General features: G+C 66.6%; 863 protein-coding genes, 8 tRNA genes, 5 pseudogenes and 3 riboswitches (2 of these 879 cut by a window edge). Of the genes and pseudogenes, 434 read left to right on the top strand and 442 right to left on the bottom strand.

Annotation, left to right across the window (positions count from 1 at the left end; genetic code table 11):
• From addA to KTC28_RS08565, 8 genes are all read right to left on the bottom strand, one after another.
• Positions 1 to 3063, bottom strand: partial view of a double-strand break repair helicase AddA gene (addA, locus tag KTC28_RS08600; protein WP_216708516.1) — the 5' portion only. 315 nt of this gene lie to the left of the window's left edge; the window shows 3063 of its 3378 coding nt (coding positions 1-3063); the start codon lies at positions 3061 to 3063; its stop codon lies beyond the left edge, outside the window.
• Positions 3060 to 5996: a double-strand break repair protein AddB gene (gene addB / locus KTC28_RS08595; RefSeq protein ID WP_216708515.1), complete on the bottom strand. Its 2937-nt coding sequence runs from the start codon at positions 5994 to 5996 to the stop codon at positions 3060 to 3062. Before addB ends, addA begins: the two co-directional genes overlap by 4 nt.
• Complete coding sequence (locus KTC28_RS08590) at positions 5983 to 6741, bottom strand: nucleotidyltransferase family protein (protein ID WP_255602386.1); 759 nt, start codon at positions 6739 to 6741, stop codon at positions 5983 to 5985. The genes addB and KTC28_RS08590 overlap by 14 nt, the downstream gene beginning before the upstream one ends.
• Positions 6738 to 7715 (bottom strand): aminoglycoside phosphotransferase family protein, encoded by a 978-nt coding sequence (locus tag KTC28_RS08585; RefSeq protein WP_216708514.1) that lies wholly within the window; start codon positions 7713 to 7715, stop codon positions 6738 to 6740. The genes KTC28_RS08590 and KTC28_RS08585 overlap by 4 nt, the downstream gene beginning before the upstream one ends.
• Positions 7712 to 8158 (bottom strand): tRNA (adenosine(37)-N6)-threonylcarbamoyltransferase complex ATPase subunit type 1 TsaE, encoded by a 447-nt coding sequence (gene tsaE / locus KTC28_RS08580; protein ID WP_216708878.1) that lies wholly within the window; start codon positions 8156 to 8158, stop codon positions 7712 to 7714. Before tsaE ends, KTC28_RS08585 begins: the two co-directional genes overlap by 4 nt.
• Positions 8158 to 8643: a hypothetical protein gene (locus KTC28_RS08575; RefSeq protein WP_216708513.1), complete on the bottom strand. Its 486-nt coding sequence runs from the start codon at positions 8641 to 8643 to the stop codon at positions 8158 to 8160. Before KTC28_RS08575 ends, tsaE begins: the two co-directional genes overlap by 1 nt.
• Before the next feature lie 39 nt (positions 8644 to 8682).
• Entirely contained in the window at positions 8683 to 10092 is a 1410-nt protein-coding gene (gene ahcY, locus KTC28_RS08570) for an adenosylhomocysteinase (protein ID WP_216708512.1), read from the bottom strand.
• A 106-nt stretch (positions 10093 to 10198) separates the two neighbouring features.
• A complete protein-coding gene (locus tag KTC28_RS08565) occupies positions 10199 to 10597 on the bottom strand; it encodes a metallopeptidase family protein (protein WP_255602385.1) in 399 nt (132 codons plus the stop codon).
• 46 nt (positions 10598 to 10643) lie between these two features.
• Here KTC28_RS08565 and KTC28_RS08560 point away from each other — a divergent pair, with 46 nt between their 5' ends.
• Positions 10644 to 10919 (top strand): 4a-hydroxytetrahydrobiopterin dehydratase, encoded by a 276-nt coding sequence (locus KTC28_RS08560; RefSeq protein WP_216708510.1) that lies wholly within the window; start codon positions 10644 to 10646, stop codon positions 10917 to 10919.
• Between the two features lie 16 nt (positions 10920 to 10935).
• Here KTC28_RS08560 and KTC28_RS08555 read toward each other — a convergent pair whose 3' ends face one another.
• The 6 genes from KTC28_RS08555 to mutM form a co-directional block, all read right to left on the bottom strand.
• On the bottom strand, positions 10936 to 11112 hold the full coding sequence (locus KTC28_RS08555) for a YegP family protein (RefSeq protein ID WP_216708509.1): 177 nt from the start codon (positions 11110 to 11112) through the stop codon (positions 10936 to 10938).
• Between the two features lie 68 nt (positions 11113 to 11180).
• A complete protein-coding gene (locus KTC28_RS08550) occupies positions 11181 to 12059 on the bottom strand; it encodes an SIMPL domain-containing protein (RefSeq protein ID WP_216708508.1) in 879 nt (292 codons plus the stop codon).
• On the bottom strand, positions 12056 to 12835 hold the full coding sequence (locus tag KTC28_RS08545) for an SDR family NAD(P)-dependent oxidoreductase (RefSeq protein WP_216708507.1): 780 nt from the start codon (positions 12833 to 12835) through the stop codon (positions 12056 to 12058). The genes KTC28_RS08550 and KTC28_RS08545 overlap by 4 nt, the downstream gene beginning before the upstream one ends.
• Before the next feature lie 81 nt (positions 12836 to 12916).
• Positions 12917 to 14290: a chromosomal replication initiator protein DnaA gene (gene dnaA, locus KTC28_RS08540; protein WP_216708877.1), complete on the bottom strand. Its 1374-nt coding sequence runs from the start codon at positions 14288 to 14290 to the stop codon at positions 12917 to 12919.
• 465 nt (positions 14291 to 14755) lie between these two features.
• Positions 14756 to 15019, bottom strand: coding sequence for a 30S ribosomal protein S20 (gene rpsT / locus KTC28_RS08535; RefSeq protein WP_216708506.1), 264 nt, complete (start codon positions 15017 to 15019; stop codon positions 14756 to 14758).
• Positions 15020 to 15108: 89 nt separating this feature from the next.
• The gene (gene mutM / locus KTC28_RS08530) at positions 15109 to 15924 is read right to left on the bottom strand and encodes a bifunctional DNA-formamidopyrimidine glycosylase/DNA-(apurinic or apyrimidinic site) lyase (RefSeq protein WP_216708505.1); all 816 of its coding nucleotides are present in this window, start codon (positions 15922 to 15924) and stop codon (positions 15109 to 15111) included.
• A gap of 56 nt (positions 15925 to 15980) precedes the next feature.
• On the opposite strand from mutM, the gene KTC28_RS08525 reads away from it, so the two are divergent.
• A complete protein-coding gene (locus KTC28_RS08525) occupies positions 15981 to 16712 on the top strand; it encodes a class I SAM-dependent methyltransferase (RefSeq protein WP_216708504.1) in 732 nt (243 codons plus the stop codon).
• Positions 16709 to 18274: a 2-polyprenylphenol 6-hydroxylase gene (ubiB, locus tag KTC28_RS08520; protein ID WP_216708503.1), complete on the top strand. Its 1566-nt coding sequence runs from the start codon at positions 16709 to 16711 to the stop codon at positions 18272 to 18274. Before KTC28_RS08525 ends, ubiB begins: the two co-directional genes overlap by 4 nt.
• On the opposite strand, the gene KTC28_RS08515 is transcribed toward ubiB, so the two are convergent.
• Both KTC28_RS08515 and KTC28_RS23275 read right to left on the bottom strand, forming a co-directional pair.
• Positions 18271 to 19290, bottom strand: coding sequence for a sensor histidine kinase (locus tag KTC28_RS08515; protein WP_216708502.1), 1020 nt, complete (start codon positions 19288 to 19290; stop codon positions 18271 to 18273). The genes ubiB and KTC28_RS08515 overlap by 4 nt on opposite strands.
• Positions 19291 to 19335: 45 nt before the next feature.
• Positions 19336 to 19491, bottom strand: a complete 156-nt coding sequence (locus KTC28_RS23275) for a NepR family anti-sigma factor (protein ID WP_219775401.1) — start codon at positions 19489 to 19491, stop codon at positions 19336 to 19338.
• A 162-nt stretch (positions 19492 to 19653) separates the two neighbouring features.
• Here KTC28_RS23275 and KTC28_RS08505 point away from each other — a divergent pair, with 162 nt between their 5' ends.
• From KTC28_RS08505 to KTC28_RS08495, 3 genes are all read left to right on the top strand, one after another.
• The gene (locus KTC28_RS08505) at positions 19654 to 20451 is read left to right on the top strand and encodes a response regulator (protein ID WP_216708500.1); all 798 of its coding nucleotides are present in this window, start codon (positions 19654 to 19656) and stop codon (positions 20449 to 20451) included.
• Between the two features lie 12 nt (positions 20452 to 20463).
• On the top strand, positions 20464 to 20616 hold the full coding sequence (locus KTC28_RS08500) for a hypothetical protein (RefSeq protein WP_216708499.1): 153 nt from the start codon (positions 20464 to 20466) through the stop codon (positions 20614 to 20616).
• Positions 20617 to 20794: 178 nt separating this feature from the next.
• Positions 20795 to 21439: a sigma-70 family RNA polymerase sigma factor gene (locus tag KTC28_RS08495; protein ID WP_216708876.1), complete on the top strand. Its 645-nt coding sequence runs from the start codon at positions 20795 to 20797 to the stop codon at positions 21437 to 21439.
• Positions 21440 to 21792: 353 nt separating this feature from the next.
• Here KTC28_RS08495 and KTC28_RS08490 read toward each other — a convergent pair whose 3' ends face one another.
• Positions 21793 to 22215, bottom strand: coding sequence for a VOC family protein (locus tag KTC28_RS08490; protein WP_216708498.1), 423 nt, complete (start codon positions 22213 to 22215; stop codon positions 21793 to 21795).
• A 113-nt stretch (positions 22216 to 22328) separates the two neighbouring features.
• Between KTC28_RS08490 and KTC28_RS08485 the strand changes: the two genes are divergently transcribed.
• From KTC28_RS08485 to KTC28_RS08475, 3 genes are read left to right on the top strand one after another with little or no spacing between them, the layout of a single operon-like run.
• Complete coding sequence (locus KTC28_RS08485) at positions 22329 to 24998, top strand: bifunctional [glutamine synthetase] adenylyltransferase/[glutamine synthetase]-adenylyl-L-tyrosine phosphorylase (protein ID WP_216708497.1); 2670 nt, start codon at positions 22329 to 22331, stop codon at positions 24996 to 24998.
• 2 nt (positions 24999 to 25000) lie between these two features.
• Positions 25001 to 25462 (top strand): peroxiredoxin, encoded by a 462-nt coding sequence (locus KTC28_RS08480; RefSeq protein ID WP_216708496.1) that lies wholly within the window; start codon positions 25001 to 25003, stop codon positions 25460 to 25462.
• On the top strand, positions 25459 to 25842 hold the full coding sequence (locus KTC28_RS08475) for a hypothetical protein (RefSeq protein WP_216708495.1): 384 nt from the start codon (positions 25459 to 25461) through the stop codon (positions 25840 to 25842). Before KTC28_RS08480 ends, KTC28_RS08475 begins: the two co-directional genes overlap by 4 nt.
• Before the next feature lie 3 nt (positions 25843 to 25845).
• Here KTC28_RS08475 and KTC28_RS08470 read toward each other — a convergent pair whose 3' ends face one another.
• From KTC28_RS08470 to purL, 4 genes are read right to left on the bottom strand one after another with little or no spacing between them, the layout of a single operon-like run.
• Positions 25846 to 26367 carry a DUF1993 domain-containing protein gene (locus tag KTC28_RS08470; protein WP_216708494.1) on the bottom strand — a complete coding sequence of 174 codons (522 nt, stop codon included), beginning with the start codon at positions 26365 to 26367 and terminating at the stop codon, positions 25846 to 25848.
• The gene (locus KTC28_RS08465; protein WP_216708493.1) at positions 26364 to 26759 is read right to left on the bottom strand and encodes a phosphate-starvation-inducible protein PsiE; all 396 of its coding nucleotides are present in this window, start codon (positions 26757 to 26759) and stop codon (positions 26364 to 26366) included. Before KTC28_RS08465 ends, KTC28_RS08470 begins: the two co-directional genes overlap by 4 nt.
• Entirely contained in the window at positions 26756 to 27073 is a 318-nt protein-coding gene (locus KTC28_RS08460; protein ID WP_216708492.1) for a hypothetical protein, read from the bottom strand. The genes KTC28_RS08465 and KTC28_RS08460 overlap by 4 nt, the downstream gene beginning before the upstream one ends.
• Positions 27070 to 29229, bottom strand: a complete 2160-nt coding sequence (purL, locus tag KTC28_RS08455; RefSeq protein ID WP_216708875.1) for a phosphoribosylformylglycinamidine synthase subunit PurL — start codon at positions 29227 to 29229, stop codon at positions 27070 to 27072. The genes KTC28_RS08460 and purL overlap by 4 nt, the downstream gene beginning before the upstream one ends.
• 92 nt (positions 29230 to 29321) lie before the next feature.
• On the opposite strand from purL, the gene KTC28_RS08450 reads away from it, so the two are divergent.
• The gene (locus KTC28_RS08450) at positions 29322 to 29672 is read left to right on the top strand and encodes a nuclear transport factor 2 family protein (protein ID WP_216708491.1); all 351 of its coding nucleotides are present in this window, start codon (positions 29322 to 29324) and stop codon (positions 29670 to 29672) included.
• Here the strand turns inward: KTC28_RS08450 and KTC28_RS08445 are convergent.
• Positions 29669 to 30430 (bottom strand): hypothetical protein, encoded by a 762-nt coding sequence (locus KTC28_RS08445; protein ID WP_216708490.1) that lies wholly within the window; start codon positions 30428 to 30430, stop codon positions 29669 to 29671. The genes KTC28_RS08450 and KTC28_RS08445 overlap by 4 nt on opposite strands.
• Before the next feature lie 160 nt (positions 30431 to 30590).
• On the opposite strand from KTC28_RS08445, the gene KTC28_RS08440 reads away from it, so the two are divergent.
• Positions 30591 to 31925 (top strand): NAD(P)/FAD-dependent oxidoreductase, encoded by a 1335-nt coding sequence (locus KTC28_RS08440; protein WP_304610486.1) that lies wholly within the window; start codon positions 30591 to 30593, stop codon positions 31923 to 31925.
• Between the two features lie 40 nt (positions 31926 to 31965).
• Here the strand turns inward: KTC28_RS08440 and KTC28_RS08435 are convergent, their stop codons facing one another.
• Positions 31966 to 33285 carry an alkaline phosphatase family protein gene (locus KTC28_RS08435; RefSeq protein WP_216708873.1) on the bottom strand — a complete coding sequence of 440 codons (1320 nt, stop codon included), beginning with the start codon at positions 33283 to 33285 and terminating at the stop codon, positions 31966 to 31968.
• 297 nt (positions 33286 to 33582) lie between these two features.
• Between KTC28_RS08435 and KTC28_RS08430 the strand changes: the two genes are divergently transcribed.
• Positions 33583 to 34005, top strand: a complete 423-nt coding sequence (locus KTC28_RS08430) for a hypothetical protein (protein ID WP_216708489.1) — start codon at positions 33583 to 33585, stop codon at positions 34003 to 34005.
• Between the two features lie 29 nt (positions 34006 to 34034).
• Here the strand turns inward: KTC28_RS08430 and KTC28_RS08425 are convergent, their stop codons facing one another.
• Entirely contained in the window at positions 34035 to 35315 is a 1281-nt protein-coding gene (locus tag KTC28_RS08425; RefSeq protein WP_255602381.1) for a mechanosensitive ion channel family protein, read from the bottom strand.
• Positions 35316 to 35364: 49 nt separating this feature from the next.
• Here KTC28_RS08425 and KTC28_RS08420 point away from each other — a divergent pair, with 49 nt between their 5' ends.
• The 3 genes from KTC28_RS08420 (at position 35365) to KTC28_RS08410 (ending at position 38090) form a co-directional block, all read left to right on the top strand.
• The gene (locus KTC28_RS08420) at positions 35365 to 36096 is read left to right on the top strand and encodes a hypothetical protein (protein ID WP_216708488.1); all 732 of its coding nucleotides are present in this window, start codon (positions 35365 to 35367) and stop codon (positions 36094 to 36096) included.
• Positions 36097 to 36235: 139 nt separating this feature from the next.
• On the top strand, positions 36236 to 37825 hold the full coding sequence (locus tag KTC28_RS08415; RefSeq protein WP_255602380.1) for a DUF4331 domain-containing protein: 1590 nt from the start codon (positions 36236 to 36238) through the stop codon (positions 37823 to 37825).
• 16 nt (positions 37826 to 37841) lie between these two features.
• On the top strand, positions 37842 to 38090 hold the full coding sequence (locus KTC28_RS08410) for a hypothetical protein (protein WP_216708487.1): 249 nt from the start codon (positions 37842 to 37844) through the stop codon (positions 38088 to 38090).
• 7 nt (positions 38091 to 38097) lie between these two features.
• Here the strand turns inward: KTC28_RS08410 and KTC28_RS08405 are convergent, their stop codons facing one another.
• Positions 38098 to 38934 (bottom strand): DUF4198 domain-containing protein, encoded by an 837-nt coding sequence (locus KTC28_RS08405; protein ID WP_216708486.1) that lies wholly within the window; start codon positions 38932 to 38934, stop codon positions 38098 to 38100.
• Between KTC28_RS08405 and KTC28_RS08400 the strand changes: the two genes are divergently transcribed.
• Entirely contained in the window at positions 38933 to 39604 is a 672-nt protein-coding gene (locus KTC28_RS08400) for a HupE/UreJ family protein (RefSeq protein ID WP_226896073.1), read from the top strand. The genes KTC28_RS08405 and KTC28_RS08400 overlap by 2 nt on opposite strands.
• The gene (locus KTC28_RS08395; protein ID WP_216708485.1) at positions 39601 to 40083 is read left to right on the top strand and encodes a hypothetical protein; all 483 of its coding nucleotides are present in this window, start codon (positions 39601 to 39603) and stop codon (positions 40081 to 40083) included. Before KTC28_RS08400 ends, KTC28_RS08395 begins: the two co-directional genes overlap by 4 nt.
• A gap of 145 nt (positions 40084 to 40228) precedes the next feature.
• On the opposite strand, the gene KTC28_RS08390 is transcribed toward KTC28_RS08395, so the two are convergent.
• The 3 genes from KTC28_RS08390 to KTC28_RS08380 form a co-directional block, all read right to left on the bottom strand.
• On the bottom strand, positions 40229 to 41350 hold the full coding sequence (locus tag KTC28_RS08390) for a GGDEF domain-containing protein (protein ID WP_216708484.1): 1122 nt from the start codon (positions 41348 to 41350) through the stop codon (positions 40229 to 40231).
• A 214-nt stretch (positions 41351 to 41564) separates the two neighbouring features.
• Positions 41565 to 42443, bottom strand: coding sequence for a DMT family transporter (locus tag KTC28_RS08385; protein WP_216708483.1), 879 nt, complete (start codon positions 42441 to 42443; stop codon positions 41565 to 41567).
• Between the two features lie 82 nt (positions 42444 to 42525).
• Entirely contained in the window at positions 42526 to 45438 is a 2913-nt protein-coding gene (locus KTC28_RS08380) for a TonB-dependent receptor domain-containing protein (protein ID WP_216708482.1), read from the bottom strand.
• 232 nt (positions 45439 to 45670) lie between these two features.
• Between KTC28_RS08380 and KTC28_RS08375 the strand changes: the two genes are divergently transcribed.
• Genes KTC28_RS08375 through KTC28_RS08365 form a run of 3 tightly spaced genes read left to right on the top strand, consistent with a single transcriptional unit; the run spans position 45671 to position 48635 of the window.
• On the top strand, positions 45671 to 46903 hold the full coding sequence (locus KTC28_RS08375; RefSeq protein ID WP_216708481.1) for an extracellular solute-binding protein: 1233 nt from the start codon (positions 45671 to 45673) through the stop codon (positions 46901 to 46903).
• A complete protein-coding gene (locus KTC28_RS08370) occupies positions 46900 to 47793 on the top strand; it encodes a carbohydrate ABC transporter permease (RefSeq protein ID WP_216708480.1) in 894 nt (297 codons plus the stop codon). Before KTC28_RS08375 ends, KTC28_RS08370 begins: the two co-directional genes overlap by 4 nt.
• Positions 47784 to 48635, top strand: a complete 852-nt coding sequence (locus KTC28_RS08365; protein ID WP_216708479.1) for a carbohydrate ABC transporter permease — start codon at positions 47784 to 47786, stop codon at positions 48633 to 48635. The genes KTC28_RS08370 and KTC28_RS08365 overlap by 10 nt, the downstream gene beginning before the upstream one ends.
• On the opposite strand, the gene KTC28_RS08360 is transcribed toward KTC28_RS08365, so the two are convergent.
• The 4 genes from KTC28_RS08360 to KTC28_RS08345 form a co-directional block, all read right to left on the bottom strand.
• Positions 48625 to 49719, bottom strand: a complete 1095-nt coding sequence (locus tag KTC28_RS08360; protein ID WP_216708478.1) for an ABC transporter ATP-binding protein — start codon at positions 49717 to 49719, stop codon at positions 48625 to 48627. The two genes, KTC28_RS08365 and KTC28_RS08360, sit on opposite strands and share 11 nt — an antisense overlap.
• Before the next feature lie 107 nt (positions 49720 to 49826).
• Entirely contained in the window at positions 49827 to 51128 is a 1302-nt protein-coding gene (locus KTC28_RS08355) for a Y-family DNA polymerase (RefSeq protein WP_216708477.1), read from the bottom strand.
• 37 nt (positions 51129 to 51165) lie between these two features.
• Complete coding sequence (locus KTC28_RS08350; protein WP_216708869.1) at positions 51166 to 53316, bottom strand: catalase; 2151 nt, start codon at positions 53314 to 53316, stop codon at positions 51166 to 51168.
• Positions 53317 to 53437: 121 nt separating this feature from the next.
• Entirely contained in the window at positions 53438 to 53761 is a 324-nt protein-coding gene (locus tag KTC28_RS08345; RefSeq protein WP_216708476.1) for a hypothetical protein, read from the bottom strand.
• A 235-nt stretch (positions 53762 to 53996) separates the two neighbouring features.
• Here KTC28_RS08345 and KTC28_RS08340 point away from each other — a divergent pair, with 235 nt between their 5' ends.
• Entirely contained in the window at positions 53997 to 54752 is a 756-nt protein-coding gene (locus KTC28_RS08340; RefSeq protein ID WP_216708475.1) for a queuosine precursor transporter, read from the top strand.
• Between the two features lie 39 nt (positions 54753 to 54791).
• On the opposite strand, the gene purQ is transcribed toward KTC28_RS08340, so the two are convergent.
• Positions 54792 to 55457, bottom strand: a complete 666-nt coding sequence (gene purQ, locus KTC28_RS08335; protein ID WP_216708474.1) for a phosphoribosylformylglycinamidine synthase subunit PurQ — start codon at positions 55455 to 55457, stop codon at positions 54792 to 54794.
• A 25-nt stretch (positions 55458 to 55482) separates the two neighbouring features.
• Positions 55483 to 55713 carry a phosphoribosylformylglycinamidine synthase subunit PurS gene (gene purS, locus KTC28_RS08330; RefSeq protein ID WP_216708473.1) on the bottom strand — a complete coding sequence of 77 codons (231 nt, stop codon included), beginning with the start codon at positions 55711 to 55713 and terminating at the stop codon, positions 55483 to 55485.
• Positions 55714 to 55792: 79 nt separating this feature from the next.
• On the opposite strand from purS, the gene KTC28_RS08325 reads away from it, so the two are divergent.
• Complete coding sequence (locus KTC28_RS08325; protein WP_216708472.1) at positions 55793 to 56554, top strand: COG4705 family protein; 762 nt, start codon at positions 55793 to 55795, stop codon at positions 56552 to 56554.
• A gap of 13 nt (positions 56555 to 56567) precedes the next feature.
• Here KTC28_RS08325 and purC read toward each other — a convergent pair whose 3' ends face one another.
• On the bottom strand, positions 56568 to 57347 hold the full coding sequence (purC, locus tag KTC28_RS08320) for a phosphoribosylaminoimidazolesuccinocarboxamide synthase (RefSeq protein WP_216708471.1): 780 nt from the start codon (positions 57345 to 57347) through the stop codon (positions 56568 to 56570).
• Between the two features lie 153 nt (positions 57348 to 57500).
• Positions 57501 to 58385 (bottom strand): DUF4349 domain-containing protein, encoded by an 885-nt coding sequence (locus KTC28_RS08315; protein ID WP_216708470.1) that lies wholly within the window; start codon positions 58383 to 58385, stop codon positions 57501 to 57503.
• Positions 58386 to 58457: 72 nt separating this feature from the next.
• On the opposite strand from KTC28_RS08315, the gene KTC28_RS08310 reads away from it, so the two are divergent.
• From KTC28_RS08310 to KTC28_RS08295, 4 genes are read left to right on the top strand one after another with little or no spacing between them, the layout of a single operon-like run.
• Entirely contained in the window at positions 58458 to 58781 is a 324-nt protein-coding gene (locus KTC28_RS08310; RefSeq protein ID WP_216708469.1) for a DUF1476 domain-containing protein, read from the top strand.
• On the top strand, positions 58781 to 59029 hold the full coding sequence (locus KTC28_RS08305) for a BolA family protein (protein WP_216708468.1): 249 nt from the start codon (positions 58781 to 58783) through the stop codon (positions 59027 to 59029). The genes KTC28_RS08310 and KTC28_RS08305 overlap by 1 nt, the downstream gene beginning before the upstream one ends.
• A complete protein-coding gene (gene grxD, locus KTC28_RS08300; protein ID WP_216708467.1) occupies positions 59026 to 59355 on the top strand; it encodes a Grx4 family monothiol glutaredoxin in 330 nt (109 codons plus the stop codon). The genes KTC28_RS08305 and grxD overlap by 4 nt, the downstream gene beginning before the upstream one ends.
• A gap of 52 nt (positions 59356 to 59407) precedes the next feature.
• Positions 59408 to 60121: a glycerophosphoryl diester phosphodiesterase membrane domain-containing protein gene (locus KTC28_RS08295; RefSeq protein ID WP_216708466.1), complete on the top strand. Its 714-nt coding sequence runs from the start codon at positions 59408 to 59410 to the stop codon at positions 60119 to 60121.
• Positions 60122 to 60161: 40 nt separating this feature from the next.
• Here the strand turns inward: KTC28_RS08295 and hemF are convergent, their stop codons facing one another.
• From hemF to KTC28_RS08275, 4 genes are all read right to left on the bottom strand, one after another.
• A complete protein-coding gene (hemF, locus tag KTC28_RS08290; protein WP_216708465.1) occupies positions 60162 to 61019 on the bottom strand; it encodes an oxygen-dependent coproporphyrinogen oxidase in 858 nt (285 codons plus the stop codon).
• A 58-nt stretch (positions 61020 to 61077) separates the two neighbouring features.
• The gene (locus KTC28_RS08285; RefSeq protein WP_216708464.1) at positions 61078 to 63207 is read right to left on the bottom strand and encodes a sodium-translocating pyrophosphatase; all 2130 of its coding nucleotides are present in this window, start codon (positions 63205 to 63207) and stop codon (positions 61078 to 61080) included.
• Between the two features lie 132 nt (positions 63208 to 63339).
• A complete protein-coding gene (locus tag KTC28_RS08280) occupies positions 63340 to 64035 on the bottom strand; it encodes an NAD-dependent deacylase (protein WP_255602376.1) in 696 nt (231 codons plus the stop codon).
• A complete protein-coding gene (locus KTC28_RS08275; RefSeq protein WP_255602375.1) occupies positions 64032 to 65075 on the bottom strand; it encodes a sensor domain-containing diguanylate cyclase in 1044 nt (347 codons plus the stop codon). The genes KTC28_RS08280 and KTC28_RS08275 overlap by 4 nt, the downstream gene beginning before the upstream one ends.
• Before the next feature lie 77 nt (positions 65076 to 65152).
• Between KTC28_RS08275 and dapB the strand changes: the two genes are divergently transcribed.
• Positions 65153 to 65926 (top strand): 4-hydroxy-tetrahydrodipicolinate reductase, encoded by a 774-nt coding sequence (dapB, locus tag KTC28_RS08270; protein ID WP_216708462.1) that lies wholly within the window; start codon positions 65153 to 65155, stop codon positions 65924 to 65926.
• On the opposite strand, the gene KTC28_RS08265 is transcribed toward dapB, so the two are convergent.
• Entirely contained in the window at positions 65923 to 66630 is a 708-nt protein-coding gene (locus tag KTC28_RS08265) for an EF-hand domain-containing protein (protein WP_216708461.1), read from the bottom strand. The genes dapB and KTC28_RS08265 overlap by 4 nt on opposite strands.
• A 50-nt stretch (positions 66631 to 66680) precedes the next feature.
• On the bottom strand, positions 66681 to 68699 hold the full coding sequence (locus KTC28_RS08260; protein ID WP_216708460.1) for a M13 family metallopeptidase: 2019 nt from the start codon (positions 68697 to 68699) through the stop codon (positions 66681 to 66683).
• Between the two features lie 86 nt (positions 68700 to 68785).
• Here KTC28_RS08260 and KTC28_RS08255 point away from each other — a divergent pair, with 86 nt between their 5' ends.
• Positions 68786 to 69889 carry a glycosyltransferase gene (locus tag KTC28_RS08255; RefSeq protein WP_216708459.1) on the top strand — a complete coding sequence of 368 codons (1104 nt, stop codon included), beginning with the start codon at positions 68786 to 68788 and terminating at the stop codon, positions 69887 to 69889.
• A 35-nt stretch (positions 69890 to 69924) separates the two neighbouring features.
• Positions 69925 to 70455, top strand: a complete 531-nt coding sequence (locus tag KTC28_RS08250; RefSeq protein ID WP_216708458.1) for a phosphatase PAP2 family protein — start codon at positions 69925 to 69927, stop codon at positions 70453 to 70455.
• 31 nt (positions 70456 to 70486) lie between these two features.
• On the opposite strand, the gene dcd (KTC28_RS08245) is transcribed toward KTC28_RS08250, so the two are convergent.
• The 3 genes from dcd (KTC28_RS08245) to KTC28_RS08235 all read right to left on the bottom strand — a co-directional run bounded on the left by dcd (KTC28_RS08245) (position 70487) and on the right by KTC28_RS08235 (position 72658).
• Entirely contained in the window at positions 70487 to 71041 is a 555-nt protein-coding gene (gene dcd / locus KTC28_RS08245; RefSeq protein WP_216708457.1) for a dCTP deaminase, read from the bottom strand.
• A 106-nt stretch (positions 71042 to 71147) separates the two neighbouring features.
• A complete protein-coding gene (locus tag KTC28_RS08240) occupies positions 71148 to 71630 on the bottom strand; it encodes a UPF0262 family protein (RefSeq protein ID WP_216708456.1) in 483 nt (160 codons plus the stop codon).
• Positions 71627 to 72658: a serine hydrolase domain-containing protein gene (locus KTC28_RS08235; protein WP_216708455.1), complete on the bottom strand. Its 1032-nt coding sequence runs from the start codon at positions 72656 to 72658 to the stop codon at positions 71627 to 71629. The genes KTC28_RS08240 and KTC28_RS08235 overlap by 4 nt, the downstream gene beginning before the upstream one ends.
• Before the next feature lie 78 nt (positions 72659 to 72736).
• Here KTC28_RS08235 and KTC28_RS08230 point away from each other — a divergent pair, with 78 nt between their 5' ends.
• The gene (locus KTC28_RS08230) at positions 72737 to 73057 is read left to right on the top strand and encodes a hypothetical protein (RefSeq protein WP_255602373.1); all 321 of its coding nucleotides are present in this window, start codon (positions 72737 to 72739) and stop codon (positions 73055 to 73057) included.
• Here KTC28_RS08230 and KTC28_RS08225 read toward each other — a convergent pair.
• The gene (locus KTC28_RS08225; RefSeq protein WP_216708454.1) at positions 73054 to 74025 is read right to left on the bottom strand and encodes a magnesium transporter CorA family protein; all 972 of its coding nucleotides are present in this window, start codon (positions 74023 to 74025) and stop codon (positions 73054 to 73056) included. The two genes, KTC28_RS08230 and KTC28_RS08225, sit on opposite strands and share 4 nt — an antisense overlap.
• A 138-nt stretch (positions 74026 to 74163) precedes the next feature.
• On the opposite strand from KTC28_RS08225, the gene KTC28_RS08220 reads away from it, so the two are divergent.
• The 6 genes from KTC28_RS08220 to KTC28_RS08195 all read left to right on the top strand — a co-directional run bounded on the left by KTC28_RS08220 (position 74164) and on the right by KTC28_RS08195 (position 78086).
• Positions 74164 to 74982: an alpha/beta fold hydrolase gene (locus KTC28_RS08220; RefSeq protein WP_216708453.1), complete on the top strand. Its 819-nt coding sequence runs from the start codon at positions 74164 to 74166 to the stop codon at positions 74980 to 74982.
• A gap of 123 nt (positions 74983 to 75105) precedes the next feature.
• Positions 75106 to 75789, top strand: coding sequence for a DUF1223 domain-containing protein (locus KTC28_RS08215; RefSeq protein ID WP_216708452.1), 684 nt, complete (start codon positions 75106 to 75108; stop codon positions 75787 to 75789).
• 59 nt (positions 75790 to 75848) lie between these two features.
• The gene (locus KTC28_RS08210; RefSeq protein ID WP_216708451.1) at positions 75849 to 76109 is read left to right on the top strand and encodes a hypothetical protein; all 261 of its coding nucleotides are present in this window, start codon (positions 75849 to 75851) and stop codon (positions 76107 to 76109) included.
• An 82-nt stretch (positions 76110 to 76191) separates the two neighbouring features.
• A complete protein-coding gene (locus KTC28_RS08205; protein ID WP_216708450.1) occupies positions 76192 to 77097 on the top strand; it encodes a cytochrome b/b6 domain-containing protein in 906 nt (301 codons plus the stop codon).
• Positions 77094 to 77870, top strand: coding sequence for a molybdopterin-dependent oxidoreductase (locus tag KTC28_RS08200; RefSeq protein ID WP_216708449.1), 777 nt, complete (start codon positions 77094 to 77096; stop codon positions 77868 to 77870). Before KTC28_RS08205 ends, KTC28_RS08200 begins: the two co-directional genes overlap by 4 nt.
• Before the next feature lie 54 nt (positions 77871 to 77924).
• Entirely contained in the window at positions 77925 to 78086 is a 162-nt protein-coding gene (locus tag KTC28_RS08195; protein WP_216708448.1) for a hypothetical protein, read from the top strand.
• 2 nt (positions 78087 to 78088) lie between these two features.
• Here the strand turns inward: KTC28_RS08195 and ruvB are convergent, their stop codons facing one another.
• Positions 78089 to 79108 carry a Holliday junction branch migration DNA helicase RuvB gene (gene ruvB, locus KTC28_RS08190; protein WP_216708447.1) on the bottom strand — a complete coding sequence of 340 codons (1020 nt, stop codon included), beginning with the start codon at positions 79106 to 79108 and terminating at the stop codon, positions 78089 to 78091.
• A 94-nt stretch (positions 79109 to 79202) separates the two neighbouring features.
• On the opposite strand from ruvB, the gene KTC28_RS08185 reads away from it, so the two are divergent.
• Positions 79203 to 79793: a YdcF family protein gene (locus tag KTC28_RS08185; RefSeq protein WP_216708446.1), complete on the top strand. Its 591-nt coding sequence runs from the start codon at positions 79203 to 79205 to the stop codon at positions 79791 to 79793.
• On the opposite strand, the gene KTC28_RS08180 is transcribed toward KTC28_RS08185, so the two are convergent.
• From KTC28_RS08180 to KTC28_RS08145, 8 genes are read right to left on the bottom strand one after another with little or no spacing between them, the layout of a single operon-like run.
• The gene (locus tag KTC28_RS08180; RefSeq protein ID WP_216708445.1) at positions 79747 to 80052 is read right to left on the bottom strand and encodes a hypothetical protein; all 306 of its coding nucleotides are present in this window, start codon (positions 80050 to 80052) and stop codon (positions 79747 to 79749) included. The genes KTC28_RS08185 and KTC28_RS08180 overlap by 47 nt on opposite strands.
• The gene (locus KTC28_RS08175; RefSeq protein ID WP_216708444.1) at positions 80052 to 80195 is read right to left on the bottom strand and encodes a hypothetical protein; all 144 of its coding nucleotides are present in this window, start codon (positions 80193 to 80195) and stop codon (positions 80052 to 80054) included. Before KTC28_RS08175 ends, KTC28_RS08180 begins: the two co-directional genes overlap by 1 nt.
• Before the next feature lie 60 nt (positions 80196 to 80255).
• Positions 80256 to 80855: a Holliday junction branch migration protein RuvA gene (ruvA, locus tag KTC28_RS08170; RefSeq protein ID WP_216708443.1), complete on the bottom strand. Its 600-nt coding sequence runs from the start codon at positions 80853 to 80855 to the stop codon at positions 80256 to 80258.
• Between the two features lie 10 nt (positions 80856 to 80865).
• Positions 80866 to 81369, bottom strand: a complete 504-nt coding sequence (gene ruvC, locus KTC28_RS08165) for a crossover junction endodeoxyribonuclease RuvC (protein WP_216708442.1) — start codon at positions 81367 to 81369, stop codon at positions 80866 to 80868.
• Positions 81370 to 81385: 16 nt separating this feature from the next.
• Positions 81386 to 82132, bottom strand: coding sequence for a YebC/PmpR family DNA-binding transcriptional regulator (locus KTC28_RS08160; RefSeq protein ID WP_216708441.1), 747 nt, complete (start codon positions 82130 to 82132; stop codon positions 81386 to 81388).
• 60 nt (positions 82133 to 82192) lie between these two features.
• The gene (locus KTC28_RS08155) at positions 82193 to 82984 is read right to left on the bottom strand and encodes an FAD binding domain-containing protein (protein WP_216708440.1); all 792 of its coding nucleotides are present in this window, start codon (positions 82982 to 82984) and stop codon (positions 82193 to 82195) included.
• The gene (locus tag KTC28_RS08150; RefSeq protein ID WP_216708439.1) at positions 82977 to 83465 is read right to left on the bottom strand and encodes a (2Fe-2S)-binding protein; all 489 of its coding nucleotides are present in this window, start codon (positions 83463 to 83465) and stop codon (positions 82977 to 82979) included. Before KTC28_RS08150 ends, KTC28_RS08155 begins: the two co-directional genes overlap by 8 nt.
• Before the next feature lie 25 nt (positions 83466 to 83490).
• A complete protein-coding gene (locus KTC28_RS08145) occupies positions 83491 to 83736 on the bottom strand; it encodes a DUF2312 domain-containing protein (RefSeq protein ID WP_216708438.1) in 246 nt (81 codons plus the stop codon).
• 66 nt (positions 83737 to 83802) lie between these two features.
• On the opposite strand from KTC28_RS08145, the gene KTC28_RS08140 reads away from it, so the two are divergent.
• Complete coding sequence (locus KTC28_RS08140; RefSeq protein WP_216708437.1) at positions 83803 to 84213, top strand: VOC family protein; 411 nt, start codon at positions 83803 to 83805, stop codon at positions 84211 to 84213.
• A 34-nt stretch (positions 84214 to 84247) separates the two neighbouring features.
• Positions 84248 to 84619, top strand: a complete 372-nt coding sequence (locus tag KTC28_RS08135; protein WP_216708436.1) for a VOC family protein — start codon at positions 84248 to 84250, stop codon at positions 84617 to 84619.
• A gap of 24 nt (positions 84620 to 84643) precedes the next feature.
• Here KTC28_RS08135 and KTC28_RS08130 read toward each other — a convergent pair whose 3' ends face one another.
• Complete coding sequence (locus KTC28_RS08130) at positions 84644 to 85015, bottom strand: DUF1244 domain-containing protein (protein WP_216708435.1); 372 nt, start codon at positions 85013 to 85015, stop codon at positions 84644 to 84646.
• A gap of 99 nt (positions 85016 to 85114) precedes the next feature.
• Here KTC28_RS08130 and pyk point away from each other — a divergent pair, with 99 nt between their 5' ends.
• Complete coding sequence (gene pyk / locus KTC28_RS08125) at positions 85115 to 86557, top strand: pyruvate kinase (RefSeq protein ID WP_216708434.1); 1443 nt, start codon at positions 85115 to 85117, stop codon at positions 86555 to 86557.
• Between the two features lie 106 nt (positions 86558 to 86663).
• Here the strand turns inward: pyk and KTC28_RS08120 are convergent, their stop codons facing one another.
• The 8 genes from KTC28_RS08120 to KTC28_RS08085 form a co-directional block, all read right to left on the bottom strand.
• Entirely contained in the window at positions 86664 to 87770 is a 1107-nt protein-coding gene (locus KTC28_RS08120) for a right-handed parallel beta-helix repeat-containing protein (RefSeq protein ID WP_216708433.1), read from the bottom strand.
• 300 nt (positions 87771 to 88070) lie between these two features.
• Positions 88071 to 88292: a hypothetical protein gene (locus KTC28_RS08115; protein ID WP_216708432.1), complete on the bottom strand. Its 222-nt coding sequence runs from the start codon at positions 88290 to 88292 to the stop codon at positions 88071 to 88073.
• Positions 88293 to 88660: 368 nt separating this feature from the next.
• The gene (locus tag KTC28_RS08110) at positions 88661 to 90082 is read right to left on the bottom strand and encodes an NAD(P)H-dependent flavin oxidoreductase (protein WP_370647496.1); all 1422 of its coding nucleotides are present in this window, start codon (positions 90080 to 90082) and stop codon (positions 88661 to 88663) included.
• Between the two features lie 133 nt (positions 90083 to 90215).
• Positions 90216 to 92543 (bottom strand): polyribonucleotide nucleotidyltransferase, encoded by a 2328-nt coding sequence (gene pnp / locus KTC28_RS08105; protein WP_216708431.1) that lies wholly within the window; start codon positions 92541 to 92543, stop codon positions 90216 to 90218.
• A 113-nt stretch (positions 92544 to 92656) separates the two neighbouring features.
• Entirely contained in the window at positions 92657 to 92926 is a 270-nt protein-coding gene (gene rpsO / locus KTC28_RS08100) for a 30S ribosomal protein S15 (protein ID WP_216708430.1), read from the bottom strand.
• A gap of 12 nt (positions 92927 to 92938) precedes the next feature.
• Positions 92939 to 93856, bottom strand: a complete 918-nt coding sequence (truB, locus tag KTC28_RS08095; protein ID WP_216708865.1) for a tRNA pseudouridine(55) synthase TruB — start codon at positions 93854 to 93856, stop codon at positions 92939 to 92941.
• Positions 93857 to 94087: a DUF2171 domain-containing protein gene (locus KTC28_RS08090; RefSeq protein WP_216708429.1), complete on the bottom strand. Its 231-nt coding sequence runs from the start codon at positions 94085 to 94087 to the stop codon at positions 93857 to 93859.
• Positions 94088 to 94097: 10 nt separating this feature from the next.
• Positions 94098 to 94367: a hypothetical protein gene (locus KTC28_RS08085; protein ID WP_216708428.1), complete on the bottom strand. Its 270-nt coding sequence runs from the start codon at positions 94365 to 94367 to the stop codon at positions 94098 to 94100.
• Between the two features lie 245 nt (positions 94368 to 94612).
• Between KTC28_RS08085 and lnt the strand changes: the two genes are divergently transcribed.
• The 6 genes from lnt (at position 94613) to KTC28_RS08055 (ending at position 101043) form a co-directional block, all read left to right on the top strand.
• Complete coding sequence (gene lnt / locus KTC28_RS08080; protein WP_216708427.1) at positions 94613 to 96112, top strand: apolipoprotein N-acyltransferase; 1500 nt, start codon at positions 94613 to 94615, stop codon at positions 96110 to 96112.
• A 76-nt stretch (positions 96113 to 96188) separates the two neighbouring features.
• Entirely contained in the window at positions 96189 to 97427 is a 1239-nt protein-coding gene (gene metK, locus KTC28_RS08075; RefSeq protein ID WP_216708426.1) for a methionine adenosyltransferase, read from the top strand.
• Positions 97382 to 98149 (top strand): tRNA (guanosine(46)-N7)-methyltransferase TrmB, encoded by a 768-nt coding sequence (gene trmB, locus KTC28_RS08070; RefSeq protein ID WP_439650125.1) that lies wholly within the window; start codon positions 97382 to 97384, stop codon positions 98147 to 98149. Before metK ends, trmB begins: the two co-directional genes overlap by 46 nt.
• Before the next feature lie 511 nt (positions 98150 to 98660).
• Complete coding sequence (locus KTC28_RS08065) at positions 98661 to 99431, top strand: Crp/Fnr family transcriptional regulator (RefSeq protein WP_216708425.1); 771 nt, start codon at positions 98661 to 98663, stop codon at positions 99429 to 99431.
• A gap of 192 nt (positions 99432 to 99623) precedes the next feature.
• Positions 99624 to 100604, top strand: coding sequence for an acetyl-CoA carboxylase carboxyltransferase subunit alpha (locus KTC28_RS08060; protein WP_216708424.1), 981 nt, complete (start codon positions 99624 to 99626; stop codon positions 100602 to 100604).
• A 1-nt stretch (position 100605) separates the two neighbouring features.
• Entirely contained in the window at positions 100606 to 101043 is a 438-nt protein-coding gene (locus tag KTC28_RS08055; RefSeq protein WP_255602369.1) for a (deoxy)nucleoside triphosphate pyrophosphohydrolase, read from the top strand.
• Here KTC28_RS08055 and KTC28_RS08050 read toward each other — a convergent pair.
• On the bottom strand, positions 101040 to 101810 hold the full coding sequence (locus tag KTC28_RS08050) for a class I SAM-dependent methyltransferase (RefSeq protein WP_216708423.1): 771 nt from the start codon (positions 101808 to 101810) through the stop codon (positions 101040 to 101042). The two genes, KTC28_RS08055 and KTC28_RS08050, sit on opposite strands and share 4 nt — an antisense overlap.
• A 116-nt stretch (positions 101811 to 101926) precedes the next feature.
• Between KTC28_RS08050 and KTC28_RS08045 the strand changes: the two genes are divergently transcribed.
• The 5 genes and pseudogenes from KTC28_RS08045 (at position 101927) to KTC28_RS08025 (ending at position 104744) form a co-directional block, all read left to right on the top strand.
• A complete protein-coding gene (locus KTC28_RS08045; RefSeq protein WP_216708422.1) occupies positions 101927 to 102769 on the top strand; it encodes a 2OG-Fe(II) oxygenase in 843 nt (280 codons plus the stop codon).
• Complete coding sequence (locus tag KTC28_RS08040; RefSeq protein ID WP_216708862.1) at positions 102770 to 103513, top strand: ComF family protein; 744 nt, start codon at positions 102770 to 102772, stop codon at positions 103511 to 103513.
• 36 nt (positions 103514 to 103549) lie between these two features.
• Positions 103550 to 103804, top strand: a complete 255-nt coding sequence (gene grxC / locus KTC28_RS08035; protein WP_216708421.1) for a glutaredoxin 3 — start codon at positions 103550 to 103552, stop codon at positions 103802 to 103804.
• Positions 103805 to 103806: 2 nt separating this feature from the next.
• Positions 103807 to 104613 (top strand): annotated as a pseudogene (locus KTC28_RS08030) (carbon-nitrogen hydrolase family protein); the annotation flags it as partial.
• Between the two features lie 54 nt (positions 104614 to 104667).
• Positions 104668 to 104744, top strand: a tRNA-Arg gene (locus KTC28_RS08025).
• Here the strand turns inward: KTC28_RS08025 and KTC28_RS08020 are convergent.
• From KTC28_RS08020 to KTC28_RS08005, 4 genes are all read right to left on the bottom strand, one after another.
• Entirely contained in the window at positions 104745 to 107096 is a 2352-nt protein-coding gene (locus KTC28_RS08020; protein WP_216708420.1) for a thiamine pyrophosphate-binding protein, read from the bottom strand.
• Between the two features lie 65 nt (positions 107097 to 107161).
• Positions 107162 to 108205: a glycosyltransferase family 4 protein gene (locus tag KTC28_RS08015; RefSeq protein ID WP_216708419.1), complete on the bottom strand. Its 1044-nt coding sequence runs from the start codon at positions 108203 to 108205 to the stop codon at positions 107162 to 107164.
• A complete protein-coding gene (locus tag KTC28_RS08010; protein ID WP_216708418.1) occupies positions 108205 to 109080 on the bottom strand; it encodes a glycosyltransferase family 2 protein in 876 nt (291 codons plus the stop codon). The genes KTC28_RS08015 and KTC28_RS08010 overlap by 1 nt, the downstream gene beginning before the upstream one ends.
• Entirely contained in the window at positions 109077 to 110060 is a 984-nt protein-coding gene (locus KTC28_RS08005) for a glycosyltransferase family 2 protein (protein ID WP_216708417.1), read from the bottom strand. Before KTC28_RS08005 ends, KTC28_RS08010 begins: the two co-directional genes overlap by 4 nt.
• A 122-nt stretch (positions 110061 to 110182) precedes the next feature.
• On the opposite strand from KTC28_RS08005, the gene KTC28_RS08000 reads away from it, so the two are divergent.
• Entirely contained in the window at positions 110183 to 111151 is a 969-nt protein-coding gene (locus KTC28_RS08000) for a glycosyltransferase family A protein (protein WP_216708416.1), read from the top strand.
• On the opposite strand, the gene KTC28_RS07995 is transcribed toward KTC28_RS08000, so the two are convergent.
• Both KTC28_RS07995 and KTC28_RS07990 read right to left on the bottom strand, forming a co-directional pair.
• A complete protein-coding gene (locus KTC28_RS07995; protein ID WP_216708415.1) occupies positions 111142 to 111702 on the bottom strand; it encodes a polysaccharide biosynthesis/export family protein in 561 nt (186 codons plus the stop codon). The genes KTC28_RS08000 and KTC28_RS07995 overlap by 10 nt on opposite strands.
• A 121-nt stretch (positions 111703 to 111823) precedes the next feature.
• Positions 111824 to 113350: a lipopolysaccharide biosynthesis protein gene (locus tag KTC28_RS07990; protein WP_216708414.1), complete on the bottom strand. Its 1527-nt coding sequence runs from the start codon at positions 113348 to 113350 to the stop codon at positions 111824 to 111826.
• Positions 113351 to 113476: 126 nt separating this feature from the next.
• On the opposite strand from KTC28_RS07990, the gene KTC28_RS07985 reads away from it, so the two are divergent.
• The 9 genes from KTC28_RS07985 to queG all read left to right on the top strand — a co-directional run bounded on the left by KTC28_RS07985 (position 113477) and on the right by queG (position 124141).
• Positions 113477 to 114739 (top strand): outer membrane beta-barrel protein, encoded by a 1263-nt coding sequence (locus KTC28_RS07985; RefSeq protein ID WP_216708413.1) that lies wholly within the window; start codon positions 113477 to 113479, stop codon positions 114737 to 114739.
• Positions 114739 to 116973 (top strand): GumC family protein, encoded by a 2235-nt coding sequence (locus tag KTC28_RS07980; RefSeq protein ID WP_216708412.1) that lies wholly within the window; start codon positions 114739 to 114741, stop codon positions 116971 to 116973. The genes KTC28_RS07985 and KTC28_RS07980 overlap by 1 nt, the downstream gene beginning before the upstream one ends.
• Positions 116974 to 117051: 78 nt before the next feature.
• The gene (locus KTC28_RS07975; RefSeq protein WP_216708860.1) at positions 117052 to 118092 is read left to right on the top strand and encodes a glycosyltransferase; all 1041 of its coding nucleotides are present in this window, start codon (positions 117052 to 117054) and stop codon (positions 118090 to 118092) included.
• Positions 118093 to 118098: 6 nt separating this feature from the next.
• On the top strand, positions 118099 to 119535 hold the full coding sequence (locus KTC28_RS07970) for a hypothetical protein (RefSeq protein WP_216708411.1): 1437 nt from the start codon (positions 118099 to 118101) through the stop codon (positions 119533 to 119535).
• Positions 119532 to 120614, top strand: a complete 1083-nt coding sequence (locus KTC28_RS07965; RefSeq protein ID WP_216708410.1) for a glycosyltransferase — start codon at positions 119532 to 119534, stop codon at positions 120612 to 120614. The genes KTC28_RS07970 and KTC28_RS07965 overlap by 4 nt, the downstream gene beginning before the upstream one ends.
• Entirely contained in the window at positions 120611 to 121411 is an 801-nt protein-coding gene (locus KTC28_RS07960) for a glycoside hydrolase family 16 protein (protein ID WP_216708409.1), read from the top strand. Before KTC28_RS07965 ends, KTC28_RS07960 begins: the two co-directional genes overlap by 4 nt.
• Entirely contained in the window at positions 121408 to 122181 is a 774-nt protein-coding gene (locus KTC28_RS07955) for an exodeoxyribonuclease III (RefSeq protein WP_216708408.1), read from the top strand. Before KTC28_RS07960 ends, KTC28_RS07955 begins: the two co-directional genes overlap by 4 nt.
• A gap of 33 nt (positions 122182 to 122214) precedes the next feature.
• Positions 122215 to 122880: a glutathione S-transferase family protein gene (locus KTC28_RS07950; RefSeq protein WP_216708407.1), complete on the top strand. Its 666-nt coding sequence runs from the start codon at positions 122215 to 122217 to the stop codon at positions 122878 to 122880.
• A 49-nt stretch (positions 122881 to 122929) separates the two neighbouring features.
• Positions 122930 to 124141 carry a tRNA epoxyqueuosine(34) reductase QueG gene (gene queG / locus KTC28_RS07945; protein ID WP_255602368.1) on the top strand — a complete coding sequence of 404 codons (1212 nt, stop codon included), beginning with the start codon at positions 122930 to 122932 and terminating at the stop codon, positions 124139 to 124141.
• A gap of 162 nt (positions 124142 to 124303) precedes the next feature.
• Here the strand turns inward: queG and KTC28_RS07940 are convergent, their stop codons facing one another.
• The 14 genes from KTC28_RS07940 to argS form a co-directional block, all read right to left on the bottom strand.
• A complete protein-coding gene (locus KTC28_RS07940) occupies positions 124304 to 126358 on the bottom strand; it encodes a transglycosylase domain-containing protein (protein ID WP_439650116.1) in 2055 nt (684 codons plus the stop codon).
• 76 nt (positions 126359 to 126434) lie between these two features.
• Entirely contained in the window at positions 126435 to 126749 is a 315-nt protein-coding gene (locus tag KTC28_RS07935; RefSeq protein ID WP_216708405.1) for a DsrE family protein, read from the bottom strand.
• On the bottom strand, positions 126731 to 127480 hold the full coding sequence (locus KTC28_RS07930; protein ID WP_216708404.1) for a HesA/MoeB/ThiF family protein: 750 nt from the start codon (positions 127478 to 127480) through the stop codon (positions 126731 to 126733). Before KTC28_RS07930 ends, KTC28_RS07935 begins: the two co-directional genes overlap by 19 nt.
• Positions 127477 to 127932, bottom strand: coding sequence for a dUTP diphosphatase (gene dut / locus KTC28_RS07925; protein ID WP_216708403.1), 456 nt, complete (start codon positions 127930 to 127932; stop codon positions 127477 to 127479). The genes KTC28_RS07930 and dut overlap by 4 nt, the downstream gene beginning before the upstream one ends.
• Positions 127929 to 129104 carry a bifunctional phosphopantothenoylcysteine decarboxylase/phosphopantothenate--cysteine ligase CoaBC gene (gene coaBC, locus KTC28_RS07920; RefSeq protein WP_216708402.1) on the bottom strand — a complete coding sequence of 392 codons (1176 nt, stop codon included), beginning with the start codon at positions 129102 to 129104 and terminating at the stop codon, positions 127929 to 127931. The genes dut and coaBC overlap by 4 nt, the downstream gene beginning before the upstream one ends.
• Before the next feature lie 72 nt (positions 129105 to 129176).
• Positions 129177 to 129653: a pyridoxamine 5'-phosphate oxidase family protein gene (locus tag KTC28_RS07915; protein WP_216708401.1), complete on the bottom strand. Its 477-nt coding sequence runs from the start codon at positions 129651 to 129653 to the stop codon at positions 129177 to 129179.
• Between the two features lie 298 nt (positions 129654 to 129951).
• On the bottom strand, positions 129952 to 130740 hold the full coding sequence (gene tatC / locus KTC28_RS07910) for a twin-arginine translocase subunit TatC (RefSeq protein WP_216708400.1): 789 nt from the start codon (positions 130738 to 130740) through the stop codon (positions 129952 to 129954).
• Positions 130737 to 131216, bottom strand: coding sequence for a Sec-independent protein translocase protein TatB (gene tatB / locus KTC28_RS07905; protein ID WP_216708399.1), 480 nt, complete (start codon positions 131214 to 131216; stop codon positions 130737 to 130739). Before tatB ends, tatC begins: the two co-directional genes overlap by 4 nt.
• Positions 131217 to 131237: 21 nt before the next feature.
• Positions 131238 to 131507 carry a twin-arginine translocase TatA/TatE family subunit gene (locus KTC28_RS07900; RefSeq protein WP_216708398.1) on the bottom strand — a complete coding sequence of 90 codons (270 nt, stop codon included), beginning with the start codon at positions 131505 to 131507 and terminating at the stop codon, positions 131238 to 131240.
• Positions 131508 to 131563: 56 nt separating this feature from the next.
• Positions 131564 to 132145 carry an SMC-Scp complex subunit ScpB gene (gene scpB, locus KTC28_RS07895; protein ID WP_216708397.1) on the bottom strand — a complete coding sequence of 194 codons (582 nt, stop codon included), beginning with the start codon at positions 132143 to 132145 and terminating at the stop codon, positions 131564 to 131566.
• Positions 132142 to 132894, bottom strand: coding sequence for a segregation and condensation protein A (locus tag KTC28_RS07890; RefSeq protein WP_216708396.1), 753 nt, complete (start codon positions 132892 to 132894; stop codon positions 132142 to 132144). The genes scpB and KTC28_RS07890 overlap by 4 nt, the downstream gene beginning before the upstream one ends.
• Positions 132887 to 133888: a beta-N-acetylhexosaminidase gene (gene nagZ, locus KTC28_RS07885; protein WP_216708395.1), complete on the bottom strand. Its 1002-nt coding sequence runs from the start codon at positions 133886 to 133888 to the stop codon at positions 132887 to 132889. The genes KTC28_RS07890 and nagZ overlap by 8 nt, the downstream gene beginning before the upstream one ends.
• A 3-nt stretch (positions 133889 to 133891) precedes the next feature.
• Positions 133892 to 134842: an SPOR domain-containing protein gene (locus KTC28_RS07880; RefSeq protein WP_216708394.1), complete on the bottom strand. Its 951-nt coding sequence runs from the start codon at positions 134840 to 134842 to the stop codon at positions 133892 to 133894.
• Positions 134842 to 136566: an arginine--tRNA ligase gene (gene argS / locus KTC28_RS07875; protein WP_216708393.1), complete on the bottom strand. Its 1725-nt coding sequence runs from the start codon at positions 136564 to 136566 to the stop codon at positions 134842 to 134844. Before argS ends, KTC28_RS07880 begins: the two co-directional genes overlap by 1 nt.
• Before the next feature lie 171 nt (positions 136567 to 136737).
• Between argS and KTC28_RS07870 the strand changes: the two genes are divergently transcribed.
• Together KTC28_RS07870 and aqpZ are read left to right on the top strand one after the other, a co-directional pair.
• Positions 136738 to 137559, top strand: coding sequence for a DUF3011 domain-containing protein (locus KTC28_RS07870; protein ID WP_216708392.1), 822 nt, complete (start codon positions 136738 to 136740; stop codon positions 137557 to 137559).
• Between the two features lie 38 nt (positions 137560 to 137597).
• Positions 137598 to 138344, top strand: a complete 747-nt coding sequence (aqpZ, locus tag KTC28_RS07865; protein WP_216708391.1) for an aquaporin Z — start codon at positions 137598 to 137600, stop codon at positions 138342 to 138344.
• Here the strand turns inward: aqpZ and KTC28_RS07860 are convergent.
• From KTC28_RS07860 to KTC28_RS07850, 3 genes are read right to left on the bottom strand one after another with little or no spacing between them, the layout of a single operon-like run.
• On the bottom strand, positions 138338 to 139486 hold the full coding sequence (locus tag KTC28_RS07860; protein ID WP_216708390.1) for a deoxyguanosinetriphosphate triphosphohydrolase: 1149 nt from the start codon (positions 139484 to 139486) through the stop codon (positions 138338 to 138340). The two genes, aqpZ and KTC28_RS07860, sit on opposite strands and share 7 nt — an antisense overlap.
• Positions 139483 to 140349 carry a retropepsin-like aspartic protease gene (locus KTC28_RS07855; protein ID WP_216708389.1) on the bottom strand — a complete coding sequence of 289 codons (867 nt, stop codon included), beginning with the start codon at positions 140347 to 140349 and terminating at the stop codon, positions 139483 to 139485. Before KTC28_RS07855 ends, KTC28_RS07860 begins: the two co-directional genes overlap by 4 nt.
• The gene (locus KTC28_RS07850) at positions 140346 to 141470 is read right to left on the bottom strand and encodes a CaiB/BaiF CoA transferase family protein (RefSeq protein WP_216708388.1); all 1125 of its coding nucleotides are present in this window, start codon (positions 141468 to 141470) and stop codon (positions 140346 to 140348) included. The genes KTC28_RS07855 and KTC28_RS07850 overlap by 4 nt, the downstream gene beginning before the upstream one ends.
• Positions 141471 to 141642: 172 nt before the next feature.
• Here KTC28_RS07850 and KTC28_RS07845 point away from each other — a divergent pair, with 172 nt between their 5' ends.
• Complete coding sequence (locus KTC28_RS07845) at positions 141643 to 142218, top strand: hypothetical protein (RefSeq protein WP_255602367.1); 576 nt, start codon at positions 141643 to 141645, stop codon at positions 142216 to 142218.
• A 179-nt stretch (positions 142219 to 142397) separates the two neighbouring features.
• Here KTC28_RS07845 and ftsZ read toward each other — a convergent pair whose 3' ends face one another.
• From ftsZ to KTC28_RS07760, 17 genes are all read right to left on the bottom strand, one after another.
• Positions 142398 to 143816, bottom strand: coding sequence for a cell division protein FtsZ (gene ftsZ, locus KTC28_RS07840; protein WP_216708387.1), 1419 nt, complete (start codon positions 143814 to 143816; stop codon positions 142398 to 142400).
• A 56-nt stretch (positions 143817 to 143872) separates the two neighbouring features.
• The gene (gene ftsA, locus KTC28_RS07835; protein ID WP_216708386.1) at positions 143873 to 145147 is read right to left on the bottom strand and encodes a cell division protein FtsA; all 1275 of its coding nucleotides are present in this window, start codon (positions 145145 to 145147) and stop codon (positions 143873 to 143875) included.
• Positions 145144 to 146016 (bottom strand): cell division protein FtsQ/DivIB, encoded by an 873-nt coding sequence (locus KTC28_RS07830; protein ID WP_216708385.1) that lies wholly within the window; start codon positions 146014 to 146016, stop codon positions 145144 to 145146. Before KTC28_RS07830 ends, ftsA begins: the two co-directional genes overlap by 4 nt.
• Positions 146013 to 146933 (bottom strand): D-alanine--D-alanine ligase, encoded by a 921-nt coding sequence (locus tag KTC28_RS07825; protein ID WP_216708384.1) that lies wholly within the window; start codon positions 146931 to 146933, stop codon positions 146013 to 146015. Before KTC28_RS07825 ends, KTC28_RS07830 begins: the two co-directional genes overlap by 4 nt.
• Positions 146930 to 147886, bottom strand: coding sequence for a UDP-N-acetylmuramate dehydrogenase (gene murB / locus KTC28_RS07820; protein WP_216708383.1), 957 nt, complete (start codon positions 147884 to 147886; stop codon positions 146930 to 146932). Before murB ends, KTC28_RS07825 begins: the two co-directional genes overlap by 4 nt.
• Entirely contained in the window at positions 147883 to 149349 is a 1467-nt protein-coding gene (gene murC / locus KTC28_RS07815; RefSeq protein ID WP_216708382.1) for a UDP-N-acetylmuramate--L-alanine ligase, read from the bottom strand. The genes murB and murC overlap by 4 nt, the downstream gene beginning before the upstream one ends.
• A 13-nt stretch (positions 149350 to 149362) precedes the next feature.
• Positions 149363 to 150454 (bottom strand): UDP-N-acetylglucosamine--N-acetylmuramyl-(pentapeptide) pyrophosphoryl-undecaprenol N-acetylglucosamine transferase, encoded by a 1092-nt coding sequence (locus KTC28_RS07810; RefSeq protein ID WP_216708381.1) that lies wholly within the window; start codon positions 150452 to 150454, stop codon positions 149363 to 149365.
• Positions 150451 to 151611 carry an FtsW/RodA/SpoVE family cell cycle protein gene (locus KTC28_RS07805; protein ID WP_216708380.1) on the bottom strand — a complete coding sequence of 387 codons (1161 nt, stop codon included), beginning with the start codon at positions 151609 to 151611 and terminating at the stop codon, positions 150451 to 150453. The genes KTC28_RS07810 and KTC28_RS07805 overlap by 4 nt, the downstream gene beginning before the upstream one ends.
• A complete protein-coding gene (murD, locus tag KTC28_RS07800; protein ID WP_216708379.1) occupies positions 151608 to 152930 on the bottom strand; it encodes a UDP-N-acetylmuramoyl-L-alanine--D-glutamate ligase in 1323 nt (440 codons plus the stop codon). The genes KTC28_RS07805 and murD overlap by 4 nt, the downstream gene beginning before the upstream one ends.
• The gene (gene mraY / locus KTC28_RS07795) at positions 152927 to 154000 is read right to left on the bottom strand and encodes a phospho-N-acetylmuramoyl-pentapeptide-transferase (protein ID WP_216708378.1); all 1074 of its coding nucleotides are present in this window, start codon (positions 153998 to 154000) and stop codon (positions 152927 to 152929) included. The genes murD and mraY overlap by 4 nt, the downstream gene beginning before the upstream one ends.
• Positions 153997 to 155379, bottom strand: coding sequence for a UDP-N-acetylmuramoyl-tripeptide--D-alanyl-D-alanine ligase (locus KTC28_RS07790; RefSeq protein WP_216708377.1), 1383 nt, complete (start codon positions 155377 to 155379; stop codon positions 153997 to 153999). Before KTC28_RS07790 ends, mraY begins: the two co-directional genes overlap by 4 nt.
• A complete protein-coding gene (locus KTC28_RS07785) occupies positions 155376 to 156830 on the bottom strand; it encodes a UDP-N-acetylmuramoyl-L-alanyl-D-glutamate--2,6-diaminopimelate ligase (RefSeq protein WP_216708376.1) in 1455 nt (484 codons plus the stop codon). Before KTC28_RS07785 ends, KTC28_RS07790 begins: the two co-directional genes overlap by 4 nt.
• A 1-nt stretch (position 156831) precedes the next feature.
• Complete coding sequence (locus tag KTC28_RS07780; RefSeq protein ID WP_216708857.1) at positions 156832 to 158541, bottom strand: peptidoglycan D,D-transpeptidase FtsI family protein; 1710 nt, start codon at positions 158539 to 158541, stop codon at positions 156832 to 156834.
• Positions 158542 to 158543: 2 nt separating this feature from the next.
• Positions 158544 to 159014 carry a hypothetical protein gene (locus KTC28_RS07775; RefSeq protein WP_216708375.1) on the bottom strand — a complete coding sequence of 157 codons (471 nt, stop codon included), beginning with the start codon at positions 159012 to 159014 and terminating at the stop codon, positions 158544 to 158546.
• Complete coding sequence (rsmH, locus tag KTC28_RS07770) at positions 159011 to 159928, bottom strand: 16S rRNA (cytosine(1402)-N(4))-methyltransferase RsmH (protein WP_216708374.1); 918 nt, start codon at positions 159926 to 159928, stop codon at positions 159011 to 159013. The genes KTC28_RS07775 and rsmH overlap by 4 nt, the downstream gene beginning before the upstream one ends.
• The gene (locus KTC28_RS07765; protein ID WP_216708373.1) at positions 159925 to 160365 is read right to left on the bottom strand and encodes a division/cell wall cluster transcriptional repressor MraZ; all 441 of its coding nucleotides are present in this window, start codon (positions 160363 to 160365) and stop codon (positions 159925 to 159927) included. Before KTC28_RS07765 ends, rsmH begins: the two co-directional genes overlap by 4 nt.
• 745 nt (positions 160366 to 161110) lie before the next feature.
• The gene (locus KTC28_RS07760) at positions 161111 to 162118 is read right to left on the bottom strand and encodes a cysteine synthase A (protein WP_216708372.1); all 1008 of its coding nucleotides are present in this window, start codon (positions 162116 to 162118) and stop codon (positions 161111 to 161113) included.
• 120 nt (positions 162119 to 162238) lie between these two features.
• Here KTC28_RS07760 and KTC28_RS07755 point away from each other — a divergent pair, with 120 nt between their 5' ends.
• Positions 162239 to 163765, top strand: a complete 1527-nt coding sequence (locus KTC28_RS07755) for a peptide ABC transporter substrate-binding protein (RefSeq protein ID WP_216708371.1) — start codon at positions 162239 to 162241, stop codon at positions 163763 to 163765.
• Positions 163766 to 163795: 30 nt separating this feature from the next.
• Here the strand turns inward: KTC28_RS07755 and KTC28_RS07750 are convergent, their stop codons facing one another.
• Together KTC28_RS07750 and KTC28_RS07745 are read right to left on the bottom strand one after the other, a co-directional pair.
• On the bottom strand, positions 163796 to 164629 hold the full coding sequence (locus KTC28_RS07750) for a 2OG-Fe(II) oxygenase (protein WP_216708370.1): 834 nt from the start codon (positions 164627 to 164629) through the stop codon (positions 163796 to 163798).
• Between the two features lie 5 nt (positions 164630 to 164634).
• Entirely contained in the window at positions 164635 to 165813 is a 1179-nt protein-coding gene (locus KTC28_RS07745; protein WP_216708369.1) for a polysaccharide pyruvyl transferase family protein, read from the bottom strand.
• A gap of 107 nt (positions 165814 to 165920) precedes the next feature.
• Here KTC28_RS07745 and KTC28_RS07740 point away from each other — a divergent pair, with 107 nt between their 5' ends.
• From KTC28_RS07740 to KTC28_RS07715, 6 genes are all read left to right on the top strand, one after another.
• Positions 165921 to 166166: an acyl carrier protein gene (locus KTC28_RS07740; RefSeq protein WP_255602365.1), complete on the top strand. Its 246-nt coding sequence runs from the start codon at positions 165921 to 165923 to the stop codon at positions 166164 to 166166.
• A gap of 21 nt (positions 166167 to 166187) precedes the next feature.
• Entirely contained in the window at positions 166188 to 168065 is a 1878-nt protein-coding gene (locus KTC28_RS07735; RefSeq protein ID WP_216708368.1) for an HAD-IIIC family phosphatase, read from the top strand.
• Between the two features lie 6 nt (positions 168066 to 168071).
• Complete coding sequence (locus KTC28_RS07730; RefSeq protein ID WP_216708367.1) at positions 168072 to 169160, top strand: hypothetical protein; 1089 nt, start codon at positions 168072 to 168074, stop codon at positions 169158 to 169160.
• A 254-nt stretch (positions 169161 to 169414) separates the two neighbouring features.
• Entirely contained in the window at positions 169415 to 170731 is a 1317-nt protein-coding gene (locus tag KTC28_RS07725; RefSeq protein WP_216708366.1) for an MBOAT family O-acyltransferase, read from the top strand.
• A gap of 13 nt (positions 170732 to 170744) precedes the next feature.
• On the top strand, positions 170745 to 171776 hold the full coding sequence (locus tag KTC28_RS07720; protein WP_216708365.1) for a hypothetical protein: 1032 nt from the start codon (positions 170745 to 170747) through the stop codon (positions 171774 to 171776).
• 239 nt (positions 171777 to 172015) lie between these two features.
• Positions 172016 to 173644: an O-antigen ligase family protein gene (locus KTC28_RS07715; protein WP_216708364.1), complete on the top strand. Its 1629-nt coding sequence runs from the start codon at positions 172016 to 172018 to the stop codon at positions 173642 to 173644.
• Here the strand turns inward: KTC28_RS07715 and ccmI are convergent.
• Genes ccmI through KTC28_RS07695 form a run of 4 tightly spaced genes read right to left on the bottom strand, consistent with a single transcriptional unit; the run spans position 173587 to position 177772 of the window.
• A complete protein-coding gene (gene ccmI / locus KTC28_RS07710) occupies positions 173587 to 174804 on the bottom strand; it encodes a c-type cytochrome biogenesis protein CcmI (protein ID WP_216708363.1) in 1218 nt (405 codons plus the stop codon). The two genes, KTC28_RS07715 and ccmI, sit on opposite strands and share 58 nt — an antisense overlap.
• Positions 174805 to 175263, bottom strand: a complete 459-nt coding sequence (locus tag KTC28_RS07705) for a cytochrome c-type biogenesis protein (protein WP_216708362.1) — start codon at positions 175261 to 175263, stop codon at positions 174805 to 174807.
• Positions 175260 to 175808, bottom strand: coding sequence for a DsbE family thiol:disulfide interchange protein (locus KTC28_RS07700; protein ID WP_216708361.1), 549 nt, complete (start codon positions 175806 to 175808; stop codon positions 175260 to 175262). Before KTC28_RS07700 ends, KTC28_RS07705 begins: the two co-directional genes overlap by 4 nt.
• A complete protein-coding gene (locus tag KTC28_RS07695; protein WP_216708360.1) occupies positions 175805 to 177772 on the bottom strand; it encodes a heme lyase CcmF/NrfE family subunit in 1968 nt (655 codons plus the stop codon). The genes KTC28_RS07700 and KTC28_RS07695 overlap by 4 nt, the downstream gene beginning before the upstream one ends.
• Before the next feature lie 71 nt (positions 177773 to 177843).
• Between KTC28_RS07695 and KTC28_RS07690 the strand changes: the two genes are divergently transcribed.
• The 10 genes from KTC28_RS07690 (at position 177844) to KTC28_RS07645 (ending at position 193163) form a co-directional block, all read left to right on the top strand.
• Positions 177844 to 178677, top strand: coding sequence for a TrmH family RNA methyltransferase (locus tag KTC28_RS07690; protein ID WP_216708359.1), 834 nt, complete (start codon positions 177844 to 177846; stop codon positions 178675 to 178677).
• A 65-nt stretch (positions 178678 to 178742) separates the two neighbouring features.
• The gene (locus KTC28_RS07685; protein ID WP_216708358.1) at positions 178743 to 178994 is read left to right on the top strand and encodes a DUF2188 domain-containing protein; all 252 of its coding nucleotides are present in this window, start codon (positions 178743 to 178745) and stop codon (positions 178992 to 178994) included.
• Between the two features lie 30 nt (positions 178995 to 179024).
• Positions 179025 to 179927 carry an ion channel gene (locus KTC28_RS07680; protein ID WP_255602364.1) on the top strand — a complete coding sequence of 301 codons (903 nt, stop codon included), beginning with the start codon at positions 179025 to 179027 and terminating at the stop codon, positions 179925 to 179927.
• A 29-nt stretch (positions 179928 to 179956) separates the two neighbouring features.
• Positions 179957 to 180571, top strand: coding sequence for a (2Fe-2S)-binding protein (locus KTC28_RS07675; RefSeq protein ID WP_255602363.1), 615 nt, complete (start codon positions 179957 to 179959; stop codon positions 180569 to 180571).
• 4 nt (positions 180572 to 180575) lie between these two features.
• Entirely contained in the window at positions 180576 to 181592 is a 1017-nt protein-coding gene (locus KTC28_RS07670; protein ID WP_216708357.1) for an FAD binding domain-containing protein, read from the top strand.
• A gap of 2 nt (positions 181593 to 181594) precedes the next feature.
• Positions 181595 to 183802: a xanthine dehydrogenase family protein molybdopterin-binding subunit gene (locus KTC28_RS07665; protein ID WP_216708356.1), complete on the top strand. Its 2208-nt coding sequence runs from the start codon at positions 181595 to 181597 to the stop codon at positions 183800 to 183802.
• 89 nt (positions 183803 to 183891) lie between these two features.
• Positions 183892 to 185229, top strand: a complete 1338-nt coding sequence (locus KTC28_RS07660; protein ID WP_216708355.1) for an MdtA/MuxA family multidrug efflux RND transporter periplasmic adaptor subunit — start codon at positions 183892 to 183894, stop codon at positions 185227 to 185229.
• The gene (locus KTC28_RS07655) at positions 185141 to 188398 is read left to right on the top strand and encodes an efflux RND transporter permease subunit (RefSeq protein ID WP_439650115.1); all 3258 of its coding nucleotides are present in this window, start codon (positions 185141 to 185143) and stop codon (positions 188396 to 188398) included. Before KTC28_RS07660 ends, KTC28_RS07655 begins: the two co-directional genes overlap by 89 nt.
• Complete coding sequence (locus KTC28_RS07650) at positions 188395 to 191649, top strand: efflux RND transporter permease subunit (protein WP_216708354.1); 3255 nt, start codon at positions 188395 to 188397, stop codon at positions 191647 to 191649. The genes KTC28_RS07655 and KTC28_RS07650 overlap by 4 nt, the downstream gene beginning before the upstream one ends.
• A complete protein-coding gene (locus KTC28_RS07645; RefSeq protein WP_216708353.1) occupies positions 191646 to 193163 on the top strand; it encodes an efflux transporter outer membrane subunit in 1518 nt (505 codons plus the stop codon). The genes KTC28_RS07650 and KTC28_RS07645 overlap by 4 nt, the downstream gene beginning before the upstream one ends.
• A gap of 83 nt (positions 193164 to 193246) precedes the next feature.
• On the opposite strand, the gene KTC28_RS07640 is transcribed toward KTC28_RS07645, so the two are convergent.
• Both KTC28_RS07640 and KTC28_RS07635 read right to left on the bottom strand, forming a co-directional pair.
• Entirely contained in the window at positions 193247 to 197959 is a 4713-nt protein-coding gene (locus KTC28_RS07640; protein WP_216708352.1) for an NAD-glutamate dehydrogenase, read from the bottom strand.
• A 74-nt stretch (positions 197960 to 198033) separates the two neighbouring features.
• A complete protein-coding gene (locus tag KTC28_RS07635) occupies positions 198034 to 198591 on the bottom strand; it encodes a hypothetical protein (RefSeq protein WP_216708351.1) in 558 nt (185 codons plus the stop codon).
• Between the two features lie 99 nt (positions 198592 to 198690).
• Between KTC28_RS07635 and KTC28_RS07630 the strand changes: the two genes are divergently transcribed.
• From KTC28_RS07630 to KTC28_RS07620, 3 genes are all read left to right on the top strand, one after another.
• Positions 198691 to 198766, top strand: a tRNA-Thr gene (locus KTC28_RS07630).
• Between the two features lie 212 nt (positions 198767 to 198978).
• Complete coding sequence (locus KTC28_RS07625) at positions 198979 to 200739, top strand: CocE/NonD family hydrolase (RefSeq protein WP_216708350.1); 1761 nt, start codon at positions 198979 to 198981, stop codon at positions 200737 to 200739.
• Between the two features lie 15 nt (positions 200740 to 200754).
• The gene (locus KTC28_RS07620; RefSeq protein ID WP_216708349.1) at positions 200755 to 203454 is read left to right on the top strand and encodes a TonB-dependent receptor domain-containing protein; all 2700 of its coding nucleotides are present in this window, start codon (positions 200755 to 200757) and stop codon (positions 203452 to 203454) included.
• A 77-nt stretch (positions 203455 to 203531) separates the two neighbouring features.
• Here KTC28_RS07620 and KTC28_RS07615 read toward each other — a convergent pair whose 3' ends face one another.
• The gene (locus KTC28_RS07615; protein WP_216708348.1) at positions 203532 to 204011 is read right to left on the bottom strand and encodes a MarR family winged helix-turn-helix transcriptional regulator; all 480 of its coding nucleotides are present in this window, start codon (positions 204009 to 204011) and stop codon (positions 203532 to 203534) included.
• Between the two features lie 124 nt (positions 204012 to 204135).
• Between KTC28_RS07615 and KTC28_RS07610 the strand changes: the two genes are divergently transcribed.
• The 9 genes from KTC28_RS07610 (at position 204136) to KTC28_RS07570 (ending at position 218050) form a co-directional block, all read left to right on the top strand.
• Positions 204136 to 204639, top strand: coding sequence for a TRAP transporter small permease (locus KTC28_RS07610; RefSeq protein ID WP_216708347.1), 504 nt, complete (start codon positions 204136 to 204138; stop codon positions 204637 to 204639).
• Complete coding sequence (locus KTC28_RS07605) at positions 204636 to 205946, top strand: TRAP transporter large permease (protein WP_216708346.1); 1311 nt, start codon at positions 204636 to 204638, stop codon at positions 205944 to 205946. The genes KTC28_RS07610 and KTC28_RS07605 overlap by 4 nt, the downstream gene beginning before the upstream one ends.
• Positions 205943 to 207013 (top strand): TRAP transporter substrate-binding protein DctP, encoded by a 1071-nt coding sequence (gene dctP, locus KTC28_RS07600; protein WP_216708345.1) that lies wholly within the window; start codon positions 205943 to 205945, stop codon positions 207011 to 207013. The genes KTC28_RS07605 and dctP overlap by 4 nt, the downstream gene beginning before the upstream one ends.
• Positions 207010 to 208248 carry a CaiB/BaiF CoA transferase family protein gene (locus KTC28_RS07595; RefSeq protein WP_216708344.1) on the top strand — a complete coding sequence of 413 codons (1239 nt, stop codon included), beginning with the start codon at positions 207010 to 207012 and terminating at the stop codon, positions 208246 to 208248. The genes dctP and KTC28_RS07595 overlap by 4 nt, the downstream gene beginning before the upstream one ends.
• Positions 208248 to 210620 (top strand): 2-hydroxyacyl-CoA dehydratase family protein, encoded by a 2373-nt coding sequence (locus KTC28_RS07590; RefSeq protein WP_216708343.1) that lies wholly within the window; start codon positions 208248 to 208250, stop codon positions 210618 to 210620. The genes KTC28_RS07595 and KTC28_RS07590 overlap by 1 nt, the downstream gene beginning before the upstream one ends.
• Positions 210617 to 211729, top strand: coding sequence for a CapA family protein (locus tag KTC28_RS07585; protein ID WP_216708342.1), 1113 nt, complete (start codon positions 210617 to 210619; stop codon positions 211727 to 211729). The genes KTC28_RS07590 and KTC28_RS07585 overlap by 4 nt, the downstream gene beginning before the upstream one ends.
• A gap of 253 nt (positions 211730 to 211982) precedes the next feature.
• On the top strand, positions 211983 to 213158 hold the full coding sequence (locus KTC28_RS07580; protein ID WP_216708341.1) for an efflux RND transporter periplasmic adaptor subunit: 1176 nt from the start codon (positions 211983 to 211985) through the stop codon (positions 213156 to 213158).
• Entirely contained in the window at positions 213159 to 216476 is a 3318-nt protein-coding gene (locus tag KTC28_RS07575) for an efflux RND transporter permease subunit (protein WP_216708340.1), read from the top strand. It abuts the gene before it with no gap.
• Entirely contained in the window at positions 216473 to 218050 is a 1578-nt protein-coding gene (locus KTC28_RS07570; protein WP_216708339.1) for an efflux transporter outer membrane subunit, read from the top strand. Before KTC28_RS07575 ends, KTC28_RS07570 begins: the two co-directional genes overlap by 4 nt.
• On the opposite strand, the gene ubiG is transcribed toward KTC28_RS07570, so the two are convergent.
• On the bottom strand, positions 218019 to 218768 hold the full coding sequence (gene ubiG, locus KTC28_RS07565) for a bifunctional 2-polyprenyl-6-hydroxyphenol methylase/3-demethylubiquinol 3-O-methyltransferase UbiG (protein ID WP_216708338.1): 750 nt from the start codon (positions 218766 to 218768) through the stop codon (positions 218019 to 218021). The genes KTC28_RS07570 and ubiG overlap by 32 nt on opposite strands.
• 102 nt (positions 218769 to 218870) lie before the next feature.
• Here ubiG and KTC28_RS07560 point away from each other — a divergent pair, with 102 nt between their 5' ends.
• The 3 genes from KTC28_RS07560 (at position 218871) to ptsP (ending at position 223730) form a co-directional block, all read left to right on the top strand.
• On the top strand, positions 218871 to 220088 hold the full coding sequence (locus KTC28_RS07560) for an aspartate kinase (protein ID WP_216708337.1): 1218 nt from the start codon (positions 218871 to 218873) through the stop codon (positions 220086 to 220088).
• Positions 220089 to 220458: 370 nt separating this feature from the next.
• Positions 220459 to 221463 (top strand): NAD(P)H-dependent flavin oxidoreductase, encoded by a 1005-nt coding sequence (locus KTC28_RS07555; RefSeq protein ID WP_216708336.1) that lies wholly within the window; start codon positions 220459 to 220461, stop codon positions 221461 to 221463.
• The gene (gene ptsP / locus KTC28_RS07550; RefSeq protein ID WP_216708335.1) at positions 221463 to 223730 is read left to right on the top strand and encodes a phosphoenolpyruvate--protein phosphotransferase; all 2268 of its coding nucleotides are present in this window, start codon (positions 221463 to 221465) and stop codon (positions 223728 to 223730) included. Before KTC28_RS07555 ends, ptsP begins: the two co-directional genes overlap by 1 nt.
• Positions 223731 to 223812: 82 nt before the next feature.
• Here ptsP and KTC28_RS07545 read toward each other — a convergent pair whose 3' ends face one another.
• Positions 223813 to 224094, bottom strand: a complete 282-nt coding sequence (locus KTC28_RS07545; protein ID WP_216708334.1) for a YciI family protein — start codon at positions 224092 to 224094, stop codon at positions 223813 to 223815.
• Positions 224095 to 224262: 168 nt separating this feature from the next.
• On the opposite strand from KTC28_RS07545, the gene rpmB reads away from it, so the two are divergent.
• The 7 genes from rpmB (at position 224263) to KTC28_RS07510 (ending at position 231209) form a co-directional block, all read left to right on the top strand.
• Positions 224263 to 224580, top strand: a complete 318-nt coding sequence (rpmB, locus tag KTC28_RS07540; RefSeq protein ID WP_216708333.1) for a 50S ribosomal protein L28 — start codon at positions 224263 to 224265, stop codon at positions 224578 to 224580.
• A 4-nt stretch (positions 224581 to 224584) separates the two neighbouring features.
• Complete coding sequence (locus tag KTC28_RS07535) at positions 224585 to 225199, top strand: N-acetyltransferase (protein ID WP_216708332.1); 615 nt, start codon at positions 224585 to 224587, stop codon at positions 225197 to 225199.
• A 33-nt stretch (positions 225200 to 225232) separates the two neighbouring features.
• The gene (gene recQ / locus KTC28_RS07530) at positions 225233 to 227020 is read left to right on the top strand and encodes a DNA helicase RecQ (RefSeq protein WP_216708331.1); all 1788 of its coding nucleotides are present in this window, start codon (positions 225233 to 225235) and stop codon (positions 227018 to 227020) included.
• 131 nt (positions 227021 to 227151) lie between these two features.
• Positions 227152 to 227796 carry a hypothetical protein gene (locus KTC28_RS07525; protein WP_216708330.1) on the top strand — a complete coding sequence of 215 codons (645 nt, stop codon included), beginning with the start codon at positions 227152 to 227154 and terminating at the stop codon, positions 227794 to 227796.
• 176 nt (positions 227797 to 227972) lie between these two features.
• Positions 227973 to 228662 carry a hypothetical protein gene (locus KTC28_RS07520; protein ID WP_255602361.1) on the top strand — a complete coding sequence of 230 codons (690 nt, stop codon included), beginning with the start codon at positions 227973 to 227975 and terminating at the stop codon, positions 228660 to 228662.
• Positions 228655 to 229605 (top strand): hypothetical protein, encoded by a 951-nt coding sequence (locus tag KTC28_RS07515; protein WP_216708329.1) that lies wholly within the window; start codon positions 228655 to 228657, stop codon positions 229603 to 229605. The genes KTC28_RS07520 and KTC28_RS07515 overlap by 8 nt, the downstream gene beginning before the upstream one ends.
• Positions 229602 to 231209: a Dyp-type peroxidase gene (locus KTC28_RS07510; protein ID WP_216708328.1), complete on the top strand. Its 1608-nt coding sequence runs from the start codon at positions 229602 to 229604 to the stop codon at positions 231207 to 231209. The genes KTC28_RS07515 and KTC28_RS07510 overlap by 4 nt, the downstream gene beginning before the upstream one ends.
• A gap of 249 nt (positions 231210 to 231458) precedes the next feature.
• On the opposite strand, the gene KTC28_RS07505 is transcribed toward KTC28_RS07510, so the two are convergent.
• Positions 231459 to 234329, bottom strand: coding sequence for a TonB-dependent receptor plug domain-containing protein (locus KTC28_RS07505; protein WP_216708327.1), 2871 nt, complete (start codon positions 234327 to 234329; stop codon positions 231459 to 231461).
• Positions 234330 to 234514: 185 nt separating this feature from the next.
• Here KTC28_RS07505 and KTC28_RS07500 point away from each other — a divergent pair, with 185 nt between their 5' ends.
• The 5 genes from KTC28_RS07500 to KTC28_RS07480 are packed head-to-tail and all read left to right on the top strand — an operon-like array spanning position 234515 to position 241389.
• The gene (locus tag KTC28_RS07500) at positions 234515 to 238027 is read left to right on the top strand and encodes a hydantoinase B/oxoprolinase family protein (RefSeq protein ID WP_216708326.1); all 3513 of its coding nucleotides are present in this window, start codon (positions 234515 to 234517) and stop codon (positions 238025 to 238027) included.
• Complete coding sequence (locus KTC28_RS07495) at positions 238024 to 238671, top strand: DUF969 domain-containing protein (RefSeq protein ID WP_216708325.1); 648 nt, start codon at positions 238024 to 238026, stop codon at positions 238669 to 238671. Before KTC28_RS07500 ends, KTC28_RS07495 begins: the two co-directional genes overlap by 4 nt.
• Positions 238668 to 239603: a DUF979 domain-containing protein gene (locus KTC28_RS07490; protein WP_216708324.1), complete on the top strand. Its 936-nt coding sequence runs from the start codon at positions 238668 to 238670 to the stop codon at positions 239601 to 239603. Before KTC28_RS07495 ends, KTC28_RS07490 begins: the two co-directional genes overlap by 4 nt.
• Positions 239600 to 240586, top strand: coding sequence for a DUF2891 domain-containing protein (locus KTC28_RS07485; RefSeq protein WP_216708323.1), 987 nt, complete (start codon positions 239600 to 239602; stop codon positions 240584 to 240586). Before KTC28_RS07490 ends, KTC28_RS07485 begins: the two co-directional genes overlap by 4 nt.
• A 17-nt stretch (positions 240587 to 240603) precedes the next feature.
• Entirely contained in the window at positions 240604 to 241389 is a 786-nt protein-coding gene (locus KTC28_RS07480; RefSeq protein WP_216708322.1) for a transglutaminase-like domain-containing protein, read from the top strand.
• A 28-nt stretch (positions 241390 to 241417) separates the two neighbouring features.
• Here the strand turns inward: KTC28_RS07480 and KTC28_RS07475 are convergent, their stop codons facing one another.
• The 8 genes from KTC28_RS07475 to sseA all read right to left on the bottom strand — a co-directional run bounded on the left by KTC28_RS07475 (position 241418) and on the right by sseA (position 252319).
• Positions 241418 to 241993: a hypothetical protein gene (locus KTC28_RS07475; RefSeq protein ID WP_216708321.1), complete on the bottom strand. Its 576-nt coding sequence runs from the start codon at positions 241991 to 241993 to the stop codon at positions 241418 to 241420.
• A 127-nt stretch (positions 241994 to 242120) separates the two neighbouring features.
• Positions 242121 to 242732: a response regulator transcription factor gene (locus tag KTC28_RS07470; protein WP_216708320.1), complete on the bottom strand. Its 612-nt coding sequence runs from the start codon at positions 242730 to 242732 to the stop codon at positions 242121 to 242123.
• Between the two features lie 54 nt (positions 242733 to 242786).
• Positions 242787 to 244349 (bottom strand): efflux transporter outer membrane subunit, encoded by a 1563-nt coding sequence (locus KTC28_RS07465; RefSeq protein ID WP_255602358.1) that lies wholly within the window; start codon positions 244347 to 244349, stop codon positions 242787 to 242789.
• Positions 244346 to 247546: an efflux RND transporter permease subunit gene (locus KTC28_RS07460; RefSeq protein ID WP_216708319.1), complete on the bottom strand. Its 3201-nt coding sequence runs from the start codon at positions 247544 to 247546 to the stop codon at positions 244346 to 244348. Before KTC28_RS07460 ends, KTC28_RS07465 begins: the two co-directional genes overlap by 4 nt.
• Before the next feature lies 1 nt (position 247547).
• The gene (locus KTC28_RS07455) at positions 247548 to 248768 is read right to left on the bottom strand and encodes an efflux RND transporter periplasmic adaptor subunit (protein ID WP_216708318.1); all 1221 of its coding nucleotides are present in this window, start codon (positions 248766 to 248768) and stop codon (positions 247548 to 247550) included.
• Positions 248769 to 248889: 121 nt separating this feature from the next.
• Complete coding sequence (locus tag KTC28_RS07450) at positions 248890 to 250134, bottom strand: hypothetical protein (protein ID WP_216708317.1); 1245 nt, start codon at positions 250132 to 250134, stop codon at positions 248890 to 248892.
• Between the two features lie 149 nt (positions 250135 to 250283).
• Positions 250284 to 251480 (bottom strand): cystathionine beta-lyase, encoded by a 1197-nt coding sequence (gene metC, locus KTC28_RS07445; RefSeq protein ID WP_216708852.1) that lies wholly within the window; start codon positions 251478 to 251480, stop codon positions 250284 to 250286.
• Entirely contained in the window at positions 251477 to 252319 is an 843-nt protein-coding gene (gene sseA, locus KTC28_RS07440) for a 3-mercaptopyruvate sulfurtransferase (RefSeq protein ID WP_216708316.1), read from the bottom strand. Before sseA ends, metC begins: the two co-directional genes overlap by 4 nt.
• Before the next feature lie 87 nt (positions 252320 to 252406).
• Here sseA and queF point away from each other — a divergent pair, with 87 nt between their 5' ends.
• Positions 252407 to 252865, top strand: coding sequence for a preQ(1) synthase (queF, locus tag KTC28_RS07435; RefSeq protein WP_216708315.1), 459 nt, complete (start codon positions 252407 to 252409; stop codon positions 252863 to 252865).
• Here queF and queE read toward each other — a convergent pair.
• The 8 genes from queE to KTC28_RS07395 all read right to left on the bottom strand — a co-directional run bounded on the left by queE (position 252862) and on the right by KTC28_RS07395 (position 260830).
• Positions 252862 to 253494, bottom strand: a complete 633-nt coding sequence (gene queE, locus KTC28_RS07430) for a 7-carboxy-7-deazaguanine synthase (protein ID WP_216708314.1) — start codon at positions 253492 to 253494, stop codon at positions 252862 to 252864. The two genes, queF and queE, sit on opposite strands and share 4 nt — an antisense overlap.
• 160 nt (positions 253495 to 253654) lie before the next feature.
• A complete protein-coding gene (gene queC, locus KTC28_RS07425) occupies positions 253655 to 254335 on the bottom strand; it encodes a 7-cyano-7-deazaguanine synthase QueC (RefSeq protein WP_439650124.1) in 681 nt (226 codons plus the stop codon).
• Positions 254305 to 255204, bottom strand: coding sequence for an Hsp33 family molecular chaperone HslO (locus tag KTC28_RS07420; protein WP_216708312.1), 900 nt, complete (start codon positions 255202 to 255204; stop codon positions 254305 to 254307). The genes queC and KTC28_RS07420 overlap by 31 nt, the downstream gene beginning before the upstream one ends.
• 115 nt (positions 255205 to 255319) lie before the next feature.
• On the bottom strand, positions 255320 to 256252 hold the full coding sequence (gene argF, locus KTC28_RS07415) for an ornithine carbamoyltransferase (protein ID WP_216708851.1): 933 nt from the start codon (positions 256250 to 256252) through the stop codon (positions 255320 to 255322).
• A 31-nt stretch (positions 256253 to 256283) separates the two neighbouring features.
• Entirely contained in the window at positions 256284 to 257495 is a 1212-nt protein-coding gene (locus KTC28_RS07410; protein ID WP_255602356.1) for an aspartate aminotransferase family protein, read from the bottom strand.
• Positions 257496 to 257701: 206 nt separating this feature from the next.
• Positions 257702 to 258610 carry a prephenate/arogenate dehydrogenase family protein gene (locus KTC28_RS07405; RefSeq protein WP_216708311.1) on the bottom strand — a complete coding sequence of 303 codons (909 nt, stop codon included), beginning with the start codon at positions 258608 to 258610 and terminating at the stop codon, positions 257702 to 257704.
• Between the two features lie 103 nt (positions 258611 to 258713).
• Positions 258714 to 259820, bottom strand: coding sequence for a histidinol-phosphate transaminase (gene hisC, locus KTC28_RS07400; protein ID WP_216708310.1), 1107 nt, complete (start codon positions 259818 to 259820; stop codon positions 258714 to 258716).
• 41 nt (positions 259821 to 259861) lie between these two features.
• Complete coding sequence (locus tag KTC28_RS07395) at positions 259862 to 260830, bottom strand: NAD(P)H-binding protein (RefSeq protein ID WP_255602355.1); 969 nt, start codon at positions 260828 to 260830, stop codon at positions 259862 to 259864.
• Positions 260831 to 260925: 95 nt separating this feature from the next.
• Between KTC28_RS07395 and KTC28_RS07390 the strand changes: the two genes are divergently transcribed.
• The 4 genes from KTC28_RS07390 to metW all read left to right on the top strand — a co-directional run bounded on the left by KTC28_RS07390 (position 260926) and on the right by metW (position 265286).
• On the top strand, positions 260926 to 263088 hold the full coding sequence (locus tag KTC28_RS07390; protein WP_216708308.1) for a TonB-dependent receptor: 2163 nt from the start codon (positions 260926 to 260928) through the stop codon (positions 263086 to 263088).
• A 67-nt stretch (positions 263089 to 263155) separates the two neighbouring features.
• Positions 263156 to 264274, top strand: a complete 1119-nt coding sequence (gene metX, locus KTC28_RS07385) for a homoserine O-acetyltransferase MetX (RefSeq protein ID WP_216708307.1) — start codon at positions 263156 to 263158, stop codon at positions 264272 to 264274.
• Positions 264271 to 264702, top strand: a complete 432-nt coding sequence (locus tag KTC28_RS07380) for a GNAT family N-acetyltransferase (RefSeq protein WP_216708306.1) — start codon at positions 264271 to 264273, stop codon at positions 264700 to 264702. Before metX ends, KTC28_RS07380 begins: the two co-directional genes overlap by 4 nt.
• Positions 264699 to 265286 carry a methionine biosynthesis protein MetW gene (metW, locus tag KTC28_RS07375; RefSeq protein ID WP_216708305.1) on the top strand — a complete coding sequence of 196 codons (588 nt, stop codon included), beginning with the start codon at positions 264699 to 264701 and terminating at the stop codon, positions 265284 to 265286. The genes KTC28_RS07380 and metW overlap by 4 nt, the downstream gene beginning before the upstream one ends.
• On the opposite strand, the gene KTC28_RS07370 is transcribed toward metW, so the two are convergent.
• Entirely contained in the window at positions 265272 to 265745 is a 474-nt protein-coding gene (locus tag KTC28_RS07370; RefSeq protein ID WP_216708304.1) for a class I SAM-dependent methyltransferase, read from the bottom strand. The genes metW and KTC28_RS07370 overlap by 15 nt on opposite strands.
• A gap of 95 nt (positions 265746 to 265840) precedes the next feature.
• Positions 265841 to 267016, bottom strand: coding sequence for an acetyl-CoA C-acetyltransferase (locus tag KTC28_RS07365; RefSeq protein ID WP_216708303.1), 1176 nt, complete (start codon positions 267014 to 267016; stop codon positions 265841 to 265843).
• Between the two features lie 126 nt (positions 267017 to 267142).
• On the opposite strand from KTC28_RS07365, the gene phaR reads away from it, so the two are divergent.
• Positions 267143 to 267718: a polyhydroxyalkanoate synthesis repressor PhaR gene (gene phaR, locus KTC28_RS07360; RefSeq protein WP_216708302.1), complete on the top strand. Its 576-nt coding sequence runs from the start codon at positions 267143 to 267145 to the stop codon at positions 267716 to 267718.
• A 45-nt stretch (positions 267719 to 267763) separates the two neighbouring features.
• On the opposite strand, the gene KTC28_RS07355 is transcribed toward phaR, so the two are convergent.
• The 3 genes from KTC28_RS07355 to KTC28_RS07345 all read right to left on the bottom strand — a co-directional run bounded on the left by KTC28_RS07355 (position 267764) and on the right by KTC28_RS07345 (position 271548).
• The gene (locus KTC28_RS07355) at positions 267764 to 268495 is read right to left on the bottom strand and encodes a hypothetical protein (protein WP_216708301.1); all 732 of its coding nucleotides are present in this window, start codon (positions 268493 to 268495) and stop codon (positions 267764 to 267766) included.
• A gap of 72 nt (positions 268496 to 268567) precedes the next feature.
• Positions 268568 to 269356 carry a class I SAM-dependent methyltransferase gene (locus tag KTC28_RS07350; protein WP_216708300.1) on the bottom strand — a complete coding sequence of 263 codons (789 nt, stop codon included), beginning with the start codon at positions 269354 to 269356 and terminating at the stop codon, positions 268568 to 268570.
• Positions 269357 to 269460: 104 nt separating this feature from the next.
• Positions 269461 to 271548 carry a S9 family peptidase gene (locus KTC28_RS07345; RefSeq protein WP_255602352.1) on the bottom strand — a complete coding sequence of 696 codons (2088 nt, stop codon included), beginning with the start codon at positions 271546 to 271548 and terminating at the stop codon, positions 269461 to 269463.
• A 549-nt stretch (positions 271549 to 272097) separates the two neighbouring features.
• Between KTC28_RS07345 and KTC28_RS07340 the strand changes: the two genes are divergently transcribed.
• Together KTC28_RS07340 and KTC28_RS07335 are read left to right on the top strand one after the other, a co-directional pair.
• Complete coding sequence (locus KTC28_RS07340) at positions 272098 to 273903, top strand: aminopeptidase P family protein (RefSeq protein WP_216708299.1); 1806 nt, start codon at positions 272098 to 272100, stop codon at positions 273901 to 273903.
• Entirely contained in the window at positions 273903 to 274499 is a 597-nt protein-coding gene (locus KTC28_RS07335; protein WP_216708298.1) for a glutathione peroxidase, read from the top strand. Before KTC28_RS07340 ends, KTC28_RS07335 begins: the two co-directional genes overlap by 1 nt.
• Here KTC28_RS07335 and KTC28_RS22720 read toward each other — a convergent pair.
• Positions 274496 to 274618: a hypothetical protein gene (locus KTC28_RS22720; RefSeq protein WP_255602351.1), complete on the bottom strand. Its 123-nt coding sequence runs from the start codon at positions 274616 to 274618 to the stop codon at positions 274496 to 274498. The genes KTC28_RS07335 and KTC28_RS22720 overlap by 4 nt on opposite strands.
• 74 nt (positions 274619 to 274692) lie before the next feature.
• Between KTC28_RS22720 and KTC28_RS07330 the strand changes: the two genes are divergently transcribed.
• Positions 274693 to 274767: transfer RNA gene (locus tag KTC28_RS07330), tRNA-Thr, on the top strand.
• 56 nt (positions 274768 to 274823) lie between these two features.
• On the opposite strand, the gene KTC28_RS07325 is transcribed toward KTC28_RS07330, so the two are convergent.
• The gene (locus KTC28_RS07325; protein WP_216708297.1) at positions 274824 to 274973 is read right to left on the bottom strand and encodes a lmo0937 family membrane protein; all 150 of its coding nucleotides are present in this window, start codon (positions 274971 to 274973) and stop codon (positions 274824 to 274826) included.
• 171 nt (positions 274974 to 275144) lie between these two features.
• Between KTC28_RS07325 and KTC28_RS07320 the strand changes: the two genes are divergently transcribed.
• Positions 275145 to 276434 carry a metal-dependent hydrolase family protein gene (locus tag KTC28_RS07320; RefSeq protein WP_216708296.1) on the top strand — a complete coding sequence of 430 codons (1290 nt, stop codon included), beginning with the start codon at positions 275145 to 275147 and terminating at the stop codon, positions 276432 to 276434.
• Between the two features lie 14 nt (positions 276435 to 276448).
• Here the strand turns inward: KTC28_RS07320 and KTC28_RS07315 are convergent.
• Both KTC28_RS07315 and KTC28_RS07310 read right to left on the bottom strand, forming a co-directional pair.
• Positions 276449 to 276521, bottom strand: a tRNA-Thr gene (locus KTC28_RS07315).
• A gap of 59 nt (positions 276522 to 276580) precedes the next feature.
• Positions 276581 to 276856, bottom strand: coding sequence for a BolA family protein (locus KTC28_RS07310; protein WP_216708295.1), 276 nt, complete (start codon positions 276854 to 276856; stop codon positions 276581 to 276583).
• A gap of 62 nt (positions 276857 to 276918) precedes the next feature.
• Here KTC28_RS07310 and KTC28_RS07305 point away from each other — a divergent pair, with 62 nt between their 5' ends.
• From KTC28_RS07305 to cobT (KTC28_RS07295), 3 genes are all read left to right on the top strand, one after another.
• Positions 276919 to 277524 carry a DnaJ domain-containing protein gene (locus KTC28_RS07305; RefSeq protein WP_216708294.1) on the top strand — a complete coding sequence of 202 codons (606 nt, stop codon included), beginning with the start codon at positions 276919 to 276921 and terminating at the stop codon, positions 277522 to 277524.
• Between the two features lie 76 nt (positions 277525 to 277600).
• A complete protein-coding gene (gene cobS / locus KTC28_RS07300) occupies positions 277601 to 278536 on the top strand; it encodes a cobaltochelatase subunit CobS (protein WP_255602428.1) in 936 nt (311 codons plus the stop codon).
• A gap of 382 nt (positions 278537 to 278918) precedes the next feature.
• A complete protein-coding gene (cobT, locus tag KTC28_RS07295; RefSeq protein WP_216708292.1) occupies positions 278919 to 280781 on the top strand; it encodes a cobaltochelatase subunit CobT in 1863 nt (620 codons plus the stop codon).
• Positions 280782 to 280803: 22 nt separating this feature from the next.
• On the opposite strand, the gene KTC28_RS07290 is transcribed toward cobT (KTC28_RS07295), so the two are convergent.
• Entirely contained in the window at positions 280804 to 281094 is a 291-nt protein-coding gene (locus KTC28_RS07290; protein WP_216708291.1) for a hypothetical protein, read from the bottom strand.
• Positions 281095 to 281275: 181 nt separating this feature from the next.
• Here KTC28_RS07290 and KTC28_RS07285 point away from each other — a divergent pair, with 181 nt between their 5' ends.
• A complete protein-coding gene (locus tag KTC28_RS07285; RefSeq protein WP_216708290.1) occupies positions 281276 to 281764 on the top strand; it encodes a glycine zipper 2TM domain-containing protein in 489 nt (162 codons plus the stop codon).
• A 22-nt stretch (positions 281765 to 281786) separates the two neighbouring features.
• On the opposite strand, the gene dnaJ is transcribed toward KTC28_RS07285, so the two are convergent.
• Both dnaJ and dnaK read right to left on the bottom strand, forming a co-directional pair.
• Complete coding sequence (gene dnaJ, locus KTC28_RS07280) at positions 281787 to 282917, bottom strand: molecular chaperone DnaJ (protein WP_216708289.1); 1131 nt, start codon at positions 282915 to 282917, stop codon at positions 281787 to 281789.
• A gap of 51 nt (positions 282918 to 282968) precedes the next feature.
• Positions 282969 to 284858 (bottom strand): molecular chaperone DnaK, encoded by a 1890-nt coding sequence (gene dnaK / locus KTC28_RS07275; RefSeq protein ID WP_216708288.1) that lies wholly within the window; start codon positions 284856 to 284858, stop codon positions 282969 to 282971.
• A 350-nt stretch (positions 284859 to 285208) separates the two neighbouring features.
• Between dnaK and KTC28_RS07270 the strand changes: the two genes are divergently transcribed.
• Positions 285209 to 285574: a copper chaperone PCu(A)C gene (locus KTC28_RS07270; protein WP_216708287.1), complete on the top strand. Its 366-nt coding sequence runs from the start codon at positions 285209 to 285211 to the stop codon at positions 285572 to 285574.
• Positions 285561 to 286094, top strand: a complete 534-nt coding sequence (locus KTC28_RS07265) for a vgr related protein (protein ID WP_255602350.1) — start codon at positions 285561 to 285563, stop codon at positions 286092 to 286094. The genes KTC28_RS07270 and KTC28_RS07265 overlap by 14 nt, the downstream gene beginning before the upstream one ends.
• Here the strand turns inward: KTC28_RS07265 and KTC28_RS07260 are convergent.
• From KTC28_RS07260 to hrcA, 3 genes are read right to left on the bottom strand one after another with little or no spacing between them, the layout of a single operon-like run.
• Positions 286001 to 286360 carry a putative quinol monooxygenase gene (locus KTC28_RS07260; protein WP_216708286.1) on the bottom strand — a complete coding sequence of 120 codons (360 nt, stop codon included), beginning with the start codon at positions 286358 to 286360 and terminating at the stop codon, positions 286001 to 286003. The genes KTC28_RS07265 and KTC28_RS07260 overlap by 94 nt on opposite strands.
• Positions 286361 to 286385: 25 nt before the next feature.
• Positions 286386 to 286937: a nucleotide exchange factor GrpE gene (gene grpE / locus KTC28_RS07255; protein ID WP_216708285.1), complete on the bottom strand. Its 552-nt coding sequence runs from the start codon at positions 286935 to 286937 to the stop codon at positions 286386 to 286388.
• A complete protein-coding gene (gene hrcA / locus KTC28_RS07250) occupies positions 286934 to 287971 on the bottom strand; it encodes a heat-inducible transcriptional repressor HrcA (protein WP_216708848.1) in 1038 nt (345 codons plus the stop codon). Before hrcA ends, grpE begins: the two co-directional genes overlap by 4 nt.
• Before the next feature lie 81 nt (positions 287972 to 288052).
• Between hrcA and rph the strand changes: the two genes are divergently transcribed.
• From rph to hemW, 4 genes are read left to right on the top strand one after another with little or no spacing between them, the layout of a single operon-like run.
• Positions 288053 to 288769: a ribonuclease PH gene (rph, locus tag KTC28_RS07245; RefSeq protein WP_216708284.1), complete on the top strand. Its 717-nt coding sequence runs from the start codon at positions 288053 to 288055 to the stop codon at positions 288767 to 288769.
• A 2-nt stretch (positions 288770 to 288771) separates the two neighbouring features.
• A complete protein-coding gene (gene rdgB / locus KTC28_RS07240; RefSeq protein WP_216708283.1) occupies positions 288772 to 289395 on the top strand; it encodes an RdgB/HAM1 family non-canonical purine NTP pyrophosphatase in 624 nt (207 codons plus the stop codon).
• A gap of 13 nt (positions 289396 to 289408) precedes the next feature.
• Positions 289409 to 289864, top strand: a complete 456-nt coding sequence (locus KTC28_RS07235; protein ID WP_216708282.1) for an SgcJ/EcaC family oxidoreductase — start codon at positions 289409 to 289411, stop codon at positions 289862 to 289864.
• Complete coding sequence (gene hemW / locus KTC28_RS07230; protein ID WP_216708281.1) at positions 289861 to 290997, top strand: radical SAM family heme chaperone HemW; 1137 nt, start codon at positions 289861 to 289863, stop codon at positions 290995 to 290997. Before KTC28_RS07235 ends, hemW begins: the two co-directional genes overlap by 4 nt.
• Here hemW and KTC28_RS07225 read toward each other — a convergent pair.
• Positions 290994 to 292280: a penicillin-binding protein activator gene (locus KTC28_RS07225; protein WP_226896087.1), complete on the bottom strand. Its 1287-nt coding sequence runs from the start codon at positions 292278 to 292280 to the stop codon at positions 290994 to 290996. The two genes, hemW and KTC28_RS07225, sit on opposite strands and share 4 nt — an antisense overlap.
• Between KTC28_RS07225 and rsmI the strand changes: the two genes are divergently transcribed.
• From rsmI to KTC28_RS07205, 4 genes are all read left to right on the top strand, one after another.
• Positions 292281 to 293153: a 16S rRNA (cytidine(1402)-2'-O)-methyltransferase gene (rsmI, locus tag KTC28_RS07220; RefSeq protein WP_255602348.1), complete on the top strand. Its 873-nt coding sequence runs from the start codon at positions 292281 to 292283 to the stop codon at positions 293151 to 293153.
• A gap of 82 nt (positions 293154 to 293235) precedes the next feature.
• Entirely contained in the window at positions 293236 to 294087 is an 852-nt protein-coding gene (locus KTC28_RS07215; protein ID WP_226896088.1) for a SirB1 family protein, read from the top strand.
• A 64-nt stretch (positions 294088 to 294151) separates the two neighbouring features.
• A complete protein-coding gene (gene gshB / locus KTC28_RS07210; protein WP_216708280.1) occupies positions 294152 to 295102 on the top strand; it encodes a glutathione synthase in 951 nt (316 codons plus the stop codon).
• 38 nt (positions 295103 to 295140) lie between these two features.
• Entirely contained in the window at positions 295141 to 295557 is a 417-nt protein-coding gene (locus tag KTC28_RS07205; RefSeq protein WP_223132300.1) for a hypothetical protein, read from the top strand.
• Between the two features lie 153 nt (positions 295558 to 295710).
• On the opposite strand, the gene KTC28_RS22715 is transcribed toward KTC28_RS07205, so the two are convergent.
• Entirely contained in the window at positions 295711 to 295902 is a 192-nt protein-coding gene (locus KTC28_RS22715; protein WP_226896310.1) for an SWIB/MDM2 domain-containing protein, read from the bottom strand.
• Between the two features lie 306 nt (positions 295903 to 296208).
• Positions 296209 to 298692 (bottom strand): TonB-dependent receptor, encoded by a 2484-nt coding sequence (locus KTC28_RS07195; protein ID WP_216708277.1) that lies wholly within the window; start codon positions 298690 to 298692, stop codon positions 296209 to 296211.
• 94 nt (positions 298693 to 298786) lie between these two features.
• Between KTC28_RS07195 and KTC28_RS07190 the strand changes: the two genes are divergently transcribed.
• Positions 298787 to 299107 carry a DUF1330 domain-containing protein gene (locus tag KTC28_RS07190; protein WP_216708276.1) on the top strand — a complete coding sequence of 107 codons (321 nt, stop codon included), beginning with the start codon at positions 298787 to 298789 and terminating at the stop codon, positions 299105 to 299107.
• Between the two features lie 403 nt (positions 299108 to 299510).
• Here the strand turns inward: KTC28_RS07190 and KTC28_RS07185 are convergent, their stop codons facing one another.
• From KTC28_RS07185 to KTC28_RS07175, 3 genes are read right to left on the bottom strand one after another with little or no spacing between them, the layout of a single operon-like run.
• Positions 299511 to 300686, bottom strand: coding sequence for an acetyl-CoA C-acyltransferase (locus KTC28_RS07185; RefSeq protein ID WP_216708275.1), 1176 nt, complete (start codon positions 300684 to 300686; stop codon positions 299511 to 299513).
• Between the two features lie 4 nt (positions 300687 to 300690).
• Positions 300691 to 301245: a carboxymuconolactone decarboxylase family protein gene (locus tag KTC28_RS07180; protein WP_216708274.1), complete on the bottom strand. Its 555-nt coding sequence runs from the start codon at positions 301243 to 301245 to the stop codon at positions 300691 to 300693.
• On the bottom strand, positions 301242 to 301700 hold the full coding sequence (locus tag KTC28_RS07175) for a MaoC family dehydratase (protein WP_216708273.1): 459 nt from the start codon (positions 301698 to 301700) through the stop codon (positions 301242 to 301244). The genes KTC28_RS07180 and KTC28_RS07175 overlap by 4 nt, the downstream gene beginning before the upstream one ends.
• A 91-nt stretch (positions 301701 to 301791) precedes the next feature.
• On the opposite strand from KTC28_RS07175, the gene putA reads away from it, so the two are divergent.
• Together putA and KTC28_RS07165 are read left to right on the top strand one after the other, a co-directional pair.
• The gene (gene putA / locus KTC28_RS07170) at positions 301792 to 304806 is read left to right on the top strand and encodes a bifunctional proline dehydrogenase/L-glutamate gamma-semialdehyde dehydrogenase PutA (protein WP_216708272.1); all 3015 of its coding nucleotides are present in this window, start codon (positions 301792 to 301794) and stop codon (positions 304804 to 304806) included.
• Between the two features lie 53 nt (positions 304807 to 304859).
• On the top strand, positions 304860 to 305618 hold the full coding sequence (locus KTC28_RS07165; RefSeq protein ID WP_255602346.1) for a Coq4 family protein: 759 nt from the start codon (positions 304860 to 304862) through the stop codon (positions 305616 to 305618).
• Here the strand turns inward: KTC28_RS07165 and KTC28_RS07160 are convergent.
• From KTC28_RS07160 to KTC28_RS07140, 5 genes are all read right to left on the bottom strand, one after another.
• Complete coding sequence (locus tag KTC28_RS07160; RefSeq protein WP_255602345.1) at positions 305615 to 306790, bottom strand: mechanosensitive ion channel family protein; 1176 nt, start codon at positions 306788 to 306790, stop codon at positions 305615 to 305617. The two genes, KTC28_RS07165 and KTC28_RS07160, sit on opposite strands and share 4 nt — an antisense overlap.
• Positions 306791 to 306914: 124 nt before the next feature.
• A complete protein-coding gene (gene ygfZ, locus KTC28_RS07155) occupies positions 306915 to 307709 on the bottom strand; it encodes a CAF17-like 4Fe-4S cluster assembly/insertion protein YgfZ (RefSeq protein ID WP_216708271.1) in 795 nt (264 codons plus the stop codon).
• Between the two features lie 406 nt (positions 307710 to 308115).
• Positions 308116 to 309594 carry a S41 family peptidase gene (locus KTC28_RS07150; protein WP_216708270.1) on the bottom strand — a complete coding sequence of 493 codons (1479 nt, stop codon included), beginning with the start codon at positions 309592 to 309594 and terminating at the stop codon, positions 308116 to 308118.
• A gap of 44 nt (positions 309595 to 309638) precedes the next feature.
• Positions 309639 to 310721 carry an AraC family transcriptional regulator gene (locus KTC28_RS07145; RefSeq protein ID WP_216708269.1) on the bottom strand — a complete coding sequence of 361 codons (1083 nt, stop codon included), beginning with the start codon at positions 310719 to 310721 and terminating at the stop codon, positions 309639 to 309641.
• 69 nt (positions 310722 to 310790) lie between these two features.
• Positions 310791 to 311456 carry a DUF1134 domain-containing protein gene (locus tag KTC28_RS07140; RefSeq protein WP_216708268.1) on the bottom strand — a complete coding sequence of 222 codons (666 nt, stop codon included), beginning with the start codon at positions 311454 to 311456 and terminating at the stop codon, positions 310791 to 310793.
• A 147-nt stretch (positions 311457 to 311603) separates the two neighbouring features.
• Between KTC28_RS07140 and KTC28_RS07135 the strand changes: the two genes are divergently transcribed.
• The 3 genes from KTC28_RS07135 (at position 311604) to KTC28_RS07125 (ending at position 313591) form a co-directional block, all read left to right on the top strand.
• On the top strand, positions 311604 to 312905 hold the full coding sequence (locus KTC28_RS07135; protein ID WP_216708267.1) for a UDP-glucose dehydrogenase family protein: 1302 nt from the start codon (positions 311604 to 311606) through the stop codon (positions 312903 to 312905).
• A 50-nt stretch (positions 312906 to 312955) separates the two neighbouring features.
• Positions 312956 to 313047 (top strand) — tRNA-Ser (locus tag KTC28_RS07130).
• Between the two features lie 184 nt (positions 313048 to 313231).
• A complete protein-coding gene (locus tag KTC28_RS07125; protein ID WP_216708266.1) occupies positions 313232 to 313591 on the top strand; it encodes a hypothetical protein in 360 nt (119 codons plus the stop codon).
• Positions 313592 to 313650: 59 nt separating this feature from the next.
• On the opposite strand, the gene KTC28_RS07120 is transcribed toward KTC28_RS07125, so the two are convergent.
• Together KTC28_RS07120 and KTC28_RS07115 are read right to left on the bottom strand one after the other, a co-directional pair.
• The gene (locus tag KTC28_RS07120) at positions 313651 to 317619 is read right to left on the bottom strand and encodes a Pls/PosA family non-ribosomal peptide synthetase (protein WP_216708265.1); all 3969 of its coding nucleotides are present in this window, start codon (positions 317617 to 317619) and stop codon (positions 313651 to 313653) included.
• Between the two features lie 100 nt (positions 317620 to 317719).
• Positions 317720 to 318919 carry a CaiB/BaiF CoA transferase family protein gene (locus KTC28_RS07115; RefSeq protein WP_255602344.1) on the bottom strand — a complete coding sequence of 400 codons (1200 nt, stop codon included), beginning with the start codon at positions 318917 to 318919 and terminating at the stop codon, positions 317720 to 317722.
• A 709-nt stretch (positions 318920 to 319628) separates the two neighbouring features.
• Here KTC28_RS07115 and KTC28_RS07110 point away from each other — a divergent pair.
• The 3 genes from KTC28_RS07110 (at position 319629) to KTC28_RS07100 (ending at position 323572) form a co-directional block, all read left to right on the top strand.
• Positions 319629 to 320633 carry an EAL domain-containing protein gene (locus tag KTC28_RS07110; protein WP_216708264.1) on the top strand — a complete coding sequence of 335 codons (1005 nt, stop codon included), beginning with the start codon at positions 319629 to 319631 and terminating at the stop codon, positions 320631 to 320633.
• A complete protein-coding gene (locus KTC28_RS07105) occupies positions 320611 to 323088 on the top strand; it encodes an ATP-binding protein (protein WP_216708263.1) in 2478 nt (825 codons plus the stop codon). Before KTC28_RS07110 ends, KTC28_RS07105 begins: the two co-directional genes overlap by 23 nt.
• 94 nt (positions 323089 to 323182) lie before the next feature.
• A complete protein-coding gene (locus tag KTC28_RS07100; RefSeq protein ID WP_216708262.1) occupies positions 323183 to 323572 on the top strand; it encodes a response regulator in 390 nt (129 codons plus the stop codon).
• A gap of 36 nt (positions 323573 to 323608) precedes the next feature.
• On the opposite strand, the gene KTC28_RS07095 is transcribed toward KTC28_RS07100, so the two are convergent.
• Positions 323609 to 323824: a sulfurtransferase TusA family protein gene (locus tag KTC28_RS07095; protein WP_216708261.1), complete on the bottom strand. Its 216-nt coding sequence runs from the start codon at positions 323822 to 323824 to the stop codon at positions 323609 to 323611.
• A gap of 93 nt (positions 323825 to 323917) precedes the next feature.
• Between KTC28_RS07095 and KTC28_RS07090 the strand changes: the two genes are divergently transcribed.
• Positions 323918 to 325186, top strand: a complete 1269-nt coding sequence (locus KTC28_RS07090) for a TCR/Tet family MFS transporter (protein ID WP_216708260.1) — start codon at positions 323918 to 323920, stop codon at positions 325184 to 325186.
• Here the strand turns inward: KTC28_RS07090 and KTC28_RS07085 are convergent.
• Positions 325158 to 325316: a DUF3309 family protein gene (locus KTC28_RS07085; RefSeq protein WP_216708259.1), complete on the bottom strand. Its 159-nt coding sequence runs from the start codon at positions 325314 to 325316 to the stop codon at positions 325158 to 325160. The two genes, KTC28_RS07090 and KTC28_RS07085, sit on opposite strands and share 29 nt — an antisense overlap.
• A gap of 88 nt (positions 325317 to 325404) precedes the next feature.
• On the opposite strand from KTC28_RS07085, the gene KTC28_RS07080 reads away from it, so the two are divergent.
• The gene (locus KTC28_RS07080) at positions 325405 to 326751 is read left to right on the top strand and encodes a TldD/PmbA family protein (RefSeq protein WP_216708258.1); all 1347 of its coding nucleotides are present in this window, start codon (positions 325405 to 325407) and stop codon (positions 326749 to 326751) included.
• Positions 326752 to 326766: 15 nt separating this feature from the next.
• Here KTC28_RS07080 and KTC28_RS07075 read toward each other — a convergent pair whose 3' ends face one another.
• Genes KTC28_RS07075 through KTC28_RS07065 form a run of 3 tightly spaced genes read right to left on the bottom strand, consistent with a single transcriptional unit; the run spans position 326767 to position 328528 of the window.
• A complete protein-coding gene (locus tag KTC28_RS07075) occupies positions 326767 to 326973 on the bottom strand; it encodes a hypervirulence associated TUDOR domain-containing protein (protein ID WP_216708257.1) in 207 nt (68 codons plus the stop codon).
• Between the two features lie 3 nt (positions 326974 to 326976).
• Entirely contained in the window at positions 326977 to 327687 is a 711-nt protein-coding gene (locus tag KTC28_RS07070; protein ID WP_216708256.1) for a metallophosphoesterase family protein, read from the bottom strand.
• A 25-nt stretch (positions 327688 to 327712) separates the two neighbouring features.
• A complete protein-coding gene (locus KTC28_RS07065; protein WP_216708255.1) occupies positions 327713 to 328528 on the bottom strand; it encodes a diacylglycerol/lipid kinase family protein in 816 nt (271 codons plus the stop codon).
• Positions 328529 to 328680: 152 nt separating this feature from the next.
• Between KTC28_RS07065 and ku the strand changes: the two genes are divergently transcribed.
• A complete protein-coding gene (gene ku / locus KTC28_RS07060; RefSeq protein WP_216708254.1) occupies positions 328681 to 329565 on the top strand; it encodes a non-homologous end joining protein Ku in 885 nt (294 codons plus the stop codon).
• Positions 329566 to 329660: 95 nt separating this feature from the next.
• Positions 329661 to 332069 (top strand): annotated as a pseudogene (gene ligD / locus KTC28_RS07055) (DNA ligase D); the annotation flags it as partial.
• Positions 332070 to 332264: 195 nt separating this feature from the next.
• Here ligD and KTC28_RS07050 read toward each other — a convergent pair.
• Together KTC28_RS07050 and KTC28_RS07045 are read right to left on the bottom strand one after the other, a co-directional pair.
• Positions 332265 to 333332 (bottom strand): alpha/beta fold hydrolase, encoded by a 1068-nt coding sequence (locus tag KTC28_RS07050; RefSeq protein ID WP_216708253.1) that lies wholly within the window; start codon positions 333330 to 333332, stop codon positions 332265 to 332267.
• Between the two features lie 9 nt (positions 333333 to 333341).
• Positions 333342 to 334712 carry a cytochrome P450 gene (locus tag KTC28_RS07045; RefSeq protein ID WP_216708252.1) on the bottom strand — a complete coding sequence of 457 codons (1371 nt, stop codon included), beginning with the start codon at positions 334710 to 334712 and terminating at the stop codon, positions 333342 to 333344.
• 343 nt (positions 334713 to 335055) lie between these two features.
• On the opposite strand from KTC28_RS07045, the gene rplU reads away from it, so the two are divergent.
• The 9 genes from rplU to KTC28_RS07000 all read left to right on the top strand — a co-directional run bounded on the left by rplU (position 335056) and on the right by KTC28_RS07000 (position 342507).
• Positions 335056 to 335340 (top strand): 50S ribosomal protein L21, encoded by a 285-nt coding sequence (rplU, locus tag KTC28_RS07040; protein WP_216708251.1) that lies wholly within the window; start codon positions 335056 to 335058, stop codon positions 335338 to 335340.
• 6 nt (positions 335341 to 335346) lie between these two features.
• Entirely contained in the window at positions 335347 to 335628 is a 282-nt protein-coding gene (rpmA, locus tag KTC28_RS07035) for a 50S ribosomal protein L27 (protein WP_216708250.1), read from the top strand.
• A gap of 283 nt (positions 335629 to 335911) precedes the next feature.
• Entirely contained in the window at positions 335912 to 336952 is a 1041-nt protein-coding gene (gene obgE, locus KTC28_RS07030) for a GTPase ObgE (protein WP_216708249.1), read from the top strand.
• A gap of 182 nt (positions 336953 to 337134) precedes the next feature.
• Positions 337135 to 338313 carry a glutamate 5-kinase gene (gene proB, locus KTC28_RS07025; RefSeq protein ID WP_216708841.1) on the top strand — a complete coding sequence of 393 codons (1179 nt, stop codon included), beginning with the start codon at positions 337135 to 337137 and terminating at the stop codon, positions 338311 to 338313.
• Positions 338314 to 338339: 26 nt separating this feature from the next.
• Positions 338340 to 339557, top strand: coding sequence for a glutamate-5-semialdehyde dehydrogenase (locus KTC28_RS07020; RefSeq protein ID WP_216708839.1), 1218 nt, complete (start codon positions 338340 to 338342; stop codon positions 339555 to 339557).
• Positions 339554 to 340150, top strand: a complete 597-nt coding sequence (locus KTC28_RS07015) for a nicotinate-nucleotide adenylyltransferase (RefSeq protein WP_216708840.1) — start codon at positions 339554 to 339556, stop codon at positions 340148 to 340150. The genes KTC28_RS07020 and KTC28_RS07015 overlap by 4 nt, the downstream gene beginning before the upstream one ends.
• 100 nt (positions 340151 to 340250) lie before the next feature.
• Entirely contained in the window at positions 340251 to 340706 is a 456-nt protein-coding gene (gene rsfS / locus KTC28_RS07010) for a ribosome silencing factor (protein ID WP_216708838.1), read from the top strand.
• Positions 340707 to 341132, top strand: coding sequence for a 23S rRNA (pseudouridine(1915)-N(3))-methyltransferase RlmH (locus tag KTC28_RS07005; RefSeq protein WP_216708248.1), 426 nt, complete (start codon positions 340707 to 340709; stop codon positions 341130 to 341132).
• A 46-nt stretch (positions 341133 to 341178) separates the two neighbouring features.
• Positions 341179 to 342507, top strand: coding sequence for a S41 family peptidase (locus KTC28_RS07000; RefSeq protein WP_216708247.1), 1329 nt, complete (start codon positions 341179 to 341181; stop codon positions 342505 to 342507).
• On the opposite strand, the gene KTC28_RS06995 is transcribed toward KTC28_RS07000, so the two are convergent.
• The gene (locus KTC28_RS06995) at positions 342504 to 343697 is read right to left on the bottom strand and encodes a DUF2252 family protein (RefSeq protein WP_369426580.1); all 1194 of its coding nucleotides are present in this window, start codon (positions 343695 to 343697) and stop codon (positions 342504 to 342506) included. The genes KTC28_RS07000 and KTC28_RS06995 overlap by 4 nt on opposite strands.
• A 106-nt stretch (positions 343698 to 343803) precedes the next feature.
• On the opposite strand from KTC28_RS06995, the gene KTC28_RS06990 reads away from it, so the two are divergent.
• From KTC28_RS06990 to KTC28_RS06980, 3 genes are read left to right on the top strand one after another with little or no spacing between them, the layout of a single operon-like run.
• On the top strand, positions 343804 to 344373 hold the full coding sequence (locus KTC28_RS06990) for a YqaA family protein (protein WP_216708245.1): 570 nt from the start codon (positions 343804 to 343806) through the stop codon (positions 344371 to 344373).
• Positions 344363 to 344827, top strand: coding sequence for a disulfide bond formation protein B (locus KTC28_RS06985; RefSeq protein ID WP_216708244.1), 465 nt, complete (start codon positions 344363 to 344365; stop codon positions 344825 to 344827). The genes KTC28_RS06990 and KTC28_RS06985 overlap by 11 nt, the downstream gene beginning before the upstream one ends.
• Positions 344824 to 345321 carry a demethoxyubiquinone hydroxylase family protein gene (locus KTC28_RS06980; protein WP_216708837.1) on the top strand — a complete coding sequence of 166 codons (498 nt, stop codon included), beginning with the start codon at positions 344824 to 344826 and terminating at the stop codon, positions 345319 to 345321. The genes KTC28_RS06985 and KTC28_RS06980 overlap by 4 nt, the downstream gene beginning before the upstream one ends.
• 178 nt (positions 345322 to 345499) lie before the next feature.
• Here KTC28_RS06980 and KTC28_RS06975 read toward each other — a convergent pair whose 3' ends face one another.
• Positions 345500 to 345997, bottom strand: coding sequence for an NUDIX hydrolase (locus KTC28_RS06975; RefSeq protein WP_226896094.1), 498 nt, complete (start codon positions 345995 to 345997; stop codon positions 345500 to 345502).
• Between the two features lie 100 nt (positions 345998 to 346097).
• Between KTC28_RS06975 and KTC28_RS06970 the strand changes: the two genes are divergently transcribed.
• Positions 346098 to 346823 carry a hypothetical protein gene (locus KTC28_RS06970; protein ID WP_216708242.1) on the top strand — a complete coding sequence of 242 codons (726 nt, stop codon included), beginning with the start codon at positions 346098 to 346100 and terminating at the stop codon, positions 346821 to 346823.
• 4 nt (positions 346824 to 346827) lie between these two features.
• Here the strand turns inward: KTC28_RS06970 and acs are convergent, their stop codons facing one another.
• A complete protein-coding gene (gene acs / locus KTC28_RS06965) occupies positions 346828 to 348753 on the bottom strand; it encodes an acetate--CoA ligase (protein ID WP_216708241.1) in 1926 nt (641 codons plus the stop codon).
• A 115-nt stretch (positions 348754 to 348868) separates the two neighbouring features.
• Here acs and KTC28_RS06960 point away from each other — a divergent pair, with 115 nt between their 5' ends.
• Both KTC28_RS06960 and KTC28_RS06955 read left to right on the top strand, forming a co-directional pair.
• Complete coding sequence (locus KTC28_RS06960) at positions 348869 to 349102, top strand: hypothetical protein (protein WP_216708240.1); 234 nt, start codon at positions 348869 to 348871, stop codon at positions 349100 to 349102.
• Positions 349099 to 349260 carry a hypothetical protein gene (locus KTC28_RS06955; RefSeq protein WP_216708239.1) on the top strand — a complete coding sequence of 54 codons (162 nt, stop codon included), beginning with the start codon at positions 349099 to 349101 and terminating at the stop codon, positions 349258 to 349260. Before KTC28_RS06960 ends, KTC28_RS06955 begins: the two co-directional genes overlap by 4 nt.
• A 16-nt stretch (positions 349261 to 349276) precedes the next feature.
• Here the strand turns inward: KTC28_RS06955 and KTC28_RS06950 are convergent, their stop codons facing one another.
• The 4 genes from KTC28_RS06950 to KTC28_RS06935 are packed head-to-tail and all read right to left on the bottom strand — an operon-like array spanning position 349277 to position 355314.
• Positions 349277 to 352045, bottom strand: a complete 2769-nt coding sequence (locus tag KTC28_RS06950) for a glycoside hydrolase family 2 protein (protein WP_216708238.1) — start codon at positions 352043 to 352045, stop codon at positions 349277 to 349279.
• A gap of 31 nt (positions 352046 to 352076) precedes the next feature.
• A complete protein-coding gene (locus KTC28_RS06945; protein ID WP_216708237.1) occupies positions 352077 to 352706 on the bottom strand; it encodes a 2-dehydro-3-deoxy-6-phosphogalactonate aldolase in 630 nt (209 codons plus the stop codon).
• Positions 352703 to 353593 carry a 2-dehydro-3-deoxygalactonokinase gene (locus tag KTC28_RS06940; protein WP_216708236.1) on the bottom strand — a complete coding sequence of 297 codons (891 nt, stop codon included), beginning with the start codon at positions 353591 to 353593 and terminating at the stop codon, positions 352703 to 352705. The genes KTC28_RS06945 and KTC28_RS06940 overlap by 4 nt, the downstream gene beginning before the upstream one ends.
• Positions 353593 to 355314: an IlvD/Edd family dehydratase gene (locus KTC28_RS06935; RefSeq protein WP_216708235.1), complete on the bottom strand. Its 1722-nt coding sequence runs from the start codon at positions 355312 to 355314 to the stop codon at positions 353593 to 353595. Before KTC28_RS06935 ends, KTC28_RS06940 begins: the two co-directional genes overlap by 1 nt.
• Positions 355315 to 355388: 74 nt before the next feature.
• Here KTC28_RS06935 and KTC28_RS06930 point away from each other — a divergent pair, with 74 nt between their 5' ends.
• From KTC28_RS06930 to KTC28_RS06910, 5 genes are read left to right on the top strand one after another with little or no spacing between them, the layout of a single operon-like run.
• On the top strand, positions 355389 to 356279 hold the full coding sequence (locus KTC28_RS06930; RefSeq protein ID WP_216708234.1) for an SMP-30/gluconolactonase/LRE family protein: 891 nt from the start codon (positions 355389 to 355391) through the stop codon (positions 356277 to 356279).
• A 10-nt stretch (positions 356280 to 356289) separates the two neighbouring features.
• Positions 356290 to 356688 (top strand): cupin domain-containing protein, encoded by a 399-nt coding sequence (locus KTC28_RS06925; RefSeq protein WP_255602426.1) that lies wholly within the window; start codon positions 356290 to 356292, stop codon positions 356686 to 356688.
• A gap of 10 nt (positions 356689 to 356698) precedes the next feature.
• Positions 356699 to 357724 carry an ATP-dependent DNA ligase gene (locus KTC28_RS06920; protein ID WP_255602341.1) on the top strand — a complete coding sequence of 342 codons (1026 nt, stop codon included), beginning with the start codon at positions 356699 to 356701 and terminating at the stop codon, positions 357722 to 357724.
• Positions 357721 to 358584 carry an aldose 1-epimerase gene (locus KTC28_RS06915; RefSeq protein ID WP_216708232.1) on the top strand — a complete coding sequence of 288 codons (864 nt, stop codon included), beginning with the start codon at positions 357721 to 357723 and terminating at the stop codon, positions 358582 to 358584. The genes KTC28_RS06920 and KTC28_RS06915 overlap by 4 nt, the downstream gene beginning before the upstream one ends.
• A 53-nt stretch (positions 358585 to 358637) precedes the next feature.
• Positions 358638 to 360107: a flavin-containing monooxygenase gene (locus KTC28_RS06910; protein ID WP_216708231.1), complete on the top strand. Its 1470-nt coding sequence runs from the start codon at positions 358638 to 358640 to the stop codon at positions 360105 to 360107.
• Here the strand turns inward: KTC28_RS06910 and KTC28_RS06905 are convergent.
• Both KTC28_RS06905 and folE read right to left on the bottom strand, forming a co-directional pair.
• Entirely contained in the window at positions 360104 to 361408 is a 1305-nt protein-coding gene (locus KTC28_RS06905) for a glycoside hydrolase family 1 protein (protein ID WP_216708230.1), read from the bottom strand. The genes KTC28_RS06910 and KTC28_RS06905 overlap by 4 nt on opposite strands.
• A 105-nt stretch (positions 361409 to 361513) precedes the next feature.
• Positions 361514 to 362131 (bottom strand): GTP cyclohydrolase I FolE, encoded by a 618-nt coding sequence (folE, locus tag KTC28_RS06900; protein ID WP_216708229.1) that lies wholly within the window; start codon positions 362129 to 362131, stop codon positions 361514 to 361516.
• Between the two features lie 335 nt (positions 362132 to 362466).
• Between folE and KTC28_RS06895 the strand changes: the two genes are divergently transcribed.
• Positions 362467 to 363339 carry a DUF535 family protein gene (locus tag KTC28_RS06895; protein WP_216708228.1) on the top strand — a complete coding sequence of 291 codons (873 nt, stop codon included), beginning with the start codon at positions 362467 to 362469 and terminating at the stop codon, positions 363337 to 363339.
• Here the strand turns inward: KTC28_RS06895 and dapE are convergent.
• A complete protein-coding gene (gene dapE / locus KTC28_RS06890; protein ID WP_216708227.1) occupies positions 363336 to 364460 on the bottom strand; it encodes a succinyl-diaminopimelate desuccinylase in 1125 nt (374 codons plus the stop codon). The two genes, KTC28_RS06895 and dapE, sit on opposite strands and share 4 nt — an antisense overlap.
• Positions 364461 to 364522: 62 nt before the next feature.
• On the opposite strand from dapE, the gene KTC28_RS06885 reads away from it, so the two are divergent.
• A complete protein-coding gene (locus tag KTC28_RS06885) occupies positions 364523 to 364972 on the top strand; it encodes a cupin domain-containing protein (RefSeq protein WP_216708226.1) in 450 nt (149 codons plus the stop codon).
• A gap of 18 nt (positions 364973 to 364990) precedes the next feature.
• Here KTC28_RS06885 and KTC28_RS06880 read toward each other — a convergent pair whose 3' ends face one another.
• The 8 genes from KTC28_RS06880 to KTC28_RS06845 all read right to left on the bottom strand — a co-directional run bounded on the left by KTC28_RS06880 (position 364991) and on the right by KTC28_RS06845 (position 369788).
• Positions 364991 to 365707, bottom strand: coding sequence for a glutathione S-transferase family protein (locus KTC28_RS06880; protein ID WP_216708225.1), 717 nt, complete (start codon positions 365705 to 365707; stop codon positions 364991 to 364993).
• 67 nt (positions 365708 to 365774) lie between these two features.
• On the bottom strand, positions 365775 to 366389 hold the full coding sequence (gene yihA, locus KTC28_RS06875) for a ribosome biogenesis GTP-binding protein YihA/YsxC (protein WP_255602425.1): 615 nt from the start codon (positions 366387 to 366389) through the stop codon (positions 365775 to 365777).
• A gap of 62 nt (positions 366390 to 366451) precedes the next feature.
• Positions 366452 to 368164, bottom strand: a complete 1713-nt coding sequence (gene yidC / locus KTC28_RS06870) for a membrane protein insertase YidC (RefSeq protein WP_216708223.1) — start codon at positions 368162 to 368164, stop codon at positions 366452 to 366454.
• 37 nt (positions 368165 to 368201) lie between these two features.
• Entirely contained in the window at positions 368202 to 368390 is a 189-nt protein-coding gene (yidD, locus tag KTC28_RS06865; RefSeq protein ID WP_439650123.1) for a membrane protein insertion efficiency factor YidD, read from the bottom strand.
• 53 nt (positions 368391 to 368443) lie between these two features.
• Positions 368444 to 368692 carry a ribonuclease P protein component gene (rnpA, locus tag KTC28_RS06860; RefSeq protein ID WP_255602424.1) on the bottom strand — a complete coding sequence of 83 codons (249 nt, stop codon included), beginning with the start codon at positions 368690 to 368692 and terminating at the stop codon, positions 368444 to 368446.
• A gap of 107 nt (positions 368693 to 368799) precedes the next feature.
• Entirely contained in the window at positions 368800 to 368934 is a 135-nt protein-coding gene (gene rpmH, locus KTC28_RS06855) for a 50S ribosomal protein L34 (RefSeq protein WP_216708834.1), read from the bottom strand.
• 85 nt (positions 368935 to 369019) lie between these two features.
• Positions 369020 to 369484, bottom strand: a complete 465-nt coding sequence (locus KTC28_RS06850; RefSeq protein WP_216708221.1) for a hypothetical protein — start codon at positions 369482 to 369484, stop codon at positions 369020 to 369022.
• A 10-nt stretch (positions 369485 to 369494) separates the two neighbouring features.
• Positions 369495 to 369788: a hypothetical protein gene (locus KTC28_RS06845; protein ID WP_216708220.1), complete on the bottom strand. Its 294-nt coding sequence runs from the start codon at positions 369786 to 369788 to the stop codon at positions 369495 to 369497.
• A 156-nt stretch (positions 369789 to 369944) separates the two neighbouring features.
• Between KTC28_RS06845 and KTC28_RS06840 the strand changes: the two genes are divergently transcribed.
• On the top strand, positions 369945 to 371453 hold the full coding sequence (locus KTC28_RS06840; protein WP_216708219.1) for a YifB family Mg chelatase-like AAA ATPase: 1509 nt from the start codon (positions 369945 to 369947) through the stop codon (positions 371451 to 371453).
• 87 nt (positions 371454 to 371540) lie between these two features.
• Here the strand turns inward: KTC28_RS06840 and KTC28_RS06835 are convergent, their stop codons facing one another.
• The 5 genes from KTC28_RS06835 to KTC28_RS06815 form a co-directional block, all read right to left on the bottom strand.
• On the bottom strand, positions 371541 to 372809 hold the full coding sequence (locus KTC28_RS06835) for a dicarboxylate/amino acid:cation symporter (protein ID WP_216708218.1): 1269 nt from the start codon (positions 372807 to 372809) through the stop codon (positions 371541 to 371543).
• A 74-nt stretch (positions 372810 to 372883) separates the two neighbouring features.
• Positions 372884 to 373945, bottom strand: coding sequence for an SDR family oxidoreductase (locus KTC28_RS06830; protein ID WP_216708217.1), 1062 nt, complete (start codon positions 373943 to 373945; stop codon positions 372884 to 372886).
• A gap of 79 nt (positions 373946 to 374024) precedes the next feature.
• Positions 374025 to 374246: a hypothetical protein gene (locus tag KTC28_RS06825; RefSeq protein WP_216708216.1), complete on the bottom strand. Its 222-nt coding sequence runs from the start codon at positions 374244 to 374246 to the stop codon at positions 374025 to 374027.
• A gap of 11 nt (positions 374247 to 374257) precedes the next feature.
• A complete protein-coding gene (locus KTC28_RS06820) occupies positions 374258 to 375418 on the bottom strand; it encodes an aromatic ring-hydroxylating oxygenase subunit alpha (RefSeq protein ID WP_255602339.1) in 1161 nt (386 codons plus the stop codon).
• A gap of 70 nt (positions 375419 to 375488) precedes the next feature.
• Entirely contained in the window at positions 375489 to 376202 is a 714-nt protein-coding gene (locus tag KTC28_RS06815; protein WP_369426579.1) for an MgtC/SapB family protein, read from the bottom strand.
• Between the two features lie 496 nt (positions 376203 to 376698).
• On the opposite strand from KTC28_RS06815, the gene KTC28_RS06810 reads away from it, so the two are divergent.
• Positions 376699 to 378051, top strand: a complete 1353-nt coding sequence (locus tag KTC28_RS06810) for an AmpG family muropeptide MFS transporter (RefSeq protein WP_216708215.1) — start codon at positions 376699 to 376701, stop codon at positions 378049 to 378051.
• 61 nt (positions 378052 to 378112) lie between these two features.
• The gene (locus KTC28_RS06805; RefSeq protein WP_216708831.1) at positions 378113 to 378964 is read left to right on the top strand and encodes a GNAT family N-acetyltransferase; all 852 of its coding nucleotides are present in this window, start codon (positions 378113 to 378115) and stop codon (positions 378962 to 378964) included.
• A gap of 140 nt (positions 378965 to 379104) precedes the next feature.
• Here the strand turns inward: KTC28_RS06805 and KTC28_RS06800 are convergent, their stop codons facing one another.
• From KTC28_RS06800 to KTC28_RS06765, 8 genes are read right to left on the bottom strand one after another with little or no spacing between them, the layout of a single operon-like run.
• Positions 379105 to 380427 (bottom strand): bifunctional folylpolyglutamate synthase/dihydrofolate synthase, encoded by a 1323-nt coding sequence (locus KTC28_RS06800; protein ID WP_216708214.1) that lies wholly within the window; start codon positions 380425 to 380427, stop codon positions 379105 to 379107.
• A gap of 16 nt (positions 380428 to 380443) precedes the next feature.
• Positions 380444 to 381316 carry an acetyl-CoA carboxylase, carboxyltransferase subunit beta gene (accD, locus tag KTC28_RS06795; protein WP_216708213.1) on the bottom strand — a complete coding sequence of 291 codons (873 nt, stop codon included), beginning with the start codon at positions 381314 to 381316 and terminating at the stop codon, positions 380444 to 380446.
• On the bottom strand, positions 381313 to 382143 hold the full coding sequence (gene trpA / locus KTC28_RS06790; protein ID WP_216708212.1) for a tryptophan synthase subunit alpha: 831 nt from the start codon (positions 382141 to 382143) through the stop codon (positions 381313 to 381315). Before trpA ends, accD begins: the two co-directional genes overlap by 4 nt.
• Positions 382140 to 383366: a tryptophan synthase subunit beta gene (trpB, locus tag KTC28_RS06785; protein WP_216708211.1), complete on the bottom strand. Its 1227-nt coding sequence runs from the start codon at positions 383364 to 383366 to the stop codon at positions 382140 to 382142. Before trpB ends, trpA begins: the two co-directional genes overlap by 4 nt.
• Complete coding sequence (locus KTC28_RS06780; protein WP_216708210.1) at positions 383366 to 384001, bottom strand: phosphoribosylanthranilate isomerase; 636 nt, start codon at positions 383999 to 384001, stop codon at positions 383366 to 383368. Before KTC28_RS06780 ends, trpB begins: the two co-directional genes overlap by 1 nt.
• On the bottom strand, positions 383998 to 384675 hold the full coding sequence (gene pyrF, locus KTC28_RS06775; protein ID WP_216708209.1) for an orotidine-5'-phosphate decarboxylase: 678 nt from the start codon (positions 384673 to 384675) through the stop codon (positions 383998 to 384000). Before pyrF ends, KTC28_RS06780 begins: the two co-directional genes overlap by 4 nt.
• Entirely contained in the window at positions 384672 to 384998 is a 327-nt protein-coding gene (locus tag KTC28_RS06770; protein ID WP_216708208.1) for a hypothetical protein, read from the bottom strand. The genes pyrF and KTC28_RS06770 overlap by 4 nt, the downstream gene beginning before the upstream one ends.
• 13 nt (positions 384999 to 385011) lie before the next feature.
• Positions 385012 to 385782 (bottom strand): competence/damage-inducible protein A, encoded by a 771-nt coding sequence (locus KTC28_RS06765; protein WP_216708207.1) that lies wholly within the window; start codon positions 385780 to 385782, stop codon positions 385012 to 385014.
• Between the two features lie 84 nt (positions 385783 to 385866).
• On the opposite strand from KTC28_RS06765, the gene map reads away from it, so the two are divergent.
• Both map and radC read left to right on the top strand, forming a co-directional pair.
• Positions 385867 to 386691, top strand: coding sequence for a type I methionyl aminopeptidase (gene map / locus KTC28_RS06760; protein ID WP_216708830.1), 825 nt, complete (start codon positions 385867 to 385869; stop codon positions 386689 to 386691).
• Positions 386672 to 387361 carry a RadC family protein gene (gene radC, locus KTC28_RS06755; protein ID WP_216708829.1) on the top strand — a complete coding sequence of 230 codons (690 nt, stop codon included), beginning with the start codon at positions 386672 to 386674 and terminating at the stop codon, positions 387359 to 387361. Before map ends, radC begins: the two co-directional genes overlap by 20 nt.
• A 31-nt stretch (positions 387362 to 387392) precedes the next feature.
• Here the strand turns inward: radC and KTC28_RS06750 are convergent, their stop codons facing one another.
• On the bottom strand, positions 387393 to 387965 hold the full coding sequence (locus KTC28_RS06750; protein ID WP_216708206.1) for an HNH endonuclease: 573 nt from the start codon (positions 387963 to 387965) through the stop codon (positions 387393 to 387395).
• A gap of 247 nt (positions 387966 to 388212) precedes the next feature.
• Here KTC28_RS06750 and KTC28_RS06745 point away from each other — a divergent pair, with 247 nt between their 5' ends.
• The 7 genes from KTC28_RS06745 (at position 388213) to KTC28_RS06715 (ending at position 394606) form a co-directional block, all read left to right on the top strand.
• The gene (locus KTC28_RS06745; RefSeq protein ID WP_216708205.1) at positions 388213 to 388413 is read left to right on the top strand and encodes a twin transmembrane helix small protein; all 201 of its coding nucleotides are present in this window, start codon (positions 388213 to 388215) and stop codon (positions 388411 to 388413) included.
• A gap of 148 nt (positions 388414 to 388561) precedes the next feature.
• Complete coding sequence (locus tag KTC28_RS06740; protein ID WP_216708204.1) at positions 388562 to 389125, top strand: cob(I)yrinic acid a,c-diamide adenosyltransferase; 564 nt, start codon at positions 388562 to 388564, stop codon at positions 389123 to 389125.
• A 41-nt stretch (positions 389126 to 389166) separates the two neighbouring features.
• Positions 389167 to 390408, top strand: coding sequence for an ergothioneine biosynthesis protein EgtB (egtB, locus tag KTC28_RS06735; protein WP_216708203.1), 1242 nt, complete (start codon positions 389167 to 389169; stop codon positions 390406 to 390408).
• Positions 390408 to 391373 (top strand): L-histidine N(alpha)-methyltransferase, encoded by a 966-nt coding sequence (gene egtD, locus KTC28_RS06730; RefSeq protein ID WP_216708202.1) that lies wholly within the window; start codon positions 390408 to 390410, stop codon positions 391371 to 391373. Before egtB ends, egtD begins: the two co-directional genes overlap by 1 nt.
• A gap of 61 nt (positions 391374 to 391434) precedes the next feature.
• The gene (locus tag KTC28_RS06725) at positions 391435 to 392184 is read left to right on the top strand and encodes an electron transfer flavoprotein subunit beta/FixA family protein (RefSeq protein WP_216708201.1); all 750 of its coding nucleotides are present in this window, start codon (positions 391435 to 391437) and stop codon (positions 392182 to 392184) included.
• Positions 392181 to 393125: an electron transfer flavoprotein subunit alpha/FixB family protein gene (locus KTC28_RS06720; protein ID WP_216708200.1), complete on the top strand. Its 945-nt coding sequence runs from the start codon at positions 392181 to 392183 to the stop codon at positions 393123 to 393125. Before KTC28_RS06725 ends, KTC28_RS06720 begins: the two co-directional genes overlap by 4 nt.
• Positions 393126 to 393208: 83 nt before the next feature.
• Entirely contained in the window at positions 393209 to 394606 is a 1398-nt protein-coding gene (locus tag KTC28_RS06715; RefSeq protein ID WP_216708199.1) for an APC family permease, read from the top strand.
• On the opposite strand, the gene KTC28_RS06710 is transcribed toward KTC28_RS06715, so the two are convergent.
• Positions 394603 to 394926 (bottom strand): four-helix bundle copper-binding protein, encoded by a 324-nt coding sequence (locus KTC28_RS06710; protein ID WP_216708198.1) that lies wholly within the window; start codon positions 394924 to 394926, stop codon positions 394603 to 394605. The two genes, KTC28_RS06715 and KTC28_RS06710, sit on opposite strands and share 4 nt — an antisense overlap.
• 118 nt (positions 394927 to 395044) lie before the next feature.
• Here KTC28_RS06710 and KTC28_RS06705 point away from each other — a divergent pair, with 118 nt between their 5' ends.
• Both KTC28_RS06705 and KTC28_RS06700 read left to right on the top strand, forming a co-directional pair.
• Positions 395045 to 396280, top strand: a complete 1236-nt coding sequence (locus KTC28_RS06705) for an argininosuccinate synthase (protein WP_216708197.1) — start codon at positions 395045 to 395047, stop codon at positions 396278 to 396280.
• On the top strand, positions 396277 to 396678 hold the full coding sequence (locus KTC28_RS06700) for a DUF6841 family protein (RefSeq protein ID WP_216708196.1): 402 nt from the start codon (positions 396277 to 396279) through the stop codon (positions 396676 to 396678). The genes KTC28_RS06705 and KTC28_RS06700 overlap by 4 nt, the downstream gene beginning before the upstream one ends.
• On the opposite strand, the gene KTC28_RS06695 is transcribed toward KTC28_RS06700, so the two are convergent.
• From KTC28_RS06695 to KTC28_RS06660, 8 genes are all read right to left on the bottom strand, one after another.
• Positions 396675 to 397082, bottom strand: a complete 408-nt coding sequence (locus tag KTC28_RS06695; RefSeq protein ID WP_216708195.1) for a GtrA family protein — start codon at positions 397080 to 397082, stop codon at positions 396675 to 396677. The genes KTC28_RS06700 and KTC28_RS06695 overlap by 4 nt on opposite strands.
• Before the next feature lie 2 nt (positions 397083 to 397084).
• Positions 397085 to 398272, bottom strand: coding sequence for a glycosyltransferase family 2 protein (locus KTC28_RS06690; protein ID WP_223132298.1), 1188 nt, complete (start codon positions 398270 to 398272; stop codon positions 397085 to 397087).
• An 80-nt stretch (positions 398273 to 398352) separates the two neighbouring features.
• The gene (locus KTC28_RS06685) at positions 398353 to 398997 is read right to left on the bottom strand and encodes a MarC family protein (RefSeq protein ID WP_226896097.1); all 645 of its coding nucleotides are present in this window, start codon (positions 398995 to 398997) and stop codon (positions 398353 to 398355) included.
• The gene (gene folD, locus KTC28_RS06680; RefSeq protein ID WP_216711475.1) at positions 398994 to 399881 is read right to left on the bottom strand and encodes a bifunctional methylenetetrahydrofolate dehydrogenase/methenyltetrahydrofolate cyclohydrolase FolD; all 888 of its coding nucleotides are present in this window, start codon (positions 399879 to 399881) and stop codon (positions 398994 to 398996) included. The genes KTC28_RS06685 and folD overlap by 4 nt, the downstream gene beginning before the upstream one ends.
• Entirely contained in the window at positions 399878 to 400171 is a 294-nt protein-coding gene (locus KTC28_RS06675; RefSeq protein ID WP_216711476.1) for an ACR/YggU family protein, read from the bottom strand. The genes folD and KTC28_RS06675 overlap by 4 nt, the downstream gene beginning before the upstream one ends.
• Positions 400172 to 400197: 26 nt before the next feature.
• Positions 400198 to 400530 carry a YggT family protein gene (locus KTC28_RS06670; protein ID WP_255602335.1) on the bottom strand — a complete coding sequence of 111 codons (333 nt, stop codon included), beginning with the start codon at positions 400528 to 400530 and terminating at the stop codon, positions 400198 to 400200.
• A 59-nt stretch (positions 400531 to 400589) separates the two neighbouring features.
• Positions 400590 to 401489, bottom strand: coding sequence for an acetylglutamate kinase (gene argB, locus KTC28_RS06665; RefSeq protein ID WP_216711477.1), 900 nt, complete (start codon positions 401487 to 401489; stop codon positions 400590 to 400592).
• Positions 401490 to 401531: 42 nt separating this feature from the next.
• Entirely contained in the window at positions 401532 to 402317 is a 786-nt protein-coding gene (locus tag KTC28_RS06660) for a sulfite exporter TauE/SafE family protein (protein WP_255602334.1), read from the bottom strand.
• A gap of 2 nt (positions 402318 to 402319) precedes the next feature.
• Here KTC28_RS06660 and KTC28_RS06655 point away from each other — a divergent pair, with 2 nt between their 5' ends.
• Positions 402320 to 402640 carry a (2Fe-2S) ferredoxin domain-containing protein gene (locus KTC28_RS06655; protein ID WP_216711478.1) on the top strand — a complete coding sequence of 107 codons (321 nt, stop codon included), beginning with the start codon at positions 402320 to 402322 and terminating at the stop codon, positions 402638 to 402640.
• 144 nt (positions 402641 to 402784) lie between these two features.
• Here the strand turns inward: KTC28_RS06655 and KTC28_RS06650 are convergent, their stop codons facing one another.
• From KTC28_RS06650 to KTC28_RS06630, 5 genes are all read right to left on the bottom strand, one after another.
• Positions 402785 to 404002: an acyl-CoA dehydrogenase gene (locus KTC28_RS06650; RefSeq protein WP_255602423.1), complete on the bottom strand. Its 1218-nt coding sequence runs from the start codon at positions 404000 to 404002 to the stop codon at positions 402785 to 402787.
• Between the two features lie 66 nt (positions 404003 to 404068).
• Positions 404069 to 404320, bottom strand: a complete 252-nt coding sequence (locus KTC28_RS06645; protein WP_216711479.1) for a hypothetical protein — start codon at positions 404318 to 404320, stop codon at positions 404069 to 404071.
• A gap of 29 nt (positions 404321 to 404349) precedes the next feature.
• The gene (locus tag KTC28_RS06640) at positions 404350 to 405162 is read right to left on the bottom strand and encodes an acyl-CoA thioesterase (RefSeq protein WP_255602333.1); all 813 of its coding nucleotides are present in this window, start codon (positions 405160 to 405162) and stop codon (positions 404350 to 404352) included.
• Positions 405163 to 405678: a glycosyltransferase gene (locus KTC28_RS06635; protein ID WP_223132297.1), complete on the bottom strand. Its 516-nt coding sequence runs from the start codon at positions 405676 to 405678 to the stop codon at positions 405163 to 405165.
• 2 nt (positions 405679 to 405680) lie between these two features.
• Positions 405681 to 406139 carry a glucuronosyltransferase gene (locus KTC28_RS06630; RefSeq protein WP_216711481.1) on the bottom strand — a complete coding sequence of 153 codons (459 nt, stop codon included), beginning with the start codon at positions 406137 to 406139 and terminating at the stop codon, positions 405681 to 405683.
• A gap of 125 nt (positions 406140 to 406264) precedes the next feature.
• Here KTC28_RS06630 and KTC28_RS06625 point away from each other — a divergent pair, with 125 nt between their 5' ends.
• Both KTC28_RS06625 and KTC28_RS06620 read left to right on the top strand, forming a co-directional pair.
• Entirely contained in the window at positions 406265 to 407353 is a 1089-nt protein-coding gene (locus KTC28_RS06625) for a Gfo/Idh/MocA family protein (RefSeq protein ID WP_216711482.1), read from the top strand.
• A 1-nt stretch (position 407354) separates the two neighbouring features.
• The gene (locus KTC28_RS06620; protein ID WP_216711483.1) at positions 407355 to 408245 is read left to right on the top strand and encodes a hypothetical protein; all 891 of its coding nucleotides are present in this window, start codon (positions 407355 to 407357) and stop codon (positions 408243 to 408245) included.
• A gap of 38 nt (positions 408246 to 408283) precedes the next feature.
• Here KTC28_RS06620 and KTC28_RS06615 read toward each other — a convergent pair whose 3' ends face one another.
• Positions 408284 to 409291 (bottom strand): LLM class flavin-dependent oxidoreductase, encoded by a 1008-nt coding sequence (locus KTC28_RS06615; RefSeq protein ID WP_216711484.1) that lies wholly within the window; start codon positions 409289 to 409291, stop codon positions 408284 to 408286.
• Positions 409292 to 409403: 112 nt separating this feature from the next.
• Here KTC28_RS06615 and KTC28_RS06610 point away from each other — a divergent pair, with 112 nt between their 5' ends.
• The gene (locus tag KTC28_RS06610) at positions 409404 to 409640 is read left to right on the top strand and encodes a hypothetical protein (RefSeq protein WP_216711485.1); all 237 of its coding nucleotides are present in this window, start codon (positions 409404 to 409406) and stop codon (positions 409638 to 409640) included.
• Here the strand turns inward: KTC28_RS06610 and KTC28_RS06605 are convergent.
• From KTC28_RS06605 to KTC28_RS06595, 3 genes are read right to left on the bottom strand one after another with little or no spacing between them, the layout of a single operon-like run.
• Positions 409612 to 410130 carry a DNA-deoxyinosine glycosylase gene (locus tag KTC28_RS06605; protein ID WP_216711486.1) on the bottom strand — a complete coding sequence of 173 codons (519 nt, stop codon included), beginning with the start codon at positions 410128 to 410130 and terminating at the stop codon, positions 409612 to 409614. The genes KTC28_RS06610 and KTC28_RS06605 overlap by 29 nt on opposite strands.
• A 44-nt stretch (positions 410131 to 410174) precedes the next feature.
• Entirely contained in the window at positions 410175 to 410618 is a 444-nt protein-coding gene (locus KTC28_RS06600) for a Rid family hydrolase (protein ID WP_216711487.1), read from the bottom strand.
• Between the two features lie 2 nt (positions 410619 to 410620).
• Positions 410621 to 411595, bottom strand: coding sequence for a D-alanyl-D-alanine carboxypeptidase family protein (locus KTC28_RS06595; protein ID WP_255602332.1), 975 nt, complete (start codon positions 411593 to 411595; stop codon positions 410621 to 410623).
• A 123-nt stretch (positions 411596 to 411718) separates the two neighbouring features.
• Here KTC28_RS06595 and KTC28_RS06590 point away from each other — a divergent pair, with 123 nt between their 5' ends.
• Positions 411719 to 413296 carry a peptide chain release factor 3 gene (locus tag KTC28_RS06590; protein WP_216711488.1) on the top strand — a complete coding sequence of 526 codons (1578 nt, stop codon included), beginning with the start codon at positions 411719 to 411721 and terminating at the stop codon, positions 413294 to 413296.
• A 157-nt stretch (positions 413297 to 413453) separates the two neighbouring features.
• On the top strand, positions 413454 to 415475 hold the full coding sequence (locus KTC28_RS06585) for a transglycosylase domain-containing protein (RefSeq protein WP_223132296.1): 2022 nt from the start codon (positions 413454 to 413456) through the stop codon (positions 415473 to 415475).
• On the opposite strand, the gene KTC28_RS06580 is transcribed toward KTC28_RS06585, so the two are convergent.
• Together KTC28_RS06580 and KTC28_RS06575 are read right to left on the bottom strand one after the other, a co-directional pair.
• Positions 415472 to 416113 (bottom strand): NUDIX hydrolase, encoded by a 642-nt coding sequence (locus KTC28_RS06580; protein WP_255602330.1) that lies wholly within the window; start codon positions 416111 to 416113, stop codon positions 415472 to 415474. The genes KTC28_RS06585 and KTC28_RS06580 overlap by 4 nt on opposite strands.
• A 71-nt stretch (positions 416114 to 416184) precedes the next feature.
• On the bottom strand, positions 416185 to 416745 hold the full coding sequence (locus KTC28_RS06575) for a cytochrome b (RefSeq protein ID WP_216709377.1): 561 nt from the start codon (positions 416743 to 416745) through the stop codon (positions 416185 to 416187).
• A gap of 81 nt (positions 416746 to 416826) precedes the next feature.
• Between KTC28_RS06575 and KTC28_RS06570 the strand changes: the two genes are divergently transcribed.
• The 3 genes from KTC28_RS06570 (at position 416827) to KTC28_RS06560 (ending at position 420009) form a co-directional block, all read left to right on the top strand.
• Complete coding sequence (locus KTC28_RS06570; protein ID WP_216709378.1) at positions 416827 to 418278, top strand: glycosyltransferase family 2 protein; 1452 nt, start codon at positions 416827 to 416829, stop codon at positions 418276 to 418278.
• Positions 418279 to 418351: 73 nt separating this feature from the next.
• A complete protein-coding gene (locus KTC28_RS06565) occupies positions 418352 to 419263 on the top strand; it encodes a sulfite exporter TauE/SafE family protein (RefSeq protein ID WP_216709379.1) in 912 nt (303 codons plus the stop codon).
• Positions 419260 to 420009, top strand: a complete 750-nt coding sequence (locus tag KTC28_RS06560; RefSeq protein ID WP_216709380.1) for a TIGR02186 family protein — start codon at positions 419260 to 419262, stop codon at positions 420007 to 420009. The genes KTC28_RS06565 and KTC28_RS06560 overlap by 4 nt, the downstream gene beginning before the upstream one ends.
• Here the strand turns inward: KTC28_RS06560 and KTC28_RS06555 are convergent.
• Both KTC28_RS06555 and KTC28_RS06550 read right to left on the bottom strand, forming a co-directional pair.
• Positions 420006 to 421961 carry a potassium transporter Kup gene (locus KTC28_RS06555; protein ID WP_216709381.1) on the bottom strand — a complete coding sequence of 652 codons (1956 nt, stop codon included), beginning with the start codon at positions 421959 to 421961 and terminating at the stop codon, positions 420006 to 420008. The genes KTC28_RS06560 and KTC28_RS06555 overlap by 4 nt on opposite strands.
• Before the next feature lie 148 nt (positions 421962 to 422109).
• Positions 422110 to 422343: a hypothetical protein gene (locus KTC28_RS06550; RefSeq protein ID WP_216709382.1), complete on the bottom strand. Its 234-nt coding sequence runs from the start codon at positions 422341 to 422343 to the stop codon at positions 422110 to 422112.
• 92 nt (positions 422344 to 422435) lie between these two features.
• Here KTC28_RS06550 and ald point away from each other — a divergent pair, with 92 nt between their 5' ends.
• The 3 genes from ald to KTC28_RS06535 are packed head-to-tail and all read left to right on the top strand — an operon-like array spanning position 422436 to position 424367.
• Complete coding sequence (gene ald / locus KTC28_RS06545; RefSeq protein ID WP_216709383.1) at positions 422436 to 423533, top strand: alanine dehydrogenase; 1098 nt, start codon at positions 422436 to 422438, stop codon at positions 423531 to 423533.
• The gene (locus KTC28_RS06540) at positions 423530 to 424006 is read left to right on the top strand and encodes a protein tyrosine phosphatase family protein (protein WP_216709594.1); all 477 of its coding nucleotides are present in this window, start codon (positions 423530 to 423532) and stop codon (positions 424004 to 424006) included. The genes ald and KTC28_RS06540 overlap by 4 nt, the downstream gene beginning before the upstream one ends.
• Positions 424007 to 424040: 34 nt before the next feature.
• Positions 424041 to 424367 (top strand): hypothetical protein, encoded by a 327-nt coding sequence (locus KTC28_RS06535; RefSeq protein WP_216709384.1) that lies wholly within the window; start codon positions 424041 to 424043, stop codon positions 424365 to 424367.
• 511 nt (positions 424368 to 424878) lie between these two features.
• Here KTC28_RS06535 and KTC28_RS06530 read toward each other — a convergent pair.
• The 5 genes from KTC28_RS06530 to KTC28_RS06510 all read right to left on the bottom strand — a co-directional run bounded on the left by KTC28_RS06530 (position 424879) and on the right by KTC28_RS06510 (position 429542).
• A complete protein-coding gene (locus tag KTC28_RS06530; RefSeq protein WP_216709385.1) occupies positions 424879 to 425496 on the bottom strand; it encodes a ParB-like protein in 618 nt (205 codons plus the stop codon).
• A 58-nt stretch (positions 425497 to 425554) separates the two neighbouring features.
• A complete protein-coding gene (locus KTC28_RS06525; protein WP_439650114.1) occupies positions 425555 to 426994 on the bottom strand; it encodes a UdgX family uracil-DNA binding protein in 1440 nt (479 codons plus the stop codon).
• A 333-nt stretch (positions 426995 to 427327) separates the two neighbouring features.
• Positions 427328 to 428566, bottom strand: coding sequence for a putative DNA modification/repair radical SAM protein (locus KTC28_RS06520; protein ID WP_216709386.1), 1239 nt, complete (start codon positions 428564 to 428566; stop codon positions 427328 to 427330).
• A 56-nt stretch (positions 428567 to 428622) separates the two neighbouring features.
• On the bottom strand, positions 428623 to 429042 hold the full coding sequence (locus KTC28_RS06515) for a hypothetical protein (RefSeq protein ID WP_216709387.1): 420 nt from the start codon (positions 429040 to 429042) through the stop codon (positions 428623 to 428625).
• On the bottom strand, positions 429039 to 429542 hold the full coding sequence (locus KTC28_RS06510; RefSeq protein ID WP_216709388.1) for a DUF2306 domain-containing protein: 504 nt from the start codon (positions 429540 to 429542) through the stop codon (positions 429039 to 429041). The genes KTC28_RS06515 and KTC28_RS06510 overlap by 4 nt, the downstream gene beginning before the upstream one ends.
• A gap of 85 nt (positions 429543 to 429627) precedes the next feature.
• Here KTC28_RS06510 and KTC28_RS06505 point away from each other — a divergent pair, with 85 nt between their 5' ends.
• Complete coding sequence (locus tag KTC28_RS06505; protein WP_216709389.1) at positions 429628 to 431379, top strand: DUF885 domain-containing protein; 1752 nt, start codon at positions 429628 to 429630, stop codon at positions 431377 to 431379.
• Between the two features lie 114 nt (positions 431380 to 431493).
• Positions 431494 to 431997: a glycine zipper 2TM domain-containing protein gene (locus tag KTC28_RS06500; RefSeq protein ID WP_216709596.1), complete on the top strand. Its 504-nt coding sequence runs from the start codon at positions 431494 to 431496 to the stop codon at positions 431995 to 431997.
• 453 nt (positions 431998 to 432450) lie between these two features.
• Here the strand turns inward: KTC28_RS06500 and rpsA are convergent, their stop codons facing one another.
• Entirely contained in the window at positions 432451 to 434172 is a 1722-nt protein-coding gene (rpsA, locus tag KTC28_RS06495; protein ID WP_216709390.1) for a 30S ribosomal protein S1, read from the bottom strand.
• 133 nt (positions 434173 to 434305) lie between these two features.
• Positions 434306 to 434953 (bottom strand): (d)CMP kinase, encoded by a 648-nt coding sequence (cmk, locus tag KTC28_RS06490; protein WP_216709391.1) that lies wholly within the window; start codon positions 434951 to 434953, stop codon positions 434306 to 434308.
• A 65-nt stretch (positions 434954 to 435018) separates the two neighbouring features.
• Here cmk and wecB point away from each other — a divergent pair, with 65 nt between their 5' ends.
• Both wecB and KTC28_RS06480 read left to right on the top strand, forming a co-directional pair.
• Positions 435019 to 436161, top strand: coding sequence for a non-hydrolyzing UDP-N-acetylglucosamine 2-epimerase (wecB, locus tag KTC28_RS06485; RefSeq protein WP_216709392.1), 1143 nt, complete (start codon positions 435019 to 435021; stop codon positions 436159 to 436161).
• The gene (locus KTC28_RS06480) at positions 436158 to 437114 is read left to right on the top strand and encodes an NAD-dependent epimerase/dehydratase family protein (protein ID WP_216709393.1); all 957 of its coding nucleotides are present in this window, start codon (positions 436158 to 436160) and stop codon (positions 437112 to 437114) included. The genes wecB and KTC28_RS06480 overlap by 4 nt, the downstream gene beginning before the upstream one ends.
• On the opposite strand, the gene aroA is transcribed toward KTC28_RS06480, so the two are convergent.
• Positions 437099 to 438451, bottom strand: a complete 1353-nt coding sequence (aroA, locus tag KTC28_RS06475; RefSeq protein ID WP_255602328.1) for a 3-phosphoshikimate 1-carboxyvinyltransferase — start codon at positions 438449 to 438451, stop codon at positions 437099 to 437101. The genes KTC28_RS06480 and aroA overlap by 16 nt on opposite strands.
• 121 nt (positions 438452 to 438572) lie before the next feature.
• Here aroA and KTC28_RS06470 point away from each other — a divergent pair, with 121 nt between their 5' ends.
• Both KTC28_RS06470 and KTC28_RS06465 read left to right on the top strand, forming a co-directional pair.
• The gene (locus KTC28_RS06470; RefSeq protein ID WP_216709395.1) at positions 438573 to 438890 is read left to right on the top strand and encodes an FYDLN acid domain-containing protein; all 318 of its coding nucleotides are present in this window, start codon (positions 438573 to 438575) and stop codon (positions 438888 to 438890) included.
• 104 nt (positions 438891 to 438994) lie between these two features.
• Positions 438995 to 439070, top strand: a tRNA-Ala gene (locus tag KTC28_RS06465).
• Here KTC28_RS06465 and KTC28_RS06460 read toward each other — a convergent pair.
• Positions 439058 to 439339 carry a hypothetical protein gene (locus tag KTC28_RS06460; RefSeq protein ID WP_223132295.1) on the bottom strand — a complete coding sequence of 94 codons (282 nt, stop codon included), beginning with the start codon at positions 439337 to 439339 and terminating at the stop codon, positions 439058 to 439060. The two genes, KTC28_RS06465 and KTC28_RS06460, sit on opposite strands and share 13 nt — an antisense overlap.
• Before the next feature lie 133 nt (positions 439340 to 439472).
• Here KTC28_RS06460 and rlmN point away from each other — a divergent pair, with 133 nt between their 5' ends.
• The 4 genes from rlmN to KTC28_RS06440 all read left to right on the top strand — a co-directional run bounded on the left by rlmN (position 439473) and on the right by KTC28_RS06440 (position 443932).
• Positions 439473 to 440747, top strand: coding sequence for a 23S rRNA (adenine(2503)-C(2))-methyltransferase RlmN (rlmN, locus tag KTC28_RS06455; RefSeq protein WP_500797308.1), 1275 nt, complete (start codon positions 439473 to 439475; stop codon positions 440745 to 440747).
• A gap of 277 nt (positions 440748 to 441024) precedes the next feature.
• Positions 441025 to 442272, top strand: a complete 1248-nt coding sequence (locus KTC28_RS06450) for an SAM-dependent methyltransferase (protein ID WP_216709398.1) — start codon at positions 441025 to 441027, stop codon at positions 442270 to 442272.
• On the top strand, positions 442269 to 442961 hold the full coding sequence (locus KTC28_RS06445) for a 6-phosphogluconolactonase (RefSeq protein ID WP_216709399.1): 693 nt from the start codon (positions 442269 to 442271) through the stop codon (positions 442959 to 442961). The genes KTC28_RS06450 and KTC28_RS06445 overlap by 4 nt, the downstream gene beginning before the upstream one ends.
• Positions 442958 to 443932: a cation diffusion facilitator family transporter gene (locus KTC28_RS06440; RefSeq protein WP_216709400.1), complete on the top strand. Its 975-nt coding sequence runs from the start codon at positions 442958 to 442960 to the stop codon at positions 443930 to 443932. The genes KTC28_RS06445 and KTC28_RS06440 overlap by 4 nt, the downstream gene beginning before the upstream one ends.
• A gap of 122 nt (positions 443933 to 444054) precedes the next feature.
• Here the strand turns inward: KTC28_RS06440 and KTC28_RS06435 are convergent, their stop codons facing one another.
• The gene (locus KTC28_RS06435; RefSeq protein WP_255602421.1) at positions 444055 to 446307 is read right to left on the bottom strand and encodes a heavy metal translocating P-type ATPase; all 2253 of its coding nucleotides are present in this window, start codon (positions 446305 to 446307) and stop codon (positions 444055 to 444057) included.
• A 241-nt stretch (positions 446308 to 446548) separates the two neighbouring features.
• On the opposite strand from KTC28_RS06435, the gene KTC28_RS06430 reads away from it, so the two are divergent.
• The gene (locus KTC28_RS06430) at positions 446549 to 447649 is read left to right on the top strand and encodes an NADH:flavin oxidoreductase (RefSeq protein WP_216709402.1); all 1101 of its coding nucleotides are present in this window, start codon (positions 446549 to 446551) and stop codon (positions 447647 to 447649) included.
• Positions 447650 to 447688: 39 nt separating this feature from the next.
• Here the strand turns inward: KTC28_RS06430 and KTC28_RS06425 are convergent, their stop codons facing one another.
• The gene (locus KTC28_RS06425) at positions 447689 to 448684 is read right to left on the bottom strand and encodes a ligase-associated DNA damage response exonuclease (RefSeq protein ID WP_216709403.1); all 996 of its coding nucleotides are present in this window, start codon (positions 448682 to 448684) and stop codon (positions 447689 to 447691) included.
• 123 nt (positions 448685 to 448807) lie between these two features.
• Between KTC28_RS06425 and KTC28_RS06420 the strand changes: the two genes are divergently transcribed.
• The 3 genes from KTC28_RS06420 to KTC28_RS06410 all read left to right on the top strand — a co-directional run bounded on the left by KTC28_RS06420 (position 448808) and on the right by KTC28_RS06410 (position 453177).
• Positions 448808 to 449452: a PEPxxWA-CTERM sorting domain-containing protein gene (locus KTC28_RS06420; RefSeq protein ID WP_216709404.1), complete on the top strand. Its 645-nt coding sequence runs from the start codon at positions 448808 to 448810 to the stop codon at positions 449450 to 449452.
• 60 nt (positions 449453 to 449512) lie between these two features.
• Positions 449513 to 451933 (top strand): ligase-associated DNA damage response DEXH box helicase, encoded by a 2421-nt coding sequence (locus KTC28_RS06415; protein WP_216709405.1) that lies wholly within the window; start codon positions 449513 to 449515, stop codon positions 451931 to 451933.
• 329 nt (positions 451934 to 452262) lie between these two features.
• On the top strand, positions 452263 to 453177 hold the full coding sequence (locus tag KTC28_RS06410; protein ID WP_216709406.1) for an EthD domain-containing protein: 915 nt from the start codon (positions 452263 to 452265) through the stop codon (positions 453175 to 453177).
• A 90-nt stretch (positions 453178 to 453267) separates the two neighbouring features.
• Here KTC28_RS06410 and KTC28_RS06405 read toward each other — a convergent pair whose 3' ends face one another.
• Complete coding sequence (locus KTC28_RS06405) at positions 453268 to 453915, bottom strand: DsbA family oxidoreductase (protein WP_216709407.1); 648 nt, start codon at positions 453913 to 453915, stop codon at positions 453268 to 453270.
• Entirely contained in the window at positions 453912 to 455117 is a 1206-nt protein-coding gene (locus tag KTC28_RS06400; RefSeq protein ID WP_216709408.1) for a bifunctional alpha/beta hydrolase/OsmC family protein, read from the bottom strand. Before KTC28_RS06400 ends, KTC28_RS06405 begins: the two co-directional genes overlap by 4 nt.
• Positions 455118 to 455250: 133 nt before the next feature.
• Here KTC28_RS06400 and KTC28_RS06395 point away from each other — a divergent pair, with 133 nt between their 5' ends.
• The gene (locus tag KTC28_RS06395; RefSeq protein ID WP_216709409.1) at positions 455251 to 456162 is read left to right on the top strand and encodes a S1/P1 nuclease; all 912 of its coding nucleotides are present in this window, start codon (positions 455251 to 455253) and stop codon (positions 456160 to 456162) included.
• Positions 456163 to 456165: 3 nt separating this feature from the next.
• On the opposite strand, the gene KTC28_RS06390 is transcribed toward KTC28_RS06395, so the two are convergent.
• A complete protein-coding gene (locus tag KTC28_RS06390; protein ID WP_439650113.1) occupies positions 456166 to 457434 on the bottom strand; it encodes an MFS transporter in 1269 nt (422 codons plus the stop codon).
• A gap of 177 nt (positions 457435 to 457611) precedes the next feature.
• Here KTC28_RS06390 and KTC28_RS06385 point away from each other — a divergent pair, with 177 nt between their 5' ends.
• Complete coding sequence (locus KTC28_RS06385; protein WP_216709411.1) at positions 457612 to 458334, top strand: hypothetical protein; 723 nt, start codon at positions 457612 to 457614, stop codon at positions 458332 to 458334.
• On the opposite strand, the gene KTC28_RS06380 is transcribed toward KTC28_RS06385, so the two are convergent.
• From KTC28_RS06380 to KTC28_RS06300, 17 genes are all read right to left on the bottom strand, one after another.
• The gene (locus KTC28_RS06380) at positions 458331 to 459095 is read right to left on the bottom strand and encodes a PP2C family protein-serine/threonine phosphatase (RefSeq protein ID WP_216709412.1); all 765 of its coding nucleotides are present in this window, start codon (positions 459093 to 459095) and stop codon (positions 458331 to 458333) included. The genes KTC28_RS06385 and KTC28_RS06380 overlap by 4 nt on opposite strands.
• Complete coding sequence (gene tagF / locus KTC28_RS06375; protein WP_223132294.1) at positions 459092 to 459685, bottom strand: type VI secretion system-associated protein TagF; 594 nt, start codon at positions 459683 to 459685, stop codon at positions 459092 to 459094. Before tagF ends, KTC28_RS06380 begins: the two co-directional genes overlap by 4 nt.
• On the bottom strand, positions 459682 to 463245 hold the full coding sequence (gene tssM, locus KTC28_RS06370) for a type VI secretion system membrane subunit TssM (protein WP_216709414.1): 3564 nt from the start codon (positions 463243 to 463245) through the stop codon (positions 459682 to 459684). Before tssM ends, tagF begins: the two co-directional genes overlap by 4 nt.
• 50 nt (positions 463246 to 463295) lie before the next feature.
• Entirely contained in the window at positions 463296 to 464699 is a 1404-nt protein-coding gene (icmH, locus tag KTC28_RS06365) for a type IVB secretion system protein IcmH/DotU (RefSeq protein ID WP_216709415.1), read from the bottom strand.
• Positions 464696 to 466012, bottom strand: coding sequence for a type VI secretion system baseplate subunit TssK (tssK, locus tag KTC28_RS06360; RefSeq protein WP_216709416.1), 1317 nt, complete (start codon positions 466010 to 466012; stop codon positions 464696 to 464698). The genes icmH and tssK overlap by 4 nt, the downstream gene beginning before the upstream one ends.
• A gap of 35 nt (positions 466013 to 466047) precedes the next feature.
• Positions 466048 to 467697 (bottom strand): type VI secretion system-associated FHA domain protein TagH, encoded by a 1650-nt coding sequence (tagH, locus tag KTC28_RS06355; protein ID WP_216709417.1) that lies wholly within the window; start codon positions 467695 to 467697, stop codon positions 466048 to 466050.
• Positions 467698 to 467757: 60 nt separating this feature from the next.
• Entirely contained in the window at positions 467758 to 469401 is a 1644-nt protein-coding gene (locus tag KTC28_RS06350; RefSeq protein ID WP_216709418.1) for a type VI secretion system Vgr family protein, read from the bottom strand.
• Between the two features lie 78 nt (positions 469402 to 469479).
• Entirely contained in the window at positions 469480 to 469968 is a 489-nt protein-coding gene (locus KTC28_RS06345; protein ID WP_216709419.1) for an Hcp family type VI secretion system effector, read from the bottom strand.
• Between the two features lie 40 nt (positions 469969 to 470008).
• Positions 470009 to 472639: a type VI secretion system ATPase TssH gene (tssH, locus tag KTC28_RS06340; protein ID WP_216709420.1), complete on the bottom strand. Its 2631-nt coding sequence runs from the start codon at positions 472637 to 472639 to the stop codon at positions 470009 to 470011.
• A 131-nt stretch (positions 472640 to 472770) separates the two neighbouring features.
• A complete protein-coding gene (gene tssG, locus KTC28_RS06335; protein WP_216709421.1) occupies positions 472771 to 473805 on the bottom strand; it encodes a type VI secretion system baseplate subunit TssG in 1035 nt (344 codons plus the stop codon).
• Complete coding sequence (gene tssF, locus KTC28_RS06330) at positions 473760 to 475577, bottom strand: type VI secretion system baseplate subunit TssF (protein WP_216709422.1); 1818 nt, start codon at positions 475575 to 475577, stop codon at positions 473760 to 473762. Before tssF ends, tssG begins: the two co-directional genes overlap by 46 nt.
• 12 nt (positions 475578 to 475589) lie before the next feature.
• Positions 475590 to 476021 carry a type VI secretion system baseplate subunit TssE gene (gene tssE / locus KTC28_RS06325; protein ID WP_216709423.1) on the bottom strand — a complete coding sequence of 144 codons (432 nt, stop codon included), beginning with the start codon at positions 476019 to 476021 and terminating at the stop codon, positions 475590 to 475592.
• Positions 476018 to 476779 carry a type VI secretion system accessory protein TagJ gene (locus tag KTC28_RS06320; RefSeq protein WP_216709424.1) on the bottom strand — a complete coding sequence of 254 codons (762 nt, stop codon included), beginning with the start codon at positions 476777 to 476779 and terminating at the stop codon, positions 476018 to 476020. The genes tssE and KTC28_RS06320 overlap by 4 nt, the downstream gene beginning before the upstream one ends.
• A gap of 12 nt (positions 476780 to 476791) precedes the next feature.
• Positions 476792 to 478279, bottom strand: coding sequence for a type VI secretion system contractile sheath large subunit (gene tssC / locus KTC28_RS06315; protein ID WP_216709425.1), 1488 nt, complete (start codon positions 478277 to 478279; stop codon positions 476792 to 476794).
• 26 nt (positions 478280 to 478305) lie between these two features.
• On the bottom strand, positions 478306 to 479793 hold the full coding sequence (gene tssC, locus KTC28_RS06310) for a type VI secretion system contractile sheath large subunit (RefSeq protein WP_216709426.1): 1488 nt from the start codon (positions 479791 to 479793) through the stop codon (positions 478306 to 478308).
• Positions 479794 to 479796: 3 nt separating this feature from the next.
• Complete coding sequence (gene tssB / locus KTC28_RS06305; protein ID WP_216709427.1) at positions 479797 to 480324, bottom strand: type VI secretion system contractile sheath small subunit; 528 nt, start codon at positions 480322 to 480324, stop codon at positions 479797 to 479799.
• Positions 480325 to 480339: 15 nt separating this feature from the next.
• Entirely contained in the window at positions 480340 to 481464 is a 1125-nt protein-coding gene (locus KTC28_RS06300) for a type VI secretion system protein TssA (protein ID WP_216709428.1), read from the bottom strand.
• A 93-nt stretch (positions 481465 to 481557) separates the two neighbouring features.
• Here KTC28_RS06300 and KTC28_RS06295 point away from each other — a divergent pair, with 93 nt between their 5' ends.
• Positions 481558 to 483651, top strand: a complete 2094-nt coding sequence (locus KTC28_RS06295) for a protein kinase domain-containing protein (protein WP_216709429.1) — start codon at positions 481558 to 481560, stop codon at positions 483649 to 483651.
• A 7-nt stretch (positions 483652 to 483658) separates the two neighbouring features.
• Here the strand turns inward: KTC28_RS06295 and KTC28_RS06290 are convergent, their stop codons facing one another.
• Together KTC28_RS06290 and KTC28_RS06285 are read right to left on the bottom strand one after the other, a co-directional pair.
• Positions 483659 to 484429: a LysM peptidoglycan-binding domain-containing protein gene (locus tag KTC28_RS06290; protein WP_216709430.1), complete on the bottom strand. Its 771-nt coding sequence runs from the start codon at positions 484427 to 484429 to the stop codon at positions 483659 to 483661.
• 123 nt (positions 484430 to 484552) lie between these two features.
• Positions 484553 to 485080, bottom strand: coding sequence for a P-loop NTPase family protein (locus tag KTC28_RS06285; protein ID WP_216709431.1), 528 nt, complete (start codon positions 485078 to 485080; stop codon positions 484553 to 484555).
• A 170-nt stretch (positions 485081 to 485250) separates the two neighbouring features.
• Here KTC28_RS06285 and KTC28_RS06280 point away from each other — a divergent pair, with 170 nt between their 5' ends.
• The 8 genes from KTC28_RS06280 (at position 485251) to pdeM (ending at position 490824) form a co-directional block, all read left to right on the top strand.
• Positions 485251 to 485502 carry a GCG_CRPN prefix-to-repeats domain-containing protein gene (locus KTC28_RS06280; protein WP_216709432.1) on the top strand — a complete coding sequence of 84 codons (252 nt, stop codon included), beginning with the start codon at positions 485251 to 485253 and terminating at the stop codon, positions 485500 to 485502.
• An 80-nt stretch (positions 485503 to 485582) separates the two neighbouring features.
• Complete coding sequence (locus tag KTC28_RS06275) at positions 485583 to 486005, top strand: EF-hand domain-containing protein (protein ID WP_216709597.1); 423 nt, start codon at positions 485583 to 485585, stop codon at positions 486003 to 486005.
• A gap of 35 nt (positions 486006 to 486040) precedes the next feature.
• The gene (locus KTC28_RS06270; protein ID WP_216709433.1) at positions 486041 to 486595 is read left to right on the top strand and encodes an RNA polymerase sigma factor; all 555 of its coding nucleotides are present in this window, start codon (positions 486041 to 486043) and stop codon (positions 486593 to 486595) included.
• Positions 486592 to 486990 carry a hypothetical protein gene (locus KTC28_RS06265; protein ID WP_216709434.1) on the top strand — a complete coding sequence of 133 codons (399 nt, stop codon included), beginning with the start codon at positions 486592 to 486594 and terminating at the stop codon, positions 486988 to 486990. Before KTC28_RS06270 ends, KTC28_RS06265 begins: the two co-directional genes overlap by 4 nt.
• 2 nt (positions 486991 to 486992) lie before the next feature.
• Positions 486993 to 487439, top strand: coding sequence for a periplasmic heavy metal sensor (locus KTC28_RS06260; protein ID WP_216709435.1), 447 nt, complete (start codon positions 486993 to 486995; stop codon positions 487437 to 487439).
• Between the two features lie 65 nt (positions 487440 to 487504).
• Entirely contained in the window at positions 487505 to 488923 is a 1419-nt protein-coding gene (locus tag KTC28_RS06255; RefSeq protein WP_255602325.1) for a DUF1800 domain-containing protein, read from the top strand.
• Between the two features lie 4 nt (positions 488924 to 488927).
• Entirely contained in the window at positions 488928 to 490073 is a 1146-nt protein-coding gene (locus KTC28_RS06250) for a DUF1501 domain-containing protein (protein ID WP_216709436.1), read from the top strand.
• An 85-nt stretch (positions 490074 to 490158) separates the two neighbouring features.
• Positions 490159 to 490824, top strand: coding sequence for a ligase-associated DNA damage response endonuclease PdeM (pdeM, locus tag KTC28_RS06245; RefSeq protein ID WP_216709437.1), 666 nt, complete (start codon positions 490159 to 490161; stop codon positions 490822 to 490824).
• A 15-nt stretch (positions 490825 to 490839) separates the two neighbouring features.
• Here pdeM and cysQ read toward each other — a convergent pair whose 3' ends face one another.
• The 4 genes from cysQ to KTC28_RS06225 form a co-directional block, all read right to left on the bottom strand.
• The gene (gene cysQ, locus KTC28_RS06240; RefSeq protein WP_216709438.1) at positions 490840 to 491628 is read right to left on the bottom strand and encodes a 3'(2'),5'-bisphosphate nucleotidase CysQ; all 789 of its coding nucleotides are present in this window, start codon (positions 491626 to 491628) and stop codon (positions 490840 to 490842) included.
• An 18-nt stretch (positions 491629 to 491646) separates the two neighbouring features.
• A complete protein-coding gene (locus KTC28_RS06235; protein WP_216709439.1) occupies positions 491647 to 491994 on the bottom strand; it encodes a GntR family transcriptional regulator in 348 nt (115 codons plus the stop codon).
• Between the two features lie 62 nt (positions 491995 to 492056).
• Positions 492057 to 492629 carry a nitroreductase family protein gene (locus tag KTC28_RS06230; protein ID WP_216709440.1) on the bottom strand — a complete coding sequence of 191 codons (573 nt, stop codon included), beginning with the start codon at positions 492627 to 492629 and terminating at the stop codon, positions 492057 to 492059.
• 124 nt (positions 492630 to 492753) lie between these two features.
• On the bottom strand, positions 492754 to 493209 hold the full coding sequence (locus KTC28_RS06225) for a hypothetical protein (protein WP_216709441.1): 456 nt from the start codon (positions 493207 to 493209) through the stop codon (positions 492754 to 492756).
• Between the two features lie 183 nt (positions 493210 to 493392).
• On the opposite strand from KTC28_RS06225, the gene KTC28_RS06220 reads away from it, so the two are divergent.
• From KTC28_RS06220 to KTC28_RS06200, 5 genes are all read left to right on the top strand, one after another.
• Positions 493393 to 495174 (top strand): peptide MFS transporter, encoded by a 1782-nt coding sequence (locus tag KTC28_RS06220; protein ID WP_216709442.1) that lies wholly within the window; start codon positions 493393 to 493395, stop codon positions 495172 to 495174.
• Positions 495174 to 496595 (top strand): amidohydrolase, encoded by a 1422-nt coding sequence (locus tag KTC28_RS06215; protein WP_216709443.1) that lies wholly within the window; start codon positions 495174 to 495176, stop codon positions 496593 to 496595. Before KTC28_RS06220 ends, KTC28_RS06215 begins: the two co-directional genes overlap by 1 nt.
• 104 nt (positions 496596 to 496699) lie before the next feature.
• Positions 496700 to 497974, top strand: a complete 1275-nt coding sequence (locus tag KTC28_RS06210; protein WP_255602324.1) for an amidohydrolase family protein — start codon at positions 496700 to 496702, stop codon at positions 497972 to 497974.
• 39 nt (positions 497975 to 498013) lie between these two features.
• Positions 498014 to 498670 (top strand): NnrU family protein, encoded by a 657-nt coding sequence (locus KTC28_RS06205; RefSeq protein WP_216709445.1) that lies wholly within the window; start codon positions 498014 to 498016, stop codon positions 498668 to 498670.
• Positions 498667 to 499449 (top strand): SDR family NAD(P)-dependent oxidoreductase, encoded by a 783-nt coding sequence (locus tag KTC28_RS06200; RefSeq protein ID WP_216709446.1) that lies wholly within the window; start codon positions 498667 to 498669, stop codon positions 499447 to 499449. The genes KTC28_RS06205 and KTC28_RS06200 overlap by 4 nt, the downstream gene beginning before the upstream one ends.
• 3 nt (positions 499450 to 499452) lie before the next feature.
• Here the strand turns inward: KTC28_RS06200 and KTC28_RS06195 are convergent, their stop codons facing one another.
• Entirely contained in the window at positions 499453 to 500451 is a 999-nt protein-coding gene (locus tag KTC28_RS06195) for an aldo/keto reductase (RefSeq protein WP_216709447.1), read from the bottom strand.
• A 69-nt stretch (positions 500452 to 500520) separates the two neighbouring features.
• Between KTC28_RS06195 and glmM the strand changes: the two genes are divergently transcribed.
• From glmM to KTC28_RS06170, 5 genes are all read left to right on the top strand, one after another.
• The gene (gene glmM / locus KTC28_RS06190; RefSeq protein ID WP_216709448.1) at positions 500521 to 501858 is read left to right on the top strand and encodes a phosphoglucosamine mutase; all 1338 of its coding nucleotides are present in this window, start codon (positions 500521 to 500523) and stop codon (positions 501856 to 501858) included.
• Entirely contained in the window at positions 501858 to 502082 is a 225-nt protein-coding gene (locus KTC28_RS06185) for a DUF1272 domain-containing protein (protein ID WP_216709449.1), read from the top strand. Before glmM ends, KTC28_RS06185 begins: the two co-directional genes overlap by 1 nt.
• Positions 502079 to 502867, top strand: a complete 789-nt coding sequence (gene thiD, locus KTC28_RS06180) for a bifunctional hydroxymethylpyrimidine kinase/phosphomethylpyrimidine kinase (protein ID WP_216709450.1) — start codon at positions 502079 to 502081, stop codon at positions 502865 to 502867. Before KTC28_RS06185 ends, thiD begins: the two co-directional genes overlap by 4 nt.
• A 118-nt stretch (positions 502868 to 502985) precedes the next feature.
• Positions 502986 to 503603, top strand: a complete 618-nt coding sequence (gene rnhB, locus KTC28_RS06175; RefSeq protein WP_216709451.1) for a ribonuclease HII — start codon at positions 502986 to 502988, stop codon at positions 503601 to 503603.
• 211 nt (positions 503604 to 503814) lie between these two features.
• Positions 503815 to 504828: a site-specific DNA-methyltransferase gene (locus KTC28_RS06170; RefSeq protein WP_216709599.1), complete on the top strand. Its 1014-nt coding sequence runs from the start codon at positions 503815 to 503817 to the stop codon at positions 504826 to 504828.
• A gap of 2 nt (positions 504829 to 504830) precedes the next feature.
• Here the strand turns inward: KTC28_RS06170 and KTC28_RS06165 are convergent, their stop codons facing one another.
• Positions 504831 to 506135, bottom strand: coding sequence for an NRAMP family divalent metal transporter (locus KTC28_RS06165; protein WP_216709452.1), 1305 nt, complete (start codon positions 506133 to 506135; stop codon positions 504831 to 504833).
• Positions 506136 to 506302: 167 nt separating this feature from the next.
• Between KTC28_RS06165 and KTC28_RS06160 the strand changes: the two genes are divergently transcribed.
• Positions 506303 to 507901, top strand: a complete 1599-nt coding sequence (locus KTC28_RS06160; RefSeq protein ID WP_216709453.1) for an OFA family MFS transporter — start codon at positions 506303 to 506305, stop codon at positions 507899 to 507901.
• On the opposite strand, the gene KTC28_RS06155 is transcribed toward KTC28_RS06160, so the two are convergent.
• A complete protein-coding gene (locus tag KTC28_RS06155) occupies positions 507902 to 509317 on the bottom strand; it encodes a M20/M25/M40 family metallo-hydrolase (RefSeq protein ID WP_216709454.1) in 1416 nt (471 codons plus the stop codon). It lies immediately after the preceding gene.
• 162 nt (positions 509318 to 509479) lie between these two features.
• Between KTC28_RS06155 and KTC28_RS06150 the strand changes: the two genes are divergently transcribed.
• The 6 genes from KTC28_RS06150 (at position 509480) to KTC28_RS06125 (ending at position 513661) form a co-directional block, all read left to right on the top strand.
• Positions 509480 to 509989, top strand: coding sequence for a hypothetical protein (locus KTC28_RS06150; RefSeq protein ID WP_216709455.1), 510 nt, complete (start codon positions 509480 to 509482; stop codon positions 509987 to 509989).
• 14 nt (positions 509990 to 510003) lie between these two features.
• The gene (locus KTC28_RS06145; protein ID WP_216709456.1) at positions 510004 to 510336 is read left to right on the top strand and encodes a hypothetical protein; all 333 of its coding nucleotides are present in this window, start codon (positions 510004 to 510006) and stop codon (positions 510334 to 510336) included.
• A gap of 82 nt (positions 510337 to 510418) precedes the next feature.
• The gene (locus tag KTC28_RS06140) at positions 510419 to 512299 is read left to right on the top strand and encodes a CocE/NonD family hydrolase (RefSeq protein WP_216709457.1); all 1881 of its coding nucleotides are present in this window, start codon (positions 510419 to 510421) and stop codon (positions 512297 to 512299) included.
• 76 nt (positions 512300 to 512375) lie between these two features.
• Positions 512376 to 513017 carry an endonuclease III gene (nth, locus tag KTC28_RS06135; RefSeq protein ID WP_216709458.1) on the top strand — a complete coding sequence of 214 codons (642 nt, stop codon included), beginning with the start codon at positions 512376 to 512378 and terminating at the stop codon, positions 513015 to 513017.
• A 105-nt stretch (positions 513018 to 513122) separates the two neighbouring features.
• Entirely contained in the window at positions 513123 to 513527 is a 405-nt protein-coding gene (locus KTC28_RS06130) for a hypothetical protein (RefSeq protein WP_216709459.1), read from the top strand.
• Positions 513528 to 513584: 57 nt separating this feature from the next.
• Positions 513585 to 513661 (top strand) — tRNA-Arg (locus tag KTC28_RS06125).
• A gap of 108 nt (positions 513662 to 513769) precedes the next feature.
• On the opposite strand, the gene KTC28_RS06120 is transcribed toward KTC28_RS06125, so the two are convergent.
• Positions 513770 to 514387 (bottom strand): hypothetical protein, encoded by a 618-nt coding sequence (locus tag KTC28_RS06120; protein ID WP_216709460.1) that lies wholly within the window; start codon positions 514385 to 514387, stop codon positions 513770 to 513772.
• 393 nt (positions 514388 to 514780) lie between these two features.
• Here KTC28_RS06120 and KTC28_RS06115 point away from each other — a divergent pair, with 393 nt between their 5' ends.
• Positions 514781 to 516466: a thiamine pyrophosphate-binding protein gene (locus KTC28_RS06115; protein ID WP_255602323.1), complete on the top strand. Its 1686-nt coding sequence runs from the start codon at positions 514781 to 514783 to the stop codon at positions 516464 to 516466.
• Between the two features lie 31 nt (positions 516467 to 516497).
• Here the strand turns inward: KTC28_RS06115 and cyoD are convergent, their stop codons facing one another.
• The 5 genes from cyoD to KTC28_RS06090 all read right to left on the bottom strand — a co-directional run bounded on the left by cyoD (position 516498) and on the right by KTC28_RS06090 (position 521305).
• Complete coding sequence (gene cyoD / locus KTC28_RS06110) at positions 516498 to 516887, bottom strand: cytochrome o ubiquinol oxidase subunit IV (protein WP_216709461.1); 390 nt, start codon at positions 516885 to 516887, stop codon at positions 516498 to 516500.
• Positions 516884 to 517498 (bottom strand): cytochrome (ubi)quinol oxidase subunit III, encoded by a 615-nt coding sequence (locus tag KTC28_RS06105; protein ID WP_255602320.1) that lies wholly within the window; start codon positions 517496 to 517498, stop codon positions 516884 to 516886. The genes cyoD and KTC28_RS06105 overlap by 4 nt, the downstream gene beginning before the upstream one ends.
• Positions 517495 to 519480, bottom strand: coding sequence for a cytochrome o ubiquinol oxidase subunit I (cyoB, locus tag KTC28_RS06100; RefSeq protein WP_216709462.1), 1986 nt, complete (start codon positions 519478 to 519480; stop codon positions 517495 to 517497). The genes KTC28_RS06105 and cyoB overlap by 4 nt, the downstream gene beginning before the upstream one ends.
• The gene (gene cyoA / locus KTC28_RS06095; protein WP_216709463.1) at positions 519470 to 520396 is read right to left on the bottom strand and encodes a ubiquinol oxidase subunit II; all 927 of its coding nucleotides are present in this window, start codon (positions 520394 to 520396) and stop codon (positions 519470 to 519472) included. Before cyoA ends, cyoB begins: the two co-directional genes overlap by 11 nt.
• Before the next feature lie 132 nt (positions 520397 to 520528).
• Entirely contained in the window at positions 520529 to 521305 is a 777-nt protein-coding gene (locus tag KTC28_RS06090) for a DUF3237 domain-containing protein (RefSeq protein ID WP_255602318.1), read from the bottom strand.
• On the opposite strand from KTC28_RS06090, the gene KTC28_RS06085 reads away from it, so the two are divergent.
• Positions 521213 to 523357 carry a beta-glucosidase gene (locus KTC28_RS06085; protein WP_255602317.1) on the top strand — a complete coding sequence of 715 codons (2145 nt, stop codon included), beginning with the start codon at positions 521213 to 521215 and terminating at the stop codon, positions 523355 to 523357. The two genes, KTC28_RS06090 and KTC28_RS06085, sit on opposite strands and share 93 nt — an antisense overlap.
• Positions 523358 to 523372: 15 nt before the next feature.
• Here KTC28_RS06085 and eda read toward each other — a convergent pair whose 3' ends face one another.
• The 5 genes from eda to zwf are packed head-to-tail and all read right to left on the bottom strand — an operon-like array spanning position 523373 to position 528776.
• Entirely contained in the window at positions 523373 to 523927 is a 555-nt protein-coding gene (gene eda, locus KTC28_RS06080; protein WP_216709466.1) for a bifunctional 4-hydroxy-2-oxoglutarate aldolase/2-dehydro-3-deoxy-phosphogluconate aldolase, read from the bottom strand.
• Positions 523924 to 524895, bottom strand: a complete 972-nt coding sequence (gene glk / locus KTC28_RS06075) for a glucokinase (protein ID WP_216709467.1) — start codon at positions 524893 to 524895, stop codon at positions 523924 to 523926. Before glk (KTC28_RS06075) ends, eda begins: the two co-directional genes overlap by 4 nt.
• Positions 524895 to 526709 (bottom strand): phosphogluconate dehydratase, encoded by a 1815-nt coding sequence (edd, locus tag KTC28_RS06070; protein WP_216709468.1) that lies wholly within the window; start codon positions 526707 to 526709, stop codon positions 524895 to 524897. Before edd ends, glk (KTC28_RS06075) begins: the two co-directional genes overlap by 1 nt.
• The gene (locus tag KTC28_RS06065) at positions 526706 to 527314 is read right to left on the bottom strand and encodes a 6-phosphogluconolactonase (protein WP_216709469.1); all 609 of its coding nucleotides are present in this window, start codon (positions 527312 to 527314) and stop codon (positions 526706 to 526708) included. Before KTC28_RS06065 ends, edd begins: the two co-directional genes overlap by 4 nt.
• Entirely contained in the window at positions 527307 to 528776 is a 1470-nt protein-coding gene (gene zwf / locus KTC28_RS06060; protein WP_216709470.1) for a glucose-6-phosphate dehydrogenase, read from the bottom strand. Before zwf ends, KTC28_RS06065 begins: the two co-directional genes overlap by 8 nt.
• Before the next feature lie 152 nt (positions 528777 to 528928).
• Between zwf and KTC28_RS22710 the strand changes: the two genes are divergently transcribed.
• The 3 genes from KTC28_RS22710 to KTC28_RS06050 are packed head-to-tail and all read left to right on the top strand — an operon-like array spanning position 528929 to position 534340.
• The gene (locus tag KTC28_RS22710; protein ID WP_255602315.1) at positions 528929 to 529663 is read left to right on the top strand and encodes an ImuA family protein; all 735 of its coding nucleotides are present in this window, start codon (positions 528929 to 528931) and stop codon (positions 529661 to 529663) included.
• Positions 529587 to 531086, top strand: coding sequence for a Y-family DNA polymerase (locus KTC28_RS06055; protein WP_255602418.1), 1500 nt, complete (start codon positions 529587 to 529589; stop codon positions 531084 to 531086). The genes KTC28_RS22710 and KTC28_RS06055 overlap by 77 nt, the downstream gene beginning before the upstream one ends.
• Positions 531059 to 534340 (top strand): error-prone DNA polymerase, encoded by a 3282-nt coding sequence (locus KTC28_RS06050; RefSeq protein WP_216709472.1) that lies wholly within the window; start codon positions 531059 to 531061, stop codon positions 534338 to 534340. Before KTC28_RS06055 ends, KTC28_RS06050 begins: the two co-directional genes overlap by 28 nt.
• Positions 534341 to 534660: 320 nt before the next feature.
• Here the strand turns inward: KTC28_RS06050 and KTC28_RS06045 are convergent, their stop codons facing one another.
• The 10 genes from KTC28_RS06045 to galE all read right to left on the bottom strand — a co-directional run bounded on the left by KTC28_RS06045 (position 534661) and on the right by galE (position 541432).
• Positions 534661 to 534918 (bottom strand): hypothetical protein, encoded by a 258-nt coding sequence (locus KTC28_RS06045; protein WP_216709473.1) that lies wholly within the window; start codon positions 534916 to 534918, stop codon positions 534661 to 534663.
• Between the two features lie 70 nt (positions 534919 to 534988).
• Entirely contained in the window at positions 534989 to 535765 is a 777-nt protein-coding gene (locus KTC28_RS06040) for an SDR family NAD(P)-dependent oxidoreductase (RefSeq protein WP_216709474.1), read from the bottom strand.
• 83 nt (positions 535766 to 535848) lie between these two features.
• Positions 535849 to 536766 carry an alpha/beta fold hydrolase gene (locus KTC28_RS06035; RefSeq protein ID WP_216709475.1) on the bottom strand — a complete coding sequence of 306 codons (918 nt, stop codon included), beginning with the start codon at positions 536764 to 536766 and terminating at the stop codon, positions 535849 to 535851.
• Positions 536767 to 536823: 57 nt separating this feature from the next.
• On the bottom strand, positions 536824 to 537273 hold the full coding sequence (locus KTC28_RS06030) for a DUF2948 family protein (RefSeq protein WP_216709476.1): 450 nt from the start codon (positions 537271 to 537273) through the stop codon (positions 536824 to 536826).
• Positions 537266 to 538546 carry a UDP-N-acetylglucosamine 1-carboxyvinyltransferase gene (gene murA, locus KTC28_RS06025; RefSeq protein ID WP_216709477.1) on the bottom strand — a complete coding sequence of 427 codons (1281 nt, stop codon included), beginning with the start codon at positions 538544 to 538546 and terminating at the stop codon, positions 537266 to 537268. The genes KTC28_RS06030 and murA overlap by 8 nt, the downstream gene beginning before the upstream one ends.
• 18 nt (positions 538547 to 538564) lie before the next feature.
• Positions 538565 to 539098, bottom strand: a complete 534-nt coding sequence (locus tag KTC28_RS06020) for an MAPEG family protein (protein ID WP_255602313.1) — start codon at positions 539096 to 539098, stop codon at positions 538565 to 538567.
• Between the two features lie 91 nt (positions 539099 to 539189).
• Positions 539190 to 539585 (bottom strand): NUDIX hydrolase, encoded by a 396-nt coding sequence (locus KTC28_RS06015; protein ID WP_216709479.1) that lies wholly within the window; start codon positions 539583 to 539585, stop codon positions 539190 to 539192.
• Positions 539582 to 540205 carry an HAD family hydrolase gene (locus tag KTC28_RS06010; RefSeq protein WP_216709480.1) on the bottom strand — a complete coding sequence of 208 codons (624 nt, stop codon included), beginning with the start codon at positions 540203 to 540205 and terminating at the stop codon, positions 539582 to 539584. The genes KTC28_RS06015 and KTC28_RS06010 overlap by 4 nt, the downstream gene beginning before the upstream one ends.
• A 35-nt stretch (positions 540206 to 540240) precedes the next feature.
• On the bottom strand, positions 540241 to 540366 hold the full coding sequence (ykgO, locus tag KTC28_RS06005; RefSeq protein ID WP_174276400.1) for a type B 50S ribosomal protein L36: 126 nt from the start codon (positions 540364 to 540366) through the stop codon (positions 540241 to 540243).
• 46 nt (positions 540367 to 540412) lie between these two features.
• On the bottom strand, positions 540413 to 541432 hold the full coding sequence (gene galE / locus KTC28_RS06000; protein WP_216709481.1) for a UDP-glucose 4-epimerase GalE: 1020 nt from the start codon (positions 541430 to 541432) through the stop codon (positions 540413 to 540415).
• Between the two features lie 93 nt (positions 541433 to 541525).
• Between galE and KTC28_RS05995 the strand changes: the two genes are divergently transcribed.
• From KTC28_RS05995 to KTC28_RS05975, 5 genes are read left to right on the top strand one after another with little or no spacing between them, the layout of a single operon-like run.
• Positions 541526 to 542137: a DUF4136 domain-containing protein gene (locus tag KTC28_RS05995; protein ID WP_216709482.1), complete on the top strand. Its 612-nt coding sequence runs from the start codon at positions 541526 to 541528 to the stop codon at positions 542135 to 542137.
• Between the two features lie 9 nt (positions 542138 to 542146).
• Positions 542147 to 543271 (top strand): M14 family metallopeptidase, encoded by a 1125-nt coding sequence (locus tag KTC28_RS05990; protein WP_216709483.1) that lies wholly within the window; start codon positions 542147 to 542149, stop codon positions 543269 to 543271.
• 9 nt (positions 543272 to 543280) lie between these two features.
• Positions 543281 to 543736: a GNAT family N-acetyltransferase gene (locus KTC28_RS05985; protein WP_216709484.1), complete on the top strand. Its 456-nt coding sequence runs from the start codon at positions 543281 to 543283 to the stop codon at positions 543734 to 543736.
• A gap of 2 nt (positions 543737 to 543738) precedes the next feature.
• The gene (gene gpmA, locus KTC28_RS05980; RefSeq protein WP_216709485.1) at positions 543739 to 544425 is read left to right on the top strand and encodes a 2,3-diphosphoglycerate-dependent phosphoglycerate mutase; all 687 of its coding nucleotides are present in this window, start codon (positions 543739 to 543741) and stop codon (positions 544423 to 544425) included.
• A gap of 14 nt (positions 544426 to 544439) precedes the next feature.
• On the top strand, positions 544440 to 545180 hold the full coding sequence (locus KTC28_RS05975; RefSeq protein WP_255602311.1) for an exonuclease domain-containing protein: 741 nt from the start codon (positions 544440 to 544442) through the stop codon (positions 545178 to 545180).
• A gap of 3 nt (positions 545181 to 545183) precedes the next feature.
• Here KTC28_RS05975 and KTC28_RS05970 read toward each other — a convergent pair whose 3' ends face one another.
• Together KTC28_RS05970 and KTC28_RS05965 are read right to left on the bottom strand one after the other, a co-directional pair.
• Positions 545184 to 545960, bottom strand: coding sequence for an SDR family NAD(P)-dependent oxidoreductase (locus KTC28_RS05970; RefSeq protein WP_216709486.1), 777 nt, complete (start codon positions 545958 to 545960; stop codon positions 545184 to 545186).
• 76 nt (positions 545961 to 546036) lie between these two features.
• Positions 546037 to 546669: a PEPxxWA-CTERM sorting domain-containing protein gene (locus KTC28_RS05965; RefSeq protein ID WP_226896118.1), complete on the bottom strand. Its 633-nt coding sequence runs from the start codon at positions 546667 to 546669 to the stop codon at positions 546037 to 546039.
• 205 nt (positions 546670 to 546874) lie between these two features.
• Between KTC28_RS05965 and KTC28_RS05960 the strand changes: the two genes are divergently transcribed.
• On the top strand, positions 546875 to 548062 hold the full coding sequence (locus KTC28_RS05960) for an MFS transporter (RefSeq protein WP_216709487.1): 1188 nt from the start codon (positions 546875 to 546877) through the stop codon (positions 548060 to 548062).
• Here the strand turns inward: KTC28_RS05960 and KTC28_RS05955 are convergent.
• The 7 genes from KTC28_RS05955 to KTC28_RS05925 all read right to left on the bottom strand — a co-directional run bounded on the left by KTC28_RS05955 (position 548059) and on the right by KTC28_RS05925 (position 557685).
• The gene (locus tag KTC28_RS05955; protein ID WP_255602310.1) at positions 548059 to 548886 is read right to left on the bottom strand and encodes a proteasome-type protease; all 828 of its coding nucleotides are present in this window, start codon (positions 548884 to 548886) and stop codon (positions 548059 to 548061) included. The two genes, KTC28_RS05960 and KTC28_RS05955, sit on opposite strands and share 4 nt — an antisense overlap.
• The gene (locus tag KTC28_RS05950) at positions 548883 to 549713 is read right to left on the bottom strand and encodes a transglutaminase family protein (protein WP_216709488.1); all 831 of its coding nucleotides are present in this window, start codon (positions 549711 to 549713) and stop codon (positions 548883 to 548885) included. The genes KTC28_RS05955 and KTC28_RS05950 overlap by 4 nt, the downstream gene beginning before the upstream one ends.
• A 12-nt stretch (positions 549714 to 549725) precedes the next feature.
• A complete protein-coding gene (locus KTC28_RS05945; protein WP_216709489.1) occupies positions 549726 to 550667 on the bottom strand; it encodes an alpha-E domain-containing protein in 942 nt (313 codons plus the stop codon).
• 74 nt (positions 550668 to 550741) lie between these two features.
• Positions 550742 to 552148: a circularly permuted type 2 ATP-grasp protein gene (locus KTC28_RS05940; RefSeq protein WP_216709605.1), complete on the bottom strand. Its 1407-nt coding sequence runs from the start codon at positions 552146 to 552148 to the stop codon at positions 550742 to 550744.
• Between the two features lie 122 nt (positions 552149 to 552270).
• A complete protein-coding gene (locus tag KTC28_RS05935) occupies positions 552271 to 553386 on the bottom strand; it encodes a DUF6600 domain-containing protein (protein WP_216709490.1) in 1116 nt (371 codons plus the stop codon).
• An 88-nt stretch (positions 553387 to 553474) separates the two neighbouring features.
• On the bottom strand, positions 553475 to 556585 hold the full coding sequence (locus tag KTC28_RS05930) for an efflux RND transporter permease subunit (protein WP_216709491.1): 3111 nt from the start codon (positions 556583 to 556585) through the stop codon (positions 553475 to 553477).
• Positions 556582 to 557685 carry an efflux RND transporter periplasmic adaptor subunit gene (locus tag KTC28_RS05925; RefSeq protein ID WP_216709492.1) on the bottom strand — a complete coding sequence of 368 codons (1104 nt, stop codon included), beginning with the start codon at positions 557683 to 557685 and terminating at the stop codon, positions 556582 to 556584. Before KTC28_RS05925 ends, KTC28_RS05930 begins: the two co-directional genes overlap by 4 nt.
• Before the next feature lie 195 nt (positions 557686 to 557880).
• Between KTC28_RS05925 and KTC28_RS05920 the strand changes: the two genes are divergently transcribed.
• Positions 557881 to 558195: a hypothetical protein gene (locus tag KTC28_RS05920; RefSeq protein ID WP_216709493.1), complete on the top strand. Its 315-nt coding sequence runs from the start codon at positions 557881 to 557883 to the stop codon at positions 558193 to 558195.
• Between the two features lie 36 nt (positions 558196 to 558231).
• Here the strand turns inward: KTC28_RS05920 and KTC28_RS05915 are convergent, their stop codons facing one another.
• The gene (locus KTC28_RS05915) at positions 558232 to 558513 is read right to left on the bottom strand and encodes a DUF427 domain-containing protein (RefSeq protein ID WP_216709494.1); all 282 of its coding nucleotides are present in this window, start codon (positions 558511 to 558513) and stop codon (positions 558232 to 558234) included.
• A gap of 84 nt (positions 558514 to 558597) precedes the next feature.
• Here KTC28_RS05915 and KTC28_RS05910 point away from each other — a divergent pair, with 84 nt between their 5' ends.
• The 3 genes from KTC28_RS05910 (at position 558598) to KTC28_RS05900 (ending at position 563307) form a co-directional block, all read left to right on the top strand.
• Positions 558598 to 559626: a quinone-dependent dihydroorotate dehydrogenase gene (locus KTC28_RS05910; protein WP_255602417.1), complete on the top strand. Its 1029-nt coding sequence runs from the start codon at positions 558598 to 558600 to the stop codon at positions 559624 to 559626.
• 49 nt (positions 559627 to 559675) lie between these two features.
• Positions 559676 to 561364 (top strand): gamma-glutamyltransferase, encoded by a 1689-nt coding sequence (ggt, locus tag KTC28_RS05905; RefSeq protein ID WP_255602309.1) that lies wholly within the window; start codon positions 559676 to 559678, stop codon positions 561362 to 561364.
• Between the two features lie 113 nt (positions 561365 to 561477).
• Complete coding sequence (locus tag KTC28_RS05900) at positions 561478 to 563307, top strand: AMP-dependent synthetase/ligase (RefSeq protein WP_216709496.1); 1830 nt, start codon at positions 561478 to 561480, stop codon at positions 563305 to 563307.
• A gap of 4 nt (positions 563308 to 563311) precedes the next feature.
• On the opposite strand, the gene KTC28_RS05895 is transcribed toward KTC28_RS05900, so the two are convergent.
• The 8 genes from KTC28_RS05895 to KTC28_RS05860 all read right to left on the bottom strand — a co-directional run bounded on the left by KTC28_RS05895 (position 563312) and on the right by KTC28_RS05860 (position 568194).
• Positions 563312 to 563620: a 4Fe-4S binding protein gene (locus tag KTC28_RS05895; protein ID WP_216709497.1), complete on the bottom strand. Its 309-nt coding sequence runs from the start codon at positions 563618 to 563620 to the stop codon at positions 563312 to 563314.
• A complete protein-coding gene (locus KTC28_RS05890; RefSeq protein ID WP_216709498.1) occupies positions 563617 to 563898 on the bottom strand; it encodes a DUF2218 domain-containing protein in 282 nt (93 codons plus the stop codon). Before KTC28_RS05890 ends, KTC28_RS05895 begins: the two co-directional genes overlap by 4 nt.
• 3 nt (positions 563899 to 563901) lie before the next feature.
• On the bottom strand, positions 563902 to 564426 hold the full coding sequence (locus KTC28_RS05885) for a PadR family transcriptional regulator (protein WP_216709499.1): 525 nt from the start codon (positions 564424 to 564426) through the stop codon (positions 563902 to 563904).
• Positions 564427 to 565101: 675 nt separating this feature from the next.
• The gene (locus KTC28_RS05880; protein ID WP_216709500.1) at positions 565102 to 565476 is read right to left on the bottom strand and encodes a hypothetical protein; all 375 of its coding nucleotides are present in this window, start codon (positions 565474 to 565476) and stop codon (positions 565102 to 565104) included.
• Between the two features lie 45 nt (positions 565477 to 565521).
• Positions 565522 to 566241 (bottom strand): hydroxyacylglutathione hydrolase, encoded by a 720-nt coding sequence (gene gloB, locus KTC28_RS05875; RefSeq protein ID WP_216709501.1) that lies wholly within the window; start codon positions 566239 to 566241, stop codon positions 565522 to 565524.
• Positions 566238 to 566654, bottom strand: coding sequence for a VOC family protein (locus tag KTC28_RS05870; RefSeq protein ID WP_216709502.1), 417 nt, complete (start codon positions 566652 to 566654; stop codon positions 566238 to 566240). Before KTC28_RS05870 ends, gloB begins: the two co-directional genes overlap by 4 nt.
• Positions 566655 to 566712: 58 nt before the next feature.
• Positions 566713 to 567459, bottom strand: coding sequence for a tetratricopeptide repeat protein (locus KTC28_RS05865; RefSeq protein WP_216709503.1), 747 nt, complete (start codon positions 567457 to 567459; stop codon positions 566713 to 566715).
• Positions 567460 to 568194 carry an alpha/beta fold hydrolase gene (locus KTC28_RS05860; protein ID WP_216709504.1) on the bottom strand — a complete coding sequence of 245 codons (735 nt, stop codon included), beginning with the start codon at positions 568192 to 568194 and terminating at the stop codon, positions 567460 to 567462.
• 1489 nt (positions 568195 to 569683) lie between these two features.
• Here KTC28_RS05860 and KTC28_RS23455 point away from each other — a divergent pair.
• Positions 569684 to 569779: pseudogene (locus KTC28_RS23455) on the top strand (PEPxxWA-CTERM sorting domain-containing protein); the annotation flags it as partial.
• 21 nt (positions 569780 to 569800) lie between these two features.
• On the opposite strand, the gene KTC28_RS05850 reads toward KTC28_RS23455, so the two are convergent.
• Positions 569801 to 570895, bottom strand: a complete 1095-nt coding sequence (locus tag KTC28_RS05850; RefSeq protein ID WP_216709505.1) for an NAD(P)-dependent alcohol dehydrogenase — start codon at positions 570893 to 570895, stop codon at positions 569801 to 569803.
• 112 nt (positions 570896 to 571007) lie between these two features.
• Here KTC28_RS05850 and thrS point away from each other — a divergent pair, with 112 nt between their 5' ends.
• On the top strand, positions 571008 to 573023 hold the full coding sequence (gene thrS, locus KTC28_RS05845; RefSeq protein WP_439650122.1) for a threonine--tRNA ligase: 2016 nt from the start codon (positions 571008 to 571010) through the stop codon (positions 573021 to 573023).
• 62 nt (positions 573024 to 573085) lie between these two features.
• Here thrS and KTC28_RS05840 read toward each other — a convergent pair whose 3' ends face one another.
• Complete coding sequence (locus KTC28_RS05840) at positions 573086 to 573910, bottom strand: L-dopachrome tautomerase-related protein (protein WP_255602305.1); 825 nt, start codon at positions 573908 to 573910, stop codon at positions 573086 to 573088.
• A 678-nt stretch (positions 573911 to 574588) separates the two neighbouring features.
• Here KTC28_RS05840 and KTC28_RS05835 point away from each other — a divergent pair.
• The 3 genes from KTC28_RS05835 to KTC28_RS05825 are packed head-to-tail and all read left to right on the top strand — an operon-like array spanning position 574589 to position 576307.
• Positions 574589 to 574771 (top strand): hypothetical protein, encoded by a 183-nt coding sequence (locus KTC28_RS05835; RefSeq protein WP_216709507.1) that lies wholly within the window; start codon positions 574589 to 574591, stop codon positions 574769 to 574771.
• Positions 574772 to 574795: 24 nt separating this feature from the next.
• Positions 574796 to 575380: a hypothetical protein gene (locus KTC28_RS05830; protein WP_216709508.1), complete on the top strand. Its 585-nt coding sequence runs from the start codon at positions 574796 to 574798 to the stop codon at positions 575378 to 575380.
• A 45-nt stretch (positions 575381 to 575425) separates the two neighbouring features.
• Positions 575426 to 576307 (top strand): IS1 family transposase, encoded by an 882-nt coding sequence (locus KTC28_RS05825; RefSeq protein WP_216709509.1) that lies wholly within the window; start codon positions 575426 to 575428, stop codon positions 576305 to 576307.
• Here KTC28_RS05825 and KTC28_RS05820 read toward each other — a convergent pair.
• Together KTC28_RS05820 and KTC28_RS05815 are read right to left on the bottom strand one after the other, a co-directional pair.
• A complete protein-coding gene (locus tag KTC28_RS05820) occupies positions 576277 to 576489 on the bottom strand; it encodes a hypothetical protein (RefSeq protein ID WP_216709510.1) in 213 nt (70 codons plus the stop codon). The genes KTC28_RS05825 and KTC28_RS05820 overlap by 31 nt on opposite strands.
• Before the next feature lie 337 nt (positions 576490 to 576826).
• Positions 576827 to 577126 carry a hypothetical protein gene (locus KTC28_RS05815; protein ID WP_216709511.1) on the bottom strand — a complete coding sequence of 100 codons (300 nt, stop codon included), beginning with the start codon at positions 577124 to 577126 and terminating at the stop codon, positions 576827 to 576829.
• Between the two features lie 149 nt (positions 577127 to 577275).
• Here KTC28_RS05815 and hisB point away from each other — a divergent pair, with 149 nt between their 5' ends.
• The 10 genes from hisB (at position 577276) to KTC28_RS05765 (ending at position 584589) form a co-directional block, all read left to right on the top strand.
• A complete protein-coding gene (hisB, locus tag KTC28_RS05810) occupies positions 577276 to 577905 on the top strand; it encodes an imidazoleglycerol-phosphate dehydratase HisB (RefSeq protein WP_216709512.1) in 630 nt (209 codons plus the stop codon).
• Positions 577898 to 578542: an imidazole glycerol phosphate synthase subunit HisH gene (hisH, locus tag KTC28_RS05805; protein ID WP_216709513.1), complete on the top strand. Its 645-nt coding sequence runs from the start codon at positions 577898 to 577900 to the stop codon at positions 578540 to 578542. Before hisB ends, hisH begins: the two co-directional genes overlap by 8 nt.
• 8 nt (positions 578543 to 578550) lie before the next feature.
• The gene (gene hisA, locus KTC28_RS05800) at positions 578551 to 579276 is read left to right on the top strand and encodes a 1-(5-phosphoribosyl)-5-[(5-phosphoribosylamino)methylideneamino]imidazole-4-carboxamide isomerase (protein WP_216709514.1); all 726 of its coding nucleotides are present in this window, start codon (positions 578551 to 578553) and stop codon (positions 579274 to 579276) included.
• 100 nt (positions 579277 to 579376) lie between these two features.
• Complete coding sequence (hisF, locus tag KTC28_RS05795) at positions 579377 to 580141, top strand: imidazole glycerol phosphate synthase subunit HisF (protein WP_216709515.1); 765 nt, start codon at positions 579377 to 579379, stop codon at positions 580139 to 580141.
• Positions 580141 to 580479 (top strand): phosphoribosyl-ATP diphosphatase, encoded by a 339-nt coding sequence (locus tag KTC28_RS05790; protein ID WP_216709516.1) that lies wholly within the window; start codon positions 580141 to 580143, stop codon positions 580477 to 580479. The genes hisF and KTC28_RS05790 overlap by 1 nt, the downstream gene beginning before the upstream one ends.
• A gap of 40 nt (positions 580480 to 580519) precedes the next feature.
• Positions 580520 to 580897: an HIT domain-containing protein gene (locus KTC28_RS05785; protein ID WP_216709517.1), complete on the top strand. Its 378-nt coding sequence runs from the start codon at positions 580520 to 580522 to the stop codon at positions 580895 to 580897.
• Positions 580898 to 581017: 120 nt separating this feature from the next.
• Positions 581018 to 581239, top strand: a complete 222-nt coding sequence (locus tag KTC28_RS05780) for a hypothetical protein (protein ID WP_216709518.1) — start codon at positions 581018 to 581020, stop codon at positions 581237 to 581239.
• Complete coding sequence (locus KTC28_RS05775; protein ID WP_216709519.1) at positions 581232 to 582134, top strand: SPFH domain-containing protein; 903 nt, start codon at positions 581232 to 581234, stop codon at positions 582132 to 582134. Before KTC28_RS05780 ends, KTC28_RS05775 begins: the two co-directional genes overlap by 8 nt.
• A 278-nt stretch (positions 582135 to 582412) precedes the next feature.
• A complete protein-coding gene (locus KTC28_RS05770; protein WP_216709520.1) occupies positions 582413 to 582814 on the top strand; it encodes a hypothetical protein in 402 nt (133 codons plus the stop codon).
• Positions 582815 to 583092: 278 nt separating this feature from the next.
• Entirely contained in the window at positions 583093 to 584589 is a 1497-nt protein-coding gene (locus KTC28_RS05765; RefSeq protein WP_216709521.1) for an amino acid permease, read from the top strand.
• Between the two features lie 27 nt (positions 584590 to 584616).
• Here KTC28_RS05765 and KTC28_RS05760 read toward each other — a convergent pair whose 3' ends face one another.
• Both KTC28_RS05760 and KTC28_RS05755 read right to left on the bottom strand, forming a co-directional pair.
• Positions 584617 to 585210 carry a DUF1003 domain-containing protein gene (locus KTC28_RS05760; RefSeq protein ID WP_216709522.1) on the bottom strand — a complete coding sequence of 198 codons (594 nt, stop codon included), beginning with the start codon at positions 585208 to 585210 and terminating at the stop codon, positions 584617 to 584619.
• Positions 585203 to 586195: an adenosine kinase gene (locus KTC28_RS05755; RefSeq protein WP_216709523.1), complete on the bottom strand. Its 993-nt coding sequence runs from the start codon at positions 586193 to 586195 to the stop codon at positions 585203 to 585205. Before KTC28_RS05755 ends, KTC28_RS05760 begins: the two co-directional genes overlap by 8 nt.
• Positions 586196 to 586287: 92 nt before the next feature.
• On the opposite strand from KTC28_RS05755, the gene KTC28_RS05750 reads away from it, so the two are divergent.
• From KTC28_RS05750 to KTC28_RS05735, 4 genes are all read left to right on the top strand, one after another.
• Complete coding sequence (locus KTC28_RS05750) at positions 586288 to 586659, top strand: hypothetical protein (protein WP_216709524.1); 372 nt, start codon at positions 586288 to 586290, stop codon at positions 586657 to 586659.
• A gap of 321 nt (positions 586660 to 586980) precedes the next feature.
• Positions 586981 to 588201 (top strand): acyl-CoA dehydrogenase family protein, encoded by a 1221-nt coding sequence (locus KTC28_RS05745; protein WP_216709525.1) that lies wholly within the window; start codon positions 586981 to 586983, stop codon positions 588199 to 588201.
• 151 nt (positions 588202 to 588352) lie between these two features.
• Positions 588353 to 589480, top strand: a complete 1128-nt coding sequence (locus tag KTC28_RS05740) for an acyl-CoA dehydrogenase family protein (RefSeq protein WP_216709526.1) — start codon at positions 588353 to 588355, stop codon at positions 589478 to 589480.
• Positions 589477 to 589770, top strand: coding sequence for an antibiotic biosynthesis monooxygenase family protein (locus KTC28_RS05735; RefSeq protein WP_216709527.1), 294 nt, complete (start codon positions 589477 to 589479; stop codon positions 589768 to 589770). The genes KTC28_RS05740 and KTC28_RS05735 overlap by 4 nt, the downstream gene beginning before the upstream one ends.
• On the opposite strand, the gene KTC28_RS05730 is transcribed toward KTC28_RS05735, so the two are convergent.
• The 15 genes from KTC28_RS05730 to KTC28_RS05660 form a co-directional block, all read right to left on the bottom strand.
• The gene (locus KTC28_RS05730; protein ID WP_216709528.1) at positions 589762 to 591114 is read right to left on the bottom strand and encodes an MATE family efflux transporter; all 1353 of its coding nucleotides are present in this window, start codon (positions 591112 to 591114) and stop codon (positions 589762 to 589764) included. The genes KTC28_RS05735 and KTC28_RS05730 overlap by 9 nt on opposite strands.
• 34 nt (positions 591115 to 591148) lie before the next feature.
• On the bottom strand, positions 591149 to 592933 hold the full coding sequence (locus KTC28_RS05725) for a carboxypeptidase regulatory-like domain-containing protein (RefSeq protein ID WP_216709529.1): 1785 nt from the start codon (positions 592931 to 592933) through the stop codon (positions 591149 to 591151).
• Between the two features lie 59 nt (positions 592934 to 592992).
• Positions 592993 to 595116, bottom strand: a complete 2124-nt coding sequence (locus KTC28_RS05720; RefSeq protein WP_216709530.1) for a DUF4175 domain-containing protein — start codon at positions 595114 to 595116, stop codon at positions 592993 to 592995.
• Entirely contained in the window at positions 595113 to 596255 is a 1143-nt protein-coding gene (locus KTC28_RS05715) for a BatA domain-containing protein (RefSeq protein ID WP_216709531.1), read from the bottom strand. Before KTC28_RS05715 ends, KTC28_RS05720 begins: the two co-directional genes overlap by 4 nt.
• On the bottom strand, positions 596252 to 597154 hold the full coding sequence (locus KTC28_RS05710) for a DUF58 domain-containing protein (protein ID WP_216709532.1): 903 nt from the start codon (positions 597152 to 597154) through the stop codon (positions 596252 to 596254). The genes KTC28_RS05715 and KTC28_RS05710 overlap by 4 nt, the downstream gene beginning before the upstream one ends.
• Before the next feature lie 10 nt (positions 597155 to 597164).
• On the bottom strand, positions 597165 to 598154 hold the full coding sequence (locus KTC28_RS05705; protein ID WP_216709533.1) for an AAA family ATPase: 990 nt from the start codon (positions 598152 to 598154) through the stop codon (positions 597165 to 597167).
• 22 nt (positions 598155 to 598176) lie between these two features.
• A complete protein-coding gene (locus tag KTC28_RS05700; protein WP_255602301.1) occupies positions 598177 to 598857 on the bottom strand; it encodes a DUF4159 domain-containing protein in 681 nt (226 codons plus the stop codon).
• 38 nt (positions 598858 to 598895) lie between these two features.
• Entirely contained in the window at positions 598896 to 600230 is a 1335-nt protein-coding gene (locus KTC28_RS05695; protein WP_216709535.1) for a TldD/PmbA family protein, read from the bottom strand.
• Positions 600231 to 600255: 25 nt separating this feature from the next.
• The gene (locus KTC28_RS05690; protein WP_216709536.1) at positions 600256 to 601893 is read right to left on the bottom strand and encodes a TldD/PmbA family protein; all 1638 of its coding nucleotides are present in this window, start codon (positions 601891 to 601893) and stop codon (positions 600256 to 600258) included.
• Positions 601894 to 602021: 128 nt separating this feature from the next.
• Positions 602022 to 603029 carry a zinc-dependent alcohol dehydrogenase family protein gene (locus tag KTC28_RS05685; RefSeq protein WP_216709537.1) on the bottom strand — a complete coding sequence of 336 codons (1008 nt, stop codon included), beginning with the start codon at positions 603027 to 603029 and terminating at the stop codon, positions 602022 to 602024.
• Positions 603030 to 603080: 51 nt separating this feature from the next.
• Positions 603081 to 603929 (bottom strand): glycosyltransferase family 2 protein, encoded by an 849-nt coding sequence (locus tag KTC28_RS05680; protein ID WP_216709538.1) that lies wholly within the window; start codon positions 603927 to 603929, stop codon positions 603081 to 603083.
• Between the two features lies 1 nt (position 603930).
• Complete coding sequence (locus tag KTC28_RS05675; protein WP_216709539.1) at positions 603931 to 605844, bottom strand: S9 family peptidase; 1914 nt, start codon at positions 605842 to 605844, stop codon at positions 603931 to 603933.
• Between the two features lie 139 nt (positions 605845 to 605983).
• Positions 605984 to 606523, bottom strand: coding sequence for an FxDxF family PEP-CTERM protein (locus KTC28_RS05670; RefSeq protein ID WP_216709540.1), 540 nt, complete (start codon positions 606521 to 606523; stop codon positions 605984 to 605986).
• 330 nt (positions 606524 to 606853) lie between these two features.
• Positions 606854 to 607042, bottom strand: coding sequence for a hypothetical protein (locus KTC28_RS05665; RefSeq protein ID WP_216709541.1), 189 nt, complete (start codon positions 607040 to 607042; stop codon positions 606854 to 606856).
• A gap of 135 nt (positions 607043 to 607177) precedes the next feature.
• A complete protein-coding gene (locus KTC28_RS05660) occupies positions 607178 to 607723 on the bottom strand; it encodes an FxDxF family PEP-CTERM protein (RefSeq protein WP_216709542.1) in 546 nt (181 codons plus the stop codon).
• A 558-nt stretch (positions 607724 to 608281) separates the two neighbouring features.
• Between KTC28_RS05660 and KTC28_RS05655 the strand changes: the two genes are divergently transcribed.
• Both KTC28_RS05655 and hisN read left to right on the top strand, forming a co-directional pair.
• Positions 608282 to 609460 carry a CaiB/BaiF CoA transferase family protein gene (locus KTC28_RS05655; RefSeq protein WP_216709543.1) on the top strand — a complete coding sequence of 393 codons (1179 nt, stop codon included), beginning with the start codon at positions 608282 to 608284 and terminating at the stop codon, positions 609458 to 609460.
• Entirely contained in the window at positions 609457 to 610215 is a 759-nt protein-coding gene (hisN, locus tag KTC28_RS05650) for a histidinol-phosphatase (protein ID WP_216709544.1), read from the top strand. The genes KTC28_RS05655 and hisN overlap by 4 nt, the downstream gene beginning before the upstream one ends.
• Here hisN and KTC28_RS05645 read toward each other — a convergent pair.
• A complete protein-coding gene (locus KTC28_RS05645; protein ID WP_216709545.1) occupies positions 610212 to 610826 on the bottom strand; it encodes a helix-hairpin-helix domain-containing protein in 615 nt (204 codons plus the stop codon). The genes hisN and KTC28_RS05645 overlap by 4 nt on opposite strands.
• A gap of 114 nt (positions 610827 to 610940) precedes the next feature.
• On the opposite strand from KTC28_RS05645, the gene KTC28_RS05640 reads away from it, so the two are divergent.
• The 3 genes from KTC28_RS05640 to KTC28_RS05630 are packed head-to-tail and all read left to right on the top strand — an operon-like array spanning position 610941 to position 614820.
• Positions 610941 to 612632: an MDR family MFS transporter gene (locus KTC28_RS05640; RefSeq protein ID WP_216709546.1), complete on the top strand. Its 1692-nt coding sequence runs from the start codon at positions 610941 to 610943 to the stop codon at positions 612630 to 612632.
• A complete protein-coding gene (locus KTC28_RS05635) occupies positions 612629 to 613552 on the top strand; it encodes an alpha/beta fold hydrolase (RefSeq protein ID WP_216709547.1) in 924 nt (307 codons plus the stop codon). Before KTC28_RS05640 ends, KTC28_RS05635 begins: the two co-directional genes overlap by 4 nt.
• Positions 613549 to 614820 (top strand): NAD(P)/FAD-dependent oxidoreductase, encoded by a 1272-nt coding sequence (locus KTC28_RS05630; RefSeq protein WP_216709548.1) that lies wholly within the window; start codon positions 613549 to 613551, stop codon positions 614818 to 614820. Before KTC28_RS05635 ends, KTC28_RS05630 begins: the two co-directional genes overlap by 4 nt.
• Before the next feature lie 409 nt (positions 614821 to 615229).
• Here KTC28_RS05630 and KTC28_RS05625 read toward each other — a convergent pair whose 3' ends face one another.
• The 4 genes from KTC28_RS05625 to ispH are packed head-to-tail and all read right to left on the bottom strand — an operon-like array spanning position 615230 to position 618557.
• A complete protein-coding gene (locus KTC28_RS05625) occupies positions 615230 to 616063 on the bottom strand; it encodes a hypothetical protein (protein ID WP_216709549.1) in 834 nt (277 codons plus the stop codon).
• A gap of 50 nt (positions 616064 to 616113) precedes the next feature.
• Positions 616114 to 616599, bottom strand: coding sequence for a ribonuclease HI (gene rnhA, locus KTC28_RS05620; RefSeq protein WP_255602298.1), 486 nt, complete (start codon positions 616597 to 616599; stop codon positions 616114 to 616116).
• A 2-nt stretch (positions 616600 to 616601) separates the two neighbouring features.
• Positions 616602 to 617567 (bottom strand): homoserine kinase, encoded by a 966-nt coding sequence (gene thrB, locus KTC28_RS05615; RefSeq protein ID WP_216709551.1) that lies wholly within the window; start codon positions 617565 to 617567, stop codon positions 616602 to 616604.
• A gap of 27 nt (positions 617568 to 617594) precedes the next feature.
• On the bottom strand, positions 617595 to 618557 hold the full coding sequence (gene ispH / locus KTC28_RS05610; RefSeq protein ID WP_216709552.1) for a 4-hydroxy-3-methylbut-2-enyl diphosphate reductase: 963 nt from the start codon (positions 618555 to 618557) through the stop codon (positions 617595 to 617597).
• Between the two features lie 66 nt (positions 618558 to 618623).
• Between ispH and KTC28_RS05605 the strand changes: the two genes are divergently transcribed.
• The 7 genes from KTC28_RS05605 to KTC28_RS05575 all read left to right on the top strand — a co-directional run bounded on the left by KTC28_RS05605 (position 618624) and on the right by KTC28_RS05575 (position 625803).
• A complete protein-coding gene (locus tag KTC28_RS05605) occupies positions 618624 to 619271 on the top strand; it encodes a hypothetical protein (RefSeq protein WP_216709553.1) in 648 nt (215 codons plus the stop codon).
• 56 nt (positions 619272 to 619327) lie between these two features.
• A riboswitch (glycine riboswitch) is annotated at positions 619328 to 619416 on the top strand.
• Between the two features lies 1 nt (position 619417).
• Positions 619418 to 619524: riboswitch (glycine riboswitch) on the top strand.
• Between the two features lie 43 nt (positions 619525 to 619567).
• The gene (gene gcvT, locus KTC28_RS05600; protein ID WP_216709554.1) at positions 619568 to 620680 is read left to right on the top strand and encodes a glycine cleavage system aminomethyltransferase GcvT; all 1113 of its coding nucleotides are present in this window, start codon (positions 619568 to 619570) and stop codon (positions 620678 to 620680) included.
• Positions 620677 to 621048, top strand: a complete 372-nt coding sequence (gene gcvH, locus KTC28_RS05595; RefSeq protein ID WP_216709555.1) for a glycine cleavage system protein GcvH — start codon at positions 620677 to 620679, stop codon at positions 621046 to 621048. The genes gcvT and gcvH overlap by 4 nt, the downstream gene beginning before the upstream one ends.
• A complete protein-coding gene (locus tag KTC28_RS05590; protein ID WP_255602296.1) occupies positions 621045 to 621815 on the top strand; it encodes a class I SAM-dependent methyltransferase in 771 nt (256 codons plus the stop codon). Before gcvH ends, KTC28_RS05590 begins: the two co-directional genes overlap by 4 nt.
• Positions 621816 to 621824: 9 nt before the next feature.
• Positions 621825 to 623183, top strand: coding sequence for an aminomethyl-transferring glycine dehydrogenase subunit GcvPA (gene gcvPA, locus KTC28_RS05585; RefSeq protein WP_216709556.1), 1359 nt, complete (start codon positions 621825 to 621827; stop codon positions 623181 to 623183).
• Entirely contained in the window at positions 623180 to 624742 is a 1563-nt protein-coding gene (gcvPB, locus tag KTC28_RS05580; RefSeq protein ID WP_216709557.1) for an aminomethyl-transferring glycine dehydrogenase subunit GcvPB, read from the top strand. The genes gcvPA and gcvPB overlap by 4 nt, the downstream gene beginning before the upstream one ends.
• A gap of 296 nt (positions 624743 to 625038) precedes the next feature.
• Positions 625039 to 625803, top strand: coding sequence for a Crp/Fnr family transcriptional regulator (locus KTC28_RS05575; RefSeq protein WP_216709558.1), 765 nt, complete (start codon positions 625039 to 625041; stop codon positions 625801 to 625803).
• An 86-nt stretch (positions 625804 to 625889) separates the two neighbouring features.
• Here KTC28_RS05575 and KTC28_RS05570 read toward each other — a convergent pair whose 3' ends face one another.
• The 10 genes from KTC28_RS05570 to KTC28_RS05525 all read right to left on the bottom strand — a co-directional run bounded on the left by KTC28_RS05570 (position 625890) and on the right by KTC28_RS05525 (position 635380).
• Positions 625890 to 627134: a sensor domain-containing phosphodiesterase gene (locus tag KTC28_RS05570; RefSeq protein WP_216709559.1), complete on the bottom strand. Its 1245-nt coding sequence runs from the start codon at positions 627132 to 627134 to the stop codon at positions 625890 to 625892.
• A 98-nt stretch (positions 627135 to 627232) separates the two neighbouring features.
• Entirely contained in the window at positions 627233 to 627802 is a 570-nt protein-coding gene (locus KTC28_RS05565; protein WP_216709560.1) for a histidine phosphatase family protein, read from the bottom strand.
• The gene (locus KTC28_RS05560) at positions 627799 to 628590 is read right to left on the bottom strand and encodes an adenosylcobinamide-GDP ribazoletransferase (RefSeq protein WP_255602295.1); all 792 of its coding nucleotides are present in this window, start codon (positions 628588 to 628590) and stop codon (positions 627799 to 627801) included. Before KTC28_RS05560 ends, KTC28_RS05565 begins: the two co-directional genes overlap by 4 nt.
• Positions 628580 to 629593, bottom strand: a complete 1014-nt coding sequence (gene cobT, locus KTC28_RS05555; RefSeq protein WP_216709562.1) for a nicotinate-nucleotide--dimethylbenzimidazole phosphoribosyltransferase — start codon at positions 629591 to 629593, stop codon at positions 628580 to 628582. The genes KTC28_RS05560 and cobT (KTC28_RS05555) overlap by 11 nt, the downstream gene beginning before the upstream one ends.
• Positions 629590 to 630222: a 5,6-dimethylbenzimidazole synthase gene (bluB, locus tag KTC28_RS05550; RefSeq protein WP_216709563.1), complete on the bottom strand. Its 633-nt coding sequence runs from the start codon at positions 630220 to 630222 to the stop codon at positions 629590 to 629592. Before bluB ends, cobT (KTC28_RS05555) begins: the two co-directional genes overlap by 4 nt.
• A 16-nt stretch (positions 630223 to 630238) precedes the next feature.
• Positions 630239 to 631015, bottom strand: a complete 777-nt coding sequence (locus KTC28_RS05545) for an ABC transporter ATP-binding protein (RefSeq protein ID WP_216709564.1) — start codon at positions 631013 to 631015, stop codon at positions 630239 to 630241.
• A complete protein-coding gene (locus KTC28_RS05540) occupies positions 631012 to 631980 on the bottom strand; it encodes a FecCD family ABC transporter permease (RefSeq protein ID WP_216709565.1) in 969 nt (322 codons plus the stop codon). Before KTC28_RS05540 ends, KTC28_RS05545 begins: the two co-directional genes overlap by 4 nt.
• The gene (locus tag KTC28_RS05535; protein WP_255602416.1) at positions 631977 to 632765 is read right to left on the bottom strand and encodes an ABC transporter substrate-binding protein; all 789 of its coding nucleotides are present in this window, start codon (positions 632763 to 632765) and stop codon (positions 631977 to 631979) included. The genes KTC28_RS05540 and KTC28_RS05535 overlap by 4 nt, the downstream gene beginning before the upstream one ends.
• A gap of 5 nt (positions 632766 to 632770) precedes the next feature.
• Entirely contained in the window at positions 632771 to 633382 is a 612-nt protein-coding gene (cobO, locus tag KTC28_RS05530; RefSeq protein ID WP_216709566.1) for a cob(I)yrinic acid a,c-diamide adenosyltransferase, read from the bottom strand.
• A 90-nt stretch (positions 633383 to 633472) separates the two neighbouring features.
• The gene (locus KTC28_RS05525; RefSeq protein WP_216709567.1) at positions 633473 to 635380 is read right to left on the bottom strand and encodes a TonB-dependent receptor plug domain-containing protein; all 1908 of its coding nucleotides are present in this window, start codon (positions 635378 to 635380) and stop codon (positions 633473 to 633475) included.
• Between the two features lie 152 nt (positions 635381 to 635532).
• Positions 635533 to 635733: riboswitch (cobalamin riboswitch) on the bottom strand.
• 30 nt (positions 635734 to 635763) lie between these two features.
• On the opposite strand from KTC28_RS05525, the gene cobU reads away from it, so the two are divergent.
• The 3 genes from cobU (at position 635764) to prfB (ending at position 639949) form a co-directional block, all read left to right on the top strand.
• On the top strand, positions 635764 to 636279 hold the full coding sequence (gene cobU / locus KTC28_RS05520; protein ID WP_216709568.1) for a bifunctional adenosylcobinamide kinase/adenosylcobinamide-phosphate guanylyltransferase: 516 nt from the start codon (positions 635764 to 635766) through the stop codon (positions 636277 to 636279).
• A gap of 53 nt (positions 636280 to 636332) precedes the next feature.
• A complete protein-coding gene (locus tag KTC28_RS05515; protein ID WP_255602294.1) occupies positions 636333 to 638747 on the top strand; it encodes a penicillin-binding protein 1A in 2415 nt (804 codons plus the stop codon).
• Between the two features lie 73 nt (positions 638748 to 638820).
• Positions 638821 to 639949 (top strand): peptide chain release factor 2 gene (prfB, locus tag KTC28_RS05510; protein ID WP_216709569.1). Its coding sequence is split into 2 segments (ribosomal slippage): positions 638821 to 638889 and positions 638891 to 639949, totalling 1128 coding nucleotides; the frame shifts between segments, so codons are not numbered across the junction.
• Positions 639950 to 640008: 59 nt separating this feature from the next.
• On the opposite strand, the gene KTC28_RS05505 is transcribed toward prfB, so the two are convergent.
• Complete coding sequence (locus tag KTC28_RS05505; RefSeq protein WP_216709570.1) at positions 640009 to 640302, bottom strand: pilus assembly protein HicB; 294 nt, start codon at positions 640300 to 640302, stop codon at positions 640009 to 640011.
• Positions 640299 to 640712 carry a PIN domain-containing protein gene (locus KTC28_RS05500; protein ID WP_216709571.1) on the bottom strand — a complete coding sequence of 138 codons (414 nt, stop codon included), beginning with the start codon at positions 640710 to 640712 and terminating at the stop codon, positions 640299 to 640301. The genes KTC28_RS05505 and KTC28_RS05500 overlap by 4 nt, the downstream gene beginning before the upstream one ends.
• A gap of 212 nt (positions 640713 to 640924) precedes the next feature.
• On the opposite strand from KTC28_RS05500, the gene KTC28_RS05495 reads away from it, so the two are divergent.
• Complete coding sequence (locus tag KTC28_RS05495; RefSeq protein ID WP_216709572.1) at positions 640925 to 642190, top strand: Xaa-Pro dipeptidase; 1266 nt, start codon at positions 640925 to 640927, stop codon at positions 642188 to 642190.
• Between the two features lie 235 nt (positions 642191 to 642425).
• Entirely contained in the window at positions 642426 to 643190 is a 765-nt protein-coding gene (locus KTC28_RS05490; RefSeq protein WP_226896127.1) for an Npun_F0296 family exosortase-dependent surface protein, read from the top strand.
• Between the two features lie 63 nt (positions 643191 to 643253).
• Here the strand turns inward: KTC28_RS05490 and KTC28_RS05485 are convergent, their stop codons facing one another.
• On the bottom strand, positions 643254 to 644117 hold the full coding sequence (locus tag KTC28_RS05485; protein WP_216709573.1) for a transglutaminase-like domain-containing protein: 864 nt from the start codon (positions 644115 to 644117) through the stop codon (positions 643254 to 643256).
• A gap of 5 nt (positions 644118 to 644122) precedes the next feature.
• Positions 644123 to 645004, bottom strand: coding sequence for a transglutaminase family protein (locus KTC28_RS05480; protein WP_216709574.1), 882 nt, complete (start codon positions 645002 to 645004; stop codon positions 644123 to 644125).
• A 14-nt stretch (positions 645005 to 645018) separates the two neighbouring features.
• Here KTC28_RS05480 and KTC28_RS05475 point away from each other — a divergent pair, with 14 nt between their 5' ends.
• From KTC28_RS05475 to KTC28_RS05425, 11 genes are read left to right on the top strand one after another with little or no spacing between them, the layout of a single operon-like run.
• Positions 645019 to 645786: an N-formylglutamate amidohydrolase gene (locus tag KTC28_RS05475; RefSeq protein ID WP_216709575.1), complete on the top strand. Its 768-nt coding sequence runs from the start codon at positions 645019 to 645021 to the stop codon at positions 645784 to 645786.
• Between the two features lie 42 nt (positions 645787 to 645828).
• A complete protein-coding gene (locus tag KTC28_RS05470) occupies positions 645829 to 646272 on the top strand; it encodes an SUF system Fe-S cluster assembly regulator (RefSeq protein ID WP_216709576.1) in 444 nt (147 codons plus the stop codon).
• The gene (gene sufB, locus KTC28_RS05465; RefSeq protein WP_216709577.1) at positions 646269 to 647756 is read left to right on the top strand and encodes a Fe-S cluster assembly protein SufB; all 1488 of its coding nucleotides are present in this window, start codon (positions 646269 to 646271) and stop codon (positions 647754 to 647756) included. The genes KTC28_RS05470 and sufB overlap by 4 nt, the downstream gene beginning before the upstream one ends.
• Entirely contained in the window at positions 647749 to 648144 is a 396-nt protein-coding gene (locus KTC28_RS05460; protein ID WP_216709578.1) for a hypothetical protein, read from the top strand. The genes sufB and KTC28_RS05460 overlap by 8 nt, the downstream gene beginning before the upstream one ends.
• A complete protein-coding gene (sufC, locus tag KTC28_RS05455) occupies positions 648144 to 648884 on the top strand; it encodes a Fe-S cluster assembly ATPase SufC (RefSeq protein ID WP_216709579.1) in 741 nt (246 codons plus the stop codon). The genes KTC28_RS05460 and sufC overlap by 1 nt, the downstream gene beginning before the upstream one ends.
• The gene (locus KTC28_RS05450; RefSeq protein ID WP_216709580.1) at positions 648881 to 649621 is read left to right on the top strand and encodes a SufD family Fe-S cluster assembly protein; all 741 of its coding nucleotides are present in this window, start codon (positions 648881 to 648883) and stop codon (positions 649619 to 649621) included. Before sufC ends, KTC28_RS05450 begins: the two co-directional genes overlap by 4 nt.
• A complete protein-coding gene (locus KTC28_RS05445; protein ID WP_216709581.1) occupies positions 649618 to 650826 on the top strand; it encodes an aminotransferase class V-fold PLP-dependent enzyme in 1209 nt (402 codons plus the stop codon). Before KTC28_RS05450 ends, KTC28_RS05445 begins: the two co-directional genes overlap by 4 nt.
• Positions 650823 to 651284, top strand: coding sequence for an SUF system Fe-S cluster assembly protein (locus tag KTC28_RS05440; protein ID WP_216709582.1), 462 nt, complete (start codon positions 650823 to 650825; stop codon positions 651282 to 651284). Before KTC28_RS05445 ends, KTC28_RS05440 begins: the two co-directional genes overlap by 4 nt.
• Complete coding sequence (locus tag KTC28_RS05435) at positions 651284 to 651664, top strand: HesB/IscA family protein (RefSeq protein WP_216709583.1); 381 nt, start codon at positions 651284 to 651286, stop codon at positions 651662 to 651664. The genes KTC28_RS05440 and KTC28_RS05435 overlap by 1 nt, the downstream gene beginning before the upstream one ends.
• The gene (locus KTC28_RS05430; protein ID WP_216709584.1) at positions 651661 to 651930 is read left to right on the top strand and encodes a hypothetical protein; all 270 of its coding nucleotides are present in this window, start codon (positions 651661 to 651663) and stop codon (positions 651928 to 651930) included. Before KTC28_RS05435 ends, KTC28_RS05430 begins: the two co-directional genes overlap by 4 nt.
• A gap of 28 nt (positions 651931 to 651958) precedes the next feature.
• Positions 651959 to 652879: an NAD(P)/FAD-dependent oxidoreductase gene (locus tag KTC28_RS05425; RefSeq protein WP_216709585.1), complete on the top strand. Its 921-nt coding sequence runs from the start codon at positions 651959 to 651961 to the stop codon at positions 652877 to 652879.
• Between the two features lie 355 nt (positions 652880 to 653234).
• On the opposite strand, the gene KTC28_RS05420 is transcribed toward KTC28_RS05425, so the two are convergent.
• A complete protein-coding gene (locus KTC28_RS05420; RefSeq protein WP_216709586.1) occupies positions 653235 to 653783 on the bottom strand; it encodes a SixA phosphatase family protein in 549 nt (182 codons plus the stop codon).
• Positions 653784 to 653848: 65 nt separating this feature from the next.
• Complete coding sequence (locus tag KTC28_RS05415) at positions 653849 to 656596, bottom strand: ATP-dependent DNA helicase (protein WP_216709587.1); 2748 nt, start codon at positions 656594 to 656596, stop codon at positions 653849 to 653851.
• Positions 656597 to 656723: 127 nt separating this feature from the next.
• On the opposite strand from KTC28_RS05415, the gene KTC28_RS05410 reads away from it, so the two are divergent.
• From KTC28_RS05410 to KTC28_RS05395, 4 genes are all read left to right on the top strand, one after another.
• The gene (locus KTC28_RS05410) at positions 656724 to 659105 is read left to right on the top strand and encodes a hypothetical protein (protein WP_216709588.1); all 2382 of its coding nucleotides are present in this window, start codon (positions 656724 to 656726) and stop codon (positions 659103 to 659105) included.
• 201 nt (positions 659106 to 659306) lie between these two features.
• Positions 659307 to 659624, top strand: a complete 318-nt coding sequence (locus tag KTC28_RS05405) for a hypothetical protein (RefSeq protein ID WP_223132293.1) — start codon at positions 659307 to 659309, stop codon at positions 659622 to 659624.
• A gap of 160 nt (positions 659625 to 659784) precedes the next feature.
• Positions 659785 to 660906 (top strand): metallophosphoesterase family protein, encoded by a 1122-nt coding sequence (locus KTC28_RS05400; RefSeq protein WP_216709590.1) that lies wholly within the window; start codon positions 659785 to 659787, stop codon positions 660904 to 660906.
• Positions 660903 to 662153: an arsenic transporter gene (locus tag KTC28_RS05395; protein ID WP_216709591.1), complete on the top strand. Its 1251-nt coding sequence runs from the start codon at positions 660903 to 660905 to the stop codon at positions 662151 to 662153. Before KTC28_RS05400 ends, KTC28_RS05395 begins: the two co-directional genes overlap by 4 nt.
• A gap of 44 nt (positions 662154 to 662197) precedes the next feature.
• Here KTC28_RS05395 and KTC28_RS05390 read toward each other — a convergent pair whose 3' ends face one another.
• On the bottom strand, positions 662198 to 662674 hold the full coding sequence (locus tag KTC28_RS05390) for a hypothetical protein (protein WP_216709592.1): 477 nt from the start codon (positions 662672 to 662674) through the stop codon (positions 662198 to 662200).
• Between the two features lie 114 nt (positions 662675 to 662788).
• Positions 662789 to 663622, bottom strand: coding sequence for an IS5 family transposase (locus tag KTC28_RS05385; RefSeq protein WP_216711713.1), 834 nt, complete (start codon positions 663620 to 663622; stop codon positions 662789 to 662791).
• A gap of 199 nt (positions 663623 to 663821) precedes the next feature.
• Between KTC28_RS05385 and KTC28_RS05380 the strand changes: the two genes are divergently transcribed.
• Positions 663822 to 664403, top strand: a complete 582-nt coding sequence (locus KTC28_RS05380; protein WP_216710530.1) for a GlcG/HbpS family heme-binding protein — start codon at positions 663822 to 663824, stop codon at positions 664401 to 664403.
• A 36-nt stretch (positions 664404 to 664439) separates the two neighbouring features.
• Here the strand turns inward: KTC28_RS05380 and KTC28_RS05375 are convergent, their stop codons facing one another.
• Positions 664440 to 665951, bottom strand: coding sequence for a M20/M25/M40 family metallo-hydrolase (locus KTC28_RS05375; protein WP_216710531.1), 1512 nt, complete (start codon positions 665949 to 665951; stop codon positions 664440 to 664442).
• Positions 665952 to 666120: 169 nt separating this feature from the next.
• Here KTC28_RS05375 and KTC28_RS05370 point away from each other — a divergent pair, with 169 nt between their 5' ends.
• Together KTC28_RS05370 and KTC28_RS05365 are read left to right on the top strand one after the other, a co-directional pair.
• Positions 666121 to 667692: a lysine--tRNA ligase gene (locus KTC28_RS05370; RefSeq protein WP_216710532.1), complete on the top strand. Its 1572-nt coding sequence runs from the start codon at positions 666121 to 666123 to the stop codon at positions 667690 to 667692.
• Positions 667692 to 668450: a tetratricopeptide repeat protein gene (locus tag KTC28_RS05365; protein WP_216710533.1), complete on the top strand. Its 759-nt coding sequence runs from the start codon at positions 667692 to 667694 to the stop codon at positions 668448 to 668450. Before KTC28_RS05370 ends, KTC28_RS05365 begins: the two co-directional genes overlap by 1 nt.
• On the opposite strand, the gene KTC28_RS05360 is transcribed toward KTC28_RS05365, so the two are convergent.
• Positions 668447 to 668884: a MarR family winged helix-turn-helix transcriptional regulator gene (locus KTC28_RS05360; protein ID WP_216710534.1), complete on the bottom strand. Its 438-nt coding sequence runs from the start codon at positions 668882 to 668884 to the stop codon at positions 668447 to 668449. The two genes, KTC28_RS05365 and KTC28_RS05360, sit on opposite strands and share 4 nt — an antisense overlap.
• Positions 668885 to 668963: 79 nt before the next feature.
• Here KTC28_RS05360 and KTC28_RS05355 point away from each other — a divergent pair, with 79 nt between their 5' ends.
• The 3 genes from KTC28_RS05355 to KTC28_RS05345 are packed head-to-tail and all read left to right on the top strand — an operon-like array spanning position 668964 to position 673259.
• The gene (locus tag KTC28_RS05355) at positions 668964 to 670205 is read left to right on the top strand and encodes an HlyD family secretion protein (protein WP_216710535.1); all 1242 of its coding nucleotides are present in this window, start codon (positions 668964 to 668966) and stop codon (positions 670203 to 670205) included.
• 1 nt (position 670206) lies between these two features.
• Entirely contained in the window at positions 670207 to 671814 is a 1608-nt protein-coding gene (locus tag KTC28_RS05350) for a DHA2 family efflux MFS transporter permease subunit (RefSeq protein WP_255602293.1), read from the top strand.
• On the top strand, positions 671811 to 673259 hold the full coding sequence (locus tag KTC28_RS05345) for an efflux transporter outer membrane subunit (protein ID WP_216710536.1): 1449 nt from the start codon (positions 671811 to 671813) through the stop codon (positions 673257 to 673259). Before KTC28_RS05350 ends, KTC28_RS05345 begins: the two co-directional genes overlap by 4 nt.
• Before the next feature lie 85 nt (positions 673260 to 673344).
• On the opposite strand, the gene KTC28_RS05340 is transcribed toward KTC28_RS05345, so the two are convergent.
• The 5 genes from KTC28_RS05340 to KTC28_RS05320 all read right to left on the bottom strand — a co-directional run bounded on the left by KTC28_RS05340 (position 673345) and on the right by KTC28_RS05320 (position 676770).
• Entirely contained in the window at positions 673345 to 673590 is a 246-nt protein-coding gene (locus KTC28_RS05340; protein ID WP_216710537.1) for a hypothetical protein, read from the bottom strand.
• 67 nt (positions 673591 to 673657) lie between these two features.
• Positions 673658 to 674254 carry an RcnB family protein gene (locus tag KTC28_RS05335; protein WP_216710538.1) on the bottom strand — a complete coding sequence of 199 codons (597 nt, stop codon included), beginning with the start codon at positions 674252 to 674254 and terminating at the stop codon, positions 673658 to 673660.
• Positions 674255 to 674388: 134 nt separating this feature from the next.
• Entirely contained in the window at positions 674389 to 675183 is a 795-nt protein-coding gene (locus tag KTC28_RS05330; protein WP_216710539.1) for a LytR/AlgR family response regulator transcription factor, read from the bottom strand.
• Positions 675180 to 676388, bottom strand: a complete 1209-nt coding sequence (locus tag KTC28_RS05325) for a sensor histidine kinase (protein ID WP_216710540.1) — start codon at positions 676386 to 676388, stop codon at positions 675180 to 675182. The genes KTC28_RS05330 and KTC28_RS05325 overlap by 4 nt, the downstream gene beginning before the upstream one ends.
• Before the next feature lie 64 nt (positions 676389 to 676452).
• On the bottom strand, positions 676453 to 676770 hold the full coding sequence (locus KTC28_RS05320) for a 2Fe-2S iron-sulfur cluster-binding protein (RefSeq protein ID WP_216710541.1): 318 nt from the start codon (positions 676768 to 676770) through the stop codon (positions 676453 to 676455).
• A gap of 78 nt (positions 676771 to 676848) precedes the next feature.
• Between KTC28_RS05320 and KTC28_RS05315 the strand changes: the two genes are divergently transcribed.
• Positions 676849 to 677493 carry a DNA-3-methyladenine glycosylase family protein gene (locus tag KTC28_RS05315; protein WP_216710542.1) on the top strand — a complete coding sequence of 215 codons (645 nt, stop codon included), beginning with the start codon at positions 676849 to 676851 and terminating at the stop codon, positions 677491 to 677493.
• Here the strand turns inward: KTC28_RS05315 and KTC28_RS05310 are convergent.
• A complete protein-coding gene (locus KTC28_RS05310; RefSeq protein ID WP_216710543.1) occupies positions 677490 to 678665 on the bottom strand; it encodes a hypothetical protein in 1176 nt (391 codons plus the stop codon). The two genes, KTC28_RS05315 and KTC28_RS05310, sit on opposite strands and share 4 nt — an antisense overlap.
• A gap of 155 nt (positions 678666 to 678820) precedes the next feature.
• On the opposite strand from KTC28_RS05310, the gene miaB reads away from it, so the two are divergent.
• From miaB to KTC28_RS05285, 5 genes are all read left to right on the top strand, one after another.
• Positions 678821 to 680092 (top strand): tRNA (N6-isopentenyl adenosine(37)-C2)-methylthiotransferase MiaB, encoded by a 1272-nt coding sequence (gene miaB, locus KTC28_RS05305; RefSeq protein WP_255602414.1) that lies wholly within the window; start codon positions 678821 to 678823, stop codon positions 680090 to 680092.
• Positions 680092 to 681171 (top strand): PhoH family protein, encoded by a 1080-nt coding sequence (locus KTC28_RS05300; RefSeq protein ID WP_216710545.1) that lies wholly within the window; start codon positions 680092 to 680094, stop codon positions 681169 to 681171. Before miaB ends, KTC28_RS05300 begins: the two co-directional genes overlap by 1 nt.
• Before the next feature lie 6 nt (positions 681172 to 681177).
• Positions 681178 to 681684 carry an rRNA maturation RNase YbeY gene (ybeY, locus tag KTC28_RS05295; protein ID WP_216710546.1) on the top strand — a complete coding sequence of 169 codons (507 nt, stop codon included), beginning with the start codon at positions 681178 to 681180 and terminating at the stop codon, positions 681682 to 681684.
• Between the two features lie 5 nt (positions 681685 to 681689).
• The gene (locus KTC28_RS05290) at positions 681690 to 682598 is read left to right on the top strand and encodes a hemolysin family protein (RefSeq protein WP_216710547.1); all 909 of its coding nucleotides are present in this window, start codon (positions 681690 to 681692) and stop codon (positions 682596 to 682598) included.
• 279 nt (positions 682599 to 682877) lie between these two features.
• The gene (locus KTC28_RS05285; RefSeq protein WP_255602292.1) at positions 682878 to 684539 is read left to right on the top strand and encodes a S10 family peptidase; all 1662 of its coding nucleotides are present in this window, start codon (positions 682878 to 682880) and stop codon (positions 684537 to 684539) included.
• A 7-nt stretch (positions 684540 to 684546) separates the two neighbouring features.
• Here KTC28_RS05285 and KTC28_RS05280 read toward each other — a convergent pair whose 3' ends face one another.
• Positions 684547 to 685488 carry a polysaccharide deacetylase family protein gene (locus KTC28_RS05280; RefSeq protein ID WP_216710548.1) on the bottom strand — a complete coding sequence of 314 codons (942 nt, stop codon included), beginning with the start codon at positions 685486 to 685488 and terminating at the stop codon, positions 684547 to 684549.
• 133 nt (positions 685489 to 685621) lie between these two features.
• Here KTC28_RS05280 and KTC28_RS05275 point away from each other — a divergent pair, with 133 nt between their 5' ends.
• The 4 genes from KTC28_RS05275 to KTC28_RS05260 are packed head-to-tail and all read left to right on the top strand — an operon-like array spanning position 685622 to position 688030.
• A complete protein-coding gene (locus KTC28_RS05275; RefSeq protein WP_216710549.1) occupies positions 685622 to 686401 on the top strand; it encodes an enoyl-CoA hydratase in 780 nt (259 codons plus the stop codon).
• Between the two features lie 36 nt (positions 686402 to 686437).
• Positions 686438 to 687112, top strand: coding sequence for a glutathione S-transferase N-terminal domain-containing protein (locus KTC28_RS05270; protein ID WP_216710550.1), 675 nt, complete (start codon positions 686438 to 686440; stop codon positions 687110 to 687112).
• The gene (locus KTC28_RS05265) at positions 687113 to 687544 is read left to right on the top strand and encodes an acyl-CoA thioesterase (RefSeq protein WP_216710551.1); all 432 of its coding nucleotides are present in this window, start codon (positions 687113 to 687115) and stop codon (positions 687542 to 687544) included.
• A gap of 30 nt (positions 687545 to 687574) precedes the next feature.
• Entirely contained in the window at positions 687575 to 688030 is a 456-nt protein-coding gene (locus KTC28_RS05260) for a peptidylprolyl isomerase (protein ID WP_216710552.1), read from the top strand.
• A gap of 64 nt (positions 688031 to 688094) precedes the next feature.
• Here KTC28_RS05260 and KTC28_RS05255 read toward each other — a convergent pair whose 3' ends face one another.
• Positions 688095 to 689471 (bottom strand): DEAD/DEAH box helicase, encoded by a 1377-nt coding sequence (locus tag KTC28_RS05255; protein WP_216710553.1) that lies wholly within the window; start codon positions 689469 to 689471, stop codon positions 688095 to 688097.
• A gap of 503 nt (positions 689472 to 689974) precedes the next feature.
• Here KTC28_RS05255 and KTC28_RS05250 point away from each other — a divergent pair.
• The 6 genes from KTC28_RS05250 to KTC28_RS05225 all read left to right on the top strand — a co-directional run bounded on the left by KTC28_RS05250 (position 689975) and on the right by KTC28_RS05225 (position 695219).
• Positions 689975 to 690919: a DUF5996 family protein gene (locus KTC28_RS05250; RefSeq protein WP_216710554.1), complete on the top strand. Its 945-nt coding sequence runs from the start codon at positions 689975 to 689977 to the stop codon at positions 690917 to 690919.
• Positions 690920 to 690965: 46 nt separating this feature from the next.
• Positions 690966 to 691391, top strand: coding sequence for an RrF2 family transcriptional regulator (locus tag KTC28_RS05245; RefSeq protein ID WP_216710555.1), 426 nt, complete (start codon positions 690966 to 690968; stop codon positions 691389 to 691391).
• Between the two features lie 129 nt (positions 691392 to 691520).
• Positions 691521 to 692525 carry a sulfate ABC transporter substrate-binding protein gene (locus KTC28_RS05240; protein ID WP_216710556.1) on the top strand — a complete coding sequence of 335 codons (1005 nt, stop codon included), beginning with the start codon at positions 691521 to 691523 and terminating at the stop codon, positions 692523 to 692525.
• 2 nt (positions 692526 to 692527) lie between these two features.
• Positions 692528 to 693355, top strand: coding sequence for a sulfate ABC transporter permease subunit CysT (cysT, locus tag KTC28_RS05235; protein WP_216710557.1), 828 nt, complete (start codon positions 692528 to 692530; stop codon positions 693353 to 693355).
• Positions 693352 to 694188, top strand: a complete 837-nt coding sequence (gene cysW, locus KTC28_RS05230) for a sulfate ABC transporter permease subunit CysW (protein WP_216710558.1) — start codon at positions 693352 to 693354, stop codon at positions 694186 to 694188. The genes cysT and cysW overlap by 4 nt, the downstream gene beginning before the upstream one ends.
• Positions 694185 to 695219: a sulfate/molybdate ABC transporter ATP-binding protein gene (locus KTC28_RS05225; protein WP_216710559.1), complete on the top strand. Its 1035-nt coding sequence runs from the start codon at positions 694185 to 694187 to the stop codon at positions 695217 to 695219. The genes cysW and KTC28_RS05225 overlap by 4 nt, the downstream gene beginning before the upstream one ends.
• Positions 695220 to 695282: 63 nt before the next feature.
• On the opposite strand, the gene mscL is transcribed toward KTC28_RS05225, so the two are convergent.
• Positions 695283 to 695726 carry a large conductance mechanosensitive channel protein MscL gene (gene mscL / locus KTC28_RS05220; protein WP_216710560.1) on the bottom strand — a complete coding sequence of 148 codons (444 nt, stop codon included), beginning with the start codon at positions 695724 to 695726 and terminating at the stop codon, positions 695283 to 695285.
• A gap of 105 nt (positions 695727 to 695831) precedes the next feature.
• On the opposite strand from mscL, the gene KTC28_RS05215 reads away from it, so the two are divergent.
• Genes KTC28_RS05215 through KTC28_RS05205 form a run of 3 tightly spaced genes read left to right on the top strand, consistent with a single transcriptional unit; the run spans position 695832 to position 697936 of the window.
• A complete protein-coding gene (locus KTC28_RS05215; protein ID WP_216710561.1) occupies positions 695832 to 696431 on the top strand; it encodes a LemA family protein in 600 nt (199 codons plus the stop codon).
• A gap of 38 nt (positions 696432 to 696469) precedes the next feature.
• Positions 696470 to 697246: a TPM domain-containing protein gene (locus KTC28_RS05210; protein ID WP_216710562.1), complete on the top strand. Its 777-nt coding sequence runs from the start codon at positions 696470 to 696472 to the stop codon at positions 697244 to 697246.
• A gap of 15 nt (positions 697247 to 697261) precedes the next feature.
• A complete protein-coding gene (locus KTC28_RS05205) occupies positions 697262 to 697936 on the top strand; it encodes a TPM domain-containing protein (RefSeq protein ID WP_216710563.1) in 675 nt (224 codons plus the stop codon).
• Here KTC28_RS05205 and wrbA read toward each other — a convergent pair.
• The gene (gene wrbA, locus KTC28_RS05200; protein WP_216710564.1) at positions 697933 to 698547 is read right to left on the bottom strand and encodes an NAD(P)H:quinone oxidoreductase; all 615 of its coding nucleotides are present in this window, start codon (positions 698545 to 698547) and stop codon (positions 697933 to 697935) included. The genes KTC28_RS05205 and wrbA overlap by 4 nt on opposite strands.
• Positions 698548 to 698664: 117 nt before the next feature.
• Here wrbA and KTC28_RS05195 point away from each other — a divergent pair, with 117 nt between their 5' ends.
• The 8 genes from KTC28_RS05195 to KTC28_RS05160 all read left to right on the top strand — a co-directional run bounded on the left by KTC28_RS05195 (position 698665) and on the right by KTC28_RS05160 (position 709062).
• A complete protein-coding gene (locus KTC28_RS05195; RefSeq protein ID WP_216710565.1) occupies positions 698665 to 699603 on the top strand; it encodes a LysR family transcriptional regulator in 939 nt (312 codons plus the stop codon).
• The gene (locus KTC28_RS05190) at positions 699600 to 700910 is read left to right on the top strand and encodes an MFS transporter (RefSeq protein WP_216710566.1); all 1311 of its coding nucleotides are present in this window, start codon (positions 699600 to 699602) and stop codon (positions 700908 to 700910) included. The genes KTC28_RS05195 and KTC28_RS05190 overlap by 4 nt, the downstream gene beginning before the upstream one ends.
• A gap of 69 nt (positions 700911 to 700979) precedes the next feature.
• A complete protein-coding gene (locus KTC28_RS05185; RefSeq protein WP_216710567.1) occupies positions 700980 to 702719 on the top strand; it encodes a class I adenylate-forming enzyme family protein in 1740 nt (579 codons plus the stop codon).
• Between the two features lie 438 nt (positions 702720 to 703157).
• Positions 703158 to 704435, top strand: coding sequence for an RsmB/NOP family class I SAM-dependent RNA methyltransferase (locus KTC28_RS05180; RefSeq protein WP_255602290.1), 1278 nt, complete (start codon positions 703158 to 703160; stop codon positions 704433 to 704435).
• A gap of 59 nt (positions 704436 to 704494) precedes the next feature.
• Positions 704495 to 705157: a ribulose-phosphate 3-epimerase gene (gene rpe / locus KTC28_RS05175; RefSeq protein ID WP_216710568.1), complete on the top strand. Its 663-nt coding sequence runs from the start codon at positions 704495 to 704497 to the stop codon at positions 705155 to 705157.
• Positions 705154 to 706932: a heparinase II/III family protein gene (locus KTC28_RS05170; protein ID WP_216710569.1), complete on the top strand. Its 1779-nt coding sequence runs from the start codon at positions 705154 to 705156 to the stop codon at positions 706930 to 706932. Before rpe ends, KTC28_RS05170 begins: the two co-directional genes overlap by 4 nt.
• 11 nt (positions 706933 to 706943) lie before the next feature.
• Positions 706944 to 708533 (top strand): bifunctional phosphoribosylaminoimidazolecarboxamide formyltransferase/IMP cyclohydrolase, encoded by a 1590-nt coding sequence (gene purH, locus KTC28_RS05165; RefSeq protein WP_216710570.1) that lies wholly within the window; start codon positions 706944 to 706946, stop codon positions 708531 to 708533.
• Between the two features lie 13 nt (positions 708534 to 708546).
• Positions 708547 to 709062, top strand: a complete 516-nt coding sequence (locus KTC28_RS05160; RefSeq protein WP_216710571.1) for a CcdC protein domain-containing protein — start codon at positions 708547 to 708549, stop codon at positions 709060 to 709062.
• A gap of 13 nt (positions 709063 to 709075) precedes the next feature.
• On the opposite strand, the gene KTC28_RS05155 is transcribed toward KTC28_RS05160, so the two are convergent.
• From KTC28_RS05155 to KTC28_RS05145, 3 genes are all read right to left on the bottom strand, one after another.
• On the bottom strand, positions 709076 to 710557 hold the full coding sequence (locus tag KTC28_RS05155) for a lipopolysaccharide biosynthesis protein (protein WP_255602288.1): 1482 nt from the start codon (positions 710555 to 710557) through the stop codon (positions 709076 to 709078).
• Complete coding sequence (locus tag KTC28_RS05150; RefSeq protein WP_255602287.1) at positions 710554 to 711072, bottom strand: flavin reductase family protein; 519 nt, start codon at positions 711070 to 711072, stop codon at positions 710554 to 710556. The genes KTC28_RS05155 and KTC28_RS05150 overlap by 4 nt, the downstream gene beginning before the upstream one ends.
• Before the next feature lie 306 nt (positions 711073 to 711378).
• A complete protein-coding gene (locus KTC28_RS05145; RefSeq protein WP_216710573.1) occupies positions 711379 to 713052 on the bottom strand; it encodes a GH35 family beta-galactosidase in 1674 nt (557 codons plus the stop codon).
• A 45-nt stretch (positions 713053 to 713097) separates the two neighbouring features.
• On the opposite strand from KTC28_RS05145, the gene KTC28_RS05140 reads away from it, so the two are divergent.
• On the top strand, positions 713098 to 713295 hold the full coding sequence (locus KTC28_RS05140) for a hypothetical protein (protein ID WP_223132303.1): 198 nt from the start codon (positions 713098 to 713100) through the stop codon (positions 713293 to 713295).
• Positions 713296 to 713517: 222 nt separating this feature from the next.
• Here the strand turns inward: KTC28_RS05140 and KTC28_RS05135 are convergent, their stop codons facing one another.
• Positions 713518 to 713895: a VOC family protein gene (locus KTC28_RS05135; protein ID WP_216710574.1), complete on the bottom strand. Its 378-nt coding sequence runs from the start codon at positions 713893 to 713895 to the stop codon at positions 713518 to 713520.
• Between the two features lie 164 nt (positions 713896 to 714059).
• Here KTC28_RS05135 and KTC28_RS05130 point away from each other — a divergent pair, with 164 nt between their 5' ends.
• Complete coding sequence (locus KTC28_RS05130) at positions 714060 to 717371, top strand: glycosyl hydrolase (RefSeq protein WP_216710575.1); 3312 nt, start codon at positions 714060 to 714062, stop codon at positions 717369 to 717371.
• 112 nt (positions 717372 to 717483) lie between these two features.
• On the opposite strand, the gene KTC28_RS05125 is transcribed toward KTC28_RS05130, so the two are convergent.
• Entirely contained in the window at positions 717484 to 718953 is a 1470-nt protein-coding gene (locus KTC28_RS05125) for an MFS transporter (protein WP_216710576.1), read from the bottom strand.
• A gap of 85 nt (positions 718954 to 719038) precedes the next feature.
• Here KTC28_RS05125 and KTC28_RS05120 point away from each other — a divergent pair, with 85 nt between their 5' ends.
• Genes KTC28_RS05120 through KTC28_RS05105 form a run of 4 tightly spaced genes read left to right on the top strand, consistent with a single transcriptional unit; the run spans position 719039 to position 723260 of the window.
• Positions 719039 to 720274: an MFS transporter gene (locus KTC28_RS05120; RefSeq protein WP_216710577.1), complete on the top strand. Its 1236-nt coding sequence runs from the start codon at positions 719039 to 719041 to the stop codon at positions 720272 to 720274.
• A gap of 5 nt (positions 720275 to 720279) precedes the next feature.
• The gene (locus KTC28_RS05115) at positions 720280 to 721278 is read left to right on the top strand and encodes a sugar phosphate isomerase/epimerase family protein (protein WP_255602284.1); all 999 of its coding nucleotides are present in this window, start codon (positions 720280 to 720282) and stop codon (positions 721276 to 721278) included.
• Between the two features lie 12 nt (positions 721279 to 721290).
• A complete protein-coding gene (locus KTC28_RS05110; protein ID WP_216710578.1) occupies positions 721291 to 721680 on the top strand; it encodes a C-glycoside deglycosidase beta subunit domain-containing protein in 390 nt (129 codons plus the stop codon).
• Complete coding sequence (locus KTC28_RS05105; protein WP_216710579.1) at positions 721677 to 723260, top strand: family 43 glycosylhydrolase; 1584 nt, start codon at positions 721677 to 721679, stop codon at positions 723258 to 723260. Before KTC28_RS05110 ends, KTC28_RS05105 begins: the two co-directional genes overlap by 4 nt.
• Before the next feature lie 7 nt (positions 723261 to 723267).
• Here KTC28_RS05105 and KTC28_RS05100 read toward each other — a convergent pair whose 3' ends face one another.
• From KTC28_RS05100 to KTC28_RS05075, 6 genes are read right to left on the bottom strand one after another with little or no spacing between them, the layout of a single operon-like run.
• Positions 723268 to 724578 (bottom strand): glycoside hydrolase family 1 protein, encoded by a 1311-nt coding sequence (locus KTC28_RS05100; RefSeq protein WP_216710580.1) that lies wholly within the window; start codon positions 724576 to 724578, stop codon positions 723268 to 723270.
• A gap of 32 nt (positions 724579 to 724610) precedes the next feature.
• Complete coding sequence (locus KTC28_RS05095) at positions 724611 to 726296, bottom strand: GMC oxidoreductase (protein WP_216710581.1); 1686 nt, start codon at positions 726294 to 726296, stop codon at positions 724611 to 724613.
• Positions 726293 to 726916, bottom strand: coding sequence for a gluconate 2-dehydrogenase subunit 3 family protein (locus tag KTC28_RS05090; RefSeq protein ID WP_216710582.1), 624 nt, complete (start codon positions 726914 to 726916; stop codon positions 726293 to 726295). The genes KTC28_RS05095 and KTC28_RS05090 overlap by 4 nt, the downstream gene beginning before the upstream one ends.
• On the bottom strand, positions 726913 to 727971 hold the full coding sequence (locus KTC28_RS05085) for a sugar phosphate isomerase/epimerase family protein (protein ID WP_216710583.1): 1059 nt from the start codon (positions 727969 to 727971) through the stop codon (positions 726913 to 726915). Before KTC28_RS05085 ends, KTC28_RS05090 begins: the two co-directional genes overlap by 4 nt.
• Positions 727972 to 727976: 5 nt before the next feature.
• Positions 727977 to 729092 carry a Gfo/Idh/MocA family protein gene (locus tag KTC28_RS05080; protein WP_216710584.1) on the bottom strand — a complete coding sequence of 372 codons (1116 nt, stop codon included), beginning with the start codon at positions 729090 to 729092 and terminating at the stop codon, positions 727977 to 727979.
• Positions 729093 to 729152: 60 nt separating this feature from the next.
• Entirely contained in the window at positions 729153 to 729809 is a 657-nt protein-coding gene (locus KTC28_RS05075) for a TetR/AcrR family transcriptional regulator (protein WP_223132292.1), read from the bottom strand.
• A gap of 164 nt (positions 729810 to 729973) precedes the next feature.
• Between KTC28_RS05075 and KTC28_RS05070 the strand changes: the two genes are divergently transcribed.
• From KTC28_RS05070 to KTC28_RS05045, 6 genes are all read left to right on the top strand, one after another.
• Entirely contained in the window at positions 729974 to 731047 is a 1074-nt protein-coding gene (locus tag KTC28_RS05070; protein ID WP_255602283.1) for an LLM class flavin-dependent oxidoreductase, read from the top strand.
• Positions 731048 to 731050: 3 nt separating this feature from the next.
• On the top strand, positions 731051 to 731623 hold the full coding sequence (locus KTC28_RS05065) for an NADPH-dependent FMN reductase (protein WP_216710587.1): 573 nt from the start codon (positions 731051 to 731053) through the stop codon (positions 731621 to 731623).
• Entirely contained in the window at positions 731620 to 733992 is a 2373-nt protein-coding gene (locus KTC28_RS05060) for a beta-glucosidase family protein (RefSeq protein ID WP_216710588.1), read from the top strand. The genes KTC28_RS05065 and KTC28_RS05060 overlap by 4 nt, the downstream gene beginning before the upstream one ends.
• Before the next feature lie 108 nt (positions 733993 to 734100).
• Positions 734101 to 735663: a TonB-dependent receptor gene (locus tag KTC28_RS05055; RefSeq protein ID WP_223132291.1), complete on the top strand. Its 1563-nt coding sequence runs from the start codon at positions 734101 to 734103 to the stop codon at positions 735661 to 735663.
• A 60-nt stretch (positions 735664 to 735723) separates the two neighbouring features.
• Positions 735724 to 736803, top strand: coding sequence for an IS630 family transposase (locus KTC28_RS05050; protein WP_216711703.1), 1080 nt, complete (start codon positions 735724 to 735726; stop codon positions 736801 to 736803).
• Between the two features lie 65 nt (positions 736804 to 736868).
• Entirely contained in the window at positions 736869 to 737558 is a 690-nt protein-coding gene (locus KTC28_RS05045; RefSeq protein ID WP_223132290.1) for a TonB-dependent receptor domain-containing protein, read from the top strand.
• 1196 nt (positions 737559 to 738754) lie between these two features.
• Here the strand turns inward: KTC28_RS05045 and KTC28_RS05040 are convergent.
• The 4 genes from KTC28_RS05040 to KTC28_RS05025 all read right to left on the bottom strand — a co-directional run bounded on the left by KTC28_RS05040 (position 738755) and on the right by KTC28_RS05025 (position 744758).
• On the bottom strand, positions 738755 to 740677 hold the full coding sequence (locus tag KTC28_RS05040; RefSeq protein ID WP_216709980.1) for a hypothetical protein: 1923 nt from the start codon (positions 740675 to 740677) through the stop codon (positions 738755 to 738757).
• Positions 740674 to 741672, bottom strand: coding sequence for a TniB family NTP-binding protein (locus KTC28_RS05035; protein ID WP_216709981.1), 999 nt, complete (start codon positions 741670 to 741672; stop codon positions 740674 to 740676). Before KTC28_RS05035 ends, KTC28_RS05040 begins: the two co-directional genes overlap by 4 nt.
• A complete protein-coding gene (locus KTC28_RS05030) occupies positions 741669 to 743861 on the bottom strand; it encodes a TnsB C-terminal domain-containing protein (protein ID WP_216709982.1) in 2193 nt (730 codons plus the stop codon). The genes KTC28_RS05035 and KTC28_RS05030 overlap by 4 nt, the downstream gene beginning before the upstream one ends.
• Before the next feature lie 273 nt (positions 743862 to 744134).
• Positions 744135 to 744758: a hypothetical protein gene (locus KTC28_RS05025; protein WP_216709983.1), complete on the bottom strand. Its 624-nt coding sequence runs from the start codon at positions 744756 to 744758 to the stop codon at positions 744135 to 744137.
• A gap of 610 nt (positions 744759 to 745368) precedes the next feature.
• On the opposite strand from KTC28_RS05025, the gene KTC28_RS05020 reads away from it, so the two are divergent.
• Positions 745369 to 746367 carry a hypothetical protein gene (locus tag KTC28_RS05020; protein ID WP_216709984.1) on the top strand — a complete coding sequence of 333 codons (999 nt, stop codon included), beginning with the start codon at positions 745369 to 745371 and terminating at the stop codon, positions 746365 to 746367.
• Here KTC28_RS05020 and KTC28_RS05015 read toward each other — a convergent pair.
• The 3 genes from KTC28_RS05015 to KTC28_RS05005 form a co-directional block, all read right to left on the bottom strand.
• Positions 746364 to 747335, bottom strand: coding sequence for a hypothetical protein (locus tag KTC28_RS05015; protein ID WP_216709985.1), 972 nt, complete (start codon positions 747333 to 747335; stop codon positions 746364 to 746366). The genes KTC28_RS05020 and KTC28_RS05015 overlap by 4 nt on opposite strands.
• 817 nt (positions 747336 to 748152) lie before the next feature.
• Complete coding sequence (locus KTC28_RS05010; protein ID WP_216709986.1) at positions 748153 to 749148, bottom strand: hypothetical protein; 996 nt, start codon at positions 749146 to 749148, stop codon at positions 748153 to 748155.
• Positions 749149 to 749901: 753 nt separating this feature from the next.
• Positions 749902 to 750513: a hypothetical protein gene (locus tag KTC28_RS05005; RefSeq protein WP_216709987.1), complete on the bottom strand. Its 612-nt coding sequence runs from the start codon at positions 750511 to 750513 to the stop codon at positions 749902 to 749904.
• A gap of 222 nt (positions 750514 to 750735) precedes the next feature.
• Between KTC28_RS05005 and KTC28_RS05000 the strand changes: the two genes are divergently transcribed.
• Both KTC28_RS05000 and KTC28_RS04995 read left to right on the top strand, forming a co-directional pair.
• Positions 750736 to 751251 carry a hypothetical protein gene (locus KTC28_RS05000; RefSeq protein WP_216709988.1) on the top strand — a complete coding sequence of 172 codons (516 nt, stop codon included), beginning with the start codon at positions 750736 to 750738 and terminating at the stop codon, positions 751249 to 751251.
• A 645-nt stretch (positions 751252 to 751896) separates the two neighbouring features.
• Positions 751897 to 757893: a tetratricopeptide repeat protein gene (locus tag KTC28_RS04995; protein WP_216709989.1), complete on the top strand. Its 5997-nt coding sequence runs from the start codon at positions 751897 to 751899 to the stop codon at positions 757891 to 757893.
• Between the two features lie 252 nt (positions 757894 to 758145).
• Here the strand turns inward: KTC28_RS04995 and KTC28_RS04990 are convergent, their stop codons facing one another.
• Both KTC28_RS04990 and KTC28_RS04985 read right to left on the bottom strand, forming a co-directional pair.
• Positions 758146 to 758571: a very short patch repair endonuclease gene (locus KTC28_RS04990; protein WP_216709990.1), complete on the bottom strand. Its 426-nt coding sequence runs from the start codon at positions 758569 to 758571 to the stop codon at positions 758146 to 758148.
• A 69-nt stretch (positions 758572 to 758640) separates the two neighbouring features.
• On the bottom strand, positions 758641 to 760491 hold the full coding sequence (locus KTC28_RS04985; protein WP_216709991.1) for a DNA cytosine methyltransferase: 1851 nt from the start codon (positions 760489 to 760491) through the stop codon (positions 758641 to 758643).
• 285 nt (positions 760492 to 760776) lie between these two features.
• Here KTC28_RS04985 and KTC28_RS04980 point away from each other — a divergent pair, with 285 nt between their 5' ends.
• Genes KTC28_RS04980 through KTC28_RS04970 form a run of 3 tightly spaced genes read left to right on the top strand, consistent with a single transcriptional unit; the run spans position 760777 to position 763592 of the window.
• Complete coding sequence (locus KTC28_RS04980) at positions 760777 to 761262, top strand: hypothetical protein (protein WP_216709992.1); 486 nt, start codon at positions 760777 to 760779, stop codon at positions 761260 to 761262.
• A complete protein-coding gene (locus KTC28_RS04975; RefSeq protein WP_216709993.1) occupies positions 761243 to 761983 on the top strand; it encodes a sigma-70 family RNA polymerase sigma factor in 741 nt (246 codons plus the stop codon). Before KTC28_RS04980 ends, KTC28_RS04975 begins: the two co-directional genes overlap by 20 nt.
• A 1-nt stretch (position 761984) precedes the next feature.
• Complete coding sequence (locus KTC28_RS04970) at positions 761985 to 763592, top strand: nuclease-related domain-containing DEAD/DEAH box helicase (RefSeq protein ID WP_216709994.1); 1608 nt, start codon at positions 761985 to 761987, stop codon at positions 763590 to 763592.
• Here the strand turns inward: KTC28_RS04970 and KTC28_RS04965 are convergent.
• The 4 genes from KTC28_RS04965 to KTC28_RS04950 form a co-directional block, all read right to left on the bottom strand.
• On the bottom strand, positions 763573 to 765291 hold the full coding sequence (locus KTC28_RS04965) for a DUF8724 domain-containing protein (protein ID WP_216709995.1): 1719 nt from the start codon (positions 765289 to 765291) through the stop codon (positions 763573 to 763575). The genes KTC28_RS04970 and KTC28_RS04965 overlap by 20 nt on opposite strands.
• Entirely contained in the window at positions 765288 to 768383 is a 3096-nt protein-coding gene (locus KTC28_RS04960) for a helicase C-terminal domain-containing protein (RefSeq protein ID WP_216709996.1), read from the bottom strand. The genes KTC28_RS04965 and KTC28_RS04960 overlap by 4 nt, the downstream gene beginning before the upstream one ends.
• A gap of 139 nt (positions 768384 to 768522) precedes the next feature.
• A complete protein-coding gene (locus tag KTC28_RS04955) occupies positions 768523 to 769203 on the bottom strand; it encodes a hypothetical protein (RefSeq protein ID WP_216709997.1) in 681 nt (226 codons plus the stop codon).
• A gap of 633 nt (positions 769204 to 769836) precedes the next feature.
• Entirely contained in the window at positions 769837 to 770034 is a 198-nt protein-coding gene (locus KTC28_RS04950; RefSeq protein WP_216709998.1) for a hypothetical protein, read from the bottom strand.
• A gap of 11 nt (positions 770035 to 770045) precedes the next feature.
• Between KTC28_RS04950 and KTC28_RS04945 the strand changes: the two genes are divergently transcribed.
• Both KTC28_RS04945 and KTC28_RS04940 read left to right on the top strand, forming a co-directional pair.
• A complete protein-coding gene (locus KTC28_RS04945) occupies positions 770046 to 770498 on the top strand; it encodes a DUF8453 domain-containing protein (RefSeq protein ID WP_216709999.1) in 453 nt (150 codons plus the stop codon).
• A gap of 690 nt (positions 770499 to 771188) precedes the next feature.
• Positions 771189 to 771389, top strand: coding sequence for a hypothetical protein (locus KTC28_RS04940; protein WP_255602281.1), 201 nt, complete (start codon positions 771189 to 771191; stop codon positions 771387 to 771389).
• Positions 771390 to 771815: 426 nt separating this feature from the next.
• Here KTC28_RS04940 and KTC28_RS04935 read toward each other — a convergent pair whose 3' ends face one another.
• Positions 771816 to 772145: an ArsR/SmtB family transcription factor gene (locus tag KTC28_RS04935; RefSeq protein WP_216710000.1), complete on the bottom strand. Its 330-nt coding sequence runs from the start codon at positions 772143 to 772145 to the stop codon at positions 771816 to 771818.
• Between the two features lie 280 nt (positions 772146 to 772425).
• Here KTC28_RS04935 and KTC28_RS04930 point away from each other — a divergent pair, with 280 nt between their 5' ends.
• The 3 genes from KTC28_RS04930 (at position 772426) to KTC28_RS04920 (ending at position 774866) form a co-directional block, all read left to right on the top strand.
• A complete protein-coding gene (locus tag KTC28_RS04930) occupies positions 772426 to 773043 on the top strand; it encodes a hypothetical protein (protein WP_216710001.1) in 618 nt (205 codons plus the stop codon).
• Positions 773044 to 773124: 81 nt separating this feature from the next.
• Positions 773125 to 774129 (top strand): 3'-5' exonuclease, encoded by a 1005-nt coding sequence (locus tag KTC28_RS04925; protein WP_255602280.1) that lies wholly within the window; start codon positions 773125 to 773127, stop codon positions 774127 to 774129.
• Positions 774130 to 774203: 74 nt separating this feature from the next.
• A complete protein-coding gene (locus KTC28_RS04920; protein ID WP_216710002.1) occupies positions 774204 to 774866 on the top strand; it encodes a hypothetical protein in 663 nt (220 codons plus the stop codon).
• 45 nt (positions 774867 to 774911) lie between these two features.
• On the opposite strand, the gene KTC28_RS04915 is transcribed toward KTC28_RS04920, so the two are convergent.
• Positions 774912 to 775175, bottom strand: a complete 264-nt coding sequence (locus KTC28_RS04915; protein ID WP_216710003.1) for a helix-turn-helix domain-containing protein — start codon at positions 775173 to 775175, stop codon at positions 774912 to 774914.
• Between the two features lie 260 nt (positions 775176 to 775435).
• On the opposite strand from KTC28_RS04915, the gene KTC28_RS04910 reads away from it, so the two are divergent.
• Both KTC28_RS04910 and KTC28_RS04905 read left to right on the top strand, forming a co-directional pair.
• Positions 775436 to 776128: a hypothetical protein gene (locus KTC28_RS04910; protein WP_216710004.1), complete on the top strand. Its 693-nt coding sequence runs from the start codon at positions 775436 to 775438 to the stop codon at positions 776126 to 776128.
• Positions 776129 to 776193: 65 nt separating this feature from the next.
• The gene (locus tag KTC28_RS04905; RefSeq protein ID WP_216710005.1) at positions 776194 to 776595 is read left to right on the top strand and encodes a hypothetical protein; all 402 of its coding nucleotides are present in this window, start codon (positions 776194 to 776196) and stop codon (positions 776593 to 776595) included.
• A 255-nt stretch (positions 776596 to 776850) separates the two neighbouring features.
• Here KTC28_RS04905 and KTC28_RS04900 read toward each other — a convergent pair whose 3' ends face one another.
• From KTC28_RS04900 to KTC28_RS04840, 13 genes are all read right to left on the bottom strand, one after another.
• On the bottom strand, positions 776851 to 777999 hold the full coding sequence (locus tag KTC28_RS04900) for a toll/interleukin-1 receptor domain-containing protein (RefSeq protein ID WP_216710006.1): 1149 nt from the start codon (positions 777997 to 777999) through the stop codon (positions 776851 to 776853).
• 75 nt (positions 778000 to 778074) lie between these two features.
• A complete protein-coding gene (locus KTC28_RS04895) occupies positions 778075 to 778593 on the bottom strand; it encodes a hypothetical protein (RefSeq protein WP_216710007.1) in 519 nt (172 codons plus the stop codon).
• 82 nt (positions 778594 to 778675) lie between these two features.
• Positions 778676 to 778843 (bottom strand): hypothetical protein, encoded by a 168-nt coding sequence (locus tag KTC28_RS04890; protein ID WP_216710008.1) that lies wholly within the window; start codon positions 778841 to 778843, stop codon positions 778676 to 778678.
• Between the two features lie 159 nt (positions 778844 to 779002).
• Positions 779003 to 780022, bottom strand: coding sequence for a hypothetical protein (locus KTC28_RS04885; RefSeq protein WP_216710009.1), 1020 nt, complete (start codon positions 780020 to 780022; stop codon positions 779003 to 779005).
• A 43-nt stretch (positions 780023 to 780065) separates the two neighbouring features.
• Positions 780066 to 781418 (bottom strand): phospholipase effector Tle1 domain-containing protein, encoded by a 1353-nt coding sequence (locus KTC28_RS04880; protein WP_216710010.1) that lies wholly within the window; start codon positions 781416 to 781418, stop codon positions 780066 to 780068.
• 486 nt (positions 781419 to 781904) lie between these two features.
• The gene (locus tag KTC28_RS04875; RefSeq protein WP_216710011.1) at positions 781905 to 783887 is read right to left on the bottom strand and encodes a serine hydrolase domain-containing protein; all 1983 of its coding nucleotides are present in this window, start codon (positions 783885 to 783887) and stop codon (positions 781905 to 781907) included.
• Positions 783888 to 783939: 52 nt separating this feature from the next.
• A complete protein-coding gene (locus KTC28_RS04870; RefSeq protein ID WP_216710012.1) occupies positions 783940 to 785505 on the bottom strand; it encodes a serine hydrolase in 1566 nt (521 codons plus the stop codon).
• Positions 785502 to 786602 (bottom strand): hypothetical protein, encoded by a 1101-nt coding sequence (locus tag KTC28_RS04865; RefSeq protein WP_216710013.1) that lies wholly within the window; start codon positions 786600 to 786602, stop codon positions 785502 to 785504. Before KTC28_RS04865 ends, KTC28_RS04870 begins: the two co-directional genes overlap by 4 nt.
• The gene (locus tag KTC28_RS04860) at positions 786599 to 787657 is read right to left on the bottom strand and encodes an N-acetyltransferase DgcN family protein (protein ID WP_226896216.1); all 1059 of its coding nucleotides are present in this window, start codon (positions 787655 to 787657) and stop codon (positions 786599 to 786601) included. Before KTC28_RS04860 ends, KTC28_RS04865 begins: the two co-directional genes overlap by 4 nt.
• Positions 787657 to 789915, bottom strand: coding sequence for a TonB-dependent receptor (locus tag KTC28_RS04855; RefSeq protein WP_216710014.1), 2259 nt, complete (start codon positions 789913 to 789915; stop codon positions 787657 to 787659). The genes KTC28_RS04860 and KTC28_RS04855 overlap by 1 nt, the downstream gene beginning before the upstream one ends.
• A 91-nt stretch (positions 789916 to 790006) precedes the next feature.
• The gene (locus KTC28_RS04850; protein ID WP_216710015.1) at positions 790007 to 791272 is read right to left on the bottom strand and encodes a peptide MFS transporter; all 1266 of its coding nucleotides are present in this window, start codon (positions 791270 to 791272) and stop codon (positions 790007 to 790009) included.
• On the bottom strand, positions 791269 to 792270 hold the full coding sequence (locus KTC28_RS04845; protein ID WP_216710016.1) for a dipeptide epimerase: 1002 nt from the start codon (positions 792268 to 792270) through the stop codon (positions 791269 to 791271). Before KTC28_RS04845 ends, KTC28_RS04850 begins: the two co-directional genes overlap by 4 nt.
• A complete protein-coding gene (locus KTC28_RS04840) occupies positions 792270 to 794285 on the bottom strand; it encodes a serine hydrolase domain-containing protein (protein ID WP_216710017.1) in 2016 nt (671 codons plus the stop codon). Before KTC28_RS04840 ends, KTC28_RS04845 begins: the two co-directional genes overlap by 1 nt.
• A 129-nt stretch (positions 794286 to 794414) precedes the next feature.
• On the opposite strand from KTC28_RS04840, the gene KTC28_RS04835 reads away from it, so the two are divergent.
• The 4 genes from KTC28_RS04835 to KTC28_RS04820 are packed head-to-tail and all read left to right on the top strand — an operon-like array spanning position 794415 to position 798407.
• On the top strand, positions 794415 to 795104 hold the full coding sequence (locus KTC28_RS04835; RefSeq protein ID WP_216710098.1) for a helix-turn-helix domain-containing protein: 690 nt from the start codon (positions 794415 to 794417) through the stop codon (positions 795102 to 795104).
• Positions 795101 to 795376 (top strand): ACT-like domain-containing protein, encoded by a 276-nt coding sequence (locus tag KTC28_RS04830; protein WP_216710018.1) that lies wholly within the window; start codon positions 795101 to 795103, stop codon positions 795374 to 795376. The genes KTC28_RS04835 and KTC28_RS04830 overlap by 4 nt, the downstream gene beginning before the upstream one ends.
• 1 nt (position 795377) lies before the next feature.
• Positions 795378 to 796649 carry a dipeptidase gene (locus KTC28_RS04825; RefSeq protein WP_216710019.1) on the top strand — a complete coding sequence of 424 codons (1272 nt, stop codon included), beginning with the start codon at positions 795378 to 795380 and terminating at the stop codon, positions 796647 to 796649.
• A gap of 24 nt (positions 796650 to 796673) precedes the next feature.
• Positions 796674 to 798407: an N-acyl-D-amino-acid deacylase family protein gene (locus tag KTC28_RS04820; RefSeq protein WP_216710020.1), complete on the top strand. Its 1734-nt coding sequence runs from the start codon at positions 796674 to 796676 to the stop codon at positions 798405 to 798407.
• A gap of 355 nt (positions 798408 to 798762) precedes the next feature.
• Here the strand turns inward: KTC28_RS04820 and KTC28_RS04815 are convergent, their stop codons facing one another.
• On the bottom strand, positions 798763 to 799107 hold the full coding sequence (locus KTC28_RS04815; RefSeq protein WP_216710021.1) for a hypothetical protein: 345 nt from the start codon (positions 799105 to 799107) through the stop codon (positions 798763 to 798765).
• A gap of 147 nt (positions 799108 to 799254) precedes the next feature.
• On the bottom strand, positions 799255 to 799548 hold the full coding sequence (locus KTC28_RS04810) for a YuaX family protein (RefSeq protein WP_216710022.1): 294 nt from the start codon (positions 799546 to 799548) through the stop codon (positions 799255 to 799257).
• A 410-nt stretch (positions 799549 to 799958) separates the two neighbouring features.
• Here KTC28_RS04810 and KTC28_RS04805 point away from each other — a divergent pair, with 410 nt between their 5' ends.
• Positions 799959 to 801617, top strand: coding sequence for a putative bifunctional diguanylate cyclase/phosphodiesterase (locus KTC28_RS04805; protein WP_216710023.1), 1659 nt, complete (start codon positions 799959 to 799961; stop codon positions 801615 to 801617).
• Between the two features lie 12 nt (positions 801618 to 801629).
• Complete coding sequence (locus KTC28_RS04800) at positions 801630 to 802073, top strand: BLUF domain-containing protein (RefSeq protein WP_216710024.1); 444 nt, start codon at positions 801630 to 801632, stop codon at positions 802071 to 802073.
• Between the two features lie 379 nt (positions 802074 to 802452).
• Here the strand turns inward: KTC28_RS04800 and KTC28_RS04795 are convergent, their stop codons facing one another.
• A complete protein-coding gene (locus tag KTC28_RS04795; RefSeq protein WP_369426578.1) occupies positions 802453 to 802866 on the bottom strand; it encodes a helix-turn-helix domain-containing protein in 414 nt (137 codons plus the stop codon).
• Between the two features lie 177 nt (positions 802867 to 803043).
• Here KTC28_RS04795 and KTC28_RS04790 point away from each other — a divergent pair, with 177 nt between their 5' ends.
• Positions 803044 to 803973 carry an SAM-dependent methyltransferase gene (locus KTC28_RS04790; RefSeq protein WP_216710026.1) on the top strand — a complete coding sequence of 310 codons (930 nt, stop codon included), beginning with the start codon at positions 803044 to 803046 and terminating at the stop codon, positions 803971 to 803973.
• 424 nt (positions 803974 to 804397) lie between these two features.
• On the opposite strand, the gene KTC28_RS04785 is transcribed toward KTC28_RS04790, so the two are convergent.
• The 3 genes from KTC28_RS04785 to KTC28_RS04775 are packed head-to-tail and all read right to left on the bottom strand — an operon-like array spanning position 804398 to position 807380.
• Positions 804398 to 805645: an adenosylmethionine--8-amino-7-oxononanoate transaminase gene (locus tag KTC28_RS04785; protein WP_216710027.1), complete on the bottom strand. Its 1248-nt coding sequence runs from the start codon at positions 805643 to 805645 to the stop codon at positions 804398 to 804400.
• Positions 805642 to 806262 (bottom strand): dethiobiotin synthase, encoded by a 621-nt coding sequence (gene bioD, locus KTC28_RS04780; protein WP_216710028.1) that lies wholly within the window; start codon positions 806260 to 806262, stop codon positions 805642 to 805644. Before bioD ends, KTC28_RS04785 begins: the two co-directional genes overlap by 4 nt.
• Positions 806259 to 807380, bottom strand: a complete 1122-nt coding sequence (locus tag KTC28_RS04775; protein ID WP_216710029.1) for an 8-amino-7-oxononanoate synthase — start codon at positions 807378 to 807380, stop codon at positions 806259 to 806261. Before KTC28_RS04775 ends, bioD begins: the two co-directional genes overlap by 4 nt.
• A 514-nt stretch (positions 807381 to 807894) precedes the next feature.
• On the opposite strand from KTC28_RS04775, the gene KTC28_RS04770 reads away from it, so the two are divergent.
• Together KTC28_RS04770 and KTC28_RS04765 are read left to right on the top strand one after the other, a co-directional pair.
• A complete protein-coding gene (locus KTC28_RS04770) occupies positions 807895 to 808722 on the top strand; it encodes a hypothetical protein (protein ID WP_216710030.1) in 828 nt (275 codons plus the stop codon).
• A 436-nt stretch (positions 808723 to 809158) separates the two neighbouring features.
• Complete coding sequence (locus KTC28_RS04765; RefSeq protein WP_216710031.1) at positions 809159 to 809464, top strand: hypothetical protein; 306 nt, start codon at positions 809159 to 809161, stop codon at positions 809462 to 809464.
• Here KTC28_RS04765 and KTC28_RS23270 read toward each other — a convergent pair.
• Positions 809382 to 809798: a transposase gene (locus tag KTC28_RS23270; RefSeq protein ID WP_369426587.1), complete on the bottom strand. Its 417-nt coding sequence runs from the start codon at positions 809796 to 809798 to the stop codon at positions 809382 to 809384. The genes KTC28_RS04765 and KTC28_RS23270 overlap by 83 nt on opposite strands.
• Before the next feature lie 1008 nt (positions 809799 to 810806).
• Between KTC28_RS23270 and KTC28_RS04755 the strand changes: the two genes are divergently transcribed.
• Positions 810807 to 811400: a PEPxxWA-CTERM sorting domain-containing protein gene (locus tag KTC28_RS04755; RefSeq protein ID WP_216710033.1), complete on the top strand. Its 594-nt coding sequence runs from the start codon at positions 810807 to 810809 to the stop codon at positions 811398 to 811400.
• Between the two features lie 467 nt (positions 811401 to 811867).
• Here the strand turns inward: KTC28_RS04755 and KTC28_RS04750 are convergent, their stop codons facing one another.
• The 3 genes from KTC28_RS04750 to KTC28_RS04740 form a co-directional block, all read right to left on the bottom strand.
• Positions 811868 to 812857 (bottom strand): Gfo/Idh/MocA family protein, encoded by a 990-nt coding sequence (locus KTC28_RS04750; protein WP_216710034.1) that lies wholly within the window; start codon positions 812855 to 812857, stop codon positions 811868 to 811870.
• Between the two features lie 270 nt (positions 812858 to 813127).
• A complete protein-coding gene (locus tag KTC28_RS04745) occupies positions 813128 to 814603 on the bottom strand; it encodes an APC family permease (RefSeq protein ID WP_216710035.1) in 1476 nt (491 codons plus the stop codon).
• Between the two features lie 100 nt (positions 814604 to 814703).
• Positions 814704 to 815258 (bottom strand): VOC family protein, encoded by a 555-nt coding sequence (locus tag KTC28_RS04740; RefSeq protein WP_216710036.1) that lies wholly within the window; start codon positions 815256 to 815258, stop codon positions 814704 to 814706.
• Positions 815259 to 816257: 999 nt separating this feature from the next.
• Here KTC28_RS04740 and KTC28_RS04735 point away from each other — a divergent pair.
• The 6 genes from KTC28_RS04735 to KTC28_RS04710 all read left to right on the top strand — a co-directional run bounded on the left by KTC28_RS04735 (position 816258) and on the right by KTC28_RS04710 (position 819472).
• The gene (locus tag KTC28_RS04735) at positions 816258 to 816785 is read left to right on the top strand and encodes a YkgB family protein (protein ID WP_226896257.1); all 528 of its coding nucleotides are present in this window, start codon (positions 816258 to 816260) and stop codon (positions 816783 to 816785) included.
• A 210-nt stretch (positions 816786 to 816995) separates the two neighbouring features.
• Entirely contained in the window at positions 816996 to 817526 is a 531-nt protein-coding gene (locus KTC28_RS04730; protein ID WP_216710038.1) for a DUF417 family protein, read from the top strand.
• Positions 817519 to 818421 carry a Crp/Fnr family transcriptional regulator gene (locus KTC28_RS04725; protein WP_216710039.1) on the top strand — a complete coding sequence of 301 codons (903 nt, stop codon included), beginning with the start codon at positions 817519 to 817521 and terminating at the stop codon, positions 818419 to 818421. Before KTC28_RS04730 ends, KTC28_RS04725 begins: the two co-directional genes overlap by 8 nt.
• A gap of 97 nt (positions 818422 to 818518) precedes the next feature.
• Entirely contained in the window at positions 818519 to 818977 is a 459-nt protein-coding gene (locus tag KTC28_RS04720; protein WP_216710040.1) for an ester cyclase, read from the top strand.
• A 76-nt stretch (positions 818978 to 819053) separates the two neighbouring features.
• On the top strand, positions 819054 to 819206 hold the full coding sequence (locus tag KTC28_RS04715; protein ID WP_216710041.1) for a hypothetical protein: 153 nt from the start codon (positions 819054 to 819056) through the stop codon (positions 819204 to 819206).
• Entirely contained in the window at positions 819200 to 819472 is a 273-nt protein-coding gene (locus KTC28_RS04710; protein WP_216710042.1) for a hypothetical protein, read from the top strand. Before KTC28_RS04715 ends, KTC28_RS04710 begins: the two co-directional genes overlap by 7 nt.
• Before the next feature lie 192 nt (positions 819473 to 819664).
• Here KTC28_RS04710 and KTC28_RS04705 read toward each other — a convergent pair whose 3' ends face one another.
• Together KTC28_RS04705 and KTC28_RS04700 are read right to left on the bottom strand one after the other, a co-directional pair.
• Positions 819665 to 819937, bottom strand: coding sequence for a hypothetical protein (locus KTC28_RS04705; protein ID WP_216710043.1), 273 nt, complete (start codon positions 819935 to 819937; stop codon positions 819665 to 819667).
• Between the two features lie 335 nt (positions 819938 to 820272).
• Complete coding sequence (locus KTC28_RS04700; RefSeq protein ID WP_216710044.1) at positions 820273 to 821535, bottom strand: bifunctional alpha/beta hydrolase/OsmC family protein; 1263 nt, start codon at positions 821533 to 821535, stop codon at positions 820273 to 820275.
• 576 nt (positions 821536 to 822111) lie between these two features.
• Between KTC28_RS04700 and KTC28_RS04695 the strand changes: the two genes are divergently transcribed.
• Positions 822112 to 822648: a YkgB family protein gene (locus tag KTC28_RS04695; protein WP_216710045.1), complete on the top strand. Its 537-nt coding sequence runs from the start codon at positions 822112 to 822114 to the stop codon at positions 822646 to 822648.
• Between the two features lie 179 nt (positions 822649 to 822827).
• On the opposite strand, the gene KTC28_RS04690 is transcribed toward KTC28_RS04695, so the two are convergent.
• Complete coding sequence (locus KTC28_RS04690) at positions 822828 to 823490, bottom strand: MarC family protein (RefSeq protein WP_216710046.1); 663 nt, start codon at positions 823488 to 823490, stop codon at positions 822828 to 822830.
• A gap of 1060 nt (positions 823491 to 824550) precedes the next feature.
• Between KTC28_RS04690 and KTC28_RS04685 the strand changes: the two genes are divergently transcribed.
• The 18 genes from KTC28_RS04685 (at position 824551) to KTC28_RS04600 (ending at position 841626) form a co-directional block, all read left to right on the top strand.
• On the top strand, positions 824551 to 825009 hold the full coding sequence (locus KTC28_RS04685) for an ester cyclase (RefSeq protein ID WP_216710047.1): 459 nt from the start codon (positions 824551 to 824553) through the stop codon (positions 825007 to 825009).
• A 2-nt stretch (positions 825010 to 825011) separates the two neighbouring features.
• The gene (locus tag KTC28_RS04680) at positions 825012 to 825794 is read left to right on the top strand and encodes an SDR family NAD(P)-dependent oxidoreductase (protein ID WP_216710048.1); all 783 of its coding nucleotides are present in this window, start codon (positions 825012 to 825014) and stop codon (positions 825792 to 825794) included.
• Between the two features lie 186 nt (positions 825795 to 825980).
• Positions 825981 to 826952, top strand: a complete 972-nt coding sequence (locus KTC28_RS04675) for a magnesium and cobalt transport protein CorA (protein ID WP_216710049.1) — start codon at positions 825981 to 825983, stop codon at positions 826950 to 826952.
• A 552-nt stretch (positions 826953 to 827504) separates the two neighbouring features.
• Complete coding sequence (locus KTC28_RS04670; RefSeq protein WP_216710050.1) at positions 827505 to 828857, top strand: amidase family protein; 1353 nt, start codon at positions 827505 to 827507, stop codon at positions 828855 to 828857.
• A 10-nt stretch (positions 828858 to 828867) separates the two neighbouring features.
• On the top strand, positions 828868 to 829746 hold the full coding sequence (locus tag KTC28_RS04665; protein WP_216710051.1) for a polysaccharide deacetylase family protein: 879 nt from the start codon (positions 828868 to 828870) through the stop codon (positions 829744 to 829746).
• Position 829747: 1 nt separating this feature from the next.
• Positions 829748 to 830059, top strand: a complete 312-nt coding sequence (locus tag KTC28_RS04660) for a hypothetical protein (RefSeq protein WP_216710052.1) — start codon at positions 829748 to 829750, stop codon at positions 830057 to 830059.
• 15 nt (positions 830060 to 830074) lie between these two features.
• Positions 830075 to 831025 (top strand): CobW family GTP-binding protein, encoded by a 951-nt coding sequence (locus KTC28_RS04655; protein WP_223132289.1) that lies wholly within the window; start codon positions 830075 to 830077, stop codon positions 831023 to 831025.
• A gap of 53 nt (positions 831026 to 831078) precedes the next feature.
• Positions 831079 to 831390: a DMT family transporter gene (locus tag KTC28_RS04650; protein WP_216710099.1), complete on the top strand. Its 312-nt coding sequence runs from the start codon at positions 831079 to 831081 to the stop codon at positions 831388 to 831390.
• A gap of 31 nt (positions 831391 to 831421) precedes the next feature.
• Complete coding sequence (sdhC, locus tag KTC28_RS04645; RefSeq protein ID WP_216710054.1) at positions 831422 to 831802, top strand: succinate dehydrogenase, cytochrome b556 subunit; 381 nt, start codon at positions 831422 to 831424, stop codon at positions 831800 to 831802.
• A 42-nt stretch (positions 831803 to 831844) separates the two neighbouring features.
• Entirely contained in the window at positions 831845 to 832234 is a 390-nt protein-coding gene (gene sdhD / locus KTC28_RS04640) for a succinate dehydrogenase, hydrophobic membrane anchor protein (protein ID WP_223132288.1), read from the top strand.
• The gene (sdhA, locus tag KTC28_RS04635; RefSeq protein ID WP_216710056.1) at positions 832231 to 834024 is read left to right on the top strand and encodes a succinate dehydrogenase flavoprotein subunit; all 1794 of its coding nucleotides are present in this window, start codon (positions 832231 to 832233) and stop codon (positions 834022 to 834024) included. The genes sdhD and sdhA overlap by 4 nt, the downstream gene beginning before the upstream one ends.
• A 42-nt stretch (positions 834025 to 834066) precedes the next feature.
• Positions 834067 to 834852, top strand: coding sequence for a succinate dehydrogenase iron-sulfur subunit (locus tag KTC28_RS04630; RefSeq protein WP_216710057.1), 786 nt, complete (start codon positions 834067 to 834069; stop codon positions 834850 to 834852).
• A gap of 4 nt (positions 834853 to 834856) precedes the next feature.
• Positions 834857 to 836536 carry an NAD-dependent malic enzyme gene (locus KTC28_RS04625; RefSeq protein WP_219775960.1) on the top strand — a complete coding sequence of 560 codons (1680 nt, stop codon included), beginning with the start codon at positions 834857 to 834859 and terminating at the stop codon, positions 836534 to 836536.
• Positions 836537 to 836556: 20 nt separating this feature from the next.
• On the top strand, positions 836557 to 838263 hold the full coding sequence (poxB, locus tag KTC28_RS04620) for a ubiquinone-dependent pyruvate dehydrogenase (protein WP_439650112.1): 1707 nt from the start codon (positions 836557 to 836559) through the stop codon (positions 838261 to 838263).
• Between the two features lie 43 nt (positions 838264 to 838306).
• Entirely contained in the window at positions 838307 to 839704 is a 1398-nt protein-coding gene (locus tag KTC28_RS04615) for a dihydrolipoyl dehydrogenase family protein (RefSeq protein ID WP_216710059.1), read from the top strand.
• A gap of 13 nt (positions 839705 to 839717) precedes the next feature.
• Positions 839718 to 840650: a YeeE/YedE thiosulfate transporter family protein gene (locus tag KTC28_RS04610; protein WP_216710060.1), complete on the top strand. Its 933-nt coding sequence runs from the start codon at positions 839718 to 839720 to the stop codon at positions 840648 to 840650.
• Between the two features lie 60 nt (positions 840651 to 840710).
• Positions 840711 to 841103, top strand: coding sequence for a RidA family protein (locus tag KTC28_RS04605; protein ID WP_216710061.1), 393 nt, complete (start codon positions 840711 to 840713; stop codon positions 841101 to 841103).
• Between the two features lie 235 nt (positions 841104 to 841338).
• Complete coding sequence (locus KTC28_RS04600; protein WP_216710062.1) at positions 841339 to 841626, top strand: hypothetical protein; 288 nt, start codon at positions 841339 to 841341, stop codon at positions 841624 to 841626.
• A gap of 429 nt (positions 841627 to 842055) precedes the next feature.
• Here KTC28_RS04600 and KTC28_RS04595 read toward each other — a convergent pair whose 3' ends face one another.
• On the bottom strand, positions 842056 to 842448 hold the full coding sequence (locus KTC28_RS04595; RefSeq protein ID WP_216710063.1) for a VOC family protein: 393 nt from the start codon (positions 842446 to 842448) through the stop codon (positions 842056 to 842058).
• A 351-nt stretch (positions 842449 to 842799) separates the two neighbouring features.
• The gene (locus KTC28_RS04590; RefSeq protein WP_216710064.1) at positions 842800 to 843711 is read right to left on the bottom strand and encodes an alpha/beta fold hydrolase; all 912 of its coding nucleotides are present in this window, start codon (positions 843709 to 843711) and stop codon (positions 842800 to 842802) included.
• 916 nt (positions 843712 to 844627) lie between these two features.
• Here KTC28_RS04590 and KTC28_RS04585 point away from each other — a divergent pair.
• The 4 genes from KTC28_RS04585 to KTC28_RS04570 all read left to right on the top strand — a co-directional run bounded on the left by KTC28_RS04585 (position 844628) and on the right by KTC28_RS04570 (position 846867).
• Positions 844628 to 845143, top strand: coding sequence for a DUF1223 domain-containing protein (locus KTC28_RS04585; RefSeq protein ID WP_216710065.1), 516 nt, complete (start codon positions 844628 to 844630; stop codon positions 845141 to 845143).
• The gene (locus KTC28_RS04580) at positions 845133 to 845684 is read left to right on the top strand and encodes a sigma-70 family RNA polymerase sigma factor (RefSeq protein ID WP_369426577.1); all 552 of its coding nucleotides are present in this window, start codon (positions 845133 to 845135) and stop codon (positions 845682 to 845684) included. The genes KTC28_RS04585 and KTC28_RS04580 overlap by 11 nt, the downstream gene beginning before the upstream one ends.
• Positions 845674 to 846309 carry an NrsF family protein gene (locus KTC28_RS04575; protein WP_255602411.1) on the top strand — a complete coding sequence of 212 codons (636 nt, stop codon included), beginning with the start codon at positions 845674 to 845676 and terminating at the stop codon, positions 846307 to 846309. Before KTC28_RS04580 ends, KTC28_RS04575 begins: the two co-directional genes overlap by 11 nt.
• 150 nt (positions 846310 to 846459) lie before the next feature.
• Positions 846460 to 846867: a VOC family protein gene (locus KTC28_RS04570; protein WP_255602271.1), complete on the top strand. Its 408-nt coding sequence runs from the start codon at positions 846460 to 846462 to the stop codon at positions 846865 to 846867.
• A 77-nt stretch (positions 846868 to 846944) separates the two neighbouring features.
• Here the strand turns inward: KTC28_RS04570 and KTC28_RS04565 are convergent.
• The 4 genes and pseudogenes from KTC28_RS04565 to KTC28_RS04550 form a co-directional block, all read right to left on the bottom strand.
• Positions 846945 to 847368 (bottom strand): annotated as a pseudogene (locus KTC28_RS04565) (glutathione S-transferase N-terminal domain-containing protein); the annotation flags it as partial.
• 368 nt (positions 847369 to 847736) lie between these two features.
• The gene (locus KTC28_RS04560; RefSeq protein ID WP_216710067.1) at positions 847737 to 848315 is read right to left on the bottom strand and encodes a hypothetical protein; all 579 of its coding nucleotides are present in this window, start codon (positions 848313 to 848315) and stop codon (positions 847737 to 847739) included.
• Positions 848308 to 848889: a papain-like cysteine protease family protein gene (locus KTC28_RS04555; RefSeq protein WP_216710068.1), complete on the bottom strand. Its 582-nt coding sequence runs from the start codon at positions 848887 to 848889 to the stop codon at positions 848308 to 848310. Before KTC28_RS04555 ends, KTC28_RS04560 begins: the two co-directional genes overlap by 8 nt.
• On the bottom strand, positions 848876 to 849586 hold the full coding sequence (locus KTC28_RS04550) for a hypothetical protein (RefSeq protein ID WP_216710069.1): 711 nt from the start codon (positions 849584 to 849586) through the stop codon (positions 848876 to 848878). Before KTC28_RS04550 ends, KTC28_RS04555 begins: the two co-directional genes overlap by 14 nt.
• Positions 849587 to 850851: 1265 nt before the next feature.
• Between KTC28_RS04550 and KTC28_RS04545 the strand changes: the two genes are divergently transcribed.
• The 4 genes from KTC28_RS04545 (at position 850852) to KTC28_RS04530 (ending at position 855196) form a co-directional block, all read left to right on the top strand.
• Positions 850852 to 851508, top strand: coding sequence for an FMN-dependent NADH-azoreductase (locus KTC28_RS04545; RefSeq protein ID WP_216710070.1), 657 nt, complete (start codon positions 850852 to 850854; stop codon positions 851506 to 851508).
• A gap of 29 nt (positions 851509 to 851537) precedes the next feature.
• Positions 851538 to 853160: a GMC family oxidoreductase gene (locus tag KTC28_RS04540; protein ID WP_216710071.1), complete on the top strand. Its 1623-nt coding sequence runs from the start codon at positions 851538 to 851540 to the stop codon at positions 853158 to 853160.
• 29 nt (positions 853161 to 853189) lie between these two features.
• Positions 853190 to 854083: a helix-turn-helix domain-containing protein gene (locus KTC28_RS04535; protein ID WP_216710072.1), complete on the top strand. Its 894-nt coding sequence runs from the start codon at positions 853190 to 853192 to the stop codon at positions 854081 to 854083.
• Positions 854084 to 854206: 123 nt separating this feature from the next.
• A complete protein-coding gene (locus tag KTC28_RS04530; protein ID WP_216710073.1) occupies positions 854207 to 855196 on the top strand; it encodes a carbon-nitrogen hydrolase family protein in 990 nt (329 codons plus the stop codon).
• 233 nt (positions 855197 to 855429) lie between these two features.
• Here the strand turns inward: KTC28_RS04530 and KTC28_RS04525 are convergent, their stop codons facing one another.
• Positions 855430 to 855741, bottom strand: a complete 312-nt coding sequence (locus KTC28_RS04525; RefSeq protein WP_216710074.1) for a hypothetical protein — start codon at positions 855739 to 855741, stop codon at positions 855430 to 855432.
• A gap of 414 nt (positions 855742 to 856155) precedes the next feature.
• Between KTC28_RS04525 and KTC28_RS04520 the strand changes: the two genes are divergently transcribed.
• The 5 genes from KTC28_RS04520 (at position 856156) to KTC28_RS23265 (ending at position 859909) form a co-directional block, all read left to right on the top strand.
• Positions 856156 to 857193 carry a sensor histidine kinase gene (locus KTC28_RS04520; RefSeq protein ID WP_216710075.1) on the top strand — a complete coding sequence of 346 codons (1038 nt, stop codon included), beginning with the start codon at positions 856156 to 856158 and terminating at the stop codon, positions 857191 to 857193.
• Positions 857194 to 857202: 9 nt separating this feature from the next.
• Complete coding sequence (locus KTC28_RS04515; RefSeq protein WP_216710076.1) at positions 857203 to 858096, top strand: AraC family transcriptional regulator; 894 nt, start codon at positions 857203 to 857205, stop codon at positions 858094 to 858096.
• A gap of 171 nt (positions 858097 to 858267) precedes the next feature.
• Complete coding sequence (locus KTC28_RS04510; protein ID WP_216710077.1) at positions 858268 to 858885, top strand: sulfite oxidase-like oxidoreductase; 618 nt, start codon at positions 858268 to 858270, stop codon at positions 858883 to 858885.
• Complete coding sequence (locus KTC28_RS04505) at positions 858882 to 859634, top strand: ferredoxin reductase (protein ID WP_216710078.1); 753 nt, start codon at positions 858882 to 858884, stop codon at positions 859632 to 859634. The genes KTC28_RS04510 and KTC28_RS04505 overlap by 4 nt, the downstream gene beginning before the upstream one ends.
• Positions 859634 to 859909 (top strand): DUF6510 family protein, encoded by a 276-nt coding sequence (locus tag KTC28_RS23265; protein WP_219775977.1) that lies wholly within the window; start codon positions 859634 to 859636, stop codon positions 859907 to 859909. The genes KTC28_RS04505 and KTC28_RS23265 overlap by 1 nt, the downstream gene beginning before the upstream one ends.
• Positions 859910 to 860515: 606 nt before the next feature.
• Here KTC28_RS23265 and KTC28_RS04495 read toward each other — a convergent pair.
• Positions 860516 to 862696 carry a beta-glucosidase gene (locus tag KTC28_RS04495; protein ID WP_216710079.1) on the bottom strand — a complete coding sequence of 727 codons (2181 nt, stop codon included), beginning with the start codon at positions 862694 to 862696 and terminating at the stop codon, positions 860516 to 860518.
• A gap of 25 nt (positions 862697 to 862721) precedes the next feature.
• Positions 862722 to 865193 carry a TonB-dependent receptor gene (locus KTC28_RS04490; protein ID WP_216710080.1) on the bottom strand — a complete coding sequence of 824 codons (2472 nt, stop codon included), beginning with the start codon at positions 865191 to 865193 and terminating at the stop codon, positions 862722 to 862724.
• A gap of 140 nt (positions 865194 to 865333) precedes the next feature.
• Between KTC28_RS04490 and KTC28_RS04485 the strand changes: the two genes are divergently transcribed.
• From KTC28_RS04485 to glk (KTC28_RS04475), 3 genes are all read left to right on the top strand, one after another.
• On the top strand, positions 865334 to 866560 hold the full coding sequence (locus KTC28_RS04485) for an MFS transporter (RefSeq protein ID WP_216710081.1): 1227 nt from the start codon (positions 865334 to 865336) through the stop codon (positions 866558 to 866560).
• A complete protein-coding gene (locus KTC28_RS04480) occupies positions 866557 to 867606 on the top strand; it encodes a LacI family DNA-binding transcriptional regulator (protein WP_216710082.1) in 1050 nt (349 codons plus the stop codon). Before KTC28_RS04485 ends, KTC28_RS04480 begins: the two co-directional genes overlap by 4 nt.
• A gap of 202 nt (positions 867607 to 867808) precedes the next feature.
• Positions 867809 to 868807 carry a glucokinase gene (gene glk / locus KTC28_RS04475; protein ID WP_216710083.1) on the top strand — a complete coding sequence of 333 codons (999 nt, stop codon included), beginning with the start codon at positions 867809 to 867811 and terminating at the stop codon, positions 868805 to 868807.
• Positions 868808 to 868812: 5 nt separating this feature from the next.
• Here the strand turns inward: glk (KTC28_RS04475) and KTC28_RS04470 are convergent, their stop codons facing one another.
• Complete coding sequence (locus KTC28_RS04470) at positions 868813 to 869001, bottom strand: hypothetical protein (RefSeq protein WP_216710084.1); 189 nt, start codon at positions 868999 to 869001, stop codon at positions 868813 to 868815.
• 374 nt (positions 869002 to 869375) lie between these two features.
• Between KTC28_RS04470 and KTC28_RS04465 the strand changes: the two genes are divergently transcribed.
• From KTC28_RS04465 to msrA, 8 genes are all read left to right on the top strand, one after another.
• Entirely contained in the window at positions 869376 to 869900 is a 525-nt protein-coding gene (locus tag KTC28_RS04465; protein ID WP_216710085.1) for a YkgB family protein, read from the top strand.
• A gap of 89 nt (positions 869901 to 869989) precedes the next feature.
• Positions 869990 to 871696, top strand: a complete 1707-nt coding sequence (locus KTC28_RS04460) for a cation:proton antiporter domain-containing protein (RefSeq protein WP_216710086.1) — start codon at positions 869990 to 869992, stop codon at positions 871694 to 871696.
• A gap of 180 nt (positions 871697 to 871876) precedes the next feature.
• Positions 871877 to 873178, top strand: coding sequence for a family 1 glycosylhydrolase (locus tag KTC28_RS04455; RefSeq protein ID WP_216710087.1), 1302 nt, complete (start codon positions 871877 to 871879; stop codon positions 873176 to 873178).
• Positions 873179 to 873406: 228 nt separating this feature from the next.
• The gene (locus KTC28_RS04450) at positions 873407 to 874384 is read left to right on the top strand and encodes an NADP-dependent phosphogluconate dehydrogenase (protein WP_216710088.1); all 978 of its coding nucleotides are present in this window, start codon (positions 873407 to 873409) and stop codon (positions 874382 to 874384) included.
• 241 nt (positions 874385 to 874625) lie between these two features.
• Positions 874626 to 875294 (top strand): hypothetical protein, encoded by a 669-nt coding sequence (locus KTC28_RS04445; protein WP_216710089.1) that lies wholly within the window; start codon positions 874626 to 874628, stop codon positions 875292 to 875294.
• A 9-nt stretch (positions 875295 to 875303) separates the two neighbouring features.
• Positions 875304 to 875543, top strand: a complete 240-nt coding sequence (locus KTC28_RS04440; protein WP_216710090.1) for a hypothetical protein — start codon at positions 875304 to 875306, stop codon at positions 875541 to 875543.
• Positions 875544 to 875583: 40 nt separating this feature from the next.
• Positions 875584 to 876033 (top strand): peptide-methionine (R)-S-oxide reductase MsrB, encoded by a 450-nt coding sequence (gene msrB, locus KTC28_RS04435; RefSeq protein ID WP_216710091.1) that lies wholly within the window; start codon positions 875584 to 875586, stop codon positions 876031 to 876033.
• Positions 876030 to 876539 (top strand): peptide-methionine (S)-S-oxide reductase MsrA, encoded by a 510-nt coding sequence (msrA, locus tag KTC28_RS04430; RefSeq protein WP_216710092.1) that lies wholly within the window; start codon positions 876030 to 876032, stop codon positions 876537 to 876539. The genes msrB and msrA overlap by 4 nt, the downstream gene beginning before the upstream one ends.
• On the opposite strand, the gene KTC28_RS23260 is transcribed toward msrA, so the two are convergent.
• The 12 genes from KTC28_RS23260 to KTC28_RS04370 form a co-directional block, all read right to left on the bottom strand.
• Positions 876536 to 876868 (bottom strand): transposase, encoded by a 333-nt coding sequence (locus tag KTC28_RS23260; RefSeq protein WP_216710093.1) that lies wholly within the window; start codon positions 876866 to 876868, stop codon positions 876536 to 876538. The two genes, msrA and KTC28_RS23260, sit on opposite strands and share 4 nt — an antisense overlap.
• 124 nt (positions 876869 to 876992) lie before the next feature.
• Positions 876993 to 877934, bottom strand: a complete 942-nt coding sequence (locus tag KTC28_RS04420) for an S-4TM family putative pore-forming effector (RefSeq protein ID WP_216710094.1) — start codon at positions 877932 to 877934, stop codon at positions 876993 to 876995.
• A 9-nt stretch (positions 877935 to 877943) separates the two neighbouring features.
• Complete coding sequence (locus KTC28_RS04415) at positions 877944 to 878897, bottom strand: nucleotide-binding domain-containing protein (protein ID WP_223132286.1); 954 nt, start codon at positions 878895 to 878897, stop codon at positions 877944 to 877946.
• A gap of 7 nt (positions 878898 to 878904) precedes the next feature.
• Positions 878905 to 879738 (bottom strand): IS5 family transposase, encoded by an 834-nt coding sequence (locus KTC28_RS04410; protein WP_216711713.1) that lies wholly within the window; start codon positions 879736 to 879738, stop codon positions 878905 to 878907.
• A 69-nt stretch (positions 879739 to 879807) separates the two neighbouring features.
• Positions 879808 to 880350, bottom strand: a complete 543-nt coding sequence (locus KTC28_RS04405; RefSeq protein WP_223132285.1) for an SMODS domain-containing nucleotidyltransferase — start codon at positions 880348 to 880350, stop codon at positions 879808 to 879810.
• 53 nt (positions 880351 to 880403) lie between these two features.
• The gene (locus tag KTC28_RS04400) at positions 880404 to 880862 is read right to left on the bottom strand and encodes a DUF1440 domain-containing protein (RefSeq protein WP_216710326.1); all 459 of its coding nucleotides are present in this window, start codon (positions 880860 to 880862) and stop codon (positions 880404 to 880406) included.
• Positions 880859 to 881905, bottom strand: coding sequence for an L-dopachrome tautomerase-related protein (locus tag KTC28_RS04395; RefSeq protein WP_216710325.1), 1047 nt, complete (start codon positions 881903 to 881905; stop codon positions 880859 to 880861). The genes KTC28_RS04400 and KTC28_RS04395 overlap by 4 nt, the downstream gene beginning before the upstream one ends.
• The gene (locus KTC28_RS04390; RefSeq protein WP_216710324.1) at positions 881902 to 883044 is read right to left on the bottom strand and encodes an alpha-hydroxy acid oxidase; all 1143 of its coding nucleotides are present in this window, start codon (positions 883042 to 883044) and stop codon (positions 881902 to 881904) included. Before KTC28_RS04390 ends, KTC28_RS04395 begins: the two co-directional genes overlap by 4 nt.
• Positions 883041 to 883703 carry an alpha/beta fold hydrolase gene (locus tag KTC28_RS04385; protein WP_216710323.1) on the bottom strand — a complete coding sequence of 221 codons (663 nt, stop codon included), beginning with the start codon at positions 883701 to 883703 and terminating at the stop codon, positions 883041 to 883043. The genes KTC28_RS04390 and KTC28_RS04385 overlap by 4 nt, the downstream gene beginning before the upstream one ends.
• Positions 883704 to 883768: 65 nt before the next feature.
• Positions 883769 to 885499: a thiamine pyrophosphate-requiring protein gene (locus tag KTC28_RS04380; RefSeq protein WP_255602269.1), complete on the bottom strand. Its 1731-nt coding sequence runs from the start codon at positions 885497 to 885499 to the stop codon at positions 883769 to 883771.
• 174 nt (positions 885500 to 885673) lie between these two features.
• Positions 885674 to 886831, bottom strand: coding sequence for a DUF7482 domain-containing protein (locus tag KTC28_RS04375; protein ID WP_216710321.1), 1158 nt, complete (start codon positions 886829 to 886831; stop codon positions 885674 to 885676).
• A gap of 119 nt (positions 886832 to 886950) precedes the next feature.
• The gene (locus KTC28_RS04370) at positions 886951 to 887841 is read right to left on the bottom strand and encodes an AraC family transcriptional regulator (RefSeq protein WP_216710320.1); all 891 of its coding nucleotides are present in this window, start codon (positions 887839 to 887841) and stop codon (positions 886951 to 886953) included.
• A 238-nt stretch (positions 887842 to 888079) separates the two neighbouring features.
• On the opposite strand from KTC28_RS04370, the gene KTC28_RS04365 reads away from it, so the two are divergent.
• A complete protein-coding gene (locus tag KTC28_RS04365; RefSeq protein ID WP_216710319.1) occupies positions 888080 to 888613 on the top strand; it encodes a gluconate 2-dehydrogenase subunit 3 family protein in 534 nt (177 codons plus the stop codon).
• Positions 888610 to 890151: a GMC family oxidoreductase gene (locus KTC28_RS04360; protein ID WP_226896135.1), complete on the top strand. Its 1542-nt coding sequence runs from the start codon at positions 888610 to 888612 to the stop codon at positions 890149 to 890151. Before KTC28_RS04365 ends, KTC28_RS04360 begins: the two co-directional genes overlap by 4 nt.
• Before the next feature lie 243 nt (positions 890152 to 890394).
• Here KTC28_RS04360 and KTC28_RS04355 read toward each other — a convergent pair whose 3' ends face one another.
• On the bottom strand, positions 890395 to 890793 hold the full coding sequence (locus tag KTC28_RS04355; RefSeq protein ID WP_216710318.1) for a RidA family protein: 399 nt from the start codon (positions 890791 to 890793) through the stop codon (positions 890395 to 890397).
• 168 nt (positions 890794 to 890961) lie between these two features.
• On the opposite strand from KTC28_RS04355, the gene KTC28_RS04350 reads away from it, so the two are divergent.
• From KTC28_RS04350 to KTC28_RS04325, 7 genes and pseudogenes are all read left to right on the top strand, one after another.
• Positions 890962 to 891543: a TetR/AcrR family transcriptional regulator gene (locus tag KTC28_RS04350; protein ID WP_226896136.1), complete on the top strand. Its 582-nt coding sequence runs from the start codon at positions 890962 to 890964 to the stop codon at positions 891541 to 891543.
• Positions 891544 to 892083: 540 nt separating this feature from the next.
• A complete protein-coding gene (locus KTC28_RS04345; RefSeq protein WP_216710317.1) occupies positions 892084 to 892287 on the top strand; it encodes a hypothetical protein in 204 nt (67 codons plus the stop codon).
• Positions 892288 to 892463: 176 nt separating this feature from the next.
• Complete coding sequence (locus KTC28_RS04340; protein ID WP_216710316.1) at positions 892464 to 892745, top strand: DUF427 domain-containing protein; 282 nt, start codon at positions 892464 to 892466, stop codon at positions 892743 to 892745.
• 305 nt (positions 892746 to 893050) lie between these two features.
• Complete coding sequence (locus tag KTC28_RS04335; RefSeq protein ID WP_216710315.1) at positions 893051 to 893911, top strand: alpha/beta fold hydrolase; 861 nt, start codon at positions 893051 to 893053, stop codon at positions 893909 to 893911.
• Positions 893912 to 894400: 489 nt separating this feature from the next.
• Positions 894401 to 894658, top strand: a pseudogene (locus KTC28_RS23450) (Y-family DNA polymerase); the annotation flags it as partial.
• Between the two features lie 51 nt (positions 894659 to 894709).
• Complete coding sequence (locus KTC28_RS23255; RefSeq protein ID WP_439650121.1) at positions 894710 to 897241, top strand: S8 family serine peptidase; 2532 nt, start codon at positions 894710 to 894712, stop codon at positions 897239 to 897241.
• A gap of 71 nt (positions 897242 to 897312) precedes the next feature.
• A complete protein-coding gene (locus KTC28_RS04325; protein ID WP_219775988.1) occupies positions 897313 to 898326 on the top strand; it encodes a ComEC/Rec2 family competence protein in 1014 nt (337 codons plus the stop codon).
• Positions 898327 to 898446: 120 nt separating this feature from the next.
• Here KTC28_RS04325 and dcd (KTC28_RS04320) read toward each other — a convergent pair whose 3' ends face one another.
• The 8 genes from dcd (KTC28_RS04320) to KTC28_RS04285 all read right to left on the bottom strand — a co-directional run bounded on the left by dcd (KTC28_RS04320) (position 898447) and on the right by KTC28_RS04285 (position 904637).
• Positions 898447 to 899127 carry a dCTP deaminase gene (gene dcd / locus KTC28_RS04320; RefSeq protein WP_216710312.1) on the bottom strand — a complete coding sequence of 227 codons (681 nt, stop codon included), beginning with the start codon at positions 899125 to 899127 and terminating at the stop codon, positions 898447 to 898449.
• On the bottom strand, positions 899120 to 900352 hold the full coding sequence (locus tag KTC28_RS04315) for a hypothetical protein (protein WP_216710311.1): 1233 nt from the start codon (positions 900350 to 900352) through the stop codon (positions 899120 to 899122). Before KTC28_RS04315 ends, dcd (KTC28_RS04320) begins: the two co-directional genes overlap by 8 nt.
• Positions 900309 to 900755, bottom strand: a complete 447-nt coding sequence (locus tag KTC28_RS04310) for a hypothetical protein (RefSeq protein WP_216710310.1) — start codon at positions 900753 to 900755, stop codon at positions 900309 to 900311. Before KTC28_RS04310 ends, KTC28_RS04315 begins: the two co-directional genes overlap by 44 nt.
• A 1056-nt stretch (positions 900756 to 901811) precedes the next feature.
• Positions 901812 to 901886, bottom strand: a tRNA-Phe gene (locus tag KTC28_RS04305).
• Positions 901887 to 901909: 23 nt separating this feature from the next.
• The gene (yacG, locus tag KTC28_RS04300) at positions 901910 to 902083 is read right to left on the bottom strand and encodes a DNA gyrase inhibitor YacG (RefSeq protein ID WP_216710309.1); all 174 of its coding nucleotides are present in this window, start codon (positions 902081 to 902083) and stop codon (positions 901910 to 901912) included.
• Positions 902070 to 903047, bottom strand: a complete 978-nt coding sequence (locus KTC28_RS04295) for a ribonuclease E/G (protein WP_216710308.1) — start codon at positions 903045 to 903047, stop codon at positions 902070 to 902072. The genes yacG and KTC28_RS04295 overlap by 14 nt, the downstream gene beginning before the upstream one ends.
• Complete coding sequence (locus KTC28_RS04290) at positions 903040 to 903618, bottom strand: Maf family protein (protein WP_216710307.1); 579 nt, start codon at positions 903616 to 903618, stop codon at positions 903040 to 903042. Before KTC28_RS04290 ends, KTC28_RS04295 begins: the two co-directional genes overlap by 8 nt.
• A complete protein-coding gene (locus KTC28_RS04285; protein WP_223132284.1) occupies positions 903606 to 904637 on the bottom strand; it encodes a DUF2332 domain-containing protein in 1032 nt (343 codons plus the stop codon). The genes KTC28_RS04290 and KTC28_RS04285 overlap by 13 nt, the downstream gene beginning before the upstream one ends.
• A 58-nt stretch (positions 904638 to 904695) precedes the next feature.
• On the opposite strand from KTC28_RS04285, the gene hisG reads away from it, so the two are divergent.
• The gene (hisG, locus tag KTC28_RS04280) at positions 904696 to 905367 is read left to right on the top strand and encodes an ATP phosphoribosyltransferase (protein WP_216710305.1); all 672 of its coding nucleotides are present in this window, start codon (positions 904696 to 904698) and stop codon (positions 905365 to 905367) included.
• On the top strand, positions 905351 to 906640 hold the full coding sequence (hisD, locus tag KTC28_RS04275; RefSeq protein ID WP_216710304.1) for a histidinol dehydrogenase: 1290 nt from the start codon (positions 905351 to 905353) through the stop codon (positions 906638 to 906640). The genes hisG and hisD overlap by 17 nt, the downstream gene beginning before the upstream one ends.
• A gap of 64 nt (positions 906641 to 906704) precedes the next feature.
• On the opposite strand, the gene KTC28_RS04270 is transcribed toward hisD, so the two are convergent.
• On the bottom strand, positions 906705 to 907925 hold the full coding sequence (locus KTC28_RS04270) for an MFS transporter (protein WP_216710303.1): 1221 nt from the start codon (positions 907923 to 907925) through the stop codon (positions 906705 to 906707).
• A gap of 232 nt (positions 907926 to 908157) precedes the next feature.
• Here KTC28_RS04270 and KTC28_RS04265 point away from each other — a divergent pair, with 232 nt between their 5' ends.
• Entirely contained in the window at positions 908158 to 909231 is a 1074-nt protein-coding gene (locus tag KTC28_RS04265; RefSeq protein WP_216710302.1) for an ImmA/IrrE family metallo-endopeptidase, read from the top strand.
• Positions 909231 to 909743, top strand: coding sequence for a DUF4411 family protein (locus KTC28_RS04260; RefSeq protein WP_216710301.1), 513 nt, complete (start codon positions 909231 to 909233; stop codon positions 909741 to 909743). Before KTC28_RS04265 ends, KTC28_RS04260 begins: the two co-directional genes overlap by 1 nt.
• Positions 909744 to 909752: 9 nt before the next feature.
• On the opposite strand, the gene priA is transcribed toward KTC28_RS04260, so the two are convergent.
• Positions 909753 to 912092, bottom strand: a complete 2340-nt coding sequence (gene priA, locus KTC28_RS04255) for a replication restart helicase PriA (RefSeq protein WP_255602266.1) — start codon at positions 912090 to 912092, stop codon at positions 909753 to 909755.
• Between the two features lie 146 nt (positions 912093 to 912238).
• Here priA and KTC28_RS04250 point away from each other — a divergent pair, with 146 nt between their 5' ends.
• The 3 genes from KTC28_RS04250 to KTC28_RS04240 all read left to right on the top strand — a co-directional run.
• Entirely contained in the window at positions 912239 to 912538 is a 300-nt protein-coding gene (locus KTC28_RS04250; protein ID WP_255602265.1) for an EthD family reductase, read from the top strand.
• A 61-nt stretch (positions 912539 to 912599) separates the two neighbouring features.
• Positions 912600 to 913253: a fructose-6-phosphate aldolase gene (gene fsa / locus KTC28_RS04245; RefSeq protein ID WP_216710300.1), complete on the top strand. Its 654-nt coding sequence runs from the start codon at positions 912600 to 912602 to the stop codon at positions 913251 to 913253.
• Between the two features lie 133 nt (positions 913254 to 913386).
• Positions 913387 to 914154, top strand: partial view of a tyrosine recombinase XerC gene (locus tag KTC28_RS04240; protein WP_255602410.1) — the 5' portion only. The gene runs 117 nt beyond the window's last position; 768 of the gene's 885 nt are visible here — the first part of the coding sequence; the start codon lies at positions 913387 to 913389; its stop codon lies beyond the right edge, outside the window.

Here is a 914154-nt window from a genome sequence, read left to right as displayed (position 1 = left end):
TGCAAATCGAGGAGCAGCGATGATATCGAGCGCGCACGCGGCGATGCCGTCGCGTTCGACGGCAGGAAGATCGGGAGCGGCGCGCGCGAGCCATGCCGCCGCGACCCCGGTGCGAGCCTCCGCCGCAACCCCCGGCAGCCGCTCGAACAAGGTGTGGAGCAGCTGCCCGCGTCGCGCCGCCGCCTTCGCCGCCGGTCCGGGCGGCGGCTGGGCGACATCGTCTGCCGCAATCGTCGACGGGCTGAGCGGACGCGGCGGGCGCGCTTCGGGGGCGGCAGTCGTCGTCGCCCATTCGGGCAGCGCGATGTCCGCCGGGACATGCACCGCGCGCTGCTCGGGGGTCACGACGGTCCCTGCGCGGTGAACCCGCGCCGATCCCCAGATCGGGTCGGCGTCCTCGGCGAGGTCCCATTCGTTGGTCATCGCGCGCTCGACCGCCTTGTACCAGCTATCGGCAGGCACCTCGGCGGGCTTGTCGCCGCGCGCCTTGGCGAGCGCACCGCCGATGAACAGGAGGTCTTCGGCGCGGGTCAGCGCGACGTAGAGAAGCCGCCAATGCTCGGCAGCAGCAGCCTCGGCGCGCGCCTCAGCCTCGGCGGCGATGATGCCGACCTTGCCCGCCTTGCCGCCGTGGAACACCGGCACCGGCTCGCCGCCGTCGAGCGCGAGCATGACGTGGCCGTCGCGGTCGCGCGGCAGTTCCTTGGTCGCGTCGGCGAGGACAACGACCGGTGCCTGCAACCCTTTCGCGCCGTGTACCGTCATGATCCGCACCGCGTCGACGGGCGCGTCGGGGTCGCGCTTGAGGTCGATGTCGTCCGACTCGATCCAGCTAAGGAATCCTTGCAGCGACGGCGCGTTCGCCGTCTCGAACGCGAGCGCCTGGCCGAGCAACGCTGCGATCTGGTCGCGCGCCTCCGCCCCCAGCCGCCCGAGCAGCCGCTTGCGCCCCTGCAACGGCCCCGACAGGATCGTTTCGAGGAACTCGTATGGCGGCGCGAAATCGGCGAGGCCGAGCGCCGCCGACAGAAACTCACTCGCCGCGCCGCCCGCATCGCGGACCGCCGACCACAAGGTCCCCCGGCGCGGATGCGCGAGCGTGAACAAATCGTCCTGGCTCATCCCGATGAACGGCGAGGTCAGCAGTGCGGCGCACGTCAGGTCGTCGTCGGGCTGGAGCGCGAAGCGGATCAGCGCGAGCAGGTCCTGAACGGCGAGCGGCGCGGTCAACCGCAGCCGGTCGACTCCCGCCACCGGCACCCCGAAGTCGTGGAGCGCGGCGACGAGCGCGCCGACGAACTCACCGCGGCTGCGAACCAGCACGAGGATGTCCTCGGGGCGGCACGTCCGGCCCCGCGCGGGCAGGTCAAGCGCGGTCGCCGGGTTGAGCCACGCCGCGATCTGCCGCGCGAGCTTATGCGCCATCAGCACCTGCGCCGCAGGGAGCCACGGCGCGTCGTCGTCGGTGACTTCCTCGTCGGCCTCGGGGACCAGCGGCGGCCACAGCGTCACGCTGCCGACCGCGTCGGCACGGTGCGCGGCGTGGGGCAGCACGCCTTCGTTCATCCCGAGCGCCTCGTGGCCAAGGTCGTCGATCACCGCGTTGACGACCTCGAGCACCGCCGGTGTCGAGCGGAACGAAAGCGTCATCGGCAGGTCGCTCCAGCCGAGCCCGGCGTCCTCGGCCTTCGCCTTGAAATGCCCCTGCCGCCCCTCGAAGATCTTCGGGTCCGACCCCTGGAAGCTGAAGATCGCCTGCTTGAAGTCGCCGACGACGAACAAGGTGCGCTGGACGTCACGCGCGCCCTCGCCGTCGAAGAACTCGTCGGTCAGCGCCTCGACGATGTCCCACTGCGCCTCGTTGGTGTCCTGCGCCTCGTCGACGAGCAGGTGGTCGATCCGACGGTCGAGCTTGTAGCGGACCCACGCGCTCGCGCCGTCGCCCTTGAGCAGCGCCGCCGCGCGCGCGATCATGTCGTCGTAGTCGATCACCCCGGCGCGGTGCTTGTGAAGCGCGTACGCCCCGCCGAGCCGCGCGCCGACGCGCAGGTGGCGCGCGGCGTTGGCGACCGCGTCAAGCAAGCGGCGGACGGCGGCGACGGCGGTGATCGCCTCGCACAGCGCGTCGGCGAGGGCGATGTCGGCGGGGTCGGCCTTTTTGCCGCCGGGGACGAGGCTGGCACGGCGCTCGCCGTCCTGCCGATGGAAGACGGTGACGAGCTTGTCGAAATGCTCGGCGCGGACAGCGGGCGAACACGCCAGCCACCAGTGCAGGGTGTCGGCGGAATTGAGCGACGTCGCCCCGGCATGGCGTTCGTAGACCCCCGCAAGATGCGTGAGCGCGCCGGTGTCGATCGCCCCACCCGCCGCCTCGAGCACGTCGTCGGCGTTCCCCTCCCCCGGCAGCCCGAAGGCGCGGCGCAGCTTCGGCTCGAACCCCTGCGGGTTGCCCAGCCCCGCAATCGCATCGTGATGCGCGATCAGCGTCGCCGCGATCGTCGCCAGCCGCGCCTCGCCGCTGGCGATCGCCATCGCCGCGACGTCGGCGAGAAACTCGTCGTCGTCGGCCAGCTCGATCGATTCGGCGAGCACCTGCCCGCGCAGCGCCAGCGCCGAGCGATCGTCGAGCGCGGCAAACCCCGGGGCGATCCCCGCCTCGACCGGAAAGCTCGCCAGCAACGACTGGGCGAATCCGTGGATCGTCTGGACCTGCAACCCACCCTTGGCGTCAAGCACGCGCGCGAACAGCTGACGCGCTCGTGCGCACGTCTCGGGGTCGGTGTCGGCGCGGATCGCGGCGAGGTCGGACTTGAGCTCGTTGTCCCCCGCCGCGACCCAGCCACTTAGCCGGTCGAAAATGCGCGTCTGCATCTCCGCTGCGCCGGCCTTGGTAAAGGTTAGTGCGAGAATGCGTTCGGGCGGTGACCCGGCCAGCAGCAGCCGCAGTACCCGCGCGGTCAGCACCTGCGTCTTGCCGGTCCCCGCCGACGCCGACATCCACGCGCTGCCCGCGGGCGACGCGCCATCGGCCTGGACCGGCAGAAGGTGCTGCAGCCCCCTCACGCGCCGTCCGCCATCTTCGGCCGCCCGAGCCATTCGAGGACGCGCGCGAGCTGGTCGTAGTCGTTGCCCTTGGCGTATTCGGGGTGGAGCTTGGCGGTGAACGCCCCGTCCCCGAGCAGCATGTCGTCGCACAATTTGAGGAAATGCGCCTTGGTCGCGGCGATATGGTCGACCGCCATCGTCACCTCGCTGCGGAATTTGAGCGGGTCGCTCGCCTTGCCGGGGTCAGTCCCGCCGCCGAGCTTCCAGTAGCGCATCGCCCCGACCGGCCCTTTGTCGACCCCCGCGAGCCGCCCCTCCTCGGCGAGCCAGCCGAGCAGGCCCATCTGCAGCGCGAAGCCGCCCGCGACCTGCGCGTGGCTCGGCACGACCCCGGTCTTATAGTCGACGATCGCCAGCGCACCGGTGTCGCTGCGGTCGACCCGGTCGGCGGTTCCGTTCAGCGTGATGCCGCTGGCGAGGTCGAGCACGCCCTTCGCCTCGGCGGCTGCTGGGCTCCAGCCCTCCGCCTCCCACGCCGCCATCGTGCTCGCGACCCAGTCCATCGCCCGCCGGACGCGCGGCGCCCACAGCGCGCGCATCAGCGGATGGCCCGACCATTTAAGCAGCTCGGCCTCGATGAAGCGCGGCAGCGTCGCCGGGTCGGCATCGCCGCGCTTGACCCACTCTTCGAGGATCGAATGAACCGCCGTCCCGCGATCGGCCGCGCTGGCGTCGGCATCGAGCGCATCGAGCGCCCGCAGCCGCAGCATCGTCTGCGCATAATAGCTGTACGGATCAGCCTTCAACCGCTCGGCGGCGGTCACCGAAATGCGGCGCGGACGCAGCGCGGCGGCAGGGGCCGGTGCGGGGCGTGTCGCCGACACCTGCGGGGCAGCGTCGAGTGCGCGGGCGAGACCGAGCAGCGCGTCGTCGGGCCGGATCGCCTCCCCGGCGAGCGCATGGAGCCGTAGCCAGAAACGCGACGGCACCGCGGGCGCGCTCTCGTCGCGCCGAGCACGCGTCAACAGCACCTCGGGACCGCCGAGTGCCGAGACGAAATCGTGCGCGGCGAGCCCGATCCGCCGTTCGAGCGACGGCAGCGCCAGGTGGCTCCGCAGCTTGGGCGCGAGCCACGGGTCGGGCACCGGGCGCGCGGGCCAGACGCCTTCATTCATCCCGCCGAGGATCATCAGGTCGGCGCGCTGGAGCCGTGCCTCGAGCGTGCCGTAGATCGCCAGCCGCGGATGCTTGCCGAACGGCTGGCGGACGGCGGTCTCGAGCAGGAACGCCGCGATCAGCGCCGGGGCGTCGAGCGGCTCGAACGGATTGAGGTGGTGGCCGTGGGTTTCGAGCGCCTCGACCAGCCGGGCGAGCGCGCGACCCTCGGGCCGCGCCCACAGGTCGTCGCCGCACAATGCCTGCGCCGCCTCGCGCAGCGTCGCGACAAGCTCGGCAAACCCGACGAGCGGCGTCGCGAACAGCCGTTCGAGCGGATCGAGCAGCGCCGCGACCTCGGCCCACCACGGCGACAGCCGCGCGTCCTCGGCATCGACCTGCGCCCCGGTCCCGTCGAGCCCCGGCGCCGGTCGGACGCCGCGCAACGCGAGGTCGAGCCGCCGGACCGCGTCGAGCCAGCCGAGCCGGGCGTCGCCGCGCCGGACCAGCGGATGCTTGAGCACCGCGAGCAGCGCCACCGGCGTAAACCCCCGCGCCGCCGCCTCGACCAATGCGAGCAGCAGCGCCCCCGGCGGCGTCACCCGCAACGGCGTCCCCGCCGAATCGTCGACTTCGATCCCCCAGCGCGCGACGTGCGCCGCGACCCGCCGCGCAAGAGCGCGGTCGGGGGTGACGAGCGCCGCAGTCTTGCCCGGCGTGTCGAGCGTCCGGCGCAGCGCGAGCGCGATGACTTGGGCCTCCTCCGCGGGGGTCGCGGCGGTCACCGCATGGACGTGCTCGAACAGCGTCGCGTCGACCGGGGTATGCCGCCAGTCGCCGGTGAATGCTGCCGGGGCCATCGCGCGGGCGACCTCGACCGCGCGCCCGGCAGGCCCGTCGAGCGCGGTGGCGTGGCCCCAGTCGTCGACCTCGCCGCGCGCCACGTCGAGATGGTGGAGCAGCATCTTGAGCGCGAACTGCGGATGCTCCTCGCTATTGCGCGCGGGGTCGGCGTCGTCGTCGGTCACGTGGCAACGGATCGCGCCCCACGCCTCGTCGCTCATCGCCGTGTCGAGTCCCGGCAGCACGACGATCCCCTGCGGCAGCCGTGCGATCACCCGCAGCAGCCGCGCCACCGGCGGCGCGACCCCGGCCATCCCGGCGGCGACGACGAGCCCCGGCGGAGTCGCTTTCCACCGCGCCGCGAGCGCGTCGAGCAGGGCGCGGTTGCGCGTCGCCGGGTCGATCTCATTGTGGCTCGCGAGCAGCGGCGGCCACAGGTCGAGGACAACGCGGAAAAACGCCAGCGTTGCCTCCCAGTGGTGCGCCATGTCGTCGGGGGCGAAGCCGGTCAGCGCGGTGGCGTCGATCTCCTCGAACGCCAGCGCATCGAACGCCGCCGCGAGCTGGTCGGCGAGCCGCAGCGCCTCGATCGCGGTTATCGCACTCGTCCCGTCGCGCCAGCGCCGGACGAGTTGGGCAAGGAGAAGCCGCCGTTTGGTCGGATCGATCGCCAGGGGCAGGTCGGCATCGGCGGCAAGGTCGCCGTCGAAATGCCCAAGCGCTTCGTCGGCGTCGACATCGCCGATCGGCGTCATCCGCGGCAGCAGCAGCCCGCCCCCCGACAGACGCACGAAGGCATCGCCCAGCGCCCGGACCGCGCGTCGGTTGGGCAGCAGCACCTGCGCCCGCGCCAATGCCATCGGGTCGTGCTTCGTCCGTTCGAGCAGCCCCGCCGCGAGCGCATCGACGAACGCGACATGCGGCGGGATCGTGAAGACGTTAACTGTCGGCAAGGATCACTTCGGTTTCGCCGACCGATGCCGGGGTGCCGACGTGGAACCACATCCCGCCGTGGACCGCGCCGAACAGGCGACCGTTCGCCAACGCCTTGTCGTACAACCGGTTGAGCGAAAACGCCTCGATCGGCTCACCCTCGAACAGCCGCTTCGACAGCACCTGGACGCCCGAGAAGACGTATGGCGCCACGCGATGCTCGACGCGCCGCCGCAGCCGTCCCATCGGGTTCATGTAGAAGTCGCCGCGCCCCTCGTAACCGCTCGCGCGCGCCAGCGGCACGAGCAGCAGCAGCGCGTCCATCGTCCCGTCGTCCCAGCGCTGCGCGAGCAGCTTGAGCGTGTCGATCGAGCCGTCGACCCAGAGATTGTCGCTGTTGATGACGTAGAACGGGTCGCAGTCGATCAGCGGCAGCGCCTTGGTCACACCGCCCCCGGTTTCGAGCAGGGCGCCGCGTTCGTCGGAGATGACGACCTCGGGACCGTCGCGGCTGGCGAGATGCGCTTCGACCTGCTCGGCGAAATAATGGACATTGACCACCGCCCGCGCGACGCCGGCAGCAGTGAGGTGATCGAGCGCCCGGTCGAGCAACGATCGCCCCGCGACCTCGACGAGCGGCTTCGGCCGCGTCGCGGTCAACGGCCGCATCCGCTTGCCGAGCCCGGCCGCGAGCACCATCGCCGTCGTCGGCACGACGACATCGACCGCGGGCCGCAACGCAAGGGGGGTGCTGAACCGGCTCACGTCCACGCCTCCGCGCGCGCCGCCACCGGCACGTTGGCGTCGAACCAGTCGCGGACCGGTGTGAGCGCCGGATGGGCAAAATTACGGTCGAGCAGCCCCCACATCCGTGGGTGGCGCTCGACGTATCCAGCGCGGCCGTCGCGGTCGCGGAGCCGGGTGAAGATACCAAGAATCTTCGTATTTCGCTGCGCCCCGAGGATTTCATACGCGGCGCGGAAGGCAGCGACATCGTCGATCCCGCGCGCGTCGACATAGCGGGCAATCATCGCTTCCTCGAGGTCGCGGGGCACATCGCGGCGCGCATCCTGGAGCAACGAGACGAGGTCGTACGCCGGGTGCCCGGCGAGCGCGTCCTGAAAGTCGAGCAGGCCGAGCCCGAGCAGCCCGGGACGGTCGAGCAGCATCAGATTGTCGGCGTGATAATCGCGCAGCGTGAGCACCGGAGCCGCCGCCGTCGCCGCGACGACCCCCGGCCATGTCGCACGCCACGCATCGTCATAGCCGGGGGCCTCGGCAAGACCGACCGCAGGGAGATACCACTCGGGGAACAGCCGCACTTCGCGCAGCATCACCGCCTCGTCGTACGGCGCCAGCGGCGGTGCGGGCTGGACGTGGAGCGCGGCGAGCAGGTCGATTGCCTGCGCGTAGGTTGCCGCTTCGCGCTCGGGCGCGGCGGCGAGCACCGGGGTCAACCGGTCGTCGCCGAAGTCCTCGAGCAGGACGAGCCCGGCGTCGAGATCGACCCCGATCGGCTGCGGCGCCGAAAAGCCCATCGCGGCGAGATGCCCGCCGACATCGAGAAACGGCCGGCTGTCTTCGGTTGCAGGCGGCGCGTCCATCAGCACCGCCGTGCGGTCGCCGTCGATGATGCGGAAGTAGCGGCGGAACGAGGCATCGCCGGCAAGCGGGCGGATTTCAGCGCCCGCCCAGCCGTTCGCCGCAAGGAATGCGGGGGCGGCGAGAGGCGGGATCATCGCTGGCGATTGGGAGGGGGAGGCCATCGCCCCTCCCATGACTTCGGGACGGTCGCTGTCAAGGTCCGCGTCGCGTCACCCGCCCCGTCGAGCCGCAAGTGAAGCGCTTCGGGCAGGCGACTGCCGAGCCGCTCGGGCCATTCGACCAGCACCGCCGCGGTGTCCCAGACGTCGTCGAGCCCGAGCGCCTCCGCCTCGTCCGCCGAGCCGAGCCGGTAGAGATCGACGTGCCAGACCGGCGGGACGGTGTCGTAGGTCTGGACGAGGGTGAACGACGGCGACGGCACCTCCCCGCTCCAGCCGAGCCCGCGCAGCACCCCCCGCGCAAACGTCGTCTTGCCCGCACCGAGGTCGCCGAATAGGGCGACAACATCGCCGGGACGAAGGACGGCGGCGAGGCGTGCGGCGAGGGCTTCGAGCGCGGCCGGATCGAGCAGGCCAATCACTCTTCGGCGGCTTGGGTTGGCGTCTTCGTCGTCTCTTCGCCGAAATTAAACCCGGCATCGACGCGCATCAACTGCCGCGAGACCCGCTCGAACATCGTCGACACCGGGTCGCCTGAAAACAGCACATAGCGCATCAGGTTTTCGACCGCGAGCTGCTGGCGCTTGTAATGGCTGTAAATCCCGTAGGCGAGCGCAGCGACCCCGGTAATCGTCGTCTGCACGATCGCCGATTTAAAGAATTCGCGGCTGTAACCGATGTCGCCGGTGATCACCGCCACCGACGGCCAGATCAACACCGCGAGGCCGAACATCAGGGCGACAACGAACGCGACCTTGTTAAGCAAGCCGTAGCTGCGTGCCTTGATGAACAGGTCGCAGATCATCGCGAGCCGATCGGCGTCAGCGGCCGCATGCCAACGCTTGTGGGCATAGTCGACGAGCATTCGAGCGCTCGTCTTGTTCGGGGAGAAAATGGCCGCCACGCGATTGATCCTAGACCGGACGCGTGGCGGCGACAAAGCTTAGTAGCGGTAGTGATCCGGCTTGAACGGCCCTTCCACCGGAACGCCGATATAGCCCGCCTGCTTCGACGTCAGCTTGGTCAGCTTGACGCCCAGCTTGTCGAGGTGGAGCGCGGCGACCTTTTCGTCGAGGTGCTTGGGCAAGACGTAGACATCGTTCTCATACTGCTCGGGGCGGGTATAGAGTTCGATCTGCGCCAGCGTCTGGTTGGTGAAGCTCGCCGACATGACGAAGCTCGGGTGGCCGGTCGCGTTGCCGAGATTGACCAGGCGACCCTTCGACAGAATGATGATCTGCTTGCCGTCGGGGAACTCGACGAGGTCGACCTGCGGCTTGACCTCGGTCCACTTGTAGTTCGACAGCGCGGCGATCTGGATCTCGCTGTCGAAGTGGCCGATGTTGCAGACGATCGCCATATTCTTCATGCCCGCCATGTGCTCGGCGGTGATGACGTCGGCGTTGCCGGTGGCGGTGACGAAGATGTCGGAGCGGGTGACCGCCTCCTCCATCGTCACGACCTCGAAGCCCTCCATCGCCGCCTGCAACGCGCAGATCGGGTCGACTTCGGTAACGAGGACGCGCGCGCCGCCGTTACGGAGCGACTGGGCCGAACCCTTGCCGACATCGCCGAAGCCGGCGACGGTCGCGACCTTACCCGCGAGCATGACGTCGGTGCCGCGGCGGATGGCGTCGACCAGCGATTCCTTACAGCCATACAGGTTGTCGAACTTCGACTTGGTGACGCTGTCGTTGACGTTGATCGCGGGGAACGGCAGTTCGCCCTTCTTGGCGATCGCGTACAGGCGATGGACTCCGGTGGTGGTTTCCTCCGACACGCCCTTAATATTCTTGACGGTCTCGGTGAGATAGCCGGGACGCGCGGCGATGTACGCCTTGAGCGCGCGCTGCATCTCGATCTCTTCCTCGTTCTCGGGCTCGGGCATCGTCGCGCCCGCTTCGAGCTTCGCTCCCCACAGCGCGAACATCGTGGCGTCGCCGCCGTCGTCGAGGATCATGTTGCAGGTGGCATCGCCCCAGTCGAAGATGCGGCCGACATAGTCCCAATAATCGGCGAGGCTCTCGCCCTTGATCGCGAACACCGGCACGCCGGACGCGGCGATCGCGGCGGCGGCATGGTCCTGCGTCGAATAGATATTGCACGTCGCCCAGCGGACTTCGGCACCAAGCGCGGTCAGCGTCTCGATCAGCACCGCGGTCTGGATCGTCATGTGGAGCGACCCGGTGATGCGCGCGCCGGTCAGCGGCTTGGTCGTGCCGAACTCTTCGCGCAGCGACATCAGGCCGGGCATCTCGGTCTCGGCGATGTCGATCTCGCGGCGGCCGAAGCCGGCGAGGGCGATGTCGGCGATGACATAGTCGTGTAGGGCGTCGATCGGCTGGGTGGCCATGCTGTGTGCTCCGAAAGGGTTGGCGTCGCCCTACCGGGGACCTGACGCCGGAGCAAGTATAAAGATATCCTTATATGCCGAACGGGACCGGCCTGCCGCGCAAACGTCAGTCGAGTTCGGCTTCGATCCGCTCCATGTCGTCGTCGCTCAGCCCGAAGTGATGCCCGACTTCGTGGACCAGCACATGCGTCACCAAGGCATCGAGCGTCTCTCCCGATTCGCACCATTCATCGAGCAGCGGGCGGCGGTAGAGGAAGATGATGTCGGGCAACGCGCCGGTCGGCTCGTCGCCCTTCATGCCGACATGGCGGCCCTGATAAAGGCCGAGGATGTCGAACTCGGTCTCGAGGCCCATCTCGCGGATGACGTCGGCATCGGGGAAGTCCTCGACGCGAAGCAGCACCGGGCCGAGCCAGTCGCGGAACTGGTCGGGGAGCCGTTCGATCGCGGCCTGCGCCAGCGCGTCGATGTCGGCGAGGCTCGGCGGGGTTTGACCTTGGCGCATGGTGGTCGGCATAGGCGAGGCAACGCCGTTCGCCAAGGAACCCGACATGATCCCCAGACTGATCGACGCCGAAATTGCGCTCGCGCTGGTCGGGCTGCCCGGCTGGAACCGCGACGGCGATCATATCGTCCGCGCGTACAAGTTCGCCGACTTCACTCACGCCTTCGCGTTCATGACGCGCGTCGCCCTGCTCGCCGAAAAGGCCGATCACCACCCCGAATGGTCTAACGTCTACAACAAGCTCGAGGTGCGGCTGACGACCCACGACGCGGGCGGACTAACGCAGCGCGACGTCGATCTGGCGACAGCAATCGACGCGTAGGGCGGCGACGCGCCTTCTAGCTGATGTCTTCGGTCGGCGCGGTCGGCCCATTCTTCTTGATCGACTCGATCGCGTTCATCGCCGACGCCTTCGAAGAATAGCCTTCGGTCGAGAACATGACCTCGCTGTTGTATTTGAAGCGGACGCGGAACTCGCCCGCTTTATCCTTGTAGACCTCGAACTTGTGCGCCATCGCCGATTCTCCTGTCGAACGGCCTCAAGGTCACCCGACGCGTTTGTCGGGTCAAGCGCCGTGCAGCGTCAAGGCAGCAGCGCATAGACGACACACGCCGACGCCTGCAGCCGCTCCATCGGCGGTTGCAGAGTTATCTGGACGGTCTCGGCCGCCTGATCGAGCGACGGCGCGGGTGGCGGGGGTGGAGGCGGCGCGGGGGCCGCCATCATCATCCGCCCCGATACTCTGATGTCATTCGGTCGCTCGACATCGGTCGGCTGCGATCCGCCAACGTAGCTCGGCCAGCCGGCGAAGACCTGCGTCTGGCAGACCCCGCCGCTCAGATCGACGATCTTGGGTGCACCGAGCCGCCCGCCGCTCGCCTCGACCGACAGCCGCGCGCGATGGAGCGCGTCCTTCGCCGCTTCGCCCTGGAGCCACGTCTTTGTCGCGTTGTCGGGTTCGAGCGAGAAATACACCTGCGCGATCGAGGTCGGTTTCGCCGCGACGACGGTGCGATAAGCGCGTTCGAGCACCGCCATGTCGCGCACTGCGACCGACAGCACCGCAGTCACCTCGTAGCGGTCGATCTTGTCGGCACGCTCGTTGTCGACGAGCTTCCCGTCTTTCTCGCGGTACTGATCGTAGAGCGGGCGGGTGCGGAAGGTGGTCGTCAACTGAACGCGTTCGGCACCGAGCGCGCGGAGGCTCTGGTCGAGTTCGCGGACGCGCTTCGCCGCGGCGTTGCTCGCCGCCGTGACGTCGTGCTCGACCGCGCTGAACTGCGCGCTGAAGCTGGCGCGATTTGCCGGCACCTCGGTCCGGACTTCTCCGAGCGACGCGACCACCGGTTCGCGCATCCACCACGGCGCGGGAACGAAGCGCTGGCCGAGTTCGGCAGGCGGCACCTGCGCCACCGCCGGGCCGCCGATCAGCAGCGCGGCGGCGACCAGCGCGCGTTTCATCGCGGTGCCATGCGGATCGCGCCGTCGAGGCGGACATCTTCGCCGTTGAAGTAGGAGTTGCGGCACATCTCGAGCGCGAGGCTCGCATATTCGGGGGCGTTACCGAGCCGCTTGGGGAACGGCACCGACGCGGCGAGCGCATCCTTCACCTTGTCCGGCGCACCCTGCATCAGCGGCGTGTTGAAGATGCCGGGCAGGATCGTGTTGACGCGAATTCCTTCGCCCATCAGATCGCGCGCGATCGGCAGCGTCATGCCGACGACGCCGCCCTTCGACGCGCTATACGCCGCCTGCCCCATCTGCCCGTCCTCGGCGGCGACGCTCGCGGTGTTGACGATGCAGCCGCGCTCCCCGTCGGCCATCGGCTCGAGCGTCAGCATTCCTGCCGCCGACTTGGCGATGCAGCGGAAGGTGCCGATCAGGTTGATCTGGATGATCATGTTGAAGGCATCGAGCGGGAAGTGCTTGATCTCGCCGGTCTCGCGGCTCCGACTTGCGGTCTTCGCGGCGTTGCCGGTCCCGGCGCAGTTGATCAGGATTCGCTCCTGCCCGTGCGCCGAGCGGGCGCGGGCGAAGCCGGCGTCGACGTCGGCATCACTCGTCACATCGACCTTGCAGAACACGCCGCCGATCTCGGCCGCAACCGCCTCGCCCTTGCCGGCGTCGCGGTCGAAGATCGCGACCTTGACCCCCGCCGCCGCGAGCGCGCGTGCCGTCGCTTCGCCAAGTCCGCTCGCGCCGCCGGTCACTACCGCAGCACATCCATCGAGTTGCATGACGTCTCTCCCCAGAGGTTCGGCAGTGTCTATGCCCGGCTCGTCTGCCGGGTGCCAGCCCCTGAGCGGTCGCAGAAGCGATCAGCCGTCGAGCATCCGGCTGAGCTGGGTGACATCGGCGTCGAGTTCGCGGTCGGCGGCGCGCAGCTCGTCGATCCGCTTGACTGCATGCATCACCGTCGTGTGGTCGCGGTTGCCGAAGCGCCGCCCGATCTCGGGCAGCGAACGCGGAGTCAGCCGCTTGGCGAGGTACATCGCCACCTGCCGGGGACGCGCGATCTCGCGGGCGCGGCGAGCGGAAAGCAGGTCGGTCATCTTGACGTGGTAATAATCGGCGACCCGGCGCTGGATTTCCTCGATCGTCACCTTCTTCTCGTGCGACCGGAGCAGGTCGGCGAGCGTCTCGCGGGTGAAGTCGATCGTCACCGGCTTACCCACCAGGCGCGCGTAGGCGATCGTCCGGTTGAGCGCGCCTTCGAGCTCGCGGACGTTCGACGTGATTTTGCGCGCGAGGAAGTCTATCACCTCGTCGGGCACCGTCAGCGTCGGGCCGAGCTGGTCCTTTAGCCCGGCGACCTTGGCGTGGAGGATGTTCAGGCGCAGCTCGTAGTCGGCGGCATTGATATCCGCGACAAGGCCCCACGCCATCCGGCTGAGGATGCGGTCCTGGATGCCCTCGAGGTTCTGCGGGCTGCGGTCCGACGTGATCACCAGCCGCTTACCCGCGCTGATGATTTCGTTCATCGTGTGGAAGAATTCTTCCTGCGTCGATTCTTTGCCGGCGATGAACTGAACGTCGTCGATCATCAGCAGATCTACCGAGCGCAGCCGCTGCTTGAAGCTGATCGTGTCCTTCGCGCGGAGCGCGGCGAGGAAGTCGACCATGAACTTCTCGGCCGATAGATATGCGACCTTCGCGTTCGGATCGCGGGCGCGCAGCTCGCCGCCGATCGCGTGCATCAAATGGGTCTTGCCGAGCCCGGTGGTGCCGTGGAGGAACAACGGATTGAAGCTGATCGGGCCGCCGTCGGCCAGCGTTTTCGCGGCGTTGTACGCGAGTTCGTTCGACTTGCCGACGACGAAGCTGTCGAAGCTGTAGCGCGGCTCAAGCGGGAGACCGATGCACGCAGGGGCGGCGAGCGGAGCTGCTGCTTCAGCAACCGCTGCAACCTGCGGCTCGACGAGCTTCATCGACGGCACAACCGTCAAAACGACGTGGCGGATCGCCGGCATCTGCATAGCCCACAGCGTCCGCAGCCGATCGAGGAAGTGGTTGCTGATCCAGTCGGCAAGGAAGTGAGTCGGCACGGCGAGTCGGACTGCGTCGTCGTCGACTCCGGCGAGTGTCAGCGGACTGAGCCAATTGTCGAACGACCGGGCACCGCATTCATGGCGCAAGGCGGCGCGAATCATGTCCCACGCGCGGTCCAGTTCGACACCAGCGGGCTTGGGCATATGGTCGTCCAATGCTGCCGAATAGGTCCAGTTCGTCGCCATGAAGCTCCGCTCATCCTCCCCACCGGCACCATTTGGCGACCGGGTTGCGTGTGTTGCGGACATGCCTTCGCCCCCCGCCGGAAATGTGTTTCAACACATTCTCGGCGACCCGAATCGCAACCCTGATTTTGGGACAGTCCCCGTCCGGCGTCACTGCCGATAGAGGCTACTAACCACCCCCGCCGACCACGATCAAGGGTCGAAAATTCTCGTTTTCGCTAATAAATCCGTTGACACGGAAACACGCCAAAAAGGCTGCAAAGCGGCCAAACGACTGTATTTGAATGACAGGGCGATGACACCCGCATGACAGGCGAGTCGTACGAATACGGACAAGTCACTGTCGGCAAACACAACAAAGCCGCCCGACTCGAGCGGCTGTGTTGTCACATGACAGCGGCGGATTTCCCCACCGCTACGGGATCAGCCAAGCGCCTTGACGCGCTTTGCCAGCCGCGAGATTTTCCGCGCAACGGTGTTCTTGTGCATGACGCCCTTGGCGACGCCGCGCATCAGTTCGGGCTGCGCTGCAAGCAGGGCGGCCTTGGCCGATTCGGCGGTGCCGCCGTCGATCGCCGACTCAACCTTCTTGACGAAGGTACGGATGCGGCTGACGCGCGCCTTGTTGATCTCGGCGCGGCGATCGTTGCGGCGGATGCGCTTTTCGGCCTGGAGGGTATTCGCCATGGTCTTGCCTTCAAAATCCTGGTCGGCAGGCGCATTGTGGCCCCGCCGGGAGAGCGCGCCTGTTATAGGCGTGCGCCGCGAAGGTCAAGCTAACGCTGGCGATGGCGGCAGAAGAAGGTCGATCGCCCGCCCTGGACGATCCGCTCGACGATGCCGCGGCCGTCCGGGCAAGCCTCTCCCTCGCGGCCATAGACGCAGAACGACTTTTGGAAATAGCCGAGCGTGCCGTCGACCTGGACATGGTCGCGCAGGCTCGATCCCCCCGCCGCGATCGCCGCGTTGAGCGTCGTGTGGATCGCGGGAACGAGTGCCTTGAGCTTTGCCGCCGACACGCTGCCGGCGGGCCGCGCCGGGTCGATGCCCGCGATATACAGCGCCTCGCACGCATAGATGTTGCCGAGCCCGGCGATGATCCGCTGGTCGAGGAGGAGCGGCTTGATCGGCGCAATTCGCCCGGCGAACGCGGCTTTGAGATAGGCAGACGTCAGGCCCGGACCGAGCGGCTCAGGGCCGAGCGCGACGAACGCCGGATACGCCGCGACCTCGGCGGTCGGCACGAGGTCGAGCGAGCCGAAGCGCCGGGCATCGTTGAACGCCACCCTATGCCCGTCGCCGGTGGTGAAGACGGCATGGTCGTGCTTGCCGATCTCCGCCGGGTCGAGCCGCATCCGCCCCGACATGCCGAGGTGGAAGATCAGCGTGTCGCCGCGGTCGGTCGCGATCAGCCCGTATTTGGCGCGGCGCTCGATGCCGGTGATGACCGCGCCGGTCAGCCGCTGGACGAGCCCCTCGGGGAATGCGCGACGCAGGCCCTCGCGGTGGAGCTCGACGCGGGCGAGCCGCCGGCCGACGAGGACCGGGCGCAGGCCGCGAACGACGGTTTCGACTTCGGGGAGTTCGGGCATCGACGCGGCATATGGCGCGTTTGCCGCGGTGCCAACCCTCGGCTACGAACGCGGCCATGAACGATATGGTCAGCTACGGCTTCGAGGACGTCACCCCGAGCGAAAAGACGCGGCGCGTCACCAGCGTCTTCGAGCGCGTGGCGAAGCGCTACGACATCATGAACGACCTGATGTCGGGCGGCCTCCATCGCGGCTGGAAGGACGAATTCGTCCGCATGGTGAAGCCGCGCGCGGGTGAGGCAATCCTCGACATGGCGGGGGGCACCGGCGACATCGCCTTCCGGCTGGCGGCCAAGGGCGCGAGCGTCACCGTCGCCGACATCAACCCGGCGATGCTCGACGTCGGGCGCGAGCGCGCCGACAAGCGCGGGATCGAGGGGCTCACGTGGCGTGAGGAAAACGCCGAGACGCTGAGCTTCGCCGACGCGCGCTTCGACGCCTATACGATCGCGTTCGGCATCAGGAACGTCACCGACATCCCCGCCGCGCTGCGGTCGGCGCACCGCGTCCTCAAATACGGCGGGCGCTTCTTCTGCCTCGAATTCTCGACGACCGAATGGCCCGGGTTCGGTGCGGTCTACGATGCCTACTCTCACCGCGTCGTCCCGCAAATCGGCAAGTACGTCGCGAAGGATGAGGAGGCGTACCGCTACCTCGTCGAAAGCATCCGCCGCTTCCCGCCGATGGCCGAGTTCGCCGCGATGATCGCCGCCGCCGGCTTCACGCGTGTCGCGACACGACCGATTCTCGGCGGGCTGGTGGCGATCCACAGCGGCTGGAAGGCGTGACCACCGCCGTCGTCCACGCGGCCCGGTTGCTGCGCTGGGGACGGATTCTGGCGAGCCACGGCGCGTTGCGCGAGATCGAGGCGAGCCCGCTCGCGCCGCCGATGCTGCGGCGGGTCGCGCGGATCGCGCGGATAGGCACCGGCGCCCCCAAGGTGCCCGATTATGCCGGAGCCTTCGCTGCGCTGGGGCCGGCGGCGATCAAGCTTGGTCAGGCGCTCGCGACTCGCCCCGACTTCATCGGTATGGCGGCGGCGGCCGACCTCGCGCGGTTGCAGGACGCCCTGCCCCCGGTCGCCTTCGCGCGGGTCGAGAAGACGCTCGATGCCGAGTTCGGCGCGCCGTGGTCGAGCCTGTTCACCTCGATCGATCCGGTATCGGTCGGCGCGGCCTCGATCGCGCAGGTCCATCGCGCGGTGACGACCGATGGGCGCGACGTCGCGGTCAAGATCCTCCGCCCCGACATCGAGACCGATGTCGCGCGCGCGATAGACACCTATGAGTGGGCGGCGGCGCGGCTCGAGCGCCAGGGCGGCGAGTTCGGCCGGCTGCGCCCGCGCGCAATCATCGCGAGCTTTAAGGCGTGGACCTTGGCAGAGCTCGACCTGCGGCGCGAGGCGGCGTCGGCGTCGGAGCTCAAAGCGGCGATGGCGGCAGAACCCGATTTTGTCGTGCCAGGGATCGATTGGGCGCGAACGACGCGGCGGGTGTTGACGATCGACTGGATCGACGGCGTCAAGCTGTCGGACCGCGCCGCCGTCGACGCGCTCGATGTCGACCGCCGTGCGCTCGCCGGGACGATGGTCCGCAGCTTCCTGCGCCAGGCGATCGCCGACGGCTTCTTCCACGCCGACATGCACCAGGGCAATCTATTCATCCTGCCCGGCGTCGGCGGGCACCCGGCGCGGATCGGGGTGATCGACTTCGGCATCATGGGGCGGCTCGACCGGCGCGCGCGGGTCTATCTCGCTGAAATCCTGTACGGGCTGCTGACCGGCAATTATCACCGCGTCGCCGAGATCCATTTCGAGGCGGGCTATGTCCCGCCGCACCACGACATCGGTGAATTCGCCACCGCGCTGCGCGCCGTCGGCGAGCCGATCCGCGGGTTGGCGGCGCGCGATATCTCGATCGCCAATCTGCTCGACGGGCTGTTCGCGATCACCCGCAGCTTCGACATGGCAGTCCAGCCGCACCTGCTGTTGCTGCAGAAGACGATGGTGATGGTCGAGGGCGTCGCGCTGACGCTCGATCCCGACGTCAATATGTGGGAGGTCGCCGAACCCTTCGTCCGCGAGTGGATGAAGGGCGAACTCGGGCCGCTATCGCGCGGGGCCGATGCGCTCGTCCTCGGGATGCGCGCACTGTCGCAACTGCCGCGAGTGTTCCGTCAGCTCGTTGCACGCGTGCCGATCGAGGGCGCCGCTCCCGCAGGGCCGCAGCTCCCCGAATTGGACGTCCCCGAGCTCGCAGTTCGCGCACGCTTGATGCCGGGCTGGTGGCTGGGGCTGCCGCTGGTGGCAGTTGGTATTGCCATTGGTGTCGCCGCGAAGGCGTTCTTTTAAGCGACGCCCGAGTTAGAGGCCGGCGGCACGGCGAATTCGATATTATAGCTGCAGTCGCCTGGATCGTGGCTCAGCGGCGCACGCATCTGCCGCGCCATGCCAGTTATGATCCGGACCGCAGGGGTTGCGCGGTCGACGAGAGCATCGTCGCAGAAAATCGCAGACTTGATCGAGAGGGTCGCGACGCCGTCTGAAATCGACCGCGCCTGGATCACAGCTTCCGCTGCCTTGGGCAGGCTCAGCCGCGCGGCCAGCGCGATGAGTTCGGTAATCAGGAACGCGACCGGAACCGCAGTGTCCTGCGCGACGACGATGCGGTCGACATCGACCTTGATCCGCGGCGTAATGCCCTCGGTCACGGCGATATTCTGTTCGAGCGCCGCCGACAGGTCGGTCGCCAGCGCGCGCAGGTCAACCCCGTGCGCTGCCTCGCCATCGTACATCCAACGGTGGACGAGCGCGAGCGCGCCGACCCGTGCTTGGATCGCCGAGTAAGCGCGGCCGACCTCGCTGCTCGTCGTTTCGCGCGCCTGCAGCGATAACAGGCTGGCGACGATCTGAAGGTTGTTCTTGACGCGGTGATGGACCTCGCGGGTCAACCGCTTCTGCTCGTCGAGCGCGCTGAGCATCGCGGCGTCGTGACGCGCGCTGTCGTTTGCCAGCCGGTCGAATGCGGCCGCGAGCGCGGTCATCTCGGCACTGAGATAATCGGTCGAGCCGATCCGGATCGTCGTCTCACCGGCGGTATAGCGTTCGACCGCCGCGCGCATCCGCGTCAACGGCTTGACGAGCAGCCGGTCAGCAACGAGCCAGCCGATCAACAGCGCCGCAAGCCACATCGTCAACGGCAAGGCGAGGCCGACCCAACGGCTGGCTGACACCTGTCCTGAATGGAACAGCAAGGCACGATACGCCGAAAGGGTGACGAAGGTCGCGAGCGCCCCCAGCGGCAGCAATGCCGCAGTCAACGCAACGATGACCTTCACCGACAGCGGCCATTCGTGGAGCTGGCGCACCAGCACTCTCGTCGCCGATCCCGTCATGCTCCGATCATCCAAAACCTAGCCAAGTCTGCGCAACAAATCCTCGAACGCCTGTGGCATCGGTTCGGCGGCAGCTTCGTCAAAAATTTGCCGCAGACGTGATCCGATTGCCTCAGCACGCTCTGTTGCCGGATGCGGACGGTCATGTGGGACGAGGGGTTGGGGGTCTGGCACTGCGGACGTCACTGTGAGCAGATCCCTAACGAACTGCGGATCGTGTATCGACTATCGTTACAAACCGGAAACAAAAAAGCGGTCCATCTGTTCGTTAGCCGTGCAAGCGTCTAAGGCACGTTCCAACCGTGCGGAACATACTGTTTTAATAAGGGACCCTCGATGTCGCTAGCTTCGGAAATTGCGCCACACCTGCCGTATCTCCGCCGTTACGCCCGTGCCTTGACCGGAAGCCAGAGCCACGGCGACGCTTTTGTCCGCGCGGCGCTTGAGGCGATTGTCAGCGCACCGGCCGATTTTCCGCGGGACGTCGATGCTCGGCTGGGCCTTTACAAGACGTTCCACGCGATCTGGTCGACGGCGAATGTCGATGTTGCCCCCGAGCCGACCACTGCCGCAGCCTTCGAGCGGGTCGCCCAGGACCGTCTCGCCGCGATCACGCCGCTGTCGCGCCAGGCTCTGCTGCTCACCGCGATGGAAGGCTTCACCAACGACGACGCCGCGTATCTGATCGACGCGACGCCTGCGGATGTCGCGAGCCTCGTCGCAGAGGCGCTTGCCGAAATCGACCGCCAGACCGCAACGCGCGTCCTCATCATCGAAGATGAGCCGATCATCGCGATGGACCTCGAATCGATCGTCCACGATCTTGGCCACGACGTCACCGGCGTCGCCGTCACCCGCGACGAAGCCGTCGCGCTGGCGAAGTCGGTCAAGCCCGGTCTCGTGCTCGCCGACATCCAGCTCGCCGACGCCAGCTCGGGGATCGACGCGGTCAAGGATATTCTCGCCGAATTCAGCGTGCCGGTGATCTTCATCACCGCCTTCCCCGAGCGCCTGCTGACCGGCGAGCGTCCCGAGCCGACCTTTCTGATCACCAAGCCGTTCCAGCGGTCGACGGTGAAGGCGGCGATCGCGCAGGCGCTCTTCTTTAATTCCACTGCCAGCTTCACGTCGTAAGAGAGGCTCGTGATGGAACCCAGCCAGAAGCCCGAAGAGCCGATCGTCCAGACCACGACCGAGTCGCGCGCCGGATCGAAGACGGTTGCCAACCGCAACGTGATGTTCATTTCGCTGGCGGTGGTGGTTATTGCATTTATCGCGCTGTTGCTCATTTATCGCTGACGGCGAGACGAAATCGCGCGCGATCCGGAGACGTTTTATGACCTATGTTGCCGGTAAGGCGCGCAACGCTACGCGCACGAAGGCCGCCGCGCCTGTGGTGCATTCCGATGCGGTACGCGATATCGGATCGTATTTGCGCACAGCCTTCGCCGACGCCGCCGATGCCGAACTTCCGCCGATGTTCGCCGACCTGCTGGCGAAGCTTGGCGAGGGTGAAGAAAAGGCTGTCTACGTTCGTCCCGAGGCGCTGTCGGACGGCGACTTCAAAACACAGCTCGCGCAGGTCATCCCGCATCTGCGCGCTTTCGGCCGATCACTGTCAGGTAGCCGCGATCTCGCCGACGATCTCGTGCAGGAAACTTTGCTTAAGGCGTGGGCGGCGCGCGATCGCTTTCAGGCTGGCACCAACATGCGCGCGTGGACCTTCATCATCCTGCGCAATCTGTTCCTCAGCCAGATGCGGCGTGCCCGCTTCAAGGGGGAGTGGGACGATTTCACTGCCGATCGGCTACTCGCAATGCCGGCCGGTCAGGACCGCCAGATCGACTTGTCCGACCTCCAGCGCGGGCTCCTTCAGCTCCCGCAGGCGCAGCGTGAGGCGTTGATCCTCGTCGGTGCGGGTGGCTTTGCCTATGAGGAAGCGGCGTCGATCTGCAACTGCGCGGTCGGCACGATCAAGAGCCGCGTCGCTCGTGGACGTGCCGCGCTTGAGATCATCCTCAACGAGGGCCTGCTGCCGTCGCGCCGTCTCGACGCGCCGACCGAAGGTGTATCGCCGCTCAACCAGATCATGGGCCAAGTCGACAGCCTTGCGCGGGGGTAGTTAGCGAAGATCGACGATCGATTCGAAGCCGCCGAATATCAGCCGCTTGCCGTCGAACGTCGGCGTCGCGCCCATCTTCCGCGGAGCGCTGCGCATCTTGTCCATTGTTGCGTCCCGCGCGGTCTTGTCGGACCCTCAGATTCGGGCAAGGGCGCCCGTCTCATCGGCGGTAGCTTACACGGCCCTATGAAGGTCGGTCGTCGTCCCGGTGTGAGCGTAGTCGCCCCATTCTCCGAGAATGCGGATAGCGATTTACTCAAGGAAAATTAAGTCGGTTGTTCGCTTATGATCGACGAATGCGTCGCGGTTTGCGCACGGTAAGCCGATGACGAAGCTGTCGATACATGCGGCGGCTAGCCCTTGATCGGTGTCGCGATCGACCAGACATGGCCGAACGGATCGCTTACATGGCCGTAGCGGTCGCCCCAGAACATATCCTGCAGCGGCATCCGAACCGTCGCCCCCGCAGCGACTGCGCGGTCGAACCATGCGTCGGCGTCGTCGACCTGGAGATGGAGGACCGTTCTCGCCGGCGGTCCTTCGGGGGTCGCCCCGGGACCTTTGTATTCGGGAAAATCGTCGCTGAGCATCAGCGACGCGCCGTTGATCTCGAGATGAGCGTGCATCAACCGGACACCATCCTCAGCAAGCATCCGGACACGTTCCTCAGCGCCGAAAGCCGCCTTATAGAAGTCGATCGCCTCAGCGGCGCGGTTATCGAGTATTACGATGTGCGGGGTCAGGCCACTCGTCGGCCCTTGGTTGACAGTCGCCATTTCCTTACCCCCATCGAATGTCTCTGCGACAATCTATCATAGTCTCATGTCGGGACTAAGTGAATTTGGACCGGCTGGGTGACGCGCCGCGCGGAAACCGCCACAATCGCACGATGACGCCGTCCGCGCTCACCGCCGCTGTTACGCTCGCCGAAGCGAATTCGCCGTATCTAAAGGGCTTGCTGCGAAGACGCGCCGCGACGCTGACTGAGATCGAGACTCATGGCTTCGATGCGGCGTTGGCAGCAGCAATGGTGCTAGACGACACGGTGTCGGTCGAAATCGGGTTGCGATCCGCCAAGGCCGACGTCGCGTTGATTACTGCACTTGCCGACCTTTCGGGCGAATGGCCGCTCGAACGCGTCACCGCGGCGTTGTCGAACTTCGCCGATCTCGCGCTCAATGCCGCCATTGCCGCGGCACTCGCCGAGCGCGGGGCACCGAACGCCGGATTTGTCGCCATCGCGCTCGGCAAGCTCGGCAGCCACGAGCTCAATTATTCGTCCGACGTCGACCTGATCCTGCTCTACGACTCGGTCCCGCTCCGCCCGCGCGAGGACCCCGCCGAAGCCGCGGTCCGCATCGCCCGGCGGATCGTCGCGATCATGCACGACCGCACCGCCGACGGCTATGTCTTCCGCGTCGACCTGCGGCTGCGCCCGTCGTCGGAGATCACGCCGATCGCAATGCCCGTCGCTGCCGCCGAGAATTATTACCAGTCCGATGCCGAGACGTGGGAGCGGACAGCGTTCATCCGCGCGCGGGCGTGTGCCGGCGACATCGCGCTCGGCCAGCGCTTCCTCGCCGCGATCCGGCCCTTCGTGTGGCGGCGGAGCCTTGATTATACCGCTATCCGCGACATCAAGGCCGTGTCGCTCCGCATCCGCGACCATTTCGAAAGCGGACAGGCCGTCGGGCCGCGCTTCGACCTCAAGCGCGGGCGCGGCGGCATCCGCGAGGTCGAGTTCTTCACCCAGATCCACCAACTCGTCTGGGGCGGTCGTGACGTAGCGCTACAAGCCCCGGCGACGCTCGATGCGCTGGGTGCGCTCACCGCCGCCGGCCGGATCGATGCCGATGACAACGCGACGCTCGGCGATGCGTATCGCTGGCTGCGGACGCTCGAACACCGGCTCCAGATGATCGGCGACGAGCAGACACACAGCATCCCGGCGACGCTCGGGCAGCGGCAGGCGTGGGCGCGGCTGAGCAGCTTCGCTGGGCCGCAGGAACTGATGCGACAGCTGCGGATGGTGACCGCGCAGGTCGCGCGGCGCTACGACCGGCTGATCGCCGACGCCGACATTGACACCCCGCAAATTCCCGCCGACCCGAGCGGCTGGTGCAAGCGCAACAAGGTCGCCCCGGCCTTCGTGCCCTTGATCGCGAAATGGCGGAGCGGGCGGTATCGCGCGCTGCGATCGGACGACGCAAAGCGCGCGTTCGAGGCACTCCTCCCCGACCTGCTCAAGGCGTTGGCGCTGGCCGTCGACCCGGCGCACGCGGCGTCGCGGCTCGATACCTTCCTCGCCGATCTTCCCGCCGGGGTGCAGTTCTTCGCGCTGATGGCGGCGAACCCGAAGCTTCTCCCCCTGCTCGGACGGGTTCTCGGCATTGCCCCGGTGCTGGCCGATTCCCTCGCCCGCCGTCCCGCGCTGTTCGATTCGTTACTCGCGCGCGACAGTTTCGCCCCGCTATCGGGTATTGCGGCGCTGAGCGCTGAGTTAACCGCCTCTGTGGGCGCGGGCACGTTCGAGCAGCGACTCGACCGGACGCGGCTGTGGACCGCCGACCGCCGTTTCCAGCTCGGCGCGCAATTGATCGAGGGACGCGACCCGCTCTGTATCGGCGCCGACCTCAGCGACGTCGCCGATGCGGCCGTCGCGACGCTTGCTGATGCCGTCGTCGCCGACTTCGCGGAGAGCCACGGCGCCGTTCCCGGCTGCCGCCTCGTTGTTCTCGGACTCGGGCGCTACGGTGGGCGGGCGCTGACGCACGCGTCGGACCTCGACCTCGTCTACCTGTTCACCGGCCACCACGCCGCCGAATCGACCGGCGCGAAGCCGTTGGCGGCGACCGTCTGGTTCCAGCGCGTCGCCGCACGGCTGACGGCGGCGCTGTCGGTTCCGACCGCCGCCGGGGCGTTGTATGAGGTCGATACGCGGCTGCGTCCGTCGGGCGCGAAGGGACTGCTCGCAGTCACCGTCGCCAGCTTCGCGCGCTATCAGTCGACCGAGGCCGAGACGTGGGAACACATGGCGTTGTGCCGCGCGCGGATCGTCGCAGGAGCGGCGGCCGATCGTGCCGACGTCGAAACTGTGATCGCCGCGATCCTCGATCGCCCGCGCGACCCGGCGACGCTCCGCCGCGACGTGCTGTCGATGCGCCGCGACATCAGCGCAGCGAAGCCCGGCGGTGGGACTTGGGACGTCAAGCTCGGCGCGGGCGGGCTCGTCGATCTAGAGTTTATCGTTCACTTCCTCCAGCTTCGGGATCGCATCGCCGTGACCCCCGATCTGCGCGCCGCGCTCGTCGCACTGGTGGCGGCAGGGCGAGTTCCGGACGATCTGATTGCAGCACACGACACGCTGACCCGCGTCCTCGCCCTCCTCCGTCTCGTCGTGACGGGGGCGCTGCCGAAGCGTTTCACGCAGCCGGTCGAGGCGTTGCTCGCCGGAGCGGCAGGTGCGACCGATTTTCCCGCCGCCGAGGCCACGCTCGGACTCGCCAAGGCGGCGGTTCGTGCGGCATGGAGCGACATATTCAACCTTCGGGGAGACTGACGATGGATATTGGCGACACTGCGCCAGCGTTCGACCTAGCGACCGATACCGGCACGAACGCTTCACTCGCGAAGCTCGCGGGCAAAAAGGTCGTCCTGTATTTCTATCCGAAAGACGACACGCCGGGGTGCACCACCGAGGCAATCGCCTTTACGGGCTTGAAGGACGAATTCTCCGCCGCTGATACCGTCGTCGTCGGCGTATCGAAGGACTCGATCACCGCCCACGCCAAGTTCCGGAAGAAACATGACCTCGGCGTCGAACTCGCGGCCGATCCCGATGGATCGGTCGTCGCAGCGTATGGCGCGTGGGTCGAGAAGAGTATGTACGGCAAGAAATATATGGGGATCGACCGCGCGACCTTCCTCATCGACCGCGACGGCAAGCTCGCCGCGGTCTGGCGCAAGGTCAAGGTGCCGGGCCACGCCGCGGCAGTGCTCAAGGCGGCGCAGGACCTCGGATGATGCGAACGGCCCTCGCCGTCGCCGCCGCGATGCTGGCCGGCGACGCGAGCGCCTTGCCCGCCGATCGACTCGCGACCTTGATTGGTGATCGTATCGCGGGGACACCGGTCGACTGCATCGACCGGCTCGACATCGATAAGGTCCACATCGTCGACGGCGGCATCGTCTACGAGATGAAGACCGGTGGCGTATCGTACCTCAACCGCCCGTCGTCGGGGGCCAATTTCATCCACGACGGCGTCAGCCTCAGGCTCGACTTCGCCGAACCCAGGCTGTGCCGCGACGAGCCAGTTGGGGTGGTCAACGAGAATTCTAGGGCAACGATCGCGCGCGCCAGGCTCGGCAACTTCGTGCCGTATCGCCGCCCGGTCGTGCCCTGAGACTCAAACCCTGATGCGCGGGCGTCCGATGTAGTCGCGCTTGCCGAGCGGCACGCCCTTCCAGCGCAGGATGTCGTACGCCGTCGTCGCGTGGAAATAGAAGTTCGGCAGGCTGAACGACAGCAGGAAGTCCTCGGCGAAGTACGGCATCCGGTGTTCACGGAAGACGAACGCCATGTCGCCGCCGACGAAGCCGTCGATTTCCGCCGGGTCGATCGCTGCCAGCGTCGCCGACGTTTCGGCGAGCAACGCGTGCAGCGCCGCGAAATCCGTGGGCGGCGGGGTCATATCGGGAGCAAACTCGCCGGCCCGGACCCCCGCGATCGCGCCGACCGAATGCACCGTGACCGACTTCACCTGATACGCGAAGCCAAGCATGTCGGGGGCGAGTTTCGCGTTCACCAGCGTTGCCGGGTCGATGCCATTTGTCTCCGCAAACGCCTCGCCCTTGGCGACGAAGGCGGCGAGCGAGTCGACGATCTGGCGGAACGCCGGCACTGTCGCGGTGTAGAGCGATAAGGTCATTGGTGCCTTCCCGTGCGCGTGATGATCGCCGCCGCGATGGCGAGAAGCAGGATCGCGCTCGCTTCGAAAACGATATTCTCGGGCGCCATGTTTTTGCCCTGAAGCACGATCAATCGGGCAAGCGCCGTGATGGCGATGAAGATCGGGTAGACGAAGGCGTTGCCCTTGCCGGTGTAGAACACGCCGATCATGCCGATGACCTCGGTGTAGAGGAACATCAGCAGGATGTCGGCCAGCGTGATCTCCTCGACCTGGATGACGCGCCAGACCTCGCCCGCCGCCGCGCCGATCGTCATCAGCGCGATGATCAGGAGCAAGGCATGCTCGACAAGATTGAACCCCCGCCCGACGAGGATCGTGCGCGGCGAAGCGTTGCGTTCGTCTTCACTCATAGGCGCTCCTCGCCGTTGCGGCTGGCGCGGACCCGGCCGAAATGAAGCGACGTATAGATCCCGATTGCGAGGAACCCGACCAGCAGCGCCAGCCGTCCGAGTTGAGGGGCGGCGTCGGCAAGGCGCGGTAGCAGCGAAATGCCGATTAGCAGGTTCGCAGTTCCCCAGATGAAATTGATCACCGGCGGCGACAGCCCCTTACCCGGCGGCGTCGCGAATGGCGTCGGAAACGCCTCCCCGCGCAATCCCGCCGCGAGGTGCGGGATGCAATTGCACAGCAACGCGCCGGCAAAGACGAGGAGCACGTAGGTCATGTCGCGTGCGCCATCATCGCGGGGAACGCGCCTTCATGTGCTGCGCGGAGGGTGGTGAGGGGAATAGAGTCACCGCCGAACGCGAGGGCATCACCGCCCGTAGTGCCGACCCGAATCATCGGCACCGGGACGTCGCCAAAATCGGTCCCGACGTCGATCGTCACGAGATAGCGCCCCTGATCCTCGCCGAACGCGATTGCCGCGGTGAGCGGCGTCGTGATCGTCGCGCCGAGCTTTCCCGCGAGCGCCATCTCGGCGAGCGCAACCGCGAGCCCGCCGTCGGACACGTCGTGGACTGCGGTCGCGGTGCCATGCTCGATCAATATCCTGACGAACTCGCCCGCGGCACGTTCGGCGCCGAGGTCGACCGGCGGCGGCGGGCCGTCCTCGCGTCCGTGCAATTCGCGGAGCCACAGCGACTGTCCGAGGTGCCCCGCCCCTGCCCCGACAAGCCAGATAGCCTCGCCTTCGCGTTTGAAGCCCATCGTCATTGCCCGCGCGTAATCCTCGATCAGCCCGACCCCGCCGATCGCCGGAGTCGGCAGGATGCCCGTTCCGTCGGTCTCATTGTACAGCGACACGTTGCCGCTCACGACCGGATAGTCGAGCGCGCGGCACGCCTCGGCCATGCCCTCGATGCAGCCGACGAACTGCCCCATGATCTCAGGTCGTTGGGGGTTGCCGAAGTTCATGCAGTCGGTGATCGCGAGCGGCTTCGCGCCGACCGCGATCAGGTTGCGCCACGTCTCGGCGACCGCCTGCTTGCCGCCTTCGTAGGGGTCGGCGAAGCAATAGCGCGGGGTGCAATCGGTCGTCATCGCCAGCGCCTTGCGCGTGCCGTGGACGCGGACCACGGCGGCGTCGCCGCCAGGGCGCTGGAGCGTGTCGGCCCCGACCATGTGGTCGTATTGCTCCCAGATCCACCGCTTCGAGGCGATGTCGGGACACGCCATCAGCGTGAGCAGGTCGGCAGCGAGGTCGGTCGACTCAGGCACGTCGGTCAGCGGCGCGCGCTTGGGCGTCGGAACATGCGGCCGGTCGTACAACGGGGCCTTGTCGACGAGCGGGCCGAGCGGGATGTTCGCGACCTCCTGCCCTTCGAAGCGCAACACGAGGTGTTCGGTATCGGTGACGTGGCCGATGACCGCGAAGTCGAGCTCCCACTTGGCGAAGATCGCCTCGGCGAACGCCTCGCGCCCCGGCTTGAGGACCATCAGCATCCGCTCCTGCGATTCGCTGAGCATCATCTCGTACGGCGTCATGTGCGTCTCACGCACCGGCACCGCGTCCATGTCGAGGAGCAGCCCGACCCCGCCCTTCGATGCCATCTCGACCGACGACGACGTCAGCCCGGCCGCGCCCATGTCCTGGATTGCGACGATCGCATCCGACGCCATCAATTCGAGACACGCCTCGATCAGCAATTTCTCGGTGAACGGGTCGCCGACCTGAACCGTCGGACGCTTGTCCTCGTCGCCCTCCGTGAACTGCGCCGACGCCATCGTCGCGCCGTGGATGCCGTCGCGCCCGGTCTTCGAGCCGACATAAACGACCGGATTGCCGATCCCGGCGGCGGCCGAGTAGAAAATCTTGTCCTGCCGCGCGACACCGACGGTCATCGCGTTGACGAGGATGTTGCCGTTGTACGCTGCGTGGAAATTGGTTTCGCCGCCGACGGTCGGTACGCCGACGCAGTTGCCGTAGCCGCCTATGCCCGCGACGACGCCCTTGATGAGGTGCTTCATCCGCGGGGCGTCGACCTCGCCGAAACGCAGCGCGTTGAGGTTGGCGATCGGGCGCGCGCCCATCGTGAAGACGTCGCGCAGGATGCCGCCGACCCCGGTCGCCGCGCCCTGATACGGCTCGATGAAGCTCGGGTGGTTGTGGCTCTCCATCTTGAAGATCGCCGCGTCGCCGTCGCCGATGTCGATGACGCCGGCGTTCTCGCCGGGCCCGCAGATCACCCACGGTGCGGTCGTCGGCAGCTTCTTCAGGTGCATCCGCGACGACTTGTACGAACAATGCTCCGACCACATCACCGAGAAGATGCCGAGCTCGAGCAGGTTCGGCGCGCGACCGAGGCTGGTGACGACCTCGGCATATTCGGCCGGGGTGAGGCCGTGGTCGGCGACGATCGCGGGGGTGATTTCGGTCATGCCGAGGACATAGCGAAGGCCACGCAACCTGTCATTCCCCTGTCTCGAAGTTCCTGCTATGTTCTGGTTGGACTCGCAGGGGAGAGACAGAAATGGACATTCGCGAAATCGCTGCCGACATGGTCGCAATGACTAAAGCCGGGGACTTCCACATCGGCGAGAAATACTGGGCCGACACCGTCGTCTCGATCGAGGCGATGGACGGCCCGATGGCGCGGGTCGAAGGCAAGGACGCCGTGATGGGTAAGAGCGCATGGTGGTACGGCGCGCACGAAGTTCACAGCACCGAGACGTTCGGTCCCTTCGTCAACGGAAATCAGATCGCGATCCGCTGGACGATGGACATCACCGTCAAGGAAAGCGGCGAACGGCGGCACAGCGACGAGGTCGCGCTCTATACGATCGAGGACGGTAAGATCGTCGAGGAACGCTTTTTCTACTAGCCCATCAGCCCTTCGAGCGCGCGTGCGGTGGTCATCCACACCGCGCTGGCGCCGATGACGGGAATCAGGAGTTGCGACGCGACGACGAACGGCACGCCGATCAGATACGCAGGGTGGACGCGGCCGCGGGTGCGCCAGTCGTAGACCATCGCGACGACGAGCAGCAGGTCGACGATAAGTCCCGGCGGGATGGTTACGAACAGCGGCGGCGGCCCGTCACTGGCGTGCGGCGGGGCGAGGACGGTGAGGAAGACGCGGGCCATCGCCGCGTGCATCATCGGAATGACGGCGAGGATCATCAGCCGCTTGTGCCACTCGGTCCGGCGGATGTTGACGATCGCTGCGGTAAATAGGGCGGCGAAAATGATGACCCCAACGAACGATACCGCTTCGAAGCGTCGGGTCGCGTCGCCATAACCGGCGGCGTCCCCGGCGCGCATCGTCGTGATCTCGGCGAGGATGACGGTGAAGCCGATCGCCGTCGCCAGCGCGACGCCAAGGAGTCCCCAGTTGCGGTGATCGTAGGTTCTCCCCGCCGCGACGAGCGCGGTCTGAGCGAAATAATAGAGCGTCCAGCTGAACAGGACGAAGCCGTGGAGGTGGTAGATCTGTGCGCCGTGGAAGGTCCCGGTCGCCACCTTCGCCCAATAGGTCGGGATGAATCCGCCGAACGCGATGACGACGAAGACCGCCGCCATCCCGACGTAGAAGCGTGGCCGCGCGCGCGGTCGCACCATGTCGAAAGTCGTCGTTGCCATCGCTCGATGTCCCCCTCGTAGCGGACGACCCCGTAACAGACTTCCACCGATCGATGAAGTATTCGCTCCTATGCCCGATCGACGATTGCAGCGATCGCGCCGCGATGCCAAACCCGCGGGCGCTGCTACGATGGCGCGCGGGCGGTTTGGGAATATGCGGATGGAGATGACGCCGGGCGGCCTGACCAAGGCGAAGAAGACGCAGATCGTCGTCGTCGGCGGGGGCGCGGGCGGGCTCGAGCTCGTGGCCCGGCTCGGGCGGACGCTCGGCAAGGTCGATTACGACATCATCCTCGTCGACAAGGCGCAGACGCATATCTGGAAGCCGTTGCTCCACGAGGTCGCCGCCGGATCGCTTGATGCCAACCTCGACGAGGTCGGCTATCGCGGTCACGCCCACCGCTGGGGCTATCGCTACTTCGACGGCGCGCTCGAGGCGATCGATCGCGTTGCGCGACAGATCGTCGTCGCGCCGATCGTCGAGGACGGGCGCGAGATTATTGGCCGCCACCGCATCCGCTATGACTATCTCGTCCTTGCGGTCGGGTCGGTGTCGAACGATTTCGGCACGCCCGGGGTGCGCGAGCATTGCATCTTCCTCGACGAACGCACCGAGGCCGACCGTTTCCGGCGCAAGCTGTTGAATCAGTGCCTGCGCGTGTCGCGGTCGATTCAGACCGACCCCGCGTCGGATGCGTGCGTCAGCGTCGCGATCGTCGGCGGCGGCGCAACCGGGGTCGAGCTCGCCGCCGAGCTCCATATGTCGGCCGACAGCCTCGCGATGTACGGGCTCGAGGTGTTCGACTCGAAGCGCCTCAAGACCACTCTCGTCGAAGCCGGCCCGCGCATCCTGCCGGCGCTCCCCGAAAAGCTCGCGGCGGCGGCGCAAGGCGAACTCGAGGCGATCGGCGTTCGTGTCTGTACCGCCGAGCAGGTCGTCGAGGCGACTGCCAAGGGCATCCGGACCAAGACCGGCGAGTTCATCGCCGCCGATCTCATGGTCTGGGCCGCCGGGGTCAAGGGCGCTGAGTTCATGCAGGGAATCGGCGGGCTCGAGACGACCCGCAACAACCAGCTCGTCGTCGGCCCAACGCTTCAGACGAGCGACGACCGCATCTTCGCGATCGGCGATTGCGCCTATTATATGCCGTCGGGCGCGACCCGCCCGGTGCCGCCGCGCGCGCAGACAGCGCACCAGATGGCCGACATCGCCTTCCGCAATATCCGCGCGATGATCGCGGGCAAGCCGCTCAAGTCATTCAATTACCAGGACCATGGCAGCCTCGTCAGTCTCGCGCGCTATGCCACGGTTGGCAGCCTGATGGGCAATCTCGTCGGCGGAAAGATGGCGGTCGAGGGGCGGCTCGCGCGCTTCGTCTACGTCTCGCTCTACCGGATGCACCTGATCGCGATCCACGGCTGGCTCAAGGGCTTGTCGCTGATCGTCGTCGGCCACGTCAACCAGATCATCCGGCCGAAACTCAAGCTTCACTAATTGCCCGCCGCGTTCGGCTATTTGCGGATACGGCGCCGCGCTAACGACCGCTTTTTTCGACCAGGGCAGGTAGATCGGCCCCGGGAAACGGTGCGTGCATCAGCGCCGCGAGCGTCGGTGCGATCTGCCGCATGTCGATCACGCCGAGATCGCCGCGTAGCTTTACGTCGGGCCCCATCAGCAGAAACGTAGAGCGCATCGCCGGCACCATGGGGTCGTAGCCGTGCATCCCCTTCAAGGTCGACGGTGCGACGAGCGCTGCCGCGGGATCACGGCCCATCTCGGTGCCGGGCGCAAATTCGACCATCCAGTCGGCGGCGTCACCGGCTCCGCGTCGGACCAATTCGGCGTGATCGAGCACCGCTGCGATATGTGTCGCCGGGTTGGCGCGCAGGTCCGCCAGCAGTCCAGCCACCTTCGCGCGCAAGACCGGATCGTCGCGTCGGGCCATGACGATCGCCGCACTGCCCCCGGCAAACCATGGCACCGCCTCCCACGACTTGACCTTGGTTCCGTCGAGCGTGATCAGACCGGCGCGGATGAACGCCCCAAACAGGTTGATGTCGGTATCGATCGCGGTGAAGCCATGGTCGGACACAACGGCGACGTCGGCGCCGGGGGCCGCCGCCATCAGTTCCCCGACCAGCCCGTCGATCCGCTCAAGGGCCGCATGCGCCTGCGGCGTATCGGGGCCGAACAGATGCTGGATATGGTCGAGCCCGGTGAGATAGACAGTCATGAAACCGGGATGATGCTCGCCGAGCAGCGCCAGCGCGAACCGCGTCCGGTCGACGTCGCCCTCGACGCTTTCGTCGATGCCCTGCGTATACGGCCCGAGGCGGCGTTCGAGGTCGACGACGAGGCCCGGCGTCGCGACGACGCGCATCAGCTTGCGGTCGTCGGCATGGCCGGTCCGCCAGATTTGCGGCAGGTTATAGTCGATGGCCGCGCCGACGCTGACCGGCCAATGGACATTCGCCGTAACCCGTCCCGCCGCGTGCGCCGCGTCCCACAGGGTCGGCACCCGGATGTCGGACGAATACCAGTACCAGCCGACCTGATTTATGTTGGTCGGATCGAAGGTCAGGTTGTTGACGATACCGTGGCGCAGCGGCGCGACGCCGGTGATCAACGTGGTGTGGCTGGGATATGTCAGCGTCGGCAGGACCCCGACCACGCCGGCCGCATAGGCGCCGTGGTCGACGAAGCGCCGCAGGTTCGGGACGTGCAGCCCCCGCGCGTCGGCTTGCAATACGTCGCCAGGGCGTAGACCGTCGATCGAGATCAACAGGAGTGGCGCAGCGTACGCAGCAGTCGTCGCTGCTACGCCGGCACCGCCAAGGATCGCCCGCGCGGTGATGAGGAGAAGCCCGCACAGCGTGGCCTTCCGCGTCGAATGCCGCAAGCTGGCGGACCGTCTGTCGTTCATTCCATGCTCCCGATCCGGTAATTGTGTCTGGCCGAAAATCATGACAGCTCGGTGAAAGCAGGAGAGAATGACGATAATGCGGCGCCTTGCCCCGCGCCTGTAAACAGGGCGTTTGGCGCGGCTCTGAGATTGGTATCGCCGACATCGGCAGCGGCCTGCCAGAGGAACTTGCCCCAACAGCGACGGTTGTGCCTGCGAAGCGAATATCTCGCTCGAAGGATGTGTTTCGTGAGCCCGACCAGCAACCCGATGAGAATTTTGATCGCAGCCTCGGTCCTGTTCACCCTGACCGGGCCAGCCTTGGCACAGGCGCAGATGGCACCGCAGTCGCCGCCGCAAGACATGGCCCCCGCCCCGATGAGCGGACCGTCGACCGAGCAGCTCAACCGCGGATCGGATGCCTACACCGCCGAGCGGGCCGACATGCATCGGGCGCAGCGCGGTGCGCGATATGCAGCCGATCGTGATGCGTACATGGCCGCGTTGATCGCGCACGATCGCGCGGTCAACCGCTACGACCATCGCTATGTGCGCCAGCAGGAGGCGTACGCCGATGCCATGGCCGCTTGGCGCCGTCAGGTCGCAGCGTGCCACCGTGGCCGTTCAGCGGCATGCCGGGCCCCGGCGCCGCAGGTCGCTGATTTTTACTGAGATTGCCGCAGGGGTTGAGGCTTACCTCTTCACTCCTTTGACGGGGTCGGCAGACTGCGGATGTTGATATCGCGCTGGGCGAACGGAATTTCGATCCCGTTTTCCTGAAACGATACCCACAACCTATTCAGTATGGCTGAGCGGACATTGCCGACTCCGGCTTCGGGATCACTGATCCACGCCAGGATTTCGTGATCAACCGAGCTTTCACCGAACGCCGTCAGCCATACTGTCGGGCGCGGCGTGGCGAGGACGCGCTCGGAAGCGACCGCAGCTTCGATCATCAGCCGTTGGGCGAGGGCGAGGTCGCTCTTGTAGCCGACGCCGACCGGAACATGGATACGAATGTTCGGGCTGGTGTACGACCAATTCTCGACCGGCTCGGTCATCAGTTGCTCATTCGGAATCAGATGTTCCTTGCCATCACGGGTGACGACCGAGACCGCGCGCACGCCGATCTTGTTGACGCTGCCGAAGGTGTTGCCGACGACGATGACGTCGCCCGGCTTGATCGAGCGGTCCATGAGCAGGATGACTCCCGCGATCAGATTGCCGAGCGTCTTTTGCAATCCGAATCCGACTGCGAGCCCGAGCGCACCGGAAAATACCGTCAATGCCGTCAGATCAATGCCGAGCAGGTCGACGCCGAGCAAGACCGCCGAAACGACGACAACGATGCCCGACAGCTTTTGCAACAGCACGCGCTGACCAGAGTCGAACCCGTTCAACCGGCCAATCGAATGACTGACGATCCGGTTAAGGAAACGCGCCAGGACGAACAGGACGATCGCAACCAATGCAAAGTTGACGAGCCCGAGCAGCGACAGCCGGTGGGTTCCGACCTTGAAGGCGAAGCCATCAAGGCTTGCCGTCAGCGAGTGCAGCCCGCCGAGCATCGACGCGGCACCCGCGATCAAGACTACCGCCGACACGCCCGCCGCAGATCCGCTGCGCAACCCGGCGACGCGCGCAACCTGATAGGCAAAGACCGCGAGCGTGAACCCGGTCGCTGCCGCCAGCAGCAAGGCCGCGTAGCCGCCATCGGGCACTGCGGCGCCGCCGATGATCATCACCAGCGCCGCAATACCACTGCGCAACAGGCGGCGGACCCGGTCACCGAAGTCTTCGACCCCTGGGCGGCCGGTCGCCCGTTGCAACAGCCGGGTAAGCGGATGCGCCCCGGTCCGCGCGGCGAGCCAGCCGATACCGACGCCGACCACGATGACCACGACGGCTGCGACGATATCGGTCAGCTGCGGTGCCGCCGGAAGCGGGAGGCCGAGTGCGCGAACGCTGGATAACAGATTCACGATATCTCCCAGTGGTGGAGCAAGTGTCGCGCAGCCGAGCAAAAGATGGATGACGACCGGTTTCGATGATGCCACGAACGGGCAGCACGCCGAAAGGCTGCCCTGCAAGTCGCCGCTGGCCGGGACGCGGGACGAAGGTCGTGCCGACCGCGCTCCCTCGTCGCGCAACCGTCCAGGCGGCTCGCCCGTTTCTATTCAAGATGACAAGCAGCGCTCCGCTCTTAATTTGGCCGGCCGCATGACGGTGCCGCGACACTCGCTTGCGATCGGGGCCGTCGCCGCTTTTCATGCCGGGCTTCTGGCGATATTACTGACGTCGACGATCCACGCAGCGCCCGCCGCCACACCGGCATCCATCGCCATCCGCGCAGTCCCTTCGGCATTGGCGGTGATTCGCGTGGCTCCACCTGCGCCTCTGCTAACGGCGATCACGGCCGATATTCCGATGCCGGTCGTCGACACCGAGACATCAGCCGAAAACTGCACGCTCGCGGGCACCATCGCCGCCGCTTTGGGAGCCGATCGCGAGGTGGGGGCGTCCCTGGCGGCGCAGACCAATGTCACGGCGCTGATGGTCTGGGACGGCGGCTGGTCGAGCGATCCGACACCAGCCATCGCTCCTATCCGCCGCGTCGTCGTCGATCAGATCCGCAGCAGCAGTGCATCGTGCCGAAGCACGGCAATGGTCGGGCCGCGTCTGCTCCTGGTGCCCGAAGGCCCGAGGACTGTCGCGGTGGCGATCGGCTCAGGCACTTGGACTTGGCAGCAGCTACTATCTTAAGGCTACATCCCCGGCCAATAGCGCCGATGTTGGGCGACAAGAGCAGCTTTATTTAGGCCGCACTGCATCTCCCGCAAACTGAACCCGTAATTAACTCGCGCGCGGCGGAGACCGTCGGAGCCTGCAGGGAGAATGACGCGTGAAAATCCGAAACCGCTTGATCGCCGGAACCGCGTTTGCGGCGCTGTTCGCCGCCGGGGCAGTGCCCGCCATGGCCTCGAGCCACCGCGAAGCGCCCAACATTACCAAGATGCCGAAGGTCGACAACACCGACGTCTACGCCTTCACCAGCTATGAGCCAGGTCGGCAGGATTACGTCACGATCATTGCCAATTTCCAGCCCGGCGAGAACCCGGGGGATGGCCCGAACTATTACACGATGGATCCCGACGCGATCTACGAAATCCACATCGACAACGTCGGCGACGCGGTCGAGCATCTGACCTACCAATTCAAGTTCAGCAACGCGCTGACCGCCGACACCGGCATCCAGCTCAACGTCGGCGGCAAGAACCTGTCGATTCCGCTGCGCGAGATCGGGGGGCAGTCGAAGCCGGCCGACGGCAACCTCGGCGAAGTCGAGACGTACACAATCACGCAGGTCAGCGGTGACCGCCGCCTCGGCACCCGCGCTGCGATTACCCCAGTCGGGACTTCGGCATTCTACAAGCCGTTCGACAACGCCGGGAACAAGAGCTTCCCCGGTGGCTATGCCAATTACGCCAACCAGTTCATCTACGGCGCGACGATCCCCGGCTGCGCGACCCCGGCCAAGGTCTTCGTTGGCAGCCGCGCCGAATATTTTGCGGTCAACCTCGGGCCGGTGTTCGACCTCGTCAACTTCGTCCCGGTCGAGGGGGACAATGACCCGGTTTATGGCAACGGCACGCCCTTCCCCGGCGGCATCACCCAGAGCCAGGACAACCAGGAGTTGATCGGCAAGAAGAACGTCACGTCGATCGCGATGGAAATCCCGAAGTCATGCCTCGTCGGCTCGGGCAACGGCGTCATCGGCGTCTGGTCGACGACGAGCCTGCCGCAGGCACGCCTGCTCCGCACCGCGCCGACCTTCAACCAGGCGACGCTCACCGGCGGAGCCTATGTCCAAGTGTCGCGCCTTGGCATGCCGTTGGTCAATGAGCTCGTCATCGGGATCAAGGACAAGGACTTGTTCAACGCCGCCGAGCCGAAGGGCGACGCCGCGCTGGCCGATTACGTCACCAACCCGACCTTCCCCGCGATCCTCGACGCGTTGTTCCGCGCGCCGGTTCGTGGCGTCATCGGTGGCTCGGGGTCGATCGCTCCGACCAACTTCCCGCGCAAGGATCTGGTCGCGACCTTCCTCACTGGCTTCGCCGGGGTCAACCAGCTCAAGACCGTCACCGCGTCTGAAATGCTGCGGTTGAACACCGCGATCGCGCCGACCGCGCAGGCTTCGCAGAGCACCTTCGGTGTCGTCGGCAACGATCTCGCGGGCTTCCCGAACGGGCGCCGCCCAGGCGACGACGTCGTCGACATCGTCCTCCGCGTTGCGATGGGGCGGCTGTGCTATCCGATCCCAGTAGCGGGGAAAGCGACCGACCTCGGACTTTGCGCTCCGGCGGACGCGCCGACCGGCATGGCGGCGTATACCGACGGTGCCCCGAGCAACGCCGCGAACATCCAGAACGCCTTCCCGTACCTCAATGCGCCGCTGCGCGGCTCGCCGCGTCCGCAGACCCAGCCGTAAATCGAGGGACATCGACATGACGCGCTTTGTACGCTCGATCGTCGCCCTTGCCGTCGCCGCCGTGGCCCTATCGGGCTGCGGCAACGGTGGTAGCAACGGCGGTTCGACCACCCCCCCCGTCACCCCGGTGACCAAAACCGAAGATATGCTCGGCACGTGTTTCGGCACACGCTACCGCGCCGACCCCAATACCAAGGCGACCGACCCGGTGCCGTGCAGCGACCTGTCGCCGCTCAGCCTGACGACGAAGCCCGTTCCGATCTAAGCCGGCGCTACCCGCGCCCGGGGGTTGCACCTGGGCGCGGGTAGCCAAAGGTCAGGCTCGAAAACACCGTGTCGAAGTCGGCTTTGGGATTGCCCGTGAGCGGTTTGGTCCAGACGACGTTCATCTGCCACAATCCGCGGAATGGGATCGTGAAAGTTGCCTGACCTTTCGCGTCGGTCTTGTGCGTCTCGACCGGACGGGCATCGAAATCGAGGTTGTTGAGCTTGACGAACGCGCCAGCCAGCGGATGACCTTCGTACAGGATCTGCACCGGCAGCGTCATGTCGCTGCCCAGCGCGTATGGATCGCGGATCGGGACGATTTCGAGCGTCATGCCGACCGGCCGTGTTACCTGCGGCTGCGGCGCGGTCGACGTCCCGACGCGCACCAGCGCTTTCGCCCGGCGGCTGTACAGTTCGCGCCCGGGCGTGTCGGTGGTCTTATTCCGCGCGCGCAGGTCGACCGCCGGGGCAATGCCTTCTGCAGTGATATAGTCGGTGAAGCGGATTCCCGGCAATACGCTCTCGGCGCGGGTCGTCTCGAGGACGATGACGTAGGTGCCCGGAGCGGCGAAGCGCATGTCGGCGTCGCTGGGCCCGCCGTCGGGGCGCTTAAGGTCGGCGCGGCGATCAACCGATCCGGTGGGGCCGATCGCCGCGAACTTGGTGATTCGGTCGAGCGCCGCCGACCAGCGCTGCCGGAACGGGCCGTGGCCGACTTCGATCGTCACCGGGACAATGGCGTTGACTTCGGCGGCGAAGATTTGCGGCTGGACCCAGAAATCGTGCGCGTCGAGGGTGGCTGCCGACCCGAGGGCGGCAAGAAGGAAAGCGAGCTTGCGCATGATATCGGCTGATCCCGGACAGGCTGGCGACCGCGATGCCGCCGCGCGGAGTTACGGTCAATGGCGCGGGCGGACGCATCGGTCCGCGATCCTCCCGCTGCTGATTGCAACCGCGATGCTGTTCGCCGCACCGGCGGCGGCGCACACCGGCACTGGGCTGGCAGGCGGCTTCCAGTCGGGCTTCCTCCATCCGCTGAGCGGCTTCGATCACCTGCTGGCGATGGTTTCGGTCGGGCTGTGGGGCGCATTTCTCGGCCGTCCGCTGATCGTCGTCCTGCCGGTGATCTTCCCGACGGTGATGGCGATCGGCGGGGTCATGGGCATCGCCGGGGTGCCAATGCCGCCGGTCGAGATCGGCATCGCGCTGTCGGTCCTCGTGCTCGGCGCGATGATCGCTGGTGCGGTTCGCGCCCCGGTTTGGCTGGCGTCGCTGATCGTCGCGATCTTCGCGATCTTCCACGGCTATGCCCACGGCAAGGAACTGCCGTCGGCGGCCGATCCGGTCGGGTATAGCGCGGGCTTCGTCCTCGCCACCGGTATGCTCCACGTCGTCGGCATCAGTCTCGGCCTGATCAACGACCGCCCCGGCGGCGCGATCGTCACGCGGAGCATGGGCGGCCTGGTCATGCTCGCCGGCGTCTGGTTCCTGTGGACCGCGCTCGCGAAATGAGGGGCGGCGTCCTGCCTCCGGCGCTGCTGTTCGCAGCACTCGCCTTTGCGCTGGCTTATGCGCCGCGCGGGAGCCGTCTGCCCGCGATCGTCGCCGCGCTGATTGCGGCATTCGCCGTCGCACAAGCTCCGCTCGCGCCGCACTGGGTCGAATATGTCTTCTTCGGCTGCTGGTCGAGCGTCATCGTTACCGCCTCCTCGATTCACCTGCGTCGTCCCATCGGATCGCGCGGCGCGCTGGTGCTCGGCGCGAACGCCGGGATCTGGGCGGGCGCGACGATCGCGCTTCTTGGCACGACGCTCGATCTCGCAAAGGCGACACCTGTGCTTGTCCTCGTCGTTCCCGCCGTGTGGCTCGTCTCGACGCGGCGCGGGATCGCGCTCAAGGTTGCGGGAAGCTGGCTGATCGCGATCGCCGCGCTTGCCATGGTCCTGCCGATCATCCCGACGCCGGGCTACGCCCCTGACCATATGGAATGAGCCGCCTCGGCCTACCGACCTGACGCCTGTTATCAATGGCGACTTTGATCTCTTTCACTTCCCCGGTCAGAACGTGCCGCTGCCAAATTGGGTACGACGCGGGACAACAGCCGACCTGCAGCCAGGGCGGTCGCGAAGTCGGGCTCTACCGGGCTTCGACGGCGGCGAACACGCGGCAGGCGTCCCGTTTTGCGATCAAAAGGGCATCGTCCGCTTCGGATATCAGACCGGCCAACGAGATGTCGGCGACACCCGCGACGGCCGAGCCGATGCTGACGCCGACCGAGATGACGTGACCCTTCGCGCTATATGGTGCCGAGATGGCTCGGTTTAGCGCGTCGGCGAAGACCTCGGCGTCGTTGTGATTTCGAACGCGGTTCTGAACGACAACGAACTCGTCGCCACCCGTTCGAGCCGCCACGTTACCGGGACCGATCGACCGACGGATCCGACCCGCGATCTGCCGCAGCAGCTCATCGCCCGCCGGGTGGCCATAGCGGTCATTGACGGGTTTGAACCGGTTGAGATCTAGGCAATGGACGGCAAGCTTTGTGTCCTCGTCGCTCGCACGCATTAACCGGTCGAACCCCTCCCGTAACCCCAGGCGGTTCGCGAGCCCGGTCAAAGGATCGTGTCGAGCGACGCTCGCCAGGTCGTTACGCTCATCGATCTGGCGCCGCAGACCATTATAGCCACTCCATACACTCTCGAGGCCGCCGAGCATGAAGAGGGTGCAGGTCACAGCGAGCAGGTAATGCCCGAGATCGCCCCGCATCGCCGCCGCCACGACCACCGGAGCAACCGTCAAAACAAGTGAAATCGTGCAGGTCCGTGGCCGCACCAATCCGCGCACGACGATGCCGGAACTGTGTCCGAACAACAAGGCGGTCGCGAGCAGCTGCGGCAGAGGTGAAGGATTGCTAAAGTTCAATGCGGTCAAGCTGCCGACCGCCACGGAGAAGACCCAGCCGCAATAAGCGTGCCTGCGCTCCCACCACCGTGCTTGTGCAACGGTCAGGGCTGGCTGCGATCGCGATTTAAAACGAAGTAAGAGAAGCAATTTATAGATCGCGGCGGCTGCTCCGGAGACCGCGATAGCCATCAGCCAACCCCTGCTCGAGGCGTCCGATTGCGAAAATGAAAACGCCGCCACGGAGACGAACACGAAGGTGATGATGATCGTCGGCCACAACACGAGGTACAACGCCGAGATGAGTTCGATACGAACGTCATCGGGCTCGAACCCGGGGCTGGAACGAGCGACCATGAGCCTTGCTTGCACCCTAGGTCTTTACAAAGCATGAAGTTAAAAGCGCGAGTCGCCGTGGCTAAAGATAAAGACCGGGTTTCGGTCTCAGCGCGATCAAAGTCGGCTAGCGGACGACTGACAATTAGCAGCGTTCTGGCAACGGCGAGCCGATTTTGCCGTCATAAAACTCCAAGACCAAACGGAGATTCAGCCGGCCACGGTCGCGCATCGGTTATGGCGCGAGCGGTGCCGTCTCGGCCACGCGTCGGTCGGCGCGTGCCGCCCATAGGCACGCCCCGAGAATAATCGCGGCACCGGCCCAGACCTGCAGCCGCACCGCTTCGCCGAACAACAGCCAGCCAAGCAGCGCCGCCCATGGCAGCGCGGTGAACTCGAGGATACCGAGGACCTGGACTTCGACCTTGGCATAGGCGCGCGCCAGCAGCTGAATACCGACGTTGCCAAACACGCCCGCTGCAACAAACCACGGCCAGCTCGCGACGACGGGAACGGCGTGACCGACCGCGAACGGGCTGAGCAGGATCATCGGGATGACGGTGCCGCTCAGCGTCAAACGCGTCGACCCGTCAGCGGCGGCGCGGGCACGCATCGCGATCGCAGACAGGGCATAGGTGACGGAAGCGGCGAGGACGGCGGCCAGCGCCGGCAGCCGGTCGCCGGCGAACGAGGGTGCTCCCTGGACCGTGATGGCGACGCCGACAAAGCCGAGCAGCCCCGCGCCGAGGACCGGCCCCTTCATCCGCTCGCCGAGAAGCACATGCGCCATTGGCGGGATCATCAGCGGCGCAGTGAACGAGAGCGTGATCGCCTCCGCCAGCGGCAGAGTGTGGATCGCAAAGAAGAACAGCGTCGCCGTCAACGCGATCAGGATGCCGCGCACGACATGGGCACGCACCATCCCGGTCGTGAAGTGCGGCGCACCCTGACGCCACCAGACCAACGTCGCGATCGCCGCGCCGGTGACATAGCGGCCGAAGGTGACGAAGAATATCGGGTAGTCGAACGTCAGGTGCTTGATCGACGCGTCGAGCGCGCACAGAGCGCCGATGCCCGCGGCTGCCTGGAGATACGGGAGGATAGGCCGGGACATCGGGGTCGGTTATCGCTAGCGCGCGCTCGACGCCAGCCCGGCGCACTGCGCGCCGGTCAACCCCGACCCGGCTGTCGCCCTACTATTTTCCCAGTCGCACCTTGGCACCGACGTAGAGAAACCGGCCGACCGCCGAGACCGGCTGGTTGATCGAATTGCCCGGGTCGGGCTGCTGGTCGGTCAGGTTGAGCGCGCCGAGATAGAACGAGACACCGCTCGGCAGATCATAGCCGACCTGGACGTCGTGCTGCCACGCCTCGCGGTAGCGCAATTGCCCCGGTGCGGCGTAGAGCGGGTCGTTGTCGGTCGTCAGCTTGTCGATGGTTCGCGTGCCGTCGACCCAGCGCAGATTATACGTCAGCGTCACCCCGCCACGCGTCCAGCTCGGCGAGAAGTTGAAGTTCCACTTCGGCGCGCCGGGTTGATCGACACTGTCGGTCGGTGCCGCGCCGGGCGTGCCGATAAAGTCGAGGCGCCGGAGATAGCCGCCGATGAAGCGCAGGTCGAACGTCCCGGCCGACGTCGTGCGGAGGACATAGTCGATGTTGACGTCGGCGCCCGCGGTGCGGAACTGCGCGACGTTCTGCGGCTGGACGGTATAGCCATTGATGATGCCGGTCACCTGCGCGCGGCTGATCGCCCGGCAGAACTGGTTGTCGATCGACGGCTGGTCGACGCACAAAGTCGCGAGCGACGACGGCGACGGGGTGTTGATCGCGTCCTTCAGCGTGATGTCGTAATAGTCGATCGACGCCGTCAGCCCGGGGATGAAGCGCGGGCGCACGACGACGCCGGCGGTCCATGTCGTCGCCGCCTCGGCGCGGAGGGTCGCGTTGCCCGACCGAACGCCGACGATGTTGCTCGGGGTCTGCAGCGCCGGCGACACCGTCGCCCCGACCGCACGCAGCACGGCGGCGCAGTTAGCGGCGCGGAACGACGTGCCGTTGCCGATCTCGGCCGGCGAGCACGGGTCGACGAAGAAGTTCGAGTCACCGGTGACCGGCTGGAACAGCTCGCCGATGTTCGGCGCGCGGACCGCCTTGCCGTACGACCCGCGGAAGCTGATGTCGCGGATCGGCGCATAGACGCCGTTGACCTGCCACGTGTGCGTGTCGCCGATCGTCGAATAGCTCGAGAAGCGATAGGCGGCGCCGACCGACAGCGTGTCGGCGAAGCGGCTGCCCGACAGGATCGGCGCATTCAATTCGCCAAAGGCTTCCTTAACGTCGAACTTGCCTCCCGATGGCACGACGAGGGTCGGCTCGGTAAAGGAGACGAAGCGGTTCGCCTGGAGGTTGTCGCTCGGGCGGAAGCTGCTCGTCTCGCGCCGGTATTCGCCGCCGAACGAGAATTGGACCGGGCCGCCGGGCAGCGCGAAGAATGCGCCGAAATCGCCGCTGACCGAGGCGTTGGCGACCGACTGGGTGATGCGGGCAAAGCTCGTGTCATCGACCTGGAAGAAGCCGAGCGCCTGACGGCTGATCGGCCCGGGGCCGAACAGGCTGACGGGAACGCAGCCGGGATTGCCGCCCGTCAGATTCGAGCGGCAGACCGGTGCACCGTTGCTGCCGGTGACAACGTCGAGCGCCTGCGCGTAGGGGATGGCGAGGTCGTCATTCAACTTGGTGATGGCGACGTCGGTCCGACCGTATTCGACATACGCGTCGTACGTCGCATGCTCGCTCAGTCGGCCCGAGGCGTCGAGGACGCCGCGGTACGTCCGCCGCAGGTCGCTCTCGCCGTGGCGGCCGTAGTCGATATTATCGCGCGTGACGCTGACCTGGTTCTGCCCGGCGGCGAGTGCGGCATCGCGGATCGCCGCCGGCACGAACGGATTGTCGAGGCCGATCGCCGTGCCGTAGGTGCCGATATAATAGTCTGACGTCGTCGCCCGCGTCTGCGCGAACTTACCCTCGACCGACAGCTTGAGCGCATCGGAGACATCGTAATGGCCGAGCAGGTTGACGTCGTTGCGGACGATCCGCGGCGCGAGATCGCCCGAATAGAAGCCTGCGACCGGCGTGTCGTCGCCGCCGGTCGAATAATAAGCGGCGGGGGTGCCGTGGCGGTACGGCTGGCCGAGGCCGTTGAAGTCGGCGATGCCGTCGCCGCTGACGTCGACCGCGCCGATTGGGGATTCGCCCGGATAGCGCAGATCGCCGACGAGGATGTTGTGAAACGCTTTCGGGTCGGTCGCCGCAGCGTCGTTCGGGATCAGATAGACCCGGTTGGCGCCGGTCAGATATTTGCGCTGGTCGTTCTCGAGCCTGTCGTCGGCGTTATATTCATAAGCGAGGGTAAGGTTGCCGCGACCACCGCCGAAATTGTGCCCCACCGCGACCGAGGCGAAGCGGTTGCCCGCGTCACCCTTGTCCGAAATGCCGAACTGGCTGCGCGCCGCGAGTCCGTCGAAGTCGCGCTTGAGGATGAAGTTGACGACGCCCGAAACGCCGTCGGCGCCATAGACTGCCGACGCGCCGCCGGTCAGCACGTCGACGCGCTCGATCAGGTCGGTCGGGATGCTGTTGACGTCGACCGCGGCGCTGTTCTGCTCGCCGGCGACGTGCCGCCGTCCGTTGACGAGGACGAGGGTCCGGCTGACCCCGAGGTTGCGCAGGTTAAGCTCGTTCAGCCCGGCCGCGCCGAACGGATTGCTGTAGACCGCATTGCCGCCCGAGGTCTGGGTGAAGTCGCGCGAGCCGGTCAACGCTGGGATGCGTTCGAGGAAGGTCGTGATGTTGACGTTGCCAGACTGCTCGATCGCGGCGGCGTTGAACGAAGTGATCGGGTTCGGCGCGGCGAACTGCGAACGTGCGATGCGTGAGCCGGTGACGACGATGTCGGCGGCCTGCGGCTCGGCGGGGGCAGCGTCGGCGACCGGGGCGGCTTCGGCGACTGACGTCGCTACAATCACCGGCGCGGTTTGCGCCCTCGTCGTGAACGGCAGGGCGAGGGTTACCCCGGCCAATAGATAGTGACGTACCAAGATTATCATCCCGTTGCTTTATTGGTTTGCTGCAATCGACCTCGTGGTTGCAGTCAACATTCACTAATGTCGCACGCCTGCGCTCAGTGTCTGTTGACGAGTGTTTCCGCGACGACTGATGCGAATAGGACACGCAGCGACCGATCGGCGCGCCGTGCCATGACTGCTTGTCAGCAACAAACGAGAGCCTAGGATTCCCGAAGGACAGGGAAATGTGAAGGGTAAAGCGGCGAGCGACGGCATGATCACACGCAGGCGCGCGCTGACGCTCGCGAGCAGCGCGGCACTGTCTGCTTGCGCGCCGCGGGACAGCAACCGCGTGACGTGGTGGGCGATGGGAACGACCGGCGAGAACGCGCCGATCCTGCTGCCGCCGTTCACCCGCACGACCGGGATCGACGTCGATCTCCAGGCAGTGCCGTGGACGGGCGCGCACGAGAAATTGCTGACCGGTTTCGCGGGCGGCTCGCTGCCCGACGTGATGATGCTCAACACCGGCTGGCTGCCCGAGCTCAATCTGCTCGGCGCGCTTACAGCCCCGCCACCGGCGCTGCTGACCGGCCATCTGCCCGGCGCGAATGCGGCGGTAACGATCGCCGGGCGCGCCTACGCGGTGCCGTGGACTGCCGACAGCTGGGTTCAATTCTATCGGCGCGACCTGATCGCCGAGGTCGACTACCCGGCGCCGCCGCTCGACTGGGCCGAGTGGACGCGGATGGCGCAGGCGATCGTCCGCCGCCATCCCGACCGCTTTGCGACGCTGCATCTGCTCGACTGGCCCGAGCCGCTGTTCGCTTATGCCGCGCAAACCGGCGAGCCGTTTCTCCGCGACCGCGCCGGACGCGGTAATTTCCGCAGCCCCGGCTTCCGCGCCGCGCTCGCCTTCTACAAACAGGTGTTCGACCTCAAGCTGTCACCGCGCGTGACCGGGGCCGAGGCGGGCGACACCTATATCGGGCTGCGGCGCGGCTGGTTTGCGATCCTGCCGTCGGACGCGGTGTTCCTCGGCGATGCCCGCCGCCCCGAACACCGCATCGTGCCGGGCTCGTGGGGCGCGGCGGCGACGCCGGGGCCGCGCGGCGCGGGGGCGGCGATGGCGCGCGGCACCTGCCTCGCGGTCAGTCGGACCGCGCGTGACCCCGCCGCGGCGTGGCGACTCGTCGCCTTCCTTACCGGCGCCGACCTCCAGCGGCAGATATTCGGAATCACCGGCGACCTCCCGACGCGGTCGCGGGCGTGGACAATGCTGCCGCCCGACCCCGTGACCCGGCTGTTCGCAACGCAAATTGCCGACAGTGTGGCGCCGCCGGCGGTACCCGAATGGGAGCGGATCACTAGCGAGGTCCAGCAGGTCGCCGAAGCTATGGTGCGCGGCAGGTTAGGCGTCGACGCCGCCGCCGCCGAGATGGACGCGCGGGTCGACCGCATCCTCGCCAAGCGGCGCTGGCTGCTTGACCGGGGGCGGATTACATGACGCGGCGCAGGTCGAGCGAAGCACGCGCCGGGCTGGCTTTTACCATCCCGGTGCTGTTTGCCACACTGGCGTTTCTCGTCGTGCCGACCGTCGCCGGGCTGCTGCTCAGCCTGACCGACTTCGACATCTACGCGCTCGCAGATCTCGCCAATTTGCGGCTCGTCGGCAGCGGCAACTACCTCGCGCTCGCGCACGACCCGCGGTTCTGGCACGCGGTGTGGAACACGTTGATCTTCACCGGGATTGGCGTTCCAGCCGCGATCGGAGCGTCGCTTGTCACCGCCTTGCTACTCGACTCGGCGACGGTCGGGTGGAAGCCGGTCTGGCGGCTGCTGCTGTTCGCGCCGTACGTGACGACGCTCGTAGCGACCGCATTGGTCTGGCGCTACGTCCTCGACACGCGCTCAGGGCTTCTCAATGCCGCGCTCGGCGTCGTCGGGATTGCACCGGTCGACTGGCTCGGCGACCCGAAGACGAGCATCCCGGCAACGCTGATCTTCATCGTGTGGAAGGCGTTCGGCTACAACATGCTCGTCTTCACCGCGGCGCTGGCAACGGTGTCGACCGACCTGCGCGAGGCGGCGCGGCTCGACGGCGCCGGGCCCGTCGCGCGTTTCCGTCACGTGACGCTCCCCGCGATTGGCCCTGCGCTCGTCCTCGCCAGCGTGCTTAGCGTCGCCAATTTCCTCCAGGTCTTCGCCGAGCCCTACGTCATGACGCACGGCGGCCCGGCACAAAGCACGATGACAATCCTGTATTTCATGTTCGATGAGGGTTTCACCTGGTGGAACCTCGGCACTGCATCGGCGGTCGCGGTGATCCTCTTCGTGGCGATTCTTGGGATAACTGCGGTGCAGGCACGCCTCGCACGGCGGCTCGAATGGCTGTGAGAACCGGAGGCAGAATTCGGACGATCGTGCTGGCCCTGCTGTCGCTCGCGACCGCCGCGCCGCTGATCTGGATGATCGGCGTCTCGCTGATGCCGAAGGGCGCAGCCTCAGCGTTCCCACCCCCGCTGTGGCCGGGCCACCCGACGCTGGCCAACTACCGCGAGCTGCTGTTCCCGCACATCGATGCGTCAGGCGGCGCGACGAGCTACCGGATCGTGCCGGCGATCGTAAACAGCACGTTGCTCGCGACGCTCGCGACGGTCATCGGGCTCGGGCTGACGCTACCCGCCGGTTACGCCTTCGCCAAGCTGCGCTTCACCGGCCGCGCACGACTGCTTCAAGCGATGCTCGCGCTCGCGGTGATCCCGACGCAGGTGACGCTGCTGCCACTCTTCCTGATGCTCAAGGCCGCCGGGCTGATCAACACCTACGCCGGGGTCCTCGTCCCCGGGCTAGCCGGAATCTATGGCGTGCTGTTCGTCCGCCAGGCGGCGCTCGCGATCCCGGACGAGATGCTCGATGCGGCGCGACTCGACGGCGCGAGCGAATGGCACATCCTCACCCGGATCGTCGCGCCGCTGCTGCGCCCGGTGGTGGTGACGCTCGCGCTGTTCACCTTTCTCGCCAGCTGGAGCGACTTCCTGTGGCCGCTCATCGCGATCACCGACCAGCGGCTCTATACGCTCCCCGTCGCGCTCGCCGCGATCAGCCGCGAACATGGGCAGGACGTCGAGCTGATGATGGCGGGCGCGGTGGTGACGACGCTGCCGGTTCTGATCCTGTTCGTCGCGCTCCAGCGGTCGTACTTCAGCGGTGTCCTCGGCGGGGGCATCAAGGGCTGATCCGCGCGAAAGCACGACCGTCCTCGGCAAACAGACGCGCGTCAGCGGGGTCGACGGAAAAGTACAGCCGTTCGCCGAGCGTCACGTGGCGATCGCTCGGCAGCTGCGCAACAAGCGCGGTCCCGTTCGCGAGCGGCGAAGCAAGATGCGCGAACGACAACGGCCCGAGCCGCTCGAACAGCTCGACTGCGCCGCCGAAGCCACCGGCGGGGTCGGCCTGTAAATGCTCGGGGCGAACGCCGAGCGTGACGGACGCTCCAATGGCGTTGGCAGGCACTAGCGCGGCGACGTGGCATGAGACGCCACCATCCAGCACCACTCGCGCGCCGCTGGCGTCGATCGCGGTGATCGTTCCCGGCAGCAGGTTCATCGCCGGCGAGCCGATCGCCGCCGCGACGCCGATCGTCGCCGGCGCATGATAAAGGTCGAGCGGCGCGCCGACCTGCTCGACGCGTCCGTGCGCCATGACGACGATGCGGTTGGCGAGCGTCATCGCCTCGACCTGGTCGTGGGTGACGTAGATCATCGTCGTCCCAAGCCGCTGGTGGAGCCGCGCGAACTCGTGGCGCATCCGCACCCGCAGGCCGGCGTCGAGGTTCGACAGCGGCTCGTCGAGGAGGAGGACACCGGGGTCGCGAACGATCGCCCGGCCGATCGAGACCCGCTGGCGCTGTCCGCCCGACAGCGCGCGCGGCCGCCGCCCGAGCAACGGCCCGAGTTCGAGCACTTCGGCGACGGCGGCGACGCGCGCGGCGATCTCGGCGGCGGGGCGTCGCGCCATCTGCAACGGGAAGGCGATATTCTCCCCCGCGGTCAAATGCGGGTAGAGCGCATACGACTGGAAGACCATCGCGAGCCCGCGCTCGGCAGGCGCGAGGCCGGTGACGTCGCGCCCGGCGATCTCGACGCGGCCGGCATCGGGCCGTTCGAGCCCGGCGATCAGGCGGAGAAGGGTCGACTTACCGCAGCCCGACGGGCCGATGATGACGACGAATTCGCCGTCCGCGATCGCCAGATCGGTCGGCTGGAGGGCGGGCATCGCCTCGAAGAATTTCGCGAGGCCTACGACTTCGACACTGCTCATCGACCCCACGCTAACTGACCGCCTTGATTGGTCAATGCGAGCGTTTGTCCCGGAGCAGTTGTTCGACGGGCCGGCATTGGCCGAGATTTCGCGAAGAGTCGCGCGTCCTACTCGCGGAACTCTGCCAGCTCGGGAATCCGCGTGAAGGCGATTTTTGGCCCCGAGCTTCGCGATGCCCCTGCGCTGTCGTGCCCGACCGTCACCGCATCGCGGCCGAAGCGGGTGTTCATGCGATCGATGGCGGCGCTGAGCGCGAGGCGGCGGGCTTCGGTTTCGGGGGTCACCGCCGGGCCCGCGTCGAACAGCGCAAGCTGGGTCTCGGCGGCAGTAGTCAATTCAAGGAAGGTCACCGACACTTGGCGGTAGCGCTGCTCGGCAAGCTCGGCACGCATCCGCAGCCACAGGCCGTCGAGTACCGCCAGCAGGGTGAAGCTATCGTGCGCTGCGACGAGTTTCTGGCCGTGCGACCAGCGAAGCCCCGGCGTGCGCGATCCGTCGCCGCCGACGGCCTCGCCCTTTTCACCCTTCACGGTCAGCACGACGAAGCCCGTCCGGCATTCCATCCGCCGCAGCCGCGTTGCCGCCTTCATTAACAGCCGCCGCGCAACGAGCCGGGCGCGGTCGGGGTGGCGCTTGTCCGGGCCGAGGACGTGGCTGTGGCCGATCGTCCGGCGCTGGGTCTCGCGCTCGGGAAGATCGACGCCTTTGAGCAGCCAGTGGAGCCGCTCGCCCCAAACGTTGCCCCACACCGACCGCGCCTCGCGCGGGTCGAGGTCGAGGATGCGCGCCATCGTCACGACGCCCGCCGCCGCAAGGCGCTTCTCCATGTTCTTGCCGACGCCCGGAATGTCGTTGGGCCTGAGCGCACGGAGCCGCGCGTCGAGACATTCGGCATCGAGGACGGTTAGCCCATCGGGCTTCTCCATGTCGGCGGCCATCTTCGCCAGCAGGCGGTTTGGCGCGACGCCGATCGACGATTTGAGCTCAGTGCCGACGTTGGCGGCGATCCCTGCCTTGATCCGGCGGGCGAGATCGCCGACCGCCGCGCGGCCGCTCTCGTTATCGCACAGGCGGCAGGCGACCTCGTCGATCGAGCAGACCGCGGTAACGGGGACGTGGCGCTCTACCTCAGCGACGATGCGGTGATGGAAGCGGACATATTCTTCGTGGCGCGCGGGAACGACGACCAAGTCGCGACACTTCGCCTTGGCCTCCCAGATCGGCGTACCGGTATTGATGCCAAACGCCTTTGCCTCGTAGCTCGCGGCGATCGCGCTGGTGGAGTCGGTATGAACGGGGGCGACGGCGATCGGCCGCCCGCGCAACGCCGGGTCGAGCTGTTGCTCGACACTCGCGAAATAGCTGTTGAGGTCGAGGTATAGCCAACGAAGGGGGAGCGACTCGGGCATCGCTCCCCCATAGCAAAATTAGAACATTTCGTGAACGCTAGAACACCGTCCGCACATTCTCGTCGCGCGACCAGATCCGGCCCTTCGACGCAGTCGCGACGAAGCCGTTGGCATCGCCCGCGGTCATCGCAACGATCCCCGCGTCGGGCATAACGCCTGCCATGTCGAGCAGCGGCTGCGCCTCGGCACTGTGGCCGATGACCTTGAGGTGCGAGAACGCAGTGTGGACCCATGCCACAGCCGCTGCTTCGCCGAGCAATGCTGTGACGCCGTCATCCGACACCGCAAGCGCGACTGCGTCGAACAGGACGGACGGGCCACCGGCAAGTTGGTGCTTGGCGGCCAGCTTGGTGCCGTCGCTCAGGGTCGCACCGCCGACCTTGGGGGCCACGATCTCGACCTTCGCCTTCGCCGCCGTCGCCGCATCAACGATCGCGGTTATCAGCTTGGCGTCGGCCCCGTCGGTCACCAGGACGCCGATCTTGCGACCCTCGAAAGTTGCCTTGGCATTGGCAAGGATGCTCAACGCGGGCGACTTCGGAAGGTCGGTCCGTGTCGGCATCGCCTGCGGAATTGCGACGATCGGCTCGTCATGTCCCAGCCCGGCAGCAACGCGCTCGCCAAGTTCCGGGAGGATATTGGCGAGATGGCCGAGCATCGCAGCACGGACAACATCGGCCTCGACCTTGCTGAGTTCGAAGATCAATGCGGCCACGATATGGTCCTGCTCGGGACCCGTTTGGCTGTCGAAGAACTGCCGCGCCTGGCTGTAGTGGTCGTTGAACGTCGCCGAACGGGCGCGAACCTTGGGCGCATCGATCTGTTCGCGGAACGCCTGCGTCCCGGTCGGAACCTCGCGTGGGCCCTTGGGCGCGAGCAAGCTCGGCGTATAGGTCACGCGCTCGGGCTGGAGCGAGGTCTGCATGTGACCGTCGCGCTGCATGTTGGCGAACGGACATTTCGGCGCATTGATCGGCAACTGGGTGAAGTTCGGCGACCCGAGGCGCTTCAACTGCGTGTCGAGATACGAGAAGTTGCGCCCCTGCAGCAGGGGATCGTTCGAGAAGTCGATGCCGGGAACGACGTTCTGGGTGCAGAACGCGACCTGCTCGGTCTCCGAGAAGACGTTGGTCGGGTTGCGATTGAGCACCATCCGCCCGATCACGCGAAGCGGGACAATCTCCTCCGGGATCAGCTTCGACGAATCGAGGTGATCGAAGTCGAAGCCGGCGGCGTCCTCCTCGGTGAACAACTGGACCGCGAGGTCCCACGCCGGGAAGTCGCCAGCCTCGATCGCGTTATACAGGTCGCGGCGATGGAAATCGGCATCGGCGCCGTTGATCTTGACCGCTTCGTCCCACACCACCGACTGTGAGCCGAGCGTCGGCCGCCAGTGCCACTTGACGAAGGTCGACTTGCCCGCAGCGTCGACGAGACGGAAGGTGTGGATGCCGAAGCCTTCCATCATCCGCACTGACCGCGGGATCGTCCGGTCGGACATCTGCCACATCACCATATTCATCGCCTCGGGCGAGCAGGCGATGAAGTCCCAGAAGGTGTCGTGCGCCGATGCCGCCTGTGGGAAGCCGCGATCCGGCTCCTCCTTGACCGCGTGAATCAGGTCGGGGAACTTTATTGCGTCTTGAATGAAGAACACCGGAATATTGTTGCCGACGAGGTCCCAATTGCCCTGCTGGGTATAGAACTTCACCGCAAAGCCACGGACGTCGCGCGCGAGGTCGGCCGAGCCGCGGTTGCCGGCGACAGTCGAGAAGCGGACAAATACGGGGATTTCCACGCCTGTCTCCGAAAGCACTGGAGCGCTGGTAAAGTCACCGAGGCTGTCGCTGAGAGTGAAGACGCCGTGCGCCGCAAGCCCACGGGCGTGGACGACGCGCTCGGGGATACGCTCATGGTCGAAATGGAAGATTTTCTCGCGGAGGACGAAATCCTCGAGCATCGTGCCGCCGCGCGGTCCGGCCTTGAGCGAATTGAAGTCGTCGGAAATCGCGATGCCGTTGTTTGTCGTCATCACTTCGCCATCGGCGGCAGCAGGTTGGTGAAGTTCGCCGCCTTCGCCCGGCACAAGGCCGGCGTCGGCAAATGCGACGCCAGCAGCATGGGCGCCGGCCAGCGGATCCGTGTGTACCTTCGCCGACGAATCTTTCGTCGTCGCGTGCTTGCTCATCGTCGCCATGTCCATGTCTCCCGGGGGTCGGAAGACTTAATAGCCAGCGGCTCGCGGCGTTCCCTCGACGAAAGGCATAGGGGCGAAACGACAGTGCCGCGCTCAGTCGATCGCGAACGGCCTAGTGCCCGTTGATTTCGAACTCGGCGTCGAGTTTGGCGGCGTCGACCATATGGCGGCGGCAGCTGCGCGCCGCCATCTTGGTCTGCAGATCGGTAATCCCAACCCCGGCCCCGTTCCCGCATTTCTGGTCAGCTCGGGCGTTGGCGTGGCGGATTGCCGCAAGCATTCTCGAATCGTTCGCCATATCGACAGGGGCGGCGGGCGGAGTGGCCACTGCTGGCGGAGCAGGGGGCGCGGCAGGCGCGGGTTCGGCCTGAATGGCCAGAGCCGCTACCGGGGAGAGCGCTGCTACCGCAGCCAGGACGAGCGCAAGCTTGGTCATTCAGGTTCCCGATAGTCGCGCAACCGGACGATCCGGGTCGCATTCACTGATTATGCACGAGTTGTGCTGCACCGCAATATCGCCGGACGCGTAACAAACCCCTGTTTTATTCGCCGCAGCTTTGCGTAAGATCGGCGGCGATGACCGCCCCCTACCACCCCGCGCCTGCTGCTTCACCCGCTGGGTCCGCTGCAATTAGTGGCGAATGGTTGTCAAAAATTTCCGAGGATTTGCTATGTCACTGAACGGGCAAGTCGCCGAACCGCCTGGCATCGTCGCAGTCGACGCCGGGGCGATCGCGGGCCGGCAACTCCGTTATTACGACTTCGCGATGGCCGCGTTCGTCGTCATCTTGATCTGCTCTAACCTGATCGGCGCGGGCAAGCCGGCGATGGTCACGCTGCCGGTCTTCGGCGTCGTCCATTTCGGCGCGGGCATCCTGTTCTTTCCGCTCAGCTATGTGCTCGGCGACATCCTCGCCGAGGTCTACGGCTTCGCCCGAGCCCGGCGCTGCGTCTGGGCCGGGTTCGGCGCGTCGTTGTTCGCCGCGGGCATGAGCTGGGTCGTCGTCGCGCTGCCCCCAGCAACTGACTGGAGCGGGCAAGCGGCGCTCGCGACCGTATTCGGGCAGGTGCCCCGGATCTTCCTCGCCTCGATTATCGCCTTCTGGGCGGGCGAGATCGTCAACGCCGCTGTGCTGTCGCGGATGAAGGTGTGGACCGGCGGGCGCTGGCTGTGGACGCGGACGATCGGCTCGACCGTTGCCGGGCAAGGCGTCGACAGCCTCATCTTCTACCCGCTCGCCTTCCTCGGCGTGTGGGAAACGAGCCTCGTGATCGAGGTGCTGATCACCAACTATCTGCTCAAGGTCGGCTGGGAGGTGATCTTGACCCCGGTCACCTACCGCATCGTCGCCGCCTTCAAGGCGGCCGAGGGGATTGACGTGTTCGACCGCGGCACCGACTTCACGCCGTTCACGACGAAGGTCTGACGCGCGCGGGGCGGACGATCGCCACGCCGCGCAACATTCCTAGGCAAGCGCCGCCATCAGTCCCTCGAACAGCCGCCGCCCGTCGGTGCCGCCTTGCGCGGCGTCGATCAGCCGTTCGGGGTGGGGCATCATGCCAAGCACATTGCCGGCATCGTTGACGATCCCGGCGATGTCGCGCGCGCTACCGTTGACCGGTTCGGCGTAGCGGAACACGACGCGGCCCTCACCTTCGAGCCGGTCGAGCGTCGCATCGTCGGCGGCGTAATTGCCGTCGTGGTGCGCGACGGGGATGCGGATTGTCTCGCCCGAGTCGTAGCGCGCGCTGAACGCGGTCTGGCTGTTCGCTACCGACAGCGCGACGTCGCGGCAGACGAAGTCGAGGCCGGCGTTACGCATCAACGCGCCCGGCAGCAGTCCGGTCTCGGTCAGGACCTGGAAGCCGTTGCACACACCGAGGATCGCGCGCCCGTCGTTCGCCGCTGCGACAACCGCCGCCATGATCGGCGACCGCGCCGCCATCGCGCCTGAGCGAAGATAGTCGCCGTAGCTGAACCCGCCGGGCATTGCGATCAAGTCGAGACCGTCGGGGAGTTCAGTGTCGCGGTGCCAGACCATTGCCGGGGCGGTGCCGGTGATCTCGTGGAGCGCGACGGCGAGGTCGCGGTCACAGTTCGATCCGGGAAAGACGATGACGGCGGTCTTCATCGGGCAACCCTCGGCGACGACGCCATCACGCGAGCTCGATCCGATAATTCTCGATCACCGGGTTGGCAAGCAGCGCCTTGCACATTGCCTCGACATCGGCGGACGTCGTGCCGTCGGCGAGGTCGAGTTCGATCAGCTTGCCCTGCCGCACTTCGCCGACCCCGGCAAAACCAAGGCCGCTCAGGGCGTTGCCGATCGCGCGTCCCTGTGGATCGAGGACGCCGGACTTCAGGGTAACGATGACACGAGCTTTCATGGGCTGCGGTCTAGTCGCGGACGCGCTATCGGGCAAGTAAGACCCGATTCGCGGTTTGGGACCGGGACAGGAGGCGAGAATGCACGACCGAACGATGGCCGCTGAACGCAGCAAGGTGCCCGAGGTCACGCTGATCTTCTGGCTGTGCAAGATCATCGCCACGACGCTCGGGGAGACCGGCGGCGATTCGCTCTCGATGTCGGCAAACCTCGGCTATCTCGTCTCGACGGGCATCTTTGCGGCGATCTTCGCGGTCGCGGTCGCGTTGCAGATTCGCGCGACGCGGTTTCATCCGTGGCTGTACTGGGCGACGATCATCGCGACGACGACGGTCGGGACGACGCTCGCCGATTTTGCCGACCGCTCGCTCGGCATTGGTTATTCGGGCGGGTCGAGCCTGCTCCTCGCGCTGCTGCTCGCGTCGCTGTTCATCTGGTACCGGACGACCGGGACGATCGCGGTCGCGAGCGTCGCCACCCCGCGCGCTGAAGTCTTCTACTGGGTGACGATCATGTTCTCGCAGACGCTCGGCACCGCGCTCGGGGATTGGACCGCCGATACCGCCGGGTTCGGCTATACCGGCGCAGCGCTCATCTTCGGCGGAATGCTCGCGGTGATCGCAGCGGCGTACTTCTGGACATCGATCTCGCGCACCGGCTTGTTCTGGGCGGCATTCGTTCTGACCCGTCCGCTCGGCGCGGTCGTCGGCGACTTCCTCGACAAGCCGATCGCGAAGGGCGGGCTCAACCTCGACCGCTACGCGGCGAGCGGGCTGCTGCTCGTCGCACTGATCATCCTTATCGCCGTCGTCCGCCAGCGCCCCGCAACGCGGAGCCACTGACGTGGCGCGGGGTTTACTTGCCCCGCGCCTTGCGGTGTTCGTCGAGATCGAGGACGGTCGACACCGCGCCGTCGGGGAGCAGGCCAAGCCGCCGTGCGACCTCGGTGTACGCCTCGACTTCGCCGCCGAGATCGAGGCGAAAGCGGTCCTTGTCCATCTTGTCGTTGGTCTTCATGTCCCACAGGCGGCAGCCGTCGGGACTGATCTCGTCTGCTAGAATGATGCGGCTGAATTCGTTGTCGAACAGCCGGCCAAATTCGAGCTTGAAGTCGACCAGCCGGATGCCGACGCCGGCGAACAGTCCCGCCATGAAGTCGTTAATGCGGATCGCCATGTCGGCAATGTCGTGCATCTCGTCCTGGCTCGCCCAGCCGAACGCCGAGATATGCTCGTCGGTGATCAGCGGATCGCCGAGCGCATCGTCCTTGTAATAATATTCGAGGATCGTCCGCGGCAATGCTGTGCCTTCCTCGAGCCCAAAGCGCTTGGCGAGGCTCCCAGCGACGACGTTGCGGACGACAACCTCGATCGGCACGATCTCGACCTGGCGGACGAGCTGCTCGCGCATGTTCAACCGGCGGATGAAGTGGGTCGGGATGCCGATCGTCGCGAGCATCGTGAACAGATGTTCGGAAATGCGGTTGTTGAGGACGCCCTTGCCGCTGATCGTGCCCTTCTTCTGGGCATTGAACGCGGTCGCATCGTCCTTGAAATATTGGATGATCGTACCTGGCTCGGGACCCTCATACAGGATCTTGGCCTTGCCTTCGTAGATCTGGCGGCGGCGGGACATGGGCGTCGTCCTCCTCGGTCGTCTTCCGGACACGCGCGCCGCTGCCCGCATCCGTGGAAAGAAAGCGCCCCGGCGCGGGCGGGGTCGCGCGCGGCCGGGGCTGAATAAGCGATATAGCGCGGCGGGGGGGCGCTGACAATGACGCGGGCGCGTTCACGGCGGCGGAATGAGCGATCCTTTTCGCCGCGCATCGCGCCGAGCGCGAAGTTTGCCGGCCAGCCAAAGCAGCAGCCCTGCGGGCACGAGCCACGGCACGACGGCCACCACCACCGTCAACAGCAGGGCGAGACTCGTCGAAATCGTCTGGCCGGCCTCCGCCACCGCAGTCGCTAGCGGACGCGCGGTCGAGCCGAGCGGCTGCGTCGAGCGATAATCGATGCTGAGCTTCGAGAAACTGACGCGCTGCTGGAGCTCGCTCAATTCGGCGGTCGCGGTGTCGAGCTGCTGCTGGGTCTCGCTCAGCGCTTTCTCCACCGCTAGCAGGTCCGACAGCCGTCCCTCGCGGTGTTCGAGCAACGTCTGCAGCCTGTCGCGCAGGGTCCGCTTCGCCTTGAGCGCGGCGTCGGCGTCGATCAGCTCGCGCGTAATATCTTCGCCCGTGACGCTGCTGGTAAGCATCGTCCCGCCGGCATCGCCGGTCGTCGCAGCGAGTCGCGCTTCGAATGATTTCACCTCGTCCGGAACGATGCGCAGGTCGAGATGCGCCTCGGCGGCATCACCTTCGCCGCCGCTGCGCGATGCATTGATCAGCTGGCATCGCGACGGACCCAGTGCCTCGCACGCAGTCCGATGCGCGCGCTGCACTTCGTCGATGCGACGCGCGGGAAGTTCGAAACCCAGGCTGTAGCTGTAAGCGATAAACGCAGCACCGTCGTGATGCGCCGATGGCGGCTGCCCGGGCCCGGATCGTGACGGCGCCGCACTCTTCACGCCAGCTGGGGCGACAGAAATTTGCGGTGTCGGCGCGCCAGTATCGCCCTTGCGGCCGCACGCGGCGACGGTCAGCCCAAGGAGCAACGCTACCCGCAGCTTCGCCATCGCCGTTCCCCCACGATTGAACCTTGGCCTGCGCGACCCTATACACAGGATGACATCGTTCCAAGGATCCCCATGACGACATTCGACGAGCGCGAAGCGGGCTTCGAGGCCAAATTCACCCACGACGCCGACGTCGAGTTCCGCATCACTGCGCGCGCAAACAAGCTGCTCGGGATGTGGACGGCGGGCAAGCTCGGGATGACACCCGAAGCCAGCGAAGATTACGCCCGCGCCGTCGTCCACGCCGAGTTCGAGAAGAGCGGCCACGAAGGTGTGTTCGACAAGATCGTCACCGACCTGAAGGTCCGCGATCTCGGGGTTACTGACGAAGATGTCCGCGCGGCGATGGCGGCAGCGCAGGCCGAAGCCCGCCACCAGATCATGGACGTTGCCTGATGGGTATGGCAGCCGCCGACATCGAGGCTGCGATCGTTGCCGCGCTACCCGACGCGCAGGTAACGATCACCGATCTTGCCGGCGACGGCGACCATTATAGCGCGCGCGTCGTCTCCGGTGCGTTCGCTGGCATGCCTCGCGTCCGCCAGCACCAGCTCGTCTACAATGCCCTCGGCGGCAGGATGGGCGGCGAGTTGCATGCTCTCCAGTTGACCACAGCGCTTCCCGTTCAGGAGACCACACCATGACCGATATCAATGCGAAGATCGGTGCGCTCGTCGGCGGCACCGACGTCGTGCTGTTCATGAAGGGGACGCCGCTGTTCCCGCAGTGCGGCTTCTCGTCGACCGCGATCCAGATCCTCGAGCGCCTCGGCGTCGATTACGAGACCGTCGACGTCCTCGCAGACCCCGAGGTCCGCTCGGGCATCAAGGCGTATAGCGACTGGCCGACGGTGCCGCAGTTGTACGTCAAGGGCGAGTTCGTCGGCGGCTCCGACATCATGATGGAGATGTTCCAGTCAGGCGAACTCGAGACGATGGTGACCGAAAAGGGCGTCGCGCGCGCTGCTTGAGCGTGCCGATGACAGTGTTGGATCTGCGCTTGCGCCGCATTGGCGTCCGCGCATGAATTATCAGATCTCGATTACCGGATTGTGGCGGGAGACCTTCGCCGCAGCCACCACGGGAATGCAACTATACCTGCCGATCGCGGCGGCGTTCGTCCTGCTGCCCGGCGTCGCGATCGAGCTGTTTGGCCCGGCGCTGCCGAAAACTCCCGCCGAGCTGACGCCCAACCTCGTTTTCAGCGCGCTTGTGTTGCCGTCGCTGATCGCGATCGTAGCGCAGGCGGCGATCGTTAGGTTGGCGATCGACAAGGCGAGCGGGATCGACCGGTCGGTCGGTGAGGCGCTGCTCGTCGCCTTGCGGCTATGGCCGCTGCTTGTCGTCGCGCTGCTGCTCGCGGCAGTGCCGATCGGCGCGGGGCTGCTGCTGTTCATCGTCCCCGGCCTTTACATGGCGGGTCGGCTGACGCTGGCGATGCCGCTCGTCATCGACGGCGTCGTGGCCCCGATCGCTGCGGTCCGGCGAAGCTGGGAGCTGACCGAGGGCAACGGCTGGCGGATCATCGCCTTCACAATCATGTGGGCGGCGTGGTTCCTCGCGCTGTCGGCAATCGCCGCGATCATCGGCGGCGGCGTGGCGACGGCGCTGAACGGGCTCGGTGCGGGCGCCGCGGGAGCGGTAATCTCGAGCGTAATCGGCGGAGTCGTCGGCGCGCTGTTCACGGTGTTCAACGCGGTCGGTATAGCGCTGATCTACCTGCGGTTGCGGCGCTAATCTTAGATCCTCCCCGCCTTAGGGGAGGATCAGCAGTCGATTAATCCCATCGCGCCAGCGGCGGCAGGCTCATCAGGATCGCTTCGACGTTGCCGCCGGTCTTCAGCCCGAAGGTCGTGCCGCGGTCGTAGACGAGGTTGAATTCGGCATACAGGCCGCGGTAGCGCAGCTGGACGATGCGCTCGGCGTCGGTGAACGGGTCGTGCATGTGCCGCCGGACGATTTCCGGGTACACACCGAGCAGGGTCCGCCCGACGTCCTGGGTGAAGGCGAAATTCGCGGCAAAAGCACCTTCGAGATGGTCGTAGAAGATGCCCCCGACGCCGCGATGGCGGTTGCGGTGGGGTACGAAGAAATACTCGTCGCACCAGCGGTCGAAACGGCTGTAGTAATCGCTGCCGTGGCGGTCGCACGCTGCCTTGAACGCCGTCTTGAAATCGGCGGTGTCGGCGGCGACCGGGAGTGCAGGATTTAGGTCGGCTCCCCCGCCGAACCAGCGCTTGGTCGTGACGAGGAAGCGCGTGTTCATGTGTACCGCGGGGACGTGCGGGTTCGCCATGTGTGCGACGAGGCTGATCCCGGTGGCGAAAAAGCGCGGGTCGGCATCGGCGCCGTTGATGGACTTGGCAAATTCGGGCGCGAACTCGCCGAACACCGTCGAGGTGTTGACCCCGACCTTCTCGAACACCCGGCCCTTCATCACCGACATGACGCCGCCGCCGCCGGGGGCTCCGGTCGAGTCGGGGCGGTCCCATGCGGTTCGCTCGAAGCGTCCGGCGGGGGCATCGCCGTCGCCTTCGTCCTCGAGGGTTTCGAAGGCGGCGCAGAGCTGGTCGCGGAGGCTTTGGAACCACGTCTGCGCGGCAAGCTGTTCGGCGTCGAGGGTGTATTCGGTCACGGGCGCTCCGTCGCTGGTGCCGACGGGACTATCCTAAGCGCCGTCCTCGCGAAAGCGGTTAGCCGTGGCCCGCCAACGCCGCGAGGAGCAGCAGCGCGACGATATTGGTGATCTTGATCATCGGGTTGACCGCCGGCCCGGCGGTGTCCTTGTACGGGTCGCCGACAGTGTCGCCGGTCACCGCCGCCTGGTGCGCAGGCGAGCCCTTGCCGCCGTATGCGCCCTGCTCGATCACCTTCTTGGCATTATCCCACGCGCCGCCGCCGCTCGTCATCGAGATCGCGACGAACAGCCCGGAGACGATGACCCCCATCAGCAGCGCACCCAGGGCCGCAAAGCCGTTGCCCTGAGTCGATACCGCCGTCACCGCGAAATAGACGACGACCGGGGCGAGCACCGGCAGCAGCGACGGGACGATCATCTCGCGGATCGCGCCCGCGGTGACGAGGCCGACCGTCCGGGCGTAATCGGGGCGGACGCTGCGATCGGCGATGCCGGGATGCTCACGAAACTGCGCGCGAATGTCCTGCGCGACGGCGCTCGCGGTGCGGCCAACCGCGGTCATCGCCATGCCGCCGAACAGATATGGCAGCAGTGCGCCGAGGAGCAGGCCGACGACGACATACGGGTTCGACAGCGTGAAATCGACCGTCGTGGTCGCAAAGAACTGGCGCAGGTCCTCGGTGTAGGTCGCGAACAGGACGAGCGCGGCGAGCCCGGCCGAGCCGATCGCATAGCCCTTGGTCACTGCCTTGGTCGTGTTGCCGACCGCATCGAGTGCGTCGGTCCGCTGGCGGACTTCATGTTCGAGCCCCGCCATCTCGGCGATGCCGCCGGCGTTGTCGGTGACCGGGCCGTACGCATCGAGCGCGACGACCATCCCGGCGAGCGCGAGCATGGCGGTCGCGGCGAAGGCGATCCCGATCAGCCCGGCGAGCTGGAAGCTGGCGATGATGCCGACGACGATCACCAACGTCGGCAATGCCGTCGACTCCATGCTGACCGCGAGGCCCTGGATGACGTTGGTGCCGTGGCCGCTGTCGCTCGCCTTGGCGATCGACTGGACCGGGCGGTAGCCGGTGCCGGTGTAATATTCGGTGATCCAGACGATCAGTCCGGTCACCGCGAGCCCAACGAGCATGCAGAAGAACAAATGCATCGCGGTGAAGTCGGTTGGCGCGGCAACGGCAGCGGCGGCGGCTGCCTGCGCCGGCTTGACCGAGATGACCGCGTTCATGTCAGGGAAGATCGCCTTGGTCGCGAACCACAATGCCGGGATCGACAGCAGAGCGGTGACGATGAAGCCCTTGTACAGCGCGCCCATGATCGAGCCTGACTTGCCGAGCTTGACGAAGAAGGTCCCGATCACCGACGTGATGATGCACACGCCCCCGGCGAGCAGCGGCAGCGTCATCAGCTTCGCGGCGTCGGTCCCGGCGACGAGTAAGGCCACCAGCACCATCGTTGCCCCGAGCGTGACGACATAGGTTTCGAACAGGTCGGCGGCCATGCCGGCGCAGTCGCCGACATTGTCGCCGACGTTGTCGGCGATGACTCCGGGATTGCGGTCGTCGTCCTCGTCGAAGCCGAGTTCGTTCTTGCCGACCATGTCGGCGCCGACATCGGCGGCCTTGGTGAAGATGCCGCCGCCGAGCCGCGCGAAGATCGAGATCAGCGACGCGCCGAAGCTCAACGCGACGAGCGCGTTGATCACCGGGCGGCTGGTCGGGTCCATGTGGCCGAAGTTGACGAGCGAATAGAAATATCCGGCGATCGCGAGCAGCGCCAAGCCCGCGACGAGCATCCCTGTCACCGCGCCCGAGCGGAACGCCATCGTCAACCCGGCCTGGAGCGAGTTGCGCGCGGCCTCCGCGGTGCGGACGTTGGCGCGGACCGAGATGTTCATGCCGATAAACCCGGTCGCCCCGGACAACAGCGCGCCGACGACGAAGGCGACGGCGGGGACCAGCCCGAGGAACACCGCGACGAGAACCGCGACGATCACCCCGACGATCGCGATCGCCTGGTATTGGCGCTTCAGATACGCCCCCGCGCCCTCCTGGATCGCGAGCGCAATCTCCTGCATCCGCGCGTTTCCGGGCGACGCGCCGAGCACCTGCCGCGAGGTGACGACGCCATAGGCAACCGCAGCAAGCCCGCACAGGATCGCAACAAGTACGAAGTCCATTGATATTCCCCCCGAGGACGCGGACGATCAAATGCCGCCCGTCTTGTCTTAGTGTGGCGAGTTGTCGCGCATGCGCGAAGAGATAGCAAGCGTATGTACCGGATTGGCAAACCGCATACCCGTAACGATCGCTCAACCGGTGAGGACCTCGTCGACCCATTCCGGAACGAGCCGTCCGGCTGCGCCGAAGCGCGCCTCGTCGAACAGCGCGGTTCCCGCCGAGGGATCGAGGTTGAGTTCGAGCGTGCGGGCACCGGCGTGCCGCGCCGCGTCGACGAAGCCCGCAGCGGGATAGACCGCGCCGCTGGTGCCGATCGAGACGAACAGGTCGCACGCGGCGATCGCGGCGTCGATCCGGTCCATATGGTACGGCATCTCGCCGAACCAGACGATATCGGGGCGGAGCGTGCCGCCGCAGCCGCACGGCGCCGCGCCGGTCAGCTCGACACCCCACGGCTGCATCGCGCCGCATCGGCCGCAAAGCGCTGACTTCAGCTCGCCGTGCATGTGGATGAGACGCACTGCCCCGGCGCGTTCGTGAAGATCATCGACGTTTTGCGTGACGATGAGCAGGCCGCCGCACCACTCCCGATCGAGCCGGGCAAGCGCGAGATGCGCGGGGTTCGGCTCGACATGCGCGAGCGCCGCGCGGCGGGCATCGTAGAAGCGCTGAACGAGGACCGGATCGCGGCGATACGCCTGCGGTGTCGCGACATCCTCGATGCGGTGCCCTTCCCACAGCCCATCGGGGCCGCGAAAGGTCGGAACGCCGCTTTCGGCCGAGATGCCTGCGCCGGTCAGGACGACGATGTTGCGAACGACAGTCACACGGCTTCGGGGGTTGCCGTCGCCTCTAGGCAGCGGTTGCGGCCGCTGTCCTTTGCGGCGAACAGCGCGATGTCGGCGCCCGCGAGCCATTCGTCGGCGGTAACGATGGCGTGGGTCAGCGACGCCACGCCGAAGCTCGCGGTGACGCGCAGATCGGGATCGAACGCCACCGTCACGTTCGCGATCGCGACACGAAAGCGTTCGGCGATCGCAATTCCTGCGGCAGGCCCGGCGCCGGGCAGCAGGACAGCGAATTCCTCACCGCCGACGCGGCCGAAGACATCGGGCGCGCGCAACAGCGTCTGGCAGCACGCCGAAATCGCCTCGAGGACGACGTCGCCCGCCGCATGACCGTGACGATCGTTGATCGCCTTGAAGTGATCGAGGTCGAACAGCAGCAGCGCGCATTCCTGCCCATCGCGGGCGTGACGCATGATCGCGTGCGCCGCCGTGTCGAGGAACGCCCGGCGGCTGAGCGCGCCGGTCAGGAAGTCGCGCGTCGCGATCTGGCGCAGTTCGAAGGTGTCGACCACCAGCGCGCTGAACTTGGCGAGAAGGCCAACCTCGGCGGCCGAATAATCGCGCGGGACGCGGTCGAGCGCGCACAGCGAACCGATCTGATACCCGTCGCGGCTGACGAGCGGCGCACCGACATAACTGACGACGTTGGGCGGCCCGACGACCAGAGGATTGGCGTTGAACCGCGGGTCGATCCGCGCGTCGGTGACGATCATCGGCCCGCGCGCCGCGATCGTGTGCGTACAGAATGAAATCTCGCGCGTCGTCTCGCTGGCATCGAAGCCGTCGCGTGACTTGAACCATTGGCGATGCTCGTCGACGAGCGAGATCGCCGCCATCGGCACGTCGAGCACCACCCGGACCAGCGAGGTAATCCGGTCGAATGGCGATTCCGGCGCGATGTCGCGGAGATTGTAGCGCCGCAATGTTTCCAGCCGGCCGGGCTCGTCGGCCATGCTGGCATCATCGCCAATATCGACCGTCTCCTCGTGATCGATGGAGTCGACGATGCTTTCGCGCACTCTGTTGATTTCGCTAGGTCGCTCGAATCGGGACACACTTTAGCATAGGGTGGACTTAGGTGGTGGGACAGTCGGATATGATACGGGTTGGCGTTCTTGGTGCAGGCGGGCGGATGGGTCAGGCGATCATCGCCGCGATTGCCGCCGAGCCGAACATGGTTCTCGGCGGCGCAGTCGAACGCGCGGGCCACCGTTCGGTCGGCGCGAAGCTCGGCGGCGGGCTGACGATTTGCAGTAATCCGTCGGCGTTGGCGCATGTTTGCGACGTCATGGTCGATTTCACCAGCCCCGACGCGCTTGAGGCGAATCTCGACGCGGCATGGTCGACGCGCACGGCGATCGTCATCGGCACCACCGGGCTCGAGGCGCGGCATGAGGCCGCAGCCGCTCGGGCGGCGTGCGATATCGCGGTTCTCCAGACCGCGAACACCAGCATCGGGGTCACCGTCCTCTGCGGGCTGGTCGAAGCCGCGGCGGCGCGGCTGGCCGACTGGGACATCGAAATCCTCGACCTGCATCACCGCGACAAGCGCGACGCGCCATCGGGGACAGCGCTCGCGCTCGGCGCGGCAGCGGCACGCGGGCGGGGCACGACCCTCGATGCCGTTCGCACCGCGCTGCGTGACGGCGTCGGAGCGGCGCGAGCCAACGGATCGATCGGCTTTGCGGCGATGCGCGGCGGGTCGGCGGCGGGCGAACACATGGTGCTGTTCGCGGGCGACGGCGAGCGGATCGAGCTGGTCCACCGCGCCGAGAGCCGTGATATCTTCGCGCACGGCGCGGTCGCGGCGGCAGCGTGGCTCGCGGGCAAGCCGCCGGGTCGGTACTCGATGGCGGACGTGGTCGGCTAGCGGCGGGCGAGTTCGCGCCGAGTCAGCTCGCCGTCACCCTCAGTATCGAGCAGGGCGAAGCGTTGGGCAGCGGCGGCGCGGAATTCGCGCTCGGTGATGCTGCGGTTGAAGTCGGCGTCGGCGGACGCGACGGGCTCGGGGAGGTCGAAGAAGCTGTACCGCGCGGCACCCTGGACGCCGAGCGCCTGATGCGGCGTGGCGCTGTCGTCACTGCTGGTTCCGCCTCCGCTATCGCCGCCGTGTCCACCCCGGCCACCGCCACCGCCGCCGCCACCACCGCCACCGCCATGATGTCCGCCGCCACCGCCACCCTGGCGCTTGCCGCTACCACCCGAGCGCCCGCCGCCACCGGCATCGCCGACCCGGATTTCCGGCGCGACCACGGTCTCATAATGGTTGAGCTCAGCCGGATCGATCTCGCCGTCGCCGTCGGTGTCGAGCGTCTTGAAGAAGCGCGCGGCGTCGGCTTGAAATTCGGCGAGGGTGACCTTGCCGTCGTGATCGGTATCGGCCCCGTCGAACCAGCGCCCGATCAGTGCCTCGCGTCCGCCGGGGCCGCGAAACGGCTCGCCCATCGGGCTGATGAAGACCCCGCGCCGCTCCGGACCACCCGGCCCGTGCGGTCCCCCCGGCGGCGGACCGTGCGGACGCGGCTGCGGCGCGCAACCGGCGACGAGGAGCAGGACGAGGCCGATGCGACGCATGTGATACTCCCGGGACGACGCCGGGGTACGCGCTCGCTCCTGACGATCCCTCACCAGACCTTGATGCGATCCTCCGGTGACAGATACAGCGTCTCGCCCGGTTTGGCGCCGAACGCCGCATACCATGCGTCGAGATTTCGCGCGACGTTCGGGCGAAGGAAGCCCGCAGTGTGCGGGTCGGTCGTCGTCTGCTGGAGCAGCGCGGCGTCGCGATACTTCTGCCGCCAGATCTGGGCGAAGCCGAGGAAGAAGCGCTGGTCGCCGGTCATGCCGTCGATCACCGGCGCGGGCTTGCCGTTCAACGACTTGTGGTACGCGTCATAAGCGACGTTGATCCCGGCAAGGTCGGCCATGTTCTCGCCGAGCGTCAGTTCGCCGTTGATGTGCAGCCCCGGGAGCGGCTGATACGCGGCATATTGCGCGACGACCTTGTCGGTCAGCACCTTGAAGCGCGCGATGTCCTGCGCCGTCCACCAGTCGGCGAGCGTCCCGCGCTTGTCGTACTTCCGCCCCTGGTCGTCGAAATGGTGGCTGATCTCGTGGCCGATCACCGCGCCGATGCCGCCATAATTGACCGCCGGATCGGCGTTGGGATCGAAGAACGGCGGCTGGAGGATCGCCGCGGGGAAGACAACCTCGTTCCACGTCGGGTTGGCGTAGGCGTTGACCGTCATCGGGGTCATGCCCCACTCGCTGCGGTCGATCGGCTTGCCCAGCTTGTCGAGGTCGCGCTGATACTCGAAGCGCTCCGCCCGTTCGGCGTTGCCGAGCGCATCGCCGCGGACGATGTCGAGCTTCGCATAGTCGCGCCATTTCGACGGGTAGCCGATCTTCGGGGTGAATACCGCGAGCTTGGCACGCGCCTCGACCTTGGTCGCGGGGTCCATCCACGTCAGCGCGCCGAGCCGCGCATCCATCGCCGCGATGATGTTCTTGACCAGCGCGTCGGCCTTGGCCTTCGCCTCGGGCGCGAAATACTTGGCGACGTACAGCTTGCCGACCGCCTCGCCGAGGGCATCGCTCGTCGCGTCGACGCCGCGCTTCCACCGCTCCTGATTGACCGGTTGGCCCGACAGGACGGTGCCCGAGAAGGCGAACTTGGCATCGACGAACTTCGCCGGCAGCAGCGGCGCCCAGCGGTCGAGCGTGTGGAAGGTCAGATAAGCCTGCCACGCATCGAGCGGTTCGTCGCCAACGAGCTTCGCCGTGCCCGCGATTGCGCTCGGGTTGGTGACGATGATCCGCGGTTGGCTCGCGACCCCGGCAGCGGTTAGGAACGCGGTCCAGTCAAGGCCGGGGTCCTTCGCCGCCAGCTCGGCGGTGGCGACGGGGTTGTACGTCTTGTCGACCTGCCGCCGCTCGACCCGGCTCCACTGGACCGCCGCCAGTTTCGCCTCGAGATCGTAGACCATCTTCGCCTTGGCGGCGGCGTCGGGGACCCCGGCAAGCGACAGCAGTTGCGTGACATACGCCTGATACTTCGTCCGCACCTCGGCGAACTTCGGGTTCTTGGTGTCGAGGTAATAGTCGCGATCGGGCATGCCGAGCCCGCCTTGGCCGATGTAGACGCTGTAGATGTCGGGGTTCTTGAGGTCCTGCCGCAGCCGCAGGTTGACCGGCGCGTCGATCCCCTCGCGGTTGAAGTCGCCCAGCGTCGCCGCCAGCTTCGCCCGGTCGCCGATCGCCGCGATCGCATCCAGACGCGGCTGGAGCGGAGCTAGTCCCTTCTTCTCGATCGTCGCCGCATCCATGAAGCTCGCATAATAATCGCCGATCTTGCGGCCTTCAGTCCCGGCGGGGGCATTCGTCGCGGCGGCAGCCTCGACCAGCCCGCGCGTCCGCTCTTGGCTCAGATCGCGCAGCTTGGTGAACATGCCGTAATTCGAGCGGTCGTCGGGGATGACGAGATCGTCGAGGTACTTGCCGTTGGCGAAGCGCCCCCAGTCGTTCCCCGGAGTCACGCTGCGGTCCATGCCGGCGGCGTCGAAGCCATAGTCGCCGTACGTCGGCTTCGCGGGCGCGGCGGCAACGACCAGCAGGGCGGCACCGAGCAACAGGATCGAACGCATGAAGACTCCCAAGGATGATCGTTTGGCGGTGGTTATAGATTTGTGACCGGGCGCCCGCTAGTCAAGCGACGCGGAGGAATTACCGGTTGACCAGCATCGACGGACGCGCGGCGCATATCGCGCTCGTCCTCCACGATTTCTCCGGCGGCGGCAGCGAACGCATCGCGATCCGTCTCGCACAGCGCTGGGCGGAGGCCGGGCGGCGCATTACGATCGTTGCTGGGACTGAGGCCGGGGTCGCGCGGGCGCTCGCCGACGGGCTGGCGGTGGTCGAGTTTCGCCGCGCGTTGACCCGGGACATCCCCGACCGGCTGCGCTTCGGCCACGCCGCCGCGGGCATGGTCGCAAGCCTCGCCCCCGACGTCGTCGTCTCCCCGGGCAACTGGCACGTCCCCGCCTTCAGCGCGATGCGGCTCGCCGGGATGCGATTGCCGGTCGTCGCCAAGATCAGCAACCCGATCCGCGTCGCCGAGCGCGGCCCCCCCGGGCAGCGCCTGCTCAATGCTTGGTTCGCCCGCGCGACGCGGCATTATGCGGCGCTCGTCGCGATGTCGCCCGCGCTCGCTGCCGAGGCCGAGGCGGTGCTCGGACGCCGCGTCGCGACGGTCGCTGAGCCCAATTTGTCCGACGACTGGACGGGTGCACCGCCGCGAACGCTGGCATCATCAGCGACCCGCACGCTCGTCGCCGCCGGGCGGCTGATGCCGCAGAAGGATTTCGGCCTCGCGTTCGAAACTCTCGCCGCGCTCGGCCCGGAATGGCGGCTCGACCTGCTCGGCGACGGGCGTGAGCGTGGCCGCCTCGAAGCCCGTGCTGCCGCGCTTGGGGTCGCCGATCGCGTCACCTTCGCGGGCCATGTTTCCAGTGTCGCGCCGTACCTCGCGCGCGCCGATGCCCTGCTGTGTACGTCGCGCTACGAAGGCTATCCGGCGGTGCTCATCGAAGCGCTTGCCGCAGGCGTGCCCGTCGTGACGACGCCTTGCTCACCCGCGGTGCCCGAAATCCTGTGCCACCCGAGCTTCGGCCGCGTTGCTGCGCCAACCGCCGCAGCTTTGTCCGCTACAGTACGGGCCGTAGCCGGGACAGTCCCCGATTCCAGCGCGAGCAGTGCGCTGTTGCTGCAACACCGTATCGGTCATTCCGCCGCAGCGTGGCTGACCCTGCTCGACCGCGTTGTTGCGGACGGTTAGGCCAGCAACTTCACCTGCCGGTCCCGGGATCAGATATGTCGCGCTTCGCCATCCTCGCTTTCATTTCCGTACTTGCCGCGACCCCTGCCGCCGCCAGCGACAAGTTCTGGCATGGTCTCGCCAACGTCGGCGAGATCGGCATCCCGCTCGCCGCCGGCGGCATCTCGCTTTATGAGCACGACAATACCGGGCTGATCGAACTGGCCGAGACCGGCGCTTTGACCTTGGGCGCGACCGAAGCACTCAAATATTCGGTCAACGAGCGCCGTCCCAACGGCGGCGAACACTCGTTCCCGTCGGCACATACATCGATCGCCTTCGCCGGAGCGGGCTATCTCCATGCGCGCTACGGCTGGCAGGTCGGGCTACCGTTCGAACTGTTCGCGGCGACGGTCGGCTTCGCCCGCGTCCACACCCGCGACCATCACTGGTACGATGCGGTTGCCGGCGCGGCGATCGGCGAGGGCTCGGCGTATCTGTTCACCCGCCGCCTGAGCGACCACACCCGCCTGACCGCGTACGGCGACAGCGGCGGCGGCGGTCTCCAGTTCGCGACGCGCTTCTGACGCGGAGTGACGGCGACGAACCCCTGGTTCGTTAGAGCTTCGGCAAAGTCACCCCGCGCTGCCCCTGATACTTGCCCGCGCGGTCGGCATAGCTGACTTCGCACGGCTCGTTGCCCATCAGGAACAGGAACTGGCACGCGCCTTCATTGGCATAGACCTTCGCCGGCAGCGGCGTCGTGTTCGAGAATTCGAGCGTGACGTGCCCCTCCCACCCCGGCTCCAATGGCGTCACGTTGACGATAATCCCGCACCGCGCATACGTCGACTTGCCAAGGCAAATCACCAGCACGTCGCGCGGCACCCGGAAATACTCGACCGTCCGCGCCAGCGCGAAGCTGTTCGGCGGGATGATGCAGCAGTCGGTCTTGCGGTCGACAAAGCTCGCCGGGTGAAAGTCCTTCGGGTCGACGGTGACCGAATCGACATTGGTGAAGATCTTGAACTCGTCCGACACCCGCGCGTCATAGCCGTAGCTGCTCAGCCCGTACGAGATCACCCCTTCGCGCTGCTGCCGGTCGACGAACGGCTCGATCATCCCGGTCGAGAGCGCCTGCTCGCGAATCCAGCGGTCGGACATGACGGACATCAGTGAAACCTGTCGTTAGTTCGTCATCCCCGCGAAGGCGGGGACCCATCACCCAGCGGGTTGTGGTGATGGGTCCCCGCCTTCGCGGGGATGACGGAAGGGTGGATCACTGCCTGATATGCAGCACGCAGATCAGTGTGAACAGGCGGCGGGCGGTGTCGAAGTCGACTTCGACACGGGCCGCCAGGCGTTCGATGACCATTTCGGCCGCGTCGTTGTGGATGCCGCGGCGGGCCATGTCGATCGTTTCGATCTGGCTCGGCGTGGCGTTGCGGATTGCCTTGAAGTAACTGTCGCAGATCGCGAAATAGTCGCGGACGGTGCGGCGGAACGGCGATAGCGGGATGACGAACGCCTCCAGTGGCGCGTCGCCGGTGGTCGCGACGGCGACGGTCAGCCGCCCCTCTTCGACCCCCATCACGACCTTGTACGGCCCGGCATAGCCGTCGTCGTACGCCGTCACCGGCTTGAAGAAATTGCCTTCGAGCAGGTCGAAAATCGCGACGCGGCGCTCCTGCTCGATGTCGGCATTGCGCCACAGGATCGTCCGTTCGTCGAGCTTGACGTCTATAATTCTGTGGTCGGTCACTTTGCGTCGGGGAAGCTGTTGACCAGCGCGCCCAGCGCCGGGAGCAGGCCGCTGCGCTCGCCGTCGGGGGTCTTGCCGAGGCGGACGACGACGAGGTGCTTCGACGGCGCGACCATAACGTACTGCCCGAGGTGGCCGATCGCCGAATAGAGGTCGTCGGGGCCCTGGTCGGGGAAGAGTGCCGGGTGGCCCTCGGCGTTCCCCGGGTGGTTGAGCCAGAATTGTCCGCCGTACGCCGGGTTGGTCGGTGATTGCCTGCGGACGAAGGCGACCCACGACGCGGCAACGACCCGCTTACCCCCGACGACGCCATTGTCGAGGTACATCTGGCCAAACTTCGCCCAGTCGCGCGCAGTCGCGTGACAGAACGAGCCGCCGAGCATCGTCCCCGCGGCATCGTATTCGCAGACGAGGCTCGCCATCGCCGACGGCACGATCAGCGCGTCGTGGAGAAACGCCTGCATCGCCGCACGCCGCGCCGCAGGGGTCGTTGCGCCGGGGGCGATCGTCCGGACGATGATGTCATCGAGGATTACCGTCGTCAGCGTCGAATATTCGAAGCGCGTGCCCGGCGCGTACTTGAGCTGCGCAGCCTCGGCGGCGGCAGCGGCGTCGTTGCTCTCGTCGCTGAACAAGGCGCGGTTGGTGTCGGCGCCCTCGACCGGCGGCCCGGTTTCCGAGTGCGCGAGGCCCGACGACATATAGACGAGGTCGATCAGCTTGATCTTGCCGCGCGGGTCGGCGGGGTCGCGGTGCCATGCCGGCACCGGCGCGGGGGCATTGAGGTCGAGCTTGCCGGCCGCGACGAGCGTACCGAGCAGGGTCGACGTCACCGACTTGGCCATCGACCACGAGATGAAACGGTTGTCCGGGCCATAACCGGGGGCATAGCGCTCGATCACCGGCTTGCCGTCCTGGAGGACGACGATCGCGCGGGTCTCGCCGATCGCCTTGCCGGAAAACAGCTGGTCGACCGCAGTTTCCGTCGCCGTCTTGCCGATCGACGGCCCCGCCCACAGGCTAACCATCAGAATCAGACTTGATCGCACGGCCCGCATCGCGTCAGCATTCTCCGGTTGGCCGACGATGGTAGTGGGGGCGTGCCGGTGAAGGCAAGATATTGGTGGCTGATCATGCTGGGTACGATCGCCGTCGTCGGCGGTCTCGGCTGGCTGTGGCTCGAGCAGAGCTCGTGGGGCCGCCGCGCCGATCTCGCCAGCGGTTATGTCGCGCACGTCGTCTGCTCCTGCCGCTATGTCGGCAACCGCGACATGAAATCATGCGCGACCGACTTCGAGCCCGGCATGGAGATCGTCAAGATGAAGGATGATCCGGCGGCGAAGCGGATCACCGCGTGGGTGCCGCTGCTGGCGAAGCACACCGCGACCTACACCCCGGCATACGGCTGTGCGCTCGACCCGCGCTAGAGCCACCCCCGGCTCTTGAAGAACTGGTACGGCAGCACCGCCGAGCAGACCATAATCCCGAGCGCCATCGGGTAGCCGTAGTGGAAATTGAGCTCGGGCATGTTCTTGAAGTTCATGCCGTAGATGCTCGCGACCAGCGTCGGCGGCATGAAGATGACCGCCGCGACCGAGAAGATCTTGATGATCGCGTTCTGCTCGATGTTGATCAGCCCGAGCGCGGCGTCGAGCAGGAAGGTGATGTTGCCGCTCAAGTAGCTCGCATGGTCGGTCAGCGACGATACGTCCTTCGCCAGCCCGTCGAGATGCTCCTTCGTCCCCTTCGGGTCGAGCGTACTGCCGAGGAAACTGATCAGCCGGGCGAGGCTGACGCCGCTGACCCGCGACTTCGAGACGATATCGTGGACATGACCGATCCGCGTCAGCAGAACCTGAAGCGCGGCGTTGGTCATCCGCTGGGTCCGCGACCCGCCACGGCGGAAGGTCGATTTCGAGATATTGTCCATCTCCGCCCCGACGCCCTCGAGCACATCAGCCATCCGGTCGACGATTGCATCGAGCAGATGGATCAAGGTCATCGTCGCGTCGGTGCACAACGTCGGCGAGCGTTCGACATGCGCGCTGAACAGCTCGAACGCCTTCGGCGCGGCATAGCGGATCGTCACGAGGTGCGTCGGTGTCAGGACGAACGACACCGCTGTTGTAATCGGGGTTGCCTCGGCAGCCCCGGCGAGGAGGCTGGCGATAACGACGACCGTATCGCCGTCCTGGTAAAGACGGCTCGACGGCTCGATCTCGACCATCTCGTCGCGGGTCGGGACGGCGATGCCGAGGACGCGCTCGACGAACGCTTCCTCGGCCTTCGACGGATCGTTCAGGTCGAGCCAGACGATTCCCGGCGGCAACAGCGCCGTTGTCAGATCGCCGTCGCACGTCACCCGTTTTTCGCCGGCCGAATAAAGCTGGAGCATCGATCGATCCCGTTTTGCGGTTCTGCCGCTATGGTGTCGGCGGCGCTGGTGCAAGCGCGCAGGTCCATGAAGCTTCGGTGTCACCGCTGAACTTCCCCGGATCGCAGCGGTTGATGGGCCGTAACCGAGGAGCGAGCGATGACGACATTCACAACGAGCGACGGCACCGAAATCTACTTCAATGACTGGGGCAGCGGGCGCGTCATCGTCCTGATCCACGGCTGGCCGCTCGACGCCGACATGTGGTCCGAGCAGGCGACCTTCCTCGCCGAGCACGGTTATCGCGTCTGCGCCTATGACCGTCGCGGCTTCGGCCGGTCGAGCCAACCGTGGAACGGCTACGACTATGACACGATGAGCGACGATCTGGCGCAGCTGATCGACCATCTCGACCTGAGCGATATCACGCTGGTCGGCTTCTCGATGGGTGGCGGCGAGGTCGCGCGCTATCTTGGCCGCCACGGTGGCGCGAAGATTGCCAAGGCAGTTCTGGTCAGCGCAGTGACGCCGTATCTGCTCAAGACCGAAGACAATCCGACCGGGGTCGACCAGTCGGTGTTCGACGACATGCTCAAGGGCATGAAGGAGGATCGCGCCGCGTTCTTCGGCAGCTTCGGCCAGCAATTCTACGGCAACTCGCTGCTGCGCAAGCGCGTCTCGGCCGAGCATCTGCAGTGGACCCAGCAGATCGCGATGATGGGGTCGCAGCGCGCGACGATCGAATGCGCCAAGGCTTTCGCCGGGACCGATTTCCGGCCCGACATGGCGGCGTTCACGATGCCGACGCTGATCATCCACGGCACCGCCGACCAGACGGTGCCGATCGACAGCTCGGGGCGCGTCGCGGCGCGGATGATCGCGGGATCGAAGCTGATCGAATATGACGACGAGCCGCACGGTCTCCACATGACCGCAAAGGACCGTCTCAACGCCGACCTGCTGAGCTTTATCGCCTGACGCGGCACTAAGCCGATCACGCCATAATTTGTCATCCCGGCCTCTGCCGGGATGACAAATTAGCTGTAACCGCCACTCGCGTCCTGCCGAACAAGTCCTCGAACACTCACGAGGACAGTGAAGATGCTCCGTTCCGCCCTGCTCGCCGCCGCCCTGATCTCAGCTCCCCTGGCCGCCCAGCCGATCGACGCGTCGCACCCGACAGTGGTCGAGCTGTATCAGTCGCAGGGATGCTCGTCGTGCCCGCCCGCGATCACCAACCTCAACGCCATCGCCGACCGCCCCGACATCCTCGCGCTGACTTTCGCGGTGACGTACTGGGATCAGCTCGGCTGGAAGGATACGTTTGCCAGCGCGGCGCAGACGTCGCGGCAGTGGGATTATGCCCGCGGCCTGCACCATGACCAGGTGTGGACGCCGCAGGTCATCGTCGACGGCACCACCGACGTAGTCGGTGCGCAGCACGGCCAGATCGAAGGCGCGCTCAAGGGCGTTCGCCGCCACGCCGGCCCCGCGTTGACCCTCACCGCCGACAGCGTCGCGGTTGGCTCGGGGAGCGTTGCCGCCGGCGGTGCCGATGTCTGGCTCGTTCGCTACGATCCGCGGACGATCGCGGTCGCGATCCGTGCCGGCGAGAATACCGGCCGGACGATCGGCCACCGCAACGTCGTCCGCCAGCTTGTCAAGCTCGGCAAATGGGACGGGGCGGCAGCGACGCTCAAGCTTCCCGCCGCCGCGCCCGGTCTGCTGACTGCGGTGCTTGTCCAGACGAGCGGCGGCCCGATCCTCGCCGCGGTCCGCGGCTGACCCTGCTTTACCCACCGCCGGTCGCCTCGGGGCGGGCGGCCCATCTGAGAGAGAAGACGATGACCTTGATCAAGACCCTGATGCTCGCCGCCGCTGTCACGGCGTTCGGCACGACCGCCGTGATGGCGCAGGACGCGATGAAGTCCGATAAGCCCGCCGCGCACGATGCGATGGCGACCGACAAGATGGCCCCCCACGACGCGATGGCGACCGATGCGATGGCCACCGACCACATGGCGGGCAAGAAGATGACCAAGGCCGAAATGAAGAAGCACGACGCGATGATGAAGAAGGACGCGATGGCGTCGAAGCCGCACTGACATCAAGCCGGGGGCGGCGCGCTTTACAACCGGCGCGCCGCCCGCGACACTCCATTACGCCCGCGACCCGAAGGACGCACGCATGGCCTCCGTTGCCGATACGCCGCCCAGCCAGCCGCTCGCCGACACCGTCGTCGCGCCGCCGCCGGGGCGCGTCTATTACCGCCACCGCGTCGTCACGCGCGTCTGCCACTGGATCAACGTCCTGTGCATCGGCTTCCTGATCGCGAGCGGACTTAACATCTTCAACGCCCATCCGGCGCTCTACTGGGGCCAGTATGGCGCCAACAATGACGACTCGCGCCGCTGGTTCGAGATCGGCGCGAGCAGTAAGGCTGACGGCACGCCGATCGGCATGACTCGCGTCGGTCCGGTCACGGTCGAGACAACCGGCGTCCTTGGCCTCGCCAAGGGAGCCGACGGCGAGCCCATCGCACAGGGCTTCCCCGAATGGGCGACCTTCCCGACCAATCGCGACCTCGCCACCGCCCGCCGCTGGCATTTCTTCTTCGCGTGGTTGTTCATCCTCAACGGCCTGACCTACCTGATCTATGGGCTCGTCACGCGGCACCTGCAGGATGACATCTGGCCACGGCTCAAGCAGATCGCGCCGATCAATATCTGGCACGACATCGTCCAGCACGCGAAGCTCAAGTTCCCGCGTGGCGAGGACGACAAGGAATATCACATCCTCCAGCGCGTCGCTTATTCAGCGACAGCGTTCGTCATCCTGCCGGTCATGGTCCTGACGGGCCTGTCGATGTCGCCGGGGTTCGACGCCGCGGCGCACGGCTTCCTGCCGCAGCTGTTCGGCGGGCGATCATCGGCGCGGTCGATCCACTTCATCGTGATGGACCTGACGATCGCCTTCATCGTCGTCCATGTCGCGATGGTCATTCTCGCCGGGCCGATCAACCAGCTGCGCTCGATGATCACAGGCTGGTACGACACTGGCCAAAATCGCAAGAACGGGGCGCGCCGCTCATGACCATCCTCACACGCCGGTCGCTGATCGGGGTCGGCGCCGGCGGCCTGCTGCTGTCGGGCTGCGACAAGCTGTCGAACTCGGTCGGGGCGAACGATTTCGTCGCCAAGGCCGAAAGCGCGACCTACGGCTGGCAGCGGCTGATCGGCCGCCACGCGCTCGCGCAGGAGTTCAGCGTCGCCGACATTTCGCCGGTGTTCAAGCCCAACGGCTCGACCAACCCGAAGGACGACGACTATCGCCGCCACGTCGACGAAGGGTTTGCCAACTGGCGGCTCAAGATCGACGGGCTCGTCCGGCGGCCAATGGCGTTGTCGCTCGCCGATCTGCGCGCGCTGCCGGCACGAACCCAGATCACTCGCCACGACTGCGTGGAGGGATGGAGCACGATCGGTCAGTGGACCGGGCCGCAGCTCGGGCCGCTGCTCAAGGCGGCAGGGCTGCTGCCGACGGCGAAGTATATCGTCTTCCACTGCGCCGACACGTATGGCGGGGAGATCTCCAAGGGCGGCGCGCAGTCGACCGGGCGCTATTACGAGAGCGTCGATCTCGTCGACGCCTTCCACCCGCAGACGATTATCGCTCACACCATGCGGGGGCAGCCCCTCGACGTCGCCCATGGCGCGCCGTGTCGGATGCGGATCGAACGTCAGCTCGGCTACAAGCAGGCGAAGTACGTCATGCGGATCGAAGCGGTCGACAGCTTCGCCAAGATGGAGCTCGGCAAGGGCGGCTATTGGGAAGATCGCGGCTACGAATGGTACGCGGGAATCTGACGGAGCCGGTCGTCGCGGCCAGCGTTGTCGGGTAAGCTTGAAGGAGCGCCCGCCATGCCCGCGACGATCGACCCGAACCTGACGCCGCTCACCGCCGATGAACTCGCGCAGGGTCATGCCGATGCCGTCAACGCGCCGGTGCTGACCGAGGCCGAGGTCGGCGCTCCGCCGGAAAAGCTGCCCGAGACGCCGCTTACCCAGTTGCCGCCGGGCTGAGGCTAGAGGTCGTCGTCGAGCAGCGGCAGTTGCATCGCCGTCACGGGCGGCTTGACCCCGAGATGCTTCCACGCCGCCGGGTTGAGCATCCTCCCCCGCGCCGTTCGCGCCACCAGCCCGGTCTGGATCAGATACGGCTCGACGACCTCCTCGACAGTATCGCGCGGCTCCGACAGCCCCGCGGCGAGCGTCTCGACCCCGACCGGACCGCCGCGATAAATGTCGGCGATCATCATCAGATAGCGCCGGTCCATCGCATCGAGCCCAAGCGTATCGACCTCAAGCCGGTTCAGCGCGCGATCAGCTGCCGCCCGATCGACCGTATTAGCCCCGGCGAAGTCGCGCACCCGCCGCAACAGCCGCCCGGCAATCCGTGGCGTCCCGCGCGACCGCCCCGCGATCTCGCGCGCGCCTTCCGGCGTCAGGTACATCGCCAGCAGCCGACCGGCGCGGGTGACGACGCTTTCGAGTTCGTCGACCGAATAGAACTGCAGCCGCAGCGGGATGCCGAAGCGGTCCCGGAGCGGCGTTGTCACCAGCCCCGCACGCGTCGTCGCCCCGACAAGCGTGAATGGCGGCAGGTCGATCCGCACGCTGCGCGCCGACGGCCCTTCACCGATCATCAGGTCGAGCGCGCGGTCCTCCATCGCCGGATACAGGATCTCCTCGACCGCCGGCGACAGGCGATGGATCTCGTCGATGAACAGCACGTCATTGGCTTCGAGGTTGGTCAGCAGCGCGGCAAGGTCACCCGCCTTGGCGATCACCGGCCCCGACGTCGCCCGAAACCCGACGCCCAACTCGCGCGCAACGATCTGCGCGAGCGTCGTTTTGCCGAGCCCCGGGGGCCCATGAAACAGCACATGGTCGAGCGCCTCCCCCCGCCCCTTCGCCGCGGCGATGAACACCCGGAGGTTCTCGCGCGCCGCCGCCTGCCCGACGAAATCGTCGAGCGTCTGCGGCCGCAGCGCCGCGTCGACGTCTTCGGGGCGGCGGAGAGGGGTAAGGGGAACGGCGGTCACGCGTTCGTCCTACGTCAACGGGCGCGCGCGCGCCACGCCATCGGTGGCAAGTCCGCGCCGCCAGCGCTACGACCGTGGTGATGACCGGTATTCAGTGATCACGCTCACCCGCATCGCGCTGTTCGGACTCGGGATCGGGCTGGCTTATGTCGGCGCGATCGCCATTGTCGGCCTCGCCGCCCGCCCCCGCGCCGCCGACATGATCGTCGTCCTCGGCAACGAGGTCGGTGCCGACGGCCGTCCGTCGCCCCGGCTCGCCGCGCGGCTCGCAGCGGCGCTCGACGTCTGGCGCGCTGGCTTGGCCCCGCGGCTGCTCGTCAGCGGCGGTGTCGGCCGCAGCGGTCGCGACGAGGCGACGGCAATGGCGGCATGGCTGGTCGGCCACGGGGTTCCATCAGAATGCATCATCCGCGACTCACTCGGGCGAACGACATGGGCGACTGCCGAGGATGTCGCCGGTCTGGTCAAGCCCGGTACGCGTGTCGTCGTCGCCAGCCAGTGGTTTCATCTGCCGCGCGCGATGCTGGCGCTGCGCCGGCAGGGGCTCGACCCCGTCGGCGGGGCATGGCCGCGTTTCGCCGAATGGCGCGATGTTTATTCGCTGGCGCGCGAGGCGGTCGCCCTGCCCGCCTATGCCGTCAGGCCGGTCGTCGCCGCGCCGTCCACGCCGCCGCCACAAGACTGACGGCGACCACGCCCCACGCCGTACGCATCAACGCGAGGTAGAGCGGCGCATACGTCAGTTGCGGCTCCTCGCGATCGAGGACGATGTCGGCAGCGAGCGGATACGCCGGACTCTCCGCTCGCTCGACCAAAGGGCCCGGTCGCGTCTTGATCACCAAGGCCGCGATCGGGGCGCCGCTTTCATACACGATACCGGTACCGAGCCGCAGCACCGCCATCACCACGGCCAGCGCGATGAGCCCAAGGGTCAGCCCGCGCATCAGAGTTTCCGATAGGCCGGTGCGGTGAGCTTGAACGCCGCGCGCAGGGCGACGACCTTGGGCAGCAGGTTGCGCCGGCTCGCATCGAAGTCGCCAAGGGAGACGATGCCGATCTTGCCACCAGCGAGTCGTTCGGTCCGCATCGGTGATCGCTCCCGTGTGTCGTCCCGGTGATACGCGCCAGTGGCGTCGCGACTCCCTACCTAGCGCGCGCTTTTCCGCAACGCCACGCGAACCAGTTCGCCTACCGCTGCCGCGTCGCCGACCTCCGCCACCGCTTCCGCAACCGCGCGGCTCGCGTCCATCGGGCGGAAGCCGAGGTTGGCGAGCGCCGATAGCGCATCGGATACCGCGGTGCCCGGCTTGGCGAGCGGAGCAACGATGCCTAGCGACAGCGGGACGCTCCCCGCCTTGTCCTTGAGCTCGAGAACGATCCGCGCAGCGAGCTTCGGGCCGACGCCGTTGGCGCGGGCGATCGATGCCGTGTCTTTCGCCGCGACCGCATGGTGAAGCTCGGGCGGCGCAAGCACCGACAGGATCGCCAGCGCGACGCGCCCGCCGACGCCCTGCACCGACAGCAGCAACCGGAACCAGTCGCGCTCGTCGGCCGAGACGAAGCCGAACAGCTGGATCGCGTCCTCGCGGACCTGCGTCTCGATATGGAGGACCGCCGCCGCCCCCGCCGGGCCGAGCGCGCCGAGGGTTTTGGCACTGGCGAAGACGAGATAGCCGACGCCGTTGACGTCGATCACCGCGCTGTCGGCCGCCGCGCTGTCGAGCAACCCGGTCAGTTTTGCGATCATGTCCGCCCGCTCACGCCATCACGCGCGCGGCAGAGTGCGCGCCTGCCGTGCGGGCCATGTGCGCGTGGGTGATCGCCACGGCGAGCGCGTCCGCCGCGTCGGGCCCGAGCGTGCCGCAGCCGGGCAGCAACCGCGCGATCATCGCCTGAATCTGCCCCTTGTCCGCCGCGCCGGTCCCGACGATCGCCTTCTTGACGAAGCGTGCCGCGTACTCGGCGACCGGCATGCCCGCCTTTGCCGCGACGAGCATCACCACGCCCCGCGCCTGCCCGAGCTTGAGCGTCGACTGCGGGTTGGTGTTGACGAAAGTCTCCTCGACCGCAGCCGTCGCCGGGTGATGTTCGGCGATGACCGCCTCTAGTGCATCGTATAATTGGACCAGCCGGTCGGCGAGCGGGTCGGCGGCGCGGCTGCGGACGGTGCCGTTGGCGACGTGGCGCAAGCGGTTGCCGTCGGCCTCGATGATCCCCCAGCCGGTCGCCTGCAGTCCGGGGTCGAGACCGATGACGATCACCGCCTCGTGCCGGGCATCATGCCTGCAGCTTCGCCATCACGTCGTCGGGCACGTCGTAATTGCCGTACACCGTCTGGACGTCGTCATCGTCGTCTAGTGCATCGATCAGGTGCATCAGCGTCGTCGCGGTGCCCTCGTCGACCGTCACTGCCTCCTTCGCACGCCAATGCAGCTTGGTCGAAGTCGGGGTACCCAGCTTCGCCTCGAGCGCCTTGGCGACTTCGTGGAGCGAATCCATCGCGGTGAAGACCTCATGACCCTCGTCTGACGAGACCACGTCGTCGGCACCGGCGTCGAGCGCAGCTTCGAACACCGCCTCGGCGTCGCCCGCCTTGAGGTCGTAGCCGATCAGCCCGACGCGCTCGAAGCCGTGGCTGACCGACCCGGTCGCGCCCATGTTGCCCCCGTTCTTGGCGAAGATCGTGCGGACGTGGGTCGCGGTGCGGTTGCGGTTGTCAGTCAGCGCCTCGACGATCAGCGCGACGCCGCCGGGGCCAAAGCCCTCGTACCGCAGCTCCTCATAGTCATCGCCGCCGGGCTCGGCGGCCTTCTTGATCGCGCGCTCAATATTGTCCTTTGGCATCGACTCCTGCCGCGCCGCGATCACCGCGCCGCGCAGCCGCGGATTCATGTTGATGTCGGGCAGCCCCGACTTCGCCGCGACGGTGATCTCGCGCGCGAGCTTGGAGAAGATCTTCGACCGCTTCGCGTCTTGCGCGCCCTTGCGGTACATGATGTTCTTGAACTTGCTATGGCCGGCCAAAATGCGCCCCTGTTGCGGTGGGTATTCCCGTCTCTACCCCCGCGTCCGGCACTCGCGCAACTAAGCCGCCGCAGCGACGGCCCGCGCCAGCATCGTTCCCGCAAGGTGGCCGCGATATTCCGCGCTGGCGTGGATGTCGGTGTTGAGGTCGCCCCCCAGCACCAGCCCCTTCGCCGCTTCGGGGGTGAAGCTCGCGGTCAGCGCTTCTTCGGCTTCGGGCCAGCGAACGACGCCGGGCCCGGCTCCGGTCACCGCGACGCGGACGCCGTCGGCGGTCTGCGCGACATACACCCCGACGACCGCGTAGCGCGAGGCGGGGTGGCGGAACTTGGCGTAGGCGCTTGCCTTCGGGATCTTGAACCCGACGCGGGTGATGATCTCGCCGTCGCTGAGCGCGGTGGCGAACATGCCCTGGAAATAACCGTCGACGTCGTGGCTGCCGAGGTTCGTCTCGACGGTGCCGCCGAGCGCGAGCAACGCGGCCGGATAGTCGGCGGAGGGATCGTTGTTCGCCAGCACGCCGCCGATCGTCCCGCGATTGCGGACCTGCGGGTCGCCGATCAACAGCGCGAGCGCGGCGAGTCCGAGGATCGCGGCCGTGACGGTCGGGTCGGCGGCGACAGTGGCGTGGGTGGTCATCGCGCCGATCCACAGCATGTCGCCGTTACGGGTAATCTCGGACAGCCCGGGAACGCCCGCGAGGTCGACGAGCGTATCGGGCTGGCGCAGCCGCGACTTCATCGCCGGGAGTAACGTGTGCCCGCCCGCGATCAATGCCGCCTCGCCGCCACCGGCGAAGGCGGCGACCGCGGCATCGAGGGTCGTCGGGCGTTCGTAGACGAACTCACGCATGGGTCGTCTCCCCGGTAGCGGCCATCGCCTTCGCGCCGGCGGCGATCGCGGTGACGATGTTGCGGTAGCCGGTGCACCGACACAGATTGCCTTCGAGCTCGTGGCTGACCGTCGCCTCGTCGAGATCGTGGCCGTGGCGCCTCACCATCTCGAGCCCCGCCATGACCATCCCAGGGGTGCAGAAACCGCACTGGAGCCCGTGGTGCTCCTTGAATGCGGCTTGCATCGGGTGGAGCGTTTCCCCGGACGCCAGCCCCTCGATCGTCGTCACGCTCGCGCCGTCGAGCTGGATCGCGAGGACGGTGCATGCCTTGGTTGCGCGCCCGTCGACGAGCACGTTGCACGCGCCGCACTGGCTGGTGTCACAGCCGATATGCGTGCCGGTCAGCCCGAGCCCGTCGCGGAGCAGGTCGACGAGCAATGTCGCCGGTGAAACGTCGTGGGCGGCGGTCGCCCCGTTGATCGTCAGCGTCGTCGGCATCGCTTCGCTCCTCCCCGCGTGTCGCTTAGTCGGCCAGACCGAGCGCGACCTTGTACGTTTCGAGCAGCGCTTCCTGCTCCTGCCGCGCCGCCTTTTCCATCGCGCGCAGCCGGATGATCGAGCGCATCGTCTTGGTGTCGAAACCGGTGCCCTTGGCTTCGGCGTAAACATCCTTGATGTCGTCGGCGACACCCTTCTTGTCCTCTTCGAGGCGTTCGATGCGCTCGATGAGCAGCCGTAGCTGCTCGGCGGAAACATTCTCCGTCGACATTATTGCTCCGTGATGACTTGATGGCGCACGCTAGAAGTCCGGCCCGCCCGGCGCAAGGAGGTCGCGATGTTCATCCCTGCAGGTTTCGCCACCGTCGCCCCGTATCTCGTCGTCGACGGTGCCGCCGCGTATATCGATTTCCTCGTCGCTGCCCTCGACGGCGTCCATGTCGGCAGCAGCATCCGCCCCGACGGTGTCGTCGCCAACGGCCAGGTGAGCTTCGGCGGGGGCGAGCACGCCGCGACGATCATGGTCAGCGAGGCTCAACCTGGCTTTCCGGCAGGCGCGGCGCAAATCTATCTGTTCGTCGAGGACGCCGACGCCGCGATGGCCAAGGCGGTCGCTCATGGCGCGACGTCGATCATGGAGGCCGACGATCGGCCTTACGGTGACCGGCAGGGCGGAATCGTCGATCCGTGGCAGACGACGTGGTGGATTTCCCAGCGGCTGACCGCAGACGCATATTCGTTCGAGTGAGTCGCGACCCCTCGATCGGCCCAGGAGCAGCACGATGACCGAAGTCACCCTCCGCCCCCACGCCTATGTCCTTGCCGTCCACGATCTCCCCGCGTCGGCCGCGTACTTGATCGACGTCCTCGGGTTTACGGTGGACTGGGTGAACGGGGCCGACTGGTGCACCGTCGTCCGGGGCGAGGTCCGGCTGATGATGGGCCGGTGCCCCGAAGCGCTCTCGCCAGCCGATCTCGGCGACCACAGCTATTTCGGCTTTTTCGCGACCAATGACGTCGACGCGCTTTATGCCGAGTTTAGCGCGCGCGGGGCGATCATCCGCGCCGCACCTGCGAGCAAGCCATGGGGCTGGCGCGAGATGGTGGTGGCGACGCCCGAGGGCCACCGCATGATGTTCGCCCAGCGCGTCTGACTCACAAGCGGCGTCGCGGCCAGCTTAGGGCTGGCTGCCGCTCGGCGGATCGCTCGCGGGGAAGCTTTCGTCGAGCGCCTCGTCGAGGGCGTCCTCGCGGTAATTGCGCGCAACGCTCGACCGCATCCGGTCGAGTTGTTCGGGGGTCGCGTCGGTCTGGTAGCGCGTCTTGTACGCGGCGTACTGCATCCCGTAGACCATTTCGCGCGCCATATCCTTCGTCAGTACGACGTCGCGTTCGGCCGCCGCCTCGGCGATCCAGTCCGACAGGCAGTTGCGGCAGAACCCGCCGATTCCCATCAGATCGACGTTCTGGACATCGGTCCGATGGCGCAGCAGCGCGGTGAGGCGGCGGAAGGCGGCGGCCTCGATCGCGTCGCGGGTAGCATCGTCCATGTCGCGTCTCCGGTTGAGCCTACGCTCCTATAAGGCTAGGCGCACGGCACAGCGCAAGGCGGGCTTGGCCCGCCCCGTCGTTGCAAGGAGACGGCCACAGTGTTCACCCCCCGCGCCCGTAGGGTAAAAATTCTTGCGACACTCGGCCCGGCGTCGGCGTCGCTCGACATGATCCGCGCGCTGACCGTCGCCGGTGCCGATGCCTTCCGCATCAACATGAGCCACGGCACGCCCGAAGCTCGCGGCGCGCTGATCGCCAACATCCGCGCGCTCGAAAGCGAGATCGGCCGCCCGCTGACGATCCTCGCCGACCTGCAGGGGCCGAAGCTGCGGATCGGCAGCTTTGCCGGTAACAAGGTCACGATCGAGCGCGGCGCGACCTTCGTCCTCGACCTCGACGCCACCCCCGGCGACGTCACCCGTGTCGAACTCCCCCACAAGGAATTGTTCGCCGCACTCAGCCCCGGCGAGCGGCTGCTCGTCGATGACGGCAAGGTCGTGCTCCGCTGCACCGAGGTCGTCCCCGGCCGGATCACCTGTGTCGTCGTCACCGGCGGGACGCTGTCGAACAACAAGGGCGTCAACGTCCCCGACGTCGTCGTGCCCCTGCCCGCACTGACGGTGAAGGACCGTGCCGACCTCGCCTTCGCGCTCGACCACAACGTCGACTGGGTCGCGCTGTCGTTCGTTCAGCGTCCCGAGGACGTCGCCGAGGCGCGCGCCTTGATCGGCGGCAAGGCGGCGCTTCTCGCCAAGATCGAGAAGCCCGCCGCGCTCGACCGCCTCGCCGAGATCCTCGAACTCGCCGACGCGGTGATGGTCGCGCGCGGCGACTTGGGCGTCGAACTGCCCCCCGAGCAGGTCCCCCCGGCGCAGAAGCGGATCGTTGCGATGGCGCGGGCGATGGGCAAGCCGGTCGTCGTCGCGACGCAGATGCTCGAATCGATGATCGTCTCGCCGTCGCCGACCCGCGCCGAAGTCTCCGACGTCGCCACCGCGATCTACGACGGCGCCGACGCGGTGATGCTGTCGGCCGAGAGCGCCGCGGGCGCATGGCCGGTTGAGGCGGTGACGATGATGGACGCGATCGCGCGGACGACCGAGGCCGACCCGCAATATTATGCGCGGGTCCACTTCACCGAGACCGCGACCGCCCACACGACGGCGGACGCGATGAGCGCGGCGGCAGCGGCGATCGTCAAGACGACCGGGGCGAGGGCGATGGCGTGCTTCACCATCTCAGGCTCGACAGCACGCCGCGCCGCGCGCGAACGTGCCGGCGTGCCGATCCTATGCCTGACTCCGGCGCGCGCGACCGCGCGGCGAATGGGGCTGGTCTGGGGCGTCCATGCCGTCGTCACTCGCGACGTCGCCGGCTTCGAAGAGATGGTCGACAAGTCGAAGCGCATGGCGCTGCGGACGCAGCTTGCTGCTGGCGGCGACCTGTTGGTGCTGATTGCGGGGGTACCGTTCTCGACCCCGGGAACGACGAACGTCGTCCATGTCGTTCGGCTGACGGGAAAGGAGCTGGAGGGCCACTGATCGCGAACTGAAATTTAGTCCGACGATTTCATCGGTGAGCAACTTGCTCGAGTGCGCCGCGCTCTCACGTGATGGGGCGGCCAGAAGGCGGCCGCCCCAAGAGCGATCAGGCCAGCACCAGTCGACGGCGGCTCGCGCGCAAGGCCCATCCGACTGCGGCGAAACCAGCGATCAAGCTCGCCCAGACCGATGGTTCGGGCACAAGGCCAATGCCCGCCTCGAGCGCCCCGGCACCCCAAGGGATGACGCCGGCATCGTGCCAGATCGAACCGAGTACCGGGCGGTAAAGGGCGACGCGTCCGATACCTTCGAACACATTACCGCCCACCGTATTATTCGCCCCGCCAATGATATTCAGATTGACGAAGTGGGGCGACGCAGCGAGCGTTACCAATAGATTGTCGCTGATATTGCTGGCGAAGCAATCGTAACACGCGATGCCCTGTGAATATGTCGTCTCGACGAGATTACGGATCATCGAGATATTCGTCCCCGCTCCGCCGGTCACGAACTTGGTAAAGCCCTGCGTCGCGCCGAAAGCGAGATTGTCGCTGAGAGTTATATTGCTGCTCAGCGCGCCGTCGACGATCCCATAGATCTGAATGCAGTCGGGATGCGCACCTGTCTGCGGCGCGCCGTCGATGCAACTGTTATGACTGGCGACGACATTCTGGCTGCCAGCAATGTCGAAACCATCGACCGTCGTGCCGATCGTCAGGTTGTTGTACAAGTTCGCCCCATCAACGTTCTTCAGGCCGATCGAGTGCGACAGGCTGTTGAACTTGCTGTTGGTCACGCTGATGTTCGTCGACGACGAAAAAAGTGCACCGTCGTGACCACCGTCATCGGTAAACAAGGTCCGGTCGACGCTGATGTTGTTGCTGTCGTACACCTCCAGGGCTGCTGCATAGAGCGCATCGACCGGATGAAAATCGAAGGTTCCACCCTGGATCGACAGGTTATTCACATCGCGCAGGGTCCATGTCCGGTGAAAGGTTGCCGCCGATGCGTTGATAATGACCGGGGACGAGAATGAATAATTTTGGGTCCTCATCAATTGGAAGTCACCGACCAAATTGATAGTGTCGCCACCCTGAACGGTACTTATAACCGAGTCGAACGTGTCATATGTCGCGGTAACGGTCTTCGCATCTGCGGGCGCTAACATGGCCACAGAATAGAACAAGATGGTTAGCGGCAGTACCTTGATCATGTCTCACCCCCGATGTGACGTCGCTCATGGGATACTCACGCTTTTTTATGTACGCAAGCGTACAGGGTAGTTAAGACATGTTATTGATAAATATTGTTTTCTTTTTTTTATTTAGCATTGTGATCTAGTTAACACGTTACCCCATCGTCGGCCTTATCTCGTCAGTAATCTCATACTGTAGCGATTGGCCATCGATCGTGCCGACATTTGGAACGGTATTGGCGGGCGAAGCGGTTGGGCCCCCGCCAGCGTATGCTGCGCGGTTCCCGCCGATCCGGCCACCAGATCGGCGGGTACGCGTCAGCCGTTGGTACCGGCGGTGTTGGCGAACTGGTTCGGGTAAAGCTGCACCATCTTCGCGCACATCGCGCTGCGTGCCATCGCGTCGTGCTTCATCGCCTTGCACTTGCCGATCGTCTTCATGTCGGCGGCCGAGATCGCGGTGTTGGTCGCTGCGGTTTGAGCGGTGGCGGTGGACCCGGCCGCGGTGGCAAGCAGCAGAGCGGTAATGAAGAATTTCATTGGAGGTCTCCAGGATCTTTCGTTGCCGCGACGAGCGGGACCGCCAGGCAGACGGTCCTCCTGCGTTCGGGCGCATCCATGGCAACGTTACACCCCGGCAGATTTAACGCTGTCCTACAGGCGACCGGCGAGCGTAGCGTGCCCGCCATGTCGCCAGCGGGCGGCTATCCGCGCTCTTTCTCATCGTCAGATGTCGAAGATTGGCATTGCGCTCGGGCGTCGCCGCGCGTGCAGTCGAGTTCGAGGCACGAGGGCGAGGGTCAAGAACATCGATTTCAGTGTCGAAAAGCGTGAACTTCGTGTGACCTTTGAACGGGCGAACGTCCGCCATCGGCGTTCAATTGCACCGCCGCTCCTCGTCGCGACCCTTAGTCGCCGGTCATGATCCGGTCGACGAGTTGCTTAACCGTTGGAACGAAGCCGTTGGAATAAAACGGGTCCTTGGCGAAACGGAAAGCGCTGTGACCGCCGAACATCAGGTTCTGCTCGGTATCGCCGCCGTGGGCGATGTCCTGCAGCGTCTTCTGGATGCAGAACGACCGCGGATCGGCGAGACGGCCGGTCGAATTATCCTCGGTGTCGGCCCATGCACTGAAGCCACACTGGCTGAGGCAGCCCATGCAGTCGCTCTGGTCCTGGCGGATAATGCCCTTATCCTCGGGCGTGACGAAGACCAGCGTATTGTCGGGGGTCTTGAGCGCCTCCGAATTACCCAGCGCCGCCCATTCGCGCGCGCGGAGCAGGTCGTCGCGGGTTACCCAATATTTCTTACGCCCGACGCCGACGTCGAGGAGGAACTGGTGGTCGCCGGTCGCGGTCGTGCTGAAGGCGATCTGGCGCGCCGACCGTGCCTCGAGCGCACGGAGATACGGGTTGCGAACCGCGCTCGAATAAAAGCCGGTCGGCGAGAATTTGTGGAGGAGGATGTCACCCTCCTTGAGTGTCATCAGCCGGTCCTTCCACCCCTGCGGAATCGGACTTTCCTTGGTCAGTAGCGGCCGCGTGCCGAACTGGAAGACGATCTGCCCGAGTTCGGGGTTGCCGATCCAATCGGTCCACTCGCGCAACGCCCAGACGCCGCCCGCCATGACGATCGGCACGCTGTCCGGAATGCCGCTCTCGCGCATGACCGCGCGCAGGTCGCGAACGCGGGGGAGCGGGTCCTGCGGCTGGCGCGGGTCCTCGGCGTTCGACAGGCCGTTATGGCCGCCGGCAAGCCACGGATCCTCGTAGACCACCGCGCCGAGCCACTCGGCCGCCTTCGAGTAGGCGCGCTTCCACAGTGCCCGGAACGCCCGCGCGCTGCTGATGATCGGGTAATAATGGACGCCGTAGGACGCCGCGATCTCGGACAATTTATACGGCATGCCCGCGCCGCAGGTGACGCCATTGACGAGGCCGCGGGTGCGTTCGAGGACGCCGTGGAGGACGCGCTGCGCCCCGCCCATTTCCCACAAGACGTTGATATTGATCGCGCCAAGCCCGCGCTGAAGCTCGGTCGACGCCATTTCATAGGCGCGCTGGACCTGCTGGACCGCGCCTTCGATCGCGTAACCGACAAGTTCCTCATGGCGGTCGCGGCGGCTGAGCGCAGCATAGACCTGCGGGATGATCCGACCGGTCGCGTCGTAGCTGTCGGCGTTCACCGCGCTGATCGTGCCGACCCCGCCCGCGAGCGCCCAAGCGCCCGACGACAGATGGTTGGTCGCGGCGACACCCTTGCCGCCCTCGACCAATGGCAGGACATGCCGTCCACCCATCATCACCGCATTGAGGCCGTTCAGCAGCATCGATCCACTCTCACGCCTTTGGGCTCCTTACGACTATGTAGGAGCCCCCACCCCAAGACAAAGGGGACCACCCGATTGCGAGCGGTCCCCCATGTACGTAACCGAACTAGCGGGCGACGCCCACCCCCACCGGTTAGTCGCGGTCGCCGGTGATGAAGCTCGGCGCGAACGTCGGCTCGCCCTCGGGCTCGGCTGCACGCTCGGGGCGCGGGCCACGGTCGCTCGAGCCGCCATCGCGACGCGGGCCGCGATCACCACCACCACCGCCGCGGTTGCCGCCGCGATCGCCACCGTCACGGCGCGGGCCGCGGTCGCTGCGCGGGGCACGGTCGGGACCGTCCTCACGCGGCGGACGGGTGTCGGCGATTTCGGCACCGGTCTCCTGGTCGACGAGGCGCATCGACAGGCGGACCTTGCCGCGGTCGTCGATGCCGAGCACCTTGACCTTGACCGGCTGGCCCTCGGTCAGGACTTCGCTGACCTTGGCGACGCGCTCGTTCTTGATTTCGGAGATGTGGACGAGGCCGTCCTTCGACCCCATGAAGTTCACGAACGCGCCGAAGTCGACCATCGAGACGACCTTGCCGGTGTAAATCTTTCCGACTTCGGCTTCCTGGGTGATGCCCATGATCCACGCCTTGGCGGCCTCGATCTGCGCCGGATCGGACGACGCGATCTTGACCGTGCCGTCGTCCTCGATGTTGACCTTGGCACCGGTCGTGGCGACGATCTCACGAATGATCTTGCCGCCGGTGCCGATGACGTCGCGGATCTTCGACTTGTCGATCTGGAAGCTCTCGATGCGCGGCGCGTGCGCCGACATCTCGGTCCGGGTCGTGTCGAGCGCCTTCGCCATCTCGCCGAGGATGTGCTCGCGGCCGGCCTTCGCCTGGCCGAGCGCGACCTTCATGATCTCCTCGGTGATGCCGGCGACCTTGATGTCCATCTGGAGCGCGGTGACGCCCTCGCTGGTACCTGCAACCTTGAAGTCCATGTCGCCGAGATGATCCTCGTCACCGAGGATGTCGCTCAACACGGCGAAATCCTTGCCTTCGAGGATCAGGCCCATCGCAATACCCGCGACCGGACGAACGAGGGGAACGCCCGCGTCCATCAGTGCCAGCGACGCGCCGCAGACGGTCGCCATCGACGACGAGCCGTTCGACTCGGTGATGTCCGACAGGACGCGAATCGTATACGGGAAGTCTTCCTTGGCCGGCAGCAGCGGGTTGATCGCGCGCCACGCCAGCTTGCCGTGACCAATGTCGCGGCGGCTGGGAGCACCGAAGCGCCCGACTTCACCTACCGAGTACGGCGGGAAGTTGTAGTGGAGCATGAAGCGCTCGTAGCGCAGCCCGTCGAGGCCATCGATCATCTGCTCGGCGTCGGAGGTGCCGAGCGTCGTCGACACGATCGCCTGGGTCTCGCCGCGGGTGAACAGCGCCGAGCCGTGGGTGCGCGGCAGGAAGCCGACCATCGCTTCGATCGGACGGACTGTCTTGGTGTCGCGGCCGTCGATGCGGATGCCGTCCTTGAGTATCTGGGTGCGGACGATGCCGGCCTCGATCTTCTTGACAAGCTTCGATGCCTTCAACGCCTCGGCCGGAGCCGAGCCGGCAAACAGGTCCTTAACCTTCGCCTTGGCGACACCGAGCGCCGACTGGCGGTCGGCCTTGGCGATGATCTTGTACGCGTCGGAGATCGCGGCCCCGGCGACACCCTTGATCTGGTCAATCATCGAGCTCTGGTCGCCTGCGCCCTTGAGTTCCCAAGGATCCTTGGCACCGGCTTCGGCAAGCTTGATGATCGCCTCGATCACCGGCTTCGACTCGTTGTGCGCGAACATCACCGCGCCGAGCATGACTTCTTCCGACAGCTCCTTGGCTTCGGATTCGACCATGAGAATGGCGTCGCGGGTGCCCGCGGCGATCAGCTCGAGGCTGCCTTCCTTGATCTGGGTCTTGGTCGGGTTGAGGACATACTGGCCGTCGACATAGGCGACGCGCGCGGCGGCGAGCGGACCCATGAACGGAACGCCCGACAGCGTCAGAGCGGCGGAGGCGGCGACGAGCGCGACGATGTCGGCCTCGTTCTCACCGTCGTACGACAGGACCTGCGCGATGATCAGGACCTCATTGTAGAAGCCCTCGGGAAACAGCGGGCGGATCGGGCGGTCGATCAGGCGCGACGTCAACGTCTCGTGCTCGGTGGCACCGCGCTCGCGCTTGAAGAAGCCGCCGGGAATGCGACCGGCGGCGGAGAACTTCTCCTGGTAGTGGACGGTCAGCGGGAAGAAGTCCTGGCCTTCCTTGACCGACTTCGCCGCAGTGACGGCGCAAAGAACGACGGTGTCGCCGTACGTCGCGAGAACCGCGCCGTCGGCCTGGCGGGCGATGTGCCCGGTCTCGAGGGTCAGCTTGCGGCCGCCCCACATGACTTCCTGCTTGTGGATCGTGAACATAGTCTCAGTCTTTCATATGCGCCCGGCCCTTTGCCGTGCGCGGCCTACGCCGGCGTGCCGCGTCATTGCGGCGGCCGGAAAAAGAACAGGCTCCCGAAGGAGCCTGTCCCGAATTACTTGCGAAGCCCGAGCTTGCCGATCAGATCGGTGTAGCGGGCGGTGTCGCGGCTCTTGAGATAGTCGAGCAGCGAGCGCCGGTTGTTGACCAGCATCAGCAGGCCGCGGCGCGAATGGTTATCCTTGCCGTGGGTCTTGAAATGCTCGGTCAGGTTGGCGATGCGCTCGGTCAGGATCGCGACCTGGACTTCGGGTGAGCCGGTGTCACCGGTGGTGCGGGCGTGTTCGGCGATCAGCGCAGTCTTGCGCTCGATTGTGATCGACATCGTGGGTCTCCTTCAAGTCAGGTTGAACCCGCGCACGACCCGTACCGCGATGGAGGAAACCTCCACCAGGGCGACCGGAACAGGTCCGTCGGTCGCCAGATACAGCCCGTGGGATGCGGGGTGCCCGGGGAGCGTCCGACCTTGTCGAAGGAGGGCTGCGTCTTCGGGCGTAACGGATAGAGCCGGGATGTCGTCCAGCCCCGCCGTCAGCGGCAGTATTGCCTGTTCATCGCCCGCCTGTAGCAAATCGGCCAATTTGTCCAGCGAAATCGCCGCGTCGAGGGTGAACGGTCCGGCGCGGGTCCGGCGGAGCGCCGCGACGTGTCCGACGGTTCCGAGTGAGATCGCTAGGTCGCGGGCGAGGCTGCGGACGTAGGTGCCCTTCGAGCAGGTGACGGCGAAGTCGGCGTCGTCGTCGCGCGCTTCGAACAGGTCGAAGGCGTGGATCGTCAGATTACGCTCGGCGAGGACGACGGTCTCCCCTGCCCGCGCCAGTTTGTAGGCCCGCTCGCCGTCGACCTTGAGCGCGGAATAGGCGGGCGGTGTCTGGACGATCGGCCCACGAAAGGCGTGAAGCGCGGCGGCTATCGCGGGTTTGTCAGGGCGAATTCCTGAGGTCGCAACGACCTCACCTTCCCGGTCGTCGGTCGCGGTGGCTACGCCCCACGCGACGGTGAAGGCGTAGCCCTTGGTCGCGTCGAGCATTCGCCCGGCAAGCTTGGTCGCCTCACCCAGCGCGATCGGCAGGACGCCGGTCGCGAGCGGGTCGAGCGTCCCGCCGTGGCCGATCTTGACCTTGGGATACCCCGCCTGGCGGAGGATCCGCTTGACCGCCGCGACCCCCTGCGCCGAGCTCAGCCCGAGCGGTTTGTCGACGACGATCCAGCCGTGGAGCGGCCCCGGCTCGCGGGGAGTCGGGGCCGGTTCCAGCTACTTTTCCTCTTCGAACGTCACAGCGACATCGCCGTTCGCCGACAGGCGGACGTCGTTGCCCTCGATGTCGGCGACGAGGCCACCCGAAATCCAGTGATGGTGATTGTGAGTTGTGCTGTCCTTGGTCAGCTTGATCCGGTCGCCGTCGACGTGATCGACTGTCCCGACATGGACGCCGTCGGCACCGATGACGTTCATATGCTCCGTGATCTTCGAAAGGTCGGCCATTATATTCTCCTTATTGGGCTGCGGGGACGAACGCAGGCGGCGCGGCTTCGGCTCCACCGGCGGGACGATTTAGCGTGGCCCCGGCAAGCGCGACGAGCAGCGCCTCGATCCGGCCGAGGCGTTCGCCGAGCGCTTCGATATCCGCACGCGTCGCGACATCGACGGGCGCAGGCGTGCCGACGCCGGGGGCCAGCGTCTTTTCGGCGACTGCGGCAGACAGCGTCAGCCACTGGTCGAGCATCGTGCGGACGGAGGTGGCGGGGTCGGGCGAATCGGCCATGGGGCTAGCCTCTCCGGGCTGTAGGATTTGGAAGTTGACGAAGTTGACGCCACGTCGAACCGAAACGCACCCCCCGTGCGGTCGCACGGGTCCCCGCGCCGGCGCGGCGGGCAGGGCGAAAGTCGCCGGGTCGAGAATCAATCGTCATCGGCACCGTAACTATCCCGTTTCGGGTATCGTAGGACAGCGCGAAGTTTCGCTGGCGCGGGTAGCCGCCGCGCCGGGCCTCGGCTAGAGGCGTCGCGATGCCGCGCGCCCTCCGCCTTCTGCTGCCGATCACCGCTGGTGCCGTGTCGGCGCTGGGGTTCGCCCCGCTCGACTGGTGGCCGCTGACGCTGATCGGCGTCGCGCTGCTGTTTTGGACGATCGAACGCGCCCCATCGGTCCGCAGTGCGGCGGGCGCGGGCTGGCTGTTCGGTGTCGGGCACTTCACCATCGGGCTTTACTGGATCGCGACGGCCTTCACCTACCAGGCGGCGATGCCCGCGTTCATGGGTGTCGTCACCGTCGTCCTACTGTCGATGTTCCTCGCGATCTATCCTGCGCTGGCCGGCGGGCTCGCCCGGGCGTGGCCGCGGCCCGGCATCAGCCGGGTGCTGATGTTCGCCGTTGCGTGGATGCTGTGCGAATGGCTGCGCGGACATGTGCTGTCGGGGTTCGCGTGGAACCCGCTGGGCGCGGCGTGGCTGCCGGCAGGGGGTGTAGTGCTCGGGGCGGCATGGATCGGTGCGCTTGGCCTCTCGGGATTGATGATCCTCGCCGCAGCATTTGTTGCCTCGCAAAAACCATTCGGTGCAGTCGCAAGTTTTGCCGCGATCTGCGGTGTCGCGCTGCTGACCCGCTTCACCTTGCCCGCGCCCTTCCCCGCCAACGGTCCGCTCGTCCACCTCATCCAGCCGAACATCGGGCAGGACGAGAAATACGACGATTCCGCCGCGCACGTCGAAAAATACCTCGCGCTCAGCCGGGTGGCGCTTGGCCCCGAGCCGCATCGGCAGTCGATCACGATCTGGTCGGAGTCGGCGGTGTCGGACCTCGTCGACGAAGATCCAGCCGCCCGCGCGCATCTCGCGAGCATCCTCAGCCCCGGCGACCTGCTGCTGTTCGGCGGCATCGCCTTGATCCGCAACGCCGATGGCACCCCCGCCGAAGCGACCAATAGCCTGTACGTCCTCGACGCGAACGCGACGCTCCTAGGGCGCTATGACAAGAGCCACCTCGTGCCGCTCGGTGAATATGTCCCGGCGCGTCCGCTGATGACGCGCCTCGGCCTCGCGCGCCTGACGCCGGGTGACATCGATTTTCTCGCCGGTCCCGGACCGCGCACGCTCGACCTGCCCGGCTTCCCGGCGGCAGGTATCCAGATCTGCTACGAGGTCATCTTCCCCGCCGCGGTCGTCGACGAAGCCCATCGCCCGGCATGGATCGTCAACATCTCGAACGACGCATGGTTCGGCGCGTGGGGCCCGCCGCAACATCTCGCGCAGGCGCGCCTCCGCGCGATCGAGGAGGGGCTGCCGATCGCGCGCGTCACGCCGACCGGGATCAGCGCGATGATCGACGCGTACGGCCGCATTGTCGCCAGTATCGGCCCGCACCAAGCCGCGACCCTGTCGCTCCGCGTCCCGCCGCCGTTGCCGCCGACGCTGTTCGGACGCTTCGCGCATTGGACAAGTTTAGTCTTCGGGTTGGCGCTCGTTGCGGGTGCGATGACGGCGGGTCGACCGGCACGGCGTCGGATATAAGGATAGCTTTATACGCTTGCGCGGGGGCGTCACGCTGATTATCGGTCGCCCGGACTGAATACACAAAGGCTCCCCGATGGCGCGCAGCTCGTTTATCTTTACCAGCGAATCCGTATCCGAAGGTCACCCTGACAAGGTTGCCGACCAGATCAGCGACGCCGTCGTCGACCTGTTCCTGTCGAAGGACCCATATGCCCGCGTCGCCTGCGAGACGCTGACCACCACCAACCGCGTCGTGCTCGCGGGCGAAGTTCGCGGTCTCGGCATGATCGACACCCATGGCAACTGGGCCGACGGCGCGCAGGAGGAAATCCAGGCCGCGGTTCGCGCGACCGTCAAGCGCATCGGCTATGAACAGTCGGGCTTCCACTGGCAGAACCTCGTCTTCGAAAACCACCTCCACCCCCAGTCGGCGCACATCGCGCAGGGCGTCGATGCGAGCGGCAACAAGGACGAGGGTGCCGGCGACCAGGGCATCATGTTCGGCTATGCGACCGACGAGACCCCCGACCTGATGCCGGCGACACTGTATTATTCGCACAAGATCCTCGAGCGGATGGCCGCCGACCGTCATTCGGGCAAAGCCCCGTTCCTCGAGCCCGACGCGAAGAGCCAGGTTACCCTCGCGTACGAAAACGAGGTCCCGGTCCGCGCGACCGCGCTCGTCGTCTCGACCCAGCACGCGGTCGATTACTGCCTGCCGTGGGAGAGCGACGGCGAGACCGGCGGCGACGCCGGGAAGTACGCGACGCTCCGCGACTATGTCGTCGGCGTCTTCCACGACATCCTCCCCGACGGCTTCATCACCGACGAGACCGCGATCTACGTCAATCCGACCGGGCGCTTCGAAATCGGCGGACCCGACGGCGACGCCGGCGTGACCGGGCGCAAGATCATCGTCGACACCTACGGCGGCGCTTCGCCCCACGGCGGTGGCGCGTTCAGCGGCAAGGATCCGACGAAGGTCGATCGCTCGGCGGCGTACATCACCCGCTACATGGCAAAGAACATCGTCGCCGCCGGCCTCGCCCGCCGCGTCACGATCCAGCTCAGCTATGCGATCGGCGTGTCCGAGCCGCTGTCGCTGTATGTCGACACCCACGGCACCGGCACGGTCCCCGAGGCGACGATCGAGGCGGTCCTGCCGACCCTCGTCCGCCTGACCCCGCGCGGCATCCGCGAGCATCTCGGGCTCAACAAGCCGATCTACCAGCGCAGCGCGTCGTACGGCCACTTCGGCCGCACCCCCGACAGCGATGGCGGCTTCAGCTGGGAAAAGCTCGACCTGGTCGACAAGCTCAAGGCCGCGGTCTGAGCGCGGATCCGGCAACGCTGCGCCGCCTGTACGGGCGGCGACAGGGGCATAAGCTTCGTCTCGGCCAGGCCGACCTCGTCGAGACGACGCTTCCGGCGCTGAGCGTTCCCGAGACCGGGGCGCTCGACGCGACCGTCTTGTTCGGCGACGCGCCCGATGCGCAGCGCCCGTTGTGGTTCGAAATCGGCTTCGGTTCGGGCGAACACCTTGCCGCACAGGCGGTGGCCAATCCGGCCGTCGGCCTGATCGGCTGCGAGCCGTTCCTCAATGGGGTTGTCGGCGCGCTCGGGCATATCCGTGAGCACGACCTGACCAACGTTCGCCTTCACATGGGCGACGCGCTCGATGTCCTCGAGCGGCTGCCCGACGCGAGCCTGTCGCGGGTCTTCCTGCTTCACCCCGATCCCTGGCCGAAGGCGCGTCATGCCAAACGGAGGTTCGTCAACCCGGGACCGCTCGACCTGATCGCGGCGAAGCTCGCGAAGGGCGGTGAGCTTCGGATCGGTACCGACCACGCGATATATTGTCGCTGGTCGCTAATGCAGATGGCGCAGCGCGACGATTTCGAGTGGCTGGCCGAAGCTGCGGCGGACTGGCAGGTCCGCCCCGGTAACTGGCCGCAAACCCGTTACGAGGCAAAGGCCCGGCGACTTGGCCATGAGGTGTGGTACTTTCGCTACAGACGGAGTGAGCGTCGAGAAACGACCGGGTCTCTGGACTAGCCTACTCCGGCGTTTGTCTTGTAAGATGGCGACGCGCGTATTGAGAGAGCGATGACGTTCGACGAAGTTAAGTGCCGCGATGGTCGTCTCAAATGGATCGACGCCGGGTGGTGCTCAAATGACAGCCGGCACGGGTCACGCCGCGGCTGCGCAAGTATGGCTTCACGCGAAAGCGTCGGCGCGGTCGGCGACCAACTTGAAACGCGGTTTACCAATAGCGGTTCACCGAGTTTGATCAGCGGCTTTGGCAGTTATCGTCGCGTCAGGCCGACCGTAATCTTCATCGATTTGCTTTGCACCTGCGGGTCTCGCGCGTTTCGACGAGCTGTAGGTACACTTGTGCAATTGTTTTTGGTTAATCGTCTTCCCCGATTTGGTCCGGTTCCGCACCGACGACGGAAAGTCGGCAGTGCTAGGGTTCATCGAGCGGCAAGCGGCCGTTGATGAGCGTTAGATTGCACGGGGCATTTGCGGCGGGTATCCGTCGACCCGGTCAGGGTTCGACATCTCGATGACCAATGTTCACCGTCTCCAGAACAATCTGCTGCGAACGATGGCTGATGATGACTTCGCGGCACTACTGCCGTCGTTGACGCTGATCGATCTCGCCAAGGGCGACGAACTGACGTTACCCGAAAGCCGCGTCAAATTTAGCTGGTTTCCGCTCGGCGGCATCCTGTCGGTCGTCGCCGCCACCGAAAGCGGCACCCAGGCCGAGGTCGGTATCGTCGGTCGCGAGGGCATGTGCTCGGTCGCGACGCTTCACGGCGTCGACTTCGAGATGATGCACATCTTCTGCCAGATGCCTGGCAGGGCGCTGCGCATACCGGCGTCGACGCTGCGCACGATCCTGACGTCACGACCCTCATTATTGTCCCATCTGTTGGGCTACGCGCAGAATTTCATGCTTCAGATCGCGAGTTCGGCGCTGGCGTACGCGACCCAGACGATCGAGGCTCGGCTGGCGCGCTGGTTGTTGATGTCGCTCGACCGGCTCGAGGCAAACGACGTTACGATGACGCACGAAGCGCTTGCGCTGATGCTTGGCGTTCGCCGCGCTGGCGTTACCGTGGCCATCCAAGCCCTTGAGGCGAAGGGCGCGCTGATCGGCCGTCGCGCTGCGCTGACGGTGATCAACCGCACGATCCTCGCCGAGATCGCGGGGGATGCGTATGGCACCGCCGAACGCGTCTATCTCCGTGTCCTGGGCGTCCCGATCAAAAGCTCGTCGCGGCTCGCCGATGGCGACGGATACCTCGACGGCGCTGCTTCAGCCGAATAGCGACGCCGAGCAGTCGCGCTGCATTCGAAGATCTTGGACGTTCGATCTTCAAGGTATTTGACCTTCGCGCACGATGTGCCGCAAAATCGGGCTCCGCAGATTTCGACTTTGCAGCGAATTGAACCAACGATGATCGGTCACGGCACAGCGACCCGCGTTGCACACGGCGGCCATTCCCGTTAACCGCCAGCGATGGTCGCATTCCTCGAATTTGAAAAGCCGGTTGCCGAGCTCGAAGCGCGCGTCGCCGAATTGCGTGCCGAGGGTTCGCCCGAGGCACGCGCCGAAGCCAATCGGCTCGCCGAGCGCGCCGAACGCCAGCTTGCCGATATCTATTCGCGCCTGACGCCGTGGCAGAAGACGATCGTCGCCCGCCACGCCGAACGCCCCCACTTCAAGGATTACGTCGCCGCCCTGATCGAGGACTTCACCCCGCTCAGCGGCGACCGCAAATTCGCCGAAGACGCGGCGATCGTCGGCGGCATCGGGCGGCTCAAGGGACGCTCGGTCATGGTCATCGGCCATGAAAAGGGCTCGGACACCGCCAGCCGGGTCAAGCACAACTTCGGCATGGGACGCCCAGAAGGCTATCGCAAAGCCGTGCGCCTGATGGAGATGGCGGCGCGCTTCGGCCTGCCCGTCGTCACCCTCGTCGATACGCCCGGTGCGTTTCCCGGCATCGACGCCGAGGAACGCGGCCAGGCTGAGGCGATCGCGCGCGCGACCGCGGCGTGTCTCGACCTCGACGTGCCGATGGTCGCGGCGATCGTCGGCGAAGGCGGGTCGGGCGGCGCAGTCGCGCTCGCGACGGCAAATCGCATCGTCATGTTCGAGCACGCGGTCTACGCGGTGATCTCGCCCGAGGGTTGCGCCTCGATCCTTTGGCGCGGCGATAATCGCGCCGCCGACGGTGCCCCCGCTCCCGCTGGCCCGAGCCGTGCCGCCGAAGCCGCCGAAGCGATGAAGGTCACCGCGAGCGACCTCAAGAAGTTGGGCGTCATCGACCGTATCATCTACGAGCCACGCGGCGGCGCACACCGCGACCCGGCGACCGCGATCCAGCGCCTCGGCACCGCAATCTCTGCCGAACTGACCGCGCTCGAAACCCAATCTCCGGCCGCGCTGCGGAGCGGCCGGCGGGCAAAGTTCCTCGCGATGGGCCGCGTGGGCTAGAGTGGAGCTCGACTGCCCCGGCCCGCCGGTCACGCTCGGCCTGCCCATCCTGACCGTCGTCGCCGCTGCACTGGTCGACCCCGACGGCCGGGTCCTCGTCGCGGAACGCCCGGCGGGAAAGCATCTCGCCGGACAATGGGAATTCCCCGGCGGCAAGATCGAACCCGGCGAAACCCCCGAAACCGCGCTCGTGCGTGAACTCGCCGAGGAATTGGGAATCGATACCGCCGCGAGCTGTCTCGCCCCAGCCGGGTTTGCCAGCCACGCGTATGCCGACTTCCACCTCGTCCTACTGCTATTCGTTTGCCGGAAATGGTCTGGCACCGCGCGCGGACGCGACGGCCAGCGGCTGCAGTGGCTACGGCCTAATGACCTGTTCGCGCTCGACATGCCCCCCGCCGACCGGCCGCTCCTGGGACTGCTCGCGGCACTGATCTAGCGTCGCCACCCGGTGAGGTAGATGACCTGTACCGTCACCGCGATGCGCCCAGCTTCAGCGCGCGCGGCAAACCGCCGCGCCGCATCGGCGAGGACATCGCGTCGGAGCGGAGCTCGACCGTGCAGGATATTTCCCTCACCCATTGCCCGCAGATCCCGCAGCACCGCGAATATATCGTCGTAGCGCACCATGATCGTATCGACCTCTGCGACCGGATCGGCGAACCCGGCGCGTTGGAGGAGGCCTGCGGCCATGTCGGTGTCGACCATCGGCAGGATTCGCCCGGCCACGCGGCCGGTCAGCTCGACCTCGGCGGCGAGAAGGTCGGCGCGCAGCTCGCTCAAACTGGTGCCGCCGAAAAATCCGGCGACGAAAAGCCCATCGGGGCGGAGCGCACGGCGCGCCTGGATCAGCGCGCCCGGCAGGTCGTTGACTCCGTGAAGCGCCGCCGCCGACGCGATAAGGTCGAAGCTCGATTCGGCAAATGGCAGGCGATCCTCGTCACCGGCGACCGATATCGGCTCGATCGCCATCTGCGGCGATGGCTCGAGCGCTACGGTAAGGTCGCTGCCGGTGATGCCAGTGCGCCCGATATCAAGGACTTGAGCGAACTTCCGGTCGAGCGCCTGCACCCTGTCGACCAATTCGGCGGCGATCGCTGCGCGAAGGAAGTCGGCCGTTCCATCAGCCCGCCCGCGTTGCTGCCGCCGGGCAGCCCGGTCGAATGGCTCGGCAGCAGCGGGAGCAAGCGTCTGAGATCGGTCCATGATGATCCATGCCCCGCGCGCAGGATGCTGCCAAGCCACAGGGCATGGCGCTGTTGCTTTGCACTTGCTTAAGCAGTGACGTATTATCGTCGAGCAGACCGAGCGAAAGGCCCTTCATGGCGATCCGATCCGTAGCCCACGACGAGGTGATTACCGCGCCGTACCCGCATGTCGCGACCGCCGATACGCTCGTTGACTATGATGCATTGAACGCTGGCTTTCCTGCCGAGGACCGCTTCGGTCCGCAGATCCGGATGCATGGCGACCTTACCCATCCCGACCCCGAGTATATCCGCCTGACGGAGGAGGATCCGTCGTACGCGCGGCTGCACGAGTGGGTCTATTCGACCGGTTTCGTGACGACCTTCCTCGAACTGTTCGATTCGGAAATCGAAAAATACGTCGTTAGTGGCGACCTGCTGATGGACCCCCGGACGCTGCCGATCCGCCCCGAGCCTTACGAAAAGCGCGAAGAGCTAATCGGCTATTCGAATGTCACCAAAGAGGAAGCGTTCCTGTTTCCGCGGCTCGATATCGGCATCGGCAAACTGAACTACGGCCTCGTCAACGGCGGCGGCGGCGTCCACGTCGACAATCTCACGCGGCTGGTGTCGATCCTCGTCTACATCGACGACAACCCCGATATGGTCGGCGGCGAGCATCGCCTCTACCGCGTCGAGGATTACACCCCGGTGATCGACAAGATCTATCCGGCGCGTGGCAACTTCATGGTCGCGTCGCTTCAGTCGAATCGCGCGCTTCATGACGTGAATCCGGTGACCGCAATCAAGGGTGTCCGCAAGGGCATGTACATGGCGGTCAGCTGCTCGGCCGAGATCTGGCGGCCCGACCCCGACGTCCGCCTGCAAAAGCTGACCAAGAGCCGTTATCGTCCGCCCGCTGCAATCCAGGCGCTCCGTGACGTCCGCAAGTTCGCGCGCAAGGCGATCGGACTCTAGCTGACCGACCTCGCAAGGTATGTCCGGCGGCTAGCCGTTGCCGGGCTTGATCTGCTGCTCCCGCCTCGCTGCCCCGCGTGCCGCGAGATCGTCGAATCGGACGGCAATTTCTGCGCCTCGTGTTGGACAGGACTCGAATTCATCACCGCGCCGATGTGCGCGTGTTGCGGGACGCCATTCGAGGTCGATCGCGGCGCGAATGCGCGATGCGGTGCCTGTCTCGACGCCCCGCCACGCTACACCGCAGCGCGCGCGGCGATGGTCTATGGCGGCCCGGCGCGTAAAATCCTGCTCGGTTTCAAGCACGGCGACCGCCAGCACCTCGTCAAGGTCATGGCTCCGCAACTGGTTCGCGCCGGGGGTGACTGGCTTGGGACGGGCGCGCTTCTCGTGCCAGTCCCGCTCCACCGCTGGCGGTTATGGAAGCGCGGTTTCAATCAGGCGGCGTTGCTGGCGCAGTCTGCGGGTCGTCGCTCGGGCACCCAAGTTTCAGTCGATGCGCTGAGCCGGGTCCGTGCGACGACGACGAGCCGTGGCATGGGCCGCCGGAAGCGCGCCGCCAACGTTCGGGCGGCGTTCCGGGTCGCCCATCCCGATCGAATTCGCGGTCGCGATGTCGTCCTCGTCGACGATGTGCTGACGACCGGGGCGACCGCCGAAGCGTGTACCCGGATGCTGTTGCGCGCCGGGGCAAAAAGTGTCCGCGTCCTGACATGGGCGCGGGTTGTACGCGAGGTCGCCTGACCGCATATTGCACCCTCGCCGGTAGGAGCAGCGTACGTGGCCAAGGTCGAAGTCTACACCAAATTCATGTGCCCCTTTTGCTCGCGAGCTATGAAGCTGTTGAAGTCGAAGGGCGTTGCCGTCGACGAGATCGACATCACGATGGGTGGCCCGAAGCGTACCGAGATGCTGGCGCGGTCCGAGGGTAGAACGACGGTCCCGCAGATTTTCATCGACGGCAAAGCTATCGGCGGCAGCGACGACCTCGCCGCGCTCGATAGCCGTGGCCAACTCGATCCGCTGCTGGCGTGACCATGCTCCGGATCGGGGTACTGCAGACGCGGACCGGGATCGACCCGGCCGGGAATGCTCGTGCCTTGACCGATGGCATCGCAGACCTCGCGAAGCAGGGTGCGGAGATCGTTTTTACCCCTGAAATGAGCGGGTTGCTCGATCGCGACCGGGCACGTTCGGCACCTTTGATCCGGCACGAAGTCGACGACACCGTGCTTGCAGCGGTCCGTGCCGCCGCTTGCGATCACCGGGTTTGGGTCGAACTCGGCAGCCTTGCGCTTCGTCCCGACCGAGGCGATGGCCGGCTCGTCAATCGTGGTTTCCTTATCGACCCTACAGGCGAGATCGTCGCGCGCTACGACAAGCTGCACCTGTTCGACGTCGATCTCGCCAATGGCGATAGCTACAGTGAGTCGAATGCTTATGCCCCGGGAGAGCGCGCCGTCGTTGCCCCGACCCCGTGGGGCGCAATGGGACTAAGCGTCTGTTATGACGTTCGCTTTCCGGCACTATACGCCGCGCTGGCCCACGCCGGAGCAGCCATCATCGCGGTTCCCGCTGCATTCACGCGACCCACCGGCGAGGCGCACTGGCACGTCCTCCTCCGGGCGCGCGCAATCGAGACGGGCGCGTTCATCGTCGCCGCAGCGCAGAGCGGGATGCATGCCGATGGCCGCGAGACGTATGGCCATTCGCTCGTCGTCGACCCGTGGGGGACCGTCCTCCTCGACATGGGGACCGAGCCCGGCGGGGCGGTCGTCGACCTCGACCTGTCGCTGGTCGCGGCGACCCGTGGCCGAATTCCATCGCTGCGGAATGGGCGGCCTTTCACCATCGACGCGTTGACGGCGGCGGGCGGCCTACCTAGTCATTCAGGCGATGCGCCCGTAGCTCAGCCGGATAGAGCGACGGTTTCCTAAACCGCAGGTCGGGGGTTCGATTCCCTTCGGGCGCACCATTACCCCAAAAACAGCTCTGCTGCGGCGTCGACGATGGCGTCGGTGTCGAGGCGATACGTTGCATAAAGGTCGGGCAGATCGCCGGTCTGGCCGAAGCGATCGACCCCAAGCGGGCTGACGCACATGCCCCGCACACTGCCGATCCACGACAGCGCCGAAGGAGACCCATCGAGCACCGTCACCACACCTGCATGCGGCGCGAGTGCCGACAGCAAGGTTTCGACGTGTGACTCGACCGGCGGAGTTCCGGTCCAGCGCGCCGCCCGCCGCGCCGACCAGCCGCGGTGAAGCAGGTCGGGCGAGGTCACCGCAAGCACGCCGAGCCCGGGAATATCCTCCGCGAGAATGTCGTACGCCGCGAGCACCTCGGGAGCGACCGCGCCGCAGAAGACGATCGCAGCCGACGCCGGGCCGGTGGGTCGCCGCAGCCAGTAACCGCCCTTGATCGCGTCGGCTTCCCATCCGGCGTCGACACGCGGCTCCTGCGCGATCGACCGCGTGCTGAGGCGGAGATAGACCGCGCCGCCGTCGTCGGCCTGGATATGTTCAAAGGCGTGGCGCATCAGCAGCGCGACCTCGTCGGCGAAGGCGGGCTCGAAATACGTCAGCCCAGGTTGGCCAATTCCGATAAGCGGCGGATTGATCGACTGATGCGCGCCACCCTCCGCGGCGAGGGTCAGCCCCGACGGCGTGCCGACGAGCAGGAACCGCGCATTCTGGTAGCAGGCGTAATTCAGCGCATCGAGGCCGCGCGCGATGAACGGGTCGTAGACGGTCCCCACCGGGATCAGCCGCGTCCCGAAATGCGGCCCCGCCAGCCCGAGCGACGACAGCATCAGGAAAAAGTTGTTCTCCGCGATGCCCAGTTCGATGTGCTGCCCGGCGGCGTGCCCCGACCAGCGTTGCGCCGACGGGATCTTCGCCGCGCGGAAAACATCGCCGAGCTCGCTCCGCCGGAACAGCCCGCGCGCGTTGACGAAACCGCCGAGGTTGGTCGTCTGGGTGACATCGGGAGCGGTCGTCACGACGCGGTCGGCGAGCGCCTGTGCCACCTGCTCACCCGACTTGGCGAGATCGAGCAGGACGCGCCCGAACGCCGTCTGGGTCGACAGCTCGTCGCCGTCGGGAACCGGCAGCCGCGCAGGTACGGGGACCGCCGGAGCACGCGGCTCGCCGGCGCGGCTGGCCAGCGCGCTGCGCCCGATGAACGCCTTGAGGTCGGCAGCGGCGTTGTCGCCCAGCCCGCCGAACGGCTCCCACTCGTCGCCTTCGGCGATCCCAAGGCTGGCGCGCAGCTCGGCGATCTGCGGCGGGTTCATCATCCCCGAATGATTGTCCTTATGCCCCGCGAGCGGCAGGCCGAACCCTTTGATCGTATAGGCGATGAACAGCGTCGGGCGTTCATCGTCGGCGCTGTCGAAGGCGTCGATCAGCGTCTCGATGCAATGGCCGCCGAGGTTGGTCATCAGGTCGGCGAGCGCCGCGTCGTCGAAGCTCGCGAGCAATTTGGCGACGTGCGGCTTCGCGCCGATATCGGCGGTCAGCCGCGACCGCCACGCCGCGCCGCCCTGATACGTCAGGACGGCGAAGTCGACGTTGGGACAATTGTCGATCCATTCGCGCAGGCTGATGCCGCCGGGCCGATCGAACGCCGCGCGCTGGCGCTTGCCGTATTTGAGCGTCAGCACGCGCCACCCGCAGGTTTCGAAGATGTCGTCGAAGCGGCGGAACATGCGATCGGCAGTAGTGTGGTCGAGCGACTGGCGGTTATAGTCGACGACCCACCAGCAGTTGCGCAAGTCGTGCTTATACCCCTCGATCAGGCATTCGTAGATATTGCCCTCATCGAGCTCGGCATCGCCCATCAATGCGATCATTCGCCCGGCATCGGTGGCGTCGAGCGCGCCGTGCGCGATCAGATAATCCTGCGTCAGGCTGGTGAACGCCGTCGCCGCCACACCCAGCCCAACCGAGCCGGTCGAGAAGTCGACGGGGATCTTGTCCTTCGTCCGCGACGGATAGCTTTGCGCCCCGCCCAGCCCGCGGAAACGCTCGAGCTGGTCGCGCGACTGCGAGCCGAGCAGGTAATGGATCGCATGGAGCACCGGCCCAGCGTGCGGCTTGACCGCGACCTTGTCCTGCGGGCGCAGCGCGTGGAAATACAATGCGCTCATGATTGCGGTCATCGACGCGCAACTCGCCTGATGGCCCCCGACCTTGAGACCATCGCGCTTCGGGCGGATGTGATTGGCGTTGTGCACCGTCCACGACGACAGCCAGCGCAGCCGCGTGTCGAGGAGTTCGAGCGCGGCGATCGTGTCGCTGCGGCGGTCGGTCAGGGTATCGGTCATCGGCAATCCTAACCCGCTAGCGCGCATGATTGGAAGGCGGCGCGAGGTCGCCCGTCGCAGAGCGGTTATAGATCGTCGCGAAAGATTTCGGTCATCGCCGTCGCCGCCGTGTCCCACGAGAAGCGGGCGGCGTTTGCGATGCCGCGCGCGCCGAGATCGGCGCGGAGATCGCGGCTCGATGCCAGAGCGAGGATATGCGCTGCCATGCCCTCGACATCGTCGGGATCAACATAGAGCGCCGCGTCGCCGCCGACCTCGCCGAGACTCGTCAGCCGGGTGGTCACGACCGGCGCGCCGCACGCCATCGCCTCGACGACCGGCAGACCGAAGCCCTCGTACCGGCTTGGATACAGCAGCCCGAGGCTACCGCCGAGCAGTGCCGGGAGATCATCGTCGGGGACGAAACCGGCGCGGATCGTCGCCGCGTTCGACACGGTCTCCGACGCGGCAAATATCGTCGACTTGCCCGCGCCGCCGATAACGAGCAGCCGGTAGTCGGCTGGCAATCGACCGTGCGCCGCCGCCCATCCGGCGTGGACCAACGCGAGGTTCTTGCGCGGCTCGACCGTCGCGAGCGTCGCAAAATACTTGCCCGGCTCGACACCGTAGCGGCGGGCGACCGCCTCCGCCTGCGCGGGCGCGACCGGGTGGAAGGCGTCGCCGACCCCGTTATAGACGACACGGATCCGGTCGCGGGGGATGTCGAGAACCTGCGCTAGCCGCTCCTGCGAATATTTCGACACCGTCACCAGCCGCCGGACGCGCCGCGCCAGCGCCGGCCACAGAATGCCGTAGATGCGCCGAAAGGTCGGCGAGAACCATTCGGGATGATCGAGCACCGCCGCGTCGTGGATCGTCACGACCTGCTCCGCCACCGCGACCGGACCGGTATTGCACGGGCTCCACAACGGCGCGCCGTGGAGGCGCCGCGGCAGGACCAGCTGCTCCCACAGATGGTTGCGCGCACCGCCCCAGTCGCGGTCGGGCACGATCTCGGCAAGCGGCGGGACAATCGCGCGGCAGAGTTCGGTGGCGACCCGCTGGACCCCGGTTTGCGGGCCGACGCGAAAGCGCGCGTTGACGACGACGCCAGCCGTGCCGCCGGACATCAGTGCGGCTTCGACTTGGCGTAGCCGCGGATGCCCTCGATCCGGCCGAGCATCGTCTGGAGGTAATAGCCGACCTTCTCGCGGTCGAGGCGCGCGGCGTACACCAGCGCGCCGAGCGCCGATCGTCCGACCCAGCGTGCCTTTTGCGCGAGCCCGAACCGGTGGAGCGCGAGGACATAGCCCATGCCGCGACCGTAAGCGCGCGCCTTGCGGCGCATCTGCCCGGGAGTCGTCCGCTCGGCCCATGTGACGTCGTGGCCGTAGACAGCCGGATCGTACCAACAGGCGAAGCCCGCCGCCATCGCACGCAGCAGGAAGTCCTGCCCTTCGCACGCCTGCCACGGTGTCGCCGCGCCGACGCCGATCGCGGCATCGTAGCCGCCGATCGCTTCGAGCACGTCGCGGCGGACGAAAGTCACCCACTCGATGCTCGTCGTCCACACCGACGCGCGCGAGATCAGCACGGCGTCGTCGTCGAACGCACCAAGGATCGTCTTGCCGTCCTCGTCGGCCGAGCGCCCGGTTAAGATTGCTGCATTCCTCGCTGACATGATCGCGACGCCACGCTCAAGGAAGTCCTTGGGATACCAGCAATTATCGTCGGGAAAGAGGAGGATGCGGCCGTGCGCGGCGCGCCAGCCGACGTTGCGCCCGATCGACAGGCCGCGCATCCCCGGGGTCGGGATGCGGTTGACCGGAAAGCTGCGCGGGATGGCGGCGATTGCGGCGGCGGCGCCGTCGTGCGCGTTCTGGTCGACGATGACGACATCGAAATCGCGGAAAGTCTGCGCGTCGAGGCTATCGAACAGCCGCGCGAGATCGGCCCCATCACCGAGCGTCGAAACGATCAGTGAAACGGCAGGCGCGAAACTCACAGGTCGAGGATCCGGCGCGGGTCCATTCGACCTCGAACGAGGTCGGCAAGCGCGATCAGATTGCCCGAGAATCGGCCGCGATAATCGAACAGCCGGTGTTCGCGGAGGCTTCGCACCGAATTGCCGAGCAGCGCGCGCCCGGCGAAACGCAGCGCACGCAACGGACCAACGCTGCCCTTGCGCCACAGATAGATCGGGTTGGCGACCTGCGAATAGCCGAAGCGGACCCCGCTGGTGCGCCCTGACTTCGACCCGAGATGAACGCCGCGACAGTCGGGCGTGTAGATGATGCGGCCCTGCGCAACGATCCGCCCGGCAAGGTCCATGTCTTCCTGCCACGAATAGAGGGGCAGGTTTTCGTCGAAGCGTTCGGTGCGCAGGGCCCGCGCGCGGACCGCCATGTTACAGCCGTACAGCGCGGCCATCGGGCGCTCACTGGTTCCCGACGCCCAGTGCGCCTCCGGGGGGCGCCGGCCGGCGATCAGGTCGACCGCGTCCTGCTCGCTCAGCGCATCGCTGCATACACCGTCGCCGAGGACGGTCCCCGACAGTCCGACGACATCGGGCGAGCGCGCCATGACGCCGAGCGCGCGTTCGAGCCAGTCGTCGGCGGGGCGGAAATCGTCGTCGAAGAAAACGATCAGGTCGTCATCGGCGGGCGCATCGGCGCGGTCGAACAGCGACGTGAGCGCGACGTTGCGCTGGAGCGAGCAGCCTGCCGCTCCGGCGACGACGATATCGAGCGCAAGGCCGGGGACGCAGCCGGCGAGACCGGCGACGTCCGCTGCCTCGCTGCCGACGATGTGCACTGCGGCGATCGGCACAGTCTGCCGGGCAAGGAACTGGCACAATGTCGCGGTCGGGCCGGGCCGCCCCTTGGTCGCGACGACAATGAAGATCGACGGCGCGGCGGCGACACGAGGGTCGTCGCGGCGGTGCACAGGATCGGCACTTGCCATCGTCGCACTTACGGCTTTCATCGGCATTATCTTAGTCCGGTCGGCCACCAATTCAATCTACAACATCTGGTCGTATCGTATTAACCAATGTTCGGCTCGGTCGAACTTGGTGACACCAGCCACGCTTTGACAGCGTAACCGCAATGATAATACTCGAAACCGAGGCTGAATTTCTTGAGGACGCATCGTCGATGGATTGTTCGGTCATCATCTGCACGCGGAACCGATCGCGCGAGTTGATAAATGTTCTGACGACGATGGCGGCGATGACCATTCCTCCACATCTCGAGTGGGAGCTCCTGGTCGTGGACAACGGCAGCAGCGACGATACCCCCGCGACGATCGCCAGCTTCGCCGACCGGCTGCCGATAACGCGGGTTTGGGAGCCGAACGCCGGTCTGTCGAATGCGCGCAACGCCGGGGTACGCCACGCGCGCGGACGCCTGATCGTCTGGACCGACGACGACACGCGGGTCGTGCCCGGCTGGCTCGCCGCGTTCTATGCCGCATTCACCGCGCACCCCGAGGCGGCGCTGTTCGCCGGCCGGATCACCCCGGCATTGCTGCCACCGACGCCGAACTGGTTTCGCGACGCCGCCGCCGACCTCCATTATCTGCTCGCGACGCGCGACTTCGGACCCGACCCGGTGCCGCTGTCGATCGAAGGCGAACGCTATCCGTTCGGTGCGTCGGCGGCGGTCCGCGCGGTCGAGCAGCGGCAGTTCTTGTACGACCCCGAACTCGGCGTTGCGCCCGGACGGCGGCGTGGTGGCGAGGAAACTGCAGTCTTCGTCTCGATACTCGCCGCAGGGCACACCGGCTGGTGGGTTCCCGACGCCGAGGTCGAGCACCAGGTCGTCAGCGAGCGCCAAACAACCGGATACATCCGCGAATATTACGGGTCGATGGGCGAGGCATGGGCAATCAGCGGCGCGTCGACCGGACCGATGATCGCCCGCGCACCGTTCGCGACCTGGGCCAAGGTGGTGACGGGCAGCGTACGATACGCCGTCGCGCGCGTGACGCGGAGCTCATCGTGGCAGCGCTATTTGGCGAGCGCGTCTTTCCACCGGGGCGCGCTCGCCTATTTTCGTCGCGCCGATCAGAAGTAGCGTTCGCCGATCCGGATCGTGTCGCCGGGCGCGATCGCGACCGTGCCGGCCCGGAGATCGACCATATGCTCCTTGGGATCACCGGCGCGACGCAGGAAGGCGCGCCGATGGTTGGCGCGATAGGTAAACCCGCCCGCCGACGCCACCGCCTGGTCGAGCGTCAGCCCGACTGCAAAGGGGAACGCCCCGGGACGAGTGACCTCGCCGAGAATGTAATACGGCCGGAAGGTGATGACCTCGGCGCTGACCCGCGGGTCGTTTACGTACCCCGCGGCGAGGCGTGCGGTGATCAGCGCCTGCACCTCCTCGACCGATTTGCCGTCGGCCTGGACGAGCCCGATCAACGGGAAGGCGACGTTACCCGCGGGCGTCAGGCTGTATTCGCCCGATAGACGCTCCTCGCCGAAGACCGTGATCCGCAACTTGTCCCCGGGCGCGAGGTGGTATGCGGCAATGCTCGGCACCGGGGCGGCCACCGGCGGCGCGACATTCGCCGCCGCTCCCAGCATCAGCATCGCGACGGCGGCGAACAGTATCGATCGGGTGAACATCGTATCCAGACTATCCTGCCGTTGCGGGCGCGAGGATAGCGGCCCGTGTCAATTGAACCAAGCACCGATGGCCGTTAACGCTTGCTTTACATGGACTTCAGCCGGCTCGCTGCATCCCTGTCTACGTCTGGAAGTGCGGTCCCTTGCGGCGAAGGCGCCGACTCATCCGCCGAAGACGACCGATGATCTGCGCTTCGAGGCAATCGGGACGTCCGGCAAGCTGCCACAGCACAATCCCGCTCCCGGAATAGACCAACGCACCGAGCGCAACGGTTCCTGCGAGCGCCGCACCGAGCAGGACCGGCGACTGGATCGCCGCCAATCGCGGAGTAACCAACGCCAGCGTCAGCGCCATCGCGCCGCCGCTCGCGAACGGTCGCGCGACGCCAGTAAGCTGGCGCGCGACGGTGACCCCGCTGATCCGCCGGACGAGCGCCATTGTCACGAAGGCGAGCATAACACTCGTGACGATCCGGACGGCGATGACGCCCGCGATGCCGAAGGTCATCGCCGCCAGTGCGATTGCGGGTATCTTGAAGGCTGCCTCGATGACTTTCTGCCTGAACAGGATCTCGGTCCGGCCCTCGGCCATCGCGAGACCAGCGAACGGCGCCACCGCGAGCATCGGTACCGACGCCAGCGCCAGCCAGCGCAACAACGGGATCGCCGCCAGCCATTTACCGCCGAGCAGCAGCCTGACCACGGGATCGGCGAGAAGACTGAGCCCGAGGCACAGCGGCAGCCCGAGCAGCACGATCGTGCTCGACGCCTTAAGATACGCGAGGCGCAGCCGGGTATCGTCGTTCCGAATTAGCGCGAACGCCGCCATCAGCGGCCGCCCGACCGGGACGACGAGCGCGGTTTCGGGAAACGCCGCGAGATCGCTCGCCAGCGCGTAGCGGCCGAGACCGGCGGGTGTCGTGAAATGGCCGAGCAGGAGGCGGTCGCATTGCCAGCTGATCGCGCTGAGCACCTGTGCCGCGCTGCTCCAGCCGAGAAACGAGCGAAACGCCGGCCAATGACTGAGCGACAGGCGTGGGCGGTACGGTGCGAAGCCGAACGATGCCGCCGCGGTTATGGTCGGCGTCGCGACGGTCCCGGCGACGATTGCCCAATAGCTGTGGGTGGTGAAGGCGACCGTCGCTGCCGCGATCAACGCCGCGACCTTGCCGACGATTTCGATGACGAAGTCGCGACGGAAATTAATCTGCCGCGCGAAGATCGCCATGCGCGGACTTATGACCCCGCGCATTGCCGGCGCGAACGCGAGGACGCAGATCAGCGGCGCAAGGCGGTGGTCGCCGTAGATCAGCGCGAACGGCCATGCGCACAGCGCCATCACCAGCGCGAGGACGCCGCCGCGAATGACGCCGAGGGTGAAGGCGGTGTCGAAATGGCCGTGTTCAAGAATTTCGATCCGGACCAGCGCCTGGAGGATCGGCAATTCGAAAACCGCCTCGACGATCAGGAGCAGCGTCATCGCAATCGCGACGAGACCGAATGCCGCAGGATCGAGCAGCCGCGCGAGGATCGCCAGCGTCGCGAGGTCGACCCCGCGCGTGGCGAAGCGTGAGCTGATCAGCCATGCGGCACCGCTGCCGGTACGGGCAGAAATCGGCGGCTCGGCCGGTAGGTTTTCGCCAATCACGCGGAGCAGCCTAGACGCTTGCCCGAAGCCGGGGAAGGCGGTCCGCCGCCCGCTAACCAACCGGCGCGGTGGACAGGGTGGCGCCGATCGGCTTTGTCACAAGCGGATACGCGGCACGGGGGCGGAGTGAGGCACACGGTGGCAGGCGGCAGGCGGGTTGGGGCGATAGTCTTTCTGCTGTGCTGCCCGATCGCCGCGGCGGTCTCCTCCGAATTCGTCAGCGTCGATCGCGACAACATCGTCCTTGCGCGCGAGCGGCCTGAACTCGATGCGCTCGGCATCCCGGCTGGCGGCTTCCGCATCTACCCATCGCTGACGGTCGGCACGATCTACGACACCAATGTCTTCGATCGGGCGACGGGGACCGGCGACGGGTTCCTCCAGATCGGTCCGAAAATCACGGTCCAGTCGGGCTGGAGCCAGAATTTCCTCCGCTTTACCGGCGACGCCGAGATCGAGCGATTTGCCCGCATCCACAGCGAAAACAACGAGCGCTACGGCGTCGATGCCCTCGCCCGCGTCGACGTGACCCATAATATGGTGGTCGAACTCGATGCCTTGTTCGGGCGCCGCGCCGAAACTCGCGGCTCGTCGGGCGATGTCGTGGCGGGCAGCCGTCCAATCATCTTCTACGACGCGGGGGGACATATCTCTTTGACGACGACGGCCGGCGCGGTGACGGCCAAGGGCCGACTCGACCTCGACGATTATCGCTACAACGATGCACAGGTTGGTAACCAATTTTTTTCGCAACGCTACCGCGACCACCGCGCTACAACTGCGCTCGTCGAGCTTAACTTTCCGCTAACCCCGGCGATTAGTGCAGTAACGTCGGCGAGCTTTAACGATTCATCGTATACAAATACTTTACCAGGCTTGGCACCACTCGACTCGAATGGTTTTACAACGCTCGCTGGGGTCCGTTTTGGTGTATCCAGCGTTACCACCGGACAGATTACCGCGGGTTATCTTCGGCAATCGTACCGCGCGGCCGTATTTCCTACGATCGAGGGAGTGAACTATGACGCCCGGATCGTGTGGAATCCGACGACACTGCTGGCGGTTACGGCAACGGCCAACCGGTCGATCGAGCCGAGTCCGATCGCCAATGTCGCCGGAATCGTTGCCGACGGGGCGGGGGCGAAGGCTGACTATGAAGTGCTGCGCAATCTCTTGGTCAATCTCCGCGCCGACTATCTTCGCGAAGCGTATCGCGGGTCCGATCGCCGCGACCGGCGGGTCTCGGCTGGTGCGGGTGTCCGCTATATGATCAACCGCACCCTTCAACTCGGCGTCCAGTACGACTTCCGCGATCAGACGAGCCGCGGTGCCGGCGCGCGGCCGTATCGTGGCAGTGACGTGCTGCTCCAATTGACGGTGCAGCGCTAATGACCGCGCTCGAGCCCTATCGTACCCCGGAGCGGCGCGAGGGTGCCGTTGCCGTATCCGACCGTCGCCGGTCAGACCGGCCGAGCGCCGACCGCCTCGACTTCCGTCACTTCATCGCCGCGCTGCGCCGCCGCCTTGGCCTGCTATTCGGCGTCACCATCGCTGTCGTCGCTGCCGCAGCGCTGTTCGTCACCCACCAGCCATACGTCTATTCGGCAACCGCCGAAATCGTGCTCAACACCCGCGACGACCAGATCGCGCCGACCTCGGCACAGGCAGGATCCGAGCTGCCCAACGCCGACCGGGCCGATACCGAGGTCGAGGTGCTTAAATCGCGCGCGCTTGCCGAAAGCGTCGCCGCGGCGCTGCAACTCGACGCCAACCCCGCGTTCAATCCCACGACCAAAGCCTCCCCCGGGATCGCTGCGGGTCTGCGGACGGCGGTCGGGCTGGGCGGCGCTGCACCGCGCGTCAGGTCACCCGCCGAAACCCAGCGCGCGATCGTCGACACGCTCCAGTCCAACCTCAAGGTGACGCGCTCCGACCAGACATTCGCGCTCGATGTGACCTACAACGCGGCATCGGCAACCGACGCCGCCAGCATCGCCAACGAATTTGCGCGGCAGTATATCGCTGGTCAGCTTCGCCGGAAGACCGACCAGAACCGCTCGGCAATCACGCTGCTGTCATCGCGGCTCGATAGTCTTCAGCGTCAGGCACAGAGCGACGCCGAGCGAGTCCAGGGCTACCGGATCGCGCATAACCTGCTCAGCACATCGGGCTCGTCGCTGACCGAGCAGGAAATTTCGTCGTACAATCTCGCGGTGACGACCGCGCGCGCGCAGGCGGTGGAAGACCGCGCCCGGCTCAACACCGCCCGCGCCCAGCTTCGCGGCGGTTCGAACGGCGGCGACGCCGGCGAGGCGCTTGATTCGACCGTAGTCGGGCGGTTGCGCGAGCGCGAGGCCGAAGTCAGCGGGCGGCTCGCGACCCTGACCGATCGCTACGGCGCGCAATATCCCGATGTCGCCAAGACCCGTAGCGAACTCGCCGACGTTCAGGGGCAGATTAAGAACGAGATCGGACGCATCATCTCGAACCTCGAGGCGCGGGTCAGTGTCTCGCAGCAACGTCTCGATTCGTTGACAGGAAGTCTTGCGACGGCACGCGGCGGGCTTGCCGACACCAATCGCTCGCTCGCAGGTCTCAACGACCTCGACCGCCGCGCCAAGGCATCGCAGGCGGTCTACGAGAGTTATCTCAACCGCTACAAGGAATCGGTCGCACAGGACGGGACCGAACACGCCGATGCGCGGCTGCTCTCGAATGCCGAGCCGCCGCTGATGCCGAGCAGCCCGAAGGTCCTTCTCAGCCTGATCGTCGCCGCCGTTCTGGGCGTGGGCCTCGGCATCGCCGTCGCGATCCTGACCGAACTCCAGTTTACCGGGCTGACGACGTCGGAGGACGTCGAGCGGCGGCTTGGGCTGGCGTATCTCGGCGGGATCCCGCTGCCGACAAGCGTCATGCCGCGGTCGACGTCGCCGGTCGACCTCATCTTCGACGACCCCAAGTCCGGCTTCGCCGAGGTGTTCCGCAGCCTACGCGAGACCCTGCGCCAGGCCGCCGGCGAGGTGCCGCACGTCATTGCCGTCACGTCGTCACTTCCGGGCGAGAGCATCGCGATGACCGCGGCATGCTTTGCCCGCGGCCTGGCGTTGTCGGGCGAGACGACGATCCTCGTCGACTGCGACGTTCGCGAACAGGGAGTCGCCACCGCCTTCGGTCTCTCGAGCCGCCGCACCGACATCGTCGACATTCTCGAGGGCAAGGCCTCGCTCGACGAGGCGATCGTCTTCGACGAAGCGACCGGGCTCGGCCTGCTCCTCGCCGACGCCGCGAGCGACCGCGGCGATCAACTTGTCTTCGGCACACGGGTCGAGGACCTGTTCACCCAGCTCCGGATCCGCTTCAGCTATGTCGTTATCGCCACCGCGCCGCTGCTGCCCGTCGCCGAGACCCGCTCGATCGTCGCGCTCGCCGACGCGACCTTGCTCCTGGTGCGCTGGCGGTCGACCGCTGACCATGCGGTGCGCGCCGCGATGCGATTATTGTCGATCAAGGCGCTCAAGACGACCGGCGTTGTCCTGACCAACATCGATATGCGGCGACAGGCGAAATACGGCGCGAGCGACCAAACCGCGTATTTCGAACACTATAAGACATATTACCGGTGATGCTTGGGGCAGTTCGTGGGGCTTAATATTTTGCCGGCCAAGCCGCGCGTCGCGATCGTGCATTATTGGCTTGTCGGGATGCGCGGCGGCGAGCGCGTGATCGAGCGGCTGATCAAGCTGTTCCCCGACGCCGATATCTTCACCCACGTCTATGTCCCGGGCAAGATGTCGGAGATCATTCGCGGACGCCCGGTGAAGACGACGTTCATCAACCGGCTCCCCGGAGCGGCGAAGCATTACCAGAAGTACCTGCCACTGATGCCGCTCGCGCTCGAACAGCTCGACCTGCGCGGCTACGATTTGGTCATCAGCAGCGAATCCGGGCCAGCGAAGGGGGTTATCGCCCCGCCCGATGCGCTGCACCTGTGTTACTGCCACTCGCCGATGCGGTATCTGTGGGACCACTACCACGACTATCTATCGACGACGTCGGGGCTGTCGAAGCTGGCGATCCCGTGGCTGTTCCACGGCGTCCGCAACTGGGACGTCATCTCGGCGGCGCGGGTCGACACCTTCGTCGCCAATTCGACTTTCATCCAGAAGCGGATCAGCCGCGTCTGGCACCGCGAGTCGAGCGTCGTCCACCCGCCGGTCGAGGTCGACCTGTTCCGCCCGCGCGACGATGTCGAGCCGCGCTACCTGTGGGTCGGCCAGATGACCCCGTACAAGCGCGCCGATATCGCGCTCGATGCCTTCAACGAACTCGGGCTCCCCCTGTTGATGGTCGGTGACGGCAACATCCAGAAGGAGCTGCGCCGCCGGGCCAAGCCGAACATCACGATCGTCGACCGGCTCGACTTCACTGCGCTCCGTGCCGCCTACGCCCAATGCCGTGCCTTGGTCTTCACCGCCGAGGAGGATTTCGGGATCGTGCCGGTCGAGGCGATGGCGTCAGGCCGGCCGGTCCTAGCCTACGGACGCGGCGGTATCCGCGACAGCGTCGTCGAGGGACGGTCGGGGCTATTCTTCAAGGAGCAGACGGTCGCGAGCCTGATCGAGGGCGTTCAGGCGATGGAGCGTTTCCTGCCGCACTTCGACCCCGCCGCAGCGGTTGCCGACGCCGCCCGCTTCGCTCCGGAACATTTCGACGCGGGGATCCGCGCCGCTTTGGCCGGATAACTTCCGATGGTGCCGACGATCTTCGGCGTGATCCTGATCGCCGTCGGCATCGCTTTATTCCTGCGTGCCAGTGTCGTTGCGATGTTCGTCGTCGTCATCGTGTCATCGTTGTTCGGCGGATCGGCGGCATTCATCCTGCCCGCACTTGGCGGGTCGTCGGTTCCGCCGGTCAATATCGCTTTGTTATTCCTCATCCTTCGGATCGTCGTGCCAGGCAGCGGCCAGAGCGATCTTGCTGGTGATTCGCTGCGTGAGAATCTGCCGCTCGCGGTCTTCGTGCTTTACGGGTTCGTCATGGCGTTCGTCGGTCCGCGGTTGTTCGCCGGGGTGATCGAAGTTGCGCCGATGCGACAGGGCAACGGCACGTTGTTCGCCACGGTCGAACTCGCCCCGACGTCGCAGAACATCACCACCGCGGTCTACATGGTCGGCACGCTGTTGTGCGCAGTCGGCGGGTATATCGCGTGTCGCGACTCGCGCGGCCTGCGCGCGCTGGTCGACGCCGGAGTCTACACCGCGTGGGCGCATGTCGTGTTCGGCATCATGTCGGTCGTCGGCAAGGGCGGAGCCATCGGCGAAATCCTGACTTTCTTCCGCAACGCGCATTACGCCCAGCTCGACGAAGAGGTCGGCGGCTTCCTGCGCATCAGCGGCATCCAGCCCGAGCCGTCGTCGTTCGCCATCTTCGGGCTGGTTTGGTTCGTCTTCATGTTCGAGTGCTGGTCATTGAGGGTCAGCCCGCGCCGGACCGGGCCGATCGCGCTGGCACTGCTGCTCATCCTGATCGCCTCGACATCGTCGAGCGCCTATGTCGGGCTTGCGGGATACGGCGGCGTCCGGCTGGTGCTGGCGTTGGGTCGCGGCGGCGGCCGCAAGTGGATCGCCGCGGCGGTCGTCGGCCTCGCCGCTGTGGCGGGACTCGTGCTGCTGGCCTCGTTCAACCCCGGCCTGCTCGACAGCTTCGTCCACATCTTCGACGCCGTCGTCACGAAGAAACAGGGATCATCTTCGGGCCTCCAGCGCGCTTTTTGGGCGCGGCAGGGGTGGACAGTGTTCCTCGCGTCCGACGGCCTCGGCATCGGGCCCGGCAGCTTCCGCTCGTCGAGCATCGCCACCGCCATCCTCGGCTCGACCGGCGTCGTCGGGACGGTGGCCTTCGCGGTGTATCTGTGGCGGCTCGTGCGTCCGCGCCGGGACGACGAGCCCGGCCTCGACGACGAGCGGGCGCGCATCGGCACCGCCGCGATGTGGGCGGCAATGTCGTTCCTGCTCGTCGCGTCGCTCGTTGCCGCCGGGCCCGACCCGACCGCGTTGTTCGCTATCTTCGCTGGTGCCGCGCTGGCCTCGCGCGCAGCGGCGGCGTCGCCGATGCGCGCCAATCGACGGGTCCAGCTTCGCGGCGCGGTGCAGTTCGAAGCCGCAGGCGAAAGACGCCAGCGGTGACCGCGCGGCTCAACGTCTTCGTCCATCTGGCGCGCGACAAGGACGTCGACCAGTGGCGCGCGGCGCGGGCGGCGGGATCGCTCGTCGGGATCAACGACGATACCCCATATGGATATGGCCGCGCCGAGCGGATGGGCTGCAATGTCACGTTCTCGCGCTCGGGTCCGGAGACCTACTTCGCGCAGTTCGTCCGACTCGCGCTGCGCGTCATTCTCGGCTTCGACCTCGTCCACGCGTGGCGGCACCGCGCGGCGATGGCGCAGGCCGACGTCGTCTGGACGCACACCGAATCGCAATTCCTCGGGGTCGCGTGGGTGCTGCCACCGGGACCGAAGCTGATCGGCCAAGCGGTCTGGCTGTACGACCGCTGGGCGCGGCTCGACCCGCTCCGCCGCGCGATGTTCCGGCGGTTGATCCAGCGGGTCGATGTATTGACGACGCTGTCGGACGATAACCTCGCAATCGCGCGCGGCCTGTTCCCGGGCAAGCGTGCCGAAATGATCCCCTTTGGTATCCCCGCCGAGCACCCGCTCGAACCCGCCGTCCGCGAGAACCGCCCGATCCGCGTCATCGCGCTCGGCAACGACCGGCATCGCGACTGGGCAACGCTCGTTGCGGCGGCGCGGGGGACCGATGATATTGCAGTCGAAGTGTTCTCAGGCACGATCGACCGGACCCTCGCCTGCGATGCCCCGAACGTCGTCATCGGCAAGCTTCGGACCAACGCCGACCTCGCGGCGGCGATGGCGCGCGCGACGATGATGTGCGTGCCGCTGTCCGCCAACCACCACGCCAGCGGGATCACCGTCGTCGAGGAGGCGGTGCTCGCCGGACTGCCGGTCGTCGCGACCGACGTCGGCGGACTGCGGGGCTACTTCGGCGACGATGCTGTCCGCTACGTTCCGGTCGGCGATGCGGCGGCGTTGCGCGCGGCATTGCGCGAGGTCGCCGCCGATCCAGCCGTTGCGACCGCGATGGCGCAGCGAGCGCAGGCGCATCTTGTCGCCGCCGGGCTCGATGCCGAGGGCTATGTCCGCCGCCATGTCGAGCTGAGCCGCGAACTCATGGCCGCAAGATGATCCGCGCCACCGTCGCCGCGCTCCTGCTGTCGACCTGCGGTGCCCAGGCGACGATGACCCCGCTTGCAATGTGTGCGTTGCGGCCGGTGTTCACGGAGGACTTCAAGACGCTGGCGATCGCGCCGCATACGCTGGCCGACGGCGCGCGCTGGACCGCGCATACCCCGTGGAACGGCGACTTCGGCGATGCTGCATTTGTCGATCCAGGCGTTGGCGGACCATTCGGACGCGATGCCGAGGGTCTGACGATCACCGCGCGCCGCGACGCCGCCGGACACTGGACCTCGGGACTAATCGCAGCAGGTGACGCAACCGGCACCGGCCCCGGGGTTCGCTACGGCTATTTCGAGGCGCGGATGAAGCTGCCGCCGGGGCCGGGCACATGGCCGGCATTCTGGCTCGGCACCCACATCGTCAACGGCGACACGACACCGTCGGTCGAACTCGACGCGATCGAGTATTACGGCCACAACACCGGCGGCTTCCAGAGCGGCTGGCACGTCTGGCCCGGTGATAAGGGCCCCGGCGGCCTCCACTGGAACAAGGTGCCCGCCGACAGCCTGACGACCGCCTTCCATAATTACGGCGTCCGCGTCGCCCCCGACGTCACGACCTTCTATCTCGACCGCCAGCCAGTGTGGGAGATCCCGACGCCGCCGCAGCACACGCGCCCGCTGTACCCGCTGGTCAATCTCGCGCTCGGCTCGGGGTATCCGATTACCGACACGCCGAACCCGTCGGTGCTTCGAGTGGCGTACGTTCACGTCTACGAACTCGTCCCTGGCCCCTGCCGGTGAAGATCGCGACGTACAACGTCAACGGCATCAACGGGCGGCTGGCGAACCTGATCGACTGGCTCGACCGCGCCAAGCCCGACGCGGTCGCGCTGCAGGAGCTGAAGGCCCCCGACGAGCGCTTTCCCGCTGCAGCGCTCGAGGCCGCAGGCTATGGCGCGGTGTGGCACGGGCAGAAAAGCTGGAACGGCGTCGCCATTCTTGCCCGCGGCAGCGCCCCCGTCGTCACCCGGCGCAGCTTCCCCGGCGACCCCGATCCTGCCCAGAGCCGCTACATCGAGGCGGCGGTCGACGGCGTGCTGATCGGCGGACTTTATTTGCCCAACGGCAATCCGTGGCCGGGGCCGAAGTTCGACTACAAGCTGGCGTGGTTCGACGCGTTCGCCACACACGCCGCCGGGCTTCTCGCCAGCGGGCTGCCGGTGGTCCTCGCTGGCGACTACAATGTCGTCCCGACCGACTTCGACATCTACCGCCCCGGTGCTTTGAAGGGCAACGCGCTGATCCAGCCCGAGGCGCGCGCTGCCTACGCCGCGCTCGTCGCGCAGGGCTGGACCGACGCACTGCGAACGCTCAACCCCGACGAGCCGATGTTCACCTTCTGGGACTATTTCCGTAACGCCTTCCCCCGCGATGCCGGGATGCGGCTCGACCATTTGCTGCTCAGCGAGGCGCTCGCCCCCCGCCTCGCCGCCGCCGGGGTCGACCGCGACGCCCGTGCCGGCGACAAGTCGAGCGACCACGCTCCGGCCTGGATCGAACTTAGACCGTGACCCGCGGCCGCGGGCGACGCTAGTAAGACGGTTATGTGGCAACTCCATCAATTCGCGCTGTGTCCGTTCTCGCGCAAGGTCCGCTTCCAGTGCGCCGAGAAGGGCGTCGCGGTCGAACTCGTCGTCGAGCTGCCGTGGGAGCGGCGGGACAGCTTCATGGAGCTCAATCCCACCGGGCAGACCCCGGTGCTGCGCGACGGGGCGCTGGTCCTCGCCGATTCGGGGGCGATCGGCGAGTATCTCGAGGAGACGGTCGACCGCTCGCCCTTGCTCGGATCGGGGGCGGCCGAGCGCGCCGAAACCCGCCGGATGGTCGCGTGGTTCGAGGGCAAGTTCTACGCCGAGGTCGTCGTCCCCCTCCTCGGCGAGCGGATGTTCAAGCGCGTCTTCGAACGCACCGCCCCCGACGCCAAGGTCATCCGCGCCGCGGCAAGGGCAGCCGAAGCGCATCTCGACTATCTCGACTTCATCCTCGACCACCGCCGCTGGCTGTCGGGCCCCGCGTTCGGCCTCGCCGACATCGCCGCGGCGGCGCAGGTCTCGGTCGCCGACTATCTCGGCGGGATCGACTGGGACGGTCACGACGCGGCGCGGCAGTGGTATTCGGCGATCAAGTCGCGCCCGACGTTTCGTCCGTTGCTCGGCGAGCGGATGGAGGGCCTGCCGCCGCCGGGTCATTATGACAAGCTCGACTGGTGACGGGCCAGATCCCGACCTGCTCCCCTCCCCTTTAGGGGAGGGGCCGGGGGTGGGGGAGTCACCACACGCCGCTCGGCTCGTTACGGCCCCACCCCCGGGCCGTCGCAAGCGCGACGGCTCTCGCCCCTCCCCTGAAGGGAAGGGGAAGCAGGGCGACTTTACCGCTAGCCTCGCCGCCGCCGCGCTCACCCACGGCTTCGCCGCAATCGGCGTCGCCCCCGCCACCGCCGCCCCGCTCGCCGGAGCCCGCCTCCGTGACTGGCTCGCCGACGGCCGCCACGGCGACATGATCTGGATGGCCGAGACCGTCGACCGCCGCGTGACGCCCGCCGCCCTCTGGCCTGAAGTCCGCTCGGTTATCATGCTCGGCACGAGCTACGCCCCCGCGCTCGACCCGCTGCGGCTGGCGGACGAACCGGGACACGCCGCGATCTCGGTCTATGCGCTGGGCAGCGACTATCACGACAGCGTCAAGCGGCGGCTGAAGGCCCTCGGCGGCTGGCTCGCGCGGGAGGCCCCTGCCCCGCTCAAGGTCTTCGTCGACACCGCCCCGGTGATGGAGAAGCCGCTCGCCGAGGCCGCCGGGCTCGGCTGGCAGGGCAAGCACACCAACCTCGTATCGCGCGACCACGGGTCGTGGCTGTTCCTCGGCGCGATCTATACGACGCTGGACTTGACCCCGTCGCCGCCCGGCCGCGACCGTTGCGGCAGCTGCGACGCGTGCCAGCGCGCATGCCCGACCGACGCTTTTCCCCAACCTTATCAATTGGATGCACGTCGCTGCATCTCGTACCTGACGATCGAGCACAAGGGGCCGATCCCGGTCGAGTTCCGGGCTGCGATCGGCAACCGTATCTATGGCTGCGACGACTGCCTGAGCGTCTGTCCGTGGAATAAGTTCGCGGTCGCGGCGCACGACATCGCCTTCGCCCCGCGCGCCGAGCTCGTCCGACCGGCGATCGCCGACCTGCTCGCGCTCGACGACGCGGGCTTCCGCGCCGTGTTCGCCGGGTCGCCGGTCAAGCGGATCGGGCGCGACCGCTTCGTCCGCAACGTCGCCATCGCGGCGGGGAATAGCGGCGACGCGGCGTTGCTCGGCCCGCTGGGGATACTGCTCGACGATCCTGCAACGGTCGTTCGCGGCGCGGCGATCTGGGCGTGGCGGCGGCTCGGCGGCGGCGTCAACCCGGCACGGATCGCGGCTGAAACCGACCCGACGGTTGGGGCGGAATGGGCAAATCCGCTGCTAAGTTCAAAATAAGTTCACACAAACGACGGTGCTTTTTGACCTTCGTTGCTGCCCGGTCGCACGTCGGCCCCAGACTGTAACGGGCCGGCCCTCACGATGAGAAAGAACGTTCGACGCCGCCCGGTGGCGACTTGATCCGCGAACGTCGCATGGGCGGGCGGGTGTAGGACAGCGCTAATACGGATCTGGGGTCCGCTGTTGCCGCGGCGCGGGCGCATTGAGCGTGTCGTTGAGCCAACGGTCGTCGAGGCGCGGCTGGTCCTCATCCCCCGGAGCCGGATCGCGGCGGCGCGGCTGGACGTCGACCTCGCCGCTGTTGTCCGACGTCACCCCCGGCGCAGCGGAGTCGGGCACCAGCCCATAGACCTGGTCGTCGGGTTCGAGACCCAAGTCGGGCGCCGCGACGTCGGTGGTCAACGGTGCGGGCGGGGTGCCGCCGACCGCGCGCGCCATGTACGCGGCGAACGCCCGCGCCGGGGCCCGCCCGCCCTGCAGGCTCGCAACTGGCTTGGCATCGTCGCGTCCCATCCAAACGCCGGTGGTGAGTTCGTTGGTGAAGCCAATGAACCAGCCATCCTTATAGCTACTCGTCGTGCCCGTCTTGCCCGCGAGCGGCCGCCCGATCTGCGCGTTGCGCCCGGTCCCGGTCTCGACCGCCGCCTTGAGAAGGTCGGTCATCTTCGCCGCGACGTACGGCGCGACGAGGACGCGCGGGCTCGGCGCCTCGCGGGTGTAGAGCACCTTGCCCGACGCGGTGGCGATCCGCGTGATCGCGTACGGCCGCGTCTCGACCCCCTGGTTGGCGACCCCGGCGTAAGCTGTGGTCAATTCGAGCAGCTCGACGTCCGACGCGCCGAGCGCCATTGCCGGGCGGCGGTCGATCGGCGTGGTGATGCCGAAGCGGCGCGCGACGTCGGCGACGGTGTCGAAGCCGACACGTTGCGCGAGCTTGACCGCGACGGTGTTGATCGACTCGGCGAAAGCATGGCGGACCGTCACCGTCCCGGCGTAACTGTTGCCGAAATTATGCGGCGACCAGCCGTCGATCGTGACAGGACCATCGACGATCGTGTCGTCGGGCTCGACCCCGTCCTCGATCGCCGCGAGATAGTCGAACAGCTTCCATGACGACCCAGGCTGCCGCCGTGCCGCGACCGCGCGGTTGTAGTTCGAGGCGACATAATCGCGCCCGCCGACCATCGCCTTGACCGCGCCGTCGCGCGCCATCGACACGAGCGCACCCTGCGCCCCGGCGGGCGATTCGGCGGCGATCGCGGCCTCGGCATAGCGCTGCCCGGCGGGGTCGAGCGTCGTCGACACCGACAGCGGCTCAACCGCCTCGTCGGTCAGGTTCTCGACCTGCGCGAGGACCCAGTCGGTGAAGTACCGCACCCCCGACTGGCGCTCCTGCGGCGCAAAGCGAAGCGAGGCGAAGTCGGCGGCGGCGGCCTGGGCGGGGGTGATCGCCCCTGAATCTTCCATCGTCTTGATGACGACGCTGGCGCGATCGCGCGCGCGGACCGGGTCGGCCGACGGCGCATAGCGGCTCGGCGCCTTGACCAGCCCGGCGATGATCGCCGCCTCCTCGAGGCTGAGCGTTTCGGCAGGGTGGCCGAAGAACTTGCGGCTTGCGGCGTCGATTCCGTATGCGCCGCCGCCGAAATAGACGCGGTTGAGGTAGAGTTCGAGGATCGCTTCTTTGGTGAACTTGCGCTCGATCGCGAGCGCGATGACCGCCTCGCGGATCTTGCGGCTATACGTCTGGTTCGACGTCAGGAAGACGTTGCGCGCGAGCTGCTGGGTGATCGTCGACGCCCCCTGCCGCGTCCCGCGCGTCGCATTGCTGCGCAGCGACCGCGCCATGCCGATCGGATCGACCCCGGGGTGGTAATAAAAGCGCCGGTCCTCGACCGCGATCATCGCCGCGGTCATCGTCTTGGGAATGCGCGCGAACGGCAGCCACTCACCGTAGCTCGGCCCGAGGCTGACGAGGACGCTGTTGTCGGCGCCGCGAATCTCGACCGACTGGCCGTTCGGCGACCGCTTGAGCTCGTCGAAACCGGGGAGCGACCCCATTGCGATCGCGACCGAAATGCCGAGGCCGATGACCGCGAGGAGGATGATCGCGCCGCCCCATTTGAGCAGCCCGATCATTAACGCCGAAAACCCGCCGCGCGGGGGCTTGGGCGGGGGTCGGCGAACGGCGGTGCGGGGCGAAGCTGTGGCCATCGAGGTGTATTATGCGGGTAGGCTCGGTTTGGGGTGGCGGCAAGCGGATTGCGAAAGGCTTCGCCGGCTTCGAGCGTCAAACCAGCAGCAGTTGCGCGTCGCCCAACGCCGCGAGGAAGCCGATCATCCCTCCGGTCGCCACCCCCGGCGGCAGCCGCGCGGCGTCGATTCCCGCGTCGGCAAGTCCGGTCTGGCACGCTATCATCCGCACACCGAGTTCGAGCGCGGTGCCGAGCAACGGCCCCGGTGGCGCAAGCACGGCGACGCTCGCCCCGTCGAACAGTATCGAGACGTCGCGCCCCAAGGCAGCGGCGGCGGCAGCGAGCGTCAGCGCGGTGGCAAGACGCGGACCGGCCTCGCTGACGACGATCGCTAGTGGCACGCCGGGCATGCCGGGTCCTTCGCCAAATTTAACGTTCGCATCCGCATCGACAGCGCATCGAACAGCAACAGTCGCCCCGCCAATGTCGGGCCGAAGCCGGTGATCTCGCGAATAACTTCGAGCGCCTGCATCGCCCCCATCACGCCGGTCAGCGCGCCGAGGATGCCCTGATCGGCGCAACTCGTGTCTTCACGCCCCGGGGCATTGCCGACATAGCAGCGGTAGCACGGCAGTCCGGCCTCCCATCCCCGGAACGTCGAAAGCTGCCCGTCGAACGGCCCGACCGCAGCCGAGACGAGGGGTATCCGCAAGGTGACGCAGGCATCGGCGACGGTCAGCCGCGTCGCAAAACTGTCCGATCCGTCGGCAACGACATCGTGCCCGCCGAGCAGCGCGGCGGCGTTGTTCGCGTCGAGCCGGACGCGCTGCGGTGTCACCACTGCGTCGGGGTTGATTCGTGCCAGCCCGTCGCGCGCGCTGTCGGTCTTCGCCCGGCCGACGTCGGCGGTGCCGTGGAGGACCTGGCGCTGGAGGTTCGACAGCGCGACCGTATCGTCGTCGATCACCGTCAGCCGCCCGACCCCGGCGGCGGCGAGGTACATCAGGCACGGCGAGCCGAGACCCCCTGCGCCGACCACCGCGACGCTGCTGGCGAGCAGCTTCGCTTGGCCGCTGCCGCCGATTTCCTTGAGGATGATGTGGCGGGCGTAGCGGTCGAGCTGGTCGTCGGTGAGGCTCACGATCCCGTCGAGCCGAACCCGCCGCTCCCGCGTGCCGTGTCCTCGGCGACGGTATCGACGGCGACCCAGCGCCCGCGGACGACCGGCGCGACGACGAGCTGCGCGATCCGCATGCCGCGCGTGATCGTCACCGCCGCATCGCCGAGGTTGGCGAGCAGCACCTTCAATTCGCCACGATAGTCGCTGTCGATCGTCCCCGGCGCGTTCGCCACCGTCAGGCCGTGCTTGAGCGCGAGCCCCGACCGCGGGCGGACCTGGACCTCGTAGCCGTCGGGGATCGCGAGCTTGAGCCCGGTCGGCACCGCCGCACGCGCGCCCGGCGCAAGAACCAGGTCGCGGTCGAGCGCGGCAACGACGTCCATCCCCGCCGCCCCTTCGGTTGCATAAGCGGGCAAATCGAGGCCGTCAGCGTGGCGCATGATCTCGACGTCGATGACGATTTCGGGGGTCATGCGAATTCCTGTGCGATGCGATCGGCGAGCCGCCGGGCGACCTCGGCCTTGGCCAGCGTCGGCCAGTCCTCGACGCCGTCGGCGGTGACGAGGTGGACGGTATTGGCGTCGCCGCCCATCACGTCGCCCGAGACATCGTTGGCGACGATCCAGTCGGCCCCCTTGGCGACGCGCTTGGCGACGGCATTCGCCACCGTCTCGCTGGTCTCGGCGGCGAAACCGACGACGAGGCGCGGACGGTCGGGGCTGTGGCCGAGCGTGGCGAGGATATCGGGATTCTCGACCATGTCGAAGCGCGGCATCCCCTCCGCCTTCTTGAGCTTGTCGGGCGAGGCGATCACCCCCCAGTCGGCGACCGCGGCGACGAGGACTGCGGCATCAGCGGGCAGCGCCGCCTCGACCGCAACCGCCATCTGCCGCGCGGTCTCAACGTCGATCCGCGTGCAGCCGGGGGGCGTGACGAGCGCGATCGGCCCGGCGACGAGCGTCACCCGCGCGCCGAGTGCAGCCAGCGCGCCCGCGATTGCGAAGCCTTGCTTGCCCGACGAGCGGTTGGCGAGATAGCGGACCGGGTCGATCGGCTCATGCGTCGGACCGGCGGTGACGACGACGTGCCTGCCGGTCAGCGGCTTGGGCGCAAAGTGCAGAGCGATCGCCGCGACGATCGCCGGAACCTCGGGCAGTCGCCCCGGGCCGAACTCGCCGCACGCCATCGGACCGTCGTCGGGCTCGATGACCATCACTCCGCGTTCCCGCAACATCGCGACGTTCGCCACCGTCGCGGCGTGCGTCCACATGCGGACGTTCATCGCAGGGACGGCGATGACCGGCGTGTCGGTCGCGAGCAGGAGCGTGGTCGCGAGATCATCGGCGATCCCCGCGGTCATTTTCGCCATCAGGTCGGCGGTCGCCGGGCAGACGACGATGAGGTCGGCGCTGCGGCTGAGTTCGATGTGCCCCATGCCGCCGCCCTCATCGAGGCTCCACAAATCGCTGTGGACCGGGCTGGCGGCGAGCGCAGACAGGCTGAGCGGCGTCACGAAATGCGCTCCGCCCGCGGTCAGGACGGGCGTGACCGTCGCCCCCTCGCGGCGCAGCGCCCGAACGAGTTCGAGCGCCTTGAATGCGGCGATGCCGCCGCCGACGATGAGCAGAATTCGTTTGCCGTGCATCCCGGCGGTGTAGTCGCCGCGATCGGTGCTGTCATCCCGGCGAAGGCCTGCTTCGCCGGGATGAAAGACGCTTTACAGCGTGACGTGCGTGACCTTGTCGTCCTTCGGCGGCGTCTGCGTCAGATTCGCCTTGGCGACCTTGACGAGCATTGCCAGCTTGCCCGGCGAATCCCAGATCGTCGCATGCTCGGGGGTGACGTGGATCAGGCCCGTCGTCGGCGCCTCGGGGCCCTCGGGCAGCCAAGCCTCGGCGAACGGGTTCCACAATTCCTTCTGCTTCGCCGGGTCGCGGACGACGCGTGCGGTGCCGGTAACCGAGACGTACTTGTTCGACGACGAATTGGCGAAAGCGAGGTTGACCTTGGCGTCGTCCTTGATCTCCTCGGTCTTGTTGCTGTCGATCTTGGTGATAAACCAGATGTCGCCGGCATCCTTGTCGACATACGCGCTCATCGGGCGGCTTTCGAGGCCGTTCGCCGTTTCGGTCGTCAGCATCGCGACGCGGAGATCGTCGATCATGTCCCAGAACTTTGTCGTATCGTCGGTCATCGTCCGGCCTTTTCAATGGTTACGTAACCGGAAGACGCGCGGTCGTTTCGGCTGGTTCCATCGCTCCGAAGATCGCGTTTTGATGCACCGCAAAAAAACTTCGCGGGGCGCGGAACCCCGAACGGGCATGTCCGTTTAGAAGACTGGACAGCGGTATATGCCCCCCCGCTCCCGCTGTCCTCCCAAGGGTCCGGCCGCATCATCCCCCCCGAATGCGGTCGGACCCAAATTATTAGAAAGGCCCGCAACCATCCCCCCGGTTGTGGGCCTTTTCTGTACGAATGTCAGGGATGGTGCACTACGGTACGATAGCGGGCAGTGCAGCAGCGTCGCGGGCGCGCTTGCGCTCGCTGAACCAGATTCCGATGATCGACGCCTCGTAGAGCGCGATCAGCGGCACCGCGAGCAGGCATTGCGATACGACATCGGGTGGAGCCAGCACCGCGGCGACGACGAACGCCCCGACGATTGCGTAGCGCCGTCCAGCCTTGAGCTGGGTGCGCGTCACGATCCCGGCGCGCTCGAGCAGCATCAGCAGCACCGGCAGGAGGAACGCGATGCCAAACCCCGCCATGAAATGCATGATCAGCGACAGATAGTCGTTCATCGCCGGCAGCGCGGTCTGAGCAAATCCGGTCGTCGCGCCGTTGTCGTTGAACTTGAGGAAGAATCTAAACGAGATCGGGGCGACGACGTAATATGCGAGCGCTGCCCCGGCGGTGAACAATACCGGAGTCATGATCAGGAACGGCAGGAACGCGCGCTTCTCGTTCTTGTAGAGGCCGGGCGCGACGAATGCCCAGATCTGGTTGGCGATGATCGGGAAGGCAATGACGAGCGCCGCGAACGCAGCGACCTTCACCTGGACGAAGAACGCCTCGTAAAGCTTGGTGAAGATCAACTGCGTGTGCGCTCCGGGCCCTTCGGCACGGACGAGCGGCTGGACGAGAAACGCGAAAATCGTCTTCGACTGGGTGAAGGCGATACCGAACGCGACGACGAGCGCGACGAGGCTGACGAGCAGCCGTTTCCGCAGCTCGACCAGATGCTCCATCAGCGGCGCCTTGCTGTCGTCGAGTTCGCTCATGGCGCTGCCGTCGGGGGTACAGGTTCGCTATGCACGGCGGGAAGCGGCTCGGCGGCGATCGCGGGTTCGGCGACGTCGGCATGGGCAAGGATCGCGGCGGGCGACGGGCGCGGACCGGTCATTGCGATCCCGGTGGCGGGTGCGTGCGTCGCGACCGGCATATCGTAGATGTTCGGCACGGGCGATGCAGCAGGCGACGCGACCACCGGCGCATCGTAAACATGCGGCGCGACCGGGGCGACCGTCGTCGCCGCCATGATATCGGCGTTCTGCTGCGCCCACTGCTTCTGCATTTCCTCGAGCTCGGCCTCACGCATCATCGTGTCGAAGCCGCTGCGGAGGTGACGTGTCATCGCCCGCCCGCGCCCGACCCAGCCGCCGACCATCCGCATCACGCGCGGCAGATCCTTCGGCCCGATCACGACGAGCGCGACGATCGCTATCAGGAGAAATTCGGAGGAGTCGATGCCGAACATCGGACCGGTCCGCTAGACGCCCTAGCTCCGCGGAACCTCGTCGTGCACCGGCGCGGGGGGAACGACAGGCGCAGGGGGCGCAATGTGCGGCGGGGCGTAGGCCGGCGGCGGCGCATAGCCCTGCGGCGGCGGCGGGTAAGCCGGGGGGGTGCCGTCGTCGGCCAGCCCCTTCTTGAAGCTGTTGATGCCCTTGGCCATGTCGCCCATCAAATCCGAAATCCGCCCGCGCCCGAACAACAGGATGACGACGAGGATGACGATGAGCCAATGGACGAGGCTGAACGAACCCATGATCTGAAACTCCGCCTTAGCCCCCGCGGGGCCACGATCCGGGCCGCGACACGACCCTATCGCTCGCTATGTAAGCCAGCGTCGGCGATTTCGCCAGTGGAAGCGCCGGGCGGCACGCGGTCGAGCAGCCCCGCTGCGCGCAGGTCGGCGACCCCGGGGAGATCGCGGCGATCGGCGAGCCCGAAATCGGCGAGGAATCCCGGCGTCGTCGCGAATTGGAGCGGGCGGCCGGGCGACTCGCGGCGGCCGGCGGGGCGGACCCACCCCGCCGCCATGAGCACGTCGACCGTCCCTGGCGACACCGCGACGCCGCGGATATCCTCGATCTCGGCGCGGGTCGCGGGCTCGTGATAGGCGATGATCGCGAGCGTCTCGACCGCCGCCCGCGACAATTTGCGCGGCGCTTCTCGGGTCCGGCGAAGGAGGTGGCCGAGGTCGGGAGCGGTCTGGAACAGCCAGCGCCCGCCGCGCTCGACGAGGACGATCCCGCGCGGCGCATAGCTCGCGGCGAGGTCGGCGAGTGCGGCGGCGATATCGCCGGGCTCGGAGACGTGGCGCGCGATTTCGGCAAGGGTAACGGGGTGCTCGGCGGCGAAGACGATCGCTTCGACTTCGCGGACGAGCTGGGGATCGGTCATCTGGCGCGCACGAGCACCGGCGCGAACGCATCGAACTGCGCCAGATCCGTCCGTCCCTGCCGCGTCAGTTCGAGCGCCGCCAGAAACGTGCTCGCAAGCGCCGAGCGGCGGTACGCCTCGTCGGGAGCGGGGGGCAAATACGTGGCCAAATCGGTCCAGTCGCGCGCCGCCCCGACCAGCCGCGCCAGCCGTTCGAGCGCCTCGTCGAGCGCGAGGACGTCGCGGCGGACGACGCTGTAGCCTGGCCGTTCGCGCCGCCGGACGATGGTGCCGTACGCGCTGAGCAAATCGAACAGCGTACAGTCGACCGCATTGCTCGCGATCAGCCGCAGCCCCTCCGGCGCGATGCGGCGAAAGGTGTCGTGCCCGGCGCGGTCGCGCGCCATCATTCGCGCCCCCGCCTCGCGCATCGCATCGAGCCGCTGCAGCCGGAACTGCAGCCGGAGCGCGAGCTCATGCGGATCGGGATCGGCTTCGGGGTCGGGCGGCAGCAGCAGGCACGATTTCAGATACGCGAGCCATGCCGCCATCACGAGATAGTCGGCGGCGAGCTCGAGCCGGATCGTCCGCGCCTCGGCAATGAACGCGAGATACTGGTCGACCAGCGCGAGGATTGAGATCACCTTGAGGTCGACCTTCTGCGCACGGGCGAGTGCGAGCAAGACGTCGAGCGGACCCTCCCACCCGTCGAGCGCGAGCGTCAGCGTCTCGGGAATGATACGAACTGGAGCGCCGAAATCGTCAGCCATACGCCAGCAACGCATCGCGCTGCCTGGTCAAATCCGCGATCGACAACTCATGCGGCGGAATCGGCCACAGCATCGCCGCGCCGAGCCGGGTCGTCGCCTCGTGACTGATTTCCGGAGCAGCGGCGACGACCTCGACCATCTCGTCGAACACCCCCGAGCAATGCAGCGCGATATCGCATCCCGCCTTGAGGCACCCGATCGTCTTGTCGGCGAAGCTGCCGCCCAATGCCTTCATGCCGAGGTCGTCGGACATCAGCAGCCCGTCGAAGCCGATGTCGCGGCGGATCGTCTCGGCGATGACTTTCGCCGACACCGTTGCGCAATGTTCGGGGTCGAGCGCCGAGTAGACGATGTGCGCGGTCATCGCCATCGGCGCGGCGTTCAGCGTGCGGAACGGCTCGAAATCGACCGCGAGCTCCTCGCGCGTCGCGCTCACCACCGGCAGCCCGAGATGGCTGTCGACCGTCGCGCGGCCGTGTCCCGGGATATGCTTGACGACGCCGATCACGCCCCCGGCGCGCAGACCGTCGAGCGTCGCCTTGCCGAGCGCGGCGACGCGCATCGGCTCACTGCCGTAGCTGCGGTCGCCGATGATGTCGTGGCCGCCCGGCGCGCGAACGTCGAGGAGTGGCAGGCAGTCAACCGTCACCCCGGCATCGCGCAGCGTCAGCGCGAGCACCAGCGCGTTGAGCCGCGCCGCCTCGATCGCGGTGACCGGGGCGATGTCGTAAAATGCGCCGAAGCGCGCGGCTGGCGGAAATTCGGCCCACACCGGCGGCTTCATCCGCGCGACGCGTCCGCCTTCCTGGTCGATCAGGATCGGCAAGTCGCGCTGCGCGAGGTTGCGCAGACTATCGGTCAGCGCGAGCATCTGGTCGGGATCGACGCAGTTGCGCGCGAACAGGATATAGCCCGCGGGGTCGCACTGCCGGAACAGCGTTATCTCGTCGGCGGTCAGCACCGGACCGGACATGCCGAGGAACAACGGGGTCATCGCTTACTCCGCAACGAGGCAGGCATCGCCGCCGGCCTTGACCTTCGCGCACAGATCGGACGCCGCCGCCTTCGACGCGACGCCCCCGGCGCGAAGCCGGTAGAGCGTCTTGCCGTCGCGGTCGATCGGCTCGACGCGCTTACTCAACGCAGCAAGCGCCGGGGCGTGCCCGACCGCGGCCGTCCACGCCGCATCGGCCTTGGCCGCCGACGAGAACGCACCGAGCTGGAGCGACGCGCTTCCGCCCGACGCTTTCGCAGGCTTCGGCGGCGTGGTTTCCGCCAGCAGGTCGACCGGTTTCGACGGGTCGAATGCGGCTGCGGGCTTGACCGGCTTGGGCTTCGGCTTGTCGGCAACCGGGGGGACAACGGGAGCCGCGGCGATCTTCACCGGAGGCACGACGGGGGCCGGGGCGACCTTCGCCGGGGGCACGATCGGGGCCGGGACGACCTTGACCGGCGCTGCAACGACCTTGGCGGGTGGAGCGGCAACGGGGGCAGGCGGTGCGGCCACCGGTGCGGCCGCGGGCGGCAGCAGATCGGTTGGCGGCTCGGGCGCGGTTCCGGGCCGGGCGAGTGGCTCCTCGGGCGTCGCGGTCGTATCGATCGCGCTCCCTGGATCATCGCCGCGCCCCGCCGCCGCGATCGAATCGGTGATGCCGGCAACCGACGCCCCGCCGGGATCGGTCGGGGTGAGCTTGTACGGCCCGGGATCGGCGGCGATCAGCGGGGCATCCTCGGCCCGCTTGAACCCGCTCGACCCGTCCTGCTTACGCGCCGAGATCAGATAAATCCCCAGCCCGATCAAGACGATGAGCGCGATCGCGACGAGCCCGCCGCCGATCACCCGCCCGCGCGGCACCATCGTCGACCCGCGCGTCTCGCGGACCCCTTCGGCGAGCCACGGGGCGTCGTCGTCGAGATCGTCGTCGGGGTCGTGCTGGCCGCGTGCCATCAGTGCATTTCCCGCGCCGGCTCGACGCCCATCACCCCAAGCCCGTTGGCAATGACCTGCGCCGCCGCCTTCGCCAGTGCAAGCCGCGCCGCCGTCAGCGCGACATCGTCCTCGATCAGGAAACGCCGCGACGGGTCGTCGTTGCCGCGATTCCACAGCGAATGGAAAGCTGCCGCCAAGTCGTTGAGATAGAAGGCGATCCGGTGCGGTTCGTTCGATGCCGCCGCCGCTTCGACGATCTTCGGCCATTGCGCAGCGAATTTGACCAGCCCGAGCTCCTCGTCGTCGAGCCGCGTCAGGTCGGCGTCGGGCAAGACCATCCCCGCCTCCGCCGCGCGCCGCTGGAGCGAGCAGATCCGGGCGTGGGCGTACTGGACGTAAAACACCGGGTTCTCGCGCGACTGCTCGACGACCTTGGCGAAGTCGAAATCGAGCTGGGTGTCCGACTTCTTGGTCAACATGATGAACCGGACGACGTCCTTGCCGACCTCGTGGACGACATCGGCGAGCGTGACAAACGAGCCCGACCGCTTCGACATCTTGACCGGCTCACCGGCGCGAAACAGCCGAACCATCTGGACGAGCTTGACGTCGAGCGCGACCGCGCCGTCGGACAGCGCCGCGACCGCCGCCGTCATCCGCTTGACGTAGCCGCCGTGGTCGGCCCCGAACATGTCGACGAGCCCGGTGAAGCCGCGGCGCAATTTGTCGTAGTGATACGCGACGTCACCCGCGAAATATGTCCAGCTGCCGTCGGACTTTTTGAGCGCACGATCACTGTCGTCGCCGAACTGCGAGCTGCGGAACAGCGTCTGCGGGCGCGGCTCCCAGTCGTCGGCTGTTTCCCCCTTCGGCGCTTCGAGGACGCCCTCGTAGATCAGCCCCTTGGCATCGAGATCGGCAAGTGCAGCCCCGACCGCATCTCCGAGGCTGGCTTCGGAGAAGAAGCGGTCGTGGTGGATGCCGAGCAGCGCGAGATCGTCGCGGATCAGGTCCATCATCATCGCAACGGTACGGCTCCGGAAGAGCGCGAGCCACTCGCTTTCGGGGAGCAGCGCATAATGATCGCCGAGCTCGGCGGCGAGCGCCTGCCCGACCGGGATCAGATAGTCGCCGGGGTAATAGCCCTCGGGGATCGTGACGACGCCGCCGAGCGCCTCGAGGTAGCGCAGGTGCGCCGAGCGGGCGAGCGTGTCTACCTGCCCGCCGGCGTCGTTGATGTAATATTCGCGCGTCACCGCGAACCCGGCATAGTCGAGCAGGCTCGCCAGCGCGTCGCCGACGACCGCGCCCCGGCAATGCCCCATGTGCATCGGCCCGGTCGGGTTCGCCGAGACATATTCGACGTTGATCGGCTTGCCGCCGCCCATCGTCGAGCGGCCATAGTCGGCTCCCTCGGCAAGGATCGTGCGGAGTTCGGCCTGCCAAACGCCCGGGTTGAGCGTGATGTTGAGGAAGCCCGGCCCGGCGACTTCGGCGCTCGCGACGTCGGGCAGCCCGATGAGATATTGCGCGATGCCGACCGCGATCTCGCGCGGCTTCATCCCCGCGGGCTTCGCCAGCACCATCGCCGCATTGGTCGCCAAGTCGCCGTGGGTCGGATCGCGCGGGCTTTCGACGGTAACGTGGCGCGTATCGAGCCCCGGCGGCAGGTCGCCCGAGCGGACGAGATCGGCGAGCGCGTCGGCGACATGAGCAGCATAGCGATGATAAACGGTGGTCAAGGCGGTTCCGGCGGGTTCGGTTGGCAAACGCCACGACTAGCGGGGAATCGGCGGCGGGTCACGCTCGATCCGGTCGGGCGGTGCCGGGAAAAGTCCGTTGCCGGAACGATCGGCCTTGGCTAGTATCGCACCATCGGTGGAGGGGGATTCCGCCGCGGGGGGCACTGCGTAATGTTTAGGCTGGTTCTAATGCTCGCGATGATCATCGCCGGGGCAGGTTCCTGGTCGGCCCCCGCGATCGCGCAGGGCGGCAACTGGCAGCAGATCGAGTGCGCGTCGTTCCGCGAACCGGCACGCTGCCCGATCGACATCGGCCGAGCGGGATTCGTCAAGCTGATGCAGGTCACCAACCCGCCATGCGACCAGGGGCGGACATGGGGCTGGGACGCGAACAGCATCTGGGTCAGCGGCAACTGCCGCGCGGTCTTCTCGGTCAATCGCGCTGGCGGCGGGAACGGCGGCGGCGGCTATCCGGGCGGAGGTTACCCGGGTGGTGGCGGTCCCGGTGGCGGCGGTTACCCAGGTGGCGGTTACCCAGGTGGCGGCGGTGCGGGCTACCCGCCCCAAGCGCGCCAGATCACCTGCGAATCGTGGCAATTCCAGCCGAACGAATGTCCGGCGGATACGCGCGGCGGTGTCCGCCTGCTCCAGCAGACCGGCGGTATGTGCACGCAGGGCCAGACGTGGGGCTTCACCCCGCGCGGCATCTGGGTCAACAACGGCTGCCGCGGCATCTTTGCGGTCGTCGGCGGCCGCCCCGGGGGCCCCGGGCCCGGTGGCGGCTTCCCCACCGCGCCAATTCCCGGCAACGGCGGGCGGATGATCGTCTGCGAATCGTGGCAGTTCCAGCCGAGCCGCTGCGCCACCGATGTCTTCCGCCGCCCGCAGATCGACGTCATCGCCGGCAACTGCGTCCAGGGCCAGACATGGGGCTGGGACCGCGGCGGCATCTGGGTCAACGGCGGCTGCCGCGCACGCTTCCGGCTTGGCTAGGATGACGCGGCCGAGAACGCATCAAGGGGGAAACGACCATGATCGCATTGCCTAAACGCCTGTTTGCGGAAGGCTTCGGCACCTTCTGGCTTGTCTTCGGCGGGTGCGGCAGCGCGGTTCTGGCGGCTGCGTTCCCCGGCGTCGGCATCGGGCTCGCCGGTGTCAGCCTCGCGTTCGGGCTGACCGTCCTGACGATGGCGTACTCGATCGGCCACATCTCGGGCTGCCATCTCAACCCGGCCGTTACGATCGGATTATGGGCGGGCAAGCGCTTTCCCGCGAAGGACATCCTGCCGTACATCGTCGCGCAGGTCGCGGGGGCGATCGTCGCCGCGTTCGTCCTGATGACGATCGCGCAGGGCGGTCCCGACTTCGTGATGGGTCCGACGAGCCTCGCGGTCAACGGCTACGGCATCCAGTCGCCGGGGCATTATACGCTGATGTCGGGGCTGATCATCGAGGTCGTACTGACGTTCGGCTTTCTCATCGTCATCCTCGGCGCAACCGACACGCGGTCGCCGTCGGGGTTCGCGCCGATCGCGATTGGCCTCGCGCTGACGCTGATCCATTTGATCTCGATCCCGGTGACCAACACGAGCGTCAATCCGGCGCGGAGCACCGGCCCGGCATTGCTCGTCGGCGGCCTCGCGCTCCAGCAGCTCTGGCTGTTCTGGCTCGCCCCGATCGGCGGCGCGCTCCTCGCCGGGGGTGCCTACCGCTGGCTTGCTGGCGAACCCGCCGCACCCGCGATGGTCGGCGAACCGATGCTCGGCGCGGATCAGTAACCCGGCATCGGGCTCGGCCCGATCACCCGCGCATACTCCCTGAGCGCATAGCGATCGGTCATCCCGGCAATGAAGTCGCCGACGTGACGCGCGCGTTCGGGCTCGGCGGCGGGGAGCGTCGCCTGCCAGCGCGGCGGCAGCTGGTTGGGATCGGCATCGAACGCGGCGAACAACCCGGCGACGATCTCGACCGCTGGGTCGCGGAGGCGGGCGACCTCGGGATGGGTATACATCCGCGTGCGCAGAAAGTGTTTGAGCGCCCCAGCGCTGTCCGCCATGCCGTCCGAAAAGCCGATCAGCGCGTGCTCGGCCGCGCGGACATCGGCGACCGAGCCGGGCGCGACGGCGGCAATGCGGGCGCGGCTCGTCGCGAGAAGGTCGTCGACCATCCGCCCGATCTGCTCGCGGACGAGTTCGGGAACGAGTCGCCGCCGTGCCGCCACTCCGGGGAAGCGCGCGGTCACCGCCGCCCAGCAGTCGGCGACGAACGGCACTGCGACGACGTCGTCGATCGTGAACAATCCGGCGCGCAACCCGTCGTCGAGGTCGTGATTGTCATAGGCGATGTCGTCCGCCGCCGCTGCGACCTGCGCTTCGAGCCCCGGCCATGTCGCGAGATCGAGCGGAAACCCGGTGTCGGCCTCGCTCAGCGCCCACGTCGGCGCGACGACCGGGCCGTTGTGCTTGGCGAGACCCTCGATCGTCTCCCAGCTCAGGTTGAGGCCATCGAAACCAGGATAGCGCTGCTCGAGCCGCGTGACGATCCGCACCGTCTGGGCATTGTGATCGAAGCCGCCGAACGGGGCCATCGCGGCTTCGAGCGCATCCTCGCCCGAATGGCCGAACGGCGGGTGGCCAAGGTCGTGGGCGAGCGCGCAGGCTTCGGTCAGGTCCTCGTTTAGCCCCAGTGCGCGGGCGACGGCGCGGGCGATCTGCGCGACTTCGAGGCTGTGCGTCAGGCGGACGCGGAAATGGTCACCGTCGGGGGCGACGAACACCTGCGTCTTGTCGCGCAGCCGCCGGAACGCCGAGCAATGGACGATGCGGTCGCGGTCGCGCTGGAACGCGTCGCGGGTCGCCGACGGGGCCTCGGCGAAGCGCCGCCCGCGCGACGCGGCGGGGTCGGTGGCGTAGGGTTTCATCCGCGGAAATCGAGCCAGACGCTGCGCGCGGCGAAGTCGGTGACGATGCCGAAGCGCTTGAGAAGCCTCACCCCGATATTGGCATCGGCGGCGGTCGGGCTGGTGTCGATCGCGGCGGGAACGTCGTAAAATCGGCGGCCGCCGAGATCGAGCGTGCGCAGCGACAACGTCGTCTGGAGGGTCGCCCCGCCGATGCCGCCGCCCGGGATCGTCGCGAGCGGTCGGCCGTCGGCGAGCATCTGGTGGCGGTTGGCGAACCCCGCACCGATCAGGACGCTACCGCCGTTGCCGAGGTCGAAATCGGCCCGTGCGGGGGAGCCCTCGATCAAAATCGGGATGGTTTCGACCCCACGCTCGGGCACGAGCGGCAGCCGGACCCCCGCCGGGACGATCGATGCTCCCGCGCGCACACTCCCCGCACGCAGGTCGATCGCCAATCGCGCCGCATCGAATAGATCGCGCCCGACGAGCACGTCGATCCGGTCGAGGTGCACCCGCCGGGCGATGTCGGCGAGATCGATCACCGCGACGGTCGGCGAGCGCAGCCGCAGCCCGGCAACGATGACCTCGACCCCGCGAACGAGGCGCGCCTCGATCGTTGCCGCGCCGGTCCCGCGCACAGTCGCCGCCGATCCGCCGCTGATCCCGAGCCGGGCGGCGAAGGCGCGGTCGAGCACGGTCATCTCGGCGCCCGAATCGAGCAAGGCAGTGGTCGGCCGGCCGTTGACCACGGCGTCGACGAAGACCCGGTCGTCGACGACGCGGAGCCGGGTCGCGGCGCTATCGGCGTTTGCAGGACCGGCGAAGCCCGCGAGCATCGCCGCCGCGCCGCCCGCCAGCAGCGCGCGGCGGTCGAACCTCAACGAACCGTCCCCGCCGCGGTCAGCGCCGCGATCCGGGCGGCGTCGTAGCCGAGTCCCGCCAGCACGTCGCCGCCGCTGAACACGGTCGTCATCGCCGGGGCGGCGGTCGTGCTGATCGAATAGCGCGGCGCCGGAGCGGGCTGGACGACCCCGCCCGCCTCGACGAAGGTGGCTCGCGCCACGTTGTGCGGATGCGCCGGGGCTTCGGCCATGCTCAGCACCGGCGCGAAGCAGACGTCGGTCATCTCCATCATCTCACACCAGTCGTCGCGGGTCCGCGTCAGGAACAACGCGGTAAGCTTGTCCTTGAGCGGCCCCCAGCTCGCGCGGACCATCTGCGCATCGAACTCGGGCGCGGCGTCGAGCCCGGTCAGGCGGCGGAGCTCGGCGTAGAATTGCGGCTCGATCGACCCGATCGCGATCCACTTGCCGTCGGCGGTTTCGTAGCTGTCGTAGAAATGCGCGGCGGTATCGAGCAGGTTCGTGCCGCGATCGTCGGACCACATGCCGTTGGCGCGGAACCCCCAGATCATCGACATCAGTACCGCCGCGCCGTCGGTCATCGCCGCATCGATCACCTGCCCCGCGCCGGTCTTCGCGGCGTGGAGCAACGCACTGACCATGCCGAACGCGAGCATCATCCCGCCGCCGCCGAAGTCGCCGACCATGTTGATCGGCGGCGTCGGCTTCTCGCCTGCGCGACCGAAGGCGTGAAGCGCCCCCGCCAGCGCGATGTAGTTGATATCGTGCCCGGCCGCCGCCGCGTACGGCCCGGTCTGGCCCCAACCGGTCATCCGCCCGTAGACCAGCTTCGGGTTGTCGGCGAGCAGCACGTCGGGGCCGAGCCCGAGGCGTTCGGTGACGCCCGGGCGAAACCCCTCGATCAGCCCGTCGGCGGTGCGGACGAGATCGCGGACGACGGCGATCCCTTCGGGTGACTTGAGGTCGACGCCGATCAGCGTCCGCGACCGCAGCAGCGGATCGCGGCTGTCGATCCGCGCGCCGGGACGGTCGACGCGGATGACCTCCGCGCCGTGATCGGCGAGCATCATCCCGGCAAAGGGCCCCGGACCGATCCCGGCGAGTTCGATGATGCGGAGCCCGGCGAGCGGTCCAGCCATGTCTAGTCTCCCCAAGCGATTGCCTGCGTGATGGCGCAGACCGGTACATCGCGGCAAGCGAAACCCGCGCAGGCCGGGCGGCCGACTTGGCTGGGCGACGTTCGGATCGTCAACGGCAAGCGAAGCCGGTACACTCCCGCCGGGCATTCGCGTCGCAAGCTTCAGGGTGGATATGGCAAGCAGAACCGGGAGCCGTCCCTTTGCCGTGACTGCCCGCAGTCGGACAGGCGGCGGCGTGCTCCGTGCGCTGGCGCGTTTCGCCACCGTTGCGGTGTTCTTCGCCTTCGCAGGATGCCACCAGCCGGTGCGCAATCCTCCGCCATCGGTCTCCTATGACGGTCTGCCGGTCAGCGGCCCGATGATCGACGCGAAGCGCGCGGGCTTCAACGATTGCGTCGATCTCGATGCGGTTCATATCCGCTGCCGCCGGCACGGCGTCATGGTCGGGGATGCCGGTCCGTACGAAGCCGCGGTCGATCTCGCCGGGAGCAGCGGCGAAGGCGGCTTCGACCAGCTGACTTTGTGGCACGACAGCGACAACAACGCGGTGTTCAAGCTGACCCAGGCACTCGAAGCGTCGGGATGGTCGCGGTGCCTGACCGGGAACGGCAGGACGGGAGACCAGGCGATCTACATGCGTAAAGGCGCGCCGGTCCGGGTGTCGATGGACATCAGCTATTGGTCGAAACGCCGGGTCAGGCTGATTCCGCAGTGGAACCAGCAGGAAGCTCACTGCACCCCTGCCTAGTCCGCGATCCGAACGGGTTCGACGACAACAGCGCCGTCATCCCCGCGAAGGCGGGGACCCATCACCCCAACATTAGTGGTGATGGGTCCCCGCCTTCGCGGGGATGACGGCTGTCTTGTAGGTCGTCGCTCTCACGCGAAAGCAGCACGATCGTCGCGCTACCGAACGCCTACCCCGCCCTAGTTGTTCGCCTGCTTCTTAAAGAACGACGGGATCGCAACCTCCGGCTGAGGGTCGGGTTCGCCTTCGGGGTCGGGGGCGAGCGTCGTGACGGCCGGGCGCGCGGCGGGCTTGCGGCTGAGGTTCATCATCTTCTCGAACAAGGTCAGCGGCTTTTCCTCGACCTCGGGCTGCGGGCGCATCGGCGTCAGTGCAGCCGGGGTCGCCGCAACGACCGGGGCGGCGGGCTGCGGCGGCGCCGGGGTGAAGCGGATCATCGGCTCGGCGGGCTCGTCGACGACGTCGTCGAGGCTGAGGTCGAGCGGCTCGGGTTCGGGTTCGGTGACGGCGTGAGCGCTCGCGCTGACGGTCGGCTCGGGGGCCGGTGTGCGCGGCGCGGCGGCAGTCGGGAACGCCGACGCGGTGCCGCCGAACGCGGGCATCGTCCGCGTCGTGCTGACCGCCGGAGTCCGCGCGACGACGTCGATCCCGGTCGCGACGACCGACACCCGCATGACGCCGTTGAGATCGGGGTTGAACGCCGAGCCGACGATGATGTTCGCCTCGGGGTCGACCATCTCGCGGATGTGCGTCGCGGCTTCGTCGACTTCCATCAGGCGGAGGTCGTCGCCGCCGGTGATGTTGATGATGACGCCCTTCGCGCCGCGCATCGAGACTTCGTCGAGCAACGGGTTGGCAATCGCCTTTTCGGCCGCCTCGATCGCGCGGTTCTCGCCCGATGCCTCGCCAGTGCCCATCATCGCCTTGCCCATTTCGGACATGACGGTGCGGATGTCGGCGAAGTCGAGGTTGATCAGGCCGGGCATGATCATCAGGTCGGTGATGCCGCGGACGCCCTGGTGGAGAACCTGGTCGGCCATCGCGAACGCGTCCTTGAAGGTCGTGTTGGCGTTGGCGATGAGGAACAAATTTTGGTTCGGAATGATGATCAGCGTGTCGACGTGCTTCTGCAGCTCGACGATGCCTTCCTCGGCCGAGCGCATCCGCTTGAGGCCCTCGAAGGCGAACGGCTTGGTGACGACGCCGACGGTCAGGATGCCCTTTTCACGCGCGGCGCGGGCGACGACCGGGGCCGCGCCGGTGCCGGTGCCGCCGCCCATGCCGGCAGTGATGAAGCACATGTGGCAGCCGTCGAGCGCGGCTTCGATCTGCTCGATCGTTTCCTCGGCAGCGGCTCGACCGATCTCGGGACGCGACCCGGCGCCGAGGCCCTGGGTGATCTTGAGCCCGAGCTGGATTCGCGTCTCCGCCTCGCTGACCGCAAGGCTCTGCGCGTCGGTATTGGCGACGACGAAGTCGACCCCCTGGAGGCCGCTGACGATCATGTTGGTGACGGCATTGCCGCCGGCTCCACCGACGCCGATGACAGCAATCCGCGGCTTGAGCTCAGTCAGCTCGGGACGCTTGAAATCCACCATATCTCGTCTCCTCTTCCAACTGTCATACTACAGACGGTGAGTCTGGTCCAAGTACTTCACAGGCTAGAACGTAATTTATCGACCATTTGCTGGAGCCGCCCCGACGGCTTCCCGCCCTTCGCGGCGGACGCGGTCGACGGCTTGGCATTCCACATGTCGGGCAGGTCTTCGGCAGCGAACAAAGCGAGGCCCGCAAGCGTCGCGAACGCGCACCCCGACTGCGCATCGGGCAGCCCCGTCAGCCCGCGCGGGCGGCCGAGACGGACGTTCTTACCGAGCACGCCTTGGGCGAAATCGGCGATCGACTTGATCTCCGCGCCTCCGCCAGTGAGCACGACCTGCCGCGCCTGTGGTCCGGTGAAGCCCATCTGCGGCAGCAGCAGCGCGACCTCGCCGAACAGCAGGTCGAGCCGGTGGCGGACGACCGCGACGATCTGCGACTTGGGCACGCGGAGCGGCTCGGCAGTGTCGTCGTCGCTGATCGGCGGCACCTCGATGATGTCGTGATTGTCCTTCTGCGCGGTGATCGCCGCGCCGTGGAGCGTCTTCAACCGCTCGGCATGGCTGCGCCGCGTCGCGAATGCCGAGGCGATGTCGTTGGTGATGTCGCCAGCGCCCATCGCGATCGAAGCGACGCCGACCAGCTGCCCCATCATGTGGACCGCGATGTTGGTCACCCCTGCGCCGATCTCGACAAGCGCGACACCCAGCTCGCGCTCTTCGGCGGCGAGGACCGCGAGGCTCGATGCGGCGGGGGATGCGACCATCGTCCGCACCCCGAGATGCGCGCTGCGGACCGCGAGGTCGAGGTTGCGGATCGGCGGCGTGTCGGCGGTGACGATGTGGATGTCCATGCCGAGCCGGTCGGCGTGGAACCCGACCGGGCTTTGCACTCCGGTCAGCCCGTCGATCGAATACAATGCGGGCTGGGCGTGGAGGACGGTGCGGCTGCCGGGGTCGATCCGTGCGCGCCCGGCGGCAAGCAGCGTCGTCATGTCGGCGGCGGAGATCTTGTGGCCGCCGATATCGATCTCAACGTTCTCGACCTCGCTGCGTAGGCCGCCCGCCGACATGTTGACGTAGACCGCCTCGGCCTGGACCCCGGCGTTGCGTTCGGCCTGGTCGACCGCGGCGCGGATCGCGCTCTCGGTCTTTTCCATGTCCGCGACGAGCCCGCGGCGGACGCCGTGGCAGACACGCTGGCCGACGCCGATGACGCGCGGGTCGGCGCCGTTCGCGCCGATCAGCGCGATCAGCGCCGCGACCTTCGACGTGCCGACGTCGAGGACGGTGACCGTGCGTTCGCCGCGCTGCGGTTTGGCGGTGCTCAAATCGTCACCGGCTTATTCGGCGTCTTCTTTTTGTCGGGCTTGACCGGTGCCGCGACGCGCACCGTCATCTGACCCGGCTGGCGGAGATCGAACCAGACATAGCCCTTGCCGAGCATCCCGGTCTTGCGGTCGAGCGCGTCGAACTTCGCCAGCGCGGCGGGTGCGAGCGCGCCCTCGGGGAGCGCGAGCGTCTCGCCCGACTTGAAGCGCAGGTCCCAGCGCCGTTGGCCGACGAAGGTCGCGGCGTCGACCGTCCCAGCGAGGCGCGGCTGGCCGCCGAGCAGGGCCAGCAGGTCGTCGACGTGCTCGTTCGCCCCCGCGCCGACGATCAGCGGCAGCGTGGCGAAGCGGTCAAGGTGGTCGCCGGTCAGCGCGATGCCGCTGCGGTCGACCGCCGCGAGCTTGTGATGATACTGCCACAAAGCGACCGGGCGGCGCTCGACGATATCGACGATCAACGTATCGGGCAGCCGCCGCGCGACGCTCGCATCGGCGACCCACGACAGCGCCCGGAGACGAGCGCGTGCCGCGGACAGATCGACGAGCAGCATCGAGTTGGTCGGGCCTTCGAGCGCAGCGGTGACGACCGCGAGCCGGGGGGCGTTGGCGACGCCGTGGACCTCGACGTGACGGACCTCGAACCCGGCACGGCTCGCGGCTTGCGCGGTCGACAGCCACGCGCGCTCGGGGACGTGGAGCAGGATCGCGACGACCGCAGCGGCGACCAGCGCGAGCGCGAGGAATCCCGCCGCGACGTGCCGCCACAAACGCGCGGCGGCGACGGGCACGCGGACCATCGGCACCGGCTCGCGCTTCTTCGCCACCGGACGGCGCGCGGGGGCACGGCGCTTGATCACCGCCGTCGTCATGCCGCGCTCGCGAGAATACGCGCGACGAGCGCATCGTAATCGATGCCGCGATACCGCGCCTGTTCGGGGACGAGGCTGAGCGCAGTCATCCCGGGCTGGGTGTTGACCTCGAGCAGGTACAGCCCGCCGACGCCCTGCGACGGGTCCCAGCGGAAGTCCGACCGCGACGTGCCCCGGCAGCCGAGCGCGACATGCGCGCGGACGGCGATATCGAGCGCGGCGGCGGTGATGTCGTCGGGCAGATCGGCGGGGCAATGGTGGACGGTGCGGCCCTCGCTATACTTTGCCTCATAGTCGTAGAAGCCCTGCGCGGTGGTCAACTCGGTCACCGCCAACGCCCATGGGCCGCCGGGCCCGTCAAGCACTGCGGTGGTGAGTTCGCGCCCGGCGATGAACGGCTCGGCGAGGAGTTCGTCGAACTCACCCCACGGCCCCGGCACGTCGCGTGCGATCGGGTTGCCGTAGTTCGAGGCGTCGGTGACGATCGCGACGCCGACACTCGACCCTTCGTTGACCGGCTTGAGGACGTAGGGGCGCGGCAGCGGGTCGCCGTCGTGGAGGCTCGCCGAGGTGACGACGCGCCCGCCCGGCATCGGGATGCCCAGCGGCACGAGTACCGCCTTGGTCAACACCTTGTCGATCGCGATCGCCGACGTCCGCAACCCCGAATGGGTGTATTTGAGCCCCATCAGGTCGAGCATCCCCTGCACGCTGCCATCCTCGCCCGGCGTGCCGTGGAGGGCGTTGAACACGACATCGGGAGCCGCAGCGGCAAGCCGCGCGGCGACGTCGCGGCCCATGTCGATCGTGACGACCTCGTGGCCGAGGTGTTCGAGCGCGGCGGCAATGCCCCCGCCCGAGGTCAGCGACACCTCGCGCTCGGCGGACCAGCCGCCCATCAGGACCGCGACCTTCATGGCCGCTGCTCGACAGGCCGGCCAACCCGGGCGATTTCCCAGTGGAGGTCGACTCCGCTGTGCGCGAGGACGCGCGTGCGAACCTCCTCGCCGAGCGCTTCGATATCGGCGCTCGTCGCGTCGCCGGTGTTGATCAGGAAATTGGTGTGCTTCTCGCTGACCTGCGCGCCACCGTGGCGGAGTCCCCGGCACCCGGCGGCATCAATTAGCCGCCACGCCTTGTCGCCGTCGGGATTGCGGAAGGTCGAGCCGCCGGTACGCGAACGCAGCGGCTGCGACGCCTCGCGTTCGGCGGCGATCCGGTCCATCTCGGCGGCAATCGTCGCGCGGTCGCCGGGGGTGGTACGAAACGTGGCGCTGACGACGATGCTGTCGGCGGGGAGCGCGGAGTGACGATAGTCGAATCCGAGGTCTGTCGCCGCGACTGTCGCGATCGAGCCGTCCCGCGCGACGACGGTCGCCTCGATCAGGCAGTCGGACACGTCGCGGCCATAAGCTCCGGCATTCATCCGTACTGCGCCGCCGACGGTGCCGGGGATGCCCCGGAGAAATTCGAGTCCCGCCAGCCCGGCGTCGCGCGCGGCGCTGGCGACGGTAATTCCCATCGCTGCGGCTCCCGCGCGGACGGTGTCGCCGTCGATGGTCACGGCGGCGAACGACTTCGGCAAGCGGACGACCGCCCCGTGCACGCCGCCGTCGCGGACGATGAGGTTCGATCCGACCCCGACCGCCATCACCGGCACGTCGTCCGGGAGGTCGGCGAGATAGCCGCGCAGATCGTCGAGGTCGGCGGGGCGGACGAGCCGTTCTGCCGGGCCGCCGGTGCGGAACCAGATGAAATCTGCGAGCGAGCCGTGCGGCTCGATCGTGCCGCGAAATCCCTCTCCCCTTGAGGGAGAGGGACAGGCGTGCCCTTGCACGCCAGGGTGAGGGTGAGTGCCGAGCGCGCTCATCCGCCCCCTCTCCCCGGTTGCGCGAAGGACGCAACCTGTCCCTGCCCTTCGAGGGGGGAGGGAAGCAGAGGCGTGATCGCAGCGGCCAATCCAGCCGCCCATTTCGTGATGTCCCCCGCGCCGAGACAAACCACCATATCCCCGGGCTGGATGAGCCCCGCGAGCTGCTCCGCCAGATCGGCCGCCCCCGTCGTCGTCGCGACCGACCGGTGCCCCGCGCGCTTTAACCCGACCGCGAGCGCATCGGCGTCGACCCCCTCGATCGGCGCTTCGCCCGCGGCATAGACCGGCGCAACGATGACCATGTCGGCGTCGTTGAACGCGGTCTGGAACTCGGTCATCAGGGACTGGAGCCGCGTGAAGCGGTGCGGCTGGACGACGGCGATGACCCGGCCCTGCGCGCCTTCGCGTGCCGCCGACAGCACCGCGCGGATTTCGACCGGGTGGTGGCCGTAGTCGTCGATGATCGCGACCCCGCCTACTTCCCCGACCTTGGTGAAGCGCCGCTTGACCCCGCCGAAGCGCGCGAAGCCGGTCGTGATCGCGGCGTCGCTGATCCCGAGTTCGACCGCGACCGCGACTGCGGCAAGGGCATTCTGGACATTGTGGCGGCCCGGCATCGGCAGGTGCAGCGGCTCGATCCGGCGCTCGTTGCCCGCGCGGTCGCGGACGACGGCGGTGAAGCTGTTGCCGCCGGGCACCGGGGTGACATTCTCGCCGCGGACGTCGGCCTGCGCCGAAAAGCCGTAGGTGATGATCCGCCGGTCCTGGACCTTGGGCAGCATCGCCTGGACCTCGGGATGGTCGAGGCACAGGATCCCCGCACCATAAAAGGGGACGTGCTCGATGAACTCGACAAAGGCGTCGCGCACCCGGTCGAAGCTGCCGTAGTGGTCGAGATGTTCGGGGTCGATGTTGGTGACGACGCCGATCGTGCCGTGGAGTCGCAAGAAACTGCCGTCAGATTCGTCGGCCTCGACGACCATCCATTCGCCCGCGCCAAGGCGTGCGTTCGAGCCATAGGTGTTGATGATGCCGCCGTTGATCACCGTCGGGTCCATGCCGCCCGCATCGAGCAACGCCGCGATCATCGACGTCGTCGTCGTCTTGCCGTGGGTGCCGGCAATCGCGACGGTCGACTTCAACCGCATCAGCTCGGCGAGCATTTCGGCGCGGCGGACGATCGGGATGCGCCGCTCGATCGCCGCCTCAACCTCGGGGTTGGCGCGCTTGATCGCGGTCGAGGTGACGACGACCGCAGCATCGCCGAGGTTCGCTGCATCGTGGCCGATCATCACGTGGATGCCGCGGTCGCGCAGCCCCTCGATGACATAGCCCTCGGCGACGTCGGACCCCTGCACGGTGTAGCCGAGATTGTGCATCACCTCGGCGATGCCCGACATGCCGATGCCGCCGATGCCGATGAAGTGGATCGTGCCGATCTCGCGGGCGATTCCGGTCATAGGTGCGGGCCGGTCATGTCTGTGTTCCAAGGCTGGTCGCGAGGTCGGCGAGCTTTGCGCCGGCGTCGGGATGACCGACGCTCTTGGCCGCTTGTGCCGCCTTTGCCAACGCCCCCGGAGTCGTCAGCAGCGAAACAATCGCCGCGGCGACGGCGTTGGGGGTGAAATCGGCCTCGCGCAGCATCGGCCCGGCCCCGGCGGCAACGAAGGTCGCGGCGTTGGCGGCCTGGTGGTCGTCGGTCGCGGCGGCGAAGGGGACGAGGATCGCGGGACGCCCCGCAGCGGCAAGTTCGGCCATCGTCGACGCGCCCGACCGGGTGATGACGAGGTGCGACGCGGCGAGCCGGGCGGCGAAATCGGCGAAGTAGGTTTCGAGCACTGCGGTCGTCCCCTGATCGACGTAAAGCGCGCGGACGGCGGCGATGTCCTCGGGCCGGCACTGCTGCGTTACGCGAAGCCGCGCACGCAAATCGTGCGGCAGCCGCCCGATCGCGGCGGGGACGACGCGTGACAGGATCGTTGCGCCTTGGCTCCCGCCGGTGACGAAGATTTCGATGACGCCGTCGGTGGAGGGATACGGCGCGGCGCCGATCGCGGCGATGTCGGCGCGGACGGGGAGGCCGGTGAAGACGGTCTTCGGTCCGTACCTTGGCGCGAGCCGCTGCGTCGGTTCGAAGCTCAGCGCGATCCGCGTCGCCGGCCCCGCAAGCAGCCGGTTGACCCGGCCGAGGACCGCATTCTGTTCGTGGAGCACCGCCGGGCGCTTGAGCCCGATCGCCGCAAGCAACGGCGGCAGCGACGGATAGCCGCCGAAGCCGACAACCGCGGCGACGTGCTCGGCAAGGAAGAACGCTTTCGCCTCGCCCCGTCCGCGCCAGACCTTCGCCAGCATCCGCACCCAGCCGAGCGGGTTCTTCCCACCGAGCACCGCAGACTCGACGATCCGCGTGGCCACGCCATCGAACAGCCCGGGGAAGCGAAGCCCGCGCGCGTCGGTCATCAGCGTGACCCGGTGGCCGCGCGCAATCAGCTCGCCCGCAAGGACGTGCGCCGGGACCATGTGGCCGCCGGTCCCGCCCGCTGCGACGACGTAGTGGCGGGTCATGCCGCCCGCGCCGCCGCCGCGTACGGCGACGCCTTGAGGTACGGATTACGGCGGGTCAGCGCGAGGAGCAGCCCCATGCCGATCGACAGCGCGAGAAACGACGAGCCGCCGTGGCTGACGAACGGCAACGTCATCCCCTTCGACGGCAGCAGCGCGAGGTTGACCGCCATGTTGATCGCCGCCTGCAGGCCGAACTGGATCGCGAGGCCGGCGGCGGCGAGGAAGACGAACGGCTCCTCCTCGTCGAGCAGCTGGAGGAGGACGCGGACGACGATCGCGAGGTACAGCACCGCGAGCATGAAGCAGGCGATCGCGCCGAACTCCTCGCCGATCACCGAGAAGATATAGTCGGTCTGCGCCTCGGGCAATCGGAATTTCATCTGCCCCTCGCCCGGTCCTGCGCCGAACAGCCCGCCCGCCTTGAAGCAGTCGAGCGCGCGGTCGATCTGGTAGGTGTCGCCGGTGCCTTTGACGAAATGGTCGATCCGTTCGGCGACGTGGGTCGACGTCAGATACGCGACGCCCATCCCGGCAACCGCAAAACACGCGAGCCCGCCGATGACCATCACGCTCATGCCGGCGAGGATCGCCTGCGCCGCCCAGACCGCGGCGAACAACGCCGTCTGGCCGAAGTCGGGCTGCTTGATCAGCAATGCCGAGATGACGACGAGAAGCCCGAACGACAACTGCATCGTCGGCAGCGTCCGGTCGTCGAAGCGCGCCGCAAGCAGCCACGCGGTGGTGACGATGAACAGCGGCTTGAGGAACTCGGACGGCTGAAGCTGGAACCCCGGCAGGTTGATCCACCGGACCGCGCCGTTGACCTCGCTGCCGACAAAGGGAACGGCGAACAGCATGACCAGAAAGCCGATCGTGCCGCCGATCGCGACACGCTTCGCCCACGTCATCGGCAGCATCGAAACGCCAAGCATCAACGGCACGCCCGCGAGGACCCACATGATCTGACGCTTGAGGTAGAACAGGTCGTCGACGTGGAAATTACCCCCCGAATAGCGGCGCGCGGCAACGGGCGAGGCGGCGGCGACGGCGATCACGCCGAGGCCGATCAGCAGCAGCACCAATGTCAGCAGCGGCTTGTCGATCGTCCAGAACCAGCGGCCGAGGGTCGAGCGGTCGTTGCGCGACAGATGCTTCACAGGGCCTCCACGAGTTGGCGGAAGGCGGCACCGCGCGCCGCATAATCGGTAAACTGGTCGTAGCTGGCGCACGCGGGCGACAGCAGGACGGTGTCGCCGGGGCGGGCGGCTGCGGCGGCGAGCGCCACTGCGCGGTCGAGCGTCTCCGCCATCACCACCGGCACCCGCCCGTCGAGGATATCCGCGAACACCGGGGCCGCCTGCCCGATCAGATACGCCGCGCGGACATGGCCGAGGAACGGCAGGCACGCGTCAAGCTCGTCGGTCTTGGCGAGGCCACCCGCGATCCAGTGGACGTGCGCGAAGGCGGCGAGCGCCGGAGCCGTCGAGGTCGGGTTGGTCGCCTTGCTGTCGTTGACGTACGCGACCCCCGCGACTTCGGCGATGCGCTCCATCCGGTGCGGCAGGCCGGGGTAGCTGGCAAGGCCGCGCGCGATCGTCGGGCGATCGATGCCGAGCACGAGCGCGGCGGCGACCGCGGCGGCGGCGTTCTGCGCGTTATGAGGCCCGGCGAGCGCGGGCCAGTCGGCCTGCGCGCCCTCGTCCACCCCGCCGAAAACCAGCCGCCCGCCGGTGACGCTGACGCCCTCGCCGAGCCGCGTCGCCGCCGAAATCGGAATGACCCGCGCGACGGCGTCGTCGCCGATATCGCGCGACAGGCGGTCGTCCTGCCCGATGATCGCGAAGTCGGCCGGAATCTGCATCGCGAACAGCCGCGCCTTCGCCGCCGCATATGCTGCCATCGTCTTGTGGCGATCGAGGTGGTCGGGCGTGATGTTGAGCAGCACCGCGACCTCGCTGACGAGGCTGTAGGTCAGGTCGAGCTGGAAGCTCGACAGTTCGAGGACGTACACGCCGCCCTCTGCCAGCGGCTCCTCCGACAGGATCGGCGCGCCGATGTTACCGCCGAGGCGCGCGGGGATGCCGGCCGTGACGAGCATGTGGTGGATCAGCGCGGCGGTGGTCGACTTGCCGTTGGTCCCGGTGACGGCGACGACCTTGTGGGCCGGCAGTCCGGCGCGCGCCTGCGCGAAGAGCTCGATGTCACCGATGACCGGGATGCGTGCGGCGACGGCGCGACGGAACAGCGGCGCGTCGTGGGGGACGCCGGGGGAGACGATCATCGCGTCGAGTTTGCTCAGATCGGCAGAGTGGAGATCGGTGAGCTCGCCCGCGAAAGTCGCGCGCGCGGCCTCGCCGTCGTCCCACGCGAGCGCGGTCGCGCCGCTCGCGGCAAGCGCGGCGATCACCGACTTGCCGGTGCGCGCGAGCCCGAAGACGCCGAATGTCTTCCCGGCCCAGAGGGTGGAGGTGATCACCGCAGCTTCAACGTCGACAGGCCCGCGAGCGCGAGGATCAGCGACACGATCCAGAAGCGGATCACCACCGTCGACTCGCTCCAGCCGAGCTGTTCATAGTGGTGGTGCAGCGGCGCCATCTTGAAGACGCGCTTGCCGGTCGTCTTGAAGCTGACGACCTGGACGATGACGCTGACGGTCTCGAGCACGAACAGCCCGCCAATCAGCAGCAGGACGATCTCGTGGTTGGTAACGACCGCGATCGTTCCAAGCGCGCCGCCCAATGCGAGGCTTCCGGTGTCGCCCATGAAGACCGCCGCCGGGGGCGCGTTGAACCACAGGAAGCCGAGGCACGCCCCGATCAGCGCCCCGACGAACACCGCGAGTTCGCCCGATCCGGGGACATGGTGGATGCCAAGATAATCGGAAAAGCGAATGTTCCCCGCGACATAGGCGATGACGCCGAGGGTCAGTGCGGCGATGATCACCGGCATCGTCGCCAGCCCGTCGAGCCCGTCGGTCAGATTGACCGCATTGCCGAACCCGGCGACGATGAACGCGCCGAAGATGATATAACCGAAGCCGAGGTACAGCCCGGCGTCCTTGAGGAACGGCAGATACAATGTGTGGCCATCGCGGGTGCCGATGTACCAGACCGCCGCCCCGGCGATGACGAATTCGAGGAGCAGCCGGATCCGCCCCGACACACCCTTGGCCGAGCGTTTCACCACCTTGTCATAGTCGTCCATGAAGCCGATCGCGCCGAAGCCGAGCGTGACGAACAGGCACGCCCAGGTGAAGCCGTCGGTGACGTCCATCCACAATACGGTCGATACCGTCATCGAAATCAGGATCATCAGCCCGCCCATCGTCGGCGTGCCTTTCTTGGTCAGCAGGTGCGACGCGGGACCGTCACTGCGGATCGGCTGGCCCTTGCCCTGCTTGCCCTTGAGCCACAGGATGAAGCGCGGCCCGATCCACAGCGCGATGATCAGCGCGGTCATCACCGCCGCGCCCGAGCGGAAGGTGATGTAGCGGAACAGGTTAAGGACGCCCTCGAACCCAGCCATCTTTGCCAGAATGAAGATCATGCCGCCGCCTTTCGCAAACGCGCGACGAGTGAACCGAGGCCGACGCTGTTCGACCCCTTGATCAGCACCACGTCGTTTGCCGCAAGGGCCTTATCGAGGATCGCGAAGGCATCCGTCGCGTCGGCGGCGCGGGTGGTCGTAATTCGGCGCGGCAGGGCGTCGGCGAGTGCCGCCATCGCGTCGCCGACGAGGATTGCGCGGTCGACTCCCGCCGCCTCGACCGCCGCCGCGAGCCCGGCGTGGAAGCCGTCCGACCCGTCGCCGAGTTCGCGCATCTCGCCGAGCACCGCGATCCGCCGCCCCTGCCCCGCCGGCTTGACCCCGCCGAGGACGCCGAGCGCCGCCGCCATCGACGCTGGGTTGGCGTTGTAGCTTTCGTCGATCACCGTCGCCGTGCCCTCGTCGCGCAGCACCGCAAAGCGCGCGCCGCGCCCCGGCAGCTCGGTCAGTTCGGCGAGCGCGAGACCGGCAAGCGCGAGATCGCCCCCCGCCGCGTCGACCGCAGCAAGGACCGCGAGCGCGTTCGACAGCCAATGCGCCCCGGCCATGCCGATGCGGAACATCAGGCGATGCTCGCCGATCGTCGCGGTCGCGGTCGTGCAATCGGGGTGGTGCGTGAAGGCGGTGGCGCGGACGTCGGCCCCCTCCCCCAACCCGAAGGTGACGATGCGCGCGGCATGGTCGCGGGCATGGCCGATCAGGCGGTCGCGGTGGGGGGAATCGAACGGGACGATGGCGACGCCGCCGGGTTCGAGCCCGGCGAAGATCTCGCCCTTGGCATCGGCGATCGCCTCCTCGCTGGCGAAGAATTCGCGGTGGGCGCTGGCGATCGCGGTGACGACGGCGATGTGCGGGCGGACGAGGCGGGTCAGCGCGGCGAGTTCGCCCGCATGGTTCATCCCCATCTCGAACACCCCGGCGCGGGTGTCGGCGGGCATCCGCGCGAGGCTGAGCGGCACGCCGGTATGGTTGTTGTACGACTTGACCGAGGCGTGGACGCGGTCGGGCATCGCCCGGGTCAGCGCGAGGCGGATCGCCTCCTTGACCCCGGTCTTGCCGACGCTGCCGGTGACGCCGATGATCTTTGCACTGGTCCGCGCGCGGGCGGCGACGGCGAGCGCCGTGAGGCCGGCCATCGTATCGACGACCTGGACGTTGGGGGCGTCGATCGACTCGCTGACGAGGAAGCCGCTCGCACCGCGCTGGACCGCCTGATCGACGAAGCGATGGCCGTCGGTCGCCTCACCCGAAAGCGCGACGAACAAGTCGCGCGGGCCGACTTCACGCGAGTCGAAGGTGACGCCGTCGACGGCGAACGCGCCCGAGGCGAGCCCGCCGGTCGCGGTCGCAATGGCGTCGGAGGTCCATAGCGGGGTCACGCCGCAGCCTCGTGCGCGATCTGCTCGGCGACCTCGCGCGCGACGACGACATCGTCGAACGGCAGGACGCGGTCGCCGACGATCTGACCTTGTTCGTGGCCCTTGCCCGCGATCAGGACGACGTCGCCCGGACCGCTCGCGCGGATCGCGGCGGCGATCGCGGCGCGGCGGTCGCCGATCTCGGTTGCTCCCGGCGCCGCGGCCGTGATTGCCGCGCGGATCGCTGCCGGGTCCTCGGTCCGTGGATTATCGTCGGTGACGATGACGTCATCGGCGAGGTCGACCGCGACCGCGCCCATCAGCGGACGCTTGCCGGTATCGCGGTCGCCGCCCGCGCCGAACACCAGCCGCAGACGGCCATCGGTATGCGGGCGCAGCGCCTCGATCGCGGCACGGAGGCCGTCGGGGGTGTGGGCGTAGTCGACGTAGACCGGCGCGCCCGACTTCGCGATCACCGCGCGTTCGAGGCGTCCGCGCACCGGCTGGACCCGGGCAAGATTGGCGAGCGTGCCCGCGACGTCGCCGCCGGTGGCGATCACCAGCCCCGCCGCGACGAGCGCGTTCGCCGCCTGATACGCGCCGATCAGCGGCAGCTCGACGCGGTAAGTCTTGCCGGCGACGACGAGATCGAGCGTCTGGCCGAGCCTGGAAGGTGTGCGCCCGGCGAGCCGGATGGTATCGCCAGTGGGGCCGACGGTGTGCGGCACTTGTGCGCGCTTGTGCGCGGCGGCGACGACGCGGCGGCTCCACGTCGTGTCGGCGTCGCACCACACGACAGGAACGCCTGCGGGATCAAGGACTTCGCTGAACAGCCGGAGCTTCGCAGCGAAATACGACTCCATGTCACCGTGGTAATCGAGGTGGTCGCGGCTGAGGTTGGTGAAGGCAGCAGCGCCAACATGAAGCCCCTCGGTGCGGTACTGCGCCAGCCCATGACTCGACGCCTCGAAGGCGACATGCGTCAGCCCCTCGCGCGCCAATCCGCCCATGTTGGCGAGAAAGGTGACGACGTCGGGGGTCGTCAGCCCGGTCGAGACCTGATCGTCGGCGGTCGTCACGCCGAGCGTCCCGATGCTCGCGGCGTGTTGACCCGCCAGCCGCCAAAGCTGCCGCGTCAGTTCGACCGTCGAGGTCTTGCCGTTCGTCCCGGTGACCGCGACAGCAACCTGCGGGAAAGGCGCGAAGAACTTGGCCGCCATCGCCGCGAACAGCCGCCGCGGCTCGTCCGCCGACAGATGCGGCACCCCGTCAACCCGCGCTCCGGCCCGGGCGACGACCGCAACCGCGCCGTTGGCGATCGCCGCGGCGATATAGTCCTCACCGTTGACCGTGCTACCGGGGAATGCGCCGAACACCGTCCCCGGCGCGACCTTGCGATGATCGAGCGCGAACCCCGTCACCGGCAGCGCCCGATGCGCCTGATCGACCTCGGCAAGGTCGCCTAAGTTCATGCTATTCCTTGTCCGGCGCGCTGGCAGCCAGCCCGAGCATGCCGTTTACATCGATGTCGTGCGTCATGTCGGGCGCGACCCCCAACATCGGCCCGATCCGCGTCACGATCTTCTCGATGATCGGCGCCGAAACCTGTCCGGCGGTCGAGTAACCCCCCGTCTTCTTCGTTCCGTGCGGCGCGTCCAGCAGCGCGATCACGACATAGCGCGGCGCATCCATCGGAAAGGCGGCTGCGAAGGTCGAGATATTGACGTGCTTTTCGTAGTGCCCGCCCTGTTGCTTTTCGGCGGTTCCAGTCTTGCCGCCGACGCGGTAACCGGCGGCGTTCGCCTTCCGCCCGGTGCCCGAGAGAACCACCATCCGCAGCAGTGCCCGCATCTGGTCGGAGGTGCTTTCCTTGAAGATGCGCTTGCCCGGTACCGCCTGGCCGGGTTCGACCTTCAGCATCGTCGCCGGGCGGAAGATGCCGCCGTTGACGACCGTCGCATATGCCGTCGCCAGATGCAGCGGGGTCACCGCGATGCCGTGACCAAAGCCGACCGTCATCGTCGCGATCTCGCCCCAGTTATTTGATGCCGGGTACAGCGTGTGCCCGCGCTCCATCAACTCACCGCTGACCGGCGACAAAAAGCCGAGCGCGTCGAGATAGGCCCGCTGCCGGGTCGCGCCCAGTTCCGCCGCCATGTGCGCGGTGCCGATGTTCGACGAATGGATGAAGATGTCCGGTACGGATGCCCAACGACGCAGTTCGTGACCGTCGGGGTCGTCGTGAATTGTGAAGCGGCCGATGTGGATAGGTGCGGTCGCATCGTACTTCTGGTCCATCGACTTGATGAAACCATCGTTGAGCGACATCGCGATCGTCATCGTCTTGAAGGTCGAGCCGAGCTCATACACTCCCAGCGTCGCCCGGTTAAAGCGTGCATTGTCGCTGGCGTGCCCGGCTGCGTTGGGGTTGAAATCGGGCAGCGACGCAAGGGCGATGACCTCGCCGGTGTGGACGTCCATGACGATTCCGGCAGCGCCGAGTGCGGTGAACTCGGCCATCGCCGCGCCGAGCTCGTTTTCGAGCGCCTGCTGAACGCGGCTGTCGAGCGCGAGGAAGACCGGCTTGCCGCGTGTCGCCGGCGCGGTCAGGCGGGTGTCGAGCGCGCGCTCCATCCCGTATTTACCATGACCGTCGATATCGGTGTAGCCAATGACATGCGCGGCGAGATCGGCATTGGGATACAGCCGCTCGGGCTCGCGCTCGAGCGTGATCGCGGGTTCGCCGAGGTCGTTGATCCGTTTCGCCTGCTCCGGCAGGACACGACGCGCGATATAGCGGAATGCACCCGGATGGGTGAGCTCGAAGTAGATTTGCCCCGGGGTCTTGTCGGTCAGGATCGCCGCCAGCGACTGCGCGAGCGCGTGCGGGTCACCGATGAGCTTGCGCGGGGCGACCGCGACCGCGACCGCGTCGAACGTCCGCGCGAGCTCGATGCCGTTGCGGTCGAAGATGTCGCCGCGTGGCGGGATCGGTGCCGCGAAGGCTTCACGCCCGCCGGTGTCGCGCTCGTGGAGCAGCGCAAGGTCGGCGAGGCGCAGGCCGAGAATCCCGGCGATCGCAACAAACAGCAGGACGCACGTCATCAGCCGCGTCCGCGCGCGGGCGAGCGCCGCTTGCCGTTGACCGGCTAGCGGGAGCGTTCGCCGCGGCAGCGCCGCCATAATCACCGCAGGGCGATCTTCTGGAAGGTTGCAGTCTGGCTCGCAGCGACCGCAACGAGCCGCGCGTCGACGCTGAGATCGTTGGCGATGCGCGGCGCCGTGAACGCGACGCGGCGGATCGGCGCGACCGGCGCAGGCGCATCGCGGACGACCGCAGCCACCTCGACCGGCGTGTGCGAGGGGAGCGGCGCAGCATAGCTTGCGAGGAGGACCGGACTGCCGAGCAACTGCTCGGCACGTGGCGGGGCAAGCGCGAGGACCTGCTCGTTCCAGCGCTGAAGCTCGGGGAGCCGCGCCCGCGTGCGGAGTTCGGCCTGGAGGAGGCGGATGTCGGCGGTATCGCGCGCGATCCGCTGGCGCGCGGCGTCGATCCCGGCACGCTCGGTCGAGGCGCGGAGCGAGACGGTGTAGCAACCCATCGCCGAGGCGAGCGCGGCGGCGATCATCGCGGCGGATTTGAAGCTGGTTTTCATGCGGCTCTCCATGCTGGGGCGGCGGTGCGGACGGCGGCGCGCAGCGTCGCGGACCGCGCCCGGGGGTTGCGATTATTCTCTTCGTCGGACGGGCGGACCGGCTTGGCCGGTGCCATGAAGGTCGGGGCCGGACCGGCGTCGGCCATTGGGAGATGCCGCGATCCCGCTGGAGCGCTTCCCGAGCGGTTGCGGAGGAACAGCTTGACTGCGCGGTCCTCGAGGCTGTGGAAACTGACCACCGCGAGGCGTCCGCCCGGGCGCAGCAGGCGCTCTGCCGCGCGCAGACCGGCGTCGAGTTCGCCGAGCTCGTCGTTGACGTACATCCGCAGCGCCTGGAACGTCCGCGTCGCGGGGTCCTTGCCGGTCTTTAACGCGCCACAAACGCTGCGAACGAGCCCGGCGAGCTGCGACGTCCGCTCGAACGGGCGGTCGTTGACAATCGCGCGCGCGATTCGGCGCGCCTTGGGCTCGTCGCCGAGCTTGAACAGGACGTCGGCGATTTCGGCCTCGCCTGCAGTGTTGATGAAGTCGGCAGCGGTCGGCCCGTCGCTGCCCATCCGCATATCGAGCGGCCCATCGGCCATGAACGAAAAGCCGCGCTCGGGCTGGTCGAGCATCATCGAAGACACGCCGATGTCCATCGCCACCGCGTCAACGCCGTCGACGCCGCGCGCCGCAAGTTCGCTATCCATCGCCGAAAACCGGCCCTCGATGAGGATGAGGCGCGGATCGTCGAGCGGGTTGGCGGCGATCGCGGTGCGGTCGCGATCGAACCCCCAGATATGCCCGACACCGCAGTCGAGTGCAGCGCGCGAATATCCGCCCGCCCCGAAAGTCGCGTCGACGTAGACATCGCTGTCGGTCAGCGCGAGCGCTGCCATGACTTCTTCGAGCAGGACGGGAACGTGGCTCATGCCTCGCCCCGCGCATCGAGCAAGCGGCGGACCATCCGAACGACGCGCGGGTCGAGACCGGGCCGCGCGATGAAACGCTGCGGGTTCCAGATCTCGAAATAGTCGCCCATGCCCCAGAACAAGGCGAGCCGGTCAATCTCCCCGGCGTCCTTCATCGCTGCCGAGAGGATGATCCGCCCGGTGTCGTCGATCGGGAATTTTTCGGCCGAACCGAAGGTTGCGCGAAAGCGGTCGTCGCGAGCTTCGCTGTAATCGCCGGCGAAACGGGCTTCGAGTTCGGCGCGTGCCTTGGCCGGATAGCCCTGGTCATAGCCGACGAGGCAATCGGCGCGTTCGGCGGGGCCAAGGATGACGGCTCGCGTTTCGGAGCGTGCGGCGATGACGTCACGGAAGCTCGACGGAACCGACACGCGCTGCTTCGCGTCGATTGCGTTCAAAGCATTACCGAGAAACGATTCGTCCACCACTCGTTTGATCCGCCCACAGCCTGCAAGCTTCAGGGCAAGACCTTCCCGGGCCCATCGACCGGGGTCGATACGCTGGCGGTTCGGATAATGCGAAAACCCCTATGCTTGCTGTGGACAAGCGCTACATGGGCTTTCGTGGTCTAGCAATGGGAAATCGTGGGAAACATCCCGAAATCACGTCCAAAATACAGCTTGTTCTTCGTCTCTTCTGTTTTGGACCCGTTTTGTTCGGCGCTGTTAACCGGCGATGAGACCTGTGGATAAGTCTGTGCAATAAGTTATACGATTTCTTAACTACAACGACTTGCGGTTCATCTTGGGCCGCCCGGTTGCCGGGTGGATCGGTCCGCCGTCAGCTCTTTGGCGGCGCCCGCAAAATCGGCGACGTCGGAGCAGCGCTCTTGTGCAAAGTCGCGTCGGTTCCCGAGCTCGGCGCGACTCCAAGAACGGCAAGCGTCTCGGCCTTCGGATCGACCGGCGACGCTGGCCGCGAGGACCGAATGCCCGCAGCCGCGGACACCACGATCAGGAAAATCGCGGCGAGTCCCGTCAGCCCGGCATTGATCCGCTGCGCGGTGCACGATGGCGTCGTCCGGGCAGTACGTGAATGTCTGTCCACTGGCCCTCACTGGCAAAACAATTGCCCGGCCACGCCGGACACGCGAACCTCAGGGCGATCCGCATCGTCGTCTTGTTAAGGACGTGTAGTACCGACTTATGCGTTTGTCGAGCCGACGAGCCACGGCGGCGGCGTCAGGCCTTTCGCCGCACACCATGCCGGGTTGTAGATCGTCGATAGATAGCGCAGCCCCGAATCGCACAAGATGGTGACGATCGTCTTGCCTGGACCGAGATGTTCGGCGAGCCGGATCGCCCCCGCGACATTGATTCCCGACGATAATCCCAGACAAAGGCCTTCGTGCTCGAGCAGCTCGTGGAGCAGTGGAACGGCCTCGCGATCGGGAATGCGAAACTGTGCGTCGACGGTCAGCCCCTCGAGATTCGCGGTGATCCGGCTCTGACCGATGCCCTCCGCAACCGAGCTACCTTCCGAACGCAATTCGCCATGCGCGAACCAATCGTACAGCGCCGCGCCTTCGGGATCGCTCAGCGCGATGGCGATGTTCGGAGCGACTGCGCGCAGGCCGAGCGCGACCCCGGCGAGCGTTCCACCGGTGCCGACCGCGCAGGTGAAGCCGTCGACCGCGCCCCCGGTTTGCGCCCAAATCTCGGGCGCCGTCGTCTTGATATGCGCCAAGCGGTTGGCGATGTTGTCGAATTGGTTTGCCCAAACTGCGCCCAGCGTCTCCTCGGCGATCCGCCGCGACTGGTGGACATAATGGCACGCGCTCGAATACGGCGCGGCGGGCACGAGGACGAGCTCGGCCCCAAGTGCGCGCAACGTCGCCTGCTTTTCGGCGCTCTGCGTCTCGGGCATGACGATGATCGTCCGGTAGCCGAGCGCATTGCCGACGACCGCGAGCCCGATCCCGGTATTGCCGGCGGTCCCCTCAACGATCGTTCCGCCCGGCGCGAGCGTCCCGCGCGCTTCGGCATCGCGGATAATATAGAGCGCGGCGCGATCCTTGACCGACCCGCCGGGGTTCATGAATTCGGCCTTGCCGAGGATCGTGCAACCGGTTCGCGCCGATGGTCCGCGCAGCTTGACCAGCGGGGTATTGCCGATCAGCGCGGTGACATCGGCGGTGGGGGGAATGACCATCTTGTCCGCTTAGCGGCGCGGAGCCGGAGCGTGCAAGCAAGCGATGATTGCCGTGGGCAAAGCCGCCATTGGAGCAAACCCGGCTTTGCGCCGCGCCGGTCGAGCGGCTAACGCAGGCCCATGTCGCCGCGCATCGTTCTCCTCGCACTGCTTCTCGCCGGTTGCGGCGCGAAGGATGGCGATCCCGGCGCGACATTGCGCGCCGATATCGTCGGCCACGAGACAAGTGATACCGGCGCGCCACGTCGTGCAATCGTCGCGGCGACGCAAGTCGGGCTGACGAGCTTCGACGGCGCGGGTCAGGTCGTGCCCGGTCTCGCATCGAGCTGGCGGATCGCCGACAACGGGCTCAGCGTCATTTTCCGACTGCGCCCGCGCGCATGGCCCGACGGCAAGCCAGTGACCGCGACCGACGTCGTCGCCTCGTTTCGCCGCGCCGCCCAGCCCGGAAGCCACAACGCATTGCGCTCGCTTTTGCTCGGTTTCGAGAACGGCGCCGAGGTGTTGTCGGGGGCTAAACCAGTGTCCACGTTGGGTGTCGGTGCGCCTGTGGATAACGTTGTCGAGGTCCGCCTCGCCGGGGCGATGCCGTACCTCCTCGCCTTGCTTGCCGAACCCGAGTTCGCGGTAACGCGGCCGGGCGTTCGGCCACCCCCATTGGGCCCGTTCCGCCTTGCCGATTCGGACAAGGTGCCTGTCACACTGACCCGCAACCCGGCAGCAGTGCCGAACCCGAAGGTGACGCTCGCCGGAATCGCACTGACTCCAGCCGAGAACCCGGGCACGGCGATCGCCCGCTTTGCTCGCGACCGCACCGATCTCGTTATCGGCCATGGCCTCGCCGGGTTCGGTGACGCCCGCCTGCTGGCGGCGTCGAATGCGCTTCACGTCGAGCCGTCGTGGGCGGTCTACGGCTATCTCGCCAATACGACGCACGGGCCGCTCGCCGACGTCCGCGTCCGCCGCGCCTTGTCGATGGCCATCGACCGCGACGACCTCGGCAGCCGCCTGTTCGGCGTGGCGCTTCCCCCCGTCCTCGGCCTCGTCCCGTCGCTGCCGAGCGAGCGCGTGCCCGCGTTGCCCGATTGGGCGATCAGCGCCCCCGCCGCGCGCCTCGACCTCGCACGGCAGTTGCTCGCGGCGGCGGGTTTTTCGACGACCGCCCCGCTGACCGTGACGATCAGCCTGCCCGATGCGCGCGAACACACTATGGTCGCGACCGAAATTGCCGCCGACTGGGCGCGGATCGGCGTCAGGACGCAAACCGTGACCCGGCCCGATGTACTGCACGCGCAGGCGATCGCGCGCGGCGATTATGAACTGGCACTGGTCGAGCGCTCGGGCATCGATTCGCCGCTGGCGTTCCTGCTGCCATACACCTGCGCCGCGAAGACCGCAGGCTATTGCAACCCGGCTGCCGACACGATCGTCGAGAGCGCCGCGGCGACCGCCGACCCCACGGCACAGGCGGCAGCGCTCGGGCTGGTCGAAGTCGCGATGATCGCCGACACACCGTTCATCCCGTTGTTCGCACCCGTCCGCTGGGCGCTAGTCGCGCGCCGGGTGACCGGCTGGACGAACAATGCGGCCGGGCACCATCCGCTCGCGCTGCTCGGGATCGAAGGCGGGCGGTCGGAGAGCCGTTAGCGCGGCGAGGACGTCTTCCGGCGGCGTCCGCTAGTGTCGCTTGAGCGCGCGCAACAGCGCCGGGGGCACCCAGTCGTTGACGAAGTGGCGGCGCGCGACCTCGCGGTCGGGTTTGTCGGCCGTGCCCGGGCGCGGGCGAAACACCGTCGTTCGCTTCGGCACATTGGCCAGCCCGTCGACGGGCGACGTGTAATAATACAGAGCGATCGACCGCCGCGACCGCTCGGGTGGACAGGCAATAACGTCGGGAACGCCGTGAAAGCTATCGAGGTCGGTGTTGAAGATGACTGCGCGGCCAAGCTTGGGCGGCACCGACAGCCGCCGCTCCTTCATGTCGGTCGACCACAGCTCGAGATCGCCATTCCATTCGGGCAGCCAGTCGTCGTTGAGGTAAATCAACAGGTTGACCCGCCGCAGGAGGTCCATTCCCTTGTGGATGTTGAAGTCGGCATGGACACCGAGATGCCCGCCGCGCTTCGTCTCGTGGAGTCCGGCACCGACATAATAGGGGTCGGCGATCAGCTTCTTGATGCCGGTCAGCGACTCGATAAATCGGACCATCGGCTCGGCGTTCATCTCGGCGAGAAACGCACGCAGGCCCGGCGTCTTCACATCGTGCGGTTGCCATTCATACTTCAGCCGTTCCTGCGACCGGTCGTAATAGGTGCGGTCGGGACTGGTCTCGGGCCATTCGGCGGCAAGGCGGCGAAGCACGTCGGCATCGACAAAATCGTCGAGGACAATGTGCGGGAACGGGTCGGCGGCGGCGTAGCGCTCGTGCAGCGCCGCACCTGCCGTGATGCATTGCGCCTTGTCGAGCGCGACGACGTCAGTCGACAGATTGGTCGTTTCGAGGATCGGCATCCACTTCAGCCCTTACCAAGCGAGCGAAACAACGTGCGCAGTACGTCGCGATATGCGTCGAGCCGCGCTTCGACCCGGGTCAATCCGGCCGTTATCTCGGTCGCCAATATCGCACGCTGATCGAGTGCGGCAAGGATGAAAGCGAGCGCGGCATCGGTTCCCATGCCGGTGAAGGGCACCAGCCGGTCGTAGCCGAGCGAGCCGAAAAGCCCTTCGAACTTGCGGCTGTACGACACCGGAACCACCGGTACACCGCTCGAAAATGCGGCGATGCACGCGTGCATCCGCGCCGCCACGAGTGCGTCCAGCCCGGCAATGTGGCTCTTCGCCGCCGATGGCGAGGCGAAGTCGGGGACCCGGATCAAGGAGGGATATTGCGCGGCGAGAGCGTCGGCGACGGCGCCATCGTCCTCGTTCGAACCCGGCTCCCCGTTGACGTGACAGATGAGTTCGACGGTCACGTCACCGCGCGCGACAAGCGTCTCGATCAGCCCCGTCATCAGCGCGCGATAGTCGTAGCCCAGCTTAAACTCACCCTTGCCGGTATGGCCGCCGTGCCACAGCAGCCCCGAGACGTTGATCCCGATTCGCGGCGCCCCCACCGACGGCAGCGGCGCCGTCCACGTCAGGGCGAAGGCGACATCGACGGCGTAGACTGGGTCGACGCCCGGGACGAGCGCGCGAACCGTCTCGGCCGATCGCATGTCGCGCACGACCACCGCGCGCGCACGCCGCATCGACCAGCGCGCCAGCTGGTTAAGAGAACGCTTGGCTGCGGTCTCGCCGAGGAACGGGCCGATCGTCTGTGGCGCAAAGACCAGCGGTACCCGCCGGCCGATCGCAATCAACTTGGACGCGATGATCCAGGCATACCGCTTGAACGGGTAGATATCGGTGAAGCTATCGCCGCCGCCGATGTCGAGGATGCAATCCATGCTCCCGACCTGTCCGGCAAACCTCGCGGCGCTAGACAGGCCGAGCGGCGCGAATCGAATGTCGGCCTCCTCGATGTACGGGCGATTATTGTCGTTGAACCCCATGATCACGAAATTGGGGACGATATCGAGTTCGGCGGCGACCTTGCGGACGATCGCGATGTTGCCGACGGTCAGCGCGCCGACGCCGAGGTTGCCCGAGCGGTCGGAGTGCCAGAGCAGACCGATCGAGATTTGACGCGCCGTCATCGCAACGGCATGCCGGTTGCGTGTCCGGCCCGGCCTTGATATTGCGGTGCAGCGTAGATCATACCTCCCGGTAACCAGCTTGCGTGCCATGAACAAGAGTGTTGTCGATGACCGTCGAGGAAATAGTCGCAAAGATCGCCGATGTGATGGTCGACGTTTTCGACGTCGATGAACTTGATGTTACCGAAGCAACATCGGCTGATGATGTCGACGAGTGGGATAGCCTAAGTCATATTCGCTTCATCATTACACTGGAACGGTTGTTTAAGATTAAGTTCCTCAACGAGGAAATCGCCGACCTCAAGAATGTCGGGGATCTCGCCCGGGTCATCCAGGCAAAACTGCCCGCCTGACGGACCAAGGGAACCACGTAAATGCTCGCCGATCTCGACTGGCTCGAACCCGCGACAGACTTTCGTGTCCGCCTGAAAGCGGTCCGTGCGGCGATCGCCGAGGGCACAGGCGACGAGGAGCAACTCTACGCGCTCGCGCTCGGCCGCCTCGATCTCAACCAGCTCGGCCAGCTCGCAGGCGCTGTCGCGTCATACGTTGCGACTGATGCGGCCCCGGGTCCATTGGCGCGCGTCCGGCTCGGGGTGATCGGCTCAGGAACCCTCGGACTCATCGAACCCGCGATTGCTGCGAGTGCGCTACGGCACCGGGTCATCGCCACGGTGGTCGGCGGCGATTATGGCAGCGCGATGCAGGACGCGATCGATCCGCAAAGCGCGCTGCGGACCGCCGGTCTCGACCTCGCGCTGATCGCGCTCGACTACCGGACGCTTGGGCTCGACCGGGCGCAGCCAAACCCCGGCGCGGCGGTCGATGCGGCGGCGGCGATGGTCGGCGCAATGGTCGACGGCCTTGCCGCATCGGCGGCGGGCGGGGTCATGGTCGCGACGATCGTGCCGCCGGTCGAGCCGCTGTTCGGCAGCTTCGATGCCGTCGAGCCCGGGTCGGTCGCGGCACAGGTTGCCGCGCTCAATGCCCGGCTGGCGGACTGGGCGCGCGACAAGCGAATCGTCCTGGTCGACATCGCCCGCGTGGCGGCGTGGGTCGGGCTCGACCGCTGGCACGACGCTGGGCAGTGGCATTCGGCGAAGCTACCGTTCGACCCCGACCTGATCCCGCTTTACGCCGATGTCGTCGCACGGACGATCGCGGCGGTCCGCGGCACGACGCGCAAGTGCCTCGTCCTCGATCTCGACAATACGCTGTGGGGAGGCATCATCGGCGACGACGGCGTCGACGGCATCGCGCTCGGCCAGGGATCGGCGAAGGGCGAGGCGTTCCTTGCGATCCAGCAGATGGCGCTCGGCCTGCGCCAGCGCGGAATCATCCTCGCCGTATGCTCGAAGAACGACGACGATGTCGCGCGCATCCCGTTTCGCGACCACCCCGACATGCCGCTCAAGGAGGCGCATATTGCCTCGTTCGTCGCCAACTGGGGTGACAAGGCAACCAACCTCCGCGCGATCGCGTCGGCGCTCAACATCGGCCTCGATAGCCTCGTTTTTCTCGACGACAACCCGGTCGAACGCGCACAGGTCCGCCGCGAGCGGCCGCTGGTCGCGGTCCCCGAGGTCCCCGCCGACCCGGCGCTTTACCCGCGGATCCTGCTCGGTGCCGGCTATTTCGAGGCGGTTGCCTTCGCACAGGAGGATCGCGACCGCGCCGACCAGTATCGCGCCAACGCCGAGCGCGCAGCCTTCGCAGGGACCAGCGACATGGTGGGGTATCTGGCGTCGCTCGATATGGTCGCCGACATCCGCCCGTTCGACGCGGTCAACCGCGCCCGGATCGCGCAGCTCATCAACAAGTCGAACCAGTTCAACCTGACGACCCGGCGCTATACCGAGGCGCAGGTCGCCGCGCTCGAAGCCGATCCCGCCAAGCTGACGATGCAGGTCCGCCTGACCGACCGCTTCGGCGACAACGGCATGATCTCGGTCATCGTCGTCGACCGCGCGACGTGGGAGATCGATACCTGGCTGATGAGCTGCCGCGTCCTCGGGCGGCGGATGGAAGAGGCGGTGCTCGCCCACATCGCCGCCGCCGCGCGCGATGGAGGAGCGTCGGCACTCACCGGGCGCTACCTCCCGTCGGTCAAGAACAAGATGGTCGCCGGTCACTTTGGCAAACTCGGCTTCGCCAAGGTGAGCGGCGAAGACGGCAAGGAGACGGTGTGGCGGCTCGACCTCGCCGATTACGCCGCCCCCGAACTGCCGATGCGTATCGTCGATGGGTCGTAGGAAGCCGTGATCCTGATCGACTGGCCCGCGAAACTTCTCGGCATCCTCGCAGCGGCGTTGTTGACCGCCGTCGCGGCGGCCGCACTGCCCGACAACCCGTATCAGCGCTGGCAACAGGTCGAAAACACCCTCTACGCCAACGCTGCGTGGTCATACGAACGCATCCATTTCGACCCGCGCCCGGTCGACGTCGCGATCATCGGTTCGTCACGCTCGCAGATCGGTCTGAGCGCGCCGCAGATTGCCGCGAAACTGGCGTCGCTCGGTCAGCCGGCGACCGTCGCCAACATGTCGGTCATCGAGGATGGACGAAACCTCGAATGGGCGGTCGCCGACGAATTGTTCAAGGTCAAGCACCCGAAATTGCTCATCATTCTCGTCAATGAGACCCCCCATCGCTGGGGTCATCCGGGATTCAAATATATTGCACCTGCCGCTGCGGTCGCGTGGCCGCCGCAGCCCTTCCTGCACAACTCGCTCTATGACATTACCTATCTGCCGTTCCGCCAACTTCGGCTGTTCGCGGCGTCGCTGTTTCCCGAGACTTTCGGACTGCGCACCCGCTTCGACCCGGCACGGTATGCGTCGTTGCCGACCGACTTCACGACCAGTCAGGTGATGGCCGACGGCAAGCTGATCGACATGGACGTCGTCCATTCGGCCGATGATCTGCGTGCCGAGGCGCGTGCGTTCGCCGCGACCCAGAAACCGTCGCGCATCCCGCCCCTGCTGACTCCGATTACCGACGCCGACGATCCGGTTTACCTTGGCGCGATCGCGCGGCTGGCAGCGGCGCATGGGACGCGGGTGATGTTCGTCTTCCTGCCCGAGTTCGGCGGTTCGACCGTGATCGAGGGCCGGGGTTTCTACACGCACTTCGGGCCCGTCGAGGACTATGGCGACCTGTCGCGCGACCCCAGCCTTTTCCAAAGCTTTTCTCACCTCAACCGCAAGGGCGCGCTGATCGCCAGCGACCGGATCGCCGCCGCCGCGGCGCCGCTGCTTGCCGCCGCTCCAGGCGACCGCTACGCACGCAAAATCGGGGACGGTTCCGCGGACCAGCGTAGCCGGCGGCATCCGGCCAGGGTGGGCTGACACGGAATGCTCTTCAATAGCTTCGTTTTCATTTTCGGCTTTTTGCCGTTTGCGCTGATCGCATTCTACGCCTCGGGACGCTGGCTCGGCCGCGGTGCGGCGGCAATCGTGCTATCGCTGGCCAGCCTGATCTTCTACGCATGGTGGCGACCGCAGGACCTGCCCATCCTGCTGTTTGCGATCGTCTTCAACTACATCGTCGGCGGGGTGATCCAGCGAGCGCGAGCGCGCGAACAGGCGCGCGCGGTCAAGGTGTGGCTGACGCTTGGCCTGGTCGTCGACCTCGGCCTGCTCGGCTATTACAAATACGCCAATTTCGTCGTCGAGAACGCTGCAGCGGTGACGGGGTCGGATTTCACCTCCACCACATCATCCTGCCGCTGGCGATTTCGTTCTTCACCTTCCAGAAGATTGCCTACCTCGTCGATTCATCGCGCGGCGTCGTCAAGGGGACCGGCCCGGTCGAATTCGGCCTGTTCGCCTCGTTCTTCCCGCAGCTTCTCGCCGGGCCGATCGTCCATTATTCGGAGATCATTCCGCAGCTGAGGACGTCCCAGTTCACCCGGCTGCTGACGCGCAATCTCGTCATCGGCCTCGTCATCTTCGCAATCGGACTGGCGAAGAAAACTATCATTGCCGACAGCCTCGCCAGTTACGCCAACCCGCTGTTCACCGACGTCCAGTCTCAGCCGTGGGACTTTACCCGCGGCTGGACCGCCGCGATCACCTACATGCTGCAGCTATACACCGATTTTTCGGGCTATTCCGACATGGCGATCGGGCTGGGCCGGATGTTCGGAGTCAAGCTGCCGCTCAATTTCCATTCGCCGCTGCGCGCGGCGAGCATCATCGATTATTGGCGTCGCTGGCACATGACGCTGCAGCGTTTCCTGCTCGCCTACGTCTACCAGCCGATCGCGCTGCCGATGAACCGCTGGGCGCTAGCCCGCGGCCTGACGGGTTGGAGCGCGTTCATCGCCTGCGTCGCTGTGCCGACACTGTTCACCTTCCTGCTGTCGGGATTGTGGCACGGCGCGGGGTGGACGTTCATCATGTTCGGCCTGATGCACGCGATCTACGTTCTCGTGAACGAGATCTGGCGCGAGCGGCGCAAGCAGGCCAACCGCACGCGGCGCAAGGCGAAGCTGCCGCCGGTTGTCGTCGGTCGCTGGGACATGATCTTCTATCATACGCTGACGCTGTTCGCGCTTGGCTTTACCAACGTCATGTTCCGCGCCGCGTCGCTCGGCGACGCCTGGACGATTTCCCGGGCAATGCTCGGGCTTGACGGCTGGGGTACCGGCCTGGCCGAGTCCGCACTGCCGCCGGTACTCGCGGTGATGCTCGTCGCAGCGATCGTCATCGTCGCCGTCTTCCCCAACACCCAGCAGATCATGGCGGCGTACCGCCCGGCGGTGAACTTCGGGCAGTGGCGCGACGTCAATCATCCGCCGCTGATGTGGCGCTGGCGGCCGAACACCGCCGGGATCGTGTTCGCCGGGGTCGTGCTGTTCGCCGGCATCATGTTCATCCAGCGCGGAGCCGCCGTGTTCCTGTATTTCAACTTCTAAGGGAGACGTGGCCGTGCGACGTCTCGACTGGACCCGGACCGGACTCGCAATCCTCGCCACCGTTGTACTCGCCGGAGCCGCCGCCGCGGCGCTCCCCGACAACCCCTACCAGCGCTTTAGCACGCTCGAGAACACGATTCAGAAACGCGCGCGCTGGATCTACGAGCGAATTCACTATGATCCGGCACCGATCGACGTCGTCGTCGTCGGGCACTCACGATCCGGTGCCGCGGTCGACTCGCGCCTGCTCCAGTCCGATCTCGCCACGCTTGGGCGCAAGCTCAACACGGTCAATTTCTCGCTCGCGGAAAATGGCCGCGATCTTCACTGGGTCATCCTCCAGGAAGCTCTCAAGACCAAGGCGCCATCGCTGATCGTGATCGGGGTTATAGAGAAGCCGGGACGTTACGGCCATCCTGCCTATAAATATGTCGCTCCCGCCGCCGATGTCGTCGACCCCGCCTTCCTGGCAAATGTCGATTATCCGGCGAACCTGCTGTACCTGCCGTATCGGCAGCTCAAGCTCTTCGCCGCCCGGGCATTTCCCGGCGTCTTCGACCTACCGGCAAAGTTCGATCCTGCACGCTATGCCGGGACGAACCCGGGGCGGCCGCTGAGTTTCGTTCTCGCGACCGAACCAGATCACGAGGAAGCGCTAACGAAGGCTGCGTTGGTCGATCAAGTGCGGCGGTACGAGGCTGGCGTCCATCCGCCGATCCTTGGCGAGCGGTTCGCCGACGTCGAGTTCGGCAATGAACGAACATATGTCGCGCGCATGGCTGCGCTGGCGAAGCGGCGCGGAATTCGCGTCGCATTCCTGTTCCTGCCTTATTATACGGGTCCGCATGTCATTCAGGAACGCGCCTTCTACGAGCAGTTCGGCCCGATCATCGATGCGTCGTTCCTGTCGGACCACGACGAATATTATTCCGATGTGGCGCACCTCAACCAACGCGGTGCCGCCGTCCTGACGCATTGGCTCGCACCCCGGATCGCGGATCTTATTTCCGAACGGGCAACACCCGTGGCGAAAGCAGCGTCTTGACGTTGGTCGGGTCTGGTCTGCGCCTTGGACTGTGGGATATCGAGCGATGCAGGTCGGTACGCGATTTCTGCTGCAACTTCCGCCGCCCCGCCTATACTCGGGGACTGGCCATCACACATATCGGGTTGATCGCTTGAAGGTCCTTCGCTTGTCACGTCGATATCGGCAGCTGCGGCCGGACGTCCACGCGGTAGGTAGCGCGCACGAACGCCGCATGACGGCGGCGACGGAAAGATCCAGTGGCTAATACAACCCCCACCTTCCTCGCGTCTTATTCGAATCGTTCGGTCGACGCGAGCCGCGGACGTCGCGCGCTGGTCCTGTTGGCCAAAACTCTGCTCGCGGCTGGCTATGCAGTCGCAATCGTCATTCTGCCGCCGCAGATGCTCTTCATACTGGCACTGCCGATCGTGGTGATGCTGCTGGCTACTTTGTGGATGTTGCCCGACCGCAGGACGTTCCCGTTGGCGGCGCTCGAGAGCGTGTTCCCGGTCTACTTCGTGCTCAGCATCATCTGGCCAATTTATATTGCCGTCTCGCTACCCGGGTTGCCGTGGCTGACGCCGACACGAATGGCGCTGTTGGTCCAGACCGCCCTGCTGGCATATAGTTTGGCGACATCGAGTGACCTCCGCCAATATATCAGTCGTGTGGTCCGGTCATCGACGTGGTTCTGGGTAAGCTTCCTGGTTTGGGAGGTGATGCAGATCGTCACGTTACCGATGTCGCGTACTCTCGTGATGTCGGCGAAGATGTTCGTCGATAATCAGTTCGCGCTTGCTGGCATCCTGTTCCTGGGATGCCTGTTGTTCAGCCGCAAGGGCTGGGCCAGCTGGGTGTCGAAGACGCTGGTCATCCTCGCCTTGCTCACTGCGGTCGACGGCTTCATCGAGTTGCACCTCGGCTATCCACCTTGGGCGCATTATATCCCGAGCTTCATGCGCGTTGACGAGGGGATCATGAGCGTTGTGCTCGGTGCCCAGGCGCGAACCGCAGACGGCCTTTATCGTGTGCACGGGCAGTTCCCGCTAAGCCTGGTGATGGCGGAATATCTGGCGCTGGTGATCCCGTTCGTCGTTCATTCGATCGTGACCAGCCCGGGCATCGTGCGCCGGACGCTGCTGGTATTGGCATTGATTTTCATCATGGCCGCTATCCTGATCACCCAGTCACGGCTGGGTCTCGTCGGCGCGATGGTCACCTTCGCCGCTTACCCGCTGATGTGGGCGTACCGGATTTGGCGGGGGGGGAACAGCGGCATGCTTGGGCCCGCGCTGCTCTTCGGCGCACCGGCCGCAGTCGTCCTGCTGCTCGGCATCGTGCTGAGCAGCCACTCGCTGACGACCCGCATTCTCGGGGGCGGTGCCCAATCGGCGAGCAACGAGGGGCGTCGGATCCAGCGCGAGATGGCGGTGCCGCGGGTGCTGCACAACCCGATCGGCTATGGATTGGGCAACGCCGGCAACGTCCTCGGCTTCACCAATCCCGGCGGCTACATGACGATCGACAGCGGCGTGCTTACGATCGTCCTCGATCTCGGCATCACCGGCCTTGTTGCATTTTTCGGGCTGCTGTTCGCTGCGATCAATCAGGGCGTTGGGGTCTTCCTGCGGACGACCGATCGCGAACTCGCCCTTGCCGGCCCCGCAGCAATCTCAATTCTCGTTTTTATCGTTGTTCGGCTCGTGCTGTCGGAAGAAAACAGCTTCTCGCTCGCATTCCTCCTGCTCGGCATGATCCTCGGTCTGGCAGCCCGCGAGCGCGCCGGACGCGGCGAGCCCGCGACCGGGCATCTCGCCGCCGACCCGCCTCAGGACACGCCCATTCCCGTAGCGGCGTCGGTCAGCGTCGCCCGCATCGCGGGCTGATCGACGAGCGCCGCCGATCCGTCACGGAGGGCGGTTTTCGCCGCTGCCTTGTCGCCCATGACGGTATACGCCCGGATCAACCGGATCCAGCCGTCGGCATCCTTGGGGTTGGCCTTGAGCTTCGCCGCAAGGTTGTCGACCATGGCGCGGATGAAAGCTTGTTGCGCGGCAGGCGGAAGAGCGCCGACGGTCGCGACATCGCCCGCGCCCGGACCGCGCGCATTCGCGGCCCCGGCGACGATGGGCGCTGTTCCCTTCAAGCGGCCAGTTAGGTCGATCTTCGCATCGCTCGCCGCGGTTTCGACGAAGCGTCGGAGTTCGGGAGCCCATGGCGCGCCGGGCGGCGCCTCGTTGAGCAGCCGGACCCAGTCGTCGATCGCGCCCTTGTGGTCACCACCCTGATCGCGCGCGAGCGCGAGAAAATAGCGCGCGCGGGCGTCGCTACCATCGAGTGTGCGGGCATCGGTGAACGCCGCCGCCGCCGCCGGGGTGACGACGCCGTTCGCCGCGTTGACCAGAGCCTCGCCGTACGCCGACGCGTATCCGGCGCCGCGCGGCTTGAGCTTGAGCGCCTTCCCGTACGCCGTCGCAGCATCGGCGAAGCGCTGGGTCTGGAAGTACGCCCAGCCGAGCATCCGCCAACCCTCGGGATCGGTTGGGGTCTTCGCCATCCGCGCCTCGAGCTGCGCGATCATCGGAACGATATCGGGTGCCGCCGCGGGCGCTGGAGTGGCTCCAGCCTGGGGCGCGTCGATCTGCGCGATCTCGCCGGCGATGACGCGCGGTGGGGCTGGAGCGGTCAGATCGGGGCGGCCGATCACCGCATAGAGCGCCGTTGCGCCGAGCGCGACGACGACCGCGAGCCCGGCTGCCGCGCGTGCCGCTGCAGGGTTCGCCATGATCCGCACCGGGAGAGCCTGCGCGCGGTGCTCGACGAGCAGGCGGCGCTTGATCTCAATCCGCAGCGCGTCGGCTTCACCCGCCGCGACCTGCCCCGAGGCCGCCTGTGTGCCGACCTCGTCGAGCTGGTCGCGCAGCACCGCGGTGACGGCGTCGGTTTCGCGCGCCTGAGCGTCGTAGCGCCGGACCAGCGGGATCGCGAGGCCGGCAGCGGCAAGCGCGACCATGGCGGAAAAAATCACCCACAGGACGAGCGTCATCTAGATCCGATCTTGGCGTAGAAGGGCGTCGGCGGCCGCAGCATCGGCGGCGCTGAGCGGAGCGACCGTCGCGGCCGGCGAGCGGCGGCGGACGTAATACACGACGCCCGCGCCGCCGATCACGACGAACGCGAGCGGCGCGAACCACAGAGCGATTGTCGCGGGTTCGAGCGGCGGCTTAAGCAGGACATAGCTGCCGTAGCGGTCGACGAGATATTGCACCGCCTGCGCGTCGGTCGCACCCGCCACAAGGCGTTCGCGGACGATGACGCGAAGGTCGTGCGCGAGCGGCGCGTCGCTGTCGTCGATCGACTGGTTCTGGCAAACGACACAACGGATGCCAGCGCTGATCGCCCGCGCCCGCGCCTCGAGAACGGGGTCCTTAAGCTGCTCTGACGGCGTTACGGCGAGGCTTGGTGCGGCGATCAGCAGCGCGACCAGCGCGGCGGCAATCCTCATGCCTCGTTTCGCAGCCGGACAAGCATTGGTTTGAGCGTTTTTTCCCAGTCGTCGACGGTGATCGGTCCGATCTGCTTGTAGCGCACGCGCCCGCGGCCATCGACCACGAAGGTCTCGGGGACGCCAGTCACGCCGAGGTCGATTCCCGTCCGCGCGCCCGGATCGCTGGCGATGCGGGCATAGGGATTGCCGAGCTGGGCGAGCCACGCCTTCGCTGCGTCAGGCTGGTCCTTCCAGTCGAGGCCGAACAGCGGCACCCCCTCCGCAGCGATCCGACCAAGCATCGGATGCTCCTGCGGGCACGCTGCGCACCACGACGCGAAAACGTTGAGCAATTTCGGCTCGCCCCGCGCAACCGGCGATCCGAAAACCGCAGTGCCGAACCCCGGCGAGGTCGCGTCGAGGCCGGGCAGGTCGAACTTGGGCAACGGCTTGTCGATCAAGATCGACGGGATATGCGACGGGTCCTGCGTCAGACCGTAACCGAAGAAGGCGATCAGCCCGACGAACAGCGCAACCGGCAGCGCGAACAACAGCCGCTTCATGCCGCCACCAGCCGTCCAACGTACCCCGCCGACGCGCGTGCCGCACCGAGGCGGAAGCGCCGGTCGGCGAGCGAGGCGCAGCCGCCAAGCGCCATCAACACCGCGCCGCTCCAGATCCAGCCGACGAGCGGGTGATCGTACAGGCGGACGACGATCCCGCCAGTCTTGTCGGGCTCGCCGACCGCGACATAGGTGTTGCCGAGGATACGCCCCTCAATCCCCGCTTCGGTCGTCTGCGATCGGCTGACCGGGTAGAACCGCCGCTCCGACGTAATCGGGCGGGTGACCCCATTGCGGGCGAAATCGAAGCTGGCGATCAGCGTTTCATAGTTCGGCCCGGTCGCCTCGCGGATCGACACGAGCGTCACCGCCTCGCGCCCGATCGTCACCGTCTGACCGGGGTGCATGACGAGGATCTTCGACGACTGCCACGCCGTCATCGCCGAAATCCCAGCAACAAGAATGCCGAGGCCAGCATGCGCGAGGACGAGGCCGTAGGTCGAGGTCGGCGTCGTCCGCACCGACCGGACGAAGCCACCACCTAGCCGCCAGCGGCGCACCAGTACCGCACACGCCCCGATCACCAGCCACACTGCGAGGGCCATGCCGAACGCCGCGAGCACATTGGTGCGCCCGAATATCGCCACCGCGACGACAAATGCGATTACCGTCGCGAGTAGCGGCCCGCGTAGTCGCCGAACGACGTCAGCAAGTGCGTCACGCTTCCATGTCAGCATCGGGCCGAAGACGACGAGGACAAGCAGCGGCGCCATGATGGGCACGAAGGTCAGCGCGTAATACGGCGGGCCGACCGAGATCTTGTCGGTCGACACCGCCTCCATGATGACAGGGTAAAAGGTGCCGAGGAAGACGACCGCGGTCGCTGCCATCAGGAACAGGTTATTGAGCGTCAGTCCGGCCTCGCGACTGACGGTGCTGAACAGCGCGCCTGACTTCATCGCGGGAGCGCGCCACGCGAACAGCGCGAGCGCCGCGCCGGTCGAGCCGACGATGATCGCGAGGATGAAGATGCCGCGGCGCGGGTCGACCGCGAACGAATGGACCGACGTCAGGATTCCCGAGCGGACGAGGAAGGTACCGATCAGCGACAGCGAGAACGTCAGGATGCCGAGCAGGATCGTCCAGCTGACCAGCGCCCCGCGGCGTTCGAGGACGAGCGCCGAATGGAGCAAAGCGGTGCCCATCAGCCACGGCATCAGCGACGCGTTCTCGACCGGATCCCAGAACCACCAGCCGCCCCAGCCGAGCTCATAATATGCCCAGAAGCTGCCGAGCGCGATGCCGCATGTCAGGCAGGTCCACGCCGCGAGGACCCACGGCCTTACCCAGCGCGCCCATGCGGCGTCGACGCGGCCTTCGATCAGCGCGGCGACGGCGAAGGCAAAAGCAACCGAGAAGCCGACATAGCCGAGGTAAAGCAGCGGCGGATGGATAACGAGGCCCGGATCTTGCAGCAGCGGATTGAGCTCGGCCCCGTCGAGCGGCGCAGGCGACAGGCGCGCAAACGGGTTCGACGTGAACAGCAGGAAGACGATGAACGCGGTCCCGATCATCCCCTGGACCGCGAGAACGCGCGCCTGGAAGGTCGTCCGTAGATTGTCGCCGAACAATGCGATCGCTGCGCCGAAGATGCTCAGGATCAGCACCCACAGCAGCATCGACCCCTCGTGATTGCCCCACGTGCCCGCGAAGCGGTAGATCAGCGGCTGGGTCGAATGGGTATGTTCGGCGACGACTTGCAGCGAGAAATCGGTACGGACGAAGGCAAAGGCGAGCGCGGCGAACGACGTCAGCACGAACAACGCCTGCAGCGTGGCGGACGCGCGTCCGACCGCCATCAGCGCCGGGTCGTTCCGCGATGCGCCGATCAGCGGCACGACCGATTGGGTCAGTGCCAGCATCAGCGCAAGGATCAGCGCGAAATGTCCGATCTCGCCTGCCATTCGACGCCTTTCACCACGATTCCAAAGCGCATATTAGCGTTTCCGTCGCGCGATGGTAGGGGTGCGCCATCATGGTCGAGCATCTGACGAGTCCTTCGAACCCGACCCTCAAGCGATTGCGGTCGCTCCACGAGAAGAAATTCCGCCGAGCCGATGGGCGTTTCCTCGCCGAGGGACTGCGGATCGTCGCCGAGGCACTCGAAGCCGGGATCGTTCCCGAAGTCCTTGTTTTCGGGGCGGAATCGGCGCGGCATCCGCTCGTCGAACGCCTTGTCGCGGCGACCGAGGGCGGCGGCGGGTCGGCGATCGAGACCAATGCCGACATGCTCGGCAAGCTGACTGGCAAGGATAATCCGCAGGCGGTGGTCGGGGTATTCCGGCAGAACCCGACCCCGCTCGCCCGTCTCGACCGGTCCACAGCAAAAATCTGGATTGTTTGTCAGTCGCTTAAGGACCCCGGCAACCTCGGCACGATCCTGCGCACCGGCGATGCCGTCGGGGCGGGCGGGGTCATCCTGCTCGACGACTCATGCGATCCCTACAGCACCGAGGCGGTGCGGGCGTCGATGGGGGCGATCTTCACCCAAAGCCTGACGATCACCGATGGCCCGAGCTTTTTCAACTGGATACGCCGTGCATCGGGCGGTTTCGTCGCCGGGGCGGCGCTGACCGGGGCGGTCGATTACCGGAGCGTCGCTTTCCCTGCCCCGACCTTCGTGCTGATGGGCAACGAGCAGGCCGGACTGCCGGCAAGCTATGCCGATCAATGCGATGCGCTGGTCAAATTGCCGATGCTGGGAAAGGCCGACAGCCTCAACGTCGCGGTCGCCACCGCCGTCCTGCTGTATGAAGTCCTCGGCCAGCATGCCGCACAAGCACGCGCACAGTTGCCGAACATCGCCTGAACGCCGATGATACCCCCTACGCGCACACGGCAAACGCCGGAGCGACCCGACGAAGGACCAAGACCATGACACGCATCGCCTATGAGGTCGTCGAGCACGACGGCGGCTGGACCTACAAGGTCGGCGACGTCTTCACCGAAACCTATCGCACCCACGAGGATGCCACCGCGGCAGCCAAGGCAGCGGCCACCGAGCACGGCCTGAGCGGCGAGACCGAAGTCATCAGCTTCGAGGATGCCGACGGCCGCTGGCACGAGGAAACCGCGCAGGGCGACGATCGTCCCGACATCGAGGTCAAGGACACCGGCAAGTCATAGCATCGGCATTGCCGGCCGGCTGATCCGCGCATGCCGCTTCCGCGCCCACCGATCCGGCACCAGCGGGTCAGTCTCGGCGGCTTCATGGCGATCAGGCACGGCGCGCCGTGGGGCACCGGCGACGTCTATTACCAGTTGATGGAACTGTCGTGGCCGGCGTTCGTCGCGGTCGCGGCGAGCTTTTTCCTGCTCGTCAACCTCGGCTTCGGCGCGATCTATGCCAGTTTGCCCGGCGCGATCAGCAATGCCGCCCCGGGCTCGCTCGCCGACGGCTTTTATTTCTCGGTCGAGACGCTGGCGACGGTCGGCTACGGCGAGATGGCCCCGGCGACCCACCTCGGCCATGCCATCGCGGTCGTCGAGATCCTGACCGGCATCTTCCTCACCGCGACGATCACCGGACTGATCTTCGCCCGCTTCGCCCGGCCGCGCGACAGCCTCGTCTTCAGCAATCCGATCGTCATCACGACGATCGGCGACCGCCGCGTGGCGATGCTCCGGCTTGCCGGTATGCGGGCGCGGCCGATCGCGGGGGCAACGGCGCAATTCCAGGTGCTCGAGACCGTCGTCCTGCCGAACGGCAAGATCTACCGCCGCTTCGTCGACCTGCCGCTCGTGAATCAGCGCAACGCGATGATGGCGATCGCATGGACGCTGGTCCATATCATCGACGACACCAGCCCGCTGAAGCCGATCCTCGACGACCCCGATCAAACCCTGCGGCTGATGGTCACTGTCAGCGGGCTCGACACGTTGCTCAGCAGCCAGACCTTCGGCGCGCGCATGTATTCGCGTGATGACCTCCGCTACGAGCATGAATTCGTCGACATTCTGGACAATCCATATCGATCTGACCCGGCTCCACGACACCCACGCGACCGCCGCCGAGACCACGCGCGTGGCTTGAAACCTTCTCGCGGCGCGGTGGTTTGACGGGCTCAACCCGCACGCGAGACCAAAGCATGACGAACGGCACTGGCGACTTCGACCGCCGTACGTTTCTCGCCAGCGGAACGATCTTGGCGGCGGCGGTGCCGCTGGCGGCGAGCGCGAAAACCGAAGGGCGAAAAATGGACCAAGCAGCGGCGGTAAAAGCCGAAACCGGGGTGCCCATCACCTTGCGAATCAATGGCGGCGATCACCGCGTGACGGTCGATCCGCGGATGACATTGCTCGACACGCTGCGCGAGCGGCTCGGGCTGACTGGCGCGAAGAAGGGTTGCGACCAGGGCCAGTGCGGCGCGTGCACCGTCCACCTCGACGGCCGCGCGTCGCTGTCCTGCCTGACGCTCGCGGTCGCCGCGCAGGGTCGTGACATCACGACGATCGAGGGATTGGCGGCCGCCGACGGCACGCTTCATCCGATGCAGGCGGCGTTCGTCGACAATGACGCATTCCAGTGCGGTTATTGCACCCCCGGCCAGATCATGTCGGCGGTCGCAATCGTCCACGACGGTCACGCGAAGGACGCCAACATGATCCGCGAGGCAATGTCGGGCAACCTGTGCCGCTGCGCCGCTTATCCCAATATCGTCGCGGCGATCGAGCAGGCCGCGCCGCAGATGAAGAGGGGCTGAGCCGATGCGTCCGTTCACTTATTCACTGGCGGCCGATGCCCCCGAAGCGGTCCGCCAGGCGACTGTTCCCGCCGATGCGCACGTCCGCGCCCCTGTCCAGTTGATGGGCGGCGGCACGACGCTGCTCGATCTGATGAAGCTCGATGTCATGCGCCCCGACGCGGTCATCGACATCACCCCGCTGGCGACCGCGCGCTATGGCAATATCGAGGCTTCGGCGACCGAGCTCCGCCTCGGGGCGCTGGTGCGGATGAGCGATGCCGCCGAGGATCACGCCGTGGTCACCGACTATCCGGTGATCGCGCAGTCGCTCGGGTTGGCGGCAAGCCAGCAGCTTCGCAACATGGCACGGCTCGGCGGCAACGCACTCCAGCGGACGCGCTGTTCGTACTTTCGCGACCCGAGCTATGAGCAGTGCAACAAGCGCAACCCCGGGTCGGGCTGCGCCGCGATCGACGGGTTCAACCGGCTTCACGCCGTGCTCGGAACCAGCGAGCACTGCATTGCGAGCTACCCGGGCGATTTCGCGCAGGCGCTGATCGCGCTCGATGCGACCGTCGAAGTGCTCGGCGCCGGCGGAGCACGATCGATCCGCTTCGCCGATCTCCACCGCCTGCCGGGGTCGACCCCGCACATCGAGACGAGCCTCGCCCCCGGTGAGATGATTACCGCTTACGTCGTCCCTGCCGGTCCGTGGACGCGGCGGTCGGCGTACATCAAGGTCCGTGACCGCGAGAGCTATGCCTTCGCACTCGCCAGCGTCGCAGTCGCACTCGACATGGACGGAACGATGGTGCGGTCAGCGCGGATCGCGCTCGGCGGTGTCGCGACGGTCCCTTGGCGCGCGGCCGAAGCCGAGGCTTTGCTCGCAGGCAAGCCGCTCGACGAAGCGGCTGCGCACAAGGCTGCCGACGCTGCGTTCGCCGATGCCAAAACCCATGAACACAATGCCTATAAGGTGCCGCTCGGCAAGGCGACGCTCGTCCGCGCGTTGCTGACCACCCAGGCGATGGAGCTCTGACGATGGCCGATTACACCGCTCCCGTGCCGGTCCCCGGCAAGAACATGGGCAAGGCCGATGCGCGCATCGAAGGCCGCGAAAAGGTCACTGGCGCGACACAATATGCATCGGATTTTCCGGTGTCGAACCCGGCCTTCGCCTATCTCGTGACGAGTGCGATCGCGAATGGCAAGATTCGCGGCTTCGACCTCAAGGCGGCCAAGGCAATGCCCGGGGTGGTCGAAATCTTCACCCACGAGAACGCGCCCAAGCGTGAAGACGCAGGTTTCTTCGCCGAGGGCGGCTATGTCACGACGGGCTTCGATCCGCTGGGCTCGGCTGAGGTCAAGTTCGCCGGGCAGATCATCGGTGTCGTCGTCGCCGAAACCTATGAGATCGCCCGCGACGCGGCGCACCGCATCGTCGTCGACTACGCCCCGGGCGACCCGTCGGCGAGCCTCGAAAGCCGCGGCACCGAGACGGTCGATGCGGCGAAGGTCGCCAAGGGCTGGAAGGACAAGACGGCCGGTGATTTCGACAAGGCGTGGGACAGCGCCGAGGTCAAGATCGAGGCGGGCTATACGACGCCGACCCAGCACCACAACCCGATTGAATTGTTCACCACGACCGCGGTCTGGCACGGCGACGAGCTGACGATCTACGAGCCGAGCCAGTTCGTCTGGGGCCTCAAGAACGGCGTCGCGAAGCAGCTCGACGTCGATCCGGCGAAGGTCACCGTGATCGCGCCATTCGTCGGCGGTGCGTTCGGGTCGAAGGGGATGATGACCCCGCGTACCGGGATCATCGCCGCCGTAGCACGGGCGATTCACCGCCCGGTTAAGCTCGTCGCGACAAGGACGCAGGGCTTCACCGTATCGACCTATCGCGCCGAAACCCGCCACGCGATCAAGCTTGGGGCCGACAAGTCGGGCAAGCTCACTGCGCTGAGCCACGATGGATGGGAGCTGACCAGCCGGACCGACGACTATAAGGTCGGCGGGACCGAGGCGACGACGCAGATGTACGCGATCCCGAACGTCACATCGAAGGTGCACATCGTCCGTGCCGATCGCTCGACCCCTGGGTTCATGCGTTCACCGCCGGAGGTGCCGTACATGTTCGCGCTCGAATGCGCGATCGACGAGATGGCGGAGAAATGTGGGATCGACCCCGTCGAGTTCCGCCGGATCAACGACACGATGAAGAGCCCGGTCAGCGGCGACAAATTTACCTCGCGCCACCTGGTCGAGTGCTTCGACGCCGCGAGCGAGGCGTTCGGCTGGTCGAAGCGCAACCCCAAGGTCGGGTCGATGGTCGATGGTGACTGGCTCGTCGGTTATGGCTGTGCGTCGACCTGCTATCCGGCGAACACGATGCCCGCGACCGCGCGCGTCCGTCTGTCACCCGACGGTCACGCCCGAGTCCAGATCGCGGCGCACGACGTCGGTACCGGCGCGACGACGATCATGGGTCAGGTCGTCGCCGAGGCGTTCGACATCCCGCTGTCGCAGGTGACTGTCGAGATGGGCGATTCGCGCCTGCCCCCCGGACCCGTCGCGGGCGGATCGATGACAACCGCGAGCGCCGGGTCGGCGGTAAAGGCGGCGTGCGACAAGGTGATCGCTAAGTTCGGCAACCGCCTGCCGACGGGCGATGCGCTGGCGGCGGCCTTCAAGAAGATGAACACCGGTGTCGTCGAGGAATACGCCGAATGGGCCCCGCCGAAGACGAGCGGCGGCGTCGCCAAATTGTACGAAGGTCACATGGCCGGCGGCAGCGACTCGCCGACACCGATCCTCGCATATGCGTATGGCGCCGAGTTCGTCGAGGTCCACATTCATTCGCGGACGAAGGAAATCCGCGTTCCGCGCATCACCGGCGCGTTTGCCGGCGGGCGCATCATGAACCCGCGGACCGCGCGCTCGCAGTTGATGGGCGGATTGATCTGGGGCGTGTCGTCGGCGCTTCACGAGGCGACCGAGATCGACGAGAAGCGCGCGCGCTACGTCAACGACAATATCGCCGAGTATCTGATCCCGGTGAACGCCGACATCCGCTCGGTCGAGGTCATCCTCGTCCCCGAGGTCGATGACCAAGTGCCGATGGGCGCGAAGGGGCTTGGCGAGCTTGGCAACGTCGGCACGAATGCGGCGGTGGCCAACGCGGTCTATCATGCGACCGGCCAGCGTATTCGCGAACTCCCGATCACGATCGACAAGCTCATCGCATGACCGCGCGGCCGGGCGCGTAAACCATCTCCGGGGGATTGCCATCCGCGCTGCCGTATGGCGTTGCTGCGGCGCGCAATGGATGAGCAGTGATGAGTGACGCCGACCCCGGGCCGTACGAGCCGGAAGTAATCGTCGAACGCCCACGGCGGCGGTGGTTGAGCACGATCGTCGTGCTGATCGCAATCGCCTTCGGTTGCCTTGTCGCCTGGTATCTCGCGAGCAACGCCAAGTCGGGCGGGGCGAGCGGACCGCCGGGCGCGAGTGGCGCACCCGGGTCGGGCGGCGCGAGCGGCGGTCGGCGTGGCGGGCGTGGCGGCGGCGGCGGTATGGTGACTGTCGGGACGGCGACGGCGATCACCACCGACGTGCCGATCACAATCGACGCGCTCGGCACTGTCACCTCGCCGGTGACCGCGACGATGCGAACCCAGATTGCCGGGCGGTTATTCACCGTCAACTTCCGCGAAGGCCAGATGGTCAAGAAAGGCCAGCTCCTCGCACAAGTCGATCCGCGCCCGTACCAGCAGCTGCTCGACCAGGCGAAGGGGACGCTCGCACGTGACCAGGCGCTGCTGTCGGCGGCGAAGGTCGACCTCACGCGCTATCAGACGCTGCTCAAGCAGGATTCGATCGCGAGCCAGACGGTCGACACGCAGGCGGCGCTCGTTCGCCAATATGCCGGCACCGTCACCACCGACAAGGGCGCGGTCGGCGCGGCGCAGCTCAACCTCGGCTACACCAGCGTCAATGCGCCGGTCTCGGGCCGGGCCGGTTTGCGTGGGGTCGACGTCGGCAATTATGTCTCGCCCGGCGACACCGCTGGCATCGTCGTCATCACCCAGATCTCACCGATCGACGTGCTGTTCACGTTGCCGCAGGACCGTGTTCCGGCTGTGCAGGCGCGGATACGTGCCGGTGCCTCGCTGCCCGTCACCGCGCTCGACCGCGACGGCGGCGCGGTCGTCGCGCAGGGGATGTTCTCGACGCTCGACAACCAGATCGACACGACCACCGGCACGGTCAAGGCGAAGGCGCGGTTCACCAATACCGACGGTGCGCTGTTCCCCAACCAGTTCGTCAATGCACGGTTGCTTCTCGACACGGTCAAGGGCGCGGTGACGATCCCGGCGACCGCGGTGCGCAACGGCCCGCAAGGTAACTTCGTCTTTGTCGTTGGTCCCGGATCGAAGGCGAAGCTGACCCCGGTGACGCTCGGCCCGACGTCGGGCGACAATGTCAGCATTACCAGCGGCATCGCCGCCGGGACGGTCGTCGTGACCGAAGGTGCCGACAAGCTCAAGGACGGCGGCGCGGTCATGCTGCCCGGGGCGCACGGCCGTGGCGGACCGGGTGCCGCAGGCGGCGACGCCGCTGGAGCGAGCAGCGGCGGCCATCGCCACCGTCACGCCGCCCAGCCCGATGGCTGACGCAGCTCCGCCGGTCGCGGTCCCGGCCGAAGACATCGGGCGCGCCAGCCCGTCACGGCCATTTATATCGCGCCCGGTCGCGACCGCGCTGCTGATGATCGCGATCGTCTTGGCGGGCGGGGTCGGCTTCAAGCTGCTGCCGCTCGCGGCGCTGCCGCAGGTCGACTTCCCGACGATCCAGGTGACGACCGGCTATCCCGGCGCGTCGCCTGAAGTCATGGCGGCGACCGTCACCGCCCCGCTCGAACGCCAGTTCGGCCAGATGGAGGGGCTTAAGCGCCTGTCGTCGGTCAGTTCGGGCGGGACGTCGGTCGAGACGCTCCAGTTCAACCTCGGCCTGCCGCTCGACGTCGCCGAGCAGGAGGTTCAGGCGGCGATCAACGCGGCGACCTCGCTGCTTCCCGCCGATCTCCCCGCGCCGCCGGTCTATGCCAAGGTCAACCCTGCCGACGCGCCGGTCCTGACGCTCGCGGTGACGTCGAAGACCCGCCCGCTGACCGCGGTGCAGAACATCGTCGACCAGGAGCTTGCGCAGAAAATCTCGCAGGTCGCGGGCGTCGGCCAGGTCAGCCTGTCGGGCGGCGCGCGCCCCGCCGTCCGCATCCAGGCGAACACGCAGCTGCTCGCATCGTTCGGCATCGCCTTCGACACGCTGCGCACCGCGATTGCCGCCGCCAATGCGAATGGGGCGAAGGGCAGCTTCGATGGCAATGCGCAGGCGTTCACGATCGACGCCAACGACCAGTTGTCGACCGCCGACGAGTATCGCAACCTGATCGTCGCCTACCGCAACAGCGCGCCGATCCGGCTGCGCGACGTCGCGACGGTGATCGACGGGGCCGAGAATTCCAAGCTCGGCGCGTTCGTCGGCACCGAACCGGCGATCATCCTCGACGTCCGCCGCCAGCCCGGCGCGAACGTCATCAAGACCGTCGACGCGATCAACGCCATCCTCCCCGAGCTTCGCGTCGGGATGCCGCCCGACATCGAGGTGCGGACGCTAGCCGATCGGACCACCGGCATCCGCTCGTCGGTCCGCGACGTCGAGTTCGAACTGCTGTTCTCGGTCGCGCTCGTCGTGCTGGTGATCTTCGCCTTCCTCGGATCGATCCCGGCGACGATCATCGCCTCGATCGCGATGCCGATCTCGCTGATCGGCACCTGCGGGGTGATGTACCTGCTCGGCTATTCACTCAACAACCTGACGCTGATGTCGCTGACGATCGCGACCGGTTTCGTCGTCGACGATGCGATCGTCGTCATCGAGAACATCAGCCGCCACATCGAGGAGGGGATGAAGCCGTTCGCCGCTGCGGTTCGCGGTGCCGCCGAGATCGGCTTCACCATCATCTCGCTGACCGTCTCGCTCATCGCGGTCCTGATCCCGCTGCTGTTCATGGGCGACGTCGTCGGGCGGCTGTTCCGCGAGTTCGCCGTCGCTCTGGCGGTGACGATCGTCATCTCGGCGATCGTCGCGCTGACCCTCGTGCCAATGATGTCGGCGCGGCTGCTCAAGTCGCATTCGAGCGACAGCGGTTTCGCCCGGCGGACGCAGGCGTTGTTCGACCGTGTCGTCCATCGCTACGACGGCGCGCTGACGTGGGTGCTCAACCGCAGCGGGCTGACATTGCTGATCTTCGTCGGCACGCTGATCCTGACGGCGCTCCTGTATATCCTCATCCCGAAGGGGCTGTTTCCTGTGCAGGATACCGGGCAGGTTCAGGCGGTCGTGCGGATGTCGCAAAGCGTCGCCTACGACCGCGCCGGTGTGCTCCAGAACGACGTCGCGCGGGCACTCGCCGCCGATCCGGCGGTGCTCAGCCTGAGCTCGTACCTCGGTGTCGACGGGACCAACGCGACGCAGAACAGCGGGCGGCTGCTGATCAATCTGCGCGACAAGGGCGACCGCGACGGCAGCCTCGACACGGTCATCGCGCGGCTGCGCGACCGCGCCTCGCACGTCGCGGGGACGACGGTGTGGTTCCAGCCGGTGCAGGACCTGTCGATCGACGCCGAGACCGGGCCGACCGAATATCGCGTCAGCCTGACCGGGGCGACGACCGCCGACGTCGCGACGTGGTCGGAAAAGCTCAGCGCGCAGATGCGGACGAGCCCCAAGCTCGGCGCGGTCGTGTCCGACGTCCAGAGCGAAGGGCTGTCGGCGTATGTCGACATCGACCGCGACACCGCTGCGCGGCTCGGGATTACCGCGAGCGCGGTCGACGACGCCCTGTATAATGCCTTCGGCCAGCGGATCATCTCGACGATCTTCACCCAGTCGAACCAGTATCGCGTCATCCTCGAGGCGATGCCCGGCGAGCTGACCGGGGTCGAGGGGATCGGCCGCCTGCAGCTCCAGTCGTCGACCGGCAAGGCGGTCCCGCTCGCCGCGATCGCGCGGATCGGCGCGCGACAGGTGCCGCTCGCGATTACCCATGTTGCTCAGTTCCCGGCGTCGACGATCGGCTTCGATCCTGCGCCGGGCGTCAGCCTTGGGACCGCGGTCAAGTCGGTACAGACCGCAGCGACCGCGATCAACATGCCGGCATCGGTGTCGCTGACCTTCCTCGGCGCGGCGGACGCATTCCGCTCGTCGTTGTCGAACCAGCTGTGGCTGATCCTCGCGGCGGTGGTGACGGTCTATATCGTCCTCGGCGTGCTGTATGAGAGCTACATCCACCCGCTGACGATCCTTTCGACGCTGCCGTCGGCGGGGATCGGTGCGCTGCTGATGCTGATAGTCACGGGCAACGACCTCGGCGTGATCGGCATCATCGGGATCGTGCTGCTGATCGGCATCGTCAAAAAGAACGCGATCATGATGATCGACTTCGCGCTGTCCGCCGAGCGCGAGGGCGGCATGAGTTCGCGCGATGCGATCCACCAGGCGGCGCTGCTGCGCTTCCGCCCGATTTTGATGACGACGCTCGCCGCGCTGTTCGCCGCGGTCCCGCTGATGGTCGGCTGGGGCGAAGGGTCGGAGCTGCGGCGGCCGCTCGGCCTAGCGATCTTCGGCGGGCTGATCGTCAGCCAGATGCTGACCCTGTTCACGACGCCGGTGATCTACCTCGCGTTCGACCGGCTCGCGACGGGGCGGAAGAAGGGCGGACCGCACGCGCGGATTACGACGAAGCCCGTCAAGGCTCCGACCGCAGTCCACGCCGAATGAGCCTGTCTTCGCCCTTCGTCAGGCGTCCGATCGCGACGATCCTGCTGACGATCGGCATCGCGCTGTCGGGGATCGCGGCGTATTTCGTCCTGCCGGTGTCGCCGCTGCCCCAGGTCGACTTCCCGACGATCTCGATCAACGCCAGCCTGTCGGGCGCGTCGCCGGCAACGATGGCGTCGTCGGTCGCGACCCCGCTCGAACGCCGCCTCGGCACGATCGCCGATGTTTCGGAGATGACGAGCCAGTCGGGGACCGGATCGACGCGGATCACCCTCCAGTTCAACCTCGACCGCGACATCAATGGCGCGGCCCGCGACGTCCAGGCGGCGATCGCGGCGTCGCGGGTCGACTTGCCGGCGACGCTCAGGTCGAACCCGACGTACCGCAAGATCAACGCCGCCGATGCGCCGATCATGATCCTCGCGCTGACGTCGAAAACGCGCAGCGCCTTCCAGATTTACGATGCGGTGTCGAACATCGTCCAGCAGCGGCTGAGCCAGGTCGACGGCGTCGGCGAGGTCCAGATCGGCGGCGGCTCGCTGCCGTCGGTCCGGATTGACGTCAATCCGCTCGCGCTGGCACACCTCGGCCTCAGCCTCGAGGACGTCCGCGCCGCGATCGCCGCGACCAACCCCAACCGGCCGAAGGGGACGGTCGACGCGGGCGGGCAGCGCTTCCAGATCTACACCAGCGCCGCGCGCCGCGCCGCCGCCGATTATCGTCCGCTGATCATCGCCTATCGCAACGGCGCGGCGGTCCGGTTGAGCGATGTCGCCGAGGTTACCGACGGCCCCGAGGACGCGCGGACAATCGGCCTGTTCAACGGCAAGCCAGCGGTCGTCGCGATCATCAGCCGCCAGCCGGGCGCGAACATCATCGCCGCGGTCGAGGCGGTCAAGGCGCAGCTCCCCGGGCTCCGCGCCGGGCTGCCTGCCGACATCGACATGGCGATCGCGTCCGACCGCACGACGACGATCCGCGCAAGCCTGCGCGACGTCGAGGTCACGCTGCTGATCGCGACGTTGCTCGTGGTGCTCGTCGTCAGCGTGTTCCTGCGGTCGTGGCGCGCGACGGTGGTGCCCGCGGTCGCGGTCGTGGTGTCGCTGCTCGGAACGCTTGGCGTGATGTATCTGCTGGGGTTCAGCCTCAACAACCTGTCGCTGATGGCGCTGACCGTCGCCACCGGCTTCGTCGTCGACGATGCGATCGTCGTGCTCGAGAACATCGTCCGCCACATTGAGGACGGGATGCCGCGGATGGAGGCGGCGCTGACGGGCGCGAAGGAGGTCGGCTTCACTGTCCTGTCGATCTCGATCAGCCTCGTCGCGGTGTTCATCCCCTTGCTGTTCATGGGCGGGATCGTCGGACGGCTGTTCCGCGAATTCGCGATCACGCTGTCGGCGTCGGTGATGATCTCGCTCGTCATCTCGCTGACGACGACGCCGATGATCTGCGCGTTGCTGCTCAAGGACAAGTCCGACGAGACGCCGGGACGGTTTGCGCGCGTGATCGAGGGCGGATTCGACCGAACGATCAGGGGATACGCCAAGGCGCTCGACTGGGCGCTCGACAATGCCGCGCTGATCCTGCTGATCCTCGTCGCGACGATCGGAATCAACGTCTATCTGTGGGCGGCGATCCCCAAGGGCTTCTTCCCCGAGCAGGACACCGGGTCGTTGAACGGCGGCGTCCGGCTCGACCAGCGCTCCTCGTTCGCCGTCTCCGCCGCAAAGCTGACCCAGCTGACGACGATCGTCGCGCACGATCCCGATATCGCGACCGTGGTCGGCTTCACCGGCGGCGGCGGCAGCCGTGGCGGCGGCGGCGGTTTCGCCTTCGCCCAATTGAAGCCCAAGGGCGAGCGCAGCAGCGGCAGCAACGCGGTCATCGCCCGGCTGCGCCCGAAGCTCGCGCGCGTCGCCGGCGCGGCGCTGTTCCTCTCGCCGGTCCAGGACGTCCGCGTCGGCGGGCGGCAGGGCAATGCGACCTACCAGTACACGCTGTCGGGCGATGATGCCGACACGCTGCCGGGCTATGCCGACAAGATGGTCGCGATCCTGAAGCGCAGCAACGTCCTGACCGACATCGACGCCGACACCCAGCAGAACGGGGTGGAGACGTTCCTTACGGTCGACCGCGACCGCGCCGCGCGACTGGGAACCACCGCGCGCGACGTCGACAACATCCTGTACGACGCCTTTGGCCAGCGCGGCGTGTCGACGATCTACAGCGACCTCAACCAGTATAAGGTGATCATGGAGGCGGCGGCCCCGTTCCGCCTCAACCCCGATGCGCTGGCGAATATCTACGTCCCCGCAAACGCCCCGCAGGCGGCATCGCGCGGCGGCGGGACGAGCGCGGTCGCGGCAGGCAGCATCATCGGCGCGACCGCAACGACCGCGCAGAACGCCGCCGCTCCCGCCGCCGGGTCGAACGGCGATGTCCAGGCGTCGGGCAGCGCGCTGTCGGCGGTGGCGTCGACGATGATCCCGCTCGCCGCGTTCAGCCACTACGACACCCGCGCGACGGCGTCGTCGATCAATCACCAGGCAGGATCGCCCGCCGCGACGATCTCGTTCAACCTCGCGCCCGGCAAGTCGCTGTCCGATGCGACCCCGGTGATTGCCGACGCGCTCGCACAGGTCCGCGCCCCAGCCGATGTCCACGGCAGCTTCGCCGGGACCGCGAAGGCGTTCCAGGACTCGCTCAAGTCGACCCCGCTGTTGATCCTGTCGGCGATCGTCGTGATCTACATCGTGCTGGGGATGCTCTACGAAAGCCTGATCCACCCGCTGACGGTGCTGTCGACATTGCCGTCGGCGGGGGTCGGAGCGGTCATCGCATTGCTCGCAAGCGGCACCGAATTCTCGATCATCGCGCTGATCGGCGTCGTCCTGCTGATCGGAATCGTCAAGAAGAACGCCATCCTGATCATCGACTTCGCTCTCGCCGCCGAGCGCGAGCAAGGGCTGTCGCCGCGCGAGGCGATCACCCGCGCATCACTGCTGCGCTTCCGCCCGATCGTCATGACGACGCTCGCGGCGGTCCTCGGCGCGGTGCCGCTGGCGATCGGGTGGGGCGAGGGTGCCGAGCTGCGCCACCCGCTCGGCATCGCGATCATCGGCGGCTTGCTCGTCAGCCAGGTGCTGACGCTGCTCACCACCCCGGTCGTCTATCTCGCGCTCGACCGCTTCCGCCACCGTTCGCCTCAAGAGCGCGCGGCGGCGCGGCTGCACCCGGAGTTCGCATGAAGCGTGTCCTGCCCATTGCCCTGACCGCCGCGTTGCTCGCGTCGTGCACCGTCGGGCCGAACTACAAGCGGCCGACCGACCTGACGCCGCCGGCATTCAAGGAGGCCGCCGGCTGGACCACCGCCGTGCCGGGCGACCTGCTCGACAAGGGGCCGTGGTGGACGGCATTCAACGACCCGGTGCTCAACGATCTGTGCGCGCGGATCGAGGTGTCGAATCAGAACGTCGCGGCAGCAGTCGCGGCGGTCGAGCAGTCGCAGGCGCTGGTCCGCGAGGCGCGCGCCGGACTCTTCCCGACGCTCGACATCACGCCGGCGGTGACCAAGTCGGGCGGCGGCGGCAGCAACGGCACGATCATTACCAGCGGCGGCGGCATCGGTACGACGACCGGCGGCAGCACGATCGGAACTGGAACAGGGACGACGACCGGCGGCACCGGCAGCTCGACGGTCGGCTCGACCGGCAGCGGTGAGCGTTACCGGCTGACCGGTGGTGCCAGCTGGGAACCCGACCTGTGGGGCCGCGTCCGCCGAACCGTCGAGCAGGCGAAAGGCAATGCGGCCGCAAGCGCCGCCGACCTCGCCGCCGCACGGCTGTCGGCGCAGTCGACGCTCGCGACCGACTATCTCCAGATGCGTTCACTCGACGCCGAGATCGACCTGACCGTCGCCACCGGCAAGTCGTACGACCGCGCGCTCCAGATCACGCTCAACCGTTATAATGCCGGCGTGTCGGCGAAGACCGACCTCCTTCAGGCGCGGACGCAGGTGGCGAGCACGCGCGGCGACTTGGCCGAACTCGTTCGCCAGCGCGGCGTCCTCGAACATGCGATCGCCGTCCTGACCGGCGAGGCCCCGGCAACCTTCGTCATCCAGCATGCGGCGTGGGCGCCGGTCGTCCCCGCCGTCCCCGCCGAAGTCCCGTCGACCCTGCTTCAGCGTCGCCCCGACATCGCCGCCGCCGAGCGCCGCGTCGCTGCTGCCAACGCCGGCATCGGCATCGCCGTCGCAGCGTTCTACCCGAACCTGACGCTGACCGGGTCGGTCGGCCAGTCGGCGACGTCGATCGGCAGCCTGTTCAACGGCAGCGCCTTCCTGTGGTCGCTCGGCGCGTCGCTGGCGCAGACAGTGTTCGACGGCGGGCTCATCCACGGACAAGTCGCAGCGGCGCGCGCAACGTGGCGTGAGTCGGTTGCGACCTACCGCCAGACCGTCCTGTCGGCGTTGCAGGATACCGAGGACCAATTGATCGGCGCACGCCAGCTGGCGGTGACCACCACACTGCGGCAGGCGGCATCGGCGGCCGCCGACGAGACCGAGAAACTGACGCTCAACCAGTACCTCGCCGGGCAGGTCGACTACACCACCGTCGTGACGGTCCAGGCGACCGCGCTGACCGCACGGCGGACGCTCGTCACCGCCGTGGCCAACCAGCAGGCGACATCGGTCAGCCTGATCCGCGCGCTTGGCGGCAGTTGGGAAACGACGTACCGGACGCCGCCGCCGGCCGGATAAGCGCTGTCCTACACCTCTGGCCCTGCGCTAGCGGCGATCCGGGTCGGTCGCCCACGGGTGGCTTCGTCAGCGCTTTCTCATCGTCAGCCCGCCATTGCCGCCCGCGCCTGGCTCGCAAGGTGTGCCAACATCGCCGTCGTCACTGGCCCGCCGCTCCGGGCCCGGGCGATCGGTCCGGCGATTCGCGCGAGGCGATCGGCGTTGGCGGCTTCCCATGCGGTGACGGCGGCGGTGGGGTCACCGCCCGCAGGTACGATCCGGCGGAGCAGGTCGAGTCGCAGCGCCTCGAAATCGCGGACCAGCCCCGCCTGGAGCAGCCGCTCCCACGGATCGGCAGGCGTCAGCGCGGCGGTCGCGCCCTTGGCCCAGTCGAGCCCGGTCGCTTCGCCGAGCCCGGTATAGGCGCTCGCGATCGCCGCCTCGGGAACGCCGAGATCGGCGGCGAGCAGCCCCGTCCCGATCGCGCCGTCGAGCGAGGTGGTCCGCACCAACTGTGCCGCGACATCGGCGGGTGCCCCCATCGCGGCGAGGCGCGCGGCGAAGCGGTCGATCTGCGCCTTGGGCTCGGGCCGGAGCAACTGGCCGAGCGCATCGCCGAGACGCGCAATGCCGGGCGCGAGGCGCTCGACAAGTGCCGACGGCGCGAGACAGCTGCCGGCGCGCAGCAGGTCGGCCATCTGCATCCGCAGCGCCGCGACCGCGTCGACGTGGAGGTCGAGGTGAACCGGTCCCGCGACCGGCGCGGCGTCGATCGCCGCCCATAGCCCGCGGAAATCGAACAGGTCGCGCGCGGCGACGAAAGCCCCGGCGACTTCCGCGAGGTCGACCCCGAATTCCTCGGCGAGTTCGAACGGCAGGGTAAGCCCGCCCCGATTGACCAGCTCGTTCGCCAGCTTGGTCGCGATCAGCTCGCGCCGCAGCCGGTGGTCGTCGATCGCGGCGGCGAAGCGCTCCTGCATCGCCCGCGGGAAAGCGGCGTGGAGGTCGGGGACGAGCAGCGCGTCGGTGACCAGCGGGCTGACGACGAGCGCGTCGTAGACCGCCATCTTGGCGTAGGCGAGGACGACCGCGAGTTCGGGGCGTTCAAGCCCCTGCCCCGACCGGCCGCGCTGTGCCAGTACCTCGTCGGACGCCAGTCCCTCGACCTGGCGGTCGAGCTCGGCGGCTCCGTCCTCGAGCATCTCGATCAGCCGGATATGCCCCGGCAGCGCCGCAACGCCGCCACGCTCGGCAATGCTCAACGCCTGCGTCTGGAGGATGTTGTCGCGGAGCACGAGCGTCGCGACGTCATCGGTCATCGACGCCAGCAGCTCGTTGCGCGCAGCCTCGGTCAACCGCCCGGCGGCGACCTCGGCGTTGAGCGCGATCTTGATGTTGACCTCGTTGTCCGAGCAGTCGACCCCCGCCGAATTGTCGATGAAGTCGGTATTGAGGCGCCCACCCTTGCTGGCGAACTCGATCCGCCCCGCCTGCGTCAGGCCGAGGTTCGCGCCCTCCCCGACGACCTTCGCGCCGATCATCGCGCCGTCGATCCGGTGGCTGTCATTGGCCCGGTCGCCGACGTCGTTGTTCGATTCGCCTGCCGCCTTGACGTAGGTGCCGATGCCGCCGAACCACAATAGGTCGACCTTGGCGGTCAGGATCGCGACGATCAGCTCCGACGGCGACAGCGTGTCGGCGGCGATGCCGAGCGCGGCCTTGACCTGCGGGCTGATCGGGATCGACTTCTGGCTGCGCGGGAAGACGCCGCCGCCCGCCGACAGCAGCGCCTTGTCATAATCGTCCCACGACGAGCGCGGCAGGACGAACAGTCGCTGGCGCTCGGCGAAGCTCACGGCGGCATCGGGGGTGGGGTCGAGGAAGATGTGGCGGTGGTCGAACGCCGCCAATAGCCGGATCGCGCGCGACAGCAGCATGCCATTACCGAAGACGTCGCCCGACATGTCGCCGACGCCGACGACTGTCGTTGCTTCGGTCTCGACATCGTGGCCGAGCTCGCGGAAGTGGCGCTGGACCGAAATCCACGCCCCCTTGGCGGTGATCGCCATCGCCTTGTGGTCGTAGCCGACCCGCCCTCCGGAAGCGAAGGCGTCGCCGAGCCAGAAGCCGGCATCGAGGGCGATCTGGTTCGCGGTGTCGGAGAAGGTCGCGGTTCCCTTGTCGGCGGCGACGACGAGATACGGGTCGGGTGCGTCGCGGCAGACGACGTGCGCGGGCGGAATGTTGCTGCCATCGACCGCGAGGTTGTCGGTCAGCGACAGCAGCGCGCGGACGAATATCTTGTACGCCTCGGTCCCTTCGGCGAGCCACGCGTCGCGGTTCGACGGGGCTGGCAGCAGCTTGGGGTAGAAGCCGCCCTTCGCCCCGGTGGGCACGATGACGGTGTTCTTGACCTTCTGCGCCTTGACCAGCCCGAGCACCTCGGTGCGGAAGTCGTCGCGCCGGTCGGACCAGCGCAAGCCGCCGCGCGCGATCGGGCCGTAGCGCAGATGGATGCCCTCGACGCGCGGGCTGAACACCCAGATCTCGCGGTACGGGACCGGGCGCGGCAGCCCGGGGACGGCGCTGCTATCGAGCTTGAAGGCGAGTGCCTCGGGGCCGCCGGGGACGAAGGCGTTGGTCCGCAACGTCGCCGCGATAACCGAGCGATAGAGGCGGAGGATGCGGTCGTCGTCGATCGCCGTGACATCGGCAAGCCCAGCGTCGATCGCGTCGGTCGAGGTGTCCTCGGCGCGCTCGAACCGCCCCCGGAAGAAGCCGACGAGGTCGCGCGTGATGCCGGGGTAGCGGCGCAGGGCGTCGACGACGGTCATCAGGCCGTAGCTGACCCCGGTCTGGCGGAGGTAGCGGAAATAAGCGCGCAGCCAGCCCGCCTCCTCGGCGTCGAGCCCGGCGGCGATGACCAGCGCGTTGAACCCGTCATTCTCCTGCGTGCCGAGCAGCACCGCGGTCAGCGCCGGTTCGACCCGCGTTTTGAGCGCGGCGAGGTCGAAATGCGCCGTGGTGTCGGCGGCCTCGAGGAGGAAGTCGTGAACCCAGCCCGCGCCTTCATCGAGGTCGAACGGGAACTCCTCGATCACCCGCAGGCCGAAGTTCTCAAGCACCGGCACCGCGTCCGACAGCGCGATGATCTTGCCCACGCGGTAGATCTTGAGCCGCAGCTGATGGTCGAGGTCGCCGTCGCGGCGGTAGAGCTGGACCGCACGGCCGTGGTCATCATCGAGGCGTGACAGCGCAACCATGTCGGCCGCTGCTTCGACCGCCGAATATTGCGCGCGGTAGCTCGCCGAAAAGCCCTTGCCGCTGGCGAGCGTCAGGCGGGCGGCGCGGGCGGGTCCGACCGCATCGATCAACGCCGTCTCGAGCGCCTCGTCCCAGCCGCGGACGAGCGCATCGAGCTGGGCGTCGAGCGCCGCCTCGTCGATCTCGCCGACGTCGTGCTGGACCGCGATGACATAATGGACGCGGGCGAGTCCCTCGGCGCGCAGCTCGACCTCGTAGCGGGTCAGCGTGCCGTCGAACGCCGACGTCAGCATCGCCCCGACGCTCTCACGGACGCCGCTGGTATAGGCATCGCGCGGGACATAGACGAGCACCGAGACGAAGCGCCCGAAGGCATCGGCGCGCGCGAACAGCTTCGGCCGCGGCCGGTCGAGCAGCGACAGCAGCCCGAGCGCCATCGTCCGCAACCGCGCCGGGGTCGTCTCGAACAGTTCCTCGCGCGGGAAGCCTTCGATGACGTGCGCGAGCGCCTTGCCAGTATGCCCCTTCGGATCGAAGCCGAGCGCGTCGGTGATGCCGGCGACCTTGCGGCGGAGGAGTGGCACGTTGCGTGGGCTCGTCGCCAACGCGGCGCTGGTGAACAGCCCGACGAAGCGCGTCTCGGCGACGGCGCGGCCCTCGCGGTCGAAGGTCTTGACCGCGATCAGGTCGGCGTTGACCCGGCGGTGGACGGTCGACAGCGCGCCCGCCTTGGTGATCAGCAGCGGCTCGGGCGACGTCAGAAAGCGCCGCAGCGACGCCGACGTCGCCGGGCCGTCGTCGTCCCACACCTTATATGCAGGATCGCGCAGCAGGCCGAGCCCGGTCGCATCGGGCAGCTCGTCGCCGTTGGCGTCGAGCGCGTAGCGGCGGGTGCCGAGCAGGGTGAAACGGTCGGCGGCGAGCCATTCGAGAAACGCCATCGCCTCGGCACTCGCATGCGGCGCGATCGGCGGCGGGTTCTCGCCGAGCGCGCGCGTCGACTCGTGGAGCATCGCCAGCATCGCCGGCCAGTCGGCGACGGCGGCGCGGACATCGTCGAGCACCCGGCCGAGCGCATCGAGCAGGTCGGCCCGGCTGCGCGCGCCGGCGCGTTCGAGCTCGATATAGATGATCGATTCGCGCGTCGCGCCTTCGGGGATCGGACCCGCGCCGATGCCGATCAGCTTGACCAACCGCCCGTCCGCATCGCGGCGGACGTCGACGATCGGATGGAGCAGCCGATCGATCCCGAGCCCCGCCGCGGTGATCGCGAGCGACACCGAGTCGACGAGGAACGGCATGTTGTCGTTGACGATCGCCAGCGCCAGCCGCCGCCGCCCGGGATGCGCGCGCTCGGCGGTCGCGGCTTCGAGCGACACCACCGGGGTGCCCGGAAGCCTGACCGCCGCCGCCGCCTCGACGAAGGCAACGATCCGCGCCGCTGCGGCATTATCGATGTTATCGGCCTCGCCGGGCAATGCCGAATCGAACAATGCCGCCGCCAGCGCGCGTTCGCCGGGCGTTACCGCGCCGGTTTGACCAATCGTCGCCATGTCCAACTCCCGCTCCGGCTCGCGGCGCGCTTATGCGTCGCGCTGACGGCGGCGACAAGGCGGGGGCGGCCGGTTCAACGCATCGCGCCATCCGCTCGGCTGGTGAGCGAGAGCCACAGTTCGTGCCGCAGCCGGTCGCTGTCGAACGTCGGCAGTGATTCGGTCCAGGTGATGACCGCACACGCCGTTGCGTCGTCCTCGCCGGGGTCGAGCGGCAGGACGACGCCGCGTGTCAGCAATGTCACCGGGCCGCCGGGAGACCGGGCAAAACCGCCCTCGAGCCGCGCCGGCATCGCGTCGCGCTCGCTTCGGTGGGCGGCGAGTGCCAGCGCGCGGCCGAACGGGCTCTGTACCGGCAAGGGCCCAGGGGTGACGCCGAACGTCGACGCGACGGACGCCCCGGCATTGCGCACGGTGCCCGAGTCGAGCCAGACGAGGTTTGGCAACCACTCTGCGTCGAGCGCCGCCCGAAACTCTCCCGCTGCCGGCAGCCGCCGACGGCCGCAGCCTTCGGTCCATGATGCGATGATCCGTCCGCCGAGCCGGCGGTCGTCCACCCCGGCGAATTGCGGCGGCAGGTCGAAGTCTGGTTCACGGCGGCGGCGTTGTTCGATGATCGACGCATGCTTCACGGGCGGTCCTCGAGTCTGGGGGCGACCATCGATGTAACGGCGATGACAGTCGCTACTTGCTTGTGCCCCGCCGAACCCGCTGCTATGCCGCCGCACCGTGCCGCTTTAGCTCAGCCGGTAGAGCACATCATTCGTAATGATGGGGTCGGAGGTTCGAGTCCTCTAAGCGGCACCACTTTTCCGTTTCCCGCATCCGGGCAGCGTCGAGACATCCAGAACATCCGGCGGTAGACGTCACAACGGTCGCTAGCCCGCGTCGTCTCACGTGCCGCTTAGGCATAGCGCACACAAATAAATGCTGTCTCGCATATTGGTTGATTAATCCAACAGTCTGTTTTATCCCTCAATTTAACAGACGCAAAGATCGTCTGAGAGTGGGGAGGTCACATGGCCGGGCGACCGAATCGAATCCAGCGCACGCTGTGCACGATAACTGCCGTCGCTGCGCTGGTCGGCCCTTTGGCGGCTACCGCGCAAGACGTCGGACCGGACGACCCGCTGGTGGTGCGCCGGTCCTTCTACCTTCCGATGCGTGACAAGGTCCGGCTCGCCGTAAACGTCTATCGCCCGGCGAAAGAGGGTGTCGCGGTCGACAGCAAATACCCGGTCGTGTTCGCATTTACGCCGTATCGCGCGCGTTTTTACGACAAGGGCAAGCTTGTCGATCTCGTCGACCAGCGCACCTTCGGCCTGCGCGCCCTCGTTCACGACGGCTATGTCGTCGCCACCGCCGATATCCGCGGCAAGGGCGCGTCGTTCGGTGCGCGGCGTGGCTTCCTCGACCAGACCGAGGCGAAGGACGGCGCGGAGATCGTCGCATGGCTTGCCCGGCAGCCGTATGCCACCGGCGAGGTCGGACTGATCGGTTGCTCGTATCTCGGCGGCAGCGCGATGCTCGTCGCCAGCGCGAGCCCGCCCGCGCTCAAAGCAGTGTTCTCGGCGGCGACCGATTGGGACAAGTACGAATTCGTCCGCCGCGGCGGTATCACCGGCCAATTCAACACCCGTCCGGACGAGCCGGCTTCGGTCGATCTCGCAAGCGTTCCGGTCGACGGCGACACCGACGGCGTGCTGCTGAAGCAGGCGGTGGCGCAGCATGCGGGAAATACGCCGATGGCCCCCTTGTGGTACGGCATTCCGTACCGGGACAGCATGTCGGCCCTGACCGGAACCCGTTTCTGGGAGGAGGTCGGCCCGTACACCCACAAGGCCGCCCTCGCGAGGCCGGGGGTCGCCTGGTATCTCTGGGGCAACTGGAACGACGAGCCGACCGAGCAGGTCATCCGCTCGGCCGCCAACCTGCCCGCCAAGCTGATCATCGGCCCCGGAAGCCATTGCGAGATGCCGAAGCAGTTCGACATCAACGCAATCCAGAAGGGCTTCTTCGACCGCTATTTAAAGCACGTCCCGAACGGCATAGACACCGAGCGCAAATATGCCTGGTGGCGCGAGAACGGCAGCGGGGGCGAACTGATCCGGTCCGATACCCTGCCCGGCGTCGGCGTCAAGCGGACTGCCATGGCTCTCGGCGTGGGGAGCGATCCGCATGGTGGCACGATGGCACTTCGCGCGTCGCCCAGCCGGACGCTCGATTATGCGATCGACTATGACATCTCGACCGACGCGTATTTCCCGTTCTGGCCGGAGTCGCCCGATACCCATGCGGCGACGTTCACGACCCTCCCGCTGGCGCAGCCAGCAACGATCGAGGGCTATTCGATCGTTTCGGTCGAGGCCGCCGCCGATGCGCCCGAGGCCAACCTGTTCGCCTACCTCGAGGATGTCGATCCGAGCGGCAAGGCGACCGTGCTCGCACAAGGTCGGCTCGCGGCCAGTCACCGCAACCCCGGCACTGCGCCTTATGCCGATCTCGACCTGCCGTATCATTCGGGCCTGCAGCGCGATGCCGAACCGCTGGTCCCGGGCCGCCCGGTCACCCTGGTCTTCGAATTGTCGCCACGGTCGTATGTCGTCCAGCCGCATCATCGCCTGCGCGTCGCGCTCGCCGGGGCCGATCCGCGCCAGCGCAACCTTGCCGAGATAAGGGGCGGACTTGCCAGGCACTGGACGTTGTACGGCGGCGCGGCAGGGTCGAAAATCGAGATACCGTTCGTCACACCGGTCCGCTTCGAGACCGACACACAATAAACAGGGGAGAGCACGATGGGGAGCGATCTGCGTAAAATCTTCAACTATGGCCTGCGGTCGGGGGTGGCATTCGCCGCGCTCGCCGCTGGCGTCGCTCACGCCCAAACGGCCGTGCCCGATGCGAGCGACGGGGCGCGTCCGCAGCTCAGCACGAGCGGGACCGCCGTACCACCGGCGCCTGCCGAAGCCGGGCAGGTCGCGTCCGATATCGTCGTCACCGGCAGCCGCATCCGTGGTGTCGCGCCGATCGGCTCGCCGATCATCGAGCAGACCCGCGCCGACCTCGTCGCCACCGGCTCGACCAGCACGACGCAGCTGGTGCAGAACCTGCCGCAGGTGCTCAACCAGGGGGTGACCGAGAATGGCCGCAACACGTCGGGCGGCGCCGGCAACATCACCTACAGCTCGGGCTTCGACATCCACGGAATCGGGCCGTACGCCACCCTGACCCTGCTCAACGGGCATCGCATGGTCCAGTCGGGCTCGTCGGGCGGCTTGCCCGACCCGAGCGCGGTTCCGACGATCGCGCTCGAGCGCGTCGAGATCGTCGCCGACGGCGCTTCGGCGATCTACGGATCCGACGCGGTCGCGGGTGTCGTCAACCTGATCACGCGGCGCCACTTCGACGGTCTCGAGGCGCGCGCGCAATACGGCCTGACCGACGACAATGCGTACAACCAGTACACCGCCGGCATCATCGCCGGGCACAGCTGGAAGACCGGCAATATAACCGGCTCTTACGAGCATAACGGACACGGCTCGCTCAACGGCAACGACCGTCCGTTTTATGGGGCGAACCTGACATCGCGCGGGGGCGGAGATTATCGCGGGGTCCAGTGCAATCCGGCAAATGTCGTCATCGGTGGCGTCAGCTATGCCCAGCCGGGGCTCGTCGCGGGCACCAGCAACAAATGCGACACGCTTAAGGGGCAGGACCTGATCCCGTCGCAGGTGCGCGACAGCTTCATGGGGTCGGTCACCCAGGAAATCGGCTCGCGGATCACGTTGACGGGCGACGTGCTGTATACGCACCGCAAATTCGTCTTCACGCCGACGGTGACCACCGCCACGCTGACGGTGCCCAGCACCAACCCGTACTTCGTGCTGCCCGCCGGCGTCGCGGCAACGTCTGAGACGGTCCAGACGAACTTCGGCGGCACCGCGCCGCTCAATGCCAGCTCGGGGTTCTCGAAGACACTCGAAGCCACTGCCGGCCTGAACGTTAAGCTGTTCGGCGATTTCCAGCTCGATGCGGCGTACACCTACGGCCATGACGACAGCTACAGCCTGTCGAACCGCGGCGTGAACAACGGGGCCCTCGCGGCTGCGCTGGCCAGTTCCGACAAGGCGACCGCGCTAAATCCGTTCGGCACGAGCCCCGCTTCGGTCATCAATACTGTGTTCAACTCGGTATTCGGGGCCCCGGGTGCGAACACGGAGGAAGAGGGCGAGATCAACCTGTCGGGGTCGCTGCTGACCTTGCCGGGCGGCAATCTGCGGGCAGCGATCGGCGGCGAGATCATCCGCGAGAGCATCTACAACGGCCTCGATTCAGGCATCATCGGCGCGGTGGTCGCCAGTCGGTCGTCGACGTCGCGGACGATCAAGTCATATTATGGCGAGCTGCGCGTGCCGATCTTCGGCGTTGGCAACGCCATTCCCGGCTTCTACGCGCTCGATATCTCGCTGGCCGGGCGGATCAGCGACTATTCCGACGTCGGCACGGCGCGCAATCCAAAGATCGGCGTCAACTGGGAGCCGGTTCACGGCCTGAAGCTGCACGGCAGTTACGGCACATCGTTCCGCGCGCCGATCCTGACGCAGATCCACGGAGCGTCGAACGCGCTCTACGTGCAGAATTATTCGACACCGGCGGGGATCGTGCAGGGCGTGACGCTATCGGGCTTCGCGGCGGGCAATCCGCTGACGCCGGAAAACGCGCGGACCTTCTCGTTCGGCGCCGATCTGACGCCCCAGTCGATGACGAACTTCCGTGCCAGCGTGAACTATTTCAACGTCAACTATAAGGGCCAGATCAACGCGATCCTGTCGGACCTGTCGATCCTGCAAACGCCGGCGATCGCCGCGCAATACGCCGATCGCATCGTTCAAGGGGCAGCGGCGGCGGCGCTGGTCCAGTCGTTCGTCGCGCAGGGGTATCCGGTGCGCGGCGTGCTTCCGGCGACGCCGACGCTGTTCGTCTATGGGCAGAACGTCAACGCCGGAACCGTCCTTGCCGAAGGCCTCGACTTCCAGGTTGCGTACCGGCTCGGCGATTTCAATCTGGCGACGAGCGGGACGTATTTCTTGAAGTACAACTCGGCAGTCTCGAAGACGGCGCCGTTGCTCGACACGCTGAACACCATCTATTACCCGCCGCGCTTCCGTTCACGGAGCTCGGTCGGCTACGACAATGGCGCGAACTCCGCACTGATGTTCTGGAACTTTACCAATTCGTACAGCAACAATCGCGCGACGCCGACGCAGTCGGTCAACAGCTATTCGACCTTCGATCTCCATCTTGCGCATCGCTTCACCGGAGGGCCTATCGCGCGCGGCAAGCTGACGGTAGCGCTCGACGTGGCGAACCTGTTCGACGCCGATCCGCCGTTCGTCAATATTCCGCAAAGCCCGAACGGCGGCGGCGGCTTCGACCCGACGGCGGCAAATCCGATCGGACGCCTGATCTCGCTGTCGGCGACGTTCGCATTATGAGGTCCGGCTTTCCGGCAATTGAATCGCGTCGGCGTGCGAACGGGGGCACCCTGCGCGACCCCGTTCGCACGCCGCGATTATTTGCGGAAGCAGGAGTCGTAGACGCGGTCGAGCAACCCGCTGAGTATCTGAAGATCGTGCGGGCCGAGCACATTGAGGACGTCGCGTTCGACGGTAGCGAGCGTGGCGAACATCTTCTCCAGCGCCGCTTCGCCGCCAGCGGTGGTGTAAAGGGCGTGACGGCGCCGGTCGCCGGGGGAGCGTTGCCGCTCGGCGAAGTGAAGGCGCTCGAGATCGTCGACGACCGCGACGGCGGCGGATTTGTCGAGGCCGACCTCGCGCGCCAGCTTGGCCTGCGACAGACCCGGGTTGGCCGAGATGACCGCGAGCGCAGAAAATTCGCCCGGCCGCAAGCCATGTTCGATGCTCGTGCCCGTGAACGCACTCGACAACTGGTTCTGGATGCGGCGCAGACGGAAGCCGATGAAATTGCCGAGCCGTCCGAGGTCGAGGTGCTCGTCGTTGACAGCTGTATTGGGTCGAGGTTGAGCGAGCATCTTGCGGGTTTAATCAATCGGCGGGTGCAAACAAAGCATGATTATCAGGATTGTGGATCAGCGACGGCGCTGACCTCATCGGTGGTGTATGCCTGACCCGCATCCTCAGCCCGAGAGCCGCGCGATGACACCGACCGACATGGACTTCGACGGAGACCCGATGCGCGTGCGCGTCCCGGGAGGTCGCCTGCGAAGGATCGCGCTCGCGACAGGGTCTGCTGCGCTCCTCATCGCGATGGCAACCGATGCGCTGGCGGTGGCGGGGCGTCATCTCGGCGTCCGGTTTCTCGGCGCGATCGAGATCGTCGAGGCGTGCGTCGCGGTGGCGGCGACGTCGGCGATCGTGATCGCCACGATCGACGGGACGCATGCACGCGTCCGGATCGTCCTCGAACAGGTTGGCGAGCGCGTCGCCACCGCACTGGAGCGGCTTGCCGACGTCTGCAGCGCGGTTATCTTCCTCCTGCTTGCTGCGGGTTCGATCTGGCTGGCCAGCGACCTGTGGCAGGGGCATGAGGTCACCGAAGTGCTCGGCCTGCCGCTACGCTGGTTCAGGCTGTTCTGGATCGCCGGCGTCCTGCTTGCCGCGGTGATCTTCGCGGTCCACGCGCGAAAGCTCCGGCGATGACCGCGCTCGTCCCTGAAGCCGTCGGCATCATCGGACTGGTCTGCTTGCTGGCCAGTCTCGCGCTCGGCCTGCCGATCGGTGTCGCATTGCTGATGGTTGCGCTGATCGGCCTGTCGGTTTTGATCTCGCCCGAGGCGGCGCTGATCAAGCTCGGCGTCGTCAGCTTCGCCACGATCACCCGCTACGAACTGGGTGTGCTGCCGCTTTTCATCCTGATGGCGCATCTGTGCTTTGCCGCAGGGGCCAGCCGGGACTTTTTCGACGTCGCGGCGCGCTTCGTCGGTCATCGCCGCGGCGGCCTCGCGATCGCCTCGATCGGCGGCTGTGCGGGCTTCGGGGCGATCAGCGGATCGAGCCTCGCGACAGTCGCGACCGTCACCGCCGTCGCCTTGCCCGAAATGCGCAAGGCCAATTACGCGCCGTCGTTCGCCACCGGAGCCCTCGCCGCGGGTGGCACCCTCGGATCGCTCGTCCCGCCTTCGGGAGCCTTGATCGTCTTCGGCATCATCGCCGAGCAGTCGATCAGCAAATTGTTCGCAGCGGCGATCGTTCCCGGGATCACGCAGGCACTGTTCTACGTCGTCGCGATCTCGATCATGTGCTGGATCAATCCCACGCTCGGGCCGCCGACCGCGCGTGTGCCGTGGCGCGAGCGCATTGCCGGGCTGGTCAAGATCATCGACGTGCTCGCACTGATCGTCTTCGTCATCGGCGGCCTGTTCATCGGCTGGTTCACGCCGACCGAGGCGGCCTCGGTCGGATCGGTGGCGGCGCTGTTGCTGTGCTGGTGGCGCGGCAAGCTAAGCTGGAGCGCGGTCACCGGTGCGCTCGATGCAACGCTGCGGACGACCGGCATGATCTATCTCGTCATTATTGGCGCGCTGCTTTTTGCTACCTTCATCGGCGTCACTGGGGTCGCGACGTGGCTGGCGCACGGCGTCGCCGGGCTGCACGCGTCACCGACCATCGCGATCATTGCCATGGCCGTCGCGCTGCTCGTGCTCGGATCGTTTCTCGACGGCATCGCGCTGATGCTGCTGACGACGCCAATCTTCCTGCCGATCATTCACGACCTTGGGATGAGCCCAATCTGGTTCGGCATATTCCTCGTGCGGACGATGGAGATCGGTTTCGTCCATCCGCCACTCGGGCTTAACGTCTACGTCATCCAGGGCATTGCCAAGGATATCCCGCTGGCGACGATCTTCCGCGGGATCGTGCCGTTCCTGTTCGTCGATTTCCTCCACCTCGCCCTGTTGATCGCGGTGCCGATGCTGGCGCTGTGGCTGCCAAAGATGCTCGCATGACGCGGTGGCTGCTCACTTTGTTTGCGGCGGCGTGTGCGCTGGCCGGTTGCGCGCGTCCCGACCCGAACGTCGTGACGCTCAGCTACGCCACGCCGTATCCGCCGACCCATCCGTTCAGCCAGGCCGACCGGAAGTGGATCGACTGGGTCGAAGCGGAATCGCACGGACGCATCAAGATCGCGCCATTCTGGGGCGGGGCAATCCTGTCGAGCGACCAGAGCATGGAGGAGGTTCGACACGGCGTCGCCGACATCGGCCTGATCGCCCCGATCTACACGCTCGGCAATGCCCACGCCCAGCGCGCGCAGGTTGGCTTTTACGGACACGTCGGATCGATCGATGAGCAGGTCGGCGTCTATAAATGCCTGATTGAACGCTTTCCGGTCCTCCGCGACGAGCTTCGGGGATTGCGGGTACTTGCGGTCCAAGGCGGCAATCTGCCCGGCATCCTCACGCGCAACCGCCCGGTCCACAGCCTCGCCGACCTCCGCGGGCTGCGCCTGCGCGCGCCAGCCGAGAATACCGGCGTCTTGCGTGTCCTTGGTGCCGACCCGGTCGATATGCCGATGGGCAACGTCTATTCCGCACTCGCTAAGGGCGTAATCGACGGCGTCGTCGCACCCGCCGATACGCTGAAGAGCCTCAACTTCGCCGAGGTCGCCCACCATTTCGTCACGCTTCGCATCAGCCGCGGCGCCTATCCGGCGCGGGCGATGAACGAGGCACGGTGGCGATCGCTCCCGCCCGATCTCCAGGCGCTGCTGGCGCGAAGCCAGGCCGTCTGGGAGCGTGCGCTCGCCGACAAGATCACCGGCGCCGAGAAAAAGGGCCGCATCTTCGGAGCGCAGCAGGGTGTTGTCTTTTCGCCGATTTCGCCGGCGGATCAGGCGCGGTTCGACACGCTCTACAATATCGATTCCGCGAAGACGGCGGCCTCACTGTCGCGCTTCGGCATCGCCGGACTGCCCATCTTCGATGAAGCTCAGCGCCTCATCGGCGAGACCCCGTCCGGCATCGCGCCGGCCTGCGCGCCACAAGGGCCAGCCAACCCACAGGATCCAAAATGACCCAAGCCCATCGACCGCTCGAAGGCCTGCGCGTGATCGACCTGACGCGGGCGCTCGCCGGGCCGTATGCAACTTTGCTGCTGGCGGGTCTCGGGGCCGAGGTGATCAAGGTCGAGGATCCGGATGGAGGCGATCTCGCGCGCGAAAACAGCCCGTATGTGGGCCGCGACGGGGTGACGGTCGAGCGCCTCCACGATGACGATATCTCGATTTCCCATCTTGCCCGCGCCCGCGGCAAGCAGGGCATTTCACTCAACTTCAAGGCAGAAAGCGCGCGCCAGGTTTTTCAGGATCTGTGCAGCCGCGCGGATATCGTCGTCGAGAATTTCGCTGCCGGCACCGCCGACCGGCTCGGCGTCGGCTATACGGCGGCGAAGGCGGCGCGGCCCGACATCATCTATTGCTCGCTATCGGGCTTCGGTGCCGACCGCCCCGACGGCAAGGCGATGGACGTGATCATCCAGGCGCTGTCGGGAGCGATGTACACGAGCGGCGAGCCGGGCGCGCCGCCGGTCCGAATGGGTATTCCCGTTGCCGACATGCTGGCCCCGGTGTTCGGCGTGATCGGCATCCTCGCCGCGCTCGAACAGCGGCATCGGACCGGCGAGGGCCAGCATATCGACGTCTCGATGCTCGGCGCGCTGACGTCGTTCGTCGCGATCGAGAACTGGTCGGCACTCGCTGCCGCCGGGATGCCGTCGCGGACCGGGCTGACGGTCCAGCGCCTGTCACCGTTCGGCGTCTTCGAATGTTCGGACGGCTATGTCGCCGTCGTCGCGGTCCACGAAAAGCTTGCGCGGGGGCTTTTCCGCGCGATGGGCCGTCCCGAACTGAGCGCCGACCCGCGCTATGCCGGGCGCGACGTCCGCGTCGCGAACGCCGTGCCGCTCGAAGCCGAGATCACAGCGTGGTCGAAGCAGCACACGGTCGCGGCTGTCGTCGCGGCGCTGCAGGCCGAGGGCGTTCCGGTTGCGCCGGTCCGGCACCCAGAAGAGGCGTTGGTCGATCCCCGCGTCGTCGAGCGCAACGAGACGATGCCGCTCGCCCATCCCGCCTACCCGTCGACCGTCGATCTTCGCAGCGTCGGGGTGCCGATCACCTTTTCGGCCGCGCGCACCGGCTTCGACGCGGTACTGCCGGTCCATATCGGTGAACATAACCAGCAGGTGCTGGGCGGCCTGCTCGGCTACGACGATGCCAAGATCGCCGCGCTGGCAGTGGAAGGGGCGATCTGATGTCCGCCGCCGACGCGCTCGCCGCGATCGGTGCCGCCTATCGCGACCCGGATGTAATCGCGCAGCGGCTTACGGCTGGCGGGGCCCGGGTGATCCGCACCATCGGCAGCGATGCCCCCGACGCCTTGTTACGCGCGGCGGGCTTTACGCCGGTACGTGTCGTGCCGCCATCGGTCGACGCGACGCCGCGCGCCGATGCGCTGATCGGCAAGCCGACGGGACGGCTGCGGACACACCGCCTGCTCGAATGGCTGCTCGAGCCGAGCCAGGCCGACACGCCGATCCTGATTACCCGCGCCGACAGCCAGCAGCCGCAGCTGTTCGCCGCTTTGCGCGAACTGCGGCGACTGGGCGAGCCGGGGCCGCGGCGCTTCGCGATGCTCGACCTGCTCCACCAGCCGCGCGCGAGTTCACGCCGCTATAATCGCCACCGGCTGGCGCAGCTTGGCGACTGGCTGGTCGAGCAGGGCGGCAATCCCGTTTCCGATGCATCGCTAAGCGCCGGGATCGATGCCGAGACGCGACTGCGGACCCACATTCTCGCACTGCAGGCGCGCCGGTCAGCGGCGAAGCTTTCGCTGTCAGGGACCGACATGCTGCGGATCGCGGGCGCCTGTGCGACCTTGCCGATCGCCGAGATGATCGGGCATCTCGAAGCTATCTTCGCTGATCCGGCCGCACCGCTCAAGGCGTCACGACGGTTGTGGCTGACCGGCACCGCTCCCGAAGACGACCGGGTCTACGCCGAGCTCGAACGCGACGGTGTCATCATCGTCGGCGACAGCCACGATTGGGGCGTGTCGCGGTTCCGCCTCGCACCGTCAGCCACCCTCGACGACCTTGCCGACCCCGAGCGGCTCGCCCCGCTCGCAGCGCGCTCGCTTGCCGACGCAGCGCGCACAACCATCGCCGCTGCCCGAGAAGCGGCCGCCGATACGATCGTCAACCTGATCCTCGACGGTGACGAGGTCGCGCCATGGCTATCGTCGCAACTGCGGGGGCATACTAGTTTTATCGTCGAGGAGCACGTCTGGCCGATGCCTGCCCTGCCCCTTACGCGTCCGAATGCCGTTGCAGCGACGAGGCCGGAACGCAGTCGCAAGCTGTTGCGCGTCGCCGCCGATTTCGGGACGTTCCAGCGCGCATGGTTCGCCGACGTCCGGGCCAAGGTCGCCGACGGCGCGCTGTTCGCGGTGGTCAACGCCAATGCACCGCAGGAAATCCTGCGCGCGTTCGACCTGCCGTTCGTCGTCAACCAGTGGTGGGCGTCGATCGTCGCGGCGAAGCGGCAATCGGGGCGGTACCGCCGCCTCCTCGCCGAACACGGCTTGCCCGCCGACGTCGAGGCGTACAGCACGCAGGCGCTGGCGGCGGCGTTCGACGACGATCCCGAGGCGGCACCGTGGGGCGGCCTGCCGACGCCCGATTTTGTCTACGCCATCGCCGCCTCCGACCCGACGCCGGCGATCTTCGAGGCGATGGCCGAGCACGCTCATGCCGCGCATTTCATCTATGAGCGGACGGTCGACCCCCGGCCTGCGATCGCGACGCGCTGGTGGGAGGTGATGCCCGACGATTGGGATGTCGCGCTCGAAGCCGAGCGGATCGACCTGCTCGTCGATGAGCTTCGCGCGGTGATCTCTCAACTCGAAACGGCGACCGGTCGCGCGTTCGATTTGCCGCGGTTCCGCGAGATCCTCGATCTGGTCAACGAGCAGGAGGATTATTACCGCGCCACCCGCGATCTCATCGCGCGGACGGTGCCCGCTCCGATCAGCATCGTCGACAGCATGCCGGCGACGATGGTGCCGCAATGGCATCGCGGCAGCGCATGGGCGCGCGACGCGGCGCGGGCATTCCACGACGAGGTTGCCGCCCGGGTCGCCACGGGTGAAGGCGTCGTCCGCGACGAGAAGGTGCGGTTGATGTGGGTCGGGCGCGGGTTGTGGAGCGAGACCAGCTTCTACCAGCGCTGGGAAGACAGCCACGGCGCGGTGTTCGTCTGGTCGATGTATCTTGCGCTCGCCGCCGACGGCTATATCCGCCGCTTCGATCGCGGGCGCGACCCATTGCGAGCCTTGGCGGCGCGGTTCCTGACGATGGGCGACGAATTGCGGATGCCGAGCTGGGCCGGACCGTGGCACGTCCATGAGGCCAAGACCCACCAGGTCGACGGCGCGGTCGCACTCGCCGATGCCGACCCCTTCACGGTGCGCGCGTTGGTCGATGCCGGAATTCCCGTACTCGAACTCGGCGTCGACAATTTCTCGTTGCAGGCCGACGATCTCGATCGGCTCAACGCCCGCGTGACGAGCTTCATCGAGGGCGCGGCGGGGGCTCGCGCGGCAGCGCGGCGCGGCATCGTCGCGTGATCGAGATCGTCTTTCTCGGCGACCTGATCCTCGATGTCCCCGAACCCGATCACTGGCTCGCCGGTATCGCGCCCGTCACCCGCGCCGCCGACATCGCGATCGGCCACCTCGAGGTTCCGCACACACTAAACGGCGACGAACTGGTGGGCGATGTCCCGGCACCCGGGGCCGACCCCGCGCATCTGGCGGCGCTCGCCCGCGCCGGCATCGACATCGTCTCGCTCGGCGGTAACCACATCGCCGACTGCGGAGCGCGGGGCATTGCCGACACGGTCGCGGAACTCGACCGCCTCGGCATCGCCCATGCAGGTGCCGGGGCAACGCTGGCCGCGGCGCAGGAACCGGCGATCTGCGTGCGCAACGGACGCCGCGTCGCGCTGCTCAGCTATAATTGCGTCGGCCCGGAAATCGGCTGGGCCGGTGCCGATCGCGCCGGGGCGAACTACGTCATCGTCCGCGCCGACGATGGCGGCCCGACCCGCCCGCAGGCGAACCTGATCGAGGCCGATCCGGCGTCGCTGGCGCTGATGTCGAGCCACATTGCGGCAGCCAAGGTCGAGGCCGACTTCGTCGTCGTCGCATTGCACAAGGGCATTACCCACCGCCCCGCCGAACTTGCGCCGTACGAGCGGCCGATCGCGCATGCGGCGATTGATGCCGGCGCGGACGTCGTCGTCGGGCACCACGCGCATATCGCCCGCGGCATCGAGTTCTATCGCGGCAAGCCGATCTTTCACGGCCTCGGCAACGGCGTCGTCGTCACGCATGCGCTGAGCCCGTCGCAGGATCATCCGGCCCGCGCCGAATGGGCCGCGCGCCGCGAGCGAGTTTTCGGCTTCGTGCCCGACCCGGCCTATCCGCTTGCGCCATTCCATCCCGAAGCCGTCAACGGGATGATCGGCCGCTGCCGGATTGACGTCGACGGCACTGTCGAAACGGCGTTCCTGCCCGTCTGGTTCGCGCCACCCGGCCGCCCCGAGGTTGCCACTGGCGAGCAAGCCGTGACCATCGGCGCCTATATCGACACGATCGGCCAGCGCGCCGGGCTTACCGCGTTGGTTTCGTCGAAGCATGATGGATGGATAATTCTCGGTGATTGCCCAATCTGACAGGCCTTGATCTTGCCCCTGCGGTTTTGTGCAGCGACACGAGGGTTTGATAGCCCGTTGACCGTACCCGCCGCCATGAGACCAGTGCGAAATTGTCAGACGGCAGGCATCTCGAACTCGGTTATCCGCGTAAGATCATGCAACGTCGCGAAGGTCGCGGGTGCGGAAAGAAATGGCAATACTCGCGTTATCGCCGTCATCGGGCTTATTGGCTCGGATCGAGCCGAATCGTAGCCGGAGCCGCAAGCCAGCAATGAAGTCCGTACCACGTTTTGCGACCCGGGCGTTCCTCGGGATCGCTCTCGCCATGCTGGCCGGATGCGGGAAGAAGAAGGAGGACAAGGGTCCCCCTCCTACTCCCGAGGCTGGCTATGTCGTGCTGCGTGCCGAGACGGTGCCGTTGTTCATCGAACTGACCGGCCGGACAGCGGCGTTCGAGACGTCGGATGTTCGCCCGCAGGTTGCCGGGCTGATCCTCGCGCGGACCTTCACCGAAGGCAGCGTCGTCCACGCCGGGCAGACACTCTACAAGATCGACCCGTCGCAATATCGCGCCGCGTTGGCGCAGGCGCAGGCGAACCTGTCGAGCGCGCAGGCGAACGCGGCGGCCACCAAGGCCAAGGCCGATCGCTACAAGCCGCTCGCCGATATGCAGGCGGTCGCCAAGCAGGATTATGTCGATGCGCGCGGTACCGCCGACCAGGCGGCGGCGTCGGTGTCGCAGAATCGCGCGGCGGTCGAGACCGCCAAGATCAACCTCGGTTTCACCAATATCCCCGCCCCGATCACCGGTCGCATCGGCCGGTCGCTCGTCACGACGGGCGGGCTGGTGACGGTCGGCCAGACGACCGCGCTGACGACGATCCAGCGGCTCGACCCGATCTTCGTCGACATTCAGCAATCGAGCGCCGACCTGCTCAGTCTGCGGCGTTCGCTCGCGAGCGGCGGACGCGCGGCGTCATCGGCGGCGGTCCGGCTCGAACTCGCCGACGGCAGCGAATATGCCGCGAGCGGGCGGGTAGAGTTCGCCGAAGCGGTCGTCGACCCGAACACCGGCACCGTCACCCTCCGCGCCCGTTTTCCCAATCACCAGGGCGTCCTGCTCCCGGGGATGTTCGTCCGCGCCCGGCTGAGCCAGCAGACGGCGCAAAACGCGATCCTCGCGCCGCAGACCGGAATCAGCCGCGATCCCAAGGGCAACGCGACCGCGCTCGTCGTCGGCAAGGACAACAAGGCGGTCAGCCGCGACGTCAAGCTCGACCGGACCGTCGGCGACAAATGGCTGGTCGCCAGCGGTCTCGCCGCCGGGGACAAATTGATTGTCGAGGGGATTAATCGGATCAAGCCCGGACAGGCGATCAAGCCGGTGGCGGCGGGATCGAAACCCGCGCCGCGCCCGGCCGCAAACGACGACCGCGCCAAGTCGTAGATGATTTCGAAAATCTTCATCGACCGGCCGATCTTCGCGTGGGTGCTCGCGATCATCGTCATGCTCGCCGGTATCGGCGGGGTTCTGTCGCTGCCGGTCGAGCAATATCCCGACATCGCCCCGCCCGCCGTCAACATCCGCGCGACCTACCCGGGCGCGTCCGCCGAGACGCTCGAATCGAGCGTGACGCAGGTCATCGAACAGCAGCTTACCGGCATCGACGGGCTGATCTATTTCCAGGCGACGTCGAATTCGGCGGGTGCGCTGACGCTCGTGGTGACCTTCGAGAAGGGGACCAACCCCGACATCGCGCAGGTCCAAGTGCAGAACAAGGTCCAGCAGGCGCTGCCCCGGCTGCCGCAGCAGGTCCAGCAGCAAGGCCTGACGGTCACCAAGTCGAATGCCGACTTCCTGATGGTCGTGTCGCTTTACGACTCGTCGGACAAGACGACCTCGTTCGACGTTGCCGACTATCTCGTCTCGAACCTTCAGGACCAGATCGGGCGGATAAAGGGCGTCGGCGATTATAATGTGTTCGGCTCGCAATATGCGATGCGGATCTGGCTCGATCCGTACAAGCTGGCGAGCTTCCAGCTCATTCCCGGCGACGTCGTCAGCGCATTGCAGGCGCAGAATACCCAGATCGCCGCCGGGCAGCTCGGCGCCCAGCCCAGCCCCGACAGCCAGATGCTCAGCGCAATCGTCACCGAGCGGTCGCGGCTGACGACGCCCGACGAATTCAAGAAGATCATCGTCAAGACGCAGACCGATGGATCGAAGGTGCTGCTCAGCGACGTCGCGCGGGTCGAACTCGGCAGCGAAAGCTATACCAACACCGGGCGCCTCAATGGCCACCCGGCGGTCGGCATGGCGATCCAGCTCGCTCCCGGGGCCGACGCGCTCAAGACCGCCGAGCTCGTCCGTGCCGCCGTCGCCAACGCGTCGGGGTCGTTCCCGTCCGGCTATAAATACGCCTTCCCGCTCGACAGCACGGCGTTCATCAAGCTGTCGGTCGAGGAGGTCGTCAAGACGCTCGGCGAGGCGATCGTCCTCGTCGTTATCGTCATGTTCGTCTTTCTGCAAAGCTGGCGCGCGACGCTGATCCCGGCGATCGCGGTGCCGGTGGTTCTGCTCGGCACCTTCGGCATCCTCGCGCTATTCGGCTATTCGATCAACACGCTGACCCTGTTCGGGCTCGTGCTGTCGATCGGCCTGCTCGTCGACGACGCGATCGTCGTCGTCGAGAACGTCGAGCGGGTGATGGACGAAGATCCCGACATCTCGCCGCGCGACGCGACGATCAAGTCGATGGCCGAAATTCAGACGGCGCTGATCGGCATCGCGCTCGTCCTGTCGGCGGTGTTCATGCCGATGGCGTTCTTCGGCGGGTCGGTCGGCGTGATCTACCGCCAGTTTGCGATCACGATCATCGCGTCGATGACGCTGTCGGTGCTTGTCGCGCTGGTCCTGTCGCCCGCGCTAGCGTCGCATCTGCTCAAGCGGCCCGACAAGGAGAAAAAGGAAGGTCGGGTTGCACGCCTGGGCCACCGCTTCAACGACTGGTTCAACCGCACCGCCGATCGCTACCGCGATATCGTCGCGCGGATCATCGCCAAGCCGCTGCTCCTGTTGATCGGCTACGGCGTCATCATTGCCGTCCTGATCCTCGGCTTCCTCCATCTCCCGACGAGCTTCCTGCCGAACGAGGATCAAGGCATCGCGCAGCTCCAGTTTATCATGCCCGCGGGGACGACGCAGGCGCGCGCGGTCGAGGTCGCCAAGTCGATCGAGGCGCACTTCCGCGCGGCCGAGCAAAAGACGATCGACATCGTCTACATCGTCATCGGCCAGAACACCGCCGGGACCGGTCAGAACGTTGCCCGCGGCTTTATCGGCTTCAAGCCGTGGGACGAACGCACTGGAGATGGACAGAACGCCGCCGCGATCGTCGCCCGGTCGAATAAGCAATTGTCGTCGATCCGCGACGCCCAGTTCACCGCACTCAACCCGCCGCCGGTTCGCGGGCTCGGCCAGTCGGCCGGTTTCACCATGGAGCTCGAAAACTCCGGCAACCTCGACCGCGCGACCTTCCGCCAGCGGACCGATGCGCTCGTCGCCGCGGCAAAGGCCGACCCGGGCCTGACCTCGGTTCGTCTCAACGGCCTCGACGACGTCCCCACGCTCGCGGTCGATGTCGATCAGGAGCAGGTCGGCGCGCTCGGCCTGACGCAATCCGATGTCGACCAGACGCTCGCCGCAGCGTGGGGTGGCACGTACGTCAACGACTTCATCGACCGCGGCCGCGTCAAGCGCGTCTATGTCCAGGGCGACGCTCAATTCCGTAGCAAGCCCGAGGACCTCGCGAACTGGTATGTCCGCAATTCGAGCGGGACGATGACGCCGTTCTCGACCTTCGCCCACACCCGCTGGCAGCGGACGCCGACGACGCTCCAGCGCTACAACGCCAAGCCGGCGTTCGAAATCGCCGGAGAGGCCGCGCCGGGGTCGAGTTCGGGGGCGGCGATGCAGAAGATGATGGACCTTGCCGCCAAGCAGCCGGGGACATCGGTCGAATGGAGCGCGCTGTCGTATCAGGAGCGCTTGTCGGGCGGGCAGACGCCGCTGCTGTATTCGCTGTCGCTGCTCGTCATCTTCCTGTGCCTCGCCGCGCTGTACGAAAGCTGGTCGATTCCGCTGTCGGTTCTGCTCGTCATCCCGCTCGGACTGTTCGGCGCGACGCTCGCGGTGACGTTCCGCGGGCTGACCAACGACGTCTATTTTCAGGTCGGGCTGCTGACGACGATGGGGCTGTCGGCGAAGAACGCGATCCTTATCGTCGAATTTGCCGAGCAGGCCGAGCGGGCGGGCAAGAGCGCACTCGACTCGGCGCTCGAGGCGGCGCGATTGCGACTGCGGCCGATCATCATGACCAGCCTCGCCTTCATCTTCGGCGTTATCCCGCTGGCGATCTCGACCGGCGCCGGGGCGCAAAGCCGGATCGCGATCGGGACGGCGGTTATCGGCGGGATGCTGACCGCGACGATCCTCGCAATCTTCTATGTACCCTTGGCGTTCGTGCTCGTGCGGCGACTGTTCCGCGGCCATGCGCCGGAAAAGAAGGACGGTCCCGACGGCGAGCCGGGTCCGGACGGCAAGCCGGGTCCCGACAAGCCTGTGGCGGAGGCTGCGCCCGACGTGCCGCTGCTCCCTGCCCCGACGATCCCCGATCCCGACCAGCCGCTGCTTCCGGCCCCTGCGGTCCCCGATCCCGACCAGCCGCGCTTGCCGCCGCCGGCATCCGCGGGAGCAACCGCATGACCCGGCCCCGTCTGATCAGTCGCTGGCCATTGCTCGCGGTAGCCGCGCTCGCGGCGTGCAGTCTCGATCCGCATTATGTCCGCCCCGACCCAGCCGTGCCGCCGAGCTGGCCGGCCGGTGATGCGTATCTGCGCACCACCGAGGCGTCGCTGCCATCGGTCGACTATCGCCAGATCTTCCTCGACCCGCATATGCAGTCGATCATCACCCGCGCGCTCGAGAATAATCGCGACCTGCGCATTGCCGCGGCGAACATCGATTCGGCGCGGGCGCTGTACCGCGTCCAGCGGGCCGCGCTGCTGCCGCAGATCGACGCGACGGCGCGGACGTCGACATCGAACGGGCTGCTCAGCAGTTCGAGCGGGTCGACCGGAAGCACTGGCACGACCGGGACCGGCACGGGCTCGACTGGTTCGGGTGGCACCGGCACGGGCGGGACCGGGACTGGTACGGGAACGACCAGCACCGGCACGGTAAGCTCAAGTTCGGGTACACGGACAGTCTTCTCGACCGAACTCGGCGTCACCGCGTTCGAGATCGACCTGTTCGGCAAGATTCACAGCCTCGCCCGCGCTGCGCTCCAGCAATATCTCGCGACCGAGGCGGCGGCGCGGGCGACGCGGCTGACCCTCGTCGGCGACGTCGCCAACGCGTATTTGACGCTGGCGACCGACCGGAGCCTGCTCGCAATCGCGATCGACACCGAAAAAAGCGCGCAGAAGTCGGTCGACCTGACCAAAATGCGGCTCGATGGGGGAGTCGCCCCGCGGACCGACCTCCGGCAGGCGCAGAGCGTGTTGTACCAGGCGCAATCCGACAAGACGAACACGATGACGCTCGTCGCGCAGGACCGCAACGCGCTCGAACTGCTCGTCGGCGCGCCAGTCGCCGATGCCGACCTGCCGCCGTCGATCGAGGCGGTCGACGGCAAGATCGCGGCGCTCCCCGCCGGGCTCGACTCACGCGTCCTCCTCCGCCGCCCCGACGTCGTCGAGGCCGAATACACCCTGCGCGCGGCAAACGCGCGGATCGGCGCCGCGCGGGCGAACTTCTTCCCGACGATCAGCCTGACCGCAGCGGCGGGTTTCGCCAGCACCGCGTTGTCGTCGCTGTTCACCGGGGGCGCCTTTTCATGGTCGATCGCCCCGGCGGCATCGCTGCCGATCTTCGACGGCGGCGCGAACAGCGGCAACCTCGCCTATGCCAAGGCGCAGCGCGACGTCGCGGTCGCCACCTATCAGAAGACCGTCCAGACCGCGTTCCGCGAGGTCGCCGATGCGCTCGCGCGGCGCGGGACGATCGACGCGCAGGCGGGGGCGCAACTTGCGGCCGAGCAGGCGGCGGACGATTCGAACACGCTCGAGACCGCGCGCTATAATGGCGGCATCGACCCGTACCTCAACGTGCTCGTGACGCAGCGGACGCTGTATTCGGCGCGGCAGACGCTGGCGTCGGCACGCCTGCTCCGCGCGCAGAGCCTCGTGACGCTGTACCAGACGCTCGGCGGCGACCAGCTGCTCGACCCGCAGCCGCTATCGGGAGCTAGGCCGGAACCGCGGTCAGGTAATAATTGACCGACGTGTCGCTGCCGAGGACGAACCCGCTCCCCGGCCGCCACGTCATGCCGCTGACGCCGCGCACCGCGAACCCGGCAGTCGTTAGTTCGGCGCTCAGTTCGTCGGGGGTAACGAACTTGCTCCAGTCGTGCGCGCCCTTGGGGATCGTCCGCATGATCCGTTCGGCCCCGACGATCAGCGTCGCATAGCTGAGCGGGGTCCGGTTCGGCGTCGACATCACCAGCAGGCCGCCCGGAGCCGTCACCGCGCGCAGGCTGGCGAGGAAGCGCGCCCGATCGGCGACATGCTCGACGACCTCCATGCAGGTGACGAGGTCGAACACCGCCCCCTCGCGCGCAAGCACCTCGACCGGCGCGGTGCGGTAAACGATGTCGAGCTGGCCCGCCGCCGCGTGCGCAGCCGCCGCCGCGACATTCTCCGCTGCCGCATCGATCCCGGTGACGTTCGCGCCCATCCGCGCCAGCGGCTCGGTCAGCAGCCCGGCGCCGCAGCCGACATCGAGCGCGGTCATGCCGTCGAGCAGCCGCCGCGCCCGCGCATCGCGCCCGCGGGCGATCATCGCGTCACGGATATAGCCGAGGCGCAGCGGATTGATCCGGTGGAGCATCGCCGAGCTTCCCGCCGGGTCCCACCAGTCCCCCGCGAGCGCGCCGAAGAACCCCGCCTCGCGCGCATCGACAGTACCCGCGACCGCGCTATTCCCAGTACTATTCATAGCCCAAGCCTCGCTTGCTTGCCTTAATTGCCTCGTCCTCTATCACGCGGGCGAACGCGGCAAGTCATCCCTGACGCCGCACGAAGGATCGTCGCCCCCGTTATGGCCCGCATCGTGATGAAATTCGGCGGGACGTCGATGGCCGGAATCGAACGCATTCGCGGCGCCGCCGACCGCGTCCGCCGCGAGGTTGCCAACGGCAACGAGGTTGCGGTCGTCGTCTCGGCGATGGCGGGCGAGACCGACCGGCTCGTCGGCTTCTGCCGCGAAGCCTCGCCGCTCGCCGACCGCGCCGAATACGACGTCGTCGTCGCCAGCGGCGAGCAGGTCACCGCCGGGCTGCTCGCGATCGCGCTCCAGGCGGCGGGCACGCCCGCGCGGTCGTGGCTCGGCTGGCAACTGCCCGTATCTACGTCGGACGCCCACGCCTCGGCGCGGATCAAGGGCATCGACACCGACGCGATGGCCGCGAGCATGGCGGCGGGAACGGTCGCGGTGATGCCGGGCTTCCAGGGCATCAGCCCCGACGGGCGGGTCACGACGCTCGGACGCGGCGGGTCGGACACGTCGGCGGTGGCGCTCGCGGCGGCGCTCAAGGCCGATCGCTGCGACATCTACACCGACGTCGACGGCGTCTATACCACCGATCCGAGGATCGTGCCGCGCGCGCGCAAGCTGGCGATGATCACCTATGAGGAGATGCTCGAACTCGCGAGCGTCGGCGCAAAAGTTCTCCAGACGCGTTCGGTCGAGCTGGCGATGAAGGAAAAAGTTCGCGTTCGCGTACTATCAAGCTTCAACGATGGTCCGGGAACGCTCGTGGTCGATGAGGACGAAATCGTGGAACAGGAACTGATCGCCGGCGTCGCTTATAATCGCAACGAGGCGAAGATCACCGTCGGCGGCGTCCCCGACCGGCCAGGCGTCGTCGCGGCGATCTTCGGCCCGCTCGCCGAGGCGAACGTCAACGTCGACATGATCGTCCAGAACATCGCCTATGTCGCGGGCACCACCGATGTAACCTTCACCGTGCCGCGGACCGAACTGACGTTGAGCGAGAGCGTTCTCGCAAAGATGAAGGACAGCATCGGCTATGCCAGCGTGACGAGCGACCCCGCCGTCGCGAAAATCTCGGTCGTCGGCGTCGGCATGCGCAGCCACGCCGGGGTCGCGGTGACGATGTTTAAGGCATTGGCCGACCGCGGCATCAACATCCAGGCGATCACGACGAGCGAGATCAAGGTCAGCGTCCTGATCGCCGAGGAATATACCGAGCTCGCGGTACGCGTGCTCCATACTGCGTACGGGCTAGACGCGTGAACGTATTGGATAATGCTAAGCTATCAGCGGCGCGCGAAGCGCTGCTCCGATCGATGGGGTTTGTGTCCGAGGGCAAACCCATGAAGATCGAGAAGTTTGCCTTTCGCTCAGAGCCCGCGATCGTCGTGGAATGGCCGCTTAAGACCATGCAAAGTCTGTGGGTCCGCGCCTCAGACGTCTCCACAGCGATGACTGCGGGCGTAAGACACGAGTTCCGCAATCGGGGCGAAACGAAGTCCGGCGTCGCCGCGAGGCTGGGCCGGCCTGGCCGACACAGCGGTCCGACAACATATCTTAAGTCGACTGAGCTGATTTGCTTCCACCCAGAAAGTGCAGCTGAACTTGAGATCATCCTGCGGGGGTTGATCAGATGACCCGCCTCGACACGCTTTCCGCGCGCGGCCGCGACTTCCTCGGCTCGACTCACGCCATCATGGCGGGTGCGATGACGTGGGTCAGCGAGCGCCATCTCGTCAGCGCGATCTCGAACGCCGGAGGCTTCGGCGTGATCGCGTGCGGGGCGATGCCGCCGCATATCCTCGATGCCGAAATCGCCGCGACGAAGGCGCTCACCGACCGGCCGTTCGGGGTCAATCTGATCACGCTCCACCCGGCGATGGCCGACCTGATCGCGATCTGCGGCAAGCACGATGTCAGCCACGTCGTCCTCGCAGGCGGCCTCCCATCAGGGGCGGCGATCGAGGCGATCAAGGCGACCGGGGCCAAGCTGATGTGCTTCGCACCGACCGCGGCGCTGGCGAAGAAGCTCGTTCGCTCGGGCGTCGACGCGATCGTCATCGAGGGCAGCGAGGCTGGCGGACACATCGGCCCGGTGTCGACGAGCGTCCTCGCGCAGGAAATCCTTCCCGTCATCCGCGACGTTCCGGTGTTCGTCGCGGGCGGCATCGGGCGCGGAGCGGCGATCGCCGCGTATCTCGAAATGGGGGCGAGTGGCGTCCAGCTCGGCACGCGCTTCGCCGCCGCGACCGAGAGCGTCGCGCACGCCAACTTCAAGCGCGCCTTCGTCCGTGCCTCGGCCCGCGATGCGCTGGCGTCGGTCCAGCTCGACCCGCGCCTGCCGGTCATCCCGGTCCGCGCGCTCAAGAATGCGGGTAGCGAGGCGTTCGCCGCGAAGCAGCGCGAGATCGCCAACCTCGTCGACGCGGGCACGATCGGCCTCGCCGAGGGCCAGCTCCAGATCGAGCATTATTGGGCGGGAGCGCTGCGCCGCGCGGTCGTCGACGGCGATATCGAGAGCGGCTCGCTGATGGCGGGCCAGTCGGTCGGCATGGTGACGAGCGTGATGCCGGTCGCGGAGATCATCGACGAGCTGGTCGGCGAGGCCGAAGCGGCATTGAGCAACCGGGCGGCCTGATGCCCCCCGTCTCCCCCGCGCGCGAAATCCTGCGGCGCCTCCACGACGTCATGGCGTCGTCGACGAGCGCGCAGGCGAAGCTCAATGCCGTCGTCGCGGTCGTCGCCGAGCAGCTCGATAGCGAGGTCGCGTCGATCTATCTGCTCCGCGACGGCGTTCTCGAACTCTTCGCGACGCGCGGGCTGAGCCAGGCGGCGGTCCATGTCACGCGGCTGGCGATGGGCGAAGGACTGACCGGCGTCATCGCCGAGACGCGCGAGCCGCTCAACCTCGCCGAGGCGCGCGCCCACCCCGATTTCGCCTACAAGCCCGAGACGGGGGAAGAAATCTTCCACAGCTTCGCCGGGGTGCCGATCGTCCGGCGCGAGGCATCGGTCGGCGTCCTCTGCGTCCAGCACGCCGACCCGCGCGAATACGCCGAGATCGAGATCGAGGTGCTCCAGACGGTCGCCATGGTCCTCGCCGAGCTGATCGCCGGGGCCGGGCTGATCGACGACGTCGCGGCGGCAAAGGCGCGCAGCGCCGCGAGCGGTCCGGCGCGGCTTCCCGGGCTCAAGCTCGTCGACGGTCTCGGGCGCGGGACTGCGGTGTTCCACCAGCCGCGCGTCGTCATCGAGCACACCGTCGCCGACGACGTCGAGGTCGAGCGCGCCCGCGTCTACGGTGCCTTCGTCAAGATGCGCGAGCAGATCGACGGCATGATGGGGCAGGTCGAATTCCTCGGCGGCGGCGATACGTCCGACGTGCTCGAGACGTACAAGATGTTCGCCTATGATGAAGGCTGGTCGCGGCGGATCAACGAGGCGATCGATTCGGGGCTGACGGCGGAGGCGGCGATCGACCGCGTTCAGCAGCGGACCCGCGCGCGGATGCGCTCGATCGCCGACCCGTATCTGCGCGAGCGGCTGACCGACCTCGACGACCTGTCGAACCGGCTGATCCGCATCGTCTCGGGGCAGCTGGGCTCGGCGGCGCAGTCGGGGCTGCGCGGCGACACGATCCTGCTCGCGCGCAACCTCGGCCCGGCCGAGCTGCTCGAATACGACCGGCGGGTACTGAAGGGCGTCGTCCTCGAGGAAGGCTCGCTGACCGCGCATGTCACGATCGTCGCTCGCGCGATGGGGATACCGGTTGTCGGGCGGGTCCGCGACCTACGGACGACGATCACCGACGGCGACGAATTACTCGTCGACGGGTCGGCGGGGACCGTCCTCGTCCGCCCATCGGCTGAGATGCTCAAGTCGTTCGCCACGACAAGCGCGCTCAAGGCGAAGCGCCAGGCCGAGTATGCCAGGCTGCGCGACCTGCCGGCGGTGACCAAGGACGGCACCCGCGTCGCGTTGATGATGAACGCCGGGCTGCGCGACGATGCTGCCGCGCTCGACGCGACGAATGCCGACGGCATCGGGCTGTTCCGCACCGAATTCCAGTTCCTCGTGTCGGCCACCCTCCCCCGCCGCGAGCGCCAGACCGCGCTGTACAAGGCGGTGCTTGACGCTGCGGGCGACCGCCCGGTGGTGTTCCGCACCGTCGACATCGGCGGCGACAAGGCGGTGCCGTACATGCGCGACGACGCGCACGAGGACGAGAACCCGGCGATGGGCTGGCGCGCATTGCGCCTCGCGCTGGGCCGCTCGGGGTTGATGAAGGTCCAGGCGCGCGCCTTGCTCGAGGCCGGGGCCGGGCGGACGCTCAACATCATGTTCCCGATGGTCAGCGAGCCGTGGGAGTTCGACGCGGCCAAGGCGCTCGTCGAGGCACAGCGTGAGTGGCTAACCAAGTCGGGCCGACCGCTGCCGGCGAAGGTCCGCTACGGCGCGATGCTCGAAGTCCCGGCGCTCGCCGAATGCCTCGACGTGCTGCTGCCCAAGGTCGACTTCGTCTCGATCGGGACGAACGACCTGACGCAGTTCCTGTTCGCCGCCGACCGCGCCAATCCCAAGCTCGCCGACCGCTACGACTGGCTGTCACCGGCGATCCTGCGCTTCCTCCGCCGCGTCGCCGCCGCCTGCGCCGCCGCGAACGTCCCCGTCACCGTCTGCGGCGAGATGGGCGGGCGGCCGCTCGAGGCGCTCGCGCTGATGGCGATCGGAATCGAGCGGCTGTCGATCACCCCCGCCGCGATCGGGCCGGTCAAGGCGATGATTCGCTCGGTCGACCTCGCCCCGGTCCGCGCCGCGATGGCGGGCTGGCTCGAGGTTGGGGCACCGACGATCCGCGCCGATTTGACCGCGCTGGCCGACAATTTGGGCGTTGCCCGCGGCTAACATTTGACGGTCGCGCGATTGCTGGGCGCGTCAGTGGATCGGCGATGTGCGCGCTATGTGCGGGGCGGTGTGCGCAAGGTTCTCACGCAGGGTAAACCTTGCGCCACGCGGTCACGGCGACGCTCGCGAACAGCCCGGCGAGCGCATACGGATCGGCGGCAGTAAACTGGATCGCCGATTTGCGGTCGGCGAATTCGATGATCAGGAGCGACCCGATCGGCGCACCGTCGATCCCGAGCAACGGTCCGGCGGCGACGATCTGGTCGGCTACCGTGTTGATATGATTAAGATGTTCGTCGCGGGTCGAGGCGCGAAGAGCGGTGCTGCCGGGCTTGTCGATGCAATGGATCGCGAAATGCGGCATGGCCAGCTCCGGAATATGCGACGCTGGTCGCGCGCGCCGCAGCACGTCTAGAGCCTCGCCGCCACTTGGAACAGCGTGAAAGCGCACCCCGCCAAGGTTGACCAAAGCAGCCCCTTAGCGTAAGCGCCTCGCCTTTGCCGGACCCTCCGGTTGCCAAGGACGTAAACGATGTCGCGCATTTGCGAACTGACCGCCAAGGGTCGCCTGGTCGGGAACAATGTCTCCCACGCCAACAACAAGACCAAGCGGTTGTTTTTGCCCAACCTTCAGAACGTGACGCTGATGTCCGACGTCCTCGGACGGTCGGTTCGTCTGCGCGTGTCGATGAACGGCCTGCGTTCGGTCGAGCATGTCGGCGGCCTCGATAACTGGCTGGTCAAGACCAAGGCCGAGAAGCTGAGCGACCGCTGCGTCAAGCTCAAGCGCGAGATCAAGAAGAAGATTGCCGCGACGACCGCCGCCGAGACCCCGGCCGCCGCAGCCTGACGCCATGGCGGTGCAGCGCGCCGCCATCCCCGTCCGCCCGGCAACATCGGCGGATAGCAGGCTCGTTGCAGCAACGCTCGCCCGCGCTTTCATCGACGATCCGGCGCTGGCGTATCTTTTCCCGGATGTCCTGACCCGGCCGGCCAAGCTGCTGAAATTCTTCAGCACTGCCGTCCGCATCGAGGCCCGTCCGGCTGACACGCTGATCGCTGGCGACGGTGCCGCGATGACGATCTGGCGTCCTCCCGGTGCGTGGCGCACGTCGCCCCTGGCGATGCTCGGCGTTCTCGTGCCACTCGTCACGACCTTCGGCACCGCGCTCCCCCGCGCCTTGCGATTGCAGGCGCTGATCGAGAGCCACCATCCAGCGACGCCCCACTGGTATCTCGCATTCGCCGGGTGCGATCCCACACTGCACGGTCGCGGCTTTGGTGGCGCGGCGATTCGGTCGAAGCTCCGCGACTGCGATCACGCCGGAATACCCACCGCGCTTGAAACTGCGACCGCAGCCAATCTGGCGATCTACGCTGCGCTCGGTTTTGCCGTGAAGGGTGAGTTCGACGCCGCGCCGGGCTTACGTTTCTGGTCGATGTGGCGCGAGCCGGTGCCGACGCGGTAGCGGTCGAACGGTAGAACGCCTATCTGCTCGGCGATGCCCAAGCCGATCCGATCGCCTAGCGAAGTCCTCCACCAGGTCTTCGGCTTCAACGACTTTCGCGGTCATCAGGGCGGGATCGTCGCGGATGTCTGCGCCGGGCGCGACGTCCTCGCGATCATGCCGACCGGAGCAGGCAAGTCGCTGTGCTATCAGGTGCCTGCGCTCGTCCGCCCCGGCTGCGCGATCGTCGTTTCGCCGCTGATCGCCTTGATGGCCGACCAAGTTCGCGCGCTGCGAGCATACGGCGTTCGCGCCGCCGCGCTCAACAGCCAGTCAGACGATTCGAACGCGACGATCGCCGCGCTGAATAACGGCGAGCTCGACCTGCTCTACGTCGCGCCTGAGCGCGCGAGCCAGCCGGGGTTCCAGACGCTCGTCAGCCGGGTCGAAATCGCCCTCGTCGCAATCGACGAGGCGCATTGCGTCAGTCAGTGGGGCCATGATTTCCGCCCCGATTACCGGCAGTTGCGCCGGTTTTGCGACCTTCTGGAGGGCGTGCCGCGGGTCGCTTTGACCGCCACCGCCGACGCGACGACCCGGCTCGATATCCTCGACCAGCTTGGCATCGCGCCCGATCGCATGGTCGTCGCCGGGTTCGACCGGCCGAACATCCGCTACGAAGTCGAGCCCAAGACGAGCGCGATGCGCCAGCTCGACACCTTCCTCGCGACCCAGCGCGGCAAGTCGGGGATCGTCTACACCCCGACCCGGGCGATTACCGACCGCGTCGCCGACTCGCTCGCCAAGAGTGGCGTCCGCGCTTTGCCCTATCACGCCGGGCTCGACGCGCATGTCCGCGCGCGCAATCAGGAGGTCTTCGTCACGGGAGACGACACGGTGATGGTCGCGACCGTCGCGTTCGGCATGGGCATCGACAAGCCCGACGTCCGCTTCGTCGCGCACCTCGGCCTGCCGAAGTCGATCGAGGCTTATTACCAAGAGACCGGACGCGCCGGCCGCGATGGCGACCCTGCCGTCGCCCATCTGCTGTACGGCGCGGAGGATATCGCGCGCGCGCGCCAGTTTATCGTCGCGAACGACAGCACCCCTGAACGCAAGGCTGCCGAGAACGGGCGGTTGAACGCGCTGATCGGGTTCTGCGAGACGACCCAGTGCCGCCGCATCCCGCTGCTGACATATTTCGGTGAACCCGCGCCGGCGCCGTGCATGAATTGCGACATCTGCCTCAACCCGCCGATGCTGGCCGACGCAACCGAGGCGGCGCGCAAATTATTGTCGGCGGTGTACCGGACCGGGCAGCGCTTCGGCGTCGGGCATCTCGTCGACGTGCTGCGCGGCACCGGCGGCGAGAAGGTTCGCCGCTTCGGGCACGACGCGCTGTCGGTGTTCGGCATCGGCAGCGACACCGCCGCGAGCAGCTGGCAGGCGCTCGCCCGCCAGCTCGAAGCGAGCGAGGCACTGATCCGCGACCCCGACCACGGCGGGCTGATGCTGGGGCCGAGGGCGCGGCCAATCCTTAAGGGCGAGGAACCCGTGGTGCTGCGCGAACAGCCCGCGCCGCGCACGCGCCGGGATCGCGACCGGTCCGGCGGCTCGACTCCGGCCGATACACCGCTCTTCGAGGCACTGCGTCAGGTCCGCCGCGAACTGGCGGCAGCGACCGGCGTGCCGCCTTATGTCGTCTTCCACGATGCGACTCTGCGGGCGATGGCTGCCGAACGCCCGCGGTCGCGCGATGAACTCGCACGGATCAGTGGAGTCGGGACTCGCAAGCTTGAAGCGTACGGCGACGCTTTTCTTGACGTGCTTCGCGCTGCGTGAAGTTGGTTAAGTCCCGAATTAACCTAGGAATCTGAAACCATTAGTTCGCCACAACGTATTACGATCTTGTTAATAGACGTGGATCCTTTAATACCACTGTCATAAAGACGGATGTAGTGCGTGAGGTTGCGATGCTGAAAGCCAAGATTGTTGCGCTGTGTGTCTGCCCGGCGGTTGTCGCTCCGCCGGTCATCGTTGCGGTCCACAAGCCCGCACGTCACGCGGTTGCGCATCTGCTTCAGCGCGCGGCGAACCGGCTCGATGGTGCTCCCGCCGCGGCGCCGGTCGCGCCGGCGTTGCAATATGCCAATGTCCCATGCGCCCCGACGCTTGCCGACTCGGGCCCCGGCGGCGGCGGCGGCGATGGCGTTCTACCGGCTATCGGTGGCATCGGCCTGACCAGCCTGGCCGGCCTCGAATCTGGTCCGTTTGGCAATGCGTCGCGCCCCGGCAATGGTTTTGGCTATTCCACGGGCGGCGGCGGCGGCGGGTTCATTCCCGCTGGCGGCACAGGCGGCGGTGGCATTCCTGGCGGGGGCACCCCCGGCAGCGGGATTCCCGGCGGTGGCATTCCCGGCGGTGGCACCCCTGGCAGCGGCATCCCCGGCGGCGGCCCCGGCACTGTTTCGACGCTTCCGCCGCCCGTATCGCCCCCGATTACCGGGCCGGGCATCGGCGCGGGCTCGGTTCCCGATCCCGAGACGTGGGCGTTGCTCGTGGCCGGGTTTACCGTTGTCGGCATCGGCATGCGCTACAAGCGGCTCCTCACGATCTGAGGTCGCGCAAACGCGCTTGGTGGAATCCCGCGCCGCATGCTAGCCTGTGGCATTGCACGGCTTTGGGGCAGGCGTGGGCATGGCGGGTTTGGGGCAACGCGCGTATTTTCGCCGATCGTTTTTTGACCTGACGTGTCGCGTCGGGTCGAAGACCATCGCGTCAACGGCTCTCTGAAATGTCGAATATCGCGGGCAAAGCCTATGCGATGAACGTGCTGACCCCGATGCGGCCGTCGAAGACATGGCTGCAGGTTCTGATCTTCATGGCCGGGCGGGCGATGCCGTCGCAGTTTGCCGGGCTGCTGGGCCTGAAGCTGATCCATTTCGCGCGCTGGGTCATGATCCGCCGCGACCAATGGCCGGATCTTGGCCAAGGCAAGCAGACGCTGGCCAACGATTACATGCTGTTCCTGTCGAACTTCAACGGAACCTGGGACCAGTATATCGATGCCTTTGCCGATGGCATTCCCGGCGGGCTCGACCTGTTCTGGTACGCGAGCACCAAGTATCCGCATTCGATCCCGATCGCAGTCTTCAAGGATTATATCGGCGCGAACCAGATCCAGACCAACTATTACTATAACGCTACGCCGGGCTCGGCACAGCGCGACATCAAGGCGGCGCTGCGGGTCCGCCGCGAAATACTCGCGCTCGCAGCGGTCCACGCGCAAAGCGACCCCGCCGCCTTCGCCGTCGCGTATCGCGCCGCATTCGCGCGGGTGATCAACTCGCTCGCCACGCCGGGCTTCGCCCCGATCGCCTCGGTCGCGACGCGCACTGCCGATACTGCGCGCCGCAGCTTCATCGCGACGATGGCGAAGACCGGCGCGGCACCCGCCGGAGCGGAGGGCAGCGGTCATGCCTAACCTCGACGGCGGCCATTATTTCCTGACCCTGCTCGCCCCGGTGCGGACGGGCAACATGATCGACCCGGTGACCGGCGCGTCGCGGTCGCACCCCCATCTGCTGCGGCAGGCGCTGGCGCTGCTCCCCGCCGGACGCCAGACCGCAGCATCGCCGCCCGATGCGCCACCGTCGCCGTTCGCGCGCAACACGTTGAACCACCTCGCCCGCTTCGTGATGATCGACGGCCCCGCGTATAACGGCCGCGAGTCGGGGGATTCGCTCGTCGGTCTGCTACACAGCACCGACCCGCTCGTGGCGCAGCCGGTCGACGTGCTGACGACGCCGTTCCTGCTGTTCGCCGCCGACGTCGATGCGCAATCGCTCGATGGTCCGACCGCGCTGCGGCGTTACACCGATACCCTGTGGGCGACGATGCGGCCCGAGCTCGACGCGACCTTCGGGCATTGCCTCGGCTTCGAGACCGTCACCGACGCCGCCGCCTTCAACGCCTATGTCGTCCGCTGCCAGATCGAGACGACGATGCCGTTCAACGATTATTGGGCCGATGGCCTCGTCGCCCCGGCAGCCCCGCTCGGCGCGGTGGCCGCCGTCGCCGCGGTCGTCGTCGCGGCAGCACTCTATGTTGCCGTCACACGCGGCTGGCCCGGGATCGCACTCGCGCTCGGGATGATCGCGCTGCTGCTGTACGGAGCGTGGCGCTTCATCATCGGCTGGGGTGCGCGGCCGTTCCCGACCGCACCCGATAGCGACCTGCCATCGGTCCTCAAGGCGCTGTTTCTCCAGCAGGCGTTCACCAGCTTCGCGAGCAAAGCGCAGGGGCTCGACGAGGCGACCCTCCACGCACACTTCGGCACCTTCCTCGCCGCAACCGACCCCGCAGCGGCAAGCCCGGCGCTCTTTCCTGGCGAAGTCGTCGCCCCACAGGTCGAGTGGACCTTATGACGACGCTCGAACTCGCCGATATCCAAGGCAATATCTACCGTCCGTACGGTCGCTTCGGCTTCCCGTTCACCCGGCATCTGTTCTTCCATGTCAGCGATGCTTCCGCCGGTCGGGCCTTCGTCGATGCTGTCCGCGCGCGCGTGACGACGGCCGAGCCGTGGTATGCGAGCGAGGACGCGAGCGGCACGCGGATCGTCGCCAAGCCGCCGGTGACGCTCAACATCGGCTTCAGCTTCATGGGATTGCACGCGCTCGAATTGCCGACGCGGACCTTGCGGCTGATGCCCGATGAGTTCGTCGACGGCATGGGCTGCCGCGCGGCGATCCTCGGCGACGCCGGCGGCAGTGCGCCCGACCACTGGGACCCGATCTGGCGCGAACCCGAGCACCCGGTTCATATCTGGATCTCGCTCAACGTCGGCGCGACTCCCGACGGCGCCCCGCTCCCCGTGCTCGATGAATGGACCGCGTGGCTCGAGGGGCTTGCGGCCGACGCTGTGACCCTGTTCGGTGGCCACGGCGCCGATGGCACCGGCCGCTGGCAGGATTCGGCGGCGATCATGGAGACGGCTCCCGACGGCACCCGCCGCGCCGCCGCCCGCGAGCACTTCGGCTTCACCGACGGCATCAGCGACCCGGTTTTCCGTGGCCAGTTCGACGACCCGGCGGCGGAGAAACTTGCCGCAATCGGGGGCGGCAAACTCGCGACCGGGACGTACGACGCCGCGACGAGCTGGTCGGCGCTTGAAGCGGGCGAGTTCATCCTCGGCCAGCCCGACGAGGGACAGCAACTTCCGGTCGCCACCCAGCCGGCGATGTTCGCGCGCAACGGCACCTTCATGGTCTGGCGCAAGCTAAAGCAGGACATCGCCGCGTGGGACACTGACATGGCGGCCAAGGCGGCGCTGTGGCAGGCGGTCAATCCCGGAACCAGTGCTGAGGAAGCAGGCGAGACGGTCCGCGCCAAGATCGTCGGGCGGTGGCGCAACGGTATCCCGCTGATCGCCGCACCGACCTGGGCCGAGTATCGCGGGCTCGACGACGAATATGCCGCGTGCATCGCCATCGCCCTGCGCAAGCCGCGCGATTCGGCCGAGGCGCAACGGCTGGCGAAGTTCAACCTGCTGATGACCGGCTTCCGCTACGGCGAGGACCGCGACGGGGCCAAATGCCCGATTGGGGCGCATATCCGCCGCGCAAATCCGCGCGACATGCTCGACCCCAAGCTCAGTGCGACGGTCGGGGCGTCGACGCTGACCAACCGCCGCCGCATCCTTCGGCGCGGCCTGCCGTACGAGGACGCCGGCGGCGAGAAGGGGATCGTCTTCATGGCGATCTGCTCGAGCCTGTTCCGCCAGTTCGAGTTCATCCAGCAGCAGTGGATGAACTACGGTCTCGACTTCGACGCGGGCAACGACGCCTGCCCACTGATCGGCAACCGGACGCTGTCGGACAAGCACGTCATCCCCGCCGGGGCCGGCACCGCCCCATTCATCGCCGCGGGACTACCCGAGTTCGTCCAGACCCGCGGCGGCGAATATTTCTTCCTGCCGAGCCTGACCGCGCTGCGGATGATCGCGATGGGAACGGTCGACCCGACCTGACACGCGCGCCAGTCGATGCGGCTGTGCCCGAATTCGCTGTCCTACACCCTGATGCCGCGCCTAGCGTTCGCCCGTCGCCACCGGGCGGCGGCCGCTCTTTCTCATTGTCAGCCATTCGTCGGGGCAGCCGGGAAAAAGTCTCGCCCGGTGCCGACCCGCGCCATTGTTGTGCGGGCCGCATGGCGACACGATTCTATGCCCAATACCGTGAACTTCATGTGACCTTTGAGCCCGCGCGCGGCGGTCGCCCTACATGTGATAGGCGATCCGCAGGTAACCGAACTGGCCGGGAACGTCGTAGGTCGTCGGGTCGTAGTTGGGGCCGGTGCAGCTGTAGCAGGCGGGCGGGTTCTTGTTGAACACGTTGTTCACGCCGACGGTGAAGTCGATCTTGTGCTGAAGCGCGGTCGGGCTGAACGCCAGGCGGACATCACCGTAGAAGGTGTCGCCGAGCCGGTTCCCCGGGACGACCGAGGTCTCGGTGACGTGATCGACATAGCGGCCGGTGAACGCCGCATCGATGTCGCCGATCATCCAGTCGACGACGCCGGTCCCCTTGAAGTGGGGATACGACTGGTCGGGCGAGCCGCGCGTCGTGCCGAGGTAGCTCGTGGTGATGAAGCCGGTCGATGACGGGAACGTCTCGGTATATTTCAGCAGATAGTTTCCAGTCAGCGACAGGCCGAACGCGCCATAATTCGTCTTCGGCGAGCGGTAGGTGAAGGTCAGGTCGACGCCGCGGGTGCGGATGCCGCCGATGTTGCCCAACGTCGCGTTGATCCGCGAGATCAGGCCATTCGGCGTCCGGGTGATGGCGGCGCAGCTCAGCGGGTCGGCGTTGAACGCGCACTGCTGGAGGGTCAGCTGCGGGTCGGTCGGCGCGATCGCGTTGCTCACGCGGATATCGTAATAATTGCCCTCGAGGCTGAGCACGCTGGCGAAGCCGCTGTTGCGCGCCCAGCCTGGCGAATAGACCGCGCCGAACAACAAGGTGCGCGACTTCTCCGGCCGAAGCGCGGCATTACCGCCAGTGAGCACGCCGAGCTGGCCGCCGTTGGGCTCGGCATAGCTGCCGCTCGCGGGCACGCCGTTGGCGGTGCAGTTCGCGCGGACCGTCGCCGACGACTGGTACGGCGAGCCGGCGACGTTGGTGCACGGATCGTTGATCGCCGCGTCGTTGCGTGATGCTGCGCCGTACAACTCGCCGATCGACGGCGCGCGGAAACCGGTGGCGTAGCTGGCACGGAGCAGCAGGTCGGCGACGGGCTTCCACAGCCCGGTACCGGTGTAGGTCGTGCTGTTGAATCCGGTCGAATAATCGGCGTAGCGGACCGAGCCGTCGGCCTCGAGCGAGTAGAGGAACGGTACGTCCTTGACGATCGGGACGCGGATTTCGCCGTAGACCTCGTTGGTGCTGTAATGGCCCGACGCGGGCTGGGCCGGAATGTCGGCACCGAGCCCGGCGACGATGATCGGATCGGGGTTGAAGCTGCCGTACTGATAGCGGTGCTCGTAACCGGCGGCGACGCCGACCGGTCCGGCGGGCAGATCGAACAGGTCGCCCGACACGTTGGCGGTATAGTCGAACAACGCCTGGTTGCTGCGGTCGTGCTCGGTGAAGCCGATATAGTTGAGCATCGCCGGCGTTACCGACCCGGCCCCGCCGAACAGGTCGAAGGGGACGCAATCTGCGGTGCACAGCGCGACCGGGCCGAGCGCGCGCGCCAGCTTCGCGGCGTTGATATTGCCGGTAAAGGTCTGGTGGGCGTCGTTCAGCCCAAAGGTGGCGTTGACGTCCCAGTACCACTTGTGAGCGCCGAGGTGGAACGAGCCATCGAGCGTCGCCGTGCCCGAAAACGTGTCGACGTGCTGGGTGTAGGTCCGCTGGCCGTTCTCGACGAGGCGGCGGTAAATGGTGGAATAATTCGCTGGCGGATTGCCCGCGCCGCCCGCCGACAGCGTGCCGAACGGGTTATACGGGTTGGTGCCGTCGATCGTGATCGTGTCGAGCAGATTCCCGTTACCCGCGTCGGGGCCGACGACCAGCGGCAGGAACGCCGCCTGGTTCTGCGAATTGCGCCGGTTATACTCGGCCTTGACGCGCAGGTTGACGGTATCGCCGAGCTCCTGCTTGACGCTGAGCCAGCCGCCGTAGCGCTCCGACGGCGTCAGGAAATAGTTGAGCGGAGCAAAGTTGAACCGATCGGCCGAAGTGAACGGCCTGAAGTCGGTGAGCAGCGGCTTGCCCGTGATCGGGAGGTGCGTCAGCGTGACGTTGCCGGTGGTGCCCGGAATGCCGACGAAACGGCCGCTTGGGGTCGAGCTGCTGCAGCCGCCGATCGGGTCGGTGCAGCTGGTCTCGAATGGGTTCGGAAACTGCGAGGTCGAGCGGTTGGCAGTGCGAACCGCCTCCTGCTTCACATAGCTGCCGCCGAAGACGATGCTCGTCGTCGGCAGCTTGATGCCGTAGCTTGCATTATAGTCCTGCGTATGGCCGTCGCCTTGGCGGAACGTGCCGAACTGCGCCGATGCCTGCAGCCCTTCCTGTGTCGACTTGGTGATGATGTTGACCACGCCCGCGAGCGCGTCCGACCCGTAAAGCGGCGACTGACCCGACTGCAGCACTTCGATGCGCTCGATCGAGCTCGACGGGATGGTGTTAAGGTCGACCGTCGACGGGATGCCGCTGGCGCTGGCGCCGTTGACGAAGCGTACGCCGTCGACGAGGACCAGTGTCCGCTTTGACCCGAGATAGCGCAGGTCGATTTCGGCCGAGCCGGCCCCGACGCCGCCGCCATCGGCAGGGTTGCCGATGTTGCCGCTGTTGTTGACCTTCGAATTGAGGCCGCCGCTCGCACTCGGCAGGCGCTGGAGGACGTCGGCGATCGACGACAGGCCGGTCTGCTGGATCGACGCGGCGTCGAGGACGACGACCGGCGAATCCTGATTGAGCGGATCACGGCGGATGCGCGAGCCGGTAACGATGATCTCGTCGGCGACCGGTGCGGCCTCGGTCGCAGCAGCTGTCGGGCCGACGACGACCGCCTGCGCAAGCGCAGCACCGCCATCGAACAGCGTCACCAGCATCACGCCGCTCAGCATCACCGACTTAATCGACATCAACAAATCCCCTGTTCGATAAGCCATGGTAAATTGCCGCATGCGTGCGGTGCAACACCTCCCGCCACTGTCATTGCTGCACCGCAATCATTGCACGACACCTGTCACCGAATTGCAACATATGCTTGCACGAATGATAACATCGGGCGGTTCTATGCCGCCTGCGGTTGAGCTAGGGTCGCTCGATGGGCTGGAATTTCTGGATCGATCGCGGCGGCACGTTCACCGACATAGTTGCGCGACGGCCCGATGGCGGCATCGCGACGCTCAAGCTGTTGTCGAGCGCATCCGCTTATGCCGATGCCGCGATCGAAGGCATCGCGCGGCTTCGTGGCGACGAACCTGTCGACATGGTGCGGATGGGGACGACGGTCGCGACCAACGCGCTTCTCGAGCGCGCTGGCGAGCCGGTCGTGCTCGCGATCACCCGCGGCTTCGGCGACGCGCTGCGAATCGGCCATCAGGCGCGTCCACGGCTGTTCGACCGCCAGATTGTCCTGCCCGAGCCGCTGTACGACAGCGTCGTCGAGATCGACGAGCGGGTCGATGCCGAGGGCGAGGTCCTTCGCCCGCTCGACGGAACCGCTACTCTTGCCGCGCTGAGCGCGACATTTGGTGCAGGGTATCGCGCAATCGCAATCGTCCTGATGCACGGCTACCGGTTTACCGCGCACGAGGAGCGGGTCGCGGCGATCGCCCGCGCGGTCGGCTTCACCCAGGTCTCGGTGAGCCACGACATCGCCGCGCTGATCAAGTTCGTGCCGCGCGGCGATACGACGGTGGTCGACGCGTATCTGTCGCCGATCCTCGGCCGCTACGTCGAGCAGGTCGGTGGCGCGCTCGGCGACACCCCGCTGCTGTTCATGCAGTCGAACGGAGGTCTGGTCGCGGCGCGCGACTTCCGCGGCAAGGACGCGATCCTGTCGGGCCCGGCTGGAGGCATCGTCGGCATGGTCGCGACCGCGCGCGCCGCCGGGTTCGACCGCCTGATCGGCTTCGACATGGGCGGCACCTCGACCGACGTCTCGCATTACGCTGGAGCCTACGAACGCAGTACCGAGGCGCTCGTCGCCGGGGTCCGCATCCGCGTGCCGATGCTGGCGATCGACACCGTCGCGGCGGGGGGCGGATCGATCTGCCGCTGGGACGGGACGCGGCTCCGCGTCGGGCCCGAAAGCGCGGGCGCGGTGCCCGGGCCGGCAGCGTATCGCGGCGGCGGCCCGCTGACGGTGACCGACGCCAACGTCCTGCTCGGCAAGCTCCAGCCCGACCATTTCCCGGCGCTGTTCGGCCCCGGAGGTGATCAACCGCTCGATCGCGATGTCGTCGTCGCGAAGTTCGCTGCGCTGGGCGCCGAAACCGGCATCGCGCCAATGACGCTCGCGGCGGGGTTCGTCGACATTGCGGTGGCGACGATGGCGCGCGCGATCCGCAGCGTCTCGATCGAGCGCGGGCACGACGTCGCTGGCTACACATTGGTGTGCATGGGCGGCGCCGCGGGGCAGCACGCGTGCCTCGTCGCCGCCGCACTCGGCATCGGGCGGGTGATGGTTTCGCCGTACGCCGGGGTCCTGTCGGCGCTCGGCATCGGGCTCGCCGACATCAGGGTGCTGCGCGAGGCAACTATCGACTTGCCGCTCGGTGTCGATATCGTGGCCGCCGCCAACGCGCTTGCCACCGCCGCCGAGACTGCGCTTCACGGCCAGCTGGTGACGTTCGACCGGGTCGAGTTGGTCCGCACCGCGCTCGTCAAATACGCTGGGACCGACACCCCGCTCGAAGTCGCGATCGATAATCCCGTCGCGATGGCTAAGGCCTTTGCCGCGCAGCATGTGGCGCGGTTCGGCTTTGCGAGCGAGGCGCCGCTCGTCATCGACGCGTTGCGGGTCGAGGCGGTCGGCTCGACTGCGGCGATCGATATCGCTACGCCTGAGCCCGCCGGCGACCCTACGCCAATCATGGTAACGATGGCCGAGACGCCCGCGCCTCTATTCAACCGGGCGACGTTGCCCGTCGGCTTCGTCGTGACCGGCCCCGCGATCATCGTCGATGCGTCGGCAACCACCGTCGTCGAGCCGGGGTGGCGAGCCGAGGTCGACGGCGGGGGCAATCTGATCTTGACCCGCTCCGGCGAGTTGGTTGTACTGTCCGCGGCATCGAGTGATACCGTCGATCCGATCCGCCTCGAGCTGTTCGCGCATCGCTTCATGGGGATCGCCGAGGCGATGGGCGTCGCGCTGCAATCGACCGCGGCGTCGGTCAACATCAAGGAGCGCCTCGACTTCAGCTGCGCGCTGTTCGACGCCGACGGCAGCCTGATCGCCAACGCGCCGCACATGCCGGTCCATCTCGGGTCGATGGGCGAGAGCGTCGCCGCGGTCCGCCGCCGCCGCGACGGGCTGCGCCCTGGCGACGTCGTCATGCTCAACGCCCCGTACAATGGCGGCACGCACCTGCCCGACATCACCGCCATCATGCCGGTCTTCATCGACGACGAACCCGCCCCCGCGTTCTTCGTCGCCGCGCGCGGCCACCACGCCGACATCGGCGGCATCCCGCCGGGATCGATGCCGGCGAACAGCGTCTCGGTCGAGGAGGAGGGCGTGCTGATCGACGACGTCCTGCTCGTCGACGCGGGAGTCTTCCGCGAGGACGCGGTGCGCGCGCTGCTCGGCTCGGGAGCCTATGCGGCACGCAACCCCGACCAGAATATCGGCGACCTCAAGGCACAGGTCGCGGCCTGTGCGCGCGGCGCGGGCGAACTCCGCACGCTCTGCGCCGAGGTTGGGCGTGACACCGTCGAGGCGTACATGCGCTTTGTCATGGCGAACGCCGAAGAGGCGGTGCGCCGCGCGATCGCCGGGCTGGCCGACGGCGCGTTCGACTACCCAATGGACAACGGCGCGGTCGTCCGCGTCGCGGTGCGGATCGACCGGGAAAGGCGCGCGGCGACGGTCGACTTCACCGGAACCAGCGCGCAACTGCCAAGCAACTTCAACGCCCCGCGCAGTGTCGTCCGCGCGGCGGTGCTGTATGTCTTCCGCTGCCTGATCGACGACGACATCCCGTTGAACGACGGCTGCATGCGCGCGATCGAGGTTGTCGTCCCCCCGGGTTCGATGCTCGATCCGGCGTATCCGGCGGCGGTCGTTGCGGGCAATGTCGAAACCAGCCAAGTCATCACCGACGCGCTGTTCGGCGCGCTTGGCGTGATGGCAGGCGCGCAGGGGACGATGAACAACTTCACCTTCGGCAACGCCCGCCACCAATATTACGAGACGATCGCGGGCGGATCGGGGGCGGGAGCGGGGTTCGTGGGCACGAGCGCGGTGCAGACGCACATGACCAACAGCCGCCTGACCGACCCCGAAGTCCTCGAAAGCCGTTTTCCGGTGCTCGTCGACAGCTTCGCGATCCGGCGCGGATCGGGTGGCGCGGGCGAATGGCGCGGCGGCGACGGCGTTGTCCGGCAAATCCGCTTCCGCGAGGCGGCGACGGCGGGCATCCTGTCGAACCGCCGCCTCGTCCCGCCGTTCGGACTGGCCGGCGGCGGTGCGGGAGCCGCGGGCGAGAACAGCGTCGAGCGCGCCGACGGTTCGGTCGAACGCCTCGGCAGCACCGCGACGGTCGACATGGCCCCCGGCGACGTGTTCATTGTCGCGACGCCGGGCGGCGGGGGTTACGGAGAGGCGGAATGATCCTCATCGGGATCGCGGTGATCGTGATCGGCTTCGCGCTGCGGCTCAACCCGCTCGCGGTGGTCGTCGCGGCGGGGCTGGCGACCGGAGTCGCGGCAGGGCTGTCGCCGCTCGCGGTCGTCGCGGCGCTGGGTAAGGCGTTCAATACCAACCGTTATGTCTCGGTGATCTGGGTCGTCCTGCCGGTAATCGGGCTGCTCGAGCGCCACGGCTTGCAGGAGCGCGCGCGGGGTTTGATCGCTGGGATCGGCGCGGCGACGCCGGGACGGCTGCTGACGGTATATTTCGTCTTTCGCCAGATCACCGCGGCGCTCGGCCTGATCGCGATCGCGGGGCAAGCGCAGACGATCCGGCCGCTCGTCGCGCCGATGGCCGAGGCGGCGGCGGAGCGAAAGTGGCCGCTAACCCATTTGAATCGCCAACGGATTCGCGCGATGGCGGCGGCGACCGACAATGTCAGCGTCTTCTTCGGCGAGGACATCTTCCTCGCGGTCGCATCGATCCTGCTGATCAAGGGGTTTCTCGAGGTCAACGGCATCGTCGTGTCGCCGTTCGGGCTGTCGGTCTGGGCGATACCGACCGCGCTGGCGGCGCTGCTGGTCCACGGCTTCCGCCTGTGGCGTTTCGACCGGTCACTCAAGTGATTGGTCTGCCTGCACTTTATGCCCTGACCGGGGCGATGTTCGCCGCCTTCGCGGTGCTCGGCCTGCGCGACCGCAGCAACCCAAAGCGGATCGGCAATGCCGCCTTCTGGGGGCTGATGGCGCTGAGTTTCCTCGGCGGCGACAGGATCGGCGACCTCGGCAATGGCGTGATCGTCATCACGCTGGCGGTCCTTGCCGGAACGGGGGCACTTGGACGTGGCAGCCAAGCCGTTGATATCGCCGCACAACAATCGTTCGCGGCACGCTACGGCAACTGGCTGTTCGCCGCCGCGCTGATCATTCCAGCGGTCGCCTTGATCGGTACCTTCGCCCTGCCAGGGACCGGACTGGTCGATCCCAAGCAGGTCACGCTCGTCTCACTTGGCCTCGGCGTCGTGATCGCTTTCGCCGTCTGCATCGTCTGGTTGCGGCCCAAGCCGCTGGAATCGCTGGAGGGCGGACGGGCGATGATCGACGCTGTCGGCTGGGCGGCGGCGTTGCCGCAGGCTCTGGCGGCGTTGGGAGCGGTATTCGCGCTGGCGGGGGTCGGGACTGTCGTCGGCGGGTTGATCGCACCGATGCTCCCTCATGGGGCCCGGCTGGCGGCGGTGATCGCCTATACCGTCGGGATGGCGGGGTTCACGATGGTGCTGGGGAACGCCTTCGCGGCCTTTCCCGTGATGACCGCAGCGATCGGATTACCAATACTTGTCAATGGTTTAGGCGGAGACCCGGCACCGGTTTGCGCGCTTGGGATGCTCAGCGGGTTCTGCGGGACGCTGATGACGCCGATGGCGGCGAACTACAACATCGTGCCGGCGACATTGCTCGAGCTCGACGACCGCTACGGGGTCATCAAGGTGCAGATCATGACGGCTTTACCGATACTTGCGGTCAATACCGCGCTGATGGACTGGCTCGCCTTCCGATGATCCTGACCCCCGAACTCGCCGCCAAATTCGCCCGCATTGCGCTGGGCCATGTGGCGCACGCGTACCCGCACAAGGCCGATCACGTATCGAACTCGGCCGCCGACACGGCGTCACATACCGAACTCCACCCGGTGTTTTTCGGCAGTTTCGACTGGCACAGCTGCGTCCACGGCTGGTGGCTGCTGTTCCGCCTCCGCGCGGCATATCCCGACCTCGCGGGATCGATCGACCCGCTTGCCGCGACGACCTTCACCGCCGAGAAGCTCGCGGTCGAACTGGCCTATCTCGACCGCCCGAACAGCGGCGGGTTCGAGCGGCCGTACGGCTGGGCGTGGCTGCTCGCACTCCACGGCGCGGCGGCAGGCACCGAATGGGGGCCCCGCCTCGACCCCCTCGCCCGCGCCTTCGCCGCGCGTTTCGCCGCGTTCCTGCCCAAGGCGACCTACCCGATCCGGACCGGCAGCCACGCCAACACCGCATTCGCCAGCGTCCTCGCGCACGACTGGGCGGCGGTCCACGACCCCGCGCTCGCAGGCCAGATCACGGCGCGCGTCACCGGCTGGTACGGCGGCGACCGCGACGCGCAGGCGTGGGAGCCCGACGGCGACGCGTTCCTGTCGCCGGTCCTGTGCGAGGCGCTGGCGATGTCGCGCGTGCTCCCCGGCACAGAGTTCACCGCGTGGTTCGACGCCTTCCTCCCCCGCGCCCCCGCGCGCGAGCCGGCGGCGCTGTTCACCCCCGCCGTCCCGTCCGACCGCAGCGACGGCAAGATCGCCCACCTCGACGGACTGAACTTCAGCCGCGCGTGGTGCTGGCGCGAAATCGCCGCGAAACTGTCGCCCGCCCACCCGCTTTATACCGTAGCCGAATCGACCGCGGGCGCGCATATCGCCGCGAGCATCGACCATGTCGCCGGTGACTATGCCGGCGAGCATTGGCTTGCGACCTTCGCCTTTCTCGCTCTGACGTCGCCCTCCCTCTAAACGCCTGACAGGTCCCCATGCGGCTCTTCGCGCAATGCAATCTGGCGTACGAACTCGACGTCGCGGTCGAGGCGATTGCCAAGGTCCAGGTGCTCGCGGCATCCGATCAGGTTATCGTCGCCGAGACGCTCGGCCTGAGCGCGGGCGCGCGTCTGGTGTCGGTGACCACTGCCGACGGCACGCGGATGCTGCGCGGCGAAGTCGCGGGGGGTCATATCGAGATCGGCTATACCGCGACGGTCGACGTCGCGCCGCGGCTGCGCATCCCCGACGACGCGCGCCAGCATCGCTGGGATGAGCTCCCGCCCGAAACGCTCGATTACCTGCTGCCGAGCCGCTATTGCCCATCCGACAAGTTCGGGCGCTTCGCCCTCCGCGAATTCGGCCATGTCAGCCAGGGCGGGGCCAAGGTCCACGCGATCCTCGACTGGCTGCACGCGGAAGTCGATTACCTCCACGGAGTCAGCGACGCCGAGACGACCGCCGAACGCACCTTCGTCGACCGCGCCGGAGTCTGCCGCGACTTCACCCACCTTGGCATCACCCTGTGCCGCGCAGCGAACATCCCGGCGCGTGCGGTCGGAGCGTATGCGTGGCGGCTCGAACCCGCCGACTTCCACGCGGTGATGGAGGTCTATCTCGACGGCCAATGGTGGCTCGCCGACCCGACCCGGCTCGCCCCCGCCGACGGGCTGATTCGCATCGCCACCGGGCGCGACGCCGCCGACATCGCCTTCCTGACGACGGGCGGCGCGGTCCGCCAAATCGCGATGACGGTGTCGGTGATCAAACTGGACGGGTAACGGCTGCGGTTCGCCGAACAAACCGGCGTTACGGCTGCGGGAACGCCTTAACCTTCGCCAGCCGATCGACGAAGTGGGTGATGTTGCCCTGAACCGCGCGATTGATCGAATCGCGGATACGAACCGCGCCGAGGAAATTATCGCCCGACGCGACATGGCCGACGGTCTCTATCATCGCCTCGAACACCACGACGTGCGATTGGGCGTCGATCACCTGGTACCGCGCACGTGCCGGCGTGTTGATCGTGCCGCCGTGCCTCGGCGGCTTCATCTTGTAGATCGTCACGTTGACGTCGAAGACGCGCGAGCTGTGGTCGAACAGGCGCGACTGTTCGAGCGCGCTCGCCAGCCCGTGCTGCCATTGCGCCGGAATCGCATCGCTGCCGAAGGTCATGCCGACGCCACCTGCGCTTTTTGCCGCCGGATCGACCGATGCGGAGACGGTCCCGATCGTGCCGGCGAGGCGAACGCGGGCTTCGGGCAGGTTCGGCGTGAACGATGGCGGCGCGCCGACGCAACCGCTCATCGCCAGCGACGTCAGGCACAACAGCGCTGCGGCCGCTCCCCGGAAACGATTGTTCGCTCTGGCTGCGACTGGGCTCATCGACAACTCGCGGGGCTAAAGGTGCAGTTGCGCCGGGACTTCGGCACCGTCGTCGGGCGTGTAGGGTGATTTACCGGGGCAAGGCAAGCTGGCCATTGCCGGTGCGATCGCTTCCCGACGCCGCGCCTTACGCCGCGCGCGCGCGCAACTCCATCGCCAGCTGGGTCCGGCTTTCGAGACCGAGCTTCGCATAGACATTGTGGAGGTGCATCTTGACCGTGCCTTCGGAGATGCCGAGCGCGTCGCCGATCGCGCGGTTGCGCTGGCCGGCGGCGACGAGGGTCGCGACATCCTGCTCGCGCCGCGTCAATGCGGGCGCGGCCGGGCGCGCAACGCGATCGATGATCAGCCGGGTCGCCTCGGGATCGAGCCATTGCTCACCCGCCGCGACGGCGGTCAGGCATGCCGCGACCGCGGTCGCCGGGCTCGTCGTCAACACCACGCCCTCGGCGGCGAGCTCGACTGCGGCGAGCAAGGCGTCGGCGTTCGGCTGGTCGAACACGATGATTGTCGGGACGCCAGCCGCGCGACGCGCCTTCAGGACGTCGATGCCGCCGAGCTGGATTGAGACGACGGCAACGTCGGCCTCGACCAAGGCTTTGTGCCGCGCGCCATTGGTGGCTTCGATCGCCGCCTCGAAGCCGGCACTCGTGGCGATCGCCTTCAGCGCCTCGACGACGAGCGGAAATTGATGAGCAATCGCAACTTTACGCGATAGATTGACCGACCGACCTAACACACGCACTCCCCTTCGATTTCACCGAACTACGGTCGAAGGTGCGGCTGGGATGCGTTACGGATGTGTAACTTTTAACGAAGCGGTTGTCTCTGGCGCGTTTTCCCATCCGCCGCCGAGCGCCTTGAAGACCGCGACCTGGTCGGTCGTGAGCTGCGCCTGCGATGCGGCGAGATTCGCCTCGGCGGTCGCCAGCGTCCGCTGCGCGTCGAGGACGGCGAGGAAATTCTCCGCTCCCGCCCCATAGCGCAGACCGACGATCCGCGACGCCTCGGCACTGTAATCGCGCGCCGCGGTGAGCGCCGCCTGCCGGTCGAGCTCGCCCGAAAGCGCATTCAGCGCCGTCTCGGTCTCCTGCAACGCGTTCAGGACGGTTCCGTCAAAGCTCGCCAGCGCCGCCTCGGTCGTTGCCTCGGCCTGGCGGATGCGCGCCCGTGCGACGGTGATGTTCGGGAAGGTCCAGCTGAGCAGCGGGCCGACGTTGAAGGTGAAGCCCGAGTTGCTGCCGAGCTGGCGCGCGCTGATCCCCGAGGTCCCGACCGATCCGCCGAGCGATATCTGCGGATACAGCGCGGCGGTGGCGACACCGATCCGTGCGGTCGCGGCGGCAAGCGTCCGGTCGGCCTGGCGGATGTCGGGGCGGCGCTTGATCAGCGCGGTGCCGTCGCCGACCGGAAGCGGATGCTTGAGCAGCGGCGGCGTCGTGCACGCGGCGGCGGCGGCCGGCGTTTCTTCGGGCGGATGACCCGTCAGGACACTAAGCCGGAACAGCGCCTCGCGGCGTGACGCCACGAAGGTCGGAAGCGTCGCCCGGACCTGCTCGTACTGGGCACGCGCCCGCGAGGTGTCGAGCGGCGTGTCGCGCCCCGCCTGTGCCAGCCGTTCGGTCAGGTCGTAGGTTTCGAGCTGGAGCTGGAGCGACTTTCGCGCGACGCCGATCTGGAGCGCGGCCGAACAGGCGTCGGCATAGGCGCGCGCGGTTTCGGCGGCGACGCTGGTACGGACAGTGTCGCGCTGCGCCTCCTGCGCGGCGAGGTCGGCGCGCGACGCCTCGATATCGCGGCGGACGCGGCCGTAGAGGTCGAGTTCGTAGCTGACGTCGAGCCCGGCCTGGTAGAATTGGCCCTGATACGACGAGCTGGTGATCGTCCCGGTGCTGCCGCCGGTCGATCCGGTGCCCGTGCCCGTCCCGGTGCCGGTGCCAGTACCGGTGCCCGAGCTGCCCGACCCGGAGCCGAGTGTCGAAGTTCCGCTGGCGCCGCCGCCGCTCGAGCCGTTGCTGCGGAGATACGACGCACCGGCGCTGAGGCTCGTCGACGGCAGCAACTGGCTGCGCGTCTCGCTGAGGATCGCACGCGCCTTGCGGAGGTTCGCGGTCGCGACGCGCAGATCGGTGTTCGCGGTCAGCGCCTCGGTGACGAGGGCGTCGAGCGCGGGGTCGTCGTACAGCCGCCACCACTCGCCGGGCAGCGGTTCGGACGACACCGCGATCGAGTCGGAAGCGGCGTATTTGCCCGCCGCCGCACGCGGGGTTGTCGCAGGGTGGAAGTTCGGTCCGACCGTGCACGCGCCGAGGGCGAGGGCGACGATCGACGGCACGAGGCGTGAGATGCGGATCATTCGGCGGCCCCCGGCGCGGGAAGCGCAGCGGGCGTCTCGGTGCCCTTCTTGCGGATATGGACGGTCGGCAGCTTCGACGTCACCCAGCTGGCGATGACATAGAACACCGGGGTGAACAGCAGCCCGAAGACGGTCACGCCGATCATCCCGAAGAACACCGCAGTGCCGAGCGCCTGCCGCATCTCCTGCCCCGGCCCGACCGCGAAGACGAGCGGCAGCACGCCGAGGATGAAGGCGAACGACGTCATCAGGATCGGGCGGAGCCGGGTCCGCGCGGCGTGCTCGGCTGCCTCCCAGCGGTCCTCGCCGCGCTCCTCGTCTTGCTTGGCGAACTCGACGATCAGAATCGCGTTCTTCGCGGCGAGGCCGACAAGGACGACGAGGCCGATCTGCGTCAGGATGTTGTTGTCGAAGCCGCGTAGATTGACCCCGACGATCGCCGCCAGCAGGCACATCGGCACGATCAGGATGACCGCGAACGGCAGCACGAGCGATTCGTACTGCGCCGCGAGCAGGAGGAAGACGAACACCACCGCGAGCGCGAAGACGATCGCCGCGGTATTGCCCTGCGTCTTCTGCTGGTACGCGAGTTCGGTCCATTCGTAGCCGAAGCCTTCGGGCAGCGTCTTCGCCGCGAGATCCTCCATCGCCTTGAGCGCCTGCCCCGACGAGAAGCCGGGCTTGGTGTCGCCCTGCAGCTCGGCCGCCGGATACAAATTGTGGCGGACGACGCGATACGGCCCCGAATCGTCGCTCAGCGTCGCCACCGAGCCGATCGGCACCATCGCCCCCGACGCCGATCGCGTCTTGAGGTTGACGATATCTGCCGGCGCATGGCGATACTGGGCATCGGCCTGTGCGGTGACCCGGAAGGTCCGGCCGAACAGGTTGAAGTCGTTGACATAGCTCGACCCGAGATAGGTCTGGAGGGTCGAGAAGACGTCCGACGGCGCGACGCCGAGCTGCTGTGCCTTTTCGCGGTCGATGTTGGCGAACAGCCGCGGCGTGCCGGTGTTGTAGAGGGTAAACACCGACGTCAGCCCGGGAATCGAGTTCGCCTTCATCATCATCGCAAAGGTCGCCGCTTCGAGCGCCTTGGGGCCCTTATTGCCGCGGTCCTGGACCATCATCTTGAAGCCGCCGCCGGTGCCGATGCCGCGAACGGGCGGCGGGGCGATGACGAGGACGTTCGCCGCGTCGATGCCGCCGAGATTCTTGCGCAGGTCGGCAAGGATCGAGTCGCCGGTCTGATGATGATCGTGGCGGACGTCGAAGTCATCGAGCGCAAGGAAGATCGTCGCCGCGTTCGGCGCATTCGAGAAGCTCGCGCCGTCGAGACCCGAGATCGCGACGATGTGGTTGACGCCCTTGACCTTGAGCGCCTGCTGGATCGTCGCGCGCATCACTGCGTCGGTCCGCTCGAGCGTCGCGCCCGGCGGCATCTGGATGACGCCGATCAGATAACCCTGGTCCTGCGCCGGAATGAAGCCGGTCGGCGTCGCCGAGAAGCGCCACCCGGCGAGGCCGAGCAGGCAAACATACGCGATCAGCACGATGCCGATCGTCCGCACGGTCCGCGCGGTCAGGCGGCCATACCGGTCCGACAGCCAGTCGAAACCGCGGTTGAAACCGTTCGCCGCGCGCTGCACCGGGGCAAACCAGCCGTGCGGCTCGCTCGCGTGCGGATCATGCGGCTTGAGCAGCAGCGCCGCGAGCGCGGGCGACAGCGTCAGCGAGACGAGGCACGAGATCAGCGTCGCCGCCGAGATCGTCAGCGCAAACTGCTTGTAGAACTGGCCCGAGATGCCGCTGATGAACGCGGTCGGCACGAACACCGCGCACAGGGTCAGCGCGATCGCGACGAGCGCGCCGCCGACCTCGTCCATCGTCGCGAAGGCGGCGTCGTGCGGCGACAGGCCGTTGCGCAGCTCGCGCTCGACATTCTCCACCACGACGATCGCATCGTCGACGACGATGCCGATCGCGAGGACGAGCCCGAACAGCGACAGGTTGTTGAGCGAGTAGCCGAACGCCGCCATCACCGCGAAGGTGCCGATCAGCGACACCGGGATCGCCAGCACCGGGATCAGGGCCGCGCGCCAGCTCTGCAGGAAGACGAGCACGACGAGGACCACGAGGAGCACGGCTTCGAACAGGGTCTGCTGGACGCTGTCGATCGACTGCTGGACGTACGTCGTCGGGTTGTACGGGATCGAATAGGCGACGCCCGGGGGGAAGTCCTTCTTCGCCTCGTCCATCGTCTTGATGATCGCCGCCGCCGTCGCCAGCGCGTTCGATCCGGGCAGCTGGGTGATGCCGAGGCCGATCCCCGGCGTGCCGTTGACATAGGCATTGGTGCCATAGTCCTGCGCGCCGATCTCGACCCGCGCGACGTCGCTGACGCGTGTCAGCGCGCCATTGGCATCGGCCTTGATAACGATGTCGCCGAACTCCTCGGGCGTCGACAGCCGGCCCTGCGTCTGGACCGACAGCTCGAAGCCCGATCCGCCCCTGGCGAACGGCGGCGCACCGACGCTGCCGCCGGCGACCTGGACGTTCTGCGCGCGCAACGCATTGACGATTTCCGACGCGTTGAGGTTACGCGCGGCGGCCTTTTCCGGATTGATCCAGACCCGCATCGCATAGTCGCGCGCGCCGAAGACGTTGATGCCACCGATGCCTTGGAGCCGGAGCAGCTTGTCGCGAACCTGGATGCCGGCATAATTCGACAGATACTGGATGTCGTGGCTGCCGTCGGGCGATGTCAGGAACACCGCCATCAGGATGTCGGGCGTGTTCTTGAGCGTCGTCACGCCGAGTTCCTGCACCGCCTGCGGCAGGCGCGGGAGCGCGGTGGCGACGCGGTTCTGGACGAGAACCTGCGCGGTATCGAGGTTCGTGCCGAGCTTGAACACGACGTTGATCACCACCGATCCGTTCCCGGTCGACGACGACGTGATGTACAGCATGTTCTCGACGCCGTTGACCTGCTGCTCGATCGGCGCAGCGACGGTGTCGCCGAGGACTTCGGCCGACGCACCCGGATAGGTCGCGGTGATCGCGATCGTCGGCGGCGCGATCTCGGGATATTGCGCGACCGGCAGCGACGGATAGGCGAAGATCCCGAGCAGGACGATCAGGATCGAGATCACCCCGGCGAAGATCGGCCGGTCGATGAAGAAATGGGAGAAGCGCACCTTAGCGGACCGAACTCGCCGACGTCGCCGAGGTCGAGGGCGGCTCGATGAAGGTCGGCACTGCCGGTCCCGAGCCGGGATCGGGGGGCACGATCTTGCCTTCCTTGATCTTCACCGGCGTTCCCGGATGCGCGCGCTGGACCCCGGCAATGACGACATTGTCGGTCGCGTTGAGTCCCGAGCGGACGACCCGCAGTCCGTCGATGATCGGACCGAGCACGACGACGCGCTGCGCCGCCTTGCCGTCGGCTCCGACGACGAGCACCGCCTTGCGCGTCTGGTCGGTGACGATCGCGTCTTCGGGGATCAGCATTCCTGAGTAGGCGCCCGAACCGAGCAGTCGCATGTGACCGAACATCCCCGGCGTCAGCAGCCCGTCGGGATTGCTCACCACCGCGCGCCCGCGGATCGTCCCCGACCCGAGGTCGAGCGCATTGTCGACGAAATCCATCCGGCCGTGCCAGCGATATTCGGTCTCGTCGCCGAGCCGGATGTCGACCGGGTTCGCCGCGACGCGTGACGACGGACGGGTGCCGGCGCGGTTCGCCCGCTGATACTTGAGGTAAACCGCCTCCGAGCCGGTGAAGAGAAAATGGATCGGGTTGAGCGACACGATCGTCGTCAGCACTGTCGTTCCGCTGGTGACGTAATTGCCGGCGCTGACCTTGCGGTCCGACAGCCGGCCAGCCGCCGGAGCGGTGACGCGGGTGAATTCGACATCGAGCGCCTTGGCACGGGTGTTTGCCTTCGCCGAACCAAGCTGCGCTACCGCCTGCCGCAGCGCCGCTTGTGAGTTGTCATACTCTTCCTGGCTGACCGCCTTGAGGTCGAGCAGTTCCTTTTCGCGATTGAATGCGGTCTGCGCGACGGCGGCAGCGGCGACGTAGCGCGCCTCGTCGGCCTTCGCCTGCTCGAGGATCGCTTGGAACGGGCGCGGGTCGATGACCATCAGGAGCTGGCCCTTTTTCGCGAACTGGCCATCGCGAAAGTTGATCGACTGGAGATAGCCCGAGACGCGCGGCCGGACGTCGACGCTGTCGACCGCCTCGAAGCGTCCGGTGTAATCGTCCCAGTCGACGATCGGCTTGACCATCGGGTGCGCAACGGTGACCTCGGGAGCGGGTCCGCCAGGGGCTCCCGGCGGGGGGGCACCGGCCCCGTCATCCTTCTTGCCGCAGCTGGCGAGGGCCAGGACGCTGGCAAGAATCAGAATCGATCGCATGGGTTCGCCTTGTCGAGTGTGACTCACATCTACGCGCGAAATCGTACGGCGTCTACTGCAGCGCAGCATTAGGTGCAAAAAGCTGAACTATCGTCCCAGCCGGTTAGCGCTACCACTCCCTCTACCACGTTCCGGGCGTAAGCAGCAGCCGCGCAATTACCCCGGCGCCGGCGGCCAGCGCGATCGCCGCGAAAGCCCCCTGCATGCGCCGTCGCGGCACGCCGGGAGCCACCGATAGCGCGACACCGCCGAGGGTCGTCGCGACCATCGCCCACAGATGATAGCGCAGGTCAGACGCGATGCTGACGACCGCAAAGCTGAGCAGCATCGCCGCCGCCGACAGGGCCAGCGCCAGCGCCATGTCGCGCGGCCCCGATCGCGGCGTGCCCGCAGCGGTCCACCACAGGCCGAGGCTCGCCGCGAGCCACACCGCCGGCCAGCCGAACGGTGTCGCCGCGAGCGCGTCGGCGGCGACGGCGATCCCCTTGAGCAACGGATCGGCACGACGTCCGATGCCGACGTCGTTCGGCTGCGAATCGGGCGGGCCGACGGTCCGCGGCTGGCCGAACGGCACGAGCCAGCGCATCGTCATGTTGAAATGCCCGAGCCGGTGGCGGGCGTAGGCCACCGGATGCGCGGCGATGGTGCGCGCCCAGTCGCCGAACAGCCCGGCCCCCGCATCGCCGTCGAACCCGACCGCGTCGGCGACGAAGCCGCACTCCGCCGGGTCGCTGTACGCGTCCCACATCGTGACGTGATAGCACCCCCGCGCCTCGGCCTCGCGCCAGCGCGCGACCGGCAGCCCGGGCAGCGTTGCGATGCCGCCGAAATGCGCGATCCCGGCGAGGTCGTACAGCGGCAGCACCCGCTCGACATGCGATGGCCGCGCCCCGAGCAGCCGGTGATTGATCGACGGCGACACCGCCAGCACCGCGAGCACGCCCGCCAGCATCAGCCCGGCGCGCGCCGCCGGATGCCGCAGCCCGCCCCACCCCGCCCAGACGCACACCAACGGCACGACGCCGAACACCGCGTTCGCACGGAGCAACACCGCGTACACCAGCAGCACCGCGACGACCGCCGCCGCCGCTGCCGGCACCGCGCGCGACCGCAGCTTATACGCCGCGACGATCCCGGTCGCGGCGGTCAGCGCGGCGATCATCTGCGCGTCCTTGATGACGACGATCAGCCATTCGGCGGGGATCAGCAGCGCATCGAGCGCAAGTGCGGCAATGACTGGGCGAACCCGGGGGAGCGCGGCGGCGAACAGGACAAGCCCGGCAAAGAACAACGCGATCTGGAGCACGAACAGCGGCGCGGTGCCGAGGAGACCGGCAGACTCGAACCCCGACCACAGCCGCGCCATGACCGGCGGATGCCAGTCGTCGTAACTGCCGCTGCGGACTTGGGCGAACTGGCGGAGGGTGTCGAACAGCGCGATGCCCGGCCATGCGACGGCAAGCTCGACGACCGCGAGCGCCCCACCGGCGGCCGCGATGGCGGCGGTGGATCGTCTCAGAATTGTGCCTCGTAGCGGTCGAGCCCCGCGGCGAGGTCGGCGATCAGGTCGGCGGGGTCCTCGAGCCCGATACTCAGGCGGATGATCTGCCCCCCTGAATCAGTCGTCGTCGCGGTCCGGATGCCGTCGAGCTCGACCGGCAAAATCAGGCTCTCATACCCGCCCCATGAGAACCCGATGCCGAAATGCGCAAGGTCGTCGATCAGCGCCGCCGTATGCCGCCGTTCGCCGCGCTTGAGGACGAAGCCGAACAGCCCCGACGCGCCCTTGAAGTCGCGGACGAACAGCGCGTTGCCGGGGTCATCGGGCAGCGCCGGATGCATCACCCGCGCCACCGCCGGGTGGGTTTCGAGCCATTTGGCGACGGTCAGCGCGCTAGCCCCCTGCCGTTCGAGCCGCAGCCCCAATGTCCGCAAGCCGCGCAGCGCGAGAAAGGCGTCGTCGGGCCCGACGCAATAGCCGAGCAGATACGACTGCGTCTTCAATTTGCCGAACCAGCGCTTCGTCGTCGTGACCGACCCCATCATCAGGTCGCTGTGCCCGCCGGTATATTTGGTCAGCGCCTGCACCGTGAAGTCGATGCCGTGGCCGATCGCCGGGAACAGCAACGGCGTCGCCCAGGTATTGTCGAGGATCGTCGCGACCCCGCGTTCCTTAGCGGCGGCGACGATCGCGGGAACGTCCTGGACCTCGAAGCTCAGCGACCCCGGGCTCTCGAGCAGGATCGCCTTGGTGTTCGGCTGGATCAGCGGCGCGACGTCGGCGCCGGGCGCGTAATAGCTCGTCGTGATCCCGAGCGGCTTGAGCAGGCGATCGGCGAAGGCGCGGCTCGGCTCGTACGCGGTGTCGACCATCAGGACATGGTCGCCGGTCCGGACCACCGTCATCAACGCCGCCGCGATCGCCGCGACCCCCGACGGATACAGCTTGGTCCCCGCCGCGCCGGGCTCCTGCGCGGTCAGCGCCTCCTCGAGCGCCCATTGCGTCGGCGTTCCGCGCCGCCCGTAGAACAGTCCCGCATCGGGATGCCGCCGCGCCTCGTCGAGCGCGGCGAGATTGTCGAACACGATCGTCGACGCGTGCCACACCGGCGGATTGACGATCCCCGCCGCCATGCCGGGACCGCGCGTCCATTCGCTCCGCCGCCCGGCGTGGACGAGCCGGGTATTCGGACCGAGCTCGTCGTCGCTCACGCCGCTCCAGTCACCACCGGCGCCGTCGGCGAAGCGCCCCATTCGGACCACGAGCCGTCGTACAGCGCCACGTCCTTCGCCCCGAGCAGCGCCGCGCCGAAGCTCAGCACGGCCGCGGTGATCCCCGACCCGCACGTCGTCACCAGCGGCTTGTCGATGTCGATCCCGGCGTCGGTGAACGCCGCGCGCAGCGCGGTACCTTGCTTCCACGTTCCGTCGGCGTTGAACAGGTCGTTCGACGGCAGGTTGCGCGATCCGGGAATATGCCCGCTGCGCATACCTTCGCGCGGCTCAGGGTCGGTGCCGGCGAAGCGGCCCGCCGGGCGTGCGTCGACGACCTGCTCGGCCTTGGTCCGGAGATTGTCGATCATCGCCTGCATCGTGCGGACGCCCTTGGTGTCGCCCCAGACGGTGAAGTGGCGGTGGCGGACGACGGGCTTGCCCGACTCGGTGGGACGTCCCTCGGCCTGCCACTTGGCGAAACCGCCATCGAGAATCGCGACCTCGTGCGCGCCGAACAGGTTGAGCATCCACCACGCCCGCGCCGACGAATGGAACGGCGAGTTGTCGTAGACGACGATCCGGCTGCCGTCGCCGAGACCGAGCGCCTGCATCCGGCTGGCGAATTTCTCAGGCGATGGCAGCATGTTCGGCACCGGATTTCCGGTGTCGACCAGCTCGTCGAGATCCATGAACACCGCGCCCGGGATGTGCCCGGTCTCGAACTCGGCGCGCGCGGTCCGGCCCGTCTCGGGCAGGAAGATCGTCGCGTCGACGATCCGCAGATCGTTCGCGCCAAGCTCGGCGGCCAGCCATTCGGTCGTCACCAGCGGGGTCATTCGGTTGCTCTCCCAGGAATTATGCGCCGTGCATAGCGACGCCACCGGCCCTTGTCAGTGCGAGATTTGTGGCTCACCCCGTCGCGAATGATCGATCCGACCGAACTTCACGCGCTTGGCCATACCAGCGCCCTGCCCGCCAGCCCGCAAGCCGCCGTGCTCGACTACCCGGCGAACCCGCGCCCGGGGGTCGATTACCTCGTCCGCTTCACCGTGCCCGAATTCACTTCATTGTGCCCGGTCACCGGCCAGCCCGACTTCGCCCACATCGTCATCGACTATGTCCCGGGCGAAACGATCGTCGAATCGAAATCGTTGAAGCTGTTCCTCGGGTCGTTCCGCAACCACGCCGCGTTCCACGAAGACTGCACCGTCGGCATCGCCCAGCGCCTCGTCGCCGAAATGGCCCCGAAGTGGCTCCGCATCGGCGGCTATTGGTACCCCCGCGGCGGCATCCCGATCGATGTTTTCTGGCAGACCGGCGTCGCGCCGGCGGGTGTATGGGTGCCCGACCAGGGCGTCGCGACATATCGCGGGCGGGGTTAAGCCAGCCCCAGAATCTTGTGCGTCTGCAGCCCGAGCCGCCAGCGCGGGTGGTCGAGGCAATAGGCGATCGCGGCGCTGGTGTTCGCCTCGCGGTCGGGGCCGTCCATCGGCTGCAGGAAGAAATGGTCGAACGCCAGCGACTCGAAGCGGCCGGGCTGGGCGAGCGGCTGGGGGTAAACCAGCTTGAGTTCGTCGCCGCGCGTCAGGACCAGCGGCGCATCAGCCTTGGGGCTGACGCAGATCCAGTCGAGTCCCGGCGGCGGCGATTGCGTGCCGTTGGTCTCGACCCCGACCGCGAAGCCGAGGGCATGGAGCGCGTCAACCAGCGCGGTGTCGAGTTGGAGCAGCGGTTCGCCGCCGGTGCAGATGACGAGGCTGTGATCGGGGTCAACTCCCCACGCCGCCGCAACCGCGCCCGCGAGCAGGGCCGCATCGGCAAACTTGCCCCCGCCGGGGCCGTCGATGCCGACGAAATCGGTGTCGCAGAAGGTGCAGACCGCGACCGCGCGATCGACCTCGCGCCCGGTCCACAAATTGCATCCGGCGAAGCGCAGGAACACCGCGCGCCGCCCGGTCTGCGCGCCCTCGCCCTGGAGGGTGACGTAGAGTTCCTTGACCGCGTAGGTCATGCGATCTGCCTCCCCTTCCCTTCAGGGGAGGGGCCGGGGGTGGGGAACGAAGGCGCAGCCGAGTTCTGTTCGGCGAGCGGACCCCCACCCCCGGGCCGCGCCAAGGGGCGCGTCTCTCGCCCCTCCCCTGAAGGGGAGGGGAGGCGGTTTGGTAGCGCCGTCACAACGCCGGGTCGATCGACCCCGCCTCGGCAAAACCCTTCGCGCGCAGGCGGCACGAGTCGCAGACGCCGCATGGGCGGCCCTCCGGCGACGGGTCGTAGCAGCTCCACGTCATGCCGAAGTCGACCCCGAGCCGCGCGCCCTCGCGGACGATATCGGCCTTTGTCATCGCGCTGAGCGGGGTGTGGACGGTGAAGCCGCCGTCGCGGGTCGCGACGTTCGCCATCGCCTCGAACGCCGCGATGAAAGCCGGGCGGCAGTCGGGATAGCCCGAATAGTCAAGCGCGTTGACCCCGATGAACAGGTCCTTCGCCCCCGCCGCCTCGGCCCAGCCGAGCGCGACCGACAGGAAAATCGTGTTCCGCGCAGGCACGTACGTCACCGGAATCCCCGGCTCGACCCCGCCCTTCGGCACGTCGATGTCGGCAGTTAGCGCCGACCCGCCGAAACCGCGCAGGTCGAGCGGCAGGACGATATGCTTCTCGACCCCGATCGCGGCGGCGACTCGCGCGGCATGGTCGAGCTCGATCCGGTGGCGCTGGTTATAGTCGATCGTCAGCGCGAGGATGCGGTAGCCCGCCTCGCGCGCGATCGCTGCAACGGTCGTCGAGTCGAGTCCGCCCGACAGCAGGACAACCGCGAGCTTGCTCACACGTCCACCGCGAAGACCCGCGCGCAGAACGCACAATCGACCTTGATGCGGCCGTCGTCGCCCGCCATCTCGGCGCGCTCCTCGGGCGGAAAGCTGCTCAGCACGTCCTTGATATGCGCGAGGGTGCAGCGGCAGCCGCGGGTCGGGACCGGTCCGGGGACGACGCGGACCTCCTCGTCGTGGAACAGCCGCCAGATCAGCGTTTCCTCGCTGAGCGACAGATCGGTCAGCTCGTCGTCGCTCATCGTCGAGGCGAGCGCGAGGACGTGCTGCCAGTCAGGGTTCATGTCGGCGATCGACAGCCGCTCGCCGCCGATCTCGCTCCGCGCGAGGTGCTGGACCAGCAGCCCGCCGCCGACCCAGCCGGTCGTCGCATCCCAGCGCACCGCGAGGCGGATCAGCGTCGGCAATTGCTCGGAGTTGGCGAAATAGCCCTCGGCGGCCTCGGCGAGCGACGCGCCTTCGAGCGGGACGATTCCCTGATAGCGCTCGGCGGCGGCGGTCGGGTCGAGGGTGATCGCAAGGTGGCCCTCGCCGAACAGCGCGTGCAGATCGAGGCCCGGTTCGACGTTGCTGCCGTCGTGGCGGAGGTAGCCGCGCACCGCGCCCGCGCGATAATCGCAGACGAGCAGGTCGACCGGGCCGCCCTTGCTCTGCGCCTGCAGGGTCAGCTGCCCCTCGTCCTCGCGCAGCGTCGCGCCGAGGAGCGCGGTGAGGACGAGCGCCTCGCCGAGCACGGTCGCCAGCGGCGCGGGATAATCATGCGCGGCGAGAACCGCGTTGAGCGCCGCGTCGAGCCGGACGACGCGACCGCGGACATTGCGCGCGCCGACCGAGAAGCCGAGCACGCGGTCGGCGACGGGAGCGACGCCTTCGGGGATGGGAGCGGGTGTCATCGTGTCGATATAAGGTTTCATCCCCGCGAACGCGGGGACCCAATGTCACAGCCGGTCGTGACCTTGGGTCCCCGCGTGCGCGGGGATGACAGATTGGAGGCGGCGCCGTCCGCCATCATCCGATCTTGCCGAGGCACCACAGCACGATCGCCTTCTGGACGTGGAGCCGGTTCTCCGCCTCGTCCCAGACCGCCGATTGCGGACCGTCGATGACGTCGGCGGTGACTTCCTCGCCGCGGTGGACGGGGAGGCAGTGGAGGAAGACCGCTTGTTTGTCGGCGGCGGCCATCAGCGCCGGCGTGACCTGGAACGGGGCCATCGCCGCCATTTTGTCCTTCTCCGCTGTCTGGCCCATCGACACCCACGTGTCGGTGGCGACGACGCTGACACCCTCGACCGCCTGCAGGGCGTTGTGGAGGATATCGATGTTGCCGCCGCGCGCCTCGGCCATCGCCACCACCGCCGGGTCGGGATCGTAGCCGTGCGGCACGCCGAGGTTGAGGTCGAAGCCCATCACGCTCGCTGCTTCGATCAGCGAATGCGCCATGTTGTTGCCGTCGCCGACCCACGCCCAGCAGGTGTCGTCGACCGGGCGGCCGAGGCGTTCTTCGACGGTCATCATGTCGGCCATCGCCTGGCATGGGTGGGTCAGGTCGGTCAGGCCGTTGATCACCGGGATCGTCGCGACCTCGCCGAGCTCCTCGATCGTCGCGTGGGTCGCGCAGCGCAGGACGATCGCGTCGACCATCCGCGACAGGACGCGCGCGGTATCTGCGACGGTCTCGCCGCGTCCGAGCTGCATGTCGTTGGCCCCGACGACGATCGTCGACCCGCCGAGCTGGCGCATCCCGACGTCGAACGAGAACCGTGTCCGCGTCGACGGCTTCTCGAAGATCGCCGCAAGGACATGCCCGGCGAGCGGCGCATCGGCATCGGGCGCACCCTTGGGCAGCCCGGCGCGCGCGGCCTTGCGGCGGTGCGCCTCGTCGAGGATCGTGCGCAGCCCGTCCTTGCCCGCCGTCGCGAGGTCGATGAAGTGGCGCATCAGGCGAGCGCGCGCGACACGATGTGCAACCGCATCACGCCGCCTTCGCCGGGGCGTAGTCGCGTGCGGCGTCGGACAGGCGCTCGACGAATTCGCGGACGTGGCTCTCGTCGATGATCAGCGGCGGCAGGACGCGCACGACATTGTCGGCGGCGGCGACGGTCAGGACGCCGTAGCTGCGCGCGTGATTGACGAAGGCGCGGCTGTCGGACTTCATCTTGATGCCGAGCATCAACCCGACGCCACGTACGCTCTCGAACAGGTCGTCGTGGTTGGGGATCATCTGCTCGATCGCCTGCCGCAGCCGGTCGCCCATGCGGCGGACATTCTCGAGGAACTCGGGCGTCGCAACGACATCGAGCACCGCGCCGCACGCCGCCATCGCCAGCGGATTGCCGCCATAGGTCGAGCCATGCGTGCCGACGACCATGCCCTGCGCGGCATGTTCGGTGGCGAGGCAAGCGCCGACCGGGAAACCGCCGCCGATGCCCTTGGCGATCGCCATGATGTCGGGGGTGACGCCGAAATGCTGGTAGGCGAACAGCTGCCCGGTCCGCGCGACGCCGCACTGGACCTCGTCGAAGATCAGCAGCGCGCCATGCTCGTCGGCGAGGTCGCGCAGCGTCTGGAGAAACTCGACCGACGCCGGGCGGACGCCGCCTTCGCCCTGGATCGGCTCGACCATGAAGCCGCCGACCTGTTCCGCCAGCGGTCCGGCCATGAACTCGCGGACCGCGGCGATATCGTCGAACGGCAGGACGGTGAACCAGTCGGGGAGCGGTTCGAAACCGCCGCGCATCTTGTCCGAATCGGTCGCCGAGATCCCCGCCATCGTCCGGCCGTGGAACGCCTGGGCGAAGGTGATGATGCGGAACTTCTCGGGGTGGCCGAGGACGAACTGGCAGCGACGTGCGGTCTTGACCGCGCACTCGAATGCTTCTGCACCCGAATTGGTGAAGAACATCGTGTCGGCGAAGGTCAGGTCGACGAGGCGCTGCGCCACCGCCTGCTGCCCCGGAACCTTGTACAGGTTCGACACGTGTATCAGCGTCGCCGCCTGATCCTGGATCGTCTTGGTCAGGTGCGGATGGCCATGGCCGAGCGCGTTGACCGCGATCCCGGCGGCGAAGTCGAGCCAGCGGTTCCCGCCCGCGTCGTACAGGTAGCAGCCTTCGCCGCGAACCGGTTCGACTTCGCAACGGCCGTAGACCGGCATCACGGGGTTCATCGTGCTCGTCATCGACATGGGCAGGTGCCCTCAACGCAAAAAGGCGGTCCCAGCGACCGCCTATCGAGGTCACGATGTAGCGACTCGCTCAGTTAGTCTCAAGTCCTACAGTGATGGATACAGGCCTGCCCACAATGTACCGGTGAGGCGCGAATTACCCCGAAACGACGTCGCTTTCGTGTGGACTTCGTGGACTTCCGAGGGGGCTTGGTTAATCGTGCCGTTCAGTCATGGGGGCGTCCGAAGTCCACATCGTCGGTGTCCTGACCCGCATCGACGATCGTGCGCCGGACGTCGCGGGTGCGGGTGAACAGCGCCTCGAGCGCATCGCCGTCGCCCCAGCGGATCGCGCGCTGGAGCGCGGTCAGATCCTCGGTGAAGCGCTGGAGGACGTCCAAGACAGCGTCCTTGTTCGACAGGAAGACGTCGCGCCACATCACCGGATCGGAGGCGGCGATGCGGGTGAAGTCGCGGAAGCCGCCCGCCGAATATTTGATGACTTCGGAACGGGTAACCGCCTCCATGTCCGACGCGGTGCCGACGATCGAGTAAGCGATCAGGTGCGGCAGGTGGCTGGTGACGGCGAGGACGAGGTCGTGGTGCGCGGCGTCCATCGTCTCGACCGTCGCGCCAAGCCGCGTCCAGAAATCGCGGACCCGCTCGATCGCGACGGGGTCGGTCCCGGCGGCGGGTGTGAGGATGCACCAGCGCCCGGCGAACAGGCTGGCGAAGCCCGCGTCGGGGCCGGACTTCTCCGTGCCCGCGACCGGGTGCGCCGGGACGATCGCGACCCCGGGGAGCGCGGCGGTGAGGTCGGCGAGGACCTGGCCCTTGACCGAGCCGACGTCGGAGACGACGCAGCCGGGGCTGAGATCGGCGGCGATGCTGGCTGCGACCCCCGCCATCGCTCCGACCGGCACGCACAGGATGACGAAGTCGGCATCGATCACCGCTGCCCCGGGCGAGTCGGCAACGTCGTCGGCGAGGTCGAGGTCGATCACCCGCGCGCGAACGGCGGGGTCCGCGTCGGTGACGCTGAGCCGGACGGTCGGCAACCGTGCCCGGACCGCGCGGGCGAGCGACGAGCCGATGAGGCCCATGCCGATAATGCTGACGCGGGCGAAAGGGAGCATTTAACGTCCTGTCATCCCCGCGAAAGCGGGGACCCAAGGTCACTGCAGCCGGTGACTTTGGGTCCCCGCTTTCGCGGGGATGACACATAAGATGAGCGTGGGATCACGCCGCCGTCTCGACGAAGCGGCGCAGGCTCGCCGCCACCGCCCGCGTCTCGGCCTCGGTGCCGATTGTGATGCGGAGCGCATTCGGCAGGCCCTGCCCCGGCAGCCAGCGGACGAGGATGCCGTCGATCATCAGCGCGGCGTTGGCGGCCTCGGCTGTGATTGGGCCCTCGGCCGGGAAGGTAACGAGGATGAAGTTCGCTGCCGACGGGACCGCGCGCAGTCCGGCGTTGCCGAGCGCCGCGATCTCGCCTGCGAGCCAGTGACGCCACTGCTTGTTGTGGACCCGCGAGGCGTCGACCCAGTCGCTGTCACCGATCGCCGCGACGGCTCCCGCGCCCCCGGCGGCGGGGACGTTGAACGGGGCGCGGACCTTGTTGAGCACGTCGATCACCGCCTGCGGCCCGTACGCCCAGCCGATCCGTTCGGCGGCGAGGCCGTAGATCTTCGAGAAGGTTCGTGTCGTCACGACGTTGGGCAGGTCGCGCGCCATCGCGAAGCCGTCCTCGTAATCGGGGTCCTCGACATATTCGGCGTACGCCCCGTCGATGACGAGGAGGATGTCGGGGCGTAGCCCGGCGTGGAGGCGGTGCAGCTCGGCGCGGCCGATCATCGTGCCGGTCGGGTTGTTCGGATTGGCGACGAATACCAGCCGCGTCGCCGGGGTGACGCTTGCGAGGATCTTGTCGACGTCGGTGGTGTAGTCGGTATCGCCCGCCGCGACCGGCTCAGCCCCCGACCGGCGTGCGGCAATCGGGTAGAGCGAGAAGCCGTGGACGTCGTGGACGATCTCGTCGCCCTGCCCGCAGTACGCGGTGGCGAGAAGCTGGAGCAGCTCGTCCGACCCGGTCCCGCAGACGATCCGCCCCGCGTCGAGGCCGTAGCGCGCGGCGATCGCCTCACGCAGCGCAACCGACGCCGGATCGGGATAGCGGTGCGCGTGCCCCGCCGTTGCCGCCATTGCCGCGATCGCCTTGGGCGACGGCCCGAGCGGGTTCTCGTTCGACGACAGCTTGACCGGCTCGGCGAAGCCGCCGAGCTTGGCCTTGCCGGGGACATAGGCGTGGATCGCGTCGATCCACGGTTTGACGATGGGTGCATTCATGCCCGGCGCTTTGGCCGGTTATGCCGCGCTCCACAAGGCGGTCAGAACACCGCGTGGTCGCCGCGATCGTCGACGACCTCGCCCGAGATCAGCCGGGCGTAGTGATCGAACAGCGTCGCGGTGCCGGTCGACGGCGTCGCGGCGGCGTCGTAGCGCCCGGTCAGGGGATCGAGAACGAGCATCGATTCGGTCGCATAGTAACGCCCGATCCGCGCGAGCTCGGCCTTGGCGGCGAGCGCGGGGACGACGCGGCCGGCCACGCCGAGGACCGCGATGATCGTGTCGAGCAGCGCCACCGGCACCCGGCTGTAGCGCGGCGGCCGCCCGAGCAAGGCGAACAGCGCCTCGCCTTGCGCTCTGGGGGTGATCGCCTCCCTCGGCCCGCCGATCGGCAGGATACGGTCCCACCGGGCGGGATCGTCGAGGCACCCGGCAATGAACTGGCCAAGATCGTCGTCGCCGATCGGCTTGCACGCGGTCAGAGTGCCGTCGCCGAACATCAGGTACGGCTTGCCCGCACGCACCCGCTCGACCTGCCCCGACAGCGACTTGAAGAATGCGGTCGGCCGGACGATCGACCAGCGCAACCCCGAGCGGATCAACGCCGTCTCGAACGCGAGCTTGGCGTGCTGGAAGGCGAGGAGCGGCTTCTGCACGCAGATCGCCGATAGCAGGACGAAATGCGCGATCCCCGCCGCCTGCGCCGCAGCGAGCGCATCGAGATTGGCGCGATGGTCGACCGCCCAAGCATCATGCGGCACCCCGGTTCGCGACGCGAGACACGACACGATGGCGTCGAATCGCTCGCCGCAGATGCCGTCACGCGCAACCGACCCCGGCTCGGTCACGCTGCCGATCCGAAGGACTACACCATCGGGCTGCGACGTGGTGTCGCGACGACGGACGAGGGCCACCACTTCGCACCCGCGCGCAACCAGCGCTCGGACCGTCGCACGCCCGATCGTTCCCGTCGCGCCGAGCACGAGAACGCGGTGTGGCGAATTAGCCACGTTCAAATTAACCATTCTCGGGCGAGGGTCATGCCGCTTCCCAATGCAATCGTATCCTCGCATGGTCGAGTCTTGAAACTGTTGCAAAGTGCCCGATGCGCTTACTTTTTTCCGCGGCGGTCGTTGCCTTCGCAGTCCCCGCCGGCGCCCAGATCACCGCCACCGCGCCTTCGAGCGCGGTGCCCCAAGCCACGACATCCGCGGACATCGTCGTCTCCGCCGACCGCGACGCGGCGACGTCGACGATCGACCGCAAGGCGTACGCGGTCCAGCGCGACCTCGGCGCGGCAGCGGGATCGATCGCGGATGTGCTGCGCAACGTGCCGTCGGTCGATGTCGATGCGGCCGGCAACGTCAGCCTGCGCGGCGACACCAATGTCCAGGTCCTGATCGACGGCAAACCGTCGGCGCAGATGTCGCCGTCGACCCGCGCCGACGCGCTGCAATCGCTGCCGGCGAGCGGGATCGAGAGCATCGAGGTCATCACCAACCCATCGGCGCGGTACAAGGCCGACGGGTCGGGCGGGATCATCAACATCATCACGAAGAAGAACCGCAAGCCGGGCAAATCGGGAACCGCGACCGCGAACATCGGCAGCGACGCCCGCTTCGGCCTCGGCGCGACGGCGGCATACCACCGGGACAAGCTCGATCTCAACGGCGCGCTGACGGTGAAGCGCACGGTCCCCGATTACCTGCTGACCGACCAGCGGACCGACATCGACCCGGTGACCGGCGCGGGGACGGGGAGCAGCCAGGAACGGCGGTACCGCGGCCACCGGACCGCGAAGATCGCGACGATCGGGGTGGGTTATGCCGTGTCGCCGGCCGACCAGCTGAGCGGCAATTTCACCTACAACGACCGCGCGGGCACGCTGCGCCGCGACGAACACGACCGGTTGTTCGACCCGGGCGGCGCGCTGGCCAGCGACTTCGACCGCGACAGCATCGGCACCGAACACGATGTCGCGACCGACGCGTCGGCGACGTACAAACACAGCTTCGCCGGCAAGGGCCATAGCCTGAGCATCGACCTGCGCTACAGCGGCGAGGCCGAGAATCAATCGAGCCGCTTCACCAACATCTACCGCCTGCCGCTGCTGCCGACGACGAGCGACCAGCGCCGGCCGCGGTCGAACCAGCGCGAGCGCGAGGTCACCGTCGAATACGACCGGCCGATGGCGGCGGGGGCGAAGCTGGTGCTCGGCTACGACTTCGAGCGCGAGGACGACGCCTTCGACACCCACGGCGACCTCGTCGACGTGGCGACTGGGGCGGTGATGCCCGACCCGACCCAGACGAGCCGCTTCGTCTACGCGCGCGACATTCATTCGTTATACGGGACCTACGAACGCGTCTTCGCCGAGAAGCTGACCGCGCTCGTCGGCGTCAGGGTCGAAGCGACGTCGGCGGTCGGCACCCAGGTAACCAACGCCGAGGTCGACCGGACCAATTACGTCACTGCCTATCCGACGATCCACCTCGACTATGCGCTGTCGGACGTGAAGACGCTGCGGCTTAGCTACAGCCACCGGATCGTCCGGCCCGACCCCGGCGAACTCGACCCGTACCCTTTATTCAACAATCCGCTCGACCAGCACGTCGGCAATCCCGCGCTCAAGCCGCAGGAGACCGACGCGGTCGAGGGGACCTTCGCCTTTGCCCCGCACGGTGTATCGATCGAGCTCACTCCCTATTACCGGCGGACGACCAACCTGTTTACCCAGGTCGTCCGCTTCATCACCCCGACGCAGCTGCAGACGACGCAGGCGAACCTTGGCACGTCGACCAAGGCAGGGGTCGATTTCTCGGCGAACGGCAAGCTCGGCAAGTTACTGTCGTACGGGGTCAGCGGCACGCTGTTCCACGACACGATCGACGCCGCCAATCTCGGCATCGCCGGTACCCGGCAGATCACCAGTGTCACCGCCAAGGCCAACCTCGACTATCAGGCCACGCCAAAGGACATGATCCAGCTCAACGTCACCTTCAAGGGCAAGCGGCTCCTGCCGCAGGGCTACCGCTTGCCGAACACGCGCGTCGACCTTGGTTTCAGGCATCAGTTGAAGCCTGGGCTGTCGGTCGTGGCGACGCTGTCGGACGTCTTCGATTCGGCGAAGGACCCGCAGGTATACGACACCCCCCTGCTCCATGAGGCGATCACCGGGCGCTATTCGGTCCGCGCGGCGACGATCGCTTTGTCTTGGGCATTCGGCGGCGGCCCAAAGAAAGCGGCGAAGATCGACTATCAGGACTGATCGCCCGACCCGGGGCCCGGTCCCCCTCCGCATTGCATCGCGCGACCGCACCCCCTACCCACCCGCGATGCTCGCCACCGACCAGCGTTTCGGCCTCGACCGTCGCATCCGGCTCCCCGGGACGTTCCAGCTCGAATCGGGCGCTACCCTCGACGGCGTCGAGGTCGGCTACGAAACCTACGGGGCGCTCGATGCCGACGGCGGGAATGCGATCCTGATCTGCCATGCGCTGACCGGCAACCAGCACGTCGCCGGGGTCGATCCGAAGACCGGGCGGCCGGGCTGGTGGGAGCGGATGGTCGGCCCGGGGCGGCCGATCGACCCGGCGCGCCATTTCATCGTGGCGACCAACGTGCTGGGCGGCTGCTCGGGATCGAGCGGCCCGGCGAGCATCGATCCTGCGACCGGTGCGCCCTTCGGCATGACGTTCCCCGTCATCACGATCCGCGACATGGTCCGCGCGCAGGCGGCGCTGCTCGACCATCTCGGCGTCGTCACGCTCGCTGCGGTCGTCGGGGGATCGATGGGCGGGATGCAGGCGCTCGACTGGGCGGTCGCCTACCCCGACCGCGTCCGTGCGGTGGTCGCGATCGCCACCGCGGCGCGGCATTCGGCGCAGAACATCGCGTATCACGAGGTCGGACGGCAGGCGATCATGGCCGACCCCAACTGGCGCGGCGGTGCCTACCACGCCGGGCCGCCCCCCGCGGCCGGGCTCGCAGTCGCGCGGATGGCGGCGCACATCACGTATCTGTCGGAGGAGGGGCTGACCGCGAAGTTCGGGCGTGCGCTGCAGGACCGGTCGGAGGTGTCGTTCGGCTTCGACGCCGATTTCCAGGTCGAATCGTACCTGCGCCACCAGGGCCTGAGTTTCGTCGAGCGGTTCGACGCCAACTCGTATCTCTACATCACCCGCGCGACCGATTATTTCGACCTCGCCGCGCCGCACGACGGGCGGCTGGCAGCGGCGTTCGCGGGGACGAAGACGCGCTTCGCGGTCATCTCGTTCACCAGCGACTGGCTCTACCCGACCGCCGAGGCCCGGCGGATCGTCCGCGCGCTTAACGCCGCCAACGCCCGCGTCAGCTTCGTCGAGCTCGACTCGCCCCACGGCCACGACGCCTTCCTCCTCGACACCCCGGCCATGAACCGCGTCGTCGACGGCTTCCTGCGGGCCGGCGAATGATCGAGCTGTCCGACGACAAGGCACGGCTCGACATCGGGCGCATCCACGGCTGGCTCGCGTCGAGCTATTGGTCGCCGGGGATCGCGCGCGGTCTCGTCGAGCGCGCCATCGCCGGATCGCATTGCCTTGGCGCCTATGCCGAAGGGGGGCAGGTCGGCTTCGCCCGCGTCATCACCGACTATGCGACCTTCGCGTGGATCGCCGACGTCTGGGTCGACGACAGCGTTCGCGGGCAGGGATTGGGGCGGAGCTTGACGCGCTGGTTCGTCGAACATCCCGACTTCGCCGGGATCCGACGCTTCGGCCTTGTTACCAAAGACGCGCACGGGGTTTACGCCGAGGTCGGCTTCGCACCGCTCGCGCGGCCTGACCGCTTCATGGAGCGGATGTCGCCCGAATACGCGATGCTGCTGGCAAGCCAGTCGTGACACTCCGCGCCGACCTCGCTGCAATCGCCGACGCCGTCCCTGCCGGAGCGCGCGTGCTCGACGTCGGCTGCGGTGACGGCGCGTTGCTCGCGGCGTTGCAGCGCGACAAGGGGGTCGACGGGCGTGGAATCGAATTGTCGGGGGCGAACGTCGCCGCTGCGGTCGAGCGCGGGCTGTCGGTCGTCCAGGGCGACGCCGACGCCGACCTCGCCGACTACCCGTCGCACGCCTTCGATGTCGCCATCCTGTCGGACACGCTCCAGGCGATGCGTTCGCCCGAGACGGTGCTTGCCGAGCTGCTGCGGATCGCGCGGACAGCGGTGATCTCCTTCCCCAATTTCGGCCATTGGCGGGTGCGGCTGAGCCTGCTCGTCGGCGGGCGGATGCCGATGACGGCGGCGCTGCCGGTGCCGTGGTACGCGACGCCGAATATTCATCTGTGCTCGATCGACGACTTCCGCGCGCTCGCGGCCAAGCTCGACGTCACCGTCGAGGGGGCGACCTTCCTCAGTCGCGGACGACGGCTGACATGGGCCGAGAACCTGCGCGCCGAGCAGGCGGTGTTCGTCCTAAGCCGGGGATAGGCGCGCGAGGGCAGCGGTCCCGCCGCCGCCGATCGCGGCCAACCCGTCGCGCTTGGTCGCGCGGACGACGTGAACCCCGGCGACCTTGGTCCACTCGCCCGGCTCGAACATCGCCGCGTCGAGCAGCTTGGTCAGGCTGCTACGCGAATGATGCGCCCCGGCGAAGCCGGTTTCGCGCGGGATCAGCGCGCGGCGCGGGACAACCGCGACGAGCACCCCCGCCGGTCCGAGTACCCGCCACAGTTCACGCAAGCCCGGCGGATCGAGCGGGGCCATCGCCAGCGCGGCGTCGAAAACCCCCTCGACGAACGGCAGGCGTATCGGATCGGCGGCGACCGTGATCGACAGCCCGGCGGGCCACGCGGCATCCCCGACGAGCGCCGCATACGCCACCATCGCGATGTCGGCCGCATCGAGAACCGCGCTGCCGCCGAGCGCGAGCAGCCGTGTCGTCGGCATCAGCGGTAGTACCGCGCGAACGGCGGCACGGATGTCCGGATCGATCGTCGTGGCCCAACTCCCCGGCGGTTCGCCGCCAGTCTAGCGCGAGACCATCAGTCGCGCTCGATGCACATCGCGATGCCCATGCCGCCGCCAATGCACAAGGTCGCAAGGCCCTTCTTGGCGTCGCGCTTGCCCATTTCGTAGAGCAGGGTTGTCAGCACCCGCGCGCCCGAAGCGCCGATCGGGTGGCCGATCGCGATCGCGCCGCCGTTGACGTTGACCTTCGCCGGATCGAGCCCGAGTTCCTGCCCGACCGCGAGCGCCTGCGCGGCGAACGCCTCGTTGGCCTCGATCAGGTCGAGATCGGCGACGGTCCAGCCGGCCTTTTCGAGCGCCTTCTTCGATGCGGTCACCGGGCCGATTCCCATCACGCTCGGGTCGACCCCGGTCGACGCCCAACTCGCGATGCGCCCGAGGACGGTCGAGCCGCGGCGCTTTGCCTCGTCGGCGGTCATCAGCACGAGCGCGGCGGCGCCGTCGTTGATCCCGCTGGCGTTGGCCGCGGTGACGGTGCCGTCCTTCTTGAACGCGCCTTTGAGCCCCGACACGCTCTCGATCGTCGCGCCGTCGCGGATATATTCGTCGGTGTCGACGACGGTGTCGCCCTTGCGGCCCTTGATCGTCACCGGCGCGATCTCATCCTTGAATCGCCCGGCGGCGCGCGCGGCGCTCGCCTTGTTTTGCGAGGCGACGGCGAAGGCGTCCTGCTTCTCGCGCGTCACCTGATACTGCTCGGCTACGTTTTCCGCAGTGATGCCCATGTGATAGCCGTTGAAGGCGTCCCACAGCCCGTCCTTGATCATCGTGTCGACGAGCTCGACCGCGCCCATCTTGGTGCCGGTCCGCAGCGCCTGGGCGTGGGTCGACTGGCTCATGCTCTCCTGACCGCCAGCGATGACGACGACGGCGTCGCCCGCCATGATCGCCTGTGCGCCCAATGCGACCGCGCGCAGGCCGCTGCCGCAGACCTGGTTGACGCCCCATGCCGGGGTTTCCTTGGCGATGCCGGCGTTGATCGCCGCCTGCCGCGCCGGGTTCTGCCCCTGCGCCGCGGTCAACACCTGCCCCATGATGACCTCGTCGACCTCGTCGGCCGCAACGCCCGACTGCGCGAGCGCCGCCATGATCGCCTGCCGCCCGAGTTCATGCGCGGGGACGGTGCCGAACGCGCCCATGAAGCTGCCGACCGGGGTCCGTTTTGCAGCGGTGATGACGATGTCGGTCATGGCTCAGGCTCCCAAGGAATTGTACTTGGCATCTAGGCGCGTTCACCAAGCGATGCCAGTAGGCCTGCGTTGCGGCGCAGCACAGGTTTGTGCTAGTGCAACATATTAACTTTTCTGGGAATCACGATGGATCAAGTGCGCTCCGCCGACCCGGCCAAACAAATCCCGGTCGTGATCAAGAAATACGCCAACCGCCGCCTCTATAATACCGACACCTCGAGCTACATCACCCTCGAGCATCTCGCCGTAATGACCCGGCAGGGGCGCGATTTCCAGGTGTTCGACGCGAAGACCGGCGAGGATATCACGCATAACGTCCTGACGCAGATCGTCATGGACGGCGAAAACGGCGGCCAGACGATGCTGCCGGTGCCGTTCCTCCGCCAGCTCATCGCGATGTACGGCGATTCGATGCAGTCGATGGTGCCGCACTATCTCGAGGCATCGATGGCGGCGTTCGCCAAGAACCAGGCGCAGTTCCGTGACTCGGTTGCAGGCGCGTTCGGCGGTGCGGCATTCAAGCCGTTCGAGACGCTCGCGAAGCAGAACATGGCGATGTTCCAGGCCGCCGCCGACATGCTCACCGGTCGCGCCGCACTGGTCAAGGCCGAGCCGGCGAAGGCGGAAACGGGCGAGCTCGACGCGCTCAAGGCGCAGATGGTGACGCTGCAGGCGCAGCTGGAGAAGTTGAGCAAGGTCTAGGCCGGGCCGTCGGCGGCCGACCGCGCCGCGGCACCGCCGCCGCAGCTACTGAGCGACCTTGTAGCTCTCAAGCTCCGATGTGCGGCTCTCGCTGCGCAAGCCGCCGGAATCATACGTCTCCTCGACGATCTTGACCGCGCGCTTGACCGCGGGGACGTACCAGAACGCCTTGTAGATTCGGCCCGTCGCGTCGCGCGGCTGTTGCCGGTCGATGCGGTTGGCGACGGCAACGCCCTGCGCGTCGCTCCTCGTCGTCGCGACGCCCGTCACCGCCCGCGCCAGCGTCGCCGTCCAATTCCCCGTGGCCTCGATCTTCACGGCGTCGAACGTTCCCGCCGGAACGGTCACGCGCTCGACGCCGACCACCTTGTAGGTCGTTACCCAATGCTCGGTGGTCAGAAGGCGGTTCGGGTTCGACTCGCTATAGTCGACCGTCCACGTCTTGCCCGCCGTCAACGGGAAGTCGAACGGCCGGTTGACGACCTGTTCGTGGCCATCGACGCTGCGGAAGCGCGACCAGTCGCTGCCGACGAGAAGCTCGGTCGGCTGGAGCGGCGAGTCCGAGGCGTGGACTTTCAAGACGATCGCATCGGCCTGCGTCCGCACGACGCTGCTCTCGTCGTGGGTCTCCGAGAAACGGCCCCGCAGTTCGATGCTGTTCTTGTACCGCCAGATATCATCGGCATGAACGGTCGGCCGCGACGCCGGCAGCCCGAGCGCCGGTCCGGACACCGCGCTCGCCTCCAAAAGGCTCAGGACGATCAAGGCTATCGACATCAGACCCGCTCCACCCCGTTCGACAACTGCATAGCCGAGACGCCAATCAACGATTGTACGAAGGCGGACGGACTACGGCTTGACGAACTTGAGCGTCATCCGGTCGCTCTCGCCGATCGCCGCGTACTTCGCCCGGTCCTTGTCGCCGAGCTGATACGTCGGCGGCAGGGTCCAGACGCCGTCGGGATAGTCGGCGGTGTCCCTGGGGTTGGCGTTGACCTCCGACGCGGCGACGAACTTGAACCCGGCGGCTTCGGCGAGGCGCTTGACTGTCGACACCTTCATATAGCCACTCGTCGCCTCGCGGTTGGCGGGCGCATTTTCGGGGAGGCGGTGCTCGACGATGCCGAGGACCCCGCCGTGCTTGAGCGCGGCGTAGAACGCCTTGAACGTCTCGGGCCCATAGCCGCCGGTGACGTAATTGTGGATCTCGCGGAACGTCAGGACCATGTCGGCGCTGCCCGGCTTGGCGATGTCATAATGGTCCTTGCCGAACGTCGTCACCTCGACCTTGCCGTAGTTCGCGGGATCGGCGTCGAGCTTGGCCTTGAACTTCGCCACGCTCTTGGCGCCGTTCTCGGTCCCGCCGAACGCCCCGGCGCCGATGTAGCGGCCATGATCGCGGAGATAAGGCGCGAGGATCTCGGTGTACCAACCGCCCGACGGAGTGATCTCGACGACGGTCATCGCCGGCTTCAACCCGAAGAAATTGAGCGTCTCGACGGGGTGGCGGAACTGGTCGCGCGCCTTGTTCGCCTCCGACCGCTGCGGCCCGGCAAGGATCGCCGCCATGTCGGCGGGAGCGGCCATCGCGGGGGCGACGATCGCGATGGCGGCGAACACGATCGGCAGAAAGCGCATGGAGAATCCTCGGTTGCAGGCTTTGCGCAGCTTAATCGGGTGTGGCGCGCGGAGCTAAGACTTTCGCGCCGCGAGGAACGCCTGGAGCCGCGCCTTGCGGTCGCTCACGCCTTTGCCTCGAACGCCGCCAGCAGGAAGGCGAACTCCTCCGCCGTCTCGCGCAGCGATTCGAAGCGCCCCGACTTGCCGCCATGGCCCGCGCCCATATTGGTCTTGAGCAGCAGCGGGTTGGCGTCGGTCTTGGTCGCCCGCAGCTTCGCCGCCCACTTCGCCGGCTCCCAGTAGGTCACGCGCGGATCGTTCAACCCGGCGGTGATCAGGATCGGCGGGTAATCCTGCGCCGTCACATTGTCGTACGGCGAGTATGCCGCGATCTGGCGATAGACCTCGGCATCCTCGCCCGGATTGCCCCATTCGGGCCACTCGATCGGCGTCAACGGCAGCGAGCCGTCGAGCATCGTCCCCAGCACATCGACGAACGGCACGTCGGCGACGACCGCGCGCCACAGCCCAGGGTCGGTGTTGGCGACGACCCCCATCAGCGTGCCCCCCGCTGACCCGCCCGAGATCGAGATATTGCCCGCCGAAGCGAAACCAGCGGCGATCAACGCGTGCGCGCTCACGACGAAGTCGGTGAAGGTGTTGGTCCGCGCTTCCAGCTTGCCGTCGAGATACCAGCGATAGCCCATGTCGTCGCCGCCACGGACGTGCGCGATGGCGTAAGCGAAGCCGCGGTCCAGCAGGCTCAATCGCGACGCCGAGAATGACGGCGGGATCGCCAGCCCGTAAGCGCCATAGCCGTACAGATGGAGCCGCCCCGACCCGTCGCGGGGGAAGTCGGCGCGATAGACCACCGACACCGGGACGAGCGTCCCGTCGGCGGCGGGGGCCATCAGTCGTTCGGTGCGATACGCGCTCGCGTCGTAACCGCTGGGGACGTCCTGGACCTTGCGGACGATCAGGCGGTCGGCGGCGACGTCGTAATCGTACACCGTCGACGGCGTCACCATCGAGCTGTAGCCGAGGCGGAGCAGCGGCGCGTCGGGCTCGGGGTTCGACCCGATGCCAACGGTGTAGCTCGCCTCGGGAAAGGCGATCTTCGTCTCGCGACCATCGTCGTACCGGAGGAGCACCCCGTCGAGGCCGTCGACGCGCTCCGAGATCGCGAGATACGAGGCAAAGGCGGTCAGTCCACGCAGATAAACGCGGTCGTCGCCAGGGATCAGGTCGGTCCACACACCCGGCGCGGCGAGGGTCGCGGTGGCGATGCGGAAATTGACGTGAGTGTCGTTCGTCCGGACGAACACCGTCGCGTCGCGGACGTCGAGATCGTATTCGCGGCCCGTCTCGCGCGGGCTGACGAGGACTGGCGGCGCGGCGGGGTCGCTCGTCGGGATCAGCCGGACCTCGCTGGTGACATGGTCGGCGGCGGTGATCAGGAAGTGCGAGCGGTCGGTCGAGCGGTCGAGCCCGACGAAGAAGCTCGCATCGGCTTCCTCGTACAGCACTGCGTCGTCCTCGGAGCCTGCGGCCTCGCCGAGCCGGTGGAGCCGGACACGGTACGGCCGCCACGCGTCATTCACCTCGGTCCACGCGAAGCTCGCCGAGTCGGCGGCCCAGACAGCGACCCCGATTGCGGTCGTCGCGACGAGCGTGTCGGCCCCGGTCGACAGGTCGCGGAGGTACAGCTTGAAGCGCTCCGATCCGTCGTCGTCAGCGGTCCACGCGGCGAGCGCGCCGTCGGGCGACACCGAGATCCCGGCGAGGCGGAAATAGTCCTTGCCCGCGGCCTCGACGGGCTCGCTGAGGATGACCGCATCGTCACCCCCGGCGGCGGGGCGGCGCAGCCAGATGCGGTACTGACCGCCGGCGTCGAAGCGCCACCAATAATCGAACGCGCCATCGCGCACCGGCACCCCGGAATCGTCGTCCTTCACCCGCCCCTTGAGCTCGGCGAACAGCGTGTCGACGGTCGCCGCGTGCGGGGCCATCCACGCGTCGAACCAGGTGTTCTCCTCGGCGAGATAGCCGAGCACCGCCGCGTCCTCGACCTTCGGATAGCCGGGGTCGCGCAGCCAGTCGTACGGGTCGTCGCGGACGATGCCGTGATGGGTGGTGGCGTGGGGGATGCGCGCGGCGACGGGGGGCTGGGTCATCCGGCGCATGTAGTGCGGGCGCGGACGCGGGGCCATGGCGGGACGATATAGCGCTGTCCTACACCCCGGTGTGGCGAGTAATGCTCGCGCGTCGGGCAACTGGCGGATCGAGTCGCCACCGGCCGGCGGTTTTCGATTCTTTTCTCATTGTTGGTCGCGATGTTTTTTTGCATTTCCTGCTCCTCCCTCTCTTTCTGGCTCCCCTCCCCTTCAGGGGAGGGGTCGGGGGTGGGGCAGTCGCCACAGACCCTCTACCCAAGCAAGCCCCACCCCCGGGCCACGCCAAGCGGCGCGTCTCTCGCCCCTCCCCTGAAGGGGAGGGGAGGCAGATCGAAGGTCAAAATCCGATGCGAAGTCGATGTCCATTTCCGTGAACTTCGTGTGACCTTTCAACCCCGCCACTACTCCGCCGCCAGCAACTACTCCCGCGAAATCAATGTCGATAACCGTGAACTTCGTGTGACCTTTCAACCCGCCACCAGCGCACCGCCGACAACCACCGCAGCTAACCCCTGCCTTCCGCCCCGCTTTCCCGCGCCGCGCCTTGGGCCTATCATCGACCCGCCACAATCGGACACCAACCTCATGTCGACCCCCGCCGCCCGCCTTGCCGCCCTCCGTGAGCAGCTTGCCGCCGACCGCCTGACCGGCTTCGTCGTCCCGCTGACCGACGAGCATATGAGCGAATATGTCGGGGCCTATGCCCAGCGGCTGGCGTGGCTGACCGGCTTCGGCGGGTCGGCGGGATCGGCGGTTGTGCTCGCCGACAAAGCGGCGATGTTCACCGACGGGCGCTACACGCTTCAGGTCCGCGCGCAGGTCGACGGCGGGCTGTACGACTATGTGGCGGTCCCGGCGACGAGCGCGACCGACTGGCTCGCCGCGAATGCCCGCCCCGGCGACCGCGTCGGCTATGACGCCTGGCTCCACACGCGTGGCTGGGTCGCGGCGACCGGCAAGGCGCTCGGCGAGCATGGCGCAACGCTCGTCGCGGTCCCGGCGAACCCGATCGACGCGGTGTGGACCGACCGCCCCGTCCCGTCGACCGCGCGGCTCGAGGTCCACCCCGACGAGTTCGCCGGAGAGACGTCCGAGTCGAAGCGCGGCCGCATCGCCGCGTGGCTCGATGCGAAGCACGCCGACGCCGTCGTCGTGTCGGCGCTCGACTCGATCGCGTGGCTGTTCAACGTGCGCGGCAAGGACGTCGAGCACACTCCGGTCCCGCTCGCCTTTGCGCTGGTCCACGCCGACGCCTCCGCCGACCTGTTCGTCGACGCCGCCAAGCTGTCGCCCGATGTCCGCGCCCATCTCGGCGAGCACGTCCGCGTCCACGACCGCGGTGCCTTCGCCACTGCGCTTGAAGGCCTCGGCGGGCGCACCGTCGTCGTCGACCCGACATCGGCGGTCGCCGCGATCTTCGCCCACCTCGACGCCGGCGCGGCGACGATCATCGAAGCGCGCGACCCGTGCGTCGTCCCCAAGGCGGTCAAGAACCCGGTCGAGATCGCCGGCAGCAAGGCAGCGCACCTGCGCGATGGCGCGGCGCTGACACGCTTTCTCCACTGGTTCGCCGGAGAGGCCCCCAAGGGCGAGCTCGACGAGATAAGCTCGGCGGCCAAGCTCCGCCAGTTCCGCGACCAGACCAACCAGCTCGAAGACCTCAGTTTCGACACGATCTCTGCCGCCGGGCCGAACGGGGCATTGCCGCACTACCGCGTGTCGGCGGAGAGCAGCCGCCCAATCGAACTCGATTCGCTCTACCTCGTCGACTCGGGCGGGCAGTACCGTGACGGCACCACCGACGTGACGCGCACCCTTGCGGTCGGCACCCCGACGCCCGAGATGCGCGACCGCTTCACCCGCGTCCTCAAGGGCCATATCGCGCTCGCCAGCGCGGTCTTCCCGCACGGCACGCGCGGCAACCAGATTGACGCGCTCGCCCGCCAGTTCCTGTGGTCGGTCGGGCTCGACTACGCCCACGGCACCGGCCACGGCGTCGGCAGCTATCTTGCGGTCCACGAAGGTCCAGCGCGCATCGCCACCGCCGCCGGCGGCTATGGCGCGATGGGCGACGAGGCGCTGCGCCCCGGCATGATCATGTCGAACGAGCCCGGCTACTACAAAGCCGGTGAGTACGGCATCCGCATCGAAAACCTCGTCCTCGTCGAGGAGCGGGCAATCGAGGGGGCCGAAAAGCCGATGCTCGGATTCGAGACGCTGACGCTCGCGCCGCTCGACCGCGCGCTGATCGACATTGCGCTGCTGACCCCCGCCGAGCGCGGCTGGGTCGATGCGTACCACGCGCGCGTTGCCGCAGCGCTCGGGCCGCTGCTCGACGACACCGCCCGGATATGGTTGGATGAAGGCACCCGCCCGTTGGAGACCGCGTGATGAAGAAGCTCGTCCCCCTGCTGATCGCCGCCGGAGTGGGTGCCGTCGCCATCACCGGCTCGCTGACCGGCGCGTTCGCCGCGACCCCCGATGCGCCCCCGGGAATCAATACCGCGTACGACGTCAACATGACGACGATCGACGGCAAGCCGATGCCGTTCAGCCAGTATCGCGGGAAGGTATTGCTGGTCGTCAACACCGCGAGCTTCTGCGGCTTCACCCCGCAATATGAGGCGCTCGAAAAGGCGCAGACGACCTACAAGGACAAGGGCTTCACCGTCATTGGCGTGCCGTCGGGCGACTTCATGGGCCAGGAGTACAAGACCAACGCCGAGATCAAGCAGTTCTGCGAATCGAAGTTCGGGATCAACTTCCCGCTGTCGGAAAAGAGCGTCGTCACCGGCAAGAACGCGACGCCGTTCTTCGCTTGGGCCGCCGCAACCCTCGGCAAGTCCGAAGCCCCGTCGTGGAATTTCCACAAGTATCTCGTTGACCGCAGCGGCAAGATCGTCGCGTCGTTCGGGTCGAAGACCAAGCCTGATTCGCCCGAGGTGACTGCGGCGATCGAAAAGGCGATATCCGCCCCAGCAGGCTAATCGGCGGGCTGCTCGACCGCCTTCTCCTCCCGCTCGCGCGCCTTGCGCCGCGCCAGATTGGCGCGGAGGGCGGCGGCGAGGCGGGCGGCGCGGGCGTCGGCTTGGGTCTGGTCGGCCATGGATAACGCTAACGCCGACGCGCTTTCCTTGACAACCCCGCCGCGCGCCCCGATACGCGCCGCTCCGCGACAGTGCTGTCGTAGCTCAGTGGTAGAGCGCATCCTTGGTAAGGCTGAGGTCGGGAGTTCAATCCTCCCCGACAGCACCAGTCGCGGCATTCGATAAAAGCGTGAATTCCCTCTGCGGGGGCCGGCTCTGCCCGGACTAGGCCGTCGAGCGTCCGCGGATGAAGTGGATGACGATCGAGATCACCGCGAACAGCAGCAGCAGGTGGATCAGACCGCCAGCGATGTGAAACGCGAGGAAGCTGACCAGCCAGACGACAACCAGAACAAGTCCAATACCGATCCACATCGCGAAAATCCTCCAGGCGGCGAGCGAAGGCTCGCACACACGCGGATCGAACGAGGCCGGGAGCGCGATGTTCCACCACCGAACCGAAGCACGCGGGCCCGGCGGGTCGTCGCGCGCTTGCGCCGCCGTCGCCGCTGGCTAGTGTCGATCCAATCAACCGGGGGACCAACGATGTATCGAGTTATTGCTGCCACGATGTTGCTCGCCGCGCCGGCCGGCGCCGAGACGATCGTCATCCATGCGGGCCGAGTCGTCACCGACGCCGCTTTGCCCGCGCGCGGTCCGTCGAGCATTGTCGTCACCGACGGCAGGATCGTGTCGATCGGCGCCGCCGACATGGCGGTCCCGGCGGGCGCGCGGGTCGTCGACCTGTCGACCAAGACGGTGATGCCCGGGCTGATCGACGCGCACGTCCACCTGACGCAGGATTCGGGGCTGCCGTGGTACGCGACGCTGCGCCCCAAATTCTCCGAGCCCTACGCCGCCGCGACCGGGCTCAAGAACGCGCTGATCACCGCCCGCGCGGGCTTTACCACGGTCCGCGACGCCGGCGGGCCGATCCTCGCCAGCCTCGCGATGCGCGACGCGGTCGCCGAGGGATCGTTTCCCGGGCCGCGCATCCTCGTCGCGGGGACGCCGTTATCGATTTCGGGCGGGCACGCCGATGCCGTCGTCGGGCTTGCCCCTGAACTTGCCGAGGCGATCAACGCCGCCGGGCAGAACCCCGGTGTCTGCGACTCACCCGAGGCATGCGCTGTCGACGTCCGCAAGATCGCCGCGAAGGGGGTCGACGTGATCAAGTTCATGGCGACCGGCGGGGTTCTCGACGACGGCGCGATCGGGCTCGAACAGCATTTCAGCGACGCCGAGATGAAGGCGATCGTCACCACCGCGCACGGCGTCGGATTGAAGGCGATGGCGCATGCCCATGGCGCGCGCGGTATCGAGGCGGCGGTCGAGGCCGGTGTCGATTCGATCGAGCACGGCACCTATCTCGACGAGAAAGACGCGAAGCTGATGAAGGCGCGCGGCACCTACATGGTCGCGACGCTGATGGCGTTCGAAGGGTTGAAGCTCCACATCGGCAAGGGCTTCTACACCCCGAACGTCGAGGCGAAGGCGCTCGAGACGCTCAAGATCGTCGGGCGGGGCCTGAGCATCGCCAACAAGTACGGCGTCAACATCGCGCTCGGCACCGACGCCGCGGTCTTCCCGCACGGCCGCAACGCCGAGGAGCTCAACCTGATGGTCACCGAGGGCGGCATGACCCCCAAGGCGGCGCTGATCGCCGCGACGATGGGCGGCGCGCGCTTGCTCGGGGTCGACAAGGTCACCGGCACGCTCGAGCCCGGCAAGTTCGCCGACCTGATCGCGATCGACGGCGACCCGCAGACCGACCCCAAGGCGGTGCTCAGCGTCAGCTATGTCATGACCGAGGGACGCGCGATCCCGATGAAATGACGTCGTGGCAACGGTGCCGGCTACAGGAATCGAACCCGTGACCCCCTGATTACAAATCAGGTGCTCTACCATCTGAGCTAAGCCGGCCTGTGCCCGCTATGCGGCGGCGGCGGCGCGGGTTCAAGCCTCCCCGCGCCGCAGGCGGATTAGGCTTCGCCCGGCGCGGTCGCCTCGATGACGAGAGCGTGGACCTGATCGGGGGCCATCAGGTCGCCGAGCGCGGCGTAGACGGCGCGCTGGCGTTCGACCCGCGACTTGCCGGCGAAGGTCGCGGCCTCGACGCGGACGGTGAAGTGGCTCTCGCCCGCTCCCGAATGCCCGGCGTGGCCGAGATGGTCGTCGCTGTCGTCGATCACCTCGACTTGGCTCGGCGCGAGCCCAGCCACCAGCCGCCGTTCGATTTCTGCTGCGCGTGGTCCCATGTCGCTCTCCCGTTGTCGTTGCGAACGCCTATATCGGCTGATTGCGAACAGGATAACGCAGTTTGACCGAAAGCGGCCCCGATACCCCCCCCCCTGGAACGTCCCGCCCCCGCAGTCCCCGCTTTCACGGCCGCGTCGAGCGCGCCGAGCCGACCCCGTGTGCGCGCCCCGGCTGCCCCAACCCGGCGGAGTTCCGCGCGCCGCGATCGAACCGCGTCGCGGGCGAGATCGGCGGCTGGCAGTGGCTGTGCCTCGACCATGTCCGCGAATTCAACGCCGGGTACAATTTCTTCGACGGCATGTCGCCCGAGGCGATCACCGCCGCGCAGTCGCCGCTCGCCGGGTGGGAGCGCGCCGCACACGATCCGACGGTCCGGTTCAACGACCCGCTCGGCATGGCGCGCGACCGCTACGGCCCCGACGTCTTCGCCGGGCGGCGCGCCAAGTCGGGGCATGTCCTGTCCGACGTCGACATGAAGGCGTTGAAGTCGCTCGATCTCGGCGTCGATGCCTCACCTGCCGACATCCGCCGCGCGTACAAGTCGCTCGTTCGCCAGTATCACCCCGACGCCAATGGCGGCGACCGGACGCATGAGGGAAAGTTGCAGGCGGTGGTTCAAGCCTATACGCACCTCAAGTCCGCCCCCGCCTTCACGCGCCCCCGTTAGGAGCAGCCTTCCCGTGGCAAGTTTGCATTCGTCCGACGTCGTCCTCAGCAACGAAACCGTTCTCGACGCCCCCGACATGGAGGTCGATGCGCGCGAGATGTTCGGCGTCGACGTCGACATGAAGATCCCCGCCTTCTCGGTCGCCGACGAGCGCGTTCCCGACCTCGACCCCGGTTATGTCTTCGATCCCGACACGACGCTCGCGATCCTCGCCGGCTTTGCCTTCAACCGCCGGGTGATGATCCAGGGCTTCCACGGCACCGGCAAGTCGACCCACATCGAGCAGGTCGCGGCGCGGCTCAACTGGCCGTGCGTCCGGATCAACCTCGACAGCCACATCAGCCGCATCGACCTGATCGGCAAGGACGCGATCGTTCTGCGCGAGGGCAAGCAGGTCACCGAATTTCGCGAGGGCCTGCTGCCATGGGCGCTGCAGACTCCGACCGCGCTGGTCTTCGACGAATATGACGCGGGCCGCCCCGACGTCATGTTCGTCATCCAGCGCGTCCTCGAGGTCGAGGGCAAGCTGACCCTGCTCGACCAGAACCGCGTCATCCGCCCGTCGAAGTGGTTCCGCCTGTTCGCCACCGCGAACACCGTCGGCCTCGGCGACACGACCGGGCTGTACCACGGCACGCAGCAGATCAACCAGGGCCAGATGGACCGCTGGTCGATCGTCACTGCGCTCAATTATCTGCCCGCCGCTGCCGAACTCAAGATCGTCGCGCACAAGGCCCCCGGCTTCAACGACAAGCAGATCGCCAACATGATCAAGGTCGCCGACATGACCCGGCAGGGCTTCATGGCGGGCGATATTTCGACGGTGATGTCGCCGCGGACGGTGATCACTTGGGCGCAGAACGCGACGATCTTCAAGAATTTGGGCTTCGCGTTCCGGTTGAGCTTCCTCAACAAGTGCGACGAGGCCGAGCGGTCGATCGTCGCGGAATATTACCAGCGGGTGTTCGGCGAAGAGCTGCCGGAAAGCGTGGCGGTGAAGACGCGGCGGTAGATCCCGCTTCCCTCTCCCCTCGAGGGAGAGGGACGATCGCCCCTTGGCGATCAGGGTGAGGGTGCGGACCTTCAGTTCTGCCACCCTCACCCTCACCCTGGCGCAAGTGCGCCGTCCCTCTCCCTCAAGGGGAGAGGGAAGACGGACCTTCCGGGCGGAGGGAGGACGAAGCCGCAGGCGGTGATTAAGGCTGTCCTACAGCCGCGTGCACGAGGTAGTTTAGGCGCATGACCGTATCTCCCTTTTTGAATCTCGCCACGAAAGTACCGCTTCGGTGCACAGAGATGAGATTCGAGGCGAGCGTGGCGTCAGGTTCGTCAACTTCCAAATCCAACGCAGTGCCGGCCTGGTTCGCTAACCGGTCTGCGGAGCGCGTCTGACCATGCCCCAACCCGAAAATCCCCTCGAAGATTTCCGCGTCGCGCTCGCCGCGACGCTGCGCGCGCTCGGTCAAGAACCCGACTTCGACCTCGCCTACACCGCCGACAAGCCGTCGTGTTATGGCGACCAGGCACGCGTGCCGCAGCCCGGGCGCGCACTCGCCGCCGAGCAGGTCGCCGAGTCGCGCGGCTGGGCCGACAGCTTTGCGCTGCGCAAGCGCCACCACGACGCCAAGACCCACGCCGCCGACCTGCCCGATGCGGGGGTGGCGCGCGACATCGTCAACGCGGTCGAGCAGGCGCGGATCGAGGCGATCGGCGGGGCCGACATGGCGGGCGTCGCGCTCAACCTCGACCGGATGACCGAGGCGCGGATCAAGACCGACCCGATCGTTCGCGCGCGCACCGCCGACGAGGTGCCGCTCGCGACCGCGCTCGGTCTCGTCGTCCGCCAGCGGCTGACCGGGATCAAGCCGCCGCGGCTCGCTGAAGCCGGGATCGCGCTCGTCAGCGCCGATATCGAGGCGAAGGCAGGGGCGCACCTCGACGATCTCGCGGCAAACATCGACGACCAGTCGAAGTTCTCGCTGGTGATGCGGCGAGTGCTCAACGACCTCGGCCTCGGCGAGGATCCCGACGCGACGCCCGAGGAGAGCGACGACACCAGCGAGGACGACGCCGACGACGATTCGCCCGGCGACGAGGGCGACGAGCAGGAGGGCGAGACCGCGGGCCAAGAGTCCTCGGTCGAAACCCGCGCCGAGGAGTCGTCCGACTCGACCGACGAGACCGAGACCCGCGAAGTCGACATGGATACCGAGACGGTCTCCGAGGCCGAGATGGGCGAGGAAGGGCGCGAGGGGACGACGCCGTGGCGGCCGAACGCGCCGCTGTCCGACCTGCCCGCCGGGTTCGACTATCACGCCTTTTCGACCGCGTACGACGAAACGATCGATGCCGAGGACCTGTGCGACGCCGAGGAATTGACCCGGCTGCGCGGCTATCTCGACCAGCAGCTGCTCCACCTGCAGGGGGCGGTGACCAAGCTCGCCAATCGGCTCCAGCGGCGGCTGATGGCGCAGCAGAATCGCGCGTGGGATTTTGACCAGGAGGACGGGCAACTCGACGCCTCGCGGCTGGTGCGAATCGTCACCTCGCCCGGGCACGCGCTGAGTTACAAGATCGAGCGCGACACCAAGTTTCGCGACACCGTCGTCACGCTGCTCATCGACAATAGCGGGTCGATGCGCGGCCGGCCGATCTCGATCGCGGCGATCTGCGCCGATATTCTCGCGCGCACGCTCGAACGTTGTTCGGTCAAGACCGAGATCCTCGGCTTCACGACCCGCGCGTGGAAAGGCGGCCAGTCGCGCGAGAAATGGCTGGCGGAGGGGCGTCCGGCGAAACCCGGGCGGCTGAACGACCTGCGCCACATTATCTACAAGCCCGCCGATGCGCCGTGGCGGCGCGCGCGCAAGAACCTCGGGCTAATGATGCGCGAGGGGCTGCTCAAGGAGAATATCGACGGCGAGGCGCTGCTGTGGGCGCACAACCGGATGCTCGGGCGCTCCGAGGACCGGCGGATCTTGATGGTGATTTCTGACGGAGCGCCGGTCGACGACTCGACGCTGTCGGTCAACACCGGCAACTACCTCGAGCGGCACCTGCGGCAGGTGATTGAGTGGATCGAGACGAAATCGCCGGTCGAGCTCATCGCGGTCGGGATCGGTCACGACGTGACGCGTTATTATCAGCGCGCAGTGACGATCATGGATGCCGAGCAGCTTGGCGGGACGATTATCGAACAGCTGGCGCAGCTGTTCGAAGAAGACGCCGCCGCGTCCCGGGGGGCACGGCGGCGCTAGATTGTTGAGTTAGATCAACGTTTTAGTGCGCGTGATAACGGTCGGCGCAATGCTCGGTGCCTCGCCCGATCACGCTTCCGGCAGCACCACCGGCAGCTGCGCCGAGCAGCGCGCCGCCGACGCCGCCACCGAGGAGGGCCGTACCGGCACCACCGGCGACTGCGCCGATGGCGATACCCTGGTGGCCGGCGTTACGCTTGTCGGTCCGGCACTGGGTGTGGCTGCGCTGGCCGTTGTAATAATGGCGACGCGCTTCGACCGGAGCGGCGGCAAACGCGGCGACGGCGACGGCAATGGTGATCAGGCTACGCATAATCAGTCCTTCTGTTGGCCCCAAAGTCGTTACGCACAAGGGCTGAACGACGGGATTGTTCCGCGCGAACCCAGTTCAGATATGGTTCACGCCGGATCGATCATATCGATCAGGCGTTGTGAAGTGCATGTGAACGGATGATCTCAAGCACCTACCCGCAGTCTTGTGTAAGGAATTTGCCATGAAGCGGTTGATTATCGGAGCATTGCTCGCGACGACTGTCGCAGCATCGGCGGCGGCCCCGGCTGCTGCCTACTGGCACGGCGGCGGCTATTACGGTCGCGGCTATTATGGTTACGGATATGCGCGCCCTTACTATCGGCCGGCATATTACCGCCCTTATTATTATGGTGGGTATTATGCACCGCCAGTCGTTGTCGCGCCGGCTTACGGATACGGCTACGGTTACGCGCCCTACGCCTACGCCCCGGCATACGCCTATCGCGGCTACCCGGCGGCGTATCCGTATCGCGGCTATGCCTATGGCGGCGGCTACGGTGGCGGCTACGGCTATCGTTGCCATTCATCGGGTGGCGGCGCGGTGCTCGGCGCGATTGCCGGTGGCCTGATTGGAAATTCGGTCAGCCGCCGCTACGACCGCGGCATCGCCACGGTTGCTGGGGCCGGCGTTGGTGCAGCGATCGGCGACAGCGTCGAGCGCAACTGCTAGCCCCTCATGGAGCGAGCTCGACCTAGTCGGTCAGCTCGCTCCATACGTCCTTGAGCTTGGCAAAGAAGCCCGACTGGGCGGGGAAGTTACGTCCATCCTCGCCGGCCTCGAGCGCTTGGAATTCCTCCATTAGCTCGCGCTGGCGCTTCGACATCTTGACCGGCGTCTCCACGTCGAGCTGGACGACGAGGTCGCCAAAACCGTTGTTGCGCCCGTTGCTCGACAGCGCCGGCATGCCACGCCCGCGGACACGAAGCTGCTTGCCGCTCTGCGTACCCGCCGGCACCTTGATCGTCGCAGGCTGCTTGTCGAGCCCCGGCACTTCGATCTCGCCGCCGAGCGCTGCCGTGGTGATCGAGATCGGCACCTGGGCGAACAGCGTCGTCCCCTCGCGCTTGAAGATCGCATGCGGCTTGAGCGCGACGAAGATGTAAAGATCGCCCGGCCCTGCCCCGCGCTGACCCGCCTCACCCTCGCCGGCCACGCGGATCCGCGTGCCGTCGTCGACGCCGGCAGGAACCTTGACCTCGAGGTTCTTCTCGCGCTCAACCCGGCCGGCACCGTGACAAGTATCGCACAGGTCGGGGATGATCTGGCCAGCGCCATGGCATGTCGGACAGGTGCGTTCGACCATGAACATGCCCTGCCGCATCCCGACCTTGCCCTGCCCGCGGCACGTCGCGCACGCCTTGACGCTGGTGCCGGGCTTGGCCCCGCTGCCTTCGCAGGTCGTACAGGCAACCGAGACTTCCATGGTGAGGGTCGCGGTCTTGCCGGTGAACGCCTCCTCGAAGCTCATCTCGAGATCGTAGCGCAAGTCCTGCCCGCGCCCCGACGGCTGGCGACCGCGACCGGTGAATTGGCCGAAGATGTCCTCGAAGATGTCGGAGAAGCCGCCGAAGCCTTGTGCCCCCGCACCTGCGCCCTGCGCGCCAGCCCGGCCGTAGCGGTCGTAGGCAGCGCGCTTCTGCGGATCCTTGAGGACGTCGTACGCCTCGCTGATCGCCTTGAAGTGCTGCTCGGCGGCGTGATCGCCCGGGTTTTTGTCCGGATGCCAGCGCACCGCCAGCCGCCGATAAGCCGTCTTGAGCGTGCCGTCGTCGGCGGTCCGCTCGCATTCGAGCAGCTCGTAATAATCGATTTCGGTGGTCATGGTCGCATCGCCCCCCGGTTGCCGCGCGCCCGGAGGCGCGCGGCCCGGTTCTTACTTGTCGTCGACTTCGGAGAATTCAGCGTCGACGACATCGTCGTCCTTCTTCGCCGCTGCCGCGTCGGGCGCCGGAGCTTCGCTCTCAGCCTTGTAGATCTCTTCGCCAAGCTTCATCGCGACGGTCTGCAGCGCGGTAGTCTTCGCGGTCAATGCTTCCGGATCGCCGCCGTCGAGGACTCCCTTCAAATCGGCGATCGCCGATTCGATGCTCGTCTTGACGTCGGGGGTCACCTTGTCACCGTGCTCGGTCATCTGGCGCTCGGTCGAGTGAATCAGGCTGTCGGCCTGGTTCCGCGCCTCGGCAACCGCGCGACGCTTCTTGTCCTCCTCGGCAAAGCGCTCGGCATCCTTGACCATGCCGTCGATGTCGTCCTTCGACAGGCCGCCCGACGGCTGGATGCGGATCTGCTGCTCCTTGCCGGTGCCCTTGTCCTTGGCATTGACGCTAACGAGGCCGTTGGCGTCGATGTCGAAGGTCACTTCGATCTGCGGCAACCCGCGCGGTGCGGGCGGAATTCCGACGAGGTCGAACTGGCCGAGCAGCTTGTTGTCCGCCGCCATCTCGCGCTCGCCCTGGAAGACGCGGATCGTCACGGCCGACTGGTTGTCGTCGGCGGTCGAGTAGGTCTGCGACTTCTTAGTCGGGATCGTCGTGTTACGGTCGATCATCCGGGTAAACACCCCGCCCAACGTCTCGATGCCGAGCGACAGCGGCGTCACGTCGAGCAGCAGGACATCCTTGACGTCACCCTGGAGCACGCCCGCTTGAATCGCCGCACCCATCGCGACCACTTCATCGGGGTTGACGCTGGTGTTGGGCTCCTTGCCGAACAACTGCTTCACGAACTCGCGGACGCGCGGCATGCGGGTCATGCCGCCAACAAGGACGACTTCGTCGATCTCGCTCGTCTTGACGCCGGCTTCGCTGATCGCGTCGAGGCACGGCTTACGGGTGCGCTCGATCAGGTCGATCACGAGGCGCTCGAGGTCGGTGCGGGTAACGGTCTTGACGAGATGCTTCGGCCCGGTCGCATCGGCGGTGATGAAGGGCAGGTTGACCTCGGTCGACGCCGACGACGACAGCTCGATCTTCGCCTTTTCAGCGGCTTCCTTGAGCCGCTGGAGCGCAAGCTTGTCCTTCTTCAGGTCGATACCTTCGGCCTTCTGGAAGTCGGCGGCGAGGAACTCGACGACCTTGGCGTCGAAGTCTTCGCCACCGAGGAAGGTGTCGCCGCTGGTCGACTTGACCTCGAACACGCCGTCGCCGAGCTCGAGGACCGACACGTCGAAGGTGCCACCGCCGAGGTCGTAGACCGCGATCGTCTTGGCACCCTGCTTGTCGAGACCATACGCCAGCGCCGCAGCGGTCGGCTCGTTGATGATGCGGAGGACTTCGAGGCCGGCGATCTTGCCGGCGTCCTTGGTCGCCTGACGCTGGGCGTCGTTGAAGTAAGCCGGGACGGTGATGACGGCCTGGGTAACGGTCTCGCCGAGATAGGCTTCGGCGGTTTCCTTCATCTTCTGGAGGATGAACGCCGAGATCTGCGACGGCGAATAGTCCTCGCCACCGGCGCCGACCCATGCGTCACCGTTCGGGCCCTTGACGATCTTGTACGGAACCAGCGCGGCGTCCTTCTGCGTCAGCGGATCGCTGAAGGTCCGGCCGATCAGCCGCTTGACCGCGAAGATCGTATTCTCGGGGTTCGTCACCGCCTGGCGCTTGGCCGGCTGGCCGACGAGGCGTTCCTTGTCCTTGGTGAAAGCAACCTGCGACGGCGTCGTGCGGGCACCTTCGGCGTTCTCGATGACCTTGGGGGTGCTGCCTTCCATGACGGCAACGCAGCTATTGGTCGTACCCAGGTCGATCCCGATAACTTTGGCCATGTCAGTCCTTCGTATCATGTGTTTGTCGACAATGCCGTGGACCAGCTGCCCTCCGGGAAGCGGCGCCGATCCACTGCGCCCGGCGGATATAGGGAGCCGCAAAATCGCTGCAAGCCGCGAACACCGCGCGATCAAAAGTCGCCGGGGCGCGCCGCCGCATAGACGAGCCGCTTACCACGCTTTAGAGGCGAAGAGTGACTGTGGGAAATCGTACAATGCGGAGGATCATCGGTTGGTCGGCATGCGTTGGCGCGATAGCGCTTCTGATCGTCGCGATGATTACGGGAACTGTTCCGGCTGAAGCGACGGTTACGCCGCGAGTCACGGCGGCCTGGATAAGGCTCCCGGCTGTGCCCGGTCGTCCTGCGGCGGGCTACTTCACCCTCGAGACGAGAGCCGCGCCGATCGAATTGATCGCGGTCGAGTCGCCGCTCGCACGAATCGAGATGCATGGGATGAGCATGGCGGGCGAGGTGATGCGGATGGACAGGCTGCCATCGGTCCGCGTCGCCGCCAACGAGCGGATGCGCTTTGCCCCAGGCGGTCGCCACCTGATGATCTTCAACCTTCCGTCCACCTTCAAGCCCGGCGAAACGGTGCCGCTGATGTTCCGCTTCAACGGAGGCACGATGATCAAGGTCGAGGCGGTCGCCAGCGCCGCCGGGGCCGATGCGATGCCGATGGTGATGCCGATGTCGGGCCATGGCGCGCATTGAGTTTGCCCGCCCGCTGACAACCGGCGAGCGCGCCATTGCCAACCGGGTATTCGGCCACGCGCTCGACCCCGCTCCAATCACATTGCGTCGCGGGAGATGGTTTCCGTTCCAGCCGCGCGGCGTCGTGATGGCCCCCGACGGTCATGTCTGGTTCCATCCCAAGGGCATCGAGTGGCGTGAAGACTTCTCCGTCGCAGGCCTCGCATCGCGAACGCTGCTGGTCCACGAACTGGTCCATGTCTGGCAGCATCAGTCCGGCATCCGGCTCCCGCTGCGCCGCATGCCGTGGGCACGGTACGACTACCTACCCCTGGTGCCGGGAAAGCCATTTGCCCGGTATGGGATCGAGCAGCAGGCCTGTATCGTCGCCGACGCCTATTTCATCGATGAAGGCGCTCGCGTCGCGAACGCTCCATCGCTCGATACTTACGCTGCGCTGATCCCGTTTCCGCGCGTGACGATGGTCAGCACCGGCGGCGGCTTGGCGTCGGGAAGCGGCCGCTCACCGGTAACATCGTAAATCCGCGCATCGACGGTGATCTGCTCCGGGGTGAACTCGGCCTTCAACGCCATCATCGCCGGAGTCGCAAGGTAGGCGTGAAGCGCCGCTTCGTCCTGCCAGCGTTCGACGAGGCTAATGATGCCATCGCTCTCGCTTTCGACCGCGATCGAATAGCTGAGGCAGCCGCTCTCGTGCCACGTCATCTGGCTGAGACGGTCGAGCAACGGCCTCAGCCGCGGGAGCGATGTCGGATCGACCTCGATTCGGGCGACGACGATGATCATGCGGCTGCCCCAGTCTCCGGCGCGACTAAGCGGAGGCGTCGGTGCGCGCCTTGGCGACGCTGACCATCGCCGGGCGGAGCAGCCGGTCCTTGATCGTATAGCCCGCCTGCAATTCGGCGACGATCGCACCCGGCTCGTGATGCTCGCTGTCGACTTCGAGCATCGCCTGATGGCGGTTCGGGTCAAGCTTGGCGCCGTCGGTGACGACGCGGGTGATGCCGTGGCGCGCAAGCACGCTCGTCATCTCGCGCTCGGTGGCCTCGATGCCGGTCTTGACCGCTTCGAAGCCGGGAGCCTCGGCCGGAAGTGCCGATATCGCGCGGCGGAGGTTGTCGGCAACGCCGAGCAAATCGCGGGCGAACCCGGTCATCGCATAGCTCGACGCGTCGACCTTCTCGCGCTCGAGGCGACGGCGGACGTTTTCGGTCTCGGCAGCAGCGCGGAGCAGCCGGTCCTTGAGGCTGGCGATTTCTTCGTCGCGCTCGCGGATGACGTCCTCATGGCTCGGCGCGCCGGTGTCGGCCTCGCTCGCGCCAGTGACAGCATCGTCGGGGGAGATCATCGTTTCGTCGGTCATGCGATCAACCTGCTCAATGTTTTTGCGGTATAGTCCACCATCGGAACGACCCGGGCGTAATTCAAGCGGGTCGGCCCGATCACGCCGACGACGCCGACGACGCGGCCCGCCGAACGGTACGGTGCCGCTATAACGCTCGACCCGGACAACGAAAACAGCTTGTTCTCGGCCCCGATGAAAATCTTGCACGCCTCGCCGCCCGATGCAGAGTCGAGCAGCCGGACGAGTTCTTCCTTGCCCTCGAGGTCGTCGAGCAGCAGCCGGACGCGGTCGAGGTCGTTCGCATCGCCCGCAACGAGGTGCGCGCTGCCGCGGACGATCAGCACCGGACGCGCTGCCCCGTCGGACGACCAGCTCGCCAGCCCCGCCTGAACCAGCGTTTGCGTCAGGACATCGAGCTGCGCGCGGTCGTCGTCGATCTCGGCTCGCAACCGGACGGCCGCCTCGGCGAGCGTCAGCCCATGGAGCCGCGCGTTGATATAGTTCGCCGCCTCGATCAGGGCGGTCGGCGGCAATCCCGGCGGCAGGTCGATCACCCGGTTCTCGACCGAGCCGTCGCCCCCGACGAGAATCGCCAGCGCACGCACCGGCGACAGTGGGACGAAGCTGACCTGACGGACGTACATCTCGTGACGCGGGACGAGGACGATGCCCGCGCATGCGCTGAGGCCCGAAAGCACGGAAGTGGTGCGCCCGAGGATGTCCTCCATCGACGCCGTCCCCGCGACCTGGCTCTCGATCGCGCCGCGCTCGGCGTCGGTCGGCGCGGTCGTCTGCATCATGCCGTCGACGAACAGCCGCAGACCGAGTTCGGTCGGCAGCCGCCCCGCCGACGAATGCGGCGACGCGAGCAGCCCGAGTTCCTCGAGGTCCTGCATGACGTTGCGGATCGACGCCGGCGACAGGCCGAGCATCGTCAGCTTCGACAGCGTCCGCGACCCGACCGGGCTGCCGTGTTCGATGTACGACTCGACGATTTGGCGGAAGACCTCGCGCGCGCGGTCGTTAAGCTCGGTGATCGGCGGCGACTGCATTGCCGCAATGTAGGGCGGCACGGGGTTCCGCTCAACCGTCCGAGCGGCTAAGCGTCCGCGTTCACAGTGTAAGGACCGACCATGCGCCCTTCAGGCCGCGCCCCCGACGCGATGCGCCGCGTCGAGCTGATTCCCGGCTTCAACGCCCACGCCGAGGGGTCGTGCCTCGTCAAGTTCGGCGACACCCACGTCCTCGTCACCGCCTCGGTCGAGGAGCGCCTGCCGCCGTGGTTGCGCGGCAAGGGCGAGGGCTGGGTCACCGCCGAATACGGCATGCTGCCGCGCGCGACGCACACCCGCGGCCAGCGTGAAGCGGCGAAGGGCAAGCAGTCGGGGCGAACGCAGGAGATCCAGCGGCTGATCGGGCGGTCCTTGCGCGCCGTGACCGACCTGAAGCTGCTCGGCGAGCGCCAGATCACGCTCGACTGCGACGTCCTCCAGGCCGACGGCGGGACGCGCACCGCGTCGATCTCGGGCGCATGGGTCGCGCTCCGGCTGGCGATCGACGGGATCATGAAGAAGAACGCGCTGACGATCGACCCGCTGACGAGCCAGGTCGCGGCGGTCAGCTGCGGCGTCCACGACGGCAACGTCGTCCTCGACCTCGACTATATCGAGGACTCGGGCGCCGGGACCGACGGCAATTTCGTCCTCACCTCGACCGGCGGACTCGTCGAGGTTCAGGCGACCGCGGAGGGCGCGACTTACGACGAGGAAGCACTGCTCCGAATGCTCCGCCTCGCACGCATCGGCTGCAACGAGATCTTCGCCGCGCAGCTGGTCGCGACGGGGCGCTGATCGTGGACGGCCAGCATCACGACGGGCAGCAGGTCATCGGGCGACGGCTCGAGCCGGGGCAGCTGGTGCTGGCAACGCATAACCCGGGGAAGGTCCGCGAGATCGCGGCGCTGCTCGGCCCGTTCGGGATGGACGTCGTCGCGGCGGGCGATCTCGGCCTGCCCGAGCCCGAGGAGACTGGCCTGACCTTCGCTGCCAATGCCGAGTTGAAGGCGCTCGCGGCGGCGACCGCGAGCGGCCTGCCCGCGCTCGCCGACGATTCGGGGCTGTGCGTCGACGTGCTCGACGGCGCGCCGGGGATCTATTCGGCGCGTTGGGCCGGGGAGGCCAAGGACTTCACCGCAGCGATGGCGCGGGTCCACGAAGAGATGGCGGGCGGCCCCGACAGTGCGCACTTCGTCTGTGCGCTGACGCTGGCGTGGCCCGACGGGCATTTCGAGACGTACGAGGGCCGGGTGTACGGCACGCTGGTCTGGCCGCCGCGCGGCGGCCTCGGCTTCGGCTACGACGCGATGTTCGTCGCCGAAGGGATGACCGAGACCTTCGGCGAGATCGATCCGGCAGTAAAGCATGCGATGAGCCACCGCGCCAAGGCGTTCGCGCAACTCGTTGCGGCGTGTTTCTAAGCAAGGAGCGACCATGACCGCATCCGACGGCGACCGCGCCGCAATTCTTGCCATTCTCGCCGCCGAAGATGCTGCATGGGCCGCGGGCGACGCCGTTGCCTTTGCGGCACCCGTCACCGACGAGGTCGTCTTCACCAACGTCGTCGGCATGTTCTCGGTCGGGCGGATGCCCTTCATCGGCCAGCACAAGCACATCTTCGCGACCTTCTATCGTGGCAGCACGCTGCGGCAGACGGTCGCCCACATCGCCATGATCCGCCCCGATGTCGCGGTCGTCGACACGCTGACCGAGGTCACCGGATTTGGCGACCTGCCCCCATTCTTCTCACCCGTCGACGGCGCGCTCCGCACCCGGCTCGAACAGGTCATGGTCAAGACCGATGGCCGCTGGCAGGTCGCGGCGTTCCACAACGTCGAGATCAACGCCGCCGCCATCGCCGCCGCTGCCGGACCGCCGCCCGCACGATGAGCGACCTGCTAGCGGTCTATATCCACTGGCCGTTCTGTGTCTCGAAGTGCCCGTACTGCGACTTCAACAGCCACGTCCGCGCGAGCATCGACGAAGCCGGCTGGACGGACGCGCTGGTCGCCGACCTCGCGTTCGAGTCGGCGCTGACTCCGGGCCGGACGGTCGGCAGCATCTTCTTTGGCGGCGGCACCCCGTCGCTGATGGCCCCGGCAACGGTCGAGCGCATCATCGCTGCCGTCGCCGCGAACTGGCCGATCGATTCCGACTGCGAGGTCACCCTCGAAGCCAATCCATCAAGCGTCGAGGCCGCGCGCTTCGCTGGGTTCGCCGCCGCCGGGGTCAACCGCGTCAGCCTCGGGCTGCAGGCGCTCGACGACGCCGCCCTCGCCGCGCTCGGCCGCCCGCACGATCTCGCGCAGGGGATGGCGGCGCTCGACGTCGCGCAGCGGCATTTCCCGCGCGTCAGCTTCGACCTGATCTACGACCGTCCCGGGCAAACGGTAGCGGCGTGGAGCACCGAGCTGACCCGTGCGCTCGCCTTCGGCACCGAGCATCTGTCGCTCTACGGCCTGACGATCGAGCCGGGCACGCGCTACGCGGTGCTCCACGCCAAGGGCGAACTGGTGCTGCCGCCCGAGGAGATTTCCGCCGACCTGTTCGACCTGACGGCCGAGATGACGGCGGCGGCGGGCATCGCGGCGTATGAAGTGTCGAACCACGCCCGCCCAGGCGCGGCGAGCCGCCACAACCTAGCTTACTGGACCTACGCCGATTACGTTGGAGTCGGCCCGGGGGCACACGGTCGGCGGGCGGGCGAAGCGACCGCGCGGCACCGCAAGCCCGAGAATTGGATCGCCGCGGTCGCCGCGCACGGCCATGGCATCGTCACGACCGAGCCGCTGCCCCCCGCGACGCGCGCCCGCGAGGCGCTGCTGATGGGGCTGCGGCTGGCGGACGGGATCGATGCGAGCACTTTTGAGCGGCGGACAGGGGAGGCGCTCGACGCCTCGATCGACCGCACGCGGCTGGCACGGCTGGTCGAGCTCGGCTTCGTCGAGTCGGATGTAGCGGGACTGCGACTGACCCCAAAGGGCCGGCCGCTGGTGAATGCGGTGCTCGCCGAACTCGCTTAGTTCAGCGCCTTCGGGGCGGCAGCGACGACGGTGAAGCCCTGCGGCCCGACCTGCTCGACCTCGAGCCCGCGTTCGGCGACGCCCGCGCCCGAAAAGCGGAACACGCCGTCGATCCCCGTGAAGCCGCCCGCTGCCGATAGCCCGGCGCGCGGGAATGGCGCGCCGGTCGCCCAGCCGTTGCCGGCGACGCCGTTGACCAGCAGCACCGCGTCGTAGCCGAAGCTCGCCAGCCTTGACGGCGCGCCGCCGAACTTCGCCTTGTAGCGCACCGCGAGCTGGTGGAAGCGGTCGTCGGGGACGGCGGCAAACACCGCGCCGCTGAGCGCCGGAGCCTGGGCGATCGCGGGTTCGCTGTTCCACAATTCGGTTCCCATGATGAGGACCGGGGTCGCGCCGAACTGGACAAGCGCGGGGGCGACAGCGGCCGCGATCGATCCCGAATCGGCGATCAGCAGCGCCTGGAACCCGACCGGCGCGAGATTGTGGCTGACCGAAGCGATCGTCCCGTCGGGACGGAGCGCAGCGGTTTTGGCGGCGGCGGCGTGGCGCGCATCGTAATCGGTGAGCTTGCGCGCGGCGGCAAGCAGCCCCGCCGAAGTCCGGGCATAGCTCGTCACCGCGACCGCCTTGCCGCCCGCGGCCTCGACCGCACGGAGGAAGGCGGTCCCCGCGCGTTGGCCGTAGACCCCCGACGGGACCAGCGCGGCGAAGCGCTCGACGCCGCGCGACCGGGCGTAGGCGACGACGCGCGCGATTGACTGGCCGGGCTGGAAGCCCATGACGAAGGTGCCGCCGCCCGCGAGCGCGGCGTCGTTCGAGAAGGTCAGGACCGGCACGCCGTTGGCGCTCGCGACGCCCTGCACCGCGCGAACATCGCCCGCGAGCAACGGCCCGAGGAAAAGCTTCGCACCGTCGCCGACCGCCTTCGCCGCCGCCGCGCCGGCGCCACCCGCCGCGGTATCGTAGACCTGGAGGTTGATGCGGGTATCGCCGAGATCGAGCAGCGCCATCGTCGCGGCATTGGCGATCGACTGGCCGACAGCGGCGTTCGCGCCGGTCATCGGCACGAGCAGCGCAACACGGTTGCGCGCCGCATCGGGGGCGCGGGTGGGCGCTGCCACCACGACCGGGGCGGGAGCGGCCGGACGCGGCCCGACAGCCATTCCGGTCTGGGTCTTCGGTCCCGCACACGCGGCTGCGACGAATGCGAGACCAACACCCGCGATCCGCAGCCGCTGCGCTAACGGTTGCCGCCGGGGCCCAAGCCCGTCCAGAGTACGCAAATGGAATCTCCCTCGACCACTGAAGACATGGCCTTGTTAACCGGCACGTTGTCGCCCGGCCTCTACATCGTCGCAACCCCGATCGGCAATCTCGGTGACCTGTCCCCGCGTGCCGCGCGGATCCTTGCGGGTGTCGCACTGATCGCCGCCGAGGACACGCGCGTCACTGCCAAGCTGCTGGCTCATATCGATGCCAAGGTCCCGATGCAGCCGTACCACGACCATAATGCCGATGCGGTCCGCCCCGCGCTGATCGAGCGAATGCGCTGCGACGCGGTCGCCCTCGTCTCCGATGCGGGTACCCCGCTGATCTCCGACCCAGGGTACAAGCTCGTCCGCGACGCCCGCGCTGCCGGGATCGAAGTCATCACGATTCCCGGGCCTTGCGCTGCGGTTGCTGCGCTGACGCTCGCTGGATTGCCGACCGACCGCTTCCTGTTCGCCGGCTTTCTTCCCGCGAAGGCCGGCGCGAAGGCGGCGGCGATCGACGAGCTCGGCGCGGTCCGCGCAACTTTGGTATTCTATGAGTCCGGGCCGCGGACGTCGGCGACGCTCGCGCTGCTGGCGGAGCGGCTGGGGGACCGCCCGGCGGCGGTCGCGCGCGAGATCACCAAGAAGTTCGAGGAAACCGTCGACGGCACTTTGCTCGGCCTCAGCGCGCGCTACGCCGAAGCGCCGCCGCGCGGTGAAGTCGTGATCGTGGTGGGGCCGCCGGGCGAGGCGGTCGCGCCGTCCGCCGCCGATCTCGACACCGCGCTTATCGCTGCCATGGTGTCGCACCCGCTCAGTGCTGCGGTCGCCGAGGTCAGCGCGACGCTCGGTGTGGCACGAAAGACAGTTTACGCGCGTGCCCTCGAACTCAAGTCCAGATAGCCGCTCGACAAGCCGCGATTGTCACTCCAATCTGTAACAACTTGGGGAACGACAGGCAGGGTGACGCGAAGGGACCGAGGCGATGGCTAGCGCGAGTGACGTGATGCTGCGAACGAGCGACCTGGCCCGGCTGGGACTTGTCGACGACGCCGCGATCGATCTAGCCGATGCAGCGCTGCTGCTCGCCGCCGCCGACCAGCCCGCCAACGACACACGCGCGACGCTCGACACCGCCCGCGCCCGCCTGACGGGCATGGCGCTCCGCCTTCAGCGGGAATCGGCGGGGCTGACGACACCGCGCAGCCGCGCGCGCGCGCTGACCGAACTCATCGCCCAGTCCGAAGAAATGACCGGCGACGCGCAGGATTACGACAACCCGCGCAACGCCGACCTGCTCGAACTGCTCGACCGCAAGCTTGGCCTACCGGTGACGCTGTCGATCCTGTACGTCGCACTCGCCCGCCGCGTCGGCTGGGCGGCCGATCCGCTCGGACTGCCGGGGCACGTCCTCGTCCGCATCGGCCATGACCCTGTCGCGCAGCTGGTCGATCCGTTCGACGGCGGCCGCCTGCTCGGTCCGACCGGCCTCAACGCAGTGCTGACGCGCGTGCTCGGCGGCTCGGCCACGCTCGACGCCGACCATCTTACCGCGTTGAGCAACCGCGCGACGCTCGTCCGGCTGTTGTCGAACCAAGCGACACGCGCGCGGCGCGGCGGCGATGTCGCCCGCGCGCTGACCCTCCACGAACGGATGACGCTGATTGCGCCGGGCTTCACCGGCCTGTGGTGGGAGCGCGCCCGGCTCGAGCAGCTGACCGGTGCGGTCGGCGCGGCGCGGATGTCGCTCGGCGCGATGCTCGAGACGACGCGTGACACCGCGGTGCGCGGGCGGATTCGCGCCGCGCTCGAAGCGTTGGCGCGCAGCCCGAGCTAGACCCACTGGCGCGAAGCCCGAGCGAGGGTCTACGACGGCGGCTCACGCCACGGGAGCCGCCTGCATGTCACTGACCGTCGCCGTCCAGATGGACCCGATCGAAACCGTCAACATCGGCGGCGATTCGACCTTTGCGCTGATGCTAGAGGCGCAGTCGCGCGGCCATACGCTGTGGCACTATCTGAGCACCGACCTGACCTATGTCGCGGGCCGGGTCCGCGCGCGTGCCCGCCCGCTCACGGTCGAGCGGACCGCGGGCGCGCATTTCCGCTGGACCGGCGAGACGACGACGATCGATTTGGGGCGCGATACCGACGTCGTGCTGATGCGGCAGGACCCGCCGTTCGACATGGCGTACATCACCGCGACGCATCTGCTCGAGCGCGTTGCCGGCGAGACCTTGGTGGTCAACGACCCCGCCGAGGTCCGTAATGCGCCCGAGAAATTATTCGTCCTCGGCTATCCGGACCTGATGCCGCCGACGATGGTGACGCGGCGATTGGACGAGGCGGCGGCGTTTCGCGAGGAACATGGCGCGGTTGTCGTCAAGCCGCTCTACGGCAACGCCGGGACCGCAGTCTTCCACGTCGGCACCGGTGACGCCAACCTCGCCGCGCTCGTCGAACTGTTCAGCCACGTCTGGCCCGAGCCGTTCATGGTCCAGAAGTTCCTGCCCGACGTCTCGGCGGGCGACAAGCGCATCGTCCTCGTCGACGGCATCGCCACCGGGGCGATCAACCGCCTGCCGAAAGCGGGCGAAATCCGCTCGAACCTCGCCGCCGGCGGTGCCGCGCACGCGACCGCGCTGACGCCGCGCGAGGAGGAAATCTGCGCGCGCATCGGGCCGGAGTTGAAGCGGCGCGGACTGGTGTTCGTCGGCATCGACGTCATCGCGGGCTATCTGACCGAGATCAACGTCACCTCGCCGACCGGGATCGTCGCGATCGACCGCTTCAACGGCACCGACACGCCGGGGCTGATCTGGGATGCGATCAAAGCGCGGATCGGCGGCTAGGCCGGGGGCGCGGCAACAACGCGCTGTTCCGCCTGGGCTTGGCAGGGCAGACTTGGGACCATGCCAGCGCCGCGCCTCTCGTTAGCGACCGTCACCACGCGATGACGCGCGGCGCGATCATCCGCTTTGCGCTGGCGCTGACGATACTGGTCGTTGCGGGCTGGCTGGCGTTGCGGTTCGCGCGGGTGCCGCGGATCGACCGGGCGGAGGCGGAGACGCGGGCGACGCGGCTGCTCACCGCTTATGCCGGGCAGACCGGGCAGCCGGCGGGGCATTTCGGCAATCGGCGCGTGCTCGAATATTCCGACGAGTGGCAATTCGTCTGGACCTACCGGCCGTGCGCTGCGGTGGGGGAGTTGCGGATCGCGGTGCGGCGATCGGGGGCGGCACGGTATATCGTACTGCCGGATTGCTCCCCGGTGCGGGGGTTCGCGGTCGGGCCGCGGGTGGCTTGAGGGTGGGTAGTTAGGAAGGGGTCGCGGCAAAGCCGCGCCGTCGGTCGGGCTCGGCGCGAAGGTGCACCGACTCGCCGGCCGGACCTGCCGCGAGTCCCGCGATAGCCGAATAATGCAAGGGCATTACTCGGATATCGCGGGCCGCGTTTGGTCCTACTTCAAATGCTGGGCGAGATACTTGTTCATCTCGAACATCGTGCACTTGTCGCGCCCGAAAACCTTCTTCAGCTTCTCGTCGGCGAGGATTTCGCGCTTGTCGGCGGGGTTCTGCAAATTGTGCTTGCGGATATATTCCCACACCTTGCTCACGACCTGGCCGCGCGGAAGCACGTCCTTGCCGACGATCTCTGCGAGTTCGGGCGAGGGCTGGAGTGGCTTCTGGAGCGCATCGACCTTCTTCGGCGCGTTCGGGTCGACGGGGGCCTTTTCCTTCTTCGCCGCAGGTGCCTTCTTGGCCGCTGGAGCCTTCTTGGCTGCCGGTGCCTTGTCGGCAGCGGGCTTCGCGGTCTTGGGTGTCGTCGCCATCAGTAATGTCTCCCCTGCCCCGGTCGGGCTTGTGCCAACTGGCCATGATCGCCGTTGTTCCGTGTGAGGAACCTTAGTCGTTTTGCTTTTCGGTGCAATTACCCCGCGCGACGATTTTATGACGGCCTAAAACGTCCGTTTGGCATGAAACAGCCATGTCCGCGGCGGCGCGAGATACGCAACCGTACCAAGGCTCGACGCGACATAGTTGCGGTCGAGGCAGTTGTTGCACTCGATGCTGAGCACCCAATTGCCGTCGTCGGTCTTCATCGCCAGCGCGGCGTTGGCGACGACATACGACTTGGCGCGCGATCCGGTGATGAGCGTCCCGCCGAACGGGTTGGCCGGATAGGTGATGCCGCTGCCGCCGGTGACCCCGCCGGTGTACAGCGACGCGTTCGACGCGCCGGTGTCGAAGCTCGACCGGTAGATCACGCTGCCGCCGGGCTGAAGGATGATCCCCGCCGCCGGGATCGCATAGTCGAAGGTGCCGCCGACCGCCGCGCTATAGTCGGGCGTGTAGTCGGGCCGCGCGAGCGAGCCATCGGCCGCAACCAGCCCGCTGCCGCAATCGGGGGCGTTGTCGACGAACGGCGCGCCGGGAACGCGCTTGGCGGCGAGTTCGGTGCGGCAGTCGGCCTGTTGTTGTGCGATCGCCTTCGTGCCGAAGCGATCGGCGCCGGTCGCGCCGTTCACGCGGTAGCGGGCGTGCTGATACCCGAGGTTAGCGAACAGGTTGAGCCCCTTAAACGGCGTCGCGGTCGCTTCGAACTCGGCCCCGTAATTGTGCATGCCCGCGCTTGCGGTCGAATACGACAGCGCGCCCGACGCCGGGTCGACGCCGGTGACGGGGACCGCGACGTTGCTCGCGTCGATGTAGAAGCCGGTGACGCCGACCTTGAGCCGGTGATCGAACAGGTCGCTCTTGACCCCGCCCTCGTACGTCCAGTTGCGCGACGCGGCGTACGGCAGCAGCGCCTGCGGGACGATCGCCTGCGTGTTCCACCCGCCGCCGGTGAAGCCGCGCGTCGCGCTGGCGAAAACGAGGACACCGGGTAGCTGGTAGCTGGCGGCGACGCGTGGGGTCCACAGCTTGGTCGACTGGTTGACCGGCACGGCGATGCCGCCGCTGACGAGGCTCGCGGTGTTGAGGCACGTCAGGCAGCCCGCACGATTGTCGCTGACCCCGAGCGTCTTGCGCTCGTCAGTGTAATGCACCCCGGCGGTCAGCTTGAACGCATCGGTCACGTTGGCGTCGACCTGCGCATAGCCCGCGGTCGACTTGGTCGAGGTGCGGAGCGTTCGGTCGGCGAGGACTCCCGGATTGCCGCGCGGTGCGGGCGCGGCGGCGGTGGTCAGGATGTCGGCGACGTCGGTGGTATCGTCCTCGTCGGAGTAATAGGCCCCGACGACGTAATCGAGGAAGCCGCCGAACGCCTTGCCGTCGAGGCGGACCTCCTGGCTGAACTGGTGGGTCGACCCGTCGCTTAGCGTTGTCGATCCGCCGGCGGTATAGCCCGCCACCGCCGGGAACGGCGTCGCGACGCTGGGGACGAGGCGTCCGTCGGTCAGGTCGGCGGCGTATTTCTGCTTGAGGTCGGCGTAGCCGGTGATGACCGCGACGTTGAAGCCGTCGCCCGCCCACAGGAATTTCGACGTTGCCAACGTCGTGTCGGCATAGTCCTGCGCGCCGAAGCCAGCCTTGCGGCCGGTGACGCCGAGCGCGGTGAACGGCGACGGATGCGCCGTGTCATAGCCCTGGCGCAGCCCGCTCGTCAGGAAGCGCCCCTTGCAGTTCGACGGGTTGCGCGGATCGCAGTCGGAGGTTGCGAAATTATCGGCGTCGTTGCGCAGATATGCGACCGATCCGTTCCAGCTCAGTCGGTCGGTGACGTTGATCCGCAGCGCACCGCGGATGCCCGCGCCGTTGCTGTCGTCATTACGCTGCCCGGTGGTCGAGTTGATGCCGTAGCCGTGGTCGTCGTTGTAGAATCCGCTCAGCTTGATTGCGATGTCGGTGCCGAACGGAATGTTGAGCGAACCGCGGAATTCGCGGCGCTCGTAACTGCCGTAGCCGCCTTCGAAATAGCCCGCGATCCGGTCGCCGGGTTCGGCGAGATTGACGTCGAAGCTCCCGCCGCTGCTGTTCGCCCCGCCCGTCGTCCCCTGCGGTCCGCGCCGGACATCGACGCCTGTGATGTCGAAGAAGCCGAAGTTGTTGGCCGACTGCCGCGGCAGGTAGATGCCATCGATCGAGGTCGTAACCGGGGCGCCGACCGACGGTGCAGCCGACGTCGTGCCGAGCCCGCGGATGTAGTCGATATTGCCCGCGCCGATGCCGGGGAATGACGCGCTAACCGAATTGGGGACGTACTCGAGCACGTCGCGCGTCGTAACGAGGCCGCGCTGGGCGAGGACGTCGGTCGACAGGCTCGTCACCGTCGTTGCATCGATAGGGGCATCTGGGGCGGGGGCGACCTGTGCCGGCGGTGTCGCCGCCGGAGTTGCGGTCGCGGCCGGCGTCGCGGCCTGGGCAAAGGCTATCCCGCCGAAACTGGCGCTGGCGAGGGCGATGACGGCGGTCGTCGTCACCAGGCGATATCGTACCATCAAGTCGCATTCCCTACTGAACCGCCGCGCGCCGTCTTTGACAGATGCCGCCGGCCCGCCGATAGCCCCCGCAGCGACCTAGCGTGGAGCAGCCGTGAACGATACCGAAAATCTGCCGAGGCCCGCCACCCTGCTGCTTACCGCGCGGGTGAGCGATGCGCGGAAAATGGCGGCGTATGCCAAGGCGCTCGCCGAGTCGGGACTCTATGCCGCGCACGGCGGGGTCGTGACGGTCGACGGCCAGCCGGCCAATCGCCTCGAAGGCTGGCCCGACGGCGTCGGCGCGGTGATGATCAATTTCCCGTCGCGGACCGCGGCGGAGAGCTTCTGGTTCTCGGCGAAGTATCAAGAAGAGTTGAAGCCGCTGCGGCGCGGCGCGGCGACGATGCAGGCGGCGATCTTCGAGGCAGTGTAGCGCGCGGGCGGCGGTTCGATCGCCGTTTGATTCCGCTGTCCTACAGCCCCGCGAACACGTTACGGTCCCGGCGAGTCGAGCCGCGCGGGTCCGGCACCGTGTTCTTTCTCATTGTTGGTCGCCGCCTTAGTCGGCTCCCTTCCCTGCTCTTCCTGCTCCCCTCCCCTTCAGGGGAGGGGTCGGGGGTGGGGGAGTCGCCGCGCGCTCTTCGCCCGAGAAAGCCCCCACCCCCGGGCCACGCCAAGAGGCGCGTCTCTCGCCCCTCCCCTGAAGGGGAGGGGAAGATGCCGTCCCGCCCTTAGGCAGGGGGAGGTCAGACACGAAAATGCATGTTCAAAACCGTGAACTTCGTGTGACCTTTCAGCCCCACGAAGCACCGTTGCGGTCGTAAGCAGCCCGCTCCTCAATAGACTTCGAACAGTCCCGCCGCGCCCATGCCGCCGCCGACGCACATCGTCACGACGACATATTTCGCCCCGCGCCGCTTGCCCTCGATCAGCGCATGACCCGTCAGCCGTGCCCCCGACATGCCGTACGGATGCCCGATCGAGATCGCGCCGCCGTTGACGTTGAGCTTCGCCTGGTCGATGCCGAGCACGTCGGCACAGTGGAGCACCTGCACCGCAAACGCCTCGTTCAATTCCCACAGGTCGATGTCGTCGATCGTCAGGCCGTTGCGCTTCAACAGCTTGGGCACGGCATAGATCGGGCCGATGCCCATCTCGTCGGGGTCGAGCCCGGCCGACGCCATGCCGACGTAGCGCCCGAGCGGGGTCAGCCCGCGCCGTGACGCCTCGCCGGCTTCCATCAGCACGCTCGCCGACGCGCCGTCCGACAGCTGTGACGCGTTGCCGGCAGTGATGACCCCGCCTTCGCGGACCGGCTTGAGGCCCTTCAAGCCTTCGAGCGTGGTCTCGGGGCGATTGCCCTCGTCCTTGGTCAGCGTGACGTCGTGGAACGTGACCTCGCCGGTTTCCTTGTTCGCCATGCCCATGCTCGACGGCAGCGGCACGATCTCGGCGTCGAACCGGCCTGCCTGTTGCGCGGCGGCGGTCCGCATCTGCGACTGGTAGCTATACTCGTCCTGCCGGTCGCGGCTGATGCTGTACCGCTTGGCCACGACCTCGGCGGTGTCGATCATCGGCATGTAGACGTTCGAATGCATCGCGAGGAGGCCGGGATCGGGGTCGATGCGCATCTTGTTGGTCTGGACCATCGAGATCGAATCCTGCCCGCCGCCGATCGCAATCTGCATCCCGTCGACGATGATCTGCTTTGCCGCGGTCGCGATCGCCATCATCCCCGACGCGCACTGCCGGTCCATCGACTGGCCGCTTACGCTCGTCGGCAGCCCGGCGCGAAGCAGCGCCAGCCGGGCGATATTGGGGGCCTGTCCGCCCTGCTGGAGCGATGCGCCCCAGACGACGTCGTCGACCTCCGCCCCGTCGATCCCGGCACGCTCGACCGCGTGCTTGATCGCATGGCCGCCGAGCATCGGCGGCGGCGAGGCGTTGAATGCACCGCGAAAGGCGCGCCCGATCGGGGTCCGCGCGGTCGAAACGATGACAGCTTCACGCATGGGTCTAATCCTTGTTGTCAGGGAAGCGGGGCATGCCGGCCTCGGGCTGAAGGTCGAGTGCACCGACGATCAGCGCGATACCGTTATAGAAAGCAACGAGTTGGACGATCTCAAGAACCTGCGCGGTGTCGAACTCGGCCGCCAGCCGCGCAAACTCGGCGTCGCTCAGCCGGTTGCGCGCCAGCAGGGCATCGACCGTCGCGATGAGCGTGGCGTCGTGCGCAGTCCAGTTGCCGTCATCGGCATGACCGTCGAACGTCGAACGGACCTGCTCTTGGGTCAGTTCGGCCTTCTTGGCGAAGACCTTGGTGTGGATGCCCCACTCATACTCGTTGCCGGTCTTCGCGGCGGTCCGGTCGATCACCACCTCGCGGTCGCGCATCGACAGCGGCGACGGGCCCGCCATTGACGCGGCGGCAAAGCGCTCCCAGGCCCGCGGGCTCTGGGCGACCGCGGTAAACAGCGCGAGCGGGTCACGCCCCGGGGCAGTCATCCGCTCCATCGCCGTCGCGAACTCGGGCGGCCACGCGTCGCGCGGCAGGGTGCCGATGCGGCTCACAGGTAGATCAGGGCGATCGACTCGGCGATCAGCGCGGGTTTGGTCTCGCCTTCGATCTCGACGGTTACCGAGGTCGTCGTCTGGATGCTGCCGTCGGGGCGGTCGTCGACCGCGACCATCGTGAAGCGCCCGCGGACGCGCTTGCCCGACTTGACCGGGGCCATGAAGCGCAATTTGTTGAGGCCGTAATTGACCCCCATCTTCGCGCCCTCGACGCCGGGCACCGAGCTATAAGTCATCATCGGGATCAGGCTGAGGGTCAGGAACCCATGGGCGATCGTCGTGCCGAACGGGGTCTTCGCCGCAGCGACGGGGTCGACATGGATGAACTGATGGTCGCCGGTGGCTTCGGCAAACGCGTCGATCCGCGCCTGGTCGACGAGCACCCAGTCGGACACGCCGACTTCGGTCCCGACCTTCGAACGGTATTCTGCCAGCGGCAGGCTGTCGCGCATTCGATCACTCCCCGGTGTTTTGCGGCACCCTAACCGCGGTTGCCGCTAACGTCACCCTTCATTTCTCGGCGCGACGGCGTAGGAGGCGGGGATGACCAGCCTCACCTCCGCCCGCGCCGAGATGCGCGACCTTCGCCGCGCTCCCGAGCCCGCTGTCCTCGCCCGCCTGCTGCCCGCCGCAACGCTGGCGCCCGCAACCCGCGCCGCCGTCGAGAACCGCGCGCTCGGCCTCCTCGCCGACTTGCGCGCGGCGCAGGGGAGCGGGTGGGTCAACCGGTTCCTCCAGCAATACCGGCTCAATACCGCCGAGGGCGTCGCGCTGCTCAGCCTCGCCGAGGCGTTCCTCCGCGTCCCCGACGCCGCGACCGCCGACCTGCTGATCCGCGACAAGATCGGCGGGGCCGACTGGGGCGCGCATACCGGCAAGTCTGATTCGCTCCTCGTCAATTCAGCGACCTGGGGTCTCGTGCTGACGCGTGCGGTGGTCGGTGCGGGCGAGCGTGCATCGGTGTTGCAGCGGCTGATCGCACGGTCGGGCGAGCCCTTCGTCCGCACTGCGGTCGGCGCGGCGATGCGGATGATGGGCCAGATCTTTGTCATGGGACGGACGATCGATGAAGCGCTCGACCGCGCATCGGACAGCGATAACAAGGGCTTCACTGCCAGCTTCGACATGCTCGGCGAGGCGGCGCGGACACGCGACGATGCCGTGCGCTATTACGACAGCTATGTCGCCGCGATCCAGCGCATCGGCGCGTCGAACCAGGCCGCGGGCCATTCGATTTCGGTCAAGCTGTCGGCGTTGCACCCGCGCTACGAAACCGCACACGCCGCGACATGCGTCCCCGAACTCACTGATATGCTTGGCTCACTGGCAAGTGCCGCCGCAGCCGCTGGCATCGGCCTGACGGTTGACGCCGAGGAAACCGAGCGACTCGACATGTCGCTCGATATCATCGCCGCGGTCGCGCAGCACCGGCAACTGCGCGGCTGGGACGGCCTCGGCATGGCGGCACAGGCCTACGGCAAGCGGGCAGCCGCGGTGATCGACTGGGCGCAGGCGCTGGGTGCCGAGACATCGCGCCAGCTCGGCGTCCGGTTGGTCAAGGGCGCGTATTGGGATAGCGAGATCAAGCGCACCCAAGTCGAGGGCTTGGCGGACTACCCCCTGTTCACCCGCAAGGCCGCGACCGACGTATCGTACCTCGCCTGCGCCGCGAAGATGCTCGCCGCGCCGAACATCTTCCCCGCGTTCGCGACGCATAATGCACTGACCGTGGCGACGATCCTCGAATGGGCGGGCGGCCCCGAGGGCTTCGAATTCCAGCGACTCCACGGCATGGGCGAGGGGCTGTACGAGCGGCTGGTCCGTGAAGATGGCTACGCCTGCCGCAGCTATGCGCCGGTCGGCGGGCACCGCGACCTGCTCGCCTATCTGGTCCGGCGGTTGCTCGAGAACGGCGCGAACTCGAGCTTCGTCCACCAGCTCGCCGACGCCGGGGTTAGCGATATCGACCTTCTCGCCGACCCGGCGGTACGGATCGCGGCGGTCGGGGGCACGCCGCATCCGAGCATCCCGCTGCCGCGCGACCTTTTCCCGGGCCGGGTCAATTCGAGCGGACTCGACCTTGCCGATGCCGAGGTCTTGGCGCGGGTCGAACGCGACGTCCTGCACCTCGACGAGGCCGATCGGTTGTTCGGCAAGCGCTCTAAGATCAATGATGTAGACCCTTCGACCGGGCAAGTGGCGTGCGCCGTCGCCGCCGCGCATGCCGCCTTCCCGGCGTGGGACGCGACCCCAGTTGGCAAGCGCGCCGACATCCTCGAGCGCCTCGGCGACCTGCTCGAGCGCGACCGCGCCAAGCTGATGGCCTTGTGCGTCGACGAGGCGAAAAAGACGATCGGCGATGCGCTCGGCGAGGTCCGCGAGGCGGTCGACTTCTGTCGCTATTATGCCGCGCAGGCCCGCGAGCATTTCGTGCCCATGCTCCTTCCCGGCCCGACCGGCGAGCGCAACGAACTTAGGCTGGCGGGGCGCGGCGTCTTTGCCTGCATCGCCCCATGGAACTTCCCGCTGGCGATCTTTCTCGGCCAGGTCACCGCCGCGCTCGCCGCGGGCAACACCGTCGTCGCCAAGCCAGCGCCGCAGACCCCGCGCATCGCCGCGGCTTCAGTCGCGCTCGCCCATGAGGCCGGCGTGCCCGCCGATGTCCTTCGTCTTGTCATCGGCGGCGGCGATGTCGGCAGTGCGCTGGTCGGTGATCCGCGCATAATGGGGGTCGCGTTCACCGGCTCGACGCGGACCGCGCGCGCGATCGCCCGGACGCTGCTCGACGACGACCGCCGTCCGCTCGTGCCGCTGATCGCCGAGACCGGGGGGCTCAATGCGATGATCGTCGATTCGACCGCACTGCCCGAGCAGGTCGTCGTCGACGTCGTCACCAGCGCCTTCCGGTCGGCGGGGCAGCGCTGCTCGGCGCTGCGGCTGCTCCTGCTGCAGGAGGATATCGCCGCGCGGACACTCGACATGCTCAAGGGGGCGATGGACACGCTGATCGTCGGCGCGCCCGGTGATCCGCGAACCGACGTCGGGCCGGTCATCGACGAGGCGGCATTCGACCGTCTCGAAACCTATCGCCAATCGAAGCAGGATCGCTGGGTTCATACGATCGCGGCTCCGGCAGAGGGCAACTTCGTCGCCCCGACGATCATCCGGCTGCCGGGCGTCGAGGCGCTGCGTGAGGAATGGTTCGGGCCTATCCTCCACGTCGCGACATGGCGGTCGGGCGAGCTCGACGCGACCGTCGCGGCGGTCAATGCCAGCGGCTACGGCCTGACGATGGGACTCCACAGCCGCATCGCCTCCTCCGCCGAGCGCGTCGCTGCCACCGCGCGGGTCGGGAACCTGTACGTCAACCGCGCGATGATCGGTGCGGTTGTCGGCTCGCAACCCTTTGGCGGCGAAGGGCTTTCGGGGACCGGGCCGAAGGCGGGCGGTCCGCATTACCTGCCGCGCTTCGCCGTCGAGCGAGTGGTGTCGACCGATACGACGAGTGCTGGCGGCAATGCGAGCCTGCTTAGCATCGAGGATGCAGCCGGTATTTAGTCGGAAATAGCTTCCGGTTGCGCCCATCGCTTTTTTGCGTATAGATACTCCGCATGAACGCAATGACGCCTCCCAGCGACTTCGTCATCACCGCGCCGAAGCGTGATTGGCTGAAAGCCTTGCGCGCAGTGCGGCGGCTGCTCGCCGACAAGGACGACACCGTCCAGGTGTTCGAGATCATGCGGTCGCTCAACGGGCGGGCAACCCGCGATGGGTACCTCCAGCTGCTTCGGACGGCGCAGGGCGGCCGGATCGCCTACCAGCGGCGCGAGCTGCCCGAGGTGCTGATGGACCGTGCGACGCTTGCCACCTATCCCGCCGGCAGCGTCGCGGCGCACTACCTTGCCTTTACCGAGGCCGGCCAGATCAGCGCCGATGGCCTTGCCGACGTCAGCCGCCAGGCAGCGCGCCCGGAGGGCATCGACCTTGTCCACCCGGTCGCGTGGTATGGGCGGCGCATCCGCGATACGCACGACCTTTGGCACATCCTGACCGGCTACGATCTCACCGGGCTCGGCGAGGCGTGCCTCGTCGCGTTCTCCTACGCACAGACCAAGGCGCTCGGCTGGGCGTTGATCGGGACCGGTGCCGCGCTGCGGGGTGCGCGCCAGCCGGGACACAAGTTCGCCCGCGCGATCTGGGAGGGCTATCGCCGCGGACGATCGGCAGCATGGCTGCCCGGACAGGATTACGAGGCGTTGCTTGCCGAGCCGCTCGAGGCCGCTCGAGCCCGGCTTGGGTTGCGGCCTCCCGCGCTTTTCGATGCCATCCCCGTCGCAGCCCGCAATCACGCGCTGCCCAAGACCGCCTAGCCCGTCGCGCCCTGCGGCGGGATGGCGAACGCGACGGGCGGGTCGATCACCCGCCCATCGGCGCGCCCGGTCAGCGCCACCTGCGTCGGGTAGGCGAAGTCGATCCCAAGTTCGTTGAACCGCCGCAGGATCGCCAGTCCGATCGCGTGGCGCGCATCCATCATCGTCTTGAACGACTGCCCGGCGCTGAAGAAGGCGATCTCGAAATCGAGCGACGAGTCGGCGAAGCGCACGAAATGACAGCGGTCGAAGCGGCACTCGGGCCGAGCGTTCACGATCGCCTCGATTTCTGCAGGGATCGACTCGAGCAGCTCGCTGCTCGTCTGGTAGGTGACGCCGATCACCATGATGACCTGCCGCTCCTCGATCCGGGCGAGGTTCGAGATCTGGTCGCCGAGCAGCTTGGTATTGCCGACGACGACCTGTTCGCCCGACTGCGAGCGGATGCGAACGGTTTTGAGCCCGATCGCCTCGACCTTGCCGGTGACGCTGCCCCAGCGGATCGTGTCGCCGACCCGGAACGGACGGTCGAACAGGATCGCCAGTGCCGCGAACAGGTCGGCGAAGATGCCCTGCGCGGCGAGACCGATGGCGATGCCGCCGACGCCGAGACCGGCAACCAGCGCGGTGACGTTGACCCCGAGATTGTCGAGCACGAGGATGAACGCGAGCGACCAGACGACGACGTTGACCAGCACGCGGATGATGCCGCCCGCGCTCGCCAGCGCGGCTTTGTCCTCGGCGAAGGCGGCACGGCGGTCGACGAGGCCGAGGATGAACTCCCGAACCCAGATCGCGCCTTGGATCGCGGCGGAAACAGTGAAGACCAGCTTGATGAAGCTCAGCAGCGCTCCCGGCGGTGCGGCGGTCCGAACCGCGATCTCGGCGGCAAGCGCGCCGATGAAGAAGGTGCGCGTCTTGCGGACCATCCGCCCGATGAAGCCCTGCCACGTCGTGACGTCGTGACCGGTCCCGAGCAGGCGGCAGATGCCGAAGCGGATACCGAGTAACACCAGCGCGATGACGACCGCGCTGCCGATTCCGATCAGCGCGGCGACGCTGTCGGTCTGGAGCCACGCGATCGTGTTGGACGTCAGCCGCTCGACCTGGTCCGGCATATGGAGCAGATCGCCGGATAGACCGGTGTTCAACGGATGCGGGGTGATGGCCATAAAGCGACTAACGGTTGCGAATAGAGACGGTTCGACCGGGGTTTATCGGTCGGGTACGTTGACCCGCGATTAACAGGGCGGGCGTTGCACCACGACTAACGGTAGAGCCGGACCCGGAACAAGCCTAATCGACTGGCAGCCAATTCGGCCAGTCGACCGTCACCGTGGCGCTCCCGGCGACGAGCGGGCGGCCAGCGGCCTCGACCTTGAGGTAGACGATTCCCCGCGTTCCGGCGTGGCTGCGAAGTTCACCCGCAGCGAGGCCGTCGGCGGTAATCGCGACACCGTTCTCGACGTCGCCGTCGATCGTCACCGGCAGCAGGCGGCGGCGGAGCTTGTCGCGGTGATGCATCCGCGCGGTATTCTCCTGCCCGACATAGCAGCCCTTGGTGAAGCTAACGCCGTTCAACTCGACCGCGTTTGCCTCGAGCCACAGCATCCGGTCGAGCAGCAGGTCGGCGCTGTCGGGCACCCCGAGCGCAAGGCGGTGGCGGGCATAGTCGTGGACCCCGGTGTTGGTCTCGGCGGCGTCGGCGATCCAGCGCGTGCCGAGCGCAGGCAGTTGCGGGTCGGCGGGGAGGCCGATCGCCGGTTCGTCCCATCCGGCGAAGACGTGGAGTGCGGGTTCGGCGGCGATCGTCACCGCGCGGCGCAGCCGGTACATCGTCAGCCGCCTCGCCAGCGCCTCGGCGGCGGTGGCGAGGACGTCGACGAGGACCGCGCCGGGCTCGACGTCGCCATGATCGAACAGGATCATGTCGAACAACGGTTTGCCCTGCGCGCTGAGCAGGCCCGCCCATAAGGGTGTATCGCGGGTCAGCCGGTCGACGTCGTTGGTGACGAGGTCCTGCAGGTAGGCGCGGGCGTCGGCCCCGCCGATACGAAGGACGACGCGGTCGGTGAGGCGGGCGATGGGCATTGCCCGAAGCTGGGGCGGCGCGGGGCGGATAGCAACTAAGTTCAGAATAAGTTCACACAGAAGACGGTGATTTTGCGTTCCCGGCTTTCCCCTTCAAGCTGACCCCGATCGCCTGAAAACGGGCACTGCCACGGGTGCGGCAACGCCCTGAGGAGGTCGCGGCTGGCGGGTCGATCCGACGGCGGGAAGAGCGGATCGATGCTAAGTTCAAAATAAGTTCACACAAACGACAGTCGTTTTGCGTTCTCGGCTTTCCCCTTCGAGCTGACACGAACAGCCGAAAACCGCGGAAAAAATGCGAAGACCAACGATGAGAAAGAGCGTCGCCGTCCCGGTGGATGGCGAGTCGAGGCGAAAGCCTAGGCGCAGTCGCAGGGTGTAGGACAGCGGAAATGCCGCCGGCAGCTCAGGCCGATGCGACGGCGATCGCGCGCTCCATCTGCGGGTCGCGCGCGCTGACGATATCCGCCAATCGCCGCGGCACGACGATATCGGGTGTGACGCCGGCATCAGGCTGCGGCCGGTCGGGCCAATAGGCGATCAGCGGCAGGTCGACCTCGATCCCCGATCCCGGCAGGTTGACGAAGAAGAACGCGCCGCCGTTGATCCCGCGCAGATTCCCGCCGGTCGCCTCGCCGATAAGCGTCGCCAGCCGGTGCTGCTTGATGAGCGCCGCAAACCCGAACGTCGCCGAGGCGTTCTTCGGCCCGATCAGCACCGCGACCCTGCCGGTGAAGCGGCGCTTGGCCGGCAGGATCGTGTCGGTGTCGGTGGCATCGCCGGGCTGGTCGAGCGTGTAGAAGCCGTTGGCGTCGGGCCCGATCGCCGACGCTCCCCAATCACGGAAGCTGCGATCCCATGTCTTGAGATACGGTGCCAGACGCTCGGGAATTGCCCGGTAACGGACATGCCGCGAGTAATTGTCGGTCTTGAGGGGGGCCGTGATCAGGCGCGCCAGCACCGCCGCGCCGCAATCGAGGCCGCCGCCGTTCTCGCGCAGATCGATGACGAGGCCGGTGAGCTTGCGGTCGATCGCGGTGTCGATGCTGGTGTCGATGAAGCCCTGCCAGTCCCATTTCTCGTGGAACACCGCCCATGTCGGCATCGTCAAGACGGCGACAGCGCCGCGCGGTTCGAACCGCCAGCCGTACGGCGACGCGGTTGACTTGGGATCGAGCGTCGCGTCGCGAGCTGCGGCGGACAATAACGGGCAATCGATCGTCCGCGTGGCGCCGTCCGAGCGGACTTCGAGACGCGCCAATCGCCCCGTTGCGGGAAACATCAGCGTGCGCAGGATGTCGAAGCTCGGCTGATCACCATCGCCGGGGATGCCGAGATCGGCGAGCTTACGCGCTTCGTTGCTCCCGTCGGTGCGCGCGTACGGCACCATGCGGGCGAGCATCGCGCCCGAATTGATTCCGTCGATCGTCACGACCTCGGTGCCGGGAGCGAGCCCGTGCCCGCTCCCCAGATCGCGCGTCACGATCATCCGTCCGTCGAGCCAGATGAAGGCGAAGGGCAGGCGATCGGCGGCGTCGAACAACGCCGTGATCGCCGGGGTCTGGTTAGATGGGTTGGGGTAGCTATGCCCGCACCGGATGCTCGCCGTGAACGCCGAAAGCGCGAGGTAGAAATCGCCACGCGACAGCGGCTTGGCGGCGATCAGGTCGAGCCGCTCGCGCGCTTGGGCGAACTGCGCCGGGGTCAGGTAGCGATAGAGGCCGGGGTGGAGGCTGGTATAGGCGTCGGTGAGGACCGCGATGTCACCGCGCATCGTCGCGGGCTCGAGCAACTCTGCGCTCGCGCGCGCCGACGCCGGAACGAGCGCGGTCAGCGCGGCGCAGGCAATGCCGCCGAGGACGAGGCGGCGATCGGGACTGAACATTGGCATCGGCTCCGAGAGGGATGCCCGCACCGTGACGAAGTTGGTCAGGCCGTGCGCTGCAAATCCGGGTCGCCGACATCGTTTTTGCTGTTTGAGACGCGCCGGTATGCCGATGGCGTCATGCCGAAGCGCTCCTTGAAGACCCGGTTGAAGGTCGCCTTCGAGCCGAACCCGGCGTCGAGCGCGATCGCCAGGATGTCGTCGTCGCTCGAGCCGCGCAGCCGCTCGGCGGCATGGTCGACCCGCAGCCGGTTGATCGCGTCGGCGAACCCGACCCCGAGACCCTCGTTCAACCCGCGCGACAGATACGCGGTGTTGGTGCCGAGGCGGCGCGCCAGTCCCGCCAGATCGAGGCCGGGATCGCGCCACCATTTGTGCTCTTCGATTCGCCCGACCCAGTCGCGCGCGATGCCCGGCCAATCGCGCGGTGGCGGCTCGACGATCGGCTGCAGGCGCGCGCCCGACTGCCGCCAGCCCTCGATCGCGAGGTAATTCCCGATCAGCGCGAGCGCGACGTAGAAGCCGAACATGTCGAAATACGACAGCGGCACGATGAACGTATCCACGATCGTGTACGCCGTCCGCAGCGCGACGATGACCGCAAACGCGACCAGTACCCCGCGAACGCGGTCAGCCGCGGCCAGATCGGTCCGCCGCGCGCGCAACCATGCGCGGTGACGCTTGACCAGCCGCCACCCGGCGACGGCATAGCCGATCATCGAGCCGAGCAGCAGCACCGCAAGCAGCGGATCGAGCCACGGGCGCTGGATCTCGCGATCGAACACGCCGCGCAGATCGAGCGGCAGGCAGAACACCGCCGCCTGATACGCGAACTGGACGACCGGCAGCGCCGCGTGCCACCGCGAGATCGGGCGGTCGAGAACCAACGCGTTGAGATGCGCGTACAGCAACGGACCCATCGCCAGCGGAACCGCGAACGGCGCAAACGACAGCCACGGCCAGCGATCGTAAAATCCGGCATAGCCGATCGCGAACGGCGTCAGCATCCCGCACAGGACGACGAGCAAGGCGCCGAGCGTGCGATCGGCCCGGCGGACGTGCCGCACGAGGATGGCGGCCGCCAGCAGCAGCATCTGACCTTCGAACAGGCCGAGGACGATGCTCATGGGTCCGACGCCGGTCACGCGACCATCGACCCTTCCAGGGGCGGAAGGTCAAGCGCGTGTGATGGCCGCCTAGAACGGCAGCAGTCGGCTCGACCGCGTGTAGTTGACCCACCCCGCATTGACCCCGAGCCGCCAGCCGACGCCGAGCTTGATCGGCACGAGGATGACGTTGTCGCGCTGGTTGTACGTCGCGGTGAAGCCGCCGATCAGATACGCTTTGCCCTCCGCCGCGGGGTAGCGGCGGAACAGGTCGTTGGTGTCGTCGAGGTGGTAGATCAGCGTAAAGACGCGGTCGCCGTCGCCGCCGACGTCGAAGCCGACCGACGGCCCGGTCCAGTGGACCGGCTGCTCGCCCTCGACCTTCGAATACAGCGTCCCCGAGCCGTAGCGCAGCCCGATGAAGAACGCCCCCGACGCCTCGCGCCCGACGATATAGCCGTTGGGGCGGCCGAGGTCCTTGAACGCCTTTTCGATCAGCTTCGCCGCGCCTTCCGCACCCTTGCCGAACGCGCCCTCGGCAGCGGCGATGACATCGCCCTCCTCATAAGTGTCGGCGGGCGGATGCGCGAAGCCAGGGTCGACCGGCGGTGTCGCGGGATGCACAGACTGGGCGCTCGGAGGCTGGGGCGTTTCGGTCTGCGGCACAAGCGCTGCGTCGGGCGTGGCCGGCGGTTGCTCCTGCGCCAATGCCGGCACCGCACATAGAATTGCCGCCAGGGCCAGCGTGATCCGCATCGATTTACTCCCGCTCGACGATCGACGCCCCCGTGCATCCTTGCCGCGCGGCTCCGCCAAAGTCCAGAATGCCCGCGCTCGTCTGGGCGCGCCTTCCCAACGCCCGGCACCGCTGCTACCGCAGTGCAGCAGCGGACGGGAGCAGACATGCGGATAACGATGATCGGCGCGGGCTATGTCGGCCTCGTCTCAGGAGCGTGCTTTGCCGATTTCGGCCATGATGTCGTCTGCGTCGACAATGATCCGTCGAAGATCGAGCGGCTCCGTGCCGGGGTCATGCCGATCTTCGAACCTGGCCTCGCCGAGCTGGTCACCGGCAACGCCCGCGCCGGCCGCCTGACCTTCACCACCGATCTCGCCGCCGGGGTCGCCAACGCCGAGGCGGTGTTCATTGCCGTCGGGACCCCGTCGCGCCGCGGCGACGGCCATGCCGACCTCAGCTATGTCTTTGCCGCAGCGAAGGAAATCGCGCGGGCGTGCACCGGCGACACCGTCATCGTGACCAAGTCGACCGTCCCTGTCGGCACCGGCGACGAGGTCGAGCGCGTTCTCCACGAGGCCAATCCCGACGCGCGTTTCGCCGTCGTGTCGAACCCCGAATTCCTTCGCGAGGGCGCGGCGATCCGCGACTTCAAATTCCCCGATCGCGTCGTCGTTGGCACCGAAGACGCGGCGGCGCGCGCGGTGATGACCGAGATATATCGCCCGCTGTTCATCAACTCATCGCCGCTACTGTTCACCGCGCGGCGCACCGCCGAGCTGATCAAATACGCCGCAAACGCCTTTCTCGCGACCAAGATCACCTTCATCAACGAGATCGCCGACCTGTGCGAGGCGGTCGGCGCGAACGTCCAAGACGTCGCGCGCGGCATCGGCCTCGACAACCGGATCGGCTCGAAATTCCTCCACGCCGGCCCGGGCTATGGCGGGTCGTGCTTCCCCAAGGACACGCTCGCGCTGATCAAGACCGCGCAGGACTTCGGCACGCCGGTGCGGATCGTCGAGACCGTCGCGGCGGTCAACGACCAGCGCAAGCGGGCGATGGCGCGCAAGGTCGTCGCCGCGTGCGACGGCAGCGTCCGCGGCAAGACGATCGCGATCCTCGGCCTGACCTTCAAGCCGAACACCGACGACATGCGCGATTCACCCGCGATCGCGGTGGTCCAGGCGCTTCAGGACGCCGGCGCAAAGATCCGCGCGTTCGACCCCGAGGGCGTCGAGCAGGCGAAGCTCGTGCTGACCGAAGTCGATTATGCGACCGACCCGTACGACTGCGTCGCCGGGGCGGATGCGACCGTGCTGATGACCGAATGGGACGCATTCCGCGGGCTCGACATCGACCGGCTGGGCAAGGCGATGGCGCACCCGGTGCTCGTCGACCTGCGCAATGTCTACCGCCCCGACGAGATGGCGCGCCGCGGGATCGCCTACACCAGCGTCGGCCGGTAAATCCGCACATTGCAGAGCGTATAACGCTTCGGTATAGCCCGTCGCTTCGCGGAGTCGTGGGTGAGCGGCTGAAACCAGCAGTTTGCTAAACTGCCGTACTGGGTAACCGGTACCGAGGGTTCGAATCCCTCCGACTCCGCCAGTCGAATCCCAACAGCAAGCGCGACCACGACCGGATTGTGCCGCTCGAGCGTGATCGCCAGCGGCGCGGACTCGCCTGCGGCGAGGGTCATGGCGTTGAAAATCCAGCGCTGCGGCGGTGACGTCAGGTCACGGCCGTTCGCCTTGAGCGCGGCCTCCTTTGCCGCCCAGATTCCGGCAGGTCCGTGCCAAGCTGCGAGGTCGGCGGGGTTCGCGTCGAACCCGGCGAGAGCGATGTCGCGGGCGGCCTCAGCCTCGGCGACGAGTTCGACGTCGATCCCGATCGGCGTCGGGGCGATCGCCGCTGCGATCCAGCCAGGGCGCCACGCGACGCTGGCGAACACCGTCGGCTCATTCAGGAACCGACGTCCATCCGCGCCGCACAGCAGGCGCACATCACGCGCATCGATCCCGAGCACCCGCTGCGCCAGCGCCCCGAGGAGCTGACGGCGGAGGACGCTCGGGGCCCCCCCATGCGCCGCGTCGGCGAGCTGCGCGGTCGTCAACGGGGCGAGGCCTGCGACCTCGGCCTCTGGCAGAAGTAGCGCCACCGGGCCGGTGAAGCTGCCGACGTCGCCGCCGACATCCGCCAGCCGCCAGCCGATCACCGCGCGGCGGGCCGGGCGGGCGATCCTTCCCACGCCGTGCCGGGAGCGAGTGATTCGCCCTTCATCAGGACCGACAGGTCGCCGAGTTCGGCGCCGTCGTCGACCACGGCGTCGTACAGGACGATCGCGAGCGACCCGACCGTCGCGCGGGCACCGATGCGGACCGCCGACACTTTCATCACGCGGTCCTCGAACAAATGCGTTTGGAGCCCGGCGGCATCGTTCAAGGCCGCGTCGTCGCCGATCTCGATCAAGTCAAACTCGGTCATGTCGGTGGTGTCGAGATAGACGCGGCGGCCGATCTTCGCCCCCATCAAGCGGAAATACGCCGCCAGCCACGGGGTTCCGCGCAACGGTGCGAGGAGGAGATTGACCGCGAGGTTCTCGTACGTCGCGGTGACGAGTTCGGTCCGCCAGACGAACCAGCTCCACAGCGGCTTGGTCGTCGCGCGATATTCACCGACGACGATCCACTTGAGCGCGACGACCGCAAGTCCGGCGACGAGGACGAAGGCGAAATACAGCGGCGCGAACCAGATCGCAATCGCCTCGGCGGGGTGCGGCATGTCGGCAAGGTCGCCGACGACGCTGAGCAGGAGGCTGAGCAAGGAGATGAAGATCGACAGCGGCAGGATCGTCCGCAGCGTCTCCATCGTCAGTCGCGCCGCGACCAGTCGCTTCGGCGGATTGAAGCGCGCGCCTTCGTCGAACATCGTCGCGACCTGCCGCGCCGGCAGCCGCAGCGGCGGCGAGCCGAACCACGTCGCCCCCGGCGTCGCGGCGAGCGCAGGCTCCTCGGGCGGGCGCGACAGCACGCCGATCAGCGAGTCGTCGCCGAGGATGCTCCCGGCAGGAATCAGCGCGCTGTTGCCGACGAAGGTCCGCCGCCCGACTATCGTCGCGGCAAGGCGGATGCGCCCCGGCTCGGCCTGCGCCGCACCGAGGACGACGCCGTCGGCGATGAAGCTTTCGGGGCCGATCGTGACCAGATCGTGGACCACCGAGGTCGCGGTCGAAATCTCGGCGCGGCGGCCGACGTTCGCGCCCATAAGCCGGAACCACGGGCGGACGAACAAGGTCGCATAGATCGGGTGGAGCAGTTCGAGCGCGAGCGCGCCGAGCTGGCGGACGATCCAGAAGCGCAGGTAGAAGCCGCTCGTCACGGCGTGGACACCCGGGCGGACGCGGCCGAGCAGGGCCCACTTCACCGCCGCCATCAGCGCGCACATCAGGATGACATAGGCGGTCGCGAGCAGCGGCGAGAAGGCGACGAAGCTATACCCCTCAGTCGACCAGTCGACCTCGATCATCGCGATCAGGCCGGGGGCGATCGGGATCAATGCCGCGATCGGCAACAGGCCGGCGGCGACGAGCAAGGCGAAGGCGGTGACGTGGCGGCGGACAGCACTCGCGCGCGGCGGCAGGTCGGCGGCGTGCTTGCCGGCGAACTCGGCAGGCGATCCCGACCAGCGCTCGCCCGCCGGAATGATCCCAGCGGTCGGCAGCGCCGACAGTCCGTCGAGCATCGCGCCGTCGCCGACGTGCGCGCCGCGCCCGACCACCGCCATCGCGCCGATCGTCGCGCGCGCGCCGACCACGACCGGGCCGAGCTTGAGCAGTCCGCCCTCGACCGCGCTCGTCGCGAGCATCGATCCCGAATCGAGCGAGGCATCATCGCCGATCGTCGCAAGGTCGGCGGTGTCGATGAAATCGCACAGCAGCAGCGCGTCGCGCCCGACCTTCGCTCCGAGCAACCGATAGTAGGATGCAAAGGCGGGGGTGCCCGCGAGATACTGCGAGGCGACGGTCTCGAGGACGCGGCGGACGAACCACCAGCGGAAGTAATAAAGGCCCCACAGCGGATACTCACCCGCCTTGGTCCGCCCGAGGACGAGCCATTTGCACGCGACCGAGATCAGTAACAGGATCGGCGGCAGCGCGATGAACGCCGCGGCTCCTGCTGCCGCCGCCTGCGCGCGCGTCAGGCCGTTCGACGCCCAATAGACATAGGCCAGATACGGCAGCAGCCACTGCAACCCGGCGAAGGCGTAGATCAGCGGCAGCGCGAGCGTCTGCGCGATCGTGCAGAGCACAAAGCGCAATTGCGGCACCGGCGCGAACGCCGTCGTCATCGTCGCCCCGGCCGAGACCCCGCGCGCCGCCAGTCGCGTCGCCAGTGCGCGGATCGTCGGCGCAGCGTACAGGTCGTTGATCGACAGCTCGGCGAGCCCCGGCAGCTGGCGCGCGCGCGATACCGCCCGCGCCGCGCGCAACGAATGGCCGCCGAGGTCTTCGAAGAAATCGGCGGTCACCGAGACCGGCAGCGGCGCGAAGATCTCGCTCCATGCGCGGTGGAGTTCGGTTTCGAGAGCGGTCGCGGGGGCCTCGATCGAGGTTGGCGCCGCGCGCGCGACCGGCGCAGGGAGTGCCTTGCGGTCGACCTTGCCCGACACGAGCAGCGGCAGCCGGTCGAGCGGCTCGTACAGGCCGGGGCGCATGTACGACGGCAGGCGGTTCTTGAGCGCCGTCGCAATCCGCGTTGTGTCGATCGTCGCGCCAGGACGCGCGACGACGTACGCGACGAGCGTTTCGATGCCATCGGCGGCGTGGAGCGCGCAGACCGCCGCGGCGACGGCGGGGTCGTCGCCGATCGCGGCCTCGATCTCGCCGAGCTCGACGCGGTAGCCGCGGATCTTGACCTGCGTATCGATCCGCCCGGCAAAGGCGATGTTTCCATCGGCGCCGACGGTGACGAGGTCGCCCGATCGGTAGACGAGTTCAGGACCGGCGTCGGCGTCGAGCGTCAGCGTAACGAATTTGGCGGCGGTCTGCTCGGCGAGGCCGACATAGCCCTCCCCGACCCCCGGACCGCCGATAACGAGTTCGCCCGGGGTTCCCGGCGGCACCGCGATGAGGTCCTCGCCAACGACCCATGCACGGTAGCCGGGCAGCGGCGTGCCGATCGTGACCGGCGCAGTCACACTCAACTCGGCCCACGTCGCAGTCACCGACGTCTCGGTCGGGCCATAGGTGTTGAGCAGCCGCAGCCCGTCGCGCGCCCAGCGCCGCGCGAGATCGGGCGGACACGCCTCGCCGCCGAGGTTGATCAGGCGGACGTGCGGCAGCGGCGTATCGACGACCGCGAGGAGCGACGGCACGCAATGCCAGACGGTGACGCCTTCGCGGGCGATCGCGACGGCGACTTCGGGGCCGCTTTTCGCCAGCGCTTCGCTCGAGACGACGAGCTCGGCCCCGGCGAGGAAGGCGGGCCACATCTCCTCGAGCGACATATCGAAGGCGAGGCTGAAGCCTTGGAAAACGACGTCGGCGGGGGTCAAGCCGAGGATCGCGCTTTCCGAGCGGACCAGATGCGCGATGTTACGGTGGCGGATCGCGACGCCCTTGGGCCGCCCGGTCGTCCCCGAGGTGTAGATGATATAGGCGAGGTCGTCGGGAGTGTTGGCGGTCGAGCTTCGCGTGAAGTGCCACGCCTCGCCGGTCGCGATTTCGCCGAGGCGGTCGTCGAGCGGCACCACCTGCGGGTGGGCGAAGTCGTGGAGGCGTTCGACCGTCGTCAGGATCAGCTTGGCCGCAGCGTCGGCGGCGATGAAGTCGATCCGTTCGGCGGGAAAGCCCCAGTCGACCGGGACATAGGCGGCACCCGCCTGGAGGACGCCGAGGATCGCGGCAAACTGATCGAGGCCGCGCGGCAGGCAGAGAACGACGCGGTCGCCGCGCGCGACGCCGCGGTCACGGAGGAAGTGCGCGACCTGCGCTGCCCGGCGGCCCAGATCGGCGTAGGTGAGCGTGCTGCGCCGTCCACTCGCGACATCGGGATCGGCGAGGCGCAGCGCGGTCGCATCGGGCGAACGCGCTGCGGTCGCAGCGAAAATCTCGTGAAGCAGTTCGTCGCGCGCGTACGGCGGCTGGGGGTACGGCGGCGATGCCGGTTCGATCGGGTGCATGGGGCTTCGGATCGGTCCAGCTGCGCGGAGAATTGGCTGGCTTTACGTCGTGGCGGCGCGATCGGCTAGGGTCTGCGGTGTCGCCGGAGTGCGCTGCGTATCAATCGTGCTGCGCGATGACCCCTGCCGCGATGAGGCTGTCGAGCGCCGCGTCGTCGATCGTGAGCCAGTCGGACAACGCCTCACGCGTGTGTTGCCCGAGGAACGGCGGCGGAGCGCGATAGTCGGCGGGGGTCGCCGACAGCTTGCCGGGAAACGCGACCGAGGGGATGACGACGCCGTCGTCGCGCTCGAAATTGTGGACCGTTCCGCGTGCGGCGATGACGGGATCGGCGAAGACCTGCGGGATCGAGTTGACCGGCCCGGCGGGGACGCCGCGCGCCGACAGGCGCTCGATCAATGCGGCAGCGTCGAAGACGCCGACACGCGCCTGGACTTCGGCCTCGATCGCATCGCGGTTGGCGAGGCGGGCGCGGCTGGTGGCAAAGCGCGGGTCGGTCCCGAGGTCGGCGATGCCGAGTTCGGCGCACAGGGCGCGGAACTGCCCGTCGTTGCCGACCGCAATGACGATCGTCCCGTCGGCGGCGTCGAAGGTCGTGTACGGTACGATCGTCGGGTGGCGGTTGCCCATACGGCCGGGAGTGACACCGCCCGCGAGCCAGTTGAGCGACTGGTTGGCGAGCATCGCGATCTGCGTATCGAGCAGCGCGACGTCGATATGCTGGCCGACCCCGGTCGCCTCGGCATGGCGCAGCGCCATCATGATGCTGACCGTCGCGTACATGCCGGTGGCGAGATCGCACGACGCGACCCCGGCGCGCAGTGGCGGGCCATCGGCTTCGCCGGTGATGCTCATGAACCCGCCCATCGCCTGCGCGACGAAATCATAGCCCGCGCGATCGGCGTACGGCCCGGTCTGGCCGAAACCGGTGATTGAGCAATAGACCAGCCGTGGATTGATCGCCGCGAGTGCGGGGTAGTCGAGGCCGTATTTCGCCAGCCCGCCGACCTTGAAGTTCTCGACGACGATATCGGCCTCGGCCGCGAGGCGAAGCAGCAAGGCGCGCCCTTCGGCATGCGCGATGTCGATCGCGGCCGAGCGCTTGTTGCGGTTGCACGACAGGTAATACGCGCTCTCGCCGAGCGCGTCGGGATCGTCGGGCGCCCCGACGAACGGCGGGCCCCACGCGCGGGTATCGTCACCGCGACCGGGCAATTCTATTTTGAGAACGTCGGCACCAAAGTCGGCCAGGATCTGGGTGCACCACGGCCCGGCGAGCACGCGTGAGAGATCAAGCACGCGGACGCCGTCAAGAACTCGGATCGGTACCGGACTAATTCGAGCCACCCGTGTAGCTCCCAGCGTCGGTAATCAAGCTGGCAGCCAGTCTGATGAAAGAGATCGTCGCACCCTGGAAATATGATTGCGGGCAATCGTTACCGCCATCGACCAGATCGAATCAAGATCGCAAGGGGATTCAGCCGGACCCGATGTAGAAGGCCAACGCCCCAACAAACAAACTCCGCCGTCGACCAAGAGCCGACAGCGGAACTATGTCTTCGTCAATACGAGCGACTTCTGACGAAGTCTTCTCGAATAGACTATCCGCGTCTTACTGCGCCCAGGGCGGGATGTCGCGGAAAAAGGTAGAGATAATACCGAGCAGGATACCCATAATTCGAACTCCACAGTTGGCGTCGTTGCAGTCTATATTCTGTTGACCATATTTTCTCTTGACGCGCAAGAGGCCACGTCCAAAAGTTAGTGGTTTTTTTCCATTAATACCGATTTTTCTCTGAAGACGCGAAAATCCCTTTAACTATAAACACTTATAAACCTTCGTAAATAGTCTGTTAAGGAGTTGCGCGTCATTTTTGGCGGGGCGAGCGGCTGAAAAGCACTGCTACCGGGTCGAACCGCACAGACGGGAGACTGATTTCTGCCCTATGCTGATTCGCGACCTGATAAAAGCTGTCGATAGCGAGCCGGTTTAGCGCTAGGCTGCAGCGTGACCGACGCTCTTCGCCTCTATACCAAAATCGCCGCTGCGGTCGGTCAGACGTTTGCCCGTTTCTCGAACCCCGCCAATGCCCGCACCGACCCGGCCGAGCGGATACGGCGGCGGCGCGCCCGCGATTATGCGCGGCTTCTGCGCAGCGAACTCGACTGCGCGCTGGAGAGCGGCGAAATCTATCTCGTCTACCAGCCCAAGCTCTGCCTGCGCCGCGGGATCTACGACGGTGTCGAGGCGCTTATCCGGTGGCAACACCCCAATCTCGGTGAGGTCGATCGCGGCAGTGTCATCACGATCGCCGAGGAGTCGGGTCAGATCAACAGTCTGACCTTATGGGTGCTGCGACAGGCGATTTCCGACCAGAAACGCCTGCTCAAGCAAGGCATCGAGCTTCGCTTCCACGTCAACATGTCGGGAAAGTCGCTCAGTAACGACGTCTTCGTCGCCGACGTGTGCGCGATGGTGAAATCGGCCCCGGGCGTGATCGGTTTCGAGATAACCGAGACAGCATTCATCGATCATCCCGCGGCGGCGCTCGTCAATTTCCACCTGCTCGCGGCGTCGGGCATTCGCCTCTCGATCGACGACTATGGCTCGGGCCATTCATCGCTCGCGTATTTGAAGGAATTGCCAGCCGACGAATTGAAGATCGACAAGCTGTTCGTCAGCGGCATGACCAAGAGCAACCGCGACCCGCTGATCGTCAGGTCGACGATCGACCTTGCCCACGCGCTCGGCATGCGGGTCGTCGCCGAAGGCGTCGAAAGCCATGCGACCCTCGCCTTGCTCCGCGTCATGGGCTGCGACGTCGCCCAAGGCTTTTTCATCAGCCCCGCGCTCAGGATCGCGCAGCTCGAGACATTTCTTCGCGACACCGCGCACCTAACACGGCTGACCAACACCGACACCTCGCTCACGCCGGCAAAAGCGTTCTGGATCCGGTCCGAGCGCGACAACCCACCGGGAGCAGTCGCAGATGGCGCAACCGCGACGGATTAGCTTTACACGCAGCATCTGCGCGGTTGGCCTGGCACTTGCCGTCGCGCTGTCGGCGCCGGCCGCCGCATCGACGCCGCGAACGGCCGCCCCCATCGATCACAAAGCGTTCGATGCCGCCATCGTCCAGACCCGGGCGGCGATGCTCGGCGATCCGGTTCGCGCTGCGCGCCTGGCGGAGGATGCCGGCAAGATCGCGGTCGGATGGCCGCCGGGCGATGCGCGCGACATTGCCTTCGCGACCTCGCAATGGCTCGAAGGCGAAGCCGCGTTTCGAACCAACGACGTCTCGACAGCTCAGGCGCGGATCGTGGTCGCCTTGCACACCGTCGAGCGTATCGCGCCGGGTTCGAAGCTGCAGGCCGACCTGCTGCTGACGCGGGCGAGGATCGCGGTCGAGCAGGGGCGGCCCCAGGCCGGGCTGATCGACCTCCAGCAGGCCTATGGCATGTTCGCCAAACTTGGCGATGCGCGTAACGAGGCGAAAGCGCTGCAGAGCATTGGCTCGATCTATCAGGACGCGCAGGACTTCAATCGCGTCCTTTATTACTACCGGCAGGCGCGCGAAGTTTACCCGAGCGATCCGACGCTCGGTCTGTCCGCCAGCAATAATATGGCGAACGCCTACGCCCAGACCGGCCGGCCGGATTCGGCGATGCAGGAATATAAACACGCGCTCGGCCTCGCGCAGCAACTGGGAAGTCCGCTTCTGAGTGCTCGTATCCTGAACAATATCGCCGACCTGCAAATCATCGACAGGAAGTTTGCGGCCGCCCGGCTGACGATCCGGCAGGGGCTCACGTTGACGACCGATCCTAAGGCGAGTGCCGAGCGGCCCTCACTGCTCGGCGCGCAGGCGCGGCTCGAACTCGCGGAGGGAAATCCCGACGCTGCCGTCCGTGCGATCGAGTCGGCCTTTGCCAACGCCGAGAACACGACGACCGATCAGACTTACCGCCCGATCCACCTGACCGCATATCGCGCATACAAGCTGACGGGAGATTATCAGCGCGCGCTCGACCACCTCGAATCGTTCCGCACGCTCGACGAAGCCGGGCGGACCCTCGCCACCTCGACGAGCTCGTCGCTGATCGCCGCGCGCTTCGATTTCGTGAACCAGAATGCCAAGATCGCCACGTACAAGACGGAGAAGCTCGAGGCGGCGGTGACGCTGGCGCGGCTCGAGGCGCGGCAACGGACCTTGCTGCTTGCGGGCCTGCTCGTTCTCGTCGCCGGCGCCGCGCTATTTCTGATCATCTACCTCAAGGCGCTTCGTCGCAGCCGCAACGAGATCCTGGCGGCAAACCGCCAGCTCGAGCAGACCAACTCCGAACTCGCCGAGGCGCTCCTGGCCAAGTCGCAGTTCCTCGCGACGACGAGCCACGAAATCCGCACCCCGCTCAACGGTATCCTCGGCATGACCCAGGTCATGCTCGCCGACCGGACCGTCACCGGCGGGACTCGCGAGCGGCTTGGGCTGGTTCATTCGGCGGGGCAGGCAATGCGCACGCTGGTCGACGACATTCTCGACTTCGCCAAGATGGATTCAGGGGCGCTGGCGATCGAATCGGGCACGGTCGATGTCGCCGTCGTGCTGCCGGACCTCGTCGCACTGTGGCGCGTCGAAGCGCTCGACAAGGGGATCACCCTCGATCTCGTCATCGACAAGACCCTCGTGCCGATCGTCACCGACGTCGTCCGGCTGCGCCAGATCACCTTCAACCTGCTGTCGAACGCGGTAAAATTCACCACCGAGGGGTCGGTCCGCATCACCGCCGCGCCGATAACGGTCGATGGCACCGAACAGGTCGAGATCGCGTTTCGCGACACCGGTGTCGGCATCCCCGCCGAGGCCTTCGAAACGATTTTCGAACCCTTCCGCCAGCTCGACACGAGCACCACCCGGCGCTTCGGCGGGACCGGGCTCGGGCTCGCTATCTCGCGCCATCTCGCCCGCGCGCTCGGCGGCAACATCGTCGTCGACAGTGTTCTCGGCGAAGGGTCGGTCTTCAAATTGCGGATTCCCTATACGATCGCCGTCGCGGCCGTGCCGGTCGTGCCGCAGGTCGCCGACCGCGCCAGCCGTGCGCGACCCGAATTATTGATCGTCGGCCCCAACCCGATCGCGCGAAGCATGCTGCGAACCCGGCTCGATCCGCACTTCGACCGATGCAGCGCCTGCGATGTCGCCGAGGCGATCGAGCGCACCGGGCACGACCAGCCAGACATCGTCCTGATCGATGCCGAGGGTCTCGAAAGCGACGATTTGACCGGCGTGGTCGCTCGGCTCGCGGCGCTGCCGGTCGCAGTCGCGGTGCTCGTCCCGGCGGGAATGGCGGCATCCGCCGAAGCCCTTTACAGTCATGGGGCCGGCGCGGTCATCGTCAAGCCGGTCAGCATCGACGGGCTCCGCGACGCCCTCGCCGCTTTGCCCCAAGCGGCACTCGTGTCATGCTAATCCCGGTCATTTATTGTTCAGCATGGTTTTTTGGACCCGAGTGAACTAGCGATGGATTGACGGACGGACATCGGTGAGTCCGCATGAGGTATCGATGCAGGTACTGGCGATCGAGGACGATGCCCTGAATCGACGCGTCGTGCGCGATATGCTCATGGTTGCGGGTGTTGGCATGGACGAAGCCGACAGCGCCGAGAAGGGCCTGCGGATGATCGACGGGATGGATTTCGATGCCATCCTGATGGACTTGCGGATGCCCGGCATGGATGGATTTGAAGCGATCGGACTGATCCGCCAGCGTCACGACGCCAAGGCGTTGCTGCCGATCATCGTCATCACCGCCGACGCCGCCGATAATTTGCGCGCGCAGTGCCTCGCGCACGGTGCCGATGAGCTCCTGCTCAAGCCGGTCGCGATGGAGGAACTGTTCGACGCGATCGGTCGCGTCATCGCCGCGCGCTCCGATGGGTCGATGATGGTCTAACGCCTGTAAGGCCTCACCTCCAGGCCTAAGCCGACCTCAGCCACCGACGACGAACCGCATGCTTCCTTCCGCGCTTTCGCTGGCAACGATCTTCAGCCCGCGCTCGGCCGCGAACGCCGCAACCTCGCCTGCCGCCGCCGGGTCGTCGCTCAGCAGTTCGACGGACGCGCCATCGCGCAACGCCCGCGCCAGCCTTAGCACCGGCCATGGGCAGCGAAGCCCGCGCGCGTCGATCAGGGTCGGGCCGGTCATCGATCTTCTATAGCATGACACGAGCGGAGGACGGGAGCAGCGCCACGAGACGACGCGCGACCCGGCTATCTGGTTGCGCTAATGCTGCCGCCGATGACCAGTTCACTCCCCGCCCCGGACCCCACCACCGCTCCATCACGCCACCCCCACGCACTCGCCTTCATCTTCGTCACCATCCTGATCGACGTGATCGGCTTCGGCATCATCATGCCGGTGCTGCCGGAGCTGATCATGTCATTGGCGCGGGTCGAAATCGGCGAGGCGGCGCGCATCGGCGGCTATCTGATGCTGGCGTATTCGGCGATGCAGTTCGTGTCGGGGCCGGTGCTCGGCGGCCTGTCGGATAAATACGGCCGGCGACCAATCCTCCTCGCGTCATTGACCGCGTTCGGCCTCGACTATCTGCTGACCGGGTTCGCGCCGACACTGGCGTGGCTGTTCGCCGGTCGAATCATTGCGGGCATCACCGGCGCGTCGTTCAACAGCGCCTATGCCTATATCGCCGACGTCACCCCGCCTGAGCGCCGGACGCAGGACTTTGGGCTGCTCGGCTTTGCGTTCGGCGCGGGATTCATCATCGGACCGGCAATCGGCGGATTGCTTGCGGTGTACGGCGCGCGGACGCCGTTCTTCGTCGCGGCGGGTCTCGCGCTGGTCAACGTCGCTTATGGGTATTTCGCGCTGCCCGAGTCGCTCGCCAAGGCCGACCGGCGCGCCTTCGACTGGCGTCGCGCGAATGTCTGGGGATCGCTCGTCCGGTTACGCGCGCTGCGCCCGATCGTCCTGACCCTCGCCTCCGCGACCTTCCTATGGAGCTTCGCGCAGATTTCGCTCCAATCGACGTGGAATTACTTCACCCTCGCGCGGTTCGGCTGGAGCGTGAAGCAGGTTGGCTGGTCGCTTGCGGCGGTCGGCGTCTCGGCGATCATCGCGCAGGCGGTGCTGACCCGTGTGCTGATCCCGCGCTTTGGCGAGAAGCGGTTGATACCGTGGGCGGTAATGAGCGCGATCGCGAGCTATGTGATCTACGCCAGTGCGATTGAGGGCTGGATGATGTACGCCGGAATCGCGGTCGGAACGCTCGGCGGCTTGGTCTACCCGTCGCTCCAGTCTCTGATGTCGCAGGAGGTCGGGCGCGATTCGCAGGGGGAGTTGCAGGGCGCGGTGTCGAGCCTCGTCAGCCTCGCGGCGATCGTCGGGCCGCCAGTGATGACGCAGGCCTTCGCCTATTTCTCGAGCCCCGCCGCCCCGGTCCATCTGCCGGGGGCGGCGTTCGTGCTCGCGGCGCTGCTCGCCTGCGGCACGTTCTTCCTGTTCGAACGTGCGATCGGGACTAGATCCGACCCATCAGCACCAGAATGACGACGATGACGACGATCAGGCCGAGCCCGCCCGACGGGCCGTAGCCCCAGCCGCTCGAATAACCCCAGCTCGGCAAAGAGCCGATCAGGAGGAGGATGAGGACGATAAGAAGGATCGTGCCGATGCCCATATTTTTGCTCCCTGTATCTATGGTTGGGACTCAACGCCCCGCCTCCGTAACGGTTGCGTCGCCCGGTCACCGTCCCTAAGTCGCGACTATGCTTAAAGTCGATGCGGCGATCGATCGCCTGACCCATGCCCTTGCCGCCGCCAAGGCCGCCGGGGCCGACGCCGCCGATGCGGTCTATGTTGGCGACGCCTCGACCTCGGTCAGCGTCCGCCTCGGCGCCCTCGAGGATATCGGTCGCTCCGAAGGTGAGGAGGTCGGCCTGCGCGTCTTCGTCGGGCGGCGATCGGCGAGCGTGTCGACGTCGGACCTGTCGATCGCGGCGATGACCGCGGTCGTCGACCGTGCGGTCGCGATGGCGCGCGAGGCCCCCGAAGACGAATACGCCGGCCTCGCCCCGGCCGACCGGCTGATGCGCGACGATCCCCCGGCGCTCGATCTCGATGACGGCGGCGACCCCCCGGCCGAACTTCTCAAGGCGCTCGCGATCGAGGCCGAGGACGCCGCGCGCAGCGTCGCCGGCGTGACCAACTCCGAAGGCGGCGGCGGCAGTGCCGGTCGCGCGGTGATGGCGCTGGTGACGTCGACCGGTTTCGCCCGCGGCTATCGCGGCACGAGCTACGGCGTGTCGGCGAGCGTCATCGCCGGCGAGGGCCAGGCGATGCAGCGCGATTACGCCTATCACAGCGTCCGCCACTTCGCCGACCTTGACGCCGCCGCCGTCATCGGCCGCGAGGCGGGCGAGCGCGCGACGCGACGGGTCAATCCGTCGAAGCTCGACACGCAGGCGATCACGATCGTGTTCGATCCGCGCGTCGGCTCGTCGCTGCTCGGGCATCTCGTCGGGTCGATCACCGGCTCGTCGATCGCACGCGGGACAAGTTTCCTGCGCGACAGCCTCGGCGCCGAGATATTCGCCCCCGGCGTGACGATCCGCGACGAACCGCACCGCATCCGCGGCCTGCGCTCGCGCCCGTTCGACGGCGAGGGTCTGGCGACGACGGCGCGGTCGATCATCGACGCCGGGCGGCTGACCGGTTGGCTGATGGATTCGGCGAGCGCGCGCCAGCTTGGCCTCGAGCCGACCGGCCACGCCGCGCGGGGCGTGTCGGGCCCCCCGGGAGCGGGGCCGTCGAACCTCCATATGGTCGCGGGGACGACGAGCCGCGCCGACCTGCTCAAGGGCATCAAGCACGGCTTCTACGTCACCGAGCTGATCGGCATGGGCGTCAACGGCCTGACCGGCGACTATAGCCGCGGCGCGAGCGGTTATCTGATCGAGGACGGCGAGCTGACAATGCCGGTCGCCGAGGTGACGATCGCGGGCAATCTCAAGGACATGTTCCGCAACCTGACCCCCGCCGACGACCTCGTCTTCCGCCACGCGACGAACGTCCCGACGATCCGTATCGACGGGATGACGCTCGCGGGGGGCTGACGGCCGGGACCCGGCCTACTTCGCCTTCTTCAACGCTTCCGGTTTGTGCGCCGCCTCGCCGCCCTTGTCGGACTTGACGATATATTCGGGGTTGTCCTTCGACGCGGCGACCTTGTGGCCCTTGATCTTCGTCGGGGTAGTGACCTTCTTGACCACCTTGCCGACCGAGTGGCCGCCGCTCGAATCCCACTCGACCTTATCACCCTTCTTCAAGTCCGCCATCGCTCACTCCATCACGCGGGCCACGACGCCGATTGATCCGGCGTCGATCGTCAGTTCGTTGAACGACGGCGGCGAGACGCGGATGCGTTCGGACAACGTCCCCGCGCCGATCAGCCGCACGCCGTCGACGACGATGTCGAACGGCTCGTGGGTATGGCCGCTGAGCACGGCGTCGACCCCCCTTGCCGCCAACGCCGCCAGCGCCCGCCGCCCGCCGCGCGTCCGATGGCGGCTCCCGAGCCCGCCGAGCGGATGGTGCCCGGCGACAATCTTCAAGTTTTCAGGCGGCGCCTTCGCCAGCAGCGCGAGCGTCTCGGCGAGGCGATGCGGCCGGACGATCCCCTCGGCCCAGTTGCGCCGGAGCTGGGCGCGCGTTGCGGTCCGCAGCGGCACGATCGACACGCCCGGCAGCACCAGCGGCCGCTCGACGGTGCGTTCAAGCCGGTCGAAGCGCTTGGTCGGATCGGTGAAGCGCTCCCACAGGTTGAACAGCGGCATGTCGTGATTGCCGAGCTCGACCGTCACCGGCACCTTGAGCGCGACCAGCCACTCGCACGCGGCGGTGAATTCGCGGCGGCGCGCAGCGGCCGTGAGGTCGCCGGTCATGATCACCGCGTCGGGCTGCTCGGCGGCGACGGCGGCGGCAAACCACGCCAGCGCGTCGCGGTCCTCGGTCCCGAAATGCAGGTCGGAGACGTGGAACAAGCGCGTCATGAAATCGGCCCTCGGCCTTGGGTCGTCATGCCTTGGTCGCGATGAACGTGAGGCGGGTCACCGCGTGCTCGACATGGACCGGCGCGCGCAGCTTCGCGGGCTCGCCATCGAACAGCACCGACACCTGCCGCGACGAGGCGAGGTCGACCGACGGCGCATAGGTGACGGTGACGCCATCGGCATCGCGCCAGTCGCCGAGCAGCCACGACCAGCCGAGCCGCGCAGCGATGAACCAGCTGTCGGTGCTGACCGCGGCGATTTCGAGATCATGGTCGCGCGGGGTGACGATCACCGCACGGTGCCGCCCTGCATTGGGCCCTTCCCCGACGACGCGGATCGTCCGCGCGAAGGTCTTGCGCGCGGCGTAACGCAATGCGCGGGTCACCTTCGACCACGCGCCGCTGCGGACATATTCGCGCGCGTGGAACCACGACGACGCCGGGCCGAGGATGACCCCGACCATGGCCCGATGCTGGCCGCAGATTGCGACAGGGACGTGGATCGCGTGCCCGTTCGGCGCGCGCTTGAGGACTTCGGCCCAGCCGATGTCGCCGTGGAGCTGCTTCGCCAGCCCGTTCATCGTTCCCCCGGGCAGGATAAGCGCGGTCCCGTCCCAGTCCTCGACGTTGCACGTCGCCGCATTAATCGTGCCGTCGCCGCCGAAAACGACGAGCGTATCGACCCCGGCGGCGTCGAGCACCGTCGCATCGGGCAGCGTTTCGGCCGGAAATGCGGTGCGCCCGGCGATGACATAGTCGCCACACGCCTGCTCGAACTCGCCGACGATCGCGTCGCTCGTCGATCCGCTTGCGGTATTGAGGACGAGCCAGAGTGTCTTCATGCGTCCCCCCAGCGCGCGGCCGCGCGCCTCCCTTAGCGTCCTAGCGCGAGAGCGCGCGCCTCCCTAGCGCCCCATCGTCGTCGCGGTTCCCGAATCGGCGGCGGAACGACTCGCGCACGCATAAGTTGATCCGGCGACAATGGAGAGACGACATGGCCGCGCGCGCCTATTGGTCGGGACAATTGCGCCTCGCGCTCGTCTCGATCCCGATCGAACTCTATTCGGCGACACGGAGCGCTGGGACGATCGCGCTCAACCAGATCCATGAGCCGAGCGGCAAGCGGATCAAGTACGAGAAGACCGTCCCCGGGCTCGGCACCGTCGACCCCGACGAGATCGTCAAGGGATTCGAGGTCGAGAAGGGCAAGTACGTCATCCTGTCCGACGACGAGATCGAGGGGGTCAAGCTCGAGTCGAAGAAGACGCTCGAACTGACCCAGTTCGTCGACGCCGCCGAGATCGACCCGATCTATTTCGAGAAACCGTATTTTTGCGTGCCCAAGGACGAGCTCGCCGAGGAAGCGTTCTGCGTCATCCGCGATGCACTCAAGGCGGCAAAGAAGGTGGGGCTCGGCCAATTGGCGATGCGCGGCCACGAGTATCTGATCAGTCTCAAGCCGTGCGGGCGCGGGATGATCCTCGAGACTCTGCGCTACGAGGAGGAGGTCAACAAGGCGAGCGGCTTCTTCCGCTCAATCCCCGACGACGCTGCGACGCCTGAACTGATGGAGTTGGCGACCGCGCTGATCGACAAGCGCACCGCGAAGTTCGATCCGGGCAAGTTCCATGATCGCTACGAGGATGCGCTGCGCGCGCTGATCGACGAGAAGCGCGGCAAGAAGGTCGCCGATGTCGAGAATAATGAGCCTGCGCCCAAGGCATCGAACGTGATCGACCTGATGGCGGCGTTGAAGGCGTCGATCGAGAGGGGCGGCGCGGCCCCGGCGGCGGCTTCGCCGAAGGTTGCACCGCGCAAGGCGAAGGCGGCAGCGAAGGCCGAGCCGGAGGCCAAGGCTCTCGCAAGGAAGCGCGCGTGACCCTCTGGGTTGCCACGATCAAAGTGCGCGACTGCTCATTTTTATAACGTCATTCCCGCGAAGGCGGGGACCCATCACCCCAACCGTCCGTGGTGATGGGTCCCCGCCTTCGCGGGGATGACGGCAGAGATCGGGATCACACCATGCCCACCCCCGCTGATGCTCTCGCTAAATACAACAGCAAGCGCGACTTCGCGAAGACCGCCGAACCCGCGGGCACCCCCGGGCGCGCGACCGGCGACAGCTTCATGGTCCAGCGCCACGCGGCGTCGCGGATGCACTGGGACTTTCGTCTCGAACTCGACGGTGTCCTGCTGTCATGGGCGGTGACCAAGCCACCGAGCGGCGATCCGTCGGTCAAGCGCCTCGCAGTCCGCACCGAGGACCACCCGCTGAGCTACGCGACCTTCGAGGGGACTATCCCCAAGGGCGAATACGGCGGCGGCACGGTCATGCTGTGGGACCGCGGGACGTGGACCAACGAGATCGACCCGCGCGAGGGGATGGCGAAGGGCAAGCTCCATTTCACCCTGACCGGCGAGCGGATGAAGGGCGAATGGGTGCTAATCCGCCTCAAGCCCGAGGGCAAGGCGGAGAACTGGCTGCTCGGCAAGATCGCAGATGAGTTTGCGACGGGGGCCGAGCTCGACTTCGATACGAGCGTGGAGACGGGGCGGACGATGGAGGCGATTGCGGCGGGTGAGCCGCCCGTGAAAACGACCACCGCGAAGGCCCGCAAAAAATCGACTGTCATCCCCGCGAAAGCGGGGACCCAAGGTCCCGATGTTTCGACATTGGGTCCCCGCGTTCGCGGGGATGACAGAAAGTTCGAAGGCGATGGGAGCAAGCCGAAGTCGGGCAAATTCCCTACCCTCAAACCGCCCCCCTTCCGCGAACCCCAGCTTGCCACCCTCGTCGACACCCCGCCGACCGGCAACGACTGGCTCCACGAGACGAAATACGACGGCTATCGCGCCCTCGTTGCGGTCGGCGGCGGCACGGCGATCGCCTATTCGCGCAGCGGGCTCGACTGGACCGCGAAATTCGGCGCGGTGCCGGTGGCGTGCGCAACGCTGCCGTGCGCGTCGGCGCTGATCGACGGCGAGATCGTGGCGCTCGACGCCGCCGGCAAGCCGAATTTCTCGACACTCCAGGCGGCGCTCAAGGACAATGGCCCGCTACTGTATTTCGCCTTCGACCTCCTCGAACTCGACGGCGAGGATCTCGCAGGTCTGCCGCTCATCGAGCGCAAGGCGAAGCTCGCGCCCCTCCTCGCCGACGCCCCCGCGCCGCTGCATTATTCCGAGCACGTCCGCGGCGGCGGCGAGGCGATGTTCTCGGCGTTGTGTGCGGCGGGCTACGAAGGCGTCGTGTCGAAGCGCGCCGACGGCAAGTCTCGCCCCGGCCGGTCGGGGTCGTGGCTCAAGTCGAAATGCACCCACCGCCAGGAATTCGTCATCGGCGGCTGGTCGAAGTCGGAGAACGGGCGCGGCTTCGCCTCGCTGCTCCTCGGGGTCCAGGAGGACGGGGGGCTGCGCTACGCCGGGCGCGTCGGCACCGGCTTCGACGACCGCACGCTCGAAGACGTCACGGCGAAGCTCGCCATGCTCGCCACCGACAAGTCGCCCTTCGCCGGAAAGCTACCTGCGATCGCCAAGCGCGGCGCGAATTTCGTCCGGCCCGAGCTCGTCGCCGAGATTGCCTTCGCCGAGTTCACCGCCGACGGCCACGTCCGCCACGCCAGCTTCCTCGGGCTGCGCAGCGACAAGAAGGCGGCGGATGTCGTTCTCGAAGCCCCCGCAAAGGATTCGGACCCGGTTCGCGCCGCCCCGGCCGCCGCACCCGCCCCCGACCGCCACGGCGTCCGCGTCACCAGCCCCGACCGCATCGTCTTTCCCGACCTCGGCATGACCAAGGGCGCGCTCGTCGACTATTATGCGGTCGTCGCCGACGTCATGCTCAAGGAACTCGGCGGACGCCCGATCAGCCTCGTCCGCTGCCCGCAGGGACGCGCGAAGGCGTGTTTCTTCCAGAAGCACGACAGCGGCATGTTCTCCGACGACGTCCACCACGTCGACATCGCCGAATCCGACGGCAAGACCGAGCCGTACCTCTACGTCGACAACCCCGAGGGGCTGCTCAACTGCGTCCAGATGGGGACGATCGAGTTCCACGGCTGGGGCAGCCGCGTCGCCGATATCGAGCGCCCCGACCGGCTGGTGATCGACCTCGATCCCGACGAGGGGCTCGACTTCGCCGTCGTCCGCACCGCCGCCGTTCTGATCCGCGACCGGCTGAAGTCGAAAGGGCTGGCAAGCTTCCCGATGCTCACCGGCGGCAAGGGCGTCCATGTCGTCGCGCCACTGATCCCCGACGCCGAATGGCCCGCGGTCAAGGCATGGGCGAAGGCGTTCGCCGAATCGCTCGAGGCCGAGATGCCCGACGCCTTCGTCGCCAACATGAGCAAGGCCAAGCGCAAGGGCCGCATCTTCGTCGACTGGCTGCGCAACCAGCGCGGCGCAACTGCGGTCCTGCCGTATTCGGTCCGCGCCCGAAGGGGCGGGGGTCGCGGTTCCGATCACCTGGGCGCAGCTAAGCGAAACCGTCGCGGGGAGCGCCTTCACCGCCGCCGATCCCGCCGCAGTTCTCGCCCAGTCGAAGCGCCCGGCGGAGAAGGCGAAAGCGGCGAAACTGCCCGCCTAACCGCCCGATCGCGCCAGCAGGGCGACAAGCTCGTCCTTCCACAGCGCCGCCGAGGTATGCGACCCGTGCCCGCGCGTCGCGAGGCTCGCGGGGATCAGCACGAAACGCCCCTGCGGCACTCGCCCGATCGCGCCTTCGACCAGGTGCAGCTCGGGCGGGTTGATCAGGTCGTCGCCCGAATTGACCCATGTCAGCGGGACGTCGATCGTCGCCAGCTTCGGCCCGGGATCATAGTCGCGCGACGAATCGAGCTGGTAGATCAGGTCGTTGGCATCGCGCAGCGGCATGTCGCGCGCCATCCGTGCGGTCACCGCGGCGTCGACCGCATCGCCGGTCGGCAGGTCGTGCTGCATCAACACCGGCGCGCTGCCGAACGCGACGAGCAGCGACAGCGCCGTCCGCAGCCCCGCCTCCGGCTCAACCTTATAATCGCCCCCGGCCCACGCCGGATCGAGCTTGATCCCGTCGATCGCGAGCTTGCGCCACTGCCGGTTCGCCCCCGAAATCGGCACCGGAACACACGCCAGCGGCATCAGCGCGCGGGCGAAACCGGGGTAGGCCTCGGCGTACGTCAGCGTGTGCATGCACCCCATCGACGTGCCCATCAGCAGCCGCAGCCGATCGACACCGAGCCCTTTGGTCAGCAGCAGATGGTCCGCCGCGACCATGTCGGCATAGCCATAATGCGGAAACCGCGCGTGGAGGCCGTCGCTCGGCTTCGACGACGCGCCGTGGCCGATCTCGTCGGGAAGGATGACGTAATAGACCGACGTGTCGAGCGGCTGGCCGGGGCCGAACAGCGCGTTGGCGAACTGCGGCGCGAAGAACTGCTTGCCGCTCCCGCCGGTGCCGTGGAGGACCATCACCGCGTTGGTGACGTGCCCGGCCGCATCGCGCCGCGGCGTGCCGAGCGTCGTATAATGCAGCCGCAACTCGGGCAGCTTCTCCCCCGACGCGAAGGTGAAATCGCGGACGACATAGTCGCCCTCGACCGGCACCGCGGCGGCGCTCGCGACACCTCCAGTAAGGAATAGGGCGAGCGCGGCGATGAGGATGCGGACCATGCGCGCAGTCTAGCGCGCGGTCACCAGCATCGGCAATCCGCGCTTGGGGCGCAGCGTGATCCGGTGTTCGGGCATGACGACCGCCCCCGGCAGCAGGTCGAGGCGGCAGCGCTGGACGATCGTCGCCAGCGTCACCACCGCCTCCTGCAACGCGAAGCTCGCGCCGATGCAGACGCGCGGTCCCGCCCCGAACGGCAGATACGCGAAGCGGTCGATCGGCGGCGCTCCGGGCAGGAAACGCGTCGGGTCGAACTCGCCCGGCCGGTCCCACAATTTGCGATGCCGGTGGAGCACCCAAGGCGCATAGACCACGGTCGACCCCGGCGGGATCGTCACGCCGTGGAGCGTGTCCTCGGCAACCGCCATCCGCTGGATCAAGGGTGCCGTCGGGTACAGCCGCAGCGTCTCGTCGATCACCGCGCGGGTCCACACCAGCTTGGCGACATCGTCGGCCGCGACCGTCCGCCCGCCGAGGACGTCGTCGACTTCGGCCTCGATCCGCTCGCGCGCGGCGTGATCCTGCGACAGCAGATATAGCGCCCAGCTCAGCGCGCTCGACGTCGTCTCGGTCCCCGCACCAAGGAAGGTCAGCACGTTGTCACGGACCACCGCCGGGGTCAGCCCCTCGCCGGTCTCGGGGTCGCGCGCCTCAAACAACAAGGTCAGCAGGTCGCGCGGCGCGGCGGCGGGATCGGCGGCGATGAGCGCACGGCGGTCGCTGACGAGGCGGTCGATCAGCCCGTCGAAGTAGCGCCGGACCGGGGCCGCGCGCAGGCGGCTGACGCGCGGAATCCACGCCGGCGCACCGAACAGGTCGAGCGGATCGATCGCCCCGGCAGCGGTGACGAACGACTGCGCGTCGTGGACCTGCGCCCGGTCACCGCCGAGCCCGCCCGAGAAGATCGACGCGTCGAGCCCATCCAAGGTCACCTGCGTCATCTCGCGGTCGACCTGGAGCAGCCTGCGCCCGCCGCGTCTTGCCCAGCGATCGGTCAGCGCCACCGCCGCCGCCGCCATCGGCCCGGCGAACCCGGCGACGGTGCGCGGGGTGAACAGCCCGGCGAGCGCGCGCCGCTGAACCTTCCACGCCGGCCCCTCGACAGTGAACAGTCCCTCGCCGAGGCTCGGCTTGAGCACCCGCAGCTGGAGGTCGTCCTTGACGTAATTCGCCGCGTGATCGAGCATGAAGGTACGGATCGACGCCGGGTCGCTGACGATCGTGATATGCCCGAGCAGCGACTTGCCGCTCAACACCCACTCGTCGAAGTGCCGCTGCGTCCACATGCCGAGCGGATCGCTGAGCAACTGCGCCGCCCCGCGCAGTCGCGACAACGGCTTGGCCAGGGGCACCGGCGCGGGGGGCGTGAAGGCGATGTTCATGGGGCGAAGATAGGGACGGCGGGGGGCAGCGTCACCCGGCGGCGGGGTCGCAGCGGGTGACGGTCTTCCCTCTCCCCTTGAGGGAGAGGGACGGTTGCGCCCTTCGCGCGACCAGGGTGAGGGTGCGGATGGCATTTTAAGCCACTCTCCCCGCACTCACCCTCACCCTGCGCGCAAGGGCGCGCCGTCCCTCTCCCTCAAGGGGAGAGGGAGGAAGTCAGCGCCAACCCCCGGCCCCCGCAAACGTTGACAACCGCGGCCTCACCCTCTAGCAACCCGCTTCCCGTACGACCGCCCCCGTGGCGGACCCGTGCGCAAATCGATTCGGCCAAGGTTAAAGAACATGTTCGCGGTAGTGCGCACGGGCGGCAAGCAATATCGGGTCGCCACCGACGACAAGATCATCGTCGAGAAGCTCGACGGCGTGGCGGGTGATACTGTCACGCTCGAGACGCTGATGCTCGGCGACGGCGGTCTCGTTTCGGCGGGCGGCGTCACCGCCGAGATCGTCGCGCAGACCAAGGGCGACAAGGTCATCATCTTCAAGAAGAAGCGCCGGCATAACTATCGCCGGAAGAACGGGCACCGTCAGCAGCTGACGGTCCTGAAGATCGTTTCGGTAGGTTAAGGCACCATGGCACATAAGAAAGCAGGCGGCTCGTCCCGCAACGGTCGCGACTCCGCAGGGCGCCGTCTCGGCGTCAAGCGCTTCGGCGGCCAGGACGTCACGGGCGGCTGCATCATCATCCGCCAGCGCGGCACGCGCGTCTATCCGGGCCGCAACGTCGGCCTCGGCAAGGACCACACGCTGTTCGCCACCGCCGAAGGTGTCGTCGTGTTCCACTCGGGCAAGCTCGGCCGCAAGTACGTCAGCGTCGACGCACGACCGGAACCGATGGCAATCGCCGCCGAATAGTTTGCTGGAGCGCGGTTCGCGGTCGTCAATCGATCGGCCCCGCCCTCAATTCTGTCATCCCCGCGTAGGCGGGGACCCAAGGTCACCAGCGGCGTGACTTTCGGTCCCCGCCTCCGCGGGGATGATGCCGTTTAGAGGTCGCGTTCGTCCAGGGTTGCCGTCGCAAGTAATCGCAACGCACCGCTCCAAGGTGCGACGCGCTGCCCGTGAGCATCTGATCGACCCTCGCCCCGCCCCATTCCCGCAGCAAGCACCTCGCGCCAGAATCGTGTATTAGTCCGCCATGAAGTTCCTCGACCAAGCCAAGATCTACCTCCGCTCGGGTGCGGGCGGCGACGGTGCCGTCTCGTTCCGGCGCGAGAAGTTCGTCGAATACGGCGGCCCCGACGGCGGTGACGGCGGGCGCGGCGGCGATGTCGTCTTCGAAAGCGTCGCCGGGCTCAACACGCTGATCGACTTCCGCTATTCGCAGCACTTCAAGGCCGGGCGGGGGCAGCACGGCATGGGCCGCGACCGCACCGGCGCCGGGTCCGACGACCTCGTCATCAAGGTCCCGGTCGGCACGCAAATCATCGACGATGACGAAGACCAGACGATGCTCGCCGACTTCACCAAGGTCGGCCAGCGGATCGTCCTGCTGCGCGGCGGGGAGGGCGGCAAGGGCAATGCCTTCTTCAAGACGTCGACCAACCGCGCGCCGCGCGAGTTCGAACCCGGCGGCGACTATGCCGAGGCGTGGGTCTGGCTGCGACTCAAGCTGATCGCCGACGCCGGGCTGCTCGGCATGCCGAATGCGGGCAAGTCGACCCTGCTCAACGCGATCACCAACGCCCACGCCAAAGTCGGCGCGTACCCGTTCACGACGTTGAAGCCGCAGCTCGGCGTCGTCGGCCACAAGGGGCAGGAATTCGTCCTCGCCGACATCCCCGGGCTGATCGCCGGGGCCGCCGACGGGGTCGGCATCGGCGACCGCTTCCTCGGCCACATCGAGCGCTGCCGCATCCTCCTCCACCTCGTCGACGCCAACGAGCCCGACCCGGTCGAATCGTACGAGATCGTCCGCGACGAACTCGACGCCTATGGCGCGGGCCTCGAGTCGAAGGACGAGATCATCGCGCTGAACAAGAGCGACCTCGTCGAGCCGAAGGTGCTGGCGAAGAAGAAGAAAGCACTGGAAAAGGCGAGCGGCAAGCCGGTGTTCGTCCTGTCGGGGGCAACCCGCGACGGCATGGATGCGGTGCTCGACCGGCTGGTCGAGGCGGTCGGCAAGGCGAAGGCCCCCGCGGCAGGGGCAGCGAAGGACAAGGCGTGGACGCCGGTCTAGGGAGCGACTCCAATCCCAACCGCGCACCCAGCGAAAGCGTGGATGCAGTTGACGCTGGCGGGTCCAACCCCAACCGTCATCCCCGCGAAGGCGGGGGTGCGGCTTCAGTTGAGGGGGGCGGTCCTAATCTCAACCGTCATCCCCGCGCAGGCGGGGACCCATCAGCCCAGCCGGTCGGGGTGATGGGTCCCCGCCTGCGCGGGGATGACGAGCTTAATGGGGGGGACGACGCAATCCGCCAGCGCGTCGCGCGCTTCTCCCCCGCGCAATGCCCCCGACTCATCGTCAAGATCGGCTCCTCGCTCCTCGTCGGTGACGACGGCATCGTCCGTCGCGACTGGCTCGCCGGCGTCCTCGCCGATATCGCCGAACGACGCGCCGCAGGCCAACAGGTCGCGATCGTCACCTCGGGCGCGATCGCGCTTGGGGCGCAGCGGCTCGGCCTGCCCAAGCGCGGGCGGGCGAGCCTCGAGGACGCGCAGGCGGCAGCCGCGACGGGACAGATCATGCTCGCATCGTGCTATGCCGAACTGCTCGCAGCGCACGATATCCAGGCGGCGCAGATCCTGCTGACGCTCGGCGACCTCGAGGACCGGCGGCGCTACCTCAACGTCGCAGCGACGCTCGACCGGCTGCTGACGCTCGGTGTCGTCCCGGTGATCAACGAAAACGACAGCGTCGCCACCGCCGAAATCCGCTTCGGCGACAACGACCGCCTCGCCGCGCGCGCCGGACAGGCCGCCGGGGCCGCGGCGGTGATCCTGCTGTCCGACATCGACGGACTGTATTCGGGCGATCCGCGGCGCGATCCGGCGGCGGCGCTGATCCCGACCGTCGACGCGATCGGCCCCGAGGTCGAGGTCATGGCGAGCGCCGAATCGGGCTCCGGCGTCGGCACCGGAGGGATGGCGGCGAAAATCGCGGCGGCGAAGATCGCGCTCGCGGCGGGCATCCACCTTGCGATCGCCGATGGGCGCGTCGACCGTCCGCTCGCGCGTTTCGCCGCGACCGGCCACGGCACGGTGTTCGTCGCGGGACCGGCTGCGCGCGCGCGCAAGGCGTGGCTGGCAGGGCGGCTGACTGTCGCCGGGCGCATTTTCGTCGACGCCGGGGCGGTCGTCGCCCTCGCCGCCGGGCGCAGCCTGCTCGCCGCCGGGGCGATCCGCGTCGAGGGCCGGTTCGAACGCGGTGACGTCGTCGAGGTCGTCGGCCCCGGCGGTGCGGTCGCGCGCGGGCTTTCCGCCTATGACGCCGCCGACGCCGCGCGCATCGCCGGCCAGCGCAACGACGCGCAGGCCGGGCTGCTCGGCTATGCCCCGCGCTCGGCGCTGATCCACCGCGATCATCTGGTGCTGCTGTGACCGACGCGACGGCGATCATCGCCGAAATGGGGGCCGCTGCGCGCGGGGCGGCGGTGCTGCTAGCGCGCGAAGAGGCGCGGGCGAAAGCCGACGGGGTGCGCGCCTGTGCGGTGTCTGTGCGCGCGAGGGCCGGAGCGATTCTGGCAGCGAATCGGCGCGATCTGGCGGCGGCACCTCATCTTTCACCCGCTTTGATCGACCGATTGACCCTCGACGAGGCCCGAATCGAGGCAATCGCCGCCGGACTCGACGCCGTCGCCGCCCTGCCCGACCCGGTCGGTGCGGTGATCGCCGCCTGGGAACAGCCCAACGGCCTGCGATTCGAACGGGTTAGGGTGCCGCTCGGCGTGGTCGGGATCATCTACGAAAGCCGCCCGAACGTCACCGCCGATGCCGGAGCCCTGTGCCTGATGGCCGGAAACGCCGTCATTCTCCGCGGCGGCAGCGAAGCAGCGGCATCGAACGCCGCAATCCACGCCGCATTGGTCGAAGGCCTCGAATCCGCCGGGCTCCCCGCCGCCGCGATCCAGCTCGTCGCCTCCCCCGACCGCGCTCTGGTCGGCGCAATGCTCGCCGCCCATGGTCTGATCGACGTCATAATTCCTCGCGGCGGCAAGGGGTTAGTCGCGCGCGTCGTGGCCGAAGCGCGGGTCCCGGTGCTCGCGCATTTGGACGGAAACAACCACGTCTACGTCGATGCCGCCGCCGATCCGGCGATGGCCAAGGCGATCGTCCTCGACGCCAAGATGCGCCGGACCGGCGTCTGCGGCGCGATGGAAACGCTGCTGATCGACCGCGCGTGCCCCGATGCCGCCAGTTTGATCACCGCCCTCCTCGACGCCAACTGCGAAGTCCGCGCCTCCGCCGACCTCATGCCCCTCGACACCCGCCTTATCCTCGCTTCTGACAGCGACTGGGACACCGAGTATCTCGATGCAATCACTGCGGTAATCCTCGTTGATGGAGTTGCCGGAGCAGTCGACCACATCGCCCGTCACGGCTCGCACCACACCGACGCGATCGTCACCGCCGACCCCACTGCCGCCGCGCGATTCCTCACCGAGGTCGACAGCGCGATCGTCCTCCACAACGCCTCGACCCAGTTCGCCGACGGCGGCGAGTTCGGCTTCGGCGCAGAAATCGGCATCGCCACCGGCCGCCTCCACGCCCGCGGCCCTGTGGCACTTGAAGGGCTTACAACGTACAAGAACATCGTGCGGGGCACCGGACAGGTGCGCGGCTGAAGACCGTCGGGCTCCTCGGCGGGTCGTTCAATCCAGCGCATGCCGGGCATCGCCACATCAGCGTCGAGGCGCTGCGGCTGCTCGACCTCGACGAAGTGTGGTGGCTGGTCAGTCCGCAGAACCCGCTCAAGACGAGCTCCGACATGGCCCCGCTCGCGGCGCGGGTCGCCTCGGCGAACCTTGTCGCGCGGCACCGGCGCATCGTCGTCAGCGATCTCGAAGTCGGGCTCGGCACCCGCTATGCGGTCGATACCGTCGCCGCATTGCTCCGCCGCTACCCCAAGGTCCGCTTTGTCTGGCTGATGGGCGCGGACAACCTCGTCGACTTCGACCAGTGGTCGCGGTGGCGCGCGCTGGCGCGTCTCGTACCGATTGCGGTTTTTGCGCGTCCGGGCTATATGGGCCCAGCTTTGACGGCGCCGGCGATGGCGTGGTTCAGGCGTTGGCGGCATGCTTCGGCATCCGCACGACGCTGGCGCGAATGGAGGCTTCCGGCGATCGTCGTTCTCGACATCAGGATGAGCCCGCTGTCGGCGACAGCGATCCGGAGTGCTGACCCGACCTGGGCCGATCGCGGCCGGGCTTCCCGATGATGAGGACTACGACTTGGCTTTGACTCCCGCCGCCGCTCCCCGGACGGCTTTGACGACCGCTGCTGCACCGCGTGCCGTCGGCGCAAACGACCCCGCGGTGATGGCGCTCCACGCGCTGGTGATGTCGACGCTCGAGGACGACCAGGCGGTCGAGGTCGTGTCGATCCCGCTCGCCGGCAAGACATCGATTGCCGATCATATGGTCATCGCGAGCGGCCGGTCGACCCGGCAGGTCGCGTCGATGGCAGCGAAGATCGCCGAGCGTGCCAAGGCTGAACTCGGTCGCAGCGTTCGGATCGAAGGCCTGCCCGCCGCCGACTGGGTGCTGATCGACGCGCAGGACGTCATCGTCCATCTGTTCCGCCCCGAGGTCCGCACCTTCTACAATCTCGAGAAGATGTGGGCGTTCGATGGCCCGAGCGGATCGACCAGCGAGCGCCGCGCCCCGCCGAAAGCCTCCGCATTCAAGGATCTCGACCCGGTTCCCGATGCGACTCCGTTCGAGGCCGCCTCACTTGGCACCGAAGAGGCCTTCGACGACGGCGAAGACGACTAATTGCGCCTTCACGTCGTTGCGCATGGCCGGATCGGACGCGGACCGGAGGCCGACCTCGTCGATCGTTATCTCAAGCGCATCACGTGGCCGCTGACGCTGACCGAGTTGAGCGACGCGGGCAGCGGCAAGGTCCCCGACCTGCCGACCCCCGCGGTGACGGTCCTGCTCGACGAACGCGGCACCGCGCTGACGTCGCGCGCCTTTGCCGACCGGCTGGCGGGGTGGCGCGACGACGGGATGCGCGAGGCGCGCTTTATCATCGGTCCGGCCGATGGGCATGGCGAAGCTGCGCGGGCGACTGCCGGCTTGTTGCTCAGTTTCGGCCCCGCGACATGGCCGCACCTGCTCGTTCGCGCAATGCTCGCCGAGCAGCTTTATCGTGCGACATCGCTGCTGGCGGGACATCCGTATCATCGTGATGGCTAGCTGCGGCCGAAATGCTATATCTGGCGGATTGCCGAAGGAATTGCTTATGCTGTCGACCCGCGTCCGACTTGCGCTGACCGCGAGCCTTCTCGTCCTGCTCCCCGCGCCGATGCTCCAGGCGGCGCCCGAGACCGATACCAATAAGCGCCTCGACGCGCTGATGGATGTGTTCGAACGTGTCCGCGCCGATTACGTCGACAAGGTCGATGACAAGAAGCTGATCGAGGGTGCGATCAACGGCATGCTCGCCAGCCTCGATCCGCATTCGAGCTACCTCGACGCACGCGACTTCGCCAACATGAAGCAGGTCACCGACGGCGAATATGGCGGGCTCGGCCTGACCGTCTCGACCGAGGAGGGCGCGGTCAAGGTCGTCGCCCCGACCGACGACACGCCCGCCGCTCGCGCCGGGATCAAGTCGGGCGACTACATCACTCGGATCGACGGCGAGCTGCTGTACGGCGTGACGCTGACCGAGGCGGTCGACAAGATGCGCGGCGCGGCGGGCACGACGATCAAGATCACCGTGATCCGCGAAGGCGCGCCGAAGCCGCTCGAATTCACCCTCAAGCGCGAGATCATCCAGATCAAGCCGGTCAAGTGGGAGGTCAAGGGTGACGCCGGGATCATCCGCATCGCCTCGTTCAGCAAGCAGACCGGACCCGCGACCAAGGCGGCGATCGCCGGGATCGAGAAGCAGCTTGGCGACAAGCTCGGCGGCTTCATCATCGACCTGCGCTCGAACCCCGGCGGGCTGCTCGACCAGTCGATCGAGGTCAGCGACGCCTTTCTCGACCACGGCGAGATCGTGTCGCAGCGCGGGCGGACAAAGAACGATATCCAGCGTTACTACGCGCATAGCGGCGACCTGACCGGCGGCAAACCGGTCGTCGTGCTGATCGACGAAGGCTCGGCGTCGGCCGCCGAGATCGTCGCCGGGGCGCTGCAGGACCAGCGCCGCGCGATCATCCTCGGCCAGCGCAGCTTCGGCAAGGGATCGGTCCAGACGCTGATCCCGCTCGACGAAACCAGCGCGCTGCGGCTGACGACGGCGCGTTACTATACCCCGTCGGGACGTTCGGTGCAGGAAGCCGGCATCGAGCCCGACATCGTCGTGCCGCAGCTCAGCGATCCGCTCGCCGCCGACGCGTCGCGCCCGAAGTTGCGCGAGGCCGACCTCAAGCGCCACCTGATCAACGAGGTCAAGGCGGGCGACAAGCTGATCGAGACCGACGTCAAGGCTGATCCGCGCTTCGCCGACACCCCCGAGACGCTCAAGAAAAAGGGCATCACCGACTATCAGATGGACTATGCGGTCAAGCTGATCGGTCGGCTCGCGCCGGGCGCGGCGGTGCAGACCGCCGCGAAGGGCTAAGCTGCCATCGCATAGCGGCGGCAGTGTTCGAGGTAGCCGGCCTCGTGGCTGGCGACGAGGTCGACCACCGCGCGCCAGAGCCACGATGGTGCCTCGATGCCGCTGCCACGGTAGTCGCCGAGCAACGACCGCCATTCCCGCCGCGTTGCGCGATCCATCTGGCGTGCATGCGCCTTGCCGACGACCTGGCCGAGGTAACGCGCCGCTCTCGTCGCCTCGACGCGCGAGAACTGGTCGATCTCGAGCTTGAGGTCTTGCGGCATCAACTCGCGCAACACGACCGGACTGCCGAGCAGCTTCGCCGCAAGCATTCGTTCGCCGAGGTTTGGGGACAGCGCGCGCGCTCCGGTGACGACGCGGATTGCGTGGTCGGCCGGAATAGTCGAACTGGCGGCTGCCGGGGCCGCTGCCGCGACCGCCTCCTTGATGTCGACCAACGCCATTTGTGGCGGTTTGCCGTGGCGTTCGATGGCGATCAGTGCTGCAAAGCGCAGCTTCCCGAGCGAGCTGCACCCCTTCATCCAGTACGCGGCGTCGACCAGCGCAACGTCATTGTGATCGTTCCGTCCGCTAAGCGTGGTCACCATCTGCTTGACCCCGTCCTCGGCAAACAGCGCGTCGAGGCCGGAACGCTCGGCATCGGTCAGCGCCCAGAACTTCTTGCCGAGCGGGATCGTCGGCTTGATGTCGCTCAGCCGCTCCTCGGCAAGGTGCCGCCAGCGCCGGCCGAGAGCACGCCGCCTGACCGCGCGGACGGCGTCGGGCTCGGGGGCCGGGTCGTGATGGCTGGGATCGGCGAGGGCGGAATCGTAGCCGTCGACGATTTCCTCGATCATCCGCGCGGTCGTGACCCCGGGCAGGTCTGCACCCCGCGCGGCGGTGGCGAGCGACAGCCCGAGCCGGATCAGGTCGTGGGTCGGATTGCCGATGACGGTCTGGTCGAGGTCGCGGATTTGCACGTCGACCTTGCCGTCGGCATCTGCGAGCGGCCCGAGATTGCCGAGGTGGCAGTCGCCACAGATCCATACCGGCGGTTCGGCGGGCAGCGCGGCGGCGGCGGACGATTCGGCGAGCCACTCGTAGAATTTTACGGTGTTGCCCCGGACGTAGGCGTGGGTAGACTCCGCCATCTTGAGCGTCCGCTTCCGCTCGAGTGTCGCGCCGCGGTCGTCTTTGTGGTCGTCGATCAAAAACATGCTCCTTTGATCACTACCGAACGCTCGGCGACACCTTTGTCGACGACTTGAGCCGCCGACGTGCTAGACGGCAAATCGTCGCTGCCGGAAGGGTCCCTGCTTGCTCCGCTCACTTTACGACCGGCTTATCGTCCTCGCTGGCCGCCCAGATGCCGAGCGCTGGCTGGCGCTGGTCGCGTTCATCGACGGGGCGCTGTTCACCATTCCGCCCGAATTGCTCCAGCTGCCGATGTCGATCGCACAGCCGAAGCGGTCGCTGCGTTATGCGGTGATCGGCGCGGTGGCGTCGGCGGCAGGTGCCGTGATCGCGTATTACATCGGCGCGTCGCTGTTCAACGCGGTGGCCGATCCGCTGCTGATCTTCCTCCACAAGAAGGCCGAGTTCGACCAGTTCAAGGTCCAGGTCGCGGGCAATGCAGCGCTGTGGCCGGTCGCGTTCCTGCTCGCGCCGATGCCAGCAGCAGTGGCGGCAGGGAGCGTCCACCTCGGATTGGCAGGGGCCCTGCTTGCCTCGATCGTCGGACGCGGCGGGCGCTTCCTTGTCGTTGCGCTGCTCCTGCGCCAGTTCGGCACGGCCGCGCAGCACTTCATCGAGCATCACTTCCATTGGGTCGCGATCGTCTGCCTGCTGTTGCTGACCGCTTTCGTGGTGATCCGCTATGCGCTCTAATCAGGCCGCCAATGCGCTCGTCCTTGTCGGCAGCACTGCGCTGCTCGGCGGGGCACTCGCGTTCCAGTACATCGGCCACCTTGCCCCGTGCGAGATGTGCCTGTGGCAGCGCTGGCCGCATGTCGCGGCGCTTGCCCTCGGGCTGGTCGCCTGGGCAATGCGGAGCAACCGCGCGGTCGTCGCGCTCGCCGCGTTGGCGGTGCTGGCGACGGCGGCGATCGGATATTTTCACGCCGGGGTCGAGTATCACTGGTGGGCCGGGCCGCAGGCGTGCACCGCCGCGGGTCTGGCTTCGGGCCCCGACTTCATCACTGCCGCGCTGGCGACGCCGATGATCCGTTGCGATGCGGCGGCGTGGACGCTGTTCGGTATCTCGATGGCGGGGTATAACGCCTTGTTTTCGACCCTGATTGGAGGCGTTGCGTTGTGGCTGGTGAGACCGTCGAGCAGATGATCCGGGTCGACCACGCTGGCGAGTACGGCGCGGCGCGGATTTATGCGGGGCAGCTCGCGGTGATGGGCAACCGGTCGCCCATCGCGCCCGAGATCGGGCGGATGAAGGCGCAGGAGGCGCGGCATCTCGCGGTGTTCGACCGGATGATCGTCGCGCGGCGGGTCCGCCCCACCCTGCTCCACCCGATCTGGCACATCGCCGGCTATGCGTTGGGTGCGGCGACCGCGCTGCTCGGCCCCGACGCCGCGATGGCGTGCACCGTTGCGGTCGAGACCGAGATCGACCGGCACTACCAGTCGCAGCGCGACGCGCTTTCCGACGGCAAGGGCGGCGACATCGACCCCGAGCTCGCCGCACACATCGCCGACTTCCAGGCCGAGGAGGTCGAGCATAAGGAGACCGCGAGCGCGATGGGCGGGACCGGCTTCCCGGTGATGTCGGCGGTAATCCGCGCCGGCTGCCGGGTCGCGATCGCGCTGACGAAGCGGGTCTGAACGAACCTATCTGGGAAGTTCAAAATAAGTTCACACAAAAGGCGGTGGAGTTCGCGCCTCGTTTTCTGGCGACACGGAGATGATTCCGCCCTCTTCGTCGCACGTCTTCGTCGCACGTCCGCGTCGCTGGAAAGTCTAGCATGACGGCGCACCTGTAGGACAGCGCCGTACTCAAGCGTCAGACCAGCCCCAACGCCGCGATCAGGCGGCAATCGATCACGCAGCCACGCCCCCGCTGTACTGCGAGCCAGTCGCCGATCCCGTCGAGCGGCACGACATGGACGGTAATGTCCTCCCCGGCGACACCGCCGCCCGAGCCGGTCTGCTTCAGCCCGCTTGCGCGGAACAACGTGAACATCTCCGACGACATCCCCGGCGACGTCGCGAAGTCGCCGATGCGCTCCCAGCCGGTTGCGGTGAACCCGGTCTCCTCGTCGAGCTCGCGCGCCGCGGCGGCGGCCGCGTCGAAGTCGCCGTCGTCACCGATCAGCCCGGCGGGCAGTTCGATCGTCGGTTTCCCCAATGCCCGGCGCAGCTGCTCGACCAGCACGATCTCGCGCGCGTCGGTCACCGCAAGGATAACCGCCGCGCCCATCCCGCCGACCCGAGCGGCATACTCCCACGTCCCGTCGCGCCGGACTTCGAGGTATTTGCCCTGCCAAAGAAGGTCGGCCATCGTGTTTCCATCGTCGTTGAAGACCATGGATAGCAGCTCGTCCCATGATTCGTTCCCCGATCTGTGCTAGGCTCGCCAAAGTCTAAGCGGGGGAAGCGCGATGGATTTACCGGCCAGCCTGATCGACGGCGTCGCCAAACTCGCGCAACTCGGCGGCATCGGCGTCGGCATGGCGGTGTTCCTGTTCGCCTTTCTCCTCGTCTGGCGCGGGCAGCCGGTCGATCCGGGGCTTGCCGCCTTCCGGATGCGCGCGCTGACGCTCGGTGCCGCCTTCGCGCTCGTCGCCCTGCTGATCTCGCTCGCGCAATTTACCATCGGGCAGGGCGCGCCCGCCGGGCCGGGCCGCATGACGGTGACCTTCTCACCGAGCTTCGCCACCGAAAACCTGCCGACCCCTGCGATGCGCTTGCTCGACGCAAGCGGAGGTGCCGCCGTCGTCGAGGACACGCCGTTCGACGTCGCATCGGGGGCAACGCTCAAGATCAGCGCCGACAATCTGATCGAACAAGCGCGCAGTCTTCAGCAGGTCAAGGCGACGGCGCAGAACCTCGCCGCGAGCAACGGCCAGCTCGTCGCGGCGCTGACGGCGGCCCCGGTGGGGGCTGCAGTTCAGCCGTCGGCCCCCGCGCCGGGCATTCCGGTTCCCGCAAGCCCGCATTTGATCGCCCCGTCGGAGCTGCTCAAATTGCGCAGCGCGCAGATCGCGATCACCGCCAACCTCCAGCGCGGCAACTATGCCGCCGCCGCATCGACCTCGAACCGGCTGTCGCAGGTCGTCATCGGCGGTCAGGCCTTTGCCGTCGGCGCGCCGCAGAAGCAGCCATAACCGCCTAGCGGTTCTGCCGCCCCTCGATCAGCGTGTCGACCACCCCCGGGTCGGCGAGCGTCGACGTATCGCCGAGCGCGCCGAAGTCGTTCTCCGCGATCTTGCGCAGGATGCGGCGCATGATCTTGCCCGACCGCGTCTTCGGTAGTGCCGGGGTGATGTGCAGGTGGTCGGGGGTGGCGATCGGGCCGATGATCGTGCGGACGCTGGTGCGAAGTTCGGCGAGCAATTCGTCGGAACATTCGATCCCGGCGATCAGCGTGACGTACGCGTACAGCCCCTGCCCCTTGATGTCGTGCGGGAAGCCGACGACCGCCGCCTCGGCGACGTGCGGGTGGGCGACGAGCGCGCTTTCGACCTCGGCGGTGCCGAGGCGGTGGCCGCTGACGTTGATGACGTCGTCGACCCGCCCGGTGATCCAATAATAGCCGTCGTCGTCGCGGCGCGCGCCGTCGCCGGTGAAGTACAACCCTTTGTAGGTGCTGAAGTACGTCTCGGCGAAGCGGGTATGGTCGCCGTAGAGCGTGCGCGCCTGCCCGGGCCAACTCCGGGTGATGACGAGGTTGCCGCTGGCAGGTCCGTCGATGAACTTGCCCTCGGCGTCGACCAAGGCGGGTTCGACCCCGGGGAGCGGCAGCGTCGCCGATCCGGGCTTAAGCGGCGTCGCGCCGGGAAGCGGCGAGATCAGGATGCCGCCGGTCTCGGTCTGCCACCACGTGTCGACGATCGGCAGCTGGCCCTTGCCGACGACGCGGTGATACCAGCCCCACGCCTCGGGATTGATCGGCTCGCCGACCGAGCCGAGCAACCGCAGCGACGACAGGTCGTGCGCCTCGACGGGCGCATCGCCGTCGCGCATCAGCGAGCGCAATGCCGTCGGCGCGGTGTAGAAGACATTGACCTTGTGCCGCGCGATGATCGCCCAGAACCGCCCGCTGTCGGGGAAGGTCGGGACGCCTTCGAACATCAGCACCGTCGCCCCAGCCGATAGCGGGCCATAGACGGTATAGCTGTGCCCGGTGACCCAGCCGACGTCGGCGGTGCACCAGAAGACCTCTCCGGGGCGATAGTCGAAGACGATGTCGAATGTCAGGTTCGCCCACAGCAGATAGCCGCCGGTGGTGTGGAGGACGCCCTTCGGCTTGCCGGTCGACCCCGAGGTGTAGAGCAGGAACAGCGGGTCCTCGGCCCCCATCGGTTCGGGGGTGCATGTCGCGGGGACCGCGTTCTTGAGGTCGTGCCACCAATGGTCGCGCTCGGGATGCATCGTCACCGGCGCGCTCGAATGGCGGACGACGAGGATCGCCTCGACGGTCCCGGCGATGTCGGCGGCCTTGTCGACCGCGGCCTTGAGCGGGAGCGGCTTGCCGCCGCGCCAGCCGCCGTCGGCGGTGATGACGACGCGGCTCGCGGCATCGGTGATCCGCCCGGCGATCGCCTCGGGCGAGAAGCCGGCGAAGACGACCGAATGGACCGCGCCGATCCGCGCGCACGCAAGCATTGCGACGACCGCCTCGGGAATCATCGGCAAATAGATCGTGACGCGGTCGCCCTTGTCGACGCCGAGGCCGATCAGGACGTTCGCCATCCGGCAGGTGTCGGCGAGGAGTTCGCCATACGTGATGCGGCGCGGCGCGGTCGCGGGGTCGTCGGCCTCCCACACGATCGCGACGACAGCGGGGTCGTGGCGGTCGAGGCAGTTGGCGCTGGCGTTGAGCACGCCGTCCTCGAACCAGCGGATGTCGACGGGGTCGAAGCTCCAATTGCCCATCTTCGTCGGCGGCTTGACCCAGTCGAGGCGGTCGACCTGCCCGCGCCAATAGGTGTCGGGGTCGTCGTGCGCGGCGGCGCGCATCGCGGCGGCGGTCGCGGTGTCGATCCCGGTATGTGCGGCCGCAGCGGCGGTCACGGGATAAAGCTCGTCGGTCATCATCGTCCCCAAGACGTTGTACGCGGACGCTACGGCCCGCGCGTGTTGCAGCAGAACCTAGCAGTGCGGAACGGCGCGGGCGAGGCGGACGTTAACCCTCGCAGGAGGACGGACTATGACCGACCACAAGGATCATCGCGAACTCGGCTTCGGCAACGTCGACGCCCGGCCCGATATCGACGGCACGCCGGGTGCAAACGGCGGCGGCGAGTCGGGTGGTGGCGCACGCTCCGAAACAACCGAAACGACCGGCGGCGCGGGCTCGCCCGGCGGGCAGACCGACCCGGCGTATCGCGGCGGCGACAATCCGAACGCGACTCGCGACGGCGACGGCGGCGACGCGCAGTGACCGGCAGCAACGAAGACCGCGACCTCCCCGCGGCGGCAAACACCTCGGGTCACGCGACCGGGGGGACCAACGCTCAGTCGGGCACGGTGTCGGGGAGCGAAACCGAACGCGACGCTCCGGGGATCTCGACCGACAAGAAGGCCGACGACACGAAATAAGTCCAGCCGCTCGATTCTAACCGCTTAGCGCTTGGGCGATCAGCGCATGGAATAGCGTCGTCGCCACCGGATCGGCTCCCGGGGCATCGGCGTAGACACGGAACGACGTCAGCACCGCTTTGCCGCGCCCGAACCAGCGTTCGGCAATGACTGCGCTGGCGCGGTGGCCCCAGCCGACGACGAGCCCGGCTGGAACGTGCGCCTCGTGCTCCCACGGCTTCATGCCGACGAGGACGTGATGCGGCACGATGCGCTCGAACGACAGGTCGAACATCGGGCCGTTGGTCGCGTGCGCCGGGATCGCCGCGAAATGCCCCGACCGCTGGAGCCAGCTGAACGCGGTGATCCAGTCGCCGCGATACATCGTGTTGTCGCGGTTCTGCGCGAACAGCCCGGGGAACGCCTGGTCCATGTGATACGGCACCGGCATCAACGACGGCGGCTCGTCGGACCGCAGCCAGCGGCTCGGGCCGTCCTCGACCACGACCAGCGCGCGATGACCGCGCCGCACCGCCTCGACGAGCCGCGTGTCCATCGCGCGACCAAGCGACAGCGCCGCGTCGGGGGTATCGGCAAGCGTGTAGCCAAGCGCGACGAGCCGGTGGCGCATCCCCTCGTCGTCAGTCCAGATCGGCGGAGTCTCGGGCGTGGGCAGGCGCGGATAAATGCTCAGCGCTTCGTAATTGCGCGCGAGGACCCCGCCGTCGGCATCGCGCAGGATCATCTGCAGCGTCACTGCGACCGAAGCTTCGACCGCCGGGAGGACGACGTCGAACCCTGCAATCGCCGTGACGCAGCCGGTCCCCGCCGCTGCGACCGGCACGCGTCCCGATAGCCCGAGCGGTTCGAGGCTCCAGTCGAGGACCGCGCCGGGCTCGACCGTGCAGCCGCCGGTAGCGACGGCGGGCGTGAAATCGATTGCCTCGCCCGCCCAATACCCCCAGCGGCGGAAGCCGGGGACGAGGACGATGTCGGCGTTGACGTCGGCGAAGGGGAGATGGAAGGCGCGAAGGTTGCGCTCCATGTCCATCAACCCATTGGCTTCCCAATAGATATCGGTCAGCTCGGTGATGACATAGCCCTGGATCGACGCGCTGCTGCGGAGCTTCTCGATCTGGTATTTGAGCCCGGTGAACTGATACCATTGGGTCGCGGTAATGAACGCGTCGAAGCTGCCGAAGGCGCGGTCGAGGAAGAAGCCGCGGTAGCGTTGCTCGAGCCCCTTGGGGTAGGCGACGCCCTCGCCCCATTGCGCGCCGGTCTCGAACCACCACGGGTCGACGGTACCGCCGCGACGCAGGTCGCGCGGGTTGGGCAGCCCCCAGACGCCGAATTCGGAGCAGACCAACGGCTCGTCGCCGCGCCGCTCGGCATCACCATACGGGCTGAAGGTCCAGTCCTCGCGCGCGGCGAAGCGGTCGGTCAGATGGTCCCATTCGCCGCGCCGGTCGGGGACGCCGCGGTAATAGTGATAGTCCTCGATGTCGGTCTTGACGTGGAAGTTGGGGAAGCACGCCGAATTGTCGACCGCGAGGCGGCTCGGGTCGTGCTGCTTCAGCCAGTCATATTGGTCGATCAGCCAGCGGCGGTGATCGGGGTCCTCGGTGAGCCGGGTCCCCCAATCTTCGTTGATGATCGTCCACGCGATAATCGACGGGTGGTGGCCGTCGCGCGCGATGATGCCCTCGGCGGTGATCCTCGCGCGCTCACTCGCCTTTTCGCTGAAGCGTTCGAAGTTGGGAAACTCGGTCCACACCAGCAGCCCGAGCCGGTCGCAGACTTCGTAGTATAATGGGTCGGGGACCTTGATGTGGCAGCGGACAGTGTTGAGGCCGAGCGCCTTCGCCTTGCGGAACTGGTCTTCGAGGTAGGCGAGGTTGGGGACGGTGTAGAGCCCCTCCGGATAGTAATCCTGGTCGAGAGCGCAGCGCATGTAGAACGGCTTGCCGTTGAGCAGGAATTGCCCGTCCTTCGTCGCGATCGTGCGAAAGCCGAAGCGCCGCGTGCCGCTGTCGCGCACCGTCGTGCCGGTAACGAGTTCGACCGACAGGTCGTAAAGATGCGGCGTGTCGGGGGACCATGCCTGCGGATCGGCGACGGTGATGCCGAACGGGACGAGTGCCCGATCGCCGCAATCGACCCGCGTGCGCCCCACCACTGCGCCGTCGGGTCCGGCAATCGTCGCGACGAGCACCGCACCGGCCGCGCCAGGCGAGACCGCGACGGATACCCCGACCGCGCCGGAGTCGAGATCGGCACCGAGGATGATTGCGCCAAGATTCGCCACCGCGCGGCGTTCGAGCCAGACCGGCTGCCAGATTCCGCCCATTGGGCCGTACCAGCTCTGCTTACCGTGCGGGATTTCCTGAAACGGGTGGTCGGGAAACTCGGCGCGGTCGTTCGACGGCAGCGTCACCTTCACTTCGAGGCTGTTGTCGGACCACAAGGCGTCGCGGTCGAGCGTCACTTCGAACGACAGATAACCGCCTTCGTGGACCGTCACCCGGCGTCCGTTGACATAGACTTCGGCGAGATAGTTGACCGCGCCGAAGCCGAGGACGACTTCATGGCTGGCGTCGCCACTCTGCCATTTGCGCGGGACGGTGAAGTTGCGCCGGTACCATGTAACGCCCTGCGTCTCGCGCAGATCGTCGAACTGCGCCTGCCAGACGCCAGGGACCTGAATCGCGCGCCATGTCTCCTCGCGGTCGAGGCGGAAATCCCAGACGCCGTCGAGCGAGACGCGCTCACGCAACAGGGCGGGGGCGGAAAGTGCAGTGGCCATCGCCCAAGCCTAGCAGCCGAGAATCACGGGTCTAGCGTGAAAGCGCCGCGACATACTGCGATGCAGCATTTCTTACGTCGGCGGGGGTCATGCCGGGGCGAAACACGCCGCCGCCAAGCCCGAAACCCGCGGCACCGGCGTCAATCCATGCCGCCATGCTTTCGGGAGTGATCCCGCCGACCGGGAGCACAGGAACGTCCTTCGGCAGCACGGCCTTCTGCGCCTTGAGGACCGTCGGCGTTGCGGCTTCGGCCGGGAACAGCTTGAGGATGTGCGCCCCGGCGGCGAGCGCGGCGAACGCCTCGCTCGGGGTAAAATAGCCGGGGGCCGATACCAGTCGCGCGGCGACCGTCGCGGCGATGACCGCGGTGTCGGCGTTGGGCGAAACGATCAGCGTCCCCCCGGCGGCGTGGACGCTTTCGACGTGCGCCGCCGACAGGACCGTTCCCGCGCCGACCGTCGCCGCATCGCCGAGATGCTTCGCGAGCCGCTCGATGCTCGTGAACGGATCGGGCGAATTGAGCGGGATCTCGATGATACGGATGCCTGCGGCAACCAGCGCATCGCCGATTGCGACGACCTCGCCCGGCGTGACGCCGCGGATGATTGCGATCAGCGGACATTCGGCGAAATGCGCGCGGAAGGTGTCGAGATGGTTCATGCCAAGGCTCCCGCGATCGCGTTCATTCCAGCGACAAAGGCAGTGTCGCCGTCGCGCTCGATCGTCTCGCGGCCGGCGCGGGCCAGCGCCACGGCGAAGCGGCCGGTCAGATCGGGGCTGCCGAGTACGGGAACGACGTCGGCGCGCAGCCGCCCGAGGCCGATCTTGACGTCGTTGCCGATCAGCAATCCCGAGACGTACGACGCGGCGTTGACCGCCTCCGCCTTGCCGAGAATGACGCGCGCGCGAACCGCGAACAGTTCGGCGGTCAGGTCTGCATTCGCCAGCGCGTGATCGACCCCGGCGAGGAAGGCCTCGTCGACCGGGGCGGGGCAGGCGAGCAGGTCGGACAGGATCGACTTGTGCGCGAGCGCGGCAAACACGTCGCCGGTCATCACCGTGCGGAAGCGCGCGATCCGGCCCTCCTCCATCTCGACCCACTTGGTGTGCGTGCCGGGGTGGCAGACGAGCCCGTCGCATTCGACGCTCGCCGCCGCGCACGCGCCGAGCAGCGCGACTTCCTCGCCGCGCATGATGTCGGCGCGGAGGTCGCCGTCAATGAACGAAACGCCCGGCACGATGCCGACTCCCGGTTCGACCCATGTCACCGCCGCAGCGATTTCAGCGAGCCCGGCGGGGGCAGCGACGTACGGCACCTCATGCCAGCCGCGGTTCGACCCGATCATCCCCGCCATCAGCAACGGGCGGCCCCCGGCGCGGTCGCGGAGTGCGGCGACGGCTACGGGGAAGTCAGTCACGCTGAGGATGCCCTCGGCGTCGGTCACCGGCGCGCTCGCGGCCCCGGCGGCGTCAATCATCCACGCCCGGCGGTTGGTCGTGCCCCAGTCGACCGCAACGAAGCCGTTCGATAAGTCGGTCCCCGCCATCAGTGCGACTCGCGGGTCACGACGCTTCCGCTCGATCCGCGCAGGAAGTCGAGGTCGGCGCCCTGGTCGGCCTGGGTGACGTGGTCGATGTATAACTTGTACCAGCCGCGGTCGTAGGCGGGGGGCGTCGGCACCCATGCGGCCGCGCGGGCCTCCATCTCCTCGTCGCTGATTTCGAGCGTCAGCGACGCATTCGCCGTATCGAGCGCGATCATGTCGCCGTCGCGGACCAACGCGAGCGGCCCGCCGATATGCGCCTCGGGGGCGCAATGGAGGACGACGGTGCCGAACGCGGTGCCGCTCATCCGCGCGTCGGACACGCGGACCATGTCGCGGACCCCGGCCTCGAGCAGCTTGCGTGGCAGCGGCATGTTGCCGACCTCGGGCATCCCCGGATAGCCGCGCGGGCCGCAGCCCTGGAGGACCATCACGCACGACGCGTCGATATCGAGATCGGGGTCGTCGACGCGCGCGTGGAAATCCTCGATCGAATGGAACACGACCGCGCGACCGCGATGCTGGAGAAGCTCGGGCGACGCCGCGCCGGGCTTGATCACCGCACCGCGCGGGGCGAGGTTGCCCTTGAGGATGACCAGCCCGCCTTCGGCCATCAGCGGCTTGTCGAGCGGGCGGATGACCTCGGGATTATCGTTGCGCGCCGTCCCCGCGATATCTCGCAGGCTCAGCCCCGACACGCCGACATGATCGAGATGGAGCGCCTCGCCGAGTTCGGCGACCACTGCGGGCACGCCGCCGGCATAATGGAAATCCTCCATCAGGAAGCGCCCCGACGGCATCAGGTCGACGAGCAGCGGCACCGATGCGCCGAGGTGCTGCCAGTCGGCGAGGTCGAACTTGACCCCGGCGCGCCCGGCGAGCGCGAGCAAATGGAGGACCGCGTTGGTCGAGCCACCGATCGCCGCGCACATCTTGACCCCGTTCTCGAACGCCTCGCGCGTCAGCACATCGGCCATCGTCGCGCCCGAGCGGACGAGCTCGACGATGCGGTTGCCGGTACGGTGCGCCATCGCCTTGCGTCGCGCGTCGACCCCGGGGATCGTCCCGTTGAACGGCAGCGACAGCCCCATCGCCTCGAAGATGCACGCGAGCGTCGACGCGGTGCCCATCGTCATGCACGTGCCGGGTGAGCGCGACATGCCGGCCTCGGCGGCCATGAAGTCGGCGTTCGACATCGTCCCCGCGCGGACCTCCTCGCTGAAGCGCCAGACGTCGGTGCCGCTGCCGATGTCGGTGCCGCGGAACTTGCCGTTGAGCATCGGCCCCGAGCTGACGAGCATCGCCGGCAGTCCGACGGACGCCGCGCCCATCAGCATCGCGGGCGAATTCTTGTCACACCCGCCGAGCAGGACGACGCCGTCCATCGCATAACCGCGGATCGATTCCTCGACGTCCATGCTCATCAGGTTGCGGAACAGCATCGCGGTCGGGCGAATCTGCGTCTCGCCGAGCGACATCGCGGGGAATTCGAGCGGGACGCCGCCCGCCTCCCAGACCCCGCGCTTGACCCCCTCGGCGATGTCGCGGAGGTGGCTGTGGCATGGGTTGAACTCGCTGAAGGTCTGGCAGATGCCGATGATCGGCTTGCCGTCGAAGACATGGTCGGGGAAGCCCTGCGCCTTCATCCAACTCCGGTGGATGAAGCCGTCGCGGTCGCGCTTGCCGTAGGTTGCGGCGGAGCGGAGGGGCTTGGGATCGGTCATGCGGTTTCCAACGTTCATGGCCACGGTCGGCCCAGGCGATAGCGTATCTAGTCTCTCGGCGCTAAGGAGCAACGATGGAAACAGCACTCGACGGTCCCGGCTGGCGCTGCGTGTGGCCGGCGCACTGCGACCTCGGCGAGGGGCCGATCTGGGACGCGGCGCGCGGATTGCTGTGGTTCGTCGACATCGAGCGATCGACGATCCACCGCTTCGACCCGGCAACCGGCGAGCGCCGCGACTGGACCGCTCCGTGCCGGGTCGGGTCGATCGGCCTGCGCGCAAGCGGCGGTTTCGTCGCCGGGACCAAGCTCGGCTTCGCTTTCCTCGACCCCGACACCGGCGCATTCGAGGTGATCGACCATCCCGAACCCGATTTTCCGACGAACCGCTTCAACGACGGCAAGATCGACCCGTACGGCAATTTCTGGGCGGGAACGATGGACGACCTCAAGCGCGACCGGTCGGGCGTGCTCTACCGCCTTGGCGCCGACCGTCGCTGGACGAGCATCGACACTGGCTACCGCATCTCGAACGGCCCGGCGTTCAGCCCCGACGGCAAAATCCTGTATCACACCGACACGCTCGACCGGACGACCTATGCCTTCGACCTCGCCGCCGACGGCGAGGTGTCGAACCGGCGGGTGTTCAAGGTCTGGCGCGACGTGTCGGGCAACCCCGACGGAATGACGACCGACGCCGAAGGGCATCTGTGGGTGGCATTCTGGGGCGGGTGGTGCGTCCGCCGCGTGTCCCCAGAGGGCGAGATCGTCGCCGAGCATAAATTGCCCGTGTCGAACATCACCTGCATGGCGTTCGGCGGCGCGCGCTTCGACCGGCTGTTCGTCACCAGCGCGGCGCAGGAGCTCGACGCCGATGCCGCCGCCGCGCAGCCGCTCGCCGGGGGGCTGTTCGAAATACTCGGCCACGGCGTCACCGGGATGCCGGGCGGGATCTACCGTGGCTGATGCAGCGGCAATGATCGCCGCGCTCGGACTTGCGCCGCACCCCGAGGGCGGGTGGTACCGCGAGACGTGGCGCGCCGACACCGAGCCGGGCGAGCGCGCGGCAGGGACGTCGATCGTCTTCCTCCTCGAAGCCGGGCGATCGAGCCACTGGCACCGCGTCGATGCGAGCGAGATCTGGCTGTTCCACGCCGGGACGCCGCTCACGCTGCGGACCTTCGACCGGACCGAAACAGTGATCCGCCTCGGCCCCGACCCGACGGCAGGCGACGCCCCGCATCACGTCGTCGCGGCGGGACTATGGCAGGCAGCGACGGCGGGCGACGGCTGGGCGCTTGTCGGCTGCGTCGTCGTCCCCGGCTTCGATTTTGCCGGATTCGAGATGGCCCCGCCCGGGTGGGAGCCGCGTTAGACGCTGCGTGTTGCCGCTGCCCCTCACCACCGCGCCGATGGAGGCGAAGCTCGTCGCGGCGCTGCCCGACGGCGACGGCTGGCAGTACGAACCGAAGTGGGACGGCTTCCGCTGCGTCGCCTTTCGCGATGGCGGCGATGTCGCGCTGATGTCGAAGTCGGGCAAGCCGCTCCAGCGCTTCTTCCCCGAGATCGAAGCGCTGGTCGCGCGTCTCGCCGCCGATCGCTTCGTCCTTGACGGTGAAGTGATCGTCACGATCGACGGCGCGTTGGCGTTCGATGCGCTGCAGGCACGGCTCCATCCCGCCGCGAGCCGGATCGCCAAGCTGTCGCGCGAAACCCCGGCGCAGTTCATCGTCTTCGACTGCCTCGCTGCGGGCGGTCAGGACCTCACGGCCGAGCCGCTGAGCAGCCGCCGCGAGGCGCTCGAAACGCTGATGGCGGGCGAGGACGATCCGATGCTGCAACTGTCCCCGATGACCCGCGACGCCACCGCCGCGTCGGCGTGGCTCGCGACGAGCGGCGGCGCACTCGACGGCATCGTCGCCAAGCGCCGCGACGATCCCTATGGCAGCGGCGAGCGCGCGATGCTCAAGCTCAAGCCCAGTCGCACCGCCGACTGCGTAGTGGGCGGCTTCCGCTACGCGAGTGGCAGCAAACAGGTCGGGTCGCTCCTCCTCGGGCTGTACGACGCCGCCGGCCAACTCGATCACGTCGGCTTTACCTCAGGGATCAAGGACGTCGACCGCGTGGCGCTGACCGAACGGCTCGAAGTCCTCGTCGAGGCCCCGGGTTTCACCGGCAAGGCCCCCGGCGGTCCGAGCCGATGGAACACCGAACGCTCGGCCGAATGGCAGCCGCTGCGCCCCGAACTCGTCGTCGAGGTGACGTACGACCAGGTCACCTCGGGCCGCTTCCGCCACGGTACCGGCTTCGTCCGCTGGCGCCCCGACAAGGCCCCGCACCAGTGCGACATTGCGCAACTCGCGCCGCCATTGCGTCCGGCCGAAGTCGCCGCCATCGTCGCCCGCGCATGACCGATCTCTTGACCCTCACCAGCGGCGACACGCTGCTGACGCTCGCGCCCGAGGCGGGGGGCGGCATCGCCGCGTTCCACTGGCGCGGGCGGCCGGTGCTGCGCGATGCGTTGCCGGGGGCGGTCGACAAGCGCGATCCGCTCAGCCTGAGCGCCTTTCCGCTGGTGCCGTACAGCAATCGCATCGACCGTGGCCGCTTCGACTGGGACGGGCGGCGCGTCCAGCTCCCTCTCAACTTTCCGCCGTCGCCGCACAGTATCCACGGCCTCGGCTGGCATAAACCGTGGGCGCCGAGCGGGGTGACCCAGTCGACTGCGCGATTGACCTATGTCCACGTCGCCGACGAATGGCCGTGGGATTTCGTCGCGACGCAGGATTTCGTCATCCAGCCGAACGGCATCGACTGGGTAATTGCAGTGACCAACCACGGTGCGACGCCGATGCCCGCCGGGCTCGGCCTCCACCCTTATTTCCCCAATCCGCCGGGAACGCGGCTGATCACGCGGACCGAGGGCTGGTGGGAGACCGACGCGTTCGTCATGCCAACCGCCTTCGTCGCCGACCCGTCGACCGAGCTGACCGACCGGCTCCATCCCGCCGACCACGATACCGACAATGTCTTTGCGGGTTTTGGCGGCGACGCCACGATCGAATGGCCCGACGGCGTCTCGCTCGACATCGTCGCAGGGCCGGCGGCGCGGTGGATGGTCGTCTTCGCCCCGGTCGGCGACACGATTACGGCGATCGAGGCGGTGACCCACCCGACCGATGCGCTCAACATCCCGGGGCATCCGGGGATCGCAACGCTTGCTCCGGGCGAGACTTTTGCACTCGGCACGAGCTACCGCCTGCGCGGATAGCCAGTCCGCAAAAGATCGGCTAGCCTCTCAATGACTTGGGTGGAGGCGCGGCAATGACCGAGCATTTCGACGTTCTGATCGTGGGTGCGGGCCTGTCGGGCATCGGTGCGGCGTACCATCTGCAGACGCTGTGTCCGGGCAAGACCTATGCGATCCTCGAGGGACGCGGCGCGATCGGCGGGACGTGGGACCTGTTCCGCTACCCCGGCATTCGCTCCGATTCGGACATGTACACGCTCGGCTATTCCTTCCGCCCGTGGCGCGAAGCGAAGGCGATCGCCGACGGGCCGTCGATCCTGAACTACGTCCGCGACACCGCCGCCGACCACGGCATCGACCGCCGCATCCGCTTCGGCCACCACGTCGACAGCGCCGCATGGTCGAGCGCCAACGCTTTGTGGACCGTAACCGCGACCCGCGATGGCGTGCCCGTCGAATTGACCTGCAACTTCCTCTTCATGTGCAGCGGCTATTACGATTACGCGCAGGGCTACGCCCCCGAGTTCGCCGGCAGCGCCGACTTCGCCGGGCAGATCGTCCACCCGCAGCACTGGCCCGCCGACCTCGATTATGCCGGCAAGCGCGTCGTCGTCATCGGCAGCGGCGCGACGGCGGTAACCCTCGTGCCCGCGATGGCGCGGAAGGCGGCGCATGTGACGATGCTCCAGCGTTCGCCGTCGTACGTCGTCGCGCGCCCGGCGGTCGACGGCATTGCCGACCGGCTGCGGCGCAACCTCCCCGCCAAGCTCGCTTATGCGCTCGTCCGCTGGAAGAATGTCCTGCTCGGCATGATGTTCTTCAACCAGTCGCGGAAAAATCCGGGGAAGGTGAAGGGGCTGATCCTCGACGGCGTTCGCGCCCAGCTCGGCTCCGACTACGACGTCGCAAAGCACTTCACCCCGGCGTACAATCCGTGGGACCAGCGGCTGTGCCTCGTCCCCGACGCCGACCTGTTCGACGCGATCAAGGGCGGCAGCGCATCGGTCGTCACCGATCACATCGACCATTTCACCCGCGACGGCATCGTCCTCAAGTCGGGGGCCGAGTTGCCCGCCGATGTCATCGTCACCGCAACGGGGCTCAATCTGTCGCTGCTCGGCAAGATGGCAGTGTCAGTCGACAGTGCGCCGGTCGATTTCGCGAAATCGTTCAATTACAAGGGGATGATGTATTCCGACGTCCCCAATCTCGCGAGCGCATTCGGCTACACCAACGCCTCGTGGACGCTCAAGGCCGACCTGACGAGCGAGTACGTCTGCCGTCTGCTCAAGCACATGGACCGCACCGGCACGCGCATCGCCACGCCCCGCCGCGACGCGGGGGCGAGCGGCGAGACGCCGTTCCTCGACTTCTCGTCGGGCTATGTCACGCGGTCGATGGACAAGTTCCCCAAGCAGGGGACTGCAGTGCCGTGGAAAGTCCACCAGAACTACGTCCGCGACCTGCTCGCGCTGCGCTACGGCAAGGTTGCCGACGGGACGATGGAGTTCACCGCCCCAGCGAAGCTACGCGAGGCCGCCTAGCTGTTCGTTTCGAGCTGCGTCAGGTTGGCGTGCTTGGCGCGGCGCACCGCGGCGGCGTCCTCGCGGCGGCGTTGCGCCCACGGATCGTTATACTCGCTCGGCTTGACCAGCGGCACGACCATGCACACGCTCTGCGTCGGCAGGACGAGCGCCCAGTCCTTGATCAGTTGCTTGTACGCCGCGCCGACGGGGCGAATCTTGCGGTCGAGGTCATAGAGCCCGAGCGGGTTGACCCTGCCATTGTCCTCGCGGAGCGCGGTGTCCCAGTCGACCTGGTCGGTCAGCGAATACCAGGTGAAGCCGACCATCGGGATACCGTCGTTGCGCACCTTGAGGACGCTCGCCCACTGCTTCCACAGCCAGTCGACCGACGCTTGCCCGTCGCCGTAGTCGGCGAGGTTGGTCTCGGTGTGCATCGTCGGCAGGCGGTAGCGCTGGAAATACTGCCACGTGATCCCATCGTAGCCGAACACCTCGCCCGACGCTCGGCTGCTGCCGTCGGCGGCGACGCGATGCTCGTTCGTCAAGTAATAGTCGTTGCCCATGATGCAGTGCTGCTTGAGCCGGACGTTCATGAACCAGTCGTACTCGTCGCGGCTCATCCCGTTATCGAGGAGATACTGGTACATTTCCGATCCCGTCCGCCGCCCGAAGTTGAGGTCGAGGCTGAGGAAGCGCAGCGAGTTGAGCACCTCGGCGGGGCCGATCGCGGCGGGGTTGTCGGCGTGGTAATATTCCGAGCTCTCCGACTGGATGAAGATCGCGTCGGGGCGTGCGTCGAGGATCGCCTGCATCGCCAGCACGTTGCCGCGAACGATGTGCTTCAGCGCGGTGACGAAACCGAGGTCGCTCGACAGCGCCTCGTTCCACCAGCCGTATTTCGCCGAGAACAGCGCGCAGATGAACATCTCGTTGACCGGCGTGTAGAGCTGGACCCACGGGAAGCGCGCGGCAAAGTCGCCAGCGTATCGCGCGAACAGTACCGGGAAATCGGGGTTCTGGAAGTTGCCGAGCCAGTCGGGCACGCCGAAATGGCAAAGGTCGACGATCGGCGTGATGTCGCGCCGCAGCAGGTCGCCGAACACCGTGTCGGTGAAGCTCCAGTCGTACTTGCCGTCGCCGAGCCATGTCGTGTGGATCGGCGGCCCGTAGCGCAGATAACCGATACCGAGGTCCTCGACCGCGTCGAAATCGGCCTGCCAGTGATCGTAGTGACGGCACTTCGCCATCTCGTCGACCCGCTTGCCACCGACCATCGGGTAGGAATTCTCGATGCCGGTGGCAAACATGAACATCGTCATCGGGTCGTGGTCCTTCGCTCAGGAGGCGAGACTGATAGATCGTTCCTAGTCAGCGAATCGGCTGCCGCGCACAAGTCCGATCACAGGATAGAGCCGGGACGGCCGCTATCCCTTGCCCATTAGCGCGAGAACTTCTTTCCGCGACCGGTCGTCGTCGCGGAAGACGCCCATCATCCGGCTGGTGGTCATCGTCACCCCCGTCGTCATCACACCGCGCGCGCTCATGCAGCTGTGTGTCGCCTCGATGACGACGGCGACGCCGATCGGATCGAGTTGCTTCTGAATGCAGTCAGCGACCTCGGCAGTGAGACGCTCCTGGACCTGGAGCCGCCGCGCATAGCCGTGGAGGACGCGCGCCAGCTTCGAGATGCCGACGACGCGGTTGCGCGGCAGATAGGCGATGTGCGCTTTGCCGATGATCGGGGCCATGTGGTGTTCGCAGTGCGACTGGAACGGGATATCGCGGAGGAGGACGATGTCGTCATACCCGCCGACCTCGCCGAAGGTGCGGGCAAGGTGGACACCGGGATCCTCGAGATAGCCGCGGAAATATTCGCGATACGCGCGCGCCACCCGGCCCGGCGTGTCGAGCAGCCCTTCGCGATCGGGGTCATCCCCTGCCCAGCGGATCAAGTCGCGGATCGCCGCCTCGACGCGTTCCTGCGGGATCGGCGCAACGCTGGCGAGTTCGGGCGAAAGGTCGGTATCGTCGTCGTGCTGCATGGGAGCCCCGGATTTATACCGCTCCGAAATGGCGTCGCGGGCCGCCCGCCGCAACCCATGCGTCACCTCTGCTGGCTGCAAAGTAGCGATGACGGCCTGCGTCCGCCTATCGGCGATTATCGTAGTCAGCACGCCAAAAACATCGTCCTAAATGTGGCGTCTGCATCAGCATTGAGCACTATAGTTAATCAAATGACCAAAGTCGTTTGGCAAGCGGAACATTATTTGTGTCTAGGCGTCCAGCTTGACAATGCGACTTGCCCCGGTATTTCCTTCGGCTTCGGGGGTTATTACACGGGTCTGGTGATTATTCTGCAAGTGACGGCTTGATCTCGATGCGCATCCAGCCGACTGCTTTTGTCGCCGAAGGCGCGAAGCTCGCCGGACTGGCAGCGCGTCTCGGCACCCTGCTGGCAAATCGCGGCCGGCATCGCGCGGTCCGCGAGGCGGTCGGACGGCCAATCTTCGCGGCGATCCGCGCGCGGCAGCCTCAGCTCGCGCGAAAATATCTGAACCCTTTTCATCTGGCGATCGGACTGACGAGCGACGAGCGCGCCGCGCTGATGATCCATCACTATGATTTCATCGCGACGAAAGTCCCGGCTGCCACTTTTTCGGCAATCGTCGACGGGGGGAAGCGACTTTGGTGCCACGACAGCGACGCCGGGCATCACCGCGTCGACGTGGTGTTCTCACATCCGACCGATAACGAGGGCGAGTTGACGCTTAAGTACACGCTCGACGATGCGATCCTTTCGATCTGCTCGTTCAGTTTCGCGCCGGGGTCGCTGGCGGGGTCGCCCGCCGAGACGATAATCGCGGTGACGCGCATCCAAGGCATGCCGGCGGATCTCAACCGTTTGCGGGCGGCAATCCGGTCGCTCGGCAACCTGTCACCGGCGATCGTCTTCATCGCTGTCCTGGCCGGGATTGCCAATTGCTATGGCATCCCTGCGCTCGCCGGGATTGCAGGGAGCGCCCAACCCGCTCGCGATACTGGCGACGAACAAGCCTTTGCAAACGTGTACGACGCTTTTTTCGAGAGTATCGGCGGCGTGCGGGCAACGCCCGCCTTCTACCGGATCGCTCTCCCCAGGCCCGAAAAGCCGTTGAGCGAGGTCAAGCGCACCAAGCGCGCCCGGACCGTGGGGCAACGCGAACTCCGCGCATGCATCAGGCGCTCGGCCTGCATGGCGTTCAGCAGCTAAAAGACGCGCATCAGCACTTCGTTGTAGATCGCCGTCAGCGCGGCGATGTCGGCGACCGGCACTGCCTCGTCGACCTTGTGCATCGACGCGCCGACAAGCCCGAACTCGACGACCGGGCACAGACGGCGGATGAAGCGTGCGTCCGAAGTGCCACCGCTCGTCGAGAGCACAGCCGCTTTTCCGCTGACCGATTCGATCGCTCCGGCGACGAGGGCCGACAGCGCGCCGGGCTCGGTCAGGAACGCTTCACCCGAGATCCGCACGACGACATCCGCCGACGGTGCTTCCTCGGCGACGAGCGCCCGCAGCCATGCTTCGAGGTCGGCCCCGCGGTGGAGATCGTTGAAGCGGATGTTGAACCGCGCGCTCGCCTGTGCCGGGATGACATTCGCCGCCGGGTTTCCGACGGTGAGGTCGGTGACCTCGAGGTTCGACGCGTCGAACCAGTCGCTTCCGGAATCGAGCACGCGCTCCTTGGCGCGCGTAAGGATGCGGACGAGGCGCGTCACCGGATTGTCGGCCTTGGCCGGATAGGCGACGTGGCCCTGCGCGCCGTCGACGGTTATCCACGCGTTTAGCGACCCGCGTCGACCGATCTTGACCATGTCGCCGAGCACCGCCGCGCTGGTCGGCTCACCGACGAGGCATAGGTCGGGGACATGGCCGTTCGCCTCGATCCAGTCGAGCAGCGGCGCGGTGCCGAAGGTCGCGGGGCCTTCCTCGTCGCCGGTGATGATCAGGCTCAGCGTGCCGTCGAAGCCGCGCGCGACCGTGGTCGCGGCGGCAGCGACGAACGCGGCGATTCCGCCTTTCATGTCGGCAGCCCCGCGCCCAACAAGCCAGCCATTATCGACTGTTGAAGCGAATGGATCGCCCGTCCAGCCGTTGCCGGGCGGAACGACGTCGGTATGTCCGGCAAAGGCGAAGTGCGGAGCGCCGCTGCCGATCGTCGCGAATAAGTTGGCAATCGGCCCGTCGGGCGCTTCGCCGAAGGTCAGCCGGTGGATGGTGAAGCCGATCCCCTCGAGCGCGGCGGCGAGGACATCCTGCGCGCCCGCATCGGCCGGAGTGACGCTCGGACAGGCGATCAGGCGGCGGGCGAGGTCGAGGGCATCGATCATCCGTTCCGCCTAACCGCTGTCCGCCCCCTTCTCAAGCGACGACGGTTGCGACTAGATGAGCCATGCCCAAACTCGACCTCGCCGCTCTCCCGGAAGTCAGCCGCACCGGTTACCTCCCGCCGTACGACCAACTCGTCGCCGGGCGCCGCAACCGGGCAATCGGCGGCGACCTGACCGATTTCGGGGCGAACATTGTCACCCTCGCGCCCGGCGCAATGTCGTCGATGCGCCACTGGCATTCGGACGAGGACGAACTCGTCGTCATGCTGTCGGGCGAGGCGGTCCTGATCGACGACGCCGGCGAGTCCGTGATGCGTCCCGGAGACGTTGCCAGCTTTGCCAAGGGCGTCGCCGACGGCCATCACCTCGTCAATCGCAGCGCCGCCGATGCGGTCTTCCTCGCAGTCGGCACCGACCGGCCCGCGACCGACCGATGCACCTACCCCGACGTCGACATGTTCTGGAGCGAGGCGACGGGTTACGTCCCCGCCTCGGCGCTCGGCGGCGGTTAGTCTCGCGAAGGCCCGGCCTCAGGCGGGAACGCCGCCGTCGACGCCGCCGTGCTGCTCGAAATAGTCGCGGTTGAACGGATAGGTCTCGGCCTTCGCGGCGTCGGTCCATTCGATCATCCACGGATGCGCGAGTATGTCGGCGACATAGGCCGTGCTCGTCTCGCTCAAGGCGATCCCGTAAGTCTTGAAGCGGGTGACGACGGGGGCGAACATGATGTCGGCGGCGCTGAGCGTGCCGAACAGGAACGGCCCTTCATGCGCATCGTCGATCGAGTGGAAACGGGTCCGCGCCTCGGTCCACAGCGCGTCGATCCGCGCGATGTCGGCGGCGACCTCGGGCGTCGGCGCATAGCCGGGATAGTCGCGCTTGAGGTTCATCGAACACCCCGCGCGCAATGCCGCGTACCCGCTATGCATTTCGGCGCACATCGACCGCGCAAACGCGCGCGCGGCGGGGTCATGCGGCCAGAAATGCCCGCGGCTGATCCGCGCTGTCCGGAGGTGATCGGCTAGCCAGTCGATGATCGCAAGGCTGTCCCACACCGCGATGTCGCCGTCCCACAAGGTCGGCACCTTGCCCGAGGGCATCAGCGTCTTCGCCGACCCGTCGACCCATTCGGGCGTGTCCATCGGGATCAGCACCGTCTCGAACGGCAGCGCCGACTGCTTGAGCGCGAGCCACCCGCGCAGCGACCACGACGAATAAGCGCGATTGCCGATGATCAGCTTGAGCATATCGTTTCCCGCCCCTTGTTAAGCCGCGATCGCCAGATGACGCTCGACTCGATCGCTTCGAACCGCCCTAAGTCAGCGCCGCCACCACCGCCGCGCGGAGTTCGGGGATACCCTCCCCCTTCTCCGCGCTTGTCGTCAACACATGGGGGAACGCCGCGGGATGCGTCCGCGCGATATCGGCAACCGCCTTCGCGGTGCCGACCAACGCGGTCGGCTTGATCTTGTCGCCCTTGGTCAGGACGACCTGGTAGCTGACCGCCGCCTTGTCGAGCAGCCCCATGATCTCGGCGTCGACCGGTTTGATGCCGTGGCGCGCGTCGATCAGGAGGAGGACGCGCTTCAGCGCCGCGCGGCCGCGCAGATAGTCGAACACGAGCGCCTTCCAGTTGCGGACGACGTCCTTCGGCGCTTCGGCATAGCCGTAGCCGGGCATGTCGATCAGGCGGAAGTGGAGCGGGTCGCCGACATCGAAGACGTTCAACTCCTGCGTCCGCCCCGGCGTGTTCGACGTCCGCGCGATCCCGGCGCGCCCGGTCAGCGCATTAAGCAGCGACGACTTGCCGACGTTCGATCGCCCGGCGAAGGCGATTTCGGGTACCTTCGGCTCGGGGAGGAATTCGAGCTTGGGGGCCGACAGCAGGAACTCGATCGGCCCGGCAAAAACGCGCCGCGCGGTCTCGATCCGGTACGCGGCGGCCTTCGGGTCTTCGGGGGGATCCTCGGGACCAGTGGGGGGAGCGTCGATCACTTGATGACGGCGGGCGTCGCGGGCATCGGATGCCGCCGCATCATCACCCATTGCTGGAGCATCGTCAGGCAGTTGTTCGTCACCCAGTACACCACGAGCCCGGCGGCGTACGGGGCCATGATGAACATGAACACCCACGGCATCAGCGCGAAAATCTGCTTCTGCGCCGGATCGACCGGGGGCGGATTGAGCTTCTGCTGGAAGTACATCGTCACGCCGAGGATGATCGGCAGCAGCCCGATGCCGATCATCGCGGGCGGCGTGAACGGCAGCAGCCCGAACAGGTTGACCGGGGTCAGCGGGTCGGCGACGCTCAGATCCTTGATCCACAGCACGAACGGCTGGTGGCGCATTTCGGTCGACACCAGCAGCGTCTTGTACAGCGCGTAGAAAATCGGGATCTGCAGCACGACCGGCAGGCAGCCCGCGACCGGGTTGACCTTTTCCTTCTTGTACAGCGCCATCATCTCGGTCTGGAGCTTGGGCTTGTCTTCCTTGTAGCGCTCCTGAAGCTCCTTGAGCTTCGGCTGGACGACCCGCATCCGCGCCATCGAACTGAACTGCTTCGCGGCGATCGGGAACATGATCAGCCGGATGATGCACGTCAGGCCGATGATCGCGACGCCGAAGTTGCCGGTCAGCTTGAACAGGAAGTCGAGCAGCTGGAAGATCGGCTGGGCGATGAACCAGAACCAGCCCCACGAGACGATGCGGTCGAACAGCGGGATGCCGAGCGCGGTCTTGTAGCGGCCGATGACGTCGACCTCCTTTGCGCCCGCGAACAGATGCGCGGTGGAGGTGATCGTGGCGCCCGGCGCAACGACGACGGCGGGGCTGAGGTAATCAGTTTGGAAGCGGTTGTCGGGAGCCTTGGCAAAGCGTGCGACGACGGCGGTCTTCTGGTCGGGGATCAATGCCGCCGCCCAGTATTTGTCGGTGATGCCGAGCCATCCGCCGGTCGTCGGGAAGCTCTGCGGCCCGTCGTCGGTAAGTTTTTTATACGCGACCTCGCTGTCCTTGAGCCGGTCGCCGACGACGCCGATCGGGCCGACGTGGAGGTTGCCCGCGTCCTTCTCGAGCCCCTCGCCGGCGTGGCTGACAAGGCCCCATGCGCGGACGGTGACGGGCGCGGTGCCGGCGTTGCGGACGCGCTGCGTCGCGGTGAACAGATAGTCGTTATCGACCGCGACGACGATCTCGTACGCGGTGCCGCCCGGCGCGGTGTACGACAGCGTCACCGGGGTCGACGGGGTCAGCTTTGCCGCGCTCGCGGTCCACAGCGCGTCGGCGGGGGGAGCGTCGGTCCCGCTCCAGCCGAACTGGCTGAAATACGCCTGCGCCGAGCCGCTCGGCGCGAGCAGGCGGACGTCGGGCGAGGTCTTGGCGATCGTCTCGGTATAGCCCTTGAGGACGAGGTCGTCGAAACGCGCGCCCTTGAGGTTGATCGATCCCGAAAGGCGCGGCGTGTCGATCGCGACGCGCGGCGTCTCGCGCAGCACTGCGCCGCGATCGCGCAGCTGCCCGGCACCGCCGACTGCGGGGACGACTGTGCCATCGGCGGCGACTGCGACCGGGTTCGCCGGTTGCGACGCGATCACCGGCTTTGCCACAGGGGCCTTGGGGATGTACCGGTCCGACAGGAAATTCCAGCCGAGCAGCACGATCGCCGACAGGACGATGGCGAGGAGAAAGTTGCGATTATCGGTCACGCGGAGGCTTTCTTCTGGGCGGGCGTCGGGCGGGGCGTCATTGCGTCGGGGCGATATGTGGGGTCGCCGCAGCGTCCGGAACAGGGTCATAGCCCGACCCGCCCCATGGGTGACAGCGGCAAATGCGTTTCGTGCCGAGCCAGACGCCCTTGACCGGGCCGTGGCGCTCGATTGCCTGGATCGCATAGGTCGAGCACGTCGGGGTAAATCGGCATGACGGCGGCATCAGCGGTGACAGCACGAGCTTGTACGCTCGGATCGGCGCAATCAGGACGTTGCTCAGCCAGCGCATCGCGCGAGCGCCTTGACAAGATCGGCGGCGAGCTTGTCGAAGCCGCGGGTCAGCCCTTCGCTTCGTCCAATCAGGATGTGATCGGCGTGAGCGACGCCGTTTGCGGGGAGCACCTGCCGGACAAGCGCGCGCATCCGCCGCTTGAGCCGGTTGCGGATCACCGCGTTACCGATCTTCTTGGTCACGGTGTAGCCCGCGCGCATCGGCGCATCGTCATCGCGGCGACGGACGAGCAGGACGAAACCGGGAGTCGGCGCGCGACGGCCCGAATTGGCGGCAAGGAAGTCCTTACGCGCCGAAACCGTCGGAATATGCGTCTGTGCGACCGGGGCCGCAGAAACGGCTAGGCGCTCAGCTTGGTCCGGCCCTTGGCGCGGCGGTTCGCCAGCACCTTGCGGCCGCCCGGGGTCGCCATGCGTGCGCGGAAGCCGTGACGGCGCGCTCGCACCAGTCGGCTCGGTTGAAAGGTCCGCTTCATCGCTCATTCCTCGGGCGTCGCGTTGCGGCCACGAAACTCGGGGCCGAAATCAAGGTGGTGCGCTTAGCGGCACGAGCGCCAAGAGTCAATTCGGCGACAGTTGCAGCGCCGCCGGTTGCGTCGCGCCGGGGGGCAGCGCGGTCGTGCCGGGCTTGGCCACGCACCCCTTCGGCGGCAGGAAGTCGATCTCCACGACGCGCTTGGTCTCAGGCTGCAGCCAATGGTTCGCGAGCGACGACCACTGGCCGCACGGCAGGCGGATTTCGAGCGCGTTCGCCCCGGTCCAGCGGTATTCGACGTTTCGGAAGTCTTCGCTTTGCAGAAGGACCGCGGTTCCGGTCAGCGGATCGCCACCCTCCGCGACGACGACGATGCCGCTGGTGTGCGGCTTGCCCATGCCACGCTCCTCCCAGACGAGCGCGGCGACCAGTGCGCCGTCGGGATTCGGTTTCGTCTCGACGACATCGGTGAACCCGTGCTTGTCGAGGAGGCCACTGCACCCGGCGACGAGCAGCGCAACGGCAACAAGCAAACTTCGGGCGGCAATCATCTCTTGAGGTTTAGCGCCACAAATCGCGAACGTCACGGTGCCCGCGCCGCTGCAGGCTGAAATCGGCGACGCGCCCAGCGCGCGGATGACGGCGATGCCAGCGGACATAGCGGCGTCGCGCCCAGCTCGAATTGCGCAACACCAGCGCGAGCCCGGCACCGGCGACGATGATCGCGATCGGGAACGGCTGCGGGATCAAAGCAAGCGGCGGGGCGACCGCGATCAGCACCAGTCCGGCCCCGAGTTGCGCGACGCGCGCCGGCTCGTTGCGGATCAGGCTGGTGACGAAGCTTTGGTGGATCATTTGAAGCAATTCTATAGCGGCAGGCTGTGGCGCAATTTGGACAAGCGCCGATGCATCCGCTGTGAACAGCGTCACACCCGGAACGATCCCAGCGATTTGCCCACGCGCGCACCTTGCCGCTACAGGGGGAGCGGGGCGTGACGGGAGCGTAACGAAATGGTGGCACATGTCGGGACGGTCGCGTTCCTCGGGCTCGAGGCGCGCTCGGTCGACGTGCAGGTCCAGGTCAGCGGCGGGCGTCCCGACTTCATCATCGTCGGGCTGCCCGACAAGGCGGTCAAGGAAAGCCGCGAGCGCGTCCAGGCGACGCTCGACGCGATCGGTCTCGCGCTCCCGCCGAAGCGCGTCGTCGTCAACCTGTCGCCCGCCGATTTGCCGAAGGAGGGGTCGCATTACGACCTGCCGGTTGCGCTCGGGCTGCTCGCGGCGATGGGGCTGCTCGATAGCGAGATGCTCAGCGGGTTCCTCGTCGTCGGCGAACTCGGGTTGGACGGGCGGATCGCGCCAGTGCCGGGGGTGCTGCTCGCGGCGCTCCACGCGGCGGCGCACGACCTCGGGCTGATCTGCCCGGCGGCACAGGGCGGCGAGGCGGCGTGGGCGGGCGAGGTCGACGTCATCGCCGCGCCCGACCTGCTGACGCTGATCAACCACCTCAAGGGCACGCAGTTGCTGTCGCCGCCGATCCGCAGCGTCGCCGAGATCGTCCGCTCGGGCCCCGACATGGGCGAGATCAAGGGGCAGGAGACCGCCAAGCGCGCGCTAGAAATCGCCGCCGCCGGGGGGCATAATTTGCTGATGTCGGGGCCGCCGGGGTCGGGCAAGTCGCTCCTCGCCGCCGCACTGCCGGGCATCCTCCCCGACCTGACGCCGTCGGAGGCACTCGAAGTGTCGATGGTCGCGTCGATGGCGGGCGAACTCGAAGGCGGCAAATTGCTTCGTGCCCGCCCTTACCGCTCGCCGCACCACAGCGCGTCGATGCCGGCGCTGGTCGGCGGCGGCGCGCGGGCGCGACCGGGCGAGGTCAGCCTCGCGCATCTCGGCGTGCTGTTCCTCGACGAGCTGCCCGAGTTCCAGCGCGCGGTACTCGATTCGCTCCGCCAGCCGCTCGAAACCGGGACGGTCACCGTCAGCCGTGCGGCGGCGCACCTGACCTACCCGGCGCGGGTCCAGTTGATCGCGGCGATGAACCCGTGCCGCTGCGGGCATCTGGCGGACGCCGCGCTCGCGTGTTCGCGCGCACCGAAATGCGCCGCCGATTACCAGAGCCGGATTTCGGGGCCGTTTTTCGACCGCATCGACCTCCACGTCGACGTCGCCGCGGTCAGCGCCGCCGACCTGACGCTGCCCCCGCCGACCGACGACAGCCTTACCGTCCGCGCGCGAGTTGCGGCGGCGCGCGAGATCCAGAACGCGCGCTACGCCGGGACGACGACGCGAACCAACGCCGAGGCCGACGGCAAACTGCTCGAAGCGGTCGCGACCCCGGACGACGCCGGGCAGAAGCTGCTCGTCCAGGCGACGCAGGCGCTGCGCCTCTCGGCGCGTGGTTATCACCGGGTCCTGCGCGTCGCGCGGACGCTCGCCGACCTGGCGGGAGCGGAGAAAGTCACGCGCATTCACATTGCCGAGGCGTTGAGCTATCGCCGCCATGCGCCGGTCAATTGAGCGAATCGCCCTGATCGTCGCGCAACCGACGCTCCTGCCGCGAGGAATTTTGCCCCGCGCTCTGGATCCGCTGCACGCCGCTAACCGCTACGCGGGAAGGAGCACCGGCCCGTCTTCGGTCGCGCCGAGCTCCCCCTCCCACTTCGCCACCACCGCTGCCGCGACGGCATTGCCGATGACGTTGGTCGCGCTGCGGCCCATGTCGAGGAAGTGGTCGACTGCGAGGATCAGCAGCAGTCCGGCCTCGGGGATGTTGAAAAACGGCAGCGTCGCCGCAATCACGACCAGCGACGCGCGCGGGACGCCGGCGATGCCCTTCGACGTCACCATCAGCAGCAGCAGCATGCTCGCCTGCGCCGCAAGGCTGAGGTGGATGCCGTACGCCTGGGCGATGAACAGCGAGGCGAAGGCGCAGTACATCATCGACCCGTCGAGGTTGAACGAATAACCGAGCGGCAGGACGAACGACGCGATCCGATTGGGCACGCCAAAGCGTTCGAGCGCCTCGAGCAGCTTGGGGTAGCTCGCCTCCGATGAGGCGGTGGCGAAGGTGATTAGGAACGGCTCGCGGATCGCGCGCATCAGCCCGCCCGTCCGCGCCCGCCCGATCACCGCCGCCCCCGCGCCAAGCAGCAGCACCCACAGGATCGCCAGCGCGAGGTAGAAGCCACCCATGAATTTGCCGAAGGTGATGACGATCGCAAGACCCTCGGTCGCGATCGACCCGGCGACCGCGGCGAACACCGCGAACGGCGCGGCGTACATGACGTAGCCCGTCACCTTGAGCATCAGCGTCGCCACCGCGTCGAGTGCGCGGACGATCGGCGCGCCCGCCGGTCCGATCGCGATCAGCCCGCACCCGGCGAACACCGAGAAGACGACGATCTGGAGCACCTCGTTCTTCGCCATCGCGTCGAAGATCGAGCTTGGCACGAGGTGGGTGACGAAGTCCTTGAGATTGAACGCGGTCTTGGCAAGCCCGGTCGCTGCGTCGGCAGCGGGGAGCGCGAGGCCGACCCCTACCCCGGGCTGGAGCAGGTTGACGATCACCGCGCCGAGCGTCAGCGACACGAGGCTCGCGACGACGAACCAGCCGAGGGTCCGCCCGAACATCCGCCCGAGCGACGCGCCGCCATCCTTCGCCCCCATGTGGGCGATGCCGACCGTCAGCGTCGACAGCACCAGCGGCGCGATGATCATCTTGATCAGGCGGAGGAAGACGTCGGTCAGGATCGACAGGTTGGCGGCAATCGCCTTGGCTTGCGGCGCGGCATAGGCCGAATGGACCCACCACCCGGTGACCAGCCCGAGGACGAGCGCAACCAGGATGAAGCTGGTGAGGCGCGTGCTTTTCATGACGGTTCCCGCATGACGCCGTGGTGCGGGAGCAGCGGCGGCGGGTCAAGCGGGGCGGGCGGATGCCTCGTCGCTTAGGGGATCAGGCGGTCCGCACGCAGGCTTTCGAATAACGCAAAGAACGCATCGTCGGTCGGCTCGTACCCCGTGAAACCGAGGCGGCGGCTCTTCGACATGTCGGTCACCACCTCGATCGGGCGGCCGAGATCGGCGTCGGTGTGCCACGGCGACGCGAGGCGCGCGAGGTCGGGCTCGGCGAGCCCGTGCCGCGCAGCGATTTCGCGCCAGAGACCCGCGTCGTCGGCCATCTGTTCCGCCAGCGGATGTTCGGCACCGGTGAACGGGGCGGCCTCGAGCCCGAACCAGTCGGCGATCCGGCTCCACATCCATTGCCAGCGGAAGACATCGCCGTTGACGACGTTGAACGCCTGATCGTGCGCCGCCTCGGTCTCGGTCGCCCACAGCAGATGGCGGGCAAGTTGGCGCGCGTCGGTCATGTCGGTCAGCCCGGCCCATTGCGCGGTCGACCCCGGGAAATAGAACGGGCGCCCAGTCTCCCGACACAAAGCCGCGTAGACCGCGAGCGTCGTCCCCATGTTCATCGCGTTGCCGACCGCCTTGCCGATGACGGTGTGCGGGCGGTGGACGCTCCAAGTGAAGCCATCACGCTCAGCGGCGGCGAAGACCTCATCCTCCTGCGCGTAATAGAAATTCTCGACGTCGAGCCGCCCCTGCTCCTCGCGGAACGGGGTCTGCGGCAGCGCGCCCTTACCGTATGCCTCGAACGGCCCGAGATAATGTTTGAGCCCCGTCACCAGCGCGACATGGCGCGGCGCAGTCGCTTTCGGCAGTCCGTCGAGCAGGTTGCGGACCATCATGCCGTTGACGCGGATATTCTCCGACTCGCTGTCCTGCCGCAGCCATGTCGTGATGAATACCGCGTCCGGGTTTACCCCGGAAAGTGCCGATCGCGTCGCATCGGCGTCCTGCAGGTCGGCAGCGACCGGATGCACCCCCGGCTGGCCCGTCGGGCGTCGCGCCAGACCGTGCACCGTCCAGTCGTGCTCGATCAGCAGCGTCGCGGTCGCGCTGCCGACGATACCGCTCGCCCCGACGACCAACGCCGTTCCCGCCAATGCCCGTCTCCCGTGGTTCGCACGTGCAACACCACAGCGATCGATATAGTTTCACCCGGCGCCGGCGACGATCGGCCGGCTAAGCGTCTTCGAAGTCCGGAATTCGCCCGCGGCGCAGCAGGTTGACCGGCAGCAGACAGTCGGGGAGCGGCTTCGGCTGCGGGCCGATGACCGGGGGGCGGCGGTCGTCGTCGCCGCCGCGCGGGCCTTTTCGCATCGTGACGATCTCGTAGACCGCAAGCGCGAGCGGCGCGCCGAAGCTGAGGGCGCTGCTGAGGATCGCGATGGTCGTCGGCGTCATCATCGTCTCCTTCAGGCTGCCATCAATCCGGTCAGCGTGTCGTGGAAGCGCTTGATCCCCTGCTCCATCCCCCCGAGCAAGACATGGTCGACCGCGCCCGATTCGAGCCCCTGCTGCCCGAGCGTGGCGGCGCGAAAATCCTCCCCCGCGAAGACGCCGCCGTCGAGCAAATTCCACGACTTGTCCCAATGCGCCTCGGCCTTCGGCGTCACCGGTGCCTCGGGGATCAGCATGAAATCCTCGACCAAGGTCGTGTTCACGCTCTGCGGCATCAGCGTCATGATGTTGATATAATCGGGCGACGCGACGATCACCGTCCCCGGCACTAGCTGGTAGGCGAAGGTCACCGTCCGCCGCAGCGCGCCCCAGTCGCTCCAGTCGACGCCGTCGAGCTTCTCCGCCCGACCGACCGCCGACCGGGCGTGGGGGCCGATCGTGTCGCCGGTGGTGACGCCGTCCTGGAAATACGGGCCGATTGTCCCCGCGTGGAGCCGGGTGACGTGATAACTCTCGAGAAACGCGTCCATAATCAGCTTCCAGTTCGACGCGACCGTATGGGTCCGGCGGCAATACAGATACTGGTCGGCGAACCCCAGCGCGTCGAAATCGGCACCGAGCGGTCCGCTCGCAAGGCTGAAATCATAGTCGTGGTCACGGTCGAGCCCGACCCAGATCAGGCCGCCCGCTTCGACGCTCGGCATCTCGACCAGCCCGCGCGACGCCTTGTCGAGCCCGGCGAAACTCTCGGGCCGCGGCAGCCCGGTCAGCCGCCCGTCGAGCGCGTAAGTCCAGGCGTGATAAGGACAAACCAGCCGCGGCGCGGTCGTCGGTTCATCGGCCTCGACGAGCCGCGTCCCCCGGTGGCGGCAGACGTTGAGGAACACCCGGAGCTTGCCCTTGCCGTCGCGGGCGAGGAGCAGCGGGACGCCGAAGCCGTCATGGGTCACGCTCATATTGCGCCCTGGCAGCAACGCCGACGGCGCGACGACGACGGGCAGGCGGCGGAGCGCGTTTTGCTCGGCGACGAAGTGTTCGGGGTCGGTATAGACCGCCGCTGGAACCCGGCTGGTGGTCCCGCTCACCATGGCCCCTGTGGCGCGCGGAATCGCCTCGGCGAGCGCGAGCTGCCCAGCGGTCGGGGTGCGGAAGGGAACGTGCAGGTCCACGCGCACATGGTACCGCACACGCCCGCACCGTGAAAGCACGAAGCCGCTGCGCTGGCGTCACATGCCGCGCGAGCAACTACGTCGTCGCGCTGACGCTCCACGTCGCGCTGTCGATCTCGTCGTGCCCGACAAGGTGGCCGACGATCGCATCGAGGTCCGCCGGTATCGCCGTCGTCGGCACGAGGATCGCCGCGAGTTCGACGACATCATCATTGTCGGACAGCAATTCGACCTCGCGCACGGGGTAATGGAAGCGTTCGAGTTCGGCATCGAGCAGGTCGCGCGCCGCGGCGACCGCTTCGGGATCGCAGGTGACATGGACCCGGTAAAGCGCCTCCGTACTGGTATCGATCGGCTGGCGGTTGACGAGGTCGACCAACGGCCGGAGCAGCGTGTTGCCGGCCAGCACGAACGCCGTCACCAGCGCCGCCTCGACCAACAGCCCCGCGCCTGCCGTCGCGCCGACGGCGGCTGAGGCCCAGAGCGTCGCGGCGGTGTTGAGCCCGCGGACCTGCGCGCCGTCCTTCATGATCACGCCGGCGCCGAGAAAGCCGATCCCGGACACGACATAGGCAATGATCCGAACCTGACCTTCGCCGCCGAGCAGACGCCCGCCGAGCAGGGTGAAGGCCGCGGCGCCGAGCGAGACGAGCACCATCGTGCGCAGACCTGCGCTGCGCTGGCGGATCTGGCGCTCGAGACCGATAATCAGACCCAGCACGAACGCGGCACCAAGGCACAGCGCCATCACCCCGAAGGCGTCGGCATAGAAGGTCAGCAGGCGGTTCACTTTGCCCTCATACCGTGACGCCCCACGAAGGCGAGCCCCAGGAAGGCTAGCATCGTCGCCCAACCATCGCCGTCACTGCGGCACAGGCCTGGCCAACGATCCCGCGCACCGCGAAGTTCGGCGCTTGCACCACCATGGGCCCCGGCCTGCGCCGGGGTGACGGGGAAGAGCGTGAGCGGCGAAGCATCTTAGGCGGGCGGAAAACACGCCAACCCCGCCGTCACCCCGGCGCAGGCCGGGGCCCAACTCGCCGCGCAACGCGAACTTCGGTGCTTGCACCACCATGAGTCCCGGCCTGCGCCGGGGTGACGGGGGAGTGTGACCGTAATTAGCGCTGTCCTACACGCGAGCCGAGCGGGTAACATCGCTCGATGAACACCGCGCCCTTCCGCTCCCAGCCGAAAACACCGACCCGGTTCACCGGGGGTGCGTTTCTTTTCGACGTGGCGTCAACTTCGTCAACTTCCGATCGCGTGAACGAGTCGGAGAGCGCGCTTTGACCTCCGCGACCGGCTGGCGCGCGACCATTCCCGCCGGCATCCGCCCGTATACCGAACGCGCGCCGGTCGGGGCGTTGCTGCTCGGGATTTCGTCGGGATTCCCGTTTGCAATGATCGCGGCTACGCTGACGACACGGCTGGCCGAGGCGGGGATCGACAAGAAGGCGGTGACCGCGTTTACCCTCGCGTTCCTGCTGTACAACATCAAGTTCCTCTGGGCTCCCTTGATCGACCGCTTCCGCATCCCCGGGCTGGCGCGGGCGATCGGCCAGCGGCGGGCGTGGCTGGTGGTGATCGGCATTGGCGTCATGGCGTCGGTGTGCTGGCTCGGCCTCGCCGACCCCGCCGCCGGGCTCGCCCCAGTCGTCGCGGCGACGCTGACGGTCGCGTTTTTCGGCGCGAGCTACGACATCGTCATCGACGCCTTCCGCATCGAGACGCTGACCCCCGAACAATTGGGCGTCGGGTCGGGCATGTCGCAATACGGCTGGCAGCTCGGGGCGAAGGCGGCGGGCGGCTTCGCGCTCGTCATCGCCGCGCGACAGGGCTGGTCGACCGCCTATGTCGCGATGTCGCTGTTCGCGCTCCCCGCGATCGCGGCGGGATGGCTGCTCGGCGAGCCGGTCCAGCGGCGGGTCGCCGATACCGCGCGCGGCGCGAGTGCGGTCATCGATGCGGTGATCGCGCCGCTCGCCGACTTCTTCAAACGCGACGGCGCACTGCTCGTCCTGCTCTTCGTGCTGGTCCACAAGCTCGGCGACACGCTGGCGAACCTCAGCTTCCGGCTGCTGTTCCACGACCTCGGCTTCACCAAGGACGAGGTCGCTTTCTACGATGTCGGGCTCGGGCTGGTCGCGACGCTCGTCGGAATCTTCGTTGGCGGGATCGTTTACACCCAGCTTGGGCTGCGCCGTGCGGTCCTCGTCAGCCTCATCCTGATGATGGTGTCGAACCTCAGCTTCGCCGCATTGGCGGTCGCCGGACATACCAACATCGGCATGGCGGCGTCGATCGGCTTCGAGAATTTCAGCAGCGGGGTCGGGGGCGTCGCGGTCGTCGCCTATCTGTCGGCGCTGTGCGACCTGCGCTTCACCGCGACACAGTTCGCACTTCTGTCGGCGGCGGCGTCGGTCCTTGGGCGGCTCGTCGCGGGGTTGAGCACCGGGGCGTTGATCACCGCGATCGGCTATCCGTCGTTCTACCTGCTGACCACCGTCGCCGCGCTGCCGGGGATCCTGATCTACCTCTACATGCTTCGGCGCGGGCTGATCGACGAAGCACCGCGCGTTTCCCCGCTCCGCGATGCGACAACCCCGAACGGCACCGCTGGCCCGACCCCGCCCGTATAAGTTACACTGTAACAATTCACCGGTAGATGCCCGGACTTGGGCGCGGCGCGGGGACGTGATCATGGGTTTTGCGGCGAAGCAGGCGACGGCGGTGGCGGCTCATTTGCTGGCGGGAGCGCCGCACATCCACCGGTCGGGGCAGCTCGACGTCCGGCTGGCGACGTCGGAGGCGGAAATCGCCGCCGCACAGGCACTGCGCTACCAGATTTTCTACGACGAGATGGGGGCGACGCCGTCGCCCGCGATGGTCGCGGCCAAGCGCGACGTCGATACGTATGACGCGATCTGCGACCACCTGCTCGTCATCGACCACGGCATGCCCGGCGACGGCCCGCACGTCGTCGGCACCTACCGCCTGCTCCGCCAGGTCGTAGCGCAGATGAACCACGGCTTCTATTCGGCGGGCGAATACGACCTGTCGCCGCTGATCGAGCAGTCGACCACCGGCGGGCAGTTGCTCGAGCTCGGGCGGAGCTGCGTCGCTCCGGCGTACCGCAACAACGCGACGATCACCCTGTTGTGGCGCGGAATCGCGAGCTACCTCCAGACACATGCGATCGGCCATATGTTCGGCTGCGCGTCGCTCCACGGGGCCGACCCGCGGGTCCATGCCGCCGAGCTGTCGTATCTGTACCACCACCACCTTGCCCCGCCCGAGCTGCGCGCAAGGGCGCTTGCGGAACATTATGTGCCGATGGACCGGATGACCGCGCTTGCCTACGACCAGCGGCTGACCGCGCGGGCGCTGCCGCCGCTGGTCAAGGGCTACCTCCGCGTCGGGGCATTCATCGGCGACGGGGCGTATGTCGATCCGCAGTTCAACACGGTCGATGTGTTCGTGGTGATGCCGGTCGAGCGGATCACGAAGCGGTACGCGGGGCGGTTTACGGCGGGCGCGAACGACACGAACTGAGCTTTTCTCCTCCCCTCCCCTTTAGGGGAGGGTCGGGGGTGGGGCAGTCACCACGAGCCGCATCGCTCGGAGAAGCCCCCACCCCCGGGCCACGCCAAGAGGCGCGTCTCTCGCCCCTCCCCTAAAGGGGAGGGGAGCCGTCACGCCGGGCTCTGCCCGTTCGCCGCGAGCACCTCGCCCGCGAGATGGAGCGACCCCGTGATCAGCACCACCGGCGGCCGCGCGCGGTCGGCCCCCTTGGCGATCGCAGCGAGGGCGTCGGCGACCGAGGCGGCGGCGATCCCGGGCAGCCCGGTATCCTTCGCCCGCGCGACGATCGTTTCGCCCGGATGCGACGCATGGCCCCGGATCGGCACGGCATAGACCGCCGTCGCGCGCCCCGCGAAAGGTTTGAGAAAGCCGGCCGGGTCCTTGGTATCGAGCATGCCGACGACAAGATAGAACGGACGTTCAGCGAGCGGATGGCCGCGGAAGGCATCGGCGATAACCCGCCCCGCCGACGGGTTGTGCCCGCCGTCGAGCCAAGCCTCGCTCCCCGCCGGCAGCGTCGCCACGAGCGGCCCGCGGTCGAGCCGTTGCAGCCGCGCCGGCCATTCGGCCCAGCCCATCCCTGCACGCAGCGCGCTATCGGGCACCGGCACCGCGTTCTGGTGGCGCAGCATCGCCACCGCCAGCGCGGCATTGTCGAGCTGGTGCGCGCCGGTCAGCCGGGGCAGCGGCAGCGCGAGCTTGCCGTCGATATCGCGGTAGTGGAGCGCGCCCTCGTACAGCGCCGCGTCCCAGTCGTCGCCGCGGATGCGAAGCTTCGCCCCCGCCAGCCCGGCGACCTCGGCGATCCGCGCGGTGACCGCCTTGGGATAGCGCGACAGCAGCAGCGGCACGCCGCGCTTGGCGATTCCGGCCTTCTCCCCGGCGATGTCGAGGATCGAATTGCCGAGCCACGGCTGGTGGTCGAGGCCGAGCGCGGCGATGCCGGTGACGACCGGCGTAACGACGTTGGTCGCATCGAGCCGCCCGCCCATGCCGACCTCGATCACCGCCGCGTCGGCGGGCGAGCGGGCGAAGGCGAGGAAGGCGACCGCGGTGGTCAGCTCGAAAAAGGTGATCGCCGCCGAGCCGTTGGTGTCGAGAACGTCGCGCAGCGTCGTGATCAGCGTCGCATCGTCGATGATCGCCCCGCCGAGCCGTATCCGCTCGTTGAAGCGGACCAGATGCGGCGAGGTATAGACATGGACCCGCCGCCCCGACGCCTCGAGCCCGGCACGCAGGAACGCGACGGTCGACCCCTTGCCGTTGGTTCCGGCGACATGGAACACCGGCGGCAGCTTGAGATGCGGGTTGCCGAGCCGCCCGAGCAGGCGTTCGAGCCGCCCGAGCGCGAGGTCGATCGTCGCCGGATGGAGCTTGAACGCCGCCGCGAGCAGCGCATCGAGCACCGGGTTGTCGGACCGCGCCGCCTCCATTGCCCCCTGCCCCGGATCAGGCCGCGGGAGCGACGGGGGGCGTCACGCGCTGCCGCATCAACAGTCCGATCAGCCGGGCGAGCGTCGCCTTGAGGTCCTTCCGGTGGACGACCATGTCGAGCATGCCGTGGTCGAGCAAATATTCGGCGCGCTGGAAGCCTTCGGGCAATTTCTCGCGGATCGTCTGCTCGATCACCCGCTGTCCGGCGAAACCGATCAACGCGCCGGGCTCCGACATCTGGATATCGCCGAGCATTGCGTAGCTCGCGGTGACGCCGCCGGTGGTCGGGTCGGTCATCACGACGATGTACGGCAGCCCCGCCTCGCGCAGTTCGGCAATCGCGACCGTCGTCCGCGGCATCTGCATTAGGCTGAGGATGCCCTCCTGCATCCGCGCGCCGCCGGCTGCGGTGAAGATCACGAACGGGCACTTCGCCTTGACCGCCGCCATCGCCCCCGACAGGAACGCCTCGCCGACGCCCAGGCCCATCGACCCGCCCATGAAGGCGAAGTTCTGCACCGCGACGACCGCGACCTCGCCGCCGATCGTGCCGGTCGCGACGACCATCGCCTCGGGCTCGCCGGTGTTGGCCCGCGCGGTCTTGAGCCGATCGACGTAGCGCTTCTGGTCGCGGAACTTGAGCGGGTCCTCGGGCACCTTGGCGACGTCGAGCCGCTTGTAATCGCCGTCAAAAATCTGGTGGAAACGCGTCGTCGGGTCGATCCGCTCGTGGTGACCGCAGCGCGGGCAGACGCCCAGCGTTTCCTCGAAGTCCTTGATGTACAGCATTGCGCCGCACTTGGCGCACTTCCGCCACAGGTTCTCAGGCGTCTCGCGCCGGGTCAGCATCGCCGTCAGGCGCGGCCGGATGCGGGTCAACCAGCTCATGCGGCGGTCCTGATACGCGCGGTGCGGACAGCGTCGGCAAGCCCGCGGACAAAGGCTTCGACCTGTTCGGGAAGGTCGTTGGCGCGGGTTTCGGCGGCCGCGCCGATCAGCGACACGAGCGCCGAGCCGACGACGACGCCGTCGGCATGGAGCCCGACCGCGGCGGCCTGAGCGGGAGTCTTGATGCCGAAGCCGACCGCGATCGGCAGGCTCGTCGCCGCCTTCAGCCGCGCGACCGCGCTGGCGATGTCGGCGTCGGCGGCGGATGCGGTGCCGGTAACGCCCGCGACCGCGACGTAATAGACGAACCCCGACGCCCCCGACAGGACCGTCGGCAGTCGCGCCGCATCGGTCGTCGGTGTCGCCAGCCGGACATTATGGAGGCCGTGCCCCGTCAGCATCGGCGCGAGTTCGGCGTCCTCCTCGGGCGGCAGGTCGACGACGATCGTCCCGTCGAGCCCAGCGGCGGCGGCATCCGCGGCGAACGCCTCGACTCCATAGGCGAGGATCGGATTGAAATAGCCCATCAGGATCAGCGGCGTCGCGGTGTCGGTCGCCCGGAAGGCGCGGACCATCGCCAGCACGCCGCGCAGCGTCGTCCCCGCGATCAGGCTGCGGATATTGCCCGCCTGGATCGCCGGACCGTCGGCCATCGGGTCGGTGAACGGCATGCCGAGCTCGATGATGTCGGCGCCACCGGCAACGAGCGCGGCGAGGATGCTCGGTCCCCGGTCGAGATCGGGGTCGCCCGCGGTGACGAAGGTGACGAGCGCGGCACGATCCTGCGCGGCGCATGCGGCAAAGCGGCGAGCCAGACGGTCGCTCACATCTGGGTCCCGAGCGCTTCGGCGACGGTAAAGATGTCCTTGTCGCCGCGCCCGCACAGGTTGGCGAGGACGATCGTGTCGCGGCTCATGCCCGGCGCGAACCGCCGGATTGCAGCGAGCGCGTGGGCGGGTTCGAGCGCGGGGATGATGCCCTCGAGCAGGCACAGCTGCTGGAACGCCGCGAGCGCCTCGGCGTCGGTCGCGGATTGATATTCAACGCGCCCGATCGAGTGGAGCCACGCATGCTCAGGACCGATGCCGGGATAATCGAGCCCCGCCGAGATCGAATGCGCCTCGGTGATCTGGCCGTCGGCGTCCTGCAGCAACATCGTCTTGTTGCCGTGGAGCACGCCGGGCACGCCGCCGGCAAGGCTGGCGGCATGCTCGGTCGTATCGAGGCCATGACCCGACGCCTCGACCCCGATCATGCGGACGTCGTCGTCGAGGAACGGGTGGAACAGCCCGATCGCGTTCGATCCGCCGCCGATCGCGGCGCACAGCACGTCGGGCAGGCGGCCCTCGGCCTCGACGATCTGCTCGCGCGCTTCCTTGCCGATGACCGACTGAAAGTCGCGAACGAGTTCGGGATAGGGGTGCGGCCCGGCGGCGGTGCCGATGATGTAGAAGGTGTCGTGGACGTTCGCGACCCAGTCACGCAGCGCCTCGTTCATCGCGTCCTTCAAGGTCTTCGACCCCGATTCGACGCTGCGCACCTCGGCCCCGAGCAGCTTCATGCGGAACACGTTCGGTGCCTGCCGGGCGATGTCGCGCGCGCCCATGTAGATCGTGCACGGCAGCCCCGCGCGCGCGGCGACGGTCGCGGTGGCGACGCCGTGCTGCCCCGCCCCGGTCTCGGCGATGATCCGCGTCTTGCCCATCCGCTGGGCGAGCAGCATCTGGCCGATGCAATTGTTGATCTTGTGCGCGCCGGTGTGATTGAGCTCGTCGCGCTTGAAGTAGATCTTCGCCCCACCGAGGGCGTTCGTCAGCCGCTCGGCGAAATACATCGGCGACGGACGGCCGACATAATGCTTCATCAGATAATCGAACTCGGCGGCGAACGCCGGATCGGCCTGCGCCGCGCGGTACGCGACCTCGAGTTCGAGGATCAGCGGCATCAGCGTCTCGGCGACATAGCGTCCGCCGAACGCCCCGAAATGCCCGCGCGCGTCGGGGCCGGTCCGCAGGCTCGGGCGGCCGTTGGTTACTGCTGCCGTCGCCATTACGCGGCCCGCGCTGCGGCGATGAACGCCTTGATCTTCGCCACCGACTTCACTCCCGGCTCGTCCTCGACTCCCGACGACACGTCGACCAGCGACGGATGCGCGGTCCGCACCGCCTCCGCCACCGATTCCGCGTCGAGCCCGCCCGACAGGCCCCAGCATGCGCGACCGACGCGGTCGAGCAGCCGCCAGTCGAAGCGCAGGCCGTTTCCGCCGGGCAAGGCGGCTCCCCTAGGCGCTTTGGCATCGAACAGCAATCGGTCGGCAGTGCCGCCGAACGCCGCGACCGCCGCGTCGATGTCGTCGCGCGTCGCGACGCCGATGCCGCGCCACACCGGGCGGCCGTAGCGGCGGCGGACCTCGGCGACGCGCGCTGGGGTTTCGCCTCCGTGCAACTGGATCGCGTCGAGCCCGGCTGCCGTGCGGTCGAGCAGGGCATCGTCGGGATCGACGAACACGCCGACGCGGGTGATGTGCGACGGCACCCGCTGGCCGAGCGCCGATGCCCGGTCGGGATCGACATTGCGAGGTGAGGCCGCAAAGAACACGAAGCCGACATGGCTCGCGCCTCCACTGACGGCGGCGTCGATCGCTTCGGGCGTCGACAGCCCGCAGATCTTGATGTCGAGGGTCACAGCGAAGCGGCGATCGCGGCGGCGGCGGCGGCGGGATCGGTGGCGGCGGTGATCGGGCGGCCGACGACGAGGATCGACGCGCCTGCGTCGACGGCGGCATGGGGTGTCATCACGCGCTTCTGATCGCCAAGCTCGCCGCCCGCAGGCCGCACGCCTGGGACGACGATCATCGCGTCGGGCCAAGCCGCGCGCGTCGCAGCCGCTTCGGCCCCTGAGCAGACGATCCCTTGCAACCCGGCGGTGCGCGCCATCGCGGCGAAATGCGCGACCTGATCACGAACGCGTGCCTGAACACCGATTGCTGCGAGGTCGGTGTCGTCGAAGCTGGTCAGCACGGTCACCGCGATGATCGCCGTCTCGGGACCGATTGCCGCGCGCGCTGCCTTCATCGCCTCGACCCCGATCGAGGCATGGACGTTGACGATCGCCACCCCGAGCGGCGCGAGAGAGGTCATTGCCCCGGCAACGGTGTTGCCGATGTCGTGCAGCTTGACGTCGAGGAAGATCGGCAGGCCGAACGCCTGTATCCGGCGAACCCCGTCGGGGCCGTGCGCCATGAAGAACTGCAGGCCGAGCTTCAATCCGCCGACATGCGGCGCGACCGCGCGGGCGAGCGCCTCGGCCGCAGCGAGGTCACTCGTATCGATCGCGACGTAGATCGGGTTGGCGGTCACGCGGCGGGGGGAAAGCTCGACGGCATCGGCGTCACGATCGGCTCGGTGACCGGCGGGGCGACGCGCGGCCCCAGCGCCTGCGCCTCGTCGAGCAGGCGTTCGACCCGCGTCGTGCGCCGCCGCCACGCCGACTTCGACGCGACGTGGACGAGCAGCATCGGCAACCAGCCGATCAGGATCGACACCAGCACAATTACCGGCAGGAAGATCAGCACGATCGAGCCGTTGGGCAGGTCGACCGACACGCGCGTCCAATTGTTGAACGCAAACAGCACGAACAGCGCAAGCAACGCGCCGAAGCCGATCAACTTAATGGCCTTCATCGCGGCATTCTCCTCATAGCTCGCCGTCGACTGCCTCGATACCTTCATCGGCAAGCGCGGCGATCAGCGCGCTCGCCGTCGTGTCGAGCGTAATCCGGTCAACGCTGCGCAGCACGAAATTGGCCCCGGTCTTGCCCTCGCGCCAGAATGGGTAGCTGCCGATCTGGATGCCGTCGTGCGCTTTTTCAACGCTCGCGAGCAGCTCGGCGACCCGGCTTTCGTACGTCCACGCCGCGATCGTCCGCGTCAGGACCGGCAGCCCGCCCGGAAGCTGGCCGTCGAGCGAGGCGAGCATCGACCGGGTGATCGCCGGCACCCCCGCCATGATGAAGACGTTGCCGATGCGGATGCCCGGAGCCTGGGTGCGCGGATTGGCGATGAGTTCGGCACCGTCGGGAACCCGCGCCATCCGCAGCCGCGCATCGTTGATCCGGTCGCCGTAATGCTCGGTCAGGATCGCGACGGCGCGCGGATGATGGACGACCGCGACCCCCAATGCGGCGGCAATTGCGTCGACGGTGATGTCGTCATGCGTCGGGCCGATGCCGCCGGTGGTGAACAGATAGTCGTGCGCGACGCGGAGCGCGTTCACCGCATCGGCGATCGCCGCCATGTCGTCGGCGACGACGCGGACCTCGCGCAGGCGGATGCCCTGGACCCCGAGCCACTTCGCCAGATACGCGGTATTCGCGTCCTGCGTCCGCCCCGACAGGATCTCGTCGCCGATGACGACGAGCGCGGCGGTGTAGATGCGATCGGCGGGGGCAGCGGCGGTGGTTGACATGGGCGCGGTTTAGCCCAGCCCGCCCCGGGTGTCGACAACGCCGCCGTGGTTGCCACGTCGCACCCGGCGGCTTACCTTGTGACCATGACCTACGCCGCCACTGCCGATATCCTCGACGAGCCGTCGACCGCGATCAAGCTCCACGGGCCCGAAGCCTTTGTCGGCATGCGCGCCGCCGGGCAGCTCGCCGCACGCGTCCTCGACATGCTCGTCGCCCACGTCGTTCCCGAGGCGGTGACCGCCGATCTCGACCGGATGGTTCACGAATTCGTCATGGCCGCCGGGTCGGTGCCGGCGACGATCTTCTACCGCGGCTACGCCCATGCCTCGTGCATCAGCGTCAACCACGTCGTCTGCCACGGAATTCCGGGCGCGAAGCGGTTGAAGGACGGCGACATCGTCAACATCGACGTCACCGTCGTCGTCGACGGCTGGCACGGCGACACCAGCCGGATGTATCTCGTCGGCGACGTCCCGCTCAAGGCGCGCCGCTTGGTCGATATCACGTGGGAATGCCTCCAGCGCGGCATCGCGGTCGCCAAGCCGGGCGCGACGTTCGGCGACATCGGCTGGGCGATCCAGTCGTTCGCCGAGGGCCAGCGCTGCTCGGTCGTCCGCGATTTCTGCGGCCACGGCGTCGGGCGTGTGTTCCACGATGCGCCGAACGTCGTCCATGTCGGGCGTCCGGGCAAAGGCCCGGTGCTCCAGCCCGGCATGATCTTCACGATCGAGCCGATGATCAATCTCGGCCGCCCCGAGGTCAAGCTGCTCGACGACGGCTGGACCGCGGTGACGCGCGACCGCTCGCTTTCGGCGCAGTTCGAGCATTCGGTGGGGATCACCGAGACCGGGTGCGAGGTGTTCACCACCAGCCCCGCCGGGTTGAGCCATCCCCCCTACGCCATCTGACACCGACCCGGGGGGGCACCGCGAACGACTCCGGGCCCGGCTGCTCGAAGGCGGCGGCGATGCCTTTCTCGACTACGAACTCCTTGAATATATTCTTGGGCTGGCGATCCCGCGGCGCGATACCAAGCAGCTGGCGAAGCGCCTGCTGAGCGAATTCGGTTCGTTCCCCGCAGTGCTTGCAGCATCTCCTGCCGAACTGTCGCGCGTCGAAGGCCTGTCGGCGGGCGGGGCGGCGGCGATGAAGTTCGTCGAGGCGGCATCGCTGCGGTCGCTCCGCGCGGCGGCGCTCGACCGCCCTGTCCTCGCCGGCTGGCAGGCGCTGACCGATTATCTCCACGCGGCGATGGCGCATCGCGTCACCGAGGAATTCCGCGTCATCTTTCTCAACAATCGGAATATCCTGATCCGCGACGAGGCAATGGGCAGCGGCACCGTCAACGCCGCCCCGGTCTATCCGCGCGAGATCGTCAAGCGCGCGCTCGAACTCGGCGCGTCGGGGCTGATCCTCGTCCACAACCACCCGAGCGGCGATCCAACCCCGAGCCGCGATGACATCACCATGACCAAGTCGGTGATCGAGGCGGGACGGCACCTCGGCCTGTCGGTCCACGACCACGTCGTCATCGGCAAGACCGGCCACGCCAGCTTCCGCGCACTCGGCCTGCTGTAGCGGGCCGGGCGGCTGTCGGCGCAGGTCGGTCCTACGCCTCCAGCTCGCTGTCCCAGTACAGATAGTCGCGCCACGTCGCGTGGAGGAAATGCGGCGGGAATGCCCGGCCGTTTTCCTGCAATTGGTGATTGTTCGGTTGGAACGCGCGCTGGTTCAACTGCATGTGCGCCTCCGCCGGGGTGCGGCCGCCCTTGCGCAGATTGCACGGCGCGCAGGCGGTGGTGACGTTCTCCCATGTCGTGCGGCCGCCGTAGGCGCGCGGGACGACATGGTCGAAGGTCAGGTCCTCGCGTTCGCGCGCGCCGCAATATTGGCAGGCGAACTTGTCGCGGAGGAACAGGTTGAAGCGGGTGAACGCCGGGTGCGTCGCCGGGCGGACATACTGGCGCAGCGCAATCACCGACGGCAGCTTCATCGCGAAGCTGGGTGAGCGAATCTCGCGGTCATATTCGGCGACGATATCGACGCGCTCGAGGAACGCCGCCTTGATCGCAGTCTGCCACGACCACAGGCTGAGCGGGTAGTACGACAATGGTGTGTAATCGGCGTTGAGCACGAGCGCCGGGCAGGCTTCGGGGGGCGACAGAAGATTGGGATGATACATGCGCGTAGCCTGCTCCCGTGCTGGAGCGGCCGGTTGGACTCGCAGGCCTCGTCGCACTCAAGACCGCAAATCGTCTGCGGCCGTTCGTTCTATCCGTGATACGCCCTTACAACAGAAAGTGTGTCGTGCGTATGACAGCACCGGATATAGCTGCCTCGATTTACTGCGGCAATGACGTTGTGCGGATGGCCTTTCGTTTCGCACCGCGCACGCCCATTTAAAGCTGGACACTCCAAAGGCCCAGCTCATGCCGCAGACAGTCCTGATCGTCCTGATGATCGCCGCCGCGCTGGCGACGCTCGGCATGCTCGCGCGCGGCATCATCGTCATGGCGCGCGGCAAGGACGTCACCGGGGTCCAGTCGAACCGGTTGATGAGCTACCGTGTCGGCTTCCAGGCGCTGGCGATCGTATTCATCATCATCCTGTTCCTGATCAACCGGCATTGATGCAAAGCGCGCAAATCACCCTACCGTCACCCCGGCGCAGGCCGGGGCCCAACTCACCCCGCAACGCGAAATTCGGAGCTTGCACCACGATGGGCCCCGGCCTCCGCCGGGGTGACGAGACGTACATCCGAGCAGGATCAGCACGACCATGGTGAAACTCAACGTCATCTACACGCGCACCGGCGACGACGGCTCGACCGGGCTCGCCGACGGGTCGCGCCGGGCGAAGGACGACGCTCGCGTTGCCGCCTACGGTACCGTCGACGAGGCGAATTCGGTGATCGGGATCGTACGGCTCGCGGCGGACGCGGAGACCGACGCGATGCTCGCGCGCATCCAGAACGACCTGTTCGACGTCGGCGCCGATCTCGCGACCCCGGGCGACGACTTCGCGGCGGATTCGAAGTCGCTCCGCGCGACCGCATCGCAAGTCGACCGGCTTGAGGCGGAGATCGACGCGATGAACGCGACGCTCGCCCCGCTTAGTTCGTTCATCCTGCCGGGCGGGACGGCGGCGGCGGCGCATCTCCACCTCGCCCGGACTGTCGTCCGGCGCGCCGAGCGGCTGGCGGTCACGGCGGCGCTGGTCGAGGTGATCAACCCGACCGCAATCCGCTACCTCAACCGGCTATCGGACCATCTGTTCGTCCTTGCCCGGGTGACAAATCGCAGCACCGGCGACGTGTTGTGGGTACCCGGAGCGGGTCGTTAGCGTTACAACCAGCGGAACAGGAGGGGACCGGCGACGGGGCAATGGCAACGGCGGCGAAACTTGAGGACGATATGCTGCGCGATCGCTTCCAGGCGACGCGTGCACTGACCGTTGCGCTCGCCGCGCCGCTGTCGGACGCCGACGCGACCGTCCAGTCGATGGCCGACGCGTCACCGGCAAAGTGGCACCTCGCCCACACGACGTGGTTCCTCGAGACATTTATTCTGAACGAAGCCGCCGGCTACCGCGTGTTCGACGACCGCTTCAACTTCCTGTTCAACAGCTATTACGAGTCGATCGGCGCGCGGCATCCCCGCGCCGCCCGCGGCTTGATCACGCGCCCCGCGCTTGCCGAGATCATCGCGTGGCGCGCGCATGTCGATGCCGCGCTCGATGCCGCATGGGGCCGCCTGCCGCCTGCCGCGCTGACGCTGATCGAACTGGCGATTGCTCACGAGCAGCAGCATCAGGAGCTGCTGCTGACCGATATCCTCCACCTGTTTTCGGCGAATCCGATCGAACCGCGTGTCTATACGCCGACGCCGGCCGCGCCGGCCGGGGCTGCGCCCGATGGGCGCGCGTGGACATCGCATCGTGCGGGCATTGTGCGGGTCGGTGCGGAACGAAGTTCGCCTGCGTTTTCATTCGATTGCGAGGGACCGGCGCATGAATTGCTGCTTCGCCCGTTCGCCCTCGCCGGGGCTTGTGTCAGCAACGCCGACTGGGCCGCGTTCATCGCCGACGGCGGGTACCGGACCGCGGCATTGTGGCTGTCCGATGGCTGGGCATGGGTCAAGCGCGAGGCGATCGCAGCGCCGCTTTACTGGTTCGACGACGGCACCAGCTTCACGCTCTCGGGACGGGTCGAGCGCGCCGCCGATGCCCCGGTGGTCCACCTAAGTCATTATGAAGCCGACGCTTTCGCGACTTGGGCAGGCGCGCGGCTGCCGACCGAGTTCGAGTGGGAAATCGCCGCGCAGGGGGTCGACCCGACCAGCGGCAACCAGCTCGATGGCCCCGGGACGATCGCCCCGCGCGCCGGCGGCGAGCTGTTCGGTGACGTCTGGAATTGGACCGCGAGCGCGTTCCTCCCCTACCCCGGCTTCCGCCCCGAAGCGGGCGCGGTCGGCGAGTATAACGGCAAGTTCATGAGCGGGCAGATGGTCCTCCGCGGCGCCTCGTGCGCCACCCCCCGCGGGCATAGCCGATTGAGTTTGCGTAACTTTTTCTATCCCCATCAGCGCTGGCAGTTCACCGGACTGCGGCTGGCGAAGGACGTCTGATGCTCCATCTGGCCGTACGCGACGACGACGACGGCGACTTTGGCGAGGCGGTGCTGGCCGGCCTCGCCCAGCCGCAAAAAACGATCCCCGCGCGCTTTTTCTACGACACGATCGGGTCCGAACTATTTGAGAAGATTACCGCCCTCCCCGAATATTATCCGACGCGGACCGAGGTCGGCATCCTCACCGCCAATGGCGCAGCGATCGCTACCGCGGTCGGCCCGGGTCGCGCAGTGATCGAATTCGGCTCCGGATCGTCGGCCAAGACCCCGCTGCTGCTGCGCACCGTCGCCGCCTCGGCCTATGTCCCGATCGATATCTCGGCCGAATTCCTCGACATGGCGGCGGCCGATCTCGCGCGCAAGCTGCCGGAATTGCCCGTCTTTCCCCTCGCCGCCGACTTCACCCGCCCGCTCAAACTGCCCGCCGGCATCGTGGGTCGCCCCAAGCTTGGCTTCTTTCCCGGCTCGACCCTCGGCAACCTTGCCCCCGCCGCCGCGATCGACCTGCTCCGCGCCTTCTCCGACACGCTCGGCGAGGGATCATGGCTCGTCATCGGCCTCGACCTGCGCAAGGACTCGGCCACCCTCGAAGCCGCGTACAATGATGCCGCCGGGGTCACCGCAGCGTTCAATCTCAACCTGTTGCACCGGATCAACCGCGAGCTCGACGGCACCATCGACGTCGATGATTTCACCCATTGGGCCCCGTTCAACGCCGATCTCGGTCGCATCGAGATGCACCTCCGCGCCGTCCGCGACACGAGCTTCACCGTCCTCGGCTCGCCGGTCACGATGGCGGCAGGCGAGACGATCCATACCGAAAACAGCTACAAATGGACCCTCGACGAAGCGCGCCTCCTCGCCCGCGCTGCCGGCTGGGATCCCGTCGACGCATGGACCGACGACGCAGCGCGCTTTGCACTCCACCTGTGGCGTCGCGACGACGGCGCGATCGAACCGTGATTGACGGACCGCGCCTGCGTTTCCTACAGACACCGCCAAGTTCCTTGGGAAAGCCAACGCGATGAAGCTTCTCGTCCCCGTCAAGCGGGTCGTCGATTATAACGTCAAGGTCCGGGTCAAGACCGACGGCACTGGCGTCGAGCTCGCCAACGTCAAGATGAGCATGAATCCGTTCGACGAAATTGCGGTCGAGGAAGCGATCCGCCTCAAGGAAAAGGGCGTCGCGACCGAGATCGTCGTCGTCTCGATCGGCGTCCAGCAGTGCCAGGAGACGCTGCGGACCGCGCTCGCGATGGGCGCCGATCGCGGCATCCTCGTCGTCACCGACCAGACCACCGAATCGCTGATGGTCGCCAAGATCCTCGCGGCGATCGCCAAGGAGGAGCAGCCCGGGATGATCATCCTCGGCAAGCAGGCGATCGACGACGACGCCAACCAGACCGGGCAGATGCTCGCCGCTTTGCTAGATTGGCCGCAGGGTACCTTCGCGTCGAAGGTCACCGTCGAGGGCGATCACGTCACCGTCGCGCGCGAAGTCGACGGCGGCGCCGAGACGGTGTCGCTCAAGCTGCCCGCGATCATCACCACCGATCTGCGCCTGAACGAGCCGCGTTACGCCTCGCTGCCGAACATCATGAAGGCGAAGGCGAAGAAGATCGAGCCGAAGACCCCGGCGGATTACGGCGTCGACCCGACGCCGCGGCTGACGGTCGTGAAGGTCAGCGAACCGTCGAAGCGGACCGCCGGCGTCAAGGTCAAGACGGTCGACGAACTTGTCGACAAGCTGAAGGTTTTGGGAGCGATCGGATGAGCGTCCTGGTTCTGGCCGAACACGACAACAGCGTCCTCAAGGATGCGACCCTCGCTGCTGTGACCGCCGCCGGCGAGCTCGGCGGCGACGTCCACTTGCTGGTCGCGGGCCAAGGCGCGCAGTCGGTCGCCGACGCGGCGGCGAAGGTCGCGGGCGTGACCAAGGTGGTCCTCGCCGACGACGCGGCGTACGGCCGCGCGCTCGCGGAAAATCTTGCCCCGCTGATCGTCGGGCTGATGGCGAACTACGACGCCTTCGTCGCCCCCGCGACGACGCGCGGCAAGAACGTCGCGCCGCGTGTCGCCGCTGCGCTCGACGTCGCCCAGATCAGTGAAATCCTTTCGGTCGAGGGTCCTGACACGTTTACCCGCCCGATCTACGCCGGCAACGCGATCGCGACGGTCAAGTCGTCCGACGCGAAGAAGGTCATCACCGTTCGCGGCACCGCCTTCGCCAAGGCAGCGACGACCGGCGGCAGCGCAACGATCGAGACGGTCACCGCCACCCCCGACGCTGGCCTGTCGAGCTTTGTCAGTGCCGACCTGACGACGAGCGCGCGCCCCGAACTGACGGCGGCGAAGATCATCGTTTCGGGCGGCCGCGCGCTCGGTAGCGGCGACAAGTTCCACGAGATCATGGACCCGCTCGCCGACAGCCTCGGCGCCGCCCTCGGCGCGAGCCGTGCCGCGGTCGATGCCGGCTATGTCCCGAACGACTATCAGGTCGGCCAGACCGGCAAGATCGTCGCCCCCGAGCTGTATGTCGCGGTCGGCATCTCGGGCGCGATCCAGCACCTCGCGGGGATGAAGGATTCGAAAATCATCGTCGCGATCAACAAGGACGACGACGCGCCGATCTTCCAGGTCGCCGACATCGGCCTCGTCGGCGACCTGTTCACGCTTGTCCCCGAACTGACCGCGAAGATTACCGCCGCCAAATAGGCCGACCCTTCGCTGCAGCGCGCCGGGATTGACGTGAACTCGCCGGTCGGGCCACCGTGTGTCCGGGCAGCGGGGACGACGGGATGGCGACACAGGCGGCGACGTTGGCACCGGGCCTGAAGCGAACGCTTGGCCCGGTCGCGGTGTCGCTGCTGACGCTGTCGGTGCTGTCGCCGGCGGCGTCGGTGTTCATTACCGGGGCCGACATCATCCATCAGGCGGGGACCGGCGCGGCGCTGGCATTCATCGTCGGCGGGCTGCTGACACTCATCTTCACCTTCGCGCAGGCCGAGCTCGGGTCGGCATTTCCCTTCGCCGGCGGTGATTACGCGACGATCGGACAGGCGCTTGGTCCGCGCTGGGGGTTTGTCCAGTTCGGGATCGACATGCTCAGCACACCGGTCCTGCTCGCGCTCACCGCAAGCGGGATCGCGCTCTACCTCCACGGGGTTGCGCCGGTCCTGCCCAACGTCCCGACCGCGATCGCCGCGCTGGCGGTGGCGACGGTGCTTGCCGTGCTCAACGTCCGGACTAACGCCGTCATCACCGGAGTCTTCCTCGCGATCGAACTGTCGGCGCTTGCGCTCGTCAGCGTCCTTGGCCTCGGCAGTCCTGCGCGCGGAATTGGCGAGGTCTTGACCGCACCGGTCACGTTCACCGGCGGACTGGCGGCTCCCCTCACGCTCGGCATCGCTGCGGTCGCGATATCCGCAGCGTCGTGGGCAATCAGCGGATCGGGGCAGGCGATCTATTTCGCCGAGGAGCTCCACGATCCGGTCCGCGTCGGGCGCCTCGTTATCCGCATAACCCTCGCGTCGATCGTGACGATGGTGCTGCCGGTGTTGGCACTGACGATCGGCGCGCGCGACCTGCCCGCGACGCTCGCCTCCGATTCGCCATTCGCTGCGCTGATCGCGCAGCACGCCTCCCCGCTCGTCGCGACGCTGATCGAGCTCGGCATTGCCGCGGCGATCTTCAACGCGGTGATGGCCGGGGTGATCTGCTACGGGCGCTGGCTGTGGAGCTCGGGGCGCGACGCGATCTGGGCCGCGCCGATCAACCGGGCATTGATCAGCATCCATCCGCGCTTCGGCTCGCCATGGGTCGCGACCATCGTGGTCGGGGTGACGGCGATGGGCTTCACCCTGCTCGGCCTGCCGATGCTGGTGCTGCTGTCGGCGGCAAACGGGATCGCCAACTGGGCTTTGCTCAACACTGCGGCATGGGTCGGGCGGCAACACGGCGTCACCGGGCAGGGGGACGCCTATCGCGCGCCGCTCTTCCCGCTCCCGAACATCGTCAGCCTCGTTGTGACCGCAGTGCTCGCGGTGATGACGTGGCAGGACGCCGAGACCGGGCGAACCGGCGAGCTGGTCGTCGCGGGAACGATCATTGGAGCGCTGCTGTACCACCGCTTCGTGCTCGCGCAGCGACCCGGCGGTTGGAGAATGGTCGCGCCCTCATTCGATCGAGTAAGTTAGCCCGCCATCGCCCGGCAGCTTGCGGCGCACGCCCGGCACGCGTCGATGCACGGCTCCATGCCGTCGAGCCTGGCGCAACTGTCGGCGCAGGCTTCGCAGACATCGGCGCACAGGCGGCAGCTGTCGGCGTGGAATTGCGACGAGCGCAGCATGAAGTCGGCGGCGGTAGCGCACATCGCGGCGCAGTCGGCCATCAGGCGGAAATGCTTCGGCTCGACATGGTCGCCACCGGTCTCGAGGCAGTGATTCATCGCCATCCCGAGCGCGATGCCGTGGGCGCGATTACAGGCTTCGATACAGGCAGCGACTTGGGGGTCCATCGGCGGTTCCTTGGGTGCGTTGCGGCATAACCGGCGGCTGCCATCGCGTGTTCCGCGTCCGCGTTGCATCGCGGCAAGCCGCCGCTATGGTGCGCCCGCGCTGCCCCGAGGAACGAAGATGCGAAACGACGACAAGGCTCCGGTGAAGAAAGTCGTGCTCGCGTTTTCGGGCGGGCTCGACACCAGCGTCATCCTCAAATGGCTCCAGCAGACGTATAATTGCGAGGTCGTCACCTTCACCGCCGACCTTGGCCAGGGCGAAGAGCTCGAACCCGCACGGGCCAAGGCCAAGCTGCTCGGGGTCAAGGAGATCTTCATCGAGGACCTGCGCGACGAGTTCGTCCGCGACTATGTCTTTCCGATGATGCGCGCCAACGCGCTGTACGAAGGCCAGTATCTGCTCGGCACGTCGATCGCGCGCCCGCTGATCGCGAAGAAGCAGATCGAGATCGCCCGCGCGACCGGGGCCGATGCGGTCAGCCACGGCGCGACCGGCAAGGGCAACGACCAGGTCCGCTTCGAACTCGGCTATTACGCGCTCGCTCCCGACATCCGCATTATCGCCCCATGGCGCGAATGGGACCTGACCAGCCGCGAGGCGCTGATCGCCTTCGCCGAGGCGCACCAGATTCCGGTGTCGAAGGACAAGCGCGGCGAGTCGCCGTTCTCGACCGACGCCAATTTGCTCCACACGAGCTCGGAAGGGAAAGTCCTCGAGGACCCGTGGGACGAGGTCCCCGATTATGTCTATTCGCGCACCGTCAGCCCCGAGGATGCGCCCGACCTGCCGCAGTACATCACGATCGACTTCGAGCGCGGTGATCCGGTCGCGGTCGACGGCGAGGGGTTCGGCCCGGCAGCGCTGTTGGCCAAGCTCAACGATCTCGGCCGCGAGCATGGCATTGGGCGCCTCGATCTCGTCGAGAACCGCTTCGTCGGGATGAAGTCGCGCGGGATGTACGAGACGCCGGGCGGGACAATCCTGCATCTGGCGCATCGCGGGATCGAATCGATCACGCTCGATCGCGGCGCGGCGCACCTCAAGGACGCGCTGATGCCGCAATATGCCGAGCTGATCTACAACGGCTTCTGGTTCGCCCCCGAGCGCGAGATGCTCCAGGCGGCGATCGACAACAGCCAGGCGAAGGTGACCGGGACGGTGCGGCTCAAGCTGTACAAGGGGTCGGTCAGCGTCGTCGGGCGCAAGTCGCCGCTGTCGCTGTACTCGCCGAAGATCGTCACCTTCGAGGACGACGCCGGGGCCTACGACCAGCGCGACGCGGCGGGGTTCATCAAGCTGAATGCGCTGCGGCTGCGGCTGCTCGGACGGCGCGACCAAGGAAACCCGGAATGAGCATCGACGCGGAAATCGCCGCCTTCATCGCGGCGCACGCCGATGCGTGGAACACCGGCGACGTCGACGCCATCGCTGACGTCATGGGCTTGCCGCAGATGCTCGCGCGCAGCGATGGCTCGACCTTCATTGAGACCGACGAGGAACTCGTCGCGTGGATCGATGCTCGGCTTGCCGAATGGGACTCGCGCGGCGTCGAGGGGGTCACCGCCGTCGTTGCCAAGGTCGAACCGCTGCCCGATGACGCGGCGCGGGTGACCACCAATTGGCGGCTGGTCGACGCCGACGGCAAGGCGCTGATGACCTTCACCGCGATCGACACGCTCGTCAGCGACGATGACGACTGGTCGTTCGTCGTCACCGACCTCGCAGGCGAGGACGCCGCCGCCTGGGCCTAACTCAGGATCGCGCGATAGCGGAAGAAGTTGAAGACCGAGGCGATCGCGGTACCGACGACAAGCGCGACGACGACGGGGGCTCCGGCCCAGAGCAGCGCCGAATAGACCGCGTAGTTGACCGCCGCCCCGGCGAGCGACTGGACGAGGAACGCGCCGAATTCGCGCCATGACGGCGGCGCGGCGGTGCGGAAGGTCAGGCGGCGGTTGAGCCACCACGTCAGAACAATCGCGCAAGCGATACTGACGACGCGCCCGGCGTACGGCGATGCGCCGGCACGAATCATCAGCCACAACACCGCGGCATCGAGAAGAAAACCGAGCCCGCCGGTGATGCCGAAGCGGAACACCTGCCCCGCCCACGGCGGCATCGCGCGCAACCGCCCGCCCAATCCCCCCTCAGGCATCACTAGTCGCTTGTCAGCAGCGCGGTGAAGAAGCCGGTCACCAGCGCCTGGACACCGAGCGCGCAGAGCAGGACTGACGGGATCGCGAGGCGCATCGTGCCCTCGACGTTCATGTCGCGGAACCCGGTCCCGGCCCAGCCGCCGAGGGCGACCGCGGCGATGACGATGCCCGCAAGAAGCATGATCGCGCCCGCGACGCATGTCCGGTCGATCGAGAACCATGTGCGTGCGAGCTCGATCCGCGGCGAGGTCGGCCACAGCCGCTCGCGCACCCCGAACAGCCGGGCGACGACCGCGAAACTCATCAGCTGCGCGCCGATGATGACGCCAGCTGCGGCGAACAACAGGGTGTGGACGCCGAGCGTGACGCTGCCGAGGCGCAGGCTGCCGGGCAGCAGCGCGACCAGCAGGACGAGCCCGACCCCGGCGAGCGCCGCGCCGGGATAGAAGAACAGCCACTTCGGCGCGAAGGTCAGCAGGAACTTCAAATGCCGCCAGCCGTCGCGCCAACTGCGCAGGTGCGGTGGCCGCGAGCGGCCGTCGGGCGACAGCGTCGTCGGCACCTCGGCCATGCGGATGTGCGCGAGCGTCGCCTTGACGACCATCTCGGAGGCAAACTCCATGCCCGTCGTGCGCAGCCCGAGCGCCATGATGCTGTCGCGGCGGAACGCGCGCAGGCCGCAGTGGAAGTCGCCGATCGGCGCGTCGTAGAACAGGCGCCCGGCAAAGCTCAGCACCGGGTTGCCGAGGTAGCGGTGGAGCGGCGGCATCGCGCCGGGCTTGATCCCGCCCTGGAAGCGGTTGCCCATGACGAGCTCATAGCCCTCGCGGAGCTTGAGCACGAACGGCATCAGCCCCTCGAAATCATAGCTGTCGTCGGAGTCGCCCATCGCGACGTAGCGCCCGTGGCTGGCGATGATGCCCGCTTGCAGGGCTGCGCCGTACCCGCGCGCGGGCACGTCGACAACGCGTGCGCCGAGGCTCCGCGCGATGTCCTGGCTGCCGTCGGTCGAGCCATTGTCGGCGATGACGACCTCGCCCGCGACGCCGCTCGTCGCCAAAAACCGGTTCGCCTTCTCGATGCAGATCGCGAGCGTCTCGGCCTCGTTGAGGCACGGCATCACGATCGATAGCTCGATGTCCGACGGTTCAACATCGGCCGGCGGGGCTGTGAGAGTGATCGCGTCCATCTGGTCGGTCCTCGTTGGGCTCGCTCGTAGCGACGCGTGCGCCGCACTACAACACCCGGGTCAACCGTCGATGAACGGCCTCACGCGAGGTGGAACGCCTCGCGCAACCCGTCGATGACGAATTGCGCGGCGAGCGCGGCGAGAATCACGCCGAGCAGCCGTGTGACCATCGCCTCGATCTTGACTCCGATCAGCCGCATCACCGGCCCGGCAGCGAGCAACGCGACGAGGGTGATCGCCAGCACTGCCGCGAGCGCGCCGAACACGACGATGTGCTCGGCGATTCCATGCGCGCGCGCCGACAGCAGCATCACCGCAGCGATCGCGCCCGGCCCGGCGAGCATCGGGATCGCCATCGGGAACACCGAGATGTCTTCCTCGACGACCGCGCGACCGCCCCTGATCTCTTCAGCGCGATTTTCGCGGCGTTCGGTGCGCTTTTCGAAGACCATGTCGATCGCGATCAGGAACACCATGATGCCGCCGGCGATGCGGAACGCGGCGAGGCTGATGCCGAGAGCGCCGAGAAAGCCCTGGCCGAAGATGCCGAACAGCAGCAGCACACCGCTGGCGATCGCGGTCGAGCGCCACGCCATCGCCCGGCGGTGCAACGGCGACGCGCCCGATGTCAGCGACGAGAAGATCGGGATGACGCCGGGCGGGTCGAGGACGACGAACAGCGTGACGAACGCCGAGACGAACAGCGGGAAGAGCGTTGCGATCACAGCCCGACCGGCGGCGGCAGGCCAGCACGCAGGTGCGCGGCGACCATCGTGTTGCGCAACAGGCACGCGATCGTCATCGGCCCGACCCCGCCTGGGACCGGAGTGATCGCACCCGCGACCTCGACCGCCTCAGCGAAATCGACGTCGCCGACGAGCTTCGTCTTACCGTCCGGAAGGCCGATGCGGTTCATGCCAACGTCGATGATCGTCGCCCCCGGCTTGATCCACCCGCCGCGAACGAGATTCGGCACGCCGACCGCAGCGACGACGATGTCGGCGCGCGCGACGTAGGCGGCGAGGTCGCGGGTCCGGCTGTGCGCGATGGTGACGGTCGCCGACGCCGCGGTCAGCAGCGCCGCCATCGGCTTGCCGACGATGTTCGAGCGGCCGATCACCAGCGCCTCGGCCCCGCTCAAATCGCCGAAGACCGCCTTCAACAGGATCATGCAGCCGAACGGCGTGCACGGCACCAGCCCCGGCAGCCCGGTCGCGAGCCGCCCGGCGTTGACCGGGTGGAAACCGTCGACATCCTTGTCGGGATCGATCGCGGTCAGGATCTTCGTCTCGGCGATGTGCCCCGGCAGCGGCAGCTGGACGAGGATGCCGTCGACCGCGTCGTCGGCGTTGAGCGCGGCGACGAGCGCGAGCAGGTCGTCCTCGGACACGGTCGCATCCAGGCGGTGCTCGATCGAGCGCATCCCCGCCGCGACGGTCCGCGCCAGCTTGTTCTTTACATAGACCGCGCTCGCCGGGTTCTCACCCACCAGCACCACCGCGAGCCCCGGATTGCGCCCGCGCGCGGCGGCGAAGGCGGGAACCGCAGCGGCAACCCGCTCGACAAGTGCGGCGGCATGCGCCTTGCCGTCGATGATCGTCGCGGTCATGCCGTTACCTTTGGTGCGGTGAGCGTCTGCAGCTTGCGGATCAGCGCGACGGGATCGCCGTCGATCGTCACGACCTTCGACCGCGCGGTCAGCCCGCCGGTGACCTCGACCTCGCGCGGCTTGATCCCGAGCCAGCGCGCAAGGGTCGCCTCGACCGCGTCGTTCGCCTCGCCGTCGACCGGGGCGGCGGCGACGCGCACCCCGAGGTGGAGCTTGCCTTCGGCGTCGGGGAGCAGGCCCTCTACCGCGTTACGCCCGGCGCGCGGCGACACGCGGACGCTCAGCGTCACGCCGCCCGAAATGGCCCCCCATGCCTTCAGATCACACCCGTATCGAGCAGGATCGCGGGCAGCAGCCGCTGGATCAGGATGATGATCAGGATCAGCACCATCGGCGACAGGTCGATCCCGCCGAGGTCGGGCAGGATGCGCCGGATCGGCCGCAACAGCGGCTCGGTGATCGCATCGAGCGTCCGCAGGACGCCGCGCACGAAGCTGTTGTAGGTGTTGATAACGTTGAAGGCGATGAGCCACGACAGGATCGCCTGGAGGATCAACAGCCAGATCAGCCACTGCAGCACCATGATGACGATGCCGACGATTGCGGCGAGCGAATTCATGTTCGAGCCCTTGAGGTTGCGCCGCAGCATCTAGGGCGTGTCGCCCCCGCGCGCAATCTTCGCTCCCTTTGGGCGAAGCCGAGCACGAGCTACGCGCGGACCAGCGTGCCCGCCCCCTCGCGGGTGAAGATCTCGAGCAGCATTGCATGGCTGACGCGCCCGTCGAGGATGACCGCCGCGCCGACGCCTGCGCCGACCGCGGTGATGCACGTCTCGATCTTGGGGATCATCCCGCCTGAGATCGTGCCGTCGGCGACGAGCGCGGTGATCGTACGCGGATTGAGATCGGTCAGCAGGAGGCCGTCCTTGTCGAGCACCCCGGCGACATCGGTCAGCAGGAACAGCCGCGCCGCGCCGATCGCCGCCGCGATCGCCCCGGCCATCGTGTCGGCGTTGATGTTGTACGTCGCGCCGTCGACCCCGGTCGCGACCGGCGCGATCACCGGGACCATGTTCGCGGTCGTCAGGACGTCGATCAGCGTGCGGTCGACCGCGACGGGCTCGCCGACGAAGCCGAGGTCGATCTCGCGCTCGATATTGCTCCCTGGATCGCGCGTCGTCCGCGTCACCTTGACCGCGCGGACGAGGTTGGCGTCCTTCCCCGAGATCCCCGCCGCGACGCCACCCGCGGCGTTGATCCACGCGACGAGTTCCTTGTTGATCGACCCAGCGAGAACCATCTCGGCGACCTGCGCGGTCGCGGCGTCGGTGACGCGCAGCCCGTCGACGAAGGTGCTGTGGAGCCCGAGCCGTTCGAGCATCGCGCCGATCTGCGGGCCGCCGCCGTGGACGACGACGACGTTGATGCCGCACGCCTTGAGCAGGACGATATCGTCGGCGAAGTCCTTCGCCATTTCGGGGTTGCCCATCGCGTGGCCGCCGTACTTCACAACGAAGGTCTGGCCTGCGTATCGCTGGAGATACGGCAGCGCCTCGATCAGCGTTTCGGTCTTCGCCAGCGCGTGCGGGTCGGGAGAATTGTCGGGCATGCAGCGCCTATAGCGGGCTAGCCACGCCCGCGGCTATAGCCGCTAGCCGCGAACAAACAGGCCGATCGTCAGCGCGGCACCGATGACGATGACCCCGACCCTGAGCCACATCACCGGAACGCGCTTGAGCAGGATCGCCCCGGCATAGCCGCCGACCATCGACCCCGCGCCGACCGCCGCCGCCTTCGCCCAGGGAATCGCCGTCGTTGCGGCAAAGACGATCGCGGCGGCGATGTTCGAGAGCGACACGAGGACGTTCTTGGTCCCCGCCGCGTTGCGAATCGGCATCCGCGCGAGGGTCAGCGCGGCGAGCGTGACGATCCCCGCGCCGCCACCGAAGAAGCCGCTATAAACCGCGATGACCCCCTGGATCAGCGCCGACACCCATGCCGGTGGCGGTGTCGTCTCGCCCTTGGGCTTCGGCCCGAAGCTGCTCCACGCGAACAGGCCCGTGGCCGCCAGTACGAGCCACGGGACCATCGCGCCGAACACCTTCGACGGCGTCACGAGGAGCAGGAGCGCCCCCGCGATTCCGCCGACGAGGCTGATGACCGCGAGCGCGCGGAACGACAGCCGCTCGGCCCCGGCGACGAGGCTGCGCCCGGCGAGTCCGGTCGTGACCTGTCCGGGAAACAGTGCGACGGTCGAGGTGATGTTCGCCATGCGCGGGTCGAGGCCCGTCAGGATCAGCGCCGGCAACGTGACGAACGAACCGCCCCCGGCGAGGGCATTTTGCGTCCCCGCCCATAGTCCACAGACGAAAAGAAGCGCGAGAAGGAGCATCGTGGCGGCGTGAAGCGTTGGGCCGCACGCGTCAAGCAGGAGCACGCATGAGCTTACCCGGTATCCGCACCGTCCCGACCCCGGCGACGACCCTCGTCGCGATCTGCAAGAAGTGCGGCAAGAAGGTCGGCGGCGGCTTCGGGGAGGACGGCTCGAAGTCGCTGGCGAAGGCGCTGGTCAAGACGCTCGGCCTGCCGAAGTGGAAACGCTCGCCGATCCGCATCGTCGAGACCGGCTGCATGAAGCTGTGCCCGCGCCGCGCGGTCGCGGTGACGACGAGCCGCGACGCGGGGCTGGTATATGTCGTCCCACAGGACACGCCGGTGATCGATGTCGCGGTGCAGTTGGGGTTGACGGCGATCTCTTAGTAGGTTGCGCGGGCAAAGCCCGCGCTCGTCGGACGGGTTCGGCGGCGGTTCGCCGCCGCCCCGCCCGCCGGCCTTGCGCGAGTCTGCGCGCTGCACGGGAAACGCTAAGATGCGTTTACCGCGCTGCGTGCAGCCTCACTGGGGCTAAAAGAACGCCTGCAGCCCCGTCTGCGCGCGGCCGAGGATCAGCGCGTGGACGTCGTGCGTGCCCTCGTACGTGTTGACCGCCTCGAGGTTCATGACGTGGCGGATCACGCCATATTCGTCGGAGATGCCGTTGCCGCCGTGCATGTCGCGCGCGACGCGGGCGATATCGAGCGCCTTGCCGCAGTTGTTGCGCTTGATCAGGCTGATCGCTTCCGGCGCAAGGTTGTGGACGTCAAGCAGGCGACCGGCAGCAAGCGCGGCGGTCAGGCCAAGCGTGATCTCGGTCTGCATGTCGGCGAGCTTCTTCTGGACGAGCTGCGTCTGGGCCAGCGGGCGGCCGAACTGCTTGCGGTCGAGCGTGTACTGCCGCGCCGCATGCCAGCAGAACTCCGCCGCGCCCATGACGCCCCACGCGATGCCGTAGCGCGCGTTGTTGAGGCAGCCGAACGGTCCGGCGAGGCCCTTGACCCCGGGCAGGATGCGGTCGGCGGGGATGGCGACGTCCTGAAGCACGATCTCGCCGGTGACGCCGGCGCGAAGCGCGAACTTGCCCTCGATCTTCGGCGTCGACAGCCCGGCGTCGGCGCGCTCGACGATGAAGCCGCGGATCGTGTCGACCCCCGCGTCGTCGGCGAGCTTCGCCCACACCACGAAGACATCGGCGATCGGCGAGTTGGTGATCCACATCTTCGCGCCGTTCAAAACGAAGCCGTCGGCGGTGGCGCGGGCGCGGGTCTTCATCGATCCGGGATCGGAGCCGGCGTCGGGCTCGGTCAGGCCAAACGCGCCGATCAAGTCACCGGTGGCGAGGCCGGGGAGGTATTTTTGGCGTTGCTCCTCGGTGCCATAGGCGTGGATCGGGTACATCACGAGGCTCGACTGGACGCTCATCGCCGAGCGGTACGCCGAGTCGACGCGCTCTACCTCGCGCGCGACCAGGCCGTAGGCGACATAGCTTGCGCCAGCGCAGCCATAGCCGTCGATCGTGACGCCGAGCAGCCCGGCGCGCCCGAACTTCTTCATCAGGTCGGGGTCGAATTTCTCGTGGCGGTTGGCCTCACGGACTGCGGGCAGCAGCTCGGCGTCGCAGAAGGCGCGCGCTGAATCGCGGATCATCCGCTCGTCTTCGCTCAACTGCGCGTCGAGCAGGAGCGGGTCGGACCAGTCGAAACGCGGCCAGCGCGGCGCGGTATCGGCGGCGATCTTGGTCTGGATATTCACGGACGGACTCCCAAGGCTTGGGACCGATCTATCGCATTTCACCCGGAAATTGAACCGCCGTCAGCGTCGCGGCGTGCCGATGCCGTAGCGGACCACGACCGGCGCGGGACAGCGACCGACGGCGCGATACACGGTGAGATATTCGGCGGCGGGCGGGAGTTGGTCGAGGCGCTGGAAGCCGGCGGCCTTCGCTGCAGCGGCGGGCATGACCCGGGTGTCGGCCGCGCAGCCCGCCGATCTCCATTCCGGGACGATGTCGGCAAGCGCGGGTGCGGATAGTGACAATACGACGGCGGCAATCAGGAAACGCATCACGACTCTCCCAATGATCGATGATCCTATCACACCGGCGGCACGTGCGTCCGCACGATCATCGACTGGCTCGCGGTCGCGAGCAGCGCGCCGCTTTCGGCGAACAGCCGCATCCGGCCGTGGGCAAAGCCGTTCGCCAGCCCCTCGATCACAGTGTCGCACAGCACCCATTCGGTCGGGGCGAGGCCGACGAAGCGGATCGTGTTGTCGAGGCTGTTGCCGCCCATCGCCGCGCCGGTCGCGTGGCCGATGCCCGACGGCACGAAGTCGGCCATTAGCGCGAGGGTGATCCGGTCGACGGGGCCGCCGTCGGTCCGGCGGACCCACATCGCCGATTCGCCGTCGACGCTCGGCCCGCCGCTGCGCCGCGCCGGACCGTAACGCCCGTGCGCGATCCGCTGCTCGAAATTGGCGTTGAGGTCGTCGTCGCGCCGCACCCAGTCGTAGACCATCGGCGGGCAGTCGGCGGGCGGCGGGACCGCGGGCATCGCCGCCCATTGCATCGCCAGCGTGCCGGGGCGGCTGCCGAGCGCGGCGTTGACGGTGAAGATCTCGGTCGCGCCGACATGCCCGGTCACCCGCGCTTGGCTCGAATGACGCCCGCTGACCGGCACGACGACGTCGAGGTCGAGCACCGCCGGAGGCCTCGCGAAGGACAGATATTGCGCGGTCGCCCACACCGTCGGCCGTCCGGTCGCGGCCTCGAGCGCGGCGATCGCGCTGCCGAGCCCCGCCCCGCCAAACAGGAACTGCTGGTCGGGCGGCCCGACGCTGAGGTTCGGCGTCACCGACAGGGTGAAGCGCGTCGCGCTGTCGGTCGTGCCGAGGTCGATCAGCGCCATCTAGCCGGCGTCCGAACCGTGGATGAAGGCGCGGATGCGGTCGGTGAAGGCGAGGGCGGCGTACGGCTCGATCGGCGCGGGCGGCGTCCCCCCATCGGCGAGCAGCGCGTCGATCCCGGCGTAAAGGTCTTCGACGGTAATTGCGGTGTGCAACCCGTCGCGCCCGGCGAATTTGGCGAGCGTCGCGAACTGGTGGTCGGTGGTGTGCTCGCCCAGATCGAGGCGGCGCGGCATCATCAACAGCGGCTTGCCCGCCTGGATCGCGGCGATGATCGATCCCATCCCGGCGTGGGCCACGAACAGCCGCGCTTCGGCGATCCGGCGCTGGTACAACGCGGGCGGCATCATCCGGACGAACGCGGCGTGCTTAGGTTCGTACGCGCCGCTGCCGATCTGGACGAGGACGCGCGTCGCTGGGTGCGCTGCGGCCCAATCGTCGAGCGCGCGGGCGAAGCGGTCGAACGCGAACATTGAGCCGACACTCGCGAAGACCTCGGGAGCGTCATTTGCGGCCATACTCACAGCACCGCTCCCCAGTATTTCGGGACCGGGTCGGCGGCGAGCTCGGGCCATTGCGTCAGGCATTGGTGCGCGAGCTTGCGCGCCCGCAGCCCCGACGACGACATCACTTCGCTGTTGGCGATACTGTCGACCCACAAAGTCCGCGCGCCGAACAGCCGCCCGAACATGATCGCGAACAGCGCCGGGGCCGAACCGGTGGTGACAACGACATCGGGGCGGACGGTGGCGACCGCGCGGAACAGCTGGAGCGCGACGATGGCGAAGCTCGCCTTGTTCTTGCGGCTCGCGTCCTTGAAGCTGAAGAAACGCGCGCCCGGGACTTGCGCGGCGGCTTCGGGATGGACGGTGGCATAAGCCACGTCGCACCCGTCCCATGCGGGACGCAGTCGCAGCAATTGCACCCAATGCCCGCCGCCCGAAGCGACCGCGAGGACACGCACTCGCCGTGTCGCCATTCGTTGTTCCTCAACCCCACCGCTCTATCGCTCGCATCAAGGCGGGTGGCCTCGCGCTGTCAACCGGCTTGTTGCAGGTGCGAACTATGGTTACGAAGCTGCAGCATTGCTCGAGGAGGCGGAATTTGGTCCGGGTCGGCGTCGTCGGAATGGGCAAGATGGGCCTGTCGCACCTTGCGGTGATCAACGCCCATGCCGGCGTCGAGGTCGCGGGCATCTGCGACAGCGCAAAATACGTCCTCGACGTCCTCGGTAAATACACCGGGCTGGCGACCTTCACCGACTATGAGGTGATGCTGAAGTCGGTCGACCTCGACGCAGTGCTGATCGCGACGCCGTCGGCGATGCACGGCCCGATGGTCCGCGCCGCGCTCGATCGCGGCCTCCACGTTTTCTGCGAAAAGCCGTTCTGCCTCGACCCCGACGAGGGCGCGGCGCTTGCCGCTCTCGCCACGGAAAAAGGGCTGATCTGCCAGGTCGGCTATCACAACCGCTTCATCGGCGCGTTCCGCGAGGTCAAGCGACTCGTCGACACCAACGCGATCGGACGCGTCACCCATGTCCTCGCCGAGGCGTATGGTGCGGTCGTGACCAAGCCCAAGGGATCGTCGTGGCGGACCCAGCGCGCGCAGGGCGGCGGCTGCCTGTACGATTACGCTGCGCACCCGATCAACCTCGTGACGTGGCTGTTCGGCGCGCCCGCAACGGTCGCCGGGGCGGCGCTGGTGCCAGTGTTCTCGGCCGAGACCGACGACCAGGTTTACGGCACGCTGCGTTACGACGGCGGGCTGACCGCGCAGGTCTCGGTCGACTGGACCGACACGTCGGTGCGCAAGATGACGACGCGGCTGACGTTGTGGGGCACCGCCGGACGCCTGTACGCCGACCGGCAGGAGATCCAGCTGTTCCTGCGCGACGACGTCGGTGCGCTGCCCGAGGGCTACACCGCGGGCTGGAACACGCGCTACACGACCGAACTCAGCGATCCCGTCGATTTCTACCTCCGCGGCGAGGAATATTCGGCGCAGATCGACGGCTGGATCGCGGCGATCGGCGGCGGGGCGCTGGAGAACGACTTCGCCAGCGCGGTCGAAACCGACAAGACGCTCGCGATGTTCATCGAGAACGACGGCGCGGTCGAGGCGAACTTCCGCGCCCCCGCCCCGGCGGCGGCGAAGACCGGAATGATCGGCAAGCTGATGGGACGCCGCTGACATGGCTCACAAGATGGACCGCCTGCTGTTCGGCGATAACCAGTTCTTCGGCATCAACCACATGTCGGAGGAGAAGGCGCGCGCCGGGGCGATGCGCTTCCAGAAGACGCAGGCGATCGTCGATGTCCTCGACATCGCGCTCGCCGAGGGGGTCCGCACCTTCATGTGCACGACCCACGACCGCATCCTCGAGATCGTCGAGACGATGAAGGCGAACCCGGCGAAATACGCCGACTTCATCTTCTATCCCGGCATGCCGTACGCGCATAAATACGCGAATGCGGTGACCGAAGACGGCTATCTTGGGACGCTCAAGCGCTTCCTGCCGCAGGAAGGGCTGCTCGATGCGGCGGTGCGTGGCGGCCTGTCGATCGCCAACAAGGACGTCGAGGGCCTGATTACCCTGCTCGTCGATGCCGAGATGAAGATGTTCGAGGGGGTCAACGCCCCGGTGATCTTCCTCCAGAACGTCGTCGTCGACCTGCTCCTCGGGCTCAAGTTCAAGGACGCGTTCCGCATCTTCGCCGACCATTGCCGCAAGCGCTATAACGCCGAGCCGGGCTTCATCACGATGAACCTGCCGCTGCTGCTCCGCGCGCTCGAAGCACAAGGTGTCGAGAACCCGATCGTCTGCGCCAACATGAACAAGATCGGCTTCCGCATGTCGGGCGGCTGGGCGGCGTATGCGGCGGCGATCGACGCCTATCCGTGCCGCGTCATCGCGATGTCGATCTACGCCAGCGGCGCGATCCCGCCTGCCGAGGCGATCGCGTGGGTCGCCGAACAGCCGCAGATCGAGTCGATGGTGTTCGGCGCGTCAGGCCGGGCGAATATCCGGAATACGGTCGAATTGGTGAAGGCGGCGGACGCGCGACGGGCGATCGCGGCTTAACTCTTGATCCTCCCGGTCTTTGGGAAGGATTCAGGAAGTCACGCGGCTAGCCGTCGATCTGCGAACGCCTCTGCCACCAACTCGTAACTCCGCACCCGCGCTGCATGATCGTGGACGATATTGACCAGCATCGCCTCGTCCGCGCCGTACTCCGCGGCCGCCGCCTCGATCCCGGCGCGAACAGTCGCGGGTGAGCCGACGATCATCCGGCGGCCGCGGCGCTGTGCTGCGTTCGGATTTGCCGCGAGCCACGTGCTGGCCTTCTCGGGCGACGGCACCGGGATCAGCACCCCGGTCAGCAAATGCGCGAGCATCATCCGCGACGATAGCGCCAGCCGTTCGGCCTCGGCGTCGGTCTCGGCACAAACCGTCCATAGCGCGGCCATCGTATACGGCTTCGCCCCTCGCACACCGGGGCGGAACGCGCGCCGATATTGCGCGGCGATCTCCGCGCCGTCGCTGTTGATGAAGTCGGCGAAACAATACGGCAGCCCGGTCTCCGCCGCCCACGCCGCGCTATCAGGCGACGAGCCGAGCAGCCACACTTCGGGCGTCTCGGGCAGGCCGGGCAGAGTCCTTGAAAGATCGGCGAAAGCGTGTCCCGGCGGCAGGTCGTCCTCGAGATAGCCAAGGAGTTCGGCGAGCTGGTTCGGGAAATCGTTCGGCGACTGGGTCCGCCGATCGCGCTGGAGCGCGAACGCGGTCCGCTGGTCGCTCCCCGGCGCGCGGCCGAGGCCAAGGTCGATCCGCCCCGGGTAGAGCCCGCTCAGCGTCGAGAAAATCTCGGCGACTTTCAACGGCGAATAATGCGGCAGCATGATCCCGCCGCTGCCGAGCCGGATCGAGTGCGTCGCTGCGCCAGCGGCGGCGAGCAATATCTCGGGTGCAGCTCCCGCGAGCGCGGGCGAGGCGTGGTGCTCGGCCGCCCAATAGCGGTGGTAGCCGAGTCGCTCACCGGCGCGAGCGAGGTCGACCGAGTTGGACAGTGCCGCCGCCGCGGTGGTGCCTTCAGCGATAGGGGACTGGTCGAGAATACTGAGACGCATGGCGGTCACTCCGGTCAAGCCACCAAGATAGGAACGCCGGGAGAGCAATGGAACGGGCGGTGATAGTATTGGTTTGTTAACACTCTGTGGGGAAAAAATAGGGAGGACTATCATGACGCGCATATTCTTCGCTCTCGGCACGATCGCGATGGTGGCGGCCGCACCCGTCGGCGCACGCGACACGCGTCATCGTGCGCTGCCGCCGGTGCCGCAATCGGCCGAGATCGCCGCGTTGAATCGCGAGTCGCTCGCCAAGATTGCACCGGCTTCGAGCAACACCCATTCGGTCGATACTCAGCAAGCCCCGCCCGCGCCTGCGATCAAGAAGGGCGCACGTCCGAGACGCTGACGCGATTCGCGAGAGTCATGCGCAGCGCGGCCCACGCGGCCGCTTTCCCCGCGAAGGCCATCGTATATGCGGGACTGCTCGACGGGAGAGTGAGGTGCGGCGTTCCGGGTCGAAGCAGCCGCGTCCCGATCGACGCCGCCTTTTGACCATTGAAAGCGACGAGGCGCAGGTCGGGAAGCGTCGCCACCAGCGCGGCGAGGTCGTTGCCCTCGATATCGCGGATTGCCTCGTCGAGGCTGCCGCTGCGACGCGCAGTGGCGATAACGTCCCATACGCCGATTCCGGCGGCGAGCAGCGCGGCGAGACGGTCCGGGTAGTCGAGCGACACCAAATCGACGCCGACTACACTCCCGGTTAGCCGCCAGAAGCCGTTCTGCGGATGGGCGTAATAGCGCCCAGCTTCTAGCGATTTTACTCCGGGCAAGCTGCCTAGGATGAGGACGCGGGTGCGGGCATCGACGACGGGGGCGAAGCTGGCATGGCGCGTCATCGCTCCTGTTCCCCTGTCATCCCCGCGAATGCGGGGACCCAAGGTCACCGGCCATCGTGACTTTGGGTCTCCGCATTCGCGGGGATGCCAGGTAAAGGGGGAGTGCGCTTTAGAACCCGCGCGGTCACCTCGATCTCGATCCGCATCTTCGGGTCGATCAGCCCCGCGACGATCATCGTCGCCGCCGGTCGCGCGATCCCGAACGCGGCGCGGAGTTGCGGCCAGCACACTTCGAAGTCGTCGGCATCGGGGAGAATATACCGCACCCGGACGACGTCATCGAAGCCCGCCCCCGCTGCGCCAAGCGCCGCCGCGATTGTCGCCAAGGCCGCGGTACACTGCGCCTCGACCCCATCGGAGAGCGTCATCGTCGCCGGATCGACTCCGGTGCAGCCCGACACGAACACCCAGCCGTCGTCGTCCACAATCGCGCGCGAATAGCCGATCAAATCCTCGTACGCCGAACCGCTTGCGATGCGGCGGCGCATGGCTACCAGCTGCGGCCCTGCTTGATCGGGGTGCGGTTCGCCAGCATCGCCAGCGTCGGGTTGTCACCGACGCTCGTCTCGGCGAGCCCCTGGAGTGTGCCGTCGGACAGGTCCTCGGGCTCGGCGAGGTTTTCGGCGACCGTCGTCAATTCGCCGTGCGCGCGGCGGTTGACGACCGCGAAGCCGGTATTGAGCAGGTTGGTGACGTTGCCGTCGCGCGCCAGCCGGGTCGGCCCGCCAAGGACGACCGCGATCAGCCGCGTCCCGTCGTGCGCCGCCGACGCCGCGAGGGTGAACCCCGCCGCCTGGGTATAGCCGGTCTTGATCCCGTCGACCCCGGGCAGCGTCGTCAACAGGTGGTTGTGGTTGGCGATCGACTTGCCTTCGTAATCGACCGCGACCTGGCTGAAGACGCGGTAGAATTGCGGGAAGTCGCGGACGACCGCGCGGCTCAGCGTGCCGATGTCGCGCGCGGTGGTCAGCTGGCGGCTGTCGGGCAGGCCGGTCGCATTGACGAACTGCGACGAGGTCATGCCGAGTTTTTTGGCGGTGGCGGTCATCCGCGCCGCGAACGCCTGCTCGGTGCCACTGATATGCTCGGCGACCGCGACGGCGATGTCGTTCGCCGACTTGGTCGCGATGATGTCGATTGCGTCCTTGAGGCTGATCGTCGAGCCGACCTTGAGGCCGAGCTTCGACGGGGCCTGGTGTGCGGCGTGCTTCGAAATGGTGATCGCGTCGGTCAGGCGGGCGCCGCCGTGCGCGAGCTGATCGAACGCGATGTACAGCGTCAGCACCTTGGTGATCGACGCCGGGTAGCGCGGCGCATCGGCCTGCCGCGCGTACATCACCTCGCCGGTCGAAGCGTTAAGCAGGATCGCGGCGTATTTCGGAACGGTGTAAAGACTTGAAGCGGTCGCCGGCGCGGCAATTGCCAGCGCACTTAAAAGACCGATGAGAAGACGCTGACTCCGCACAGGAAAATCCTCGATCCCGCCGTTGGCTCTTTGTAACAAAGGTGGACTCGCCAGCGCAAGCGCGTTGTGGCGCAAACTTCGGGCGGCTTGCCGCGATCCGCGATAATCGCCACATAGCGGCGCATGTCAGCCCCCGCGCACAACGAGCGCCGCACCTTCGCGATCATTTCGCACCCCGACGCCGGCAAGACGACGCTGACCGAAAAGCTGTTGCTATTCGGCGGCGCGATCCACCTTGCCGGCGAAGTCCGCGCGCGCGGCAACAACCGGCGCGCACGGTCGGACTGGATGAAGATCGAACAGCAGCGCGGGATCAGCGTCACCAGTTCGGTGATGACGTTCGAGCGCGCCGCGATCACCTACAACCTGCTCGACACGCCGGGACACGAAGATTTCAGCGAGGACACCTACCGCACGCTGACCGCGGTCGATTCAGCGGTGATGGTGATCGACGCCGCGCGCGGGATCGAGGCGCAGACGCGCAAGCTGTTCGAGGTCTGCCGCCTGCGCGACGTGCCGATCGTCACCTTCGTCAACAAGGTCGACCGCGAGGGACGCGACCCGTTCGAACTCCTCGACGAGGTCGCCGACAAACTCGCGCTCGACGTCGTGCCGATGAACTGGCCGGTCGGCATGGGCGGGCAGTTTCGCGGGCTATGGGACCTGCGCCGCAACCGGCTGACGATCCCCGAAGGCGACAGCAAGACGTCGGGGCAGACGATCGAGATGACCGGACTCGACGACCCGCGCCTCGCCGATCATGTCCCCGCCGACGAATTGGTGAAGTTCCGCGCCGAGGCCGAACTCGCGCTCGGCGGCTATGCGACGCTCGACCCCGACCTGTACCGCAAGGGCGCACTGACCCCCGTGTTCTTCGGCTCGGCATTGAAGGATTTCGGCGTCGAGGACCTGATCGACGGCCTTGCCGCTTACGCCCCCGCGCCGCGCGTCCAACACGCGATCCCGCGCGACGTGACCCCCGACGAGCCTGCCGTCACCGGCTTCGTCTTCAAGGTGCAGGCGAACATGAACCCGCAGCACCGCGACCGCATCGCCTTCATGCGCGTCTGCTCGGGCAAGTTCCGCCGGGGAATGAAATTGAAGCAGGTCGCGACCGGCAAGGCCATCGCGATCAACTCGCCGATCTTTTTCTTCGCCGCCGACCGCGAGATCGCCGACGAGGCGTATCCCGGCGACATCATCGGCATCCCCAATCACGGAGTCCTGCGCGTCGGCGATTCGCTGACCGAGGGCGAGGCACTGACCTTCACCGGCATCCCGAACTTCGCCCCTGAAATCCTCAAGCGCGTCCGGCTGGGCGACCCGACCAAGTCGAAGCAGCTGCGTTCGGCGCTCAACGACATGGCCGAGGAGGGGGTGACCCAGCTGTTCCGCCCGATGATCGGGTCGCAATGGATTGTCGGCGTCGTTGGGCAGTTGCAGCTCGAAGTGCTGATCTCGCGCCTGTCGGCCGAGTACAACGTCGCCGCCGGCTTCGAGGCGTCGCCGTTCGACACCGCACGCTGGATCACCGCCGACGAAGCCGCCGACCTCAAGACCTTCATCGACGCCCACCGTGGCGCAATGGCCGAGGACCGCGACGGCGCGCCGGTCTTCATGGCGCGCGACCAGTGGGAATTGAACTACACCGAGCAGCGCGAAAAGACGCTGCGCTTCACCGCAACGCGGGAGCGGGCGTGAACATTCCCTCTCCCCTCGAGGGAGAGGGACGGTCGCGCCCTTCGCGCGACCAGGGTGAGGGTGAGGGTGGCCATGATGGCTCCTCCTTCAATGTCCTCACCCTCACCCTGGTCGCGAAGGCGCGACCGTCCCTCTCCCTCGAGGGGAGAGGGAAGATATGACCTCGCTCTACGCCGATGACGATGCCCGCCGCGCGCGGATCGACGCGCTGCTCGCCGAACTCGACACGCCCCCGCCGCCGCCGAAACGCAGCTTCCTCCGCCGCTTCTGGAAGCTCATCCTGCTGGTCATCGTCGTCGCGATCGTCGCCACTGGGGTCTGGCTCGTCGTCACCGCCCCGCTCGGGCGCGCGCTCGAGCCGCTTAAGAACCCCAGCCTCGTCCTGCTCGACGACGCCGGCCACCCGATCGCGCGGCGCGGCGATTATAAGGAGCTGCCGGTCACGATCGCCGAGCTGCCGAAGTACGTCCCCCAGGCGATCGTCTCAATCGAGGACCGGCGCTTCTATTCGCACTGGGGGATCGACCCGCAGGGAATCGCACGGGCGATGTTCCGCAACGCCGAAGCGGGTGGAGTGTCGCAGGGCGGATCGACCCTGACCCAGCAGCTCGCCAAGACGAGCTTCCTCAGCAGCGACCGCACGATCAAGCGCAAGCTGCAGGAAATCATCATCGCCTTCTACCTCGAAAGCCGCCTGACCAAGGACCAGATCCTGTCCAGGTATCTGTCGAGCGTCTATTTCGGCGAGGGCGCGTACGGGCTTCGGGCCGCCGCCCGCACCTATTTCGACCGCGAGCCCGAGGACCTGACCGTCGGGCAGGCGGCAATGCTCGCCGGGCTGGTCAAGGCGCCGTCGAGCCTCGCGCCGTCGCGCCACCTGTCGCGCGCGCAGGACCGCGAGCGCGTCGTGTTGCAGGCGATGGTCGAAACCGGCGCGCTGACTGCGGCACAGGCGAGCCGCGTCTCCCCGGCGCGCTACACCCCCGGGCGCAAGGCGATCCCGACGGGGTCGTATTTCGCCGACTGGGTCCTGCCGCAGGCGCGCGGGGTCGTCGACCCCGGGCAATACGGCGACGTCGCGGTCAGGACGACGCTCGACCCGGCGCTCCAGCACGATGCCGAGCGCGCGGTCGGCGACATGCTCGCAGGCGCAGGCGGGCTCAACATCCATCAGGCGGCGCTGGTCGCGATGCGCCCCGACGGGCGGGTCGTCGCGATGGTCGGCGGCGCGAACTATGCCGCGACGCCGTTCAACCGCGCGACGCAGGCGCTGCGCCAGCCGGGGTCGTCGTTCAAGCTGTTCGTCTATCTCGCCGCGCTCCACGCCGGGGCGACGACGGGGACGATCATCGACGATTCGCCGACGACGATCGGCGACTGGTCGCCGAAGAACGACGAGGGCAAGTATCGCGGGCGGATCAGCCTCGCCACCGCGTTCGCCGCGTCGTCGAACATCGCCGCCGCCAAGCTGACGCAGCAGGTCGGGGTCGAGGCGGTCCGCAAGCAGGCGCGGCTGCTCGGGGTGACGGTGCCGCTGTCGAATTACGAAGGGCTTGCACTCGGCACGTCGGGGGTGCCGTTGATCGAGCTGACGAGCGCTTACGCCGCGGTCGCGAACGGTGCGTATCCGGTCAAGCCGGTCGGGCTGGCCTCCCCTCGCGCGCCGGGATTGATCGACACGGTGCGCGGCGCGGTCGCGGCGACGCGCGGCTGGCCCGAACGCGGCCCGATGCTCGAACTCCTCCAGTCGGCGGTGCGGCACGGCACCGGGCAAGCGGCGCTGCTGGGAATCGCGACCTACGGCAAGACCGGCACGACGCAGAACCATCGCGACGCGCTGTTCATCGGCTTCGCCGGCGACCTCGTCGTCGGCGTCTGGGTCGGCAACGACGATAATTCGCCGATGACCGGGGTGGTCGGCGGGACGGTGCCGGCAAAACTGTGGAAGAAGTTCATGACCGCCGCGCTGACCCGCGAGGGCCTGCTCCGCCCTGCGCCGGTGCAGCGGAGCCCGGTCGACGCGATCGGCGATCTCGTCGGGAATGTCGTCGGCGACGCCGTCGGTGCGGCGACCGGCGAGGCGGCGGATGCGATCGGCCAGGCGCTCGACGGGGTGCGCGAGCGTCGCGAGAACCGGACGGAGCCGCCCGAACCCCCCGAGCCGCCGCAACCCGACTAGACAGTCTCCAGCCGATGCCCCCCGCGCACGAAGCGGTGACACTGGATCGGTCGCGCCGGATCGCGTAGCCGCAGCTTCACCTCGGCCAGAATCGCACGGGTGATCTGCGGCAGGTCGAGCGCCGCCGCCGCGTCCCAGTCGAACCACGCAAGTTCGTCGAGCTCGCCCGATCCACCGCCGGGATCGAGCGACACCAGCGCGGCGGCATCGGCCACGAAGAAGCGCGCGTCGAACCGCCTTGGCCGAACCGGGGGTGTGATCGCGCGGGCGACAAAGTCGAGCGCGGCGAGGTCGGGCGCGACTCCGGCGGCGAAGAAGTCGCGCCACGGTCCGGTGCGCTTCACCGGCGCTAAATCGACCGGCTTGGCCACCAGCAGCCCGGTCTCCTCGAACGTCTCGCGGATCGCCGCCATGGCGAGTGCTCGCCCGCGCGCCGGGGTCGTCGTCCGGGCGAGCGCGGCGGCGACGTGGCCAACCAGTTCGGTCGCGGCGGGGACGGCGAAGTCGCCGCGATCGACCCCGCCGCCGGGGAAGACCCATTTGCCCGGCATGAACGCGTGGCCGCCGTGCCGCCGCCCCATCAAAACGCGGGGCTCGCCGCCGCTGCCGCCCGCGCCGTCGTCGCGGCGGACGATCAACAGCGTCGCCGCATCCTTCGGGCGGCCCGACGTCAGGGCCGGCGCGGGATCCTTCGACGGGGAAACGGTCGTCAGAGCGTCATCCGCTGCAGCTCGCGCTGCTTGTCGAACCACTGGTGCTTGAGCGCGCCGAGGACGTGCAGGCTGAACATGACGTACAGCGCCAGCGCGAAGCTCGCGTGCCAGCCGTAGAAGATATCGTGGACATGCTCCTTGTCGGGCTGGCCGAGATTGGCGATCCACCCGATCCGCGGCACCTCGAACAGACCGAACACCGTCAGCGGATGCTCCGCCGCCCCTTTGAACGCCGAATCGTGCATGTAGCCGGTGAGCGGCAGGCCGACGATGAGGACGTACAGCGCAAAATGCGCAAGGTGCGATGCCGTGATCTCCCACATGTGCTGCCCCGGCGGTGGTGGTGGCGGCGCGTGCGTCACCCGCCACAGGATCCGCATCGCCGCGAGGCCGAGCACCGTCAACCCGATCGATTTGTGCAGGTTGATGATCGGGCGGTCCCAGCTGTCGGGGAAATAAGTGATCACCCAGATCATCACGACGTTGACGATGATCAGCGCTCCGATCAGCCAGTGAAAGACGACGGCGGGCTTGGTGTATTTGTCGGGGAGGGTCATGCAGCTTCCGTTCATACCGCCTGAGACAATCGGCTTGTGGCACAGGCGTCACCGGTGCCGCTATAGACTCGCGCACAGTTGATGAAGGTCCACCATTTGCCCGTCGATCTTCAAGCCGTCCTCCGCGCGAATTCGCCGCGCTGGACCCCGGTGCCGACCCCCCTCGCGAGTACGCTGATCCACGGCGGGGTTGCCGTCCTGTGGGTCGTGCTGTTCGCCGGGGCGTTCGTCTTTTCGGGCGTCTTCGCGTGGAGCGTGGGGCTCGTCTATGTCGCCTACGACACCGTGTTGCTGGTCTTCACTTTCGTCCAGACGTGGATGCTCCGCCGCGCGCTCCCTGCGCCGGGGCCGGGCGTGCCTGCCGGGGTCGCGGTGATCGTTGCCGCGCACGACGAGGCCGAGGTGCTGCCGGTGACGCTCGCCGCGCTGTTCGGCCAGTCCGACCGACCCGACCGGATCGTCATCGCCGACGACGGCTCGACCGACGGCACCGCGGCGCTGCTGACCCGCGACTTCGGGTTCAGCGTTCCCGCGATGGGCAGTTTGAGCGCCGAAAGCACGACGCACTCCGGGCTGCTATGGTTGCGGCTGCCGCATGGCGGCAAGGCGGCGGCGCTCAATATCGCATTGGGCGCGATCGACAGCGACATCGTCATGACGGTCGACGCCGACACCCTGCTCGAGCCCGCCGCGATCGCGGCGATCCGCGCGGCGTTCGTCGCCGACCCCGCGCTCGTCGCCGCGACAGGGGTCCTGACCCCGGTCTGCGACGCCTCGGCGGGAGGACGCCTGTTCGAGTGGTTCCAGAAATACGAATATATCCGCAACTTCCTGTCGCGCTTCGCGTGGGAGCGCGTTGGCGGGCTGCTGTTGATCTCGGGGGCGTTCGCCGGGTTCCGGCGGCAGGCGGTGCTCGACGTCGGCGGGTTCGACGCCGACTGCCTCGTCGAGGATTACGAGCTGATCCACCGCCTGCGGCGCTATGCAGTCATCCACGGCCGGCACTGGACGACCGCGGTCGTCGGTGGTGCGCGCGCGCGGACGACCGCCCCCGCCGACCTGTCCGCCTTCCTGCGCCAGCGGCGGCGCTGGTTCGGCGGCTTCCTGCAGACGCAATACTGGTACCGCGATATGGTCGGCGATGCGCGCTACGGTCACCTCGGGGTCTGGATGCTCCCGGTCAAGGCGTTCGACACCTTCCAGCCGGTGTTCGGCCTGACCGCATTCGCACTGCTGGTGACGTATCTCGCGCTCGGCCGGGTCCATGTCATCGCCCCGGTGGCGATCGTCATCGGCGTCAAGATCGCGATCGACCTCGCGTTTCATCTCTGGTCGATCCGGCTGTACCGCCACTGGGCGGGCGGGCCGCCGATGGGCGCGGGCGCGGCGGTGCTCGCGTCGCTGGTCGAGCCGTTCAGCTTCCAGCTGCTCCGCCACGCCGGCGCGGCATGGGGCTGGGTCTATTTCCTCGGCGGCAAGCAGACGTGGGGAAAGCAAAGCCGGGGCGGGCTGGTGGCTTCCCCGCCGCTTTAGCCGAGGGACTGTCGACCGCGGCGGGGTAGAAGGAGGGTCGCGCTCGCTGCCCCCCGCCGCTATCGTCCGCGCCGTGACCCTGTACCTGCCCATCGCCGAATTATCGGTCAACTGGATCGTCATCGTCGGACTTGGTGCGCTGGTCGGCTTCCTGTCGGGGATGTTCGGGGTCGGCGGCGGGTTCCTGACGACGCCGCTGCTGATCTTCTACGGCATCCCGCCCGCGGTCGCGGTGGCGTCATCGGCGACGCAGATCACCGGGGCGAGCGTGTCGGGCGCACTCGCTTACTGGCGGCGCGGCGGGGTCGATTTCAAGATGGGGGGCGTGCTCGTCGCGGGCGGTTTCATCGGCGCCGGCCTCGGTTCGGTCCTGTTCCGCTGGCTGCAGCAGCTCGGCCAGATCGATGTCACGATCAACATTGTCTACGTCCTGCTGCTCGGCACCGTCGGCGGGCTGATGCTGCGCGAGTCGCTGTCAACGATGCGACGGACCGCGCGCGGGGTGGTGCCGCAGCGCCATCGCCACAACCCGTTCATCGCCGCGTTGCCGTGGAAGATGCGCTTCTACAAGTCGGGGCTGTACGTCTCCCCGCTCGCGCCGCTCGCGCTCGGGGCGATCGTCGGCATCCTGACCGTCAGCCTCGGCGTCGGCGGCGGCTTCATCATGGTCCCGGCGATGATCTATTTGCTCGGCATGTCGACCAATACCGTCCTCGGGACGTCGCTGTTCCAGATCATCTTCGTCACCGCCGCGACGACGATGCTCCATTCGGTCGAATCGCAGACGGTCGACATCATCCTTGCCGGGCTGCTTCTGATCGGCGGCGTGATCGGGGCGCAGCTCGGCGTGCGCGCGGCGCAGCGCCTGTCGCCGGTCCGCCTGCGGCTCGGGCTCGCGTTGATCCTGCTGGCGGTCGCCGGCCGTCTCGCGATCGGGCTGACGATGCGCCCGGCCGAGCTGTTCTCGATCTTCGGTCCGGCGTGAAACAGCTTGGCCTGCTGCTCGTCTGGCTGCTCGCGGTCGGCGCGGCACCGGTGCGGCTGATCACCGACATCAGCCAGAACCGGATCGACATCGTCTATACCTTCAAGGGTGCCGAGCTGCTTGTCTTCGGTGCGATCCAGTATCCGCGCGGATCGGTCCCCGACGAGCGCCCGGGGCTGGCGATCGTCGTTCGCGGCCCCGCCGAACCGATCACGCTGCGCAAGAAGGCGCGCGTCGCCGGCATCTGGATCAACACCGCGAGCGTCCGCTACGAGACTGCGCCCGGATTTTACGCGGTCGCCACCTCGGCCCCGATCAAGACGCTGGTCGACGAGCGCAACGCGGCGATCTGGGAGATCGGGCTCGATTATCTCCAGCTGTCGCCGTCGACCGGCGGCGGCCCGGAGGTCGATGAATTCACCCGCGGGCTCGTCGACCTGCGCCGCCGCAACGGGCTGTGGTCGGAACAGGAGGGGCGCGTCGGCATCACGCAGAACATCCTGTACCAGGCGCGGATCACGATCCCGGCGGCAGTGCCGGTCGGCGCATACACCGCCGAAATCTACCTGATCCGCCATGGCAAGGTCATCGCGCGGTCGGCGACGCCGATCACGATCGACAAGTCGGGATTCGAGCGCTGGGTCTATGTCGCGGCGCAGACGCAGGGGCTGGCGTACGGTTTCGTTGCGGTCTGGCTGGCGCTCGTGGCCGGCTGGTGCGCGAGCCTGATCGTCCGGCGGACCTAAATCTCGACCTGGCTGCCCAGCTCGACGACGCGGTTGGTTGGCAGCTTGAAGAACTCCATCGCGCTTTCCGAATTACTCAGCATCCACGCGAAGACCTTCTCGCGCCAGATCGCCATGCCGGGGCGGTCGCTCGCGAGCAGCGTCTGGCGGGCGAGGAAGAAGCTCGTGTCCATCATCTTGATCTTCGGGCCGCAATTCTCGACGAGCTTGAGCGTCGCCGGGATGTCGATGTCCTGCATGAAGCCGAAGCGCATGATCATCCGGTAGAAGTTCGACCCGAGCGGGCGGACCTCCATCCGGTCCTCGTCGTCGACGAACGGCACCTCGTCGATCACCACCGTCAGGATCAGGACGCGGTCGTGAAGCACCTTGTTGTGCTTCAGATTGTGGAGCAGCGCGTGCGGCACGCCCTCGGGCGAGCTCGTCATGAATACTGCCGTGCCTTGGACGCGGGTGGCGGCGGTCGCGGCGGATTTGATGAACACCTCGATCGGCATCGCGCTCTCGCGCAGCCGGAGCATCATCAGGTGCCGCCCGCGCGCCCATGTCGTCAGCAGCGTGAAGGTGATCGCGCCGACGAGCAGCGGGAACCAGCCGCCATCGGGAATCTTGGTCAGGTTCGACGCGAAATAGGCACCGTCGATGATCAGCAGCAGGCCGATCAGCGGCACGGCATACCAGCGCGGCCATTTCCAGATCGTCAGCACCAGCACCGCGATCATCATCGTCGTGATCAGCATAGTGCCGGTCACCGCGATGCCGTACGCAGCGGCAAGATTGTTCGAGGTGCGGAATCCGAGGACGAGGAGGACGACGAGGACGAGCAGTGTCCAGTTGATCATCGGGATATAGATCTGCCCCGCCGACGCCGCGCTGGTGTGGATGATCTTGAGCCGCGGCAGAAAGCCGAGCTGGACCGACTGCTGCGCGACCGAGAACGCGCCCGAGATCACCGCCTGACTGGCGATCACCGTCGCGGCGGTGGCGAGGATGACGAGCGGCAGCCTCGCCCAGTCGGGAGCCATCAGGAAGAACGGGTTCTGCGCGGTTGCCGGGTCGCCGAGGAGCATCGCGCCCTGGCCGAGGTAGCTCAGCATCAGCGCGGGCAGGACGAGATACAGCCACGCCACCGAGATCGGCCGCCGCCCGAAATGCCCCATGTCGGCGTAGAGCGCCTCGGCCCCCGTCACCGCGAGGACGACCGAGCCGAGCGCGAGGAAGCCGAGCACCGGATCGTGCGCAAAGAACATGACAGCGTAATGCGGCGACAGTGCGAACAGAATCGTCGGGTTCGCCACCAGCTGGATCACACCGAGTGTCGCGATGACGACGAGGTAGACGAGCATCACTGGGCCGAACAGCGCCCCGACCTTGGCGGTGCCGCGCGACTGGAACAGGAACAGCCCGATCAGGATGCCGATCGACAGCGGCAGCACGATCGGTGACAGGCCGGTCTGGACGACGGTCAGCCCCTCGACCGCCGACAGCACCGAAATCGCCGGGGTGATGATGCAGTCGCCGAAGAACAACGCCGTCGCCAGCACCCCGAGCAGAACGAGGTAACGCGAACGGCCCGCGCCCGGCGACAGCCGCGAGATCAGCGCGAGGAGCGCCATCGACCCGCCTTCGCCGCGGTTGTCGGCCCGCATGACGATGAAGACATACTTCACCGTGACGACCATGAAAAAGGTCCAGAAGATCAGTGAGACGACGCCGAAGATATGGAGATGGTCGACCGCGAGCGGATGGTGCCCGACGAACACCTCCTTCATCGCATATAATGGGCTCGTGGCGATATCGCCGAAAACGACCCCGACCGCGCCGATCGCGAGTTTCTTGAAACTGTCGGGGTGAAGATGCGCCTTGTGCTGGCCGGTCGACGGCGATCCGGCAAGCGCGACAGCGGCAGCGGATGCCGGGGCGGGAATCGTCGGGGCGGTGACAGCGGTCATCGTGATTCGCAGGCAGCGAGCGAAGCGCGCCTGAGGAACTGTCGCGGTTCGACTTCGATCACTTCACGCAAGCCCATGTGCCGCCGACCCGAAACCCCCGGGGCAGAGGCGCGGGCGTTAACACGCGCCATGTCGCGCCGCAACATAGTCAGAATCCTCTGCGCCCGGTGTTGCGTTTCCGCCACCAGCGATGCGCGGCAAGGATCGCCCAGATGCCCTCGACGAGCCCGAATGGCCAGGCACCCTGCAGGAAGCCGTAGATCGACCCCGAAGCGCACGCGACGGCGAAGCCCAGTCCCCACCACGGTGACCGGTCGTCGAACGCATAGCAGATGAGCATCGCCGAGACCGCGACCAGTCCGAACAGCGTCAGAGCATCCATCGAGACCCCCGGCGAACGCGACATTCGCGGAGGCGACTTGCTCCACGCGCCGCGCTATAGCCTCGCGGGCAAACGCCGGAAAGGAAGCCAGAATGCACGTCGGTGTGCCCAAGGAAATCAAGATCCATGAATATCGCGTCGGCCTGACGCCGCCGTCGGTGGCTGAATTGACCGCTGCTGGTCATATAGTAACGGTCGAGACCGGAGCAGGGTCCGGCATCGATTTTACCGACGGCGATTATGTCGCGGCGGGCGCGACTGTCGTCGCAACTGCTGCAGAAGTCTTTGCCGCCGCCGACATGATCGTCAAGGTCAAGGAGCCGCAGCTCGCCGAGTGCGCGATGCTCCGCCCCGGGCAGGTCCTGTTCACCTATCTCCACCTCGCCCCCGACCCCGAGCAGGCGAAGGCGCTGATTGCGAGCGGAGCGACGTGCATCGCCTATGAGACCGTCACCGACCGCACCGGGGGGCTGCCGCTGCTCCGGCCGATGTCGGAAGTCGCCGGGCGGATGTCGGTCCAGGTCGGCGCGCATTATCTCGAGAAGGAACAGGGCGGGCGCGGCATCCTCCTCGGCGGGGTTCCCGGAGTCGCTCCCGGGCGCGTCGCGATTCTCGGCGGCGGCGTGTCGGGGGTCAACGCCGCGCAGATGGCGGTCGGCCTGCGCGCCGACGTCACGATCTACGACATCTCGACCGCGCGATTGGCCGAGATCGACGAGATGTTCGAGGGCCGGGTCAAGACGGTGTTCAGTTCGAAGGCAGCGATCGAGGCCGCCGTGGCGAGCGCGCATGTCGTCATCGGCGCGGTGCTGATCCCCGGAGCCGCCGCGCCAAAGCTCGTTACCCGCGACATGCTCAAGCTGATGAAGCGCGGCTCGGTGCTCGTCGACATCGCGATCGACCAAGGCGGCTGCTTCGAGACGAGCCACGCGACGACGCATCAGGACCCGGTCTATGTCGTCGACGGCATCATCCATTATTGCGTCGCCAACATGCCCGGCGCGGTCGCGCGGACGTCGACCTTCGCACTCAACAACGCGACGCTGCCGTTCGCGCTGCGGCTGGCGAAGCTGGGGGCCGAAGGCGCGATGGCGTCCGACCCGCACCTCGCGGCGGGGTTGAACGTCATGGGCGGCAAGATCCGCCATGCAGCAGTCGCCGAAGCGCTCGGGATGGAGTTCGTCGCCTGAGCGATCCGAACATCCTCAACTGGCGGCGGCTCGACGATCGGATCACGACGTCGGGCCAGCCCGACGAGGCGGGGCTGGCGGCGATCCGCGACCTCGGCGTCGGGCACGTCGTCAACCTCGCGCTCCATACTCATCCTAAGGCGCTACCCGACGAGGGGGCGAGCGTCGCCGCGCTCGGCATGACGTACACCCACATCCCGGTCGACTTCGACAACCCGACCGAGGACGACTTCGACCGTTTCTGCGCGGTCATGGCGGCGGCAGCGGACGTGCCGGTGCATGTCCACTGCATCGTCAACGCGCGGGTCACGGCGTTCGTCTATCGCTGGCAGCGTGATGTGGTGGGCGCTGGCGAGGGGGAGGCGCGGACGATGATGGACTCGGTCTGGCATCCCGGCGGGGTGTGGGCGGAGTTTATCGGCGACGAGGCCGGGGTTACGCAAGCGAGTGCTTTCGCGGGGCGGGATTATTGAGTAATCTGTAAATGATAGTGAAGAGAGGCTAAGAATGACCGCCGGGATTAGGACAGCTTTGCTCGTCGGTTCGCTTTTTGCCATGTCCGCGCGCGCGCAAATCGCGCCCACTGTCGACAGCCCGCCACCACCGGGTGATGTCGCGATCGCGAAGACCACGACTACGATCGCGCCTCCGAAAAGCGAAGCCGAGCGCTACAAGACCGAAGTCGTCTGCCGGAGCAGTCTCGAAACCGGCAGTCTCATTCGCAAGCGAAAGTCGTGCCTCACGCGCAAGCAATGGGAATACGTTGATCAAGAGCACCGAGATGAAGCGCGAAAACTGATGATCGACAACGTCGGCAAGCTGTCCACCCCTTAGTCGATGTCCTGTTATTGAGTATTTTAAGGGATCGCGTTACCGTCGCCGCGACAGTGGTGAGCGGCATAGCTGCTTGCGCTCTGTCCTACAGGGCCGCGAATGACGTATGATCCGGGGTTCGAGTCGGCGCGTATCTTGCCGACACCGCGCTCTTTCTCATTGCTGGATTCGATGCCTTCGACGGAAGCGTAACCGTCGACAAACCCAATTTCATCACGCGATCACCGCGCTTCATGCTGAAAAGCCGGTCGTTGTGTGGACTTGTGTAACCTTTGGCCGAGCGGCTAGCAAAGCGATACGACCGCCAAGATACTCCTGCAAACGCCGCCCCGCCCTTTCGCCAGTGCTCAAAAGCTGGTCGTTCAGTGAACTTGTGTAACTTTCCAGCGTGGCTGCTCGCCAATATCAGGCCGCCACCCGCGGCGTCGACGCCGCTGACAAAGGCTCGCGAGTGCTCAAAAGCTGGTCGTTCCGTCGACTTGTGTAACCTTCCGTCGCGTCCGGCTGCCAATTAGTCGCCGCTCGGTCCGCTCCAGCCCGGCAGGTAGTTGGCGTCCTTGCTCCGGGCGAGGTCGACCGCCGCGGTCAGCGCCCCGGCGAAGTCCTCCACGACCAGCTTCGCCGCGACGCGGTGGCGGAGGAAGTCGGCCCACAGGAATTCGGCGTACGGCGTCGCGTCTTTCGCACACCCTCCGGCCTCCCGCACCGCCCCGGCGAGGCTGCGATACGGGTCGTCGGGTAGCTTGGCGATCGACTTCGGGATCTTGTCGTGGGGCACGCGAGTCCCCGAGGCGTCATACGGGTGGAGCCAGTTGCGGTTCTCCATGAAGGTCCAGAACAGCGGCTTGGCGAGCTTCGACAGGTCGGCGACGACGTTGATCAGGATATGCTCGACCCCCTCCTCGTGGAGCGCGCGGACGAGGTGGTGGTGGTCGATGATGAACATCCGCCGCTTCGGCCCGATCACCGCGGGGATCATGTGACTGCCGAGGAAGTTCGCCGCGTCCTTGTTGGCGCGCTTCGCCCATTCGGCGCGCTTGCGGGCGACCTCGCGCTTGCCGATGGTCATCTGCGTCGGGCGAAGGTCGGCGATCGCGACCGGCTTGAGTTCGGGTTCGAGGTTCTGCATCGCCCCCCCTATCACAAAATCGTACCAACTGCCCGCCGTGCCGACGAGCCTGAGTTGCTTAACCCGCCAGCGCCGCCAGCCGCTCCCGCACCGCGACCAGATCGGCGACGAAGCGGTCGAACTCGAGCGCCGCTGCGGCTTTGTCCTCGATCCGCAGCAGGAAGCTCGGGTGGACGGTGATCCACGCTTCGGTGCCGTCGGCGAGCGTCAACGGCCGTCCGCGCTCCTTCGAGATCGTCACCGTCTTGCCGGTCAGCGACCGCGCCGCGCTCGCCCCGAGCGCGACCGTCACCGCCGGACGGATCGCGGCGCGCTCGTGCTCGACCCACCAGCGGCAGGCATTGATCTCGCTGATGTCGGGCTTCGAATGGATCCGCCGCTTGCCGCGCTGCTCGAACTTGAAGTGCTTGACCGCGTTGGTGACATAGGTCCGCGCGCGGTCGATCCCTGCGGCGGCGAGCGCGCGGTCGAAGACCTGCCCCGCCGGGCCGATGAACGGGCGACCGGCGAGATCCTCGCTGTCGCCGGGCTGCTCGCCGACGAAAACCAGCCGCGCGTCGGACGGCCCCTCGCCGAACACCGTCTGCGTCGCCGGGCCGAACAATAGGCAGCGCTTGCATTGCGCCGCGTCGTCACGGAGCGCGGCGAGTGCATCGGCCGGGCTGCCGTCGCCGGTCCGTACCCACGCTCCCGCCCCTGCCTGCACCGCGGCGTTGGTCATTCCCGCCTTGTCGCCCGCATCGATCATCATCCGTGTCCTTTCCTCGGCCCCGGCGATCAGCCCCGGGACGAGCGACGCCTCGGGCAGGTTGCGCCAGTATTTCTTCGGCATCTCGGCGGTCATCGCCTTCACCTTCAGCCGCGCCGGGTTGAAGATGCTGGCGAAATAGGTCCGCCACGTCTCCTCGAGCGCGTCGCCGTCGGGGGCATCGGCGCGGGTCGCCCCGGGGGTGAAGGACAGCTCGCCGTCCCAGTGGACGCACTCGTCGGGGGTCAGGATCGACCAGCGCATGTTGGCGAAGCGCCGGGCGAAGAAGCCGGCATTGCGCCTGACGATGTGATGCTCGGGTTCGAACCACGCCGCGAAGCGCTCGCCCTCGGGGTCGGGGACGTCGCGAAAGCGGACGAAGGCGCGCATCTTGTGGACGTCGCGGCGGACCGCCTTGTCGAGGTCGTACAGCCGCCGGACCAGCGGATCAGCGGCATCGTCGAGCAGTTTCGGCCGGGTCCGCAGCGTCGTCAGCGCGGTATAAAGCAGGGCAAAGCGTTCGGGGTCGCGGTGGCAGATCACCCGGCCAGCGACCTCGATGAACGCTTTCGGCACGTTGAACATCGGCGTCTCGGCAACCGGCAGACCATCGCCGCCGAGCAGATCGGTCGCGATATCCCCGACCTGCCAGACGACATCGCCCGGCGGGATACCCGCCACCGCGAGCCGCCGCGCCGCCGCTCGCCACCCGTCGAAATCGTCGGGCCGAACGAGGATCGCGGTCAGCACAGGATCGTGACCCTATTGCGGCTCGTGTCCGGCCACGCGGCGATCCAGTCAGCAGCGGTCGTCCCCATCACCACGACGACGCCCGCCGCGATAAACTGTTCCCCGCCGCGCCGTTACTCCAAGCGAGACCGAGGGAGTTCGTCATGGTCAGTGCTTTGTTCAATGCCGTCGCCTTCGCCGCCTTGACGCTCGGTCTGGTCCTTGCCGCGGCCCTGTTCACCGGACTGGCGATCGTCGTCGCGGCGAGCGGATCGCCGCGTCACCGGCGGCGGAGCTCGCGGCGCCCTGCGCATGTTCTGGCGAGGACTCCGCGCTTCGACCTCGCCATTGATCCTAGAACAGCTCGAGCTGCGCCCGTTCGGGCTTGACCAGCGATCGGCGGATCACCGCGCTCTCGGCCAGTGCCAGCGGACGCCAGTCGGCGGCGACGACGAACGGGCGCAGCCGCTCAATCGACCGGGTCAACCGCCCGAGATCGTCGAGCCGCAGCCGCCGCTGCCGCCGCGCCCGCAACACCGAATTGACCGTTCGCACGCCCATGCCGGGGATCCGCAGCAGCATTTCGCGCGGGGCGCGGTTGATATCGACCGGGAAGTCGTCGCGATGCTTGAGCGCCCACGCCGTCTTCGGGTCGATGTCGAGCGGGAGCATGCCGTCATCGGTCGCGTCCTGCACCTCGCTCGCGTCGAAGCCATAGAAGCGCACCAGCCAGTCGGCCTGGTACAGCCGGTGCTCGCGCATCAATGGCGGACGGACTAAAGGCAGCACCGCGCTGGCGTCGGGGATCGGCGAAAAGGCGCTGTAATAAACCCGGCGCAACCCGAACTTGCCGTACAGCGCCGCCGCACTGGCGACGACGTCGCTGTCGGTTGCGGCATCCGCCCCGACTATCATCTGGGTCGATTGCCCGGCCGGGGCGAAGCGCGGGGCCGAGCGGTACTTCGCCCGGGCGTCGCGATTATCGTCGATGCCCGCCTTCAATTCGCGCATCGCGGTGCGAATGCGCCCCGCGCTCTTTTCAGGAGCGAGTTTGGTCAGCCCAGTCTCGGTCGGCAGCTCGACGTTGATCGACAGGCGGTCGGCGTAGAGCCCAGCCTGCTCGATCAAAGCGGGGTCGGCGTCGGGGATCGTCTTGAGGTGGATATAGCCGCGGAAGTCGTGGACCGTCCGCAGTTCCTTGGCGACGCGGACAAGCTGCTCCATCGTATAATCGGGCGTGCCGATGATCCCCGACGATAGGAACAGCCCCTCGATGTAGTTGCGCTTGTAGAAACTCAGCGTCAGCTTGACGACCTCGTCGACGGTAAATCGCGCGCGCCGGACGTTCGACGACTTCCGGTTGATGCAATAATGGCAGTCGAAGACGCAGCTGTTCGTCAGCAGGATCTTGAGCAGCGAGATGCACCGTCCATCGGGCGCATAGCTGTGGCAGATGCCCGACCCCTCGGTCGAGCCGATGCCCTTGCCCCCGGCGCTGCTCCGCTTGACCGTCCCCGACGACGCGCACGACGCATCGTATTTTGCCGCATCGGCCAGAATCGCCAGCTTGGCACGGGTATCGAGATGCGACATCCGTTCAGCTTATGTTCGCGGCTCCCCGCGAGCAAGCGCGTTCGTGTCGCAGTCGCCTAGATCAGCAGGAGAGCCAATGGCAGCAGCGTGCCGAGGACGAGCATCGCCAGCGACACCCGCCGCATCGACCGGATCGACAGCGCGATCGCAACGCCGAGGAGGGTCGAGGCGATCAGTCCGATCGACATGATGGCGACGAAGACCTTGAGCGCGAAGGGGTTGTGCTTCGGCGCGGCGGGTTCGGCCTTCGGCGCGCGTGGGCGCTCACCGGCGGGCCGTGGCGGGCGCGGCTGCGGTGTTTCCTGATCCTTATGTACGGTGGCGATCCAGTCCATCCACACCGGCGCGCCCTTCGCCTCGTTAAGCCGGAATGTCTGGAGCGCGCCGCTGATCGCGAACAACAGGATCGCGGGGGCGAAGAACACACCGACATAATGGTGGATCTGGCGTAGGCGGCGGTTGGTCGCGGGCTTCATGCGAACAGCCAATGCCCGAGCAGGCGGTCGAAGGGAAAGGTGAAAAAGCCCGCGATCAGCAACGCGCCGAAGACGATGCCGCGAACCCCGTGGCGGTGACCGGCGACATCATGCTTCCGCGCCCGCCACACCAGCAGCGGCACCTGGAGCAGCACCCAGACCGACAGGATGTGGATGACGCTGAACCCACCGTGGTTGGTGTCGCGGATCAGCAGGCTCGACAGCGCCGTCAGGATCATCGCCGACGCCCAGACCCAGCCAAGGACACGGTGCGACCGGCTCCCCTTCGGTCGGATCAGCATCACCGGGGTCAGCGCCAGTGCGGTAGCGATCAGCCCAAGGTGCGCCCAGACGTGCCACGAGATGCGGCTCCAGTCGGCATAGCCGCGCGCGACCGCGACCGCGACGACCGCAAGCATGATGCCTGCAGCGATGCCGAGCCCGCGGTCGGTAACGACCCGGTCGAAGACGTTCTTACCAACCGGAGCAGCAGTGGCCATGCGGTCCCCCGAACTTGTCCCGGGATGCTAGCCGAGCGGTAAGCGCTCCGCTAGCAATGGGCGTCTTATTGGGGGAGATTACGATATGCGCTGCGTTGCCATCGCCTTGCTGCTCGCCGCATCGCCGCTGGCGGCGGCCCCCGCCGACGACTTCAAGGCGCTGCTCGCCGACCATTGGGCATGGACGTTGCGGAATACACCGTTGCTGGCGACGAGCGCCGGGGTCCACGATTACGACTCCGAGCTTGGCGACCCGTCGCTTGCCGCGACCGACGCGCAGGCGAAGGACGCCGCAGTGTTCATCGCCAGGATCGACCGCATCCCCGCCGCCGGTCTGTCCGACGCTGACCGGACGAGCGCGTCGATCATGCGCCGCAGCCTGTCGATGCAGGTCGAGGCCGATCGCTTTTCCGAACGGTTGATCGACTTCTCGAACCGCAGCGGCTGGCACACGTACTTCGCCGACCTGCCGGTGACGCTGCCGTTCCTGACCCCCGCCGATTACGACCATTATCTCGCGCGGCTGGCGAAGATCCCCGCATTCGCCGCCGCGTCGACCGCGAATAGCCGCTTCGCCATCGCCCACGGCGACGTCCTGCCGTGCATCATCCTCGACGGCTTCGAGGCGACGATCACCGGGGAGATCAAGGAGCCGACGGCATCGCGCTTCTACGCGCCGTTCGTGACGAAACCCGGCTTCATCGCCGCCGCCGACTGGCCCGCGCTTCAGGCCCGCGCCGCCACCGTGATCCGCGACAGCGTCAACCCGGCGTACACGGCCTACGCCACCTTCTATCGGACGGAATACGCCCCGAAGTGCCGGACGACGATCGGCGCATCGGCGCTGCCCGACGGCGCGGCCTACTACGCCTTCAAGGCGCGCGAGCAGACGACGACGACGATGACGCCCGATGAAATCCACCGGCTCGGGCTGTCGGAGGTCGCGCGCATCCGCGCCGAGATGGACACCCTCGTCGCTTCGACCGGGTTCAAGGGCGCCAATGGTCAAGAGCCGCGCGCGGCGTACATCGCGATGCTGCGGACCAACCCGAAATATTACGCGACGACGCCGCACCAGCTGATGGCCGAATCGGCGCTGGTGGCGAAGACCGTCGACGGCTGGATGCCGAAGCTATTCGGGCACCTGCCCCGGCTGCCGTACACCGTCCGCGAAATTCCGCCGGCAACAGCAGACGGGCAGACGACCGCCTATTACAACGAAGGCAGTCCGAGCGCAGGGATTGCCGGTACCTATTACGTCAACACCACCCACCTCGATCAGCGGCCGTTGTTCGAGATGGTCGCGCTGACGCTCCATGAAGCGGTGCCGGGGCATCACAACCAGATCAGCCTGCAGCAGGAACTCGATCTGCCGCCGTTCCGCCGCTACGCCACCTTCTTCACTGCCTTCGTCGAGGGCTGGGGCCTGTATTCGGAGCGGCTCGGCCTCGACATGGGACTGTACGACACGCCCGAGAAGCAGATGGGGCGGCTGAGCTATGAGATGTGGCGCGCGTGCCGGCTGGTGGTCGACACCGGCATCCATTCGAAGGGCTGGAGTAAGGAGCAGGCGGTCAAGTTCATGGCCGACAACACCGCGCTGTCGGCGGCTAATATCGACGCCGAGGTCAATCGCTACATCGCCGATCCCGGGCAAGCGCTCGCGTACAAGATCGGCGAGCTGACGATCCGCCGCTTGCGGACGAAGGCCGAAGCCGAGCTCGGGCCGATATTCGATATCCGCGCCTTCCACGACGCCATCCTCGAACAAGGCGCGATCCCGATGGACCTCCTCGAGGCGCGAATGAACGCGTGGATCGCGGCGCGTAAAGCCTGAGACCTCGCCGCCACGGTATATGAACGGCGGCTAACATCGCCGTTCAGGTTAGCGGAAGCACGGCAAGTGCATACCCTGTCTACGGCCAACGACTCGGCCGTGATGGAGGACAAGATGCTACGCACTTTGGTGACGACCGCGGTTCTGGCGACCGCGCTGACGACCGCGATGGTCCCGGCGGCGGCATCTGCCGATGATCGTGGCTATGGCTATGGCTGGCACGACGACCGTGGCGGCGATCGTGGTGACTGGCGCGCCCGTGAATGGCAGCGCCGCGAATATGAGCGTCGTGTCGATTACGAACGGCAAGCCGAATGGCAGCGGCGCCATTATCAGGAGCGCGCCTACGGCTACAACGGCGGCTACACGAGCGGCTATTATGTCCAGCCGCAGGGCGGATATTACGAGCGCGAAGCGTACCCGGTCCAGCAGGGCTATGAGCAAGGGTATCGTTGCCACTCGGATGGCACTGCTGGCGCAGTGATCGGCGCGATCGCCGGCGGACTGCTCGGCAATAGTGTCGCCGGTCGCGGCGACCGGACGGCGGGCGCGCTGATCGGCGGCGCTGGCGGACTTTTCGCCGGCCGGGCAATCGAGCGCAGCGGCAACCGCTGCTAGGCCGAGCTATCATCGCCATGCCACTCCGGGGAACCTGGGGTGGCATGGCGACCTTCTGCCCGGGACCGTCGAAGGTGGCGGACATCCGCCAAACGCCGCTTTGTCTTCGCATTACAATGGCTTGTACGTCGTTTGTCGACGAGGTCCGACGCTAAGTTCAAAATAAGTTCACACTAAAGTCGTTGATTTGCAGCGACGCCTTTCTGCCGAAGCTTGCGGGCTGCACGCAATGACGCGGTTCCGCGTCGCCCGGCGAATGTGATCGTACCCGCAATGAGAAAGAACAGTCTCCGGCTGAAGCACACGCCGGCTCGACCCACCGATTATACCGCATCGCCTGCCCTGTAGGACAGCGGCGATCGAGCGGAGCACCTCACCCTGCCCGCTCAAACGAAGACCCCCGCGAGCTTGCGCTCGCGGGGGTCGTTTCGTATCGACTATCGACCGGGCGGCTTAGCCCTTGTCGGCGTCCTTCGCCCGGTTGAGCGCGGCGCCAAGGATGTCGCCGAGCGACGCCCCCGAATCCGACGACCCGTACTGGGCGACAGCCTGCTTTTCCTCGGTGATCTGCATCGCCTTGATGCTGAGCATCGGCTTCTTGCCGCGCTCGAACCCGATCACCATCGCATCGACCTTCTGACCGACCTGGAAGCGCTCGGGGCGCTGCTCGTCGCGGTCGCGGCTGAGATCGCCACGCTTGATGAACGCGAGCGGACCGTCTTCGCCGACCTGAACCTCGATGCCGCCGTCGCGGTTGTCGACGACAGTGCAGGTAACGATCTGGTTCTTGCGCAGCTCGGTGCCGCCGTCGGCATGAGCAACCGGTGCAGTGACGCGGCTGTCGTCGAGTTCCTTGATCGAGAGGCTGATGCGCTCCTTCTCGACATCGACTTCGATGACCTTGGCGCGGATCCGCTCGCCCTTGTGGTGCGACGCAAGTGCCTGTTCGCCGCTGAGGCCCCAGGCGATGTCGGACATGTGGACCATGCCGTCGACGTCGCCGTCGAGGCCGATGAACAGGCCGAATTCGGTGGCGTTCTTGACTTCACCCTCGACGATCGTACCGACCGGATACTGCTCCGCGAAGATCTCCCACGGATTGCGCTGTGCCTGCTTGAGGCCGAGCGAAATGCGACGCTTCTCTTCGTCGACCTCGAGGACGATGACCTCGACCTCCTGGCTGGTGCTGACGATCTTGCCGGGGTGGACGTTCTTCTTGACCCACGACATCTCGCTGACGTGGACCAGACCCTCGATACCGGGCTCGAGTTCGACGAACGCACCGTATTCGGTGATGTTGGTGACGCGGCCGGTGTGACGGCTGTCGACCGGGTAGTTCGCCGCCGCGGTGATCCACGGATCGGCCTCGAGCTGCTTCATGCCGAGGCTGATGCGCTGGGTCTCGCGGTTGATGCGGACGATCTGGACGCGGAGCGTGTCGCCGATGTTGAGAACTTCGCTCGGGTGACCGACGCGCTTGTAGCTCATGTCGGTGACATGGAGCAGGCCGTCGATGCCGCCGAGGTCGACGAACGCACCGTAGTCGGTGATGTTCTTGACGACGCCGTCGACGATCTGGCCTTCAGCAAGCGACTGGATCAGGCCGGTACGGGCTTCCGCGCGGCTCTCTTCGAGGATCGACCGGCGCGAAACGACGATGTTGCCACGCTTGCGGTCCATTTTGAGGATCACGAAGGGCTGCGGCAGGTTCATCAGCGGGGTGACATCGCGCACCGGGCGGATATCGACCTGCGAACCGGGGAGGAAGGCGACGGCGCCCGACAGGTCGACAGTGAAGCCGCCCTTGACGCGGCCGAAGATGACACCCTCGACGCGCTCGTTCGCGGCGTACTGGGTCTCGAGCGTGTCCCACGCGGCTTCGCGGCGGGCGCGGTCACGCGACAGCATCGCTTCGCCCATCGCGTTCTCGACGCGGTCGACATAGACCTCGACTTCGTCGCCGACGGCGATCTCGGCCTTCATGCCGGGAACAGCGAATTCACGGAGCGGCACGCGCCCTTCCGACTTGAGGCCGACGTCGATTACGGCGAGGTCGTTCTCGATCGCGGTAACGCGGCCCTTGACCACCCGCCCTTCGAACGATTGATTCTTGCCGAGCGAGCTTTCGAGCATCGCCGCGAAGTCGTCGCGGGTCGGTTGGGCAGCAGAAGCCATGTAATCGCGTACCTTTGTTCGTCGGGTCCGGCACCATGCCGCCCGTTCAGCGCCGACGACGAGCACCATGCCCGTCGCCTTTAACAGGCGTTGACCGGACGCTGGCCTTGCCTGCGCCCGATTTCAATGTCTGCTAGCCGCCCCGCAGCCGCGCTTCGACGAGCGCGATAGCCTGGGTGACGGCCGCTCCTATATCGAGATTCGTCGTATCGAGCAAGACGGCGTCGGAGGCCTTCGTCAACGGGGCGGCATGCCGCCCCGAATCGCGCGCATCGCGAGCGAGGATGTCACCAAGAACCGTCTCATGGCTCAATACATGCCCGGCGCGCGCCAGCTCAGCGGCTCGACGGGCGGCACGCACGTCGGGGGATGCCGTGACGAACAATTTCGCGGGAGCGTCCGGCGCAATCACAGTACCGATGTCGCGCCCGTCGAGCACCGCGCCCTTGGCCTGCGCGGCGAAGGCACGTTGCCGCGTCAGCAGTGCGGCGCGAACCGCAGGGTGCGCCGAGACGATCGACGCGGCCTGTGCATTGTCGGCGCTCATCAGGTCTGGCTCGTCGAGCAACGTTTCATCGAGCGCGATCGCCGCCGCTTCGGCGAGTGCAGCATCGCCCGGGTCGCCGCCACTGCGGCGCACCGCCAGCCCGACCGCGCGATAAAGCTTGCCGGTGTCGAGGTGACCGAGACCGAAATGCCGGGCGAGCGCGCGCGCCACAGTGCCTTTGCCGCTCGCGGCGGGACCGTCGACGGCGATGACGAGAGGGACGAGCTGTTTCATGCGGCGCAACGCATAGCGGACGCGGTGGTTGTGTCGACCCCATCGGCGGCCCATGGTCGGTCGCGATGAGCGGGGGCGTACCATCGGGCGGGGGAGTCGTGTGCGTTCTAGGGACGCGGCCCGAGGCGATCAAGCTCGCGCCGGTCGTCCTGGCGCTGGCGGCGCGCGGGGTGGTGGTGACGCTTTGCAGCACCGGGCAGCAGCGCGATCTGACCCGGGCGACGCTCGACGATTTCGGGCTGGTCCCGAACATCGACCTCGACCTGATGCAGCCCGACCAGTCGCCGCAGGCATTCGTCGCTACGGCATTGCCCCTGCTTGGACAGACGATCGCCCGCCTCGCTCCGGCGATGGTCATCGTCCAGGGCGACACCGCGACGACGCTCGCCGGAGCGATGGCGGCGGCGTATGCCTGTGTTCCGGTCGCGCATGTCGAGGCAGGGCTGCGCAGCGGCACCGCCGAGCCCTTTCCCGAGGACATGCACCGCCGGGTCATCGCCCAGCTCGCGACGCATCATTTTGCCCCGACCCAGATCGCGCAGGCGGCGCTCGTCCGCGAAGGGATTGCGTGGGGTGCGATCAGCGTCACCGGCAACCCGGTGATCGATGCGCTGCGGCTCGCCGAGGCGCGGCTTGGTGCTGACGCGGCACTGCGGGCGGGCGTCGATCAAGTGCTCCCGCCGCTGCGTGAGGGCCGCGCAATGGTGCTTGTCACTGCCCATCGAAGAGAGAATCATGTGCACATGGCTTCGATCGCCGAGGCGGTCGCGGCAATCGCGGAGGCGCACGATGTCGACATCGTTGTGCCGCTTCACCCCAATCCTGCTTCGGGCGCGGTATTGCGGGGACGGTTGGAGCAGGTGACTAACGTCGCGCTGGTCCAGCCGCTCGGTTACCTCGCCTTCGTCACGCTGCTGCGCCGGGCGAGGCTCGTCCTGACCGACTCGGGCGGGGTACAGGAGGAGGCTCCCGCGTTCGGCTGTCCCGTGCTGGTGCTGCGTGATTCGACCGAACGCCCCGAAGGCATCGAGGCCGGGGCCGCGCGGCTGGTCGGCACCGATCCGGCGACGATCGTCGCGGCGGTGGCTGGACTTATCACCGACGACGCGGTTCATGCCGCGATGACCACCGCGATCCTGCCTTATGGCGATGGCTATGCCGCCGACCGGATCGCCGCGATCGTCGCCGCCGAGATCGTCCGTCGATGACCGTGCTCGTCACCGGCGTCGCCGGGTTCATCGGGTTTCACACCGCCCAAGCGCTGCTGGCACGCGGCGAGACGGTCATCGGGATCGATAACGTCAATGACTATTACGACCCGCAATTAAAGCGCGACCGGCTCGACCAGCTCGGCGGCGACTTCATCTTCGACTATTGCGACTTCAGCGACTTCGCAGCGCTGACGAAAGTGCTTCGCGGCCATTCGTTCGACCGGATCGTTCACCTCGGTGCGCAGGCCGGGGTCGGGCATTCGCTCAAGGACCCGCACAGCTATGTCCGGTCGAACCTTGCCGGGCATCTCAACCTGCTCGAAATCGCGCGGCAGACCGAGGGCTTGCGCCACATGGTCTATGCCTCGTCGTCCTCGGTCTACGGGGCCAGCACCAAGCTGCCGTTTTCGGTCGACGACCGTGCCGACCATCCGGTGTCGCTCTATGCCGCGACCAAGCGCGCCGACGAGCTGATGAGCGAAAGCTACGCGCATTTGTTCGCTATCCCGTTGACCGGACTGCGTTTCTTCACCGTTTACGGCCCGTGGGGACGCCCCGACATGGCGATCTGGCGCTTCACCGAGCGCATTCTCAAGGACCTCCCTATCGAGCTCTATAACGGCGGGCGGATGCGTCGCGATTTCACGTACATCGACGATATCGTCGGCGGCGTGCTCCTCGCGCTCGACTGTCCGCACGGTGTCGAACACCGGGTCTATAACCTCGGCAACAGCCGCTCCGAAGACCTCGCGCACCTCGTCGAGCTAATCGAGGCGGCGACCGGAAATGCAGCTATCCGCGAACTGCTGCCGATGCAGCCCGGCGATGTCCGCGAAACCTACGCAGATATCGCCGCAACAACCGCCGCCCTGGGCTTCGTCCCGACGACGAGCATCGAAACCGGCATCCCGAAATTCGTTGACTGGTTCCGCAACTACACCGGGCTCTGAACTGCCCCCAGCACAGTCATCAGGTCGACGAAGCCGGGGAAGCTCGTCGCCACCGGGCGCGCGTCGTCGACCGTCACCGCCGCCCTCGCGCGCAGCCCGAGGACGGCGAAGCTCATCGCGATCCGGTGATCGAGCCGTGCCGCGACCGTCGCCCCGCCCGCGACCATGTCCCCGCCATTCCCGTGGACGATCAGCCCGTCGGGCAGCTCCTCGACGCGCACCCCGCAGGCGGTCAGCCCCGCCGCCATCACCGCGATGCGGTCGCTCTCCTTGACGCGCAGCTCGCTCAGGCCGCGCATCACCGTCGTTCCCTGCGCGAAGGCAGCGGCGACGAACAGGACAGGGAACTCGTCAATCATCGACGCGGCGATCTCAGGCGGCACCTCGATCCCGGTCAGCGCGCCCGCCGCGATCGTGATATCGGCGACCGGCTCGCCGCCAACCTCGCGCTGCTGGCCGAGCGTGACGTCGGCCCCCATCATCGCCAGCACGCGGAGCAGCCCGTCGCGGGTCGGATTGACCCCGACCCCGCCGATCGTCACCCGGCTGCCCGGCACGATCAGCGCGGCGACGATCGGGAATGCCGCCGACGAGATATCGCCCGGCACGACGATCACCTGCGGGCGCAATTCAGCCTCGCCGGTGACGGTGATCGCGCGACCCTCGGGCGCGTCCTCGACGCGAACTTCGGCTCCGAAGGCGCGCAGCATCCGCTCGCTGTGATCGCGGGTCGCCTCGGGTTCGACGACCGTCGTGCGCCCGGGAGCGTTTAGCCCTGCAAGCAAGACCGCCGACTTGACCTGCGCCGACGCCACCGGGAGGACATAGCGCAGCGGCACCGCCGGACAGCGCCCGGTCATCGTCAGCGGCAGGCGCCCGCCCGGCGCGGTGGTGAAGCTCGCCCCCATCAGCCCGAGCGGCACCGTCACCCGCGCCATCGGGCGGCTCGACAGCGAGGCGTCGCCGGTGAATGTCGCGGTGATCGGGTGCGACGCGATCAGCCCCATCAGCAGCCGCGTCGAGGTGCCGCTATTGCCCATGTCGAGCGCGGTTGCCGGCTGGAGCAGCCCGCCGACGCCGACGCCCCAGATCCGCCAGCGCCCCGCTTCCCCGCCGGCGCCAGCGTCTTCCCTGACGATCTCCGCCCCCATGGCCCGCAGCGCGGCGGCGGTCGACAGCACGTCCTCGCCCTCGAGTAAACCATCGACGACGGTCTCCCCGACCGCGAGCGCGCCGAACATCAAGGCGCGGTGCGAGATCGACTTGTCGCCGGGAACGGTGACGGTGCCCGATAGCGGCCCCTCGGCGCGAAGCGAAAGCGGCTGGGGGGCGTTCATAGGGTTCCGAACGGGGCTAGGGGATGGCAGGAAGGCCGCGGGCTTTTGACAGCCCCCCGGGGCTGTGGCAATGACCCGCGCTTGTCGCGCCGGGGTCGCCCGCGCTGCCCGGAGTTCTGTCATGGTCAATCCCGAATGGGGCACCAAGCGTGCCTGCCCGAAATGCAACACGCGATTCTACGATCTCGGCAACGAAGATCCGGTCACGTGCATCAACTGCGGCAACGTCTGGGTGCCCGAATCGATGCTCAAGTCGAAGCAGCCGTTGCCGTTCGAAACCGCGAAGCCGGCGGTCAAGACGAATGAGGACGGCGAGGTGATCGACGCCGACGACGAGGACCTCGACGTCGCCGAAGACGCCGAAGAGCCCGATGTCGACATCGGCGACGACGAGGATCTGGCCGTTGTCGTCCCGGACGACGGCGAAGAAGAGGCGTAGGTCATTCGACCCCGGTCCGATGGGCCGGGGGAAACTCTTGCGCCCGCGCTTGCGTTGGCGTAGTCAGCCGCTCCGCCCGGCCCAACGGGTGGATCACGTGGTACGGGGCCTTAGCTCAGCTGGGAGAGCGCTACGATGGCATTGTAGAGGTCAGCGGTTCGATCCCGCTAGGCTCCACCACCACCCTCACCGCATCCGATCCGCCACGGCGGGAAGCGCTGGTTGACCCCGGCGTGGTACAGGAAGATGCGGTTGCCTGCCGGATCGGTCGTTCGCGCGCAGCGCCACAGGTAGTCCTCGTCGCGCGGCGGATAATCGAACACTATCCCCCGCGCCGCTGCCGCCGCGACCTCCGCATCGACGTCGTCGGAATGCAGGTAGATCTCTGCCGCTCCAGCGTGTTCGCCATCCGCCATGATCTCGACCGACAGCGTCGACCCGCCGTCCATCTCGAACCGCGCATAGCGTGGTGTAGAAGGCGACGCTCGCGGCATAGTCGTGCGCTGGCAGGGTGACGTGGTTGAGGTTCATGGCTTCGGCCTCCGCCTTTCTTTTGCCGCGCACCGGACCTAGATGCCAATTATGCAAATTCCCGGCTTCATTGACCCCGTTCCGGTGCCGCGCGTCGCGTCGCTGCGCGCCGACGGCAAGACCGCGATCGTCGGGCTGACGCGGACCGAGCTGACTGAGGCGCTGACCACGGCGGGCATCCCCGCGAAGCAGGCGAAGATGCGCGCATCGCAGGTGTGGCATTGGGTGTATCACCGCGGCGTCGTCGACTTCGACCTGATGGCGAACATCGCGCGCGACACCCGCGCCGTTCTCGCCGAGCATTTCGTCGTCGGGCGCCCCGAGATTGCGCAGGCACAGGTGTCGACCGACGGGACGCGTAAGTGGCTGCTGCGCTTCGACGATGGCAACGAGGCCGAGTGCGTCTTCATTCCCGATGCCGATCGCGGGACATTGTGCGTGTCGGCGCAGGTCGGATGCACGCTCAATTGCCGCTTCTGCTTTACCGGCACGATGAAGCTCGTCCGCAACCTGACGCCGGGCGAGATCGTCGGGCAGGTGATGCTCGCACGCGATGCGCTGGGCGAATGGCCGACAGGCGCTGCGAAATCCGTCGCGAGGGCCGACGACGACGATGACGACGCGGACGACGACGATGCGCCGCGCGGCAACTATACCTCCGAAGGCCGGATGCTGACTAACATCGTGATGATGGGGATGGGCGAGCCGCTGTATAATTTCGAGGCGGTCAAGGCGGCGCTCGGCATCGTCATGGACGCGACCGGGCTTGGCCTGTCGAAGCGGCGGATTACGCTATCGACGTCGGGCGTGGTGCCGATGATGGCGCGGGCGGGCGAGGAGATCGGGGTCAACCTCGCGGTCTCGCTCCACGCAGTGACCAAGGAGGTCCGCGACGAGATCGTCCCGATCAACAAGCGCTATGGCATAGACGAGCTGCTTGCGGCGTGCGCGGCGTACCCGGGAGCGAACAACGCCCGGCGGATCACCTTCGAGTACGTCATGCTCAAGGACAAGAACGACAGCGACGACGACGCGCGCGAGCTCGTCCGGCTGATCCGCAAGTACCGTCTTCCGGCGAAGGTCAATTTGATCCCGTTCAACCCGTGGCCCGGATCGGACTATCTATGTTCGGACCCGGATCGGATCGCGCGGTTCAGCGATATCGTCTTCCGCGGCGGCATCTCGGCCCCGGTGCGCCGCCCGCGCGGTCGCGACATCATGGCGGCATGCGGGCAGTTGAAGTCGGCGAGCGAGAAGATCAGCCGCGCCGAGCTCGACCGGCGCTCGGCAGAGAAAGAAGCCGGGTGGGTCGATGCTGCGGCGTAACTGGCTCACCAGATCGAATACTCATCATCGTCGTCTTCCGGCGATTTGCGAACAAGATTTAGATATGCGCGCCACAGCCGCTTAAGCCACACAACAATTTTCATATCCGCCCCCAGATTGCTGGGGACACTATGGGTAAGTATCAATTACTCCTAACGAATTATAAAGAGTCGGATGACGGATCAATCTGGACGCGTCAGCGTAACCGGAACCTATCTATGACCGAAACGATCTAACGATAGTTAGCCCGGCCGCCGCCGGGGCAGCAGGGTTGGCCATGTTTCTTCTCACACGCTTGTTCAACAAGATGATCCGCGAAGGCGAACTGACGATCGTCGACCATCGCGGTACGGTCCACCGTTTCGGCGCGCCGTCGGCGACGATCCGCCCGGTGACCTTCCGCCTGACCGATGCCCGGACTGCGCGCGCTATCGCGCTGGGGCCCGCAATCGGCGCGGGCGAGGGCTATATGGACGGCCGCCTGATCATGGAGGACGGGGACATCAAGGACCTCGTCCACCTCGTCACGCACAACGTCCGCTGGGACCGCGATAATCCGATCCGGCTCGGGCTATGGCGGCAGGCGGCGATCGCGGCGAAGCTCGATCAGATCAATTTCAGCCGCCGGTCGAAGCGCAACGTCGCCCACCATTACGATCTGTCCGACCGGCTGTACGACCTCTTCCTCGACGCCGACCGCCAATATTCATGCGCCTATTACGACCACGACGACGACAGTCTCGAGACCGCCCAAGCCCACAAGAAGGCGCATATCGCCGCCAAACTCGATCTCAAGCCCGGGCAGCGTGTACTCGATATCGGCTGCGGCTGGGGCGGGATGGCGCTGTACCTCCACCGCGTCGCCGGGGTCGACGTCACCGGCGTGACGCTGTCCGAGGAGCAGTTGAAGGTCGCGCGCCGCCGCGCTGCCGAGGCCGGAGTCTCCGACCATGTTCGCTTCGAACTGATCGACTATCGCGCGCTCACTGGCCAGTTCGACCGGATCGTCTCGGTCGGGATGTTCGAGCATGTCGGACTGCCGCACTACCGCCAGTTCTTCGACAAGGTCCACTCGCTGCTGACCCCCGACGGCGTCGCGCTGATCCACACCATTGCCCGTGCCGACGGCCCGGGGGCGACCGACCCGTGGACGGCAAAGTACATCTTTCCCGGCGGCTATGCCCCGGCGCTGTCGCAGATCACCCCGGCGGTCGAGCGTGCGTGGCTGTGGATCACCGACATCGAGGTGCTGCGCCTTCATTATGCGCTGACGCTCGAGGAATGGTATCGCCGGGCGGTCGCGGCGGAGGACAAGATCGTCGCGCTGTACGACGCGCGCTTCTTCCGGATGTGGCAGTTCTACCTCGCAGCGGCGATCGCGGCCTTCCGCAACGACGGACACATGAACGTCCAGGTGCAGCTGACACGGAAACGTGACGTGCTCCCGATCACGCGTGACTATATGGCGGCAGCCGAGATGCGCTATCGCGCCATCGACGAGCAATTGGAGCGCAAGACAGCATGATCGAAGCCGAATGGTGGGACTATGAGGACACCGACGAACTGTACGATGCGGTCGCGTCGGACATCGAATTCATCATCGACAGCGCGTTGGACGCGCGTGGCGATGCGCTGATCGCCCTGCCCGGCGGGGCGTTGCCCGGACCGGTCTATGCCCGGCTGGCGAAGGCCAAGCTCAACTGGAAGCGCGTGACGATCATTCCGACCGACGACCGGATGGTCGCCCCGACCGACGCGTCGAGCACCGTCGGCATGCTGGCGCGCGCCTTCCTGCCGATCGGCGCGCGGGTCATCCCGCTAATCGGCGACGCGAAAGCCGAATATAAGAAGGCCGGGCTCGATGCCGATGAGCGGCTTGGCGCAATGAAGTGGCCGCTCGACCTCGCGTGGCTGGTCGTCGATGCCGACGGCGGCACCGGCTCGCTCGTCGCCAGCCCCGACCTCGACGCGGCGATCACCGCCCCGGCGACGTGCAAGGCGATCGGGGTGATGCCGGCAGGCGGCAAGGACGGCCGTGTGACGCTGACCAAGACGACGCTGATGGCGGCGCGCGCGCTGTCGGTCGCTTGCCAGGGCGACGCGGCAAAGGCCGCGCTCGAGACCGCGCTCGAAGACGGGGCCAAGTCGAAGCTCCCGGTTGGACGGCTGCTTGCGGGGACCGAACTCCCCTTCGATATCCACTGGGTCGCGTGAAGTCGGGCGCTAAATCGGGCAGCACCGTCGTTGTCTGGGCGGCGCTTGCGGGCAATCTCGCGATCGCCGTCGTCAAGTTCATCGCGGCGGCGATCAGCGGATCGTCGGCGATGCTGTCCGAGGGGGTACACAGCCTCGTCGACACGATCAACGAGGTGCTGCTGCTGTACGGCATGAAGCGCAGCGCGCGGAAACCCGACGCCGACCACCCGCTCGGCTACGGCCGCGAGCTGTACTTCTGGAGCTTCGTCGTCGCGCTGCTGATCTTCGCGGTCGGAGCCGGCGTCTCGGTCTACGAGGGCGTTGCGCACCTGCTTCACCCCGAGCCGATCAGTTCGCCCGCGCTGGTCTTCGGCGTGCTCGGGGTTTCGGCGGTTTTCGAGGGGGCGTCGTGGTTCGTCGCCTTCCGCGAATTCCGCTCGAAGCAGGGCGGACTGACGATCTGGCAGGCGTTCCGCCGGTCGAAGGACCCGCCGTCGTTCATGGTGCTGTTCGAGGATTCAGCGGCCCTGACCGGGATCGCCGTTGCCGCCGCCGGTTCGGGGCTCGCGGTCGTCACCGGCGATCCGCGCTGGGACGGCGCGGCGAGCCTGCTGATCGGGCTGATCCTCGCCGTCGTCGCTGCACTGCTCGCGCGCGAGTCGAAGGCGCTGCTGATCGGCGAGCGCGCCGACCCCGCGCTGAGTACGGCGGTCTTGCGGCTCGCGCATGAGACCGCCGGGGTCGACCGGGCGAACGGCGTTGCGACGATCCAGCTCGCCCCCGACCAGGTCGTCGTCACCCTCAGTCTCGAATTCGACGACGCGCTGCGGACGCCGGAAATCGAGGCGGCGGTGATCGATCTCGAGCGCCGCATCCGCGACCACCACCCCGAGGTGTCGGCGATCTTCGTCAAGCCGCAGGCCAACCACGAAGCGAAACGACGGCAGGCGTCGGGCGAGAGCGGGCTCCGAATCGACGATCTGCGATAGGCCGATGCTGGCGCCTGAGTGGCAAATGCGGTCGTCCCAGGCGTCGTTGGCGACGTGGACTTCCGAAGCCGCAGATTGCCTAAGTCGCCCGAGCTTACACTAAACGCGTTGCTCCGGGCCTGTCAGAGCTTCACGGCGTTGAGGCGCAGCGCATTGAGCACGACGGTCAACGACGACAGCGCCATCGCCGCCCCGGCGAACATCGGCGACAGGAGAATGCCCGCGACGGGGTAAAGCACTCCAGCCGCCACCGGCACGCCGATGCCGTTGAACACGAACGAGAAGAACAGGTTCTGGCGAATGTTGCGCATCGTCGCTCTCGACAGCGTGCGCGCTCGCACGATCGCCGAGATGTCGCCGCCGGTCAGTGTCATGCCCGCGCTCTCGATCGCGACGTCGGTGCCGGTGCCCATCGCCAGCCCGACGTCGGCGGCTGCCAACGCTGGCGCGTCGTTGATGCCGTCGCCCGCCATCGCGACGCGGCGGCCCTGTGCCTTGAGCTCGCCGACGATCCGCGCCTTGTCCTCCGGCGCAAGCCCGGCGCGAACCTCGTCGAGGCCGCCGACCGCGGTTGCGACCGCGTTCGCCGTGGTCAGGTTGTCGCCGGTCAGCATGATGATGCGAAGACCGTCGTCGCGGAGCGCGGTGATCGCCTCGCGGACGTTGCCGCGAACCGGATCGGCGACGGCGAGAAACCCGGCGAGCCTGCCGCCGATGGCGACGAACAGCGTGCCCGCGCCGGTCTGGCGCTGCGCGTCGGCGGCGGCTTCGAGCGGCGACGGATCGACCCCGACGCGCGTCATCTGCGCAGTGTTGCCGAGCACGACCGGAACGCCATCGACGGTGGCGCTGACGCCGAGCCCGGTCTGCGAGGCGAAGTCCGCGACGGTGCCGAACGCCAGCTGCTGCTCACGTGCAGCGCCGACGATGGCGCGGGCGAGCGGGTGCTCCGACTGCGCCTCGACGGCGGCCGCGGCGGCGAGCAGTTGCTCGGCGGTGAAGCCGGGTACCGGCTCGGTGGCGGTGAGGCGGGGCTTGCCCTCGGTCAGCGTTCCGGTCTTGTCGACGACCAGCGTGTCGACCGTGTCGAACGCCTGCAACGCCTCGGCGTTCTTGATCAGCACGCCCGCCTGCGCCCCGCGCCCGGCGGCGACCATGATCGACATCGGCGTCGCCAGTCCGAGCGCGCACGGGCAGGCGATGATCAGGACCGCGATCGCATTGAGCAGGGCGTGGCCCATCCGCGGTTCGGGTCCGACGAGGCTCCAGACGACGAAAGTGATGACCGAGACGAGCACGACGGCGGGGACGAACCAGCCCGCGACGCGGTCGGCAACGGCCTGAATCGGGGCGCGGCTGCGCTGCGCGTCGGCGACCATCCGGACGATCCGGGCCAGCATCGTGTCGGCCCCGACGGCGCGCGTCTCCATGACGAGGCTGCCGGTGCCGTTGACCGTCCCGCCGGTAAGCGCAGCGGCGGCAAACTTCTCGACCGGCGCGGGCTCGCCCGTCAGCATCGACTCATCGACCGCCGAGCGTCCGTCGATAACGATGCCGTCGACCGGGATCGCTTCGCCGGGGCGGATGCGGAGCCGGTCGCCGGTGCGCACCTCGGCGAGCGCGACTTCGGACTCACTGCCATCGGCGGCCAGCCGATGTGCGGTCTTGGGGGCGAGGTCGAGCAATGCGCCGATCGCGCGGCCGGTCGCAGCCCGCGCGCGGAGTTCGAGCACCTGGCCAAGCAGGACGAGCGTCACGACGACGCCTGCCGCCTCGTAGTAGACCGGGACCGCCCCGTGCATCCGGAACGCCGACGGGAACACGCCCGGAACCAGCGTCGCGGCGAGGCTATAGAGAAAGGCGGCACCCACCCCGATCGCGATCAGCGTGAACATGTTGAGGTGCCGGGTGACGACCGACGTCCACCCCCGCGCAAAGAACGGCCACCCTGCCCAAAGGACGATCGGCGCGGACAGAGCGAGCTGAACCCATGCCGAAGTGCGCGCGTCGAAAAGGTGCCAGCCGAACATCTCGGCACCCATCGAGACGACCAGCAGCGGCACGGCGAGAACGCCCGTGAACCAGAGCCGCCGGGTGAAGTCGACCAGTTCGGGATTAGGGCCGTCGTCGAGCGATGGCTCCGCCGGTTCGAGCGCCATGCCGCAGATCGGACAGCTCCCCGGTTTGTCGCGACGAATCTCGGGATGCATCGGGCAGGTCCAGACCGCACCGGGTGCCGCCGACGCTTCTCGCGGCGCACCGAGGTATTTGGCGGGACCGGCGACGAACTTCGTCCGGCAGCCGGCGCTGCAAAAATGATAGGTCTGCTCGTGGTACGCGGCATGATGCGGCGATGCCGCCGGATCGACGGTCATGCCGCAGACCGGGTCCTTGACGGTGGCAGCGCCGCTCGCCGCGAGCTCCGCCGGATGTGCCGCGTGATCGTCAAGTCGCGCGCCGGTCATGGCAATTGTCCTTCGATCCAAGGGTATAACCGAGGTGCGCCGCGCGCAGGTCCGTAAAGTGCGCGGCACTCAAGAAATCCTTCGCCGCGCCGCACTTGCCGCGCCCGTCAACCATCGCCTAATGCGGGCCATCGCAACCGGAGCCTGCCCGATGACCAACCCGCTTTTCCGCCCGTTCGACATGGCCGGGCTGCACCTGCCCAACCGGATCGTCATGGCGCCGATGACGCGGTCGTTCTCGCCCGGCGGGGTGCCCGGTGCGAACGTCGCCGAATATTACCAGCGGCGCGCCGAGGGGCAGGTCGGGCTGATCGTCACCGAAGGCACCGGGGTCAATCGTGCCGGGTCGCTCAACGACCCCAACGTGCCGGTGTTTCACGGTGAAGCGGCGCTCGGCGGCTGGGGCAAGGTCGTCGACGCGGTCCACGGCGCGCACGGCAAGATCGCGCCGCAGCTGTGGCACGTCGGCGCGATGAAGAATCCGACGCTGCCCGACTACAAGCACGACGCCGAGGGCCCGTCCGGGCTGCTCCGCCCGGGCAAGGCGTACGGCAATGCGATGTCCGACGCCGATATCGCCGACACGATCGCCGCCTTCGCGCAGGCCGCCGCCGACGCCAAGCGCATCGGCTTCGACGCGGTCGAACTCCACGGCGCACACGGCTACCTGATCGACCAGTTCTTCTGGGAGGGGACCAATGTCCGCGACGACGGCTGGAACGGCGCGCTGCCCGAACGCGCGCGCTTTGCCGGTGAAGTCGTCAAGGCGGTCAAGGCGGCGATCGGCGACCTACCGCTAATCATCCGCCTGTCGCAGTGGAAGCAGCAGGACTTCACCGTCAAGCTCGCCGCCACCCCCGACGCGCTGGCGGCATGGCTCAACCCCCTCGCCGAGGCCGGGGCGGACGTCTTCCATTGCTCGCAGCGCCGCTTCTGGGAGCCCGAGTTCGCCGAGATCGACGGCGACGAGGGACTCAATTTTGCCGGCTGGGCGAAGAAGCTAACCGGCAAGCCGACGATCACCGTCGGCTCGGTCGGCCTGTCGGGCGAGTTCGTCGCGGGCTTTGGCGGCGAGCAGTCGCAGCCGGCGTCGCTCGACAATCTGCTCGAGCGGCTGGAGAAGGACGAGTTCGACCTCGTCGCGGTCGGCCGCGCATTGATCGTCGATCCCGACTGGGCGGAAAAAGTCCGCGACGGGCGGATGGGCGAGCTGAAGGACTTCGACCGCGGCGCGCTGGCGACATTGGTCTGAGCTAGCGCCTGGTTCCTCCCCTTTGCTTCGGGGGAGGAGCTAGTCGTCCTCGTCGTCGAACCCCACCAGATCGAGCGCTCGCGCCCGCATCTGCCGCGTCTGACACCAATGGACCAGCGCCTCCTCGCGCCCGTGCGTCACCCACACCTCGTTCGGCGCGAGTTCGGTGCAGGTTGTCGTCAGCTCGTCCCAGTCGGCGTGGTCGGAGATGATGAGCGGTAGTTCGACCTGGCGCTGGACCGCGCGCTGGCGCACCCGCATCCAGCCCGACGCCATCGCGGTAATCGGGTCGGGCAGGCGGCGGCTCCAACGGTCGTTAAGCGCCGACGGCGGGGCGATGACGACGCTGCCCTTGAGGTCGGCGGCCTTCAATCCGGCCGCGGGTCGCAGGTCGCCGAGGTCGACCCCGAGCGCGACGTACAGGTCGCACAGCCGCTGGACCGCGCCATGGAGGTAGATCGGCGCGTCGTGACCCAACTGGCGCAGCTCGGCGATCACCCGCTGCGCCTTGCCGAGCGCATACGCGCCGATGACGACGCAGCGTTCGGGGTTGTGGCTGAGCGCGGTCAGGACCTTGGCGATCTCCTGCCCGGTGTCGGGGTGGCGGAAGACCGGCAGGCCGAAGGTCGCCTCGGTGACGAAGATGTCGCACGGCACCGGCTCGAACGCGGCGCAGGTCGGGTCGGCGCGGCGCTTGTAGTCGCCCGACACGACGATCCGCTCGCCATTATGGTCGAGAACGATCTGCGCCGAGCCGAGGACGTGGCCGGCGGGGACGAAGGTCGCGGTGACGTCGCCGACGCGGATGCTTTCGCCGTAAGCCGCCTTCTGCCCGACCTGCTCGCCGTAACGCACGTCCATGATCGCCAGCGTTTCGGCGGTCGCCAGCACCTTGCCGTGCCCACCGCGGGCATGGTCGGCGTGGCCGTGGGTGACGAGCGCCGACGGCTTCGGGCTCGACGGATCGATCCAGAAGTCGCCGGGAGCGACGTAGATGCCCTCGGGGTGGGGCTGGAGCCATGAACCTGCGGGCATAAGGCGAATATATAGGCCGCCCCCGCCGAGCCCGCCACCGGTCCAGCCGTGGCGGTATCGTCGCACAACCGTAACGTTCGGTAGCTAACGCTGCGGTCTGTTAACTACGCTTGGAGCGACAGCATGACCTTTGGATTCACCCGCGGCCTCGTCGTCGCGCTCGGCATGCTCGCCGCGGTCCCGGCCGACGCCCTGGTGATCTACCAGAGCGCGGCTTACTCCGGCGTCGACAGCGGCGAATATATTTTGAGCGAAAACAACTTCATGGGCGCGGTGTTCACGCTCGGCCGGACCACCGCGATCACCGGCATCGGGGCGCAATTCGGTGGCTTTCCCGGCGGCAACATCTTCGGCGCGATCGTGCCGCTGTCTTCCCGCGCGGCGTTCCCCGCCGGCAAGTCGACCGACCTCGCCGACATCAGCCTCGGCCATGTCGTCTTCGCCGTGACCGGCGCGACGCAGGACCTTGTCGCGCCGCTGCCGCTGACGCTTTCGGCGGGGACCTACGGCGTGATCTTCGGTTCGGGCCAGTTCGGCGCGACGGGCTACGCTGGCCTGGGTTACGAGAATACGCCGTCGGGTTCGCCGACGCTGTTCCGGTCGTTCTTCTCCGACGACTGGGCTTCGTTCAGCGACACCGGCGTCCGCATCACCGTCGAGGGCGCGACCGCAGCCGTGCCCGAACCCGCCGCCTGGGCGCTGATGATCGCCGGCTTCGGCATGGTCGGCTTTGCAGCCCGTCGCCGGACGCGCACCGCGATCGCCTGACGCAAGGGCCGAAGCGCGGCGGTGGCGTAACCGGCGGCGGTTGCTCCTATATCGGTTGCGATGCCGCCGCTGCCCGCCCCGATTCTCGACTGGTTCGCCACGCGCGGCTGGGGTGTGCGGCGGCACCAACTCGAGATGCTCGCCGCCGCCCGCGCCGGGGAGCATGCGTTGCTCGTCGCGCCGACGGGGTCGGGCAAGACGCTGGCCGGGTTCCTGCCGAGCCTTGCCGAGCTGATCGCGGAGCCGGTCGAGGGGCTGCACACGCTCTACGTCTCGCCGTTGAAGGCGCTCGCGGTCGACGTCCAGCGCAACCTGCTCAACCCGATCGCCGAGATGGGGCTCGATATCCGGGTCGAGACGCGGACCGGGGATACGCCGTCCGACCGCAAGGCCCGCCAGCGCGAGCGGCCGCCGCAGATCCTGCTGACGACGCCGGAGTCGCTGTCATTGCTGATCAGCTACCCCGACGCCGACCGGATGCTTGGGCAACTCAAGACGGTGATCGTCGACGAGGTCCATGCCTTTGCGACGACCAAGCGCGGCGACATCCTCAACCTCGCGATGGCGCGGCTCCAGGCGCTCAGCCCCAACCTCCGCCGCGTCGCACTGTCGGCGACGATCGCCGACCCCGAGGCGTATCAGGGCTGGCTCGCCCCCGATGCCGATGCCGCGAGCGTCCGCCTCGTCCACGGCGACCCGGGGGCCGAGCCGCACGTCGACATCCTCGTCCCCGACGGGCGCATCCCGTGGGCAGGGCACAACGGGCGCTATGCGGCGCGCGAGGTGATCAAGCTGATCGCCCGCTACAAGCTGACCATCGTCTTCGTCAACACCCGCGCGGTCGCCGAGCTGATCTTCCGCGACCTGTGGGCGGAAAACGACGCTTCCTTCCCGATCGGCATCCACCACGGCTCGCTCAGTCCCGAGGCGCGACGCAAGGTCGAGAACGCGATGGCGACAGGGCGGCTGCGCGCGATCGTCGCGACCGCGAGCCTCGACCTCGGCATCGACTGGGGCGACGTCGACCTCGTCGTCCAGATGGGCGCGCCGAAGGGATCGTCCCGTTTGCTCCAGCGCATCGGCCGCGCCAACCACCGGATGGACGAGGCGTCGGAGGCGGTTGTCGTCCCCGGCAACCGCTTCGAGTATCTCGAAAGCCTCGCGGCGCGCGACGCGGTCGAGGCGCATGAGCTCGACGTCGACCTGTTTCGCCCCGGCGGGGTCGACGTCCTCGCCCAGCATTTGATGGCGTGCGCCTGCTCGGCCCCGTTCGCGGCGGACGCGATGTACGACGAGGTGCGGTCGTCCGCCCCCTACGCCGGGCTGCCCCGCGCCGAGTTCGACCGCACCCTCGGCTTCATCGAGTCGGGCGGTTACGCGCTACGTGCTTATGAACGGTACAAACGGCTGACGCTCGGCCCCGATGGGCTGTACCGCGTCAGCCATCCGCGGATGGCGGCGCAGCACCGCTTGAATGCCGGGACGATCGTCGAGGCGGCGGCCTTGAATGTCGTCTATGGCAAGGCGGGGCGCGGACGGGGGCGAAGCTTCGGCAAGGTCGAGGAGTGGTTCGCCAGCCAGCTCCGCATCGGCGACAGCTTCATGTTCGCGGGGCAAGTCCTTGAAGTCACCGGCTTTGACGGCCCCGACCTGTTCGTCAAGCTCGGCAAGGGTGACCCGCGCGTGCCGACCTATGTCGGCGGGCGGATGCCGCTGTCGACCAACCTCGCGCGGCGGGTGCGCGGGTTGTTCAACACCCCCGAACGCTGGGCCGAGATGCCGCCCGACGTCTGCGAATGGCTCGACATCCAGCGCCAGCGGTCGTCGCTGCCGGGGATGGACGACCTGCTCGTCGAGACCTTCCCGGCGGACGGGCGAAACTACATGGTCGCGTATGGCTTCGAGGGGCGCAACGCCCACCAGACGCTCGGCATGCTCCTGACCCAGCGGATGGAAAAAGCCGGGCTTGCCCCGCTCGGCTTCGTCGGCAGCGACTACATGGTGGCGACATGGAGCCTGAACCCGGTCAGCGACCCCAAGCCGTTGTTCTCACCCGACGTTTTCGAAGACGAGCTTGCCGAATGGATCGCCGGGTCGCCGTTCCTGCGGCGGGCGTTCCGCGAGGTCGCGGTGATCGCGGGGCTGATCGACCGGGTCCATCCGGGACAGCACAAGACCGGCAAGCAGGTGACGTTTTCGAGCGACCTGATCTACGACGTCCTCCGGCGGCACGAGCCCGACCATCTGCTGCTGACCGCGGCATGGACCGACGCGCGGTCAAAGATCACCGACATCGGACGTCTTGCCGGGCTGCTCGAGAGGTCGCAGACGCATCTCGTCCACCGCGTCCTCGACCGCGTCTCCCCGCTCGCGGTGCCGGTCCTGCTCGAAGCCGGCAAGGAGCGCGTGTTCGGCGCGGCCGACGATGCACTGCTGATCGAGGCGGATGCGCTGGCGGAAGCGGCGATGCGGCTCGACTGATACAGGACCAGTCCACAAAATTAGCCGTTCTGGTGCATTTGGTTGCTAAGTTCAGATTAAGTTCACACAAACGACGGTGTTTTGCGCTTTCTCTGCTTCACCGTTCTCACTGCCCGCTTGCACGTCTGCTCGGTGCAATGCGGCCTCCCCTCACCATGAGCAAGAACGATGACGCCGCCCGGTGGCGACTCGATAGCGGCGACGCTAGGCGCAATGCCGGCGTGTAGGACAGCGGAAGTTCGGATGGCCTGCTTCACAAGGTTTGCCGATCCCTGGCCCCCGGTTTGCAGTCCGAAGTGTTTCGCCATCGAACCCCGAAGGAACGCACCTTGTCGAAAACCAGGTTGGCGGACGATCAATCCGGACGCGACGCCGCCATCGTCATCAACTCGTACACGACCGTGCTACGCCGCCCGGGCGTGCCGCACGAGTTGTTCGCGACCTACTGGCGCGACGTGCATGGCCCATTGTGCTCGCGCATCCCGGGCCTAGGTTATTATGTCCAGTACCACCTCGACCGTGAGCAGGATGCGCATCTCTGGCCGGTCAGCGATGGCATCGGGCCGTTTCCCGACTATGTCCTCGACGGCGGGGTCGAGATTGGTTTCCATTCGGCGAAGGACCAGGCGCTGTTCACCGCCGCCTGCCCGATCCTGTTCGCCGACGAGCAGAACATGTTCGCCGCCACCGTCGCCTATGCGCTGCCGCAGGGGTCGACGACGCTGGTCGACCGCGTCGTCGAACCCAGTCCGAATGCCGACGATGGGCTTGATCGGATCCACGTCCACTTCGGCGCAGCGCACGACGATGCCAAGGCGTTTGGCCGCTTCATGCGCAAATTCGCCGAGGCGCTTGCCGCCGAAGTGCCGGTGCTCAAGGTCAGGCTCCATCTGCCCGAGGCGTACGACAATGCCAAACCTGCCCCGCCCGCGCCGAACGTCGACCACAGCGTCGCCAGTGAACGCCGCCTGATCGCGGTGATCGAGCTGGCTTTCGCGTCGCCGCTTGTCAGACGCCAGTTCTACGCCTCCGAGGCTTTTCGCCGGGCGGCGGCGGGTCAGGCCGAACATATCGCCTTTGCCTCGCCGTTCGCGGTGAGCGGGGTCTACACCTATGTCCGCGACAAGGCGCTGACGCTCGCCGGGCTCCGCGGCAGCCGCCCGGCGCAGCTGATCGAGCAGATCGGTGCGCTCAACCAGGCGGCGGAGGACGTCCGCGAGCTGATCCGCACCGGCTCGATCTAGGGTCGCGCTGATCACCACGCGGGGGATGATAGCGACCGGGTCAGTCGAAGGTTGGCCACGGCTTGTGTGACGTCGGTTACCCCGCGATCATCACCCCTCGGCCGCGATCCGGCGGATAACTGTCTCGAACACATCAGCGGGCTGGCCGCCGGAGATGAGGTGCTTGTCGTTGATGACGACCGCGGGGACGGCGTTGATCCCGCGCGAGCGCCACAGCTCTTCCTCCGCGCGGACCTCGGCGGCGTAGCGTCCCGACGCCAGCACCTCCGCCGCTACTGCACCATCGAGCCCGGCGCGCTCGGCCGCCTCGACGAGGACGGTGTGGTCGCCCGGGTCCTTGCCCTCGGTGAAGTTGGCGGTGAACAGCGCGTGCTTGAGCTCGGCCTGGTGACCCGCCTGTTCGGCCCAGTGAAGCAGGCGATGCGCGTCGAAGGTGTTGTAGATTCGGCTGTCGCTGGTCATCGCCATGGTAAAGCCGACCTCGGCGGCGCGGTCGTTGATCATCTTGCGGTTAGCGGCGGACTGCGCCTGGGTCGAGCCGTATTTCTGCGCGATATGCTCGCCGATGTTCTGCCCGCCTGCGGGCATTGCCGGGTTGAGCTCGAACGGCCGGAAGACGATCTCGGCCTCGACCGCGTCGCGGCTGCGATCGAGCGCATCCTCGAGCCCGCGCAGGCCGATGACGCACCATGGGCAGGCGATATCCGAGACGAAGTCGATCTTCATCGGTGTCGTCATAATGTCTCCTCTGTCACGATCCGCACGTCGACATCGTCGAAACGCGAGCCTTGTTCCAGCGTGCGATGCGCGGGGCAGCGATCCGCCGCGCCGCCGAGCTTGGCGCGCTGCGCATCGTCGAGGTCGCCGACGATGGTGATTTGCCGGGTGAAGACGTCGGGCGGCACCGCGTCGGCTTCCTTGCGGTGTCCGACCGCGGTGCGGATGCGCTCGACCGGCCAACCCTTGCTCGTTGCGTACAGCCGCAACGTCATCGTCGTACACGCGGCGAGCCCGGCGCACAGCAGGTCGTACGGCGACGGTCCCGACCCCAACCCGCCGACACTGACCGGCTCGTCAGCGATGAACGCCGCCTGCCCCGCGCGTATCGCCAGCTGGAACTTGCCCATCCCGGTCTCCTCCGCCTCGGCGTCGTAGCCGCTCGCCACCGCCGTTATCGCTGCGGGGAGATACCGGCTCGCCCATGCGGCGATCATGTCGGCGGCGAAGTCGGCGTCGCGCGGGTTCGACAGCAAATGGTCGGCACCGTCGAGCGAGACGTAGCTTTTGGGGTGATGCGCGGCGAGGAAGATCTGCGTCGCATTGTCGATGGTGACGACCTTGTCGCGCGGCGCATGGAGCAGGAGCAACGGCCGCTTGAGCGATGCGATCCGCGCGTTCTGGTCGTGCTTGCGGACATCGTCGACGAACTGCTTGCCGAGGGTGAACGGCCGCCCGCCAAGACGTACATCGGCCATGCCGCTGCGCTCGATCTCGGCGAGTGCGTCGGGCGAGACCTGCGCCAGCACGTGCGCGACATCGAACGGCGCAGCGATCGTCGCGACCGCCAGAATGTCGGGCAGCGACCCGGCGGCGGCGAGCACCGCCGCCCCGCCGAGGCTGTGCCCGATCAACAGCGTCGGCGGCATGTCCGCCGCGGTCATCGCCGCCGCCGCCGCGACGAGATCGGCGACGTTCAAAGTGAAATTGGTCGCCGCGAAGTCGCCCTCGCTCGCGCCCAGCCCGGTGAAGTCGAAGCGGAGCACGGCAATGCCGGCCCCCGCCAGCCGCCGCGCGATCCGGACCGCCGCGAGATTGTCCTTCCCGCAGGTGAAGCAATGCGCGAACAGCGCCCACGCGTGCGGCGGTCCCGCCGGCAGTTCGAGCCGTCCCGACAGGCGATGGCCCGCGGCATTGGCAAAGTCGAACGGACGGGTCGACATGGGACTACCTCATCATGCGGGCCATCTAAACCGAAGGGCTGGCCGCGCGACCGTTATACACGCGCACGGGCGCTTGGGGGATGCTAACGCCAAGCTTGGCGGACTCGAGTCCGGCGCGGCGGGGGAATAGAACGTGAGACGCAGCAGGATTGCAGCACTTGGGCGCGGCATCGCCGTGGCGCTGCTCGCTGGTTCGGCGGCGCCGGTGCTGGCGTGGAACAACCAGGGGCACATGGCGACCGGCGCGATCGCGTATGACGCGCTGTCCCGCGACGATCCGGCGGCGATCACGCAGGTCTTGACGCTGATGCGGTCGCATCCCGACCACGTGCGCTTCGACGCGGCGCTCGGCGCTTTGACCGGCGCCGATCGCGACCGCCGCCTGTTCGAACTCATGGCGCGCTGGCCCGACGATATTCGCGGGACAGGGTACGACCGGCCCGACTGGCACTACGCGGTCAAGGTCGTGTCGGGCTGGACAATCCTGCGGCCGCTGACCTTCGGCAAGGCAGTTGAGGTGTTCGACCGGCAGCTCGCGGTCGCGCGCGATCCCACGGCTGCCGCCGGACTGCGCGCGCTGGCGCTATGCTGGGTCTTTCACATCGCCGGCGACATGCACCAGCCGCTTCATGCCGGGCATCGCGCGTCGTGGCGCTTTCCCCAGACCGATCGGGCGGGATCGATCGGCTGGGTCCGCACCGCCCCGGGGGCAAAGCCGGTCGCGCTCCACCAGTTCTGGGACAGCGCCGCCGACCTCCCCGGCCCTGAAACCCCGGCGGCGGAAGCGCTTGCCTTGCGCGCCGAGCGCGCGGTCGGATCTGCCGCCGCGCCCGCCGGCGGCTCGGCGTCGTCACGCTTCGCGGCGGTGGTCGAGCAGAGCCGCGACCTTGCCGCATCGCGGGCGTACCGCGATGCCGCGCTCGATGAAGCTGCCGACGCCAATTCGGGACCGGTCCTGTCCTCCAGCTACCAGCTCGACGCGCGCCGCATCGCGGAGAGGCGGATTGGCGAGGCCGGGCTCGACATCGCGTCGCTATTGCGCTGACCTTCAGTGCGCGGCGCGGCCCTTCGCGAACAGCAGTGCGACGAGGCTGAGCCCGGCGGCGGCGGACAGGTATAATCCGACCGCGCCGAGTCCTGAATATTCGGCGATCGCCTGCGCCGCGAGCGGGGTCAACGCCCCGCCGATCGTGCCGCCGACATTGAACGCGATCGAAACCCCCGAATAGCGCACCGGGGGCGGGAACAGGCTTGGCAGCCATGCGCCGAGCGGGCCGTAGACGAAGCCCATCGTCAGCAGCGCCAGCGACAGGAAGACGAAGACGACGACCAGCGACCCGCTCGCCAGCATCGGCGCGAGCAATGCCCCGATGCCGATCGTGACGACGCAGCCGCCGAGGAGGACAACGCGCGGCTTGAAGCGGTCGGACAGGACCCCCGCGGCGACGATGCCGATTGCCATGAAGACGATCGCGCCGAGCTGGACGCGCAGGAATGCCGACCGCGCATAGCCGAGCGTCGTCGTCCCGTAGCCGAGCGCAAAGGCGGTCGCGATATAGTAAAGCGCGAAGCAGGCGATCACCGAGAATGTCCCCGCCAGCACCGGCGCGAGGTGGCGTCGAAAGACGATCGACAGCGGTGCTCGCTCGGCGGTGCCGCTGGCGACGACCGCGGCGAACACCGGCGTCTCGGTCAGCTTGAGCCGGACCCACAAGCCGACGGCGACGAGCAGCGCACTGGCCAGGAACGGCAGCCGCCAGCCCCAATCGCGAAATTGCTCGGGGGTCAGGACAAGACCGAGCAGCAAGAATAACCCGTTAGCGAGCAGGAACCCGAGCGGCGCGCCGAGCTGGGGGACCATACCGAACCGGCCGGCCCAGCCGGGCGGCGCGTTCTCGACGGCGAGCAATGCCGCGCCGCCCCATTCGCCGCCGAGCCCGAGTCCCTGCCCGATCCGCATCAGGCACAGCAGCGCCGGAGCCACCCAGCCCGCCGTCTGGTACGTCGGCAGGAAAGCGATCGCCGTCGTCGACCCGCCCATCAGCAGAAGCGAGGTGACGAGGGTCGACTTGCGCCCGATGCGGCCGCCGAAGTGACCGAACACCGCTGCGCCGACCGGCCGGGCGACGAACGCCAGCCCGAAGCTCGCGTACGCAGCGAGCAACTGTGCCGACGGCGACGAGGCCGGAAAGAACAACGGGCCGAAGACGAGGCTCGCGGCGGTGGCGTAGATGTAAAAATCGTAGAATTCGACGCTCGTGCCGATCAGGCTGGCCGCAAGGACGCGCGAATTACGGTTCGTCGACAAGTGAATCAAGCAGCTTCCTCCGTGGGGAGGCATCGTGTCGCCGCGATAGAATCGCGTCAACCGCGCCGTCGGATCACCTTGCGAAAGCGGCTGCCGCCTCGATGGCACTTCGCTATGGCGAAATGAAAATGCGGCGACGCAACGATTACGCACCGGCGGCGTTTTGGTGGTCGAGGGGTGCTGATTATGGCTGAGCAAGACGACTGGCGGGCAGAGCGAGCGGCGCAGCTCGCCGGGACGCCGTTTGCGCGCCCATCGGCAACCGAGCGCGTCGACGACACGCTGCCGATCCAGCCGTATCGGCCCGCGCCCGCTACCACGTCCCGCGCTGCGCCGATCGCGGCGCCTCAACCGGCAAAGCGTTCGTCGGCGCTCGCTCTCATCATCGCGGGCGTCGTCGCCGTCGTTGCGGCGGCGCTCGCCTATTTCGGTTTGCACCGCGACGCCGGCCCACAAAACGCCGTTGCTGTGGCCCCCGCCGCCGCGGTCCGCCCTGTCGCGCCGCCGGTAGCAGTTCCCACCGCGCCGATCGCCGCGCCCGCTGCGCCGGTCGCTGCCAGCGCCCCCATCGCCCCCGCTGCGGTTAGCCAGCCGCCCGCCGAAGCCGCCACGACCGTCGCTGCGCCGGTGTCGCACAAAACAGTCCGGCACAGCAGCCGCACCCCTGTCACCAAAACGGCGGAGCTGCGCACCACCCATAAGGGCAAGGCCGCCAAGCATCCGCGCGCGACCGGTCAGGTCGCGACGGTCGCACCCGTCAGTCCCGGGACCGCCGATACCAGCACGCAATCAGACCCTGCGGTAAAGGCGAAGTTGCCGGTCTGCGAGCCGAGCGTGTTCAACCGCCCGGCGCGACCGTGCCGCCCCTCGCACACACGCATCGTCCGAAAGCCGTTTTACGATCGCTAGCGGCTGCGGAGCGGGTCGAGTGTGCTGTCGGCGTCGGCAAACGCGCGCACGACGACGACGGTGACATTGTCCTTCGCCGCGCGGGACAGCGTCAGCGCGATGAGCGCTTCAGCCGCGTCGCGTGCTGGCCGCCGCAGTTCGGCGGCGATCTCGGCATCATCGACGAAATTGGTCAGCCCGTCGGAGCATAAAAGGAAGACGTCGCCGTCGAGGATCGGCCCCTGATGCAGGTCGAGCGCGAGGCGATCGTTGACCCCGACGGCGCGGGTGATGATGTTCGACTTACCGAAGTTCTTGACGTCGCGACGGGCGAGCGCGCCTGAATCAAGCAGTTCCTGAACCATCGAATGATCGCGCGTGATCTGTTCGAGCCGCTTGTCGCGGAGCAAATACACGCGGCTGTCCCCGGCCCAAAGGCAGGCATAATGCCCGGCATAGGCGATCAGCACGACGATCGTCGATCCGATCACCGACCCCGGCGTCGAGATCGCGGCGTGCGCGACGAGCGCGCGGTTAACCCGTTCGACCGCGTCCTGGACGCCATCGAGATAAGCATAGCCTGAATCGGGCGGCCCGATCGCCTCGAGCGCATCGGCAAGCATCCCCGAGGCGACTTCGCCCGCCTGATGCCCGCCCATCCCGTCGGCAACCGCCCAAAGGGCGATCAATGGCCGATCGACGTAGCGGTCCTCGTTGAGTGCGCGCACCTTGCCCACATCGGTCCGCCCGGCGCTGTCGAAGCGAAGATTGCCGCCGCTCATGCGCCGTCGCCAACTGGGGCGATCAACCGGTCGAACGCGTCGCCGCGTGGCAGGCCGTCGCTGCGCGTCACGCGCCGCTCCCCGCTGCCGACCGCCGGCCGCCAGCTCGCCGTCGCGGGTTCGATATCATCCGGCACGGCGAATGGTTCGGCCCCGCCGAGCGCCATGACCGTCGCGCGCGCTGCCGTCTCGAGCGCGGCCTGCGTCGCATCAGCGGTCAATGGCACGCTCTGCGCCGCAAGCAGCAATGCCTCGGCGCGGGCGCACCAATCGTCCCACGCGTCAGGCAACGGCTCGGGCAGCGCCCCAGACACGTTTGGCGACAAATGGACGGCGACGAGAACGTAATCACGTCCGACGCTGTCGTTGCTCGCGATCATCGTCCCAAGGCAAAGCGCGCCGTCGACGACTGCGCTGCTCGCGAAGCGCACCGGCGGCAGGCCGCGGATCGCGGCGGCAGGATCATCCGCCCGGCCGAAACCCGCCTGCACCCAGTCGTCGAGCAGAGAGGTCGCCGCGGTCGGCAGGCCGCGCCGGATAAAGTCTCCGTGCGCGGGCAGCTTGCCGAAGAAGCCGACGGTCGCTGTCACAATTTCACCGGACATTGAAACGCCGCGAGATTGGTCGTCGCAAACGGGTTGTTCGCGATGCGGAGTCGGACCTTCGCCTGTAACGCGCCGTCGTTGACGGTGAGGATCACACCGTTGCGGTCGGCGCTGCTCCCGCCGAGGTCGTGCATCATCGCGGCAAAGCCCCACTCGCCCGGCCATGTTCGCGGCGGCACGGGGGCCGGCGGGGCGGGAATTCGCTGGAAGCCGATCGACGCGCCCGGCAGGCTCCCCGGCCAGCGGACATCGACCGGCTGCCCGCCGCTCGCGGCGAAGGTCGCGGGGATGCCGCCGACGACGAGGGTCACCGACTGGGCTCCGGCAAGACGGATAAGCTCGATCGTAACCGGCACATTGGGGCGGATATCGCCGGGCCGGAAAAACGCGGCGCTGATCTTCGCCGCATCCTGAAACCGGCCGACCGCCGCCGGGTCGAGCCCGAGCGCCTTGCCCGACGGGGTCAGCGTCCAGCGTGCCGCACCGGTATCGATCTGCCCGGCAAGCGTCGTCTTCTGAAAAGCATCGAGCAGCCCCGACGGGCGGAACAAGCGGCTGAAGTCATCGAGCGAAACCTGCCGCAACGGGGTGCCGCCGAACGGATAGCCGCCCTTCACGATAGACTGGCATTCGGGCAGCAACTGCGCGCCATACTGCCCGCGCACCGCGTCGCGCGCGTCATGGTTGAGCTGGGTCGCCGACGCCTTGACGAAGCCTTCGAACAGCGCGCCCGCCTGCGGGGGCAGGGTCGACGACACCGTACCGAGCTTGGCCGTCGCCGCCATCGCCGCCGCCGAGCTTTGTGCCTGTAGCGCGGGATTGCCCATACCCGCCGCCGCCGCCGCCGCGCCGCCTGCGCTGCCGACATCGCCGAGCGCCGCCAGCGCCTGATCGAGCGGACCCGCCCCGCCCGGCGGGATCATGTCGCGCAACCACGCGAAATGCGCGATCACCTCGTCGAGCGGCCCCGCCGGGCCCGGCGGCCCGTTCTGGATCGCGCTGCCGATGGCGTTGCCGCGCTGGAGGCCGCGATAGATGTTACGCGAGAACAGCGACGCGACCTGAAGCGCATTGCGCCCGCTCGACCCCTGCTTGAGCGACGGCGGCGTCAGGTTGGTCTCGCTCGCCAGCGTGTTGAACAACGACCGCACCGGTGACGGCGGGCGGGTCGCAAGCTGGATGCGGTCGCGGATCGGGCGCTCGCCGCTGACCGCGATATCGTCGATGAAGTCGTCCCAGCGATTGGTGAAGTCGGCGAGATACGCGGTCAGCAGCGCGTCCTTGATCCGGCCGATCCCGGCTCCGCCCGCGTCGCGCTCGCCGGTGACCCAGCCTTCGTCGGCGGATTGCGCGGCGTAGCGGCTGATCGTCGGCAGGACGACCGGATAGAAGTTGCCGTGGCGGAACATCCCCGGCAGGCCGGTCGACAGCGGCACGTTCGACTTGCGCAGGAACAGGCGCGAATTGGCGATGCCCGGGACGTCGGTCAAGGCAAATGGCGACAGGTCGCGGAGGCGCTGGTCGGCAAGCATCCGGACATAGACGCGCTCGCCGGGCCCAAGGGTCCCGATCCGTTGGCGCGCATCGGTAATCAGGGTCGCGTTGAGCGCCGGGGGCGTCATCGGGCTCGCCAGCAGGGTGTCGAGATGGGCCTCGAGAGCGGCGCGCGTGTCGCTCTGCTCCTCGGCCGGTAGCAGGTCGGCCCAGCGATCGGCGAAATAGCTGGTGATCGCCGACCGTTCGAGCGGCGCTCCGGGGGCCCGGCCGAGCATCAGGTAGATCCGCAGCAGGTTGTAGATTGCCGGGCGCGGATCGGCGGCGCGGCCCGCCTTGCCCGGGTCGCGTGCGGCATCGCCCTGCGCGTTTAAACGGCTGAGCTCACCCTCGACCGACAGCAGCAGACGCGGCAGGAACTGGTGGTTGAGCAAGTTGACATATGTGCCATCGACCTGGGTTCGCAGCGCTTTTTCGCGGCCGATGCCCCAGCTGAACCCCGGCGAGCGATCGACTGCAGGTGCGGCGCTGCCGAACGGCAAAGCACGCGCTTCGTTCAAGACCGCGAGCGGACGCAGCGGGTCGCTGTCGGCGACCGGCTCGGTACCGAGAACGGTGACGTCGCGGTGGAGGATGTCGGCGCGCTGTTCGAGCCGCGTGATCAGCGCCGAATTGCGCAGGTACGCCAGCGTCCACACCATCGTCGCGGCGACGACTGCGGCGGTGGCGACTCCCAGCGCGGCGAGGCGGATTGCGCGGCGGCGGCGTTCGGCCTTGATGTCGCGCCCGGCGATCGCCGCCTCGGGGAACACCACCCGCGTCAGCAGGTCGTGGAGGAAGTAGCTGCGGCCGCGCGGACCGTCGCCGGGCGGGGTCGCGAGGACGACGCCAATCCGCGCCGAGAGCGCGTTCATCAGGCGGTCGATCGGCCGGCCGAATTGCGTCGCCGACGTCAGATAGAAGCCGCGCACCAGCGGGGTCGGCTCGAACTTGGTTTCGCGCGCGATGATCCGCATCATCGCCAGCAGCGGCGAGCGGAGCGTCACAACCTGCTGGGGAAAGCCGAACACCAGACCCCGCCGCGCGATATCGGGTTCGGCCTGGATGCGGAGCAGCAGCCGCTCGTCGAGCCGTCGGATCAGCCCGTCGAACAGCCGTCCGAGCGTCGTCTCGTCGACCGCCTCCTTGTTCAGCCCGGTCCCGACGACGAATTCGAAGGTGCCGCCCCAAACCTGCTCGCGCTCCGATTGCGGCAGGTCGTCGAAGAATTCGGTGAACCCCGCGAGCAGGTCGAGCTTGGTCAGCGTGACATAGACCGGCACGCGCAGGCCGAAGGCGGTCTGAACCTCGTTCAGCCGCTGCCGGATCGCGCGGCCATGCGCGAGCGCCGCCGCTTCGTCGGCACCGATCAGGTCGGTCGTCGAAATTGCGACGATGATGCCGGTCACCGGCTGGCGCGGGCGGTGGCGCTTGAGCAGGTCGAGCAGCCCGGTCCACGCCTTGCCGTCGACGATCTTGTCGCTGTCCTGCGTCGTGTAGCGCCCGGCGGTGTCGATCAGCACGGCGCGGTCGGTGAACCACCACTCGATGGTCCGCGTCCCGCCGATGCCGCGCACCGGTCCGTCGCCGAGCGACTGCGTCACCGGGAAATCGAGCCCAGCGTTCTGTAGCGCCGTCGTCTTGCCCGCGCCCGGCGGCCCGATGATCAGGTACCACGGCAGCTCGTAGATGAACGCCTTGGCCTTGCCGACGCGCGTCGTCTTCATCAACGCGAGCGCCTGTGCCGCGCGCTCGTTCATCGCGGCGACGTCTTCGTCGGCATCGTCGGGGGCGGCGGGCGGGATCGCAGCGAGGTCGTCGACCATCGCCTGGTTGCGCCGCGCCGTCCGCCACCGCCGGTAGCCCCAGATCGCACCGACGACGCCAAGAATCACGGCGATCGTCACAAGCCGCGCGACCACGCTGCCCAGCGGCACCGCCCCGGCGATCGCCACCAGCGGCCCGGCGAACCAGACGAACAGCGCAAGGAAGACGATGCCGACCGCGATCATCAGCCATCGCGGCGGCCGCCGGACGAACATACGGCGAAGACGGTATAGCATTAGCGCGGGGTCTCGGCGTAAGTCTTTGGGATCGTTACCTCGACACGACGGTTGAGGCGGCGCGCGCTTTCGCTTTTGTTGTCGGCGATCGGCTGGGTCTCGCCGTATCCGGTCGGCTTGAGCCGGTCGCCCGGCACCCCGGCGGCGGTCAAAGCGGCGACGACCGCACTAGCGCGCGCTTCGGACAGCGACTGGTTCGAAGGGAAGCGCAGCGAGCGGATCGGCTGGGCGTCGGTGTGTCCAGCGACCGCGACCGGGCCGGTGACGAGGCCGATCGCCTGCGCGACGCGCCCCATCGTCGGGCCGAAACCGGCGTCGAGGTCGGCCGAACCGCTGGCGAACAAGCCCCGATCGAGTAGCCGCACACCGACCGCACCGGGGTCATCGGTGACGCCGACACGCCCGGCGTCGATGTCGGGCTTGAGGATGTCGAGGATCGTCAGATAAAGCCGGTTATCCGACGGCGGCGCAGGGGCCGCGCGTGCCAGTTTTGCCGGACCGGCGGCATAGATCGCGCCGAGCGGTCGCGCGCTGCCGTCGACCAGCCCGAGCGTGAAGACGAAGCCGGCGTAGATCAGGAGCATCAGCGCGGCGAACCCGGCAAGCAGTACCCACAGCGGAATATCGGCGGCGATCGGGCGATACGCCGCGTCGATCCCCTTCCACTGCGGCGACAGTTCGCGCTCGATCGGTCCGCGCAGGTTGCGTATCGCGGTGTACAGCCGCTCGCGCAGCTGGAGCAGCTTCGACGCACCGCCGCGCTCGAGCCGCAGCCGTCCTTCGAAGCCGAACGAGAAACAGACGTACAGCAGTTCGAGCAGCGCGGGCGACCGGCCCGGACGTGCCTCGAGCGCATCGGCGACCTCGAACATGCGGTCGCCCGAAACGACTTCGTTGTGGAAAGTGGCGACGAGCGACTGCTTGCCCCAGCCGGTGCCGACGCCCCATGGCGTCGACATGATCACCTCGTCGAGCAGCGCGCACAGCGCATAATGACCGTAGCGGATTTCCTCCTCGCCGATCGACGACTCGCGCGTCCGCGCCTGGAAGCGGCGCAATTCCTCGATGACGATCCGGCGCAGGCGGCCGGTCTCCTGTTGCGCGAGAACGGTCCGCAGTCCCCCCGCGAGCGCGATCAGCGGCGTGCCCGCCGCGATCAGCGGATTGCCGCCCACCGAGGGCAGCTGGTCGAGCGTCAGCTTGGCGGGCGCGAACGGGCTGGCCGCTATGGCCCCGCCGGTGCTCGCCCCGATCATCGTCCGGTCGCCGCTGTCGTCGCTCGGGCGCGGTGCCGAGGCCGGACGATCGAACGGGCCGGGCGCGCCGATCTCCGTCCGGTCGCCACCCGGCGGGGCGCCGATCTGCGTTCGATCCCCGTCGGGGGTGAACGGGCTGCGGCTCACCGGATGCGGCCCCGGATCGCCCATAGGTCGAGCGCGAGATCGGGCACGTCACCCGAGACATGGATGGCGATGCCGCCCGATTGCTCGATCAGTCGCCAGTCCTCCGACTGCGTGTTGATTTCGAAGTAGATCATGCCCGACCGGAATGGAATCTGCCGTGGCTCGGCGGGCAGCGGGCGAATCGGTGCGCCGCCAAGCTGGAGGTTGACGAGATCGCGGATGCGCTCGACCGCGCCGATCGTCGTTCGCTTCGGCAGGTTGGCACGGAGCAGCTCGGCGTCGATCGACGACCTTGCGGCGACGACGAAGACGCAGTCGGTGAACAGCGAGCGGTCGGTAATCTTGGCGACGCGGATGCCGAAGGCGCGTTCCTCGAGGGCGATCGGGATCGCAGTCTGCTCGAACACCGCCGACAGCGATTCGCGCAGGAAGCCGATCAGCGGCTGGAACGACCCGGCGAGATCGGCATGGTTGTACGGCGGCAGTTGCGGCGGACGGTTGGTCGCAGCCTCGGTGAAGGTCGCCAGCTCGCCCGCAAGTTCGACGAACGTGCGGTACAGCGCCTCGGGGTGGAGATCCTGGAGCGAGCCGAGATGGCGCAGCAGCATGTCGTTGCGGTTGACCAGCATCAGGACGAGGAAGTCGCTGATTTCGGCGGTGCTCTTGCCACCCTGGCTCGACAGGCGGTTGGCGATCGCCGCACCGCGATGCTGCAACAGGCCGCGCATTTCGGCGATGAAGCTCGTCAGCCGCTCCGACGCGGCGCAACTGAGCGAGGTCGGGATGAACGCCGGGTCGAGGACGATCGACCCGTCGAGGCGTTTTTCGACGAGGCGGCACAGCGGCAGCGAGACGTAACCGGCGCGCTCCTGATTGTCGTGCATCAGGCGCAGTTCGAGCTTGCCGACGATCAGCGTCGCGCGTGCTTCGGACCCGGCGACGGTATCGCCGACTTCGACCTCCTGCCCAGTCCACCGAACCGCGGCGTCACCGGCGCGCGGTGCCGCGAGCCGCGCACTCGTCCCGCCTTCGCGGCGGATCGGCAGCGTCAGATGGACGACGACGTTCTTGAGGTCGCCGGGGACGTCGAGCGGGATCGGATGGTCGTCGGTGCCGGGAACTTCAAAGACCGTGCCATCGGGCAGGATGCCCGATGCGCGCGAGACCGCGATGATACCGGTCTGCAACAAGGCATCGTCGATCTCGAGCCGGGCAAATCCCCACGCCAGCGGCTGCAGCCAGCGGACGGATGACTGCGCAGTCCGTTCGACGTAACGCTCGAACTGCTGGAAATGCTGCGTGCGGAGGAACATCCCCTCCGCCCACAGAACCTTATTGTCCCAATACACTAATGCTGTCCCTGTGGCGGCCCGTCATAGCCCGCCGCCTTCGCGTCGAGTTCCGCAAGCTGCTTCTCGTAGGCGGTGCGGAAAGCGCGATTGATCACGCCGTCGACATCCTCGCCATCGACCTTAAAGCGGTCGAAACGCTCGGCATATTGCACCCATAACGCCGCATCGCGCTGCGCCTTGATCAGGAACGACCGGCCCTCGACCGCGGCCTCGGTCGCCGCCGGCGACAGCGTCGTCATGGTCGTGCCGATCGCGGCGCGCATGCCGGCAAGGACGCAGAAGATATGGGTCTTGATGTCGCGAAAGCTCTCGGTCACCGCCTGGGCACCGCCTGCGAAGCCGATGTCGGCCCCGCGCAGGACCTCGACCGCGAGCCGCTGCGGCGGGACCCATTTGAACGGGTTGTTCTGCTCGGGCCGGACCATCGTCCGCGACATCCGGTATTCGCTTTTGAGCGCGGTCCGCTCGCCCATCAGGTCGGCGAGGCCAAGCACCATGCCGCGATAGACCTCGCCGAGCCGAACCATCGCCGCCGCGCGTTCGGCTTCGGGGAAGCTCGACGGCGACAGCCGCGCACCGGCGCAGAATGCATCGAACAGGTCGTCGGGGACCATCGCTGACGGCGCTTCGGCGTGGACCGGCGGCGGCGCTTTCGGCGGCGGCGGTGCCTTTACGGGCGGCGTCCTGACCGGCTCGGGCGCTGCTTTAACCGGTTCGAAGGCGGCCTTGACCGGCACGGTTGGCGCTTTCACCGGCTCTGGCGGTGCGGGCATAATGACCGGGGGCTCTGCCGCAACGGTCTCGATCTCAGCGGCCTCGACTTCGGGGATTTCGGGCTCGACGGGGGCAGCGACCGCGCGTTTGGCGGCAGCGCGCTTGGTCGGCTTCGCTGTCTTTTCCTCAGGCGCGGCAACCGGCTCGGCCCAATCCTCGGGGATCGCGAGATGCTCAGGCGTCGCCGGGGCCTGCGACAGGATCGGCCGGTCGAATGGCACATCGAAGCCGAACCCGGCGTCGCGCTCGACCCGTGCCGGTTCGGCCCATTCGCGCGGCGTCCCGATCAGTTGATCGTGTTCAGGGCGATCGCGCGGGAGCTTCCAGTCACCAGCGCGCGCCGCCGGGCGATTGTCCCACGCGTCGCCGTCGCCGAGCGTGACGCGATCGGTCGGCTTGTGATCGGCGAGCAACGGGTCGGGCGGAAGCTGGCTGGCGAACGGATCGAGCCGCGCCGGGCGCGACGCCGACTGCGCCGGATTGAGCCCCGCCGGCGGATCGAACAGCGAGACATGCGGCGCGGACGACCCCGGGGCCTTCGCCGGTTGTGCATCGTCGGCGAGCGCCTCGACCGACAGCGTGAAGGTGCCGAGCCGGATCGACCCGCCGGGCGCGACGAGCGTCTCGGCGCCGCTGGCGATGCGCTCGCCATCGTCGCCGACGAAGGTGCCGTTGGCGCTGGTGTCACGGACGCCGATCTTGCCGCCGACGGCACGGACGGTGCAGTGCCGCCGCGACAACGCCCGGCCGGGATCGGCGATGACCCAATCCGCTCCGGCATCACGACCGACGGTGATCGGGTCCTCGCCGACCATCCGCTGGTCGAGCTGCTGCGAAGGCTCGTTGGAGCTATGGAGTCGCAGCCTGATCATCGTCTCTCCCGCGCTTCGCCGTCAGTGGACTCATGCCGCACGATACGCGGCGCGACAACTTCAGTTCAGGTTTATCATTTTCCCGTTGATCGTCACGCCGCTTGCGTCGATCACGATCGTATTTCCGGCGACCTCGAGCTTGATGCTCGTCGTCGCCGTCAGGGTGATGTCCTGCGCATCGACTTTTTGTGACCGCGTGATCGTCGCGGTCTCGTCGCGCTTGACGATGCGGCGATAGTCGCGGCCCGACTGCATGAAGATTTCTTCGCCGCCGCCCTTGTCCTCAAACAACAGTTCGTGCGCGAGGCCGCCCGGCCCCGACGTCCGCCAGCCCGCCTGTGTCAGGTTCGCCGGCACCGGATAGGGATGCGCGTTCTTGCCGTTGAACAGGCAGCCGACGAGAACCGGCCGGTCGGGATCGCCCTCGAGGAAGTCGATCATGACCTCCATCCCCGGGCGCGGGACAAACTGCGAGCCGATCTTGTTGCCTGCCCATTGCTGGAGGACGCGGACCCAGCAGGTCGACGCCGCGGCGCGGTCCCAATGATATTGGATCTTGACCCGACCGAACCCCTCAGGATCGGTTTGGTCGACGACAATCGCGCTTTGCGGGCCGCTGGCGACCGCCTTGGCGGTGGTGCGCTTCGGGCGGAAGACATCGGCGCTCGGCTGTGCGGCAAACGACTGGTCGTAATGCGGCTCGCCCTCGCTCAGCCCCGACGGGTCGAAGATCGCGTGGCTGACCGACCGGATGACGATGCGCCGCTCGCGCGGATTGAGCCGTGTGTCGTCGATCTGGAAACGCTTGCCGGGCTCGAAGGCGAGATACGACCCGTTGCCGCTCATCGTCATCGCGCCGCTTTCGGCTTCCTCGATGGCGAGTTTGGCGCGACGGCGTCCGGCTTCGGGATCGGAATGGCCCGACTGCCAGTCATAGACCGCGCTCGCCTGGTTGGCCGAGCCGAGGCGCGTCGGCACCTGGATCGGGGTCAGCGAGCCGGGCTTCTTGTAGTCGTATTCGTGGACGACCGCAGCGCCGGGCGAGGCCCCGTGACCGAGCGTGACGCCCTGGACGCCGCGCAGCAGATGGTCGCGCCGGAACGAGATCTCGAACGGCTCGCCGTCGTCGTAGCCCGCGACGCTATCGGCCATGAACATGCGATGCTTGTACGGCCCCGCGCCCGCGTCGTAGCGGAAATAGTAAAAGACGCCCTCGTCCTCGAGGAGCCGCGAGACGAAATCGAAGTCGGTCTCGTTTTGCTGGACGCACATCTCGCGCGTCGGCTGCGCTCCGACCTTGCTGTCGTCGAAGGTGATCTGGTTGCCGCGAAGGACGTCGGCGACGATGAATTTGGCGGTCTTGCCGGTCCACAGGCGGCGGTGCCGCTGCTGCTTCAACGCCTCGAACGACGCGGCGAGCTCGATCGCGAATTCAGTGTATCCGCCCTTTTGATACAGATGCTCGAAACGAACACAGCGACCGTTGATCTTGCGGTCGATGTTGTCCGATATCCCGACGGCGAAGGTGATCGATGCGTTCACCCACGTCGCAGCGTCGGCGACCTCACCCTGCGAACGGATCTGCAGGCGGTAATGGAATGGCTCGGACAGGGCCTCGGAGCCATCGACCTTGAATAGATAATGGTCGGTGACGACGCCCGGCGCTTCGATCAAACGGATGAATTTGTTGGTATCGCGCGCCATGCACTGGTTTTCTGTTTCTCGCGGTCAGGACGATCCGCAGGCGCTGCATGCACCGCCCGCGGACCCATCCTTAAATGTTTAGACCTTCTTCGCAGTCGTAAAGTCGTAACCGCCGCGAACAGCGCGCTCGGCGTTCGTGTCGTCACGCAGGAACTGGTTGAAGTTGACCTGGCTGAAGTTGAGCGCGATGTTTTCCATCGGCTCGCCGCCCGAGCTCTGCCCCGACGTCGTGAACGACGTGCAGATCACGTTCTTCATGACGTATTCGATGTACTTCGCCTCGGCACCGTCCGACGCCTGGATCGTCACGGCAAGCTGCGCTTCGGGCGTGTTCTTGCCTTCGAGCGACTGCAGCATGAATTGGGTCGTGGTATCGTCCTGACGCTTGACGAGGTGGACGTCGCCCGGCGTGACCTTACCCGACGACATACGGTTGCCAGCAGCACCGGCGGTCGTCTGAACGGCAACCGAGAAGCCCCAGCTGTACGAATCGATTTCGATCCAGCCCTTGTACGGACCGGCGGTGACTGCACCCTGCAAAGAACCGAGCTTCAAATAAACTGGCATGTTACACTCCTATGTCAGATTGCGACTGAAAACAAACGACTCACTGATCATCGAATCGATAAAGGAAATTACCTCTATCATCAACATCAGTACGCACAAAGGCGACGTTAGTTGCGCTCTGCAAACGATTTAGTATCAGTGTTGACAATTCCGGCAGAAGACCCCGGTTAACCACACCATCGATCGCGCGCGCGCCACTTTGTGACTCGGTCGAGCGCGCGGCGATCAAGTCGACGACCGCATCGCTCCAGGTGAACGTCGCTCCGTAAGCAGCCGTCAGCCGCCGCGCGATCTTCCCCAGCGCGAGGCCGATGATCTCGCGGATGATCGCGGGCGGGAGGGGCAGATACGGCACGACCGTCACGCGGCCGAGAAAGGCGGGGCGGAAATGGTCGAGCAACTTCGGCCGCAGCGCCTGCTCAAGCGCCTCGACGCTCGGCGGGATATCGGGATCTGCGCACAACGGCTCGATCGCCTCCCACCCCGCATTCGACGTCATGATGATCATCGCATTGCGGAAATCGACGTCGCGCCCCTGCCCGTCCTTGACCCGCCCCTTGTCGAACAACTGGTAGAAAACATCCTGCACCCCGGGGTGCGCTTTTTCCATTTCGTCGAGCAGGATGACGCTGAACGGGCGGCGGCGGACCGCCTCGGTCAATACCCCGCCCTCGCCGTAGCCGACATAGCCCGGCGGTGCGCCGAGGAGCATCGAGACCTTATGCTCCTCCTTGAACTCGCTCATGTTGATCACGGTCATGTTGTCGGCACCGCCGTAGAAGCGGTCCGCGAGCGCCATCGCCGTCTCGGTCTTGCCGACGCCCGACAGGCCAACCATCAAGAAGACGCCGACCGGCTTGTTGGGGTCGGTCAGACCGGCGCGGTTCGCGCGCATCGCGCTGCCGATCGCGGCGAGCGCCTGCGGCTGGCCGCGGATCCGCTGCGCCATGATCGCTTCGAAATCGATGATCCCGGCGATCTCGTCGGCCACCATCCGGCCGACCGGGATCCCGGTCCAGCCGGCGACGACATCGGCCACCGCCACCCGATCGACGACATCGAGCACGAGCGGCGTTTCGCCCTGAAGCGCGGCCAGTTCGGCGCGCGCCGCACGCAATTGCGTAATTGTATCGGGACTCGTCGCAGCAGCCTCGGACGCATCCTCAGCCGGGCCTTCGGCATCACGGCGGAATGCGGCGATGTCGTCGACCAGTTGCCGCTCCGCCTCCCACCGCGCGACGAGGTCGACGCGCTTCGCCGCGACCGCCTCGCGTTCCGTAACGATGTCCTGCTGCCGCGCCGTATGGTCATAACCGCCTGCGGTTTCACGCTCGAGGATGCCCGCCTCGATATCGAGGGCCGCGAGCTGCCGATCGGTCGCCTCGATCGACGCGGGGGTCGATGCCTGGCTCATGCCGACGCGCGCGCACGCCGTATCGAGCAGCGCGATCGCCTTGTCGGGCAGCTGCCGCCCGAAGATGTAGCGATGCGACAGGCGAACGGCGGCGTCGACCGCTTCGTCGAGGATGCGGATATTGTGATGCTTCTCGAGCGTCGCGACGAGCCCGCGGACCATCTTGATCGCGTCGGCCTCGTTGGGCTCCTCGACCTTGACCACCTGGAAGCGGCGGGTGAGCGCGGCGTCCTTCTCGAAATACTTTTTGTACTCGGCCCACGTCGTCGCCGCGATCGTCCGCATTTCGCCGCGCGCAAGTGCGGGCTTAAGCAGGTTCGCCGCGTCACCCTGACCCTCGGCACCCCCCGCCCCGATCAGCGTGTGCGCCTCGTCGATGAACATCACGATCGGCGTTGGCGACGCCTTTACCTCGCTGATGACCGACTTGAGCCGGTTTTCGAACTCGCCTTTTACGCCCGCACCCGCCTGCAACAGTCCGAGATCGAGGCTGAGCAGGCGAACCTGTTTGAGCACATCGGGCACCTCACCCGCCGCGATCCGCAGCGCGAACCCTTCGACCACCGCAGTCTTGCCCACCCCCGCCTCGCCGGTGAGGATCGGGTTGTTCTGCCGCCGCCGGGTAAGGATGTCGATCAGCTGACGGATTTCCGGATCGCGCCCGAGCACCGGGTCGATGCCGCCTGAGCGGGCACGATCGGTGAGGTCGATGCAATATTTGTCGAGTGCCGCGGTGCTGGCGGTCCCGCCGCCGCCTGGATTGGCGGGCTGGTCAGCCGGAGCATCGGCAGTGGCGGCGGGCGCCGCGATGATCGCGAAGTTTTCAGTAAGCGTTCGCGCATCGATCCGGCGAAGCGCGCTCGAACTCTCGCGGATCGCACTCGCGAGCATATCGTCGTTCATCAGCGACGCGAGCAGGTGCGCCGGAGCGACCGATCCGGCACCAACGCCCAGGCTGGCGAATAGCCACGCCTCGCGCATCCAGCGAACCAGCCGGGGCGATAATGCCGGGGCCCGAGCATTGCCGGTGCGGAGCCGGTCGAGCGTCGCCGCAAGGTCGGCAGCCACGCGCCCGCCATCGACCTCGTAATGCGACAGGATCCGCCCAATCGCGGAATCGCCGCTTTCGATCAGCTTGAGCAACCAATGCTCGATCTCAACGTCATAATGGGTGCGCGACAGAGTCAAGCCCGAGGCTGCCTCGAGCGCCGATCGCGACTCGGGTGCCAAGCGGTCTACGAGTGCCTTGATATCCACCGCTGCCCCCGCAGCCGCGACCGATTGGCCGCAGCAAATGATTTCATCGAGTTCCACCAACGGCGCGAAACTCACACCCCACGTTCCCTATCGAACGCTCACGATCCGCCAAAGGTCCAATCGCATGATATTTAATATCCGCCGCTGTTAAGGACCGCTTCGTCCCGATCGCCCGTCGCTGGGCCAGCCAGCAGCCACGTCGACTGGCCAAGCGCCGCGGGGACCGCCGCATCATCGAGGCGGAGTTGCGGCACCGCATCGCCGCGCAAGACCAGCTGGATCGTGAAGTCGATGTTACCGCCGACCGCGCGGCGGATCGTGTCGGTGATCTCCGCCCGGGTGGTCCCGGCGAAAAACTTCTGAAAGTCTTCGAAATCGAGCGGCCCGACGCGGACACGAAAACGGCTGACGACGTCCCAGATCGCGGCACCGGCGACAGCATCCTGTGCCAGCGTGGCGAACGCGCCGTCATCGGCCAAGCCGGCTCCCAGCCGGGTTTGCTCGGACGGTGCGAGATCGACCCAACGTCCGCGAAGTTCGAGTATCTCGAAGGGGAGGCCGTAGATGCCCTCGACGATCCGTCGCAGCGCGCCGCTCGACCGCACGCGCCGCGACATCGCACCGGTCATCGACAGCCACGCCTCGTCGCGGACGGGCTCGTTCGCGACGCCGAGCCCTGCAAGTGACTTGAGCGCGCGGCTGAAGCTGTCGTCGAGCCTGCCGCCATCGCTTTCGAACGCGATCGGCAACCGGTATTTCGCCCACGCCCGCCAGAAATGGCTCAGCGCGCGGTGGTTGAACATATCGAGGAACTCGCCGAATGCGAAGTTTCGCTCGCGCCGCTCGTCGACCACGCGCTCGGTATAATGGTCGGGAAGGACCCCGCTCGGCCCGGTCAGCCCCATGAAGGCGACCGTCACCGACGTCGTGCCGTCGGCACCGGCGATATTGGCAACCTCGTCGGCGAAATGCCGCTGCCCGACGGCGGTGGTGAACCGCACAGCTTCGTGCACCGGCGAATCGTCGCCCCCGATCGTCGCCGCGTGCGTGACGTCGCGCCGCGCCGCCTCGAGCCGTTCCCGGACGAATTCGAAGAACTCGACGATGTCGGGGTCGGCGGTCAAATGATCTGCCGCGTTCCGGTGTGCGCCGCCCACTGCTGCCATGGCCGCCGCTCGCCACGCAGCCAGAGCGATGTCCGGCTGAAGGTGTTGATCGCCGCCATCGAGCGGAAGACGTTCGCCAGCACCGCCCCGAGCAGGAAGGTCCCGGTCCCCGACAGCCGCTTGTCGTCGAATTCGATCCGCAGGTCGGTGCCGTGGAGGAAGACGACATGCCCCGCCGCCGGGGCGCGCGCCGTCGTCGGGGTTCCTTCGACCGCGGTCAGCCGCTCGACCACGACGCGGCCCGCCGAGGCGTCGCTATGATCGTGCAGCGCAAGGAGCTCCTTGACCACCGCGAGTGAAACTTCAGGGTCGGCCACACTCATATGCGCGAGCGACATGTGGCTGATCAGCCGCCACAGTTCGCCACGACCGCGCCGCGCGCGCAGCGGATCGGTCGGCGAGATGAGGAAGCTCGCAGTGCCGACGGTGTCGGGCGCGCCGACGATCGTTAGCCGCGGCCGCCCCTCGCCGAACGGCAGCGCGCGCGGCAGTTCGCGGTTGGTGCAGGTCAGTTCGATCGACGCGACCAGTTCGGCGTCGGCGACCGGCAGGCCGGCGGTATCGATCATCGAGATAAAGACATCGTCGCCGCCGTCGGCGCGCGGATTGGCGCGTCGCGCGGTGTGCCAATAGCGCAGGTCGGCCCCCGCGCGCGGTCGTCCGATGCCGAAGAACGGCTGGAACGGCTGGACCTTGCCCGTCCGGTCGGTGACGGTGACGGTGTCGACCGAATGCACCTCGATCACGCTCTCGCGCCGCGCATCGGGGACGATGCGGTGATCGAACCGCCCCGGGGTCAGCCGGATCGGCTCGGCCCGGTCGCGAAACAGGTTGATGACGGGGGTGCAGAACAGGCGGAAGCGGTCCTTGGTCACCAGCCGTTCGAGCGGGGGATCGAAGCGATCGAAATAGAGAAACACCTCCATCGTCGAGCCGCCGTCGCGCAGCGTCTTCGCCGACAATCCGGTCAGGTCGAAGAACATGAACTTGTCGGGAAAGGCGAAATACTCGCCGACCAGCGCGAGGGCCGGCTCGGCAGCAGGCGGCAGCGGCACCGACACGTCCTCATCGGCGAAACCGACGCTGCGAATCGAACTCGCCGGCAGGATCACCGGATTGGGGTCCGCGGCTGAATCGGCGAGCGCGATCGACACCGTCCCGCCGAGGATCAGCTCGTACAGGATGTTCGCCACCCGCGCCTCGGCATGGAGGTGGACCCGGAGCGTGTCGAGCCCGAGCTTGCCGAACGTCGCGTCGGGTTCGGTGCACGCGAGGCTGAGCCGGAGAACGCTGGCGGCGGCTGCCGCGCGCGGATTACGCGGCGCCGCGAGCGGCAGCCCCGAAACCCGCGCCCCGGTCAAAGCGATCGGCCAGACCGACACCGGGTACGTCGTCCGATAGCGGACCGGCTCGCCGTTGACCGGCTCGGTGGCGATCTCGCTGCCGGCCGGCAGCACGACCTCGTGCTGCAGACCCACCGTCGGCGCGATCTCGGCGATCGACATCGACGGGAACACCGCGAGCGTGTGCGGCTGGAGGATGCCGAGCATCGAGTGGGTCAGTTCGGGAAAGTCGTCGTCCAACTTCAGACGGGTCCGCGCGGCGAGAAAGGCAAATGCCTCGATCATCCGCCCGACATGCGGATCCTCGATCGCGTTCGACGATAGCCGCAGCCTCCCGGCGATCTTGGGGTTCGTCTTCGCAAACTCACCCGCCATCTCGCGCATGAAGCGAAGCTCGGCGTTATAATAGGGCAGCAGGTCGTCGAACATCGCGGACTCCGGCTAGGGCCTGACCACGAAATGGCCGCGCACTGGGTCGACATGGCTGTCGAACTGCATCTCTTGCGCCACGCCGCTAAGCGTCACCAGCCCGGTGATGCGGAAGCGCAGCGTCCGGTCGAGCTGATCCTGATCGGGCACGATCGTCACCGCGAAACGCGTCAGCCGCGGCTCAAAGCGACGGACGAGGCGCTCGACGCTCTCGACGAATTCGTCGCGAAACCCTTCGGACATTTGCGATTCGTGGGTGAAATCATCGAGGCCGTAATCGAGCAGCGAGCCTTCGAGTTCGTCGAGTTCGGCGGGGCTCGTCAGCATGCGGCGGCGGGTGTTGAGCAGCGCCTCGATATCGCGGCGGATGCCCTCGCGCTGCGCCGTGACGGCGCGGCCCGGAACCACCTCCGAGAGCCGGTCGAGGACCGATCCGCCGCTCACGCCGTGACCGTCAACTGGGCAAAGTCGCCGGGGCTGACCGCCTCGTCGCCGATCAGCCACGTCCGCAGCCCGAGGCCGCAAACAATCGCGCCATCGAGCCAGTCGGTCTCGCGACCGAGCTTCTGCTGCGGCGTCTGCTCGGACCCGGCGTGGTAGATCACGGGCAGGTAGACGACGCCGGTTGGACCATCGGCGACTTCGAGTTCGGCGGGCCGCCAGATCGTATCGCGCAGCCGCTCGACCGCCAGCCAGCGGAGACCGCGAACATGCTCGAACGGCACCCAGACATAATTGCCTGTCGAGGTCAGCACTTCAAGAACGCCGGCGGTGCGGTCGTCGCCATCGCGCCACCCGGAGAACGGCCGGTCGTCGATTGTCCCGGTGGTCGTCGGCTCTTCGCTCTCGACCGCCGGTTCTCCCCCGCTGCGCGCCGCGAGGATGGCCGCTAGCGCGGCATCGACGGCCGGCGTCCGCGCGGTGACGAGTTCGGGCGGGCGGCCGGCGGTGAACGTCTCGTTCCGCCACGTCGCCGCGCGGATCAGCTGGCGCCCGAGCGCGACGACAAGGGCAAAGCTCGTGTCGAGGTTCTGTGCCGCGTCGAGGTGGGTGTCGGCGCGTTCGAGGTCGCCAAGCGCGATCAGCACTTCGGCGAGCGCGAGGCGATCGCGCGCGCTCGCCGGATTGGCGCGGACGGCTTCGATCGAGGCGGCACGCGCCGCGTCGAGATCGCCGTCGCGAAGGCTGTCACTGATGCTCATCGCTGTTCTTTCTTATCCGGGCTGGGCCACGACGGTGACAAGGTGAAATTCCGACACCGCTTGGTCGATCTGGAAGTGCGGGCGCAGCCAGACCGAGCATTCAAGCGCACCGGGGCGCTCGGGCGCGTCGACGACGCGGATGCGCGCTTCCTCGAGCGGGTAGCGCGCCTGCATCTCGGCGCTGAGCCGGTCGCCAGTGGTCGTATAGGTATTGAGCCAGCGCTGGAGCCGCGCCTCGACCTCGCTCGCGGATTGCATCGAGCCGATCATGTCGCGGCCGATCACCTTGATATAATGGGCGAAGCGGGCAACGCAGAGCATGTAGCTGAGCATACTGCTCAGCCGGTCGTTCGCGCGGGCGGCTTCGAGGTGATAGACCGCCTCCGACCGGTGCATCGAGGGCAGGCTATACACCGCGAGCCACGGCGTATCGCGGACGCAACGGATGGCGATAATCCCTGCGTCGTTGAGCTCGCGGTCGATCGTGTCCGACACATTGACCTCGATCGGCGGCTGGATCGCGACGCCGCGCCGGTCGGTGTCGAACGACATTTCTGGAAGTCCGGTGATCAAGCCACCGCCGAATTCGTCGCGAACCGTGCCGGTGATCGACGCTGGCCAGCGATGGTCGTTGAACGCGCGCATCGCGACATGCGCGACCGCCAGCGAACCGCCCGCCGTCAGCGCCCGGTCGTTGCCGGTGTAGCGGAAGGCGAGGTCGGGCAGACTCGCCCGCTCCCACGGCGCGCGCACGATGATGCGCGGCGCGACGAGGCCGAGGAAGCGCGTGTCGGGGTGACGCTGCAGCGCCTGGAGGCGGCCGTATTCGAGCTGGCGGAACAGCGCTGATACCGAGCGCCGCAGGTCGAGGTCGGCGTGGGTGTCAGCGGCGAACAACGCCGGGGCCGCGTTGAGGATGATCGGCGCGAATGCCGCGGCGGCAACTGTCGACAGGTGGCGGAGGGTGGCGATGTCGTCGACCGGATGCCCCGCTGCCGGACGATGGCGGACTTCGTGGAGCGAGATCAGCAGCGAGTATGGCGTCCCGCCGGGCGTCCCGAATTCATCCTCATAAACCTTGAGGAACAGCGCGCTGCGATCGAACTCCGGTGCCCGCTCGAGGTCGCGTGCCAGTTCGTGCCAGCGCACATCGAGCAGGCGCAACTGGGTCATGTTGTCGGGCATCAGGCTTTGCGTCAGCCACGCGACGCCGCGCCACGCCGATTCGAGCGCGCGGAACCGCGGGTGGCCGATCAGTGCGACGACCGCTGCGGACAGTGCCGCATCGATCGCCGCGATGGCGCGGTCGAGCCGGAGCTGCAACAACCGCGCCGACACCGGGGCGTCCTCGCCGAACCACAGCGCGATCGCGTCGCCAGGCGTCGCCGCGACGAAGTCAGCGATCGCCTCGCTCGCGATCGCGCCACGCCCGAGGCGCGTGACGAAATCGAGATCGAAAGGCTCCGCCGCGACCGGATCGGCTTGGCTCGCGGCGAGCACGGGTCTTTCCCTCGATCTTTCCGGCGCTACGCCTTCTTCGGGATGCGCGCGACGAGCCGGAGCGACGCCGTCAATTCCTCCATCTGCAACCACGGACGGAGATAGGCGACGGCGTTGTAGCTCCCCGGCGACCCCGGCACCGCCGTTACCTCGACGCGGGCTTCGCGCAGTGGGAACTTGGCGCGGATTTCCTGACCCCCGCCCTCGGCAGCGTTGACATAGTTGAGGATCCAGCGGTTGAGCCAGATCGACACGTCCTCGACTTCCATGAACGAGCCGATCTTGTCGCGCGCCATGACCTTCAGATAATGCGCGAACCGCGACGTCGCCATGATGTACGGCAAGCGCGCCGAAATCGCTGCGTTCTCAGTGGCTTCGGGACGATCGAACTTCTTCGGCCGCTGCGTCGTCTGCGCACCGAAGAACACCGCGTAGTCGGTGTTTTTGTAGTGCGACAGCGGCAGGAAGCCGAGATCGCTCAACTCCTTCTCGCGCCGCGAGGTGATCGCGATCTCGGTCGGGCACTGTTCCGACATATCGCCGTCGTCCGACTGAAACAGGTGAGTCGGCAGGTTCGACACCTTACCGCCGCCCTCGGCGCCACGGATCGCGGTGGTCCAGCCCGACTCCGAATAGGCATTGGTCATCCGCTGGGCGAGCGCATACGCCGCGTTCATCCAGCAATAGTCGCCGTGCTTCATCGGCTTGGGCGCGCCGTTCGCATCGAACGGTGCCTCCTCATAACCGAACTCGTCGACCGCCTTCGTCGTCTCGCCATACGGCTGGCGCGCGAGCACGCGCGGCATCGTCAGCGTGACGAAGCGGCTGTCCTCGGTGTCGCGGAAGTTGCGCCACTTGCTGAACTCGGTCGCCTGGAACTTATCTGAAAGATCGCGCGGCTGGGACAATTCCTCGAAGCTGTCGAAGCCGAACATGCTCGGCGCAGCCGCCGACACGAACGGAGCGAACGCACCCGCCGCGACGCCCGACAGGTTGCGCAGCAGCTCGATGTCTTCCTGCCCGTTGCCGAAGTAATAGTCGCCGACGAGCACGCTGTACGGTTCGCCGCCGGGCGTGCCGAACTCGTTCTCATAGATCTTCTTGAACAGCGTCGACTGGTCGAACTCGACCGCCTTCGACAGGTCGCGTGCAAGATCACGCTTCGAGGCATTAATCACGCGAATCTTGAGGTCGCGTCCGGTCAAACTGTTCTGGACGAGGTAATGGATCCCGCGCCACGACCCTTCGAGCGCCTTGAACTTCTCGTGATGCATCACCTCGGCGAGCTGCTTCGACATCATCTGGTCGAGCTTCGCGATCGCGTCGCGCATCGTGACCATGAGGTTCTTCGAGAACGTCACCGTTCCCGCCGTCGCCTCATCCGTCAGCGCGCGAAGAAGCTCCGTGACTTCGGATGCCTCGGTTTGCTTGGTCGCACCGATGACCTGGTCGAGGACGCTCGCCCCCTCCTGGACAGTATTTGCCCGCGGGTCGGCCTGATACCGGCTAGCCATGGCTCAAGCCTCCTTGCTTGGGGTGGTCGGCGTCTCGGCAGAAGGATCAAGCTCACGCTTCAATCGGTCAAGGTTCGACTGGTCCTTGAGGATCGATTCGAGCAGATTTTCCAGTTGTTCCGAACCATCCGCCTTGGTCATCAGGTCACGCAACTTGTTGCGCGTCTCGAGCAGATGCTTGAGCGGCTTGACCTGCTCGATGACCCGGCCCGGCTCGAAGTCTTCGATCGACTCGAACTTCAGATTGACCACCATCTCCGACCCGTCGGCAGCGAGGGTGTTTTCAACCCGGTACTGGAGGCCCGGCGCCATCCGGCGGAGCACCTGATCAAAATTGTCGCGGTCGATCTGGATGAACTTGCGATCCTTCAACGGAGCCAGCGGCTCGGTCGGATCGCCCGAGAAATCGCCCATCACGCCGACGACGAACGGCAGTTCCTTGACCTCGACCGCGCCCTCGGTCTCGACGTCATACGTGATGTGAACGCGCGGCTTGCGAACCTTCTTCAGCTTGTCGTGAACGCTATCCATGGTGCCCTCCGAAAATCATTCCATCTGCTCAACGTCTGAAGTTGCCGATCGAATACCTGCCCGTTGCAAAAAAAGTGTGCGCATGCCCGGATCAGGAAGCAATTCCGAAAGCAGATCTTCCAGCGGCATGCGTGCGCGACGGACAACTTCACGCAGCGACAGCCCGATCGGCGACTGCGGTTCGCTGCGTTCGAAGTGATCCGCCAGCGTTAGGATCTGGTTGAGCGCACCGTCGCGCGACAGCGGCGAATTGCTGCTGGGCGGCGCGGTCGTGCCTGCGGCAGCGGGTTCGCCGACCGGCGACGCGGCCGCCGTCTCGATCGACGTTGTGGCGAAGACATTCCCGGCATTATCGTCGAGCAGCTTGATCGCCGTCGCGAGCGGCTCGCCGATCTGTGAGCCGAAGCGGCCGACAGTGCTCACCCGGTCGATGGTCTGCATCAACTGCTCGAGCGCGGTCGCCGCGCGATCGAGATCGTGGCGCAGCGCGAGCAGGAACGGCCGCGGCGACCGCGCAATTCCGTTCGTCACCGCATCGAGCAATTCGGTCCGCCGCTTATCGGCGAGCGCCTGCACGTCCTCGTCAGGGCTGCGCGACGTCGGCGGGGCGAACGCGACTTCCGCCGACCACAAGGTCACCGCGACACCGCCGCGATCCGATAGCGGGACAAGTTTGAGCGGCTGGAGCAACGTGCCCGTGCCGCCGCGGCCGAACAGCCCGAACAGTGCGCCAAGCCGGGTTTCGTCACCGTCTTCATCGGCCGCCGGCCACAGGCCGTCGTCCCAGAACGCCGTGATCAAACCGTCAAGGAGAACGAAGCCGTCGCCGAGACCCGCGACGCCGCCGGTGCGCAGCAACGCCTCGGTCAGCCACGCCGCGACTTCGAGGTCCTTGGTATGTTCGGTGAGCAGGGTCGTCGCGCCGTCGGCGAGGTTCGACCAGTGAATCAGCCCGGCACGGAGCGGATCGCTGTCGCTTTCGGCGTTGCTCGCCTCGCGCTCGGCGATTCGAGCCGTAGCGCGCTCATCCTTAATGCGAAGATAAAGGTCGGATCCGGGTCCGCCCTCACGCACGCTGTCGCCGGCGGGCGAGACGGCGAATGGTACGAGCAGCGTGTCGGTCTCGATCCGGTCGATCACCAATGTTTCCCCGACACCATTGCGATGCCTTACTATTCTGTCCTAAAAGCCCGTGCAAGGCGCGCAACAGCACGTCTGACAGGGGCGTTCATCGTGCTTGAAATCGTTGGTCGCTACCGAATCGAAGGTCGGATCGGCGAAGGCGCGATGGCCGACGTCTATCGCGCGTTCGATCCCCAAATCGCACGGCCGCTTGCGGTCAAGCTGCTCAAGGCGGAATTCCTGCGCGACCGGCAATATGCCGACCGCTTCCTGCGCGAGGCGAAGGCCGCCGGCGCGCTGAGCCACCCCAATATTGTCACGATCTACGACGTCGGCGAAGCCGATGGCACGCCGTACATCGTGATGGAACTGCTTGAGGGCCGCCCGCTCGACCAGGTTCTGCAAGACGGCGCACTCGACCCGATCACGACGCTGCGTATTGGCATCCAGCTCGCCGACGCCCTCGCCTTCGCCCACTCGCAGCGCGTCGTCCACCGCGACATCAAGCCGTCGAACATCATCGTCGCGCCCGACGGCCACTCGGTCAAACTGCTCGATTTCGGCATCGCCCGCGTCGGCGATATGCTGTTCGAAGCCGAAAGCGTCCGAACGCAGGCGGGTCAGGTGCTCGGCACCCCCCGGTACATGAGCCCCGAACAGGCGCTCGGCGGCGCGATCGACGGCCGCAGCGACCTGTTTTCGGTCGGCACGGTGCTGTACGAAATGCTGTCCGGACGGCGCGCCTTCCAGGGCGGCAGCTCGGCAACGCTGGCGATCCAGATCGTCCAGGGCGACCCCGATGCGCTGGCGACGATCGCACCGTCGACCCCCGGCGGGCTCCAGTTCATCGTCTCCAAGCTGTTGTCGAAGCAGCCCGGAATGCGCTTTGCCGATGGGCGGCAGCTTGCCGAGGCGATGCGCAAGGAACTCGCCGCGCTGACCGCAGTTGGGGCCGAGGCCGGGGCGCGGCACGCCTATCTGCCGATTCAGGTCCGCCTGCCGGTGATGCTTGCGGTCATCACCGCGCTGCTGCTTGGCGCCGCGATCTGGACTGTGCTGACGCGCCAATATGCCGCGATGGAGAATGTCGCACTGGCGTCGGGCGACGCGATTTCGTCGTTTGTCGCGAGCAATGCCGCTCTCCGGGCGGTCGAGAATGCGACGCTGCCGGGGGCGCAGCAGGACTGGCTCGCGGTCGAGGCCTTCGTCCGCAGCGCCAGCGACGACCCGACGATCCGGCGCATCGTCGTCGTCGGCGCCGATGGCATCGTCCACGCGTCGAGCGACGCAGCGATGGCGGGCAAGCCGTATTCCGCGCCGCACTCCGGCGAGGTCATTTCGCGACGGGAGGGACTGACGGTCCTGTCGCAGGATGTCGCAGGCGGCCCCGGCGTGTTCCGCTTTGTTCGCCCGATCACGTATGCCGGACGCAGCTTCGGGCAAGTCGACGTCGAGGTCAGCAAGGCCAGTCTCGAAGCTGCCGCCCGGCTGGCGCAGGTCCTCCTCGCCTTTCTCGGGCTGACCACCGTCGGGGGCGTGGCGCTGACCAGCTATTTCGGCGCGCGCGCGCTGGCCGTCCCACTCCGCCGGACAAAAGCGGCGCTGCTCGAGGTCGCGGGCGGCAATCTCGACTTCCGCATTTCGCACACACGGCGCGACGAATTCGGCGAATTGTTCGACAGCTTCAACCTCGCTGCCAACGCGCTGCAGGAACGGATCGAATCGGTCGAGCATCTCGCGCTCGACACGCCGGTCAGCGCACCGGCGGCCACGGTCAGTCCGCCAGCCGCAATCGCACCTGCCGTCGCGGTCGCAGCGGTGGCACCGACTTCACCCGAGCCCGAAGAACTGCCGATCGAGCCGGCAGTTACGCCAGTCGAGGCCATTTCTCCCGAGCCGGCCGAGCCGCACGCCGCTCCCGAGGCGCTGGTGGAGGAGATCGTGCCTCCGCTGCCGGAGTCTGCCCCGATTGCCGAGCCCGCTCCTCCGCCGGCTCCAGAACCTGAGCCCGAGCCACAGCCTGAATCCACGGCCGACGACGCGTCTTTGTGGGATGAGGCTGCGGACCGGACGCAAATCGGTCTGGCCCCGAACGCCAAGCCGACGACGACGGTGGTCAAAGCACCTGAGCCACCGTCATCGCCGGACTTCGACGACGATGACGATGACAATCAGGACACGTTGATCGGTCCTGCGCGGCGCTAGGTGCCGATCAGTGACGCAGGGTCGCCTGGATCTTCCGCGCTCGGGCGAGGTCACCCTGAATAGCGCCATCCTGCGGATTAAGGGCTGACGCGCGTTCGAGCAGGCCGACCGCCTTGTCGATCGACCCCCGTGCCATCTCGTCGAGACCCGCGCCGCGCAGACGGTTTGCCGATGCGATATCGGCGGCCGTCGGCGACCCGCCAGGTCCACGCTCAGGAGTCGCTATCGCGGGTGCCGACGCCGAGTCGGACGGCGCTGGCTTGACGACGCGCGGCGCTGCCCTGACCGGAGCAGTTCCAGGAACCTGGATGACCTGTCCCGCCCCGGCGCTCGATGGCACGGCGATATTATTGTAACGGGCGAGTGCCCAGAAGCGGTTGGAATTGCCCAGAAACCGGTGGGCGATCATCGACAAAGTCTCGTGCCGATGAATTTCGTAGGCGAAGCTTCGCTCGCCCAACAGCACCTTGGGATCGGTGTCGATCTGGCGCAGCAGATCGCTCGCGACCGGATCACCCGGGGTTTGCGCCAACATATCGACGATCCCGACGCGAGCCGCAGCGACCTGCCCGTTGTTAAGCGCGATCAGCGCATTGGCGATTCGCTGTTTGCGGGTCAGCGATATCGGCGCGGGTGCCGGGGGCGCCGCCACGGGCGCCGGGGCCGGCGGCGGCGCGGGAGCGACCGCTGGTGGCGGAGATTTGCTCTGACAGCCCGCGATGCCGATTGCCGCCACGAATGCCAGGACCGCAGTTCGGCTGCCCATTTTCCTTACCATCGATCGCTCCCTTGCCCATTTGCCCGCCGGCGCGGTTGGAAAACACCGTCAGCCGTAACGATGACAACCGTTGTGGCTGTAAAACGATCCAACGTGCGATTTGGCGCAATAATGCGCGCGACCTCACCGGTCGAGCCCCTCCAGCCGATAGAAGCGGGCCAGCTCCTGTGACGTTACCAAACTGACCTTCGGCAAGCCGATTCCGCCGAACATCTCGGCATAGCGTCGGCGGCTGTGCGGCGCGACGACGGCGATGTGATGGATCATTGCCCATCTCGCGCCGTCCCGGCCACCTTCCAGCCCGCCGTGCCGGTCGCGTTCGAACCACGCCCTGCGCAGATACCGCAGGAGGCTGGTCATCACCGGCACGTCGAGGAGGATGACGCCCGTCGCGCGCGCCAATCGCTGCGGCAACAATCGCGAATAATTACCGTCCATGACCCAGCGCGCGCCGAGGAGCGCTTCGTCATGCAATGCGGTAAATTCTTCGGCAGGGCGCGGCTGCCAGTTGGTATCAGGGCGATGGTAAAGCTGATCGAGGTAAACCGGCGGCAGTCCGCGCGATCGCCCGATGGCCGTTGCCAGGGTGGACTTCCCGCTGCCCGACGGCCCCATGATGCAGATGCGGCAGCCGAGCGTGTCAAGGATCATGCGCCGGTCTCTACACCTCTGACCGGCACGCTCAACGCGTCCGCCAGACCGGGAGTCAAAGGTCTATTTTGACGGCCGGGCCCGCCGAGCGACGGAAGCGACGCGGGCTTACGTTCAACAGGGTGTTCGGCGGTCAGAGAGGTCGCCGGCATGAATGCGAGGAGACGATCATGAAGACTATCCTGCTTGCCGCGATCGCGGCTGGAGCGGCGTTGGTGGCGGTGGCACCGGCGCAAGCGGCGCAAGGCTGCGGCCCGGGCGGGCACCGCGGCCCCGGTGGCTATTGCCGCCCGAATTACGGCCCCGGCTTTGTCGCGCCGGGCGTTCGGGTCGGCGTGTTCTATCCCGGCCGCGGTTATTGGGACGGGCATCGCTACTGGGGCCATCGCTATTCGTGGCGTGGCGGTTGGCGCTACCGCTAACGGCCGATTGCCCGCGGACGGGCCGCTCATCGAGCGGTCCGTCCGCGGTCGAGCGTGATACTCTGTTGAAGGTCCAGACCATGACCAAGGTGCTATCTTTTCGCAGCGCGGCCTTTGCGCTGATGCTCACTCCCATTGCGGCGTGCGCCCAGCCTGCCGCCCGGCAGGCACCCGCCGGAGGTGCCGCTTCCGGCGGCGTGACGCTCCAGCAATATGTTCAGCGGCACGAACGCAAGCTGCTGGCCGCCGATACCGACGGCGACGGCCGTGTCAGCCGGGACGAGTTCCTCGCCGCCGCCAAGGCCGGCAAAGGTGACCCGGCGAAGCGGTTTGCCCGGATCGACCGGAACGGTGACGGCATGCTCGACAAGGCGGAGATCGATGCCATGCTGGCGAAGCGCTTCGCGCGGCTGGACAGCAATGGCGACGGCGTCCTGAGTCCAGCCGAACGAGCGGCGGCGCATGACAAATCGCGCGTCGCCGGTGACGGCGCCGAGTCATGACGCCATGCCGGCGGCGATGGTAGGATCGAGCGGAGTTGGACGATCGGGATCCCGACACGCAACTGATCGAGCGCGTCGGTCGCGGCGAGCCGGCGGCGACGCGCGCGTTCGTTGCGGCCAAGCTGCCGCGTGTCCTCAGCCTTGCCACACGTATGCTCCGCGACGTCGCGGAAGCCGAGGACGTGGCGCAGGAAACCTTCGTTCGCGTCTGGCGCAACGCCGGAGCGTGGCAGCCGGGCCGCGCACGGTTCGATACCTGGCTCCACACCGTCGTCCTCAATCTCTGCCGCGACCGGCTGCGCCGCAAGCGCGTAACGACGGGCGACGCCGTGCCGGACGTCCCCGATCCGGCGCCCGATGCCGAAGCCGGGCTGATCGAGGCGGAGCGGGGCAGCGCCGTTGCCCTCGCGATCGCCGCTTTGCCCGAGCGGCAGCGCGATGCGATCTTGCTCGTTCATTATCAGGATTTGTCGGGCGCCGAGGCGGCGGCGGCGCTCGAGCTCAGCGTCGAGGCACTCGAATCGCTGCTCGCCCGCGGGCGGCGCACCTTGCGTGCAAGGCTCGGCGGATTGCAGGAGGGTGAGGCATGACCGTATCCATAACGCTTGAGCGCTTCGCGGCGCTGGCCGACGCTTATGGCGGCGTCGTTGCACGCTGGCCCGAGTCCGAACGTGCTGCGGCGATGCAGATCGCTGCCGAGCCTGAAGCGGGCGTTATCCTCGCGTCGGCGCTGGAGCTCGACGAGGCGCTCGACGCGTGGACGGTCCCCGCCGCCTCCACCGCGCTGCGCGAACGCGTGCTCGGTAGTGCCCCTGCGCCGTCACGCGACTTGGTCCGCCGGGCACGTCTCTGGTGGTCGGGCGTCGGGATCGCTGCGGCGCTCGCCGGGGCGGCGGCAGGCACCGCGGCCGTCGCCATAATGCCGCCGATCGATGCGTCGGGCGGCGCAACGTCGTTCGGCGACGTCGGTAGGCAGGAGAGCTGATCGTGAGCAGAATCCGCATTGCGCTTGCTGTCTCGGTGGTCCTCAACCTGTTTCTGTCAGGCGCGTTGGCCGCGGGGCTAGTGTCGCTCCGCACCGGCGGGCCGATGATCAACGCCGGGTCGCTGCGCGTCGCGGGGGCTGAGCTCCCCAGCGCCGAGCGGCGGCCGTTCCGCATGGCGTTGCGCGATGCCCGCCGATCGATGCGCCCGACGATCGTCGCCAGCCGGGCGGCGAAGGCCGAGGCAGCAGCGCTATTGCGGCAACCAAACGTCGATCAGGCCGCGGTCAACGCCGCACTCGATCGGGCACGTGTCGCCGACATCGCGGTCCGCGCCGCAGTCGAGCGGCGGGCGGTTGCCTATGCCGCGACGCTGCCGCTCGCCGACCGGGCGACGCTCGCCGCCGCGATGACGCGGCGGGCCGAGCGGGCTCCGCCTGCCGCTGAATAAAGACGCGACGGAAACGCCACCGTTCCGCGTTCAATGGATAGTAGATCACGCCGAGGTACTTCCCAGTGTCCCAGCCAACCGGCCCGTCCCCTGCCGCCATCGCGCTGAACCGCTTCGGGCTCGGCGCGCGTCCTGACGAAGCGCTGCCGAGCGATCCGCAGCGCTGGCTAACCGACCAGTTCACACATTTCGATGTCCGACCCGCCGGGTTTGCTGCTCTCGAAGACGCTGGAAAGGCTGTGGCGCAGTATCGCGAGGCGCAGCAGGCGAACCGCCGTCTCGCGATGCAGGCGACACCCGCGCCCGAAGGCGCGGCGGACGCCAAGAGTGGGCTCAAGGCCGAGCGAAAGGATTTCCGCCAGGACGTGCAGGAGCTGTACCGCGCCGGCGTTCAGGCTCGCGCCGACAGCGCGCTCGCGACCGAGGCGCCGTTCGTCGAGCGGATGGTGCATTTCTGGTCGAACCATTTCTGTATCTCGGCCGACAATCCGCGCGTCACCGCCTTTGCCGCGGCGTTCGAGCGCGACGCGATCCGGCCGCATGTACTGGGCAGTTTTACCGACATGATGCTGGCGGTCGAGCACCATCCCGCGATGCTGATCTACCTCAACCAGGTCCAGTCGATCGGCCCCGACAGCCCTGCCGCCGCGCGCAATCCCGACCGCAAGCGCGGGCTCAACGAAAATCTCGCGCGGGAGATCATGGAGCTGCACACGCTGGGCGTCCGCTCGGGCTACACGCAGGCCGACGTCACCGAATTCGCCCGCGCGATGACCGGCTGGTCGGTCGACGGGCTCGGCGGCGGCCGGGCGGCGATGGGCGATCCCGATGGTTTTGCCTTCCGCCCGGCGCAGCACGAACCGGGCGTTCGCACGATCCTCGGCAAGCGTTATGCGCAGGACGGCGAAGGACAGGCGCGGGCGGCGTTGCTCGACTTCGCCCACGCGCCGGCGACCGCGACTCACGTCGCGACCAAGCTCGCCCGCCATTTCGCGGGTGACGAGCCGGCGCCGGCGCTGGTCGCCCGGCTGGCCGACAGCTTCACGAGCAGCAAGGGGCATTTGCCGGACGTGTACCGCACACTGATCGCCTCGCCCGAGCCATGGCTGCCGACTGCCGCCAAGTTCAAGACACCGTGGGAGTGGACGATCTCGTCGCTCCGCGGCGTCGGCCATCGCGCGATCGGTGACATCCAGATCGCGACGTTACAGACTCAGCTCGGCCAGCGGGTGTGGAAGCCGGGAGCGCCTGCAGGCTGGGACGATGTCGCGGCGAGCTGGGCCGGGTCCGACGCGCTGTTGCGCCGGGTGGAGATCGCGCAGCGGCTTGCCGCCCCGCTCGGCGAAAGGGTCGATGCGCGGGTGATCGCGCCGAAGATCATGCCCGCACTCAGCGCCGCGACCGCCAGCCAGATCGCGCGATCCGAAAGCCCGGCCGGCGCGATCGCGCTGATGCTGGTCTCGCCTGATTTCCTGAGGAGATGATCCGATGATCGCTCGCCGCCAATTGCTATCCGCCGCCGCGTTCGGTGCTGGCGCATTGTTCGTCAGTCCCAGCCTCGCGCTCGCCACCGTGCCGACCGAGCGCCGCTTCGTCTTCATTATCCAGCGCGGCGCGGCCGATGGGCTCGACGTCCTGCGCCCGACCGGCGACCCGGCGTTTGCCGCCCTGCGCGGCGGGCTGATCGGCGATCCCGCGGGCACGAAGCTCGACGCCATGTTCACGCTCCACCCGTCGCTCGTCGAGGTCGGCCGGATGTACGGCCAGGGGCAGGCGCTGTTCGTCCACGCCGTCGCCTCGCCGTACCGCGACCGCTCGCATTTCGACGGGCAGAACGTCCTCGAGACCGGCGGCACCCAGCCCTATGCGGTGCGCGACGGCTGGCTCAATCGGCTTGTGGCGATGCTGCCGCGCGCGAGCGACGAGGCGATTGCGATCGCGCCGACGGTACCTGCCGCGCTGCGCGGGTCGGTGCAGGTCGCATCGTTCGCGCCGTCCGCGTTGCCGCATGCCGCCGACGACCTGATGGCGCGCGTCGCCGCGCTGTACGATGCCGACCCGCAGCTCCACCCTGTCTGGCAGGCGGCGCTCGAGACCAAGGGCCTCGCCGCCGATGCTGCCGCCGGGCAGGACCCCGCCAGCCTGGGGCGCCTGACCGCCAGCTTCCTGACCAAGCCCAACGGCCCGCGCATCGCCATGCTCGAGACGCTCGGCTGGGATACGCACAGCGCGCAAAAGGGCCGCCTCGCCAACCAGCTCAAGAATCTCGACGCGATGCTCGCGGCGATGCGCGACGGAATGGGAACGGCGTGGGCGACGACGACGGTGCTTGTCGCGACCGAATTCGGGCGCACCGCGGCGGTCAACGGCACCGGCGGCACCGACCACGGAACCGGCTCGGTGGCGATGCTCGTCGGCGGCGCGGTCAAGGGCGGACGGGTCGTCGCCGACTGGCCGGGACTTGCGAACGGCAGTCTTTACCAGGCGCGTGACCTACGCCCGACGATCGCGCTCGATACGCTGATCGCCGGGGCTGCTGCCGAGAGCCTCGCGCTCGATCCCGAGCGCGTCGGGCGCGGACTGTTCGCGCAGGCGACGAGCGCGCGACCGATGACTGGGTTGATCCGGGCTTAGGTCGATCGCAGGCGCGCCCGGGCCCGATGCCTGCCAGCGCACACCGCCCTTGCACCCTGCCCCCCGCTTGACGCATACCGCGCCGATGCCCGCCGTTTCCCTTTCGTTCGCAGGCGCAACGTTCGTGCCCCAGCCGTGCGGAGCGTTGTACTGGCCCGCGCGCAATGCATTGCTCGTCGCCGATCTCCACCTCGAAAAGGCGAGCTTTTACGGTGTCCACGGCCAGTTCCTGCCGCCGTACGACAGCTTCGACACCCTCGCCTGCCTGATCGACGCGGTCGAGGCGACCGGGGCGACGCAATTGTGGTGCCTCGGCGACAGTTTCCACGACACCGGCGGGGCGGCGCGTCTGCCGGTCGCGGCGCGCGACACGCTGCGGCGGCTGACGCGCGACCTCGACTGGGTGTGGATCGCCGGCAATCACGACGACGCGAGCGCGGGCGTGCTCGGCGGGCGCGTGATGGTCGAGGCGGCGGTCGACGGGATCAATCTGCGCCACGAGGCGACCCGTGATCCCGCGCCCGAGATTTCAGGGCATTACCATCCCAAGCTGCGGCTGACGCTGCGCGGGCGGCGGATCGTGCGGCGGTGCTTTGCGATGACGCCGAGCAAGCTCGTGCTGCCGGCGTATGGGGCGCTGACCGGCGGGCTCGACGTCACCGACCCGGCGTTTGCCCGCGCGATCGGTGGGCCGCTGTCGGCGCTCGTCGCGACAAAGGCGAAGCTGTTGCGTTTTCAGGTCGCGGCTTAGCGCGCCCGACCGGGATTACAGCGGCGGCAGCCGGTCGAATGTTCCCGCATCGCCGACCGCGAGGAAGCCGCTGTTGAGATACCCCGGCTTGCCATAAGCAAAGTCGGTCCCCCCCGGACTGTGCATCGTTCCGCCCGCAGCGAGGAGGATTGCGTGCCCCGCCGCGGTGTCCCACTCCATCGTCGGCCCGTAGCGCGGATAGACGTCGGCGCTCCCCTCGGCCAGGCGGCAGAACTTCAGGCTCGATCCGGCAGGTTCGAGCGCGACCATGCCGAGCCGCGACAGGTAATCGCGGGTCTCGTCGTCGAGATGGCTGTGGCTGACGACAACGACCGGCGGCACGGCGCACAGCCGCGTCGCGATCGCCACGCGGTCCTCGCCGGGGTCCTGCCGGAACGCGCCATGCCCCTCCGCGCCCGCCCACAGCACGCCGTCGCGCGGGCTGAGGACGAGGCCGAGCACCGGGCGGCCATGCTCGATCAGCCCGATGTTGACCGAATACGCCGCGCGCCCGGCGATGAAATCGCGCGTTCCGTCGAGCGGATCAATCAGCCAGAAGCGTCCGCACGGCGGCGGACGGTGGCCGGCGGCGTGCGCCTCCTCGCCGACGATCGGGGTATCGGGGTCGGCGGCGGCGAGCGCTGCGGTGATCAGCAGCTCGGCGCGCTCGTCGGCCTCGGTCACCGGCGACGCGTCAGACTTGCCGCGGGTCTCGAACCCCGCTTCGCGGACCTCCTCGATCAGGCGGCCGGCGGCGCGCATGACGGGGGCGAGGGCATCGATGAGGTCGGGGCGGATCATCATCGCGAAACAGGCTGCGCCTCACGCATCCTGCGTCGCGAACAGGTCGGCCGCCGACAGGCCGAGCCGGTCGATCCGGCGGCGGATGCGCGGCCAGTCGGTCGCCATGAACGCCGCGCGCTCGGACGCGAGCAGCGCCGCCGCCGCGCCCGGCTCGATATACAGGCCAACGCCCTTGCGCGCCGCGACGAGGCCCGACGAGCGGAGCTCCTGATACGCCTTGGCGACGGTTAGCGGGTTGACGTCGAGCTCGGTCGCGAGCGCACGCACCGACGGCAGCGGTGCCTGCGTGCCGGTCTCGCTGTCGATGATCCGGGCGATGATGAGATCGCGGATCTGGAGATAAATGGGTCGGTCGCCCTGCCACATGACTGTGGTATCGTCCTAGAACACCCGGGCGTCAACCTTATCGGTCGATTACCGGGCGTGCTTCACCACGCGTGAAGGATATCGGCCATGTCGGGACGCGGCCGCTCGTCGAGGTCACGCGCGGGCGAGCCGATGAAGAAGAACCCGGCGATGCGGTCGCCCGGCGCGCCGACACTTGCGATCACCGCGTCCGAATATGCCGCCCAGCCGGTCAGCCAGCCCGAGACGAATCCCATCGCGGTCGCGGCGACTTCGAGCAGCGCACACGCCGCCCCGGCCGACAACTCCTGCTCCCACGCCGGAATTTTGCTCGACGTATCGACCCGCGACAGCACGACGACGAGTGTCGGGGCCTGCTGCGCGAAGCCGCGAATTTCGTCGAGCTCGGCGGGCCGCGCCTCTGGGCGGCCGAGCAGATACGCCGCGACGAGCATCTCGCCGAACGCCGCGCGCCGATCGGCGGCGACGGTGACGAAGCGCCACGGGGCCAGCTTGCCGTGGTCGGGCACGCGCGCGGCGATGCGCAGGATCTCGGCAAGCTGCCCCGCGTCGGGCCCCGGCGCGACCATATCCCGCGGCTTCCCCGACCGCCGCGTGGCGAGGAGGGCGAGGGGGGAGGAGCGGTCGTTGAGCATGGGGGGGGCTGGTAGCCGAGTCCGTGCGCGCTTTCTAGGCTGCGCCGCAAAGGAGCGCGACCAAAGTAATAAAGTGCTTGGCTTTTGTATCTGGAAGCTGAAAGTGAGGGTGGCGAAGCATATCTCAACGCCCAGAGAGCAATGCCTCTCCTGCTCGTTGCGACACGATCAGTTTCAACCCGCCACAAAGAATATCTAACGCGTTATATTCGGTCTCGAACTTAGTCGTGAGACGGCGTGATGTGTCATAGAGATCGGCTATCTCTATTGTGGCTCTCAATTTTCCTGCGTGATCGACTTGCATAACAGACAACCCCAAGACGAGATTACTTCCTTCGGATTCCTCGTAGCCCCAAGTCCATTTGACTGGATCGCCTAGCGGATAACACTGCAGCTTGCTGATGATCTCCGCGAACTCAAACAAGTTCGACCAGAAAAATGCCGAACCCGAGAAGCGGTCTGCCCTGAAATTAAACCAAAGCTTACCGACTTCGTCTTCAGGATCGGGTTCGTACCGGATAATTAAGGAAGCCATGCTCGCCTTAGATCGCCTGGTTGAAAGGTCCGCAAGCGCGAACACGCCCCATCGATCATACGGTCGATTCAGGGGCGCAAGCCGCCGCCTCTCCCCGGCTCGTTGACATCCAACCTCCACCCGCGCGCGGCTGGTGCCGCTAGCGCCTCCCCCTTGCTCCCCCCGCACGTCCCGCTAGTGTACCCCCAACGGCCGCCGTTCGAGCGGCTGGCGCGTCAAGGGAGTTTCATGGCCAGTATCCCCGCCGCCGGACCGTTGTGGTTCGGCCATCCCCGGCAACTGGCGCGGCTGTTCACGACCGAGGCGATGGAGCGCTTCGGTTATTACGGCATGCGGGCGCTGCTCACGCTCTACCTCGCCGACCATTTCCTGTTCAGCGATTCGACCACGACCAGCCTGTACGGCGGCTTCACCGCGCTCGTGTACCTGACCCCGCTCGTCGGCGGGCTGATCGCCGATCGCTACCTCGGGTCGAAGCGGTCGGTGAAGTTCGGCGCGATCGTCATGGCGTGCGGATATCTTACTCTATGCTTCGGCGGCGACGCGGCGAAGCCGTTCGCGACGATCGACGGCCAGCGCTACGAAGTCGTCGTCGACCGCTCGACCGCGGCCAAGCAGCAATATGTCGTCGACCACGGCAAGCGGCTCGCGATCAAGGGCAACGACGATGGCTCGGTGACGCTGACCGGTGCCGACGGCGTGGTCGACCGGACGGTGGCGAAGGGCGGCTTCGTCCCCGGCGGCGAGCGCAACCCGCTCTATACGATGATCATGCTGATCGGCCTGTCGGCGGTGACGGTCGGCAACGGTTTCTTCAAGCCGAACATCTCGACGATGGTCGGCTCGCTGTATGCCAACGGCGACCGGCGGCGCGATGCCGGGTTCACGATCTTCTACATGGGCATCAACCTCGGCTCATTGTTCTCGCAATTGCTGTGTCCGCTGCTTGCGGTCGGCATCCCCGGCGTCTGGGACGGGCTCGGCTGGTGGGCGGGGTTCGGCCTCGCCGCGATCGGCATGGCGGTGTCGTGGGGGCTGATCCAGTTCGCCGGGCCGAAGATGGCGGGAATCGGTGAGACCCCGGTCCAGGCGGGCGGCGACAAGGGGATCATGATCTACGTCCTCGCGCTGCTTGCGATCCCGCTGATCTGGTTCCTGTTCACCAACCTGATGGACGCCCCGCCGCCGATCAAGGGACAGGGCATCGGCGGGTACATCCTCGGCCTGCCGATCCTCGGCAAAGTGTTGTTCTTCACCTTCCTCGCATCGGTCATCGGCATCCCGATCTGGAGCCTCCGCGCCGGCACGCGGCAGGAGTTCGAGATGATGGTCGCGGCGATCGTCCTGATCGTCTTCAACGTCGTCTTCTGGACGTTGTTCGAGCAAGCGGGGTCGTCGCTGACCTTGTTCGCCGACCGCAACACCGACCTCCGCATGTTCCCGTCGCTGTTCCCCAACTTCAGCATCACCGCGGGGCAGACGCAGTTCTTCAACGCGTTCTTCATCGTCGTCTGCGCGCCGATGCTCGCGAAGCTGTGGGTCACGCTCGCCAAGCGCGGCATCGAGCCCGGCATCCCGGTCAAGTTCGGCGTCGCGCTGATCGGCGTCGGGGCGGGCTTCCTCCTGTTGGTGTTCGGCACGAAGTTCGCCGGGCCCGACTTCAAGGTCGGCATCTGGTGGCTCGCGGGGCTGTACCTCGTCCATTCACTCGCCGAATTGTGCATCTCGCCGGTCGGGTTGAGCATGATCACCAAGCTGTCGATTGCGCGGATCGTCGGCATGATGATGGGGGTGTGGTTCCTGTCGATCAGCTGCGCGCAGTACGTCGCCGGGGTCGTCGCGCAGGTCGCGAGCGTAGAAACGGTCGGCGGGCAGGTGACCAATCTGAAGGTCAGCCTCGATACCTATGCCGGGGTGTTCCAGACGATCGGTCTGATCGCGGCGGGGATCGGGCTGGTCCTCCTCGTGATTTCGCCCCTCCTCAAACGCCTGATGCACGGAGTCGATTGATGCGGCGGCTGTTTCTGTTCGCGCTGCTCGGGGTCGCGGCGTGCGCGTCCGGCGAGCATCCCAAGACTGCGGGCGACAAGGCGGCGGGGCCGGCGGAGATCGTCGCGATTCCCACCGATCCGTACCCGTCGACGTACCATCCCTACCCCGGCGTCACGACGGTGATCCGCGGTGCGACGGTGTACGACGGCGCGGGGCGGAAGTTCGCCCCCGGCATGGTCCGGCTCGAAAACGGCAAGGTCGCCGAGGTCGGCGCGACCGTCGCGATCCCGGCAGGCGCAACGGTGATCGAGGCGGCGGGCAAGTTCGTCACGCCCGGCATCATCGACATCCACAGCCACCTCGGCGACTATCCGTCGCCCGGCGTCCAGGCGAACAGCGACGGCAATGAGGCGACGCGTCCGAACACCGCCGACGTCTGGGCCGAACATTCGATCTGGCCGCAGGACCCCGGCTTTACCCGCGCACTCGCAGGCGGCGTGACGACGTTTCACATCTTGCCGGGTTCGGCGAACCTGTTTGGCGGGCGCGGCGTCACGGTCAAGAACGTCCTCGGCCGGACCGCGCAGGACATGAAGTTCCCCGGGGCCAAGCCGAGCCTCAAGATGGCGTGCGGCGAGAACCCAAAGCGCGTCTACGGCAGCCGCAACATCTCGCCGCAGACGCGGATGGGCAACATCGCGGTCGACCGCCAGGCGTGGTCCGACGCGGTGATCTACAAGCGCAAGTGGGACGATTATACCAAGAAGGCGAAGGCCGGGACCGCAAAGCCGACCGACGCGCCCAAGCGCGAACTCGTCAACGACACGCTGATGGGCGTGTTGAACGGCGACATCCTCGTCCAGAACCACTGCTACCGCGCCGACGAGATGGCCAACGTGATCGCGATGTCGAAGGAATTCGGCTATCATGTCAGTGCGTTCCACCACGCGGTCGAAAGCTACAAGATCGCCGACCTGCTGCGGAAGGAGAACATCTGCTCGGCGATGTGGGCCGACTGGTGGGGCTTCAAGATGGAAAGCTATGACGGCATCCGCGAGAATATTGCCATGGTTCACAACGCCGGGGCGTGCGCGATCGTCCACTCCGACGACCCGAACGGCATCCAGCGTTTGAACCAGGAAGCCGCGAAGGCGATGGCCGCCGGACGCCGGGCGGGCATCGTCGTCGCCCCCGAGGTCGCGTTCGAATGGCTGTCGTTGAACCCGGCGAAGGGGCTCGGCATCGACAAGCAAACCGGCAGCCTCGAACCTGGCAAGATGGCCGACGTCGTGCTGTGGAACGGCGACCCGTTCAGCGTCTATTCGCGTCCCGAACGCGTGTGGATCGACGGCGCGCTGATGTACGACGCCGCCGACCCCAACCGCCGCCCGCGAACCGACTTCGAACTCGGCCAGCCCGGCTCGGGAGACGTCAAGTGAATCGGGTGCCGTTTCTAATCACGCTCTCGCTGTCATCCCTGCGAAAGCGGGGACCCAAGGTCACAATGTTGCGACATTGGGTCCCCGCTTTCGCGGGGATGACAATGCTGGGTTGGGGATGCTCCGCGCTTCCCGCCACCGCCGCTCCCGTCGCCTTCACCGGCGGGACGGTGATGACCGGCGCGGGGGCGACGATCGAGAATGCGACCGTCGTCGTCGATAATGGGCGCATCATTGCGGTCGGCAGCGGTGTCGCGGTGCCAGCGGGCACGCAGACGATCGACGCGACCGGCAAGGTCATCACCCCCGGACTCGTCGTCGGCATGTCCGACCTCGGCATCGACGAGGTCGGCGGCGTCCGCGAGGCGAACGATACCCGCGCAAACAAGTCGCCCTTCTCCGCCGCGCTCGACGTCGTCCCGGCGCTCAACGGGCGCGAAACCGGGATCGCGGTCGCGCGCGCCGGCGGGGTCACCCGCGCGGTCGTCGCCCCCGAAGCGAGCAGGGACATCTTCGCCGGGCAGGGCGCGCTGATCCGCTTGTCCGACGGCCCCGATATCCTGACGCGCGGCAAGGCTTTCCAGCTCGTCGAACTCGGCGAGAACGGTGCCGAGGCGGCGGGGGGCAGCCGCACAGCGTCGTTCGCCGCGTTCAGAAACGCGCTCGACGAGGCCCGCGAGTACGCCGCGCATCGCGGCCGCGAGACCGGCAACCACGAGAACCTCTATCCGCGCGCCGATACGGCCGCGTTGGTACCTGTCGTCGAGGGGCAGCAGCCGCTCGTCGTCCATGTCGAGCGCGCGTCGGACATTCTCGCGGTCCTCGCGCTGCGCACCGACTTCCCCAAGCTTCGCCTGATCCTGTTCGGCGCGCGCGAGGGCTGGACGATCGCCGACCGGATCGCGGCGGCGCACGTCCCCGTCATCACCAGCGCGATCGACGACCTGCCCGATGCGTTCGAGACGATCGCGTCGACCAAGTCGAACGTCGGGCGGCTCGTCGCGGCGGGTGTCCTCGTCGGCCTCGGCACGTCGGGCGGCGAGTCGACCAACCAGCCGCGCAACGTCACGCAATTCGCGGGCAACATCGTCGCGCAGGGCCGCTTGCCGGGCGGCGTCGGGTTGACCCGCGACCAGGCGTTGAGCCTGATCACCCGCAACCCCGCCGAGATCTTCGGCATGACCGACACCGGCACGATCGCCCCGGGCAAGCGCGCCGACCTCGTCGTCTGGGACGGCGACCCGCTCGAGCTTCAATCGGCCCCGGTCGCGGTGCTGATCGACGGCGTCGCCCAGCCGATCACCTCGCGCCAGACCGAGTTGCGCGACCGGTATCTGCATCTGCAGCACGACGCGCTGCCGCTGGCGTATCGGCCTTAGGATGCACGCGGCCGCGACCGTGGGGGAGGGGGAAGGACGATGACGCTTCTCATCATCGCCCTCGTCGCGTTCGTCGGCAGCCATTTCCTCCTGTCGCACCCCCTCCGCGCGCCACTCGTCAAGGCGTTCGGCGCGGGCGGGTTCGCCGGGGTCTATTCGCTCGTCGCGTTCGCCACGCTTGGCTGGGCGGTGTTCGAGTGGCGTCGCGCTCCGGTCGATGTCGTGTGGACTGCCCCGGCATGGGCGTGGCCGCTCGCCGGGGTGGTGATGCTGATCGCGATGATCCTGTTCGTCGGATCGATGACCGCGCCGAACCCGGCGCTGATGGGGACCCCCGCCGCCGCTGCATCCGCCGGCCCGCGTGGAGTCCAGCGCATCACCCGCCACCCGATGATGTGGGCGTTCGCTTTGTGGGCGATCGTCCACGCGACGCTCGGCGGGACCAGCCGCGACATCGCATTGAGCAGCGCCGTCCTGATCCTCGCGCTGGTCGGCGCACACTTTCAGGACCGCAAGAAGCGCGAACAACTCGGCGCGGCGTGGGGCGCACACGAAGCGGCGACAAGCTTCATGCCGTTCGGGCGCGGCTTCGCGATGCCCGGCTGGGTCGCGCTGATCGGCGGCATTGTGCTGTTCGCTGTCGCGACCTTCGCCCATCCCTATGCGGGCGGGCCGAACCTGTGGGGGATGGGATGAAGTACGCCGAACAGACGGTCTGGATCACCGGCGCGTCGTCGGGGATCGGCGCGGCGCTCGCGGTCGCCTTCGCCGCCGAGGGCGCGAAGCTTGTCCTGTCGGGGCGCAACGAAGCCGCGCTCGCCGAAATCGCGGGCCAGTGCCAGGGGGCGCGGACGATCGCCTTCGACACGACCGATCTCGGCGCGTTGCCGGGCATCGCCGCCGACGCTGGGCCGGTCGACATCCTCGTCAACAACGCCGGCATCTCGCAGCGCAGCCTCGCGCTCGATACCGATTTCGAGGTCTACCGCAGGATCATGGAGGTCGATTTCTTCGCGCCCGTGCGGCTGACGCAGCTCGTCCTTCCCGGCATGGTCGCGGCGAAGGCGGGGCGCATCGTGATGATCGCGTCGATCGCTGGCAAGGCGGGGAGCCCGATGCGGACCGGCTATTGCGCCGCGAAGCACGCGATGATCGGCTACGCCGACGCACTCCGCGCCGAAATCGCCCAGTACGGCGTCGCGGTCCATGTCGTCACCCCGGGCTTCGTCCGGACCGGCATCGCGGTCCACGCGCTTGAGGGCGGCGGGGCCGAGCGCGGGCGTAGCGACGCGAGCATCGACGCCGGGGTCAGCCCCGAAAGCGCCGCCGCGACGATCCTTGCCGGGATGGCAGCGGGGACGCGCGAGATTTTGGTAGGCGATGGTCCCGAGATGATGCTCGGCAAGATGCGCGGGAGCGATCCCGACCGGTTGTTCGACATGATGGCTGCCGCCGCGCCGGTCGTTGAGCGGTAAGGCCTACCGCCCGACCATCGCGAGCATCGCCGCACTGCCATACCGCGGCCCCGCGGTTCCCCCCACCGGCGACGCCGCATCGAGCGCCGCGAGATCGTCGCTGGTCAGCACGACGTCGACCGCCCGAACGCTGTCCTCGAGCGTCACCCGGCGCTTCATCCCCGGGATCGGCACGACATCGTCCCCCTGCGCGAGCAGCCAAGCCAGCGCGACCTGCGCCGCGCTCGCGTCGTGGCGCTCGCCGATCTCGCGGACGACGGCGACCGCGCGCATGTTGGCGTCGAAATTCTCGCCCTGGTAGCGCGGGTCGCGCTTGCGGTAGTCGCTGTCGGGATAGTCCTCGGCGCGCTTCGCCGTCCCCGCGAGGAAGCCGCGTCCGAGCGGCGAATACGGCACGAAGCCGATCCCGAGTTCGCGGCACAATGGCAGGATCTCCGCCTCGGCGCCGCGCTCCCACAATGAATATTCGCTCTGCAGCGCCGCGATCGGGTGGACCGCCGCCGCGCGCCGCAGCGTCGCCGCGCCCGCCTCGCTCAGCCCGATGTGACGGATCTTGCCTTCGTGGACGAGGTCGGCGAGCGTGCCGACGACGTCCTCGATCGGCACCGCCGCGTCGACGCGGTGTTGGTAGAACAGGTCGATGACGTCGATGTCGAGTCGCTTGAGGCTGGCCTCGGCGACCGCGCGAATATGCTCGGGGCGGCTGTCGGTGCCGCTCAGTCCCTCACCGATGCGGAAGCCGAACTTGGTCGCGATAACGAGCCCGTCGCGGCGGCCCTTAATTGCGCGACCGAGCAAAATTTCGTTGGCGAACGGGCCATAGACTTCGGCGGTGTCGAAGAAGGTGATGCCGAGGTCGATCGCGCGGTGGACGGTGGCGATCGCCTCGCCCTCGTCGACCGCGCCGTACATCGCGGTCATCCCGCTCGCGCCCGCCATGCCCATGCAGCCGAGGCCGAGCGCCGATACTGTCAGGCCGTCGCCGAGGGTGCGGTTGTTCATGCCGTGTCTCCGATGCTTGCGGTAGGGCGTTGCCCCAAGGTATGACTCGTTAAGGGGTAATGAAGCACCATGACGCGCAAATATTTCGGCACCGACGGCATTCGCGGCCTGACCAACACCGCGCCGATGACGCCCGAAGTGGCGATGCGCGTCGGTCAGGCGGCGGGGACGAAGTTCCTCCGCGGCAGCCACAAGCACCGCGTCCTGATCGGCAAGGACACGCGGCTGTCGGGCTATATGATCGAGTCGGCGCTGACTGCGGGGTTCACCAGCGTCGGCATGGACGTCGTTCAGGTCGGGCCGATGCCGACGCCGGCGGTGGCGATGCTGACACGCTCGATGCGCGCCGACTTGGGCGTCATGGTCTCGGCGAGCCACAACCCGTTCCACGACAACGGGATCAAGCTATTCGGCCCCGACGGGTATAAATTGTCCGACGCCGACGAGCTCGAGATCGAGGCGCTGATCGACACCGCGCCGGTCCTCGCCGCCCCCGCCGCGATCGGCCGTGCGCGCCGCATCGACGACGCGCAGGGACGCTACATCCATTCGGCGAAGTCGAGCTTTCCCGACCGGCTGCGCCTCGACGGGCTCCGCATCGTCATCGATTGCGCCCACGGCGCGGCGTACAAGGTCGCGCCGATGGCGTTGTGGGAATTGGGCGCCGACGTCATCCCGATCGGCGTCGACCCCGACGGCTTCAACGTCAACGCCGGGATCGGCTCGACCCACCCCGAGGCGATGCAGGAGCGCGTCGTCGCCAGCGGCGCCCACATCGGTATCGCACTGGACGGCGACGCCGACCGGCTAATCGTCGCCGATGAAAACGGGGCACTCGTCGACGGCGACCAGTTGATGGCGCTCGTCGTCACCGACTGGGCGAAAAAGGGCAAGCTCAAGGGCGGCGGGCTCGTCGCGACGGTGATGTCGAACCTCGGGCTCGAACGCTACCTGACGGGACAGGGGCTGACGCTCGAACGGACCAACGTTGGCGACCGCTATGTCCTCGAGGCGATGCGCGCGCGCGGCTTCAACGTCGGCGGCGAGCAGTCGGGGCACATCATCCTGCGCGACTACGCGACGACCGGCGACGGGCTGGTTGCGGCGCTGCAGATTTTAAGCGTGCTGGTAACGAGCGGCAAGCCGGCGAGCGAACTTCTCCATCTGTTCGACCCGCTGCCGCAATTGCTCAAGAACGTCCGCTTCTCGGGTGGCGCGCCGCTCGATACCGACGGCGTCAAGCGCGTGATCGCGGCGGGCGAGGCACGGTTGAACGGCACCGGCCGCCTGCTGATCCGCAAATCGGGCACCGAACCGCTGATCCGCGTCATGGCCGAAGGCGAGGACATCGGGCTGGTCACCGAAGTCGTCGACGAGATCTGCGCCGCAGTGGTGGCGGCGGGCTGATGCTCGACCTGCGACCCGACTGCGAACGCTGCGGCCGCGACCTGCCCCCCGACGCCGACGCACGCATCTGCACCTACGAATGCACCTTCTGCCCGGAGTGTGTCGACGGGCCGATGGCGAACGTCTGCCCGAACTGCGGCGGCGGCTTCGAGCGGCGCCCGATCCGCCCGGCGGCGATGCTGGCAAAGCATCCGGCGTCGACGGTTCGCCACTACAAGCCGTGATTCCCCGCATCTTTATCATCGCCGGCTCGGACTCCTCCGGCGGGGCGGGCATTCAGGCCGACATCAAGACGGTGACGATGCTCGGCGGCTATGCGGCAACCGCGGTGACTGCGGTGACGGTGCAGAATACGCTTGTGGTGAGCGGCGTTCATCCGATCCCGGCGGAGATCGTCGTCGCGCAGATGCGCGCGGTGATCGACGATATCGGGGTCGATGCGGTCAAGATCGGGATGCTTGGCGATGCCGCGCTGATCGCGGCGGTGGCGGAGGTCTTGCGCGGGGTGAGAGTGCCGATCGTGCTCGATCCGGTGATGGTGGCGAAGGGCGGGGCGAGCCTGCTCGCCGATGATGCCGTCGAGGCGCTGGTCCGGCATTTGCTGCCGCTGGCGAGGATCGTCACGCCGAACACGCCCGAACTCGCCGCGCTGACCGGGACGCACGTCGAGGACGAGGGCGATGCGGTCCTCGCGGCGCAGGAATTGCTCGGGATGGGCGCGCGGGCTGTCCTGGCGAAGGGCGGGCATCTTGGCGGCGACGAGGTCGCCGACTGGCTCATCACCGGCAATCTCCAGACGCGGTTTGCCAGCGCGCGGATCGAGACCCGGCACACCCACGGCACTGGCTGCACGCTGGCGTCGGCGATCGCTGTCGGGCTGGGGCGGGGCGAGCCGCTTGCCGATGCGGTCGCGGCGGCGCGAGCGTATGTGCTTGGGGCGATTGCCAATGCGCCGGGGTTCGGCGCGGGGCATGGGCCGCTGGGACACGGGTGGATGCTTCACCAATAAGTGTCATTCCCGCGTAAGCGGGGAGCCAAAGTCACCGAGGGTAGTGACCTTGGGTCCCCGCTTACGCGGGGATGACACCAAGGTTTCGCGAGAATCACAGTCAGAGTAGAAGGGCGCGATGCCGACCCTCCCCTCCCCCTGTCTTACCCGTGAAACCCGCCACGGCCCGCGCTGCGCCGGGGTCGATGAGGCCGGGCGCGGGCCGCTTGCCGGGCCGGTCGTCGCTGCTGCGGTCGTGCTCGACCCCGACTGCTACCCCGAAGGCCTCAACGATTCGAAGGTCCTGACCGCCGCGCGCCGCGAAGCGCTGCTGGCGATGCTCCGCGACTGCGCCGAGATCGGCGTCGGCATCGCCTCGGTCGAGGAGGTCGACCACCTCAATATCTACTGGGCAACGATGCTGGCGATGGAGCGCGCGGTCGCCGCGCTGAAGCTCGCCCCGCGTCACGTCCTCGTCGACGGCAACCGCAGCCCGAAATGGGGTCACGCGACGACCACTGTCGTCGGCGGCGACGCGCTGTGCCTGTCGATCGCCGCCGCCTCGATCGTCGCCAAGGTCACCCGCGACAGGGTGATGGCCGAGCTTGCCGCCGAGCACCCGCATTACGGCTGGGCGACCAACATGGGCTATTCGACCCGCGAACATTTCGCCGGGCTCGCGCGCCACGGCGCGACCGCGCACCACCGCTACAGCTTCGCCCCCGTCGCGGCGGTGATGCAATCGGCGCGCGGCTGAGTCTTTCGGGCAACACCGCCAGCCGTGGGGGGTCGGGCATTCTGCGCACTCAATCCATAGCGCTTCGAGCGGCAGTTCAGAACATCGCGGCAACACGCTGATTCCATTCGCAGCTTGACGCGGACTCGCCCGGGACTCACAGCGATTCTAGGGCAAGTCCGGGGGGCGTGTGGAACTCGATCGTATCGTCACCGGCGACTGCATCGCAGCGATGGCCGAACTGCCGGCAAAGTCGGTCGACCTGATCTTCGCCGACCCGCCGTACAACCTCCAGCTCGCACAGGCGCTTCACCGGCCCGAGGGCGGCGAAGTCGACGCGGTCAACGACGCATGGGACAAGTTCGACAGCTTCACCAGCTATGACGACTTCACCCGGCGTTGGCTCGCCGAGGCGCATCGGATATTGAAGGACGACGGCACGATCTGGACGATCGGCAGCTATCACAACATCTTCCGCGTCGGCACCGCGCTCCAGGACATGGGCTTCTGGGTGTTGAACGACATCGTCTGGCGCAAGGCCAACCCGATGCCGAACTTCAAGGGGACACGCTTCACCAACGCGCATGAGACGCTGATCTGGTGCGCCAAGTCCGACACCGCCCGTTACAAATTCAATTATCAGGCGATGAAGGCGTTGAACGAGGAGCTGCAGATGCGCTCCGACTGGTTGCTGCCGATCTGCACCGGGGGGGAGCGGATCAAGGTCGACGGGATCAAGGCGCACCCGACGCAAAAGCCCGAGGCGCTGTTATATCGCGTCCTGCTCGCATGCACCGAACCCGGCGACATCGTCCTCGACCCGTTCTTCGGCACCGGCACGACCGGTGCGGTGGCGAAACTGCTCGGGCGGCACTGGATCGGCATCGAGCGCGAGGCGAAATATGTCGCGGTCGCCGAACGCCGGATCGCCGAGTTGCTGCCTCTATCGGGCGGCGACATGGCGGTGACCCCGTCAAAGCGCGCCGCACCGCGCGTCGCGTTCGGGGCGCTCGTCGAAACCGGGCTGATCCGCCCCGGCGCGATGCTCACCGACGCCCGCCGCCGCCACCGCGCGCGCGTCCGCCCCGACGGCAGCCTCGAGATGGGCGAGACCGCGGGGTCGATCCACCAGTGCGGCGCGGCGGCGCAAAACGCCCCGAGCTGCAACGGCTGGACCTTCTGGCTCGTCGAGGAGGGGATGGTCCCGCTCGAGACGCTGCGCGAGAAGTATCGCGCTTCGGCGTAGCCTCACATCGTCGCGAACATCCCCGCCGCCGCGAGCGCCATCACCACCGTAGTCACCCAGCCGATCGTCTTCAGCCCGCGCGGCAGGACGAAATCGCCCATCACGTCGGTCCGACTGCCGAGGAGGACGATCATCGCCATGATCGGCACCGCGACGACACCGTTGATCACCGCGGTCCAGAACAAGGCCTTGATCGGGTCGAGCGGGGTGAAGTTGAGAAACGCGCCGACCAGCGTCGCGGCGACGATCACCCCGTTGAACAGCTTCGCCCGCGATGGTTTGCGGGCGAGACCGACATGCGCGCCGACCGCCTCCCCCACCGCATACGCCGCCGACCCGGCGAGGACCGGGAGCGCGAGCAGCCCGGTGCCGATAATGCCGAGCGCGAAGACGGTGAAGACCAGCGGTCCCGCGACCGGGCGCAACGCCTCTGCCGCCTGCGCCGACGTCTGGATGTCGGTGACGCCGTGCGCGTTGAGCGTCGCCGCGGTCGTCAGGATGATGAATAGCGCGACGACGTTCGACACCGCCATGCCGATATAGGTATCCCAGCGTATCCGCTGGAATTCGGCCGCCGCCTGATCGGGCGCGCGCGTCAACGGTCGGGCGCCGGGCCGTTCCTTGACGTCCTCGACCTCCTCCCCGGCCTGCCAGAAGAACAGATACGGGCTGATCGTCGTGCCGAAGATCGCGACGATGACGGTGAGATACGCCGCCGACCACACCGGATGCGGCACGACCATGCGGTAGGCGACGTGCGCCCAGGGAATATGGACGACGAGCGCGACCCCGACATAGGTGAACAGCGACAGCGTCAGCCATTTAAGCACCGCGACGTAGCGCGAATAGCGGACGAACACCTCGAGCCCGACCGACAGCAAGGCGAACAGCGCGACATACAACAGATGCGGCCCGCCGATGACGAGTCCGACCGCCGCCGCCATCGCGCCGAGGTCGGCCCCGAGGTTGATCGTGTTGGCGATGAGCAGCAGCGCAACGAGCCCGAACACCACCGGCTTGGCGTAATGCAGCCGGAGATTGCCCGCGATGCCCCGCCCGGTCACCCGCCCGATCCGCGCGCTGATCTCCTGGATCGCACACATCAGCGGGTAGCTGAACAGCATCACCCAGCCGAGGTCGTAGCCGAACTGCGCCCCCGCCTGCGAGTAGGTCGCGATGCCGCTCGGGTCGTCGTCCGACGCGCCGGTGATCAGCCCGGGACCGAGCACTTCGGACAGTTTCGGCCGGGTCGGCTGCTTGACGGCTCCAGGCGGATTGGGGGTTGCGGGAGGAGCGCCGTCAGTCATCGCTGGGTCCGATCGTTGCCGCACCGAATCCTTACGACGCGACGCAGCAATCACCAAGCCGGTACGGCGGCGCGCGGTCGCAGCGAAATATGAACGGTATCGCTAGCGTACCCATTGCCCTAGCCAAGATGGGTAAGGGCCACAGCCGAGCCCCCGGGGAGTGAATGATGGCGACAATCCCGGCAACTGGCTGGCTCGACCGTGCGCGTACCGTCGCCGGACCGGGGTTCAACCGCTGGCTCGTCCCTCCGTGCGCGCTGGCGATCCATTTGTGCATCGGGATGGCGTACGGCTTCAGCGTGTTCTGGCTGCCGCTCGCTCACGCGATCGGCATCGGCGACCCGGTCGTCTGCAAGGGCATGTCGCTCGCCACCGCGCTGACGACGACGACGTGCGACTGGCGGGTCAGCGATCTCGTCTGGACGTACACCCTGTTCTTCGTCGTGCTCGGCGCGGCGGCGGCGATCTGGGGCGGCTGGCTCGAGCGCGTCGGACCGCGCAAGGCGGGCGTCGTCGCGGCGTTCTGCTGGTGCGGCGGCATGGGCATCGCCGCGATCGGCGTCTCGCTCCACCAATTGTGGCTGATCTGGCTCGGCTCGGGGCTGATCGGCGGCATCGGGCTGGGCCTCGGCTACATCTCGCCGGTGTCGACGCTGATCAAGTGGTTCCCCGACCGGCGCGGCATGGCGACGGGGATGGCGATCATGGGCTTCGGCGGCGGCGCGCTGATCGGCTCGCCGCTCGCCGACCTGCTGATGAAGCACTTCGCCAGCGCCACCGGGGTCGGCGTGTGGCAGACCTTCCTCGTCCTCGCCGCAGGGTATTTCGTCTTCATGATGGCGGGCGCGATCGGCTACCGTGTCCCGCCCGACCGTTATGCTCCCGCCGGCTGGACCTCGCCCGAGACGACGACACTGAGCCGCTTCAACGTCGCGCTCGGCAATGCCCATCGGACGCCGCAATTCTGGCTGGTCTGGACGGTCTTGTTTCTCAACGTTTCGGCGTCGATCGGGATCATCGGCGTCGCCTCGCCGATGCTCCAGGAGCTGTTCGGCGGGCGGCTGATCGGCGATGCTGCCGCGCTGTTCACCAACTTCGACGCGAGCCAGAAGAAAGCGGCGGCGACGATCGGCGCGGGCTTCGTCGGCATCATCAGCCTGTTCAATATCGGCGGGCGCTTCTTCTGGGCGGCGCTGTCCGACCGGATCGGCCGCAAACCGCTGTATGCGGTGATGACCGCGCTCGGGGCCGTCCTCTACGGCCTCGCCGCGCCGCATTTCGCCGGGGTCTCGATCGGGCTGTTCATCGTCACCTTCGCGGTACTTGCGTCGATGTACGGCGGCGGGTTCGCGGCGGTCCCGGCGTATCTCGCCGACCTGTTTGGGACGAAGTACGTCGGCGCGATCCACGGGCGGCTGCTGACCGCATGGTCGTGCGCCGGAATCGCCGGGCCGCTGCTCGTCGCGGGCATGCGCGACGCGCGGATCGCCGAGGGCGTCCCGCGCGCCGAGGTGTACGGCCCGATCTACCTGATCCTCGCGGCGATGCTCGTGGTCGGCTTCGTCGCCAACCTCCTCGTTCGCCCGGTCGCCGCGAAGTGGCACATGGCGGAGGACACGACGCCCGTCGCCACTCCAGTCGAGACGACCGCGGGGCACACCGGCGGGGCGAGTCTGACCGCAATCCTTGCGTGGGCGGCGGTCGGGCTGCCGATCGCGTGGGGCGTCTATATGGCGGTGCTCAAGGCGGCGGTGCTGCTCAAATAATTACTCCTGCATCGCGTAGAGCTTGACGATCCCGTAGAGAAAATCGCGGCCGTTGAACAACGACGCCACGCGGATGCGTTCGTTCAGGCCATGGACGCCGTTGCCGTCGGGGTCGCCGAACATGCCGGTGACGCCGTAGGTCGGGATGCCGACCGGCGACAGGAACGCGCCATCGGTCGCGCCAGCGGTGAGGATCGGGATGATCGGCGTGCCGGGCCAGATCGTCGCCGCGACCTTGGTGATCGGCCCCATGATTTCAGGCGTCAGCGGCGGCGGTGCCTTGGTCACTTCGCTCCGTGACCCCATCGCAGTCACCTTGACCGCCGGGTCCGCAACCAGCCGTTCGAGCGTCGCGCGGACCTGCTCGGCCGACGTGCCCGGGAAGATGCGGCAGTTGATGTTCGCCCGTGCGCGCTGCGGCAGCGCGTTGGTCGCGTGGCCCGCATCGAGCATCGTCGCGACGCACGTCGTGTGGAGCATGCCGTTATACCCCGGATCGCCCTCGATCACCGCCGCCGCTGCGGCATCCTTCGGGTCGCCCGCGATCGTCGTCATCGCTGCCCCCATCGCGCCGCCGACCATCGGCCCCATCGTCTTGTAATAGCCGCGCGAGGCGTCGGTGACCTCGACCGGGAACTGGTAAGCCTCGATGTTCACCAGCCCGTGCGCGAGGCGGTAGATCGCATTGTCCTTCGCCGGGCGCGACGAGTGCCCGCCGGGGTTGGTCACTTCGAGCCGATAATCCTGCGGGAATTTCTCGCCCGCCTCGATGTTGAGCGCGATCGGCTTGCCGTTGGCGTCGAGCCGCCCGCCCGCGCCCTCGTTGAGCGCGAACGCGGCGTCGATCAGCTTGCGCTCGTGGCTCGCGAGATAGCCTGCGCCGTTGAACGCGCTCGCGGTTTCCTCGCCGCAGGTCAGCGCGAGCTTGACGGTTCGCCGGGGCTTAAACCCGCCGGTCTTGAAGCGGACGAGCGTATCGACGAACACCGCGGCCGACGCCTTGTCGTCGCTCGCGCCGCGCGCGTAGAAATAGCCGCCCTCCTCGACCAGCTTGAACGGGTCGCGCGCCCAGTCCTCGCGCTTCGCCTCGACGACGTCGATGTGTGCGAGCAACAGCATTGCCTTCGCCTTGGGGTCGGAGCCCGGCAGCACCGCGACGAGCCCGCCCTCCTTCGGATGCCCCTCGGCCTGGAACGGATGGAGGTCGGCATCGGCAAACCCCGCCGCCTTCAATCGTGCCGCCATCTTCGCCGCCGCGGCCGTGCAGTCGCCCCCCGACAGCGTCGTGTTGGTCTCGACGAGTTCGCGGTAGAGATCGACGAATGCCGTCTGGTCGGGGCGCGGGGCAGCGAGCGCTGCGATTGGCGCGACAAGCAGGCTGACCACGAGGCTTGCGGACAAGACGATCGATCGCATCGGGGAGGAGCCTTAAGGTTAGGGACGATCGAAGCTAGCACGGCGTGGCAGCGGCACAAGCCAGCTCGAGCGGCGGCAGCACTCTTGTCACCTCACACAATCCTGCGCATCATTTCGCGGCACGATCGGCGGCATCGCCGGGGATCGAAGTCGGGGGTTCACATGCACCACAAGCGGCTGATCGCAGTCCTGTGCCTCGCGCTGCCGCTTGCCGTCCTGCCGGCCGCGTGCGTGACCGTCCCCCAATACGACGCGACAACCGACAGCGCGATCTCGGCGGTGCAGCGCGAGATCGACGGGCGGCTGGTGACGCTGATCTCTGCGGCGGAGTCGACCGACCCGGCGGTGCGGCAAAGCGCGAGCTTTGCCAGGAACGCCGCCTTCTACGATCAGGTCGACAGCGATCTCGTCGCGCTCGCGATGCGGATGGAGGCGGTGCAGGACCGGTCGACGGCGAACCTGCCGCAGTTTTTCGCCAACCTCGCCCAGCAGATGAGCAATCTCAAGGCGGCGCACAAGACCGACGACATCATCCCGGGGCCGGTCGTCGCGATCACGCGCAAACAACTCAATGCCAATTTCGCGGTGCTGCTGACGTACGAGCTGTCGCTGAAGGGCGTCGCCAGCGCGGGCAAGGCATCGACGACGAGCACGGCGACAGCGACCCAATAACAGGAGGCACAGCCATGGCGATCGATTGGGGCGCGACCCTCAAACTCGCAGCAACATCGGGCACAGCCGCTGCGGAGGCCGTGTTGCACACCGAATTGGCGATCGTCGCCCCGGCGGCAAAGGCCGCATTCGGCGCGCTGGCCCAAACCGCGATCGAAATCGAGATCGAGCGCGCCACGTTTTCGCCGAGCGATATCAAACTGCTCGAGGATAACCAGAAGCTCGCCGTGCAGAACGTCCTGCTGGGCTATCAGGATATCGGCATCGTCGTTGCCGAGGCGGCGGTCGCGGCGGCATGGGACGCGATCATGGCGGTCGTCACAACGGCGGCGAAGACGGTCATCTAATGCGCGGGCTGGGCTGAGTTTCGTAACCCAGACGGGAGGTGCGCAGTTGCCAGCGCGGCATCGCTTCCGCATAAATCCACCGATGAAAATCCTTGCGCTGACCGCTGTCCTCGCCACCCACGCGCTCGCGGCCCCGGCCCCCGCCATCACGGCGCTGACCCCCGACATCCCCAAGCACTTCACCAATCCCACGTCGGACGCCGCCGCCGATTACGTCAAGCGGACCGTCGAGATTCCGATGCGCGACGGGGTCAAGCTCCACACCGTCATCGTCGTGCCGAAGGGGGCGACGCACGCCGGGATCATCCTGACGCGCACGCCCTACCACGCCGACAAGCGTGCCGAGCGCAACGTCAGCCCGTCGATGGTGTCGATGCTGCCGCAGGGCGATGAGATCTTCGCCGCCGCCGGCTATATCCGCGTCTTCCAGGACGTCCGCGGCAAGTATAAATCGGGCGGCGAGTACGTCATGGTCCGCCCGGTCCGCGGGCCGCTCAATCCGACCAAGGTCGACCACGGGACCGACGCGTGGGACACGATCGACTGGCTGGTCAAGAACGTGCCTGAATCGAACGGCAAGGTCGGGATGATCGGCTCGTCGTACGAGGGGATGACCGTGCTGATGGCGCTGACCGACCCGCATCCGGCGTTGAAGGTCGCGATCCCGATGTCACCGATGGTCGACGGCTGGCGCGGCGACGACTGGTTCCACAACGGCGCGTTCAGGCAGAACGTCTGGGGCTATCATGCTTCGCAGACCGAAGTGAAGGACGACGGCGACGCGATCGCGCAAGGGGTCTACGACGACTACACCGCGTATCTCCGCGCCGGATCGAGCGGCGATTACGCGCGGAAATACGGTCTTGCCGACCTGCCCTATTCGCAAAAGGTCATGCAGCATCCGGCGTACGACAGCTTCTGGTCGGAGCAGGCGCTCGACAAGACGCTCGCCGCGCATCCGCCGCATGTCGCGACGATGCTCATCGTCGGACGCTGGGACCAGGAGGATATCTACGGCGCCTATGCGGTCTATGCCGCGCTCAAGCCGCTCAACGTCGCGCCGACCTATCTCGTCGTCGGGCCGTGGCGGCACAGCGGCGTGAATTACGACGGGTCGAGCCTCGGGCCGATCAAGTTCACCGGCGACACCGCGCTCGAATTCCGCCGCGACGTGATGCAGCCGTTCCTCGACCAGTATTTGAAGGACGACGCACCCAAGGCCGCTACACCGCCGGTGTGGAGTTACGAGACGGGCACGAACAAATGGCGGCGGCTCGACAGTTGGCCGAAGGTTGCTGCGCTCAAGCCGCTGTACCTCCAGGCGAACATGGGCCTCGGCTTCGGCGCGGCGGCCGAGGGGCACGACGATTATGTCTCCGACCCGGCGCACCCGATCCCGTTCGTGCCCCGCCCGGTCCGGATGGAGGACCGCAGCGTGTGGACGCAATGGCTCGTTACCGACCAGCGCCCGGCGAACGCGCGGACTGACGTCCTCAGCTATGTCGGGCCGGTCCTGACTGCGCCGGTTCACATCGCCGGCCAGTCGATGGTCAACCTGTTCGCCGCGACGACCGGGACCGACGCCGACTGGGTGATTAAGTTGATCGACGTCTACCCCGACGAGGTGCCGTCGCAGCCCGAGCTGGGCGGCTACCAGTTGCCGATCGCGCTCGACATCTTCCGCGGGCGATATCGGGATTCGCTGTCGGCCCCGACCGCGATCCCGGTCAACGTGGCCCAGAAGTATCGCTTCGCGCTGCCCAACGCCGACCATGTCTTCCTGCCCGGGCACCGGATCATGGTCCAGATCCAGTCGAGCCTGTTCCCGCTGTACGACCGCAACCCGCAGACCTTCGTGTCGAACATCTTCGACGCGAAGCCCGGCGATTATCGCGCGGCGACCGAAAGCGTGCTTCGCGGCGGGGCGACCGCGAGCGCGATCGAGCTGCCGGTCGTCGAGTGAGGGTGAGCCGATTGGGCGCGCGTGGGTTGTATCTGCGCCGGACGACGTGCGGGCGTGTGCGGGCCGTGTGCGCCCGATGAGTCCGGAGGATGTTGAGACGCTGTTTGCGCGGCTGAGCGCGGGCAACCCCGCCCCGACGACCGAGCTCGACTATGCTAACCCGTTCGAGTTGCTCGTCGCCGTCGTCCTGTCGGCACAATCGACCGACATCGGCGTCAATCGCGCGACCAAGGGCCTGTTCGCCGCCGCCAGCACCCCGGAAATGATGGTCGCCCTCGGCGAGGACGAAATTCGTAACCACATCCGCACGATCGGCCTGTTCAACACCAAGGCAAAGAACGTGTTAGCACTGAGCGCCGCGCTCATCGCGAACCATAAGGGCGAGGTCCCCCACGATCGCGCCGCGCTCGAAGCCCTCCCAGGAGTCGGCCGAAAGACCGCCAACGTCATCCTCAACGAGATTTTCGGCGACGAGACCTGCGCCGTCGACACCCACATCTTTCGTGTGGCAAATCGCACCGGCCTCGCGCCCGGTGCCACGCCCCGCGCTGTCGAGGACGGGCTTATGGCAGTCATTCCAGCTGCTTACAGACGCCACGCACATCACTGGCTGTTGCTGCATGGCCGCTACGTCTGCCTCGCGCGAAAGCCGGAGTGCTGGCGATGCATCGTTTTCGAAGTCTGTGCGTATTTGCCAAAGACGCGTCTCTCATCCTGACCAAAGGGTGGTGTCGAGTTCATGGCCTGTTCAGAGCCGGTTGCTTAAGGTGTACCATTAGTATTTAGTAGCGTCGCGTCCTATTAGGCAGATCGAGAAGACACGATGCGGCAGGTTGTTCCAGCGTTTTGCTTTGTGCTCGGCAGTGGATTGACGGCGTGTACGGCGACGCCGCCGGAGAAGTCGGCAGTAGCGGTTGCAACGACTGTCGCCCCCGCAAAGTCTTCGGCCATTACGAAATCCTGCGTTCAATTGAACCGCGTCCGCGAGGCAAGGGTCGTCGATGACCGCACCATCGATTTTTACCTCAGCGACCGCGAAGTGCTGCGAAACACTTTGCCCAACAGCTGCCCGCAACTCGGTTTCGAGCGCGCCTTCAGCTATTCGACATCGCTTAGCCAGCTATGTTCAGTCGATATCATAACCGTCATCATCCAGGGCGGCGGCCCGAGCCGCGGTGCCAGCTGCGGCCTCGGCCCCTTCGTCCCCTATACCTCGGCTGCGAAGTAGATTCCCTGGAAATAGCCTGCTGGCGCGTTGGCCGCGACTTTGCTAAAGCCGCCGCACGCACCCGTAGCTCAGCTGGATAGAGCACTGCCCTCCGAAGGCAGGGGTCGGGGGTTCGAATCTCTCCGGGTGCACCAAACATCGATCTTGCTGATGCCGTGCGTGGTCATTCGCCTCTAGCAGGTTTCGATCGCGTCTTGATGAGCGTGCACTTCGACGCGCCAAGCAAAACGCCGACACCGCGGCTATTCCGGCTTCCTGAATTTCAAGATGAAGTTGCCGGGTGCGCTGCCGGCGGTCGCGGCCTGCGGCTGGCCGAGGCCGGTGTCATCCTCTTCGCCGCGCATACGACCTGCGGCATCAAGCACAAAGCCGGCCTGCTGGAAGTCGCGTTTGACGCTCGCTGAATCGCGGCCGGCTCCGCCCGCGTCGACAGACGGTTCGACGACACCGACGATGCCACCGGGTCGCAGAGCGATGAACAGCTTGTTGAGGAATGCGCTCACACCAGGATTCGAGGCGCCGGGTGCAGCCGCGTCCGACGGCAACTGCTCGTACGCAAGATGAAGCAAGACGAAATCGAGGCTGCCCGGGGCCAGCCGGACCGTCGAGGGTTCGGCGGCGAGAAGCGCCAGGCTGGGGGCGCGGCCGATGGCATCGCTCAACCTCGACCGCGCGACTGCATCTTGAATCACGGCGCGGCGAACGAGTTCGGTGACCCTTCCCCCGGGTCCGACCGCAGCTCCGACGATTTCACCAAAATATCCGGGATCGTGCTCGACGATGAACACCCGGACGCCGCGCGTCAGGCCGAGAAAGGTGAGCACGTCGGCGGGGTGATATTGATCGTCGAGGCTGCGCATGACCGACGGCCGTCCTTTGGCGGCCACAGCTGCGGCGATGTCCGCCGGCGCACCGAGCAGATTGGCGTTCGGCGACGGCTTTACCGGGCGTGGGCCGCCGAAAGGGATCGTCACGATCTGCGCAAAGACAGCCGACGAGGCGATGAGAGCAAAGCCGGTCGCACCGTAAGATGCGCGACGAAACCAATCGCGCGTTGAATTCAGGACCGCGCTCGCAAACTGCTTGCTCATTTACACGGTCCTCGCTTCGCTGCCGAGCAGGTCCAATGCGTCCAATGGCGTATGATTACCACCCCCGGATCCCGCGATGTTGCCGCACAGAGAATGAGTGGCGGTGGTAGCCGCGGGCGGGCGTCGCGCGTTACCCGGTCCTAGCTGCTGGAGCCTTTGCTGATGACCACCGTCGCCGAATTGCTTGTGGAAACCTTGGCGGAGATCGGTGTCCGGCAGGTCTTCGGTGTCGTCGGCGATGCGCTCAACCCCTTTACCGACGCCATCCGCCGCCAGAAGGTCATCGAGTGGATCGGAGTCCGGCATGAAGAAGGCGCGGCGCTGGCGGCGGCCGGGCAGGCCAAGCTGACCGGCCGCCTCGGCGTTTGCTGCGGCACCACTGGGCCGGGCGGCAACCACCTCGTCGCCGGGCTGTACGAGGCGCGCAAGGATCATGCTCCGGTGCTGGCGATCTCTGGCGGCGTGCCGACCGAGCTGCGCGGAACCGACTATCTGCAGGAGGACACGCCCGACCTGCTGTTCCGCGATGTCGCGGTGTACACGCAAACGCTGGCGAGCGCCTCGCAGGCCCCGGCGGTGTTCCACCAGGCGATTGCCGAGGCGTATGGTCAGCGCGGCGTCGCGCATATCAGCATCCCGCCCGACGTCTTCGGCGCCAGAGCTCACGGCAAGGTGCCGAGCATGGCGACGCTGCGACCACGCCCCGACGTCGCGCCAGTGCCGTCGGATATGGTCGCACTGCATTCGTTGATCGGCGCGGCGAAGACCGTGACGCTGCTGTGCGGCAACGGCGCGCACGGCGCCGCGCTCGAGCTCGACGCACTGTCGCGGCGCCTGCATGCGCCGCTGGTCCACACTTACCGCGCGCTCGACCTACTGCCGTTCGATCACCCCAATTGGATCGGCGGTCTCGGTCTGATCGGGGGGCGAGCCGGGACCGACGCGGTGATGGACGCCGATCTGCTGCTGATGCTCGGCACCGACTATCCCTATGTCGAGTATCTGCCCAAGCACGGCCATGTCGTTCAGATCGACGAGCGCGCCTTTGCCCTTGGCCGTCGCACGCCGGTCGAGCTTGGCATCGTCGGATCGGTTCGCCCGGCGATTTCGATGCTGCTCGAAGACCTGCCGCAGCGTGCCGACACCGGCTTCCTCGATGAAGCCAACAAAGCGCGGCGTAGCTGGGCCACGATGCTTGACGAGAAAGCCGACCCGGCACGAAGCAGCGACCTGATCCATCCGCAAGCAGTGGCGCGACTGGCGAGCGACATGGCCGATGACGACGCGGTGTTCGTTACCGACACCGGCGAAGTCACGCTATGGGCGGGCAACTGGACGCGGCCGCGCGGGTTGCAGCAGATCACCGGGTCGTTCAACAACGCTGCAGTTGGCACCGGGCTTGGGATCGCCAATGGCGTGCAGCTTCTCGACCGCGACCGGCAGGTGATCCTCCACGCCGGCGACGGTGGCTTCACCATGCTGCTCGGCGAATTCATGACGACCGTCGAGCATGGTCTCGCGGTCAAGGTCATCGTTTACGATAACGGCGGCTGGGGCCTTGTGCACTTCGAGCAGGAGGGTGCCGGCAACCCCGCGACGAAGGGCGCGAACTTTCCGAACATCGACTTTGCTGCCTTCGCCCGGGCTTGCGGGGTCAAAGGCTTCACCGCGCGCGATCCCGCGATGTTGGCGGCGACGATGCGCGAGTTCCTCGCCACGCCCGGCCCGGCGATCCTGCACGCCGTCATCAATCCTGATGAGATTCCGGCCATGCCGCACATCAAGCTCGATCAAGCCTTCAAGTTCGGCATCGCCAAGGTCCGGGAGAAACTGTTCGCGGCGCGCTGATCGATGAACGAGGCGTCGCTGCGCAGCCGGTCTATCGCTGCATCTGCATGACCTGATCCATCGGGAGCATGTTGTGATTCAGATTGGTCATGATGAACAATGACCCGGCAATGATCAGGAACACGATCAACAGTCCGAACGCGAGCGCCAATGTCGTATTGGTGCTGTCGGGGCCGGTGTTGACGTGAAGAAAGAACACGAGGTGGACGCCCATCTGCGCGATCGCCAGCACGATGAGGCCCATCGGGATCCCCGGCGTCCAGATCAGCGGGCTGTGGACGATATAGAAGGAGACTGCAGTCATCCCGACGGCGAGCACCAGGCCTATAGCGTAGCCCCGCACGGCGCTGCCGACGTCACTGGCTTCAGGCCGCTTGTCGCCGGGCGCTGTTTCCGGCTTTCTGCGCTGCGGCCCGTTCATGTGGCAACTCCGAGCAGATACACTACGGTAAACAGCGCCACCCAGATGATGTCGAGCGCGTGCCAGAACAGCGTGAAGCACAGGATGCGGTGCATGATATCCTCGCGGAAGCCCTTGGCGAAGACCTGCGCGACCATCGTCAGCAGCCACAGTAGCCCGATCGTGACGTGGAGCCCGTGGCAGCCGACCAGCGCGAACAGCGCCGACAGGAAGGCGCTGCGATCGGGGCCAGCGCCGCGTGCGACCAGCTGCGACAGCTCGTTGACCTCGATGCCGACAAACGTCGCCCCGAGCACGAAGGTCGCCGCCATCGCGACGGTAAACCAGAGTTTGTTGCGGACATCGGCGGCGATGCTGGCAAGGCCGCAGGTGAAGCTCGACACCAGCAGGCAGCCGGTCTCGATCGCGGTCGTCTGCAGGTCGAACAGCTGGCGTCCGCTCGGCCCGCCTGCGGTCGCGCCCGACAGCACCGCATAAGCGGCGAAGAAGCCGGCGAACATGATGATATCGCTGACGAGGAAGATCCAGAAGCCGTACGCGACGACGATGCGGACCGGGGCGACACCGCCTTCGGGTACATCGCCGGCGGCGGTTGCCGTAGCGGCACTCACGCGACTTCTCCCACGAGCGTGCTGCGGCGCGATGCACGTGACGCCTGTTCCCGCTGCTTCAGTTCCGCGACGGAAATCTCTTCCTCGGTCTGATCGCGCCACGCGAAGACAACGAAGGTGGCGAATGCGCCGAGCCCGCCGAGGATGACCATCCACCATATGTGCCAGATCAGCGCAAAGCCCATCACCGTCGCGAAGAACGCGCAGACGATGCCGGTCGCCGTGTTCCGCGGCATCACGAAGGCAGCGAGCACTGGCGGCGTGTCTTCGCGCGCGTGCTGCTTCATTGCCCAATAGGCATCCTCGCCGGAGACTTCGGGCAGGACCGCGAAATTATAACTCGGCGGCGGCGAGGTCGTCGCCCATTCGAGTGTCCGACCGTCCCACGGGTCGCCAGTCGTATCGCGCAGCGCCTCACGCCGCCGGATGCTGACGACGAGCTGGGCAATCATCAGGACGATGCCGATCGCGATCAGCCCGGCTCCGGCGCCCGCGACGAGTAGCCACGGACGCCAAGCCGGAACGTCGTAATGCTGCATCCGCCGGGTCATGCCGAGGAAGCCAAGGACATACAGAGGCATGAACGCGACATAAAAGCCGACCAGCCAGAACCAGAACGCCGCCTTGCCGAGCCCGGCATGAAGCTTGAAACCGAACGCCTTGGGGAACCAGTAGTTGTAGCCGGCAAAGCCGCCAAACAGCACGCCGCCGATGATGACATTGTGGAAGTGCGCGACGAGGAACAGGCTGTTGTGGAGCAGGAAGTCGACCGGCGGTAGCGCGAGCAAAACGCCTGTCATGCCGCCGATCACGAAGGTGATGATGAACCCGACCGCCCATAATAGCGGGGGCTCGTAGCGGAGGCGGCCGCCGTACATCGTGAACATCCAGTTGAACACCTTGACCCCGGTCGGGACCGCGATGATCGTCGTCATGATCCCGAAGAAGGCATTGACGTTCGCTCCCGCTCCCATCGTGAAGAAGTGATGGAGCCAGACGGTGAAGGCGAAGATGCAGATCACCATCGTCGCGAGCACCATCGAACGGTAGCCGAACAGCGGCTTGCTCGAAAACGTCGCGATGACTTCGGAAAAGATGCCGAACGCGGGCAGGATCAGGATGTAGACCTCGGGGTGGCCCCATGCCCAGATCAGGTTCATGAACATCATGACGTTGCCGCCGGCTTCGTTGGTGAAGAAGTGAAAGCCGAGGTAGCGGTCGAGCAGGAGCATCGCGAGCGTCGCGGTCAGGATCGGAAACGCCGCAATGATCAGCAGGTTCGACGCGAGCGACGTCCAGCAGAACATCGGCATCCGCATCAGCCCCATCCCCGGCGCACGGGTCTTGAGGATCGTCGTCACGAGGTTGATGCCGGACAACAGCGTCCCGATGCCTGATATCTGTAGCGCCCATAGATAATAATCGACCCCGACCCCCGGCGAATACGCGAGTTCCGACAGCGGCGGATACGGCAGCCAGCCGGTGCGAGCGAATTCGCCGACGACGAGCGAGATGTTGACCAGCAACGCGCCGGTCGCGGTCAGCCAGAAGCTGACCGAGTTGAGCGTCGGGAAAGCGACGTCGCGGATGCCGAGTTGCAGCGGCACGACGAAGTTCATCAGCCCGATCATGAACGGCATCGCGACGAAGAAGATCATGATCGTGCCGTGCGACGAGAAGACCTGGTCGTAATGCTCGGGTGGCAGGTAGCCGGGCGCGTTGAGCGCCATCGCCTGCTGCGCCCGCATCATTATCGCATCGGTGAACCCGCGCAGCAGCATGACGAGCGCAAGCAGGGTATACATCACGCCGATCCGCTTATGGTCGACGCTGGTGATCCACTCATCCCAAATATACGGGAAGTACCCCTTCACCACGACCCAGCCGATGACGCCGAGGATGATGAGGCCGACGACGAGCGACGCGAAGATCGGCAGTGGCGAGTCGAGCGGAATCGCCGCCCATGACAGTCTACCCAGCATGCTTGATCTCCTCGCGCGGGGACGCGGTATCGGCTTTTGGCCCCGGACCCGGCGGCAGCTTTTGCCGCACGATGTCGTCGAACAGGCCCGGTGCCGCCCGGGCGTAGACGAGCGGCTCGTTGTCGATGCTCTGCCGCGCCAATTGCTGATACGCCGCCGCGTCGAGCACGGTCGTCCCGCGCCCTGCCGTCGCGGCCCATTGGGCAAACTGCTCGGGCGTGACCGCGTGCAGCTTGAAATGCATCCCCGGGAAGCCGTCGCCATTATAGTGCGACGATCGTCCGTCGAAGTCGCCCGGGCGATCGGCCATCAGGTTGAGCTGGGTCGCCATGCCGTTCATTGTGTAGATCATGCTGCCGAGCTGCGGCACGAAGAACGCGCTCATCACGCTCGCCGAGGTCAGCCGGAAATGGACCGGGGTGCCGGCCGGCACGACGAGGTCGTTGACCGCGGCGACGCCCTGTGCCGGATAGATGAACAGCCATTTCCAATCGAGCGACACGACCTCGACCTCGAGCGGCTTGACCGTCGAGCGGAGCGGCTGCGCCGGATCGAGCGCGTGCGACCCGCTCCAGATCACGCCGCTGAGCAGAAGGATGACCATCAGCGGGATCGACCAGACGACGAGCTCGATCCGTCCGGAGAACACCCATTCAGGGCGATATTTCGCGCGCGTGTTCGACGCCCTGAACCACCACGCCACCACCAGCGTCGCGACGATCGTCGGCACGACGATGGCGAGCATGATCGCGAGCGCGTTGTACAGGATGATAGTCTCGGCCGACCCGACCGGCCCTTTCGGATCGAGCACGACCGAGCTGCACCCGGTCACGCCGAATGCGGCAAGCACTGCCAGCACGCGCAACACGGCGGTGGCGCGCTCAGCTCCAGGGCTGCCGGTTTGCGGTCGATCCATGTCCGCTCTCCAGTTTGCCAGCGGCAAGCGCGCGCCGCCACATGCGCCGCCCTGCCCCAGGCAGCAAGTCAAAGGCGCGGGTGCGTCACTCAGGCTGCAGCTTCGCAGCCCGGACAACCATCCAGCAGCGCGCTACCGCGCTTTGTATATCCTTATGCGCACCGCAGGCTTTCCTTCAACCTTCGTGCCCTCGAGCGTCCCCCAATATGCGCCGTCGTTCAGCCACGCATAGCGTCCGAGAGGTGCTTCGAAGGTCGGTACGGTGATCAGCCGCGCGCCCGGTTCGGCGAGATCGCGGCATGAGGTACCTTTATTGGCGATGTTGATGACCGCGCCGTCATCGGTGCGGAGCATGTAATTGGCTTCGAGCTTGAAGCAGCCGCCAGTCGTCGCAAGCTGCCAGTCCCAGCCTCCGGGCATAATCGTCCCGCGAAGCCGGGGGCCCTCGAAGGTCCCGCCCGTGATCGGCACAATGTTCCGTCCACCCAGCGGCGTCTCGCCGACTTTTACATCAATCGCGAGCGTCACCACCTCCTCAAACACAAATTCGGCCACCGGGGGCTGGTCGGCGTGAGGCGTCAGCGCGACGGCATTTCCCGGCAATCCTGCAGCGACGAGCGTACTCAGCACGATCGATCGGCGAATCACACTCTTCCCTCCCGGAACCGCAAAACTGAGCTTATGATTCGGCAAAAGCAGACTGTCGTCAAAGCTTTGATGATCGATTACCGCTGTAGGCGACAAACGAACGGGGACCGGTCGATGAAGGCATTTTCGATAGCGGCATTGGTCACGACTGGTGCTGTAACCCTCACCATGCCGTCGTTGGCCCAAGCCGACGCCGTCCAGGACCGCGCGGTTGCGCTGGTCGTGAAGATGACGACCGCGGAAAAGCTTGCCCTCGTCCACGGCTATTTCCCACCACTGGCCAAGCCGGTTCCGCCGATCTCGATGACGCCGTCGGCGGGGCATATTCTCGGCATTCCGCGGCTCGGCATCCCGACGCTGCGCGAGAGCGACGCGAGCCTTGGGGTCGCCAATCAGATCGAGCAGCGCAAGGGCGACGTCGCTACTGCGCTTCCGGCCGGGCTCGCCACGGCCGCAAGTTTCGATCCCGATCTCGCGTATGCCGGCGGGGCGATGATCGGCGCCGAGGCGCGCGCCAAGACTTTCAACGTGTTGCTCGCTGGCGGAGTCAATTTGACGCGCGATCCGTGGAACGGGCGCAACTTCGAATATCTCGGTGAGGATCCGCTGCTTGCCGGAACGATGGCGGGAGAAGCGATCCGCGGCGTTCAAAGCAACCACATCGTCTCGACGATCAAGCACTATGTGCTCAACTCGCAGGAAACAGGAAGAACGGTGCTCGACGCCCGGATCGACCCTGCGGCGCTCAAAGAAAGCGACCTGCTCGCCTTCCAGCTCGCGATCGAACGCGGCCATCCGGGGTCGGTGATGTGCGCGTATAACCGGATCAACGGCGACTATGCCTGCGAGAACGCGGCGTTGCTGACCGGGGTGCTCAAGAACGACTGGGGCTATCGCGGCTGGGTGATGTCGGACTGGGGGGCGGTCCATTCGACCGACAAGGCGGCGCTCGCCGGGCTCGACCAGGAGTCGGGGCAGGAACTCGACAAAGCGGTGTATTTCGGGACCGCGCTCAGGGACGCGATCGCAGCCGGGCGTGTTCCCGCAACTCGGCTCGACGACATGGTGACGCGGATCCTTTACGGGGTGATCGACACCGGCCTGATCGATCATCCCGCACCGGCGTCGCCGCAGCCGATCGATTATGCCGCGCATGCTGCCGTTGCCCAGCGTGCGGCGGAGGAAGGGGCGGTCCTGCTCAAGAACAATGGCGACCTGCTGCCGCTTGCCCGGACCACTCGGCGCATCGTGCTGATCGGCGGCCATGCCGATGTCGGTGTGCTGTCCGGCGGCGGCTCGTCGCAGGTCCGTTCGGTGGGCGGAGCACCGGTCGAAATACCGTTGAAATCGGGGGCCGCGGCATCGTTTGCGCGGGTGACATGGCACGCGTCATCGCCCCTGCTCGCCTTGCGCGCAGCCCTGCCCGGCGCGACGATCACCTATGTCGACGGCAACGATCCGGCGGCGGCCGCAGCCGCTGCGCGCGATGCCGACCTCGCGATCGTCTTTGCGACGCAATGGCAGACCGAGGCAGTTGACGCCAAAACGCTGGCGCTGCCAGACAAGCAAGATGCTCTGATCGATGCCGTCGCGGCGGCAAACCGGCGGACCCTCGTCGTGCTCGAAACCGGCGGCCCCGTCTTGATGCCGTGGCTCGACCGCGTCCCGGCGGTCCTCGAAGCCTGGTATTCAGGGCAGCGCGGCGGCGAGGCGATCGCCCGGCTGATCCTTGGCGGCGTCAATCCAGCCGGGCGCCTGCCGATTAGCTTTCCTGCCCGTACCGAGGATGCTCCCCGTCCGGTCGCGCTTGGCCTAGGCGCGCTCAGGGCCGCCGGGGAGAAGGGTGATCTCGCGTCGTTTCCGGTCGACTATGTCGAAGGCGCCGATGTCGGTTACCGCTGGTATCAGCGGCAGAAGCTGCGCCCCGCGTTCCCATTCGGCTACGGCCTGTCGTACACGCAGTTTCGCTACACTGGGCTGAAAGTGGACCCCAAGTCGTCCACGATCAGCTTCGACGTGACCAATACCGGCAAGCGCTCCGGAAGCGACGTCGCGCAGGTCTATGTCGCGGCGACGAGCAGCGCCGGCGTCAGGACCGATCGCCTCGCGGGCTGGAGTCGGGTCACCCTCGCGCCCGGCCAGACGCGGCGCGCCACCGTGAAGATCGAGCCGCGGACCCTCGCCCGCTTCGATCCCGCCGGCCCGGGCTGGGCGATGGATGGCGGCCCGCGCCGGGTCGCCGTCGGACATTTCGCCGGGGATGCATCGCTCGTGACCGAGGCCGACTTCCCTGCGGTCCAATCGAGCCGGTAAGCTGCGCTCGGCCGATTAGGCGGGCGCGGTCATCCACGACCCGCCGACGCAGACAACCGATGGCAGCGCGAGCCAGTCGGGAGCGGTGGCTTCGGTGATGCCGCCGGTCGGGCAAAAGCGCGCCATGCCGAACGGCGCGGACAGTGCCTTGAGCGCCGGGATGCCGCCGCTCGCGACCGCTGGGAAGAACTTGAAGCGGTCGAGGCCCATATCGAGCCCGCGCATGATATCGGCGGCGGTAGCGATGCCGGGCAGGAAGGCGATGCCGCGCTCGATCGCCGCGCGGCCGACACGCTCGGTCAGTCCGGGCGAGACAATGAAGCGCGCACCGGCGGCGATCGCACGATCGAGTTGGGCTTCGTCGAGAACGGTGCCGGCCCCGACGACCGCGCCTTCGACCTTTGCCATCTCGGCGATTGCCTCAAACGCAGCGGGAGTCCGCAGCGTCACCTCGAGCGCGCGGTGACCCGCTGCTACGAGCGCCTCGGCCAGTGGACGTGCCCGCGCGGCATCGTCGATGACGATTACCGGAATGACCGGGGCGAGCCGCATCACGGCGTCGATGTTCATGTGTCGTGCTCCTGCGCGAAGGCGGCGGCGGCGCCGTAGAGGCCGGGCTGGGGATAGGTGAGCAACTTGACCGGAATCGACGCCATTAATGTCTCGAAGCGGCCCTTGGCGACAAAGCGCTGGCGGAACCCTGACTGCGGCAGGTGGCCGGCGAGCCGCAGGCCGAGGCCGCCGGCGATGACGACCCCGCCGAAGCCGCCCTGCGTCAGCGCGATATCGCCCGCGACCGCGCCGAGGCTGAGGCAGAACCGGTCGAGCGCGGCGGCGGCGAGCGGGTCCTGTCCGGCCAGCGCCGAAGTCCACAGCGCCTGGTCGGTCAGGTCGGGGGTCGTCACACCCTCGATCTCGGCGAGGGTCTTGTAGATCGCCGACAGTCCCGGCCCGGCGACGACGCGCTCGACCGAGACGCGGTTGTGGCGCGCGCGGAGGCGGCGGAGCAAAGCGTCCTCGATACTGTCGAGCGGCGCGAAATCGGGGTGCCCGCCCTCGGTGCCGACGACTCGGTAACCGCTCGCCGACCCGACCAGCATGGCAACGCCGAGCCCGGTCCCGGGACCGACGATGCTGACGACGCCGTCGCGCGGCAGCGGCAGGTCCGGACCGCACAGATGCGCGACGCCCTCCTCACCGAGCGTGGCGACGGCGTGGGCGACCGCGACGAAGTCGTTGCACAGCGAATAGCTGTCGACTTCGAGCTTTTCAGGGATCAGCGCCGGACGGATGATCCACGGGTTGTTGGTCAGCTTGAGGACGTCGCCGCCGACGGGGCAGGCGACAGCAATCGCAGCGGCGCGGGGCAGCGGGCGGCCGATCGCCGCGGCGAAGGCGTGCCACGCCAGCTGGAGGCTGGCGTGCTCGCTTGCCTTCATCGTGACTTCGGAACTCATCGCGACGACACGTCCGCCGGTGACTTCGGCGATCGCAAAACGGGCGTGAGTGCCGCCGATATCGGCTGCGACGACCTCCACTACAGCCCCGCCGCTGCCAGCATCGCCGACGCGCCATGCTCGGCATCGTCGCTGCCGGCGCGCATCATCGCGAACAGCTCGCGGCCGGTGCCGATGGCTGGAGGAGGCATCGTCGCCGGGGTTCGCGCCGCGAGGATCGCCGCATCGACCTCGACCGCGAGCGTCCCGTCGACCCCGCACAGCCGGACGACGTCGCCGTCCTCGATCCGCGCGAGCGGCCCACCGAGTGCCGCCTCGGGGTGCACATGAATCGCTGCGGGCACCTTGCCGCTCGCCCCCGACATGCGGCCGTCGGTGACGAGTGCGACGCGGAAGCCGCGATCCTGGAGGACGCCGAGCGCCGGAACCAGTTTGTGAAGCTCGGGCATGCCGTTGGCGCGGGGGCCCTGGAAGCGGACAACGACGACGACGTCGCGGTCGAGCTCGCCCGCCTTGAACGCGGTGACGACGTCGTTCTGGTCGGAGAAAACCCGCGCGGGGGCCTCGATCGTCCAGCGCTCGGGAACTACCGCACTCGTCTTGAACGTCGCGCGGCCGAGGTTGCCCTCGACCAGCCGCATCCCGCCCTCGGGCGCGAACGGGCTGGCCGCGCTGCGCAGAATGACCGGGTCGCGCGACTCGACGGGGGCGCTGCGCCAGACCAATGCTTCGCCGTCGAGGACCGGCTCGCGAGCATAATCCTCGATCCCGTTCGCCATCGTCACGACGTCGTGGAGCAGGCCAGCGTCGCGCAAGGTGCGGATGGTGAAGGCCATGCCCCCGGCTGCATGGAAGCGGTTCACGTCGCCGTCGCCGCTCGGATAGATCCGCGCGATCAGCGGCACGACCGACGACAGCTTGTCGAGATCTTCCCAGTCGATGACGATCCCGGCGGCGCGCGCGATCGCGGGCAGATGGATCGCGTGGTTGGTCGACCCGCCCGTCGCGAGCAGGCCGACGGCAGCGTTGACGATCGCGCGCTCGTCGATGCAGCGCCCGAGCGGACGATAATCGTTGCCGCCATGGCCGACCGCGGCGAGACGGTGGATCGCGGCGCGGGTCAGCTCTTGCCGCAGCTTGGTCCCGGGATTGACGAAGGCGGCTCCCGGAACGTGGAGACCCATGACCTCCATCATCATCTGGTTCGAATTCGCCGTGCCGTAGAAGGTGCAGGTGCCCGGCGAATGATAGCTCGCCGCCTCGGCATCGAGCAGCTCGGCCTTGGTCGCCTTGCCCTCGGCGAACAGCTGGCGGACGCGCGCCTTTTCCTTGTTCGGCAGCCCCGACGGCATCGGCCCGGCCGGGATCAGGATCGTCGGCAGGTGCCCGAAGCGCAGCGCGCCGATCAGCAGCCCGGGGACGATCTTGTCGCAGATGCCAAGCAGCGCGACGCCTTCGAACATGCCGTGGCTCAAGGCGACCGCGGTCGACAGCGCGATCGTGTCGCGGCTGAACAGCGACAACTCCATTCCGACCTGCCCCTGGGTGACGCCGTCGCACATCGCCGGGACTCCGCCCGCGACCTGCGCCGTCGCCCCCGCCTCGCGCGCGAAAATCTTGATCTGTTCAGGGTAGCGCCCGTACGGCTGATGCGCCGACAGCATGTCGTTGTACGCGGTGACGATGCCGATATTCATCGCGCGGCCGCCGCGGATCGCCGCTTTGTCGCCTTCGGCGGCAGCGAAGCCGTGCGCGAGGTTACCGCACGACAACGCTGGCCGGTCGAGTCCGCGGTCGGCCTCGCGGTCGATCAGCGCGAGATACGCCGCCCGCCCAGCGCGGCTGCGCTCGATGATGCGGTCGGTGACGGCGGCGACGGTCGGGTGGAGGGTCATGCCGGGCTCCAGAACGCGGTGACGGGGGCGAGCCTGAGCAGCCGCGCGACCGGCAGGTCGTTGGCTCCGGCGGCAGCGGCTTCGAGGAGCGACCGCTTCGCCGCCCCGCGGATGACAAGCATGACCGCGGCGCTGTCGGCGATCGCGGCGAGGTTGAGCGTCAGCCGGTCGAACGGCGCTTCGGGCGGCAGCGGCTCAGGGGTGACGTCGATCACTGCGGGAGCTGCGGCGGGATCGGGATTGGCGCTGGGGAACAGCGACGCGACATGCCCGTCGCCGCCCATACCCAGCCAGATAAGGTCGAAGCGCGGCACCGGCAGGTCGGGCGACAGCGGCTCGATCGTCGCGCCCGTCGCGCCGAACGCCGCGCGCAACTGGCCGACATTGCTCGCGGGATGGTCGTGCGGCACGCGGCGCTCATCGCCCGGCATGATCGTCACCTTGTCCCACGGCAGCAGCATCGCGGCGAGGCTCGTGAATATCGGGGCGGGGGTCGAACCGCCGGGCAGGCACAACGTGACCGGGCCGGTCCGGGAAACGACTGCGGCGACGGCCTCGACGACCGCGGCATCGCTGCCGTCGGCCGCCCAGCGCAGGTCAGTCATGCCAGCTCACCCCGTCGCGTTCGGCGAGGCCGATCGCCGCCGACGGCCCCCACGACCCGGCACCATATGGCCGCGGCGTCATGCCTTTCTTGGTCCAGCCATCGCGGATCGCGTCGATCCACGTCCATTGCGCCTCGACCTCGTCGCGGCGGACAAACAGCGTCGGGTCGCCACCGATCAAGTCGAGCATCAGGCGCTCGTAGGCGATCCGGCGGCGGACGTCGGCGAAGGCGTTCGCCAGCCCGATGTCGAGCGGCACCTCGCGCAGGTGAAGGCCGTCGCGGTCGAGGCCGGGGGTTTTCGCCATGATCGTCAGACGGATATTCTCATCGGGCTGGAGGCGAATAATCAGCCGGTTGGGCTTGAGGTCGGCCGACGCCTTGGCGCCCTCGAAGATCGAATGCGGCACGGCCTTGAATTCGATCGTGATCTCCGACTGTCGCGTCGCGAGCCGCTTGCCGGTCCGCAGGTAGAAGGGGACGCCCTTCCACCGCCAATTGTCGATATGCGCCTTCAACGCGACGAAGGTCTCGGTGTTCGACGGACGGCCGAGCTCGTCGGCATAGCCCGCCACCGGCTGCCCGCCCGCCGCGCCCGCGCCATACTGGCCGACGACGCTGCACGTCTCGACCGTGCCGGCATCGATCGGGCGGAGCGAGCGCAGGACCTTGACCTTTTCGTCGCGAACCGACGCCGCGTCGAAGCGCGCCGGCGGCTCCATCGCGACGAGCGCCACGAGTTGCAGCATGTGGTTCTGCACCATGTCGCGCAGCGCGCCCATGCCGTCGTAATAATCGCCGCGGCTTTCGAGCCCGACGGTCTCCGAAACGGTGATCTGGACGTGATCGATCCCGGCGGCGTTCCACAGTGGCTCGAACAGGACGTTGCCGAAGCGCAGCGCGATCAGGTTCTGCACCGTCTCCTTGCCGAGATAATGGTCGACGCGGAAGGTCCGCTCCTCGGGGAAGACGTGCGCGACCTGGTCGTTGATCGCCTGGCTCGACGCAAGGTCGTGGCCGAGCGGCTTTTCGAGCGCGAGGCGGACGTTGGCCCCGGCAAGACCCGCGGCGGCCAGCCCGGCAATCGTCGAGCCGAACAGCGAGGGCGCGGTCGACAGGAAGATCGACAGGCTCTGCGTCGACCCGACGGCGGTCGCGAGAGCACCGAAGCCATCGGCCTTCGTCGCATCGAGCGCAACATAATCGATTCGGTCGAGGAAGCGCGTAACCAATGCCTGTTGAAGCCGGTCGGCGTCGACATGCGCCGCCAGCGCCTCGGCGGCGATGGCGCGGTATGCTGCCGAATCCATCACGCTCCGCGCGGTCGCGACAATACGGAAGCCCTCGGGCAGGAAGTCGTCGGCGTCGAGGCCGAACAGCGACGGTAGCAGCATCCGATGGGCGAGGTCGCCGGTAGCCCCGAACAGCAGCAGGACGGGCGAGGATGCTGAGGCGTTGGTCATGGAGCGCTTGGTAGCGCTACCTGCGACTTATTGAAACAACCTGTGACCCAACTCTCGCGTGGCAATTCGATGACGGTGCCCGAGCGCGATGGTCGATCCGACAGAGAGTCGCCTTGACTCGATCCAAACGAGTCCCGCAAATAGAACATAACATGAACTTAGTGCGCTCTTCCCCTCCCGAGTCGCCTTCCCGACTCACGACCGGTGCCGTCCTAGCAGACGCGCGGCTCGGGAAGGGGCTGCTGCGCGCGGCATTGCACGAGGTGTTCGCCGCTGTGCCTGCCGACAGCGCCGCCGCCGCCGGTTTTGCTGTGTTGCTTGCTTTGCGCGCATCGCCGGACCGGCCGGTTTTCTGGGTCCGCGACGCGCGCACCGTCCGCGAAGCCGGACGCCTTTACGGCGCGGGTCTGGTCGAGCTTGGCGCCGACCCCGATTCGATCATCCTCGTCCACGCCGATACGACGCGCGGCGTCCTCCAGGCTGCTGCCGACACCGTCAAATGCGCCGCGATCAGCACCGTCGTCATCGAGCCTTGGGCACAGGCTGCCGAGTTCGGCCTGACCGAATCGCGGCGCATCGCCTTCGCCGCCGCGCGGTCGGGCGTGACGGCGCTCGTCCTCCGCAGTGGTGCCCAGCCCGTGCCGAGCGCTGCTGAAACGCGGTGGGCGGTATCGTCCGCGCCATCCGCCGTACTTGCCGCCAATGCGCCGGGACAGCCGGCGTTCGACATCAACCTGCTGCGGCATCGCGGCGGCATTGCCGGGTTCGAGGCCCGGGTGGAGTGGGACCGTGACCGTCGAGCCTTTCGCGATGCGCCGCTACCTCGCGCTGTATCTGCCGTTCCTGCCGTCGGAACGCGCGATACGCAGCGGCGCCGCGCCGCGTGACACACCCTTTGTCCTCGTCGAGAAAGCCGGTGGTGCCATGCGCGTCGCCGCGGTCGATGCGGCGGCGGCGGCACTCGGGATCGCGCCGGGACTGACGCTGACCGACGCACGCGCGCGTATCCCCGATCTGGTCGCGGTGGCGCACGATCCCGCCGCCGACACGGCGTTGCTCGACTGGCTCGCCGACGCCTGCGACCGCTATTCGCCGATGGTTGCGACCGATCCGCCGCGCGGCATGGTCATCGACATTACCGGCTGCGTCCATCCGTTCGGCGACGAAGCGGGGCTCGCCGCCGATCTTCGCCGCCGGGTCGAGCGGCAGGGGTTGAGCCTGACCGCCGCGTTCGCTGATACGCCCGATGCAGCGAACGCGCTCGCGGCGTTCAGGGCCAAAACCGTCGCCGCGCTGCCGGTCGCAGCGTTGCGGGTCGACGGCGAGATCCATCAGGCGCTGCGTCGCGCCGGGCTCAAGACGATCGCCAGCCTTGCCCGGCGGCCGCGCGGACCGCTCGCGGCGCGCTTCGGCGTGGCGACGACGACCGCGCTCGAACGCCTGCTCGGCGAGGCCGACCCGCGGATCACGCCGCGCCGCCACCCGCCCGAGATCGCGGTTGAGACCCGCTTCGCCGAGCCGGTGGCGATGACCGAAACCGTCCTTTCGTCGCTCGACGAGCTGATGCGGCGCGCGGCGACCGAGCTGTCCGATCGCAGCCGCGGCGGGCGGCGGTTCGAGGCGGCGCTGTTCCGCAGCGACGGTCATGTTGCGCGCCTATGGATCGACACTGGCCAGCCGACGCGCGATGCCGGCGTCCTCGCCCGGCTGTTTCGCGAGCGGATCGGCACGCTCGCCGATCCGCTCGACCCGGGCTTCGGCTACGACCTGATCCGGCTCGCGGTCCCGGTAACCGAGCCGCTGGTCGCGCAGCAACTCGAACTCGACGGCGGCGCGGTCGCCGATGCCGAGCTTGCGGCGCTGATCGACCGGCTGACGATCCGGCTCGGCCAAGGGCGCGTCCGGCGGTTTCGAGCCGGCGATAGTCATGTCCCCGAACAGGCGGCGTTCGACCTGCCGATCGCCGACACGGCGCCCCCGGTCGCGTGGCAGATCCCAGAGCCCGGCGAGCCGCCGCTGCGTCCGCTCCATTTGTTCGATCCGCCGCAGCGGATCGAAGCGATCGCCGAAGTCCCCGACGGCCCGCCGTTTCGCTTTCGCTGGCGGCGCGTGCTCCACGAGGTGCGGCGTGCCGAGGGGCCCGAACGGATCGCCGCCGAATGGTGGCGGCACCGGCGCGGAGCGGGGATGACGCGCGATTATTACCGCGTCGAGGACCAGGCCGGGCGGCGTTTCTGGGTCTTCCGCCACGGCCTGTACGGCGTCGAGCGCGCGGCACCCGAATGGTATCTCCACGGCTTGTTTGCGTGAGTGGTTATGCCGAACTCGCCGCCGCGACGAACTTCTCGTTCCTCCACGGCGCGTCGCATCCGTCCGACATGGTCGCCGCCGCGCTCGAACTCGGCCACACCGGCATCGGCATTGCCGACCGCAACACCGTCGCCGGGGTCGTCCGCGCGCATGTCGCGTTGCGCGATGCGCTTGAGGCGGCGGAGCAGCAGCCCGACAAGCCGCCCGACTTCAAGCTGCCCGATTTCAAGCTCATCGTCGGCGCGCGGCTAGTCTTCGCCGACGAAACCCCCGACATCATCGTCTATCCGGCGACGCGGCGCGGCTGGGGGCGGCTGACGCGGTTGCTGACGACCGGCAACCTGCGCGCGGTGAAAGGCGACTGCCACCTGTTCGCCGCCGACCTGCTCGATCACCTAGACGACCTGATGCTGATCGTCCTCCCCGGACCCGATCCGGCGGCAATCCTGCCGCGCCTCGCCCGCGCCGCTCCCGGTCGGGTATGGCTCGGCGCGACGATGCTGCGCGGCGGGCGCGACCGGCGGCGGCTGCGCGCGGCGATCGACCGCGCCGCTGCCGCACGTGTGCCGCTGATCGCGGTCAACGATGCGCTCTACGCCACCCCGGCGCAGCGCCCGCTACACGACATCCTGACGTGTATCGCCACAAAGCGGACGATCGCCGATGCCGGGCGGCTCCTCGCGGCGAATGCCGAGCGCCATCTCAAGCCCGAAATCGAGATGGCGCGGCTGTTCGCCGATGCCCCCGATGCGCTTGCCGAAACGGGCAAGCTGCTCGACCGCATCGCCTTCACCCTCGACGATCTGCGCTACGAATACCCGCACGAGCCTGTGCCGCCGGGATATACGCCGCAAGCGTGGCTCGAAGAACTGACGCTGACCAAGGCCGCCAAGCGCTGGCCCGACGGCATCCCGGACAAGGTCGCCAAGCTCCTCACCGACGAGTTCGCGATGATCGCCAGGCTTCAGTACGCGGCGTATTTCCTGACCGTCCACGACATCGTCGCCTTCGCCCAAGGGCAGGGGATCCTGTGCCAGGGGCGCGGGTCGGCGGCGAATTCGGTGATCTGCTTCGTCCTCGGCATCACCGCGGTCGATCCGACCAAGCATAGCCTGTTGTTCTCGCGCTTCGTCTCCGAGGAGCGGAAAGAGCCCCCAGACATCGACGTCGACTTCGAGCACGAGCGGCGCGAGGAGGTGATGCAGTACGTCTACCGCCGCTACGGCCGCGAGCGTGCCGGCATCGCCGCGACGGTGATCCACTACCGCCCGCGCAGCGCAGTGCGCGAGGTCGGCAAGGCGCTCGGGCTAACCGAGGACGTCACCAGCCGCCTGACAAGCACGGTCTGGGGCAGCTTCGCCAGCGAGCTCGAACGCCAGCGCGTGCAGGAGACCGGCTTCGACCCCGATGCCCCCGAGATCGCGCGGCTCGGCGACTTCGTCGGCCAGATCCTCAAGTTCCCCCGGCACCTGTCGCAGCACGTCGGCGGCTTCGTCCTGACCGAGGACCGGCTCGACGAGACGGTGCCGATCCACAATGCGGCGATGGCCGATCGCACCTTCATCGAATGGGACAAGGACGACATCGACGCGCTCGGGCTGATGAAAGTCGACATCCTCGCGCTCGGCATGCTGAGCTGCATCCGCAAGGCGTTCGCGCTGATCGCGACCCACATCGGCCGCCAATACACGCTCGACAACGTCCCCGACGACGCCCCCGACGTCTATGACATGCTGTGCCTCGGCGACAGCGTCGGGGTGTTCCAGGTCGAAAGCCGCGCGCAGATGAACATGCTGCCGCGGCTGCGTCCGCGTGAACTCTACGACCTCGTCATCCAGGTCGCGATCGTCCGCCCGGGGCCGATCCAGGGTGACATGGTCCACCCCTATCTTCGGCGGCGGCAAAAGCGTGAGGCGGTCGAATATCCCTCGCCGTCACCGCCGCACGACCCGAACGAGTTGCGCGAGGTGCTCGGCAAGACGCTCGGGGTGCCGCTGTTTCAGGAGCAGGCGATGAAGCTCGCGATCGTCGCCGCCGAGTTCACGCCGGCGGAGGCGAATCAGTTGCGCCGGGCGATGGCGACTTTCCGCAACGTCGGGACGATGGACCAGTTCGAGACGAAGATGGTCGGCGGGATGGTCCGGCGCGGCTATGACGAGGCGTTCGCGCGGCGCTGCTACCAGCAGATCGAGGGGTTCGGCAGCTACGGCTTCCCCGAAAGCCACGCGCTCGCCTTCGCCCGGCTGGTTTGGGTGTCGTCGTACCTCAAGTGCCGCTACCCGGCGGTGTTCGCGGCGGCGCTGCTCAACGCCCAGCCGATGGGGTTCTACGCCCCGGCGCAGATCGTCGGCGACGCCCGCGCCCACGGCGTCGATGTCCGCATGATCGACATCAACGCGAGCGACTGGGACAACAGCCTCGACCGCGATGGCAGCAGCGGCGGTTTCGCGGTCCGCCTCGGCCTGCGCCAGATCAGCGGCTTTCGAGAGGTGTGGTCGGATCGGATGACCGCCGCGCGGCCGTTCGCCAGCATCGAGGAGCTGGCGCGGCGGGCCGACCTGCCGCAGCGCGCGCTCAACCTGCTCGCCGATGCCGACGCCTGCCGCTCGATCGGGCTCGACCGGCGTACGGCGCTATGGGAGGCGCGGCGGACTCCTGTCGGCACGCTGCCGCTGTTCGCCGCAGCGGATGCCCGCGAGCTCGGGGTCGAGGCCGCCGCCGAACTGCCGCCGATGACCCCGGGCGAGCAGGTCGCCGCCGATTACCAGACGATCCGCCTGTCATTGAAGGCGCACCCGATGGCCTTCCTCCGCCCGGTCTTCGCCGCCGAGGGCGTGGCGAGCTGCGCCGAGACTTCAGGGGCGAAGAACGGCCGCCTGCTTAAAACCGCCGGAATCGTCCTCGTCCGCCAGCGCCCCGGCAAGGGCAATGCGATCTTCGTGACATTGGAGGACGAGACCGGGGTGACCAACGTCGTCATCTGGGCGCGGCTGTTCGAGCGCTACCGCCGCAACATCATGGCGTCGCGATTGATGCTCGTCGAGGGCGAACTCCAGCGCAGCCCCGAGGGCGTCATCCATCTGATGGCGAGCCGGGTCGAGGACCGCAGCGCAGAACTCGACCGGCTGTCGGAAACCCACGACTGTGAGCCCGAGCAATCGCGCGCGGTCGAGGACCTCCACCCGGGCTACCCCCAGACCCACGGCCACCCGCGCAACCTCCGCGTCTTGCCTAAGTCACGGGATTTCCACTGATTTGTAGGGCTGCCCGGGGTTAAGTTCAAAATAAGTTCACACAAAAGCGTGTGTTTTGATTTTCGCTCTGACCTTCGCCTTTGGTCTTCTTCTTCGACCATCGCGCTTAAAGTGCGAGACGCACTTTCGTTGAAGCAACTGCCGTACCCTCGCACTCGTCATCCCAGCGAAGGCGGGAATGACGACTTTGGAGGTCGTCTCCTTCGAACAAGCCAGCAATGAGAAAGAGCGGTTCTGTCCCGGTGGACAGTCGAGTCGAGCCGCGAAAGTAAGCGGCTTAACAGGGTGTAGGACAGCGTTTTTTTAACGATCGCCGCGCCTTACTGATGCGCTGGGCCAGCGCCGTGCTGATAGCTCGCATTGCGCTGCGCCGCTGCGGCAGCCGCCGCCTGCCGCTTCGCCACGACCGCGCGATGGTGGCCGTAGGCGCAGCCCGCCGCTGCGCCGAGGACTGCGTGATGCCCGGCGAAGTGCCCGGCGGTGCCACCGACCGCGGCCCCGGTCAGGCAGCCCGCGCTGGCGGGAGCGGCAGCGGCGGCGAGCGCGGCGGCGGCGGTCATGGCGATCATCAGCTTCATCGAATCGTCCTCGGTTGGTGTGACCCGCTCAACCCGTTCCGCCCGGATTGGCTCCGGCGTCGCGCCGGCCCTAGGCCATCTTCCCAGGCACCGTCGGGTGCGAGCTTGACAGGCCGCCATCGACCGCGATCGCCTGGCCGTTGATGTAGCTCGCCGCGTCCGACGCGAGGAACAGCGCGACCTCGGCGATCTCCTCGGGTGCGGCAGCGCGGCGGAGCGGGTTGAGCTGGCCGAGCTTGTGCTCGGTTCCCCGCGCCCGGGCGCCGTCGAACCATAACTGCGTCATGCCGGTCTCGGTCAGCCCGGGGCAGACCGCGTTGACCCGTACGCCGGTGCCCGCAAGCTGGTTCGCCGCGGTGGCGACGAGGTTAATCACCCCCGCCTTGCTCGCGCTGTACGGCATCCCGCCCGCGCCCGAGCGAATCCCCGCGACCGAGGCGGTGGCGACGATCGACCCGCGCCCCGCCGGAACCATCACCCGCGCCGCCGCCTGCATCGTCAGGAACACGCCGATCAAATTGACCCGCAGCACGCGCTCCCATTCGTCGACGGTGAGGTCGAGGAACGCCGCCAGCCCGCCGCCGACCCCGGCATTGGCGAAGGCGAAATCGAGCCCGCCGAAGTCGGCGACCGCGCGCGCGACGGCGGCATCGACATCGGTCTTGTTCCCGGCGTCGCCGGTCAGCGCGACGATGTTGACATGCCCGTCGGCGGTGGCGCGGACCGCGTCGGTGAGGTCGAACGCGACGACATTCGCCCCGCGCGCCGCGAACAACCGCGCGGCGGCACGCCCGATCCCGCTGCCCGCGCCGGTCACGAGCGCTGTCCTGCCGGTGAAGTCGGTCATGTCTGTTCTCCCCAAAATCTTGCCGTCATCGGCATTATGCTGCCATCGATTTTTACCGTCATCCCCGCGAAGGCGGGGACCCATCAACCCGATATTGTGGGTGATGGGTCCCCGCCTTCGCGCGGATGACGCTCATTGAGAAAGCTCCGCACGCATGCGATGAAATCCGCGGTCCGGTCGTGGTGGACCCAGTGGCCGGCGCGATCGAACAGCTCGACGCGGGCGTTGCGGAACGCCGCGAGCCGCCCGTCGGCCGCCGGGTTGGAGGCCCAGCTTTCGGCGCCGTAGACGAGCAAGGTTGGGCAGGTAATCCGCCCCCACAGCGCCTGCAGGTCGGCGTAGGGCATGTCTACGGGTGAGAAGCCGCGGATATAATTGTCGAATTTCCAGCTATAGCTGCCATCCTCGTTCTGCAGGACGCCGTGCGCGGTGAGGTGGCGCGCCTGCACCTCGCTCAGATGCTTGTTCTCCGCCATCATCCGGGCGAGTGCCTCGGCGACGCTGGCGTAGCGTTTCGGCTGGCGCGCGCTGAGGCCGCGGACCTCGTCGATCCAGTCGCGCAGGCGGGTGTCGAAGGTCTTCGCGTCGCGCTTGGCAAGCATCGCCGGGGACGGCCCAAGCCCTTCGATCGCGACGATCTTCGCGACATTGTCCGGGTACAGCCCGGTGTAGCGCAGCGCGATATTGCCGCCGAGCGAGTGCGCGACGATCGTTAGCGGCGCGAGCTTCAAGCCGTGGATCAGCTGCGCGAGGTCGTAGACGAACGCCGCCATGCCGTAATTGCCGTCGGGCGACCACGCGCTGTCGCCGTGCCCGCGAAGGTCGGGCGCGATGACGTGCCAATCGCGCGCGAGGTCGGTCGCAACCCAGTCCCAGTTGCGGCAATGATCGCGCCCGCCGTGGAGTAGCAGCAGCGGCGGCGCATCGGGATTGCCCCAGTCGACGTAGTGGAGCCGCAACCGCTGCGAGATGAAGTTGTGCGACGTCGGGCAGGGGGTCATGCGATCGCCCGGATTATGCCGCGGTCGCAGATATCACTGTCATCGGAGGGCATCGCCCTATTCATGCATCGGCTCGCTCCCCGCGAGCCACGGCGGGGAGATATCCTCGAGGATGATATCGACGCACTCGGTTTCGATCCGCAGCGTCGGCCCCGCCGCAAAGGCGATCGTCAGGATGTCGCCCTCGATCAGGAACGCGAGCAGGTCGAGCACCGCGATGTCGGGATCGTGCGGCCCAGCCGCGCTCCAGCCGCGCCGCTGCACCCGCGTCACGCTCTCGATCCGCAGCGCCGAGCGGACGCGGGTGCGGTCGCCCGCCTCCCAGCGGTAACGATCAAGCAGCAGCACCAGCCGCCGCGCGCGCCGGTCGTAGGCGATCTCGGCAGGATGGACGATCGCGTCCTGCACCAGCGCCGAGATCAGCGGCAACACGTCCGCTTCTTGCGCGAGCAGCAGAAGCCGCGAATCGGCGACGGGGGCCGCTTCGTCCATTGCTTCGTCATCCATCGGAAATGCGCTCGATATCGGCCCCGACCGCCGACAATTTCTCCTCAAGCCGCTCGTAGCCGCGGTCGAGGTGATAGACGCGGCTGACGACGGTCTCGCCCTTCGCCGCGAGCCCCGCAAGGACAAGGCTCATCGACGCGCGCAGGTCAGTCGCCATAACCTGCGCGCCGACGAGCTCGGTGACGCCGCGAACCACCGCCGATCGCCCGCGGACAGTGATGTCGGCCCCCATCCGAGCGAGTTCGGGGACGTGCATGTAGCGGTTCTCGAAGATCGTTTCGGTCAGCAGCGACGCGCCGTCGGCGACCGACAGCATCGCCATGAACTGCGCCTGCATGTCGGTCGGAAAGCCGGGGTAAGGCGCGGTCGACACCGTCACGCCGTGGAGGCCGTTCGCGCGGCTGACCTTGATGCCGTCGGTGGTCGGCTCGCACGCGAGGCCCGCCTCGCGCAGCGCAGCGAAGGTCGCGCCGAGGCTCGCGGTGTCGGCACCGACGAGTTCGATCTCGCCGCCGGTGATCGCCGCGGCGCAGGCGTAGCTGCCGGTTTCGATCCGGTCGGGCATAACGGCATAGGTCGCGCCGTGGAGCTTGGCGACGCCGGTGATCGTCAGGCGCTCGGTGCCGATGCCGTCGATCTTCGCCCCCATCGCGACGAGACAGTAGCACAGGTCGACGATTTCGGGCTCGCGCGCGGCGTTGTCGATGACGCTGACGCCGTTCGCCAGCACCGCCGCCATGACAACATTCTCGGTCGCGCCGACCGATACGGTGGGGAAGGTGTAGCGCCCGCCCTGCAAGCCCTTCGGCGCAGTCGCCTTGACGTAGCCCGAGGCGAGTTCGATGTGCGCGCCCAATGCTTCCAGCGCCTTGAGGTGGAGGTCGATCGGGCGGTTGCCGATCGCGCAGCCGCCGGGCAGCGACACTGTCGCCTCGCCGGCGCGCGCGAGCAGAGGGCCGAGGACGAGGATCGACGCGCGCATCTTGCGGACGATGTCGTACGGCGCGGTGGTCGACGTGATCCGGTTGGCGCGGAAGGTCATCACCCGCCCGAACTCCGACGGGTGCGACCCCTCGATCGTCGTCGAGACGCCGTGGCCGTTGAGCAGATGGCCGAAGGTATCGACGTCGGCGAGGCGCGGCAGGTTCCTGAGCGTCAGCGGCTCGTCGAGCAGCAGCGCGCACGGCATCAGCGTCAACGCTGCGTTCTTCGCGCCCGAGATGTGAATACGGCCCGACAGCTTGTTGCCGCCGCGAATGACGATTTGATCCATGCGATGGTCTAGCGCGGGTCAGGCCTGCGACACAATGAGCAGTGCGGCCGCAAGAGACGCGGCGACGGTCGGATAGAAGGTCAGCGCGAAGCCGAACGCACGCGATGCCGCACCCCGCGCGAACCCTGGCCAGAACAAGGCGCGGCCGATACCGAACAGGACGACGCCGATCGGGACCACGACGAGCATCCGCGCGGGGAGGAGTGTCGCCAGCGCGAGGTGCGCGGGGGCGGCGATGACCACCTGTTCGAGCGTGTTCTGCAACACGGCGCGGGCATTTGTGACTTGCGGACTGGGGGTCGAATTGCCGCTGCTGTCGATGTCGGCGGGTGAGAAAAAGCGCAGCGCAGCGATCCGGGCGATCATCGCCACGACCCAGACGAAGACAAAGACGTCGCAGCGGAGCGCGAAGGCGATGCGGTCGGGGAGCGTGGCGATACCGAGGTCGGGCGCGATGGCGATTCCAACGCCGAAGGCAACCGCCGTAGTCACCGCCGCTGCAACCATGTGGACCGCGACGCCGCGTTGCTCGACGGCGAAGTCGCGGGTCACGTGGGCAGGATCCCTTGTCCGGCCAGCCATGCCGTTACGTCGGCAGCCACGGTGTTGCCGCCGCCAATGACGATTCCATACATACGATGGTCTAACGCAGGCTGGCCGCCATCGGCAACGCTATGTCGCGGGTGAGCGGAGCCAGCGGCGGCGGATCGGCCGCATCAGGCGAAAGCCAGGCGATGGCGTCAATCTCGGCTGCGGGCGAGGGCACGCCGACGATTGCAGCGTGATAGAGCAAGGCGTCGACGATCGCGTCCGGTTCGTTCGCGGCTGGCGCGCTAAAACGTCCGACGAAGACCGGGCCGGGCGCAACCTCGACGCCGAGCTCCTCACGGAGTTCACGGGCGAGGCACACTTCTGCGGCTTCGCCGGGATCGATTTTGCCGCCCGGCTGCATGAAGGCCGTCGTTCCCCGCTTGCGAACGAGCAATACCCGACCGTGTTCATCGATCACGATCGCCGCCGCGATCGTGATGATCGTCACTTGGCGGCAGCCGCAGAGAAGCCCTGCCCGGCCAGCCACGTCCTTGTGTCGGCGGCGTCGACGAAAACGTGGCCGATAAAACCGGCGGTGTCGGCGGCGGCGATATTGTCGGCGCGGTCGTCGATGAACACGCCTTCGCCGGGGGCAAGACCGAAGCGGGCGAGGGCGAGGGCGTAGATCGCGGGGTCGGGCTTGACGACCTTCTCGACGCCCGAGACGACGATGTCGCGGAAGCGGTCGAACACCGGTGCGGTCGGGCGGAACATCGCCCAGAATTCAGCGCCGAAGTTGGTGATGGCGAACTGCGGAACGTTTGCCGCGTCGAGCTCGGCGACGAGGTCGAGCATCCCGGGCATCGGTCCGGGGATCGTCTCGAGCCAGCGCGGCCAATAGGCGGCGATCAGATCGGCATATTTAGGAAAGCGCGCGGACAGCTCGGCGATCATCGTCGCGATCGGGCGGCCGGCATCGCTTTGAAAGTGCCACGCCTTGGTCACGACGTGGCTAAGGAACCAGTCGAGCTCGACCGGGTCGGGAATCAGTTTGGCGAAAAGATAGCGCGGGCCCCAGTCGTACAGGACATGCCCGACGTCCCAGACGACTGCGGTCGGTGTCTTCACTTGGCTGTCGCCGGAATCGGCGACAGGGAGCGAGATCAGCCCTGGCGAGCCTTGAACCGGCGATTCGTCTTGTTGATCACATAGGTCCGTCCGCGACGGCGCACGATCTGACAGTCGCGGTGGCGCAACTTCAGCGACTTGAGGGAATTGCGGACCTTCATGGGAACTTCCAAGATGAAATACAGGCAGGCGAATGGAGCGCGGTGCCTACGGACGAAGCCCGCGCAAGTCAAGCTGGCGCTCCCATTCGAGCGCGTGGCTGACGATGGTTTCGAGTCGGTCGTACTTAGGGGTCCAGTCGAGGCGCTCGTGGATGCGTGCGGTGGCGGCGACGAGCGTGTCGGGGTCGCCGGCGCGGCGCGGCGCGATCGTCCGCTTGAGCTTGAGGTTGGTCACCCGGTCAACCGCGTCGAGGACTTCGAGCACCGAGAAGCCGCGGCTGTACCCGCAGTTGAGCGCGAACGATTCGGTCGGCGCGGCTTCGAGCGCGCCCAGCGCGGCGACATGCGCGGCGGCGAGGTCGGAGACGTGGATATAGTCGCGCACCCCCGTGCCGTCGGGGGTGTCGTAGTCGGTGCCGTAGACCATGACTTCGCTGCGCAGGCCGCGCGCGGCCTCGGCGGCGACGTGGATGAGGTGGGTCGCGCCGCGCGTCGACTGTCCGCTCCGCGCCGCCGGGTCGGCCCCGGCGACGTTGAAGTAGCGTAGCGCGCCGTAGTTGATCGGATGCGCGCGGGCGACGTCGGCGAGCATGATCTCGGTCATCAGCTTCGAATTGCCGTACGGGTTGATCGGCGACTTCGGCGTCATCTCGTCGACCGGCACGACCTCGGGAACGCCGTAGACCGCCGCGGTCGACGAGAAGATGAAGTGCTTGATGCCGTTCCGCACCGCCGACTCGATCAGGCTGCGCGAGGCGACGACGTTGTTGCGGTAATAGTCGAGCGGCTTGACCACCGATTCGGGGACGAGCAGCGATCCCGCAAAGTGCATGATCGCGGAGATGCCCTGCTCGCTCGCGATCCGGTCGATCAGGTCGGGGTCTGCGACATCGCCTTGATAGAAAGGAACGCCCTCGGGCACCGCCCAGCGGAATCCGGTTGCGAGCGTATCGATCACCGCGACCGGCCGCCCGGCATCGACGAGCGCGAGCACCGCGTGACTGCCGATGTAACCGGCGCCCCCGGTGACGAGAACGGTGCCGGTCGTTGCGGTCGCGGTGGCCATTGGCTACTCCGGGTGGCTCGAGCAAGGGATATGCGTCGGACTCGCGTTATGCGCGTTGGTACGGCGCGACAAGGTTCACTGGGGTAAGTTTTGATGATCAGTCTGTTTCGCCTGCTCCCGATCGCCGCGCTGGTCGCCGTCGCGGGATGCGCGACCTCGAACGCGGGGATCGACGTCAAGCGCTTCCACCTGGGCGCACCGGTGACGCGCGGCACGATCGCGCTGGTGCCCGCCGACACCAAGGCGACCTTCGGGCTCGAAACCCGCAGCTATTTCGACGCGGTCGCCAACGCGCTTCGCGCGCAGGGCTTCACCCCCGTCCCGGTCGAAACCGGCCCCGCATATATTGCTACCCTTGCGATCAATCAGAATGTCGCGGTCGGTCCGCGCCGCCCATCGCCGTTCTCGATCGGCATCGGCGGCGGCGGCTTCACCGGCGGTCGCGGCGGCGGGGTCGGCCTCGGCGGCGGGGCGTCGTTCCCGGTTGGCCATGGCAGCCAGAACGCCGTCGAGATCGACGCGATGCACCTGACGGTCAAGCGCCGCTCGGACGAGGCGCTGATCTGGGAGGGCAATGCGGAGGTCGCGATCGACACGCGCTCGCCGCAGGCATCGTTGTCGCGGTCGGTTCCGGCGATGGCGCATGCGCTGCTCGACGGCTTCCCCGGACCGTCGGGCGTCACCCAGCATTACCCGTACAAGTAGGGGCACGCCTTGCCGATCACCGTCTCTGCCGCGTTCGACAGCGGCAATATCGAGGTGCTGCGCGCTGACGGGCCGCAGGCGATCGACCTCGCGATCCGCAAGGACGCACACAGCGACTTCTACCAGTGGTTCTATTTCCGTCTGTCGGGGGCGCGCGGCGAGGCGTGCCGCGTGCGGATCACCAACTGCGCCGGGTCGGCGTATCCGGGTGGCTGGCCCGATTATCGCGCGGTCGTCTCGACCGACCGGCAGACGTGGACACGGACCGAGACGAGCTATGCCGACGGGATCCTGACGATCGATGTCGCCCCGGCGACCGACAGCATCTGGATCGCTTATTTCGCGCCGTACACGATGGAGCGGCATCACGACCTTATCGCGCGGATCGCCGCCGCTTCGGGCGTCACCACTCGCGTCCTCGGCCATACGCTAGACGGGCAGGACCTCGACTGCATCGACATCGCCGGCGGCCCCTTGCAGGTCTGGCTCTACGCCCGCCAGCATCCCGGCGAGACGATGGCCGAGTATTGGATGGAGGGCGCGCTCGACCGGCTGGTCGACGCCGCCGATCCTGTCGCAACCGCGCTGCGCGCGAAGGCGAGCTTCCACATCATCCCCAACATGAACCCCGACGGATCGCGCCGCGGGCATCTGCGGACCAACGCCGCCGGGGCCAACCTCAACCGCGAATGGGCCGGGCCGACGCTCGACCGCTCGCCCGAAGTGGTCCACGCGCTCGCCGCGATGGACGCGACCGGGGCCGATTTCACGATGGATGTTCACGGCGACGAATCGCTGCCGCACAACTTCATCGCCGGGTTCGAGGGTATTCCGAAGATTACCGACCGGCAGTTGGGGTTGCTCGGCGATTACAAGGCGATCCTCGCGCGTCTCTCGCCCGATTTCCAGACGCGGATCGGCTATCCGCCGTCGGCTCCCGGCCGAGCGAACCTGACGATGAGCACCAACCAGCTCGCGAATCGCTTCGGCTGTCTCGCGATGACGCTCGAAATGCCGTTCAAGGATGCCGCCGAGAACCCCGACCCCGTCGCCGGCTGGTCGCCCGAACGCTGCCGGGCACTTGGCCGCGAATGCCTCGCGGCACTGCTTGAGGTCGTCGACCGGCTGCGGTAACTCGATTCGATGCTTACCGTCGACGACGATTTGTCCGGACCCGAGGTCGCCGACCTCGTCGGATACCATATGCGCGAGATGCGCGCGCACTCGCCCGAGCCGAGCCGCCATTCGCTGGATCTCACCAGCCTCCGCACCCCGGAGATCGCGTGGTGGACGGTGTGGGATGGCCATTCGCTGATGGGCTGCGCCGCGCTGCGCGAGGTCGATTCGGGCCACGGCGAAATCAAGTCGCAGCGCACCGCTCCCGAACATCTGCGCAAAGGCGTGGCCAAGGCGCTGCTGTCGCATATCATCGGGGTCGCGCGCGACCGCGGCTACATCCGCCTTGGGCTCGAGACCGGCTCGGGCCCGGCGTTCGATCCGGCGCTGGCGCTGTATCGCCGCTTCGGCTTCAAGGACGGCGAGATGTTCGGCGACTATCGCCCCGACCCGTTCCTGCGTTTCATGCACCTGGATCTTTGATCATGCCGACGCTTGTCCTGATCCGCCACGGCCAGTCGGCGTGGAACCTTGAGAACCGCTTCACCGGCTGGTGGGACGTGCCGCTGACGGCGAAGGGGATCGCTGAGGCGACCGCGGCGGGCGAACTGCTGCGCGAGCGGGGCTATGACTTCGACCGCGTCTTCACCAGCGTGCAGTCTCGCGCGATCAAGACCGCGAACCTGATGCTCGAGGCGATGGACCTGCTGTGGCTGCCGGTGGTCAAGGACTGGCGATTGAACGAGCGCCATTATGGCGGGCTGACCGGGCTCGACAAGGCCGAGACCGCGGCGCTGCACGGCGAGGCGCAGGTGCACGAATGGCGGCGCTCGTTCGACATTCCGCCGCCGCCGATGGAGGCGGGGTCGCGCTACGACCTGTCCGCCGACCGCCGCTATGCCGGGATCGCGGTTCCCGCGACCGAGAGCCTCAAGGACACGATCGCCCGCGTCCTGCCGTATTGGGACAGCGCGATCGCCCCCGAACTTCGCGCCGGGCAGCGCGTCGTCGTCGCCGCGCACGGCAATTCGCTGCGGGCATTGGTCAAGCATCTGTCGGGAATCAGCGATGCCGACATCGCTGCCCTTGAAATCCCGACCGGCCAGCCGATCGTCTACGAGCTCGATGACCAGCTAAATGCGACCAAGCGCTTCTATTTGCACGAGACCTGACACATATATCGTCGGTGCGTAGCGTTCGCGTCATCGACCTTGAGACCACCGGCGGCCAGCCGTCGGCGCATGGCGTCTGCGAAATCGGCTGGCAGGACGTCGCTCAGGACGACGACGGCGTCTGGCAGGTGATGCCGGGGCGCGGCAGTATCCTCACCAACCCCGGGCGGAGCATCCCGCCGGTGACCGCCGCGGTCCATCATATCATCGACAGCGATGTCGCCGATGCGCCGTTGTTCGCCGACGTTGCGCCCGGCGTGCTGCGCGGGCCGTATGTCGCGCTTGCGGCGCACCGCGCGAGCTTCGAGGGCAAATGGTGCACCCCGCGGCTGACCGGCGGGCTGCCGTGGATCTGCACGTGGAAATGCGCGCTGCGGGTGTGGCCGAGCGCGCCGTCGTTCTCGAACCAGGTGCTGCGCTATTGGCGGATGCCCGAGGGGCTCGACCGCGACCTCGGGCTGCCGGTCCACCGCGCCGGGCCCGATGCCTATGTCACCGCGCACCATCTGCGCGACATGCTCAGCGTTGCGTCCGTCGAGCAACTGATCGCGTGGAGCGCCGAGCCGGGGCTGCTGCCGCGCGTCCCCGCCGGGCCGAACCGCGGCAAGAACTGGCGTGACCTCGACGACGCGAGCCTGACCGCCTTTGCCGCCGACCGCGACGAGGACGTCCGCTTCTCCGCGCGGACCGAGGTCGCGCGGCGGGGTGGCGCGCCGGTCGCAGTGCCTGTCCCCGCGCAGCCGCGGCTGTTCTAGTCCTCAGACGATCGTCGCGCCGCCGTCGATCGCGAAGCTCTGCCCCGTCGTGAAACCGCCCGCCTTACCGGCGAGGAACACCGCCATCCCGGCGATCTCGTCGGGGACGCCGATCCGGCGCAGCGGTGCGCCGCCGGTCGCTTCCTTGAGCGTCGCGGGATCATCCCACAATGCCTTGGCAAAATCGGTCTTGATCAGCCCCGGGCAGATCGCGTTGACGCGGACGTTCGAAGGCCCGAACTCGGCGGCGAGGTTGCGCGCGAGCTGCATGTCGGCGGCCTTGGAGATGCAATAGGCGCCGATGATCGTCGACCCCTTGAGCCCGCCGATCGACGAGATGATCGTGATCGAGCCGTCCTTGCGCGCGAGCATCGCCGGGGCGACCATCTGGATCAGCCAGTGGTTCGAGACGATATTATTCTGCAGGATCTTCATGAACTGGTCGTCGCTGATCCCCGCCTGCGGTCCGTAGTACGGGTTCGACGCGGCGTTGCAGACGAGCGTGTCGATCTGCCCGAAGCGCTCGATCGTCTTGTCGACGAGCATCTGCAGCGCCTCCTTCGACGCGATGTTCGCCGGGATCGCGACCGCCGCGTCACGCCCAACGGCGGCGTTGATCTCGGCGACCGCCGCCTCGCAGACGTCCATCTTGCGCGACGAGACGACGACGTTCGCGCCGTGCTCGGCCATGCGGTGGGCGATCGCCTTGCCGATGCCGCGCGACGATCCGGTGATCAGCGCGGTCTGGCCGGTCAGGTCGAACAGTTCGGGTAATGGCATCGGTCGGGCTCCCAAGGATTTTCCTCGGTCTACGCCACTGCGCGCGCACCCCGCCAATGAAAAGGGATCGCGCCGGTCAGGCGGCGGCGTGGCCGGTCCGGCGGCGGCGGAGCGCGGTACCGATCAGGCCGAAGCCGGCGATCAGCAACGCCCAACTCGCGGGTTCGGGGACGGTGCCGCTGGTGCCGCGCCCTTCGATCACCTGCTGTCCCGGCACGACGGCGGTGCCGTTGACATCGAACCAGATCGTCGCCGGACCCGCGCTGGCGTCGACCATCTTCGTGAACAGCGAGCGGCCGAAGTTGTCGAACACCGTGACGACGAACGTATTTCCGGCGGTATCGGCATCGGTGCGCCCGAACAGCACGATCGACGACAGGATGATGCGGCGGCCGAAGTAAATGTCGAGGTAATCGCCGGCGGTTCCGACCGATTGGTAAATTCCGCTCGCGGCGTTGCCGCCGGTCCGGCCGTCGATTGCATTCGCCGCGCCGCTCGACCCCAGCGCGTTCAGGGCATAGGCCACACCGCCGTTCGCGGCGGCGGCGACGTCGATCGCCTCGCTATCGGCGACGACGACTTCGGCAAGCTGGATGAACGATCCTGTCGCGCTGGTGACGCGAATCCCCATGGCGTTCGGATAATAAGTCAACGCCGATGCCGACGAGGCAATCAGGAACGAAACGAGGGCCGACAGCAGAATACGCACCAAAAACACTCCCCAAACACACGATGCGTTCGTTACGGGAATGTAAGCAATTTGCGTGCCATGCCGTTATGTGACTGATTTCCCTCGATCGGAGAGATAAGTCCGTAACGGATGTGTAAAGAGTCCTGACGCTTTTCGCGGGCGCTACGGGCTTGCCGCGACGGTCCGCCGCGTCGCATGGTGGAGAACGCCTCCGGAGCCGTGCATGACCCCAGCGATACGTTCGACCGTCCTCGCCTGCCTGTATTTTGCCGGGTTCGGCTGCCTGATCCCGTTCCTGCCGCTGTGGCTCGAAAAGGTGCACGGGTTTTCGGGTGCGGAGATTGGCGTCGTCCTCGCGATCGCCGGGTTCAGCCGCGCGCTCGCCGGGCCATTGACCGCAGCATGGGCCGACGGGCGGAGCGACCGCCGCGCGCCATTGTTCATGTTCACGATCGTCCTGACCGCCGGATTCGCCGTACTCAAGCTGCTGACCGGTTTCGTCGCGGTATTCGCGCTGATCCTTATCCTCGACATCGCCTTCTGGGGGCTGCTGCCGGTGGTCGAGACGACGCTGCTCCGCCTGACCCGCACCGGCCGCCCGCCGTATGGGGTCGCGCGCGGCCTCGCGAGCGCGGCCTTCGTCGCGGGGACGACGACGGTCGGATTCCTCAACGACGCGACGCAAAGCTACTGGCCGATCTGGGCGTTCCTGCTGGTGATTTCGGCGGCGATGATCGCGTGGAGTGCGCTGATGCCGCGCGAACCCGTCCTCGCCCGCGCCGAAAAGCGCGAGCCGTTCGGCGAGCGGCTCGCGGCCGGCCTCGGCATGCTCCGCAACCCCGAATTTACGCTCTTCATCTTCGCCGCCGGACTGATCCAGGCGAGCGCCGCCTTCCTGTACACCGCCGGGTCGCTCGTCTGGACTAACGTCCAGCATTTCTCGGGCGGCACGATCGCGATGCTGTGGAACATCGGCACGCTCGCCGAGGTCGGCTTCCTCATCTTCCTCGGCGGCTGGTCGGCGCGCTTCCGCCCCGAATCGCTGATCGTCGCGGGTGGCGTCGGCGCGGTGATCCGCTGGACCGCGCTGGCGATGCTGCCGCCGCTGTGGATCCTGATCCCGCTGCAACTGCTCCACGCACTCAGCTTCGCCGCGACCTTCCTCGGCGGGATGCGCTTCATCCAGACATTGTTCGGCGATGACCGCACGCCGACCGCGCAGATGATCTACATGGGCCTCGCCAACGCGCCGACCTACGCCGCCGCCGTGCTGCTGTCGGGCCCGCTATACGACCGCATCGGCGCGCCGGGCTATCTCGCGATGACCGGCGTCGCGGGGCTTGGGCTGGTGCTCGCGATCATGCTGCGGGCGCGGACCGCGAAGACCGCCACGGTCGCGGTTACGGCTTAGACCAGCACTCCCTGCCCCGCCGCCGCGCCATACGGCGGTAGCGGGATGCTCGCGGTGGCGTTTCGCATCGCGGCCGACCAGCGTTCGGTGAGCTCGCGGTAGTAATCGTCGTCGTCGGTGATGCGGTGGACGAGCTCAGGTTCGGTTTCGCCGCTGCGCAGGACCATCAGGTCGATCGGCAGCCCGACCGCCAGATTCGACCGCATCGTCGAGGTGAACGAAATCAGCGCAACCTTGACCGCCTCGGCGATCGGCGTGTCGTACTGGACGACGCGGTCGAGGATCGGCTTGCCGTATTTATGCTCGCCGATCTGGAGATACGGGGTGTCGGGCTGGCACTCGATGAAGTTGCCGCTCGCGTAGATCAGGAACAGCCGCGGCTTGCGCCCGGCGATGCAGCCACCGAACAATAATGTCGCGCTGGTCGAGATCCGGTCGCCGCCGACCGCCTCGTCGACCGCGGCGCGCGCGGCGTGGAGCGCCTGGCCGATCAGCGTCGCAGCGCGGAACATCGTCGGTGCGGTGGCGAGCGTCTCAGGCGCACCGGCGCGCTCGCCGTCCTCCCCGACCGCCGCGAGCAGCATCGCGTCGGTCAGCCGGGTCATCGCCGCCTGGGTCACCGACAGCGATCCGGCGCTGGCGACGACCATCGTCCGCCCGGGACCGGCATCGATCACGCGCAGCTTGCGATAGCTCGACACGTTGTCCAACCCGGCATTGGTCCGCGTGTCGGCGAGCATCGCTAGCCCGTCCCGGACCAAAATCCCGACGCAATAAGTCATCGGTTCCCCCTCGACGCTGAACTGTCCGTGCTGGACGCTCACGCCTGTCCCTGATGCTGACTTTGACGCGAAACCGCGCCGGTGTCGACCGCGCTGACGGCGACGTGCATCGTCTCGACTCCGCCGCCGCGCCGCGCGCCGCGGACCGGGGCGGCGTCGAGATAGTCCAATCCGACCGCGACACGGACGTGCGCGGGGGTGATCGAGATGCCATTGGTCGGGTCGAAGCCGACCCAGCCGAGGTCGGGAACGAGGGCTTCGGCCCACGCGTGCCCCGCCGGTTGCGCCTCGGGGCGGACATAATGGCCCGAGACATAGCGCGCCGGGACACCGAGGATCCGCGCGGCGGCACAGAAGACGTGGGTGTAATCCTGGCAGACTCCGCGCGTCTGCGCGAAAGCGGTGACCGCATCGGTGCCGGTGCCGGTTGCGTCGGCGTCGAACACCATCCGCGCGTTGATCGCCAGGTTGAGCGCGTGCAGCGTATCGAGGATGTCGTCCTGCGGCTGGTCATGGGCGAAGGCGGTGATTGCCGGGTCGGCGGTGGTCAGGTCGGTTGTACGGAGGAACATCGCCGGTGGCAGCGGCTCGAGGAAGCCGCGGACCGCGCCGTGCGCCTCGTCGGTGTCGACCTCGCCAGTGACGCTGATCGTCAGCCTGGTGACCGGCGACGACGCGGTGAACAAATGCGTCGCGTTGCCGAAGACATCGGTCCCGGCGCGCAGGCTGCCGTCGGCATCGACGTCGACCCGCCACCGCGCGACATGCTGGTCCCACCCGCCACGCGGCTGGACACGAAGCAGCTGGACGACGCTGCTCGCTGCCTGCGAATAATCATACGCAGTCGTGTAGTCGATTCGTATGCGCACCCGATCCCCCGATCAGAAAAGATATTGCTCGGCGATCGCTGCCCCCAGCCGGTTGTTGTCGGCGATGAAGTCGCGCAGAAATTCGTGGAGCCCGCTCGAATAGATTTTGTCGATATTGCCCGATTCGAGGCGGCCATAGCCCGCCGAGGCAAGCCGGTGCGCCGGGCCGCGCCGCGCGCTCGCGTGTGACAGCTGGTCGAGACGGCGCAGGATCTCCTCGTAGCACGACGCGAGGCTGCGTGGTATCTGGCGGTTGAGGATCAGCAGGTCGGCGATCAGCCACGGCTTGACCGAATCGCGGTAGACCCAGCGATACGCGGTCAGCGCCGATACCGTTCGCAGGATCGTCGTCCACTGGAAGTAATCGAGGGACCCGCCAACCTTCTCGCCGCGCGGCAGGAGCAAATGGTATTTGACGTCGAGCAGCCGCGCGGTGTTGTCGGCGCGCTCGACCGCGCTGCCGAGCATGATGAACCAATAGGCGTCGCCGCGCAGCATCGTCCGGTGCGCGGCACCGTCGAACGCGAGCATCGACGCCTTGACCGTGTCGAGCAGCCGGACGAGATCGTCGCGCCCCTCGAGCCGCGTGCCGTAGCGCTGGACGTCGAGCCACGCGCCGTTGATCGCCTCCCACGCCTCGAGCGTCAGCGCGGTGCGGACCGCGCGGGCGTTGGCGCGGGCACATTCGAGGCAGCGGCGGATCGAGCTCGGGTTGGTCGGATCGACTGTCAGGAACTCGCTGACGCCGAACTCGTCGGCGGCGAGCCCGCGCTCGGCATGCGCCTGCGTCATCCACGCGGCTTCGAGTGCGGATTCCCACGCATTGGTCATGCCGCCGTACGACGACGGCAGCGACGCCAGCCGCAGCGTCGCCTCGATCAGCCGCGACAGGAAGTCGGCCCGCTCGATGTAGCGCCCGACCCAGTAGAGGTTGCCGGCGGTGCGAGAGAGCATCCTACTTCCCTCCCCCCTTGAGGGGGAGGGACAGGTCGCCGCTTGGCGACCAGGGTGAGGATGCGTGGCGCATCTCAATCATCGACCACCCACGTGTCCTTCGTCCCACCGCCCTGGCTGCTGTTGACCACCAGCGAGCCCGGATCGAGTGCCACCCGCGTCAAGCCGCCCGGCACGATCCGCGTGCCGTTGGTCCCGGTCAGGACGAACGGGCGAAGGTCGACGTGGCGCGCCTCGACGCCGGCGTCGCACAGGGTCGGGCAGGTCGACAGCGCGAGCGTCGGCTGGGCGATGAACTTCTCGGGGTTGGCGCGGAGCTTGGCGGCGAAGGCGGAGATCGTCGCGGCGGGCGCGTGCGGGCCGACGAGCATGCCGTAGCCGCCCGACCCGTCGACTTCCTTGACCACCAGCTCGGGAAGATGGTCGAGGACATACGCCAGCGCCTCGGGCTCGCGGCAACGCCATGTCGGGACGTTCTTCAGGATCGGCTCGGCGCCGGTGTAAAATTTTATGATCTCGGGCATGTAGCTGTAGATCGCCTTGTCGTCGGCGACCCCGGTGCCGACCGCATTCGCCAGGCTGACGTTGCCGGCGTCGTATGCGCTCATCAGCCCGGGCACGCCGAGCATCGAATCGGGGCGGAAGACGAGCGGGTCGAGGAAGGCGTCGTCGAGGCGACGGTAGATGACGTCGACGCGCTGGGGCCCCTCGGTCGTCCGCATATAGACATGCTCGTCGCGGACGAAGAGGTCGGACCCCTCGACGAGCTCGATGCCGAGCTTGTCGGCGAGGAAGCTGTGTTCGTAGAACGCGCTGTTGAACTGCCCCGGGGTCAGCAGCACGCTCGTCGGATCGTTACCCGCGCGCGCCGGGGCCACCGAATGCAGCATTTCGAGCAGCATGTCGGGGTAATTCTCGACCGGGCGGATGCGCAGCTTGGCGAACAGCTCGGGGACCAGCTTAAGCATGACCTCGCGGTTCTCGAGCATGTACGACACCCCCGACGGCGTCCGGGCATTGTCCTCGAGCACATAGAAATCGTCGGCGTCGGTGCGGACAAGGTCGATCCCGGCGATATGGACCCAGATGTCGCCGACCGGGCGCTTGCCGACCATCGCGAGGCTGAAGCCCGGGTTGCGCAAGACAAGCTCCTCGGGGAGGATGCCGGCGCGGAGGATTTCGCGCTTGCCGTAGATGTCGGCGAGGAATGAATTGAGCGCGCCGACGCGCTGGACCAGCCCCGCCTCCATCGTCGCCCATTCCTTGGCGCCGAGGATCCGCGGGACGATGTCGAACGGGATCAACCGCTCGGCGGCGTCAGGGTCGCCGTAGACCGCGAAGGTTATGCCGATGCGGCGAAAGAACAGCTCGGCCTGCCGGCGCCGCGTCGCCATCACCTCGAACGGGGAATCGGCGAGCCATGCGCCGATCGGGGCGTAGCAATCGCGGATACTGCCGCCCGATGCGACATGGCCGAACATTTCGTCGAAGGCGGGCGGGTTCGGCAATCATCCTCCGGGCGTTGGTCGCTCGCCCGCATACTGTGCAGTGCGGCGCGCCCGCGCAAGGGGTTGGTGTCACCCGATCGTCATTTGTCCGGTGATCATTGGGGACGAACGCGCTCGCCGGCCTCGCGCGACTGGGTAGGACCGGTGCGTGGCTGCGGTGCCGGGCGGGGTGCCTCGGGGCGCGGCTGGGCGATCGGCGCGGGTTGCCGGACGGGGGCCGCGTTGCCCGCCGGGGCGACCGCAACGGGTGGGCGACCGCCCTGCGGCTGGAACGGGACAAACCCTCCGCGCGGTTGGAAGCCGCCACGGCCGTCGCGCGGCGGCATGGTCCCCGGCGGCACATTCGCCGGAGGCACGAAGTCGGGCGGGCGGCCGTCGCGTCGCGGATTTCCCTGATAGCCGCGGACATCGCCGCCGACCGCACCCTGCGGGCGGACGTCGGGTCGGCGGCCTCCGCCCTGCATCACCGGCTCACCGCCGGAGTTGCCGCGAAAATCGGGGCGTCCGCCGCGCGGATCGCCCCGGCCCCGGTCGCCCCCCCGTTCACCATCGAAGCTGCGGTTGAAGACGCGGCCGCCAACGCGATCGTAATGCGTGATGCCGCGCGTTGCTCCCCAGTAATCGCGGTTGCGCCCGTACGGCAGGATCACGCCGCGCAGCGAGCGGCCATAAAGATTGCCGCGTGGGACGAACACCCACGCCGGCTGATACCATTGGTCGAAGCCCCAGCTATTGAAGCCGTCGCCATAGCCGGCGTCGAAGTTGAGGACGACGCGCGGCGGCAGCGGGGCCCAGCCGGTGACGTCGTCGCCGTCGCGCCACGCGACCCAGCCCGGGCCCCAGACGGTGTCGGGGGTCCACACCCAGCCGATCGCCGGGTCGAAGCCCCAGCGGCCGAAGTGGAATACCGCCCAGCCGAACGGCTCGTCACTCCGCCATGTCTGGCCATAGGCACCCTGCTCCCAATGGCCGATCGTGTACGGCCGCCAGTCGCGGTTGACGTTCGGTGTCCAGCCGCGCCCAAAGCGGCTGTCGACCCAGCGCCCGTAACGCGACAGCGGCTCGAAGAACACGGCGATCGAATCGACCGACTGGCCATCGGTGTCATAGCCCGACTGGGCATAGCCGTCGGGCGGCGGATATTCCTGCGCCGCGACCGGCACGGCACCGGCCAGCATCAGCGTGACCGGCAGGAGAAAGCGTAAACGCATGTGACACCGTCCCGTCGAACTACCGGACATCGTTATACTGCGCCGGTTGTCGCGCCGATGAACGTTATGCCGCACGTCATGTCGCACATCATTCGGCAGCAAGGCGCACCGCTGGCTCGTCGAGCGGCAGTTCGGGCTGCGCCGCCAGCCGCCGCGCGCGTCGCCGCTCGCCGGCCGATTCGATGCTCAGGTAGACGACCGGAGTGATGAATAATGTCAGCACCTGGCTGACCATCAGCCCGCCGAGGACCGCAACGCCCAACGGCTGGCGCAGTTCGGCCCCCGCGCCGAGGCCGAGCGCAAGCGGCAGCGCCCCGGCGATCGCGGCGAAGGTCGTCATCATGATCGGGCGGAAGCGCGTCGTCGCCGCTGCGCGGATCGCCACCGCCGGGGTCCAGCCGTGCGCGCGCTGCCCGGCGAGCGCAAAGTCGATCATCATGATCGCGTTCTTCTTGACGATGCCGATCAGCATGACGACGCCGATGATGCCGATGACGTCCAGCGGCATGTGGAAGATCGCCAGCGCCGCGACCGCGCCGATGCCGGCGGCAGGCAGCCCCGACAGGATCGTGATCGGGTGGATGAAGCTTTCGTACAGCACGCCGAGGACGATGTAGATCACCAGTACCGCCGCGAGGAACAGCCAGCCCATACCGGCTGTCGACGCCTCGAACGCCTGTGCATTGCCCTGGAACGACCCCTCGATCGTCGACGGCATGCCCATCTCGGCCTCGGCGGCGTCGATCCGCGTCTTGGCCTGGCTCAGCGCGGTGCCCGGGGTCAGGTTGAAGCTGATCGTCACCGCGGGCAGCTGGCTTTGATGGTTGATCGACAGCGGCGCGCCCTCGATCACGACGCGGGTCACCGCCGACAGCGGCACCGTCGCCCCGGTGTCGCCGCGAACGTAGAGCGTGTTGATGCTGTCGGGGGTCATCTGCTCGTTGGCGGCGATCTCGAGGATCACCTGATAGCTGTCGACGTCGGTGTAGATCGTCGAGATCTGCCGCGTCCCAAAGCTCGAATATAGCGTGTCGCGGATCGCCTGAACGGGCACGCCGAGGCGCGAGGCGGCGTCGCGGTCGATGATCACGCGCGCCTGCCGCGCCCCGCGCTGGAGGTCGGAATTGACGTCCTCGAACCCCGGGGTCGCGCGCATCCGTGCCTCGAACGCCTGGCCGAAAGCGAACAGCGCGGTCTGGTCGACCGATTGGAGCGTGTATTGGAAGTTGGTCGAGCTCGGCCGCGCGCCGAGCGTCAGATTCTGCGGGATGTTCGGCGAGGCGAGGACGCCGGGAATGCCCGACAGCGCCTTGCGCAGCCGCGTCTGGACGACCTCGGCCGAATCGCGCTCGCTCCGCGGCTTCATCGGCGCGAAGATCCGTCCCGCGCCGCCGCCGGTGCCGGTGAACGAATTGACCCGGAGGATCGCGGAGTCGGCGAGGATGATCTTGGCGATCATGTCCTGCTTCGCCTGGAGCGTCGGGTAGGCGGCGTCAGGCGCGACCTCGACACCGACGAACATGTTGCCGGTGTCCTCGGTCGGGAAGAAGCCCTTAGGGATCGCGCCGAAACCCCAGATCGCGACGACGATCGACGCCAATGTCAGCCCGAGGACGATCCGCCGCCGCGCCAGCACCCAATCGAGCGCGCGGGCATAGCCGCGCTGCGCCCGGTCGAAGTTGCGCGTCGACCAGCGCGCAATCCGCCCCGGCTTCTCGTCGCCCTCGCGCAGGACCCGCGACGCGATCATCGGCGCGAGCGTCAGCGCGATCACCGCCGACACCGCGATCGCAATCGTCATCGTCACCGCGAACTCACGGAACAGCCGCCCGATGACGCCGCCCATGAACAGCAGCGGAATGAACACCGCGACGAGGCTGACCGAGATCGAGACGACGGTGAAGGCGATTTCCTTGGTGCCCGTCACCGCCGCCTCGCGCGGTTTCTCGCCATGCTCGACGTGGCGGACGATGTTCTCGAGGACGACGATCGCGTCGTCGACGACGAAGCCGGTCGCGAGCGTCAGTGCGAGCAGGCTGAGGTTGTCGAGGCTGAACCCGGCGAGAAACATGCCCGCGAAGGTACCGATCGCCGCGACCGGCAGGACGATCGCCGGGATCAGCGTCGCGCGCAGGTCGCCGAGGACGAGGTAGATCACCAGCACGACGAGCAGCGCGGTGCCGACCAATGTCGTCTGCGCGTCGGCGACCGAATGGCGGATCGACTGCGAGCGGTCGACGATGATGTCGAAATGCGCGTTCGCCGGCAGGCTCTCGCGGATCGATGGCAGCAGCGCCTCGACGCGGTCGGCCATCGCGACGACGTTCGCCCCCGGCTGGCGCTTGATCCCCATCGCGAGTCCCGGGTTACCGTTGAACTTCGCCGCGCCGCGCAGATTCTCGATCGAATCGATCGAGGTGGCAATGTCGCCGAGGCGGACCGGCAGGCCGTTCTTGTAGGCGATAACGATCGGGGTGAAGTCGGCGGCGTGCTTGAGCGTGCCGGTCGCGTCGAGGATGTAGTTGCGCGGGCCGTTGCCGATCAGCCCGACCGCGGTGTTGCTGTTCGCCGCCGCGACCGCGACGCGAACGTCCTCCGGGGTCAGCCCGCGCGCGCTGAGCTTGGTCGGGTCGAACTGGATGCGGACGGCGAACTTGCGCGCGCCGAAGACGTCGATCTGCGCGACCCCCTCCAGCGTCGACAGCCGCGGGATGATCGTCGTGTCGGCGATCGTCTGGAGGTCGGACAGCCGCATCGTCGGGTCGCGCAGCGCCATCACGAGGATCGACTGGTCGGACGGATTGACCTTCTGGAACGACGGCGGCGTCGTCATCTCGATCGGCAGCTTGCGCGCGACCGCCGACAGCGCCGACTGGACGTCCAACGCGGCGGCGTCGATGTTGCGGTTGAGCGCGAACTGGACGGTGATGCTCGTCGATCCGGTCGATGACGACGACGTGATCTGGTCGATCCCGGCGACGGTCGACAACTGGCGCTCGATCGGCGTCGCCACCGCACTCGCCATCGTCGCCGGGTTCGCCCCGGGCAGGTTGGCGCTGATCTGGATCGTCGGGAAATCGACCTGCGGCAGTGCGGCGACAGGGAGCTGCTGGTAGCCGAAGATGCCCGCCGCGATGATCGCGATCGTCAACAGGATCGTCGCGATCGGCCGGTCGACGAAGGCGCGGATCCAGGTCATGCGGCGGCGTCGCCACTCGCTTTCGCCGGCTTGATCTTGACCTTGTCGCCGTCGCGAAGCTTGGCGAGCGCGTCGGTCACGACGACCGCGCCGGGGCTCAGGCCGCTCGTGAGATACGCCTTGCCGCCGCTGCGCCCGGCCACGACGACCTTGGTCATCGTCGCCGCTCCGGTCGCGGGAACGGTCCAGACGAAGGTGAAGTCGGGGCCGTTCTGGACCGCCGCCTCGGGAACTGCGATCCGCTGCGCGGTGCCGCCAAGCGGGACGTCGATGTCGACCAGCGCACCGGGCCACAACGCATCGCCGGCGTTCCCAAATTCGGCCTTCGCCGCGAGCGAGCCGGTATTGGCGTCGACGCTGTTGTCGAGGAAGACGAGCTTGCCGGTCGCGATCGGCGTCGTGCTGTCGTGGACCCGCGCGACGACCGTCACCGGCCCCGCCGCGAGCGCCGAGCGCAGCGGCTGGATCTGTTCGGGCGGCACGGCGAAACGGACGAGGATCGGCGACAGCTGGTTGACCGTCACGAGCGGCAGGACGTCGGCGGTCCGCACCGTCGCCCCGGTCTTAAAGTTGATCTCCCCGGTCCGCCCGGCGACCGGCGCGCGAACGGTGAGATACGACAATGCGGTCTGCCCGGCCGAGATCGCCGCCGCTGCGCCCCCGATGTTCGCCGCCGCGGTATCGGCCGCCGCCTGCTTCAATTCGATCGTCGCCTTGGTGACAAAGCCGCTGTTGACCAAGGCTTCGCTGCGCTTGAGGTCGGCGGCGGCCTGGAGGCGGGTGGCCGCCGCGCTCGCCATCGCCGCGCGGTTCTGCTCGAGCCCGGCGCGAACCGCACGGTCGTCGAGGCGGAACAGCGGCTGTCCGGCGCGGACGGTCTGGCCCTCGCGGAACAGGACGGCGGTGACCTGGCCGTCGACCCGCGTCCGGACTGCGACCGATTGCAGCGGGGTGACGGTACCGAGGACCGTGAGGCGCGGCGAATAATCGGTGAGCGCTGCCGTCTCGGTCGCGACCGTCAGCGCCGCTTTCGGCTTCGGCGGAGCCGTCCCGCTGCAACCCGCGACAAGCATCAGTAGGAGGATCGGCCTGGGGGTCATGGTCCTGCGGGGTCGATGCCAAATGCAAGTGAGATAAGCGCCGCTGCGACATCGCACGTCACGCGGCGGCGTCAACCGATAAGTCATGACAATAATACGATTGCAGGACGGCCCGGCGTGCCGAAACGCCGCACAACCAACCTCCGCATCATCGGTTGAGCCGCAGCCATCCCGGCCAATTCAGGAGCTTGACCCATGCCTGCCCGTTTCGCCGCAACCGAGCACGCCTTCGAAAAGGGCGTCGACAGCATTACCCCCGCCGCCGCGATCAAGCTGATCGACGACTGGGAAGTCAGCCTGAAGGACGCCGACATTCCCGGCGCCAAGGGCATCGTTCGCGATCTCGAAGCGCTCAAGAAGGCGCTCCATGCCGACCAGCCCGACGGCGAGAAGATCAAGACGCTCGTCGGCAAGCTCGCCGAAGAGACGACCAAGATCGCCGGCCATGCGACGCCAGCGACCAAGGACAAGGTCGCCGGACTCGGGAAGACGCTCGCGTCGGTGAAGTAAAGGTCCGGACCGGGGGCGGAGGAAGCCGCCCCCGGTTCAGCTGACCTTGACGCCCTTCCAGAAGGCGACGCGGCCCTTGATTTCGGCTGCGGCCGCCTTCGGTTCGGCATAATACCAAGCGGCATCGACATTGGTCTTGCCGGCAGCATTTACCGAATGATATTCGGCGGTCCCCTTCCACGGGCAGATGCTGGTTGTCTTGGTCGGCGACAGAATGCCCGGCGCGACCGACTGAATCGGGAAATAATGGTTGTTCTCGACGACCACGGTGTCGTTCGATTCCGCGATGACCGTGTCGTTCCAGACTGCCTTGACCATGTCGATCCTCCGAGCGTTGGCCTCCAATATAAGGTGCGTGCGCCCGCATACATCGCCGCGACGGTTGGCCCCACGCGCGTTGCCGTGCATGGTGGCGCGGTGTTCGACCTGATCCGCCCCGCGCTTTTCCGCATCGACCCAGAACGTGCGCACGAATTGACGATCACGGCGCTCGAATGGGGACTTGGCCCGCGCGATCGCCGCGACGACCCGCTGCTTGCGACGATCATCGCCGGTCTCGCGCTGCCGAACCCGGTTGGGCTGGCAGCCGGGTTCGACAAGGACGCGCGGGTGCCCGGCGCGATGCTGCGACTGGGCTTCGGCTTCGTCGAGGTCGGAACCGTCACCCCGCGCCCGCAAGTCGGCAACGCCAAGCCGCGCATCTTCCGCCTCGTCGCCGACAAAGCGGTGATCAATCGGCTGGGCTTCAATAACGGCGGCGTCGCGGCAGCGGTCGCGCGGCTCGGGGCGAAGCGTCCGACGGGCGTGATCGGCCTCAACATCGGTGCGAACAAGGACAGCGTCGACCGCATCGCCGACTATGTTGCCGGGACGATCGCGGTCCGCGACGTCGCCGATTACATCACCGTCAACATCTCGTCGCCGAATACGCCGGGGCTGCGCGGCCTGCAGGACCCCGGCGAACTCACCGCCTTGATCGCCGCCGTGCTCGGCGAGGCGCGCCGCGTACCGGTGTTCGTCAAGGTTGCGCCCGATCTCGACCCCGACGAGATCGACGGCATCGCCCGCGTCGCGCTCGACGGCAAGGTCGCCGGGCTCATCGTGTCGAACACGACGCTCGCGCGTCCGGGCATCGCGAGCCCCGAGGCCGGCGGCTTGTCGGGCGCGCCGCTGTTCGCCCCGTCGACCGAAATCCTCCGCGTCTTCGCCCGCGCTACCGGCAAGGCGTTGCCGCTGATCGGCGCGGGCGGAGTCGCGACGGGGGCGCACGCTTACGCCAAGCTCCGCGCCGGGGCGAGCGCGGTCCAGCTTTACACTGGGCTGGTCTATGGCGGCCCGGGGATCGTCGGGCGAATCAAGATCGACCTTGCAAACCTCCTTCGCCGCGACGGCTTTGCCGCAGTCGCCGATGTGGTGGGGTTGGACGCTTGATCGCGCGCCCGGCGTCGATATGGTTGCGCAAGGATAGCAGGGAATTCCGGTGAAGCATTTCGTCTCGGCGCTGGCACTGTTCGCGCTCGTTCCAGCGGTTACCGCTGCCAAGGCCCCCGCCGCGCCGCAGGCGATGGTCTCCGCCGCCGACCCGCGCGCCGCTGCCGCCGGGATCACGATGCTCAAGGCGGGGGGCAATGCGATGGATGCGATCGCGGCGACGCTGCTCGCGCTGACCGTCGTCGAGCCGCAATCGTCTGGCATCGGCGGCGGCGGCTTCCTCGTCTATCAGCCGGTCGGCAGTTCGACCCCCGCGACCTTCGACGGACGCGAGAAGGCCCCGGCGTCGGCGACCGACAAGCTGTTCCTCCTGCCCGACGGCACGCCGCAGCCATACCGCGAGGCGATTCCCGGCGGACGCAGCGTGGGGGTTCCCGGCAACGTCGCGATGATCAAGCTGGCGCACGATAAATACGGCAAGCTACCGTGGGCAAAGCTGTTCGAACCCGCGATCGCCCTCGCGCGCGGCGGCTATGACATCACCCCGCGGATGGCGAGCGCGATCGCCGAGCGGGCGAAGACACTCGCGCGCACCCCCGACGCCGCCGCATTGTTCCTCCACGCCGACCTGACGCCGAAGACTGCGGGCGAGCATATCGTCAACGAACGCCTCGCAAAGACCTTCGAGGCGATCGCCGCGAACGGACCCGATGCCTTCTACAAGGGTCCGGTCGCGGCGGCGGTCGTCGCCGCGGTGACGTTGGCCCCGACGAACAAGTCGAACATGACGATGGCCGACATGGCGGCGTATCGCGCCAAGGCGCGGGCGCCGGTGTGCGGCGCGTACCGCAGCTACCGCGTCTGCTCGATGGGGCCGCCGTCGGCGGGCGGGATCGCCGTCGTTGCGATGCTCGGCCAGCTCGAAGGCTTCGACATGGCCAAGCTCGGCAAGGACAGCCCGGTCGCGTGGCACTTGTTCGCCGAGAGCGAGCGCCTCGCCTTCGCCGACCGCGCGGCGTACGGCGGCGACGCCGATTTCGTCGAGGTGCCGACCGCCGGGCTGATCTCGCCGGGGTACATCAAGGCGCGCGGCAAGTTGATCAGCGCGACCAAGGCGATGGCCCATGCCGCGCCGGGGACCCCGCCGGGAGCCCCCGTCCGTCACGCGCCGCCGTCGCGTGAGATCCCCGCGACGACCGACTTCGCCGTCGCCGACCGCGCGGGCAATGTCGCGTCGCTGACCTCGACCGTCGAGGGGGCGTTCGGCTCGTCGCTGGTGGCGAACGGTTTCGTCCTCAACAATGAACTCACCGACTTCGATTTTGCCCCCGAGATCGCCGGGGAGAAGGTCGCCAACCGGGTGCAGGGCGGCAAGCGCCCGCGCTCGTCGATGTCGCCCGCGATCGTCTACGACAAAGCCGGGAAGGTCGTCCTCGTCGTCGGCGCGGCAGGCGGGCCGACGATTCCGGCGCAGGTGGCGAAGGCAATCGTCGGCGTCCTCGACTGGCATCTGAACATCCAGGACGCGATCGCGCTGCCGCTGATTTTCACCAACGACGACACGCTGGTCCTTGAAAAGGGGACGATGCTGGGGGCGATGGAGCCTGCGCTCGTCGCGATGGGGCATAAGACGGTGCAATATCCGCTCGGCCTCAAGGCGAACGGAATCGAACGGATCGCCGGCGGCTGGCGCGGCGGCGCCGATCCGCGCAGCGAAGGCGTCGCGCTGGGGTTATAGGATCACCATGAGCGCCGCCTCAAAGCTGTCATCCCCGCGAACGCGGGGACCCAAGGTCACCGAGATTAGTGACCTTGGGTCCCCGCGTTCGCGGGGATGACATCGGCGTTAGAATGACGACTACTCCCGCCTCCTTCGCCGCGCGCGCGGACGCCGCGACCAACCTCGTCCTGCACTTTTTCGACCAGGCCGACCTCTACGGCGATGAGCCGTTCCTGTGGCACAAGAGCGATGGCGCATGGCGGTCGATCTCGTGGCGCGAGACCGCGCGGCGGATCGCGGCGATGGCGGCGGCGCTCAAGGCGATCGGGATCAAGCGTGGCGACCGCGTCGTCATCGTCAGCGAGAACCGCCCCGAATGGCTGATCGCCGACCATGCGATCATGGCAGCAGGTGCGATCACGGTGCCGACCTATGTCACCAATACCGGCGCCGACCACCTCCACATCCTCGACAACAGCGGCGCGGTCGCGGCGATCGTCTCGACCGCAAAACTTGCCGCGACGCTGATGCCGGCGGTGTTCCGCGCCGAGGCGTGCCGCATCGTCATCGGCATCGAGGCGCTGCGGATCGGCCAGGAGTCGGGGACCGCGCTCTTCGACTGGGCGGCGCTGATCGCGAGCCAGCCCGGCGACGTTGCGGCGGTCCGCGCCGGAATCACTGCCGGGCGCCCTGACCTCGCCTGCCTGATCTATACCAGCGGTACCGGCGGCGTGCCGCGTGGGGTCAAGCAGCACCACGGCGCGATCCTGCAGAACGTCGCCGCCGCGAGCAGCATCATCGAGACCGACTTTCCACTCCCCGCCGACGGCGCACGCGATTCGTTCCTGTCGTTCCTGCCGCTCAGCCACGCCTACGAACACACCTGCGGGCAGTTCGTCGCGATCGGGCTCGGCGCGTCGATCCATTATGCCGAGGGGCTCGAAAAGCTCGCGGCGAACATGGAGGAGGTCCGCCCGACGATCATGGTGGTCGTGCCGCGGCTGTTCGAGGTGCTCCGCGCGCGAATCTGCAAGCAGGTCGAAAAGCAGGGCGGCACCGCGATCACTTTGCTCAACAATGCGCTGCGGCTCGGGCGCAAACGCTACGACCGCGGCGGCACGCTCCCGCTGCTCGATCGCCCGCTCGACGCGATCCTCGACGCGACGATCCGCAAGCGGGTGCAGGGGCGCTTCGGCGGGCGGTTGAAGACTTTGGTGTCGGGCGGCGCGCCGCTCAACCCCGACGTCGGGCTGTTCTTCGCCTCATTGGGCGTGTCGGTGTGCCAAGGGTACGGCCAGACCGAGGCGGGGCCGCTGATCGCGTGCAACCGCCCGCGCGCACGGATCAAGATGAACACCGTCGGGCCGCCGCTCGCGGGGGTCGAATTGAAGATCGCGGCCGACGGGGAGATCCTCGTCCGTGGCGAACTGGTGATGGACGGCTATTGGATGAACGATGTCGAGAGCCATCGCGCGCTCCAGGACGGCTGGCTGCTGACCGGCGACATCGGCAAGATCGACGCCGACGGGCATCTCGTCATCACCGACCGCAAGAAGGACATTCTCGTCAACGACAAGGGCGACAATATCTCACCCGCGCGGGTCGAGGGGATGCTGACGCTCCAGCCCGAAATCCTCCAGGCGATGGTCCACGGCGACCGGCGGCCGTATCTGGTCGGGGTCGTCGTCGCCGATCCCGAATGGGCGATCGGCTGGGCGCGCGACATGGGCATGCCGGGCGACGTCGCGAAGCTCCACGCCGAACCCGAATTCGCCCGCGCGCTGATGGCGGCGGTCGACCGGGTCAACGCCCGCGTCGCGACGGTCGAAAAGGTCCGCCGGGTGATCGTCGCCGATGCGCCGTTCTCGGTCGAGAACGCGCAGATGACGCCGTCGCTGAAGATTCGGCGGCATGCGATCGAGGCGGTCTACGGGGAAAAGCTCGATCGGTTGTACAGCTAAGGCATCAGCCCATTTCGGCGACGAGGCGCGTCAGGCTGATTGCTTTTTCCGGACATGCGGCGACGCAGAGCCCGCAACCGTGACACTGGTTGGGGTTGACGACGAAGCCTTGCTCGCCGCCGTGGACCCAGACTTTCAGGCGCGCCACGAGCGGAAGGGCACGACGCTCGCTGGCGTCGAGCTTGCGGACCACGAAGACGTCATACGGACAGACGACGACGCAATCCGCCTTGCCCTCGCATCGCGTTGCGTCGATTCGCGGCGCAAGGACGCCGGGCGGTTGCTTGCATCCCGCGTCCTTGCCGGCGATCATGCCCGCACCCAGTCGGCCTTCAGCTCCTCGCGAAAGGCAAACCGCTGGAGGTGTTCGATCACCACCCCCTCCATCCGGTCAAACACCGCCGCATCGGGGGCGGTGAGCGTCAGGGTCAATGCCTCGGGGCTGGCCGCGAGGTGAAGCACCGACGTCGGGAACGGGATCGTCCCGGCGGCGGGGTCGAAGCTGACCTCGAACTTATGGCTCCAGTGCTTGCACAGTTGCTGGAGATACTTCGACCCATTCGCGGTCGGGATCGTCGCGACGCTGTCCATGGGCTAGCTCCGCTCGATTTCTGCGGCAGCGGCATCGAGCGCCGCCGCGATCTTCGCCGCCGCGCTGTCGTCGACCCCGCCGCGGCCGAGCCGAAGCTTGAGCGCGAAACGAAGGTTGGCCATCGCGCGAAGGATGCGTGGGCCAAAGTCGGGGCCGCTGCCGGCGTCTTCGATCTTGGCGAAAATCGCGTCGACCGTCGCCTGGTTTTCGGCGAGGTTGGCGGTGCCGGCGTCGGTGATCGTATACTGGCGCTTGCTGCCCTCGGTGGTTTCCGAGGTGGCGAAACCGAGCTCCTCGAGCATCGTTAGCGTCGGGTAGACGACGCCGGGCGACGGCGCATACGCCCCGCCGAGGCGACTCTCGATCTCCCGGATGATCTCGTAGCCGTGGCGCGGGGCCTCGGCGATCAGCGCGAGGATCAGCAGGCGAAGGTCGCCGTGCTGGAACATCCGGCCGCCACCCGGGCCGCCGCGTCCGCGCCCGGGTCCGCCGTGACCGTGGCGGCCCATTCCGCGAAAATGCATCATTCGTTCTCCAAAGTTGTGACGGCCATTGCCGCCGTGGTCGTGGTTATGCTCGTGATTGTGATGGTTGAACATCGTATCGAAACTCCATTTTGATCTATCGATATGACCGATATATCTAAATGCGCTCACGATACAATGGCGGCACGAAAATTATTTTGGGATGGCGCGATTGCAAACCCGAGTTCGGAACGCTTAGCAGCGCCAATCAGCCGACGCTCAGCCCGACCTCGGTGCTGCAGACGCAATCATCTATTCGTCTCAAAAGTACCCCAACAGCCGCGGCAGCGAGCATCGTCGCTGGGCACCGCACCAACATTGACCACGATGCGACGTCAATGATAGGCCACGGGAAAGGAACGGATTTTGGATACAAATACGCGCAAGAAAGTGGCCAGGATCGCACTTGTAGTGCTCGTCTGTGCTGTTGTGCTGCGCGTGCTGTTGTTCTTGCTCATGCGCAGCTGAAGACGGCGAATTGGCTGGCTCGCGACGTGCGCCGTCGGGCTGCTCTATCCGCTCGGCCTGGTGCCGCTCCGCCTCGGGCCGCTCGGCAGCCTGGCCTCGGTCGGCTGGACCGGCCTAGTATTCCTTGCTCGCGCTGCCTGCCTGGTGGCTCGTCCGGACGTTGCGCGATCCTAGTTGGCGCGCTGCCGCTTAAGGCCCATCGTCGCCGGATTATTTGTGCGGCGGGAGTTCGTACGGGGTGAAGGGGCCGAAGGTGCAGGCACCGTAGCCGATCCGGCTTGTCGGGTCGAAGACCTGGAAGATGTCGCCTTGGCAGATTCCCGATGTGTATTCGCGGGTGACGATCGAGCGGTCGGGGTTGAGCGCGCCGCACGCGGGCGCGATGTCGTTGCGGTAGTATTTGTGGCCGCGCATCTCAAAGACGATCACGCTCTGGTTGACCAACGTCTGGCCAACGATCTCGCGCGAGCGGAGGCAGTTGATCGCCGGGCCGGTGGCGTGGCCCGACAGCATTCGCGCGGTATCGACGGCAGCGGTCGCGGGAACTGCGGCAAGCACGGCGAGCAGCGGCAAGATCAGGCGCATTTTCGGTCTCCCTTGACGATCAACGCACCAACCTGCGCCCCGGTGTCAGCGGAACGCATCCTTCGCTCCGCGGCGGGTCGCGAACTCGGCGACCGAGCGTGCGCGGGTGAACGGATTGGTCGCGCGTTCAAGCCCGATCGTCGACGGCACCGTCGGCTTCCCCGCCGCGCGCGCCGCGTCGATGTCGATCACGCGGCTGGCGAGCGCGGTATTTGCGGGCTCGACGGTGACCGCAAAGCGCGCATTCGACTGGGTATATTCGTGCGCGCAATAGACAAGCGTATCGTCGGGCAGCGCCATCAGCTTGGCCAAGCTGACCGACATCTGCGCCGGCGTCCCCTCGAACAGCCGCCCGCAGCCGAGCGCGAACAGCGTGTCGCCGCAGAACAGGACGCCCGCATCCGCAAAGTAATACGCATTATGCCCGGCGGTATGGCCGGGGACGTCGATCACACGGCCCGTCACCGAGCCGACCTGCACCGTGTCGCCCTCGGCGACCGCGCGGTCGATGCCGGGAATCTTCGCCGCCTCGCCTGCAGGGCCGGTGATCCGGCACCCGGTCGCGGCCTTGATCGCCAAATTGCCGCCGGTGTGGTCGGGGTGCCAGTGGGTGTTCAATATCTGCGTGATCGTCCAGCCGCGCGCTTCTGCCGCCGTGAGAACCGGCTCCGCGACCGCGGGGTCGATCACGACGGTCTCGTCGCCGTCGTGCACGAGATAGACGTAATTGTCGTTGAGCACCGCGATCTGGACGATTTCCATCACCAGACGCCGGTGTTCGGCATCGACGCCCACGGCTCGGCAGGGGGCTTGGCGCCGCCCGCCTGGAGGAGTTCGACCGAGATGCCGTCGGGTGAGCGGACGAACGCCATGTGGCCGTCGCGCGGCGGACGGTTGATCGTCACGCCGCCGTCGGCGAGCCGCGCGCAGGTGTCGTAGATGTCGTCGACGGCGTAGGCGAGGTGTCCGAAATTGCGCCCGCCGGTATAATCCTCGGGGTCCCAATTATGGGTCAATTCGACCTGCGCGGCGCTGTCGCCCGGCGCGGCGAGGAAGACGAGGGTGAAACGCCCGCGCTCGTTGTCGATCCGCTTGATCTCCGCGAGCCCGAGCAATTTGTAGAAAGCGAGGCTGGCGTCGATGTCGGTAACGCGGACCATCGTGTGGAGATATTTCATTCGGCGGCTCCTTGGCGGATGCTCCGAATATAGGTCAGCCGGGCGAGCGCGCCAGCTTCTACGACGGATTCAGCGCGAGCGACTTCGCCGCAGCGGCCGCGGCTTCCGACCCCGGTGCGCCGTCGACGACCTTCTTCCACTCGGCCCGCGCGAGGTCGGTGCGGCCCTGCGCCCCGGCAATATTGCCCGCTTCGAGCGCGACGTCGGGGTCGGTCGGCTCGCGCTTCGCGGCTTCGAGGATCGCCCTTTCGGCAGCAGGCAGGTCCTTCAACCGGCGCTCGAGCGTCGCCAGCAGCAGCCAGCCGGGGACCGCCGACGGGTCGAGCGACGTCGCCCGGGTCAGGTCGGACCGTGCCTCGGTGGTGCGGTTCGCGTCGACCAAAGCGCGCGACCGGTCGGTCAGCAGCGCCGCGAGCCGCGTCGGCTCCGAGCCCGCGACCGCGATCCCCGAGGCGAAGTCGCTGATCGCGGTCGAATTCTGCTTCGCCAGCATCGCGGCGTTGCCCGCCTGCCCCCACAGGTCGGCGGCGTGCGGATCATTCTCGGCTTCGGCGGCCTGTGCCGCCCCGGCGAGCGTCGTCGCCGCGCCGGCGAAGTCGCCCTTTTGCCCCTGTGCGAGCGCGAGGCAGTGGCGCGCCGGCACTCCGCCGCCCGCACCGCGCCACTGCGTCGCCTTGTCGATCGCCTGCGCCGGATCGCTCTGCGCGAGGGCAAGGCATTCGCGGTAGCGCTGCGCCTCGAGCGGCGGCCGGGCGGGCGCGGCGGCCACGAGGGTGACGAGCATCAACGGGAGCAGCGCGCGCATTCAGGCCTCCAGGGCGTCGAGTGTCGCGCTCAGAAGGGCAAGATCCTGCGGCCGCGACAGGCGGTGGTCACCGTCCTTGATCAGAGTCACCTGCACGTTCGATGAACGCAAGGCGGAAGCGACGTCGAGGCTAAGATGCCACGGCACGTCGGGGTCGGCCTGCCCGTGGAGCAGGCGGACCCGGCAATCGATCGCGATTTCACCGCCGAGGACGCGGCTGACGGCTCCTTCGGCGATCAGCCCGGCGTAGTAGCGGTACGGCGCCCCATAGAGGCTGGCACGTGCCACGAAGCCGTCGCGGGCGATCGCGGCGTCGTCGGCAGCGCTCAGGTCGAGCCCCCAGTCGGTGAAATCGGGTGCTCCCGCGATCGTCACCACTGCCGCGACCGTTTCGGGCCGGGCGAGCGCGATCCGCAGTGCGATCCACGCCCCCATCGACGAGCCGACGAGGACCACCGTCCCGGGCGAGACCGCGTCGATCACCGCGAGCGCGTCGTCGGCCCAGCGCGAGATCGTGCCGTCGGCGAAGTCGCCCCCACTCGCCCCGCACCCCGAATAGTCGAGGCGCAGAAAGCCCCTCCCCCGTCGCTCCGCCCAGACCGCCAGCGCCTCGGCCTTGCTCCCGCTCATGTCGGACATATAGCCGGGGAGGAAGACGACCGTCGGCCCCGCGCCGGGCTGCCAGCGATAGGCGAGCGCGACGCCGTCGTGGTCGAGGGTGTCGGGAGGCGTCATCGCCTTATCCTTAGTCGCGAGACAGCCGCGGTGAAACTCCCACAGCACTGACGCAAAACCGTCATGCGCGGCTGTTAACGCCGAGGTAACTGCGATCGGGCATCGGTCGCGCCAAGGGGACGCCGCCATGACGACGATCAAGTTCACCGCCCTGCTGCTCTGCGCCGCCGCGACGCTGACCGCGAGCGCCGACGCGCTGACCTTCACCAAGGGGCGCTTGGTGGTCGCGGTCGAAGGCAATGGCGTCGTCGGCGCGACCGGCACCTACGCCGACAACGCCGCCGCGCCGCTGTCGCTTTTCGAATATGCGCACACCGGGACGACGAGCGCGGCGTACACCGGCAAGCTCGTCCTGCCGCAGACGACCATCGGCAAGAACTCGGCGATTTCGGGCGAATACGGCTCGTCGTCGGAGGCGCTGCTCCAGCGCTCGGCCGACGGCAAGTCGCTCGTCATCGCCGGCTACGGGGTCAACGCCGCCGCGTTCAACGCCAACCCGACCGCATACGGCACCGCGGTCAACGACCCGACGAAGCCGACCGCGCTCGGCCAGTCGGGCAGCCTCAAGGGTGCAGGCTACACCCCCGTCGCGCGCGTCATCGCCAGGATCGGCACCAACGGCTCGGTCGACACGACCACCGCGCTGTACGGCGTGTTCAACGGCAACAACCCGCGCAGTGTCGCCACCGTCGACGGCAAGTCGTATTATATCTCGGGCCAGGGGCGCAGCGGCGACGCCACCGGCGGCGTGTTCTACGCGACCGGCGGCGCCTCGAGCGCGACGGCGATTACTGGGCTCGACACCAATTCGAAGACGCAGGCGCAGGACACCCGCGACGTCCAGATCGTCGGCGGACAGCTTTACGTCTCGGTCGACAGCAAGTCGGGCAGCGGCAACAACCGCGACTTCGTCGGCACGCTCGGCACCGCGGGCGCGCTGCCGACGACCCTCGCCAACGGCGGCAACGGCCCGACCAAGCTTGCGGGCTTCGGCAACAGCGGCGGGACCGGCAAGCTGACGCTGACCGCGCAGACGTCGAATGGCGTCAACGCCGTCGGCAAGGAGATCAACCTCAGCCCCGAAAGCTATTTCTTCGCGACGTCGTCGATCATGTACGTAACCGACACCGGCCAGCCGAAGAACAACTCGGCGGCCACCAGCCTCGGCGACGGCGGCTTGCAGAAGTGGGTCAAGGACGGCAGCGGCAACTGGAACCTCGCCTACACGCTGTTCGCCGGTTTGAACCTCGTCGCCAACACCGCGGCATCGGGAACGACCGGACTGTTCGGCCTGGCGGGCGAAGTCGACGGCAGCCTCGTCAACCTTTACGCGACGAATTATATCATCGGCGACCTCGGCGCGACGTATATCTACGGCATCACCGACGTGTTGTCGGCGACAACCCGCCCGACCGGCGCCGCCACCGAGACCTTCGTCAAGCTCGCCACCGCCCCCGACAATTCGAAGTTCCAGGGCATCGCGCTCGCCCCGGTTCCCGAGCCCGCCAGCTGGGCGTTGATGATCACCGGCTTCGCTTTCGTCGGCGTCAGCGCCCGTCGTCGGCGGACCGCCGTCGCCGCCTAGTGCGGCAACGGCGGCGCGGCATCAGTCGTCGTCGCGATCGAGCGTCGCGAGGTCGATCACGTACCGAAAGCGAACGTCACCATCGATGACGGCCTTGTAGGCGTCGTTGATCTTGTCGATCGCGATGACTTCGATGTCGGGACCGATGTGGTGTTCGGCGCAGAAGTCGAGAATTTCCTGCGTGTCGGCAAGATTGCCGATCAGCGAGCCCGCGACCGAGCGGCGGTGGAACGCGACTTCGCTGTTGTCGACCCCCTTGATCGGTTCGAGTGCGCCGCAGATCGTCAGCGTCTTGTCGCGCTTGAGCAGCTTCACGAACGGGTTGATGTCGTGCTTCTCGGGGATCGTCGAGAGGATGAAGTCGAAGCTCGACTTGAGCGATGTCATCGTCTTGGTGTCGTCCTCGAGGACCCCGGTCACGCCGATCCGCTTGGCCTCGTCGAGCTTGTCCTTGGTCGTGGTGAAAACGGTGACGTCGGCCCCCATCGCCTTGGCGATCTTCGCCGCCATGTCGCCGAGCCCGCCGAAACCGACGATACCGACCTTGTCGCCCGCCTTGACCCCCCAATGCTTCATCGGGGAATAGGTCGTGACGCCCGCGCACAGGATCGGCGCGGCAACTTCAGGCTGCAGCCCCGCCGGAATCTTGAGCGCGAAATCGGCGGGCACGACGACGATGTTCGAATAGCCGCCGAACGTATTGTCGCGGCCATAATGATTTTTGCCGTCGTCGGCCTTGGCCTTGGGCACCATCGGCCCGTTGTACGTCGCGAGCCAGCTGTTCGGCCCTTCGCAATAATTCTCGTCGCCGGTGCGGCACGGCTCACAGGTCCGGCAGCTGTCGATCATGCAGCCGACTCCGACCATGTCGCCGACCGCGTGGCGCGTCACGTCGCCGCCGACTTTGGTCACGCGTCCGACGATTTCGTGTCCCGGCAGGCACGGGTAGACGGTGTTCGACCATTCGTCCTTCACCTGGTGAATGTCCGAATGGCAGACGCCGCAGAAGATGACCGCGATCTCGACCTCGTTCGCCTTCGCTTCCTCGCGCTCGAATTCGTAGCGCTTCAGCTTGCTGTAGCTGTGCTTGGCGGCGTAGCCGACGGCCTTGATCATGGTCTGCTCCGGTGATGGTGAGGATGCCGGGCAAACGCGAGTGGTCCGCTTCGGGTCCGTCGTGGTTGACTTGGCTTGGCGCATTCCTACGGTGCGCGGCGCTATGACCCAGATGATCCGCCTGACCCTGCCCGATGGTTCCGTTCGCGAAGTTTCGCGCGGGACTACGGGTGCCGACGTCGCCGCGAGCATCGGTCCGGGACTCGCCAAGGCGGCGATCGCGGCACGGGTCGACGGCACGCTGGTCGACCTGTCGCGGCCGATCGAGGGCGATGCATCGCTCGCGCTCGTCACGTCGAAGGACGAGGGCGTAGCGCTCGACCTCGCGCGGCACGATTACGCCCACGTCCTCGCCGAGGCGGTCCAGCACCTGTTCCCGGGGACGCAGATCACCTTTGGCCCATCGACCGACGACGGCTTCTACTATGACTTCGCGCCCAAGGATCGTCCGTTTACCGAGGACGACCTGCCCGCGATCGAGGCCGAGATGCGCCGGATCATCGGGCGCAACGAGCCGCTGGTGCGCGAAGAATGGGAGCGCGACCGCCTCGTCGCGCACTTCGCCGCGCACGGCGAGACCTTCAAGGCCGAATGGGCAGCCGAACTCCCCGACGGCGAGCCGCTGACGATCTACCGCGCCGGGTCGGGCGACGACGCGTGGCTCGACCTGTGCCGCGGGCCGCATCTGCCGTCGACGGGGAAGCTCGACCCGAACGCGTTCAAGCTGACGCGGGTGTCGGGCGCTTACTGGCGCGGCGACCAGGCGAACGCGATGCTCAGCCGCATCTACGGCACCGGCTGGCTCAACAAGAAGCAGCTCGATGCTCATATGCTGCGGCTCGAGGAAGCGGCAAAACGCGACCACCGCCGGATCGGCGCGGAGATGGACCTGTTCCACCTCCAGTCCGAGGCACAGGGTAGCGTCTTCTGGCACCCCAAGGGCTATCTGCTATGGCGCGCGCTCGAAGCGTATATGCGCCGCCGCCTCGATGCCGCCGGCTATCTCGAGGTCAAGACGCCGCAGCTGATGGACGCCCGCCAGTGGGAGGCGTCGGGACATTGGGGCAAGTATCGCGAGAACATGTTCGTCGTGCCGGACGAGGTTCCCGGGACGAACGAGGAAGGCCCGGTCCTGACCGGCGAGGGCGACCTGATGGCCTTGAAGCCGATGAACTGCCCGGCGCACGTCCTAATCTTCCGCCAGGGAATCAAGTCGTACCGTGACCTGCCGCTGCGTCTCGCCGAATTCGGCTGCTGCCATCGGAACGAGCCGCACGGCGCGCTTCACGGCATCATGCGCGTCCGCCAGTTCACCCAGGACGACGCGCACATCTTCTGCCGCGACGACCAGATCGTCGACGAGGTTCGGCGTTTCTGCGACCTGCTCGACATCGTCTACAAGGACCTTGGCTTCGACACCTACGCCGTCAAGCTGGCGCTGCGCCCCGAAAAGCGCTTCGGCAGCGAGGAGATGTGGGACCGCGCCGAGAACGACCTGCGCGAGGCGGTCCGCCTCGCCGGGCGGCAGGGGCCGGAATACGGCTGGGAGGAACTCCCGGGCGAAGGCGCCTTTTATTCGCCTAAGCTCGAATTCCATCTGACCGACGCGATCGGCCGGACGTGGCAGTGCGGCACGATCCAGCTCGACTATGTTTTGCCCGAGCGCCTTGACGCGAGCTATGTCGGCGAGGACGGCGCGCGCCACCAGCCGGTCATGCTCCACCGCGCGATCCTCGGCACGTTCGAACGCTTCATCGGCATCCTGATCGAGCACCATGCCGGGCGCTTCCCGTTGTGGCTCGCGCCGGTGCAGGCAGTCGTCGCGACGATCGTGTCCGACGCCGATGGCTATGCCGAAACCGTTTCGGCGGCGCTGGCCAAAGCAGGGCTGCGCGTCGACACCGACCTCCGCAACGAGAAGATCAATTACAAGGTCCGCGAGCACAGCCTCGCGCATGTCCCGTACATGCTCGTTCTCGGCCGGCGGGAGGCCGAGGAGGGCACCGTTGCGCTCCGCCCACTCGGCGGCGGTGAGCAGCGCGTGCTGCCGCTGGCGGAAGCGGTCGCGCTGCTGGCGGGCGAGGCTGTCCCGCCGGATTTGCGAGCCCAGCCGACGACGCTCGTATAAGCGAGCGTCGCCGGACAAGCCCCGCTCGACTGTGCCGCAAGCTTTCGCCGACGGCGGTCAGCCTAGCGTCCCGGCTGGAAACTGAACAACGCAGTGGGGAGTGATGCCGGTGCGCCCGGCTTGAACCACGACGTGTCCTGGATGTGCGAAGCGGTGACGTAGATCGTCCCGTCGGGCGCTTCCGACATCGTGTCAGGCCAGCGTAGTCGCGGATCACTGACGACCGTCTCCAGCGACTTTCCGGTCCAGCGCTTGACCGAATTGTCCATCGGCGACGTCACGTAGAGCACGCCCGCCCGGCTCATCCACAGACCATCGGCGACCGTCGTCGTGCCAACCGTCCGCACCGCCGCGGCAACGTCGCCAGCAGGCACGCCCTTGGCCAGCTTGCTCGTCGCGATCGAGTAGAGCGTCCGTCCGGTCAGCGCCTGCCAGTATAAGGTCGCGCCGTCGTTCGACAGGGCGATGCCGTCGGCGGCGAATGCCGGCTGGCGGCCATCGGGGCGACGCAGCGGCTTGCCGTCGACCTTGACGACGACATCCTTCTCGACCTGGGTCGACGGGTGACCATCGAGCACGCGGAACGAGTCGCCGGTCGCGAGATCGACGACGATGATTGCGCCGCGCGTCCCTGAGTCGGTGATGTACCCAGTCTTGCCGTCGGGACTGAAGCGAATGTCGTTGAGATAGCTGCCCTGCAGGACGACCGACTCGGCGAACTTGATGACCTTGACCACCTTGTTCGTCGCGAGATCGATGCGGACCAGCTTCGGACCGCCCGGCAAGATCTTCTCGTTGCCGGGCGCGGCCGGGTCGAGAACCCAGAGCGAGCCGCGACCGTCGGCAACGATCGACTGGACGCAGACGAAGTAATCGCCAACCGGCATCTCGTTCTGCTTAGCGTTGCGCCACGAATTCCATTTCGCGTCGGGGTAGGGCCGCAGCTTGTTGCCGGGAAGAACCTCGGCGACGGATATCGGCGCGTCATCGGTCCAGCGGGTAGTGTCTCAGTTTGAATTTTCCGGCGAAAAATCCGGGCATAATCCGCCGGAAATTCCGTCCCCCACGGGCGGCAACGGATTCGCCCGCATTCGAGCGGCAGAGTTGTTTATGGGGCATGATGCCCCATATAAGCAGGGAACAAAGCACCGTAAAAAGCTCTATGACGAGTAAGTGCGGTGCAGCGCACATACTCGTACATTCAGGATGGGTCAATGATAGGGGCTTTAAAAAGTTAACGGGACGATGTTGACAAGCCGATCAAAACTACCCGCCTATAAGGGGCGATGACCGCACGGTCATCGCTTCGGATAACGTTATCAGGACAAGGAGGTCCGCCATGCCAACCGGCCCTCAGGGTCAGAAACGACCCGCCGACGCAATCGGCCTAGCCGTGCTCGTCGGCAAAATAGCCACAGGGGAAGCCGATGACCCTGCGGTATCGCCCGTATCCGGAGTAAAGCCATATTCCGCTAGTCCCATTGCGCGGAAAGCAGAGCCGAACTCGGAAAGATTTATTCAAACGATTTAGGGTCGCTACCACGGCCCGCAAAGGAGCCCCTACCATGAGCGAACTAAGCCTCTTGAAGAAAGAGCTGTTCGGTGATGCGACCACTGCTATTTCGGATATCAAGTTTTACCCTGGCGAAAATTCCCAAGCTTCCATAGAGGAAATTGCCGGCTATACGCGAGCAGCACTCGCCGATATTCGTAGTGGCACGGCACGTGACATTGATCTGTCTTTTTAAACTGTAATAATAAAGGGTGGACATTTGCCGTACCGGCGATTGTATAAAAATCGACAAGAAGCAAATTCAGATTATCAGCCCAGACAATGGTATGTAAACGATGCCAAAGAACTAAGCTGGGTTGCTGATATAGCAATAAAAGCTTCAGCCGCGATGCCCGTAAATGGGCTTCGCGGCTTTATTGTGCGTCATCATGCTGAACCCAGTGTGTTGCGCCATAAGTACACTATCGTCGTGGCGGAAGGAGTAGATGAAACCGTAAAGTATATGGAGCGATTTATTGTAATCAAAGAATTGATGCATTGCTACTTCGAGATCGACGACCGGAGTTCAACCGACACTGAAATTATCTTAGATCAGCATATGCGCCAGTTCTTTGGCCAATCAGCGCGCACACAATCCGTTCACGTTAGAGCCGAGTATACGGCCCTCTGGATGGCGATGGGAGTGCTGTGCCCCGAACGGCGGCGCTTGGAATACCGCCGCAAATTCGAGTCGGGGGAGATCGCATTGGAGGCTATCGCTGAGAGCCTACGTGCGCCAGCCCACATCGTGAGGCGCTTGCTAACCGATCAGTTTGAGGACGAAATCCGCGAGATTTTAAACTGAACTTTCTATTTGTAACGTCATGAAAAGTTCAGTATGAAATGAGGCATGAACACGCTGCCTCACGCCAAACGCGCCCAAATCCTCGCCATGCTGTGCGAGGGTTCGTCCATGCGGTCGATCAGCCGCGTCGTCGATGTGTCGATCAACACGGTGACGAAGCTTCTCGTTGATGCTGGCGAGGCCTGCCTAGACCTCCACGATGATACCGTGCGGAACGTGAAGGCGTCGCGCATCCAATGCGACGAAATCTGGTCGTTCTGCCACGCCAAGGAAAAGAACGTCGCCAGCGCCAAGGCTGCGCCGGAAGGTGCGGGCGATGTATGGACGTGGACCGCGATCGACGCCGACACGAAGATGATCGTCAGCTACTTTGTCGGCGACCGTTCGGGCCAGTCGGCGATGGTTCTGATGGATGATCTTCGCAGCCGCCTCGCCAATCGCGTTCAGCTCACCACGGACGGTCACCGCGCCTACCTAGAGGCCGTCGAGGGCGCGTTCGGAGGCGACGTGGACTATGCACAGCTTGTGAAGATGTATGGCCCCACAGTCACCGCACCGGGCCGCTACAGCCCCGCCGAATGCACCGGCATCAAGAAGATCACCCGCGAAGGCAATCCGGACGCGAAGTACGTCAGCACGTCGTTCGTCGAGCGCCAGAACCTTACGATGCGTATGTCGATGCGCCGGTTCACTCGGCTGACGAACGGCTTCTCAAAGAAGATCGACAACCACGTCCACGCGCTGGCGCTCTACTTCGTCCACTACAACTTTTGCCGCATTCACAAATCGCTGCGCGTCTCCCCGGCGATGGCCGCTGGCATGACCGATCGGCTGTGGTCGTTTGATGACATCATCGCCAAGATGGACGCAGCCAAGGTTCCGGCTAAGCGCGGCCCCTACAAAAAGCGGGAGGCGATTTCAAAGTGAGACACTACCGTCCAGCGCGGAAAGTTGACGAACGTCCTGCCGTCGGGGGTGACGCTGACGCCGGTCACCTGATGGTCGAAACCGGCGACCTTCGTCAGCCCGCCAGCATCCGACGCACGGGCCACCCCGGCGACCGTGACCGCGAGGGCGGCGGTCGCAAGCAGCGCTGCGGCGCGCTTCATGCCGTCACCGCTGACAAGCGGATACCGGGCTTCGCGCCGCCCAATAGCGGGACGATAACTTCGGCGAATATCTTATGCATAACAGTCCTGCCCGTTGATCGGCCAACGAACAAGCAGAGGTCGGGCGTGTTCCCGGCACGGAGCATGAAAAGACTTGTGCATCGTTCGCCAGGACTGCCGGCATCCATGAGCTTCATGGCATGATCGCTACTGTACGTTACCGCGCCGGCACTTTGTACCTCAGGCCTGCTGGAGCATGGCGAATACAATATGTCGGCGAGCCTCTGCCGGATTTGGACGGATGTTCACGGGCCACCCGGCGGAACCCAACCCGATCTTACCCCGCGACGTGGCGCAGCAACCCGCGCTTGCGCAGCGCAAAGCCGACCATCCCGTATCCCGCGACGAGCAGCAGCCAGACGCGCGGCTCGGGGACGATCTCGAGCGTCGCGAGCGCGGTCGTTGCCGCCGGCGAACGCCGCGATGCGCGTGCTGCGACATCGACGAAGTCCGGGCCGCCGTCGAGCGGCAGCTGATCGAAGTTGATGACCGGCGCCGAAGGGTCGGCGACCGCGACGGCCAGACCCGGTGCGGGGACGGCGAGCAGGACGGCAACTCCGGCGATCGACTTCATCATGGTCAAGCTCCGCAACACGGCACGTCCCCCCGCCAAGCAGTTACGGCGGCGCGCACCAGCGCTTGCGCTCGCGCGGCACCACCGCCAGCGCTTGCCCCGGCGCGCGGCTTGCTCTAGCCCGCAAGGCCCGCCGGAGACCGATCCGCCCCATGACCACCGCCCGCACCGCCACCGTCGCCCGCGCGACCAACGAGACCAGCGTCGACGTCACCGTCAACCTCGACGGCAGCGGCGTGTATACCGTGTCGACCGGCATCGGCTTCCTCGACCACATGCTCGAGCAATTGTCGCGCCATTCGCTGATCGACCTCGACGTGACGGTGAAGGGCGACCTCCACATCGACGCGCACCACACGACGGAAGACAGCGGCATCGCGATCGGCGAGGCGGTGGCCAAGGCGTTGGGCGACCGGCGCGGGATCACCCGCTACGGCGACGCGCTGATCCCGATGGACGAGACGCTGACCCGCGTTGCGCTCGACATTTCGGGACGCCCGTATCTCGTCTGGAAGACCGCGTTCAGCCAGCCGCGATTGGGCGAGATGGACACCGAATTGTTCAAGGAATGGTTCGCCGCCTTCGCCGGGTCGGCGGGGATCACGCTCCACATCGAGACGCTGTACGGCGTCAACAACCACCACATCGTCGAAAGCTGCTTCAAGGGCCTCGCCCGCGCGCTACGGACGGCAGTCAGCCTCGATCCGCGCAAGCTCGATGCGATCCCGTCGACGAAGGGGACGCTGGGCGGTGTCGCCGCGAATCCAGCCCCGCATGGCTGAGCAGGTCGTCGTCATCGATTACGGCGCGGGCAACCTGTGCTCGGTCGATAACGCTCTTCGCGTCGCGGTCGGCACCGACTCGGGCGCGACGGTCAGCGTGTCGAGCGACCCCGACGTCATCGCCCGCGCCGACCGTATCGTTCTCCCCGGCGTCGGCGCGTTCGGCCAGTGCATCGGCGCGCTGCGCAGCGCTTCGGGGATCGAGGATGCGATGACGCAGGCGGTCAAGGGCCGCGGCGTCCCGTTCCTCGGCATCTGCGTCGGGATGCAACTGCTCGCGACCGAGGGCGTCGAGCACGGCAGCCACCGCGGGCTCGACTGGCTCGGCGGCACCGTCGCGCGGATCGTCCCCGACGACGCGGCGCTCAAGGTCCCGCACATGGGGTGGAACACCGTGTCGCTCGACGCCGCCCACCCCGCGCTCGCCGCGCTGACGCCCGACGCGGCGGCATATTTTGTCCACAGCTACGCCTTCGCGGTCGCCGACCCCGCGCACCGCCTCGCGACGACCGATCACGGCGGGTCGATCGCCGCGATCGTCGGGCGCGACAATATCATCGGCGTCCAGTTCCACCCCGAGAAAAGCCAGGCGTACGGCCTCGCCTTTCTCCGCGGCTTCCTCGAGTGGCGACCGTGAACCCTGGCATGACGAGCTTCACCATCTACCCGGCGATCGACCTCAAGGGCGGGCAGGTCGTCCGCCTCGCCGAGGGCGATATGGCGCGCGCGACTGTCTACGCCGACGACCCCGCCGCCCAGGCCCGCCGCTTCCACGACGACGGCGCGACCGCGCTCCACGTCGTCGATCTCGACGGCGCGTTTGCCGGGAGCGGGGTCAATAGCGCCGCGGTCGAGCGCATCGTCGCCGCCTTCCCCGGACGCGTTCAGGTCGGCGGCGGGATCCGCAGCCGCGCCGATATCGACCGCTGGCTGGCACTCGGCGTCGCCCGCGTCGTCATGGGCACCGCCGCGCTCGACGATCCCGATCTCGTCCGTGCCGCCGCGAAGGCCGCCCCCGGATGCATCATCGTTGCGGTCGACGCGCGAGGCGGGATGGTCGCGACTCGCGGCTGGGCGAGCGTCTCGACCGTCGCCGTCGCCGACCTCGCGCTGCGCTTCGAGGATGCCGGGGTCGCCGCATTGCTGTTTACCGATGTCGGCCGCGACGGGCTCCTCAAAGGCGTCAACGTCGAGGCGACCGCCGCGCTCGCCGCCACGTGCTCGCTGCCGGTGATCGCGAGCGGCGGCGTCGCCGGATCGGGGGACATCACCGCGCTGCGCCGCCACGCCAATATCGAGGGCGTCATCGTCGGCCGCGCGATCTACGACGGGCGGCTGACCCTGCCCGATGCGCTGCGGCTGGCGGCATGATGTCACTTTCTCCTGTCATCCTCGCGAAAGCGAGGACCCAAGGTCACCACATCGCGACCTCAGGTCCCCGCGTTCGCGGGGATGACAAATTGGTGCTTGCATGACCCTCTCCGTCCGCGTCATCCCGTGCCTCGACGTCGCCGACGGGCGGGTTGTCAAGGGCGTCAACTTCGCCCGGCTGACCGACGCCGGCGATCCGGTCGAGGCGGCGCGGGTGTATGACGCCGCCGGGGCCGACGAGCTGATCTTCCTCGACATCACCGCAACCCACGAGGAACGCGGAACAATCCTCGACATCGTCCGCCGCACAGCGAGCGTCTGCTTCATGCCGCTGACCGTCGGCGGCGGCGTCCGCACCGTCGACGACGTTCGCGCGCTCCTGCTCAGCGGCGCCGACAAGGTCGGGGTCAACTCGGCTGCGGTCGCCCGCCCCGCGCTGATCGGCGAGCTGTCGCGGCATTTCGGCGAGCAATGCATCACCGTCGCGGTCGACGCGAAAGCGGTCTCGCCGGGGCGGTGGGAGGTGTTCACCCACGGCGGGCGGCGCGCTACGGGCATCGACGCGGTCGCCTATTGCATCGAGGCGGCGAAGCTCGGCGCGGGCGAAATCCTGCTGACGAGCATGGACCGCGACGGCACCAAGTGCGGCTATGACATCGCGCTGACCCGCGCGGTCTCCGACGCTGTCCCAGTGCCGGTGATCGCGAGCGGCGGCGTCGGCGGGGTCGGCGACCTCGTCGAGGGCGTCGTCGACGGCCACGCCAGCGCGGTGCTGGCCGCGTCGATCTTCCACTTCGGCGAAGCGACGATCGCCGCCGCCAAGGCGCGGATGGCCGACGCCGGCATCCGCGTGCGGACGGTGTGATGGATCAGCTCGCCAAGGCGTCAGCCGACCAATTCGACCGCCTGCTCGCCGCCGTTGTCGAGCGCCGCGAGGGCGATCCGGCATCGTCGTACGTCGCCAAGCTCACCGCCAAGGGTCGCGCCAAGATCGCGCAGAAACTCGGCGAGGAAGCGGTCGAGACCGTCATCGCGGCGATGGGCGACGACCGCGCCGCGCTGGTCGGTGAAGCGACCGACTTGATCTTCCACCTCGCCGTCCTCCTCGCCGACGCCGGCCTGACCTTCGACGACCTCCGCACCGAACTGCTCCGCCGCGAAGGCGTCTCGGGACTGGCGGAAAAAGCGGGACGCAAACCCTAACCCCGTTCCTGTTCGGGGTTGGGGAAGCCAGGAGTAGATCATGCCCGTCGATGCACTCGCCCCCTATGACCCGACCAATGTCTTCGCGCGCATCCTCCGCGACGAGATCCCGTCGCGGCGGGTATACGAGGACGACTTCGCGATCGCCTTCCACGACCTCGCGCCCCAGGCCCCGGTCCACATCCTCGTCATCCCGCGCGGGCCGTATGTGTCGTGGGCCGACTTCAGCGTGAAGGCGTCGGATGCCGAGATCGCCGGGTTCGTCCGCGCGGTCGGCACGGTGGCGCGGCAGCAGGGGCTCGAGGCACCGGGCTATCGCCTGCTGTCGAACGCCGGGGTGCACGCGCATCAGGAGGTCCCGCACCTCCACGTTCACATCTTCGGCGGCACGCAGATGGGCGTAATGCTGCCGCGCTAGCTGGCGTTCGGCGCGGGCACAGCGGCGGCAAATCGTGGCCGCGAGGCGCCGCGTTAAATTACCATGACGGGAATTGAAGGCCGCCGGTGAACGCCTATATGGCGTGCGTCAGGGTCAACGATGCTGCCGTTTAACCGCTCCGCGCTTGCCATTGTCGCCATCACGGCGCTGGTCGCGGCGGCGTGGCTACTGCTGTTCGCGGTTCCCGACTTGCTCGACCGGCACAGTGACGGCGCGCTCGCGCTGGCACTCGGCCTCGTCGTCTCGGTCCCGTCCGGTCTCGCGTGGGGCGCGATCCGGCTGTGGCATCTGCTCGCCCCCGAGGATGATGGCGATGGCTGATCTGGCGACGACCGGCGACGGCGGGACATATCTCGAACCGCGGCGGTCGCCAGGGCGACGGCTCGGCTGGATTGCCGGGGCGGTGGTGCTGGTGATCGTTGCGTTCATGTTCCTGTCGAACGCTTTTTTCCGCGTGCTGCCCGGCTATGTCGGCATCCGCGTCAACAACATCGGCTCGGACGCCGGCGTCGTCAGCCACGCGCTGCCGGTCGGCTGGTATTTTGCCGCGCCGGGGGTCAATTTCTACGAATATCCGGTGTTCACCCGCACATATAGCTGGACCTCGTCGAAGACCGAGCAGAACGTCGTCGACGAAAGCTTCGGCTTCCAGGACAAGAACGGCCTCGGGCTGCGCGCCGACATCGCCGTTGCGTACCACGTCGACCCGTTGCGCGCGCCGATCCTGTTCCAGCGCTACCGCGCCGACATGGACGCGATCATCGCCGGACCGCTGCGCAACGCGATCCGCAACGCGATCGTCGAGCGCGCGTCGGGGCTCGGCGTCGAACAGATCTACGGCCCGCAGAAGGCGGCGCTGGTCAACGATGCACTGAGAGACGTCCAAGCGTATTTCACACCGGTCGGGCTCCAGGTCGAGCAGCTGTACTGGGCGGGCAACATCATCGTTCCCGACGCGGTTCTCGCGCAGATCAACGCCAAGATCGCCAACGAGCAGCAGGCGCTCGCGGCACAGGCGAACATCGCCACCGCGACCGCCGACGCGCAGGCACGCGTGGCAAAGGCGAAGGGCGACGCCGAGGCGATCCAGGTCGAAGCCGAGGCGATCCGCACCAACCCCGAGATCGTCAAGCTGCGCGCGGTCGAGAAGTGGGACGGTCACCTGCCGACGTACACCGGGGGCGGGGCGCCGCTGCCCTTTGTCGATGTGAAGTAGCGGGCGGCGAGAATTGCCGGCAATTCCGCGACGGGGTCAGACGGGGCGATGCTGCCGCGCTGATTCTCAACCCTCCCCCGTCTTCGGGGGGAGACCGCGCCGCTTAAGGCGTGGTGGAGGGGGGCCAAGGCGTGCCGTCCGCTTGAGACTGCCCCCTCCACCATGCAAGAGCATGGTCCCCCTCCCCCGAAGACGGGGGAGGAATAAGGACGACCGCAGACTGTAGGATTTGGCACCGCAACCTTGACAATTCGCGCCTTTTCGGTTACGCATCCAAAATGACGAACATCCCTCCCACCCCCGTCCGCCGCGCCCGTCACGACGGCTGGACCGAGGAGCGCAAGGCCGCATTTACCGCTGCGATCGGCAGCGGTGGGACGGTCGCTGCCGCGGCAGCGTCGGCGGGCATGTCGCGGCAGTCGGCGTACCGGTTGCGCATCAGCCCCGACGGTGCGGCGGCCGCGGCGGCGTGGAGCGGTCCGAGGAGGGAGATGCGCGGCGACTTCTTCGACGCGCTTCACGACAGCCTGGAAACAAGCTTGGCCGCCGCCGATGCTGCCGACACGCGCGGCAAGGGGGACTGGATTATCCGTGCGCTGCGCCTCAGCACCCGCCGGGCGAAGCGGCGGAGCTGGGCTGCGGCCCGTCGCACCAAATCCGCGCAAAAGCTGGTCGTTTAGTGGACTTGTGTAACCTTCCGACCGCAATGCGTGCGCAAAAGCCGGTCGTTCCGTGGACTTGTGTAACTTTCCGGGAGAGTGCTCGACTTGCGCAAAAGCCGGTCGTTTCGTCGACTTGTGTAACCTTCCGGCGCCGGTCCCCGGCCCGCGCGCACCCTTGGCCCCGCCGCGCCATGTTAGCGCTTGACCGCGCCCCGCCCGCCACGCCACCTTGTGCGCCAGCAAACGGAAGCACGCTGCAACCCCGGATCGGGCGCGGCGGTCGAGGGGATTTCTGAATGGACTGGCGTATCAAGTCGTTGGATTCGATCCTGGCGACCGCGCGACATAAACCGCTGACGCGCAGCCTCGGCGCGTTCCAGCTGACGATGCTCGGCATCGGCGGGACGATCGGCACCGGCATCTTCGTCCTCACCGCGACCGCGGCGTCGAAGGCCGGCCCGGCGATGATGATCAGCTTCATCATCTGCGGCGTCGTCTGCCTGCTGACCGCGCTCGCCTATTCCGAACTCGCGGCGATGATTCCGGTGTCGGGGTCGGCGTATACCTTCAGCTACGCGACCTTCGGCGAGGTCGCCGCGTGGGTCGTCGGCTGGGCGCTGGTCCTCGAATATGCGATCGCCAGTAGCGCGGTCGCGGTCGGTTGGTCGGGCTATATGGTCGGGCTGGCAAACCGCTTCTTCAACATCACCATCCCCAGCACGTGGGTCCATGGACCGTTCGACAAGGACCCCGGGCTGATCAACCTGCCGGCGATGTTCATCGCGCTCGCGGTGACGACCTTGCTCGTCGTCGGCACCAAGGAGAGCGCGCGCTTCAACTCGGTTCTCGTGATGATCAAGATCCTGACCTTGTGCATGTTTCTCGCGCTGGCGTTGCCGCTGATCCACACCGCGAACTTCCACCCGTTCATGCCGCTCGGCTTCTTCGCGCACGAGATTCCCGACCCGTTCAAACCCGGGATCATGGCGTCGGTCGGCGTCTCGGCAGCAGCGGCGACGATCTTCTTCGCCTTCGTCGGCTTCGACGCGGTCTCGACCGCCGCCGAGGAGACGGTCAACCCCAACCGCAACATCCCGATCGGCCTGATCGGCGCGCTCGGCATCTCGACCATCTTGTACATGCTCGTCGGCATCGCCGCGACCGGGTCGGTCGGCGCGCAGCCCGACAGCGAGCTCGCCAAGTCGAGCGAGGCGCTCGCCTACGTTCTCCACACGATTGGCTTCCCATGGGCGGGAAACCTGTTGTCGATCGCCGCAGTTGTCGCACTGCCGTCGGTCATCCTCGCGCTGATGTTCGGCCAGACGCGCATCTTCTTCGTCATGGCACGCGACGGGCTGCTGCCGCCGGTCCTGTCGCGGATTCATTCGCGCTTCCACACGCCGTACGTCATCACCATCGCGACGGGCGTCTTCGTCGCGGTCTTCTCCGCCTTCTTCCCGATCGACCTGCTCGCCGACGTCTCGAACGCCGGGACTTTGCTCGCCTTCGTCGCGGTGGCGATCGGCGTCCTCGTCCTCCGCGTCCGCGATCCGCAGCGCCGCCGTCCGTTCCGCGCCCCGGTGGTGTGGGTCACCGCTCCGCTCGCGGCGGCGGGCTGTGGCTTCCTGTTCTTCTCGCTGTCGACGCTGACGAAGGAATTGTTCGTCGGCTGGGCCATCATCGGGCTGATCTTCTACGTCCTCTACGGCCGCACCCGGTCGAACGTCGCGCGCGGGATTATCGGTCACGACGAGGATCTCGACTCCGCCGAAGCCGCAAGCCTTAAGCACTAACCCGCTGAGAACGTTCCCGAATAGGACTTAGGGGGCGTTCTCGGTTCCCGCGATCTGGTCGAGGACGCGTTCGGGGGCGACGTCGTCCTGCAGGTCGGCAATCTCGCCGTGGTCGGCGGTGGTGTCGATGCCGAGCTTTTCGGCCACCGCCCGGGTCAGCTTGATCAGCTGGGTCACCTCGTGCTCGGCGAGCAGGCTGACCTGGAGGGCGAGGTCGTCGCGGCGGTTGTCGGCAGCGGTCAAGATGTTCTGCGCGATCAGGATGAACAGCGACAGGAAGATCGCCTCCGCCGACGCGATCGACCCCATCAGCGCCAGCGCCGGGTCGAAGCCCGTGACGTGCCCGACGACCCCGTATTGGAGCAGGGTCCACGTCCCGTAGAACAGGATGTGGAGATAGACGAAGCTCATCCGGCCGATCCGGCGGCCGATGCCGGTGGCGAGCCGGACATCGAAGCTCAGATTGGCGGCGTCCTCGGCCCGGCGCCGGGCAACCGCCTCGATGTTCCGCGCTAGCGCCGCCGACAGCCCGTGTTCCTCAGATGATGGCTTGCCCGGCGGCACCCGTGGCGGGCGCGGCGGGGCAGCCGTCGGCGCGCGATAGGGCGGTTCGTCAGCCAAGCCGCGCCGCCACGAGCGCCTTGAGGTCGCCCTCCGACCGCGCGCCGTAGTGGCTGATGATCTCCGCCGCTGCGACCCCGCCCGCCCGGGCGCAGTCGGGCAGCGCGCGCCCGGCGGCGAGCGCGCTGAGGAAGCCAGCGGCGAACAGGTCGCCCGCCCCGGTGGTGTCGACGACGCGGGCAACCGGCTCGGCGGGGACGGCATGGCGCTCCCCTCCGGCGATGACGACCGCGCCCTTGTCCGACCGGGTGACGACGGCGATCGTTGCATGGCGGGCAAGTTCGGTCATCGCGGTGTCGAGGTCGTCGGTCCGGTACAGCGCGCGGACCTCGTTCTCGTTGCCGAACATGACGTCGACGTGGCCGCCAAGCAGGCCGAGGAAGTCGTCGCGGTGGCCCTCGACGCAGAACACGTCGGACAAGGTGAAGGCGACTTTCCGGCCAGCGGCACGGGCGATCTCGATCGCCTTGCGCATCGCGGCGCGGGGGATGATCGGATCCCACAGATAGCCTTCGAGATAGAGGATCTGGCTGGCGCGGACGACCTCGGGGTCGATGTCAGCCTCGCTCAGCTCCTGGCACGCGCCGAGGTAGGTGCTCATCGTCCGGTCGCCGTCGGGAGTGACGACGATCAAGCAGCGCCCGGTCGGCGGCCCGTCGACCATCGCGGGCGTGCTGAAGGCGACCCCGGCGGCGCGGATGTCGTGGGCGAAGACCTCGCCAAGCTGGTCGGCGGCGACGCGACCGACGAACGCCGGACGCCCGCCCATCGCCGCGATTCCGGCGACGGTGTTGGCGGCCGACCCGCCCGAGACTTCCTTGCCCGCACCCATGATGCCGTACAGCCGCTCGGCCTCGTCGGCCGCGATCAGCCGCATCGTGCCCTTCGGGATCGCATGGCTCTCGAGGAAGCTGGCCTCGGCGGTGGTGATGACGTCGACGAGGGCATTGCCGACGGCGAGGACGTCGTAGGTCGAGTTGGTCATGGGGTTCCTTGGCGCTGGCGGCTAGCTTGGTCGCTGGTCGCGGCTGGCCTAGCCCGGCTATAGCGCACGGGGCAAGCCGCTGGAGCCAACCGATGCGCCTGATACCTCCGATAACCGCCGCCGCCCTGCTCGCCGTCGCCGGCTGCGGCGAGACGCCGCCGCCGAAACCGATCGCGGCGCCGCCGGTCGCGTTCAAGCCGGTGCCCGGTCTCGAGCGGATCATCGGCAAGCCCGCGACGACCGCGACGGGATTGCTCGGCGTGCCCGGCCTCGACCGCCACGACGGTCCGGGACGCAGCCTCCAGTTCGCCGCCGCCGGGTGCATCCTCGACGTCTATTACTACCCCGACCCCGCCGCAGGGCAGCCGACCGCGCGCTATGCCGAGGCGAGGCTGCCCGACGGCAAGCCCGACGCGACCGCGCGCTGCTTCGCCGCGCAGATCGCCGCGAAGGGCCACGGCTGACGTTGGCGAGATCCGGTCGAGGTTATCGCTGTCCTACAGCCACGGCGATGCGGTAGCGTAACGACGTCGAGTCGCTTTCTACCGGCGACGGTTCTTTCTCATTGTCGGATCGTCGAAACGTCGCGGCTGCGCCGAAGCGTCGCGCCAAAGCTCATGGTCGCGGGCAAATCGTGACCTTCCACCGAAAACTTCGCACGAAATCCTGCCCGGTCGTCCGCGACGCAATGTCGGGGGTGACCGCCCCGCTTGCCCGGCGCGCGGCGGGTGTGTTAACGCTTACGTCAACCACGCCCAGCGACGGCAACCCTTGGGAGAGCGACCATGGACCTCAACTTCTCGGCTGAAGACATCGCGTTTCGTGACGAAGTTCGGACCTTCATCGCCGACAATTACCCCGCCGGGCTGCGGGCCAAGTCGGAGGAAGGCGAGGAGCTGTCGAAGGAGGACTTCCTCAGCTGGCACAAGGTCCTCGCCGCGAAGGGCTGGGCCGGGATTGCATGGCCGGTCGAATATGGCGGGACCGGCTGGACCAGCGTCCAGCGCTACATCTTCGCCGAGGAAAGCGCGCGCGGCGACGCGATGCGGCTCCTCCCCTTCGGCCTCAACATGGTCGGGCCGGTGATCTACACCTTCGGCACCCCCGAGCAGAAAGCGAAGTTCCTGCCGCGCATCCTGTCGGGCGCCGACTGGTGGTGCCAGGGCTATAGCGAGCCGGGCGCCGGGTCCGACCTCGCCAATTTGCGGACCAAGGCCGAGCGCTTCACCGGTGACGACGGCAAGGAATATTACCGCGTCAACGGCCAGAAGACGTGGACGACGCTGGCCCAGCACGCCGACTGGATTTTCTGCCTCGTCCGCACCGATCCGACGGTCAAGCCGCAGGAAGGCATCAGCTTCCTCCTGATCGACATGAAGACCCCGGGCATCACCGTCCGCCCGATCATCACGCTCGGCGGCGAGCACGAGGTCAACGAGGTCTGGCTCGAGGACGTCATCGTCCCCGTCGAGAACCGCGTCTTCCACGAGAACAAGGGCTGGACCTGCGCCAAGTTCCTCCTCGCTCATGAGCGGACCGGCATCGCCGGGGTCGCCGCGTCGAAGCGCGGGGTCGAGCGGATCAAGACGATCGCGCGGACCGAGATCGACAGCTTCGGCGACGACGCCCAGCCGCTGCTCGCCAACCCGTTCTTCAAGCGCAAGGTCGCCGAGCTCGAGATCGACCTGACGGCGTTGGAGTTCACCGAGCTGCGGACGCTTGCCGGTGAGTCATCGGGTAAGGGTCCGGGGCCGGAGTCGAGCCTGCTCAAGATCAAGGGCACCGAGATCCAGCAGCGGATCACCGAACTGGCGTTGGAGGCGGTCGGCCATTACGGCGCACCGTACTTCCGCGGCTTCGGCGAGGGCGACAACGAGCACCCGATCGGCCCCGACTACGCCCACCGCGCCGCCCCGACCTACTTCAACATGCGCAAGACGAGCATCTACGGCGGATCGAACGAGATCCAGCGCAACATCATCGCGAAGATGGTGCTGGGGCTCTAGCACGCTCTCCCTCTCCCCTTGAGGGAGAGGGAGAGGTCGCCCCTTGGCGACCAGGGTGAGGGTACGCCGCCCTCACCCTCACCCTGCCGCTGAAGAGCGGCTGTCTCTCTCCCTCAAGGGGGAGAGCGAAGAACCTGATCGGGGACGGACCATGGATTTTAACTTCACCGACGAACAGACGATGCTGCGCGACTCGGTCGGGCGGTATTTGTCGGACACCTACACGTTCGACGCCCGCATGACGGCGGTGAACGGCGACAGCGGCTGGAACCCGGGCGTGTGGAAGGCCTTCGCCGAGGAGCTCGGCATCCTCGGCGCGCCCTTCGCCGAAGCTCATGGCGGGCTCGGCGGCGGGGCGATCGAGAACATGATCGTCATGGAGGAAATCGGCAAGGCGCTGGTCATCGAGCCGTACCTCCAGACCGTCGTCATCGGCGGCGGCTTCCTCAAGGCGGCGGGCGGCGCGCTCGCCGACGCGGTCATCCCCCAGATCATCGACGGCTCGGCGGTCATCGCCTTCGCCTATGCCGAGCCGCAGGGGCGCTACAACCTCGCCGACCTGCGGACGACCGCGAAGAAGGACGGCGCGGGATACGTCCTCAACGGCCACAAGGCGGTGGTCTATGCAGCGCCGTGGGCGACCCACTTCATCGTCACCGCGCGGACCGGCGGTTCGGTTCGTGAACGGTCGGGCGTGTCGGTGTTCCTGATCCCGGCGAACGCCGCCGGCATCACCCGCCGCGACTATCCGACCGTCGACGGCGCGCGCGCCTCGGAAGTCTACTTCGAAAACGTCGCCATCGGGGCCGATACTCTGATCGGAGCCGAAGGCGAGGGCCTGCCACTGGTCGAGCAGGTCGTCGACGAGGCAACCGCCGCGGTCTGCGCCGAAGGCTCAGGGGTCGTCCGCAAGCTCCACGAAGGGACGCTCGACTACAGCCGCCAGCGCAAGCAGTTCGGCAAAGCGATCGGCGAGTTCCAGGTTCTTCAGCATCGCATGGTCGACATGTTTATGGAGGTCGAGCAGGCGGTGTCGATGACCCTCATGGCGACCCTCCGGCTCGACGAGCGCGACCGGGCCAAGCATGTCTCGTCGGCCAAGAACAAGATCTCCCGCGGGGCAAGGTTCGTGGGCCAGAACGCGGTTCAGATCCACGGCGGCATCGGCATCTCGAACGAGCTCGCGATCGGCCATTATTTTAAGCGCGCCAGCATGATCGAGAGCCAGTTCGGCGACGCCGACTACCACCTCCGCCGCTACGAAAGCCTGATGGATTGATCCTCGAGGCCGCCGTCCTGTCGGTCAGGCCGGGCGAGACGGCGGCGTTCGAGGCGGCAATGACCAGGGCGCGCCTGCTGATCGCCGCCAGCCCCGGCTTCCGCTCGATCGAGGTCCGGCGCGGCATCGAGACCCCCGGTTGCTATCTCCTGCTCGTCGGCTGGGACAGTGTCGCGGACCACGAAATCGGCTTCCGAGGGTCGGCGCGCTATGCCGAGTGGCAAGCTTTGCTCCATCATTTCTACGACCCGATGCCGGTGGTCGAGCATTATGGACCCGCGCTAGGCTGACCGCCCGAGCCAGAAGAAGCGCCCGACCAGCAACGCCGCCGCCATCGCGCTCGCGGCGATCGTCCCCCAGACGATGCCAGGGACGCCGAGGCCGAGCGGGATTGCAGCGACATAGCCGACCGGGATCAGCACCCCGATGTAGCTGAGGAAGTGGGTCGCGGTCGGTGTCCAGATGTCGCCCCGCGCCCGGAGCGCCTGCGCCCCAACGACCTGGAGCCCGTCGCTGACGTAGAACAGGCACGACAGCCACAGCGCCCCGACGGTGATCGCGACGACGGCGGGGTCGTGGGTGTACGACCCCGCGATCGCAGGGGCACCGATGCCGACGGCGGCGCAGATCAGCGCCGTCGCCGCAATCGCCGTACCGAAGCCGAGCAGGCCGGCGCGGCGGACCCCGGCGAGGTCGCCCGCGCCATACGCTCGGCCGACCAGCACCGCCGTCGCCGTCGCGAGCCCGAGCGGAACCATGAAGATGATCGCGGCGAGATTGATGACGATCGCCCAGCTCGCCACCGCGGTCGCGCCGAGCCAGCCCGCGACGATGGTCATCGAGGCGAACGCCCCGCTTTCGACAGCATAGCTGAGCGACGCGGCATAGCCGACCCGGCGCAGCGCTCCGGCGGCGGCGCGGTCGGGCCCTGGGGCGGTGAAGACGCCAAGGCCGGGCGACCGCTTCCACCACAGGATGTAGGCGGCGACGAAGCCGAGCAGCGCGGTCCGCGAGGCGAGCGTCGCGCAACCGCTGGCGACCGCGCCCGCGACCGGCAGCCCCGAATGCCCCGGGACCAGCCATAGGTTGAGCGCGAGGTTGACGGCGTTCGCCGCCCACATCGCCGCGGTGCCGGGGAGCGGATGGCCGTGCGCCTCGAGCCAGAAGATACCTGAATCGACGATCAGGATCGGCAGCAGCGACAATGCGAGCATCCGCAGCGCCGGGACCGCCCCCGCCGAAAGCGCCGGGTCGAGGCCGATGTGGCGGAGGAGGAGCGCTCCCGGACCGGCGAGGACGACGATCGCGGCGATCCCGAGCCAGAAGGCATAGACCAGCCCGCGCCGCAGGATCGCCCCGGTCTCGGCGTCGCGCCCTGCCCCGATCGCCTGGCTGGTCAGGACCTGCACCCCCGACAACAGCCCGATGCCGGTGGTCAGGACGATCGACGTCGGCGCCCAGGCGAGCGCGAGGAAGCCGAGCTCGGTCGCCGAATAGCGCCCGACGACGAGCGTATCGACCAACCCCATCGCCATGATCCCGAGCCGCGACGCAACGACCGGCCCGGCAAGGGTCAGGAGATCGCGGAGGCGGATCGGGACATGGTCTTTCTGGTCGAGGGTGACGGCGTGCATGGCCGCGGCTCATTAGCCGGTCGGGCGCGCCAAGTCACGGCAACGGCTCGAAATCGCCGCGTCCGGCTACGACCGGGTTACTGCTGCGCGGGGACAGTCCGCCGCGCGACCCCGATTTCGACCGTTCGAACCACCACAGCGCAGCGCAAACTGCGAGCCACGCGACGGCCCACGGCCATGGCCCGATCGATCCCGGGGACATCGCGGGAGAGAGAACGCCCTGCCCCGAAGCGAGCCGCAGCGTCGCGTCGCGGGTCGCCTCCGCGCGGACGTTCGGCAGCGCCGCAGCCGCGACCACCGCGAATGAGGTCGGCACGGACTGGCCGCGCTGGCGAAGCTGGTGCCAGCCCGCGACCCGCGGCCAGTAGGCGGCACATCCAGCGGCGGGATCATCGACGAGCGTCGCGACGCCGCCATCGGGTGCAGTAACGGTCGCGGTGCCGGTCAGCCCGCAGAGCGCGATGCGTTGTCCGACCCATGTCGGCTGCTCGATCCTCGTCACCGCGCGCCCTGCACCGCGGCCGAGTGTGGCGAATGCGGCACGCCACAACTCGCCATAGCGCGCGTCGTACCCCGCCAGCACGAGCCGGAAGCTGTCGTCGAGCGGCCACAGAGCGATGCGTCCCTCGCCGTCGGCCCGCCACGCCGCGATCGTCGCGCCGCGCGCGTCGCGAACCAGCGGGCTCGCCGTGGGGGCACCGATCCTGACCGCCCACCGCGTCAGCGCCGGCACGGCGGCGTCGCGGTTTATGCGTGCCGGGGCGTCGCTGCTCCCCGGTCCATCGCGGGCAAGGCGGGCAGCCTCGTCGGCCGTTGGTGCCGCGAGCGCGACCGGGGTGCTCCCCTCACCCGCCGCAACGGCAAAGCCAAGCGATTGCAGCGCATTACGATCCGGCGCGGACAGCGGTCCGTCGATGCGGACGAGCAGCCCGAGCCCGGCGCGCACCGCCGCGAGCATCGCGCTGCGCTCGCCGGGGGTCAGTCCGGACCAGCTCCGCTCGTCGAGCACCGCGATGTCGAACCGCGCCAACGTCGCGGGCGTGATCGCCAGCGGCGCGTCGCCGAGCGCGAGGCCGCCGCCGGTCGCGATCTGGGCGTGAACGGCCAATCCAGCTTCGGTCGCCCAGCGGCGGATGTATTTGACCTCGGGTCCTGGGGCGCCGGCGAGGAGGAGGAGGCGCATCGCGGGCACGGCGACAGTCGATTCCGGAACCGCGGTCTCCTCGACGAGGCGCGATCCGGTGCGAAGCCGCAGGGTGAAGCGAGCGGGTCCGGGCGCGCGCGCGGTGCCCGAGACGACGAAGTTTCCGGCGGCATCGGGGACTGCGGTGTCGACGCGGCTGCCCGCGGGATCGACGAGATCGACTGCGGGCTGGGTGATGCCGCTGACCTGGCCGCCGACTTCGAAACTTGCTCCGGGGGCGACCGAAGCCGGGAAATCGACGCGGACGAGCCCCAATGTGGCGGTTTGCGGAGAAAAATCGACCGGAATGCCTGCTGCCGCCGCGATATCGCGGGGTTCGAGGCCGTCGCCGATGATCTTGAGGCGGGCGGGTGCGAAGCGGCGCAGGGCGGTGGCGAGGTCGGGGACGCGGTCGGCTCCAGCGGTCGCCGGTGCTTCGGGGAGCGCGACGAGGTTTTTGCCGCCGAGGATCGTCCCGCCGTGGCGGGTGAGGACGGTCAATGTACCGCCCGGCAGCGCGGTCGAGGGCTGCAGGGTCAGGTAGAGCAGCGCCGCACAGATTGGCTGGGCGGCAAGCAGGATTACCGTCCGCCACGGCCTATCCCGTTCTCCTACCGGTGTTTTCCGCACGCGCACGCCGGTCCGCACAGCACCGCACACAGTGGCCACAATGAGGATCCATGCGAGCACAATCGTCACGGGGTGATTCGCAGCGCGTCGAGGTAGCGGCGGCCTTCGGCGGTCGCGGCGGCGCGCGGTGCGGCGGCGGCGGCGGGGCGGACTTGCGCGCGCCACAACAGCCCGCGCAGCGCTTCGCGGCAGTCACTGCAGCCGGGCTCGCGGCGGACGGCGTCGATCGCCGCGGCGAAGGCGAGCCGGTCGTCGACCCCCGCCGGATCGGTCCGCAACCATGCTTCGAGCGCTGCCAGTTGGGTGGGATCGACGCTGCCCGTCGCGGCGAGCGCGCGCCAGATCACTGCAGGCGCCGGATCGGCTGCAGTCGCCGCCACCGGCGGCAGGTCGCGATGCGCGAGGCCGTCGCGCTTGCCGGTCAGCCGCCGCGTCTCGTCGATCGCGGGAAGCTCGGGCCCGACCTTGGCGACGAACAGCCGCGTCGCCTGCTGGACCTGCTTGATCAGCCCGAGCGCAGTGTGAGCGAACGGCAGCGCCGCCGCCGGATCACCTTGCCGCAGATGGAGTTCGGCCTGCCACATCGCGTCGAGCGCGCCTTTCAGCGATTTGCGCGTCCCCGGATCGAGCAACGTTGCCGCCTCCGACTCGTCGTGGACATGGCCGTAGTCGGCGAGCGTATCGGCCTCGCTGCCGAAGCGCGGCGGCGTGACCTTGCCATCGCCCTCGGCGGTCGGGGGATTCGGTGTGGTCGGCGCGTCGGCGGTTGGGGCAGCCGCATCGGCGGTTGGCGGCGGGGTCTTCCCCTCCTGCTCCTCGCCGAGAAATTGGCCATAGCGCAGCCGCAGCAGCCGCTGATCGGCACCGATAATGTCCGACTTGGCGAGGAAACGCGGCGGCGCGGGGCGCGGACGCGTGGCGAGCAGCGCCTCGGCATCGATGATGATCTGGCGCTCGCTGCGGAAATAGGCGGGGAGCGCGCGGGTGACGACGCCCTCCATCCCCATCGCCTCGCCCTCGCTCGCGGGCCAGCGCAGGATGAGGCTGGAGCTGCGCGCGGTCTGCGGCCCCGGGGTCCGGTTGTCGGTGACGACGAGCTGCGCGACGAGGTCGCTTCCTGCAACGAACTTGAGCGCGGGCAGGTCGACCGCGACGGCGAAGCGCTTGGCGGTCGCGCTGCCACTGCCGTGGACCGTGACGACCTGCTCGCGGAACTTGACGTTCTCGCCGTCACCCTCGGCGATCGTCAGGTGGAGTTGCGCCGATGCGGCGACGCCGTAATCGTCGGTTGCGGCGAATACCAGCGGCCAACTGTGCTGCCCCGGGGTGACGAGGCTGAGGCTGCGGTCGGGCGCGACGACCTTGACCTGCGGCGGCGCGTCGACGACCGCGTCGAGCCGGTGAAGACGCGGCACCGCCGCCCCCGCCGCGCGCGGCACGACGCGATACAGCAGCGACCGGTCGAGGGTGCGGCGCGCGGTCCAGACCGCCCCGTTGCGGGTCAGCGCGGTCCGGCTGCCGTCGGCGAGAACGAGATCGGCGGCGGGCGGCTCCGGCGCGAAGGTCAGCGTCCAGTCGAGACGCGATCCTTGTGGCGCGGCGATATCGAGGGTCGCCGCATCGCGTGGCGGGAGGCCGGTGTAAGCGGGCGGGATGATGCGCAGCCGCTGGCCGACGAGGCGGGGGACTCCGGGGATCACCGGTACATCCTCGCTGCTCGGCGCGAGGATAGTCGACGATCGACGATCAGGGATAAGGACGATCGCTGCGATCGCAACAAGCGCCAAAAGCCATGTGAGGCCGATCCGTCGCGCCGACCACGACGGACGGAGGTCGGGCATCGCGGCGGCGATGCGGCGTTCGATGCGGCTCCGCTGGAGTCGCGCCAGCGGGGTCAGCCCGCCGTCGTCGGCGAACAACAGGTCGGCGCTGTCGTCGAGGTCGGGCCGCGCCGCATCGAGCCGTCCGATCAGCCAGCCGCGATCGAGCCGCTGCGCCCGCTGCACCGCGACCGCCACGACGACCGCAAGCGCGACGACCGCGACGGCGACTGCCGCGAGCGGTCCGACGGCGCGCCACGCGATCGCAGCTGCCACCGCGGCGGCGGGAGCGCCGACGAGCACATCGTCGGTGATGTGCCGCCGTTGCGCCGGGCGAACGAAATCGACGGGGCGGAATGCAGCGGTCACGCGGTCCCCCGCCGCCGCCCGGTCGCCAGCCAGCGCTCGATGACGAACATCGCTGCGATGACCAGCGCCAGCCACGGCTGGAGGTCGCGCGCGGGCGGCGGGTAGATCGCGCCGCCGGTCAGCGGGGCATAGTCGATCGCCGCGACGCGCGCCGGGGCCGGACGGGGGGCATCGAACAATGCGCGCAATCGCTCGGGGAAGTCGGGTTCGAGGAGTTGCGGCATCGCCGCCGGATCGAGCGGGCGGGTCAGGCGGATGATGCGGCCCCGGCCCAGCGGCTCGGCGGTTGCGAGCGCTGCGCCGACCGCGTCGCGCCAGACGACGTGCGCCGCGACCGGACCGGCGTCGGCTGCGAGCAACGCAGTCCCGCCACCGGCGACCCAGTCGCGCACCGCCGCCGGAAGGTCTCCGGGCGCAAGCCAGACGAGGTTCGCGGGGTATGACGGCAACGGCGCGGACGGCGGCTCAGCATCGAACGCCGGGGCTCTCCCCGGCGCGGTCCAGCCGATCACTGCGGCGCGGAGATAGCGGAGCGCGTCGCGGCGCTCGGGCGGATAGCGCACGCTTAAGAGGGGCGGCAGTGTGCCTGCGGGGGCGGGGGCGGCGGTCATCGCTCCAGATGTGATCTGCCAAGCAACGGGGCGTGACAGGCGCGGTCGCTCGGCGTCGGTGCCGGCGATTTGAGAGGGGACGACGACGCGGAGGCTTGCCCCCGGCGGGAGTTCGGCGTCGAGCTGGCGGAGCAGGCTCGCGACCGCGATCGCGCCGTCGGGGCGCTTGTTATCGAGCGCGGGAAAGCCGGGGGCGAGCCAGCGCCGCTGCGCACTGGCGTCGTGCGGGACCGCTGCAAGGTCGGCTCCGGGAACCACCGCCACCCACTGCCCGCCCGTGCTGCTCCCGAAGACCGCCGGGCGCGCCAGCCACAGTGCGACGAGCGCGAACAGGAGCAGGCGCGCGATCAGCAGCGGCCATTCGTCGAAGCGCAGCCGGGTGCGCGGGCGCGGTTTCGCCGCAAGCCAGCGCAGCGCGGCGAAGTCGATCCGCGCGAGTTCGCTGCGCCGCGCGAGGTGGATCGCCAGCGGCACCGCGAGCGCGGCGAGCGCCGCCAGCCCGAGCGGGAACAGCAGCACCGGGGTCATCGCGCCGCCGCCTCGCGCGCGCCGAACAGGATCCGCAGCGGCGCGTCGATCGCCTCGTCGAGGACATGGGCTGCGAAGCCGATGCCGCTCGCTGCCAGTCGTGCCGCGAGTGCGGCCCGCGCCGCAGCGAACCGCGCGACGAAGTCGGCGCGCATCGCCGGGCCGTCGCCGAGCAGTTCGACCCCGGTCTCGGGATCGACGAAGCGGTGGCCCCCGGCGAAGGGGAAGTCGCGCTCCTCGACGGTCAGCAGCTGGACCGCGAGCACTTCGCGCCGCGCCGCCGCGAGCCGCTCGATCAGCCCGACGCAAGCATCGTCGAACAGGTCGCTGAGGACGACGACGAGGTCGCGGGCGCCGATCCGCTCCCACAACGGCGCGAGCCGGTCGGCGGCGGGAAAGCCGCCGCCAGCGGTCAGCGCCGACAGCTCGACGAGGAGCCGGTCGCGCTGGCGCAGGCCGTTTCCGGGGATGGCAAGACGGACGCCGTCGTCGCGCAGGACGATCCAGCCGAAGCGGTCGCCCTCGCGCAACGCCAGTTCGGCGAGGCACGCGGCGAGCGACTTCGCGGCGTCGAGGCGCGACCAGCCGGGGCGCCCCCCGTCGCGCGCACCGTCGACTTGGGCCATCGAGGCGCTCGCGTCGATCAGTATCCACAATGCGAGCGGGCTCTCGCGCTCGGCCTCGCGGACGAAGAAGCGGTCGGAGCGCGCATAGAGCTTCCAGTCGATCTGGCGGAGCTCGTCGCCGGGTTCGTAGGCGCGGTACTGGGCGAATTCGAGCCCGGACCCGCGGCTGCGGCTGGCGTGCGCGCCGATCCCGCTTTGCCCGGCGGCGCGGCGCGACGACAGGCGCAAGCCCCGCAACCGGCTGCGGACCTCGGGCGGGATCAGGTCGACCACGCCGGCCCTGTTACGCCGGCCACGGCACGCCGCGCAGCACGTCGATGATCGCATCATCCGCGCTGCGCCCGTCGGCCTCGGCGGCGAACGACAGCAGCAGGCGGTGGCGCATCACCGGCGCGGCGAGCGCGGTCACATCCTCGCGCGTCGCCGCCAGCCGCCCGCGCAGCAGCGCGCGCGCCTTCGCCGCGAGGATCAGCGACTGGCCCGCGCGCGGCCCCGCGCCCCAGCGGATGTATTTGCGGACCTCGGCCGACGCTCCGGCAGCGGGCCGGGTGGCGCGGACGATGCGCGTCACCCACAACAGCAGGTCGGGGCCGACATGGACGTCGCGGACCAATGCCTGGAGCTCGACTACGGCGGCGGCGTCCATCACCTTCGGCACCTTCGCGCCCGCGCCGCCGGTCGTCGCGACGAGGATGTCGCGCTCCTCGGCCTCGCTCGGATAATCGACGCGGATGTTGAGCAGGAAGCGATCAAGCTGCGCCTCGGGGAGCGGATAGGTGCCCGCCTGCTCGATCGGGTTTTGTGTCGCGAGAACGAAGAACGGGTCGGGCAGGACGTGGGTCACCCCGGCGTAGCTGACGGTTTTCTCCTGCATCGCCTCGAGCAGCGCCGCCTGCGTTTTCGGCGGGGTCCGGTTGAGCTCGTCGGCGAGGAGCAGGTTGGTGAAGATCGGCCCCGGCTGGAAACGGAAGCTGCGGTGCCCGGTGCCGTGGTCCTCCTCGAGCAGTTCGGTGCCGAGGATGTCGCTCGGCATCAGGTCGGGGGTGAACTGGACGCGGCGGAACTGGAGGTCGAGCGCCGCTCCGAGCGTGCGGACGAGCAGCGTCTTGCCGAGCCCGGGGACGCCTTCGAGCAGGCAATGCCCGCCCGCGAGGAGGCCGATCAGCAATTGCTCGACAACCTCGTCCTGCCCGACGATCGCGGTCGCGATCGCGCGTTTGAGGTCGCCGAGCCGCGCCAGCCGCGCTTCGACGTCGGCTTCGGAAATCGTCATTGCGGCTCCGCGAACTGAAGGGTCACGAGGTGAGGGCGTACATCACGATGTTGACCCCGAATTTGGTGTTGTCCTCGGCGAGGAAACGCTTGTTGTGCCAGTCGTAGTCCCACTCGCAGCCGTAATCCTTGTTGCTGTAGAGCAGGCCGAGGCGGCCATCGATCGTGATCCCGCGCAGGTAATCGTGGATGAGGTCGTCGCCCCAGCCGTTCAATTCGAACGCGGTGTTCGGCGGGCCGTCGACCTTGAAGAAGCTGCGGAAGACCGGGTGATTCGGCGCGAGGCGCTTCAATGCGGCGGGACCGAAGATCGCCGCCATCTGCCGCTCGAACGACTTGGCGAACAGGCCATCGATGTCGTGGTTGCAGTCGTCGACGAGGACGAAGCCGCCGTTGCGGACATAGCGCTCGAAGTTGCGGCGCTCGGCGGCGTTGAACTCGACCAGCTTGTGCCCGGTCATGTAGCAGAACGGCGCGGCGAGCATCGCCGGGTCGGCGAGCGCGACGATCCGCTCCTTCGGGTCGACACGCAGGCTGGTGTAGTCGATCAGCGAGGTGATCAGGTTCGACGGCATTCGCTGGTCGAGATCCCAGTCGCCGGACTCATACTTGAGCCGGGTGAACCAGAAATCGTAACCCTTCGCGGCTCCAACGGCGCGCAGGGGTGCCTCGACCAAAGCCCCGGCAAGGCCGCCAGCGAGCAAGCGCAGAAAATCCCCCCGGGTCAGCCCCGGCATTCGGCTCAGACCGCGTCCGACAGCGAGGTGAAGGTGAAGTCGCGCAGCTTCATCGGCGGCAGGACCATGATCAGGTCGGACTCGTCACCCTTGACGCGGACCGGCTTGCCCAGCTCCTCGATGTTGTTGAGCATGATCACCGGCGACTCGTTGAAGCGGAAGTTCTTGAGCGGATACTTGATCTGCCCGTTCTCGATGTAGAACGTCCCGTCGCGCGTCAGCCCGGTCAGCAGCACGGTCTGCGGATCGACCATGCGGATATACCAGGTGCGGGTGACGAGGATGCCCTTGGCGGTGGTCTTGATCAGCTCGGCGGTCGACTTGGTGCCGCCCGCCATGACGAGGTTGCCGATGTCGGCATTGGCCTTCTTGCCCTGCTTCTGCGCCCAATAGCGCGAATATTGCAGGTTGCTGACCTTGCCGTCGGTGACGAGCGGCAGCCGTTCGCGCGGCTGGCCGTCGTCGTCCCACGGCAGGATCAGCGCCTCGGGGTGCGACGGGTCGGCGGTGAAGTTGACCTGGCGGTCGAACACCTGCTCGCCGATCTTGTTGCCGCCGCCCTTCTTCGACAGGAAGCTGCGCCCCTCGTCGGCCTGACGCGCGTCGAACGCGCGGAACATGAAGGCGAGCAGCCCGGCGGCCGCAGCGGGTTCGAGGATGACGGTGTATTTGCCCGGCTCGATCGCCTTGGCATCGGCCGATGCACTCGCCTTGCGCATCGCGGTGCGGATGTCGGACCCGGCGCTAAAGGCCTTGGCGTCCTGGACGTTGCGCCCGACCCAGCCCGAGCCGCGACCGTCGTCGGTCCGGACGGTGCAGGTGTAATCGATGTTGGTCGCCTGCTGGTAGCCGAAGTTGCCCTTGCTGTTGGCGAAGGCGACGAAGCTCTGGCCGTCCTGGAGAAAACCCGCGGCGACGAGCTTTTCGGCCTTGCACGGCTGGATCGAGTCGGCGGCGACCTGCGCGCGATAGTCGGGTGTGATCGCCGCGGTCGCCGGGCTGAACGTCGCGGTCGGCTTGTACGTCTGCTTCTCGACCGCCGGAACAAATTCGGGGTTTTCCGGCGCGAGCTTGGCGAGGTCCTCGGCGCGGCGGACGACGCGTTCGAGCGCGGCGTCGTCGAACTCGTTGATCGTCGCGATGCCGACGCGCTTGCCGTACGCGACCTCGACCGACAGGTCGACGTTGCTGACGATCCCGCTCGTCGAGACGTTGTTGAGCGCGAAGCGGACGTTGCCGTCGATCGAGCCCCTGAGCTGGGCGGTGCACTGGTCGGCCTTCGACAGCGCGATGACCTTGTCGAGAATCGCCTTGGCCTGCGCCTCGGTGAAGATACTCATCTGAATATGTCTCCTGGAGCGCGGATCAACCGAGCGAGCGGGCGGTGCTGATGACGTTGATGCCGTTGAAGCGCGCGGTCGACGACCCGTGGCTGACCGCCGACACCTGCGCCGGCTGGCCCTTGCCGTCGAAGAACGACCCGCCGAGGCGGTAGTCGCGGTCGTCGCAGACCCCGACACACGCGTTCCAGAACTCCGGCGTGCGGATCTGGTAGGCGACGTCCTCGATCATCTCGCCGACCTTGCCGTTCTTGATCTCGTAGAACAGCTGGCCGCCGAACTGGGCGTTGTAGCGCTGCTGGTCGATCGAGAACGAGCCATCACCGATGATGTAGATGCCGTTTTCGACGTCCTTGATCATGTCGGGGACGCTGAGGTTGGCCTTGCCCGGCAGCAGCGAGACGTTCGCCATCCGCTGGAACTGCACGCTCGACCACGAGTCGGCGTAGCAGCAGCCGTCCGACGCGGTCTTGCCGATGATGTGCGCCTGGTCACGAATGACCTGGTAATCGACGAGGACACCGTCCTTGATCAGGTCCCAGCGCTTGGTCTTGACGCCTTCGTCGTCGTAGCCGACCGCACCGAGGCTGCCCGGCTGGATCTTGTCGGCGACGATCGTGACGTGGTCGCTGCCGTACTTGAAGTGGTTCGCGCGCTTGTCGAGCGTGGCGAAGCTCGTCCCGGCGTAATTGGCTTCGTACCCGAGGACGCGGTCGAGTTCGGTCGGGTGGCCGACCGATTCGTGGATCGTCAGCCAGGTGTGCGACGGGTCGAGGACGAGATCGTACTTGCCCGGCTTGACCGACGGCGCCTTGAGCTTCTGGCGCGCCTGCTTCGCCGCCGCGATCGCGTCGCCCTTCATGTCGTACGACTTGCAGAAGACGACGACGCCGTTGGGCAGGACGGTCTGGTCGGCCTTGTTGCCGTCGAGATATTCGTAGCCGAGCCCCATCGGCGCCGACAGTTCGGAGCGGGTGCGGAACTTGCCGGTTGCCTTGTCGACCGCGGTGACGCGCATCAGCGGCCAGATGCGGTGGACGTCCTGATCGATGTACGAGCCGTCGGTCGACGCGAAATACTTCTGCTCGTTGACCGAGAACAGGACCGAGTTGATGAAGTCGGCACCGTTCGCGAGCGCCGCAGCATTGACGTCGAGCAGCAACGCGGCCTTTTCCTTGACCGGCACCGACATCGCGCTGGTGCGGATCGGCGCGCGCCACGACACCTCGCCGACGCCCGGGGTCGGGGCGAGCTGGACCGGGGCGGTCTGGTTGCGCGCATTGGCCTTGGCGATCGCCGCCGCCTGCCGCGCGGCGGTGGCGACGCCGTCGGTGGTCATGTCGTTGGTCGCGGCAAAGCCCCATGCCCCGCCGGCGATGACGCGGATGCCGACCCCGATCGATTCGGTGTTGACGACGTTCTCGACGTGCGCGTCGCGGGTAATGACGAACTGGCGGAGATAGCGCCCGACGCGGACGTCGCAGTAGCTCGCCCCAGCGGCGGTTGCCGCCTGGAGCGCGGCGTCGGCGAGGGTCTTCTTGACCGAGAGCGCGATCGCCCCGTCGATCAGTGCCTCGGCGGCGATGAGCTTGCCGAACGTCGCGGGGAGTACGAAACCGCCGAGCCCGAAGCCGGATGCGGTGAGGAAGTCACGTCTCAGCAAGGTCTCTCTCCGCACGAAGGTCTACCCGCGATCATGCACGACGGGTAGTTGGTACGGAAGGCAAAATTTAACGACGCGAATACGGGGCGATCAGGCGGTGCCTTTCGCCTGCGACTCGATCCCCGTGCCTACCATTCGACGCCGATCTTGCCGAAGTGACTGCCGCTCATCTCGTGGCGAAACGCGTCGGCGAGCTGTTCGAGCGGGAAGCGGCGGTCGATCACTGGCTTGATCCCCCTGCTATCGAGCGCGCGAACGAAGTCTTGCTGCTGCCGCCGGCTGCCGACGATGAGCCCCTGGAGCCGCGCCTGCTTGCCCATCAGCGCGGCGGTCGGAACCTCGCCGCTGATCCCGGTCAGCACGCCGATCAGCGAGATATGCCCGCCGACGCGGACCGCATCGATCGACTGGGCAAGCGTCCCCGGACCACCGACCTCGACGACATGGTCGACACCGCGCCCGCCGGTCCAGTCGCTGACGACCGCGCCCCAGTTGGCCTGCTCGCGGTAATTGACCGTGAAGTCGGCTCCCATCGACCGGGCGCGGTCGAGCTTGTCGCCCGACGACGAGGTGATCGCGACCTTTGCACCCATCGCCTTGGCGATCTGCAACGCCCAGATCGAGACGCCGCCGGTGCCGAGGAGCAGCACGCTGTCGCCCGCCTTGAGGCCGCCGTCGCCGACGAGCGCACGCCACGCAGTCAGCCCCGCGGTGGTGATCGCCGCTGCCTCGACCGCGTCGTAACCCTTCGGCGCGAGCGTGAATTCTGTTGCAGGGAGGACGACGAAGTCGCGCGCGAAGCCGTCGATGCCGTCGCCCGGCGTCCGGCTGAAGTCGCCGACGGTGGCGGTGCCATCCTGCCAGTCGGGGAAGAAGCACGACACGACCATGTCGCCGACAGCGAATTCGGTGACGCCGTGGCCGACCGCCTCGACTGTGCCCGCGCCATCGGCGAGCGGGATGCGGCTAGCGGCGGCACCCATCCGGCCGGTCGCGACGCCCAGATCGTGGAAGTTCAAGGTGCTGCCGTGGAGCGCGACGCGGATCTCGCCGGGCCCTGGCTGGCCGGGGTCGGGCCGGTCGACGAGAGTCAACCGCTCGAGTGATATCGGCGCCTGAAGTTCGATCGCGCGCATCGTGAATCCTCAAGGCTGGGAACGGATTAAGTTCGGGACGCTCTACACGTTTCAGGCGAGGCGGCGCGCGGCGGTGAAGCGCCACAGCCGCAGCTTGAACAGGACCCCGGCGGCGGCGATGCGGTCGGCGATGCGGGGCAGCTTCGCCGATCCGAGCACCTTCGGCAGATGCGCAATCGCCGACACCGGCAGCAGCAACGTTCGCACCTGCCACCCCGCCGAACCCCCGCCGCGCGCCGTATGCAGCGCCGCGCTCTCGCGGACCAGCCGCTCCCATTTCCGCGTCAGCTGCTCCCACGTCCGCCGCGCCGGGTGGGCGACGATGGCGTCGGCCGCGTAAGCGATCCGGTAGCCGGCATCGCGCGCGCGCAGGCACCAGTCGGCGTCCTCCGAGACATGCGCGCGGAAGCCGCCGACCGTGTCGAAGACGTCGCGGCGGGTGAACAAATTGGCGGTGACGCTGAAGCCCTTGCCCTCGACGTAGGCGCGATTGTCGAAGGCGAAGACGCGCTCGAACGCCTCGACCGCAGTCGGCGCGGCTTCGTCGGCGAACGAGACGCGCATCGCCCCGCCGACGAGATCGGCCTGAGTGAGCGCGGTAACCCCCGCAGCGAGCCAGCCCGGCGCGGGGACGCAATCGGCGTCGGTGAAGGCGAGGATGCCTGCTCCTGCCGCCGCAACCCCGGCATTGCGCGCCGCCCCCGCACCGCGCTCGTGCGCGATGACGAGCGTCGCCCGCCCCGCGATCACCGCCTCGACTGCAGCGGTTCCGGCGGGCGAGGCATTGTCGGCGACGATCGTCTCGAAATCACGAAACGTCTGTGCGGCGAGCGCATCGAGGCACAGGCCGAGGTTTGCGAGATCCTCGAAGTGCGGGATGATGACGCTGACCGCGGGCATGTTACTTGAGGTACTTGTCGAACCAGCCGATCGTCCGCGTCTCGCGGTCGTGGATATTCTCGGGCTTGCGAATGCGGTGACCCTCGCCCGCATAGATGATCAGGCTTGTTGGAACCCCGACCTCCTTGAGCGCGTGCCAGAACTCGACCGACTGCGCGGGCGGGCATTCGACGTCGCGCTCGCCGACATAGATCAGCGTCGGGGTCTTCGCAGCCTTGATCGTCGTCAGCGGCGACAGCTTGGTATAGATCGCCGGGTCATCGTATGCGCTCGCGCCGAAGAACGGGATCATCCACTTGTCGATGCCGTTCTGGCCGTAATAGCTGATCCAATTGGCGATGCCCGCGCCCGCGACGCCCGCCTTGAAGCGGGTCGAGTGCGTCACGGTCCACATCGTCATGAACCCGCCATAGCTGTGGCCGTAGACACCGAGCCGCTTGTCGTCGACCGGGGCGGCCTTTTCGACCGCGGTGACCCCGGCGAGGATGTCGCGCAGGTCGCCGCCGCCGAAGTCGCGGACGTTGGCGCGGGTAAAGGCCTCACCCTGCCCATAGCTGCCGCGCGGGTTCGGCTGGAAGACATAATAGCCGCGCTCGATCAGCTGGCGGACGGTCCCGTTCCACAGATACGACGGGGTCGTCGCCGACGACGGGCCGCCGTGAATGATCGTGATCATCGGATATTTGCGCCCGGGCACGAGCGTTTTCGGTGCGAGCAGCCAGCCCTGGACGTTGAAGCCTTCATTCTTCCACTTGATGCTCTTGGCAACCGCGTTCGACCCGAGCCCCGCATTCTCACGAGTGATCGGCGTCAGCGCGAGCGTGCTGCCCGCCAGGCTCCCCGTCGCGATCTCCGGCGCGTGTTCGAAATCCTCGATCGAGGCGGCGAAATGCGTGCCATCACGGCTGATCGCGACGTCGCCGTCGGCAGCGTCGGGGGTCGCCGACGACGACCACAGCGGCGTGAAGGTCGCCGAGGTCGCGGTCAGCGCGACGCGGTCGATCTCGTTCTGATCGCCGACGAGCCGGACCGCGACCGGGTCGGCCCCCTTCCATGCCAGCGAGCGGACCGTCGCCTTCATTCCCGGGGTCAGGTTGACCGGGGTGCCGCCCGCGAACGGGACCGCATACAGGTCGCCGCCGACCGGGCCGAAGTCGCTCATCAGCCCGCCGATATAGACGACCGTCTTGCCGTCGGGCGACACGCGCGGCAGATTGAGCTGGGTCTTGGGCGAGGCGATCACCCGCGCTGCGCCGCCGCCGGCATCGACCGCGATCAGCTTCGCGACCCACCAATTATCGTCGCCGTTGCCCTTCGATGCCGTCGCGACGAAACCGCGCCCGTCGGGGGTCCAGTCGTATTCGTAGACGAAGGTGTCGGACGGCGAGACCATCCGCAGCGATCCGCCGGCGGCGGGGACGACCGCGATCCGCTGCTCGTCGTCGGCCGCGCCGATCTCGCCGACCTGCGCCGCGCCGGCCTCGACCGCACCGGTCGCCTTGGTCGCACCCTCGGTCGCGAGCAGCGCGATCGTCTTGCCGTCGGGCGACCAGCGCGGGGTCTGGGCAACGCCGCGAACCGAGGCGAGCGAGCGCAGCTTGCCCCCGCTCGCAACCGTCAGCGTCGCGGTGCTCGTCGCGCGGTCGGTGACGACAAAGGCGATCGACGCGCCGTCGGGAGACCAGGCAGGCGCGCCGTAGCCGCACGTCGGGCACGGGTCGATCCGGCGAAGAATGCTGCCGGTTGCCGACCGGACGACGATCGCGGTGTGCGGATCGGGCGCGCCGGTATCGATCGGCACGACGCTCTCGACCGCGGCGACTTCGCCGGCCGGAGACAAGGCGACCTCGCGGAAGCGGTGGAGCCCGGCGTCGGGCGTGGCGGCGGCGAGAACGGCGGCAAGCGCAAGCAGCATAATCGGTCGGACCCCAGGATAGCTGCGTTCTTATAGCCGGTCTGCAGGGGGCGTCATCCCCCGCTCCGGGCAGCACGCAGTCACAACGAAAAAGGGGCGCGCCTTGCGGCGCGCCCCTCGTGTCGGACTTGAACGAAGTTTAGGCGGTGACGGCCGAGTTGCGACGGCGGGCCGCAAAGCCCACCATGCCGAAACCAGCGATCATCATGACCCACGAAGCGGGCTCGGGAACCGCCGCCATCGCGAAGGTGATGCTGCTGCCGACGCTCGCCGGACGGCCCCGGACGGTGCCGGTGTAGGCGATCGTGTAGCTGCCGACATCGAAGGTGTAGGAACCGAGATAGGCCTGCGTTGTGCCGCCGGCGCGCGGAACGATCGTGCCGGTCGCGAGCAGCGATCCGGCCGTGCCGGTACCCTTGTAGAGATCGAGCGACGCGAAATTAAACACACCGATGTTACCGACGGCGCTGTTGGTGAAGCTGCTGACACCAACCGTATTCGCCTGCGAGATCGTGAACTCGTACAGACCGGTGTTCGCACCATTCTTCTGGAAAGTGATGCCGAACGACGACGACTGCGTCGGCGGGACAACGATCGCGCCGAGCGAAACGAGCATGGTAACTGCAGACGCCTTGGCCGCCATCAGGGCGAATGCGGCGATTGAGATAACCTTGATCATATATTGTCCTCATTCGAGACGAAAATCGTGGGCCTGCGCCAGCCCCCCCAGGCCCGGCATAATCCCTTACGCAAGCATCGTGCCAAACCCGTCCGAAAGGCGAACATCTTGATATCGTTCAAGCGAGAAATATCGCCGCCTTCATAAGTGTAAACTAACCCGACACTTTAATTTCGTTTCGTTTACACAACGAAATGGGTTGACGGTCGGAACGTGCTTAACGCGGCAAGCCGTCGGCGCATTTCTATCTCGATTAAGAGCCGACCGATTGGCGACTGCACCGACGACGGCAGACGGGCGGACATCGCGTCGGCCATCAAGCAAATGTGTCTATTCGGGTTGGCTCGCGACATGGGCAAGGTTGCGCGCGCGCATTTCGGCAACCGCGGTTTCGCGGGTCGCATGGCAGGACAGCTCGTACGTCTTGAGCCAGCCCCGTCGGCTATCCTGAGTGCGCTTGAAAACGCTCCAGGTGCCGTTCCGGGATTTGACGACATAATCCAGCACGGTTTCGGACATCACGCCCCTCCACAGGCGTCTTTGCCCGAGGCGGCCATTTCGCAAACCCTTCATTAACCAGGTGCGAACCAACCGGGACGAAAAAAGGGGGGCGCGCCGTGAAGCGCGCCCCCCTTAAGATCCGTAGATATCCGCTTAAGCGGTGACGACCGCAGTGCGGCGGCGGGCCGAGTAACCGACCATGCCGAAGCCGACGATCATCAGCGCCCACGAGGCCGGCTCGGGAACCGCTGCAAGCGCGAAGGTGATGCTGCTGCCGACCGATGCGGGCTCGCCGACGACCTTGCCCGAGTAGGCGATCGTGTAGCTCTTGCCTGCAGTGAAGGTGTACTCATCGAGGTACGCCTGCGTCGTGCCGCCGTCATTGCGCGGGACGATCGTCCCGGTCTGGAGCAGCGTGCCGCTGGTCCCGAGACCCTCGTACAGGCCGATCGACGAGAAGTTGAAGAAGCCCGTCTTGCCGACCGCGCTGTTCGTAAAGCTGCTCACGCCAGCCGTGTTCGGCTGCGACACCGTGAACTCGTAATACGCGCTATTGTCGCCGTTGGTGAAGAACGTCGTGCCGAGCGAAGACGTCTGCGTCGGCGGAACGACGATCAAGCCCAGCGGAACGATCTTCGTCAGCGCCGAAGCCTGGGTTGCCATCAGGGCAACTGCGGCGATTGAAAGAATCTTGATCATGTTAATCTGCTCCACGGAAAGCGTTCGAGATACGCCGATCCCCCAACACCAGCGCCGTTAACCATGCAAACGTTGTGCCAAAACTTGAGAGCCGGATAAGCCATTGATTACGCTCATCCCAAATTCAATGGTTACTAGGTCAGTGTAAAGATGACCGACATGTTGACGATGCTGGATTTCGTTCCGCGGCCTAAAGATATTTTTTGGCGAAGTTCGTTGCGTTTCCGCAATAGAATACAATGTCAGAGTGCGCCGCGCGCGATCTACAAGATCAATATTTGCCGATATCCGATACTATTGATCGTAGCAGCTCTTCCGCCTTGGACGTGGCAGGGCAACAGTATTTGCACGTCCTAAGCTGGGTTCCCGGCAGGGCACCAGGTTCACCCGGCACGCGGCAAATAAAGCAGTAGCCAACTGGCTAACTCCAGAATTGCATCGGCGGATGGCACGGACGGCAAATCGGATACGGTAGAACGCAATTGGTTAACGCCGCACCGTGAGACGGCGGCGTAACCTTCGCTTCCGTCCGCCGGGCTGACCGGCTACGACGCCGCCATGCCCTCCACCTCCGGCCCGCTCGACGACCTGTTGATCGTCGACCTGTCGCGCGTCCTCGCCGGGCCGTATGCGACGATGGTCCTCGGCGATCTCGGCGCGCGGGTGGTCAAGGTCGAGCGGCCCGCAACCGCGGGCAACCCCGGTGGCGACGACAGCCGCCACATCGGACCGTTCAAGGCGGGCGACCCCAGCCAGTCGGCATATTTCGCGAGCATCAACCGCGGCAAGGAATCGATCGCGCTCGACCTCGCCGACCCCGGCGACCGCGTCGTGTTCGACGCACTGGTCGCGCGCGCCGACGTCCTCGTCGAGAACTTCCGCCCCGGTGTCATGGAGCGGCTCGGGCTCGGCTGGGACGCGCTCCACGCCAAGCACCCGCGGCTGATCTATGCCGCCGCGTCGGGCTTCGGCCACACCGGCCCCGACCGCGACAAGCCCGCGTACGACATGATCGTCCAGGCGATGGGCGGGATCATGTCGGTCACCGGCTGGCCCGGCGGCAAGCCGACGCGGGTGGGCACGTCGATCGGCGACATCACCGCCGGGCTGTTCACCGTCACCGGCATCCTCGCCGCGCTCCATCACCGCGAGCGGACCGGCGAGGGGCTGTTCGTCGACGTCGCGATGCTCGACGGGCAGATCGCGATCCTCGAGAACGCCGTCGCGCGCTTTGCCGTCACCGGCATTGCGCCCGGGCCGCTCGGCGCGCGGCATCCGTCGATCACGCCGTTCGCGGCCTATGCCTGCCGGGGCGGGCATATCGTCGTCGCGGCGGGGAATAATTCACTGTTCACGACGCTTGCCGCCGCGCTCGACCTCCCCGGTCTGCTCAGCGATCCGCGTTTCGCGACCAACGCCAGCCGGACCGACCATGCCGACGCGCTCGCGACGATCTTCGAAGCGCGGCTGGCGGAAGGCGATGCGGCGCACTGGCTCGGCGTGATCGAGGCGGCGGGGGTGCCGTGCGGTCCCCTCCACGACGTCGCGCAGGCGCTCGGCCACCGGCAGGTGCAGGCGCGGAACATGGCGATCACGACGGGCTTCCCCGACGGCTCGCCGCTGCTCGCGGCAGGCAATCCCGTCAAGCTGTCGGGCTATGCCGACCCTGTGGTGCGGGGGAAGGCCCCGGCGCTCGACGAGCATCGCGCAATGATATTGGCGGACCTAGGTTTATGAACGACGCCGACATCGCCCTGATCCACCGCCTCGCCGACGCTGCCGGAGAGGTGATCCGCCCGCATTTCCGCAACCTCGCTGCGGTCGAAACCAAGGACGACGCGTCGCCGGTAACCGTCGCCGACCGCGCTGCCGAAGCCGCGATTCGCGAAATCCTGTCTGCAGAAAGCCCCGGCGACGGCATCATCGGCGAGGAATACGGCGAGGACCGCCCCGACGCGGCGCGGGTCTGGGTGATCGACCCGATCGACGGGACCCGCGCCTTCATCGCCGGGCGGCCGCTGTTCGGGACGCTGATCGCCTTGCTCGAGGACGGCATCCCGGTACTCGGCGTGATCGATCAGTGCATCGCCCGCGACCGCTGGATCGGGAACGCCACGGGAACGACGCTCAATGGCGCGACGGTGCGGGTGCGAGCCTGCCCGGCATTGGCGGGGGCGCATGTCGGGACGACCTCACCGTATATGTTCGACGACCCCGCCGCGTTTCAGCGCATCCGGACCGGCGCACGCGACGTCCTCTACGGCGGCGACAATCACAATTACGGGTTGGTCGCGACCGGCTGCCTCGACCTCGTCGTCGAATCGGGACTCAAGGTCTACGACTGGGCGGCGCTCGTTCCCGTCGTCACCGGTGCCGGCGGGGTAATGACCGACTGGGCCGGCGCGCCGCTGCGTCGCGGCAGCGACGGCCGCGTCGTCGCGGCGGGCGATCCCGCGCTGCTCGCCGAAGTGCTGGCGACGCTCGCCGCTTAGCCCGGAGTGCCGAAGCGCGCGGCGTATTCGGTCGTCCGCCCCTCGTCGAGCAACGTCGCCTGTTCGACCAGCCGGTCGCGCGCGATCCGCCCGTTGAACGCGCCGAGCTGGGCGTCGGCGTCGAGCGCCTCGTCGGCGTTCAACCGCGCGATTTTGTCGACCGAGTCGAGGCCGATCGCTTCGAGCGCGGCGGCGAATTTGTCGCCGACTCCCTTGAGCGCGCGAATGTCGGGGACCGCCGCGACGATCGGCCCGGTCCCGGCGAGCGGCTCGGAAACGAGCGGCTCGGCCCCAAGCACTGAAGCACCCAGCGCCGGAGTTGCCAGCGGCGTCGTCAGCGGCAGCGGCTCCTGCGCGGTCCGCCGCAGCTTGGCGTTTTCACGCTTGAGCCGGTCGACCTCGTCGGCGAGCGGGCGCATCGCCTCGCGGCTCGCTGCGAGCTCGCGCTGCGCCTGCGCCGCCTCGGTCCGCGCCGCGGCAAGCCCCGCCGTATCGGCGACCGCGGCAACGCGCACCGTCCGCCGGAAAATTCGTCCGAGGAGCAAGCCGAGGACAAGTCCCCCGAGCGCCCACAGCGCATAGGCAAGGCTGAATTCATACGTTGTGGCCATCGGCTTCGCTCCGCAGTCGCGCCTCGCCGCACGCGCGGCAAGAGTGTGTCACGTCTCGCCGCACATGCGGCGAACGGGGTGGTTCGACAAGTCCCCGGCTGCTAATCGATGATGATGACCGTCGCTGCACCGGCTCCCGAATATCGTCTCGAAACCGGTGAACGCCGCCTCGCGATCGGCGCGGTGCTGATCGTGCTGCTGTTGTCGGCGCTCGACCAGACGATCGTGTCGACGGCGATGCCGCGGATCATCGCCGAGCTCCACGGGCTCGAACGCATCGCCTGGGTCGGGACGTCGTACCTGCTCGCGTCGACCGTCGTCGTGCCGATCTACGGCAAGCTCGGCGACCTGTACGGGCGGCGGCCGATCCTCGTCTTCGGCGTCGTCGTCTTCCTTATCGGCTCGATGCTCTGCGGGCTCGCGGGCGAGTTCGGCACGCTGCCGGTCGTCGGCGACGGCATGAACCAGCTGATCGTCTGCCGCGCGCTCCAGGGGATCGGTGCGGGCGCGCTGACGACCGGCGCGTTCGCCACGATCGCCGACATCGTGCCGCCTGCCGAGCGCGGTAAATACACTGGGTTGTTCGGCGCGATGTTCGGCTTCGCCAGCGTCGCCGGGCCGGTGATCGGCGGCGCGTTGACCGAACACGCGACGACCGCGCTGTTCGGCCATGTCATCAGCGGCTGGCGCTTCGTCTTCTACGTCAATCTCCCGCTCGGCGCAGTAGCGTTATGGATCCTGCTCAACCGGCTGCCGAACACCGGCGGGCAGGTCGGCGGCGAGCGGCGGGTCGACTGGATCGGCAGCGCACTGATCCTGCTGACCTTCGTGCCGTTGTTGCTCGCGCTGACGTGGGGTGGCCACGCTTATGCCTGGGAATCGCCGGTGATCGTGGCGATGCTCGGCGGCGCGGTCGCCGGGCTGGCCGTGCTGTTGCTCTATTCGCGGAACAAGGACCACGCCGTCGTTCCGATCGGGCTGTTCGCCAACCCGGTGTTCGCGCGCGGCAACCTCGCGCTGTTCATCATCAACGTCGCCTTCATGGGCATCGTCATGTTCCTGCCGCTCTATTTGCAGGTCGCGCGGGGCGTCACCGCGACCGCGAGCGGGTTTGCCCTCCTGCCGTTGATGGGGGGCGTGCTCGTCGGCAGCGTCGTCTCCGGACGGACGGCGAGCAAGACCAGGCAATACAAGCCGGTTCTCGTGGTGGGTGGAATCCTGAGCCTCCTCGGCGTCGGACTCATGCTGCAGGTCGGGCCGGAGACGTCGCGCAATGCGCTGATGCTGCGCCTGGCAGTCCTTGGCCTCGGGCTCGGCCCGGCGATGGGCATGTTCACGCTGGCGATCCAGAGCGCGGTCGAGCCGCGGCGGGTCGGCGTCGCCACTGCATCGGCGCAGTTCTTCCGCCAGATCGGCTCGACGATCGGTGTCGCGTTGTTCGGCGCGATCCTGACCAACACGCTGACCGCCGAGCTCCCGCGCCGCGCCCCCGACCTCGTCCGCGCCGATGCGGCTGCCGGTAAGACCGGGGTCGACATGAGCCACGCGCAGGCGCTGGCGATGGACCCCGCCGCGCTGCGGACCACGCTTGCGGCAAGCGGAGTGACCGATCCCGACCGCGTCGCCCGGACCGGCGACGGCATCCGCGCGAGCTTCTCGGCGGCGATCCTCGGGCTGTTCCCGATCAGCGCGATCCTGTTCCTCGGTGCGTTCATCGTCACCCTCGCGGTTCCGGGACGGCGGCTGCGCGGGCGCGAGGATGAGGGCGAGATGGTCGCGATCGAAGCCGGTGCTCCCGCCGAATGAGTGACCTCGCGCGGCGTCGCGCACTTCCCCCCGGTGCCGCGACCGAACTGCGGCCGATGCGCGACGGCTGGCGGCTGCGGTCGATGATCTGGGCGGCGGCGTCACCGACGCGGGGCTCGATCCTGTTCATCGGCGGGCGCGGCGACTTCATCGAGAAATACGCCGAAAGCTATTGGCACTGGCACGACCGCGGGTTCGGCCTCGCCGCGTTCGACTGGCGCGGGCAGGGGCTGTCGGGGCGGCTCGGCGACACGCAGGACAAGGGGCACTCGACCGGCTTCGACGCGCTCGTGGCCGATCTCGGCGAGCAGGTCGCATGGTTTCGCGATGCCCTGCCGTCGCCGCACTTCGCTGTCGCGCATTCGATGGGCGGGCATCTGCTGCTCCGCCACCTGAGCGCGCAGCCCGGCTCGATCGACCGCGCGGTGCTGCTGTCGCCGTTGCTTGGGCTCGTTGCTACGCCGGTCGGCCCGTGGCTCGCGCGCATCATCGCGACGGTCCAAGTCGCGCGGGGCAAGGCGGGCGACTATGCCCCGGGCGCGGGCGCGGCGCAGGCAAATAATGCGATCCGCGCTCGGCGGCTAAGCAGCGACCCCGAGCGCATCGCCGACGAGACGTATTGGGTCGAGCATGACCCGGGGTTGCGAATCGGCGGCGTCACCAACGGCTGGATCGCCGCCGCCTTCGCCTCGCTCGATGCGCTGACCGCACCCGGCATCTTCGAAGCCGTGACGACCCCGCTGCTGATCCTGACCGCGGCGAACGACCGGCTCGTCGACAGCGCGGCGGCGGCGCGGCTGGCGAAGCGGTTGCCGCACGCGCAGGTCGAACCGATCGCCGGGGCCGCGCACGAACTGCTCCGGGAGGCTGACGCGATCCGCGACCCGGTCCTCGCCCGCATCGATGGGTTTCTCGCATGACCAAGCATTACGACATCGCCATCGTCGGCGCGGGCATCGCCGGGGCGAGCCTCGCCTATTTTCTTGGGAGACATGGCGCGGGGTCGATCGTCCTGCTCGAAGCCGAGGACACGCCGGGCTATCACACGACCGGGCGCTCGGCGGCATTCTGGGAGCCGACCTACGGCGGCGCGGGGGTCGTCCCGCTGTCGGCGGCGAGCCGCCCCTTCTTCGACACGCCTCCGCCGGGGTTCGCGGTGCACCCGCTGCTGTCCCCGCGGGGCGCGCTCCACATTTCCGCGCCGGGAGAAGATGGCGCGCTCGCTGCAATCGCCGCCGACTTCGACGGCTTCGGCGTCGAGACGCGGGTCGTCGATGCGGCGGCGATGGCGGCGCGCTACCCGATCGTCGGCGGCGGCTGGGAGCGGGCTGGTCTCCTCGAACCCGATTGCCACGACATCGATGTCGCGGCGCTGCACGCGGGGTTTCTCGCCGGGGCGAAGCGCGCCGGGGCGGTGCTGGTGTGCAACGCGCGGGTCGAGAGAGCGGAACGCCGCGCCGCAGATGAAGCGGACACCCCCCACGAGGGCCTCCCCTCCCCTTCAGGGGAGGGGCCGGGGGTGGGGGAGTCGCGGTATGCCAACACCGAAGCTCCCCACCCCCGGGCCGGCGCAAGCGCGCCGTCTCTCGCCCCTCCCCTGAAGGGGAGGGGAAGCGAATATCTCTGGCATCTCGCCACAACCGCGGGCGACTTCACCGCGACCGCCCTTGTTGACGCTGCGGGTGCATGGGGTGACCATCTCGCCGCTCTCGCCGGAGTCGCGCCGCTCGGCCTGATGCCACTGCGGCGGACGATGGTCGTCCTTGATGTCGACCCCGCCCCGCCCGCCGACCTGCCGGTCGTCTTCGACGCCGCGGGGAGCTTCTACTTCAAGCCCGATGGCGGGCGCCTGTGGCTGTCGCCGCACGACGAGATCGCCGATGTCGCCCGCGACGCCGCGCCCGAGGAACTCGACATCGCCGTCGCGATCGACCGCTTCGAGCGTGCAACGACCGCCCGTGTTCGCCGGGTCGAGCGAAGCTGGGCCGGGCTGCGGACCTTCTCGCCCGACCGTAACCCGGTCTATGGCTTCGACAGCGACGTCCCCGGTTTCTTCTGGTGCGTCGGGCAGGGCGGCTTCGGCATCCAGACCGCCCCAGCGGCGGGCGACCTCGCCGCGCGGGCGCTGCTCGGCCTGCCGCCCGGGCCGGTCGACGCGGCAGCATATGCCCCCGGGCGGTTGAGGTAGCGGGGGAGGCGTCTGGCGATCCAGCAATCGACCATGATCCACAGCAGAGCCGCCATCATTCATATAGCCGTCGTCCCCGCGAAGGCGGGGACCCATCACCACGAAAGGTTGGGGTGATGGGTCCCCGCCTTCGCGGGGATAACGAAAGAAGTATCATCGCGCCTTGGCGGCAATGCGTCGAATTCGCTGTCCTACACCCCCGCCGCGCACGTGGCGTCGGCGGCTCGAGTCGCCACCGAGCGGCGTTCGCTCTTTCTCATCGTCAGCCGATCGAACGCACATGCCTCGGCGTGCACATGCCGTTTGACGCGTGCCCCTGCCGGTAAAAATCAATCTTAAACACCGTGAACTTCGTGTGACCTTTCAACCCGCGTAAACAAGGCCCCTGGGGTCAAGCCCCTCGATTCATTCACCGACTCACGAGCCAATTCGCAATGTTGACCGCGTAGCGATGCGCCGACGCGAGCGCCGCCGGGTCGGTGGCCAGCCCGTCGCCCGGGGCCTCGGTGACGAAGCTCGGACTGCCCGTGGCGGGGTCCCAATTATAGTCGGCGAAATGGTGGAAGGTGCTCGCCGCGATCGCCGGGCCGCCGCTGTCGCCGGCCTCGAACGCGACCGCGAGATTGAAGCGCCGGCCGGTCGACAGGCTGGTGCCCGTCGCGATGACGCGGGCGGACGGCTCGTCGGCGGGGGCCCCGACCCCGCCTTCGTGCGGATGCGCGGGCAGGCGGTCGACGCCGTCGAGGACCGGGTGGCGCGGCCCCTCGACCGCGATCTGCTGCCAGTCGCCGTTCGCCCCCGAATGATAGTTCGGCCACAGGATATCGGTCGTCACCGCGTCGTCGACGGCATGCCGCGCGGCGTCGGGGTCGAGGTTCTTCGAGTGGAAATAATGCGCCTTGCCGACCCCGCCGAGGTCGCACACCGACGAGCCGAGATCCATGTGGTCGCGGGTCACGAACAACCCGCGCCCTTTGCGGCGGAAGCGGCTGATCGCGGCACAGTCGTCCGTGGTCAGCCCGTCGCCGGTGTCGACCGCGAACAGCCATGCGGCGTCGAAGTCGCTGGTATCGAGGGTCGACAGGACCGAGTCGGGTGCGGGTAGCGGATCACGGTCGCGCGCGACGACGTCGAAGCCCTCGCTGCGGAGGAGCTCGGCGAGCTTGCTGAAGCGGACAATCCCCCAATCGTCGGTCGGCGTCGTGATCGTCGTCTGGAGCAGAACCCTGGGTCGTTTCGGCATCGGTCGTCTCCCGGCTGGCTGCGCTCATATGGCGCGCTGTGCCGCAAGCGCTAGAGGGCAGCCGCCGCCTTCGACCGTGCCGCCGCCGCAATCGCAGTATTCGCCAGTGCGTCGGCGCGCTCGTTGTCAGGGTCGCCCGAGTGGCCCTTGACCCAGCGCCAATCGACCTGGTGCGGCTTGGCGGCGGCGAGCAGCGCCTGCCACAGGTCGACGTTCTTGACCGCACTGCCGTCGGCGGTCCGCCAGCCGCGCTTCTGCCAGCCGTGGACCCATTTCATGATGCCGTCGCGGACATAGGCCGAGTCGGTGGTGAGGATCACGCGGCACGGCTTGGTCAGCGCCTCGAGCGCGCGGATCGCCGCGGTCAGCTCCATCCGGTTGTTGGTGGTCAGCGTCTCCGCCCCCATCAGCTCGCGTTCCACGGTTCCCATCCGCAAAATCGCGCCCCAGCCGCCGCGTCCAGGATTGCCCTTGCACGCGCCATCGGTGGCGATGACGACGCTGGGCGCGTCGCTGGTTCCTGCACCAATCGCCACGCTCAGGCCCCGAACAGCTCGGTGTGGGTCGCGCTGCGATACCATGTCAGCCGCCGGGCGAACGCCATCGGGTCCTTCTTGGTGACCAGCGCGTCGGCGGGGGTCGTGATCCAGTCGTAAGCGCGGCTCAGCGTGAAGCGCAGCGCCGCCCCGCGGCACAAGGTGGCGAAGGCAGCGACCTCGGCCGGGGTCAGCGGGTGCTCGCTGCGGTAGCCGGCGAACAACGCCGCCGCGATCGCCGGATGATAGCGGCGGCCATCGGCGGAGAAACACCACGCCGCGTGCATCACGGCGAGGTCGTACGCGCGGATGTCGGTGCAGGCGAAGTAGAAGTCGATCAACCCGCTGACCTTGCCGCCGAGCAGCAGGACGTTGTCGGCGAACAGGTCGGCGTGGACCGTCGAGCGGTCGAGCGAGTCGGGCCAGCGCGCCGCGAGTGCGCCTAGCTCCTCCTCGACGATCGTCGACAAGCCCGGCGACACCGCGCCGAAGCGGTCGCCGATCGCGGCGGTGAGCCGCCGCCAGCCCGACGGGCCGTGTTCGTTGTCGCGGACCAGCGTGAAGTCGGTCAGCGCCCGGTGCATCGCCCCCATCGCCGCGGCGGTGGCAAAGGCATCGACCGGCGACGGCATCGTCACCGACACGCCAGGGACATATTCGATCAGGCACGCCGGGCGGCCGCACAGCATCTGCAAGATGCGCTCGCCGCGGTCGGGGATCGGCCGCGGCACCGGCAGCTCCTTGTCGGCGAGGTGAGTCGTCAGCGCGAGGAAGTAAGGCAGGTCGGCGGCGTCGATCCGGTCCTCGTACAGCGTCAGGAAATAACGGGTGCCCCGGTCGGTATCGAGGAGGAAGTTCGAATTCTGGACGCCCTCGGCGATGCCCTTGAAACTCGTCGCGGTGCCGACGTCGTAGCGGTCGAGGAAACCGGCCAACGCCTCGGCGGAAACCGGAGTGAAAACTGCCATTACCCGTGCCCCGACGCCGGGGCGGCGTCAGGCATTCAGCGCTCGCGGCAGCTTGAACACGACGTCCTCGACCGCGCTGGTGACCTCTTCGATCGAGGTTTCAAAACGGGTTGCAAGCAACGTCATCAACTCCTGAACCAACACTTCGGGGGCCGACGCCCCCGCCGTTACGCCAACCGTCGCAACATCTTGGAACCATGTCCAGTCGAGTTCGGCGGCGCTCGGGATCAGGAATGCCCGCGCCCCCGACCGTTCGGCGACTTCGCGCAGCCGCTGCGAGTTCGACGAGTTGACCGCGCCGATGACGAGGACGAGGTCGCAATCCGGCGCGATCACCTTGACCGCCGCCTGCCGATTCGACGTTGCGTAGCAGATATCCTCGCCCTTCGGCCCGACGATCGCCGGAAAACGCCGCTGGAGCTCGGCAACGATCGCCGCGGTATCGTCGACCGACAATGTCGTCTGCGTGAGAAAGCCAACGCTGTCGGGATCGGCGACGGTGACGGTCGCGGCGGCGTCGAGGGTCTCGATCAGCGTCATCGTCCCCGTGGGAACCTGGCCGAAGGTGCCGATCACCTCGGGATGGCCGCAGTGACCGATAAACAGGATATGCCGTCCCGCCTCGACGAGTCGCTCGGCCTGGCGATGGACCTTCGAGACGAGCGGGCACGTCGCATCGAGATAGTTGAGCCCGCGCGCCGCCGCCTCGGCGGGGACCGCCTTGGGCACGCCATGCGCCGAGAACACGACGGGCACGCCGTCGGGAACCTCGCTCAGCTCCTCGACGAAGATCGCGCCCTGCCGCTTCAATGCGTCGACGACATGGGCGTTGTGGACGATCTCGTGGCGGACATAGACCGGGGCGCCGAAGCGGGCGATCGCCCGTTCGACGATGGTGACGGCGCGGTCGACCCCGGCGCAAAAGCCGCGCGGAGCGGCGATAATGACGCGTAAAGGCGGCAGCCGCCGGAACGAAGGCGCGATATTCATTGGGGAAGCCCTTTACGCCATCGCCCGACCCGGCACCATAACTTGTACACGCAGGGGACGAATTCTATGATACGGCCAATCGTCGCGAAGGGTTTCCATTTGTCCAAACTGCGTGTTGCCGGCGTTGTCGCATTTGTCCTGCTCGCAGGGTGCCAGAAGAACCAGCTCCTCGTGAAGCGTTCGATCTGCCCGGCGGTCGCGGTCCCGAACTATACCGGCGACATCACGATGTTCGCCAACGGCGGTACCGCGGCGAGCGATATCGACGTCGTCGCGGCGATTACCAACGTTCGCGGTGTCTGCGACGAGGCCGCCGACCGGCTCGGCACTGCAGTCACCTTCGACGTCCTCGCCCGGCGCAGTTCGCCGGTTGGCGCGCGATCGGTGTCGCTGCCGTTCTTCGTCAGCTTCGTCCAGGGCGGCAACCTTATCGTCTCGAAGCAGGTCGGCGCGGTCACGATCAACTTCGCCGATGGGCAGATTCGCGCCCAGACGTCGGCGGCAGCACACGCCGACGTCTCGCGCGCCGCTGCGACGATGAACGATGCGATGCAGAAGAAGATCAATCGCGTCCGTAAACCCGGCGATCTCGATGCCGCGACCGATCCGCTCGCCGATCCCGAGGTCAAGGCGGCGGTGCGCGCGACGACCTTCGAAGTGCTCGTCGGCTTCCAGCTGAGCGACGACGCGCTGGCGTATAACGCCGCCAAATAACAGTTGTGCGCCGCAGCACGTTGCGGCACATCTAGCGCGTCGTCGGGTTTCGGCCCGGCACACGCGCGGGAGAGTGTGGCGCAGGCCACCGCCGAAGGAGCAACCGCCCCCGGAATCTCTCAGGCCCCCGGACCGCGCGGGTGCGTTAGCGACGATCTGGAAAGCGGACGTGTCTTTGGGCGCGTTCCACCGAAGGGGTAAGCCGGGTCCGACCCGGTCAAAGCTCTCAGGTGCAAGTGACAGACGGGGGCACGGCTGGCGGTTTTCGCCGGCTGGACTCTGTCGCGAGCCGCTGCATGGACGAAGCCGTCGCCCTTTTGCCCCTCGATGCCCTCCACCGCGAACTCGGCGGACGGATGGTGGCGTTCGCGGGCTATGCGATGCCGATCCAGTACGACGGGATCATCGCCGAACATAACTGGACGCGGACCGCGGCCGGGCTGTTCGACGTCAGCCACATGGGGCAGCTGACGCTCCCGCTCGGCGCCGACGTCGCGCTCGAGACGGTGCTCCCTGGTGACATCACCGGGCTGCGCGAGGGCTGCCTGCGCTATTCGATGCTGCTCAGCCCGCGCGGCGGCATCCTCGACGATCTGATGGTGACGCGGCGCAGCGGCGACATTTACCTCGTCGTTAACGGCGCAACGAAGACCGCCGACATCACGCATCTAGCGATGAGCGGCCTCACCGTCAGCCACCGCGAAGACCTCGCGTTGCTCGCACTGCAAGGACCGAAGGCGGTCGACGCGCTCGAGCGGCTGGTGCCGGGCGTTTCCGAGCTTAGCTTCATGCGCGCCGGCGGCTTCACTTGGTCGGATGTGCCGCTGTGGATCAGCCGGTCGGGCTATACTGGCGAAGACGGCTTCGAGATATCGGTCCCCGCGGCCGCAGTCGAAGTGCTCGCCCGGGCGCTGCTGGCCGAGCCCGAGGTTAAGCCGGTTGGCCTCGGCGCGCGCGATTCGCTCAGGCTCGAAGCGGGGCTGCCGCTGTATGGGCATGACCTGACCCCCGACATCACGCCGGTCGAGGCGAACCTCGCCTTCGCCATCTCGAAGCGCCGCAAGACCGAGGGCGGCTTCCCCGGCGCGGCGATCGTCCTCGACCAATTGTTCAACAGTGCCGCCCGGAAGCGCGTCGGCCTCCGGATCGAAGGCCGCCAGCCGGTTCGCGAGGGCGCGGGCGTCGTCGTCGATGGTATCAAGGTCGGACAAGTCACCAGCGGCGGCTTTGGTCCGGCACTGGGCGCGCCGATCGCGATGGCGTACGTCCCCGCCGCGCTCGCCGCCGACGGCACCGCGCTCCACGTCGATGTCCGCGGACGCCTGCTCGCCGCGACCGTCGTGCCGATGCCCTTCTTCCCCAAATCCTACGTCCGCCAACCCCTTGCCAAAGCTGGAGCCGCGCAATGACCCTGTACTTCACCACCGACCACGAATGGGTATCGGTTGAGGGCGACAGCGGCACCGTCGGAGTCACCGATTACGCGCAGGGCCAGCTCGGCGATGTCGTTTTCGTCGAAATCCCGGCAGCAGGGACGACGGTGACCAAGGGTACCGCTGCGGCGGTCGTCGAGTCGGTCAAGGCCGCGTCGGACGTCTTCACCCCGGTGTCGGGCACGGTAACCGAGGCGAATGCCGCGCTGACCGAGGATCCTGCGCTGGTCAACACCGCTCCGGAGACCGACGGCTGGTTCTTCAAGCTGACCCTGTCCGACCCATCCGAGCTCGACGCGCTGATGGACGAATCCGCTTACAAGACATTCGTCGCCAGCCTGTGATCGCAACCGACACCGCGCAGCCGTGGAGCGCCGCCGACTACGCGACCAACGCGCATTTCGTCCCGGCACTGGGCGCGCCGGTTGTTGCGCTGCTCAACCCGCAACCGGGTGAGCGCATCCTCGATCTTGGCTGCGGCGACGGCGTGCTGACCGAGAAACTGGTTGCAGCCGGTGCCTCGGTCCTCGGGGTCGATGCCGACGCGGACATGCTCGACGCAGCACGGGCGCGCGGGCTCGATGTCGAACAAGTCGACGGGCAGGCGCTGGATTACGCGGCTGAGTTCGACGCCGTCTTTACCAACGCTGCGCTCCACTGGATGCCCGACCAGGCGGCAGTCGCAGCGGGCGTCTTCAAGGCGTTGAAGCCGGGCGGCCGCTTTGTCGGCGAGTGCGGCGGCTTCGGTAACATCGCTGCGATCCGAGCCGGCATCCGCGCGATGATGCTCGTTCACGGCCACGCCGTGCCGCCGGTCGAGGCGCAGGTCTACCAAACCGCAGCTGAATATACCGCTGTCCTCGAAGCCGCCGGTTTCACCGCTGTCCACGCCGAGATCATCCCGCGACCGACCCCGCTCGCCACCGGCATCACCGGCTGGCTCAAGACCTTCCGGTCGGGCTTCCTCGATAATTTCGGCATCGACCGAGCGCATCAGGATGGCTTTGCCGAGGAGGTCGAGGACTTCCTCCGCCCAATGCTGTGCGACCACGCCGGCAATTGGGTCGGCGACTACATCCGCCTGCGATTCCACGCGTCCAAGCCAGCCTGAGGTGAACTGATGCGCTACCTCCCCCACACCGAAGCCGACCGGCGCGACATGCTCCGCGTCATCGGCGCGCCCGATGTCGACGCGCTGTTCGCCGATGTCCCCGCCGCGGCGCGGCTCGACGCCCCGATCGCCGGGCTGTCGCTGCACATGCCCGAGATGCAGGTCGAACGGCATCTCGGCGCGATGGCGGCGAAGAACATGACCGCCAGCGGCGGGCCGTTCTTCCTCGGCTGCGGCGCGTACAAGCACCATGTTCCCGCCAGCGTCGACCACATCATCCAGCGCGGCGAGTTCCTGACGAGCTACACGCCGTACCAGCCCGAGATCGCGCAGGGGACGCTCCAGGTCCTGTTCGAATTCCAGACGCAGGTCGCGCGGCTAACGGGCATGGAGGTCGCCAACGCCTCGATGTACGACGGCTCGACCGCGATGACCGAGGCGGTGTTCATGGCGCGGCGGGTCACGCGCCGGAAAGTCGCGCGCGTGTCGAGCGGGGTCCATCCGCATTACACCGGCGTTCTGAAGACCTTGACCCGCTTCACCGACGATGAGCTGGTCACCCGCACCCCCGACTTCACCCCCGACGACGACCTTGCCGCGCTCGCCGCTGCAGTCGACGGCGAGACGAGCTGCGTCGTCGTCCAGAACCCGAACATCTTCGGGCATGTCGCCGACCTGTCGCCATTGGCGGCCGCCTGCCATGCCGCCGGGGCGCTGCTGATCGTCGTCGTTACCGAAGTTATTTCGCTCGGGCTGATCCGTTCGCCGGGTGAAATGGGGGCGGATATCGTCGTTGCCGAGGGGCAGTCGATCGGGAATGGGCTAAACTTTGGAGGGCCTTACCTCGGATTGTTCGCGTGCCGGGAGAAGCATGTCCGGGCGATGCCGGGGCGGTTATGCGGGGAGACGGTCGATGCCGATGGGCGGCGGGGGTTCGTCCTGACGCTGAGTACCCGGGAGCAGCACATCCGGCGTGAGAAGGCGACGTCGAACATCTGCACCAACTCGGGGCTCTGCGCGCTGGCGTTCACCGTGCATATGAGCCTGCTTGGTGAAAGCGGACTGCGCAAGCTGGCGGCGCTCAACCATGCGCGGGCGGTCCAGCTCGCCGAGCGGCTTGGCCGCATTCCCGGCGTCGAAGTCGTAACGACCAACTTTTTCAATGAGTTCACGCTCCGGCTCCCGGTCGAGGCGCGGCCCGTGGTGCGCAAGCTCGCCGACAAGGGCATCCTCGCCGGGGTGTCGCTCGGACGCCTGTTCCCGGGGGTCCACGACCTCGAACGCGGGCTCGTCGTCGCGGTCACCGAGACCGCGACCGACGCCGACATGGATGCTTTCGAAGACGCTCTCGACGAGGTGCTGGCATGACTACTTTCACCGGTAACCGCGCGCTAACCCTCGAAGAACCCTTGCTTTTCGAGAAAGGCGCGGTCGATCGCTGCGGGGTCGACCTGCCCGATGTCCCCGTCGTCGCGACGCGCCTCGGCGGGCTCGAACGCCACCGCGAGATCGGCCTGCCTGGCCTCAGCGAACCCGACACCGTTCGCCATTTCACCCGGCTAAGCCGCCAGAACTATGCGATCGATATGGGAATATTCCCACTTGGTTCGTGCACGATGAAGCATAACCCGCGGTTGAACGAGAAGATGGCGCGGCTTCCCGGGTTCGCCGACATCCATCCGCTCCAGCCGGTCGACACCGTCCAGGGCGCGCTGCAGCTCATCGACGAACTGGCGACATGGCTGAAAAAGCTCACGAATATGCCCGAGGTCGCGATGTCGCCGAAGGCCGGAGCGCATGGCGAATTGTGCGGGATGCTCGCCATCCGCGCCGCCCACGATGCCGCCGATCTCGCTGCCGCTACGGGCGCACATAGTGCCGCACAGGCCCGCACCCCACGCCGAACCGTGCTGGTCCCCGAGAGCGCCCACGGCACCAACCCGGCGACGGCGGCCTTCTGCGGCTATGCGGTCGAAAACATCCCGGCAAACGCCGCCGGCCGCGTCGACCTCGCCGCGCTGACCGCCCGGCTCGGTCCCGACATCGCCGCAGTGATGATCACCAACCCCAACACCTGCGGGCTGTTCGAACCCGACATGATCGCGATCTGCGACGCGGTCCACGCGGCGGGGGCGTACGTCTATTGCGACGGGGCGAACTTCAACGCGATCGTCGGGCGCGTCCGCCCCGGTGACCTCGGCATCGATGCGATGCACATCAACCTCCACAAGACGTTTTCGACCCCGCATGGCGGCGGTGGCCCGGGCTCCGGGCCGGTGGTGTTCTCGGCGGCGCTTGCCCCGTTCGCGCCGCTGCCATTCGTCCGCAAGGTCCGCGACAAATACGAGCTCGTCGAGGAAGCGCAGGCGCTCGCGTCCGCCGACCACGATCACAGCTTCGGACGGATGGTCGCGTTTCACGGCCAGATGGGCATGTTCGTCCGCGCGCTGAGCTACATCCTCAGCCACGGCGCCGACGGGCTGCGCCAGGTGGCCGAGGACGCCGTCCTCAACGCCAACTACATCCTGCGCAGCCTTCAGGACGTCTACACCGCGCCGTTCGCCGATGCCGGGCCGTGCATGCACGAGGCGCTGTTCAGCGACGACTTCCTCGAGGGGACGGGGCTGACGACGCTCGACCTCGCCAAGGCGATGATCGACGAGGGCTTCCACCCGATGACGATGTACTTCCCTCTCGTCGTCCACGGCGCGATGCTCGTCGAGCCGACCGAGACCGAGAGCAAGGCGAGTCTCGATCAATTGATCGGCGCGATGCGGTCGATCGCGACGCGGATGCTCAGCGAACCCGCCGCGACCTTCAAGGAATCGCCGCACCTCGCTCCGCGTCGGCGCCTCGACGAAACCGCCGCCGCGCGCAAGCCGGTGCTGACATGGCGCGAGCCCGCAGCATCGATCGCGGCGGAGTAAAGCGGTCGTTGTCGGCGCACGAGACCAGCATTCGAAGGCGTCGCATGGCGGTTAAGTTGCTCGACCGACGACAGAATGTGGAAAAGTTCGTTTCGGCATCAATCGGCATATGACAGGCACAGTGTAAAAACCGCAGTACGGTACCGAACAAATCCGAACTCGCCCCTCGTCGCGTCGTAAGCGCGCTGACGCGGGTCAATCGGGCGACAGTATGCCCGCGCAAATCGCCCCATGTGGCGATTACCCTATCTTATGGGAGTACGAACGCGCACAGTGATGCGCAGAGGTGCCACCCGATGAAGATAACTCAATCGTCGGCGAGCAATCTGCTCCTGCGGAATATGCTCCCCGATGACTATGCGCTGATCGAAAACGATATCGTTCGCATTCCGCTGCCGGTCGGATTGCGCCTCCACGAGGCGCACCGGGCGATTACCCGGGTCTATTTTCCCGAAGACGGCCTCGTTTCGATTGTCGCGGTGACGCCCGCCGGCAAGCAGTGCGAGGTCGGCGTGTTCGGCCGCGAAGGCATGTCGGAAACCGCGACGGTGCTCGGAACCGACAATGCGCCGTACGAGGCGTACGTCCAGGTCGGCGGGGTGTCGGCGCTTAGCCTGCCGGTCGAGTCGCTGACCGAGGCGTTCGACGCGAGCCCGACGTTGCGGCGGCATTTACTGCGCTATTGCCAAGCGATGATGATCCAGCTGTCGAGTTCGATCGCGGCGGCGGGGCTGACGATCCCGCAGCGCCTCGCGCGCTGGCTGCTGATGGCGCACGACCGCGCTCCGGCCGATAACATCGGGCTGACCCACGAATTCCTGTCGATGATGCTCGGCGTCCGCCGCGGCGGCGTCACCATCGCGCTGCAGACGCTGACCGCCGCCGGAATGATCGCGACGAGCCGGTCGGTGATCGCCATCCGCGACCGTGCCGGGCTCAAGCTGCTCGCGGGCGACGGCTATGGCCTCGCCGAAAGCGAATATGAGCGACTGATCGGCGAGCCGCTGGAGCGGACCGGGCATTTCGACGCCCGAACCGTGGTTTCGATCACCGGCGACTGACGTCACGGCAGGGGCGAGCTGGGCGATCGGCGGCGGCACCACGCATCCGGGGTGAGGGAGTCTGAAGAGTCGGGGGGTGTGGGCGGTCAGGCTGCAGCGAGCGCCGGCCGCCCATTTTCGAACAGCGCAGCAGCGTGGTCGAGCGGCATTGGGCGGCCGAGATGATAGCCCTGCGCCAGCTCGATCCCGAGCGCGCGCAACGTCGCGAGTTCGGCCGACGTCTCGACCCCCTCGGCGATCAACAGGCTGCCGATGTCGCGAGCAAATCCGGCGATCGCCCCGGTCAGCGCCTGTCGCGCCCGGTCCTCGTCGATTCCGCGCGTCAGGTGCATGTCGAGCTTGATCAGGTCGGGGCGCAGGTCGAGGATATGATGGAGGCTGGCATAGCCGGCACCGGCGTCGTCGACCGCGAGCCGCAGACCGGCGCGGCGCAGCGGGCGGAGCGCCTGCGTCATCGCCGGATAGTCGACGATCAGGTCGTGTTCGGTGATCTCGAGGACGATGCGGTCGACCGGGATCCCTGCGAACGCGCTGTCGAGCTCGCCGCTGAGCACGGTGGCAGGCGATGCGTTGACCGAGAGATACGCCATGTCCGGAAACGCGGCGAGGCCGGCAAGGCCGCGGTGGATCGCGGCAATTTCGAGTGCGGTGCCGAGCCCGGCGGCGGCCGCCTCGGCAAACCAGTGATCGGGGCCGTAGCTCGGCCACGACGCGAAGCGGCTCAAGCATTCGCAGCCGACGGGTGCCATGGTCACGAGGTTCCAGATCGGCTGGTAGACGATCGTCATCGCGTCGTCGGACATCACGCTGGTGATTCGGTTGCGGCGGTCGTCGACGATCGCCCGTGCGGCATGCTCGCGGTTGATCTCGAACTCGGCGAGGTCGGCGAACACGCGCATCATGGCGAGGTCGCGCCCGGACAGCGTCGGGTCGGCCACCTGCCCGAGACAACAGAACATGCCGTAGGTACTGCCGTCGGCGCGGCGCAGCGGGACGCTCATATGCCTGCCGATCGGGATCGCCAACGCCCCCGGCATTGCCGCGGCAAGCGGCTCGGCGGCGGTGTCGGGCATCAGTTCGGGTAAGCGCCCGGCGAGGATGTGGCCGCAAAAGACGTCGTCGAGCGCGTGTGAATCGCCGGGTTTGATAAATTCGCCGAGGCCTGGAGCGTCGACCGTCCGAAACACGACCCGGTCGCCGACGATTTCGGATACAAAAGCTACGTCCATGCCGAGATGCGTGCGGATCGAATCGAGCGCGCGCGCGACGACATCCCCCCGTGGTTCTGCCTTGATGAGGCCGGCGATCGTCGTGGCAAGTTCAGCAGGCATTCGTTTCGACTCCGCGCCCCCAATTTGTGTACAATATCGTACCGGATGGAGGAATGAACTTTTGATGGGCAAGACTCGATCGATGCCGATTTTCCGCGTCAGTCGACGACCGCTCTGGTGTCGCGGCACAGGTCGGTGATCGACCCGGGCGCGGGGATAAAGGCGGCAATCTCGCCGATTGCGGCGCGCTCCTGGATCAGGCGAACCGCGGCGATCGGGCCGCCGTGCGCGACGACGACGACACGGTCGCCGTCGGGGAGTCGTACCCAAGCCCGCGCTGCCCGGTCGACGAGGTTGCGCGTCGTCTCGCCGCCGCCGGGGCGAAAAGTGTCCGGCGCGGTCAGCATCCCATCCATCGCCGGTCCGGTCGCGCGCCAGATCGCGGTCCAGCTCAGCCCTTCCCACGCGCCGAAGTCGCGCTCGCGCCAGTCGAAATCGATGACCGGGGCGATGCCGAGGCGCGCGCCGAGCCAGCCCGCGAGGATCGCTGCGCGCCGCGATCCCGAATGGACGATTGCGTCGACCGGGCCCGTCCATTGGTCGACAAGGTCACGCGCGGCGCGGGTTCCGGCCCGGCTGAGCCCGACGTCGCTGCGCCCGTAACAGCGCCCGCGCCACGCCCGCGCGACCTCGGTATGGCGAACCAGCACGACGCGGCGCACTCTCATGCGGCGGACGCGAGGAGGAGCATGAGCTGACCGGCGTACGCCGCGAAGCCGAGGCAGTCCCCGGTGCTGCCACCTATCCGCCGCAGGAGCAGCGCCCTGAACCAAATCAGGAACAGCGCGGCGGCGGCGGTCGCGGCGACCAACGCCAGCGGGCGCTCCACCGCGAACCACGCCAGCCCGGGCAGCGCGAGCAGGACCGCGACGGCGACATCGCGCCCGCCGATCGCCGCGCCGATATCCTTGGCGAGACCGGTCCCCGCCGCCGCCGGAGGGATGACTGCCATCGTGACAACGACGAGCAGCCGCCCGAAGGTCGCCGATGCGACAATCGCGGCGGTCGCGATTACCGGATCGAGGCCGACGATCGCCGCCGCGCGCAGCCCGACCGCGAGGAGGAGCCCGAGCGCGCCGTACGTGCCGATCCGGCTGTCCTTCATGATGTCGCGAACGTGACCGGCATCGCGCCCGCCGCCGAACCCGTCACAGAAGTCGGCGACGGCGTCCTCGTGGAACGCACCCGTCAGCCGCGCCTCGACGATCAGCGCAATGACCACCGCGATCGCGCGCGGCCAGATCGCCCCAGCTCCGGCGAAGACCGCCGCCGTCACTACGCCGATAAGTGTCCCGACGAGCGGAAACCACGCGACGGCGCGGCCGAGCCCGACCGCGACCTGCTCGGCGCTCAACGCCGCGAGCCCCGGCACCGGCAGCCGCGTCAGGAATTGGACCGCGAGCAGCGGCGGGGCCCAGCCCGGGCACCGGAGCGCGCGCGGGCAGTCAGTCGGCACGCGCCGCCCCGATGTCGGCGAGCAGAGCGACATCGCACGCCAGCGCCGCCGCGCTGTCGAGCAACGGCAATGCCACGAGCGCGCCGCTGCCCTCGCCGAGCCGCATCCCCCAGTCGAGCAGCGGCGCGAGCCCGAGATGCGCGAGCGCCGCGCCGTGCCCTGGCTCGGCCGAACGATGCCCGGCAATCATCATCGCGGCGGTCCCGGGGGAAAGCCGCTCGGCGATCAGCGCCGCCGCAGTTGCGACATAGCCGTCGAGCAGCAACGTCGCCCCGCGCCGCGCGCCTTCCGCAAAAAACCCCGCCATCGCAACAATCTCGAACCCCGCGACCGCCGCGATCGCCGCGACCGGGTCGGCAGCGAGTCGCGGCAGCGCCCGCTCGACCGCGTCGCGCACGACGTCGCGCTTGCGGATCAGGACCGCGTCATCGGCTCCGGCGCCGCGCCCGACCGCGTCGGCGAGCGGCGCTCCCGCGAGCAGCATCGTCAGGCACGCCGCTGGCGTCGTATTGCCGATCCCCATCTCGCCCGCGATCAGGACGACCGCGCCGCGGTCGAGGGCCTCGCCCGCTTCGCCGGTACCGATCGCCCACGCGGCGGCGAATTGCGCGCCCGACATCGCCGGGCCCTGCGACAGGTCGGCGGTACCGCGCGCAACCCCAGCGTCGCGGTAGAATTGCGGCGGTGCGGCGAGCGGCGGTCCGAGCGTGCCTGCGTCGACGAGGCGGAGATCGCAGCCATGCGCCGCCGCGAGTGCGCTCGACGTTGCCTTGCCCGCCGCAATCGTCGCGACCATCATCCCCGTCACCGCCGACGGCCACGCCGAAACACCCTGCGCGACGACGCCGTGGTCGCCGGCAAAGACGACCAAGGCGCGCGGTCGCGTCACCGGGTCGAGCCGACGCTGGATCGTCATCAGCCGCACCGCCAGCGTTTCGAGCGTTCCCAGGCTGCGCTGGGGCTTGGCGAGTGCATCGAGGTGCGCCTGCGGTGCGCGCGTCATCGGACGAACCGCGTTGCGGCGGGACCCAGCCGCGCCTGCCAGCCCTTGCGGTCGAGTTCGGGCGTCATCGCATCCTCCACCGGGGTGCCGAGGCACAGGTAGCCGACCAGATGCCACGCCGGCGGCACCTCGAGCAGCCGCGTCACCGCCGCCGGATCGACGATCGACACCCAGCCAAGCCCGACTCCGTGTGCCCGGGCCGCCAGCCATAATGTATGGATCGCGAGCACCACCGAATAGCGCAGCGTCTCGGGCATCGTCTGCCGCCCAAGCCCGTGCCCGTCCGCAGTCGCCTCGTCGCAGAACACCGCGATATGCTCGGGCGCCTCACGCAGGCCGTGGAGCTTGAGCGCGCGGTAGGCGGCGCGCTCGGTCTCATCGTCATATATCTCAGCGGCTTGTGCGTTCGCCGCGTCGGCCGCCGCGATCACCGCCGACCGCAGCGCGGGTGTCATCACGCGGACGAAGCGCCACGGCTGGGCGTTGCCGACCGATGGCGCGCACACCGCCTGGTCGAGCAAAGTGTCGATCAGGCCGGGCGGTAGCGGCTCGGTCGTAAAGTGCCTGACGTCGCGCCGCCACGCGAGCAAGCGGTCGAGATCGGCGCGAAAAGCGGGGTCGAACATCATCGCTGCCGCTCGCGCATCACCCGATGCGGCCGAGCGTGACGACGAAGCGGCTGCCGTCGCGCGCGGTGCCGATCTCGGTGGCGACGCCGTAGGTCTCGGCGATCCGCGCCTCGGTTAGCACCGCGTCGACCGCTCCGGCGGCGACGACGCGCCCGTCGCGGAGGAGGACGACGTCGTCGGCGACGTGGAGCGCGTGGTTGAGGTCGTGGAGGACGACGACGACCCCCGCGCCCGCCGACGCTGCTGACTTGAGTACGGCGAGGACGTCGAGCTGGTGCGCCGGGTCGAGGCTGGCAAGCGGCTCGTCGGCGAGCAGCCACGCGGGCTCCCCGGCGAGGACGCGCGCGAGCAGGACGCGACTGCGCTCGCCGCCCGACAGCGTGTTGACCACCCTGTCCCGCAGCGCGGCGATGTCGGTCGCGGCGATAGCGTGCTCGACGGCGGAGATGTCGGCGGGGCTGCGACCCCAGCCGGCGCGGTGCGGAAAGCGGCCGAGCTCGACGAGGGTCGCGACGTCGACGTCCCAATGGACATCAGGGGTCTGCGGCAACAGCCCGATCCGCCGCCCGCGCTCGCGGCGGTCGAGCGCGAGGACGCCGGTGCCGTCGAGCGTCGCGATACCTTCGTCAGGCTCACGCAGTCCGGCGAGACAGGCGAGTAATGTACTCTTGCCTGCTCCATTCGGACCGAGCAGCGCGGTGACTTTGCCGGGGGCGCAGGCGATGTCGACGCGGTCGAGAACGGCGCGACCGCCGAAGCGGACGGTGAGCCCGGTGGTGGCAAGCCCGGTCATGCCAGCGACCGCCGCATCGAGGCGAGCAACCAGAGGAAGAAGGGGCCGCCGAGCAGCGCCATCGCGATCCCGAGGCGAAGCTCGCTGACCGTCGGGATCGCACGGCACGCGATGTCGGCGAGGAGCAGGAGCAACGCGCCGCCGAGCGCCGATGGCAGCAGTGTCGCCGAAGGCCGCCCGCCGACGACGCGGCGGACCATGTGCGGCACCATCAGCCCGACGAAGCCGATGATCCCGGCGGCGGCGACCGAGGCACCGATGCACAACCCCACGCCGCCAACGATCAGCCATTGCAGCCGCGCGAGGTCGACCCCCATCGACCGCGCCGCCGCCTCGCCGAGTGTCAGCGCGTCGAGCGAACGCGCGGTCGCGGCGATCATCACCGCGCCGAACGCGACCAGCGGCAGCGCGATCCTGACGTCGTCCCAGCTGCGGTCGGTCAGCGCCCCCATCAACCACGTGACGATCTCGGTCACCGCGAACGGCGTCGGCGCGACACTGATCGCGAGCGCGGTCAGCGACCCGGCGACGCTCGACACGATCACGCCCGCGAGCGCGAAGACGATCAGGCTGCCCGAGCGTCCGGCGAGGAGCGCGAGGATCAGCATCGTTCCTGCCGCGCCGGCGAGTGCGAACGCCGGCAGGACGAGCGCCGACACCGCAAAGCCGAAATACAGCGACAGCACCGCACCGAGCGCCGCCCCCGCCGACACGCCGAACAGTCCGGGATCGGCAAGCGGGTTGCGCAGATAGCCCTGCATCGCCGCGCCCGACAGGCCGAGCGCCGCGCCGATGACGATCGCGAGGACGGTGCGCGGCAGCCTTAGTTCGGCGATGATCAGCCAGCGTGGATCGGTCGCGCGCCACGCGTCGAACGGCACCCAAACCTTGCCTGCGATCAACGACAGCGCCGCCGCTGCGACGATCGCCAGCACGAGCAGCAGCGAGAAACGCGCAACGCTCATCGCGCCACCGAGGCGCGGATCGCCGCCAGCTGCGCGACGGCGGTGATGATCGTCGGCCCGGCGCATTGCAGCAGGCGGAACGGGTACGGGCGCACCGCGATGTGGCTCGCCAGCGCCGCGACCGCCGGGTGCGACAGCATCCGGTCGGGCTGGCCGCGCGACTTGGTCACCGACAGCAGCACCGCGGGGGGCCGGTCGACGAGATATTCGACCGGCAGCACGTCCCATTTCTTAAGGCCGTAGCTCGCGCTGAGGTTGCGGAACCCGGTCCGCCGGAGCAGTTCGTCGGCGAGCGTTCCCGACCCCGGGACCAGCCCGCCGCCCTGCCAGATCAGCGCGTCGACCGGCGGCCCGTGGGAAGGTACGGCGGCGGCGACGGCGGCGTCGATCCGCGCGACCAGCGCCGCGCCCGCCGCGTCATGGCCGATCGCGGCGGCGATGGTACGGATCTGTGCGTCGCTCTCGGCGATCGTCTCGGGCACCGGCAGCTTGAGCATCCGCACGTGCATCCGCCGCAGCGCATTGATCGTCGACGGCGCGACATGCGACCCGGTGATGACGAGGTCGGGGGCGAGCGCGACGACCTCCTCGGCGGTCCCCGACGTCGCCTTGAAGCGGCGGGCGAGGGCGAGCGGGATCGAAGTCGCCTCGGGGTCCTGCGAATAATGGCTGATCCCCGCGATCTGCACGGGGTCGGCGACCTGCATCAGCACCGCGTCGACGCACGGGTTGAGCGAGACGATCCGGGGACCGGAGGTCGCTGCGGCGAGCGCGAGGGCGAGCACGCCGATCAATATTCGACGCCCTTCTGCGCCTTGAAGCCTGCCTTGAACGGATGCTTGACCTCCTCGAACTCGGTGACGAGGTCGGCGAGCTCGATCAGCTCGGGCTTCGCATTTCGCCCGGTGATGCAGATATGCTTGGTCAGCGGGCGGTCGCGCAAGAAATCGACGATCTCGGCGATCGGCAGCGTGTCGTGGCGCAGGACGATATTGAGCTCGTCGAGAATGACGAACTCGTACGACGGATCGAGGATCAGCTCCTTCGACCGCTCCCACGCCGCGCGCGCGGCGGCGATGTCGCGGGCGCGGTCCTGCGTGTCCCAGGTGAAGCCCTCGCCCATCACTTCGAAGGTCAGCAGGTCGGGATAGGCGTGGAAAAAGGTCTTTTCGCCGGTCTCCCAGCCGCCCTTCACATATTGGACGATGCCGACCTTCATCCCCCAGCCGAGGCTGCGGATCGCCATACCGAACGCCGACGACGACTTTCCCTTGCCGTTGCCGGTGTGGACGATGAGCAGGCCGCGTTCGAGCGTCCGCCGCTCCTGCATCCGCGCGCGGGCCGCCTGGACCCGCGCCATCCGCGCATTGTGGCGGGCATGATCCTCGGGCGTCTCGGTCACGACGGCTTCTCCTGCAAGGTAATTGCAACGTCACGCCACCGGACCCGCCGACCTGCACTCAGAGCATGATCGGCGAGTCCGGTCATCGCTTTAGTAGCTCAGCCGGATACCGCCGTACGCCGCGCGCCCGGTCGTCCCATAACCGTAGGTCGTCTCATACTTCTCGTCGAACAGGTTCTCGACGCGCGCGGTGACCGCGATCTGCTTCGTCAGCGGATACGCCGCGCGGAGGTCGGCGACGACATAACCCTGCAGCCGCCGCGTGTTCGACGCATTGTCGAAGCTGCGCCCGACGTGGGTGACCGTCGCGCCGGTGTCGAGCCCGAAGCTCCAATGGTAGTCGAGCAGGACATTGACGGTCTGGCTCGGCCGCCGGAGCAACTGCTTGCCGAAGTTGACGTCGCCGGGCGAGCGGTTCTCGGCATCGAGCGAGGTATAATTTGCCTGGAGCGTCAGCGCGTCGATCGGTCGGACCAACAATGTCAGCTCGACGCCCTTGCTCACCGCCCGCGCGACATTGTCGTACGTCCCGAACGGGCGGTTGACGCAGATCCCGGTCAGCGGCGTGTTGCACGAGATGAAGTTGATCAGGTCCTTGCTGGTGCGGCTGAAGTAGGTCGCGCTCGCCTCGATCCGTCCTTCAAGGCCGCGCTGGGTGACCCCGGCGTCCCAGCCGCGCGAGCGTTCGGGGCGGAGCAGCTGGTTCCCGTATTCACTCTGCAACTGGTAGAGCGACGGCACCTTGAACCCCTCGCTATAGCTCGCGCGGAAGGTCGTGCCGCCGTCGTTCGGGGTGTAGACGCCGCTGCCTGCGAGCGTCGTCGTCCCGCCGAAGCGGCTGTGGCTATCGTAGCGCGCGCCGCCGGTTGCGGTAAGGCCGGTGATGGGCGTCACGACGACCTGGCCGTAGCCGCTGGTCAACGTCTGCGTCCCGATCGTCACCGGTCCGCCGAAGCTCGACGTCGTGAAGTGCGAACGTTCGCGCTCGGCCCCGAAGGTCGCATCGACGCCGGTGACGATGTTGGCGACGCCCTGGTATTCGAAGCGCTCGTTGCGCCCATTACCGGCGAAGGTCTCGGCGTTGGCGGCCGTCCCGTCATAATTGTGACGGCGGGTGTCGGTGATCGCGAAGCCGAGCCGGTTGTGGAGCCGCCCGTCGAACAGCGCGGCGTTGATCCCGGTATAGCCGACGATCTCGCGCGTCGTGCCATAGTCGGTGGTGTCGCCCAGGCTGAAATTCGGCGGCGGAAAGCCATCGAACCCAACGCGGCTATCCGAATACCAGCCGCGAAGGTCGACCGACACGTTGTCGTTCAGTGCAAGGTTCAAGTTGGCGTTCGCGCCGTAGTTGCGATAGCCATCCTTCTCCTTGCCGCCCTTGCGCTCGTCGAACGCCGAGATGCCGTCGGTGCGGAAATAGCCGCCGCCGAAGCTCGCCGACAGCGGACCGAACTTGTCCGAGACGTTGGCGACGCCCTGCCCGGTGTTGCGGTAGCCGTATTCGCCGCGCGCGTTGATGTGGAGATCGTCGGTCGGCGGGACGGTGATCAAATTGACGACGCCGCCGATCGCCTGGCTGCCCCACAGCACCGAACTCGGGCCGCGCAGGATTTCGACGCGGGCGATGTTGCCGACGAGAAGGTTGCCGAAGTTAAAGCCGCCGCCGGGAGCCGACGGGTCGTTGAGCTTGATGCCGTCGATCAGCGCGACGGTCTGGTCGCTTTCAGCGCCGCGGATGAACACCGACGTCGCGGTGCCGATGCCGCCGTTGCGGGCAAAGCTGACCCCCGGAACGGTGCGGAGCAGATCGACGACCGTGTTGTCCTGGCGGCGGGCGATCTCGGCGGCGTCGATGACGGTGATCGACTGGCCGACCCGCGACAGCGGCTCGGGCGTGCGGTCGGCGGTGACGACGATCGTATCGGGCGCATCGTCGGCGCGGGCGGCGGCGGTCAGGACGAGGCCGGTGGAGGCGAGTAGAATATGAAATGAGCGCATTGGTATCCCCTTGATCGACAACAAGGGGCCGCATGCACCGGTGGCACGCATCAGCATTCGCGAAGACACGGGAGCTTTCCCGCGCGCACGACCCCGACGACGTCGACACGCGAGGATTTCACCTCGATCGCTTGGAACACCCCGTCCACGCGAAGGTACGACCGCGACAGGCAGGTCTCCTGGCTCCCGGGTCAGCACCTTCATCCCGCCTTCCCGGAGCGTAAACTCCAGTGGCACTTGGGCGAAGGCTCGCCGGTTACAGTTGCGGGCACAGCCCCGGATTACAGACCGACTGTCTGCTTCCGGGTTCCCTTTTCATCCCATCTCTGGGAACCTGTCACGATCGACGCCTTATCGGCGCGCGGCGGCGGGGGCAAGCAAGTTTGACCGAGACACGATCGACCTTGTTCATCGGCGGCGCGCGTTCGGGCAAGAGCCGGCTGGCACAACGCGCGGCCGAATCCTCCGGCGGCGAGCTCGTCTTCATCGCCACCGCGCAGGCGTTCGACGACGAGATGCGCGACCGCATCGCCCGCCATCGCAGCGACCGCGATGCCCGCTGGCGCACGGTCGAAAGCCCGCTCGACCTCCCCGAGGCAATCGTCCGCGAGGCGAGTGCCGGTCGCACGCTTCTGGTCGATTGCCTGACCTTGTGGGCAAGCAACACCATGCTTGCCGGGGTCGACGCCGACGCGGCAGGCGCTGAGCTTGTCGCGGCAATCGCGTCCTCCGCAGGGATCATCGTCCTCGTCACCAACGAAGTCGGCTGGGGAATCGTCCCCGACAACGCGCTTGCACGGCAGTTCCGCGACGTCGCCGGGCGACTGAACCAGCAAGTCGCCGCCGCTGTCGACGATGTCCGGCTGGTCGTCGCCGGGATCGCGATGCGACTGAAATAGCGGCGCGACAGACCACGCTTTCACCCGCGCGCGGCCATGCTATACCCCGCCCCGTGACCACCGCCCGCCGTCTCCGCACCGCCGCAATCATTCTCGGCGTGCTCGTCCTGCTCGGCGCGGCTGCCGCGGTCGGACTGTATGCGTGGGTGACGACCGGGCTGCCCGATGCGTCGAAACTCGCCGAATACGCCGCGCCGCTGCCGTCGACCGTGCGCGGCAACGACGGCACGATCCTAACGAGCTTCAGCCGCGAGCGTCGCCTGTACCTGAGCTACGACGAACTGCCGCCGCGGCTGGTCCAGGCGTATATCTCGGCCGAGGACAAGGACTTCTTCCACCACGGCGGAATCGACTTCCTCGGCATCGCCCGCGCCGCATGGACCAACCTCGGCTCGTCGGGCCGGCCCAAGGGCGCCTCGACGATCACCCAGCAGGTGGCGAAGAACCTGCTGCTCAACGGTGAGGTCAGCTACGTCCGCAAGCTGAAGGAGGCGGTGCTCGCACGGCGGATCGAGGCGGCGTTCACCAAGCAGCAGATCCTCGAACTCTACCTCAACCAGATATTCCTCGGGCGGAACAGCTACGGCGTCGAGGCGGCAGCGCAGTCGTATTTCGGCAAGTCGGTCGCCGATCTCGACCTTGCGCAGGATGCGTATCTCGCGATCCTGCCCAAGGCGCCGTCGACCTATTCGCCAACCGTCCATGTCGAACGCGCGCTCGCGCGGCGGGCGTATGTGCTCAACCAGATGGCGGCGAACGGCTATATCACCAAGGCCGAGGCAGCCGCAGCGACCGCCGAGCCGATCGACGCGGTGGCGAACCGCGCCCCGCCGAAGCTCGATACCGGCGATTATTTCCTCGAGGACGTCCGCCGGACGCTGATCGCCAAGTTCGGCGAGAAACCCGGCGACGGGCGCAACAGCGTTTACGGCGGCGGGCTGTGGATCCGCACCTCGCTCGATCCGAAGCTCCAGGCTGCTGCTGAGAAGGCATTGCGCGACGGCCTCGTCCGCTACGACCGCGGCAAGGGCTGGCACGGTGCCCCCGCGCATATCGATACGAGCGACGGCTGGCCCGAGCGCTTGCAGTCGGTGCATCTCGGCGTCGGCTATGCCGACTGGTATCCGGCGGTCGTCCTCGGGCGGGAGGGCGAGGACTTCCGCATCGGCTTCACCGACGGCTCGACGGGCACGCTGCTTGCCTCGAGTGCGACGAGCACGCTCAACAATATCCCGGCGGCGCGGCTGCTCAAGACCGGCGACGTCGTCCCCGTGGCGAAGTCGGGGCGCAGCTACGCGTTGCGGCAGATCCCGGCGATCTCGGGCGGCTTCGTCGCCGAAGACCCGCACACCGGGCGGGTACTGGCGATGGTCGGCGGCTTCGACGCGCGCGCATCGAGCTTCAACCGCGCGACGCAAGCGCTGCGCCAGCCGGGGTCGACCTTCAAGCCGATCGTCTATGCGACCGCGATGGACAACGGCTTCACCCCGTCGTCGATCGTCGTCGACGCGCCATATTGCGTCTTCCAGACCAAATCGCTCGGGACCAAATGCTTCAAGAACTTCGGCGGCGGCTATGCCGGGGCGCAGACGTTGCGCTGGGGGCTCGAACAGTCGCGCAACCTGATGACGGTGCGTGTCGCGTACAACACCGGCATGGACAAGGTTGTCGCGCAGGCGAAGGCGCTCGGTGTCGGCGACTATCCGGCGGTTTTGGCGATCGCGCTCGGCGCGGGCGATACGACGGTCGGGCGCATGGTCAACGCCTACTCACAGCTGTTCAACGCCGGGCGCAAGATGTCGCCGACACTGATCGACTTCGTCCAGGACCGCGACGGCAAGGTCATCTGGCGCGCCGACGAGCGCCAATGCGACGGCTGCAACACGCCCGACTACGCCGGCGAGCCGATGCCCCGCCCCGGCGGTGTCCCGAAACAGGCGATCGACGCGCGAACCGCCTACCAAATCGTCCACCTGATGGAGGGTGTCGTCACCCGCGGCACAGCCGTCCGGCTGCGCGACTTCGAACGCCCGATGGCGGGCAAGACCGGCACGACCAACGGCCCGACCAACGTCTGGTTCGTCGGCGGCACCCCCGACCTCGTCGGCGGGCTGTACCTCGGCTACGACAAGCCGCGCCCGCTCGGCGGCGGCGCGCAGGGGTCGACGATCGCGGTGCCGGTGTTCCACGAATTCGCCGACGTCGCATTGAAGGACATGCCGAAGATCCCGTTCCAGGTCGCCCCCGGCATCCGCATGGTCAAGGTCGAGCGCCGCTCGGGCAAGCGCGTCTACGGCGGCACCCCCGACGACACCGACATCAAGGCGTCGATCATTTGGGAGGCGTTCAAACCGGAGAGCGAACCGCGCCGCACCGGAAGCCTCGCGCGCGACCCCGTGGCGGAGAAGGGGCATGTCGTGGTCCGCTCGGACTCCGATTTCTTGCGCAAGAGCGGCGGGATATACTAGGCGGGCTGCCCACACCTATATCTGTACTCTCGGCCACCGCCGGGATGACAATTGAAGTTTAGGACCACCGAAAATGCGTGCCGAGGGCGAAGCCCATGTCGTTAAAATTCAGCAGGCGCTCGACCTGCTGAGGAGGTTTCTTTGACTGGGATCGCGCCCTCCGCCGTCTCGACGAACTGAACGCGCGGGTTGAAGACCCGACGCTGTGGAACGACCCCAAGGCCGCGCAGGCCGTCATGCAGGAGCGCCGTCGTCTCGATGAGGCGATTTCGGCGACGCGCGCGATCGAGAGCGAGCTGGCCGACACCTCCGAACTGATCGAGATGGCCGAGGCGGAGGGCGACACCGCGATGGCCGACGACGGCGTCGCCGCGCTGGGCGCGCTCGCAGCGAAGGCCGAGACCGACAAGGTCGCAGCCCTTCTTGCCGGAGAGGCCGACGGCAACGACAGCTATATCGAGGTCAATTCGGGCGCGGGCGGGACCGAGAGCCAGGACTGGGCCGGGATGCTCCAGCGAATGTACACCCGCTGGGGCGAGAAGCGCGGCTTCAAGGTCGAGCTGATGGACTATCACGCCGGCGAGCAGGCGGGGATCAAGTCGGCGACGCTGCTTCTAAAGGGCGCGGGCGCATACGGCTGGGCCAAGACCGAAAGCGGCGTCCACCGCCTCGTCCGGATCAGCCCGTACGACAGCGCGGCGCGGCGGCACACCAGCTTCGCCAGCGTCTGGGTCTATCCGGTGGTCGACGACGACATCGACATCGTCGTCGACGACAAGGATTTGAAGATCGACACCTACCGCGCCTCCGGGTCGGGCGGCCAGCACGTCAACACCACCGACTCCGCGGTCCGCATCACCCACCTGCCGAGCGGCGTCGTCGTCGCCTGCCAGAACGAGCGCTCGCAGCACAAGAACCGCGCGACCGCGATGAAGATGCTCAAGGCCCGGCTGTACGAACGCGAACTCGCGCGGCGCGAAGCGGAGTCGGCGGAGGTCGAGGCGGGCAAGACCGACATCGGCTGGGGCCACCAGATTCGATCGTACGTCCTCCAGCCGTACCAGCTTGTCAAGGATCTGCGGACCGGGGTCACGAGCACCGCGCCGGGGGATGTTCTCGACGGCGCACTCGACCCGTTCATGGCGGCAGCGCTGTCGCAGCGCGTTACGGGCGAGCAGGTCGATGTCGACGACGCCGATTAGGGCTCGAGCCAGAGCTTGCCGATGACGCTCGGCCAGCAGCAGGCCGACGGTCGCGTCGATCAGCCTGCCGGACCGAAGCGTGTCGCAAGATCGGTCGGTACCTCGTCCCCGTCGCGCGGCGGCACTCCGCCCGTTCGCCCCATCAGCCGGTCGAACGCCGCCCAGTCCGCAGCCTCTCGCCGGTCGGTGAAATACGCCGCCGTCCGCATCGCGCCGACCTTTTCGGCAACGGCGGAGGCGACGAACTGGTTGAAGCTGGTGCCGTCGGTTGCAGCGAGGCGCTCGGCCTCACGCTTGATCGACGCGGGCAGGCGCAGCGGGTAGGTCGGGGTCCGAGCGGGACGGTCGGTCATATCAGCCTCCTCAACGCCTCGCCGGGCGTCATGAATGTAATTCCGAAGCGCGCCGGAGCAACGCCAAAGTCGCGGCGGTTGAACCCGACGATCGCCGCCGCCCGCCCGTTGACCGCTGCTTCGAGAACAAGCTCGTCGCCCGGGTCGCGAAGCTGCGGTCGCCACAGGAACCATACGTCGGCAGGTTCGAGCAAGCCTACCAGCGCATCGAGAAACACCATCAGATCACCCGGCGAGAACCCCGCCGCAACGACATGCTCGGCCCGCGAACACACCGCCTCATACTCGATCGCGAGCGGCACGGTCGCCGTCAGCACGACCTCACCCCGGCGCGCCGCCCGCACCAGCGCCGCTGATCCTCCGGTCGGCGAGCGCATCGCCGCGACGACTGCGTCCGTGTCGAGTACCATGCGCATGGCTGCCATGTATCATGTTCCGGGCGATGTGACAGCGGTTTGCGTTCCTGCGCTGTTTTACCAATGGTGAGATGCTCGCTCACGCATGGGCGACACGGAAGCCAGGTGCTTGGTATTGCCACGTCGTTGCCACCGGTCCACTTTCATTCGCCGCGCGGGCGGCAGTTGCCTCTCCACGAGGAAGATGAAGAGTTAGAGGGGCCACCATGATCCGCACACTGTTACTCGCCGCCGTCCTCGCCACGCCCGCGACCGCAGAAACCATCGCAGTCACTGCCGCCCACCTACTCGACCCCGCTACCGGCAAGACAATCGACAACCCCGTCGTCGTCGTCACCGACGGCCATGTCGTCGCGAGCGGCAGCGGCATCGCTATTCCCGCCGACGCGCGGCGGATCGACTTGCCCGGCATGACCCTCCTTCCCGGGCTGATCGACCTTCACGTCCACCTGACCGGCGACGCCGCGATTGGGGGCTATCGGCGCTATGCCTATACCGATGGCTTCTGGACGATCGTCGGGGTCGCCAATGCGAAGACGACGCTCGACGCGGGCTTCACCACGGTCCGCAATGTCGGCTCGGACCACTTCGACGACGTCGCGCTGCGACAGGCGATCGACGCGGGCCTTATCGCTGGACCGCGGATCATCACCGCGGCGTATGCGATCGGCGCGACCGGCGGCCATTGCGACAACGCCACGCTGCCGCCGTCGTACGACCGCAAGGACGCGTCGATCGTCGATTCACCCGAGGAGGCCCGCGCCAAGGTCCGCTGGCTGCACAAATACGGCGCGCAGGTCATCAAGATCTGCGCGACCGGCGGCGTGTTCTCGACCGGCGACGCGGTCGGTGCGCAACAGCTCACCTTCGACGAGATGAAGGCGATCGCCGACGAGGCGCACATGCTCGGAATGAAAGTTGCGGCGCACGCGCACGGCGACGACGGCATCCGCACCGCGATCATGGCGGGGGTCGACACGATCGAACACGCCAGCCTCGCCAGTGACGCGACGATCGCGCTCGCCAAGGCGCACGGCAGCTTCTTCGACATGGATATCTACAACGACGATTATATCCTCGCGACCGGCACCGCGAACGGCACGTCGCAGGAGAGTCTCGACAAGGAAAAGACGATCGGCCTCAAGCAGCGCCAGACCTTCCAGCGCGCGGTCAGGGCCGGGGTGAAGATGGGCTTCGCGACCGACGCCGGGGTCTATCCGCACGGCACCAATGCGCGCCAGTTCGCGACGATGGTCCAGTGGGGCATGACCCCGCTCCAAGCGATCCGCGCGGCGACGACGACCGCGGCGCTCGCGCTCGGGCGGACCGATGTCGGCGCACTCGAGCCGGGTGACTGGGGTGACATGATCGCGGTCGCGGGCGATCCGCTGGGCGATGTAAAGCTGCTGCAGGCGATCCCGGTGGTGATCAAAGGCGGAGTGTTGGTGAAAGACGGCCGCACGGCAAAATAGTCTTGCGATATTTCGAGGGGGCGGTCGGACAGCCCGCGGCGGACCGCCAATGTAAAGATATCCGACACAATTGCCTCGCATAATCATTAACTGAAATTGCGATATTCCAATGATTGTTCGCGTAAGCCTTTGGGCGAAATGCAAACCGATGATATCCTTAATACTATTTAGGACTGGCATGGTTATTGCGACGTAACGATCGAGCGGGCGAGAGGTCGCGCTCGGGAGATTTTTTATGATGCGTTCGCTATCGACCCTTGCGGCCCTTGGCCTGGCCCTCGTGGTATCGGCTCCGGCCTTCGCTCTCGACACATTCAAGATCACGTACGAAAACCCGGGCGTCGAACACAGCAGCGCCGGCTTCGACATCGACGGCGTCGAGGATTTCAACTCGCGCAGCACCGGCAGCGGCCAGTCGTTCACGACCGATTTCGGCACCTCCGGTGCGATCACGGGAAGCTATTCGGGCCTTCAGATCAATAATGCGGACCAGTACGGCGGTGCCGGCGGTTCGGGCAAATATGCCGTCGCCTTCGATTATACGCCGTCATACAGCCTGACCTTGACCGCCGATCCGATCACCGTGCCGAACGGGATCAACTATTTCGGCTATTACCTCTCGGCGCTCGACACCGGCAACGTCGTCGATTTCTACAAGGGTGAAACGCTTGTCGGCACGCTGAACCCCGCCGGCGTCCTTGCCGCGACGATCTCGAAGCCCGCCTACCTCGGCAACCCCGATGCGCCGTTCCTTGGCGACAACAACACCCAGCCGTACGTCTTCATCAACTTCTTCGATCTCTCGGGGACGTTCGACAAGGTCGTCTTCCGCGAGACGACAGCGAACGCTGGTTATGAATCCGACAACCACACCGTCGGCTTCTTCAACACCATCAGCGGCAACACGATCCCCGAGCCGAGCAGCTGGGCAATGATGATCGCCGGTTTCGGTCTCGTCGGTTTTGCCACACGCCGCCGCCGCGTGTCGGTCACAGCCTAAGCTGGCTTCGTGCAGATTGGCGGGGCCGCCGGACACGGCGGCCCCGCCATTTTGCGTCCCAGCCTAGATATACTGCTCGGCGGCACCGGTCGCGGCAGTCGCGCCCATCGCCGGATTGACCTCAGGCACTTCGTCGGTGTGCACCTCGAACCGGCTGAGAACCGCCGGACCGAAGGCGGTCGTCAGCGCGGTATCCGTCGCGTCGCGCCCGCGTGCCATCAGGATGCGCCCGATCCGCGGTTGGTTGTGGCGCGCATCGAAGGTGTGCCACTCGCCGCCAAGATAGACGTCGAACCACGCGCTGAAATCCATCGCCGCGTCGATCGGCTCGACGCCGATGTCGCCGAGATAGCCGGTGCAATAGCGCGCCGGGATATTCATGCAGCGGCACAGCGTAATCGCAAGATGCGCGAAGTCGCGGCAGACGCCAACCTGCTCCTGATGCGCGTCCCAGGCCGTCCGGGTCGGACGCGCATCCTGATAGCCAAACTTGATCCGGTTGTGCGCAAAGTTGACGATCGCCAATACCCGCTGCCACCCCGCGGGGATGTGGCCGAACAACGACCATGCCGTGTCCGACAGCCGGTCGGTCTCGCAGTAGCGGCTGCCGAGCAGATAGATCAGGATGTCGTCAGGCAGCTCCTCGATCGGATGCTGGATCGCATGCGGCGACTGGATGTCGGGGATGCCGCTATCCTCGATGATGAAATCGCAGCTCAGCGTCACCCCGCCTGCCGGGACGGTTAGCCGGGTGCAGGTGTTCCCAAACGCATCGACATAGTCGTAGGTCGGGACGTCGGGACTGGCGAGGAGCCGGTGCGGCGTCTTGAGATCCTTGTTGCGCGACGGGTGGATGCTGAGCATCGCCATCATCGGCGTCGGCGCGGTCGCGGCGAAAGCGATGTCATAACCAGCGCGGATCAACATCGGTCTTACTCCTCGGGATCGTCGACGGTAACGTTAACGCTCACGTCCATTCCGAGTTCACTTGCAGGGAAGCCGCTCCACGTTCCCGATAGCGGGACCGCTTGATACGGGTCGCGGGCGATGGCGACGCGGACGAGTCCGACGTTGCCGACGATGCCGTTGGTCGGGTCGTATTCGACCCAGCCCGAGCCGGGGAGAAAGATGCGCACCCACGCATGCGTGTTGCCGCCGCCGAGCCGATCGTTCTTCGAATGCGGGTCATAGACGTAGCCCGACACGAATCGTGCGGCGAGGCCGAGCGCGCGCGCTGCCTCGATCATCAGCACAGCGAAGTCACGGCAGGTTCCGCGCCGCCGCTGGAGCGTTTCGATCGGCGTCTGCGTTCCCGCTTCGTGCCGCGCAAGATAGGCGAACTCACGCCGAATCGTTGCCGTCATCGTCGCGAGCAGCTCGGTCGTTTCGATCCGCCCCTCGCCACCGATGAAACTCCGCGCCCAGCGGTCGACGATGCGGTCTGGGTCGTGGTGCTGGCGCTCGATCGAGCGCAGCAGGTCGGGCATGTCCTCGGACGAATAGGTGAACGGGTAGCGCCGCGCATAGCTTTCGACCGCGACGGCCTCGATCGCCTGCGGTCGGTGATCGAGTCGGGTGTGCCCGGCGATCCGCAACCTCGTCGCGCGGCGATTGAAGCACGCGATTGCCACCGAATTGCCGAACACGTCCTGGAGCCAGCGGACCTCGGACGGCGCCGGGTCGATGTCGAGCCGCGAAGCCAACAGCCGCTGGTCGTAGCTTTCGCGCGGGCGGACCATGATCCGGTGATCGCCGAACGCGACCGGCTGGCGGTAGGCGTAGGTCGTGATATGCGCGATGGTCAGGATCGGCATGGAGGATCCAAGGCTTGCTCGACCAGAACGAACCCGATGCAGCGGCGGTGGTCAACCCATCGGGCCGGTCATCGTTCCTGTTGATCGGCGATCACGCCGGGCGCGTGGTTCCCAATGCGCTCGCCAACCTCGGGCTGGGCGACGCCGAATTGTCGCGCCACATCGGCTGGGACATCGGGATTGCCGAGCTCGGCCAGCGGCTTGCGGCCGCGCTCGACGCCGTTTTCATCCGGCAGGTCTATTCGCGGCTGGTGATCGACTGCAACCGCGATCCGGGTGCGGCCGACGCGATTCCCGCAGTGAGCGACGGCACGACCGTCCCGGGCAACGCCGCGCTCACCGCGGCTGCGCGCGCCGCGCGGGTCGCAGCTATCCATACGCCGTACCATGCCGTCATCGCTGCCGAGCTCGAGCGGCGGATTGCGGGAGGACAACCGACCCAGCTCGTTGCGCTCCACAGCTTCACCCCCGAGATGCGCGGGTTCGCGCGGCCATGGCATTGCGGCGTCCTCCACAACGGCGCGAACGACGCCTTGGCGAAGGCGATGCTTACGGTGTTCCGCGCTGACCGCGCGCTCGTCGTCGGCGACAACGATCCGTACGCGATGGACAACATCGACTACACGATCCCGCGCCACGCCTTCGCGGCGGGACTGCCGTATGTCGAGATCGAAATCCGCCAGGATCTGCTCGCCAGCCGTGCCGGGATCGACGAATGGAGCGCGCGGCTGACGGCGATGTTGCCCGCAGCGCTTGACTTGGCGGCGCCCTCCCCCACATAAGCCGCACCAATTCGCTCCGCTTTTAAGGACCGTGCGCGCTTCATGCTCCGCCTGACCAACCTCGCCGATTATTCGGTGGTCGTGATGACTGCGGCAGCGCGCAGTCCCGACTGCTGCCTGTCGGCGGCGGCGGTGGCGGCGCGGACCGGCATTCCTGCGCCGACGGTCGCCAAGGTCATGGGATTGTTGAAGCGCGCCGGGCTGCTCGCCAGTTCGCGCGGTGTCGCCGGCGGGTTTCGGCTGGCGCGGGAAACGGCGGCGATCAGCGTCGCCGACATTGTCGAGGCGGTCGATGGCCCGATCGCCCTGACCAACTGCCAGCATGGTGAAGTATCGGCGTGCGCGCTTGAAGGAAGCTGTGCGGTTCGCCCGCATTGGCGTCCGATCAACGTCGCGGTACGCGCTGCCCTCGCCGCCGTGACGCTTGCCGACCTTGCCGGTCCGGTGGCGCAGGTGGCGATGGCCCAGATCGAGGTAGTCGCGTGACCGACCAGCTTACCGCCCCCTTCCGCAACGACGCCGCGCACGACGCGGTCGACGACCTTGCGACGTATAAATGGGGCTTCGTCTCCGACATCGAATCGGAGATGGCGCCCAAGGGCCTGACCGAGGACACCGTCCGCTATATTTCTGCGAAGAAGTCCGAGCCCGAGTGGCTGCTCGACTGGCGCCTGAAGGCGTTCCGGCATTGGCAGACGATGACAGCGCCCGATTGGGCCAAGCTCAACGTCGCGCCGATCGACTATCAGGACGCCTATTATTACGCCGCGCCGAAGGCGAAGGCGACGATCGGCTCGCTCGACGAACTCGACCCCGAAATCCGCAAGACTTACGAGAAGCTCGGCATCCCGATCGCCGAGCAGGAAATGCTCGCCGGTGTCGAGGGGTCGCGCCGGATCGCGGTCGATGCAGTGTTCGACAGCGTCAGCGTCGCGACGACCTTCCGCGCCGAACTCGAGCGCGCCGGGGTGATCTTCCGCTCGATCAGCGAGGCGGTGAAGGAATTTCCCGACCTCGTCCGCAAATATCTCGGCTCGGTCGTGCCGGTCCGTGATAACTTCTTCGCCTGCCTCAATAGTGCGGTCTTCTCCGACGGCACCTTCGTGTACATCCCCGAAGGCGTTCGCTGCCCGATGGAATTGTCGACCTATTTCCGGATCAACGCCGCCAACACCGGCCAGTTCGAGCGCACGCTGATCATCGCCGACAAGGGCAGCCATGTCAGCTATCTCGAAGGCTGCACCGCGCCGATGCGCGACGAGAACCAGCTTCACGCCGCGGTCGTCGAGCTGATCGCGATGGACGATGCCGAGATCAAATACTCGACCGTCCAGAATTGGTACCCGGGCGACGTCAACGGCGTCGGCGGGATTTACAACTTCGTCACCAAGCGCGCGTTGTGCAAAGGTGCGCGGTCGAAGGTTAGCTGGACGCAGGTCGAAACCGGCAGCGCGATCACGTGGAAATACCCGTCGTGCGTCCTGTCGGGCGAGGGCTCGGTCGGCGAATTCTACTCGGTCGCGGTGACCAACAACCGCCAGCAAGCCGACACCGGCACCAAGATGATCCACCTTGGCAAGAACACTCGCTCGACGATCGTGTCGAAGGGGATCTCGGCGGGGCGGTCGGACAACACCTATCGCGGGCTCGTTCGCGTCGCGGCGTCGGCGGAGAATGTCCGCAACTTCACCCAATGCGACTCGCTGCTGCTCGGGTCGCAGTCGGGGGCGCATACCGTCCCGTACATCGAGGTGCGCAACCCGATCGCGCAGATCGAGCATGAGGCGACGACGTCGAAGATCAGCGACGACCAGCTTTTCTACGCGATGTCGCGGGGGCTTAACGCGGAGGAGTCGGTCGCGCTGATCGTCAACGGCTTTTGCCGCGAGGTGCTCAAGCAGCTCCCGATGGAGTTCGCGGTCGAGGCGCAGAAGTTGCTCGGCATCAGCCTGGAGGGCAGCGTTGGATAATCGGCTCGTCTTGATCGGGCTGCTCGCCCTAGCCGCCTGCGATGCGCCGCCGACGCGCGCTCCCGTCGACGGCCAACTGGCGCGCGCCAAGGTCGATGCGGCGACCAACGATTATGCGAACTGCCTCGACACCACGGTCAAGCGGCTCGCAACCCCGACGACACAGGCCGCCGATGCCGCCGACGCGACATTCAAGGAATGCATGCCGGTGCGGGCCAAGCTCGTCACCGAGGTCAGCAAGTTCCGCCGCATCGGTGCCCCCAAGGAGTCGGCCGAGTATAACGCCGCCGTCGCCGAACAGTCGGTGCTGGCGATCGAAACCGATCTTCGCAGCCAGACGGTCGTCACCGCTGTCAGCACCAAGCTCGACCAGGAAAAAGCCCAATAATGCTGACCATCACCGACCTTCACGCGACCGTCGACGGCAAGGCGATCCTCAACGGCCTGAGCCTGACCGTCGCCGCGGGCGAGGTCCACGCGATCATGGGGCCGAACGGTGCCGGCAAATCGACGCTGTCGTATGTCCTCGCCGGGCGCGCGGGCTATGAGGTCACGGCGGGTTCGGTAACGCTCGACGGGACCGACCTGCTCGCCCTCGATGCACATGAGCGCGCGGCGGCGGGGCTGTTCCTCGGGCTGCAATATCCGGTCGAAATCCCCGGCGTGTCGAACCTGACCTTCCTCCGCACCGCGCTCAACGCCCAGCGCCGTGCGCGCGGCGAGGCCGAGGCATCGGGGGCCGAGTTCATGAAATTGGTCAAGACCGAGGCCGAGGGCTTCGGCCTGTCGATGGATATGCTCAAGCGCCCGGTCAACGTCGGCTTCTCGGGCGGCGAGAAGAAGCGCAACGAGATGGTGCAGATGGCGGTCCTCAATCCGCGAGTCGCGGTGCTCGACGAGACCGATTCGGGCCTCGACATTGACGCGCTGCGCGTGGTGTCCGACGGGATCAACCGCGGGCGCTCGCCGAGCCGCGCGACGTTGCTCATCACCCATTACCAGCGCCTGCTCGACTATGTCGTTCCCGACCGTGTCCACGTCCTCGTCGGCGGGCGAATCGTCCGCAGCGGCGGCCCCGAACTCGCGCTGACGCTCGAGCGCGACGGCTATCAGGACATTGCCGCGTGACGGGCCGCACGACCGCGCTGCCGACCCGCCGCGACGAGGCGTGGCGCTATAGCGACCTCGCCGCCGTCGCGCGCGTCTGGCCGGTCGCGGCCCCCGAAGTCGTCGTCGTTCCCGCCGGGACGAGCCTGACCCGCGATATCCTTCAGGATGCCGCCGACGGCGCAGTCGGGATCGTCCAGCTCGACATCACCGTCGAAGCCGGGGCGCGGTTCGACATGACCGTGCTCAATTTCGGCGGCACCTATGGCCGAGTCGCGCTCGACATCACGCTTGGCGACGGCGCGCACTTCGGTCTCGGCGGAGTGATCCTCGGGCGCGGTGAGCAGACGCTCGAAATCGTCACCACCGTCCGCCATGCGGAGCCGAATGCGACGAGCCACCAGACGATCCGCAGCGTCCTCGACGACCGCGCGACGGGGAGCTTCCTCGGCAAGGTCGCGGTTGCCCGCGACGCGCAGAAGTCCGACGCGGTCCAGTCGGTCAAGGCGCTGCTGCTGTCGCGCTCGGCGACCGCCAACGCCAAGCCCGAACTCGAAATCTTCGCCGACGACGTCAAGTGCGCCCACGGTGCTACGGTCGGCGAATTGAACGCTCAGGCCCTGTTCTACCTCGCCAGCCGCGGCGTCGGCCCCGATGAGGCGAAGGCGTTGCTGACGGAGGCGTTCATCGCCGACGCGCTGACCGGCAACGAAGCGTTTGCGGCGCTGGCGGTCGACTGGCTGCGGAGCGCGGCATGAACGCCCCCGTCTTCAACCTCCGCCACGACCACCGCGCCGATTTCCCCGGCCTCGCCGACAATTGGGCGTACCTAGACTCCGCCGCGACCGCGCAGAAGCCCGCCGTCGTCATCGACGCGATCGCGCGCGCCTATGGCCCGGAATATGCGACCGTCCATCGCGGCGTCTATGCCCGCTCGGCGACGATGACCGAGCGTTACGAGGCAGCGCGTGCGACCGTCGCGCGCTTCATCGGCGGAAGCGCCGACGAGATCGTCTTCGTTCGCGGCGCGACCGAGGCGATCAATCTCGTCGCCAATTCGTGGGGCAACAGCCTCAAGCCCGGCGACCGCATCCTGATCTCGGCGCTCGAACACCACAGCAATATCGTGCCGTGGCAGTTGCTCCGTGACCGCACCGGGATCGAGATCGACGTCGCCCCGCTTACCGCCGATCATCAGATTGACCTCGACGCGCTCGAAGCCATGCTGACCCCGCGGACGAAACTCGTCGCGGTGACGCACATCTCGAACGTCCTGGGCGGCGTCACTGACATCGCCCGGGTTGCTGCCGCCGCGCACGCATTCGGGGCGCTTCTCCTCGTCGACGGCTGCCAGGCGGCCCCCCGGCTGGCGATCGACGTCGCCGCGCTCGGCGCCGATTTCTATACCTTCTCGGGTCACAAGCTTTACGGGCCAACCGGGATCGGCGTGCTGTGGGCGCGCCGCGAGATCCTCGGCGCCATGCCGCCGTGGCACGGCGGCGGCTCGATGATCGAGACGGTGACCTTCGAGCGCACGACCTACGCCCCCGCCCCCGCGCGCTTCGAGGCGGGCACCCCGCACATCGTCGGCGCGATCGGGCTGGCGGCGGCGATCGACTATGTCGAGGGCATCGGCATCAACGTCATCGACGCGCACGAACGCAGTCTCGCCCTCGCCGCGCGCGATGCCCTGCGCGGGATCAACTCGGTAACCTTGTTCGGCCCCGACGCGTCGGCGGGCATTGTCAGCTTCGCGGTCGCCGGGGTGCATCCGCACGATATCGGCACCATATTGGACGAGGGCGGGGTCGCCATCCGCGCCGGGCATCACTGCTGCCAGCCGCTGATGCACGCGCTCGGGGTGCCGGCGACGGCGCGCGCGAGCTTCGCGGTGTACAACGATATGAGCGACGTCGAGCGGCTGGTCGACGGGGTCAAGCGAGTGACGAGGATCTTCGGATGAGCGATCTCAACGAGACTGGGCGCAGCTTCACCACCGTCGAAGTCGACGAAGCCCCCGTCGTGGCGAAAGCGCCCCCGGTCGGCTCCGCTCATCAGCGCGATTATCTCGAAGGCTTTCTCAACCAGCCCCCCGCGACCATTCCAGCCGATGCGCCCGGTGGCGAGGTCCATGACGCGGTGATCGAGGCGCTGCGCGGCATCTTCGACCCCGAAATCCCGGTCAACATCTACGACCTCGGCCTGATCTATGGCGTCGAGGTCGACGAGGGCCATGTCACCGTGTCGATGACGCTGACGACGCCGCACTGCCCGGTTGCCGAGACGATGCCCGGCGAGGTCGAGATGCGCGTGATGACCGTCCCCGGAGTCGCCACCGCCGACGTCAATCTCGTCTGGGACCCGGCATGGGACCCCGGCAAGATGTCCGACGAGGCCAAGCTCGAACTGGGGATGCTTTGATGGACGCCCTCGCCGAAGCGCCGACCGCCCCGCGTGTCCGCCGCCCGCGTCCCGCGCCGATCACCGTGACCGCCAACGCCGCCGCACGCATCGCCGACCTGATCGCAAAGGCCCCCGAAGCCGCTGCCGGCGTCAGGCTGACCACCCCCAAGCGCGGCTGCTCTGGCCTCGCTTATTCATTGACCTATGTTACCGAAGCCAAGCCCGGCGACGAGGCGGTCGCGACCCCGGGCGGGACGCTTTTCATCGACGGCGGCTCGCTGATGTACCTGATCGGCAGCGAGATGGACTGGGCCGAGGACGATTTCGCCGCTGGCTTCGTCTTCAACAACCCTAACGCCAAGGGGCAGTGCGGCTGCGGCGAGAGCTTCACCGTTTGATCCGCAAGGTCGCCGTCGCCGGGCTGCTTCTCGGCCTCGGCGGCTGCGTCTCGACCGTCGTCGGTGCGGCGGCCGACGTCGTCATCGCGCCGATCCGGATCGTCGGGGCCGGGATCAACACCGTCGCTCCGGGGCAGAAAGAGCGCGACCGCAGGCGCGGCAAACGTGCGCGCAAAGCTGAGGAAGCGCAGCGCAAGGCCGATGAGGCCCAGCGCAAGGCGGACAAAAAAGCCGCACGGAACAGGACGGTCTCGTCCGCGCTTTGACCCCCTGCCGGACGATAGGGAGCGCGCGATGGCCGAGGCAGAGGATTGCGATGTCGTCATCGTCGGCGGTGGCCCGGCGGGGCTGACCGCCGCAATCTATCTCGCGCGATTCCACCTGCGGACGATCGTCGTCGATGCCGGGCATAGCCGCGCCGAAACCATCCCATTGACGCGTAACCACGCCGGCTACCCCGGCGGGATTACCGGCACTGCGCTCGTCGCGGCGATGCGCGAGCAGGCCGTCGAATATGGCGCGTCGGTCGTCGTCGACCGGGTCGAGCGCATGGAGCGTGACGGCGACAGCTTCGTCGCGCACGGCAGCGCCGGGTCCGTCCGCGCGCGCGCCGTCTTGCTCGCGACCGGCGTGTTCAACCACCGCCCGGCAATCGACGACGCCCTCCACGACGCCGCTCTCGCCGCGGGCGCATTGCGCTATTGCCCGATCTGCGACGGCTATGAGGTTACCGATCGCAAGGTCGGCATCATCGGTACCAGCGACCGCGGGACCAAGGAGGCGCTGTTCCTGCGCGGCTATACCGGCGACGTCACGCTCGTCGCCGCCGACGGGCCGCACGATTTGACGGCTGAGCAACGCGGCAGGCTTGCCGACGCGGGTGTCGTCCTGATCGACGGTCCGGCCCGCGACTTCACCCTCGGCGGCGACGGTCTTTCGTTCACGGCGGCAGACGGGCGACTCTCGTTCGCTAGCGTTTATCCGGCGCTCGGATCGGAAATCCACTCCGAACTCGCCGAAGCGCTGGGCGCGAAGACCGAGAACGCCGGCTGCGTCATCGTCGACACGCACCAGCGAACGAGCATCAAGGGCCTCTATGCCGCGGGCGACGTCGTCCTCGGACTCGACCAGATCAGCCATGCGATGGGCGAGGGCGGGGTCGCCGCGACGACGATCCGCAACGACCTCGCCGAGGTCAGGCCGACGTACCGGTAGGGCGACATCGCTGTTGGTCGCGAGCCAGCGCTGTCCTACAGGGTCGGCGATCGGCTATGATCGAGCGTTCGACCCGGTGCGTATCCGCCGGTGGCATGCTCTTTCTCATTGCTGGTAACTCCCGGGTGCCGATGCCGAAGCACTGTGCCGAAGCCCGCGATTCCTCGATGTGCAGCAGCTGACCGCCGCTCGCGGGCGTGAAAAGCTGGTCGTTCGGTGGACTTGTGTAACCTTCCGCGCCTGACCAGCGGCCGATTAGCGCGCTGCCCGGATGCCCTGAGGGTACGTCGGTGACCGCGAAAAGCTGGTCGTTCAGTGGACTTGTGTAACCTTCCAGGGTCGCGGGCGCTCGGCCTCAGTCGTCCGGGCCGAGGCTGGCGTCGAGGTCGCGCGGGCGGATGAAGTGGCGCAGGTGCGCGCAGCCGGCGCCGGCGTCGCGCCACGTCGCGATATCGAGGTCGAGGACCGCGAGGGTCGCCGTCGGATATTTGATCTCGGCCTCCCCCCGCAACGGATCGGCGTCGGGGGTGACGAGCAGGAGCAGGTCCTCGAGCCCCGGGTTGTGGCCGATCAGCAGCGCGGTCGCTGCAGATTCTTCGAAACCCTGGACGATATCGAGCAATGTCACCGCGCTTGCGAGATAGATGCGCGCGTCGAACATCGGGTTCAGCCGCCGCCGCAACCCGTCCTCGACACCCTCGATGGTTTGGCGGACACGCACCGCCGGGGACGCGCGGACATGGTCGAAGGGTGCGCCATCATCGCCGCGCCCCTCGTCGCGCAGCCATTGCCCGATCCGCGCCGCCGCACGGCGCCCGCGACCGTTCAATGGCCGATCGAAATCGCGCTCGACGGGGTCGTCCCACGTCGACTTGGCATGGCGCAGCAAGGTCAGCGTCTTCACCGGCGTCGGCCCTTCGTCACCAGAATTCGGGCCTAGCGGTAGCGCACGAATATGACAACGAAGGTTTAATCGACGGGTGCAGCGATGTGCTGGCTGTCGCGGACGGCGGCGACGGCGGCGTCGATGCCGACGCGGTCGATGCGGGTGCCGGCGGGGAAAGCGGTGAGGAGCCGGCTTGGTACAGCGGGGCCGATCAGGACGAAGGTGCCGCGGTCGTCGGCGCGGCGGATCAGGCGCCCGAACGCCTGCGCGAGCCGCCCGGCGGTGACGAGGTCGTCGTACGCCGCGCCGCCAAATGCCGCTCGGCGCGCGGCGTGGAGGACGGTCGGGCGCGGCCACGGCACCCCCTCCATAACGACGAGGCGCAGCGACTGACCGGGGACGTCGACGCCGTCCCTGAGCGCATCGGTACCGATCAAAGAAGCCCTTGGTTCGGCACGAAAAATGTCGACGAGCGTGCCGGTGTCGATCGGGTCGACGTGCTGGGCGTAGAGCGGAAACCCCGCCTTCGCCAGCGGGTCGGCGATCCGCGCGTGGACCGCGCGCAGCCGGGCGATCGCGGTGAACAGCCCGAGCGTGCCGCCGTCCGCCGCCTCGATCAGCCGCCGGTACGCGGTCGCAAGTGCGGGGATATCGCCGCGCTTGATGTCGGTGACAATCAGCACCCGGGCGTTGGCCGCATAGTCAAACGGGCTGTCAACCGCGAACCGCTGCGGTGGCAAGGCGAGGTGCGTCACCCCGGTCCTCAGCTCCGACGTCCGCCAGTCGTCGTCGGGCGCACCGCTGTCCGCGCCATTGGCCGCACTGTTGCCCGCACTGGCCCGCACCGCTGTTCGCGCCCGCAGTGTCGCCGAGGTCACGATGACACCATGCGCCGGTTCGAACACCGCCTTCGCCAGCGGCCGCGTCGGGTCGAGCCAGTGGCGATGGACGCCGACGTCGAGCTCGCGGCCCTCGATCCGGTCGACCGCAAACCAGTCGATGAAGTCGGCGTCGGCGGGGCCGCCGAGCCGCGCGAGCAGCCCGACCCAGCTACCGAGCGTCTGGCAACGCAGCCGCAGCCCCGCCGCCGCGCCCTCGACTCGTGCCCGCGCCGCGCCGTCGAGCCAGTCGGGGGCGTCGTCGAGGACCGCGACAAGTCGCGCTTCGAGGGCCGCGAGCGGCCGCGAAAGTGCTTCGAGGGCCTGTGCCGCGCCCTCGGCGGCTTCGACGACCGCGGGTTGGACCTCGGCGACCTCGGTTTCGAGACTATAGCCGGCTTCGCTGTGTCCGGGGCGGTCGGCGGCGCGGGCGAACACCTGTGCGCGGACGGCGGCGAGGAGCAGTTCGACCGGCCCGTCGGCGATGCCGGCAACCAGCCGCGCGCCCCAGCCGTCGGCGGGCAGGGCGCGAGCGGCACGGCTCGCTTCCTCGAGCGCCAGCGCGCCTTCGGTGTCGTAGCTGATCAGGTCCGACAGCCGCGCCGACAGCCCGCGCCGCCGCCCGCGCGCGGACTTCTCCGGGCCGAGAATCCAGCGGCGGACCTCGATCGCCTCGTTGCCGGTCAGCGCGACGGCGAAGGTTGCGTCGGCGGCGTCGAACAAATGATGCCCCTCGTCGAACACGATCCGCGTCATCGCCGCCCCCTCGGCGCGCCCGCGGACGGCGTTGATCATCACCAGTGCGTGGTTGGCGATGACGAGGTCGGCGTGGATGCTGGCGCGGGTCGATCGTTCGATGAAGCACGTCCGGTAGTGCGGGCAGCCGGCGTAGACGCACTCGCCGCGCCGATCGGTCAGCGCGGCGAACGCCGGGCGCCCGAACAGGGTCATCAACCACCCCGGCAGGTCGCCGCCGACCATGTCGCCGTCGCGGCTATATTCTGCCCAGCGCGCCGCGAGCTGCGCGAAGATCGCGGGCCGCCCGGCGAACCCGCCCTGGACCGCGTCCTCGAGGTTGAGCAGGCAGAGGTAGTTCTCGCGGCCCTTGCGGACGACGACCTTCGCCGCCTTGACCGTCGGGTCGTAGGCGCGCGCGGTCTCGTGATCCAACTGGCGCTGCAACGCCTTGGTGTAGGTCGACAGCCACACCGTCCCCTGCGCGGTCTCGGCCCACAACGTCGCCGGGGCGAGATAGCCGAGCGTCTTGCCGATCCCCGTCCCGGCCTCGATCAGCGCGACATTGGGAGCGGACGCGAGGCTGCGCGGTCGGAAGGCATGCGCGGCGGCGCGGGCATACGCGCGCTGCCCGTCGCGGCGCTCGGCCCCGATCCCAAGCATCCGGTCGAGGCGGGCGTCGACCTCGCCATCGGCGACCGCGACGTCGCGCGGCTTGGCGCGGGGCGGCGCGTCTTCCCACTTCGGCAACGTCGTGAACACCGTCCGTTCGGGACGTTCGGGGGCCTTGATCCGCCGCGCGACCTCGCTCCCCCAGCTCCAGCGGAGTCGGCCGAGCGCCTGCGCGATCCCGTACGCGCCGTGCCGTTCACGCCAGTCCGCCGCGCCGAGCCGGTCGAGCAACAGCGCCGCCGCATCGCGCAGAAAGCCGCTCTCCGCCGCCCCGTCGCCGGGAACTGGCAGGTCGAGAACCCGCGCCAGCCCCCCGGTGGTCGGCACGACGAAGCGCGCCGGATGGACGAAGGCGAACAGTTCGAGCAGGTCCATCCCCGACAATTCCGGATAGCCAAGGCGCGACGCGGTTACCGCCGCGTTGAGCAGCAGGTGCGGAGTGTCCGCCGCGCGCCGGATCGCCTCCCCGCGCGACACCGGGACGGCATCGATCCAGATCCCGGCATGGTTGGCGACAAGCGCAGGGTAAGGGAGACCAGCGGGCATCGACGCCTTATACCGCGAGAACGGAGACGGAACAACGGGTGGCGGCTCGCGGCCTATCTGCTGAACGAACGCTTGCGCACCATTCCGCGTTGGTCGAGACGACCGGTTTTCGCGTTGATGGACAATGATGCGCAAATCACTCGTTGCAGCGGTCCTCGCGCTGCTGGTTCCGGCCATGGCTGGCGCCGACCCCGCGCCGTTCGACCTGTCGGGCCCGTCGCTCCAGATCACGGTTGCCCGCAACGGTCATGTGCTGCCGATCGCCGAAGTGGCGCAGCTTGCCGAGGGTGACGAGCTGTCGATCCGCACCAATTTGCCGCCCGATCAGTCGGCGCACTACCTGCTGGTCGCTGCCTTCCTGCGCGGGGCGACCAATCCGCCGCCGAAGACCTGGTTCTTCCAGTCGCAGACGTGGACGCCCAAGGGCGCTGCCGGACTGAAGCTGACCGTGCCTGCGTCGGCCCGGCAGGTGATCCTGTTCCTCGCCCCGGCAACCGGCGGCGATTTTTCAACGCTGGTCAATGCGGTCCGCGGCCGGCCCGGCGCACTGGTGCGGGCGTCGCAGGGGCTCAATCAGGCGTCGCTCGACCACGCGCGGCTCGTCGCTTTCCTCGAGGCGGTCGGGAAGCGCGATGTCCTCCACCCCGACCGGCTCGAGACGATCACGCCGCTGCTGGCGCGCAGTCTCGCGGTCAAGATCAACCCGGACTGCCTGCAGAAGGTCGCCGAGCTGCAGGCGGCGTGCCTGATGCAGAACCAGGATTCGCTCGTCCTCAACGACGGGCACAGCAACGGCGTCGCCGACACGCTGACGGGGGCGGGGTCTGATGTCGCGCTCCAGCTCGCCGCGACGCCCAAGGCCGGGTTCGGCTATTACAGTCCGTATATCTCAGCAGTGCGCGACATCATCGGCGTGCTCAGTTCGTTTCACACCGCGCGCTACCAGTACATCCCGGCGCTGGCGACGACGGCGGGCGACCAGCTCGGCATGATCCTCAACGCCGTGCCGTCGTTTCACAATCCGAAGTCGGTGCTCGTCGCGGCGCTGCCCGCAGTCATCCCGTCACGGCTGCCGGTGCTCGAAAAGATCGAACCAGCGGCGCCGGTCTGCGCCCGGAATGCCGAAGTCGTGCTCCCCGTCAGCGGCGCACCGCTCGTGTTTGCCACCGCCTACGCCCACGACATGATGCTCAGGGTGCCGACGAGCGATGGCGGCGCGATCGAGCTGCCCGCCGTGCCGGTTGCCGAAAAAGGCGGCTTTGTCGTCGCCACCGGCGCCTTGGCCGCCGCGCATCTCGGCGATTCGATCGAGGCCGTGCTTCACGGCAGCTGGGGTTTCGAACCGTTCGACGGGCCGACATTCCAACTCCAAACGCCGCGGCCGGGACAGTGGCGTCTCGCCGACAGCGATACCGTCCCGGTCGTCGGGCGCGACGAGCCGATCGCGCTGACCGGCGGTGCCGCCGGGTGTGTCACCGGGGTTTCGCTGCGGTCGGCATCGGGCGAGGCGCGGCCGGTCGCGTGGAAGGCGAGCGGGCTCGACACGATCGCGCTGACGCTGCCGCTGACCAAGTCCGACGCCGGCAAGATGACGCTGCTGATCGCGCACGACGGTGCTGCCGACGACGCCGTCACCGTGACGAGCTATGCGCAGCGGACGCGGGTCAGCGGCTTCGACCTCCACGCCGGCGACGATTTCGGCACGCTCACCGGGAATCGGCTCGACGAGGTCACGACCCTCGTCGTCGACGGCGCGACGTTCAAGCCCGGTGTCCTCGCCCGGACCAAGGATGGGGACACGCTGCGCATGGCGGCGGACGGCACGGCGGTCGACTGGACGCCCGGCCAGTCGACGACCGGGCGCGTGCGCTTCGACGACGGCCGTTCGAAAAGCCTCAAGATCACCGTCGGTGCGCCGCGGCCGATCGTGACGCTGATCGGAAAGAATGTGGCGCTGCCCGCGGTTGCCCCGCGCCTCGCGGTCAAGCTCGACGATACCGGCCAGCTGCCGCACGACGCGCGGCTGACCTTTTCGCTCCGCATGGGCCCCGACACGACTTTCACCGTCCGCGACACGGTCGAGGTCGCGACCGTATCGGGCAGCGGCTCGACGATGCTGACGGCGTCGGCTGGACTGACGCTGCAGGATGACCACGTCGCGGTGGCGGCTCTGGACGCGGCGACGGCGTTCGGGCCGTCGGTGTTCGGTCCGCTCCACTTCCGCGTCGTCCACGACGGGGTCGCCAGTGACTGGCAGGACCTCGGAACGCTCGTCCGCCTGCCCAAGCTCGACCGGCTGCGCTGCGCCGATAAACGCGGTGCCTGCGCGTTGACCGGGAGCGGCTTGTTCCTGATCGCCGCGGTATCGGCGACCCCCGACTTCGCCAAGCCGGTCGAGGTGCCCGAAGGCTATCCGGGAGACAATTTGGCGGTGCCCCGCCCCGTCGACGGGCAGCTGTACCTCAAGCTGCGCGACAACCCGGCAGCGATCGCGCGTATCGGCGGCTGAGCCTCGGCATCCGGCCGGTCCATCATCGCCGACGCAGGGCGAACGATGTCGAACCGCCGCCATTCCGGCCGGCGGCTACACTTCGACGCGCGATTGGTGCCGCGCGATACACAGCGACACGCTTTGCCCGGATCGAGCCGCAGTCGGGCCCGATACCCTGATTGCGCCTGCCAGACAGGCTGCAGTTAGAGGAAACAGCCCATGAGGATCATACTCTCCGGCGTGGCGATCGCGACGTTGGCACTGGCTGGTCTTGCCGGTCCCGCCAGCGCCCAGACGCCGCCCCCGCGCGACGCCGCCACCCGTGACATGCCACCGCCGCCGCCGCCCGGGGGTCCCTGCCGCGCCGACGGACCCGCCGGCATGATGACGCCGCCCCCGCCGCCTCCCGGTGCACGCGGTGTCGATGCGCCCCGGCCGCCGCGGCACGGCCGGCGTGGCGACACGCGGTCGCCTGCCCCGCCGCCGCCGCCGCCCGGCTGCGGTGCCGTGCCGCCGCCCCCGCCGCCGCGGGGCTGATCCGGCGGAGTGCGCGTCCGGCTTGCCGCCGGACGCGTACTCACGTCCGGGCACGCGGAACATCGCGATCCTGCAATATTCGATGGCCGGGAATTCCGTCTTCAGGCTGGAAACCGGGCGCAACAGGCGAGACGAAGCAATTGCAACAGGGGCTTCCGGTATGAGCGGATCGATCAGCTGGCTGCACATCGGCGACCTCCACATGGACGAAGCCGACGACATGGTCAGCCGCGACCGGCTCGCGCGCATCGTCGACGAGGCCAACACGTATCTGCGTGGCGCGATCGATTTCGCCTTCCTGCCTGGCGACAACGCCAACCATGCAACCCCGGCGCAATATCGTGCGATTGTCGAGACACTCGCGGGGCTCGACTTCCCGTGGCGCGTGATCCCGGGAGACCATGACTTCGAGGGCGGCGACCTTGCGACGTACGAAGCTGCGTTCGCCAAGGGCCACCGCCCCGAGGTGGAGGTCATCGCAGGCCATCGCTGCATCTACCTCGACGTCATTTCCGCCGGAGCGGGCGGCCCCGACTTCCGGCTGACGATGCATCATCGCAATCGCCTGCTCGGCGAACTTGCCCGCGCCGAGGCGGAGGGGCAGACACCACTTGTGTTCATGCACGCCTATCCCGGCGACCTTGCCGCCGACGGCGACGAGATCGCGCAGATCTTCGCCGATGCACGTGTTGCCTTCGTCGACACCGGCCATACCCATTATAACGAGCTGCTGAACGACGGTCGCGTCGTCTATGGCGCGACGCGGTCGACCGGCCAGATCGAGGAAGACGGCGGACGTCCGGGCTTCTCGATCGTGACCGTCCACGACCGCGTACCGAGCTGGCGCTTCAAGCGGCTCGGCGGCGACTGGCCGTTCGTGCAGATCGTCGCACCCGCCGACTACCGGATGGTGACGCGCCCCGCCGACCCCCAGCAAGTGCCCCGCCCCGGCCCGGTCGAGATCGTCGCCAAAGTCTTCGGACGCGTCGATGGTCCGGTGACGCTTTCCGCGGGCGGCAGCGATGCCGTGGCGATGGAGGCAATTCCCGGCACGTTCTTGTGGCGGGCGAACATCACTTTGCCGTCGGGCTGCCACGAGCTGGTCGTGGCGACCGCCACCGACCGCGACATCGTCCGCATCCTCGTTCGCCCGATCGACGAAGTCCCCCGCCGGGCCCCGCCGATCGCTCCGGGACGCGACATTCACGCGATCGGCGCGTGGCCCGAACACGGGATCGACGGCACCCAGCTCGGCCCGAACAAGAATGGAATGCACCTGTGATGCTTGCCACCGGCGCCACGTGGGGGATCTGCGCCGCCGCCACCGCGGGCGTGATCACGCGCCCGTTCAAATGGCCCGAGGCGATCTGGGCGGTGACCGGCGCGATGCTGCTGTTGCTGTTGGGGCTGATGCCGCCCGACGCGGCGCTGGGCGCGGTCGGCAAGGGCATGGACGTCTATCTGTTCCTGATCGGCATGATGCTGCTGAGCGAGACCGCGCGCGAGCAAGGACTGTTCGACTGGGTCGCGGCGACCGCGGCAAACCACGCCAAAGGCTCGACCCCGCGACTGTTCCTGCTCGTCTATGCCACCGGGATCGTCACCACGACCTTCCTGTCGAACGATGCGACCGCGGTGGTGTTGACCCCGGCGGTCTTCGCCGCGGCGAAAAAGGCTAAAGCCAATCCGCTGCCGCTGCTGTTCGCCTGCGCACTGATCGCCAACGCCGCGAGCTTTGTGCTGCCGATCTCCAACCCCGCCAATCTCGTCCTCTACGGCGGAAAGATGCCCCCGCTGGGTCAGTGGTTCGCCTCGTTCGGGCTGCCGTCGGTTGCCGCGATCGTGGTGACGTTCTTCGCGCTGCGCTGGATCGAGCGCGAGCGGATCACCGGCACCTGCGAGAGCGACGCCGAGCGTGAACCGCTGTCCGCCGGTGGCAAGGCGGCGTTCGCTGGCATCGTCGCGACGGCGGTGCTGCTGATCGCGATGTCGGCGTTCGACCTGCCGCTGGGCTTGCCGACCTGCCTCGCGGGGCTGGCGACGACGCTCGGGGTCTGCGCACTGGCGAAGCGCTCGCCGTTCGAACTGGCCAAGGCGGTTTCATGGAGTGTGCTGCCGCTAGTCGCCGGGCTGTTCGTGCTGGTCGAGGCGCTCGACCGCACCGGCGTGATCAGGCACGTCGCCGATGCCCTGAAGGCGCTGGCGGCCGATCCGGTCCGCGGCGCGGCGCTGTCGGGAACGGTGCTCGCCTTCGCGTCGAACCTGATGAACAACCTGCCCGCCGGGCTCGTCGCGAGCACCGCCGTCGCGCAGGCGCATCCCCCGCGCCTGATGGTCGACGCGCTGTTAATCGGCGTCGACCTCGGCCCCAACCTGTCGATCACCGGCAGCCTCGCGACGATCCTGTGGCTTCAGGCGATCCGCCGCGAGGGTGAGGACGTCGGCTTCTGGAAGTTCCTGAAAGTCGGCTCGGTCACCATGATCCCGGCGCTCGCTGCGGCGCTCGGCACAAGGCTGTTACTTGGTTGATACGGATTCCGCGCGAACGAACCGGCTGCGAAGCAGTGTGAGATTTAAGCTGGCCCCCAGACGCTGATCGAATTCGACTCGCCAATCGCCGATGCGTAGCTGACCCCGGTCCGCTCGGCGTTGTTTGCTGCCGTACCCCAGCCGCCGTTGGCATGGCGGATGATCGCGAAAGCATGTCCGTTACTGGCGGGCGTGTTAAATTTGGCCGCCTTGGTGTTGCACGCGAAATAGCGCCCGGCCGCGAGTGTGCTCATCCGAAGCTTGAGGTCGCTCCACTTCTCGTCCCGCGTCACTTCGGCCAACGGCAAACCGGCGACGATGCGCAAGATGGCTCCGTCGTTCTCCAAAGCGATCCCGTCAGGAACCCAGCCTCGCGACACCAACAGGTTGACGGTGGCATTGACGCCGATGCCCAGCACCTTGGAAAACGCCATTGCAACGCAATTGGTATCGTAGTTGCGCATGCCGCCGACCGGCGATCTGTTGTTCAACGCTACACCTTGGATCAGCTGCGCAACCATCGTTCGATCTCCCGTCGTCTTGCTGAGATATCGAACCGGCCAAGTCATGCCAAGTGTAGAGAGCGCGTGTGCGATGCGAACGGCACTCCACTAAGAGCCCGATTCAAAAGTACATCAATGAGTTGAGAGCCTTGCGATTCTGCGTGTGAGCATTCGGATGCTGGCGATGGTTGCCCATGCCGTGGCGCTTTCGATGGATCGCTCCCAGTCTTTGGCGAGACGTCGGCAGCGGCCCAGCCACGCGAAGGTCCGCTCGACAACCCAACGGCGGGGCAAAAGCACAAAGCCCTTGGCGGTATCGGAGCGCTTGATGATTTCGAGGGTCCAGCTGCCATGGCCTTCAAGCGCGGCCTTGAGTTTGTCACCGGCATAGCCACCATCGGCAAACACATGGCGCAGGAACGGGAAACGGAAACGGATGGCTTTGAGGACATCGACAGCGCCGTCGCGGTCCTGAATGTCGGCGGCATGGACCAGGATAAACACCAGAAAGCCGCAGGTATCGGTGATGATATGGCGTTTGCGGCCCTTCACCTTCTTGCCGGCGTCATAGCCGCAAATTCCGCCGCTTTCCGTTGTTTTGACCGATTGGCTGTCGATAACGCCAGCACTGGGTGAGGCCTCGCGGCCGGCCTGTTCGCGTGCTGCCATTACCAGCAAGTGGTTGATTGTCGTCAGCAGCCCACTATCCCGCCAGCTGTAGAAATAGCCGCGCACTGTCGACGTCGCCGGAAAGCATTTGGGCAGCATCCGCCAGGCGCAACCGCTCGACGCAATATACATGATCGCATCCATCACCGCCCGAAGGCAGGTCGTGCGACGACGCCCGCCGCTGCGGGCTGCCGGAAACAGCGGCTCGATCAACGCCCATTCCGCATCCCGTAAATCGCTTGGATAGCGCCCCCCCTTGCGCATATGCTGACGGCGAGCGGTATCAGTCCAAGGCAAGTTCTTCTCCTATCGTCTCGACAACGACGGTGAATCACAACCTACTGGTATCGCTCAACTACTTTTCGTTCAGGCTCTAAGGCCGCTATCTTCCATTTTTCAGGAGCATAGCTCCCGATCTAAGCGGATACTGCTTCGATGCGGAAGCTCATACCCCGTCGTCACCGGCGCGATGCCGGGCCACATCGAGGAACCCGCCGTGACCCAGACCACCCACAACGCGTCCCGAACGCCGGTTGCCGGGGCACGGGTGAGCCGCGCAACGATGCTGGCAGCCGCTGCGCTCCTTGCTGGCGCCGCGCCAGCCATCGCCCAAGTCCAGCACGCCGACCGCATCCTCCCGCTCGACCTCGCGGTCGAGGCGGCGAGCGAGGCGGTGCATGTCTGCGCCCGGCGGGGCTGGCCCGTGACCGTGACGGTGGTCGATGCCGAGGGCGTGGTTCGCGTCCAGCTGAAGGGCGACCACAGCACGATCCACACCCGCGACTCCAGCTTCCGCAAGGCTTACACCCAGGTGACGCTCGGGCCCGTTTTCGGGTTCGACCGGCTGAGCGACGGCGTCGCTGCGCTTCGCGTCAGCCCCGCCGCCGGAGCCTTCGCGACGCTCCCCGACATACTGCTCCTTGCCGGTGCGGTGGCAGTGAAGGTCGACGGCGAGGCCATCGGCGCGGTCGGCGTCGGCGGGGCTCCGGGCGGTGACAAGGACGAGGCGTGCGCCGCCGCCGGCCTCGCGCGCATCTCCGCGCGTCTCGGTTCCCTCACCGCGCCTCCGGCGCGGTAACAGTGAAGGCGGTCGGACGCGCCCCCTGCGGCCGCCTCAGCCGACTGCAGCGACTTCCGCAAAGAAATCGATAAAGCCGAGCGTGGCGTCGTCGAAGCCGAGGACCTTCGGGTTGCTGCTGTCGATCAGCATATATTCGTCGGGCGCGTGGGCGCCGTTGCCGTGCCCGAAGCCGAACTGGCCGGCGGGCAGCGACACCGGCGGCGAGGTGAAGACGAACCCCGGCCACGACCCCGACAGGCGCGGATAGACCGATGTCTTGACCCCGGCGCGGGCGTAGGATGCGAGTTCGGCCCTGATCAGCGTCGAGGATTCGCTCGTCTCGGTCGGGTCGTAGCCGCCGCTGACATTGACCTCGATGTCGCCGAAGCCGCGCCTGGCGAGATGCGCCTTGAGCTTGGTGACGCAGTCGTCCTTCGTCTGGCCGGGCACGAGGCGCAGATCGAGCTTGGCGACCGCGCGCGACGGCAGGATCGTCTTGCCGCCGGGGCCGGTATAGCCCGCGACGAGCCCCTCGATGTTGACCGTCGGCATCGCTGCTTCGCGTTCGAGCACCTGCGGCCAGCTGAGGTCGCCGACGAAATGCTTGATGCCCATGCCGCGCATCGCCTCCGCCGGATCACGCTTCGCCGCCGAGTCCGCGATCAGCGCCTTTTCGCGCGCCGTAAGCGGGCGGACGCGGTCGAACCAGCCGTCGATGACGGGTGTGTTGCCGTCGGCGCTGACCAAAGTCGCGAGCGCCTCGACAAGGTGCCACGCCGGGCTGTCGACGATCGCCTTGTTGCTCGAATGGAGGTCCTTCGCCGGCCCGCGCCCCCATTTCTCGCCTGACGCGACGAGTTCGAGTTCGACGATGCCCTTCGCGCCGAGGTTGACGACGACGCCGCCGTCGACCGGGTTTTGCCACCCCGACGGAATGATCGCGCCGACGCACGGCTTGAGCGCGGCAAGAATGTCGGGGCGCCGGACGATCTGCGGGAAATGCGGCGAGCCGATCTCCTCCTCGCCCTCGGCGACGAGGACAAGGTTGACCGGCGGCTTGCGCCCGGCGGCCTTGTACGCATGAAGCGCCGCGAGAACGACCGCCTCGGGCCCCTTCTGGTTGGTCGCACCACGGCCGATCATGACCTTGCCGAGCCCAGGCCGGTCGACGATCTTCCCCTCAAGCGGCGGCGACGACCATTCGGCGGGGTCGAACTGCTTGACGTCGTACATGAAATACAGCGCGAGCGTCTTCTTCGCGCCGTTGTCCATCGTCGCGAACACCCCGGGTACGCCGTCGGTCGGCACCCGCTCGACGTGTTCGAAGCCGGCATCGGTCGCGAGCTGCATCATGTATTTGCAGCCCTCCTCGATGTTGCGCTTTTCGGCGGCGATCGTCGGCAGCGCGATCCAGTCGCGCAGCCGCCGGATCGCGGCGTCGTGTCCGGCCGCGACCGCGCGACGCAGCGCGGGATCGGCATCGGCGAGCACCGCACCCGGGATTGCCAGCGCCGCCCCGAGCGCCGCGCCCTTGAGGATCGTCCGTCGGTCGGTCGTCGTCGTCATGCTAATCCCCCGATCGGCTTGGTCGTAATGCAGGAAAGCACGGCGCCCTCGGTCTGCCAAGATGAAAGCCCGGCAGCACCGATATTCTCGCAGCGCTTGCCGCGACGTGCTCGACGTTGCGGTGACCCCGCCCCTTGCCTCCCCCGTCATAATTGTTGACACACCCGCAATGACCGACACCGATATTCGCACCGCTGCCATGACCAACAAGGCGTGGCCATTCGAGGAGGCGCGCAAGCTGCTCGACCGCTATCCGGGGGGGCCGGCGAAAGGGCATGTGCTGTTCGAAACCGGCTATGGCCCATCGGGGCTGCCGCATATCGGTACCTTCGGCGAGGTCGTTCGGACGACGATGGTGCGGCGGGCGTTCGCCGTGCTGTCCGACGTGCCGACGCGGCTCGTCGCGTTTTCCGACGACATGGACGGCTTCCGCAAGGTGCCCGACAATCTGCCCGAGCAGGAGATGCTGCGCGCCCACCTCGGCCAGCCGTTGTCGGCGGTGCCCGATCCGTTCGGGACGCACGCGAGCCTTGGCGCGCATAACAATGCCCGGCTGCGCGCCTTCCTCGACCGTTTCGGTTTCGACTATGAATTCATGTCATCGACCGATTGCTATCGCGGCGGCATGTTCGACGCGACTTTACTCAAGGTGCTGGCGAATTACGACGCGGTGATGGGGGTGATCCTGCCAACGCTCGGCCCCGACCGGCGCGCGACCTATGCGCCGTTCCTGCCGCTTTGCCCGCGCACCGGGATCGTGCTGCAGGTACCGCTGACCGCGCGCGACGCCGATGCTGGGACGGTGAGCTACGCCGACCCGGTGACCGGCGACACCGTCACCGTTCCGGTCACCGGCGGCCATTGCAAGCTTCAGTGGAAGGTCGACTGGGCGATGCGCTGGGTCGCGCTCGGGGTCGATTACGAGATGGCGGGCAAGGACCTGATCGACTCGGTGACGCTGTCGGGGCGGATCGCGCGGATTTTGGGCGCGAAGCCGCCCGAGGGGTTCAACTATGAACTGTTCCTCGATGCCGCCGGGGGCAAGATTTCGAAGTCGAAGGGCAACGGGCTCGGGGTCGACGAATGGCTCGAGTACGCCGCGCCCGAAAGCCTTGCGCTGTACATGTACCAGTCGCCGCGCAAGGCGAAGCGGCTGCATTTCGACGTCATCCCCAAGGCGGTCGACGAATATTTCGCCTTCGCCGCGGCGTATCCGGGGCAGCCGGTCGACCAACGGCTCGGCAACCCGGCGTTCCATTTGCATGGCGGCGACCCGCCGGCGATCGACCTGCCGCTGACCTTCGGGCTGCTGCTCAACCTTGTCACGGTGGCGGGGACGAGCGACCCCGCGGTGCTGTGGGGGTATGTCTCGCGGTCGTTCCCGGGGACGAGCGCGGCGACGCATCCCGAACTCGACGCACTGGTCAATTACGCGATCCGGTATGCGCGCGACTTCGTCGTGCCGACGCTGGCGCGGCGCAAGCCCGATGCCCGCGAAGCTAACGCGCTCGCCGATCTCGACGCGCGGCTCGCGGCGATCGGGCCGGGAGCCGACGCCGAGGCGTATCAGAACGAAGTCTACGAAGCCGGCAAGGCGGCGGGTTTCGACCCGCTGCGCGACTGGTTCAAGGCGCTGTACGAAACCCTGCTCGGAACCAGTAATGGCCCACGGATGGGATCGTTTATCGCCCTTTACGGGTTGGAGGGTGCGCGGGGCCTGATTGCGGAGTCGTTAACGTGATGAAATCCCTGCTGGCAGCGCTGCTGCTGTCGACGTCGACCGCCGCATTCGCCTCGGCAGCGACGCTGTTTCATGACGGTCGTTTCAACGAAGCGGCGACGGCGGGACGCTCCGAGGGAACTGCGGCATCGCTGGTTCTTGCCGGACGCGCGGCGATCATTGTTGCCAGCTTCGACACGGTCGATCGCGACAAGGCGAAGACGCTGATCGACCAGGCCGACCATGACTTCGACGCGGCGCTGCAACTCGCGCCGAACGACCTCGACGCACAACTCCAGAAGGCGACGGCGGTCGGGTATCGCGGCAAGCTCGCCAAGTCGCCCGGACTGGCGAAGGAGACGCGCAGCCGGATGGAGGCGGTTCTCGCACGCGATCCGTCGAACGGCCTCGCCTGGGCCTCGCTCGGCGGGTGGCATGCGGGCGCAGTGTCGACGATCGGCAAGTTCCTTGCGGGCACCTTGTTGGGGGCGAACACCAAGGTCGCGATCGCCGACTTCGAGACCGCGCTTACCAAGGACCCGAAGAACCCGGTTCATGCGGCGTTCTATGGCCTGACCCTGCTCGACATGGGACCTGACAATGCTCCGCGCGCGCTGCAGGTGCTCCAGATGGCGGCGCGTGATCCGGCGCGCGATGTGTATGAATCACTGCTCAAGAAGGCGGTGGCGCAGGTCATCCCGCCGCTGACGGCGGGCGACTTCAAGGGTGCGCAGGCGCAGGCGCGCAAGCTGTTACCGTTCGGCAAACTCGCCGCTTAAGGGTCGTCGCCCCAGCTTGCTACGATCTGCCGCAGTGCCTCGCGCAAGGGGCCGGCTTTCGGCACGTCGTCGAAAAAACGCTGCTGGTGGCCGCTCGCGCGCGGCATCGCCTCCGCCAAGGCGGCAAGCCCGGCGGGGGTCAGCACGACCTGCTTGATCCGCGAATCGGTCGGGCTGCGCGGGCGGGAGATCAGCGACTTTTCAGCCAAGGCCTTGAGCAGGTTTGATAACTGCATCGGGTGAATGTTGCTCAGCGCGGCGAGATCGGGTTGCGTCACCGTCGCTCCGTCGCGACTAAGCCACGCCGTCTGGACGAGCGCGACGAACTGGAGATGCGTCAGGTCGATGTCGGCGAGCGCGCGGTCCATCTCGCGCTGGTGCCGGTGCGCGACGCGCCACAACAGGCAGCCGATCGCGTCTTCGGGACGTTGCATTCTCGCAGTCGCGAACAATTCCGTGATTGTGGCGGCGTTCATGCTTGTTGGATATCATAAACGCGTTTAGAAAGCCAGCATGACTCCTTCCGAAAACTCCGATTCTGGCGACAAGCCCGAGGATACCGCGCGGCCGTCGTCCAAGGGCGACGACAGCAAGCCCGACGATGCCGGACAGGACGGCAAGCGTGACGGCGACGGCGGTGCCGACGGCGCGAAGAAGGATGGCGCTAAAGACGGCGACGAGAACAAGGATGGCGAGAAGAAGGACGACGGTGATCCGCCGCCGAAGCCGCTCAAGGAACGCCCCCTCCTCCTGCTCGGGATCGCGGTCGTCCTGATCGCGGCGATCGTCGGCGGCGTGCTCTATTGGCTCGACGCGCGGCAGTACGAGTCGACCGACGATGCCTATATCGACGGGCACATCGTTCGCGTCGCACCGCAGGTTTCTGGCATCGTCCGGCAGGTGCTGGTCGACGACAACCAGATCGTCGGCCCGCGTGAACTGCTCGCGGTGATCGACACCGCTCAGCCGCAGGCCAAATATGAGGGCCTCGTCGCGCAGGCGAAGCAGGCGCGCGCAACCGTGGTCGAGGCGCAGGCACAGGTCGGCGTCTCGCTGGCGCAGGTCGCAGCGGCGCGGGCGAACGTCATCCAGCCGCAGGCCGATCTCGACAAGGCGCTCGCCGACCTTGCCCGCTACCGTACGGCACAGGCGATCGATCCCGCCGCCGTTGCCGCGCAGCAGGTCGATGCCGCGGTCCAGGCGGTCAATTCGGCGCGCGGCCGCCGCGATGCCGCGATCCGCCAGGTCACGCAGGCGCAGGCGCAGGTCAAGGCCAGTCGCGCGCAGGTCGTCGGCGACCGTACTGCGATCGGTGCCGCCGACGCACAGGTCGCGGCGACGGGGGTCGATCTCGCCAATAGCCGGATCATCGCGCCGATCGTCGGCAGGGTGACCAACCGCAACGTCTCGCCGGGGTCGTACGTCCAGCCGGGGCAGGAAATGCTCGCGATCGTGCCGCTCAAATTGTGGATCACGGCGAACTTCAAGGAAACCCAGCTCAAGCTGATGCGCGTCGGCCAGCCGGTCGACATCACGATCGACACCGTTCCCGACGTCGCTTTCCATGGCCATGTCGAATCGTTCCAACGCGGCGCGGGACAGGCGTTTCAATTGCTTCCCGCCGAGAACGCGACGGGCAACTTCGTCAAGGTCGTCCAGCGCGTGCCGGTTCGCATCTCGATCGATTCGCCCGGTATCCAGTCGTATCCTGTCGGCCCCGGCATGTCGGTCGTCCCGCGCGTCAAGGTCCGCTGAGTTGGCCGGACCGGGCGGCGGTGGCGGCGGCTGGGACGCGTCGCGATCGGCGGCGGGCAATCGCTCGCCGTGGCTGATTGTCGGCGTGATCTCGATCGCGACCTTCATGGAGGTGCTCGACACCGCGATCGCCAACGTCAGCCTCGACCACATCGGGGGCAGCCTGTCGGTGTCCCCCGACGAATCGACATGGGTCCTGACGAGCTATCTCGTGTCGAACGCGATCATCATCCCGATCTCGGGGTGGCTGTCGAACGTCATCGGCCGGAAGCGCTACTACATGCTGTCGGTCGTGCTGTTCACCGCGGCGTCGTTCCTGTGCGGCATCTCCCCGAACATCCAGACGCTGATCATCGCGCGCATCCTCCAGGGGATCGGCGGCGGCGGACTCGCCCCGTCCGAGCAGTCGATGCTCGCCGACACATTCCCGCCAGCCAAGCGCGGGCAGGCGTTCGCCGCCTACGCCTTCGTCATCATCGTCGCGCCGGTGCTCGGGCCGACGATTGGCGGCTGGGTTACCGACAGCTATTCATGGCACTGGATCTTCCTGATCAACGTGCCCGTCGGAGCGCTGTCGCTGTTCCTCGTCGGCACCTTCGTCGACGAGCCCAAGGCCTTGGTCGAAGACCGCAAGGCGCTGTTAAAAAAGGGCATCAGCGTCGACTGGGTTGGCTTCCTGCTCGTCGCGATCGGCCTCGGCAGCCTCGAACTGTTCCTCGATCGCGGCGAACGCGACGACTGGTTCGGCAGCGGCTTCATTACCGCAACCGCCATCGTCGCGGCGGTCGCGATCGCCTTTCTCGTTATCTGGGAAACCACGCGCAAGGATCCGATCGTCAACCTCCGGCTGATGGCGAACCGCAATTTCGCCGCCGTGCTCGCGGTGATGTTCACCACCGGTGTGATCCTGTTCGGCTCGACCCAGCTGATCCCGCAGATGCTCCAGCAGGTGTTCCATTACACCGCGACCAACGCCGGACTGGCGATGACCGCGGGCGGGATCGCGACGGTCTGCGCGGTACCGATCGTTGGCCGCATGGTCGGCAAGGTCGACGTCCGGCTGCTGCTCGGCGGGGCGCTGCTCGTCTCGGCGGCGGCGCTGTGGCACCTGACCTCGCTCGACACCAATGCGAGCTTCGCCACCGTCGCATGGTCGCGCGCGTTCCAGGCGGTCGCGCTGCCCTTCCTGTTCGTGCCGATCACCAACGCCGCCTACACCGGGCTCAAGCCGAAGCAGACGTCGGAGGCGTCGTCGCTGCTCAACGTCTTCCGCAATCTCGGCGGGTCGGTCGGCATTGCGATGAGCCAGGCGGTGTTGAGCGACCGCACCCAGATCCACCAGTCGCGGCTGGTCGAGCATCTCAATCCACTCGCACCGAACTATCCGGCGGGGTTGTCGAACATCGAGTCGGTGCTACGCAATGCGGGCATGGCGGCAGGGCAGGCGCAGCAGGCCGCGCTTGGGCAACTCTACCAGATCGTTCAGCGGCAGGCGTCGATGATGGGCTATCTCGACGTCTTCGCGGATCTGATGATCTTCACCTTGTGCGTCGCGCCGGTCGTGTTCCTGCTGAAGACCCCCAAGGGCGGCCAAGGAGGCGCGGCATGAAGCGGTTTTTCCTCACTGCATCGCTGCTGGCCGTGGCAGGCTGCAAGGTCGGACCGAACTACGCGGTGCCCGACCTGCCGGTGCCGCCGCGCTTCGTCGAGACGACGGCCGCGGGTGCAACCGCCGACCCGTCGCATTGGTGGACGCAGTTTCACGATCCCGAGCTCGACCGGCTGATCATGCGCGCCATCGCAGGTAACCTCGACCTGCAGACGGCAAAGACGCGCATCACCGGCGCGCGGGCGCAGGAGCGCGAGGCGCGGTCGGCGCTGCTGCCATCGGCGAACGCCAGCGCCGGGGTCAACCGCATCGACTTCAGCAAGAACGCGGGGCTCGCCTCGCTGGCCAGCGCGTTCGGCAGCGGCGGCGGGGGGGGCTCGACCCCCGGTCAGGGCATCGCGCTGCCCGGCAGCGGGATCACGACCTGGTCGATCGGCATCGATGCATCATGGGAAGTCGACCTGTTCGGCGGCGTCCAGCGCGGCATCGAGGGCGCGCGCGCGCGCACCGCCGCCGCCGAATGGAACGTCCGCGACATGCAGGTCAGCGTCGTCGCCGAGGTTGCTTCGGACTATCTGATGCTGCGCTCGCTGCAGAGCCAGATCGCGATCGCCAAGGCCGAACTCATCCGCCAGCAAGCGACGCTCCGGCTGATCGACGCGCGGCAGTCGGCGGGGCTCGTCTCCGAACTGCCGCAGCGCCAGCAGTCGCTTCAGCTGTCGAACGTCGCCGCGACGCTGCCGCAGCTCGAGGCACGCGCGCGCGACCAGATCCATGCGCTCGGGGTTCTCGTCGGTGAAGGGCCGGGGGCGTTGACCGCCGAGCTCGATCCTGCCGCACTGCTTCCCGCGCTGCCGCCGGCGGTCCCCGCCGGGCTGCCGTCGGACCTGCTCCGCCGCCGTCCCGATGTCCGTGCCGCCGAACGCCAGCTCGCCGCCGCGACCGCCGACGTCGGAGTCGCCACCGCCGATCTCTATCCCAAGTTTAACCTGATGGGCATGGCCGAGCTGATCTCGACCAGCCTCGCGACGTTGGTCGAGCGCAATTCGATCCAGACGACGGGGAACGCGGCTTTCACGCTCCCGATCTTCGACGGCGGCAAGCGGCGCGGGGTGATCGCCGAGCGCGAGGCGAGCCGGGCCGAGGCGCTGCTGACGTACAAGAAGACCATGCTCGTCGCGGTGCAGGACGTCGAGGACGCGCTCGCCGACTATAATGCCGAGCTCAAGCGCAATGCCGAGCTCCGGCGCGGTGTTGCCGCTGCCGAACGCGCGACGCAGCTCGCACAAGCAAGCTTCCTCACCGGGCTGACCGATTTCCAGCCCGTGCTCGATGCGCAAGGATCGGTACTGTCGAACCGCAACACGCTCGCCCAGTCCGACGCGACGCTGCTGACCGACCTTGCGCGGCTGTACAAGGCGTTGGGCGGGGGTTGGGAAGCCTGATGCCCACAGCGAAACGGCCGGGCCTTGATGGGCCCGGCCGTCTCATTCATGTCCGTCGCCGTTGGGCGGCAGTCACGCGCCTCGGCTAGCGGTACATCCACCGGCCGTGCTGGCGAAAGCGGTGATGGTAATAACGGCCGTTCGAGAAGTAGCGGCCGCGCATCTCCCGGTGGTCGTGGCGCATCATGCGCCGATCGTGGCGGAAGTCGCGGCGGTCATGGCGCATTTCCATCCGGTCGTGACGGACGTCCATCCGGTCCTGCGCGCTCGCAGCGATCGACGCGCCGAGCGACGCGACGGCCGCCGCAGCAAAAAGCAAGTTTTTGATCATTATGCTCTCCTAAAGGTCAGATCATTACGCGCCGGAACCGATATCGCTCCGGCGCAGGAATGGTAAATTAGTAGAAGATGCCGCGGATGACGCGGACGACATAGCCGTCGTAGCCGCGGATCAGCAGGGCATCGGGGCCGACGCGGATCCAGCGCGTGCCGCCGTAAGCGGGCGGAAGCTGGTAGTAGCCGGGGTTGCCGATCCAGTAGTTGCCGCCGAAAAACACGCGCGGCAGGAATGCGCCGGGGGCGTAATAGCGATAGCCATAGCCGCGCGGGTAATTGAACGCCGGGCCACGCCAGCGGCCATAGCCCTCCGCCGCCTGGAAATTGCGGCGGTCGTCGCCCCAACCGCGATGCTCGCCCTGGCGGTAGCCCTGGGCATAGCCCTGGCCGTAACCGCCGCGATTGTCGCCGCCACGGAAGTCGCGATGATCACCGCCACGGTTGTCGAAACCACGGTTATCGCCGCCGCGGTTGTCGCCACCGCGCTGGTCGCCACGGTTATCGCCGCCGCGCTGGTCGCCGCCACGGTTGTCGCCACCACGATTGTCACCCCGGTGGTCGCCATCCCGATGTTCAAAATTCTGATCGCGGGGTGCTTCCTGCGCGAAGGCAGGAACAGCCGCCGTCAGCAGGAGCGCGGACAAGATCAACGTACGCATGGCAATCCTCTGTTTAACGCGACGGCACATTGCCATCGACATCTGCATTGCCACACGACCCCTGAACCGCGTGTGAGTTCCGCCGTTATCCGGCGTTCATCGATTCGTTACTGCACCGTGCCTTGGACGACGCGCTAGAGAAAGCGGGCGACGACATCCCGATAGCTGCGGCTGACCTTGATCTGCGTTCCCGAACCGAGGACGAGGAAGCATTCGCCGTTCGTGTGCGGCTTGACCGATTTGACGTTGTCGAGATTGACGATCGTCGAGCGGTGGACGCGCTGGAAGCGGCGCGGATCGAGGCGCTTCTCAAGGTCCTTCATCGTTTCGCGCAGGATCAGCGTCTGGTCGGCGGTGTAGATGCACATGTAATCGCCGGCAGCGTCGATCCGTTCGATATCGTCGACCTCGACGCGGAAAATCTGCCCGCGATCCTTGATGTTGATGATCCGCTCGAAGCGATTCGCCGCCGGATCGGCGTCCGCCGCCATGTCGTCGGGCATCGAATCGGGAGCGACCTGGACGAGGATATCCTTGAGCCGCTCGCGCTCCTCACAACTGCGCTTCTCGTCGAGCCGGGTGCGGACCCGGTCGAGCGTCGCGGCAAGGCGGTCCTCCTCGACCGGCTTCATCAAATAGTCGACGGCGTGCGCCTCGAACGCCTTCACCGCGTGCTGCATGTACGCGGTGACGAAGACGAACAGCGGCGGCTCGACCTCGGCCAGCCCGCCGACGACCGAAAAGCCGTCGAAGCCCGGCATCTGGATATCGAGGAAGACGAGATCGGGCTTGAGCGTCTTGATCGCGCGGATCGCCTCGCGGCCATTGGCGCAGCGCTCGACGATCTCGACGTCGTCGAACGGCGCCAGCCGCAGCTCAAGCCCCTGGATCGCGAGGCGTTCGTCGTCGACGAGGATGGTGCGAATCATACTGCGCTTTCCCTGGTCCATTGTCCCGGTACCTGCGCCCCCGCCTTCAGATCGATGCGGCCGCCTTCGGTTGCCACCGAAAGCTCGTCGCTCGTTTTGCCGTCGTCGGTCTGGAACGGCAAGTCCAGCAACACGATCAGACCGCGCGGCAGGTTCGGTTCGAGCTCGAACCGATGGTCGTCGCCGTATGCCTGCGCGAGCCGATCGCGAATGTTCGGCAACCCGACACCCGTTCCCGATGTAGTCACCGGGGCCTCGCCGTTCAACGCCGCGAAGTCGATCCCCGGGCCGGTGTCGGCAACGGTGATGATCAGGCGGCGGTTCTCGTTTGCCCCAAGGACGCGGATATCGATGTCGATGTCGGCCCCATCCTCGCTCGGCGTCACCGCATATTTGACCGCGTTTTCGATGATCGGCTGGAGGATCAGCGACGGCAGCCGCGCGATCATCGCCTGCGGCTCGATCTCGAAACGCGCGCGCAGGCGTTCCTCGAAGCGCGTCCGCTCGATGTCGAGGTACAGCTTGAGCGCCTCGGTTTCCTGCGCGACCGTCGCCAGCCCCTCCCGCTCGCCGACGAGACTGTAGCGGAGGAACGACGACAGACGGCTGAGCATCGCGTTCGCCCGCTCGGTCTGCTTGAGCAGCACCAGCGTCGAGATCGAATTGAGCGTGTTGAACAGGAAATGCGGGTTCAGCTGGTAGCGCAGCATCTCGAGCTGCGCCGAATTCGCCTGCGCCGAGACACTGACCATCCGCGCCGACTGGTCGGCCAGCAGAAGGTAATAGTTGATGCCGAAATACAGTCCGCTCCACGCGCCGAGGACCGAGAAGTCGAGCAGGATCGCGCCGAGGAACTCGATCCCCTGCGGCTTCCACCCCGGCTCGTAGAAGGTCGCGTGCGCCCAGACCTCGAGCGTCGAGAACAGCGCCGACGCCGCGCTGAGGATCAGCAGCGTCAACGTCCAGACGAAAACGGCGCGCATCGTGATGACCCGCCGATACGCTGCGGCCATCAGCAGCGTCAGCGAAAAACCCGTTGCGGTGACGATGATCGTCGGCAGGACGAAGGTCAGCCCCATCCGGTTGGCGAGGCCGCCAAGCGTCCGCACGAGCAGATAACCACCCCAGCCGCCGCCCTGGAGCAACCAGAAGGCACGGTTCTTGTCGGTGAAAAAGCCCTGGTGGCGGAGTTCGGGGCGCAACATCGGCGATGGTTTACCGGGTTGGGGGGTTTTGGGAAACCTCCCCGGAGGAACCCGGCGATCGGCCTTAGTCTTCCGGCGCAATCCGGACCTTGAGCCCGTCGAGCGCCGGGGTGAAATTGATTTGGCACGACAGGCGCGACGTCGCGACGCGGTGGTCCGAACTGTCGAGCAGGTCGTCCTCGTCGAGATTGGCCGGGCCGACTTTGTCGAACCACTCGGGATCGACATAAACGTGGCAGGTGGCGCAGCTGCACGACCCGCCGCACAGCGCGAGGAGTTCATCGAAGCCGCCGTCGCGGATGATCTCCATCACCGAATGGCCGGGCTTGGCGGCAACTTCGGCTTCGGTTCCGGCGCGATCGGTAACGAGGATATGGGGCACGGGGTAGACCTGTCGACGGATGATGAGGCAAGCGCCTATTACGCGTCCGTCACCGCGAGACAAGGGATCGACCGCCGCATGGGACTGACCGCCGCCGAGTTGCACGCCGGGATGACCGCGATCGCCGCGAAATCGCCCGCGATCGCCGCGGCGATCGACCGCGCCGGCATGCCCGAACCCCGCATCCGCGAGCGCGGCCCCGAGACGCTGATGCGGGCGATCGTCGGGCAGCAGGTCTCGGTCAAGGCGGCCGACAGCATCTGGGCCAAGCTGAGTCTAGCGTGCGGCGGCTTCACCGACCTGTCGGCGGTGCTCGACGTGCCGGTGGACGACCTCCGCGCCGCCGGCCTGTCACGCCAGAAGGCAGCATATATCCACGCGCTCGCTCACGCCTGCGTTCACGACGGGCTCGACTTTGCCGCGCTGCCGGCGGACGACGAGGAAGCGATTTCGCGACTGATCGCGGTCAAGGGCATCGGGCGGTGGTCGGCGGAAATCTATCTGCTGTTCGCCGACGGACGCCCCGACATCTTCCCGGCGGGCGACCTTGCCGTCCAGATCGAACTGGGGCGCATCCTTGGCCTCGACGCCCGCCCGAGTGAAGCCGCAACACGCAAGCTCGTCGCCGAGTTCGCGCCATATCGCGGCGCGCTCGCGGTGTTCCTGTGGCACCATTATACGCTGATCGGCGCGGCGGGTGCGATGGGTCAGGGGCCGATCTAACTCGGCGCGTGCTCCGGGGCGGCCACGTTGCCATCGGTCAGATCGAGCTGTTCGTAGTGCGGCTCCCGCGACCGCCGCCGGACCAGCGAGCCGACCGGCACCGAGAAATCGGCGGTCAACGTGTAGCGCTCGATCCGGTAATGGCCGGGAGCGTCATCGCCCAACGTCGCCGCCGATGGCGTGTACCGCCGCCCCCCGATCATCTTGACCAGCGGCGCCGCCCATGTCGAGGATCGCGAACTGCGCAAAACCTCGGGTTTATCGACACTCCCGTCGGCGGCGATGCCGAAGCCGATGTCGACCCATTGCAGGCCGATGAAGTCGCTCGACTTGCCGACGCGGTCGACCGGAATCTCGAACGGATCGCGGTAGAACGGGTCGGTCGGCTGGGGGAACGGCGGGCTGTAGACGAGCAGCGGCTGGCCGGGGTCGGGCTCGGCGGCGATGTCGCGCAGCACCGCATCGATCGCCGCCTTGTCGCCACGGTCCCGCGCGATCCGCGCGGTCAGGACGCGTGCGACGAGCCGGTACGGGCGCGCGTCATCGCCGGGCGTAGCGGCGAGTTCGGCGAGAAGGCGCAACGCCTCCGAATCGAGCTTGGTCTTGTGCAGCGCCCACGCCCAGTGAAGGTCGGCGGAAACGGCGATCGACGGCTGGCCCGCCGCACGCGCTTCGGCGGCAACCTTGCGATACGCCGAAAACCCGTCTCGCCGGTCGTTTGCCAGCCGCAGGTCGGCGACGCGCAGGTCGGCCCACAGCCGGTCGGGGCTGCCTGCGGGCAGAAATTCGTGCGTCACCCGGGCGCTGGCATAGGTCGCGGCGCGGACGTCGCGCTGCTCGCCGTAATGCGCCGCGACATTCGCCTGCGCGAGATAGAGCTGCGACAAGGCGACCGGCTCGACGTTGCCCGCCCCCGCCTGCCGCCGCACCGCCTTCGCGAGGACAGCGCGCGCGCCGACGTAATCGCCGCTGCGGAACTGCGCCTCGGCGTAGCGGATCGACACGACGATATCCCGCTTCGGCGAGCACGACGCGGCGATGCACGCATCGACCGCGGCGGCATAGTCCTTGAGCCGCGTTCCGGTGATGGTGATTGCCTGCTCCGGCGGCGACAACGGCGACGCCGCGGCGATCGGTGCGGCGAGGATGAGGGCGAGCAGCGCGATCGGCATAATGGCCTCCAAGGATGCTGCCGGCAGATTGTGACGCCTCCGTCGCCGAGTCAATCACGCCGGATGACGCGGCGGCAGCGGCGGTTTATGGTGGCGCTCCACCCGCGCGAGGCCCCGTGACCCAAAGCTATTTCGTCAAGACCTTCGGCTGCCAGATGAACGTCTATGATTCGGAGCGGATCGGCGAGTTGCTCGAGGCCGAGGGCTATGCCGCCGCGCCCGACGCCGCTCGCGCCGACGTCGTCGTGCTCAACACCTGCCACATCCGCGAAAAGGCGGCCGAGAAGGTCTATTCCGACATCGGCCGGCTGAAGGCGTCGCGGCGGCCCAACGGGATCAAGCCGGTCGTCGTCGTCGCCGGTTGCGTCGCGCAGGCCGAGGGGGCGGAGATCGTCCGCCGCGCCCCTGCGGTCGACGTCGTCGTCGGGCCGAACGCGTATCACCGGCTGCCGGCGATGCTCAAAGCGGGCGGGGTCGACACCGACATGCCGGTCGAATCGAAGTTCGCCGTCCTGCCGCCGCGCCGCGCCGTCGTGCCCGCGTCGGCGTTCCTCACGGTGCAGGAGGGCTGCGACAAATTCTGCACCTTCTGCGTCGTGCCGTACACGCGCGGCGCCGAGCTTTCGCGCCCCGCCGACGCGCTCGTCGCCGAGGCCGAGGCGCTCGTCGCGGGCGGTGCGCGCGAACTCACGTTGCTCGGGCAGAACGTCAACGCCTATCGCGATGTGACGACGTCATTCGCCGATTTGCTGGCGCGGATCGCCGCCGTGCGGGGCTTGGTGCGCCTGCGGTACACGACGTCGCATCCGCGCGACATGAACGACGAGCTGATCGCCGCGCATCGGGACCTGCCGCAGCTGATGCCGTACCTCCATCTGCCGGTGCAGTCGGGATCCGACCGTCTTCTCAAGGCGATGAACCGCGCCCACACCCGGGCGAGCTATCTTGCGATCCTCGACCGCCTCCGCGCCGCCCGCGCCGATATCGCGCTGTCGGGCGACTTCATCGTCGGTTTTCCGGGCGAAACCGATGCCGATTTCGCCGCAACCCTCAGCATCGTGCGCGAAGTCGGCTACGCCCAGGCGTACAGTTTCAAATACTCCCCGCGCCCCGGCACCCCCGCCGCGACGATGGGCGAGCAGGTTCCGGAAGACGTCAAGGACGCCCGGCTCGCCGAACTCCAGGCGACGATCGGCGAAACCGCGCTCGCGTTCAACCGCGCCAGCGTCGGCAAGCGCTGCGATGTGTTGCTCGAACGCCCCGGTCGCCGCCCCGGACAGCTGATCGGCAAGTCGCCATGGCTGCAATCGGTATTCGTCGTCTCGCCATCGGCGAAGATCGGGGATATCGTCACCGTCGACCTGATCGATGCCCAGCCCAACAGCCTCGAAGGAGCGCCTGTGATCCTGACCCGAGCTGCCGCCTAGTGCCGAAGAAACCAGCGCCCCGGAGCAGTTCGGGTGGGGGAACGCGTTCCGGCGGCGGCAGCGGCTCGCGTCCGCAGCGCCCGGGATCTCCGGTAACCGGCGCGAGCGACCGGGTCCGGCTCGAGCTCGAATACGACCGGCCGCAACTGCTCGGGCCGCTGTTCGGCCAATACGACCAGAATTTGATCGTCCTCGAAAACCGGCTCGGCGTTTACATCGCGGCGCGCGGCAACAAGGTGTCGATCGAGGGTGAGGCCGACAGCGCCGCCCGCGCCCGCGATATCCTGATAACCCTCTATAATCGCTTGACGCAGGGCCATGGCGTCGACGTCGGCGATGTCGAGGCGGCGGTGCTGATGAGCGCCGAGCCGACGCTCGCCGGGCTGACCCTCGCCGACGACGGCGGTCCCAATCCGGCGGTCGTCATCCGCACCCGGCGCAAGACGATCGTGCCGCGCTCGCCGACGCAGGTGAAATATATCGAGGCGCTCGGCCGCGACGACGTGATCTTCGCGCTCGGGCCGGCGGGCACCGGCAAGACCTATCTCGCGGTGGCGCAGGCGGTCAGCCAGCTCGTCGCTGGATCGGTCGACCGGCTGATCCTGTCGCGCCCTGCGGTCGAGGCGGGCGAGCGGCTCGGCTTCCTCCCCGGCGACATGAAGGACAAGGTCGATCCGTACCTGCGCCCGCTGTACGACGCGCTCTACGACATGCTGCCGACCGAGCAGGTCGAGCGGCGGCTGAGTTCGGGCGAGATCGAGATTGCCCCGCTCGCGTTCATGCGCGGCCGGACGCTGGCGAACGCGTTCATCATCCTCGACGAGGCGCAGAATACGACGCCGCTCCAGATGAAGATGTTCCTGACCCGCTTCGGCCAGGGCTCGCGGATGGTCGTCTGCGGCGACCCGAACCAGGTCGACCTGCCCAACCCGGCATCGTCGGGGCTCGCCGACGCGGTCCGCAAGCTCGACGGCATTCCCGGCATCGCGACGCTCCGCTTCAGCTCACGCGAAGTCGTCCGCCACCCGATCGTCGGCGCGATCGTCGAGGCGTACGAGGGACCGCCGCAGGATGGCTGAAGCGCGATGCTGACCGTCGACACCGAAGTCGCTGACGGAGACTGGGGCGACGCTGACTGGGAGGGCATCGCGTCCGCCGCCGTCGCCGCCGCGCTCGCGCAGACGACGCATGCGCATCTCGACCGCACGGGCTATGCCGTCGAGGTCGCGGTGCGGCTGACGAGCGATGCCGAGGTCCACACCCTCAACGCGCAGTACCGGCACCAGGACAAGCCGACCAACGTCCTGTCGTTCCCGATGGTCCAGCCCGACATGCTCGACGGCCTCGCCAACTCCGACGACGGCGAGGTGCTGCTCGGTGATATCGTACTGGCATACGAAACCTGCGCGGCCGAGGCGGCGGCCAAGGGGCTCAGCCTTATCGATCATGCGCGCCATCTGATCGCGCACGGCATGCTCCACCTGCTCGGCCTCGATCACGGCGACGATGCCGCGGCCGAGCATATGGAAGCGCTCGAAACCGCCGCACTGGCGACACTCGGGCTTGCCGATCCGTACGCGGCGACCGATTAAGGGATATGGCCGACCCCCACCCTAGCACCGACTTCGCCACACGGCTGTGGCGAGGTCTCCGAACGATGATCGGCGGCAGCGGTGCCGAGCCGACGCTCCGCGAAAGCCTCGAGGAGGCGATCGACGAGCATGTCGGCGAGCCGGCCGACCGCGACGACCTGTCGGCGGTCGAGCGGACGATGCTCAAGAACCTGCTCCACTTCGGCGAACGGCTGGTCGACGACGCCGCCGTGCCGCGCGCCGACATCGTCGCATTCGACGTCGACGACCGCTTCGCCGATCTCGTCGAGCTGTTCCGCGAGGCGGGCCACAGCCGCCTGCCGGTGTTCGAGGGCAGCCTCGACAACGTCGTCGGCATGATTCACATCAAGGACGTCTACACCCGCATCGCGACGACTTTCGACGACGCGGTCAGCTCGAAGCCGTTCACCGACTTCGATGTCCGCACCCTGCTCCGCACCGTCCTGTTCGTGCCGTCGTCGATGCGCGTCCTCGACCTGCTCGCGCGGATGCGGTCGGGGCGGACGCACATGGCGATCGTCGTCGACGAATTTGGCGGCACCGACGGGCTGGTGACGATCGAGGATCTCGTCGAGGAAATCGTCGGCGACATCGAAGACGAGCACGACGAGGATGGCGCGAAGCTGCTCCAGGCAATCGGCGACGATATGTACGAGGCCGACGCCCGGCTCGAACTGTCGGAGCTCGAGGAAACCACCGGGCACGTCTTCGCGGCCGAGGAAATCGGCGGCGAGGTCGATACGCTCGGTGGCATGGTGTTCATGCTCGCGGGGCGCGTTCCCGCGGTCGGCGAGATGATCGACCATCCCTCGGGCTGGCGCTTCGAGGTGATCGACGGCGACCCGCGGATGGTCCGGCGGTTGCGGCTGTATCCCCCGGTCCCCGCCGCATAGAATTCGCTGTCCTACACGTCCCCGCTCGCACTAGCGTTCGCCGAACGAAACGAAAGGTCGAACGATGGCGCAACCCGAAACACGCGGAGATCGGAAAGCGAACCGCGGCGGTTGCGCGGGGAGAGGGTTTCGTTTCGACGTGGCGTCAACTTCGTCAACTTCCAGATTTCCGGCCCGCGCCGCCTTGTACCTGATCGGTGAGCCGCGCCGCGTGCAGGGCGCGGTCTTTACGTCGCCGTGTGGCGGCGTTAACGAAACAAGCGGTTGATTGGGAACGACATGATGCGATTCGCGGTGGCTGCATTTGCCTTGGCATCACTGACGACGCAGGCGTTCGCGCAGGAACGTCCCGTCCACGGCGGAACGACCGCCGGGGCCGAGACGCCGCGCGGCGCTGCGCGGCGGGGCACGACCGCCGAGCCCGACGAAGCCGGCCGCGGCGACGCAACCAACACCCAGCCCGCCGGCGATCCGCGCGCGGCGCGCGCCCGCGAGAACAAGCTTGGCGACAGCGACGTCGCCACCGCGCCGATCCGCGAATTGCGCGTCCCGTCGCGCCACACCGCGACGATCGGCGGGCGGAGCATCGCCTACACCGCGACCGCGGGAACGGTGACGATCCGCGACGACGACGGCAAGCCGACCGCAAGCATGTTCTACGTCGCCTACACCACCGGGGACCCGGGGCGTCCGGTAACCTTCCTGTACAACGGCGGTCCGGGCTCCTCGACGCTGTGGCTCCACATGGGGTCGCTCGCGCCGGTGCGGGTGCGGACCGACAGCCCGGGGGCGACTGCGGGGCCGCCGTTCCAGCTCGTCAACAATCCCGACAGCCTGCTCGACAAGTCCGACCTCGTCTTCGTCGACGCGATCGGCGCAGGCTTTTCGCGGCCGCTCGGCGACACCAAGCTCCAGTCGTTGTGGGGCACCGACGCCGACATCGACGCCTTCGCGCGCGGCATCGAGCGCTGGCTGACGATCAACGATCGCTGGAACAGCCCGAAGTTCATTTTCGGCGAATCGTACGGCACGACGCGGTCAGGGGGCCTGTCGTATCGGCTGGCGCAGGACGGGGTACAGTTGAACGGCGTCGTGCTGCTGTCGTCGATCATGAACTACGGGCGTCGTGCGGTCGGGCTCGACCAGGACCTGATCAACTATCTGCCGAGCTATGCCGCGACCGCCGCGTATCACCACCGCATCCCGGCGCCCGCCGACCTGCCCGCCTTCCTCGCCCAGGCGCGCGCATTTTCGCGCGGGCCGTATGCGCAGGCACTGGCGCAGGGGCAGGACCTGCCCGACGCCGAGCGGTCGGCGATCGCGCAGCAGATGGCGGGCTTCACCGGTCTGCCGGTCAAGTTCATCCTCGATAGCGATCTTCGCGTCGATCTCGGCCGCTTCCGCAAGGAATTGCTCCGCGACCAGCGGCGGACGCTCGGGCGCTACGACAGCCGCTTCACCGGCATCGATGTCGACGCCGCCGCTGAATCACCCGAATTCGACCCGTCGGACACCGGCATCACCGGCGCGTTCGTGTCGAGCTTTCACCACTATCTCGCGCACGACCTCGGCTTCACGTCGGACATGGCTTACCGCCCGACCTATTATTCGCAGACGCTGAAGTGGGATTTCAACCACCGCGCGCCGGGGCAGCGCGGCGGCGGCGCGACGACCAACGCCGATACCGCGCTCGATCTTTCGGCGGCGATGCGCGAGAATCCGCACCTGCTGGTCTACTCGTTGAACGGCATCTACGACATGGCGACGCCGTTCTTCGGCACCGAATACGACCTTGGCCACATGCAGATCGACCGGACGCTGCGCCCCAACCTGCGTTTCGCGTATTACCCGTCGGGGCACATGGTCTATCTCAACACCGAGGCGCTCCATTCGATGAAGGCTGACCTTGCGCGCTTCTACGACGACGCGGCGCCGCGGTAGCAAGCGGTCACGGCTCCTTCGCAGGCCCTGAATCGAGCCGCGCCGCCTCGAGCGAAATGCCGCCCGGGGGCACCGGCAGGACGTCCCACGGCAGGTCCTTCTTCTGCGTGTACGCCCAGCGTTCGAGCCAGTCGTCGCCGTTCGGCCCGGCATAAGTGTCGGGCAACGAATAAGCCGGGTCGGTCATCGCCGTGTCGAGCGATACCGGGCGCAGGTGCTCGTGGCGGAGGATTCCTGCCAGCGCACCGATGCTGTCGGCGTTGAGGCGGCTGGCATGGAGCAGGAATACGTATGCGGGCTCGCGGTCGAGCAGCATTCGCGCGGCTGAACGATACCACGGGATGATCCGGCGCGAGAAGGCGATGTATTCCCGCCGGACCTTGCGCGCCGCGCGCTTGTCGCCCCGGCCGATGTCCTCGTCATAGACCATCGCGAAGATGTCGTCGGAATTCTCCATCGTCACCGGCGCGACGCGGTAGCCGTCGCTTCGCAGCCACGCGGCAAAGCGGTCGCGGATCGCCAGCGTCGGCCCGGTCTCAAGGAACGGGAAGCGGAACCAGCGTGGCACATTGCCGTGCGCTGCGTCGAGGACCCGCGTCACCGCATCGCCCTTGGCAGCATCGGCGATATAGTCGTCGACCGGCAGCGTATCGAGCGACGGGTGCGAGAAGGTGTGGTTGCCAAGGTCCATCCCGGCATCGAGCCAGCGGGCGAGCAAAGCGGTCCGCCCCGCCGGATCGTCCTCGAGCTGGCTCTCGTTGACGAAGCCGATCGCGTGGATGTGGTTCGCCTGCAATCCCGCGAGCAACTTGCGCGTGATCGCGGCCCCGTCGGCGACCGGCTTGGTCCGCCCGAACACCGGCAGGTCGTCGAAGGTCAGCGCGACGCTGCCGGCATGGACCGGGCTTGCGGCAAGCAGGATCAACGCGATCAGCGCGCGCTTCGACATTCGGTCACTCGCCTTTGAAAAGAACCCCCAACGCGCCTTCTTTGCGCAGATCACGACCGTCGCCAAGCGGCGCTTTGACCTTCCCCCGCGCGAAGCGATAGGGTCGCCGCGTCCCCCACAACCGGAGTCGCCTGTGTCCGAAGTTCTGACGGTGACGCTCAACGGCACGATCGCCACCGTGACGATGAATCGACCGCAGGCGATGAACGCGTTGTCGCAGGCGATGCGCGCCGATCTCGCGCGGGCGATGGCGGCGCTCGACGCCGACGACGCAGTGCGCGTGGTGATCCTGACCGGTGCAGGCGACCGCGCCTTCACCGCCGGGCTCGACCTCAAGGAGTTGGGATCCGACGCCAGCGCGATGGCCGACGCAACCGGCACCGAGCCGCGCGCCAACCCCGTCAAGGCAGTCGAGCAGTGCCGCAAGCCGGTCATCGGCGCGATCAACGGCGTTGCCATCACCGGCGGCTTCGAACTGGCGCTCGCCTGCGACGTGCTCATCGCCGCCGACACCGCGCGCTTCGCCGATACCCACGCCCGCGTCGGCATCATGCCCGGCTGGGGGCTGTCGCAGAAACTGTCGCGGCTGATCGGTATCCACCGCGCCAAGGAGCTGTCGCTGTCGGGCAACTTCCTCGACGCCGCGACTGCCGAGCGCTGGGGCCTCGTCAACCGCGTCGTCCCCGCCGCGCAACTGATGGCCGCCGCGCGCGCGCTCGCCGCCGACATGGCGCAGGTCGAACCGGGCTTTTCTGCCGCTTACAAGCGACTGATCGACGACGGCTTCGCCGCGACCTTCGCCGAGGGACTGGCGATCGAACACGAGCGCGGTGCCGCCGCTAACGCTGCCGTCACCCCCGACACCATCGCCACCAACCGCGTTGCCGTCCAGGCGCGCGGGCGGACGCAGTAAGCCCGCGCCAAGTCGCGCATCTAAGGAGCCACGACCATGATCGACCTGTACTTCTGGCCGACGCCGAACGGGCACAAGATCACGTTGATGCTCGAGGAGACCGGGCTCGACTATACGATCCACCCGATCAACATCGGCAAGGGCGACCAGTTCGCCCCCGATTTCCTTAAGATCAGCCCGAACAACAAGATGCCGGCGATCGTCGACCATGAACCCGGCGATGGTGACCAGCCCGGCGGCGGCGACCCGCTGAGCATCTTCGAATCGGGGGCGATCCTGCTGTACCTCGCGAAAAAGGCGAAGCGCTTTGCCGGCGAGACGCTGCGCGAGCGCGTGACCGTCAAGGAGTGGCTGTTCTGGCAGGTCGGCGGACTCGGTCCGATGACCGGCCAGATGATGCACTTCGTCCGTTTCGCCCCCGAGCAGGTGCCGTACGGCATCAAGCGCTATACCGACGAAACCCAGCGCCTGCTCGGCGTCCTCGACCGGCGGCTGGCCGAGAGCGAGTTCACCGCGGGCGCGAATTATTCGGTCGCCGACATGTCGAGCTACCCGTGGGTTCGCGCGGTCGCCGCGTTGGGACTGATCGACGACCACGCCCACGTCGCGCGCTGGGTCGAGGCGATCGGCGCACGACCGGCGACGATTGCCGCTTACACTAAGGGCGAGGCGGTCAGCGCGCCGCCGCCTGCCGACGCGCCGAAGCCGTAGATGGCGCGCCACGACCCGCGACGGCTCGACGCGTCCGCCTATCCGTGGAGCGTCGCGGTCGAGACCCGCTTCGGCGACATGGACGTCAATTTCCACCTCAACAACGTCGCCGTTGCAGGGCTGTACGAGGAGGCGCGGGTCCGCTTCAACTGGCACATCCGCGACAGCTTTGGCGTCGGCCGCCCGCGCTTTCTCGTCGCACGGGTCGAAATCGACTATCTCGGCGAGGGCAAGTATCGCGTCCCGACATCGATCGGGGTCGCGGTCATGGCGACGGGGACGTCGAGCTGGCGGGTAGCGATGGGGCTGTTCCAGCCCGGCGGATGCATCGGGCTGTGCGACACCGTCATGGTCCATCGCGGCGATGCCGGACCCGCGCCGATCCCTGATTTGCTGCGAACCGCGCTTGGCGAATTCGCGCTGCGTCCCTAAGTACGCCTCCGCATTCACCGGAGTAAATCGATGACCGATACGCCTGAAAACCTTGTGCTGACCCTCGACGGCGGCGACGTCACGATCAAGCTGCGCAACGATCTCGCCCCCGGCCACACCGCGCGCATCGCCGAGCTGGCGAACGAGGGCTTCTACGACGGCGTCGTCTTCCACCGCGTCATTCCGGGCTTCATGGCGCAGGGCGGCGACCCGAGCGGCACTGGCAGCGGCGGCTCGAAGAAGCCCGACCTCAAGGCTGAATTCTCGAAGGAGCCGCACAAGCGCGGCACTGCGTCGATGGCGCGGACGAGCAACCCCAACTCGGCGAACAGCCAGTTCTTCATCTGCTTCGGCGACTCACCGTTCCTCGACAACCAGTACACCGTCTGGGGCGAGGTCGTGTCGGGCATGGAGCACATCGACGCCCTTCCGAAGGGCGAGCCGCCGCGCGCACCGGGCAAGATTCTCAAGGCACGCGCGGTCTGATCAATCGGGCCTGAACGAAAAAAGGGCCGCCGTTCCCGAGGGAACGGCGGCCCTTTCGGTTAGCTTAGCGCGGACCGCGCGAACGGACCGGGTTGACCACGACGCGCGGGTCGCGTGCCGGGCGTCCACCGCCGCCGCCACCGCCGCCGGCATAACCGCCGCCGCCGGCACCACGGCCGCCACCACCGCCACCGCCACCGCGACGACCATTGTTACCGTGCGGACGTGCGGCCATGCTGCGGGGATCGACGTCGCGGGGGACGTGCGGCGCGGCCTTTTCGACTGCGGCGGTCTTTGCGACCTGCGAACGGAAGTCCTCGGGCAGCGGCAGGATGTCGACCTTCATCCGGGTCAGCTTCTCGATATCGCGGAGGAACGGCCGCTCGTCGTCGGCGCAGAAGGCGATCGCCGAGCCACCGGCTCCGGCGCGTGCCGTCCGGCCGATGCGATGGACATAGCTTTCGGGGACGTTCGGCAGTTCGTAATTGATGACGTGGCTGACCGCGTCGATGTCGATGCCGCGCGCGGCGATGTCGGTCGCGACGAGAACCTTGACCTGGCCCTTCTTGAACATCTCGAGGGCGCGCTCGCGCTGGCCCTGCGACTTGTTGCCGTGGATTGCGGCGGCTTCGACGCCCGAATTGCCAAGCTGGCGGACGACGCGGTCGGCACCGTGCTTGGTCCGCGTGAAGACGAGCGCGCGATCGACGCCGTCCTGCTTGAGGATCATCTGGAGCAACGCGGGCTTCTCACCCTGGTTGACGAAGGTCACCGCCTGCGAAACGCGCTCGGCGGTCGTCGCGGCGGGCTTGACCGAGACCTTGACCGGGTCGGTCAGGTAACGCGCGGCGAGATCCTCGATAGCCTTCGGCATGGTGGCCGAGAAGAACAGCGTCTGGCGCGACTTCGGCAGCAGCGTGACGATGCGCTTGAGCGCGTGGATGAAGCCGAGGTCGAGCATCTGGTCGGCCTCGTCGAGGATCAGCACCTCGACCTTGCGCAGGTCGATTGCGCCGCGGTCGATCAGGTCGATCAGGCGGCCCGGCGTCGCGACGAGGACGTCGACGCCGTGCGCCATGATCCGCTCCTGCCGGTTGATCGGCACGCCGCCGAAGACGGTCGTGACCGACAGGCGCATGAACTTGCCGTACTGGGTGAAGCTCTCGGCGATCTGCGAGGCGAGCTCGCGGGTCGGCGACAGGACGAGGGCGCGGACGCCGCCGCGGGTCAGCGCCTTGGGGGCCTTGGCGAGCTTGTCGATCGTCGGCAAAGCGAAGGCGGCGGTCTTGCCGGTACCGGTCTGGGCGATACCGCAGAGGTCGCGATTGGCCATGACGACCGGGATCGCCTGCGTCTGGATCGGCGTCGGCTCGGTATAGCCCTTGGCTTCGAGCGCGCGGCAGATCGGCTCGGCAAGGCCGAAGTCGGAGAAGTAAGTCATTGGAAAATAGTCTTTCGTGGGCGGAGGAGCCGCACGACAATCGCTTACCGGACATCGGCAAACGAGCGCGGGCTCGTTCGACGACCCGCGTGATATGGGTAGCCTTGGTTGGCTGCGCCTGAGGTCGGGGCCTGCGCCGGAACCCGGCTGATCACGCACCCCGCCGAACGGACGGGTCCGTTGACGCGCCGCGCATATCGCTGCTGCGGTGCAACATGTCAAGCTTTGCTCGGAACGCGCGTCGCAAGGGCATATCGGCCGACCCGAGTCGGAGGTGCCTATGCTGATGGATAGTGTCAGGCCAGCTTGACGAAGTTGACGAACCTGACGCCACGTTCAATCGAAACACACTCTCCACGCATCGTTCCAGTCGAACGGCACGGCCGAAAGGGGCAGTCGTCAAACTCATCTGCCGAGCCTAGACAGAGCGGCAGCGTGTAGGACAGGCTTATTTCGCCGTGCATTTCAGGTCCAGAAGCGCTGCACCGGGGGACGCGTTAGCGATGACCGACAAAACGACGCCGTGGCCGACGCTCGATTGGCCCGCATGGCGCGAGACCGCGTTGCACCTCCAGTTGATGACGCAGGTCGCGGGCAAGGTGCGGCTGACGCTGTCGCCGTGGCTCAACCATAGCTGGCACGTCGCGCTCTACGTCACGCCGCGCGGGCTGACGACGTCGTCGATCCCGGCGGGAGCGCGGAGCTTCCAGATCGACTTCGACCTGCTTGCGGCGACGCTGCTGGTGTCGTGCAGCGACGGCGGCGAGCGGGTCATCGCGCTCGAAGCGGGATTGATAGCGGCGTTCTACGCAGCGGTGATGGTCGCGCTCGCCGACCTCGGCATCGAGGTCACGATCGACCAGGCGCCGAGCGAAATGCCCGACGCGGTCCGCTTCAGCGACGACCACGCGGTCCGTCCGTACGATGCCGCCGCGGCGCGCAACTTCCACCGCGCGCTCGTCCGCATCGACACGGTGTTCAAGGCGTTCCGCACCTGCTTCCTCGGCAAGGCGAGCCCGGTCCATTTCTTCTGGGGCAGCTTCGACCTTGCCGTCACCCGCTTCTCCGGCCGCCGCGCGCCGCTTCACCCGGGCGGTCCCGGCCTGCCGCTCGACGTGGCACGCGAAGCGTACAGCCACGAGGAATCGAGCGCGGGGTTCTGGCCGGGAAGCGACGCCTATCCGCATCCCGCTTTCTATTCCTACGCCTATCCCGCGCCCGATGGCTTCGCCGGCGCGACGGTCGCGCCTGCCGCCGCGCAGTTCGACGGCGGCCTTGGTGAGTTCATCCTGCGCTACGACGACGTCAGTGCCGCCGCCGATCCCGACGCCGCGATCATGGAGTTTCTCCAGTCGACCTATGCGGCCGCCGCCGACCTTGGCGGGTGGGACCGCGACGCGCTCGAATGCGGAGTCGGCGTGCCCGGGATACCACGCGCTGTGACGTGAAAAGCTTGTTTTGGCGGGCGAGCGGGTGCATTACCGCGATGTACCGATGTTGACCCAAAGATCCCGTTACGCGCTGCGCGCTTTGATTTTCCTCGCCCGTACCGGCAGCGTCGCCCCTGTGCCGATCAGCGTCATCGCCTCCGACCAGAAACTGCCGCGCAAGTTTCTCGAGATCATCCTGCTCGACCTCAAGAACGCCGGGCTCGTCGCGAGCTATCGCGGCAAGATGGGCGGCTACCGCCTCGCCCGCGCACCGCGCGCGATCAGCTTCGGCGAGATCATCCGCACGATCGAAGGGCCGCTCGCGCTGGTGCCGTGCGTCAGCCTGACCAAATACCACCGCTGCGCCGACTGCTACGACGAGGCGACGTGCGTGATCCGCAAGGTCATGCTGACCGTCCGCGAAGGCACCGCGTCGATCCTCGATGGGACGACGCTTGCCGACATGGTCGAACGGCGCGAAGCCGCCTGAGCGCAGGCCGCCGCACCATCGGCGCGGAAGCGGCGTAGCGCAGCTTTAGCGCGACGAATATTTTGGTCGATTGCCTAGTTACCGGGTAGAGATACGTTGTGTCCCGGTAACGACCTGCGGGAGGCGACGATGCGCGCGATAATCGGATTGACGGTACTGCTTGCGGTCGCCGCGGTGACCGCCCCGGTTCGCGCCGCGCCGGTGACTTTGCTCAACGTCAGCTACGACCCGACGCGCGAGCTGTACAAGGACGTCGACGCGGCGTTCGCCAAGGCGTGGCAGGCGAAGACCGGCGACGTCGTCACGATCAACCAGTCGCACGGCGGATCGGGCAAGCAGGCGCGGTCGGTGATCGACGGGCTCGAGGCCGACGTCGTCACGCTCGCGCTCGCCTATGACATTGACGAGATCGCCGACAAGGCGAAGCTGCTCCCGGCGGCATGGCAGAAGCGCCTGCCGAACAATTCGACGCCGTATTATTCGACGATCGTCTTCCTCGTGCGGAAGGGCAATCCGAAGGGCATCCACGACTGGAACGACCTCGTGAAGCCCGGCGTCGCGGTAATTACGCCCAACCCCAAGTCGAGCGGCGGAGCGCGGTGGAACTATCTCGCGGCGTGGGGCTATGCGACGAAGACGCTGGGTGCGGCGAAGGCGAAGGACTTTGTGACGAAGCTCTATCACAATGTTCCCGTCCTCGATTCGGGCGCGCGCGGGTCGACGACGACCTTCGTCCAGCGCGGGCAGGGCGACGTCCTCCTCGCGTGGGAGAATGAGGCGTATCTCGCGACCCGCGAGGCCGGCGGCGACGCGTTCGAGATCGTCACGCCATCGGTCAGTGTCCTCGCCGAGCCCCCCGTCGCGGTGATCGACAAGAACGTCGACAAGCACGGCACCCGCAAGGTCGCCGAGGCGTATCTGAACTATCTCTACACCCCGACCGCGCAGGAGATCATCGCGAAGGACTTCTACCGGCCGCGCGATCCGGCGGTCGCGGCGAAATACGCCGCCGCGTTCAAGCCGGTCCAGATGTTCACGATCGACCGCAATTTCGGCGGCTGGGCGAAGACGCAGGCGGTCCATTTCGCCGACGGCGGGATGTTCGACCAGATCTTCGAAGCGGCCAAACGCTGAAAATGATCCGGCGGCGGTCGATCATTCCGGGCTTCGGCCTGACCTTCGGCTTCACCGTCTTCTATCTGTGCATCATCGTCCTGATTCCACTGTCGGCAATCTTCATCAAGACCGCCGGATTGGGCTGGGACGAATATGTCGCGGTGGCGCTGTCGCGGCGCGCGCTGCTCGCGTACCGGCTGAGCTTCGGCGCGGCGGCGATCGCGGCGGCGATCAACAGCGTCTTCGGGCTGATCGTCGCGTGGGTGTTGGTCCGCTACGACTTCCCCGGCAAGCGCGTCGTCGGCGCGCTCGTCGACCTGCCGTTCGCGCTGCCAACCGCGGTTGCCGGCATCGCCCTGACCGCGCTCTACGCGCCGAACGGCTGGATTGGCGGCCTGCTCGCGCCGCTCGGGGTCAAGGTCGCGTTCGAGCCACTGGGCGTCGTCGTCGCGCTGACCTTCATCGGCCTGCCGTTCGTCGTTCGCACCGTCGAGCCGGTCCTTGCCGACCTCGGCCACGACGTCGAGGAGGCCGCTGCGAGCCTCGGTGCGGGCCGCCGCCAGACCTTTCTCCGCGTCATCCTGACCGCGATCCTGCCATCGCTCGCGACCGGCTTCGCGCTCGCCTTCGCGCGCGGGGTCGGCGAATATGGCTCGGTGATCTTCATCGCCGGGAACCTGCCCTACCGCTCGGAGATCGCGCCGCTGCTGATCGTCCAGCAGCTCGAACAATATAATTATGCCGGGGCCACGGCGATCGCCGCGACGATGCTGACGGCGTCGTTCGCGGTGCTGTTCGCGATCAACCTGCTCCAGGCGTGGGACCGCAAGCGGATGGCGCCGGAATGAAGCCGGGCGTCTCCGAACCAGCTTGGGTGCGGTGGGCGCTGATCGGCGTCGCGCTCGCGTTCCTGCTGGTCAACCTTGCGCTGCCGCTCGCCGCGGTCTTCGCCGGAGCGTTCGCCAAGGGGATCGCCGCGTTCCAGACCGCGATCGGCGAAAAGGACGCGCTCGCGGCGATGCGCCTGACGCTGATCGTCGCCGCGATCGCGGTTCCGCTCAACATCGTCTTCGGGCTCGCGGCGTCGTGGGCGATCACCAAGTTCGACTTCCGCTACAAAAGCGTCCTGATCACGCTGATCGACCTGCCGCTGTCGGTGTCGCCCGTCGTGTCGGGGCTGATCTATGTCCTGCTGTTTGGGCTCCAGGGCTGGCTCGGGCCGTGGCTGCGCGAGCACGATATCCAGATCGTCTTCGCGGTCCCCGGCATCGTGCTGGCGACGGTATTCGTCACCTTTCCCTTCGTTGCGCGCGAGTTGATCCCGCTGATGCAGGAGCAGGGCCGGACCGACGAAGAGGCGGCGCGCTCGCTCGGCGCGTCGGGGCTGCAGACCTTCTGGCACGTCACGCTGCCGAATATCCGCTGGGGATTGCTGTACGGCGTGCTGCTGTGCAACGCCCGGGCGATGGGCGAATTCGGCGCGGTATCGGTCGTCAGCGGGCATATTCGCGGGCTGACCAACACCCTGCCGCTCCACATCGAGATCCTGTACAATGAATATAATTATGTCGCCGCCTTCGCCGTCGCCTCGATCCTCGCCGGTCTCGCGCTGGTGACGTTGGTGGCGAAGTCGCTTCTCGAATGGCGCTTCCGCGACCAACTGGCGGGGGCCGGGCATTGACGGTTTCGGTCGACGGTCTGGTCAAGCGCTTCGGCGCATTCGCGGCCTTGAACGAGGTCAGCCTCGACGTCCGCCCCGGCGAATTCCTCGCGCTGCTCGGGCCGTCGGGATCGGGCAAGACGACCTTGCTCCGCGTCATCGGCGGCCTCGATTTCCCCGACTCCGGGAGCATCGCCTTCGACGGGGTGGACGTCGGCAACCGCCCGGCGCGCGAGCGCGAGGTCGGCTTCGTCTTCCAGCATTACGCCTTGTTCCGACACATGAGCGTCGCCGACAACATCGGCTTCGGGCTGACGGTCAAGCCGCGCCGCGAGCGGCCTGCCGCCAAGGATATCGCCGCGCGCGTGGAGGAGCTGCTGACGCTGATCCAGCTTCCCGGCATGGGCAAGCGCTTTCCGGCGCAGCTCTCGGGCGGCCAGCGCCAGCGCGTCGCGCTCGCCCGCGCACTCGCGGTCGAGCCGAGCGTCCTGCTGCTCGACGAGCCGTTCGGCGCGTTGGATGCCAAGGTGCGCAACGACCTCCGCCGCTGGCTGCGCGGCGTCCACGAGACGATGGGGCTGACGTCGATCTTCGTCACCCACGACCAGGACGAGGCGCTCGACCTCGCCGACCGGGTCGCGGTGATGAATGCCGGGCGGATCGAGCAGGTCGACACCCCCGACGCAGTCTACAACCGCCCGACGACCGCGTTCGTCGCCGACTTCATCGGCAACGCGAACCGCTTCGACTGCAGCCTCGACGGCGGCGCGGTCGTGATCGGCGGGATGCGGCTGGCGAACAGTGCTCCGCCCGCCGCCGACGGACGCGGGGTCGCCTTCGTCCGCCCGCATGAATTCGAGATCGCGACGGCCAGGACCGACGGGATCGCCGCCACCGTCCGGCGGATCGCCCGCACCGGCGCGCTTGCCGCGATCGAGTGTGTCGCCGCAGGGAAGACGGTCGAAGTCACACTCGATGTGGTTCCCGTCGGGCTGGCCCCCGGCGACGCGGTGTCGCTCGTCCCGACGACGGTCCGCGCCTACCCGGCGTGATCTCCGAATTTTCTGTCATCCCCGCGTAGGTGGGGATGACAAGGAGATTTAGGCTAAACCCCGTTAAACCAGCGGGCGCTTTTTCAGCTCGGCAAGGATTTCGTTGAGCACGACGACATCGGCTGGAACCGCCGCCTTCGCGGTCATCCCCGCAAGCGTCTTCGCCAGGAACTTGTTCGCCGCGCGGACAAGCATGAAAATCGCGAACGCGATGATCACGAAGTTGATCACTGCGGTCAGGAACTTGCCGTAGCCGAACAGCGCGACGCCGGCCTTCTTGAGCGCGGCATAATCCTCGAGGCTGCCGGTGTAGTTCGCCGGGATCGCCCCGAGGCGGATGAAGTGCGACGAGAAATCGACGCCGCCGGTGAGAAAGCCGATCAACGGCATGATCAGATCCTCGGTCAGCGACGCGACGATCGCGCCGAACGCAGCACCGATGACGACCGCGACCGCGAGGTCGAGAACGTTACCGCGCGCGATAAAAGTCTTGAATTCGGCAAACATCTGGCACCCCTCTGTTACGCCTGTGCAATACACCTTATCTTATAGCGGTTCGTCGCCACCTTGGGTACTGGCGGCGGATATACCCGGAACCCAAGGGAGTTATCGATGCAGTCGACCCGCCGCACCGCCGCCCGTCTCGCGCTTCCGCTGGCCCTGACCGTCGGCCTTGCCGGCTGCGGGGTGAACACGATCCCGACCAAGGAGGAGGCCGCCAAGGCCGCCTGGGCGCAGGTCGAGAACCAGTATCAGCGCCGCGCCGACCTGATTCCCAATCTTGTCGCCACCGTCCAGGGCTATGCCAAGCAGGAAAAAGACGTTCTCATCGGCGTGACGCAGGCGCGCGCCTCGGCGAACGCGATCCATCTGTCGGACGAAGATCTCAAGGATCCCGGCAAGGTTGCGGCATACGAGCAGGCGCAGAACCACGTCTCGACCGCGCTGATGCAGCTGCGTCCGCTCCAGGAGCAATATCCCGACCTCAAGTCGAACACCAACTTCATGGCTCTCCAGTCGCAGCTCGAGGGCACCGAGAACCGCATCACGATCGCGCGGCAGGACTATAATACCGCCGTGCAGGACTATAATACGACGATCCGCACCTTCCCGGCGCTGATCGGCGCAAAGGTGATCTACGGTTCCAAGCCGCTGACGCCGTTCAAGGCGACGACGGTCAATGCACAGGTCGCCCCGACGGTGAAGTTCTGACCCTTCCTCGCTTTCGCTTCGGAGCGTTCGCGCTCCTGATGCTGGTCGCGTTGTGGGCGGCGGTGGCACATGCCGCCGCCCCGGCGTTCCCGCCGTTGTCGGGACGGGTCGTCGATACCGCGAACGTGTTGCCGCCGGTGACCGTCGCGGCGCTGACCGACAAGCTCGCCGCTCTCGAGAAATCGACCGGTATCCAGCTTGTCGTCGCCACCGTCCCCGCGCTCGGCGACACGCCGATCGAGGATTACGGCTACCAGCTCGGCCGCGCGTGGGGCATCGGCCAGAAGGGCAAGAACACCGGCGCGATCCTGATCGTCGCGCCGACCGACCGCAAGGTGCGGATCGAAGTCGGCTACGGGCTCGAACCCGTCCTGACCGATGCGCTGACCTCGGTCATCATCCAGAACCAGATCATCCCCGAATTCCGCAAGAACGACATCGCCGCTGGCGTGACCGCCGGGACCGACGCGATCATCGCGCAATTGAGCGCATCGCCCGAGGTCGCGCACGCGGCGGTGGTCGATGCAACGGCGCAGCATGCCCAGGCCCGCCACCGCCCGTCGGTCGGCCCGGGCGCGTTGTTCTGGCTCGCGATCGTCGTCGTCTGGGGTGTCTTCTCGCTCGCCCGCGGCGGACGCGGACGCCCGTCGGGGATCGGCTCGGCGATCCTGTGGGGTGCGGCGTCGAGCATGCTCAGCCGTGGCGGCGGCGGCGGTAGCGACTGGGGCGGAGGCGGCGGCGGTGGCGGTGGCGGCGACAGCTTCGGCGGTGGCGGCGGATCGTTCGGCGGCGGCGGCTCGTCGGGTAGTTGGTAGAGGGGGCAGCTGGTCATGGCATTCACCGACGCCGACCGGACTGCGATCGCCGGGGCGATCACTGCCGCTGAGGCGACCACCTCGGGCGAGATCGTTGCTGTCGTCAGCGACCGTACCGACCGCTACGCCGCGACCGGGCTGACGATCGCCGCGCTGATTGCCTTCGCCCTGCCGCTCGCGGCGACGATGTTCGGTTATGGCCCCGACCAGATCGCCGCGTTGAACGACTGGAGCAGCGGCGATCCGGCGGTCGACCTGCGCCGCGCGGTCGAGGCCTATGCCGCGGTACAGATCGCCGTGTTCGCGGTCGCCGCGCTGGTGTTGACGCGCACAGGCCTCGGCGCGAAGGTTACCCCGCGCGTGATCCGGCGCGAGCGGGTTCACCGCGAGGCGCGGTCGCAGTTCAAGGCGCGCGGCATCGGCGCTACGCGGGCGAATACCGGGGTGTTGATCTTCGTCTCGCTCCCCGACCGCATTGCCGAGGTCGTCGCCGACACCGGGATCTACGCCAAGGTGCCGCCGTCGCACTGGGCGACGACGGTCCATGCATTGGTCGAAGGGATCAAGGCGGGGGCGCCGGCGAAGGGCTTCGTCGCCGCGATCGGGCTCGCCGGGGCGGTCCTCGCCGAGCATTTTCCGCCCGACGCCGACAACCCCGACGAACTCCCGAACCGCCTGATCGAGCTTTAGGCGGCGCGACCCTTTTTCAGCGCGACCGCGGTCTCGGCAATATGCTTGCCCTGGAAGCGCGCACCGTCGAGATCGACCGCCTTCGGCTGCTTCGAGCCGTCACCGCCCGAGATCGTCGTCGCGCCATACGGCGACCCGCCGTGGATTTCGTCGAGGCCCATCTGCGCCTGGAAGGTGTACGGCAGCCCGGCGACGAGCATGCCGTGGTGGATCAGGACGGTCATCGCGGTGAACAGCGTCGTCTCCTGCCCGCCGTGCTGCGACGCGGTCGAGGTGAACACGCCGCCGACCTTGCCGACGAGCGCACCGGTGAACCACAGCGGGCCCGTCTGGTCGAGGAAGTTCTTCATCTGCGCCGCCATGTTGCCGAAACGGGTCGGGGTGCCGATGATGATCGCGTCATAGTCGGCGAGCTCGCCCGGGGTCGCGATCGGGGCGGCCTGATCGGTCTTGTAGTGCGCGCCCGCAGCGACTTCAGCCGGAACGAGTTCGGGGACGCGCTTCACGGTGACTTCGACGCCAGCAACGCCGCCGGCACCCTCGGCGATTGCGGTGGCGAGCTTTTCGACATGTCCCCAGCTCGAATAATATAGCACCAGAACCTTGGTCATCGGTCGGACTCCTTAAGTCGCAAGCGCGAACGATAACGCGCAGGCTGCCATTTGGGCCTTTTCGATCGCCGTGATAATGACCCGTCTTCGCGATTGTCCTTTGCAGCAGGCGCAACGATGGCGGGACGGATCGAGGAGATGGAGGCATTCGCCGCGGTCGCAAGCGCGGGCGGCTTCAGCGCGGCGGCGCGGCGGCTGGGAACGTCGACCTCGCGTCTGTCGCGAACGATCGGCGACCTCGAGGGCCGCCTCGGCGCGCGGCTATTCCACCGGACGACGCGCGCGCTCGCGCTGACCGAGGCGGGGTCGGCGTATCTAGACGCCACGACGCGGCTGATCGAAGACGTCCGCGCCGCTGAGGAATCGGTCGCCAGCTCGACCCTCACGCTCAGCGGCGTCATCCGCATGGCGGCGCCGATGCTGTTCGGGGTCGAGCGCGTCGGCCCGGCGCTGTTCCGCTTCATGGAGCTCCATCCGGGCGTGCGGATCGAGCTGATCCTCGACGACCGCATCACCGACCTGATCGGCGAGGGGATCGACATCGCGGTGCGGATCGGCACCCAGCTCCCCGATTCAGGGCTGATCGCCCGCTCGCTCGGGACGGTCGAGATGTACCTTGTCGGGGCGCCCGTGCTGCTCGACCGGCTCGGCCGCCCCGGAGTGCCCGAGGACTTGATCGCCTTTCCTAGCCTGACCTCGACGATCACCCGCGCCGACGAACCGTGGCGCTTTCCCGCGGCGGGCGGCACCCGCCTGTGCCGCGGACCCGAGCGGCTGCGGTCGCGGAGCGGCGAGATCCTGTGCGCCGCCGCGATCGCCGGCCTCGGGCTGACGATCCTGCCCGACTTCTTCGTCCGCGCCGCGCTCGCCGACGGCCGGCTGGAGCAATTGCTCCCCGCGCACCGCTTCGAGGCGGGGACGCTGCGGCTGATCTACCCGACGACGCGGAGCCAACCGGTCAAGGTCCGCGCGCTCGCCGACTTCCTCGCCGCCGAGTTCGGCACCGCGAATTCCGGGGTTGGCAAAGACCTGGCGCTGGCCGAAGCCGCAGCATGACCGCCGTCCCCCGCCGCCACTTCGCCGTGCTGTTTGTCGTCCTGCTGACCGTCGCGGCGGGCAATACCGCGCTCCAGTCGGTTCTGCCGTCGATCGCGCGGACGATCGGGATTCCGCCGTGGCAGGTCGCGCTGATCTTCTCGTTCTCGGCGCTGCTGTGGACGGTATCGGCGCCGTTCTGGGCGCGCCAGTCGGACATTCGCGGGCGCAAGACGCTGATGATGATCGGCATCGCCGGCTTCGGCGTGTCGTTCCTGGGGTGCGCCTGCGCGATCCTCGCCGGTCTGCGCGGCGTGCTCGTGCCCGTCGCGGTGTTCATCGTTTTCGCTGCGCTGCGGAGCATCTTCGGGCTGTTCGGCTCGGCGTCGAACCCGGCGGCGCAGGCCTATGTCGCCGCGCGGACGACGGCGTTCGAACGGACCGGCGCGCTCGCCGCGCTGACCTCGGCGGTCGGCCTCGGCACGATCCTTGGGCCCGGCGTCGCGCCGTATCTCCAGATCGCCGGGCTCGGCCTGTCGGGGCCGATGTTCGGCTTCGCCGCGATCGCGCTCGGCGTCGGCATCGGGCTGTGGCGGCTGCTCCCCGACGACAGCCCGGGGCACGACGTCGCTGCCATCGACCACGGCCACCACGGCGCACCGTCGTCGATGCCGACGATCCTCGGCGGCCCGACCGGCGGGTCGGCGCGCGCGGCGGAGGTCGGGCGGCGGCCACGGCTGCGGCTGCGCGATCCGCGGATCATGCCGTTCATGATCTACGGCTTCGCCAGCGGCAGCGTCCAGGCGGCGACCGGGCAGGCGCTCGGCTTCCTTATCATCGATTCGGTCGGCGGCACTCCCGCCGAGGCGGCAAAGTCGGTCGGCATCGCCTTCATGGTCGGCGCGGGCGCGACATTGCTCGCGCAATGGGGGCTGATCGGGATGCTGCGGATGAGCGCGTCGGCGCTAATGCGCTGGGGCGCGGGGCTGGCGGCGGCAGGGTGCCTCGGCATCGCCCTCGCGCACGACTATTCGGCGATCCTCGCCGCGTTCGCGCTGACCAGCCTCGGCTACGGCTTCGCCCGTCCCGGCTTCGTCGCGGGGGCGTCGCTGACGGTCGGCGAGGACGAGCAGGGCGCAGTCGCGGGGGCCGTGACCGCGATCAATGGCGCATGCTTCATCGTCGCTCCGACGGTCGGCATCGGGCTGTACGAGATCGGCGGGTCGTACCCATATCTGCTCGGCGCAGCGGCGCAGGTCGTCCTGCTCGGCTACGCGCTGTTCACCCCGGTCCTGCGCCGAGAGATGGGTGCCGCGCCGGTCGATTGATTCCGGCTGGGCAAAGCCGCCGCGATCAGCGTACACTTTCTCAAAATAACGTAAATTCTGGGGACGATGATGACCGACTGGCCCGCGATGTCGATCGCTGCTGCCCACGGCATGCTCACTGCACCGGGGCAGCCGCTCGAGATGGAGACCCGCGATGTTCGCGGTATTCCGACCCGGACGTGGAAGAACGCGCCGCCGACATTGGCGCATGTCTTCCTCGCCGGACGCGCACACGGCGACAAGGTGTTCCTCGTCCACGACGACGAGCGCATCACCTTCGAGGCGTTCTCGCGCGCGGTCCTCGCGCTCGCCGCGCAGCTCGCCGCCGACGGCGTGGCCAAGGGCGACCGCGTCGCGATCGTCATGCGCAACATTCCCGAATGGCCGGTGGCGTTCTTCGCAGCTCAGTTGTGCGGAGCGATCGTTACGCCGCTCAATGCGTGGTGGACCGGGGCCGAGCTCGAATACGGCCTCGTCGATTCAGGCGCGAAGCTCCTCCTCGTCGATGCCGAGCGGCTCGCCCGCCTGACCGCGCACCTCCCCGAATGCCGCGACCTGACGCGCATCTACGTCACGCGCAGCAACGACGAGGAGTCGGGGAACCCGCTCGTCCGCCGCCTCGAGGACGTCATCGGCACCCCCGAGACCTGGGCGGACTTGCCCGAAGGCACGATGCCGCCGGTCGCGATCGATCCCGAGGACGACGCGACGATCTTCTACACCAGCGGCACGACCGGCAAGCCGAAGGGCGCGCTCGGCACCCACCGCAACATCGTGTCGAACATCATGGCAAGTGCGCTGTCGGCGGCGCGAACGTATCTCCGCCGCGGCGAGGCTCCACCCGCGCCCGACCCGCTCGCACCGCAGAAGGGCACCCTGTTGTCGGTGCCGTTCTTCCACGCGACCGGCTGCCACGCCATCCTGTCGCCGTCGCTATTCGCCGGCGCGAAGCTGGTGATGATGCGCAAGTGGGACCCGGAGGTCGCGATGGCGCTGATCGAACGCGAGCGGCTGACCGGCTGCGGCGGCGTCCCGACGATCGCGTGGCAGATCATCGAGCATCCCAACCGCCACAACTACGACCTGTCGAGCCTCGAAAGCGTCGCGTATGGCGGCGCCCCGTCGGCCCCCGAGCTCGTCCGCCAGATCAAGTCGCAGTTCGGCGGCGCGAGCGCGGGCAACGGCTGGGGCATGACCGAGACGTCGGCGACCTTCACCCACCACATGGGCGAAGACTACCAGAACCGCCCCGACAGCGCCGGGCCGCCGGTGCCGGTGTGCGACGTCAAGGTGACCGACCCCGACGGGCGCGAGCTGCCCCCGGGCGAGGTCGGTGAATTGTGGGGACGCGGGCCGAACATCGTCAAGGAATACTGGCGCAAGCCGCAGGCGACCGCCGAAACCTTCATCGACGGCTGGGTTCGCACCGGCGACCTCGCGCGGATCGACGACGAAGGCTTCGTCTTCATCATCGATCGCGCCAAGGACATGCTCATCCGCGGCGGCGAGAACATCTACTGCGTCGAAGTCGAGAACGCGCTCTACGACCATCCGGCGGTGATGGACGCGGCAATCGTCGCGCGCCCGCACCACAGCCTCGGCGAGGAACCGGCGGCGGTGGTCACACTCAAGGACGGCGGCCACGCCACCGCCGACGAGCTTCGCGCCTTCGTCGCGGCGCGGCTGGCGGGGTTCAAGGTGCCGGTCGAAGTCCGCTTCTGGACCGGTCCGCTGCCGCGCAATGCCAACGGCAAGATTCTCAAGTCGGAGCTCAAGAAGCTCTTCGTTCCAGCGGCGGTCGCTGCATGACGGAACTGCGACACGCGCATCTCGTTTCACGCGTGTAAGCAGACAGGGATACAAGACATGGGCAAGGGTTGCATTCTTTGGGCGGTGGGCGTGCCGATCCCGGTCATCATCCTGCTGTATCTGTTCCACGTTCTGTAGGCGGGCCGTCACCGATCCGATTGTCATCCCGGCGTAGGCCGGGATGACAGCAAATAAGCGGTCGCTTTCCGCTGTCCTACACCCCCGGCGACAATGTACCCTTGCAGGTCGAGCCGGAGGAACATTGGTTGATCGATCGCGGAGCAATAGTCGACAGAGACGGCGATAGCCGGGCGCACGGCGTCTGGATCGCAGATCATGGCCGCCAGACCGCGTCGGGCGCAGAATGAAACCGAAAAACCACACGCTTCTGTGTGAACTTATTTTGAACTTAGCATCCGCTCCCCCCGGAATTCCGTCGTGAAGCACGATCCCGATCCCCCCGGCACCGCGTCGCGGCGCGCCGCGCTGCGCCTGCTGACGAGCGTTCTCGCGCAGGGCAAACCCCTTGACGGATCGATCGCCAACGCCTTCCACGGGGTCGAGCGGCCCGACGACCGCGCCCTTGCCCGCAGCCTTGCCAGCGGCGTTTTGCGCTGGCTGACCGACCTCGATGCGCTGATCGACAGCGCGACGCCGAAGCCGCTACCCTCCGACGCGCGCGCGCGGATGGCACTCCGCATCGGCCTTGCCGGGCGGCTGCTGCTCGACACGCCGCCGCACGCGGTCGTCTCGACGACGCTGGCGCTGACCGAGGGCGGGCCGCGGCGGCTGACCCACGCGGTCCTCTCGCGGCTGCTCCGCGAGAACGCGGCGCTGCCCGAGGTGCCGGCCCTGCCCGAGCCATATGGCGAGCGCTGGACGGCGGCATGGGGGGCCAACGTCGCCGCCGCCGCCGCCCGCGCCTTCGCCACCGAGCCGCCGATCGACCTGACGCTCCGCGACAGCAAGGAAACCGCTTATTGGACCGAAACCCTCGGCGGCGTGTCGCTCGCCCCGGGGCATGTCCGCCTGATCCGCCCAGGCTCGATCCCCGATTTGCCCGGGTTCGAGGATGGCGCGTGGTGGGTGCAGGACCTCGCCGCGAGCCTGCCGGCCCGGCTCCTCCGCCCGGCATCGGGGACGTCGACGCTCGACCTGTGCGCCGCCCCGGGAGGCAAGACGCTCCAGCTGGCGGCGATGGGGGCCGACGTCACCGCGCTCGATAGTTCGGAGGCGCGCCTCGACCGGGTGCGCGAAAACCTCGCGCGGACCCGGCTCGACGCCAGGATCGTCACGGTCGACGCGCTCGTCTGGTCGCCGCCCGCGCCGTTCGACGCGATCCTGCTCGACGCGCCGTGCTCGGCATCCGGGGTCTTCCGCCGCCACCCCGACGTGCTGTTCCTCAAGGGCGCGCGCGAACTTGCGCCGTTGCTGACGATCCAGGCGGCGCTGCTCGACCGCGCGGTCGACTGGATCGCGCCCGGTGGAACCCTCGTCTTCTCGACATGCAGCCTCGAAGCCGCCGAGGGCGAGGCGCAGGTCGAGGCGCTGCTCAGGCGGACCCGCGGTGTCGCGCTCGATCCGATCGCGGCCGACGAACTGCCCGACGGAATTGCTCCCGATGCGCGCGGGCAGGTCCGGCTCCTCCCCGGCACGCTCGCCGACGCGGGCGGCGCCGACGGCTTTTTCATCGCCCGTCTCAAAAAGGAGAAATAAACGGTTCCGCAACGATCTCGCACCCTTTCGGCTAAGCCGAGGCGCTGTTAGAGGAAATCATGCAGCAGCCGGTGCGTATTGCCCCCTCGATTCTATCCGCCGACTTCGCGCGGCTCGGCGAAGAAGTCCGCGCGCTCGACGCCGCCGGGGCCGACTACATCCATGTCGACGTCATGGATGGCCATTTCGTGCCCAATATCACGATCGGGCCGCTTGTGGTCAAGGCCTTAAGATCACACACTAAATTGACGTTCGACGTCCATTTGATGATCTCCCCCGCCGACCCGTATCTCGACGCCTTCGCCGAAGCCGGGGCCGACATATTGACTGTCCACCCCGAAGCCGGGCCGCACCTCCACCGGACGATCCAGCGGATCAAGGGCCTCGGCAAGCGCGCCGGCGTCTCGTTGAACCCGGCGACCCCGGCGAAGATGCTCGACTATGTTATCGACGACATCGACCTCGTCCTCGTCATGAGCGTCAACCCCGGCTTCGGCGGGCAGAGCTTCATCAGCAACCAGCTCCGCAAGATCGAGGCGATCCGCAAGATGATCGACAAGACCGGGCGGACGATCGACCTCGAGGTCGACGGCGGCATCGACCCGGTCACCGCCGCGCAGGCGATCGCCGCCGGCGCCGATGTCCTTGTCGCCGGGACCGCGACCTTCCGCGGCGGCCCGGGCGAGTATGCGGCGAACATCGCCCGGCTCCGCGCCGCATGACGACGGAGGCGAAGCCGCCGCCCGACGCGCCGCCCGGCGAACCCGACCTGTTCACCCCCAATGCCGAGCCGACACCGAGCGAGCGGCTGGTCCGCGTCGACGGCGACAAGGGCGTCTCGCTCGCCGAGCGCGTCACTGCGGGGCTGCACCGCCTGAGCTACCGCACCGCGCTCCACCGCATCCGCCTGCGCGGGCGCTTCCCCCTGAAGCTGCTCGCGGTTCCCGCCGACCCGGTCCCGGGCGACGTCGCCGCCGGGGAGCGCATCGTCCGCGGGCGGCTCGCCTTCGCCGGCCATAACGCCCCGGCGAAAACCGTCCACTTCGCCGATCCGGGAGCCCCCGCGGCGTGGCGCGACTGGGCACACAGCTTCGTCTGGCTCCGCGATCTCGCCGCCGTCGCTGATCGCCGGACCGGGTCAGCCGTCGCCGAGCCGCTCGTCGCGCGCTGGCTCGCCGACCACAACGACTTCAACGCGACCGCGTGGCGCCCCGACCTGCTCGCGCTGCGGCTGATGTTCTGGACCGCTTATGCGCCATACATCCTGTCGTCGCCCGACCTCGTCTACCGCTCGGCGGTTTTGAACGCCCTCGCCCGCTGGGCCCGCCACCTCGACCGCGCGATCGACCGGCTGCCCGAGGGACCGGCGCGCGTGACGGCGGCGGCGGGGCTGATCGTCGCCGGGCTCGTCATTCCCGGGGTCGAGGCGCGGCTGGCACGCGCCGAGACGCTGTTCGAGCGCGCGCTGGATGCGGTCGTCCTGCCCGACGGCGCAACCGCCGACCGTTCGCCGATCACCCAGCTCGAGCTGCTCGAACTGCTGCTGTTCGTCCAGTCGACCTACGCCGCGCGCGGCCGCAAGCCCCCCGCCGCCGTCCTCGCCGGGTTCGAGCGGCTGGTCCCGGCGCTCAAGTCGATCGTCATGGGCGACGGCGGCGTCGGCGCCTGGCACGGCGGCGCGGCGGCGAAACCGGGGCGCATCGACCATGCGATGGCGCGATCGGGGATCATGCCGCGCCCGAGCCGGTCGACGAGCTTCGGCGGCTACCAACGCCTCTCGGCCGGCAAGACGCTGATCGTCGTCGATGCCGCGCCGCCGCCACAGGCCCGCGCCGCCGCCGGCGCGCATGCCGGGACGCTCGCCTTCGAACTGTCCGACGGGGCCAGCCGCCTGATCGTCAATTGCGGCGGGAGCAGCGTTCCCCTTCCGCTTCCGGTCGCGCTTGCCGCCGCCTTGCGGACCACTTCGGCGCATTCGACGCTGGTCCTCGCCGACAGCAATTCGACGCGGATCCGCCCCGACGGTGCACTCGGCCGCGGGGTCGAGGAGGTCGTCGTCAACCGGCAGGAGAGCGAGGAAGGCATCTGGCTCGACCTCGCCCACGACGGCTATGTCCGCCGCTTCGGCGTCCATCACCGGCGACGGCTGTTCCTGTCGGCAAACGGCAGCGACCTGCGCGGCGAGGACATCATCGAGCCCGCCCCCGGACGGCGGTTGCGGCGACGCGGGGCGCGCGCCGCGTTCGACGTCCGCTTTCATCTCGGTCCGGGCATCGAAGTGACCCCGACCGCCGACGGCCAGGCGGCCTTGCTCAAGCTCACCGACGGGCGCGTCTGGCAGGTCCGTGCCCGCGGCGGCCCGTTGACGGTCGACGAAAGCGTCTGGATCGACCATGACGGCGCACCGCGAACGACGCGGCAACTCGTCATCAGCGGCACGACAACGGCGACGGGCGCGGCGAGCATCAACTGGTCGTTCAAGCGCGCCGGACGCTGAGCAAGGAATTTATGGACACGATCAAGATCACCCGCGCCCTGCTGTCGGTCAGCGACAAGACCGGGCTCGTCGACCTCGGCACCGCGCTCGCCCGCCACGGCGTCGAGCTCGTCTCGACCGGCGGCACGGCGGCGGCACTGCGCGCGGCAGGGCTGACCGTAACCGAGGTCGCCGACCTGACCGGCTTCCCCGAGATGATGGACGGGCGGGTCAAGACGCTCCACCCGACGGTCCATGGCGGCCTGCTCGCGCTGCGCGACGCCCCCGACCATCTTGCGGCGATGGCGGCCCACGGCATCGCCCCGATCGACCTTGCGGTGGTCAACCTGTACCCGTTCGCCGCGACGGTGGCGAAGGGGGCCGACCGCGACACGGTCATCGAGAATATCGACATCGGCGGCCCGGCGATGATCCGCTCGGCAGCGAAGAACCATGGCTTCGTCGCCTGCGTCACCGATCCGCAGGACTATAACGCGCTGATCACCGAGCTCGACACGACCGGCGGCAGCACCAGCCTCGCCACGCGCAAGCGCCTCGCCGCGACCGCCTTCGCCGCGACCGGCGCGTACGATGCGATGATCGCCGACTGGTTCAGCACGGTCGACCAGGGTGAGACCTTCCCGGCTGTCCGCATCATGGCGAGCCGGCTGGTGAACACGCTCCGCTACGGCGAAAACCCCCACCAGTCGGCCGCGCTGTACGTGCCCGTCGGACCGGCAGCACGCGGCATCGGCCAGGCCGAGCAGGTCCAGGGCAAGGAGCTGAGCTACAACAACCTCAACGACGCCGATGCCGCGCTCGAGCTCGTCGCCGAGTTCCGCGACGGCCCGCCGACCGTGGTCATCGTCAAGCACGCCAACCCGTGCGGCGTCGCCACTGGCGCGACCCTGCTCGAGGCGTATCAAGCAGCGCTGGCGACCGACCCGGTGTCGGCGTTCGGCGGGGTGATCGCGGTCAACCGTCCGCTCGACGAGGCGACCGCGCGGGCGATGACCGAGATCTTCACCGAGGTCGTCGCCGCTCCGGGGGCCGACGATGCGGCGCGGGCGGTGTTCGCCGCCAAGAAGAACCTCCGCCTGCTGCTGACCGGCGACCTGCCCGATCCGGCGCGGCGCGGCCTGACGACGAAGATCATCGCCGGGGGCGTGCTGGTGCAGGAGCGTGACTCAGGCACCCTCACCGACGACATGCTCAAGATCGTCACCCAGCGCCAGCCGACCGCCGCCGAGCTCGCCGACCTCAAGTTCGCGTGGACCGTCGCCAAGCACGTCAAGTCGAACGCCATCGTCTATGCCAAGGACAGGAGCACCGCCGGGATCGGTGCCGGGCAGATGAGCCGGGTCGATTCGACCCGGATCGCGGCATCGAAGGCCCGCGACGCCGCCGCCACCGCGGGCTGGCCCGAGCCGCGGACGATCGGCAGCGCGGTCGCCTCGGACGCCTTCTTCCCCTTCGCCGACGGCCTGATCGCGGTTGCCGAGGCCGGGGCGACGGCGGTGATCCAGCCGGGGGGCTCGATCCGCGATGCCGAGGTGGTCGCTGCCGCCGACGAGCGCGGGATCGCGATGGTCTTTACCGGGATGCGGCACTTCCGGCACTAAAGGGGGCCACGCGATGCACTTCGACCCGAACCAGGTCTTCCCGATCCTGATCCCGCTGGTGATCATCGGCGTGCTCGTGATCCGCCGCCGCAAGCCGCAGCGCATCCGCATCGAGCGGCTGTGGATCATGCCGGTGCTGATGACCGCGTTCATCGGCTCGGGGCTGTATTACACCCCGCATGCCGCGTTCCACCCGCTGACCTATGCCGCCTTTGCCATCGCCCTCGCGGTGGGCTTGGTCGCCGGGTGGTTCCGCGCGCGGACGGTGCCGATGAGCTTCGACGCCGCCAGCGGCACCGTCGTCACCGAGCCGTCGATCGTCGCGATCGTCGTCCTTGTCGCGCTGTTCGCCGGGCGCAGCCTGCTCCGCATGGCGCTGGCGGGGTCGGCGACGGGGATCGATGCGGGGACGATCTCCGATGGTTTCCTGCTGTTCGCGGTCGGCTTGATCGTCGGCGGCCGGATCGAGATGTTCGTCCGCGGGCAGCGGCTGATCCGGTCGGGGACCGCGGTCGCCATGCCGTCCTGATCAGCGACAGTACCTAGTCGGCGCGCTGCCGCTTGAACAACAGGCGGTCGCTCGGTCCGAAGCCGAGCCACCAGACCAGCCCGCCGAAGGTGCCAAGGATCGCGACCAGCCCGACCGAGAGCTGCGCCCATTCGGGCAGATGCTGGACGCCGAGTCCGACGCCGAATGCGGGTACAGCCGCGAGGATCAGCGCAATCCGCCACCCCGACACCGGGCTTCCGAGTTCGCGCCGCAAAAGCCACGACTTGGCCATCGATACGAGCAGGACCGACACCGCGAGCCCGCCTGCCGCCGCGAGCGCGCCATAGCGCTGGACGAAAACCAGCGTCACCCCCGCCTGGACGACAAGCCCGGCGACCGCGATCGCGAGGTTGGTCCGCCGCCGGACATAGATCAGCGCCGCTTCGGCGACCGCACCCTGGCTGGCGAGAAGCTCGACCGTCAGGAGCACCGCAAGCACGACCGCACCGTTGGCGAACGCCGGACCGAACAGCCCCATCGACGCCCGTGCAGTCAGCCCGAGCGCGAGGACGACGGCGAACTGCGCAGCGAGGATCCAGAACGCGACCTGGCGGACATGCCCCGCGACGGCTTCGGTGTCGCCGCGCGCAAGGCTCGTCGTCAGCAGCGGCGCGAGGATCGGGTCGAAGCTGTTCTTGAGCTTGGCGGCGAGCGACGCGATATTCTGCGCGACGAAATAGATGCCGGTGACCTCGGCGCTGGCGAAGCGGCCGAGGAGGAAGAAGTCGAGCCGCCGCGATCCCCAGTCGGCGACGTCGGCCCCCGCGAGAGGGGCGTTCGCCCGTGCAAGCGCGATCAACCTCGCGAACGACGGCCGCCAGCGGTGCGGCCAGCCGAAGGTGCGGATGCACGGGATCAGCGACGCCGCGACCGCCGCGAGCATCGACGCGGCATAGGCGACGAGCAGCCCGTCGCTCTTGCCGACCAAATACCACGCCGGCACCGCCATCAGTGTCAAAGTCCACGGTTCGATGATCGACCGCGCCCGGACCTGCGCCGCAATGTCGTGGCGGAAGGCGAGGCCGGCGAGGCTGATATCCGACGCCGCGACCGCGAGCGCGATCAGCGGGAAAAAATGATCGAGCGCGCTGACCTCGCCCGCCGGGAAGACGAGCGCCGGCAGCGCCATCAACAGCACCGCCCCGGCGGCCGCAAGCACCGCGCCGAGGAGCAGCGCGTCGGCGACGGTATTGGCGTGCGGGTCCTTTTCCTGCGCAAGTTCCTCGGCGAGGCCGCGCTTCAGCCCGAGTGTCGCGAGCTGCGCGGTCAGTTCGACGACGAGGATCGCGTAGCCGAAGCGCCCGACCTCGCCGCTGCCGTAGAGCCGCCCGGCGATGAACAGGAACGGCATCCGCGCGAGGAGCCGCAGGAGGAAACCGCCGAAGCTGGTCCGGCCGCCGCTCGCGAGGACCGCGGTGTCGTCGGCCGCGACGGCGGTGCTGCCCGGGGGATCGGCGATGACGCCCGGCTTCACGTCGGCACGTGGACCCGTCGATACGCCCCGCGGAAATACAGCAGGGGATCATGCTCGGCGTTCATCCGCAGGCGCTCGACCCGCCCGATGATGACGCGGTGATCGCCGCCGTCGTGGTCGGCGAACATCGTGCAGGCGAAGTTCGCCAGCGCCCCGGTCAGGATCGGCAGCCCGTCCCAATCCTCCCACGTCGCCTCGGCAAAGCGGTCGACGTCGCGTCGGGCAAATCGGTCGGCAACCGCCTGCTGGTTGGCCGCGAGGACATTGATCGCAAAACGCTGCGACGCCTCGACGGTCGGCAGCGCCGACGCCGTCCGCGCCGGGCAGAACAGCAGCAATGGCGGATCGAGCGAGACCGACGTCAGGCTGTTCGCAGTCAACCCGACCCGGTTGCCGTCGGGCCCGCGCGTCGTGACGACAGTCACGCCGGTGGCAAAGGCGCCGAACGCATCGCGCAAGCGCCGCGCGTCGTTCGGGTCGTGCTCGTCGGGGTCGCGGTGGGGCAGGGCTGTCACGCGGGCATCCCTAGCCGGACTGGGGCCGACGTCAACGCTACCGGCGCGCATCGCCGAGCCTTCCGACCGGTGTTGTGGCGGCAAAGTCGCAGGCGGAAAGTGATCAGCGGCACCGCGTTGCCGAGAAAAGCCGCGGCTCGACTGACCAGTAAGGCATGGAAGCCACTGAGCGAGACACCGAGCGCCTCACAAAGCCATGACACCGGTGCTTCGCAATGAAGGCGAACCCCATATCGAGCTCCTCGCGAATTAGGCGGCCGCTTTTTAAGGATGATAACGGAGAAGTGGAGCCATGCCGTCGTGGCGTCAGCCTGGCAGCAACCGAATGCGCACAAGAACGATGTGGTCATCCGGGATAACACTCAGGCGCTCATCGCCGTTCAGGACCCGTGTCGTCGTCCAGTTCGCATCGTCAATTTTCCCCTCTTCGACCCGGTCCACCTCGGCCAAGCGGCCGTTCTTGGAAAAGTCAGCAGTGAACCCTTTGCCGAGCAGCAGAAAGGTGTCGTGGCCCTCGTATATAACGAGCCCAAACGGTCGACCGTCACCCGGAGCTGGGCGGCTGCCGGGTCCGTCCGTCTCGCTGGGCAGCGGCGCAGGCGGCGGCGGCGCCTGCAAGCCTACGTCCAGCAACATCTGCTTCAGGAGCGATTGCGATTGCTGGATCGCGACCGTGTAGCCCCCAAGCTTCAACTCGGCGGGTTTCCCGTCATCCAGCAGGATTGCCGCAATGCGCCCCTCGGCCTGGGCTGAGGCGATCACCGCCGTCATCGGGTTTAGTATAGCCAACGCTTGCGAAAGCTGCCCGTCGGCACGCCCATCCTCGATGCCGAATATCGCATAGCCGAGAGCGGCATGCTGCCCCAGCGCCCAGAACATGTCACCGGTCTTGAACTGGCTCTCCGGAACGAACAGCGGGTTGCCCGCATGATCATAGTCGGCAAGCGGCACCTTAGCGTTCGGAAGGTAGATATCGGGAGCCAGCAGGTCGAGTGACGGCGCTGCCGCCTTCCAGATGTCGAGCACGCGTTTGGCGGGACCGCCGCTGGGGTAGAGGCCGGCAGTTGGCTGGCCCGGCTGAGGGCCGAGCCACGCGTTGGTGTACATCGGCAACGCGAGTGCTTTCTTGCCGGCTGCTGCCAACGCTTCCATGTATCGCCCGAAGTGCCAGGCCATAAAGATTTCGTCGGCTTGCCAGTCGGTGCCGAAGACCTCCGCCCAGGTCCCCGTCATACGACGACCCTGCCGGGTCCATACCTCGGCCAGTTCAGGCTTTAGCTGGGAGCTATGGGCGGCGAGATACCGGGTCAGCGACGACGGCACCGGCTGCCGCCATGCCGCTTCTGCCAAGGGCGACCGATCGCGGCTGTCGCGGAGCAGTCCGCTCTCGTTGTTGACCTGCACCATGATGACACGGTGGTCGGCATCCACCCGCGCGAGGTGCGTCATCAAAGCTACGAACGCGGCACAGTCGGCCTTCATGAGATCCGGGGAGAAGACCGATAGAACGGGCTTCGGCATGGCGCCCTTATAGGTGAACGCCTCCTTTGCCTGCCCGTTCGCGACGGCACGCGGGAACCGGGCGAGGTCACGGCGCACCCAGCTGGGTGCGTAGGTCGAACTGGCATTCTTGAATGCGCCAAACCAGATCAGGACAAGGCGCATGTCACGTCGATGGGCCTGAGCGATCTGGGCATCTACCGCGGCGAAATCATACTTGCCCTCGATAGCCTCGACGTCTTCCCAGCTGACCGTTCCGATGACAGTGCGGACATGCATCCGCTGAAGCTTGTCCCAGATGAGCTCCATATACTGCGGGCTGGAGGCACTTGAGTTATGCAACTCGCCGCCGAGCGCAAGGAATGGCTTGCCCTCGACAAGCAACTGCCTGTTCTTGATAACCGGGAGGTCGCCGGCCCGTGCACCGCATGCCGCGACCAAGGTTGCGGCGCTGAACAGCGACTGTCGCAGCCGACGCATCGGTTATCCTCCCCAAACTTCATTTATGACTAGAGCGGCTGTTCTATTTTAGCGAGGAAAGTTTTCGTCGAAGAAGACGAGCCGACGATCGAAGCAACGCAGGAGGCACTCGGCTCACAGGATTTTTGGGATGCGCGATCGGCGATCCTGGCAACCGATGCGGGTGCCATACGCGCTCGATGTCATCTCATGCAGCTAAGACGGTCTTCGGCGGAAGGTGGACCGACGAGTAGACTAATTTGATGTAAATATGGTCGCCATGGATGCGGGAAATCCGCTTCATACTGTCGTTTAACAAACTACCGAGATGAGCCACTCTGATTGATGCTGCTCAAACTGATGTCCAAAGCCATCCTTGATGGCCGCGACTGACCCTGTCACCGCCGCAGGTTTAAACGATGGATCGAAACTGCATCGATCGTGAGCCTCATATCAGGCAATACACTTGGCGCGACAGGCAGGCGGCTAGGCGTCAGAGAAATTAAGCTCGAGTTCGACACCGTCGGGATCGGTCACACGAATCTGGCGAAGGCCAATCGAGGCGACTTCGTCGGTTGTATAAGGCAAGCTGTGCCGCTCGAGCCGGGCGATTGCCGCAGGATAATCGCGGCAGGTGAAGGCGATATGATCGATCGCTCCGGTGCCGACACTGTAACTGCCCGGCCGCACTCGAAGGTGAATGACCGGCCGCCCGGTCGCGTCGTGAAGCCACTGAAGTTCGTCTGGCCTGTGCGGCGCCGGTGGATCGTTCGGATCGAGCCCCAGCACGTCGGCGTAATACCGCGCCGATATAGCCAGATCTTGGACGATAATGTTGACGTGGTCGATGCCGAGTATCGTCATATACTGCCTAACATTTACTTTCACGCTCAAGCTTGCGGCCCCCGGCCTGTTTCCGGAATGCTACGCCGTGAAACGGAGGAGGGTCGCGATCCGTCTGTCGATCGAACTAGAATTGATATTCTATTGGGCTTACACGGATAGGCATGCTCGTTCGACTCACATTGTTGACGATTCTCGCGATTGCCGACCCGACCCCGACTTTGGCTGCCGATTTGCTCTCTGACGGGTTCCTCCACCCGCCCAAAAACGCGCGTCCGCTGGCGTGGTGGCACTGGATGAACGGGAACGTGTCGGCCGAAGGAGCCAAGCTCGATCTTGAATGGTTGTCCGAAGCCGGCGTCGGCGGCGTACAAATGTTCGAGGCCGGCCTAGGTACCCCGCTCGTGGTCGCCCAGCCCGCACCGTTCATGTCTTCCGAATGGACGGCGGCTTTGCGCACCAGCGCCACAACAGCGAAAATGCTAGGGCTTGATCTGACGATCGCCGCCTCACCCGGATGGAGCGCCACCGGAGGCCCCTGGGTCACCCCGGTTGACGGGATGAAGAAGTTGGTCTGGAGCGAGACGCACATCGACGGCGGCCGGCGCTTCCACGCCCAGCTTGCCAATCCTCCAATGATCGCTGGCCCTTATCAAGACGTCCCGCTCACCGTGGTGGAGCCGGGCATGGCTGCAGGGCCGGCGCTATATGGTGACGCGGCAGTGATTGCCTTTCGAAGCGGAACTGCACCGCGCCCCACAGCTGTACAGGTGACAGCAAGTCGTGGATCGGTCGATGCCGCGCTGTTAAGCGATGGCGCTTGGGGACAGGCCATGTCGTTGCCGTATACGCCAACTGATCCAACTGCCTGGCTACTCTATGATTTCGGCAAGCCCGTAACGATCCGCTCCGCTGCGGTCGGCATGCCGGGCCCTCGCGGATTTGGCACGCCTTTGCCCTCGCTCGCGTTCGTCGAGGCAAGTGATGACGGCCACGTCTTCCGCCGATTGGCTGCACTGCCGCCAAGCGGGTCGCCAGTGCGTTCCGTCGGGTTCGCCGCCGAAACCGCGCGCTGGTTCCGCATCCGTTTCGAGCCCGACGCGTCTGCGCCCGTAGTCGATGCGCCACCAGCTGCTGGCGCACTAATGCCCAGGTTTGGCCCGCCGCCGCCACTCGCTTATGCGGTTTCCGAGGTCATGCTCGATCCTGCACCAAGGCTGTCGGCGGCCGAAGAGAAGGCTGGTTTTGCGACTTTGCTTAATTACGATGCCGTCCTTGAGCCAGCAGCATCGGGAGTCGATCCGCGAACGATCATCGACCTGACCCAGCGGATGCAGACAGATGGAACGCTCGACTGGACGCCCCCGACCGGGCAGTGGACGGTTTTGCGACTGGGCTGGTCTCTGACTGGACATCGCAATGGCCCCGCGCCCGACGAAGCGACCGGGCTCGAGGTTGATAAACTCGATGCAGGGCGCGTAGCCGCTTACTCCGACCATTACCTTGGTCTGTATGAGAATGCGCTTGGTGGACCGTTGCGGCCTGCGGGAGTGACTGGGCTCCTGAGCGACAGCATCGAAGCAGGTCCACAGACATGGACCGAAACGCTGCCCGCTCAGTTTCGGCAGCGTCGGGGCTATGATCCGACGCCCTGGCTAGCGGCTTTGACGGGCGTCGTCGTCGGCAATACTGCGGAAAGCGAGCGGTTCTTGTGGGACTGGCGGCGAACCATCGCCGAACTCTACGCTGACGCTCACTATGCGACCCTCAGAACTGCGGCACTACATCGGGGCTTAACGTATTACGCGGAGGCGCTCGAGGACCACCGGCCGCAACTTGGCGATGACATGGCTATGCGCGCCCGCGCTGACGTGCCGATGGCGGCGATGTGGGCCCTTGCGCCGGGGGGAGAACCGAAAGCGACCTTCGTGGCCGACATTGCCGGCGCAGCATCGGTTGCAAACCTCTACGGTAAGCCGGTTGTGGCCGCTGAATCGTTTACGGCGTTCGGTAGCCCGTGGGCGTTTGCGCCATCTGATTTGAAGGCAACCGCTGACCTCGAGATGGCGCTTGGCGTGAATTTGATCGTCATTCACACCTCTGCGCACCAGCCGCTTGTGGATGCCGCGCCCGGCATCGCGCTGGCTCCATTTCTCGGCCAGTATTTTACGCGCAACGAGACGTGGGCTCCGATGGCTCGAGCGTGGACTGATTACCTCGCGCGGGGATCGTTTTTGCTCCAGCAGGGTCGGCACGCGGCCGATATCCTCTATTTCTACGGTGAGGAATCCCCGATCACCGGTCTCTATGGCGACGCGATGCCGCGCGACTTGCCGGATGGATACGGGGTTGATTTCTTGAATACCGAGGCGCTGGCGACACGCTTGCACGTCGACCAAGGTGCGCTCGTGACGCCGAATGGATTGCGCTACCGGCTGCTTCAACTCGGCGGCAGCAGTTCACGGATGACACTAGCGACACTGCGCCGGATTCATGAGCTCCTGACGGCGGGTGCCTCCGTCGTCGGAACACGGCCGCTCGGCTCGCCAAGTCTTTCAGATGATGATGCGGCGGTCGCGCGCGAAACTACTGAGATCTGGGGTCCTCCGGGTACAACAGGCCAACGTTCTGTCGGGCGCGGCTTCCTGTTCGGCGACGGTGACGTGAAAACAGCCTTGGGTGCGCTCGATCTCGACCGTGACTGGCGCTGGTCGGGCAACTCGGATGCGCGGCTGGCGGTGATCCACCGCAAGCTCGATGACGGCGAGCTTTATTACGTCGTCAATCGGCGGGCCCGGCGGGAAGCTGGCGAATTAAGCCTCCGTGTCGCCGGCCGGGTCCCCGAACTATGGCGAGCGGACGACGCGCAGAAGGAGGCGGTCTCGTATCGAGTCGCCGGCGCGAGGACATTGATCCCTCTCGATCTCGCACCCGGTGACGCGGTATTTATAGTCTTGCGCCGCCTCACGACGATCAAATCGGTCACGATACCGGTCGCCTCGACCAGAACGATCGCCGCCCTCGGGAAAAACTGGCAATTGACTTTGGCTGCAGGACGCGGGGCCCCTGCTGGCCGCCACCCTACTAATCTAGGATCCTGGACCGCATCGACAGATTCCGGCGTGCGCTATTTTTCGGGAATTGGCACTTATACGAACGCAGTTACCGTGACGAAGGCAACACTATCGAAAGCTCGGCGGATCATGCTCGACCTCGGCGAAGTCCGCGACATCGCCGAGGTGTCGGTCAATGGTCGACGGGCCGGGACAGCTTGGCGGCCGCCGTATCAAACCGAAATCACACCGTTTCTTCACGCCGGCACCAACCGAATTGCAATCCGCGTCGCGAACCTGTGGGTTAATCGGCTGATCGGCGACGCCCAGCCAGGCGCACGACAAATCACCCACACGACCGGGTCGACCTATTCTGCCAGCGCACCACTTCGTCCATCCGGATTGCTAGGGCCTGTCCGGCTCATTGCACTCGACCAGAAATAATTAAGCGGCGCGAACGGACAGATATTCCCCGCCGCCACGGTCAGCAGACTATCCTTCAATCAATCTTCAAGAACTACCGATAGCGGGTTGCGGCTTAGCTGCAGCCCCGCGGCTAGTGGACGCTCGTTTCACGCAGAAAGATTGCGCTTGGTAAGGACGACGCCAAAAGCGCGACGGCTGCAAGAAGAATGATCACCAGCACCACCGCCGCATCGAACGCGTGCAACGCACCCGTGTGATCGAACACAGAGAAAAACACTGTCCCGACCACTGCCGCTCCAAGTGCACCGCCGATTTGCTGCGCACCGTTGTGCATTCCACCCGCGACACCGGCATGGCCGCGGTCGACTCGTGCCAGCGTGATCGGGCCAAGCGGACCGACGATACAGCCCATGCCGATCCCAGCCAGCGCAAGCGCGGTCGCGATGAACCCAGGCATCGGCGCGAGCGCGACTGCCATCGAGACGGCGATCAGGCCCAGCGCCATTGTCGCCGCACCAGCAATTACCAATCGTGCGCCGATGCGGGGTAAGGCCTTGGGTCCGATTAAGGCAACACCTGCCATGACTCCGAGCCCGAAGGGCATATGGAGCAATGCCGTATCCAGCGGCGTCATGCCGAGCCCGTGCTGGAGCATGAGGCTAAGCACCAGCAGGAACCCGTTTGTCGCAGTGCCGAACAGAACGGTCATCGACAGGCCGATCCGGAATGTCGGTGCCACGAACAGTTCGGGCGCGATTAGGGCCGATCCGATTAGCGCAGTGCGGCGGACCGAATGCCGCCAGAAAAGATACATCAGCGCTCCCCCGACGACCGGCAACGCCGCACACCACCACGGCCAGCCGCGAGCGCGTCCTTCGATCGCCGGGACCAGCATGCCGATCAACCCAGCCGCAAGCAGTGCCGTGCCGAGAGGATCGAGGCGCAGCGCACGAGGCGATCGGCCGCTTGGCAGCAGCCAAAATCCCGCTGCTAGCGCGGCAAAGCCCACCGGCAGATTGATCAGGAATACAGCGCGCCAGCCTAGGCCCGCCGCGTTTGCTGCGATCAGCAGCCCGCCAAGGATCGGGCCGCCGATTGCCGCGAGACCGCCGACGAGCCCGAAAACAGCTAGCCGCGCGACGCGCTCGAGTGGGGAATACATCAACTGGACCAGCGCGATCACTTGGGGAGCCATGATCGCGGCCGCGCCCCCTTGGACGAACCGCGCCAAGATCAGCGTCGTGGCATCCGGGGCCAGTCCGCAAGCGAGCGACGCGACCGTGAACCCCGCGACCCCGAAAAGAAACAGCCGACGGTATCCATAAAGATCACCGAGCCGGCCGCCGGCTACGAGGAACACCGCAAACATCAGGAAGTAGCCGGTAACGATCCACTGGGCTGCACCCTCGCTCGCACCAAGCCCGCGCTGGATCGCCGGAAGCGCGGTGTTGACGATCGTCGTATCGACAATCTCCAACACGAAGGCGAGCATCACCGTCGCGAAAGCCAGACGTCTGCGGTATCCCTTGAGTACCGCGACGCCAACCGCCCCGAATGGCGAGTTGGCGGTCGAGGTCTCTTGAGCGGCATCGCTTGACATGCCAGCCTGCATAACGATACTAGTTTCAGAACAACAGTTCTAATTTGACGCGGCAGTATAAGCTTGCGCTTTGGGAAGACAGATCATGGAATTTTCGGCCGACACAGCGGCGCCTGATCGACGTCAGCCCGGCATTGCTCAGGGCATGACGGTCATCGCCGCAGGTTTTCTGCCTATCCTCGCCATCGTCACGCTTTTTCCGGCGGTACCGTCGATTATCGATCACTTTGCCGCTGATCCAGAAGCGAGCTGGAAGGTCCCGGCAATGGTTTCGGCGCCTGGGCTCGCGATCGCCGCTATTGCACCTTTCGCGGGTATCCTCGTCGACCGCTTCGGACGACGGAAGTTGCTGTTATTTTCGACATTCTTCTATGCGCTGATCGGCGTGATCCCGTTTTTCCTTAACAATCTCAATGCGATCTACGGTTCACGGATATTGCTCGGCGCAACCGAGGCAGCGATCCTGACGACATTGAACACGTTGATCGGCGACTATTGGGATGCCGGCGGACGTCGTCGCTGGCTTGCCCTGCAGGGTTCGATCGGTCCGCTCTTGGCAGCCGCGATGATCTACTTTGCCGGCATGCTGACAGCGGTACGCTGGAACGGTGTCTTCCTGATCTACCTCGTCGCGCTGCCTATTTTCGGCGCGATGGTTTTCTACCTCTACGAACCCGCAAGCGACGCGACAGCGCGCAAAATGCTCGGTATCGACAGCGCCAATGGTGCCGTCGCGCGCTCGCCTTTTTCTTGGTCGGGCGTCGTGCAGATCGGCGCGGTGACGCTGGCGGCGGCGATCCTGTATTATGTGTTCATCGTCAACGGAGGGGTCGCCTTCCGCGAGGTCGGAGTGCAGTCGTCAGCTGAACTAGGCAAGATCACCGCTCTCCCTAGCCTCTTCATCATCGCCGGTGCCGGTCTGTTCTGGCTCATGGGCCGATCCCGCCAGCAGCTTCAGATCGCGACCTGCTTCGGGCTCCTCGGCACCGGGCTGATGATCATCGGGCTTGCGCCCAATTGGAAATGGATGGTTGCGGGCCTCATCGTCCAGCAGACCGGTGCCGGCATGACGATCCCGACCTTGATCGCTTGGGCGCAGACGAAGCTGCCTTTCGAGCATCGCGGCCGTGGCATGGGCGTGTGGACCGCGTGCTTCTTCTTCGGACAGTTCGCCAGCCCCCTCCTCGTCAGCATCGTTCACGGTGTCGCGGGCACGATGCAGGCCGCGTTCCTTGCCGCCGGGATACTCGGGCTCATCGGTGCCGTCGTCGGTATCGCGATGGCGGTGTCGCGCAAATCTCCACACCTCACCGAGGCCTAAAAACGATGCAATCCAAGATTAAGCGGGGCGTCAGTCTCTATAGCTTTCAGGAGGAATTCTTCCTCCAGCAGATGTCGGTCGAGGACGCGATCACTTTTGCTGCGTCCATCGGCGCGACCGGCATCGAGGTTCTGCCCGAGCAGAACATGCCGAGCTTCCCGAACATCACCGATGCGGAGGTCGCGTGGTGGCAGGAAACCGTCGCCAAGCATGGTTGCGAGCTGAGCTGCTACGACATGTTCCTCGACACCAAGGTGCGCAAGGATCGGCTGATGACCGATGCGGAGCAGGTCGACTCGATCCGGCGCGACCTCGCGCTGTGTAACCGTCTTGGCATCCGCAACATGCGCATATTGGTGTTCGTGCGCCCCGAAATCCTCGAACTGTGCGTGCCTTATGCCGAACAGCTCGATGTCCACATGGGGGTCGAGGTCCACGCGCCGTGGCATCTCGAGCACGCTTGGATCCTGCGCACCATCGATGTTGCCGACCGGCTCGGCACGAAACATCTCGGCATCCTGCCCGACATGGGTATCTTTATGAAGCACTACCCGCCGGCGTTCAGGGCCCGTTTCGAGCGTCAGGGCGCGAGGCCCGAGATTGCGCAATTCATTGTCGATAACCACGAGCAAAAGATTTTCGCCGAATATACCATCTACGAGGTTGCGGTGAAGATGGGCGGCAACAAGGCCGAGATCGCCATGGCCGAGACGCTGCGCCACGCACCCTATGCGAACCCCAAGCGGCTGGCCGAATATGTCCCGTATTTCCGGCACATCCAGGCGAAGTTTTACGAGATGTCGCCAGACTGCACCGATCCCTCGATCGCCTATGACGAGGTGATCCCGGTACTCGCGGCCGCCGGCTGGGACGGCTACCTGTCGAGCGAATATGAGGGAAACCGTTGGATCCAAGACGTCGAGCCCGTCGACAGCCGCGAGCAGGTCCGCCGCCAGCACGCGATGTTCGAGCGCCTGATCGGCCAGCGCACGACCGTTTCCTAAAAGGATCATCCGATGTTCGACAAATACCTGATCGTTGAAGACAGCTTGCGCGCAACGGCCGACGGTTTCACTTTCGACGCGCGGCTCGGTTATTACCGCGGCCTCGGACTTTCGATGATCGAGGACATTGCGGTGACAATCGACCAGCAGCCGGTCCCGCGGGAGGCAATCCGCTTCGATGAGACCGGGGGCGGCGGGGCGGTACCGTTGACACTCGCCGAGATGGAAACTGCGTACGACCGCCGCTGGAAGTTCGGTGGCATCGCGACGATAAGTGTCGTTCAGTCAGAGCCACTTGCTCCCGGGTCGCATAGCCTGACGCTCAGCGAGCGGCTGCGCGTTTCCTACCTGCCGTTCCCGGCGATCAACGCCGACGCGAAGACTATGACCCTCGCTGCATGAGCACGTCGCGTCGCGAGGTGCTCATGCTGGCGCTTGCGGGCGGTGCGGCGCTCCCGGCGATGGCCAGGCAGGCTGGTGCCGGGATCGAGGGTCAGCGCACTCCAGATCTCGGCAATGGCGACTATCTCAACCCGGTTCTTGCCGGCGACCATCCCGATCCGTCGGTTCTGAAGGACGGCGACGATTACTGGATGACCCACTCGTCGTTCGACGCATCGCCTGGTTTGCTAATCTGGCATTCGCGCGATCTGGTGAACTGGACGCCGGTCGGCCCGGCGCTGCGGCGGCCGCTTGGCACAGTTTTCGCAGTCGACCTCGTCAAGCATGACGGCCGCTACTTCATCTACATCCCGTTCATGAAGGCAGCATGGTCCGCGCCGCTCGCGAGTTTCGCGAACATCTTCGTGATCCATGCGCCTTCGATGCACGGGCCGTGGAGCGACCCGATTGATCTTAAGATTGGCGACCTGATCGACCCGGGACATGCGGTCGGCACCGATGGTCAGCGCTATCTTTTCCTGTCGGGAGTCAATCGCGTGCGGCTCGCGCCCGATGGCCTGTCGACGGTCGGCGCGGTCGAGAAGGTCTACGACGGCTGGCACTACCCGGACGATTGGGTAACCGAGGCCTATGCACTCGAAGGCCCCAAGCTTTTCCGGCGCGGTGACTGGCACTATCTGGTAAGCGCGGTCGGCGGCACCGGCGGTCCGCCAACCGGCCACATGGTCATCGCCGCCCGCGCCAGGACGCTCAATGGCCCATGGGAAAATTGCCCGCACAACCCGATCGTTCGTACCTGGAGCGAAGCCGAGCGCTGGTGGTCACGGGGCCACGCGACCTGTGTCGAGGGGCCTGATGGGCGCTGGTTCCTGATCTATCACGGTTATGAGAATGGCTATCGCTCGCTCGGGCGGCAGACGCTTCTCGAGCCGATCGCGTGGTCAGCCGACGGCTGGTTCCACGCCACCGGAGGTGACCTGTCCAATCCGCTGCCCCGCCCCCGCGGCGTTGCCGGGCCGCACGGACTGGCTGGGTCGGACGACTTTTCAAAACCGGCATTCGGGACGCGCTGGAGTTTCTACGGCGCCGGTCCGGACGAGGTCGGGCGTGCCCGCGTCGACCGGGGAACGCTGACGCTGGCCGGCAAGGGCACTGGTCCGAACGACTGTTCGCCGCTGACCCAAGTGGTTGGCGACCATGCCTATGAGGTCATTGTCGACTGCGAGATCGAAGGCACGGCGCAGGGTGGCCTGCTGCTGTTCTACAACGATCGCTTGTTCCTCGGCATGGGCATCGATGGCACCCGCATGACCTCCTACCGCGGCGGGAAGTCGAGTTACTGGCAGGAGCCGGCCCCGGCCGTACGGCGGCTGCACCTGAGGATCGTCAACGAACGCCAGATCGTGACGTTCTATTACAGCCGCGATGGCAAGTCCTGGACCCGGCATGGCGTGCGAAGCGAGGTGTCGGGCTATAACGCCAACACCATGGACGACCTCGCCCAGCTCCGCCCTGCCCTTTTCGCGGCTGGCGGCGGCAGCGCGCATTTTCGCGACTTCCGCTACCGCGCGCTCGACTGAACTGGAGTCATACAGCGTTGCGCCGCGCGATGCCGCCGAGCACCGCGGCGCTCGGCTTGGCGGTCCGGCGGAAAGTCACCGGGTCGACGCTATGCAGTCCGTATTTCGGCTTATAGCCAAAGACCCACTCGAAATTGTCAATCAGCGACCAGTGCATATAGCCTTTCACCGGCACGCCATCATCAATCACTTTCTTCAGCTCGGTAAGGGCGGCCGGAATAAATCGGGCGCGAAGCGTGTCGTCTGCCGCGTTGATGCCGTGCTCGGTGACGATGACCGGCACGCCCGCGATGGCGTTGGCGTAGCGCACGGCACCGGCAAGCGAAGGCGGATAAATCTCCGATCCCATGTCGTTGGTTGGAGCGTCCTTGGGTGGCGGCAGCCTGCCTTGAGCGTTCCACACCGATCGCTCGTAATTCTGGACACCGACAAAATCGTCACCGCGCGCGGCTTCGAGCCACGCGCCGTAGAGTTTCGCGCGCATCCGGTCGCGCATCGAGTCCGCGCCGATTGCCTGATCGTCGATAATTGCGAGGCTCACACCGACCGGCAGATCGGGTCGCACCGACTTGATCGCAGCGCGTCCGGCGCGATGGGCAGCAAGCATATTGCTTTGGACGCGCGGCACGTCGGCAATCCATAGCGAGTTACCGGCAGCAAAAGTCGCCGAGCCGGTCGCCCGGGCGGCCGCTTCGCCCATCGCACGATCTGTCGCCATCAGCCGCGCGCCGACGCCGGGCGGCAACACGTCGGCGAGGACGCCGCTCAGGTTTGGCTCGTTCAGCGTCGTCGCATAGCCGATCGACCCCGCCAGATGACGCGCAGCGCGGTCGCAGAAGCGCGCGAACAGGTCGGGCGACCGTGGATGCATCCAGGCTCCCATGGCGCCAAACCATCGCGGCGTGGTGAAATGGTTGAAGGTCACGACGGGTGTCAGGCCGCGGCTCCGACAGCCCTCGATCATCGCCTTATAATGGTCGAGCACGGCGACCGAGAACTGTCCCGGCTCAGGCTCGATCCGCGCCCATTCGAGACTGAACCGGTAGCTGTTGAGCCCCATGCCTTTCACCAGGTCGAGGTCGACCGGCCATAAGAAGAAGCTGTTGGCAGCGTCGCCCGAGGGCTCGGCGTAGGCGGTCGGGGTGACGTGCTCCATCAGCCAGATGTCGCTGTTGACATTGTTGCCTTCGACCTGATGCGCAGCGGTCGCGGCACCCCACAGGAAGCCTTTGGGAAAGCCGGCACTGGCGGGCCGGGCAAGAACGGGGCTGGATAGCGCAGCGGCACTCGCGGCGAGCAGGGTACGGCGGTGAATCATCGTTATTCTCCGAGGGGCCCGGCGGCCCGGCCCTATATTTTCCCGGCTCGCAGCATCGAAACCGCGGCGTCGCAGGCGCGGGCGGTGAGCGCGAGATAGGTCAGCGACGGATTCTGACACGCCGACGAGCTCATCTGTGCGCCGTCGGTGACGAACAGGTTGGCGACGTCGTGGGCGCGGCTCCAGCGGTCGAGCACCGATGTCGCCGGGTCGAACCCCATGCGCGCGCCCCCCATTTCATGAATCGCCGAGCCGCCGGGGCCGGGCTGATCCATCCCCATCACGACATGGCCGCCGACCGCGCTCAGCATCGTTGCCGCTTCCGCCTTCGCATCGGCTAGTGCAGCATGCTCTTCCTTGCCGTGTTCGAAGGCGATCTTGAGCGCGGGCGCACCGTTGGCGTCGGTCTTCGCGGGATCGAGAGTCAGGCGGTTGGTGGCGCGCGGCATCGACTCGGCGAAGGTGACGAAGATTGCCTTCCACTCGCCCGGTGTTCGCAGCTGCGCTTTGAAGTCGTGCCCGATCCCGGCCTCCCGTTTGCCCTGCGTCCAGGTGCTCTGCACCGCACCGCCCTGAAACGAGTAGCCGCGGGTAAAGCCGTTGCCGTCGAGCACGTCGAGGTTGCGGAAACGCGGTATGACGATGCCGGTCGGGCGGTTGCCGAAGGTGGTGTGCTTCTCGAAGCCAGGCATGATCGCTATCGCGGACAGGGACGTCGCATGATCCATGATGTGCGTGCCGAGCACGCCACTCGAGTTGGCGAGGCCGAAGGGCATCGCCTCGGAGTGCGACCGCAGCAGAATGTGATTGGTGTTGAATGCGCCGGCATTCAGAAAAATGACACGCGCCGTCGCCCGCTTGTGCTGCTTGGTTGCGGTGTCGAGGTAACGCACGCCAGTAGCGCGCCGGGTGGCGGGGTCATAATCTACTGCCTCGACGACGCTGTCGGTCACGACCGTAAGCAGTCCGGTCTTCATCGCGGCGGGAAGTGATGCACTCTGCGTCGAGAAATACGCTCCGTACGAGCAGCCGCGCGCGCAGATATTACGGTTCTGGCACGCGCTTCGCTCATCCTTCGCCACGGTCAAATTGGCAGTTCGGCCGATGGTCAAGCGACGGTCGGGCCACCGCTTGCTGATGCCGTCGCGGACGTGCTGCTCGACGACATTGAGCGCCATCGGCGGCTGAAAGCGGCCGTCAGGAAGCTGAGGGAGACCTTCCGCTGCGCCAGAGACGCCGACAAATTCCTCGACACGATCGTACCATGGCGCAAGTTCGGCATAGCGGATCGGCCAGTCGGTGCCGATACCGTCGCGCTTGTTGGCACCGAAGTCGTAGTCCGACCAGCGGTAGCATTGCCGGCCCCAGGTCAGCGAGCGGCCGCCGAGGTTGTACGACCGGAACCAGGTGAATTCACCGGCCGCAGGCGTGGTATAAGGGTTCTCGTCGTCCCGGCAGAAATGGTTCTGGGTGAACTCGGTGAAATGCCGGTTTTTCATCTGCACGGGATAGACGTGTTCGTAGCGCTCGGCGTCGCCAAGCCCGCGGAACGGCAGGTCCCACGGTGCCAGGGTCTCGGTGACATATCCCGCGCCGTGCTCGATCTTCGGGCCGCGCTCGATCATCAAGACCTTGAGCCCGGCCTCGGTCAGTTCCTTTGCGGCAAACCCGCCGGTGATGCCCGAGCCCACGACGATCGCATCGAATTCAGCCATCATCCAAACTCCACCGCGGTCCAGTCGCTCGAATAGGCATGCATCCCGGGCTTTAGTGGCAGGTCGGGGTCGAACCGCCCCGGCACCAGCTCGTAGTTCAATTCCTTAGAGCCGCCGGCTTCCGAGGTATAATAGCCGGTCAACAGCAGGCCCTTGATCTTCGGCCAGGGGCCGGTCGTCTGATGCGTGGCAAAGGCTGCTTTGTCGATCATCTGGAGCGCCGCCTGCTGGCGCGCGAGCGGTGCCGTGATGAAATTACCCTGAGACCGGTCGTCGAGTTCGCGCTCGAGCCAAGCGAGGTGATCCAGCGAGCCGTCCGAGCGGCGATAACGCACCGTCGCGCCCTGGATCGCTCCGCCGGCGTCGGGTCCGCGCGTGCCGTCGAGCCCGTGCGCGAGCGCAAGGACAAGGAATTTGTCCGCTCCAACATCCGCCCCGCCCGGCGTATCGGTGCGCGGGATAAGCACTTGGGCGACCTGCCTCGCCACCGCCAGCTGACGCTCCGTCGGCGCTTCGCTTTCAGGCGCCCGCTTCGACCGCACCACCGCGGCGGACACGCCAATGACCGCGACCGCAAGCACTGCCGCACCGATGACTTCGCGCCGATCGAAGCTCCCGATCACCGGCCGATGCCCATCAGCTTCGCATTGAGGGCGCGGTCACTGCCACCGGCGGCGAAGTCGTCGAACGCGTGCTCCGTTACCCGAATAATGTGGTTCGCGATGAAGGGCGCACCTTCGGCGGCGCCGTCTTCCGGATGCTTGAGGGCGCACTCCCATTCGAGCACGGCCCAGCCGGCGAAGTCATATTGCGCCATCTTCGAGAAGATGCCGGTGAAGTCGATTTGGCCGTCGCCGAGCGAGCGGAATCGCCCCGGCCGGTCGACCCACGACTGATAGCCGCCATAGACTCCGGAGCGTCCCGACGGACGGAACTCGGCGTCCTTGACGTGGAAGCACTTCACCCGGTCATGATAGATGTCGAGGAAGGCGAGATAATCGAGCTGCTGCAGCATGAAATGGCTCGGATCATAGAGGATGTTCGCACGCGGATGGCCGCCGACCTCGGCCAGGAAGCGTTCGAACGTCACCCCGTCGTGCAGATCCTCACCGGGATGAATTTCGAAAGCGAGGTCGATCCCGACCGCGTCGAAAGCGTCGAGGATCGGCCGCCAGCGCCGCCCCAGCTCAGCGAAAGCGTCCTCGACAAGGCCCGCCGGTCGCTGCGGCCACGGGTACAGATACGGCCATGCCAGCGCGCCCGAGAACGTCGCATGCGCCGACAACCCGAGATTGGCGCTGGCGCGGGCTGCCAGCTTCAGCTGGTCGACTGCCCACGCTTGCCGCGCCGACGGGTTGCCGCGCACGTGTTCGGCCGCGAAGGCATCGAACTGGGCGTCATAGGCGGGGTGCACGGCAACGAGCTGCCCCTGCAGGTGCGTCGACAGCTCGGTGACCGCGAGCCCCTTATCGGCAAGCATTCCGGCGACTTCATCGCAGTAGGTCTTGCTCTCGGCAGCACACGCGAGATCGAGCAGCCGCGCGTCCCAGCTGGGAATCTGGACGCCCTTATAGCCTAGGCCGGCAGCCCATGTGGCGATGCCTTCGAGCGTGTTGAACGGTGCCGCGTCGCCCACGAATTGCGCGAGGAATAGTCCTGGACCTTTGATCGTGCGCATCGTTGTCAAACCTCGAATTGGGTCCAGCCTGCGCGGTCGCGGCTGGTGGTAACGGCGAGATGGATGAACGCCATGCCGCGCAGGCCATCGTCGATCCCGGGGACGAGGCTGCCGGCTTCGCCACGAAGCTGCCTGGCAAAATCGCGGTAAAGGTTGGCAAAGGCCTCGAGATAGCCCTCCGGATGACCGCCCGGAGTGCGGCTGGCCCTGCGCGCGTCGTCACTAAGTGCTGTGTCACCCGCCTGGATCAGCTCGGTCCGGCCATCGAGATGATGGAGCACCAGTACGTTCGGCGATTCCTGCTGCCAGTTCAACGCGCCGCGGTCGCCGTAGACGCGCAAGCGCAACCCGTTGCGTTCGCCGAGCGCTATTTGTGAGGCGATCAGCACGCCGCGTGCGCCGTTGTCGAAGCGCAGCAGCACTTGGCAATCGTCGTCGAGCGAGCGGCCGGGGACCACTGCGGCGAGGTCCGCGAGCAATTGCGTAACCCGCCTCCCGGTGACGAATTCCGCGAGATGAAAGGCGTGGACACCGATGTCCGCGATTGCGCCCCCCTCTCCTGCCCGCGCAGGGTCGAGGCGCCATTCGGCCTGCTTGCCGGCGGCATCGTGCGCCAGCCAGCCCTGCTGGTATTCGACGACCACCTTGCGAATAATACCGAGGTCACCGGCCGCGATCCGGGCGCGCGCCTCGCGGACGAGCGGATATCCCGAATAGGTATAGGTCAGGCCGTACGGCACGGCGGAGCGAGCGACGATGGCGGCCAGCTCCCTCGCCTCGGATAATGTCGCCGTGGCAGGTTTGTCGCTCAGCACCGGGATGCCCGCGCCGAGCGCGGCGCGCGCTGCAGCAAGGTGATGATCGTTGGGCGAAGCAATGGTAACGAAATCCATCCCGTCGCCGCGGGCAGCCTCGGCCGAGAGCATCGTCGAGACGTCGGGATACGCGCGCGTCGGATCGATGCAGTAGCTTTTTCCGGCATCTGAGGAGCGACCCGCGTTGCTGCTGAACGCGCCGGCGACGAGTTCGATCTCGCGATCGAGTTCAGCCGCGATCCGGTGGACCGGGCCGATGAATGCACCGGGGCCGCCGCCGATCATGCCCATGCGCAGGCGCCGCATATCACTCCCCAAGAGCGTTTTCAGAATTACCGTTCTGATACGCTCAAGTCGAGAGTACGGTCAAGGAATAGCGGCCGGTGCTGTCAGAAAGGCCGCGATCATCCGCGCCAGATCCTCTTTCAAGACCTCCCAATCGCCGTCCCAAGCGGACCCCATCGACGAACCGAAGCCAAGGTAGCGCGCGATCGCCGAATACAGGATCCGGTATGAAGACTGCACGGCGCGCTCGGGATCGGGCTGCCGGATCTCCGAGCGATAGTCGAGCAGCGCCGACTGCACGGCATTGGCGACCTCGGCATAGCGCGCCTTCCCGAGTGAAGCGACAACGGGATCGGTGCTAGCGCGCAGCATGAACGGACGCATGACGTCGGCAAATCGGCGCAGGGTCTCGGCGGTACCCTCCACCAGTCTTTCGACCAGAACGATTAGATCCGACGTCTCCGCTCGAGCACGCTCGACGAATTCCAGCTGCTCGCGGTTGACCCGCTCGAGCACGCGCGCCTGGACGCCGTGGACGAGGTCGTCCTTGCTGTCGAAACGGCAATAGATCGATCCGATCGAAACCTTGCCGCGCTTGCCGACCTCATTGAGCGTGAAGTCGTCGGTGCCGCGCTCCGCCATCAATTCCTCGGCAGCCACCAGCATCCGCTCGAACGAGGCGCGGCTTCGTCCCTGCTGGGGGACGCGCACAGTATTGACCGATGCCTGGATATTCATGGCGACGCGCACCCCCATAAGAATGCCGCGGAAAGGCACTGGACAAAACAGAATTGCCGTTCTAGTTCGGAATCTACAATGGCGCGGCCTTCTGCAAGGTTCAAGCGCGGAATGACAGAGGGGGAGAGTGTATGCGGTTCTCGGTATTCCTAAACGCCCGTTCGATGGCACCCGAAGAAGATCGCGCGCTCATCAAGCAGCTGGTGGCTCATGCGACACACGCGGCCGACCGCGGCTTCGACGCAATCTTCATGCCGGATCACCACTTCAACGGCTACATGCCGATCGCCTCGGACAGCTATATGTTCGCGGCGTATCTCGCCGCCAAGCTACCGCACATGCACTTCGGCTTTTCGGTAACTTCGGTGCCGCTCCACCACCCGGTGCGCTTCGCCGAGCGGATCAACATCCTCGACCAACTGACCGAGGGCAAGCTGCTGGTCGGCATCGGCAGCGGCACCACGCCTGAAGAAATGATCGGCTTTGGTGTCGATTACCGAGATGCGGGGGCAATTTCCGAACGCAACCTCGCGATTGCCGAGGAGCTTTGGGCGAAGGGGGTCGACGACCCAGCGGTCGAGATCGCCAACGGACCGTACAAGGGCCGCGTTCTCCAGCGTATCACGCCGGCTTCGTTCACGGCGGGCCACGCGAGACTGATGCCAGTTGCCATGAAGGAATCGAGCGCGCGCCGCGCCGCAGAAAACGGCTGGCCCGCTTTCATTCCGGCCTTCACGCCACCCAACATCGGCGGCACCGAACCGTTGAAGCACGTCACCAAATACTTCAACGCCTACCGCGCCATGCTCGACGACGCCGGTCATTCGGACGCGGTCGTTGCCGATGCGCTGTCGTGGACCACCCACACCTACCAGGTCGTCCACGTCGCTGAGACCGACGAGCAGGCACGCGACGAACTGATGACCATCCTGCACAGTTACCAGAATGCGATCGAGCGCGAGGCGGCATTCAACGCGCGGGCCGAGGCCGATAGCGCCAACAAGAAGACCGACCGGACGCCGAATGCGCTGTCCGACGACTGGATCGGCACCTGGTGCCTGTATGGAAGTCCCGAGACAGTCATCAAGCACCTCAAGCCCTATGCCGAGTTGGGGATTGGCAACATTTTGTGCGGCACCACGACCGGCCCGCTGACCGACGAACGGCTGCGACTGGGCAACCAGACCCTCGACCTGCTTTCGGCGCACGTCATGCCCGCGCTGAACAAGGCGGCATGAGCGATGGCCACCAAACGGATCGTCGGCATCGGCGGCACGATGCGAGCAGGCTCGAGTAGCGAGCGGCTGACCCGCGCTGTGCTCGACGCCTGCGCAAGCAGCGGTGCCGAGACGACGATGTTCGATGGGATCGCGCTGGCCCGCTTCGGTCATTTCAATGTCGAGAACAGCGCGCGGAGCGACGATGAGATCGCCTTCATCGAGGCAATACGCGGCTGCGACGGCATCGTCATCGGCACGCCAGGATATCATGGCGGCGTGTCAGGGCTGGTCAAGAACGCAATCGACCTGCTCGAGGACCTGCGCGGCGATCAACGCACCTACTTCGCCGATCGTCCGGTCGGGCTGATCGTCTCCGCCGCCGGTTGGCAGGCGGGAGGCGTCACGCTGGCGGCGCTGCGGGGCATCGTCCATGCGATGCGCGGCTGGCCGACGCCGGTCGGCATCGCAGTGAATTCGGTCGAGCAGCGCCTGTTCGATACGGCAGGCACTCTCGTCGATGCCGGCGTGGCGGGGCTGGTCAAGGCACAGGCGCAGCAGATCATGGGCTTCCGGTCACAGACTGTCGCGGCATGAGCGACGGTCTCTCACTCGACGAGCAGGCCAGCCTGACCGCGGGCGGATCGATGTGGTCGACGCTTGCGCTACCGGACCATGGCATTCCCGCCGTCAACATGGCCGATGGCCCGATGGGCATTGCCAGCGGCCGGGTCGACGAGCGCGACGTGTCCCTGCTCACCCCGTGCGCGACCGCGCTGGGCGCGAGTTGGGATGTGGCGCTGGTCGAGCGTGTCGGTGCGCTGGTCGGCGGCGAGGCCGTCCGGCGCGGGGTCGACGCGGTCCTCGCACCCAACGTCAACCTCGCCCGCAGCCCGTTGTCGGGCCGGGCCTTCGAATATTTCTCGGAAGACCCCTATCTGGTCGGAGCACTGGGCGCGGCGTGGACGAGGGGGCTGCAGTCGACAGGCACTGCCGCCGTCGTCAAGCACTTGGTCTGTAACGACAGCGAGACCGACCGCGACACCATGAACGTCGTCGTCGACGAACGCGCTCTGCGCGAGGTGTACCTGCTCCCCTTCGAGCTTGCCGCCGCCGCAGGCGCCGGGGGCATGCTCGCCGCCTATAACCGCGTCAACGGCAGCTACAGCGCCGAGCAGGCCCACGTGCTGTGCGACATCGTCAAGCGCGAGTGGGCATTCGATGGCGTCATAATGAGCGATTGGTTCGGGACGCACACGACCGCACCAACGATGGCCGCCGGGCTCGACCTCGAGATGCCGGGCCCGGCTCGGCATCTGGGAGCCAAAGTTGCCGCCGCCGTCCATGCCGGCGAGGTCGACCTCGTGCGCGTCGAGGATGCAGCGACGCGGATAACTAGGTTCGCGCAACGCTTCACCGGGGCCAAGAGCGCACCGCTGGATCTCGAGTCAGCCGACGACTTGTTGACGGAGGCCGCTGCAGCCGGTTTCGTCTTGCTGCGGAATGAGAATGACCTGCTACCCCTGCTTCCGGGGAGGTATCCGACGATCGCGGTGATTGGGCCGAACGCCGATGCGCCCTGCTATCAGGGCGGCACCTTCGCGAAGATCGCCGTGACCCCGACCGCCGTCCGACCGCTCGAAGCGATCCGCCGGCGTTTCGAGGGGCAGGCGCGCGTCGTCTACGAAGCAGGTGTCGACCCGCAACCGCGGCTGCCCGCGATGCCTGTCCGCCCGGCGCGCGACCTCGGCGACGGCTGCCTAGCCGGCATGACGATCGACTATTTCAACGATTTATCATTTGAGGCGGCTCCTCGCTTCAGCGAGACGCGCGCCACCAACTCGCTGGTGTGGTTCGTCGGCGTCCACGGTCAGGGCGCCTGGGATCGGCCCGCCGGCATCCGCGCGAGCGGCTGGTTCCAGCCGACGTCCGATGGTGACCATCAATTCTACGTCGGTGCCACCGGCGCAGTGACGATGACGGTCGACGGTGAGGAAGTGCTGCGCCGCGACGAACCCGTGGCGGCGTCTGATGTGATGGGCACGCTCAAGCGCGGCGACGCCGATGTTACTTCAGTAAGCCTTGAAGCAGGCCGCGAGGTGCTAATCGAAATCCGGTTCCGGCACACGCCCGCGCGGGTACAGGGCCTGTGGTTTGGGGTGCGTGCGCCCGACTCGCCGGAGGCCATGAAGGCTCGCGCCGTAGCCTTGGCCCGCGCGGCCGACGCCGTGATCCTGATCGTCGGGGAAACATCCGACTCGAGCGTCGAAAGCAAGGACCGCAGCGACACAAGGCTGCCGAACGAGCAGATTGCGCTGATCGAGGCGGTCACAGCGGTCAATCCGCGCACCGTAATCGTTGCGAACGTGGGCCATGCCTTCGACGCATTGTGGGCTGATCGTGCTGCGGCGGTACTAGTTGCCTGGTATCCGGGGCAGTCGTTCGGCAACGCATTGGCCGAGGTGTTGGCCGGCGACCGCGAGCCCGGCGGCCGCATGCCTGTGACGATCGCCCGTGCGGAAGACGATTACCCCGCCTTCGACCTCACCCCGGACGCGCAGGGCGACCTACCCTACACCGACGGTGTCGGCGTCGGCTGGCGCGGTATTGCCGCGCCCGCGCACGCCTTCGGCAGCGGCTTCGGCTACGCCCGTTTTGCGATCGAGGATGCCACGGTCGACGGCTTGACGGTCAGCGTGCGCGTCCGCAACCTATCCGGGCGCAAAGGCAGCGAAATCGTTCAAGTCTATCGCGCTTTGCCCGAACGCGCCCTCGCCGGCTTTGCCAAGGTGAACCTCGGACCGCACGAAGCCGCACGCATTCGCATCGCGATCGAGCCAAGGATGCTGCGCCGCTGGGCCGGTGATTGCTGGCAACCACTGCCGGGACCAATCGAACTGGAGCTCGGCCGCTCGTCGAACGATCTGCCGCTCAAGGTAACAATCGTGGCAGCGCCGCCAACTTGACGCGAGATCGAAAATAATATTAGAATGCTAGTTACGATATGGCGGTAGACGCTGGCAACGATGGGCGACACGGAAACGTGATCGGCCACCTGCATAAGGGGAGATGGCATGAATAAATCGAATCTGGTGATCTTGCTGGCAACGACTGGTCTCGCGACAGTCGCAGTGCCGGCGTTTGCGCAGGCCAGTCAGTCGAGCGCGAGCCCGGCGGGCTCCACAGGCCAGGTCAACGATGTCGGCACCACCGGAGTTGCGCGTATCGCAACGGGCGATCAGGCACCGGACAATTCCAACACTCCGAGCACTCAGCTCCAAGATATCGTCGTTACGGCCAACCGGGTCGAATCTACTGCCCAAAAGACTCCGATCGCGTTGACAGTCTATAGTGGTGCTGACATCGCCGCCGCGGGCGTGACAAACGTAACCGGCCTTCAACGCATCGATCCGAGCGTGAACATCGTGTCGACGAACGGTGCGGCTTACGTTGCCCTCCGCGGCATCGCCTCGACCGACGTTACCGAGATCGGCGATCCTTCCGTGCCGATTGCACGTGACGGTTTTTTCACCAACCGCTCGTTCAGCATCGCAACGTCAATCTACGATCTGCAGCGGGTCGAGGTCCTCAAGGGGCCCCAAGGAACTTTGTTCGGACGGAATGCGACAGGCGGTCTGATTAGCCTGATCACAAGGCGTCCGGGTAAAGATCTTGGCGCAAACATCTCGCTGGAGGCGGCCAACTACGCGACGGTGAATGCTGAAGCGGGGATCGACGTACCTTTGGCAGATTGGGCGCAGGTCCGCTTCTCTGGCATCATGCGCCGGCATGACGGGTATCGCAATCTGCTCTCTATCGGCGGCCGCGGCGACGACGATCAGACGCAGTCAGGGCGTGTCACGCTTGCCCTGCAACCCTTCGCCGGGTTCGATGCGCTTATCCAGTATCAGCATGACGACATTGACGACGTCGGCGACGTGGCGGCGATCCGTCCGGTGGCGACGATCTTGCCTAATAATTTCGACGAGAAGCAGTTCGCCAACTACGCCCCAACGAGCAACCGGATCATCGGCAACCGCATCCGCTGGGAATTTAGCTATGATGCACTCCCGCTCGATCTGACGCTCACCTACGCTGGCGGCTATGACACGCAAAAGTGGCGTCATCGCCTCGATGCGAGCGGCACGCCAAGCGATCCCGTCAACTTCGTCCAGGCCGAAAACCCGGATACCTGGAACCACGAAGTGCGGCTGGCGACACCTCAAAACGGCATTTTCTCAGCGCAAATCGGCTATTTTCATTTCGGCGAAACGAATTCGCTCGACAGCGGCTTACTGGAGCGCGGGGGCACTTTCACCGGGCAGTATCTCGTCCACTTCCAGTATCGCACGAAGACCAGCTCCGACGCCGCATTCGGCCAGGCCAGCTTGCGTCTGGGAGACACCTTCAAGGTCACCGGCGGCGCGCGCTACACGTGGGATGCGAAGGACCGGACCGGAACGTCCCAATTGCGCTGTGACATCGCCGGCATTCCGGCTTTTCTGTACCCAGTCCTTGGCTGTGCAGGCACGCCGCCGATTCTTCCAGGGCTCGGCAACGGGTCACTTCGCCAAAAACGCCCTACCTTCCTTGCCGGCGTCGACTGGACGCCAACTGGGCGCAACCTAGTGGATTGAACGAGACGGACGAGTCCTGTTGGGGATTCCCGGCGCCGGTCGGACGTGCGACGTTGTTGGATGCGCACTGGTATCAGGATCGAGGTCACGGCCTCAGACAGGGCTCGGCTTGAAGCGATTGTCTCGGCGCGGGGTTCGCCGCAGAAGCATGTCTGGCGTGCACGGATCATTCTGCTCACGGATCAAGGGCTGGGAACGCTCGCGATCATGGCGGCGGCCGGCAAGTCGAAGACCTGCGTGTGGCGCTGGCAGGAACGCTTCATGGCCCAAGGTGTCGATGGTTTGCTGCGCGACAAGACCCGCCCGCCGGGCATCGCTCCGCTCGAGGCGGGGCTCGTCGACAGGATCGTGGCCCTGACCCTTGAACGCCCCGACCATGAAGCGACGCACTGGACGGTCCGTGCGATGGCCAAGGCGGTCGGCATCGCTGCGTCCTCGGTTGTGAAGATCTGGCACGACCATGGCCTGGCACCGCACCGCTGGCGGAGCTTCAAGCTGTCCAACGACAAGGCGTTTGCCGAGAAGCTGCACGACGTGGTCGGCCTCTATGTCTCGCCGCCGGCACACGCGATCGTGCTGTCGGTGGACGAGAAGAGCCAGATCCAGGCGCTCGACCGTACCCAGCCGGGGCTGCCGCTCAAGCGCGGCCGCGGTGCGACCATGACCCACGACTACAAGCGCAACGGGACGACGACCTTGTTCGCGGCGCTGAACGTGCTCGACGGCTCGGTGATCGGGCGCAACATGCAGCGCCATCGGCACCAGGAGTTCATCCGCTTCCTGAACGCCGTCGAGGCCGAGTTGCCCGCCGACAAGGCCGTCCACGTCATCCTCGACAATTACGCCACACACAAACAGCCCAAGGTCCGCGCCTGGCTCGGCCGGCATCCGCGCTGGACGTTCCACTTCGTGCCGACGTCGTGTTCGTGGCTCAACGCCGTAGAGGGCTTCTTTGCCAAGCTGACCCGCCGGCGCCTGAAGAATGGCGTCTTCTGCTCCGTCGTCGACCTCCAGGCCGCCATCAACCGCTTCATCAAGGAGCACAATCAGGAACCGCGTCCCTTCGTCTGGCGCGCCGATCCAAACGAAATCATCGCCGCCGTCAGACGCGGGCACCAAACGTTAGAATCAGTCCACTAGTCTACGCTAAATACTCGACCGGTTATAAATCCGGCGGCTTCAATTCAAATGGCTCTGCCCCATCGGTGGATTATGGGCAGGAAAACGTGTTTTCGTGGGAGCTCGGTACAAAAAATCGTTTTGCCGACAACAAGTTACAGCTGAACGCGGACATTTTCTATCAGACATACAACGGCTATCAGGCGTCGCAGGCGTCGCCAGTCGTGTCGTCGGGCTCCGGAGTGTTCAATATCGGCAGCGCGAAGATTTACGGTGCGGAGGCGCAATTTGTAGCCCTTCTTGGCGCGGCGCGGTTCGACCTCAACGGGACGTATGTGCATGCTCAGTTCGATAATAATGTCGGCACCGTGAGCAGTACCGATCCTCTAACCGGTGCAAGCATCTCGCGCGATGTATCAGGTAACGAGCTTCCAAACGCACCACGTTTCGCGGTGACCGGTGGACTTGAATATCGCCTGGATCTGCCGAACGGGAGCAGCTTGACCCCGCGGATCGACGGAAAGTTCTCGACCTCGTATTACTACAGCGTGTTCAATGATCCCGACACTCGGCAGAAATCTTTCGCTACCGGTAACCTGCAGCTGACTTATATACCACAGGGGAAGAAACTGCAGCTCGTTGCATTCGTGCGAAACTTTACTGATAAGGCAGTCTTCGCTAACGCCGCGCGCAACTTCACTGCGCAGCCGGCGATTAATGTCTATGAATTTCAGCCGCCGCGAACTTATGGCGTGCGGGTTAGCTTCAACTATTGACCGGCGCGTGCCTTGCTTCGTCTGGTGTGTCCACCAAACGGAGCGAGGGTTCATTTTCGGACAACAAAAATACCGCCTGATGGGCCAACTGCTTAACAAGCTGCCGTACATATTACCACGATGAGATCGGTCCGTTCCCCCTCCTCGGCCATCAGCGCCAGGAGGCTGGGAATGGCCACCGTCTTGGGCCGCCTAGATAGTCAAATGACCGCGGAAACACGCCACCTCTACGCTTTCGGCGAGCACCTCGAACGATCACCCAAAGCTTATTCAGACGCGTCTGTCGGCGTTCGTGACATCAATGCCGTTTGCCACGAGGTTGATCCGCTTATTGCCCGCTCCTCGCCCTCGATCGTGAGCCCGGCGAACGTTGCGGAGGACATGCCTGTACGAGCGGGCGGCTCGAGGGCCGGAAGCCGCCGGTCTGCTTGCCGGGATAGGAAGCAGCATAGCTACCACTTGAGTAGTCGGTGTTTAAAGGCGGCTCCTGCCCTAAAAACATAGACATTGAAATAAATCACCTCCGCTGCCGAAAGCGGTCGGTCAAACATCACGATCTCTCCCGTTTCTCCATCTCCTAGGAGCAACTTCGGTAACGAGGAATCGGAAACAGGTTCCAGAAAGCGGAATCCCAGGATGGCCCCATCGTAATTTGCGGGAAGGCTTTGGCGATTAACGTTCGATTTGGGACGTCACTACAGTCACCCCGCCCTGTCACGCGATCGGCTCCGACTGGACTGATGTTCGCCCTCTTTAATGATGCGTCGCTAACCATACTGATTTTGACGAAACACACTTAAGACCGGAACGAAATACACGATAGAAATTGTTCAGATTCGGGTCTGCCACTTTTACAGTCATTCGTTGATGACGGTAAAACTATCGATCTCACTGAGAGGCCCCCAGCCGGTGTGATCCAGCGTAGCGGTCGGGAGCTTTGCCTAGCCCAGCTTCTAGGATTGTCCGGGTCGATCCAGCACTTGGCCGCGCCGTCACTTACCCGGAATGCGATCGGCAAAGCGGCAGCGAAGGCCGTCTTTCCATAGCGGATCTGCAAGGGCGTCGAAGTGTCTACCGCGGTGCCCGTACCTGATCGATGTACACGGGCAAGTGCCGCGCAAATAAGGCAATGGCCGACCTGGTCGTGCTGGTGCGACAATTCTCGAGATGCTTACTCGTGTGGGCGACCCGCCGGGTCATCCCATGTAGTTCTCGATCTCGGCCCGATTCCAGCCGGTGACACCCAGACGGGGGAAGCGACCCTTGGTCCGCAGTTCCTTCGGCATACTGGATCCGCCATCCAGCCATCGGTAAGAGATTTCGCGGAACGAGATGCGCTCCGCAGCTATCCGGTTCATTGCACACCTGTCGAATGAAGACGGGCCGACACGGTATTGGCTAAATTCGGCAGGGATAGCGTCGATCACCCTTTGCGCGTCGATGTTCATCAGGTCCTCGACGTCGCGACTGTTCAGTGCGGGCGAGAATTCGATCGTATACGCGGATCGATCGAAGCCTTCCGCGTATAGCGGGCGCAACGTCATCGTCGAGGCCTTCGGCACCACGATCCTGCGAGCGAGATAGGCCGACCCCGGCCGGATACGGTATGGCATCGAGCCCGAGCACAGGTCCCGGATAACATGGCCCCACGCCTTCTCGCGTCCACCGACTGTCGCAAGCCCGTTCCGCAGGTCGATCTCCTCGCCCCCCTCAGCCAGTTCGGCGGCAGGCGCCGACAGCTGCGACATTAGCTTGTCGAGACTGCGGCGGCTCAATCTCAGTTCCGGGTAGACGGCGGACAGCGCGGGGTCGTCGATGGTCTCGAGGAGGCCGATGCAGACGAGCTGCTCAACCCCGAAGTGTGTGATACCGAGGGCTTCGGACGCCTTGGCGACAGTGATCCTGTCGCGGACGAACCCCCGCAGCTGGTCGAGATCCGACTTGAGGAACGTCGCGAACGAACGCGTCCCTCCAGATTTCGCGACTGTCCTCACGAGGCCTTCAGCATGCAGGTCACGGAGCGCCGTATCTGATATCCTGAGATACTTGGCCGCCCCTCCTCCGGACAGCCTGTCGTCGGTCAGCTTCCGGGCCAACCGCTGCTTAGGCTTGAACAGATCGGGGAACCGGCTTTTGAAGAGACGACGTATGAAGGGCCAGGATTCTCGGCTGCCGATGGACCGGAGACGCTCGACGAGAGGATCACCCATGAACTCCTTCTTGGTGCCCCAGTCGGCGATAGCCCCGCTCACGCTACCGGGCCAATCTTCGAGGATCGCACCTGCCGCCGCGAGAAGGCCGACCCGCTGCTCGACCGGCAGCGATTGGTGTCGATTCCGGGGCACGTATTCGACTGGAGCGGCGATCGCGTAGGCGAGCGTCCATCCCAGCTCGAAGGCCGCGCCACGCCCGAGGGCCTGAACGTCGGCGGGCAGGCGGGCCATCGCCCGCGCATGGCGGGTCTCCTCCGGATCGATCAACGAGGTCATCAGCGACGTGGCAACACGATCGGCAGACGAGAGGTGGTGGCTCTCCGCGGTCTTTAGGTCGAAGCCGCACGTCTCGCAGATGTCGATCCCGGCCGTGCGATACCAGCCGAGCTTGCCCTCGCACGCCGGGCAGGTCGCGATCAGGTGCTCGCCCGTATCCGGAGAGAATGGGATCAATCCGTGCATCCAGACAGCCCGATGGTACGGCGCATCCATCAGAGACCTTGGCGCTATGCGGCGCACACGGACGACCAGGTCCTGCGGCGGGATCCACGCTCCGTGAAAGTCGCATTTCATGAGCATCGGATCGTCGAGGATCGGTAAGTGCCGTAGGCGCGTGATCTCCGCGCCAGAGGTGCCCAGGACGAGAGCCAGCGCGTCGGAGGACAACCGTTCGCGGTGTCCCATATCGAACGGGATATGGTGGGCGCTGCCGGCCGCGGCGGTGATGAGCGCCGTGGTATTGTGCATGTTGGCTGCCGCCGAACGCGCAACAAACCCCAGAAGGCTCTCGTAGCGGAATGGCACGCACGGGAATAGCAGCCGCGGAATGGCCGCGGTCCGTCCCCACGGCCGCGGCTCGGCCGCGGACGATGGCTTAGATGGGCTGGTGGAGTCGGTGTCGATCATCGGACGTCACGCTTCAGGGCGTGGCGGAAGGGGTTGATCTCGATGATGCCCTGAGCGACCGCCCAGTTGTCCGTCGCGGATGCCAGATCGCAGAGTTCCACGTAATCCGCGTCTCGCCTGATCGCGCTCTGGAGGGCGACGCGCACAAGATTAACGACCCGGCCGATGATTCCCCGCGATATCTCATGGAGGCAGGCGAGAGTCTGCGGGTCGTCGAGATGGCTTGAGGTCCTGACGACCTTGGACTCCACCATCCTGGCGTCGAGCCGTTTCACGAACCCCTTGAAGTCGGCGTAGTCGCGTTCGGACCCTTCATCCAACGGCCTGAGGTCGCACGGCGGCAGCATCCGGTTCGACAGCTGGATGTTGCGCTGGAGCATGGCCTTTGCCTGGTCGGTGCCCATCAGGACCAGCGGAACGATCCCGTCGTCGAGAACGCGCTTGATCGCGTCTGTGACGTCGTGCCTATCGCTCGTCATGGTCGAGAGGTGCTGGATCTCGTCGATGATGAGAAGCTGAACGCCGCGCCGTTTTAGGTAGTCGTAGCTGCGCCGGCGCATCGCGTCGCCGCTCCCCTTGTCGTGGAACTGGTCGCCGACCTGGTAGAGCAGGGACGACCACAGCCTCTTCGTGCTCGTGGCGAGGTCGAGCTGCACGATCACCACCGGCGTATCGCCGTCGGCGTGCCGCTTCATAGCCAGCACGTGCTTCTGGTATTCGATGGCGGTCGAGGTTTTGCCCGAGCCGGAGGGCGCGAGGTTCCGTATGGCCAGCATCCTGCCTCCCTTCCTGCCGAGTTCGCGCAGTTCGTCGAATGCCGCGAAAACGCGGGTCTGCGCGGGGTTCGGGACGTAGATCCGCTCGTAGACGGCGACCTTGTCGGCGATCTCCACCGCCACCGCGTTGCCCTGCCGAGGCGTCGGGAGGCCCGACTTCGGAAGGAACTCGGCGTCGGCGAAAAGCGGGCGGTTGAGCTTGGTGTTGGCGATCATCATGCATACTCCTGAAAGCGACGATCCTCGTCGTCCGGGCTGGTCCAGATGTTCGCAGCGCGAGCAGTCGACAGCCCCTCGTCGTCGTCCGAGCGTGGATCGACGTCGGTCCTGGCTCGCTCGCGGAGAGGCCTGGGCCTGGCCGGGTTGCTGACCGAGCGATCGGCATCGGTCCGCGTCTCTGCTGCGGGATCGTGCAGGATTTCGCCCATGCCGTCGTGGCGGTGTGGTGCCTTCTCGATGATGACGTCGGCGGATCCGACGTTGCCGAACCCGCCCTCGGTCATCCTGGCGATCGCCCGGCGCTCGCGGGCCGCGAGGTCCGGGGCGACCTGGCGGATGAGCTTGTTGAGTTCGTGCCGGGCAGACAGGCGCTCCTCGGGCGTGTTGAACTCCCTGTTCTCCCTGACAGTCCACTCGCGAATCTGCTTGTGCTGCCAGAGACCGAGGCCTTCGGCGTAGTCGGGCGTGGTGCAGGGTAGACGGACGGGCATGTCCGATTTCCCGCCGTAGACGAGGATCGAACCGAGGTTCATCGGATCGTAGCGGATGTCGACAGTGCCGGTCGCCGAGTTCGCGATCCGCCGGCCCACCTTCTCGACGCCGGCGCTCTCCTCGAGCAGCGCAGCAACGGCTTCGGGGTCGTGGTATCGCAGGCCTGCGAACGTGATGCCGTTCCTCGTGAGACGGCGGCCGCGGGCACGGTTCATCGTCAGGACGTCGAGCACGCGCTCGTCGCGTATGATGTTCCGGCCGTGGACCTCCATCGACCTCTGCCATGCCGACGCAGGCTGTTGATCGATGCCCGAATGCAGCTCGACGTGGTAGGCGCAGATGAAGGTGTCGATCAGCAGCCGCAGCTCGTTGAGCGTCAGCACGGCCGACCTCTCCGGGTCGTAGCCGATCTCGCGCATCGCCTTCGGGTCCATGGTGGCACCCGGCAGCTGCTCCAGCAGCCAGGTCTTGAGCGTCGCGAAGAACCGCTCGACCATCGCCTTGTAGGTCGGGCTGGCTACGGGCGCGAGGGTCATGGTGATGCCGAGGTCAGCCATGATCGCCCGGAAGTCGTCGGCGACGTAGTTCGTCCCATTGTCGAAGACGATATCGTCGAACTTGCCCGCGATCCTGATCAGCACCGGATAGCGCGCGGCCAGGTCCGACCGGATCGTCTTGGGTCGGTTAGCGCGCCGCAGGACTTCGGCGGCGGTGTGGACGCTTGGCGGCTCGAAGGAGAGCAGCCAGCCGACAATGCACCGGCTGTGGACGTCCATCAGGATGCACAGGTATGGCCGCCCGGCGGGCAGCGAGCGTTCCGCGTCGAACACGGCGATCGTGTCGAGGATGGTGTCGTCCATCAGACCGATCTGGAGGATCCTGAGCGCCCGCAGACCGCGGCCCGACGGATTGAACCGCTTTTTCGCGGCGGTCTCGCCGTGCTTCCGAGCGTAGTTGTCCCGGCAGTAGTAGGCCTGGATCTGCCGTCGCACCGTCTCGCGTGAAGGACGGGCGAGCTCCTCGAGACCCGCCGCCCGACGCGTGAGGTTCAGTTCGTCGATATCGGCGGCGACTTTCGCCTGGACGGCGGTCTGCCTGATCCCACGCGACGAGTAGAACCAGAGCGCTGCCTGCTCGACGATCCGGAGGACGGGCTCCTCCAGCTTCCGGGCGCGCTTCACGCGGCCGGATCGGCTCATCATACTGGCGAGCGTCGCCAACTCGGGATCGTCCCTCCGCATCCACCGGCGGACCGTCGCCGTGGTCGGCCGCTCGCCGCTGACCTCCGTCATCGTATCCGTCCAGACGGCGTAGATGGCGGTCGATAGGTCGGGGTCGCAGCAGCCGACCCCCCTTTTCGACAACGCCTTGACGACTTCCACCCGGATTCGGGCCATCGGATCGAGGGCGTTGATCTCGTCGTGATCCAGTCCGGCCGACGACTGTGCCTGCATGATCACACGACCGTCACCATCCCGGACCATCCGAAACCGGCCCTCCCGCATCATCCGCTCGAGAAAAGCTGTGTCCGTCAGCCGCGATTCGCCGGTGATGGGATCCTCGACTCGGTAGGGCATGCCGGTCCGGGCGCGGATCACCGCCAGCAACCCGTCCCCGTAGTCGCGTTCGACGATGAGCCGGTCGTCGTCTATTTCGATGGTCGAGCCTATCAGGCCGTTTATGTGCAGGTCCGTCATCGGACTGTCCTTTTTCTCAGGACGGCCCGGACCGAATCCACGCCGTCGGTGATGGCGTCGGATCCGGGCGGCTTCGCCGCACGGGTGGTGGTGGCGTGAGGATCCCTCAGGATCTGTCGAGCGCCAGCACCACGGGAGACCGCCATCTCAGGCGGCGCACGGTCCGGGCCGTGCCGCCGCGGGTGGTCGGAGGAAATGGGAGGCGTCCGCCATCGAGCCGCCGGGGCGCCCGACCCAGTGGAGTTCGGATCCAGCCAAAGAAGTCGGGCGACCTCACAGGCGGATCGAAGGCAGGCGGGTCATCGCGACGGGCGCGGCCGTGACGATGCTTGCGGGACCGATCGGTCGATCGAGATCGATCGCGACCACGTGTCGGACCATCAGTGCGCACGCCGCAGCGAGGCCGTTGCGACGGTCCTCGCACAGCAGATTCATCAGAGCACCGAGCGACAGCGTCCCCTTCGCCACCGCTGCGGCGGCGTCGGCGCGTTGCCGCGTCGTGACAGAGGTAAAACGATGGCTTTGGACGAGATCGACGTTGTCGTTGAAGTCTTGGTCGCCGAGAGCGGCCAGGGTGATCATGACGTAGTCCCAGCCGAGCGCCGCCGCCGCCGCCGAACCCAGCAGCCGCTGCATGACGCCGCCGGCATCGCGGAAGTCGCAGACATCACGCTTCACGTCGATGAGTTCGCGTCGGCCGTCGAACCATAGCCGGGATCCATCGGGGATGTGGATTCGCCTGATGCCGTCGACGACCGCCTCGATCCGGCACGGTTGCGGCACCGCGTCCCGGATGCCAGGCATCACTTCATTGTGCCGGGCGAGCCGAAACTCGGTCTGGCATTCGAGGGGATGCGACTCGTCGAACCTCCCGGAGGTGTAGCTCCGCGTCGGCACGACCTTCGATCCTGTGTGGATCGTGCGTATCGGTCCGGGCTCGATCGGGAAGACGATGCGGATGCTGCCGGGCGCGATGACCGGCGGCGTCGAGAGCGGACGCCTCCCCTCATCTGAACGCGTCATGCGGCCATCTCCGACGTGGATGGCTTCAGACGCCAACTGGTCGAAGGGCCGGTTCGGCTGCAACCGGCGGTGCCGTCCGCGCTGTAGCTCCGTCTCCAATCGCATCATGCTCCATGCCCACGCGTGGGACGCACGATTTCGAGAGCGGCGGTTCCGGCGTGACGGCGGGGCTCGATGGCCCGCACAATCCCGACCTTCTCGACCGGGAGACCGTCCCTATCTAACCGGTGGGATCGGCAGTCTGTTTGAAACCCACGCATCCCAATCTCCAAATGAGTGTCGATGCGCCTCAGATAATAGCCCCAGCGCTCATGTCAATCGAGACTAGTTTGGATATCGAAATTAATTTGGAGACGCTGGGGCCCTCGACTATGTTTCAGCGGTGGATGATTCTCGAAATGGCCAGAGCGGTGACGGGGGACGACGCTCGCCTGCGTCGCCGGAGGTGTTCTTGGGAGATCCGCTTCCGGAAAGGGAACACGCGATGTGGGCGGCGCTTTCCGTGGCTCAACGCGCAAAGGCCATGCAGCGGATGACGGCGTTGAGCCGATGGACCGGCGACGACGGCAAGCTCGACGCCAAGAAGGCCGCCGGCGATGCGGGCGTCAGCGTCACGCGTCTCTACGAGATGGCCAAGGAGTGGCGCACGAAGCGGTCCCTCGACTCATTGGGGACGTTCGCCGGCGCGCCCAAGACGCGTCTCGGCGTTCACGACGCTGCGATCAGACGTGCGCTGGTCGCCGTGTTCGACGCAAATCCGCAGGGTAGCGTGCGCAAGCTGGCATTCGACCTCGAAGCCGCTATCGGTGAGCACATCGAGGACCCTCCGAGCCACAACACGTTGCGGCGATACGTAGAAGAGGAGCGCCGGCGGCGTGAACGCGAGGACCTGGCCGGCAACGACCTGATGCTGGACTGTTCGGCGTGCGTGCTGAAGCCGAGCGACGACGTTCTGATGACCGCTTTCGTGATCGTTGACCGGGCGACGCAGGTCATCGTCGGAGCCGGGCTCGGTGACGTCGCCGACAGCCGAGCCGGCTACAGCCGCGCCGCACGCGACGGCCGCCGTCGGCTGTTCCGGGGGGAGCTCGGTCGGCTGCGTTGGGCGGAGAGGATGGCGCGCGCCGAGATCGTCGTCGGCACCGACCTGAGCGTCTGGACAGGCGCACGCGAGCGCTTCGCCGCCGCCGGGGTCGGATGTGGGGTCGAGATGTCCACGCGCAGCAACCGCTACGGTCGATATCTTCGGCCGGCCACGGGTCTCCGCATCGGAACCGTTGTCCTGATGCCGACGCACACGGTCTCCAGTCCGGACGGGAGCGTGTTGAAGCGGGTCACCTCGCCGACGGACGACCACGTGGCGCGCTTCTCCGTCGAGGTCGACGAATACAATGCCACGGCGATGTCGGGCTTCAGTCACGGCTCGAACCTCCCGCCGCCGCCCGATCTTCCGCGTCTGCTCGAGCTACTGTCCAGCGATTAGGTCGCCCACGACAGGACCGCCGACGCGGCTCCGCGAGCGGCATTGTGGACGCCGATCTGCTCGCCGATCAGCCGCCGCGCGTCTTCGGGCGAAAGCGGTGCATCCTTGATCGATCGGAGCATGTCCGCCGGCGCAATCGCCCGGCTAGGCTGGAAGATCAATTCAAGGGAGCCAAACCCGCGGCCCAACGTCCGTGCGGTGTGCGTCCTCGCCGCGGACGGCTTCATGGACGTGAACTCGACCTCGCTGCGCCTCCGAATCGGACCCGCGAGGTCGGCGTCCACCAGCACCGCGCCGCCGGCAACCCGGCATTCTAGACCGTCGACGATGGTCGACGCGGTCGCGGCGTCGTCCCCCATCGCGGCGGCGAGGATGGCGCCCGTCTTCAGATCCACCGCCATCGCGAGTGTGGGGAACGCGACCCCGTCGTCTGTTTCGACCGGCAGTCGTACCTGGCATCTCGAGACGACGATGCCCTCGCGGCCATTCGCACCTCGTGTTCGACGGTCCGCCATCACCATGTTCCAGATCGTGCTGCGTGACGGTGTGGCCACGCGAAGCGTCCCGCACCTCTGCTTCACATGTCTGACCGTCTCGACCAGCGATACGTCGGGTCCGAGCTTCGCTATCACCGCCGCCGCGGCCGCCTTGCTGGCTGAGGGGAGGTTTCGGGCGCTCTTCGGGCGGGGCACGCCCTTGGCGGCACCGGCCCCTGAGATCGCCACAGCCTTGCCGTGCTCGCGCCAGGCACGCACGAGCGCCAGGAACTGGTTGACGCTCAGGCCGAGGGCGGCGGCGTGATCGATCCTATCCTGATCGGTGGGCGCCCGAAGCGCGATGTAGTCTCGGACCACCGACACGCGGCGCCGCACCTCGTTAAGCCGGAGTGGATTGACGCCCGTCATGTCCATATCGTCGTTTGCTGCAGACGCGGCGAATCCGCCGTCCGCCGGGGTGGCGTCGGTCATTCAGTCCTCCATCAATGTCGTGTTTGGATCGAAGCGTCGGTCGTCGAGCGCGCGGCTGGTCGCCAAGTGGCGCCTCGAGCGTCACCGTTTAAGCTACCTCAGGCAGCGTCCCGCAGCGCGGAGCATGCAGCGCGAACGACGGCGCCTGACGCGACGTTGGTCATCTCATACCGGTCCCTATCTGCCAGGCTGACGTTGGAATCCATGCAATCTGCCGATCGGGCTTGCCGGTGCGCCATAGTCGGCTCCGACGTCGTTGTTTGGCTCGCCGCGTGACGCGTGCCTCCAGTCTCGTGATACTCGGTCATTCGGTTGGCACCTCGAGCAGCCAACCGCCCGGGTCGGGGTCGGGGTCGGGGTCGGGGTCGCCGCCGCCGCCGCACTCGCCCTGCTGCGTGAGAAGTGCGCGGACAGGAACCGGTCGCGGGATTCCGCCAAGCTCAGGCTGGTTCTGCCCGACGAAGCGCTGGCCACGGTTAAGTTGGGACGAGCGGATCCGCCCGACGATTTAGCAATGGGTCATCCCGACTGGACCGCGGCGGTTCGGGGTCGGTCTGGTGTCACGGGTCGGTCGTAGACTGGGCAAGCTCTGGTTGAAGCCCCAGTCCACAACGGGCGATGGGGCGGGGACGACGAAGGCGCCAACGAGGCTCACTCCTCCAACGCTCGCGGATGCCGATCTCCTCGCGGCGCGGGAAATAAGCGTTCATAACGCACCTATCTTCGGGGCGCTGGCGGCCGGCCTCGATGAATCTGGCGGGGACAGCCGTTCGTGTCCATTACGATGATGCTGAAATGGTTCGCGGACGTCGAGTGACTAGACCTCGCCTTCAGGCGCAAGGTCGCCGCATACGGCAGGCAGCATCTCCTCTAGATTGATTACGAGATCGGCGGACGGAAGCGGTCGTGAACCCGCTCCGGGACGACGCACCAGCCTGGACCTGATCAGCGCTTCTGCCTCCGCGAGCGGCATCGCCGCCGCCCCGGCGCGCAGCTTCGCCGGCCGCTTCGAGGGTGGGCGGAACGCCAATCCTGGATGAAGCCGAAGACCGGCCGGTCTTGTTCCCAGTGCGGCCTTCGAATGGTCTAGCCGTCCGCGCCGTATGACCGTGCGGCCGACCCTTTCGACGCCGTATGCGGAGAGAGCCTCGGTGATGCGGTTCCAGTCCTCACCGACGCCGACGTCCAGATGCAGGCGTATGGCAGGGCCGTCTCCGTCTGCGTTCGGGGATGGCGGCCCGGCGATGCGGAAGGCGTCGAGAAGCGACGCTGCAGCCGACGCGGCGGTGACCGCCTCCATCTCGACTACGAGCCCGATGACCACAGGACTGGCTCCCCGGAGATCGATTGTAAACGTCGCGACCGGCATCGCAGGCGCACCCCGGCCGCGGCCGACCGGAACGTCGATGGCGGCGTGCGTCACGATGACGTCGAATTCAGCGAGGAGCCCCGTCTTCAACGCCCGTTCCGCCATCATCCCGGCGACAAGCCGGCGGGACGCCTCCCGCGCCGGAAGCTGCATGCCGCTCCTGGCGGCAGCGGCGTGAGCCTGCCGCATGACGCGGGCGATGGTCGGTTCTGGATCTGCCTCGACCGCGTCAGCCAACAGCTGACGCTGTTCCACGGTCACGGGCGTTTGCCTTGCGTAGCCCGACCGTGCTCCCGGAAGGCTTTCCGGCCGACCGGAGCTTCGCCAGACCTTTACTAGCCGGTAGAACTGGACGTAGGTGAGGCCCAGTTCGACCGCGCAGGCTTCGGCATGACGTCGGCCCGGATTGGCGATGAAGCCTTGTATGATGCCGATCCGCCGCAACACCTCGGCGCGTCGATGTGGCGCGACGAACGTTAGGTCGTGTGTTCCATCCATGTCGGTCTCCTTTGGATGAAGACCGCCGCAAGGTGCGGCGGTCTTGTTCGGCGAGATGCGGATTTCGCGGCGCGGCGCGATGGGGTCGGTCGGCACTCGAATGGTCCGGACGTGCCGACCGGCGCCGGGCGGCGTCGTTGGGTCGTCGCACCGCGGAGGGACGCGATCCGGGCAGGCCGGCGTTCCTCGGCTCAGTGGCGACCAGGGTCGCGTCGGGGTCGGTCGGTCCGTCGGATGAGGCGACACGGATCGTCGTTCCGGGGCCCGTCGCAACATTCGACCGAAGGCTCGCCGTCACCCTGGTCGAGCTTGGGTTCCGGGTTTTGGTCCCCGCGGACCGTGCACACCGTCACCTCGCCCGTCCTGCCGCTTCGACGAGCGGCCACCACTTGGTCAGGACTTCGCGATCCAAGTGGCCGCGGACGCCTTGATGGGCGAATGGGGATTGCGGGCGCTGTTGGGCCGGGCCACGCCCGTGACGCCTTCCGGCGGCGGACGCCGAGGTGCCGCGCGTTTCATTCTCGTCGACGCTTTCGCGACTTCATCGTTGCCCTGCATGTAAGAGCGGCGACCTCCACAGACTACGCCGCTACAGGCTGTGTAGCCGGTCCCTTTGAGCGGCAATTCGCTCGAGGCGCCGACGCCGGCGCATTCCAGCAATTATTCGCCTGTTGTTCCAGCAAACCATGGGCCGCGCAGTCAGATCCGGATCATCCGGTTCTCGACGGGTCGCTGCGACAGGATCGAGTCTTCCAAGCAGTGATATCCGTTGCCGCTGTAGGTGACGCCATTGATGAAGCGCAGCGTAGTCGCACGAAGTCCGACCATTGGATTATAATCGTGAAGGGTTACGGCGCCGCCGGGGAACGCGATTGGAGCCGCAGCGAATTCGAGGAATGCGGTGCCTTCGATCTCTCCTCTTTCGGCGCTGGCCCAGACTTCGCGGAACGCGGTGAAAACGAGGGCCGCCATGTCATCCGACCAAGACGGGACAACGTCCTGCACCTCGAAAGGCCCCGACGGCGAAGCGCCGATCAGACCGATATATGCCGTCGCCATGACGCGGGAGAAAATGAGTGCAGGATCGACTCCGATGACCGCCAGGGCCATGCGCTCCGGAAATGCGGCGCCAAGCCAGACGAGCAGGCGGGCCCGCCACTCCAGCCCGTGGGCCAGCGTGGTGATGATATTTTCTTCGACACAGTGACTCCTCATCCAAGTCGCATAGATGCCGAGATCGTCGCTGATGGCGGGGAGTGCGTATGCGGCACTAGTAGTAAGAGTGTAGGGCTTTGCCGAACGCCCGGTCATGCCATGGATGTCTCTCTGCTCCGCCTCCTCTCGATGGGCGTCACAAATGCGTATAGCCTGGTCGCCTGCAATTCGGTGAACGGATCAACGTCCAAGTCAAAGAGAGATGAGATCATTTTCAATTCCCAACAAGCTGTATACGTTTCTCCAAGATGTCGGATATGCATTGATTCCGGCGCGGCACTACCTCAGATTACTACTTTTCGCCATCATGATCACCTGATGGATTACTTCACTAGATTCGTCGTACCGTCTCACATAGAACGATATTCATGGCCGTTGGGGCCGAAGATCGCGCAGAATCGCGCATTATCGACCGTGACGGATCATTACCATCAACAACCAAAACTCCCCGCGCGACAGCCGGGACGCTTCCTTGCTCCCTTGTTTGGCTTCGCAAAATGGCTCCCGGCATGCGCTGACTGCAATCCGATCGACGGGAACCTTAAAGAAAAAGACGCCGAGGAATTCTTCTCTGCGACCTTCCCGCAAATGGCTATCCTTGCGGAATTGAAGCGGGAGAAGGTTTCGAAGCCCGAACGGCGGGCTAGATTTCTAGAGATGTTTGCCGCGTCCCGAACGGCGGAGAGGCTGGCTGCGATCGACGCATTCACCGAGGTCTTGGTGGATTCCGCTGCCGCCTCACATAAGTCGGCCGGGCGGCACGGCGCCGCCTACTCGGCTTATCACCAAGTCGTATCCCCTTCGCGGTCCGGTTCAGGGCAGTCGTCGTGCTAGGCGCCTGCGCGCATGCTGGCGGACGACTGACGCTCGGCCGCAGAACGGGTCGATGTGGCTGCAAACTCGCCGCTCGTTAGCCGTTGGCGGGGCGTCTTCCCCTATGATCGCGGACCTCGAGCGCTGACCTTAAGTAAGGTCAGCGCTCGCAGCGCCGTCGTGCCGGTCGTTCAGGACCTCTACGTCCGCCTATGCCAAGCCTGAACAGAAAGAGGCGGTGCGAAGGCCGCTTCGAATGGGTTGGGCGAGTACGGCTTCACATGACGCGGCGTCGCTCATCTCATGCCGGTCGCTATTCACCCGGCTGACGCGGAATCCATGCGATCTGCCGAACGGGCATGCCGGTGCCCCATTGTCGGCGCCGACATCGCTGTTTGGCCCGCCGCGTGACGGGTGCCTCCGGTCTTCGCTTTCGCCGGCGGCGCGACGGCGAACGATCCAAGGACGCCTGCTCGTCTCCGGCCGGGTCGACGCCGCGGGTTGGGCGATCGCACATCATGTTCACATCGGAACAACCAGGCGAAGAGTTTTGCGAACGCCCGGGAGTTGCCTGTCCGGGTGCTTTCTTTTGCATCCCTCGCCCGTACCTCGTCTCGTGCCGCCCGGACGACTGGCCTCGCACGAGCTTCGACCCTAGTCTGGCGCGTGACCACCGCCATCCCCCTCCCCAGCGTCGATGAGACGATCCCTCCCCGGCTGCACGAGATCGGCGCATACCGCTTCCAGCGTTTCGTGACAGATCTGTTCGGTCACGAGCCCGAGATTGCGACCAGCAGCGAGTATGGGGTGAATGGGCAGGGCGACCGCGGAGTCGACGTCATCGCGCGCCGTCGGGACGGCGACGACGAGGTCGCGTCGTGCAAGTGCTATGAGACGACCACGCCGGCTCAGGTGCGGAAGTGGTCGGACGAGTTCTTGAAGCATTGGTCCGCGCACTGGCGCGACCGCGGGATTCGCCGGTTCGTCCTAGCAACCACCGCTTGCAACACCGCTCGACGCCAGATTCAGGATCAGATCGGCAAGGAGCGCGAGAGGTTCAAGGCGCTCGGAATCGCCTACGAGTTCTGGACGCCATCGACCATCGTGAGGAAGGCGGGTCCTCACCGGGTGCTCGTCATGAATTACCTGTCCGAGGAATGGGCGGTCCGGATTTGCGGCAGGATGGTCGAGCCCGGACTGACGACCTCGCCGGGATCGGCGTTGGTGTCGGAGGCGCTGATCGGACAGATGCTGGAACTGCAACGGCGCTTTTCGAGGCAGGCGCTGCGGGCCGTGGACAGGGCCATCGCCGACCTGCGGGCGGGTCGCACGGGCGTGGTCCGCTCGTTCGTGGACGAGCAGAGACGGGAAGAGAACTGGCCTCAGCTGGAGGCATCCGCCCAAGCGCGGATACTCCGTCTGGCGGCGTCGCTCGCGGTTCGGGACGAGGATGTCGCACTGGCTGAGCGGCTGTCGGCTGAGGCGGACGCCATCACGCCTGCCGATGAGCCCCGCATCGCCGCCCACGTCGCCTTGCTGCGCTCCGGTCCGAGTAGGGCGCTCGATGTCCTCGGAACGGTGACCACAGCTGCCGGGCTTCAGCTCAGGATTGCACTCCTTGTGATGACGGGCGACGTCGAAAGTGCCGAAGCGGTCCTCGGCGAGCTCGCCTCCGTTGATCCGGGGGATGCCGAGACCATCAGGATGCAGGCGTTGGTGGCTCTCGCGGCCGACCGACGCGAAGAGGCCCTGGAGCATATGGTCCGAGCCGAGGCGATCGCGCCCGAGTGGACCGCGGTGCGCCAGCTGGGAGCGATGATCCGCTACGCCTGCGCCTTGTCGCCCGCCGTCCCACCGGCGTGGTTCCTTGCGCCAAACGCCTTTGACGGCTCTTTCGTCCGCGACGACGTCGTCAGCCAGGCAAGGCTCGAGGACGCGCTGCTGCTGCTCGATCTTCTTGTCATGACCGAACCCGACGTCGTCCACCACCGCATGTGGCGGCTCGCCGTCCTCAGCAGCATTCGGGCTCGTCGCGATCGAGCGCGGGATGAGGCGGATGGGCTTCTGATCCTGTCCGACGACGACCCCACGGTCGTCGCGTGGTGCGTCTTCCGCGGCATCGACGTCGATCTCGAACGCAGCGAGCGTGTCCTCCTCGATCGCTACGAGTGCGGCGCGGACCTCTCCACCGTTCGCGTGCTGGGCATTCTGCTGGCTCGGCGCGGTGAGCCGATCGGCGCCGAGACGCTCCGCAGGTCGTTGGCCATTCAAAGTGGCGACGCCCGGGATGAGGCAATGGACTGGATTGGGCGGCTGGACGCCGCCGGGTCCGTAGAAGATCCTTCTGCGCGGGTCCTGCGACGTGCGCGCGTCGACGGGGACTGGGGTCCCGCCGCGATACGCCTGGCCGAGCTGTTCGCCGCGGCGAAGCCGAATCCTGAGGCGATGCAGCTATCCGAGGGAGTGGCCGCCGCCGGCCGGGTGGCGATGCTCGTCGACCACGTCGCTGCCCTTCTCGCCTTCCGCAGCGCCGCCGCCGTGCGGCTCGCGGTTGACGCGTGCTACCGGAGCGGGGACGCGCCCCGCGCGTTAGCCCTCCTCGAAGCGCATGAGGCCGAGTTCGGCATCGCGTTGCCCTCGGACATGCGTCGGCTTCGTGCGGCCGCTCTTGAAAGCACCGGCGATCTGCCAGCCGCTTTGCGCGAGGCCGACGCGATCGCCGGTTCCGGCTCGGCCGGGGACCGGTTGTTCCGGGCCGAACTGGTGATCCGAACGGGGAACCTGCGTGCGGCCATACCCGACGTTAGGGGCGCATTGGACGCGGGACTTCTGACTGGCGATCATGCCCTGCGCTGGTCGAGACTGCTGCAGGCGGAGGAGCGGACGCTGTCGCGCGAACTGTTTGATCGAGCGGTCGCGACCGATCTGGACGACCGATACGCTGCCGCCGCGATGCACGATGCGCTCCGGCTTCAAGCGGAGGGGGCGATCGAGGCACTGACGTCTCGCGTCCATGCCCGTGCGGCAAAAGGCGCGTCGGACGTGCGGCTGCTGACCGTTGATGAGCTTCCGCGCCTGCTAGCGGAGCAGAAGTCGCATGACAACGAACTCGACCGAATCTTCCTCGACGGTGCGATCCCGGTCCACCTTCGCTTCGCCGACGACCCGACCCGGTTCGCGCTTCTCTATCTCGGACCGAATTCCCAGCCCGGCGGCGGAATGAACGCCTGGCCTATCAGGCACGGAGCCCGGCAGGCGGCGGTTGCCCCTACGGCTCCATGGTCGTCGTGGCGGCTGCACATGGACCTGACGGCGCTACTCGTCGCCGCGCGGCTCGATCTTCTCGACTTCGTGGAGACCAACCCAAACGGCGTCCGGGTGTCCGCCGCGACGCCGATGGCGCTTCTGGCGATGGAACTTGGATGCCGGGAGCACGGCGACGCCACCATCCCGGAGAGGATACTCGCGTCTTCAATTCGGCCGTCGGGAATCGACGAGGTCGATGCGACGGTGGTCGTCACCCGGCACCATCCATCGAGTGCCGGCGACTCGCCGAGATCATCTGTCTCATTGGCGGCGCTGGTGGGAGCACTGCGCGGTCGGCACGCGATCGTGGAGGAGGACGCGGCGCGTATCCTAGACGGGCTTCCCGACGCCGGTGGCGACGTCCCGCCGGCGGATGGAGCGGCGCTGCTGCTCGACGCCGAAGCGTTGCACCGCCTCGCGGCCGCGGACGCCCTTACGGCGGTAGCGGCGCGATACGATCTGCGATGCGACGGCACGCTTCTCGACGAGGCGATCTTCCGGCGGGACCAGGCCGCGACCGCGTGCAGGATAGTGGGGACGCTTACCGCGTTGCGGGACCGGGTGGCGGCCGGTTTCGCATCTGGCCTATACCGGACCATCCCGGCTGCTGCCCTCGATGCCGGCCGGGATGACGAGGAGGATGGCGAGCCGGGTGAGACGCCGCTGACGCTCTGCTTACGCGACGTCATCGCGGCACCGGGGCTGGATGGTGCCGTGGCCTGGATCGACGACCGCCTGTTAACCGGTTATCCGCGCACGGCGTCGATGCCCGTCGTCGGGGTTGCCGAAGTCCTCGAGGCCCTCGTCGCCGAAAGGCGTCTTGCGCCACGTCGCCGGGACAGGGCGCTCGACGATCTGAGGAGCGCCGGAGCGCTCTTCATGATGCCGTCGCCAACGGAGGTACTGCATGCTCTGCGCGCGGCTCCGCGTCATGGGCAGGTCGTCGTCGAGACGCCTGACCTCGCTGCGAAGCGGCGTGCCATAGCCCATTCGGCTGCGCACGAGGTGCATCTGGCGGTAGGGCTGGCTCAATCGGATCGGCCTGACGAGACGCAGCCCTTGCACGCGGGGATGCGTCTGCTCGCGACGTGCCTGAAGGCCATCTGGCTGGACGAGACGCTGACGTTCGACGCCCGGGTCGCATGTTCGGACTGGCTGTGGCTGAACGCCCGTCGCAAGCGGCTCGGCCGCTCCATGCCGGATGAGGATACGCGAGACGCGCAGCCGCGCTTCGAGATCATGCAGATTGCCCACTGCCTCGATCAGGCGGTCGACATCGGAATGCTGGACGATCGCCGTGGGGAAGTCCGTGAATGCTACCTCCGTTGGCTCTGGCTCCGCGTGGTCGAGACGATCGCCGATGTGGACGATACCGTCGTCCCGAGACTGGGAGGCTATCTCGCCGACTTCTATGCCGCGCTCTTGGCGAGCCGTGATGCGCACGGAGTGCGTGATCGCCGGGTCATGCGCACCCTGATAGCGCGGCGAATCCGTGCTCTGCCGGAGGTGGTGCAGACGGAACTCTATCGCGACCGACGGATGGCGGCAATCGGGGTCTGCCGTGAAGCGATCACGATCGGCTCCATGTCGTTCGCGCCCGAGGTACTCTGGCGCGAGACGCGCCGAGCCCTGAAGTACGGACGCGGCCGGCTTCGCGCCGAAGCAGGCCCCACCGGCCGGCGCCTCCTAGTCCGACTGCGTCGGGACGGCAGAAACGTGATCATGACCGGGGCGGTTCGCGTGACGCTCGAGGATCCTACCTTATGGATCGCGTGCCTCGACGGCGAGACGCGGTCAATCGCGATAGCGGAACTAGTCCGCGACCTTCGGCTGGACGCCGTCTCGGCCGATCGCGCGCACGCTGAAGCCGTGGGCGCACGCACGACTGCTGCAATGATGAGGGTGCTCCAGACCGTGCGTGCGACGTCGGCCGAGGCTCGCCATTCCAAGACCGCGGCGATGCTCGCCCGGCGGGAGCTCTTCAAGCTGGACGCGTTCGCGCCGGCTCCGTTCGCGTCGGTCCTCGCATCGCTGGGCTTCGAGGACACCTCGGCTCCGTTCCCTGCTGCGTGGGCGGCGGCGCAAGTGAACCGCGGCGCCGCTGATCCGGTGGCGGGACTGGTCGCCACAGCCGGGATTCCGACCCGAAGGCAGCCGCTCGACGCAGCGTCGTTGTCTGCGGCGGCCCCCCGCGCCAGGACTCCGCTCGCGATTACGCACGTCATCGCGGCGATGCGCGCCGCCGGTGCCGATACCGATGTCCTGGTTCGGCTCGCCGAGAGGTTGCTGGCTGCGATGACGGACGCCGGACCGCTCTTCGTCGCCCTGCTGCGCTGGACCCAGCGCTGGTTCCTTCGCGATGCGGCGTGGCGTGCGGCACCGACGGCCTATCAATTGGCGGCGATTTGGGGCCATGCCGACCGGGTCCTGGACGTCGTGCTGGGTGGAGGACTCGCGCCCGAAAAAGTGCGCCTCGGCATCGAGAGTTACGAGCCTGCGGCGGCCGGCGTTGACCTGCTTCTGCTTCAACCCGCGGGTCCGCCGGATGTAGCATGGCCGTCTTGGATGTCGCCGGCGGCACTCCTCCACCACGCGCTAGCGGCGGCGTTCGGCGACGACGATTTCCGTTCGACGCTGGACGCGGATTTGGCCGAGAGGCTGATCGAGGCGCAGCTTGAATCCACTTCGAGCATCGTGGCCATTGAAGGGCTCCTTCTCCTCCGGCGGTCGACCTGGCCGAACGCCATGGGGTCGTTCCTCTCGGCTAGCCCTCGGGGTCTCGACGAGGGCGGCTTCGACAGGCCCAAGCTCCTCCGACTGCTCGTCGGCGGCGCACTTGGAGTCCTCAAGCGCGATCCCGCGGACCACGGCGCCTGGCTGCAGCTGGGAGCGTTCGCGCTGGCCGGCATGGAGACCGACGAGGCTGAGGAGGTCGCGACCCTGTTGTCCGCCGACCCGGCCCGGCCGGTGCGGATGGTAGCGGCCAATGCGGACATGGCGTTCTGGCGGACGCTGCTGCAGCCAATTGCCTGGCGCGACGCGGCGATGGCCGCCGACCTGATGGTGAGTTTCGCGACGGCCTGTCGGTGGCTCGAGCACAGTACTGCGCCTGGAGGGCTGCCGGCAATCGCTCCCGCTCAAGCGGCGGGGGAGTTCGTCGAGATCGGCTCCATCATCGCGGCGTGCGCCGGCGACGACCGCGAGAACGCGTTCGTGAATCTGATCGATCGCTGCTCCCGCGCGTGGCCGGCACTGACCCCCGGCCTGCACGGCATCATCGGCGACCTGGTCGCGAGGACGCCGGCTGGACGAGCCGCTCGACTGTGGCGCCTGCAGAATCTGCTCGGGTCCCGTTGAACCGGGCATCGGGTTGCGATCCTCTTCTGTCGATGTTCGGACCGCTCGTCGGATGGCGGCGATCGGACTGGTCGCCTTTCAGGGAATGGCCGCTTGAAGCGATCACCACGCTGGCATGACCAGCCTTCCTGCCCGGACCAGACGGATCGGGCGTGTCTGAAGAGCCATTGGATCATCCGGGTAATCGGTTTCCGCCTCGCCATCCGTGGACCGCACCCGGCCGACTCGGTGCCATCCGCATCCGGTGCTGGGTCAAGTCGAGGCGACCGGCAGTAGCGCGCCATAGTCGTCTGCAGACCCGCGATGTCTGCGCTCGCCAAGGAACCTGATCAATCGTTCACCTAGAAGCAAGCCGTTCCGGGTCTCGCATTCCCACACGACGAGCTTGCTCCAACCAAGTGCGGTGGCCGCCAAGTCGAGGCGCGCGTCGCGTTCGCGATTGCGGGCGAACTTTTCCTCCCAGAAGGCTGTCCGCGTCTTCGGACTACGGGATAGGTCGCAGCCGTGGGCATGCCAGAAGCATCCGTGGACCTGAATGCATTTGCGACGCGCAGTGAACGCGATGTCGGGTCGCCCCGGCACCGCTGCGAGCTGGGTGCGATAGCGGTAGCCCAGTTCGTGCAGGAGTCTGCGCACTGTCCACTCGGGCTTCGTGTCCGACCTTCGGATTCGCGCCATGTGCGCGCTTCGTTCCTTCGGAGACAGGCGGTCAACCACGAAGCCGATATAGTCGGCCGACCGGCGGCGTCAAACACGCGTCGCCGTGAGCTTCATCCCCTGCCGACCGGATCGACCACTGTGGTCTCCTAGAAGCGGATTGACCTTCGATCCGACCAGCAGACCGGCAAGGATCAGCGCGGCGTTCCGCTGGAGCTTGGGGACCCCGGGCAGGCGCTCAGCCTCCTCACCGTGCTGCGACCGGAGAGCGGCGTCGATTAGGACGCTGGCTTCCCCGACATGAGCCGAGAGGCCCGCCGTCAGCGCGGCCCCTATCTCGTCGAGCTTGTCCAAGAGCATGAAGGCGCGAGTACCACCCGGACCCCGGTGGGCCCAGAGCGCCTGCATGTTGCCGATGTCGGCTGATCGGATGAACCGAGACAAGTCGTCCAGTCGGGCCGAGACGATGTCCCTCATCGCGTCGGACATCCTCGCGGTCAACTCGCCGTCGAGCGATCCGTCGAGCTTCAGGCTCTGGATCGATTTGGACGTGCCGAAGTAGAAGGCGACCCGCCATCCCACGATGTCGTCGTCGAGCAAGTTGCCAAGTTCGAAGCGCACACCGCTCTTGAGCTGCAGGCTCGGGATCGCGAACTTGAAGTTGCGGGTCGCCGGATACCTGCCGCCGATCCGATCGGGCGGGGTCACGATCGAAATGGGACCCGGGCGTCTCAGGCCGGCGGCGGCCGCCGGCAGGCTCGGGACCTCGGCCGCGATGTGACCCTGCAGTGCATGACCGACGAGGTACGTGATCGCGGGAGGAACCGCGTTCCCGATCATTCGCAACTTCTGTCCGTAGTTGGCCCCGTAGAACTCGAACGTGATGGGAAAGCCCTGCAGGCTTGCCCGTTCCCGCAGCGTCAAGCGGCGGACCGTTCCGGACCCGTCTGTTGGGATGACGATGCTCTCGCGCGACACGCGCGTGCAAGTGGCCGTGATGGTGCGGACGGGTCTATCGAGCTGATCGGGGAACGGCATCGCGTTGTAGACCGTATGGGTCACCTTGCCGGCGCGGTTGATGCGCACCTCCTCCGAGGTGAGCACCTCCTCCTTGATGTGGTCAGTCAGATCGGTACCGGCGATCCGAAGCCCGAAGAGCGGGTCGACGACGGGATCGGCCGCGAGGGCGGTCACGACGTCGCCCAGCGTTCGATTAGTCGCTCCTCGCCTGTAGGAAGCGAAGAGGGCGACGTCGAAATTTCCTGCGAGGCATCGGCGTCGACGCTGGGGCAGACCGTATTCGGCCATGTCGATTATGTGCGTGATGCAGCCGAGGTGCAGGAAGTCCTCGAGCACCCCGCCGGGCTTGAGTTCCGCCTCGATTATCTTGGCAACCCGCGGAACGTTCTCCATCGCCCATACCCGGGGTCTGAGATGATCGACGATCCGCAGGAACCGGATGACGTCCTCGAGGCCATCGGCGATGTCTCCCCCGCCACCCCGGTTGCTGAACGAGAATTGCGTGCACGGCGGACTCCCGACGACGATGTCGATGTCGCTCGGCAGGTCCTCCAGCGCAAGCCGCCGGATGTCGACCGTTTGTGCCTGGTGCGAGTTGTTCTTGAAATTCGTCTCGTTTGCCGGCCCCCATCTCTCGTAGGAGGAGACGACTTCGATGCCGGCCAGCCTCAATCCGAGCGACCAGCCCCCGACGCCGGAATAGAGGTCTACGGCCCGGGGTCTTTTGATCGTCACGAACACGGCCTTCCTGGTCATCATGTAAGGTTGAGGCTTCTTGAATCGATGTTCGGGAGGCCTGGCAAGATCTTTCGCGCTCGGGTCCGGGTCGTACGGGATGAAGCACTGTGCGCGAGACAGCGTCGCGACGGCGGATTGCGGCGAGAGGTCCCCTGTCGAGCGCGGAAAGCCGTCGCGCACCATGTCGATGCCGGGTCGAGGGCGCACCCGGCGCCGGCAGGCGACCGGTCTAAGACCGCCTTGCGGGACACGGTGGCTCCCCCTTCAGCCGGAAAGGGGAACGAGCCGATGCCGGAGATCACGGACGTCCAGCGGCCTGCGTCCATGTCCATCCCGGGCCTACATCGCCAAATCCAACCCTACCTTCGTGTCGCGATGTGCTAGGCTGCCGCCGCGGCGCTCGACGGGGGCATCGGACGGGATCGCCGGGATCGCATTGCTCGCTTGCGACGTCGAACGGGAGGTTGCTTGGAGACTGAACACACCGGCTCTGAGGACGTGGCCGACGTCGAACAGGTCGCCGAGGACGAGGACGACCTGTTAGAGCTGCTATCGGATGGAGACGACGTCGACACCGACGAGTTCGCGAGGATCGTCCGGCCGGACCTCATCGCGAAGGCGTATCACGCCCTTTCCGCCGATGCACAGAGAGGCGGCGGAATACTCTCGCGCGGTGATGTGAACCGAACCTATCTTCGGCGCAAGCTGTCGATCGCGGAGTGCGTCGAGATCGAAGCCCTCCTCACCGTCGAGGGTCATCGGGTCGTCGAGGATGACGACGACCCGTGCGACGAGGGCGATCCTGCCCTCGCCAAGGGCCGTCGCAGGTTCAGGTATCTCAGCGAGAGCGAGGAACGGGAGATGGGGGCGCATTCAGCTGGCGTTACAACTGCCTCGGGACACGGCCGGTCTGGATGCAACCTATGTCACCCGGGTGCTGGCGGATGCGGATAGGGCGAGGGCGACGTTCCTCGCCGGCAACCTCCGATATGTGGAGAAGCTAGCCCGACGCCGCGGCCAGAGGAAGCATCTCGCGCTCGAGGACCTTGTGCAGGAGGGCGTCATAGGTCTGTTGCGCGCGACCGACCTCTACGACCCCGAGCGCGGCTTTCGATTCAAGACGTACGCGACCTGGTGGATCGAGCAGCGGATTCGCAGGGCCATCGCCGACGGCGACCGCGTCGTCCGTCTTCCGGTCCACCTTCAGGAAAGGATTGCTCGCATAAGACGTGCGGAGGCGAGATGGACATTGGTCAACGGGAAAGCGCCGACCAGCGGGGAACTTTCCATCGCCATCGGGATGGACCCGGAACGTTTGATGAAACTGCTTTGGCGCGTCCAAGCCACGGATTGCATCGAGGGAGACGCGCCGGTCGGCGAGGACACGACGCTGCTCGCTTTCGCCGTCGACCAGACCGCTTCGGCCTTCGACGTCGCCTCGCACAGTCAGCTTCAGGAACGGTTCCGGGACATCCTGACGACGTTGACGGCTCGGGAAGAGCGCATATTGAGGATGCGGTTCGGGATAGGCCTCGATCGCGACCACACCCTCGAGAGTGTAGGTCGCGAGTTCGAAGTGACCAGGGAACGGGTTCGTCAGATCGAGGCGAAGGCCCTCCGGAAGCTCAGTCACGTCGTCCGCAGCAAGCGGCTTCGCGGCTTCCTGGACAACTGACGTGGCACGATACATCGGTCTCGGATCAGACGAGCCTCAGGAGGATTCCGAACGGCGGGTTGCCGATGCCCTGCGTCGTCTTCCCGACGGGTGGGTGGTGCTGCACCACGTCAGCTGGCAGTCGCGACGCGGAGGTCGCCAGGGCGATGGCGAAGCCGATTTCGTTGTCCTTCATCCCCGCAGGGGATTGGTGGTCATCGAGGTCAAGGGCGGGGGCATAGAGGTCGACCACGGACGATGGATGACCACCGATCGCTTCGGCAAACGCCATGGGATCAGGAATCCCTTCGAACAGGCGACCTCCTCGAAGCATGCTCTGGTCGCATGGCTGAAGGAGCACGGCGTTGGTCCGCACATCCGGGTGGGCCACGCGGTCGTCTTTCCCCACATGGTCGACGTTCCGTCACTTGGACCCGCCGCGCACGCTCGGATCACGATCTCCAAGGCCGACCTGGTGGATATCGATGCCGCCATCGAGCGCTGTCTGACCCATTGGTCGCTGGAAGCGAACCTCGAGCCGAGGGAACTCGAAAGGGTGATCGGCTTGCTCGCGCCGACCGTTTCAGCACCTCCGACGCTGTCCAGCGCCAGCGGAGACGCCGAAGCCAACCTCGTCGTTTTCACGGCCGAGCAGATGGAGGTGTTCTCACGCCTCCGCGCTCAGCGCGGCGGTTTGATGATCGGCGGTGCCGGGACCGGGAAGACCGTCCTGGCGATCGCTCGTGCACAGCAGCTGGCCAAGGATGGCTTCCGGACGCTGCTCGTCTGCTACAACGAATTGCTCGGTGCCGAGCTTAGCGGGCGCATCAGCAGAGGTCCGGGGCTCGCCGCCGGCACTTTCCACGCTCTCTGTCTGCAGGAGGCGCGCCGCGCGGGGATGGTCGTGTCGAACAAGCGCGATCAGGCGTGGTGGGAGGACGAGGCGCCTTCCCTCCTCATCGACGCGTGCTCGCGCAACGAGACCATTTACGATGCGATCGTCGTTGACGAGGGGCAGGATTTCTCGCCGATATGGCTCGACGCGCTTCGCTGCGTGACACGTGGTGTCGAAGAGGCGCCGTTCTTCGTGTTCGCGGACCCGCTTCAGGATCTGTGGCGACGGGGTTGGGACCTCAATGCCGACTACCCATTCGTCTGGCAACTCACGCGCAACATGCGGAACACGCTTCCGATTGCAAGGCGGGTCGCCGCGATCCTCGGAGGGGATTCGCAAGGCCGCGGGGTTCCCGGACCTGATCCGATCTGGAGATCGACCGACGGGCCGGCTCGGGAAAGGGACGTGGTCGACGCGGTCGAGAAACTTCTGGACGAGGGGTTCGGTCCGAAGAGCCTCGTCGTCCTGTGCGGATCGGCGCGCTTGGCCGAGAGGTTGAGGGAGCGCTCGATCGGTCCGTTCTCGTTTGGACCATGGGGAAGCCGCGGCATCCCGGTCGAGACGGTCTCGCGGTTCAAGGGCCTCGAATCGCAGGCGATCGTGCTTGTGCTGGACGGCCCGTCCGCCGCCGACGGCCTCACGTCGGCCTATGTCGGCATGAGCCGCGCCCGGAGCGTCCTTGTCGTCGTGGGCGATCCGGGCGACCGAACGCCGCTCAGGTGGGAGACGCGGTGATGTCGAAGTAGCCGCGACCGCCGGCGAGAGCCTTGCGTGAGAGCCGCGTGTTGAACATCCGGCACGACGGCTCCCCAAGATGCAGGCAGACCGCACATGCCGATCCCGTATCCTCGCACCCCGGATCCAAGGCGCATCGATGTTCGTCGTCGACCATCCCGTCCAACAGGTGATGCAAATCGGATTCAAACAGCGCCTGCAACCCGCCCAGCACGAAGTCGCCACGCGCGGCCGCATAGACGAAGAACGATAACGCGGTCGGCAGCACGACCTCCGACAGGGCACTCCGCTCGATCCCGGCGAAGACCGCCGCTCGTTTGATGAAGGCGTGCGAGATCGAGTGAACGAGCTCGATCACGCTCTCAGTGAGGGGATTCGGCCGGTCCATCGGTCCCATCGCCGAGAGGATCGCCTCGGCTGCCTCGCGATCTCCGGAACATCCGGGGAGCGCAAAGCCCTGCCTTATCAGCCACTCGAGTATCCGCGTCGGTTCGAGTCTGATCAGCAGGGCCTCGGTCTGCGCCAAGTCGCCGTAGATGACGTATTCGCCTGTGTTCTGACGATAGGTGCGCAACCTGCTGTCGCCTGGGTTGGGTTTGCCGCGGGTGTAGCCGAATTGCGCGGTCAGCACCGGGAATCGGTCGATCAGCTCGATCCGTTCAAAACCAGCGCGTCGCAGTGCGCGAGGGTATGCTGACCGGTATTGATCGCGCAGCGACTCCGCCTTCGATCGATGCAACAGGTCGGTGATCGTGATCCGACTCTCGAAGGTCGCCAATGCCACCTGCTTGGCCTGACGTTCGGCGTCCGCCCGGAGCTCCGGGTCAAGTGGCACGGTCCTGCTGCGGGGATCGGCGGTGGCGGGCATCGCGGCGATCATGGCGGTGATCGTCTCGTCGTCGAATCCCCGGTCTTCTAGGAGCTTCCGGATCGACGCGGGGTTCTGGGCCGCTGCGGATTCAGTCAGCCGCCTCCCCACCATCCCCTCGAGCATCCATTCGAGTGCGCGTTCTCCCCCTCCCGCCTGCTCGATGCGGAGGAGTATCTCGCGCCGCGGCGGATTGATCATGCTGATCCCGCGTGGTTTGAAGACGTTGCCCGATCGGTGGACCGTGAAGGAGAGCACCCCGCCCAAGGCGCAGTCGCAGGACGCGCCGAACCCGCGGTTCAGGAAGCTGCCCGGGGGGCATTCGGGACAGTAGAAGATCAGTTCGGCGGCAGATGCCGTGCCGGGAAAGCGGACGGCCCGCTGCTGGTGTTGAGGACACTTCCTCACATATGGGGTCTTTATCGCCCCGCAGGCTTCATGATACCCGACGAAGGGTAGCTGGCCGCGCCGCGCTGTCGAACCGCATCTGCATCTTCCGATGGCGTCATCGTAGAGCCGTTTGCATCGCTGGCACATGAAGAGCCGGGGGAAGGGTTCGCAGAAGACGCCCTCTTCGCGATTCAAGGCATGCACCCGCACCGGTTTGTGCGCCAGCAGGTCGTCGACGAAACCACCGTCCTGGCTGGGGTCCGCATCCTTCCAGGGGTAGGCGGCCCTGATCAGTTCCTCCCTGAGCGCCGCGGTGTCGATCGTATTGACCGTTTTAGGTTCATTCCACCTCTTCACCTTCCAGATGCCACCCGCGGCGTCGACGGTTTGCTCGGGCAGGTGACCAAAGAGCATCTGCGAACCGCTGCGCATCTCCCTCATAGCGTGCTGTTCCCCTTCAATGGTGCCTGCTCCTCCACATCGCGAAGCGACATCATCGGCGCACCGGTCGGGCAGGCGTCCGAGGGAAATCTCGCGTCCGCCGGTGGTTCACGCAGGTTACGTGCGAAACCTGCGAACCAATCGTGCAATTGAGCCCGCATGAACTCGTCGTCATCGTCGATCCCGATGTCGGCCGCGATCGCCGCCTCGTCGTCGGCAAGCATTCCCGTTCGAGCCTGAGCGTATCGGTTAAGGTCCCGGATCGTCGTGAGGCGCGCGTTGGATGCCGGCTCATGGATCATGTTGATCCTGGCCATCTCCAGACCGGATATCGTCCTCTCCAGGACCCTGCGGCTCTTCCGGGTGATGGGAATCGGCTCGACGAACCGATCGCCGTGCGAGACGAACTCCGGGAACGCCCTGTAGACGCTTGCGTCGCGCTCCCTGGTCATCTTGGGGACGACGACGACCAGCGCCGGCCACTTGCGACCGACACGGGCCGTCGCCTGTATGAACTCCGCGACTCCAAGCGGGAATGCCAGCATTATCATGATGTTGAGGCGATCAATATCGACCCCATGAGACATCATAGAGGATGCCGCCACCAGGTGCAGCCGGTCCTCGTAGCGCTCTTCGGGACTCTCCAGCCGATCGAGCGTCCGCTTCACCTCTTCGAAGCCAACCCTACCCGTCAACGTCGCGACGTTCGGCGGCGGATCGAGTTCGGCGTACTGCGTCTCCGACGAACGGACCACCGCGTCTATGTCCTGCAGCGTGTTTCCGTAGACGACGTTCGTACCGTAGAGATTCACGAGGAACGGGGCGAGACCGGCATCGATCCCCATTTCCTCGCACAACTGCTTCGGATCCGACGCCAGCTGGCGAATGGATCGCTGCAGCGTCACGATCAGACGGTCCACGACGAATTCGACCGTCAGCCTGCGCGGCGCGAACGCGACGTAGCGGCGCATCACCCGACCCGAGTCCGCGGCCCAGAAGCCTCTCCCGTCGACGGGCGACGGCTGGGGGAACACGCGCGCTTCTCTCCGATAGAGGACATCCACCTGCTTCGCATATCCCGAAAGCGTTGCTGAAGAAGCCAGTATCTTGGGCTTTCGACCTGTGAGTTGCTCCTGGATGCCGTCGAGCGCGCATTCGTAATGCGCATCGACGGCACCGAGGCTGTCTCGAAGGAGATGCAGTTCGTCCTGTAGGCGGAAACTCACCGGGTAGAGGTCTGAAGCCATCGGCAGTGGCCCAGGAGCACCTCCGCGGCAATCCGGAACGAAGCATCCGTTCGGAAAGGTGCTGCGCGTGGCGTACGTGTATCCGTGCCCGGGGCTCTTGCACTTGCCGTGAGGGCTGGCGACGAGCCCCCGCATGCCGGTCTGACGGGCGATATTCGCCGCCTTGTCCAGCGTGCCGATCACGATGGTTGGAAGGAAGCGCCAGATCTCATCGTCGACGACATGGAGCGGTAGTGGTGCACCTCCGGTAAAACACCCTTCGTTTGAACAGACGTGATCGAGACGCCACAGGACCCGATCAAATCTCGTACCGATCGTACGTTCGCGACAGAACGGGCATCGGTCGAGCAGCAGATATGGATTTCGCTTCTCCTCCAACGAGTCCGCGTCGATGCCGCGCTGAGATGCCTCCTTCAATATGCGGTTCGGCGTGGCCGTGCCGCCGACGAGGAATCCGAGTGAGAAGGGGTCTCCTGACAGCTTGACGTCGAGGCGGACAATCTCGGCCGCAGCCAGCGCGTTCGCGAAACGCTGCGTCTGCTGAAGCGACAGCAGCCGCAACGGGAACCTTGACCACGCCGTCACACCGGAGACCTTCCCGCGCATCCTGTCGAGGAACGCGGCGGTCAGAAGCAACCCGAGATACGTCTCGGTCTTGCCGCCCCCGGTGGCGAACCATACGATGTCGACAATCTCCGCCTCCGCGATCGGATCGATCAGGCATTGCAGGTTCGCGAGCAGGAAGGCGAGCTGGAAGGGCCGCCACTCGTCGTATCTGCCTGCAGCCGAAATCCGCATAGCCCGGTTCATCAATTGGAACGAGCTGCGGACGAGTTCATGCGTCTCCAGGTAGACTACTCCGGACCGGATGCGCTCCAATTCGGAACCGAACTCCTTCTGCGCTTGTCCGGCCTCGTCGCGCATCCCGTCCGACCAGTCTTCAAGGTCGGCACGTCGTTCGAGCGCCGCGTCGGACCAGACGTCGAGGGACCAATCCTCAAAGCAGGTGAGGATGTCACGGGCGCTTTCGACCGGATTCGCCGCCAATCCGTCGAAGGTTAGATCGGGCTTCTCTGTCGCCGAAGGCCAGAAGGTCGGCCGCTCCTTGATGTGGCCCGGACCATCGCTGGTGCGGATCGTGCCGTCGGCCTCGATCTCGAAGCCGCAATTGATGCCGTAGGCCTGGACCTTGCGGTCGTATCGGAAGGAATCGGGGAGCGTCTCCAGTTCGAACGGCAGACGCCGCAGTCCCTTCACCTGCATCTCGGTCTCGAAGAAGCGGCCGTCCGCATGGTCGGCGATCTCCTGGCTCGTGTTGACGAACGTGATCTCCAAGGCCCGTGACAACGGCGGACGACCGGTAATGCGGACCCGTATGTCGCCGCTCAATCCGGAAACGCCGATTGCGACGAGCGCGTCAGTGATCGCATCCATACAGAATATTTGATCTCCTGGCCGATCCTCGACGACGATCGGCCTGCAGATGACCGCCGGTCCTGTCTTGTCCCATGCCCACCGGGTCCCGCCGCCATCGTCGGCCCGCCGCCTCCTCCAGAGGCGGGCGCTGACCTGCACTTCGAAGGACAACGGGAACTGCGCGGCTGGCCTGATGCGCAGTCCGATCGCACACGGCTCCAATCTGTCCTGGCGCTCATCCGGACGTGTCACGAAGTCCTTCGGCCCAAGCCGACCGAGCCAGAACCGGCCAGTCGGATCGAACCTTGAGAAGTCCTCCTCGTCGCCCCGCGCCTCGATCATGACGCGCCGCTCGAGCAATCCGACGAAGCGCTCGGCTGCCTGATAACGTGCATCTTCCAGACTTGGGTCTTCGATCCGATCCGTCACCGCCGCTCCCTCCTTGCGTGCCTATCGCCATCGGCTTGGAAGCCGACACGAGAGCACGCCGTCCTCCGCATCGACGTTACAGGACCCTGACCGGCATACAGGTCCGCGGATCGAGGCGTCGGGCGTCGCGACGATTCCGTCACCTGGGCCACTTGCACGTCGTTGGGTCGGAACGGCAAGCGATCAGACGTTGCTGCTGGGCTATGACGTCGACTTCGGCCTTGATTTCCGCGGCCCTGGTCGCCGCGGCCTGGTTCGGACCGGAGAGGCCGGCACCGATCACGTTCAGTGCCTGTCCCGCCCCGGTATTGGACCCGTACTGCAGGCTCTTGAGTGATCCCGTCTCCGTGAAGTTCGCCGATAAGGACTTCTTCCTGAACACGAGCGGGCCCGGCAATGGAAGATAGTAGATCGTCCCGAACGTCGCGATCTCCAGTTTGTCCTTCCAAACCCCCTTGTTCTCGCGACCTGAATCGATCTCGATCAAGACTGAGCCTGGTTCCTTCGCCGCAATGATCGGAATCCTCGCCTTGTCCAAGGCGGCAAGTCCCGGATCGATGTCGGGATCGCTGAATGGCGCCTTGGGAATCTCATGTCCCAACACGGTCGCGTTGACGCTTCCGACTCCCGCCCCGAGCTGCTCGACGAAGTAGGCGCTGTCGGGGGTGGCCGGGATGGGCTGCGATTGCCGGGGTGACGCTTTGAGATTGACCAAACCCTCGTAGATCAACGTGAGCGGCTTGTCGCCGCCCAAGGCCTTGACCTGCTGGCAGGTCGCCGCCGGATCGGACGCTTCGAGACCGATGCCGGCTCCGAACACCGTCGTCGCTATCGAGATGACGGTCTTAAGGATCGCTTCGCCCTGTCTAGTTCTGCTCGCATTGATCGCTGAAAGGCGTTTGCCGTCAAGAATTCGAATTTCACGTCCGTTTCCGAGAAGGCAACCCTGAGCCGCTGCAACCGGGCGGTGCGGTAGTCGTCGGGGTCCGCGAACGATCGGACTATCGGCGTGACCTGATTCGGCTCGATGAGGTTGTTCTGTTTGTCCCATGCCATTACCCGGATGAGCCTGAACCTCACGTCGCTGGTCGGAAGGTAGTAGCCGACCGTCCCACCGGGGAGGTGAGCACATCCCGAGATGCCGAGCGCGGCCAGAACTGAGCAAGTCCATCGGTTCGACTGTCTCACCATGTGCCCTTTCCTTCGCTACGACGGTAGAAGGTAACATCGTCCTGAGCACAACGACGATCATTGAATGATCGGGACTTCCATCGCTCAATCTCCAAGATAGGTGTCGTCCTCGCCGCTATACCCGCGACTGGAGGGCGGCAGTTCCAGCCGGTAGCGGACCGAGACCGCCATCGGCGGCACTCGTCTGTCGCCGAAGGCAGATTGGGCGAGCTCGACGGCCTGACCGCGAACACCTCTTCGCTTCTCTCGAATCGCGATTGCCTTAGAACAATGGTTCGTGGGGAAGGCTCGCCATAACCATTGCAATGGTCGCGATCGTGGCGAAGAAGACCAGCGCCTGTGCTATCCGCTCGGCTGCCGATCTGGGATCGCAGGTGACTGCGACAGCGAGGACGAGCGTCAGTAGATTGAGCAGAAGGGCAGTATGCAGGTTCAACCCGATGTGAAGGTGACTGGCCATTATTATCCTCCATGAATGAGACTTCGCTGTCCGCCTCGGAATTCATCACCGCCCTGGTGGCGCTTGCCGTCGCCGGGACCGGATGGGTGACCCTTCGCCTGGCGAACCGCAGGCTCCGTTCCGAGCGGGCAATTCCGATGATAAAGTCGGTCGACGCCGGTCGAGCCGGCCGGGTCAACGTCGTCATCGAGAACTTCGGCGGAAGGACGGCCCTCGACGTGAGCGTATCGGTCGCTGGCGACGCCAGGCTCGTGATCGGCGGTCTTCGCGGTGGCGAAAGCGTGAGGGTAGACCTGCCGGCGGTTGGACCGGTGGACATGGACTTTCGCGACTCCGGTGGTGGCCGACATCGGATCAGTCGGACAATTGCAACTGACGGCTACGCACCCTTCGTCGCCATTCGCCCGAAACGGTCAATCTGGGCCCGTCTTCTGACGTTCTGCGTGATCGGTCGCGATGACTGAGGGCTGGCGCACCACGATGGAAGAGCTTGGAGTATTACTCGACCGCACGTCGGCGGCGTGAAGCGGGCACGGCGGTTCTACCTTGTGAAAATCTATCCAAGGGCGTCTCACGGTTGAACCGATGATGGCCATAGCGGCGTCGGATGTCCCGTGCAGCGCCTTCGGCCTTAGAATGCGTTGGGGAGCTGCTCCATGTTACTGACTCCTAAAATATTTTCCTGCCAAATACTGGCCAACTGTTTTTAGTTAGATTGATATTTTTTTTAACCAAAGACATAGATGCGGTGTAGGCGTGAACTGATCGACTGATGCGTAAGCATTTCGCCAAGCGGGCGTTTACTCGAACCTGCAGCTATTTGAGACTATCGAGCAAGCTCGATTGTTTGATGTGTTGGTTCGAGCGGCGGCCACGCGTGTTGATCGCCACCGACTGATCCCCGACTTCACCCCGTGGCGACTCTGCTTGCTATCGGGCGCGGCCAAGGATCGATCCTGGGCTGCGGGAGGCCGTTGATGTGGGCGAGCCGGCTCCCTTCTGCGAACTTCTGGATTACGCGGTCGTCGCTAGCGAGGTCGTCGTTCGGCCGCGCGGCACCGACGTGTTTAGTGTCCACATCTCCGCTCGCCTTTTGGGCCCTTTCGGTTGTCAATGACGAGTCCACGCTTGGGGGCAACAACAAGGAGCGAACCATGCGTCTGCACATCTACGTCACGACCGCGGTGCTGCTGACCCTCGCGTTCGGCGGCGGGTTGCTCTCCGCTGCGCCGTCCAAAGACGCGAAAGGCAAGTTCATGAGATGCCCTCCGGCCGCGGCGGCACCGGCAACCCGTTGCCGGACGGCCAAGGCTGCGTTCGCCAAGTGTGAGACGCCGGGCGGGAGGCCCGTCTGATCCGCCCCTTACGGGCTGACTTCGTCTGCCGTAAGCGGGTAAGATGAAGTTCGCGGTCGTCGAAGTCGATCTCTGCGGCCGTTTGATCCTGCTTAAGGCTCACTACCGGGTCGAATAGCAGGGCATTACCGGCGTCACTGTCCTGCCGATCGTTACGGCATTTCCTACACCGACTTATGTGATGGTCGTCCCCCTAGCAGCCTGCTGTCACGGACCCGCTCCGGCCGCGACGGGCTCCGATCTTCAAGGGATCGACGCCGCGCCCAGCGGTGATCGGGTGAGAGGTGGGGCAGTCATCCGCCGGCGCGTCGGCCCCTCAGGCATGACATTGCCGACTACTGCTTTGCCTTCGTCGTTGACACCAAGGGCTGGCACTGGCTCGCATCCTTAGCGGCATCAGCCGGCGACTGACGAAGACCCTCGGGATCAGACGGCTGGCACGGCCTTGGAGAGGTCCGAGGTGACGACGACTGCGGCGTCGGCGATCGACGTCAGTTGCTCGGCCATCGCGCGAAGAATGTCGGGAAGGAGTCGATAACGGACAACCTTTCCCTCGCGGTCGGACGCGACCATGCCGGCGCGGGCGAGGATCGCCAGATGGGTCGACATCGTGTTGGGCGGGGTGCCGACAAGCGCGGCGAGTTCCCCGGCGGGGAGCCCGGCGGGCCCTTCCGCCGCCAATGATTCGACGACCCGCATCCGCGTCGACTGCGCGATCGCGCTCGCCGCCTCGATCAACCACTTCGTTTCCATCATTCCGGAATATCAGACAGAAAAGAAAAGACAACGAATTTACATTTCGACGCTTCTGGAAGCGTTGACATGTAGTGTTCGGCTCCCATGTAAGGGGCGTTGCGGTCACGACCCGACCGCATCGCCTGGGCCGAGATGCCCGACAAAAATGAGGAAGCCGCCGATGACATTGCAACTTCGCGACACCGCGACCGCCTTTACGCCAATCGCCTACGAGGACCCAACCAGCCACGATCTCCCGTCGGATCAATCCGTTGTTACGACCGGGCGCGGACTCTGCCGCATGGCGATGGTCGCCGCGGAAGCCGCGGCCAGGTTCCAGCGTGAGGGGGCGGATGTGGACCCCGTCGCCTGGATGTTGGCGCCGCGGCGTCTGTTCGAAGGTGCCTCCGCGTTGACCGCGTGTCTCGAGGAGCGAAACTTCCTCCGTGCCTCGCTGCTCCATGGGCTGTCGATCGGTCTCGACGCCGAACCGGCCGACATCGACGAACTTCTCAGCGGCGGCTCCGACGACGACGGTCACGACGTCCACGACTTCGCCGACGAGGACATCGACTACGCCGAGGAGCGGGAGGAGGCGGTGGGAACCGACCTGAGGCCAGGGGATCTCCGTCTCTATACCGCTACGATCGCCCACGTCGGCGATGGGGTAATCGTTCACGCGTTCCACGCATCCCTCGCCTGCACTGCCCGAGAGATCGACGGTCGACTCCGCCGCCGCTTCGGCGCGGCCCTGGCCGCCGAGGCCACGATCGTCTCGGGCTTCCGCAGCGGCGGCGGTCCCGTCGCTGCACTGGTTTCTCCGCTGCTGGCCGAGATGCTCCGCGACGTGGCCGCCGATCCGTCATCACCTATCGCCGCCGGTCTCGACCTCAACCTCGAGCAGCGCTTCGACATGTGATCGTCGGCGCCCGAGCCTCGACGACCGCTGACCGTCCCGGCCGCCGGCCGGGAATGACGCCGCATCGGCGGCCCCAGACCAATGGAGATCAAGATGGGCGACTGCACTCTCCCTTGTCCCCTGCGTGGGATGCATGACGTTCCCGAAGACTTCCGCGTTCTGCGTCGCCTGAGGCTTCCCGACGGTCAGGCCCGGCGCGTGGATGCGGACGAACCCCGTTCCAGCGTCATGACCGACCGCGAGATGACTGGCCCCGTGGGACGGCTAGATCGCGATGACGTCGTCGGATCCGTCGCGCTCGAGGCCGGGCCACCCTCGACGTCCGTCGGCGTCGTCCTCGACTGCGAGACGACGGGCCTCGACCCGGCCACCGACGTCATCATCGAGTTGGCCGTCCGGCGCATTCGCTACGACCGAGACGGACGCATCCTGAAGATCGACCGCCTTCGTTCATGGCGCGAGGATCCCGGCCGGGCCCTGTCCGACGAGGTCGCGCGGCTGACGGGGCTGACCGACGCCGATCTCGTCGGCCGGATGATCGACGACGACGCGGCCACCGATCTACTTAAATCGGCCGACCTCGTGATTGCCCACAACGCACGCTTTGACAGGGGATTCGTCGAAAGGCGTCTTCCCGACGCCGGCGGACTGGCCTGGGCGTGCAGCTGCGCCGAGATCGACTGGGCGGCCTCCGGCTTCGACGGCCGATCACTCGGATGGCTTTTGGCGCAGGCGGGCTGGTTTCACGACGGTCATCGGGCCGGGACCGACGTCGATGCGCTTGTCACGCTGCTGTCGCACCCCATGGCAGATGGCCGGACGGCGCTCGCCGAGCTGATCGAGAGCGCCGCCTGCCCTTCGGTGAAGGTCGAGGCGATCGGGGCCGACATCGGCGTCAAGGACGCGCTCCGGCTTCGTCGCTACCGCTGGGACCCCGACGTCCGTCTCTGGTGGAAGGAGATCCCGGGGGCCGAACTGACCGCCGAGGAATTCTGGCTCGCCGCGAACGTCTACGGGATTGACCGCCGCGCCCGCGCCATGGGTCCGCGGCTCACCGAGGTGACCGCCAGGGACCGCTACCTCTGATCAACCCGCGATGAATGCCGCGATCATCGTCGCGGAATTCCTTCGACGCATCACATCAACGCGAGGATTCAACCATGACCGACGAGAGGAATGGCGACCCGTCCGCGGTCGCATCGGCACGGATCGAGATCGACGGCACCGCTCGCCGCTTCGGTTCGGTCGAGGTCGTCTCGCTGACGGTCTTCCATGTCCCCGAGGTCAGGCCGGGTGTGCCGGGCCCCTGGGACGGCGAGGCCGACAAGATAGCCTGGACCGACCCGGCGACGGGCATGGCGTGCATCATTCGCCGGTCGCGCCACGGCCATCTCTGCGGCTACGTCGCCGTCGAACCGGAGCATCCTTTGTTTGGCTACGAAGCCGATGCCCTTCCGCGTGATGCCGCTCTGATCGTCCATGGCGGGGTGTCTTATGCACAGGCTTGCGAACACCGCCGGCCGATCGCCAGGAGCGTCTGGCGCAGGCCGCCGACGCCTGATGCACCGCCGGCATGGTGGTTCGGCTTTGAGTGCGACCAGATCTCGGACGAGGTGCCTGGTCGATCGTCGTGCCAGACCGCCGTCGAGCGCCGTCCGTCGCTCCGGGACCATCCCGGGGGTGGCGTGCACACGTCCGTCTATTGGAGGGAGGCCGAAGTCTATCGCGAATGCGTCAGCCTGGCGGCACAGCTCGACGCAGTTGCCAACGGATCACCGATGCCAGTCGTATCGACGACCACCGAGCCCGAAGACGACCGCTGAGCCACAAGCCGGACTGCGGTCGCATCTCACGCAGCGTCGTGGATGCTATCCGCGGGGTTTGCGCCCGCTGGTGAGCGGCCGCGGCGGTGACGATCCAACTGCCGGTGGCGTGACCAGTGTGACCAGATCGACGCCCAAGGCCATTGCGATCCTATCGAGGATGTCGACCGAAACCGAGACCGCGGCCCGTTCGATGTCACTGACGAAGGAGCGGTTCACCCCGCTCTCGTCAGCGAGAGCCTCCTGCGACAGACCTCTCCCGGTTCGGATCGACCGCAGATTCCAAGCGACTACGTCTCTCGTGCGCATCGCGGGAAACGGCGACGCAAGCGAATTTTAATCCACCTGCTATAGGCAACATATTAACGCTGGTGTAAGTCCATTGCGCGGCCGGGGACAATCGACCCTGACGCATCCGAGGAGGAACGATGCGACGTATTCGGAAGACGGCGGCTGTCATCGTCATGGTCGCCGCGAGCGTGCCGATGTCCGCTCGGCCGGTCGGACCGGCGAATCTGGCGACGTCTGTGGGCACTCCGTCGAGATCGGCCGTAAGCCAGACGACCAACGTGGCCGACCTGCCGGCCGACCACCCACAGGCCGGCCTGGCGACGACGGCCGCCGATCCGGGCCTCGCGTCGAGGCCACTCGTGAGGGGCGACCTCCGCACCTATGACGTCTCCGGGTTCAGGCTCGGCATGTCCCCAGTCGAGGTGCAGCAGGTGGCCGCTGCCGAGCACCTCATGGCCAGCGACGGCAGTCACATGGTGCCGTTCGATCCCGATCGGCTGGGCACCCGCGGTGCCGACTTCAAGCTGAGCGTGGCGAGGTCGGCGGCGCTTCGTCTGGGACGGCCGAGGCCGAACGGACCGACCGTCGTTTCCGAAGTGCTGCTTTACGGCCAGGGAGGCGAAAAGTATTACGTCGACTTCCTGCCGACGGAGGCCGGTCCGCAGCTGTCGACCGTGATGCTGATCACATCGTCGAAGGGGAACACGCCGAAGTCCTTCCTCGATGCAGTCGTCGCGAAATACGGCAAGCCGCCGCAGGCTCAGATCGGCAACAACGACATGTTCGCCAAATGGTGCTCGCGCGGCTTTCCCAGTTGCGATGACGGTCCGTGGTTCATGGTCAAAACCGACGACCACGAGGAGCGGGTCAAGCTCACCGGTGGCGATCGCGCGCGGATCGACCTTGATCGACGCATCGATGCTGCAGGTGCCGCTGCGGCCGCGGCCGCTGCGACGAAGCCAAAATTCTGAAGTAACGGCGAGCCGCATTCTCGCCAGCGGCCCGATATCTTTCACAGCTCTCAGCGGAGACTTTGGTGCAAATCCTGGGCGCTCTTCTCGGCCTCTTCCTCGGCCCACGCGGCTGTCTTGCGCTGCTTGCCTTCATTGCCGTCGAGATATTCGTCGGCGTCCGGTTCGGCGGCAACGCGCCCGGGTGGGCGGCACTTGCGATGCTGATCTTGATGTTTTTGCCCATCGGCATGCGGAACGGCCGCGCGGGGATGATGCGCGTGCTCCAAGTTATGGTCGCGGTTCTCGGCGTGAAGTTCGCCTTGGCTGCATACATTGGATTGACTCTGGGCCGCGGCCTTTTGGACGGCGGTGCATGGCTATCGGTGGCGATGGCCGTCGGATGCTATTTCGGGTTTCGCTGGCTGGGGCGGCGCATCGCCCGCATCGACGAGGCGGCGGCCATGGCCATGGAACGACTTCCCTGATGCCGTCGTCGCGTTTCCGACCTGATGAGGGACGCTGGCGACGTCGTCAGCGATAGGACCGATTTGCACTTCCGGGATGTTCGCGGTCCACGGCAGATGCGCTTGCGGACACCGTGATCAGCCAGGGATGTCCGCACCGGTATCGACGCTATCGATGTCGGCGCCGCGAGCGGGCCTGGCGCTCGTCGACTACGCAGGATCAGATCTGCCCCATTGGTTCGGCAGCTACGGGCGCAGGTTCGCCTGTTGCCATAGCTATGAGTGCAATCTCGCGAATCGCAGCGTTCGATCCGTGCTGAGAAGGTGGACTACCCGCCAAGGAGCTGATGCGAGTGCCCGACGGGTGGATATGACGCCCGCCTGCTGCAGGTAGCAGACGGCGCTGTTCATTCGGCGTGGCTCCCAGCCGAGCTCCACCGCTAGAGTCTGCGTTTCCATCAGGTTTTTTGCGGTCGAAACCATCCTGTTGGCGACGACCCGGGCGTCCGCGGCCGGGCTGAATGGCATGAAGACTTCATCGAAGTCTACGAACAGCGGTCCTTCTGCCGCCACGTGGCCCGGAATGCCGCCCTCCCAAAGGAAACCGGCATCCAAGAGGTCGAGGATCGCGATCCGGATCTCTACCTGCGCCATGCCAGTCGCGGCGACGAGTTGTTCCACCGACACTATAGGGTCCTGCGGCATGGCGTGTTGACTCGTGGTGACGAGGTAGCGTCCGATCTCGACGGCGGCGGGTGACCACGCCGCCAGGTCGGCAGGAGGAGTGCGCATGAACTCGGGGGCCGGCCCTAACGGTGGTTTGCGACTGACACCGTACAGCCGCGCGACGAGCGCGTCTCCGTCCGCCTTGCTGAGAGGATCGAAGCGTTCGCACAGCAGCGTCGCGAGAAACGGCGGGAGGTCTGCGATCTCCACTCCGACACGGAGCGGGATCATCCTGTTGGCTCCTCCGACCAGGCCGACGAAGCCGACGTCGATTTCTCTCGCTACCCACGGCTTCGTGATCGAGATGGGCGTGAGCACGACGACGAAATGGGTCATCGTAGCCAGGCCATGCTCCATCTTTTGGCGCAAGCTGTCCCCGGGTTGAATTTCCCATTCATCGAACCAGACGTCTATCCCGCTCCCGATCAGATGACGCGCGATCAGGCGCACAACGTCCTTGTCTTCGCTGGCATGCGCTAGATAGACCCGCGGTCGGGCGGGGAGCCCGCTAGCCGTCACAGGCGTCCGGGCCTGAAACGCAATGCGCGATAGGACGGGATCAGCGCATGGAGACGCCGACGTCGGTAGAGCGAAGTTGCCGTCGCGCACTCGATCGACGAGCACGTCCGCGTGTCGCTCGGCGGCGATATCGACGATGGGGACACCCGCACCGATAGCCCAGTCCCCGACATCCGACATGCGGAACTACACGCGCTTTCCATCAGGTCAGGCGCCAGGTCGGCCGGATCGAAGGCGCGTGCCAATGCGTCGATCTCATCGTCGGGCGTGCTCCCTGGCGAACCGGCGCAGCTTGAGAATCTCGTCGTTGCCGATGAGGAACCCGAGAGTCGGATACATGTTCTGCACGGTCTCCCGCTTGCGACCGCTGTGAAACAAGGGAAGTAGCAGTCCCAGGGCGGGATTGAGCCGTCGACGTGTCCACCCCGACCTGGCTTCCAGCGCCGGCACGTGGCCGAGTTCGGGATCGTCAGCCAGCATCGCAGCGAGCAATGCCGCGTCCGAAGTCGGGTCTTGTCCGGTGATCGCCGCATCCGTGGCAGCGAATAGCTCGTATGTCGTCAAGATCCGTGGCAGAGACGGCCCCATCAGGGGGGTCAGAACGACAAAGCCCGCAGCCTTCAGTTCGGCGAGGGCCAAACCGATCGACGACCGGTTCTCGGCTGGGAACTCAGTCAGGATCTCGTCGCCGAAATGCCCCGGCAGGCCGTCAACGCACTGCTCGGCTAGATGCCTACCGAGCCGCGCCGCGAGGTCGCTGAGATCGTCGATCACGAGCGTGCGGGCTCAATCTCGGTGGGCTTTCCGGGGCTTCGGGCTTCCAGCGGAGAAGACTGCCATTTCTCAAGCAGCGACGTCATCCTCGGTATACCTCCTGAAGGTTGCCTGCATCGAGTGCCGTATGCGTATGCATCACATCGAGGTGTCCGTCATCGACGGAACAGGCTCCGGTCCGCACCCGCTCGAGGACGGTCAGGACGAACGGATCGAGCTTGTGGTACGCATCGTCCGACAGCCTTGGCATCGACGTCTTCCTCCGGTTGCGGCCGAACAGGATAGCGTCGCGTCGTCTGGATGGCGAGACGTCGCGCAATGGGCCTGACTGTCACTACGGTGCGACGCGAGAAAAATCACAATTCAGCCGATGACTTGCTGGAGCCCATCCCCCATCCCGTTCAGCGCGTCATTCGGCAATCGGAGGTAGTTCGGAGACCTCGATCGGAATAAGCGCTGCGACGAGCGATGCGCGTCCATCGCGATCGCCAATGGCGAGGCCGCCCTGAGTCCGTCGGATCGCCCAAGGCTTGGACTCGCTCCACCTCGACATTCGGACGACATTCTCATGATGGAAGAATTCCGCCACCGACCGCGCCCCCCTCAATGCTTCACGCGCGGACACGTGTGCCTGCTCGACCCCGCGGACTACCGCCACGATGCGTGAGGTAGAAGCGGAGTTGGTGTCGAGGAGATCAAGTTCGACGGCCGCTGTCATCGCTCTCCTGAGCATCAGAAGCCGGTCCCGGCAGTCATCCTGGGTTCGAAGGAGCCAGGCTCCTTGCAGCCGGCCCAGCGAACGCCGCTCGACTTTGGTGAACGGACGTTCGGGACGGCTCCCCTCACGCCTTGTGAACTTCGCTTCCGCCTCAGGATCAGGGACGGTCACGTCCTCGACGAGTGCAGCATCCGACAGCGCCGCGGCGGATAGTAGTGCCGCCATGGGCGGAGACGCCTGCTGGATTTCCTGCCGCTTCAGGTCGAGCGCCTTCAGACCTTCCGATTTGAGGATCGAAGCGATGCCGGTTTCGATCGACGGGGCTGAAGCGATGATGCGGCCGAGCCGTGCCAAAGCGCCCTTCCGCTTGAGTTCGTCCGCGAACGCTTTCGCGGCACTTGCGTAGCTGAAGCCATAATGAGCCGCAGCGCATTCGTGCCCGATCGAGTGGCGCCTCCCTTCCGCGCCGCCTACCAGGAGGCCTCGCCAGTGGTTCTCCTTCTGACAGTGGGAGCACCAGAACCAGGGCCCCTCCGGCGAAGACCGACGGCCACCAGGCGGAGTGAGATCGTATTCCGCGACGATCTGCGGAGCCTGCGTCGGATCCGAACGGTCCCGCGTGTAGCCGGCGACCGATCCGGGATCATCGATCCGCAGCGCCGTCCGAACGAGTTGCGAGTCGTCCAGCCTCCGCTCCGCGGATCCGGTCATCGGCGGCCCCCGTCACGGACCGGCAGCGACCCCTCGCTCGAGGTCACCGGCTCACAGCCAGGCGGGGCACCCGCAGCTCCTGGCCTGGAAAGAGATCGTCCGGGTTTCCCACCCCATCCAGGTTGGCGTCGAGGAGGACGTGCCATTTCGACGCGTCGTGGTAATGCTCCAGCGCGATACCGCTCAACGTATCGCCGTTCCTGACGACAACCGTCGTCAGGAGGTCGGTGGGCGGCACGAATGACCAGGGAGGGAGCGCGGATAGCGCCGCCTCGACCTGGGACAGGCTACCGGGACGATACGGCTTGCCATCCGGCAACGCCGCGGCGGGACTCTGCCAGCGCCTGAGGGCGCTCGTCGACAGCTGCCACGTCTCCGTCGGGCCGGCCCGGTCGTGCTGGATGAGGTGTGTGAAATCCGACTTGGGGTCCGCGACGTTGTCGAGCGGAGCCAGCGGATCCGGGTGGAAGCCGTGGATGCGGGTGCCGGCTGCGGTGTCGAGGCGGAGGCCTGCGGCCTTGGCGCCGTCGAGCACCCACGCAAGCGCACCGTCGGACAGGCCGCGGATGTCGCCACCGCCGCCGACGGACCCATGGACGCCGGGGAACCACCGCTCCTGGTAGGGCGCCTTGACGCCGCTGTCCGCGTGCCCCCGGGCCGTGTTCAGTGCCGAGACGCCGCCGAGCGGAACCGACGGGAAGGCGACGCGGCGTTCATCGAGGGCGACGGCATGGCGGGCGCTCTCGACGAAGTCATCCAGAGCGGCGTCGTGGAAACGGTGTTCCCGGTTCAGCTCCTTGCTGAACGGCAGCACCTCGGGCACGCCCAGCGCCGATACGGTGTCCCAGACCCCGAGGTAGCGCACCGTCATCACGGGTGCGCTGCCGGTGACGTAGTTCGGGACGTTCTCGCATCGCCAGGCGTCGTCGGCCGCACCGATGCAGACGTTGCCGGCGTAATCCTCCCGGAACTGGCGCAGGTCGTCTTCCGCGCCCGACTTCCGGTCCAACCGGTGCCGGTAGAGATCCAGCGCCTCGTCGATGCGACCGGCGTGAAGACGACTGAGCGGCCCGACGTGATGCAGGAATCCGATGAAGGACCGGGCGCTGAAGGCGCCGCGGGAGAAGCCGAAGACGAAGATCTCGTCGCCGGGATCGTAGTTGAAGATCAGGAAGCGGTAGGCCGCTCGCACATGTTCGACCAACCCGGCCCCGAAGACTCCGCCGGTCCAGTGCTCCGTCGGATCGGTGCCGACCCCCTCGTCGTAGTGGATGATCTGCGTCACGCCGTCGTGCGTCACCCGCTCGATGCTGGCGGCGGTCAGGACGACGTTGGTCGGCGTATGCTCATTGAGCTTGTTCCAGGTTCCGTCGAAGCAGAACACGATCCGTTTCATCAGGTCCTCCACCCGTTCCGCCACCACTGCCTGCCGGACCCGTTTCGTTCTAGTCGATTCTATTGCGTCATGACAGCATTATCGGGCGCGAATTGTTCGGCGGTGATCATCCGCTGAACCCTTCACTGGCTTCGTAGGAATTCCGCACCCGCGTGCGGCATCCCTCGCAAGTCGCGAAGCGTCGTCGTCGAGGTCGCGGGGGCACGCTTGCGTTCCCCTTCTCTGGCAAGCAGCCCAGTGATCCGGTCGAAGCATCACTCGCCCCATGGAGGTCGATGTGCAGATCACCTCGGTCGGCGACGACCCGCCTGATTTTCGGATCGCCGAGCGCTGGGTGATCGGCACTGCTCGCTAGTCTCGGCGACGGCTCTGCAATGTCTCCGGCCGATGAGGTCGCATAGACAGCGGAAGACCGTACGCGACAACGGTCACTGCAGGTGTTTATCAGCGTCGCTCGACGACGCAGGACCGCGGCTCTGGTGTTCCTCAGTGTATCTCGGTGTAGACATATTCGTGCTGGCTGTCCCGAATGGTAAGTGTCCGGCTGCCGTTTGCTCGGCTGATGACGGCGTCGACCCCGATCCCGCCCGGTCCGATCGAAACGAGAGACAAGGTGCCGTCGACGTTCTTCCGCGTTGCCAGAGGTCCTTCGATCGCGCCGGCCTCGATCCACTTCCCGCCGTCCCGGTCGCTGATCATGATGACGTTGCCGAGCTGCGCGTCGCGATACTTCGGCGCGAGGTTCGCGAGTGCGGTGACGTCGCCGGGGACGGTGAGTCGGGCTCGCCGCGCCTTCGCTTCCGCCTTGAGCTTCCCCGCAGCGGCGGTGACCTCCATCGCGGCCTCGGCCCTGCCGTCATAGGCCACCTCGAGCAGGCGGCGGAGGAACGGCGTGAACATCGCCGGCCCGGAATCGGCATTTGTCAGCAGGACCGCGCCGATGCCCGCATCCGGCAGAACCCAGAAATCGCTGTGGAAGCCTTGGAGCGTGCCGCCATGGGTGACGACATGCGCTCCGTCGACGATCTCGTCGAACAGCCCCATCCCATACCAGGCGTCCTCGCCGGTAGATACGCCGTGCCGCCGCCGCTCGAGCAGGTTAGCCGCGCTGACCACCCGACGTCCATCGGGCGCCACGCCCTGCGATAGTTCGAGCTCGACGTAGCGGGCCATGTCGGCGGCGCTCGACCAGGCCCCGCCGGCCGGGCGATAGGGCGCGATCAGATGGTTGAAGTGGTTGGACATCAGCGTCATGCGGCCATCGATGTCGTAGCCGTGCGGCTGCGCCGCGTCGCCGCTCTCTCCCCTCGCCCGATCGAAGGTCGTGTCGCGCATCCCGAGCGGGTCGAAGATGCGGGTCTGCATGGCCTTGTCGTACGCCGCCCCGATCTCCATCCCGGGATACGCGAGCGCACCGCCGACATAGCCGGCCGCCGACGCCATCAGATTGTTGTATTGGAACAGTTCGCCGAACGCGCTGGTCGGTTGCGTCTCTGCGAGTTGGCGGAACGTGTCCGCCGCCGGAGCACGGCCGTCGGCGAGGATAAAGGCGTAGTCCTTCCGCGGCAGACCGGTGCAGGCGCAGACCAGGTGGCGAACCTCGGTCGCGCGGGTCGTCGCGTCGCTTCCGAGGCGGAACGACGGATACACGTCGGTGACCTTCTGGTCCCAGCTCAACTTGCCCTCGTCGGCGAGCACCGCGAGCAACAGGGTCGTCATCCCCTTGGTGTTGGAGGCGATCATGAATTTGGTGTGCGCCGTCACGGGCTTCGGCGACCCGAGCGCGAGGACGCCGTAGCCGCCCTCGTAGACGACGTGGCCCTGGTCGATCAGCGCGATGCCGACGCCGGGGACTTCCAGTGTCTTCGCCGAGGCGGCAATGAAGTCGCGCAATGCGGCGATCCGTTCGGGGGTAAGCCGGTGAGCCGTCCGGCCGGCGAAGGTCTCACGCACGTAGCCGGCGGGGCGGAGGCTGCGTTCGACAAGGTCCGCCGCGGCCGCCCGCCTGTTCATCGTCGCGTCGGATCCGTTGATGAACGCGACCGTCCAGACCGCGCCCCGACGCAGCGCCAGCGCCGTCGCTACGGCACGTTCGTCGGGAGACGTCTCGTAGACGATTGCGACACGTTCGTCCCACCCGTCGCGTGCCGCCTCCGGCGTTAGCAGGCGCACCGGACGGGGCGGGACGGGCGTGTAAGACGGCCAAGCCTTGGTCGCGGCCGCGGAAGCGGTGGGCGCGGAGATACCGTCGACGACTGCGATGTCGAGGTCCTTCTCGGGAGCCGACAGCACGGTCGTCCCGCCGCGGGTAACGACAGTCCAGTCCTTGGGCTGCACATAGGTGACGCCGGCCTTGGTCCCGCCCGACGTATCGGCTCCTGCGCGACTCTGGGCAGGCGACGCTGTCGAGCAGGTCAACGCCACCAGCGACATAAGCCCAAACAGAGTCGTCTTTAGGACCGTTCCCATCACTGCATCGTCTCCCCACTCGCCTGCTGCGCCGCCAAGGGCAGCCTGCGCTTCACTTGCTTCGCGCCGGCGTCAGCATCAGATCCTGATAGTCGAAGCTGAAGTCGGCTAGCGGCGACACCGGCTTCAGCGTCACGCGATCGACCGCGCCCGAGGCGTCCAGGGCGAAGCTGACGTAGGCGGGTTCGATACCCTTGTCGGCGAAGCGTGCGATAAAGGTATCGTACTGATAGTGCTCGAGCGGCCCGGACATCCGCGGGGTCGTCTTGAAGTCGATGGCGAGGCCGGTCGCCGTCGTCGTCACCGCGATGTGGCCGTACCACGGGTCGACATAGTCGCGGGCATAGCGCGGCAGCGGCAGCGAGGGCCCGGCGGCGGCCGGATGCGCCGCTGCTGCGGCCTGCGTCGCCAGCGCCGCATCGGTCCGCGTCTTGACGAAGGCCGCATACTTCTCGGGCCAGTGGCCGTCGGGAGCACCCAGGTAGTGATCGAGCAGCTCGTACATGATGCCGCGGACGGGAGCGCCGTCCTCGGCATTGATCAGGACGGCGAAGCCGATGTTCTTCTCGGGCACCATGACGACCAGCGCGCGGAATCCGAACACGGCTCCTGAATGCGAGACGACGCGGACTCCGCGGTAGTCGCGGACGTCCCAGCCGAGTGCATATCCAGAAAAGTTAGGCTTCGTCGCGGCGAGGTCGTCGGGGACGTCGGCGATCGGCTGGAACACGAGTGGAGTCCACATGGTCGCCGCCGACGCGGCGCTAAACACGCGCTTGCCGTCGGGTCGGGCGCCGTGGCCGAGCTGCACTTCGATCCAACGCGCCATGTCGGCGGCGCTCACCGCCATGCCGCCCGCCGGTGCGGCGTTGCGGCCGAGTTCGTCGCGTTCGTCGAGGCGCTCCTGATCGCCGGCACCGCGCAGGCCCCCGCTGAAGCGGGCGTGGGGAAACGCCCGATTTTTGGTGGCGAAGTGTTCGGGTGATCCGGTCGTCGACACGGTCATCCCCGCCGGACGAAGGACATGGGCGGTGACGTAGTCTTCCCATGTCTGTCCGCTGACCTCCTCGATCAGCTGCCCGGCCACCATGTAGAGGATATTGTCGTAGGCATAGGCGCTGCGGAAGCTCGTCGCCGGCTTGAGGAAGGCGACGCGACGGACAGTCTCACGGCGGCTCAGCGTCGTCCTCGGGACGAACAGCAGATCGCCCTCGCCGAGGCCAAGGCCGCTGCGGTGGACCAGGAGATCGCGGATCGTCATCTCGCGCGTAACCCATGGGTCGTACATGCGGAACCACGGCAGGTGGTCGATGACTCGATCGTCCCACCCGATTTTGCCCGCATCGACCAGCGTCGCCAGCGCGGCGGTGGTGAAGGCCTTGCCTGTTGAACCATTGGGGAAGATCGTGTCGGCATCGACCCTGGCGGGGCTGCCGAGTGCGCGGACGCCGAAGCCCTGAACGAACGTCGGGGCCCCGTTCTCGACGATGGCGACGCTCATGCCGGGGATGCCGGCGGCGACGCGCAGGCTCTCGACCCGGGCGGCGAAGCCTGGCGGCGGAGCTGCGGCGGCAGGAGCGGCGATCGCAAGCGACGCGAACAGGCGGAGAAGTTTCATAGCGCCTCCGGGTGAGGTGCCCGCTGGAGCCGGATCAGTCCGACGGTCAGCAATGGCACGATATAGACGACGAGGATGACGACGGCGAGGAGCCGGTAGCCTCCGGCGATCAGCGCGACGAGACCGAAGCGGTCGGCGACGAAGACGCAGGCGACGACGACTGCCGCGGCGAGCGTGGCGCGACCGCCGCGACCGAGGTCACGGCCCCTGGCCGTGTTCACGCGCTCGGCGATGGCATGGACCGCACCGGTTCCGCTCTCGAGCAACGCCGCGAAGATCATCGCCTGGAACAGCAGGCGGAAGGCCGGGACGTCGAGCGCGGTGAGCATTACGTCTGACGGCAGCGCGGCGGTTGCGATCGCCGGCAGGAAGGCGGTCATCGCGGTGAAGAAGACAATCGCCGGAGCCATCGCCAGCGGCCCCGCGATGAGGCCGGCGACAATGGCATCGCGGCGACCGGTGAGGTGGCGGAGGACCGGCAAGATGACGACGGCGCCGACAATGTTATAGCTCGCGTAGGTTATACCGCCGACCGCCCAGTCGTGCGGCGCCGGACTTATGGCGAACGCATGGCCAATCCCGCCCCCGAAGCTGAAGACCGCGAGGACCAGGAACATCGCGTAAACGCCGTAGAGCATGAACGAGACGTATTTGAAGAGCCCTTCGACCGCCGGGGTTCCGAATGTGGCGACGGCGACGATCGCCGCGGCGAGCGCCAGGGTTCCGGCGATCTGCGGCACACCCAACGTCGCCGCGGCGATCGTGCCGGCGGCGGCGCCGAAGACCGACAGGATGACGACGACGAAGAGGAGGTAGGCGATCTCGAACGCGATCCAGCCGGGACCGAGCAGCGCTCGGAAGAGGGTGCGGTAGTCGTAGGCCCCGATCGCGTGCGCCAGCGCGAACGTGAGCGCCGCGACGATGCTCCAGATCGCGGTCGCGAGCACCATACCGGCGACGCCGCCCCACGGGCCGGCGGGGATAAAGAATTCGGCGAGCTCGCGACCGGTGGCGTAGCCGCCACCAATGACGACCGCTTTGAAGGCGAGGCCCGGCAGCACGAAGCGCGCGAAGCGCGTCGGGCCGCCTGCAATCATCCGAGGCAGGCGGCGACGAGGACGTCGAACGCGGAACCGCCGCGAATTGGGTCGGCGACCGGAAGACCCAGCAAGGCACCTTCGCGGGCCATCAGCGCCGAGGCCGCATCAACGCCCAGAGCCGAGGTGTTGAAGGCGATACCGCCGCAGCGGATGTCCGCGTTGGTCAGGCGCCCGAGGGCAATGGTCTGCTCGATCACGGCGGAGATCGTCGGCAGCGGCATGCCCGGAAGACCGAGGACATGCGTGCGCGTTGGGTCGTGGCAGACGATGAACACATCGGGCTGGCTGCCATGCAGCAGCGCGAGCGACACCGCGGCGTAGGCGGGATGGAACAGCGACCCCTGCCCCTCGATTACGTCCCAATGGCTGACTGACGAGGCCGGACTAAGCGCTTCCGCGGCACCGGCGGCGAAGTCGCTGACGACGGCGTCCAGCGGTATGCCGTTGCCCGCAATCATAATCCCGGTCTGACCGCTCGCGCGGAAGTCGCAGTCGACGCCACGCTCAGCGAACGCCCTCGCGAGCGCCAGTGCAGTATACTTCTTGCCGAGCGCACAGTCGGTGCCGACCGTCAACAGCCGTCTGCCCGACCGCTTGGCCCCGGTCGCGACGGTGAGACCCGGCGGCGGAACGCGCACGTCGATCAGCCGCCGACCGTTGCGCGCCGCCACCGCGGCGAGCGCGGCGACGTCGCCGAGCCGCTGATGCATTCCGCTGATGATGTCGAGCCCCGCCTCCAGCGCTTCGATCAGCGGCGCGATCCAGCTGTCGGCCACCTGGCCGCCTTGGACTGCGGCACCGATGATCGCCGCACGTGCGCCGAGGGCGGCCGCGGCGGCGGGGGTCAACCGCGGCAGCCCGGCGCTCACCGTGGCACCGGGCGCGGAGAATTCACCGACGCAGCGGTCACCCGCCCAGTCACGCAGGCCGAAGGCGGTCTTGGCGAAGCCGGGGTCGGTGACATCGCCGAGGAACACCAGATAGGGTCCGGGCAGGTGCTCGGGCTCGGGAACGATCCGTGCCGCGAGTCCCGATGAGCTGGCCGTCGCCACTACAGTGCGGCGGTGATGGACAAACCGATCGTCCGCGGCCGGATGACGCCGGTCGCGATCGCCCCGTTCGGGTTGACGTTCGCGCCGTTCGCCGTGACCGCGCCCGTCGACGTCTTGCCTTCGGCGTTGCCGACATTCCTGGCGTAGACTTCGAGCGAGTATTTGCCCAGATCGACCCCGGCGTGGAGATCGACCGCGACATATGACGGTAGATAGCGCTGATGGCCGTTCGCGGTGCGGTAGGTGTTGTCGAACGCGCCTGGGATCTTCGACAGGAAGCGCGCCGAAGCGCCGACGAACGGCTTCGCCGTGCGGCCGATATCCCAGCCATAATCGCCGTTCAGGTTGATCGTGTAGGTCGGCGTGAACGGCAGGGCGTCGCCGACCTTGCCGCCGACAAGGGCGCTCGTGTCGGTGGACAGGCGGGCGTGGGTGTAGGCTCCGTTGACTGACAGATCGAGGCCGGGAGTCGGTCGCACGGTCGCGGTCACTTCGAAGCCGTCGCTCTTGGCCAGTCCGGCGTTGGCGTTGATGCCGAAGCCGTTGACGACCGCGAGCAGCTGGATGTTGTTCCAGTCGAGCGTGAAGACGTCTGCGTCGATGCTGAAGGTCCGATCAGGGGTCTGAGCCTTGATCCCCACCTCGTAGCTCGTAAGTGTGTCGGACGAGAAGCTCGCGGGCGTTCCCGCTGGCGCCGCGGGCGGCAGCACGTTCGGGCCGCCCGGCCGGAAGCCCTTGGCGACGCGTCCATAGACCGTGAAGTCGGGATCGATCTTGATCTTCGGCGCGACGGAGTAGGTCCAGACGCCTTCCGACGAACGCGCGGTCGGGAAGGTGGACGTGCCGCCGACCAGCGCTCCGGCGTTCGATTGCGTCGCGTCCTGGGAGTTGTGGCTGTAGCGCCCACCAAGGTCGACGTCGAAGTGGCTGCCGAGATGGACGGTCGCGTTGCCGAATCCCGCGATCTCCTCGTAGCGCGAGCGCAGGTTGACCAGCGCCAATTGGGGGAGACCGGTCGCCAGCGTCGTCGTGCCCGGCACGAGCGCGACATATTCCTGGCGGATCAAGCCCTTCTCGTGGGTGTAGAAGGCGCCACCGAGGAGATCGACGAAGCCGAGCGACTTGGTGAGCCTCACTTCTTGGGTGAATTTGTCGCTGTCGGTGTTCTGGGCGAGATAGAGCTCGTTCGGTACCTTGAAGACGGCGTTGATCAGGCCGCTGAGGTTGTTGGTGACGTCGGTCTGGATAATCTGGTGTTCGGTCGCGTAACTGGTCACCGAGGTGACGTCGAAGATGCCGAGATCGGCGTGGACCGTGCCGTTGTAGACCCGATACTGGAAGCGGTTGAACGACGGAACGAACTGCGACAGCACCGGGCGGCCGTAGAGCGTCGCGAGCGTGTTCGGATCGCTTTCGACCGTCGAGGGCGCGTTGACGTCGATGTTCTGCAGGATGGCGCTCAACCGCACTGAGAACTGGTCGGATGGCGTGAAAAGAAGCGAGGCGCGGCCGCCATAGATACGGTCGCTGTTGATGTTGTTCTGCTTGTCCGAGCCGGCGATGCCGATCGAGTCGATGAAGCCGCCGTCGCGGCGGTAGAAGCCCGAGGCGCGAACCGCCAGCGTCGGCGATAGCGGGACGTTGACGACCGCGTCGCCGTAGTAGGAGACGTCGCCGCCCTTGACCGACTCCACGCCACCGCGGCCCCGAACGATCAGCTCCTTGGTGTCGGGCGTGTTCGTGACGAACTTGAGGACTCCTCCGAGCGAGTTCGCACCGTAGAAGGTTCCCTGCGGTCCGCGCAGGACCTCGATCCGCGCGACGTCGAAAGTGTCGAAGTCGCCGGCGAGGATCGCACCGTTGACGAGGCCGCTCGACGATCCGAACGGCGTCTCGTCGGCGTAGACCGCCACCGTCGAGACGACACCGCCGGTGTTCACGCCGCGGATGATGAGCCGCTCGACCCCGGGCGTGCTGCTTTCAAGCTGGAGTCCGGGAACGAGCTTGAGATAGTCCTGGAAGCTGACCGCCTGATTTCGCTCGAGTGCATCCTGTCCGACGACCGAGATTGATTGCGGCACGTCGATCAGCGTCTGCAAGCGCTTCTGCGCGGTTACGATGATGTCTTCACCACTCGGCGCATCCACCGCCGCGCCGGCTGCAGGGGCCTCGGCGGCGGTGGACGCGGCCGCCGGATGAAGCGCGCCGACGCTGATGGTTGCGAACGCGGAGGCGAGCAATGCGGCGCGGATGGTCATTTTCAGGTCCCCTCGAGTGCGCAAGCGCGATCCAACAAACCTACTGCCGCAAATATGTCCCGCACAAGACAGTCTAATCCCAATCGGAGAATCAATCTTCTTCGTCTCTTTTATGCAACATTCGCGTCCGTTCGAGAGGGCCAACGCCCGCCAGGAGAAGCGCCGCGATCCCGGCGATCCCGGCGAGCATCAGGAAGAAGGCGGCGTGGCTCATGCGGGTCCAGACCGTGCCGACCAATCCCGCCGACAGGCTTCCGCTGAAGATCGTCAGATACCACGCCGCGACGGTCGTCGCGCCGAGGCCCCGCGGAGCGAGACGCGCGAAGAGGCCGAGCCCGGTCGGAAGGACGAACAGCTCGCCGAGTGTGAACACGGCGAAGAAAACGACAAGCCAGCGCCAGTCGGCGCGGCCATCGCCAACGGCGACCGCAGCGAGGATGATATAGGCACCCGCGACTACGATCGCGCCAATGGCCATGCGCCGGGTCGCCCTCTCCTGATGACCCGCCGCCGCCTGCCGTCGCCAAAGCGTCAAAAGCGGCGGCGTCATGATCATGACAAGTAGAGGGTTCAGCGACTGGAACCACGTCATAGGAATCGTCATGCTTCCAGCCCGCCGATCGACGGCGGCGTCCGCCCAGAGCGCGACGGTGTTGCCGACCTGCTCGTAGGCGCCGCGGAACACCGTTACCGAAAGCGCCACGGCGACGAGGACGCCAATCGTCGATCGGTCGAAACGGCCCCGGTCCTGCAAGGCGACTGCACGCATCGGCTCAGGCGGAAGGTATTGTCCGCCCCAGAGATAGATTGCCAGCCCGGCGACCATGCCGACGCCGGCGGCGGCAAAACCGTAGTGCCAGCCGTAGACCTCGCCAAGCGTTCCGCAGATGAGCGGAGCGAGGAACCCGCCGATGTTGATGCCGACGTAATAGACGTTGTAGGCCCACGCTCGCCGTGGATCGTCCGCCGCGTAGAGGTCGTTGATCTGGCTGGGCAGCGTCGGCAGGAACAGCCCGTTGCCGATCGCGATCGTCGCCAGCGCCGGGTAAAACAGTCCGTCGAAGGCCATCATGAAGTGTCCGACCGCCATGATGGATGCGCCGACGATGACCGCACGGCGTTTGCCGAGGAAGCGGTCGGCGACGACGCCGCCGACGATCGGAGTGAAGTAGGCGCACGCGGTATAGGTGCCGTAGACGAGCGATGCAGTCCCCTGCCCGAGCAGCAGTGACTTGGTCATGTAGTAGACCAGCAACGCACGCATGCCGTAGTAGGAGAACTGCTCCCACATGTTGGTCAGGAAGAGCACGGTTAGACCGCGCGGCTGACCGAACCATCCCCGCGGCTCGGTGGTCATTCTGCGCCCGATCCCCATACCTCCGGACCCGACCAGACCGTGCCGTCGGCGTAGACGACGCATGGTGCCGGGTCGGCCGCCAGGAACGTCGGGCCGTCGAGATCGACGAGATCGCAGACCTGGCCGAGCACGAAGCCCGGGGCGGTCGCGAGGCTGGTCCCCACCATTGTCCCGACCATGACCCCGAGACCGAGACGTCGCGCCTCAGCCGCCATGAGCAGGCCCTCGGTCAGGCCGCCGCACTTGTCGAGCTTGATGTTGATGACGTCGAACCGGCCGACCGCGCTGGCGACGTCATCCAAGCCGAGTATGCTTTCGTCGCCCGCGATCCTGATCGGAGAATCCAACCCCTCCAGATCGGCGTCCCGGCCCCGCGCGAGCGGCTGCTCGACCAGGTCGACGCCGAGCGCGGCCAGCTGCGGCAGCAGATCGACGAGCTGGTGGCGGAGGAACCCCTGGTTGCCGTCGACACCGAGCCAGACGTCGGGCCGCGCTGCCCGAATCGCCGCGACGCGGGCGACATCGAGGCCGACGTCGCCGGTGAGCTTGATCTTGATCGACCGCGCCTGCGCATAACCCGTCGCCGTCGCCGCCATAGCCGTCGGCGCGTCGGCGCCGATGGTGAATGTGGTGCGTAGCGGCCGCGGCTCGCCGACCCCCGCGAGGTCCCAGACCGGCCGGCCGGCGCGCGCCGCCTCCAGCTCCCACAAAGCGCAGTCAACTGCATTACGGGCGCCGCCCGGCGGAAGAATGCCGCGCAATTCTTCGCGGCTCGGGCCGGCTTCGAGAGCGGTTCGACGAGCAGTCAGCGCTGCGATCATGTTATCGAGGTCGTCGTGCAGATAGAACACGCCCGACGCTTCGCCCCGGCCGCGATGCACGCCGTCGCTCAACGTGACGACGACGACGTCCGACGTCTCGAAGACATGTCCCGCGATGCGGAACGGCGAGGCGAGGCGAAGCGTCTCGGTGACGACTTCCATGGACAGCGGTGCCATCAGAAATACGTCGTCAGTGTGGTGAGATGGAAGACGACGCCGACGTAGAGCAGGATCGCCCCCGCGACGACAATCAGGACGCTCCACAACTTCGCGGCGATCCGTCTCCCTCCTGACCAGGTTGCGACAAGATTCCAGCCGGCGATCAGCACGGTGCCGAACAGGATGACGATGCTGCCGAACTCCAGGCCGGTGAGCACAGCGTTCATCGTCGGCGAGGGGGTCCCGCCGTCGAAGATGGCCGCGACCAATGCGGCCCACCCCACGAGCAATGCGATCTCGAGCGCCGCCATGACCCGAGTGGCGCGATAGGCCCGCAGATCCACGCCTGTCAGGGGATGGGATGCGCGATAGACTCGCCGGGCATACCACGTCACCGGCCAGTAGAGCGCGGTCAGCAGCAGAACGGCGATGCTGGCGTATGCGACCGGTAGAAGCCACGAAGCCGACACGGCTGCGGCGACCGGCAGGAACACCTCGAAGGGCGCAGCGAGGTCGAAGGTCCAACGGGCGACCTTCCCGTCGATGACCTTCGCCGCCAATCGCTCGTGGCCATAGACGTCGCGCCAGACGAACGGGGCGATCTCGACCCACTGGCGGGGACGGCCACCGGGGGCCATCAGGCTCGGCACCACCAGTTCGCCCTTCGACCCGACCGATACCGTCGTCTGTCCGATCAGGCCGTAGACGACCGAAAGGAACGACGAATCGGCCCTCCGGCTGGCCGTCCAGTTACCGACCATCATCTCGACGTGACGCTTGGCCGTGGTCGCATCGACCCGGCCGTCGGCTGCGGCGATCGTCGGGAAATAGCGGTCGGCGAAATCCTCGAACACCGCGGTCCGGAGCGCACCGACCGCACCCGCCTTTCCAGGGCTGTTGAAGGACACGTAGAGACCGACGCCGTCCTTCATGAAAAGGTGGAGCGAGGTGTGGAAGGCGCTGGTGTCGCCCAGATGGCCGATGACCTCGCGACCGTTGATGTTGGTCTCGAAGAAGCCGAGTTCCATGCGGTTGAGCGGAGGCATCAACGACAGCGGATCGACCTTTCCGAGCGGGCTGTCGTGCATCACGTCGGCGACGGCCGCCGGCAGGATCCGCTGTCCGTCGAGTTCGCCGTGTTGGAGATGGGCGATCATGAACCGACCCATGTCGGTGCCCGACGCCGAAAGCGCTCCCGCCGGAGCGGGGACGACGAATTCGAAGCCCTTGGCCTCACCCGGCTTGGGATAGCCGGTCGCCATCTGAGGGGCGAGGTTGGCCGGTAGCGGCTGACGGAAGGTCGAGTCGTGCATCCCGAGCGGGTCGAAGATATGGCGCTTGACGTAGGTGTCGAAGTCCTCGCCCGAAGCGCGCGCGACGATGTAGCCGGCCAGCGTGGTCGCCCAGTTCGAATAGGCGGGCGTGGTTCCGGGCGCGAAGATGCGCCGCGGCGTCCAGCGCTTGAGATAGGCTGCGATGCCGACGTCATCCTTGGCGTCGTAGGAGATGATGCCTTTCCCAGCCTCCTCGAACCCGGCGGTATGGGTCATGATCTGGCGCAGCGTCACCGGTTTCCCCGCGTAGGGCGGGATCGTGAAATCGAGGTATGTATTGACGTCACGGTCGAGGTCGAGCCTGCCCTCGCCGACGAGTTGCATGACCGCCGTCCACGTCACCAGCTTCGACACCGAACCAGGCCGGAACAGCGTCTTCTCCGGATCGACGGGTGTGCGTGTGGCGAGATCGGCGAAGCCGAAGCCGCGGGCGGTCAGGATCTTCCCGTCTTTGACCACAACCGCGACAGCGCCGGGAATGTCGCCTGCGCGCAGTGCATAGGGCAGATAGCCGTCGAGCCACGCGTCGACGTCGGCCTTGGACAACGGGTGGGCCGCGCTGCCCACCGCGATGGTCGCTGATGGAATGACCGTCGCGCTCGACGCCGTGGGGGCGAGACTCGAAGCCGAGGTGACCTGGGCCTGCGCGCCGCCGGCCAGCAGCCCGATCAGTCCGATGAACGTCGCCAGCCGCCGCATGCCCTACTCCCTCAAGTGACCGACTTGCCCGCCCCGACCTCACCCGATAGGATCGTGCGCAACAAGTCCGATTGGGATGGTTTGATCCCGAATGGAGAATTCGTCAATCATCCTCTGGGAGCTCGTTTCGTGTCATCGTCGGCCCCCACACTCGGCGCCCTCCTGCGTAACCTTCGCAGCCGCAACGGATGGACACTGAAGGAGATGGGAGCCAAAAGCGGCATTCCGGTATCGACGTTGTCGAAGGTCGAGCACGACCGCCTGACCCTGTCGTACGACAAGCTGCTGCAGCTCAGCCAGCGCCTGGGCATGCGCATGTCCGAATTGTTCGCCGAAAACGACGACGCGCTCGTCCAGCCGGTGACGGCGCGTCGCAGTGTCGGCAGCATCGCGCATTCGGTCCGCGTGGAGACAGCCAACTACGACTACCACTACCTCTGCACCGAGCTGCGGAAGAAGCGGATGATCCCGGTCATCGTGAAGATCCGCGCGAAGACCGCCAAAGAGTTCGGGGCGTTGGTCCGGCACGCGGGCGAGGAATACATCTTCGTGCTGAAGGGGCGGGTCGTCGTCACGAGTGAATTCTACGACCCCGTGATCCTCGAAGAGGGTGGATCGATCTATCTCGACTCGAGCATGGGTCATGCGTATCTCGCCGCCGAAGGATGTGAGGAGGCCGAGGTGCTCGGCGTGATGTCGAGTGCCGACGATGAGCACATGCAGACGCTCCTCACGATGCATGAGGACCGGGCGACCGTGGGTGCCGGAAGTGGTGGGGAGCGCGCCGATGTCGGCGGACTTCGCGGCAAGCGCCGATGACCGCCCCGGGCCACGTGTTCGTCGTCGAAGGCGCGGCATCGTCGCAACTGCCGCTCCGTCTGCTCGGCTTCTTCGCCCAGCAGGATCTGCTGCCGGCGACCATCTGCATGACGCGCTCGACCTCGGGCCTCGCCATGCGCATCGTCGAGGCGACGCTCGACGAACACCGCGCCGGTGTGATCCTCGCCAAGATGCAGGCGCTGCCCGACGTCGCCTCGGCGCTCCTGACGCATAGCCAAGGCGCTTCGTGTCTTATCGGGGGGGACGGCTGAGATGAACGGTTCCACTTGGCGTGCAGCAGCGGCGCTGCTCCTCCTGGCAACATCGCCTTTGCGCGCGGCTCCGACAGAGGACGCGCGTATCGCGAAAATCCTCGCCGCGACGCCACTGATCGACGGGCACAACGACTGGGCCGAGGTGCTGCGCGAACGCGAGGGCGACCGTCGCTGGACGATCGACCTGACGCATGGGTTGGAGCTGAGGTCCCCCCCATACAACACCGACATCGCCCGGCTGCGTCGCGGCCACGTGGGCGGGCAGTTCTGGTCGGTCTTCGTGTCGGCAGACCTGCCGCCGCTGCAGCAGGTCGAGGAGACGCTCGACCAGATCGACCTCGTCAAGAACTTCGTCGCCCGCTACCCGCGCGACTTCGCGCTGGCACGCACGGCCGCCGACGTCCGCCGCATCCACGCGAGCGGACGCATCGCCTCGATGATTGGCGTCGAAGGCGGCGGCCAGATCGACGCCGACCTGTCCGTCCTGCGCGCCTATCATGACCTCGGCGCAGGCTATCTAACGCTGACGCACGTCAAGACCCTCGCCTGGGCCGATTCGGCTACCGACGATCCGGTTCATGGCGGACTGACGCCATTCGGCGTGGCGGTCGTCGGCGAACTCAACCGCCTCGGCATGCTGGTCGACCTCAGCCACGTCAGCGAGGCGACGATGCGCGCGGCGCTGGCCGCAACCAAGGCCCCCGTCATCTTCTCGCATTCGAGCGCACGCGCGCTCGACGATCATCCGCGCAATGTATCCGACGACGTCCTCCGGCTCGTCGCGGCCAATGGCGGCGTGGTCATGGTCAACTTCGCTCCCGCCTACATCTCCGACGCCTACCGGCTCTGGTCGGCGGAAGAGGCCGCCGAGAAGACGCGGCTGAACGCGCCGCCATACGGCGGCCTCTACGTCGGCCAGCCTGCCAAGGCGCAGGCGGCGATGGTCGAGTGGCAGAAAGCGCATCCCGCGCCGCGGGTCACGCTGGCGATGGTCGCCGACCACATCGATCACATCGTCAAGGTCGCCGGGCTGGATCACGTCGGCCTCGGCAGCGACTTCGACGGCGTCGGCTTGGCGCTTCCCGAGGGCCTCGGCGGCGTTGACACCTACCCGGCCCTTCTTTCCGAGATGGCGCACCGCGGTTGGCGCGATGCCGATATCGCAAAGCTCGCCGGCGGCAACATCCTCCGCGTCATGGCGGCCTCCGAGGCGGTCGCCGCGTCGCTCGCCGGCAAACCGCCGTCGACGGCGCACTTGCCCGATCACTGACCCGTCACAATCAAGGAGATCGAGATGCGCCCGGCAGTGCTTTCCGTCCTGTTGCTCGCCACCGTTTCGGCGACGGCCGTGGCCGCGCCGCAACCGACCTACGACGTCGTCATCCGTGGCGGGCAGATCTTCGACGGTTCCGGAGGTGCGCCGTTCGTCGCCGATGTGGCGGTCACCGGTGATCGCATCGCCGAAATCGCGCCGCACGTCGCCGGTCGCGGCAAGGCCGAGATCGATGCGCGGGGGAAGGCCGTGGCGCCGGGGTTCATCAACATGCTGGCGCATCCTGAGGAGAGCTTGATCGCCGACGGCCGCGCCCTGTCCGACCTCGTCCAGGGCGTGACGCTCGAGGTCATGGGCGAGATCTCGATGGGGCCGATCAACGAGACGATGCGCAAGGCCGCGGTCGAGGAGCAGGGCGACATCCGTTATCCCGTCGACTGGACGACGCTCGACCAGTATCTGACCATGCTGCAGAAGAAGGGCATCTCTCCGAACATCGCCTCGTTCGTCGGCGCTGGCACGGTCCGGACCTACGTCCTGGGTGAAGGGGATGTCCAGCCGACACCCGGACAACTCGAGACGATGCAAAGCCTGGTCAGGAGCGCGATGGAGGACGGCGCGCTCGGGGTGACCGACGCCCTCATCTACAACCCCGCAGTCTATGCGAAGACGCCGGAACTGATCGCCCTCGCGAAGGTCTCGGCGGCCTGCGGCGGCATGTACATCGCCCACATCCGCAACGAAGGTGACCGGCTCGAGGCGGCGGTGCAGGAGACGTTCGACATCGCCGAGGCATCTGGCGCCCCGGCCGAGATCTACCATTTCAAACAGGCAGGCCGCGACAACTGGGGGAAGCTCGACAAGATCGTCGCCATGATTGAGGCCGAGCGGGCCAAGGGCGTGCGCATCACCGCCGACATGTACAACTACACCGCCGGCGCGACGGGGCTCGATGCCGCTATGCCGAACTGGGTGCAGGAAGGCGGCTATGCGAAGTGGGCCGAACGGCTGAAGGACCCGCAGATCCGCGCGCGCGTCGTAGCCGAGATGCGGACGTCACACCCGACGACGTGGGAGAACATGTATGCCGGGGCTGGACCGAAGGGCATGGTGCTGCTCGCGTTCAAGAATCCCGCGCTGAAGCCGCTGACGGGCAAGACGCTCGCCGAGGTCGCGGCGATGCGCGGCAAGTCACCTGAGGAGACGGCGATGGACCTCGTCGTCGAGGACGGCAGCCGCGTCGGCGTCGCGTACTTCCTGATGACCGAGGACAACGTCCGCCGCGAGGTCGCGCTGCCGTGGATGAGCTTCGGGTCCGACGCGGGGGCACCGTCGCCCGGCGGCGCTTTCAAACTATCGAAGGAGCATCCCCGCGCCTACGGCAACTTCGCCCGGGTGCTCGGCCATTATGTTCGGGATACGCATGACGCGACCCTGCCCGACGCCATCCGGCGGCTGACGAGCCTGCCGGCCGACAACCTTTCGCTGCCTGACCGCGGTCGTCTCCAGGTCGCCAGATATGCCGATCTCGTCGTCTTCGACCCGGCGACGATCTCGGATCATTCGACCTACGAGAAGCCTGACCAGCTGGCGACCGGCGTGTCCGACGTCCTCGTCAACGGGATGTTCGCCTTGCGGGACGGCGCCCCGACCGGCGCGGCGTCAGGTCGCGTCGTCCGCGGGCGGGCATGGACCGGCGGGCCGAACGGCGGTTGTCGTGCGGCAGCGTCCGACTGGGCATGGACACGCGGCTAATGAGGCGAGCGGCTGCGCGCGCCATACTGCCATCTAAGCCACCAAGCAGCGCAAACCTTGTGCTAGAGTCGGCAGCATCGCAGTGGTGGCGGTGGCGACAAACTCGGTAGCATCGATACCTCGGCTTCCTTCGGTTACGCAATCAGTCGCATGAGATTCAATTGGTGCCGCTCGTTTTTGCGAGCACATTCCTCTTTATCGCGTGAAGGTCAGGTGCCTACGACAGCATAACGCCCGCTCAACTGATCAGCGAAGAGCACGGTGTTTTTTTAGCCGCCGGATGAGACAAGGCGAACAGGGGAACACCGTCGTCCAAGTCGACATCAACACCGCGGGGTCGGGCAGCGAACTGGAGTCAATCCACTAGAACGGTCGCCACGTCGCGGAAGGGCTCGGGCGACGGACAATCACCGAGTTCGCATGCGAACCAGTGTTCGATGCAGATCTCCCGGGCGCAGTTGATCGGCGAACCTGCGATGGTCCAGAACAATCGATGAGTCGGTCGAGATCGTCCACCTTTGATTGCGACGATCGCCGTCGATGACCTGATCGCCTGGTCGAGCACCCGCTGCAGAATTTGGGCTAGCGTCAGATGCGGCTCTTCGCGATGCGACAGAGACGATGTGTTCGAGCCTGTGGATCGATCGAAGGCCTCGCTGTAGAGAGCCGCCCCGCTGCCGAAAGCGACGTAGAGGCTCAACGCACATGAGTGCGGTCAGCATCGTAACGGAACGAACTCGCGACCGCGCCGCTGGGACAGGCTTAATTGCTTCGTTCACGGTTTCGCCGCGGACGAAGCCGAGTGGTCGGCAACCTCGGCTCGACAGCAGACGTGAAAGCATGGGCTTCATCTTGTCGTCGCAGGCGCCGAGGATGAGCGCCAAGCCGCCGCGCGTTCGCCGATCGCGTCATGGTATCGGTCCTTGAGTTGGTCGGCGATTGGCAGGAGCATCGGATTGCTCAGGTACGCCCTCAACCGGCGATCGATAATCGCATCGATGTTTCTCATCGCCATCTCGATGCTCGCAGGATCACCCGGCGAGAACGTGATGCTGCCGAGTTCGTCCTGAAGCCCCGCCAACGCGATGTGCGCTTCCTCGAAATTCCGGGTGAGTCGATCGAAGTCCTCGGTTTTGAACATACGAGAGCAGCCACCTTCATCCGACGACGGACATTAATAGAATCGGCCCCGGGGGCCACGGCGGAATGCGTCGGTCATCGATGCCGGTTCGCGTGTGCAGCGGACCTTGCACGTCCTGCCTGGAAGGAATCGACCGGCCATCCGCCGGTTTCGATAATCGCCGAGATGCCAACCCTCGGAATAGATCGGTCATGCGAGAAAATAAACGTCCGGATCGGAACCTTAACTGGTTAAACAAATACTTGTTGGATGTTCTGTCACATCCGTTCAAATGTCCGTCTATACTTAAAGGGCGTTAACCACCCGCATATTAAGAATATTGTGGTTGGTTCGGATCACGCAAATCGATATGATTGATTAGCGAATTTCTGAACGTACACTCCCACAACTTGTCACGAGAGATGTGTTTAATGAAAGCCAGCGGGGAAGATCAAAAGACTGTCTTAGCGCCGCAGCCGCGAAGCGCTGCGCTTCCGGAAATGGCGACGGCGGTCCTCATTGTCGACGAAGACCGCCAGGTTGAATACGTGAACACGAGTGCAAGGGATCTATTCCTTCCGGTCGAACCGATCGGCTGCACGTTAACGGCTCTGTTTACCAGTTGCGGTGCTACGGGTGGAGACGAGGTATTCGCAGAAGTCGATAGCGGTGTCGCTTCGACACCGGTCAGGCTTCGGCTCACCGATGATCGCCTGCTCGACTGCACGCTGCGCCCGTTATCGAGCGGTGGTTTCGTCCTCAGCATGGATGATGTCACGACCTATGTGCGCAATGCCGAGATGGCGGAACGTGACGCATTGACCGGGCTAGCCAACCGTAAGGCGTTACGGGATCGCTTGGTGGAGCGGCTTACCAACGTAGCACGGACGGGTCAGGCAGCGGCGTTGCTGTATATCGATCTCGATCGCTTCAAGGCGGTCAATGATACGCTTGGACATCCGATCGGCGACACACTGCTCCGGAAGGTAGCCGAGCGTTTCAAGAGCGCGACGCGCGACGGCGATATCGTGGCGCGCCTCGGCGGTGATGAATTTGCAGTCATTCAATCGGACACGCCGCAGCCAGCTGGTGCGCAAGCGCTTGCGACACGCTTGGTCGACCTAATCGGCCGGGCCTATGCGATCGACGGTCACCTCCTGCACATCGGAGCAAGTGTCGGGGTCGCGATTGCGCCGATCGATGGTCGCGAGCCCGATGTATTGCTCAAGAACGCTGATCTCGCGCTCTACCGAGCCAAGGCAGAGGGCCGCGGCTGCTACCGCATGTTCGCGCCGGAGATGGCCGACCATCTGCCGGCGCGACGAGCGCTGGAAACCGATCTTCGTCGCGCTTTAGCTCTCAAGCAGCTGCAGCTTTTGTATCAGCCACAGTATAATCTCGCATCGAAGCTGATCATCGGCTTCGAAGCGCTCATCAGGTGGCACCATCCCACACGTGGCGTCGTACCGCCTGAGGAGTTTATTCCGCTCGCCGAAGAGATCAGTATCATCGGAGCAATCGGAGAATGGGTGCTTCGTACGGCGTGCAAGCAAGCCGCCGCGTGGCCGGTCCCGGTCACGATTGCCGTCAACCTCTCGCCGGTACAATTTCGGGGTGGAAAACTCGCCGAGACGGTGACGTCGGCTCTCGCTCAATCGCAGCTTGACGCGCACCGATTGGAGCTTGAGATCACGGAAGGTGCACTGCTTAACGATACCAATGATGTCCTGAAAACGCTCAATCGGCTACGGGAAGTCGGTGTCGCCGTGACGATGGACGATTTCGGGACCGGATATTCGTCGCTCGGTTACCTTCAGAAGTTTCCGTTCGATAAAATCAAGATCGACCAGTGCTTCGTTCGCGATATCGATTCTCACGTCGAACGGCAGGCGATTTTTCGTGCCGTCACTGGCCTTGCCGCGGCGCTGCGCATGAAGACAATTGCGGAAGGTGTCGAGACTGAAGGCGAGCTTGCCTGCGTCGGCGCTGCCGGTTGTGATGAAGTGCAGGGTTACCTAACCGGTCGGCCGATTTCGGCAGAAGCCACAATGGCGCTTCTTGCAACCACATGCTCAGCAGAAGCTGCTTAGGGGAGATATGTCATGTCGGACGAGCTTTATCGTCTGGTCTATTATAGCCACAATACCGTGACCGGCGATGCGGACGCGGTTGAGGCGGCGATAATCTCAATCTTGGCAAAAAGTCAGGTGAACAATCAGCGTGTCGATGTTACCGGCGCGCTAATGTTCAACTCCGGCTGCTTCGCTCAGGTCCTTGAAGGTCCGCGTTCCGCCGTTGAGGACGTGTTCGAGCGCATTCAGCAGGACGATCGTCACAGCGATGTATCGCTCCTAGCGTTCGATCCCGTAGCTGTCCGAGCTTTCGAGAACTGGTCGATGGGGTTCGTTGGAGCTTCGATCGGCGACGCCGCTCGCTACGGAGTTCTCGTCAACGGCAGCGGTTTTGATCCCGCAAAGATGGACGGTGATGCACTGTTTGACACTCTGCGAGGGCTCGCCATGGAAGAAGAGCATCCCACTGATTAAAAATACAGTGGGTGTTGACGTTGGCTTATGGATAACTGGACAGGTGGCAAGCTGTAGACATTCAGCGTCGTCACGCGGCTACTCCGCGACGCATCTCCATGCAGCTTATTTACGACTCGATCGAGAACATAGGTGACGTCCGGCATTACCGCTAGTAAAGCGGTAGTGAAAAGATATCTGACAGTCTGTCACCGCGTCAAAGGTCACGACGGAACTTCAATGAATCTTGCGTGGCGTGTGTTCGCTGACTTATTCGTCATCCTGCCCAAGGATCAAACCGCCGAAGCGCTACAAATTGCCCTCGAGGTCACGTCGAGTAGCAGCGCCGCTGTAACCTTGATCAGTTGGTGTGGCAGGACGATCTCGACCCCTTAGCTCGCTAGCCGGCAAGGCGCCGCAGTTCGAGATGCACAAATCGCTCACAGCGGTCATCCTTTGGCCAACCGGCGTCGGCGGGATCATCCTCAAAGGCCCGGCTCCTCGACGCCTCGCCGCGCTCGATCCGCGAAAGTTGTGCCGCCGACATACCACAGCGTTCCGCCAACCCCTTAAGCGATAAACCTTCGCTTTGACGCCCTTCGCGTAAACAACTGCCGAGCCTCAGCCGAGATAACCCGCGCCGACTGTCTTGAAATGGCCGGGGTACGCGATCGGTATTGCCCTCGACGGCGATTTGCGGCCAGTCAAGACTGAAGATCATCATCAAACCTAGAAGTGTGTCGTATCCAGGCCACGAATGACCGCATTCAATGCGTGACAGATTTTCCCGCGAAAGCCCGATGTCGTCGGCCACAGACTGCTGCTTGAGTTCGTGTTCCTTACGCTCCCTCCGAAGGAACGCGCCGAGATCGGGCCTGAGTTGCGCGTAGCCCGAGGGAAGCCGCTGTCTGCTGCGTGACGGCATGACTTGTGTTCCAGCGATTATGTGACGTTGATGCACATCGATTGGCGGCCCGTCCTAAACGCTTGGATGAGCAACCTCAAGCCCGATGCCGATGCCGCGATACGCGGTCGTCTAACTTCAACCCGCCGTGAGGCCGCGACGAAGCGATCGCTGCGCAAGGACAGATCGAAACCAGCATTCCAGCTAGATCAATATTACACCGATAAAGATGTGGCGGCACAATTATACCACAATTGTCATCGGTTTATGAATCTAAGTTTGTATCAAACCGTGGAGCCGAGCGCTGGTACAGGGTCTTTTTCGGATTTAATGCCGCCATGCAGGTTGGCTTTTGACCTCGAACCGAAAGGTGAGGGCATCACCAAGTCAGATTTCTTCGAGACGGAAATCCAGAGCGAACGGGGGATCGTATTCATTGGCAATGTCCCCTTTGGAAGAAATGCAAGCATTGCTATTCGCTTTTTCAACCATGCCGCTAAGCAAGCAGTCTTTATTGCATTCATCCTGCCAATGTCGTTCCGGAAGATCTCAATTATCAATCGTCTCGACCCTAACTTCCACCTAATTCACGACGAAACGGTGAAAAGCAATGCATTCGTGCTTGATTCAGAAATATTTGACGTGCCAACTGTCTTTCAGATCTGGGAGCGTCGCCCCGTTTTACGCGCGCTTATTGAGGGCGAAATCAAGCACCCCGACTTCGAGTTCACCACGAAAGACCGTGCCGATTTTGCCATTCAGCGAGTGGGCGCGAGGGCGGGCCTAATTCTTGATGAATTTTCTGCACGTCCCCCATCATCGCACTACTTTATCCGTGGCGACGTGAAGGGTGCGATGGCTGAACTCGAGCCTCAGTTCCGACGGGCGGCAGCAAATGTTACAGGTAACCCAAGCCTCGCCAAAACGGAGATCGTGGCACCGTATCGCAAGTGGGTTGAGGCAGGTGGGCAGACTAGGGCTGTCCTTACCTCGTCGGCTGACCCATTCACTGATTGAGCTCGCTGCCGGCCCCGTGAACACCGAGACACCGAAATAAGGTGTCTCATGGGACTCCAGGGTGTTAACTAAGCGTCGAAGCGTGATGCCCCTGTTCCACTGCGTAACCGGTGAAACAGGCTTGAAAAAAGCTGTCGACAGGCGGGTAGATCGGCGTCGACCCATGCCAGCTGCTCATGACCATCCCCTGCGTCGGCGTGGCGGCGTGGCGACTGCGACTTCGTTCAAAACCGCGATCGAAGATCCGACCAATTTCAAGCGGTCGTGATCGGTCGGTGCCTGGGTCGGACTGACCCTCCAGCGCTACTAGTCCGGCGAGAAAGAACTACCAACGTTCGCGTTCTTTAGCTGAAATTTGGTAGCTGCATGACTGTTTGGTCGACGGCACGAACGGCGGCGCGAGCGTTTAAAAACGGATCGCTCTTCACCTTGAGGTTACGGCTTCCGCGATGCTGTCGTAGATAACGTCGAGATCTTCGTCCGATATACAGTAAGGCGGCATGACATAGACAGTGTTGCCGAGGGGCCTCAGCAGCACGTCGCGCTCCCGAAAGAAAGACATCAGGCGCGGCGCAAGAGCAGACAGGTAGCCGTTGCTATCCCCAATTTCGATCGCCGTGACGGTGCCGAGCTGGCGTCCATTAATCGCGCCGGGCTGCGACTGAAGCATAATGAGCCCCTCTGACTGGCGTCGCGCAAGATTGCCGACGCGTTCAAGCACCGGCTCTTCCCGCCAGATCGCGATGTTGGCGTTCGCGGCGGCGCAGGCGATCGGGTTGGCGGTGTAGCTCGACGAGTGGAAGAACATGCTCGACCGGTCGGTGCCGTAGTGAGCGGCGAAGATGGGCTCGATCGCCATCGTCACCGCTAGTGGAATAGCGCCCCCTGTCAGTCCCTTCGAGAGGCACAGGATGTCGGGCACGATGCCCGCTTGCTCGCAGGCCAGCAGCGTGCCGGTCCGTCCCCACGCCGTCATCACCTCATCGGCGATGAACAGCACGCCGTGGTGCGCACAGATGCGGCGCATCTCGGCAAGCGTTGCCGCCGAATAGACCAGCATGCCACCGGCACCGAGCAGCAACGGCTCGATGATCAACGCTGCCGCTCCCTCAGCGCAGGCCTGATCAAGCGCGTCCAACGTCGTTTGCTCGCGGCCCATGGTTGGAAAAGGGATCGTCTCCACGTCAAATAGCAGCGGTGCGTAGGCACGGTTAAAGACGCCGCGCGCACCGACCGACATCGCGCCGATCGTGTCGCCATGATAGCCGTGCTCGAGCACCAGGATGCGATGCCGCGGTTCGCCACGGTTCAACCAATAGCCCAGCGCCATCTTCAGCGCGACTTCAACGCTGGTCGAGCCCGAATCGGAGAAGAAGACACGTGTGAGAGCCGGCGGCATTATCGCGCGTAGTCCGGCTGCCAGCGTCTCTGCTGGTTCGTGCGTCCACCCCGCGAAGATAATCTGATCGAGCTTACCGACCTGTTCGGCGATTGCGGCGGCGATGCGTGGGTGGGCATGGCCGTGGGTCGTCACCCACCAGGACGAGATCGCGTCAACGATCCGCCGGCCATCGGCGGTAAAAAGCGCGGCGCCTTCGGCGCGTTCGACAAGCGGGATCGGCTCGGCGAGGCCGTGCTGCGTGAAGGGGTGCCATATCGAGGATTCGCTCAACGGAAATCCTCCAGTCTGAAGTTGGCGTGGAACGCTGCCCGTAAGCTGGTCGCCGTCAGCGAGGTAAGGCGCGGGAGCCGGCCCAGGTGCCTGACTTTGCCAAGTTCGACGACGATCGCTTCGCTGTCTTCGTTTGGATCGCCAATAAACGCGATGCCGAGGATCGGGACGGCGCGGGCGCGCAGGGCTTCGATCGACAGCAAGCTATGGTTGATCGTGCCCAGTTCGGTACGCGCGACGATCACGACTGGATGGCCCCAACGGGCGAACAGGTCGGCATAGAGCAGCCGCCTCGTGACCGGCACGAGCACGCCACCGGCCCCTTCGACCACCAGCGTTTCGCGCATAGGTAAAGGCGTCAGAAGGTCAGCATTAATCTCGATACCGTCGAGCTCGGCGGCGCGGTGCGGTGAACAAGGCGTCGTCAGGCGATAGGCCTCAGGCAGGATATCTCGTTGCGGCACCCCGAGCGAGGCAACGGTTGAGGCATCGCTGCCGTCGGCCAACCCGGCCTGGATTGGCTTCCAGTACATAGCACCCAACGCTGTGGTCAAAGCGGCAGCGAAGATAGTCTTGCCGACGTCGGTGTCGGTGCCGGTTACGACGATCGTGGTCACAAATGCTCCTGCAGGGCGGTCACGAGCGCCGCAATCGACGCCTCATCGACGTTGAGCGTGAACGACAGTCGCAGCCGCGCGGTACCGGGCGGGACGGTGGGCGGACGCACGCCACGCACATCGAACCCTGTCGCCTGCAACACGGCGGCGATCTCCATCGTCCGGCGGTCGTCACCGATGACAACTGGTTGGATCGGCGATCCTGACACGGGCATCCCGATGCGGCACAACTCGCGCGCCGCTGAGTGGAGAAGCGCGTGAAGCCGGTCTCGGCGCTCTGGCTCATCGCGCAGGCAGCGCAGCGCGTCGCGGACCACGGCCGCGATTAGCGGCGACGGCGCGGTCGAGAAAATAAAGCCTCGACCTCGATTGATCAGGAAGTCGCGCACCGTGACTGGCGCGAGGATTAAGGCCCCTTCGCACCCCAACGCCTTTCCGCACGTGCGTAGCACGACGACATTGGCTCCCCCGTCGAGATCCGCGGCTAAGCCGCGACCATCAGGGCCGAACACGCCGGTGGCATGCGCTTCGTCGATCAGAAGCATTGCGCCTTGCCGTTCGGCGAGCAAGGCAGCGTCGGTTAGCGGCGCGCGGTCGCCGTCCATGCTGTACAGGCTTTCCATCGCGAGCCATGGCGTTCCCGATCCACCACGATTGCGCCACGCGGCAATCACGTCGGCAGCAGCGTCCACGTCGTTGTGTGCAAAGCCCCTTGTCTCCGCTCGGCCAAGTCGCATTCCTTCATGCGCGCTCGCGTGGATTAGCTCGTCATAGACGACGAGATCGCCGCGCTGCGGCAGCGTCGAGAAGAGCAAGGCGTTCGCACCGTAACCGGACCCCACGAAAAGGGCGGCTTCGGATCCAAAGAATTGGGCGGCTTCTTCCTCGAGCAACTCATGCTCTTCGCAGTTGCCGCGCAGCAGGCGCGATCCTCCCGAACCGATCGGAACTCCACGCGCCAAGGCCGCCACGACGGCGGCTCGCAGGCGGCTAGATGCAGCCAAACCTAGATAATCATTGGAGGAGAAGTCTAAACCGGTCCGAGGCATCAAAGACCGACGTCGACCCATTGCGGAAAGCTGCGTCAGTCCGCTCTCCAAAATATCACATGCGCCCATTCGCCTCTGCTAACGCCAGCGTAGCCACTTGCCGAGAGGCATTCGGTCGCTGCATCGACCATGTCGACGGCTCGACGTGCATCGGCATCGTGCTATCAGGTCGCCTTGGTGGTTGAAGCAGTGATCACCCGTCGAACACCTGCCCGTGGCGAATGACAATGTCGTAGGGCGGCGGCCCGGCGGTCGCTCCGGCCGGCGCCACCGCGGTCATCAGGGCAATGAGCACGGTGATTTTTGTAGGACGGATCCAAAGACTGGTGGCGCATTCGATTGGCCGCGTCAGCGACCACTCGTTGCCAAACCTCGCCTTTCAAGATTTCTGGTCTGGTGAGAAGAATGAGGTGGAGACAGTCGGCGTCGTGGCGCTACGAAATACGCAGATAAAGGATTTCCGGGCAGGCGGCTGCGATGTGAGTATGCAGCGGAAGATGGACGTGCGGCGGATAGACGCGCCTATTGTACCGACGATGCCCCGAAAGATGGTGCCGCGGCTTGGAGAATTAATCCGTCAAGCATGTTTGAACCTACGAGGACAATTAAGGAGGCGAGGATGACAAATGACGGACCCCTACGAGACGGTCTCGACGATGACTGGCGTGACCGGTTAATCGCGATCGGCAAGGGCGTGGTGGGGGCGGTGCCAGTCGCCGGCGGTCTCGTGGCGGAGATCGTCGGCATGGTGATCCCTGGTCAACGAGCCGACCGCGTCGCCGTCTACCTGCGGACGCTCACGTCTCGCCTTGACGATCTGACTGCCGACGTCAGGACGGAGCTGATGGAAAACCCCGAGAAGATCGATCTAATCGAGGAAGGCGGCTTCCAGTCGGCCCGGGCGACTTCGCGGGAGAGGATCGATCAGATCGTCGAGGCGGTCGTCCGTGGGATAAACGAGGATGACGCCGAGGTCGTCCGGCGCAAGCGGCTCCTGCACACTTTGGGCGCGCTGGACGAGGACGAGGTCAACATTCTGAACGCCTACGGCAGGACATACGGCGGAGCAGACCGGATGGCGTTTGAAAAGGTCAACCGACCGGATCCGCCGCACATGCAGTCCCCGCCGTCGGCGATCGATCGGAACGTGCTCTACGAAATCGGCAAGACGCGGTTGTTCAACCTGGGGCTGCTCAAAAAGAACTTCGGGAACGTGAAGGCGGGTGAAACTCCCGATTCGACACGCGCACCGGCGACTTCAAGCATAATCTGGAGATTTCTCATCTCGGCCGGATGCTGCTGCTGGAGATCGGACTGGAGACACCATTCGATTCGCAACGGAATGACAATCGCTGAAACAACCCCAAGGCGACGGGCAGGCTTGCGGAAGGGGCCAGCCGCGGTACCTTGAAAGAAAGGAGTGGCACCTTCGGGGCATATTTAGATCATTGGCGAATTTTATTCTAAGCGGTCAATGACTTGCCGAAAGGATCGAATTGCACCTCCACCGACACGCCGCCAATGATGGCGCTTGCCCAATTCATATCAAAGGGCAATCCATGGCAAGAAAGTGGCGCGACTCGTCGAGGAACAGGGCGACCGGTACGGCATCCCGACGCCGCTTGCCGCGAAGGGCGCGTCGAGTTGTCGTCGGCGAATACCCATCCACACCCTTCTGCACATCAGCCGGCCGGAGAGGCTGGCCCTCAATCGCCCCTTACATGGATGTCCACGAGCGAGGCTTCGAACTACGAGGGTTCTTCCACACTAATTTTGATCATGTCACCCTTGTCGCGTCGAGCAGCTCGGCTGTAGAGGTCGTTGCAACGACAGGACGTGGGGTGATCATGACCGAAGCGACGTGGGGCGATCACGCAATGACACCGACGATCGACTGGCGCATGAGCGCTGCGCTTGAGAACGTCCATCGTGGCGACATCGAACTCGCCGAGGTGACGAACCTGCGCAGCGCCGTGCAAGCGTGGCAGCAACTCGACCTCGATCATCGATCAAAGGCAACCCTGACGCCCGAATTCGCGATTCAGATCGACGGCGTTTCGACCGCGTCGTTCAACGGAGCGGCGATCGGCACGCTGGTCGAGCGCCTATCGATCGATGATGCCGAGAAATCAGCCTACCCAGTCGCTGACTGAGTTTAGAGTATCCGTTGTGATCAAGCGGGTTCTGGCGTCCACACTCGTTCGGCCTTGAGCAGCGAGTTTGCCAGGATAACGAGCTTCCGCGTGACGGCTGTGTTCGCGACCTTTGGCGGTTTCTTCCGGCGGCGACGAGTGCTGTGTACTTGGCTTTCATGTCGGGGTTAAACCGGATGGCGACGTGCGCGGGCATGTAAAGAGCGCCTCGCAGTTCCGCGCGGCCGCCCGGGATATGGCATTTTCCGCGATGCTGCCCGCTATCGCGAGCGATCGGTGCAAGACCGGCCAGCGACGCGAACTGCTTGTAATCGAGAGTGTCGAGTTCGGGCATATCGATGAGCATGGCGATCGCCGTAAGCTCGTCGATATGCCCGGGATCGAGACAAGGACGTTGAAGCGTGCGGCGAGTTCCGGCTCGCGGAAGAGGCTGGTTTTCAGTTCAGCGTCAATCGCGGCGATCTGACGGTCGATCTGGGAAAACCGCTGCGCGGCGTGCCGCTTCACCAGCGGCGAGCGGCAGACAATGTTCGCGGTTCTTCGCTGCGGTGCGATCCTTGACCAGCCTGAAACGGGCCATAGCGCTTCCTTCCAGCTGGCCGTGAATAATGCGCCATCAAAGCCTGGAATCAAACATCTAGACACGATCAGCAGAGGCCGGACGCAAGCGGACCCGCAGGTCGCAGCGCGATACGATGATGCGCCTCACCGCTTGTGGTGACACGGTCTTTTCCCTTGTCATCAACCGTCCGATGAGGTGCTCATGAGCACGGCGGAGCAGCGACTGCTCAGAATGGCGTCGCGGATGCAACAACGCGCGACGACATCGAACTTGGACGGAATAGTCGTGGCACGGCCAAACACATGCTGACCTGATATAAAACGATACGCGATACGCGAGCCGTTGCGAGATACGGAGCGGCTCACATGCACGCCTTTGCCATCCTCGTCGCTCCGGCGGTTGCCGGCCCCGCGGTGCCGCCCGACGCATTGACGTGCCGGGAGTTGACACTCGATGACAAGTGTTTCGAGAAGGTAGGGGCGGAACCCCATGACGATTCCGTAGCACAATCACTCGATGATGGCGTGCATGACAGCCAGAATTCCATTTCGGATCATTTGCGGCGAAAAGCCCTGGAATCCGGAGGGGATAGAGGACATTGTCACAGACACGCTGCGATCATTTGTGCCCTAACGCTGTCGCCATCACGATTGCGGTACTGGTCGCTGGCCAGCGCTGAAATGGACCGCGACTCGCGCCGTTGACCTCTGCGCTGACGTTTACCATAGCGTCCTCGCGCGTCCGCGCAGATGCAGCGCGGCGCGAGTTCAGGAGTGACGAATGAAGACATTGCAGAAGTTAATCGCAGCGGTAAGTTCGCTGCTCTTGGCCAACTCTCCAGCGCTCGCCGAGACGATTGACTTTGAAAATCTGACGGTAGGCGTGCAGGCTGAGGGTTCGATTAGCTACCCAGGGGTGACGTTCAGCTCGTCGTCGGGAGGGTTCAGCGCTGTTTCCGGCAGCACCGGCCTGGCGCTTTGCGCATTCCAGACCGATTGCAGCGGTACTCTTATTATCGATTTCTTAAAGCCGGTGTCGAATCTTACCTTCAATTACTCCGATGATGACACGACGAGCACGCTAGGATTTCAGGGCTCTTCAACGACGGCGTCCTTTACTGGCCGACTTTTCGCGGATGGAGACCCTCTCACCCAGGACGTGTTCAACCTGTCCATCGTGCCGAACATCACGCAGCTGATCGTCTTCTCGGACGATCCGGGTGGCGTAATCTTCGACAACTTCAGCTTTACGACACCGGTCGCAGGTGACGTCCCAGAGCCGGCAACGTGGGCCATGATGATCATCGGTTTCGGCGCAATCGGCGGCTCGCTCCGCAGCCGCAACAAGCTCGCGACGCGCATCAATCATGCCTAAACAGTGAACACTTGAGTGAGGTAAAGGGCCGCCTATCTAAAGTCGGGCGGCCTTTTACTGCAGCCCTCCAATGCCGGCAGCGCCAGCAAGACGGCGGATCCTGGTGAACGTCACAGGCTATATCACAAAAAATCAATTGACTGCCTTGGTCGACCCTATGTTGCACTATAGTCGACTTGGTTTCTGGTTTACTGGATGGTCCTCGCATTCGTTGGGCAACGATTGCCATCTCCCTCCCGCCTAGGAGGCCGATGAACTCATTATGTCCTATTCGATCATCGACGAACCAACCTAACACGCCTTGGGACCGTTCGCGGAAGGCTAAACGCGGCTCCCCCGGGAAACCCCGGCTATGCCACGTCACCATGTCAGGCGTGGGGAAGCGGCTGTGCGTTCCAGATCGGATGACCTCCTGGGCAGCGCTGTGTGGTTGCTGGGCCCGGCGTCGCCGGGCGCGAAGCGCGTCGTCAGTCCGGTTTCTGGCGATCCGGCGCGGGCAGCGCCTGCGACGATCCGGCGAAGTCAAAAGCCGCGACCTCGGTCCGGGTCGCGATCATAAAGGCGTCCGCGACAAGCTGAAGGGGTGCCGCATCGACGTTCGAGCGACGATCCTCCAGCCGTTCGGCGAACTCCCTATAGATATCGAGGTATTCGTCGGCCGGACCGACGAATGGTGGCGCGCCTTCGGTCTCAAGTCGCGATCCGCCGTCAGTCAGCTTGAGCTTGGTCCCATCGACGGTCTCGACGGCGATCGACCATGTCTGCGGCCCGGTCTCACGCCAGTCGAAGTCGCCGGTCAGCTGCCCATCCGGGGCGAGCCCGGTGCTGAACGTTAGCTTAGCCGCAATGGGCGCTTGGCGGTTGGCTGGAAAGAACAGCTCTGCCGCACTTACGAACACCGGTTCGGGAAGGATGCGGGTCAAGATCGATAACGCGTTGATACCGGGATCGAAGATGCCGAAGCCGCCCGCCTCCAGTATCCAGTCCTGTCCGGGATGCCATTGCCGCAGGTCCTCCTTCCAGATCACGCCGAGAGACTTCACCGTCTTGCCTTCGAGGAGGTTGGCCGCTCGCTTGACGGCGGCATTGTGCTGCGCGTGGTAGGTGGCGAAGGCCACCTTGCCGATCGCTGCGGCACGGCGCGCGATGTCGCCGACCTCCGCCACCGTCGCCGCCGGCGGCTTCTCGAGCAGTACATGCTTGCCGGCCGCCAGGCACGCTGCGGCGATCGAGCGGCGGGGTCCGGGAGGAGTGCAGATCGACACCGCGTCGAGATCCGAGACGGCTTCTAGCATTTCGACGTAGCCGGGAAAGGCGGGAACGCCCACCAGCGCTGTCGAGCCGCCGATGTTGGATACCGCCGCTAGCTCGAACGCGCCTGACGCGGAGATCGCGGGTAGGTGCTGATCGCGCGCGATCTTGCCGAGACCTATGATGCCGATCCGGTACTTGGACAATGTGGTTCCTCTCGCTCAGGCGCCTCGAGCCCGTCTCGATGCCGGTCTCACTGATCCTGCAAAATCTCGACAACGTTGCCGCCCCTGGCCGCTGCGGTAATCCGGCAATGCAGGTTCCCCCAGATTCACGGTGGTCCACCGTCAATCGAAAATTTAGAATCGCGGATGCGCGGCACTGCCGCTCGGTTCCGCACAAATCGTCGACGAACGAACGCATCGAGAGGGGGCTGGTGCATGGAAGGCTTCCGAGATGAATGAAGGGAGTTTGCGTCAGGTCGACGAAGCGACGGCTGCAGGCGTGACGTTGGAAACGCCGACGTCGACTTCGGCGCGCCGGGACTGGTGCGCCCTCCGTCGCCGGCGGTTCAGGACGACCAGAAACCATCCCGTCAGCAAAACCGCTGTTCCGATGTACCAGGCGTTGTACTTGGCGCTTGAATCGGATGCCGAAATGCCCGCCGAATACGCGACGTACACGAGCATTACGAGCGCCAACGCCGGAAGCACAGAAAGCATTGTCGCCGTGCCGGCGGGATGTTTCGACCAGACCAGCCGGATGTAGGCCGCGAGCATCGCGACGTAGGAGAGAACCAGGGTAATCGTGAAGGTGTCAATGTACCAGACGAGGTCTGCGAAGGGCCGTAGCCAGACGGCGAGTACGCCTGCGGCAGCGAGCCCGAAGATCGCCGTCGATGGCGCCTGATGGCGGTTGGTGCGACAGACCCTCGCCGGCAGGTGTCCGTCCTGCCCCATACGGTATAGGGTCCGCGCCCCCGAGTTGAGCGACGCCTGCATGCCCGCGAAACTGGACGTCACGACGACAAGGGGGGCAATCCAGGTCAGCCAGCCCGGAAGATAGACGTCGGCCACGGTGGCGATAGGGCTTCCACCCGGAGCGGCGCTCGCCCTGGTGAGTTCCGGGATGGGAACTGCGAACTGCCAGCCGATGGCTGCGAGGCTGTACACGATCAGCGCGAGGCCTAGAACGAGCATGAGCGAGCGTTGCACTGTCCGCACGGGCACCTTCGATTCCTCGATGAAGTTGATCGCCGAGTCGAAGTTGGCGAGCATGAAGACGCCGAAGAGGACGCCCTGACCGACGGCCATCAGTCCGCCGGCGGCGCTGACCGAATAGAGGGACAGGATCGGCACGTCGTGGACCTGGGGAGCGACGATGCCGCAGAGGCCAAGTCCCGCAACCACCACGATCTCGAACGCGAGCAGGACGCCGGCGATCTTCGCCGTCAACTCGACGCCGCGGTTGCTCACCACCGAGAACACCACGAGCATCACCGTGCCGATGATCCTCGCCTGGAAGTCTCCCTGAAAGGCGGGAAACAGCGCTTGGATGTATCGGGCTCCAATCACCGCGGTCAGTGGGGCGGTCGTGGCGGCCATGACCGTATACGTCCATCCGAGTACGGTCGCGGCGCCGGGATGTACGAAGCGTTCGGTGAAGGTGAACACGCCTCCGGCGGACGGAGCCTCGCGGACGAGACGGATCAGGCAGAACGCCAGGACGCACATTGGGAACAGGAAGGCGACGAGGATCGACAGCGGCGCCGCGTGCCCGACGACCCCATAGATGAGCGGTATCGCGGAGGCCGCGATGTAGCCTGGAGCGTTGAAGGCGAATGCGGCCAGTGTCACGTCGTAAGTGTTCAGCCGCCCCTTCTTGAGCTTGGTATCGACGTCCGTGATCGACCCGTCTTCATCATACCCGGTCAGGTCGTTGATCGTCGTCACGGCGAGCCGAGCGCGATGATGACTGGGTCGGGATCATGGGCCATATCTGCTCCTCGAGCTTTGAGCGGACCGCAAGCGCCCGATCCCGGCACCGGTTCGGCTAGGGTTTCGCCGGGTACCAGCTGTCGGGTTCGGGATAGGCCCAGTCGTCGGGGAAGACGTAGGTCTCGAAGCACGTTGTCGTCGCGTCCTCGGTTCCGAAGAACGCGAAATGGTTTCGGCCCATCCAGCTGCCGGATTGAATCAGCTTGAAGCCCCTCCGGGCGAACTCCTCCAGTCGGGCCTCGAACGGGATGTTGTTGCAGTCATGAGCCGTGTGATGAACACCCTCACCGTGCCAGTCGAGGTGGTCCCTGAAGATCGTGTCGCCGGAAACTGGCTCTATAAGTTCCCAGATCATGTCGCCGACCTCGGCGAAGCAGACCGTAAGAACGAATTCGGCTGGTCGGCCACGGTACGTCTGATTGGCCGTGTTCTCGGGACTGAACGTGAAGATCCGCCATGGGCCTATGCCGAGCCGGCAAAGGCCCTCCATTGTGCGACGATGGTCCCGGGTGACGATGCACGTCTCGACCATCCTGCCCAGGAAGGACGTCACTCCTGTCTGTATTCTGGGCATTGCAGGATCTGCCTGTTCTCGAGGATCGTGCGCCATCGGATCGGCTTCCTAACGGGTGAAAGGCGGAAGGCAGGTCGGCACCGCCGTTGGATCGACTGATCTCACGACCGATCTGCGAAATTCAGGTCGCGCCTTCCACTTGCTGAAAAGCATTATCAGCGATCGCAATCTTCCAGGCTTAACCAGTTAAGCAGCGTCGGCCGATTGCAGGGCCTGCCCTTCGCAATCGCCGCCGGGATCGTATGTGCGCCTATCGTACGTCACCCCGCTGCCTGCGGTCCGCGCGAACCAGCCGAGTGCCTATCGCCCGGGGAGTGAACGAATCCGGTCAGGCGGACCCGTGAGATCGATCCGCCCGCAACGGGACGTCCGCCAACCCTGAGGACCACCGGTTGCCTTTGAGCTAAGTCATGTCGATGACGATGAGCAAAGCGCGTTGTCAGCTGGCTGCCGACGGTCGACTCGCAGCCTCGCCATCGTCGGCGCCCTTGGCGGCCGGACGGCGCTTCTTCGAGCCCGTCGCCGGCGCTGGTTACGACTTCGCCCATTGCCGGCGATATGGAGCGTATCCTGCGCCGTAATCATCTGCATCGCCCTTTCCGCGCCTGATCAGCCAACCGGTATGGTACCGACTGCATGAAATCGCTCAGCGAGTGCCGTGTTCGGCGAAATCACTGAGAGGCGGAAATCTCGATGTCGAGAGGTTCGGATGATGTCAGTAGGAACGACGAGGCCCAGGCGAAGTTTCGAGGGCCACTTCACGGCTCCGGGCGCCGCTGCAGTCGCGAGCACGGAACGGGTATCGGGCGGTTCGGGCGTCGACCGACTTCGAGGTACCGCTAAAGCATTGACGCCTGCTGCCGGCGCGGGGTCGCAACTTCACGGTCCGTCCGATCCGACTTTACAACCGTTTCACTCCGGTCGGTGCGGCCGTCTCGGGCGGCGTCCGCACTTCTGCCAGGCCCTTTCCTGATCGCTTGACCATCGGGCCGGACACCGCGCCGACGGCGAATTTCATAGGAGAACGTCTTGACCATGATCAGCCCCGGTGCCGCCACGATTGAGGATCCGAAGCGTCAGATGGACTCGCCTGTTCTGGGCGCGACGATCGCGAGGGTCGGGGGGTGGACGATCACCGTCACGCTCGCGATCATCTTCTTATGGTTCGGCAGCTTGAAGTTCGTGCCGTTCGAGGCAGAGGGGCTGGTCCCGATCATCTCCAACAACCCTCTGATATCTTGGCTGTACGACCTATTCGGGGTGCACGGTGGCGCGAAGTTCCTTGGCGTATTCGAAATCACTACGGCCCTTTTGATCGCAGCGCGCGTCGTGGACCCGCGGGCGTCCGCATTGGGTGGAGCCATGGGCGCTTGGTCGTTCGTCCTCACCATGAGCTGCTTCTTCACCACGCCAGGTGTCATCGCCATGGGGCACGAAGGAACGCTCGAACTCTCGACGGCGCCCGGTGCCTTCCTGCTCAAGGACATCGGCCTCTTCGCGGCATGTCTCTGGTTGCTTGGCCAGTCGCTTGTCGAAGCTAGCGCGCGTCGGCGCTCGCGCTGACGGTCGCCGGACCGCGTGCCCCTTCCCCTCGGCACGCGGTCCGAAAATCCAGGCTCGCTGCCTTCGGCGCCCCTCCAGTCCTAGACGGCGGCTTCCGAGGAACCGCCGGCGCTATTCACGTCTGGCTGCAATAGCCGGGCCCGGGCTGGCGGCAAGGAGGTTCGGAACCCGTCGAACCGCATTCGATCCGTCGACGAAGGAACGATCATAATGCCGAATGTCGTAGTACCCTCGTCACCCTTCAAGCGCTTCGCCGAGCACCTGCTGCGGAGCGCTCTCGTCACGGTGTTCATCGTGTTCGGCCTACAGAAGTTCTCGCCGATCGAAGCTAGAGGCATTGCGCCGCTTGTGAGCAACAGCCCGTTAACCTCATGGCTCAACGTTCTGGGCGTCGAGGGTGCCAGTATGGTGGTCGGCGCCTCCGAACTCACCTTCGGCGCCCTGCTCGCGGTCGGATTCTGGCGGGCTGGATCAAAGTTCGCATTGGCCGGCGCTGCCGGGTCCTGCCTGACCTTCCTCACTACGCTTAGCTTCCTCCTGACCACTCCAGGCGTGTTCGCTCCCGACGCCGCCCCGGTGATGTCGGCAGACGGCCTTTTCCTCCTCAAGGACATCGTCCTATTGGCCACGTCGGTGCTGATGCTCTCGATCAGTCTGGCCCAGCGCGGCGCGGACAGTAGGCGTGCCGCGCCCGCGTGGGTTTACGGGCCGCGGCCGGCGGCGGAGCCGGTCGATGACTGAAGCACTGGCAGTGCGGTCGGACGCTTTGCGGACTCTGCCCGCAAGCCCCCCCCGACCGGAGGACTCCAACCCGCTGATCCGCAAGCTGTCGCAGTTCGCGCAGCTGACGCAATCTGACCACGATGTTCTAGACGCACTCACGGGGCCGGAGGAATGCTTTCCGGCTCATGTCGACATCGCGGGCGAGGGCGACGTGCCGCGATCGGTGTTCATGATGAAGGAGGGCATGGCGATCCGTTATCGCATGCTGCCCGACGGAGGACGGCAGATCATGACGTTCCTCCTTCCCGGGGATTTGTGCTATTCACACGCGTTCTTGCTGCGTTCCATGGATCATTCGATCGGCACCCTGACCCCCGTCCGGATCTCGCCGATCTCCCGGGACGGTATGATGGAGACCTATGCGCGCCGACCGCGTATCTCCGCAGCGCTCTGGTGGAGTTCGATGCAGGAGGAGGCGATGCTGCGCGAGCGTATCGTCTCGCTCGGGCGCCGCGACGCCCGAGCACGCATCGCCTATCTGTTTTGCGAGCTGCTCTGGCGCAACGCGGCGATCGGCCTCGCGGAAGGAGGGCGGTTCCAGTTCCCGCTGACCCAGACCCAACTCGGTGACACTCTCGGGATCACTCCTGTCCACGTGAACCGCATCCTGAAGGAGTATCGATTACGCGGTCTGATCTCGATGGAGCGACGGGTCGTCCATCTTCTGGATGTCCAGGGTCTTCAAGGCATCGCCTGCTTCGATCAGAGCTATCTGCAACTACGCGGTGCGACCGCCGACGTGGTTCGATATTGCGACGAACTCGAGAGACGCGAGCCATCTGCTGCACGCGCGAGCATCGGACACGCATCTCCGGGTGCCCCGGTCGCCCGGTCGGCGAGGCAAACCAGTTAAGCAATGCTAGCCGTCGAATCGACGTAAGCAGTCGATGCGAGCGGAAAAGCACGGTTTCAAACGAGAATGGCCGCATCCGCGGCTTAGGAGAAGCAGCATGACCGACCAGGATCGCCAAAAGGAGACCGTCCGACGCATCTACGCGAACTGCTGGAACATGGGCGACATGGCGAGCATCGACGACATTTTCGCGGTCGACGTCGAGCACGGTCACTTCCTACCGGGCTGGCCGAAGGGTCGGGAGGGTTTCAAGGCGCTCGTGCAGTTCTGGCGCAACGCCTTTCCGGACATCCGCGAAGACGTCGTGGAGATTCTTTCCGAAGGCAATCAGGTCGCCAGTCGTTTTCGGTTGCAGGGTACCCACCAGGGCGACTTCTACGGCATTCCCGGAACCGGGCGCACGGTGGACATATACGGCGCGGAAATCTTCCGGTTCAAAGACGGCATGGTCGTCGAGTACGTGTACCATGAGGACACGCTCGGCTTGTTCTTCCAGCTCGGCGTCCTTCCACTTGGCAACTCCGACATAGCTGGTGTCCTGACCAGAGCAGCGTAGGCAGTCGGGCTATACCGGCCTTTCTCCTTTCTTCGAACCCGATCCGGCCCGCATAGGGCCGTAAGCAACCAGTGACATGTCCAAGCCATCCGTCGAGCTGTCCGGAAGGACCGCCATCGTCACGGGCGGCAGCCGGGGAATCTGCTATGCGGTCGCGGTCGCCGTCGCCGTCGCCGTCGCCGACGCGGACGTGCATCAGGCGCCGAAAGGTTGCGGCATCCCGTGGTAGGTTTGATCAGTCGTGTTCTCCGGGCTGAAGGTGAAGACCCGCCAAGGGCCGACACCGAGGCGCTACAGGCCTGCCATGCATCGATCGTGATCACGGGTGACGATGCCGGTTTTGACCATCCTGCCGAGGAACGTCCCGTGCTCGGCCGCAGCCGCACTGCCGGAGATCAGCTGATGATCGGGATCGTGGCCATGGTTTCCGTTTCCCAAGAGAAGATGGTGGGCGAACGTATTGGCAAACCGGTACCGGACGACACCGCCAGGTGACCGGCATGGCACCTGACAGGGCGACGTCAGGCAGACGAACAGTATCCTCAATCAGGAGTGTCCGGGCCAGCCCCATTCGGGTCTACGCCCTGCGGTCAGAGAGCTGCAGGACGGACCCGCCGAGCCCGGACTCGTCGCCGCCGACGCCGGCGCTGCATGATCACGCGGGCGGGACGATCGAACCGCACACGATCATCGGTCTGGTTCTCTGGGAACGGTCGGTGGCCGTCCACGCTCGCGCGCCACCCGTGCGCGATCCGCTTCGGGGGTGTGTTTCGGGACCCTGTCTCCCGCTATGATGTTCACGCGGCTGTCAAACTCGTCGTCACCGTAGCGACGGGCATCCTCCCGCTGGAGACTGCCCTCCAGGTTGGATTGCGGCGACATCGGCTTCCAGGGCTCTGGCGCCTTCGGGTGAGTGCGTGGCGGATCGCCGCCGATGTCTTCGCTGGTGCTCTCGTCCATGAGTTGATCTCCTTTTCACCAAATCGGCCGGCACACCCCTTGAAAATCGTTCGGGCCGTCCGGTCCGGACGGCGTTGACCAGCCGACGATGGACGGGACCGCCGACAGACGATCGCGTCCATCGTCGAAGGGGAGGTCGCCGAACGACGGCCAAGGCCGCCGCCGTGCCGGGCCCGCTGGCTGCGCAGACGTCCGGTCGTGGCCCGCACCAGGCCGCTGGACGTATGGAGATGGGGCTCCGCGGACCTTCAAAGAGGCGTGGAACGAATTGAGAACCTGCTCCAAGCATCGTCCGCTTGGCATCGCTGCCCGCGGACGGCAGGGTCGTCGGGCTCTCACTGTGTGTCGGCATCGGTGCAGGCCTCCGCGACCTGCCGGGCGTGATCGTCGGGAATGTCCGGTGCTCCATCGTCGCGCTCGCCAACGATCCGACTCGTCTCCACCACCGCTCCCTCGGTAAGCGTCCGGTGGACGGGACAGCGATCGGCAATTTCAAGCAGAAGTTCTTCCTGCGCCGCGTCGATGCGACCCTCGAATCCAAGCCTGCGTGTGAAAGTCTCTCGCGACGTGACGGTTCTGCCGGTATGCCCCACTTCGACGATCGTCCGTTCCAGGGGCCAACCTTTGCGATCCGCATACATCCGGCACGTCATCGCCGTGCACGCCCCGAGACCGGCCGCGATCAGGTCGTAGGGTGACGGTCCCGACGCCAGCCCTCCGACGCTCGTCGGCTCGTCGACGAGGAAACTTCCGGAACGACTGACGACCCTCACCTGGAACTTGCCAATGCCGGTTTCCTCGACGCGTAGACCACGAACGGGGGGCACCGGTTGGGTCACCGCGATGTCGAGATAGCGGCGCGACCACGCCCCGATCACCTCTGCGGCGTAGACGGCGTCCCTTCCCTGTCGGAGCAGATGATCGGCGTGATCGAGCGAGACGAAGCTCTTCGGGTGACGCGCCGCCTGGAAGATTTCGGAAGCGTTCGTGATCGAGACGACCTCGTCCAGCGGCGAGTGCAGGATCAGCAGGGCTCGGCCGAGCTCGGCGATACGGCTGTGCTGACGCTGCGCTCGGATGTCGTCGACGAAGTCGGAGCCGAGGAGGAACTCCCTTCCACCTATGGAGACGGGGATGCGATCGTCGCCCGAGACGTCGATCAGGGCGTCGCCGAGATGGGTGAGGATGTGCCGGGCGTCGAAGGGAGCGCCGATGACCGCGACCGCCTTCACGTCCCCGAGCGCCCCAGCCGCCGCAAGTACCGCCGCTCCCCCGAAACTGTGACCGATAAGAAGCTGAGGTGCCATCCCTGCGCCCGCCATAGCCGCGACGGCGGAGACGATGTCTTTGACGTCGCCCGACAACCCGCGTCCGAATTCACCCTCGCTTTCGCCAAGACCGGTGAAGTCGAAACGCAGGACGCCGATCCCGTCCTGCGCCAGCCTGCGGCTCACCTTAACCGCCGCGAGCGAGGTCTTGTCGCAGGTAAAGCAATGCGCGAAGACGGCATATGCACGGACGGGCACGTTTCCGGTTTCGAGGATCCCAGCAAGCGCGATGCCGGCGTCGTTCGTAAAGGCGAACTCGGTGCTGGCCACGGTCTGAACGCGCTCCGCTACTGTCCGCCGACCGGCGGTGGGCGCGCCTTCAATCCATGCGCGACTCCATTCCTACATGCGGCGGCGGCTGTCGGAAATCCTTCGGCACCGGATTAAAGCATTGATTCCACGTCGATCTAGCGCTTTGCGGGCATTTTCGAGCCTATCCTGCTTCGTAATTTCGCCTGGCACGCTTTGCGTGATCAAGCCCATCCTCGCCATGATACCGAAGTACTGGATCGAGAGGCCGAGGTCCTTGCACCGAATGCTTGAGGCACCGGGATGTTCGACCCTGAAAGTCTGCCGTTGCGGTCGAAACGACCTCGATGACGATTCCCGCAGGTGTTTTGTTTATGATGGTGATCGAATCGGCCATGCACTTTACGCGCCTGGTTCCCAGGCCGCCCGAACGGATCCCGTTCGTTACGGCGATCGGCACGAACCGCCGGCGCGGCGGGCTACCGCAGTTTTCCCCGCCGACCGAACGTCCGGACCTGGTTTCGAGCGGCGCCGTCCCGTCGTCGGGCATCAACGCCGCGTCGAGCCCCCGCACCATGCAGCACAGAGGAACACGCCATGGACACGACCAAATACGGTGCACCCGCGGCCCAGACCGATCCCGGAAGTGAGAGGGCCGTCATCGGCCTCGGTGCCACGATCGAAAGGGCCGGAGGCTGGACGATCACGATCGCTCTTACGATCATCTTCCTCTGGTTCGGCGGCATGAAGTTCACACCCTTCGAAGCGGCGGGGCTCGAACCGATAATCTCCAATAATCCGCTGATCTCGTGGCTCTACGCGCTATTCGGCGTACAGGGCGGTGCCAGGTTCCTGGGCGTATTCGAGATCGTCACGGGCCTGCTGATCGCAGCCCGTTTCGTCGACCCCCGTGCCTCGGTTCTAGGCGGGGCGATGGGTGCCTGGTCCTTCATCCTCACCTTAAGTTGCATGTTCACCACCCCCGGCGTGATCGCGGCGGGCCATGAGGGCACGCTGAACCTGTCCACGGCACCGGGGTCGTTCCTCGTTAAGGACATCGTGCTCTTCGCGGCTTGCCTCTGGTTGGCCGGCCGTTCTTTGGTGGAAGCTAGCAGTCGTCAGCGCCTGCGCTGACAACCGCCGGACCGCGCGCCCTTGCCCCCCCGGGGGCGTGCGGTCCGAATACCCGATGCGTCCCTGCTTGACTCGTCTCAAAGACGCGTGCGGCGGAGAAGGGGATGATCCGCGAGTCGTCCGAGGGTCTGCACTGTTCGCGTGCGTTGCGACATCATGATCCCGTACCGGGTCGGGGATCACGTGACTCTCATCATGATTGGAACGAGGCTCTCCACGCCCGTGACGATGATCTGCACCCCGACGCTGAGCAGCAGGAAGGCGACGAGACGAGAGACGACCCTTGCACCGCTGGGGCCGAGGATCCGCCCCACGCGGTCCGACCAGCGGTAACAGAGCCATATCAGGGCGGCGATGCACAGTGCCGCCGCGCTCACCCCGCCGAAGAAGGAGAGAGTGCCGACCCCTTCGGCAGGCCGTTGTGAAGACAGTGCGATCGCCACCGCGATCGAGCCCGGTCCGGTGGTGAACGGCATCGTCAGCGGAAAAAAGGCGACATCGTCCAAGCAGTCCTGCGCGCTCGCGGCGGCATCGGCCTTGCGTGTTTCGTGCTCCTGAGGCTGCATGAGCAGTTCCCAGGCCCGGACGGCGACGACGAGGCCGCCCGCGATCCGCAACGCTCCGAGGCTTACGCCGAAGAAAGCGAGGAGGTAGCCCCCGAGCCACAGAGACCCGAGCAGGACGGCTGCCGAGTAGAGCGCGATCCGGGTGGCGAGATGATGCCGCTCGGCTTGCGACCGGTCCGCAGTCACGTCGTTAAAGATGAGCGCCGAGCCCAACGGATTAACGATCGAGAACAACGCGGGAAAGGCCAGGAGGAAGGCACCGATCCAACTGGTCAAAGGCAGAGGATCTGCGTTCATCGGCTCTGAGCCTTCAGCTCATCGCGAGGTTCGTAATCAGTCATGCTTCGTCAGCCTCGGTGCCAGCTTCCTGCATTCGCCGGACATAGTCCCAGGGTCGACCGAGACGCCATCGTCAAGCAGGTCCGTCCCCGGTCATCCGATGTCGGACATCTTACGGCGACAAATTTGGGGCTTGCCACGGCGTTCGGCGCTCCGGACCAGATCCGCCGATGTCCGCAACCTTCAGGGCAGCCAAGGTGGCGTCCCTGCCGACACTGCAGCCCGCTGATACGGATCCCATGCCCGGTGGGCAACGAATTTCCTTCAGGCAGACGACAGCAGTCTCGTCTGAAACGCACCTTTTGCAGCACTAATTGGCGTTTCCTGCGCTGTAATCACCCGTCACACAGTTTTAGAAGGGTTCTCGCCCGGTAGTAGGATATTTAAACGAGCGTCGAACAGAAGACGAGCAGGATGGCGTTTTAACGCTGGTGGACCGGTCTAGTTGCTTCGTGGCAGGTGGAACAACTTCGCAAATGGCGTTAGAACTCGCCGAGGGAGGACTTCGTGGCCAGTCTTCGGCCTTGTGGGCAGTCGATGGAGGGTGGCCGCGGCACGATGCTGTCAATCCGCTGGCTCGCAAGCTGTCGAACTCCACTAAGCTGTCGCGATCCGACCGGGATTTTCTGGAAACGCTTACGACCGGCGAGGAATGCTTCGCAGCGGATATCGACGTGGCGAGCGAAGGCGATGCACCCGGCTCGGTGTTCGCCGTCAAGGAAGGGATGGCGATCCGCTATCGCGACCTGCCCGACGGCAGATGGCAGATGGCAGATCAAGACCTTCCTGCTGCCGGGAGATCTAAGTGCGTCGCAACCCTGTCTGGGGCGGTCGATGGACCATTCGATCGGCACGCTAACGCCGTTGCGAATTGCCCGCATAACGCGAGAGTCGATGATGGAGAACTTCGCAGGGCGGCCTCGGTTGGGCGGAGGCACCCGTCCGTTACCCGGTTCCCTCGAAACATGTCCTGCAACCTCAACCCGGGAGAGCCTCGATGACCGATCAAGACCGCGATAAGGCCACTGTTAAGCGAATCTACGCCAGCTGTTGGAACCAAGGCGATATGGACAGCGTGGACGAGATCTTCGCATCCGACGTGAAGCATGGCCATTTCCTGCCCGGATGGCCGACCGGGCGTGAGGGGTTCAAGACGCTTGTCCGTTTCTGGCGCACGGCCTTTCCCGATATCCGTGAGGACGTCGTCGAGCTGATCGCTGAAGGGGACCAGGTCGCGAGTCGCTTCCGGCTGCAGGGCACCCACACGGGCGACTTTTACGGAATACCCGGCACGGGGCGCGCCGTCGACATCTACGGTGCCGAGATATTCCGGTTCAGAGCCGGCAAGGTCGTCGAGTACGTCTATCACGAAGACACGCTTGGGCTGTTCTTCCAGCTCGGCGTGCTGCCGCTCGGCAACTCGGATATCGCCGGCGTCTTGACGAAGGTGGGCTGAGCATGGCCATCCCGATCATCGACCTGTCGGGACGGACCGCCGTTGTCACGGGTGCAAGCCGGGGCATCGGCTACGCGATTGCGAAGGCTTTCGCCGACGCCGGAGCGAAGGTCCACATCGTCGCTGAAAGCGACGATGTGGACCAGGCGGCCCTCCGGATGCGGTCACCCACGGGCGGGCGGGTCACCGGTCATCGTTGCGACATCACCGACCGCGCCGCGGTCGAGAGGTTCGCGATCGAGGTCCCGGCGCCCGACATCCTGGTCAACAACGCCGGGCTCGAGGGCCTCACCTGGATCGCCGACCCGTCGCCCGAAACCCTGGCACTCGTCGAGCGGATCAGTCGGATAAATATTGTCGGCACCTGGTCGATCACGCAGGCTTTGCTGCCTCGCATGCCACGCGGCGCGTCGATAATCTGCACCGCGTCGATCTGGTCGCGAACCGCCGAGCCGGGGTTCTCAGCCTACGCCGCGTCCAAGCACGCTACGCTCGGCCTTGTGCGGACCTGGGCCAAGGAACTCGGTCCGCGCGGCATTCGCGTCAATGCGGTGGCGCCCGGGTGGGTCCGCACGGAGGCGGCGCTGCGTTCGCTCGATCACCTCGTCGAGGCCACCGGGCAGACAAGGGACTCGATCCTCGACGGCATTACTGCGCAACAGTCGCTGCCGGGGTTCATCGAGCCGGCCGACGTAACTGGCGCCTTTCTGTTCCTGGCAAGCGATCTGTCGGCGAGCATCACCGGGCAGTCCATTCAGGTCGATCGAGGCGCCGTCCACGCCTGAGGCACACATGCGGCGTGGCGCGGTCATGAAGAAAGCAGTGTTTGGCTGTCAGCCGGATATCTTCGGACTGGAGGACCGCTGCGTCGGCGGCGGCCCAAAATCCGACAGTCGGCTGCATGGCATCGAGCGCACGAAGAGGTGTCGCGCGATTTCGTTCGTCGGCATGTCCGGCAAGGAGTTTCCCGAGTGGCGATCGTTTCAGCGGGCCTGTATCAAGGAGGCGCGCGTGGGCGCTCGGTCATGCTGGACGAGACGATCGACTACCCCGACGATCGCTCCAGCTTTGTCTGGATCGACGTCGCCGACCCTAGCCCTCACGAGATGCAGACGCTTGCGGCTCGCTACGGGCTCCATCCGCTTTCAGTCGCCGACGCCCTGAAAGCGCACCAGTCACCGAAACTAAACGTATACGGCGATCAGCTGTTCGTCATCGCTTGTGCCGCCGGTCTTAACGACAGGCGGGTCTACTACAGCGAGACGGCGGTATTCGTCGGCCACAGTCATGTCATAACTGTTCGTCTCGGAGCACTGACCGAGGATCAGGTCGGAGTTCGTGATCACCTGGAGGCGGCACCTTCGCTCCTCGTCCACGGTGTCCACTATGTCGTCCACGCGATTCTCGACTCGATCGTCGATGACTACCTGCCTCTGGTCGAAATGCTGGAAGAGGAGGTGATTGCGATGGAGCGGCGGACGCTCGACAGTTTCCTCGAGCGTCGCGATGTGCTGCGCATCTTCGACATGCGGCACGACCTCACGCGCCTAAGCCGCGTCCTGCGGTCGATGGGCGAGATCGCGAGCAAACTCGTCAGTCTCGACTTGCCTTGTCTCGACCCGACCGTGCGCCCCTACTTCCGCGATGTCTTGGATCACATCGGACACATCCTGGCGACCGTCGACGGCCTACGGGAGGTCCTTACTTCGGTGTTCGAGATCAGCAGCCTGCTGGAACAGCAGCGGACGGGCGACATCACGCGGAAACTCGCTGCCTGGGCAGCCATACTGGCCGTTCCAACGGCGGTTGCTGGTATCTACGGGATGAATTTCGTTTACATGCCGGAGTTGAAGACGCACTACGGCTACTTCGTGGTCCTTGCGGGCATGGCGGTTGCCTGCGGCACCCTGTATTTACGTTTCAAGCGCGCGACGTGGCTCTGAAGGTTGCGATCGTCGTTCGCGGCCATCTCGACGTCAGCGAGACCCACCGTTCGGAGTGGATTTCAAGAATTCGGCGATGGTCGACATGCGTCATCGCGCGCCGCCGCCGTTGCGTCTGCCATCGCGGAACGCTCCCGAACAAGATGATCAGTGCATCGTTCCTCTGGCGAACGGCGAGGATCTTGTCCGCGTCCGACCCGATTGGTTCGGACATTGTCCGGCGATGTTCCGGTAGGTCCACATCGGTCGAACGCGTCGGTCGTAGCCATCTCGGACGATTGGAAAAACTAAACTGGTTTCGCTGCTCATTTGATGGGGACCGCTAAAAAGGGCGAATGCACTCCCATTCCAACCCTGAAGGCCGCGCCGCTCTGGTGCTTTGCGAGAGTCTGATGATCATTCTCGTGGATGGGACGGCGCCGGGAAGTCGGTCGAGCATGTCGTCGACGTCAAACCAGACAGCAACGTGGTCGGCTTGATGTCGGTCGGCCTGCTTCGTGGCATCGAGAGCAGTCTTGCGGTCGCCGGCGGCAGCCGATCGGAGCATCCGTGATGGAATTCGACATCGCACGGCAGATCGCGCGGTTCACCGCCGGATCAGACGACCCCCGCGATGTCGCGGGCCGGGTTTTGGAAGGCATCGCGAGCGCCCCTGACGAAGCGATCTTCGTCCTGACGACGGCGCGTCGTGCCGCCGACGAGGCGGCTGCATCGGCAACGCGTTATCAAGATGGCCACGATATCGGACTGTTGGACGGCGTTCCCATCGCCTGGAAGGATCTGTTTGATCTCAAGGGCGAGGTGACGCGGGCCGGATCCCACACCCTCGGGAACACGCCGTCCGAGGAGGACGCGCTGCTTGTGCATCGCCTCGCGCAGGCTGGTGCAGTGACGGTCGGCAAGCTCAATCTCACGGAGTTCGCGTTCTCGGTGCTCGGGTTGAACCCGCACTTCGGAACGCCCCGAAATCCCTGGTCCGACGAGCCGCGTGTCCCTGGCGGCTCTTCGTCGGGCTGCGGCACCGCAGTCGCGCGAGGGCTGGTGCCAATCGCGGTCGGCACCGACACGAGCGGGTCGATACGTGTGCCGGCGGCTTTCAACGGGGTCGTCGGCTTCAAGCCATCGAGTCAGCGTTGGCCACTCGATGGCTGCTTCCCGCTGTCGGAGACGCTCGATACAGCGGGCGTGATCTGCGGCACGCTCTCGGACGCCATCGTCGTCGACGCCGCCGCGCGAGGGATCCGCGCCCCCGAACTGCGCCGTGGAACGATCCAAGGGGTTCACATCGTCGTGCCGTCCAACGCGGTATGGGATGGCACCGAGACCGCAGTTCGGATGAACGCCGAAGCCGCGCTCGTCCGTCTCGCCGATGCCGGTGCGAAGGTCGAGCATCGTGCCATTCCGACCCTCGACGCGGTGCTTGCGCTCAACGAACGGTATGGCACGCTCGTCACGCTCGAGGCGTACCGCCTGCATGCGCACCGGTTAGCGACAGACGCGGCGTGCATCGACCGGCAGGTGTTCGCGCGTATGATCCGTGGCGCGGATATCGATGCGGAGGCCGAGGCGGCGATACGCGCGGCGCGGCTGTGCTTGACTGCGGAACTTGAGGCGTTGTTTGATGGAGGCACGCTGCTTGCGTTCCCCACCGTTCCGCACGTCGCACCGCTGCTCGTTCCGCTCGAGACCGACGACGCTCTATTCGCCGCCACCAACATGCGGACGATGCGCAACACGGCCCTGGGCAATTTCCTCGACTGGTGCAGTGTGTCGATCCCGAGCGGCAGCGACCAGCGAGGGCTCCCGACCGCGCTCATGCTGTCGAGCGGCCCCGGGCGCGACAATCACCTGCTCGCCGCCGCGCTTGCCGCCGAGCCATTGATACGACCCGCTCTCAATCATTGAGGACCCGATTATGACCAAGGAAATCCTGTGTAGCTTCGGCGTCGATGTCGATGCAGTTGCCGGTTGGCTCGGCTCGTATGGCGGCGAGGACTCGCCGGACGACATCTCCCGCGGTCTGTTCGCCGGCGAAGTCGGCAGCCTGCGTCTCCTGAAGATGTTCAACCGTTGGGGGATCAGGACGACATGGTTCATTCCCGGCCACTCGATCGAAACCTTTCCCGAGCAGATGAAGGCGGTCGCGGACGCCGGCCACGAGATCGGTATCCACGGCTACAGTCACGAAAATCCGATCGCGATGACCCGTGAGCAGGAGGTGGCGGTGCTCGATCGGTCGATCGACTTGGTCACGGCGTTGTCGGGTAAGCGGCCCACCGGTTATGCAGCGCCTTGGTGGGAGTTCTCGACCGTCACCAACGAGCTGCTTCTCGAACGTGGGATCAAGTACGACCACTCTCTGATGCACAACGACTATCAGCCGTATTACGTCCGTGTCGGCGATACGTGGACCAAGATCGACTATTCGAAGCAGCCGTCCGACTGGATGAAGCCGCTTGTTCGGGGCCACGAAACCGAGTTGATCGAAATTCCGGCCAACTGGTGTCTGGACGACCTGCCGCCGATGCTGTTCATAAAAAAAGCGCCGAATAGCCACGGCTTCGTCAATCCTCGCGACATTGAGCAGATGTGGCGCGACCAGTTCGACTGGGTCTATCGCGAATACGACTATGCGGTGTTCCCGATGACGATCCATCCCGACGTCTCGGGGCGGCCGCACGTACTGCTGATGTTGGAACGGCTTTACGAGTATATGACGGCACGGCCGGGCGTGCACTTCGTGACGATGGATGAGATAGCCGACGACTTCGCTCGCCGCTCGCCGCGCAGATAATATGTGTTCGCTGTGTGGGGTGCTGGGCGGAGCGGAGCATTGGGCGGATGCCCATGACCGGCCGGGGACGTTCACCCGCAACACGGGTCCTGTCGAACGCCGTCGCGAACGAGCGCGGCGGATCGCGCACGCTCGGCGGATTCTCGGCCCATTCGGACTCGAGCTCGCCGATTGGAACGGCGCGGCGTTTCTGCTGTCGACCCGCACAGGACGGACCGAGATCGTCGATACGTTAGGCCATCTGTGGATCGTGGTGGAGACGCTGCTCGGGCATCCCGCCGATCCTCTCGCCAACGCATTCGACGCTGCTTGACGCATGAAGACACCGGTGATCCTGCTGACCGGGTTTCTGGGCTCGGGCAAAACGAGCCTTCTAGGCCGGTTGCTCCGGCATCCAGCGCTTACCGACACCGCGGTCCTGATAAACGAGTTCGGCGAGGTCGGGCTAGACCACCATCTATTGGAGCGCATCGACGAGACGGTCGTGCTGCTCCGGTCCGGATGCGTGTGTTGCACGGTCCGAGGAGAGCTGTCCCAGGCGATTAGGACGCTGCATTCGCGCCGCGACCGTGGCGAGGTTCCCTCGTTTCGGCGACTGGTGATCGAGTCGACCGGGCTGGCCGACCCGCTGCCGGTGATGACTACGATCGCCGCCGACCCGGTACTTCGCCATCATTTTCGGATGGGTGCGGTGATCACAACGGTCGACGCGGTTGCCGGACGCGACACGCTGATGCGACAGCCCGAGAACTTGGTGCAGGTTGCCGTGGCCGATCGGCTCGTGATCACCAAGACCGATATCGCCGAGCCGGCAAGCCTTCCGGCACTCATTGCCGAACTGCGCGCGATCAACCCTGATGCAGCACTTGTAGTCGCCGCCACGGACGAGCTCGACGCCGAAACGCTGCTCGCCGACGGGCGTCCTCTATGTGCCACGATCGACCGCCCGGTAGGACATCATGGTCAAGCCGCCTCACTGTCGCTGATCATCGACCATCCGCTCGACTGGACGCTGTTCGGGTTGTGGCTGACGATGCTGCTCCACTGCCACGGCGACCGCATCCTGCGAGTGAAGGGGCTGCTCAACATCGAGGGTGCCGTGGGCCCCGTCGCGGTTCATGGCGTGCAGCAGCTGGTTCACGTTCCAACCCACTTGGCTGCGTGGCCGGATATGGACCGGCGATCGAAGCTGGTGTTCATCGTCCGCGGCCTCGACCCCACGTCGATCGAGCGTTCGATGCGCTCTTTCGGGCTGCTTCGCTCAATCGGTACCGACTAATCTATACTGGTTTAGCCGCACCCGCGCGAGGACCCGCCTACACTGTGCGCTTCATGAACTGGGTGTTCCTTCTATTCGCCAGCGCCTTCGAGGTCGCGTTCACGACCACGTTTCGGCTGAGTGAGAACTTTCGGCACTTGGTTCCAACGATTGGGTTCTTCGCGTGCCTGTTGTGCAGCCTGTTTTTTCTGCAGCTCGCGATCCGCTCGATTCCGCTCGGGACGGCGTATGCGATCTGGACCGGGACGGGTGCGATCGGAACCGTCGTTGCCGGGATGATCTGGTTCGGGGAGCCTGCAGGCATGATCCGCATCGGACTGATCCTCGTCATCGTCGCGGCCACCATCGCCTTGAAGTTCGCCTGATCGTCGCGCTCAGCAACGAAAGCCATTCACTATGCCGATCGAACGACCGCTCTCCCCGCACCTGACATGGTATAGGCCGCAGCTGACGTCGGTGCTCTCGATCGCGCATCGGGCATCGGGCATCGTCCTGTCGGTCGGGTCCGTCCTGGTCGTCTGGTGGCTGGTCGCAATCGGGGCGGGGGGTGAGACATACCGCGCGACGCGGACGGCGATCGCGTCCCCAATGGGAACTCTCGCGCTGGCGGCCTGGTCGGTTGCGTTCTTCTACCATTTGACCAACGGCGTCAGGCATCTCGCCTGGGATGCGGGCTTCGGCTTCGAGCTACGGACGGCGTATCGGAGCGGATACGCCGTTCTGGCGGCGACCGGTCTGCTGACCGCAGCCTCCTGGCTCTTCGTGATTGCCGGATAGATGGGCGCGGGCGACAATGACGCTGCGGCGGGTGCGACCGCCTTGCGGGACGACTCTCGGCGTCGCCGCGTCGCCGGCTTGGGAAGCGCCGGTACCGGGCTCGCGGAATGGCGGCTGCAGCGACTGACCGCCCTGGCGTTGATTCCGCTGGGGTTGTATTTTGTCGCCTCGGTTCTTCACATGGCGGCAGCGCCGCACGACATCGCCGCTGGCTGGCTCACACGGCCGTTCAACGCCTTCGTGATGTTACTATTCGTCGTAGCAATGCTGCTCCACGCGCTGGTCGGGCTGCGGTCCATAATGGCGGACTACGTGCATGGCCGCATGGACAGGTTCCTCGCCGAGATCGGTCTTCTCGCGCTGGCGCTCGCCCTGGGTCTCGCTGGTGTCCTCGCTATCTTGAAGGTCTTCACGGGTGGAGGAGGGTCGTGACCCCAGCTTATGACATCATCGACCACGAATTCGACGTCGTCGTCCTCGGCGCCGGCGGCGCGGGGCTGCGCGCGACGTTGGGGATGGTCGCGGGTGGGCTCACCACCGCCTGCATCAGCAAGGTGTTCCCGACCCGGAGCCACACCGTCGCCGCGCAGGGCGGCATCAGCGCGGCGCTCGGGAACATGGGCGAGGATGACTGGCGCTGGCATATGTACGACACCGTCGCGGGCGGCGTCTGGCTGACGGATCAAGATGCTGCCGAGTTCATGTGCCGGCAGGCGATCGCCGCAGTGGTCGAACTCGAGCATCTCGGCGTGCCGTTCAGTCGTACGGAGGACGGGCGCATCTACCAGCGCCGCTTCGGCGGCCACACCACGCACTTCGCCCAAGGCGAGTTGGCGCAGCGATCCTGCGCCGCAGCCGACCGCACCGGCCACGCCATCTTGCACACGCTCTATACGCAGTGTCTGAAGCACAAGGCGCAATTCTTCGTCGAGTACTTCGCGCTCGATTTTCTGATGGGCGAGGACGGAACTTGCCACGGACTGCTCGCCTGGTGCCTCGAAGACGGGTCGATCCATCGTTTCCGATCGCATCGCACTGTGGTCGCGACCGGCGGGTTCGGCCGTGTCTACGAGGCTTGCACGTCTGCTCACACTTGCACTGGCGACGGCAACGCGATGGCGTTGCGGGCTGGATTGCCGCTGCAGGACATGGAGTTCATCCAGTTCCACCCCACCGGTCTATATGGCGTCGGGTCGCTGATAACCGAGGGCGCACGCGGCGAAGGCGGGTATCTGACGAACGCCGACGGCGAACGGTTCATGGCGAAATACGCGCCGCGCGAGAAGGACCTCGCCAGCCGCGATATCACCAGTCATGCCGAGGGCATCGAAATCCGCGAGGGACGGGGATGCGGCGAGGGCAAGGATCACATCCTGCTCCACCTCGAAGACATCGAGCGGGCAAAGCTGCTCGAGCGGCTGCCGGGTATCATCGAGACAGTGCGCATCTTCGCCGGCCTCGACGCCACGAAGGAGCCGATCCCGGTGGTGCCGACTGTACATTACTGCATGGGCGGCATCCCGACCAACCTCCACGGCGAGGCAATCAATCCGGCGGGCAACGACGCCGATCGAACGGTGCCGGGCCTGATGGCGATCGGGGAGGCGGCGTGCGTCTCGGTCCACGGCGCAAACCGGCTGGGCACCAACAGCCTGCTCGACCTCATCGTCTTCGGCCGTGCGGCCGCTGAGCAGGCGGTTCGCACAGTGGATCGAGGCCGGTTCGTCGCGGAGACACCCAAGGTCTCCGAGGAAAGGATCATGGACCGGTTCGACGGGATCAGATTCAAGTCGGGGGGCTGCACTCCGGGGCGGGCCCGCCGCGGCATTCAGAAAGTGATGCAGGAGAGCTTCGGCGTCTTCCGTACGCAGGAGGCGATGCAGGAGGGCAAAGACCGACTCCGGGCATTGAGGCCCGCGCTTGCGGGAATGTCGTTCGATGGACGAAGCCTGCAGTGGAACGTGGCGCTCGTAGCCGCGCTTGAGGCTCACAACCTCGCCGACCAGGCCGACGTCATCATCGAAAGCGCGCTGACCCGCACCGAGTCCCGAGGCGCACACATCCGCGACGACCATGCCGATCGCGACGACAAAAATTGGCTCAAGCACACGGTCGCATGGCGGGACGGCACGGGCGAAGTCGCGGTCGACTATCGGCCGGTCCGCCTGAAGCCATGGTCGGACGACACGTCCAGCATACCGCCCGGTAAACGGATCATCTGATTCTGCCGCTTCGACTTGAGCACCCTCGATCGGATAACAGCCATGGCCGAGTTCACCCTGCCAGCGAATTCAAAGGTCGAGAAGGGCCACCATTGGCGATTGGACGAACCCGGCGCGGCGGGACGGTGCAAGTCGTTCGAGGTCTATCGCTGGGACCCGGCGTCGGGTCGAAACCCGCGCCTGGACACGTTCGACATCGATCTGGACGACTGCGGACCGATGGTCCTCGACGCATTGCTCAAGATCGTCGACGAGATCGATCCCTCGCTTGCCTTCCGCCGGTCGTGCCGCGAGGGCGTCTGCGGCTCCTGCTCGATGAACATTGACGGGGTCAACACTCTGGCCTGCCTCCAGCCGATCGACGGGCTGAGAGGCGGCAAGAGCCGTGTCGCTCCGCTCCCGCACATGCACGTGCTGCGCGATCTAATCCCGGACCTGACCGGGTTGTACGCCCAGTACGAGTTGATCGAGCCGTGGCTCAAGAACGACCAGCCTGTTCCAGATCGTGAGCGACGCCAGTCGCCCGCTGACGCGGCGAAGCTCAATGGCCTTTATGAATGCGTGCTCTGCTTCTGCTGCTCGACCTCGTGCCCGAGTTACTGGTGGAACCCGGACAAGTACCTCGGGCCTGCCATCCTTCTCCAAGCCGAGCGGTGGATCGCAGACTCGCGGGACACCCACGCCGGGGAGCGGCTTGACCAACTGGACGACCCGTTCCGCCTATACCGCTGCCACACGATTATGAACTGCACCAAGACCTGCCCGAAGAAGCTCAACCCGTCGCGGGCAATCAACGCCATCAAGCAGCAGATGCTCGAGCGCGGGTGAATCGATGGAGAAACGGACCATGAGACACGAAGCCGTCGCCCCGACCTTCGCGCTGACGAACGATCCACGCCGCAATAAGGGTACTGCGTTCACGCTGGCGGAGAGGGAAGCTAATGGCCTGCTCGGTCTGCTGCCGCACACCGTGGAGACGATGGATCACCAGCTCTACCGGGTCCTCGACCACCTCGATCAGAAGACGTCCGACCTTGAGCGCTACATCTACCTAACCGGACTTCTCGATCGCAATGAGACGCTGTTCTACAACGTCGTGATGAGCGACCCGGTTCGCTTCCTGCCGATCATCTACGCGCCGACCGTCGGGGAGGCCTGCCTCAAGTTCGGTAGTATCTACCGTCGGGCCCATGGAATGTACGTCGCGCACGACATGAAAGGCCGCGTAGCCGAGGTGCTCCGCAACTGGCCGGAGCGCGACGTCCGCTTCATCTGCGTCTCGACCGGTGGACGTATTCTGGGATTGGGCGACCTCGGCGCGAACGGCATGGGCATCGCGATCGGCAAGCTCCAACTTTACACCGCCTGCGCCGGGGTTCCGCCGCACACACTGCTCCCCGTCCTCCTCGACATCGGCACCAGCAGCGCGTCGCTGCGCGCCGATCCACTTTATCTCGGGCTTCGTCAGGAGCCGCCACCGACGGATCAGCTCGACGAATTCGTCGAGGAATTCGTGCAGGCGGTGCAGGAGGTGTTTCCCGGCTGCTGCATCCACTTCGAGGACTGGAAGGGTAGTGATGCGATCCGGCTGCTCGAGCGATACGCCGACCGGGTGCTCTGCTACAACGACGACATCCAAGGTACGGCGGCCATCGCGCTTGCAGGACTGACCACCGCGTTGCAGATCACCGACGTCGATCTCACCCAGTCGCGTCTTATGTTTCTCGGAGCAGGCTCAGCCGCGATCGGCGTCGCGGGTCTGATCGTCAAGGCCATGCAGGCCAAAGGGCTTTCCGAGACCGACGCGAGAGCGCGGATAGCGATGTTCGATAGCAAGGGGTTGTTGGAGGCCTCGCGCACCGATCTCTCGGTCGCACAACGGCCCTACGCGCACGACGCCTTGCCGTGCGCGGAGTTCGTCGAGGCAATCGGGACGTTCAGGCCGAACGCGCTATTCGGATTAAGCACCCAAGGCGGCGCGTTCGACCAGCGGGTAGTGGAGGCGATTGCGGCGATCAACGCGCGTCCCATCATCTTCGCCCTGTCCAACCCCACGGAGAAGGCGGAATGCACTGCCGAAGAGGCGTATGCCTGGTCCAAGGGCACCGCGTTGTTCGCGGCTGGGGTGCAGTTCCCCGATGTCGAATATGCGGGTCGCATCTTCCATCCCGGCCAGGCGAACAACTTCTACATCTTCCCCGCGATCGGCCTCGCCACCTATGCGGCGCGCCCGACGCGGATCACCGACGAATGCTTCATCGTCGCTGCGGAGGCATGCGCAGACCAAGTCGGCGAAGATCTGCGTAGGATGGGGATGCTGTTCCCGCGCCAAGCCAACATCCTCACCGTGGAGGTCGCGACCGCGACGCGGATCGCCGAACACATGTTCGAGTCCGGTTTGGCGACTGCCGAACGTCCTCGCGAAATCCGCCCGTGGATCGAGGCGATGCTCTACCGACCGCAATACGAACCCACGTGCAGCGTTTCCCGGCAGGGGGCCCTCGAATCATGAGCACGTCCAACATCGCCGAAATGATCGTCGCGATGCTGCACCGGGCGGGGGTCAAGCGAATCTATGGCATCGCCGGCGACAGCCTGAACGCGGTGACGGAGGCGGTCCGAAAGCACGGCGAGATTGAATGGGTGCATGTGCGCAACGAGGAGGTCGGGGCGTTCGCGGCCGGCGGCGAGGCGCATCTGACCGGGTCGCTGGTCGTCTGCGCAGGCTCGTGTGGGCCGGGGAACCTCCATCTCGTCAACGGCCTGTACGACTGCCACCGTTCGCGCGTCCCCGTGCTGGCGATCGCGGCGCAGATACCGAGCGCGGAAATCGGCCGGGGCTACTTCCAGGAGACCCGACCCGAGCAGCTGTTCCGGGAGTGCAGCTACTACTGCGAGATGATCTCGACCTCTAAGCAGCTGCCCGGAGTCGTCGAGACCGCGATCCGGGTTGCGATCGCCAAGCGCGGCGTCTCGGTCCTGGTGCTGCCGGGCGATGTAGCGGGGATGGCGGTCGACGAGATGGCGGCGCCGTCGCCCGCGCTTATCTTGGCGGACCCGCTTGTGCGCCCCGGAGATACGGAACTGGTCCGGCTCGCCGGCCTGCTCGATGCCGCCGGGCGCGTGACGATGCTCTGCGGCCGAGGGTGCGCAGACGCGCGTCCCGAAATGCTCCAGCTCGCCGAGGTCTTGAAGGCGCCCATCGTCCACGCGCTCGGCGGCAAGGAATCCGTCGAGTGGGACAATCCTTACGACGTTGGCATGACCGGATTCATCGGCTTCAGCTCCGGCTATCAAGCGATGAACGATTGCGACATGCTGCTGATGCTGGGGACCGATTTTCCATATCGGCAATTCTACCCGAACAAGGCGACCATCGCCCAGGTCGACCTCCGTCCCGAGAATCTGGGGCGGCGCTGTCGTCTTGATTTCGGGCTGATCGGCGACGTGCGGGCTACGATCGAGGCGCTGCTACCGCGGCTGGAGCCGAAGCGCGACCGGACGCACCTCGATCGCAGCCTGGCGCGGTATCGTGAAGCCCGGAAGGGCCTCGATGATCTGGCGGTGGGACGTGCCGGCCGCAAGCCGATGCATCCGCAGTTCGTTGCGAAGACGCTCAGCGACATGGCAAGTGACGACGCGGTTTTCACCTTCGACGTCGGCACCACCACGATCTGGGCCGCTCGCTACTTCAAGATGAACGGAAAGCGACGGCTGATCGGGTCGCTCAACCATGGTTCGATGGCCAACGCGCTGCCACAGGCCATCGGCGCTCAGGCGGCATACCCCGACCGTCAGATCATCTCGTTCTCGGGCGATGGCGGGTTCGCGATGCTGATGGGCGATCTGCTGACCCTCACGCAGAAGAAGTTGCCGGTGAAGATCGTGGTGCTGAACAACGGGACATTGGGTTTCGTCGAACTAGAGATGAAGGCGGCCGGGATGCTCGATGTCGGTGTTGCGCTGGAGAATCCGGATTTCGCCGCGGTCGCGACTGCGGCGGGAATCTTCGCACGCCGGGTCGAGGATCCGGCCGACCTGCCGGGAGCGCTGGCCGCAGTGCTCACGCACCCGGGGCCTGCATTGCTCGACGCGGTCACCGCGCGCCACGAACTGTCGTTGCCTCCCAAAATCGAGATCGGACAGATCGCCGGGTTCGGGTTGTGGACAGCGAAGGCGGTCTTGAACGGGCAGGGCAACGAGGTCGTCGAACTTGCCCGCACGGCGCTCCTTCGGTGAAGCGGTCTCGCCTATTTGAAAATCAGCGCGAAGGGGCCGCATCGTGATAGACAGTGAACGCTACGACGCCGTGATTCTTGGCGCGGGAACGGCCGGGGTCCTGCTCGCCTGGCATCTGGGGGCCGCCGGGCAGAGGGTGGCAGTGGTGGAGCAGCGATATGTCGGCGGCTCGTGCCCCAACATCGCCTGCCTGCCGAGCAAGAGCTTCATCCACAGCGCCGAGGTCGCCCATGTCGTCGCGACGGGCCATGGGTTCGGCGTGAACACGACCGGGGCCGCGGTTTCGATGCCGGTCGTGCAGTCACGCAAGGGCGCGATGGTCCGTGGGCTGATCGGCATCTACCTCGACAACTTCGACAGGACCGGCAGCGAACTGGTGATGGGACGCGGCACCTTCGTCGACGAGCGGACGCTGGAAGTGGCGCTCAACGACGGCGGGACGCGCACGTTGCGCGGAGACAGGATGTTCCTCGACCTCGGTTCGACCGCGATCATGCCCAAGCTGGCCGGGCTGGCCGAGTCGAAGCCGATGACGCACGTCGAGCTGCTCGACCTCGACGTGGTACCGAAGCATCTTCTGATCTACGGTGGTGGTTACATCGCGCTGGAGTTCGCGCAGGCCATGTGCCGGCTCGGGAGCCGCGTAACGGTCATCGAACGCGGCGAGCGCATCTTGCACCGCGAGGACGACGACATCGCGCACGCCGTCCTCGATCTGCTTCGCGAGGAAGGGGTCGAGGTCGTGACCTCGGCCCACATCGACCGGGTGACGGGCAGGTCGGGGGAAGGCGTGACGCTTTACGGCGATGTCGCGGGTGTCGAGCGCGCGATCGAGGGCAGTCACCTGCTGGTGGCGGTCGGCAAGTTTCCCGACACCGGCGGCATCGGTTTGGAGCGCGCCGGGGTCGCCCTGACCGCCTCCGGGCACGTCCAGGTGAACGCGCGGTTGGAGACCACCGCCGAGGCGGTCTGGGCGATGGGCGACTGCGCGGGCAGTCCAGCCTTCACCCACATGTCCCACGACGATTTCCGCATCGTCCGCGACAACCTGGCCGGTGGCGACCGGAGCACTGTGGGGCGGCACGTGCCGAACTGCCTGTTCCTCGATCCCGAACTTGCGAGCGTCGGTCTGAACGAGAAAGAGGCGCATCGTCGAGGCATCGGTTATCGGCTCGCCGAACTGCCTTATTCGGAGATCTGGCGCAGCCATTCGACCGGTCGGATGCGCGGCAAGATGAAGGTGCTCGTTGGAACGGACGATCGCATCCTTGGCTTCACCGCCTTCGGTGCGCAGGCCGGCGAACTTCTGCCGACAGTTCAGATCGCGATGAATGCCGGGCTTTCATACCAGATGGTGGCGGGCCTCATCACGGCGCATCCGACCTATGCGGAAGGACTGTCCGAGCTATTCATGAGAGTTCCGCCGCACGATCCCACGTGACCCCAGTCAGGCCGTGCTCGCCAGCATCGTGCTGCTCGTCTTCATGGCTGGATATGTCGCGCAGCGCGGCAACATCTGCGCCGTGACCGCAATCGATGAGCTGGTCCGACATCGGCGCCCGCACCTCTTCGTCGGCTTCCTAGTGTGCGCCGCTTGCTCGCTCGTCGCGATCAGCATCGGCACCTTGGCGGGTTACGATGTGATCACGTGCGAATTCGGCCTTCCGGCGACAATACGCCCGGCGCTCGGAGGCGTCATCTACGGCGTCGGCGCATTCGTGAATGGACGATGCGCTTTTGGCACCGCGGCCCGATTGGGCAGTGGGGAGCTTCCCCGGCTGGCGACAATCGGGGGGTTCCTCATCGGTGCCGCTTCGGTGACTTACCCGACAACGCCGCCGCCGGTGACGTCCGTGCTCCTGGGACTCCCGCATGCGACCCGGGTTCTGGTCGCATTCACGGTGACGCTGGCTCTCTTGTGGTGTCTTTTGTCCTTGCCGAGAGCATCCGTCAAATCCCGTTGGCGCCCGGCCTCCGCCATGGTCGCGTTCGGCCTGATCGTGGGAAGTCTCGCAGTGCTGGCGCACGGCTGGGCGTATACGCCGTTCTTCAGCGGAGTGAGCCCGAACGACGCGACTTTCCGGCGCCATTGCGTGTTCGCGTTCGCACTCCTCGCGGGAACAACCGTGGGTGCGATCCGGGCAGGGCTGTTCGCCTTTCGTCTCGGTCCGCTTGACCTGTGGGCGCGGACAGCGGTGGGTGGGGGCATCATGGGTGTAGGAGCGCGGCTTGTTCCCGGCGGAAACGATGCGATGCTGCTCGTCGGATTGCCGCTGCTTCTGCCGAACCTCGTACTGGCCTATACGACGATGAACGCGACGCTGATCGCACTGGCGTTGGGCGGCAGGTCGATCCTTACCCGGTCCGCTCGACGCTATACCAGTTAAGCACCGCTTGGGACGATCAGGTCGTATATTCTCGGCTGAATGCGAGGCAGGGTGAGTTCGATGGAGCAGGTCGTCACGCAACCGGACCCCTACGAGCCCTTTGCGCTTTCCCAAGGCATACGCGTCGGAAACCTGGTGTACGCTTCCGGGCAGGCTGGTTACGATGTTGAAGGCCGCATCGTGGAAGGCGGCTTCATGGCGCAGGGCGAACAGGCCTTCAGCAATCTTGACCGCGTGCTGAGAGCGGGCGGTTCAAGCCTCGACCGGGTCGTGAAAGTGACGATATTCATCACTGACATGGACAATTTTGGTTCCGTCGTCGCGCTGCGTCGCAAGTTCTTCTCTCAGCCGTTTCCCGCCGACAGCCTGGTTGGCGTCAAGGCATTATATCGGCCTGAAGCGGTGTTCGAGATCGAAGCCATTGGCCTTACGGATAACGGCGCCGGCACGTGAGCACCGCTTGTGATCTGGAGGCCATCGCCCTTTTGTCCGCGGTCGCGGCTGTCGAAGCAGCCATCTAGTGAAGATCGGTCAGGACGGCGACCGGAGCCGGTCGGCTTGCGCTAGGCTTTCTACGGCAGGGCTCGTGCCGTCCGCAGACGTCGTCATCCCTACAGCTGTTCTTGGTTGACCCCCTTTTACCCCCGCCGACCGCTCGCAGCGGCCGGCCAACCTGAGAGAGACGACGATGACCTTCAAGAAAGTGATGATCGCAGTTGGTGCTATTGTGCTCGGCGCCACCGGTGCGATGGCGCAGGACGCCAGCAAAGCGACAACGGGCGACAAGATGGCGTCACACGACGCGATGGCTACTGACCATATGGCGACAGATCATATGGCTACCGACCATATGGCGGGACACGGGAGGATGACCAAGGCGCAGATGAAGAAGCACGACGCGATGATGAAGCACGACGCGATGATGAAGCACGATGCGATGAAAGCCGATGCGATGAAATCGTCAACGCCGCAGTGAGCCTATCGAGGGCGGGGAGGTTCACTCCCCGCCCTCCGTTCGTAATTCAAATGGCATTGCTGCGATCTAAGCGGTCCCTTTGCGGTGCGTCTTGGCCGCCGCACCGCAAACGAGCTTCTCGGGTCATGATGACTCGGTATCGCAGTCCCAGAATGGACTTTAGTGGGTAGGTGCGCCGTTGGGACGAGTGTTCCCAAGCCACGCCGACACCTTCGCCATTCAGGTCGCTCCGGTATCCCGGTGGCCGCATTCCTCTTCGATGCGAACTGGCGACCGCGGAGATGCCGCCTGATATCCATCCTCGGTTTGAGGCTATGCGCGACACTTAGACTTTTAACCGAGTAGGGATGAAGGTGAGCAGGTGCAGGTGCCGTCAGGACGAGAGCTTTCGCCGGGCGAAGGTCGTCGGCGGTTGAGCGGACGCGGCTATCATGGATCGTCAGTTTCGATCCACCGGCTCGCTATCGGAGTGTAGACGTTGATGAGGTAGCCGTTCGGATCGCGGGTCAGCATCGAACGGTTGCTACAAGGCTCGGTCGTGAGACCCATCGCCCAATCCCCAACGACACCCCTCAGGCGGGTTCGCTCGGAACCAACGTCTTTGACCTTGAATTCGAGGATCGGGAGGTCGGATCTCGGCACTACGGCCGCGGCGCTATCTCTAGATACCGACCGTTCGCTGCAGATCGCCAGAACACTGTCTGTTTCGCGGCTCTCGAGAAAGGCTTCACTGCCTTTGGAACCGGCGCCGGTGTCGTCCTCACCCTGGCGTCCAAGCTCCGATACGTTTCCGGCGACGATCCTCGTGGGAGTGCGCTTCATGAGGTAACCTCATCCAGGGGTGACACTGCCGCCAGTCGCGCGCAAGCCGTGGTGAAGACGATGCCGACCGCGAACGCCGCCTTGAATCGTAGACAGAAATGTTGGGACGATCCGCAGACTTTTACCGCTTTGATCTCCGACCGCGGTGCTTTTTGGCAAGATGAGGCAAGAAGCGGCGCGAAACTTGCCGTTAGATTGGCGACTCCCGGCCTCATATCGAACAGCCCGAATCGGACGACCGGGTCGGCGAGTTCAGTGGCTGGGGGTCCACGGCGGTCTGCCGATGCCCCGCCTCTCGTCGGTTCCGCGGACGGGTCGCTCCCCTAGCGGCTTGCGGCGTTCGGTTTCCGACTAGGTATCTTTCGTCGCTTCTGAGAAGAACCGGAGAAGCTCTTCCGAGACGACCTCCGGACACTCTGTCGACATCCAGTGGCCGCAGCCAGAGATCGCCCGGCCGCTTAGGTCGCTGGCAACGTCCGCGAGTTGTCTACCGAGCAGCGTTCCCGTCCCGGCCGGCTCGACTTGCGCGGCGGAAGGTAGGTTCATCGCGGAGAAGCCGCCTAGCCACAGAACGGGCATGTCAAGACGCCCACCATTCGCTGCCCAGGCCCTATTTACCACCGCATCTTGCGTGAACGACCTGTAGTAGTCGAAGCCGGCGCGGAGCGCGCCGGGCTGCGTATAGGTTCGCACGTATTCGTCGATGTCATTGCGGGTCGCTGCCGACGGGTCGTACGCCTCACCTCCGAAGAACCAGCTGATGTACTGCCGCTCGCGCCCCGCAACCAGGAATTCAGGCATGTCGAGTTGAGTATGGAAGGCGAAGTGCCAGAGCTGCGATTGGTCCCATTCCGGAAGCCCGGGGATTGCGATATCCAGGATCGCCACGCGTCTGACGAGATCTGGGTAGGTGCGAGCCAGCGCGAACGCGATCTGACCGCCTATGTCGTGACCTGCCACATCGATCGACTGCAGCCCGAGCAGCCGCACTAGTCCGGCGATGTCCGCTGCCGCCGTCTCCTTGTCGTAGCCGCCTACCGGCCTGCTCGAGTCGCCGAGACCGCGGATGTCGACGGCGATCACGTCGTGATGTTCGGCCAGCATCGGCATCACACGGTGCCACTCATACCAAGTCGCGGGCCAACCATGCAGCAGGATCAGCGGCCGGCCCTGGCCGCCTCGCACGAAGTGCAGCCGAACATCTCCCAAATGAGCCTTATGATGCTTGAACCGCCGGTTGAACCGGTCCTGTGCCTCATCCATGACGACATCTCCCCGGTCCGTTCGCCGTCTTGACACCTAGCGGGCCTAGTCCACGGCTCTGCACCATACCATACCCGTGGCTGAGCATCGTGTAGGGCCGGATCGCCCGGACAGGACGGAAACTTATGTCCATCCGGGTGAACGGGATACACCCGCGGAGCGCGATTGCGGCACCCGACCGCTTGTCAATACCTCTACGTCTTTTCAAGCGTGCCAGTGGTTGTGACGATCGGCAAATCCGAGTCTGGAGATCCTCAAGTATCGCCTTCCCTCTGCTCTGCCGAGCCGTGCCTTCGAGGATGACGTTGAAGCGGCGAAAATTGCAGAGTCGGCGTATCTTGCGCAAATGCAGGCCCGTGCGGTCGGGCAGGGCGATTTCGACCCGAGCTGAAGTCTATACCATGAGCAATGGTACGAACACGTAAATCCTGATCTTCAAACTCATGCGCCGATTTCGCCGTTGCAGTGGGTGCGGCGGCAGCGAGGGTCGTTCGATGACGGTACTACTTCACATCGACGCCAGCGTCCGTGGCCAACGCTCGGTCTCCCGAAATCTGAGCCGGACGTTCGTTGAGGCGTGGCTGAATGATGCCGGAGAGCACGGTCCTCCGACGTGATCTATCGATCTCTCCGCCTCCCTATGTCGGCACCTTCAGGCGAGACCCTGAAGGTATCTCGCCATCGGCACTTGTCCGGGCCGACGTGCTCACCAGCCTTTGGGCGCCCAACAAGCCGGCGTGCCGATCACTACCGCGATCTGATTGCAATCAACGCAACGGCGCGGATTGACGAACAGTAAGAAAGCGCAAATTTAGCCCTAATGAGCTTGGTTCAAGCCGAAAACTTCATCTTTTGGGATTGTAACCTCGGTGCGCATGCCGTCGAAGGTGAGTCTGTGACTTTGAAGTCCGATGCAATGGAAACGATCTTCGCTTTACTGCTTGCTACATCGATGCTGCTAGGCGTGCCTGCTCTTGCCGATACGTCGCATACGACCGTGGACGAGCTCTACCAGGGCCAAGGCTGCTCCTCCTGCCCGCCGTTGAAGAACCTTGCGGCGATCGCCGAACGCACCGACGTGCTGGCGTTAACGTTCGCCGTAACCTCCTCGGACCCCTTCGGCCAAAAGGACAGCTTCGCGTCGCCGATTCATACAGAGCGGCAGTGGGACGGCGCCAGAGGGCTGAACCACGTTCCGGTGTGGACCCCGCAGGTGATCGGCGACGGACGCGACGACGTGGTTGGCATGCGCGCCGGTGAGATCGACGATCTGCTTGCGAAGGCGTCGCGACCGCTCGAGCGGGCTTTGACGCATGCGGCCGACAACGTAGCGATCGGCGTGGGCAGAGCACCCGCGTGCGGCGCCGACATCTGGCTGGTGCGGTACGTTCGCGATGACGAATGCTTTCGCAGGCAGTTGAGTGGCCGATGATTGGGCGCCGTTGATGGCCGCCTCACAGGCCGGCGATACCGTGGTCGATCGCCGATTGCTTGACGAGTTGCGTCGCTGGCTGGAGCGCTATTACCGCCGCCGGCTGCCCTCCAGCATGCTTGACGATGCGGTCCAGGATGCTCTGGTGGCGATCCACACCAAGCGGCATACCTATGACCCCTCGAAACCGTTCAGCCCTTGGCTGGCTGCCATCGCGCGCTACAAGTGGATCGACAGGCTCCGGTCGATGAGGACCCATCACACAGAGATGCTGCCGGAAGAGCACGCCTTGCCGGAGGCGATGGTTGTCGGGGACGCCGCAACGTCAATACTGAGTGCAGTGGTGCTTCGCGACCTGATTGCAACACTAAAACCGGCGCAGGCGGCGGTGATCAGGTTGGTCAAGCTGCAGGGTTTCAGCATCGAGGAGGCGGCGACCGTGACGGGGCAGAGCACGGCGTTGGTCAAGGTCAACATCCATCGGGGGCTCGGACGGCTGTCGGAAAAGGTCAAAGGATATGCGGGTGACCATGATGACTAGCCGGTCGAGCGAAGCGATCGTCGACGATCTCGTGGCTAGGTTGGCGCCGGTGAGACGGCGTCGCGCCTGGCAGGACGGCGCCCTGGTGATCGGGTTCGCGGCGCTCGAGCTGATCCTAGTGATAACGATGACCCGGCCAAGGCCCGATCTTTTGGTCGCAATGCATGGCCCGATGTTCTGGTGGAAGATGGCAAGCTGCTTGACGCTGGCGACCACCTGCGGGACGGCCGCGGTGCTTGCGCTCGACCCGGCAGGCTGGTGGTGGGGGCTGGCCGGCGTGGCGGCTGTCGCGGTCGCGGTGTTGTTCGGCACCTCGATCACGATGCCCGAGGGACTGATTGCCCGCCTGCAATGGCGTGACGGTATCGCATGCGCGAGCCTCACGCTGGCATACGCCCTGCCGATGGCGATCCTGCTGACTTGGCTTGCTCGGCGGGCGGCGCCGACACGGCCGCGCCTCGTCGCCTGGGCGGTGGGTCTTAGCAGTGCTGGATGGGCCGCGTTCGCGTTCGCCTGGACCTGCTGGCACGATGATCCGCTGTATGTCGTCGTCTGGTATGGTAGCGCGGTGCTAGCATGTACCGTTCTGGCACGGACGATGCTGGTGCGCTGGATCAAGTGGTGAGTGACGACCCCGCAGGGCGGGCACGCCCGTTTATCCCACTGAATCTCCGCGATGCGGAGCTGGCCTCGAAGCCACCGAGCGGCGGGTTCGCCGCCGCGACGGACGGGCAAGCGGATCGCCGACTTTCGGCAGGTCGGTAGCCGAGCACCCGTGGATGCCGCCACCATTCAAAAGGAGACTTATACCATGAAGTTCGCGTCAGTCAGGATCGTCACCGAGGACGTAGCAGCTCTTGCTGGCTTCTATCAGTGTATCACCGGCGTCAAACCCGTCGGCACCGAAGATTTCGTGGAGTTGCGGACAGCGGGAGCGGTCCTTGCGATCTGCAGCCGCCGCTCGGTCGACCGGGACAATGCCGGGGCCGCGCTAGCTCGCGCCAATCAATCGGTGATTCTGGAGTTCGAGGTGGCGGACGTCGATGCCGAGCGCGAGCGGCTGGATACGGAAGCCATTGTCTGGGTGCTCGAGCCCACAACTCAGCCCTGGGGTAATCGTTCGATGCTGTTCCGCGATCCGGACGGCAATCTCGTCAACGTCTACGCCCCGCCGACGCGGTAGGTCAGCTCTCCGAAAGCTCGCGCGACCTCGGCGGCCAACTGGTTCACCGAGGGCGCGGCGAAGCCCTCATCGGCGATCATGGCCAACCGAGTTCCGGCCCCGGACTGATTGGCGGGTGCGTAGGCGTAGAAGTGTCTGAAGCCGCCCCCCCCAGAATGGCGCGGAATCCATCTGCGAAATTAGCCAAGAGATGGTTTCCGCGCGAGGCTTCGGGCCCCGCGGCAGAAACTCCCCGAACTTCTCGGCCAGGTGGTGGAAGATGGCGCCCGACTCGAAGATGCGGATGTCGTCAGGACCCGACCGGTCGACGAGCGCGGGAATCTTCGTATTGGGATTGACGCTCAAGAATTCGGAACTGAACTGGTCGCCTTGTCCGATTTCGATCGGCCACGCGTCGTATTCGGCCGCCTGATGGCCGAGCTAGAGCGGCTCTTCGAATATGATGGTGACCTTCACCCCATTGCGCGCCGCCAGGGAGTAGAGCTGGAACGAGTGCCGACCGCCCGCACGATGCATGCCTTGGCTTGGTTCGCGCAGCGTCTCGAGCATGTCGACTTGCTTCTATGGTTGGGCACATGGGTCAGTCGTACCTGAAGGGCGTATAGCCCGTCCCGTCGATCATCGGTTTTCACATCTGGAATGGCCAACGAGCAAACCCGACGCGCTTCCGATCATCGAGGCGTATCGGCGCGGAATGCTCCCATGCTATCCGAGATCTCCGGTTGGACCCCGGTCATGCGGCTGCGGGCTAGCCCTTTGCCGCGTGACTTGAAGGGTGCCAAGCTGTGCCGATTCGAGCGTTTTGATGTTTTGATGGTGAGCGACGGAGTTCGCGGAACGCGACCATGCCAATTCTTTGGAGTGAAAGCCTATTCGATTGGAGGATTCGGTCGACGGCCAGATCGGTGGCTGCGCTCGACGCCCGCCGTTCTCACTATAGCGACGAACTCAGCTAACCGCATAACCCTTAGTGCCGCCGAGAAGTCGCTTCCCTCGATCCGCAGCAGGCAGAACAGGCCCTGGCCGTCCTTCTCGACGCATAGCGCGGCAAGGGAAAGCGGACCGTGGAGGATGATCGAGATATGTCCATCGGCTGATACCTCCGTCTCAAGCAACGCCAGCCCCTGATCGATCAGGCTCGGCAGCGGGCTCGAAGTAGACAGCGAAAGGAGTGGCATGTCGCCACCGCGCCTGCTGCGTGCATACGACACGGCTGCGCCCGACCTGTCGCGGATCAGGTGAAGATCGACATCGGAAGGGAACACTACCCCGGCGGAGGAATCCGCTCCGGCGAAAGACGGATCGAGGTATTCCACGGCAAGCGTCTCCGCGAGGCGCAGCCCCGGATCGGGCCGAAGCGCGAAATCATGGACGTCAGGTCTAGGCAGCCAGCTTCCGATCTGCCGCGCGAGCGATTCACGGGAATTCGGTTGACCGGGCTCAGCCATCGGAATCGACGTTGACCATTGCCAGCCCTCTCGGTCGATAGCCGATGTCGTACCAGATGCCCTCGAGCGTTCCCTCACCGAAGCCCTGCATGACATCATCGAAGGTGTGCGTGGACTCTTCACTCGCAGCGGGATCGAGCACGCGGACCCGCCCGTCGCCGTAGACGCCGCCGAGGACAATGGTGTGGGTGTCGCTGCTACCGTTCCAACGGATGTACGGCTGGAGCGGCCAGTCGGCCCTGAGCCAGTCGCCAACCCAGACGGAGCCGCCGGTCGGGCCCTCGCCGAGCAGTTGCTCCCTTAGCAGATAGAGGCAGTTTAGACCGTAGACGTCGATGTAGATGTGCTGCGGCCACGCGGTTTGATCAACGAAATTCCCGTAGGTCGCTTTCACGACAGTGGGGAGATCCACCTGCTGCCCGAGATGCCGCAGCACCATGGTCGCGCACGCCGCCCAGCAGAGGTCCAAGTAGGGTGCCTGCGCGACCAAGGCGGTGTTGCTGACCATGTGCTCGCCGACAGGTGTCCCGGTCGGAGTGACGTCGAGCCAGAACGCAGGATCAGTTCGCGGCACCGGGCTTCGCTTTGCACCCGATGGCCTCAGACGGGGAGGGAGCCACGACACCGTCCTCGGTGAAGTAGGCGACCGTGCAGATTCCGAGCGGGTTCTCGGTCGCCACCGGCACGAAGGCGTAGACCCCCGGCCGCAGCGGCGGTCGATCAGGCTTGCTCTCGATCCTTTCGGCACCGCCGGGCGCCGCCGCGCCGCCGCCGCCCGCCTTGGATGCGCCGCCCGTGGCGATGGTGCTGATGGCCTGGAGCGCGGCGACGGCGACATCACCGGCCTTCGAGTTGTCGACCTTTCCGCCGACGGCCGTCAGCATCCCGTTCTCGAAGCTCAGCTGAAGGGAAGAAGAACCGAACATTCCGCTTCTGACACGCACCGCGACCGAGTGCGAGTAGTCCGGCAGGTAGACGATCTTCATCACGAAGGTGTCGGATTGCGCGACGAAACCCGTATCGGATCCCGTTCCCGCCGCGGCGACCGGAGCGGCCCCATCGCCGGTAGTGCTGGTCTTGTCGCCTGCTCCAGGTGCTCCGGGGCCCGTCCGACCGCCTGATTGCGGTTGAGGGACGAGGCCGCCGCCTGGTGGAGGCTTCGGTAGCGCGCCTCCGGTCTCAGCTGCAGGCCCGACGCGCGGATCGCCGGATGCGGTGGTGGTGGTCGTCGTCTTCGCGGGAAGCCGCGCGACGACCAGATACGGCGTCATCCGGGGAACCCTGAAGCCCGGGACCGCGCCGTCGAGAGCGTTGCGGGCGGAAACGTCGAGGGGGACAACGTCCATTGATGCACAAGACGCAAGACCGAGCGCTGCAAGTGCCAGTAGTGCATGTCTCATTAATGATCCCCCCGCCCCAAGCAGATGCTAGTCGTAAGATTTACAATGGGCAATCACTTATCGTCAGAAAAATTTCTGACTAGGTTTCGCGTGATTTTGTCTCAGTTAAGCTGCTGTGATCATTACTATAGTGCAGATCGGAGGATGCCAGCTTCGCGCTCCCGATCCCTGAAGCTGCGCAAATTGCCTATTGAGGCCAGCCGATGCTTCTGCAGGCCGCCAGCGCTGGCGATTAAGGCGATGGACTCATGCGGCACTATCGCCTTGATGCAAGTCGATTACTGTGGTGCCGACGAATCCATCGCATCGTGCTTCATCGCATCGTGCTTTGTCGTGGCGTCGTGCTTCCGCACTCGCGGAGCACTTGCGCGGCGCTCTGGCGTGCGCGATCGAAGAAGGGGGCGAGACCCATGATCTGATCCGTGATCGAATTGATGAATGCGGCCTGCGGCGGCGAGACATTCGCTCAATTGGGGGCGCCTCCAGACGGTTTTGGCGGGACGAGCCGTCAGCCGAGCAGGGCGATGTTGAACCAAAAAGTGCGCACGAGCGTGTTTATTACGAGGCCGCGTTTCCGACAGATACTCTGCGCTCACAACTTGTTTATAGGCGGCAGAGGTCGATTGACCTCTCTCTTATTTACTCAATTCATTGTCAGCCATCTGCCGGCTTGTCGCAATTTGCGTGAAGCCGTGTAAATTACTCGCTATTTAATTATATTGTCTGTGAAACGAGAACTGCTCGTCTGCAGGCATCGCGGGCATGTTTATGCACGACGACGATACATGACGGAGTTGCGAAAGCGCTACGCCTATTTCGTCGTCTTGGCGGGCATCCTGGCCGCATGCCTGTTCCTGTGCGTCCGCTTTAAGCGTGCGACGTGCCTATGATCGCCGCTCGACCGACGGCGGCACCCGTCCTGATTGCACCGGACGCGTCGACGCGTCCGCGGCATGCCAGCCGAACCTGCGGCATTCGGCTCATCTTGCGCTTTACAGAGCCGACGTGCCGGGCCGCAGGGACATTGTTGGAGGCCGCGGTGTATATTCTTCACAATTCGTCCGGCGCCGACGGGTCGCCGATCGCTTTGCGAACGCGCGGGGCCGGAGCGTCTCGAAACGGGAGGATTGCGGACGATGACGGTTTTGCTCCACATCGACTCCAGCGTACGAGGCGAGCGCTCGATCTCGAGGCGGCTTAGCAAGGCCTTTGTTGACGCTTGGTTGACCGCCTCGCCTCGCACCACCGTCCTCCGGCGTGATCTCTCCGTCTGCCCGCCGCACTTCGTCGATGAGTCATGGATCGCGGCGGCGTTCACCGACCCGGCTTCCCGTACGACCGAAATGAGGGACGCGCTCGCCGATTCAGACGAACTGATCGACGAACTTGAGGCTGCCGACGTCCTGTTGCTCGGTACCCCGATGTTCAACTACGGCATGCCGGCGCGGTTGAAGGCCTGGGTCGACCTGGTCGTGCGCGTCGGCCGCACCTTCTCGTTCGACCTTGAGCGCGGCGACTATCCACTCGAAGCCATGCTCTTCGGGAAGTCGTTGGTCCTGCTAACCTCAACGGGTGAGTTCGGCTTCGCGTCTGGCGGCCCGCGAGCAACGATGAACCATCTCGACACACACATCGCCACCGTGCGCGGGTATCTAGGTGTGCAGGACATGTTCCATGTCGGTGTCGAGTACCAGGAGTTCGGGGACGTCAGGCACGCCGCTTCGGTCGCCACGGCCCTGGCCGCGATACCGGGTCTGGTGGCGAGCGTCGCAGGCCATATTGAGGCCGCGTGATGCGGCCGCTCGGATCAGAGGAGAAGTCGATGGAAGCTCCAACGGTTGACCGCTCGGTCGCGTACGACGTCATCGTGGTCGGTGCTGGCTCTGCGGGCTGCATAGTCGCCGGTAGGCTCGCAGCCGAGACCGAAGCGCGGGTCCTCGTCCTTGAGGATGGCGGACGGGACTGGTCGCCTCTGATCAGCATTCCCGCAGGCTTCTCCAAGCTGCTCGAATATGGGCAGTTCATGTATCCGTACGAAACCGTCGCCCAGCAGCATCTGGGTGGTCGCCGGATTCCGTTGGTCCAGGGGCGTGGTCTCGGCGGAAGCGGCTCGATAAACGCGATGGTCTGGGTGATCGGCCAGCCGCGCGACTACGACGCTTGGCAGGTCGCGGCCGGTGACGGGAGCGCGTGGTCGTTCGCGGACATGCTGCCGCATTTTCGAGCGATGGAGGAAAATGAGGTGTTCGCGGGCCCCACGCACGGTGCAGACGGGCCCGTCACTGTATCGCAGCCGTTGGCGATCGCGCCGATCAACCGGGCCGTGCTCAAGGCGTTTCAGCAGGTCGGGCTGCCCTACAACCCCGACTACAATGGCGGGCAACAGCGCGGCGTCGGACCATGCCAGCTCAACGTGGCGAATGCCGAACGGTGCAGTTCCGCGCACGCCTACCTCCATCCCGCCGAGACGCGACCCAACCTCACGGTCAGGACGGGTGCGCTGGTGACGCGGGTGATCGTTGAAGGCGATCGGGCGATCGGCGTCGAACTCATGCACTCCGGCGTCGTCGAGCGCGTGTACGCGGCAGAGATCGTGCTCTGTGCCGGCGCGCTAAGCACTCCGCGTCTTCTGATGCTTTCTGGGATCGGGCCGGAGGCCGAACTGGCCAGGCACGGCATTCCCGTAGCGGTTCGATCGGAAGGTGTCGGCGAGAATCTCCACGACCACCCCGAGGTGCCCGTCATCGCGCAGTCGTACACGGAGATGGGCTATCTGAAAGACAGCTCGCTGTTTGGAGCGTTCAAGGCCGGGCTCAGGTACATCGGCACGAAGAGCGGCCCTGCCTCGAGCAACGGCATCGAGACGGTAGCCCATTTCAATCCCGAGTTTCCAGACCAAGAGCCGACGGTGCAATGCTTCCACGCCCCCGTCATCGCGCGGCGGGCGCTCGGTCAACTCGATCCCGAGCCGGGGCTGACGCTAGAGAACGTGGTGCTTCAGCCGAAGAGCCGTGGGCGACTCACGCTCAAGGATGCCGATCCCAAATCGATGGCGTTGATCGATCCGAACTACCTGTCGCATCCCGATGACATGCGTACGATGCTGCTCGGGTTACGCTACGCACGTGAGGTGCTGAACGCGCCGGCACTCAAAGCCGTGCTGAAGCCCGAACTGCTGCCTGGCGCTGCAGTCCAGAGCGACGCCGACCTGACAGCTTACGCACGTGAGAACATGTCCTGCATGTTGCATCCTGTCGGAACATGCCGGATGGGTTGCGACGACGGTGCCGTCGTTGACGCATCGCTGAGGGTTCGCGGGGTTCGGGGTCTCCGCGTGATCGACGCCTCTATCATGCCCAACATCGTCAGTGGCAACACGAACGCCGCTGTGATGGCCCTGGCCCACAAGGGTACGGACATGATGCTCGCCGAGATCGCTCCCTGAGCGACCTCGTTCCTTCCTCGGAGTGACGAATGCCATCGGTCGACCGCCTGGATTGCATCTCACCCGATGATTTGGCGGCCCGGCTGTCCACCCCGCCGGTGCTCAGCAGCGACCAGACCGGATGGGAGCGCGGAACGGTGCGGCTTTGGCGCGAGGTCGAGCCGGAAAGCTATCCGCCGCTCGATCAGCACTGCTTGACGCTGCACCTCGGCAATGCACGGCGCATTGTCCGCAGCGGTGAAGGCGGCGTCGCTCAGGCCGAAGTCCGTCCTGGCGCGCTTTCAATCACGCCGTGGGGCGCCGCCTATGACTGGTCAACCACAGGTCCGGTCGACTACGCGGAACTCTACTTCTCTCCGGCGATCTTGCACCAAGTTTCCGACGAGGTGCTCGACAAGGACCACCGCGGGCATTCGCTGCAGGATCCGCTCGGCGTCGTCGATCCGCTAGCCGAGGCGCTGTTCACGACCATGCTCGCCGAGCTCGGCTCCATGCATGGCGGCTCCAAGCTGTTCCTGGACACGTTGTTTAACGCACTGGTGCTGCGTCTGGTGCGACTGTTCGCCAATGCCGGCCTTAGCGCATCCCCAAGACGGTTGGCGCTTGCTCCCGAACGGACCCGGCGGGTGATCGACTACATCGAAGCCAACCTCGCGACGGACGTCGGCGTCACGGAACTCGCCGAGATCGCGGGCGTCAGCGCCTTTCACTTCACGCGGGCCTTCAAGAACGCGACCGGGAGCACTCCGTATGCGTATCTGACCTCACGACGGGTCGCCGTCGCCAAGAGGGCGCTCGCCGACGGGAAGCTGAACATCGGCGCCGTCGCGGCCCTCTGCGGATTCAGGACCTCCGGTCAGTTCGCCCGCATGTTCAAGCAAATGACAGGCATGACGCCAACACGGTTCAGGCGAGGCTCGTGAAGATTTCACTCTGGAGGATGGTGCCACTAGTTGCCCCTCGTCGCGCGGCTTGCGAGGGGACAGCCTCAGACGTGCATGCTAAACTATCGTTCCGTCTCCGTTGACGAGGACTTCGGGAGCCTGATGGACGTATTTCGTTATCCGCTCTCCGGCGCGACCGCTCCTAAAGACAGGCTGTGCGTCGGAATAGGGCAGATCGCGCCGGTCTGGTTCGACCGGGCGGCTACCCTCGCCAAGACGTTTGAAGTGGCACAGCAGGCGGCGGCGGCGGGCTGCAGGCTGGTGTGCTTCGGAGAGGCGCTGGTTCCCGGCTATCCGTTCTGGCTTGAGCATAGCGAAGGTGCCCGGTTCGACGATCCGCACCAGAAAGATCTGTTCTCACGTTATCTCGAGCAAAGCGTGGTCATCGAGCGCGGTGATCTTGAGCCTCTGCAGAAAGTCGCACGATCTGCGGGCATGGCGATCTATCTCGGTGTCGTCGAAGCTGCACCCGACCGCGGGAGTCACAGTCTCTACTGCACGCTCGTGTACATCGATCCCGAGGGACATGTCGCGAGCGCTCATCGCAAGCTGCAACCCACCTACGAGGAACGCCTCGTCTGGGCTGCCGGGGACGGTCAAGGCCTACGTGTTCATCCACTGCCTCCGTTTCGGGTCGGCGGTCTCAATTGCTACGAGAACTGGATGCCGCTCCCGCGCGCCGCCCTCTACGCGCAAGGTGAGGATTTGCACGTCGCGGTTTGGCCCGGTGGGGACCATAATACGGTCGACATCACGCGCTTCATCGCGCGCGAAAGCCGTAGTTACGTCATCTCAGCATCATCGGTGATGGCGCCCGAGCACATTCCGAACGATTTCCCTGCCGGTGACGCGATGAGGAGGTCGGGGCGGACGTCGTTCGCCAACGGCGGCTCGGCGATCGCCGGTCCGGACGGCGGATTCGTCGTTCCGCCCCAGATCGGCCGCGAGGTGTTGATCATCGCGGGACTCGATCATGCGATTGTACGTCGCGAGCGGCAGAACTTCGACGTCGCGGGCCACTACAGCCGTCCCGACGTAACACGGCTAACAGTCGACCGCACGCGTCAATCGACTGTCGTCTTCAAGGACTGAATCCCGGCCATCACCTGGCCGGAGCCGCGCCGGAGACCGAAGCGATCGACGGTTGACCCGCCAGCAAAGCCCCTGTCCGATCGTGAAGCCGGCGCATACGAACAGACGGTTGGACGGCGGGTAATTTCGGCACCTGCGATCTGCCATCCGTCGTGACCGCACCGGCTACGCGGCTTCTGACAAACGGCGTGGCCACGGCGAGGCACCACTGCACGTCGTCTATGCCTGCTGGCTCAGTGAGCTGGCTGCATCGCATCGTGCTTCATCATGTCGGGATTGGCGGCCGCGAGCTTCTTGCAGCCGGCGTTCTTCATCATCTTGTCGTGGGACATCGCGTTGCAAGCCTTCATCTCGCGCGTGTCAGCGGCGGACATCTTCGGCGTTTCCGCCTGCATCCCGTCGTGCTTCGCCATGGCATCCTGCGCGACGGCCGGCGCGGCTGCCGCGATCAGGAGGAGAGAGAGGGTAAACAAGGTCTTTCGCATTTCGCTGTGCTCCTTGTAGGTCATGATGCCGGCAAGGTAACCGCCGTCCTGCGACGACACGTCGTCGACTGCATTCCTCGCGAAATACCGCCGCTTTCAGACATCCCGTTGCAGGGTCGCGGCGGCCGGCGTGACGGCCCGCGAACCGGCATGTCGCCGGTATCCGACCTTGGGAACCTTGTATCACCGGTCGTCACGCAAATGACCTGCGTTTGCCGAGTGCGATTCAGGAGAAGCACTACGGCGCAAGATGCGCATTAAGATCACCGCATTAGGCGTGTTCTTGCCGGAAGTTCGCCGCGAGCTGAGCGTAACCGCATAATTGGAAGTAAGCCGCGCCGAGGTTCCGTGATAGATGAACGGAGTGGGCGGCGCACAATCGCTTGAAGCAAGGAACGGGTGCGGTGATCGACTGCAGACACGCCGTCCTTAAAGTCTTTGGAAGTGAGGCCTTCGCGGATGCTGGAACAAATAATGGCCGCCCAGGCGGTGAACAGTCTTCTGATGGCGATCATTGCCGCATCCGAGGTGCCGCTCGTCTTGTTGGACGGCGACTGCACCGTCCTAGCCGCGAGCAGGTCGTTCGTTCAAATCTACCAGATGGAAACAGTGAGGGAGACGGGACTGTCGCTTTACGAAATGCAGGATAGTGAATGGGACGTGCCTGAACTCCGCTCGCTGCTAAATGCGACGATCTCCGGTCATCCGCAGGCTGGAAAGCAGGAGATCGACCACGTCCGGCGCGGTCGAGGCTCCCGACGCCTCGTACTCGGGGCGGAACGGCTGACCTACGCTGACCCCGGCAACACGCGTATGCTTTTGACGATCGCCGACGTCACCGATGCGCGTCTGACCGAACGGATCAGAGAGAAGGCCCTGCTTGAGAAGACGGTGCTCCTCAAGGAGCTTCAGCACCGTATCGCCAACAGCCTGCAGATCATAGCGAGTGTTCTGATGCAGAGCGCAAGTCGAATTCAGTCCGAGGAGACGCGGACCCATCTCTACGATGCCCACCGCCGCGTCATGTCCGTAGCCGCGATCCAGCGCCATCTTTCTTCCGTGACGGACAGCGACGTCGGGATGCGCGCCTACCTGACCGAGCTTTGCCAGAGCATCCGCGCTTCAATGATGAACAGCGACCAAAATCTGGAGCTTCACGTGGAGGTCGACGACAGCATGGCCACGGCCGACTTCTCGATGAGCATTGGGCTGGTGGTGACAGAGCTGGTCATCAATGCGCTGAAGCACGCCTTCGTGAATCGCCGCGGTGGTACGATCAACGTCACGTACAACGGCCGTGACAAGGACTGGTTGCTCTCCGTCGTCGACGACGGCGTCGGCATCCCCACCAACCCGCTGCTCCGTCATGCTGGCTTGGGGAGCAGCATCGTAAGCGCGATCGCACACCGGCTCTCGGCTCGGATTGAACGGGCCGACGCCAATCCAGGAACTAGGGTTTCGATATCGAGTGCGTCTCGCGCGAAGGCCGGAACGTCGCTAAAATCGATGTGAGGCTAGTTGATGACCGTCGCAGGCGCCCCGCCCTATCCAGTCTCCCCGCTATGTTGGGATGGGATTTCCGCGCCGCCCTTGGTGAGCAGCAGGGGGAGCGGATCGACGCGGACGCTGATCCGCTGGTGGTGTGACGTCGATGCCCACATCGTGCAGCCGGCGCTGGATCAGCATTATCTGACCATACACCTGGGCGGCCCCAAACGGATAATGCGTCGCGGTGAAGGCGGTGCAAGAACGGTCGAGACAGACACGGGCGCACTATCCATCGTTCCAGCCGGTGCGGCCTTCGACTGGCACACAGACGGCCCGATCGAGTTCGCGCACATCTACCTGACGCCGAGCCTGCTCAACCGCGTCAGCTTGGAGGAGCTCGACCGCGACAATGCGGCGCTTTGCCTCGAGGATCGGCTCGGCTTCCGGGATTCGCTCCTTCAGATGCTGTTTCTCGAGTTGCTGGAGGAGATCGCAGGGACGACCTCGGCATCGCGCCTCTACGTTGACACTCTGCTGCACTCGCTTCAGTTGCGGCTACTCAGAACGTACGCCAACGCGCCGTCGGCGCCACTGAGACAACGGCACTCGATCGCTCCATATCGTCTACGACGGGTGCTGGACTTCATGGAGGCCAACCTGGCCGAGGACGTCGCCTTGACGGATCTGGCGGCGGCGGCTGGAGCAAGCCCGTTCCATTTCAGCCGGGCCTTCGCGACGGCCACGGGAATGCCGCCGTACAGGTACCTGCTGATCCGACGGACCCAGCGGGCGAAGGATCTCCTGTCCAGCGGCGACGGATCCATGAGCGATGTCGCCCGCGAATGCGGCTTCAACAGCGCGGCCCAGTTCTCGAGGATGTTCAAGCTCATCACCGGAACCTCGCCGCTCAAGTTCAGGCAACGGTGATCAGCGTCTGGTCCGCCTGGCGTCGACTTCGGGAAACGGCCCGATCCTGCCGTCGTCTGCGCCATCTTGCGCATAGCTCGGGCGGATGTCGTCGAAGGGCGCGATGTCCGGATCCTCCGCTCCGCGAGGACCGTTGATGCCTGAACTTCGGATTGGTTCGGGAACTGCTTGATGGTCATCACCCGCGGCTTTTCAGGACGAGGTCGGCCGGCGGGTCAGTATTCGGGACGTGTCCCTCCCGGGCAGCATCTGGTCTCCGATTTTCCCGTTCTGACTGCAGGCCCGACGCCGCGAACGCACTTAGAGCATTGGTCGCTGTCGCTGCGCGACGCAGAGCGCGACCTGACCGTTTTGAGCTGGGCCGACTTCGAGGCCCTGCCGCAGTCCGAGATGACCACGGACATCCATTGCGTCACGAAGTGGACCAAGCTGGACACGGTCTGGCGCGGGGTGACCGTGGACGATCTCCTGAAGGGGGCCGGTCTAACGAACCCGCCGGGCAGGTTCGTCACGGCCGAATGCGACGGCGGGTACACGACGAACCTGCCTGTGGCGGACCTCATCGACGGAAAGGCCATGGTCGCGACGCATTTCGGCGGCGACCCCCTGACGCCGGCCCACGGCGGCCCGGCGCGGTTGCTGGTTCCGCACCTGTACTTCTGGAAGAGCGCCAAGTGGGTCCGCGGCTTGCATTTCTGCGACCGTGACCATCCGGGCTTCTGGGAATCGCTGGGGTATCACGTCTACGGCGACCCCTGGCGCGAGCAGCGCTACACGGGCGACGCATGACTAGCGCTGCGCTCCTGCCTTTGCGCTGGCGGACCGCAACCGTGATCGCGAGGCGTCCCGAGACGCCGCACGTCGCGACGCTCGTCCTCGACGTCCCCGGCTGGCCCGGACACAAGGCGGGTCAGCATGTGGACCTGCGGCTGACTGCAGCGGACGGGTACGAAGCCCAACGCAGTTACTCGATCGCGTCGGCGAACGACGGCACGGCGGTCGCCATCACCGTCGAGCGCGTCGCTGACGGGGAGGTGTCGCCCTTCCTGCTGGATGATGTCCGTGTTTCGGACGATCTCGAGCTTCGTGGCCCCATCGGCGGGTATTTCGTCTGGAGCCTGGAGGACGGAAATCCGTTGCTTCTGATCGCCGGAGGCTCGGGAGTTGCTCCTATGATGTCGATACTGCGCGCACGAGCCCAGGCACTGAAACCGCCAGCCGCCCGCTTGCTCTATTCTTCTCGCGACCAGGCAAGCATCATCTACCGTGACGAACTCGATGGGATGACCGCCGCCACCGATGGACCTCGGATACTCTACACTTTGACGCGTGAGCGGCCCGTCGTCTGGAGCGGTGCACTCGGACGGGTCGACCGGGTGATGCTCGAGCGCATCGGCTTTCCCCCGACTGACGACCCGTTAGCGTACGTCTGTGGTCCGACCCCGTTCGTCGAGCAGGTCGCTGCCGACCTCGTGGCGCTCGGGTATGCCGAGGAGAGGATACGAACCGAGCGTTTCGGACCCACGGGAGCTAACTGATGACTGATGTAGTACACCCGCTAGACGGGAACGCGGCCGCCGGCCCCCTGAGTAGGCTGTTCGCCTCGGATGTCACCGGCGCGGTGGTCGTGTGCGGGGAATGTGGTCGCGAGGGGGCGCTTGCGACTCTCGCGTTGTACGGGAGGGGCACCGGCCTCGTGCTCCGTTGCCCGACCTGCGAGACGGTCAACCTCCGGTTGCTGGATACGGGAAGGACGATCCATCTCGACCTCCGGGGCTGCCTTCGCATGTCCGTGCGCGTCGCTCTAGACTAGGACCGCCCCGCTTGTTCATGCGGTAAGAGCCTTTGCCTGCGGCAAGTCGCGCACGCTTCGAGAGCAACGGACCGGCGCCAGTTGCCGGCCAAGCAGAGCGGAGGCCGTCTCCGCGGGTGTCCGGCATGATCGCATGATCCTGCCTTCGGACGAAAGCGACTGTCTTGAATTGCAAGCTCCAGCGGGTCACTGGATGACAGTCTTTTGAGGATCTATATGGTTTAGACGCGGCCGCTCTGGGCGGAAAGCTGAGTTTTGTAGTTGCTTGCCGCATGTCTGATTTGGGGCTGGTAGCCGCCTGACCACTCTTGGGATTTTACGACGGGATTGCTGACATTTGACCCATCGCGAGCCGCGGCGGCGGCCGTCTAACGCGGGACGTACGGAAGGCGGTATTGCCGCAGCACGCGCTGGAAAAGCTGCCCGGAAAACTACCGCGATCCCAAGATGTTGATCGGCATTTAAACAGGACCCCTAGTCAAAGTCGCTTACGGCATGACCTCAAAGGGTTACATGCTGAAACAGCCGGTCACCGTGCTACGCAATTTTACAAATCGACGAAGGTGGCGCCGCGCTCGGCTGGGGATTGATCGCTTTAACGCAGCGTCACTGATTAGATTGGATTAGCGGCAAATGGATCGTTGTAGCCAGTGCAGTGTCGCCAGCGAAATGCCCAACCGCTAGGCGATAGTTGTCCGGCGCAATTGACCAATCGCCCTTGTCGCCGAATCGCGCGAAGGTACGCGGCTCGAGAGCGACGGTTACATGTTTTGTCTCGTTTGGCGCAAGCATCACACGTGTCCACCCTGCTAGCCGGAAGGTCTTTGTCCCCGCGCTGCCCGCCGCCTCGACATAAACCTGCGGCACGTCGGCCCCGGCCGTGTGACCTACGTTGGTCACGTCGAAGCTGACCTGCATTTTATTTATCTTAATCCGGTCATAGCGGAAGGTCGTGTACGACAACCCAAAGCCGAACGCGAACAGTGGCTTGCGGTGCTTCAGCGCGTACCAACGGTAGCCAACGTCGGCACCCTCGATATAGTCGACCGTGAACGGCGCGCCCCTGCCATCGGCGTCGATACCGGCGATCCCGACCGGCCCAGGGCGCGGTGCGTCGTCGGCGCGTATGGGGAAAGTTATCGGCAGATGCCCGCTCGGATTTACCGCGCCGCTCAGCAGCCTAGCGAGCGCCTCACCGCCGCGCTGCCCCGGATACCACGCCTGCAACACCGCCGACACTCGGCCGAGCCATGGCATCAGTACGGGGCCGCCGGTTTCGAGGACGACGAGTGTCCGCTTATTAGCCGCTGCTACCGCGTCAATAAGCGCGTCCTGGTTGTCGGGCAGCGCGAGGATCGCGGCGTCCATCGCCTCGGTCTGCCACTGTGTCGCGAAGACGATCGCAAGGTCGGCGTAGCGCGCGGCCGTCTGGGCGGCGGCGAGACTTCTGCCGTCGACATAAGTGATCCTCGCTTCCGGAAACGCAGCGCGCAGCGCGCGCAGCGGCGACGACGCGTGCCACGTCGTCCGCGCGAACGACGCCGCTGCGCCCGACTTGAGCGGAATTTCGACCGGTGCACCGCCCACGGAACGGACCTGTGACGATCCCCCGCCAGACAAGACGCCGACGTCCGCATGGCCGCCGATCAGCACGATCCGCTTCGTGGTTGCGGCGAACGGCAGCAGCCCGCTTTCGTTCTTGAGCAAGACCATCCCCTCCTCGGCAACGCGTTGCGCGACTATCGCGTGAGCCGCGTAGTCGATCTGATGCGGCGTCGTCGGCACCGGGTCGTCTAACAAGCCGGTGTCGACCATGCCGAACACTATGCGGCGCGTCATGTCATCGAGTCTTGCCGCCGGGATGCCCCCCGTGGCGATCGCCCGCTCCAGCGGGGCGGCAAAATAGTCGATTTTGTCGAGTTCTTGCCCCGATTCCTGGTCGAGGCCCGACATCACGGCCTTGTCGGTCGAGTGGACCGCACCCCAGTCCGACATGACCCAGCCGCGATAGCCCCAGTCGCCTTTCAACACGCCGGTCAGCAGCGCCGCATTCTCGCACGCATACTCGCCGTTGACCCGGTTGTATGCGCACATCACCGACCCCGGCTGCCCGCGTTCGATCGCCAATTGAAACGCGAGGAGGTCGCTCTCGCGGAGCGCCTGGGGCGCAATTCGCGCGTCGAGCACCATCCGCCCCGTCTCCTGCGAATTAAGCACGAAGTGCTTGACCGTCGATACAATGTGATTGCTCTGAACGCCGCGTATCGCCTCGCCCGCAAGCGTGCCGGCGAGGAGAGGGTCTTCGCCAAGATATTCAAAATTACGACCGTTCCACGGGTCGCGCGTCAGGTTGACCCCGCCGGCTAGTAGGACGTTGAAGCCCTTTGCGCGGGCTTCGGCTCCGATCATCGCCCCGCCAGCATAAGCCAACTCGAGGTCGAAGCTCGCCGCGGTTGCCAACCCTGCCGGCAGCGCAGTGGCGACGTCGCCCTTGCGCTGCTCAACCTGATTGGCGACGCCGAGGCTGGCGTCGCTTTCGCGCAGCGCGGGTATGCCGAGCCGGGCGATCCCCGGAATATAGCCTGCTGACGGCACCATCGGGACAGGCGGAACCGGCTTTGCTAACGGCGGAAAATAGCCGTGAATGAGCGCGAGCTTCTCCGCCGTCGTCATTTTGACCACGATTGCCGCCGCGCGGTCCTGCGCCGATTGCGGAGCGCCGACAGCTGGCGCAGCGAAGGCTGCGGCGCTGGCAATTACCAGCGTCGCTTTGGGATACGCTAACATCAACCGGTTTCCTTCGTCGCGCAGTTTAGAAGTTCAACCGGACCCGCCCGCCGAAAGTTCGCGGCGCCTGATAGTTCGACAAAAACACCGGTGCGTATTGCGTCGGCCCGAAGGTGCTCGCGTTGGTCCGAATCTTGCCGTCCTCGACGTTCTGCACAAACAGCTCTAGCAGATACTTGTCCGCAGGTGCATTGTAGCGAAGCGCGAGGTCAGTTCGGCTGTAGGCCTTTTGCTTGTCGAAATCGCTGCCGTAATAGACCGGCACACCGTTGACGACACGGTTGGTCCGGTCGCCGTCGAAGAAGCTCAGCCAGCTCCGCGTCTCATAATGAACTGTCGCGCGCGGTGTAAAGCTGCCCCCATTCGTAAGTTTGAAGTCATGCTCGTAGGTCGCCGTAGCCGAGAAGCGGGGTGCATGAGCAAGTTCGTTGCCGGCGAGATCACGTAGTGAGCTTACAGCCCCTTGATCGTCGAAGCGGCCGTCGGCAGTGACAAGCGTCTTCAATTTGGTCTTCTGCACCGTCGCCGAGACTTGGATCCGGTCATTCTCGGTAACGTTGGCGACCGCTTCGGCTTCGAAGCCATAGGCGGTAGCACCTTTCGCGTTCTGCGTAATAATCTGCGAGGCGATCGTGTTGCCGGCCGCGTCCCGCGTCGTCAACACTTGATTGACTTGGTAGCCGGTGAAGTCGGAGTAATAACCAGCAACATTGAGCGTAAGGCGGCGATCAAACAGTCGGCTCTTGAGGCCGACTTCGTAGTTGGTGATATTCTCCGGATTTGTCGTGCGACCTCCGTCCTGTATGTTACCGGACTTGAAGCCGGTGCTGATACTAGCATATCCAAGAACGTTATCGGCGAGATCTGCATCGATGCGCCCGAGGTAACTGAGCTTATTCCAGCTGCCCTTGACGTCATTGTTTGAGATCGAGAATGCGCCACCCTGGGCGTTGAGTAGAGCGACGAGTTGGTCTGCGGTCGCGTTCGGGAACTGACCGAAGATGTTAATGTTGCACGGACCGCTCGTCGGGCAGCCGAACGCGGTCACGTTGCGGCCGCCGACATCCTTCTTGGTGTCGTGGGTGTAGCGGAGGCCACCGGTTAGACGCAGCCGCGAATTGACGTTCCATGTCGCCTGACCGAAGCCCGCGAGTGAATCGATCTCTCGGTCGGCCTGAATGAAGCTGCCGACGAAGGCGCGTGTACTTCCGTCGCGATAACCGTCGCGCTGATCGACATCGAAGCGGATCTTGTTGACCTCGTGGGCATAATATACGCCGCCGATGAAGTCGATCGTATGCTGGCCCTGCGACTTTAGCTGGAACTCGTGGCTCGAAAAATCATACTTCGAGTATACTGTCGCATTCTGACCGAAGCCGCCTAGGTAAAGTAACTTGCCCGACGCCGGATCGACGCCCCCGGTCGGGGGCAAAGCACCCGCATCGGCATCGGTCTGGGTACTGCCGCCGATCCTCGTAAAACCAGCGATATATTCGGCCCGAAGACCATCGCTGATGTCGTAATTGATGTCGCTTCGGATCGCCAACGAGTACCGGTCGGTGTCGGGGGCGGTGTCGCTCAATGTCGACCAGAATTTGGTGCCGGGCCGCGGCGTCTGAAGCAGGCCGATCACCGGAGCGCCCTTGTCGAGGAAATACTCGGCGCTGAGGTTCCAGGTCAGGCGATCTGTCGGCTTGAACAACAGGCTGCCACGCACCGAAGCCTGGTCACGAGCATAGTATTTTTTGCCTGCCGTAACATACGCCGAAGCGTCGATACCCTTGATGTTCGGCGCAGGCTGGAAATCGGCATAACCGTCGTTTCGCTCCGTGACGAAAGCGAACCGGAGGGCCAGCTTGTCGTTCACCGGCAGGTTGACCGCGCCGCGGCTGCCAAAGCGGCTATAGTCGCCGGCGATGGCCTCGACATAGCCCGAGGCGCTGTCGAACTTGGGCTTCGCAGTGATCAGGCTTAACGCGCCGACGGTCGCGTTTCGACCGAAGAGCGTTCCCTGGGGACCGCGCAGCACTTCAGCGCGTTCAAGATCGTAGAACAGGACCGACGCGCCCTGTGAGCGCGAGGAGTATACACCATCGATGTAAATCGCGACCTCGGGGTCGGCGACCTCGGTGTAGGCGCTGTCGTTGCCGATGCCGCGAAGCGTCAAAAGAACCGCAGACTGGTCGCCTTGCTGGGTAAATTGCAGGCTCGGGACGAAGCGGGCGAGATCGGTCACGTCGCGAACCTGCTGGCGGTCGAGCGTCGCCTGGCTGAAAGCAGATACCGCGATCGGGGTCTTCTGCAGGGTCGTCTCGCGGCGCGTCGCTGTGACGATGATATCGGGGTCCTCGGCGAACGCGGATTGTGTGACACCATTGCTCGGCTGCGCTTCTGGGGGCGTGCCGCCGACAACCGGGACGGATTGGGCTACCGCATACGAAGCAGCGAAAGTAGCGACGATAATGGCCGTCCCGGCCAAAAGCCTGGAAATTATCAATTTATCCTCCCGATGCCCTCATATGGGACTTAAGTGCGAAACTACTTGTGCCGACATCGATGTCAACGTGATATGACAGCGATGTCATATTTTATTATAGGTGTGTTTCGGATGTCGCACTTCCGCGCTAGACGATAATTATGTGGTCGTTCTTTAGAGCCGACGCCGACAGCCGGACGGACAGCGCTGTCGCGCTGACGCTCTTTGCGCTCTCAAGCGGCATCTTCTTCATCGGCGGTTTTCTGACCGCGATCGTCAGCCTTCTCGTCCCGCGGTTGAAGCTAATCTACCAGCTAGACTATGCTCAAGCGCTGCTAGTCCAATTCGCGTCGCACCTAAGCTATCTACTTTTCGCGGTGCCGATTACACTTGTCGTAGTTCGCTCGGGCTATATGCGCTCGATCGCCGCCGGGCTGGCTATCATGGCGTGCGGCTGCATCGCGATCGCGACAGCCGACTTTGTTGGAAGTTTCATCCTGGTTCTCGCTGCGCTGCTACTTCTCGCGCTCGGCATCACGTTCCTTCAGATCGCCGCGAATACTGTCGTTACGATCGTGGGGACGAGCGATGGGTCAGCTGCGCGATTGACCTTGCTGCAAGGCTTTAACTCGCTTGGTACCGTTCTAGGGCCAGTGCTAGCCGCGCCGCTACTGCTAGCCGGCGCCGGGAGCGGAGCGGCTATGACGGTCGGCGTGCCGTTCCTCGGCTCGGCAATTGTCCTTATCGGCCTCACGACAGCGTTTATCCTCTACCGCGATCTCCTTGATCCCGCTTCCAGACAAAGCGCAGCGGTGATCCTCACCCGCCTCCCAGCTTTGTTGCAAAATCGGCGGATAGTTGCAGGAATGGGGGCGATGTTCGCTTATGTCGGGGCCGAAGTCACAATTGGCACGCTACTGACCAATTATTTGATGCAGCGGGAGGTGCTCGGCGTAACGCCAGTGACCGCGGGTCGGCTAGTCAGCCTTTATTGGGCAGGAGCGATGATCGGACGCTTCGCCGGTGCGGCGTTGTTGCGGCGCATCGCGACGTCGCGCGTGCTTACCAGTGTCGCGTTGTGCGCGGCTGCATTGACCATGGTCGCGACGTTGGCGAGCGGTGTCGCGAGTGCCGTCGCCCTGCTCGCGGTGGGCCTGTGCAACTCGGTGATGTATCCTACGATCTACACGCTCGCACTACCGTCAGCGGAGGAACTCGCACCGCTCGGTGGCATGCTGCTGTGCATGGCGGTCGTCGGCGGTGCGGTCCTACCGTTATTGACCGGCGTTGCCGCCGATGCAGTCGGCCTCGCTCCTGCGCTGGCGATCCCCGCGTTGTGCTACATCAGCATCGCTGCCTTCGCCGCGACTCGCTGGAGGGCGACATGACCCGGATAATCACGATCAAGGATGTCGCGCTCCGGGCCGGCGTGTCACCTAAGACGGTTTCGCGTGTGCTGAACGACGAAGCGCACGTCAGGCCGGGAGTACGCGCGGCAGTGCAGCAAGTCATTGCCGATCTTGATTACCGGCCGAATACCTTTGCACGCAGTCTGTCGAGCTCGCGGTCATACCTCCTCGGATTGTTGCTAGACGATCCCGGCTCCGGCTACGCCGCTGACATCCAGCTCGGCGCATTGATACGCTGCCGCGCTCGCGGCTATCATCTCGTCGTCGAGCCCGTCGACGTCGCCGCCGACGGCTGGTTGAGTGCGCTTGGTAGCAGCCTGCGCTCGCTTCGGCTCGACGGCGCAATGCTGACGCCGCCTCTGTGCGACAACCAGCGCCTACTCGACCTGCTCGACGATATCGGTCTGCCCTATGTGCGAATTTCGCCGTCGACGGACATTGACCGTTCGGGGTTTGTCCGGATGGACGATCGCGCCGCTGCCTACGAGATGACGAGCTACCTGCTAGGCCTTGGGCACCGCGTGATAGGTTTCATTAAGGGCGATCCTACACACAGCTCATCAGCCGAACGATTCGATGGCTATTGCGCCGCGCTTGCCGACGCCGGGGGTTTGTTCGCGCATGCATTCGTTCGCGAAGGCGATTTCTCGTTTCGCTCCGGGCTCACGCTAGGCGAAGACTTGCTTGGGAGCGCGACCCTGCCGTCGGCGATCTTTTCCAGTAACGACGATATGGCGCTCGGCGTGCTGATAAGCGCGATCAAGCTGGGAATTGCGGTACCAGGCATGCTTTCAATCGCTGGATTCGACGACGCGCCGACTGCGCGTGCCGCGTGGCCGCAATTGACGACGATCCGTCAGCCAAATGGCGAGATGGCGGCGGCAGCGGTCGATATTCTCGTCGATCCCCGTTACCGGTCTAATGTCCACGACGCAGCGTTCAGGCGCCTTTTGGACTACTCACTCGTGCAGCGCTCGAGCACCGGCAGGTTCGAACTCGATAGCCGCTGGGCGCCAGCGATCTGAATCTTCAAATGACTATATCTCTCCCCCCTGATGGGCGCGACCAGATCTCGCGCAACGGATGCTGCTGCCCTCAAAGTTCAAACGCGACACCAATGAACTCGTTTAGGAGAAGTTTTCGGATTTTTAAGACAGCACGCACAGCAATTGATACGGCGAACTACCAGACGTTTACCACCGAGGCACTTGTGGCGGGTAATCTGTAATGGAGGTCGTCGCGGCCGACATCGGCGGCACTCATGCGCGCTTCGCCATCGCCGAGGTCGTCGGCGGCCGCGTGGTCGCGTTGAGGTCTGAGGTAACGATGAAGGTGATCGAGCATGCTAGCCTGCAACTGGCATGGCGCGCGTACGCGACCGCGCTCGGACGTCGATTGCCGCGCGCCGCCGCGATCGCGGTCGCGGGCCCGGTGGGCGGCGATGTGCTCAAGCTGACGAACAACCCCTGGATCATCCGCCCGGCGCTGATCCCCGAGAAGCTCGAGGTCGATGACTTCACGCTGTGCAACGATTTTGTCGCGGTGGGTCACACTGTCGCGTCACTCGGTGAAAGCGGCCTCGCGCATCTCTGCGGCCCCGACCGACCGCTTTCGGCGACCGGTGTCGTGAGCATCGTTGGCCCCGGGACCGGGCTTGGTGTGGCCTTGCTGGTCGGTTCGGGAAATAGTTACCACGTGATTGGCACCGAGGGCGGACATCCTGATTTCGCCCCACTCGACAGCATCGAGGACTCGCTGCTCCGCCGCCTCCGCGCCCGCCACAACCGCGTCTCGGTCGAGCGCGTCGTTGCCGGGCCGGGGCTATCGGCTATCTACAAGACCCTCGCCGAGATCGAGGGGGTCACGACCGCCGACCTGACCGATCAGGCACTATGGACCGCAGCGCTGGCCGGGCACGACCCGCTCGCTGCCGCGGCGCTCGACCGTTTTTGCTTAAGCCTCGGCGCGGTTGCAGGCGACATCGCACTGACACAGGGCGGCTTTGGCGGGGTCGTCATCGCCGGCGGCATTGGCCTGCGGCTCGCCGGGCATTTGCCCAGATCAGGGTTCCGCCAGCGTTTCGTCGCTAAGGGCCGCTTCCAGCCGCTGATGGCATCGATTCCGGTCAAGCTACTGACCTATGCCCAGCCAGGCCTCTACGGTGCCGCAGCCGCCTTCGCCCATAATCGACTTGAAGATGTCCGCTTGAGGCAGTCTCTCGATTAAGGCGTTCACGCTTCGGAGGCGACGATCAAGGGTTCATGTACAAATGGCCCGTTTAACTTGCTATAATCCCAAATTGGCAGAGCCAGTTTTCTCCAAGAATCAGCGCGGTCAACCGAGAATGCCTCTTCATCCGGTAAAAGATGAACGTCGAGGCGAGCCTTCGAGATATCGATACCGACGTAGGTAGGTGCCATCGTGGTCTCTCCCTTCCGCAAACGAGCTTGATGGTCAGCGGCCCAAGCGACTGTCCGAGGTCGACGGCAGCAGGTGGGCACCCAGGCTTTCGTACGGGCTCTTACGCCGCAGGGGAGGACGGGCTGCCACCGTGCCAACCATCGCACGCTTCTGGCCGGCCTCCGAGACTTATAAGGCGAGAGGCTGCCCCCGGTCCCGATGCCTCGCTTTTGCTGCGATACGGAGCCGCCGGCACGGCCTTTCCTGCGAATCTAAGGCTTTGCTGCTGCAAAACACCGTGGCGTGTGTTGCGCTGTCCCGGAAGCGCACCGCCTCTCGCCGTCTCTGTTACGCTCTTCTCGCAGACGGCGGAATTCCTCCTGAGGAAATAAAGATGGCAAGCACGGAAGCATCCCGTCCCGACGAGACCGGTCCACACAATCGGACCCTTTGGGAGGGCGACGACGTCGAGCGATCCGGAGGCTGGGCCATCACGGTAGCCCTGTCCATCGTCTTTCTGTGGTTCGGCGGCCTGAAGTTCTTCAGCTTCGAGCAGCAGGGTCTGGTCGGCATAATTTCGAACAATCCCCTGATCTCGTGGCTCTATACGCTCTTCGGGGTGGCTGGGGGCGCGATCTTCCTAGGCGTCTTCGAGATCGCGAGCGGGCTGCTGATCGCTGGCCGGCTCCTTGATCCCCGCTTGTCCGCGGTCGGCAGCGCCATGGGCGTCTGGTCATTCCTCCTGACGTTGTCATGCATGTTCACGACGCCGGGCGTCATCCAGTCCGGCTATGAGGGCACGCCCGCTCTTTCGGCGCTTCCGGGAGCATTTCTGCTGAAGGATGTCGTTCTGCTTTCTGCATGCTGGTGGCACTTGGGCACGTCGCTCAGGGAGATGCGTCAGCGCCGTCGAACCTAGCCAGGTCGTCGGTCCTGTTTACTGAGCGACCGAAGATACCAGAGGCATCAGTGGCGCTGCCGTCAAAATCATCCCGGCAAGGACCTCGCATGGGCGACATTCAACTCCTGGCCGCGCTAGCCCCGGTCATCCTGCTGCTCATGCTCGGGGTCACGGCGGCATTGGCGTCGCGCGCGATGGGCCTCAGTCCGATCGTGGGCTACTTGATGCTCGGGCTGGGCCTGCGTTTCGCAGGCCTGAACATGGTACTGGACGGCGGAACGATCGCGATCCTCGCGGCGCTCGGCGTCGTGTTCCTGCTCTTCGACATCGGACTCGACTTCTCTTTTACGCACATCCGGGCTCACGCTTCCGACATCTTCGGACTCGGTCCGGTGCAGGTGCTCGCCGGAACGATGGTGTTCTGCGGATTGGCCTTGTTCGCGGGCTTTCCGCTTGCGGCCGCACTGATCATCGGCGCGACGCTAGCGCTCTCATCGACGGCTGTGGTCGCGCGTCTAATCGCCGAACGGCATCAGCAGAACTGCCCGGTGGGCCTGACCGCAACCGCGATCCTGATTTTTCAGGACGTCGCGGCGATCTTCCTGTTGATCGTCGCGGGCGCCCTCGAAACGCATACGCCACTGCTTCCCGCCCTTGGTATCGCGCTGGCCAAAGCGGCCGCGGCCTTCGGAGTGGCGCTGCTGCTTGGCCGGTTCGTGGTCAGGCCAGCCTTTGCGATGATCGCACGGAGCCGGAACGAAGAGGTGTTCACGGGCATCGCGCTGCTCGTCGCGCTTGCCGCCGGCTGGGCGACGGGCTCCGTCGGTCTTTCGTTGACCCTAGGCGCATTCCTCGGGGGGATGATCATCGCGGAAACCCCCTACCGGGTGGTCGTGCAATCGGAGATCAAGCCCTTCAGAGGCCTCTTCCTCAGCTTCTTCTTCATCGCCGTCGGGTTGTCGATCGACGTCGCCGCGTTGCTGCGGGTCTGGCCGGCCTTGATCGGCATGACGGCCGTCCTCATCACCGCGAAGATCGCGGCGAACGCCGCAGCCAGCTTCTCCTTCCGGTGGTCGGCTCCCGGCTCGACCCAGCTGAGCTTCCTCCTCGCCCAGGGATCCGAATTCGCGTTCGTGATCCTGAGCCTCTCGCCGATCCGGCAACTGGTCGGCGAACGCGCGAGCGCGGTGTTGATTGCCTCGGTGGCGATCAGCCTTGCCGTGACGCCGACGCTCGCTGAAGCCGGGCGCAACCTCGCCGGGCGCATGCGTCTGCGACGACCGGTGCTGGCCGACCCTGAACTGAAGCCCCACGCGGAGATCGAACCGGTGTTCATCGCGGGCATGGGCAGCGCCGGGCGGACGCTGGCCGATGCCCTGCAAGCCTTCGGCATCGGCTACGCAGCGATCGAACGTGACGATCGGCGTCTGCGTCGGGCGGTCGCCGACGGCTACAAGGTCGGGTTCGGCGATTTCGCCGATCCGCGAATCTGGGGTCCGATCGCGCTGCATGGTCGCCGCATCAGCGTCCTGACGACGCCTTCGTTCGAGGTGTCGCACGAGCTGTCGTCTTCGATGCTGGATTTCTACCCTGCCCTAACCCGCATAGTAATCGTCCATGATGAGGTCGAGGCGAAGCGGTTCAGCTCGATTGGCATGTTGACCGTGATCGATCGGAGCGTGCCGGCCGGGCTCGACGTCGCGGAGCTCGTGCTGCGCCAGCTCGGGGTAGAACCGGCCAAGATCGCGCGCTGGCTCGTCGACGAGGTGGCGCGCTCGCTGGGCCCGCGCCCGGCCAGGGCCGAAGCGGCGTGAGGTCGTTCGCCGGAACGACGGCCGCGAAGCGTTCGTCCGCCCGACCGGTCCGCCCCCTGAAGCCGCCTCCGGCTCGGGTGGCCCCGTAACTTCACAGGTCGCGACGACGAACACGTCACGTGCCCACGACACTGACTTGATCTGCGCCAGTCGAGACCGCACCACCAGGAGACGTCCACGATGCCAAAGACCTTCATGTTCGCGACGGGCATTGAGAACTCCAATCCGACCATCAACGGCGGACGGACCCGTATCGACGAACTCGAAAGCTGCGGGCACTACCGGTACTGGAAGACTGATATCGATCTCGTGCAGGAGATGTGCATCAGCTACCTGCGTTACGGACCCCCCCTTCATCGTACGTGGCTTGGCGACGGTCGTTACGACTGGGAGTTTGCCGATCTCGCCTTTGCCGAGATATACCGCAAGAACATCGTCGCGATCGTCGACCTGTGCCACTTCGGCCTTCCCGACTGGTTGGGCAATTTTCAGAACAGCGACTTCCCCAAGCTGTTCGCAAGATACGCCGCCGACTTCGCGACGCGCTATCCGTTCATCCAGTTCTACACGCCGGTGAACGAGATGTTCATCTGCGCACTCTTCTCCGCCAAGTACGGCTGGTGGAACGAGGAGGGGGTCACCGACCAGACCTTCGTGACGGCCCTGAAGAACCTGGTGCGAGCGAACGTCCTGGCGATGCGAGCCATCTTGAAGGTCCGTCCGGACGCGATCTTCATCCAGTCCGAATCTTCCGAGTACTTTCATGCCGAGGGTCCGAGCGCGATCGCCAAGGCCGAGATGCTGAACTCGATGCGCTTCCTGAGTCTTGACCTGAACTACGGCACTCGTGTCGATTCCGGTATGTACCATTACCTCGCCGACAACGGCATGAGCCGGGACGAGTACGACTTCTTCATGAATCAGCGACTGAAACCGCACTGCATCATGGGTAACGACTATTACTGGACCAACGAGCACCGGGTCATGATGGACGGCAACAGCCGCGCATCTGGCGAGGTGATCGGCTACGACGCGATCACCAAGCAGTACTATGAGCGCTACCGCCTGCCGGTCATGCACACCGAGACCAACTTCAACGACGGCGCCGACGGCGAAGGCGCGGTTGACTGGCTGTGGAAGCAATGGGCGAACGTCCTGCGGGTGCGGAACGACGGCGTACCGATCCTCGGCTTTACATGGTATTCGCTGACGGACCAGGTCGACTGGGATTCGGCGCTTCGCGAGACGAACGGCAACGTCAATCCCGTCGGACTGTTCGACCTGAACCGCAACATCCGACCGGTCGGCAAGGCCTATAAGCACCTGATGTCACAATGGTGCACCGTCCTGCCGACCCAGAGCATGTGCCTCGTCGTTCCGACGATCTGGCCGCAAGAGTATGACGAGCCGCATGCAAGGCGGCAACGTGCGGACGCGCTCGAGTACAGGACATGGCTCGATGGCAGCGAAGCAGGCACCTAGGACGACGTGTGCCCCTTGCACCGCCGGGACGGAGCCGGCGCTTGGCGCGCCAGCCACGGCGACCGACGTGGCCGCCGCAAGCGGAATGCGGCCTCGTCCACTGCTCGTGAGCGAAGATCGAACGAGAGCGGGGAGACACTGCGTGAAGCGCGGCTCCGACCCGACGGCTTGGACGCTGTATGAAGGCGTCGGCACCGAGGTTCCTGTCACTCAACCGGAGGAAGCACGATGCGTCTCGCGATGATCGGTCAGGGTCGACTGGCGGTCGACATCACCGGCCGTTTGATCGAAGCTGGCCACGAGGTCGTGGTCTTCAATCCAGGCGTGCAGGGGGTCGACGCGGTCGCCATCGAGGGTGCCGCCGCCGCCCGCTCGCTCGACGACCTCCTGGCGTCGCTCGAACCGCCCCGCATACTCTGGATCATGCTAGCGCCCGGCGAGCCGACCGAAGTCGCGATCGCCGACCTCGTCGAGCTCGGTTCCCCGGGCGACGTCGTGGTCGACGGGAGCGACACCTTCTACAAGGACGACATCCGGAGGGCGGCGTCCTGCAGCGCGCGGGGAATCCATCTTCTAGACGTCGGGATCATGGACGGGCATTCCGGCAGCCGACGCGGCTATTGCATGGCGATCGGGGGCGACGCGGCGTCCGTCAAGCTGCTCGACCCGATCTTCGACGCGCTGGCGCCCGGCGCGGGCGACATCGCCCCCACGCGAAGTCGGCTCGGCTCCGACGACCGCGCGGAGCGGGGCTACGTCCACGCCGGCCCAACCGGCGCCGGCCGTTTCGTGAAGATGGTCCACGACGCGGTCGGGTTTGGGCTCATGCAGGCATATGCCGAAGGTTTCGACATCCTCCAAGGCCGCGGGTCCGCGAAGCTGCCGGACGAGTCGCGGTTCCAGTTCAATCTCGCCGACATCGCCGAGGTGTGGAGGCGCGCGAGCGCGACGTCGTCTCGGCTGCTCGACCTGACCGCTTCGGCGCTGGCGGAGCAAGGTGATCTGAACAGGTTCAACGGTCGGGTCAGCGACCCGGGCGAAGGCCACCGCACGATCGAGGCGGCCATGGAGGAGACCGTTCCCGCGCACGTACTGTCCGCCGCCCTGTTCGCACGGTACCGCAGCCGGGTCGACGCCACGTTCGGCGACAAGGTCCTATCCGCCACGCTGTTCGGCCTCAGCGGCCACTGGACGCTCGAGCCTTGAAAGGGCGGAACCGCGCGACCGCCGCCGAGCCCTCGTCCCCCGAAGCGCTGACTGTGCAACCCCGTAGCCTGGCGATGATGATCAGCCAACGGCAGCCGCGTCTTGCGCAATGCTGGATCAATTAGGGCGTTATAGGCCTGCTTGTGGGCGCAGCGAACCCTCGAACAACTCCGTTTTACCGTTGCCGCGACTATCGTCGCCAGCCCGGTACGGTTAGGTTGCGGCTAACGGCGGATGGATCATGAAGAATGTTCTCGAAGGACCAGTAGACGTCTCGGCCGGCGAACCGGTGTCCGACATCGATCGCCAGGTGCACATCATGACGACGATGCACTTCGTGATCTCAGGTGCGCGCACAACCACGGTGACCGAAGCGGTCGGCCGCTCCGGCATGTACCTCACCTCGGTGTCGATGACGCTGGTCGCGCTCGGCTTCATCAGCACCGCGACGCAGATGGGCACGGGCTTCTACGTCTTCGCGTTCGTGCTGCTGTCGTGCCTCGTGCCGCTCGGCATCGTCACGTTCAACCGGGTGGTGCAGACAGGGGTGCAGGACCTGCGCCTCAGCTACAACGAGGCGCGTATCTGGGCCTTCTACGCCGACGTGTCGCCGGGCCTGGACCGGTGGTTCGATCATCCCGTTGGGGATGCGCACGCCAACCACAACCTGTTCACTGCCGGCGGTTCGAAATTCCAGATGCTCTTCACCGCGGCGAGCATGGTCGGTGGGGTGAGCAGCGCCGTGATCGCGGTTCTAGTCAGCTTGGCGGTGGCGCGCTCACTGCACGCCGGGCTGCTGTTCGCCACCATCGCGGGCGTCATTGCGTTCGCGGTCGCGGGCTGGATCCATCTGAGGGTCGAGGCTGCCCATTTTGCCGCGCGCGAGCGCTTCAAAGCTATAACCCCCTGAAGGATTGCGATGAGCCATGTAACCTATCGCGTCGTCGAACATGACGGCGGCTGGACCTACAAGCAGGGCGACACGTTCGCGGAAACGTTCGCGACCTATGACATGGCCCGCAAGGCCGCCGCGATGGCATGCCGGGAGCAAGGAGTGTCCGGGGAGGTTGCGTATATCGAGTTCCAGAATGCGGACGGAACATGGGTGACCGAACGCGCCGATGGACATGACCGTCCCGATATCAATGTGGAGGGATAGCGTCTCTTCATCTGGGATTAGCGAGGAAAGGAAGTGCAGCATGCCTGAATATCGTAGGACTGACGAGGCACTCGCGGCCTTGACTCCTGAACAGCGTCGCGTGACGCAGGAAAGCGGAACCGAGCGCCCGGGAGAGGGCGCGTATCTCGACAACAAGGAGCCCGGCATTTACGTCGACATCGTGTCGGGAGAGCCCCTGTTCGCGTCATCCGACAAGTACGATTCTGGATGTGGTTGGCCCAGCTTCACCAAACCGATCGAGCCTGCCAACGTCAACGAGCTGCGCGACGACACGCACGGCAGGATGCGCATCGAAGTGCGCTCGACGTACGGCGACAGCCATCTCGGGCACGTCTTCCCCGACGGTCCGCAAGACGCAGGCGGTCTCCGCTACTGCATCAACTCGGCCTCGCTTCGCTTCGTCCATCGCGACGACATGGAGGCCGAAGGCTACGGCGCCTACGCCGGTCAGGTGGAGACGATGTCATGACGGAAGAACGCGCATTGCTCGCCGGCGGCTGCTTCTGGGGCATGCAGGACCTGATAAGGCGCCGGCCCGGCGTGGTATCGACACGGGTTGGCTATACCGGGGGCGAGGTCGCCAATGCCACCTATCGAAACCACGGCAACCATGCCGAGGCGATCGAGATCGTCTTCGATCCCGCGAAGACGTCGTATCGGACCTTGCTGGAACTCTTCTTCCAGATCCACGATCCGTCGACGAAGGACCGGCAGGGTGGCGACTTGGGCACCAGCTACCGGTCGGCGATCTTTTACACCAGCGACGAGCAGCGCGCGATCGCCGAGAACACGATCGCGGACGTGGACGCCTCGGGCCTCTGGCCGGATACCGTCGTCACCGAGGTGAGCAAGGCGGGCGACTTCTGGGAGGCCGAACCCGAGCATCAGGATTACCTCGAGCGGCGGCCGAATGGCTATACCTGCCATTTCGTGAGGCCCAGCTGGGTGCTGCCGCGCCGAACGGTCGAGGCCTAAGGAGGACGCTCACGAAAACGGACAAGTACACGTTGCTCAAGGACGCCATCACCGAGATGTGGCGACTCGAGAAGCAGGGGTCTGACCGGGTCAAGCGAGCGCTGCAAAAATGCGGTTGAACGCACCCACCTGCTCCTGCGGGTGAAGCGGTTGTAGATCATCTTGTGCGGTCCGTAGTCCTTGAGCGCATTGCACCAGCGCAGGCAATTCCTGATCACGAAGATGATCCCGTTGATCACGCGTCGGTGGTCGACCCTAGGCCCACCGTGCGATAGTGAAAAGTGCGGCTCGATCCGACAAATCTGTGTCTCCGACAACCAGATGATCACTCATGCCAACACCTCCTCGATGCCGTCATGGGTTCGACCGATTATCGGCGCTGCTCGCGACCGCCTCCGATACACGCGTCGCCGAGTGCTCAGTTTGACGCCGGCGTCCAGTCATAGCGGCTAGCTACGCGGCTATGTTACCCAAGCCGGCTTTTTCGAGCCAGAAGCTAGCTGCCGCTCGCATTACCTGTTCGGAGTCATCACGTCGCCGGCCGTAAATCCCGGGGACCATCAGGTAGGTGGTTGAGCGTCGTGTGAAAATGGCGTTTTGCAGCTCACGTGAAGCCTGCTCGCAGCGCAGATCCGAGGAATGGTCGACTATCATGGCATCAATCAAGCGTTCTGCTTCTTCAATGACAGGACCATTCGCGTTGATCGCATCCAATTGCCGCCAGCGTTCGCGTAATATCCAAAACAGGAATGGCGATACCGGAACACACCAAGTAATGAGAAATTCGACCACCGGCGCATTGTTGAACACGCCTACTGCCAGTAGAACTGCAATGGATAGAGCGGCACATACAGTTAATACCGTAGCATAGATCCTTCGAAGATCTCGATCATATGTCAGGTTCGTTCGCTGGCAAATCGCTCTCGACAGTGCGAGCGGCGCACAGTCGATATTATGAGCATACCAGTTTTCTAGAGGTTGGGTTAAGCTGCTTCGATCCCAAGATCGAGATGCGCGGTCAACCTCTTCGGGTGTAGGATGTTTTCCTGTAGTGAGTTTATTCCAGTCCAGATGGAGCAAGCATGTATCGAAAACTTCGCTCATCCGAGCGGCAGTTTTGATCGCCTCTCGGTAACGCCTATCAATCACCGCGATATCGACTAACGCCAAAAGCGATGCGACCACCGACAATCCGGCCTTCCAAGGTGGATGCACTGCGCCCACAGTACCGATTGCAGCAGGCAATAAGATGAGAAGCACGAGCTGTGCCTTCTGCCAATTTCTCGCGACATGCCAACGCCACTGTCGCGCTTTCAAGAGCCTGAGCAGAGCCGGACTGTTCTGCCGCGTTGCTATGTCCGATTGACGACGTGCTTCAGACGGTGGTTCAACCATGGTCATATCCTAGTCGATCATGACGTGAAATGGCGAACTCTGGCCTACCAATTTGCTGTCGTGTCTGCGGATGACGAATGCCTCGACCAAGTGGACTCCGTGAAACTCTAGCACCTCCCAGCGCTGGGTTCCCTCCTGAGGCTCTTCGAACCCTCCGCGCCCTTTGCCCAAAGCCAGCGCGACGCGACCAGTGTTGGTCACGCGATACCGAACAAAGTAACCATCTGGGAGAACAATTCCGTCGTTCACCTTTAGGTCGAACCAGATGCCGCCTTGTGGTGGCAGTTTCTCGAAATCGGCGATTTCTCTGCGCATGGGGTCATGTCGTGCGGCGCTCCATTTCGCGGTTACGTAGACTCTGTCGCTGACGATATCGGCTCGAGCCCAAACCGGTGGTCGCATGTGCGCCGGGCGGTCGAGCGAAGGGCTCCATAGCCAGCGCCCGTAGCGACTGATCCTGTCAACGATTGCATCGCCGTGTGCATGACCAGCATCAAGCACGCCCCCCAAGAGAGCCGCTTCATCCTCGTCCACATCGGAGCGCGCCTCCTCGGACAAGTAACTCTTGGCGAGAATCGCGGCGCCCTTAGCGAATTCGACACCGAAAACCTCCTGCCAAGCTGATATGCTGGCAAAACGACCTTTGGTCGAATAAGCGGCATCAACGTCTTGTCGGATATTGCTGATGACCGCTCGCAATTCGGTATATTCGTCCTGCGTCATCGAAGATGAAAAATCTTCGTGCCGTAAATGAGGATTGCGCACTTCGGGTTTAAGTCGTCTCGCCGACATCCAGTCATCAAGACGACTGATTAGAGTCTTGAGAGTTGTAGGCACATCTGCAAAGGCGGTCGCGCCTTCATCACTCCATTCGATGCGCTCGCCCAACATCGTTGTCAGCAAAATGGATGAAACATTAAAGTCATGCTGGATATCACGAAGATACTTAAGAGCCCGATTCAAAAGTACATCAATGAGTTGAGAGCCTTGCGATTCTGCGTGTGAGCATTCGGATGCTGGCGATGGTTGCCCATGCCGTGGCGCTTTCGATGGATCGCTCCCAGTCTTTGGCGAGACGTCGGCAGCGGCCCAGCCACGCGAAGGTCCGCTCGACAACCCAACGGCGGGGCAAAAGCACAAAGCCCTTGGCGGTATCGGAGCGCTTGATGATTTCGAGGGTCCAGCTGCCATGGCCTTCAAGCGCGGCCTTGAGTTTGTCACCGGCATAGCCACCATCGGCAAACACATGGCGCAGGAACGGGAAACGGAAACGGATGGCTTTGAGGACATCGACAGCGCCGTCGCGGTCCTGAATGTCGGCGGCATGGACCAGGATAAACACCAGAAAGCCGCAGGTATCGGTGATGATATGGCGTTTGCGGCCCTTCACCTTCTTGCCGGCGTCATAGCCGCAAATTCCGCCGCTTTCCGTTGTTTTGACCGATTGGCTGTCGATAACGCCAGCACTGGGTGAGGCCTCGCGGCCGGCCTGTTCGCGTGCTGCCATTACCAGCAAGTGGTTGATTGTCGTCAGCAGCCCACTATCCCGCCAGCTGTAGAAATAGCCGCGCACTGTCGACGTCGCCGGAAAGCATTTGGGCAGCATCCGCCAGGCGCAACCGCTCGACGCAATATACATGATCGCATCCATCACCGCCCGAAGGCAGGTCGTGCGACGACGCCCGCCGCTGCGGGCTGCCGGAAACAGCGGCTCGATCAACGCCCATTCCGCATCCCGTAAATCGCTTGGATAGCGCCCCCCCTTGCGCATATGCTGACGGCGAGCGGTATCAGTCCAAGGCAAGTTCTTCTCCTATCGTCTCGACAACGACGGTGAATCACAACCTACTGGTATCGCTCAACTACTTTTCGTTCAGGCTCTAAGCAATCTCGTTACCTTGCGGAATGAGTTCGAGCCGGAATACCCATTCTTCTCCTTGACCCAGTCGGTGTACAGCACCGGCTCGCTTCGCTCAAACTTCTCCGTGTCCGCGTTGCAGACTTCGAGTTCGCCAGCGTTCAGGCGGCCACGCACGCACGGCGCTATGTCAATCTTCCGAGATCCGGCGTATGTGATAGTTACGCAGTATTCCCACACGGCAACTTTATTCTTGTAAAGTCCGCTAGCTAAAAATGCATCACCCAGAGATTTCACATAGTCACTAGCACTCCATCCTTCGACTGGATCAATGATTACCAGAAGATCAGCGTCGAACTCACTTCCCTCAACGGGTTTGATGATCGTATCGTGAGCCCATGATCCCTGTTCGACAAATTTCCAAACTCTCGGCGTCCAATCCGAATCCTTGATGAAATCCTTGATGGACTCGACACTACTTTCTAAAACGTCGATCCTCGTCTGGTTCAAATTCACAGTATCGCGTAGGAAATCAGCAAACGATCCAACCAGCTTCACGATATTTCCCTGAATGATATTGCGCGGTACATAGTGGAAACAGGGATCGGCGGCTATTCGATTTTGGCGAGGCGCAAGAAACTATCGAGCGCAAGGCCGAAGACGATGTGCGACGTCGCTGCGAAGACGTGTTCGGCCGGTTCGACACGCCACGGAGCGGGACGTATTCGAGCGAGGGTGAGACCGAGTTCCTCGACGACTGCCCAGCAGCCGAGGCCATAGGCGACACCGCGACCGCGCTGCCAGCGCGAGCCGCCTAGAACATAGGCCGCGCCCATCGCCGCTCCTGTGGCGTAGTGCACAGCCTCGCCGGCGAACGCCCGCGTACTCGATGGCCATGCGTTCCCGGTGAACAACTGGGCGGCCCGATCCGCTACGATTTCGGTCGGCGGTGGTGGGACGGCTGGCTTATCAATGGGTCGCACCTGCGCCGCGGTCCAGGTGCTTTGGAACAGGCTGGTGACCGAAGCCGCCAGTACGCCGGCGACGATGCCGCGGCCAAGCTCGCTCATATCCGCGACACTCCGGTTTCGAAGCGGAAGACCTTGAAGGGCAGTTCCGGCTGATCCCCAGGTCGAGCCAAAGTCGGAGAACGTGGGAGTTGGGTGCAGACCACGTAGAATGCCCCGTCGGGCCCTTCCATGATACCATCGGGCCAGAACATGTCGGGCCGCGCGACGATCTCGTCGTAGCTGCGGTCCCGGGCCCTGATGCGCCCCACCGCGCTGCTCTCGATGGCGGTCAGGTAGATGTCACCATTCCGGTCCATGCACATGCCACCTGAATTCGGCTTGTCGGCATAGCGCTCGAGGCGCGCCGCCAGCATGACATCATCAAGCGCGGTATCGAGCAGGTCACGGACGCGCAGTCGCCAAAGCGTCCTGCCGTTCAGCGGCGAGAGGTACAGCCAATCACCGGAACGGTCCATGACGATGCCGTCCACGCCGACGAAGATCGGTTCGCGAGAGCCGTCTGGACGGTTTCGTTCGACTTTGAGGCCGTCGATCAGGAGCGGCTCGTGCGAGGCCAGGATGCCTTCGTGCCCCTCGAGACGCCGGACCGCAGCCCCGCTCTCGATGTCGACGACTATCAAGGCGGCGCGGGAACCATCACCACCGCCGCCAGCACCTTCGTCGGCGATGTAGACTTTACCGCGGGGCCCATCGACGACGAAGTCGTTCGGCTCCGAGAACGGAGTCAGCGCAGCGAGTGGGAGCGGGATAACCTTCCACAGCGCGTCGCGACGGGTGTCCCAGACGACGAGCTTGGGCTGGATGTTCGACCGCGTCCCCATGTCGGCGAGCCATATCCGCCCTTCCGCGTCGTCGTGCAGGCCGAGGACGGCGTCGAGCCAGGTCATCGGGTCGTCGTTCGGCGTGTTCCATTCGACGTTCGGGAAGGGGGCGAGAGAGCCGTCCGGCAGGAACACCGACACGCGATGGCGGGTCGCGTACATCGGGTGATGACTGACCACCAGTCGCCCGTCGGCCGTGAAGGCGCCGTTTCCTAGCGGCGTGTCCGTAACCGCGTAGATGGTGGCTTCGATCCGGCTCATCGGGTTTGTTGACCTGTCACCAGCCCGTCGGGCAACGCACGGATGTCGGTGACCCCGGACAGCGCCATGCAGTCGAGCAGTTCCTGGCGCATCAAACTAAGCATATCGCTCACTCCTCGTCCGCCATCGGCCGCGACCGCATAGGCCCAGGAGCGTCCGCCCAGGCAGCCATGAGCACCTAGGCCCATCGCCTTGACGATATCGAAACCGGTGCGAACGCCACCGTCCCAAAGCACTTCGACATCGTCGCCGACCGCCGTGACGATCGCAGGTAGCATCGAGATGGAGGATGGCGCGCTGTCGAGTTGTCGACCACCGTGGTTGGACACGATGATCGCATCGGCTCCGAGGTCGACTGCGAGCTTGGCATCGGCGACACCCATCACGCCCTTCAGCACGAGTTTGCGCGGCCATCTGGCACGAACCCAACGCACGACGTCCGCGTTGATCGACGGATTGAGGTTCGCGTTCACCCACGCCGCAAGTTCGAACACGTTCGCCGCTTGGGGATGCTCGGCTTGCATGGTCGCAAACGTCCACCGGCGGCTACCGGCCATACGCAGAAGCCAAGGCAGATTCATCGCCATGTCCAGCAGGCCGGACGGGGTGACCCGGACCGGCGAGGTCAGCCCATTGCGGTTGTCGGCCCATCGCTGGCTATGGACGTGGACGTCGAGTGTCATCACCAGCGCCGAGCAACCTGCATCGAGGGCCCGGGAGATCAGGCTTTCATTCACGCTCTGCTGCTTCATCATGTAGAGCTGCGACCAGAACGGGCGTCCCACTGCTCCCGCCACGTCTTCGATCGAAGCGATGGAGAAGGTGGACAGACAGAATGGAACCCCGAACGCCTCCGCGGCGCGCGCCGCGCCGATCTCGCCGTCAGGCCAGGCGAGTCCGGCCATCCCGACGGGTGCCAGCGCGAACGGCATCGACGCCGGGTCGCCCGCAAGCGTCGTCCCGATCGAAAGCGCGGACACATCGCGCATTACACTGCCGTGGATCGCCAGCGCATCGAGGTCGGTGCGATTGCGGCCGAGCGTGATTTCGCTGTACGATCCGCCGTCGATGTATTCGAACACCGCGCGGGGCAGCTTGCGGCGGGCGATGCGCCTGAAATCCTCGAGGTTGATCTTCACGCCGCAGACAGTTCAGCAAGCCTCGAGGCGAACTCGCGGATATGCCCGGCGACCACTCCAGGCTGCTCGAGTGGTACCAGGTGCCCGCCACCGGGAATGATGTCGAGTGCTGCGTTGGCGAAGTGTCGAGTGACGCCCACGGCGACTTCGAGACCGAGCACCTTGTCGTTGTCGCCAGTCAGCACAAGCACGGGCAGATTCACCTTTGACGCGGCTGCCGAGATGTCGACGAGGCTACCGGTCGTGTACCACCAGCGCCATGTGACCTCGTCCACGCTAAGTTCGTCTTCTACGCATTGCGCCAGCACTTCGGCAGAAACCGCACCGCCGGTGATGGCCGTCAGATTGACCGTCGCTGCGGCGCGGTTGCCCCAAGCCGCGAGCGCCTTGCGACGCGCCTCGTCGGAGATCGGCTCGGGAGTGGGCGGAGACGGGCTGATCAGGATCAAGCCCAGCAGGCCTGGTGCGCCGCACACCGCGGACTCCAGCGCCACCTTGGCCCCCATCGAATGGCCGACTGCGATCCAGGGCCCGCGCGCTGCCGCCGCAAGCTGCCGGGCATAACCGTCAAGGCTGGGACCGCCTACCGCGGCCGGAGTTCCGCCAAAGCCTGCCAGCAACGGAGCGGCTACCGGTCGCTCCCCGAGTTCGCGCAGCATCGGCGCCCAAGAACGATCCGAGCCGCCGAAGTAGTGGCCGAAGACGAGCTGGGGTACGGGCGCGCTCAGCGTCGATCCCCCGGTAGGAGACCGGCAAGGACCTGCCGAGCCGACTCAACCACGAGATGCGCCCCGCCGCTGTCGCCTTGGAGCACGGTGCTCATAAAAGTGCGCGCCTGGTCGAAACTGATGTGCGGCGGCAGCGGCGGCACCTCGGGATCGGTCTTGACCTCGATGACGGTAGGCCGGTCGCACGCCAGAGCCTCGTCCCAGGCGGCGCCGAGCATCTCGGGGTTGTCGACGTAGATCGCGTTCAGGCCGATGGACGCCGCGAATTTTGCATAGGGGACGTTGGGGATGAGCTGGGTCGCATCGAATCTTGGACTGCCGAGCATCACCCGCTGCTCCCAGGTCACCTGGTTCAGATCCTCGTTGTTGAAGACGCAGCAAATCCACGTCGGCGTAGTCCATTCCCGCCAGTACTTCTGGACGGTGATCAGCTCGGCCATATTGTTCATCTGCATGGCGCCGTCGCCGACAAGCGCGACGACCGGTCGGTCGGGGTGCGCGAACTTGGCCGCGATCGCGTAGGGTACCGCCGCACCCATCGAGGCGAGGCCACCCGACAGGCTCATCATCTGGCCCTGTTTGACCCGCAGGTCGCGCGCATACCAGTTGGCGCAGCTGCCGGAATCGGACGTGATGATCGCGTCCGCGCCGAGCCGTGGTGACAACTCCCAGACCACACGCTGCGGATTGACTGGGGTGGCCTTGGCGTGGGCGCGCTTGTCCATCAGCTCCCACCACTCGGCTACGCTCTTCTCGACCCCCTGGCGCCAGCTGCGGTCCTCCTTCCGCGTCAGCAGCGGCAGTAGGGCCTCGAGCGTCTCGATGCTGTCGCCATGCAGGGGCACATCGATCGGATAGCGCATGCCGAGCGCGTGGGCGGAGATGTCGATCTGCACGCTGCGCGCCTGCCCTGTCTTGGGAAGGAACTCGGCCCAGGGGAAGCTCGTCCCGATCATGAGCAGCGTGTCGCAGGCCTCCATCATGTCGGATGACGGCTTGGTGCCGAGCAGTCCGATGGTGCCCGTCACGAACGGCAAGTCGTCCGCGAGTGCGGACTTGCCGAGCAGTGCCTTCGCGACGCCGGCACCGAGCTTGTCGGCGACCTCCGTAAGTACGTCGTGAGCCCCAATGGCACCGGCACCCACGAGGATCGCGACCTTCGTGCCCGCGTTCAGGATGTCGGCAGCGCGCTGCAGGTCCAGATCGTAGGGAACGACCTTTGGTTTCGAGTAACCGCTGCTCGACCGAGTGAAACCGTGTTGGCGGGGTGGATCACGGTAGGCTGCGGTCTGAAGGTCGGCCGGCAACACTACAACTCCGACGCCCTTGTACGCCGTCGCGACACGGATCGCGCGGTCGAGGAGGTGCGGGACCTGCTCGGCCACAAACGCCTCCTGCGCGAAGATCGCGACGTCCGCAAAGATCCGGTCAAGGTTCAATTCCTGTTGGTATCCGGCACCGCGGACACCGCGGGCCGCGCCGCCGGTTATGGCAAGGACCGGCGAGTGGTCCATCTTGGCGTCATATAGACCCGTGATCATGTGTGTCGCTCCGGGTCCCCCCGTGGAGATGCAGGTACCCATCCGGCCGGTGAACTTCGCGTAGGCCGAGGCCATGAACGCGGCCATCTCCTCGTGCCGGACCTGCACGAATTTGATCGGGCAGTTGACGCGCTGAAGCGCTGCGAATGTACCGTTGATGCCATCCCCGGGATACCCGAAGATCAAATCTACTCCCCACTCTCCGAGGCGCTCTATGACAAAGTCTCCGACAGTTTCGCCCATAGCAACCTCACATCATGAATTGGGACCGCGCACCCCCCGGTCAGGGAGGGGAGGAGGGGTGCGCGGTCCGTCGCCGGCCTGGCTTATCTGACGCGCAGGCCGACGAAGCTCCCGACGCTATTGCTTCGGCAGGTCTGGCTGAGCGATCACGGGGCAGTTGATGATGGCCTTCGTCGGGCGGAGACCGCCGACGAAACCGTTCGTGGCCCCTGGCGGGTTGATCATGGCACTCGTCATCATACCCGACTTGATCAGGGCCTTGAGTTCATCGAGGGAATAGATCCGATGCACCTTGCCCTGGGCGATCGCCTTCTCCGTCCACATGCTGACGTGAGCATCCCATAGCGGACTGTAGTTGTTCGTCTTGGACGCGTCCTCGTTGTGCGGAGGCAGCGGAAACACGTTGATCGGATCGATACCCATGTTCGCGAGCGAAGTGGAGAAGCCTTGATCCTGGCCGGAACCCTTCTGCGTACTGCCGTTCAGAACAGGCGAGAAGCCCAGGAGAGCCGAGTTGTCGCCGGGCTCAGATTTACCGAATGCCGGGACCATGGCCAATCGGGGTGTGTAGACGCCCTTTTCGAGCACCGACGGCAAATCCGCCGATACGTCGGTGACGAGATGGTAGTAGTACTGCTTGCCGTTCTGGACACCGTCCAGAAGCGACAGCGTCACGGTGCGCTTCCTCAGGTCGATCGCCTTCATCCGATCATGCGCTCCGCTCGCGTTCTGGACCATCTGGACGTTGAGCACGACGCCACTGGGCAGGACCGCCATCGACGACCATTCCGCGTCGCCCCTGGCACCGGGGGTGAACGACTTCGGCGGGAAGAAGGTCGGCGCATCTCCCGGTGTGACCTCGTATTTCGGCGAGAAGTCGACATTGCCGCGGAACGTCATGATGCCGTTGTCGACCGTCACCGTCTGGGCACCCTGAGTTCCCACGACCTTGGCCATCTTCGGGGCGTAGTTGAGGCCCATCCGCTTGGCCGTTTCGAAGTCCGAGGTGTCCGTGATTATGTAGAAGACGTCGCTCCCGTCGGGCGCCTTGCCCCGAAACAGAGGCAGGGTGACGCTTGCGGCGCGGTAGGTGAAGTCGACCGCCAACGCGCTCCTCACGAAGACGTTCTGCTGCTTCGTGAACTTGACACCGTTCTCGGGGGTGTAGGCCGGCCGACCGGATTCCCGTGCGGCCGTATCGACAAGCGCCACAGCCTCGGGTGCCAGCTTCGCCAGCGCGGGTTGCGCAATACTGGCCAACAGTAAGATCGACATATGTAGTTTCATTTGAGCGGTTCCTGTTATTCGCCCCGTCAACCTGTGTCCGGTCGCCGCGGTGCCAACGAACCGGAAGTAACCGCAGGACACGCGCGTTTCGCGCACGAAACGCACTGTCACCGGGCCAGTCGTCGATACTCCCGAGGCGAGATGCCATTGGCGTTCTTGAACATCCGACAGAACTGACCCGGTGTCCGAAAGCCCGATTGCCGCGCGATCTCGCCGATCACCAGACTTGCATCGCCCAAGAGGACCTTGCTGTGGGCGATCCGCTGTGCCGTCAGATAGGCATACGGCGCGGCACCGTTGGCCGCGGTGAAGGCGCGACTGAAATGGAAGCGGCTCAGCGCCGCGACGCCTGCAAGTTCGTCGATACCGATATCGGACGCGAAATTAACGTCGATGTAGTCGTACACCCGTCGGAGTCGGGCAGGTGTCAAGGACAACGGCGCCCCCGTCGCCGACAGTCGACCGGCACGGTCCTTCAATAGGGCTGCCATCAGCGTGGTGTAGAGCGTGTCGAGATACAGATCTGACGTCGGATCGGGCGTCGCGAGCTCAGCCAGCATCGTCACGAAGAGCGACCGGATCAGAGGATCGACGAACCCCAGTCTGTCCTCGATCCCCCAGCCGCCATCGCGTCCGAACGCCTCGATGCCGATTTGCCGGACGGCGCTCACCGGCAGATAGAGGTGCGCGAAGTCGACAGGCCCGGACGTCCGCCACTCGTACGCGGCGCCGGCCGGGATCAGCGACATCGCGCCATCCTCGGTGTCGACTTCACGCGCCCTTCCCTCGCCTCGTCTGACGATACGCTTACGACCGCCGAGATGGATGGTGAGATAGTGCTGATCGAAAGCCGGTTGCGAGATGTTTGGGTCGATGTCGCGCCAGCGGCGCAAGGTGGCACCGTCCCTACCGATGGTCGCCGCGAACGGGACCTGCGGTCCACCGAGGCTCGCCGCCCAGGCCGCTGGAGATGTACACTGGGCGAAGTCGGCGACCATGACGCTCACTTCGTCCACGATCGCAAAGAGGTTTCAACTCGCCTTTAAGGCGTGGAGTGCCGTAGCCGGGCTTATCGTGCGCTTTTCAGCGAGGTCTCGTGGAAGCCGGTCCCGACATCGTTCAAAACATGCAAAGTTCGCTGTTCACGTGTAGTCGGAGAAATCGATGGTAGAATCCCGCAGGCGGTATCCCGTCTACCCACCGGGCACATCCGCCAAGTTGCTGTCAGGGCCCTTGGTGACCCCACCGACGGCCGCTGCTCTCGGGCGGCGGACCGACCGCGTCACTCCTGATCAGACCGCGTTCGCCGACGTCGCTCCGATACTTGATGCGGTCGCGGCGCGCCTCATCCCACATGATGTGCCCGGGCTCGACCTCGGACACGAACTGCGTCGTCGGATGGTCGCCGGGACCGCAATCGGTTGGCGGCACGCGGACATGCCGGATGATGCGACGCTGTTCGAGCTTGGTCTGGCCGCGCTGAATGCCACCGCCCACAAAATCCTCGGCCGGGAATTCGCTGGGCTGGACGAGGAGCAGCAGGACGAGATCCTGCGCGCGATCCAGTTCAATCGCGTGTCCGGTCCCGAATGGGAGGGCATCAGGCCGGATCGCTTCTTCGACGAGCTTTTGGCGACACTTGTCGACATCTTCTACGCGCAACCCGGGGCGTTGGACGAGATCGGCTATGCCGGGTTCGCGGATGCACGAGGTTGGCAGGCCGTCGAGCTGGAAGCGCGCGCTGCTCATGAGCCGGAACGTCCCGCGTGATCCGCTACCGCACGAACGATGTCGTCGACGCGGTCGTGATCGGGACGGGGGCGGGCGGTGCGCCGCTCATGGCTCGGCTGGCCGCCGCGGGTCTGAGCGTGGTCGCGCTCGAGGCCGGACGGCAATGGGATCCGGCCGCCGACTTCGCCACGGACGAAACCGAGCAGAACAAGCTGTTCTGGATGGATGAGCGTCTCAGCGCCGGTGCCGACCCGATCCAGTTCGGCAAGAACAACAGTGGTATCGGTGTGGGTGGTTCGACCCTCCACTACACGGCCTACACACCTCGCCCTCAACCTGACGACTTCAAGCTGAACACCGAGTTCGGCGTCGGTGTGGACTGGCCGATCGGCTATCAGGACCTTGCCCGGTACTTCGACGAGATCGAGGCCTTCCTGGGCGTGTCGGGGCCAGCCAGCTATCCTTGGGGTCCGCCCAGAGACCAGCCCTATCCGCTGGCCCCGCTGCCGCTGAATGCAGCGGCACAGTTGATGGAGCGGGCCTGCGCTTCGCTTGGCATCCGGACGTCGCCGGCCGCGAACGCGGCCTTGTCCGGCTCTTACTATCAACCCGGGTACGGCTGGCGTCCGGCGTGCAGCAACCGCGGCTTCTGCCAGGCGGGCTGCTCGACCGGTGCCAAGGCGAGCATGGATGTGACCTACATTCCATTGGCGGTCATGCACGGCGCCGAGATCCGAGCGCTGAGCTTCGTCATCGGCATGGAACGCGATGCCGGCGGCGCCATCACAGGCGTCGTCTACCGCCACGAAGGGCAGGACCAGCGTCAGCGCTGCCGCCACGTCTTCCTCTGCGCCGGAGCGGTCGAAACGCCGAGACTGCTATTAATCAACGAACTTGCCAACTCGAGTGGCCAGGTCGGGCGCAACTTCATGGCGCATACCGGCATCCAGGTCTGGGGTCAGTTCGACGGAGCGACGCGTCCTTACAAGGGCATTCCCGGCGGGCTGATCTCCGAGGATACCCATCGCGCACCCGATGCGGACTTCGCAGGTGGCTATCTGCTTCAGTCGATCGGCGTCATGCCGCTCACCTACGCGGTCCAGGTCGCCAGAGGACGTGGCCTCTGGGGCGAAGACCTCAAGGAGCATATGCGAGGCTACAACCACGTCGCGGGCATCAACATCCTCGGCGACTGTCTACCCTACGATTGCAACGCGCTGACCCTGTCCGGGGAGCTCGATTCCCGTGGCTTGCCCAAACCCTTGATCACGTTCAGTGCAGGTGAGAACGAGCGGCGGATGACGGGACATGCCGAACGGTTGATGCGCGAAATCTGGAGCGAAGCGGGGGCTCATGACATTTGGGCGTTCGATCGATACGCGCATACCATCGGTACGGCGCGGATGGGCGACGATCCCGCAACGTCGGTGGTGGACGCCGATGGTCGTGCCCATGACGTCGCGAACCTGACCATCTGCGACAACTCGGTCTTTCCGAGCGCCCTGGCCGTCAACCCGGCTCTGACCATCATGGCGTTGTCGCTACGCACGGCGGACCGCTTTCTCGCTCGCCGATAAAGCGAACCCCGCTTGCCAGCGCCGAAGCCGGGTGCGGTCACCTCGGCTGGGACGCCTGCCTGCCGACCGGTTTCCGTGATCGGCGGCGCGGGCTGAAGGCACGCGAGCCAAGCCGGCGAGCGACGTCGCGGGGAAATCCACAGTACGGCAGGGTGCCGGTCCTCGGTTTGAATTCGCCGAGGTGCATCGATGTGGCGCAAGCCGCGGTCTTCCACGCCGTACGATCGGGCTTGAGTCTTGACGCTAGCGCCGCGTCGGAATCCGAGCGATCACCTTGATCTCGAAATCGAAACCGGCGAGCCAGTTGACGCCGATCGCGGTCCACGTCGGATAGGGGGGCTCCCGGAACACTTCGGCCTTCACGGCCATGATCGTCTCGAACTGTTTTTCCGGGTCGGTATGGAACGTCGTCACATCAACGATGTCGTCGAACCCGCATCCTCCGGCCGAGAGCGTGGCTTCCAGATTGGCGAATGCCAGTCGGACCTGGCCGGCGAAGTCGGGTTCAGGCGAGCCGTCATCATGGCTGCCGACCTGCCCGGAGACGAACAGGAGGTCGTCGGAGCGGATCGCCGCGGAATAGCCGTGCGCCTCGTAGAGGGCGTGTCGAGACGCCGGAAAGATCGCATCGCGTAGCTTCATGGGTTGAATCCTCTGTAACCGTTTCAAGGGCGGTCGAGCTTTTCGCCGACGACAAGCGTTTGCCTGGTGACCAACAATCTCATATACGGCATGTATGGCAATTAACGAATATACGCTGCGTATGTCAAATGCTTTTCGACCATCATGTGAGGTCGAGGCGCTGCGGCCTTGAGACGTCGCGTCGATACGGTGGAGGAGAACCGCGCCAAGCTGATTTCGGCCGCTCGCGGAGCGTTCGCCGAAAAGGGCTTCGCCGCGGCGTCGATGGATGACCTTACCGCGCAGGTGGGGCTTACGCGGGGCGCGCTCTACCACAACTTCGGTGGCAAGACGGGGCTGCTCGCCGCCGTCGTCGCGCAGGTGGACGACGAGATGGCTGAGCGCGCGCGGGCGGCAGGAGCGTTGGCGGGAACTGGCTGGGAAGCCCTCCTCGCGGAAGGCGAGGCCTACATCGAGATGGCACTGGACCCGGAAGTACAGCGCATCGTGCTTCTAGACGGCCCGGCGTTCCTTGGCGATCCCTCCCGCTGGCCGAGCCAAAATGCTTGCTTGGCAATGACCAAGCAGGCCGTCGCCAAGCTCATTTGCGAAGGTGTTATCCGCCGGGTCGACGCCGCGGCGGCCGCCCGCCTCCTTAGTGGCGCCGCCTTAAATGCAGCTCTGTGGGTCGCGGCGGATGACGAGCCGCGAATTGCTCTGCCAAAGGCGATAGAGGTCTTTCGGAGGTTGGCCGCCGGCCTACTGGCGTGACGGGCACAGCCACGACGAAAGCCCAAAACTCCTCCCAGCGGAGATGGGGCACCAACAAGCGCTGCTGGTCGGCCAGGTAAGATCCGTGATCTCGACCGCCGGCGATCCGGGAGCCGGGCTGACCGAGAGGATCGCAACCGTGCTGCCGGCACAGAGGGTTCGATTGCGGGCATCTGCGGCATCATCGCTGCCTGAGTGCACGACATCGCTGTGCCGCCGTCCCACCCGGTCGGCGCGGCAGGCGGACGGATGGCGGTCGGTCAAGGCATCTCGTTCGGCGTCTTGATGCCCGCCCACCCCGATCGAGCGTCGCCTTTGTCGGAGCGTCGAACTCGCTCGCCTGGCGAAGCCACTCTCGCTGAAGAAGAACCCTCGCTTTCACCGAGACCTGTAAAGTCGAACCTCGGCACCGCTATGCCCGCGCCGGTCAGAGCACGTGCAATCCGGACGGCGGCCGTCGAGTTCTTGTCGCAGGCGAAGCAGTGGGCAAACAGGGCGAAGGCCGTCGGTTGTCCCGCTGGCCGGTCGAGGCGAGCGGCGATGCGACGCCCAGCGGAGTTGACGAAGTCGAGCTATTCCGATGGCATCGGTTTCCTGACGACAATCGAGCGCTGGGGCGATGCGTCGGCCAAGCGGATGAACGAAGCGCACAGCCTGCTTGGGCAGACAGGGCCGCCGATGCGTCTGACGACAATTACGGCGTGCCTGCATCTTCGCTTGCGCTGGCGAAAAGATTACGCCTGAAGGGGGTGAGGCGCCATTCCCAATCTTTGGGCCGCCAGGGTGTAACCGGGAGCAGTACCGAAGCGAATTGGAAGTGCCTGGTCAGCGTATCAAGCCATGCGCTCCACCGGGCACCCGCTCGCCGGACGCAACGCTGAAGCCGACTGCGGCAGATCTGAGGGTACGCGGAGGTTCAAATGGTCAAAGCCATGTGGAACGGGCAAGTCGCCGCCGACGCCGAGGATACTATCGTCGTCGAGGGCAACCAACACTGCTCGAGAGCATCCGTGAGGGTCGAGCTGCTCAAGGAAAGCATGACGACGAGACAATGCCCTTGGAAAGGAACTGCCAGATATCTCAAAGTCGTCGTTCACGGCACCGAGAACAAAGACGCTGCGTGGTATTACCCCGAACCATTCCCGGCTGTTGCTGACATCAAGGATCGAGTTGCATTCTGGAAGGGTGTGCAGGTTGCATGAGCAGTTGGCTGGCGGAACCACCCGTCTTCGGCCCGCCGCCGCACCGCGTTCCCGTTGAGCTGCATACGGCGGGCGGGCGCGCTGGACATCGAGAACGCGAAGCATGGACCGCGGTGCGTGCGCCAGCAAGAGATAGAGAATTGAACATGAGAACCGCTCCCCGATTTTCCCTCTCCCGCCGCGCGTCCCTTGCCATACTCTCAATCGGGTTGGCGGCCGTGATCGCCCGCCCCGTCCGAGCCACAGCTTTCCCTCCGCGCTCAAACGGCCGAACTAAGGTCTTCGATGAAAAGGAACGAGATGCGATGACCGTGAGGTACAGGACCCAGAAGGTCGGGCAGGTGGATGTCTTTTACCGGGAAGCAGGGCCGACGGACGCCCCCGTCGTATTGCTGCTGCATGGCTATCCGACCACCAGCCACATGTTTCGCCATCTGATCCCTCAGCTCGCGGGCAGGTACCGTGTGATCGCCCCAGACCTCCCGGGTTTCGGGTTGACCCAGGCGCCGCCCCGAGGCGAGTACGACTACACCTTCGAGAACCTCACCCGGACGATCGAGTGCTTCACCGAGGCGCTCGAGCTGAAGCGCTATGCTCTTTACGTCTTCGATTATGGCGCCCCCACCGGCTTCCGGCTCGCGGCTGCACATCCCGAGCGCGTCACCGCCATCATAAGTCAGAACGGCAACGCCTATGCCGAGGGCCTGAGCAAGGCGTGGGGTCCGTACCAGACTTATTGGGAGAAGCCTTCGGCAGAGAGCCGCAACGCGGTCCGGGCGGCGCTGACACCAGACGCGATCCGCACGCAATACGTGACTGGGGCGGACGAAGCGCTCGTCTCGCCGGATGGCTACACTCTCGACATCGCCTACTTCAAACGACCGGGCACCGACGAAATCCAGCTGGACCTCATCTACGACTACCGCACCAACGTCGCACTATACGATGCGTGGCAGGTCTACTTCCGGACCTACAAGCCGCCGCTGCTTGCCGTGTGGGGAAGTAAGGACATCTTCTTCCTGCCCCCGGGCGCCGAAGCGTTCCGACGCGACATCCCGGACGCAGAGATCAGGTTCTTCGATACCGGGCATTTCGCCCTCGAAACTCACGGTCCGCAGATCGGCGAGGCGATGCTGGAATTCCTCGACCGGCGCCTTGCAACCTGACGTCTCTTAGAAGCGCCCAACCTGGTCTCCCGCACGAGGGAGACTGGGCCACAGTCGCAGCGAGGCACCCGGCGCAACGCCATCGCGCGCCTCGTGCGCCTGTTACCTGGTCTTCGACTGGGTTGCGGGCGTCTGGTCCGGTCTAGGTCGCGGTCGGATGATATCCGTCGCCACGCCGCACCAGCAGGTCGGGATCGCCGAGGAAATCGTCCACGGCGATCCTGCCACCGTGGATCAGCGCGGCACCTGGTGCCATCGCGTCCGCCGTCCGCGCTGCGCGTCTTCGCCGCAGAGACCGGCGAGCATGACGGTGCCGGGCGGTAGGCTCGAGACGACGTCGTGGTTCAATGCAAGTTCCCAGAACAACCGGACGAAGAGGCTGATCTCGGTACGGTCGGCGAAGTCGTCAAGCCCGCTACGATGACGATCTCCTCGCAGGCTGGGCGGTCGGCGATCTCGATGTCGGGGTTGATCGCGCGCATTAGCGCGATGACGACGCGCAAGATCATTCACATCAACATGGACGCTTTCTACGCGAGCGTCGAACAGCGTGATGACCTGTCGCTCGGTGGCAAGCCGGTCGCGATCGGGAGCGCCCAGGCGCGCGGCGTCGTCGCTGCTGTGAGCTACGAGGCGAGGGTCTTCGGCGTCCGCTCGGCGATGGCGTCCGTCATCGCGTTGCGCCGGTGTCCGACGCTGGTGTTTGTACCGCCGCGGTTCGACGTCTACCGGGCGGTTTCGGACCAGAAAGTCCGCAGTGCGGCTGATCTTCGCCAGTGCAAGTTCGTCGTTAACGCCATGGCCGTCGATCCGGATGCCTGCCTTCAGAATCCGGGAAGATCGCAATGCGACCTGATGAACGTGATCGATCTTGAGAAGGCCGGCGTCCGTCACGCGAGTTCCGAATTATGGCTCGATTCGATCCGTAATCGTCACCGCTTTCACTGGACTTGTCGCCGCCTGTCGAGCAGATCATTCGAAATCTGCTGGGAGTCCGCCGCGGTGTACATGGTCAAGGTCTACACTTTGACGAAAGGCGACGACGCGCTCGTTTCCGAGGCCGTGGCTCGCGGCTTCCTGCGTAACGCTGAACGGCTGAGGGGATTCAGCCAAGGCACGGCTGACGACCATGGTGTTCTCGCCATCGTCGATCTGGGGTTGACCAGCATTTCGATCGAGCCGGTCGTCGCAGATCCCGCACTGGCGTTGGGGTCGATACGAGATGCCCTGCACGGCAAGGCCGCGGAGGTGCGTGCGCCGCCGGGAGTTCAGATGTTCGCAAAGCCGGCCGGTCCCGCGTTCTTCGGGGCGCCGGTTGGACCGACGTTCGAGGTGGAGCGCTCCGACGGTCGACGCAACTACTTGATCGGCCGCGTGACGGGATCGATCACGCCGGACAGGAAGCGCAGGCTTTTGGATGCGGGTGTCCGGATTGTGGAAAGGATCGACTCGGAGGAATACGTCCTCAAGGCGGAGTCGGCTGCGCGGCTTAGGGCGCTCGATTTCGTCTCGGATGTCCGCACCTACGGCATCGACGACAAGATCGTCGATTCCGATGCGGCTACGACGTTGCCGAACGCCCTCCAAGAGTTCGAGGCGGTTCTTCACGTCGACGCGGACGAGCGCGCGGTCGTGCGGGAGATCACCGAGTTGGGCGGCCACGTAATTTCGAGCGATGCCGGCAGCGTCAGGTTCGCCGGTGCTGGCGAGGATCTGCGGCGCGTCGCCGACATACCCGACGTGTCGCGGCTTCAAAGGTCCGCTCCGCCGAAACTGATGAACGATTCGGCGGGTTTGATCGTCGGGCTGCGAACGCCGGGACGAACAGACGTCGCGACGACACTCGACGGTTCCGGGCAAATAGTAGGCATCGCCGATACGGGCATAGACGACGCTCATCCGGATTTCGCCGGGCGAATCGTAGGCATAGAGGCACTCGGACGGCCTGGTGATCACGGCGATCCCAACGGACACGGCACGCACGTCGCCGGGACGATCGCCGGCTCCGGCATCGCCTCGGGGGGGGTGCTCCGGGGTGCGGCGCCGGGAGCGTCGATCTACTTCCAGTCGCTTCTGGATGCCAATGGACGTCTTGGGGGTTTACCGAAAGAGATCGGCTCCCTGTTTCAGAGCGCCTACGACGCCGGTGTCCGTATCCACAACAACAGTTGGGGAGCTTTTCTCGAATCGAGGTACGGGGCGAACGCCGTCCGGGTCGACAAGTTCGTGCACGACCATCCTGACTTTCTGGCGGTGATCGCGGCCGGAAACAGTGGAAGTTGCCATGTCGGTCCGTCCGCGCAGCGCAACTCCGCTCGCGGCTTCGTCGAATATCCTTCGATCGCCACGCCGGCGTCTGCGAAGAACGCTCTAACGGTGGGAGCCAGTCGCAGCGACAGGAGCAGCGGGGGCTATTCGCGCATGACGTGGCGGAGCATGTGGTCGATCCAGTTTCCCGACGATCCGATCGCCACGGAAACGGTGTCTGGCAACGCGTCGGCAATCGCGGGCTTCAGCAGTCGCGGGCCCGTCGACAACGACGTGTTGAAACCGGACCTCGTCGCCCCCGGTACCGATATCGCCTCCACCAGATCCGCGTCGGCGCCGCTGCGGAACTTCTGGGGCGCCTACCCGCACAATCCGCATTACGCCTTCATGGGAGGAACAAGCATGGCGGCGCCCCTCGTCGCGGGTGCGGCAGCGCTGGTCCGCCAGTACTTCACGATGCGACGTCGGCACATCCCGTCGGCCGCGCTGCTCAGAGCGACGCTCGTCAACGGCACCGAGCGTCTGACGCATGTCGACGCAGTGGCCGCGCCAGTCGGCGAGCCTAACTACCATCAGGGGTTCGGCCGGCTCGACATGCGACGGACGCTGCCTGACGACGAACGAAGCTCGATGTGTCTGGTTTTTATCGACACCCTGCGTCAACCCGAATTAGACTTCCAAGAGTCGGGTGAGATGCGTCAGTGGACACTGCGCACGTCCGATCCTGGCGAGCTTCGCCTCTGCCTCGTTTGGACAGATCCTCCTGCGAACGGCGTGCAGAACTCACTTCTTCTAGTGGTCGACGAGGTTGGGACACCGCGTAAGTGGAGTTCGAACCAGGACATTCCGCAGACACATTGTCTGCCGACTGCGCTCGCCGGCCTCGGACCATTCGTATCACGCGACGCCAGAAACAACGTGCAGTCCGTCCGCGTGACCGACATGGTCACTGGCACATACATTATCTCCGTCGTGGCATCGAACATCCTCTTCCCTCCGCAGTCGTTCGCCCTCGTCGCCACGGGCTCGATCATGGATTTCACGAGCAATGCCGCTAAGTGAGGCTTCATGCGATCAGGGCGGAGGAAGGCGACTGCCTTCTTCTCGAGTCGGGGGGCGACCGTCCTTGCCGCATGCTGATCGACGGGGGTCCGGCCGGGACGTGGAATGCCGTCGCCGGACCGTACATCCGATCTGTGATCGGTCCCGGCGGGACGCTCGACGTCGTCCTCGTCAGCCATATCGACGCTGATCACATTGTCGGCGTGCTCGACCTGCTCGCCGAGATCGAACGCGACAACGCCGACGGAGCGGATGCGCTGGTCGTTCGCGACCTGTGGCACAATTCGTTCGCCGATACCGTCGACACCCCGGAAGGGGCGGTCGGGAGAGGTCTGCAGGCGATCCTCGACGTTGCCGGATCGCAGCAGATGGAGATGAGGGGCACGGCCGACAGCTTCTTCGGCATCGCCGAAGGCGCCCGCCTGAGGCGCAGCGCCGCGCGTATCGGCGTACCGGTGAATGCCGCGTTCGCCGGTGGCGTCATCCGCCCGGACGGCTCGGCGCGCTTCGCCGTCGACCTGGCCGACGTCAGGCTGACCGTCGTCGGTCCGACCGCGGCCAACCTCGGTCAACTGCGGACCGCCTGGTTGAGATGGATCGCTGACCATGGCGACCGCATGGCCGATGCCGCTGCTCTGGCAAATGCCGACAGAAGTGTGCCCAACTTAAGCAGCGTCGTTCTTCTCGCAGAAGCCGATGGACGGCGCATGCTGCTGACGGGCGATGCCCGGGGCGATCACATCCTGCAGGGTCTCGAGGCCGCCGGTCTGCTGGTCGACGGTAGGATCGCTCTGGACCTGCTCAAGGTCCAGCATCACGGCAGCGACCGCAACGCGGACGCCGGATTTTTCGAGAGAGTGACCGCCGACGTCTACGTGATCTCGGCGAACGGCAAGCACGGCAATCCCGACCTCCAAACGCTCGTCTGGATAGTCGAGGCGGCGAAGGCTGCCGGGCGTCGTGTCACGATCATAGTGACGCATGACGCCCCTTCGCTCGCCGCGTTGCGGGGTTCGCACCCCGCGGCCGATTGGGGCTACATCCTGAAGACGGTGGACGGTCCCGCGCACGTCGTCGATCTCTGAGCAGATCCATCACGTTTTCCGTGGTCGATGCCAGCGTCTGCTCAATCAAACGATGAGGTGCGCCGTGGGGTCCGGATGCCTCTCCGTGAACAGACGTGGCACCTGACTAACGATGTCGGCTCATGCCGCTTCCACGTCCGGCGACGTTACCGCGATATCCGGCGCCGGTGTTGGTGGGCGATCCGCGCGGCTCGCTCTGAGCTTGTCGAACACCGGATCACGCGAAGGCAGCTTTATCGAGGGCTTGCGCTGTCCGGAGAAGTCACCGCCGCTGCTGCCGGAACCGGTCTTCGTCGAATGCAGGAATATCTGACAGATCGACATGCCGGGAGCGAGCGTCAGCGGAATTTCTCCGCAATTCGCCAGTTCCAGAGTGAGGCATCCGGTGAATTTGGGATGTATGCCGGCGGCCGTCTCTATGATGAGCCCGTGCCGACCCAGCGACGACTTGCCGGTGACGTAACCGGACAGGGTTGACGGAAGAGACAGCCATTCGAGCGTCACGCCGAGGACGAAGCGGCCGGGATGGAGGATGAACTCCTCGCCGAAGCGCACGAAGTGCTCTTTGGTGCCGATGCCGGACGTGTCGTTTCCGTCGTCATCGGGTCCGTCACGCCACAGCGGGAAATTCGGGGTTTGGTTCTGCTTGAAGCTCCTGAACCAGCGACCAAGTCTGAGATCCACCGACGTCGCCGACCGCGTGAACATCGCGTCGAGGTTGGGACGTGGAACGATGGCCAGACGGTCGTGGTTCGTCACCGGATGGTTGAGCCGCATGGCGATCTCGTCGGTGTTAAGCATCGCGGCTGACCTTGTCTCGGTATTCCGCCACTTCGACCGACTTCAGAATCAGGTCGTTGAGGATGCGCAGCTTCTCAGTATCGCTCTTCCCGGCCATTCCCTCAGGATTGGCGAGCCGGCGCCACCCCGCGATGATGATCTCGGCGAACGAGGCCTCGCCTTCGTGAGGCTCGTTCCGACGGAACGCTTCAAGGACATCTTTGACACGCTGCTCTCTGGGGAGGACGAGACCGCGCCGCTGCATTTCCTCGGACAGGAGGGTGCGCATCATTGGCACCACCTCGGCGACGGCTGCCGTCACGATCTCGTGCATGTCGGCTTCGCCTTTGGGCGGTTTCGGAGACATCCACCTTTCCGTGAAGTCGCGGTCGAGATGCATCGACCAATCGGTTGCCGCCTCTACAAGGAACCGCAGCCTGCTTAGATCGGATGGATAAGAAAGAGTGGTCATGTCCGCTCCGGGAGCGATGAAATAGTCGTATGCGTGGAGATATGCCGTTCCAAATAGGTGGAGTCCGAAGAAGTCGCAGAAGATCTCCTCGATCTGTTGAGCGGCATTGTATGAACATCGTTCGGCGACAGATCGCCGACCGAGGTCATCGAGTTTCATCTGTTCGAGCAAGCGTTTTTCCACACTGGGACGCGCCAAGAGCTGAGCGTCGACTGCTGGCCCGATGGCTTTCGCTGATTCATCTCTTATCACAGAATACCGCCGCCAGGCCGTGTGGCCGATCTCGTGTCCGGCAAGGGGCGAGACGAGGGCGTTCCCCGATTCCGAGGCGGGCGTACCGATGATTACGAATGTAGGTAGGATGTCGAAGTTCATCGGCCAGGTGAACGGCGTGTACTGCCATTCCGATGAGACCAGCACGCGCACGTCGTCTCCGATCGTCCTCCGCACCATCTCACCAAGGGCGTAGTGCAGTTCGAAGGGGTTCCGGACGTTCGTGGATCGAAGGATCAGTCCGAGGATGACGATCGACTTGCCGACCTGGACGATGGCGTTTGCGCACAAGTCGTCGACCAGATCGGGTCTGAGAGCAGCCAACTCCTCTCCCAATCTCGCTCGGATTTTTACGAAATGTGCGTCGAGATAACCGAGCGCCTCCTTGCCGTCCTCGTGTGGGAAGCTGGAGTTGCGCAGCTGTACGATCTGCTCCGCGAATGCGTCTACGCGACGTCTAGCCGAAGCTAGCCGGTGCCGCGATTGTTCCAGATCGTCCAAATCTCGCCTCCGCAGCTGGTCGACCCACGAACTCGGAATGGAGTTTAAGGCAGAAATCGACGACCTTGTCCGAATCATCTCCCCGGCCATGCTGATCCGCCAAGCGGTTTAGCCCGTCGACGGCCCAGTCCAGTAGACGATCGATGGCACCGTCGTCGCCGGAGCCGGCGGTCTCACTGCTGGACACCCGGTTGAATGATTCGAAGTAGCCCGGCCGCATCGCCGCTGCCGCGTTCGCAGATGACGGGAACGACGTTTGGCGCAAGGCCTGCGCGAGGTCCTGGAGCGGCAACGGGCTGAACTTCATGCAGTTCTTGGCCAGCTCGAGTTCCAGAGCGGATCGAAGCGCGAGATCGCCGATCACGAACTTGGAGAGAAGAGGAGCTTCGGTCGTCTGCTGCATCGCGTCACCCCTACCTGACATTTTCAATCCTACACCGTTTTATTTCGCGACTCAACGTGAGTCGTTTGAAGCGTCTCTCCGGCCAGCCAGCGTCGGTCCAACTCGAGACGCACGACAACGCCGCAGAAGCGCGATGTAGTCAACCCGCTCCGCTTCACGATTTCCACGATCCGTGCGGCGACATCGTCGGACGTCGTGTGCGCGGTAATCTTGGCGCCGTGCGCCGCGACGTTGTATCGGGGGTCTGCGAGAAGTCCCGGTTCGCCGGCGACTCTATGGCCGCGTAGAAGAAGCACGACGAGCAGCGAAGATGCGTCAAGGCCGACCGTCTGGGCGTAGGCTGCGAAAGCGGCCTTGTCCGTCTTGGATAGATGAGCCGTTGCCTGAAACCGTCTTCCACGGGACACGGCACCCGACCGCTGTTGTAGAATGCCGACCATATCCCTTAGTCGCCTAGGCTCGCCAAGGCCCATCGGAAGACGAGCAAGTCTTGATTTTGCTCCGTAATGTTCGACCGTCCTGCGCCTTCGATCGCTCGTTGAAGCCTTCGGCCCGGCGAATGTCGCACATCCGCGTGATGCTTCAACGGTTCTCGCAGCTGACGATCATCTTCCACCAGATTGCACCCTGCTGCGGACTGTGCTGGGTATGGTTCTGCGAGGGCAATTGCACGCCTTTGTTCGACGCTATCTCGTCACCGCAACCCTGGCACTCGTAGATGCCGTTGTCGGGCGGCGTCTCCCCGGGCTTCTACAGCTTGTCGAAGTTGGCGTGGTTGTTTGTCGATAGTTTGCCGGAGTCCTTGTACCAGGCCATGGACATTCCTCGAAGATGGTTGGATCGGACCTTAGCTTGTCCCAGCCCTTAATATCTGTCGAGCGGAATGACGCGTTGCGGATGGACCGGCTGAAGGGCCGGAGGCGCCATCGACCGAGCGACGAGGCTCGCATCGCCCGGCACTGACCACCGCGGCCTTGTTGGTCTGCTACCGTAATGGTGGCTGATACGATCGTTAGCGTGGCTGGGGACGCGCTCTAAGTTGCGCGAACAACTGCGTGGTGCCCGGGGGCGGATTTGAACCACCGACACGGGGATTTTCAATCCCCTGCTCTACCCCTGAGCTACCCGGGCGCTTCGCCAAGCGAGCGGCGGATTTAGTCGTGCTCGCGGTCGTTGTCCAGCGCTTCCCCCGGAATTGCGTGGCGCTCGTCGAGCCAGTCGAGCAAGTCGCGGTCCTTGCACCCCGCCGAACAGAACGGCGTGACCGCGGCAACTTGCGGCTTGCCGCAACGGACGCAGGCAGGCGGAGCGGGATCAGGGCGCGACATGCCCCGACGTAGTTGGCGACGGGTCGACCCGCAAGGCAACGGTGCCGCCGACACGGCGAGCGAGTTCGGCGACGAGCTCGGGCCGGGCGTCGAGCCATGCGATGACCGGCGCAGCGGCGACCAGCGTGCAGCGCCCGGCAGCACCACGTTCGGCCTGGCGGAGCAGCCGCAGCGCCGCCGTCGCGTGCGGGTCGACGCGCAACACCTCGACCAACGACGCACGCAGGCGCGGCCGGACGATCTGGGCGAAACCGAACCCGTTGACCGCGGTCCGCTCGAACGGCTGCGGCAACGCGACATCGAGCCGCGCGCCGATCGCGGTCCGCGCCGCCTTGTCGGCCACCGTCGGGAAGTCGATGCCGATCGATCCGGTCAAGTCGAATCGCCGAATCGCGGCGCTGGCGGCATCGGCGGCGGCGAGGGCGAGTTCGACCGGGGGCAATGCGCCGTCGACGTCGATCACCGTCATCGCCGGGGTCGGGCTGATTGTCAGCGATCCGCCGGAGAAGAGCACATGCCCGGTCAGCGCCGCCTCGACGACCTCGCTCCACCCGACCGCCTCGAACAGGTCAGGGCCGTGTCGGCTGGCCTCGCGCACCGCCACTCCGCTGCTGCGCAACCGGTCGGCAAGCACTGGCCCCGAGCCGACCGGGGCGGTGGTCGCAATCACCTTCGCCAACCGGAGTCGCCCTGCCTCAGCGAGCGCCTCGCGCACGACCTCGACGCGCAGCGTCATGCCCTCAGTCAACGCGCGCGGTAGTGGCTCAAGCAATGCTTCGACCCCGCCGACACCGACGATGCCGCGCACGCCGGGAGCGAGGATCGTCGTCAGCCGGACCTCACGGACATCGCCCGCACGCCAGCCGCCGTCGCGTTCGATATAGGCCTCGGCAATGCCGCTATCGGCGCCGAGCACGATCGCGCGGGTCTCGCCGATGCCGAATTCGATCAGCGCGTTAGACATTCACCGCAATCCCGGTAGCGGTGAGCAAGGCGCGCGTTTCGTAGAGCGGTAGCCCGACCACCCCCGACCACGACCCCGTGAAGGCGCGAACGAGTGCGGCGGCGCTGCCCTGGATCGCATAGCCGCCCGCCTTGCCACGCCACTCGCCGCCGTCGATGTAAGCATCGATCTCGCGCTGGGTCAGTCGTTTGAAGGTCACCTCCGATGACGCGGAGCGGCTTCTCACGGCTCGGGCAGTGTCGAAGACGGTGACGGCGGTAATCACCCGGTGGCGGCGTCCCGAGATCAGGCCGAGGCACATCCGCGCTTCGGCTTCGGTTTCCGCCTTAGGCAGGATGCGCCGCCCGACTGCGACAACGGTGTCGGCGGCGAGGATCACTGCGCCGGGGTGCCGCGCGGCCACCGCAGCCGCCTTCGCCGCCGCCAAGCGTGCCGCATGCGGGGCCGGAAGCTCGCGCTTCAACGGAGTCTCGTCGAGATCGGCGGCATCGACCGCATCGGGGGCGATGCCGATCTGCGCGAGGAGTGCCAAGCGGCGCGGGCTCGCTGAGGCGAGGATCAACCGAGCCATTCGACCGTCGCACCGTGGGGGTGACCGTACGCGAGCAAGCGGTCCTCGCCGCCGGGCCACATCGTCAGCCGCAGCGTCGGGCGCGGTGCATTGGCCTGCTCGAACTCGCAGCGCAGCCATGCGAGCGGATTGGCAGCGGTCGTGGTTGCCGCGAGCTTCGTCAGATGCGCGGCGATCCGTGCCTGGGTATCATGCGGAAAATATTGCCACGCGATGCTGTGGTAAACGACCGTTGCCGTGCCGGGGCGCAGCGCGACGTGCTGCTCGACCCACGGCGCGGCGTCGCCTACATTGAGCGGGGCCGGGTCATTGGCGAAGGCCGCCATCGCCGCACTCAGCCGCTCGATCCGCGCGGTCTGGTCGGGCCACACATAAGCGAGCAGCCGCGCCCGGCCCGCTTGGTCGCGAACATCGACCGGCGCGAGATCGACGCCGCAGCGCTCGATGATAATAACCGGAGCCAACGGCGGCGGCGGCCCCTGCCAAGCGGGCGCGAGCGTCAGCGGGGCGTCGTCCGGCCCGCTGATCTGGCCGGCAAAATCATAACGATAGCCGTCCATCCGCAGGTTGAGCCCCGCGCTTGCGCCGAGTTCGAACAATCGCAGCGGCAGCCGGGTCTCGGCGGCGATGACCATCATGCCGGGCATCAGCATCCCCGAGCGAGCGACCTCGTTGGTCTGCGGGGCGGAGTCGAGCCACGGCAGCAGGCGCGGGTCGGCGAGCGTCGCGCCCAACCCCGTCGCAAGCATTGCCGGATCGGGCAGCGGGTTCGGCGGATACAGTGCCGCGAGCGCCGGGGCCTCGCCGCCACGTACCATCGCGTTGAGCCCGCCGAGGAGGCGCAGCACGAGCGCGTCGGCGCGCGGATCGCCGCGCCAGCCGAGCACACGCCGCCCTGTCTCGGTCGACTCGTCGATGATCGTACCCAAAGTCTCGCACAGCTGCTCGGTGAACGGCGCATCGAGGCGGCGCGCCCAGTCGGCCTGGTCGGCGAAGGCTTGGCGGATCGCTGCGGTCATCGGGTTGCTGTGACAGCGCCGCGCTGGACGCGCAACGGTCGCCCCGGTATCGGGCGGCATGGCCGACGAACTGATCATCGCATTGCCAAAGGGGCGCATCCTCAAGGAAGCGCTCCCGGTGCTGGCGCGCGCCGGGATCATTCCCGAGGCGGCGTTCACCGACGAGGACAGTCGGGCGCTCAAATTCTCGACCAATCTCAAGGGCGTAGCGCTGATCCGGGTGCGTGCGTTCGACGTCGCCACCTTCGTCGCCTTTGGCGCGGCGCAGCTTGGAATTGCCGGCAACGACGTGCTGATGGAGTTCGATTTCTCCGAAATCTACGCGCCGGTCGACCTCGGCATCGGCAAATGCCGCCTGTCGGTCGCCGAACCCGCCGAGCAAGCCGCCGGCGACGATCCGCGGACATGGAGCCATGTCCGCGTTGCGACCAAATATCCCAACGTCACCCGCGCCCATTTCGCCCGGCGCGGAGTCCAGGCCGAGTGCGTAAAGTTGAATGGTGCCATGGAGTTGGCGCCGATGCTCGGGCTGTGCAGCCGGATCGTCGACCTCGTCTCGACCGGGCGGACGCTCGTCGAAAACGGGCTCGTCGAAGTAGAGACGATCGCACAGATATCGTCGCGGCTGATCGTCAATCGTGCCGCGTTCAAGACCCGCGCGGCGCAGGTCGTGCCGTGGGTCGAGCGCTTCCGCACCGCCGCTGAGGTCCCCCATGCCGTTGCGGCTTGACGCCTCCGCCGCGCGGTTCGCTCAGGATTTCAAGGCGTTGGTCGATGCGCGGCGCGAAAGCGATGCCGGCGTTTCGTCCGACGTCGCTGCGATCATCGCCGATGTCCGGGCAAGGGGCGACGCAGCCGTTGCCGAGCTGACGGCGAAGTTCGACCGGATCGACCTGACCGAAACCGGCGTCGAGGTCTCGCGTGAGGAGATCGCAGCGGCGCGGTCGAGCATCGCCCCCGACGTGCTGGCGGCGCTCGAACTCGCGGCGGAGCGCATCCGGGCGTTCCATGCGGCGCAGCGTCCGGGCGACCTCGATACGACCGATTCTGCTGGGATTCGATTGGGTTACAGATGGTCAGCGGTCGCTGCGGCGGGGCTGTATGTACCCGGCGGGCTGGCGAGCTACCCGTCGTCGGTGCTGATGAACGCGATCCCGGCCAAGGTCGCTGGAGTCGCGCGGGTGGTGATGGTCACCCCGACCCCCGGCGGGCGGCTCAATCCGTTGGTTTTGGCTGCCGCCGAGCTCGCCGGAGTCGATCAGATCTTCCGCATTGGCGGCGCGCAAGCGATCGCAACGCTCGCTTATGGTACTGAAAACATTGATAAAGTCGACAAGATCGTCGGCCCTGGCAACGCTTGGGTGGCGGAGGCTAAGCGGCAGGTTTTCGGGGTCGTCGGAATCGACATGGTGGCTGGGCCGTCGGAGGTTGTGGTCATCAGCGACAACAAATCGGACCCCGAATGGGTCGCTGCAGACCTGCTCGCCCAAGCCGAACACGATGCCGTCGCGCAGTCGATCCTGATCACCGATTCGGCGGCGTTCGGCGATGCGGTGGCGGCGGCGGTTGAGCGGCAACTGCTTGAGCTTGCGACACAATCTTCGGCGCGGGCGAGCTGGGAGGCGTATGGCACGATCATCGTCGTCCCCGATTTCGACACCGCGATCCCGCTGATCGATGCCCTTGCGGCGGAGCATCTGCAGATCATGCTCGACGACCCGGACGCGCTATTTCAACGGGTTAGCCATGCCGGATCGGTGTTCCTCGGACGGCATACCCCCGAGGCGGTCGGCGATTACGTCGCCGGGCCCAACCACGTTTTGCCGACGGGGCGAAGGGCGAGGTTTTCCAGTGGCTTGTCGGTCACCGACTTCATGAAGCGAACGACTTTCCTCGGCTGCGACGCCGCCGGACTCGCCGCGATCGGCCCCGCGGCGGTAACCTTGGCGACCGCCGAGGGCCTCCCCGCACACGCCAACTCGGTTCGTATCCGCCTCGGCTAGGCGCGCACCACCACGCGCACACCGTCCCGCACAGGCCCGCACACCGTAGGCACCCTTCAGGCGCTCATCTGGCCGACGCGAGCGCGACCGACTCCTCGGGTTCCGGCAGCGGCGGCACCCCCGAAAGCCGTGCGCCAATGCCCAAAGCCGCCACCCCGAGGACCCCGCAAAACCCCGCGACCCCGGGCCACCCGGCCGAGCTCCACGCGACCCCGCCCGCCGAGCCGAGGACGCTCGACCCGAGGTAGTAAAAGAATAGATACAGCGCCGCCGCCTGCGCCCGGTCGCCGCGTGCGCGCCGTCCGACCCAGCTCGACGCGATCGAATGCGCGCCGAAAAAGCCCGCGGTGACGACGGCGATCCCCAGGATCACGAGCGGCAGCGGTGTCGCGGCGGTCAGCGCGACTCCGGCGATCAGCGCGACGACGGGCATCCAGAATATTTTCCGCCGCCCGCGCCGCCCGGCAATGCCGCCGACCCATGCGGAACTGAACGACCCGACGATGTACAGCAGGAACACCGCGCCGACCGCGCTGTCGCCGAGCCCGTACGGGGCGGCGCGCAGGCGGAACCCAACATAATTATAGACGGTGACGAATACCCCCATCAGGACGAAGGCGGCGGCGTAGAGCCACGGTAGCGCGCCGTCGGCGAAGATCCGCCGGACCCCCGCAAGCCACAACGCGCGGCTCGGACGGCGCGCCACGAAGCCCGCCGAGCGCGGCACCAGCGCGCCGAAGGCGATCGCGGCGACGATCCCGGTCGCCCCCGTCGCGGCGATCGCGACGCGCCAGCCGAAATGCTCGGTGACCACCGCGACCCCCAGCCGCCCGGCCATCCCGCCGATCGCCGACCCGGCGATATACAGCCCCATCGCCGGGCCGATCGCGGCGGCGTCGACCTCGTCGGCGATATACGCCATCGCGACCGCGGGGATGCCGGCGAGCGCGACCCCGGTCAATAGCCGCATGACGAGGAGGAGGTGCCACCCCGGCACCGCCGCCGTCAGCGCGGTCAACACCGCCGCCGCCGCCAACGCCCCGATCATCACCGGCCGATGCCCGACCCGGTCGGCCACCACCGCAGCAAACAGGATCGCCACCGCCAGCGGCCCCGTCGCCAGCGACACCGCAAGGCTCGCCGCCGCCGGAGTGATGGCGAACTCGGCGGCGAAGCGCGGCAGGAGGGGCTGAGTGCAGTACAGCAGCGCAAAGGTCGCGAACCCGGCGACGAGCATCGCGGTGGCGAGGGCGCGGTAGGCGGGGGTGTGGCGGGCGATGGGCATGGGGGGTTCAAACCTATCGCAACGAAGGCTGATTTAGTGATCCGCCACGCGCTACTCTCGGTATGCAGACGAGAAGGTAGCGCATTAGCGGCCCGATGTGCATGGTGCAAACGTGGCAAGTATAAATCCTGAAGTCTTGATCTGGGCGCGAGAGACCGCTGGTCTCGACCGGGATACGGCTGCCCGAAAGATCGATCTCAAGACAGCTCGAGGAGTGTCTGGCGGGGACCGATTGGCTGCTATTGAGGCCGGAGAAGTGACACCTACGGCCTCGCTCCTGCAGCGTATGGCCGCCCAATATCGCCGCCCGTTGCTTACTTTCTACATGCCCAAGGTCCCTGCTCCGGCGGAGCTCGGTCAAGACTTTAGAACATTGCCAGACCGGGGTGACCCGTCGAACATATTGCTCGCTACGCTATTGCGAGACGTGAAGGCTCGCCAAGCCCTTGTTCGTGAAATTCTTGAGGACGAAGAAGACGCGGCTGAGGTCAATATGGTTGGGTCTGCTATCGGCACGCGTGATGCGGCCGCTCTCGCAGAAACGCTTGTCGAGTTCATAAGCTTCGACCGCGATGCCTACCGCGCGCACGGTCGGGGTGAGGACGCTTTCGCATATCTGCGTGGGCTTGTAGAAGCCAAAGGCGTCTTCGTCTTGTTGGCTGGCGATTGTGGCCATTGGTCTACCGCCATCGAGGTCAGCATCTTTCGGGGCTTCGCCATTGCGGACAGGTTGGCACCTTTTATTGTCGTGAACGACCAGGACGCGAAGTCTGCATGGGCATTCACGCTCCTGCACGAGTTGGCACACCTGCTGCTCGGCCAAACCGGCGTAAGTGGCGGTGCGCCGCAGGCTGGCGTGGAACAACTCTGCAACGACGCAGCGGCAGCTGTCTTGGTTGATGCCGCAGAGATTGCGCGAATAGGTCATCAGCTCGGCAGCGGAGCAGCCGATGTCGCAATAATAGACGCGTTGGCGAATCAGGCCCGCATCAGCCGTTCCATGGTTGCCTACCAGTTGTTCCGCATCGGTCTTCTTGCGGAGGCCCGCTGGGTTGAATTGCGCGACACATTCCGCGGTCAATGGCTCGCCCAGAAAAGACGCGACCGCGAGAAGAACCGAGGCAAAGAAGGGGGTCCTAACTGGTATGTAGTCCGACGACATCGCCTTGGTGCAGCCATGTTGGCAGTGGCGCGGCAGGGCATGGCCGATGGATCGCTCACCCCAACTCGTGCAGCAAGGATGCTGGGTGTGAAGCCGATGAGTGTCTACCCACTCTTGGCCGAGCCACGGCGAGCAATGTCCTGATGCTCTACCTTCTCGACGCCAATGCCTTGATAACGGCGCACAACACTTGGTACGGTCACACGCGGGTTCCTGAATTCTGGAGATGGCTCATACACCACGGCGAGGCCGGGCAAGTGAAAATGCCTGCGCAAATCTATTCCGAAGTTGAGAATGGCAATGATGCCCTAGCTAGCTGGATGCACGACCCAAAAACAAAGAAGGCGCTGCTCTTGAATGAGGTAAGCGATCCAGCCGCCGTTCAGGAAGTACTCTACCTGTACGGAGATCCGCTGACAGAAGCCGATCTAATTACGATCGGGCAGGATCCTTTCCTAATTGCCGCAGGCCTCGGCCACCCCAATCGCGTTGTGGTCACCGCCGAGGTCTCGAAGGCGACGCGAACCGGTGCCAGGCGACATGTCCCGGACGTGTGTAGCGATTGTAAAGTGAACTGGATGCACCCGATCACCTTCATCGCGCATCTAGATTTTTCTACTGATTGGGATGCCCTCAACAAAAAGACAGTCGGCTAATCAGACCACTCACAAGAAATTATACGGGTCGATATCGACCGTGACCCGCACGCTCGCCGGCACGTCGACCCCATCGAGCCACGCGGCGATGATCCCCTGCAGGTCGAGGCTCCGTCGCGCGTGGACGAGCAGCCGCTGGCGGTGCCTCCCGCGCAGCATCGCCAGCGGGGCGGGAGCCGGGCCGAGGACGGCCAGCCCTTCGGCCTGGGGCGCGCTGCGGCCCAGCGCGCGGGCGGTGGCGGTGACGGCGGCGTCGTCCTCGCCCGAGACGACGATCCCCGCCAGGCGGCCGAACGGGGGCAGGCCGAGGTCGCGGCGGGCGTCGGTTTCGGCGGCGTAGAAGCCTTCCGCGTCATACTCGACGAGCGCGCGCATGATGCGGGCTTCGGGCTGGTGGGTCTGGAGGAGGACGCGGCCGGGCCTGGCGCCGCGGCCGGCGCGCCCCGACACCTGCGCGATCTGCTGGAAGGTGCGTTCGCCCGCGCGGAGGTCGCCGCCCGCCAGCCCGAGGTCGGCGTCGACCACGCCGACGAGGGTCAGGTCGGGGAAGTGATAGCCCTTGGTGACGAGCTGGGTGCCGATCAACAGGTCGACCTCGCGCGCCTCGACGCTCGCGACGAGCGCGGCGGCGCGGGCGGGGGAGAAGATCGTGTCCGACGTCACCAGCGCGACGCGCAGGTCGGGGAGGACGCGCGCGACCTCCTCGGCGACGCGCTCGACCCCGGGGCCGCAGGGGACGAGGCTGTCGGCGGCGCCGCACGCCGGGCATAGCTTGGGCACCGGCACCGAATAGCCGCAATGGTGGCACTGGAGCCGCCCGGTCAGCCGGTGTTCGACGAGCCACGCGGTGCATTGCGGACATTCGATGCGCTCGCCGCAGCTCCGGCACAAGGTCAGCGGGGCATAGCCGCGGCGGTTGAGGAACAGCAGCGACTGCTCGCCCGCGACGAAGGTCTCGCGCAGCGCGTGGACCAGCGGCGGGCTGAGCCAGTTCCCGCGCGGCGGCGGGTTGGTCCGCAGGTCGATCGTCTCGACCCGCGGCAGCTGCGCGCCGCCGAAGCGGGTCGGCAGCTTGAGCTCGGTATAGCGGCCGCGCGCGACCTGGACGCGGGTCTCGATCGCCGGGGTGGCGGTCGCGAGGACGACCGCGATGCCGTCGATCTGTGCGCGCATCACGGCGACGTCGCGGGCGTGATACTGGACGCCCTCGTCCTGCTTGAAGCTCGACTCGTGCGCCTCGTCGACGATGATCAGGCGGAGGTCGGCGTAGGGGAGGAACAGCGCGGAGCGCGCGCCGACGACGACGCGGGCGGTGCCGTTGGCGACCGCGCGCCACGCCCGGCGGCGCTCGGAGCCGCGGAGGTCGGAGTGCCATGAGACGGGGGGGCAGCCGAAGCGCGCGGCAAAGCGGTCGAGCCAGGGGGCGGTGAGGGCGATTTCGGGGACGAGGACGAGGGTTTGGCCGGTGGCTGTGCCGCCCCCTCCACCACGCCAAGCGGCGCGGTCCCCCTCCCCCGAAGACGGGGGAGAATTAAGCGGGCCGTCCGCCTCGTTGCTTTCAAAATCCTCCCCCGTCTTCGGGGGAGGGGGACCATGCGCTTGCATGGTGGAGGGGGCCCCGCGCTCGCTCTCGGAGCGGAGCGCCGCCGCGATGCCCTCGAAATAGACCTCGGTCTTGCCCGACCCCGTCACCCCATCAAGGACGAACGGCGCAAATTCGTGGAGGTCGACCGCGCGGGCGATATCCTCCGCCGCGACCGCCTGTTCGTAGCTGAGCACCGGCTGGGCGAAATCGGGATCGGGGAGCGGAGGCGGCGTGTCGGGACTGACCGCGATCGGCACGAGTATCGCCGCCTTGACCATGCCGCGGATCACCCCCTCCGACACGCCGCCGTGGCGCGCGAGTTCACGTACCGACCCCTGTCGCCCGTCGAGGCGCTCGACCGCGGCGGCGCGGAGGGGGGTGAGCTTGTCGGAAATGGTGCCGAGCCGGTACTCGGTGACGTCCGCCGCCGCGACGAGCGCCGACGACACCGACAGCGCCATCCGCAGCACTGCCGCCGGGGGAGCCATATAATACGCGCCGGTCCATTCGATCAGGCGGCGCAATCCGGCGGTCATCGCGGGGACGTCGAAGCGGCGGACGACGGGGCGGAGCTTGGCATCGGGCACCTCGCGCGCGGCCCAGCGGTCGGCCTCCCACACCACGCCGACGATCGTCCGCGGCCCGAGCGGGACCTCGACGATGTCGCCGTAGCCGAGGTCGAGGTCGTCGGGCACCGCGTAATCGAGCGCGCCGAGGCCGTGCTGGAGAACGAGGACACGGACGCGGGGACGGGATGCGGTCATCGCCCCCGAGATAGGCGCGGGGACGAATCGCCGCCACCCCGGCCGGTTGCCGGGCTATGGCGGCGCGTGTCCGCAGGCTACGGTGCGGCGAGGCGATTCGGCCGGCGATCGCGCTGCGCACCATGACCGGCGGGGAGTTGACACCCATGACCAGCTATATCGTCGCCTATCCGGCCACCCCGGGCGCGACCTTCGACGCAGATTATTACATGGCGACTCACATGCCGCTGGTCCACGCGACGTTCGGGCCGCACGGCCTGACCGGATCGCGCGTGCTGTTCGCCGACCAGCCCGACGCGCCGTTCGTCGCGGTGACGACGCTCGACTTCGCCGACGCCGCCGCCTTTGCCGCCGCGACCTCGTCGCCCGATGCCGCCGCGGTGTTCGCCGACGTCGCCAATTTCACGACGATCACCCCGACGGCGATGCGCGCCCGCAGCGCCTGAAGGCTATCGACGCGCGCGGGGAGGCGCTACAGCGGCGCATCCCCGCCATGAGGCTGCCGCCATGAAGTTTTTCGTCGACACCGCCGACACCCGCGAGATCGAGGAGCTGGCAGCGACCGGCCTGCTCGACGGGGTGACGACCAACCCGAGCCTGATCGCCAAGTCAGGGCGCAATTTCCTCGAGGTGATAGCCGAGATCGCCAAGCTCGTCGACGGCCCGGTCTCGGCCGAGGTCGTCGCAACCGGCGCCGACGACATGCTGCGCGAAGCGGCCAAGCTGCTGACGCTCGGCGACAATATCACGATCAAGGTGCCGCTGACGCTCGACGGCCTGCGCGCGTGCAAGACGCTGTCCGATGACGGCGTGATGGTCAACGTGACCCTGTGCTTCTCGGCGACGCAGGCATTGCTCGCGGCGAAGGCGGGGGCGGCGTTCATTTCGCCGTTCGTCGGGCGCCACGACGACGTCGGCTTCGACGGCATGGCGCTGATCGCCGACATCAAGCAGATCTACGACAATTACGCCTTCGACACCGAGATCCTCGTCGCCAGCGTCCGCCACCCGGTCCACGTCCTCCAGGCGGCTAAGATCGGGGCCGATGTCTGCACGATGCCCGCGGCGGTGATCCGCGCGCTCGCCAACCACCCGCTGACCGACCGCGGCCTCGCCGGGTTCGCGAGCGACTGGGCGAAGACGGGGCAGTCGATCCTGTGAGCCGAAAAACTGTCATCCCCGCGCACGCGGGGACCCAATGTCACCGAGGGAAGTGACCTTGGTTTCCCGCGTGCGCGGGGATGACAAGGAGGTTGGGACCACCGCGCTCGCAGAAGCGGACGCCACCGCGCTCGTGGTCGAATGGTGCGCGAGCCTGACCGATGCGCGGCGGCTGTCGCCGAACACCGTCCGCGCTTATGCCGCGAGCCTCCACCGCTTCATCGCCTTTGCCGGGCGACACCTCGGGCGCGCAGTCGACGGGGCGGCGCTGTCGGCTTTCACCCTCGCCGACTTCCGCGCCTTCCTCGCGGCGCGGCGAGGCGAGGGGCTGGGCAACGCCTCGATCGCGCGCGAGGTCGCCGCACTCCGCACCTTCTACGCCTTCGCCGCGACCGCCGGAGTCGACGCGTCGGGGCTTACCGGCCTCGCCTCACCCAAGCGTGCTGCGCGCGTGCCGCGCCCGGTGTCCCCCGCCGATGCGCGCGCGCTCGTCGCCGACATTGGCGATGCCGCGCTCCAGCCGTGGGTCGCGGCGCGCGACACCGCGGTCGTGCTTCTTCTCTATGGAGCGGGCCTGCGGATCGCCGAGGCGCTCGCGCTGACCGGCAGCGCGCTGCCGCTGGGCGAGACAATCACCGTCACCGGCAAGCGGGCCAAGACACGGATCGTGCCGCTGCTGCCGGTCGTCCGCGCCGCGATCGAGGCCTATGCCGACCTATGCCCGTGGCCACGAAGCGCGTCGGCCCCGCTGTTCCGCGGCGTCCGCGGCGGACCGCTCGCGCCCGAGCTGATCCGCAAGGCGATGGCATCGGCACGCGTCGGCCTCGGCCTGCCCGCGAGCGCGACCCCGCACGCGCTCCGCCACAGCTTTGCGACGCACCTGCTCGCGCGCGGCGCCGAT

Source organism: Polymorphobacter megasporae, assembly GCF_018982885.2.
GTDB classification, from domain to species: Bacteria; Pseudomonadota; Alphaproteobacteria; order Sphingomonadales; family Sphingomonadaceae; genus Polymorphobacter_B; species Polymorphobacter_B megasporae.
This window is presented reverse-complemented; position numbering and strand designations above follow the sequence as displayed.

Excerpts from the sequence above, each read along its gene's own strand:
- KTC28_RS08585 (WP_216708514.1), bottom strand. The coding sequence starts at position 7,715 with ATGATCCCGCCTCTCGCCGCCCCCGCATTCCTTGCGGCGAACGGCTGG.
- ahcY (WP_216708512.1), bottom strand. The coding sequence starts at position 10,092 with ATGGCCACCCAGCCGATCGACGCCCTACACGACTATGTCATCGCCGAC.
- KTC28_RS08565 (WP_255602385.1), bottom strand. The coding sequence starts at position 10,597 with ATGCGCCAAGGTCAAACCCCGCCGAGCCTCGCCGACATCGACGCGCTG.
- KTC28_RS08560 (WP_216708510.1), top strand. The coding sequence starts at position 10,644 with ATGATCCCCAGACTGATCGACGCCGAAATTGCGCTCGCGCTGGTCGGG.
- KTC28_RS08555 (WP_216708509.1), bottom strand. The coding sequence starts at position 11,112 with ATGGCGCACAAGTTCGAGGTCTACAAGGATAAAGCGGGCGAGTTCCGC.
- KTC28_RS08550 (WP_216708508.1), bottom strand. The coding sequence starts at position 12,059 with ATGAAACGCGCGCTGGTCGCCGCCGCGCTGCTGATCGGCGGCCCGGCG.
- KTC28_RS08545 (WP_216708507.1), bottom strand. The coding sequence starts at position 12,835 with ATGCAACTCGATGGATGTGCTGCGGTAGTGACCGGCGGCGCGAGCGGA.
- dnaA (WP_216708877.1), bottom strand. The coding sequence starts at position 14,290 with ATGCCCAAGCCCGCTGGTGTCGAACTGGACCGCGCGTGGGACATGATT.
- rpsT (WP_216708506.1), bottom strand. The coding sequence starts at position 15,019 with ATGGCGAATACCCTCCAGGCCGAAAAGCGCATCCGCCGCAACGATCGC.
- mutM (WP_216708505.1), bottom strand. The coding sequence starts at position 15,924 with ATGCCCGAACTCCCCGAAGTCGAAACCGTCGTTCGCGGCCTGCGCCCG.
- KTC28_RS08525 (WP_216708504.1), top strand. The coding sequence starts at position 15,981 with ATGAACGATATGGTCAGCTACGGCTTCGAGGACGTCACCCCGAGCGAA.
- KTC28_RS08505 (WP_216708500.1), top strand. The coding sequence starts at position 19,654 with ATGTCGCTAGCTTCGGAAATTGCGCCACACCTGCCGTATCTCCGCCGT.
- KTC28_RS08500 (WP_216708499.1), top strand. The coding sequence starts at position 20,464 with ATGGAACCCAGCCAGAAGCCCGAAGAGCCGATCGTCCAGACCACGACC.
- KTC28_RS08495 (WP_216708876.1), top strand. The coding sequence starts at position 20,795 with ATGTTCGCCGACCTGCTGGCGAAGCTTGGCGAGGGTGAAGAAAAGGCT.
- KTC28_RS08490 (WP_216708498.1), bottom strand. The coding sequence starts at position 22,215 with ATGGCGACTGTCAACCAAGGGCCGACGAGTGGCCTGACCCCGCACATC.
- KTC28_RS08485 (WP_216708497.1), top strand. The coding sequence starts at position 22,329 with ATGACGCCGTCCGCGCTCACCGCCGCTGTTACGCTCGCCGAAGCGAAT.
- KTC28_RS08480 (WP_216708496.1), top strand. The coding sequence starts at position 25,001 with ATGGATATTGGCGACACTGCGCCAGCGTTCGACCTAGCGACCGATACC.
- KTC28_RS08475 (WP_216708495.1), top strand. The coding sequence starts at position 25,459 with ATGATGCGAACGGCCCTCGCCGTCGCCGCCGCGATGCTGGCCGGCGAC.
- KTC28_RS08470 (WP_216708494.1), bottom strand. The coding sequence starts at position 26,367 with ATGACCTTATCGCTCTACACCGCGACAGTGCCGGCGTTCCGCCAGATC.
- KTC28_RS08465 (WP_216708493.1), bottom strand. The coding sequence starts at position 26,759 with ATGAGTGAAGACGAACGCAACGCTTCGCCGCGCACGATCCTCGTCGGG.
- KTC28_RS08460 (WP_216708492.1), bottom strand. The coding sequence starts at position 27,073 with ATGACCTACGTGCTCCTCGTCTTTGCCGGCGCGTTGCTGTGCAATTGC.
- purL (WP_216708875.1), bottom strand. The coding sequence starts at position 29,229 with ATGACCGAAATCACCCCCGCGATCGTCGCCGACCACGGCCTCACCCCG.
- KTC28_RS08450 (WP_216708491.1), top strand. The coding sequence starts at position 29,322 with ATGGACATTCGCGAAATCGCTGCCGACATGGTCGCAATGACTAAAGCC.
- KTC28_RS08445 (WP_216708490.1), bottom strand. The coding sequence starts at position 30,430 with ATGGCAACGACGACTTTCGACATGGTGCGACCGCGCGCGCGGCCACGC.
- KTC28_RS08440 (WP_304610486.1), top strand. The coding sequence starts at position 30,591 with ATGGAGATGACGCCGGGCGGCCTGACCAAGGCGAAGAAGACGCAGATC.
- KTC28_RS08420 (WP_216708488.1), top strand. The coding sequence starts at position 35,365 with ATGACGACCGGTTTCGATGATGCCACGAACGGGCAGCACGCCGAAAGG.
- KTC28_RS08410 (WP_216708487.1), top strand. The coding sequence starts at position 37,842 with ATGACGCGCTTTGTACGCTCGATCGTCGCCCTTGCCGTCGCCGCCGTG.
- KTC28_RS08400 (WP_226896073.1), top strand. The coding sequence starts at position 38,933 with ATGATATCGGCTGATCCCGGACAGGCTGGCGACCGCGATGCCGCCGCG.
- KTC28_RS08405 (WP_216708486.1), bottom strand. The coding sequence starts at position 38,934 with ATGCGCAAGCTCGCTTTCCTTCTTGCCGCCCTCGGGTCGGCAGCCACC.
- KTC28_RS08395 (WP_216708485.1), top strand. The coding sequence starts at position 39,601 with ATGAGGGGCGGCGTCCTGCCTCCGGCGCTGCTGTTCGCAGCACTCGCC.
- KTC28_RS08390 (WP_216708484.1), bottom strand. The coding sequence starts at position 41,350 with ATGGTCGCTCGTTCCAGCCCCGGGTTCGAGCCCGATGACGTTCGTATC.
- KTC28_RS08385 (WP_216708483.1), bottom strand. The coding sequence starts at position 42,443 with ATGTCCCGGCCTATCCTCCCGTATCTCCAGGCAGCCGCGGGCATCGGC.
- KTC28_RS08380 (WP_216708482.1), bottom strand. The coding sequence starts at position 45,438 with ATGATAATCTTGGTACGTCACTATCTATTGGCCGGGGTAACCCTCGCC.
- KTC28_RS08375 (WP_216708481.1), top strand. The coding sequence starts at position 45,671 with ATGATCACACGCAGGCGCGCGCTGACGCTCGCGAGCAGCGCGGCACTG.
- KTC28_RS08370 (WP_216708480.1), top strand. The coding sequence starts at position 46,900 with ATGACGCGGCGCAGGTCGAGCGAAGCACGCGCCGGGCTGGCTTTTACC.
- KTC28_RS08365 (WP_216708479.1), top strand. The coding sequence starts at position 47,784 with ATGGCTGTGAGAACCGGAGGCAGAATTCGGACGATCGTGCTGGCCCTG.
- KTC28_RS08360 (WP_216708478.1), bottom strand. The coding sequence starts at position 49,719 with ATGAGCAGTGTCGAAGTCGTAGGCCTCGCGAAATTCTTCGAGGCGATG.
- KTC28_RS08355 (WP_216708477.1), bottom strand. The coding sequence starts at position 51,128 with ATGCCCGAGTCGCTCCCCCTTCGTTGGCTATACCTCGACCTCAACAGC.
- KTC28_RS08350 (WP_216708869.1), bottom strand. The coding sequence starts at position 53,316 with ATGAGCAAGCACGCGACGACGAAAGATTCGTCGGCGAAGGTACACACG.
- KTC28_RS08345 (WP_216708476.1), bottom strand. The coding sequence starts at position 53,761 with ATGACCAAGCTTGCGCTCGTCCTGGCTGCGGTAGCAGCGCTCTCCCCG.
- KTC28_RS08340 (WP_216708475.1), top strand. The coding sequence starts at position 53,997 with ATGTCACTGAACGGGCAAGTCGCCGAACCGCCTGGCATCGTCGCAGTC.
- purQ (WP_216708474.1), bottom strand. The coding sequence starts at position 55,457 with ATGAAGACCGCCGTCATCGTCTTTCCCGGATCGAACTGTGACCGCGAC.
- purS (WP_216708473.1), bottom strand. The coding sequence starts at position 55,713 with ATGAAAGCTCGTGTCATCGTTACCCTGAAGTCCGGCGTCCTCGATCCA.
- KTC28_RS08325 (WP_216708472.1), top strand. The coding sequence starts at position 55,793 with ATGCACGACCGAACGATGGCCGCTGAACGCAGCAAGGTGCCCGAGGTC.
- purC (WP_216708471.1), bottom strand. The coding sequence starts at position 57,347 with ATGTCCCGCCGCCGCCAGATCTACGAAGGCAAGGCCAAGATCCTGTAT.
- KTC28_RS08315 (WP_216708470.1), bottom strand. The coding sequence starts at position 58,385 with ATGGCGAAGCTGCGGGTAGCGTTGCTCCTTGGGCTGACCGTCGCCGCG.
- KTC28_RS08310 (WP_216708469.1), top strand. The coding sequence starts at position 58,458 with ATGACGACATTCGACGAGCGCGAAGCGGGCTTCGAGGCCAAATTCACC.
- KTC28_RS08305 (WP_216708468.1), top strand. The coding sequence starts at position 58,781 with ATGGGTATGGCAGCCGCCGACATCGAGGCTGCGATCGTTGCCGCGCTA.
- grxD (WP_216708467.1), top strand. The coding sequence starts at position 59,026 with ATGACCGATATCAATGCGAAGATCGGTGCGCTCGTCGGCGGCACCGAC.
- KTC28_RS08295 (WP_216708466.1), top strand. The coding sequence starts at position 59,408 with ATGAATTATCAGATCTCGATTACCGGATTGTGGCGGGAGACCTTCGCC.
- KTC28_RS08285 (WP_216708464.1), bottom strand. The coding sequence starts at position 63,207 with ATGGACTTCGTACTTGTTGCGATCCTGTGCGGGCTTGCTGCGGTTGCC.
- dapB (WP_216708462.1), top strand. The coding sequence starts at position 65,153 with ATGATACGGGTTGGCGTTCTTGGTGCAGGCGGGCGGATGGGTCAGGCG.
- KTC28_RS08265 (WP_216708461.1), bottom strand. The coding sequence starts at position 66,630 with ATGCGTCGCATCGGCCTCGTCCTGCTCCTCGTCGCCGGTTGCGCGCCG.
- KTC28_RS08260 (WP_216708460.1), bottom strand. The coding sequence starts at position 68,699 with ATGCGTTCGATCCTGTTGCTCGGTGCCGCCCTGCTGGTCGTTGCCGCC.
- KTC28_RS08250 (WP_216708458.1), top strand. The coding sequence starts at position 69,925 with ATGTCGCGCTTCGCCATCCTCGCTTTCATTTCCGTACTTGCCGCGACC.
- dcd (WP_216708457.1), bottom strand. The coding sequence starts at position 71,041 with ATGTCCGTCATGTCCGACCGCTGGATTCGCGAGCAGGCGCTCTCGACC.
- KTC28_RS08235 (WP_216708455.1), bottom strand. The coding sequence starts at position 72,658 with ATGGTTAGCCTGTGGGCGGGGCCGTCGATCGGCAAGACGGCGACGGAA.
- KTC28_RS08225 (WP_216708454.1), bottom strand. The coding sequence starts at position 74,025 with ATGCTCCAGCTTTATTCGGCCGGCGAAAAACGGGTGACGTGCGACGGC.
- KTC28_RS08220 (WP_216708453.1), top strand. The coding sequence starts at position 74,164 with ATGACGACATTCACAACGAGCGACGGCACCGAAATCTACTTCAATGAC.
- KTC28_RS08215 (WP_216708452.1), top strand. The coding sequence starts at position 75,106 with ATGCTCCGTTCCGCCCTGCTCGCCGCCGCCCTGATCTCAGCTCCCCTG.
- KTC28_RS08210 (WP_216708451.1), top strand. The coding sequence starts at position 75,849 with ATGACCTTGATCAAGACCCTGATGCTCGCCGCCGCTGTCACGGCGTTC.
- KTC28_RS08205 (WP_216708450.1), top strand. The coding sequence starts at position 76,192 with ATGGCCTCCGTTGCCGATACGCCGCCCAGCCAGCCGCTCGCCGACACC.
- KTC28_RS08200 (WP_216708449.1), top strand. The coding sequence starts at position 77,094 with ATGACCATCCTCACACGCCGGTCGCTGATCGGGGTCGGCGCCGGCGGC.
- KTC28_RS08195 (WP_216708448.1), top strand. The coding sequence starts at position 77,925 with ATGCCCGCGACGATCGACCCGAACCTGACGCCGCTCACCGCCGATGAA.
- KTC28_RS08180 (WP_216708445.1), bottom strand. The coding sequence starts at position 80,052 with ATGCGCGGGCTGACCCTTGGGCTCATCGCGCTGGCCGTGGTGATGGCG.
- KTC28_RS08175 (WP_216708444.1), bottom strand. The coding sequence starts at position 80,195 with ATGCGGACCGAACGACTCGCTGGTGGCAAGATCGGCATCGTCTCCCTT.
- ruvA (WP_216708443.1), bottom strand. The coding sequence starts at position 80,855 with ATGATCGCAAAACTGACCGGGTTGCTCGACAGCGCGGCGGCCGACAGC.
- KTC28_RS08155 (WP_216708440.1), bottom strand. The coding sequence starts at position 82,984 with ATGCGTGAGTTCGTCTACGAACGCCCGACGACCCTCGATGCCGCGGTC.
- KTC28_RS08150 (WP_216708439.1), bottom strand. The coding sequence starts at position 83,465 with ATGCCGACGACGCTGACGATCAACGGGGCGACCGCCGCCCACGACGTT.
- KTC28_RS08145 (WP_216708438.1), bottom strand. The coding sequence starts at position 83,736 with ATGTCGACGGAGAATGTTTCCGCCGAGCAGCTACGGCTGCTCATCGAG.
- KTC28_RS08140 (WP_216708437.1), top strand. The coding sequence starts at position 83,803 with ATGTTCATCCCTGCAGGTTTCGCCACCGTCGCCCCGTATCTCGTCGTC.
- KTC28_RS08135 (WP_216708436.1), top strand. The coding sequence starts at position 84,248 with ATGACCGAAGTCACCCTCCGCCCCCACGCCTATGTCCTTGCCGTCCAC.
- KTC28_RS08130 (WP_216708435.1), bottom strand. The coding sequence starts at position 85,015 with ATGGACGATGCTACCCGCGACGCGATCGAGGCCGCCGCCTTCCGCCGC.
- KTC28_RS08120 (WP_216708433.1), bottom strand. The coding sequence starts at position 87,770 with ATGATCAAGGTACTGCCGCTAACCATCTTGTTCTATTCTGTGGCCATG.
- KTC28_RS08115 (WP_216708432.1), bottom strand. The coding sequence starts at position 88,292 with ATGAAATTCTTCATTACCGCTCTGCTGCTTGCCACCGCGGCCGGGTCC.
- KTC28_RS08110 (WP_370647496.1), bottom strand. The coding sequence starts at position 90,082 with ATGCTGCTGAACGGCCTCAATGCGGTGATGATGGGTGGACGGCATGTC.
- pnp (WP_216708431.1), bottom strand. The coding sequence starts at position 92,543 with ATGTTCACGATCCACAAGCAGGAAGTCATGTGGGGCGGCCGCAAGCTG.
- rpsO (WP_216708430.1), bottom strand. The coding sequence starts at position 92,926 with ATGTCGATCACAATCGAGCGCAAGACTGCGCTGATCGCCGAACACGCC.
- KTC28_RS08090 (WP_216708429.1), bottom strand. The coding sequence starts at position 94,087 with ATGGCCGACCTTTCGAAGATCACGGAGCATATGAACGTCATCGGTGCC.
- KTC28_RS08085 (WP_216708428.1), bottom strand. The coding sequence starts at position 94,367 with ATGGCCGATTCGCCCGACCCCGCCACCTCCGTCCGCACGATGCTCGAC.
- lnt (WP_216708427.1), top strand. The coding sequence starts at position 94,613 with ATGCCGCGCGCCCTCCGCCTTCTGCTGCCGATCACCGCTGGTGCCGTG.
- metK (WP_216708426.1), top strand. The coding sequence starts at position 96,189 with ATGGCGCGCAGCTCGTTTATCTTTACCAGCGAATCCGTATCCGAAGGT.
- KTC28_RS08065 (WP_216708425.1), top strand. The coding sequence starts at position 98,661 with ATGACCAATGTTCACCGTCTCCAGAACAATCTGCTGCGAACGATGGCT.
- KTC28_RS08060 (WP_216708424.1), top strand. The coding sequence starts at position 99,624 with ATGGTCGCATTCCTCGAATTTGAAAAGCCGGTTGCCGAGCTCGAAGCG.
- KTC28_RS08050 (WP_216708423.1), bottom strand. The coding sequence starts at position 101,810 with ATGGACCGATCTCAGACGCTTGCTCCCGCTGCTGCCGAGCCATTCGAC.
- KTC28_RS08045 (WP_216708422.1), top strand. The coding sequence starts at position 101,927 with ATGGCGATCCGATCCGTAGCCCACGACGAGGTGATTACCGCGCCGTAC.
- KTC28_RS08020 (WP_216708420.1), bottom strand. The coding sequence starts at position 107,096 with ATGACCGATACCCTGACCGACCGCCGCAGCGACACGATCGCCGCGCTC.
- KTC28_RS08015 (WP_216708419.1), bottom strand. The coding sequence starts at position 108,205 with ATGTCCGGCGGCACGGCTGGCGTCGTCGTCAACGCGCGCTTTCGCGTC.
- KTC28_RS08005 (WP_216708417.1), bottom strand. The coding sequence starts at position 110,060 with ATGAAAGCCGTAAGTGCGACGATGGCAAGTGCCGATCCTGTGCACCGC.
- KTC28_RS08000 (WP_216708416.1), top strand. The coding sequence starts at position 110,183 with ATGATAATACTCGAAACCGAGGCTGAATTTCTTGAGGACGCATCGTCG.
- KTC28_RS07995 (WP_216708415.1), bottom strand. The coding sequence starts at position 111,702 with ATGTTCACCCGATCGATACTGTTCGCCGCCGTCGCGATGCTGATGCTG.
- KTC28_RS07980 (WP_216708412.1), top strand. The coding sequence starts at position 114,739 with ATGACCGCGCTCGAGCCCTATCGTACCCCGGAGCGGCGCGAGGGTGCC.
- KTC28_RS07975 (WP_216708860.1), top strand. The coding sequence starts at position 117,052 with ATGCGCGGCGGCGAGCGCGTGATCGAGCGGCTGATCAAGCTGTTCCCC.
- KTC28_RS07970 (WP_216708411.1), top strand. The coding sequence starts at position 118,099 with ATGGTGCCGACGATCTTCGGCGTGATCCTGATCGCCGTCGGCATCGCT.
- KTC28_RS07960 (WP_216708409.1), top strand. The coding sequence starts at position 120,611 with ATGATCCGCGCCACCGTCGCCGCGCTCCTGCTGTCGACCTGCGGTGCC.
- KTC28_RS07950 (WP_216708407.1), top strand. The coding sequence starts at position 122,215 with ATGTGGCAACTCCATCAATTCGCGCTGTGTCCGTTCTCGCGCAAGGTC.
- KTC28_RS07940 (WP_439650116.1), bottom strand. The coding sequence starts at position 126,358 with ATGGCCACAGCTTCGCCCCGCACCGCCGTTCGCCGACCCCCGCCCAAG.
- KTC28_RS07935 (WP_216708405.1), bottom strand. The coding sequence starts at position 126,749 with ATGCCCGGCGTGCCACTAGCGATCGTCGTCAGCGAGGCCGGTCCGCGT.
- dut (WP_216708403.1), bottom strand. The coding sequence starts at position 127,932 with ATGACCCCCGAAATCGTCATCGACGTCGAGATCATGCGCCACGCTGAC.
- coaBC (WP_216708402.1), bottom strand. The coding sequence starts at position 129,104 with ATGCACGGCAAACGAATTCTGCTCATCGTCGGCGGCGGCATCGCCGCA.
- KTC28_RS07915 (WP_216708401.1), bottom strand. The coding sequence starts at position 129,653 with ATGACCGACGATACGACAAAGTTCTGGGACATGATCGACGATCTCCGC.
- tatC (WP_216708400.1), bottom strand. The coding sequence starts at position 130,740 with ATGAGCGAACTCGACGACAGCAAGGCGCCGCTGATGGAGCATCTGGTC.
- tatB (WP_216708399.1), bottom strand. The coding sequence starts at position 131,216 with ATGTTCGGCATCGACTCCTCCGAATTTCTCCTGATAGCGATCGTCGCG.
- KTC28_RS07900 (WP_216708398.1), bottom strand. The coding sequence starts at position 131,507 with ATGGGTTCGTTCAGCCTCGTCCATTGGCTCATCGTCATCCTCGTCGTC.
- scpB (WP_216708397.1), bottom strand. The coding sequence starts at position 132,145 with ATGACCGATCCCCAGCTCGTCCGCGAAGTCGAAGCGATCGTCTTCGCC.
- KTC28_RS07890 (WP_216708396.1), bottom strand. The coding sequence starts at position 132,894 with ATGGCTGACGATTTCGGCGCTCCAGTTCGTATCATTCCCGAGACGCTG.
- nagZ (WP_216708395.1), bottom strand. The coding sequence starts at position 133,888 with ATGACCCCGTTGTTCCTCGGCATGTCCGGTCCGGTGCTGACCGCCGAC.
- KTC28_RS07880 (WP_216708394.1), bottom strand. The coding sequence starts at position 134,842 with ATGGCACGCGGCCAGCACGACCCCGACGACGATCTCGACGACGACGCC.
- KTC28_RS07870 (WP_216708392.1), top strand. The coding sequence starts at position 136,738 with ATGTTTAGGCTGGTTCTAATGCTCGCGATGATCATCGCCGGGGCAGGT.
- aqpZ (WP_216708391.1), top strand. The coding sequence starts at position 137,598 with ATGATCGCATTGCCTAAACGCCTGTTTGCGGAAGGCTTCGGCACCTTC.
- KTC28_RS07860 (WP_216708390.1), bottom strand. The coding sequence starts at position 139,486 with ATGAAACCCTACGCCACCGACCCCGCCGCGTCGCGCGGGCGGCGCTTC.
- KTC28_RS07850 (WP_216708388.1), bottom strand. The coding sequence starts at position 141,470 with ATGGCTGGACCGCTCGCCGGGCTCCGCATCATCGAACTCGCCGGGATC.
- KTC28_RS07845 (WP_255602367.1), top strand. The coding sequence starts at position 141,643 with ATGGCAAGCAGAACCGGGAGCCGTCCCTTTGCCGTGACTGCCCGCAGT.
- ftsZ (WP_216708387.1), bottom strand. The coding sequence starts at position 143,816 with ATGGTGGATTTCAAGCGTCCCGAGCTGACTGAGCTCAAGCCGCGGATT.
- KTC28_RS07830 (WP_216708385.1), bottom strand. The coding sequence starts at position 146,016 with ATGACGACGGCGGTGATCAAGCGCCGTGCCCCCGCGCGCCGTCCGGTG.
- KTC28_RS07825 (WP_216708384.1), bottom strand. The coding sequence starts at position 146,933 with ATGAAGGTCGCGGTCCTGATGGGCGGCTGGTCCGCCGAGCGCGAGGTG.
- murB (WP_216708383.1), bottom strand. The coding sequence starts at position 147,886 with ATGAGCGCGCTCGGCACTCACCCTCACCCTGGCGTGCAAGGGCACGCC.
- murC (WP_216708382.1), bottom strand. The coding sequence starts at position 149,349 with ATGACCGGAATCGCCCGCGAGATCGGCACGATCCACTTCATCGGCATC.
- KTC28_RS07810 (WP_216708381.1), bottom strand. The coding sequence starts at position 150,454 with ATGACCCGCCACTACGTCGTCGCAGCGGGCGGGACCGGCGGCCACATG.
- mraY (WP_216708378.1), bottom strand. The coding sequence starts at position 154,000 with ATGATCTTCATTCTGGCAAAGATGGCTGGGTTCGAGGGCGTCCTTAAC.
- KTC28_RS07785 (WP_216708376.1), bottom strand. The coding sequence starts at position 156,830 with ATGAACTTAGGCGACCTTGCCGAGGTCGATCAGGCGCATCGGGCGCTG.
- KTC28_RS07780 (WP_216708857.1), bottom strand. The coding sequence starts at position 158,541 with ATGGCGGCGCTGCCGCGGCGAACGCTCCCGCTAGCCGGTCAACGGCAA.
- KTC28_RS07775 (WP_216708375.1), bottom strand. The coding sequence starts at position 159,014 with ATGAAAACCAGCTTCAAATCCGCCGCGATGATCGCCGCCGCGCTCGCC.
- rsmH (WP_216708374.1), bottom strand. The coding sequence starts at position 159,928 with ATGAGCCACGTTCCCGTCCTGCTCGAAGAAGTCATGGCAGCGCTCGCG.
- KTC28_RS07760 (WP_216708372.1), bottom strand. The coding sequence starts at position 162,118 with ATGGTCATTCCCCCCACCGCCGATGTCACCGCGCTGATCGGCAATACC.
- KTC28_RS07755 (WP_216708371.1), top strand. The coding sequence starts at position 162,239 with ATGTCGCCGCGCATCGTTCTCCTCGCACTGCTTCTCGCCGGTTGCGGC.
- KTC28_RS07750 (WP_216708370.1), bottom strand. The coding sequence starts at position 164,629 with ATGCCGATCCTCGAAACGACCAATCTGTCGACTGACGTCGTCGCGCTC.
- KTC28_RS07745 (WP_216708369.1), bottom strand. The coding sequence starts at position 165,813 with ATGACGGCGCGTCAAATCTCGATCGGTCTGCTCTGGCACTCCGACCGC.
- KTC28_RS07740 (WP_255602365.1), top strand. The coding sequence starts at position 165,921 with ATGACCGTCGAGGAAATAGTCGCAAAGATCGCCGATGTGATGGTCGAC.
- KTC28_RS07735 (WP_216708368.1), top strand. The coding sequence starts at position 166,188 with ATGCTCGCCGATCTCGACTGGCTCGAACCCGCGACAGACTTTCGTGTC.
- ccmI (WP_216708363.1), bottom strand. The coding sequence starts at position 174,804 with ATGACGCTCGTCCTGTGGGTGATTTTTTCCGCCATGGTCGCGCTTGCC.
- KTC28_RS07705 (WP_216708362.1), bottom strand. The coding sequence starts at position 175,263 with ATGAGGATTGCCGCCGCGCTGGTCGCGCTGCTGATCGCCGCACCAAGC.
- KTC28_RS07700 (WP_216708361.1), bottom strand. The coding sequence starts at position 175,808 with ATGAAGCGGCTGTTGTTCGCGCTGCCGGTTGCGCTGTTCGTCGGGCTG.
- KTC28_RS07695 (WP_216708360.1), bottom strand. The coding sequence starts at position 177,772 with ATGGCAGGCGAGATCGGACATTTCGCGCTGATCCTTGCGCTGATGCTG.
- KTC28_RS07690 (WP_216708359.1), top strand. The coding sequence starts at position 177,844 with ATGGTCGAGCATCTGACGAGTCCTTCGAACCCGACCCTCAAGCGATTG.
- KTC28_RS07685 (WP_216708358.1), top strand. The coding sequence starts at position 178,743 with ATGACACGCATCGCCTATGAGGTCGTCGAGCACGACGGCGGCTGGACC.
- KTC28_RS07680 (WP_255602364.1), top strand. The coding sequence starts at position 179,025 with ATGCCGCTTCCGCGCCCACCGATCCGGCACCAGCGGGTCAGTCTCGGC.
- KTC28_RS07675 (WP_255602363.1), top strand. The coding sequence starts at position 179,957 with ATGACGAACGGCACTGGCGACTTCGACCGCCGTACGTTTCTCGCCAGC.
- KTC28_RS07670 (WP_216708357.1), top strand. The coding sequence starts at position 180,576 with ATGCGTCCGTTCACTTATTCACTGGCGGCCGATGCCCCCGAAGCGGTC.
- KTC28_RS07665 (WP_216708356.1), top strand. The coding sequence starts at position 181,595 with ATGGCCGATTACACCGCTCCCGTGCCGGTCCCCGGCAAGAACATGGGC.
- KTC28_RS07660 (WP_216708355.1), top strand. The coding sequence starts at position 183,892 with ATGAGTGACGCCGACCCCGGGCCGTACGAGCCGGAAGTAATCGTCGAA.
- KTC28_RS07650 (WP_216708354.1), top strand. The coding sequence starts at position 188,395 with ATGAGCCTGTCTTCGCCCTTCGTCAGGCGTCCGATCGCGACGATCCTG.
- KTC28_RS07645 (WP_216708353.1), top strand. The coding sequence starts at position 191,646 with ATGAAGCGTGTCCTGCCCATTGCCCTGACCGCCGCGTTGCTCGCGTCG.
- KTC28_RS07640 (WP_216708352.1), bottom strand. The coding sequence starts at position 197,959 with ATGGCGACGATTGGTCAAACCGGCGCGGTAACGCCCGGCGAACGCGCG.
- KTC28_RS07625 (WP_216708350.1), top strand. The coding sequence starts at position 198,979 with ATGGCCGGGCGACCGAATCGAATCCAGCGCACGCTGTGCACGATAACT.
- KTC28_RS07620 (WP_216708349.1), top strand. The coding sequence starts at position 200,755 with ATGGGGAGCGATCTGCGTAAAATCTTCAACTATGGCCTGCGGTCGGGG.
- KTC28_RS07615 (WP_216708348.1), bottom strand. The coding sequence starts at position 204,011 with ATGCTCGCTCAACCTCGACCCAATACAGCTGTCAACGACGAGCACCTC.
- KTC28_RS07610 (WP_216708347.1), top strand. The coding sequence starts at position 204,136 with ATGACACCGACCGACATGGACTTCGACGGAGACCCGATGCGCGTGCGC.
- KTC28_RS07605 (WP_216708346.1), top strand. The coding sequence starts at position 204,636 with ATGACCGCGCTCGTCCCTGAAGCCGTCGGCATCATCGGACTGGTCTGC.
- dctP (WP_216708345.1), top strand. The coding sequence starts at position 205,943 with ATGACGCGGTGGCTGCTCACTTTGTTTGCGGCGGCGTGTGCGCTGGCC.
- KTC28_RS07595 (WP_216708344.1), top strand. The coding sequence starts at position 207,010 with ATGACCCAAGCCCATCGACCGCTCGAAGGCCTGCGCGTGATCGACCTG.
- KTC28_RS07590 (WP_216708343.1), top strand. The coding sequence starts at position 208,248 with ATGTCCGCCGCCGACGCGCTCGCCGCGATCGGTGCCGCCTATCGCGAC.
- KTC28_RS07580 (WP_216708341.1), top strand. The coding sequence starts at position 211,983 with ATGAAGTCCGTACCACGTTTTGCGACCCGGGCGTTCCTCGGGATCGCT.
- KTC28_RS07575 (WP_216708340.1), top strand. The coding sequence starts at position 213,159 with ATGATTTCGAAAATCTTCATCGACCGGCCGATCTTCGCGTGGGTGCTC.
- KTC28_RS07570 (WP_216708339.1), top strand. The coding sequence starts at position 216,473 with ATGACCCGGCCCCGTCTGATCAGTCGCTGGCCATTGCTCGCGGTAGCC.
- ubiG (WP_216708338.1), bottom strand. The coding sequence starts at position 218,768 with ATGAATAGTACTGGGAATAGCGCGGTCGCGGGTACTGTCGATGCGCGC.
- KTC28_RS07560 (WP_216708337.1), top strand. The coding sequence starts at position 218,871 with ATGGCCCGCATCGTGATGAAATTCGGCGGGACGTCGATGGCCGGAATC.
- KTC28_RS07555 (WP_216708336.1), top strand. The coding sequence starts at position 220,459 with ATGACCCGCCTCGACACGCTTTCCGCGCGCGGCCGCGACTTCCTCGGC.
- ptsP (WP_216708335.1), top strand. The coding sequence starts at position 221,463 with ATGCCCCCCGTCTCCCCCGCGCGCGAAATCCTGCGGCGCCTCCACGAC.
- KTC28_RS07545 (WP_216708334.1), bottom strand. The coding sequence starts at position 224,094 with ATGCCGCATTTCGCGATCCATTGCATCGACAAGCCCGGCAGCACCGCT.
- rpmB (WP_216708333.1), top strand. The coding sequence starts at position 224,263 with ATGTCGCGCATTTGCGAACTGACCGCCAAGGGTCGCCTGGTCGGGAAC.
- KTC28_RS07535 (WP_216708332.1), top strand. The coding sequence starts at position 224,585 with ATGGCGGTGCAGCGCGCCGCCATCCCCGTCCGCCCGGCAACATCGGCG.
- recQ (WP_216708331.1), top strand. The coding sequence starts at position 225,233 with ATGCCCAAGCCGATCCGATCGCCTAGCGAAGTCCTCCACCAGGTCTTC.
- KTC28_RS07525 (WP_216708330.1), top strand. The coding sequence starts at position 227,152 with ATGCTGAAAGCCAAGATTGTTGCGCTGTGTGTCTGCCCGGCGGTTGTC.
- KTC28_RS07520 (WP_255602361.1), top strand. The coding sequence starts at position 227,973 with ATGTCGAATATCGCGGGCAAAGCCTATGCGATGAACGTGCTGACCCCG.
- KTC28_RS07515 (WP_216708329.1), top strand. The coding sequence starts at position 228,655 with ATGCCTAACCTCGACGGCGGCCATTATTTCCTGACCCTGCTCGCCCCG.
- KTC28_RS07510 (WP_216708328.1), top strand. The coding sequence starts at position 229,602 with ATGACGACGCTCGAACTCGCCGATATCCAAGGCAATATCTACCGTCCG.
- KTC28_RS07505 (WP_216708327.1), bottom strand. The coding sequence starts at position 234,329 with ATGTCGATTAAGTCGGTGATGCTGAGCGGCGTGATGCTGGTGACGCTG.
- KTC28_RS07500 (WP_216708326.1), top strand. The coding sequence starts at position 234,515 with ATGGGCTGGAATTTCTGGATCGATCGCGGCGGCACGTTCACCGACATA.
- KTC28_RS07495 (WP_216708325.1), top strand. The coding sequence starts at position 238,024 with ATGATCCTCATCGGGATCGCGGTGATCGTGATCGGCTTCGCGCTGCGG.
- KTC28_RS07485 (WP_216708323.1), top strand. The coding sequence starts at position 239,600 with ATGATCCTGACCCCCGAACTCGCCGCCAAATTCGCCCGCATTGCGCTG.
- KTC28_RS07480 (WP_216708322.1), top strand. The coding sequence starts at position 240,604 with ATGCGGCTCTTCGCGCAATGCAATCTGGCGTACGAACTCGACGTCGCG.
- KTC28_RS07475 (WP_216708321.1), bottom strand. The coding sequence starts at position 241,993 with ATGAGCCCAGTCGCAGCCAGAGCGAACAATCGTTTCCGGGGAGCGGCC.
- KTC28_RS07465 (WP_255602358.1), bottom strand. The coding sequence starts at position 244,349 with ATGATCCGCATCTCACGCCTCGTGCCGTCGATCGTCGCCCTCGCCCTC.
- KTC28_RS07455 (WP_216708318.1), bottom strand. The coding sequence starts at position 248,768 with ATGCGATCGATTCTGATTCTTGCCAGCGTCCTGGCCCTCGCCAGCTGC.
- KTC28_RS07450 (WP_216708317.1), bottom strand. The coding sequence starts at position 250,134 with ATGGCGCGGCTGTGGTCGGGGTTCGAGTCTGCCGGTCTCCTCGGCACC.
- sseA (WP_216708316.1), bottom strand. The coding sequence starts at position 252,319 with ATGACCCCGCTGGTGACGACCGAATGGCTGGCCGCCGAGCTTGGCGCG.
- queF (WP_216708315.1), top strand. The coding sequence starts at position 252,407 with ATGATCGATCCGACCGAACTTCACGCGCTTGGCCATACCAGCGCCCTG.
- queE (WP_216708314.1), bottom strand. The coding sequence starts at position 253,494 with ATGACCTACGCGGTCAAGGAACTCTACGTCACCCTCCAGGGCGAGGGC.
- KTC28_RS07420 (WP_216708312.1), bottom strand. The coding sequence starts at position 255,204 with ATGACACCCGCTCCCATCCCCGAAGGCGTCGCTCCCGTCGCCGACCGC.
- KTC28_RS07410 (WP_255602356.1), bottom strand. The coding sequence starts at position 257,495 with ATGTCGATGACGAGCACGATGAACCCCGTGATGCCGGTCTACGGCCGT.
- KTC28_RS07405 (WP_216708311.1), bottom strand. The coding sequence starts at position 258,610 with ATGCTCCCTTTCGCCCGCGTCAGCATTATCGGCATGGGCCTCATCGGC.
- hisC (WP_216708310.1), bottom strand. The coding sequence starts at position 259,820 with ATGAATGCACCCATCGTCAAACCGTGGATCGACGCGATCCACGCCTAT.
- KTC28_RS07390 (WP_216708308.1), top strand. The coding sequence starts at position 260,926 with ATGCGCTTACTTTTTTCCGCGGCGGTCGTTGCCTTCGCAGTCCCCGCC.
- metX (WP_216708307.1), top strand. The coding sequence starts at position 263,156 with ATGCTCGCCACCGACCAGCGTTTCGGCCTCGACCGTCGCATCCGGCTC.
- KTC28_RS07380 (WP_216708306.1), top strand. The coding sequence starts at position 264,271 with ATGATCGAGCTGTCCGACGACAAGGCACGGCTCGACATCGGGCGCATC.
- KTC28_RS07370 (WP_216708304.1), bottom strand. The coding sequence starts at position 265,745 with ATGCCGACGACACGGCTGCTCGCGCTCGGCGGCAGCGCGGTTCTCGAT.
- KTC28_RS07365 (WP_216708303.1), bottom strand. The coding sequence starts at position 267,016 with ATGACCGACATCGTCATCACCGCTGCAAAACGGACCCCGGTCGGCAGC.
- phaR (WP_216708302.1), top strand. The coding sequence starts at position 267,143 with ATGGATCAAGTGCGCTCCGCCGACCCGGCCAAACAAATCCCGGTCGTG.
- KTC28_RS07355 (WP_216708301.1), bottom strand. The coding sequence starts at position 268,495 with ATGTCGATAGCCTTGATCGTCCTGAGCCTTTTGGAGGCGAGCGCGGTG.
- KTC28_RS07350 (WP_216708300.1), bottom strand. The coding sequence starts at position 269,356 with ATGCGCTTTCTGCCGATCGTGTTCGCCGCCATCGCGATCGTCGCCCCC.
- KTC28_RS07345 (WP_255602352.1), bottom strand. The coding sequence starts at position 271,548 with ATGGCCCCGCGTCCGCGCCCGCACTACATGCGCCGGATGACCCAGCCC.
- KTC28_RS07340 (WP_216708299.1), top strand. The coding sequence starts at position 272,098 with ATGTCGACCCCCGCCGCCCGCCTTGCCGCCCTCCGTGAGCAGCTTGCC.
- KTC28_RS07335 (WP_216708298.1), top strand. The coding sequence starts at position 273,903 with ATGAAGAAGCTCGTCCCCCTGCTGATCGCCGCCGGAGTGGGTGCCGTC.
- KTC28_RS22720 (WP_255602351.1), bottom strand. The coding sequence starts at position 274,618 with ATGGCCGACCAGACCCAAGCCGACGCCCGCGCCGCCCGCCTCGCCGCC.
- KTC28_RS07325 (WP_216708297.1), bottom strand. The coding sequence starts at position 274,973 with ATGTGGATCGGTATTGGACTTGTTCTGGTTGTCGTCTGGCTGGTCAGC.
- KTC28_RS07320 (WP_216708296.1), top strand. The coding sequence starts at position 275,145 with ATGTATCGAGTTATTGCTGCCACGATGTTGCTCGCCGCGCCGGCCGGC.
- KTC28_RS07310 (WP_216708295.1), bottom strand. The coding sequence starts at position 276,856 with ATGGGACCACGCGCAGCAGAAATCGAACGGCGGCTGGTGGCTGGGCTC.
- cobS (WP_255602428.1), top strand. The coding sequence starts at position 277,601 with ATGGAGGTCGATGCGCGCGAGATGTTCGGCGTCGACGTCGACATGAAG.
- cobT (WP_216708292.1), top strand. The coding sequence starts at position 278,919 with ATGCCCCAACCCGAAAATCCCCTCGAAGATTTCCGCGTCGCGCTCGCC.
- KTC28_RS07290 (WP_216708291.1), bottom strand. The coding sequence starts at position 281,094 with ATGCGTAGCCTGATCACCATTGCCGTCGCCGTCGCCGCGTTTGCCGCC.
- KTC28_RS07285 (WP_216708290.1), top strand. The coding sequence starts at position 281,276 with ATGAAGCGGTTGATTATCGGAGCATTGCTCGCGACGACTGTCGCAGCA.
- dnaJ (WP_216708289.1), bottom strand. The coding sequence starts at position 282,917 with ATGACCACCGAAATCGATTATTACGAGCTGCTCGAATGCGAGCGGACC.
- dnaK (WP_216708288.1), bottom strand. The coding sequence starts at position 284,858 with ATGGCCAAAGTTATCGGGATCGACCTGGGTACGACCAATAGCTGCGTT.
- KTC28_RS07265 (WP_255602350.1), top strand. The coding sequence starts at position 285,561 with ATGGCGCGCATTGAGTTTGCCCGCCCGCTGACAACCGGCGAGCGCGCC.
- KTC28_RS07260 (WP_216708286.1), bottom strand. The coding sequence starts at position 286,360 with ATGATCATCGTCGTCGCCCGAATCGAGGTCGATCCGACATCGCTCCCG.
- grpE (WP_216708285.1), bottom strand. The coding sequence starts at position 286,937 with ATGACCGACGAAACGATGATCTCCCCCGACGATGCTGTCACTGGCGCG.
- hrcA (WP_216708848.1), bottom strand. The coding sequence starts at position 287,971 with ATGCAGTCGCCGCCGATCACCGAGCTTAACGACCGCGCGCGCGAGGTC.
- rph (WP_216708284.1), top strand. The coding sequence starts at position 288,053 with ATGCGCCCTTCAGGCCGCGCCCCCGACGCGATGCGCCGCGTCGAGCTG.
- KTC28_RS07235 (WP_216708282.1), top strand. The coding sequence starts at position 289,409 with ATGACCGCATCCGACGGCGACCGCGCCGCAATTCTTGCCATTCTCGCC.
- hemW (WP_216708281.1), top strand. The coding sequence starts at position 289,861 with ATGAGCGACCTGCTAGCGGTCTATATCCACTGGCCGTTCTGTGTCTCG.
- rsmI (WP_255602348.1), top strand. The coding sequence starts at position 292,281 with ATGGAATCTCCCTCGACCACTGAAGACATGGCCTTGTTAACCGGCACG.
- KTC28_RS07215 (WP_226896088.1), top strand. The coding sequence starts at position 293,236 with ATGGCTAGCGCGAGTGACGTGATGCTGCGAACGAGCGACCTGGCCCGG.
- gshB (WP_216708280.1), top strand. The coding sequence starts at position 294,152 with ATGTCACTGACCGTCGCCGTCCAGATGGACCCGATCGAAACCGTCAAC.
- KTC28_RS07195 (WP_216708277.1), bottom strand. The coding sequence starts at position 298,692 with ATGGTACGATATCGCCTGGTGACGACGACCGCCGTCATCGCCCTCGCC.
- KTC28_RS07185 (WP_216708275.1), bottom strand. The coding sequence starts at position 300,686 with ATGCGTGAAGCTGTCATCGTTTCGACCGCGCGGACCCCGATCGGGCGC.
- KTC28_RS07175 (WP_216708273.1), bottom strand. The coding sequence starts at position 301,700 with ATGCGCGACAGCCTGCCGCTGGCAGAATACCGTTCGAAGGTCGGGACC.
- putA (WP_216708272.1), top strand. The coding sequence starts at position 301,792 with ATGACCAGCCTCACCTCCGCCCGCGCCGAGATGCGCGACCTTCGCCGC.
- KTC28_RS07165 (WP_255602346.1), top strand. The coding sequence starts at position 304,860 with ATGAACGCAATGACGCCTCCCAGCGACTTCGTCATCACCGCGCCGAAG.
- KTC28_RS07160 (WP_255602345.1), bottom strand. The coding sequence starts at position 306,790 with ATGGCCATCACCCCGCATCCGTTGAACACCGGTCTATCCGGCGATCTG.
- ygfZ (WP_216708271.1), bottom strand. The coding sequence starts at position 307,709 with ATGCCCATCGCCCGCCTCACCGACCGCGTCGTCCTTCGTATCGGCGGG.
- KTC28_RS07150 (WP_216708270.1), bottom strand. The coding sequence starts at position 309,594 with ATGTTCAGTCCCGATCGCCGCCTCGTCCTCGGCGGCATTGCCTGCGCC.
- KTC28_RS07145 (WP_216708269.1), bottom strand. The coding sequence starts at position 310,721 with ATGAGCATCGTCCTCGGCCTGTTCGAAGGTCAGATGCTGCTGCTGGCG.
- KTC28_RS07140 (WP_216708268.1), bottom strand. The coding sequence starts at position 311,456 with ATGCGGATCACGCTGGCCCTGGCGGCAATTCTATGTGCGGTGCCGGCA.
- KTC28_RS07135 (WP_216708267.1), top strand. The coding sequence starts at position 311,604 with ATGCGGATAACGATGATCGGCGCGGGCTATGTCGGCCTCGTCTCAGGA.
- KTC28_RS07120 (WP_216708265.1), bottom strand. The coding sequence starts at position 317,619 with ATGCACCCGATCGAACCGGCATCGCCGCCGTACCCCCAGCCGCCGTAC.
- KTC28_RS07105 (WP_216708263.1), top strand. The coding sequence starts at position 320,611 with ATGGCGCAACCGCGACGGATTAGCTTTACACGCAGCATCTGCGCGGTT.
- KTC28_RS07100 (WP_216708262.1), top strand. The coding sequence starts at position 323,183 with ATGCAGGTACTGGCGATCGAGGACGATGCCCTGAATCGACGCGTCGTG.
- KTC28_RS07095 (WP_216708261.1), bottom strand. The coding sequence starts at position 323,824 with ATGACCGGCCCGACCCTGATCGACGCGCGCGGGCTTCGCTGCCCATGG.
- KTC28_RS07090 (WP_216708260.1), top strand. The coding sequence starts at position 323,918 with ATGACCAGTTCACTCCCCGCCCCGGACCCCACCACCGCTCCATCACGC.
- KTC28_RS07085 (WP_216708259.1), bottom strand. The coding sequence starts at position 325,316 with ATGGGCATCGGCACGATCCTTCTTATCGTCCTCATCCTCCTCCTGATC.
- KTC28_RS07080 (WP_216708258.1), top strand. The coding sequence starts at position 325,405 with ATGCTTAAAGTCGATGCGGCGATCGATCGCCTGACCCATGCCCTTGCC.
- KTC28_RS07075 (WP_216708257.1), bottom strand. The coding sequence starts at position 326,973 with ATGGCGGACTTGAAGAAGGGTGATAAGGTCGAGTGGGATTCGAGCGGC.
- KTC28_RS07070 (WP_216708256.1), bottom strand. The coding sequence starts at position 327,687 with ATGACGCGCTTGTTCCACGTCTCCGACCTGCATTTCGGGACCGAGGAC.
- KTC28_RS07065 (WP_216708255.1), bottom strand. The coding sequence starts at position 328,528 with ATGAAGACACTCTGGCTCGTCCTCAATACCGCAAGCGGATCGACGAGC.
- ku (WP_216708254.1), top strand. The coding sequence starts at position 328,681 with ATGGCCGCGCGCGCCTATTGGTCGGGACAATTGCGCCTCGCGCTCGTC.
- KTC28_RS07050 (WP_216708253.1), bottom strand. The coding sequence starts at position 333,332 with ATGGTCCGCATCCTCATCGCCGCGCTCGCCCTATTCCTTACTGGAGGT.
- KTC28_RS07045 (WP_216708252.1), bottom strand. The coding sequence starts at position 334,712 with ATGAACATCGCCTTCACGCCCCCCGCGCCGGTGCCCCTGGCCAAGCCG.
- rplU (WP_216708251.1), top strand. The coding sequence starts at position 335,056 with ATGTTCGCGGTAGTGCGCACGGGCGGCAAGCAATATCGGGTCGCCACC.
- rpmA (WP_216708250.1), top strand. The coding sequence starts at position 335,347 with ATGGCACATAAGAAAGCAGGCGGCTCGTCCCGCAACGGTCGCGACTCC.
- obgE (WP_216708249.1), top strand. The coding sequence starts at position 335,912 with ATGAAGTTCCTCGACCAAGCCAAGATCTACCTCCGCTCGGGTGCGGGC.
- proB (WP_216708841.1), top strand. The coding sequence starts at position 337,135 with ATGGGTCCCCGCCTGCGCGGGGATGACGAGCTTAATGGGGGGGACGAC.
- KTC28_RS07020 (WP_216708839.1), top strand. The coding sequence starts at position 338,340 with ATGGGGGCCGCTGCGCGCGGGGCGGCGGTGCTGCTAGCGCGCGAAGAG.
- rsfS (WP_216708838.1), top strand. The coding sequence starts at position 340,251 with ATGGCGCTCCACGCGCTGGTGATGTCGACGCTCGAGGACGACCAGGCG.
- KTC28_RS07000 (WP_216708247.1), top strand. The coding sequence starts at position 341,179 with ATGCTGTCGACCCGCGTCCGACTTGCGCTGACCGCGAGCCTTCTCGTC.
- KTC28_RS06985 (WP_216708244.1), top strand. The coding sequence starts at position 344,363 with ATGCGCTCTAATCAGGCCGCCAATGCGCTCGTCCTTGTCGGCAGCACT.
- KTC28_RS06980 (WP_216708837.1), top strand. The coding sequence starts at position 344,824 with ATGATCCGGGTCGACCACGCTGGCGAGTACGGCGCGGCGCGGATTTAT.
- KTC28_RS06975 (WP_226896094.1), bottom strand. The coding sequence starts at position 345,997 with ATGGCCGACCTTCTTTGGCAGGGCAAATACCTCGAAGTCCGGCGCGAC.
- KTC28_RS06970 (WP_216708242.1), top strand. The coding sequence starts at position 346,098 with ATGGATTTACCGGCCAGCCTGATCGACGGCGTCGCCAAACTCGCGCAA.
- acs (WP_216708241.1), bottom strand. The coding sequence starts at position 348,753 with ATGACCGACGAGCTTTATCCCGTGACCGCCGCTGCGGCCGCACATACC.
- KTC28_RS06960 (WP_216708240.1), top strand. The coding sequence starts at position 348,869 with ATGACCGACCACAAGGATCATCGCGAACTCGGCTTCGGCAACGTCGAC.
- KTC28_RS06950 (WP_216708238.1), bottom strand. The coding sequence starts at position 352,045 with ATGGCCACTGCACTTTCCGCCCCCGCCCTGTTGCGTGAGCGCGTCTCG.
- KTC28_RS06945 (WP_216708237.1), bottom strand. The coding sequence starts at position 352,706 with ATGAACCATCTCGACACCTTCCGCGCGCATTTCGCCGAATGTCCGCTG.
- KTC28_RS06940 (WP_216708236.1), bottom strand. The coding sequence starts at position 353,593 with ATGGCGGGGACCGACTTATCGAACGGCTTCGTTGCGGTCGACTGGGGC.
- KTC28_RS06935 (WP_216708235.1), bottom strand. The coding sequence starts at position 355,314 with ATGACCGATCCCAAGCCCCTCCGCTCCGCCGCAACCTACGGCAAGCGC.
- KTC28_RS06930 (WP_216708234.1), top strand. The coding sequence starts at position 355,389 with ATGGAAACAGCACTCGACGGTCCCGGCTGGCGCTGCGTGTGGCCGGCG.
- KTC28_RS06925 (WP_255602426.1), top strand. The coding sequence starts at position 356,290 with ATGATCGCCGCGCTCGGACTTGCGCCGCACCCCGAGGGCGGGTGGTAC.
- KTC28_RS06915 (WP_216708232.1), top strand. The coding sequence starts at position 357,721 with ATGACCGATCTCTTGACCCTCACCAGCGGCGACACGCTGCTGACGCTC.
- KTC28_RS06910 (WP_216708231.1), top strand. The coding sequence starts at position 358,638 with ATGACCGAGCATTTCGACGTTCTGATCGTGGGTGCGGGCCTGTCGGGC.
- KTC28_RS06905 (WP_216708230.1), bottom strand. The coding sequence starts at position 361,408 with ATGACGATGTTCATGTTTGCCACCGGCATCGAGAATTCCTACCCGATG.
- folE (WP_216708229.1), bottom strand. The coding sequence starts at position 362,131 with ATGCAGCACGACGACGATACCGACCTTTCGCCCGAACTCGCCAGCGTT.
- KTC28_RS06895 (WP_216708228.1), top strand. The coding sequence starts at position 362,467 with ATGCGCATCCAGCCGACTGCTTTTGTCGCCGAAGGCGCGAAGCTCGCC.
- dapE (WP_216708227.1), bottom strand. The coding sequence starts at position 364,460 with ATGATCGATGCCCTCGACCTCGCCCGCCGCCTGATCGCCTGTCCGAGC.
- KTC28_RS06885 (WP_216708226.1), top strand. The coding sequence starts at position 364,523 with ATGCCCAAACTCGACCTCGCCGCTCTCCCGGAAGTCAGCCGCACCGGT.
- KTC28_RS06880 (WP_216708225.1), bottom strand. The coding sequence starts at position 365,707 with ATGCTCAAGCTGATCATCGGCAATCGCGCTTATTCGTCGTGGTCGCTG.
- yidD (WP_439650123.1), bottom strand. The coding sequence starts at position 368,390 with ATGCCGCCGTCATGCCGATTTACCCCGACGTGCTCGACCTATGCGATC.
- rpmH (WP_216708834.1), bottom strand. The coding sequence starts at position 368,934 with ATGAAGCGGACCTTTCAACCGAGCCGACTGGTGCGAGCGCGCCGTCAC.
- KTC28_RS06850 (WP_216708221.1), bottom strand. The coding sequence starts at position 369,484 with ATGATTGCCGCCCGAAGTTTGCTTGTTGCCGTTGCGCTGCTCGTCGCC.
- KTC28_RS06845 (WP_216708220.1), bottom strand. The coding sequence starts at position 369,788 with ATGATCCACCAAAGCTTCGTCACCAGCCTGATCCGCAACGAGCCGGCG.
- KTC28_RS06840 (WP_216708219.1), top strand. The coding sequence starts at position 369,945 with ATGGTGGCACATGTCGGGACGGTCGCGTTCCTCGGGCTCGAGGCGCGC.
- KTC28_RS06835 (WP_216708218.1), bottom strand. The coding sequence starts at position 372,809 with ATGAAAAGCACGCGCCTCACCAGCTTCATCCTGGTTGCGCTCGTCCTC.
- KTC28_RS06825 (WP_216708216.1), bottom strand. The coding sequence starts at position 374,246 with ATGACGCCGACGACCATCGCGATCCTCAGCAGCGCCCTCAGCTTCGGC.
- KTC28_RS06805 (WP_216708831.1), top strand. The coding sequence starts at position 378,113 with ATGGGTTTTGCGGCGAAGCAGGCGACGGCGGTGGCGGCTCATTTGCTG.
- KTC28_RS06800 (WP_216708214.1), bottom strand. The coding sequence starts at position 380,427 with ATGGAGGCGGCGCGGTCCGACAACCCGGTGCTCGATGCGCTGCTCGCG.
- accD (WP_216708213.1), bottom strand. The coding sequence starts at position 381,316 with ATGAGCTGGTTGACCCGCATCCGGCCGCGCCTGACGGCGATGCTGACC.
- trpB (WP_216708211.1), bottom strand. The coding sequence starts at position 383,366 with ATGGCGACGGCAGCAGTAACCAACGGCCGCCCGAGCCTGCGGACCGGC.
- KTC28_RS06770 (WP_216708208.1), bottom strand. The coding sequence starts at position 384,998 with ATGAAGGCCATTAAGTTGATCGGCTTCGGCGCGTTGCTTGCGCTGTTC.
- KTC28_RS06765 (WP_216708207.1), bottom strand. The coding sequence starts at position 385,782 with ATGTCAACCACCGCCGCTGCCCCCGCCGATCGCATCTACACCGCCGCG.
- map (WP_216708830.1), top strand. The coding sequence starts at position 385,867 with ATGACCTACGCCGCCACTGCCGATATCCTCGACGAGCCGTCGACCGCG.
- KTC28_RS06750 (WP_216708206.1), bottom strand. The coding sequence starts at position 387,965 with ATGTATCATCCCAATCTTCTGTCGCCCCCCGAAGCCTGCCCGGCGCTC.
- KTC28_RS06745 (WP_216708205.1), top strand. The coding sequence starts at position 388,213 with ATGCCGCAGACAGTCCTGATCGTCCTGATGATCGCCGCCGCGCTGGCG.
- KTC28_RS06740 (WP_216708204.1), top strand. The coding sequence starts at position 388,562 with ATGGTGAAACTCAACGTCATCTACACGCGCACCGGCGACGACGGCTCG.
- egtB (WP_216708203.1), top strand. The coding sequence starts at position 389,167 with ATGGCAACGGCGGCGAAACTTGAGGACGATATGCTGCGCGATCGCTTC.
- egtD (WP_216708202.1), top strand. The coding sequence starts at position 390,408 with ATGCTCCATCTGGCCGTACGCGACGACGACGACGGCGACTTTGGCGAG.
- KTC28_RS06725 (WP_216708201.1), top strand. The coding sequence starts at position 391,435 with ATGAAGCTTCTCGTCCCCGTCAAGCGGGTCGTCGATTATAACGTCAAG.
- KTC28_RS06720 (WP_216708200.1), top strand. The coding sequence starts at position 392,181 with ATGAGCGTCCTGGTTCTGGCCGAACACGACAACAGCGTCCTCAAGGAT.
- KTC28_RS06715 (WP_216708199.1), top strand. The coding sequence starts at position 393,209 with ATGGCGACACAGGCGGCGACGTTGGCACCGGGCCTGAAGCGAACGCTT.
- KTC28_RS06710 (WP_216708198.1), bottom strand. The coding sequence starts at position 394,926 with ATGGACCCCCAAGTCGCTGCCTGTATCGAAGCCTGTAATCGCGCCCAC.
- KTC28_RS06705 (WP_216708197.1), top strand. The coding sequence starts at position 395,045 with ATGCGAAACGACGACAAGGCTCCGGTGAAGAAAGTCGTGCTCGCGTTT.
- KTC28_RS06700 (WP_216708196.1), top strand. The coding sequence starts at position 396,277 with ATGAGCATCGACGCGGAAATCGCCGCCTTCATCGCGGCGCACGCCGAT.
- KTC28_RS06695 (WP_216708195.1), bottom strand. The coding sequence starts at position 397,082 with ATGCCTGAGGGGGGATTGGGCGGGCGGTTGCGCGCGATGCCGCCGTGG.
- KTC28_RS06690 (WP_223132298.1), bottom strand. The coding sequence starts at position 398,272 with ATGGACGCGATCACTCTCACAGCCCCGCCGGCCGATGTTGAACCGTCG.
- folD (WP_216711475.1), bottom strand. The coding sequence starts at position 399,881 with ATGACCGCGACGATCATCGACGGCAAGGCGCATGCCGCCGCACTTGTC.
- KTC28_RS06670 (WP_255602335.1), bottom strand. The coding sequence starts at position 400,530 with ATGCTGCGGCGCAACCTCAAGGGCTCGAACATGAATTCGCTCGCCGCA.
- argB (WP_216711477.1), bottom strand. The coding sequence starts at position 401,489 with ATGCCCGACAATTCTCCCGACCCGCACGCGCTGGCGAAGACCGAAACG.
- KTC28_RS06655 (WP_216711478.1), top strand. The coding sequence starts at position 402,320 with ATGAGCTTACCCGGTATCCGCACCGTCCCGACCCCGGCGACGACCCTC.
- KTC28_RS06645 (WP_216711479.1), bottom strand. The coding sequence starts at position 404,320 with ATGCGTTTCCTGATTGCCGCCGTCGTATTGTCACTATCCGCACCCGCG.
- KTC28_RS06640 (WP_255602333.1), bottom strand. The coding sequence starts at position 405,162 with ATGGCGCTGATCGACCTCGGCACGACCGACAGCGCGACGCGCTTCACC.
- KTC28_RS06635 (WP_223132297.1), bottom strand. The coding sequence starts at position 405,678 with ATGGCCGCAAATGACGCTCCCGAGGTCTTCGCGAGTGTCGGCTCAATG.
- KTC28_RS06630 (WP_216711481.1), bottom strand. The coding sequence starts at position 406,139 with ATGGCGACACGGCGAGTGCGTGTCCTCGCGGTCGCTTCGGGCGGCGGG.
- KTC28_RS06620 (WP_216711483.1), top strand. The coding sequence starts at position 407,355 with ATGGCTCACAAGATGGACCGCCTGCTGTTCGGCGATAACCAGTTCTTC.
- KTC28_RS06615 (WP_216711484.1), bottom strand. The coding sequence starts at position 409,291 with ATGCGTCTCAGTATTCTCGACCAGTCCCCTATCGCTGAAGGCACCACC.
- KTC28_RS06610 (WP_216711485.1), top strand. The coding sequence starts at position 409,404 with ATGACGCGCATATTCTTCGCTCTCGGCACGATCGCGATGGTGGCGGCC.
- KTC28_RS06605 (WP_216711486.1), bottom strand. The coding sequence starts at position 410,130 with ATGACGCGCCATGCCAGCTTCGCCCCCGTCGTCGATGCCCGCACCCGC.
- KTC28_RS06600 (WP_216711487.1), bottom strand. The coding sequence starts at position 410,618 with ATGCGCCGCCGCATCGCAAGCGGTTCGGCGTACGAGGATTTGATCGGC.
- KTC28_RS06590 (WP_216711488.1), top strand. The coding sequence starts at position 411,719 with ATGTCAGCCCCCGCGCACAACGAGCGCCGCACCTTCGCGATCATTTCG.
- KTC28_RS06585 (WP_223132296.1), top strand. The coding sequence starts at position 413,454 with ATGACCTCGCTCTACGCCGATGACGATGCCCGCCGCGCGCGGATCGAC.
- KTC28_RS06575 (WP_216709377.1), bottom strand. The coding sequence starts at position 416,745 with ATGACCCTCCCCGACAAATACACCAAGCCCGCCGTCGTCTTTCACTGG.
- KTC28_RS06570 (WP_216709378.1), top strand. The coding sequence starts at position 416,827 with ATGAAGGTCCACCATTTGCCCGTCGATCTTCAAGCCGTCCTCCGCGCG.
- KTC28_RS06555 (WP_216709381.1), bottom strand. The coding sequence starts at position 421,961 with ATGACCGCTGTCACCGCCCCGACGATTCCCGCCCCGGCATCCGCTGCC.
- KTC28_RS06550 (WP_216709382.1), bottom strand. The coding sequence starts at position 422,343 with ATGGATGCTCTGACGCTGTTCGGACTGGTCGCGGTCTCGGCGATGCTC.
- ald (WP_216709383.1), top strand. The coding sequence starts at position 422,436 with ATGCACGTCGGTGTGCCCAAGGAAATCAAGATCCATGAATATCGCGTC.
- KTC28_RS06535 (WP_216709384.1), top strand. The coding sequence starts at position 424,041 with ATGACCGCCGGGATTAGGACAGCTTTGCTCGTCGGTTCGCTTTTTGCC.
- KTC28_RS06530 (WP_216709385.1), bottom strand. The coding sequence starts at position 425,496 with ATGCAGAACCTCGAACCCGAACTCAAGCCGGTCGCGATCGCCGACCTT.
- KTC28_RS06520 (WP_216709386.1), bottom strand. The coding sequence starts at position 428,566 with ATGTCGCATCTCGATACCCGTGCCAAGCTGGCGATTCTGGCCGATGCG.
- KTC28_RS06515 (WP_216709387.1), bottom strand. The coding sequence starts at position 429,042 with ATGAAGCCCGCGACCAACCGCCGCCTACGCCAGATCCACCATTATGTC.
- KTC28_RS06510 (WP_216709388.1), bottom strand. The coding sequence starts at position 429,542 with ATGGCCACTGCTGCTCCGGTTGGTAAGAACGTCTTCGACCGGGTCGTT.
- KTC28_RS06505 (WP_216709389.1), top strand. The coding sequence starts at position 429,628 with ATGCGCTGCGTTGCCATCGCCTTGCTGCTCGCCGCATCGCCGCTGGCG.
- KTC28_RS06500 (WP_216709596.1), top strand. The coding sequence starts at position 431,494 with ATGCTACGCACTTTGGTGACGACCGCGGTTCTGGCGACCGCGCTGACG.
- rpsA (WP_216709390.1), bottom strand. The coding sequence starts at position 434,172 with ATGGCTTCTGCTGCCCAACCGACCCGCGACGACTTCGCGGCGATGCTC.
- cmk (WP_216709391.1), bottom strand. The coding sequence starts at position 434,953 with ATGAAACAGCTCGTCCCTCTCGTCATCGCCGTCGACGGTCCCGCCGCG.
- wecB (WP_216709392.1), top strand. The coding sequence starts at position 435,019 with ATGAGCGGGGGCGTACCATCGGGCGGGGGAGTCGTGTGCGTTCTAGGG.
- KTC28_RS06480 (WP_216709393.1), top strand. The coding sequence starts at position 436,158 with ATGACCGTGCTCGTCACCGGCGTCGCCGGGTTCATCGGGTTTCACACC.
- aroA (WP_255602328.1), bottom strand. The coding sequence starts at position 438,451 with ATGAACGCCCCCCAGCCGCTTTCGCTTCGCGCCGAGGGGCCGCTATCG.
- KTC28_RS06470 (WP_216709395.1), top strand. The coding sequence starts at position 438,573 with ATGGTCAATCCCGAATGGGGCACCAAGCGTGCCTGCCCGAAATGCAAC.
- KTC28_RS06460 (WP_223132295.1), bottom strand. The coding sequence starts at position 439,339 with ATGGACGGCGGGTCGACGCTGTCGGTCGAGATCATGGCGGATGGCGAA.
- rlmN (WP_500797308.1), top strand. The coding sequence starts at position 439,473 with ATGCAAATTCCCGGCTTCATTGACCCCGTTCCGGTGCCGCGCGTCGCG.
- KTC28_RS06450 (WP_216709398.1), top strand. The coding sequence starts at position 441,025 with ATGTTTCTTCTCACACGCTTGTTCAACAAGATGATCCGCGAAGGCGAA.
- KTC28_RS06445 (WP_216709399.1), top strand. The coding sequence starts at position 442,269 with ATGATCGAAGCCGAATGGTGGGACTATGAGGACACCGACGAACTGTAC.
- KTC28_RS06435 (WP_255602421.1), bottom strand. The coding sequence starts at position 446,307 with ATGACCGTCGATCCGGCGGCATCGCCGCATCATGCCGCGTACCACGAG.
- KTC28_RS06430 (WP_216709402.1), top strand. The coding sequence starts at position 446,549 with ATGACCAACCCGCTTTTCCGCCCGTTCGACATGGCCGGGCTGCACCTG.
- KTC28_RS06425 (WP_216709403.1), bottom strand. The coding sequence starts at position 448,684 with ATGCCCGCAGGTTCATGGCTCCAGCCCCACCCCGAGGGCATCTACGTC.
- KTC28_RS06420 (WP_216709404.1), top strand. The coding sequence starts at position 448,808 with ATGACCTTTGGATTCACCCGCGGCCTCGTCGTCGCGCTCGGCATGCTC.
- KTC28_RS06415 (WP_216709405.1), top strand. The coding sequence starts at position 449,513 with ATGCCGCCGCTGCCCGCCCCGATTCTCGACTGGTTCGCCACGCGCGGC.
- KTC28_RS06405 (WP_216709407.1), bottom strand. The coding sequence starts at position 453,915 with ATGACGACACCGATGAAGATCGACTTCGTCTCGGATATCGCCTGCCCA.
- KTC28_RS06400 (WP_216709408.1), bottom strand. The coding sequence starts at position 455,117 with ATGTCGACCCGTCCGTTCGACTTTGCCAATGCCGCGGGCCATCGCCTG.
- KTC28_RS06385 (WP_216709411.1), top strand. The coding sequence starts at position 457,612 with ATGGCTGAGCAAGACGACTGGCGGGCAGAGCGAGCGGCGCAGCTCGCC.
- KTC28_RS06380 (WP_216709412.1), bottom strand. The coding sequence starts at position 459,095 with ATGAGCGGCGGCAATCTTCGCTTCGACAGCGCCGGGCGGACCGATGTG.
- tssM (WP_216709414.1), bottom strand. The coding sequence starts at position 463,245 with ATGATCGCGGTCGGCATCGTCTTCCTTGCGCTGTTCGTCTGGTTCGCC.
- tssK (WP_216709416.1), bottom strand. The coding sequence starts at position 466,012 with ATGTTCCTCCGCACGCAGCATTTCCAGCAGTTCGAGCGTTACGTCGAA.
- tagH (WP_216709417.1), bottom strand. The coding sequence starts at position 467,697 with ATGATCAGGCTGCGACTCCATAGCTCCAACGAGCCTTCGCAGCAGCTC.
- KTC28_RS06350 (WP_216709418.1), bottom strand. The coding sequence starts at position 469,401 with ATGGCGCGCGATACCAACAAATTCATCCGTTTGATCGAAGCGCCGGGC.
- KTC28_RS06345 (WP_216709419.1), bottom strand. The coding sequence starts at position 469,968 with ATGCCAGTTTATTTGAAGCTCGGTTCTTTGCAGGGTGCAGTCACCGCC.
- tssG (WP_216709421.1), bottom strand. The coding sequence starts at position 473,805 with ATGGCAGCAGTGGGCGGCGCACACCGGAACGCGGCAGATCATTTGACC.
- tssF (WP_216709422.1), bottom strand. The coding sequence starts at position 475,577 with ATGTTCGACGACCTGCTGCCCTATTATAACGCCGAGCTTCGCTTCATG.
- KTC28_RS06320 (WP_216709424.1), bottom strand. The coding sequence starts at position 476,779 with ATGAGCATCAGTGACAGCCTTCGCGACGGCGATCTCGACGCGGCGCGT.
- tssC (WP_216709426.1), bottom strand. The coding sequence starts at position 479,793 with ATGGCTAGCCGGTATCAGGCCGACCCGCGGGCAAATACTGTCCAGGAG.
- tssB (WP_216709427.1), bottom strand. The coding sequence starts at position 480,324 with ATGGATAGCGTTCACGACAAGCTGAAGAAGGTTCGCAAGCCGCGCGTT.
- KTC28_RS06290 (WP_216709430.1), bottom strand. The coding sequence starts at position 484,429 with ATGGTAAGGAAAATGGGCAGCCGAACTGCGGTCCTGGCATTCGTGGCG.
- KTC28_RS06285 (WP_216709431.1), bottom strand. The coding sequence starts at position 485,080 with ATGATCCTTGACACGCTCGGCTGCCGCATCTGCATCATGGGGCCGTCG.
- KTC28_RS06280 (WP_216709432.1), top strand. The coding sequence starts at position 485,251 with ATGAAGACTATCCTGCTTGCCGCGATCGCGGCTGGAGCGGCGTTGGTG.
- KTC28_RS06275 (WP_216709597.1), top strand. The coding sequence starts at position 485,583 with ATGACCAAGGTGCTATCTTTTCGCAGCGCGGCCTTTGCGCTGATGCTC.
- KTC28_RS06265 (WP_216709434.1), top strand. The coding sequence starts at position 486,592 with ATGACCGTATCCATAACGCTTGAGCGCTTCGCGGCGCTGGCCGACGCT.
- KTC28_RS06250 (WP_216709436.1), top strand. The coding sequence starts at position 488,928 with ATGATCGCTCGCCGCCAATTGCTATCCGCCGCCGCGTTCGGTGCTGGC.
- pdeM (WP_216709437.1), top strand. The coding sequence starts at position 490,159 with ATGCCCGCCGTTTCCCTTTCGTTCGCAGGCGCAACGTTCGTGCCCCAG.
- cysQ (WP_216709438.1), bottom strand. The coding sequence starts at position 491,628 with ATGATGATCCGCCCCGACCTCATCGATGCCCTCGCCCCCGTCATGCGC.
- KTC28_RS06235 (WP_216709439.1), bottom strand. The coding sequence starts at position 491,994 with ATGTGGCAGGGCGACCGACCCATTTATCTCCAGATCCGCGATCTCATC.
- KTC28_RS06230 (WP_216709440.1), bottom strand. The coding sequence starts at position 492,629 with ATGCTCAACGACCGCTCCTCCCCCCTCGCCCTCCTCGCCACGCGGCGG.
- KTC28_RS06220 (WP_216709442.1), top strand. The coding sequence starts at position 493,393 with ATGGCCAGTATCCCCGCCGCCGGACCGTTGTGGTTCGGCCATCCCCGG.
- KTC28_RS06215 (WP_216709443.1), top strand. The coding sequence starts at position 495,174 with ATGCGGCGGCTGTTTCTGTTCGCGCTGCTCGGGGTCGCGGCGTGCGCG.
- KTC28_RS06210 (WP_255602324.1), top strand. The coding sequence starts at position 496,700 with ATGCTGGGTTGGGGATGCTCCGCGCTTCCCGCCACCGCCGCTCCCGTC.
- KTC28_RS06205 (WP_216709445.1), top strand. The coding sequence starts at position 498,014 with ATGACGCTTCTCATCATCGCCCTCGTCGCGTTCGTCGGCAGCCATTTC.
- KTC28_RS06200 (WP_216709446.1), top strand. The coding sequence starts at position 498,667 with ATGAAGTACGCCGAACAGACGGTCTGGATCACCGGCGCGTCGTCGGGG.
- KTC28_RS06195 (WP_216709447.1), bottom strand. The coding sequence starts at position 500,451 with ATGAACAACCGCACCCTCGGCGACGGCCTGACAGTATCGGCGCTCGGC.
- glmM (WP_216709448.1), top strand. The coding sequence starts at position 500,521 with ATGACGCGCAAATATTTCGGCACCGACGGCATTCGCGGCCTGACCAAC.
- KTC28_RS06185 (WP_216709449.1), top strand. The coding sequence starts at position 501,858 with ATGCTCGACCTGCGACCCGACTGCGAACGCTGCGGCCGCGACCTGCCC.
- rnhB (WP_216709451.1), top strand. The coding sequence starts at position 502,986 with ATGCCGACCCTCCCCTCCCCCTGTCTTACCCGTGAAACCCGCCACGGC.
- KTC28_RS06170 (WP_216709599.1), top strand. The coding sequence starts at position 503,815 with ATGGCCGAACTGCCGGCAAAGTCGGTCGACCTGATCTTCGCCGACCCG.
- KTC28_RS06165 (WP_216709452.1), bottom strand. The coding sequence starts at position 506,135 with ATGACTGACGGCGCTCCTCCCGCAACCCCCAATCCGCCTGGAGCCGTC.
- KTC28_RS06160 (WP_216709453.1), top strand. The coding sequence starts at position 506,303 with ATGGCGACAATCCCGGCAACTGGCTGGCTCGACCGTGCGCGTACCGTC.
- KTC28_RS06155 (WP_216709454.1), bottom strand. The coding sequence starts at position 509,317 with ATGCGATCGATCGTCTTGTCCGCAAGCCTCGTGGTCAGCCTGCTTGTC.
- KTC28_RS06150 (WP_216709455.1), top strand. The coding sequence starts at position 509,480 with ATGCACCACAAGCGGCTGATCGCAGTCCTGTGCCTCGCGCTGCCGCTT.
- KTC28_RS06145 (WP_216709456.1), top strand. The coding sequence starts at position 510,004 with ATGGCGATCGATTGGGGCGCGACCCTCAAACTCGCAGCAACATCGGGC.
- KTC28_RS06140 (WP_216709457.1), top strand. The coding sequence starts at position 510,419 with ATGAAAATCCTTGCGCTGACCGCTGTCCTCGCCACCCACGCGCTCGCG.
- nth (WP_216709458.1), top strand. The coding sequence starts at position 512,376 with ATGAGTCCGGAGGATGTTGAGACGCTGTTTGCGCGGCTGAGCGCGGGC.
- KTC28_RS06130 (WP_216709459.1), top strand. The coding sequence starts at position 513,123 with ATGCGGCAGGTTGTTCCAGCGTTTTGCTTTGTGCTCGGCAGTGGATTG.
- KTC28_RS06120 (WP_216709460.1), bottom strand. The coding sequence starts at position 514,387 with ATGCGCAGCCTCGACGATCAATATCACCCCGCCGACGTGCTCACCTTT.
- KTC28_RS06115 (WP_255602323.1), top strand. The coding sequence starts at position 514,781 with ATGACCACCGTCGCCGAATTGCTTGTGGAAACCTTGGCGGAGATCGGT.
- cyoD (WP_216709461.1), bottom strand. The coding sequence starts at position 516,887 with ATGAACGGGCCGCAGCGCAGAAAGCCGGAAACAGCGCCCGGCGACAAG.
- cyoB (WP_216709462.1), bottom strand. The coding sequence starts at position 519,480 with ATGCTGGGTAGACTGTCATGGGCGGCGATTCCGCTCGACTCGCCACTG.
- cyoA (WP_216709463.1), bottom strand. The coding sequence starts at position 520,396 with ATGGATCGACCGCAAACCGGCAGCCCTGGAGCTGAGCGCGCCACCGCC.
- KTC28_RS06085 (WP_255602317.1), top strand. The coding sequence starts at position 521,213 with ATGCCGTCGTTGGCCCAAGCCGACGCCGTCCAGGACCGCGCGGTTGCG.
- eda (WP_216709466.1), bottom strand. The coding sequence starts at position 523,927 with ATGAACATCGACGCCGTGATGCGGCTCGCCCCGGTCATTCCGGTAATC.
- edd (WP_216709468.1), bottom strand. The coding sequence starts at position 526,709 with ATGACCCTCCACCCGACCGTCGCCGCCGTCACCGACCGCATCATCGAG.
- KTC28_RS06065 (WP_216709469.1), bottom strand. The coding sequence starts at position 527,314 with ATGACTGACCTGCGCTGGGCGGCCGACGGCAGCGATGCCGCGGTCGTC.
- zwf (WP_216709470.1), bottom strand. The coding sequence starts at position 528,776 with ATGACCAACGCCTCAGCATCCTCGCCCGTCCTGCTGCTGTTCGGGGCT.
- KTC28_RS22710 (WP_255602315.1), top strand. The coding sequence starts at position 528,929 with ATGAACTTAGTGCGCTCTTCCCCTCCCGAGTCGCCTTCCCGACTCACG.
- KTC28_RS06055 (WP_255602418.1), top strand. The coding sequence starts at position 529,587 with ATGCGCCGCTACCTCGCGCTGTATCTGCCGTTCCTGCCGTCGGAACGC.
- KTC28_RS06050 (WP_216709472.1), top strand. The coding sequence starts at position 531,059 with ATGGTATCTCCACGGCTTGTTTGCGTGAGTGGTTATGCCGAACTCGCC.
- KTC28_RS06045 (WP_216709473.1), bottom strand. The coding sequence starts at position 534,918 with ATGAAGCTGATGATCGCCATGACCGCCGCCGCCGCGCTCGCCGCCGCT.
- KTC28_RS06040 (WP_216709474.1), bottom strand. The coding sequence starts at position 535,765 with ATGACCGACTTCACCGGCAGGACAGCGCTCGTGACCGGCGCGGGCAGC.
- KTC28_RS06035 (WP_216709475.1), bottom strand. The coding sequence starts at position 536,766 with ATGACCCCCTGCCCGACGTCGCACAACTTCATCTCGCAGCGGTTGCGG.
- KTC28_RS06030 (WP_216709476.1), bottom strand. The coding sequence starts at position 537,273 with ATGGATGACGAAGCAATGGACGAAGCGGCCCCCGTCGCCGATTCGCGG.
- murA (WP_216709477.1), bottom strand. The coding sequence starts at position 538,546 with ATGGATCAAATCGTCATTCGCGGCGGCAACAAGCTGTCGGGCCGTATT.
- ykgO (WP_174276400.1), bottom strand. The coding sequence starts at position 540,366 with ATGAAGGTCCGCAATTCCCTCAAGTCGCTGAAGTTGCGCCACCGCGAC.
- galE (WP_216709481.1), bottom strand. The coding sequence starts at position 541,432 with ATGGCCACCGCGACCGCAACGACCGGCACCGTTCTCGTCACCGGGGGC.
- KTC28_RS05995 (WP_216709482.1), top strand. The coding sequence starts at position 541,526 with ATGATCAGTCTGTTTCGCCTGCTCCCGATCGCCGCGCTGGTCGCCGTC.
- KTC28_RS05985 (WP_216709484.1), top strand. The coding sequence starts at position 543,281 with ATGCTTACCGTCGACGACGATTTGTCCGGACCCGAGGTCGCCGACCTC.
- gpmA (WP_216709485.1), top strand. The coding sequence starts at position 543,739 with ATGCCGACGCTTGTCCTGATCCGCCACGGCCAGTCGGCGTGGAACCTT.
- KTC28_RS05970 (WP_216709486.1), bottom strand. The coding sequence starts at position 545,960 with ATGCCATTACCCGAACTGTTCGACCTGACCGGCCAGACCGCGCTGATC.
- KTC28_RS05960 (WP_216709487.1), top strand. The coding sequence starts at position 546,875 with ATGACCCCAGCGATACGTTCGACCGTCCTCGCCTGCCTGTATTTTGCC.
- KTC28_RS05945 (WP_216709489.1), bottom strand. The coding sequence starts at position 550,667 with ATGCTCTCTCGCACCGCCGGCAACCTCTACTGGGTCGGGCGCTACATC.
- KTC28_RS05940 (WP_216709605.1), bottom strand. The coding sequence starts at position 552,148 with ATGTTCGGCCATGTCGCATCGGGCGGCAGTATCCGCGATTGCTACGCC.
- KTC28_RS05935 (WP_216709490.1), bottom strand. The coding sequence starts at position 553,386 with ATGCGTTTACGCTTTCTCCTGCCGGTCACGCTGATGCTGGCCGGTGCC.
- KTC28_RS05930 (WP_216709491.1), bottom strand. The coding sequence starts at position 556,585 with ATGACCTGGATCCGCGCCTTCGTCGACCGGCCGATCGCGACGATCCTG.
- KTC28_RS05925 (WP_216709492.1), bottom strand. The coding sequence starts at position 557,685 with ATGACCCCCAGGCCGATCCTCCTACTGATGCTTGTCGCGGGTTGCAGC.
- KTC28_RS05920 (WP_216709493.1), top strand. The coding sequence starts at position 557,881 with ATGCCTGCCCGTTTCGCCGCAACCGAGCACGCCTTCGAAAAGGGCGTC.
- KTC28_RS05915 (WP_216709494.1), bottom strand. The coding sequence starts at position 558,513 with ATGGTCAAGGCAGTCTGGAACGACACGGTCATCGCGGAATCGAACGAC.
- KTC28_RS05900 (WP_216709496.1), top strand. The coding sequence starts at position 561,478 with ATGACGACTACTCCCGCCTCCTTCGCCGCGCGCGCGGACGCCGCGACC.
- KTC28_RS05895 (WP_216709497.1), bottom strand. The coding sequence starts at position 563,620 with ATGATCGCCGGCAAGGACGCGGGATGCAAGCAACCGCCCGGCGTCCTT.
- KTC28_RS05890 (WP_216709498.1), bottom strand. The coding sequence starts at position 563,898 with ATGGACAGCGTCGCGACGATCCCGACCGCGAATGGGTCGAAGTATCTC.
- KTC28_RS05885 (WP_216709499.1), bottom strand. The coding sequence starts at position 564,426 with ATGATGCATTTTCGCGGAATGGGCCGCCACGGTCACGGCGGACCCGGG.
- KTC28_RS05880 (WP_216709500.1), bottom strand. The coding sequence starts at position 565,476 with ATGCGCCTGATCTTGCCGCTGCTCGCCGTGCTTGCCGCAGTTCCCGCG.
- KTC28_RS05870 (WP_216709502.1), bottom strand. The coding sequence starts at position 566,654 with ATGAAATATCTCCACACGATGGTCCGCGTTACCGACATCGACGCCAGC.
- KTC28_RS05865 (WP_216709503.1), bottom strand. The coding sequence starts at position 567,459 with ATGCGCGCGCTGCTCCCGTTGATGCTCGTCACCCTCGTGGCCGCCGCG.
- KTC28_RS05860 (WP_216709504.1), bottom strand. The coding sequence starts at position 568,194 with ATGACGCCTCCCGACACCCTCGACCACGACGGCGTCGCGCTCGCCTAT.
- KTC28_RS05850 (WP_216709505.1), bottom strand. The coding sequence starts at position 570,895 with ATGATCAAGGCCGTCGGCTACGCCGCCAAGCACAGCTACAGCAAGCTG.
- thrS (WP_439650122.1), top strand. The coding sequence starts at position 571,008 with ATGATCCGCCTGACCCTGCCCGATGGTTCCGTTCGCGAAGTTTCGCGC.
- KTC28_RS05840 (WP_255602305.1), bottom strand. The coding sequence starts at position 573,910 with ATGCCGGTTGGCGATTACTTCGTCTGCGTCCAGTCGATCGTTGCCGAC.
- KTC28_RS05835 (WP_216709507.1), top strand. The coding sequence starts at position 574,589 with ATGAGCGAACTAAGCCTCTTGAAGAAAGAGCTGTTCGGTGATGCGACC.
- KTC28_RS05825 (WP_216709509.1), top strand. The coding sequence starts at position 575,426 with ATGAACACGCTGCCTCACGCCAAACGCGCCCAAATCCTCGCCATGCTG.
- KTC28_RS05820 (WP_216709510.1), bottom strand. The coding sequence starts at position 576,489 with ATGAAGCGCGCCGCAGCGCTGCTTGCGACCGCCGCCCTCGCGGTCACG.
- KTC28_RS05815 (WP_216709511.1), bottom strand. The coding sequence starts at position 577,126 with ATGATGAAGTCGATCGCCGGAGTTGCCGTCCTGCTCGCCGTCCCCGCA.
- hisB (WP_216709512.1), top strand. The coding sequence starts at position 577,276 with ATGACCACCGCCCGCACCGCCACCGTCGCCCGCGCGACCAACGAGACC.
- hisH (WP_216709513.1), top strand. The coding sequence starts at position 577,898 with ATGGCTGAGCAGGTCGTCGTCATCGATTACGGCGCGGGCAACCTGTGC.
- hisA (WP_216709514.1), top strand. The coding sequence starts at position 578,551 with ATGACGAGCTTCACCATCTACCCGGCGATCGACCTCAAGGGCGGGCAG.
- hisF (WP_216709515.1), top strand. The coding sequence starts at position 579,377 with ATGACCCTCTCCGTCCGCGTCATCCCGTGCCTCGACGTCGCCGACGGG.
- KTC28_RS05790 (WP_216709516.1), top strand. The coding sequence starts at position 580,141 with ATGGATCAGCTCGCCAAGGCGTCAGCCGACCAATTCGACCGCCTGCTC.
- KTC28_RS05785 (WP_216709517.1), top strand. The coding sequence starts at position 580,520 with ATGCCCGTCGATGCACTCGCCCCCTATGACCCGACCAATGTCTTCGCG.
- KTC28_RS05780 (WP_216709518.1), top strand. The coding sequence starts at position 581,018 with ATGCTGCCGTTTAACCGCTCCGCGCTTGCCATTGTCGCCATCACGGCG.
- KTC28_RS05775 (WP_216709519.1), top strand. The coding sequence starts at position 581,232 with ATGGCTGATCTGGCGACGACCGGCGACGGCGGGACATATCTCGAACCG.
- KTC28_RS05770 (WP_216709520.1), top strand. The coding sequence starts at position 582,413 with ATGACGAACATCCCTCCCACCCCCGTCCGCCGCGCCCGTCACGACGGC.
- KTC28_RS05765 (WP_216709521.1), top strand. The coding sequence starts at position 583,093 with ATGGACTGGCGTATCAAGTCGTTGGATTCGATCCTGGCGACCGCGCGA.
- KTC28_RS05755 (WP_216709523.1), bottom strand. The coding sequence starts at position 586,195 with ATGACCAACTCGACCTACGACGTCCTCGCCGTCGGCAATGCCCTCGTC.
- KTC28_RS05750 (WP_216709524.1), top strand. The coding sequence starts at position 586,288 with ATGCGCCTGATACCTCCGATAACCGCCGCCGCCCTGCTCGCCGTCGCC.
- KTC28_RS05745 (WP_216709525.1), top strand. The coding sequence starts at position 586,981 with ATGGACCTCAACTTCTCGGCTGAAGACATCGCGTTTCGTGACGAAGTT.
- KTC28_RS05740 (WP_216709526.1), top strand. The coding sequence starts at position 588,353 with ATGGATTTTAACTTCACCGACGAACAGACGATGCTGCGCGACTCGGTC.
- KTC28_RS05730 (WP_216709528.1), bottom strand. The coding sequence starts at position 591,114 with ATGCACGCCGTCACCCTCGACCAGAAAGACCATGTCCCGATCCGCCTC.
- KTC28_RS05715 (WP_216709531.1), bottom strand. The coding sequence starts at position 596,255 with ATGACCCCGGTGCTGCTGTTCCCGCTCGGGCTGGCGGCGCTCGCCGCG.
- KTC28_RS05705 (WP_216709533.1), bottom strand. The coding sequence starts at position 598,154 with ATGACGATTTCCGAAGCCGACGTCGAAGCGCGGCTGGCGCGGCTCGGC.
- KTC28_RS05695 (WP_216709535.1), bottom strand. The coding sequence starts at position 600,230 with ATGAGTATCTTCACCGAGGCGCAGGCCAAGGCGATTCTCGACAAGGTC.
- KTC28_RS05685 (WP_216709537.1), bottom strand. The coding sequence starts at position 603,029 with ATGCGCGCGATCGAACTTCAGGCGCCGATATCACTCGAGCGGTTGACT.
- KTC28_RS05680 (WP_216709538.1), bottom strand. The coding sequence starts at position 603,929 with ATGCCCGCGGTCAGCGTCATCATCCCGCACTTCGAGGATCTCGCAAAC.
- KTC28_RS05675 (WP_216709539.1), bottom strand. The coding sequence starts at position 605,844 with ATGCTGCTTGCGCTTGCCGCCGTTCTCGCCGCCGCCACGCCCGACGCC.
- KTC28_RS05670 (WP_216709540.1), bottom strand. The coding sequence starts at position 606,523 with ATGATCAAGGTTATCTCAATCGCCGCATTCGCCCTGATGGCGGCCAAG.
- KTC28_RS05665 (WP_216709541.1), bottom strand. The coding sequence starts at position 607,042 with ATGTCCGAAACCGTGCTGGATTATGTCGTCAAATCCCGGAACGGCACC.
- KTC28_RS05660 (WP_216709542.1), bottom strand. The coding sequence starts at position 607,723 with ATGATCAAGATTCTTTCAATCGCCGCAGTTGCCCTGATGGCAACCCAG.
- KTC28_RS05655 (WP_216709543.1), top strand. The coding sequence starts at position 608,282 with ATGCCCTCCACCTCCGGCCCGCTCGACGACCTGTTGATCGTCGACCTG.
- hisN (WP_216709544.1), top strand. The coding sequence starts at position 609,457 with ATGAACGACGCCGACATCGCCCTGATCCACCGCCTCGCCGACGCTGCC.
- KTC28_RS05645 (WP_216709545.1), bottom strand. The coding sequence starts at position 610,826 with ATGGCCACAACGTATGAATTCAGCCTTGCCTATGCGCTGTGGGCGCTC.
- KTC28_RS05640 (WP_216709546.1), top strand. The coding sequence starts at position 610,941 with ATGACCGTCGCTGCACCGGCTCCCGAATATCGTCTCGAAACCGGTGAA.
- KTC28_RS05635 (WP_216709547.1), top strand. The coding sequence starts at position 612,629 with ATGAGTGACCTCGCGCGGCGTCGCGCACTTCCCCCCGGTGCCGCGACC.
- KTC28_RS05630 (WP_216709548.1), top strand. The coding sequence starts at position 613,549 with ATGACCAAGCATTACGACATCGCCATCGTCGGCGCGGGCATCGCCGGG.
- KTC28_RS05625 (WP_216709549.1), bottom strand. The coding sequence starts at position 616,063 with ATGCCGAAACGACCCAGGGTTCTGCTCCAGACGACGATCACGACGCCG.
- thrB (WP_216709551.1), bottom strand. The coding sequence starts at position 617,567 with ATGGCAGTTTTCACTCCGGTTTCCGCCGAGGCGTTGGCCGGTTTCCTC.
- ispH (WP_216709552.1), bottom strand. The coding sequence starts at position 618,557 with ATGAATATCGCGCCTTCGTTCCGGCGGCTGCCGCCTTTACGCGTCATT.
- KTC28_RS05605 (WP_216709553.1), top strand. The coding sequence starts at position 618,624 with ATGATACGGCCAATCGTCGCGAAGGGTTTCCATTTGTCCAAACTGCGT.
- gcvT (WP_216709554.1), top strand. The coding sequence starts at position 619,568 with ATGGACGAAGCCGTCGCCCTTTTGCCCCTCGATGCCCTCCACCGCGAA.
- gcvH (WP_216709555.1), top strand. The coding sequence starts at position 620,677 with ATGACCCTGTACTTCACCACCGACCACGAATGGGTATCGGTTGAGGGC.
- gcvPA (WP_216709556.1), top strand. The coding sequence starts at position 621,825 with ATGCGCTACCTCCCCCACACCGAAGCCGACCGGCGCGACATGCTCCGC.
- gcvPB (WP_216709557.1), top strand. The coding sequence starts at position 623,180 with ATGACTACTTTCACCGGTAACCGCGCGCTAACCCTCGAAGAACCCTTG.
- KTC28_RS05575 (WP_216709558.1), top strand. The coding sequence starts at position 625,039 with ATGAAGATAACTCAATCGTCGGCGAGCAATCTGCTCCTGCGGAATATG.
- KTC28_RS05570 (WP_216709559.1), bottom strand. The coding sequence starts at position 627,134 with ATGCCTGCTGAACTTGCCACGACGATCGCCGGCCTCATCAAGGCAGAA.
- KTC28_RS05565 (WP_216709560.1), bottom strand. The coding sequence starts at position 627,802 with ATGAGAGTGCGCCGCGTCGTGCTGGTTCGCCATACCGAGGTCGCGCGG.
- cobT (WP_216709562.1), bottom strand. The coding sequence starts at position 629,593 with ATGACGCGCGCACCGCAGGCGCACCTCGATGCACTCGCCAAGCCCCAG.
- bluB (WP_216709563.1), bottom strand. The coding sequence starts at position 630,222 with ATGATGTTCGACCCCGCTTTTCGCGCCGATCTCGACCGCTTGCTCGCG.
- KTC28_RS05545 (WP_216709564.1), bottom strand. The coding sequence starts at position 631,015 with ATGACCGGGCTTGCCACCACCGGGCTCACCGTCCGCTTCGGCGGTCGC.
- KTC28_RS05540 (WP_216709565.1), bottom strand. The coding sequence starts at position 631,980 with ATGAGCGTTGCGCGTTTCTCGCTGCTGCTCGTGCTGGCGATCGTCGCA.
- KTC28_RS05525 (WP_216709567.1), bottom strand. The coding sequence starts at position 635,380 with ATGCGCTCATTTCATATTCTACTCGCCTCCACCGGCCTCGTCCTGACC.
- KTC28_RS05505 (WP_216709570.1), bottom strand. The coding sequence starts at position 640,302 with ATGACCGACCGTCCCGCTCGGACCCCGACCTACCCGCTGCGCCTGCCC.
- KTC28_RS05500 (WP_216709571.1), bottom strand. The coding sequence starts at position 640,712 with ATGGTACTCGACACGGACGCAGTCGTCGCGGCGATGCGCTCGCCGACC.
- KTC28_RS05495 (WP_216709572.1), top strand. The coding sequence starts at position 640,925 with ATGATCCGCACACTGTTACTCGCCGCCGTCCTCGCCACGCCCGCGACC.
- KTC28_RS05490 (WP_226896127.1), top strand. The coding sequence starts at position 642,426 with ATGATGCGTTCGCTATCGACCCTTGCGGCCCTTGGCCTGGCCCTCGTG.
- KTC28_RS05485 (WP_216709573.1), bottom strand. The coding sequence starts at position 644,117 with ATGTTGATCCGCGCTGGTTATGACATCGCTTTCGCCGCGACCGCGCCG.
- KTC28_RS05480 (WP_216709574.1), bottom strand. The coding sequence starts at position 645,004 with ATGCCGATCCTGACCATCGCGCATATCACGACCTACGCCTACCGCCAG.
- KTC28_RS05470 (WP_216709576.1), top strand. The coding sequence starts at position 645,829 with ATGCTCCGCCTGACCAACCTCGCCGATTATTCGGTGGTCGTGATGACT.
- sufC (WP_216709579.1), top strand. The coding sequence starts at position 648,144 with ATGCTGACCATCACCGACCTTCACGCGACCGTCGACGGCAAGGCGATC.
- KTC28_RS05445 (WP_216709581.1), top strand. The coding sequence starts at position 649,618 with ATGAACGCCCCCGTCTTCAACCTCCGCCACGACCACCGCGCCGATTTC.
- KTC28_RS05440 (WP_216709582.1), top strand. The coding sequence starts at position 650,823 with ATGAGCGATCTCAACGAGACTGGGCGCAGCTTCACCACCGTCGAAGTC.
- KTC28_RS05435 (WP_216709583.1), top strand. The coding sequence starts at position 651,284 with ATGGACGCCCTCGCCGAAGCGCCGACCGCCCCGCGTGTCCGCCGCCCG.
- KTC28_RS05425 (WP_216709585.1), top strand. The coding sequence starts at position 651,959 with ATGGCCGAGGCAGAGGATTGCGATGTCGTCATCGTCGGCGGTGGCCCG.
- KTC28_RS05415 (WP_216709587.1), bottom strand. The coding sequence starts at position 656,596 with ATGCCCGCTGGTCTCCCTTACCCTGCGCTTGTCGCCAACCATGCCGGG.
- KTC28_RS05410 (WP_216709588.1), top strand. The coding sequence starts at position 656,724 with ATGCGCAAATCACTCGTTGCAGCGGTCCTCGCGCTGCTGGTTCCGGCC.
- KTC28_RS05405 (WP_223132293.1), top strand. The coding sequence starts at position 659,307 with ATGAGGATCATACTCTCCGGCGTGGCGATCGCGACGTTGGCACTGGCT.
- KTC28_RS05400 (WP_216709590.1), top strand. The coding sequence starts at position 659,785 with ATGAGCGGATCGATCAGCTGGCTGCACATCGGCGACCTCCACATGGAC.
- KTC28_RS05390 (WP_216709592.1), bottom strand. The coding sequence starts at position 662,674 with ATGGTTGCGCAGCTGATCCAAGGTGTAGCGTTGAACAACAGATCGCCG.
- KTC28_RS05375 (WP_216710531.1), bottom strand. The coding sequence starts at position 665,951 with ATGACGACGACGACCGACCGACGGACGATCCTCAAGGGCGCGGCGCTC.
- KTC28_RS05370 (WP_216710532.1), top strand. The coding sequence starts at position 666,121 with ATGACCGACACCGATATTCGCACCGCTGCCATGACCAACAAGGCGTGG.
- KTC28_RS05365 (WP_216710533.1), top strand. The coding sequence starts at position 667,692 with ATGAAATCCCTGCTGGCAGCGCTGCTGCTGTCGACGTCGACCGCCGCA.
- KTC28_RS05360 (WP_216710534.1), bottom strand. The coding sequence starts at position 668,884 with ATGCAACGTCCCGAAGACGCGATCGGCTGCCTGTTGTGGCGCGTCGCG.
- KTC28_RS05355 (WP_216710535.1), top strand. The coding sequence starts at position 668,964 with ATGACTCCTTCCGAAAACTCCGATTCTGGCGACAAGCCCGAGGATACC.
- KTC28_RS05345 (WP_216710536.1), top strand. The coding sequence starts at position 671,811 with ATGAAGCGGTTTTTCCTCACTGCATCGCTGCTGGCCGTGGCAGGCTGC.
- KTC28_RS05340 (WP_216710537.1), bottom strand. The coding sequence starts at position 673,590 with ATGATCAAAAACTTGCTTTTTGCTGCGGCGGCCGTCGCGTCGCTCGGC.
- KTC28_RS05335 (WP_216710538.1), bottom strand. The coding sequence starts at position 674,254 with ATGCGTACGTTGATCTTGTCCGCGCTCCTGCTGACGGCGGCTGTTCCT.
- KTC28_RS05330 (WP_216710539.1), bottom strand. The coding sequence starts at position 675,183 with ATGATTCGCACCATCCTCGTCGACGACGAACGCCTCGCGATCCAGGGG.
- KTC28_RS05325 (WP_216710540.1), bottom strand. The coding sequence starts at position 676,388 with ATGTTGCGCCCCGAACTCCGCCACCAGGGCTTTTTCACCGACAAGAAC.
- KTC28_RS05315 (WP_216710542.1), top strand. The coding sequence starts at position 676,849 with ATGGGACTGACCGCCGCCGAGTTGCACGCCGGGATGACCGCGATCGCC.
- KTC28_RS05310 (WP_216710543.1), bottom strand. The coding sequence starts at position 678,665 with ATGCCGATCGCGCTGCTCGCCCTCATCCTCGCCGCACCGATCGCCGCG.
- miaB (WP_255602414.1), top strand. The coding sequence starts at position 678,821 with ATGAACGTCTATGATTCGGAGCGGATCGGCGAGTTGCTCGAGGCCGAG.
- ybeY (WP_216710546.1), top strand. The coding sequence starts at position 681,178 with ATGCTGACCGTCGACACCGAAGTCGCTGACGGAGACTGGGGCGACGCT.
- KTC28_RS05290 (WP_216710547.1), top strand. The coding sequence starts at position 681,690 with ATGGCCGACCCCCACCCTAGCACCGACTTCGCCACACGGCTGTGGCGA.
- KTC28_RS05285 (WP_255602292.1), top strand. The coding sequence starts at position 682,878 with ATGATGCGATTCGCGGTGGCTGCATTTGCCTTGGCATCACTGACGACG.
- KTC28_RS05280 (WP_216710548.1), bottom strand. The coding sequence starts at position 685,488 with ATGTCGAAGCGCGCGCTGATCGCGTTGATCCTGCTTGCCGCAAGCCCG.
- KTC28_RS05270 (WP_216710550.1), top strand. The coding sequence starts at position 686,438 with ATGATCGACCTGTACTTCTGGCCGACGCCGAACGGGCACAAGATCACG.
- KTC28_RS05265 (WP_216710551.1), top strand. The coding sequence starts at position 687,113 with ATGGCGCGCCACGACCCGCGACGGCTCGACGCGTCCGCCTATCCGTGG.
- KTC28_RS05260 (WP_216710552.1), top strand. The coding sequence starts at position 687,575 with ATGACCGATACGCCTGAAAACCTTGTGCTGACCCTCGACGGCGGCGAC.
- KTC28_RS05255 (WP_216710553.1), bottom strand. The coding sequence starts at position 689,471 with ATGACTTACTTCTCCGACTTCGGCCTTGCCGAGCCGATCTGCCGCGCG.
- KTC28_RS05250 (WP_216710554.1), top strand. The coding sequence starts at position 689,975 with ATGACCGACAAAACGACGCCGTGGCCGACGCTCGATTGGCCCGCATGG.
- KTC28_RS05245 (WP_216710555.1), top strand. The coding sequence starts at position 690,966 with ATGTTGACCCAAAGATCCCGTTACGCGCTGCGCGCTTTGATTTTCCTC.
- KTC28_RS05240 (WP_216710556.1), top strand. The coding sequence starts at position 691,521 with ATGCGCGCGATAATCGGATTGACGGTACTGCTTGCGGTCGCCGCGGTG.
- cysT (WP_216710557.1), top strand. The coding sequence starts at position 692,528 with ATGATCCGGCGGCGGTCGATCATTCCGGGCTTCGGCCTGACCTTCGGC.
- cysW (WP_216710558.1), top strand. The coding sequence starts at position 693,352 with ATGAAGCCGGGCGTCTCCGAACCAGCTTGGGTGCGGTGGGCGCTGATC.
- mscL (WP_216710560.1), bottom strand. The coding sequence starts at position 695,726 with ATGTTTGCCGAATTCAAGACTTTTATCGCGCGCGGTAACGTTCTCGAC.
- KTC28_RS05215 (WP_216710561.1), top strand. The coding sequence starts at position 695,832 with ATGCAGTCGACCCGCCGCACCGCCGCCCGTCTCGCGCTTCCGCTGGCC.
- KTC28_RS05210 (WP_216710562.1), top strand. The coding sequence starts at position 696,470 with ATGCTGGTCGCGTTGTGGGCGGCGGTGGCACATGCCGCCGCCCCGGCG.
- KTC28_RS05205 (WP_216710563.1), top strand. The coding sequence starts at position 697,262 with ATGGCATTCACCGACGCCGACCGGACTGCGATCGCCGGGGCGATCACT.
- wrbA (WP_216710564.1), bottom strand. The coding sequence starts at position 698,547 with ATGACCAAGGTTCTGGTGCTATATTATTCGAGCTGGGGACATGTCGAA.
- KTC28_RS05195 (WP_216710565.1), top strand. The coding sequence starts at position 698,665 with ATGGCGGGACGGATCGAGGAGATGGAGGCATTCGCCGCGGTCGCAAGC.
- KTC28_RS05190 (WP_216710566.1), top strand. The coding sequence starts at position 699,600 with ATGACCGCCGTCCCCCGCCGCCACTTCGCCGTGCTGTTTGTCGTCCTG.
- KTC28_RS05185 (WP_216710567.1), top strand. The coding sequence starts at position 700,980 with ATGACCGACTGGCCCGCGATGTCGATCGCTGCTGCCCACGGCATGCTC.
- rpe (WP_216710568.1), top strand. The coding sequence starts at position 704,495 with ATGCAGCAGCCGGTGCGTATTGCCCCCTCGATTCTATCCGCCGACTTC.
- KTC28_RS05170 (WP_216710569.1), top strand. The coding sequence starts at position 705,154 with ATGACGACGGAGGCGAAGCCGCCGCCCGACGCGCCGCCCGGCGAACCC.
- purH (WP_216710570.1), top strand. The coding sequence starts at position 706,944 with ATGGACACGATCAAGATCACCCGCGCCCTGCTGTCGGTCAGCGACAAG.
- KTC28_RS05160 (WP_216710571.1), top strand. The coding sequence starts at position 708,547 with ATGCACTTCGACCCGAACCAGGTCTTCCCGATCCTGATCCCGCTGGTG.
- KTC28_RS05145 (WP_216710573.1), bottom strand. The coding sequence starts at position 713,052 with ATGCGTCGGCTGCGACAGTCGCTGTTCAGCGCCGCAACCTTGGTCGCG.
- KTC28_RS05135 (WP_216710574.1), bottom strand. The coding sequence starts at position 713,895 with ATGACGATACTCGGCATCGACCACGTCAACATTATCGTCCAAGATCTG.
- KTC28_RS05125 (WP_216710576.1), bottom strand. The coding sequence starts at position 718,953 with ATGTCAAGCGATGCCGCTCAAGAGACCTCGACCGCCAACTCGCCATTC.
- KTC28_RS05120 (WP_216710577.1), top strand. The coding sequence starts at position 719,039 with ATGGAATTTTCGGCCGACACAGCGGCGCCTGATCGACGTCAGCCCGGC.
- KTC28_RS05115 (WP_255602284.1), top strand. The coding sequence starts at position 720,280 with ATGCAATCCAAGATTAAGCGGGGCGTCAGTCTCTATAGCTTTCAGGAG.
- KTC28_RS05110 (WP_216710578.1), top strand. The coding sequence starts at position 721,291 with ATGTTCGACAAATACCTGATCGTTGAAGACAGCTTGCGCGCAACGGCC.
- KTC28_RS05105 (WP_216710579.1), top strand. The coding sequence starts at position 721,677 with ATGAGCACGTCGCGTCGCGAGGTGCTCATGCTGGCGCTTGCGGGCGGT.
- KTC28_RS05100 (WP_216710580.1), bottom strand. The coding sequence starts at position 724,578 with ATGATTCACCGCCGTACCCTGCTCGCCGCGAGTGCCGCTGCGCTATCC.
- KTC28_RS05095 (WP_216710581.1), bottom strand. The coding sequence starts at position 726,296 with ATGATGGCTGAATTCGATGCGATCGTCGTGGGCTCGGGCATCACCGGC.
- KTC28_RS05085 (WP_216710583.1), bottom strand. The coding sequence starts at position 727,971 with ATGCGCACGATCAAAGGTCCAGGACTATTCCTCGCGCAATTCGTGGGC.
- KTC28_RS05080 (WP_216710584.1), bottom strand. The coding sequence starts at position 729,092 with ATGCGGCGCCTGCGCATGGGCATGATCGGCGGCGGCCCCGGTGCATTC.
- KTC28_RS05075 (WP_223132292.1), bottom strand. The coding sequence starts at position 729,809 with ATGAATATCCAGGCATCGGTCAATACTGTGCGCGTCCCCCAGCAGGGA.
- KTC28_RS05070 (WP_255602283.1), top strand. The coding sequence starts at position 729,974 with ATGGCACCCGAAGAAGATCGCGCGCTCATCAAGCAGCTGGTGGCTCAT.
- KTC28_RS05065 (WP_216710587.1), top strand. The coding sequence starts at position 731,051 with ATGGCCACCAAACGGATCGTCGGCATCGGCGGCACGATGCGAGCAGGC.
- KTC28_RS05060 (WP_216710588.1), top strand. The coding sequence starts at position 731,620 with ATGAGCGACGGTCTCTCACTCGACGAGCAGGCCAGCCTGACCGCGGGC.
- KTC28_RS05055 (WP_223132291.1), top strand. The coding sequence starts at position 734,101 with ATGAATAAATCGAATCTGGTGATCTTGCTGGCAACGACTGGTCTCGCG.
- KTC28_RS05050 (WP_216711703.1), top strand. The coding sequence starts at position 735,724 with ATGCGCACTGGTATCAGGATCGAGGTCACGGCCTCAGACAGGGCTCGG.
- KTC28_RS05040 (WP_216709980.1), bottom strand. The coding sequence starts at position 740,677 with ATGATCGACACCGACTCCACCAGCCCATCTAAGCCATCGTCCGCGGCC.
- KTC28_RS05035 (WP_216709981.1), bottom strand. The coding sequence starts at position 741,672 with ATGATGATCGCCAACACCAAGCTCAACCGCCCGCTTTTCGCCGACGCC.
- KTC28_RS05030 (WP_216709982.1), bottom strand. The coding sequence starts at position 743,861 with ATGACGGACCTGCACATAAACGGCCTGATAGGCTCGACCATCGAAATA.
- KTC28_RS05020 (WP_216709984.1), top strand. The coding sequence starts at position 745,369 with ATGTGGGCGGCGCTTTCCGTGGCTCAACGCGCAAAGGCCATGCAGCGG.
- KTC28_RS05015 (WP_216709985.1), bottom strand. The coding sequence starts at position 747,335 with ATGACCGACGCCACCCCGGCGGACGGCGGATTCGCCGCGTCTGCAGCA.
- KTC28_RS05005 (WP_216709987.1), bottom strand. The coding sequence starts at position 750,513 with ATGACCGGGCGTTCGGCAAAGCCCTACACTCTTACTACTAGTGCCGCA.
- KTC28_RS05000 (WP_216709988.1), top strand. The coding sequence starts at position 750,736 with ATGGATTACTTCACTAGATTCGTCGTACCGTCTCACATAGAACGATAT.
- KTC28_RS04990 (WP_216709990.1), bottom strand. The coding sequence starts at position 758,571 with ATGGCGCGAATCCGAAGGTCGGACACGAAGCCCGAGTGGACAGTGCGC.
- KTC28_RS04985 (WP_216709991.1), bottom strand. The coding sequence starts at position 760,491 with ATGGTGCGCGACGGCTTTCCGCGCTCGACAGGGGACCTCTCGCCGCAA.
- KTC28_RS04965 (WP_216709995.1), bottom strand. The coding sequence starts at position 765,291 with ATGAGGGAGATGCGCAGCGGTTCGCAGATGCTCTTTGGTCACCTGCCC.
- KTC28_RS04950 (WP_216709998.1), bottom strand. The coding sequence starts at position 770,034 with ATGGCCAGTCACCTTCACATCGGGTTGAACCTGCATACTGCCCTTCTG.
- KTC28_RS04945 (WP_216709999.1), top strand. The coding sequence starts at position 770,046 with ATGAATGAGACTTCGCTGTCCGCCTCGGAATTCATCACCGCCCTGGTG.
- KTC28_RS04940 (WP_255602281.1), top strand. The coding sequence starts at position 771,189 with ATGCGTCTGCACATCTACGTCACGACCGCGGTGCTGCTGACCCTCGCG.
- KTC28_RS04935 (WP_216710000.1), bottom strand. The coding sequence starts at position 772,145 with ATGATGGAAACGAAGTGGTTGATCGAGGCGGCGAGCGCGATCGCGCAG.
- KTC28_RS04930 (WP_216710001.1), top strand. The coding sequence starts at position 772,426 with ATGGCGATGGTCGCCGCGGAAGCCGCGGCCAGGTTCCAGCGTGAGGGG.
- KTC28_RS04925 (WP_255602280.1), top strand. The coding sequence starts at position 773,125 with ATGGAGATCAAGATGGGCGACTGCACTCTCCCTTGTCCCCTGCGTGGG.
- KTC28_RS04920 (WP_216710002.1), top strand. The coding sequence starts at position 774,204 with ATGACCGACGAGAGGAATGGCGACCCGTCCGCGGTCGCATCGGCACGG.
- KTC28_RS04915 (WP_216710003.1), bottom strand. The coding sequence starts at position 775,175 with ATGCGCACGAGAGACGTAGTCGCTTGGAATCTGCGGTCGATCCGAACC.
- KTC28_RS04900 (WP_216710006.1), bottom strand. The coding sequence starts at position 777,999 with ATGTCGGATGTCGGGGACTGGGCTATCGGTGCGGGTGTCCCCATCGTC.
- KTC28_RS04890 (WP_216710008.1), bottom strand. The coding sequence starts at position 778,843 with ATGCCAAGGCTGTCGGACGATGCGTACCACAAGCTCGATCCGTTCGTC.
- KTC28_RS04885 (WP_216710009.1), bottom strand. The coding sequence starts at position 780,022 with ATGACCGGATCCGCGGAGCGGAGGCTGGACGACTCGCAACTCGTTCGG.
- KTC28_RS04880 (WP_216710010.1), bottom strand. The coding sequence starts at position 781,418 with ATGAAACGGATCGTGTTCTGCTTCGACGGAACCTGGAACAAGCTCAAT.
- KTC28_RS04875 (WP_216710011.1), bottom strand. The coding sequence starts at position 783,887 with ATGGGAACGGTCCTAAAGACGACTCTGTTTGGGCTTATGTCGCTGGTG.
- KTC28_RS04870 (WP_216710012.1), bottom strand. The coding sequence starts at position 785,505 with ATGAAACTTCTCCGCCTGTTCGCGTCGCTTGCGATCGCCGCTCCTGCC.
- KTC28_RS04865 (WP_216710013.1), bottom strand. The coding sequence starts at position 786,602 with ATGATTGCAGGCGGCCCGACGCGCTTCGCGCGCTTCGTGCTGCCGGGC.
- KTC28_RS04855 (WP_216710014.1), bottom strand. The coding sequence starts at position 789,915 with ATGACCATCCGCGCCGCATTGCTCGCCTCCGCGTTCGCAACCATCAGC.
- KTC28_RS04850 (WP_216710015.1), bottom strand. The coding sequence starts at position 791,272 with ATGACCACCGAGCCGCGGGGATGGTTCGGTCAGCCGCGCGGTCTAACC.
- KTC28_RS04845 (WP_216710016.1), bottom strand. The coding sequence starts at position 792,270 with ATGGCACCGCTGTCCATGGAAGTCGTCACCGAGACGCTTCGCCTCGCC.
- KTC28_RS04840 (WP_216710017.1), bottom strand. The coding sequence starts at position 794,285 with ATGCGGCGGCTGGCGACGTTCATCGGACTGATCGGGCTGCTGGCCGGC.
- KTC28_RS04830 (WP_216710018.1), top strand. The coding sequence starts at position 795,101 with ATGACCGCCCCGGGCCACGTGTTCGTCGTCGAAGGCGCGGCATCGTCG.
- KTC28_RS04825 (WP_216710019.1), top strand. The coding sequence starts at position 795,378 with ATGAACGGTTCCACTTGGCGTGCAGCAGCGGCGCTGCTCCTCCTGGCA.
- KTC28_RS04820 (WP_216710020.1), top strand. The coding sequence starts at position 796,674 with ATGCGCCCGGCAGTGCTTTCCGTCCTGTTGCTCGCCACCGTTTCGGCG.
- KTC28_RS04810 (WP_216710022.1), bottom strand. The coding sequence starts at position 799,548 with ATGTTCAAAACCGAGGACTTCGATCGACTCACCCGGAATTTCGAGGAA.
- KTC28_RS04805 (WP_216710023.1), top strand. The coding sequence starts at position 799,959 with ATGAAAGCCAGCGGGGAAGATCAAAAGACTGTCTTAGCGCCGCAGCCG.
- KTC28_RS04800 (WP_216710024.1), top strand. The coding sequence starts at position 801,630 with ATGTCGGACGAGCTTTATCGTCTGGTCTATTATAGCCACAATACCGTG.
- KTC28_RS04790 (WP_216710026.1), top strand. The coding sequence starts at position 803,044 with ATGAGCAACCTCAAGCCCGATGCCGATGCCGCGATACGCGGTCGTCTA.
- KTC28_RS04775 (WP_216710029.1), bottom strand. The coding sequence starts at position 807,380 with ATGGGCGCATGTGATATTTTGGAGAGCGGACTGACGCAGCTTTCCGCA.
- KTC28_RS04770 (WP_216710030.1), top strand. The coding sequence starts at position 807,895 with ATGTTTGAACCTACGAGGACAATTAAGGAGGCGAGGATGACAAATGAC.
- KTC28_RS04765 (WP_216710031.1), top strand. The coding sequence starts at position 809,159 with ATGACCGAAGCGACGTGGGGCGATCACGCAATGACACCGACGATCGAC.
- KTC28_RS23270 (WP_369426587.1), bottom strand. The coding sequence starts at position 809,798 with ATGCCCGAACTCGACACTCTCGATTACAAGCAGTTCGCGTCGCTGGCC.
- KTC28_RS04755 (WP_216710033.1), top strand. The coding sequence starts at position 810,807 with ATGAAGACATTGCAGAAGTTAATCGCAGCGGTAAGTTCGCTGCTCTTG.
- KTC28_RS04740 (WP_216710036.1), bottom strand. The coding sequence starts at position 815,258 with ATGGCGCACGATCCTCGAGAACAGGCAGATCCTGCAATGCCCAGAATA.
- KTC28_RS04735 (WP_226896257.1), top strand. The coding sequence starts at position 816,258 with ATGATCAGCCCCGGTGCCGCCACGATTGAGGATCCGAAGCGTCAGATG.
- KTC28_RS04730 (WP_216710038.1), top strand. The coding sequence starts at position 816,996 with ATGCCGAATGTCGTAGTACCCTCGTCACCCTTCAAGCGCTTCGCCGAG.
- KTC28_RS04725 (WP_216710039.1), top strand. The coding sequence starts at position 817,519 with ATGACTGAAGCACTGGCAGTGCGGTCGGACGCTTTGCGGACTCTGCCC.
- KTC28_RS04720 (WP_216710040.1), top strand. The coding sequence starts at position 818,519 with ATGACCGACCAGGATCGCCAAAAGGAGACCGTCCGACGCATCTACGCG.
- KTC28_RS04715 (WP_216710041.1), top strand. The coding sequence starts at position 819,054 with ATGTCCAAGCCATCCGTCGAGCTGTCCGGAAGGACCGCCATCGTCACG.
- KTC28_RS04705 (WP_216710043.1), bottom strand. The coding sequence starts at position 819,937 with ATGGACGAGAGCACCAGCGAAGACATCGGCGGCGATCCGCCACGCACT.
- KTC28_RS04695 (WP_216710045.1), top strand. The coding sequence starts at position 822,112 with ATGGACACGACCAAATACGGTGCACCCGCGGCCCAGACCGATCCCGGA.
- KTC28_RS04685 (WP_216710047.1), top strand. The coding sequence starts at position 824,551 with ATGACCGATCAAGACCGCGATAAGGCCACTGTTAAGCGAATCTACGCC.
- KTC28_RS04680 (WP_216710048.1), top strand. The coding sequence starts at position 825,012 with ATGGCCATCCCGATCATCGACCTGTCGGGACGGACCGCCGTTGTCACG.
- KTC28_RS04670 (WP_216710050.1), top strand. The coding sequence starts at position 827,505 with ATGGAATTCGACATCGCACGGCAGATCGCGCGGTTCACCGCCGGATCA.
- KTC28_RS04665 (WP_216710051.1), top strand. The coding sequence starts at position 828,868 with ATGACCAAGGAAATCCTGTGTAGCTTCGGCGTCGATGTCGATGCAGTT.
- KTC28_RS04660 (WP_216710052.1), top strand. The coding sequence starts at position 829,748 with ATGTGTTCGCTGTGTGGGGTGCTGGGCGGAGCGGAGCATTGGGCGGAT.
- KTC28_RS04650 (WP_216710099.1), top strand. The coding sequence starts at position 831,079 with ATGAACTGGGTGTTCCTTCTATTCGCCAGCGCCTTCGAGGTCGCGTTC.
- sdhC (WP_216710054.1), top strand. The coding sequence starts at position 831,422 with ATGCCGATCGAACGACCGCTCTCCCCGCACCTGACATGGTATAGGCCG.
- KTC28_RS04630 (WP_216710057.1), top strand. The coding sequence starts at position 834,067 with ATGGCCGAGTTCACCCTGCCAGCGAATTCAAAGGTCGAGAAGGGCCAC.
- KTC28_RS04625 (WP_219775960.1), top strand. The coding sequence starts at position 834,857 with ATGGAGAAACGGACCATGAGACACGAAGCCGTCGCCCCGACCTTCGCG.
- poxB (WP_439650112.1), top strand. The coding sequence starts at position 836,557 with ATGATCGTCGCGATGCTGCACCGGGCGGGGGTCAAGCGAATCTATGGC.
- KTC28_RS04605 (WP_216710061.1), top strand. The coding sequence starts at position 840,711 with ATGGAGCAGGTCGTCACGCAACCGGACCCCTACGAGCCCTTTGCGCTT.
- KTC28_RS04600 (WP_216710062.1), top strand. The coding sequence starts at position 841,339 with ATGACCTTCAAGAAAGTGATGATCGCAGTTGGTGCTATTGTGCTCGGC.
- KTC28_RS04595 (WP_216710063.1), bottom strand. The coding sequence starts at position 842,448 with ATGAAGCGCACTCCCACGAGGATCGTCGCCGGAAACGTATCGGAGCTT.
- KTC28_RS04590 (WP_216710064.1), bottom strand. The coding sequence starts at position 843,711 with ATGGATGAGGCACAGGACCGGTTCAACCGGCGGTTCAAGCATCATAAG.
- KTC28_RS04585 (WP_216710065.1), top strand. The coding sequence starts at position 844,628 with ATGGAAACGATCTTCGCTTTACTGCTTGCTACATCGATGCTGCTAGGC.
- KTC28_RS04575 (WP_255602411.1), top strand. The coding sequence starts at position 845,674 with ATGATGACTAGCCGGTCGAGCGAAGCGATCGTCGACGATCTCGTGGCT.
- KTC28_RS04560 (WP_216710067.1), bottom strand. The coding sequence starts at position 848,315 with ATGGCTGAGCCCGGTCAACCGAATTCCCGTGAATCGCTCGCGCGGCAG.
- KTC28_RS04550 (WP_216710069.1), bottom strand. The coding sequence starts at position 849,586 with ATGACGCCGTATCTGGTCGTCGCGCGGCTTCCCGCGAAGACGACGACC.
- KTC28_RS04545 (WP_216710070.1), top strand. The coding sequence starts at position 850,852 with ATGACGGTTTTGCTCCACATCGACTCCAGCGTACGAGGCGAGCGCTCG.
- KTC28_RS04540 (WP_216710071.1), top strand. The coding sequence starts at position 851,538 with ATGGAAGCTCCAACGGTTGACCGCTCGGTCGCGTACGACGTCATCGTG.
- KTC28_RS04535 (WP_216710072.1), top strand. The coding sequence starts at position 853,190 with ATGCCATCGGTCGACCGCCTGGATTGCATCTCACCCGATGATTTGGCG.
- KTC28_RS04530 (WP_216710073.1), top strand. The coding sequence starts at position 854,207 with ATGGACGTATTTCGTTATCCGCTCTCCGGCGCGACCGCTCCTAAAGAC.
- KTC28_RS04520 (WP_216710075.1), top strand. The coding sequence starts at position 856,156 with ATGGCCGCCCAGGCGGTGAACAGTCTTCTGATGGCGATCATTGCCGCA.
- KTC28_RS04515 (WP_216710076.1), top strand. The coding sequence starts at position 857,203 with ATGACCGTCGCAGGCGCCCCGCCCTATCCAGTCTCCCCGCTATGTTGG.
- KTC28_RS04510 (WP_216710077.1), top strand. The coding sequence starts at position 858,268 with ATGGTCATCACCCGCGGCTTTTCAGGACGAGGTCGGCCGGCGGGTCAG.
- KTC28_RS04505 (WP_216710078.1), top strand. The coding sequence starts at position 858,882 with ATGACTAGCGCTGCGCTCCTGCCTTTGCGCTGGCGGACCGCAACCGTG.
- KTC28_RS23265 (WP_219775977.1), top strand. The coding sequence starts at position 859,634 with ATGACTGATGTAGTACACCCGCTAGACGGGAACGCGGCCGCCGGCCCC.
- KTC28_RS04495 (WP_216710079.1), bottom strand. The coding sequence starts at position 862,696 with ATGTTAGCGTATCCCAAAGCGACGCTGGTAATTGCCAGCGCCGCAGCC.
- KTC28_RS04485 (WP_216710081.1), top strand. The coding sequence starts at position 865,334 with ATGTGGTCGTTCTTTAGAGCCGACGCCGACAGCCGGACGGACAGCGCT.
- KTC28_RS04480 (WP_216710082.1), top strand. The coding sequence starts at position 866,557 with ATGACCCGGATAATCACGATCAAGGATGTCGCGCTCCGGGCCGGCGTG.
- glk (WP_216710083.1), top strand. The coding sequence starts at position 867,809 with ATGGAGGTCGTCGCGGCCGACATCGGCGGCACTCATGCGCGCTTCGCC.
- KTC28_RS04470 (WP_216710084.1), bottom strand. The coding sequence starts at position 869,001 with ATGGCACCTACCTACGTCGGTATCGATATCTCGAAGGCTCGCCTCGAC.
- KTC28_RS04465 (WP_216710085.1), top strand. The coding sequence starts at position 869,376 with ATGGCAAGCACGGAAGCATCCCGTCCCGACGAGACCGGTCCACACAAT.
- KTC28_RS04460 (WP_216710086.1), top strand. The coding sequence starts at position 869,990 with ATGGGCGACATTCAACTCCTGGCCGCGCTAGCCCCGGTCATCCTGCTG.
- KTC28_RS04455 (WP_216710087.1), top strand. The coding sequence starts at position 871,877 with ATGCCAAAGACCTTCATGTTCGCGACGGGCATTGAGAACTCCAATCCG.
- KTC28_RS04450 (WP_216710088.1), top strand. The coding sequence starts at position 873,407 with ATGCGTCTCGCGATGATCGGTCAGGGTCGACTGGCGGTCGACATCACC.
- KTC28_RS04445 (WP_216710089.1), top strand. The coding sequence starts at position 874,626 with ATGAAGAATGTTCTCGAAGGACCAGTAGACGTCTCGGCCGGCGAACCG.
- KTC28_RS04440 (WP_216710090.1), top strand. The coding sequence starts at position 875,304 with ATGAGCCATGTAACCTATCGCGTCGTCGAACATGACGGCGGCTGGACC.
- msrB (WP_216710091.1), top strand. The coding sequence starts at position 875,584 with ATGCCTGAATATCGTAGGACTGACGAGGCACTCGCGGCCTTGACTCCT.
- msrA (WP_216710092.1), top strand. The coding sequence starts at position 876,030 with ATGACGGAAGAACGCGCATTGCTCGCCGGCGGCTGCTTCTGGGGCATG.
- KTC28_RS04420 (WP_216710094.1), bottom strand. The coding sequence starts at position 877,934 with ATGGTTGAACCACCGTCTGAAGCACGTCGTCAATCGGACATAGCAACG.
- KTC28_RS04400 (WP_216710326.1), bottom strand. The coding sequence starts at position 880,862 with ATGAGCGAGCTTGGCCGCGGCATCGTCGCCGGCGTACTGGCGGCTTCG.
- KTC28_RS04395 (WP_216710325.1), bottom strand. The coding sequence starts at position 881,905 with ATGAGCCGGATCGAAGCCACCATCTACGCGGTTACGGACACGCCGCTA.
- KTC28_RS04385 (WP_216710323.1), bottom strand. The coding sequence starts at position 883,703 with ATGCTGCGCGAACTCGGGGAGCGACCGGTAGCCGCTCCGTTGCTGGCA.
- KTC28_RS04375 (WP_216710321.1), bottom strand. The coding sequence starts at position 886,831 with ATGTCGATCTTACTGTTGGCCAGTATTGCGCAACCCGCGCTGGCGAAG.
- KTC28_RS04370 (WP_216710320.1), bottom strand. The coding sequence starts at position 887,841 with ATGGTCGCCGACTTCGCCCAGTGTACATCTCCAGCGGCCTGGGCGGCG.
- KTC28_RS04355 (WP_216710318.1), bottom strand. The coding sequence starts at position 890,793 with ATGAAGCTACGCGATGCGATCTTTCCGGCGTCTCGACACGCCCTCTAC.
- KTC28_RS04345 (WP_216710317.1), top strand. The coding sequence starts at position 892,084 with ATGCGACGCCCAGCGGAGTTGACGAAGTCGAGCTATTCCGATGGCATC.
- KTC28_RS04340 (WP_216710316.1), top strand. The coding sequence starts at position 892,464 with ATGGTCAAAGCCATGTGGAACGGGCAAGTCGCCGCCGACGCCGAGGAT.
- KTC28_RS04335 (WP_216710315.1), top strand. The coding sequence starts at position 893,051 with ATGACCGTGAGGTACAGGACCCAGAAGGTCGGGCAGGTGGATGTCTTT.
- KTC28_RS23255 (WP_439650121.1), top strand. The coding sequence starts at position 894,710 with ATGGCCGTCGATCCGGATGCCTGCCTTCAGAATCCGGGAAGATCGCAA.
- KTC28_RS04325 (WP_219775988.1), top strand. The coding sequence starts at position 897,313 with ATGCTGATCGACGGGGGTCCGGCCGGGACGTGGAATGCCGTCGCCGGA.
- dcd (WP_216710312.1), bottom strand. The coding sequence starts at position 899,127 with ATGCTTAACACCGACGAGATCGCCATGCGGCTCAACCATCCGGTGACG.
- KTC28_RS04310 (WP_216710310.1), bottom strand. The coding sequence starts at position 900,755 with ATGCAGCAGACGACCGAAGCTCCTCTTCTCTCCAAGTTCGTGATCGGC.
- yacG (WP_216710309.1), bottom strand. The coding sequence starts at position 902,083 with ATGTCGCGCCCTGATCCCGCTCCGCCTGCCTGCGTCCGTTGCGGCAAG.
- KTC28_RS04295 (WP_216710308.1), bottom strand. The coding sequence starts at position 903,047 with ATGTCTAACGCGCTGATCGAATTCGGCATCGGCGAGACCCGCGCGATC.
- KTC28_RS04290 (WP_216710307.1), bottom strand. The coding sequence starts at position 903,618 with ATGGCTCGGTTGATCCTCGCCTCAGCGAGCCCGCGCCGCTTGGCACTC.
- KTC28_RS04285 (WP_223132284.1), bottom strand. The coding sequence starts at position 904,637 with ATGACCGCAGCGATCCGCCAAGCCTTCGCCGACCAGGCCGACTGGGCG.
- hisG (WP_216710305.1), top strand. The coding sequence starts at position 904,696 with ATGGCCGACGAACTGATCATCGCATTGCCAAAGGGGCGCATCCTCAAG.
- hisD (WP_216710304.1), top strand. The coding sequence starts at position 905,351 with ATGCCGTTGCGGCTTGACGCCTCCGCCGCGCGGTTCGCTCAGGATTTC.
- KTC28_RS04270 (WP_216710303.1), bottom strand. The coding sequence starts at position 907,925 with ATGCCCATCGCCCGCCACACCCCCGCCTACCGCGCCCTCGCCACCGCG.
- KTC28_RS04260 (WP_216710301.1), top strand. The coding sequence starts at position 909,231 with ATGCTCTACCTTCTCGACGCCAATGCCTTGATAACGGCGCACAACACT.
- priA (WP_255602266.1), bottom strand. The coding sequence starts at position 912,092 with ATGACCGCATCCCGTCCCCGCGTCCGTGTCCTCGTTCTCCAGCACGGC.
- KTC28_RS04250 (WP_255602265.1), top strand. The coding sequence starts at position 912,239 with ATGACCAGCTATATCGTCGCCTATCCGGCCACCCCGGGCGCGACCTTC.
- fsa (WP_216710300.1), top strand. The coding sequence starts at position 912,600 with ATGAAGTTTTTCGTCGACACCGCCGACACCCGCGAGATCGAGGAGCTG.